At 58.9% G+C, this 899,792-nt stretch carries 898 protein-coding genes, 12 tRNA genes, 2 other RNA genes, 13 pseudogenes, 1 riboswitch and 1 other annotated feature (1 of these 927 only partly in view); of the genes and pseudogenes, 407 read left to right on the top strand and 518 right to left on the bottom strand.

What is annotated here, in order from left to right:
- The 4 genes in view from MQE22_RS06445 to MQE22_RS06430 are tightly spaced (at most 55 nt apart) and all read left to right on the top strand, a layout consistent with a single transcriptional unit that may run on beyond the window.
- Nucleotides 1-326, top strand: partial view of an autotransporter assembly complex protein TamA gene (locus MQE22_RS06445; RefSeq protein WP_483190458.1) — the end only. The gene continues 1,492 nt to the left of window position 1, outside the view; only the last 326 of its 1,818 coding nucleotides appear in the window; the start codon falls outside the window, past its left edge; the stop codon is at nucleotides 324-326.
- A complete protein-coding gene (locus MQE22_RS06440; RefSeq protein WP_215871782.1) occupies nucleotides 326-3,886 on the top strand; it encodes a translocation/assembly module TamB domain-containing protein in 3,561 nt (1,186 codons plus the stop codon). Before MQE22_RS06445 ends, MQE22_RS06440 begins: the two co-directional genes overlap by 1 nt.
- Nucleotides 3,852-4,994, top strand: coding sequence for a glycine oxidase ThiO (thiO, locus tag MQE22_RS06435; RefSeq protein ID WP_215871783.1), 1,143 nt, complete (start codon nucleotides 3,852-3,854; stop codon nucleotides 4,992-4,994). The genes MQE22_RS06440 and thiO overlap by 35 nt, the downstream gene beginning before the upstream one ends.
- Nucleotides 4,995-5,049: 55 nt before the next feature.
- On the top strand, nucleotides 5,050-5,484 hold the full coding sequence (locus MQE22_RS06430; protein ID WP_226827747.1) for a Fur family transcriptional regulator: 435 nt from the start codon (nucleotides 5,050-5,052) through the stop codon (nucleotides 5,482-5,484).
- A 62-nt stretch (nucleotides 5,485-5,546) separates the two neighbouring features.
- Here the strand turns inward: MQE22_RS06430 and MQE22_RS06425 are convergent, their stop codons facing one another.
- From MQE22_RS06425 to MQE22_RS06415, 3 genes are all read right to left on the bottom strand, one after another.
- Nucleotides 5,547-5,789, bottom strand: coding sequence for an HP1242/YdcH family protein (locus tag MQE22_RS06425; RefSeq protein ID WP_215871785.1), 243 nt, complete (start codon nucleotides 5,787-5,789; stop codon nucleotides 5,547-5,549).
- 157 nt (nucleotides 5,790-5,946) lie between these two features.
- Nucleotides 5,947-7,038: a TQO small subunit DoxD gene (locus tag MQE22_RS06420; RefSeq protein ID WP_215871786.1), complete on the bottom strand. Its 1,092-nt coding sequence runs from the start codon at nucleotides 7,036-7,038 to the stop codon at nucleotides 5,947-5,949.
- A 30-nt stretch (nucleotides 7,039-7,068) separates the two neighbouring features.
- A complete protein-coding gene (locus MQE22_RS06415) occupies nucleotides 7,069-8,562 on the bottom strand; it encodes an outer membrane protein assembly factor BamB family protein (protein WP_215871787.1) in 1,494 nt (497 codons plus the stop codon).
- A 319-nt stretch (nucleotides 8,563-8,881) separates the two neighbouring features.
- Here MQE22_RS06415 and MQE22_RS06410 point away from each other — a divergent pair, with 319 nt between their 5' ends.
- A complete protein-coding gene (locus tag MQE22_RS06410; protein WP_215871788.1) occupies nucleotides 8,882-9,889 on the top strand; it encodes a tyrosine-type recombinase/integrase in 1,008 nt (335 codons plus the stop codon).
- Nucleotides 9,890-10,814: 925 nt separating this feature from the next.
- Entirely contained in the window at nucleotides 10,815-11,630 is an 816-nt protein-coding gene (locus tag MQE22_RS06405) for a hypothetical protein (RefSeq protein WP_215871789.1), read from the top strand.
- Nucleotides 11,631-11,957: 327 nt separating this feature from the next.
- Here the strand turns inward: MQE22_RS06405 and MQE22_RS06400 are convergent.
- Nucleotides 11,958-12,034, bottom strand: a tRNA-Arg gene (locus MQE22_RS06400).
- 37 nt (nucleotides 12,035-12,071) lie between these two features.
- Nucleotides 12,072-12,839 carry a pseudouridine synthase gene (locus MQE22_RS06395; protein WP_215885790.1) on the bottom strand — a complete coding sequence of 256 codons (768 nt, stop codon included), beginning with the start codon at nucleotides 12,837-12,839 and terminating at the stop codon, nucleotides 12,072-12,074.
- Nucleotides 12,840-12,865: 26 nt separating this feature from the next.
- On the opposite strand from MQE22_RS06395, the gene MQE22_RS06390 reads away from it, so the two are divergent.
- Nucleotides 12,866-13,177, top strand: a complete 312-nt coding sequence (locus tag MQE22_RS06390; protein ID WP_215871238.1) for an encapsulin-associated ferritin-like protein — start codon at nucleotides 12,866-12,868, stop codon at nucleotides 13,175-13,177.
- On the opposite strand, the gene hemW is transcribed toward MQE22_RS06390, so the two are convergent.
- A complete protein-coding gene (gene hemW, locus MQE22_RS06385; RefSeq protein WP_215871239.1) occupies nucleotides 13,147-14,343 on the bottom strand; it encodes a radical SAM family heme chaperone HemW in 1,197 nt (398 codons plus the stop codon). The genes MQE22_RS06390 and hemW overlap by 31 nt on opposite strands.
- A gap of 22 nt (nucleotides 14,344-14,365) precedes the next feature.
- Between hemW and MQE22_RS06380 the strand changes: the two genes are divergently transcribed.
- The 5 genes from MQE22_RS06380 to MQE22_RS06360 all read left to right on the top strand — a co-directional run bounded on the left by MQE22_RS06380 (nucleotide 14,366) and on the right by MQE22_RS06360 (nucleotide 21,911).
- Nucleotides 14,366-14,923: an LON peptidase substrate-binding domain-containing protein gene (locus tag MQE22_RS06380; protein WP_215871240.1), complete on the top strand. Its 558-nt coding sequence runs from the start codon at nucleotides 14,366-14,368 to the stop codon at nucleotides 14,921-14,923.
- Between the two features lie 69 nt (nucleotides 14,924-14,992).
- Nucleotides 14,993-16,180 (top strand): pyridoxal phosphate-dependent aminotransferase, encoded by a 1,188-nt coding sequence (locus tag MQE22_RS06375; RefSeq protein ID WP_215871241.1) that lies wholly within the window; start codon nucleotides 14,993-14,995, stop codon nucleotides 16,178-16,180.
- A 57-nt stretch (nucleotides 16,181-16,237) separates the two neighbouring features.
- The gene (locus tag MQE22_RS06370; protein ID WP_255790260.1) at nucleotides 16,238-17,725 is read left to right on the top strand and encodes a TolC family protein; all 1,488 of its coding nucleotides are present in this window, start codon (nucleotides 16,238-16,240) and stop codon (nucleotides 17,723-17,725) included.
- Nucleotides 17,726-17,727: 2 nt separating this feature from the next.
- On the top strand, nucleotides 17,728-18,816 hold the full coding sequence (locus tag MQE22_RS06365) for an efflux RND transporter periplasmic adaptor subunit (RefSeq protein ID WP_226827167.1): 1,089 nt from the start codon (nucleotides 17,728-17,730) through the stop codon (nucleotides 18,814-18,816).
- Nucleotides 18,813-21,911, top strand: coding sequence for an efflux RND transporter permease subunit (locus tag MQE22_RS06360; protein ID WP_215871243.1), 3,099 nt, complete (start codon nucleotides 18,813-18,815; stop codon nucleotides 21,909-21,911). The genes MQE22_RS06365 and MQE22_RS06360 overlap by 4 nt, the downstream gene beginning before the upstream one ends.
- A gap of 17 nt (nucleotides 21,912-21,928) precedes the next feature.
- Here MQE22_RS06360 and MQE22_RS06355 read toward each other — a convergent pair whose 3' ends face one another.
- Complete coding sequence (locus MQE22_RS06355; protein ID WP_215871244.1) at nucleotides 21,929-24,646, bottom strand: bifunctional diguanylate cyclase/phosphodiesterase; 2,718 nt, start codon at nucleotides 24,644-24,646, stop codon at nucleotides 21,929-21,931.
- A gap of 296 nt (nucleotides 24,647-24,942) precedes the next feature.
- Between MQE22_RS06355 and MQE22_RS06350 the strand changes: the two genes are divergently transcribed.
- Nucleotides 24,943-25,338: an SCP-2 sterol transfer family protein gene (locus tag MQE22_RS06350; RefSeq protein ID WP_215871245.1), complete on the top strand. Its 396-nt coding sequence runs from the start codon at nucleotides 24,943-24,945 to the stop codon at nucleotides 25,336-25,338.
- A 57-nt stretch (nucleotides 25,339-25,395) separates the two neighbouring features.
- Here the strand turns inward: MQE22_RS06350 and MQE22_RS06345 are convergent, their stop codons facing one another.
- Together MQE22_RS06345 and MQE22_RS06340 are read right to left on the bottom strand one after the other, a co-directional pair.
- Nucleotides 25,396-26,247 carry a tetratricopeptide repeat protein gene (locus MQE22_RS06345; RefSeq protein WP_215871246.1) on the bottom strand — a complete coding sequence of 284 codons (852 nt, stop codon included), beginning with the start codon at nucleotides 26,245-26,247 and terminating at the stop codon, nucleotides 25,396-25,398.
- Nucleotides 26,248-26,316: 69 nt separating this feature from the next.
- A complete protein-coding gene (locus MQE22_RS06340; RefSeq protein ID WP_226827164.1) occupies nucleotides 26,317-26,856 on the bottom strand; it encodes a hypothetical protein in 540 nt (179 codons plus the stop codon).
- Between the two features lie 516 nt (nucleotides 26,857-27,372).
- Between MQE22_RS06340 and MQE22_RS06335 the strand changes: the two genes are divergently transcribed.
- The 8 genes from MQE22_RS06335 (at nucleotide 27,373) to MQE22_RS06300 (ending at nucleotide 37,074) form a co-directional block, all read left to right on the top strand.
- A complete protein-coding gene (locus MQE22_RS06335; RefSeq protein ID WP_215871247.1) occupies nucleotides 27,373-28,518 on the top strand; it encodes an efflux RND transporter periplasmic adaptor subunit in 1,146 nt (381 codons plus the stop codon).
- Nucleotides 28,515-32,018, top strand: coding sequence for an efflux RND transporter permease subunit (locus MQE22_RS06330; RefSeq protein WP_215871248.1), 3,504 nt, complete (start codon nucleotides 28,515-28,517; stop codon nucleotides 32,016-32,018). The genes MQE22_RS06335 and MQE22_RS06330 overlap by 4 nt, the downstream gene beginning before the upstream one ends.
- Nucleotides 32,019-32,278: 260 nt before the next feature.
- On the top strand, nucleotides 32,279-32,947 hold the full coding sequence (locus MQE22_RS06325; protein ID WP_215871249.1) for a hypothetical protein: 669 nt from the start codon (nucleotides 32,279-32,281) through the stop codon (nucleotides 32,945-32,947).
- A gap of 615 nt (nucleotides 32,948-33,562) precedes the next feature.
- Nucleotides 33,563-33,985: a hypothetical protein gene (locus tag MQE22_RS06320; protein WP_215871250.1), complete on the top strand. Its 423-nt coding sequence runs from the start codon at nucleotides 33,563-33,565 to the stop codon at nucleotides 33,983-33,985.
- A 29-nt stretch (nucleotides 33,986-34,014) separates the two neighbouring features.
- The gene (locus tag MQE22_RS06315; protein ID WP_215871251.1) at nucleotides 34,015-34,620 is read left to right on the top strand and encodes a tetratricopeptide repeat protein; all 606 of its coding nucleotides are present in this window, start codon (nucleotides 34,015-34,017) and stop codon (nucleotides 34,618-34,620) included.
- Nucleotides 34,617-35,195 carry a tetratricopeptide repeat protein gene (locus tag MQE22_RS06310; protein WP_215871252.1) on the top strand — a complete coding sequence of 193 codons (579 nt, stop codon included), beginning with the start codon at nucleotides 34,617-34,619 and terminating at the stop codon, nucleotides 35,193-35,195. Before MQE22_RS06315 ends, MQE22_RS06310 begins: the two co-directional genes overlap by 4 nt.
- Nucleotides 35,195-35,719: a DUF948 domain-containing protein gene (locus tag MQE22_RS06305; RefSeq protein WP_226827162.1), complete on the top strand. Its 525-nt coding sequence runs from the start codon at nucleotides 35,195-35,197 to the stop codon at nucleotides 35,717-35,719. Before MQE22_RS06310 ends, MQE22_RS06305 begins: the two co-directional genes overlap by 1 nt.
- A gap of 2 nt (nucleotides 35,720-35,721) precedes the next feature.
- Nucleotides 35,722-37,074: a sigma-54 interaction domain-containing protein gene (locus MQE22_RS06300; RefSeq protein WP_215871253.1), complete on the top strand. Its 1,353-nt coding sequence runs from the start codon at nucleotides 35,722-35,724 to the stop codon at nucleotides 37,072-37,074.
- Between the two features lie 5 nt (nucleotides 37,075-37,079).
- Here MQE22_RS06300 and ppk2 read toward each other — a convergent pair whose 3' ends face one another.
- The 3 genes from ppk2 to MQE22_RS06285 all read right to left on the bottom strand — a co-directional run bounded on the left by ppk2 (nucleotide 37,080) and on the right by MQE22_RS06285 (nucleotide 39,849).
- Nucleotides 37,080-37,841, bottom strand: a complete 762-nt coding sequence (gene ppk2 / locus MQE22_RS06295) for a polyphosphate kinase 2 (protein WP_255790258.1) — start codon at nucleotides 37,839-37,841, stop codon at nucleotides 37,080-37,082.
- Between the two features lie 480 nt (nucleotides 37,842-38,321).
- Nucleotides 38,322-38,951 (bottom strand): isochorismate family cysteine hydrolase YcaC, encoded by a 630-nt coding sequence (gene ycaC / locus MQE22_RS06290; protein ID WP_215871254.1) that lies wholly within the window; start codon nucleotides 38,949-38,951, stop codon nucleotides 38,322-38,324.
- Nucleotides 38,952-38,982: 31 nt separating this feature from the next.
- The gene (locus MQE22_RS06285) at nucleotides 38,983-39,849 is read right to left on the bottom strand and encodes a pirin family protein (protein WP_215885786.1); all 867 of its coding nucleotides are present in this window, start codon (nucleotides 39,847-39,849) and stop codon (nucleotides 38,983-38,985) included.
- 97 nt (nucleotides 39,850-39,946) lie between these two features.
- Here MQE22_RS06285 and MQE22_RS06280 point away from each other — a divergent pair, with 97 nt between their 5' ends.
- Nucleotides 39,947-40,837: a LysR family transcriptional regulator gene (locus MQE22_RS06280; protein ID WP_215871222.1), complete on the top strand. Its 891-nt coding sequence runs from the start codon at nucleotides 39,947-39,949 to the stop codon at nucleotides 40,835-40,837.
- A 293-nt stretch (nucleotides 40,838-41,130) separates the two neighbouring features.
- Here the strand turns inward: MQE22_RS06280 and MQE22_RS06275 are convergent, their stop codons facing one another.
- Complete coding sequence (locus MQE22_RS06275) at nucleotides 41,131-41,646, bottom strand: transposase (RefSeq protein WP_483168024.1); 516 nt, start codon at nucleotides 41,644-41,646, stop codon at nucleotides 41,131-41,133.
- Nucleotides 41,647-41,788: 142 nt separating this feature from the next.
- Here MQE22_RS06275 and MQE22_RS06270 point away from each other — a divergent pair, with 142 nt between their 5' ends.
- The 3 genes from MQE22_RS06270 to MQE22_RS06260 are packed head-to-tail and all read left to right on the top strand — an operon-like array spanning nucleotide 41,789 to nucleotide 43,681.
- The gene (locus MQE22_RS06270) at nucleotides 41,789-42,109 is read left to right on the top strand and encodes a hypothetical protein (RefSeq protein ID WP_215871435.1); all 321 of its coding nucleotides are present in this window, start codon (nucleotides 41,789-41,791) and stop codon (nucleotides 42,107-42,109) included.
- 14 nt (nucleotides 42,110-42,123) lie between these two features.
- Nucleotides 42,124-42,936, top strand: coding sequence for an MbnB/TglH/ChrH family RiPP precursor modification enzyme (locus MQE22_RS06265; RefSeq protein ID WP_215871436.1), 813 nt, complete (start codon nucleotides 42,124-42,126; stop codon nucleotides 42,934-42,936).
- Nucleotides 42,914-43,681, top strand: a complete 768-nt coding sequence (locus MQE22_RS06260; RefSeq protein ID WP_215871437.1) for an HvfC/BufC family peptide modification chaperone — start codon at nucleotides 42,914-42,916, stop codon at nucleotides 43,679-43,681. The genes MQE22_RS06265 and MQE22_RS06260 overlap by 23 nt, the downstream gene beginning before the upstream one ends.
- On the opposite strand, the gene MQE22_RS06255 is transcribed toward MQE22_RS06260, so the two are convergent.
- The 4 genes from MQE22_RS06255 to MQE22_RS06240 are packed head-to-tail and all read right to left on the bottom strand — an operon-like array spanning nucleotide 43,632 to nucleotide 46,552.
- Complete coding sequence (locus MQE22_RS06255) at nucleotides 43,632-44,357, bottom strand: PspA/IM30 family protein (RefSeq protein ID WP_215871438.1); 726 nt, start codon at nucleotides 44,355-44,357, stop codon at nucleotides 43,632-43,634. The two genes, MQE22_RS06260 and MQE22_RS06255, sit on opposite strands and share 50 nt — an antisense overlap.
- 18 nt (nucleotides 44,358-44,375) lie before the next feature.
- The gene (locus MQE22_RS06250) at nucleotides 44,376-45,194 is read right to left on the bottom strand and encodes a heavy metal-binding domain-containing protein (protein ID WP_215871439.1); all 819 of its coding nucleotides are present in this window, start codon (nucleotides 45,192-45,194) and stop codon (nucleotides 44,376-44,378) included.
- Nucleotides 45,191-46,159, bottom strand: coding sequence for a heavy metal-binding domain-containing protein (locus MQE22_RS06245; protein WP_255790255.1), 969 nt, complete (start codon nucleotides 46,157-46,159; stop codon nucleotides 45,191-45,193). The genes MQE22_RS06250 and MQE22_RS06245 overlap by 4 nt, the downstream gene beginning before the upstream one ends.
- Before the next feature lie 12 nt (nucleotides 46,160-46,171).
- Entirely contained in the window at nucleotides 46,172-46,552 is a 381-nt protein-coding gene (locus MQE22_RS06240) for a hypothetical protein (RefSeq protein ID WP_215871441.1), read from the bottom strand.
- Between the two features lie 136 nt (nucleotides 46,553-46,688).
- On the opposite strand from MQE22_RS06240, the gene gad reads away from it, so the two are divergent.
- Entirely contained in the window at nucleotides 46,689-48,062 is a 1,374-nt protein-coding gene (gene gad, locus MQE22_RS06235) for a glutamate decarboxylase (protein ID WP_215871442.1), read from the top strand.
- 3 nt (nucleotides 48,063-48,065) lie between these two features.
- On the opposite strand, the gene MQE22_RS06230 is transcribed toward gad, so the two are convergent.
- From MQE22_RS06230 to MQE22_RS06215, 4 genes are all read right to left on the bottom strand, one after another.
- The gene (locus MQE22_RS06230; RefSeq protein ID WP_226827156.1) at nucleotides 48,066-49,064 is read right to left on the bottom strand and encodes a lysylphosphatidylglycerol synthase transmembrane domain-containing protein; all 999 of its coding nucleotides are present in this window, start codon (nucleotides 49,062-49,064) and stop codon (nucleotides 48,066-48,068) included.
- Nucleotides 49,065-49,081: 17 nt separating this feature from the next.
- Nucleotides 49,082-50,464: an aminodeoxychorismate synthase component I gene (pabB, locus tag MQE22_RS06225; RefSeq protein WP_215871443.1), complete on the bottom strand. Its 1,383-nt coding sequence runs from the start codon at nucleotides 50,462-50,464 to the stop codon at nucleotides 49,082-49,084.
- Nucleotides 50,465-50,525: 61 nt separating this feature from the next.
- The gene (locus MQE22_RS06220; RefSeq protein ID WP_255790281.1) at nucleotides 50,526-51,047 is read right to left on the bottom strand and encodes a DUF4232 domain-containing protein; all 522 of its coding nucleotides are present in this window, start codon (nucleotides 51,045-51,047) and stop codon (nucleotides 50,526-50,528) included.
- Between the two features lie 97 nt (nucleotides 51,048-51,144).
- The gene (locus tag MQE22_RS06215; RefSeq protein WP_215871445.1) at nucleotides 51,145-51,429 is read right to left on the bottom strand and encodes a YrhK family protein; all 285 of its coding nucleotides are present in this window, start codon (nucleotides 51,427-51,429) and stop codon (nucleotides 51,145-51,147) included.
- A 297-nt stretch (nucleotides 51,430-51,726) separates the two neighbouring features.
- Between MQE22_RS06215 and MQE22_RS06210 the strand changes: the two genes are divergently transcribed.
- The 3 genes from MQE22_RS06210 to MQE22_RS06200 all read left to right on the top strand — a co-directional run bounded on the left by MQE22_RS06210 (nucleotide 51,727) and on the right by MQE22_RS06200 (nucleotide 54,331).
- A complete protein-coding gene (locus tag MQE22_RS06210; protein WP_215871446.1) occupies nucleotides 51,727-52,170 on the top strand; it encodes a GNAT family N-acetyltransferase in 444 nt (147 codons plus the stop codon).
- Between the two features lie 48 nt (nucleotides 52,171-52,218).
- On the top strand, nucleotides 52,219-53,532 hold the full coding sequence (locus MQE22_RS06205; protein WP_215871447.1) for a TolC family outer membrane protein: 1,314 nt from the start codon (nucleotides 52,219-52,221) through the stop codon (nucleotides 53,530-53,532).
- Nucleotides 53,533-53,605: 73 nt separating this feature from the next.
- On the top strand, nucleotides 53,606-54,331 hold the full coding sequence (locus tag MQE22_RS06200) for a DUF2249 domain-containing protein (RefSeq protein ID WP_226827153.1): 726 nt from the start codon (nucleotides 53,606-53,608) through the stop codon (nucleotides 54,329-54,331).
- Nucleotides 54,332-54,334: 3 nt separating this feature from the next.
- Here the strand turns inward: MQE22_RS06200 and hslO are convergent, their stop codons facing one another.
- The 24 genes from hslO to ffs all read right to left on the bottom strand — a co-directional run bounded on the left by hslO (nucleotide 54,335) and on the right by ffs (nucleotide 76,340).
- Nucleotides 54,335-55,192, bottom strand: coding sequence for an Hsp33 family molecular chaperone HslO (gene hslO / locus MQE22_RS06195; protein ID WP_215871449.1), 858 nt, complete (start codon nucleotides 55,190-55,192; stop codon nucleotides 54,335-54,337).
- Nucleotides 55,189-55,965, bottom strand: coding sequence for a tRNA 2-thiocytidine biosynthesis TtcA family protein (locus MQE22_RS06190; protein WP_215871450.1), 777 nt, complete (start codon nucleotides 55,963-55,965; stop codon nucleotides 55,189-55,191). The genes hslO and MQE22_RS06190 overlap by 4 nt, the downstream gene beginning before the upstream one ends.
- Nucleotides 55,958-56,920, bottom strand: a complete 963-nt coding sequence (rfaE1, locus tag MQE22_RS06185) for a D-glycero-beta-D-manno-heptose-7-phosphate kinase (RefSeq protein ID WP_255790254.1) — start codon at nucleotides 56,918-56,920, stop codon at nucleotides 55,958-55,960. Before rfaE1 ends, MQE22_RS06190 begins: the two co-directional genes overlap by 8 nt.
- The gene (locus MQE22_RS06180) at nucleotides 56,901-58,223 is read right to left on the bottom strand and encodes a UDP-glucose dehydrogenase family protein (protein WP_215871451.1); all 1,323 of its coding nucleotides are present in this window, start codon (nucleotides 58,221-58,223) and stop codon (nucleotides 56,901-56,903) included. The genes rfaE1 and MQE22_RS06180 overlap by 20 nt, the downstream gene beginning before the upstream one ends.
- Nucleotides 58,214-58,630, bottom strand: a complete 417-nt coding sequence (gene acpS / locus MQE22_RS06175) for a holo-ACP synthase (RefSeq protein WP_215871452.1) — start codon at nucleotides 58,628-58,630, stop codon at nucleotides 58,214-58,216. Before acpS ends, MQE22_RS06180 begins: the two co-directional genes overlap by 10 nt.
- The gene (gene pdxJ / locus MQE22_RS06170; RefSeq protein WP_215871453.1) at nucleotides 58,627-59,352 is read right to left on the bottom strand and encodes a pyridoxine 5'-phosphate synthase; all 726 of its coding nucleotides are present in this window, start codon (nucleotides 59,350-59,352) and stop codon (nucleotides 58,627-58,629) included. Before pdxJ ends, acpS begins: the two co-directional genes overlap by 4 nt.
- A complete protein-coding gene (recO, locus tag MQE22_RS06165) occupies nucleotides 59,349-60,074 on the bottom strand; it encodes a DNA repair protein RecO (RefSeq protein WP_215871454.1) in 726 nt (241 codons plus the stop codon). Before recO ends, pdxJ begins: the two co-directional genes overlap by 4 nt.
- Nucleotides 60,064-60,972, bottom strand: coding sequence for a GTPase Era (gene era / locus MQE22_RS06160; protein ID WP_215871455.1), 909 nt, complete (start codon nucleotides 60,970-60,972; stop codon nucleotides 60,064-60,066). Before era ends, recO begins: the two co-directional genes overlap by 11 nt.
- Nucleotides 60,962-61,657, bottom strand: coding sequence for a ribonuclease III (gene rnc, locus MQE22_RS06155; protein ID WP_215871456.1), 696 nt, complete (start codon nucleotides 61,655-61,657; stop codon nucleotides 60,962-60,964). The genes era and rnc overlap by 11 nt, the downstream gene beginning before the upstream one ends.
- Before the next feature lie 53 nt (nucleotides 61,658-61,710).
- Nucleotides 61,711-62,580, bottom strand: a complete 870-nt coding sequence (locus tag MQE22_RS06150; protein WP_215871457.1) for an efflux RND transporter periplasmic adaptor subunit — start codon at nucleotides 62,578-62,580, stop codon at nucleotides 61,711-61,713.
- Nucleotides 62,577-62,777, bottom strand: coding sequence for a DUF1656 domain-containing protein (locus tag MQE22_RS06145; protein ID WP_215871458.1), 201 nt, complete (start codon nucleotides 62,775-62,777; stop codon nucleotides 62,577-62,579). The genes MQE22_RS06150 and MQE22_RS06145 overlap by 4 nt, the downstream gene beginning before the upstream one ends.
- The gene (locus MQE22_RS06140; RefSeq protein ID WP_215871459.1) at nucleotides 62,767-64,950 is read right to left on the bottom strand and encodes an FUSC family protein; all 2,184 of its coding nucleotides are present in this window, start codon (nucleotides 64,948-64,950) and stop codon (nucleotides 62,767-62,769) included. Before MQE22_RS06140 ends, MQE22_RS06145 begins: the two co-directional genes overlap by 11 nt.
- On the bottom strand, nucleotides 64,943-66,394 hold the full coding sequence (locus MQE22_RS06135) for an efflux transporter outer membrane subunit (RefSeq protein ID WP_215871460.1): 1,452 nt from the start codon (nucleotides 66,392-66,394) through the stop codon (nucleotides 64,943-64,945). Before MQE22_RS06135 ends, MQE22_RS06140 begins: the two co-directional genes overlap by 8 nt.
- Nucleotides 66,395-66,433: 39 nt before the next feature.
- Entirely contained in the window at nucleotides 66,434-67,375 is a 942-nt protein-coding gene (gene miaA / locus MQE22_RS06130) for a tRNA (adenosine(37)-N6)-dimethylallyltransferase MiaA (RefSeq protein ID WP_215871461.1), read from the bottom strand.
- 19 nt (nucleotides 67,376-67,394) lie between these two features.
- Entirely contained in the window at nucleotides 67,395-69,197 is a 1,803-nt protein-coding gene (gene mutL / locus MQE22_RS06125; protein ID WP_215871462.1) for a DNA mismatch repair endonuclease MutL, read from the bottom strand.
- Nucleotides 69,190-69,672 carry a tRNA (adenosine(37)-N6)-threonylcarbamoyltransferase complex ATPase subunit type 1 TsaE gene (gene tsaE / locus MQE22_RS06120; RefSeq protein ID WP_255790253.1) on the bottom strand — a complete coding sequence of 161 codons (483 nt, stop codon included), beginning with the start codon at nucleotides 69,670-69,672 and terminating at the stop codon, nucleotides 69,190-69,192. The genes mutL and tsaE overlap by 8 nt, the downstream gene beginning before the upstream one ends.
- Nucleotides 69,669-70,130 (bottom strand): CBS domain-containing protein, encoded by a 462-nt coding sequence (locus MQE22_RS06115; protein WP_215871464.1) that lies wholly within the window; start codon nucleotides 70,128-70,130, stop codon nucleotides 69,669-69,671. The genes tsaE and MQE22_RS06115 overlap by 4 nt, the downstream gene beginning before the upstream one ends.
- The gene (gene bioA / locus MQE22_RS06110; RefSeq protein WP_215871465.1) at nucleotides 70,127-71,476 is read right to left on the bottom strand and encodes an adenosylmethionine--8-amino-7-oxononanoate transaminase; all 1,350 of its coding nucleotides are present in this window, start codon (nucleotides 71,474-71,476) and stop codon (nucleotides 70,127-70,129) included. The genes MQE22_RS06115 and bioA overlap by 4 nt, the downstream gene beginning before the upstream one ends.
- Entirely contained in the window at nucleotides 71,473-72,306 is an 834-nt protein-coding gene (locus MQE22_RS06105; protein ID WP_226830582.1) for an NAD(P)H-hydrate dehydratase, read from the bottom strand. Before MQE22_RS06105 ends, bioA begins: the two co-directional genes overlap by 4 nt.
- Nucleotides 72,307-72,317: 11 nt before the next feature.
- A complete protein-coding gene (locus tag MQE22_RS06100) occupies nucleotides 72,318-73,535 on the bottom strand; it encodes an ammonium transporter (RefSeq protein WP_215871467.1) in 1,218 nt (405 codons plus the stop codon).
- Nucleotides 73,536-73,597: 62 nt separating this feature from the next.
- Nucleotides 73,598-74,200, bottom strand: a complete 603-nt coding sequence (gene recR, locus MQE22_RS06095) for a recombination mediator RecR (RefSeq protein ID WP_215871468.1) — start codon at nucleotides 74,198-74,200, stop codon at nucleotides 73,598-73,600.
- A gap of 3 nt (nucleotides 74,201-74,203) precedes the next feature.
- Complete coding sequence (locus MQE22_RS06090; protein WP_215871469.1) at nucleotides 74,204-74,530, bottom strand: YbaB/EbfC family nucleoid-associated protein; 327 nt, start codon at nucleotides 74,528-74,530, stop codon at nucleotides 74,204-74,206.
- 13 nt (nucleotides 74,531-74,543) lie between these two features.
- Nucleotides 74,544-76,256, bottom strand: a complete 1,713-nt coding sequence (dnaX, locus tag MQE22_RS06085) for a DNA polymerase III subunit gamma/tau (RefSeq protein ID WP_255790250.1) — start codon at nucleotides 76,254-76,256, stop codon at nucleotides 74,544-74,546.
- Nucleotides 76,244-76,340, bottom strand: an RNA gene (gene ffs, locus MQE22_RS06080) — signal recognition particle sRNA small type. Before ffs ends, dnaX begins: the two co-directional genes overlap by 13 nt.
- Nucleotides 76,341-76,772: 432 nt before the next feature.
- Between ffs and MQE22_RS06075 the strand changes: the two genes are divergently transcribed.
- Entirely contained in the window at nucleotides 76,773-78,077 is a 1,305-nt protein-coding gene (locus MQE22_RS06075; protein ID WP_215871470.1) for an HDOD domain-containing protein, read from the top strand.
- A 14-nt stretch (nucleotides 78,078-78,091) separates the two neighbouring features.
- Here the strand turns inward: MQE22_RS06075 and MQE22_RS06070 are convergent, their stop codons facing one another.
- A complete protein-coding gene (locus MQE22_RS06070) occupies nucleotides 78,092-79,408 on the bottom strand; it encodes an arsenic transporter (RefSeq protein WP_215871471.1) in 1,317 nt (438 codons plus the stop codon).
- A gap of 103 nt (nucleotides 79,409-79,511) precedes the next feature.
- Here MQE22_RS06070 and MQE22_RS06065 point away from each other — a divergent pair, with 103 nt between their 5' ends.
- From MQE22_RS06065 to MQE22_RS05985, 17 genes are all read left to right on the top strand, one after another.
- Nucleotides 79,512-79,829 (top strand): ArsR/SmtB family transcription factor, encoded by a 318-nt coding sequence (locus tag MQE22_RS06065; protein WP_215871472.1) that lies wholly within the window; start codon nucleotides 79,512-79,514, stop codon nucleotides 79,827-79,829.
- Between the two features lie 22 nt (nucleotides 79,830-79,851).
- Nucleotides 79,852-80,349, top strand: coding sequence for an arsenate reductase ArsC (locus tag MQE22_RS06060; protein WP_215871473.1), 498 nt, complete (start codon nucleotides 79,852-79,854; stop codon nucleotides 80,347-80,349).
- Complete coding sequence (locus MQE22_RS06055) at nucleotides 80,346-80,816, top strand: VOC family protein (RefSeq protein ID WP_215871474.1); 471 nt, start codon at nucleotides 80,346-80,348, stop codon at nucleotides 80,814-80,816. The genes MQE22_RS06060 and MQE22_RS06055 overlap by 4 nt, the downstream gene beginning before the upstream one ends.
- Nucleotides 80,817-81,031: 215 nt before the next feature.
- Entirely contained in the window at nucleotides 81,032-82,066 is a 1,035-nt protein-coding gene (locus tag MQE22_RS06050) for an HlyD family secretion protein (RefSeq protein WP_215871475.1), read from the top strand.
- Nucleotides 82,067-82,069: 3 nt separating this feature from the next.
- Nucleotides 82,070-83,824: an ATP-binding cassette domain-containing protein gene (locus MQE22_RS06045; protein ID WP_215871476.1), complete on the top strand. Its 1,755-nt coding sequence runs from the start codon at nucleotides 82,070-82,072 to the stop codon at nucleotides 83,822-83,824.
- Complete coding sequence (locus MQE22_RS06040; protein ID WP_215871477.1) at nucleotides 83,821-84,936, top strand: ABC transporter permease; 1,116 nt, start codon at nucleotides 83,821-83,823, stop codon at nucleotides 84,934-84,936. The genes MQE22_RS06045 and MQE22_RS06040 overlap by 4 nt, the downstream gene beginning before the upstream one ends.
- Nucleotides 84,936-86,045 carry an ABC transporter permease gene (locus tag MQE22_RS06035; protein ID WP_215871478.1) on the top strand — a complete coding sequence of 370 codons (1,110 nt, stop codon included), beginning with the start codon at nucleotides 84,936-84,938 and terminating at the stop codon, nucleotides 86,043-86,045. Before MQE22_RS06040 ends, MQE22_RS06035 begins: the two co-directional genes overlap by 1 nt.
- Before the next feature lie 71 nt (nucleotides 86,046-86,116).
- Nucleotides 86,117-86,398 (top strand): hypothetical protein, encoded by a 282-nt coding sequence (locus tag MQE22_RS06030; protein WP_215885785.1) that lies wholly within the window; start codon nucleotides 86,117-86,119, stop codon nucleotides 86,396-86,398.
- A 305-nt stretch (nucleotides 86,399-86,703) separates the two neighbouring features.
- Nucleotides 86,704-88,638 (top strand): PrkA family serine protein kinase, encoded by a 1,935-nt coding sequence (locus MQE22_RS06025; protein WP_215871431.1) that lies wholly within the window; start codon nucleotides 86,704-86,706, stop codon nucleotides 88,636-88,638.
- 29 nt (nucleotides 88,639-88,667) lie between these two features.
- Complete coding sequence (locus tag MQE22_RS06020) at nucleotides 88,668-89,969, top strand: YeaH/YhbH family protein (RefSeq protein ID WP_215871430.1); 1,302 nt, start codon at nucleotides 88,668-88,670, stop codon at nucleotides 89,967-89,969.
- The gene (locus MQE22_RS06015) at nucleotides 89,962-91,446 is read left to right on the top strand and encodes a SpoVR family protein (protein WP_215871429.1); all 1,485 of its coding nucleotides are present in this window, start codon (nucleotides 89,962-89,964) and stop codon (nucleotides 91,444-91,446) included. Before MQE22_RS06020 ends, MQE22_RS06015 begins: the two co-directional genes overlap by 8 nt.
- Before the next feature lie 57 nt (nucleotides 91,447-91,503).
- Nucleotides 91,504-91,710, top strand: coding sequence for a DUF3311 domain-containing protein (locus tag MQE22_RS06010; protein WP_215871428.1), 207 nt, complete (start codon nucleotides 91,504-91,506; stop codon nucleotides 91,708-91,710).
- Nucleotides 91,711-91,714: 4 nt separating this feature from the next.
- Nucleotides 91,715-93,253, top strand: coding sequence for a monocarboxylate uptake permease MctP (mctP, locus tag MQE22_RS06005; RefSeq protein WP_215871427.1), 1,539 nt, complete (start codon nucleotides 91,715-91,717; stop codon nucleotides 93,251-93,253).
- A gap of 139 nt (nucleotides 93,254-93,392) precedes the next feature.
- Nucleotides 93,393-94,262, top strand: coding sequence for a bifunctional methylenetetrahydrofolate dehydrogenase/methenyltetrahydrofolate cyclohydrolase FolD (gene folD, locus MQE22_RS06000; RefSeq protein WP_215871426.1), 870 nt, complete (start codon nucleotides 93,393-93,395; stop codon nucleotides 94,260-94,262).
- Nucleotides 94,255-96,339 (top strand): polyphosphate kinase 1, encoded by a 2,085-nt coding sequence (gene ppk1 / locus MQE22_RS05995; protein WP_226827150.1) that lies wholly within the window; start codon nucleotides 94,255-94,257, stop codon nucleotides 96,337-96,339. Before folD ends, ppk1 begins: the two co-directional genes overlap by 8 nt.
- A complete protein-coding gene (locus MQE22_RS05990) occupies nucleotides 96,332-96,979 on the top strand; it encodes a ParA family protein (protein WP_255790248.1) in 648 nt (215 codons plus the stop codon). Before ppk1 ends, MQE22_RS05990 begins: the two co-directional genes overlap by 8 nt.
- Nucleotides 96,969-98,432: a CYTH and CHAD domain-containing protein gene (locus tag MQE22_RS05985; protein WP_215871425.1), complete on the top strand. Its 1,464-nt coding sequence runs from the start codon at nucleotides 96,969-96,971 to the stop codon at nucleotides 98,430-98,432. Before MQE22_RS05990 ends, MQE22_RS05985 begins: the two co-directional genes overlap by 11 nt.
- A gap of 21 nt (nucleotides 98,433-98,453) precedes the next feature.
- Here MQE22_RS05985 and MQE22_RS05980 read toward each other — a convergent pair whose 3' ends face one another.
- The 10 genes from MQE22_RS05980 to xseB form a co-directional block, all read right to left on the bottom strand.
- A complete protein-coding gene (locus tag MQE22_RS05980; protein WP_215871424.1) occupies nucleotides 98,454-98,756 on the bottom strand; it encodes a hypothetical protein in 303 nt (100 codons plus the stop codon).
- A gap of 2 nt (nucleotides 98,757-98,758) precedes the next feature.
- On the bottom strand, nucleotides 98,759-101,380 hold the full coding sequence (pepN, locus tag MQE22_RS05975) for an aminopeptidase N (protein WP_215871423.1): 2,622 nt from the start codon (nucleotides 101,378-101,380) through the stop codon (nucleotides 98,759-98,761).
- Nucleotides 101,377-102,219, bottom strand: coding sequence for a thiol:disulfide interchange protein DsbG (gene dsbG / locus MQE22_RS05970; RefSeq protein ID WP_215871422.1), 843 nt, complete (start codon nucleotides 102,217-102,219; stop codon nucleotides 101,377-101,379). Before dsbG ends, pepN begins: the two co-directional genes overlap by 4 nt.
- Nucleotides 102,220-102,321: 102 nt before the next feature.
- On the bottom strand, nucleotides 102,322-104,925 hold the full coding sequence (clpB, locus tag MQE22_RS05965; protein ID WP_215871421.1) for an ATP-dependent chaperone ClpB: 2,604 nt from the start codon (nucleotides 104,923-104,925) through the stop codon (nucleotides 102,322-102,324).
- Between the two features lie 42 nt (nucleotides 104,926-104,967).
- On the bottom strand, nucleotides 104,968-106,137 hold the full coding sequence (locus MQE22_RS05960) for an MFS transporter (protein ID WP_215871420.1): 1,170 nt from the start codon (nucleotides 106,135-106,137) through the stop codon (nucleotides 104,968-104,970).
- The gene (gene aroC, locus MQE22_RS05955) at nucleotides 106,131-107,228 is read right to left on the bottom strand and encodes a chorismate synthase (protein WP_215871419.1); all 1,098 of its coding nucleotides are present in this window, start codon (nucleotides 107,226-107,228) and stop codon (nucleotides 106,131-106,133) included. Before aroC ends, MQE22_RS05960 begins: the two co-directional genes overlap by 7 nt.
- 3 nt (nucleotides 107,229-107,231) lie before the next feature.
- The gene (gene folE2 / locus MQE22_RS05950) at nucleotides 107,232-108,002 is read right to left on the bottom strand and encodes a GTP cyclohydrolase FolE2 (RefSeq protein WP_226827147.1); all 771 of its coding nucleotides are present in this window, start codon (nucleotides 108,000-108,002) and stop codon (nucleotides 107,232-107,234) included.
- Between the two features lie 66 nt (nucleotides 108,003-108,068).
- The gene (gene dxs, locus MQE22_RS05945; protein WP_215871417.1) at nucleotides 108,069-109,937 is read right to left on the bottom strand and encodes a 1-deoxy-D-xylulose-5-phosphate synthase; all 1,869 of its coding nucleotides are present in this window, start codon (nucleotides 109,935-109,937) and stop codon (nucleotides 108,069-108,071) included.
- The gene (locus tag MQE22_RS05940; protein WP_215871416.1) at nucleotides 109,934-110,839 is read right to left on the bottom strand and encodes a polyprenyl synthetase family protein; all 906 of its coding nucleotides are present in this window, start codon (nucleotides 110,837-110,839) and stop codon (nucleotides 109,934-109,936) included. Before MQE22_RS05940 ends, dxs begins: the two co-directional genes overlap by 4 nt.
- Nucleotides 110,840-110,842: 3 nt before the next feature.
- On the bottom strand, nucleotides 110,843-111,106 hold the full coding sequence (gene xseB / locus MQE22_RS05935; protein WP_215871415.1) for an exodeoxyribonuclease VII small subunit: 264 nt from the start codon (nucleotides 111,104-111,106) through the stop codon (nucleotides 110,843-110,845).
- A 126-nt stretch (nucleotides 111,107-111,232) separates the two neighbouring features.
- Between xseB and MQE22_RS05930 the strand changes: the two genes are divergently transcribed.
- Nucleotides 111,233-112,438 (top strand): MFS transporter, encoded by a 1,206-nt coding sequence (locus tag MQE22_RS05930; RefSeq protein ID WP_215871414.1) that lies wholly within the window; start codon nucleotides 111,233-111,235, stop codon nucleotides 112,436-112,438.
- 39 nt (nucleotides 112,439-112,477) lie between these two features.
- Nucleotides 112,478-113,167 (top strand): histidinol-phosphatase, encoded by a 690-nt coding sequence (locus MQE22_RS05925; protein ID WP_215871413.1) that lies wholly within the window; start codon nucleotides 112,478-112,480, stop codon nucleotides 113,165-113,167.
- Here MQE22_RS05925 and smc read toward each other — a convergent pair.
- Complete coding sequence (smc, locus tag MQE22_RS05920) at nucleotides 113,160-116,600, bottom strand: chromosome segregation protein SMC (protein WP_215871412.1); 3,441 nt, start codon at nucleotides 116,598-116,600, stop codon at nucleotides 113,160-113,162. The genes MQE22_RS05925 and smc overlap by 8 nt on opposite strands.
- A gap of 55 nt (nucleotides 116,601-116,655) precedes the next feature.
- Between smc and queF the strand changes: the two genes are divergently transcribed.
- The 13 genes from queF (at nucleotide 116,656) to MQE22_RS05860 (ending at nucleotide 128,174) form a co-directional block, all read left to right on the top strand.
- On the top strand, nucleotides 116,656-117,081 hold the full coding sequence (gene queF, locus MQE22_RS05915) for a preQ(1) synthase (protein ID WP_215871411.1): 426 nt from the start codon (nucleotides 116,656-116,658) through the stop codon (nucleotides 117,079-117,081).
- A 412-nt stretch (nucleotides 117,082-117,493) separates the two neighbouring features.
- Entirely contained in the window at nucleotides 117,494-117,847 is a 354-nt protein-coding gene (locus MQE22_RS13830) for a winged helix-turn-helix domain-containing protein (RefSeq protein WP_215873337.1), read from the top strand.
- A gap of 165 nt (nucleotides 117,848-118,012) precedes the next feature.
- Nucleotides 118,013-120,355 (top strand): TonB-dependent receptor, encoded by a 2,343-nt coding sequence (locus MQE22_RS05910; RefSeq protein ID WP_215873336.1) that lies wholly within the window; start codon nucleotides 118,013-118,015, stop codon nucleotides 120,353-120,355.
- A 377-nt stretch (nucleotides 120,356-120,732) separates the two neighbouring features.
- A complete protein-coding gene (phnG, locus tag MQE22_RS05905) occupies nucleotides 120,733-121,170 on the top strand; it encodes a phosphonate C-P lyase system protein PhnG (protein WP_215885784.1) in 438 nt (145 codons plus the stop codon).
- Nucleotides 121,167-121,712, top strand: a complete 546-nt coding sequence (phnH, locus tag MQE22_RS05900) for a phosphonate C-P lyase system protein PhnH (protein WP_215873334.1) — start codon at nucleotides 121,167-121,169, stop codon at nucleotides 121,710-121,712. The genes phnG and phnH overlap by 4 nt, the downstream gene beginning before the upstream one ends.
- Nucleotides 121,712-122,806: a carbon-phosphorus lyase complex subunit PhnI gene (locus MQE22_RS05895; protein WP_215873333.1), complete on the top strand. Its 1,095-nt coding sequence runs from the start codon at nucleotides 121,712-121,714 to the stop codon at nucleotides 122,804-122,806. The genes phnH and MQE22_RS05895 overlap by 1 nt, the downstream gene beginning before the upstream one ends.
- Nucleotides 122,787-123,620 (top strand): alpha-D-ribose 1-methylphosphonate 5-phosphate C-P-lyase PhnJ, encoded by an 834-nt coding sequence (locus MQE22_RS05890; RefSeq protein WP_215873332.1) that lies wholly within the window; start codon nucleotides 122,787-122,789, stop codon nucleotides 123,618-123,620. The genes MQE22_RS05895 and MQE22_RS05890 overlap by 20 nt, the downstream gene beginning before the upstream one ends.
- Nucleotides 123,617-124,399: an ATP-binding cassette domain-containing protein gene (locus tag MQE22_RS05885; protein WP_215873331.1), complete on the top strand. Its 783-nt coding sequence runs from the start codon at nucleotides 123,617-123,619 to the stop codon at nucleotides 124,397-124,399. The genes MQE22_RS05890 and MQE22_RS05885 overlap by 4 nt, the downstream gene beginning before the upstream one ends.
- Nucleotides 124,396-125,091 carry a phosphonate C-P lyase system protein PhnL gene (gene phnL / locus MQE22_RS05880; RefSeq protein ID WP_215873330.1) on the top strand — a complete coding sequence of 232 codons (696 nt, stop codon included), beginning with the start codon at nucleotides 124,396-124,398 and terminating at the stop codon, nucleotides 125,089-125,091. The genes MQE22_RS05885 and phnL overlap by 4 nt, the downstream gene beginning before the upstream one ends.
- Nucleotides 125,088-126,227 (top strand): alpha-D-ribose 1-methylphosphonate 5-triphosphate diphosphatase, encoded by a 1,140-nt coding sequence (locus MQE22_RS05875; RefSeq protein ID WP_215873329.1) that lies wholly within the window; start codon nucleotides 125,088-125,090, stop codon nucleotides 126,225-126,227. The genes phnL and MQE22_RS05875 overlap by 4 nt, the downstream gene beginning before the upstream one ends.
- Before the next feature lie 5 nt (nucleotides 126,228-126,232).
- Nucleotides 126,233-126,889 (top strand): DUF1045 domain-containing protein, encoded by a 657-nt coding sequence (locus MQE22_RS05870; RefSeq protein ID WP_226827176.1) that lies wholly within the window; start codon nucleotides 126,233-126,235, stop codon nucleotides 126,887-126,889.
- On the top strand, nucleotides 126,886-127,419 hold the full coding sequence (locus tag MQE22_RS05865; RefSeq protein ID WP_215873327.1) for an AAA family ATPase: 534 nt from the start codon (nucleotides 126,886-126,888) through the stop codon (nucleotides 127,417-127,419). The genes MQE22_RS05870 and MQE22_RS05865 overlap by 4 nt, the downstream gene beginning before the upstream one ends.
- 5 nt (nucleotides 127,420-127,424) lie before the next feature.
- The gene (locus tag MQE22_RS05860; RefSeq protein ID WP_215873326.1) at nucleotides 127,425-128,174 is read left to right on the top strand and encodes a GntR family transcriptional regulator; all 750 of its coding nucleotides are present in this window, start codon (nucleotides 127,425-127,427) and stop codon (nucleotides 128,172-128,174) included.
- Nucleotides 128,175-128,203: 29 nt separating this feature from the next.
- Here the strand turns inward: MQE22_RS05860 and MQE22_RS05855 are convergent, their stop codons facing one another.
- The 7 genes from MQE22_RS05855 to MQE22_RS05825 all read right to left on the bottom strand — a co-directional run bounded on the left by MQE22_RS05855 (nucleotide 128,204) and on the right by MQE22_RS05825 (nucleotide 134,693).
- Nucleotides 128,204-129,457: an NAD(P)/FAD-dependent oxidoreductase gene (locus MQE22_RS05855; RefSeq protein ID WP_255790242.1), complete on the bottom strand. Its 1,254-nt coding sequence runs from the start codon at nucleotides 129,455-129,457 to the stop codon at nucleotides 128,204-128,206.
- A gap of 117 nt (nucleotides 129,458-129,574) precedes the next feature.
- Complete coding sequence (locus tag MQE22_RS05850; RefSeq protein ID WP_226827144.1) at nucleotides 129,575-131,137, bottom strand: alkaline phosphatase family protein; 1,563 nt, start codon at nucleotides 131,135-131,137, stop codon at nucleotides 129,575-129,577.
- A gap of 24 nt (nucleotides 131,138-131,161) precedes the next feature.
- Complete coding sequence (locus MQE22_RS05845) at nucleotides 131,162-131,962, bottom strand: ribonuclease T2 family protein (RefSeq protein ID WP_255790240.1); 801 nt, start codon at nucleotides 131,960-131,962, stop codon at nucleotides 131,162-131,164.
- Nucleotides 131,963-132,002: 40 nt separating this feature from the next.
- Nucleotides 132,003-132,725, bottom strand: a complete 723-nt coding sequence (locus tag MQE22_RS05840; protein ID WP_215873323.1) for an energy transducer TonB — start codon at nucleotides 132,723-132,725, stop codon at nucleotides 132,003-132,005.
- A 1-nt stretch (nucleotide 132,726) separates the two neighbouring features.
- Nucleotides 132,727-133,125 carry an ExbD/TolR family protein gene (locus MQE22_RS05835; RefSeq protein WP_215873322.1) on the bottom strand — a complete coding sequence of 133 codons (399 nt, stop codon included), beginning with the start codon at nucleotides 133,123-133,125 and terminating at the stop codon, nucleotides 132,727-132,729.
- Complete coding sequence (locus MQE22_RS05830; RefSeq protein WP_215873321.1) at nucleotides 133,125-133,811, bottom strand: MotA/TolQ/ExbB proton channel family protein; 687 nt, start codon at nucleotides 133,809-133,811, stop codon at nucleotides 133,125-133,127. The genes MQE22_RS05835 and MQE22_RS05830 overlap by 1 nt, the downstream gene beginning before the upstream one ends.
- Before the next feature lie 96 nt (nucleotides 133,812-133,907).
- Nucleotides 133,908-134,693, bottom strand: coding sequence for a winged helix-turn-helix transcriptional regulator (locus tag MQE22_RS05825; protein WP_215873320.1), 786 nt, complete (start codon nucleotides 134,691-134,693; stop codon nucleotides 133,908-133,910).
- Nucleotides 134,694-134,890: 197 nt separating this feature from the next.
- Here MQE22_RS05825 and MQE22_RS05820 point away from each other — a divergent pair, with 197 nt between their 5' ends.
- Both MQE22_RS05820 and MQE22_RS05815 read left to right on the top strand, forming a co-directional pair.
- Complete coding sequence (locus MQE22_RS05820) at nucleotides 134,891-135,700, top strand: UDP-2,3-diacylglucosamine diphosphatase (RefSeq protein WP_215873319.1); 810 nt, start codon at nucleotides 134,891-134,893, stop codon at nucleotides 135,698-135,700.
- Nucleotides 135,697-136,713: a glycosyltransferase family 4 protein gene (locus MQE22_RS05815; protein ID WP_215873318.1), complete on the top strand. Its 1,017-nt coding sequence runs from the start codon at nucleotides 135,697-135,699 to the stop codon at nucleotides 136,711-136,713. The genes MQE22_RS05820 and MQE22_RS05815 overlap by 4 nt, the downstream gene beginning before the upstream one ends.
- Here MQE22_RS05815 and MQE22_RS05810 read toward each other — a convergent pair whose 3' ends face one another.
- A complete protein-coding gene (locus tag MQE22_RS05810; RefSeq protein ID WP_215873317.1) occupies nucleotides 136,714-138,102 on the bottom strand; it encodes an MFS transporter in 1,389 nt (462 codons plus the stop codon).
- Nucleotides 138,103-138,292: 190 nt separating this feature from the next.
- On the opposite strand from MQE22_RS05810, the gene MQE22_RS05805 reads away from it, so the two are divergent.
- The 9 genes from MQE22_RS05805 (at nucleotide 138,293) to MQE22_RS05765 (ending at nucleotide 150,458) form a co-directional block, all read left to right on the top strand.
- A complete protein-coding gene (locus MQE22_RS05805) occupies nucleotides 138,293-139,483 on the top strand; it encodes an NAD-dependent epimerase/dehydratase family protein (protein WP_226827141.1) in 1,191 nt (396 codons plus the stop codon).
- Nucleotides 139,484-139,738: 255 nt separating this feature from the next.
- The gene (locus tag MQE22_RS05800) at nucleotides 139,739-140,707 is read left to right on the top strand and encodes a ubiquinol oxidase subunit II (protein WP_215872589.1); all 969 of its coding nucleotides are present in this window, start codon (nucleotides 139,739-139,741) and stop codon (nucleotides 140,705-140,707) included.
- Nucleotides 140,708-140,732: 25 nt separating this feature from the next.
- Nucleotides 140,733-142,886, top strand: a complete 2,154-nt coding sequence (locus MQE22_RS05795; protein WP_215872590.1) for a cbb3-type cytochrome c oxidase subunit I — start codon at nucleotides 140,733-140,735, stop codon at nucleotides 142,884-142,886.
- Between the two features lie 64 nt (nucleotides 142,887-142,950).
- Nucleotides 142,951-143,586 (top strand): cytochrome c oxidase subunit 3, encoded by a 636-nt coding sequence (locus MQE22_RS05790; protein WP_215872591.1) that lies wholly within the window; start codon nucleotides 142,951-142,953, stop codon nucleotides 143,584-143,586.
- Nucleotides 143,583-143,948 carry a cytochrome o ubiquinol oxidase subunit IV gene (locus MQE22_RS05785; protein WP_215872592.1) on the top strand — a complete coding sequence of 122 codons (366 nt, stop codon included), beginning with the start codon at nucleotides 143,583-143,585 and terminating at the stop codon, nucleotides 143,946-143,948. Before MQE22_RS05790 ends, MQE22_RS05785 begins: the two co-directional genes overlap by 4 nt.
- 60 nt (nucleotides 143,949-144,008) lie before the next feature.
- Nucleotides 144,009-144,173, top strand: coding sequence for a hypothetical protein (locus tag MQE22_RS05780; protein ID WP_215872593.1), 165 nt, complete (start codon nucleotides 144,009-144,011; stop codon nucleotides 144,171-144,173).
- 60 nt (nucleotides 144,174-144,233) lie between these two features.
- A tRNA-Thr gene (locus tag MQE22_RS05775) sits at nucleotides 144,234-144,309 on the top strand.
- Nucleotides 144,310-144,419: 110 nt separating this feature from the next.
- Nucleotides 144,420-145,478, top strand: coding sequence for a site-specific integrase (locus MQE22_RS05770; RefSeq protein ID WP_215872594.1), 1,059 nt, complete (start codon nucleotides 144,420-144,422; stop codon nucleotides 145,476-145,478).
- A gap of 243 nt (nucleotides 145,479-145,721) precedes the next feature.
- On the top strand, nucleotides 145,722-150,458 hold the full coding sequence (locus tag MQE22_RS05765; protein WP_215872595.1) for a DUF3320 domain-containing protein: 4,737 nt from the start codon (nucleotides 145,722-145,724) through the stop codon (nucleotides 150,456-150,458).
- A gap of 306 nt (nucleotides 150,459-150,764) precedes the next feature.
- On the opposite strand, the gene MQE22_RS05760 is transcribed toward MQE22_RS05765, so the two are convergent.
- Entirely contained in the window at nucleotides 150,765-151,277 is a 513-nt protein-coding gene (locus MQE22_RS05760) for an aldo/keto reductase (RefSeq protein WP_215872596.1), read from the bottom strand.
- 51 nt (nucleotides 151,278-151,328) lie between these two features.
- On the bottom strand, nucleotides 151,329-152,639 hold the full coding sequence (gene ltrA / locus MQE22_RS05755; protein WP_215872597.1) for a group II intron reverse transcriptase/maturase: 1,311 nt from the start codon (nucleotides 152,637-152,639) through the stop codon (nucleotides 151,329-151,331).
- A 595-nt stretch (nucleotides 152,640-153,234) separates the two neighbouring features.
- Between ltrA and tnpA the strand changes: the two genes are divergently transcribed.
- Genes tnpA through tnpC (MQE22_RS05740) form a run of 3 tightly spaced genes read left to right on the top strand, consistent with a single transcriptional unit; the run spans nucleotide 153,235 to nucleotide 155,606 of the window.
- On the top strand, nucleotides 153,235-153,573 hold the full coding sequence (tnpA, locus tag MQE22_RS05750) for an IS66 family insertion sequence element accessory protein TnpA (RefSeq protein WP_215873479.1): 339 nt from the start codon (nucleotides 153,235-153,237) through the stop codon (nucleotides 153,571-153,573).
- Nucleotides 153,564-153,911, top strand: a complete 348-nt coding sequence (gene tnpB / locus MQE22_RS05745) for an IS66 family insertion sequence element accessory protein TnpB (RefSeq protein WP_215872297.1) — start codon at nucleotides 153,564-153,566, stop codon at nucleotides 153,909-153,911. The genes tnpA and tnpB overlap by 10 nt, the downstream gene beginning before the upstream one ends.
- A 48-nt stretch (nucleotides 153,912-153,959) precedes the next feature.
- Nucleotides 153,960-155,606: an IS66 family transposase gene (gene tnpC / locus MQE22_RS05740; protein WP_255790235.1), complete on the top strand. Its 1,647-nt coding sequence runs from the start codon at nucleotides 153,960-153,962 to the stop codon at nucleotides 155,604-155,606.
- A 36-nt stretch (nucleotides 155,607-155,642) separates the two neighbouring features.
- Here tnpC (MQE22_RS05740) and MQE22_RS05735 read toward each other — a convergent pair whose 3' ends face one another.
- A complete protein-coding gene (locus MQE22_RS05735; RefSeq protein WP_255790234.1) occupies nucleotides 155,643-155,909 on the bottom strand; it encodes a type II toxin-antitoxin system HicB family antitoxin in 267 nt (88 codons plus the stop codon).
- A gap of 176 nt (nucleotides 155,910-156,085) precedes the next feature.
- On the opposite strand from MQE22_RS05735, the gene MQE22_RS05730 reads away from it, so the two are divergent.
- Nucleotides 156,086-157,381 (top strand): ISNCY family transposase, encoded by a 1,296-nt coding sequence (locus tag MQE22_RS05730; RefSeq protein WP_304665202.1) that lies wholly within the window; start codon nucleotides 156,086-156,088, stop codon nucleotides 157,379-157,381.
- 1,452 nt (nucleotides 157,382-158,833) lie between these two features.
- Here the strand turns inward: MQE22_RS05730 and MQE22_RS05725 are convergent.
- From MQE22_RS05725 to MQE22_RS05715, 3 genes are all read right to left on the bottom strand, one after another.
- Nucleotides 158,834-159,604, bottom strand: a complete 771-nt coding sequence (locus MQE22_RS05725; RefSeq protein ID WP_255790233.1) for a DUF2202 domain-containing protein — start codon at nucleotides 159,602-159,604, stop codon at nucleotides 158,834-158,836.
- Nucleotides 159,605-159,621: 17 nt separating this feature from the next.
- Complete coding sequence (locus tag MQE22_RS05720; protein ID WP_255790232.1) at nucleotides 159,622-160,149, bottom strand: PadR family transcriptional regulator; 528 nt, start codon at nucleotides 160,147-160,149, stop codon at nucleotides 159,622-159,624.
- A gap of 164 nt (nucleotides 160,150-160,313) precedes the next feature.
- Nucleotides 160,314-161,018 (bottom strand): Crp/Fnr family transcriptional regulator, encoded by a 705-nt coding sequence (locus tag MQE22_RS05715; RefSeq protein ID WP_215872883.1) that lies wholly within the window; start codon nucleotides 161,016-161,018, stop codon nucleotides 160,314-160,316.
- A 271-nt stretch (nucleotides 161,019-161,289) separates the two neighbouring features.
- On the opposite strand from MQE22_RS05715, the pseudogene MQE22_RS05710 reads away from it, so the two are divergent.
- The 8 genes and pseudogenes from MQE22_RS05710 to MQE22_RS05675 form a co-directional block, all read left to right on the top strand.
- Nucleotides 161,290-161,983: pseudogene (locus MQE22_RS05710) on the top strand (cytochrome ubiquinol oxidase subunit I); the annotation flags it as partial.
- Nucleotides 161,957-162,694 (top strand): annotated as a pseudogene (locus tag MQE22_RS05705) (cytochrome d ubiquinol oxidase subunit II); the annotation flags it as partial. The pseudogenes MQE22_RS05710 and MQE22_RS05705, both read left to right, overlap by 27 nt.
- Before the next feature lie 48 nt (nucleotides 162,695-162,742).
- A complete protein-coding gene (locus MQE22_RS05700) occupies nucleotides 162,743-163,039 on the top strand; it encodes a hypothetical protein (RefSeq protein ID WP_215872882.1) in 297 nt (98 codons plus the stop codon).
- Between the two features lie 229 nt (nucleotides 163,040-163,268).
- Nucleotides 163,269-163,646, top strand: a complete 378-nt coding sequence (locus MQE22_RS05695) for a DUF3417 domain-containing protein (protein WP_226830735.1) — start codon at nucleotides 163,269-163,271, stop codon at nucleotides 163,644-163,646.
- 135 nt (nucleotides 163,647-163,781) lie between these two features.
- A complete protein-coding gene (gene glgP, locus MQE22_RS05690) occupies nucleotides 163,782-164,558 on the top strand; it encodes an alpha-glucan family phosphorylase (protein ID WP_483190454.1) in 777 nt (258 codons plus the stop codon).
- Entirely contained in the window at nucleotides 164,555-166,846 is a 2,292-nt protein-coding gene (locus MQE22_RS05685; protein WP_215872881.1) for a plasma-membrane proton-efflux P-type ATPase, read from the top strand. Before glgP (MQE22_RS05690) ends, MQE22_RS05685 begins: the two co-directional genes overlap by 4 nt.
- Before the next feature lie 27 nt (nucleotides 166,847-166,873).
- Entirely contained in the window at nucleotides 166,874-168,307 is a 1,434-nt protein-coding gene (locus tag MQE22_RS05680; RefSeq protein WP_255790230.1) for an APC family permease, read from the top strand.
- Between the two features lie 373 nt (nucleotides 168,308-168,680).
- Nucleotides 168,681-169,430: a sulfite exporter TauE/SafE family protein gene (locus MQE22_RS05675; RefSeq protein WP_215873107.1), complete on the top strand. Its 750-nt coding sequence runs from the start codon at nucleotides 168,681-168,683 to the stop codon at nucleotides 169,428-169,430.
- 120 nt (nucleotides 169,431-169,550) lie between these two features.
- On the opposite strand, the gene MQE22_RS05670 is transcribed toward MQE22_RS05675, so the two are convergent.
- Both MQE22_RS05670 and MQE22_RS05665 read right to left on the bottom strand, forming a co-directional pair.
- Entirely contained in the window at nucleotides 169,551-171,086 is a 1,536-nt protein-coding gene (locus MQE22_RS05670; protein ID WP_255790228.1) for an MDR family MFS transporter, read from the bottom strand.
- 3 nt (nucleotides 171,087-171,089) lie between these two features.
- A complete protein-coding gene (locus MQE22_RS05665) occupies nucleotides 171,090-171,518 on the bottom strand; it encodes a universal stress protein (protein WP_215872354.1) in 429 nt (142 codons plus the stop codon).
- A gap of 147 nt (nucleotides 171,519-171,665) precedes the next feature.
- On the opposite strand from MQE22_RS05665, the pseudogene MQE22_RS05660 reads away from it, so the two are divergent.
- From MQE22_RS05660 to MQE22_RS05640, 5 genes and pseudogenes are all read left to right on the top strand, one after another.
- Nucleotides 171,666-172,582, top strand: a pseudogene (locus tag MQE22_RS05660) (IS1595 family transposase).
- Between the two features lie 133 nt (nucleotides 172,583-172,715).
- Nucleotides 172,716-173,150 (top strand): PEP/pyruvate-binding domain-containing protein, encoded by a 435-nt coding sequence (locus MQE22_RS05655; RefSeq protein WP_215872353.1) that lies wholly within the window; start codon nucleotides 172,716-172,718, stop codon nucleotides 173,148-173,150.
- A gap of 60 nt (nucleotides 173,151-173,210) precedes the next feature.
- A protein-coding gene (locus MQE22_RS05650) for an IS3 family transposase (protein WP_483190451.1) occupies nucleotides 173,211-174,337 on the top strand; the annotation gives its coding sequence in 2 pieces (ribosomal slippage) (nucleotides 173,211-173,477 and nucleotides 173,480-174,337; 1,125 coding nt in all).
- Nucleotides 174,338-174,405: 68 nt separating this feature from the next.
- Nucleotides 174,406-175,689, top strand: a pseudogene (ppsA, locus tag MQE22_RS05645) (phosphoenolpyruvate synthase); the annotation flags it as partial.
- 9 nt (nucleotides 175,690-175,698) lie between these two features.
- On the top strand, nucleotides 175,699-176,145 hold the full coding sequence (locus MQE22_RS05640; protein WP_304665208.1) for a putative PEP-binding protein: 447 nt from the start codon (nucleotides 175,699-175,701) through the stop codon (nucleotides 176,143-176,145).
- 18 nt (nucleotides 176,146-176,163) lie between these two features.
- On the opposite strand, the gene MQE22_RS05635 is transcribed toward MQE22_RS05640, so the two are convergent.
- A protein-coding gene (locus tag MQE22_RS05635) for an IS3 family transposase (RefSeq protein ID WP_480082164.1) occupies nucleotides 176,164-177,290 on the bottom strand; the annotation gives its coding sequence in 2 pieces (ribosomal slippage) (nucleotides 176,164-177,021 and nucleotides 177,024-177,290; 1,125 coding nt in all).
- Here MQE22_RS05635 and MQE22_RS05630 point away from each other — a divergent pair.
- The 4 genes from MQE22_RS05630 (at nucleotide 177,257) to MQE22_RS13825 (ending at nucleotide 180,244) form a co-directional block, all read left to right on the top strand.
- Nucleotides 177,257-177,655 carry a putative PEP-binding protein gene (locus tag MQE22_RS05630; RefSeq protein WP_255790279.1) on the top strand — a complete coding sequence of 133 codons (399 nt, stop codon included), beginning with the start codon at nucleotides 177,257-177,259 and terminating at the stop codon, nucleotides 177,653-177,655. The two genes, MQE22_RS05635 and MQE22_RS05630, sit on opposite strands and share 34 nt — an antisense overlap.
- A gap of 145 nt (nucleotides 177,656-177,800) precedes the next feature.
- A complete protein-coding gene (locus tag MQE22_RS05625; RefSeq protein ID WP_215870819.1) occupies nucleotides 177,801-178,790 on the top strand; it encodes a 2-hydroxyacid dehydrogenase in 990 nt (329 codons plus the stop codon).
- A 235-nt stretch (nucleotides 178,791-179,025) separates the two neighbouring features.
- Entirely contained in the window at nucleotides 179,026-179,679 is a 654-nt protein-coding gene (locus MQE22_RS05620) for a phosphoketolase family protein (protein ID WP_226830538.1), read from the top strand.
- 331 nt (nucleotides 179,680-180,010) lie between these two features.
- On the top strand, nucleotides 180,011-180,244 hold the full coding sequence (locus tag MQE22_RS13825) for a DUF167 domain-containing protein (protein WP_215870818.1): 234 nt from the start codon (nucleotides 180,011-180,013) through the stop codon (nucleotides 180,242-180,244).
- A 123-nt stretch (nucleotides 180,245-180,367) separates the two neighbouring features.
- On the opposite strand, the gene MQE22_RS05615 is transcribed toward MQE22_RS13825, so the two are convergent.
- The gene (locus tag MQE22_RS05615; RefSeq protein WP_215870817.1) at nucleotides 180,368-181,294 is read right to left on the bottom strand and encodes a LysR family transcriptional regulator; all 927 of its coding nucleotides are present in this window, start codon (nucleotides 181,292-181,294) and stop codon (nucleotides 180,368-180,370) included.
- 152 nt (nucleotides 181,295-181,446) lie between these two features.
- Between MQE22_RS05615 and MQE22_RS05610 the strand changes: the two genes are divergently transcribed.
- The 13 genes and pseudogenes from MQE22_RS05610 (at nucleotide 181,447) to tnpC (MQE22_RS05550) (ending at nucleotide 196,025) form a co-directional block, all read left to right on the top strand.
- The gene (locus MQE22_RS05610) at nucleotides 181,447-182,826 is read left to right on the top strand and encodes a ribulose-bisphosphate carboxylase (RefSeq protein ID WP_215870816.1); all 1,380 of its coding nucleotides are present in this window, start codon (nucleotides 181,447-181,449) and stop codon (nucleotides 182,824-182,826) included.
- 124 nt (nucleotides 182,827-182,950) lie between these two features.
- Complete coding sequence (locus tag MQE22_RS05605) at nucleotides 182,951-183,751, top strand: CbbQ/NirQ/NorQ/GpvN family protein (RefSeq protein ID WP_215870821.1); 801 nt, start codon at nucleotides 182,951-182,953, stop codon at nucleotides 183,749-183,751.
- A gap of 13 nt (nucleotides 183,752-183,764) precedes the next feature.
- A complete protein-coding gene (locus tag MQE22_RS05600) occupies nucleotides 183,765-186,029 on the top strand; it encodes a nitric oxide reductase activation protein NorD (protein WP_215870815.1) in 2,265 nt (754 codons plus the stop codon).
- Between the two features lie 45 nt (nucleotides 186,030-186,074).
- A complete protein-coding gene (locus MQE22_RS05595; RefSeq protein ID WP_215870814.1) occupies nucleotides 186,075-186,620 on the top strand; it encodes a helix-turn-helix domain-containing protein in 546 nt (181 codons plus the stop codon).
- A complete protein-coding gene (gene hyfB / locus MQE22_RS05590) occupies nucleotides 186,617-188,608 on the top strand; it encodes a hydrogenase 4 subunit B (RefSeq protein WP_255790225.1) in 1,992 nt (663 codons plus the stop codon). The genes MQE22_RS05595 and hyfB overlap by 4 nt, the downstream gene beginning before the upstream one ends.
- Complete coding sequence (locus tag MQE22_RS05585) at nucleotides 188,605-189,552, top strand: respiratory chain complex I subunit 1 family protein (protein WP_215870813.1); 948 nt, start codon at nucleotides 188,605-188,607, stop codon at nucleotides 189,550-189,552. The genes hyfB and MQE22_RS05585 overlap by 4 nt, the downstream gene beginning before the upstream one ends.
- A gap of 2 nt (nucleotides 189,553-189,554) precedes the next feature.
- On the top strand, nucleotides 189,555-190,232 hold the full coding sequence (locus MQE22_RS05580) for a formate hydrogenlyase (protein ID WP_215870812.1): 678 nt from the start codon (nucleotides 189,555-189,557) through the stop codon (nucleotides 190,230-190,232).
- Nucleotides 190,229-191,680, top strand: coding sequence for a hydrogenase 4 subunit F (locus tag MQE22_RS05575; protein ID WP_215870811.1), 1,452 nt, complete (start codon nucleotides 190,229-190,231; stop codon nucleotides 191,678-191,680). Before MQE22_RS05580 ends, MQE22_RS05575 begins: the two co-directional genes overlap by 4 nt.
- The gene (locus MQE22_RS05570) at nucleotides 191,677-193,227 is read left to right on the top strand and encodes a hydrogenase large subunit (RefSeq protein ID WP_215870810.1); all 1,551 of its coding nucleotides are present in this window, start codon (nucleotides 191,677-191,679) and stop codon (nucleotides 193,225-193,227) included. The genes MQE22_RS05575 and MQE22_RS05570 overlap by 4 nt, the downstream gene beginning before the upstream one ends.
- A 22-nt stretch (nucleotides 193,228-193,249) precedes the next feature.
- Nucleotides 193,250-193,738: an NADH-quinone oxidoreductase subunit B family protein gene (locus MQE22_RS05565; protein ID WP_215870809.1), complete on the top strand. Its 489-nt coding sequence runs from the start codon at nucleotides 193,250-193,252 to the stop codon at nucleotides 193,736-193,738.
- Nucleotides 193,735-194,040 (top strand): HU family DNA-binding protein, encoded by a 306-nt coding sequence (locus MQE22_RS05560; RefSeq protein WP_215870808.1) that lies wholly within the window; start codon nucleotides 193,735-193,737, stop codon nucleotides 194,038-194,040. The genes MQE22_RS05565 and MQE22_RS05560 overlap by 4 nt, the downstream gene beginning before the upstream one ends.
- A gap of 61 nt (nucleotides 194,041-194,101) precedes the next feature.
- A pseudogene (locus MQE22_RS05555) lies at nucleotides 194,102-194,326 on the top strand (hypothetical protein); the annotation flags it as partial.
- 52 nt (nucleotides 194,327-194,378) lie between these two features.
- Nucleotides 194,379-196,025 carry an IS66 family transposase gene (tnpC, locus tag MQE22_RS05550; RefSeq protein ID WP_255790224.1) on the top strand — a complete coding sequence of 549 codons (1,647 nt, stop codon included), beginning with the start codon at nucleotides 194,379-194,381 and terminating at the stop codon, nucleotides 196,023-196,025.
- A gap of 344 nt (nucleotides 196,026-196,369) precedes the next feature.
- Here the strand turns inward: tnpC (MQE22_RS05550) and MQE22_RS05545 are convergent, their stop codons facing one another.
- Nucleotides 196,370-197,338, bottom strand: coding sequence for an IS5 family transposase (locus tag MQE22_RS05545; RefSeq protein ID WP_480082272.1), 969 nt, complete (start codon nucleotides 197,336-197,338; stop codon nucleotides 196,370-196,372).
- A gap of 48 nt (nucleotides 197,339-197,386) precedes the next feature.
- Here MQE22_RS05545 and MQE22_RS05540 point away from each other — a divergent pair, with 48 nt between their 5' ends.
- Nucleotides 197,387-198,628 carry a hypothetical protein gene (locus MQE22_RS05540; protein ID WP_226838212.1) on the top strand — a complete coding sequence of 414 codons (1,242 nt, stop codon included), beginning with the start codon at nucleotides 197,387-197,389 and terminating at the stop codon, nucleotides 198,626-198,628.
- A gap of 384 nt (nucleotides 198,629-199,012) precedes the next feature.
- On the opposite strand, the gene MQE22_RS05535 is transcribed toward MQE22_RS05540, so the two are convergent.
- From MQE22_RS05535 to MQE22_RS05525, 3 genes are all read right to left on the bottom strand, one after another.
- Nucleotides 199,013-199,192 (bottom strand): hypothetical protein, encoded by a 180-nt coding sequence (locus MQE22_RS05535; RefSeq protein ID WP_215871602.1) that lies wholly within the window; start codon nucleotides 199,190-199,192, stop codon nucleotides 199,013-199,015.
- Entirely contained in the window at nucleotides 199,189-199,359 is a 171-nt protein-coding gene (locus MQE22_RS05530; RefSeq protein ID WP_215871603.1) for a hypothetical protein, read from the bottom strand. Before MQE22_RS05530 ends, MQE22_RS05535 begins: the two co-directional genes overlap by 4 nt.
- Nucleotides 199,360-199,483: 124 nt before the next feature.
- Complete coding sequence (locus MQE22_RS05525; protein ID WP_255790221.1) at nucleotides 199,484-200,170, bottom strand: Crp/Fnr family transcriptional regulator; 687 nt, start codon at nucleotides 200,168-200,170, stop codon at nucleotides 199,484-199,486.
- A 147-nt stretch (nucleotides 200,171-200,317) separates the two neighbouring features.
- Between MQE22_RS05525 and MQE22_RS05520 the strand changes: the two genes are divergently transcribed.
- Both MQE22_RS05520 and MQE22_RS05515 read left to right on the top strand, forming a co-directional pair.
- Nucleotides 200,318-200,782, top strand: a complete 465-nt coding sequence (locus tag MQE22_RS05520) for a globin domain-containing protein (RefSeq protein WP_215871674.1) — start codon at nucleotides 200,318-200,320, stop codon at nucleotides 200,780-200,782.
- A gap of 61 nt (nucleotides 200,783-200,843) precedes the next feature.
- The gene (locus MQE22_RS05515; protein WP_255790220.1) at nucleotides 200,844-201,830 is read left to right on the top strand and encodes a 2Fe-2S iron-sulfur cluster-binding protein; all 987 of its coding nucleotides are present in this window, start codon (nucleotides 200,844-200,846) and stop codon (nucleotides 201,828-201,830) included.
- A 33-nt stretch (nucleotides 201,831-201,863) separates the two neighbouring features.
- Here the strand turns inward: MQE22_RS05515 and MQE22_RS05510 are convergent, their stop codons facing one another.
- The gene (locus MQE22_RS05510) at nucleotides 201,864-202,106 is read right to left on the bottom strand and encodes a thioredoxin family protein (RefSeq protein ID WP_215872558.1); all 243 of its coding nucleotides are present in this window, start codon (nucleotides 202,104-202,106) and stop codon (nucleotides 201,864-201,866) included.
- A gap of 92 nt (nucleotides 202,107-202,198) precedes the next feature.
- Between MQE22_RS05510 and MQE22_RS05505 the strand changes: the two genes are divergently transcribed.
- Nucleotides 202,199-202,657 carry a hemerythrin domain-containing protein gene (locus tag MQE22_RS05505; RefSeq protein WP_215872559.1) on the top strand — a complete coding sequence of 153 codons (459 nt, stop codon included), beginning with the start codon at nucleotides 202,199-202,201 and terminating at the stop codon, nucleotides 202,655-202,657.
- Complete coding sequence (locus MQE22_RS05500; protein ID WP_215872560.1) at nucleotides 202,654-203,100, top strand: biotin/lipoyl attachment domain-containing protein; 447 nt, start codon at nucleotides 202,654-202,656, stop codon at nucleotides 203,098-203,100. Before MQE22_RS05505 ends, MQE22_RS05500 begins: the two co-directional genes overlap by 4 nt.
- A gap of 341 nt (nucleotides 203,101-203,441) precedes the next feature.
- Here the strand turns inward: MQE22_RS05500 and MQE22_RS05495 are convergent, their stop codons facing one another.
- The 4 genes from MQE22_RS05495 to MQE22_RS05480 form a co-directional block, all read right to left on the bottom strand.
- On the bottom strand, nucleotides 203,442-203,693 hold the full coding sequence (locus MQE22_RS05495; RefSeq protein WP_215872561.1) for a hypothetical protein: 252 nt from the start codon (nucleotides 203,691-203,693) through the stop codon (nucleotides 203,442-203,444).
- Nucleotides 203,694-203,922: 229 nt separating this feature from the next.
- Nucleotides 203,923-204,390 (bottom strand): hypothetical protein, encoded by a 468-nt coding sequence (locus MQE22_RS05490; protein ID WP_215872562.1) that lies wholly within the window; start codon nucleotides 204,388-204,390, stop codon nucleotides 203,923-203,925.
- Entirely contained in the window at nucleotides 204,383-204,991 is a 609-nt protein-coding gene (locus MQE22_RS05485) for a hypothetical protein (protein ID WP_215872563.1), read from the bottom strand. Before MQE22_RS05485 ends, MQE22_RS05490 begins: the two co-directional genes overlap by 8 nt.
- Before the next feature lie 71 nt (nucleotides 204,992-205,062).
- Nucleotides 205,063-206,232, bottom strand: a complete 1,170-nt coding sequence (locus MQE22_RS05480; protein WP_215872564.1) for a hypothetical protein — start codon at nucleotides 206,230-206,232, stop codon at nucleotides 205,063-205,065.
- Nucleotides 206,233-206,373: 141 nt separating this feature from the next.
- On the opposite strand from MQE22_RS05480, the gene MQE22_RS05475 reads away from it, so the two are divergent.
- The 5 genes from MQE22_RS05475 (at nucleotide 206,374) to MQE22_RS05455 (ending at nucleotide 210,758) form a co-directional block, all read left to right on the top strand.
- Nucleotides 206,374-208,005: an AAA family ATPase gene (locus tag MQE22_RS05475; protein WP_215872565.1), complete on the top strand. Its 1,632-nt coding sequence runs from the start codon at nucleotides 206,374-206,376 to the stop codon at nucleotides 208,003-208,005.
- Nucleotides 208,006-208,055: 50 nt separating this feature from the next.
- Nucleotides 208,056-208,859, top strand: coding sequence for a metallophosphoesterase (locus MQE22_RS05470; protein WP_215872566.1), 804 nt, complete (start codon nucleotides 208,056-208,058; stop codon nucleotides 208,857-208,859).
- Nucleotides 208,856-209,404: a hypothetical protein gene (locus MQE22_RS05465; RefSeq protein WP_215872567.1), complete on the top strand. Its 549-nt coding sequence runs from the start codon at nucleotides 208,856-208,858 to the stop codon at nucleotides 209,402-209,404. Before MQE22_RS05470 ends, MQE22_RS05465 begins: the two co-directional genes overlap by 4 nt.
- Before the next feature lie 55 nt (nucleotides 209,405-209,459).
- A complete protein-coding gene (locus tag MQE22_RS05460) occupies nucleotides 209,460-210,209 on the top strand; it encodes a metallophosphoesterase (RefSeq protein ID WP_215872568.1) in 750 nt (249 codons plus the stop codon).
- Between the two features lie 102 nt (nucleotides 210,210-210,311).
- A complete protein-coding gene (locus MQE22_RS05455) occupies nucleotides 210,312-210,758 on the top strand; it encodes a 3'-5' exonuclease (protein ID WP_215872569.1) in 447 nt (148 codons plus the stop codon).
- Here the strand turns inward: MQE22_RS05455 and MQE22_RS05450 are convergent.
- The 7 genes from MQE22_RS05450 to MQE22_RS05420 form a co-directional block, all read right to left on the bottom strand.
- The gene (locus MQE22_RS05450; RefSeq protein ID WP_215872570.1) at nucleotides 210,723-211,910 is read right to left on the bottom strand and encodes an outer membrane beta-barrel protein; all 1,188 of its coding nucleotides are present in this window, start codon (nucleotides 211,908-211,910) and stop codon (nucleotides 210,723-210,725) included. The genes MQE22_RS05455 and MQE22_RS05450 overlap by 36 nt on opposite strands.
- A 72-nt stretch (nucleotides 211,911-211,982) precedes the next feature.
- Nucleotides 211,983-212,894 carry a glutamate 5-kinase gene (gene proB, locus MQE22_RS05445; protein ID WP_215872571.1) on the bottom strand — a complete coding sequence of 304 codons (912 nt, stop codon included), beginning with the start codon at nucleotides 212,892-212,894 and terminating at the stop codon, nucleotides 211,983-211,985.
- 467 nt (nucleotides 212,895-213,361) lie between these two features.
- Entirely contained in the window at nucleotides 213,362-213,568 is a 207-nt protein-coding gene (locus MQE22_RS05440) for a hypothetical protein (protein ID WP_215872572.1), read from the bottom strand.
- Between the two features lie 81 nt (nucleotides 213,569-213,649).
- Nucleotides 213,650-214,240: a potassium-transporting ATPase subunit KdpC gene (gene kdpC, locus MQE22_RS05435; RefSeq protein WP_215872573.1), complete on the bottom strand. Its 591-nt coding sequence runs from the start codon at nucleotides 214,238-214,240 to the stop codon at nucleotides 213,650-213,652.
- 12 nt (nucleotides 214,241-214,252) lie between these two features.
- Entirely contained in the window at nucleotides 214,253-216,313 is a 2,061-nt protein-coding gene (gene kdpB, locus MQE22_RS05430; protein ID WP_215872574.1) for a potassium-transporting ATPase subunit KdpB, read from the bottom strand.
- Nucleotides 216,314-216,325: 12 nt separating this feature from the next.
- Nucleotides 216,326-218,089 carry a potassium-transporting ATPase subunit KdpA gene (gene kdpA, locus MQE22_RS05425; protein WP_215872575.1) on the bottom strand — a complete coding sequence of 588 codons (1,764 nt, stop codon included), beginning with the start codon at nucleotides 218,087-218,089 and terminating at the stop codon, nucleotides 216,326-216,328.
- Nucleotides 218,086-218,178 (bottom strand): potassium-transporting ATPase subunit F, encoded by a 93-nt coding sequence (locus tag MQE22_RS05420; RefSeq protein WP_215872576.1) that lies wholly within the window; start codon nucleotides 218,176-218,178, stop codon nucleotides 218,086-218,088. Before MQE22_RS05420 ends, kdpA begins: the two co-directional genes overlap by 4 nt.
- A gap of 366 nt (nucleotides 218,179-218,544) precedes the next feature.
- On the opposite strand from MQE22_RS05420, the gene MQE22_RS05415 reads away from it, so the two are divergent.
- Together MQE22_RS05415 and MQE22_RS05410 are read left to right on the top strand one after the other, a co-directional pair.
- Nucleotides 218,545-221,277, top strand: coding sequence for a sensor histidine kinase (locus tag MQE22_RS05415; RefSeq protein WP_215872577.1), 2,733 nt, complete (start codon nucleotides 218,545-218,547; stop codon nucleotides 221,275-221,277).
- 4 nt (nucleotides 221,278-221,281) lie between these two features.
- Nucleotides 221,282-222,016: a response regulator transcription factor gene (locus tag MQE22_RS05410; protein WP_215872578.1), complete on the top strand. Its 735-nt coding sequence runs from the start codon at nucleotides 221,282-221,284 to the stop codon at nucleotides 222,014-222,016.
- A gap of 203 nt (nucleotides 222,017-222,219) precedes the next feature.
- Here MQE22_RS05410 and MQE22_RS13820 read toward each other — a convergent pair.
- A pseudogene (locus MQE22_RS13820) lies at nucleotides 222,220-222,772 on the bottom strand (IS21 family transposase); the annotation flags it as partial.
- A gap of 415 nt (nucleotides 222,773-223,187) precedes the next feature.
- A pseudogene (locus MQE22_RS05400) lies at nucleotides 223,188-223,358 on the bottom strand (ATP-binding protein); the annotation flags it as partial.
- 369 nt (nucleotides 223,359-223,727) lie between these two features.
- On the opposite strand from MQE22_RS05400, the gene MQE22_RS05395 reads away from it, so the two are divergent.
- Both MQE22_RS05395 and MQE22_RS05390 read left to right on the top strand, forming a co-directional pair.
- Nucleotides 223,728-225,149: a ParM/StbA family protein gene (locus tag MQE22_RS05395; RefSeq protein ID WP_215872581.1), complete on the top strand. Its 1,422-nt coding sequence runs from the start codon at nucleotides 223,728-223,730 to the stop codon at nucleotides 225,147-225,149.
- Between the two features lie 31 nt (nucleotides 225,150-225,180).
- A pseudogene (locus MQE22_RS05390) lies at nucleotides 225,181-225,372 on the top strand (transposase); the annotation flags it as partial.
- Between the two features lie 523 nt (nucleotides 225,373-225,895).
- Here the strand turns inward: MQE22_RS05390 and MQE22_RS05385 are convergent.
- The 6 genes and pseudogenes from MQE22_RS05385 to MQE22_RS05360 form a co-directional block, all read right to left on the bottom strand.
- Complete coding sequence (locus MQE22_RS05385; RefSeq protein WP_215872582.1) at nucleotides 225,896-227,158, bottom strand: IS256 family transposase; 1,263 nt, start codon at nucleotides 227,156-227,158, stop codon at nucleotides 225,896-225,898.
- Nucleotides 227,155-227,436: a hypothetical protein gene (locus tag MQE22_RS05380; RefSeq protein WP_215872583.1), complete on the bottom strand. Its 282-nt coding sequence runs from the start codon at nucleotides 227,434-227,436 to the stop codon at nucleotides 227,155-227,157. The genes MQE22_RS05385 and MQE22_RS05380 overlap by 4 nt, the downstream gene beginning before the upstream one ends.
- Nucleotides 227,437-227,576: 140 nt before the next feature.
- The gene (locus MQE22_RS05375; protein ID WP_215872584.1) at nucleotides 227,577-227,951 is read right to left on the bottom strand and encodes a hypothetical protein; all 375 of its coding nucleotides are present in this window, start codon (nucleotides 227,949-227,951) and stop codon (nucleotides 227,577-227,579) included.
- A gap of 926 nt (nucleotides 227,952-228,877) precedes the next feature.
- Entirely contained in the window at nucleotides 228,878-229,252 is a 375-nt protein-coding gene (locus tag MQE22_RS05370; protein WP_215872585.1) for a hypothetical protein, read from the bottom strand.
- Between the two features lie 277 nt (nucleotides 229,253-229,529).
- On the bottom strand, nucleotides 229,530-229,670 hold the full coding sequence (locus MQE22_RS05365; RefSeq protein WP_215872586.1) for a hypothetical protein: 141 nt from the start codon (nucleotides 229,668-229,670) through the stop codon (nucleotides 229,530-229,532).
- Nucleotides 229,603-230,078, bottom strand: a pseudogene (locus tag MQE22_RS05360) (transposase); the annotation flags it as partial. The pseudogene MQE22_RS05360 and the gene MQE22_RS05365, both read right to left, overlap by 68 nt.
- Nucleotides 229,684-229,800 (bottom strand) — a sequence feature (AL1L pseudoknot). It overlaps the preceding pseudogene by 117 nt.
- A 3-nt stretch (nucleotides 230,079-230,081) precedes the next feature.
- Here MQE22_RS05360 and MQE22_RS05355 point away from each other — a divergent pair.
- The 5 genes from MQE22_RS05355 to MQE22_RS05335 all read left to right on the top strand — a co-directional run bounded on the left by MQE22_RS05355 (nucleotide 230,082) and on the right by MQE22_RS05335 (nucleotide 234,288).
- The gene (locus tag MQE22_RS05355; RefSeq protein WP_215873460.1) at nucleotides 230,082-230,519 is read left to right on the top strand and encodes an integrase core domain-containing protein; all 438 of its coding nucleotides are present in this window, start codon (nucleotides 230,082-230,084) and stop codon (nucleotides 230,517-230,519) included.
- Nucleotides 230,520-230,910: 391 nt separating this feature from the next.
- Nucleotides 230,911-231,519: an NAD(P)H:quinone oxidoreductase gene (wrbA, locus tag MQE22_RS05350; protein ID WP_215871288.1), complete on the top strand. Its 609-nt coding sequence runs from the start codon at nucleotides 230,911-230,913 to the stop codon at nucleotides 231,517-231,519.
- Between the two features lie 9 nt (nucleotides 231,520-231,528).
- Nucleotides 231,529-232,158, top strand: coding sequence for a YceI family protein (locus tag MQE22_RS05345; protein ID WP_215871287.1), 630 nt, complete (start codon nucleotides 231,529-231,531; stop codon nucleotides 232,156-232,158).
- 463 nt (nucleotides 232,159-232,621) lie between these two features.
- Nucleotides 232,622-233,748, top strand: a protein-coding gene (locus MQE22_RS05340) for an IS3 family transposase (protein WP_483168009.1) whose coding sequence is annotated in 2 segments (ribosomal slippage) — nucleotides 232,622-232,888 and nucleotides 232,891-233,748 — 1,125 coding nt in all. Because the reading frame shifts where the segments join, the coding sequence is not laid out codon by codon here.
- Nucleotides 233,749-233,754: 6 nt separating this feature from the next.
- Nucleotides 233,755-234,288: a DODA-type extradiol aromatic ring-opening family dioxygenase gene (locus MQE22_RS05335; RefSeq protein ID WP_255790214.1), complete on the top strand. Its 534-nt coding sequence runs from the start codon at nucleotides 233,755-233,757 to the stop codon at nucleotides 234,286-234,288.
- On the opposite strand, the gene MQE22_RS05330 is transcribed toward MQE22_RS05335, so the two are convergent.
- A complete protein-coding gene (locus MQE22_RS05330) occupies nucleotides 234,246-234,668 on the bottom strand; it encodes a hypothetical protein (protein WP_215870873.1) in 423 nt (140 codons plus the stop codon). The genes MQE22_RS05335 and MQE22_RS05330 overlap by 43 nt on opposite strands.
- Before the next feature lie 328 nt (nucleotides 234,669-234,996).
- Here MQE22_RS05330 and MQE22_RS05325 point away from each other — a divergent pair, with 328 nt between their 5' ends.
- Nucleotides 234,997-236,328: an MFS transporter gene (locus MQE22_RS05325; RefSeq protein ID WP_215870872.1), complete on the top strand. Its 1,332-nt coding sequence runs from the start codon at nucleotides 234,997-234,999 to the stop codon at nucleotides 236,326-236,328.
- A 25-nt stretch (nucleotides 236,329-236,353) separates the two neighbouring features.
- On the opposite strand, the gene MQE22_RS05320 is transcribed toward MQE22_RS05325, so the two are convergent.
- Nucleotides 236,354-237,601, bottom strand: a complete 1,248-nt coding sequence (locus tag MQE22_RS05320; protein WP_226827562.1) for an ATP-binding protein — start codon at nucleotides 237,599-237,601, stop codon at nucleotides 236,354-236,356.
- Between the two features lie 2 nt (nucleotides 237,602-237,603).
- Nucleotides 237,604-238,311, bottom strand: a complete 708-nt coding sequence (locus MQE22_RS05315; protein WP_215870870.1) for a response regulator — start codon at nucleotides 238,309-238,311, stop codon at nucleotides 237,604-237,606.
- Nucleotides 238,312-238,477: 166 nt separating this feature from the next.
- On the opposite strand from MQE22_RS05315, the gene MQE22_RS05310 reads away from it, so the two are divergent.
- From MQE22_RS05310 to eno (MQE22_RS05265), 10 genes are all read left to right on the top strand, one after another.
- Nucleotides 238,478-239,947, top strand: a complete 1,470-nt coding sequence (locus tag MQE22_RS05310; protein ID WP_215870869.1) for an efflux transporter outer membrane subunit — start codon at nucleotides 238,478-238,480, stop codon at nucleotides 239,945-239,947.
- Nucleotides 239,944-241,026: an efflux RND transporter periplasmic adaptor subunit gene (locus MQE22_RS05305; RefSeq protein WP_215870868.1), complete on the top strand. Its 1,083-nt coding sequence runs from the start codon at nucleotides 239,944-239,946 to the stop codon at nucleotides 241,024-241,026. Before MQE22_RS05310 ends, MQE22_RS05305 begins: the two co-directional genes overlap by 4 nt.
- A 15-nt stretch (nucleotides 241,027-241,041) precedes the next feature.
- Nucleotides 241,042-244,173: an efflux RND transporter permease subunit gene (locus MQE22_RS05300; protein ID WP_215870867.1), complete on the top strand. Its 3,132-nt coding sequence runs from the start codon at nucleotides 241,042-241,044 to the stop codon at nucleotides 244,171-244,173.
- A gap of 92 nt (nucleotides 244,174-244,265) precedes the next feature.
- Entirely contained in the window at nucleotides 244,266-245,522 is a 1,257-nt protein-coding gene (locus MQE22_RS05295; RefSeq protein WP_215870866.1) for an NRAMP family divalent metal transporter, read from the top strand.
- 42 nt (nucleotides 245,523-245,564) lie between these two features.
- The gene (locus MQE22_RS05290; RefSeq protein WP_226827564.1) at nucleotides 245,565-247,031 is read left to right on the top strand and encodes an MFS transporter; all 1,467 of its coding nucleotides are present in this window, start codon (nucleotides 245,565-245,567) and stop codon (nucleotides 247,029-247,031) included.
- Between the two features lie 26 nt (nucleotides 247,032-247,057).
- The gene (locus tag MQE22_RS05285) at nucleotides 247,058-247,996 is read left to right on the top strand and encodes a bifunctional enoyl-CoA hydratase/phosphate acetyltransferase (RefSeq protein ID WP_255790211.1); all 939 of its coding nucleotides are present in this window, start codon (nucleotides 247,058-247,060) and stop codon (nucleotides 247,994-247,996) included.
- On the top strand, nucleotides 247,993-248,952 hold the full coding sequence (gene pfkB / locus MQE22_RS05280; RefSeq protein WP_215870864.1) for a 1-phosphofructokinase: 960 nt from the start codon (nucleotides 247,993-247,995) through the stop codon (nucleotides 248,950-248,952). The genes MQE22_RS05285 and pfkB overlap by 4 nt, the downstream gene beginning before the upstream one ends.
- 13 nt (nucleotides 248,953-248,965) lie before the next feature.
- A complete protein-coding gene (locus MQE22_RS05275) occupies nucleotides 248,966-249,883 on the top strand; it encodes a beta/alpha barrel domain-containing protein (protein ID WP_215870863.1) in 918 nt (305 codons plus the stop codon).
- Nucleotides 249,884-249,889: 6 nt separating this feature from the next.
- Nucleotides 249,890-251,350 carry a pyruvate kinase gene (gene pyk, locus MQE22_RS05270; RefSeq protein WP_215870862.1) on the top strand — a complete coding sequence of 487 codons (1,461 nt, stop codon included), beginning with the start codon at nucleotides 249,890-249,892 and terminating at the stop codon, nucleotides 251,348-251,350.
- Nucleotides 251,343-252,638 carry a phosphopyruvate hydratase gene (eno, locus tag MQE22_RS05265; protein WP_215870861.1) on the top strand — a complete coding sequence of 432 codons (1,296 nt, stop codon included), beginning with the start codon at nucleotides 251,343-251,345 and terminating at the stop codon, nucleotides 252,636-252,638. Before pyk ends, eno (MQE22_RS05265) begins: the two co-directional genes overlap by 8 nt.
- Nucleotides 252,639-252,658: 20 nt before the next feature.
- Here the strand turns inward: eno (MQE22_RS05265) and MQE22_RS05260 are convergent, their stop codons facing one another.
- On the bottom strand, nucleotides 252,659-254,041 hold the full coding sequence (locus MQE22_RS05260; protein WP_215870860.1) for a dihydrolipoyl dehydrogenase: 1,383 nt from the start codon (nucleotides 254,039-254,041) through the stop codon (nucleotides 252,659-252,661).
- A gap of 99 nt (nucleotides 254,042-254,140) precedes the next feature.
- On the opposite strand from MQE22_RS05260, the gene glgP (MQE22_RS05255) reads away from it, so the two are divergent.
- The gene (glgP, locus tag MQE22_RS05255; protein ID WP_215870859.1) at nucleotides 254,141-256,666 is read left to right on the top strand and encodes an alpha-glucan family phosphorylase; all 2,526 of its coding nucleotides are present in this window, start codon (nucleotides 254,141-254,143) and stop codon (nucleotides 256,664-256,666) included.
- Nucleotides 256,667-256,703: 37 nt separating this feature from the next.
- Here the strand turns inward: glgP (MQE22_RS05255) and MQE22_RS05250 are convergent.
- Nucleotides 256,704-256,779, bottom strand: a tRNA-Ala gene (locus MQE22_RS05250).
- Between the two features lie 105 nt (nucleotides 256,780-256,884).
- On the opposite strand from MQE22_RS05250, the gene MQE22_RS05245 reads away from it, so the two are divergent.
- From MQE22_RS05245 to acs, 4 genes are all read left to right on the top strand, one after another.
- Nucleotides 256,885-258,306 (top strand): 3'-5' exonuclease family protein, encoded by a 1,422-nt coding sequence (locus MQE22_RS05245; RefSeq protein ID WP_215870858.1) that lies wholly within the window; start codon nucleotides 256,885-256,887, stop codon nucleotides 258,304-258,306.
- A gap of 70 nt (nucleotides 258,307-258,376) precedes the next feature.
- Entirely contained in the window at nucleotides 258,377-258,625 is a 249-nt protein-coding gene (locus MQE22_RS05240; RefSeq protein WP_215870857.1) for a hypothetical protein, read from the top strand.
- Nucleotides 258,626-258,628: 3 nt separating this feature from the next.
- On the top strand, nucleotides 258,629-259,627 hold the full coding sequence (locus tag MQE22_RS05235) for a L,D-transpeptidase family protein (RefSeq protein ID WP_255790209.1): 999 nt from the start codon (nucleotides 258,629-258,631) through the stop codon (nucleotides 259,625-259,627).
- 88 nt (nucleotides 259,628-259,715) lie between these two features.
- On the top strand, nucleotides 259,716-261,647 hold the full coding sequence (gene acs / locus MQE22_RS05230; protein ID WP_215885385.1) for an acetate--CoA ligase: 1,932 nt from the start codon (nucleotides 259,716-259,718) through the stop codon (nucleotides 261,645-261,647).
- Between the two features lie 195 nt (nucleotides 261,648-261,842).
- On the opposite strand, the gene MQE22_RS05225 is transcribed toward acs, so the two are convergent.
- Nucleotides 261,843-262,244, bottom strand: a complete 402-nt coding sequence (locus tag MQE22_RS05225) for a DUF4168 domain-containing protein (RefSeq protein ID WP_215872231.1) — start codon at nucleotides 262,242-262,244, stop codon at nucleotides 261,843-261,845.
- 214 nt (nucleotides 262,245-262,458) lie between these two features.
- On the opposite strand from MQE22_RS05225, the gene MQE22_RS05220 reads away from it, so the two are divergent.
- Nucleotides 262,459-263,652, top strand: a complete 1,194-nt coding sequence (locus tag MQE22_RS05220; RefSeq protein ID WP_215872232.1) for a multidrug effflux MFS transporter — start codon at nucleotides 262,459-262,461, stop codon at nucleotides 263,650-263,652.
- A gap of 63 nt (nucleotides 263,653-263,715) precedes the next feature.
- Here MQE22_RS05220 and MQE22_RS05215 read toward each other — a convergent pair whose 3' ends face one another.
- From MQE22_RS05215 to MQE22_RS05205, 3 genes are read right to left on the bottom strand one after another with little or no spacing between them, the layout of a single operon-like run.
- Complete coding sequence (locus MQE22_RS05215; RefSeq protein WP_215872233.1) at nucleotides 263,716-264,336, bottom strand: ferritin-like domain-containing protein; 621 nt, start codon at nucleotides 264,334-264,336, stop codon at nucleotides 263,716-263,718.
- 52 nt (nucleotides 264,337-264,388) lie between these two features.
- Nucleotides 264,389-265,117, bottom strand: a complete 729-nt coding sequence (locus tag MQE22_RS05210) for an anti-sigma factor (RefSeq protein WP_215872234.1) — start codon at nucleotides 265,115-265,117, stop codon at nucleotides 264,389-264,391.
- Nucleotides 265,104-265,655 carry a sigma-70 family RNA polymerase sigma factor gene (locus MQE22_RS05205; RefSeq protein WP_215872235.1) on the bottom strand — a complete coding sequence of 184 codons (552 nt, stop codon included), beginning with the start codon at nucleotides 265,653-265,655 and terminating at the stop codon, nucleotides 265,104-265,106. Before MQE22_RS05205 ends, MQE22_RS05210 begins: the two co-directional genes overlap by 14 nt.
- 150 nt (nucleotides 265,656-265,805) lie before the next feature.
- Between MQE22_RS05205 and MQE22_RS05200 the strand changes: the two genes are divergently transcribed.
- The gene (locus MQE22_RS05200; RefSeq protein ID WP_215871859.1) at nucleotides 265,806-266,429 is read left to right on the top strand and encodes a hypothetical protein; all 624 of its coding nucleotides are present in this window, start codon (nucleotides 265,806-265,808) and stop codon (nucleotides 266,427-266,429) included.
- A gap of 14 nt (nucleotides 266,430-266,443) precedes the next feature.
- Here the strand turns inward: MQE22_RS05200 and alaS are convergent, their stop codons facing one another.
- From alaS to thiL, 5 genes are read right to left on the bottom strand one after another with little or no spacing between them, the layout of a single operon-like run.
- Entirely contained in the window at nucleotides 266,444-269,083 is a 2,640-nt protein-coding gene (gene alaS / locus MQE22_RS05195) for an alanine--tRNA ligase (RefSeq protein ID WP_215871860.1), read from the bottom strand.
- Nucleotides 269,084-269,112: 29 nt separating this feature from the next.
- Nucleotides 269,113-269,571, bottom strand: coding sequence for a regulatory protein RecX (locus MQE22_RS05190; protein WP_215871861.1), 459 nt, complete (start codon nucleotides 269,569-269,571; stop codon nucleotides 269,113-269,115).
- Nucleotides 269,568-270,608 (bottom strand): recombinase RecA, encoded by a 1,041-nt coding sequence (recA, locus tag MQE22_RS05185; protein WP_215871862.1) that lies wholly within the window; start codon nucleotides 270,606-270,608, stop codon nucleotides 269,568-269,570. The genes MQE22_RS05190 and recA overlap by 4 nt, the downstream gene beginning before the upstream one ends.
- Nucleotides 270,609-270,641: 33 nt before the next feature.
- Nucleotides 270,642-271,502 (bottom strand): CinA family protein, encoded by an 861-nt coding sequence (locus MQE22_RS05180; protein WP_215871863.1) that lies wholly within the window; start codon nucleotides 271,500-271,502, stop codon nucleotides 270,642-270,644.
- Nucleotides 271,492-272,496 carry a thiamine-phosphate kinase gene (thiL, locus tag MQE22_RS05175; protein WP_215871864.1) on the bottom strand — a complete coding sequence of 335 codons (1,005 nt, stop codon included), beginning with the start codon at nucleotides 272,494-272,496 and terminating at the stop codon, nucleotides 271,492-271,494. The genes MQE22_RS05180 and thiL overlap by 11 nt, the downstream gene beginning before the upstream one ends.
- Nucleotides 272,497-272,585: 89 nt before the next feature.
- Between thiL and gluQRS the strand changes: the two genes are divergently transcribed.
- Together gluQRS and MQE22_RS05165 are read left to right on the top strand one after the other, a co-directional pair.
- A complete protein-coding gene (gene gluQRS / locus MQE22_RS05170) occupies nucleotides 272,586-273,452 on the top strand; it encodes a tRNA glutamyl-Q(34) synthetase GluQRS (RefSeq protein ID WP_215871865.1) in 867 nt (288 codons plus the stop codon).
- Between the two features lie 114 nt (nucleotides 273,453-273,566).
- Nucleotides 273,567-274,037 carry a DUF4124 domain-containing protein gene (locus tag MQE22_RS05165; protein ID WP_255790208.1) on the top strand — a complete coding sequence of 157 codons (471 nt, stop codon included), beginning with the start codon at nucleotides 273,567-273,569 and terminating at the stop codon, nucleotides 274,035-274,037.
- A gap of 23 nt (nucleotides 274,038-274,060) precedes the next feature.
- On the opposite strand, the gene MQE22_RS05160 is transcribed toward MQE22_RS05165, so the two are convergent.
- On the bottom strand, nucleotides 274,061-275,317 hold the full coding sequence (locus tag MQE22_RS05160; protein WP_215871867.1) for a type II secretion system F family protein: 1,257 nt from the start codon (nucleotides 275,315-275,317) through the stop codon (nucleotides 274,061-274,063).
- 41 nt (nucleotides 275,318-275,358) lie between these two features.
- Nucleotides 275,359-276,132 (bottom strand): PilZ domain-containing protein, encoded by a 774-nt coding sequence (locus MQE22_RS05155; RefSeq protein ID WP_215871868.1) that lies wholly within the window; start codon nucleotides 276,130-276,132, stop codon nucleotides 275,359-275,361.
- A 420-nt stretch (nucleotides 276,133-276,552) separates the two neighbouring features.
- On the opposite strand from MQE22_RS05155, the gene MQE22_RS05150 reads away from it, so the two are divergent.
- The 14 genes from MQE22_RS05150 (at nucleotide 276,553) to MQE22_RS05085 (ending at nucleotide 289,216) form a co-directional block, all read left to right on the top strand.
- On the top strand, nucleotides 276,553-277,323 hold the full coding sequence (locus MQE22_RS05150; protein ID WP_215873445.1) for a PilZ domain-containing protein: 771 nt from the start codon (nucleotides 276,553-276,555) through the stop codon (nucleotides 277,321-277,323).
- Between the two features lie 111 nt (nucleotides 277,324-277,434).
- Entirely contained in the window at nucleotides 277,435-277,725 is a 291-nt protein-coding gene (groES, locus tag MQE22_RS05145) for a co-chaperone GroES (RefSeq protein WP_215871870.1), read from the top strand.
- Nucleotides 277,726-277,776: 51 nt separating this feature from the next.
- Nucleotides 277,777-279,426 carry a chaperonin GroEL gene (gene groL / locus MQE22_RS05140; protein WP_215871871.1) on the top strand — a complete coding sequence of 550 codons (1,650 nt, stop codon included), beginning with the start codon at nucleotides 277,777-277,779 and terminating at the stop codon, nucleotides 279,424-279,426.
- 253 nt (nucleotides 279,427-279,679) lie between these two features.
- Nucleotides 279,680-280,336, top strand: coding sequence for a hypothetical protein (locus MQE22_RS05135; RefSeq protein WP_215871872.1), 657 nt, complete (start codon nucleotides 279,680-279,682; stop codon nucleotides 280,334-280,336).
- The gene (locus MQE22_RS05130; protein ID WP_215871873.1) at nucleotides 280,311-280,508 is read left to right on the top strand and encodes a CPXCG motif-containing cysteine-rich protein; all 198 of its coding nucleotides are present in this window, start codon (nucleotides 280,311-280,313) and stop codon (nucleotides 280,506-280,508) included. The genes MQE22_RS05135 and MQE22_RS05130 overlap by 26 nt, the downstream gene beginning before the upstream one ends.
- A 129-nt stretch (nucleotides 280,509-280,637) precedes the next feature.
- Nucleotides 280,638-281,315, top strand: a complete 678-nt coding sequence (locus MQE22_RS05125; protein WP_215871874.1) for an ABC transporter ATP-binding protein — start codon at nucleotides 280,638-280,640, stop codon at nucleotides 281,313-281,315.
- Complete coding sequence (locus MQE22_RS05120; RefSeq protein WP_255790205.1) at nucleotides 281,312-283,807, top strand: ABC transporter permease; 2,496 nt, start codon at nucleotides 281,312-281,314, stop codon at nucleotides 283,805-283,807. Before MQE22_RS05125 ends, MQE22_RS05120 begins: the two co-directional genes overlap by 4 nt.
- Nucleotides 283,797-284,966 carry a lipocalin-like domain-containing protein gene (locus MQE22_RS05115; protein ID WP_215871876.1) on the top strand — a complete coding sequence of 390 codons (1,170 nt, stop codon included), beginning with the start codon at nucleotides 283,797-283,799 and terminating at the stop codon, nucleotides 284,964-284,966. The genes MQE22_RS05120 and MQE22_RS05115 overlap by 11 nt, the downstream gene beginning before the upstream one ends.
- Nucleotides 284,967-285,008: 42 nt before the next feature.
- Nucleotides 285,009-285,449, top strand: a complete 441-nt coding sequence (locus MQE22_RS05110; protein ID WP_215871877.1) for a hypothetical protein — start codon at nucleotides 285,009-285,011, stop codon at nucleotides 285,447-285,449.
- Nucleotides 285,439-286,200: a HesA/MoeB/ThiF family protein gene (locus MQE22_RS05105; RefSeq protein WP_215871878.1), complete on the top strand. Its 762-nt coding sequence runs from the start codon at nucleotides 285,439-285,441 to the stop codon at nucleotides 286,198-286,200. The genes MQE22_RS05110 and MQE22_RS05105 overlap by 11 nt, the downstream gene beginning before the upstream one ends.
- Nucleotides 286,176-286,505: a hypothetical protein gene (locus tag MQE22_RS05100; RefSeq protein WP_215871879.1), complete on the top strand. Its 330-nt coding sequence runs from the start codon at nucleotides 286,176-286,178 to the stop codon at nucleotides 286,503-286,505. Before MQE22_RS05105 ends, MQE22_RS05100 begins: the two co-directional genes overlap by 25 nt.
- The gene (locus MQE22_RS05095) at nucleotides 286,495-287,301 is read left to right on the top strand and encodes an endonuclease/exonuclease/phosphatase family protein (protein ID WP_215871880.1); all 807 of its coding nucleotides are present in this window, start codon (nucleotides 286,495-286,497) and stop codon (nucleotides 287,299-287,301) included. The genes MQE22_RS05100 and MQE22_RS05095 overlap by 11 nt, the downstream gene beginning before the upstream one ends.
- Nucleotides 287,298-288,437, top strand: a complete 1,140-nt coding sequence (locus MQE22_RS05090; RefSeq protein WP_215871881.1) for an MlaE family ABC transporter permease — start codon at nucleotides 287,298-287,300, stop codon at nucleotides 288,435-288,437. Before MQE22_RS05095 ends, MQE22_RS05090 begins: the two co-directional genes overlap by 4 nt.
- Complete coding sequence (locus MQE22_RS05085; RefSeq protein WP_215871882.1) at nucleotides 288,434-289,216, top strand: ABC transporter ATP-binding protein; 783 nt, start codon at nucleotides 288,434-288,436, stop codon at nucleotides 289,214-289,216. The genes MQE22_RS05090 and MQE22_RS05085 overlap by 4 nt, the downstream gene beginning before the upstream one ends.
- On the opposite strand, the gene MQE22_RS05080 is transcribed toward MQE22_RS05085, so the two are convergent.
- The 13 genes from MQE22_RS05080 to rpoE form a co-directional block, all read right to left on the bottom strand.
- On the bottom strand, nucleotides 289,213-289,836 hold the full coding sequence (locus tag MQE22_RS05080) for a flavin prenyltransferase UbiX (RefSeq protein WP_215871883.1): 624 nt from the start codon (nucleotides 289,834-289,836) through the stop codon (nucleotides 289,213-289,215). The two genes, MQE22_RS05085 and MQE22_RS05080, sit on opposite strands and share 4 nt — an antisense overlap.
- Entirely contained in the window at nucleotides 289,833-291,182 is a 1,350-nt protein-coding gene (gene mpl / locus MQE22_RS05075) for a UDP-N-acetylmuramate:L-alanyl-gamma-D-glutamyl-meso-diaminopimelate ligase (protein ID WP_215871884.1), read from the bottom strand. The genes MQE22_RS05080 and mpl overlap by 4 nt, the downstream gene beginning before the upstream one ends.
- An 8-nt stretch (nucleotides 291,183-291,190) precedes the next feature.
- Nucleotides 291,191-291,751, bottom strand: a complete 561-nt coding sequence (locus MQE22_RS05070; RefSeq protein ID WP_226827570.1) for a hypothetical protein — start codon at nucleotides 291,749-291,751, stop codon at nucleotides 291,191-291,193.
- Nucleotides 291,752-291,765: 14 nt separating this feature from the next.
- Complete coding sequence (locus MQE22_RS05065) at nucleotides 291,766-292,542, bottom strand: thiazole synthase (protein WP_215871886.1); 777 nt, start codon at nucleotides 292,540-292,542, stop codon at nucleotides 291,766-291,768.
- Nucleotides 292,543-292,582: 40 nt separating this feature from the next.
- Nucleotides 292,583-292,795: a sulfur carrier protein ThiS gene (gene thiS, locus MQE22_RS05060; protein ID WP_226827572.1), complete on the bottom strand. Its 213-nt coding sequence runs from the start codon at nucleotides 292,793-292,795 to the stop codon at nucleotides 292,583-292,585.
- A 124-nt stretch (nucleotides 292,796-292,919) separates the two neighbouring features.
- A tRNA-Cys gene (locus MQE22_RS05055) sits at nucleotides 292,920-292,993 on the bottom strand.
- A gap of 36 nt (nucleotides 292,994-293,029) precedes the next feature.
- Nucleotides 293,030-293,104 (bottom strand) — tRNA-Gly (locus MQE22_RS05050).
- 75 nt (nucleotides 293,105-293,179) lie between these two features.
- A complete protein-coding gene (locus MQE22_RS05045; protein WP_226827574.1) occupies nucleotides 293,180-293,539 on the bottom strand; it encodes a DUF4845 domain-containing protein in 360 nt (119 codons plus the stop codon).
- Between the two features lie 68 nt (nucleotides 293,540-293,607).
- Nucleotides 293,608-294,402 (bottom strand): signal peptidase I, encoded by a 795-nt coding sequence (gene lepB, locus MQE22_RS05040; protein WP_215871888.1) that lies wholly within the window; start codon nucleotides 294,400-294,402, stop codon nucleotides 293,608-293,610.
- A 29-nt stretch (nucleotides 294,403-294,431) separates the two neighbouring features.
- Nucleotides 294,432-296,240 carry a translation elongation factor 4 gene (gene lepA / locus MQE22_RS05035; RefSeq protein ID WP_215871889.1) on the bottom strand — a complete coding sequence of 603 codons (1,809 nt, stop codon included), beginning with the start codon at nucleotides 296,238-296,240 and terminating at the stop codon, nucleotides 294,432-294,434.
- Between the two features lie 63 nt (nucleotides 296,241-296,303).
- Complete coding sequence (locus MQE22_RS05030) at nucleotides 296,304-297,764, bottom strand: DegQ family serine endoprotease (RefSeq protein ID WP_215871890.1); 1,461 nt, start codon at nucleotides 297,762-297,764, stop codon at nucleotides 296,304-296,306.
- 157 nt (nucleotides 297,765-297,921) lie between these two features.
- Nucleotides 297,922-298,557, bottom strand: a complete 636-nt coding sequence (locus MQE22_RS05025) for a sigma-E factor negative regulatory protein (RefSeq protein WP_215871891.1) — start codon at nucleotides 298,555-298,557, stop codon at nucleotides 297,922-297,924.
- Nucleotides 298,547-299,179, bottom strand: a complete 633-nt coding sequence (rpoE, locus tag MQE22_RS05020) for an RNA polymerase sigma factor RpoE (RefSeq protein WP_215871892.1) — start codon at nucleotides 299,177-299,179, stop codon at nucleotides 298,547-298,549. Before rpoE ends, MQE22_RS05025 begins: the two co-directional genes overlap by 11 nt.
- Nucleotides 299,180-299,308: 129 nt before the next feature.
- Here rpoE and nadB point away from each other — a divergent pair, with 129 nt between their 5' ends.
- From nadB to MQE22_RS05000, 4 genes are all read left to right on the top strand, one after another.
- A complete protein-coding gene (gene nadB / locus MQE22_RS05015) occupies nucleotides 299,309-300,937 on the top strand; it encodes an L-aspartate oxidase (RefSeq protein WP_215871893.1) in 1,629 nt (542 codons plus the stop codon).
- Between the two features lie 118 nt (nucleotides 300,938-301,055).
- Nucleotides 301,056-301,325, top strand: coding sequence for a hypothetical protein (locus MQE22_RS05010; protein WP_215871894.1), 270 nt, complete (start codon nucleotides 301,056-301,058; stop codon nucleotides 301,323-301,325).
- Nucleotides 301,326-301,347: 22 nt separating this feature from the next.
- On the top strand, nucleotides 301,348-302,250 hold the full coding sequence (ygfZ, locus tag MQE22_RS05005) for a CAF17-like 4Fe-4S cluster assembly/insertion protein YgfZ (protein WP_226827576.1): 903 nt from the start codon (nucleotides 301,348-301,350) through the stop codon (nucleotides 302,248-302,250).
- A gap of 6 nt (nucleotides 302,251-302,256) precedes the next feature.
- Nucleotides 302,257-302,607, top strand: a complete 351-nt coding sequence (locus tag MQE22_RS05000) for a hypothetical protein (protein ID WP_215871896.1) — start codon at nucleotides 302,257-302,259, stop codon at nucleotides 302,605-302,607.
- Between the two features lies 1 nt (nucleotide 302,608).
- Here MQE22_RS05000 and cydC read toward each other — a convergent pair whose 3' ends face one another.
- The 4 genes and pseudogenes from cydC to MQE22_RS13815 all read right to left on the bottom strand — a co-directional run.
- Nucleotides 302,609-304,375, bottom strand: a complete 1,767-nt coding sequence (cydC, locus tag MQE22_RS04995) for a thiol reductant ABC exporter subunit CydC (RefSeq protein ID WP_215871897.1) — start codon at nucleotides 304,373-304,375, stop codon at nucleotides 302,609-302,611.
- A complete protein-coding gene (cydD, locus tag MQE22_RS04990; protein ID WP_215872028.1) occupies nucleotides 304,365-306,089 on the bottom strand; it encodes a thiol reductant ABC exporter subunit CydD in 1,725 nt (574 codons plus the stop codon). The genes cydC and cydD overlap by 11 nt, the downstream gene beginning before the upstream one ends.
- A 100-nt stretch (nucleotides 306,090-306,189) precedes the next feature.
- Nucleotides 306,190-307,305: an FIST signal transduction protein gene (locus MQE22_RS04985; protein WP_215871898.1), complete on the bottom strand. Its 1,116-nt coding sequence runs from the start codon at nucleotides 307,303-307,305 to the stop codon at nucleotides 306,190-306,192.
- Nucleotides 307,302-307,529 (bottom strand): annotated as a pseudogene (locus tag MQE22_RS13815) (hypothetical protein); the annotation flags it as partial. The gene MQE22_RS04985 and the pseudogene MQE22_RS13815, both read right to left, overlap by 4 nt.
- Nucleotides 307,530-307,647: 118 nt before the next feature.
- On the opposite strand from MQE22_RS13815, the gene MQE22_RS04980 reads away from it, so the two are divergent.
- Nucleotides 307,648-308,253, top strand: coding sequence for a hypothetical protein (locus MQE22_RS04980; RefSeq protein ID WP_215871899.1), 606 nt, complete (start codon nucleotides 307,648-307,650; stop codon nucleotides 308,251-308,253).
- Between the two features lie 159 nt (nucleotides 308,254-308,412).
- Here MQE22_RS04980 and MQE22_RS04975 read toward each other — a convergent pair.
- The 6 genes from MQE22_RS04975 to rpsU all read right to left on the bottom strand — a co-directional run bounded on the left by MQE22_RS04975 (nucleotide 308,413) and on the right by rpsU (nucleotide 315,248).
- Nucleotides 308,413-308,489, bottom strand: a tRNA-Ile gene (locus MQE22_RS04975).
- A 39-nt stretch (nucleotides 308,490-308,528) separates the two neighbouring features.
- Nucleotides 308,529-310,427, bottom strand: a complete 1,899-nt coding sequence (gene rpoD / locus MQE22_RS04970) for an RNA polymerase sigma factor RpoD (protein WP_255790201.1) — start codon at nucleotides 310,425-310,427, stop codon at nucleotides 308,529-308,531.
- A gap of 77 nt (nucleotides 310,428-310,504) precedes the next feature.
- Nucleotides 310,505-312,241: a DNA primase gene (gene dnaG / locus MQE22_RS04965; RefSeq protein WP_255790200.1), complete on the bottom strand. Its 1,737-nt coding sequence runs from the start codon at nucleotides 312,239-312,241 to the stop codon at nucleotides 310,505-310,507.
- Nucleotides 312,242-312,244: 3 nt separating this feature from the next.
- Nucleotides 312,245-314,584, bottom strand: a complete 2,340-nt coding sequence (locus MQE22_RS04960; protein ID WP_255790199.1) for an endonuclease MutS2 — start codon at nucleotides 314,582-314,584, stop codon at nucleotides 312,245-312,247.
- A gap of 2 nt (nucleotides 314,585-314,586) precedes the next feature.
- Complete coding sequence (locus tag MQE22_RS04955; protein WP_255790198.1) at nucleotides 314,587-315,033, bottom strand: GatB/YqeY domain-containing protein; 447 nt, start codon at nucleotides 315,031-315,033, stop codon at nucleotides 314,587-314,589.
- The gene (gene rpsU, locus MQE22_RS04950; protein WP_215871904.1) at nucleotides 315,033-315,248 is read right to left on the bottom strand and encodes a 30S ribosomal protein S21; all 216 of its coding nucleotides are present in this window, start codon (nucleotides 315,246-315,248) and stop codon (nucleotides 315,033-315,035) included. Before rpsU ends, MQE22_RS04955 begins: the two co-directional genes overlap by 1 nt.
- Before the next feature lie 258 nt (nucleotides 315,249-315,506).
- On the opposite strand from rpsU, the gene MQE22_RS04945 reads away from it, so the two are divergent.
- The gene (locus tag MQE22_RS04945; RefSeq protein ID WP_255790197.1) at nucleotides 315,507-316,385 is read left to right on the top strand and encodes a sigma-70 family RNA polymerase sigma factor; all 879 of its coding nucleotides are present in this window, start codon (nucleotides 315,507-315,509) and stop codon (nucleotides 316,383-316,385) included.
- Here MQE22_RS04945 and rdgB read toward each other — a convergent pair.
- The 4 genes from rdgB to MQE22_RS04925 all read right to left on the bottom strand — a co-directional run bounded on the left by rdgB (nucleotide 316,382) and on the right by MQE22_RS04925 (nucleotide 318,591).
- Nucleotides 316,382-316,993 carry an RdgB/HAM1 family non-canonical purine NTP pyrophosphatase gene (gene rdgB / locus MQE22_RS04940; RefSeq protein ID WP_255790196.1) on the bottom strand — a complete coding sequence of 204 codons (612 nt, stop codon included), beginning with the start codon at nucleotides 316,991-316,993 and terminating at the stop codon, nucleotides 316,382-316,384. The genes MQE22_RS04945 and rdgB overlap by 4 nt on opposite strands.
- Entirely contained in the window at nucleotides 316,972-317,706 is a 735-nt protein-coding gene (gene rph, locus MQE22_RS04935; RefSeq protein ID WP_255790195.1) for a ribonuclease PH, read from the bottom strand. The genes rdgB and rph overlap by 22 nt, the downstream gene beginning before the upstream one ends.
- 10 nt (nucleotides 317,707-317,716) lie before the next feature.
- Nucleotides 317,717-318,403 (bottom strand): DUF481 domain-containing protein, encoded by a 687-nt coding sequence (locus tag MQE22_RS04930; protein ID WP_255790193.1) that lies wholly within the window; start codon nucleotides 318,401-318,403, stop codon nucleotides 317,717-317,719.
- A gap of 112 nt (nucleotides 318,404-318,515) precedes the next feature.
- Nucleotides 318,516-318,591 (bottom strand) — tRNA-Glu (locus MQE22_RS04925).
- Nucleotides 318,592-318,758: 167 nt separating this feature from the next.
- Here MQE22_RS04925 and fdxA point away from each other — a divergent pair.
- Nucleotides 318,759-319,082, top strand: a complete 324-nt coding sequence (gene fdxA, locus MQE22_RS04920; RefSeq protein ID WP_255790192.1) for a ferredoxin FdxA — start codon at nucleotides 318,759-318,761, stop codon at nucleotides 319,080-319,082.
- On the top strand, nucleotides 319,079-320,779 hold the full coding sequence (locus MQE22_RS04915) for an ABC transporter ATP-binding protein (RefSeq protein WP_255790191.1): 1,701 nt from the start codon (nucleotides 319,079-319,081) through the stop codon (nucleotides 320,777-320,779). The genes fdxA and MQE22_RS04915 overlap by 4 nt, the downstream gene beginning before the upstream one ends.
- On the opposite strand, the gene MQE22_RS04910 is transcribed toward MQE22_RS04915, so the two are convergent.
- Genes MQE22_RS04910 through MQE22_RS04860 form a run of 11 tightly spaced genes read right to left on the bottom strand, consistent with a single transcriptional unit; the run spans nucleotide 320,712 to nucleotide 330,735 of the window.
- Nucleotides 320,712-322,694, bottom strand: coding sequence for a transglutaminase TgpA family protein (locus MQE22_RS04910; protein WP_215871910.1), 1,983 nt, complete (start codon nucleotides 322,692-322,694; stop codon nucleotides 320,712-320,714). The two genes, MQE22_RS04915 and MQE22_RS04910, sit on opposite strands and share 68 nt — an antisense overlap.
- A complete protein-coding gene (locus MQE22_RS04905; RefSeq protein ID WP_215871911.1) occupies nucleotides 322,691-323,662 on the bottom strand; it encodes a hypothetical protein in 972 nt (323 codons plus the stop codon). The genes MQE22_RS04910 and MQE22_RS04905 overlap by 4 nt, the downstream gene beginning before the upstream one ends.
- Nucleotides 323,641-324,552, bottom strand: a complete 912-nt coding sequence (locus tag MQE22_RS04900; protein WP_215871912.1) for an AAA family ATPase — start codon at nucleotides 324,550-324,552, stop codon at nucleotides 323,641-323,643. Before MQE22_RS04900 ends, MQE22_RS04905 begins: the two co-directional genes overlap by 22 nt.
- A complete protein-coding gene (gene gcvPB, locus MQE22_RS04895) occupies nucleotides 324,549-325,967 on the bottom strand; it encodes an aminomethyl-transferring glycine dehydrogenase subunit GcvPB (protein WP_215871913.1) in 1,419 nt (472 codons plus the stop codon). Before gcvPB ends, MQE22_RS04900 begins: the two co-directional genes overlap by 4 nt.
- Nucleotides 325,967-327,316: an aminomethyl-transferring glycine dehydrogenase subunit GcvPA gene (gene gcvPA / locus MQE22_RS04890; RefSeq protein WP_215871914.1), complete on the bottom strand. Its 1,350-nt coding sequence runs from the start codon at nucleotides 327,314-327,316 to the stop codon at nucleotides 325,967-325,969. Before gcvPA ends, gcvPB begins: the two co-directional genes overlap by 1 nt.
- 2 nt (nucleotides 327,317-327,318) lie before the next feature.
- Nucleotides 327,319-327,702 (bottom strand): glycine cleavage system protein GcvH, encoded by a 384-nt coding sequence (gene gcvH, locus MQE22_RS04885; RefSeq protein WP_215871915.1) that lies wholly within the window; start codon nucleotides 327,700-327,702, stop codon nucleotides 327,319-327,321.
- Nucleotides 327,699-328,829 (bottom strand): glycine cleavage system aminomethyltransferase GcvT, encoded by a 1,131-nt coding sequence (gene gcvT, locus MQE22_RS04880; protein ID WP_215871916.1) that lies wholly within the window; start codon nucleotides 328,827-328,829, stop codon nucleotides 327,699-327,701. The genes gcvH and gcvT overlap by 4 nt, the downstream gene beginning before the upstream one ends.
- A complete protein-coding gene (locus MQE22_RS04875) occupies nucleotides 328,826-329,533 on the bottom strand; it encodes a HugZ family pyridoxamine 5'-phosphate oxidase (protein WP_215871917.1) in 708 nt (235 codons plus the stop codon). Before MQE22_RS04875 ends, gcvT begins: the two co-directional genes overlap by 4 nt.
- Nucleotides 329,534-329,535: 2 nt before the next feature.
- Entirely contained in the window at nucleotides 329,536-330,021 is a 486-nt protein-coding gene (locus MQE22_RS04870; RefSeq protein ID WP_215871918.1) for a YajQ family cyclic di-GMP-binding protein, read from the bottom strand.
- Nucleotides 330,022-330,023: 2 nt separating this feature from the next.
- Entirely contained in the window at nucleotides 330,024-330,494 is a 471-nt protein-coding gene (locus MQE22_RS04865; protein ID WP_215871919.1) for a molybdenum cofactor biosynthesis protein MoaE, read from the bottom strand.
- A gap of 1 nt (nucleotide 330,495) precedes the next feature.
- A complete protein-coding gene (locus MQE22_RS04860; protein ID WP_215871920.1) occupies nucleotides 330,496-330,735 on the bottom strand; it encodes a MoaD/ThiS family protein in 240 nt (79 codons plus the stop codon).
- Between the two features lie 74 nt (nucleotides 330,736-330,809).
- Here MQE22_RS04860 and sohB point away from each other — a divergent pair, with 74 nt between their 5' ends.
- Entirely contained in the window at nucleotides 330,810-331,790 is a 981-nt protein-coding gene (gene sohB / locus MQE22_RS04855) for a protease SohB (protein WP_215871921.1), read from the top strand.
- Here sohB and MQE22_RS04850 read toward each other — a convergent pair.
- Nucleotides 331,782-332,186 (bottom strand): DUF423 domain-containing protein, encoded by a 405-nt coding sequence (locus MQE22_RS04850; RefSeq protein ID WP_215871922.1) that lies wholly within the window; start codon nucleotides 332,184-332,186, stop codon nucleotides 331,782-331,784. The two genes, sohB and MQE22_RS04850, sit on opposite strands and share 9 nt — an antisense overlap.
- 100 nt (nucleotides 332,187-332,286) lie before the next feature.
- On the opposite strand from MQE22_RS04850, the gene MQE22_RS04845 reads away from it, so the two are divergent.
- Nucleotides 332,287-333,342 carry a complex I NDUFA9 subunit family protein gene (locus MQE22_RS04845; protein ID WP_255790190.1) on the top strand — a complete coding sequence of 352 codons (1,056 nt, stop codon included), beginning with the start codon at nucleotides 332,287-332,289 and terminating at the stop codon, nucleotides 333,340-333,342.
- Between the two features lie 11 nt (nucleotides 333,343-333,353).
- On the opposite strand, the gene MQE22_RS04840 is transcribed toward MQE22_RS04845, so the two are convergent.
- The 12 genes from MQE22_RS04840 to MQE22_RS04785 form a co-directional block, all read right to left on the bottom strand.
- The gene (locus MQE22_RS04840; protein WP_255790189.1) at nucleotides 333,354-333,755 is read right to left on the bottom strand and encodes a tetratricopeptide repeat protein; all 402 of its coding nucleotides are present in this window, start codon (nucleotides 333,753-333,755) and stop codon (nucleotides 333,354-333,356) included.
- A gap of 13 nt (nucleotides 333,756-333,768) precedes the next feature.
- The gene (mdoH, locus tag MQE22_RS04835) at nucleotides 333,769-335,814 is read right to left on the bottom strand and encodes a glucans biosynthesis glucosyltransferase MdoH (RefSeq protein ID WP_255790188.1); all 2,046 of its coding nucleotides are present in this window, start codon (nucleotides 335,812-335,814) and stop codon (nucleotides 333,769-333,771) included.
- Nucleotides 335,811-336,305: a hypothetical protein gene (locus MQE22_RS04830; protein ID WP_255790187.1), complete on the bottom strand. Its 495-nt coding sequence runs from the start codon at nucleotides 336,303-336,305 to the stop codon at nucleotides 335,811-335,813. Before MQE22_RS04830 ends, mdoH begins: the two co-directional genes overlap by 4 nt.
- Nucleotide 336,306: 1 nt before the next feature.
- On the bottom strand, nucleotides 336,307-337,794 hold the full coding sequence (locus MQE22_RS04825) for an OpgD/OpgG family glucan biosynthesis protein (protein WP_255790186.1): 1,488 nt from the start codon (nucleotides 337,792-337,794) through the stop codon (nucleotides 336,307-336,309).
- A 301-nt stretch (nucleotides 337,795-338,095) separates the two neighbouring features.
- Complete coding sequence (locus tag MQE22_RS04820; RefSeq protein WP_480082326.1) at nucleotides 338,096-338,287, bottom strand: CopZ family metallochaperone; 192 nt, start codon at nucleotides 338,285-338,287, stop codon at nucleotides 338,096-338,098.
- An 80-nt stretch (nucleotides 338,288-338,367) separates the two neighbouring features.
- Nucleotides 338,368-338,826 carry a DUF3429 domain-containing protein gene (locus MQE22_RS04815; protein WP_255790184.1) on the bottom strand — a complete coding sequence of 153 codons (459 nt, stop codon included), beginning with the start codon at nucleotides 338,824-338,826 and terminating at the stop codon, nucleotides 338,368-338,370.
- Nucleotides 338,819-340,771: an exodeoxyribonuclease V subunit alpha gene (recD, locus tag MQE22_RS04810; protein ID WP_255790183.1), complete on the bottom strand. Its 1,953-nt coding sequence runs from the start codon at nucleotides 340,769-340,771 to the stop codon at nucleotides 338,819-338,821. The genes MQE22_RS04815 and recD overlap by 8 nt, the downstream gene beginning before the upstream one ends.
- The gene (recB, locus tag MQE22_RS04805) at nucleotides 340,768-344,346 is read right to left on the bottom strand and encodes an exodeoxyribonuclease V subunit beta (RefSeq protein WP_255790182.1); all 3,579 of its coding nucleotides are present in this window, start codon (nucleotides 344,344-344,346) and stop codon (nucleotides 340,768-340,770) included. The genes recD and recB overlap by 4 nt, the downstream gene beginning before the upstream one ends.
- Nucleotides 344,343-347,741: an exodeoxyribonuclease V subunit gamma gene (gene recC / locus MQE22_RS04800; RefSeq protein ID WP_255790181.1), complete on the bottom strand. Its 3,399-nt coding sequence runs from the start codon at nucleotides 347,739-347,741 to the stop codon at nucleotides 344,343-344,345. The genes recB and recC overlap by 4 nt, the downstream gene beginning before the upstream one ends.
- Nucleotide 347,742: 1 nt before the next feature.
- Nucleotides 347,743-348,324 (bottom strand): CDP-diacylglycerol--glycerol-3-phosphate 3-phosphatidyltransferase, encoded by a 582-nt coding sequence (pgsA, locus tag MQE22_RS04795; RefSeq protein WP_215871932.1) that lies wholly within the window; start codon nucleotides 348,322-348,324, stop codon nucleotides 347,743-347,745.
- The gene (gene uvrC / locus MQE22_RS04790) at nucleotides 348,321-350,198 is read right to left on the bottom strand and encodes an excinuclease ABC subunit UvrC (protein ID WP_255790179.1); all 1,878 of its coding nucleotides are present in this window, start codon (nucleotides 350,196-350,198) and stop codon (nucleotides 348,321-348,323) included. Before uvrC ends, pgsA begins: the two co-directional genes overlap by 4 nt.
- Nucleotides 350,179-350,487 carry a gamma-butyrobetaine hydroxylase family protein gene (locus MQE22_RS04785; protein ID WP_215871934.1) on the bottom strand — a complete coding sequence of 103 codons (309 nt, stop codon included), beginning with the start codon at nucleotides 350,485-350,487 and terminating at the stop codon, nucleotides 350,179-350,181. Before MQE22_RS04785 ends, uvrC begins: the two co-directional genes overlap by 20 nt.
- A gap of 77 nt (nucleotides 350,488-350,564) precedes the next feature.
- Between MQE22_RS04785 and efp the strand changes: the two genes are divergently transcribed.
- Complete coding sequence (efp, locus tag MQE22_RS04780; protein ID WP_215871935.1) at nucleotides 350,565-351,125, top strand: elongation factor P; 561 nt, start codon at nucleotides 350,565-350,567, stop codon at nucleotides 351,123-351,125.
- A 77-nt stretch (nucleotides 351,126-351,202) separates the two neighbouring features.
- On the opposite strand, the gene MQE22_RS04775 is transcribed toward efp, so the two are convergent.
- The 35 genes from MQE22_RS04775 to MQE22_RS04605 all read right to left on the bottom strand — a co-directional run bounded on the left by MQE22_RS04775 (nucleotide 351,203) and on the right by MQE22_RS04605 (nucleotide 385,835).
- On the bottom strand, nucleotides 351,203-351,547 hold the full coding sequence (locus MQE22_RS04775; protein ID WP_215871936.1) for an FtsB family cell division protein: 345 nt from the start codon (nucleotides 351,545-351,547) through the stop codon (nucleotides 351,203-351,205).
- A gap of 41 nt (nucleotides 351,548-351,588) precedes the next feature.
- Nucleotides 351,589-352,869, bottom strand: coding sequence for a phosphopyruvate hydratase (gene eno, locus MQE22_RS04770; protein ID WP_215871937.1), 1,281 nt, complete (start codon nucleotides 352,867-352,869; stop codon nucleotides 351,589-351,591).
- Nucleotides 352,866-353,714 carry a 3-deoxy-8-phosphooctulonate synthase gene (gene kdsA, locus MQE22_RS04765; protein ID WP_215871938.1) on the bottom strand — a complete coding sequence of 283 codons (849 nt, stop codon included), beginning with the start codon at nucleotides 353,712-353,714 and terminating at the stop codon, nucleotides 352,866-352,868. Before kdsA ends, eno (MQE22_RS04770) begins: the two co-directional genes overlap by 4 nt.
- Nucleotides 353,714-355,348, bottom strand: a complete 1,635-nt coding sequence (locus MQE22_RS04760; protein ID WP_215871939.1) for a CTP synthase — start codon at nucleotides 355,346-355,348, stop codon at nucleotides 353,714-353,716. The genes kdsA and MQE22_RS04760 overlap by 1 nt, the downstream gene beginning before the upstream one ends.
- A gap of 137 nt (nucleotides 355,349-355,485) precedes the next feature.
- Entirely contained in the window at nucleotides 355,486-356,535 is a 1,050-nt protein-coding gene (locus tag MQE22_RS04755) for an NAD(P)-dependent alcohol dehydrogenase (protein ID WP_215871940.1), read from the bottom strand.
- Between the two features lie 143 nt (nucleotides 356,536-356,678).
- Nucleotides 356,679-357,083, bottom strand: coding sequence for a type II toxin-antitoxin system VapC family toxin (locus MQE22_RS04750; protein ID WP_215871941.1), 405 nt, complete (start codon nucleotides 357,081-357,083; stop codon nucleotides 356,679-356,681).
- A gap of 3 nt (nucleotides 357,084-357,086) precedes the next feature.
- Nucleotides 357,087-357,353, bottom strand: coding sequence for an antitoxin (locus MQE22_RS04745; protein ID WP_215871942.1), 267 nt, complete (start codon nucleotides 357,351-357,353; stop codon nucleotides 357,087-357,089).
- A gap of 174 nt (nucleotides 357,354-357,527) precedes the next feature.
- Nucleotides 357,528-359,546, bottom strand: a complete 2,019-nt coding sequence (uvrB, locus tag MQE22_RS04740) for an excinuclease ABC subunit UvrB (protein WP_215871943.1) — start codon at nucleotides 359,544-359,546, stop codon at nucleotides 357,528-357,530.
- A 94-nt stretch (nucleotides 359,547-359,640) separates the two neighbouring features.
- Nucleotides 359,641-360,384, bottom strand: a complete 744-nt coding sequence (locus MQE22_RS04735) for a flagellar motor protein (RefSeq protein ID WP_215871944.1) — start codon at nucleotides 360,382-360,384, stop codon at nucleotides 359,641-359,643.
- Nucleotides 360,384-361,106, bottom strand: coding sequence for an RNA polymerase sigma factor FliA (fliA, locus tag MQE22_RS04730; protein ID WP_215871945.1), 723 nt, complete (start codon nucleotides 361,104-361,106; stop codon nucleotides 360,384-360,386). The genes MQE22_RS04735 and fliA overlap by 1 nt, the downstream gene beginning before the upstream one ends.
- Nucleotides 361,107-361,985 carry a MinD/ParA family protein gene (locus MQE22_RS04725; RefSeq protein WP_215871946.1) on the bottom strand — a complete coding sequence of 293 codons (879 nt, stop codon included), beginning with the start codon at nucleotides 361,983-361,985 and terminating at the stop codon, nucleotides 361,107-361,109.
- Between the two features lie 16 nt (nucleotides 361,986-362,001).
- Nucleotides 362,002-363,117 (bottom strand): flagellar biosynthesis GTPase FlhF, encoded by a 1,116-nt coding sequence (flhF, locus tag MQE22_RS04720; RefSeq protein WP_215871947.1) that lies wholly within the window; start codon nucleotides 363,115-363,117, stop codon nucleotides 362,002-362,004.
- Nucleotides 363,118-363,141: 24 nt separating this feature from the next.
- Complete coding sequence (flhA, locus tag MQE22_RS04715) at nucleotides 363,142-365,205, bottom strand: flagellar biosynthesis protein FlhA (RefSeq protein ID WP_215885396.1); 2,064 nt, start codon at nucleotides 365,203-365,205, stop codon at nucleotides 363,142-363,144.
- Between the two features lie 3 nt (nucleotides 365,206-365,208).
- A complete protein-coding gene (gene flhB, locus MQE22_RS04710; RefSeq protein WP_215871948.1) occupies nucleotides 365,209-366,339 on the bottom strand; it encodes a flagellar biosynthesis protein FlhB in 1,131 nt (376 codons plus the stop codon).
- 3 nt (nucleotides 366,340-366,342) lie between these two features.
- Complete coding sequence (gene fliR, locus MQE22_RS04705; protein WP_215871949.1) at nucleotides 366,343-367,134, bottom strand: flagellar biosynthetic protein FliR; 792 nt, start codon at nucleotides 367,132-367,134, stop codon at nucleotides 366,343-366,345.
- Nucleotides 367,131-367,403: a flagellar biosynthesis protein FliQ gene (gene fliQ, locus MQE22_RS04700; RefSeq protein ID WP_215871950.1), complete on the bottom strand. Its 273-nt coding sequence runs from the start codon at nucleotides 367,401-367,403 to the stop codon at nucleotides 367,131-367,133. The genes fliR and fliQ overlap by 4 nt, the downstream gene beginning before the upstream one ends.
- Nucleotides 367,404-367,416: 13 nt before the next feature.
- Complete coding sequence (gene fliP / locus MQE22_RS04695; RefSeq protein ID WP_215871951.1) at nucleotides 367,417-368,196, bottom strand: flagellar type III secretion system pore protein FliP; 780 nt, start codon at nucleotides 368,194-368,196, stop codon at nucleotides 367,417-367,419.
- Nucleotides 368,112-368,609 carry a flagellar biosynthetic protein FliO gene (gene fliO / locus MQE22_RS04690; RefSeq protein ID WP_215871952.1) on the bottom strand — a complete coding sequence of 166 codons (498 nt, stop codon included), beginning with the start codon at nucleotides 368,607-368,609 and terminating at the stop codon, nucleotides 368,112-368,114. The genes fliP and fliO overlap by 85 nt, the downstream gene beginning before the upstream one ends.
- A gap of 29 nt (nucleotides 368,610-368,638) precedes the next feature.
- A complete protein-coding gene (gene fliN, locus MQE22_RS04685) occupies nucleotides 368,639-369,118 on the bottom strand; it encodes a flagellar motor switch protein FliN (protein ID WP_215871953.1) in 480 nt (159 codons plus the stop codon).
- Between the two features lie 2 nt (nucleotides 369,119-369,120).
- Nucleotides 369,121-370,134, bottom strand: coding sequence for a flagellar motor switch protein FliM (fliM, locus tag MQE22_RS04680; protein WP_215871954.1), 1,014 nt, complete (start codon nucleotides 370,132-370,134; stop codon nucleotides 369,121-369,123).
- A 10-nt stretch (nucleotides 370,135-370,144) separates the two neighbouring features.
- On the bottom strand, nucleotides 370,145-371,482 hold the full coding sequence (locus tag MQE22_RS04675; protein ID WP_215871955.1) for a flagellar hook-length control protein FliK: 1,338 nt from the start codon (nucleotides 371,480-371,482) through the stop codon (nucleotides 370,145-370,147).
- Nucleotides 371,483-371,531: 49 nt separating this feature from the next.
- Complete coding sequence (gene fliJ, locus MQE22_RS04670) at nucleotides 371,532-371,978, bottom strand: flagellar export protein FliJ (protein ID WP_215871956.1); 447 nt, start codon at nucleotides 371,976-371,978, stop codon at nucleotides 371,532-371,534.
- Complete coding sequence (gene fliI, locus MQE22_RS04665; protein WP_215871957.1) at nucleotides 371,975-373,345, bottom strand: flagellar protein export ATPase FliI; 1,371 nt, start codon at nucleotides 373,343-373,345, stop codon at nucleotides 371,975-371,977. Before fliI ends, fliJ begins: the two co-directional genes overlap by 4 nt.
- Nucleotides 373,346-373,347: 2 nt before the next feature.
- Entirely contained in the window at nucleotides 373,348-374,100 is a 753-nt protein-coding gene (locus tag MQE22_RS04660) for a FliH/SctL family protein (protein ID WP_215871958.1), read from the bottom strand.
- Nucleotides 374,101-375,105, bottom strand: coding sequence for a flagellar motor switch protein FliG (fliG, locus tag MQE22_RS04655; protein WP_215871959.1), 1,005 nt, complete (start codon nucleotides 375,103-375,105; stop codon nucleotides 374,101-374,103). It lies immediately after the preceding gene.
- Nucleotides 375,089-376,795, bottom strand: a complete 1,707-nt coding sequence (fliF, locus tag MQE22_RS04650) for a flagellar basal-body MS-ring/collar protein FliF (RefSeq protein ID WP_255790174.1) — start codon at nucleotides 376,793-376,795, stop codon at nucleotides 375,089-375,091. Before fliF ends, fliG begins: the two co-directional genes overlap by 17 nt.
- A gap of 20 nt (nucleotides 376,796-376,815) precedes the next feature.
- Complete coding sequence (gene fliE / locus MQE22_RS04645) at nucleotides 376,816-377,139, bottom strand: flagellar hook-basal body complex protein FliE (protein WP_215871961.1); 324 nt, start codon at nucleotides 377,137-377,139, stop codon at nucleotides 376,816-376,818.
- A gap of 54 nt (nucleotides 377,140-377,193) precedes the next feature.
- Nucleotides 377,194-378,546 (bottom strand): sigma-54-dependent transcriptional regulator, encoded by a 1,353-nt coding sequence (locus MQE22_RS04640; protein ID WP_226827586.1) that lies wholly within the window; start codon nucleotides 378,544-378,546, stop codon nucleotides 377,194-377,196.
- Nucleotides 378,543-379,763 (bottom strand): sensor histidine kinase, encoded by a 1,221-nt coding sequence (locus tag MQE22_RS04635; protein WP_215871962.1) that lies wholly within the window; start codon nucleotides 379,761-379,763, stop codon nucleotides 378,543-378,545. Before MQE22_RS04635 ends, MQE22_RS04640 begins: the two co-directional genes overlap by 4 nt.
- The gene (locus MQE22_RS04630; protein WP_215871963.1) at nucleotides 379,738-380,838 is read right to left on the bottom strand and encodes a sigma-54 interaction domain-containing protein; all 1,101 of its coding nucleotides are present in this window, start codon (nucleotides 380,836-380,838) and stop codon (nucleotides 379,738-379,740) included. The genes MQE22_RS04635 and MQE22_RS04630 overlap by 26 nt, the downstream gene beginning before the upstream one ends.
- Nucleotides 380,838-381,392, bottom strand: coding sequence for a PilZ domain-containing protein (locus MQE22_RS04625; protein ID WP_215871964.1), 555 nt, complete (start codon nucleotides 381,390-381,392; stop codon nucleotides 380,838-380,840). Before MQE22_RS04625 ends, MQE22_RS04630 begins: the two co-directional genes overlap by 1 nt.
- 33 nt (nucleotides 381,393-381,425) lie before the next feature.
- On the bottom strand, nucleotides 381,426-381,803 hold the full coding sequence (fliS, locus tag MQE22_RS04620; protein ID WP_215871965.1) for a flagellar export chaperone FliS: 378 nt from the start codon (nucleotides 381,801-381,803) through the stop codon (nucleotides 381,426-381,428).
- A gap of 18 nt (nucleotides 381,804-381,821) precedes the next feature.
- Nucleotides 381,822-383,762 carry a flagellar filament capping protein FliD gene (fliD, locus tag MQE22_RS04615; protein WP_215871966.1) on the bottom strand — a complete coding sequence of 647 codons (1,941 nt, stop codon included), beginning with the start codon at nucleotides 383,760-383,762 and terminating at the stop codon, nucleotides 381,822-381,824.
- 9 nt (nucleotides 383,763-383,771) lie between these two features.
- Nucleotides 383,772-384,173, bottom strand: a complete 402-nt coding sequence (locus MQE22_RS04610; RefSeq protein WP_226827588.1) for a hypothetical protein — start codon at nucleotides 384,171-384,173, stop codon at nucleotides 383,772-383,774.
- Between the two features lie 78 nt (nucleotides 384,174-384,251).
- A complete protein-coding gene (locus tag MQE22_RS04605; protein ID WP_215871967.1) occupies nucleotides 384,252-385,835 on the bottom strand; it encodes a flagellin N-terminal helical domain-containing protein in 1,584 nt (527 codons plus the stop codon).
- A gap of 177 nt (nucleotides 385,836-386,012) precedes the next feature.
- Here MQE22_RS04605 and MQE22_RS04600 point away from each other — a divergent pair, with 177 nt between their 5' ends.
- Nucleotides 386,013-386,579 (top strand): Uma2 family endonuclease, encoded by a 567-nt coding sequence (locus MQE22_RS04600; RefSeq protein WP_215871968.1) that lies wholly within the window; start codon nucleotides 386,013-386,015, stop codon nucleotides 386,577-386,579.
- A gap of 10 nt (nucleotides 386,580-386,589) precedes the next feature.
- Here MQE22_RS04600 and MQE22_RS04595 read toward each other — a convergent pair whose 3' ends face one another.
- From MQE22_RS04595 to flgB, 13 genes are all read right to left on the bottom strand, one after another.
- Nucleotides 386,590-391,266 carry a glycosyltransferase gene (locus tag MQE22_RS04595; RefSeq protein ID WP_215885397.1) on the bottom strand — a complete coding sequence of 1,559 codons (4,677 nt, stop codon included), beginning with the start codon at nucleotides 391,264-391,266 and terminating at the stop codon, nucleotides 386,590-386,592.
- A gap of 78 nt (nucleotides 391,267-391,344) precedes the next feature.
- Nucleotides 391,345-392,634, bottom strand: coding sequence for a flagellar hook-associated protein FlgL (flgL, locus tag MQE22_RS04590; RefSeq protein WP_215871970.1), 1,290 nt, complete (start codon nucleotides 392,632-392,634; stop codon nucleotides 391,345-391,347).
- Between the two features lie 13 nt (nucleotides 392,635-392,647).
- On the bottom strand, nucleotides 392,648-394,666 hold the full coding sequence (flgK, locus tag MQE22_RS04585) for a flagellar hook-associated protein FlgK (protein ID WP_215871971.1): 2,019 nt from the start codon (nucleotides 394,664-394,666) through the stop codon (nucleotides 392,648-392,650).
- 1 nt (nucleotide 394,667) lies between these two features.
- Nucleotides 394,668-395,018 (bottom strand): hypothetical protein, encoded by a 351-nt coding sequence (locus MQE22_RS04580; protein ID WP_215871972.1) that lies wholly within the window; start codon nucleotides 395,016-395,018, stop codon nucleotides 394,668-394,670.
- Nucleotides 395,019-395,069: 51 nt separating this feature from the next.
- Nucleotides 395,070-396,032, bottom strand: coding sequence for a flagellar assembly peptidoglycan hydrolase FlgJ (gene flgJ / locus MQE22_RS04575; protein ID WP_215871973.1), 963 nt, complete (start codon nucleotides 396,030-396,032; stop codon nucleotides 395,070-395,072).
- Nucleotides 396,032-397,159, bottom strand: a complete 1,128-nt coding sequence (locus MQE22_RS04570; protein ID WP_303652384.1) for a flagellar basal body P-ring protein FlgI — start codon at nucleotides 397,157-397,159, stop codon at nucleotides 396,032-396,034. Before MQE22_RS04570 ends, flgJ begins: the two co-directional genes overlap by 1 nt.
- A gap of 17 nt (nucleotides 397,160-397,176) precedes the next feature.
- Entirely contained in the window at nucleotides 397,177-397,899 is a 723-nt protein-coding gene (locus tag MQE22_RS04565) for a flagellar basal body L-ring protein FlgH (RefSeq protein WP_215871974.1), read from the bottom strand.
- 13 nt (nucleotides 397,900-397,912) lie between these two features.
- Nucleotides 397,913-398,698, bottom strand: a complete 786-nt coding sequence (gene flgG / locus MQE22_RS04560; protein WP_215871975.1) for a flagellar basal-body rod protein FlgG — start codon at nucleotides 398,696-398,698, stop codon at nucleotides 397,913-397,915.
- 18 nt (nucleotides 398,699-398,716) lie between these two features.
- Entirely contained in the window at nucleotides 398,717-399,463 is a 747-nt protein-coding gene (gene flgF / locus MQE22_RS04555; RefSeq protein WP_215871976.1) for a flagellar basal-body rod protein FlgF, read from the bottom strand.
- A gap of 14 nt (nucleotides 399,464-399,477) precedes the next feature.
- On the bottom strand, nucleotides 399,478-400,716 hold the full coding sequence (gene flgE, locus MQE22_RS04550) for a flagellar hook protein FlgE (protein ID WP_215871977.1): 1,239 nt from the start codon (nucleotides 400,714-400,716) through the stop codon (nucleotides 399,478-399,480).
- 10 nt (nucleotides 400,717-400,726) lie between these two features.
- Nucleotides 400,727-401,422, bottom strand: a complete 696-nt coding sequence (locus tag MQE22_RS04545) for a flagellar hook assembly protein FlgD (RefSeq protein WP_215871978.1) — start codon at nucleotides 401,420-401,422, stop codon at nucleotides 400,727-400,729.
- A 2-nt stretch (nucleotides 401,423-401,424) separates the two neighbouring features.
- The gene (gene flgC, locus MQE22_RS04540) at nucleotides 401,425-401,835 is read right to left on the bottom strand and encodes a flagellar basal body rod protein FlgC (RefSeq protein ID WP_215871979.1); all 411 of its coding nucleotides are present in this window, start codon (nucleotides 401,833-401,835) and stop codon (nucleotides 401,425-401,427) included.
- Nucleotides 401,836-401,857: 22 nt separating this feature from the next.
- The gene (gene flgB / locus MQE22_RS04535; protein ID WP_215871980.1) at nucleotides 401,858-402,271 is read right to left on the bottom strand and encodes a flagellar basal body rod protein FlgB; all 414 of its coding nucleotides are present in this window, start codon (nucleotides 402,269-402,271) and stop codon (nucleotides 401,858-401,860) included.
- Nucleotides 402,272-402,530: 259 nt separating this feature from the next.
- On the opposite strand from flgB, the gene flgA reads away from it, so the two are divergent.
- The 5 genes from flgA (at nucleotide 402,531) to fliW (ending at nucleotide 404,740) form a co-directional block, all read left to right on the top strand.
- Nucleotides 402,531-403,235: a flagellar basal body P-ring formation chaperone FlgA gene (gene flgA / locus MQE22_RS04530; protein ID WP_215871981.1), complete on the top strand. Its 705-nt coding sequence runs from the start codon at nucleotides 402,531-402,533 to the stop codon at nucleotides 403,233-403,235.
- 85 nt (nucleotides 403,236-403,320) lie between these two features.
- Complete coding sequence (gene flgM, locus MQE22_RS04525) at nucleotides 403,321-403,626, top strand: flagellar biosynthesis anti-sigma factor FlgM (protein WP_215871982.1); 306 nt, start codon at nucleotides 403,321-403,323, stop codon at nucleotides 403,624-403,626.
- Nucleotides 403,627-403,629: 3 nt separating this feature from the next.
- Nucleotides 403,630-404,019, top strand: a complete 390-nt coding sequence (locus MQE22_RS04520; RefSeq protein ID WP_215871983.1) for a flagellar protein FlgN — start codon at nucleotides 403,630-403,632, stop codon at nucleotides 404,017-404,019.
- Nucleotides 404,019-404,267 (top strand): carbon storage regulator, encoded by a 249-nt coding sequence (locus MQE22_RS04515; RefSeq protein ID WP_215871984.1) that lies wholly within the window; start codon nucleotides 404,019-404,021, stop codon nucleotides 404,265-404,267. Before MQE22_RS04520 ends, MQE22_RS04515 begins: the two co-directional genes overlap by 1 nt.
- Entirely contained in the window at nucleotides 404,264-404,740 is a 477-nt protein-coding gene (gene fliW, locus MQE22_RS04510) for a flagellar assembly protein FliW (RefSeq protein ID WP_215871985.1), read from the top strand. Before MQE22_RS04515 ends, fliW begins: the two co-directional genes overlap by 4 nt.
- On the opposite strand, the gene MQE22_RS04505 is transcribed toward fliW, so the two are convergent.
- Entirely contained in the window at nucleotides 404,720-405,451 is a 732-nt protein-coding gene (locus MQE22_RS04505) for a PilZ domain-containing protein (protein WP_215871986.1), read from the bottom strand. The two genes, fliW and MQE22_RS04505, sit on opposite strands and share 21 nt — an antisense overlap.
- A 103-nt stretch (nucleotides 405,452-405,554) precedes the next feature.
- Between MQE22_RS04505 and motD the strand changes: the two genes are divergently transcribed.
- From motD to MQE22_RS04440, 13 genes and pseudogenes are all read left to right on the top strand, one after another.
- Complete coding sequence (gene motD, locus MQE22_RS04500) at nucleotides 405,555-406,403, top strand: flagellar motor protein MotD (protein WP_215871987.1); 849 nt, start codon at nucleotides 405,555-405,557, stop codon at nucleotides 406,401-406,403.
- A gap of 14 nt (nucleotides 406,404-406,417) precedes the next feature.
- The gene (locus MQE22_RS04495; protein ID WP_215871988.1) at nucleotides 406,418-406,996 is read left to right on the top strand and encodes an SPOR domain-containing protein; all 579 of its coding nucleotides are present in this window, start codon (nucleotides 406,418-406,420) and stop codon (nucleotides 406,994-406,996) included.
- A 127-nt stretch (nucleotides 406,997-407,123) separates the two neighbouring features.
- Entirely contained in the window at nucleotides 407,124-407,543 is a 420-nt protein-coding gene (cheY, locus tag MQE22_RS04490) for a chemotaxis response regulator CheY (protein ID WP_215871989.1), read from the top strand.
- On the top strand, nucleotides 407,540-408,013 hold the full coding sequence (locus MQE22_RS04485; protein WP_215871990.1) for a protein phosphatase CheZ: 474 nt from the start codon (nucleotides 407,540-407,542) through the stop codon (nucleotides 408,011-408,013). Before cheY ends, MQE22_RS04485 begins: the two co-directional genes overlap by 4 nt.
- A gap of 2 nt (nucleotides 408,014-408,015) precedes the next feature.
- On the top strand, nucleotides 408,016-410,067 hold the full coding sequence (locus MQE22_RS04480) for a chemotaxis protein CheA (protein ID WP_215871991.1): 2,052 nt from the start codon (nucleotides 408,016-408,018) through the stop codon (nucleotides 410,065-410,067).
- Nucleotides 410,064-410,699 carry a hypothetical protein gene (locus MQE22_RS04475; protein ID WP_215871992.1) on the top strand — a complete coding sequence of 212 codons (636 nt, stop codon included), beginning with the start codon at nucleotides 410,064-410,066 and terminating at the stop codon, nucleotides 410,697-410,699. The genes MQE22_RS04480 and MQE22_RS04475 overlap by 4 nt, the downstream gene beginning before the upstream one ends.
- Nucleotides 410,686-411,435 (top strand): oxygen-binding di-iron domain-containing protein, encoded by a 750-nt coding sequence (locus MQE22_RS04470; protein ID WP_215871993.1) that lies wholly within the window; start codon nucleotides 410,686-410,688, stop codon nucleotides 411,433-411,435. Before MQE22_RS04475 ends, MQE22_RS04470 begins: the two co-directional genes overlap by 14 nt.
- Before the next feature lie 77 nt (nucleotides 411,436-411,512).
- A pseudogene (locus tag MQE22_RS13810) lies at nucleotides 411,513-411,881 on the top strand (PAS domain-containing protein); the annotation flags it as partial.
- Nucleotides 411,882-411,995: 114 nt separating this feature from the next.
- A pseudogene (locus MQE22_RS13805) lies at nucleotides 411,996-412,334 on the top strand (methyl-accepting chemotaxis protein); the annotation flags it as partial.
- A 57-nt stretch (nucleotides 412,335-412,391) separates the two neighbouring features.
- Nucleotides 412,392-412,769 carry a CZB domain-containing protein gene (locus MQE22_RS13800; RefSeq protein WP_226827621.1) on the top strand — a complete coding sequence of 126 codons (378 nt, stop codon included), beginning with the start codon at nucleotides 412,392-412,394 and terminating at the stop codon, nucleotides 412,767-412,769.
- Nucleotides 412,766-413,725 (top strand): chemotaxis protein, encoded by a 960-nt coding sequence (locus MQE22_RS04450; RefSeq protein WP_255790173.1) that lies wholly within the window; start codon nucleotides 412,766-412,768, stop codon nucleotides 413,723-413,725. The genes MQE22_RS13800 and MQE22_RS04450 overlap by 4 nt, the downstream gene beginning before the upstream one ends.
- A 15-nt stretch (nucleotides 413,726-413,740) precedes the next feature.
- A complete protein-coding gene (locus MQE22_RS04445) occupies nucleotides 413,741-415,105 on the top strand; it encodes a methyl-accepting chemotaxis protein (RefSeq protein WP_255790172.1) in 1,365 nt (454 codons plus the stop codon).
- Between the two features lie 6 nt (nucleotides 415,106-415,111).
- Complete coding sequence (locus tag MQE22_RS04440) at nucleotides 415,112-415,420, top strand: hypothetical protein (RefSeq protein ID WP_255790171.1); 309 nt, start codon at nucleotides 415,112-415,114, stop codon at nucleotides 415,418-415,420.
- Between the two features lie 18 nt (nucleotides 415,421-415,438).
- On the opposite strand, the gene MQE22_RS04435 is transcribed toward MQE22_RS04440, so the two are convergent.
- Together MQE22_RS04435 and MQE22_RS04430 are read right to left on the bottom strand one after the other, a co-directional pair.
- A complete protein-coding gene (locus MQE22_RS04435) occupies nucleotides 415,439-415,717 on the bottom strand; it encodes a hypothetical protein (protein ID WP_215871998.1) in 279 nt (92 codons plus the stop codon).
- Between the two features lie 3 nt (nucleotides 415,718-415,720).
- A complete protein-coding gene (locus MQE22_RS04430; protein WP_255790169.1) occupies nucleotides 415,721-417,169 on the bottom strand; it encodes a phosphomannomutase in 1,449 nt (482 codons plus the stop codon).
- Nucleotides 417,170-417,302: 133 nt separating this feature from the next.
- Here MQE22_RS04430 and MQE22_RS04425 point away from each other — a divergent pair, with 133 nt between their 5' ends.
- From MQE22_RS04425 to MQE22_RS04380, 10 genes are all read left to right on the top strand, one after another.
- Nucleotides 417,303-418,130, top strand: coding sequence for a metal ABC transporter ATP-binding protein (locus tag MQE22_RS04425; RefSeq protein ID WP_215872000.1), 828 nt, complete (start codon nucleotides 417,303-417,305; stop codon nucleotides 418,128-418,130).
- Nucleotides 418,123-418,983 carry a metal ABC transporter permease gene (locus tag MQE22_RS04420; RefSeq protein ID WP_255790167.1) on the top strand — a complete coding sequence of 287 codons (861 nt, stop codon included), beginning with the start codon at nucleotides 418,123-418,125 and terminating at the stop codon, nucleotides 418,981-418,983. The genes MQE22_RS04425 and MQE22_RS04420 overlap by 8 nt, the downstream gene beginning before the upstream one ends.
- Entirely contained in the window at nucleotides 418,983-419,762 is a 780-nt protein-coding gene (locus MQE22_RS04415) for a metal ABC transporter permease (RefSeq protein ID WP_215872002.1), read from the top strand. Before MQE22_RS04420 ends, MQE22_RS04415 begins: the two co-directional genes overlap by 1 nt.
- 81 nt (nucleotides 419,763-419,843) lie before the next feature.
- The gene (locus MQE22_RS04410; protein WP_215872003.1) at nucleotides 419,844-420,212 is read left to right on the top strand and encodes a hypothetical protein; all 369 of its coding nucleotides are present in this window, start codon (nucleotides 419,844-419,846) and stop codon (nucleotides 420,210-420,212) included.
- Between the two features lie 5 nt (nucleotides 420,213-420,217).
- Nucleotides 420,218-422,155, top strand: a complete 1,938-nt coding sequence (locus MQE22_RS04405; protein WP_215872004.1) for a lytic transglycosylase domain-containing protein — start codon at nucleotides 420,218-420,220, stop codon at nucleotides 422,153-422,155.
- A 46-nt stretch (nucleotides 422,156-422,201) separates the two neighbouring features.
- Nucleotides 422,202-423,728, top strand: a complete 1,527-nt coding sequence (gene murJ, locus MQE22_RS04400) for a murein biosynthesis integral membrane protein MurJ (protein ID WP_215872005.1) — start codon at nucleotides 422,202-422,204, stop codon at nucleotides 423,726-423,728.
- A gap of 55 nt (nucleotides 423,729-423,783) precedes the next feature.
- On the top strand, nucleotides 423,784-424,740 hold the full coding sequence (locus MQE22_RS04395) for a bifunctional riboflavin kinase/FAD synthetase (protein WP_215872006.1): 957 nt from the start codon (nucleotides 423,784-423,786) through the stop codon (nucleotides 424,738-424,740).
- Complete coding sequence (gene ileS, locus MQE22_RS04390; RefSeq protein WP_215872007.1) at nucleotides 424,719-427,526, top strand: isoleucine--tRNA ligase; 2,808 nt, start codon at nucleotides 424,719-424,721, stop codon at nucleotides 427,524-427,526. Before MQE22_RS04395 ends, ileS begins: the two co-directional genes overlap by 22 nt.
- A complete protein-coding gene (gene lspA / locus MQE22_RS04385; RefSeq protein ID WP_215872008.1) occupies nucleotides 427,526-427,984 on the top strand; it encodes a signal peptidase II in 459 nt (152 codons plus the stop codon). The genes ileS and lspA overlap by 1 nt, the downstream gene beginning before the upstream one ends.
- 138 nt (nucleotides 427,985-428,122) lie before the next feature.
- Nucleotides 428,123-428,326, top strand: coding sequence for a hypothetical protein (locus tag MQE22_RS04380; RefSeq protein WP_215872009.1), 204 nt, complete (start codon nucleotides 428,123-428,125; stop codon nucleotides 428,324-428,326).
- A 3-nt stretch (nucleotides 428,327-428,329) separates the two neighbouring features.
- Here MQE22_RS04380 and MQE22_RS04375 read toward each other — a convergent pair whose 3' ends face one another.
- On the bottom strand, nucleotides 428,330-428,896 hold the full coding sequence (locus tag MQE22_RS04375; protein ID WP_215872010.1) for a thioredoxin family protein: 567 nt from the start codon (nucleotides 428,894-428,896) through the stop codon (nucleotides 428,330-428,332).
- Between the two features lie 28 nt (nucleotides 428,897-428,924).
- The gene (locus tag MQE22_RS04370) at nucleotides 428,925-430,697 is read right to left on the bottom strand and encodes an ABC transporter ATP-binding protein/permease (RefSeq protein ID WP_215872011.1); all 1,773 of its coding nucleotides are present in this window, start codon (nucleotides 430,695-430,697) and stop codon (nucleotides 428,925-428,927) included.
- Between the two features lie 92 nt (nucleotides 430,698-430,789).
- Here MQE22_RS04370 and MQE22_RS04365 point away from each other — a divergent pair, with 92 nt between their 5' ends.
- On the top strand, nucleotides 430,790-431,278 hold the full coding sequence (locus MQE22_RS04365) for a DsrE family protein (RefSeq protein ID WP_215872012.1): 489 nt from the start codon (nucleotides 430,790-430,792) through the stop codon (nucleotides 431,276-431,278).
- Between the two features lie 7 nt (nucleotides 431,279-431,285).
- Here MQE22_RS04365 and MQE22_RS04360 read toward each other — a convergent pair whose 3' ends face one another.
- The 9 genes from MQE22_RS04360 to MQE22_RS04320 all read right to left on the bottom strand — a co-directional run bounded on the left by MQE22_RS04360 (nucleotide 431,286) and on the right by MQE22_RS04320 (nucleotide 439,620).
- Nucleotides 431,286-432,095, bottom strand: a complete 810-nt coding sequence (locus tag MQE22_RS04360; protein WP_215872013.1) for a carbon-nitrogen hydrolase family protein — start codon at nucleotides 432,093-432,095, stop codon at nucleotides 431,286-431,288.
- 21 nt (nucleotides 432,096-432,116) lie between these two features.
- Nucleotides 432,117-432,542 (bottom strand): thioredoxin TrxC, encoded by a 426-nt coding sequence (gene trxC, locus MQE22_RS04355; RefSeq protein ID WP_215872014.1) that lies wholly within the window; start codon nucleotides 432,540-432,542, stop codon nucleotides 432,117-432,119.
- Nucleotides 432,543-432,556: 14 nt separating this feature from the next.
- The gene (gene grxC, locus MQE22_RS04350) at nucleotides 432,557-432,847 is read right to left on the bottom strand and encodes a glutaredoxin 3 (RefSeq protein WP_303652385.1); all 291 of its coding nucleotides are present in this window, start codon (nucleotides 432,845-432,847) and stop codon (nucleotides 432,557-432,559) included.
- Nucleotides 432,814-433,233: a rhodanese-like domain-containing protein gene (locus tag MQE22_RS04345; protein WP_215872015.1), complete on the bottom strand. Its 420-nt coding sequence runs from the start codon at nucleotides 433,231-433,233 to the stop codon at nucleotides 432,814-432,816. The genes grxC and MQE22_RS04345 overlap by 34 nt, the downstream gene beginning before the upstream one ends.
- 3 nt (nucleotides 433,234-433,236) lie before the next feature.
- Nucleotides 433,237-433,458 (bottom strand): YgaP family membrane protein, encoded by a 222-nt coding sequence (locus tag MQE22_RS04340; RefSeq protein ID WP_215872016.1) that lies wholly within the window; start codon nucleotides 433,456-433,458, stop codon nucleotides 433,237-433,239.
- A gap of 1 nt (nucleotide 433,459) precedes the next feature.
- Nucleotides 433,460-436,744, bottom strand: coding sequence for an efflux RND transporter permease subunit (locus MQE22_RS04335; protein WP_215872017.1), 3,285 nt, complete (start codon nucleotides 436,742-436,744; stop codon nucleotides 433,460-433,462).
- Entirely contained in the window at nucleotides 436,737-437,810 is a 1,074-nt protein-coding gene (locus MQE22_RS04330; RefSeq protein WP_215872018.1) for an efflux RND transporter periplasmic adaptor subunit, read from the bottom strand. Before MQE22_RS04330 ends, MQE22_RS04335 begins: the two co-directional genes overlap by 8 nt.
- Nucleotides 437,807-439,237 carry a TolC family protein gene (locus MQE22_RS04325; protein WP_215872019.1) on the bottom strand — a complete coding sequence of 477 codons (1,431 nt, stop codon included), beginning with the start codon at nucleotides 439,235-439,237 and terminating at the stop codon, nucleotides 437,807-437,809. The genes MQE22_RS04330 and MQE22_RS04325 overlap by 4 nt, the downstream gene beginning before the upstream one ends.
- Before the next feature lie 80 nt (nucleotides 439,238-439,317).
- Nucleotides 439,318-439,620, bottom strand: coding sequence for an ArsR/SmtB family transcription factor (locus MQE22_RS04320; protein ID WP_215872020.1), 303 nt, complete (start codon nucleotides 439,618-439,620; stop codon nucleotides 439,318-439,320).
- 107 nt (nucleotides 439,621-439,727) lie between these two features.
- Here MQE22_RS04320 and MQE22_RS04315 point away from each other — a divergent pair.
- A tRNA-Gly gene (locus MQE22_RS04315) sits at nucleotides 439,728-439,801 on the top strand.
- Nucleotides 439,802-439,817: 16 nt separating this feature from the next.
- Here MQE22_RS04315 and ubiD read toward each other — a convergent pair.
- The 5 genes from ubiD to MQE22_RS04290 all read right to left on the bottom strand — a co-directional run bounded on the left by ubiD (nucleotide 439,818) and on the right by MQE22_RS04290 (nucleotide 444,122).
- Nucleotides 439,818-441,290, bottom strand: a complete 1,473-nt coding sequence (gene ubiD, locus MQE22_RS04310) for a 4-hydroxy-3-polyprenylbenzoate decarboxylase (RefSeq protein ID WP_215872460.1) — start codon at nucleotides 441,288-441,290, stop codon at nucleotides 439,818-439,820.
- Between the two features lie 23 nt (nucleotides 441,291-441,313).
- Nucleotides 441,314-442,156, bottom strand: coding sequence for a phosphate/phosphite/phosphonate ABC transporter substrate-binding protein (locus MQE22_RS04305; protein WP_215872461.1), 843 nt, complete (start codon nucleotides 442,154-442,156; stop codon nucleotides 441,314-441,316).
- Complete coding sequence (locus MQE22_RS04300) at nucleotides 442,156-442,548, bottom strand: SCP2 sterol-binding domain-containing protein (protein ID WP_215872462.1); 393 nt, start codon at nucleotides 442,546-442,548, stop codon at nucleotides 442,156-442,158. The genes MQE22_RS04305 and MQE22_RS04300 overlap by 1 nt, the downstream gene beginning before the upstream one ends.
- Before the next feature lie 61 nt (nucleotides 442,549-442,609).
- The gene (locus tag MQE22_RS04295; protein WP_215872463.1) at nucleotides 442,610-443,359 is read right to left on the bottom strand and encodes a tRNA threonylcarbamoyladenosine dehydratase; all 750 of its coding nucleotides are present in this window, start codon (nucleotides 443,357-443,359) and stop codon (nucleotides 442,610-442,612) included.
- Complete coding sequence (locus MQE22_RS04290) at nucleotides 443,349-444,122, bottom strand: TatD family hydrolase (protein WP_215872464.1); 774 nt, start codon at nucleotides 444,120-444,122, stop codon at nucleotides 443,349-443,351. Before MQE22_RS04290 ends, MQE22_RS04295 begins: the two co-directional genes overlap by 11 nt.
- Before the next feature lie 53 nt (nucleotides 444,123-444,175).
- On the opposite strand from MQE22_RS04290, the gene MQE22_RS04285 reads away from it, so the two are divergent.
- The 4 genes from MQE22_RS04285 (at nucleotide 444,176) to MQE22_RS04270 (ending at nucleotide 447,644) form a co-directional block, all read left to right on the top strand.
- Nucleotides 444,176-444,793 (top strand): TetR/AcrR family transcriptional regulator, encoded by a 618-nt coding sequence (locus MQE22_RS04285; RefSeq protein ID WP_215872465.1) that lies wholly within the window; start codon nucleotides 444,176-444,178, stop codon nucleotides 444,791-444,793.
- A 72-nt stretch (nucleotides 444,794-444,865) separates the two neighbouring features.
- Complete coding sequence (locus tag MQE22_RS04280; protein ID WP_215872466.1) at nucleotides 444,866-445,594, top strand: dienelactone hydrolase family protein; 729 nt, start codon at nucleotides 444,866-444,868, stop codon at nucleotides 445,592-445,594.
- Nucleotides 445,591-446,667: an NADH:flavin oxidoreductase/NADH oxidase gene (locus MQE22_RS04275; RefSeq protein WP_215872467.1), complete on the top strand. Its 1,077-nt coding sequence runs from the start codon at nucleotides 445,591-445,593 to the stop codon at nucleotides 446,665-446,667. The genes MQE22_RS04280 and MQE22_RS04275 overlap by 4 nt, the downstream gene beginning before the upstream one ends.
- A gap of 68 nt (nucleotides 446,668-446,735) precedes the next feature.
- Nucleotides 446,736-447,644 (top strand): DMT family transporter, encoded by a 909-nt coding sequence (locus MQE22_RS04270; RefSeq protein ID WP_215872468.1) that lies wholly within the window; start codon nucleotides 446,736-446,738, stop codon nucleotides 447,642-447,644.
- A gap of 137 nt (nucleotides 447,645-447,781) precedes the next feature.
- On the opposite strand, the gene MQE22_RS04265 is transcribed toward MQE22_RS04270, so the two are convergent.
- The 3 genes from MQE22_RS04265 to MQE22_RS04255 form a co-directional block, all read right to left on the bottom strand.
- Nucleotides 447,782-448,306, bottom strand: coding sequence for a hypothetical protein (locus tag MQE22_RS04265; RefSeq protein ID WP_215872469.1), 525 nt, complete (start codon nucleotides 448,304-448,306; stop codon nucleotides 447,782-447,784).
- Between the two features lie 110 nt (nucleotides 448,307-448,416).
- Complete coding sequence (locus MQE22_RS04260; protein ID WP_215872470.1) at nucleotides 448,417-449,271, bottom strand: TIR domain-containing protein; 855 nt, start codon at nucleotides 449,269-449,271, stop codon at nucleotides 448,417-448,419.
- 419 nt (nucleotides 449,272-449,690) lie between these two features.
- On the bottom strand, nucleotides 449,691-450,584 hold the full coding sequence (locus MQE22_RS04255) for a lysozyme inhibitor LprI family protein (RefSeq protein WP_215872471.1): 894 nt from the start codon (nucleotides 450,582-450,584) through the stop codon (nucleotides 449,691-449,693).
- A gap of 150 nt (nucleotides 450,585-450,734) precedes the next feature.
- Between MQE22_RS04255 and MQE22_RS04250 the strand changes: the two genes are divergently transcribed.
- The gene (locus tag MQE22_RS04250; RefSeq protein WP_215872472.1) at nucleotides 450,735-450,965 is read left to right on the top strand and encodes a hypothetical protein; all 231 of its coding nucleotides are present in this window, start codon (nucleotides 450,735-450,737) and stop codon (nucleotides 450,963-450,965) included.
- Between the two features lie 186 nt (nucleotides 450,966-451,151).
- Here the strand turns inward: MQE22_RS04250 and MQE22_RS04245 are convergent, their stop codons facing one another.
- The 3 genes from MQE22_RS04245 to guaB all read right to left on the bottom strand — a co-directional run bounded on the left by MQE22_RS04245 (nucleotide 451,152) and on the right by guaB (nucleotide 454,549).
- On the bottom strand, nucleotides 451,152-451,400 hold the full coding sequence (locus tag MQE22_RS04245; protein ID WP_226830672.1) for a type II toxin-antitoxin system Phd/YefM family antitoxin: 249 nt from the start codon (nucleotides 451,398-451,400) through the stop codon (nucleotides 451,152-451,154).
- A gap of 66 nt (nucleotides 451,401-451,466) precedes the next feature.
- Nucleotides 451,467-453,074, bottom strand: coding sequence for a glutamine-hydrolyzing GMP synthase (gene guaA, locus MQE22_RS04240; protein ID WP_215872473.1), 1,608 nt, complete (start codon nucleotides 453,072-453,074; stop codon nucleotides 451,467-451,469).
- Nucleotides 453,075-453,082: 8 nt separating this feature from the next.
- Complete coding sequence (gene guaB / locus MQE22_RS04235) at nucleotides 453,083-454,549, bottom strand: IMP dehydrogenase (protein WP_215872474.1); 1,467 nt, start codon at nucleotides 454,547-454,549, stop codon at nucleotides 453,083-453,085.
- A gap of 180 nt (nucleotides 454,550-454,729) precedes the next feature.
- Here guaB and MQE22_RS04230 point away from each other — a divergent pair, with 180 nt between their 5' ends.
- The 11 genes from MQE22_RS04230 (at nucleotide 454,730) to MQE22_RS04180 (ending at nucleotide 466,805) form a co-directional block, all read left to right on the top strand.
- Nucleotides 454,730-455,791: an AbrB family transcriptional regulator gene (locus tag MQE22_RS04230; protein ID WP_215872475.1), complete on the top strand. Its 1,062-nt coding sequence runs from the start codon at nucleotides 454,730-454,732 to the stop codon at nucleotides 455,789-455,791.
- A gap of 92 nt (nucleotides 455,792-455,883) precedes the next feature.
- Nucleotides 455,884-457,332: a polynucleotide adenylyltransferase PcnB gene (pcnB, locus tag MQE22_RS04225; protein ID WP_215872476.1), complete on the top strand. Its 1,449-nt coding sequence runs from the start codon at nucleotides 455,884-455,886 to the stop codon at nucleotides 457,330-457,332.
- Nucleotides 457,333-457,342: 10 nt separating this feature from the next.
- Entirely contained in the window at nucleotides 457,343-458,617 is a 1,275-nt protein-coding gene (locus MQE22_RS04220) for a tRNA nucleotidyltransferase/poly(A) polymerase family protein (protein WP_215872477.1), read from the top strand.
- Entirely contained in the window at nucleotides 458,587-459,138 is a 552-nt protein-coding gene (folK, locus tag MQE22_RS04215) for a 2-amino-4-hydroxy-6-hydroxymethyldihydropteridine diphosphokinase (RefSeq protein WP_226827590.1), read from the top strand. The genes MQE22_RS04220 and folK overlap by 31 nt, the downstream gene beginning before the upstream one ends.
- Nucleotides 459,132-459,725 (top strand): deoxynucleoside kinase, encoded by a 594-nt coding sequence (locus MQE22_RS04210; RefSeq protein ID WP_215872478.1) that lies wholly within the window; start codon nucleotides 459,132-459,134, stop codon nucleotides 459,723-459,725. Before folK ends, MQE22_RS04210 begins: the two co-directional genes overlap by 7 nt.
- The gene (gene panB / locus MQE22_RS04205) at nucleotides 459,722-460,507 is read left to right on the top strand and encodes a 3-methyl-2-oxobutanoate hydroxymethyltransferase (RefSeq protein ID WP_215872490.1); all 786 of its coding nucleotides are present in this window, start codon (nucleotides 459,722-459,724) and stop codon (nucleotides 460,505-460,507) included. The genes MQE22_RS04210 and panB overlap by 4 nt, the downstream gene beginning before the upstream one ends.
- Nucleotides 460,507-461,340: a pantoate--beta-alanine ligase gene (gene panC, locus MQE22_RS04200; protein WP_215872479.1), complete on the top strand. Its 834-nt coding sequence runs from the start codon at nucleotides 460,507-460,509 to the stop codon at nucleotides 461,338-461,340. The genes panB and panC overlap by 1 nt, the downstream gene beginning before the upstream one ends.
- Nucleotides 461,337-465,164: a DUF3683 domain-containing protein gene (locus MQE22_RS04195; protein WP_215872480.1), complete on the top strand. Its 3,828-nt coding sequence runs from the start codon at nucleotides 461,337-461,339 to the stop codon at nucleotides 465,162-465,164. Before panC ends, MQE22_RS04195 begins: the two co-directional genes overlap by 4 nt.
- Nucleotides 465,165-465,166: 2 nt before the next feature.
- Nucleotides 465,167-465,829, top strand: a complete 663-nt coding sequence (locus MQE22_RS04190) for a YoaK family protein (protein ID WP_215872481.1) — start codon at nucleotides 465,167-465,169, stop codon at nucleotides 465,827-465,829.
- The gene (locus tag MQE22_RS04185) at nucleotides 465,813-466,196 is read left to right on the top strand and encodes a Smr/MutS family protein (protein ID WP_215872482.1); all 384 of its coding nucleotides are present in this window, start codon (nucleotides 465,813-465,815) and stop codon (nucleotides 466,194-466,196) included. The genes MQE22_RS04190 and MQE22_RS04185 overlap by 17 nt, the downstream gene beginning before the upstream one ends.
- 3 nt (nucleotides 466,197-466,199) lie before the next feature.
- Nucleotides 466,200-466,805, top strand: coding sequence for a class II aldolase/adducin family protein (locus tag MQE22_RS04180; protein WP_215872483.1), 606 nt, complete (start codon nucleotides 466,200-466,202; stop codon nucleotides 466,803-466,805).
- Nucleotides 466,806-466,811: 6 nt separating this feature from the next.
- On the opposite strand, the gene MQE22_RS04175 is transcribed toward MQE22_RS04180, so the two are convergent.
- Complete coding sequence (locus MQE22_RS04175; RefSeq protein ID WP_215872484.1) at nucleotides 466,812-467,084, bottom strand: hypothetical protein; 273 nt, start codon at nucleotides 467,082-467,084, stop codon at nucleotides 466,812-466,814.
- 141 nt (nucleotides 467,085-467,225) lie between these two features.
- Here MQE22_RS04175 and MQE22_RS04170 point away from each other — a divergent pair.
- Nucleotides 467,226-467,315: transfer RNA gene (locus MQE22_RS04170), tRNA-Ser, on the top strand.
- A 225-nt stretch (nucleotides 467,316-467,540) separates the two neighbouring features.
- Here MQE22_RS04170 and MQE22_RS04165 read toward each other — a convergent pair.
- The 13 genes from MQE22_RS04165 to MQE22_RS04110 form a co-directional block, all read right to left on the bottom strand.
- The gene (locus MQE22_RS04165; protein WP_255790158.1) at nucleotides 467,541-468,308 is read right to left on the bottom strand and encodes a hypothetical protein; all 768 of its coding nucleotides are present in this window, start codon (nucleotides 468,306-468,308) and stop codon (nucleotides 467,541-467,543) included.
- Nucleotides 468,309-468,482: 174 nt separating this feature from the next.
- Nucleotides 468,483-469,901, bottom strand: a complete 1,419-nt coding sequence (locus MQE22_RS04160) for a PBSX family phage terminase large subunit (protein WP_255790156.1) — start codon at nucleotides 469,899-469,901, stop codon at nucleotides 468,483-468,485.
- Entirely contained in the window at nucleotides 469,879-470,316 is a 438-nt protein-coding gene (locus MQE22_RS04155) for a hypothetical protein (RefSeq protein WP_255790154.1), read from the bottom strand. The genes MQE22_RS04160 and MQE22_RS04155 overlap by 23 nt, the downstream gene beginning before the upstream one ends.
- Entirely contained in the window at nucleotides 470,313-470,954 is a 642-nt protein-coding gene (locus MQE22_RS04150; protein ID WP_255790152.1) for a recombinase family protein, read from the bottom strand. The genes MQE22_RS04155 and MQE22_RS04150 overlap by 4 nt, the downstream gene beginning before the upstream one ends.
- Nucleotides 470,955-471,696: 742 nt before the next feature.
- Nucleotides 471,697-472,032 carry a hypothetical protein gene (locus MQE22_RS04145; RefSeq protein ID WP_255790150.1) on the bottom strand — a complete coding sequence of 112 codons (336 nt, stop codon included), beginning with the start codon at nucleotides 472,030-472,032 and terminating at the stop codon, nucleotides 471,697-471,699.
- Nucleotides 472,033-472,099: 67 nt separating this feature from the next.
- On the bottom strand, nucleotides 472,100-474,478 hold the full coding sequence (locus MQE22_RS04140; protein WP_255790148.1) for a DNA primase family protein: 2,379 nt from the start codon (nucleotides 474,476-474,478) through the stop codon (nucleotides 472,100-472,102).
- Nucleotides 474,475-475,161, bottom strand: a complete 687-nt coding sequence (locus MQE22_RS04135) for a helix-turn-helix transcriptional regulator (RefSeq protein ID WP_255790146.1) — start codon at nucleotides 475,159-475,161, stop codon at nucleotides 474,475-474,477. The genes MQE22_RS04140 and MQE22_RS04135 overlap by 4 nt, the downstream gene beginning before the upstream one ends.
- 13 nt (nucleotides 475,162-475,174) lie before the next feature.
- On the bottom strand, nucleotides 475,175-475,381 hold the full coding sequence (locus MQE22_RS13795) for a helix-turn-helix transcriptional regulator (protein WP_480082240.1): 207 nt from the start codon (nucleotides 475,379-475,381) through the stop codon (nucleotides 475,175-475,177).
- A 374-nt stretch (nucleotides 475,382-475,755) separates the two neighbouring features.
- The gene (locus MQE22_RS04130) at nucleotides 475,756-476,997 is read right to left on the bottom strand and encodes a tyrosine-type recombinase/integrase (RefSeq protein WP_255790144.1); all 1,242 of its coding nucleotides are present in this window, start codon (nucleotides 476,995-476,997) and stop codon (nucleotides 475,756-475,758) included.
- A 177-nt stretch (nucleotides 476,998-477,174) separates the two neighbouring features.
- Nucleotides 477,175-477,675 carry a GNAT family N-acetyltransferase gene (locus tag MQE22_RS04125; protein WP_215871725.1) on the bottom strand — a complete coding sequence of 167 codons (501 nt, stop codon included), beginning with the start codon at nucleotides 477,673-477,675 and terminating at the stop codon, nucleotides 477,175-477,177.
- A complete protein-coding gene (locus tag MQE22_RS04120; RefSeq protein WP_215871724.1) occupies nucleotides 477,675-479,165 on the bottom strand; it encodes an NFACT RNA binding domain-containing protein in 1,491 nt (496 codons plus the stop codon). The genes MQE22_RS04125 and MQE22_RS04120 overlap by 1 nt, the downstream gene beginning before the upstream one ends.
- Before the next feature lie 3 nt (nucleotides 479,166-479,168).
- Entirely contained in the window at nucleotides 479,169-480,815 is a 1,647-nt protein-coding gene (gene sat, locus MQE22_RS04115; protein WP_215871723.1) for a sulfate adenylyltransferase, read from the bottom strand.
- Entirely contained in the window at nucleotides 480,812-481,468 is a 657-nt protein-coding gene (locus tag MQE22_RS04110) for a phosphoribosyltransferase family protein (protein ID WP_226826945.1), read from the bottom strand. The genes sat and MQE22_RS04110 overlap by 4 nt, the downstream gene beginning before the upstream one ends.
- A gap of 179 nt (nucleotides 481,469-481,647) precedes the next feature.
- On the opposite strand from MQE22_RS04110, the gene purH reads away from it, so the two are divergent.
- The 5 genes from purH to MQE22_RS04085 are packed head-to-tail and all read left to right on the top strand — an operon-like array spanning nucleotide 481,648 to nucleotide 487,036.
- Nucleotides 481,648-483,219, top strand: coding sequence for a bifunctional phosphoribosylaminoimidazolecarboxamide formyltransferase/IMP cyclohydrolase (gene purH, locus MQE22_RS04105; protein ID WP_215871722.1), 1,572 nt, complete (start codon nucleotides 481,648-481,650; stop codon nucleotides 483,217-483,219).
- Nucleotides 483,220-483,232: 13 nt separating this feature from the next.
- Nucleotides 483,233-484,492, top strand: coding sequence for a phosphoribosylamine--glycine ligase (purD, locus tag MQE22_RS04100; protein ID WP_215871721.1), 1,260 nt, complete (start codon nucleotides 483,233-483,235; stop codon nucleotides 484,490-484,492).
- 8 nt (nucleotides 484,493-484,500) lie between these two features.
- Nucleotides 484,501-485,064 (top strand): L-threonylcarbamoyladenylate synthase, encoded by a 564-nt coding sequence (locus MQE22_RS04095; protein ID WP_215871720.1) that lies wholly within the window; start codon nucleotides 484,501-484,503, stop codon nucleotides 485,062-485,064.
- On the top strand, nucleotides 485,064-485,954 hold the full coding sequence (hemF, locus tag MQE22_RS04090) for an oxygen-dependent coproporphyrinogen oxidase (protein WP_215871719.1): 891 nt from the start codon (nucleotides 485,064-485,066) through the stop codon (nucleotides 485,952-485,954). Before MQE22_RS04095 ends, hemF begins: the two co-directional genes overlap by 1 nt.
- Nucleotides 485,951-487,036, top strand: coding sequence for a quinone-dependent dihydroorotate dehydrogenase (locus MQE22_RS04085; protein ID WP_215871718.1), 1,086 nt, complete (start codon nucleotides 485,951-485,953; stop codon nucleotides 487,034-487,036). The genes hemF and MQE22_RS04085 overlap by 4 nt, the downstream gene beginning before the upstream one ends.
- 8 nt (nucleotides 487,037-487,044) lie before the next feature.
- Here MQE22_RS04085 and MQE22_RS04080 read toward each other — a convergent pair whose 3' ends face one another.
- Nucleotides 487,045-487,554 (bottom strand): DUF3568 family protein, encoded by a 510-nt coding sequence (locus MQE22_RS04080; RefSeq protein ID WP_255790141.1) that lies wholly within the window; start codon nucleotides 487,552-487,554, stop codon nucleotides 487,045-487,047.
- A 67-nt stretch (nucleotides 487,555-487,621) separates the two neighbouring features.
- Nucleotides 487,622-487,708: transfer RNA gene (locus MQE22_RS04075), tRNA-Leu, on the bottom strand.
- Nucleotides 487,709-487,816: 108 nt separating this feature from the next.
- Between MQE22_RS04075 and glnE the strand changes: the two genes are divergently transcribed.
- Genes glnE through MQE22_RS04060 form a run of 3 tightly spaced genes read left to right on the top strand, consistent with a single transcriptional unit; the run spans nucleotide 487,817 to nucleotide 491,771 of the window.
- Nucleotides 487,817-490,621 (top strand): bifunctional [glutamate--ammonia ligase]-adenylyl-L-tyrosine phosphorylase/[glutamate--ammonia-ligase] adenylyltransferase, encoded by a 2,805-nt coding sequence (gene glnE, locus MQE22_RS04070; RefSeq protein ID WP_215871717.1) that lies wholly within the window; start codon nucleotides 487,817-487,819, stop codon nucleotides 490,619-490,621.
- Nucleotides 490,622-490,624: 3 nt separating this feature from the next.
- Nucleotides 490,625-491,548 (top strand): branched-chain amino acid transaminase, encoded by a 924-nt coding sequence (locus MQE22_RS04065; protein WP_215871716.1) that lies wholly within the window; start codon nucleotides 490,625-490,627, stop codon nucleotides 491,546-491,548.
- Nucleotides 491,538-491,771, top strand: a complete 234-nt coding sequence (locus tag MQE22_RS04060) for a zinc-finger domain-containing protein (RefSeq protein WP_215871715.1) — start codon at nucleotides 491,538-491,540, stop codon at nucleotides 491,769-491,771. Before MQE22_RS04065 ends, MQE22_RS04060 begins: the two co-directional genes overlap by 11 nt.
- A 10-nt stretch (nucleotides 491,772-491,781) precedes the next feature.
- On the opposite strand, the gene dsbD is transcribed toward MQE22_RS04060, so the two are convergent.
- A complete protein-coding gene (dsbD, locus tag MQE22_RS04055) occupies nucleotides 491,782-493,563 on the bottom strand; it encodes a protein-disulfide reductase DsbD (RefSeq protein WP_226826947.1) in 1,782 nt (593 codons plus the stop codon).
- Between the two features lie 134 nt (nucleotides 493,564-493,697).
- A complete protein-coding gene (gene cutA, locus MQE22_RS04050; RefSeq protein ID WP_215871713.1) occupies nucleotides 493,698-494,021 on the bottom strand; it encodes a divalent-cation tolerance protein CutA in 324 nt (107 codons plus the stop codon).
- Nucleotides 494,022-494,167: 146 nt separating this feature from the next.
- Here cutA and MQE22_RS04045 point away from each other — a divergent pair, with 146 nt between their 5' ends.
- From MQE22_RS04045 to MQE22_RS04025, 5 genes and pseudogenes are all read left to right on the top strand, one after another.
- Nucleotides 494,168-494,557 (top strand): hypothetical protein, encoded by a 390-nt coding sequence (locus MQE22_RS04045; protein ID WP_255790140.1) that lies wholly within the window; start codon nucleotides 494,168-494,170, stop codon nucleotides 494,555-494,557.
- Between the two features lie 31 nt (nucleotides 494,558-494,588).
- Nucleotides 494,589-495,644 (top strand): IS5 family transposase, encoded by a 1,056-nt coding sequence (locus tag MQE22_RS04040; RefSeq protein WP_255789558.1) that lies wholly within the window; start codon nucleotides 494,589-494,591, stop codon nucleotides 495,642-495,644.
- A 144-nt stretch (nucleotides 495,645-495,788) separates the two neighbouring features.
- Nucleotides 495,789-496,667, top strand: a pseudogene (locus tag MQE22_RS04035) (carbohydrate porin); the annotation flags it as partial.
- Between the two features lie 86 nt (nucleotides 496,668-496,753).
- On the top strand, nucleotides 496,754-497,368 hold the full coding sequence (locus MQE22_RS04030) for a BMC domain-containing protein (protein ID WP_215871711.1): 615 nt from the start codon (nucleotides 496,754-496,756) through the stop codon (nucleotides 497,366-497,368).
- A 5-nt stretch (nucleotides 497,369-497,373) separates the two neighbouring features.
- Entirely contained in the window at nucleotides 497,374-497,937 is a 564-nt protein-coding gene (locus MQE22_RS04025) for an NUDIX hydrolase (RefSeq protein ID WP_215871710.1), read from the top strand.
- A 66-nt stretch (nucleotides 497,938-498,003) separates the two neighbouring features.
- Here the strand turns inward: MQE22_RS04025 and MQE22_RS04020 are convergent, their stop codons facing one another.
- From MQE22_RS04020 to MQE22_RS03930, 19 genes are all read right to left on the bottom strand, one after another.
- Nucleotides 498,004-498,807: a CbbQ/NirQ/NorQ/GpvN family protein gene (locus MQE22_RS04020; RefSeq protein ID WP_319643735.1), complete on the bottom strand. Its 804-nt coding sequence runs from the start codon at nucleotides 498,805-498,807 to the stop codon at nucleotides 498,004-498,006.
- 13 nt (nucleotides 498,808-498,820) lie between these two features.
- Complete coding sequence (locus MQE22_RS04015) at nucleotides 498,821-499,147, bottom strand: P-II family nitrogen regulator (protein WP_215871708.1); 327 nt, start codon at nucleotides 499,145-499,147, stop codon at nucleotides 498,821-498,823.
- Nucleotides 499,144-502,290, bottom strand: a complete 3,147-nt coding sequence (locus MQE22_RS04010) for a DUF2309 domain-containing protein (protein ID WP_215871707.1) — start codon at nucleotides 502,288-502,290, stop codon at nucleotides 499,144-499,146. The genes MQE22_RS04015 and MQE22_RS04010 overlap by 4 nt, the downstream gene beginning before the upstream one ends.
- The gene (locus MQE22_RS04005) at nucleotides 502,275-503,048 is read right to left on the bottom strand and encodes a hypothetical protein (RefSeq protein ID WP_215871706.1); all 774 of its coding nucleotides are present in this window, start codon (nucleotides 503,046-503,048) and stop codon (nucleotides 502,275-502,277) included. Before MQE22_RS04005 ends, MQE22_RS04010 begins: the two co-directional genes overlap by 16 nt.
- A 4-nt stretch (nucleotides 503,049-503,052) precedes the next feature.
- The gene (locus tag MQE22_RS04000; RefSeq protein WP_215871705.1) at nucleotides 503,053-504,741 is read right to left on the bottom strand and encodes an NADH-quinone oxidoreductase subunit 5 family protein; all 1,689 of its coding nucleotides are present in this window, start codon (nucleotides 504,739-504,741) and stop codon (nucleotides 503,053-503,055) included.
- A gap of 89 nt (nucleotides 504,742-504,830) precedes the next feature.
- Complete coding sequence (locus MQE22_RS03995) at nucleotides 504,831-507,182, bottom strand: nitric oxide reductase activation protein NorD (RefSeq protein WP_215871704.1); 2,352 nt, start codon at nucleotides 507,180-507,182, stop codon at nucleotides 504,831-504,833.
- An 89-nt stretch (nucleotides 507,183-507,271) separates the two neighbouring features.
- On the bottom strand, nucleotides 507,272-507,493 hold the full coding sequence (locus tag MQE22_RS03990; protein WP_215871703.1) for a hypothetical protein: 222 nt from the start codon (nucleotides 507,491-507,493) through the stop codon (nucleotides 507,272-507,274).
- Nucleotides 507,490-508,110 (bottom strand): ParA family partition ATPase, encoded by a 621-nt coding sequence (gene parA, locus MQE22_RS03985; protein ID WP_215871702.1) that lies wholly within the window; start codon nucleotides 508,108-508,110, stop codon nucleotides 507,490-507,492. Before parA ends, MQE22_RS03990 begins: the two co-directional genes overlap by 4 nt.
- A 3-nt stretch (nucleotides 508,111-508,113) precedes the next feature.
- Entirely contained in the window at nucleotides 508,114-508,389 is a 276-nt protein-coding gene (locus MQE22_RS03980; protein WP_215871701.1) for a 4a-hydroxytetrahydrobiopterin dehydratase, read from the bottom strand.
- Complete coding sequence (locus tag MQE22_RS03975; protein WP_255790138.1) at nucleotides 508,379-508,825, bottom strand: ferritin-like domain-containing protein; 447 nt, start codon at nucleotides 508,823-508,825, stop codon at nucleotides 508,379-508,381. The genes MQE22_RS03980 and MQE22_RS03975 overlap by 11 nt, the downstream gene beginning before the upstream one ends.
- Before the next feature lie 12 nt (nucleotides 508,826-508,837).
- Entirely contained in the window at nucleotides 508,838-509,176 is a 339-nt protein-coding gene (csoS1, locus tag MQE22_RS03970) for an alpha-carboxysome major shell protein CsoS1 (RefSeq protein ID WP_215871700.1), read from the bottom strand.
- Nucleotides 509,177-509,251: 75 nt separating this feature from the next.
- Nucleotides 509,252-509,548: an alpha-carboxysome major shell protein CsoS1 gene (csoS1, locus tag MQE22_RS03965; RefSeq protein ID WP_004871256.1), complete on the bottom strand. Its 297-nt coding sequence runs from the start codon at nucleotides 509,546-509,548 to the stop codon at nucleotides 509,252-509,254.
- A 56-nt stretch (nucleotides 509,549-509,604) separates the two neighbouring features.
- Entirely contained in the window at nucleotides 509,605-509,901 is a 297-nt protein-coding gene (gene csoS1 / locus MQE22_RS03960) for an alpha-carboxysome major shell protein CsoS1 (protein WP_004871256.1), read from the bottom strand.
- Nucleotides 509,902-509,937: 36 nt separating this feature from the next.
- Nucleotides 509,938-510,174, bottom strand: coding sequence for a carboxysome peptide B (locus MQE22_RS03955; RefSeq protein WP_226826949.1), 237 nt, complete (start codon nucleotides 510,172-510,174; stop codon nucleotides 509,938-509,940).
- 10 nt (nucleotides 510,175-510,184) lie between these two features.
- Entirely contained in the window at nucleotides 510,185-510,436 is a 252-nt protein-coding gene (csoS4, locus tag MQE22_RS03950; protein WP_215871698.1) for an alpha-carboxysome shell vertex protein CsoS4, read from the bottom strand.
- A complete protein-coding gene (locus tag MQE22_RS03945; RefSeq protein WP_215871697.1) occupies nucleotides 510,433-511,989 on the bottom strand; it encodes a carboxysome shell carbonic anhydrase in 1,557 nt (518 codons plus the stop codon). Before MQE22_RS03945 ends, csoS4 begins: the two co-directional genes overlap by 4 nt.
- Before the next feature lie 9 nt (nucleotides 511,990-511,998).
- Nucleotides 511,999-514,464: an alpha-carboxysome scaffolding protein CsoS2 gene (locus MQE22_RS03940; RefSeq protein ID WP_215871696.1), complete on the bottom strand. Its 2,466-nt coding sequence runs from the start codon at nucleotides 514,462-514,464 to the stop codon at nucleotides 511,999-512,001.
- A gap of 64 nt (nucleotides 514,465-514,528) precedes the next feature.
- The gene (locus tag MQE22_RS03935; protein ID WP_215871695.1) at nucleotides 514,529-514,858 is read right to left on the bottom strand and encodes a ribulose bisphosphate carboxylase small subunit; all 330 of its coding nucleotides are present in this window, start codon (nucleotides 514,856-514,858) and stop codon (nucleotides 514,529-514,531) included.
- A gap of 39 nt (nucleotides 514,859-514,897) precedes the next feature.
- Nucleotides 514,898-516,316 carry a form I ribulose bisphosphate carboxylase large subunit gene (locus MQE22_RS03930; RefSeq protein WP_215871694.1) on the bottom strand — a complete coding sequence of 473 codons (1,419 nt, stop codon included), beginning with the start codon at nucleotides 516,314-516,316 and terminating at the stop codon, nucleotides 514,898-514,900.
- 128 nt (nucleotides 516,317-516,444) lie between these two features.
- Between MQE22_RS03930 and MQE22_RS03925 the strand changes: the two genes are divergently transcribed.
- Nucleotides 516,445-517,359 (top strand): LysR family transcriptional regulator, encoded by a 915-nt coding sequence (locus tag MQE22_RS03925; RefSeq protein WP_215871693.1) that lies wholly within the window; start codon nucleotides 516,445-516,447, stop codon nucleotides 517,357-517,359.
- Here MQE22_RS03925 and MQE22_RS03920 read toward each other — a convergent pair.
- The 4 genes from MQE22_RS03920 to MQE22_RS03905 are packed head-to-tail and all read right to left on the bottom strand — an operon-like array spanning nucleotide 517,291 to nucleotide 520,304.
- The gene (locus tag MQE22_RS03920) at nucleotides 517,291-517,986 is read right to left on the bottom strand and encodes an HAD family hydrolase (protein ID WP_215871692.1); all 696 of its coding nucleotides are present in this window, start codon (nucleotides 517,984-517,986) and stop codon (nucleotides 517,291-517,293) included. The genes MQE22_RS03925 and MQE22_RS03920 overlap by 69 nt on opposite strands.
- Nucleotides 517,983-518,987 carry a tRNA dihydrouridine(20/20a) synthase DusA gene (gene dusA, locus MQE22_RS03915; RefSeq protein ID WP_215871691.1) on the bottom strand — a complete coding sequence of 335 codons (1,005 nt, stop codon included), beginning with the start codon at nucleotides 518,985-518,987 and terminating at the stop codon, nucleotides 517,983-517,985. The genes MQE22_RS03920 and dusA overlap by 4 nt, the downstream gene beginning before the upstream one ends.
- Nucleotides 518,984-519,646 carry a YidH family protein gene (locus tag MQE22_RS03910; protein ID WP_215871690.1) on the bottom strand — a complete coding sequence of 221 codons (663 nt, stop codon included), beginning with the start codon at nucleotides 519,644-519,646 and terminating at the stop codon, nucleotides 518,984-518,986. The genes dusA and MQE22_RS03910 overlap by 4 nt, the downstream gene beginning before the upstream one ends.
- A 55-nt stretch (nucleotides 519,647-519,701) precedes the next feature.
- A complete protein-coding gene (locus MQE22_RS03905) occupies nucleotides 519,702-520,304 on the bottom strand; it encodes a peroxiredoxin (protein ID WP_215871689.1) in 603 nt (200 codons plus the stop codon).
- 130 nt (nucleotides 520,305-520,434) lie between these two features.
- Between MQE22_RS03905 and MQE22_RS03900 the strand changes: the two genes are divergently transcribed.
- The 6 genes from MQE22_RS03900 to MQE22_RS03875 all read left to right on the top strand — a co-directional run bounded on the left by MQE22_RS03900 (nucleotide 520,435) and on the right by MQE22_RS03875 (nucleotide 525,780).
- On the top strand, nucleotides 520,435-520,797 hold the full coding sequence (locus MQE22_RS03900) for a DsrE family protein (RefSeq protein WP_215871688.1): 363 nt from the start codon (nucleotides 520,435-520,437) through the stop codon (nucleotides 520,795-520,797).
- A gap of 123 nt (nucleotides 520,798-520,920) precedes the next feature.
- Entirely contained in the window at nucleotides 520,921-522,165 is a 1,245-nt protein-coding gene (locus MQE22_RS03895; RefSeq protein WP_215871687.1) for an FAD-dependent monooxygenase, read from the top strand.
- On the top strand, nucleotides 522,155-523,336 hold the full coding sequence (locus MQE22_RS03890; RefSeq protein ID WP_215871686.1) for an FAD-dependent monooxygenase: 1,182 nt from the start codon (nucleotides 522,155-522,157) through the stop codon (nucleotides 523,334-523,336). The genes MQE22_RS03895 and MQE22_RS03890 overlap by 11 nt, the downstream gene beginning before the upstream one ends.
- A 10-nt stretch (nucleotides 523,337-523,346) precedes the next feature.
- A complete protein-coding gene (locus tag MQE22_RS03885; protein ID WP_215871685.1) occupies nucleotides 523,347-523,595 on the top strand; it encodes an accessory factor UbiK family protein in 249 nt (82 codons plus the stop codon).
- 5 nt (nucleotides 523,596-523,600) lie between these two features.
- Nucleotides 523,601-525,112: a YifB family Mg chelatase-like AAA ATPase gene (locus MQE22_RS03880; protein WP_215871684.1), complete on the top strand. Its 1,512-nt coding sequence runs from the start codon at nucleotides 523,601-523,603 to the stop codon at nucleotides 525,110-525,112.
- 14 nt (nucleotides 525,113-525,126) lie between these two features.
- The gene (locus MQE22_RS03875; protein WP_215871683.1) at nucleotides 525,127-525,780 is read left to right on the top strand and encodes a YidH family protein; all 654 of its coding nucleotides are present in this window, start codon (nucleotides 525,127-525,129) and stop codon (nucleotides 525,778-525,780) included.
- On the opposite strand, the gene pssA is transcribed toward MQE22_RS03875, so the two are convergent.
- From pssA to tadA, 9 genes are all read right to left on the bottom strand, one after another.
- A complete protein-coding gene (pssA, locus tag MQE22_RS03870; protein ID WP_215871682.1) occupies nucleotides 525,777-526,520 on the bottom strand; it encodes a CDP-diacylglycerol--serine O-phosphatidyltransferase in 744 nt (247 codons plus the stop codon). The genes MQE22_RS03875 and pssA overlap by 4 nt on opposite strands.
- Nucleotides 526,513-527,181 carry a phosphatidylserine decarboxylase gene (locus tag MQE22_RS03865; RefSeq protein WP_215871681.1) on the bottom strand — a complete coding sequence of 223 codons (669 nt, stop codon included), beginning with the start codon at nucleotides 527,179-527,181 and terminating at the stop codon, nucleotides 526,513-526,515. Before MQE22_RS03865 ends, pssA begins: the two co-directional genes overlap by 8 nt.
- Nucleotides 527,182-527,279: 98 nt before the next feature.
- Nucleotides 527,280-528,296, bottom strand: coding sequence for a ketol-acid reductoisomerase (ilvC, locus tag MQE22_RS03860; protein ID WP_215871680.1), 1,017 nt, complete (start codon nucleotides 528,294-528,296; stop codon nucleotides 527,280-527,282).
- 24 nt (nucleotides 528,297-528,320) lie between these two features.
- The gene (gene ilvN / locus MQE22_RS03855) at nucleotides 528,321-528,809 is read right to left on the bottom strand and encodes an acetolactate synthase small subunit (RefSeq protein WP_215871679.1); all 489 of its coding nucleotides are present in this window, start codon (nucleotides 528,807-528,809) and stop codon (nucleotides 528,321-528,323) included.
- A 3-nt stretch (nucleotides 528,810-528,812) separates the two neighbouring features.
- Nucleotides 528,813-530,552, bottom strand: a complete 1,740-nt coding sequence (gene ilvB / locus MQE22_RS03850; RefSeq protein WP_215871678.1) for a biosynthetic-type acetolactate synthase large subunit — start codon at nucleotides 530,550-530,552, stop codon at nucleotides 528,813-528,815.
- Nucleotides 530,553-530,650: 98 nt separating this feature from the next.
- A complete protein-coding gene (locus MQE22_RS03845; protein WP_215871732.1) occupies nucleotides 530,651-532,189 on the bottom strand; it encodes an endonuclease MutS2 in 1,539 nt (512 codons plus the stop codon).
- Nucleotides 532,189-532,629: a hypothetical protein gene (locus MQE22_RS03840; RefSeq protein ID WP_215871677.1), complete on the bottom strand. Its 441-nt coding sequence runs from the start codon at nucleotides 532,627-532,629 to the stop codon at nucleotides 532,189-532,191. The genes MQE22_RS03845 and MQE22_RS03840 overlap by 1 nt, the downstream gene beginning before the upstream one ends.
- Entirely contained in the window at nucleotides 532,626-533,060 is a 435-nt protein-coding gene (locus MQE22_RS03835) for a secondary thiamine-phosphate synthase enzyme YjbQ (protein ID WP_226826955.1), read from the bottom strand. The genes MQE22_RS03840 and MQE22_RS03835 overlap by 4 nt, the downstream gene beginning before the upstream one ends.
- On the bottom strand, nucleotides 533,057-533,521 hold the full coding sequence (gene tadA / locus MQE22_RS03830; RefSeq protein ID WP_255790134.1) for a tRNA adenosine(34) deaminase TadA: 465 nt from the start codon (nucleotides 533,519-533,521) through the stop codon (nucleotides 533,057-533,059). The genes MQE22_RS03835 and tadA overlap by 4 nt, the downstream gene beginning before the upstream one ends.
- 223 nt (nucleotides 533,522-533,744) lie before the next feature.
- Here tadA and pilM point away from each other — a divergent pair, with 223 nt between their 5' ends.
- The 10 genes from pilM to MQE22_RS03780 all read left to right on the top strand — a co-directional run bounded on the left by pilM (nucleotide 533,745) and on the right by MQE22_RS03780 (nucleotide 543,154).
- Nucleotides 533,745-534,779 carry a type IV pilus assembly protein PilM gene (gene pilM / locus MQE22_RS03825; RefSeq protein WP_226826957.1) on the top strand — a complete coding sequence of 345 codons (1,035 nt, stop codon included), beginning with the start codon at nucleotides 533,745-533,747 and terminating at the stop codon, nucleotides 534,777-534,779.
- The gene (locus MQE22_RS03820; RefSeq protein WP_215872427.1) at nucleotides 534,776-535,351 is read left to right on the top strand and encodes a PilN domain-containing protein; all 576 of its coding nucleotides are present in this window, start codon (nucleotides 534,776-534,778) and stop codon (nucleotides 535,349-535,351) included. Before pilM ends, MQE22_RS03820 begins: the two co-directional genes overlap by 4 nt.
- Nucleotides 535,338-535,979 carry a type IV pilus inner membrane component PilO gene (locus MQE22_RS03815; RefSeq protein WP_215872421.1) on the top strand — a complete coding sequence of 214 codons (642 nt, stop codon included), beginning with the start codon at nucleotides 535,338-535,340 and terminating at the stop codon, nucleotides 535,977-535,979. Before MQE22_RS03820 ends, MQE22_RS03815 begins: the two co-directional genes overlap by 14 nt.
- Nucleotides 535,976-536,515, top strand: a complete 540-nt coding sequence (locus MQE22_RS03810) for a pilus assembly protein PilP (protein ID WP_215872420.1) — start codon at nucleotides 535,976-535,978, stop codon at nucleotides 536,513-536,515. Before MQE22_RS03815 ends, MQE22_RS03810 begins: the two co-directional genes overlap by 4 nt.
- 28 nt (nucleotides 536,516-536,543) lie before the next feature.
- A complete protein-coding gene (locus MQE22_RS03805) occupies nucleotides 536,544-538,877 on the top strand; it encodes a type IV pilus secretin PilQ (protein ID WP_215872419.1) in 2,334 nt (777 codons plus the stop codon).
- Nucleotides 538,846-539,394: a shikimate kinase gene (locus MQE22_RS03800; protein WP_255790133.1), complete on the top strand. Its 549-nt coding sequence runs from the start codon at nucleotides 538,846-538,848 to the stop codon at nucleotides 539,392-539,394. The genes MQE22_RS03805 and MQE22_RS03800 overlap by 32 nt, the downstream gene beginning before the upstream one ends.
- Before the next feature lie 77 nt (nucleotides 539,395-539,471).
- Nucleotides 539,472-540,554, top strand: a complete 1,083-nt coding sequence (gene aroB, locus MQE22_RS03795; RefSeq protein ID WP_215872418.1) for a 3-dehydroquinate synthase — start codon at nucleotides 539,472-539,474, stop codon at nucleotides 540,552-540,554.
- Between the two features lie 3 nt (nucleotides 540,555-540,557).
- Nucleotides 540,558-541,364 carry an FAD-dependent thymidylate synthase gene (gene thyX / locus MQE22_RS03790; RefSeq protein WP_215872417.1) on the top strand — a complete coding sequence of 269 codons (807 nt, stop codon included), beginning with the start codon at nucleotides 540,558-540,560 and terminating at the stop codon, nucleotides 541,362-541,364.
- The gene (locus tag MQE22_RS03785; protein WP_215872416.1) at nucleotides 541,365-542,516 is read left to right on the top strand and encodes a deoxyguanosinetriphosphate triphosphohydrolase; all 1,152 of its coding nucleotides are present in this window, start codon (nucleotides 541,365-541,367) and stop codon (nucleotides 542,514-542,516) included.
- A 128-nt stretch (nucleotides 542,517-542,644) separates the two neighbouring features.
- Nucleotides 542,645-543,154 (top strand): SCP2 sterol-binding domain-containing protein, encoded by a 510-nt coding sequence (locus MQE22_RS03780; RefSeq protein WP_226826959.1) that lies wholly within the window; start codon nucleotides 542,645-542,647, stop codon nucleotides 543,152-543,154.
- A 47-nt stretch (nucleotides 543,155-543,201) separates the two neighbouring features.
- On the opposite strand, the gene gatB is transcribed toward MQE22_RS03780, so the two are convergent.
- The 20 genes from gatB to secB form a co-directional block, all read right to left on the bottom strand.
- On the bottom strand, nucleotides 543,202-544,632 hold the full coding sequence (gatB, locus tag MQE22_RS03775; protein ID WP_215872415.1) for an Asp-tRNA(Asn)/Glu-tRNA(Gln) amidotransferase subunit GatB: 1,431 nt from the start codon (nucleotides 544,630-544,632) through the stop codon (nucleotides 543,202-543,204).
- Between the two features lie 2 nt (nucleotides 544,633-544,634).
- The gene (gene gatA, locus MQE22_RS03770; RefSeq protein WP_215872414.1) at nucleotides 544,635-546,101 is read right to left on the bottom strand and encodes an Asp-tRNA(Asn)/Glu-tRNA(Gln) amidotransferase subunit GatA; all 1,467 of its coding nucleotides are present in this window, start codon (nucleotides 546,099-546,101) and stop codon (nucleotides 544,635-544,637) included.
- Nucleotides 546,102-546,110: 9 nt separating this feature from the next.
- The gene (gene gatC, locus MQE22_RS03765) at nucleotides 546,111-546,395 is read right to left on the bottom strand and encodes an Asp-tRNA(Asn)/Glu-tRNA(Gln) amidotransferase subunit GatC (protein ID WP_226826963.1); all 285 of its coding nucleotides are present in this window, start codon (nucleotides 546,393-546,395) and stop codon (nucleotides 546,111-546,113) included.
- Nucleotides 546,396-546,406: 11 nt separating this feature from the next.
- Nucleotides 546,407-547,180, bottom strand: coding sequence for an MlaA family lipoprotein (locus tag MQE22_RS03760; RefSeq protein WP_319643724.1), 774 nt, complete (start codon nucleotides 547,178-547,180; stop codon nucleotides 546,407-546,409).
- The gene (locus MQE22_RS03755) at nucleotides 547,177-547,827 is read right to left on the bottom strand and encodes an ABC transporter substrate-binding protein (RefSeq protein ID WP_215872413.1); all 651 of its coding nucleotides are present in this window, start codon (nucleotides 547,825-547,827) and stop codon (nucleotides 547,177-547,179) included. The genes MQE22_RS03760 and MQE22_RS03755 overlap by 4 nt, the downstream gene beginning before the upstream one ends.
- Before the next feature lie 30 nt (nucleotides 547,828-547,857).
- Nucleotides 547,858-548,961 carry an adenosyl-hopene transferase HpnH gene (hpnH, locus tag MQE22_RS03750; protein WP_215872412.1) on the bottom strand — a complete coding sequence of 368 codons (1,104 nt, stop codon included), beginning with the start codon at nucleotides 548,959-548,961 and terminating at the stop codon, nucleotides 547,858-547,860.
- A 100-nt stretch (nucleotides 548,962-549,061) separates the two neighbouring features.
- Complete coding sequence (locus MQE22_RS03745; RefSeq protein ID WP_215872411.1) at nucleotides 549,062-549,907, bottom strand: ferritin-like domain-containing protein; 846 nt, start codon at nucleotides 549,905-549,907, stop codon at nucleotides 549,062-549,064.
- Nucleotides 549,904-550,947, bottom strand: a complete 1,044-nt coding sequence (locus MQE22_RS03740) for a lysylphosphatidylglycerol synthase domain-containing protein (RefSeq protein WP_215872410.1) — start codon at nucleotides 550,945-550,947, stop codon at nucleotides 549,904-549,906. Before MQE22_RS03740 ends, MQE22_RS03745 begins: the two co-directional genes overlap by 4 nt.
- A complete protein-coding gene (locus MQE22_RS03735) occupies nucleotides 550,934-553,630 on the bottom strand; it encodes an MMPL family transporter (protein ID WP_215872409.1) in 2,697 nt (898 codons plus the stop codon). The genes MQE22_RS03740 and MQE22_RS03735 overlap by 14 nt, the downstream gene beginning before the upstream one ends.
- The gene (gene hpnK, locus MQE22_RS03730; RefSeq protein ID WP_255790127.1) at nucleotides 553,611-554,480 is read right to left on the bottom strand and encodes a hopanoid biosynthesis-associated protein HpnK; all 870 of its coding nucleotides are present in this window, start codon (nucleotides 554,478-554,480) and stop codon (nucleotides 553,611-553,613) included. The genes MQE22_RS03735 and hpnK overlap by 20 nt, the downstream gene beginning before the upstream one ends.
- A gap of 2 nt (nucleotides 554,481-554,482) precedes the next feature.
- Nucleotides 554,483-555,910 (bottom strand): hopanoid biosynthesis associated radical SAM protein HpnJ, encoded by a 1,428-nt coding sequence (gene hpnJ, locus MQE22_RS03725; protein WP_215872408.1) that lies wholly within the window; start codon nucleotides 555,908-555,910, stop codon nucleotides 554,483-554,485.
- Nucleotides 555,910-557,082 carry a bacteriohopanetetrol glucosamine biosynthesis glycosyltransferase HpnI gene (gene hpnI, locus MQE22_RS03720; RefSeq protein ID WP_215872407.1) on the bottom strand — a complete coding sequence of 391 codons (1,173 nt, stop codon included), beginning with the start codon at nucleotides 557,080-557,082 and terminating at the stop codon, nucleotides 555,910-555,912. The genes hpnJ and hpnI overlap by 1 nt, the downstream gene beginning before the upstream one ends.
- Entirely contained in the window at nucleotides 557,045-558,037 is a 993-nt protein-coding gene (hpnA, locus tag MQE22_RS03715) for a hopanoid-associated sugar epimerase (protein WP_215872406.1), read from the bottom strand. Before hpnA ends, hpnI begins: the two co-directional genes overlap by 38 nt.
- The gene (locus tag MQE22_RS03710) at nucleotides 558,025-558,753 is read right to left on the bottom strand and encodes a phosphorylase family protein (RefSeq protein WP_215872405.1); all 729 of its coding nucleotides are present in this window, start codon (nucleotides 558,751-558,753) and stop codon (nucleotides 558,025-558,027) included. The genes hpnA and MQE22_RS03710 overlap by 13 nt, the downstream gene beginning before the upstream one ends.
- The gene (shc, locus tag MQE22_RS03705) at nucleotides 558,711-560,633 is read right to left on the bottom strand and encodes a squalene--hopene cyclase (protein WP_215872404.1); all 1,923 of its coding nucleotides are present in this window, start codon (nucleotides 560,631-560,633) and stop codon (nucleotides 558,711-558,713) included. The genes MQE22_RS03710 and shc overlap by 43 nt, the downstream gene beginning before the upstream one ends.
- A complete protein-coding gene (locus tag MQE22_RS03700; RefSeq protein WP_215872403.1) occupies nucleotides 560,627-561,691 on the bottom strand; it encodes a phytoene/squalene synthase family protein in 1,065 nt (354 codons plus the stop codon). Before MQE22_RS03700 ends, shc begins: the two co-directional genes overlap by 7 nt.
- An 80-nt stretch (nucleotides 561,692-561,771) precedes the next feature.
- Nucleotides 561,772-563,178 (bottom strand): sigma-54-dependent transcriptional regulator, encoded by a 1,407-nt coding sequence (locus MQE22_RS03695; protein ID WP_215872402.1) that lies wholly within the window; start codon nucleotides 563,176-563,178, stop codon nucleotides 561,772-561,774.
- Nucleotides 563,171-564,625, bottom strand: a complete 1,455-nt coding sequence (locus tag MQE22_RS03690) for a sensor histidine kinase (protein ID WP_226826965.1) — start codon at nucleotides 564,623-564,625, stop codon at nucleotides 563,171-563,173. Before MQE22_RS03690 ends, MQE22_RS03695 begins: the two co-directional genes overlap by 8 nt.
- 8 nt (nucleotides 564,626-564,633) lie before the next feature.
- A complete protein-coding gene (locus tag MQE22_RS03685) occupies nucleotides 564,634-565,617 on the bottom strand; it encodes an NAD(P)H-dependent glycerol-3-phosphate dehydrogenase (protein ID WP_215872400.1) in 984 nt (327 codons plus the stop codon).
- A 2-nt stretch (nucleotides 565,618-565,619) separates the two neighbouring features.
- The gene (secB, locus tag MQE22_RS03680) at nucleotides 565,620-566,069 is read right to left on the bottom strand and encodes a protein-export chaperone SecB (protein ID WP_215872399.1); all 450 of its coding nucleotides are present in this window, start codon (nucleotides 566,067-566,069) and stop codon (nucleotides 565,620-565,622) included.
- Nucleotides 566,070-566,245: 176 nt separating this feature from the next.
- On the opposite strand from secB, the gene MQE22_RS03675 reads away from it, so the two are divergent.
- Genes MQE22_RS03675 through MQE22_RS03640 form a run of 8 tightly spaced genes read left to right on the top strand, consistent with a single transcriptional unit; the run spans nucleotide 566,246 to nucleotide 571,656 of the window.
- Nucleotides 566,246-566,599 carry a DsrE family protein gene (locus tag MQE22_RS03675; protein WP_226826967.1) on the top strand — a complete coding sequence of 118 codons (354 nt, stop codon included), beginning with the start codon at nucleotides 566,246-566,248 and terminating at the stop codon, nucleotides 566,597-566,599.
- The gene (locus MQE22_RS03670; protein WP_215871007.1) at nucleotides 566,596-567,477 is read left to right on the top strand and encodes a symmetrical bis(5'-nucleosyl)-tetraphosphatase; all 882 of its coding nucleotides are present in this window, start codon (nucleotides 566,596-566,598) and stop codon (nucleotides 567,475-567,477) included. The genes MQE22_RS03675 and MQE22_RS03670 overlap by 4 nt, the downstream gene beginning before the upstream one ends.
- Nucleotides 567,470-568,288, top strand: coding sequence for a hypothetical protein (locus MQE22_RS03665; protein ID WP_215871006.1), 819 nt, complete (start codon nucleotides 567,470-567,472; stop codon nucleotides 568,286-568,288). Before MQE22_RS03670 ends, MQE22_RS03665 begins: the two co-directional genes overlap by 8 nt.
- The gene (gene recQ, locus MQE22_RS03660; RefSeq protein ID WP_255790120.1) at nucleotides 568,266-569,861 is read left to right on the top strand and encodes a DNA helicase RecQ; all 1,596 of its coding nucleotides are present in this window, start codon (nucleotides 568,266-568,268) and stop codon (nucleotides 569,859-569,861) included. The genes MQE22_RS03665 and recQ overlap by 23 nt, the downstream gene beginning before the upstream one ends.
- Entirely contained in the window at nucleotides 569,858-570,175 is a 318-nt protein-coding gene (cyaY, locus tag MQE22_RS03655; protein WP_215871005.1) for an iron donor protein CyaY, read from the top strand. Before recQ ends, cyaY begins: the two co-directional genes overlap by 4 nt.
- A 3-nt stretch (nucleotides 570,176-570,178) precedes the next feature.
- Nucleotides 570,179-570,637, top strand: coding sequence for an EVE domain-containing protein (locus MQE22_RS03650; RefSeq protein WP_215871004.1), 459 nt, complete (start codon nucleotides 570,179-570,181; stop codon nucleotides 570,635-570,637).
- Entirely contained in the window at nucleotides 570,630-571,304 is a 675-nt protein-coding gene (locus tag MQE22_RS03645; protein ID WP_215871003.1) for a glutathione S-transferase family protein, read from the top strand. Before MQE22_RS03650 ends, MQE22_RS03645 begins: the two co-directional genes overlap by 8 nt.
- 13 nt (nucleotides 571,305-571,317) lie before the next feature.
- Nucleotides 571,318-571,656 carry a hypothetical protein gene (locus MQE22_RS03640; protein ID WP_215871002.1) on the top strand — a complete coding sequence of 113 codons (339 nt, stop codon included), beginning with the start codon at nucleotides 571,318-571,320 and terminating at the stop codon, nucleotides 571,654-571,656.
- A gap of 19 nt (nucleotides 571,657-571,675) precedes the next feature.
- Here the strand turns inward: MQE22_RS03640 and MQE22_RS03635 are convergent, their stop codons facing one another.
- The 3 genes from MQE22_RS03635 to lptF form a co-directional block, all read right to left on the bottom strand.
- A complete protein-coding gene (locus MQE22_RS03635) occupies nucleotides 571,676-573,631 on the bottom strand; it encodes a dynamin family protein (protein ID WP_215871001.1) in 1,956 nt (651 codons plus the stop codon).
- An 88-nt stretch (nucleotides 573,632-573,719) separates the two neighbouring features.
- Nucleotides 573,720-574,790 (bottom strand): LPS export ABC transporter permease LptG, encoded by a 1,071-nt coding sequence (lptG, locus tag MQE22_RS03630; protein WP_215871000.1) that lies wholly within the window; start codon nucleotides 574,788-574,790, stop codon nucleotides 573,720-573,722.
- Nucleotides 574,787-575,929, bottom strand: coding sequence for an LPS export ABC transporter permease LptF (lptF, locus tag MQE22_RS03625; RefSeq protein WP_215870999.1), 1,143 nt, complete (start codon nucleotides 575,927-575,929; stop codon nucleotides 574,787-574,789). Before lptF ends, lptG begins: the two co-directional genes overlap by 4 nt.
- A gap of 86 nt (nucleotides 575,930-576,015) precedes the next feature.
- Here lptF and MQE22_RS03620 point away from each other — a divergent pair, with 86 nt between their 5' ends.
- The 14 genes from MQE22_RS03620 (at nucleotide 576,016) to ccsB (MQE22_RS03555) (ending at nucleotide 591,927) form a co-directional block, all read left to right on the top strand.
- Nucleotides 576,016-577,515 (top strand): leucyl aminopeptidase, encoded by a 1,500-nt coding sequence (locus tag MQE22_RS03620; RefSeq protein WP_215870998.1) that lies wholly within the window; start codon nucleotides 576,016-576,018, stop codon nucleotides 577,513-577,515.
- A 9-nt stretch (nucleotides 577,516-577,524) separates the two neighbouring features.
- Entirely contained in the window at nucleotides 577,525-577,956 is a 432-nt protein-coding gene (locus tag MQE22_RS03615; protein ID WP_215870997.1) for a DNA polymerase III subunit chi, read from the top strand.
- Nucleotides 577,957-577,968: 12 nt separating this feature from the next.
- Entirely contained in the window at nucleotides 577,969-578,922 is a 954-nt protein-coding gene (locus tag MQE22_RS03610) for a hypothetical protein (protein ID WP_215870996.1), read from the top strand.
- A 9-nt stretch (nucleotides 578,923-578,931) separates the two neighbouring features.
- Entirely contained in the window at nucleotides 578,932-581,751 is a 2,820-nt protein-coding gene (locus MQE22_RS03605; protein ID WP_215870995.1) for a valine--tRNA ligase, read from the top strand.
- 21 nt (nucleotides 581,752-581,772) lie between these two features.
- On the top strand, nucleotides 581,773-583,155 hold the full coding sequence (gene nhaA, locus MQE22_RS03600; RefSeq protein WP_215870994.1) for a Na+/H+ antiporter NhaA: 1,383 nt from the start codon (nucleotides 581,773-581,775) through the stop codon (nucleotides 583,153-583,155).
- On the top strand, nucleotides 583,142-583,969 hold the full coding sequence (gene nadC, locus MQE22_RS03595; RefSeq protein ID WP_215870993.1) for a carboxylating nicotinate-nucleotide diphosphorylase: 828 nt from the start codon (nucleotides 583,142-583,144) through the stop codon (nucleotides 583,967-583,969). The genes nhaA and nadC overlap by 14 nt, the downstream gene beginning before the upstream one ends.
- Nucleotides 583,970-584,040: 71 nt before the next feature.
- The gene (locus MQE22_RS03590; protein WP_215870992.1) at nucleotides 584,041-584,331 is read left to right on the top strand and encodes a high-potential iron-sulfur protein; all 291 of its coding nucleotides are present in this window, start codon (nucleotides 584,041-584,043) and stop codon (nucleotides 584,329-584,331) included.
- Nucleotides 584,332-584,576: 245 nt separating this feature from the next.
- Nucleotides 584,577-585,101 carry a DUF302 domain-containing protein gene (locus MQE22_RS03585; RefSeq protein WP_215870991.1) on the top strand — a complete coding sequence of 175 codons (525 nt, stop codon included), beginning with the start codon at nucleotides 584,577-584,579 and terminating at the stop codon, nucleotides 585,099-585,101.
- Between the two features lie 72 nt (nucleotides 585,102-585,173).
- Nucleotides 585,174-586,910: a thiosulfohydrolase SoxB gene (gene soxB / locus MQE22_RS03580; RefSeq protein ID WP_215870990.1), complete on the top strand. Its 1,737-nt coding sequence runs from the start codon at nucleotides 585,174-585,176 to the stop codon at nucleotides 586,908-586,910.
- Between the two features lie 11 nt (nucleotides 586,911-586,921).
- Nucleotides 586,922-587,668 carry a hypothetical protein gene (locus MQE22_RS03575; RefSeq protein ID WP_215870989.1) on the top strand — a complete coding sequence of 249 codons (747 nt, stop codon included), beginning with the start codon at nucleotides 586,922-586,924 and terminating at the stop codon, nucleotides 587,666-587,668.
- A complete protein-coding gene (locus tag MQE22_RS03570; RefSeq protein WP_215870988.1) occupies nucleotides 587,637-589,451 on the top strand; it encodes a cytochrome c biogenesis protein ResB in 1,815 nt (604 codons plus the stop codon). The genes MQE22_RS03575 and MQE22_RS03570 overlap by 32 nt, the downstream gene beginning before the upstream one ends.
- 22 nt (nucleotides 589,452-589,473) lie before the next feature.
- The gene (soxX, locus tag MQE22_RS03565; RefSeq protein ID WP_215870987.1) at nucleotides 589,474-589,839 is read left to right on the top strand and encodes a sulfur oxidation c-type cytochrome SoxX; all 366 of its coding nucleotides are present in this window, start codon (nucleotides 589,474-589,476) and stop codon (nucleotides 589,837-589,839) included.
- 24 nt (nucleotides 589,840-589,863) lie between these two features.
- Nucleotides 589,864-590,736: a sulfur oxidation c-type cytochrome SoxA gene (soxA, locus tag MQE22_RS03560; protein ID WP_215870986.1), complete on the top strand. Its 873-nt coding sequence runs from the start codon at nucleotides 589,864-589,866 to the stop codon at nucleotides 590,734-590,736.
- A gap of 12 nt (nucleotides 590,737-590,748) precedes the next feature.
- Nucleotides 590,749-591,927, top strand: a complete 1,179-nt coding sequence (ccsB, locus tag MQE22_RS03555; RefSeq protein WP_215870985.1) for a c-type cytochrome biogenesis protein CcsB — start codon at nucleotides 590,749-590,751, stop codon at nucleotides 591,925-591,927.
- A gap of 42 nt (nucleotides 591,928-591,969) precedes the next feature.
- Here the strand turns inward: ccsB (MQE22_RS03555) and MQE22_RS03550 are convergent, their stop codons facing one another.
- From MQE22_RS03550 to MQE22_RS03540, 3 genes are read right to left on the bottom strand one after another with little or no spacing between them, the layout of a single operon-like run.
- Complete coding sequence (locus MQE22_RS03550) at nucleotides 591,970-592,632, bottom strand: hypothetical protein (RefSeq protein WP_215870984.1); 663 nt, start codon at nucleotides 592,630-592,632, stop codon at nucleotides 591,970-591,972.
- A gap of 41 nt (nucleotides 592,633-592,673) precedes the next feature.
- Nucleotides 592,674-593,591, bottom strand: coding sequence for a YihY/virulence factor BrkB family protein (locus MQE22_RS03545; RefSeq protein WP_226826969.1), 918 nt, complete (start codon nucleotides 593,589-593,591; stop codon nucleotides 592,674-592,676).
- Nucleotides 593,584-594,267 (bottom strand): hypothetical protein, encoded by a 684-nt coding sequence (locus MQE22_RS03540; RefSeq protein WP_255790117.1) that lies wholly within the window; start codon nucleotides 594,265-594,267, stop codon nucleotides 593,584-593,586. Before MQE22_RS03540 ends, MQE22_RS03545 begins: the two co-directional genes overlap by 8 nt.
- A gap of 186 nt (nucleotides 594,268-594,453) precedes the next feature.
- Here MQE22_RS03540 and MQE22_RS03535 point away from each other — a divergent pair, with 186 nt between their 5' ends.
- From MQE22_RS03535 to MQE22_RS03500, 8 genes are all read left to right on the top strand, one after another.
- Entirely contained in the window at nucleotides 594,454-595,071 is a 618-nt protein-coding gene (locus tag MQE22_RS03535) for a superoxide dismutase (RefSeq protein ID WP_215870982.1), read from the top strand.
- 110 nt (nucleotides 595,072-595,181) lie between these two features.
- On the top strand, nucleotides 595,182-596,216 hold the full coding sequence (purM, locus tag MQE22_RS03530; protein ID WP_215870981.1) for a phosphoribosylformylglycinamidine cyclo-ligase: 1,035 nt from the start codon (nucleotides 595,182-595,184) through the stop codon (nucleotides 596,214-596,216).
- Nucleotides 596,209-596,868, top strand: a complete 660-nt coding sequence (purN, locus tag MQE22_RS03525) for a phosphoribosylglycinamide formyltransferase (protein ID WP_215870980.1) — start codon at nucleotides 596,209-596,211, stop codon at nucleotides 596,866-596,868. Before purM ends, purN begins: the two co-directional genes overlap by 8 nt.
- Nucleotides 596,865-597,620: a competence/damage-inducible protein A gene (locus MQE22_RS03520; protein ID WP_215870979.1), complete on the top strand. Its 756-nt coding sequence runs from the start codon at nucleotides 596,865-596,867 to the stop codon at nucleotides 597,618-597,620. Before purN ends, MQE22_RS03520 begins: the two co-directional genes overlap by 4 nt.
- A gap of 21 nt (nucleotides 597,621-597,641) precedes the next feature.
- Nucleotides 597,642-599,051, top strand: coding sequence for a chloride channel protein (locus tag MQE22_RS03515; RefSeq protein WP_215870978.1), 1,410 nt, complete (start codon nucleotides 597,642-597,644; stop codon nucleotides 599,049-599,051).
- A gap of 71 nt (nucleotides 599,052-599,122) precedes the next feature.
- Nucleotides 599,123-600,508, top strand: a complete 1,386-nt coding sequence (locus MQE22_RS03510) for an MFS transporter (protein ID WP_215870977.1) — start codon at nucleotides 599,123-599,125, stop codon at nucleotides 600,506-600,508.
- Entirely contained in the window at nucleotides 600,505-602,373 is a 1,869-nt protein-coding gene (locus MQE22_RS03505) for a chloride channel protein (protein WP_319643706.1), read from the top strand. The genes MQE22_RS03510 and MQE22_RS03505 overlap by 4 nt, the downstream gene beginning before the upstream one ends.
- A 4-nt stretch (nucleotides 602,374-602,377) precedes the next feature.
- A complete protein-coding gene (locus MQE22_RS03500; RefSeq protein WP_215870976.1) occupies nucleotides 602,378-602,860 on the top strand; it encodes a hypothetical protein in 483 nt (160 codons plus the stop codon).
- Between the two features lie 33 nt (nucleotides 602,861-602,893).
- Here MQE22_RS03500 and MQE22_RS03495 read toward each other — a convergent pair whose 3' ends face one another.
- Genes MQE22_RS03495 through MQE22_RS03485 form a run of 3 tightly spaced genes read right to left on the bottom strand, consistent with a single transcriptional unit; the run spans nucleotide 602,894 to nucleotide 605,114 of the window.
- A complete protein-coding gene (locus tag MQE22_RS03495) occupies nucleotides 602,894-603,664 on the bottom strand; it encodes a TIGR02186 family protein (protein WP_215870975.1) in 771 nt (256 codons plus the stop codon).
- Entirely contained in the window at nucleotides 603,664-604,572 is a 909-nt protein-coding gene (locus tag MQE22_RS03490) for a sulfite exporter TauE/SafE family protein (RefSeq protein ID WP_215870974.1), read from the bottom strand. Before MQE22_RS03490 ends, MQE22_RS03495 begins: the two co-directional genes overlap by 1 nt.
- A 2-nt stretch (nucleotides 604,573-604,574) precedes the next feature.
- Nucleotides 604,575-605,114 (bottom strand): universal stress protein, encoded by a 540-nt coding sequence (locus MQE22_RS03485; RefSeq protein ID WP_215870973.1) that lies wholly within the window; start codon nucleotides 605,112-605,114, stop codon nucleotides 604,575-604,577.
- 147 nt (nucleotides 605,115-605,261) lie between these two features.
- On the opposite strand from MQE22_RS03485, the gene MQE22_RS03480 reads away from it, so the two are divergent.
- Nucleotides 605,262-606,920 (top strand): ATP-binding protein, encoded by a 1,659-nt coding sequence (locus MQE22_RS03480; RefSeq protein WP_215870972.1) that lies wholly within the window; start codon nucleotides 605,262-605,264, stop codon nucleotides 606,918-606,920.
- 74 nt (nucleotides 606,921-606,994) lie between these two features.
- Here the strand turns inward: MQE22_RS03480 and MQE22_RS03475 are convergent, their stop codons facing one another.
- The 12 genes from MQE22_RS03475 to MQE22_RS03420 all read right to left on the bottom strand — a co-directional run bounded on the left by MQE22_RS03475 (nucleotide 606,995) and on the right by MQE22_RS03420 (nucleotide 617,191).
- Entirely contained in the window at nucleotides 606,995-607,429 is a 435-nt protein-coding gene (locus MQE22_RS03475; protein WP_215870971.1) for a type II toxin-antitoxin system VapC family toxin, read from the bottom strand.
- The gene (locus MQE22_RS03470) at nucleotides 607,420-607,671 is read right to left on the bottom strand and encodes a type II toxin-antitoxin system Phd/YefM family antitoxin (protein WP_215870970.1); all 252 of its coding nucleotides are present in this window, start codon (nucleotides 607,669-607,671) and stop codon (nucleotides 607,420-607,422) included. Before MQE22_RS03470 ends, MQE22_RS03475 begins: the two co-directional genes overlap by 10 nt.
- Nucleotides 607,672-607,879: 208 nt before the next feature.
- Nucleotides 607,880-608,428 carry a hypothetical protein gene (locus tag MQE22_RS03465; protein ID WP_215870969.1) on the bottom strand — a complete coding sequence of 183 codons (549 nt, stop codon included), beginning with the start codon at nucleotides 608,426-608,428 and terminating at the stop codon, nucleotides 607,880-607,882.
- A 232-nt stretch (nucleotides 608,429-608,660) separates the two neighbouring features.
- Nucleotides 608,661-609,554, bottom strand: coding sequence for a GDP-mannose 4,6-dehydratase (locus MQE22_RS03460; RefSeq protein ID WP_215870968.1), 894 nt, complete (start codon nucleotides 609,552-609,554; stop codon nucleotides 608,661-608,663).
- A gap of 11 nt (nucleotides 609,555-609,565) precedes the next feature.
- Nucleotides 609,566-610,606 carry a GDP-mannose 4,6-dehydratase gene (gmd, locus tag MQE22_RS03455; protein WP_215870967.1) on the bottom strand — a complete coding sequence of 347 codons (1,041 nt, stop codon included), beginning with the start codon at nucleotides 610,604-610,606 and terminating at the stop codon, nucleotides 609,566-609,568.
- A gap of 426 nt (nucleotides 610,607-611,032) precedes the next feature.
- Nucleotides 611,033-612,289 (bottom strand): glycosyltransferase family protein, encoded by a 1,257-nt coding sequence (locus MQE22_RS03450; protein ID WP_255790114.1) that lies wholly within the window; start codon nucleotides 612,287-612,289, stop codon nucleotides 611,033-611,035.
- Between the two features lie 120 nt (nucleotides 612,290-612,409).
- On the bottom strand, nucleotides 612,410-613,066 hold the full coding sequence (locus tag MQE22_RS03445) for an ABC transporter ATP-binding protein (protein WP_215870964.1): 657 nt from the start codon (nucleotides 613,064-613,066) through the stop codon (nucleotides 612,410-612,412).
- A 3-nt stretch (nucleotides 613,067-613,069) separates the two neighbouring features.
- Nucleotides 613,070-613,882, bottom strand: a complete 813-nt coding sequence (locus MQE22_RS03440; protein WP_215870963.1) for an ABC transporter permease — start codon at nucleotides 613,880-613,882, stop codon at nucleotides 613,070-613,072.
- Complete coding sequence (locus tag MQE22_RS03435) at nucleotides 613,872-614,990, bottom strand: KpsE/RkpR family capsule polysaccharide export protein (protein WP_215870962.1); 1,119 nt, start codon at nucleotides 614,988-614,990, stop codon at nucleotides 613,872-613,874. The genes MQE22_RS03440 and MQE22_RS03435 overlap by 11 nt, the downstream gene beginning before the upstream one ends.
- Nucleotides 614,991-615,013: 23 nt before the next feature.
- Nucleotides 615,014-616,483 (bottom strand): mannose-1-phosphate guanylyltransferase/mannose-6-phosphate isomerase, encoded by a 1,470-nt coding sequence (locus MQE22_RS03430; RefSeq protein ID WP_255790113.1) that lies wholly within the window; start codon nucleotides 616,481-616,483, stop codon nucleotides 615,014-615,016.
- 114 nt (nucleotides 616,484-616,597) lie between these two features.
- Nucleotides 616,598-616,915, bottom strand: a complete 318-nt coding sequence (locus MQE22_RS03425) for a type II toxin-antitoxin system RelE/ParE family toxin (RefSeq protein WP_483190453.1) — start codon at nucleotides 616,913-616,915, stop codon at nucleotides 616,598-616,600.
- Nucleotides 616,916-616,921: 6 nt separating this feature from the next.
- A complete protein-coding gene (locus MQE22_RS03420; protein WP_255790111.1) occupies nucleotides 616,922-617,191 on the bottom strand; it encodes a ribbon-helix-helix domain-containing protein in 270 nt (89 codons plus the stop codon).
- A 124-nt stretch (nucleotides 617,192-617,315) separates the two neighbouring features.
- Between MQE22_RS03420 and MQE22_RS03415 the strand changes: the two genes are divergently transcribed.
- Entirely contained in the window at nucleotides 617,316-617,699 is a 384-nt protein-coding gene (locus MQE22_RS03415) for a hypothetical protein (RefSeq protein WP_255790110.1), read from the top strand.
- Between the two features lie 318 nt (nucleotides 617,700-618,017).
- Here the strand turns inward: MQE22_RS03415 and MQE22_RS03410 are convergent, their stop codons facing one another.
- Nucleotides 618,018-618,527, bottom strand: a complete 510-nt coding sequence (locus MQE22_RS03410) for a glycosyltransferase (RefSeq protein WP_255790109.1) — start codon at nucleotides 618,525-618,527, stop codon at nucleotides 618,018-618,020.
- On the opposite strand from MQE22_RS03410, the gene MQE22_RS03405 reads away from it, so the two are divergent.
- Nucleotides 618,448-619,461 (top strand): aminotransferase class I/II-fold pyridoxal phosphate-dependent enzyme, encoded by a 1,014-nt coding sequence (locus MQE22_RS03405; protein WP_483190456.1) that lies wholly within the window; start codon nucleotides 618,448-618,450, stop codon nucleotides 619,459-619,461. The two genes, MQE22_RS03410 and MQE22_RS03405, sit on opposite strands and share 80 nt — an antisense overlap.
- Nucleotides 619,462-619,537: 76 nt before the next feature.
- On the top strand, nucleotides 619,538-620,944 hold the full coding sequence (locus MQE22_RS03400; RefSeq protein ID WP_255790108.1) for a dihydrolipoyl dehydrogenase family protein: 1,407 nt from the start codon (nucleotides 619,538-619,540) through the stop codon (nucleotides 620,942-620,944).
- Here MQE22_RS03400 and MQE22_RS03395 read toward each other — a convergent pair whose 3' ends face one another.
- Nucleotides 620,945-621,619, bottom strand: coding sequence for an alpha/beta hydrolase (locus MQE22_RS03395; protein ID WP_255790107.1), 675 nt, complete (start codon nucleotides 621,617-621,619; stop codon nucleotides 620,945-620,947).
- Nucleotides 621,609-622,934 carry a sigma-54 interaction domain-containing protein gene (locus MQE22_RS03390; RefSeq protein ID WP_255790106.1) on the bottom strand — a complete coding sequence of 442 codons (1,326 nt, stop codon included), beginning with the start codon at nucleotides 622,932-622,934 and terminating at the stop codon, nucleotides 621,609-621,611. The genes MQE22_RS03395 and MQE22_RS03390 overlap by 11 nt, the downstream gene beginning before the upstream one ends.
- Before the next feature lie 216 nt (nucleotides 622,935-623,150).
- On the opposite strand from MQE22_RS03390, the gene MQE22_RS03385 reads away from it, so the two are divergent.
- The 5 genes from MQE22_RS03385 to MQE22_RS03365 all read left to right on the top strand — a co-directional run bounded on the left by MQE22_RS03385 (nucleotide 623,151) and on the right by MQE22_RS03365 (nucleotide 627,541).
- On the top strand, nucleotides 623,151-623,864 hold the full coding sequence (locus MQE22_RS03385; RefSeq protein WP_215870950.1) for an MBL fold metallo-hydrolase: 714 nt from the start codon (nucleotides 623,151-623,153) through the stop codon (nucleotides 623,862-623,864).
- Nucleotides 623,865-623,874: 10 nt separating this feature from the next.
- Nucleotides 623,875-625,509, top strand: coding sequence for a cytochrome ubiquinol oxidase subunit I (locus tag MQE22_RS03380; RefSeq protein WP_215870949.1), 1,635 nt, complete (start codon nucleotides 623,875-623,877; stop codon nucleotides 625,507-625,509).
- Between the two features lie 45 nt (nucleotides 625,510-625,554).
- A complete protein-coding gene (cydB, locus tag MQE22_RS03375) occupies nucleotides 625,555-626,688 on the top strand; it encodes a cytochrome d ubiquinol oxidase subunit II (RefSeq protein WP_215870948.1) in 1,134 nt (377 codons plus the stop codon).
- Between the two features lie 12 nt (nucleotides 626,689-626,700).
- A complete protein-coding gene (locus MQE22_RS03370) occupies nucleotides 626,701-626,904 on the top strand; it encodes a hypothetical protein (RefSeq protein ID WP_215870947.1) in 204 nt (67 codons plus the stop codon).
- A 175-nt stretch (nucleotides 626,905-627,079) separates the two neighbouring features.
- Nucleotides 627,080-627,541, top strand: coding sequence for a hypothetical protein (locus MQE22_RS03365; RefSeq protein WP_215870946.1), 462 nt, complete (start codon nucleotides 627,080-627,082; stop codon nucleotides 627,539-627,541).
- Between the two features lie 8 nt (nucleotides 627,542-627,549).
- Here the strand turns inward: MQE22_RS03365 and thiC are convergent, their stop codons facing one another.
- The 3 genes from thiC to MQE22_RS03350 all read right to left on the bottom strand — a co-directional run bounded on the left by thiC (nucleotide 627,550) and on the right by MQE22_RS03350 (nucleotide 630,713).
- A complete protein-coding gene (thiC, locus tag MQE22_RS03360; RefSeq protein WP_215870945.1) occupies nucleotides 627,550-629,406 on the bottom strand; it encodes a phosphomethylpyrimidine synthase ThiC in 1,857 nt (618 codons plus the stop codon).
- A gap of 28 nt (nucleotides 629,407-629,434) precedes the next feature.
- Nucleotides 629,435-629,527, bottom strand: a riboswitch (TPP riboswitch).
- Nucleotides 629,528-629,913: 386 nt separating this feature from the next.
- On the bottom strand, nucleotides 629,914-630,372 hold the full coding sequence (locus tag MQE22_RS03355) for a DIP1984 family protein (RefSeq protein WP_215870944.1): 459 nt from the start codon (nucleotides 630,370-630,372) through the stop codon (nucleotides 629,914-629,916).
- A 110-nt stretch (nucleotides 630,373-630,482) separates the two neighbouring features.
- Nucleotides 630,483-630,713 (bottom strand): hypothetical protein, encoded by a 231-nt coding sequence (locus tag MQE22_RS03350; protein WP_215870943.1) that lies wholly within the window; start codon nucleotides 630,711-630,713, stop codon nucleotides 630,483-630,485.
- Between the two features lie 272 nt (nucleotides 630,714-630,985).
- Here MQE22_RS03350 and MQE22_RS03345 point away from each other — a divergent pair, with 272 nt between their 5' ends.
- Nucleotides 630,986-632,152: a glycerate kinase gene (locus tag MQE22_RS03345; RefSeq protein ID WP_215870942.1), complete on the top strand. Its 1,167-nt coding sequence runs from the start codon at nucleotides 630,986-630,988 to the stop codon at nucleotides 632,150-632,152.
- On the opposite strand, the gene glcF is transcribed toward MQE22_RS03345, so the two are convergent.
- From glcF to MQE22_RS03320, 5 genes are read right to left on the bottom strand one after another with little or no spacing between them, the layout of a single operon-like run.
- Nucleotides 632,102-633,367, bottom strand: a complete 1,266-nt coding sequence (gene glcF / locus MQE22_RS03340; protein ID WP_215870941.1) for a glycolate oxidase subunit GlcF — start codon at nucleotides 633,365-633,367, stop codon at nucleotides 632,102-632,104. The genes MQE22_RS03345 and glcF overlap by 51 nt on opposite strands.
- Nucleotides 633,368-633,375: 8 nt before the next feature.
- Complete coding sequence (glcE, locus tag MQE22_RS03335; RefSeq protein WP_226827003.1) at nucleotides 633,376-634,437, bottom strand: glycolate oxidase subunit GlcE; 1,062 nt, start codon at nucleotides 634,435-634,437, stop codon at nucleotides 633,376-633,378.
- Nucleotide 634,438: 1 nt separating this feature from the next.
- Nucleotides 634,439-635,914 carry an FAD-linked oxidase C-terminal domain-containing protein gene (locus MQE22_RS03330; RefSeq protein ID WP_215870939.1) on the bottom strand — a complete coding sequence of 492 codons (1,476 nt, stop codon included), beginning with the start codon at nucleotides 635,912-635,914 and terminating at the stop codon, nucleotides 634,439-634,441.
- A 2-nt stretch (nucleotides 635,915-635,916) separates the two neighbouring features.
- Nucleotides 635,917-637,242, bottom strand: a complete 1,326-nt coding sequence (locus tag MQE22_RS03325) for a four-carbon acid sugar kinase family protein (protein ID WP_215870938.1) — start codon at nucleotides 637,240-637,242, stop codon at nucleotides 635,917-635,919.
- Between the two features lie 15 nt (nucleotides 637,243-637,257).
- Entirely contained in the window at nucleotides 637,258-639,471 is a 2,214-nt protein-coding gene (locus MQE22_RS03320; protein ID WP_215870937.1) for a phosphoketolase family protein, read from the bottom strand.
- Nucleotides 639,472-639,554: 83 nt separating this feature from the next.
- On the opposite strand from MQE22_RS03320, the gene MQE22_RS03315 reads away from it, so the two are divergent.
- Nucleotides 639,555-640,355: an IclR family transcriptional regulator gene (locus MQE22_RS03315; RefSeq protein ID WP_215870936.1), complete on the top strand. Its 801-nt coding sequence runs from the start codon at nucleotides 639,555-639,557 to the stop codon at nucleotides 640,353-640,355.
- On the opposite strand, the gene MQE22_RS03310 is transcribed toward MQE22_RS03315, so the two are convergent.
- From MQE22_RS03310 to MQE22_RS03280, 7 genes are all read right to left on the bottom strand, one after another.
- Nucleotides 640,349-641,647 (bottom strand): MFS transporter, encoded by a 1,299-nt coding sequence (locus tag MQE22_RS03310; RefSeq protein ID WP_226827001.1) that lies wholly within the window; start codon nucleotides 641,645-641,647, stop codon nucleotides 640,349-640,351. The genes MQE22_RS03315 and MQE22_RS03310 overlap by 7 nt on opposite strands.
- Before the next feature lie 212 nt (nucleotides 641,648-641,859).
- On the bottom strand, nucleotides 641,860-642,618 hold the full coding sequence (locus MQE22_RS03305) for an MBL fold metallo-hydrolase (RefSeq protein WP_215870934.1): 759 nt from the start codon (nucleotides 642,616-642,618) through the stop codon (nucleotides 641,860-641,862).
- Nucleotides 642,600-643,397 (bottom strand): TatD family hydrolase, encoded by a 798-nt coding sequence (locus tag MQE22_RS03300; protein ID WP_215870933.1) that lies wholly within the window; start codon nucleotides 643,395-643,397, stop codon nucleotides 642,600-642,602. Before MQE22_RS03300 ends, MQE22_RS03305 begins: the two co-directional genes overlap by 19 nt.
- Before the next feature lie 25 nt (nucleotides 643,398-643,422).
- Nucleotides 643,423-644,175 (bottom strand): 23S rRNA (guanosine(2251)-2'-O)-methyltransferase RlmB, encoded by a 753-nt coding sequence (gene rlmB, locus MQE22_RS03295; RefSeq protein WP_215870932.1) that lies wholly within the window; start codon nucleotides 644,173-644,175, stop codon nucleotides 643,423-643,425.
- A 65-nt stretch (nucleotides 644,176-644,240) separates the two neighbouring features.
- Nucleotides 644,241-644,657 (bottom strand): hypothetical protein, encoded by a 417-nt coding sequence (locus tag MQE22_RS03290; RefSeq protein ID WP_215870931.1) that lies wholly within the window; start codon nucleotides 644,655-644,657, stop codon nucleotides 644,241-644,243.
- Between the two features lie 17 nt (nucleotides 644,658-644,674).
- A complete protein-coding gene (locus MQE22_RS03285) occupies nucleotides 644,675-645,745 on the bottom strand; it encodes an AI-2E family transporter (RefSeq protein WP_215870930.1) in 1,071 nt (356 codons plus the stop codon).
- Between the two features lie 10 nt (nucleotides 645,746-645,755).
- The gene (locus tag MQE22_RS03280; RefSeq protein ID WP_215870929.1) at nucleotides 645,756-646,634 is read right to left on the bottom strand and encodes a PHP domain-containing protein; all 879 of its coding nucleotides are present in this window, start codon (nucleotides 646,632-646,634) and stop codon (nucleotides 645,756-645,758) included.
- 81 nt (nucleotides 646,635-646,715) lie between these two features.
- Between MQE22_RS03280 and MQE22_RS03275 the strand changes: the two genes are divergently transcribed.
- The 4 genes from MQE22_RS03275 (at nucleotide 646,716) to MQE22_RS03260 (ending at nucleotide 651,279) form a co-directional block, all read left to right on the top strand.
- Nucleotides 646,716-647,441: a hypothetical protein gene (locus MQE22_RS03275; RefSeq protein WP_215870928.1), complete on the top strand. Its 726-nt coding sequence runs from the start codon at nucleotides 646,716-646,718 to the stop codon at nucleotides 647,439-647,441.
- Between the two features lie 51 nt (nucleotides 647,442-647,492).
- Nucleotides 647,493-648,548: an AI-2E family transporter gene (locus MQE22_RS03270; RefSeq protein WP_215870927.1), complete on the top strand. Its 1,056-nt coding sequence runs from the start codon at nucleotides 647,493-647,495 to the stop codon at nucleotides 648,546-648,548.
- A gap of 3 nt (nucleotides 648,549-648,551) precedes the next feature.
- Nucleotides 648,552-649,859: a protoporphyrinogen oxidase gene (gene hemG, locus MQE22_RS03265; protein WP_215870926.1), complete on the top strand. Its 1,308-nt coding sequence runs from the start codon at nucleotides 648,552-648,554 to the stop codon at nucleotides 649,857-649,859.
- A 115-nt stretch (nucleotides 649,860-649,974) separates the two neighbouring features.
- Nucleotides 649,975-651,279 carry a sensor domain-containing diguanylate cyclase gene (locus MQE22_RS03260; RefSeq protein WP_215870925.1) on the top strand — a complete coding sequence of 435 codons (1,305 nt, stop codon included), beginning with the start codon at nucleotides 649,975-649,977 and terminating at the stop codon, nucleotides 651,277-651,279.
- Between the two features lie 4 nt (nucleotides 651,280-651,283).
- On the opposite strand, the gene MQE22_RS03255 is transcribed toward MQE22_RS03260, so the two are convergent.
- The 11 genes from MQE22_RS03255 to MQE22_RS03205 all read right to left on the bottom strand — a co-directional run bounded on the left by MQE22_RS03255 (nucleotide 651,284) and on the right by MQE22_RS03205 (nucleotide 660,117).
- On the bottom strand, nucleotides 651,284-652,090 hold the full coding sequence (locus MQE22_RS03255; RefSeq protein ID WP_255790099.1) for a L,D-transpeptidase family protein: 807 nt from the start codon (nucleotides 652,088-652,090) through the stop codon (nucleotides 651,284-651,286).
- 102 nt (nucleotides 652,091-652,192) lie between these two features.
- Complete coding sequence (locus MQE22_RS03250; protein ID WP_215870924.1) at nucleotides 652,193-652,447, bottom strand: Txe/YoeB family addiction module toxin; 255 nt, start codon at nucleotides 652,445-652,447, stop codon at nucleotides 652,193-652,195.
- Nucleotides 652,444-652,695: a type II toxin-antitoxin system Phd/YefM family antitoxin gene (locus MQE22_RS03245; protein ID WP_215870923.1), complete on the bottom strand. Its 252-nt coding sequence runs from the start codon at nucleotides 652,693-652,695 to the stop codon at nucleotides 652,444-652,446. Before MQE22_RS03245 ends, MQE22_RS03250 begins: the two co-directional genes overlap by 4 nt.
- Nucleotides 652,696-652,765: 70 nt before the next feature.
- Nucleotides 652,766-654,817, bottom strand: coding sequence for an ATP-dependent DNA helicase RecG (gene recG / locus MQE22_RS03240; RefSeq protein WP_215870922.1), 2,052 nt, complete (start codon nucleotides 654,815-654,817; stop codon nucleotides 652,766-652,768).
- Nucleotides 654,818-654,821: 4 nt separating this feature from the next.
- Nucleotides 654,822-655,034: a DUF1858 domain-containing protein gene (locus MQE22_RS03235; RefSeq protein ID WP_215870921.1), complete on the bottom strand. Its 213-nt coding sequence runs from the start codon at nucleotides 655,032-655,034 to the stop codon at nucleotides 654,822-654,824.
- Nucleotides 655,021-655,422, bottom strand: a complete 402-nt coding sequence (locus MQE22_RS03230) for a RidA family protein (protein ID WP_215870920.1) — start codon at nucleotides 655,420-655,422, stop codon at nucleotides 655,021-655,023. Before MQE22_RS03230 ends, MQE22_RS03235 begins: the two co-directional genes overlap by 14 nt.
- Before the next feature lie 17 nt (nucleotides 655,423-655,439).
- Entirely contained in the window at nucleotides 655,440-657,707 is a 2,268-nt protein-coding gene (locus tag MQE22_RS03225; RefSeq protein ID WP_215870919.1) for a RelA/SpoT family protein, read from the bottom strand.
- Nucleotides 657,691-657,966, bottom strand: coding sequence for a DNA-directed RNA polymerase subunit omega (gene rpoZ / locus MQE22_RS03220; protein WP_215870918.1), 276 nt, complete (start codon nucleotides 657,964-657,966; stop codon nucleotides 657,691-657,693). Before rpoZ ends, MQE22_RS03225 begins: the two co-directional genes overlap by 17 nt.
- A 28-nt stretch (nucleotides 657,967-657,994) precedes the next feature.
- Nucleotides 657,995-658,627 (bottom strand): guanylate kinase, encoded by a 633-nt coding sequence (gmk, locus tag MQE22_RS03215; RefSeq protein WP_215870917.1) that lies wholly within the window; start codon nucleotides 658,625-658,627, stop codon nucleotides 657,995-657,997.
- A gap of 8 nt (nucleotides 658,628-658,635) precedes the next feature.
- Entirely contained in the window at nucleotides 658,636-659,499 is an 864-nt protein-coding gene (locus tag MQE22_RS03210; RefSeq protein ID WP_215870916.1) for a YicC/YloC family endoribonuclease, read from the bottom strand.
- A gap of 75 nt (nucleotides 659,500-659,574) precedes the next feature.
- Complete coding sequence (locus MQE22_RS03205) at nucleotides 659,575-660,117, bottom strand: Slp family lipoprotein (protein ID WP_215870915.1); 543 nt, start codon at nucleotides 660,115-660,117, stop codon at nucleotides 659,575-659,577.
- 207 nt (nucleotides 660,118-660,324) lie between these two features.
- On the opposite strand from MQE22_RS03205, the gene MQE22_RS03200 reads away from it, so the two are divergent.
- From MQE22_RS03200 to MQE22_RS03180, 5 genes are read left to right on the top strand one after another with little or no spacing between them, the layout of a single operon-like run.
- Nucleotides 660,325-662,523 (top strand): TonB-dependent receptor, encoded by a 2,199-nt coding sequence (locus MQE22_RS03200; RefSeq protein ID WP_215870914.1) that lies wholly within the window; start codon nucleotides 660,325-660,327, stop codon nucleotides 662,521-662,523.
- A 49-nt stretch (nucleotides 662,524-662,572) separates the two neighbouring features.
- Nucleotides 662,573-663,247 carry a MotA/TolQ/ExbB proton channel family protein gene (locus MQE22_RS03195; protein WP_215870913.1) on the top strand — a complete coding sequence of 225 codons (675 nt, stop codon included), beginning with the start codon at nucleotides 662,573-662,575 and terminating at the stop codon, nucleotides 663,245-663,247.
- 5 nt (nucleotides 663,248-663,252) lie between these two features.
- Nucleotides 663,253-663,657: an ExbD/TolR family protein gene (locus MQE22_RS03190; protein ID WP_215870912.1), complete on the top strand. Its 405-nt coding sequence runs from the start codon at nucleotides 663,253-663,255 to the stop codon at nucleotides 663,655-663,657.
- Nucleotides 663,654-664,379: an energy transducer TonB gene (locus MQE22_RS03185; RefSeq protein WP_215870911.1), complete on the top strand. Its 726-nt coding sequence runs from the start codon at nucleotides 663,654-663,656 to the stop codon at nucleotides 664,377-664,379. The genes MQE22_RS03190 and MQE22_RS03185 overlap by 4 nt, the downstream gene beginning before the upstream one ends.
- Nucleotides 664,380-664,398: 19 nt before the next feature.
- Complete coding sequence (locus MQE22_RS03180) at nucleotides 664,399-665,787, top strand: alkaline phosphatase D family protein (protein WP_226826997.1); 1,389 nt, start codon at nucleotides 664,399-664,401, stop codon at nucleotides 665,785-665,787.
- Here MQE22_RS03180 and MQE22_RS03175 read toward each other — a convergent pair.
- Complete coding sequence (locus MQE22_RS03175) at nucleotides 665,772-666,464, bottom strand: response regulator (protein WP_215870910.1); 693 nt, start codon at nucleotides 666,462-666,464, stop codon at nucleotides 665,772-665,774. The genes MQE22_RS03180 and MQE22_RS03175 overlap by 16 nt on opposite strands.
- A gap of 630 nt (nucleotides 666,465-667,094) precedes the next feature.
- Here MQE22_RS03175 and orn point away from each other — a divergent pair.
- On the top strand, nucleotides 667,095-667,670 hold the full coding sequence (gene orn, locus MQE22_RS03170) for an oligoribonuclease (RefSeq protein ID WP_215870909.1): 576 nt from the start codon (nucleotides 667,095-667,097) through the stop codon (nucleotides 667,668-667,670).
- Between the two features lie 3 nt (nucleotides 667,671-667,673).
- Here orn and MQE22_RS03165 read toward each other — a convergent pair whose 3' ends face one another.
- Complete coding sequence (locus MQE22_RS03165) at nucleotides 667,674-667,916, bottom strand: hypothetical protein (RefSeq protein WP_215870908.1); 243 nt, start codon at nucleotides 667,914-667,916, stop codon at nucleotides 667,674-667,676.
- Between the two features lie 15 nt (nucleotides 667,917-667,931).
- Between MQE22_RS03165 and MQE22_RS03160 the strand changes: the two genes are divergently transcribed.
- Both MQE22_RS03160 and MQE22_RS03155 read left to right on the top strand, forming a co-directional pair.
- Nucleotides 667,932-669,017 (top strand): LLM class flavin-dependent oxidoreductase, encoded by a 1,086-nt coding sequence (locus MQE22_RS03160; protein WP_215870907.1) that lies wholly within the window; start codon nucleotides 667,932-667,934, stop codon nucleotides 669,015-669,017.
- Nucleotides 669,014-669,955 (top strand): NAD-dependent epimerase/dehydratase family protein, encoded by a 942-nt coding sequence (locus MQE22_RS03155; protein WP_215870906.1) that lies wholly within the window; start codon nucleotides 669,014-669,016, stop codon nucleotides 669,953-669,955. The genes MQE22_RS03160 and MQE22_RS03155 overlap by 4 nt, the downstream gene beginning before the upstream one ends.
- On the opposite strand, the gene MQE22_RS03150 is transcribed toward MQE22_RS03155, so the two are convergent.
- A complete protein-coding gene (locus tag MQE22_RS03150; protein WP_215870905.1) occupies nucleotides 669,904-670,806 on the bottom strand; it encodes a uracil-DNA glycosylase in 903 nt (300 codons plus the stop codon). The two genes, MQE22_RS03155 and MQE22_RS03150, sit on opposite strands and share 52 nt — an antisense overlap.
- Before the next feature lie 134 nt (nucleotides 670,807-670,940).
- Between MQE22_RS03150 and MQE22_RS03145 the strand changes: the two genes are divergently transcribed.
- A complete protein-coding gene (locus MQE22_RS03145) occupies nucleotides 670,941-671,294 on the top strand; it encodes a DUF4870 domain-containing protein (protein ID WP_215870904.1) in 354 nt (117 codons plus the stop codon).
- A gap of 78 nt (nucleotides 671,295-671,372) precedes the next feature.
- Nucleotides 671,373-673,208 carry an ABC-F family ATP-binding cassette domain-containing protein gene (locus MQE22_RS03140; protein WP_255790097.1) on the top strand — a complete coding sequence of 612 codons (1,836 nt, stop codon included), beginning with the start codon at nucleotides 671,373-671,375 and terminating at the stop codon, nucleotides 673,206-673,208.
- Here the strand turns inward: MQE22_RS03140 and MQE22_RS03135 are convergent, their stop codons facing one another.
- From MQE22_RS03135 to MQE22_RS03110, 6 genes are all read right to left on the bottom strand, one after another.
- Complete coding sequence (locus MQE22_RS03135) at nucleotides 673,209-673,487, bottom strand: hypothetical protein (protein ID WP_215870902.1); 279 nt, start codon at nucleotides 673,485-673,487, stop codon at nucleotides 673,209-673,211.
- Nucleotides 673,469-673,780: a hypothetical protein gene (locus MQE22_RS03130; RefSeq protein WP_215870901.1), complete on the bottom strand. Its 312-nt coding sequence runs from the start codon at nucleotides 673,778-673,780 to the stop codon at nucleotides 673,469-673,471. Before MQE22_RS03130 ends, MQE22_RS03135 begins: the two co-directional genes overlap by 19 nt.
- 8 nt (nucleotides 673,781-673,788) lie before the next feature.
- Complete coding sequence (locus MQE22_RS03125) at nucleotides 673,789-675,540, bottom strand: peptidoglycan D,D-transpeptidase FtsI family protein (protein WP_215870900.1); 1,752 nt, start codon at nucleotides 675,538-675,540, stop codon at nucleotides 673,789-673,791.
- The gene (locus MQE22_RS03120) at nucleotides 675,537-675,722 is read right to left on the bottom strand and encodes a hypothetical protein (RefSeq protein ID WP_215870899.1); all 186 of its coding nucleotides are present in this window, start codon (nucleotides 675,720-675,722) and stop codon (nucleotides 675,537-675,539) included. The genes MQE22_RS03125 and MQE22_RS03120 overlap by 4 nt, the downstream gene beginning before the upstream one ends.
- A gap of 57 nt (nucleotides 675,723-675,779) precedes the next feature.
- A tRNA-Pro gene (locus MQE22_RS03115) sits at nucleotides 675,780-675,856 on the bottom strand.
- 5 nt (nucleotides 675,857-675,861) lie between these two features.
- Nucleotides 675,862-676,830: a polyprenyl synthetase family protein gene (locus MQE22_RS03110; RefSeq protein ID WP_215870898.1), complete on the bottom strand. Its 969-nt coding sequence runs from the start codon at nucleotides 676,828-676,830 to the stop codon at nucleotides 675,862-675,864.
- Nucleotides 676,831-676,976: 146 nt separating this feature from the next.
- Here MQE22_RS03110 and MQE22_RS03105 point away from each other — a divergent pair, with 146 nt between their 5' ends.
- The 4 genes from MQE22_RS03105 to MQE22_RS03090 are packed head-to-tail and all read left to right on the top strand — an operon-like array spanning nucleotide 676,977 to nucleotide 682,778.
- Nucleotides 676,977-679,331 (top strand): glycoside hydrolase family 15 protein, encoded by a 2,355-nt coding sequence (locus tag MQE22_RS03105; protein ID WP_215870897.1) that lies wholly within the window; start codon nucleotides 676,977-676,979, stop codon nucleotides 679,329-679,331.
- A complete protein-coding gene (gene fabG / locus MQE22_RS03100) occupies nucleotides 679,328-680,113 on the top strand; it encodes a 3-oxoacyl-ACP reductase FabG (protein ID WP_215870896.1) in 786 nt (261 codons plus the stop codon). The genes MQE22_RS03105 and fabG overlap by 4 nt, the downstream gene beginning before the upstream one ends.
- A 4-nt stretch (nucleotides 680,114-680,117) precedes the next feature.
- Entirely contained in the window at nucleotides 680,118-681,629 is a 1,512-nt protein-coding gene (locus MQE22_RS03095) for a GMC family oxidoreductase (RefSeq protein ID WP_215870895.1), read from the top strand.
- Nucleotides 681,630-682,778 carry an MFS transporter gene (locus MQE22_RS03090; protein ID WP_215870894.1) on the top strand — a complete coding sequence of 383 codons (1,149 nt, stop codon included), beginning with the start codon at nucleotides 681,630-681,632 and terminating at the stop codon, nucleotides 682,776-682,778.
- Nucleotides 682,779-682,807: 29 nt separating this feature from the next.
- Here MQE22_RS03090 and MQE22_RS03085 read toward each other — a convergent pair whose 3' ends face one another.
- Both MQE22_RS03085 and MQE22_RS03080 read right to left on the bottom strand, forming a co-directional pair.
- On the bottom strand, nucleotides 682,808-683,836 hold the full coding sequence (locus MQE22_RS03085; protein WP_215870893.1) for an SLAC1 family transporter: 1,029 nt from the start codon (nucleotides 683,834-683,836) through the stop codon (nucleotides 682,808-682,810).
- A 162-nt stretch (nucleotides 683,837-683,998) separates the two neighbouring features.
- Nucleotides 683,999-684,934, bottom strand: coding sequence for a sulfur oxygenase reductase family protein (locus tag MQE22_RS03080; RefSeq protein ID WP_215870892.1), 936 nt, complete (start codon nucleotides 684,932-684,934; stop codon nucleotides 683,999-684,001).
- A 359-nt stretch (nucleotides 684,935-685,293) separates the two neighbouring features.
- Between MQE22_RS03080 and MQE22_RS03075 the strand changes: the two genes are divergently transcribed.
- Nucleotides 685,294-687,000 (top strand): proline--tRNA ligase, encoded by a 1,707-nt coding sequence (locus tag MQE22_RS03075; protein WP_215870891.1) that lies wholly within the window; start codon nucleotides 685,294-685,296, stop codon nucleotides 686,998-687,000.
- On the top strand, nucleotides 686,997-687,446 hold the full coding sequence (locus tag MQE22_RS03070; RefSeq protein WP_215870890.1) for a universal stress protein: 450 nt from the start codon (nucleotides 686,997-686,999) through the stop codon (nucleotides 687,444-687,446). The genes MQE22_RS03075 and MQE22_RS03070 overlap by 4 nt, the downstream gene beginning before the upstream one ends.
- On the opposite strand, the gene MQE22_RS03065 is transcribed toward MQE22_RS03070, so the two are convergent.
- Together MQE22_RS03065 and MQE22_RS03060 are read right to left on the bottom strand one after the other, a co-directional pair.
- A complete protein-coding gene (locus MQE22_RS03065; protein ID WP_215870889.1) occupies nucleotides 687,443-688,078 on the bottom strand; it encodes an ABC-type transport auxiliary lipoprotein family protein in 636 nt (211 codons plus the stop codon). The two genes, MQE22_RS03070 and MQE22_RS03065, sit on opposite strands and share 4 nt — an antisense overlap.
- Nucleotides 688,075-689,013 (bottom strand): MlaD family protein, encoded by a 939-nt coding sequence (locus tag MQE22_RS03060; protein WP_215870888.1) that lies wholly within the window; start codon nucleotides 689,011-689,013, stop codon nucleotides 688,075-688,077. The genes MQE22_RS03065 and MQE22_RS03060 overlap by 4 nt, the downstream gene beginning before the upstream one ends.
- A gap of 64 nt (nucleotides 689,014-689,077) precedes the next feature.
- Here MQE22_RS03060 and MQE22_RS03055 point away from each other — a divergent pair, with 64 nt between their 5' ends.
- Genes MQE22_RS03055 through MQE22_RS03045 form a run of 3 tightly spaced genes read left to right on the top strand, consistent with a single transcriptional unit; the run spans nucleotide 689,078 to nucleotide 692,053 of the window.
- Nucleotides 689,078-689,737 (top strand): protein-L-isoaspartate O-methyltransferase family protein, encoded by a 660-nt coding sequence (locus tag MQE22_RS03055; RefSeq protein ID WP_226826995.1) that lies wholly within the window; start codon nucleotides 689,078-689,080, stop codon nucleotides 689,735-689,737.
- A gap of 2 nt (nucleotides 689,738-689,739) precedes the next feature.
- Nucleotides 689,740-690,282 carry an isochorismatase family protein gene (locus MQE22_RS03050; RefSeq protein ID WP_215870887.1) on the top strand — a complete coding sequence of 181 codons (543 nt, stop codon included), beginning with the start codon at nucleotides 689,740-689,742 and terminating at the stop codon, nucleotides 690,280-690,282.
- A 7-nt stretch (nucleotides 690,283-690,289) separates the two neighbouring features.
- Nucleotides 690,290-692,053 carry a M61 family metallopeptidase gene (locus MQE22_RS03045; protein ID WP_215870886.1) on the top strand — a complete coding sequence of 588 codons (1,764 nt, stop codon included), beginning with the start codon at nucleotides 690,290-690,292 and terminating at the stop codon, nucleotides 692,051-692,053.
- Here MQE22_RS03045 and MQE22_RS03040 read toward each other — a convergent pair.
- The 5 genes from MQE22_RS03040 to MQE22_RS03020 all read right to left on the bottom strand — a co-directional run bounded on the left by MQE22_RS03040 (nucleotide 692,038) and on the right by MQE22_RS03020 (nucleotide 694,230).
- A complete protein-coding gene (locus MQE22_RS03040) occupies nucleotides 692,038-692,832 on the bottom strand; it encodes a TIGR00282 family metallophosphoesterase (RefSeq protein WP_215870885.1) in 795 nt (264 codons plus the stop codon). The two genes, MQE22_RS03045 and MQE22_RS03040, sit on opposite strands and share 16 nt — an antisense overlap.
- Entirely contained in the window at nucleotides 692,829-693,425 is a 597-nt protein-coding gene (locus tag MQE22_RS03035) for a 5-formyltetrahydrofolate cyclo-ligase (RefSeq protein WP_226826993.1), read from the bottom strand. The genes MQE22_RS03040 and MQE22_RS03035 overlap by 4 nt, the downstream gene beginning before the upstream one ends.
- A gap of 4 nt (nucleotides 693,426-693,429) precedes the next feature.
- Nucleotides 693,430-693,611: non-coding RNA, 6S RNA (gene ssrS / locus MQE22_RS03030), on the bottom strand.
- Between the two features lie 8 nt (nucleotides 693,612-693,619).
- Complete coding sequence (locus MQE22_RS03025; protein ID WP_215870884.1) at nucleotides 693,620-693,937, bottom strand: cell division protein ZapA; 318 nt, start codon at nucleotides 693,935-693,937, stop codon at nucleotides 693,620-693,622.
- Nucleotides 693,934-694,230: a hypothetical protein gene (locus tag MQE22_RS03020; protein ID WP_255790095.1), complete on the bottom strand. Its 297-nt coding sequence runs from the start codon at nucleotides 694,228-694,230 to the stop codon at nucleotides 693,934-693,936. Before MQE22_RS03020 ends, MQE22_RS03025 begins: the two co-directional genes overlap by 4 nt.
- A gap of 18 nt (nucleotides 694,231-694,248) precedes the next feature.
- Here MQE22_RS03020 and mrdA point away from each other — a divergent pair, with 18 nt between their 5' ends.
- Complete coding sequence (mrdA, locus tag MQE22_RS03015) at nucleotides 694,249-696,093, top strand: penicillin-binding protein 2 (protein WP_215870882.1); 1,845 nt, start codon at nucleotides 694,249-694,251, stop codon at nucleotides 696,091-696,093.
- A gap of 200 nt (nucleotides 696,094-696,293) precedes the next feature.
- Nucleotides 696,294-696,572 carry a 30S ribosomal protein S20 gene (rpsT, locus tag MQE22_RS03010; protein ID WP_215870881.1) on the top strand — a complete coding sequence of 93 codons (279 nt, stop codon included), beginning with the start codon at nucleotides 696,294-696,296 and terminating at the stop codon, nucleotides 696,570-696,572.
- 56 nt (nucleotides 696,573-696,628) lie between these two features.
- Here rpsT and MQE22_RS03005 read toward each other — a convergent pair whose 3' ends face one another.
- From MQE22_RS03005 to MQE22_RS02995, 3 genes are all read right to left on the bottom strand, one after another.
- Nucleotides 696,629-698,578 (bottom strand): UvrD-helicase domain-containing protein, encoded by a 1,950-nt coding sequence (locus MQE22_RS03005; RefSeq protein ID WP_438266999.1) that lies wholly within the window; start codon nucleotides 698,576-698,578, stop codon nucleotides 696,629-696,631.
- A 34-nt stretch (nucleotides 698,579-698,612) separates the two neighbouring features.
- Nucleotides 698,613-699,443 carry a prolipoprotein diacylglyceryl transferase gene (gene lgt, locus MQE22_RS03000; protein WP_215870880.1) on the bottom strand — a complete coding sequence of 277 codons (831 nt, stop codon included), beginning with the start codon at nucleotides 699,441-699,443 and terminating at the stop codon, nucleotides 698,613-698,615.
- A gap of 61 nt (nucleotides 699,444-699,504) precedes the next feature.
- Nucleotides 699,505-700,536 carry an agmatine deiminase family protein gene (locus MQE22_RS02995; protein ID WP_215870879.1) on the bottom strand — a complete coding sequence of 344 codons (1,032 nt, stop codon included), beginning with the start codon at nucleotides 700,534-700,536 and terminating at the stop codon, nucleotides 699,505-699,507.
- Nucleotides 700,537-700,620: 84 nt separating this feature from the next.
- Between MQE22_RS02995 and MQE22_RS02990 the strand changes: the two genes are divergently transcribed.
- The 3 genes from MQE22_RS02990 to MQE22_RS02980 all read left to right on the top strand — a co-directional run bounded on the left by MQE22_RS02990 (nucleotide 700,621) and on the right by MQE22_RS02980 (nucleotide 702,417).
- Entirely contained in the window at nucleotides 700,621-701,337 is a 717-nt protein-coding gene (locus MQE22_RS02990) for a pseudouridine synthase (protein WP_215885759.1), read from the top strand.
- The gene (locus tag MQE22_RS02985; protein WP_215872302.1) at nucleotides 701,334-701,774 is read left to right on the top strand and encodes an NUDIX hydrolase; all 441 of its coding nucleotides are present in this window, start codon (nucleotides 701,334-701,336) and stop codon (nucleotides 701,772-701,774) included. Before MQE22_RS02990 ends, MQE22_RS02985 begins: the two co-directional genes overlap by 4 nt.
- Before the next feature lie 85 nt (nucleotides 701,775-701,859).
- Entirely contained in the window at nucleotides 701,860-702,417 is a 558-nt protein-coding gene (locus MQE22_RS02980) for an RNA pyrophosphohydrolase (protein WP_215872303.1), read from the top strand.
- Nucleotides 702,418-702,466: 49 nt separating this feature from the next.
- Here the strand turns inward: MQE22_RS02980 and MQE22_RS02975 are convergent, their stop codons facing one another.
- The 3 genes from MQE22_RS02975 to MQE22_RS02965 are packed head-to-tail and all read right to left on the bottom strand — an operon-like array spanning nucleotide 702,467 to nucleotide 703,472.
- Nucleotides 702,467-702,706 (bottom strand): PsiF family protein, encoded by a 240-nt coding sequence (locus tag MQE22_RS02975; RefSeq protein WP_215872304.1) that lies wholly within the window; start codon nucleotides 702,704-702,706, stop codon nucleotides 702,467-702,469.
- Nucleotides 702,707-702,738: 32 nt separating this feature from the next.
- Nucleotides 702,739-703,179, bottom strand: coding sequence for a YidB family protein (locus MQE22_RS02970; protein ID WP_438267000.1), 441 nt, complete (start codon nucleotides 703,177-703,179; stop codon nucleotides 702,739-702,741).
- Nucleotides 703,180-703,199: 20 nt separating this feature from the next.
- Nucleotides 703,200-703,472: a hypothetical protein gene (locus MQE22_RS02965; RefSeq protein WP_215872306.1), complete on the bottom strand. Its 273-nt coding sequence runs from the start codon at nucleotides 703,470-703,472 to the stop codon at nucleotides 703,200-703,202.
- Nucleotides 703,473-703,842: 370 nt separating this feature from the next.
- On the opposite strand from MQE22_RS02965, the gene MQE22_RS02960 reads away from it, so the two are divergent.
- The gene (locus MQE22_RS02960) at nucleotides 703,843-704,451 is read left to right on the top strand and encodes a hypothetical protein (protein ID WP_215872307.1); all 609 of its coding nucleotides are present in this window, start codon (nucleotides 703,843-703,845) and stop codon (nucleotides 704,449-704,451) included.
- 89 nt (nucleotides 704,452-704,540) lie between these two features.
- On the top strand, nucleotides 704,541-704,942 hold the full coding sequence (locus MQE22_RS02955; protein WP_215872308.1) for an RrF2 family transcriptional regulator: 402 nt from the start codon (nucleotides 704,541-704,543) through the stop codon (nucleotides 704,940-704,942).
- A 15-nt stretch (nucleotides 704,943-704,957) separates the two neighbouring features.
- On the opposite strand, the gene ychF is transcribed toward MQE22_RS02955, so the two are convergent.
- From ychF to MQE22_RS02940, 3 genes are read right to left on the bottom strand one after another with little or no spacing between them, the layout of a single operon-like run.
- Nucleotides 704,958-706,049, bottom strand: coding sequence for a redox-regulated ATPase YchF (gene ychF, locus MQE22_RS02950; protein WP_215872309.1), 1,092 nt, complete (start codon nucleotides 706,047-706,049; stop codon nucleotides 704,958-704,960).
- A gap of 9 nt (nucleotides 706,050-706,058) precedes the next feature.
- Nucleotides 706,059-706,628, bottom strand: a complete 570-nt coding sequence (gene pth, locus MQE22_RS02945; RefSeq protein WP_215872310.1) for an aminoacyl-tRNA hydrolase — start codon at nucleotides 706,626-706,628, stop codon at nucleotides 706,059-706,061.
- Nucleotides 706,629-706,636: 8 nt separating this feature from the next.
- Nucleotides 706,637-707,251 carry a 50S ribosomal protein L25/general stress protein Ctc gene (locus MQE22_RS02940; protein WP_215872311.1) on the bottom strand — a complete coding sequence of 205 codons (615 nt, stop codon included), beginning with the start codon at nucleotides 707,249-707,251 and terminating at the stop codon, nucleotides 706,637-706,639.
- 179 nt (nucleotides 707,252-707,430) lie between these two features.
- On the opposite strand from MQE22_RS02940, the gene MQE22_RS02935 reads away from it, so the two are divergent.
- Complete coding sequence (locus MQE22_RS02935) at nucleotides 707,431-708,726, top strand: ISNCY family transposase (protein WP_304665202.1); 1,296 nt, start codon at nucleotides 707,431-707,433, stop codon at nucleotides 708,724-708,726.
- A gap of 120 nt (nucleotides 708,727-708,846) precedes the next feature.
- Here MQE22_RS02935 and MQE22_RS02930 read toward each other — a convergent pair whose 3' ends face one another.
- The 5 genes from MQE22_RS02930 to yoaA are packed head-to-tail and all read right to left on the bottom strand — an operon-like array spanning nucleotide 708,847 to nucleotide 713,990.
- On the bottom strand, nucleotides 708,847-709,323 hold the full coding sequence (locus MQE22_RS02930) for a tetratricopeptide repeat protein (protein WP_215872312.1): 477 nt from the start codon (nucleotides 709,321-709,323) through the stop codon (nucleotides 708,847-708,849).
- A complete protein-coding gene (locus tag MQE22_RS02925; protein ID WP_215872313.1) occupies nucleotides 709,320-710,936 on the bottom strand; it encodes a peptide chain release factor 3 in 1,617 nt (538 codons plus the stop codon). The genes MQE22_RS02930 and MQE22_RS02925 overlap by 4 nt, the downstream gene beginning before the upstream one ends.
- A 5-nt stretch (nucleotides 710,937-710,941) precedes the next feature.
- A complete protein-coding gene (gene rimI / locus MQE22_RS02920) occupies nucleotides 710,942-711,409 on the bottom strand; it encodes a ribosomal protein S18-alanine N-acetyltransferase (protein WP_215872314.1) in 468 nt (155 codons plus the stop codon).
- On the bottom strand, nucleotides 711,409-712,089 hold the full coding sequence (tsaB, locus tag MQE22_RS02915; protein WP_226826990.1) for a tRNA (adenosine(37)-N6)-threonylcarbamoyltransferase complex dimerization subunit type 1 TsaB: 681 nt from the start codon (nucleotides 712,087-712,089) through the stop codon (nucleotides 711,409-711,411). Before tsaB ends, rimI begins: the two co-directional genes overlap by 1 nt.
- A complete protein-coding gene (yoaA, locus tag MQE22_RS02910; protein ID WP_215872316.1) occupies nucleotides 712,071-713,990 on the bottom strand; it encodes a DNA repair helicase YoaA in 1,920 nt (639 codons plus the stop codon). Before yoaA ends, tsaB begins: the two co-directional genes overlap by 19 nt.
- A gap of 56 nt (nucleotides 713,991-714,046) precedes the next feature.
- Here yoaA and MQE22_RS02905 point away from each other — a divergent pair, with 56 nt between their 5' ends.
- Together MQE22_RS02905 and ccsB (MQE22_RS02900) are read left to right on the top strand one after the other, a co-directional pair.
- A complete protein-coding gene (locus MQE22_RS02905; RefSeq protein WP_215872317.1) occupies nucleotides 714,047-714,367 on the top strand; it encodes a hypothetical protein in 321 nt (106 codons plus the stop codon).
- A 175-nt stretch (nucleotides 714,368-714,542) separates the two neighbouring features.
- Nucleotides 714,543-715,706, top strand: a complete 1,164-nt coding sequence (ccsB, locus tag MQE22_RS02900; protein ID WP_215872318.1) for a c-type cytochrome biogenesis protein CcsB — start codon at nucleotides 714,543-714,545, stop codon at nucleotides 715,704-715,706.
- A 50-nt stretch (nucleotides 715,707-715,756) separates the two neighbouring features.
- Here ccsB (MQE22_RS02900) and MQE22_RS02895 read toward each other — a convergent pair whose 3' ends face one another.
- A complete protein-coding gene (locus MQE22_RS02895; RefSeq protein ID WP_226826988.1) occupies nucleotides 715,757-716,836 on the bottom strand; it encodes a C40 family peptidase in 1,080 nt (359 codons plus the stop codon).
- A 295-nt stretch (nucleotides 716,837-717,131) separates the two neighbouring features.
- Here MQE22_RS02895 and MQE22_RS02890 point away from each other — a divergent pair, with 295 nt between their 5' ends.
- Genes MQE22_RS02890 through MQE22_RS02880 form a run of 3 tightly spaced genes read left to right on the top strand, consistent with a single transcriptional unit; the run spans nucleotide 717,132 to nucleotide 719,117 of the window.
- Nucleotides 717,132-717,782, top strand: coding sequence for a thioredoxin fold domain-containing protein (locus MQE22_RS02890; protein WP_255790088.1), 651 nt, complete (start codon nucleotides 717,132-717,134; stop codon nucleotides 717,780-717,782).
- A 41-nt stretch (nucleotides 717,783-717,823) separates the two neighbouring features.
- Complete coding sequence (gene aguB, locus MQE22_RS02885; RefSeq protein ID WP_215872320.1) at nucleotides 717,824-718,693, top strand: N-carbamoylputrescine amidase; 870 nt, start codon at nucleotides 717,824-717,826, stop codon at nucleotides 718,691-718,693.
- A gap of 28 nt (nucleotides 718,694-718,721) precedes the next feature.
- Nucleotides 718,722-719,117, top strand: coding sequence for a DUF805 domain-containing protein (locus MQE22_RS02880; RefSeq protein ID WP_215872321.1), 396 nt, complete (start codon nucleotides 718,722-718,724; stop codon nucleotides 719,115-719,117).
- Nucleotides 719,118-719,125: 8 nt separating this feature from the next.
- Here the strand turns inward: MQE22_RS02880 and MQE22_RS02875 are convergent, their stop codons facing one another.
- Genes MQE22_RS02875 through MQE22_RS02860 form a run of 4 tightly spaced genes read right to left on the bottom strand, consistent with a single transcriptional unit; the run spans nucleotide 719,126 to nucleotide 721,795 of the window.
- Nucleotides 719,126-719,755 carry a VTT domain-containing protein gene (locus MQE22_RS02875; protein WP_215872322.1) on the bottom strand — a complete coding sequence of 210 codons (630 nt, stop codon included), beginning with the start codon at nucleotides 719,753-719,755 and terminating at the stop codon, nucleotides 719,126-719,128.
- Nucleotides 719,755-720,111: a hypothetical protein gene (locus MQE22_RS02870; protein ID WP_215872323.1), complete on the bottom strand. Its 357-nt coding sequence runs from the start codon at nucleotides 720,109-720,111 to the stop codon at nucleotides 719,755-719,757. Before MQE22_RS02870 ends, MQE22_RS02875 begins: the two co-directional genes overlap by 1 nt.
- Nucleotides 720,108-720,863, bottom strand: a complete 756-nt coding sequence (locus tag MQE22_RS02865) for a type 1 glutamine amidotransferase (RefSeq protein ID WP_215885756.1) — start codon at nucleotides 720,861-720,863, stop codon at nucleotides 720,108-720,110. Before MQE22_RS02865 ends, MQE22_RS02870 begins: the two co-directional genes overlap by 4 nt.
- The gene (locus MQE22_RS02860) at nucleotides 720,860-721,795 is read right to left on the bottom strand and encodes a selenium metabolism-associated LysR family transcriptional regulator (RefSeq protein WP_215872325.1); all 936 of its coding nucleotides are present in this window, start codon (nucleotides 721,793-721,795) and stop codon (nucleotides 720,860-720,862) included. Before MQE22_RS02860 ends, MQE22_RS02865 begins: the two co-directional genes overlap by 4 nt.
- Nucleotides 721,796-721,876: 81 nt before the next feature.
- Here MQE22_RS02860 and MQE22_RS02855 point away from each other — a divergent pair, with 81 nt between their 5' ends.
- The gene (locus MQE22_RS02855; protein ID WP_215872326.1) at nucleotides 721,877-722,461 is read left to right on the top strand and encodes a TM2 domain-containing protein; all 585 of its coding nucleotides are present in this window, start codon (nucleotides 721,877-721,879) and stop codon (nucleotides 722,459-722,461) included.
- Nucleotides 722,462-722,498: 37 nt separating this feature from the next.
- On the opposite strand, the gene MQE22_RS02850 is transcribed toward MQE22_RS02855, so the two are convergent.
- The 5 genes from MQE22_RS02850 to MQE22_RS02830 are packed head-to-tail and all read right to left on the bottom strand — an operon-like array spanning nucleotide 722,499 to nucleotide 728,535.
- Nucleotides 722,499-723,644: an aldo/keto reductase gene (locus MQE22_RS02850; protein WP_215872327.1), complete on the bottom strand. Its 1,146-nt coding sequence runs from the start codon at nucleotides 723,642-723,644 to the stop codon at nucleotides 722,499-722,501.
- Nucleotides 723,641-724,822 (bottom strand): acetoin utilization protein AcuC, encoded by a 1,182-nt coding sequence (locus MQE22_RS02845; RefSeq protein WP_215872328.1) that lies wholly within the window; start codon nucleotides 724,820-724,822, stop codon nucleotides 723,641-723,643. The genes MQE22_RS02850 and MQE22_RS02845 overlap by 4 nt, the downstream gene beginning before the upstream one ends.
- The gene (locus MQE22_RS02840) at nucleotides 724,819-727,311 is read right to left on the bottom strand and encodes a nitric oxide reductase activation protein NorD (RefSeq protein WP_215872329.1); all 2,493 of its coding nucleotides are present in this window, start codon (nucleotides 727,309-727,311) and stop codon (nucleotides 724,819-724,821) included. The genes MQE22_RS02845 and MQE22_RS02840 overlap by 4 nt, the downstream gene beginning before the upstream one ends.
- Before the next feature lie 7 nt (nucleotides 727,312-727,318).
- Nucleotides 727,319-728,140, bottom strand: coding sequence for a CbbQ/NirQ/NorQ/GpvN family protein (locus tag MQE22_RS02835; RefSeq protein ID WP_215872330.1), 822 nt, complete (start codon nucleotides 728,138-728,140; stop codon nucleotides 727,319-727,321).
- Nucleotides 728,137-728,535, bottom strand: coding sequence for a hypothetical protein (locus tag MQE22_RS02830; RefSeq protein ID WP_215872331.1), 399 nt, complete (start codon nucleotides 728,533-728,535; stop codon nucleotides 728,137-728,139). The genes MQE22_RS02835 and MQE22_RS02830 overlap by 4 nt, the downstream gene beginning before the upstream one ends.
- 114 nt (nucleotides 728,536-728,649) lie before the next feature.
- On the opposite strand from MQE22_RS02830, the gene MQE22_RS02825 reads away from it, so the two are divergent.
- Entirely contained in the window at nucleotides 728,650-728,973 is a 324-nt protein-coding gene (locus MQE22_RS02825; RefSeq protein WP_215872332.1) for a hypothetical protein, read from the top strand.
- Between the two features lie 39 nt (nucleotides 728,974-729,012).
- On the opposite strand, the gene MQE22_RS02820 is transcribed toward MQE22_RS02825, so the two are convergent.
- The 24 genes from MQE22_RS02820 to MQE22_RS02705 form a co-directional block, all read right to left on the bottom strand.
- Nucleotides 729,013-729,384: a hypothetical protein gene (locus MQE22_RS02820; RefSeq protein ID WP_215872333.1), complete on the bottom strand. Its 372-nt coding sequence runs from the start codon at nucleotides 729,382-729,384 to the stop codon at nucleotides 729,013-729,015.
- A 16-nt stretch (nucleotides 729,385-729,400) separates the two neighbouring features.
- A complete protein-coding gene (locus MQE22_RS02815) occupies nucleotides 729,401-730,420 on the bottom strand; it encodes a lipoyl protein ligase domain-containing protein (RefSeq protein WP_255790085.1) in 1,020 nt (339 codons plus the stop codon).
- A gap of 11 nt (nucleotides 730,421-730,431) precedes the next feature.
- Nucleotides 730,432-730,821, bottom strand: a complete 390-nt coding sequence (locus MQE22_RS02810) for a hypothetical protein (protein ID WP_215872334.1) — start codon at nucleotides 730,819-730,821, stop codon at nucleotides 730,432-730,434.
- Between the two features lie 121 nt (nucleotides 730,822-730,942).
- Nucleotides 730,943-732,337 (bottom strand): OmpP1/FadL family transporter, encoded by a 1,395-nt coding sequence (locus tag MQE22_RS02805; protein WP_226826897.1) that lies wholly within the window; start codon nucleotides 732,335-732,337, stop codon nucleotides 730,943-730,945.
- A 144-nt stretch (nucleotides 732,338-732,481) separates the two neighbouring features.
- On the bottom strand, nucleotides 732,482-733,618 hold the full coding sequence (locus tag MQE22_RS02800; RefSeq protein WP_215872336.1) for a radical SAM protein: 1,137 nt from the start codon (nucleotides 733,616-733,618) through the stop codon (nucleotides 732,482-732,484).
- Nucleotides 733,619-733,644: 26 nt separating this feature from the next.
- Nucleotides 733,645-734,703 carry a geranylgeranyl reductase family protein gene (locus MQE22_RS02795; RefSeq protein WP_215872337.1) on the bottom strand — a complete coding sequence of 353 codons (1,059 nt, stop codon included), beginning with the start codon at nucleotides 734,701-734,703 and terminating at the stop codon, nucleotides 733,645-733,647.
- Nucleotides 734,694-735,782 (bottom strand): lipoate--protein ligase family protein, encoded by a 1,089-nt coding sequence (locus MQE22_RS02790; protein WP_255790084.1) that lies wholly within the window; start codon nucleotides 735,780-735,782, stop codon nucleotides 734,694-734,696. Before MQE22_RS02790 ends, MQE22_RS02795 begins: the two co-directional genes overlap by 10 nt.
- Before the next feature lie 19 nt (nucleotides 735,783-735,801).
- Entirely contained in the window at nucleotides 735,802-736,929 is a 1,128-nt protein-coding gene (locus MQE22_RS02785) for a radical SAM protein (protein ID WP_255790083.1), read from the bottom strand.
- A gap of 76 nt (nucleotides 736,930-737,005) precedes the next feature.
- Nucleotides 737,006-737,443 (bottom strand): glycine cleavage system protein H, encoded by a 438-nt coding sequence (locus tag MQE22_RS02780; protein WP_255790081.1) that lies wholly within the window; start codon nucleotides 737,441-737,443, stop codon nucleotides 737,006-737,008.
- Between the two features lie 49 nt (nucleotides 737,444-737,492).
- Nucleotides 737,493-737,888: a DsrE family protein gene (locus MQE22_RS02775; protein WP_255790079.1), complete on the bottom strand. Its 396-nt coding sequence runs from the start codon at nucleotides 737,886-737,888 to the stop codon at nucleotides 737,493-737,495.
- A complete protein-coding gene (locus tag MQE22_RS02770; protein WP_215872342.1) occupies nucleotides 737,885-738,331 on the bottom strand; it encodes a biotin/lipoyl attachment domain-containing protein in 447 nt (148 codons plus the stop codon). The genes MQE22_RS02775 and MQE22_RS02770 overlap by 4 nt, the downstream gene beginning before the upstream one ends.
- Before the next feature lie 70 nt (nucleotides 738,332-738,401).
- On the bottom strand, nucleotides 738,402-739,313 hold the full coding sequence (locus tag MQE22_RS02765; RefSeq protein ID WP_215872343.1) for a CoB--CoM heterodisulfide reductase iron-sulfur subunit B family protein: 912 nt from the start codon (nucleotides 739,311-739,313) through the stop codon (nucleotides 738,402-738,404).
- Nucleotides 739,306-740,025: a 4Fe-4S dicluster domain-containing protein gene (locus tag MQE22_RS02760; protein WP_215872344.1), complete on the bottom strand. Its 720-nt coding sequence runs from the start codon at nucleotides 740,023-740,025 to the stop codon at nucleotides 739,306-739,308. The genes MQE22_RS02765 and MQE22_RS02760 overlap by 8 nt, the downstream gene beginning before the upstream one ends.
- A gap of 26 nt (nucleotides 740,026-740,051) precedes the next feature.
- Entirely contained in the window at nucleotides 740,052-740,843 is a 792-nt protein-coding gene (locus MQE22_RS02755) for a hypothetical protein (protein WP_215872345.1), read from the bottom strand.
- Between the two features lie 5 nt (nucleotides 740,844-740,848).
- The gene (locus MQE22_RS02750) at nucleotides 740,849-741,904 is read right to left on the bottom strand and encodes a CoB--CoM heterodisulfide reductase iron-sulfur subunit A family protein (protein WP_215872346.1); all 1,056 of its coding nucleotides are present in this window, start codon (nucleotides 741,902-741,904) and stop codon (nucleotides 740,849-740,851) included.
- A 12-nt stretch (nucleotides 741,905-741,916) separates the two neighbouring features.
- Nucleotides 741,917-743,260, bottom strand: coding sequence for a heterodisulfide reductase-related iron-sulfur binding cluster (locus MQE22_RS02745; RefSeq protein ID WP_255790076.1), 1,344 nt, complete (start codon nucleotides 743,258-743,260; stop codon nucleotides 741,917-741,919).
- A gap of 12 nt (nucleotides 743,261-743,272) precedes the next feature.
- Complete coding sequence (locus tag MQE22_RS02740) at nucleotides 743,273-743,956, bottom strand: 4Fe-4S dicluster domain-containing protein (protein WP_215872244.1); 684 nt, start codon at nucleotides 743,954-743,956, stop codon at nucleotides 743,273-743,275.
- Nucleotides 743,957-744,024: 68 nt separating this feature from the next.
- A complete protein-coding gene (dsrE2, locus tag MQE22_RS02735) occupies nucleotides 744,025-744,495 on the bottom strand; it encodes a sulfur carrier protein DsrE2 (protein ID WP_215872245.1) in 471 nt (156 codons plus the stop codon).
- A gap of 51 nt (nucleotides 744,496-744,546) precedes the next feature.
- On the bottom strand, nucleotides 744,547-744,777 hold the full coding sequence (locus MQE22_RS02730) for a sulfurtransferase TusA family protein (protein ID WP_215872246.1): 231 nt from the start codon (nucleotides 744,775-744,777) through the stop codon (nucleotides 744,547-744,549).
- 124 nt (nucleotides 744,778-744,901) lie between these two features.
- Nucleotides 744,902-745,219, bottom strand: a complete 318-nt coding sequence (locus MQE22_RS02725; RefSeq protein WP_215872247.1) for a rhodanese-like domain-containing protein — start codon at nucleotides 745,217-745,219, stop codon at nucleotides 744,902-744,904.
- Between the two features lie 71 nt (nucleotides 745,220-745,290).
- The gene (gene moaA / locus MQE22_RS02720; RefSeq protein WP_215872248.1) at nucleotides 745,291-746,355 is read right to left on the bottom strand and encodes a GTP 3',8-cyclase MoaA; all 1,065 of its coding nucleotides are present in this window, start codon (nucleotides 746,353-746,355) and stop codon (nucleotides 745,291-745,293) included.
- A complete protein-coding gene (locus MQE22_RS02715; RefSeq protein WP_215872249.1) occupies nucleotides 746,336-747,274 on the bottom strand; it encodes a dimethyl sulfoxide reductase anchor subunit family protein in 939 nt (312 codons plus the stop codon). Before MQE22_RS02715 ends, moaA begins: the two co-directional genes overlap by 20 nt.
- 9 nt (nucleotides 747,275-747,283) lie before the next feature.
- Nucleotides 747,284-747,976, bottom strand: a complete 693-nt coding sequence (locus MQE22_RS02710) for a 4Fe-4S dicluster domain-containing protein (protein WP_215872250.1) — start codon at nucleotides 747,974-747,976, stop codon at nucleotides 747,284-747,286.
- Between the two features lie 18 nt (nucleotides 747,977-747,994).
- Nucleotides 747,995-750,853 (bottom strand): molybdopterin oxidoreductase family protein, encoded by a 2,859-nt coding sequence (locus MQE22_RS02705; RefSeq protein ID WP_215872251.1) that lies wholly within the window; start codon nucleotides 750,851-750,853, stop codon nucleotides 747,995-747,997.
- Nucleotides 750,854-751,029: 176 nt separating this feature from the next.
- On the opposite strand from MQE22_RS02705, the gene MQE22_RS02700 reads away from it, so the two are divergent.
- Nucleotides 751,030-751,335 (top strand): hypothetical protein, encoded by a 306-nt coding sequence (locus tag MQE22_RS02700; RefSeq protein ID WP_215872252.1) that lies wholly within the window; start codon nucleotides 751,030-751,032, stop codon nucleotides 751,333-751,335.
- A 48-nt stretch (nucleotides 751,336-751,383) separates the two neighbouring features.
- On the opposite strand, the gene moaC is transcribed toward MQE22_RS02700, so the two are convergent.
- Nucleotides 751,384-751,881 carry a cyclic pyranopterin monophosphate synthase MoaC gene (gene moaC / locus MQE22_RS02695; protein WP_215872253.1) on the bottom strand — a complete coding sequence of 166 codons (498 nt, stop codon included), beginning with the start codon at nucleotides 751,879-751,881 and terminating at the stop codon, nucleotides 751,384-751,386.
- Between the two features lie 56 nt (nucleotides 751,882-751,937).
- Between moaC and MQE22_RS02690 the strand changes: the two genes are divergently transcribed.
- The 18 genes from MQE22_RS02690 to MQE22_RS02605 all read left to right on the top strand — a co-directional run bounded on the left by MQE22_RS02690 (nucleotide 751,938) and on the right by MQE22_RS02605 (nucleotide 768,707).
- On the top strand, nucleotides 751,938-753,455 hold the full coding sequence (locus MQE22_RS02690; RefSeq protein WP_215872254.1) for a PhnD/SsuA/transferrin family substrate-binding protein: 1,518 nt from the start codon (nucleotides 751,938-751,940) through the stop codon (nucleotides 753,453-753,455).
- Nucleotides 753,456-753,543: 88 nt separating this feature from the next.
- Complete coding sequence (locus tag MQE22_RS02685) at nucleotides 753,544-754,935, top strand: sensor histidine kinase (protein WP_215872255.1); 1,392 nt, start codon at nucleotides 753,544-753,546, stop codon at nucleotides 754,933-754,935.
- Between the two features lie 8 nt (nucleotides 754,936-754,943).
- Nucleotides 754,944-756,311 carry a sigma-54-dependent transcriptional regulator gene (locus MQE22_RS02680; RefSeq protein WP_215872256.1) on the top strand — a complete coding sequence of 456 codons (1,368 nt, stop codon included), beginning with the start codon at nucleotides 754,944-754,946 and terminating at the stop codon, nucleotides 756,309-756,311.
- 253 nt (nucleotides 756,312-756,564) lie between these two features.
- Nucleotides 756,565-756,948 carry a sulfur oxidation c-type cytochrome SoxX gene (soxX, locus tag MQE22_RS02675; protein WP_215872257.1) on the top strand — a complete coding sequence of 128 codons (384 nt, stop codon included), beginning with the start codon at nucleotides 756,565-756,567 and terminating at the stop codon, nucleotides 756,946-756,948.
- Nucleotides 756,949-756,971: 23 nt separating this feature from the next.
- Nucleotides 756,972-757,481 (top strand): thiosulfate oxidation carrier protein SoxY, encoded by a 510-nt coding sequence (soxY, locus tag MQE22_RS02670; RefSeq protein ID WP_255790073.1) that lies wholly within the window; start codon nucleotides 756,972-756,974, stop codon nucleotides 757,479-757,481.
- Between the two features lie 32 nt (nucleotides 757,482-757,513).
- The gene (gene soxZ, locus MQE22_RS02665; RefSeq protein WP_215872259.1) at nucleotides 757,514-757,849 is read left to right on the top strand and encodes a thiosulfate oxidation carrier complex protein SoxZ; all 336 of its coding nucleotides are present in this window, start codon (nucleotides 757,514-757,516) and stop codon (nucleotides 757,847-757,849) included.
- Between the two features lie 65 nt (nucleotides 757,850-757,914).
- On the top strand, nucleotides 757,915-758,778 hold the full coding sequence (gene soxA / locus MQE22_RS02660) for a sulfur oxidation c-type cytochrome SoxA (protein ID WP_215872260.1): 864 nt from the start codon (nucleotides 757,915-757,917) through the stop codon (nucleotides 758,776-758,778).
- 49 nt (nucleotides 758,779-758,827) lie between these two features.
- A complete protein-coding gene (locus MQE22_RS02655; protein WP_215872261.1) occupies nucleotides 758,828-759,358 on the top strand; it encodes a DUF302 domain-containing protein in 531 nt (176 codons plus the stop codon).
- Nucleotides 759,359-759,384: 26 nt separating this feature from the next.
- Complete coding sequence (gene soxB, locus MQE22_RS02650) at nucleotides 759,385-761,112, top strand: thiosulfohydrolase SoxB (protein WP_215872262.1); 1,728 nt, start codon at nucleotides 759,385-759,387, stop codon at nucleotides 761,110-761,112.
- A gap of 206 nt (nucleotides 761,113-761,318) precedes the next feature.
- Nucleotides 761,319-762,362, top strand: a complete 1,044-nt coding sequence (locus MQE22_RS02645; RefSeq protein ID WP_226826856.1) for a rod shape-determining protein — start codon at nucleotides 761,319-761,321, stop codon at nucleotides 762,360-762,362.
- Between the two features lie 13 nt (nucleotides 762,363-762,375).
- Complete coding sequence (gene mreC, locus MQE22_RS02640) at nucleotides 762,376-763,209, top strand: rod shape-determining protein MreC (protein WP_215872263.1); 834 nt, start codon at nucleotides 762,376-762,378, stop codon at nucleotides 763,207-763,209.
- Nucleotides 763,206-763,682, top strand: coding sequence for a rod shape-determining protein MreD (gene mreD, locus MQE22_RS02635; protein WP_215872264.1), 477 nt, complete (start codon nucleotides 763,206-763,208; stop codon nucleotides 763,680-763,682). Before mreC ends, mreD begins: the two co-directional genes overlap by 4 nt.
- 4 nt (nucleotides 763,683-763,686) lie before the next feature.
- Entirely contained in the window at nucleotides 763,687-764,790 is a 1,104-nt protein-coding gene (rodA, locus tag MQE22_RS02630; RefSeq protein ID WP_255790070.1) for a rod shape-determining protein RodA, read from the top strand.
- A 23-nt stretch (nucleotides 764,791-764,813) separates the two neighbouring features.
- Nucleotides 764,814-765,977 (top strand): D-alanyl-D-alanine carboxypeptidase family protein, encoded by a 1,164-nt coding sequence (locus tag MQE22_RS02625; protein ID WP_215872265.1) that lies wholly within the window; start codon nucleotides 764,814-764,816, stop codon nucleotides 765,975-765,977.
- Between the two features lie 86 nt (nucleotides 765,978-766,063).
- Nucleotides 766,064-766,330: a DUF493 domain-containing protein gene (locus MQE22_RS02620; protein WP_215872266.1), complete on the top strand. Its 267-nt coding sequence runs from the start codon at nucleotides 766,064-766,066 to the stop codon at nucleotides 766,328-766,330.
- The gene (gene lipB, locus MQE22_RS02615) at nucleotides 766,321-766,974 is read left to right on the top strand and encodes a lipoyl(octanoyl) transferase LipB (protein ID WP_215872267.1); all 654 of its coding nucleotides are present in this window, start codon (nucleotides 766,321-766,323) and stop codon (nucleotides 766,972-766,974) included. Before MQE22_RS02620 ends, lipB begins: the two co-directional genes overlap by 10 nt.
- Complete coding sequence (lipA, locus tag MQE22_RS02610; RefSeq protein WP_215872268.1) at nucleotides 766,974-767,918, top strand: lipoyl synthase; 945 nt, start codon at nucleotides 766,974-766,976, stop codon at nucleotides 767,916-767,918. Before lipB ends, lipA begins: the two co-directional genes overlap by 1 nt.
- Before the next feature lie 90 nt (nucleotides 767,919-768,008).
- Nucleotides 768,009-768,707: a YdcF family protein gene (locus MQE22_RS02605; protein WP_255790068.1), complete on the top strand. Its 699-nt coding sequence runs from the start codon at nucleotides 768,009-768,011 to the stop codon at nucleotides 768,705-768,707.
- Here MQE22_RS02605 and MQE22_RS02600 read toward each other — a convergent pair.
- Nucleotides 768,704-769,795, bottom strand: coding sequence for a L,D-transpeptidase family protein (locus tag MQE22_RS02600; protein WP_215872269.1), 1,092 nt, complete (start codon nucleotides 769,793-769,795; stop codon nucleotides 768,704-768,706). The genes MQE22_RS02605 and MQE22_RS02600 overlap by 4 nt on opposite strands.
- A 100-nt stretch (nucleotides 769,796-769,895) precedes the next feature.
- On the opposite strand from MQE22_RS02600, the gene MQE22_RS02595 reads away from it, so the two are divergent.
- The 10 genes from MQE22_RS02595 to MQE22_RS02550 all read left to right on the top strand — a co-directional run bounded on the left by MQE22_RS02595 (nucleotide 769,896) and on the right by MQE22_RS02550 (nucleotide 778,933).
- Nucleotides 769,896-770,324, top strand: a complete 429-nt coding sequence (locus tag MQE22_RS02595; protein WP_215872270.1) for a hypothetical protein — start codon at nucleotides 769,896-769,898, stop codon at nucleotides 770,322-770,324.
- A 73-nt stretch (nucleotides 770,325-770,397) separates the two neighbouring features.
- Nucleotides 770,398-771,882, top strand: coding sequence for a type IV pilus assembly protein FimV (locus tag MQE22_RS02590; protein ID WP_215872271.1), 1,485 nt, complete (start codon nucleotides 770,398-770,400; stop codon nucleotides 771,880-771,882).
- Between the two features lie 11 nt (nucleotides 771,883-771,893).
- Nucleotides 771,894-773,027 carry a DNA-binding transcriptional response regulator gene (locus tag MQE22_RS02585; RefSeq protein ID WP_255790067.1) on the top strand — a complete coding sequence of 378 codons (1,134 nt, stop codon included), beginning with the start codon at nucleotides 771,894-771,896 and terminating at the stop codon, nucleotides 773,025-773,027.
- 34 nt (nucleotides 773,028-773,061) lie between these two features.
- The gene (locus tag MQE22_RS02580) at nucleotides 773,062-773,628 is read left to right on the top strand and encodes a GTP-binding protein (RefSeq protein WP_215872273.1); all 567 of its coding nucleotides are present in this window, start codon (nucleotides 773,062-773,064) and stop codon (nucleotides 773,626-773,628) included.
- Nucleotides 773,625-774,263 carry a roadblock/LC7 domain-containing protein gene (locus tag MQE22_RS02575; RefSeq protein WP_215872274.1) on the top strand — a complete coding sequence of 213 codons (639 nt, stop codon included), beginning with the start codon at nucleotides 773,625-773,627 and terminating at the stop codon, nucleotides 774,261-774,263. Before MQE22_RS02580 ends, MQE22_RS02575 begins: the two co-directional genes overlap by 4 nt.
- A gap of 37 nt (nucleotides 774,264-774,300) precedes the next feature.
- The gene (locus MQE22_RS02570; RefSeq protein WP_215872275.1) at nucleotides 774,301-774,663 is read left to right on the top strand and encodes a roadblock/LC7 domain-containing protein; all 363 of its coding nucleotides are present in this window, start codon (nucleotides 774,301-774,303) and stop codon (nucleotides 774,661-774,663) included.
- Nucleotides 774,664-774,726: 63 nt separating this feature from the next.
- A complete protein-coding gene (gene glyQ, locus MQE22_RS02565; RefSeq protein WP_215872276.1) occupies nucleotides 774,727-775,605 on the top strand; it encodes a glycine--tRNA ligase subunit alpha in 879 nt (292 codons plus the stop codon).
- Complete coding sequence (gene glyS / locus MQE22_RS02560; RefSeq protein ID WP_215872277.1) at nucleotides 775,602-777,680, top strand: glycine--tRNA ligase subunit beta; 2,079 nt, start codon at nucleotides 775,602-775,604, stop codon at nucleotides 777,678-777,680. The genes glyQ and glyS overlap by 4 nt, the downstream gene beginning before the upstream one ends.
- Nucleotides 777,677-778,213: a D-glycero-beta-D-manno-heptose 1,7-bisphosphate 7-phosphatase gene (gmhB, locus tag MQE22_RS02555; protein WP_215872278.1), complete on the top strand. Its 537-nt coding sequence runs from the start codon at nucleotides 777,677-777,679 to the stop codon at nucleotides 778,211-778,213. Before glyS ends, gmhB begins: the two co-directional genes overlap by 4 nt.
- A gap of 3 nt (nucleotides 778,214-778,216) precedes the next feature.
- Nucleotides 778,217-778,933, top strand: a complete 717-nt coding sequence (locus MQE22_RS02550) for a lysophospholipid acyltransferase family protein (protein WP_215872279.1) — start codon at nucleotides 778,217-778,219, stop codon at nucleotides 778,931-778,933.
- On the opposite strand, the gene MQE22_RS02545 is transcribed toward MQE22_RS02550, so the two are convergent.
- Together MQE22_RS02545 and MQE22_RS02540 are read right to left on the bottom strand one after the other, a co-directional pair.
- Nucleotides 778,905-779,798, bottom strand: coding sequence for an ATP-grasp domain-containing protein (locus MQE22_RS02545; RefSeq protein ID WP_215872280.1), 894 nt, complete (start codon nucleotides 779,796-779,798; stop codon nucleotides 778,905-778,907). The two genes, MQE22_RS02550 and MQE22_RS02545, sit on opposite strands and share 29 nt — an antisense overlap.
- Nucleotides 779,795-780,088, bottom strand: a complete 294-nt coding sequence (locus MQE22_RS02540; protein WP_226826852.1) for a hypothetical protein — start codon at nucleotides 780,086-780,088, stop codon at nucleotides 779,795-779,797. The genes MQE22_RS02545 and MQE22_RS02540 overlap by 4 nt, the downstream gene beginning before the upstream one ends.
- A gap of 146 nt (nucleotides 780,089-780,234) precedes the next feature.
- Here MQE22_RS02540 and MQE22_RS02535 point away from each other — a divergent pair, with 146 nt between their 5' ends.
- Both MQE22_RS02535 and MQE22_RS02530 read left to right on the top strand, forming a co-directional pair.
- Nucleotides 780,235-781,575: a heterodisulfide reductase-related iron-sulfur binding cluster gene (locus MQE22_RS02535; RefSeq protein WP_255790063.1), complete on the top strand. Its 1,341-nt coding sequence runs from the start codon at nucleotides 780,235-780,237 to the stop codon at nucleotides 781,573-781,575.
- A 197-nt stretch (nucleotides 781,576-781,772) separates the two neighbouring features.
- Nucleotides 781,773-782,072 (top strand): hypothetical protein, encoded by a 300-nt coding sequence (locus tag MQE22_RS02530; protein WP_215870693.1) that lies wholly within the window; start codon nucleotides 781,773-781,775, stop codon nucleotides 782,070-782,072.
- 32 nt (nucleotides 782,073-782,104) lie between these two features.
- Here the strand turns inward: MQE22_RS02530 and MQE22_RS02525 are convergent, their stop codons facing one another.
- Complete coding sequence (locus tag MQE22_RS02525; RefSeq protein WP_215870692.1) at nucleotides 782,105-782,434, bottom strand: 4a-hydroxytetrahydrobiopterin dehydratase; 330 nt, start codon at nucleotides 782,432-782,434, stop codon at nucleotides 782,105-782,107.
- Between the two features lie 62 nt (nucleotides 782,435-782,496).
- Here MQE22_RS02525 and MQE22_RS02520 point away from each other — a divergent pair, with 62 nt between their 5' ends.
- Nucleotides 782,497-783,174: an epoxyqueuosine reductase QueH gene (locus MQE22_RS02520; protein ID WP_215870691.1), complete on the top strand. Its 678-nt coding sequence runs from the start codon at nucleotides 782,497-782,499 to the stop codon at nucleotides 783,172-783,174.
- On the opposite strand, the gene MQE22_RS02515 is transcribed toward MQE22_RS02520, so the two are convergent.
- The 5 genes from MQE22_RS02515 to MQE22_RS02495 form a co-directional block, all read right to left on the bottom strand.
- Nucleotides 783,132-783,698, bottom strand: coding sequence for a hypothetical protein (locus MQE22_RS02515; RefSeq protein ID WP_215870690.1), 567 nt, complete (start codon nucleotides 783,696-783,698; stop codon nucleotides 783,132-783,134). The genes MQE22_RS02520 and MQE22_RS02515 overlap by 43 nt on opposite strands.
- Nucleotides 783,698-784,246 (bottom strand): 1,6-anhydro-N-acetylmuramyl-L-alanine amidase AmpD, encoded by a 549-nt coding sequence (ampD, locus tag MQE22_RS02510; RefSeq protein WP_215870689.1) that lies wholly within the window; start codon nucleotides 784,244-784,246, stop codon nucleotides 783,698-783,700. The genes MQE22_RS02515 and ampD overlap by 1 nt, the downstream gene beginning before the upstream one ends.
- Nucleotides 784,243-784,578 (bottom strand): thioredoxin family protein, encoded by a 336-nt coding sequence (locus MQE22_RS02505; RefSeq protein ID WP_215870688.1) that lies wholly within the window; start codon nucleotides 784,576-784,578, stop codon nucleotides 784,243-784,245. Before MQE22_RS02505 ends, ampD begins: the two co-directional genes overlap by 4 nt.
- 111 nt (nucleotides 784,579-784,689) lie before the next feature.
- Complete coding sequence (locus MQE22_RS02500; protein ID WP_215870687.1) at nucleotides 784,690-785,382, bottom strand: M48 family metallopeptidase; 693 nt, start codon at nucleotides 785,380-785,382, stop codon at nucleotides 784,690-784,692.
- Nucleotides 785,383-785,389: 7 nt separating this feature from the next.
- A complete protein-coding gene (locus tag MQE22_RS02495) occupies nucleotides 785,390-786,928 on the bottom strand; it encodes a 2-isopropylmalate synthase (RefSeq protein ID WP_215870686.1) in 1,539 nt (512 codons plus the stop codon).
- A gap of 232 nt (nucleotides 786,929-787,160) precedes the next feature.
- On the opposite strand from MQE22_RS02495, the gene MQE22_RS02490 reads away from it, so the two are divergent.
- Nucleotides 787,161-787,349 carry a YqaE/Pmp3 family membrane protein gene (locus MQE22_RS02490; RefSeq protein ID WP_215872963.1) on the top strand — a complete coding sequence of 63 codons (189 nt, stop codon included), beginning with the start codon at nucleotides 787,161-787,163 and terminating at the stop codon, nucleotides 787,347-787,349.
- Between the two features lie 28 nt (nucleotides 787,350-787,377).
- Here MQE22_RS02490 and MQE22_RS02485 read toward each other — a convergent pair whose 3' ends face one another.
- From MQE22_RS02485 to MQE22_RS02470, 4 genes are all read right to left on the bottom strand, one after another.
- Nucleotides 787,378-788,661 carry a sigma-54 interaction domain-containing protein gene (locus MQE22_RS02485; protein WP_226859023.1) on the bottom strand — a complete coding sequence of 428 codons (1,284 nt, stop codon included), beginning with the start codon at nucleotides 788,659-788,661 and terminating at the stop codon, nucleotides 787,378-787,380.
- 125 nt (nucleotides 788,662-788,786) lie between these two features.
- On the bottom strand, nucleotides 788,787-789,095 hold the full coding sequence (locus tag MQE22_RS02480) for a high-potential iron-sulfur protein (RefSeq protein WP_226827528.1): 309 nt from the start codon (nucleotides 789,093-789,095) through the stop codon (nucleotides 788,787-788,789).
- Nucleotides 789,096-789,235: 140 nt separating this feature from the next.
- Entirely contained in the window at nucleotides 789,236-789,700 is a 465-nt protein-coding gene (locus MQE22_RS02475) for a group I truncated hemoglobin (protein ID WP_215872960.1), read from the bottom strand.
- A 20-nt stretch (nucleotides 789,701-789,720) separates the two neighbouring features.
- On the bottom strand, nucleotides 789,721-790,779 hold the full coding sequence (locus MQE22_RS02470; protein WP_215872959.1) for a DUF3034 family protein: 1,059 nt from the start codon (nucleotides 790,777-790,779) through the stop codon (nucleotides 789,721-789,723).
- A 399-nt stretch (nucleotides 790,780-791,178) separates the two neighbouring features.
- Here MQE22_RS02470 and MQE22_RS02465 point away from each other — a divergent pair, with 399 nt between their 5' ends.
- From MQE22_RS02465 to MQE22_RS02450, 4 genes are all read left to right on the top strand, one after another.
- Complete coding sequence (locus tag MQE22_RS02465; RefSeq protein ID WP_215871489.1) at nucleotides 791,179-791,565, top strand: DsrE/DsrF/DrsH-like family protein; 387 nt, start codon at nucleotides 791,179-791,181, stop codon at nucleotides 791,563-791,565.
- A 64-nt stretch (nucleotides 791,566-791,629) separates the two neighbouring features.
- Entirely contained in the window at nucleotides 791,630-791,860 is a 231-nt protein-coding gene (locus tag MQE22_RS02460) for a sulfurtransferase TusA family protein (protein WP_215871490.1), read from the top strand.
- 26 nt (nucleotides 791,861-791,886) lie between these two features.
- The gene (locus MQE22_RS02455) at nucleotides 791,887-793,026 is read left to right on the top strand and encodes an NAD(P)/FAD-dependent oxidoreductase (RefSeq protein ID WP_215871491.1); all 1,140 of its coding nucleotides are present in this window, start codon (nucleotides 791,887-791,889) and stop codon (nucleotides 793,024-793,026) included.
- A gap of 11 nt (nucleotides 793,027-793,037) precedes the next feature.
- Nucleotides 793,038-793,841, top strand: coding sequence for a helical membrane plugin domain-containing protein (locus MQE22_RS02450; protein WP_215871492.1), 804 nt, complete (start codon nucleotides 793,038-793,040; stop codon nucleotides 793,839-793,841).
- Nucleotides 793,842-794,909: 1,068 nt separating this feature from the next.
- Here MQE22_RS02450 and def read toward each other — a convergent pair.
- The 8 genes from def to rluD are packed head-to-tail and all read right to left on the bottom strand — an operon-like array spanning nucleotide 794,910 to nucleotide 800,600.
- Entirely contained in the window at nucleotides 794,910-795,422 is a 513-nt protein-coding gene (gene def / locus MQE22_RS02445; protein WP_215871493.1) for a peptide deformylase, read from the bottom strand.
- Nucleotides 795,422-795,943 carry a glycine cleavage system transcriptional repressor gene (locus MQE22_RS02440; protein ID WP_215871494.1) on the bottom strand — a complete coding sequence of 174 codons (522 nt, stop codon included), beginning with the start codon at nucleotides 795,941-795,943 and terminating at the stop codon, nucleotides 795,422-795,424. Before MQE22_RS02440 ends, def begins: the two co-directional genes overlap by 1 nt.
- Nucleotides 795,940-796,563 carry a methylthioribulose 1-phosphate dehydratase gene (gene mtnB, locus MQE22_RS02435; protein ID WP_215871495.1) on the bottom strand — a complete coding sequence of 208 codons (624 nt, stop codon included), beginning with the start codon at nucleotides 796,561-796,563 and terminating at the stop codon, nucleotides 795,940-795,942. Before mtnB ends, MQE22_RS02440 begins: the two co-directional genes overlap by 4 nt.
- Complete coding sequence (locus MQE22_RS02430) at nucleotides 796,560-797,192, bottom strand: haloacid dehalogenase-like hydrolase (RefSeq protein WP_215871496.1); 633 nt, start codon at nucleotides 797,190-797,192, stop codon at nucleotides 796,560-796,562. The genes mtnB and MQE22_RS02430 overlap by 4 nt, the downstream gene beginning before the upstream one ends.
- On the bottom strand, nucleotides 797,185-798,366 hold the full coding sequence (locus MQE22_RS02425) for a RuBisCO large subunit C-terminal-like domain-containing protein (protein ID WP_215871497.1): 1,182 nt from the start codon (nucleotides 798,364-798,366) through the stop codon (nucleotides 797,185-797,187). The genes MQE22_RS02430 and MQE22_RS02425 overlap by 8 nt, the downstream gene beginning before the upstream one ends.
- On the bottom strand, nucleotides 798,363-798,908 hold the full coding sequence (locus tag MQE22_RS02420; RefSeq protein ID WP_215871498.1) for a cupin domain-containing protein: 546 nt from the start codon (nucleotides 798,906-798,908) through the stop codon (nucleotides 798,363-798,365). The genes MQE22_RS02425 and MQE22_RS02420 overlap by 4 nt, the downstream gene beginning before the upstream one ends.
- Nucleotides 798,905-799,657 (bottom strand): peptidoglycan editing factor PgeF, encoded by a 753-nt coding sequence (pgeF, locus tag MQE22_RS02415; RefSeq protein ID WP_215871499.1) that lies wholly within the window; start codon nucleotides 799,655-799,657, stop codon nucleotides 798,905-798,907. Before pgeF ends, MQE22_RS02420 begins: the two co-directional genes overlap by 4 nt.
- Nucleotides 799,647-800,600, bottom strand: coding sequence for a 23S rRNA pseudouridine(1911/1915/1917) synthase RluD (gene rluD, locus MQE22_RS02410; protein WP_215871500.1), 954 nt, complete (start codon nucleotides 800,598-800,600; stop codon nucleotides 799,647-799,649). The genes pgeF and rluD overlap by 11 nt, the downstream gene beginning before the upstream one ends.
- A gap of 28 nt (nucleotides 800,601-800,628) precedes the next feature.
- Between rluD and MQE22_RS02405 the strand changes: the two genes are divergently transcribed.
- On the top strand, nucleotides 800,629-801,366 hold the full coding sequence (locus MQE22_RS02405) for an outer membrane protein assembly factor BamD (RefSeq protein ID WP_215871501.1): 738 nt from the start codon (nucleotides 800,629-800,631) through the stop codon (nucleotides 801,364-801,366).
- Nucleotides 801,367-801,376: 10 nt separating this feature from the next.
- Here MQE22_RS02405 and MQE22_RS02400 read toward each other — a convergent pair whose 3' ends face one another.
- The 8 genes from MQE22_RS02400 to gltX form a co-directional block, all read right to left on the bottom strand.
- Nucleotides 801,377-801,715: a P-II family nitrogen regulator gene (locus MQE22_RS02400; RefSeq protein ID WP_215871502.1), complete on the bottom strand. Its 339-nt coding sequence runs from the start codon at nucleotides 801,713-801,715 to the stop codon at nucleotides 801,377-801,379.
- On the bottom strand, nucleotides 801,712-803,343 hold the full coding sequence (locus tag MQE22_RS02395) for an NAD+ synthase (protein WP_215871503.1): 1,632 nt from the start codon (nucleotides 803,341-803,343) through the stop codon (nucleotides 801,712-801,714). Before MQE22_RS02395 ends, MQE22_RS02400 begins: the two co-directional genes overlap by 4 nt.
- A 3-nt stretch (nucleotides 803,344-803,346) precedes the next feature.
- Nucleotides 803,347-804,222: a succinate--CoA ligase subunit alpha gene (sucD, locus tag MQE22_RS02390; RefSeq protein WP_215871504.1), complete on the bottom strand. Its 876-nt coding sequence runs from the start codon at nucleotides 804,220-804,222 to the stop codon at nucleotides 803,347-803,349.
- A complete protein-coding gene (locus MQE22_RS02385; protein ID WP_215871505.1) occupies nucleotides 804,219-804,560 on the bottom strand; it encodes a hypothetical protein in 342 nt (113 codons plus the stop codon). Before MQE22_RS02385 ends, sucD begins: the two co-directional genes overlap by 4 nt.
- Before the next feature lies 1 nt (nucleotide 804,561).
- Nucleotides 804,562-805,725, bottom strand: coding sequence for an ADP-forming succinate--CoA ligase subunit beta (sucC, locus tag MQE22_RS02380; RefSeq protein ID WP_215871506.1), 1,164 nt, complete (start codon nucleotides 805,723-805,725; stop codon nucleotides 804,562-804,564).
- 4 nt (nucleotides 805,726-805,729) lie between these two features.
- Entirely contained in the window at nucleotides 805,730-806,998 is a 1,269-nt protein-coding gene (gene icd, locus MQE22_RS02375; protein WP_215871507.1) for an NADP-dependent isocitrate dehydrogenase, read from the bottom strand.
- Entirely contained in the window at nucleotides 806,995-808,932 is a 1,938-nt protein-coding gene (locus MQE22_RS02370; RefSeq protein WP_215871508.1) for an aconitate hydratase, read from the bottom strand. The genes icd and MQE22_RS02370 overlap by 4 nt, the downstream gene beginning before the upstream one ends.
- Before the next feature lie 75 nt (nucleotides 808,933-809,007).
- Nucleotides 809,008-810,402 (bottom strand): glutamate--tRNA ligase, encoded by a 1,395-nt coding sequence (gene gltX, locus MQE22_RS02365; RefSeq protein WP_215871509.1) that lies wholly within the window; start codon nucleotides 810,400-810,402, stop codon nucleotides 809,008-809,010.
- Between the two features lie 280 nt (nucleotides 810,403-810,682).
- Here gltX and MQE22_RS02360 point away from each other — a divergent pair, with 280 nt between their 5' ends.
- Both MQE22_RS02360 and MQE22_RS02355 read left to right on the top strand, forming a co-directional pair.
- Nucleotides 810,683-812,542, top strand: a complete 1,860-nt coding sequence (locus MQE22_RS02360; RefSeq protein WP_215871510.1) for a LysM peptidoglycan-binding domain-containing protein — start codon at nucleotides 810,683-810,685, stop codon at nucleotides 812,540-812,542.
- Nucleotides 812,543-812,569: 27 nt separating this feature from the next.
- Nucleotides 812,570-813,343 (top strand): enoyl-ACP reductase FabI, encoded by a 774-nt coding sequence (locus MQE22_RS02355; protein WP_215871511.1) that lies wholly within the window; start codon nucleotides 812,570-812,572, stop codon nucleotides 813,341-813,343.
- On the opposite strand, the gene tal is transcribed toward MQE22_RS02355, so the two are convergent.
- The 16 genes from tal to MQE22_RS02275 all read right to left on the bottom strand — a co-directional run bounded on the left by tal (nucleotide 813,340) and on the right by MQE22_RS02275 (nucleotide 824,692).
- Nucleotides 813,340-814,428 (bottom strand): transaldolase, encoded by a 1,089-nt coding sequence (gene tal, locus MQE22_RS02350; protein WP_215871512.1) that lies wholly within the window; start codon nucleotides 814,426-814,428, stop codon nucleotides 813,340-813,342. The two genes, MQE22_RS02355 and tal, sit on opposite strands and share 4 nt — an antisense overlap.
- A gap of 63 nt (nucleotides 814,429-814,491) precedes the next feature.
- Entirely contained in the window at nucleotides 814,492-814,866 is a 375-nt protein-coding gene (locus MQE22_RS02345) for a PTS sugar transporter subunit IIA (RefSeq protein WP_255790325.1), read from the bottom strand.
- Between the two features lie 5 nt (nucleotides 814,867-814,871).
- Nucleotides 814,872-815,768, bottom strand: a complete 897-nt coding sequence (gene rapZ / locus MQE22_RS02340; RefSeq protein ID WP_215871514.1) for an RNase adapter RapZ — start codon at nucleotides 815,766-815,768, stop codon at nucleotides 814,872-814,874.
- Nucleotides 815,765-816,682 (bottom strand): HPr(Ser) kinase/phosphatase, encoded by a 918-nt coding sequence (hprK, locus tag MQE22_RS02335; RefSeq protein ID WP_215871515.1) that lies wholly within the window; start codon nucleotides 816,680-816,682, stop codon nucleotides 815,765-815,767. Before hprK ends, rapZ begins: the two co-directional genes overlap by 4 nt.
- A gap of 54 nt (nucleotides 816,683-816,736) precedes the next feature.
- A complete protein-coding gene (locus MQE22_RS02330) occupies nucleotides 816,737-817,177 on the bottom strand; it encodes a PTS sugar transporter subunit IIA (RefSeq protein ID WP_215871516.1) in 441 nt (146 codons plus the stop codon).
- Nucleotides 817,178-817,179: 2 nt separating this feature from the next.
- Complete coding sequence (hpf, locus tag MQE22_RS02325; protein WP_215871517.1) at nucleotides 817,180-817,518, bottom strand: ribosome hibernation-promoting factor, HPF/YfiA family; 339 nt, start codon at nucleotides 817,516-817,518, stop codon at nucleotides 817,180-817,182.
- A gap of 108 nt (nucleotides 817,519-817,626) precedes the next feature.
- A complete protein-coding gene (locus MQE22_RS02320) occupies nucleotides 817,627-819,048 on the bottom strand; it encodes an RNA polymerase factor sigma-54 (RefSeq protein WP_215871518.1) in 1,422 nt (473 codons plus the stop codon).
- A 3-nt stretch (nucleotides 819,049-819,051) separates the two neighbouring features.
- Entirely contained in the window at nucleotides 819,052-819,777 is a 726-nt protein-coding gene (gene lptB / locus MQE22_RS02315; RefSeq protein ID WP_215871519.1) for an LPS export ABC transporter ATP-binding protein, read from the bottom strand.
- A complete protein-coding gene (lptA, locus tag MQE22_RS02310) occupies nucleotides 819,774-820,277 on the bottom strand; it encodes a lipopolysaccharide transport periplasmic protein LptA (RefSeq protein ID WP_215871520.1) in 504 nt (167 codons plus the stop codon). The genes lptB and lptA overlap by 4 nt, the downstream gene beginning before the upstream one ends.
- Entirely contained in the window at nucleotides 820,267-820,812 is a 546-nt protein-coding gene (gene lptC, locus MQE22_RS02305; RefSeq protein ID WP_215871521.1) for an LPS export ABC transporter periplasmic protein LptC, read from the bottom strand. Before lptC ends, lptA begins: the two co-directional genes overlap by 11 nt.
- Nucleotides 820,809-821,339, bottom strand: coding sequence for a KdsC family phosphatase (locus MQE22_RS02300; RefSeq protein ID WP_215871522.1), 531 nt, complete (start codon nucleotides 821,337-821,339; stop codon nucleotides 820,809-820,811). Before MQE22_RS02300 ends, lptC begins: the two co-directional genes overlap by 4 nt.
- The gene (locus tag MQE22_RS02295) at nucleotides 821,336-822,322 is read right to left on the bottom strand and encodes a KpsF/GutQ family sugar-phosphate isomerase (RefSeq protein ID WP_215871523.1); all 987 of its coding nucleotides are present in this window, start codon (nucleotides 822,320-822,322) and stop codon (nucleotides 821,336-821,338) included. The genes MQE22_RS02300 and MQE22_RS02295 overlap by 4 nt, the downstream gene beginning before the upstream one ends.
- Nucleotides 822,315-822,578 carry an EexN family lipoprotein gene (locus tag MQE22_RS02290; protein WP_215871524.1) on the bottom strand — a complete coding sequence of 88 codons (264 nt, stop codon included), beginning with the start codon at nucleotides 822,576-822,578 and terminating at the stop codon, nucleotides 822,315-822,317. Before MQE22_RS02290 ends, MQE22_RS02295 begins: the two co-directional genes overlap by 8 nt.
- Before the next feature lie 28 nt (nucleotides 822,579-822,606).
- Nucleotides 822,607-823,044, bottom strand: a complete 438-nt coding sequence (locus MQE22_RS02285) for a hypothetical protein (RefSeq protein WP_215871525.1) — start codon at nucleotides 823,042-823,044, stop codon at nucleotides 822,607-822,609.
- Nucleotides 823,044-823,706, bottom strand: coding sequence for a nucleotidyltransferase family protein (locus tag MQE22_RS02280; protein ID WP_215871526.1), 663 nt, complete (start codon nucleotides 823,704-823,706; stop codon nucleotides 823,044-823,046). The genes MQE22_RS02285 and MQE22_RS02280 overlap by 1 nt, the downstream gene beginning before the upstream one ends.
- A complete protein-coding gene (locus MQE22_RS02275) occupies nucleotides 823,691-824,692 on the bottom strand; it encodes an aminoglycoside phosphotransferase family protein (RefSeq protein WP_215871527.1) in 1,002 nt (333 codons plus the stop codon). Before MQE22_RS02275 ends, MQE22_RS02280 begins: the two co-directional genes overlap by 16 nt.
- Before the next feature lie 53 nt (nucleotides 824,693-824,745).
- Between MQE22_RS02275 and MQE22_RS02270 the strand changes: the two genes are divergently transcribed.
- From MQE22_RS02270 to MQE22_RS02175, 20 genes are all read left to right on the top strand, one after another.
- On the top strand, nucleotides 824,746-826,887 hold the full coding sequence (locus tag MQE22_RS02270; protein WP_215871528.1) for an LPS-assembly protein LptD: 2,142 nt from the start codon (nucleotides 824,746-824,748) through the stop codon (nucleotides 826,885-826,887).
- On the top strand, nucleotides 826,887-828,296 hold the full coding sequence (locus tag MQE22_RS02265) for a peptidylprolyl isomerase (protein ID WP_215871529.1): 1,410 nt from the start codon (nucleotides 826,887-826,889) through the stop codon (nucleotides 828,294-828,296). Before MQE22_RS02270 ends, MQE22_RS02265 begins: the two co-directional genes overlap by 1 nt.
- A gap of 1 nt (nucleotide 828,297) precedes the next feature.
- Nucleotides 828,298-829,134, top strand: a complete 837-nt coding sequence (locus MQE22_RS02260) for an ABC transporter permease (RefSeq protein ID WP_215871530.1) — start codon at nucleotides 828,298-828,300, stop codon at nucleotides 829,132-829,134.
- Between the two features lie 43 nt (nucleotides 829,135-829,177).
- Nucleotides 829,178-829,420 (top strand): BolA family protein, encoded by a 243-nt coding sequence (locus MQE22_RS02255; RefSeq protein WP_226827529.1) that lies wholly within the window; start codon nucleotides 829,178-829,180, stop codon nucleotides 829,418-829,420.
- A gap of 28 nt (nucleotides 829,421-829,448) precedes the next feature.
- Complete coding sequence (gene grxD, locus MQE22_RS02250) at nucleotides 829,449-829,769, top strand: Grx4 family monothiol glutaredoxin (protein WP_215871531.1); 321 nt, start codon at nucleotides 829,449-829,451, stop codon at nucleotides 829,767-829,769.
- A gap of 9 nt (nucleotides 829,770-829,778) precedes the next feature.
- On the top strand, nucleotides 829,779-831,053 hold the full coding sequence (gene murA, locus MQE22_RS02245) for a UDP-N-acetylglucosamine 1-carboxyvinyltransferase (protein WP_215871532.1): 1,275 nt from the start codon (nucleotides 829,779-829,781) through the stop codon (nucleotides 831,051-831,053).
- Nucleotides 831,050-831,697 (top strand): ATP phosphoribosyltransferase, encoded by a 648-nt coding sequence (gene hisG, locus MQE22_RS02240; RefSeq protein ID WP_215871533.1) that lies wholly within the window; start codon nucleotides 831,050-831,052, stop codon nucleotides 831,695-831,697. The genes murA and hisG overlap by 4 nt, the downstream gene beginning before the upstream one ends.
- Nucleotides 831,694-832,992 carry a histidinol dehydrogenase gene (gene hisD / locus MQE22_RS02235; RefSeq protein WP_215871534.1) on the top strand — a complete coding sequence of 433 codons (1,299 nt, stop codon included), beginning with the start codon at nucleotides 831,694-831,696 and terminating at the stop codon, nucleotides 832,990-832,992. The genes hisG and hisD overlap by 4 nt, the downstream gene beginning before the upstream one ends.
- The gene (hisC, locus tag MQE22_RS02230) at nucleotides 832,989-834,059 is read left to right on the top strand and encodes a histidinol-phosphate transaminase (RefSeq protein ID WP_215871535.1); all 1,071 of its coding nucleotides are present in this window, start codon (nucleotides 832,989-832,991) and stop codon (nucleotides 834,057-834,059) included. Before hisD ends, hisC begins: the two co-directional genes overlap by 4 nt.
- Entirely contained in the window at nucleotides 834,056-834,652 is a 597-nt protein-coding gene (gene hisB, locus MQE22_RS02225; protein ID WP_215871536.1) for an imidazoleglycerol-phosphate dehydratase HisB, read from the top strand. The genes hisC and hisB overlap by 4 nt, the downstream gene beginning before the upstream one ends.
- Nucleotides 834,649-835,320 (top strand): imidazole glycerol phosphate synthase subunit HisH, encoded by a 672-nt coding sequence (hisH, locus tag MQE22_RS02220; RefSeq protein ID WP_215871537.1) that lies wholly within the window; start codon nucleotides 834,649-834,651, stop codon nucleotides 835,318-835,320. Before hisB ends, hisH begins: the two co-directional genes overlap by 4 nt.
- Before the next feature lie 16 nt (nucleotides 835,321-835,336).
- Complete coding sequence (gene hisA / locus MQE22_RS02215) at nucleotides 835,337-836,077, top strand: 1-(5-phosphoribosyl)-5-[(5-phosphoribosylamino)methylideneamino]imidazole-4-carboxamide isomerase (RefSeq protein ID WP_215871538.1); 741 nt, start codon at nucleotides 835,337-835,339, stop codon at nucleotides 836,075-836,077.
- The gene (gene hisF / locus MQE22_RS02210; RefSeq protein ID WP_215871539.1) at nucleotides 836,067-836,828 is read left to right on the top strand and encodes an imidazole glycerol phosphate synthase subunit HisF; all 762 of its coding nucleotides are present in this window, start codon (nucleotides 836,067-836,069) and stop codon (nucleotides 836,826-836,828) included. Before hisA ends, hisF begins: the two co-directional genes overlap by 11 nt.
- Before the next feature lie 36 nt (nucleotides 836,829-836,864).
- Nucleotides 836,865-837,548, top strand: a complete 684-nt coding sequence (gene hisIE, locus MQE22_RS02205) for a bifunctional phosphoribosyl-AMP cyclohydrolase/phosphoribosyl-ATP diphosphatase HisIE (protein WP_215871540.1) — start codon at nucleotides 836,865-836,867, stop codon at nucleotides 837,546-837,548.
- A gap of 69 nt (nucleotides 837,549-837,617) precedes the next feature.
- Nucleotides 837,618-837,851: a Sec-independent protein translocase subunit TatA gene (gene tatA, locus MQE22_RS02200; protein ID WP_215871541.1), complete on the top strand. Its 234-nt coding sequence runs from the start codon at nucleotides 837,618-837,620 to the stop codon at nucleotides 837,849-837,851.
- A gap of 3 nt (nucleotides 837,852-837,854) precedes the next feature.
- Nucleotides 837,855-838,247: a Sec-independent protein translocase protein TatB gene (gene tatB, locus MQE22_RS02195; protein ID WP_215871542.1), complete on the top strand. Its 393-nt coding sequence runs from the start codon at nucleotides 837,855-837,857 to the stop codon at nucleotides 838,245-838,247.
- A gap of 57 nt (nucleotides 838,248-838,304) precedes the next feature.
- The gene (tatC, locus tag MQE22_RS02190) at nucleotides 838,305-839,129 is read left to right on the top strand and encodes a twin-arginine translocase subunit TatC (protein WP_226827530.1); all 825 of its coding nucleotides are present in this window, start codon (nucleotides 838,305-838,307) and stop codon (nucleotides 839,127-839,129) included.
- A gap of 60 nt (nucleotides 839,130-839,189) precedes the next feature.
- Nucleotides 839,190-841,376: a 1,4-alpha-glucan branching protein GlgB gene (gene glgB, locus MQE22_RS02185; RefSeq protein WP_215871543.1), complete on the top strand. Its 2,187-nt coding sequence runs from the start codon at nucleotides 839,190-839,192 to the stop codon at nucleotides 841,374-841,376.
- A gap of 3 nt (nucleotides 841,377-841,379) precedes the next feature.
- A complete protein-coding gene (locus MQE22_RS02180) occupies nucleotides 841,380-841,847 on the top strand; it encodes an NfeD family protein (RefSeq protein ID WP_215871544.1) in 468 nt (155 codons plus the stop codon).
- Nucleotides 841,811-842,764, top strand: a complete 954-nt coding sequence (locus MQE22_RS02175) for an SPFH domain-containing protein (RefSeq protein ID WP_215871545.1) — start codon at nucleotides 841,811-841,813, stop codon at nucleotides 842,762-842,764. The genes MQE22_RS02180 and MQE22_RS02175 overlap by 37 nt, the downstream gene beginning before the upstream one ends.
- A gap of 28 nt (nucleotides 842,765-842,792) precedes the next feature.
- On the opposite strand, the gene pgl is transcribed toward MQE22_RS02175, so the two are convergent.
- Nucleotides 842,793-843,494 (bottom strand): 6-phosphogluconolactonase, encoded by a 702-nt coding sequence (gene pgl, locus MQE22_RS02170; RefSeq protein ID WP_215871546.1) that lies wholly within the window; start codon nucleotides 843,492-843,494, stop codon nucleotides 842,793-842,795.
- Nucleotides 843,491-844,210: a VIT1/CCC1 transporter family protein gene (locus MQE22_RS02165; protein ID WP_215871547.1), complete on the bottom strand. Its 720-nt coding sequence runs from the start codon at nucleotides 844,208-844,210 to the stop codon at nucleotides 843,491-843,493. The genes pgl and MQE22_RS02165 overlap by 4 nt, the downstream gene beginning before the upstream one ends.
- Nucleotides 844,211-844,319: 109 nt before the next feature.
- Between MQE22_RS02165 and cysM the strand changes: the two genes are divergently transcribed.
- The 18 genes from cysM to radA all read left to right on the top strand — a co-directional run bounded on the left by cysM (nucleotide 844,320) and on the right by radA (nucleotide 863,271).
- Nucleotides 844,320-845,204 carry a cysteine synthase CysM gene (cysM, locus tag MQE22_RS02160; RefSeq protein ID WP_215871548.1) on the top strand — a complete coding sequence of 295 codons (885 nt, stop codon included), beginning with the start codon at nucleotides 844,320-844,322 and terminating at the stop codon, nucleotides 845,202-845,204.
- A gap of 2 nt (nucleotides 845,205-845,206) precedes the next feature.
- Nucleotides 845,207-847,189: a hypothetical protein gene (locus MQE22_RS02155; protein WP_215871549.1), complete on the top strand. Its 1,983-nt coding sequence runs from the start codon at nucleotides 845,207-845,209 to the stop codon at nucleotides 847,187-847,189.
- Nucleotides 847,190-847,192: 3 nt separating this feature from the next.
- Nucleotides 847,193-847,870 carry a DUF1318 domain-containing protein gene (locus tag MQE22_RS02150; protein WP_215871550.1) on the top strand — a complete coding sequence of 226 codons (678 nt, stop codon included), beginning with the start codon at nucleotides 847,193-847,195 and terminating at the stop codon, nucleotides 847,868-847,870.
- Nucleotides 847,871-847,888: 18 nt separating this feature from the next.
- Entirely contained in the window at nucleotides 847,889-849,211 is a 1,323-nt protein-coding gene (rlmD, locus tag MQE22_RS02145; protein ID WP_215871551.1) for a 23S rRNA (uracil(1939)-C(5))-methyltransferase RlmD, read from the top strand.
- Nucleotides 849,180-849,722: a L,D-transpeptidase gene (locus tag MQE22_RS02140; RefSeq protein WP_215871552.1), complete on the top strand. Its 543-nt coding sequence runs from the start codon at nucleotides 849,180-849,182 to the stop codon at nucleotides 849,720-849,722. The genes rlmD and MQE22_RS02140 overlap by 32 nt, the downstream gene beginning before the upstream one ends.
- The gene (locus tag MQE22_RS02135) at nucleotides 849,723-851,795 is read left to right on the top strand and encodes an APC family permease (protein ID WP_215871553.1); all 2,073 of its coding nucleotides are present in this window, start codon (nucleotides 849,723-849,725) and stop codon (nucleotides 851,793-851,795) included.
- Nucleotides 851,779-852,816, top strand: a complete 1,038-nt coding sequence (nagZ, locus tag MQE22_RS02130) for a beta-N-acetylhexosaminidase (protein ID WP_226827534.1) — start codon at nucleotides 851,779-851,781, stop codon at nucleotides 852,814-852,816. Before MQE22_RS02135 ends, nagZ begins: the two co-directional genes overlap by 17 nt.
- 101 nt (nucleotides 852,817-852,917) lie before the next feature.
- Complete coding sequence (gene rpsF / locus MQE22_RS02125) at nucleotides 852,918-853,301, top strand: 30S ribosomal protein S6 (RefSeq protein ID WP_215871554.1); 384 nt, start codon at nucleotides 852,918-852,920, stop codon at nucleotides 853,299-853,301.
- Nucleotides 853,302-853,311: 10 nt separating this feature from the next.
- On the top strand, nucleotides 853,312-853,590 hold the full coding sequence (gene rpsR / locus MQE22_RS02120; protein ID WP_215871555.1) for a 30S ribosomal protein S18: 279 nt from the start codon (nucleotides 853,312-853,314) through the stop codon (nucleotides 853,588-853,590).
- 24 nt (nucleotides 853,591-853,614) lie between these two features.
- Nucleotides 853,615-854,061: a 50S ribosomal protein L9 gene (gene rplI / locus MQE22_RS02115; RefSeq protein WP_215871556.1), complete on the top strand. Its 447-nt coding sequence runs from the start codon at nucleotides 853,615-853,617 to the stop codon at nucleotides 854,059-854,061.
- 24 nt (nucleotides 854,062-854,085) lie between these two features.
- Nucleotides 854,086-855,447 (top strand): replicative DNA helicase, encoded by a 1,362-nt coding sequence (dnaB, locus tag MQE22_RS02110; protein WP_215871557.1) that lies wholly within the window; start codon nucleotides 854,086-854,088, stop codon nucleotides 855,445-855,447.
- A 67-nt stretch (nucleotides 855,448-855,514) separates the two neighbouring features.
- Entirely contained in the window at nucleotides 855,515-856,822 is a 1,308-nt protein-coding gene (locus tag MQE22_RS02105) for a paraquat-inducible protein A (RefSeq protein ID WP_215871558.1), read from the top strand.
- Complete coding sequence (locus tag MQE22_RS02100) at nucleotides 856,782-858,440, top strand: PqiB family protein (RefSeq protein WP_215871559.1); 1,659 nt, start codon at nucleotides 856,782-856,784, stop codon at nucleotides 858,438-858,440. The genes MQE22_RS02105 and MQE22_RS02100 overlap by 41 nt, the downstream gene beginning before the upstream one ends.
- 2 nt (nucleotides 858,441-858,442) lie before the next feature.
- Complete coding sequence (locus MQE22_RS02095) at nucleotides 858,443-859,042, top strand: PqiC family protein (protein ID WP_215871560.1); 600 nt, start codon at nucleotides 858,443-858,445, stop codon at nucleotides 859,040-859,042.
- Nucleotides 859,043-859,048: 6 nt separating this feature from the next.
- The gene (locus MQE22_RS02090; RefSeq protein WP_215871561.1) at nucleotides 859,049-859,759 is read left to right on the top strand and encodes a hypothetical protein; all 711 of its coding nucleotides are present in this window, start codon (nucleotides 859,049-859,051) and stop codon (nucleotides 859,757-859,759) included.
- A gap of 1 nt (nucleotide 859,760) precedes the next feature.
- Nucleotides 859,761-860,774 carry a lysylphosphatidylglycerol synthase transmembrane domain-containing protein gene (locus MQE22_RS02085; RefSeq protein WP_215871562.1) on the top strand — a complete coding sequence of 338 codons (1,014 nt, stop codon included), beginning with the start codon at nucleotides 859,761-859,763 and terminating at the stop codon, nucleotides 860,772-860,774.
- Between the two features lie 41 nt (nucleotides 860,775-860,815).
- Entirely contained in the window at nucleotides 860,816-861,919 is a 1,104-nt protein-coding gene (alr, locus tag MQE22_RS02080) for an alanine racemase (RefSeq protein WP_215871563.1), read from the top strand.
- Nucleotides 861,916-863,271 carry a DNA repair protein RadA gene (gene radA / locus MQE22_RS02075; RefSeq protein WP_215871564.1) on the top strand — a complete coding sequence of 452 codons (1,356 nt, stop codon included), beginning with the start codon at nucleotides 861,916-861,918 and terminating at the stop codon, nucleotides 863,269-863,271. The genes alr and radA overlap by 4 nt, the downstream gene beginning before the upstream one ends.
- Nucleotides 863,272-863,283: 12 nt before the next feature.
- Here the strand turns inward: radA and MQE22_RS02070 are convergent, their stop codons facing one another.
- Both MQE22_RS02070 and ssb read right to left on the bottom strand, forming a co-directional pair.
- Nucleotides 863,284-866,136: a bifunctional diguanylate cyclase/phosphodiesterase gene (locus tag MQE22_RS02070; protein WP_255790048.1), complete on the bottom strand. Its 2,853-nt coding sequence runs from the start codon at nucleotides 866,134-866,136 to the stop codon at nucleotides 863,284-863,286.
- A 241-nt stretch (nucleotides 866,137-866,377) separates the two neighbouring features.
- Entirely contained in the window at nucleotides 866,378-866,830 is a 453-nt protein-coding gene (gene ssb / locus MQE22_RS02065) for a single-stranded DNA-binding protein (protein WP_215871565.1), read from the bottom strand.
- Between the two features lie 81 nt (nucleotides 866,831-866,911).
- Here ssb and uvrA point away from each other — a divergent pair, with 81 nt between their 5' ends.
- On the top strand, nucleotides 866,912-869,725 hold the full coding sequence (gene uvrA / locus MQE22_RS02060; RefSeq protein ID WP_215871566.1) for an excinuclease ABC subunit UvrA: 2,814 nt from the start codon (nucleotides 866,912-866,914) through the stop codon (nucleotides 869,723-869,725).
- A gap of 41 nt (nucleotides 869,726-869,766) precedes the next feature.
- On the opposite strand, the gene rplQ is transcribed toward uvrA, so the two are convergent.
- The 43 genes from rplQ to MQE22_RS01845 form a co-directional block, all read right to left on the bottom strand.
- Entirely contained in the window at nucleotides 869,767-870,138 is a 372-nt protein-coding gene (gene rplQ, locus MQE22_RS02055) for a 50S ribosomal protein L17 (protein ID WP_215871567.1), read from the bottom strand.
- 32 nt (nucleotides 870,139-870,170) lie between these two features.
- Entirely contained in the window at nucleotides 870,171-871,181 is a 1,011-nt protein-coding gene (locus tag MQE22_RS02050; protein WP_215871568.1) for a DNA-directed RNA polymerase subunit alpha, read from the bottom strand.
- A gap of 22 nt (nucleotides 871,182-871,203) precedes the next feature.
- Complete coding sequence (gene rpsD / locus MQE22_RS02045) at nucleotides 871,204-871,830, bottom strand: 30S ribosomal protein S4 (RefSeq protein ID WP_215871569.1); 627 nt, start codon at nucleotides 871,828-871,830, stop codon at nucleotides 871,204-871,206.
- Nucleotides 871,831-871,848: 18 nt separating this feature from the next.
- Entirely contained in the window at nucleotides 871,849-872,244 is a 396-nt protein-coding gene (rpsK, locus tag MQE22_RS02040) for a 30S ribosomal protein S11 (protein ID WP_215871570.1), read from the bottom strand.
- Between the two features lie 18 nt (nucleotides 872,245-872,262).
- On the bottom strand, nucleotides 872,263-872,619 hold the full coding sequence (gene rpsM / locus MQE22_RS02035; protein WP_215871571.1) for a 30S ribosomal protein S13: 357 nt from the start codon (nucleotides 872,617-872,619) through the stop codon (nucleotides 872,263-872,265).
- 44 nt (nucleotides 872,620-872,663) lie between these two features.
- Complete coding sequence (rpmJ, locus tag MQE22_RS02030) at nucleotides 872,664-872,777, bottom strand: 50S ribosomal protein L36 (RefSeq protein WP_215871572.1); 114 nt, start codon at nucleotides 872,775-872,777, stop codon at nucleotides 872,664-872,666.
- A gap of 11 nt (nucleotides 872,778-872,788) precedes the next feature.
- Nucleotides 872,789-873,007: a translation initiation factor IF-1 gene (infA, locus tag MQE22_RS02025; protein ID WP_215871573.1), complete on the bottom strand. Its 219-nt coding sequence runs from the start codon at nucleotides 873,005-873,007 to the stop codon at nucleotides 872,789-872,791.
- A 4-nt stretch (nucleotides 873,008-873,011) separates the two neighbouring features.
- Entirely contained in the window at nucleotides 873,012-873,662 is a 651-nt protein-coding gene (locus MQE22_RS02020; RefSeq protein WP_215871574.1) for an adenylate kinase, read from the bottom strand.
- 2 nt (nucleotides 873,663-873,664) lie between these two features.
- Nucleotides 873,665-875,002 (bottom strand): preprotein translocase subunit SecY, encoded by a 1,338-nt coding sequence (gene secY, locus MQE22_RS02015; protein WP_215871575.1) that lies wholly within the window; start codon nucleotides 875,000-875,002, stop codon nucleotides 873,665-873,667.
- Between the two features lie 2 nt (nucleotides 875,003-875,004).
- On the bottom strand, nucleotides 875,005-875,442 hold the full coding sequence (gene rplO / locus MQE22_RS02010) for a 50S ribosomal protein L15 (RefSeq protein WP_215871576.1): 438 nt from the start codon (nucleotides 875,440-875,442) through the stop codon (nucleotides 875,005-875,007).
- Nucleotides 875,439-875,624: a 50S ribosomal protein L30 gene (gene rpmD / locus MQE22_RS02005; protein WP_215871577.1), complete on the bottom strand. Its 186-nt coding sequence runs from the start codon at nucleotides 875,622-875,624 to the stop codon at nucleotides 875,439-875,441. Before rpmD ends, rplO begins: the two co-directional genes overlap by 4 nt.
- Nucleotides 875,617-876,150, bottom strand: a complete 534-nt coding sequence (gene rpsE / locus MQE22_RS02000) for a 30S ribosomal protein S5 (protein WP_215871578.1) — start codon at nucleotides 876,148-876,150, stop codon at nucleotides 875,617-875,619. Before rpsE ends, rpmD begins: the two co-directional genes overlap by 8 nt.
- A 13-nt stretch (nucleotides 876,151-876,163) precedes the next feature.
- Nucleotides 876,164-876,517: a 50S ribosomal protein L18 gene (rplR, locus tag MQE22_RS01995; RefSeq protein ID WP_215871579.1), complete on the bottom strand. Its 354-nt coding sequence runs from the start codon at nucleotides 876,515-876,517 to the stop codon at nucleotides 876,164-876,166.
- An 11-nt stretch (nucleotides 876,518-876,528) separates the two neighbouring features.
- On the bottom strand, nucleotides 876,529-877,053 hold the full coding sequence (gene rplF / locus MQE22_RS01990) for a 50S ribosomal protein L6 (RefSeq protein ID WP_215871580.1): 525 nt from the start codon (nucleotides 877,051-877,053) through the stop codon (nucleotides 876,529-876,531).
- Between the two features lie 9 nt (nucleotides 877,054-877,062).
- A complete protein-coding gene (gene rpsH / locus MQE22_RS01985; protein ID WP_215871581.1) occupies nucleotides 877,063-877,458 on the bottom strand; it encodes a 30S ribosomal protein S8 in 396 nt (131 codons plus the stop codon).
- 7 nt (nucleotides 877,459-877,465) lie between these two features.
- Nucleotides 877,466-877,651, bottom strand: a complete 186-nt coding sequence (locus MQE22_RS01980) for a type Z 30S ribosomal protein S14 (protein WP_215871582.1) — start codon at nucleotides 877,649-877,651, stop codon at nucleotides 877,466-877,468.
- Between the two features lie 13 nt (nucleotides 877,652-877,664).
- Nucleotides 877,665-878,207: a 50S ribosomal protein L5 gene (rplE, locus tag MQE22_RS01975; protein ID WP_215871583.1), complete on the bottom strand. Its 543-nt coding sequence runs from the start codon at nucleotides 878,205-878,207 to the stop codon at nucleotides 877,665-877,667.
- Nucleotides 878,208-878,221: 14 nt separating this feature from the next.
- Nucleotides 878,222-878,542, bottom strand: a complete 321-nt coding sequence (gene rplX / locus MQE22_RS01970; protein ID WP_215871584.1) for a 50S ribosomal protein L24 — start codon at nucleotides 878,540-878,542, stop codon at nucleotides 878,222-878,224.
- A gap of 9 nt (nucleotides 878,543-878,551) precedes the next feature.
- The gene (gene rplN / locus MQE22_RS01965) at nucleotides 878,552-878,920 is read right to left on the bottom strand and encodes a 50S ribosomal protein L14 (protein WP_215871585.1); all 369 of its coding nucleotides are present in this window, start codon (nucleotides 878,918-878,920) and stop codon (nucleotides 878,552-878,554) included.
- Complete coding sequence (rpsQ, locus tag MQE22_RS01960) at nucleotides 878,917-879,192, bottom strand: 30S ribosomal protein S17 (RefSeq protein WP_215871586.1); 276 nt, start codon at nucleotides 879,190-879,192, stop codon at nucleotides 878,917-878,919. The genes rplN and rpsQ overlap by 4 nt, the downstream gene beginning before the upstream one ends.
- Nucleotides 879,189-879,386: a 50S ribosomal protein L29 gene (rpmC, locus tag MQE22_RS01955; protein ID WP_215871587.1), complete on the bottom strand. Its 198-nt coding sequence runs from the start codon at nucleotides 879,384-879,386 to the stop codon at nucleotides 879,189-879,191. The genes rpsQ and rpmC overlap by 4 nt, the downstream gene beginning before the upstream one ends.
- A complete protein-coding gene (rplP, locus tag MQE22_RS01950; protein WP_215871588.1) occupies nucleotides 879,383-879,799 on the bottom strand; it encodes a 50S ribosomal protein L16 in 417 nt (138 codons plus the stop codon). Before rplP ends, rpmC begins: the two co-directional genes overlap by 4 nt.
- An 11-nt stretch (nucleotides 879,800-879,810) precedes the next feature.
- A complete protein-coding gene (rpsC, locus tag MQE22_RS01945) occupies nucleotides 879,811-880,473 on the bottom strand; it encodes a 30S ribosomal protein S3 (RefSeq protein ID WP_215871589.1) in 663 nt (220 codons plus the stop codon).
- Nucleotides 880,474-880,484: 11 nt separating this feature from the next.
- The gene (gene rplV / locus MQE22_RS01940; RefSeq protein ID WP_215871590.1) at nucleotides 880,485-880,817 is read right to left on the bottom strand and encodes a 50S ribosomal protein L22; all 333 of its coding nucleotides are present in this window, start codon (nucleotides 880,815-880,817) and stop codon (nucleotides 880,485-880,487) included.
- 10 nt (nucleotides 880,818-880,827) lie between these two features.
- Entirely contained in the window at nucleotides 880,828-881,103 is a 276-nt protein-coding gene (gene rpsS / locus MQE22_RS01935; protein ID WP_215871591.1) for a 30S ribosomal protein S19, read from the bottom strand.
- Nucleotides 881,104-881,123: 20 nt separating this feature from the next.
- A complete protein-coding gene (rplB, locus tag MQE22_RS01930) occupies nucleotides 881,124-881,948 on the bottom strand; it encodes a 50S ribosomal protein L2 (RefSeq protein WP_215871592.1) in 825 nt (274 codons plus the stop codon).
- Nucleotides 881,949-881,966: 18 nt separating this feature from the next.
- Nucleotides 881,967-882,260, bottom strand: coding sequence for a 50S ribosomal protein L23 (rplW, locus tag MQE22_RS01925; protein WP_215871593.1), 294 nt, complete (start codon nucleotides 882,258-882,260; stop codon nucleotides 881,967-881,969).
- The gene (gene rplD / locus MQE22_RS01920; RefSeq protein ID WP_215871594.1) at nucleotides 882,257-882,874 is read right to left on the bottom strand and encodes a 50S ribosomal protein L4; all 618 of its coding nucleotides are present in this window, start codon (nucleotides 882,872-882,874) and stop codon (nucleotides 882,257-882,259) included. The genes rplW and rplD overlap by 4 nt, the downstream gene beginning before the upstream one ends.
- 14 nt (nucleotides 882,875-882,888) lie before the next feature.
- Nucleotides 882,889-883,521, bottom strand: coding sequence for a 50S ribosomal protein L3 (gene rplC / locus MQE22_RS01915; protein ID WP_215871595.1), 633 nt, complete (start codon nucleotides 883,519-883,521; stop codon nucleotides 882,889-882,891).
- A gap of 10 nt (nucleotides 883,522-883,531) precedes the next feature.
- On the bottom strand, nucleotides 883,532-883,840 hold the full coding sequence (gene rpsJ, locus MQE22_RS01910; RefSeq protein WP_215871596.1) for a 30S ribosomal protein S10: 309 nt from the start codon (nucleotides 883,838-883,840) through the stop codon (nucleotides 883,532-883,534).
- Entirely contained in the window at nucleotides 883,840-885,030 is a 1,191-nt protein-coding gene (tuf, locus tag MQE22_RS01905) for an elongation factor Tu (RefSeq protein WP_255790042.1), read from the bottom strand. Before tuf ends, rpsJ begins: the two co-directional genes overlap by 1 nt.
- Before the next feature lie 22 nt (nucleotides 885,031-885,052).
- A complete protein-coding gene (gene fusA / locus MQE22_RS01900; RefSeq protein WP_215871763.1) occupies nucleotides 885,053-887,152 on the bottom strand; it encodes an elongation factor G in 2,100 nt (699 codons plus the stop codon).
- Between the two features lie 33 nt (nucleotides 887,153-887,185).
- Nucleotides 887,186-887,656 (bottom strand): 30S ribosomal protein S7, encoded by a 471-nt coding sequence (rpsG, locus tag MQE22_RS01895; RefSeq protein WP_215871764.1) that lies wholly within the window; start codon nucleotides 887,654-887,656, stop codon nucleotides 887,186-887,188.
- A 27-nt stretch (nucleotides 887,657-887,683) separates the two neighbouring features.
- Nucleotides 887,684-888,055 carry a 30S ribosomal protein S12 gene (rpsL, locus tag MQE22_RS01890; RefSeq protein WP_215871765.1) on the bottom strand — a complete coding sequence of 124 codons (372 nt, stop codon included), beginning with the start codon at nucleotides 888,053-888,055 and terminating at the stop codon, nucleotides 887,684-887,686.
- Nucleotides 888,056-888,165: 110 nt separating this feature from the next.
- Nucleotides 888,166-892,314 carry a DNA-directed RNA polymerase subunit beta' gene (gene rpoC / locus MQE22_RS01885; protein WP_215871766.1) on the bottom strand — a complete coding sequence of 1,383 codons (4,149 nt, stop codon included), beginning with the start codon at nucleotides 892,312-892,314 and terminating at the stop codon, nucleotides 888,166-888,168.
- Between the two features lie 33 nt (nucleotides 892,315-892,347).
- Entirely contained in the window at nucleotides 892,348-896,436 is a 4,089-nt protein-coding gene (rpoB, locus tag MQE22_RS01880; protein WP_215871767.1) for a DNA-directed RNA polymerase subunit beta, read from the bottom strand.
- 112 nt (nucleotides 896,437-896,548) lie between these two features.
- Nucleotides 896,549-896,938 carry a 50S ribosomal protein L7/L12 gene (gene rplL / locus MQE22_RS01875; protein ID WP_215871768.1) on the bottom strand — a complete coding sequence of 130 codons (390 nt, stop codon included), beginning with the start codon at nucleotides 896,936-896,938 and terminating at the stop codon, nucleotides 896,549-896,551.
- A 24-nt stretch (nucleotides 896,939-896,962) separates the two neighbouring features.
- Nucleotides 896,963-897,481 carry a 50S ribosomal protein L10 gene (rplJ, locus tag MQE22_RS01870; protein ID WP_215871769.1) on the bottom strand — a complete coding sequence of 173 codons (519 nt, stop codon included), beginning with the start codon at nucleotides 897,479-897,481 and terminating at the stop codon, nucleotides 896,963-896,965.
- 148 nt (nucleotides 897,482-897,629) lie between these two features.
- Nucleotides 897,630-898,319: a 50S ribosomal protein L1 gene (gene rplA / locus MQE22_RS01865; RefSeq protein ID WP_215871770.1), complete on the bottom strand. Its 690-nt coding sequence runs from the start codon at nucleotides 898,317-898,319 to the stop codon at nucleotides 897,630-897,632.
- A 3-nt stretch (nucleotides 898,320-898,322) separates the two neighbouring features.
- Complete coding sequence (gene rplK, locus MQE22_RS01860) at nucleotides 898,323-898,751, bottom strand: 50S ribosomal protein L11 (protein ID WP_215871771.1); 429 nt, start codon at nucleotides 898,749-898,751, stop codon at nucleotides 898,323-898,325.
- Between the two features lie 49 nt (nucleotides 898,752-898,800).
- The gene (gene nusG / locus MQE22_RS01855; protein ID WP_215871772.1) at nucleotides 898,801-899,334 is read right to left on the bottom strand and encodes a transcription termination/antitermination protein NusG; all 534 of its coding nucleotides are present in this window, start codon (nucleotides 899,332-899,334) and stop codon (nucleotides 898,801-898,803) included.
- Nucleotides 899,335-899,336: 2 nt separating this feature from the next.
- Complete coding sequence (gene secE, locus MQE22_RS01850; protein ID WP_215871773.1) at nucleotides 899,337-899,684, bottom strand: preprotein translocase subunit SecE; 348 nt, start codon at nucleotides 899,682-899,684, stop codon at nucleotides 899,337-899,339.
- Nucleotides 899,685-899,704: 20 nt separating this feature from the next.
- Nucleotides 899,705-899,780, bottom strand: a tRNA-Trp gene (locus MQE22_RS01845).
- Between the last annotated feature and the right edge of the window lie 12 nt (nucleotides 899,781-899,792).

Genomic DNA, 899,792 nt, shown 5'->3' with positions numbered 1-899,792 from the left:
GCGGTGGACAAAACAGTCTTCCCGGTTATGCGTACGAATCGCAAGGACCGACAGACGCCCAGGGAGCCGTAGTCGGTGGACGCCTTCTGGCGGTAGCCGGGATCCACATCGACCGTTTCATTACGCATGACTGGGCAGTTGGCGCGTTTTATGACGCCGGCAATGCCTTTGATAGCTTCTCTTCCTTTCACGTCTTGCAGGATATCGGTATCGGGACGCGTTGGTATTCTCCCGTTGGGCCCATAATTCTTGATCTTGCGCACCCACTCATTGCGCCACGCGCCCCCGCCGTCCGCGTCGCACTCTCCGTTGGATTCAACTTCTGATGCGTTGGCGGAAGATCCTATTTCGCGCATTTTTATCCGGCTTGTTGTTGCCTATAGTTACTATTTTTGTGCTTTTTACCTGGGTCTTCCTGACCAGCGCTGGCGCAAATTGGACGCTATCCTTGATGCCCGGTCTGCACTACCGGAGTCTGCACGGAAACCTGGCACATGGTTTACGTCTGCAGGACGTATCCTATGTGGATCACAACACAAGCATCGATGCGCAGGAATTGTCCTGGAAGTTTAATCCAACCGCACTGTTATGGGGAGAGATCAAGTTTTCGACGATCACCCTCAGCAATGCAAATATTCGCTTACCCCCAGCTAAACCAAGAACTACTGCACTGACGCTGGCTCCGCCAGAACTGCCGCGCTGGGTAAACATTTTCAGTGTATCAGTCTCTCCTTTAACGATTGATAGGCTCAGAATCTACCAAAATGACAAGGAAACATTTTTTCTGCAGCAGGCGGAATGCAAAAAGATCGCCTGGGACAGAGGGCTTATAGAGATACTGAATCTGCAAGGCCAGGGGTCTTTCGGAAAATTGCGGCTTACGGGTAACGCCGGCATCAAGCAACGGAAGATCCGTCTAGTTGCCGACTGGCAATCGGCAAAATCGGACCATACCGCGGTAAACGTACAAGTGGATTGGCATGATTTGTCTGGAGGACGCTACGGAGGTCCCATCGCGCTCACCCTGCATCAGGCAAACATCAGTGGAAAGCTTCAGGGAACTGCGACAATAGCCCCCTATGCAATAGAGCTGACGCAGGCAAAGCTCAGTAGCGAGAAGCTGGCCAAGCCGATAAAACTCGCCATTTCTGTACATTTACCCAAAACCCTGCATGGCAACTATGCGACGGCGGGCAAATTGTCAGATCTTGCCTGGGTCGGGATGCCAGAAGCGTTAGGGAAAAGTGGTATCCAGGCAAACTGGCACGGATCGGGAACGGAATCCCGCTATCAGGGCACCTTTACCCTGGAATCCGGAAAAAGCAGGCTGAACACCAATTTTTCAGGCTTGCAGAAATCTGTGACACTCCTACTGAGTGGTAATCTCCTGGACGGCCAGCTTCTGCGCTCGAAGGTAGAGGCTACGTTCGGAAATGCGGAGTCGGTGCGCGGCAATCTGGCCTTCCGGCAGGTGCCTCTTCAGGCTATTTTTAAGCAGGTTCCTGGTAAGCTTTCTGCAGATATGGATCTTCATGCAGCTGCATCATCCTCTGGTTGGAGTGGGAATGTCCGTTGGAATCTTCTGCCGAGCCAAATCTATCAGGAAACGCTGCAAGGCTCGGGAGAGCTACACTTTTCTGGCAAAACCTGGGACCTGAAGCAAGCGGTTCTGACCGGCCCCGGACTACAATTACAGGCAGAGGGCAGTCTTGCCCAGCGCCTCAGCATCAATGCTCAAGTGGACCGCTGGTCTGGCGTATTGCCAGCAGCCAGTGGTAAAAGCAAATTACACGGATGGGTCGCTCAGCATGGGCAGGAATGGCAGGGGGAGCTGCATCTGCAAGGAACACAATTGCAGTACAAAAAGTATGCGTTGGCACGGCTGGATCTGGACGGTTCTCTGGGCAAGGGGGGCAAACTCCAGGCGACGCTTCTCGCCGCAGGTCTGGCCCTGGATGGACAGAAGCTGGATCTGCGCAGCAAGGTCTCTGGCTCTTTGCAACAGGCAGACGTTCAGCTTTCGCTGCAGGATGCCCAGCGGAACTTGTTTCTTGGCGGCACTCTGCAGCACGCTACCGCTTGGAAACTCCATCTGGCGCAATTACGGTTTCAGGATCCCAGATTTGGGCAATGGTCTTTGGTTCAGCCGGCCACCCTGCAATGGAATCAGGGCGCTATCAGCGTTGGCACGCTGCGCATCGACGGCGCAAACGGAGCCAGCGTGCGCGTTGCTGGCAACTATACCACCGGATCGTCTCAAGGGAGTTTGGATGCGGAAGCTTCAGCCTTGCCGCTCGATTTTTGGGATAAAACTCTGGGTACCGGAATTCGTGGTCGATGGAATGCACAACTGCATGGTCGCTGCGATGGGATATGCCAACTGAAGGCTGACTGGGGGGTGAAAGACACGGCTTTGCATTGGTTGGCCGGGGATACCAGTCATCAGATTGCAATAACACAATTTTCCGGAGATCTGCATTGGCAGAAGGATGGGCTGCACCTGCAGAGTAGTCTGCATTTGGCGGATCAGTTGGGAACATTTCAACTGGATGCAAATAGTCCGGCCGTGCTGCGACTACCCTGGAAGACGCCCACGCAGCAGCCGATCAATGCTGCTGTCGTAGGACATATTCCGGGCGTTTTGCTCTCGCAGTTGCCAACCGGAAATATTGAGGTCGACCCCAAAGGGGACATCACGATCAACCTGCACGCAGACGGAACCTGGGAAAAACCCCTTTGGCAGGGTCAGGCGACCGCTTCCGGTTTGGGCTGTTATATTCCCGAGGCCGGACTGCATCTGCAGGATATTGAGGCCCAGCTCACTGGTAGTGGAGATCATTTGCTCCTGAAAAGTCTGGTCGTGCACTCTGGCTCTGGCACTCTGCACGGTAGCGGTGATATCGCTTTCGCCAAGGGCGTCCCCTACCAGATCAATATTACCGGAAACAACTTCCTCGCGCTCAATTTGCCGCAGGTACAAGCGGCCATTGATCCTGACATCAACATTCATCACCAGCAAGGAAACTTGGCGATAACCGGAAAAGTGGAAACCACACGTTTGCGGATTCTGGGAACCGATTTTGGTGGACCGAAGCCGTCAAGTGACGTCGTTTTTGTCCATGAAGCGAAAAAGAGTACTACGCCTTCTGATCTGGCCGTGGACGTGCATATCGGACTCGGGAAAAATGCCCGAGTGTTGATTGGCGGTCTACATGCTGATCTGCAAGGTGATTTGCATTTGCGCATGGTGCCGCCCTCCACCACGCCACTGTTGCAGGGTAGTCTACAAATGGTTGATGGAAAATATGAGATCTATGGCAACTCGCTGACATTTGAAAGAGGAAAAATTCTTTTCAATGGTCCGCCACAGGCAGCAAGCCTCGACGTACTTGCGGTGCGTCGCATCAAGAACAGTGATAGTTTTTCCGTGGCTAATGAAACGATTCTTGCCGGTGTCCGGGTTACTGGCAATCTTAGTCATCCGGTGGTCAACTTATATTCTAAACCAAGCATGGCGCAAAACGATATCCTTTCTTACCTCGTGTTAGGTACACCGAGTACTGGTCTGCAAAGCCAGGATGCTGTTCTTTCTGCCGCAGCAGGACAACTTTTTTCTGCGGGGCGCGCGGCAGTACTCGGTAACAGTCTCAGCAGCGCCGGCTTCGATTTTGGCGTAAGCTCCAGTGGCTCCGGCAGTGGACTGGCCGCCGATATGGTGACCCTGGGACACTATATCACTCCAAATTTATATTTCAGCGTCGGTCAGTCTGTCTTGGGTGATGGTACGGTTGCACGTCTACGATATCGAATTTCCCGCAATATAGAAATTCAAACGGAAAGTGGCACGCAGGATGGCGCAAATATCTTTTACCGAATCGATTTCTAAAACTGACCTCCGATCTGCAGAGGTCCTGATCATAGGTGCCGGCGTTATCGGGCTGAGCGCCGCCTTGCGTTTGGCCCAGGCCGGCAAGAAAGTCACCATACTGGATCGCGGCGCTCTGGGGCGGGAGGCCTCGTGGGCGGGGGGCGGGATTCTCAGTCCCTTGCACGCCTGGCGCTATCTCCCTCCCCTACTCCGGCTGGCAAAAGAAGGCATGCGCCGCTATGAGGCTTTCGCCAACGAAATTCAGGATGCCTCAGGCATTGATCCCGAGTGGCGGATGTCGGGAATGTGGGTTCTCGATAGCGAGGAGGCCCCTCTGCCAAGGGATGTGCTAGCGTGGGGTGCGGCCTGGGGACGAAATTGGCAGTGGCACACGGCGACGGAGATGCAGCATTTGGCGCCTATGCTACGTGCCGACGCCGCCCTGTTCTGCCCGGAAGTGGCCCAAATACGAAATCCACGTCTGCTTTCCGGGCTGCTTCGCTATGTGACAGCGCTGGGAGTTCATACCCAGGACCATACTGAGGTAACCGAGATTCGAAAGGAAGGCACGCAATGGGCGGTGCTGGCTGGCAATCTGCGGTACTACGCCGATCGAATCATCGTCAGTGCTGGATCCTGGACGGGCAGAATTCTGGCGCAGCAGGGTATCTCGCTCCCGGTCACCCCGGTGCGGGGCCAGATGCTTCTTCTGCAGGGTCAGAAAAATGCCCTGCCACAGATCGTTTTGGAGGGAGCGCATTATCTGGTCCAGCGTCAGGATGGGCAGCTCCTGGTTGGCAGCACCAGTGAGGACGTCGGCTTTGACAAGTCATTTACGCCGGAGGCAGCGCAGGAGCTTTTGGCATTTACGCATCGCGTGTTTCCCGCAAGCCGGACTTACCCCGTCACCCAGCAGTGGTCTGGATTGCGCCCTGGCAGCCCAAACAACATTCCGTTTATCAGCAAGGTGCCAGGACAGGATGGGCTATTCGTCGCCAGCGGTCATTTTCGTTATGGGCTGACAACCGCCCCGATTACTGCCGAGTTACTGACCGAACTTGTCCTCGATAGAACTCCGAGTCTGGACCTGAGTCCCTATGCTCTTCCCTTGGCACGCAAAGAGTAATATATTGGACAGAGTAAAGATTTTGTATTGGGACAAGCACATGAGCAAGGGACCTATGAACAAACAAGAAGTTTTGGAAACCCTGCGGGATGCAGGAGTGAACCCGACCAGTCAACGGGTGGAGATCGGGTACATCCTGTTTGCCGAGCATGCCCACCTCTCTGCCGAAGAAATTATGCAGCGTGTGAACGCGGATTATGCCGTCGTATCCAAAGCCACGGTCTACAATACCCTGGGCCTGTTTGCGCAACACGGGTTGGTTCGGGAGGTCATTGTGGAGCCCGGAAAGGTCTTCTACGACTCCAATGTTGCACCGCACCACCATTTTTATTACGTCGACACTGGCGATCTGATGGATATCCCTGCCCAGCACCTTCGGCTGGCGCAGCAACCTCAGCTGCCGGAGGACACAGAGCTGGAAGAAGTCGACATCGTATTGCGCGTACGCAAGCGCAAACCGATGTCAGAAGGCTCGCGTCTGCGGCAATAAGGCCATTGCTTTCTTCCGCGGTTTAGATCATGCGGTAGCCAGGAAAGATCCCTGAGCTCGGTTCAGGGATCTAGTCTCGCCATCTGATAGACCTCATCCTTGATGGCCAAGCGCTTTTTCTTCAGCTCTTCCAAAGAGGTGCTCCCTGAGGCAGCGTCACTCCGTTCGATGTGCTCGATCTCCAGAGTGACTGATCTAAACTCGTTCAGCAACTTCTCGAAGTGTGGAGATTCTTCCCTGAGCGCTTGCATTTTCTCGGTCAATTCTGGAAATTCCGACAATAGATCCTGGTGTTCTGCTTCCATAATCGCTCCTGTACCTATCGGCTTCAATCAGTATATCTGAACGCTGGGCCTGGATGAAGGCCGGAAACCATATTCAGAGCAAAGAGACGGCAGCAGTCTATCGCTGGTCTGTGCTTGGCGCCCCGAGGGCGGGACGCCAAAATAGAGAAAACTCCGTTCACCCTTCTATCTGACCGGAAACAGACATGGTTTTTCCATTGATGGTCAGGATCTGTAATTGGTACGGCCCGGCACTGGTGCCAAGGAAGCCGGAGGAATCACTGACCGGCAGATGCACGGTAGCAGCAGCTCCAAGCCCTGCTTTCAGGCCCAATATTGGGTCAGGACGGATCTGCTGATAGGCGTAGTCATTGTCGATTTCCTTAGCAGCCAGGTGTGATAGCTGTTTACCATCCCATATCTCTACAACTTTTCCGGCATAATTTAACAAACGGGCCGAGATGATATGAGCCGGGACCGAAGCCGTACCCGCGTTCACATACATATGAACCGTAACACTCCCATCGGGCGCAATCTGCAGGTTCCGCATTTGCACGTGATGTACCTTGACCCCCGTGGGGTCGCCGTGAAAGGGGGTGATGACAGAGCCACGATAGTAGGAATAGGTCGCCACGATAAAGATGACGGCAATCCAGAACAGCGTCAGGGCCAGTTTTTTGAAGGCAAGATCCGATAAGGGTAAAGGCTCACTTCCGCCCAACCAGCGAAACCATCCCTTGGTTGCGAGCGCGGGTTTGGTTTTCAATAGCCAATTGTCGATGGAATACGCCCCACCACCGACCAGAAAAAGAGCAATACCCATACCGAAGTTGGACGCCGCCATTGTCCATTCATCGATACAGGTAGCCCCCTGCCAGCCAAAAAGCAGCATCAGAGTGAACGACAAACCAAGCGTCAGAAGCGCAGCGAGACGAGTGAGAAAGCCAGAGATCAACATCAGCCCGGAAACTAATTCCACGGCGCTGAAGATAATGACTCCGGCATACAGTAAAACAAAATGGTGCAGAAGAAAGGAAATGAGATGGCTAGTGCCAAGGATCGCACCCGGCATGGCGGTTTGGAATTTGTATGCCATCCAATGACCAGCCGGATTAATTTTTTGTGGACCATAGATGAAGCGGCGAGAACCACCACCCCAATATATCCACCCTTGAACAAACCGCACTGCCAGCATCCCAATGGCCATTATCCGCCACAAGTGCTTGCTCTCAGTGACTTGCTGACTACTGCTTTGCATTGTAGTTGCCATATATACCTCGAAGTAGAGATCAATCTCGTGTTAGCTAAACTGCGGATTCACATCCTTCACCGGTACCGCATTTACCCAGTCCCAGGAGTTTCCTAGATACATGGTACCGCCAACAATCGTGGGGTTCACGATACCAAAGCGTCCCCCTACGTGATAACTATGGATGAGATGACCGTTATCAGGATTCACCGCGTAGATATCCGGCCCAGTGGAGATATACAGCGTTCCCTGATAGTAGGTAGGCGCTCCCCGACCGGCACCCGCTGGACCAGGATTCGGTACTTTCCATGTCCATTTTACCTGACCGGTGTGCAGATCAATTGCGGCATAATCAGACGTTACGGGACTACCGACGTATACCATATTATCGTGGATCATCGGCACACCACCTTTGAATGCGGGAATTTTTGGACCGCGGCCCAGATTATCGGTCCACAAAACCTGTCCAGTCTTGCCATTAAAGGCCCGCACAATGGTTTCCATGGTTGGTTTTCCGTCGACGACTTTTGCGTTTGCGACAGTATCCATTACCACAATGCCATCTGCGGCTGCGGGAGAGACATCCCCCATTCCAGTATTCACCGCCCCCGGGATTTCTCCTTTCCAGATTACTTTACCAGAATGGATATCCAGACTATACAGACCGGGAATCACAGACATTGAGACATATACTCGTCCATCCATGACTACTGGACTGGACATATTGGCAATGCCACCGACATGGGTTTTCCAATCCTCCTTACCATTCGCAGAAGATATCCTGTAGATATTCCCGTCGCCGGTACTGATGAAGAGGGAGTGGTCTGCGTATGCAGGCGTTGGCATTGCATCTCCGGCAGTCTTGAAGCTCCATTCCAGCTTTCCCGTCTTCCGATTTAGACAGAACACACCGTTGTAACTGATATCCTTTCCGCGACCGGCCTTTTCTGGATTCCTCTTGTACTCCATGACGTTTGCGAAATTGAAAGAAACGCTGCCAGCGGATAGGAAAACACGATTTCCAACCACTAGAGGATTCCCCATGAGAGTGTTGGCAACCGGGCTAGTCCGCCAAATCAATTTTCCCGTTTTTGCATTGATGGCATAGGCGAACATATCATCGCTTTCAGCGTAGACAACACCGCGTACTACTGATACGCCCAGAGCATTACCATAAAACTGGGTCTGAACGGGCAACGCCTCTTTCAACCCATCCACTTTCTCACCATAGGGATGGTCGTCATTAAGGGGCCAGGCACGGGCTTCCGGAAAATTCCAGCGAACTCCTTGACGGATCCACTCTGGTGCATTCTTCGCTATCGGAAAGGCCGCATTGTGGTCCGGATTACCGTAGGCATGGGTCCAAGAATCTGGTCCCACTTGATCCACCTGAATCGGAGCATTCTGCGGCAGATATAGCGTCGCAAACGGGCTCTGCGGATCCATTGCATTGTGTGTCGGATCGAGGGGAATCGTGCCAGCAAACGCACCGGCGGGCGTCCAGGCTGCTATTGCTACGGCTACATAGATTTGTTTTGCATTCATAGTCAACTCCTATCTGAAGTAATTTAAAACGTGCTTTTACCTGTATAATTAGACTATGATAATATTATGTTATATCATAGATAAATGTAAAAGCTGATGTAATAGTAGACACCAAACCCATATCTATCAACCTATTATTTGTAATAATATGCAACAAAGTTACAGTATGTTACAAAATACTACAGACCCACCATAACGGATAGAGATTTCTTGTGCACAAGACCTGGTAGCAACAATTTTTGAGAATTACTTGGTGTTGAGATAAAAACACGGAAAAGCCATCATCGTCGACAACCCTGTCGGCGTTTTGCGGAAACGCATGTATCGATTCGAACGGCGCAAGGGACATCTGGAACCCCATCAAATTGCAGCATGGTGGAGCGCCACCGGTGAACTGCAAGACCACGCGAGGGACTATCTGCGCTGCCTGTTGCTGACCGGCCTTCGCGCTAACGAAGCATTACGCCTGCGCTGGTGCGACGTAGACCTTGAGGGCCGAATCCTGGCAGTGCGAGCGACCAAAAACGGATCAGATCACACGTTGCCGGTGGGCGAATGGTTGACCACCATGATAGCTTATCGACCGCGCCATGATGCTTTTGTGTTCTCGGGTCCGCGTGGGCGACCGACCAACATGCGGTATGCAACGCAAATGGTATGCGCTGCGACCGGCCTGGACATTGGCCGCCATGATCTGCGGAGAACTTTTCTCACTGTGGCCGATGCAGTGGACGTGCCCTATTACGCGCTAAAAGCGCTGGCTAACCACCGGACGGGCGACATTACCGCCGTGTACATTCAGTACGGCGTCGAGCGGCTACGGCGACCCATGCAGGCCATCGAGAACTTCATCTTGCGTGCCGCCGGTGCCCGTGCTGGTGCAGAAATTGTCGAGTTCGACGGAGTTCGAAAGTCCTCACCCCGGAGCATGGCTCGCGTCCTTGGCATCTCTCTGTCGGTGTTCTACGCAGCCATCCGCGAAGAACGTGACGCGGCACGCTGCGAGGGCCTGCCGATTGGGGATCAGAACGACTATCGGCCATTCATCGATGAGAATGAAAAAGCTCGCTGCGGTGCAAGGACAAGAACTGGAGCGCCATGCAAAGCCCAGGGCATCGGGAAAGGCCATCGGTGCAAGAATCATGGCGGCATGATTACAGGACCACGGATCGAGGCAGGAAAGGCGCGGATCGCAGAAGCCGCGCGGCGGCGTGCTAAAAAACCTGACTTTTGCTTCATGCATCATGGAGTCTCACATCCACCGGAGGGACTTTTGGCAGTTGTACATGCGCGTGCATCATGGGCTTTCTGTTCCTCGTGCGCGTAAAGCGACTGCCTATACAACAACCCCGCCTGCGCCGCGAAAATCGCTCAGAGGGCAAATCTGGGGCAGGAAACGGCATCCACACACAGCAACCGCTGTCCCCATCCCCAGGCCATTCGTCTGGGGCTTTTTTGTCCCTGCCATCGTGGTGGCTGAGTCGCTTATGAATAAAATTCACGTGGCACGATCTATGCGCTTATAGTGCAAGGTCTGTACCACGTGAAATCATTCACACGCTATGACCGAGCGGAAATAGCAACCGCGCACGTGTGCAGCTGGTATCAGTCTTTCAGGCGGGAAGACTGATCTGCCGCATTCCCTCACGTGCGCGCCCGGCTGGGCAAAAAGCTCTTTGAGACTCCAAGGGCTTTTTTCGAGCTGGTGCCATTGAACCCAGACTATCCCACGTTGCGATCCGACGTGGAGCGCCTATATATCTCCGGCGTCATGACTGAGCATCATTGAGCATCGACGTTATCGGGGGAAATAGCAAAGAAATGGACGAAGCTGGCAGTTTTGGGCCTGATGCTCATGTCTCCTGCGGCTTGGGCTTCTCAATGGTGGATCTTGGACTTCGGCACGCAGAGATGCGAGAGCGCCACCAACGTAGCCGCCCGGAGGCAAGCTCCAGAATTTCGAAGCCCTTTGGCGTTGCGCGACTTCATGCGATCGACGCCGGAAGCGCAAATCCTTCTCGGGTATAAGGGGGTGCGAGTCACCCATTTAGGTGACGGGCGTCTCTTGGTAGTCCTGCGGATGAGTCATGGGAACATGAATTACTTTAATTCCCTGACTGCGTGCGAGGCTGTGAAGAAAGCAGCGATTGAGGACGGCAATATGCCCAACCTCAACGAGCTGCGATGACCTAGCTTGCACCCCTCATGATTTCGCCTAAAAACACCTTGCCACCCTCAAGGAGCAGTCTCGTATGAAGAAAATCGTTTTAACCGTCGCAGCCTTGGCCGCGATCCCTTCAATCTCCATGGCAGATGACATGGTTGGCTCTTTTGGGCAGACCGAGAACCTGCTGGGTCTGTACGGTCAGTTTGTCAGCACGCCATCATCCGTGTCCGCATCTATTCCAGGCGCGTCCGCTTCTGCTTCTGGCAGCCAGACGGTGGGAGGCATGGGCGTTTTCGCCAACGGCATCAATGGACAGCTCTGGTTCGTGCATCTAGGCTTTAATTACGGCTTCGGTGCGCCTCTGTCCGGCGGCAGCGGCTCCGTGGTATCCGTTTTGGGGAACGCCTCGGCCAGCTACCACGCCAAAACCTACGGGCACTCGCTCCAGTTTAACGCCCGCGCAGGCAAGCTCTTCCAAGTCTCGCCCACGATTGCGGTTGGTCCCTACATCGCCTACCAGTACGCGGATTTCTACATTGGCTACGATGGACTCGGAACCGTCAAGTATGGCAATAACGGGTTGGGCGGAGGCGTTGAAGTGGCAACCAATACCGGAGGCCCATTCGACGTTTCAGCACATGCTGGATATTTGGCAGGCCTCAGCTCGACAGCAACCGCAACCTACCAAGGCAACTCCTATGGCGCTGAAAACCCTCCTGCATCCGGCATCTTCCAGTTGGGCGCAAAGGGCGTCTATGCGTTCTCGGATGATTTCAGCGCCTTCGCGGGCGTGAACTATGACCGCTACCACGCCACCTACAGCTATGCGCCCTATCAGCTCGCCGCCGCTGCTACGATCAACGAGGTGCGCGGCATGGTCGGCCTGGCGTACCACTACTGATGACCGACGACTGCCTGCACGAGGTAGTCGCTACCCCATTCCTGGCCGTTGGGCATCTGGTGATCATAACAGGGAATGCCGAGGTCTTCGGAGGTCGGTAAATCAGTGTTTGAGTCTCCAGCACTGATATTTTTTCCTGTTCCATCCGTTCCACGCCACCTCCCCCGCTACTGCGCCAGATCGCATTCCTTGGCCAGCCTGATCTGGGCGCAGGAGGTAATCGCCAGCGCCTTCCGATCTGATGCCGGCTTTCTCGCTGGTACTTACATAGTGCTTACACGAAAAAAATATGGCACTTAGGAGACTGACCTAAGCGCCTGTTTTATTTGGCGCGCTCGGAGAGATTCGAACTCCCGACCTACTGATTCGTAGTCAGTTGCTCTATCCGGCTGAGCTACGAGCGCTGCGAGGGACGAAGAATACCGATCATGCGGCGGCGAGTCAATCCACCCTGGCGGACGCTTTTTCCATCAGACCACGGATCTCTTGCGCAGAAAGCTCTCGCCACTCACCCGGGCGCAGGGTGCCGAGCTCCAGTGTGCCGATGGCAATTCGAATCAATCGCAGCACTATGCGGCCCTGGTTGTCTAGCAGGCGGCGAATCTGCCGGTTACGACCTTCGATCAGCATGAATTCGAGCCACTGAGTCTTTCCCCCACAGCGGATTTCGCGGATGTCCATGGGACGGTATTGCACACCTTCGATCTGCGGACCCGCTGCGAGGGTCGCGATCTGCTCTGCGGCAAGAGGAGGACGGATCTGCACATGATAGCGCTTGGGAAGATGGCTTTCCGGATCGAGCAGGGTCTGTGCCCAGGCGGGGTCATTGGTAAGCAGTAGCACGCCGCTACTCGCCTGATCCAGACGCCCTACAGGAGCTAACCAGCCGTCTCCGGGGATAAGTTCGTAGATCGTCCGGCGTCCCTGCGTGTCGCTTCGGGTTACGAGATAGCCGTGGGGTTTATGCAGGAGGAGGACGCGGCGCTCTGGCGCCGCTACCAAGGCTCCGTCGACTGTGATCGCAGCTTGATGCAAAAGAAAACCCTGCTCAGGATCGGTAATGATTTCTCCAGCCACGCTCACCCGTCCCGCGCGCACCCATTCTGCCGCCGTGGTACGGGAACAGAGCCCACGCTTGGACAGAATCCGCGCCAAGCCAAAGCGCCGCCCTGGTCTTGGGCGTTGCCCGCGGCTATGCTTAGGAGGCATTCACAGACACCGAACGGAGACAAGCCATGGCCCACGAAAGCCTGCATGAACCCCTGGAAAAATTGAGCCCGGATACCCTGGATATCCACCGCGCCATCAGCTCCCTGATGGAAGAGTTCGAGGCCGTCGACTGGTACCAACAGCGCGCCGATGCCTGCCAAGACCCCGCACTCAAAGCCGTATTAGCCCATAACCGCGACGAGGAAATCGAGCATGCGGCCATGGTGCTGGAATGGCTGCGGCGTAAGCTGCCGCGCCTCGACAAGGAGCTGCGCGAGTACCTCTTTACCGAAGGCTCCATTACGGGTCATGAAGCCGAGACAATGGGGCGCGACTGAATTGTGCGCGCCTTGGGCAGAAACTGGCGACAGAGTTGATTGAGCCAGTTCAATCCCAGAGGCGTGGGGCGCCAGTGGCGCCCTTCCCGCCGCATCAATCCATCCCGCTGAGCTTGGCGCAGACGTGCCTCTACCAACAGGAAGCTGATTCCCGTTCGCTCCTCGAACAACTCTTCGTCAAATCCCTCCAATAAACGCAAGGCGTTGAGAAAAAATTCGAAGGGTCTCTCCTCCGTTGGCACCCAATGTTCCTCGGCCAATTGCCCTTCCCCTCGCAGCGCTGCGGCCATATAACTCTCTGGACGTGGCGCCTTGCGGCTACGCCAGATGCCCTGCCCCGGCAAGGTGATCTTTTCGTGTGCGCCCGCGCCAATGCCCAGATAATCACCATACAACCAGTAATTTCGATTGTGCCGGCACTGTCGGCCAGAGCGTGCGTGCGCCGATACCTCGTAGCGCTGCAATCCGGCGGCGGCCAGTTCGCTGCGTAGCACTTCCTCCATTTCGGCAGCCGAGTCCGGGTCGGGCAACTGCGCGGGAATTTGCGTGGCGAATGGGGTACCTGGCTCCAGGGTCAGTTGGTAGAGGGACAGATGGGGAGGCTGATGGGCCAGCGCAGCGCGCAGGTCTCGCTGCGCGGCGACAAGATCCTGAGCCGGCAAGGCAAAAATCAGATCCAGATTCCAATTGTCGAAGCCGGCGTTTTGTAGCGCCTCGATGGCTAGATGCGCGGCACGGGCGTCGTGTATCCGGCCCAAGGCTTGCAAAAAACGATCATCAAAGGATTGCACGCCAAGCGACAAGCGATTGATTCCCGCATCGCGAAATCCCTGAAATGCGGCTGCATCCACGGCGCCGGGGTTGGCTTCCAGACTGATTTCCACCTGCGGCGCCAAACGCAGGCGAGCGCGAATGGCGCAGAGCAGACGATCCAGAGATACGGCGGGAAAGAGGCTTGGCGTGCCGCCGCCAAAAAAGATAGTGTGCACTTGGCGTCCCCAAACGCGCGGGAGTTCGCGCTCCAGATCGACGATCAGGGCATCGACATACCGCTCCGCGGGAAACTCTGCCGCAGCGTAGGAGTTGAAATCACAGTATGGGCATTTGGCTTTGCACCAGGGAAGATGCACATACAAGGAAAGGGGAGCTACACTAAGTTCAGGCATGATGGCTTCACAGGGGCAGACGATGACGGCGCAGCAAGATGCGCAGGAATGGATTGACCTATTTTTACTCAGTTCGGTGCTTTTTCCCAATGCCCGAATGGGTCTGCGGATCTTCGAGCCGCGCTACCTGGACATGGTGAGTCGCGCCATGCGCAGCGGCAAACCTTTTGGCATCTGCCTGGCCGAGGCAGAGTCGGCGCCGGTGCCGGTAGGTACCCTGGCGAAGATCATCGACTGGAACAGTGAAAATGGCCTTTTGCTTCTGGAAATCGAGGGCATGCAGCGCTTCACCGTGCAGGAGTGGGAGCAGGCCAATGATATCACGATTGGACGCGTCCACCTGTGGCCGGAGGAGCCCACGCTTCCCCTCGCCTTCGAGCATGACTGGCTGAGACCCATCCTGCAGCAGATCACCGAAGACCCAGCGGCGCAGAATCTGGATGCCAGTCGTGCAGGCATGATTCTCGCTCAGGCGCTTCCAGTCCGGGCAGCGGAAAAACAACAACTGCTGCTGCTGCAGGATCCTCTGGAGCGCCTGCGGCGAATTGCCAGCATCTTGCACAAGCAAGCCACTAGCTGATGCGGTTGCTTTTCCCCAGCCACGGCTTACAATTTGGCCCTTTTCTACGCTTCCCTTGAGGACTGTGCAGTGGATATTCGCCTTTCCAGCCGCGTTTCGACGGTTCGCCCCTCCCCTACCCTGGCGGTTACCGCCCGCGCCGCAGAACTGAAGCGGCAGGGAAAAGACATTGTCAGTCTGGGCGCTGGTGAGCCGGACTTTGATACGCCAGGACCCATCAAAGACGCCGCGAAGGCGGCACTGGATCGTGGCTTCACCAAGTATACGGCGGTCGGTGGCACCCCCGAGCTGAAGGCAGTAGTTGCGGCCAAATTCGCTCGGGATAATGGGCTGGAATTTCGTGCCAGCCAGATCCTGGTTTCCGTCGGCGGCAAGCAAAGTTTTTTCAATCTCTGTCAGGCCCTGCTCAACCCCGGAGATGAGGTGATCATCCCGGCACCCTATTGGGTATCGTATCCCGATATGGTCCTGCTGGCCGAAGCGCGTCCGGTGATACTGGATACGGATATCGACGTGCAGTTCAAGATTTCTGCGGAGCAACTGGCTGCAGCAATCACCCCGCGCACACGTCTGTTGGTGCTCAACAGTCCGTCCAATCCCTCGGGGATGGCGTACAGCAGAGCGGAATTGGCCGCCCTTGGAGAGGTTCTGCGGGCCCATCCAGAGGTTCTCATCGCCAGCGACGACATGTACGAAAAGATCCTCTTCGGTGATGCGCCATTCGTGAACATCGCGAATGCCTGCCCCGACCTGCTTCCGCGTTGTATCATCATGAATGGCGTTTCCAAGGCCTACGCCATGACCGGCTGGCGCATTGGCTATTGTGCTGGACCCTCGGCGCTGATCGCTGCCATGGAAACCGTGCAGTCGCAGAGCACCTCCAATCCGTGTTCCATTGCCCAGGCAGCGGCCCAGTCGGCCCTGGAGAGTGGCGATACCCTTCTTACCCCCATGCTACAGGCCTTCGCGCGACGCCATCAGTATGTGTATGACCGGTTGCGTACCCTCCCCGGCGTTGCTGTTTTGCCATCCTCTGGTACGTTTTATAGCTTTCCCAACGTGCAGGGAGTGATGCAGAGCCGGGGCATCGATTCCGATCTGCAGTTAGCCGAGCAGCTTTTGGAGGCTGGAGTTGCCGTGGTTCCCGGCAGCGCCTTTGGTAGCCCCGGCCATCTGCGGCTCTCCTTTGCCACCAGTGACGAAAATCTGCGCCTGGCTCTGGACCGCATCGGCGGGTATATTACCGCGCCTGCATAGACGCCTCCGATCCTAAGTGCTACCTTGGCGCAACTCATCGCGCAAGGTATCCGGTCGGTGAAAAACAACCCCCGCAAGGCATTATCGCTGCGCTTTTGCGCCCTGCAGATCGTCTGTTCGATCGTGGCCGTCGGTGGTCCTGCGACTGCCCTCTCCGCCCCGCTTGATCTGCTCTGGCAGGACCCTTTCGATACGCAGGGGTACAGCGTGCCCCTGGGCAAGACATGGACAGGCGCACCGAGCAGTCTGCCGCAAGCAAGGCTGCCAGCTGCAAAACCCATCAGGAAACCGCAAAGCCTGGCAGCCCTCACCGCTTACGCTTTGGCACACAATCCACAGACGCGGGTCGCCTGGGAAAATCTACGGGCTTCGGCTGCAGGAGTAGGTGCAGCAGACGCCGCCTTCCTGCCCAGCTTATCGCTATCTGCCAATGGCATACGTTCACAAAGCAATACCACGGCCGGTTTTGCTATTCCAGTTCTGAACAGTAGTTCGGAGAGTCTCAGCCTGACCTGGGTATTGTATGAATTTGGGCTGCGCGCGGCGCAACGCGACAATGCTCTGGCGCAGCTCTACCTCAACGGCTTTGAAAACAATCAGGCATTGAGTCAGGTTGCATTGACGGTAACGCAGGACTATTACCAGTTCATCGGCCAAAAGGCGCTGGTGCAATCCTATACACAGACCGTTCGGGAAGATCGCGCCAATCTCGATGCCGCTCAACTCAAACAGAAGTCGGGTATGGCGACCATTGCGGACGTGCTGCAAGCGAAATCAGCGCTGGCTCAAGCGGTTGCGCAACTGCTTTCGGCGCGGGCGACGCTGCGCTCCGATCAATCGGCTTTGGCGGCGAGTTGCGGGTTACCGCCCAATAATTCCATCCCGGTGGCTCCGCTCGATGTCGATCAATTACCTCCGAGCATCACCCCCAGCATGGCGCAGCTTGTGCATCGCGCGGTGCACAATAATCCACTGGTACAAGAGGCTGCAGCCCGAATTCTGGCAGCCCGTGCCACGGTGCGGGAGGATGCGGCGCAAGGTCTGCCGAGTCTGGCATTTTCGATGAGCGCCGGTAAGCGCTTCCAAAACAATTTGCAGCCCTCGGAAAACTGGGCGCTCGGCTTTACCCTCAAGGTACCACTCTTTACCGGCTTTCAGCAGAGTTACGCGATTCAGGAGGCGCAACGACAGGAGCGGAGCGCGCAGGCAAGCCTGAGTCAGGAGGCGCAAAGCATCGCCTTGACCGTGGGGCAGGATTATCAGACCGTCTTGGGTGCTCGCGAAGCTGCGCGTGCCTCACAGATCGCCGTGGAAAGTGCCAAGGCATCCCTTGCGGCCATTCGCGCGCAGTACAGGGTTGGGTTGGCTACCATGCTCAATCTGCTTTCTGCGCAGGCGACTCTGACCACTGCCGAGCAGACTCGCGTGCAGGATATCACCACCGCCTATACGCAGCTGGCCAATCTGGCCAACGCCCTGGGGTTGATCGGCCTCCCGCGAAACGTGACGAAACTTCCAACCCTGGCCGCAGGCTCCAAGGAATGACCATGGATATAAGGATCAGATTTCTGCTTCTGGTGATTGTCGGCCTGGCCTTGGCTGGCTGCGGCCACCAGGCGAAACGCCAACCGCCACCAGTAGTCGTAAGCAGCACGGTGGTGCAGCGCGGTGACTTGCCGCTGAAGGTGCAAACCCTGGGGCAAGCACAGGCCTCCCACTCGGTCACCATTGTGCCGCAAGTGAGCGGAATCCTGCAGAAAGTTGCCATCCACTCGGGCGAACAGGTGCAGAAAGGGCAACTGCTCTTTGTCATCGATCCCTCGACGGCCGCAGCGCAGGTAGCGCAGGACGAGGCCAATCTGCAAGGCGAGAAGGCGCAGGAACGTTACGATCGTCAGCAGGTAGAGGCGTATCAGCCCCTATTGGAAAAAGAGTACGTGACCCGTCAGACTTTTGAGCAGGCCCAGTCGCAGGCGCAAAGTGCAGCCGCCAGCATTGCGGCCGATCGCGCGGCGTTGCAAGCCGCACAAATCAACCTGCGCCACACGCAGATCTATGCTCCCATCAGCGGCGTGGTCGGCCTGGTGCAGACCCGCGCGGGCAACCTGGTGACTGCCAACAACACCCAGCTCCTCACCATCCAGCAAACCCACCCCATGCTTGTCCAATTCAGTTTGCCGGAGAAATATCTCGGCGATTTGCGCCAGGCACTGGCGGGGAAGACTGGAACCGTGCAGATCTGGGATGAAAACCACCACAAAATTCTTGCGACTGGCAGACTGACGGCCATCGACAACACCGTCAACGCCGCCTCGGCAACGGTTACCGCGCGGGCTACGGTGCCCAACCAAAACCAGCTCTTGTGGCCGGGGGAGTATGTGCAGGTCGAATATATCGCCAAGACCCTGCAGGACGTCGCGGTCCTTCCGGCGACTGCCCTGCAGCAGGGCGTTTCCGGGCCCTACGTTTACCATATCGTAAAGGGTAAGGCGCAGATGCAGGCGGTGGATTTTCTCGGTCAGGATGGCAATCGAGTAGCGGTCAAAGCCAAGAACCTGGTTGGTGAGCAGGTGGTGATTGGCGCGCCTGCGCGTCTCCACCCCGGTATGGCAGTCCAGACGCAAAACGCACAATGAATCTCTCTGCCCCCTTCATTCGCCGTCCCGTCGCCACCACTGTTCTGGCCCTGGCATTTGCCCTTCTTGGCCTGGTAGCCTACCTGCAATTGCCGACGGCGCTGCTGCCGAATGTCAGCTTCCCAATGGTGATGGTGACGGCGCAGCTACCAGGCGCCAGCCCCAAAACCATGGCCAGCGCTGTGGCAACGCCACTGGAGCGCCAATTTGCCAGTATTCCTGGCATCAATTCGATGAGCGCGGTAAGCGAAAATGGGGTGGTCCAGATCACCCTGCAATTCAATCTGAGCACATCGGTGTTGGGCGCAACGCAGGAGGTATCCAATGCCGTCGCGCAGGCACAGCATCTTCTCCCGCCGGGAATGCCGCAGCCGCCGACGGTCCGGCAAATGAACCCTTCGGCACAGCCGATTTTTTACATGGGGATGTCGGCGCGCAACATGCCCTTATATACCCTTGATAAATATGCGCAGACCAAGGTAGCGACAGCACTTTCGGGGATCGCAGGGGTCTCCAATGTGCAGATCTACGGTGCTCAAACCTATGCCGTGCGCATCTATCTCAACCCTTACGCCCTCTCCGCCCGCGGTCTGAGCCTGCAGGCAGTACAGACGGCCATCGGCAACGCCAATGTCAACCTGCCCGGCGGTACGCTGGATACGGGTCCGCAGGCCTTCGCCACCCGCGTACATGGCCAGCTGCACGATGCCGCCGCCTTCAACCACCTCGTCCTTGCCTATGCCGGCGGTCAGGCGGTTCCACTGGATGCCGTGGGCAAGGCACGCAACAGTACCGAGGACAACCAGCAGGAGACCTGGATCAACAAAACGCCTGGTATCGTCCTCGCCGTGGTACGGCAACCGGGCAGCAATACCGTGGCGATCTCGGACCAGATCCGTACGCTACTGCCCAAACTGCAGGCAGAAATGCCGGGAGGGATACAAGTAAAGCCAGTGTTTGATCTGGCCGACTACGTGCGCGCCGCCATTCAGGAGGTCTTGCTGACCCTGCTGATCGCCTCGTTTCTGGTTGCCGGAGTCATGTGGCTTTTTCTGCGTCGTCCCTCGGCGACCCTGATCGGCGCAGTGGCCATCCCCCTCTCGCTGCTGGGTAGTTTTTTAGGGATGCGGCTACTGGGCTTCAGCCTGAATACCCTGACCCTGCTGGCCCTTACCCTCGCGGTAGGCTTTGTAGTGGATGATGCCGTAGTGATGTTGGAAAATATCAATCGTCATATCGATCGCGGTGAGACGGGAAGCACCGCGGCCTTGCACGGTAGCCAGGAAATCAGCTTTACCGTGCTCTCCATGACGATCTCTCTGGCCATCATTTTTCTGCCGCTGATCTTTCTGGGCGGCTTTGTCGGACATCTGTTTGCCGATTTCGGCATCAGCATTGCCATGGTGATCCTCATTTCCGGGGCCGTGGCGTTGACCGTCACTCCCATGCTCTGCAGTCGGTATCTCAAGCCCAACCATGCGCATGCGCTGGCGGGGGTACACGACCCCGATCTCCTGCCCGAGGATGGCTGGTTTCAACGCCTCTTCAAGCGTAGTCGCGACGGCTATGTCGCCAGTCTGGAGACTGCGTTGCGGCACCGCAACTGGATGCTCTTCCTGGCGTTTCTTTTTCTGCTCGGGAGTCTCGGCATGGCCGCGTTGGTGCACAAGGCCTTTCTGCCGTCCCAGAATGCCGGCTTCATCAATGCCAACATTGAGTATCCCTCCAACATGACCTTCGCCGAGATCGTGCAGGAGCAGGGACAAATCGCGCGAGTCGTGAAGGCAAACGACAAGATCCAGTCGGTGGTCTCCTCGGCGGGCCAGGGTCCGGGGGGCTTTGGCAACCGTAGTACAGGCCATATGTTCATCCATATCAAGAATGGCTATGCCCCCCAAACGCCCGAGATCATCAGCGCGCTCAACCGAGCGAGTAAACCGTTTCACAACGTCCAGATCGTCTATCAAGGCCCGCAGAGTGGCAGTTCGGGAACGGCGAGTGGTAACGGGAGTGTGGTCTATGAGCTGGTGGGCGGCAGCTGGGCGGAGCTGCATACCGCCACCCGCAAGATGACGGCAGCCCTGCGCCAACTTCCCGAGCTTCGCAACGTCAACAGCAGCCTGCAAAATGACAGTCCTCAGATCAGCATACAAATTCATCGCGCCCGGGCCACAGCACTGGGAGTCACCCCGGAAGCTATCGAGAAGACCTTAGGGCTGGCCTTCGGTGGGCAGGAAGTGGGGACCATCTACGGTGCCAGCGATCAATATGAAGTGATCCTGGAGTTGCAGCCGCAATACCAGCAAGACATCAATGCCTTGTCTACTTTGAGCGTACCGGGAGCTGGGGGTAGCCTGGTACCATTGTCGGCCGTGGCTGGATTTCGCTACAGTGCAGCACCAGAAAATCTCATGCAGCACGATGGGCAACCTTCGACCACGATCTCGTTCAACCTGGCGCCTGGCGCCTCCCTGGGGAGTGTGGTGCCGACCATTGAAAAAACCGCAAAGGCGGTGCTGCCAGCAGGAATTGTCGGCGAATTTGGTGGCAATGCCCGGCAGTTTCAGTCCGCATTCCAAAGCCTGCCCTTCCTGCTCCTGGCCACGATTTTGCTGATTTATGTGGTGCTGGCGATTCTCTATGAACATTTTCTGCATCCGCTGACCATTCTCACCGCCCTCCCTCTCGCTGCCTTCGGAGCACTATTTTCACTGTGGATTTTTGGGCTGCCGTTAGATCTGTATAGCTTTATCGGTATCATCATGTTACTGGGCCTGGTGAAGAAAAATGGTATCATTCTCGTGGATTTTGCCGTCAGCCGACGGCGCGACGGGGCATCCGCACAGGAAGCCATCATCGATGCCTGCCGCATTCGCTATCGTCCCATCATGATGACTACCTTCGCCGCCATCCTCGGGGTCTTGCCCATCGCCATTGGATTTGGCGCCGGCGCAGATAGCCGCGTGCCACTGGGCGTAGCCGTGGTCGGCGGCCTGATCTTTTCCCAGTTTCTGACTCTGTACATTACCCCGGCGTTTTATTTATGGTTTGATCGCTGGGGGACAAGCAGAACCAGGCGGATACTTGCAGAGTGAGCAGATGCTTAGTTATTTCACGAGCTCAGAAGGTCAGCGGGGACTTCCCAATTTTCGAACTCTTGGGCAGGCATGGGTCGGGAAAATAAATACCCCTGATAGGCAGAGCAGTTAAGTTGCTGTAGTGCCTTGAGTTGCTCTTTCGTTTCCACTCCCTCGGCAACCACGGACAAATTGAGCATTTCTCCGACATAGATGATTCCTGAAACAATCGCGTAATCTTTTGGGTCGCGCAAGATGTCACGAATAAAACTTTGGTCAATCTTCAAGGAACTGACGGGAAGCTGCTGAAGGTAGCTCAACGAAGCATTTCCCGTCCCAAAATCATCCAGGGCCAGGGAGCAACCCAAGGCCTGACATTCGGTCAGTACTTGGCGCGCACGTTCGAAATGCAGCATGGGCGCAGTTTCCGTAATTTCCAGCACAAGATTATTGCGTAACTCAACACTGTACTCGCCCAAAGCCACTTCCAGATCCTCCAAAAATTTGGGATCGAGCAGATATTGTGCGCTGATGTTGATAGAAATCTTTGGCCGGAAACCGCTATCCAACCAACGTTGCAGTTGGTCCAATGTCCGATGAAGAACAAAACGTCCGACTCGCGCAGCTAGCTGCGGGTGGTCAAGAGCCTCGCTGAAATCGCGTGGTCCGAGCAAACCGCGCAGAGGATGCTGTAAGCGCAGCAATACTTCTGCGCCCAAAAATCCATCAAACTGATGCACGATAGGCTGGAAGTACAGTTGCAAATGCCCTTCAACGAGGGCAGATTCCATGATCCGCAAGCTTTCGATCTGCCGCCCCTGCTGGTCTTCCATTTCCTTGGTAAAAATCGATAGGGCATTGCCACCTCGGTCCTTACTGGCATAGAGGGCGAGGTCTGCGTGGCGCATCAATTCCGCACTACTCTCGGCATCATCCAACGGATACACCGTCAATCCTAGGCTGGCATGCACGGTGCGTTGCTCACCCCCCAGCTCCACGGGAAGAGTTATCATCTTCAATATTCGGCGAGCAATTTGTTCGGCCTGGCCGATACTTCTCACGTCACTAATAAAAAATGAGAACTCGTCCCCCCCGAAGCGACAGAGCATATCGCCATCACGGAGTTCTGCACGCAGGCGTTCGGCAACATGCCTCAATAGATCATCACCGGCAGCGTGACCTAAGCGATCGTTTATCAGCTTGAAGTCATCCAGATCGAGAAAAGCGATGATCAGCAATAATTCACTGCGTTTAGCTTTGCGCATCGCTTGCTCCAGGTGCTCCTGAAACAGCACACGATTGGGAAGTCCGGTGAGCAGATCATGCGTAGCCTGATAGGATAACCGGGTTAGGAGTTCATGTTTCTCGCTGACGTCATGGAATACGAGAACCGTACCCAAAACTTTGCCAGAACGATCCCGAATAGGCGCTGCCGAGTCTTCGATACTTCGGCGCTGGCCCTGCCGGTCGATCAAAATCGTATGGTTGGCCAACCCCACGATTCTCCCCTCGGTTAAGGCTCTCTCAGCAGGGTTGGCGACGGGGCGACCATCGGCCTCGCTAACAATCGAGAAGACCTGCGTGATCGGTTTGCCAAGAGCCTCTGCCAGGGTCCAACCGGTCATCGACTGGGCGATCGGATTCATGTTGGCCACCAGTCCGTTGCAATCGGTACTGATGACGCCATCACCAATCGAGCTCAAGGTCACTTCCGCATGTTCCTTGGCCTCCCAGATTTCCTTCTCGGCTGTCCTACGTTCCAGCTCCCGGGAGCGATTTACGCGCGCCAGATATCGGTAGAGAAAGAAACTCAGAAACAGTAACAGCAAGGCCCCTGCCGTCGGCCAACGCATTGATCTCCACCAGCTGGTCGCAAGAATGGATCTCCCGACACACTGCCCAGCGATGAGATGGTATTCACCAATTGGCTGTGCCGCGCACATGCGCCATCCATGCGCCGCGGAACTGTAGCCAGAGAAGGTCCTGGCAAAGCTAGTGATCTCCATGAGCCAGTGCTTTACGACGGTTCCGGTTTGTACTCCAGCGTAGTCTACTTTCGGGGAGTACGGATATCGGCTCAACAACATGCCATCCGACCGCAACAAAAACGAATCGCCCTGGTGCAACAGGTGGAGGCCCGACCAGGCAGGGAATAAACCTCCGTAGAGGGGAATCCAGGCGATCAAAAGCGAGGTTTGCCCGGAGCGCTCGGAAACGCGCTGAAAAACCGGGAATCCCCAGCGAGAAGCAGCGGTTGCAACCGAAGAGTCTGGTAACAACGGACCGATACAAAATGCTTTATCATGAAGGCAGCGTTGCAGGGCCATAATCTGCGCAGGTGTCCAAGTGCGGGACTGCGACGAAGTCGCCGACTGCCATAGCTGACGCAAGAAAGCCGAATTTTCTCCAGCAACAAGGACATTCTTTGCGGAAAAAAAGCCGACAGAGCGGATCGGCGCTAGACGAATCAGGGGCTGCAAGAACCTAGCGTTGGGGGTGGTTGAATTGGCGATTTGCATCGCGACGAGGGAGAGACTTGAATCGATGCCAGACAATTGCAGTTTGGATGTTCGTGCCAACGAGAAGGCGTTTTCCTGTAAAACTCTCCCCTGTTCTGCATTGACTACATCCCAAGTGATGACGGCGAGGATCAGCCAAGCGAAGAGGATGAGTAGAGCAATGAGCAACCACGCCGCTCGCAACCATCTGTCGGTGTAGCCTTCGGCCGAGCGCCTGGCTTTGCTCCACTGCATTGATGCGGACTCGGCGTTTTGCATAGAGACAGCTTCGATTGATGTAGACTGTGTCTGTTATAACGAATGTGCCCGAAAAAGTCCAAAGTTCTGGGCGAAAATCGGAGGCCTACAATTGTTGCACTATCTGCCGGACTGTTGCAGAAAAACGAGGGCGCAACATCCTCTCGCGCAAAGAATAACATAAGCAATTGTTTGTGTTACTCATATTATTGATCTCAGCATGGCATCAATCGTGCTTTCAAGGCTGGCGAGGCTATTCGGCCTCAGCATCAACAGCACAGGAGAGACAGAGTATGGCAGAATTATTTTCCCCCGAGTGGATGGAAAGGTTTGCAGCAGAGTGGAACAAGGAGCCGGATCTGGCGGGTGCCCTGTCGCAAATTGATTTTGCGTCGAACATTGCCTATGGCTTTGTCGAAGAAGAAGGACCGCGGGGCTTTTTACAAGTGGTGAATGGCCAGGCAGTTGGAGCGGGTGTGTATCAAGGGCAGCCCGTCAATTGGGATATTCGCGCCAGTGTGGATCAATGGATGAAGTGGATTTCCAGTCCTCCTGGCATGACGGGACTGGGTATGGCCTTTACCACAGGCAAAATCAAGTTCAAGGTAGGTGATTACAAAAGCATGTTGAAAGACCCCCGTATGGCCGGTCCTTTTGTAAAAAGCTTTTCCGTCATGGGATGCGTCTAGCGAGTAGAAAAGAGGGCAGAGCATGCTCTGCCCCTGCGTTAGCCATCTGTATTTTCGTTACTGCGTAGGGGTATCCGCTCCGTAACCGTCATCCTGTGGACTGTGTGATAGGGCCACTTGCACCTTCTGCGCCATTACGGGATCAAGGGCGCCCAGTGCGGGAATGAGACTGGCAGCCCGTTGTTCCTGACCCTGTTGAATCAGCAGCAGAGCCGCACGTTCAAAGTTTTCTGCGGCCTTCTCCCGTTGGCCGTTCATGTAGTACACATTGCCCAATTCGCCATAGGCAAAGGCTGCATCTGGTACCTTTTTGATCAACTCCTCATATTGGCTGATAGCAGCGGGAATGTCGTGGTGCCAATAAGCTGCCCGCGCCGACATCAACTCTCGTTGCTGATCCGCACTCAATTTCGGAGCTGGCTCTGCGGTCGCCATCCCGGGGGCAGCGATGGGGGCGACTTGAAGAGTTTTCTGTGGCGGCGGCTGCACGGATTTTTTCCCTGACATATCAGCTTGGTTAGCTGTGATTCCCCAGATAAACAAGATGATAATGATGATCACCAACAGAAAAACCAGCGCCGGCCAGGAAAACACCCGACTGGCGACGCTTTTCTTGGGTTGCCGAGGGGGTAAGGGCGGATAACTACTTCCACCGCCAGGTGGCGTTGTTCCCGCCCCGCCTGCATTGAGGCTGGGAGCACTGGTACCCGAGCCCGTGGCATTCGGCGGCGTCGTCCCGATATTTGCATTCATCTGCGGCGGCGTCGTGTCAGAGGCGCTTTCGGTTTCCGCCTTGATCACGGGCGCAGAGTCCTCCTCGCTCGCCGGAGGGGAAGCATCCGCTTCCAGTACGTTGGAAGAAGGCTCTGCAGGCGTTTCTGCAACGAGCTCATCATCTTTCTTCGTCATAGGTATCTCCAAATTATTCATTGCACCGAAATTCGCCATACCGTCTGCCGATATGGCGCGGGACCTGCTTTACCGATATCCGTAGCCGTAGCCATCATAGGGGTTGTACGCTGGTCCATAGCCGTAGGGACCTGCAGGTGGCGCATAGTTCTGGGCCCGCTGCGGATACTGCGGAGCCGGTCGCGGCACCGGGTATCCACCGCCATAGGCTGGGTAGGGCGAACGCGGTTGGTATTGGGGATAAGCCGGCGGATAGTTGTTGTAGCCGTAACCGTCGTCGTACCCGTTTCCATAGGCCCCACCATAATAGCCATTGTAGCCTTGCCCGTACCCGCCATAGCGGCCACTGTCAAAGTTCATGGGTCCCCCATGGGGCGCATTGAAGCTCATCGTGCCCATGTCCCACGGGCCGCTATTGCCGGTGAAGGGGCCACCGTAGCTGCTGAAGGGTCCGCTGTTCCCCCAGAAAGGATTGCTGTAGCCATCTCCCCAGGGAGAACCTCCCCACGGGCCCCAAGCAAAGGCAGGTGCCGCCACCAATAACGCCGACACCCCGGCTACCGCAACTGAGCCCATAATCCAACCCTTTTTCTGAATCAACGTTTTCATCGACGCACTCCTTACACATTCTGAATTTGAAACCGTGCGGATTACCTATATAGCGGAAGTCCTAACGGAACCTGGCAATCCATGTAGGAGATTACCTACTTCTTGAAAAGCAGATTTCATGCCACTTAATAACCATTTGATAGTAATAGATTTATACAAATATTTCGCAAAGCGCCTCTGCAACAGAAAAAACCAAGACATAAACATTTCAATAGCTTGCGTATTTCGTACTTGTTGCAGGCGTTGCAGTGATCACCTCTGGACATCCAAAGGGGTGCCAGAAGCCAATTGCTATCATGATAATCATGGCGTTATAGCAAATGATGCAGATTTCACCGCAACGCAACAGTGATCATGCAACAGTCCAACCCTCTGTTTTACCTATTGTATCCCTGCTTTTATCGCAACACTTTTTGCCCACCGTCAAAAATAAATATTTAAAAAACAATTCGTTATGAAATGGCATGAAACATGCTTTAAAGATGTTGACTGCTTACCTTGAGGAACTTTTCAGCCATGTCCGTCCGTATTTCTTCCTTTTGGTGCCTGTTCCCCTGTCTGGCGTTGAGCATGGCTCCGGGTATTGCCTTTGCCGGACCCAGTTTGCTCCGAGTACAGCCCGCCCCCTCCTTGGGCCCCTTGCTCGGCGCCCGCGCCATCCCTGGGCAGGTAGTGGTGTTGCGCGCCCAGACCGGAGGACGGGTCGAGTATGTGGCAGGGCCGGTGGGTTCCCCGGTGCGTTCCGGCGAGGTTGTGGTCGGTCTGGGTACGGAAGCGTTGCGTGCGCAACAAGCACAAGCCGAAGCCGCCTATCAGGCGGCGCAGGTCGCCCTGGGGAATGGCTATTCGCAGTATCAGGTGCAACTCTATAACTACGGTGGTAGCAGCAATCCCTGGAATCCCTTCGCGTGGTTCGGTCAGGGCATGGCGGCGATGATGGGCAACCAGCAGAATCCCTGGGCCAACTATCTTGCTACCCTGGACAACCGTCGCGCCGCAGCCATGCAGGCGCAAACCACCTTGCAGTCTGCCGCCTGGCGCATTCGCGAAATCGAAGCCGAAATTCGCGACGCCTACGGGGTCTCTCCCTTCTATGGGGTGATCCTGCAAAAAGACGTCAATCCCGGAGACGTGGTGCAGCCGGGGCAATCCTTGCTGGTCCTGGGTGGCGCGGGTCCGGCACAGATCCTTGTTGAAGTGCCGACCAGCATGAGTGCTGGACTGCAACTGGGAGACACCCTACAGGTACGTGCGCCCAATGGCGCTGGTGTGGTACGCGCGCAAATCATACAGATTGCCCCGGAGGCGAACGCGCAAACCCACACCCTTGCCGTGAAACTCGCCCTGCCGAGCCATACCGGAATCCGCGCTGGCGACTACGTAACCGTCCGCCTGCCGGCTGCGCAATCCGCGAGCCTCGGGGTGGCGATCCCGCGTTCGGCGCTGCTTCCGGGGCACAGTCTGCCGTCGGTGCTGGTCGATCAGAACGGGGTCACGCAGTTGCGGGTACTGCGTCTGGGGGAACCGCTTGCCAATAACCAAGTCCAGGTACTATCAGGATTGCGTCCGGGTGACGTGATCGTCAACGATCCGCCGGCCGGCGTTGGTTCGGGATACCACCTGCAAACGGCAGGGAGTGCAGCGCCAGGAGCCGATGCATGAGCAGCACAAACTGCAACGGTAATGGTGCCCACGGGGAGTCGAGCCCGTCGGCGAAAAATCTGGGGCTGGCAGGCAACATTGCACGGATTTTTGTCAATTCGCCGCTCGCACCCCTCTTGCTCATCGTGCTCTTGGCCGCTGGTGTACTGGGCCTGATTTCGACCCCGCGGGCGGCCAATCCACAGATTTCCGTGCCCATGGTGGACATCTTTGTGCCCTATCCCGGCCATTCGCCGGCGGAAGTGGCACGCATGGTGACCGATCCCCTGCAGCAGTTGATGAGCGAGCTGCCGGGGGTGCGTCACGTCTACTCGGTATCCAATCAAGGCGAAGCGATGGTGACCGTGCGCTTTGTCGTAGGTAAGCACATGGCTCCCTCGCTGGTTGCGGTCTACAACAAGCTCGCGGCCAACATGAACCGAATTCCTCCGGGGGCCGGCAAGCCTTTGGTGCGCGCCAAGGGCATCAATAGTGTGCCCTTTATGACCTTTACTCTATGGTCGCAGAGTGTGGGTTCGGGCACCCTGAACGAGATTGCCGAAAGTGCACTGAAACGCCTCAAAGAAGTCCCGGATACTGGCGAGAGCTTCATCATCCATGGTGCGACGGATGCCCTGAATATCGACATACAGCCCAGTCGTCTGGCCGCCTATGGGCTTACCCCGCAAGCCGTCGCCAAGGTCGTGGAATCCGCCAACCAGGAACTGCAAAGCGGTAGTGCGGAAGGTAACAACCGTCACTTGGCAATCCTCAGTGGCGGTTTTCTGCGCAGCCCGCAGCAGGTCGAAAATCTGGTGGTCGGGGTCTTTCATGGTGCCCCGGTCTATCTGTCGCAAGTGGCTGCCGTGCGCTATGGGCCGTCCACCGCCCACAGCCTGGTGACCTATACGTCGGGTGCCGGTAGCCGTGGCCCCGCCGTGCAGAATGCGCCGGCGATCACCATTGCCATCGCAAAGACTGCTGGCAGCAACGCGGTTGCGGTGGGCGAGGCCTTGATCGCCAAGGTCCATTCCCTGGAAGGTAGTGTCATTCCTGACGATGTTCGGGTCAGTATCACCCGCAACGATGGCAAGGTGGCCAACGACAAGGTCAATTCCCTGCTCTTCAAGCTCTTCGTTGCTACCGCTGCCGTGACTTTGTTGATTTTTCTGACCCTCGGCTGGCGGGCCGCTGCCGTTGTGGTCATTACCATCCCGCTGATCCTGCTGATTACGGTCTTCGCCGCCTGGATCGTTGGCATCACCATCAACCGCGTCAGCCTCTTCGGACTGATCTTCTCGATCGGTATTCTGGTCGATGACTCTATCGTTATTGTCGAAAATGTCTACCGCCGCTGGTTGCTAGAGAACAGTACCTCTACGGACACCCTGATCGACGCGGTACGCGAAGTGGGTAATCCGACTACGTTGGCGACCTTCACGGTGATTGCGGCCCTGCTGCCCATGGGTTTTGTGGGCGGCATGATGGGTCCGTACATGGCCCCCATCCCGGTATTGGGATCGGTGGCCATGCTGTCCTCCCTCTTCATTGCCTTTGCCCTGGGGCCGTGGCTGATTCTGCGCTTCAAGCCCAGTCTGCGGGTACTGGAGAAGATGCATCACCGCGAGGCCAAGCAGGCAGCGTGGCTACGTAAGTTCTTTGCCCAGACCCTGATTCCCCTGGTACGCCGCAAGCTGTATGGGCGGCTCTTTCTGGGTGGCATCGTCCTCGCTTTCTTTGGCAGTCTGGCCTTGTTCTTGGTGGAGTGGGTGCCATTCACCATGCTCCCCCACGGCAATTCGGATGCCTTCAACGTGGTGGTCAATATGCCCGCGGGCACGGCCCTGCCGGAAACCGCCAATGCCACCTATGCCATTCAAGAACGCTTGCAAGGCATGAAAGACATACGTGCGCTGCAAAGCTACGTCGGCACGCCAGAGCCCTATGATTTCAACGGCATGGTCCGCCATTATTACCTGCGCAATCAGCCTTGGCAGGCGATGATCCATGTGCAGTTGGTGAGTGGCGACCAGCGCTCTGCCTCCAGCGCTCACTTGGCGACTGTGGCACGGGAGCGGATCGAGGCAGTTGCCAAGACTTGGGGAGCACACATTCAGGTGGTGCAAACTCCACCGGGCCCACCGGTACTCGCCCCAGTGGTAGCGGAGGTCTATGGACCTTCCAGCGAGATTCGGGATGCCGTTGCCCGGCATCTGGTCACGGTCTTTGAACACAGCAAGAACCTGACCGACGTCAACAGCACCCTGATGGCGCCCCACGATTTGCTCGTTTTCCATGTGGATAGCACCCGGGCCGGGATGGCCGGGATCAGCAACGCGACGGTGAACCAGACCTTGGCGATGGTCATGGGAGGACATTCTCTGGGAGACTTCCATCCGTTTGGCCAGGATCTGGCGGTGCCTATGCGTCTGCAGGCACCGCTCGCCCTGCGCAGCAACGTGCAGAATCTGGCGAGTCTGCCCGTCTCCTCGCCCTATTATGGCTCAGTGCCCCTCTATAGTCTGGGCAATTTTGCGCGCGTCCCTGCCCAAGCCCCCATCTATCAGCAGGATCTGCGCCCCGTGCAATATGTGATGGGGGACACGCAGGGACGCCTGGATGCGCCGCTGTATGGCATGCTGGAAGTGGAAACTGCGCTCAGTCACTATCTCGCGCCGACGGGTAAGGCCCTGGGAATCGACTGGATCAGTCAGCCCAGTGGCAATACCGCCAGCATCAAGTGGGGCGGGGCGTGGACCGTGACCTATGTGACTTTCCGCGACATGGGTGCTGCATTCCTGGTCGCTCTGGTGTTGATCTATATGTTGGTGGTCTGGGAATTCGGTAATTTCGTGATTCCCGCCATCATCATGGTGCCCATCCCGCTGACCCTGATCGGTATCCTGCCTGGGCACTGGCTCTTCGGCGCCAGTTTTACCGCTACGTCGATGATCGGCTTCATTGCACTGGCCGGCATCATCGTCCGCAATTCGATCCTGCTGGTGGACTACTCACAGCAGAAGGTCGCCGAAGGCTACCCCGTGCTCGACGCCCTGATCGAGGCCTGCGCTACGCGCACTCGACCGATCGTTATTACCGCCCTGGCGCTGATGCTGGGCTCGGCGGAGATCATCACCTCGCCCATCTTCCGCGGCATGGGAATCTCCCTGCTCTTTGGCGTGATGGTGTCCACCATCCTCACCCTGCTGGTTATCCCCATGGGCTGCGTCAGCGGACGCCGCGCCTTCTGCCCCGCCAGTATTGATTTGAACGATGGCAGTCATGCCGGCCAAGCGTCTTTTCCCATGAGTCGCAGGAAGTGGATCGTGGTCAAGGCGGACGAGATACCACTAACGCAAAGGGAGAACGTTCCGTCTATCGCGCAGCGATCCCCTCGCAAAAAGACTTCGTGGGCAGACCTGGTTGCGCTCATCACTCTGGTGCTGCGCAGCTTTTGGGACGATTTCATCCTGTTTTTGACTTCCTGGCGTCAATTTTTCACGCGCCGATCTGGCAAGTAATCATCCTAAGGAGGATACGCATGATCCATAAATATTCATCCTGCCGCTTGCGCGCACTCTCGTTGGTTGCCGCCGTCGGTTGTCTTGCAAGTGCCAGTGCATGGGCGGCTCCTGTCTTCAGTCAAGGCTGGAACGATTCTGGAAATGCTGTTCCGAGCAACAGTGGTGGTTACTCTGGCGTGATTCCCTGGTCCTCTGCACCACAAATGCAGCCTCAACCTCCGTCTGCATGGAGAGAGGGATCTAGTTCAGGAACCAAGATGGGCCAGCTAGGCAATGGCTATGAGGCTATGCAAATGCCGGTGCAGGCCCAAGCTGTGGCGTATGTTCCGCCGCCGCCCGGCCCGTATCCTGTTTCACCCCGTGAATTGAGCGAAGGCGCGATTGGCAATCTGCGTATGGAGCCGACACCCGCCTATGCTGGCGCTCCTGGCCCTGGACCCTATCCTCCCAGGATGGCACCCAGTTATGGAGCGCAGGGCGCACCCATGGGTCGCGGGTATACACCCGCATCGCCCTATCCCCTGCCACCGCAATGGGCCGGCCCGCAGTCCTATGGTCCGCCACCCGAGGCATACGGACCGCCACCGCGGGGACCCTATCCGCCGCTACCGGAGATGAACGGACCCGCACCCTACCCGGCGCAGATGCCACCCGCTTATGGCCCCATGCGTCCAGCCCCCTACCCCATGCCGCCGCAAGAGGCCGGCCCGCAGTCCTATGGTCCACCGCCCGAGGCATACGGACCGCCACCGCGGGGTCCCTACCCGCCGCTACCCGAGATGAACGGACCCGCACCCTACCCCGCGCCTATGGCCCCTGGTTATGGCCCCACTCCGCGAGCGCCCTACCCCATGCCGCCGCAATGGGCGGAACCGCGGTCCTATGGGCCAGCAGACTGGATGGCTGGCCCTTGGGGGTCCAGGTAGTCCTACCGCAACGGAACGGGTAACAGCCGTTCCGAATATCAAGAGGTGAATCGTTATGACAAAGACAAAACTGATCGTAGCAGTCGCTGGCGCCGTAACTTTTAGTCTTCCCTTGAGCGCCCTAGCGTGGGGACCTTGGGGGGGGAGCATGCCCTGGTCGGGGGGCAATTCCTGGTCACGCTGGGCCCCGTGGGAGAGTAGCGCTTACAGCTCTCCCTGGAATGGTTACGCCGGGCCTTGGAGCGGGTATGGCGGGCCGGGCAATGGAAGCTTCGGCCCCTGGAGTATGGGCGGTTTCAGTATGCGCTTTCCGCATTTTGGGCCCATGAATTTCCGGGACGCTCCTTGGGGAGCCTATGACAGGCCTTGGGCCGGATCGGGCGGAATGCCCTGGGGTGGCGGTATGCCATGGTCCGGCTGGGGCGGAGGCGGCGGCTCACCTTGGTCCAGTTGGGGAGGCAGTTCGCCCTGGTCTGCTTGGAGTAGCCCGTGGGGTGGATCGCCATGGGGTGGTTCTCCCTGGGGCGGGAGTCCCTGGTCAGGCTGGAGCAGTCCCATGTCGCCCTGGGGCCCGATGTCACCTATGGGTTGGTGGTAAGCGGAGGAGAGATATTAATGTCCAGTAAGAAAGCATATCAGTCGATCGCTCGCCTCAGCATCGCCGCGGCACTGTGCATGATCAGTAGTTCCGCGTTTGCCTGGGGACCTTGGGGGGGTTGGGGCCCGTGGGGCGACAGCGCCGGCCCTTTTTCCGGTTTTGGCGGCCCATTCACCGGAAGCATGGGTCCATGGAGCATGGGCAGCATGCGAATCCAGCGGCCATATGGCGGACCCATGCGCTTCAGTACCGGCACCTATGAGGCCTACAACGGTCCCTATCAGGGCTATTACGGCGGTGCAGGTTACCAAGGAGGAGGATATCCACCAGAAAACGCCTACTACGGCTATCCGGACGAGGGGGCGCGGTGGAATTCGTCCGCATCAGCCCCGCCTGTTCCGAGGGACGTGCCGCCCCCTCCCGGACCTTTCCTGCCATGAAAATAGCAAAGGGCGAGGAGTGCTGATTTATGCGATCTTTTATTGCGCGTTTGATTTTTCTCGTGATCCTGGTGGTCATCGTCTTATTCGGGATCGTTGCCATCCAGCATCCGGACACCTGGCAGAAGGACTGGTTGACCGTACGAGCCTTTTTCCTGCGGCATTGGCAAGACCTTCAGGGGCAGAAGCAACCTCGGCACAGTCCGCCGCCAAAGGTGGAGCCGGCACGGCAGCATGCACCAATGTCCACGACACCACCGCCAGTAATGCCAACCCAACCGGCCGCGCCCGAGACCGTATCGCCAACTCCTCGCAGACAAGCGCAACTCAACGAGCGACAACTAACGCTGCTCATGGCCGCAAGACGAGCATTCTGGTTGGGTGATTACCCAGTTGCCATTGGCGACTATCGTGCACTGATCAACGCCGATCCTGAGCAAGCTGCACTATACGGCGAGCTGGGCAACGTCCTCTGGCACGCCGGTCAGCGCAATGCCGCAGCGACGGCCTATGCCCACGCCGGACGTCTGTTACTTATCCAGGGAAACTACCGTGAGGCAGCAGCGCTCATTCCTATCCTGATGCGCCTTGATCCGGAAGCCGCCGCAAATCTGCAGGAGGAGCTCGCTCGATGATATCTCGACAAAGTTTACCGGGGCACAGAATGCCGGCGACTCTACTGGTCCGCATTACCCTGCTGCTCAGTGTCACGATTGGCGCCTCCGCAGCCACCGCACTGGCTGCAGAGTCTGCAAAACCCGCCGCCAAAAAACCAGACACACAGACCTCTACAACGACACGTCCAGCCCACCCAGCAAAGAAATCCGAAGTGCCGAAAAAAGCGGAGACATCCTCAAAGACAGCCCTGGCCAAGACGTCTCCCCAAGGTCAGAAAGACACGGTGGACAAGCTGGTGGAGCAGGCTCGCGCCGCTTACTGGCATGGTGACATTCCCGCTGCGATTGCAGGCTATCAGAAGCTGATCAAAAAACATCCGCAGCCGCGCTGGTATGGCGAACTGGGCAATATCTATCTACAAGTTGGCCGTCCACGCGAGGCCGCCCAAAATTACTATCATGCTGCCCGTGCCCTGATGGCCGCTGGCCGCCTGTTGGAAGCCGGGGCATTGCTTCCCACGCTCCAACGTCTCGATCCCCCGCTCGCGGCAAAACTGTTGGCAAGTGAATCCCCACACAAGGAGACCCATTGATGGCGCAGGAATCCCAAACGCCCACATCGGAACACCATAACCTGGCTGGCCTTTCTGACCGGCAGTTACGCATGATCGTATTTGCGGGCTTAACCGCATTCCTGGTGTTGGCGGCATATGAGTTTTATCTGGCCGTGGCCATGAGTCGAGACCTGCGGGAAATGACCAAACAGGTGCAGGCCTTGAGCCCCAACGTGCAGCGCAATATGGACAGTATGGCGCAAAATATGCGGCAGATGACGGCATCAACTAATTACATGGCGCAAGCCACCGGGCAGATGCAGGCGGATTTCTGGAGTCTGAACAAGAATGTTTCTCCTCCTTTCTCCTTCTTTGCCGGCATGGTGCCTTGGGCTAAGCAGCGCAGTCCGTACTCCGGACCTGACCGTCCTTTGCCATTGCCGCCGCAAGCAGACTATCCTGCCCCGTATGGACCGCCGCAAACTTCTTATCCAGATTCCTATGGCCGAGTCGCTCCCTACGGATATGAGATGAGCCGCCCCGGTCCCATGCAGGAGAGGTGATCATGACCGACCTCGATAGTAAAGCACTGGAAATTGTCTGCACCGTCATGCCACAAATTCTGGAGAGCATGACTTTTGGCATGATGGTTGCCGATCCGCAGGGTAAACTTCTGTATCACAACCCCATGGCCGACCGTTTTCTGGGTATCCACTCCGCGGCACAGCTACGCGACATACCGAACCTGCAGCTGCAAAAAGAGATTGTGCGCGCGGCAATTTCTGCGGGGCATGAGGATGCCGTGAGTCGCCCAACCGAAAATTGCATCAGTTGGGATCGTGTCGTTACCGTCGACAATGAAACCCGGATCCTGGCCATCCGGACTCGCATGGTGCGTCAGCGCGACCAGAAATACCGGGTCTTTTTCATTGAAGATGTCACCACCCTACGTCAGGCGGAACGCAGCTTGTCGGGGGAGGCACGAGCCGGAATCCACAGTAAGGATCCGCAGATGTTGCGGGCGATCGAACTGATCGAGCAGGTAGCGCCCAGCGATGCCAGCGTCCTGATTCAGGGCGAGTCCGGGACCGGCAAGGGGATGCTTGCGCGTCTGCTTCACGATACCAGTCAGCGTGCGCATAAGGCATTGGTAGAGGTGAACTGTGCCGCCATTCCGGAGAATCTCTGGGAGGCAGAGTTTTTCGGGGCGGTAAAGGGTGCCTACACGGGTGCCGTTGGCGATCGCATTGGACGCTTCGCCGCAGCGGATGGCGGAACCCTGTTCCTTGATGAAATCAGCGAATTGTCCAAGCCGCATCAGGCCAAGTTGCTCAAGGTGCTGGAGGAACAGGCCTTTGAGCCGATCGGCTCGATGAAGACGCGCAAGGTCGATGTGCGGGTGGTGGCAGCCACCAACCAGGGCCTAAAAGATGCGGTCGAGCGGGGCGACTTTCGCGCCGACCTGTTCTACCGCCTCAATGTGATCCCGGTGAATGTTCCCCCTTTGCGCGAAAGGCGTTCCGATATCATCCATTTGGCGGATTACTTCCTGGCCAAATTCGGCGGTCGGGAGACACGCAAGATCGGTTCGGAGGTCAAACATCTCTTGCTGGATTATCCCTGGCCCGGCAATGTGCGCGAGCTGCGCAACATCATGGAATACGCCAGTATCTGCGCCAACGGAAGCGAGATCGAGTTGGCGGATCTTCCCCAGGATTTTGTCGAGCGGGTGCAAAAGCGCTCCTCCACCGCCGCAGGCAGCGAGCAAAACGGCGACGAAGAAAAGGATCTGCTCATCAACCTGCTGCAAAAGCACGGCAACAACCGGAGTGCGGTAGCCCGCGAGCTGGGCATCGACCGGGTCACGCTGTGGCGACGCATGACCCGACTGGGACTCAGCAACGTCAGTGAGGTCTAGTTCATTCAGGTTGAATCGCCGGATTCGGCGATCTTTTCGTCCGCGACAAAGGGATTGAGATCCTGAGGACAAGTTTCGCCGTACATCACATGGGCGCGACTCACGATGAGATTATCGACTCGACCGATCGTCTCCAACTCTTTGTTCTCATAGGGAACGGTGTGCAGCAAATGGCGCATGGCGTTGAGGCGCGCACGATTTTTGTCGTCGGACTTGACCACAGTCCACGGAGCATAAGCCGTATCGGTATGAAAGAACATGGTCTCTTTGGCGCGCGTATAATCTTCCCAGCGATCCAGGGAGGCCAGATCCATGGGCGACAGTTTCCATTGCTTCAGGGGATGATGACGACGCTCTTCAAAACGGCGACGTTGCTCCTCCCGTGTGACGGAAAACCAGAACTTCACCAGATAGATGCCACTGTAGACTAGGTGGCGCTCAAACTCCGGAGCCTGCCGCATGAATTCCTGATACTCCTGCTCGTTGCAAAAGCCCATAACCCGTTCAACACCGGCGCGGTTGTACCAGGAGCGGTCGAGAAAGACCATCTCGCCCGCTGTGGGGAGCTGTTCGACATAACGCTGAAAGTACCACTGCCCCTTTTCTCTTTCCGAGGGCTTTTCCAGGGCCACCACGCGAGCACCGCGCGGATTCAGATGCTCCATGAAACGTTTGATGGTCCCGCCTTTACCGGCGGCATCGCGTCCCTCGAAGACGATAACCAGGCGTTGCCCGGTGTTTTTGATCCAAGCCTGCAGCTTGAGCAATTCGACCTGTCAACCCAAAGCTGAAATATCCTCTTTTCTCCCAGACTGAAATGTCCCCTTTCTCATGCCTGTCGTGGTGTCAGACGGCGGCGGAGGGTGAAGAAATGGCGCCTCGTCTCCACGGATGGTCGGGTGCGGGTTTATAGGTTTTGCGGTGGATCTGGATGGTCTTGGCTTGCTCGACGGTGGCATGGATGCTCTTCTCGTCGTCTACGGGACGGGGATGGGCGGCTCGCCTTCGTTGAGGATGCGATAAGGCAGGGCCTTCCCTAGGTAAAGCAAGGTCACCGTGCCATCGAAGGCCTCACAGACAGTGATCTGTGCCTCTTATGTCTTGGAGCCAGTCCGTGAGGATAGGTACCTTTCGGCTGATCACCTGAGCTAGGCAAGCAAGATTACGTGACCCTTAGGACTTGATCCTGTGTCTCAGATTAGTCGCCTGCCAGGGAAGGGGATGCATGCATCCTCTTCCCTGGAGAATCAGCCCTTGACCTGTGTCGTGGTGGTATAGCTGTTGATCAGGTTGCGGTAATCAGGGATGTGGTTGGCAAACAGTGCCCCCAGCCCGGCAACGTCGTTGCGCCAGTCGCGGTGCAGTTCGCAGGCCACCCCGAACCAGGTCATCAGCTGCGCACCAGCGGCCGACATACGATCCCAGGCGGAATACCGGGTTACCTCGTTAAAGGTGCCAGAGGCGTCAGTGACGACAAAAACTTCGTAGCCCTCTTCAAGCGCCGACAGTGTTGGAAAGGCCACGCAGACTTCGGTGACGATGCCGGCGACGATCAGTTGCTTCTTGCCGGTAGCCTTGACCGCCTTGACGAAATCCTCGTTGTCCCAAGCATTGATCTGGCCGGGCCGGGCGATGTATGGCGCATCCGGGAAGGTCTCTTTCAACTCCGTCATCAACGGACCATTGGGGCCATTCTCGAAGCTGGTGGTCAGAACGGTCGGCAGATTGAAGTACTTGGCCAGATCCGCTAGAGCCAGCACATTGTTGCGAAACTTGTCGGGATCGATATCGCGGACCAGAGAGGACAGGCCGGCCTGGTGATCGACCAGCAGGACAGCAGCGTTGTTCTTGTCCAGTTTGACGTAGGGATTACTCATGGTTTCTCCTTCGGATGGTGGGCGGTGAGGTTCAGTGTCCGATCTGCCCAAAGCGGCCACTGTTGAAATCGTTGATCGCCTGCGCAATTTCTTCCCGAGTGTTCATCACGAAGGGACCGTGGCCGACAATGGGTTCGTTCAAAGGAGCGCCATTGAGCAGCAGCAAGGTGGTGTCTTCCTCGGCATCAAAGACCATCTGGCTGCCGGTGCGCTCCATCACCGCCAGTTCGGCAGTGCGCACCGTGTGTTCCCCACCGATGCGAATAGCACCCCTGAGTACAAATAGCGCGGTGGTATGATTCTCGGGTAGATCGATGGCAACGCGATGGTGGGCGGTCAGGCGCAGATCCCAGACGTTCATGGGGGTGAAGGTGCGCGCCGGGCCTTGCTTACCCTCGTAGTCGCCAGCGATGATACGCACTTTGCCCGAGTTATCCGGCAACGCGACTTCGGGGATCTGGTCGCTTGTGATGCCCTGATAGCCGGGAGCTGCCATCTTGTCGCGGGCAGGCAAGTTGACCCAGAGTTGCACCATCTCGAACGCGCCGCCTTTCGCTGCGAAGTCCGGGCTGTGGTACTCCTCATGGATCAGGCCAGAGGCGGCGGTCATCCACTGCACGTCACCGCGGCCGATGGTGCCACCGCCGCCCGACGAATCATAGTGCGAGACGCCGCCCTCATAGACGATGGTCACAGTCTCAAAACCACGATGAGGATGTTGGCCGACACCGAGCTTGCGCGCGGTTGGTGGAAAATTCGTGGGACCAGCGTAGTCCATCAGCAGGAAGGGGGACATTTCCTCAGCGATGTCGATGTAGGAAAAGATGCTCTTGACCGGGAAACCATCGCCGACCCAGTGGCTGCCGTTGCTGCGCTTGATGAATGCCAGTTGTTTCATGACTGCTCTCCTATGAGTCGATAGCGTCATCATAGAAAGTAGCCGTTTCGCGCACTAGATGCTTAAATGCAAAAAAACTTTCTATTGGATTGGAAAAATGGATTTCAACCAAGTCGCTGCTTTCATCAAGGTAGTACAAGCGGGCAGCTTCAGTGCCGCGGCCCGCCTGCTCGGCTTGCCGACCTCAACGGTCAGCAACCGCGTCGCCATGCTCGAAAAGCGCTTAGGGGTCACGCTCTTGCAGCGGACGACGCGCCGCCTGCACCTGACGGATTCCGGCCAGATCTATTTCGATCACGCGTCAGCCGGGTTACTGCACATACTCGATGCCGAGGCTGCGGTGACCGAGGCTGCCGCAGAGCCTTGCGGTTTGTTGCGAGTCACGGCCCCCGTTGATGTTGGCGACGAGATTCTTTCCTCTATCTTGTGCAAGATGCGTATGCAATGGCCCAAGGTTCAGATCGAACTGATCTTGACGAACCGCTATGCGGATCTCGTAGCCGAAGGGATCGATGTAGCAATTCGCACCGGTCCATTGAAGGATTCGACGCTGGTTGCCAAGAACGTCGGCATTGCGCATTGGGCCGCGTTTGCTAGCCCGGACTATCTTTCCAGCGCGGCCCCTCTCGATTCACCACAGGCGTTGCGGCATCACAGTTGCCTGCAATTCACCCCGCTAGGCAAGGAGAACTGGACGCTCCACGATGCTGCCAGCAGTTTCACCGTACCCATGCTCGGGCAGGTGCTGGCCAACGATATCGGGTTGATTGCCACCATGGCACTGGCGGGCAATGGCTTGGCGCTACTGCCAGTGTATCTCTGCCGACAAGCCTGCGCGGAGGGACGGTTGGTGCGCGTCCTTCCGGAATGGCATGCGAAGGCAGATCCCATTTATATCGTTTATCCGCGGCAACGCTTCATGCCGCCTAGGTTGCGGGCGTTTATCAACATTGCGGTCGAAGATCTACATTCCTGGTTGAAGGGGTAACAATCTCGCATAAGACACTTGTCAGAGAAGTCATTGACGTAACATTTGTCCATAAAGGCGCGAAATGGGCGAAACAGTTCCCTTATCGTGACCTCATCTCATCCGATACATACATCGTATGCAGTCGACTCTTGATATTCTGTGCGCTCGCCTTCTGAAAATGACACAAGGCGTTCGATATGCTGCGCGATGGCGATACGCTTGTCGTCTGGAAACTCGACCGTTTGAGGTGGTCCCCCTGGATTGGACAGCCTGCTGTGGTGATTAAGCTCTGAACCTGTTTCCATGGCAGGTCAGGCCACCAGCCTTTGTAAACCTTCTGCATAGACCACATCGGGTGTTCTGTCTCCCAGAGAGGAGTGCGGTCTTTCGGCATTATACCAGTCGAAGTAGGTCCTGAGGCCAGCTTTCAACTCGGTTCCTGTTTCTGCTGGCCGTAGGTAGACGTGCTCGTATTTGACGGTGCGCCAAAGCCATTCGACAAAGACGTTATCCAGGGCCCGGCCTTTGCCGTCCATACTGATTCGAATGCCGTGCTGGCGGAGTACAGAGAGGAAGGACTCCGCGGTGAACTGAGCACCCTGATCCGTGTTGAAGATCTCGGGGGTGCCATAGCGGCGTATGGCCTCTTTCAGGGCCTCTACGCAGAAACCCGCATCAAGACTGTTGGAAACCCGCCAGGACAACACCTTACGACTGAACCAGTCCACTACGGCTACGAGGTATTGAACCGCCCCGGCATTCGCGGAGGCTGTTGTGTTGAAGTTAAGCGGCAACGGACTTCCGACATGCTGCTCTCCTTGGCTGATCGGTAGCGATACTATAGCGAATCAATATGAACCTTTTGTGACACTGTGGCAGGTCCAGTAAAATTTCCGCCGCAACTGTGATATACTAGAGTCCTAGAGAGTTTCGATTATTGGAACTCCAGATCGACTTGGAGGGATCACCGTGCATACATCCGCAAAACTGGGATTGGCCTCGCTCTTTGCCCTGAGCCTCGGCAGCCTGCCCTTGGTGGCCGACGCCAGTACTACTGCCGCGCCCATGAACGGGCAGGCACAGATGTCGCCAAATGGCGCGCAGAGGGGCGAAGGGAACTGCTCCCGCATGATGGGGGAAGGCAACTGCTCGCGCAGTATGGGAGAGGGAAATTGCTCGCGCAGCATGGGCAAGATGGCGGAATCCCACTGTACCAGCAAAGCCCAGATTCGCGCCCATGACGGTAAGTGCGGCAAAGCACAGATGAAAAAGATGGAATCGGCAAAGTAATAGACCGCTCGACGATGTCCTGGGGGCTCGGACTGCGACGGGAGTTCCTGCCGGAATTCGCCGAGCGTTGCGCGACGCTGCCCGTCGACTTCGTGGAAATTGCGCCGGAAAACTGGCTGGATTTTGGGGGTCCGCCTGCCAAGGATTTGCAGCGGGTACTGGAGCACAAGTCACTTTTTTGCCATGGCCTGTCACTGTCGATCGCCGGCCCCGAGCCTCTCAATCAAGCTTTCCTCCAGCGGCTGCGTGACTTTTTGCGCGGGCATGGTGCGGTCGTCTACAGCGAGCACTTGGCGTATTGTCAGGACGCTCAGGGCTATCTCCACGATCTGCTTCCCATCCCCTTCCACGAGCAGAGCCTGCGCTGGACCGTCGAGCGTATCGGGCGCGTGCAAGATTTTCTCGGACAGCCGCTGGTTCTGGAAAATACCGCTTTCTATGGCTGCTTTCCCGAATCGGACCGCAGTGAGCTCGATTTCCTGCTGGCGGTACTGCAAGAAAGTGGCTGCGAGCTCTTGCTCGATCTCAATAACCTTTTCGTCAACAGCCAAAACCATCACTACTCCGCCGGCGATTTCCTTGCTGCTTTACCGGCAGAACGCATCCGCTATTATCACGTCGCGGGCTTCTATGCCCATCCGAAAGGTTGGTTGATCGACACCCACGACAGCGGCGTAAGCCCCGAAGTCAGTGCTTTGTTGCGAGAAGCATGGCAGCGTTTTGGTCCGCGCCCTACCCTGCTGGAGTGGGATAATGATATTCCCCCTCTGGAAATCCTTCTCGACGAACTGCAGCGCCTACGTCATGAGATCGACGACGCTGCCTAGCTACCCGGAGCGCCTGCGTGACCTATCCAGATGCGTGCGCCAGGCGGATGGACCCGTGCCAGAGGGATGGTCCCCGGAGATTTTTGCACTGTATCGGGAGATGTTTCGCGCGAGTTTTGCGGCGAATCTCCAGGATGCCTTTCCCGAGAGCCAGCGTCATGTCGGAAACGAATGCTGGGAAACACTGCTCAACGATTTTCTTACCCGGTGCGACTGCCCCAGCCCCAGCTTTCATGCCGTACCCAGCGCCTTCTGCCAGTTCGTATTGGAGCATTCGAGCGACTATCCGACACTGCCGGAATTCCTGCCCGCGCTGCTGCACTGGGAATGGCTCACCCTCAATCTTGCCATTGCCGAGAATCCGGCAGAATTAGGCGAAAGCAATCTTGCCGATGGATGGGTCCAACTCGCCCCCAGCGCAAGCCTGCAACACTATCCCTTTGCCGTGCACTGCAGCACCGCCGAATCTCAGCAGCCGGCCAAACGCGACTGCTATCTGCTGATCCATCGGGACGGCCAAGGCCAGGTTTTCAGCCGCGAACTGGAGCTGCAGGAGGCGCGTCTTGCCGCCGCATTGGTCGACGCTCCGCGCGCTCCATCCGAGGCTCATGCCTTGGCCTTCCCCGCGGACGAATGTCCCTTCGACTGGTCGCGAGAACTCCTGGAGGCCTGGGCTGCCGCTGGGATTGTCTGCGTTACGAACCCGAATCCTTCGCTGGCTGGGACTTCGCCATCTCCGCCTTGAGCCGCGCCAAGTCATCATCGACGCCGCTTTGCTCGCGTAGTTGCGCCATCTCTTTATCGGTCTTGCTGCGATGATCGAGGGGATCATCGATGGCGCCCGAGTCCATCAGCGCTTCCATTGCCTCGGCCTTGCTCTGCGATTGCCCCAGGCGATCCTGTACCCGCTGCATCGCTTCGCCGGCATCGTTCATGCCCTTACCCAGTCCCGAGAGCGAATTTTCCGCTTGGATCTCGGCCTGCGAAGCCGCCAACTCGCCTTTCATCACCTCTTTCTGGGTACGAAAGGACTCGATCCTGTCCTGCAGTTTGGTCTCGAATTCCGTCAGTTTGTCGACTTGGGCAGCAATTTTGTCGTGCGCCTCCTGCAGCGACTGCAGCTTGGCCAACGCAGCCTGCTTCTGGGTGAGCTCCGCCTTGGCGAGGTCTTCCCGGTTGGCTTGCAACGCCGTGCGGGCATCGGCATCGGCCTGGTCCGCAGCCTTTTTGGCATCGGCCATCTGATGCTCCAGACTGAGCTTTTCGGTGGCAACGTCGGCCAGATGACGTTTGGTATCCTGCAGATTGCTCATCATCTTTTCGTACGAAAGATCCAAGGTCTCCGACGGATCCTCGGCGTTGTCCAAAAAATGATTGATGCGCGCCTGCACGATTTCCGATGCGTGCTTGAATAATGACATAGTCGCTCTCCTGCAAATTTAATCGTTGACGGGCAATACGAGCTGCGGACGCAGGGCATCCACCCGCGTATCTGCATCCTCCATTGCCTTCACGGCGGTACCTACCGCAAAAAACTCGATGACGTGCGGCTTCCAGTTATGGCTTCCTTCATGCAACTGGACGCCGGTGATGCCATCCGCCTGGGCATCCGCCGCTTCCTGTTGCATGCGCTCCATGGCGAGTTCGCGGGCGTCGTACATGGCTTGAGTAAACTGCTCCAGCTCGGTATTGCGCCCGATATTCCCCATACTCCGCAGCACGCCCTGGTGGGCAACGTGGTACACGCAGGAACCCATCACCATTTCCATCGGTCGATACCCTGCCTCCAGCAACATCCAGAAGTCCTGCCCGGAGAGATCGCTGGTAAACGGTTTGCCGCCCACACCCTTGAACCCGGGGACGCCGGAGCGGTGAGCAATCGCCGTACCGATAGCCATAAATTCCAGAATATCCTGGTCCCATTCCATACGCTTCACTTCCAGGCGCACGCCCACCACGCCGTCGGCCTGCAGGATGATGGCTTCCTGTTCCATACGGCTCATGGCCAGCTCACGGGCCTGATACATCGCCTGCGAAAGTACATCCATCTCCATGTTTTGATTCCAACTGCCGTACTGAATACCCATGTGATAGATGCACGAGCCGACCACCAGACCCAGGGGCTCGAACTCCGCCTTGCGTACCATGACAAATTCGTTCACAGAGAGGTCGGAGGTAAAGATGCCCTCGTGACTCCCTTGGGAGCGGAGGCCCTTCAGACGTTCTACGGCGTGGGGAGCAATCACTTCTTTAGTCATAGGAGATCCTTGCGATGAGGACGGAAAGAACGCAACGGGCCACCCAGGGAAACCGTGGGGAGCAATTCGTGCTGCGGCGCGCGGGAAGGCTCGTAGCTGACGGCGGTGCCAATGGCAATGTGCCGGCAGAGAAAACCCTCCCCTTGTTCGTTATTGACGCGGAACACCTGGGAATACTGGGTATGGGCGAGGACCCCCGCCCCCAGCTTGCGGCCGTCTTCGCGCAGGTTATAGAGCGCGCGGCGGCGGACGTTTTCCTGAAAGCTCGAGAGATCGGGGATCTCCATGTTCCAGTAGCGCGCGGCAAAGGGTGCCGCCTGGTTGGCCTGATCCAGCATCGTCCCACCCCAGGGCTGATACCAGTCATACTCGGCACCAATGGCAATGCCTACCGGCACTACCCCCTCTTCCAGCAGGCGCACGAACTCCAGCGACGACACTGTCGCCACGGCGGGCTCCCAAGCCGGGGGCAGGTCCTGGATACGCACTGCGGTACCCATCAGGGCATAATCCATGTCTTCGCCATCGCCGTGACGCACGCGCATATCGACGTTGAGGACGGCGTTGGCGCCCATCGCCACGGCCTCCAGGCGCAGGCGATCGATGGCCTGGTGCCACCCATCGTAATGTCCCTGGGTCCAGGAAAAACCGAAGTGATACCAACAATTGCCCCCCACCATCCCGAGCGGGTGGATACCGTGACTGCGTTCCATCAGCAGGGCAGCGACCGGCCCGCTCTGGATCCAGGGCCGTTGTCCGGCTGCCGTAGCGCGCAGACGTTCTTGCACAAAACTCGGCAAACGGCGCTGTTGCAGGGCCACCTGCCACTCTGCGGCACGCTGCTGCGCCGCCGTACTGGGAGCCACATTCACTGCACCTACTTGGCTCGCAACATTGGCAACCGTCTTTTCCAGGTCTTCGGTAACTTCGTGTAGTCCTTTCTGAATCTTGTCCCACAGCGACATAGGCACCTCGCTTTACTGCAGCAAAAAATCGTGCAGGGTCTGGCTGGCTGCCTGCATTTCCGTAGAGATCGCTGCCGTGTCCTGCAACAGCGACTTCAGCCAGTCTGCCAAAGGGAGAATCTCGCGTTTCAGCACGACGTTGCGCACCACCCGAGCGCGCAGGGTTTCGACATGGGTGCCGTTGAAATTCAGGTGGTAATCGAACTCGCCGGCATGCACCACCAGGTGCTCGAGATGCTGATGATGGGAGAAGAGCCCATCCTTTTTGCGATCCACCTCGACAAAACCCGGCATACCCTGCTCCAGCCGCTCGGCCAGAGCCTCCAGAAATGCCTTCATATCCGTCTGGGAGCGGCGAATCCAGGCCGCACTGTCATCAAAACTGATATCCACCGCATCTCCTCGCAGAACCGCGTTACCTTTACAGACCACGTGATTAGATTGTAGTTCGCTTTATGGCTGTCCGCGTTCCCGAACTAGATATTTCTACTAGACTGATGGACAGCATGGGAAAACACAGGAGTAGTCAATGCCAGAAAGCAAAGCGAAAGATTCCTTTTTGACCCCCACCTATGGCGCGCGGCGCATGGACGCTCCCATTCCGAAGGAGTACCTGCCGGAAGGGGATCTGGAACCGCAGGTCGCCTACCAGCTCATTCACGACGAGCTGATGATGGACGGTAACGCCCGCCTGAATCTGGCGACCTTCGTCACTACCTGGATGGACCCAGAAGCGCGCACCCTGATGGCGGAAACCTTCGACAAGAACATGATCGACAAGGATGAATATCCGCAGACAGCGGAAATCGAACGCCGCTGCGTGCAGATCATCGCCCATCTCTTTCACGCCAAAGACAAGGAGGAGCCTATTGGCGTTTCGGCCATTGGCTCCAGCGAAGCGGTGATGCTGGCGGGCATGGCAATGAAATGGCGCTGGCGCGAGTGGCGACACAAGCAGGGCAAGGACAGCAGTCGGCCCAACCTGATTTTGGGCAGCAACGTGCAGGTCGTATGGGAAAAATTTTGCCGCTATTGGGATGTAGAGCCGCGCTATATCCCTATCCACGAGGATCGCTATGTCATCAGTGCCGAGGAAGTCACGGCGCGCATGGACGAAAATACCATCGGCGCGGTTGCCATTTTGGGGACCACCTTTACTGGCGAATTTGAGCCGGTGCGCAGTATCCACGATGCCATGGTCAAGGAGAACAAAAAACGTGGACTACAGGTACCTCTACACATTGATGCTGCCAGCGGCGGCTTCGTCGCGCCCTTTTTGCATCCCGATCTGGAGTGGGATTTTCGCCTGCCCAACGTGGTTTCCATCAATGTCTCTGGACACAAATACGGGCTGGTATATCCGGGTATCGGCTGGGCGATCTGGCGGGGCAAGGTCTACCTGCCCGAAGATCTGATTTTTCATGTCAATTATCTGGGCGGCGACATGCCCACCTTCACCCTGAATTTTTCCCGGCCTGGCAACCAGGTGGTGGGTCAATATTATAATTTTTTGCGGCTGGGACGCGCCGGGTACACTCGGGTCATGAAAAACCTGCAGGACATTGCGCTATGGCTCAGTGGCGAAATCGCCAAAATCGGCCCATTTGCTCTATTGAGCACGGGCGAAAGTATCCCGGTTTTTGCCTTTCGCTTACGCGATAGCCAACGCTATTCTGTGTACGACGTTTCCGATCGATTGAAGATGCAGGGCTGGCAAGTACCTGCCTATACCCTGCCCAAGGACGCCGAACAGCTCGCGGTGTTGCGCATCGTTTTACGCGAGGGTTTCTCTCGTGACATGGGCGAAATCCTCTTGCGCGATCTGCGCGCTGCTGTCGACGATCTGGAAAAGGATCCCCCCAGTCACCCCAAAGAGCCGGGAAAAGAGTCCTTTCATCACTGACCGTTATCGGGGCAGAGGCTCGCCTTTCGCCAGCGGGTGGCGACCAATGCCCAGCCATAGCCAGGCGCCGGGTAAGCTGGTCAGCAATACCGTCGTCCCTGCCAGCAGGGACAGGGCGAGGGCTTGATCGTGGCCCATCTGCAGGGACCCCATGTAGAGCACCAAGAGCCCCTCCCGCAGGCCCCATCCGGCGAGGGATATGGGTAACGCCAAAAATAGGCTGACCACCGGCCAGACGACCCAGAATGCTACGGCGTCGGGATGCTCTCCCAAGGAATGTGCCAAGGCCCAGAACATGAAAATGGAGCAAAGTTGCACAAAAATCGACAGCAACAAGGTGGATAATAAAGCGCTGGGATTACGCAAGAGCATTCCCATTCCTGCGCGAATATCGTGCAGTTTGTGCCCCAATTTGCCGATACGATGTTCGAGAAAGCCGAGCCCCGGACTGAGAATCAAGGTAATGATTACGGCATAGCCGGCACTCAGGATCGCGACAGTCTCACCCATGCCGGGCAATAGATGTAATGCGTGCCCAGCGAACAAGTACCCCAGCAGTGCAATGCCGACCAAGGCCCCCATACCAATGAAACGATCGGCAAATACCGCGGCGAGAGCCAGAGTCGTGGAACCCGTTTGTGGTCGGGTATACCAGGCCCGTAGCACATCTCCGGATACCGAACCGGGCAACACCTGATTGAAATACGCACCTACCCAGTTCAGGCGCAGCAGCCAGGCTGCCGGGGCGTGCTTTTTGGCCGCGCGCAGGATGACCCCCCAACGCAGGGAAGACGCCGAAAGATTTACCGCATAGGCAAACATGGCCAGCAAAAACCAGGGAATACGAATCTGCAGAAAGCGTTGCGTGAGGGCAGTCCAATCGGTCTTGTGAAAGAGCCAGACAAAGATTGAAATGGTGACAACGATCTGCAGCAGCAGGCTCCAGGGAATCTTGCGATGTTTTTCTGCCTTCATCGGACGAGATTGTGGTTCAACAGGCATTGGCTAAGGGCTCCAAATCAGCGCGCCACTGTAGCGCAGGTCGCGTCCTGCGGCAAAAACGCCTCCAGCGTCTCACGAATCATCGCCACCTTGTCGAGGCTTTCGGCATATTCCGCCGCACAGTCGGAGTCGGCGACAATGGCACCACCGCCGAAAAAGCGTAATCCCCCCTTGCTATCCAGTTCCAGACTGCGAATGAGAATATTCCAGTCCATCTCCCCGCCCGCTGTGACATAGCCAAAACTTCCACAATAGATGCCGCGCGCTCCAGCCTCCAGCTCGGCAATAATTTCCATCGCCCGCCGTTTTGGCGCGCCGGTGATCGAGCCCCCGGGAAAAGCCGCCGCCAACGCATCCCAGGCATCGAAGCCAGGGGCCAAATCCGCCTCGATACTGCTGACCAAGTGATGTACCTGATCATAAGACTCCAACGAGAATAGTTCTGGTACCTGCACCGAGCCCAGTGCCGCCACCTTGCCAAGATCATTACGCAACAGATCGACAATCATCAGATTTTCTGCGCGATCTTTGTGGCTGAGCAGCAGCTCCTCGGCACGTTCTCGGTCACGGCGCGGGTCCGGGTGGCGCGGGCGCGTACCCTTGATAGGTCGCGCCTGCAAGCGCCCGCCCCCAAGACGCAGCAGGCGCTCGGGCGAAACGCTGAGCAGCGTGCCCCAGGGATGGCGAAAAAATGCAGAAAAAGGTGCCCGGCTTACGCTGCGCAAGCGCTGGTACAGAATCCAGGGGTCGCCTTCCCAGCTGGCGGAAAAGCCCTGCGCCAGATTGATCTGGTAACAGTCACCGGCCAGGATATATTCCTGCGCGCGCGCATAGGCAGCGGCATACTCTGCATAGCTCCAGTGTGGACGAATACCAGCGGGAGACAGCTGAAATGGCAGAGATTCAGGAAGCGGACGCGCCAATACAGCGGTCCAGGCATCCTCGGCGCCTGGGCTAGAAATGATCCATGCGCGTCGTTGCTGATGATCCTGCAGCAAGGCTTGATCATAGAGCGCGAATACCGCGACGGGCTGATCGTCTTCATTTTTATCCCGACTTCTGTTCCCGCCGACCGCCCAGTCGTATGCCAAAAGTCCGCATACCAAAGGCACAGTCACCCCGTTCCCTAGCTCTGGGCCACCCGCTTGCTTTTCCACCAGCCGGCGAAGAACGGAGAAAAGAGTACCCGTCTGACGCTGCGTTTTGCCGCCTCGGTCTTGCCGCCAGACGCCACCGGCATCTTCCCAGATCCAGGTCAGCGGCTGCCGTAGCAAGAGATCCTGTCGCCGATGGGGTCCAGAAGCGGTACCACTGTCCAGGAAAACTGCGCCAATTTCCATTGCGCAGCGGGCAAAAAGCTCTCCGCTATCCTCTCGATACTCGATTTCACAAAGTCGCATTCCAACCCCAGTAGCGCATGTACCCTAGCGAAAGTCTCCCTGTGTCACGCTTTGCTGTCCACTAGCCCGATGGCGGCGCAGGTCGGCGGCCCTGATCTCTCTGCAGAGATGTCACCGAGATCTCACCGCAGGTCGGATCTGGCAGAAAACCACCGTAGGGGCGTAGCGAGATCCGCAAAGGCACGGGACCTGTGACGCCCGTCAAGTGGATCATGATCTGCTCTGCCCACGGACACTCGGCATTCCCATAGCCAGTCTGGGTAGCGTAATGAATGCGAAAACTGGCGGACCGTCCCGGATGCAGGAAAATTTCTTCGTGTTTGACCGGCGCTGCCCCCGGAACCGAATATTTCTGCTGATGAGTCGCGATCGGTTCCCTGCCATCGCCGAGCAATTGTATTTCCGGCACTTCCGTCGCCAGCAGACAGATACGTTGGGATATATTTTTGATGTATATGCGACGGCTGCTATGCCCCATGCCCGCACTCGCCATACCGGACTCGGCCCGTAGTTGTTTTGCTTGGCAACGTGCAGGTGGCCCATCCTGCAGAGAGGAGAGCGCACATGCCCCAAGAAGGATCATTAAAGGCAGGGTTAATAGCCGACGCCAGGAATAGAACCTGTCTGCATCGGTCATGCCTTTCGCCAACAAGACGGAACGTAAATATGCTTTCGCGATCTTACATATCCCAGCGCTTGCCGCCGATTCTTTTGAGATGAACATTGTGCGCCAAACGAATCGTTGGGCGAATCAATAGCTGGGCGCTACCGATCACAAAAAGCCAAACACCCGCGTTTTCCGTCGATGCATAAAAGAAAAAAACGCTTCCCACAAGAAACAATACACCGATCAGGAAATCATTGACGATACTCAGAGTTTCGTAGCGTTGATTGATGACCAGCTCATCATTTTTTCCTAAATGCAGATCCAATTCGTTCTCTTCCGACTTACCACTTGCAGTCATTTATCTGAGCCTCCAGGAAAAGGGGAGATAATATCAGAATCTTCATTCACGGCGCAGCGTCTGATAGTTGCGCCGACAAGGTACTACATCCCAACGAAATTTGTCAAAATGATACCATGATTTCTTTTCGCCAAAGTCTGCGATTCGCAAATACAAGCGGAGCAATTACTAACGCCATCAGCAAGGCGCAGGATGAAATTGAGACATAGCGTAGGCAAACCACCCAGCGTTATGAGCGCCTTGATTTTGCATCTGGGCGCACATACATTACCTTCTGCAATTGAGAGGTGAAATCTGATGCAGATTCGCGGCGCACAGAAACAGGATCTATCCAGCATACTGCAACTTTACGCGCAACCAGGAATGGATAATGGCGTTTTCCTTGATATAGCGACTGCGGAGGCAATTTTTGCGCGGATGGCGCACTACCCCAGCTATCGTCTGTTTGTGGTAGAGACCGAAGATGCAATCGTCGGCAGCTATGCCCTTTTGATCATGGACAACTTGGCCCATCTCGGTACTCCTTCTGCCATCGTCGAAGATGTCGTGGTTCATCCCCAGTGGCAGGGACAAGGGATTGGTAAGCACATGATGGCCCACGCCATGGATCTGGCGAGAAAGGCGCGTTGCTACAAGCTGATGTTATCTTCCAATGCCAAGCGCGAGGCTGCCCATGCGTTTTACGAATCCCTCGGCTTTGCGCGTCACGGCTACAGCTTTCGTATGGACCTTGTAAACTGACCGGACGGTCAGTACACTTGCAGCAGACTTCGACGGAGCTACTTGCCCATGTCCGCTTTGCGTCGTGCCATCATCACTGGCTTTGCCTTGTTTCTCACCAGCCCCGCGATCTTTGCGGAGGACCTGCTCAGCGTCTATCAGCAGGCGATACAGACCGACCCGCAGTTGGCAGAGGCCCGCGCGAACCTGCAAGCCGCTGAGCAGGATAAACCCCTTGCACGCTCGGCCTATCTGCCGCACCTGGGCTTAGGTGCCAGCGTCGGTTTCAACACTGGCCACTTCTCCGGCTTCGCTGGCCTCGATATCAGCAAGGCCTATCTCTCTAATAGTTACAGCGTCAGCCTGACCCAGGCGGTGTTCAATGGCCCGGCCCTTTCCGCAATAAAGCAGGCGGGTAGTCAAATCCAGGCAGCCGCAATGGGTCTTGCCTACACCGAGCAGGATCTGGCATTGCGGGTCGCCAAGGCCTACTTCGCGGTGCTCGAGGCAGAGGCGCAGGAAGCCATCGCGAAAAAGCAAACTAACCTGCTGGACAGCATCTACAAGCAGACGGAAGCGCAGCTGCAGATTGGCACTGGTGACATCATCTCGGTGCGCGAAGCCCGGGCACGACTGGACTCCGCCAAGGCCGACCAGATTCAGGCGGAAAACGCCACGCAGGTCGCCCTTCGGCAATTGCAGCGACTCACCCATGCGCCGGTCGGTCAACTGGCACCGCTCCACCAATTCCAGGCCCTTGGACCACAACCCGACAACATGCAGGACTGGGTGGCAACTGCCATGAAATCCTCGCCGCAGATCCTGCAGGCCGAGGCACAGACACAGAGCGCCCAGGATGCCGTTGAGGTACAACGCCGCGCGCGCTGGCCGAAGCTGGATTTGCAGGGGATTGCGCAGCACGTGCATGGCAATCCCTTCCCCGGCTTTACCGAGAATCAGGCGGGAGTGAGCTTGAACCTGTCCATGCCCATCTTCGAGGGTGGCCAGATCTCCAGTCAGGTGCAGAAGGCGCAGGCGCAGAGCATGGCGTCGAGCGATCATCTAGGGAGCGTACGTGATGCCGTCAAACTCAATGTTGAGAGCTCCTTTCTCGATCTTCAGAACAGCGTCGCGCAGCTGCAGGCAGCGAAAGAGTCGGCTCAGTCGGCCAAGGTATCCCTGGCAGGCACCCGCAAAGGCTACGAGGTCGGCACCCGCTCCATCATCGATCTGCTACAAACCGCTACCGACTATATTCGCGCGGAACAACACTATAATGTCGCTCTCTACCGTCAGGTCACCGCCCGCGTCGCCCTCAAGGCCGCCGCTGGACAGTTGAACATCGGCGATCTCACCTCGATCAACGCCCTCCTGCAACCGTAATGACGGCTGCGCGAGCCGATCGTTCGGCGTATAGTGTCTGCTTGCAGTGCAGATGACAAACGAGGAGATGACGATGGCGGAACTGAGCAACCTGGCCCTGGATCTGCGCGGGCTTCCCGATGCCAAGGCCGGTCCTTTGCTTTTCAGCGCGGCTCAGCGCCTGGGACTGGGACAGAAAATATCGGTGCAGATCGATCGCGATCCCCATGCCCTGCTACGCGCCACGGCCTTCCAGTTACGTGATGCGATTTCCTGGACGGTTACGGGTGCGGAGCACGACTGGCAAGCCGAAGTGCGGCCGCGCAAGGAAGCCGAGGCAAAGGATGTTGTCGACCTCCTCACCTGGGATCATTATCGCCTTGATCGTCAATTTGCCGACGTCCTCGCCGCTGCCAATGCGAACAGGGTAGAAGAGGCAGAGACTATTTTCCAGGACTACTGGATTGGTCTGCGCCGTCATGTGCACATGGAAAACTATATCCTTGGGCCCGTGCTGGGCGGTGGCGAGAAGAAAGGGCCACTGGCGGACATGCTCTTTGAGCACGACAGCATCATTCAGCAGTCGCGGATTGTGGACGAAACCTTCCAGGAAAAGGACTACGGCATGCTGCCGGCCATCTGCGCCGTTCTTTCGGGGTCGCTGGCCAAGCACGAGAACCGCGAGGAGAACACGCTGTTCCCAATCTGGCAGGCAGCCAACAATCAGGACAAGCTGCGGGCGGAGGAATTTCTCGTGCAGACTAGGGCGCTCTTGGCCGGCGCCGACGACGCGGTCGTCAAGGAACGTTTCCCCGACTAAAATTCAGTGCAGCGATTTGCCCGGCGCAAAGAGCGCTGCGACGTCCGTAGAATCGAGCAGGTAGACTTTTTGGCAATACTCGCAAGTCACCTGCACCTTACCCTCGGCTGCCAAGGTCTCTTCTACCTCTTTCTCCCCCAAGGCAACGAGCATGCGCTCGACCCGTTCCTGCGAGCAGCTGCACTGAAAGTGTAGCCCTTGGGCATCGCGCAGGCGCACGCCGACACTGGGAAAGATTTCCGGCAGAAACTGCTCCGGTCGTGCCTGCAACAGGGATTGATCCGAACCCACGGCAAAGAAGCCCGTAGCGATTTCCCATTCCTCGGCGGTGAGCACCCCGGGCAGGCGTTGTAGAAAATAGCCACCAGCGATCCCGCTGGTAGCGTCCACTAGCAGACGAAAATAGGCCGGAGCCTGCACCGACTCGGTAAAATATGCCTGTAGAGACTCCGTCAGAGTGTTGCGCAGCTGGATCAGCCCCTGATAGCGGTCGCGGTCCATACCCATATCCACGGTCAGGGCGAGCAAGGCCTCAGGCAGTGCCGCAAGGTCTAGATTTTCCTCTGCCCCACGCCAACGGGCATAGGCGCGCATGCCACCACCAGCCATCATCTCGGCGACCAGGAGTTGCAGACTGCCCTGACTCTGGGCCTGGAGAATCAGTCGTTCGAAGTGCTTCTGGGTGCTGGAGATCAGGGCCAGGCCAACGAGAATTTCGCCGATGAGCTGGCGCAGCTCCGCTGGCCCCTCGAGACCCTGGATTACCCGCGCAAAGATGCCGTCGACCCGGCAACGGGCACCCCGTAACGGTAGGCTCTCCCAATAAAAGCTCTGCAGAAAATCCGCCGAATCGCTACTCATGCAGGCACCTCCCGCGCCATCAAAGGTTCCATTGCCCGCAATAACTGCTTGAAAAGCCGCGGATCCCGTTCCTCTTGCGCGGCGAGCAGCTCCTTCATGCGCTGGCGTTCGGTGGGATGGCGAAAGCAGGCGGGACAATTCTCGACGATGATCGGTAGGCCTTTATCCTCGGCATAGGCGCGAGTCTGCCGTTCGCGACAGTAGACCAGGGGACGGATGACGCGCAGGTCGCCTTCGCGTACGGCGTAATGGGCCTTCATGGTGCGCAGTTCGCCATTGTAAAACATCGACATGAAAAAACTTTCCGCGAAGTCGTCGAGATGCTGGCCGAGGGCGATGACGTTGTAGCCCTCACGGCGCGCGCAGGCATACAGTACACCCCGCCGCATTCGCGCACAAAAGCTGCAATAGGATGGGCGCCCTAGGTGTTTCTGAGCACGACCAAAGATATCCTGCCGCTCCCAGAACCACGGCAGCCCGAGTGCATGAACATGGAGTCCAAGCGGCTCGGGATCAAAATCCGAGCTCTGCGGGTCGACGGTTGCCACCCCCAGTTCGAAGGAGAGAGGGCTGTGCCGTTGCATTTCTGCGAGCAAGGCCAGCATGCTGAGGGAATCCTTGCCACCCGAAAGTGCCAGCAGCACCCGGTCTCCTGGGCGAATCATGCGGAAATCATGGATGGCCTTGCCCATGCGTCGCGCCAGGAGGCGAGGCACAGGCAATCGATGCCCCTCCCGCGCCTCTGCGTCTGGCAACGTGGCCAGTTCAGCCATGAACCGCCTCGAAACTGGCGGCGAGCTCTAGCGGGGATACGGTCGCCGCCCCGAGCTTGCCAACCACGATACCCGCAGCACGATTACCCAACTCCACTGCCCGATCCAGAGGCCAGCCGGCCGCCACCGCCGTGGCAATGGTGGCAATCACGGTATCTCCAGCACCGGTCACATCGAATACCTCGCGCGCCTGGGCCGGATGATGATGCATCCCATCGGCAAGAAAGAGGGTCATGCCCTCCTCTCCCCGGGTCACCAATAAACCCTCCAGCTGCCACGCCGCGCGCCAGTGCCGCGCCAGCGCGTGAAACTCCTCTTCCGTTTTCCAGCCACCCGCAACCGCCTGGAATTCGCTCTTGTTGGGCGTCAAGAGGGTCGCCCCGGCATAGCGGGCAAAATCGCGCCCCTTAGGATCGACGAGAACGGGTATCTGGCGTTCGCGCGCCAAGCGAATCCACGCCTGCGGATCGTGTACCGCGCCTTTGCCATAATCCGATAGCAACAAGGCGGCCATGCCGACAAAAAAATCTTCATCGTCGAGCAACAGGCCGTGCAAATGCTCCTCATCGGGACGTTCCTCAAAATCGAGGCGAAGCAACTGCTGCTGCTGTCCAATTACCCGCAACTTGACGGTGGTAGGAAGCCCCTCGAGCGCCACGAGGTGGGTCTCCACGCCCGCCCTGCGGAGCAAGGAGTCGAGACTGTCTGCTGCGGCATCCCTGCCCACCGGCGCCCGCAAACGACAGCTCGCACCCAGGGCAGCGATATTGAGGGCGACATTGGCAGCGCCACCGGGCCGCTCTTCTTCGCGCCCAACCTGCACCACTGGCACTGGTGCCTCGGGCGAGATGCGCTCGACTCTGCCGAACCAGTAGCGGTCGAGCATCACGTCGCCGAGCACGGCAACGTGGGCCCGGCGTAATTGGTTCAGGGAATCAGGGGCGGCCGATGGCACGGTATTGCAGTCCTGCAGCTTTAAGTAAACGGGGATCGTAGAGGTTACGACCGTCAATGATCAAGGGATGCCGCAGGCGGCGCTTCAAATCGGCAAAATCCGGGCTGCGAAAGATCTGCCATTCGGTACAGATCATGAGGGCATCGGCGCCGTCGCAGGCTGCATAAGGATCCTCGCAAAAAGAGATCTCCGGCATCTTGGCGTAGATCCGCTTTGCTTCTGTCATGGAAACGGGATCGTAGGCGCGGATGGTGGCACCACGCCGCCGTAATCCATCGATCAGGGTGCGACTGGGGGCCTCGCGCATGTCGTCGGTATTGGGCTTGAAGGCCAGTCCCCACACGGCGATCTCTTTGCCCTGCAGATCCGCGCCCAGTTCTTCCACCAGCTTGCGCTCCAGCACCTGCTTTTGCGCATTGTTGACGCTTTCCACCGCACGGATCAGGGGGGCATCATAGCCAAGCTCCCTCGCCGTGTGCTCCAAAGCGCGCACATCCTTGGGAAAACAGGAACCACCATAACCACAACCGGGGTAGATGAAGTCAAAGCCGATGCGGGGATCTGAGCCGATTCCGATGCGCACATGCTCGATGTCTGCGCCCAGACGCTCGGCCAGACCGGCCAGCTCGTTCATGAAGGAGATCTTGGTCGCCAAGAGGACGTTGGCGGCATACTTCGTAAGCTCCGCCGAGGGAATGTCCATGACCAAAACCCGGTCGTGATTGCGGTTGAAGGGCGCGTACAGGTCCCGCATGCGCTGCGCCACGGCTTCCTCGTCGGTACCGACGATGATCCGGTCCGGCTTCATGAAGTCGCCGACCGCTGCCCCCTCCTTCAGAAACTCTGGATTGGAAACCACGGAAAAGGCGATTTTCGCGCCGCGGGCATCCAGCTCTGCCTGGATTGTGGCACGCACCTTTTCTGCCGTCCCCACCGGGACGGTGGACTTATTGATGACGATGCGCGGCTGGTCGAGATGTTTCCCGATGTCGGAAGCCACCTGCAATACATAGCGCAAATCCGCCGAGCCATCCTCCTCTGGCGGGGTACCAACGGCGATGAAGAGAAATTCACCATGGGCCACGCCCTCGGCAATGTCGGTGCTGAAGTGCAGACGCCCGCCGTCGATGCCACTGCGCACGATCTCCGGCAGATCCGGCTCATGGATGGGGATTTCGCCAGCCCGCAGACGCGCCACCTTTTCGGCATCGATATCGATGCAGAGCACCTGATTTCCCACCTGCGCCAGGCAGGCGCCAGTGACCAGCCCTACATAGCCCGTACCCACTACTGTTATCCGCATACTTCCGTCCCCATCACTTCCGGCGCCAGCTCTTCGATCACTACCGTGGCCATGGCGTATCGATGTTCATCCGTCAGACTCAACCACAGGCGCGGCTGGCGCGCACAATGCAGAAGTTGCCTTTGCGCGGCACCGCGCAGAGAAAGCGTTGGACGTCCAAGAGGATCATGACGAACCTGGATATCCTCCAGACAGATACCATTGCGAAATCCGGTACCCAGAGCCTTGACCGTGGCTTCCTTGGCGGCAAAGCGGCGCGCCAAAAAGGCGGCAATCCCCTGCCCCGCTGGCAGCTCAGCGTATTCCTGTTCGCCAAGAACACGAGACAAAAGGCGATCGCCCCAACGATCAAGCAAGGATGCCATGCGCTCGACCGAAACCAGGTCCGTACCCAACCCAACGATCACCGACGCGCCTGCCGCATCAGCCGTTTCATCTCCCGGACGGCATGGTCCAGACCATGAAAGATGGCATGCGCAACGATGGCATGCCCGATGTTCAACTCTGCAATTTCCGGGATGGCGGCGATCGCTTCCACATTGCTGTAATCGAGGCCATGGCCGGCATTGACCTGCAGGCCCAGGCTGCTCGCCAGCCGTGCAGCGCTGCGTAGTGACTCCAGCTCCCGGCTGGCTTCGACGCGGTTGCGCGCATTGGCATAGCTGCCGGTGTGCAGTTCGATGACCGGCGCACCCGTAGCCGCTGCGGCCTCAATCTGTCGCGGATCGGGGTCGATGAACAGCGAGACCCGCACCTCCGCCGCTGCCAGACGCTCGCAGGCCCCTTGTACCCGCGCCTGCTGTCCGGCAACATCCAAGCCCCCCTCGGTGGTCAGCTCGGCGCGCCGCTCGGGCACCAGGCAGCAGTCGCTCGGACGCAGACGCTCGGCTATCGCCAGGACCTCTTCAGTAACCGCCATTTCCAGATTCAGACGGGTCCGCAAGGTTTGCTGCAGGAGTTCGACGTCGCGTTCCTGGATGTGACGACGATCTTCCCGCAAATGTGCGGTAATGGCATCGGCGCCGGCGCGTTCCGCAACAAAGGCCGCCTCCAGAGGATCCGGGTAGCGGGTTCCCCGCGCCTGGCGCAGCGTCGCGACATGATCGATATTCACACCTAGAGCTATCATCTGCTTTCTACGCCTCCACTGCGCCTGCGCCGCAAGTATGCCGCAAGTAGGCGCCGACTCTCCAGTGTTCGCCCACCAAGAAGCTGGTCGAGTTCCATGGCCAAATAAGCGCGCAATTCGCCCCACACGCTCCGCTCCGGCGGCAACTGCAGGTCCCCCGCCAGCCAGGTCAACGCCGCCCGGGAAACGGGCTGCGCCAGGGCCGGGGCATGCCGGGAACAGAACAACCCCTCTCCAGGGCGGGCGTAGGCGCTGTCCTCCAAAAGGGCGCCGCATTGCGCGCAACGGGCAACATCTGCAGCCCAGCCAAGGGTTTCGAGCAGACGCCGCTCAAAACGTCGCAGCAACCAAAAATCCTCAGGCCTGGAGGCGAGCGCTTCCAAGATCTGGGAATATTCGACAAATAGTTCGTCCTGCGGATCCGCTCGCCCGGTCAGACGCAAGAGAAGCTCGTTGAGGTAGAACAGCAGCAACGCCGGCACCGGCTGTTGCACGAGCCGGCTCGGAAGCTCTTCGGCACCCTGCAGGGCTGGAAGATCGCCGCGACCGGCCCAGCGCACCCAATAGGGACGCCCGGCTTCCAGGCGACCCCGTCGCCGCTTGCCCCGCGCCAGGATCCCCAGACGCCCGTGGTGTTCCGTAAACAGTTCGAGTATCAGACTGCCATCGCCAAACGGGTGAGAATGCAGTACCCAGGCCCGCTCTCCCTGGTTACGCTCCATATCCCATTTCGCGCAGAATACCCGGCTGCCGGTCCCAGTCTTCGCGTTCCTTCACCCACAGCCCCAGCCGCACCCGCGCACCGGTCTGCTGTTGGATACTTTCCCGTGCCCGCGTGCCAATGTGCTTGAGGCGCTGTCCTTTTTCTCCCAGCAGAATTGCCTTTTGCCCCGGACGCCGACAGTAGATGGTTGCCTCGATTTCATGTCTGCCTTCCGGACTGATCGTGTATTTTTCGATGGCGACCGCGGTCTCATACGGGAGTTCGGCACTGAGCTGGCGAAAGATCTGCTCGCGCACAGCTTCCGCCGCCAGAAAACGCATCTGCCGATCCGTCACCTCATCTTCGTCATATTGTGCTGGCCCCTCCGGTAGAAGAGGAAGAATGACTCCTGCCAAACGCTCGACGTCATCCGGCCGCCGCGCACTCATCGGCAGGATCTGTGCAAAGCGCGCATGCCCGCTGAGTTCGTGTAGATACGGCAGCAGACGCTCTTTCTGCGGCACGCGATCGACCTTGTTGGCGACCAAAATCAGGGGTAGATCCCGTTGCTGCAGCCAGCGCAGGGCCTCAGCATCGCCCGCCGTCCACAGCGGCGCCTCGACCACCAGAACGCCCAGGTTTGCGGCATCCAGGGCCGAACGCGTGGCACGCAGGATATGCCGATTGAGACTGCGGTATCCTTGATGCACACCAGGCGTATCGAGGAACAGAATCTGCCCGTTGGGGCGGGTGTAGATACCGAGAATCTGATCGCGGGTGGTCTGCGGACGCGGGGCGGTGATGCTGATTTTCTGGCCGATCAGGTGATTGAGCAGGGTGGATTTGCCAACATTCGGCCGGCCGATCAACGCTACGCTACCACAGCGATGCGCTACGGGGGGGCTCTCAGACGGCATGACGTTGCTCATGCAGCCGGCCCTGCAGCTGTTCCAGCATCAGTTGTGCCGCCTGCTGTTCGGCCTTGCGCCGACTGCTGTCCTCGGCTTCCGTGGGCGGCATCCCTGCGACAGTACAGCGGGCCACGAAACGACGCTCATGCGCCTGCCCTTTTTCTTCCACCAGTTCATAGAAGGGCAACGCCCGCCCCTTGCCCTGCAAGAACTCCTGCAATCGGGTCTTGGGATCACGCAGTTCCTCCGCACCCAAGGTATCGGTAATCAGGGGCACGATGACGTGATCGACGATGGCTTCCGCGGCGCCAAAACCGCCATCCAGATAGGCAGCACCAATGATAGCCTCCACCGCGTCGGCACGAATGGAGGCGCGACGCGCACCACCACTACGCATTTCTCCTGCCCCGAGAATCAGGGCATCAGCAACACTGATGGTTTCCGCTACCTGTGCCAGGGTTTCCTCCCGCACCAAACGTGCCCGCATGCGCGAGAGATCTCCCTCACTCACCTTGGCAAAACGCTTGTAGAGTCGCGCCGCAACGATAAAATTCAGCGCCGCATCGCCCAAAAACTCCAGGCGCTCATTGTGAATGGCCGCGGCACTGCGATGCGTCAGCGCCTGACGCAATAGAGCGAGGTTCTGGAAGCGATAGGCAATACGGTCTTGCAGTCGATCTAGCGTATTCATGTGCCAAGTATACCTGCAGCTTCATAAAAGCGGGAGATAGGAATGCAACATCGTTATGTGGGGTGTCTTTTCTCTACTACGACTGAACAGATCATCCCTGCCGTCAACGGTAAATCCCGAGGCTTTTGCAGCAAGCGGATACGGACCGGGATACGGGCCGGCAAACGGACCCAATTGAAACTCGCCCGCACGTCTGCCTGCAGACGCTCGCCGGTGTGACTTTCGCGATCGGCGATGGCGGGGGCGATACCTTCTACTATCGCCGGCAGACTTTGCCGTGCCCCCAACAGGGTGACCCGCGCCTTGTCGCCGACATGGACCCCGGCCAGGCGGGTCTGCTCCATGTAGGCATCCACCCAGTAGCTATCAGACTCCACCAGCGCGAGCAACGGCTTGCCAGTTTGCGCATAATCTCCGGTCCGCAAACGCAGATGGGTAATGGTTCCCGCTACTGGCGCCCGCACCAACGTCCGCGACAGGTCATATTCCGCCAGATTCAGGCGGGCGCGGGCAGCCGCCAATTGCGCCTGCGCGGTGCGCACCGCGAGCAGGGCATCGGTGCGCGCCTCTGCGGATACGACATCCGCTGGCAAGTCGGCACGTCGCGCCGCCTGTTCCTGGCGAAGAGCGAGTTGCGCGCTGGCTTCGGCCAATGCCGCCCGCGCCTTGGCCACGGCGAGCCGGTAACGTCGGGGATCGATGCGAAACAGTACCTGTCCGGCTCGTACCGGCGCATTATCCGCAACCTCAAGATCCACCACGCGGCCACTGACATCGGCATTCACTTCAATGATCTGCGCTTGCACGACGGCATCCCGGGTCCACGGACGATCCATATAGGCATGCCAAAGACGCCAGCCAAGCCATCCCGCCAGGAGCAGCACTACCAAAGTCAGCAAGACACGCAACAGACGCCGGATCACCCGTATACTCCCAGTCCCAACAGAGAAAAGAGACAAACAAATAGCGCAAGGCGGAACAGTGCCGGATGCCAGACCCAGCGATCGAGATTCCAGCGACTCGTCAGTTTATCGGCAATCAGATACAAAATGACCGTCAGCGCAAAAATTGGCAAAAGAGTCGGTACGACTGCACCAAAAAGAACGATGTCAACCGGCATCTTGCGGCTCCAGCGCCTGGGAAAGGCGTCGGGATACGCTGGCGATGACGTGTACATAAACGCGAAACAAGGCGTCCGGCGGCAAGATCGGATGTAGCGCAGGGTCAAGCCTTTCCTCGGGAAGATGCTGTACCGCATCCAGTGTGGCGCGTAGACGCTGCCGATCCTCTTCGCTCATGGCTTCGGAACGGCGCTGCCGGATACTTTGCAGGAGTGGCTCGACATAGTCCTGGTCATATAGTTGCAAGGGATGCTCTCCTGCCTCCTCGCCACGCGCGTGCAATAAAATCCGTAGCTGCAGAATACCCTCTGCGAGTTCGTCCAGGCGCATGGCCTCGCGTAGCACCTCAGCATCGCCCTGTTGTTGCGGTGTGAGAGTAGCGGCAAGCAGACGCAGATATTCCCGACTCTCGGCGGCATAGCGATTGCGCAGATTGGTCAAAGGCGCACTCGCCACAGTGCGTACCAGGGTACGAAAGCGCTCGAGCAAACGGCTACGCTCCCAGCGATTTCCCAGCGGAAAGATCAGGAAAAAGGCGATGCCCACCAGGAACACAGCAATCAGCTCAGCAAATCCGGTATTGAGCATGTTGACATAGGAGAATGGCTGATCATTGTCCGGGACCGCCAACTGCGGGAAGAAAATGCCAAAACCGGCGGCGGTTCCCGCCCAGCGGCTTTGCGTCAGCAGCCACGGTGAAACCAGAAAAAATGGGAATAGCGCAAGCGCAAGCAGGAGAAATCCTTGCAGACGCGGCAGAAATTCCAGGGAAAAGAGCATGGCCGCGAGAAAGGCGAGGAGAATGCCAAACCCCATCTGTCGCGTTGAGGCTACCGGATTGGGAAAGGTGGAGAAGAGTGCGACCAGCACCACCGCAATGATCAACGCCGATGGACCAGAAGGCCAGGCCGTCCACAGCCAAAAGCAGGAGACCAGCGCCACCACCATGAGACTGCGCGCTGCCGCAGTGAGAGGTTGAATGATCTCAGTGGGCGGGCGATCAAAAGATACTCGCCAGCGCTTATCGTGCACTTCGTCGATGGTCATGGGTAGCGGTAGGGAAGCCGTCTTCTGCTCTGGGTACAGTAGACGATGATAGCTTTCCAGATAGCGCCGAAATTCCGCCAGGTAACGAGTGAGTAGCAAAATCAGACTATCCAGAGCCAAGGCCTGCGCCGCATCGAGACGAGTATGCAAGTCCTCGCGTAGCCGCGAAAGCTGATCTATGACCCTTTCCTGCACGCCTTGGAGATGCGTGCGGGCCAGCGCACTGTCACCAGCCTGAATGGTCTGTCGCAGCCCTTCCAAGTCCTTGCGCAGTTGCTCCAGTAGCTCTCGGCTGGCTTCCTGCACCGGACTGAGAGCGACCCGGCGCAGACGCCGGATATGACTGTTTAGTAGATGGAGGGTACCCGAAGCAAACATCATATCGGCAATCATCTCCCCAACCAGCTCATTGTGGAGACGACCCGCTGCGCTCTCAAAAAAGGAACCTGAGCGATAATTGTCGAGTTGCAAAGTTTCCTGGGTGGCGGCGAGATGCAAAACGATCCAATCCGCGCGCGCAACTCCGCCATTTAACACCCGCAGAGAATTCCCCAGAAAATGTTCCAATCTGCTTTTGGCAGTGCTCTCCAGCAGCTCACGCAGGGATTGCGGAAAGACCACCGCACTCACAATCGATGCCACCAGGATACCCAACATAACATCACTGAGGCGCGCAATGCCAATATCCACCGCATGTCCAGGATCAAGGGCAGCAGGTAGTCCGACCAAGGCCGCAGTGTAGCCGGCGAGTACAAAGGCGTAGGCTTGAAAGTTGCGGAAATAGCGCGCACCGGCCGTACAAAAAGCGACCCATAAGGCCAGGCCGGCAAGGAAACCGATACGCGCGTCCGGGAAGAGCGCGACCAGTAGCAGCGCAACGATACTACCGACAATGGTCCCGATAGCGCGATAGAAACTCTTGGCCAGCACCATCCCATTACGGGATTGCATGACGATAAAAACGGTAATGACCACGGTACTTGGTGAATCGAGCTGGAAGCGATAAGCCAGCCATAGGGCCAGCAGCGCCGCCAGTGCCGTCTTGCCTAAAAATAGCCACCTTTGCAGATCCTGACGGTAAAAATCTCGCCAGAACTGATAATGGGTAACGGCAGAACTAGCCATGGACAGCCGACTTCTCGGGCCAAGTCTGGGCGACCACCCGCCCCCCCAACGCCGCATAGAGAGCTACGAGAGTTTGTTCGGCATGGGTATCCAAGCGCAGACGCTCCAGTTGATTCTCGATCAGCGGAACTCGTACCTCCAGTGCTGGCAGCGCGTTGCTCAGCCCCGCCTGGTAGCGCTGCTGCTGCAATCGCACGCTATGTTCCAAAATGACTTCCCGTTGTTGCAGGCTGGCGCGTTCCTGCGCCGCGGCCTGCAGTGTCGTCAAATCACCGGCCACCTGTTGCAAAGCCTGTAGCAGGGTCTTGCGATACTGCGCCAAGGTTACATTGTAGTTTGCTTGGCTGGCGTCAAAGTTGCCGCGCAGCCGTCCGCCTGTAAACAACGGCAGATTGATCGCCGGCCCGATTCCGGCCTGCAAGGAACCGGGATGCAAAAAGGTGAACAAGCCACCAGCGGCGGCCAGTCCCCCGGCAAAGGCGACGAGATTGATGTTGGGATAGTAGGCATCTCGCGCCACTTGTATGGCTGCAGCTGCGGCCTCGATCGCATTCCGTTGCGCCACGACGTCCGGCCGCTCTCCCACCCACGCTGCTGGTACCTGCGTTGGACTCTGCCAATACGGTCGGAGCAATGACCGTCGGCCGGCATTCCGCAGCGTTGCGGGCAGACGAGTTCCTTGCCCACAGAGCACGGCAAGGGCCTCGCGGTTCTGTTCCTGCTGCGCCTCTTCGGCTTCGATTTCTCGTTGCAAACGCGAAAGGCGAGCGGCATTTTCCAGCGCTGCCAGGGAATTACTCAGACCATGTTGCTGCCGCTGTTCTTCGATGCTTTCGATTTGTTGCAATATCTGCTGCTCGTCATACAATTGCGCAAGGACTGCATCATTACCGGCAATCGCCAGTAGCTGCTGTACAACCGCAGCCTCCAATACAAGGGTTGCCGCCCTTTGCTTCTGCTGCATCATCAAAAGATGCAAGCGGGCCTCGCGAACCCGCTCGCGCTCCTTGCCCCAGAGGTCGAGATGGTAGGAAAAATCCAGTTTCAGGGCGTTATTCCAGGAGCTTTCGCCGGCATAGGGAGGCAGATAAAATTGATTTTGGGTCCAACGGCTCACCCCAATGTGTCCTGCCAAATCGGCCTGTGGCACGAGCTTAGCGCCAGCGCCGCGCAACTGCGCTGCTGCGAGCTGTACTCGTGCCTCGGCTTCCTCCAGATCCGGATTATTGCGTAAGGCGAGACGCAGAATCTCCCGCTGCTGTGCATCGAGCAAGGCCCGCCACCAATCGGTGTTGGCTGGCGTCTCTCCCTGCCCCTGCACCAGCCCCTTGCTGAGCTGCAAGTCCTGTAATTTGGTCGGCGCCGCAAGCTGCGGCATCTTTGGCGCACAGCCCGCGACCGCAGCGAGTACCAGGACGTAAGCAGCAATCTGCCAAACCCTCACGTATTCCTCCGCTGTTTCAATCCAAGTGCTCGCGTAGCATCATTCACCCATACCCTGCAGGCGCTGCCGGATCTCCGCCACTACCGCGTCCGCTTGCCTACCATCTGCGGATGACAAACGCCAGTCAGCCTCCTCGGCGCGGAACCAGGTTGCCTGCCGCTTCGCCAACTGCCGCGTAGCGTAAAGGGCTGCCTGTTCCGCCTCAGGCAGGGAGCACTCGCCCCGCAACCAGGCGAATAGCTGACGGTAGCCCACTGCCCGGCAGGCCGGGTAGTCCGCGTCTCCATAACGTCCAAACAGAGTCGCGGCCTCCTCGCGGAAACCCGCCGCATACATGGCTTGCAGGCGAACAGCGATGCGCTCGTGCAGTTCGGCGCGCGCGGGTTGCAGGACAATCTTCCAGAGCGGTCCGGACAGTCCGCCCTGCCAGAGCTCCATCGTCTTGCCCTCCGCCAGCAGCTCCAGGGCACGTTGTATCCGCTGTGCATCGTGGGGATGGATAGCAGCCGCCCGTTCTGGCGCCTGTTGTGCCAGGCGCTGATGTAAGGCGGGCCATCCCACGCGCTCGGCTTCTCTCTGAAGCTGTTGGCGAAGGACCGGATCGGCGGGCGGCAGATCGGCAATGCCACGTTCCAGGGCACGGAAATAGAGGCCCGTGCCCCCAACCAGCAAGGGGATTTGTCCATCTGCCCGGGCAGCGGCAATTTCCGCTCGGGCGTCGCGGGCAAAGTCACCGGCCGAATAGATCTCTTCCGGTTCGCGGATATCGATCAGGGCGTGGGGATAGCGGGCCTGCAGCGCGGGATCGGGCTTGGCGCTGCCCAGATCGAAATGACGATAGACCGCCAGCGAATCGACGCTGATGAGGCGAACCCGGAAGGTATCTGCCAGACGCAGGGCGAGAGCCGTCTTGCCGCTCGCCGTCGGCCCCTGGAGAAAGAGGGTGGGTAGAAAAGATATCTCGGTGTTCTCAGGGTCCATAGTCCCGGATAGCAGCAGCTCAGCGTCCACGCAGGAACAGGCGATCGAGCTCGGCAAGGTTCCACTGGACGATGGTGGGCCGGCCATGATTGCATTGGGTGTAGCGTGGCGTTGCTTCAAGCTGCCGCAGGAGGGCATTCATTTCTGCAAGACTTAGGGGATGATGGTCCTTGATGGCGGCGTGACAGGCCATCTCCGCCAGACGCTCATCCCCCTGCCCGGCCTGCCAGGTCGCCTGCTCCGCCAGGCAATCCGCCACCAGATCGGCAATGGCCGACTGCGGAAACCCCGGCGCGCAGGCGTGGATGCGCAGGCTGCCGGGACCGCTGCGCGACCAGTCGAGACTGGCCTCACGCAACAATTCCGCGCGCTCCTCCAGACGCTCGCCCTGAGCGGGGCTGAGCTCGATCTGCAGCGGCAGGAGCAGGGCTTGCTGCTGTCCCGTCGACCGTTGCGCCTTGAAGCGCTCGTAGAGAATGCGCTCATGGGCGGCATGCTGATCGATCAGGAGCATCCCTTCCTTGTTTTCCGCGACGATGAAACGCTGATGAATCTGCCCCAAAGCCCGTCCCAGGGGATAGCCCTTCCAGAGCTCCTCTGGATCAGAAACGGAGGATGACGAGGACTCAGGAGAAGGCGGCGGCGGGTAACGGAAACCAGGAGCGACCAGTTTCTGCCAATAGTCGTCGCCAGAGTCCTCCCGCACCCGGCCTACGGCAAGGTCTGTGAGAGGCGCCTGGGTACCGAAAAATCCCGCGCCCGAGCGCTGTTCGCTCCTCTCTGTAGGGGGTAGGTACGGCGCCCGCGGACGCGCCTGATCGGCGATGATTTCTGCCAGGGTATGGCGGACGAAGTCGTGGATCTGGCGAGCCTCGCGAAAGCGCACCTCGGTTTTGGCGGGGTGCACATTGACATCCACCAGCTCACTCGGCAGCTCCAGATAACAGATGGCGACAGGTTGGCGGTCCTGATACAACACATCCGCATAGGCGGAGCGCAAGGCATGACGCAGACCGGCGTCCTGCACCGCGCGGCCATTGACGAAGAAATACTGCTCGTCGGCGCGGGGTCGGTTGAAGCTGGGCAATCCGAGCCAGCCCCAGAGTCGCCAGCCATTATTTTCCTGTGCAAAACGCAAGGCGTTACGCAAGAATTCCTCGCCAAGGATGGCCGCCACCCGCGCGTCCTGATCGGCCTCACTTAGGGCCGCTGGATACTGCGCCAACAAGCGCTTTCCTTGTTGCAGGCGCAGATCCACCGGAAAGGCGCTGAGGGCGAGCTGACGCCAGAGTTTCTGGATACGGCCGAGTTCGGTGCCGGGGGCCTTCAGAAATTTGCGCCGCGCTGGCACATTGTAGAACAGATCTTCCACCCGCACCGTGGTGCCAGGCGCCCGCGCTGCGGGAGTATCTTCCTCGAGAATGCCCGCTGCCAGACGTAAATGCCGCGCCGCATTCGCCCCAACTGCCCGACTGGTGATTTCCAGGCGCGCGACAGAGGCAATGGCCGGCAGGGCCTCCCCGCGGAAGCCAAAGCTATGGATCTGCTCGAGCTCCCCGTCATCGTAGAGTTTGCTGGTGGCGTGGCGTGACAGGGCCAACGGTAGGTCTTCCGCCTCGATACCAATGCCATCGTCCTGCACCTCGAGCAGCTCGATGCCCGCCCCTTCGATCAGCACATCGATGTGCCGCGCGCCGGCATCGAGGCTGTTTTCGATGAGCTCTTTCAACACGGAAGCAGGACGTTCCACCACCTCCCCCGCGGCTATGCGGTCTGCCAGTTGCGGACTCATCACCTGCACCCGGCGTCGCGTCTCAGGCATGCTCAGCCAAGCTCTCGGACGCCGCGGTGAGAGCCGCCAGCCATTCGCTGCCGCGTGCGCTCAAGGCTTCGGCCTCCAAGCGATGCGCTCCCGCCGCTGCCAGCGCCATCTCGATCCGCAGATCGGCGGGCGGCAGGTACGCCAGGGCGCGCTCCGGCCACTCCACCAGCCACAGGGCATCTTTCTGCAGATAATCGCGCAGACCGATATATTCCAACTCCTCTGCCTCTACGAGCCGATACAGATCCAGATGCAGTACCGTCCCCGCAGCGGTGTCATATTCCTCTACCAGGGTATAGGTGGGACTGCGGACCACGGCGCTGTAGCCCAGGGCATGGATCAGGGCGCGCGCCAGGGCGGTCTTTCCCGCCCCGAGATCTCCCTGCAGATACATCACTCCCGGGATCGGCTTCAGACCGGCAAAGCCCTGCGCCCAAGCCTCGGTAGCCGCCAGATCGGGCAGTTCCCGGATCATGATGGGGACAGGAGACCCCGGAGGATATCGGAACGGCTGATCATCCCCAACAGTTTTCCTTCCGCATCGACCACCGGCAGGGCGTGCAGTTGATGTTCGAACATCCGGTCGGCCACCGTATCGAGGCTCTCTTCCGGGCGCGCCAGTTGCAGATGTCTCTTGGTGGCCAGCCCCCGCGCATCGACCGCGGTGACCTTGCGCAATTCTTCGCTGTATTCATGCATGCCAGAGATGGGAATTACACTGTCCAGAATCGAAATCACCGTGGGTAGATGCACCTGCCGGTGGGCATCGATCAGATCGCGTTCCGTGATGATCCCCGTCACACGGCCACTTGCGTCGATGACCGGCAGACTGTGGTGCCCAGAGGTCAACATCTTCTTGCCGACCTCCTCCACGCCGTCGCTCTCCCGCACCGAAATCACCTCTGTCGTCATCAGCGTACTGATATTTTTCATGCCGCAGTTTCCTCAGCCATACTGTCTTGCAATACCCGCAGGATAAGGTCAATTTCTGCGGCTGTCACCGAAAGTGGGGGCACGATGACAATGCTGTCGCCCAGCGGACGCAGATAGACACCCGCCTCGCGCGCCCGCCGACAGACAGCGTACTCGCGCCGGTCGCCATAGGGATAGGCATTGCCGCCCTGCGGATTGCGCAGGGGGACAGCCGCCATCAGGCCAAACTGCCGGGGCGCTGCCGAAAATGGCATCCCGGCGAAGCGCTGCAATCCTTGCTGCAGCTGCGCGATGCGCGCACGGACCGAGCTGAGCAAGTCGTTTTCGGCAAAAAGGGCCAGGTTTTCCAGCGCTACGGCACAAGCCAGGGGATTTGCGGTATAGGTATGGCCGTAATAAAACTGTTTGGCCTCGCCAAAGGGGGCCAGGAAGGCCGCATAGATCTGTTCCTGTGCGAGAGTGGCCGCCAGGGGCAGATAGCCGCCGCTGATCCCTTTGCCCAGCGCCAGCAGGTCAGGACGGACGCCTTCTTGCTCGCAATAAAACAGGCTACCACTACGGCCAAAGCCGCTAGCGACTTCATCGACGATAAATAGTACCTCATAGCGGCGGCAAAGCTCTGCCGCGCCTGCCAGAATCCCCCGCGGATAGGGCAGGATACCCGCTGCGCCCTGCACTCCTCCCTCCAAAATCAGGGCGATGATCTCGCGCGAGCTTTTCCGAAGCCTATCCTCCAGCGACTGCAACCAGCTTGCGCAGGCGGCTTCGGCATCGCCCTGCAGTCGTTGCTGCAGCAACCACGGGCTGGGCAGGCGCTCCACCGGGAAATGGAGATGGCCATAGACCCCATGAAAGAGCGGAAAACCGCCCAGCGAACTGGCACCAACAGTATCGCCATGATAGGCGTCATCTACCGACAGAAATCGGCGCTTGTCCTTGCGCCCCAGATTTTGCCAATATTGCGCCGCGATCTTGACCGCCACTTCCACCGCCTCGGCGCCGTCTTCCGAAAAAAACACCCGCTCGAGTCCCGCAGGAGCAATCTCCGTAAGACCCTTCGCCAGACGGATACCCGGCGGATGACTGGCGCCCAGGACCGTCGTGTGCGCCACCCGCTGCAACTGCGCCTGCAATGCGGCATCCAGACGCGGGTGCCGATGGCCGTGGACGTTGCACCAGAGGCTGGCAATGGCATCCAGGGCCTTGCGCCCGCGGATGTCATAGACATAATTGCCTTCGCCACGCGCAATGATCCAGGGATCGTCATCCCCCCAGCAGGACATCTGCGTAAAAGGATGCCAAAAATGCCGGCGATCCCAATCGCGCAACTCTTGTTCTTTCTTCAAGTGGCACTCCAGTTTTGCAATACGCGCGGGATCTGCGCCAGGATATCCCGCGCCAACAGGCTCGCCTCACCGAGTTCGTCTGCTGCCAGGTCGCCGGCCCGAGCATGAATACAGACCGCAAGGCCCGCCGCCCCAGCCGCATTCAAGCCCTGTGCCCAAAGACCGGCGATAAGACCGGTGAGGACGTCACCGCTGCCGCCGGTGGCCATGCCGGGGTTACCCCAGGGGCAACGTCCGAGCAGACTGCCGTCACTCACGAGGGTGCCTTCCCCCTTGAGTACCCAGACACCTCCGTAGCGTTGTACCAGCTCGGCAATCGCCGCCTCCCGGTCGGTCTGCACCGTCGTGGTAGTGGTGCGCAGCAGGCGAGCGGCTTCCCCCGGGTGCGGCGTGAAGATCCTCTCGGCCGCTCCGCGCAGGATATCCGGCCCAATGCGGGCGAGGATATTCAGGGCATCGGCATCCCAGATCTGCCGCTGCTGCAGTCCGCCCGCCTCACGGACGAGATCGTGGGCGGCCAGGCCCTGGCCCAGTCCCGGCCCTAGAGCAAGAACCGCATGGTCCGGCAGACGGCTGGCAAGGCGCGGTGGCCAATCCATCCAGGTCGCTTCTGGCAGATGCACGGCAAGATAGATCTGCGACTGGGGATGACCAATGCCGGTGACGAGGCCGGCGCCGGCGCGGTAGGCTGCCAGGGCCGCAAGGCTCAGGGCACCGCCCATCTCCGGGCTGCCGCCCAGGACATAGACATGGCCAAAGTTGCCTTTGTGCGCGGCAAGGGGACGCTTGGACAGGGCGGGGAGATTTTCCGGCAGCAGATCGCGATGCATGGGCATGGTCCTCAGGCCTTCTGAATGTCTTCCTCAGGATAGGCGCTGACATGATGGATCGCCAGATCCGGTCCCAGATATTCGTCTTCTTCATCCAGGCGAATGCCGACCGATTTGCGTAGCAGACCATAGACCAGGAGACTACCAAGCATAGCAATGGCAAGACCGAGCGCCGTACCGAGAATCTGCGAAACCATGCTGACGCCGCCGGCACCCCCCAGGGCACGCAGGCCAAAGATGCCGACGGCAATGCCGCCCCAGGCACCACAAACACCATGCAGAGGCCAGACGCCTAACACATCGTCGAGACGCAGGCGATGCTGCACAAAGGTAAAAAGGTAGACAAAGATAGCACCGGCGATGGCGCCAATCGCGAGCGCGCCAATCGGTTGCACCACGTCCGAGCCGGCACAGATGGCCACCAGACCCGCCAACGCGCCATTATGCACGAAACCCGGGTCTCCCTTGCCCAGGGCCAGGGCGGCCAGCATCCCGCCCACCAAGGCCATCAGGGAATTGAGCGCCACCAAGCCCTGCACTGCCTGTAGCTGCTGCGCGCTCATGACATTGAAGCCAAACCAGCCAATGATCAGAATCCAGGAGCCCAGCGCCAGGAAGGGAATATTGGAAGGCGGCATGGGATGAATGCTACCGTCACGGCCATAGCGGCCACGGCGCGGGCCCAAGAGCCAGACCGCGATCAAGGCCATCCAGCCACCCACCGCATGCACCACCACCGAGCCGGCAAAATCATGAAATGGTGCGCCAAACTGGTGGGTAAACCACGCCTGAATGCCATAATTTCCATTCCAGACGATACCCTCGTAGAAGGGATACACCAGCCCCACCAGGAACGCGGTTGCCATCAGTTGTGGCACAAAGCGCGCCCGCTCGGCAATGCCCCCCGAAATGATCGCCGGCACCGCTGCGGCAAAGGTGAGCAGAAAAAAGAAGCGCACCATGGCAAAACCCTGGTCGCTACCGGTGAGTTGCTGCACATCGCCGAAGAAGCTGATGCCGTAGGCAATGTGATAGCCGATGAAAAAATAGACGATGGTGGAGATCCCAAAATCACTGAGGATCTTGACCAGCGCATTGACCTGGCTGCGTCGGCGCACGGTGCCCAGCTCCAGAAAGGCGAAACCACCGTGCATGGCGAAGACCAGGATGGCCCCCATCAACAGAAAAAAGACATTATCCCCGGGCAAGGGCCCAGATGCAGTGATCATCGATCTCTTCCTCGTCGTCGTTTCTACGGTATTGTGATACGTTTCTTATGGTTGCAAGGGTCTTATGATTCCAGGGCAGCGCGTCCCTGTACGGCGCGCCCCAGAGTGCTGCGATCCAGATATTCCAGTTCTCCCCCCATGGGAATGCCGCGCGCGATGCGCGTCACGCGTAGTCCCTCCGGCACCAGCGCAGCCACGAATTGTGCCGTTGCCTCCCCTTCCAGGGTAGAGTTGGTCGCAAAAATCACCTCCTGCAGCCCCTCCTCCGCCAAACGTTTCTCCAGCAGATCGAGATGCAGGGCGTCTGGACCGATGCCATCCAGCGGCGAAAGGTGCCCCATGAGCACAAAGTACTCTCCCTGATAGGCTGCGGAATCCTCGATGGCCAGCAAATCTGCCGGCGATTCGACAATACAAAGGATGGTTCGGTCGCGTCGCCCGCTGCTGCAAATGGAACACAGCGCATCCTCGCAGAGATTGTTGCAGCGCTCGCAGTGGCGGATGGCCTGGTGGGCCTGTTGCAGGGCCAGTGCCAGTTGGGGCATCAACTCGCGTTTGCGCAGCAACAGATCGAGGGCGATCCGTTGTGCTGAACGCGGACCGATGCCCGGCAGACGTCGCAACAGGGCAACGATCTTGTCCAGGGAGGGAGTGCTACCCGCCATCGCTCAGAAGGGCAGGTTCAAACCCGGGATGTTCATACCGCCAGTGACGGTGGCGAGCCGTTCCGAACTGGTTTTCTCGGCATTCCGCAGGGCGTCATTGACCGCAGCAGCGACCAGATCCTCCAACATTTCCTTGTCGCCATCTTCGAGCAGGGAGGCGTCGATCCGTACGCGCCGCACATCGTTACGGCAGGTCATGGTCACTTCCACCAGATTGCCGCCGGCGTGCCCCTGCACTTCCACGTGCGCCAGCTCTTCCTGTACTTGCTGCAGACGCTCCTGCATCTGCTGCGCCTGCTTCATGATATTGCCCAAGCCACCTTTCATCATCGCTGTTCCTCCACTAAGAATTGCTCGCCTGATCCATGATCTCTACCCGCAGTACCCGCGCCTGCAAGACCTCTTGAAACTCTTTGAGACGCGGGTCGGCCAGGGCGCGCGCCTCGATCTCCGCCCGCCGCGCCTGTTCGCGCGCCGTCGCCTCCTGCGCCAGAGTCCCTTTCGCCGCACTGGAATCCAGTAGCGTCAGCCGCAGATCCGTGGCGGCCTGCCAGTGATTCTGCAAAGCCGTGCGCAGAGTACCCTCCTCTTTACGCAGCAAAGACTCATAGGCAGGATCGAGGGCGAGTTCCAGAGCGCTCCGATCACAACGCAGTGCCCGACTGTGCCGTAAAAATTCGCGCAGAGAAGGGCTCAAGGACAGCTTGGGCAGAAGCTCTTCCCAGGCACGTTGCGGATCGGCATGCAGGAGCGGAGCCTCCGGTGCGCGTCCTTCCGGCGCCTCTTCGCGTTCTACCGCCTCTGGCGTGGGCAACAGTTTGGCCGCGGGCGCTGTTGCCCGATTATCGGTTGGCAAATCGGCCGCGGCACCTCGCGTTGCTGCGACAGGATTCGGCTCTCTCGGCTCGGCCACGTTCTTGCTTCTCTCTGGCGGCCCTTCGGGAAGCAGGAAGACGAGAAGACGGAGCAGAGCCATCTCGATGGCCATACGCGGATTGGGATATAAGGAAAAATCCCGCCGCGCCGTAAGAAGAATGTGGTACCAGGACTGTAGCAGCAGGGGGGATTCCTGTTGCACGAGATCACGCAACTGCGCTGCCAAGGCCCCGCGCTGCTCCGGAAGCCACTGCGCCAGACTGCAGCGATGCAGCTCCTCAATGATGGCATCCAGTAGCGCGGCGGCGTCCTGCCCCAGCGCCTGCTGTTCGCGCAGCAACGCAAAGACTTGGCCGCTGTCGCGCTGCAGCAGGGCGATGAGAAAACTCGTGGCGACCTCCCCAGGACAGAGACCGAGCATGGCAGTAACCGTGTCGCCGTCCACCCGCCCGCCGCCTTGGGCAATGGCCTGATCGGTCAGACTCAGGGCATCGCGCAAGCTGCCATCTGCGGCTTGCGCGAGGGCCTCCAGGGCATCATCCGCAGCCTCTACTCCCTCAGCCACGAGGATCTGGCGCAGCCGCTGCACGATCAGGGGCGCTTCAAGGCGGCGCAGATGGAACTGGATGCAACGCGACAGGATGGTCGCCGGGATCTTCTGCGGATCTGTGGTGGCCAAGAGAAACTTTACATGCTCGGGGGGCTCTTCCAGGGTCTTCAACAGGGCATTGAAGCTGTGGGTGGAAAGCATGTGAACTTCGTCGATGAGATAGACCTTGTAGCGCCCATTGGTCGCGGCATACTGCACGTTATCCAGCAGCTCGCGGGTTTCATCCACCCGCGTACGGCTGGCGGCGTCCACTTCGAGCAGGTCGACAAAGCTTCCAGCAACAATGCTCTTACAGGCGCTGCACTCGCCGCAAGGCTCGCTGCTGACGCCTCGCTCGCAATTCAGGCATTTGGCCAGCAGGCGCGCCAGGGTGGTCTTGCCCACTCCGCGCGTACCCGTAAACAAAAAGGCGTGATGCAGACGCCCGCTATCCAGGGCATGACGCAGGGACTTGACCACCGTTTCCTGGCCGACAAAGTCGGCAAAGGATTGCGGTCGCCAGCGTCGCGCCAAGGCTTGGTAAACGCCAGCCATCAGTCGATCAATAGGGAGGCGACGCCAACCAGCCACACCCCGGCACCTGGATCAGTGACTGCCGCTGCTCCCTTCCGGGCCTGACGGGGTTCATCACCTACCACTGCGAGGGGACCGATCTTTGTCGCCATAGAGAAAACTATGCTGCGGAATCTGGAGGAGAGGCTGGAATTCACCCATAAATTTCAATATCCAATATTTACTCAATGAGTTACGAGGAATTCCATGAAACGCTTGCTTACCCTTGCCAGTGACAAAATCATCTCCTCTTCGATTGCGGACACTATCAGATTTCCCCGCACCCGCCAACAGGGAAGGCGTACCTGGCCTTTGCCACTCGGAAAATTGCTACAGGAGCCATGGTGAATTGCCCCCATCGGTTCGACTGTATTCCCCACCTTACGGGCAACAATTCGCCGGATGATGCGAAAACGGAGCGTCGCCAGCGCGTGTGCAAGCAAGTACAGCTCGTGGATGCTTGCGCGCCCGGCCCATAACGCCTAACTAAAGCCAAACATTCTTTTGGGACGAACAGCTGGAAGGAGAGAGTTCTTGCATAAACGTAGTGTCCAGGACTGGGCGGCACAACTAACCCAGCAAGAACTGCCCTTGTTTGGTGCAACGGTACAGCGGCTATTGGCTGCAACGCAGAACGAGTCGCGCTCTTTGACGGAGATCGGCCAATTGATCAGCCGTGACCCTGCTTTTTCTTCGCTGGTCTTGCGGATGGTCAATTCTGTGGCTTTCAATCCGAACTCGCAGCGCATTCTCACCATTCCCAAGGCGATCCTCATCCTTGGGCTGGAGCGCGTTCGCCTACTTTGTTTCTCCGCATTGATTCTAGAAAACACGGTCCAGGCGAAGTTCCAGGCGCAGGTTTTGGATCTTCTCCGAAAAAGTCTGGAGCTGGCGGCACAATCGGAGTTTCTGGCGGAAAAGGTTGGTGGTGAAAAAGAACAGCATTTCCTGGCTGGCTTGTTACACTATATTGGCCAAATCACCTTCTGGTGCGCAGGTGGACCCGAGGCTGCGGAGGTACTGGCGCAGATAGAGGAAGGTCTCAGTTCCGCGGAAGCAGCTCGCCAGGTACTGGGCTTTCCTTTTGAAGAACTGGATCGGTCCTTACTGCAACAGTTGGGCCTCGAATCCTTCTATCAATTGTCCCCTGTTGCGCAGATTGATCTATTGGAGGAGGCCAAGGTTTGGTTGCGACTGCAGGAGGAAAACCGCTATCCGGCACTGCAGGAGCGGATGCAGCGGTTGAATTCCGTTTTTCAACAGCGTACCCCGGCCCTGCTCCGTTCTTTGAAGGAACACCGGCAGCGAACGTTGTCCTTGATCCCGCCACAATGGTTGAGCGGTGATCACGGACCAGGCCCTGTGCCGCAGTGGAGTGAGGCGGACGCGACGGTGCAGGTCCAGATTCTTGCTGATCTACATGCCTTGCCAGTAACGGGAGCCCATCTGCCAACGCTGTTGCAAACGGTTTTGGACGGGATTCACCGCGGTGGAGGTTTTGATCGTTGCGCCTTTTTGGTCCGACAAAGCGATGGCTGGCGGCCCCGACTGCAGACAGGCGCTACACGGCAAGCATTTTCTCAGACCCCCATTATAGAGGATGAGGCTCTGCGCCTGGTCACTCGCGGATTCCTGCCGTTACGCTTGCAGGAAAACGAATCCGGCAGCCATTTTTTGGAAGGCTCGGGCGGATATTCGGCGCCGGTGCACTTTCAAGACAAGGTCATCGGCCTGCTCTATGCCGATCGCGCCCTATCCCAACGCAAGATCGGCCCAGACAATCGTCAAGCATTTGCGCTATTTTGGAAACAGCTCCAGCTTCTGCTGGTTTCTGTGTAGCGCAGGGATCGCCCCTATCCGCCCAAACAGTGCAGCCAGACGCTCAGAGCAAGCAGGGTCATGATCAATACCGGCGGCGTCAGGAGCAGGCCCGCTTTCATGTATTGGCCCCAGCCGATATGGACGCCTTTGCGGTCCAGTACGTGTAGCCAGAGAAGGGTAGCAAGGCTACCGATGGGGGTAAATTTGGGGCCGAGGTCGCAGCCGATGACGTTGGCATAGACCATCGCCTCGTGAATCTGTGGATGACTGGTCGCGAGACCTGTCTGATGAATGCTCAGGGCGCCAACCAAGACCGCCGGCATGTTGTTCATTACCGAAGACAGGGCCGCGGCGAGAAAGCCGGTGCCCAGGGTCGCGGTGATCTGATCCTGCCCAGCCAGCCACTGCAGGACCTGCGCCAACAACTGTGTAAGCCCGGCATTGCGCAGACCGTAGACCACCAGATACATGCCGAGCACAAAAACCACGATCTTCCACGGTGCTTCCCAGAGAATCTTGCGCACCGAGATCTCTGCGCCAGCCCCACCGCGCCACCAGCGCCCCGCCACCGTTAGCAAGACCAGCGCCGCAGCCACGGTAACCACGGACACCGGGATATTCCACTGCGCCGTGATGAAGTAAGCCAGCAATAGCAGCAGCAACACGGGGAAACTGGCACGAAAAAGCAGGGGATCGCGAATAGCGGAACGCGGCTCGGGCAGATGAGCCGTACCATAGCGCGCCGGGATCTGCCGGCGAAATGCCAGCGTCAATACCAGAAGCGTGGCGAGAAAGGCAACGATGTCCACCGGTACCATCACCAATGCATAACGATCAAAGCTGATGTCGAAGTAATTGGCGCTGACGATATTGACCAGATTCGAGATCATCAGCGGCAGGCTAGTAGTATCCGCAACGAAACCAGTAGCAATAACAAAGGCAAAGGTCGCCGCCGGACTGAATTCGAGTTGCAGGAGGATGGCCAGCACGATGGGCGTGAGCAGTAAGGCCGCTCCATCATTGGCAAAGATCGCCGCAATGAGAGCTCCAAGGAGAATAATCAAGGGGAATAGCCGGTGCCCTCGCCCCCCTCCCCAGCGCGCCACATGCAGGGCGGCCCAATGGAAGAAACCAGCCTCGTCGAGGAGCAGGGAAATGATGATCAGGGCGACGAAGGTAAAGGTGGCATCCCAGGTGATTCCCCAAACGATGGGAATGTCCCGCCACTGAATCACGCCCGTCGCCAGCGCCAGGGCTGCACCGCCCAACGCAGTCCAGCCAATGTTCAGCCCTCGTGGCTGCCAGATGACCAGGATCAGCGTGAGTAGGAAGATACCAAGCGCCAGCATGCGCTACCTCGTCAGGATAAAAACAGAGAACCAGAGTCTTGACGATACGCGGATATCTGTCAATACTACGAATATCATTGAATCGTAAAGTGCGCATTACCTGATGACGGACAGCTCCGAAGAACTTCTACGACGCGTTGCCCAGCTCGACGCCCTGGCCTCGCCACAGCGCCTGGAGATCTTTCGTGTATTGGTAGAGCAGGAGCCCGAGGGCCTGGTAGCTGGCGAAATTGCCGAGCGCATCATCCAGGCGCCAAATGCCGTCTCCTTTCACCTCAAAAGCCTGCAGCATGCAGGGCTGGTGAGTGTGCAGCGCGAGGGGCGTTTTCAGCGCTATCGTGCGCGCATGCCAGAAATCCGCGAGCTGATTGCCTATCTCACCGAAAATTGTTGTCGCGGTACCCAAAGTTGCAGCCGTTGATCTTTGCCTGGGGGCCTCCAAAATGTCTGTTCCTGAAATTCTGTTCCTCTGTACCGGCAACTCTTGCCGCTCCATTCTCGCCGAAGCCATTCTCAACGGCCTCGCGCACGGCCGCCTGCATGCCGTCAGCGCCGGCAGCCACCCGACGGGCTACGTCCATCCACGCAGCATTGCTCTACTGCAGCAGGAAGGCTTTTCTACCGAAGGCCTCTCCAGCAAGTCCTGGGACGATCTGGTAACTACCCCCGATATCGTCATCACCGTCTGTGCCAGCGCCGCAGGGGAAACCTGCCCCGCCTACCTAGGGCCGGCCCCGCGCGCCCATTGGGGGGTAGAAGATCCGGCAAAGGCAGTAGGTACAGAGGCAGAAATCGAAGCTGCTTTTCGCAAGGCGTATGAGATTTTGCGGCTGCGCATCGAGGCCCTGCTGGCGCTGCCGATTGCTGAACTGCTGGCCAAAGACCCGGCGATACTACGCTCCGAGCTGGCCAACATTGGACGACTGGGAGAACATGAATGATGGAAGCCATAGTTCCTGGCAGCCTGGAGTTTCATATCAGCATTCGTGTAGCTGATCTGGCACGCAGCACGGAGTTCTATACCCACTTGTTTGGAGTGGAGCCCAAGGATCGGAAGGAGCGCTTCAGCACTTTCCTGGTGCCGAACCTGCATCTGAATTTTGTCATCCTGGTCAATGACCGGGATAACGCCCTCGACACCTACAGCCTCTACCACCTGGGTTTGGGAGTGCCAGATCGAGCCGCGGTGATCAAGAGCTATCATCGTGCCCTGGCCGCTGGCGCGGAGATCGTCAAGCCACCGCGCAGCACCTGGCGCGGCACTCCTTTGCACGAACTTTGGCTGCGCGATCCAACGGGGTACTTGATAGAGATCTATGCGCGCATGAGCGCGGAGGAGCTGGCCGGGATGCCTGTCGACCAGGAGCCTACCTATCTTGTGCCTGGAACCGAACCAAGCGGAGGCTGACGGAATCTGTTCTGATCTGTCATTCCCATAATGCTACCGGTTTTGTGCAGACAGCCGTCTGCAAAACTGCTTGGTCGCGCATCTGAGATGTTTGTATACTTTCATCGGTTGCCGTTAATGGCTTGACTCTCCCTCTTGCTCCTTGATTGGCACTTGGGATCTACCCATGGCCGCCCGGTCGTACGCCCCACTGCGTTGGAGAAAGGAATACCTTCATGATCCGCAACAAGAAGCGCCTGATTCTTCTGATCATTCTGCTGATCGCAGGGGCAGCGATTGCCTTCTTTTTCCTCCACCGCAGTCCAGCCCCTACCGACCACATCACCCTGTATGGAAATGTGGACATTCGCCAGGTACAGGTGGCCTTTGATGACAGTGGTCGCATTCAGCGCCTTCTGGTTCAGGAAGGCGATCGAGTGAAGCACGGTCAACTGCTGGCAGCACTCGATCCCACGCGCTATCAGGATGTCGTGGATCGGGACACAGCTTTGCTGAGCGCGCAGAAACAGGTACTGGCCAGACTTTTGGCCGGCTCTCGACCGGAAGAGATTGCCGAGGCTCGGGCACGGGTGGCGGCTGCGCAAGCGACACTGCAGAATGCAGAATTGGTCTGGCAGAGGCAAAGTGCTCTGGCCAAGGAGCAGTACGTCTCCAAACAAAGTTCTGACAATGCCGCCGCAGCGCTGAAGTCAGCAAGGGCCAATCTGGAACAAAGCCAACAGGCCCTGGTCATGACCATCAAGGGGCCACGCGCGGAGGATATCGCTGCCGCCCGCGCCCAGTTGCAGGCAGACCAGGCCGCCTTGGCGCTGGCAAAGCGACAACTGCATGACACCAAGCTCTATGCGCCAGCCGATGGTGTGATTCAAGACCGCATTTTGGAAGAGGGCGACATGGTTGCGCCTGGTAACCCGGCATTTTCCCTGGCTTTGGACAATCCAGTCTGGGTGCGTGCCTATCTCCCCGAACAGTCCCTGGGGCAGGTGCGCCTTGGGATGCAAGCCTGGATCGAAAGTGACTCCTTTCCAGGCAAGCGTTTCCCGGGTTGGGTAGGATTCATCTCCCCGACAGCAGAATTTACCCCCAAAACCGTGGAAACCACGGAGTTGCGCACCGAACTGGTCTATCGCGTACGGGTCTATGCCTGCAATCCCGAGCATCGCCTGCGTCTGGGTATGCCGGTAACCGTTCAGATTGCCCTGAGCAACAACCCGCCGCAAACGCTCTCTGCGCATCCTTGCGGGGAATAAAGCGTGGCCGCGGCCGATACCCCCCTGCTTTTTCGTGCGGTTAGCAAAAGCTTTGCCCGCGGTTCACAGCGTGTGCAGGCCCTTGACCAAATCGACCTTGGCCTGGTTCCCGGCACCATCACCGCTTTGGTAGGGCCAGACGGAGCCGGCAAGACGACCTTGCTGCGTCTGGCGGCAGGCTTACTGCGGCCGGATGGCGGGGTCGTGACGGTCCTGGGTGCGGACCTCGGCAGCCAGGGCCATAGCCTGCAGCAGGAAATCGGCTACATGCCGCAGCGCTTCGGGCTGTACGAAGATCTTACCGTGCAGGAGAACTTGGACCTCTATGCCAACCTGCAGGAAATTCGTCCAGAGGATGCCAGCACCCGACAACAGGACTTGCTGAAACTGACCGCCCTCGGCCCCTTTCGGACACGCCGTGCAGGGGCCCTTTCCGGTGGCATGAAGCAGAAGCTTGGTCTCGCCTGTGCACTCCTGCGCGCGCCACGTCTGCTGTTACTGGATGAACCCACCGTCGGCGTCGACCCCATCGCGCGCCGCGAACTCTGGCAGATCGTCCAAGGCTTGCGTGACAAGGGGGTGACGATCTTCCTGAGTACGGCCTATTTCGATGAAGCGGAGCGTTGTGACGAGATCATCTTGCTGCATCAGGGCAAACTCCTCAAAAAGGATACCCCCAAGGCCCTCAGCGCGCCCTTGCAGGGACGCTGTTATCTGGTAACTGACGAATTTCGCAGCAAACGGCAACTACGCGAGGCGTTGCAAGCCCGGCCCGAGGTACAGGATGCCCGCATTCTCGCCGAGGGCGTACGGGTACTCTGTCGGAGCGGCGCGGCGGCAGCAGCGGAAGGCGAGCGATGGCAAGCCGTCGAACCGGCCTTTGCCGACGCATTTGTGGATTTACTGAGCGACCCACAAGAAAACGAGGCCTACCATGCCGAGCCCCCCAATCAGACGCCCGCCGACGGCAGGCCAGCAAGCCGGGCAGAAACCCCGGAAACCGTAGTCGATGTGCACGATCTCGGGAAATTCTTCGGTTCCTTTGCGGCCGTCAAAGGTACTAGCTTCCAGGTGCAAAAAGGACAGATTTTTGGCCTGCTGGGGGCCAATGGCGCCGGCAAGACGACGACCTTCCGCATGCTCTGCGGCTTGTTACCGGCATCCTCGGGCAGCTTGCGCGTTGCCGGTGTGGATATGCGTCGCGCGAGCAGTCAGGCGCGGGCACGCATTGGCTACGTGTCGCAGAAATTCTCTCTGTATGGCAACCTGAGTTGTGCGCAGAATCTGGCCTTTTTCTCGGCGGCCTACGGCTTGCGCAGTAGCCGACGCCGCCAGCGAATCGACTGGGCTCAACAGGAATTTCAGTTGCACGACTATGCCAACGTCAACGTCGACGAACTGCCCTTGGGCATCAAGCAACGTCTGGCCCTGGCCTGCGCCCTGTTGCACAGCCCTCCTATCCTCTTCCTTGATGAGCCCACCTCCGGCGTCGATCCCCTGGCCCGTCGGGAGTTCTGGCAGCGCATCACTGGCCTGGCGGAAGCAGGGGTCACCGTACTGATCACCACCCACTTCATGGAAGAAGCCGAATACTGTGACCGCCTGATTCTGATGTCCCTGGGAGAAGTCCTCGCCCAAGGCAGTCCGGAGGAGATTCGCAGCCAGGCGCGGGACGCTGAACATCCCAGTCCCAGCATGGAAGACGCCTTCATTCGACTGATCGAAGCGCACGAGAGCCAGATCCGGAGGGCTTCATGAGTCTCCAGCGCCTGCGGGCACTGATCCACAAGGAGTTTCTCCAGATCCTGCGCGATCCGTCGGCCATCGCCATCGCTTTTCTCATGCCCATGTTTTTGCTGTTTTTGTTTGGCTATGGGGTGTCACTGGACGCCCGGCATGTACCGGTGGCCGTGGTCGTCGACCATCCAACCCCGCAGACTAGCGCCTTCGTTGGCGGTCTACAGGAGTCGCCGTATTTTCGCCCACAACGATATGACAGCATACAGCGTGCCCAGCACGCCCTCCTCGACCGCCAGGTCAGCGCCATCCTCTGGCTGCGTGGGGACTTCAGCCGCCAGGTCCTGCAGGGAAACACCGCGAGCATCGGGGTTCTGGTCAACGGCGTCGATGCCAATGATGCGCGCATCGTAGAAGGCTATCTGCAGGGGGTCTGGCAGAATTGGCTGCAACAGACCGCTGCAGATGCTGGAAAGCCTTTGCTGGTCCCCGTTCGGGTGGAAAGCCGGATCTGGTTCAATCCCGCCCTGCGGAGCCGCGACTATCTGGTACCCGGCCTGATCGCTGTCATCATGACCCTCACCGGGGCACTGCTGACTGCCCTGGTAGTGGCCCGGGAATGGGAGCGCGGTAGCATGGAGGCGCTGATGGCAAGCCCGGTGACCATGGCGGAGATCCTTCTGGGCAAGCTGATTCCCTATTTTCTGCTCGGCATGGGCGGCATGCTACTCTCGGTGGCGCTCGCCGTCTGGCTGTTCGCCGTACCGCTGGTCGGGAGCTTCTGGGTGTTGTTGCTCTGTTCATCGCTCTTTCTGCTGGCGGCGCTGGGCATGGGCCTGCTGATCTCGAGCGTTGCCCGCAATCAATTCGTGGCCGGGCAAATCGCCATCATCGTCACCTTTCTGCCTGCTTTCATTCTTTCGGGCTTCATCTTCGATATCCAGTCGATGCCCGCGCCCATCCAGTTCATAACGCACATCGTTGCCGCCCGCTATTTTGTGAGCATCCTGCAGACGATCTTTCTGGCCGGCGATGTCTGGCCTATCGTCCTCTGGAACAGCCTCGCCTTGCTGCTGATGGCGATGTTTTTTCTGGGTATCACACTGTTGCGCTCGCGCAAGAGACTGGACTGATGCTGGCACGAATCTGGGCGCTCGTCATCAAGGAGTTCCTTGCCATCCTGCGCGACAAAAAGAGCCGGTTGGTGCTCATCGGCCCGCCCCTCATCCAGCTGCTGGTTTTTGGTTATGCGGCGACTTTCGATCTAAACCACATCCCCTATGCCGTCTACAATCAGGATACGGGTTCTGCGTCACGGGAATTGCTCGGCGATTTTCAGGGCTCCCATGCCTTTCGCCAAGTCGCCGTGCTCCATAGCACCGGGCAGATCGCCCCTTTGATCGAGCAAGGGAAGGCCCTGCTGGTGCTGCAGATCGGTCCCAACTTTACCGCCGACCTGTTACGCCACCAGCAGGCCCCGCTGCAGGTGATCATCGATGGGCGCAATTCCAATACCGCCACCCTGGCGTTAAATTATGTCAATAGTGTGCTGCTATCCTTCGACAATCGTTGGGCGGCAGCGCAGCAATGGGGTCGCCCACCGGCGCAACTGGTGGTGCGTGCCTGGTTCAACCCCAACCTCTTGTCCCGATGGTTCATCGTCCCTGGCATCGTCGCCCTCCTGACCCTGGTGGTAACGCTCCTGGTAACCGGTCTTTCGGTCGCGCGGGAACGGGAACAGGGGACTTTTGATCAATTGCTGGTCACCCCGCTGACGCCGGGAGAGATCCTCCTGGGCAAGGCTCTACCCGGTATCATCATCGGTGCGTTGGAGGCTGCCTTCATCAGTCTGGTGGCAGTGTTCTGGTTCCAGGTGCCGTTGCTCGGCAGCATCCCCGCTCTGGCACTGGGTCTCCTGCTGTTCCTGCTGGCCGCCGTGGGTATCGGACTGATGATTTCGTCGTTGTCCCTGACGCAACAGCAGGGCCTGCTCGGAGTATTCCTGTTTCTGGTGCCCGCCATCATCCTTTCCGGTTTTGCCACCCCCATCGCCAACATGCCGCCATTGGTGCAGGACCTGACCTATCTCAATCCCATGCGCTATTTTCTGGTGATCGTGCGCGGAGTCTTTCTCGAGGGGGACAACATCTCCCTGCTCTGGAACCAGTATTGGCCTCTGGCACTGATCGCTCTCGCCTCCATGGCGGCAGCGAGCTGGCTCTTTCGCCATCGTATGCACTGATCTTGTCGGTACCGAGGGAACGATTCCCCTCCGCCACGGTCCCAAATACAGAATCCATCCGAGGGGGCGCAATGCAAGTACGTATCGTCAGCACAAAAAATCTGACCTGGTGGCAAAAGCTCGGCATCACTGCCGGCGTTGCCGTCCTGCTCGTTGTCGCCATCCTCTTCTTTGCCATTTTCGCCGCGCTTTTCGCGCTGGCGCTAGTCGTTGGCAGTCTCTGGCTGACTTGGCGGCGCTGGCGCTTGCGTAGTCGGCGCGACCTGCATGAAGATGGCAGCATCCGCGCCGAGTATCGCGAAATCCGACGGCGTCCGGAGTACTTGCCCAGAGAACGGGATAGCGATCAATAACGCCATTCTGGAAACTGGGCGGCTACTGCTCGCCAGCTGCACCTGATTGGTGCAGATATTGTCCAGGGGCGCACAGTTTTGGCGCAGAAAACATCACAAACTGTCCAACAACGCACAGAACCAGCTTCCTCAGGACTTCGCAAAGACAACAATGCCCAATAATGGGGTCCACTTGCGGTGCAAGCTGTCTGGCACAAGATATGCTGAACCACTGACGAAGCGGAGAGATGAGGAAACGTTGCTTCCATCCCGACGTCTAAGGAGTAGTCTGGTTGCCATAAGCCCACGGGCAAGGAGAGTGGCAGATGAGTCTGTTCGACAAGTATCAAGAGCGTTTCTTGCGTCAGCAGGAGAGTATCCTTTCTCTGGATGAGTACCTTGCCCTCTGCGCCAAAGAGCCATTGACCTATGCCAGCGCGGCCGAGCGGATGCTGGCGGCGATTGGCGAACCCAGGGTACTGGATACCCAGGCGGACCCCCGCCTGGCCCGGATCTTCCTCAATCGCAAGCTCCTCACCTATCCCGCCTTCGAAGATTTCTACGGTATCGAAGACGCCATCGAGAATCTGGTGGCCTATTTTCGCCACGCCGCCCAAGGTCTGGAAGAACGCAAGCAGATCCTTTATCTGCTGGGTCCTGTCGGTGCCGCCAAATCGTCTCTGGCGGAACGCCTGAAAAGCCTCATGGAAAAGCACCCAATCTACTGCCTTGCCGCTGATGGCAAGGTCTCGCCGCTCTTCGAGTCCCCGCTTGGCCTCTTCGATCCCCAAGAAGATGGAGAGATTCTGGAGGACCGTTTCGGTATCCCCAGACGCGCCCTGCAAGGGGTGATGTCCCCATGGGCGGCCAAACGCCTGCGCGAATTTGGCGGTGACATTCGCAAGTTCACCGTCCACCGCTTGATGCCTTCACAGCTACACCAGATTGGCATTACCAAGGTCGAGCCCGGGGATGAGAACAATCAGGATATCGCCAGCCTGGTCGGCAAGGTGGATATCCGCAAGCTCGAGGACTTTTCGCAGGACGATCCCGATGCCTACGCCTACTCCGGCGGCCTCAATGTCGCCAACCAGGGGGTTTTAGAATTTGTCGAGATGTTCAAGGCGCCGATCAAAATGTTACACCCCCTGCTGACCGCCACGCAGGAAGGCACCTACAATGGTACCGAGGGTTTCGGTGCCATGCCCTTCCAGGGCATTGTCCTTGCCCACAGCAACGAATCCGAGTGGTCGGCTTTTCGCAATAATCGCCGCAACGAGGCCTTTCTTGATCGGGTATACATCGTCAAGGTACCGTACTGCCTACGGGTTACCGAAGAAACCCGAATCTACCATAAATTGCTGGAAAACAGTGCCTTGGGAAGTGCGCCCTGCGCCCCGGATACCCTGGACATGCTCGCGCGCTTTTCTGTGTTGAGCCGATTGAAGGAACCCGGCAACAGCAGCTTGTGGTCCAAAATGGAGATCTATGACGGCAAAAGCCTGAAAGACAAAGACCCCAAGGCCAAAAGTCTGCAGGAATATCGCGATGCGGCGGGGGTGGACGAAGGCATGGATGGGATTTCCACCCGCTTTGCCTATAAAATCCTGTCCCGCACTTTCAACTACGACGCGGATGAAGTCGCCGCCAACCCCGTGCACCTGCTCCACATTCTGGAAACCCAGATTCGTCTGGAGCAATTTCCCGAGGACATCGAAGGCCGCTATATCGGATTTTTAAAGACCGAACTGGCGCCCCGCTATGCGGAATTTCTGGGTCTCGAAATCCAAAAGGCGTACCTGGAAAGTTATGGTGAGTATGGACAGAATCTTTTCGACCGATACATCCAGTATGCCGACTTCTGGTTGCAAGACACGGAATACCGCGATCCCGACACCGGTCAGTTGATGGATCGATCCTTGCTCAATGAGGAGCTCGAAAAAATCGAAAAGCCGGCAGGGATTGTCAATCCGAAGGACTTTCGCAATGAGGTGGTGAATTTTGTTCTGCGCGCCAAAGCGGCCAATGATGGCGTCGGACCGGCGTGGACCAGCTATGAGAAACTGCGCTCGGTGATCGAGAAAAAAATGTTTGCCAATACGGAAGATCTTCTGCCGGTGATTTCCTTCGGCAAGAAAAGCTCGTCCGAGGAAGAGCGCAAACATCAGGATTTCGTCAGCCGGATGACCGCCAAAGGCTATACCGAAAAGCAGGTACGCCTCCTGGTCGACTGGTACATGCGGTACCGCAAACATCACTGAGCCCATGATCGGGCTCGGGGGGATTCTGCATGAGCAGCATCATTGATCGTCGTCTCTCCGGATCACGTTCCAATGCCAATCGAGAACGACTGCAACGGCGAGTACGCGGGCGCCTGCAAGAAGCGGTTGAAAAAATGGGCCGATCCGGCGCCATCGAGTCTCTCAGTAAAGGTGACAAGGCGGTTGTCATTCCCGCCAACGACCTGCACGAGCCCAGCTTTCGCCATGATTCCGCCAACGGCAGTTGGGATCGCGTGTTGCCCGGCAATAAGAGCTTCCAACGGGGCGACGAGATTCCCAAGGGAGGGGGCGGCGGTCAAGCGGGTCGCGAAGGGGCGCCCGACGGTGAGGGCGAGGATGCCCTCGGTGTCTTGCTCTCGCCAGACGAATTTCTAGATCTGCTCTTCGATGGTCTCTCCCTGCCCAACCTGCGCCAAGGTACTGGCGGCGAGATCAAGGCGGAGCAGTGGCGACGCAGTGGCTTCGTGCGTGACGGCAGCCCCTCGCGCATGCATGTTGCGCGCACCATGCGTGCTGCCCGCGCACGACGGCTGGCCCTCCGCGCTGGCAAACGGCGCGCCTTGGAGGCATTACAGGAAGAACGGGAACAATTGCTGGCAGACATTGCCGCACGAAAGCAACAGCAGGGTGACGTAAGCATCGAAGAGGAACACCTACGCGACATAGATGCGCAAATCGCCGTATTGCAGCGCAAAATTCGGGCAGTGCCTTTCATCGACGATTCCGATTTGCGCTTCGCCCATATGGACCGCCATACCCAACCACGCAGCCAGGCCACCATGATCTGTATCATGGATGTTTCCGGGAGCATGGGGGAAACCGGAAAGGATTTATCCAAGCGCTTCTTTCTGCTTCTGTACCTGTTTTTGCAACGACAATATCAGAACGTCCAGATTGTTTTCATTAAACACCACAGTGTCGCCCAGGAATGCACGGAAAAGGAATTCTTTGCTGCCCGCGAGGGCGGCGGCACTCTGGTGTCGCCGGCATTGGCCCTTGCCGAAGAGATCATCACCGCGAGGTTTCCCGCCGACGAGTGGAATGTCTATCTGGCACAGGCATCCGATGGCGATAATTATTTTGCCGACAACGCGGTAGTGGAAGAAGTCGCCAGCCGTCTCTTGCAGCGGCTTCGGGCATTTTATTATCTGGAAGTCAACCGGGATGACGAGAGTCATTTGCTGCAGGCCTATCAGGAACTCGCGGAATTCTTTCCGCAGATGGTCTGCACCCGCGCGCAGCAGCGGGAAGATGTTTACCCCCTGTTCCGCGAACTTTTTTCCAAACCGCAGGTACTCGAACATGGTTAATCGTCTCCTGTTCAGCGACAATGACTGGTCCTTTTCCCGTCTCGATGCCGTGGATCGCGCCTGCGCACAGATCGCGCAGGAGGAACTGGGCCTGGATACCTATCCCAACCAGCTCGAATTGATTAGTGCCGAGCAGATGCTTGATGCCTATGCCTCCATTGGCCTGCCGGTGTACTACGCCCATTGGTCATTTGGGAAACAGCATGCGATCGAATCGGGGCAATACAAGCGGGGGGAAATGGGCCTCGCCTATGAGCTGGTCATCAACAGCAATCCCTGCATCAGTTATCTCATGGAAGAAAATACCATGACGATGCAGACCCTGGTCATTGCGCACGCCGCCTATGGGCACAATGCCTTTTTCAAAAACAATGTATTTTTTCAGCAATGGACCGATGCCGAAGGGATTCTCGATTATCTCAGTTTTGCCCAGTCCTATATTGCTGCCTGTGAGGAACGCTACGGTATACCGGAAGTCAGCACGGTACTGGACGCGGCCCATGCCATCGCCAGAAATGGCATCGATCGCGCACGCCGGCCGCGCAAACTCTCCGCGCGCGAGGAAGAAATGCGCCGGCAGGAAAGGGAACGCTACCTGGAGCAGCAGCTCTCCGAGATTTGGCGCACCCTGCCCCCATCCAGCAGCTCTGAGCGACCGGAGAAGGAATCGCGATTTCCGGCGGAACCTACCGAAAACCTGTTATATTTCATCGAAAAAAATGCGCCACAGATGCCCAGTTGGCAGCGTGAAATCTTGCGGATCGTACGCAAGATCAATCAGTATCTCTACCCGCAAGGGCAAACCAAGATCATGAATGAAGGCTTTGCCTGTTTTGTGCATTATTACATCATGCACCGCCTGCACGAGACCGGACAAATTACCGACGGCAGCCTGTTGGAGTTTTACGCCAGTCATACGGCAGTGGTTTTTCAGCCTGACTACGACGATCCCCGCTATAGCGGGATCAATCCCTATGCCTTGGGCTTTGCCATTTTTCGCGATATCCAAAGAATCTGCGTCGCCCCCACGGAAGAAGACCGGCGCTTTTTTTCCTTTGCCGGCGATCCAGACTGGAAAAAACAGATCCTCTTCGCCATGCGAGAATTTCGCGATGACAGTTTTATCCTGCAATACCTCTCGCCCAAGGTCATTCGCGACCTGCATCTCTTTGCCTTGCACAATGATCCGGAAAGCGAGTCCTACCGGATCACCGCCATTCATGACGATGCGGGCTACCGAGAAATTCGGGAACGCCTCGCCCAACAAGTTGCGGAGAGCAGTCGCCCGCCCAGCATTGTGATCGACAAGGTTGACCGCTGGGGAGATCGACATCTCGAGTTGCATCATCTGGACGCAACGCCCCTCTCCGAAAAGGACGCGCAGTCTACCCTCGAGCTTATTCAACGGCTCTGGGGCTATGACGTCTTGCTCACGAGTAACAACTCTGAATTCCGCCTCGCGGCGCGCAGGGACTGAGCACAACCTCAATTCTTTGCTATGCTTCGCCACTCTGTGACGCAGTAGTGAGGCGGTATGAAAAGAAAAGCGGCAGGGCTGGGATTTTGGGGAGTTCTGTATCTATCGATACCGTGCATTGCAGTATTGGCGGTGCCCCTCTATAACCGCGCCACCCCAGTTCTGTTTGGGATTCCGTTTTTTTACTGGTGGCAGATCCTGTGGGTGCCCCTTTCCGGTTTCTTCCTCTACCTCGCCTGGCGACGTGTGGAACGGCGGGGCTGATTCTATGCACATCACCGCCACCATCGTTTTTGTCGCTCTCTTCGTGCTGATTGCAGTGCTGGGATTCCTTTCCGCCCGCTGGCAACGCGGTGATCTCGGGCATCTGCACGAATGGGGACTGGGCGGGCGCCGCTTTGGTAACTGGATCACCTGGTTCCTCATCGGTGGCGACCTCTATACCGCCTACACCTTCGTTGCTGTACCAGCCCTGGTATTCGGCGCCGGCGCCCTGGGTTTCTTTGCCCTCCCCTACACGGTACTGGTCTACCCGCTCGTGTTTTCCGTTTTGCCCCGGCTTTGGGTCATTGCCAAACATCACAATTTCATCACCGCCGCGGACTTCGTCGCCGCCCGTTATGATAGTCCAGCACTGGCCCTGGTGATTGCCCTGACCGGCATCGTCGCCACCATGCCGTACATCGCCCTGCAATTGGTGGGTGTGGAAGTCGTGATTGGCGGCCTCGGTTTTCCCAGCCACGGTATTGTCGGGGAGCTTCCCCTGATCATCGCTTTTGTGGTCCTGGCGGCTTTCACCTACACCAGTGGTCTGCGCGCGCCGGCCTCCATTGCCGTGGTCAAGGATCTGCTGGTCTATATCACCGTGCTCGCTCTGATCATTGTCGTGCCGTGGAAGCTGGGCGGCTTTGGCAAGATCTTTGCGGCGGTTCCCGCCGAGCATCTCTATCTGCCGCCCATCCACTCCGGAAATTTTGGCACGCAGTCCTTTTATCTGACCTTGGCTCTCGGGTCTGCCCTCGCGCTGATGCTCTACCCGCATGCCACCACGGCGGTGCTCTCTGCCAAAGGCCCCAAAACCTTACGCCGCAACTGGATCTTTCTGCCGGCCTATTCGTTTGTGCTGGGTCTGATCGCTTTGCTCGGTTACATGGCCTATGCGGCAAATTTACCCGACAATCCGGCGCTCGCGCCCTACTTTCATCGATATGGACCGCAGTTCGCCATGCCCGGTCTGCTGTTACGCTATTTCCCGGATTATTTTGTCGGGATCGGCTTTGCCGCGGTGGCCATTGGCGCTCTGGTTCCGGCAGCCATCATGTCCATTGCCGCTGCCAATCTGTTCACCCGCAATATCTATCGCGCCTACCTCCGCCCCGACTGCGATGCCAGGCGCGAAACGCAAATGGCGAAGCTGGTATCGCTGATGGTGAAATTTGGGGCCCTGCTCTTCATTCTGCTACTGCCTACCCATTTTGCCATCCAGCTACAGCTCCTGGGCGGCATCCTGATTTTACAAACCCTGCCGGCCATCGTCAGCGGCATCTACACGCGCTGGTTTGATCCCCGCGCCCTACTCATCGCCTGGGCCATTGCTTTGGGTTGGGCCATCTGGGCAGCATCCTTGACGGGCTTCCAGAAATCCGGTTACGCGCTTCATTTCTTTGGCTGGACCATTCCGGGCTACATCGGTTTGTATGCCCTGCTCCTCAACTTTTTGTTTGCCATCCTCATCACCTTGCTGCTGCGCGCTATCGGGCGTCATTCGTCAGCAGATCTTACCGATGCGGCGGCATATCAAGAATGAGATTGCTAGCGCTTGACAACGCGCAGTGGGCCCCGAACAATCTCCATCAATATTGTAGATCTTACCTATAGAAGGATCCCATGGACTCCCCAACTCGTCTCTTTGCTCCGCTCCCTTCTGCTGTTACGGAGGGCAGCAAATGACGGCGATTCGGATCGATGGCAAAGCGGTTGCAGGACGACTGCGTGAGCAACTGCGCGGCGGTGTGCAGGCGTTTCAGCGCCAGTACGGCAGGGCTCCGGGACTCGCAGTCATCCTGGTGGGCGAGGATCCGGCCTCGCAGATTTATGTGCAGCACAAGAAAAACGCCTGCGCGCAGGTGGGCATCCAGTCGTTCTCCCATACCCTGGCGGCCACCAGCAGCCCGGCGGAGTTGCTGCAGCAAATCGCCCGCTGCAATGCCGATGAGCAGATCGACGGCATCCTGGTACAGCTCCCGCTCCCCGCACAATTCGACGCGGAAAGCATGATCGAAGCCATCGCCGTAGACAAAGACGTGGATGGCTTTCATCCCTACAATGTCGGGCGTCTGGCCCTACGCGTGCCTACCCTGCGCTCGTGTACACCGGCCGGGATCATGACGTTACTGCAGGAATATGAAATCCCGATCAAGGGGAAGGAAGCGGTGATCGTTGGTGCCTCCAACATTGTTGGTCGGCCCATGGCACTCGAACTGCTGCTCGCCGGCGCGACCGTGACGGTTTGTCATCGCTTCACCCAGGATCTGCAGGCGCATGTGGCACGCGCCGACATTTTGGTCGCCGCTGCCGGCAAACCCGGCCTGGTGCGCGGCACATGGATCAAACCGGGTGCCGCAGTGATCGATGTCGGCATCAATCGCCTGGAGGATGGCAGTATCGCTGGCGATGTGGAGTTTGCGCCGGCGGCGGAACGTGCCGCGTGGATTACCCCGGTTCCCGGCGGTGTCGGTCCGATGACGGTGGCCACCTTACTGCAGAATACCTTACGCGCCGCGCTGCTACGTAGGGAGGATCGCCAGCTTGTCTGATCCCGCTACTCTTCCGGCGCTCAACGACCCCAGCCTGTATTTCAATCGCGATCTCAGCATCCTCGAATTCAATCGGAGGGTGCTGGCCCTGGCCGACGACGAGCGCGTCCCTCTCCTGGAGCGTTTGCGCTTCCTGACCATCGTTTCCAGCAACCTGGATGAGTTCTTCGAGGTACGCTTCGCCGGCGTCATGCAGCGACGCAAGTATGGGGCCGGCCCTCTCGGTCTCGATGGTCTCGGTCCGGATGAAGAAATGCGGGCGGTATCGCGGGTTGCACACGAGATCATCGCCGCCCAATACTCTTGTCTCAATGACCGCCTGATCCCTGCCCTGGCCGCAGAGGGTATCCATTTGCTGCGGCGGCGAGAGTGGAAGGCAGCGCAAAGGCGTTGGGTGGCGGAGTATTTTCGCAATGAAGTCTTGCCCTTGCTGACCCCCCTCAGCCTCGATCCCGCCCATCCCTTTCCCAAGGTGCAGAACAAGGGGCTGAATTTTGCGATTGTCCTGGAAGGAGATGATGCGTACGGGCGGCACAGCCCCATCGCCATCGTCCAGGCACCACGCATCCTTCCCCGGATCATCCAGATACCCAGAGAGATCGCCGGCCCAACGGATTTCGTGTTCCTCTCTTCGGTCATTCACGAGAATATCGCTCAGCTGTTTCCCGGTCTGGAGGTAAAGGGGTTTTATCAGTTCCGGGTGACCCGCAACAGTGAACTCTTTGTTGACGAGGAAGAAGTCGACAACCTGCTCGATGCGATTGTCGATGAACTCAGCACCCGGCCGTTTGGCGAGGCAGTGCGCCTGGAGGTGGCGAATAATTGCCCGGCAAATGTCTACGAATATCTATTGCGCCATTTCGATCTGCCGGCGGAAAACCTCTATACCCTGAGTGGACCGGTCAATCTGTCGCGGATGGCGGCAATCATCGATATGGTCCCGCGTCCGGACCTGCTGTACTCTCCCTTCGTACCGGGTCTACCCGATCGCTGCCTGCGCAGTGAGGAGATCTTTGCCCAACTGCGGCGGGGGTCGTTGCTCCTGCATCATCCTTATCAAAGCTTTACCCCGATCATCGATTTCGTGCGCCAGGCCGCCGCCGATCCGCAGGTCCTGGGGATCAAACAGACCCTATATCGCACCACCAGCGATTCCGCCATCGTCCAGGCCCTGATGGACGCGGCAGTGGCTGGCAAGCAGGTGACGGCAGTCATCGAACTCAAGGCACGCTTTGATGAAGCCAACAACATCCGCCTGGCTGAAGAACTGGAAAGTGTTGGCGTGCAGGTGGTATACGGCGTCGTCAAGCACAAAGTACACGCCAAGATGATCCTCGTCCTGCGCCGCGAGGAGGATGGAATTCGCCTCTATGGGCATCTCGGTACCGGCAACTATCATCCACGCAACGCGCGCATCTATACCGACTTCAGTCTGCTCACTGCCGATCCTGGCATCACCGCCGACATGAACGCCCTGTTCATGCACATCACCGGCATCGGTCAGGCGCCCCGCCTCAAACATCTCCTGCAGAGCCCCTTCAATCTGTTCAGTGCGATGCGCGAGCGTATCGCCGCCGAAACTGCCCTCGGACCACGCGGGCGCATCATCATCCGCGTCAATGCCCTCATCGATCCCGATCTGATCCGCGATCTCTATCAGGCCTCCCAGGCCGGGGTACAGGTCAGCCTCATCGTTCGCGGCGCCTGCGCCTTACGCCCAGGCATCCCCGACGTTTCGGAAAACATCCGGGTGGTTTCCATTGTTGGGCGTTTCCTCGAACACAGCCGCGTCTTTTTCTTCGGTGGAAATGGCAACCCAGAGGTTTGGATTTCCAGTGCTGACTGGATGGGACGTAACCTGTTCCGGCGTCTGGAAGTCGCCGTTCCCATTCGCGATCCCGATCTGAAAAAGCGCATCCGCCGCGAGGCACTGGACTATTACCTGCAAGACCACTGCAATGCCTGGGAGATGCAGTCAGACGGCAGCTATCGCTCGCTGCGTCAGATGGATAGCGATTGTTTCAGTGCCCAGCAAAGCCTGCTTGACCAATATGCGCGGGGCAGTAGCGGTGACTAAGTCGCAATGTCGCGTGCTGGTACTCAACAGCAAGGGAGGATCGGGAAAGACCACGATCTCGACCAATCTTGCCAGCCTCCTCGCCCTACGGGGATCAGTTCTGCTGGCCGACCTGGATCCCCAGGGCTCGAGCCTGAGCTGGGGAAAGCGAAGACCTGAGCATTTGCCGCGTATTGACCTAATTGATGACCCCGAGCGCGACTTTCGTGGCTATCCGCCGAGCGATTATGTAGTTTTTGACGCACCTGCGGGACTCAAGCGCGGGCGTCTGGAAGACATGCTAGGCGAAGTCGAGGTCTTGTTGGTGCCCATTGCCCCCTCGCCCTTCGATATGGATGCCAGCCAGCAATATCTGCAACGCCTGGAAGAAATCAAACGGTTTCGCAAGGGCAAGGTACGGCTCGGGGTCATTGCCAACCGCGTCAAACTGCGCAGCCAGGCGGAACGGATCCTGACGGAGTTCCTGCAAGAACTGGAACTGCCTTTGGTGGCCACTCTGCACGATAGCCAGATTTATGTTCGTGCCGCCATGCAGGGACTGGGACTGGCCGATCTGCGGGCGGCCGAGGCACGTAAGGAACTACCCCAATGGGCAAGGATATTGCGCTTTGTGGAAACCGGGGAGCGCTATGGAGCGTGAGATCAAGCTCGAGGTATTGCACCCGGAGCTGTGGGAGGAAATCCTGCGTCATCCCCTGGTAGACAGTGCCGACATCGCCGCTAAAGAGATGCACGCCGTCTACTATGACAGTGCGGATGGCGCCCTGCGCGCGGCAGGAATCGCGTATCGGGTGCGTAAAGAAGGCCGGGAGTGGGTTGCCACCATCAAACTTGCAGGAAGCGCTGAGGGAGGGTTACACCAGCGTCCTGAGTGGAATCTGTCGGTGCGCAGCAAGAAGCCGGATCTGGGCGTCTTTGCGACTGACGAGACCCTGCGCACGCTGCTCGCAGCACATCTGAATCTGGCGCTCGCGCCGGTCATCGAAACCGTTTTTCAGCGTCGGGAGCACGAAATCCGCTATCAGGATGCCCGAATTTTACTCGCTGCAGATTGGGGAGAGATTCGCGCTGCCGGTCAGGCACGAGCGATTCACGAGATCGAACTGGAACTGGTGGAGGGAGATCTTGCCGATCTCCTGCAGCTGGCCAGCGCCCTTTGCGCCAGTTTACCCCTGTGCCCGGATGATGCCAGTAAGCTGGCACGCGGCAGCGCGCTGGTCGGAAAAGAGATCCCCGTAGCGAAACCCAATCCACCCACCATTCGCGGGCGGGACAATGCGGGGGACGCTATTGGCCGTCTCCTCATCCACTCCGCGCAGACCATTCTCGGTGGCTTGGCATGGCTGCAGCTCGACGAGCACGACGCCCTGCACCAGTTGCGCAAAGAGGTGCGCGCGCTGCGTGCATTGTTGCGCTTCAGCAAGGGCACAGATCCCGAAGATCAACTGCGTGGTGTACGCAACGGTCTGGCGGTGTGGTTTCACGAACAGAGCCTGCAACGGGATCTGGACGCTCTCGCCGAGCATTGGCAAAGCATCGCCCCGCGTTTTTCTCTGCCCGCGACACCATTGCAAGAGATTCTGCGCGATGCACGCAAAACGACACGTGATCCCCGTGTCGATTCCCGGGCGCGGCTTGCCGCGGAACTTCTCGCCTTGTGGTCACAGGTTCTGCGCAACCCACTGCAGAGCCAGCAGACTTTGCGCAACTACGTGGAGGAGCGCCTGCGGCGGATGGATGAGCATTTGGTTTTTGTGGAGCCGGAGCAAATTGCACAATTCCATCGGCTGCGCATTGCGCTCAAAAATCTGCGTGATGTCCTGCGTCATGTTTCCGAACTCTGGCCAAGCAAAGATGGCAAGGCGTTCACCAAACAGTTACATGCCGTATTGGATGCAGCCGGAATCATCCGTGACGCACAAGTTGCCCACCAGGACTTGCCGCAGCTCTTTCCTGCGGAACGCCGCCATGACGCGTTGGATTTCAGTGCAGGGATCCTGCTTGGCTTTCTGGAGGCGCAGAGGGAGCGGGAAAGCAAGCGCTTTTACAAACACTGGGAGCGCTTCCGTCAGGCCCCCCGCCCCTGGGACTAAAACAGAAAATCCAGGGACTACTCAGCAGTTGCCGAGCTTCTCCCGGACCCTTTCCACCCGCCGCGCCAGCAAGGCGATTTTCTGTGCGAGGCAATACTCCGCATCACTAACTTCCCATTCCCGTGCTTGTTCCGCATCGACCTGCTGATTGGCGCAGATTTTCTGCAGCGTTTCACAATTGTTGCTATCAAAGAAAAAGCCCGCCAGTTGCGTTACTTGATCGTTTTTGTTGGCCCCACCCAAGACAGCATAGGCAGCATCCAGGCATTTTTCTTCTTTCAATGCCAAAGCTTTTTGTAACAGCTCGTCCCCTTCGATACCCATCTTCAGCTCCTTTTTTCCGATCCCCCGAGCGAACGCTCGAGAATTTCTCCCAAATCCCGAGACAACCTATCCTTGCCGAGCAATTCCTCCATGACGGTTCGCATTTGCCGCTGGTGCGCTTCGTCATAGCGTGACCAGCGACTGAAGACCGTTGCCAGACGTGCTGCGGTCTGTGGATTGAGATCATCCAGATGGCGGATCTGCTCGCCGTAAAAATGATAACCGGAGCCGTCCCGCGCATGAAAGACTGGTAGATTTGCAGCAAAGGCGGAAAGCACGGCGCGCACGCGATTGGGAACCCGCCAGGAAAATGCCGGATGCTGCAACAGCTCCTGTGCCCGTTGCAAGGTCTCAGGCACGGCGCGCCCGAGCTGCAGGGAAAACCAGCGATCGATGATGAGCGGATGAGATTGCCAGCGCTGGTAAAAATCATTCAGCAGCGGCATTGCGTCATAGTCCGGGGAAAAGGCCAGGAGCTGCAAGGCGGCAAGCCGGTCGGTCATATTGTCGGCACTACGATATTGCCGCTCGGCCCAACCTTGTGTCTCCTCCGCTTGCGCCGAGCTCATGGCATAGTACAGAGCCAGGTTACGTAGACGACGGCTGCCCATCGCCCGGCCATCCCGGCGGTAGGGAGCCGCCAGATCGTGATAGAGGCGGCGCCAATCCTCGGCGAATGTGTCCCCCAGGGCGCGACGCAGCGCCTCTCGTTGTGTATGGATCCCGTCGACGTCGATGGGATCCATTTGCTGCCCGATGGATTCTTCTGTGGGGAGGCTCAGGAGCTCGGCGGAAAATGCCGGATCATCGAGGGGTCGCGAGAGCGCCGCAGCGAAGGCGGCCTGGAGTTCTGGGCCGAGCACGCTACGCCCGGGATTGGCAATGCTCGCCAGTAAGGTCTTTTGCGCCAGACGTTGCAAGCTGTCCCAGCGGTTAAAGGGGTCGTCGTCATGTTGGGCAAGAAAGCAGTCCGCTGCCTCGGCATCACCACGTTCGAGCAGTACCGGCGCGGAAAACCCCCGCAGCAGCGACGGGAGGACCGGCTTGGCAAAGGGGCCAAAGGTCCATTCGCCAGACGCCTCTTCGAGCAGCAAAACAGTCTCTTCTTGTCCGTCGGGGAGCCGTGCGGGAGTACCGTCTTCGTGGAAAAAGGCCAGACGCACCGGAATAGGTACCGGCAGCTTTTCTTCCTGGCCCGGCGTTACCGGCGTGTGCTGCTGCAGGCGCAAATGATACCGGCCACTCTGTGCAGCAAAATGTCCATCGGCCTTGAGGCGTGGTGTGCCAGCCTGGGAATACCAGCGCAGAAAGCCGCTGAGGTCGCGGCCACTGCCGGTCGCCAGCGCGTCCAGCAGTTCTTCGATGCGCACCGCCTGTCCATCGTGGCGTTGGAAATAGAGGTCGGTCCCGGCGCGGAATCCTTCCACGCCGAGCAGGGTGTGCATCATGCGGATCACCTCTGCACCCTTCTCGTAGACCGTTGCCGTGTAGAAGTTATTGATCTCCTTGTAGGATTCCGGGCGCACGGGATGCGCCAGGGCACTGGCATCCTCGGCAAACTGGGCGGCGCGCAAGCGCCGGACATCGCCGATGCGCTGCACACCGCGGGAGTTCATGTCGGCGGAAAATTCCTGGTCACGGAATACCGTCAGTCCTTCTTTGAGACTGAGCTGAAACCAGTCGCGCAGAGTAACGCGGTTACCGGTCCAGTTATGAAAATATTCGTGGGCGATTACCGATTCGATTCCCTGATAATCTGCGTCAGTGGCGGTTTCCGGGCTGGCCAAAACATACTTGGAATTGAAGATATTCAATCCCTTGTTTTCCATCGCCCCCATATTGAAACTGTCGGTAGCGACAATCAGGTAGCGATCGAGGTCGTACTCCCGCCCGTAGACCTTTTCATCCCAAGCCATCGCCTTTTGCAGACTCTGCAGGGCCTGCTCGCAGGCGTCCCGATCCCGCTCTGCGACATACAACTCCAGGCCAATTTCACGGCCAGAGCCAGTACGGTAACGATCCCTGGCGACGTGAAAACTGCCACCGACGGCGGCGAAGAGATAACAGGGCTTGGGAAACGGATCTTCCCAGCGTGCCCAGTGCCAGCCGTTATCTGCGTCACCAGTTGCGACACAATTGCCGTTGGACAGAAGGATCGGACAGGAAACCTTGGGGGCATGCAGGGTGACGGTAAAACGCGCCAGGACGTCAGGGCGGTCCAGAAACCAGGTGATGCGCCGAAAGCCCTCCGCCTCGCACTGGGTCAGAAAGACCTCATCGGCATAGTAGAGGCCGGACAGGGCGGTGTTTGCTTCCGGCTGAATGCGCACCCGGGACTCCAGGACAAAGTGTTCGGGGACGTCTTTGACGCGCAGCTTTCCCGCTTCGCGGGAATGGCGATCGCTGGATAGATCTTTGCCGTCCAGGGAGAGAGACAAGAGCTCCAGTCCCTCGCCATCGAGCAGCAGATCCTTGGCACTGGGGTTCAGGCGCTGCAGTGTGAGGCGGGACCGCACTTCCGTGTCTTGGGGTCGAAGAAAGATTTCGAGTTCCACCGTGTCGATGGCAAAATCCGGACTGCGGTAGTTTTGACGCTGCACGAGCAACGTGTTATCGGCCGTCATTCACATTTACCCTCGGCATTCATCGAGGTAATCCCCGCAACAAAGGTATCGAGCTTTTCCGGCATACCATGGCTGATCTGCGCCTTACCGTTCTTGTCACAGTAGACGATAGTGGGCGTTGCCACCTCACCACTGTCCTGCAGGAGTTGGGTGTTTTTCTGCACCTCTGCCATGACTTCGGGGCTGGGGTTGGCATCTTGGGAAATCCCACCCTCCTCGCTTTCCTCATTGAAGCCCTTCTCATTTTTTGCCATTGCCGCTGCCGGATCTTTGGCCGATAGAATTGCAGCCGCCTTCCCAGCACTCGACGGCTTCAGAAATCCCGCAACCACATAGCGGACACGCAGCTTTCCTTCGGCAATCAGAGGCTTGGCGTCCTCATAAAACTTGTGACAGAAGATGCAGTTGGGATCGACAAAGGCGATCAGCTCCGGTCCCTTGGTACCCAAGACAAAAGACTTGGCCTGACTGGCCCGCTCGGCGAGTTTTGCCGCATCCATGGGCTTCGGCAGCAGACCCGCCTCCTCGGCGTCGTGCCGAATGACGTTATCGCCTTTGCTGTTGATGATGGCCTGCGCCAGGATCAGATATTTTCCATCCGGGCTGGCATAGGCAAGCGTTTTATGTCCCTGATCGGCGATGACGAGTGCGGTCAATCCTCCCGGCCCAGGGAGAACCTTCGTCACCTGGCCCTGATCATGGGTAACGCTGCTAACCAGCTCTTGCGCCCGATCTTTGGATAACACCTTGCCGTGCCCACCATTGTCGGAAACGGGATTACTTCCCGCACAACCGGAAAGTAAAAGAGCAGCAGCAAGAACCAGCAATCGAAAACGCATAAGAACACTCCTGGGCAACAGAAAAACCGCATCAAGCGGCCATGGTAAACAATTCGCCCGGACTGACGCCAGTCTCGGGCGAATTGCAGCACTTCTGACCCATTATCCAGGCAGGAGTTCGCCGCGAAAAACGAAATCGTCTTCCTCCAGATCGACGTGCAAGAGCGTGCCTCCCGTAAACTCGCCGCGCAGGAGCTTTTGCGCCAGCGGGTTCTCGATCTCCGCCTGGATGGCACGTTTCAGGGGCCGGGCGCCATAGACGGGATCAAAACCGATCTCCGCCAGGCGGTCGATGGCCGCATCGCTGAGCACGATGTCCATGTCCCGCTCACGTAGGCGTGCCCGCAGGCCCTGCATCTGGATTTCGCAGATCGCCCGCACCTGCCGGGCATCCAGGGGATGGAAGATCACGGTTTCGTCGATACGATTCAGAAATTCCGGACGAAAGTGCCCCTGCACTACCGCCATCACCGCGCTGCGCATGGCATCCTCGTCCCCAGAACGACTGTATTCCTGAATGCGGTCGGAGCCCAGGTTCGAGGTCATGATGATGACCGTGTTCCGGAAATCCACGGTACGCCCCTGGCCATCGGTCAGGCGGCCGTCGTCCAGAACCTGCAGGAGAATGTTGAAGACCTCCGGGTGCGCCTTTTCTACCTCATCCAGAAGTACGACAGAATAAGGCTTGCGTCGTACGGCTTCGGTGAGATAGCCACCCTCTTCGTAACCCACATATCCGGGAGGGGCACCGATCAGGCGCGCCACGGAATGCTTCTCCATGAATTCACTCATGTCGATGCGCACCATCTGTTCTTCGCTATCGAAGAGGAACTCGGCCAGGGCCTTGCTGAGTTCGGTCTTACCAACACCGGTAGGACCGAGAAAGAGGAAGGAGCCGTTGGGCCGCCGCGGATCGGAGAGGCCAGCCCGCGAGCGGCGGATGGCGTTGCTGACCGCCTGCACCGCCTCGCTCTGGCCAACCACCCGGGCCTGCAAACGTTCTTCCATCTTCAGGAGTTTTTCCTTCTCCCCTTCCAGCATCTTGGCTACGGGAATGCCGGTCCAGCGGGCGATCACTTCGGCAATCTCCTCTTCTCGCACCTCCGTGCGCAGCAAGGTAGGCGCTTTGCGTGCGGCACCCTCCTCCTCTTCCTCAGCCTTTTGCAAGCGGGCCTCGAGCTCGGGAATCAGACCATACTGGATCTGCGCCATGCGGTCGTAATCGGCGGCACGGCGGGCATTTTCGAGTTCCACACGCAGGCGATCAATCTCCTTCTGGATTTGCGAGGTACCTTCAATGGCCAGCTTCTCGGCCTTCCAGACTTCCTCTAATTCCTGAAATTTACGCTCCAACTCATTGATTTGCTCCTCCAGAATCTCCAGGCGCTTGCGGCTTGCCTCGTCCTTCTCCTTGGCCAGGGCCACCTTTTCGATGTTGAGTTGAATCAGGCGCCGCTCCAGTTCATCCAGGGCTTCCGGTTTGGAGTCGATCTCCATCTTGATCCGCGAGGCCGCTTCATCGATCAGATCGATGGCCTTGTCGGGCAAGTTGCGGTCGCTGATGTAGCGATGCGAGAGTTGCGCTGCCGCGACCAGGGCGGGGTCGGTGATGCGCACCCCATGATGAACCTCGTAGCGCTCCTTCAGGCCGCGCAGAATGGCAATGGTGTCCTCCACCGAGGGTTCATCCACCAGCACACGCTGAAAACGGCGCTCCAGAGCAGCATCCTTTTCAATGTACTGGCGGTACTCATCCAGGGTCGTGGCACCAATACAGTGCAGCTCACCCCGCGCCAAGGCGGGTTTGAGCATGTTGCCGGCATCCATCGCGCCCTCGGCCTTCCCAGCACCCACCAGGGTATGTATTTCATCAATAAAAAGAAGAATCTGCCCTTGACTCTTGGCAAGATCGTTGAGCAAGGCCTTCAAGCGTTCCTCGAACTCGCCGCGGAATTTCGCACCGGCAATCAGCGCACCCAGATCCAGCCCCAGCAGACGTTTGTTACGCAAGGATTCCGGCACTTCACCATTGATGATCCGTTGCGCCAGGCCCTCGACGATGGCGGTCTTGCCGACACCCGGCTCACCGATCAGCACCGGATTGTTCTTGCTGCGCCGCAACAGCACCTGAATGGTGCGGCGAATTTCGTCATCGCGGCCGATCACCGGGTCCAGCTTGCCCTGCGCCGCCCGCTCGGTGTAGTCGATGGTGTACTTCTCCAGGGCTTGGCGTTGCTCCTCGGCATTGGCATCGTTGATCTTTTCGCCGCCATGCAGTGCGGTGATCGCCGCTTCGAGGTCCTTGCTGGTAGCACCGCTCTCCTTGAGCAGACGACCCGCCTCGCCCTTATCCTCCATCAGCGCGAGCAGAAAATGCTCCGTGGAGATATAGCCATCACCCCGCTGCTGCGCGGTCTTGTCGGCTAGATTGAGCAGGTTGATGAGATCCCGGCCAAACTGCACTTCGCCGGGCTGCCCGCCATGAACCTTCGGCAAATTGTTGAGGGCACGGCCGAGTTCGTTGCGCAGGGCATCGACGCGCACACCCGCCTTACTGAGCAGAGGACGGGCGATACCGCCGTCCTGGTCGAGGAAAGCAATGAGCAGATGGACCGGTTCCACCTGCTGCTGATCGTTGCCCAGGGCGAGACTCTGGGCCTCCTGCAGGGCTTGCTGAAACTTGGTGGTGAGTTTGTCACTGCGCATCTGGCGACTCCCATATCGGATGATGACTGGCAGATGGGCGCTTCAGACCCACTTTTCAAGGGCGGATCGGGGACGAAACATGCCCAGCAACAAGAGTGTCGCCAGGGCAGCGAGGATGCCGGCAGCAAGAAAGGTAGCGCTGCCACCAATCTGCGACCAGGCCCAACCCGCCGCCAAGGCACCGATGCCGCCTCCCAACCCGTATACCAGGCTGGCGTAGAGGGCCATGCCACGCGCGCGCAGGGCCCGCGGGAAGCGCGCAAAGACCCAGTGAATGGCAGCTAGATGAAACGCGGCATAACTGGCCGCGTGCAGTGTCTGCACCAGAACGATCCAGACGAAGCCTGGCCACAGGGCGATCACTACCCAACGCAGAGCGGTGAGCAAAAAGGCACTGACAAATACCGTCATCGTCCCCCAACGGTGCAGGATGCGGTCGCCAAACCAAAAGAACAGTACCTCGGCGACCACTGCAAGGGCCCAGAGCAGACCGACGGTGCTGCTGTTGTAGCCATGGGCCTCCACGTAGATGGAATAAAAGGCGTAATAGACCCCATGACTGGCCTGCTCCAGCATGCCGGCGGCGAGAAAGAACCACAGACGGAAATCACGCAGCTCCGGCAAAAAAGCCGGCAGTTTCTGCGCTGTCGTGCCCTGTGGATCGCTGGCAAAGGGCAGGAAACGACTGACCCACCAGGTCAGGAATAAAAAGCCGGCGATGCCAGGCAAGAAACTACGCAGCCCCCAATGACTCACCAGGATCCCCATGCCAAGGGACAGAACGATAAAACCGATGGACCCCCAGAGGCGGATACGGCCATAGCGGCGCCCCTGCCGCTCCGCCCACGCCATACTGATGTTGTCTACCAGGGGTAGGGTGGCCGCCCAGAAGAAAGAAAACAGCAGGGTGATCAGGAGCAGAGCCCAAAAGTAGCCCTTCGCCCAGAACAGCAACAGAAAACTCAGGGCAGCAGCCAAGCCGCCGCCGCGAATCAACCAGCGCATCGACGTATGGTGCAGGAGCCAGCCCCAGACATTGGGGGCGAGCACCTTGCTGAATTGTACTGCCGCAGTGAGGAGACCGATTGCCAGGGCATCCTGGCCCACACTACGCAGCCACGGCCCCCAGTAGGGCATGAAGGCGCCAAGGGCGCAAAAATAGAAAAAATAGAACGCGACGAGGGCCTGCCCCTCGTGCCGCGCCTTCAGCATTGTCTGGGGATGGGGGCTACCGGTGGCGTGACATCCGCATTTTGTGCTCGATGACGCAGATAATGATCCATCAGGGTGATGGCCAGCATCGCCTCGACGATGGGCACAGCACGAATGCCTACGCAGGGATCATGACGGCCAGTGGTGACAATCTCGATTTCCTCACCCTGCAGGTTGATACTGGGCCGGGGGATGCGAATGCTGGAGGTTGGTTTGATGGCGACCGAGGCACGCAGATCCTGACCGCTGGAGATGCCGCCAAGAACCCCACCGGCATGATTGCTGGCAAAGCCCGCAGGGGTCAGCGCGTCGCCGTGCTCGCTGCCGCGTTGTTCAACCACGGCAAAACCGTCACCAATCGCCACTGCCTTCACCGCATTGATGCTCATCAGGGCCTTGGCGACATCCGCCTCCAGGCGATCAAAGACCGGCTCACCGAGGCCCACGGGCATCCCCGTGACCTGCACGTCGACGCGCGCGCCAATGGAGTCTCCGGCCTTGCGCAAGTCATCGAGATATTCTGCCATGCGCAGGGCCGCCTGCGCGTCGGGACAGAAAAAGGGGTTCTGATCGATCTGTGCGTCGTCGAACTGGGCCGCATGAATGGGCCCCATCTGCGCCAGCCAGGCGCGGATCTCGGTGCCCAGACGTTCGCGTAGGTATTTGCGGGCAATGGCGCCGGCGGCCACGCGGGTGGCGGTCTCCCGCGCCGAAGAACGCCCCCCACCACGGTAGTCGCGCAGACCAAATTTTTGTAGATAGGTATAGTCGGCGTGCCCAGGACGAAAGCGATCCTTGATCTTGCTGTAGTCCTGCGACCGTTGATCGGTGTTCCGTATCAGCAAGCCAATCGGCGTACCGGTCGTGACGCCTGCAAAAACACCGGAAAGGATTTCGACCTGATCCGCCTCCTGGCGTTGCGTGGTGTGGCGTGACTGCCCAGGCCGACGCCTGTCGAGTTCAACTTGGATATCGGCTTCCGTGAGGGCCAAGCCAGGCGGACAGCCATCGACGACGGCGCCAATGGCCGGGCCATGACTCTCGCCAAAGGTGCTAACGCGAAACAGCTCGCCAATGCTGCTGCCCGCCACGGATCAGTTCTCCCCCTCGATGAAGGCATAGGCAGAGTGATTGTGGATCGACTCGAAGTTTTCCGAGGCCACCGAATAGCGTCGGACCCGCGAGTCCTGCTGCAAACGCAGGGCGACATCGCGCACCATATCCTCGACGAACTTGGGGTGATCGTAGGCATATTCCGTAACGTACTTCTCGTCAGGCCGCTTGAGAACGCCGTAGAGCTGCGAAGAGGCCTCGCTTTCCACCAGATCGATCAGATCCTCGATCCACAGCGGGCTCCGCGCCTCGACCTGTACGCTGACCCGCGAGCGCTGATTGTGTGCGCCATATTCGGAAATGCTCTTGGAGCAGGGACAGAGGCTGGTCACCGGCACATGCACCAGAAGTTGCGAGCGGATCTCGTCGCCCGTGATTTCGCCACTCCACTCCACTTCGTAGTCGAGATAGCTCTCCACTCCGGAGACTGGCGCTTTTTTCCGCACGAAGTAGGGGAATTGCAGTTCAATGCGGGCGCTCTCGGCTTCCAGACGCTCCTGGGTCTGCACGAGTAGCCGATCGAAATTATCGACTCGCAGGGCTTCCTCTTGCTCTTGCAAGATCTGCAGGAAGCGCGACATATGGGTGCCTTTCAGATGTGCTGGCAAGCCGACATACATGTTGCAATATGCAGCAACCTGTTGTTGATGGCCTGCACGGTCCGCGATGCGCAGGGGATGGCGAACGGCCTTGACACCAACTCGCTGAATGGGGATGGCACGCGGGTCGGCGCGCCCCTGTACATCTTCCAACGTTTCTGCAGCGCAATCTCTCACTACGTTGAACCTCGTCGAATGCTTGACTGATTTAGTCAGATATTACGCGCCGCAGCCGTTACCAGCAAGGCGGGCAAGCAGTTCCTCGCCAGCGCGACGAATTCCATCGGCGTCCAGACCCAGCTCCGCAAGCCACAAAGAAGCCTCTCCGTGTTCGATGAACTGATCGGGCAAGCCAAGAATCTTCAGTAGTGGCCGCTGCCCCTGGTCGAGCAGGTATTCGGCCACTGCGCTGCCGGCACCGCCCATGCGCACCCCCTCCTCCACCGTCAGGAAGGCTTCATGATCGACGGCAAGACGGTCAAGCAGGGCATGATCCAGCGGTTTGACGAAGCGCATATTGACCACCGTGGCATCCAGCTCCCGTCCTGCTTGCAAAGCAGCTTCGGCACGGGTGCCAAAGGCAAGGATCGCCAGGCGTTTGCCCTCGCGCAGGATTTCCGCCTTGCCGATGGGGATCTGACGCTGCAAGTCTGCGTCGCCGATCCCACCCGCTGCGGCGCCACGCGGATAGCGGACAATGGCGGGACCGGGATAGGCGTAGCCGGTGTTGAGCATCTCGCGCATTTCCTGGGCGTCTTTGGGGGCCATAATGACCAGATTGGGAATGCAGCGCGCGTAGGCCAGATCGAAAGCACCCTGATGCGTGGCACCGTCAGCGCCGACCAAACCGGCACGGTCAACGGCAAAGAGGACCGGCAGGTTTTGAATCGCCACGTCGTGCAATAGCTGATCATAGGCCCGCTGCAGAAAGGTCGAATAGATGGCCACGACGGGATGAAAGCCCTCGCAAGCCAGGCCCCCGGCAAAGGTCACCGCATGTTGCTCGGCAATCCCCACGTCGAAGTAGCGCTCGGGATAGAGCTGTTCGTAGCGCACCAGACCGGAACCCTCGCGCATGGCGGGGGTTATGGCAACCAGCTTGCTTTCTTTGCCTGCCTTGTCGCAGAGCCAGTCACCAAAAATCTTGGTGTAACTGACCGTAGACGATTTGCGCATGGCACCACTGTCGCGATCAAACGGCGTCACACCGTGATAGGTGCACGGATCCTTCTCTGCCGGCGCGTAGCCTTTGCCCTTCTTGGTGATGACGTGCAGCAGGCGCGGACCGCGGATCTTGCGCAGATTTTCCAGGGTCGGAATCAAGGTATCGAGATCGTGACCATCGATGGGTCCGTAATAGTTGAAGCCCATTTCCTCGAAAAGCAGCCCCGGGGAGACCAGACCTTTGACGCCTTCTTCTGCCTTTTTTGCCAGCTCGCGCAAGGGCGGCAGCAGACTCAAGGCCTGCCCGGCACCCTCGCGCACGGTGTTGTATACCGGATTGGAGAGGAGCCGGGTGAGGTATTGGGAAACCGCCCCCACATTGGGGGAAATCGACATCTCATTGTCGTTGAGCACAACCAACAGATCGGCATCGAGGACACCGCCGTTGTTCAACGCCTCGTAGGCTAGGCCGGCAGTCATGGCGCCGTCGCCAATGATCGCCACTACCTGCCGGTGGGTATTATCGAGGGCAGAGCCTACCGCCATCCCCAAGCCCGCACTGATCGAGGTACTGGAATGCCCAGCGCCGAAGGCGTCATACGGGCTTTCCTCGCGCTTGAGAAATCCCGATAGGCCATCTTTTTGGCGCAGGGTCGGAAATTGTGCGCCACGCCCAGTCAACACCTTGTGAGGATAGGCCTGATGCCCGACGTCCCAGATCAGACGATCCTCCGGCGTATGGAAAACGGCGTGCAGGGCAACCGATAGCTCCACCGTCCCCAACCCGGAGGACAGATGACCACCTGTCTGACTGAGGGTTTCGATAAGAAACTGGCGCAGATGTTTGGCGACCTGCTTGAGTTCGCTGCGGGACATCCCCCGCAAGGTGTCGGGACCAGGAATTTTTTGCAATAGAGGATTCATCGGTTGCGCTCGACAATCAGGCGGGCCAGGGCACGCAAATGATCGGCTTCTTTGCCCCAGGTCTCCAGCTCGCCGAGCGCCTCGTCGAGCAGACTACGTGCATAGCCCTGCGCCTGTTTCAGGCCCAGCAAGGAGACAAAGCCCGGCTTTTGCCGCTCGCGATCGGCGCCCTGCTTGGCCTTACCAGTCTGCTCGATGTCGCCGATTTCATCGAGGATGTCGTCCTGCACCTGAAACGCCAGCCCCACCCGATCGGCATAACGAATCAGTGCAGATCCCTGGCGGGATTCTTCGGCGACGCCACTGGCCGCCAGCCCAAGCTGAATGGCACAGCGGATCAGCATGCCGGTTTTCAGCAGGTGCATCTGTTCGAGCGCCGGTTGCGCCAACTCGTGGCCCACTGCCGCGAGATCCACCGCCTGCCCGCCCACCATACCGTGGGAGCCCGCCGCCTGCGCGAGGGTTACCACCATCCGCAGCTGCTGCGTAGGACTGACCCCGAAAGGTTCGGCGAGCACGCGAAAGGCGTGGGTCAGCAAGGCATCGCCCACCAGAATCGCGGTCGCCTCGTCGTAGGCCTTGTGGCAGGTTGGACGCCCGCGGCGCAGGTCGTCATTGTCCATGGCCGGAAGATCGTCATGCACCAAAGAATAGGCATGAATCATTTCCAACGCCGCCGCTGGCCGGTCGAGCAGAGATTCGTGCACACCGAGGGCTGCACCCGTAGCGTAGACGAGCAGCGGGCGCACGCGCTTGCCACCGCCGAGCACACTGTAGCGCATCGCCTCATGCAGGCGCGCGGGGAAGGCATGATCCGGTGGAAGGAAGCTCTCCAGCTTTTCTTCGCTGCGCGCTACGATCCGTTCGCGGAAGGCCGCAAAAGATTCTGGGGCATGATTCACGTTTCAGTCCTCTTCGGCATCGCTGACCATGGGAGCCACCTCAGAACCGAGGAGGATTTCCACTTTTTGGCGCGCCTCGCGTAGTTGCTTTTCTGCCCTCTGCGCTAGATCCATGCCCTGTTGAAATAGGGCAACGGACTCTTCCAGACTCAACTGGCCGCTTTCCATCTTATCGACCACCTTCTCTAACGATTGCAGGGTGTCGGAAAAAATTTCCTGCGGGGCGTGATCTTGATCTGGCTGGGAGGGATTTTTAACGTCAGTCATGACCACAATTAAACACCAGCCCCCGGTCCCGGGGCAAGCCGCCAGGGGGCTCAACAAGCAAATACCTACTGGACGGTATGCTCCCCCCCCTCGTAGACTACGCCTTTCCTTTTCTCTGAGGCCAGCATGTCCAGCATCATTCGCCAGGAATCCGCAGTCCGTCGGCAACCACAGGGGGGCACGCGCTTCGATATCCTGGGCGCCATCAGTGTGTCTCATTTTCTGAATGACAGTATTCAGTCGCTGATGCTGGCGGTCTACCCCCTGTTTCGCAGCAATTTTCATTTGAGTTTTGCGCAGATCGGGCTCATTACCCTGGCCTATCAGTTAACCGCATCGATCATTCAGCCGCTGGTGGGACGGTACACCGATCGTCACCCGCTGCCGTGGTCCTTGCCCTTGGGCATGGTCTCGACCTTTGCCGGGCTATTGTTGTTATCCATCGCACCGAATTACCTGGTTCTGCTTCTGGCTGCGGCCCTGGTAGGCCTTGGTTCCTCGGTATTTCACCCGGAATCCTCGCGCGTTGCCCGCATGGCCTCAGGTGGACGCTTTGGCCTCGCGCAGTCGATCTTTCAGGTGGGTGGGAATGTGGGCACGGCTGCGGGTCCGTTGCTCGCGGCCTTCCTCGTGATGCCCAACGGGCAAGAGAGCCTGTCGTGGTTTTCTCTTTTCGCCCTGGCAGCCATTGTCATTCTGACTTTTGTTGGACGTTGGTATCAGCAGCAACACCGCCAGCCGAAGAAGGCACAGCAAGCCGCGGGAGTGCCTTTACCCAAGGCGCTGGTACGACGAAGCATGGTCATCCTGGTAGCCTTGATGTTTTCCAAATTTATCTATCTGACCAGCATCAGCAGCTACCTGATCTTCTATCTCATGCACCGCTTCGCCATTCCTGTGCGCGAGGCGCAGTTGCATCTTTTCATTTTTTTGGCGGCGGTGGCGGCGGGCACCCTGCTCGGCGGCCCGATCGGGGACCGCGTTGGCCGCAAGCGGGTGATCTGGGTATCACTGCTGGGCATTGCCCCCTTTACCCTCGCACTACCGTATGTGGGTCTGACGCTGAGTGCCCTGCTGACGGTGGTGATTGGCTTCCTCCTTGCTTCTGCCTTTCCGGCCATTGTCGTCTATGCCCAGGAACTGGTCCCGGGAAAGGTGGGAACGATCTCTGGTCTATTCTTCGGGTTGGCCTTTGGTCTGGGTGGTATTGGCGCAGCGGTTCTCGGGCAACTGGCGGATATCTGGGGTATCGATACCGTGTATCAGATCTGTTCGTTCCTGCCGCTGCTGGGTATTCTGGCCGCTTTCCTGCCGCATCGTCCAGAAGCCTGATATACTCCGCCGGGCTTTTGCAATTGACGTGAGGAATCCATGGCTCTGGCCATTTTCGATCTCGACAATACCCTGCTCGCCGGGGACTCTGATCACGCCTGGCTGGAGTTTTTGAGCACCCTGGGCATCGTCGATGGTGAGGAATTGCGGCGCGCCAACGATCGCTATTATCGCGACTATATGAATGGCGAGCTCGACATGGGCGATTTCCTCCGCTTTGTGTTGGCACCCATGGCAGCGCACCCACGACGTCAGTTGGATGCGTGGCACTGCCAGTACATGCAAGAGCGGGTCTTGCCCATGATTACGGATGCCTCTCGCGCCCTGGTGCGCAAACATGCCGACGCTGGCGATACCCTGTTGATCATTACCGCGACGAATCGTTTCGTGACTGCGCCCATTGCGGTGGAGCTGGGCGTTCCGACCTTGCTGGCGACCGAGGCGGAATGCGATGACAACGGCGAGTTTACCGGGCGCAGTTACGGCATCCCGTGCTTTCAGGAAGGCAAGGTGGAGCGTCTGCGCCAGTGGCTGGGCGCCCGGGGCCTACCCTGGGAAGACAGTCTATCCACGGCGTATTTTTACAGCGACTCCCACAATGATCTGCCACTACTCGAGTTGGTGGGAAATCCCGTCGCCGTCGATCCGGACAAGATCCTGTTGGCTACCGCGCAGGAGCGGGGCTGGCCGGTCCTCAGCCTGCACGGGTCCTGTCATCCGGTCACGTAACCCCGTCCTCGGCAAGCAAAGCGGCAACATCCACGGGCACGATGCTGGAGATACCGGGCTCGATCATTGTCACCCCGACCAATTGCTCGGCAACCTGCAGGGTCAGTTGCCGATGGCTGATCAGGAGAAACTGGGTTTCTTTTGCGAGCTCTCGCAATAATCGGCAAAAACGCTCGATATTGGCGTCATCGAGGGGTGCATCGACCTCATCGAGGATGCAGAACGGCGCCGGATTGAGGGCAAAGATGGCAAAAACCAGGGCAATGGCAGTCAAAGCCTTTTCGCCGCCAGAGAGCTGCTGCAAGGTGCTGTTGCGCTTGCCCGGCGGCTGCGCCCGCAAGACCAGTCCAGCGTCCAACGGATCGCCGGCACCAGCCGCCAGCGCCGCCACACCACCGCCAAAGAGCTCGACAAAATATTTCTGCAGCCCACGATTCACCTGCTCCAACGTACGCTGAAAGCGCTCCAGGGTTTCCGCGTCCATGGCCGCCATGGCGCTCTCCAGGCTGAGCAGGGCTTGATCGACATCTGCCACCTGCGCAGCTAAATCGCCCTGACGCTCCTGCAGCTCGGTAAGCTCCTCCTCGGCGGCGAGGTTGACATTACCGAGCCGGGCAATGGCTGCCTGCAGACGCTGCAGCTCCGTTTGTGGGGTGCTGTTTGCGGGCATGGGTCCGGGGTTCTCGCCCAAAATCGCCGCCAGTTCCTGCGCCTTCTGCAGGAGCTCCTGGTGACGTTCCTCCAGATGTGCAAGCTTGGCCTCCTGTTTGGCCCGTTGCACTTCGCTCTGCCGTTGCTGCTGCTGTCCAGCCTGGCGTTGCTGATCCAGAGTGCGAAGCTGCTGCCGTAGCTGTTCGCCCGCTTCCTGTATTTGTGCCAGCCGCTGCTGTGCAGTAATACGGCGGGCCACTTGCAGGCTACGGCGTTCCTCGGCGCCAGGGAGATCTGCCCGCCAACGCCCCTGAGCGCCTTCGAGATCGGCCAGTGCCTGCGTCGCGCGCTCGCCCTCCTCTCTCAGACTTTGCAGGCGCTCCTCGGCCATCCGTTGTTCATTTTCCAGGCGCTGCTGCTCCAGCGCCGCGCGCTGTCCCTCATCGCGCATTCGGGCAAAACGCTGCCGCTGCTCTTGCTGCTCGCGCCGACGATCTTCGAGGCCGCGCCGCGCCTCTTCTTCCTGTTGACGTAGCCCGGACGCCCGCGTGCGCTCCCGCCGCAGCTCTTCATCCAATCCTGCATGGCGCTGTCTGAGTTGTTGCAACTCCACATCCAGATGCTCACATTCTTCACGCTCGGCGGCTGCGCGCTGCTCCGCGGCCGCAAGAGTGCTTTGCCACTCGGCAAGTTTTTCCCGTGCTTGCGCCAGTTTCGTCTGTGCCTCTTGCGCCTGCCGGCGCAGGTTCTGCCCCTGGCCGCGCGCCTGTGTCAATTCCTCGCGGCAGTTGCGCAGCACGGTTTCAGCCAGGGTCGCCTGGCACTCCAAATCCGGCAGCTGTATGCTCAGTTCTTCCAGCTCACGGCGCACGCGCAGCCAACTGGTCGTGTCCTCCTCTGTCCCCAAACGCCATAAACCCGTAGCACAGAGCAATTCGCCGTTGGGGGTCAGCCAATGCTCGCCCACTTGCAACTCCGCGATACGGGCCGTGGCGCTGGGCAAATCGGGGCAACAGCGCAGGCCCCAGAGCCAGGGCAAAAGCGCCTCTTTCCAGGGCTCGTCGAGACGCAGCCGATGCCACAAGGCATCTTCTGGCAAAGATGCGTCTGGCTTTACCGGAGAAATCCATAACCAGCTTCCCGAGCCGGATGGCAGGGTCTCCGTTTCGCTGAGTATGGCGTGCAGGCGTTCGCCCAGTACCAACTCGGTAGCCCGTTCCCATTCCGCATCTACCGCTAATATGCCACTGAGGGCCCGGTCTGCAGCGCTCGGTCCCTTCTTCTGCAGGCCCCGCGCCAAACGTTCCAGGGCATCCCGTTGGGCGCGGCGGCGCTGCAGCTCATCACGCAATTTTTGCCATTCCTCCTGAAACTGCTCGATTGTCGTCGCGAGTCGTGCCAGGTTCTGCTCCGTTGCCGCAAGCGCTGCCTCGACCCGTTCCCGTTCGCCAGTGGCCTCATCCACCCGCGCCTGACGCGTCGCCAACTCCTCTGGAGCAGGGACAGAGGGATTCCCCAGGCGAGCACGACGCTGCTCCATCTCCGCAATCCGCGGCTGCAATTCCCGCCACTGCGCTTCCCGTACTTCCACCTGACGACGCCAGTCCTGCAACTTGTCGCGCACGGCTTGCTGGGCAAGTTCGGCATCGCGGACTGCCCGATCCAGGCGCTCGCGCTCCACGCGCAACTGCTGTTCTTCCGCGCTTCGGACCCGCTCACGCTCCTGTAGGCCCTGTAAGCGGCTCTGCGCCTCCTGCAACTGACGCACTCGTCGTGCTTTCTCTTCCTCGATATGCGCGTGCCGTTCGCGCTCCTCCTTTTGCCTGCGCTGCAGACGTTTTCCTTCTTCCTGCAGACGTTGCCAGTCCTGCTCGGCCATCGTCTGCTCGGCCTGTGCGGCATATTGCTCGGCCTGCGCTTCGCGCAGCTGTTCTTCCTGCTGCGCCAGCTCGTTACGCCGGGCGTCCAGAGCCACATGCGCTCGCAGTTCCTCTTCTTGCATAGCCTGTAATAGGGCCGCAGTTGTGGCGAGCTCGTCCTGCATCTGCGCCTGCTCCGCGGCAACGGCCTCCAAGTGCAGGACCAGTTCCCACCACTGCCAACGCCGCTCTTCTTGGCGCAGTTCCCGCAATTTGCGAGCCTGCTCGGCCTGGCGGGTCAGCCGCTGATACTGCTGTTCCATTTCGCCGTAAATGTCGCGCAAGCGCTGCAAATGCTCGCGGGTCTCGGCAATGCGCTGCTCCGTTTCGCGGCGGCGCTCCTTGTAGCGACTGATTCCGCCCGCCTCTTCGAGCATGGCGCGGAGATCCTCGGGCCGACTTTCGATGATGCGCCCGATGGTTCCCTGTTCGATGATGGCGTAGCTGCTGGCACCCAGACCGGTGCCCAGAAAGAGGTCACCAACATCCCGGCGACGACAGCGGGCGTCATTGATACGGTATTGGCTGTCGCCATCGCGGGAAAGCCGCCGTTGCACGCGAATTTCCGCGCTGGCCGTCCACGGCGCGGGGGCTTTGCCGGTGGAATTATCAAAAAGCAGTTCGACGACGGCCTGTTGCGCGGCCCCGCGGCTCGTGGAGCCATTGGAGATGACATCGGCCATGGCGCCACCGCGCAGTTGCCGTGCGGAAGATTCGCCCAGTACCCAGCGAATGGCGTCGATGATGTTGGATTTGCCACAGCCATTGGGTCCGACGATGACCAGCGGGTTGCGCTGCACATCGATACGGGTGGCGTTGCGGAAGGATTTGAATCCGTGTAGGTGGATGGCGGAGAGACGCATGGGCGCCGGTTTTTGCTATGATAGTGGCCGAACGCACTATCTTGAGGAGAACTTGATGCCCAGTCAACCGAGCCGCGATTTACAGAGCTTTCCCAACCCTTGCCCGGAACGCGATTACCTGGTGCACATGGATCTACCCGAGTTCACCTGCCTCTGCCCACTGACCGGCCAGCCGGACTTCGCGCATTTTCTTCTCGACTTCGTTCCCGACCAACGCAACGTGGAGTTGAAATCCCTCAAGCTGTATCTGTGGAGCTACCGCAACGAGGGTGCCTTCCATGAAGCCCTCAGCAATCGCATCGCCAGTGATCTGGTGCAGTTGCTGGAACCCCGCTATCTGCGCCTGCTGGGACGTTGGTATGTGCGCGGTGGCATCAGCACCGATGTGCTGGTGGAGCATCGGCAACCCGACTGGGACAACCCTTCCCTGCTGATGCAGTTGGGACCGGCGCCGTGGACCCGGCATCAGCCGGGGTATTGAAGCCTGCTCAATTGTTAAAAACCGGCCCTTGTTCCCGAGGAGTTTGATGACAGGGCTCTATTCCAGGCATTTTTTGGTCAGCCCACGTGTAGTCGGCCCGAGAAGATAGAAAAATCAGAACATAATCGGCGTGACCCCAGTATCACGTGGAGATAACCCTTCATATATCTGTTCCGCAGTGGAAACACGGAAGATACGTTATCCTAATTCTTATCTAATTATTAGTTGCTAGCATAGGAATTTACGCTAGGATAAGTATCATTTAGCCAAGCCAAGACGCCCTCATCCTTCGAGCAATAAACGCATACTTTAGTTGTCATAATATTGTAATAATATTGTAATCGAAGATTCACACTAGTGTCACAAACTCCTGTTATGATGTCTAAACATCAGGAACTAGGAGTAAACAGCCATGTTCAGTCGCGGCACTGGTGATACCAACCCATCTCTCAGTAGATCTAGCTTTATTGCAATGCAAGAGAACAACCATCACCGTTTGCGCCTGGACCAGGCATCACTTCTCGGGGTTGTGGGCGAACAAAGGATCACATTCTCTCCAAAGGAATGGTTATTAATCGATTATCTTGTAGCCCGGGAGGGAATCGCTGTCTCCCATGAAAGCCTCTTGCGCGCGCTATTCCGGAATTCCGCGGGCACCAAAAATGCTCTCGCAGTCTATGTCCTCCGTGTCAATCGAAAACTGATAGAAGCGAACTGTTCGCAAAAGATTGAATCGGTTCGAAGCTTCGGATATAGATGGACTTGATGAAAAAGAAATGACACATTGCATGAGAACTAGTATGTTAAATAGAATTTTGTTAACAGTTTCTGCAAAACACACAGAATTAACAGAGAAGTTATTTAACACCATAGAATCATGTATTTTGTGCACTCTATCCAACGATTTCTGTAACACTAAAGGAGTTAACTCATGATCAGCACTTTTCAATTTAAACCGCTACATGCTGCACTGTTATCCATCGGACTGTGTAACTTATACAGCATAGCCCTCGCTAGTGACAGCCAACCAGGAGTTAATGTAGGCGAGGTGAGCAAGGCCTCAAAAGCCGTCACGGATCGGAACAGCTCAGATAGCAAACTTACTCATAAGCAGATTTTTAAATCCACACAATCCCAGGCCGTCCTTGGGAAGCGTGAAATTCAAGGCGTAGGACCCACTGCCGGAGCAGCGCAGGCTCTATCGCTTGCGCCCGGCATAGCTACTCGTGGCTACGGCGGAATAGCATCAACCGCGCGCTATGAAATCGCAGTGCGCGGCGTGAAGGTGGGCTGGTCATCTGTCAACGGTGACGTCGAGCGCAATGGCCTGACGGTATTGTTTGACGGGGTTCCCATGAACAATCTGATTTCTCATAATGGTGGATGGGACTCAAACGAAATTCCTATTCTCCAAATGATACATGGCGTCAACGTAACCTACGGGCCAGGGAATCCAGCCGATCGGTGGTTCGATAGCGTTGGTGGCACCATCAACTTTGTACCACTCCAGCCGTCATTAAAGCCAGGCGCCGAAATTGGTACCACATTTGGCAGTAACGGTACGCTTGGTTACAACTTTGATCTCAAGACAGGAATGTACGATGGATGGTCCGCAGTTCTGGCGGGAGGCTACATCAAAAACAATACGTTCCGTACGGGAACATTCAATGCGCCCTCACAGTCATTCGCCTATTTTGGTAAGGTGACAAAAGCTTTTCAGAACGGTACATTCAGTCTTGGTGGCTACGTTGACAGTTCCCGTGAGTTCAGGCCAAATTTTATCCCTATCGCTCCTATACAGGGCATCACAACCGAAGGCCTGAACGCCAACGCACCCTTGTACAGCCAAGCAACTACTGGGTTCTATTCATCACTCCCGCAGTCAGTATGGTTCAAGCAGCTGAAGGTGCAAGGATACATGCTATACGCAAAGCTCAATACCCATATGAGCAAAGATTTAACGTTGCATGACCTTGCATGGTATCGTCACGGACACAGATTGCATTATCGTATCACGAATTATCAACCAGATAATACAGCTAATTCCGAATATTATAACCCAAGCTCGGATACCTACGGAGACAAGTTGTACTTCACCTGGCATTTGCCGATGAACCTCATAAAAGCAGGAGGATCGTGGATTCAACAAAAATATTCATCGATTTATGCAGGTTATAACGAGCAGCTAGGAACCAGCAGATATTATCCTATTCAGTACAACAGCGATGTTCTTTATAACACATATCTGACTGGCTTTATCCAAGATACCATCACGCCATATGCAGGCCTTAAGATAACTCCTGGATTAGCCGCTGTGCAGTATCAAACCCAAATGTATAACAACGGTAACGAGGCGTTTCCAAATTTGCCAGCTGGCGCGCAGAATCAAACTCTCATCAATAGCTCTTCGGATACAATATCTCGTTTGGAGCCATCCGTCGGCGTGCGCTTCGCGCCGGTTAAATGGGGAGCATTATATGCTCACTATAGCGTATCCTATCAAAACCCAACTGACAATAACTTTGGCGCCTACAACAGCAATGGTGGAACTATTGATTTTAACACGCTTAAGCCTGTGAAAAGCACAGATTATGAAATTGGCGCTAAATTCTTAGTGCAAAATTGGTATTTTTTGCATGACTTCACGTTCAACATAAATTACTACCACGACAGACTAGCCAATGAAACCATTGCAACCTACCTTTCCAATATTGCCCAGACCAAGTTTGCTGCAGCAAATGCAGTAGTGAACGGTGTCACTGTGGCAATAGCAGATAATCCCTCCTGGCACTGGCATCTGTTCGCCAATCTTGGTCTCAATCATTCATATTATACGTCCTACACCCCACAGGGTGGAGGTACCACTTTGCACAATGAAAACGTATCTTATAGCCCAAATCTTACTATGAGTGCGGGCGTTGATTATCGTTATTATTATCACGGCTTTCTTTTCTCTCCGAAATTTGTTGATCAGTATACAAGCTCTCAATATCTGTTCAATAATTTAACTGGTGCGCCATCGCACCGGAAGCAGCCAGGATACAATGTATCTAATCTCATTCTTGGGATAAAAACTAATCGACTAGATTCTTTTATCCCGACGCTGAAAACTGTCAAGCTCTCTGTTGGCTTATACAACCTTTTCGATACGCGCTACAATCCTATCGAGTACATAACCAGTGGCGGATACTTCGGCGGCAACAGCGCTGGTGCCATTCTGGTAGACCCAGGTGCGCCCCGGCAATATTTTGTCACTGTATCTGCAAGATTTTAACGCGTTCATTTAGTCGGTGCACTTACTCAGTTTAACAGGCACCCCCGGCATCGCCGGGGGCTTTTTTGGACTCGTTCGGGGTTGGTAGATCATCACGTCACGAGCACTGCGAGCATCCTGAAGTTTATCGAATCACGATTTGGGCTTGAGCCGCTCAACCACCGCGATCGCAATGCGTACGACATGATGGGTGCCTTTGACTGGTAACAACAACCAGAGAAATTCCATGTGTAATTGATCCTGACAAAGCATGGAAAGCTCATTCTTCCTTGTCCGCAACGTCCGAGGCTCAAACGACTGATAAGTTGATTGATTTGAACACTAGGTCACATTTATAAAGTTATAGTTGTCTATATAATATGAGCTTTGGAGGTGTTATGCCCTACCAACGCTCCCAAGTCCTGGCCACCCTCGCACTTGCGCCACCGGCGCAGCTCAGGGAGCTCGCGACCTGGGTTCCGGACTGGCCAAGCTATGAGCTGCTGCTGGGTCCACAGCTCGGTACTCTCTTGCTACCCGCACGAGCCGATGTTGAGGGCGATCCATTTTGTCTGACGGATCTTCTCGTCACCCAAGCTCATATCCGTGATGCCCGCGGGTACGAGGGGTTGGGCTGGCTCTTGGGAGATGATGCCGAGCATGCCCTTTGGATTGCTCGCTGGGATGCATTGTTGCAGGACACATCGAGCTGGGAGAGCTGGGGGAGACTTTTGATGGAGGCTCTACAAAAGTCCATAGACGACGATAACGCGTGCCAGCACGCGCAATATCGGGCCACGCAGGTGGACTTCTTCAATCTGGAGAACATGGAATGACGCGGGTACACCAGGATCAACGAAGCTTCCGCAGTTTGCTCGCTGCGATGAGCCGGCCGGGAATCCCACAACGGTTGCCGGATGCGGACACCTTTCCTTTCGGCAGTCTTGGGCTTGTTCTTTCCTGTCTACTGGACAGCGCGACCAGCATCTGCCTCTGGCCAGGCCTCGACAAGGAATTGGAAAACTGGGTTGCTGGTCTGAATGCCCGCAGAGCGTCCAACCTGCCCGCAGATTTCGTACTGGCGCGCGCGGCCGACTGGGATTGGTCGGCCCTGGATGACCTACCTCAGGGCAGCGAGGAGGCACCAGAAAACAGCGCGACCCTGCTCTGTTGGGCACTGCGCGGTCCAGGTCAGGATTATGTACTGCAAGGGCCGGGCATTAACGGTCAACTGACGACTTGGCTACCGCTAGCACCTTCCTTTCTTATGGCCTGGGAACGCAATCACGCCCGCTATCCGCAAGGGGTGGATGTCATACTCTTGCTACCGGACGCCTGCATTGGCCTGCCGCGCAGCACACAGATAGGACTACCCTGATGAGCTATGTAGCCAGCAAAGGGGGCGAGGCAGCCATCGACCAGGCACACCGCCTGGTGGCCCAGGAGATCGAAGGAAGGATCGACGACACAGCGCGCATTACCGAGACCCTGCGCTCCCAGCGCAAAGCCATCGATCGGGTCATGGCCGAGGCTGCTCTCCACGCACCGAAACTCGCGGCGCAGGCACTCCTACAGGGACAAGGAGATGTTCTCGAAGCGGTGTTTCTGCTGCGCGCCTATGCCGCCACCTTGCCCCGACTGGGGGAGGCACTGCCAATAGCTCTCGACGACGCCCGTGCAGAGCGACGGATTTCGGCGGTATTCAAGGACCTGCCGGGAGGACAGCGCCTTGGTGCCACCTACGATTACTCGCATCGCTTGATCGGATTTTTCGCCGGGATGGAATTGCCGCAGCATGATTTGGAGTCCAACGCCAAGCATGGCGAATCCGGTAATCTCGCGGAAATCCTTACGCGCGAGGGAATACTGGAGGCCAGCAGTGCTAATGAAAAAGGGCCGGCCGTCCCGCCCGATCTACGCGAGGAGCCTCTCCAATTCCCTGCCCCGCGGGCCTTGCGCCTGCAAGCGCTGGCCCGGGCCGATGAGGGGTTTGTACTCGGTCTGGCCTATTCCACACAACGCGGCTATGGACATACCCATCCGTTTCTGGGGGAATTGCGCAGCGGTCCGGCGCGGGTCTATGTGCAACTACCGGGAATTGTCGAAGCGGTCTGCATTGGCGAAGTGCATGCCGTCGAGGCAGAAACCGTGCACCAGCCAGCGACGGAACAGGCACAGTTCACTCGCGGTTATGGCCTGCAATTGGGCGGCAACGAGCGCAAAGCCATTGCCATGGCGCTGGTGGATCGCGCCCTGCGCGGCGCCGAGCTGGGGGAGGAGTGCAACGCTCCAGCGCAGGATCAGGAGTTTGTGCTGGCCCACGGTGACAACGTGGCAGCCATGGGCTTTCTGGAACACCTGAAGCTACCCCACCATGTAGATTTTCAGAGTGAGCTGCAGACCCTGCGCAATCTGCGGCAGGAAACCCTGAAGGACCCGGCGGCAGGAGCCGATGATGCAAGTGTCGTATAATTTCGCGTATCTGGATGAGGGCAGCAAACGTGCCATCCGCCGCAAACTGCTCAAGGCGGTGGCCATACCCGGTCATCAGATCTCTTTCCCCAGCCGTAATCTTCCCCTGCCCTATGGCTGGGGGACCGGAGGCATTCAGGTCACCGCGGCCATCCTGGGTAGTGACGATATCCTCAAGGTCATCGATCAAGGGGCGGACGATACCACCAACGCCATCTCCATTGCCCGGTTTTTTGCCCGCACCGCCGGGGTAAGCCGCAGCACCCGAAGCGACGAGTCGACTATCATCCAGACTCGCCACCGTATTCCAGAAACGCCCCTGCGCGAGGGACAGATCATGGTCTATCAGGTGCCCATGCCGGAACCCTTGTTCAAACTCGAAGCCCGGCAGACGGAAACCCTCCGCCTGCACGCCTGGGGAGATTACAGCCTCATGTATTTATCTCTTTTCGACCAGGTGGCGCGCCAGGGGCGTATCACCGTGAGTTACGATTACCCGGTCCTGGTCCATGGCCGGTATTTGATGTCTCCGTCTCCGATTCCGGCCTTCGATCTCCCGAAGCTGCATCAGAGCGCGGCTTTGCACCTTTTTGGCGCGGGACGGGAGCGTCGCCTCTATGCCGTACCTCCTTACACCAACGTTGAGCCTCTGCAGTTTTCCGACCATCCCTTCTGTCCCGAGTGGGAGCAACCGCCCTGCCATCGCTGCGGCAGCACAGAATCGTATAAGGACGAGATCATTCTGGACGATGCGGGCCGAAGACAATACGTCTGCTCCGACACCGATTATTGCCAGCGGAGAATAGAGGGATGACTCCGCAAATCGAGCCCTCCCTGCGCGCGCAGGACTTGGATTTTGCCTTTGGCCAACGCAAGGTGCTTCACGACGTGCATCTCGAACTCTATCCTGGTGAGGTGCTGGCCATCGTGGGCGAAAGTGGATCGGGGAAATCCACCCTGCTGCGACTGCTGCATGGCGATCTGCGGCCGAGTCGGGGGGTGGTGGAGGCTGATGATGGTCATGGCCGACGCTGCGATCTTGCCGAACTACGACAACAGGAACTGCGTCAATTGCAGCGCAGCCGCTGGGCGCTGATGACGCAAAACTCCCGCGATTCCCTGCGCATGCAGCATAGTGCGGGGGCCAACATTATCGAGCGTCGGCTGGCGCAGGGGGAACGTTCCTACGCCCGTCTGCGGGCGGAGGCAAAGGACTGGTTAGCGCGGGTGGAGATCGATCCTGACCGCATCGATGACACGCCCCAGCAATTTTCCGGAGGCATGCTCCAGCGCCTCCAGCTTGCCCGGGTGTTGATCAGTCGGCCCAGTATCCTGTTACTGGACGAGCCCACCAGCGGTCTCGATCTTTCCGTACAGGCAGCGGTTCTCGACCTGATCCGCAAGTTGGTCCAGAGCAGTGCCATGGCCGTTGCCCTGGTCACCCACGATCTGGGCGTTGCCCGCCTCCTCGCCCAACGGCTAATCATTCTGCAGGGTGGGCGAGTGGTGGAGGCAGGCCTGGTAGACCAGGTGTTGGAGGATCCGCAACATCCCTATAGCCAACTACTGGTCGCCTCGGTTCTGACCCTATGAATCTGCTCGAAGTGGAGTCCCTGGAAAAGACTTTTACCCTGCACTTGCGTGGCGGGCAGCGCTTACCCACTCTGCGCGCCCCAGATTTCCAGTTGCAGGCCGGCGAATGCGTGGCCCTGCGCGGGCCCTCCGGTGCCGGCAAGTCGACCCTCCTGCGTTGCGTTTTCGGTAGCTACCGGGTGGATTCCGGTAGCATTTATCTACATCACCAACAGCAATGCCTGGAACTCTCTCGCGCCGACTCCCGCAGCATCCTGGATGCGCGACGCTGGAGCATGGCGTACGCCAGCCAGTTTCTGCGGGTGATCCCCCGCGTATCGACCCTGGCGATCGTCGCCGAGCCAGCGCTATTACAAGGAAAATCCGACACAGAGGCGGCGGCGCGGGCCCGCGAGTTATTACTGCGCCTGAATATTCCGCTGGCGCTGCACCATTTGCCCCCCGCCAGCTTTTCCGGCGGCGAACAACAACGGGTGAATGTCGCCCGTACCCTGATCGGCACCCATCCCCTGCTCCTGCTGGATGAACCGACGGCTTCCCTGGACCCCGCCAATGCCGCCCTGATTCTTGCTGAAATTCGGCGTGCCAAGGAGAATGGTCGTAGCATTCTGCTCATCTTGCACGACCCGCAACAGATTCGAAAGCTTGCCGACCGCGAACTTATCCTTGCCGCTGGAGATGCCTGCTCATGAAGATCCGTGGATTTCGCAACGCCCGCCTGGTTCTGCCCGATGAAGTCGTGCTTGGTTCGTTACTGCTGGATGATGACGGCAAGATCCGGATCCTGGACGAGGGACCATCGAGTAGCTCGGAACTCCTCGACTGTGCCGGCGATTTCCTGCTTCCGGGCCTGGTGGATATCCATACGGACAACCTGGAGCGGCAGGTACAGCCGCGGACGCAGGCCCGTTGGCCCTCGCGCTCGGCCTTTCTAGCGCACGATGCCCAATGCATCGCGGCAGGAATCACCAGCGTTGCCGACGCCCTCTGCGTTGGTGACGCCGGCTTCGAGGCGCAGCGGGTGCAGACCTTACGCGACGCACTGGTCGACCTGCAACAGTTGCGCGCTGGCGATCAGTTGCGCGCCGAGCATTTTCTGCATCTCCGTTGCGAATTGCCGGTGGCCAATCTGCCGCAGTTGCTGCAGGAAAGCCTGGCGGCAGGACCCGTGCAGATGCTCAGTCTGATGGATCACACGCCGGGAGTGGGACAGCACACCAATCTCGAAAAATTCCGCTCGGGGCGCCGCGCGGAGGGTTTGAGCGAAGAGGAGTTGGAGCAGCGTATCGCGGAATCACAGGAAAGGCACCATCGCTATAGCGCCCAGAATCGCGCTTTCATTCTCGAGCTGCTACGCGACCGGCCTCTACCGGTAGCGAGTCACGACGATGTCACTCCAGAAGAAATCGAACGCAACGCACGCGATGGCATTCGTATCAGCGAGTTTCCAGTAACTCTTGCCGCTGCTCGGCATGCCGTGGATCTGGGCATGGCGACGGTGGCCGGCGCCCCCAATCTGGTGCGCGGTGGCTCCCACTCCGGCAATGTGGCGGTGGCTGATCTGGTGCGGGAGGGCGTAGTCAGCGCCCTGGCCTCTGACTACTACCCGAGCTCCTTACTGGAGGCAGCTTTCCTCCTGGCCGAGCAGAAGCTCGCCTCCCTTCCGCAGGCCATAGCCATGGTCACCAGTAGTCCAGCAAGACTATTGGGTCTGGAAGATCGCGGAAGTATGACCCCCGGACAGCGCGCAGATCTGCTGCGCGGGCGCTATCAGGACGGGCTGGTGACCCTGCGCGGAGTCTGGCGTGCGGGCGAGCGCGTCGGTTGAGAACCATGCGTGTCGCTCTCTACTATTTGCCGTTGGCCGATGATCCGCTGTGGGAGTGCGGAAGTCGTTGGCTGGGCTGGGACAGCCGTACAGTGTGCGCAGTCTCCCGACCCCATCCACAGGTACCGGCGGGGCGCGCCCAAGCTTATGGTTTCCACGCCACCATCAAGGCGCCCATGCCTCTCCAGGGCACTCTCGCAGATCTCGAAGCAGCGACCCGCTCTCTGCTGCAGCAGCATGAGCCGTTTCGTCTTCCGGATTTGCGTCTGGTGCTGGACGATGCCTTCCTGAGCCTGCGTTTGACGCAATCCTGCCCGGAATTGCATGCCCTGGCCGATGCCTGCGTTCGGGAACTGGACTCTTTCCGCCGTCCCTACAATGAGGAAGAGTTGCAGCAGCGATCCCGCGCCAGCTACAGCGAGCGCCAGCGAGCGCAGTTGCGGCAATGGGGGTATCCGCATGTCTTTACCGATTTTGTCTTTCACCTGACCCTGAGCGATGCAGTTCCCAAGCCCGACGCTTGGCTGCCGCAGACACAGGAATTTTTCTCGGAGGTACTCCTCCGTCCCCGCTTTTTGCGCTCCCTTGCGCTCTTGGTGCAAGACGATGCCAAAAATCCCTTTCGGGTCATCGCGGAAATTCCTTTGGGGGCCCGCGGATGAAATCATCCTTCGTCTGGGTGGCCGGCCCCTCCGGCGCAGGGAAAGATACCCTGCTCCGCCTTGCTCAGGAGGCCTTATGCGATGATCCCCGCGTTTATTTTGCCAGACGCTTGGTGACCCGGCCGCAGCCCGCCTGGGGAGAAGAATACGTACCGCCTGAAGAACTCACGGCCCTGGAAAAACAGGGCCGGCTTGCCCTTTCCTGGCAGGCACATGGCTGGGAGTACGCGCTACCCTGGTCGGCATTACCCCAGGATGGTCGCCTGGTAGTGGTCAGTGTATCGCGCCAGACCCTGCTCAGCTTGCGCCAGACTCTGGGGGGCAGCACGATCCTCATCGATGCCGACGCGCAGATTCGTCGCGAGCGCCTGCTGGCGCGGAATCGGGAATCTACCGACGCGATTTCCGAACGCCTGGCACGCCAAGTTCCTCTTGGCCCAGACGTGGTGGATTTTCCTATCTCCAACAACGGTGCCGTGGAAGATGCCCTGACGGATCTGCTCACGATCCTGCGGAATTTGCTAGACTGACTGCCATGCCCGTACATATCACCAACTTTCAGAACGGCATCAGCATCTGGAAACAGATCGCCGACGATCTTTACGCACGCATCGAGGCCAAGGAGTGGCCGAGCGGCGAACGCTTGCCGAGTGAGCAGTTTCTGGCCGAGGAATACGGCGTCAATCGTCATACCCTGCGCCGCGCATTGCAACAGCTTTGTGAATTGGGTGCGGCAGAAACCCGGCATGGTATCGGGACTTTTGTCGCCCAACCCCAGTTTGATTACCAATTAATGCAGCGTCCGCGTTTTTCTGAATGGGTCAAGAAATACCAGAAGCCTGGACACAATCAGATACTGGAAGCACAAATTCTGGACCTGGCGGATTTGCCCGAGCTGCGCCGTATCCAGTCCTATGGCGTTTTCCCAGATTTTCCGCGGGTCGCCATGGTCAAGACCCTGGGCTTCGTCGGGAACGAACCCATCTCCGTCGCCCGTCATCTCTTCTTTGGCGAGCACTTGCTGCCACTGGTGGAGGACCTGCGTGCCGGGCGCGGGATTACCGAGTCTCTGCGCCTGCGTGGCGTGCAGGATTACACCCGCATGCGCTCCACCATCCAGTCGTCTCTAGCACAAGCCAGCGAGCGCGAGCTCCTGCAATTGGCAAAGGGCGAATGTCTGTTGCTTTGTGAAAACGTCAACGTCGATCCTGCCGGGGTCGGTATCGAGTTTTCTACCGTACTGTACCCTGCCTCCCGCGTGCGGCTGGTCTACGAACCCGGCTAATTCAAGCCCACACAGATCGACGGTGCCGTTTACGCCCGGAAACGCTCCGGACGATACGGCCAGGGATCCACAAAGGGGTGCGCGTCATTCTCCAGCATCTGCGCCACCAGGCGGCCGGTACTCGGTCCCATGGTCAGGCCCTGGTGGCAGTGCCCAAAAGCAAGAAAGATGCCTGGCTGCTCCCGCAGCGGACCGATGATAGGTAGCATGTCCCCCGTACACGGACGATGTCCCAGCCAGGGTTTGGGGTCCAGGGGACGCCCCAGACCCGGGTAGAGCTTACGCGCCGCCGCCTCCGCCAGGCTTAGCTGGCGCAACGATGGTGGGTCATCCCGCCCGGCAAATTCGGCCCCGGTGGTCAGGCGCAGACCGTGGCGCATCGGTGCGAGTACATAACCCGCCTCGCTATCCAATACCGGCAGCGGCAGTCCCGGCTCTGCGCTTTGGGTATAATGCTGATGATAGCCCCGTTTAACGAACACTGGAGCCTGATACCCCAAGCGCTTAGCCCAATCTACCGTCCAGGCGCCCATGCTGAATACCAGCCAGGGAGCTTCTCCTGATTGTTTCTCGCCGCGGATACGCCAGCCGTGCGCGGTCTTTTCCAGTTCTTTGATGCCCTCCAAGACAAATTCGCCGCCCTGCTGTTGAAAGGTCCGCAAATAGGCCTGGGACAGCGCGACCGGTTCGATCAGTGCCAAAGGCTGGGTCCAGTGAATGGCGCCAGCGAGACCAGCGCGCAGCATGGGAAGGTGCTGTTTCAGCGCATTTTCGTCCCACAAGGCATATTCCACGTCAAAGTGCAGCTTTTTATAGGCGGCCGCCGCCGACTCCGCCGCCAAATGTTCCGGCTTCTGAAAGGTTTGTACCCAGCCCCCCGGCCGATACAACTCGCTGGCATCGGTCACGGCTGCCAGTGCCAGGTGGTCCTCCAGACAATGGCGAATGAGCGCTCCGTAGTCCTTGGCACTGCGTTGCAGACGATCAGGACGAGATGCGCGCCAATAGCGCAGAAAGGCGGGTGCCAGAGGCGGCAAGGCACGAAACCGGTACTGTGCACGACTGCTGCGATTGCCGGCGTAATGCCAAAGTTCATGAAGATCCCGCGGAAAGGGCTGGGGGAACACCGCCTCGCGTTGAATGAGTCCGGCATTGCCATAAGAGGTCCCCTCCCCCGCTGGCTGGCGATCCCAGAGTTGCACCTGCCAACCACGCAACTGCAACTGTAGCGCTATCGAGAGACCCACAATCCCCGCACCCGCCACCATCACGGACTTTGCCATAGCGCCGCCTCCCAGCCAATAAGCCAGAATTCAGAATAGCACAGACAGGAAGCAACGGCGGGAGTGCCCTAGCGGAAGCGCCTGAGCGGGACCTGCCGGGTGGCAGGCCCCGAATCATCACAGCGAAAAACTGCGCGGGCGCTGCCCCCAGTCGAACGCTCCGAGCATGTCGTAGGCATCGCGGTCGCGATGATTAAGTGGCGCCAAGCCAAAGCGGGTCTCAATGAACTTGAGGATACTGGCCGTACTCGCCAGATGGTGGTCCACTAGACCCTGACGCGCCCAGGGACTGATCAGCAGTGCCGGAATGCGGGTACCGAAGCCGTACTCATCTACCACCTTGGGTGGCAGCGAGTCCCAGAAACCGCCGCCCTCGTCATAGGCGATGAAAATGGCGGTCTTTTCCCAGGCTGGCCCCTCTCCTACCGAACGAACCAAGCGCTCGACCCACTCCATCCCCACTGCGGAAGCAGAATCGGCAGGATGTTCGTCATGCGCAGCACTCGCCTTGATGAAGGATACCCCAGGCAGTTTGCCCTGCCGCGCATCTTCCAGAAAGTCGTCGGCGTCGCGCATGTGCCCATCCCGAACGTAATCAAACCAGCGCGGATAATATTGGAACGGATTGTGGTGGGCGACGTAGAGCTGCGAGGTTTCCACCACAGCAGAGCCATCTCCTGGACCAAAGGCGGTTTTCAAGGCCCAGGGCTTTACCCGATTCCAGTTTTCGTTATACCAGGCCCAATCGACCTTGGCGGCGTTGAGGCGATCGCCAATGTTGTCGTAGGTCTGTGCGGCGGGAGGCGGGCTGATCTTCAATACCTTTGGCTCACCGGCGTTGGTCGGACCCTGCAGCGGCGGCAGGTCGTTCACCATCACCCGACGATGGTCGTAAGGCAGGTCGAAGAAGGCATGCTGCAGACCGGCTTCATGAGGGTCGAAGGGCGCAACATTTTCGTCTGGGACAGTCGGATTGACGCAAGAGCGGCACGCCGCCAGATACAGCGCATTTCCCGTACTCCCACCGCTCATGGCCTGATAGAAATGATCGAAGAGCACATATTCATGCGCCATGCGGTGGTAAAACGGCAGGTCCGCCGCCTCATAATAGCCCAGCACCGGGCCGCTGGGCCGGGCCAGATCAAAGGCAATCTGCGCCGGCGTCATCTTGCGAAATTCATCGCGGCTGAGGTGCGTGTGGGCGCCACCCGCCAGCGCCACGAAAAGATCCATCTTACCGTTGTTGACCTCTGCCATCATGCGGAAGAAACGGTGCTTGGGATCCCAGCGCACGTTACCATTGGCGGGGATGTACGGCGCCAGATGAAATGGCTGGTTGGGCAGACTCGCCTGAGTAAAAGCCGGAATTTCCGTGGGTAATGGCAGATTGGCGTACGGGATGCCCGCGGGATTTTTTTGCAGGTTGGTAAAGCGCGGATCGATTTTTCCGGCAGCGTCCAAAAGATTGACCACCTTTTGGCCATTACGCGGCTGAAATGTCCCGAAGTAATGATCAAAACTCCGGTTTTCCTGAAAAATCACGACGACATGCTCGATCTTGCTGCGCAGCATCTGCTCACTGCTGCCGCCAGCCGCATGGGCCACACCCAACAGATGCGGGCCAGCAACGGCGGCACCGGCACCCAGACCCAGATGCTTCAAAAATGAACGACGATTCATGGATTGCAAAATACGCTCCTTGTCTTAGGGCAAAATATGGATGAGTTTTGCGCAATTTCCCTTCCGTCCGGCCATAAACGCGCCTGGACGAGGAAACTCCTGGAGGGCATTGGCACGGATGGTGATCCATGCCTCGGTGAGGATGGTTCCCTCACCCTGCAGCTCGTGGCCGCTATGGTTGTCACTACTCTCGCAACGCAGTTCTAGAGACTCTGCATTGGGAAGATGAAATGCCGTAGTATAAGCGCGCAATAGATCGTTGCGCTTGACCCATTGCCCACGGTGATCCCGCACGTATGCCGTAAAACTGCTGGCATTGACGTCCCCCAACAAGCGCAGGGCCGTCTGAAAAAAGGGATCGGGCTTTTCCCCGAAACAGGCCTCGTGCTTGTAATATTCATGGCGATCCAGGCAGACCTTGCGCATGGGCATATTGGCGCTCAGCTCGCTGCTGACTGCGGGCGACAGTTCGAGGGAGGGCAACGAACAACTGTCGTGAGGGGCGGTACTCTGGTTCTGGAACCAAAAACAGCCGTGCTGCCACCAGGTTTTGGGCTCCATTCCACTCGCAATGAGCTGTTGCGGGCGGCTGGCCCAGAGACCGTGCAGACTCCACTGCTGGCTGGCGCGAGACGCAGGCGTCAGATCGTCACAAGCGGCGCCCACCCGTGTCCAGGTGGCACAAACGCCAGGCTGCCAGAGCATGGCGAAGGTGTAGTGTGCAAAGCGTAGGTTCGGAACAACCGGCACGACGGCTGTCTCGGCCTGGGCGCCGCCTACAAACAGACTCAACAGCGCCAAACACGCAAGCGCAAATTTTTTCACAGCTCCCTCCAGATTGCCGGCTACCCGTGCCTGAGCAATATTATGAATTGGCAGATAGATGTACTTCTACATCAAAGACTGTTGCTTTTTTCGGCATATCTTTGGTAAACGGCGGATACGCTCCGCTCTTGACCGCTTGCAAGGCAGCGCGGTCAATCGCTCCCACTCCACTCGATTGCGCCAGCCGCGCCCAAAGCAATTGGCCGGAGGGTGTCAATTCGAAGCTGATCACCGCCGTACCACTCAGGTGCATCAGCCGTACCGCTTCCGGTACATGGGCATCGGATTGCACCTGTGCGCGCACTAAGGCCGCATAGCGAGCAATAGCGGCCTGAGCCAAGGCCGGACTCGGTGCTGGCGGAGGCGGCGGTGGCGGCGTCACCGGGGGTGCTGGCGGCACGACGGGTGCCATGGGCATAGGCGTCTTGGCCACCAATGGTTTGGGCGTTGGCGCGTGATGCACCACCGGATGTGGGATTGGGTGCGGAACCGGCTTTGGCACCGGATGCGGAATGGGCTTCGGTAGCGGCTTTGGGTGTACCACCGGCTTGGGTGGTGGCGGCACCGGCTTGGGCTTGGGCGGCTGCACCATATGAATGGCAATCCGCTTGGGTTTGGGCGGTGGCGGTGGACTCTTCTGGTTGCTGACCCAGATCAGTCCTGCCACCAGCGCAAGCTCGATGACGGCACCGATGATCAACGCCCGACCGAAATACCCTTTGGGCTGAGGCGCCGGGGAACGCGGAGACAGTACAGCGCTCATCTCAGCTCGCCTTGGCCGCCAGGCCGATATCGCTGGCGCCCGCCTTCTGGCAGGTATCCATGACGTTGATGAACTTCTGGTAGGCCACGGCCTTGTCCGCGGCAATGGTAATCACAGTCTTGCCCGGATCGCCGTCCCCGCGGATAAGATTCTCGAGCCCCGCCAGATCATAGTGCTGATTTTTGACCACTACCGTACCATCCTCTTGAATGTTGATGGTCATGTGAGGGCGCGGCAACTGCTTCGCCTCGCTCGACTGCGGCAGCTGCAGATTGAGGCCCTGGTCCGGAATCATCTGGATCGTGATCATGATAAAGAACACCAGCAGAAACAGCATGATGTCAATCATCGGGATGATCTCGACGCGCCCCTTCTTGCGTTCGAAATAACGCCGCTCCATCAGCCGGCCCTCGCCATGGCTACTGGCTGCACTGAAGATTCACTGGGATCGGCATCGGGATGCAGCATGGGCTGTCCATCCATGCGATTGAGCAGCATGGTCTTCACCGAATCGAGCTGCAACAAGATCATGCGTACCTGATTGTTGAAGGCATTGAAGGTGAGCAGGCCCAGAATGGCAATAAAAAGACCAGAGGCCGTGGCCACCAGGGCATCGGCGACGCCCGCGGTAACTTCCGTGGGTGCATGACCTGGCGCTGCCAGCACATGGAAAGCGTGGAACATGCCGATAATCGTACCAAAGAGACCGAGCAGCGGTGCCAAGGTGATGATGGTATCGAGCAACCAGAGACGGCGATCAAGTTGGGGAGCGAGCACGATCACCGCTTCTTCCAGACGATTGGCCAGGGCATCGCCCTTGACCTGGCCGGCATGGCTGGCCGCCATGCGCAACAGGCTCGCTTCCGGCAGACCGCCAGCCTGTTCGGCGAGACGGTCGAGTACGGCACGGTCCAGTCGACCATGACCGGCCAGTTCGTGAACGATAGCGTCACCGCGCGCCAAGGTGCGGCGCAGGTACCAGAAGCGGTCGACCATGACGGCCAGTTCGATCAGTAACAGAGCCATCAGGAAATATAGGATGCCATCGGAATAGTTGGCCAGATGTACGAGGTAAGCGATGTTCACGAAAATACTCTCCTGTTTTGCGAAGGCCTCAACGTATCAGAATCATGTGACACTATGATGAAGCCTAGATGACAAAAATATGACACTTGAAAGCCCTTATTTCGCCCGCGGAATGCTTAGGCGATAACCAAATCCGTGCACGGTCTGCAACCAGCTGGAGGCATCGACCTCCTCCATCCGTTTGCGTAGACGGTGAATCTGCGCCGCCACGGTGTTCTGTTGCACCTGCCTCTTGCTCATCGTCAGGTGCTGCGCGATCTCCGTCGGCGAAAAGGCACGTTCCGACTGCTGCGCCATGTAGTGAAACAAGTGGAACAGCCGTTTGGTCAGGTGCAATTCCTTGTCAAAGATATATACGCGACGACTTTCCGGATCGACACGCAGGATCCCCGGAATATCGATCGCCATTTGTTCCCAAGCGTGTCCATGCCGCAGCAGCGCAGTCGCTTGGGCCAGCACTAGTGCCTCGCTGGCAGGCGTTCCCACGTAGACATTGACACCGGCGTCGAGGGCGATCATCGCCTCCTCGTCGCCCTCAGGACCGAGCGCCATAACCGCTGTGCCACAATGGAGAAGTTGTTCCTGACTCTCCTGCAAGGTGGCAGCTAGCTGGCTGCCCCAGTCAGCGAAAATCAGCAGCTGCGGCGACCACTGCCGCAACTGTGTACCGAGCGCCGCAACATTCTGTACCTGCCTGGGCACGGCCCGCTGGCTACGCAACCGCTTCTCCAGAGAATCGGTGAAGGGTCCATCGCCATGCAGCATCACGCGTGCATGGTACAGTGGATCGATCTCCTCCCAGCGGGTGGCGGCAAGCAGGGTCAAGAGATCACGCAGGTGTATGGCGTGATGCATGCTTTCAGCGATGAGGGCATAGATCATGGTGATCCCCTGTGCGTTTTTGCGTACAAATGAGGCTTTCTGACGCAGTAGTGTAACGTTTTTATGTGACGTTTTTATGAATCTTTTATGACACTTTTGTGACAGTATGCTGACTACGGACGATATCGCGAAAATGCGAGACAAAACTTTCACGACCTGGCTATAATTCGCCGAGATCCTCGGCCAAAACATCCTGCATGACCGAATTGCAGCAAGCCTTACTCCCCAAAACCTGGCGCGGCAACTGCCGGGCCATCTTTGTTTCCGACATCCACCTGGGTAGCAAGGGCTGTCAGGCCGAGGCATTACTGGATTTTCTTCGCCACTACGAAGCCGAGTACCTCTATCTGGTGGGCGACATCATTGATTTCTGGGCCCTGAAACGGCGCTGGTACTGGCCCGTTGCCCACAGCACCGTCATTCAGAAGGTGCTGCGTCAGGCCCGGGCAGGGGTGCAGGTCACCTACGTACAGGGCAATCACGATCCCGTTCTGGGTCTGCTGGACTCCTTTCTGGAGGGCGACGAGCACCGACTCGCTGTGGGAGAAATCCGGATTGTTCCGCATTGTGTCCACCAAACCGCCAACGGACGGCGCTTGTGGATCACCCACGGCGACCAATTCGACCTCAGCATGCACTATGCCCGCTGGCTCACGCATCTGGGCGACCGCGGCTACAGCCTGTTGCTGACTCTAAACCGATGGCATCAGCGCCTCAACCGACTGCTGGGGATCCGCAGTCATTGGTCCTTGAGCGCCTTTATCAAACATCGTATCAAGCGTGCCGTCCAGTTCATCAGCCAGTACGAGGAATTCGTCGCCCGGGAATGCCGCCGGGGCGGTTATGACGGTGTGGTCTGCGGCCATATCCATCACGCCGAAATCAAGCAGATGAACGGCATTGAATACTACAACGATGGCGACTGGGTGGAGAGCTGCACCGCCTTGGTCGAGGACTTTGACGGCACCCTACGGCTGGTTCGTTGGCCGGATCTGGAGACAGAATGAAAATCGCCTTGGTTACCGATGCCTGGTCCCCCCAGGTGAATGGAGTCGTCCGCGCCTTACAGGCGACGGTACAGGAACTGCAAAGGCTCGGGTACGAAGTGCGGGTGCTTCATAGCGGTGCGGGTGCCACCATACCCTGTCCCAGCTATCCAGAAATCCCTCTTGCTACCCAGCCTTTCGCCCTGGTCCGACAGACTTTCCAGGAATACCGCCCAGATGCGATACACATCGCTACCGAAGGGCCTCTCGGCCTTGCCGCACGGCTATGGTGCGCAGGCCACCAATGGCAGTTCACCACGTCCTTCCATACCCGCTTTGCGGAATATCTAGCCGCCAGATCCCCCGTACCCCTCGCCTGGAGCTATGCTTTCCTGCGCAGGTTCCATAACGGCGCCGCACACACCATGGTGTCCAATGTCGCTTTGGCCGACGAGTTGCGGGGCTGGGGTTTCCGCAATCTGGTGCAGTGGAGCCGCGGCGTCGATAGCGATCTCTTTCGTCCCTGGCCAGATCAGGATCCGGCCGCCTTGCTTCCGGGAAAGCGTCCAGCCTTCGTGTATTTTGGTCGGGTGGCCATCGAAAAGAATGTGGAAGATTTTCTTCGCCTCGAACTGCCGGGCAGCAAGCACATCATTGGCGACGGACCGCAGGCTGCGGAGTTGCGTGAACAATACCCGGATGTGCATTGGCATGGCATGCAGCACGGCGAGGAGCTGAGCCGCCATGTGGCAGCTGCCGATGTCATGGTCTTTCCCAGCCGTACCGACACCCTCGGTCTCGTGATACGCGAGGCGAATGCCTGCGGCGTGCCCGTGGCGGCTTATCCGGTCACAGGTCCGCAAGCGAGTATTGTCGATGGGATCAACGGCTTTCTGCGTGATGACCTGCGGGAGGCAGCCATTCTTGCGCTGGACCTGCGCCGCGACGACTGTCGCAACGCCGCCCTGCAGTATAGCTGGGACAAATGTACGGCGGATTTTCTCCGCCACCTGGTTCCGGTGCAGGGGACGTAATCAGGCCGCTTCCCGGGCAATCACCTCGGGATCCGGCTTGCCACCCGTCTCCGGTAAGGTCTCGCCCGCCATCTCTACCCCCAGGATCTGCGTCAGCACTGCGCCCAACAGGCCCGCGGAAGCCAGGATGAGCAGCAAGCCACCGATGCCAAAATGTGCCTGGAGAATGGGCAACAAAAAGACACTGGTGGCAGCGCCGACCCGACTGAATGCCGTACTGAAACCATGACCGCTGGCGCGTAGCTCGGTCGGATAGAGCTCGGTAGGAATGATCCAGGTAGTGTTGCCGGGCCCGAAACTGTTGGCGACCTGAAAAAGGATCAGGCCCACGGCGACGATGGCGAAGGGCGGTTGCCCCGTTAGGGCGAAGGCACCAACCAGTGCCAGACCGACGGCGTCCCCAAGAAAACCCCAGATCTGCGTCTTGCGCCGACCGATCCGGTCAATGAGCAGGGCCAGAGGTACCCAGCCGAAGACAAAGCTTGCCGTGAAAAGCGCATTCCCGATCACCGCCTGCTCCTGCGTGTGTAGCCCCAGATGCAACAGCATGATAGGCAGGAAGATGGCCATGGCGTATCCCATCACGTCCATCAGAAACCAGGGGATGGCGGCATAGAGGGTGCGGCGAAGATAGGTTTTGCCGAACAGATCGAACCAATTGTGTTGCTTTGCCCCATCCATGCTGGCGGCCAGCTCTTGTAACGCGGCGTGCCGCTCGGATTCACTGAGCTGCGGCGCGAGCCAGGTGACGACCTCGCTGGCCTCCTGCAGGCGGCCACGACGGATGAACCAACGCGGTGACTCCGGCAAATTACGCCGGAGCCACAGCACCAGCACCGCCGGTACTGCGCCGGAAACCAGCATCCATCGCCAGGCGTCGGGACCGGTGTGCAGAAGAAGGAGCCCAACGATACTTGATACCAGCGCCCCTCCCATCCACAGCCCGAAAATCCAGGTCATTGCCGCACCACGTGATTTTTTGGGGAGGAATTCGGCCATGTAGGTGGAGCTCAGGGGGTAGTCTGCTCCCACCCCGAGCCCCAGGAAAAAACGCAAAACGATCAGTGAGGTGGCATCCCAGGCAAAGCCGGAGAGCAATGCCGCGAAGAAAAATGCAGCGATATCGATCAGGTAGATCGTTTTACGCCCCCAGCGATCGGCAATCGGTCCACCGAATAATCCTCCCACCAGCGCGCCCACCAGCGCCGCTGTACCCAGCCCCCCTAATTCGGATGGCGTCAGATGCCATTGCTCCTTGAGCAGAATGAGGGCGATCGCCATGATGCTGAGGTCATAGCCATCGAGAAAAATGCCCAAACCTGAGGCCCACAATATGCGCCGATGTTTCCGCGTGACCGCCTGCCGATCGAGAGCGTTGACCGCATCCATGAATGCACCTGCGTGTTCTGACGAAACTCGAAGCGTAGCATATTATTATGACACTTTTATGAACGTGGCATATCGGCCGGACAAGGCTCCTATTTGTAATAATCTTGTCATATTCCCTGACAATCCGCTGAGCATTGCCATGACGCCCGACTCTCGCCTACTCTTCCACAAGCAATGATAGGAACGACTCATGATGCAAAAACGAATTCTGGTATTGGGTGGTGATGGTTTTTGTGGTTGGCCAACGACCCTGCACCTCTCAGCCCGGGGCCACGAGCTACATATTGTCGATAATTTTGTGCGCCGTCGCCAGGACGAGGAACTGGGGGTGCAGTCGCTGACGCCGATCCGCCCGCTTTCGGAGCGCATCGAAGCCTGGCGCGACGTCAGCGGACACGATCTCGGTCTCAGCACGCTGGACATCGCCCGTGATTATGCTGAACTCAAGAACCTGATCGGGCAGTGGCGCCCGGATGCCATTGTCCATTTTGCCGAGCAACGATCGGCACCCTATTCCATGAAGTCTTCCTGGCACAAACGTTTCACGGTCGATAACAATCTCAATGCCACCCATAACGTCCTCTGCGCCATTGTCGAAAATGGTCTGGAGGAGTATACCCACTTGGTTCATTTGGGAACGATGGGAGTATATGGCTATAAAACTTCGCGATTCAAATTGCCGGAGGGATATCAGCGCGTACGGATTTTGTCCCACGAAAACCAAGAAGAAGGAGAAGAGACAGAAATTCTCTATCCACCAGATCCCGGCTCCATTTACCACATGACCAAAACCCAGGATCAATTATTTTTCTATTACTACAACAAGAACGACGGGCTGCGGATTACGGATCTGCACCAGGGGATCGTCTGGGGTACGGAGACTGCGGAGACTCTGTACGATGAGCGTTTGATCAATCGCTTTGACTACGATGGCGATTTTGGCACCGTTCTCAACCGCTTCATTTTGCAAGCGGCGGTCGGCCACCCCCTTACGGTGCACGGGACCGGGGGCCAGACTCGCGCCTTTATTCACATTCGCGATACCGTACAGTGCATTCGCTTGGCCATCGAGCACCCACCCGCGACCGGAGAGCGCGTTCGGGTATTTAACCAAACCACGGAAACCCATCGCGTGCGCGACCTGGCCCGTCTGATTCATGAACTCACCGGCGCGGAAATGCAATTCGTTGACAACCCCCGCAATGAACAAGTAGAAAACGAGCTCCAAGTGGAAAACCAGGGGTTGCAAAACCTGGGATTGCAGCCCATTACTCTTTCTGCCGGGCTTTTGGCCGAAGTATCTGAAGTTGCGGGAAAGTATCAGCATCGCTGTCAAAGCAGCAAAATTCCGGCACGTTCCCGCTGGCGCACACAAAATTAAATTCAGCAGGCCATCCTGAGCCACGTACTGGTGCATCCAACAGGAAATAATATACTTACTTATATTAAGTATAATGATGTATATTTTTACGTTTATAATAACCTGAAATATTATAATACATCAATATAAGACTCTTTTTTTATATAACCGCACAAACAAAGCATAGAAAATTCGACGTTGTGCATGTAGCGACTTGTAAGCTATAAAGATCAATGTTCAGACTAAGTTATCTCTGGATACGCTAGGAGAAATTACATGCTATTCCGCAAATTCACTCGTCGGGGGAAGTATGCGCTGGCCCCCGCACTTACCCTACCGTTGGCCGGCTGCGCCAAGGGTTCGCCCTGGTGGATCTTCGACCCGAAAGGCGTCGGAGCGCATGCCAGCTTTATCTATATGATGATTGATGTAGGAGTCATGCTCGCCATTGTCGGTGTCACGGCACTACTTATCGTCTGGTTCATGTGGAAGTACCGTAAAGGCAGTAATCGGGGTGCTTACGACGGCAAATGGGCACATTCCAATACACTGGAAGTCGCCTTTTGGGGCATTCCCATCATCGCCGTAGGCTTTCTCGCCTGGGCGGTTTCAGTTAATGGCAGCTTTGCCGTCAATCCCTACAATCCCACAGCGGTCACCAAACATCTGAAGCCCAATGGTGATCCCATCGACATCGACGTAATCGCCACCGACTGGCAGTGGCTTTTCATTTATCCGCAGTATCATCACATAGCCATTGCCAACAAACTGGTAATTCCCGCCCATACACCGGTGTTTTTCCGCCTGACATCAACCGCCGTTACGACGGATTTCTTCGTCCCTCAACTCATCGGCATGATCGACGTAATGCCCGGTATGCGCACCAAAGACGCCTTGATGAGCGATCACCTGGGCAGCTATCAAGGAATCGCCGCCGATTACTGTGGTGCAGGTATGTCGTGGATGCTCTTCAAAACACACGTGGTCAGCAAAGCGGATTTTGATCGCTGGACCCAGATGATGGAAAACAATCCTGATACCATGAGCTACCAGCAATTCAACCGCTTTGCCGAACCCTATATCAACGTGCATGAAAAAACACCGGCATGGGGTCGTGTAGAACCTGGCCTGTTTGATCATGTGATGCTGGAGGTCATGAATGGCAAGAAGTGGCCGTTGCCTATGTTCATGACCGAAAACATGTTCCATTACCTGAAAATTCAAGCCGCAGAACATCGCGCATAAGTCGCAGACAGCATGGAGATTCGCTATGTTGGTTAACGTACCTGGACCTTGGAGTCCATTATTGGGACGCTTGGCGCTGTCCGAAATCCCCTACACCAATCCTATCCTGGCACCACTCTTTATAGTAATTGTACTCGCCGGCATTGCTTTGATTGCTGGAGTAACGTATTACGGTAAGTGGGGCTATTTGTGGAAAGAATGGTTCACCACCGTCGACCATAAAAAACTAGGCATCATGTATATCATCCTGGGGCTTATCATGCTGTTTCGCGGCTTCATCGATGGTTTGATGATGCGCACCCAGCAAGCCCTCGGCGACGGCCCCGGCGATAATGGCATGAAGCTCATGGGGGCAATTCATGGCTATCTGGCACCATTCCATTTTGGCCAGATCTATAGTGCCCACGGGTTGATCATGATTCTATTAGCGGCAACACCGCTATTGGTAGGCCTCATGAATATCATCGTACCGTTACAGATCGGCGCCCGCGATATGGCCTATCCGTACCTCAATGCCCTAGGTCTATGGATCACCACCGCAGCGGTTTTCCTGATCATGATATCGCTCTTCGTGGGCGACTTCTCCCACAATGGCTGGTTCGGCTATGCGCCGATTTTTGAAATGGCGTACAGCCCGGGCGTTGGGGTGGATTACTGGATCTGGACTTTGGAGTTGGTTGCCCTCGGGACCACGCTAGGAAGCATCAACTTTCTCGCCACGGTGGTGAAAATGCGAGCGCCGGGAATGACCTGGGGCCGTTTACCGGTATTCACCTGGACAGCGGTTTCTGCAAACATCATCGCCCTGACCTCCTTTCCCTGTCTGCAGGTGGCCCTGGCCTTGGTAGGCGCCGATCGCTATCTGGGCACCCACTTCTTTACCGCCGGATTCGGTGGCAATCTGATGCTCTATACCAATCTCTTTTGGCTCTGGGGCCATCCAGAAGTCTATTTCGTTATCCTTCCCGCCTTCGGCATGCTCTCCGAGGTAATCCCGGCATTTTCCGAGAAGCCTATATTTGGCTACATCACTATGGTGTTGGCCTCCTTTGCCATCGCGGGCGTATCGTGGATCGTTTGGTTGCACCATTTCTTTACCATGGGAATGGGCCCGTATGTCAGTACGGAATTCAGTATCGCAACCATGCTGGTGGGCATACCAACGGGCGTCAAAGTCTTCAACTGGGCCTTTACGCTATATCGCGGTCGCCTGACTTTCTCGGCTGCCATGTTGTGGTCCATCGGGGCACTTTTCCTGCTGCTCATCGGCGGTCTGACCGGTATGATGCTGGCCATTCCAGCCATCAACTATATGGTACACAACAGCGTCTTTGTTGTTGCACATTTCCACATGATGCTGCTGTGTATCGTCTACGCGGTATTTAGCGCCATCATTTTCTGGTTCCCCAAGATCTATGGCTTCAAACTCAACGAGGTCTGGGGAAAGATCATGTTCTGGCTCTTTTCCGCTGGAACCTTCCTGGTATTCTTCCCCATGTTTATGCTGGGTTTCATGGGCGAAACGCGGCGTCTGGACTGGCCATTCAACCCCCAGTGGGGAGCTTGGTTCGATGTGCAGGAAATTGGCATCTTTGTCTATGTACTATCGGTCCTTGCGTTCCTCTGGATGTTGTATGTGAGTATTCGCGATCGTCACGCTAATCGCGTACACACCGCCGACGCTTGGGGTACTTCCCGCAGCCTGGAATGGCTAACCGACACACCTGTGCCTTTCTATAACTTTGCCATGGTGCCGCATATCAATGCGTTGGATGAAGTCGCATGGCGTCGTGAACATGGCTTCATGGATAAGAAGCCAGATCACTTCAAGGCGATCCACATGCCGAACAACACACCTATCGCTTTGTACATTGGTGCGTTGACCTTCTTGGTAGGCTTTGGGCTTACTTGGCGTGTTTGGTGGCTGACCCTCGCGTCTTTGATTCTTGCGGTCATTCTCATGATTTATCGCTCCAACAAAGGCGATCCCGGCTACATCATTCCTGCCGAGAAAATGGAGGAAATGGATCGCGAATCCAAGGCACGCATGCTGAGTGACGATAGTCACCAGGTTCCGCACGGTGGCGGCTTCTCCGGCGGTACGGTGACTGCGTATGCAGCGCTCGATCGCGATGCCTCCGGACCGCTGACTCCACCGAGCGATTCCCGACATCTGTAAGCACCACTTGGGGCTGATCGCGAATTTCGCCATCGGCCCCGGTTTCGAATACTAAGGAGTTATTATGCATGCTCAAGACAAGGTGGTGGATCCCAATGAGGTAGTGCTGTGGTCTGACGACTACGAAGGGCACGACGTCATTTCCACCAGAACTTTCGGCTTTTGGATGTATGTACTGAGTGATGGCATGCTGTTTGCCACTCTTTTTGCCGCCTACGGCGTTCTCAGCTACAGCCACAGCTATTACACTGGCCCCACTCCGGCACAGTTTGTCGCACCCTGGTATACTTTCATCCAAACCATGGCGCTGTTTCTGAGTGTTCTGGCCTATGGTTTTGCGATGACCGCACTCAAAAGTGGCAGCAAGGCCGGAGTAGTAAACGGTATCATTGCCTCCATGCTGCTGGGTGGGGTATTTCTGGGCTTGAATGTCCATGACGTGCTGCGCATGATCAGTATCGGCGTCACTCCGGAGACCAGTGGCGGATTATCCGCCTTTTACGCCCTGACTCAGGTGCATGCAGCGCACATTTTTGTCGGTCTGATCTGGATGCTCGTCATGCTTTACCAAATCATGCGCCAGGGTTTCACGGAGGATACCGTAGGCCGTCTCATTAGTCTGCGCATGTTCTGGCAATTCCAGGCCGTCATGTGGGTGTTCATTTATATATTTGTTTACCTCTGGGGGTATATGTCATGAGTCATGGACACAGCGATCCCATTCATCATCCTGAAGTACAGATGGCTACGAACCGTAATTATATCACGGGATTCGTGGTTTCCTCTCTACTGATGCTCGCCGCTACGATTCTGGTAAAAGATCACGTTCTGCCATCTTTCGGCCTACTGTTGGCCATTATTGGTTGCGCGGGTATTGCCATCATTGCCCAAGTCTATTTCCTTCTGCATATCGATATCTCCGAACACAACATCTGGAACACCGTAGCTTTGGTAATGTTTATTCCGTTGTTCATCATCACGATTGGTCTCACCTGGTGGATGTTCTCACAACTGTACATGCGGACCATGCCCATGATGCCGGGCATGCCAGGAATGCACTGAGCAAAAACGCGGTCGGGGCCCTCGTAAGGCGGGTGCCCTACTGCAAAACGGAGGCAAAGTATGAGCCCAGAAATCACAATCGGTCTCGCCGTTTTGTTGGCGCTATTCGTTTTTGCTCTCGTGGCAGGAATGATCATCCTCCGCCGCATCCTGAAGCTCGATCAGGATCGGAAAACGCCCGGAACAGCTCAAGACATGCCGATCAGGGACGCCCTGACGAAGTGATCCTGAGCTGCAAGCCAGGCTTGGTGAACCTGCAACAACCCCCTATAATGCGCATCGAATGCCGGCATAGCTCAGCAGGTAGAGCAGCTGATTTGTAATCAGAAGGTCACGAGTTCGATTCTTGTTGCCGGCACCAATAAACTCAATGACCTGGAAAGGTTTCCTCCCGCCTTTTTCTTTTCCATTGATTTTTCGCTCCACTGGCGCGACACTGAGCCCGGAAAGGCACTGTCGCGGAGGTGACGCATGGCAACTATTTCTCCCCGGTTCGACGACCAAGATGTTCGCATCGGTTGGCAGGTTCGCATACGAAAAAAAGGCTACCCGCAACAGGTCAAGACCTTCCGAACCAAGTCCGAAGCGCAAGCCTGGGCAAAGTCCGTGGAAACAGAAATGGAACGCGGAGCGTGGCGCGATCGGACCGAAGCCGAAGCCACCACCTTGGCAGATGCACTTGACCGATACCGGGAAGAAGTGTCCAGTCGAAAACGGACGGCAAGCAAAGAGGCCTCGATCATTCGGCAGTGGCAGGGACGACCTCTTGCACGGGTCGCGTTGGCACGGATCCGGTCCAAGGACATTGCCAATGCCATTTCCGACATGGAACGCGAGAGCAAAAGCGCCAATACCATTCGTCTGCATCTCGCCTTGCTCTCTCATCTATTCACAACAGCGGCAACGGAATGGGGCATGGAATCGTTGGGTAATCCGGTGCAAGTGGCAAGAAAGCGCAAGCCCAAGCTCCCCCAGGGCCGCGACCGTCGCCTGCAGGGTGATGAAGAAGAACGCCTGTTTAGAGAATGCGCCAAAGCAAAGAATCCATGGCTCCTGCCTGTCGTGCGCTTCGCCATCGAAACGGCAATGCGCGCGGGCGAGATCCTGGAGACCAAAGGCAAGACCGACGAAGACGGCAATCGCCCGATCCAGACCACCGGCCTGCTCTGGAAGAATGTCGATCTGAACCGCCGGGTAGCTTTCTTGCCAGAGACGAAGAACGGCAGCGCCCGTACCGTGCCACTCTCATCTACTGCCGTCGAAGTCTTGCGAGGATTGTCGCGCTCTCTGGACGGCAAGGTCTTCGGAACTACTTATGAGGCGATCCACTTGTCCTTTGCCCGTGCCTGCAAGCGCGCCGAGATCGAGGATCTGCGCTTCCACGATCTGCGGCACGAGGCCACCAGTCGCCTGTTCGAGAAAGGCCTGAACCCCATGGAAGTGTCGACCATCACCGGCCACAAGACATTGCAGATGTTGAAGCGGTACACTCATCTCAGGGCTGAGGATCTGGCGAAGCGGCTGGGATAGAGGTTGTCGTGGGGTCAGTGCCAGTGATGTCGGACGCCATACCTGGGTAGGATGCGGCGTGGGTGACAGGTGTGCAGCGGAAGCGGACGTTCACAGGCAGCTTGGGAAGGGCTACTATCGGCCAGGAACTGACGGTTGCAAATCTTTCGCCACAGCCATCTGAATGGCTGCTGTACTTAGGTTAGCTGTCAAAAGATCAAATTCTTCGCTGTCACTCAATAAAACCTAGAACGGGATTTTCTGATGTCTGTTGAAGCCGCCACACGCCTTGAGTTGAGTCGAAAGGAACTGCTCGACCTGGGGCTGCGCAATCCGTTGATCAATCATCGCCTGCGTGCAAAACAGGTTAAGATCGTTGACGAACTATCCATTCAGATCTATCGGCTGCTAGTCACTGACGGCAAGTCCATGACCTTCGATGCCTTGCCAGAGACAGCCATCAAGGAGATGGTCGAAAAGGAGACGGAGGCCGGCGGTGATGCGGAAGCAGTGAGCTGGGAGGATCTGCTCGCGCAGCCTAGTGAGGATCTGAAAGATGGGCAACTGGCCTCTCGCCACACAGACAACAAACTGCAGACGACGCTGGTTTCCGAAAAGCTGCAGACCCGCCTGCTGTCTATCCACAATGATGCCCGGACCTACCTGGAAGAACAGGGTGTCAACATCCTGTTTCTGGCACTGGGCTTCCTGCATTGGTACGAAGCACTGTCCGCGACGGAGGCCCGGCGAGCCCCATTACTGCTGATTCCGGTCGAGTTGACGCGGGCCAGTGCCCAGGCGCGCTTTCACGTCGTTTATACCGGTGAGGAAATTGGCGACAATTTGTCCTTGATCGAAAAGCTCAAGGCCGAGTTTGGCATTGAGTTGCCTATGCTTGGTGACAGCAATGAGCTGGATATAGGTGAGTACTTCGCTGCTGTTTCTAAAGCCACTTCGGGCGATGAGCGATGGTCGGTTGAAGCCGATGAAATAACCCTCGGCTTTTTCTCGTTCGGCAAGTTCCTTATGTACAAAGATCTCGATCCCGAGGTCTGGGTACAGGAAGAGGAAAGCGGTGATGGCTCTTCCATCCTCACCGCCCTACTAACGGATGGCTTCCGTGAGGCTGAAAGCCCGTTTGGTGACGAGACCCATGTCGATGAGGTGGTCACACCCGCAGAGGTTCACCAGGTCAAGGACGCCGATAGCACGCAGATCCTGGCCATTCTGGATGTGAATGCAGGACGTAATCTGGTGCTGCAAGGGCCGCCGGGCACAGGTAAGTCACAAACTATCACCAATATCATTGCTGAATGCATCGGCAACGGACGAAAAGTGCTCTTCGTGGCCGAAAAAATGGCAGCGCTTGACGTGGTTAAGCGCCGGTTGGACGAGTCAGGTCTGGGTGATGCAGTTATGGAACTGCACAGCCATAAGACGAATAAGAAACAGGTACTTGAAGAGCTGAACCGAACGCTTCATCAGGGACGCCCGGTGATCGAGGATCCCTCGGACGATATCGATACGCTCACCCGGCTGCGGAATGCACTGAATGCCTACTGTGACGCCGTTAACCAGCCGATTGGCAATACGCGGTTCAGTTTCGTCAACGCCCTTGGTTTTGCGCTGAAAAATCACCCTGGCGATCTCGATGTCGAGCCATTCGACTTTGCACCTATGGCCGGATGGTCTGAGGCGGACTACCGTCAAGCTCGTATGCAGGTGGATACTTTGGACCGGCACTTGGCCGAGGCAGGGTCACCGCAAAAAAATCCTTTCCGTTCCAGCCGACTGACCGAGTTCCTGCCATCTCAGCGGCCCAACCTGGAAAGGGTGCTTGATCGTGCCAGAGAGGCCACTGATCAGCTCTCGGTGACGGCGTCTGACTTGGCCAAGGCCATGAGCCTGCAGGTGCCTCAGCAACGCCGTGATGCTGCGGTTATCTGCCGTGCAGCCCAGCGTGCCATAGATGCCCCTCATCTGCAGGGATTGGCCCTGACATCGGGTGAATGGCAAGCGAGGCGCGACGATGTGTCAGCGCTGGTTGCTGCCGGTAAACATCTCAGTGAGGCACATGCGCAGTATGACGAGTGGCTGATCGATGAGGCCTGGCAACAAGATCTTGTCGATGTACGTCAGCAGTATGTGACCAAAGGAGAAAAGTGGTGGAAATTCCTATCCGGTGATTTCCGCCGGGCAAAGGCGAGGCTCCAGGGCTTGTGCCGCAAACCCTTGCAGACGGTTGTGACCGACACGATCACGATGATCGATACTATCTTAGATAGTCAAAAGCACCAGAGCCGGTATTTGGAACTGTCTGGCCTCGGAGAGAGCCTGTTCGGTGCCCAGTGGAAAAAAGAAAACTCCGACTGGGAAGTCCTGGAGAAGCTGACCGAGTGGGTGGTGGCCCTGTACCGTGACGTCGGTAATGGCGACGTCCCGAACGGTATTGTCAATTTTCTTTCGGGCTCTCCGGAGATGGATGAACTGAAAGACCGGGTGGACTTGCTGGAGCAGCATCTGGCGGGCCACAAGGAGGCCGCCGAGCAAGTGGTCGACCTGTTGAAGCTGAAGGTTGCTGATAAGGCCAAGGCCGACTGGGATCTTACGCTGGAAAAACAGAGCGCGTACCTGTCGCACTGGCGGAGTCACCTGGACAGCCTGTTCCATCTGGTTCGCTTCAATTTGTTGGCCAAGACCATGACGGAGCTGGGACTCGGGTTTGTGGTTGGTGCCGCACAGATCTGGAATCATGGCGAAGGCACCCTGGTGCAGTTTTTCGATTACAGCTGGTACAACGGCCTAGTGGAGAAGGCCTATCTGGATACGCCCAGTATCAAGATGTTCGATCATGCCCAGCATTCCCGTATGTTGGAAGAGTTCTCCCGTCTGGATCATCTGCTGTTCCGTCATAACCAAGCACGCCTGGCAGCGGCGCACTGGCAATCCCTGCCAAAGCTAAGCGGTAGCGGTGAACTTGCGGTCATCAGGCGCGAAATCAACAGGAAACGCGGGCAGATGCCGATCAGGAAACTGATGATGGGAGCAGGGCGCGCCATCCAGGCGGTCAAGCCGGTATTCATGATGAGCCCGATGTCCGTCGCGACCTATTTGCCACCAGGGGCGCTCCAGTTCGACTTGGTGGTGTTCGACGAGGCCAGTCAGGTCAAGCCGGTGGATGCGTTTGGCGCGATCCTCCGAGGTGGTCAGGCAGTTGTTGTTGGCGACAGCAAGCAGCTGCCCCCCACCAGTTTCTTCGACAGTCTGGTGCAAAGCAATGATGAAGACGACCCCGAGAATGTCGGGGACATGGAAAGTATCCTTAGCCTCTTCCTGGGTAAGGGCGCACCTGAGCGGATGCTTCGCTGGCATTACCGTAGCCGGCATGAATCTCTGATCGCGGTCTCCAATTATAAGTTCTATGACAGCCGCTTGGTTGTGTTTCCAAGCCCAGGCTCCAATTCCGTGGCGCGAGGCCTCCGGTTGCATCATTTTCCCAAGACATTCTATGACCGCGGTAAGAGCAGAACAAACCCGGAGGAGGCCAAGGCGGTAGCCCAGTCTGTCATGGCGCATGCCAAGGCTACGCCAGACCTGACGCTTGGCGTTGTTGCGTTCAGTACGGCGCAGCGCGACGCAATCGATTCGCAACTGGAAGTCCTACGTCGGGCAGATCCCAGCTGCGAGCCATTCTTCAGTCTGGCTAAGCGGGAGCCATTCTTCATTAAGAACCTTGAGAATGTGCAGGGAGACGAGCGTGACACGATATTTATCAGTATCGGTTACGGGAAGACTGCCGAAGGCTACATGACTATGGGCTTCGGTCCCTTGAACCGTGATGGTGGGGAGCGTCGATTGAACGTGCTTATTACCAGGGCGCGACTGGCCATGGACGTGTTCTCTAACTTTACCGCGGACGACATTGACCTGAACCGAACCAATGCCACCGGTGTGGTTGCCTTCAAGCACTTCCTGGCCTATGCGCAAACAGGGGTCCTGCAACAGCCCTATAGCACCGACAAGGAACCTGACTCCCCGTTTGAGGAGGCAGTCATCAAGTCCTTGGTGAGTCGCGGTGTGGAGATTGAGCCTCAGGTGGGAAGTGCTGGCTTCTTCATAGATCTGGCAGTCAAGGATAAGGAGAACCCTGGGCGGTATATATTGGGCATCGAATGCGATGGGGCGACATACCATAGCGCGAGATCCGCTCGAGACCGTGATCGGCTGCGCCAGGAGGTGTTGGAAGGACTGGGATGGCGATTGCACAGGATATGGAGTACTGATTGGTACAGAAATCCCGAGCAGGAGGTCGAGCGTGCGCTAGCGGCAATTGAGCAGGCGAAACTGGAATATCGTGCAGGCGTAACTGCGCAACCAAAAGTGGAAGTGGCCAGCAATGATGTGACACCAATCCCCCGAGAAGAAGCCAGTCCTCAGTCTGATGAGAATCAGACTGCTTCTATCGCCTATAAGATGGCCAACATATCCATATCACTTGGGACAATGGAACTCCACGATTTGCCACCCCAACGGTTGCTACCGTCTGTGGCCGCGGTCGTAGATATCGAATCCCCGGTTCACAAGACTGAAGTTATCAGGCGCATTGTCGAAGGTGCCGGACTGGGGCGGGCGGGCAATCGGATTCAGGATGCGGTCAACAATGCAATCCGATACGGAGTAAGAGAGAACAAGATTCGGGTCAAAGGTGATTTCCTTTGGCATCCGGGTATGGAAGAACCAGAGGTGCGAGACCGCTCCCTGCTGGATAATACATCAAAGAAATTCGAGTTCGTTTCTCCTGAGGAGTTGCGGATGGCGATTCGCAAGGAAGTAGAGAACGGCTTCACCCTCAGCCCGGAAAGCGCTGTGTCCAGCGCGGCGAGGGCACTTGGCTTCCAGCGCGTCACCAAGCAGGCAAAGGAACGGTTTGAATTGGAACTTGAGTCAATGATCCAAGCAGGCACGCTAGTCTCCAAAAACGGCGTGCTGTCAACGACCTGAAAGTTTAAATGCTCTGCGATCGCTTCGTCCGAAGACTTGCACTGGGGATTGATTGCATTGAAGACCGTTGTCTCCTTGCAATCTGACATTGAATCTCTGACGGTTCAATTGGCAGAACTGGGTCGGAAGTTGCCACCTGACCATCGGTAACGAACGTCCGCTTCCAGTCTGCTGCCGCCCATGAGGATTTAGCGGCGGCAGGGCAGCAGCCGCAGCAGATGCTCCCACCTATGCCAGGAGGGAATACCATTGGACCTCAACCTATCCATATGAAACGTTGAACCTTTCTTCTTCTTGAATGCGGATTTACCGATTGACTAAGTGCTGATGTGTCGCCGGATAGCGATCACCCACCGTCTGTATCTTGGCCAATGCTGCCCCAATTCGCTTGAGTTCTTCGTCGTCCCAGTGCACCCCCACGCTCCGCACGTTTTCCGCAAGACGATGCAGCTTGGTGGTGCCCGGGATAGGAACGATCCAGGGGCGCTGGGCGAGCAACCAAGAGAGGGCAGCCTGCGCCGGGGTGACGCCTTTCTCTCCTGCGATGCTGATGACGAGGTCCAAGAGTTTTTGGTTAGCAGATAGCGCCTCGCGCTGGAAGCGAGGGACGGAACTACGGAAATCATCCTGGGAAAATTCTGTGTCCGAGTTCACCGTACCCGTGAGAAAGCCTTTTCCAAGGGGGGCAAAGGGCACAAACCCAATGCCCAACTCCTCCAGGACTGAAAGCAGGTTTCCCTCAGGTTCCCTCCACCAGAGGGAGTATTCGCTTTGCAGGGCAGTGACGGGCTGGTCGCGGTAGGGATAGCAGTTACCCACTGCCCCCCGCACAGATCCGTACGAGCGGAATTACCGCATACGGCTCCTACCTCAGGTCATGACGCGAAACCTTTGCGATGGGTAGGGATGAGCCAGTTTTACGGGCGGGATGTATCGGTTCACTATCGGGCCAAAACGCCGCCAAGACATTCGTGCGCGCTGACTACGCCGCCTGAGCGCGTGCAGCCATGCGCGAATCACTTCCGTCCGGAAGCCATCCAGCCTGTTCAAGTTGCCGGGGACAGCGAAGTACGCAAAATATCCGCGCATCACTTTTCCCAGCCAACGGCCTAGCACCGCAACGGGTTCATGCCGTCGCCGCATCAGCGTTTCCCTGATCGTACGCAGTGTCCGGCGCATGCGCTTCTTGACCGTCAGGCGTTGGATTTCATACCAGCCCTGCCGGTTTTGGCTACAGCAGTGGGTAAATCCCAGAAAATCGAAGGTTTCCGGCTTCCCCAGCCCTCGCTCCTTCCTTTGCGCCGCGGCAAATCGCCCAAAGGCAATCAGTCGCGTTTTCTCCGGATGCAGCTGCAGACCGAACTTGCCTAAGCGTTCCGCCATTGCCGACAGAAAACGACTCGCTTCTCTTTCGTACTGGAACCCCATCACACTGTCGTCGGCATAACGCACGATGATAACATCTCCCCGTGCATGCCTCTGTCGCCAGCGATGTGCCCATAAATCCAGGGCATAATGCAGAAACACATTCGCAAGCAGGGGTGAAATTACCGCCCCTTGTGGCGTACCTCGTTCCGCAGGAATCCGCTTCCCATCTTCCATAACTCCGGCTCTGAGCCATTTGCTAACCAGCCGCAATAAGCGCCGATCCGCAATGCGATGTTCCAGAAATTTCAGCATCCACCGGTGGTCGATGCTGTCAAAGAATGCCGATATATCCGCATCCAATATCCAGTTCACCTTACGGCTCTTTATCCCCATCGACAGAGCGTCCAGCGCATCATGCTGGCTGCGCCCCGGTCGAAACCCATAGGAGAATCCGAGGAAGTCCGCCTCATAGATCGCCGTCAGCACGGTGACTACCGCTTGTTGCACGATCTTGTCCTCGAGGGCAGCTATACCCAACGGGCGCAGCTTCCCGTCCACTTTGGGTATGTATACCCGCCGCGAAGGCTGTGCCCGATACGCGCCGGTGTGAATTCCCCGATGCAGTAGGGGCACCCGCTGTGCCAGTAACGCCTCGTATTCCCTCCACGTCGTGCCATCCACACCTGCAGCTGCATCATGACGAAGTGCATAGAAGCTCTCCGTCAGTAACGCAGGGGTGATGTGGTGTAGCAGCGCCGTGAATCGCACCCGCGAATCATTGCGGGCCTTTTCGCGTACCCCTTCGAGTCCCATCGACGCATGTATCCGGCTCTGAGTCCGGGATGCGGGAGGCTCTCCAGAGTTCCCCTTGGTTAGGCCCCTTCCCTCCACTGCTTCCGCTGGGGCTGTCCCGTTGTTCGGCAGTTTCTTCGGTACTATGGGCCTATCCGACTTCTCACCAGCGTGAATGGCAGGATTATGGTTTTGCACCTTCCCTACCCTGCCCACCAGCTGCATGGGCACTGATGAGATCTCCCGGTTCCTGTTCGTGAGGCTTCCCAGCATGCTCAGGGTCTCCGACCGCGCAGGATCAGAGCAGGGCTCACGCATAACGTCCTGCTCCATATAGCCTTCCGCTTCGCTTAACAGCGTCGGCATCCTGGACTTTTGATTTCGCGGCTCAATGGCTGGCCTGCCGGTGTCCCCTGTCAACGCTTCGGTGCAAACCTCACGATCTGCGCCGCATGACTCGGGGCCGGAATGATGCGTTACGTCTTTTCCGTGTTGAACTTTCATCAATTACCTCACGCCAGTTTGTACCGGCGCACTAAGCGTGCAGCCAACCCATCTTTTCACTGTGTAAATTTTTGCTGACGCTATCCCCGGATTTTCACTGGAGGAAATAGTGATGACAAAGAAAGAGCGGGCGGAGAAGGTGGAATTTTGGCGGCAGCAATTGGACGCTTTTGCAGCGAGTGGTCTTTCGGTCAAGGACTACTGTGCGCAGCAGGGGATTGCCGTAGCCAACTGGTATTATTGGCGCAAGCGCCTGACCCAGCACAGTACGCCGCGAGAGCTTTCCGCATCCGGTGAAGAATTTTTGCCGGTCCGTCTGGCAGAAATGTCTTCCTCGATGCCTGTAGTAGAAGTCCAGTTACTGTCCGGGCGCCGCCTGAAATTCTCGGCGCCGCTGAATAGCGCGTGGCTGCAGTCCCTGGTTCAGGTTCTGGAAGGGCCATGTGGCTGAGTCCAGGCAGTCGCATCTGGCTGGCAGCCCATCCCGTGGACATGCGTCTGGGCTTTGACGGTCTGGCGGCCAAGGTACAGGGAGTGCTATCCGCCAATCCCTTCTGCGGCCATGCCTTTGTCTTTCGTAACCGGCGTGGGGATCGGCTGAAGCTCTTGCTCTGGGATGGTCTGGGATTCTGGCTCCTGTATCGTCGCCTGGACCAGGGGCGGCTGCATTGGCCCCGAATGGAGCATGGGGCGATCGAGCTCTCGGCAGCCCAATGGGCACTGCTGGTCGAGGGCCGTCCCTGGACCCCATTGCCCGCCCTCAGAATCTGTACGCCAACTGCCCTATAAGTGACGGAAATGCTTGCCTTTTCTGGCGGTTTCTGATAGCATTTCTTCATGAAATCAAAGACTCCCGCCGATCTTCCCAGCCATCCTGACGCCCTGCGCAAAATGGTTTTGCAGCTCCTGCAGGAGCGCGAAGAAAAAGATCGGGAATCTGCTTGGCAGATGGCCCAATACCATCAGCAGATCGCAGAACAACACCAAGTCATTGCGCTAAAAGAGCAGCATATCTCCGTACGCGACGAGACCATCGCCCGCCTGGAACTGACCATTGCCAAACTACAGCGTTGGCGCTTCGGTCGGCGTTCGGAAAAGCTCTCTGCCGATCAGCTCCGTCTTTGGGAAGAGGCCCTCGAAACCGAAATCGCCGCCGTGGAAACGGAACTCGATGCCGTACTTGCTGACAGTGCCGCGGCTACCAGCCCAGAGTCCACTCCCAAGGCCACGCCCCGACGCCATCCCGGTCGGATGAAACTCCCCGATACCCTGCCTCGGGTAGAGGTGCAACACGCCCCCAGCCGTTGCACCTGTGGCCAGTGTGGCGCTCTTCTGGAGTCCATCGGCGAAGAGGTCAGCGAAAAGATCGACTATGTCCCCGGCCACTTCCAGGTGATCCGTCATGTGCGCCCCAAGCTCACCTGCCGCTCCTGTGGCACCCTGGAGAGTCCCCCACTACCGGCACAGGTGATCGACAAAGGCCTGCCCACCGCGCGCATGGTCGCGCAGGTCTTGACGGCCAAGTATCTCGATCATCTTCCCCTCTACCGCCAGGAAGCCCAATACCAGCGAGCTGGCGTGCCCCTGTCCCGCTCCACCCTCAGCAGCTGGCTGGGTCAGGGAGAATACTGGCTCACCCTCCTGGCCGGAGCCTGCAAGGAGGCACTGCTGGCCGGAAAGATCCTGCACGCCGACGAGACACCCTTGCCGGTGCTGCATCCGGGCAGCGGCAAGACGCAAAAAGCCTATCTCTGGGTCTATCGCAGTCAGGCCGATGCCTCCCACCCCATCGTCGTCTTCGACTATGCCCCGGATCGCAAGGGGATCCATCCGCAGCGCTTCCTCGGCGACTGGCAGGGTATCCTGCAGACCGATGACTACAGCGGCTACGATGCTCTTTATCGCAAGGGAGGGATCCTCGAAGCGGGCTGTTGGTCCCATGTTCGTCGGCACTTCTACGATCTCGACCAGAGCGCCCCCAGTCCCGTCGCGCAGAATGCATTACTTCGCATCCGCAAGCTCTACGAGATCGAAGCCGAGATCCAAGATGACCCCCCGGAGCGAAAAGCCCAGATCCGACGACAACGCGCCGGCCCCTTGCTGGAGTCCTTCCATATTTGGTTGACCGAAGTGCAGATGCAGGTGGCCCCGAAGAGTGCCATTGCCAAGGCCATCAACTATGCACTGAAGCGCTGGCCGGCCCTGACTCTGTACCTCGATACTGGCCATCTCAGCATCGACAACAACGCCGTGGAAAGAGCCCTGCGGGGCGTGGCCATCGGCCGCAAGAATTATCTCTTTGCCGGCAATGACGCCGGTGGCGAACGGGCAGCGGCCTTCTACACCCTCATCGAGACCTGCAAACTCAATGGCGTCGAGTCCTTCGCCTATCTCAGCGACGTCCTCGATAAACTCCCCACCTGGCCCGCCAAAAAACTTCACGAACTTCTTCCCTGGAACTGGACGAGTCCTACCGTAGCCTGATCGGATCCCAGCCGACTAGATGGGTTGCTCGGACGGTTACTTTCGAATCCCCTGTTCGAGCATGGCTCGGTATAGGCCGAGTTTGGCACATTCCAAGGCGGACGGGCTGACGGTTTTCTGCTCATTCTTGGGAACACTGGGAACGGGAAGAAGTTTCCGTTCGTCGACATAAATAGAGAGGGCGGTCTCAAGGGCGTCTATCGCCACCAACAGCGCCTCGTCCTCATCCTCGCCCTGAGTGATGGCTTCTGGGATGTCAGGGAAGATCACCACGAAACCGCCTTCTGGCTGTGGATCCAGCACTACTGGAAAGTCGCACCTTGCTTGGCGAGTCAACCCTATGACTTCACGGGCATTCGTGGTTAGAATATAACACTTCTGTTGTGGCTATCAACCCGCATTAGGCAAAGTGTTAGCCCAAAGGCGTAATGTCCTCTTTGTCCAATTGTAAAATGTCCCCTTTTGGTTTTGGGGGAGCGGTGACAGAGGAGACCATTACGATGACGCAGAAGGCGGTGGACCGGCTGGAGGTGATGCAGCAGGTGGTCAGCCGGACGGTACGGCAGCATGAGGCGGCACAGCAACTCGGTCTGAGCGTGCGGCAGGTCAGGCGTCTGCTGATCCGATTTCGAGAGGAAGGGGCGGCAGGACTGGTGTCCCGCCACTTGGGGCAGCGTCCCGGCAATGCGCTATCGGGAGCGGTACGCCAAGAGGTGTTGGGGTTAGTCCGCAGTCACTATGCCGACTTCGGCCCCACGCTGGCCGTTGAGAAGCTCCGTGAGCGCCACGGGTACCAGCTCTCGGCGGAGACGCTGCGGCAGTGGATGATGACCGAGGGAGTGTGGAAGCCCAAAACCCGCAAGTCGGCCCAGATCCATCAGCGCCGTCCCCGGCGTCCCTGCCGGGGCGAGCTGGTACAGATCGACGGCTCACCCCATGATTGGTTCGAGGGTCGGGGACCGCGTCGCACGTTGATCGTGTTCATTGACGATGCCACCAGCGAGTTGCTGGCCCTGCGCTTCGCCCCCGCCGAGACGACCCAAGCCTACCTGGAGACCCTGCGCAGCTACCTGAGCGAGCATGGGCGGCCGGTGGCGCTCTACTCCGACAAGCACGGCATCTTCCGGGTGAACCACCCGGAGCGGGAGGGGGAACTGACGCAGTTCACCCGCGCGCTCAAGACCCTCGACATCGCACCGATCCACGCCAACACACCGCAGGCCAAGGGCCGCGTCGAGCGGGCCAATCAGACCCTCCAGGATCGCCTGGTCAAGGAGCTGCGTCTGGCCGGCATTTCGGACATCGACGCCGCCAACGCCTTCCTGCCGAGCTTTAGAAAGGAGTACAACGCACGCTTCGCCGTGGCTCCGCAGAATGCCACCGACGCGCATCGTCCGGTGCTGCACGACGCTCTGGAGCTCGACCTGATCTTCAGCCTGCAAAGCCACCGCAAGCTCTCGAAGAACCTCACCCTCCAGTACAAGAACCGGGAGTACCAGCTCACCGGACAGGGCAAAGGCTATCGCCTCAGAGGGGCACAGATCACGGTCTGCGAGGCCTTCGACGGCACGGTGACCTTGCTTTACCAAGGAAAGGCTCTGCCTTATCGCATCCTCAACGAAGGCGAGCCGCCCATCCCCGTAGACGATGAGAAGAGCATCCATGCCACCGTCGAGCAAGCCAAGACCATCCAGCTCCACCGCAAAACCTATAAGCCTGCACCCGACCATCCGTGGAGACGAGGCGCCACTTCTTCACCCTCCGCTACCCTCTGACACCACAAAAGGCATGAGAAAGGGGACATTTCAGTCTGGGAGAAAAGAGGACATTTCAACTTTGGGTTGACACCCGCATTAGGCAAAGGGTCACGGTAAATTAGTTCTATCGGCAACTGATTGATTTCATAAACTCGCAATGTCGGTCGGACAGAATCTAACCCATTGTTTTTTCTGTGGGCGGCCTCGTAGAACCCGTATCCTTGTGGCTGACCTGTCTGCGGGTAACCCGGCTGCCGCTGTCCCATAAGGGTTACCGTGGGCTTACGAGCTTTGTCCCTGCAGGGCCGCCATATCGTTCTGTATCGCTGCTCTACCGTCTGTATACCCATGATAGGTCGAACTTGCACCAATGTGCTATCAGACTTTTCATTGCTTGTTTTCTCTGAGTTAACTCCCCTTCGGGGCAGTTGCCCTGCCGTCTATGGTACCTTCCCTTTCTTGACTGGGGCTACCTCTGCCTAGAGGTGCCTTGCTGCCTCATGGTGGTGCTGTCGTTGGCTCCATTATATCCCCATATTGGATACATGAAGACCACGTATTGATTGCATGATGTCCTTGTCATGGATACACCATGATGTCCACATGTCGGAGATATGAATGTCCCCATATTGGCTCCTTTATGTCGCCATTTTGGAATACATGATGGCCCCGCATTCTCAATGAGGTAGCATTCTGGTCGTGGTATACCCGGAATAGGCCGTCATGGATTCGCTTGTGGCTGCCACCTGCATAAGTTCAGAAACCTTTGGCACTCCTTCGAGGCAGGAGGAGTGGCATGCAAGTGCAGCACGTGAGATATCGGATCCGTGGATTTTATCGCTTAGCCCAGATGGGTCATCGTTTCGAGATGAAGACCCAAACGATAGAAAAACGACGGAAGATTCTGTCCTTTTGAGACAGGTACGGACTGGACGCGACCCGTGATGCCTTGGGTGTGTGCCGTCGCACCCAGTACCGATGGAAGAAGGCACTTACCGATACGGGGGATCTGGCGGCCCTAGCAATCCGGTCCTCAGCACCGAAACGATGCCGAACGCCGAAGACAGACCCGCGACTGGTGGCCGAAATTCGCAGGTTTCGCACCCAGCCCTGGAAATGCCTCGCCGTGGATACCATCGAATGCGTCCGGAGGCTCAACCGTTACCTCGTCACCTTCATCAATCCTGCAAGTCGCCTGGCCTTTGCCGTAGTTTTACCCAGCAAGGACACAAGTCACGCCCAGACCGCCCGCCCGAGTGCCAAAGGTGGTGGACACGTGCAGTTACCGCGCTCCCAGACCTCTGCCCGGGGTTCCGAAAAGACCAGATGCGAAAGAAAAAACACCCAATCTTGGCCCTGTTCGAGACCCCGAATTCGACACTTTTTTCGTGGCGCCATTATGCCGGCCGGTGATACCAGCAGCTAGCGCGACTCTGAACCTGCACGTAACGCTTTGCCATCTATCCGCGATCAATCCAATCCACAGTCCTCATGGGGAGAGAGCGCGATACGTTCAAAGGGTTCCGGTGCCATATGCTGAGGCTGGTAGGAAATTCCCAGCTTTTCTTTCCACCGGTAAAAGGCGCGCAGATGGTTCCGTGATCCCCTCTCCAGCTCCGCATAAACGGCACGGATAATGGCCTTTCCCGTTTGCTTGGCAGCTTTCTGGAGATCGTCAATATCCAGTTCTTCGATAAGCAGGCCAACGCGGATGGCATCCTCCCTACTTTGGAGGCCCCGTTCCATCAATTGATCATAGAGCCGCTGGAGCTCAGCACGGTGGAACTCTCCAACACCAAGCCCTTGTGCCGGGTCCGGCAGGCCATAATGCTCCAGCAAAGCGAGGACGGCGTCCATATGCACTTGCTCCGAACCGGTGATATTCTCAAACGGTCGTATTCCCCAACACGCGTAGAGCCGAATATAGACATCTCGTGCAATCTTCTCTTCCTCTCGCATGAGCAGTAATCCTTCCTGTTCCGCAGGACTGAGCTGCTCCCTTGGACTACGGGAAATTTCCATACGCATTTGCTGCAAATGCTGAGCCCGATGCGCGCTATGGTCTGGCATATCTTCGAGCATCGTGGGGAAACGTCCTTGCTGCTGCCCGCTATCTGAAACACAGCCCAACCGCCCTGCTCCTTTCCCTGCCCCCCTCATACCCTGACTTTCCATACCTTTTCTCCTTCTCGCATTCCCCATACCCCGACCAGCACCTGCTCCAAGAAAGTTCTTCATCATCTGTCCTCACACTCCCATCAAACTCGACTATCCAACGCCTGGATTTTGTCCAAGGCCTCCTGCAAGATACTCTGCATCTGCTGTAACAACTTCGGCTGCTGGCCGTTCAAACCCATACGCTCATGGACGGCATCACGCAGCGCGTGCAGCTGGCTACGCGTCTTTTCCACTTCATCACTTCCCATAGCGGCCAGTCGTTCTTCGACGGCGACGGCCAACCCCCAGTTTTGCTGCAAGAAGCCAAAACCTTGTTCCGTCACTTGGTAAAGCCGCTTGTTACCTTCTGAAATCGTCGACAGATAGCCCTGATCTTCCATCAGATAGAGCATGGGGTAGAGCATGCCAGGACTTGGGCTGTAAACATCCTTCGATTGCTCCTGCAGAAACTTGATCAGCTCGTACCCATGCGCCGGACGCTCTGCTAAGCGCTTCAGAATGACGAATCGCAGCATACCCTGGTCCAACAGACGCGCTCGCCGCCGACCGTCACCACATTTTTTCGAAGACTTACCACACAAGGCTTCGCCCTTACCGCCCCTTCTCATTGAGCACTCCCGCTGGCCTGTGCCACAGCATTAAGATATATCTTACTTAGATATATCATAGACCACCAAAGCGCGGTGTCAAGCGCGTTTGCTCGGCTGCTCAGTCGCTGCCAAGGATAGGAGAGCGCAGCCAGGGATCGTCTTGGTATTTGCCGGAGCGAAACTTATGCGGAGTTGTCCTGCAAATATTGTCGTAGCAACGGATACTGTACCTGGATCCAGCCATGCTGCTCACGCAGGAGCCGTTGCCGCTTCAGCTTCGCCATGATTCGGCTCACATGCTCCTTGGACATACCCAGATAATTGGCCAATTCTTGGCGGCTAAGAGGAAGGGCGATTTTCTGGCCATCGGGGTAGTCTCCACACCATCGCAATAAAAATCTGATTACCCGACGCTCGGCGCTGGAGGACAACACAAGGAGCAAGTGCTCTTCCGTTTCTTGCTGGGCCAGTTGTAGTCTTTTCCGAATTGCCTGTCGAACTCGCGGTTCCCGCTCACACCAAGCCTGCAAAGCATCTACTTCGAGGGAGCAAATGCGAGAGGCAAGGAGGGCCGTCGCGGTGTGTTGGTAATCGGGTAAGTCCAGCCCCTCGAATCCCCAAATATCCCCGCTACGTAGCAACCCTATGAGCTGCGTTTCCTCCGCGCCATAGCGCTCCAGTTTGATGACGCCCTGACGAACGACAAAGGCGTGCCTTGCCGGAGATCCTTCTTGGCTCAGCACCGTACCCGCGGCAGCCGCCAGGTCGGAAACCCGCAAGGGAAGATGCTGCAGATCCGTAATGCTCAGCCCAGAAAAGATGCTCCAGCGATGAATGGGGCAGGTGCTGCAAGGAGCAACCCCTATATTTTCCAGTAGATCTGTCATATGAGCTCACCTCCTTGTGACACTCTGGTCGCAATTAGCGTAGTACATCCCCGCCACAAATAAACAGGGCATCCGGAAATTGCGAAATATCAATGGCTGGGGATTTCCACCGGATAGCAACGTATTTTTAGTGGAAATGAACTGGTTTCTATCTTGATAATTCGCAATGTTGTGCGCCAATACACTGTTTTTTTGCGTTCCCAGATCAGGCACGAATGATGCCTCAGTACTTATTGCTACGATAGTTGGCATCTTTACGAGGTGGATCATTATGCTAGTTGAAAACACATTACCGATTCTGTTGAGTCGGTTGGATTTTGCATGGATCACGTCCATGCACATCTTATGGACCCCCCTAACCATTGGGGTGTCCTGGATCCTGTTCGGGCTCGAAGTGGCGTGGCTGCGCTCTGGCGATGAGCGCTGGTATCGTTTGGAGCGCTTCTTTGAAAAGATTTTCATCGTCAACTTCGGTGCTGGGGTGGCTACCGGCGTCACCATGGAGATGGCCTTCGGCATCTTGTATGGGCCCTTCTCTCAGGCCGCCGGTCCCTTCTTTGGCAACATCCTGGGCTTCGAGACCATCACCGCATTCATGTATGAAGCTGGCTTCATTGGCTTGATGATATTCGGGTGGAACAAAATCGGGAAAGGGATGCATCTGTTTTCCACCTTCAATGTCGCACTGGCTTCCAGTCTTTCGGCCTACTGGATTTTGGTGGCCAACTCCTGGATGCAAACGCCCAATGGGGTCGTTCTGAAGGACGGTATTTTTCAGGTAACCAACTGGTGGCACGCCATTTTCAATGATAATGCCGTTTGGGGATTCCCCCACATGTGGATGGCAACCATGATACTCGGTTTCTTTGTCCTCGCGTCCGTGAGCGCGTGGTACATCCTCAAAAACCGCCATGCCGATCTGTTCACCAAAATGCTCAAACCAGCAGTCTTGGGGCTGGGCGTTTGCCTTTGGGAGCTTCCTGGCACCCTTTGGGGCGGGGCTCGCACTGGGCGCCACCTTGCAAGGATTCCCCATGAAAGCCGGGCCAGCCATGGCGGCCCATAGCCCCGGCCTGTTTGTGGACTCCCCCGTACCACATTTCAGCGGCACGGCGCTCAGCTTCCTGACCCCCTTTTCGGTATTCACCGGCTTCGGCGCCGTCATCGCTGCAGGGCTAGCTGGAGGCCTATATCTGTGTGCACGATTTGAGCCTGGGGATGAAATCAACCAGAAAGCACAGAAATGGACCACGCTGTTTTCTTATCTCGCCTTGGCTGCCATCGTCGTGACTCTGATCTGGACCTACAGCATTTTTCCATGGGCGGCAGCCAAGTGGACAGGTCCTCACTGGTGGGTCTGGGTGATCTGGCTTCTGGTGATCCTGGGTTTCGCCTACAAGTCGATGATGGCACATGCAATGCAACGGGATTTTGTGGCCTTGCTCTGGGGTGAGGGCGTCGTCGCCCTGATGTGGTTCGCCATGTGGGCAACCATGTATCCCTACATTGTGCCGGATACCTGGACCATCGCCCAGGCAGCCAACCCCGCAGACTCTATCGCCGTGTTTACTTTGTTCATGACCGGCTTCGTTCCTGTCATGATCCTGTACAACTGGTATCAGATCTGGGTCTTCCGCGGTCGCTACACCAAAAAGGCCATGTACTCTTCCCATTGATCTCTTCAGGCCCCGTCTGCGGGGCCTGCTTTCCTATGGAGCAAGGCAATGAAAATCACGCAACGTCTGGTCACCCGCAGCTCGGTTGTGACACCCCAGCCGTCCCTCTCACCTACGGTAGTCGATATTCTCCAGGTCCTGGAAGACCGCCAGGAGCTAGTCCATGAGCAGTGGCGCGAATTGCTGACCGATCTTCAAGCAGAATCTTCCGAATATTCCGAAAAAGCCATTGTGCTGGATGCAGAAATATCGCGGTACAGAAGATTCTTGGCGATTCTTCGCAGTCAGGTCCAGGAGCGACGAATAGCCTCCTCTGTTATTCGCAGCAATCCAATTTTACTGTGAAAGAAATCGCTAGAGCGAGCACAAGAAACCCCGATCTTTGGATGGCCATGTTCAGGTCTTGATGAAGCTTATGACGTCTGATGCTGATGTTTCCCCACATTTTGTGGGCGAAAACGCGTCCGCTCAACGCCTCACATGTCAGTATAGTTCGCCGCCGCAGATGAGCGGATGGTCTACACTGAGATGGCAAAGCCGGAGGATGCACGCATGAATATCACACCGTCATATATTGCCCCAATTGCCAGAAGCGCTGGATGGGCTGATCGAACTGGCCCTGGATCTGCGCTGGTCATGGAGTTATCGCAGTGATGTCCTCTGGGAGCAGCTCGATGGAGAACTCTGGAGCCGGACCCGCAACCCCTGGTTGTTGCTGCAGAACCTGGACGCAGCCAAATTTGATGTCTTGGCTCGCGACGGGGCATTTCTGGCCTTGCTGCAGGAGCACCTGCAGTACCATCGCCAGGAAAGCCGTCGGGAAGGCTGGTTTCAAAAAAATATCCCTCGGCACAGCTGCAACGCGTCGACTATTTCAGTATGGAGTTCGGTCTTTCCGAGGCCTTACCCATCTACTCTGGCGGGCTTGGTATGCTTGCGGGTGACTACCTGAAAAGCAGCAGTGGCCTCGGAATTCCTGTTACGGGGGTGGCATACTTTGGCAACAGGGCTATTTTCGGCAGGCTATCGACGAAGCGGGACGACAGGTAGAGCAATTTCCCTACAAAATGATCCCCTCCAGCTTCCAGTGACTCCGGTAGCCGATCAAAATGGGAATTGGCTGCGCATACAAGTCGGATTACCGAGACGTACACTGATTCTTCGTGCCTGGCAGGTCCGTTTAGGAAAAGTTTCGCTATATCTTCTGGATAGCAACGATCCGCTCAACAGTCCTGCCGACCGGGGCATTACCGCCGAACTCTACGGCGGCGCCCCGGAAATGCGCCTGCAGCAGGAGATCTGCCTGGGTGTTGGCGGTTGGCTGCCGCTGCGCCATCTCGGTATAGAGATAGATATCTGTCACCTGAACGAAGGGCACGCCGCCCTTGCCATCCTAGCCTGCCTCCAGAGTCACATGCGTGATCATGGGACCGACTTCCAGTGCGCCCTGAACGCCACCCGCGCTGGCAACATCTTTACTATCCACATCCCGGTAGCTGCTGGCTTCGATCGTTTCGACGTGTCTTTGGTCACCCATTATCTCAACGCAGCATTCCCCGATCTACAAGCTGATCTGGCGCAAGCGCTGGCGTTGGGGAAAGAATGCCCTGAAAACTCTAAAGAGCCTTTCAACATGGCCTGGCTCGCTATCCATGGCAGCATTGCAGTCAATGGCGTCAGCGAGCAGGCTGAGCTCGTGGATCTGCTGATAAAAATACGCCACAGCAAGGCCAATATCTTTATCATCAGCAAAGGGGAAAGCCCGAGTCCGGAAGATGTCAGTGCAATTTTGGCCTGGAATGATGTCGCCCCTGGTGCAGGTTTAGCTGGGCGCCTTCGCGGAGAGGAGAACGTAGGAATATGAATGAAAAGACCAGTATGGGTCTGAGCAGCGAGGAAGCCAAACGTCGTCTCGCGCAGTATGGACCCAATGAAGTTGTTGAGGAAAAACCAAAAACCTGGCTACTGTTCCTCCACAAGTTCTGGGCTCCAGTTCCATGGATGCTGGAAGCAACCTTCGTACTGGAGGTGATCCTCGGCAAGTGGCCAGAGGCCATTATCATCGCATTACTGTTGCTCTTTAATGGCATTCTAGGATTCAGCCAGGAACGGAAGGCCAAAAACGCTCTGGCGCTGCTCCGGGAACGATTACGGATTCAGGCACGAGTCTGCCGAGATGGGAAGTGGCAAATCATCGTCGCAGCAGAATTGGTACCCGGTGATCTCATCCATGTGCGTGTCGGCGATATCGTTCCTGCCGATCTGCATCTCACGGAAGGGAACGTACTGGTAGACCAGTCCGCCCTCACCGGTGAATCCATGCCGGTGGAATGCGCGGCTGAGGGTACTTTGTATTCCGCTTCCATCATCAGGCGTGGAGAAGCCAGTGGTGAAGTGGTCGCGACGGGCGCCAAAAGCTATTTCGGGAAAACCGCTGAACTGGTCCGTAGTGCCGGTGCAAAAAGCCATCTAGAAGAACTGGTGCTCAGTATCGTCCGCTATCTAGTGGCCATGGACGTGCTGCTGGTAGTCGCTATTCTGGCTTACGCAATGGTGGAAAATATCTCCCTCGCCAGGATCCTGCCCTTCGCACTGATTCTTCTGGTTGCCTCAGTGCCTGTGGCGTTGCCAGCAACCTTTACCCTCGCCACGGCCATCGCTTCCTTACATCTCGTGCATCGGGGGGTTCTGGTTACGCGCCTTGCAGCAGTGGAAGAAGCTGCGGCCATGAACGACCTCTGCAGCGACAAAACCGGTACCCTCACGCAGAATCGCCTGAGCCTCAGCCAAACGCAGCCCTGGCCCGAGGTCGAGGAAAATGACCTGCTGGCCATGGCGTCAGTTGCTAGCGACAACTCCACCCAAGATCCTATTGATCTTGCCATTTTGCAGGAGGCGACCAAGCGCCAAATCAAGCTCCCCGTTCGGCAACAATTCGTGCCTTTCGATCCCGCCAGCAAACGTTCCGAAGGGGTATTTCAGCAAGAGGGAAGCGCTTGGCGGGCGCTGAAGGGGAGCCCGCAAATTATCGCCAAGCTCTGCGCTATCGCGGATTGGGAAAACGTTACCGCCCAACTGGCAGACACTGGTGCGCGAGTGCTTGCCGTCGCCGCGGGACCAGAGGGAAACCCACGTTTTCTCGGCCTGCTTGCACTGGCGGATCCCATTCGCCCTGATGCAGGGGAAGTGGTCCATCATTTGCAAGAGCTTGGCGTTCATGTCCGGATGGTAACCGGAGACAGCGCACAAACCGCACAATATGTCGCCGGCACTTTGGGTATTGTCGGCCAGACCTGCGATCGGAGCAGGCTATCGGAAGATTGCGGTGTCTATGCGGGCGTCTTTCCCGCTGATAAATTCCATCTGGTTCAGGGCCTGCAAAAAAAGGGGCGAATTGTCGGTATGACCGGGGATGGCGTGAATGATGCCCCCGCACTCAAACAAGCCGAGATGGGCGTTGCCGTAGAAACCGCTACCGATGTCGCCAAAGCGGCAGCCAGCATCGTGCTCACCACTCCGGGCCTGCAAGGGGTATTGGATGCAGTCACTACCGGACGTCGCGTATATCAACGCATGCTGACTTATACCCTGAATAAAATCGTCAAGGTATTTCAGGTAGCACTTTTCCTGAGCCTGGGATTTCTTATTTTCCGCAGCTTCGTCGTCACTCCCCTACTCGTTCTATTGCTGCTTTTTGCCAATGATTTTGTCACCATGTCTCTCGCTGAAGATAATGTGCGGCCTTCCCCGCAACCGGATCGCTGGGCGATTCGCACCCTCATACTCTCTTCCCTAGTGGTGTCAATCGCGTGGCTAGTCTATATATTCGGGGTGTATGCCGTGGGCCGCACTCTGCATTTACCTACAGATTCCCTACAAACTCTCGATTTTCTGGGTTTGGTGTTTTCCGGACTGGCCAACGTCTTTTTGGTTCGGGAGCGCGGTCATATCTGGGCCGGACGTCCCGGTGCGTTCCTGGCCGTCGCCAGCTTGGCGGACGTTATCGTTGTCAGCATTCTGGCGATCATGGGTTGGTTGATGGCACCGATACCGGTACTTTTCGTCGCTTACCTCCTCGGAGCAACTGTACTCTATACGCTCTTGCTTGATCAAATCAAAGTACCACTATTACGGAGACTTACCAGTGCATAAGCCACTCTAAAGTGAAGGAGTTTTTCTTTGGCTAATCCAAAATCTCAATCACTTCCCGCCCACACGAGCACTCCCGCCATCCCTGTCAAGGGCCAATACCTGGGAGTGGTCACCCTCACCATGATGACGGCAGCGCTGTTTTTTACCCTGCGAAGTCTGCCCATGATGGCTGCAACCGGCTTGCAGATGGTTTTCTTCAACGTGGTCACGGTGTTTGCGTTTCTCATCCCTATCGCCCTGGTTGCGGCAGAGCTTGCCACTACCTGGCCGAAGAACGGCGTCTTCCATTGGGTAGAAGAGGCCTATGGGACAGCATGGGGATTTACCGCAGTGTGGTTGCAGTGGACGCAAAGCATATTTGGAATCGCGTCAATTCTAGCCCTTATAGCCGCTACCCTGAGTTACGCTTTTGCTCCCCAACTTGCCAGTAATCGTTATTTCATCGTGGCCGTCATTCTCGTTGTATACTGGATTGCCACCGCAGCCAATTTGCGCGGCACGAAAGCCTCTGGAATGATATCTACGGTTTGCCTAAGTTCCGGCGTTCTGCTTCCCAGCGCAGTCCTCATCATTATGGCTATCATCTATGTTATTCAGGGCTATCCCATTCACCTGAATCTATCGCTCACCCTGGACAACTGGTTGCCAATACAAAACCCAGAGGATCATCTGCTTTTTTTTCTCAGCTTTATTTTTGGTGTCACTGGCATTGAAGTATCTGCCGGACATGCCCGCGAGGTCACAAATGTACGACACAACTACCCAATTGCCGTATTTTCCGCGGCAATACTTGGCTTTGTCGTAACCTTGTTAGGAGGCCTGGCCATCGCTGTCGTGCTTCCCGTCAGGCAGATGGATATGGTGTCCGGTACTATACAGGCCATTCAACATCTTTTCCCTACTTGGCATCTGGGAGAATTGTTGCCAATTGCCGCAATCCTCGTTGCACTTGGCGCTGCCGGCCAGGTCAGCACTTGGATACTTGGGCCTATCAAAGGGATCTGGGCCGCTTCTCAAAGCGGTATTTTTCCCGCCTTTCTACAAAATTCCAATCAGTATGGTGTACCTCGAAACCTACTTTTCCTTCAGGCACTCTTCATGAGCGCGGTAGCGTTACTGATACTGGTAATGCCTTCCGTAACCTCCGCATTTTTGTTCCTGACTTCTCTCGCCGTAGTTCTATATTGTTTTATGTACTTGTTGTTGTTCAGCGCAGCCATACGCCTACGCTATACCCAGCCACATATTCCTCGCCCGTATCGGATTCCGGGCGGACGTAACTGGGGTCTTTGGATAGTTGCTGGGATCGGTTTTGCAACCTCTCTTGCCTGCCTCTTCATCGGGATGATCCCCCCTGCACATATTGCCGAGATAATCTATGCGCCAATTATGGTAGGGGCTTTAATCATAATGGTTCTGATTCCCCACGGCCTATACCGCTTTCGGCGGACCAAAGCTTGACTATGGCATGGAGGAAACGATGCTCTACCACATTGAAAAGAATATTGCTTCTGCGCAGTTCCACCTCTTTCCTTTTTGGAGTAACGGCATTGCACCATGGAGGCATTTCTAATCAAGAAACATGCCTCTGCAAACCTGCGAGCTAGCTTCGATCGTGCTATCGTATCTTCAGGGTCGATAGAAAGCTGACATGCTCCATGAAAAGAGTTTATAGACCAGCACACCTTAAATGTCTTTACCAAAATTAGTGGTGCTTATGTGGCGGACGACTTAAACGAAAGCGGGCGCTTCGGTCCCAACCAAAGTGGTCTTGTATTTTCGAATATGTTATGCCGAATTGTAGTGGATGTCACTTGTGCCGTGAGGAAAACATATGCATCACTGGTGGGTATATCCTTTGCTGTTTGGAGGGGGGCTGGTCGCTGGCTTCGTCAATGTACTCGCCGGTGCTGGATCGGCTCTAACTCTACCACTATTGATCTTCACTGGTCTTAGTCCAGGTATGGCAAATGGTAGTAACCGCATAGGCATTCTTTTAGCCAACATCCTGGCTAGCCGGAACTTCCTGAAAAACGGATTGATGGAACCTCGTTTTGCTGGCAAGCTTGCCCTTTGGACACTACCAGGAGCCATCATCGGTGCCTGGTCCAGTATCCATCTGGGAGGCGTCCTTTTTCAGAAGATTTTGGTGTTGGTGCTTCTTTTTAGTGGGGTTACCTTATATCTTCCGAAATCCCGTTATCGCTACTTGCAACGGTTTCCTCAGAAACATCCTTATTTCCTCTATCCATCCATGCTGATCCTGGGATTTTATGGCGGTTTTGTGCAAGCCGGTATCGGCTTTCTTTTCATTTTCGTACTTCGTCCCTTTCTATCGGTTAGCTTGGCAGGCATTAATGCGCACAAAACGTTTATTATTGCTATTTATACCCTTCCAGTTTTATTGGTATTTGCTTTTCTTCACGAGGTGGATTGGCTATTGGGTGGCTGTGTTGCCGCCGGATCATTAGTAGGGGCTCAGCTTTCCAGCCGCCTTACCTTAAGTTCCAATGGGGAAAAGTGGATTAAGGTCGTCATTACCCTGGTGATTATTCTTATGGCAATACGGCTATGGTTCTTTTGAAATAAAAATCTATAGAATGCTTCTGCTCCACTCCACAACCGAAGCTTTGGTTCATTGAGTGGTTGTGAGAACCTGAAAATTACATAAAAGTTATTATTATCTGAAGTAAATGTGCATAGGCTATTTTCTCTTTTCTGACTTGTGCATAAAGAGTACGATGACCAATATCGACAAAAAAGTGAATAATAAAAACACGAAACCGTCGAGGATTCCGCGCATAGCGGCGTGGCGCTCCAACTCCATCCCCAACACTTGCCATGTCTGCGGCCCAGGTGAAAAGCCAGCAGCGGCCAAAGTATCCCATAGGGGTGGAGCGAAGGGATTGATGTGACCGCCCATCTGGTTCCAGGCGACTTGCCCCTCTTCCGTAAGAACGGTGGAAACAACGGCGATTCCAATGGACCCACCGAGATTGCGCATGAGGTTAAAGATCCCTGAGCCGGCTGGTGTGTCTGTTTTGCTAAGGGTCGCAAAGGCAAGAGTGAAGAGAGGGATGGAGATGAAACCAAAGCCAAGGCCGCGTATCACTCCCGGCCAGATGATCCAGGCTGGGCTGATTTCCAAGTTATACTGTAGGCTGATCCAGGTTCCAATGCTTCCCAGGGCTACTCCTGCTAGGATCATGAGACGCGGATTCGCACCGCGGTTGAGCAGTCGTCCCGCTGCCCACATGGAAATCCAAGAACCTACGCCCTGAGGGGCCATGACCAAGCCCGCGAGCTGAGGTTCGTAACCCATATAATTCTGCAAATAAAATGGCAGCACTACCATGGTACCGTAGAGTGCTAACCCAAAGAGGCCGATGCCCAAACTTCCTAAAGACAAAGAGCGGTCGGCCAAGAGACGCAAGTTGACCACTGGGTTTTCCACCGAAAAGCAGCGCAGGACAAAAAGAAAAAATCCCAGTCCAGTTACCACCGCGATCATTACGATGAAGCGAGAGCTGAACCAATCATCCTGATCACCGAGACTCAGGATGAGTTGCAATCCACCAAGGCCCAGGGTCATCCAGAGCAAACCCACTAAATCGATGCGTTTAGGTCGGTCGCTGCGACCAAAGTCGGGAGCGTAGAAAAATAACATTATTAGGGCAATGATCCCAACAGGCAGATTCACGTAGAAACACCAGCGCCAAGAGAGATCCTCGGTGAGGTAGCCACCCAGCACGGGACCGACGATGGGCCCGAGCATCGTCCCCATTCCCAGGGTCGACATGGCAATACTGCGGCGTGCACGCGGGTAACTTTCGACGAGAATCGACTGGCCAACAGGGACGAGGGAGGCCCCAAAAACGCCTTGCAAAAAACGCCAGAGAACGATTTCTAGTAAGTCATGAGATTGGCCGCTCAGGGCCGAGCACACTAAGAAACCTGCCACACTCAAAAGGATTAACCGGCGTTGACCCAAATGCTCCACCAGTAGACCGGTAAGAGGCGTTACGATGACCATGGCTAGCATATAGGTGGTCAAGGCCCAGGTAATCTGGTTATTGTTGGCATGGAGGGAACCCTCCATGTGTGGCAGCGCCACATTGACGATGGTGATATCAAGGACATTTAGGATGATGGCGGTCATTACCGCGACGGTAATGGCTAGAAGATGGGGAGCCGGGAGGTCGTCTGCCTGTGCTCCGGCCTGCCCGGGGTTTGTTGCCAAGCGTCAGTCTCGTGCGACCAGAACGGAGCAGTGAGCCGACTGACAGACGCCTGCGGCGACGCTCCCCATAATCCACTGGCGTACGCCGCGCCAACCGTGGCTGCCCAAAACGATGAGATCGGCGCCAAGATGGTCTGCTTCGGCAACGATCAACTCGCTGATCCGCTTGTCTCCTACATCGGTTTCTAGCAAGTGGGTCTCTACCGGCACGCCGAGCTCTGCTCCCTGTTCTTGAAGGTTAAGCAGCAGCTTGCCCCCCTCTTCCAGAAGGAGTTTGATAGACTCTGGCGTAGCAAAATAGGCCCCGAAGATATCCACCACTGTCAACACGTGTAGGCGGCATCCAGCAGCCCGTGCCAGCTGGAAGGCCTGTTGCACCGCTGGTTCGGAGGCAGCGCTCCCGTCTGCCGCCAATATGATTTTCTGAAACATTTCCCCCTCCTAATAGCACCCAATCCACCAAGGAAGATTAGCAGCACTTTGTCTGTGCGCTCCCGGCTAATCCGTAAACATGCCTCTGAACTATTCCCAGAACGCAATGCCTAATGCCTTGTCCGTCATAGAGTTAGAGGTGATAAGGTGAAAGCCGAAGCGATGAATTTGCTGCGGTGGCAAGAACGGTTTGGTACAGAAGAGGCCTGCGCGGAAGCTCTGAAGCAACAGCGATGGCCCAATGGCTTTCAATGCCCGAAATGTGGCCATGATCATGGTCAGTGGGTAGCTGCCCGCAAAGTCTACCAGTGTGGATGTTGTCGACATCAGACCTCGGTGATCAGACCTCGGTGACCGCCGGCACGCTCTTTCACTCGACCAATTTGCCTCTGGTGCAGTGGTTTCTGGCCATCTATCTGATGGCCTGCGATAAGGGCGGGATATCGGCCCTGCGCTTGTCCAAGCAGATCGGAGTTTCCTGGATCACCGCACACCGCATGCTGCGCAAGATGCGCCACGCCATGGCCGACCGGGACAGTATCTATCGCTTGAGTGGTTTGGTAGAGGTCGACGATGCGTTCGTCGGCGGAAGAAGGTCTGGAGGCAAGTGTGGTCGGGGCGCGGAGGGAAAGACTCCTGTCCTGGTGGCCGTCGAAAGTCGTGGTAAAAAGGCGGGTTTTATCGCCATGGAGACGGCCTCTTCGGTGTCCGGTGAAAATATCCGCCAGTTCGTGAAACGCCATCTGCTCCCGCAGCAACCGACCCGCACGGATGGCCTCGTAGCCCTGCGGGTTCTGGGAGAAACACAGCAACATGAAGGCCGTGTGACGCCAGCCGAGTTGGTAGATGAATGGTTGCCCTGGGTGCACATCGCCATCGGCAATCTCAAGGCCTATTTGCTGGGCACTTATCACGGAGTCACGGGAAAATACCTGCAAGAGTACCTGGACGAGTTCGTCTACCGCTTCAACCGGCGCTTTTGGGAGCCAGAGCTCCCACTGCGTCTGCTCAATGCGTGTATGGAACATACACCTGTCCGACTGTCGGCTGAGAATGGTTCATAGGCATGTCCGTAAAAGAGGCAACTTTGCCCCTACCGAGGGAACAGTCTACACTAAAAACGTTGTTCGCATCCGAATATCTGCATCAGGTGCCTTAACTGCGGCAGGGAGACCCAGCTCTCATGAGGAGGACACAATGGAAACAAGTCGCTTCATCCAATTTTTCGATCAACTCGGTATCCAGGACGTACCGCTGGTCGGCGGCAAGAATGCATCGCTCGGCGAGATGTACCGTAAGCTGAGCAAGGAGGGCGTGCGTATACCCAACGGTTTTGCCATCACCGCTGAGGCCTATCGCTACATGCTGGATGCCGCCGGTGCGTGGGACAAGCTCCATGCCGCGCTAGATGATCTCGATCCCGACGACATCAGCGACCTAGCGCGCCGCGGCAAGCGCGCACGCGAAATCGTCTATGGCGCCGGTCTACCCAAAGACCTTGCCGCTGAGATCATTGCCGGCTACCGTAAGCTGCAGCAGCAATACGGGGAGGACGTAAGCCTAGCGGTACGCAGTTCGGCCACCGCAGAAGACCTGCCGACAGCGAGCTTTGCCGGTCAGCAAGATACCTGAAGTGGCCCCCGAAAGTTGGACAAGGGGTTAAGCTCTGGGCTTCAGGAAAGGAGTCGAGGGATGAAGGGAAAACGCAAGCAGTACAAGCCGGAATTCAAGGCGCAGGTAGCCCTGGCGGCTTTGCAGGGCGATAAGACGATGGCCGAGCTGGCTCAAGAATTTAGGGTACATCCCACCATGATCAATGCCTGGCGCCGGCAGCTGGTGGAGCATGCGGCCACGGCCTTTGAACGGGGAAAGTCCCAGACCGAGGAGCCCATGGACGTGCAGGCTTTGTATCGGAAGATCGGACAGCTGGAGATGGAACGCGATTTTTTAGCCTCCAGGCCCGGTCTCATGCCCCGGATCGGGAAAGGCGCCAAATGATCGACCGGGCCCAAACCTCAGTTTCTGTGCAACGGCAATGCGCTCTTTTGGGCGTGCCCCGCAGTACGGTCTATTACCGCGCGCATCCTCGGCCGATGGGCGACGGGCTGTTGCGGGCGATCGATCGCCTCTACACCGCCTTTCCATTCATGGGTAGGCGGCAGATCCATCGGATGCTGAAAGCGGAGAATGTCGTGGTCAACCGCAAAACGGTACACCGGGCCATGCGTATCCTCGACATTGCCGCGGTGGCGCCCGGACCACACACCAGCAAGCCCCACCCCCAGCACCCAAAATATCCTTATCTGTTGCGTGGCGTGACGGTGGACCGTCCCCACCAGGTCTGGTCCGCGGATGTGACCTATCTGCCCATGGCACGAGGATTTCAATACCTCGTAGCCGTAGTGGACTGGTTCAGTCGTAAGGTGTTGTCCTGGCGGGTTTCCAACAGTCTTGATGCGGGTTTCTGCGTAGAGGCCCTGAAAGAGGCCATACGCCGCTATGGCACCCCCGAGATCTTCAACACGGATCAGGGCGCTCAGTTCACCGCGGAGTCCTTCCTCTCTGTACTCCGCCAGCACGGCATTCGAATCAGTATGGACGGCAAAGGCCGGGCCCTAGATAACGTCTTTGTCGAACGGCTTTGGCGCACCGTCAAATACGAGCACGTCTACCTACGGCCAGCAGAAACTGGAACCGAGCTGAAAGCTGGCCTCAGGACCTACTTCGACTGGTATAATGCCGAAAGACCGCACTCCTCTCTGGGAGACAGAACACCCGATGTGGTCTATGCAGAAGGTTTACAAAGGCTGGTGGCCTGACCCGCCATGGAAACAGGTTCAGAGCTTAATCACTCCAGCAGGCTGTCCAATCCAGGGGGACCACCTCAACCTACCTGAACATCCGCGGCGAAGAAAGCCTGCTCGATGCCTGCCGACGCGACTTTGCCAGCTTGTTCACCGACCGCGCCATCCACTACCGCATTGACGAGGGTTTCGACCATTTCAAGGTCGCACTATCGATCGGCGTAATGAAGATGGTGCGCTCGGACCTGGCCGCCTCCGGGGTGATGTTCTCCCTCGACACCGAATCGGGTTTCCGCGACATAGTGTTCATCACCGGCGCCTATGGCCTGGGCGAGAACGTGGTCCAAGGCGCGGTGGACCCGGACGAGTTCTACGTCCATAAGCCGACGTTCAACCAGGGCCACCGCAGTGTGCTGCGTCGCAGTCTTGGCGAGAAGGCGGTGAAGATGATCTATGTCGAAGGCGATGCCCGCCATACCACGCGCAACATCCCCACCCCCAAGGTCGACCGCGAACGTTTTTGCCTCAGCGATGCCGACGTGCTAGAGCTAGCTGAAGCGGCGATCAAGATCGAGGAGCACTATGGCCATCCGATGGACATGGAGTGGGCCAAGGACGGTCTGGACGGCAAGCTCTATATTGTGCAGGCACGCCCGGAAACAGTGGCTTCGCAACGCAAGCCGACGCAACTCGAAACCTATGTGCTCGACGGCAGCGGTGAGGTCCTGGTCACCGGCCGTTCCGTCGGCGAGAAGATCGCCGCCGGGCGCGCCCACGTGATCGCTGACGTCGCCCATCTATCCGAGTTCAAGCCCGGCGAGGTACTGGTCGCCGATACCACCACCCCCGACTGGGAACCGGTGATGAAGACTGCCGCAGCCATCGTCACCAATCGCGGCGGCCGAACTTGTCACGCCGCCATCATCGCCCGCGAGCTGGGCATTCCCGCCGTGGTCGGCGCGGGCAAGGCAAGCAGCGCAGTGTCCAGCGGCGACACGGTCACCGTCTCCTGCGCCGAGGGCGACGCTGGCAAAGTCTACCGTGGAGCGGTGCCGTTTCATATCGACAAGGTCGAAGTTAGCGACATCCCGCGACCTGCCACCGGCATCATGATTAACATCGGCAACCCGGACATCGCCTTCAAGACCGCATTCCTGCCTAACGACGGCGTAGGACTAGCGCGCATGGAGTTTGTCATCAACGAAACCATCAAGGCACACCCGCTGGCCTTGTTGCACCCGGAGAAGGTGAAGGACCCCTCAGCACGCACGGCGATCGATCGACTGCTGCGCGGCTATTCGGACGGCGCGAGCTTTTTTGTACAGCGCCTGTCCGAGGGCATCGGCACGATTGCCGCAGCGTTCTGACCCAAGCCAGTGGTCGTGCGGATGTCCGACTTCAAGTCCAACGAATACGCCAGCCTGATCGGCGGCGCCGATTTCGAGCCGGACGAAGACAACCCGATGCTCGGTTTCCGTGGCGCCTCGCGCTATGCCCATCCAGCTTATGCGGAGGGCTTTCGCCTGGAGTGCCTAGCCATGAAACGGGTACGCGAGGACATGGGGCTCACCAACATGATCCTCATGTTGCCGTTCGTGCGTCGGGTGCAGGAGGCTGACGCGGTGCTGGCCAAGATGGCTGAATTCGGCCTCAAGCGCGGTGAAAACGGGCTGCAGGTCTACGCCATGTGCGAAATCCCGAACAACGTCATCCTTATCGACCAGTTCGCTAAGCTCTTCGACGGCTTTTCCATCGGCTCCAACGACCTCACCCTGAGGTGGTCCCCCTGGATTGGACAGCCTGCTGGAGTGATTAAGCTCTGAACCTGTTTCCATGGCGGGTCAGGCCACCAGCCTTTGTAAACCTTCTGCATAGACCACATCGGGTGTTCTGTCTCCCAGAGAAGAGTGCGGTCTTTCGGCATTATACCAGTCGAAGTAGGTCCTGAGGCCAGCTTTCAGCTCGGTTCCAGTTTCTGCTGGCCGCAGGTAGACGTGCTCGTATTTGACGGTGCGCCAAAGCCGTTCGACAAAGACGTTATCCAGGGCCCGGCCTTTGCCGTCCATACTGATTCGAATGCCGTGCTGGCGGAGTACAGAGAGGAAGGACTCCGCGGTGAACTGAGCGCCCTGATCCGTGTTGAAGATCTCGGGGGTGCCATAGCGGCGTATGGCCTCTTTCAGGGCCTCTACGCAGAAACCCGCATCAAGACTGTTGGAAACCCGCCAGGACAACACCTTACGACTGAACCAGTCCACTACGGCTACGAGGTATTGAAATCCTCGTGCCATGGGCAGATAGGTCACATCCGCGGACCAGACCTGGTGGGGACGGTCCACCGTCACGCCACGCAACAGATAAGGATATTTTGGGTGCTGGGGGTGGGGCTTGCTGGTGTGTGGTCCGGGCGCCACCGCGGCAATGTCGAGGATACGCATGGCCCGGTGTACCGTTTTGCGGTTGACCACGACATTCTCCGCTTTCAGCATCCGATGGATCTGCCGCCTACCCATGAATGGAAAGGCGGTGTAGAGGCGATCGATCGCCCGCAACAGCCCGTCGCCCATCGGCCGAGGATGCGCGCGGTAATAGACCGTACTGCGGGGCACGCCCAAAAGAGCGCATTGCCGTTGCACAGAAACTGGGGTTTGGGCCCGGTCGATCATTTGGCGCCTTTCCCGATCCGGGACATGAGACCGGGCCTGGAGGCTAAAAAATCGCGTTCCATCTCCAGCTGTCCGATCTTCCGATACAAAGCCTGCACGTCCACGGGCTCCTCGGTCCGGGACTTTCCCCGTTCAAAGGCCGTGGCCGCATGCTCCACCAGCTGCCGGCGCCAGGCATTGATCATGGTGGGATGTACCCCAAATTCTTGCGCCAGCTCGGCCATCGTCTTATCGCCCTGCAAGGCCGCCAGGGCTACCTGCGCCTTGAATTCCGGCTTGTACTGCTTGCGTTTTCCCTTCATCCCTCGACTCCTTTCCTGAAGCCCAGAGCTTAACCCCTTGTCCAACTTTCGGGGGCCACTTCACCCAGCTCACCCTGGGCGTGGATCGCGACAGCGAAATCGTCGCCTTCGACTACGACGAGCGCGATGACGGCGTGAAGGAAATGATCCGCCTCGCAGTCGAAGGCTGTCGCCGCAACGGCATCCACTCCGGATTGTGCGGCCAGGCGCCGTCGGACTATCCAGAGATGGCCGAATTCCTGGTCGAGATCGGCATCGACACCATGAGCCTCAATCCCGACACCGTGATTGCCACCACCCGCCATGTGCTCGAAATCGAGGCAAGTCTCGGGCGCAAACCTCGTGCAGGAGGTGGCGCCGCATGAGCAAGAGATTCCTGAGCTAGCGCAACCTTGCGTCGTCAGCAGCCGCTATCTTGGCGCGCCCATCCCAGCGCCGCTCTCTGCAGGAAAGCGGCCTGCCCACTGAAGGGTGTAAATTTGTCTATACCACCCAAAAAGGAGGTTTTGGATGCGTTGTTTGGTAACCAGTAGTCGGCCATATGATCAAGAGTATCTGAATGCCGCCAACAATGGGCGGCATGAATTGATTTTCACGGACGTCACGCTGAACGCGAAAACCGCCTTTGTCGCCCAAGGTTTTCCTGCTGTGTGTCCATTTGTAGATGATCGCCTCGATCAGGAGGCGTTGCACATCTTAGCAAAATTGGGTATCGAGTTACTTGCGTTGCGTAGCACCGGATACAACCATGTGCATATAGCCACCGCGACCCAATTGGGAATGACGGTGATGCGGGTAAGGGAGTACTCCCCTTATGCGGTAGCCGAATTCGCTCTTGCTTTGATGCTGACCCTCAACCGCAAAGTCCATAAGGCCTATAACCGGGTTCGAGAAGGAAATCTCCTCCTGGATGGGTTACTGGGATTTGATATGCACGGCAAGACCATAGGCATCATCGGTACTGGAAAAATCGGACTCGCCCTGGCTCGAATTCTGCACGGCATGGGCTGCCGCTTGTTGGGCTATGACATATCTCCCAATCCAGCGGCGCAGGAGCTGGGGATGTTGTACCTGCCTCTAGAAGAGCTATTGCAGCAGAGCCAGATTGTGAGCCTGCATCTTCCTCTCCTACCCGAAACGCAACACCTGCTGAATGCCGAACGCCTCGCGCTGTTGCCGAAGGGCGCGATGCTTATCAATACCAGCCGTGGCGGACTGATTGATACCGCGGCATTGATCGGGGCGCTTAAATCCCGGCGTCTGGGAGCAGTGGGCCTAGACGTTTACGAGGAAGAGGCGGAACTATATTTCCGTGATCACTGTGATGACATCATCTGCGATGACACCTTCGAGAGGTTGTTGACTTTCCCCAATGTGATCGTCACCGGTCACCAATCCTTTTTTACGCGCGAGGCATTGCAAACCATCGCGGCGACGACCATCGAGAATCTCACCGATTATTGCGAGGGGCGCAGCAACCATAACATAGTATCTACCTAGTTGATCCAATAATGAAAATTGCAATCACGTGGTGGCGTTGCGCTGTGGCCTTGCGCGAGCCGTAGCACTATCGCTCGGTTTCGGCCACCAGCCAAGTACCATGGGGCGAGCAAAGACTTCATTGATTTCTGTTACACTATTACTTGCTGGGTTGCAAAGATTATCCTGAGGGGCTAGGCATGCAAGAGCAACCGTCGCAACATGAGGAAACGCCGCCGGCTCTGAGTGCTTAGCTCTGAGTGCTTACGGCCCGGCCCGTGCCACAATTCCAGGGTCGCCTCTCGGTGCCGACGAGCTTGCTCTGATCGACTCTTATTGGCGGGCTAGTCTCTACCTCTGTCTTGGTATGCTCTATCTCCAAGACAGTCCCCTGCTGCGGGAACCACTTTCACTAGCTCATATAAAGCCGCGACTGCTCGGCCATTGGGGTTCCGATGCTGGACAGTGTTTCACGTATATTCACTTCAACCGGCTGATCAAGAAATATGATTTGAACGCCATTTATATTTCCGGGCCTAGCCATGGGGCACCGGCGATCCTGTCCCAGGCCTACTTGGAAGGCACCTATTCAGAGGTCTATCCGGAGATCAGCAAAGACCTGGCTGGACTCCAGCGTTTCTTCAAGCAGTTTTTCTTTCCTGGCGGCATTGGTAGTCATGCCACGCCCGAGGCGCCGGGTAGCATCCATGAGGGAGGGGAATTAGGGTACAGCATCTCGCATGCCGTGGGCGCAGTGCTGGATAATCCAGATCTCATCGCCTTAACGGTCGTGGGCGATGGAGAGGCGGAAACGGGACCGCTCGCTACCAGTTGGCACAGTTTTAAGCAACATGCTTATGCAATGGGTAACGACCCTCCGGAGATTGGCGACTGGCAGTGGCCATTCTGAAAACCTGCAGAAAAGATCTGTAGCTATACATCCACAAGATAATCGCAAGGATCAACGCCAGCAAGGTCTGCCTCCAAGGGCCGCATAGGGAATCTTCCAGTAGCTTCCTGTGCTCTCCATGACCATCACATCGGGTCGATGGGAGGCAACAGCACTGGGCAGTTCCCGTCGGTCCCTCTGGCGGGCACCCAAGAGGAATTGCAATTCCATAACGACATCTGTTCAGTTATGATCAAAAAGGAGAGAGATGGCGGGTGTCAATGCCAACGCCACCCGCCTACAGCAGGACTCAGGCGGCCCTTGCCATTACAGCACAGGCGTTGGGTAACAGATGGTCGAAATTATGCTTCAGGTCAAGGTGAAACCTCGAGCTCGCGTGTCAGAGCTCTCCCAAGCCGCAGACGGTACCTGGGTGGCTAAACTGAAGTCTCCTCCTGTCGACGGCAAAGCGAACGAAGAGTTGCTAACCCTGGTGGCGGAGAAATTCCGCTGCCGAAAGGCCGAGGTAACGATCAAAGCCGGCGCGTCCGGCCGAACCAAACTGGTCAGGGTAGCGGGGCAATGATGCGCGCTGCTACCCAACTACGCGTAAATGAACGTTTTCAGTCTCCACACGCCATCCACGATCACGCGAATCCCTCGCAGTCGATGATCCTGAGGCAGCCTCATAATTGCCATTGCCATTTTCTCACGAGATAATTTGGGATAGTTCGGTAGTCGTGCGAACATACTGATGTTGCAACAGGTAAGATTTGAAGGTTTTTGGCGCGGGCGCCAGCTTCTTTCCTTTTCGATGCACCAGATGCCACATTTTCTGTAAAGGGAATCCTTCCACGGCAATTTCCCGCAAATACCCGGCCTCGATCTTGGTGAGAACGCTATGGCGCGAAACGATCGCCACTCCCATACCTACCTTTACCGCTTGTTTGATAGATTCATTATTGTTCATGATGACACGGTCTTCGATTTCTAACCCGTGCTCCTCGAAATAACGCAAGATTGCCTCTCTGGTGCCCGATCCAGGCTCGCGCAGCACAAAGGTTTCTTTGGCGAGATCTGCCAGGGAAATGGCGGAAATGCGCGGTAGGGGAGAGTTTGCCGCAGCAATGACGATCAGGTGATTTTCATGAAATGGAAGTGCAATTAGATCCATCGCTTGCGGCGGTTCTCCCATAATTGCCATATCGATGTCGTTGCGCTCCAGGCTCTCCAACACCTCCTTGCGATTGGCAATGTCAAGCCGGATTTGGATATGGGTATGCTGCTGTTGAAAGCGCGCCAATAGGTCCACCGCAAAGGCATTGGCGGCGGAGGTGACGGCAATGCGCACCTGGCCATCTTCGACGTCACGCAGATGTTCCAGGGAACGGTTCAGCTCTTCGATCTGGTCGTTGATGCAATTACTCGCACGCAAAACCTCGTTGCCAGCATCTGTCAAAAAGACCTTTTTCCCCACCTGCTCGGTCAAGGGGAGACCGATCTCCTGCTCCAGCTTGCGTATCTGCACGTAGACCGCCGACTGGGTGAGATGCAACTGCTTGGCAGCCTTGGTATAGGATCCGGTGCTTCCCAGCATCCTCAAGATATCCAGTTGTCGTAAGGTAAGATTTTTCATGGTGTGTAGCCGGTGCTCTCATAAATCGTAGATATTCTGCCAACCCACGGAATCATTATTCTTTCTAATTTTTTCTATAATATATAATCGTTTTTGTTGATTATTCCGAGCGGGTACAGTGTCTACTCCTGACAATACAAGGAGTGCACACCATGGATCAATCGGCACGTTATGCTGACCTGTCCCTCTCGGAAGAAGAGCTGATCAAGAATGGTCAGCATATTTTAGTGGCGTACAAGATGAAGCCCAAGGCTGGGCATGGCTATCTGGAAGCTGCAGCCCACTTTGCCGCAGAATCGTCCACGGGTACCAATGTCGAAGTCTCGACCACTGACGACTTCACCAAAGGCGTCGACGCCCTCGTCTACCACATCGACGAAGCGACCGAAGACATGCGGATCGCTTATCCCTTGGATCTTTTCGACCGCAACGTGACCGATGGTCGCATGATGATCGTTTCCTTCCTGACGCTGGCCATCGGCAACAACCAGGGCATGGGCGACATTGCCCACGCCAAGATGATCGATTTCTGGGTACCGCCGCGTGCCATCCAGTTGTTCGACGGGCCCAGCCGCGACATCTCCGATTTATGGCGTATCCTCGGGCGCCCGCTCAAGGACGGAGGTTATATCGCCGGCACCATCATCAAGCCCAAGCTGGGCCTGCGGCCGGAACCCTTTGCGCATGCCGCCTATCAGTTCTGGCTCGGAGGTGATTTCATCAAAAATGATGAGCCCCAGGGCAACCAGATCTTTTCGCCTCTCAAGAAAACCATCCCACTGGTGGCCGACGCCATGAAGCGTGCCATGGATGAAACCGGCCAGGCCAAGATCTTCTCGGCCAACATCACCGCCGACGATCACTATGAAATGTGTGCCCGGGCAGATTTCATCCTGGAAACCTTTGGTCCCGACGCCGATAAGGTAGCGTTCCTGGTGGACGGTTTCGTGGGTGGTCCGGGCATGATCACTACCGCCCGGCGGCAATACCCCGCTCAGTATCTGCACTACCATCGCGCCGGGCACGGCATGATCACCTCCCCCTCGGCGAAGCGCGGTTATACCGCCTTCGTGCTGGCCAAGATTGCTCGTTTGCAAGGTGCATCCGGGATTCATGTGGGTACCATGGGCTACGGAAAAATGGAAGGCGAGAATGACGACCGAAACATCGCCTACATGATCGAGCGCGACGAGTGCCAGGGGCCGGTGTACTATCAGAAATGGTATGGCATGAAGCCCACTACCCCAATCATCTCCGGCGGCATGAACGCCCTGAGGCTACCTGGCTTCTTCGAGAACCTAGGTCACGGCAACGTCATCAATACCGCCGGCGGCGGCTCCTACGGCCACGTCGACAGCCCCGCGGCCGGCGCCAAGTCCCTGCGCCAAGCCTATGAGTGCTGGAAGAGCGGCGCCGATCCCATCGAATACGCCAAGGAACATAAGGAATTTGCGCGTGCCTTCGAGTCCTTCCCTGGCGATGCCGACAAGCTGTATCCCGGCTGGCGGGACAAGATTGGTGCCCATCGCTAAGGCAACCACCCTACCGCGCCCGGGCATTAGTGCCCAGGTGCGGCTCGGCCCCGCCTTCAATGCGGGGCCCCCATTCGCTTGTTTGCTTGATTGCTAGGGAAAATGCAACGTGAACGATCCTACTCTGCATTCGCAAAGCTACCTGATCCGTAGCGAACCCTATTACCAACCCCATGGTAACGAGGTGGAACTCTTTGCGGCCGCTTATCGCAAACGGTTGCCGGTGATGGTAAAAGGGCCAACTGGTTGCGGCAAATCCCGCTTCATCGAATTCATGGCCTGGAAGCTGGGCAAGCCCCTCATTACCGTGGCCTGCAACGAGGACATGACGGCCAGCGACCTGGTCGGACGCTACCTCCTCGATGCCCATGGCACCCGCTGGATCGACGGTCCTTTGACCACCGCCGCCCGTATGGGCGCCATCTGCTATCTGGATGAAGTGGTCGAAGCTCGGCAGGACACTACCGTGGTCATTCATCCCCTCACCGACCACCGGCGCGTGTTGCCCCTGGACAAAAAAGGGGAACTGGTCCAAGCCCATCCGGATTTTCAGCTGGTCATATCCTATAACCCGGGCTACCAGAGCTTGATGAAAGACCTAAAACCCTCCACCAAGCAACGATTTACCGCATTTGATTTTGACTACCCCGCACCAGAGCTGGAAGCCAGCATTCTGGAGAAGGAAGCGGGTGTAGCAGCAGAAATCGCCGGACAGTTGGTGAAAATTGGCGCGGTGGCAAGGCGCCTCAAAGGACACGGACTCGACGAGGGCATTTCCACGCGTTTGCTGGTGTATGCCGCCTCCTTGATCGAAGACGGCGTCGCTCCCCAAGACGCTTGCCGCATGGCCTTGGCCGCCCCGATCACCGACGACGCCGACATTCGTGCCACCCTCGAGCATGCCATCCGTAGCACCTTTGCCTGAGTCCCCTGACGACATGCCTGCCCACACGGATGATCTGGCCCGCCTGGACGACGCCTGGGCGCGTCTGGACAGCCGCTTCGACGAAGTGAAACGTATCTTTCCGGACCTCTGGCGGGAGGCGCAAGCAATCCTGAGCGCCCAGGGGCTAACCCGCTATCTCGACGCGGCCCGCCAGATTGGCAAACTCGGACGCGGGGCCGAGCCGTTGCTCGCCTTTCTCGAAGAATGGCCGACAGTGGCCCAGGCGCTTGGCGAGGAGGCCTTGCAGCCAGTGCTCGAATGCATCGAGCGACTACAGAAATCCCCCAATGGGCGCGCCATTACGACGTTGCTACAAACCTTGGGGGCCGTAGCAGAACGGCTGCAATCTCAAGAATCATTACAAAAATATCTGGATATTGCCCTGCATCTGATGGAACAGACCACAGGATCCATCCACGGTCGGCAAGCCACCATCCCGAGCCCTGGTCTGCCGGAATTTTTCTTCCACGCCCCCGCCTTGCTGCAGTTATTGTCCCTGAAAGGCCTTGCCAACTGGGTCGACTACGGTATTCGCAACCATGCCCGTCACCCCGAGCGCCAAAAGGATTACTTCGGCCTGCAGTCGGCCGATAGTCGGGCGGTGTTGCAACGGGAGCGGCACGGCACCCTCCTGGTCGACGCGGAACGCCGCCTGGATCTCTATCTCCGCGGCTTTTGGCAGGAGGCTGGCGCGTTCATTCCCTATTCCACGGCATTTCACCAGCTGCGCCAACCCATTCCCTATTTCGATCGACTCGGTTTTCATTTGCCCGACGCCTACGATGATACCCAAGGCGTCGCCGGCATCGACCGCTACCGTGCGGCACTTGCCCACATGGTCGGGCACCGTCGCTGGAGCCGTCCCCTGATTGCCGACAACTGGAGTCCTTTCCAGCGACTGGCGGTGGAATGCGTGGAAGACTGTCGTATCGATACTCTGCTCATTCGGGAATATCCCGGGTTACGCAACCTCCTGCTAGCCCTGCACCCACATCCTGGAGAGGACGATTGCGACCCACAAACGACCGCTTGCCTGCGCCATCGCCTGACCTTATTGTCCCGTGCCCTGCTCGATCCCGAGCACGGCTACCGCAACCCCGTAATCCTGGACCTTGTCCAACGCTTTCGGGACCTCCTGGCAGGTAACGAACTGCGCAGCACCAGTGATATGGCGGCATTGGCACTAGATTTCGTTACCCGTACCCGGCTGCCCAGCGACCAGTTCAAGCATATCCATTTTGCCGACACGGTGGTCGATTATCGCGACGACAACCGCCATCTCTGGACCTTCATCGAGCCCGACGAGGAAGACGACTCCGGCGCGGAAGATGCGTCTGCCAAATCAGTCGAGGAAAGCCCTTCGCTACCGCCACGCCTCTATCCCGAGTGGGACGACCAAAGCCAGAGTTATCGGCCCGACTGGGTGAGCGTATACGACCATCTTCATCCCCAAGGCGATCCCGCGCAGATCGACCGTTTGCTGGCCAAGCACAGCGCCCTGGCCAAACGCCTGCAACGCCTTTTTGATCTGCTCAAACCCCAGGACAAAGAACGCATCCGTTACCAGGAGGATGGCAGCGAACTGGACCTGGATATCGCGTTGCGGGCATTCATCGATTACAAAAGTGGTGCAATTCCCGATCCCCGCATCAATCTGCAACATCGCAGCAACGATCGCGATATTGCGGTGCTACTCCTGCTCGATCTCTCGGAATCTCTCAATGATCCCGTACCCAATACCCAGCAAAGCATCCTCGAACTGAGTCAGGAGGCCGTTTCCCTCCTCGCCTGGGCCATCGAGAGCTTGGGTGATCCCTTCGCCATTGCCGGCTTTCATTCCAACACCCGCCACGAAGCACGCTATGGTCATATCAAAGGTTTTAGCGAGCATTGGGGCGACTCGGTCAAGGCGCGGCTGGCGGGTATGCAGGCCTGCTGGTCCACTCGGATGGGGGCGGCCATGCGCCATGCGGGGCACTATCTGGGTGCCCGCAAGAATGAGAAAAAATTGTTACTGCTGCTTACCGATGGCGCGCCTGCAGACGTGGACGTGGCGGATTCTCAACAGCTCGTTGCCGATGCCCGGCAAGCCGTCAATGAACTCGGCCAAAAAGGGATTTTCAGCTACTGCATCAGCCTGGACCCGCAGGCCGATACGTATGTCAGTGACATCTTTGGTCGCCAGTTCACCGTACTCGACCAGATCGAGCGATTACCGGAAAGGCTGCCACAGATGTTTCTCTCGCTCACCAGGTGAACAGAATATTGCACTTTTTGTGCAAAATATCGTACACTTTCCCCCATGGAACAACTAGCCAGACAGTTGCAAAAACTCCGCGAGGATCGTCAGCTTTCCCTGCGCGTGCTGGCGGAGCTGTCTGGAGTTTCCGCTAGTGCCATTTCCCAGATCGAAAGCTCCCAGGTATCTCCGTCGATCGCCACTCTCGAAAAACTCTGTCTTGCCCTCGGCGTGCATATCGGCACTCTCTTTGACGAACCCGAAGAGGGCCCCATGCCCATCCTGCTTCGTTCCGGACAACGGCGGCGAATCTACAGCGCCGGTTCGCATGCGAGTATCGAACCCCTGGCGCGGGACTATGCCCGCAAAAAGATGCAACCCATCCTCCTCACCCTGGAGGCCGGCGGGGAATGCGGGGAACATCCCTACAGCAGCGCCGAGGGGGAAGAATTTGCCATGGTGATCGAAGGGACGGCGAAATTCGAACAGCAGGAGCATAGCTACGAACTCGGCAAAGGGGATGCGATCTACTACGATCCCCGACAGCTTCATAATTGGCGAAATAACGGTACCGAGGCCGCGGTGCTTCTCATCATCGTTGCCCAGTGAATGCGCTATTGCCACTGCAGATGGCTCTAGGAGCCGTCGCCCTGGGTCCTCTGGCGAGTCTGGGGAGTCTACTCCCACGCCTGCAGCCCTCCTGGTTACGCTACACCAGCCTGATGACCAGTACCCTCATGAGTCTACTCTGGCTGCTGAGTGGCGCCCTGGGGCTGATACTGGTGGCCGCCCCCGCGCCGAACCTCGCCGTCGGCGGCATCCCGCTCTGGCAATTCCGGCTGGACCCCTTGTCTGCCTTTTTCCTGGTAGTGCTGGGGCTGGTAGGCACGGCTTCCTCCTTGCACGCCGTGGGCTATTTTCGGCAACTGGGTAGAACTGGATTGCGGCGGGTTCTGATCCCTTTGCCGCTTTTTCTCTCGGCCATGGCGCTGCTACTGCTGGCCGATAATGCGTATACCTTTTTAGTGGCCTGGGAAGGTATGGCCCTGAGCTCGAGCTACCTGATTCTGGCTCAAACGCAGACCATCCAGGCGCGGCATGCCGCCTATCTGTACCTGCTCGTGGCGCACCTGGGGGCCCTGTGCCTACTGGCCGCCTTCGCCCTGCTCTGCCACGGCAACCCATTGGCCGGGAATGATTTTTCTGCCCTGGCGCACGAGGTACTTGCGCCTGGGCTTGCCCAGGCCGTACTGCTCCTCACCCTGCTGGGATTTGGTGCCAAGTTGGGGATGGCCCCCCTCCATGTCTGGTTACCCGAGGCGCATCCCGCTGCACCCTCCCCCGTTTCCGCCCTGATGAGCGCCGCCATGCTGCCCATAGCCTTGTATGGGTTGTTGCGCATCGATTGGCAAATCCTGCCTCCCGAGGGCGTCTCCTGGGGCTTGGTCTGGCTCGCTTTGGGCTTGTTGACGGCAGGCTTTGGCGTGCTTTTTTCTACCCTGCAGCGGGATCTAAAACGACTCCTGGCCTATTCCTCCATGGAGAACATGGGATTGATCCTGGTAGCCCTGGGCCTGGCCCGGCTTTTTGTCGCCGAGGGCTCACCGACACTGGCGGCGCTGGCCCTCAGCGCCGGACTTTTCCAGACGTTGAACCATGCTTTGTTCAAAGGGCTGCTCTTCTTGGGGAGCGGCAGTGTATTCCACAGCACCGGCACCGTCGATATGGGGCGACTCGGGGGCCTGATCCGACGCATGCCGCAAACCACCCTGCTGATGCTGATCGGCTGCCTTGCCATTGCCGGACTACCGCCCCTGAATGGTTTTGCCTCGGAGTGGATGCTGCTGCAGGCCTTCCTGTTGGCGCCGCAAATGGCCTCGGGGACCCTGCAAGCCATTCTGCCATTGACCGCTGCGGGCGTCGTTCTGGTTCTGGCTTTAGCGAGTTTTGCCATCATCAAGGCCTTTGGACTAAGTTTTCTGGGGCAGCCGCGCAGCGTCTATACCGCCCACGAGGCAAGCCTGTGGGAGCGTTTGGCCATGGCCTTCCTTGCCTTGGGTTGCATCTTCCTGGGGCTTGTCCCAGGTTTCGCCATCCACGCCATCAGTGCGGTAAATGCCCTGCTCCTGTCCGGGAACTCCTTGGGAATTCAGCAGCCCTGGCGATTGACGCCCATCTCTCCGGAACGAGCCAGTTATGTGCCAGGATGGTTTCTCATCGGCATCGCAATGGCCATTCTCCTGACCTTTTTGCTGGTATGGTGGCGCTTTGGTCGACCGCTACGCCGCGTTCCCGTCTGGTCCTGCGGTTTTCGCGGCGCGCGAACGGCGCGCATGCAGGATAGCCCTGCCGGATTCAGCCAATCCCTCTTGCGCATCTTTCAACCGATACACCACGGGCGGCTCCAGCCAGATACCGCCAGCAAGGAATTGCGGGTAGAGCTTACGGACCCTTTCTGGGTAGGACTCTATGAACCCTTGCAGCGACTGGCCCTGGCCCTATCTCGCCAGGCACTACGGCTGCAACATGGCAAGATCAGTTCCTACCTCCTCTATGCCTTTCTAACCTTGGTCGTGCTTTTGGTGCTGGTCCGATGAACTGGAGTGCATGGGGAATGCAGACCTTGCAGGTGCTGGTGGCTTTGGCCATCGCGCCACTCTTTGCGGCGTGGCTGCAAATGCTCCGTGCGCTGTTGCAAAACCGCCGCCCCGCAGGCCTTTTGCAGGGCTACCGGGACCTGCGGCGGCTCTTCCACAAGGAAGCCTTCTTGCCCGAGGATTCCTCCTGGCTATTCCGTTTCAGCCCCTATGTTCTCTTTGGCACCAAGGTGATGGCAAGCACCCTGGTCCCCATTTTGGCGGTAGACCTGCCCCTGGCACCGGCGGCCGACGTCATCGCCCTGGTCGGACTACTGGCAGTAGCCCGCATTTTTCAGGTGCTGGCAGCCATGGATACCGGCACTCCCTTCGCCAGCTTGGGGGCGCACCGGGAAATGTTAGTCTCTGCGCTGGCAGAGCCGGCGCTCCTGAGTGCTTTTTTCATCGCCTCCCTGCTGGCCGGCTCTACCTCTCTCAGCACCATCGTTCTTCACGCCCAGGAGGGCCTGCTCTCTCTCCACCCAAGCATGGTGTTTGCGGCCGCCGCCTTTTTCCTGGTACTTCTGGTCGAAAATTCGCGCATTCCGGTAGACAATCCTGCCACCCATCTGGAACTCACCATGATCCATGAGGCCATGCTGCTGGAATACTCCGGCCGCCACCTGGCCCTCCTGGAATGGGGGGCACAATTGAAACTGCTAATCTATGTAACCATCGGCATTGCCCTTTTCTTTCCTTGGGGAATCGCTGACGAGTTTGCGCCGACGGCAATTTTGCTCGCCAGCCTGGCACTGCTGATCAAACTCTTCGTCGCCGCCCCCATCCTGGCCCTGGTAGAGACCCTGCTCGCCAAGAAACGGCTCTTCCGGGTTCCAGAATTTGCCACGACGGCATTCCTCTTTGGGGTGATCGGCCTGCTCACCCACTTTATGCTCGGGAGCTGAGCATGCGTCCGTTCCTCGATCTGTTTTCCCTTCTCTCGATCCTCAAATTCCTGGCCGCCTGGATGTTATTGCTGAGTTTTGCCCTCTTGGCCCAGCGTCGTCTCCTGAGTCTGATCCACCTCTTGGCATGGCAGGGGATCACGCTTGCCCTCAGCACCGCCATGGTAGCTGTGCTCACCGGCGATCGCCTGCTCTGGGTTTCGGCAACGCTGACCCTGAGTCTCAAGGGGCTCTTGATTCCGTTCTTGCTCCATCGCTTGCTGCGGCGCCTACAGGTACGCGGCGACGTGGAAATGAGCCTGAATGTGGCAAGTGTCCAACTGCTCGGCATCGTGCTGGTCATTTTTGCCTTTGCCCTGGCGGCGCCACTAGCAGGCAGTCTGCCAGCAGCTACCCATGGCATGCTCGGTATTGCCTTGGCAGCATTCCTCTTGGCCTTTTTGATGATGATCACCCGCCGCAAGGCCATTTCTGAGGTGGTGGGTTTCTTGGCCATGGATAACGCCTTGTTCTTTGCTGCTACCAGTGCCACCTTGGGAATGCCGCTCATCGTCGAACTTGGCATTGCACTCGATGCCCTCATTGCCTTCCTCATCCTCGGGGTCTTCTTCTTTCACATCCGCGAAAGCTTTGAGAACCTCGATTTGCACTGGCTGGAACATTTGCGAGAAAACCAATGATCCTGCTCTGGCTCCTGGTAGTAGTAGCCTTGGGCATTCCCGTGCTCGCCCTCTTGGGCGATGGCCGCAGAGGGCGCTGGATCTTTATGACGATCAATTTTGCCGTATTTCTGCTGAGCCTGCTGGCGGCCTGGGAATTTTTACGACATGGCCCCTTGACTGCCCTTGCTGACGAATTGCGCATGGATGCCTTGTCTTTGATCCTGGTCTTGCTGAACGGGGTTATCGGGCTAACGACAGCTTGGTTTTCTGCCAGTTACTGGCAACAGGAAGTAGAGCACCACCATTTTAGCAAAGGTCGCCAGCGCCTGTACCACGCCATGTTTCAGAGCTTTTTGGCAACCATGTTCTTGGCCCTGTTGAGCAACAATATGGGCATCCTCTGGGTGGCACTCGAAGGTGCCACCCTATCGACGGTATTACTGGTGAGCCTGCAGCGCAGCGGAGAAAGCCTGGAAGCCGCCTGGAAATATTTCATCCTCTGTGGCGTCGGTCTCGCGATGGCGCTCTTCGGCACGATCCTCCTGTATTTCGCCGCGCAACCGGTGTTGGGCGATGGGGCCAAGGCACTGCTCTGGTCGGCGCTGCACCAGCACGCCAGCCAGTTGAACGGAACCGTGCTGACCCTGGCCTTCGTCTTTGTTTTCGTGGGATACGGAACCAAGGTCGGCTTTGCCCCCCTCAATACCTGGTTGCCCGATGCCCATGCCGCTGGCCCGAGTACGGTGTCTGCCGTCCTCTCTGGATTACTGCTCAATGTTGCACTGTATGCCATTCTGCGGTTCAAAAGTCTCACCGATGCTGCCTCGGGGACCGATTTTGCTGCGCATCTCCTGCTGGCATTTGGCCTCCTTTCCTTGCTATTGGCGGCCTTTTCCATGCTGCGTCAGCACGATGTGAAGCGCCTGTTTGCGTACTCTTCCGTGGAACACATGGGACTTATCGCCATTGCCTTTGGACTGGGTGGACCGCTCGCCATCTTTGCCGGTGTGTTGCACATGATGGGCCACAGTCTAGCCAAGTCCTCGGTGTTTTTTTCGGTGGGTCGCGCCGTGCAGGAAGCCGACTCTCGTGAACTAAAGGACCTACACGGCATTCTCAAGCTCCGTCCGACCCTCGGCTGGTCATTGCTCCTTTCCATCCTGGCCATTGTCGGAATGCCCCCTGGTTCCCTGTTTCTCAGCGAGTTTTTGATCGTGGTAGCGAGCATTCAACGCGCCTGGTTCACGACTCCCCTACTGCTCCTCGGTCTGGAGATCGCCTTTGCGGCCATTTTCCCCCGTCTTTTGCATATGCTGCTCGGCGAACCCCGTACCCCACAGGTATTGGTCCGTGCTGGCGGCTTCAGCCCGATCTTTTTGCAACTCTTTGCTGTACTCCTTCTCGGCGTCTGGATCCCCGCTGCGTTGGCGGGCTGGATGCATAATGTCGTCGGGATTTTACAATGAATGAAGAAGCACTCTGGGAAAATGGAAGCGCGCCGTTTCGCGTCATCGCGGGTCCACTTCCCATCCATCAGCGAGACGTTCTGGCTAAAGACTGGCAGACATTGGCGCAGACCCTACGCCGGCGGGGTGCACGGCTTTTGGGTATCTGGGGGGAAGAACGAAGCGACAGGCAGTATCGCATCCACGCCCTGTTTTTAACCGCGGATTCCTGCTACTGGTGCAACCTCGCCCTAGCGCAAGGGGTAGAGGGATTTCCCAGCCTCGCAGAAATTTTTCCCACGGCGGTACGCCAGGAGCGGGCCATTGCCGACCTGCTGGGTCTACGCCCGCAGGGCAACGCGGACCAGCGCCCCTGGTTGCGTCATGCGGCCTGGCCCAGCACCTTTTTGCCTTTACGCGCAAACCCCGTCCCCCTCACCGAACTGAGTACGCAGGGAGATACCGACTATGCTTTCCAGGGTCTACCCGGCGACGATCTGCACGAAATACCCGTCGGTCCCGTCCATGCCGGCACCATCGAGCCGGGGCATTTTCGCTTCACCTGTCTGGGAGAGCAGATCTTACGTTTGGAAGAGCGCCTCGGCTACACTCACAAAGGAATCGAGCGCCTGTTGCAGGGGCAGGACCCTTTTGCCGCTCTTGTCCTACTGGGTCGCGTGAGCGGTGACAGCACGGTAGCCTATGCCTGGGCCTATGCCATGGCTTTGGAGAGCATCGCGGGCGTTCATCTCCCGGAACGAGCACAGGCCTTGCGTGGCCTTTTGCTGGAGCGTGAGCGCTTGGCCAATCACTTGGGGGATCTGGGGGCCCTCGGCAATGACGCCGGCCTTGCCTTTGCTCTGACCCAACTGCTGGCCATCAAGGAAGAAATGCTGCGGGAAAATGAAAGGATCTTTGGACATCGTTACCTCATGGATCTCATCTGCCCCGGCGGCCTCACCATGGATCTCGGTGCGGATACCTGCCAGCAACTGCGTGCCAGTGGCTTGCGCTGGCAACAACGTTTGCAAGACCTGGAATTACTGCTGCAGGAACATGCAGGCCTGCGCGACCGCTTGGTGGGCACCGGCACCATTGCGCCGGATCGAGCCGTCGACTGGGGAATGGGTGGGCTGGCCGGACGCGCGAGTGGGCAGGCTTGGGACCTGCGGGTGCAATTTGCTCCCGCTCCCTATGACCGTTTCCCCATGGAAATCTCGCTGGCGAGCAGCGGTGATGTGGCAAGCCGCTGGGCTGTTCGCTTTGCGGAAGTTTTTGCCTCTCTGCGCTGGCAGGAAAAGCTCCTCCAGGAACTTCCCACGGGTGCCTGTAAGATGCCATTGCCACTGCCAAGCGTTGGGGAAGGTCTCGGCATCGTAGAGGGATGGCGTGGTGAGATTTTTGTGGCGCTACGATTGGAAGCGGACCGCATTGCCCGATGCCATCCCCACGATCCTTCCTGGTCTTTGTGGCCCGTTCTCGAAGAAGCGGTGCTGCAGGACATCGTCGCCGATTTCCCATTGATCAATAAGTCTTTCAATTTGAGCTATAGCGGTCACGATCTCTGATACCGCGGCAAGGAGAGTACCCATGTACCGAATTTTGAGAGAAGCGTGGCGCCTGGGCAAAGTCGGCGACCCGATGCCATCGTCATCCTCGCCAAAGAAGGCGACGCCATTTTCCCGGAGCGCGGTGATCCGCCATGTGGATGCGGGTTCCTGTAATGGCTGCGAGCTCGAAATCCAGGCATTGGGTGGCCCCCACTATGGCTTGGAACAAGCCGGCCTGCGATTTGCCGCATCGCCGCGCCATGCAGATATCCTACTCGTCACGGGGCCGCTAAGTCGCCACATGGCCGCTGCTTTGCAAGACACCTACGACGCTATGCCCAAGCCCAAAAGAGTGCTGGCCGTAGGTGACTGCGCATGCACCGGAGGGATTTTTCATGGCAGTTACGCCGTTCTCGGACCCGTAGAAGCCCTTCTTCCGGTGCACGAACGTTGCCTCGGTTGCCCACCCAAACCAGAACAAATTTTATCATCTTTACAAAACCTGCTGCATGAGGGGCTAGAGCAATGACCAAAGCCGAATTGATTCAGGAGTTGGCACATCGAACCGGCATTCACCGCAATCTGGCAGAACATCTCCATGACAACCTGATGGATATCATCGCCGAACAATTATGTGCACTGGACCGAGTCCCGATTGGCCATCTTGGGCGTCTGAAGGCGGCCATCAGCGCTCCGCATGAAGGAAGAAACCCAAAAACGAAAGAAACCATCCTCATACCGGCGCATGCCAAGCTTCGCCTTCATACTGCCAAGACATTTCAGCTCCGCATGGAGCGGGAAATCCTTGCGGCCGGGGCACTCCAGTCGTAGGCGAAATGGGTGGTGAGCGGTACATCCCCAAGACCTCAGCTCCGCGCGAGAAAAACTCTTTCGTGTGGCAAGCATCCGTGCGCATGGTGAGCATGCCCTCCGCGTCCTGAAGTGTCAGTTTGGCTACCGCAAGACCCGCTATCGAGACCTGATCAAAAACGGTGCGCAACTGACCACCTTGTTTGCCTTCTGCCTCATCGTAATGGTCGCCTCTGTCTCCGCTCCCCCAAAACCAAAAGAAGAAATTTTACAATTGGACAAAGAGGACATTACGCCTTTGGGCTAACAAAGTGGCGGAAATGCTTGCCTTTTCTGGCGGTTTCTGATAGCATTTCTTCATGAAATCAAAGACTCCCGCCGATCTTCCCAGCCATCCTGACGCCCTGCGCGAGATGGTTTTGCAGCTCCTGCAGGAGCGCGAAGAAAAAGATCGGGAATCTGCTTGGCAGATGGCCCAATACCATCAGCAGATCGCAGAACAACACCAAGTCATTGCGCTAAAAGAGCAGCATATCTCCGTACGCGACGAGACCATCGCCCGCCTGGAACTGACCATTGCCAAACTACAGCGTTGGCGCTTCGGTCGGCGTTCGGAAAAGCTCTCTGCCGATCAGCTCCGTCTTTGGGAAGAGGCCCTCGAAACCGAAATCGCCGCCGTGGAAACGGAACTCGATGCCGTACTTGCTGACAGTGCCGCGGCTACCAGCCCAGAGTCCACTCCCAAGGCCACGCCCCGACGCCATCCCGGTCGGATGAAACTCCCCGATACCCTGCCTCGGGTAGAGGTGCAACACGCCCCCAGCCGTTGCACCTGTGGCCAGTGTGGCGCTCTTCTGGAGTCCATCGGCGAAGAGGTCAGCGAAAAGATCGACTATGTCCCCGGCCACTTCCAGGTGATCCGTCATGTGCGCCCCAAGCTCACCTGCCGCTCCTGTGGCACCCTGGAGAGTCCCCCACTACCGGCACAGGTGATCGACAAAGGCCTGCCCACCGCGCGCATGGTCGCGCAGGTCTTGACGGCCAAGTATCTCGATCATCTTCCCCTCTACCGCCAGGAAGCCCAATACCAGCGAGCTGGCGTGCCCCTGTCCCGCTCCACCCTCAGCAGCTGGCTGGGTCAGGGAGAATACTGGCTCACCCTCCTGGCCGGAGCCTGCAAGGAGGCACTGCTGGCCGGAAAGATCCTGCACGCCGACGAGACACCCTTGCCGGTGCTGCATCCGGGCAGCGGCAAGACGCAAAAAGCCTATCTCTGGGTCTATCGCAGTCAGGCCGATGCCTCCCACCCCATCGTCGTCTTCGACTATGCCCCGGATCGCAAGGGGATCCATCCGCAGCGCTTCCTCGGCGACTGGCAGGGTATCCTGCAGACCGATGACTACAGCGGCTACGATGCTCTTTATCGCAAGGGAGGGATCCTCGAAGCGGGCTGTTGGTCCCATGTTCGTCGGCACTTCTACGATCTCGACCAGAGCGCCCCCAGTCCCGTCGCGCAGAATGCATTACTTCGCATCCGCAAGCTCTACGAGATCGAAGCCGAGATCCAAGATGACCCCCCGGAGCGAAAAGCCCAGATCCGACGACAACGCGCCGGCCCCTTGCTGGAGTCCTTCCATATTTGGTTGACCGAAGTGCAGATGCAGGTGGCCCCGAAGAGTGCCATTGCCAAGGCCATCAACTATGCACTGAAGCGCTGGCCGGCCCTGACTCTGTACCTCGATACTGGCCATCTCAGCATCGACAACAACGCCGTGGAAAGAGCCCTGCGGGGCGTGGCCATCGGCCGCAAGAATTATCTCTTTGCCGGCAATGACGCCGGTGGCGAACGGGCAGCGGCCTTCTACACCCTCATCGAGACCTGCAAACTCAATGGCGTCGAGTCCTTCGCCTATCTCAGCGACGTCCTCGATAAACTCCCCACCTGGCCCGCCAAAAAACTTCACGAACTTCTTCCCTGGAATTGGACGAGCCCTACCGTAGCCTGATCGGATCCCAGCCGACTAGATGGGTTACTCGGACGGTTACGATTGGCGGTGCTACAAGTTCTTACTCCAGCGTTTTGTTCCTGCATTGGATATCCAGATCAACAACAAGCTCACTATTGCTAAACCAATATATACACAGTAGCCCAAGGGATACCCCTGACTTCCGAAGCGATCAACGAATGCACCTAGGGAGCCTCTGAACTGGTGTAAAAATCGCCATAATTTGGAGCGAGTTTGTCTCGCAAAATCGATTTGGCGATGAAAATTCTCATTTTCCCTCTCCAGAGACGCCAAAAAGCGCATGGTGAGCGCGGAAATCGCCCGCTTTCCGTCTTTGTGACGGATTACGCCCGTAGCCAACAGAGCTCCTTACGAACCAGATACAGGTTCACCAGGGCAAACAAGGTGGTCAGTTGCGCACCGTTTTTGGTCAGGCCTCGATAGCGAGTCTTGCGGTAGCCAAACTGACACTTCAGGACGCGGAAGGCATGTTCACCACGCGCACGGATGCTTGCCACACGGCGGTTGAAACGCTTGAGTGCCTGTAGCCCCGTCTTCTGGCCGGGATGGCGACGTCGGGCCACGGCATCCTGAATCCCCTGCTTGCGCAAAAATTCATGGACCTGCGGGTAATCGTAGCCACGATCGGCGAGCACCGTCTTCTCGTTTCCGGTCAGCAGCTCTTCCAGCACCCGATGATCCGGGACATAGGCCGCGGTGACCTCGACGGCCTGAACCAGGCCTTGGGTGTCCGTCGCGACATGGGCCTTCATGCCGAAATACCACTGGTTCCCCTTCTTGGTTTGATGCATTTCGGGGTCCCGTTTGCGGTCTCGATTCTTGGTCGAGCTGGGGGCGTGAATCAGGGTGGCATCCACCATCTTGCCTTCCTGCAGAATCAAGTGGGAGGCTTCCAGCAGCTCCTGCACTTGGGCAAATATCTGTTGCGCCAGGCCGTGCTGCTCCAGCAGGCGCCGAAAGCGCAGAATAGTGGACTCGTCGGGGATCAGGTCACGGCCCAAGTCGATACCGGCAAAGGCCCGTAGCAAGGGGATTTCATACAGAGCCTCTTCCATGCCCGGGTCCGAGTAGGCATACCATTGTTGCAGAAAGTGAATACGCAGCATTTGCTCTATCGGCATGGGCTTGCGACCGCCACGCGGTCCAGCCTTGGGGTAGTAGGGAGCGATGCACTCAATCAACGGCCGCCAAGGTACCACCTGGTCCATCTCCCGAAGGAAACGCTCCCGCTTGGTCTCCTTGTGTCGGCGCGACAGCCCCATTGTCTCTGCAAACGTCATCTGGCCCGCCATGATCGCCTCCTGCCTTGCGCATACCGCCTCATTCTATCAGCTCAGGCTGTGCAGAGGTTCCTTAGCTACGGAGAAACCATACAACAGTTCCTCGAGAAATCCACAGTAAGCGGCAATATCAGATCCTACTATGATAATCAGATATTTGGTGGCGATTCGGTAGAAAATCGTTATGCCTATTCCCTTGGTGGCATGATCAAGGTGCAGACAGCCTCCTTGTATGGCGTTAGCGCTGGCGTTGCCTTCTATACCGCCAATGATCTTGGGGCTAACGATACCAGCGGTCGCGAACTGCGCCTCGACCCCTTGTTGATGGGGTCAAGAACTTCTCTAAATGTCTTGGGGCAAGCCTATTTGCAGTATCAGAATCCATGGCTGCAGGTAGACGTTGGCAATCTCCTGCTCAATACACCGTGGATGGGAACCGCCGATGCGTTCATGATCCCTAACACGTATCAGGCCGTTTCCGTAACAGTCCATCCTCTACCCAACCTGAGCATCATTGGTATCCGCGAGTTTCGTTATAAAAACCGTATTCAGTCCGATTATCATCGACAGACGTTGCTCAACTACAACTCCTACTATAACTATTTGCCTAACAACAGCGACGGTACTCTAGCCTTTGGTATAAAGGGACAAAAACTGGGGATAAAAGCAGCGGCATGGTACTACCGGTTCTATGATCTAACGAATCTATTCTATGGCACCGTAGGTTATACTACCCCGGTCTTGCTGCAGCATTTCCAGCCTTTCGCCGATTTTCAGTACGCGCGGGAGTGGGCTGACGGTGCCCAGCTAGCTGGTCCCGTGAATGCTACGGTATTTGGCGGTATTCTGGGGATAAAAGCACACTTTTATGGTATGAGCGGCTCGGTCTTTGCGGTATACGACAACATTCCGCAGCGCGATACAACCTTGCCCAACGGTAAAGTCCTGCCCAACGGTGGATTTATTTCACCCTATACCCAGCAGTACAGCGCGGACCCCCTCTACACCACCATTATGGATTATGGCCTGATATCGGCATCTGCTGCTGGTCATGCCTGGAAGGCCGGCTTTGTCTTCCACCCGATACCCAATCTTCGCTTCAAATACTCCTACAGCTGGTACCACACGGCACCGTTCCTTCCCAATGTCGAGGCCAACTACATTGACGTTACCTATACTCCAGGAGGATTCTGGAAGGGATTATCCTTACGCAATCGTCTGGCCATTGATCACAGTAATCCGTTCGCCGATTATCATGGCACATTCATCGATGACCGCCTGATGTTGCAATACAGTTTCTGAGAGCACTTCTCCTCCTCCACATAGTGACGTGCAATTCTTGGCAGCGGTGTATCGCTGCATTTTTATTTGCCATGCATGATTATATAAGAGCATATCGGCGTTTTGAGTAGGTACGATACTGCACCTGCCATTTGCCGGATACGTCGAGGACTGCGCGACAGGCCAGCATTTCCGGTCGCTCCCGTGACGATTGCAAGCACGACACTGTGGCGACAGTGGCGGTCGCCGTGACTAAAAACCCTATCGAGCGCGGCCTGACGCTAGCCGAGATCGACCGGGTCCATCTCGCCTAGAAGCTGACCAGCCTTGACGTGGTCGGCCACGTATACGTTCAACCGCAACCCCCGCCCGACCACGATCGGGAATACTGTAGGTGTAGTGCGCCTACACGGTGCCGATGCCGAACAGCGCCGGTTGCAGGGCGCGGCTTGCCACCTTGGTTGTCGTGACCGACACCGGCGCCAGCGACCCCGAGCGTAGCGCTACGTAGCCGAACAAGATCAGAATGGGCACCAATACGGCAAGCAGCAGCAGGGTGCGGCAGTTTATTGCGGAAAACGTCATGGCTGGCTCCGAATGCAGCGGTGGTACAGCGCGAACATTCCTGGCGCCGCGCTGCGAATATGTTGGGGTTTGCCGTTCAGCAGGGTCTGCATCACCAGGCCCTGGATGGCACCGATGAACATCGCGGTGGCGGCGTCGGCGGGTAGATGTGAGAGATAGGAATCCATGACATCATCCAACAGTAAGTAATCAGTTCCTGTCTTATCCGTTGGAACCTGTATGTCAAGATGCCGCATGCGGGCATCGGGACATCTGCAACAGCAGCGATTCAGAGGAACGTAGTACCTACGCTCACGCCAGACTGATCGCCAACAACTTCTTGCGATCCAGAATCACGATATGCTGCCCCTGCATGTCGATGGCATGAGCATCTTTCAGGCGGCGGAGGACGCGCGAGAAGGTTTCTGCCGTCAATCCCAGACGCGCCGCGATGCTGACCTTTTTCGCAGGAAGGGAAAAATCGGCTTGCGGAGCCGCAGACTCCGACAGCTCCAGGAGATAATTACAAACTCTTCGGTTCGCCGACTCGATGCTACGCATGCGCACTTCCTTGACCAGAAAGTGCAGGCGCATGCTCAGCTGCGCAAGTATCCGCCGCATCAGGCGGGGATCCCGGTCGAGGATGGCAACAAAGGGAGCGAAGGGGATTTGCAAAATTTTGCAGCGACCCTGACAGCGCGCGGTCACCGGATATTTCCCTTCCATGAAGGCCACGGCTTCGGCAAAGAGATCACCTGCCTGCATGATCTCCAGAATCTTTTCCTTGCCATCGACACTGGTGCTGAACAATTCCACGATGCCGACATCGAGAAAAAAGAACTGACTCGCCGGATCCCTTTCGACGAAGAGGACCTCTCCGTCCGTATGCGACTGGAGCTGACAGACGCGCAATAACTCCACCAATTCCGCTGGCGACCAAACGGCAAAGATCGGCTGCTGCCGCAGGCGATCGGCATACGATGCGGGATCGACGCTCATGGCAGGCTCGTCGATTGGAAAATACTGGCCGCGATCGATCGGCAGATTCCACGAACAAAACCTTGACCCAGATCAAGGACGCGAATCTTTCGCGAAGCCAGACTGTAGCTCGCCAATTGGGCACTATTCATTACGGGAGACTCCAAGATGAGCATCAACATCGATCTGATCAAGCAAAGCGGCAAGGCCGTAGAGGATTTGGGCGTACAGGTTGCCCAACATTTTTACGATACCATGTTCAGCCATTACCCCGAAGTACGAAAGATGTTTCCGGGGGACATGACCCAGCAGCGCGTGCGTCTTTTCAACTCGGTGATCCAGATTGCCAGCAACATCGACAATACCGAGATGCTGGTCCCCTATCTCAAGGAGCTCGGCGTGGGCCACATCCAATATGATACCCGGCCGGAACACTATCCGATCGTCGGCAAGAGCCTTTTGCTGACGCTGAAGCATTTCCTGGGGCCTGCCTGGACCGCAGAGATGGCGGAGTCCTGGATCGAGGCCTACAACCTGGCGGCAACGGTCTGTATTCAAGCTGCGGCCGAAGCCATGGCGCCAGGTCGCTATGTGCCTCTGATCCTGGATGACGTGCCCCCGGCCACGGCCTGAGCGCTGGCAACGCCGCCGTCTACGCGGCGGTGTGTCTTCCACCTTCTACAAAGGAGAGCACATGCAAACCCATGAGGTAAGACTCGAACCTTCGGGGATCTGCCTGCAGGTGCGCGAGGATCAGGCCATTGTCGAGGCCGCCCTGGAACAGGGCATAGCGATCCATCACGGCTGTGGCAATGGCTCTTGCGGTGACTGCAAGGGTACCATTCTCGCGGGCGACGGCGAACAGCTACCGTTCATGCCCCTGTTGCTGACCCCGGAAGAACGGGCATCCAACAAGGCGATCCTGTGCAAGCTGCAACCGCGTACTGCCATGCGCATCGCCGCAACGGTCGACGAGAGTCCAGCGTACTGGAAGGGCCGGGTGAGCGGTCTGCACCTGCTGGGCGAGACGATCATGGAGCTTAGGGTCGACTGTGATCGTCCCTATCCCTACCGGGCAGGACAATATGCACGGCTCGCGGTTCCAGGAGCGCCTTCCCTCTGGCGCTCCTATTCCATGGCCAGCGCCCCCAGGGAGGATCATCGCCTGCACTTTCATATCCGCAAGGTGCCCGGGGGCAAATTCTCGGAATGGCTCTTCGACCACGCTCAGATAGGCGAGGAGATCATGCTGTCGGCTGCCCAGGGGGAGTTTACGCGGCAGGAAAACGATCGCCCCCTGCTGTGCATTGCTGCCGGCACAGGACTGGCGCCCATCGAAGCCATTTTGGAGGACCATTTCCGGCGCGGCGAGCGGCGGCCCATTGCCCTCTATTTTGGGGTGCGCCAGCAGCGGGATCTCTATCATCTTGAGTTCCTTGAAGATCTCGCCAGCAAGCATCCGGAACTGCGACTGTCGGTGTCCTGCTCCGATCCGGCGCTGTCCGAATGGTCGGGGCCCCGGCGCCTTTTACCTGCGGTAGCCGCCGCTGGCCCCTGGCAGGAGCACGAAGCCTACCTCTGCGGCAGCCCCGGCATGATCGAGGCAGCCATCGATCTCTTGCTCTCCCATGGGATGCCGCATGAGCAGATTCATTTCGACAGTTTCAGCCCCAGCGCGTGAGGCTGCGCACAGGTTTTTGTTTATGGATTGCGCTCAGTCACCCAGCAATTTCAAAACCTCGGAGAGCGGCTGTACCCCCACGGTTTTGAGCACGCCATCAATGACCACAGCAGGAACAGTCTTGATGCGTAGGCGACTTACCACTTCGCGGCCGTCTTTTTCACCCACGTCAAGGATCTCCAGATCCAGTGGGCGCTTTTCAGCGGCTTCCTTCCAGATGGTCTCGGCCTGCGGACAGGTAGGGCACCACTTTGATACCAGTAGTTGCACTTTCATATGGAGTCTACTTCCTTCAGGTTAGATGATGCATGGTAGTCTATTGAGACCGAGATATCCATTGAAAGGCAAACAGACAGAGGAATATCACCATGGCAAAAGATATCGATACAATAATGCAGCAAGATCACGAACGCTTGGACCAGATCCTGACCAACACAGCCCGAGCCGTATCGGAACAACACTGGGTGGAAGCGGCGCAGCTTTTGGAAACGTTTCGCCACGGGATCGTTGATGGCCATATGGTCGTGGAAGAAAGCTTGCTCTTCCCCGCATTCGAGCACTGGGAAGGTGGCGAGGAACATCCTCTGACCGAGCTCTTGCGCAAGGGGCATAAAGACCTGCGGGTGTTTTTCACGGAGATGGCAGAGGCCATTGAAAATCAGGATGCCGAAGACTTTACAGATCTGCTCAGTACGGTGCAGACCATACTGCAGCAGCATGATGCGAAAGAAGAAGCCGAACTTTATCCGCATCTCGCCGAGGCGCTACCGGATCATGGCGCCAAGGCCGCCCAGCAACTCCATCTTTTACAGGAGGAAAAGGCATGAGCGAATTCCAAGGTTGCGAGTTACCTGAAGATCTCTTTTATGATCTCGACTATGTTTGGGTGCGCCCCGAAGGCGAAGGCATTTTTACCATTGGCGTCACCGATCCCGCGCAAACCATGTCCGGCCGACTGCAGAAGGCACGTATCAAGAAAGTGGGCACGCAACTTGCCGCTGGCCGCCATGTGGCGACGCTGGAAAGTGGTAAATGGGCGGGCGGAGTACCGGTTCCCTTTGCCGGTGAAGTCATCGAGCGGAATGAGGCCCTATTGGAAGATCCACACCTCATCAATATCGATCCCTACGGGGATGCCTGGATTGCCAAGCTGCGCGCTGAGGACCCGGAACATGCTCTGGATTCGGTGCACACGGGACTGGAAGCCATCGAAGCCCTGCAGGCTTGGATAAAACGCTATGACGTTCAGTGCATGCGCTGTTCCGACTAGCATTCCGGAGCCGACAACACTGAATGGAGACGATGAGCAAAGCAGATCGCACCAGCACAACCCAACGCCCTTTCGAATCTGGGCCAATCCGGCGTGGTATCGTCGCCGGGTTTAGGGTCGGCCATTTTATCCGCCCACCAGTCACACAAGGCAAAACTACCGAGCTCATCTGGGTCAGCAACTTCGACCACAAAAAGCCTCGCAAGGACCTCGGACAATGCTGTGGGGAACTGCGGAACGAACTTTTCACACATGACGCACCTCGACACTGAAAAAATGATTACATGATGATTGCAATACTTTCCAGGAAAAATGCAAGGGTCTGATTTATTATTTGATTTCTAGGTGTCAGCTTCTTCGATGTGTGGAATGGCAGTCTCGATGCGTACCGTTGAGAGCAGGCGCTCTATGACATCCTGACGCTCTACCCCCCACAAAAGCGCGAGGGCATCCAAGCGCCTGATGGTCTCAGGCATCAGAAACACATTGATTTGCTTACGCTGGCCTGCCGCAAGACGTTCACGGCGCCGACGCTGCGCGAGTCGGATCTGTTCTCGTCGCCGTTCTTTTGGGTCTTTTTCATCATTCACCATGGGCACATGGTACGAAAAAACGATCGCGACGCAAAAATGACAATCATCATATCATCTATCGATATGTCCGAAATTCTGTCCCTGACAAGGCGTGGTGCTATTTTGTCGCCGATGAGGCAACATGATGGCGTCACAATGTCTCCATCTTGACGCCAAATTGGTAGCATTATGTCGCCATGGTCCTGGGGCGCGTCCCAGCTAGCAATGCACGGATAGCTCCCCTGAATCGTCAGCGTGGGGAGCGTTTCCAAAATTTCCTCTCCCGCCGCGTTTGCTCTGCCAGAGTCATTCCTACTGGGCGCTGGATGGTAGCGCCGGCAAAAATGAGCCGTCGGCGAAATGGAAAGGGGGTCTCGACAAGATTGAGCTTTCGTGTGTTCGTAAAGGACAGATATTCTCCGGCAAAGGGTTTTTTCAGGAAACGACGTGGCTCCAAGGCCCATTCTGGTGTCGCGTCCTGAAGATAATAGGCAGAGAGCTCGGCAGCACCGGCCACCCAGGCGTTGATCCAAAGCCAGCGCTCCTGGTCCAGCCATTCCGGCTCTTCCAGATACCACTTCCGGTCGTTGTATCTGTTCCAGTCGTCGCAACACTCCTTGATGGCAATCACTGGGCGGGTGCCGCGCAGGATGCGCCAGGGGATACTGGCCAGCACCCTCCGATAAATTTGCGGTGGCGTCTCTTCTGTTTCATTCATCGTCTTCCTCCTGGAGGACAGCATCTGGAACCTGCTGACCGGCAAAGAATTGCTCTAGCCTGAGCAAGGCACGCGCCTGAACCTCTTCATCCGCAAAGAAACCCGCGATCCTCTGCATGGCGCCCTTTGCATCCGACACCTCGCAGTCGGCGAGTAACTGCCAGAGGCCCTCTGGGAGGGGATGAGGCCGGCTGCTGCAGATCGCCAGGAGTCGCAGCACCAGGAGATAGTCTCGTGGTGCAGGGAAGATTCGCAGGCCCGTGGCATTGAGTTTTCCTGGCGGAAATTCTCCCATGGGCACTCTCCCTTCCGCGTCTGCCGCAAAGATCTGCATCCCCCAACGCGGCAAATCCACGGCAATTCCCAGTTGTTCTGCCGCCTTTACAGCATAGTCCAGAACTTCCCTCTCCTCTTCGGCGACAGGTAGAAAGTCGATATCGTCGATGAACTCTTCCCAGTCGAAACAAAAGGCCAGAGCGGAGCCAGCATACACGACAATCTCAAAGATGCGTTTTCCTTCGGCGATACGCCGCCCCATCTCCTGCAGCAGAGCCCGTAGAGTATCTCGTGGCAAGCGTATGCTTTGCGGATCAGGTTCCATCCTATTACTCCACCCATCCAGGCATCGCCATCAGATCGCCCCGTCAGACCTTTTCCCAGTCACCTTACATGTCACCAGGGCATGTACGATGCTGACGGATCCTCCACAGCGTTTCGAGGCTTCGAGACGGACCAGGCGGCCCGAATGGGGCCAAGACATGTGCAGTGATCCGGTTTGTCGCTGCGGACGACTTGCCCTGTATCGTACACCAGATATTCCACGCCGGCCTCGAAGCGAGTCCAGGGCATGGGCTTCCCACAACGCCCGCTGCCTTTTGCCAGTTCGATGAGGTAGCCCTGAGATCGGTCTTCGTTCTGGTAAAAGCGTAGACGGCCTTCCTTTCCCAAAGCGAGCAATGCATCGCCCAGCCAGGAACGATCCAGGCGCACGAGACCGATGGGAAAATCCCCGGGTTTTTCGAGAGAGAACACCGGACATTCGATGACATCCGGGTGCTGAGCACCGGCCACATCCAGACGATGCGATAGCCACTCCCAGGCCCGGGTGCAGGCCATCTGCCGCGCCTTGACTCTATCCGCAGCCAGTTCCGCTTCTGTATGTGGTGATACCGGCAACGGTTGTGCCTCCACAGCCGAGGTGTTCATACCCAGCGTTTTCCGTGCCCAGGCGAGCCAGTTTGCCAAGCCTTCGCTCCAGAGCAAAGCCTCGTTCTCCTCCCGGCGGAAGTATGTATCCCGCTGTTCTGCGGGGAGCGTCAATCCCTGCTGCAGGGACGCGAGGATCTCCGGTACCGGTTTTGTCAGAAAGGCAATCTTTTTGGGGGTAGCAAAGTCGGGAAAGCGCTCCCGCAGCAGGGGGAAGAAGTCCTTGCGAATAGTCCAGAAGATCCAGACGCCATCTCGGACCTTTACCAACAGATATACAAAGGTCGACACGCGTATCGGCTTCTCCAGGACCAGATCCAATTCTGGGAAAGGACCGGTGGCCTGCAAAGCGGCAGGCAGGGCTATCAGGGCATCCATCTGTGCCTGACAAGCAATCTTGCGAAATTGCACCCCCGGGGCAAAGTTCGGTATTCCGCCGCTACCGACAGTAAAGCCTGCCCACTCCACGAGCTTCAAGTAGCGCTCCTCGCTCAAGGTCCGCGGCTGATTCTCGGCCAGAGCGCCCATGAAATTGCTGCGGCTGACCCCAAAGCGGCGCGCGATTTCCACCAGGCTCAAGGGGGACAGCAGCAACAGATTCCGCAGGATGCTGGGGGAGACAGGGTAGGAACTCATGGGCTCTCCAAAAGACAGATTCATTGATTGCCCTGTAGTTTATCAAAACAAAGCAAAAAGGCGAGCAGCAACGGTGGGACAGGACATTTGGTAAATACGTATTACTATCCTATACTGTGCGCATGGCAAGGAGGTGCGAAGATGGTAGAGGATGATTTCGAATTCGATTTTGATGACGTGGAAGAGGAGTTGGATGAGGACGAAGGCGAGTCGTGGTGCTTCTGTACTGAGCCGGAGGAGATCCGGATACAGCTGGAGCGGTTGGGCGAGAAGCTGCAAAAGGACCTCGAAACCTGTTGTTCTACCGGGATAACCGCCAAGACCATTTCGATAACCTGGGAGAAGATCGATGCGGCTCTCAAGTACCAAAAGGTCGACTGGACTCCGGAGGGTCTCGCAAACTCGTGGTCGGGGCGCGCGGTGCCGGAAAGGATTGCCGAAATCGGTTGGCACTACTTGCCGGGGGAAGGGTACTTGCCGGATGACGAGGACGTTGCCCAACGCTGGCTGCAAATTGCCAGCTGGTTGGGCTCGCTGCCGGCTTACCTGCTGCTTGTCAAATATCGGATGTTGCCCGTTTCCGCAGAAGACGAGGGGGATCCGCGTGCCCAGGCATTTTTCCGCTGGCGGGAGAGCCTGCAGGAGGACACAGAAGCTGGATCGACACGCAAAGAGCAGCTGGAGAGTTTTCCCTTTCTGGATGCATTGGCCATCGAGCTGGGACTGCGTGCGGCTTTGGCGCGTTCGGATAAAACCCTCGCGCGGCAAGTGGTAGCAGTGATGGATGCCAGGAAGATACAAACGGAAGAACTGATGGAGCTGCGCGCTAAGGCCCTGATCCTTCTATCAGACCAAAAGCCGCAGGAAGAAATCCGGATTCTGCAGGAGATCAAGCCTGCCAATGACTCGAAGGAGGTGCAGGAAGTACTGAAACGCTATACCCCGCTGCTCACGCCAGTGCCCCTCCGGCCCTGGCCACGCGTTTTGGGCTGGAGCACCCAGTTGCAACGCGAGTATCCCAATATGGTAGAGATCATCGATGATCTCGAGCGATCGGCGGAGCTGGCGATTTCGATGCAGTGTTCCGTCGTTCGTTTCCGACCTCTCCTGTTGCTGGGTCCGGCAGGGGTGGGCAAATCCCGCTTTGCCCGGCGACTGGGTGCGGCGTTGGGGGTGCCGAGCCAGATCATCCCCTTGGCGGGGATGAGCGATAGTATGTTACTCAAAGGTAACTCCCGCGGTTGGTCGAATGCCAGAACCGGAGCCATCGTGGACTTTTTGCTCAAAACCCAGGTCGGGAATCCCCTGGTTTGTCTCGATGAGATCGACAAGATCGGTGTAGGGATGAACAACGGCCGGGTCTGGGAGTGGCTCTTGACGTTGCTCGAAGCGGAGACGGCAAGCCAGGTTCTCGACGAGTTTTTGATGGCACCGGTGAACTACTCGGCGATCAACTGGATCGCGACGGCCAATGATGTCTCGGAATTGCCGGATCCACTGCTCTCGCGCTTTCGGATTGTCCGCATCCCGCCCCTGGGGGGAGAGAGTTTTCCCGCGGTCTTCCGGGGAATCCTGGGGGATATTGCCCGGGAGTACCAAGTCGCTCCCGAGCAATTGCCGAGCTTGCCGGCAGAAGTCGTGGAAAAGACACGCCAGGCCTTCGCGAGGAACCCGCGCTCCATTCGGGCGTTGGCGGGGCTCGTGCGCAAGCTGGTGGAGTTGCAGGCGCAGGCAGAGGCACCCCAATGTCGGGGAGCCAATCTATTGCAATGAGCCTTATCGGGCAGCAACGCTGGTGAGCTATTTTGGAAGGAGATTGACGGATGTTCGAGAAAAACCGGTACAAGCAGATTTTCCCGGCCAATGACCAGGGCCGCGACTTTATCGTCGGCGATCTGCACGGCTGCCGGGCGCTGCTGGATGCCAAACTGGCAGAAGTCGGCTTCGACAAAACCGTCGATCGCCTGTTTTGCACGGGCGATCTGGTGGATCGGGGGCCAGATTCCGAAGGCTGTCTGGAGCTGCTGCTGGAACCCTGGTTTCACAGCGTTCTCGGGAACCATGATGCCATGCTCATGGCTTGGCTGTATGACGGCAAGCAGGATGATCCGCGACGGCACCTGTATGCAGGTGCCTTTACGGAAAATGACGGCTGGCAGTGGGCGGAACGGTTCACGCGGGCGGCAGAGTTCTTGCCGCTGCTGGAAAGCTTGCCATTTGTGATCGAGGTAGAAGACCAGTTCGAGATCGTTCATGCCGAACTGTTGGACTTTTTACACAACCCGGAAGAACCGCAAGCGATGTATCTCGGGGTAGCCGATCACTTTGTAGCGGGCTTCGGTAACATTGGCACCTGGCAGGATCATCTACTCTGGGGTCGGTCCATTCGTCTGCACATGCAGACGGTGGAAGATCGCCCGTCGTTCTCTGATGCCCTGAGTTTGCCTGTCTATTGCGGCCACACGATCTGCCGGAAACCAATGGAGTATGCTGGCCATCGTTTTCTCGACACGGGGGCGTATGGTACCGGGGTGTTGACCATGGTCGAGAGCGCGGCGTGGGACTCTGTAAAGGGGCCAGCCGCGCGTGCGACGCCGCAGGCATCGAGTATGGGAGAGCGAGAATGAATTTTTACACTGCCGATCTGCATATTGGTCACGCCAACATCATCCGCTATTGCCAGCGGCCTTTTGCGAGCGTGAATGTCATGAATGAGGCGCTGGTGTCTGCCTGGCGCCGCAAGGTCGGGCCAGAAGACACGGTGTATGTGGTAGGGGACTTCTCCCTGGTCAGAAGTAATCGCATGAGGGAGGTACAGGCGATCTTTGATGCCCTGCAGGGGCGCAAGATCCTCCTTCGTGGCAATCACGACGCGCCTACGGTGCAGGGGTGGGCGGAGATACACGATATCCTGACCCTCCACGACAACGGTCGGGAAGTTACCCTCTGCCACTATCCGCTGCGCGAGTGGCCGGGGATGTGGAAAGGTGGGATCCATCTCTATGGGCACGTGCATGGCAACATGGCGCCACTTCCGGGAAGCATGGATGTGGGGGTGGATGTCTGGGGTGGCGAGCCGGTCACCGTGGCCGAAATCCTGCCCTGGGTGGAACCGTTTACGGCGCCAGCGGGAAAGGCTGGATTCCGTGCCAGAGAGTGGCCGGAGGCCTGAGTTGCGGCGGGTAGCCAGGGCTGCACATGCAGGATGAGGTAAGGGAGGAAGAGACGTGCGTATCCATCTGCTATCGGACCTGCATCTGGAGTGTGCTGACTACAAACCGGTCGTGACCGATGCCGACGTGACGATTCTCGCCGGGGACATCGCGCCGAAACTGCGTGGCCTGCGCTGGGCGCTCGACAGATTCCCTGGCACCGTCTTGTACGTGCCGGGTAATCACGAATACTACGGCGAAACACTGGATCGCGGCCGCGACAAGCTGCGCGAGGCGGCAGCCGCCGCCGGTGATCGCGTGCGCGTACTCGACGGCGACGAAGCCGTCATCGACGGTGTGCGCTTCCTGGGCATAACCGCCTGGACCGACTTCGAATTGTATGGTAATCCCTATGCAGGATATCTCGCCGCAGAACAGATGAACGACTACCGCAAAATCCGCATGGCGGCGGGCGGCCGCTACCGGCGACTGCGCACCGGTGATACCGCAACCCGCGCGCAGCAGGCCCAGGCATGGCTGAGCGAACGCTTGGCAACACCGCACGCAGGTGCGACCGTGGTCATCACCCATCACGCGCCCACGCCCACATCCTTGCCGCCCCAGGAGCGCGGCACCGACCTGTCTGCGGCCTATGCCAACGATTGGGCCGACATCATGCAAGGCGCGGCCCTTTGGTGCCATGGACACATCCACAAGGTCAACGATTACTATGTCGGTGCTACCCGCGTGCTCAGCAATCCGCGCGGCTACCCTGGCGAGGGTACCGGATTCGACCCCGCGCTGCTACTGACCGTCGCCGCGTAACCGTGAAGATGCTGTGCATCGCCAATTGCAGTGTGCTGCGCGAGATTGCTCTTGAGCAGAAGTTGGCTTTGGACTGGGCTACTGGACGGGGGATTTATCACCATGGCATTGAACGATGTGATGATCGATATCGAAACGCTATCGCGTGAACCCGGAGCGGTCGTGCTCAGCATCGCCGCGGTACGTTTGGATCCTTACGCTGACCGCATGGCCGAACCGTTCAGCATCCGCCTTCCGCCGCAGGAGCAGATCGACGGAGGCGCCCATGTGGAATTTGCCACCCTGCGCTGGTGGATGCGCCAGAGCGAAGCGGCACGCGCAGCCTCGTTCGAGGGACCTTGCGCTCAAAGCGTCGCCGAGGGCCTGCGGAAGTTCACGCGGTACTTGGCTTGCATCCCAGCCGAGCGTCTGCGCCTCTGGAGTAATGGCCCGTCCTTCGACGGCGCACAACTACGCATGCTCTATCACCGCACTGGATTGCCCTGGCCTTACGCTCAACCATTTTGCACTTGCTTAGAACAGAAAGCCCGTTTCGACCATGCCACGTAGTTGGTTGGTATTGGTTCCCGATGCTCCCGAAAAGCCCAATCCTGCGGGAGTGGATGCGGTCACATACGATAGTTCTGCCCGCGCGAAGAAAGCTCCCTCTTGATAGGTTGGGGTCAGGGTAATGGACCAGGCGTGGGAGTCGGCAGCCAAATCAGTCAGCGATGATGCAATGCCATTAGAATTCAAACCCACACCCAACGGACCACCGACGCGGAGGTATTCGACCCGAGCACCCAAAGATACCGTATTGGTGAAGCTGTAATCTGCCAGCACGGCGCCGCCGTAGTTGTCAAAGGAGTGCGGAATGCCCAGGCGCTGCGACTTGGGTGTATGCATATACTGGAAGTAGGGCTCGATCATCCAAGGACCCGAACTGTACTCATATTCCACGCCGTAAATTTGACTCTCGTTACCGATAGGGCTGTAGGCGGTGTCGTTAGCAGTCGTTCGCGACTGGCCCAGTGCCCCTTGAACATAGAAACTCAGCGTGTTGGCGCTATTGATTGCGTAACTCAGCAGTCCACTGACGACGTTATATCGATTGGAAAAGTAGCCATCATTCCAGGAAATCGAGGCGCTCAGGGGGCCTGCACTGCCATTGAACTGCACGCCACGACTGATGATCGGCTCCATATCCCAGAGCAATCCCCGTTCAATATTGATGTTTTGATAGGTGAATCCACTCTCCGCCCCGATCAGGGTTGGCAGTTGCCCAATTTCGACGGAATAATCGGACGAAGGGGCAATCTTCAAATAGGCCACCGGGAGGGCCCCAAATTCCTGGATATTGCTGGAGGCGGAGGGAATGGCTGCGGCCAGCGTGGGGAAGCTGTAGGCGCCCGCTTGCAGATAAAACTGGATTGGGCCATTTTCCTTCTGAATGATCACCATACCATTGGTGATATCCGCGCCCACTCGTTTGGCACCTAGAGTTCCCGGGCCACCTTGGGGATTATCCTGGTAGAAGGCCATACCACTGGCGACGCCTTGTACATCCAGCTTCCCCAGGGGGCCGGCACCAAAGATCAGGGGGTTGGGCAGTGACAAGGGGCTGGCGAACGCCAAGCCGCTTCCTGCCGGGACAGCCATGAACAGAGCGGCGATAGTCGCCACTCGCTGTTTGCGCAAACGCAGAAACGGATAGTGCAACATGTAGACTCCTTGTCTTAACGGGCTGAATCTGGGCTTTTCGGAAGCACAGGGATACCGATCCAGAAACGAGCATCAGGCCCAGGCCGACAGCGCCAGGCGGGCCTTGTCCTTACCCAATTTCCAACGTTCAAAAATCCCGCGGATCCGATCCAATGATGTCCTTTGGGATAGCAGCAAGGTGCCGAGTTTCCGGCCTCGACGAATTTGCAAGAGAATCTGCTCCTCTTGTGCCAGAGCAATCAATGTCGGGATGCCGGATCTTGCTGCCCGTTGTGCAGCATGAATTTTGGTAGCCATACCCCCGGTACCCATGCCGCTGCCCGTACCCTTGGCCATCTGCAAGAAACGAGGGTCAGAGGCATAGCCCCAGGGAATCACGGGGGAGTTGGGGGAAATGCGGGGATCAACCTCGTGCAACCCTTTCTGATCGGTTAGGAGAAGGAGCAAATCCGCGCCACAGATCCTTGCGGTAACGACAGCGACCATATCATTGTTGCCCAAAAGGTAAGACGGGGAGACCGTCGCGTCGTTCTCATTCACTACGGGAACGACTCCCGCGTCCATCATCTCTTGTATCGTCTCGCGCAGCGATCGACGGGCCGGCAATTGCAGATCGGCCTTGCTTACCAGCAGTTGTCCGCAGCTTTGACCGGTCCCCTGGAAAGAGCGATAAAAACTGGTCAATAGGGCCGCTTGTCCGAGGGACGCTGCAGCGCGACGAGCGGAAGGCTGGGTTGGGCAGCTCTCGCTGGCAAGAACGCGGCGCCCCACGCTGACGGAGCCAGAAGTCACCAAAATTACCTCTACACCCTGCTCGCGCAATTCTCGTATCTGCCAGCAGAGATCCTGAATCCATTCCTCATTGGCGACGCCATCGCTATTCGTCAGTGAACTACTACCGATCTTGATGACCCAACGCCGACTCTTTTTCTGCACGGTCGACCGACTGATGGGCATCTTCTCACTATTAGACCACTTTTTCATGATCACTCCTTGACTCTCTGTGTGGCCCCGAAGAGATTGCGGGGCCTTTTTGATGCGTAGAACTGGATCTCTCCGGCGTATTGCATGGAACAATCTGGTTCTAAAGCAATCTGGATTCTCGCGGAGAGATACTCGCTAGTCGCTGTGCTTATGCAATATCCGATAGATGAATCTCCGCGTAGCAAGCAGCCACGAATACCCCTCCGCCACAATCTCGATCAGGATGGCCATAAATAGAAAAACGGAAAAAACCCAGAGCAAGACGAGTACGTAATCTGGCAAATTCATGTGATACACCCGAAGGTTATCTCGCTGACAGAGAAAGTATATTCCAAGATTTTTCCCGGGAATATAAAAAACACGTAAATATTGCGTAAAAATGCCGTAAAAATTTGCCCGGGATAGCGCTTGCAACCATCCCGGGCAAAAGGTAGGGAACTACCGGCGTTGGACTACGGCAGACTTTTCTATTCTGGGTCCAGTTTTTGGACGGTTGTTATGGCCTTGGCCGCCGCTTGCGCAAAGGCGTAGGCAAGCACCGCCTCTTGGAAATCAGGATAGCAGTCGAGTGCCGCCTGCTCTCGATCTTCCGCGGAGGCATGGGGATGGGCCAGCCCCCAACGATAGCCAGATGCTTCTGCCTCAGTGATTTGTTCTTTCCAGGTATGGTTCATCAAGATTTCCTCACTATTGGCCGCGACTGTCTGGCCGATGTTCTCTATGGGCAGAGCGGCGGCGCCCCCCGGCTGCCTTGCTTACCCTGCGGCATGGGGTTGATAAATCTCGTGCAAGGCCAAATTCAGTTTGACGACATTGACCACCGGCTCGCCGATGAATCCCAGCAATGGATAATGGGTATAGCGGCGTACCAATTGCTGTATTTTGGTCTCAGGAATGCCGCCGGCCTTGGCGATGCGGGGAACCTGATACTGTGCGGCAGCGATACTGATGTCTGGATCGAGGCCACTGGCGGAAGAAGTCACTAAGTCCACGGGTACGGGCCCCTTCTCGCTGGGATCAGCCGCCCGCAAGGCCTTCACTCGTGCCGCGACATTGGCAATGAGCGTCGGATTATTGGGCCCCAGGTTAGATGCGCCGGAGCCGGCGCCATTATAGGGCATGGGCGATGTTGCCGAAGGGCGGCTCCAAAAGTACTGCGGCTCCCGAAAATACTGACCGATCAGGGCGGAACCCACGATCTTGCCGTGTTCGCGAAGCACTGAACCATTGGCCTGGTAGGGGAAGACAACTTGTCCAATCCCCGTCATCAACAGGGGATAGAGTAGACCGGTGGTCGCTGCCAGCAGCAGGAACAGAGATAGTGCAGTACGCAATGATTTTAGCATTTTTGCATCCTCTTAAAGTGCAACCAAGAGCAGATTGATCAATTTGATGCCAATGAAGGGCGCGATGATGCCCCCCACGCCATAGATCAGGACATTGCGACGCAGGGCCTGCTGAGCTGATTCCGCCCGGAATTTGATGCCGCGCAGTGCGAGTGGAATCAGGAAGGGAATGACGATGGCATTGAAAATGACCGCTGCCAGGATGGCCGAGCTCGGCGAACTGAGCTGCATGATGTTGAGGGCCGACAGTTGCGGATAGGTACTGACGAAGGCGGCAGGAATGATGGCAAAGTATTTGGCGATGTCGTTGGCGACACTGAAGGTCGTCAGCGCCCCACGAGTCATCAGCAGCTGCTTGCCGATCCGCACGATTTCCAACAATTTGGTCGGGTTGGAATCGAGGTCGACCATATTGGCCGCTTCCCGCGCTGCCTGGGTGCCGCTAGCCATGCAGAGGCCCACGTCAGCCTGGGCCAGGGCCGGGGAGTCGTTGGTGCCATCCCCGGTCATTGCCACCATGTAGCCTTCTTCTTGATATTGGCGGATGCGGCCCAATTTGGTTTCCGGCTTGGCCTCGGCGAGATAATCGTCGACCCCCGCCTCGGCGGCAATGGCAGCGGCTGTCAACGGGTTGTCACCGGTTACCATGACGGTACGGATGCCCATTTCCCGTAGCTCGGCAAAGCGTTCCTTGATTCCCGTCTTGACAATGTCCTTGAGCTCTACGACCCCCAAGACCTGCTCTTTGCTGGCGATCACCAGCGGCGTCGCGCCGGACTGTGCCACTTTTTGGACCGTATCATCGACGGCAGACGGCCAGCTTCCTCCTTGTTTCTCGACCCACTGGCGAATGCTGTCGGGAGCGCCTTTGCGCAGTTGCTGCTCGCCATCGTCCACCCCGCTCATGCGCGTTTCGGCACTGAAGGGCAGCCATTGTGCCTGGTCACTTGGATGCTGTTGTTCTGAGGGGAAACGTTGCTGTGCCAGTTGCACGATGCTCTTGCCTTCGGGCGTATCGTCGGTCAGGGACGAGAGCCTGGCGGCGGTGGCCAGTTCCTGTTCGGAGACCCCGGGGGCGGGGTGGAATGCCGCCGCCTGGCGGTTACCGAAGGTGATGGTACCGGTCTTGTCGAGCAGCAACACATCGACATCTCCGGCCGCCTCGATGGATCGCCCCGACATGGCAACGACATTGGCACGTAACAGGCGCATGATTCCGGCAATGCCGATGGCGGGCAACAAGGCACCGATGGTGGTGGGAATCAGGCACACCAGCAGGGCAATCAGCACTGGCAGGCTGATCACCGAACCGGAATGACTGGCGTAGTGCACGCTGTACCACGAGAAGGGGTACAAGGTGATCGTGACCACCAAAAAGACCAGAGTGAGGATGACCAACAAGACACTCAAGGCGATTTCGTTTGGGGTTTTGCGGCGTGCCGCGCTCTCCACCATGCCGATCATCCGGTCAAGAAAGGTGTTCCCCGCCTCCTGGGTGACTCGAATCACCAGCCAGTCAGAGAGGATATGGGTGCCGCCGGTCACGGCGCTACGGTCTCCCCCCGCCTCACGAATGACCGGCGCGCTTTCCCCGGTAATGGCGCTCTCGTCTACCGACGCTACGCCTGCCACCGCCTCCCCATCGCAGGGGATGGCATCGCCGGCCTCGACCAGGACGAATTCGCCCTTGCGCAAGCTGGTCGCCGCTACGGATTCATAACTCGCATCGCGGTCAGCCCGTGGAAGCCGTTTAGCCGTCAGTTCTTGGCGACTTTCGCGCAAGCTGGAAGCCTGCGCCTGCCCTTGGCGTTCGGCGACAGCCTCGGCAAAGTTCGCAAAGAGGATGGTGATCCACAGCCAGAAATCGATGGCCCCGGTAAAGACCGCTTCGGCAGGATGCACGGTCAGGTCGTGGAAAAAAAGGAGCAAGAGCAGGATTGCCCCCAGGTACACAATAAACATCACCGGATTCCGCAGTTGATGGCGGGGCGATAACATCACCAGGCTATCGCGCAGGGCCCCTGCGGCCTGCTGCTGCCACTGTTGTTTGCCCATATCGTGAGTTTTCTTCATGACGTTCTAGCCTCAATGAGTGACTTGATGAATAATGGCCGGTGGCGGCGCCAATTGTTCGGCGATGGGTCCCAGGGCGAGTGCGGGAAAGAAATTGAGTGCACCCACCAGGAAGATGACGCCAATGGTCAGTCCGACAAAAATCGGGGTGTCCGTTGCCAGGGTCCCAGATCCCACAGGAATCTTCTTTTTCTCTGCCAATGACCCGACCATGGCCAGCAAGGGCAGATACACCCAATAACGACCAAAGAGCATGCAAAAGCCGGTCAATAGGTTGTAAAAGCGCGTATCGCTGCTGAGCCCGCCAAAGGCGCTACCATTGTTGTTGGCGGGGCTGGTGACGGCGTAGAGCATTTCGCTAAAACCGTGGGGGCCCGGGTTGAATACCCCTGTCCGTCCCGCCGTTGTGGAGACGGCGATGGCAGTGCCAATCAATACCAATAATGGCATGACGAGGATGGACAACGACGCCATCTTGATTTCAAAAGACTCGATTTTCTTGCCGAGAAATTCCGGGGTGCGCCCTACCATCAGCCCGCCCAGGAACACAGCAAAAATCATGAACGCGATGAAACTGGCCAATCCACTGCCGACGCCACCAAAAACGACCTCACCGAGCTGCATCAAGAACAGATTGATGCCGCCACTAATGGGGATCAAGGAGTCGTACGCGGTATTCGCGGCACCGGTGGAGGTAGCAGTGGCGACTGTGGCAAAAAGCGCCGAAGCCCCGCTGCCGATGCGATCTTCTACACCTTCCATATTGCCGCCACCGGCCAGGCCCGCGGTATTGGCCTGCGTGACCCCCAAGGAATGAAAGAGAGAATTGCCCGCCAGCTCATAGTGCTGGCTGACAAGGGTCAAGGGGATGAAAATGATCAACATTGCAACCAGGATGCCCCAAGCTGTGCGCTTGGCCTTGACCATGTGACCAAACAGAAAGATCAGGGCGATGGGAATCAGGATCATGGCTCCTGTCTCCAGGAAGTTCGTAAGCCCCGTGGGGTTTTCAAAGGGATGGGCGTCGTTCATGTTGAAGAAGCCGCCGCCATTGTTGCCGAGCATCATGATCGCCTCTTGAGAGGCGACAGGACCCACATGCAGGGTTTGTTCGGCGATGGTTTTTCCCTGCGAAAGGAAGGGAGCGATGAGATGCACCTGGATTTCCCCAACCAGGGTCTGCACCGTACCTTGCTCCATCAGGATCAGCGCGAAGAGGACCGAGAGAGGCAAGAGCACATAGAGTACGGTCCGGGTCATGTCCACCCAAAAGTTCCCCAGGTCGCGGGTTTCGTGACGCGCAAAGGCGCGGATAACCGGCAGCAAGATGGTGATGCCCGTGGCTGCCGACAAAAAATTCTGTACTGTCAGTCCGAGCATCTGCGACAGATAGCTCATGGTCGAACCGCCGGAGTAATCCTGCCAGTTGGTGTTGGTCAGAAAACTCACCGCTGTATTGAACGCCGATCCGGCCGGAACACCAGGAAAATGGAGCGGGTTCAGGGGCAGGATCCCTTGGGCCAGAAGAAGAAGGTAAAGGAATATGCCGCCAATCAGGTTGAAGAGGAGCAGAGACAGGGCGTACCTCTTCCAGTCCATCTCCTTTGCCGGAGAAGTCCCGATGAGCCAATAAATGCCCCTTTCCACCCCGCCCAGGGCGCGTGTAGCCCAGAAGCGCTGACCGTCGTAGACCCGATGCATATAGCGGCCCAGCGGAATGGCGAGCAGAATGACAGTCAGTAGTAGTGCTGCGGTCAATAATAGGCTATTGCTCATAGGAAACGCTCCGGAAACAAGAGAAACGCCAGGAGGTAGACGAACACCGCCGCCCCCAGCCCCAGACTAATCCATAAAAAGAGGGTCATTTGATTTTCCTCATTCGTGCCAAGCCTTCCACCACCCCCGCGGAAGCGAGAAAAAATCCGATAATGATCAAACCGTACAAGTACACCATTGCTATCTCCTGTCAGAAGGATTTCTCTGTAAGCAGTATTGCGGCCTGTACACCTGATTCCATCAGCCTTTCTGACGCAGCTCAGGGTTACGGCGTTAGTTTGCGTCGCAGCGCTCCGGCGAGGCTATAAAAATCGCGTAAAAATCGCGTAAAAATCGCATAAAAATTTTCTCACATAGTTTTTCCTCGCTTGCGGAAGCGGTACCCACATAGACCGTGGCGCAGGGATTTTCTATGATGCCGGCAATGCGCGTTCCCGCGGGTGGTGAGAAACCGAATGGCTGATGACACCGACAAGCGCCCGGATCCGGATGCCCTGCTTGCTGTTGCCCAGAAAGAAGAGGCCAGCAAGCATCGCGGGCGGCTAAAGATTTTTTTTGGCGCTGCGCCGGGAGTGGGTAAGACCTACGCCATGTTGCGCTATGGCCAGGAGGAAACCAACAAAGGCCGCGACGTCGTCATCGGCATCGTCGAAACCCACCAGCGCAGCGATACGCAGGCCCTAGCCGATACCCTGCCGCAACTGCCATTACGAAGCATTCAGCATCGCAACGTCACCTTAGAAGAGTTTGATCTCGACGCCGCACTCACCCGCCGCCCCGGCCTGCTCCTGCTCGATGAGCTCGCACACAGCAACGCCCCTGGGTCCCGCCACCAGAAGCGCTGGCAGGATCTGGAGGAACTGCTGGAAGCGGGGATTAACGTCGCTACCACCGTCAACGTCCAGCATCTCGAAAGCGTCAACGAGGTAGTACAAGCGATTGCCGGGGTTCGGGTACGCGAAACGGTGCCAGATCGAATTATTGAGGAAGCTGAAGAACTTACCCTGGTGGATATCAGCGACGCCGACCTGCTGCAACGGCTCAAGGATGGTAAGGTCTACCTTGGCGAGCGCGGTGCCCGTGCCATGGCGAATTTTTTTCGTCGTGGTAATCTTATCGCCTTGCGCCAGCTGGCCATGCGTGTTGCCGCCGACCGCGTCGATCTCGAGCTACGCCAGTTTCGGGCCGAAAACGCCGAAAGCGAGTCGGTAGGTCTGCGCGAACGACTGCTGGTAGCCATTGGCATGAATGCCGACGACGAACATCTGGTCCGTGCGGGGTACCGCCTGGCGACGGCCATGCGCTGTCCCTGGATCGTCGTCCACGTTGATACCGTCAAAGGCCTGCTGGAAGACGCGCAAGCACAGGCCTGGCTGTGGAGCAATCTGCACCTGGCCGAGCGCCTGGGGGCCGAGACGGTACGTTTGACCGGCGTAGACGTGGTGGCGGAAATTCTGGCCTATGCCAAATTGCGCGAGGTGACACAGGTTCTCATCGGGCAGTCCCAGGGAATGCGAAGATACCTTTGGTGGTGGCCAGGTTCCCTGCTTGGCAGATTGCTGAGTCACAAGCGCCCCATTGGTCTGACCATCCACCCCTTGCCCACGCGCAAAGACGTCAGCAAGGACAGCCAGGAGCGTAGCCGCCAATACCTGGGCATGGTCCGTAGTGAAAAGCAGCGACGGCAGCAGAAACAGGCCCTTGCCATCGGCGTCGCCGCTGGTGTCGGAATGTCTCTGCTGGGCCTCGGTATTTCCGCGCTAGTGGGGCTTCCGGGTCTTTTCCTTCTGTACCTGGTGGGTGCCGTGGTCATTGCGTTGTATTTTGGCAGATGGCCGTCCGTTGCCGCTCTCCTCAGCGCTCTGGCATCCTTTTACGTCTTCGGTCTGAGCCGTGGCCTGACCGCCACCCTCGGCTCCCTGCTCAGCTTTGCGGTGATCATCGGCGTCGCGGTGCTGATCAGTCAATTGGTGGCTCGCTCGAAAGAGCAGGAATCCATGGCCCGGATGCGGGAACGTCGCGTGCGCAATCTCTACACCCTGGTGCGGGCCCTCAGCCGGGTGCACACGATTGCAGAAGTCCTGTCCACCGCCGCAGAACAGATCCACAGCACCCTGGGAATCACCGTCAGCTTCTGGTTGCCGGCAGGCAATGACGCTGCTCTGCCGCTGCAGTTTTTTCCTCCCGATCAAGACCCTGGCACTCACCGGGAAGCCTTGAATTCCGCTGCCGTTTGGGTCTTTCAGCATCGACGTAGCGCCGGCATGGGTACGGATACCTTATCCTCTCTGCCTGCCTTATTGCTGCCCATGGTGAACAATGAGCAACCCCTTGGCGTGCTGCTGGTCAGCGATCTCGAGATTCAGCGGACGCCGGTGGACTGGTTTCGCTACCTGGAGACCATCACGCGGCTCATCGCCGCTGCCCTGGAAACCGCACGCACGGCCGAGATACGTAGCGAAGCCGATCTCCGGTTGCAAGTGGAACGGATGCAGAGCGCTCTGCTCGGTGCCGTATCCCACGATTTGCGTACCCCACTGACGACCATTCTTGGTTCCCTGAGTACCCTCGATCACCTGCAGGACAAGCTCTCCGAGGCCGAGCAACGTGCGCTCATTCTTGATATTTACGGGCAGACGCAACGGATGAGTGAAAATATCGAGCGCATTTTGCGGGTCGCCGCCCTCCTCTCGGGAGGCACCGAGCTCAAAAAAGAGTGGGTCCCGCTGACCGAGATTGTGGGGAATGCCCGCCGCGAACGCCAGGCCCTTTGTGAGGGGCGACCGTTTACGGTGCAGATTCCCAAGGACTTCCCGTTGTTATACGGAGATCCGGTGTTACTGACCCAAGTGTATAGCAACCTCCTCGAAAATGCCTGTAAATACACCCCCGCTGGTAGTGCCATCGAGATGGACGCGCGTGCCGATGAACGCGAAATCTTTCTCTGTGTTGCCGATAACGGACATGGTATTCCGCCAGGTCGGGAAGAGCAGATTTTTGAACGCTTCAGCCAGGTCAAGCCACCGGTTGGAACTGGCGGTAGTGGATTGGGATTGGCCCTGGTCAAAAGTATCGTCCAGCTGCACGGCGGAAGAGTCTGGGTCATCAACAGGCTTAGCAATGGCGGCGCAAGATTCTGTTTCACCTTGCCCCGGGTCGCCCCGCCGCCACCCCCCAAGGAGGGGTAAGAGAATGAGCACAGCGCTATTGCTGGTAGAAGATGATCAGGCCATTGCCCAATTCCTGCAAAGGGCACTGGCTGCCGATGGGCGCTACCAGCTGGAGTGGCAGGCATCAGGGGCGACGGCCCAGGTCGCCCTTCGTCAGCGACGTAACCATGGGAAACAGCCCTATGCCGCGGTACTGCTGGACCTGGGTTTACCTGATCGGGACGGTTTGGAACTGGTCCCTTGGTTTCGCAAGGAATCCCCCGAAACCGTGCTCATGATCCTGTCGGCGCGGGGACAGGAAGCCGACAAGGTGCAAGCCTTGCAAAGCGGCGCGGACGATTACCTCACCAAACCGTTTACCCTGGCGGAATTGCTGGCGCGGCTACACGCTCATCTGCGCCGCAGCGGTGTCAGCCTGCAGCAGGGCCCACTGCAGGTCGGTAACTGGACCCTGGCGGACCAGACTCGGTGTCTGCACATTGGCGAACGAGAGATTTCACTGACAAGCAAAGAGTATCAGCTGATGCGGGTTTTGCTGCGCAATGCAGGAGCGGTTCTGCCCCACCAGCGGATTCTCAGCGCCGTGTGGGGGCCAGCGCATGCCGACCAGACCCATTACTTGCGGATTTATATGCAAAAACTGCGGGAAAAGATCGAGCCCGACCCCAATCAGCCGCAATATCTCACTACCGAAGTAGGGGTAGGGTATCGCTTGGTGATTGCGTCGGATCTGACGGATCCCTTGCAAAAGCCGTAAGCTACGCAGATTCTTCTACTGGGGGAAGGAGTAGGCGTTATTGACCCTCCGTTTACCGCCGCGTAAGCGATTGAGAAGGACGCTGTGACAGCACCTAGAAAGGAACATCGGAGCAAGTTCCGCCCGTTACGGCCGCGGCAACCGATATCGCGGTAGGGATACCCATTGCTAAGCGCTCCCCGCATAGATCCCGGCGGGATTCAGGTGGCTACGGTCTGGTCCCAGACGATCTCGGCATACTGGTGGCGAGACCAGCGCAATGTCATAACGAAGAACCACGTCTCGCGGATCTCACCGGTGCGCGGGTCCGCCAGGTGAGGACCGGCCCAAAGTCCACTTGGGCGGCTTCTCCGGGGGTAAAGACGAGGCGCAACGTGACCTCCGGTGGTTCTGCCGCACGGATCCGGCGGACCAGGCGTTTGACAGCGGAATAGCTGCCCGTAAAGCCATACTTGCGCACGAGGGCAGCATGGATGGTCGTGGCCTGAATGTCTCGTGCCACCCACTCCGTAATGCGTTGCTCGTGATCCCGAAGGGAGGAGACCCGCTGGGCGGGCTGCGCGTCTGGTCGACGCTGGAAAACGTAGCCAACTCTTCGTTACAGGGTAACGGTGACTGCCGATCCAACCAACTCAGGCGGGCCGCCTGTTGCCGCAAGACACTGAGCTTCTTGCGCCCCATGAGCCCGGTGCGGGCAATACCGCGATCAGTGTCGCCTTGGCGCATCCGCACCAAGATCTGACGAATCGTGAACATCTCAAACCTCCTGTTGCTCATGGCTACCCTCCAAAAAGCTTGAGGGTAGCCCACCCAAGGGAAGTTCGAGATCCAGACTCCTACACTGCCGGTGGCGCCATTATGGTGGCCGCAACCTGGCTCCTTTATGCCGACCCTAAGGTGGCGCCATTATGGTGACCCCAGAGTGGCTCCATTATGGTGACCCTGAAATGGCGCCATATTGGTGGCCGCTGACAGGTTCTTTCCCACCGCCAGTACGAACAGTTTTCGGTCCTCGATTCACATCGGAACACATGGCTTTTGTGCTGGGCCAGCCGCGCACTGAAACCGTTACAAATCCCACACGTCCGCGACAACCAGGACACCCACGCATTTCCGTCCAACGCAAGGTGGGTACGCGATGAGTGTCAATCAGCGTCGAAATTTGAACAGGTTCAGAGGGGGGTGTGGCGCGGCGCTTTTTGTAGCGGTAGGAGTCGTTTCCCGTCTCGATGATGTCCCAGTGGTGGGTGAGGCGGTCGAGCATGGCGGTGGTCTTCTTGGCGTCACCAAAGACCTGGGCGCATTCGCCGAGGGAGAGGTTACTGACCACAATCACGCAAGTTGGTATTTGCACTCCCATCGGCTGTGCCGTAGGCTAAGTTTCTCGTCCATCGGTCTCTCCTTCATCGTTTGCTTGGCGGCTCCCAACGTCGGTTCTCTGATTGACTCCTCTATATGCCAAACATCTACTGTCATCTCGGCAGAGCCGGGGGGGGACTGTTTTTAGTTAACGGGAAACCCCCTAATGTAGACAATACGTGTATTTATTTTCCACGTTTTTCAGACATTTTTTGTCCATGTTTTGGTTTTTTTGATTTTGCCCCTTTCAATTTTTGTTTGGACGCCATATTATGGACTAGTGGTGTACGTTGTTGTGTCGACATCATGTCGATAGAGATGGGAATGGATTGCTATAGAGGGGTAACTACAAGTGAAGAAAGGTTCGTCGGATCAGATTGTTGCGGTAGACATTGGTTCTGGGTATGTCAAGGCGGTTGCGGGTGTTTCTGCTGATAGTAAGCGGATTTCTTTTCCTTCTGTGGTGGGCATTTTACCTAGCGAATTGTTGGGGTCTTTTGGTTTTGATGACTCGCAGATCATTGAATATGGTGGCCGTTCGTGGATTACTGGTCAGTGGGCAGCGGAGAATCTCCGTCCTTATCAACTTACCAATACTTTGAATCATGATTGGGCGGGGTCTGACGGCTGGAAAGTGCTGTTATTCCGTGCTTTGGCAGAGTTGGGCATTTATGAGGGGGATGTGCATCTGGCAATCGGTTTGCCGCAGTCCAGTTTTCGGGAACGCTCACGTCAGATAATGGTGGAGATATTGGGCGATCATCGAGCAGTCGTACATGGAAAACCTATGAATATTCGGATTTTCCGCAATGAGGGAATGGTCATGCCGCAGGCAGCGGCAGGTCTGTATGCGTGGTCGAACCGTGATCTGGAGATCAAGAAACTGGTTTTGCAGGATACGATGTTGGGCGGTATTGATGTCGGAACGTATACCACAGGCTATGCGATTATGCAGGGTGTACGACCGATGCTGGAAAAAAGTGGGGGAAGCAACATTGGCATGTCCAGAGTTGCAGCGACCGTTTCTTCCATGTTGCACACACAATATGGCGTATCTATGGATACCATTACGGCCATGCGAGCGGTCGAAAAGCGCAACAAAATCTTTTTGGGTGGCGAGATTCGCGATATCAGCGATGTAGTGGCGGAAGCCGTAAAGCAGGTAGTGCAGCCATTGATTACCATGTTGTATGCAAAATGGGTACAGGATGCCGCGTACATGAAGATTGGCGTTTATGGTGGTGGTGCGCGTGATTTCTTCCCGTATATTCAGGAAATTTTCCCGAATGCCCAGTTGGTGGAGTACCATGACATAGGTGGCAGCCGGTTTTTACCAGTTTTAGGAATGTTTACTTATCTTTGTCTCAACAATATCTGGCTAGAGGAGATTGCAATGTCTAATTTTGACGAGGATGATGATGACTTCAGTTCGTCGCCACGCATCGAATCCTCGCAGATTCAGGATGATAGTGATGGATTGTTGTACGAAGAGGAAGAAATTGACGAAGGGCCATCCGTCAGTGATCCAGATGCGCTTTTTTTGCGCCCTGCTTTAGAGGACACGCTTTCTGTCGAGTGCAATTTTTTCAAGTTGTGTGCCCGTATTTATGATGGAAATCCTTTGCATGCGAGGATTTACCAGTGGGTTGCGACATTGCCCCGAACCAAGCGTGGCATTGTTGGTTTTTCTGATCATCTGGTAGTTGCACTGAATTTGTATCTGGACGCGCTGGCATCGGATAAGACTATAGTGGACCCCGAATTCGAGACATGAGTTTAAACTATCGTCTGGCAAGGAGAGGACGATGAGTGTAGGCAAGAGGAACGTATATGGATCGGCCTTCAAGGCCAAGGTCGGGTTGGAAGCGATCCGCGGGGTGAAGACCGTACATGAGATTGCCCAGGAATACGGCGTACACTCGACGCAGGTAGCCCAATGGAAGCGGGCTATCCAGGAACAGGCGGGATCACTCCCAACCTTCGGCGGTCGTTTCGGCGGATGGAGTACACCGCTTGGCCTGCCCGGGACTACTCGCCCTCACTTCGCTCTTCCGGCGAGTAGCGGAGGAAGGATCGTCATAGTGATGTCTATCTCTCCCTGCTAGGTCGAACTTGGATTACTTTGTTATCCGGTTTTTTTGTAGCAGTTTATACGGAGCTGAAGTTTAGGAGGTTGCTGAAAAAGTCCGTGGTATAACTGCAGGGACAAGGCACGGACGGATTTGATTATGCGTGGAATGTGGCGGACCCCGCTGTCAAGACAAAATGTTGTCTAGCAGCCCGTCGGATTTACCCTTTGGGATAAATAGGATATAATGATCTATAACTCGATGGAGTGAGTAAGAAATGGCCCATTTCTGCCGACCGCAAGCCTTCCTATCTGGCCCTTCCGTTCATGGGGGACTGGCTTTCCGAGGGGCATTTGGCCCAGTTCATTGTGGAGGTGGTTGAGCAGCTGGATCTCTCGAAATTGGTCAGAGCTATGGTCAAGAGTGGTGTATCAGGATTTGCTAACATGATTCAGGCGGCGTCCTGTTGGCTATCCGGCTGGGTTTCATTGGCCGGTATCCCGTCGACAAAAATCACTCCGGCAAAGAGATCCCTGAGCCTCTGTGGGTGGCGGATCCCTTTCCAGTGTTTCTCCGCTTGCTGGATGAGCTTGAAGCTCAGGCCCAGAAAACTGCTGCGCGAGACGCAGTTCTTGGTGCGGCTGCTGCGCTGGCGAACGGTCGCAAAGGTGGACTCGATAGCATTGCTGCTGCGAATGTGGAGCCAGTGCTCTGCGGGAAAGTCGTAGAAGGTCAGCAGCACGTCGCGGTCCTTCTGTAGCTTCTCTACCGCCTTTGGATACTTGACCTGGTAGTTGCGCACAAAGACCCGCCAAGCCTGCTCTGCTGCCTCTTTGGTCTCGGCCATCCAGATGTTCTGCAGGGCGGCCTTGGCCTGGCTCTGCAGCCGCTTGGGAAACTCGTTGAGGACGTTGGCGGTCTTGTGCACCCAGCAGCGTTGATGGCGTATCTGCGGATAGATCTCGCTCAGAGCCGACCAGAAGCCCAGGGCGCCGTCGCCGATGGCCAGCAAGGGGGCTTCCTGCACGCCGCGATCGCGCAGGTCGCGCAGGACTTCGAGCCAGGACACCTTGGATTCGCGCAGGCCGTCGGTGACCGCCACGATCTCTTTCTTCCCTTCAGAGATCACGCCGATGATGACCAGGAGACAAATGCGCGGGTCATCTTCCGCGCGCAGGTTGGTGTAGATGCCATCGGCCCACCAGTAGGCATAGCGCTTGCCACAGAGGGAACGATGCTGCCATTCGGCATGTTCTTGCGCCCACTCCGCCTTGAGGCGCCCCAGGGCCGCCGGAGAGAGCCCCCGGGCCTGCTCGCCCAACAGCACGACCAGCGCCTCGCGCAGCTTGCCAGAGGAAATGCCGTGCAGGTAGAGCCAGGGCAGGGCCGCAGCGATGGTCTGCGTACGGCGGACATAAGGCGGGACCAAAGAAGAGCGGACTCTCAAGCACGATCGCGAGCGGTCCCGAGTCTTGGGTACCCCCACCGGAACAGGACCCAGGCGGGTCAGGATCTCCCGCTCCGGCTGGTAGCCATTGCGCACCACGGCACGTCGGCCATCCACGGTCCGTACCGTGCTCAGCTCTTCGAGTACCGCCGCCAGCTCTGCCTCCACTGCCTGTTGGACCAAACGCCTTGCCCCTTGCCGCAGGATCTCTTCGATCCCCATCTCAAGCCCTGCCAATCCCTCTACCACTTTGCTATCTTCTCTCATGGCGCACCTCTTCGTTGCGGATCAGATCTCGAAACCCTTTTCTGGCAACAGTGCGCCACCTTCCTCAAGTCAGCTGTAATCTCCCATACACCAGATTCGATCATAGCTCGAACAATGTGTTTTTCAGCTATATCTTTGATTGTGACTTGCTGCACTTGGCCGGGATGAACATTCTTGATCGTCCCGTATGTCAATGCTTCATTGTCCGTCAGCTGAGCAATGAGATCCGGTAATTGCGAGAATGGCAGTTCCATGACCACGGCTTTGCCGCTGCTCATCTTCCCCCCGCCTGAAAGCTTGTCGACTCCCCCTCTTTGCAGCACGAATCGTTTCGTGAGTCGCCGGTCAGACGTGAACCGCGTGAGCCGGACAACGTCAACCGTCGTCCTAGGACTGTTAGACCCGAGCGTGGGCGTATTCACGGCTCCTCTCCCTTCCCCATTTTGTCTTTCTTAGCGATGCGCGGCCGCCCCCGGCGCCGGACGGGATGCTTACCGCTCAGGACAAAATCAATGTGCTCCTGACTAAATCTTGGCCCGAAAATCGTCTGTATAGGAGGAGGAAAAGAACCAGAGCAAACCTTATTACGAACCGTTTTTTCTGACACATCTATGATTTGTGAAAACGATCGGTAGGTATATAACATCTTTGAATGGATGGGATCAATCATCGGATTACCGGCCATCAGGCCGGTAATCTTCCGACACTCGTTCTGCCTACAGTCACCACCTATCGGTTTATGATCAGCAGGATATGTAGAGCGTTCAGAGCGTTTTTTGATTCCCGTATCCAAGGAGTACTTCCCAACCGTAAAAAAACTAACTTCCCTAAAGCAAATCACAATAAAGTGAGCCGCTGCAGGGAAGCGGTGCATCCAAATCGGCCAGAATCAGATCTGCGGCTCAACTCCCAATATAGAAATCCGAAAAACTCGTTTCAAGGGTTATTTTGTATTTTTTTATCTAAGATGTTCATTCTATATGCGCGACACTGGCGCGCCACTACGGACAGGATACTGGGGGATAGCTCAGGATAAAGAGGGACAGACGCATTCTTATCTTATTGTTTTCACAAGCTACATAAAACGCCTAAATGACGGAAATCGGCTCTAAGCGTGATATTTCGGATTTGTAATCAGAAGGTCACGAGTTCGATTCTTGTTGCCGGCACCAAATAAAACAGTTACTTAGGTAGATCGCCCAAGTGTCTTTTTGTTTTCATGTAAGCACTATGTAAGCACTAGAGAGCAAAACCGGGGCAGATCGCGCCTCGGTGATGGTGTCACGGTTATAGGTCCGGGGTGGTGCCGTTACGGCACAAAAAAGCGCCAGCAGGGCGATTGCTGGGGTGGCTGGAAGAGATGTCAGCGCAGTTCGTTGAGTTTCGGTGCGCGGGTGATGTGTTCGTACTGTTGCGCAAATGAGCGACAGAGACCACCGCTCGAGAAATAAACGACATGTCCATCTGGTGCTATGCGAAAATCTACCATCAAGCCGCCATCGAGGTGGCGAACCCTCATACCTTCATACCTGGCAGACTCATGTAGCTTGAGCCATTCCCTCTAGCTGTAAGGCGTTGCAAAGGCAAGAAAGTCCTTGGCGCTGGCTAATGCGGCCGCTGCGCGACAGGAGTGCGTCATTCCATTGTATACATACCAATCAGCGGCCCCGGCAATTGTCGGTGCCAGTAGCACAGCAACGGCTATCACAAGCGTCTTTATCAAGTTCTCTCCCCAGAGCTTCGAGTGACCATAACGCCATGATAAGCGCAGACCGGCCCCACGGATTCCGTGCGGCAATCGGTGGCGGGGATGACAACGTACTCTCCAGACAATCCAGCGGCAACATAATCGCTCTGATTGCCTTTCTGGATTTTGCCAACAATGCGCAGAGACTTGGACGTGGGCACCGTCTGCGTTCCCGCCATGGAATGAATTCTTGATTCGGCTTGCTTGGCGCCAGCGAGGATGCCGGAGCGCAAGTCGGTGATCGCTGAGTGCATCTCATGAAAGTAGAGGGCCAGACCGCCAATCAACACGAGCGCGGCGACGAATAGGATGGCGACTTTGTCGGCTGGATTCCTGATCTTTGCCATGAGGTTCTCACTGAAGTTTGCCGATGTGAGAATGGAGCAACCGTCCCCAGTTGGCAAGCAAAAGCGCGGAAACAGACAACGCTGTTTGCGGATTTTGACGGCGGAGATATCGATCTCAGTGACGAGATGCCAATCCATGCGATGTTTCGGCGGCGCGGGCGCGGCGGTCGGCCGTCACGAGCAAAGCGGGATCGCGAGGCAGAACAGCAGACAAGCCTGACCTTGTGGGACTGAGAGATATTGTCAAAACTGGTGTATGAGCAATTTCTGACATGATTCAGGCGGCGTCCTGTTGGGGGTCCAACTGGGTTTCGCTGGCCGGTATCCCGTCGACAAAAATCACTCCGGCAAAGAAGCTCTTTCTCTCTTTTGGCTCTCCGGCTCCGCAGTTCTGGATGTCGTAGACAGGCAAGGGCATGACGGTATCCCGATGGGGCCACCTGCAAAACGCGGCAGATGGGCTCTACCCCATAGTCTCCCCGATATAGGTCTATGAAAGTCCTTGCCTTTTGCATCGGCGGTCGAGCTCCGCCTGGGCAAAAAACGTGCTGGCTAGTTTCAGAATCTCATTTGCACGACGGAGCTCTTTGACCTCTCGCTCCAGCTCCTGGATTCGTTGCCGCTCCGACGCCATCATGCCGGGCCGCTTACCAGCCTCTACTGCCGCCTTATTCACCCACTCTCGCAGCGTCTTGGGAGTACACCCGAACTTCGGAGCAATCGATTGCAACGCCGCCGCAAGCGAAGGGTATTCCCCTCGATGCTCATCCACCAATCGAACTGCGCGAGGCCGAACCTCTTCCGAAAACTTGTGACCTGATTTCATCGTATCCATGGCTCCATTCTGTCACGTTACAGAGCCGCCGAAGAAATCGGAGGGATTCAGGTTTCCAACAGTCTTGATGCGGGTTTCTGCGTAGAGGCCCTGAAAGAGGCCATACGCCGCTATGGCACCCCCGAGATCTTCAACACGGATCAGGGTGCTCAGTTCACCGCGGAGTCCTTCCTCTCTGTACTCCGCCAGCACGGCATTCGAATCAGTATGGACGGCAAAGGCCGGGCCCTAGATAACGTCTTTGTCGAACGGCTTTGGCGCACCGTCAAATACGAGTACGTCTACCTGTGGCCAGCAGAAACTGGAACCGAGCTGAAAGCTGGCCTCAGGACCTACTTCGACTGGTATAATGCCGAAAGACCGCACTCCTCTCTGGGAGACAGAACACCCGATGTGGTCTATGCAGAAGGTTTACAAAGGCTGGTGGCCTGACCTGCCATGGAAACAGGTTCAGAGCTTAATCACCACAGCAGGCTGTCCAATCCAGGGGGACCACCTCACGCTTCAACCTTCTCCTGCTCAATTTCCTGCTGAATCTGGGAGATATGGGTGGCACTCTCCAGGGCGAACAAAGAATTGTTGAGACCGTGCTGCTGTCGTTGTTTTGAGACGCCATCGATTCGCTCTAAGAGCGAGTGCTCTCGACGCAACTGAACGAGGACCGTCTCGCTACCATGATGAGTCGGAGGAGTCGATCCTTGGGGCAGGATGTTTCGGGGGAACGTTGGCTCAATGGTTACTCTTTAGTACCTACTTTACAAAAGAAGATTACTCCTACTCTAATACCGATGTCGATTAAGTTCGCCCACAAGGGGTTTCCCGAATGAGCAGGATACTGGTTCTGTACCATAGCGTGTGGGGTCATATAGAAGAGATGGCCCGAGCGGAAGCGGAAGGAGCACGTTCCCTAGCCGGTACTACCGTGGATATCAAGCGGGTACCGGAGAGTATGTCGCCGGAAACCCTGGCTCAAATCCACGCCAAGGCCCAGCAGGCAGCCCCGGAGGCGCATCCCGACGAGCTCGCGGAGTACGACGCCATCATCTTTGGCACCCCCACCCGCTTCGGCAACATGAGCGGCCAGATGCGCAATTTTCTCGACCGCACCGGCAATCTTTGGCAAAAAGGTGCCTTGGTCGGCAAGGTCGGCAGCGTGTTCGTGAGCACCGCAACGCAGCATGGCGGCCAGGAGACCACCATCACTTCTTTCCACACCTTTTTGTTTCATCAGGGAATGATCGTAGTTGGCGTGCCCTACAGCTGCCAAGAGCTCGTCAACATGGACGAAATCAGTGGCGGCACGCCCTATGGTGCCAGCACTCTGGCCAACGGTGACGGCAGTCGGATGCCCTCTGCCAATGAACTTGCCATTGCTCGCTTTCAAGGTAAGCACGTGGCAGAAATTACCCTAAGACTCATTACTGGAAACTAGGAGCTTCTCATGCGTAACAGAATCCCACAAAGCATCCTGCTTGCCGCCGGACTATGTCTTGCCGGTCCGGTATTTGCCGCTACTATGACCTATACCCCCCTCTCTGGAAACCCGAGTGGGACCTATCGCATCGATCCGCAGCATACCAATGTCTTTTTCACCATTGGTCACGTCGGCATTGGCCAGTTCACTGGCCGCTTTGACAAAATCACTGGCACCTACACCTTTAACGCCCAAAATCCTGCCCAGGACAAGGTAGATATCACCATCCCCGCCGCGAGCATCAACACCGACTTCGCCTTGCGCGATCAACATTTGCGCAGCAAGGAGTTCTTCGATGTCAAACGCTATCCCAACGTCACCTTTGTCAGCAGCAAATACGTCCCGAACGGCCCCAAAAAGGGGGAGCTATACGGCAATTTGACCCTGCATGGGGTGACGAAGCCAGTAGTCTTCCAGGTCCAGGAGATTGGGGCAGGCAACGTTCCCTACCTTCCCAAACCTTGGGGTGGATACCTTTCGGGATTCGTCGCCACCACCGTCATTCATCGCTCCGACTTTGGGATGGATGCCTACCTGCCTGAGGGACTATCCAACGCGATAGCCGTCAAAGTCGAGGTCGAGGGCGTTAAGAAGTAACCACGCAGGGTGTTGTCGCTACCGATGGCGTTTTCTCCAATAATCTAGGAAGGATTCCAATATGCGGCAACCCTGTTTGTATATTCCGCACGGCGCTGGTCCTTGTTTTTTCATGGACTGGAATCCTCTGGATACCTGGGAAAGACTGCGACATTTCTTGGCTTCCCTCCCGGAATTATTGCCACAGCGTCCCCGTGCCATTCTCATTATCTCAGCCCATTGGGAGGCAGCAGAGTTTACCGTACAGACCCATCCCTCCCCTGGGCTCCTCTATGATTACCTTGGGTTCCCCGAACCTACCTATCACATTTCCTGGCCTGCTTTGGGGGATCCCTGCCTCTCTGAGAGGGTCGTAGATCTGCTGCAAGCGGCTACCATCTCTACAGCGACAGACGCTCTCTGAAGTGGCCCCCGAAAGTTGGACAAGGGGTTAAGCTCTGGGCTTCAGGAAAGGAGTCGAGGGATGAAGGGAAAACGCAAGCAGTACAAGCCGGAATTCAAGGCGCAGGTAGCCCTGGTGGCCTTGCAGGGCGATAAGACGATGGCCGAGCTGGCGCAAGAATTTGGGGTACACCCCACCATGATCAATGCCTGGCGCCGGCAGCTGGTGGAGCATGCGGCCACGGCCTTTGAACGGGGAAAGTCCCAGACCGAGGAGCCCGTGGACGTGCAGGCTTTGTATCGGAAGATCGGACAGCTGGAGATGGAACGCGATTTTTTAGCCTCCAGGCCCGGTCTCATGTCCCGGATCGGGAAAGGCGCCAAATGATCGACCGGGCCCAAACCTCAGTTTCTGTGCAACGGCAATGCGCTCTTTTGGGCGTGCCCCGCAGTACGGTCTATTACCGCGCGCATCCTCGGCCGATGGGCGACGGGCTGTTGCGGGCGATCGATCGCCTCTACACCGCCTTTCCATTCATGGGTAGGCGGCAGATCCATCGGATGCTGAAAGCGGAGAATGTCGTGGTCAACCGCAAAACGGTACACCGGGCCATGCGTATCCTCGACATTGCCGCGGTGGCGCCCGGACCACACACCAGCAAGCCCCACCCCCAGCACCCAAAATATCCTTATCTGTTGCGTGGCGTGACGGTGGACCGTCCCCACCAGGTCTGGTCCGCGGATGTGACCTATCTGCCCATGGCACGAGGATTTCAATACCTCGTAGCCGTAGTGGACTGGTTCAGTCGTAAGGTGTTGTCCTGGCGGGTTTCCAACAGTCTTGATGCGGGTTTCTGCGTAGAGGCCCTGAAAGAGGCCATACGCCGCTATGGCACCCCCGAGATCTTCAACACGGATCAGGGCGCTCAGTTCACCGCGGAGTCCTTCCTCTCTGTACTCCGCCAGCACGGCATTCGAATCAGTATGGACGGCAAAGGCCGGGCCCTAGATAACGTCTTTGTCGAACGGCTTTGGCGCACCGTCAAATACGAGCACGTCTACCTACGGCCAGCAGAAACTGGAACCGAGCTGAAAGCTGGCCTCAGAGCCTACTTCGACTGGTATAATGCCGAAAGACCGCACTCCTCTCTGGGAGACAGAACACCCGATGTGGTCTATGCAGAAGGTTTACAAAGGCTGGTGGCCTGACCCGCCATGGAAACAGATTCAGAGCTTAATCACTCCAGCAGGCTGTCCAATCCAGGGGGGGCCACCTCACTCAGAGGATATGATCATGGGGTCTTTGTTCCGCTCAAGATTATGCTCCCAGCGGCGGACGTACCCTGCATCCAACTCTCCTTGCACGCAAGTTTGGATCCAGAAGTACACTTCGCTGCCGGAGAGGCTCTTGCGGAACTGCGGGACGACAACGTGCTCATCGTTGGTTCAGGCAACAGCTTTCATAACATGCGCGAGCTGATGGCTCGTGCAGGTAGTCCACAATCCGAGTCGATTGGTTGGGAATTCGACGATTGGCTTACGAAGGCCATCACTACTGGTAGCGCAGAAAAAAGAAGAACAAGTCTACACCACTGGGTGGAGGCACCCGGTGCTCGTTTTGCTCATCCACGCGAAGAGCATCTCGCACCTCTGTTTGTGGTTGCTGGAGCAGCATGGGAAACCGTGGGAGAAAAGATTTTTGAAGATCATGCGCTAGGCGTCGTGGAGAGTGCTTTTATCTTCCGCTGAGTAGCGTCTGTTACGTCTTTCGGTATTTGGGAATCGGCGAAGCGAGTTATCCCGCGGTCCGATGGCGGGATTGGGGGAAACAGTCCCTGGATAGGGTGGGACGGGTAGGAGGGTAGGAGAGACAGATTTCCCTTGGGTATGGCAGGAAGCTGGAGTCGGTCCCGCAGTCCGAGTCCTTTGCGAAGGCTGTCCAGCGACGCGCGGTCATCGTCAAAGTCGCCTGCCTGTCCGCCTGCCTGTCCGCCTTCCTGACGGGCTATCATGCGGGTCTGGAACTGCCCAAGCACCTGGGTTTCGATGGCGTCATCGAAGGCCCCGGAGATTTCCGGCAACCAGGCACGTTCCTGCGCGGCAACATCCCGTACGAGTAGCTTTTCCATCGCGATCTCTCCTTGTGCGGTCTTCGATGAAAAGCAGCATACACCCGCCATGCGTCAGAATACGTCATATCGATTTTGCCTCGGTAAATGGGGTGATCTGACAGTCCTTGGGGGCGTCTCCCCGACCACGCAACCAGCTCTTCGAGAACTACGGATGCCAAAAATTGCGACACCTGCGCTCGTAGCAGCTTTTGCCAAATCTGCATCTAGCGTTGCCAAAGGTCGCGCGGCAACTGATTAGCAGCAAACAATCGCCTACGCCACACCCGTGCTTTTGTGATACAACGACAGCCCGCACCGCCCTCCCGGCGCCCACTGGTGATCGCTCATGTCTCGGCATTCCATTATCCCCCTTCCCCATTCTGGCGTGCGTCGCGCTTTGGGCGCGGCAATGCTGGGCATGCTCCTGGATGGCTACGATCTCAGCATCATGGCCGTCGTGCTCCTGCCGCTACACAGTGCCTGGCATCTTCATGCCGCGGAAACCGGCCTGCTCATGGGCATGGCCCTGATCGGCTCGCTGCTCGGCGGACTGTTTGGCGGGATCTTCACGGATCGCTTTGGTAGACAGCGGCTTCTTATCCCCAACATGCTGTTGTACATTGGCGGGGCCTTGCTCAGCGCCTTGAGTCCCAACCTGGCGGTGCTCTTCGCGGGACGCCTGCTGACCGGACTCGCCGTCGGCTTAGACTACCCATTGGTCGCCACCATCGTCGCCGAATATACCCCGACAGCCCTGCGCGGAAACCGCTTTGCGCGGGTCAACATGGCCTGGTACGTCGGGGCGTTGCTGTCCACTGCCGTTGGCTGGTCGTTGCTGTTTACCGGCTCCGAATCCTGGCGTTGGATGTTGGCAAGCGCGGCTATTCCCGCATTTGCCTTGCTCTGGCTGCGCCGGGGGCTACCGGAGTCGCCACGCTGGTTGGTGCGCCACGGCAGGACGGCAGAAGCCGATCTGGCGATTGTGCAATTACATCCCGAAAGCAGAGTCGCAGAACGACGAGCGATGCTGCAGAACTTTGCTGCGCCGGCCCGGTCCTGGCGCACTCTCCTGCAAAAGCCCTGGTTGCGCCGACTGTTTCTGAGCATCTTCCCGTGGTTTTGTCTGGATGTGGTCGGACTGGGGATTGCGCTGTATTTTCCCCTGGTACTGCGCAGCAACGGTTTTGCGCCTAGCGATGCGGCAGCTGCGGCGATCAACGCCGGCATCCTCTGCATCTCGGTCGTAGGCATCGGCTATATGATGACCCGGATCGACCGTTGGGGCCGCATCCCCCTGCAGAGTGCGGGGTTTTTCCTCATGGCTGCCGGTCTGCTGCTGTTTGCCCTGGCCGCTGCGCAAAACTGGGTGACCGGCATCTACGCCGCTTCCGCCCTCTATGCCCTGGGTGTCGGCATCGGTCCCGGGGTCACGGTCTTTGCATTTGCGACAGAACTTTTCCCGACCGAATTGCGTGCCAGTACAGCGGGGCTGGCTACGGGGCTGTCCCGCGCCGGCGCCCTCCTCTCTGCCCTCCTCTTTCCCATCCTAGAAAAAAGTTGGGGCATCCCCCGCCTGCTGGTGCTACTAGCGGCCATTTCTCTGCTCGCGGTTTGGGTAACCTGGCGCTACGGCATCGAGCCCCGGCAGAAAAGTCTCGAAGATCTGGAAAAGATATAGTGCCGATGTGCTTCCCCCAACCGGACTACCGCTTGGTGCTGGGTAGCAGCACTTCGGCATCTAACCCGCCCGCCGTTGCGGCGGCATAGTGCAGGCTCCCCCCTTGCTGGGCTAACAAGCGGTGGCAGAGCCGGATGCCCATGCCCGATCCATGACCGGTCTGGCGGGGCAGTGAACCCTCATTCATAGCGAAAATCATGGCGGCACTGAGCGGTTCCCCGCCTAGGTCGACCAAGCGAAAACGGCAGAAGCCTTCCTCACATCGGGCCTCCAGCCGGATGACACCACTGCCGTAACGCCGGCTGTTATCGAACAGGTTGCGAAAGACCCGCTCCAAAGCGATGGGACGACACAAAAAAGACCCGCCGGCAACCAGATTTTCTGCCACCTCCAATCCGTAGCGGTCCCTGGCGATGGCCGCCATCTCCTGAAACCATTGCGCAACGGGAATGGTGATTTGCTTTTCCCTTTCCCCGCCCTGCACCCAAGCCAGAAAATTGCCAAGCACCTCTTCCATTTCTTCGACATCAGCGAGCATGGCGGGTTGTTCCCGTGCCCATTCATCGGCTGGCAGATGCAAGCTCAGCAGAAGGCGAGACAACGGGGTGCGCAGTTCGTGGGATATGCCGGTGAGGAGCAGAGTGCGCTCCTCGTGCAGACGATGCAGGTCCGCGGCCATACCCGCCAGAGTTCGTTCCAATTCCTGGATATCTTCGGGGGCATGGGGGCTGACAGGATAGCCATCCGAATATTCCCCGCGCAGCAGGCGCGGGGCAGAGCGCGCCAGTCGAGACAGAGGCCGGTTGACCTGCCAGACGATCAGCCAGGCTCCCAGCAGAATCAGGAAGAGCATGATGAGCAGACGAACGAAGGTGAACGGATTGCCGATCAGGGCCACCCCCTGGATTGGGACGCCCAACCAGGACTGCCCCTGCTTGCCTCGCAACCAAACCCACAGCGTCCCCTCCTGCTCCTGTACCCGCAGTTGCGCGCCCTTGTCGATTTTGGCAAATGACTGTGCTACCTCTCGCCAAAAATAGGACTGCGGTATCGACCCCAGCGGCTGCGAAGACCGACTCCAGCCCAATTCCGTTGGCGGCCTGGCGACCAGGGTCTGATCCACCTGCCAGAGCAGTTGCGCGAAACGTTGCGCCGCTGGATCGAAGACATAATTGTGGAACAGCAGATAGATCGAACCCTGACTGATCAGCAGGAGCAGACTGAGGAGTAGGAGGCTGCGACCGAGAGAGCTGCGAGGCCAGAGTCGACGCATTTTTACGGTTCTGCAACGAAGAGATAGCCCCTTCCCCATACGGTGCGGATATGGCGCTGCTCCCGTTGATCATCGCCAAGCAGTCGTCGTAAGCGCGAGACTTGCATATCGACGCTGCGATCTTCTGGGTCGAGACTGCGTTGCCGAGTTAGCCAGAGAAGTTTTTCCCGGCTCAAGACCTGTCCTTCGTGTTCGATCAGCACGGCCAAGGTAAGATATTCGCTGGTGGAAAGCTCCAGCTGTTTGCCATGCAGAAAAATTTCCTGTCGACCACGATCGAGGCGAAAGGGGCCGACGATCTGCTCTCCGGATTTCTCCAGGGTGGTCATCGACGAGCTACGCGTGCGTCGCAGGATCGCCTGAATTCTGGCGACCAGCTCGCGCGGATGAAAGGGTTTGGTGAGGTAATCATCCGCCCCCATTTCCAGACCGAGGATACGGTCCAGCTCATCATTGCGAGCGGTGAGGATAAGGATGGGGATCTGGGAGTCGCGGCGGATGCGCTGGCAAATCTGCAGCCCGTCCTCCTTGGGCAAACCGAGATCAAGAACCAGCAGATCCGTTGCCCGCTCTTGCAGAATCCGCTCCAGTCCTTGCCCGTCTGGCCGGCTCTGCACGGCAAAACCAAAGGCGCGCAGATGCGATTCCAGCAAGCTTCGTAGCCGAAGGTCATCTTCTACCACCAGTATCTGCACTTTGCCGTTTTCCATGACACAACAATACCCCTACCGCGGCGCTCTCTCCAGGGGAAATTGTAACCAGACATCACCAAGGACCAGCGTGCGCCTATCTGTTACAAACTCACACCACCACCGCTCAGGATTGTTACAGGAGCGCTGGATACACTGAGCCCGTACTTTTCGCACGGGAGCTGCGATGGATAGGAAGTACCGTTGGTCCTTGCCATTTTTATTACCCATACTGTTGAGCGCTTGCGCCCCCGGACCCAAGCTTCTGTTGCCCAAGATGCAGGGGCCGGAGCATTATCTTGCCGATCACAAGACCTGGGCTGGCAGCAGCCAGAAACTGCTATGGCAGGATAGCGCTCGGACAGAAGACTGGTGGCGTCTTTTCGGCTCAACTGTCCTGAATCAGGACCTGCACACCGCGCTGCGCGCCAATCCCGATATTCATCAAGCGCAACTGACCCTGCTGCGCGCGCACCAGCTCGAAAAGGTTGCGGCCGCAGGGTTTGCCCCGCAGATCACTGGTAACGGTCAGTGGGCACGCAGCCGTGCGCTGCGCACCGGGGCCAACGGCGGAACCAGTTATCGCATTCCGGGCAATCCGTACTCCCTGCTCCTGGGCTCCGTGGAGGTCAGTTATAGCCCAGACCTTTTCGGCAGGACAACTGATCGTCTCCAGGATGCGCAGGCCCAAAAAAAGATCTCTCAGGCACAGCTCTCTGCTACCCAACAGATCGTCGCAGCTTCTGTAGCGAAGGCATTGATCAGCGCGGCGGCGGCCCAAGACCAGTGGCGCTCGGCCCAGCAAATCGCCGGGGCTGATGAGCACCTGCTGCATCTGATCCAGCAGGAATACCATCTGGGGGCGAGCAACCTGCAGATCGTGCGTCAACAGGAGGCATTGACCGCCTCGGCCAAGGCTGCGGTCGTCCCTCTCCGGGTGGAGATGTCCCGCCAGCAGCACGCCTTGGCGACGTTACTCGGCCGTTACCCCGCGCAGGGTGCGCCTGCCCCGTCTCTCCAAGACATCCACGTACCCAAAGACATCCCTGCCGTGGTGCCTTCGCGTTTGCTGATGCAACGACCAGATATCGTCGCCGCCCGCGCAGCGGTACAGGCCGCGGCAGCCGAAGCGCATCTCGCGGCTGCCGATCGCTACCCACAGATCGACATCAGTGCCGATTTAGGCAAAGCGGCACAGTCCGGGGCGCTGTTTTTCAGTCCCGTCTCTACCCTTTGGGGCCTAGCAGGCAGCGTGATCGCACCAATTTATGAGGGTGGAGCCCTGCAGGCCCAGGAAAAGGCCGCGGTGGATACCTACAAGATCGCGGTCTCGCAATACCATCAGGTTGTACTCACCGCGTTTCGCCAGGTCGCCGACGCATTGCGTGCCGTGCAGGGGGCTGATCAAAGCTACAGCCAGAGCCGGATGGCGGCCCAGGCTGCCGAGCAAGCACTGCACTTGGCGCAGGCACGTTATCGAGACGGGATAAGCAATTACGCTACGGTTCTCGACGCGGAAATCGCCAACGAAAAGGACCAACAGGCCTATTTACAGGCAAAAAGTGAGCGGTACCTGGATACCGCCGCATTGTTTCTGGCCATGGGCGAGGGTCCTTCGACTTCGTCCAACGATCTCCCACAGGATAGCCACCCATGAAAAAATCCATTCCGATCGCGGTCTTCGGGATTCTCCTGCTGTTTGGTACGGTCTTCGCCCTGCATGCCTGGCGAGAAGATCGACTGGCGCAGGCACGCAAAGGGAATGCGCATCCCGTGGTTACGGTTTCCGCTGCCAAGGCCGCCTGGGCCACGATTACCCCGCAAAGTACTGCGGTTGGTCAGATCCGCGCGCAACAAGGAGCAGCGCTGAGTCTGCAAACCGCCGGGGTCATCCGTAGCTTGCAGTTTCATTCTGGCGAAACGGTGCAGCAAGGACAGGTCCTGCTGCGTCTGGATCCCGGCCCACTGCCAGGAGAGCTGAAAGAAGCGCAGGCACAGGCCAAGTTAGCCACTGTAAATGCCCAGCGGGCAGCGCAGGTCTATGCCATACACGGGATCTCGACGGCCGAACTGGACAAGGCAAAGTACGGGGCGGAGGTGGCAAATGCCAAGGTGCGGTCCTTGCAGGAGAAACTCGCCAATACCGTGCTGCGAGCGCCGTTCTCCGGGGTGCTGGGTCTACGCAAGGTCGAGCTCGGGGAATATTTGTCGGCGGGCAAGGCAGCGGTTCGCCTGGAATCTCCACAAAATCTGCAGGTCGACTTTGCCGTTCCCCAAAATCTCGCCCCGTCTGTACGGGTAGGGGAGTCATTGCGTCTGCAGTCCCGTCAAGGGGAAAAGGGTCAGCAATTCGTCGCCCAGGTCATCGCCGTCGACAATCATGTGGATCAAGCAAACCGGGCCCTGACGGTGCGCGCGCAGATTCACAAGCCCGGCTTTCTGCGACCGGGGATGTTCGTACTGGTGAAGCTACCGACTATGTCGCCCGAGCGGCAACTGACGATTCCCCAGGTAGCCGTCGCCTATCACAGCTATGGCGATTTCGTGTATGTCCTCAAGCGTCAGGGACAGAACTGGATTGCCCAAGCCACCCCCGTCCAATTGGGCGCGGTGGAAGGGCAGAACGTGGTGGTGCGCAACGGTCTGCAGGCGGGCGATGAGGTGGTCACTGCAGGCCAGGTCAAATTGCACAACGGTGATCAGGTGCGCATCAACAACGCCGTTTCTCTTCATTAAGCTGCCAGGTGCTCCATGCGATTTTTGTCTGCCTTCATTCATCGTCCCGTTCTTGCCGTTACCCTGATGGCGGCCCTGTTTCTGCTGGGGCTGCGCTCCTTGGGAATGATGCCAATCACCGAGTTCCCACCTACCAAAAGTGGGCTGATCACGATCACCACCCATTACTTTGGTGCGACTCCCAAAACCGTGAATGCCTTCACCACGGCGCCACTGGAGAAGGCAGTCGCCCAAGTGCCGGGCATCAACTACATGACCGCGGTCAGCGAAAATGGAATCTCCATCATCACCTTGTATATGCAGATGGGGGTCAATCCCAACGCCGCCCTATCGCAGGCACAGATCAAGGTCAACAGCGTCTTGAATCAATTGCCCAAGGGTGTCATGCAACCCGTGGTGGTGGAGATGCCGGGCTCCGGCGCGTATTTGATGTATCTCACGTTTTCAGGAAAGGGACTCAATCAGCAGCAGATTACCGATTACCTGACCCGCGTGGTGCAGCCCGCCATCCAGTCCGTCCCCGGGGTGGGTGTTACCTCCATCCTGCCGCCGGGTACGGGGCCAAACGGCAACACCTTCGCCATGCGAATCTGGTTGAATCCACAGAAAATGGCAGTCTTGGGCATCACTCCGGCAGAGGTGCGCGCGGCACTCCAGGCCAATGACTTTGTCAGTGCCGCGGGACGGCTGCGCGATACCAATACCGCGATCTCGATCACGGCCAACACCGCCTTGCATAGCCCAAAGCAGTTTCGCGAATTGGTGGTGAAGACGGTGCATGGGGTACCGATCACCCTGGGGCAAATCGCGACGGTTTCCTTGGGCGCGCAGACCTATGACTCCTCGGTATTGGTGAACGGGCAGCCTGCCGTGAACCTGGGCGTCATGCAGGCACCGGGAAGCAACGCCCTGCAAATGGCCACCGGCGTGAAGAAGACCTTGCTGCAACTGGACAAGAGTATGCCGGCGGGAATGCAAGCCAAGGTACTCTACAATGGAGCGCAATTCGTCCGCAGTTCCATCCAGGAAGTATTGACCGATATTGGTCTGGCGCTGTTGATCGTCATCGTGGTGGTGTACCTGTTTCTCGGTTCCTGGCGGGCGCTGGTGGTTCCGGCCCTGGCCATTCCACTGGCCTTGGTCAGCGCCATGACCCTGCTGCACGCGCTTGGCTTTACCCTCAATCTTCTCACCCTGCTGGCCATGGTGCTCGCCATCGGCCTGGTGGTGGACGATGCCATCATCATCGTCGAAAACGTGCACCGCCATCTGGAACACGGTGCGACCCCGATCCATGCTGCCCTGCAGAGCGTGCGGGAGCTCAGCAGCCCCATCCTGGTCATGGCGAGCACCATTGTTGCGGTGTTCCTTCCCATGGTGCTACTGGGCGGCCTGGTAGGTCAGCTCTTCAGTGAGTTTGCCCTCACCATCGTCGCCACCGTTCTCATGTCGATGGTCAACGCCCTCGTTCTGGCGCCAATGTTGGCCTCCCGAGTGTTGCGGGGAGGTCAGCCGGGGCGTTTTGCAAGCTTGGTCGAGCGCGTATTCGATCGCCTGCGCGCGGCCTACGGCAGAGGATTGGCACGCAGTTTTACCCATCGCCCCGCTATACTCACCGGAGCCGCTTTGTTGGCCGTGGGGGTCGTGGGACTTTTCTGGCTGAGTCCGCAGGAGCTGGCTCCTCCGGCCAATCAAGGGATCGTCTATGTGAGTGGGCTCGCCCAAGCAACGGCGACCCTGGAGTATATGGACAAATACGATCGCTACCTGACCAAGACGGTCTTTGACCAGGTTCCGCAGCGAAGCGACAGTTTTGTGGTGAACGGGGTCGGTATCGGCGGCTTCCTGCTCAATAATGAGATGATGTCTGGGTTGGTACTGAAACCCAAGCGGGACGTGACCACGCAGGAGGTTCGCAGCCGCGTACAGAAGCTCTCGGCGCAGGTGCCGGGAATGCAGCTGGCGGCCTTCGGTCTGCCACCTCTCCCCGGTTCGGCCGTGGGCCTGCCGGTGCAGTTCGTGGTCAGCAGCACCTCCGGCAATTATCAGGAACTCAACCACGTGGGCGAAGCACTCGTCAAAAAGGCGCGTGCCAGCGGCCTGTTCAGCTTTGTCGCGAGCAATCTCGAGTACAACGACGTCGTACTGAAGATCCAGATTCACAAGAAAATGTTAGCCAATTTTGGACTGACCCTGGCCGCTGTCGGAAAAAGCCTGGCGACCCTCCTGGGTGGCAACTATGTCAATTACTTTAGTATGGATGGGCTTAGCTATCGGGTGGTTCCGCAGGTTCCCGTGGCCTTGCGCGCCAATCCGAATCTGTTGCAGAACTACCAGATCCAGACACCTTCGGGTGCAGAGCTACCCCTATCCACCTTCGTCACACTTACGCAGGAGGTTGTTCCCACCTATCTGCCGCAATTCCAGAACCTGCCCGCAGTCACCATCGAGGCCAATCCGGCGCCAGGTGTGTCTTTGGCACAGGCGCTCAATTTTTTGCATCAGCAGGCCACAGGTCTGATGTCTAGTAGCGATCAGATCCATTACGCCGGCGTTTCCCGGCAATACGAGAAGCAGGGCAGTTCCCTGGCGATTACCTTTGCCTTTGCCTTGATCTTTGTATTACTCCTGCTCGCAGCCCAGTTCAATGGATTTCGGGATTCTCTGGTCGTTCTTGCCGGGGTGCCGCTTGCCGCCTTCGGGGCCTTGCTGCCAATTGCCCTAGGGTTGTCGAGTATCAACATCTATTCCGAAGTGGGAATGGTCATGCTGATTGGTCTGACCGCAAAGCAGGGGATTCTCATTGTTCAGTTCGCGCGACAGTTGCAGGTCGAACGAGGATGGGAGCGGGCGTTGGCGGTACGCGAAGCGGCAGCACTGCGTCTACGGCCCATTCTCATGACGGTAGCCGCAATGATTGCCGGCGCCGTGCCGCTGCTCTTCGCTACGGGAGGCAATGCCGAGGCAAGGTTTTCGATGGGCCTGGTAATCATTGCCGGGCTCAGTGTTGGCTCGCTGATTTCCCTTTTTGTCATTCCCGCAATCTATAGCCTCTGGGGTGCAGAACTGAAACCGGCGTCACTGGAGAAAGAGGGTAACGGCCTGTTGACGAAAGACGCAAACCCCGAGTCTACGGCTCTTCCGTAACGATGGGAGTACTGCAAGCAGGGGTTGACTTTTTTTGTCGGTTTGATAATCATTCGCGTTATCATTTCTACGAAAGAAGAGGTCCGCAGAACATGGCAGCCGTGCAGAGCGGTCTTGGCTTCCCCAAAAGACATCGATTGGGCACCTTTCTTGCGGTGCTCGGGCCCGGGCTGGTGGTCATGCTGGCGGACACCGATGTCGGCAGCGTCATCACGGCGGCGCAGAGTGGCGCGCAATGGGGCTATCGTCTGCTGCTTTTACAGCTTGTGCTAATGCCCATCCTCTATGTGGTGCAAGAGTTGACGGTACGACTCGGCATCTTCACCGGCAAGGGCCATGGAGAATTGATCAGCGAGACTTTCGGCAAGCACTGGGCTTACGTTTCCGTAACCGGACTGAGCATTGCCAGCGCTGGGGCCCTACTCACGGAATTTTCCGGTCTGGCAGGAGTGAGTGAACTGTTCGGCCTGCCGCGGGCATTGGGAGTGGTCCTGGGTGCCAGCGCACTGTGGTTGATCGTGATTACTGGGTCGTACCGTCGGGTAGAACGAATCGCGCTGATTTTTGGGGCCTTTGAGGTGGTCTTTTTTGGCATCGCCTGGGCCGCCCATCCGGATATGGGGAGCCTGCTGCACGGTCTGACCCAGGTAGAGCTCGGCAACCACAACTACATGATGCTGGTGGCGGCGAACATCGGCGCCGTCATCATGCCCTGGATGATCTTCTACCAGCAATCGGCGGTTGCCGACAAGGGGTTGCGTCCGGCAGATTATCCCCATGCTCGCTGGGATACCGCCATTGGTTCGGTGATTACGCAGTTGATCATGGCCGCTGTACTGATCGCCACCGCCGCCACCATCGGTCTGTCCAACCCCAATGCTCCGCTAAATACCGTACAGCAGCTATCAGAGGCGATTACGCCCTTCCTCGGCACGGTTTGGGGGCATATTGTGTTCTCTCTGGGCATCATTGGCGCCGGCATGATTGCCGCCATCGTTGCCACCCTGGCGGCGGCCTGGGGCTGGGGCGAAGTCACCGGCTTCAAGCATTCCCTGGAGTATCATCCCAAGGATGCGCCGTGGTTCTATGGTATCTATACCCTGGTCTTGCTGGCGGGTGCCGTCGCGGTGATCTTCATTCCCAACCTGGTCAGCCTGGATATTGCGGTGGAAGTCATGAACGCCCTCTTGCTCCCGCTGGTACTGGGCTTCCTGATTGCTCTGGCAGTCAAGGCGCTCCCCGGCGAGCATCGGCTGCGCGGCTGGTATTTCTGGCTGGTTCTGGCCTTGGGCGGCGCCAGTGCCGGACTCGGGCTCTTCGGCGGCATCACCAGCATTCCCGGCCTCTAGTCCCGCATTGCCGACGAGGGGAGTGCGCCGTATGCTCCCTTCATGATGAAAGAAGAACGCGCCATCGCCAAAGTCCATCCGCACCATCAGGCCATGGCGGGGATCCTCGATCAGGCCCCCCTGTCACCGCGACATTATCGCCTGTGGCTGCTGGCGACCGCCGGTCCCTTGTTGAGTGGTGTGAGCATGATGGTGCTCGGCATCAGCCTGCCACTGTTACGTGCCCCCTTTCATCTCAGTCCGAGCAGCACGGGTCTGGCAGCGGCGAGCCTGATGGGGGGCACGATCATCGGTGCCTTGCTCAGCGGGCATCTAGCCGATCGCTTTGGCCGCCGCCCCTTGCTCATCGCCAATGCCCTCGGCCTTTTGCTTGCCGGGATCTGGCTCAGTCTCACGCCCAACACTATCCTTTTGATTCTGGGTGAGCTCGTTCTCGGGATTGCGGTGGGCGGCGATTTTCCGGTGGGTAGCAGCTACATTTCCGAATTCATGCCGCAAAACCATCGCGGACGCATGCTGGCGGCATCCATGGCCCTGCAACCCTTAGGTATGCTGCTCAGTGCTGGGGTCGCACTACTGCTGATGCACGGCAGCGGTACGACCTGGCGTTGGCTCATGGCCTGGCAGGCGGGCCTCGCCCTGCCCTACTTTTTGGGCCGATGGCGACTGCCAGAGAGCATACGCTGGCTGATGGCGCACGGCCGCAATCAGATCGCCAGCGCGGAGCTTGCCCGCTTCGCGCCGCAACGCAGCACCGAATTACAGCGCATGGGCAGAGAGCTGGGTAATCGTACCCATGCAGTGAGCAAGATTCCGATCAGGTCCAACACCGCCTGGCGGGTATTGTTCACCAAGGAATATCGTCGGCGCACCTGGCTGGTTACCCTACCGTGGTTCTTGATGGATATGGCTACCTATGGGATCGGCCTGTTCACGCCGATCCTGTTGGCTTCCATGAGCGTTTTGCCGGAGCGCCTGCCCACTTGGCAAAAGGACTGGATCAACACCCTGCACACGACGGAGGTGGATTTTCTGCTGCTCGCTGGCGCCTTGACTGCCCTCTGGCTCGTTCCCCGTTTTGGGCGGATGCAGATGCAAATCCAGGGCTTTTTGGGTATGACCCTGGGTTTACTGCTGCTCTGGCGGGCCACGACGGCGCACTGGTCGTTTTTCGTGCTGTTTCTGGGCTTCGCCCTCTACAATTTCGCCATGACCGTCGGCCCCAATGCGACCACGTTCATTCTCCCCACCGAGATGTACCCCACCCAGGTCCGCGCGCTCGGTTCAGGCTTTGCCGCTGCCTTCGCCAAAATCGGGGCGACCCTGGCAGTGTTCCTACTACCTATACTGCAACGCGACCTGGGCGTTGGGCTGCTCTTGCTCGGGATGGCACTGCTCAGTCTGCTCGGCGGAATTTTGACCTATACTTTCCGCGTGGAAGGCCACGGTCTGACTTTGGAGGAGCACCATGGGAGCCTGCCGTTGCGCGCGCGTCAGCTGGAAGGCTGAAACGCTCAAATCGGAGGAATTTGTTGGTGAATACATCGGAGAATCGCATGCCGTTTTCTCATTTTGACGCGATCTTGCAGCAGGTAGCGCCCCTCGACGACATTCCCGTGGCAGTCGTGGATGCAGGACAAAAGGAGGTGCTGGAAGCGGCCTGTGCTGCCCGCGCCCAGAGTATCGTCGAACCCATCCTGCTGGGTAACGCGCAACAGATCCGGGCGTTACTGACGGGTCTGGAGCAGGATACCGGCAACTGCCCGTCGTTTCGGATTGTCGACGTGCCGAGCAGTGAGGCAGCAGCGGCAGAGGCGGTGCAGATGGTCGAACGTGGCGAGGCGGCGGCCATCATGAAAGGCCACATTCACAGCGATGCCTTTCTCCATCCCATCCTCGCCAAACTGCGCACGGATCGCCGCTTGTCACACATCTTTGTCGCCGAACTGGAAAGCTACCACAAACCCCTGCTCATCACCGATGCGGCGATCAACATCAGCCCGGACCTGCTCAGCAAGGCAGCGATTCTGCAAAACGCCATCGATCTTGCCCGGATTCTCGGCGTCGAGCAGCCCAAGGCAGCGGCGTTATCGGCAGTGGAAACCGTAAACCCCGCCATCGCTTCGACCGTCGATGCCGCCTGCCTGGCCAAAATGGCTGAGCGCGGGCAGATCCAGCATGCCATCGTCGATGGGCCCTTGGCCTTCGATAATGCCATCTCCGCGCACTCCGCTGAGGTCAAGGGAATCCATAGCCCGGTTGCTGGCGAGGTGGATATCCTGCTCGTGCCGGATCTGGTTTCCGGCAACATCCTCGCCAAGGATCTGGAATATCTGGCCCATGCCAGCCTGGCGGGTATCGTCATGGGGGCCAAGGTGCCGATCATCCTCACCTCACGTGCCGATCCCCCGCGCGCACGCCTGGTTTCCGCCGCTCTCGCCGCCCTCCTGCATTATGCCGAGAAATCCAAATGAATCCGGAAAGCGCTCCCTGCGCCAAGATCGCCACCCTGACCCTGAATCCGGCGGTGGACGTCAGCTATGAATTTGCGCAGCTGCTCCCCGACCAAAAGACCCACGCCAGCAGCACCCGCTTCGATCCCGGTGGCAACGGCATCAATGTTGCGCGTGCCCTGAAGGAGCTTTTCGTCTGTGCCCATAGTTGCTGCGTGGTCGCCGGGCATGTGGGCCGTCTCCTGCAAACACTGTTGCGCCACAGTCTGGATGATCCCCATTGTGTGGAAGTAATGGGCGAAACGCGCATCAATGCCACCCTGCTGCAACAAGATCCAACAGTGCAGTACGAGGTGACGGCACAGGGTCCGCTGCTTTCCCCCCTGGTTCTCGAGGAGGTCCGCAGCAAGATTTGCAGCTTGGCCGACAACGGCTTCGCCGTGCTGACCGGCTCCTTGCCCCCGGGCGTGCCAACAGATTTTTATGCGCAGCTGATCGAAGAGCTGCGGCAGCAAGGGGCCAGGGTCGTACTCGACGCCCATGGCGAGGCCTTGCGCCGGGGCATCACCGCCAAACCGTTTCTGATCAAGCCAAACGGCTACGAGCTGCGACAGCTCAGCGGCAAGAGCCTGAGCACTCGCCAGGAGCTGATCGCCGCGGCCCGCCAGGTACAACAGCAGGACATCGATTGGGTCTGCGTCTCCCTCGGTGGCGAGGGCGCTCTACTGATCGGATCCGAGCAGAACTTTTTCGCCAATGCGCCAAGCATCGCAGTGCGCTCCACCGTTGGCGCTGGCGACTCGATGGTGGCCGGACTGGTCGCTGCCTTCGCCCAGGGGCAACGTCCGGAGGAGGCCCTGCGCCTTGCCGTCGCCTGCGGCAGCGCCACGGCCGCGCAACCGGGCACTGGTATTTTCACCCACAACGATCTCGACCCACTTCTGCGGCAGATTGAGGTGGAGAATCTCGCACCCTGAAAAGGAGAACGCCATGCAAGCGCAACGCAAAGCTCCCATTGGTATCAGCAAGGAGGCCAGCCGACGCTGGCAGGAAAACTACGAACGGGTTACCCAAGGTTCTGGCCGACTGTTCCTGATGGCGGGTGATCAGAAGGTCGAACATCTGAATGATGATTTCGTGGGCAGTACCGTCGCGGCCGCAGACGCCGACCCGGAACATCTTTTCCGTATTGCCAGCGAGGCACCCATCGGCTGCTTCGCCACCCAGCTGGGACTGGTGGCGCAGTATGGTGGCGACTACCCGGAAATTCCCTACCTGCTCAAGCTCAACAGCAAGACCCACCTGCTTCCCGGAGCCGAGCACGACCCCCGCAGCCGGCAATGGCAAAGCATGACGCAGGTCCAGGAGTTCATGCAGCATGTCGACGTTCCGATCGTCGGCGTGGGCTACACCATCTATCCTGGCTCGGAATTTGAAGCGGAAATGCAGACGGAGGCGGCACAACTCATCCACGACGCCCATCAGCTTGGACTGTTGGCGGTGATCTGGGCCTATCCGCGCGGAAGAGCGGTGGGGAAACGCGAACACGATCCCCATCTGATTGCCGGTGCCGCAGGACTGGTCGCCTGCCTGGGCGCAGATTTCGTCAAGGTCAACCCACCGCTGAATGCGCAAGGCGAGGCAGAGGCCAAGCTGTTGGGTGAAGCGGTTGCCGCTGCCGGACGCACGCAGCTGGTCTGTGCCGGGGGGTCCGAAGTCAGCAGTGCGGACTTCGTCCGTCGTCTGGACGCACAATTGCGTGACGGACACAGCGCTGGCTGCGCCACCGGTCGCAACGTTCATCAACGCAGCCAACAGGAGGCCGTTGCCCTGTGTCGGGCCATTCACAGCCTGGTGGTCGAGGATCGCGGCCTGGAACACGCCCTGGCATTGTTGCAGGAGGACTGAGCGCCCATGGCTCGTCTACCGCGTCAGAAAAGCAAGATCGTCTGCACCATCGGCCCCGCCTCCGACCGGATAGCGGTCCTCGAGGCCATGCTGCGGGCCGGCATGGATGTGGCCCGAATCAATCTCGCCCACGGCAGCATCCCGGAACATGCCGAACGCATCCAGCGCATTCGCAGCGCCAGCACGCGAGTGGAAAAACGGGTAGCCATCCTCGCGGATTTGCCGGGCCCCAAGATCCGCATCGGTACCCTGCCGCAGCCCCTCCAGCTCAAAAAAGGCGAACGCCTGCGCCTGGGACCTGGGCCTTACCACGAAGAACAGGGACAACATCATTTACCGCTGGAACTGCCGGAACTGGCGCGCCCTTTGCGCAAGGGGGATGACGTCTTTCTCGCTGATGGCTTCCTGCATTTGCGCGTCGATGCAGAAGAACAGGGGATTCTGCACTGCCGCGTTGTGGTGGGGGGCGAGTTGCGCTCCCACAAGGGCGTCAATCTGCCCGGCTTGCTGCTCGCCGGCAGTGCGCTCACGGCGCAAGATCAAGACTTGTTGCGCGCCATTCTGCCGCTGGGGGTGGATGGGATCAGCGTTTCTTTTGTCGAGTCGGCAGCCGATCTGGAGCAGGCCCGGACGCTTGCCGCACAACAGGGTTATGAGCCATTTCTGGTAGCCAAGATCGAGCGCCAGCGAGCCCTGCGCAACCTGCCCGAAATTCTCGCGGCTTGTGATGGGATCATGGTGGCGCGCGGCGATCTGGGGGTGGAGATCCCGATCCAGAGCATTGCCCGACAGCAGAAGGAGCTCATTCACCGCGCCCGTGCTGCCGGCAAGGCGGTCATCACCGCGACCCAGATGCTGGAGTCGATGGTCAACAACCCTCGTCCCACTCGCGCCGAGGTAAATGATGTCGCCAACGCCATCCTCGATGGCAGCGACGCGGTAATGCTCTCGGAAGAATCGGCCATGGGTAACTATCCGCTCGAAAGCGTGCGCATGATGGCGCGCATCGCCGCCGACATCGAAGGCTCGGGATTCAGCACCCGCGAGCTGACTTGCCGCAAGAGCGAGAAGGCGGCCGTGGAAGCGGTCATTGCCTGCGATGTGCGTTCGGCAACAGCGATGCTCAAGCCCCTATTCATCGTTACGCCGACCGAGACCGGCGCCACGGCGGCGCGAATTGCAGGCCTGCGGCCGCAGGCCTGGATCCTTGCCCCCAGCCGTCATGCCGCAACCTGCCAGCGTCTGTGCTTTTACTCGGGGGTCTATCCGATCTTCCTCGACCCCGGCTCCGGTAGTTGGGAAAGTGCCATACGCCATTGGCTCAGCGACAACGGCTGGCAACAGGGGCACATTATTCTCACCCAGGGTCCAAGCTTGGGCCATCCGGGTGGCACCAATAGATTGGAGATCATCGATCTCGCCATATTCGAACCCCAAATGCACCAGCAAGGAGACAGCTATGGATAGCCTGATAGAAGACATCATCGCCCGGGAAATTCTCGACTCCCGCGGCAACCCCACCGTCGAAGCGGAAGTCTTGCTGAGCGATGGCAGCCGGGGACGGGCTGCAGTGCCCTCCGGCGCCTCTACCGGCAGCCGCGAGGCCCTGGAGCTGCGTGACCAGGACCCCAACCGCTTCGGTGGCAAGGGGGTGCGGAAGGTCATCGAGCACATCGAAGAAGAGATCGCTCCCAATCTGATCGATCTGGACGCGAGCGCCCAAAAGATGATTGACGACACCCTGCTCGGCCTGGACGGTACCAACAACAAGTCGCGCCTCGGGGCCAATGCCCTGCTCGCCGTGTCCCTGGCCTGCGCCCGCGCCGCCGCCGAAAGCAAGGACCTCCCTCTCTATGCCTATCTCGGCGGCCCCGCGGCCTCCCGCCTGCCGGTGCCCTGCCTCAACGTCCTCAATGGCGGCGTCCATGCCCATTGGCAGGGGGCAGATTTTCAGGAGACCATGCTGGTGCCTTTTGGCGCCGACTCTTTCCGCGAGGCCATCCGCTGGGGGGCAGAGGTCTATCACGCCCTGCAGAGCCTGCTGCTCGAAAAACATTTGAGCGTTGGCGTGGGTGACGAGGGCGGCTTTGCCCCAGCGGTGCGCTCCAACCATGAAACACTGGACCTGCTCCTCGCTGCCATCGAAAAGGCCGGTTTCGTGCCGGGCAAGGATTGCGGCATTGCCATCGATCCGGCCTCTTCGGAATTCTATCGGGACGGCAAGTACCAGCTGCACACCGAAGAACGCGCCATCGGCAGCGAAGAAATGATCGAATATTACGCGAAGCTGGTGGATGACTATCCCATCGTGCTGCTGGAAGATGGTCTGGCCGAGGATGACTGGGAATCGTGGAAACAGCTCAACGCGCGCTTAGGCAGCCGCATCGAGCTGGTGGGCGATGACATCTTCTGCACCAACCCGGAGATCATCGCCCGCGGCATCAGAGACGACATTGCCAATTCCGTGCTCATCAAGCTCAATCAGATCGGCACCGTCAGCGAGACCTTTGCCGCCGCCCGACTGGCGCAGTTCCATGGCTGGGGGGCCTTTGTCTCGCATCGTTCCGGGGAAACCACCGACGATTTCATTGCCGATCTCACCGTGGCGCTGGACACTGGTCACCTCAAATCCGGTGCGCCCTGCCGCGGCGAGCGTGTCGCCAAGTACAACCAGCTCCTGCGCATCGAAGAAGAACTGGGCACTGCCGCCACATACGCCGGCGCCCAGGCCTTCGTCCGCCCTGCAACCCGCTGAGAGCGGGGCCGCTCAGCGCCTCAGAAAAGGCTGCGGGCGGCCTTGCCGATGCCCTCGGCCGACATCGGGTGCTGGTCGGCAAAACGGGCGAGATCATAGGCCGTCGCTCCCAGGCTCAGCGCCGTCCCGATCTGCCCGATCAAGGCGCCGGCATCGATGCCAACGATCCAGCCCCCCAGCAGGCGCAGGGAGGAAGGCTCGAAGAACAGGCGAATCTCCCCCTCCAGGCGCTCAAGAATCTGCGCCCGGGAGTCTTCAGCAAAATCATAGCGACCCACCGCCAGTTCGCGTCCCGCAGCCTTGGCCGGGGTCATGCCAATATAGGCCGCGGCCGGGAGGGTGAAGATCGTCGTCGGCACATTGTGGAAATCCGCGTAATCCAAGGGTTGATTGCCCCCCAGGATATTGTGCGCCGCGGCCAACGATTGCCGTACCGCTGCATGAAAGAGGGGTACCCGACCATTGACATCACCGGCGGCGTAGATATGCGGGTAGCGGGTCTGCAGAGATGGCCCCACCTGGACGCCATGTCGGTCAAATTCGATACCAATCGCTTCGCAACCCTCGGGAATCACCGGCGAGCGCCCGACTGCGAGCAGCACCGCCTCCGCCTCTCCGCTCTCCTCCTGCCCGGCGCGTTGCCAGAGCACCCGGCGCAAGGCACCCTGGGCCTCGATGCGCTGCACATCGACGTCGGTCAGGATCCGCATCCCCGCCGGCAACAAGGGCTGGAGCAGGGCGACCATGCCCGGATCCATGCCGTTCAAAATCTGTCCGCCCTTCTGCAGGAGGATCACCTGACTACCAAGCTCAGCAAAGAAAGACGCCGTTTCCAGGCCAATGTATCCGCCACCCACCACGATCAAGCGCTTGGGCAAAGCGCGCAGGGCCGGGTCCGGTTTATAGAGATCATGACTGGTCAGACAATGTTCGGCACCGGGAAGGGGAGGCACAAAGACGTCCGAGCCACTGGCAATAAGGAGATGATGGCAGCGGATTTTCTCACTGCCCTGATCATCGTCAATCTGCACGGTGTGGGGATCAAGAATGCGCGCCACCCCCTTGCGCAGCTCGATACCGGGTTGTGCAGCAAGCTCCTGGGCATGCTGGGCATACCGCCGCGCCTGTACCTGATCCTTGTGCTGCACGATGGCTGCATAGTCCGGCGCCGATAGCTCTGCCCGACCCAGCTGGGTGCTGAAACGCCGCGTTGCGCCAGCCAAGGACGCCATCTCCCGCACTGCCTTGGATGGCACACAGCCCTCATAGAGACAGTTGCCACTCATCACCCCTTTGGGATCTACCATGAGCACCTTGCGCCCCGCCCGCGCCAGTCGAAAGGCCGCCGGATACGCCGCGCCGCCAGCCCCGATACAGAGCAGATCCACTACTTTTTCCGCCATATCTGACCTCCTGGTCCCATTATATACTTGTCAGTATAGTTCACCGCCGCGGATGAGCCGATGGTCTACACTGAGGTTGCAAAGCCGGAGGATGCACGCATGAATATCACACCGTCCTATGTATTGCCCCAATTGCCAGAAGCGCTGGATGGGCTGATTGAACTGGCCCTGGATCTGCGCTGGTCATGGAGTTATCGCAGTGATGTCCTCTGGGAGCAGCTCGATGGAGAACTCTGGAGCCGGACCCGCAACCCCTGGTTGTTGTTGCAGAACCTCGACGCAGCCAAACTCGATGTCTTGGCCCGCGACGAGGGGTTTCTGACCTTGCTGCAGGAGCACCTGCAGCACCATCGCCAGGAAAGCCGTCGGGAAGGCTGGTTTCAAAAAAACATCCCCTCGGCACAGCTGCAACGTGTTGCCTATTTCAGTATGGAGTTCGGCCTTTCCGAGGCCTTACCCATCTATTCCGGTGGTCTCGGGATTCTCGCTGGCGACGTGCTGAAAACCGCCAGCGACCTCGGCGTACCCATGGTCGGCATCGGCATCCTCTGGCAGCAGGGCTACTTCCGCCAGAGTCTGGATGACTGTGGCCGCCAACTGGAGCTCTATCCCTACAACGATCCCACCCAACTGCCCATTCTCCCGGTGCGTGATCCGGAGGGGCAGTGGCTGCGTCTGGAATTGCCCTTTCCGGGCCGCTCGGTCATCCTGCGTGCCTGGCAGGCCCAGGTCGGCACCGTCCCGCTATATCTTTTAGACAGCAACGATCCGCTCAACAGTCCTGCCGACCGGGGCATTACCGCCGAACTCTATGGTGGCGGGCCGGAAATGCGCCTGCAGCAGGAGATCTGCCTGGGTGCAGGCGGTTGGCTGCTGCTGCGCCATCTCGGTATAGAGATAGATATCTGTCATCTGAATGAAGGGCATGCCGCCTTCGCCATCCTGGCGCGTATCCATAGTCACATGCGCGACCATGGCAGCGACTTCTCGTGTGCCTTGAACGCCACCCGCGCCGGCAACGTCTTTACGACGCACACGCCGGTAGCCGCTGGCTTCGATCGCTTCGCGCCGGAACTCGTCACCCGCTATATCGAAGGCGCACCCAAGATCTTTGGCGTTGACCTGCAGCAGATCCTGGCGTTGGGCCGGGCCAATGCGGAAGACCTCCGGGAGCCATTCAACATGGCTTGGCTGGCCATCCACGGCAGCATCCACGTGAATGGCGTCAGTGCCTTGCATGGGAAGGTGAGCCAACATCTCTTTCAGCCACTCTTTCCTCGCTGGCCGACAGATGAAATCCCGGTATGCGGCATTACCAACGGCGTCCATATTCCCTCCTGGGACAATGCCGAGGCAGATGCCCTATGGACAGAACACTGCGGTGCCGAGCGCTGGTTGGGAGAGCTGCAGGACATTAGCGCCCAGTTTCACAACGTGAGCGATACCGAAATCTGGCAACTGCGGCAAAAGGGTCGCCAACAACTCATCGAATTTGCCCGCAATCGCCTGCAACGGCAGTTGGCCATGGCGCACCGCCCACAGGAAGAGATCAACGCCGCAGCCCTGGTGCTCGATCCCAACACCCTGACCATCGGCTTTGCCCGCCGCTTCACCGCTTACAAGCGCCCCAATCTCCTGCTCAGCGATCCAGAGCGCCTCTATCGCATCCTCAGTGATCCGCGCCATCCGGTGCAGCTCCTGATTGCCGGCAAGGCGCACCCCCGGGATGGCGACGGCAAGGCCATGATCCAGGAATGGACCCAGTTCCTCCGCCGCCATCCCGACCTCTTTCACAAGGTCGTCTTCATCGCCGACTACGACATGCTCGTGGCGGCACAACTGGTGCAGGGCGTGGATGTGTGGATCAATACCCCCCGTCGCCCCTGGGAGGCCAGTGGCACCAGCGGCATGAAGGTACTCGTCAACGGCGGCCTGAATTGTTCGGAACTGGATGGCTGGTGGGCGGAAGCCTACAGCGATGCCGTCGGCTGGGGCTTGGGCGACCGCCATGAACACGACTCCGATTCGGCGTGGGACAGGCATGAGGCCGAGCAGTTGTACCAGATCATCGAGCAGGAAATCGCCCCTCTCTTTTATCAGGGACGTGACGAAAGTGGCTGCCCCTGTGCCTGGGTAGAAAAGATCCGCAGCAGCATGGCGGAGCTCACCCCCCGCTTCAGCAGTCATCGCATGTTGCAGGAGTATGTCGAGAACCTCTATCTGCCCGCCGCCAAGCGGCTGCGCGAACGCTCTTCACTGGAACAATTGCGTAGTATCTGCGCTTGGCAGAGCCATCTGAAGGCGCACTGGCATGGTCTACGCTTTGGCGAACTGCATGTTGCGGAAACTGGCGAAGAATATCAGTTCCAGATGCATGTCTACCTGGATGACGTCCCGGCGGAAATGATCCAAGTACAGTTATTTGCCAATAGCGTAGACGCCCATGGTCCCGAACTGCTTCCGATGCAGCGCTCCGAGACCCTCACTGGTGCCGTCAACAGCTTCAATTATCGCTGTAATATCGCCAAGCGCCGACCGGTCTCCGACTACACTCCACGCATCGTTGCCCAACACTCCCTCTGTGAAGTGCCCCTCGAAAACAACGCGATTCTTTGGTACCGCTAACGAAAAAGGATCCGGAGCGTCTCCGGATCCTGATGTATGGTGGAGCTAAGCGGGATCGAACCGCTGACCTCTTGAATGCCATTCAAGCGCTCTCCCAGCTGAGCTATAGCCCCAATTTCTGGTCGGCGTACTATTCCAGAAGACGCCTTCCCTGTCAACTCATCGGCTATGAAAGTGTCTGCTATGAAGGTCGCGGCAAAGCACAATAGAATGAACGCATGAAAGATCTTGCCTCCTCGCTCGACCGCTTGCTTGCTGAACTCGGGCAACCCATCGTCTGCCTGGACTTGGAAACCACGGGCGGACGCCCCCAGCAGGACCGCATTCTCGAGATCGGCATGGTGACGCTTGCGCCGGGACGAGAGCCTCGGGAATGGAGTCAGTTACTGGATCCCGGTTGTGCTGTTTCCCCCTACATCACGCAGTTGACCGGGATTCACCCCAACATGCTCCGCGACATGCCACGCTTTGAGGATATCGCTGCGAGCTTGGCGCTCCACTTGCAGGGGCATATTCTGGTCGCCCACAACGTACGCTTCGACCTTGCCTTTTTACGCCAGTCTTTCCAACGCGTCGAGATCCCTTTCAAAGCGAAGGCCATATGCAGCGTCAAAATCTCTCGGCGACTTTTCCCCCAAGAAACGCGTCATGGTCTGGACGCCGTCATTCATCGCCTGGAAATTCCCTGCCGTAATCGTCATCGTGCCCTGGACGATGCGCGCGTCGTTGCGGAATTTCTCCAGCGGCTTGCCGACGAGCGTTGTCCCGAACTCGTGCAGGCCTGCAAACTGCAATGGGAACAGGAATGTCTTCCTCCCAATCTCGATCCAGAAATCATTCGCAGCATTCCCAATCGGCCAGGGGTCTATCTGTTTTTTGGGAGCAATGAGATTCCCTTGTACATTGGCAAAAGTATTCACCTGCGCAAACGAGTACTGGAGCACTTCCGTAATGATTTCCGGCAGGACCGCGAGATGCAGATCGCGCAGCAGGTGGAGCACATCGAATGGATAGAAACCCCAGGCGAGTTGGGTGCACTGCTACTGGAATCACGCCTGGTGAAAGAGAAAAATCCTCTCTATAACCGCCAGCTGCGCAGAAAAAAGGCGCTTTGCACCATTGTTTGGGGCGGCCCAGGGAGCGCAACACCACAGATCCACTGCGGCGCGGCGATTCGGCCAGGCATCTGCCACGGGATATTCGCCAATCGCCGCAGTGCGAAAGCCGCACTCAAGCGCCTGGCACAGGAATGGGGACTTTGCGATATTCGCTTGGGATTGCAAAAAGGCAAAGGCGCTTGTTTTGGCTTCCAGATCAAACGCTGTCGTGGCGTATGTACCGGCCAAGAATCCACGGCGGAGCATGATGAAAGACTGTATGCCGCCCTGCAAATTTTGCAAATCCAGCACTGGCCATTTTCCGGACCTATCGGTATTCCCGAAGACGACACCGGCGCCTCCATCCATGTTTTTGATCACTGGTGCCATATGGGAATCTTACGAGAAGATACCGGAATAGTAGAAAAATTCACGGAATCAGCCAGCTTCGATGCGGATACCTATCGCATATTACTCCGCCACCTCAATCGCTCTCCGCAACAATGGACATCTTTGGATCAGGATTGGGACTGTCGATCATAAATGGCGAGGGAACCAATCGGCGTCTAAAGTGGTCAACAGATCGTCATTCACAACTCCAGGGAACGCCGCTATGTTTGGATTTGGAAAGGAAGAAATGCCCGCTGTCAACTGCCCTGCCTGTCAGAGCAGCATGCAGGACATGGGTTCGCATGGGATCCGCATGGGCGGCTTGACCGGCATTCTTGGGGCAGGCGCCGCGCTGGTTGGCGGACAAATGGCCGACGATGCAGAAGAGGCCTTCGAGAAAAAAATGGCGGTGCGGGTCTTCGTTTGTCCGCAATGTCATGAAGTATCCCTGAAATATCAGGGTGGACTCTAAGCCTTGCCGGAAACATCTGGCGTGCTTCGTAGACGACTGCTGACTCTGTGCCTGGTGCCTGTGCTGGGAGCTTTCGCTGGCAACAGTTTTGCTGCCGGAAATCTTGCGACCAACGCCAATGCCTGGCAGTGGGTGTGGCAAAAACTGGCGCGCTACGGCTACGTTCATGTTGTCTACGGCAGTTATATGGAACGCTATGGTGCGGTGCGCACAGTCGCCGCCTGGGATGTTGCCGTTCCACATAAATTGCAGGATTTATCGAACCGCTGGGGCTACTCTGCGTTAAACCCGGAATTCCGCAGTGGAGTGATCCAATTTGAACGGGCTAGCAAGATTCTGCCCGTCAATGGCATTTCCCGGGGACGAGTTAATGCAACCCTGATTGCTCGGCTGGAAGCGGGGCATATTCCCTACAATCCCTATCCGTTTCAGTGGGTCGAGGTCCGCAAAGATCATCATCCCGAACAACTACGGATCTGGCAGGTGCCGCCCTCTGCGGCAGGTGACCTGCATTGGAAAGGTCGCTGGGGCTACCATTCGGTGGTCAACACCGGAGTGTTGCAGTCCACGCCAGATGGGAGTTGGCCGGTATATCAGCGCCTTGCCGACACGACGATGCACGGCACTTTTCCCATCCGCATCACAAAGACAAAATATCTCAGTCTATCGCCAGATCAACGCGGACATTATCACGGTCATCTGGTCTACTGGCAGCGATATGTCGCGCCAAATGTCCGTTTTGTCAATTATTTTTATGACGGTCGAGCAATTCACTTCTACCCGCGCAAGACTTATGGCTGGCCACAAAGCGCTGGATGCGTAGAGATGCCCTATCAAAACGCAAAGCATCTGTTTCACCTTTTGCATTATGGGGATCTGGTATCCGTGGTCGGGCATTACCAGCCTTTCTCCCCGCCCAAGGAGAAACTACTGCTTGCGGGAGAAGAACTGCGCAAAAGGATCATAGAAAATATCCAACAGCAAGCCTCTGGCTCTGCGTGAGCCTGTGGCCTACTGGACTCCCGTTTGCTAGTTGCCGGCAGAGGTCTTACCATCGTCCCATAAGCCAGCAACAGCGATGACGACGATCATGACCCAATCTATCGATTCCCATCTCAACGAAGAGCGTCTTTTCCCCGTGCCCGAGACATTCGCCGCCCGTGCGCATCTCGATCAAAGCGAATACCAGCGTCTGCAGGCAGAAGCCGAGCGCGATCCTGAAGCATTTTGGGGCACCCTCGCGCGCGAACACCTGCTCTGGGAGCAGCCATTCTCGCGGGTTCTGGATCAGGGCGAGGCGCCCTTCTACCGCTGGTTTACCGACGGCAGCCTCAATGTCGCAAAAAATTGCATCGACCGTCACCTGCAGGGGGCGCAAAAGCACAAGGCCGCGCTGATTTGGGAGGGAGAGGATGGCAGCGTCAAGACCCTGACCTACGCGCAACTGCACCGCGAGGTGAGCCTCTTTGCCAATACCCTACGCGGCGAGAAGGTCGAGTCTGGTGACCGGGTCGTTATCTACATGCCCATGGTCATCGAAGCGGTGGTGGCGATGCTTGCCTGTGCGCGCATTGGCGCTGTGCACTCCGTGGTTTTCGGTGGATTTTCCGCCGAGGCGCTCAAGGATCGACTGGAAGATACTGGCGCCAGGATTCTGCTCACCGCCGATGGCGCCTATCGTGGCGGAAAGATCGTGCCACTCAAACGCCATGCCGATCAGGCCTTATTGCGCGAGCACGAACATCAGGTGGAACGGGTCATTGTCTTGCAACGCACCGGCACCGACATTGACATGCTGGATGGTCGCGATCTGTGGTGGCACGAGGCAATCGCCGGGCAGTCGGCCCACTGTCCTGCTCCCGCCCTTCCCGCCGAGCACCCCCTCTTCATCCTCTATACCTCGGGCAGCACCGGCAAACCCAAAGGGATTCTGCACAGTAGCGCTGGTTACCTGCTCTGGGCCAAGCTCACCAGCCGTTGGTCTTTCGACCTGAAAGAGGACGACGTGTACTGGTGTACCGCCGATGTCGGCTGGATCACCGGGCACAGCTATGTGGTCTATGGCCCCTTGGCCAATGGTGCCACTGTCTTTTTATATGAAGGCGCCCCCATGTACCCCCAACCCGACCGCTTCTGGTCGATGGTGGAGCGCCACGGCATTAGTGTCCTCTACACTGCGCCAACGGCCGTGCGCGCCTTCATGAAGATGGGCGACAGCTGGGTCAAGAAACACGATCTCAGCAGCCTGCGACTGCTGGGGAGCGTGGGCGAACCGATGAACCCCGAAGCGTGGATCTGGTATCGCGACGTCATTGGCGGCGGAAAATGCCCCATCGTTGATACCTGGTGGCAGACGGAAACTGGCGGGCACATGATCGCTCCCCTGCCCGGGGTCAGCGCCAACAAACCCGGCTCCTGCGCCCTGCCCTTGCCCGGAATATCCGCCAAGGTGGTGAATGAGCAGGGCGAGGAAATCGACGCCGCCGACCAGGGTGGTTATCTGGTCATCGATCGTCCCTGGCCGGGCATGTTGCGCGGCGTCTGGGGCAATCCCGAACGCTACGTGCAGACCTACTGGGGAAAGTTCGGCAACCGCTATTATATAGCCGGCGACAGCGCCCGACGCGACAAAGACGGGTACTTTTGGGTGATGGGCCGCATCGATGACGTTCTCAATGTATCCGGCCATCGCCTGGGTACCGCGGAGATCGAATCCGCTCTCGTTGCCCATCCCGCCGTCGCCGAGGCCGCCGTCGTCGGCATTCCGCATGAGATCAAGGGAGAAGCGGTATCTGCCTTCGTGATTCTCAAGGCCGCCCATCAGGGAGACGATCATGATCAGCTGAGCGCAGCGTTACGCGCGCAGGTGACGGATCTGATTGGCGCCATTGCTCGTCCCGATGATATCCACTTCGTCGATAGTCTGCCCAAGACCCGCTCTGGCAAGATCATGCGTCGCCTGTTACGCGCGCAAGCCCGTGGCGAAGAAATTACCCAGGATATCAGTACATTAGAAGATTAAGGGAAAGATATCAGACTGACAGTTGACAGAACTTGCTGAAAATATCCGCAAGGATCAGCATATTGCAATCTCAAGGCGAGCGTTTCCCGGGAGATCCACTCCTGAAAGGGAAACGCTACTGATTTCCGGCAAAGCGCAACGGCTTCGCCTGGGGTCTGCCACAAGCATGGCAGGGTTGGCTTTTGGCAGAAACGTTTAGTTCATTTCATGCAAAGCAGACTCGGTACGCTTGGCGAAGGCTGGATCGGTCTCGGCCTTTTTCAATAACGCCTCATATTTCATTGGCGTCAGATGATGCTGCGCGAGGATCGCGGTAATTTTCTTGTTATACCCTTCCAGCTTTTGATGTTTTTCTTTTTCACTCATGCTTTTATCGGAAATCACGGTATGCGCCTGCATATCGATGGGTTGAATTTCCTTCACTGCCGCGGCAAAGTGATGCAGCTCCTGCTGGTCCACATGCTGCTTCGCAGGGGCTGGAGACATCGGCTGGGCCGGTGTGGTCTGCGCTGGCATCGCGGTGCTGGCCAAGGCCAAAGTGCTGCCAAAAATCAAGGTCGCAGAAGACGCAATACCAACAATAATTCCCTTTCTCATGAACTCTCCTTTTTTGATTACGCTGCAAATCATGAAACCAGACCGTAACAAGAATAATCCGCCATTGTCAAAACTGAATTGTTAATTGATATATATCAGGATAATATTGCAATAATTTTCACCTCACTAAATTTACTCACAACATGCCCTTGATAGCGCTGGCGACTTCTATAACGCTGCGTTATCATCGCCGGTTTCTGGCGGAATCGAAGCGGTGACAGAAAACTTTCATCCACGGCGCAGTGTATTTCTTCTCGGCAGCCTCAGCGCCTTCGGCGCCCTGTCCATCGACATGTACCTGCCCAGTTTGCCAACCCTGCAACAGCACTTTCAAGTCAACCAATTCGCTATCCAGCTTACCCTTGCCGCTTTTTTTCTCGGATTTTCCGGGGGCCAGGCGATCCTCGGCCCCATCAGCGATCGTTTCGGTCGCCGCGCTCCCCTGCTGCTCGCCCTGGCGCTCTACGTACTCGCATCCCTCGCCTGCGCAATGGCCCCCAGCGCCGTCTGGCTATCCTTCTTCCGTCTGCTGCAGGGCATCGGCGCATGCTCGGGGCCAGTCATTGGCCGCGCATTGGTGCGCGACCTCTTTCCGCCGCAGGACGCTAGCCACGTCTTTGCACGGATGATCCTGGTCATGGGCGTCGCTCCGATTTTTGCTCCCCTCCTGGGTGGCTATCTGCTCCTCTGGTCTGGCTGGCAAGCAATCTTCGTCCTGCTGGCGGTCCTCGGGCTCCTCAGCTTGCTGAGCAGTGCCTTGCTCTTGCCTTCCGGCCATCGCGGAGATCCCGCGCACTCGCTGCATCTGTATGCCATTGTCTCGCGCTTCTGGATCCTGCTTCGTGACCCGCAGTTTCGTCCCTACGCCATTATTCTCGCGGCCAGCTTTTCCGGCATGTTTGCCTACATTGCCGGATCTCCCTTCGTGTTCATCGACTTACACAAAGTGCCAGCGCACGATTTTGGCTGGATCTTTGGCCTCAATGCCCTGGGTCTGATCCTTCTCTCCCAGTTCAATCGTTTTCTGCACCGACGTTACTCTCCGCACGTCCTGTTGCGGACAGCCTTATTCATTCAGTTTTGCGCCGCAGCGTTCCTGCTTTTTGCAAGTCTCGTACCGCAAACGGGCCTTGCGGGTCTCATCGTGCCGCTCTTCTTCTATGTCGCCTCCATCGGCTTGGTTTCCCCCAACAGCAGCGCCCTGGCCATGCAAGAACAAGGGAAGCAGGCGGGCACCGCCTCCGCCCTGCTCGGCAGTCTGCAATTTGCCAGCGCTGCCGTCGCCGCCATGGGCGTGGGTCTCATCGACATCCCCAGTGCCGTACCCATGGCCCTGGTAATACTCTTCTGCGCGACAATTGCAGCATTCACCGGACTCACCCTGCGCAGTGCACCACGGGTCGCCTGATCGAGACAATTCGCTGCAGGCACAAAAAAAGGCGCCGCAGCGCCTTTTTTCCACTACGCTGTATCAGTCGTCCGGCATGGCCGAGATGAAGGCAGCGGGCACGGGATTCATCCCCAAAGCATTGCGCAACGTGGCAAAATGCATCGCCTCGTCGCCTTCGATATTGGCTGCGGCGTGCGCGAGCTCCGGATTACTGAACTGTTTCACTGCCCCTAAATACGCCTTGGCGGCGCCGATTTCCAAGCCTGCGGCAAAATGCAGCACGTCGGCCTGATCCTTCAACTTATCAACAGGGAAACCCCAGGCCTTGGCCAAGTCACCCATGGAAGCGGTGAGTGGCAGCTTGGCCGCAACCGGCTTACCACCCATCTTCTTGATCGTCTCGGCGAGTACGGCCGCGTGCGCTTCATGATCCTTCTGAAATTGCAGGGCCAGTTTGAGCGGACCCGGCTGCAGGAGCTTACTGTCAGCTCCTACCTGGTAGGCCGCAATCGCCTGATGTTCGGCATTCAGGGCAAAGTTCAGGATACCCAGATCGTGGCTCTCGCTGTTCGCAGACATCCCTGCGGCCCGCGCCGTGGCCGGCAAAACCAGATTTCCGGCGGCGGCCAGACCCAAGCCAAAAAGGGCACTTTTTTTCAGAAAATCCCGACGATTTGCGCCAACTTGCTCATTTTCCTGCATGATATTCTCCTGCCTGTGACGAGAAAAGAGTGATGAACTGTGTCATCACAATCTAGTACGCACGGCGTGGACCTGTGGATGCATCCTGACTGCTGATCAACGTCGCCTTGAGCAGTATGGGCCCGGTGGGTTGCCCGGTCGGAGAACCTCCAGCAGGCTCCATGGTCACCGCCAACAGGCGGGCGTGAGAAAGGTTCATGTGGTCCGGCACCGGCAGTACCGGCGTCTGCCCTTCCTGCATCGGCAACAGTCCCATCGAAACAGGCTTCTTACCGGGCACAATGGCCCATAGCTGCATGGATTTATTCGGGGGAATTTGGGTGTTTCGCAGGGTGACCAGGCGCATATGATGAGCGCTGGCATGAAATACCCAGGTTGCCTGCCCTTGGCTATTATTGACGACTGCCAGCATGGGCATGCGCGGCACGCTGGGCCATAACCAACTGACCACCAGCACGACTGCCAGCGCCGCGCTCAGGCCCTGCCACAGGGCAAGGCGGCGCCACCATGGCAGATGCGACGATCGGGATCGGGGTTGGGCGAGGGTCGCTCTGGGCAACTGCGCACGAATGCCATGCCATACGCGCTCTGGCACCGGCTGCGGACGCGCAGGAAGCATGGCAGGCAACAGTAAATCCTCCCAGCGCTCCACCATCTGCGCAAGGACGACATCCTGCTGCACGAGCCGCGCGAAGCGGAGGCGTGCCCTTCCTCGCAGGCTGCCGATCACATACAGCGCTGCCAGTTGCTCGGAAAGTTGCGGATGCTTACGCAGATTCATGCTGCAAACAGTCCCTCAAAAACAATAATCCCCTACGAATCCAGCTTTTCACCGTCCCCAGAGCCGCCCCAAAGTGTGTGGCTACCTCTTCGTAGGTCGCGGCACGATAAAAGGCCTGCACGATGGCCTGGCGCTGCTCTGTTGTCATCTTCTGCAAACAATCCTCGATACGCTTGCGCTCGGCAGGATACAATGCGGCCTCATTATGCACGGCCCCCCATTCTTCGCGCTCCCAGTCGGGCTCTTCCCAACCAGGCTCGTCCTTGGGCATACGGCGCAACAGATCAATCGCCTGGTAACGCACGATCGCCGCCGCCCAGGCCATGGGAGAGCGACCTGCGCGATACTCGGATGCCTTCAGCCAGATCTTGAGAAAGGCATCCTGCAAACAATCGGCCGCACGGCCATCCTCTCTCAGAATACGCAAAGCCACGGGGTAGAGATGCGCAGACGTCTCCCGGTAAAAACGCTGGAACGCCTGCTGATCGCCACACGCAACCGCAAGTAGCAGCCGCTCCAGTTCGGCGGTGTCAATCATGAGGCATTACGGGACAATTCATGATTCCTCACACTTTTGCATTCGCACCTCTCTACCGCAAAGCCGTATGCTCATTGGTACAGTCTGGCCCGAGGATAGCGCAGAGTACCTGCACTTGACCACGAGCGGAACACAACTGGAGAAATCATCATGAAAAAGCAGAAGAGATTTTCCCTAAGAAATGGCCTGTTAGGCATTGCAGTTCTGGGCCTGAGTAGCGCAGCAATGGCCAGCCCCATTGATCTGCAACTGAACATCGGCACACCGGCGTACTACCCGCCTGCGGTCGTCGCTAGTCCACCGCTGATGGTTTGGCTGCCCAGTTTGGGAGTGTACGCGGCCTATGGCAGTTCTCAGCCCATTTTCTATGGCGGCTCCAGCTACTACTATTATTACGGCAATCGTTGGTGGTCAGGTCCTGGGTATCGCGGCCCGTGGCGCCCGATTGCGGCACCGCCCCCGGGATTACAGCGCTGGCATCCCGGAGACTGGCAACGCGTACAGAATGAAGCCCACTATCGCGCGCGCGACCCACATTGGCGGCATTTTCGGCCGCAAGCCCGGCCGCAGCCGCCCGTCCCCCAGCAATACCGGCCACACGGATCGGATCACGGTCCCTATCACCCGCAGCATCCACAAGGGCCGCAGCGTGAATACGGTCCGCATGGAGAGCAGCGGGGAGGACATGGTCCCGATCATGGCAACCCCGGCCGCGGAGATCATGGGCCAGGAGACCGTGGTTGGCAGGGCGACCATGGCCCTGGCCGCCCCTGATTCTGGTCGCTCCCTCAGGAAGCAATCTTCTCGTTAAGCCACGTCCTTGCCTCGGCCATCGCCGCGTCCAGCCCTTCCGCTTGCGCGGCACCGGCCTGAGCCATATCGGGCCGCCCGCCTCCCTTGCCCCCCAAAGGCTGAGCAACGACATTCACTAGTTCACCCGCATGGACCTTGCCATGCAGATCCTTGCTGACCGCCGCCAAGAGCGACACCTTGTCATCGGCCACGCCGGCTAGAACGATGATGCCGGAGCTGATTTCCGAGCGCAGACGATCGAGCACCTCGCGCAGGGCCTTGGCATCCATCCCATCCAGGCGTTGCAACAGAACCGGGACATCCTGAATGCGCTCTACCCGCGCGGCCAGATCGGCACCCGCGCTGGCGGCCAAATCACGCTTGCTGCGCTCCAGTTCCTTCTCCAGTTGCCGCAAGCGTTCCAGGGTCTGGGCCAGACGCTGATCGAGTTCGGCGGGGGCTGCCTTGAGCAAAGCCGCTGCCCCGCGCAGACGTTCCTCATCCTGCTGCACACTGCGCAAGGCGGCCTCCCCAACGACGGCCTCGATACGGCGAACCCCCGCGGCGACGGCGGACTCACTCAGAATCCTGAAGAAGCCGATCTCTCCAAGGGCAGCGACATGGGTACCACCACAAAACTCCAGCGAGTGCTCCCCCATCAGCACAACCCGAACTTCCTCGCCGTATTTCTCGCCAAAGAGGGCCATGGCGCCCAAGGCCTGGGCCTCGGCCAGGGGCAATACCCGCGTCTCGGCCTGCACATTGGCGCGAATGGCCGCATTTACCTCACGCTCGATGGCCTGTAACTCCGCCGCCTCCAGAGGCTCGGGATGGCTGAAGTCGAAGCGCAGCCGTTCGGCATTCACCAGCGATCCTTTTTGCTGCACATGGCTGCCCAAGCGCCGGCGTAGTACCGCATGCAGAAGATGCGTCGCTGAATGGTGCGCGGCGGTGGCAGCGCGGGCGGCGGGATCGACCACTGCCTGCAGGACCTGCCCGACATGGACGCTGCCACGTTCCAGGGTGCCGATATGCACATGCTGGCTGGGCACCGGCTTTTGCGTGTCCGTCACGGTAAAGAGTATTTCCTGACCATGGAAGAGCTTGCCGACGTCACCCGCCTGTCCACCCGACTCAGCATAGAATGGCGTCTGATCCAGGATGATCGCGGCGGACTGGCCCGCCGCCAGACTGTCCACACTGGCGCCATCGCGCACGATGGCAAGCACGCCCCCGGCCCCATCGCAACCGCCATAGCCCAAAAATTCCGTAGCCGGTAGATGCATGGCCAAATCGTGATAGATCTTTTCCGCCTTCACCGCGCCGCTGCCCGACCACGCGGCGCGGGAGCGTTGGCGCTGCTCGGCCAGGGCCGCGTCAAAGCCCGCCATGTCCATCTCCAGGCCACGCTCACGGGCGATATCGGCGGTCAAATCAACCGGAAAACCGTAGGTATCGGACAGGCGAAAGATGACCTCGCCGGGGATGGGCGCCCCTGCCGGCAGTTTGGCAATGGCCTCGTCAAGGAGATCGAGCCCGCGCTGTAAGGTCTCGCGGAATTTGTCTTCCTCGCGATGCAGCTGCCGCTCGACCTCGTGTTGTGCCTGGCGCAGCTCTGGGTAGGCGTCCCCCATGCTGGCAACCAGCGGGGCCACGAGACGATAGAAAAATGCATCCTCGACGCCCAGCTTACGCCCATGCCGCACCGCACGGCGGATGATACGCCGCAGCACATAACCACGACCTTCATTGCTCGGCATGACGCCATCGGTGATCAGGAAACTGCAGGCGCGAATGTGATCGGCCAAGACCCGCAGACTGGTATCACTTTCGGCGCTGGCACCATAAGGGGTAGCGGCAAGCTCTGCCGCGGCGGCGATCAGCACCTGAAAGATGTCGGTGTCGTAGTTGTTGTGTACGCCCTGCAGGACCGCCGCCAGTCGCTCCAGCCCCATACCGGTGTCGACCGAAGGCTTGGGCAAGGGCGTGAGCTTGCCCGAACTATCCCGGTCGTATTGCATGAAAACCAGATTCCAGATCTCGATATAGCGGTCACCGTCGGCATCGGGGCTTCCGGGCGGACCGCCAGGGATTTCCGCGCCATGATCGTAAAAAATCTCGGAACAGGGACCGCAGGGGCCGGTATCGCCCATACTCCAGAAGTTGTCCTTGTCGCCGCAGCGGGAGAAACGCGTTGCGTCGACTTTCATCTCGTCGAGCCAGATCGCGGCCGCTTCGTCATCCTTTTCGTAGACCGTCACCCAGAGTTTTTCGGCTGGCAGTCCCAGGGTCTCGGTGAGGAAACGCCAGGCAAACCGGATGGCTTCCCGCTTGAAGTAATCGCCAAAAGAGAAATTACCGAGCATCTCGAAGAAGGTATGGTGCCGTGCGGTGTACCCTACATTTTCGAGATCGTTGTGCTTGCCGCCGGCGCGCATGCAGCGCTGGGTGGAGACGGCCCGCGCATAGGGGCGCTGCTCCAGTCCCAGAAAGGTATCCTTGAACTGCACCATACCCGCATTGGTGAAGAGCAGCGTCGGGTCATTACGCGGCACCAGCGGGCTGCTGGGGACGATCTGATGCCCTTGGCTGGCAAAAAACTCCAGAAAAGCGGTACGGATGGCTGCTGACTTCATGTGACTCCCTGAACGATACTCGGCGGGGCTCACTCCCCATCCGCGAAAAAATCTTCTCCGGCCAACGCCTTGCGAATCAAATCGGGAGGAAAGCCCCGCCCCTGTAAAAAACGCGCCCGGCGTGCCCATTCCTTGGCGTCGCCAGGTGCCTGCTCACCAAAACGCTTCTGCAGCACCTGCCGCGCCCGTGCCAGCCAATCGACCTCCGCCAGCAAGACGCGGTCATCGCCTGCACCACTCGCGCGCCAGTCCTGCGCCACCCGCACGGGGCCCTGACCACGCGCGGCTCGACTGCGCATCCGCGCCTCACGGTAGCGGGCATCGCTCAGATATCCGCGCCCTTCCAAACTTGTAAGGACCGCATCCACCGCCTCAGCGGCGAAGCCGGACTGCCGCACGAGGCGAGATCGTAACTCGGCGCGGGCGTATTCTCGGCGCGCCAGCAATCGCAGGGCTGCGGCCTCGATGGCCGCCTCCCCGTCACTCATGCCTCGGCTTCGGCGAGCCCCGGAACCTCTTCGGCAAAGGCCAGCGGGTGACCCAGGGCCGCGGCACGCACTTTGTCCTCGATGGTCTTGGCTACCTCCGGATGCTCTTTCAGATACTGGCGGGCGTTTTCCTTGCCCTGCCCGATCCGCTCCGTACCGTAGCTGTACCAAGCCCCGCTCTTTTCCAAAATGTCGAACTTGACACCCAGATCGACCAGCTCCGACAGACGCGAAATGCCTTCGCCGTAATAGATGGCGAACTCCGCCTCGCGAAAGGGAGGAGCCACCTTGTTTTTGACCACCTTCACCCGGGTATCGTTACCAAGGACCTCGTCGCCCTTCTTGATGGCGCCAATGCGGCGGATATCCAGCCGTACCGAGGCGTAAAACTTGAGGGCATTGCCGCCGGTGGTGGTTTCCGGGCTGCCATACATGACACCGATTTTCATGCGGATCTGGTTGATGAAAATGACCAAAGTATTGGTACGCGAGATGTTGGCGGTGAGTTTGCGCAGCGCCTGGCTCATCAGACGCGCCTGCAGACCGACGTGCGAATCGCCCATCTCGCCCTCGATTTCCGCCTTGGGAGTCAGGGCGGCCACAGAATCAATGACAATGAGATCGACGGCACCGGAGCGCACCAGCATATCGGCAATCTCCAGCGCCTGTTCGCCGGTATCCGGCTGTGAGATGAGGAGATTTTCGAGATCCACCCCGAGCTTCTGCGCGTAGGTGGGATCGAGGGCATGTTCGGCATCGATGAAGGCCGCGGTACCGCCGGCGGCCTGACAACTAGCGATGGCGTGCAGGGTCAGGGTCGTTTTGCCGGAGGATTCCGGCCCATAGATCTCGACGATACGCCCACGCGGCAGCCCGCCGACGCCCAAGGCCAGATCCAACCCCAGGGAACCCGTGGAATAGACGGCAATGTCCTTGACGGCGCTCTGCTCGCCCAGGCGCATGATGGCACCCTTGCCAAACTGGCGGTCGATTTGCGACAGGGCCGCGGCCAGCGCCTTGCTCCGTTGATCATCCATCTTGCCATCTCCTCGTTGGGGTACCCGGGCATTCTACCCGAGGGATTCGCTCAGACCAATCTTGGGATGCTCACTCTCTGCCAGCAAACCCAACAAGCCACCGATGGCGACCGAGCCGGCAGCATATTGCACTGCCCAGCGATCACCGGCGAAGAGCAACGTGCACACCTGCCGTCGGCTGCGGCTTGCCCAGCCCAGACAGACGGTGCCTACCGGTTTGCCGGGCACCGCGCCGCCGGGGCCGGCAATACCGCTGACCGCAACGGCAAGGTCGGCATGACGCAGGGCACCATCGAGCATCTCGCCAACCACGGCCTCGGAGACCGCACCATGCGCCTGCAGTGTCTCGCCCGAGACCCCCAGCATCTCTTCCTTGGCGGCATTGCTGTACACCACAAAACCCTGGCGCAACACTGCAGACGATCCCGGCAAGGCGGCAATGCGCGCGGCAATTCCGCCAGCGGTGCAGGACTCCGCCGTCGCCAACTGCCAGCCGCGGCTCGCGGCCCAGCGCAACAAGGCCCACTCCGGCGGCGCCAGATCCAGTACCAGTCCGTCCCCATTTCCCACCCAGATTTCTCCCGGCAAAGCGGCGTCCGCTGGGGTCACGCCAAAGCGGGTGCGCGGCATTGCCGCAAGCGGCCAGTGGCGACACAGATATTCTGCAAGCCTCGACCAGTCTAGGGGGTCGAGAAGGGCTCCACCGGCGGCTTGCCAGGCAGCGGCATTGGCAAAGTCTCCCAGGGCCACGCCAATCACAGCATTCAATGGTAGCTCGCGGCACAGGGTCAAACGCACGGGCTGCCCCGCCCCCTCGATCCAGGCCGCCACCCGTTGCGCCATAGGCAAGGCAGCGGGGTGCAGAGGGAGATAAATCGGCAATTCAGAGTGCATGCTCGTGCCCCCATTGTGTCGGCAACGGTCGTTCTTCGCCCTGCCAGAAAAGCCGCACACCCGCCGCAGGCGGCAGAATCCGCCCTACCCTGCACAAGGGCGTCGCTGTCCGCCGCGCCGCGTCCTGCAGCTCGCCGGCCAGGGAGGGCGGCGCGCAAAGGATCAACTCGTAATCGTCGCCACCGGTGAGGGCCGTGCGCGACAGTCGTTCCCCATCCTCCGCCACCCACTCCGCCACCGGCGGACTCAGGGGCAGGCACTCGGCATCGATGCGCGCACCGACCCGCGAAGCGCGCAAAATATGGCCCAGATCCGCGAGAAAGCCATCCGAAACATCCTGAGCGCAAAGGGCGCGCAAGCGTTGCGCCGCCCGGGCAAAGGCAAGACGCGGCGTAGGACGCAAGCGTCGTTGCTCCAGCCAGTCGGCCCCTGCCAGGGGCGGGTTCTCCTCGCCCCGGCGTGCGGCAAAGGCACGCTCCAGGGCCAGTGCCGCATCGCCCAGGGTGCCGGTCACATAGATGTCGTCCCCCGGCTGCGCCGCGTCCCTCTGCAAGGCCGGCCCACTGAGCAGTCCCAGGGCAGTCACCGTCACGGTCAGCGGCCCATCGCTGGCCACCGTATCGCCGCCCACCAGACGCACGGCAGAAGCAGATGCAAGGGCCTGCCAGCCACGCACAAAGTCGGCACGCCAGGCAGCCGTCGCCAACCCAGCCGGCAAAGCCAGATTGAGCAAGGTCCAGCGCGGCTCAGCGCCCATGGCGGCAAGGTCACTGAGGTTGACGGCCAGCGCCTTCCAGGCCAGATCCGCGGCGTTCACGTCGGCAAAAAAATGCCGCCCGGCTACCAGGGTATCGGTACAGGCCACCAGCGACCGTCCGCCACAATCGAGCACCGCCGCGTCATCGCCAATGCCAATCAGGGTACCATCCCCAGACCGCCCCTGGCCCAGGGCATCCCGCAGTTCGGCAATCAGGGTAAACTCACCGGCGGGCATTCAGATAACGCCCCAACAGATATTCAGTATTTCGCTGCGAACAGGGTATGCTGGCATGTACGGCTGTTTCCTCTTTCGCGTTTGCAACGATGTCCACAGACTCCCGCAACAATCTACCGATTCGCCCGGCGCAAGTCATTACCGGCCGCTTTGCGCCAAGTCCCAGCGGACCCTTGCATGCGGGCTCGGCACTGGCAGCCATTGGCAGTTTCCTGAGCGCCAAATCCCAGGGGGGACGATGGCTGCTGCGTATCGATGACATCGATAGCACCCGTTGTCGGCCAGAGGCTGCCGGGCAGATTCTGCGGCAGTTGGACTCCCTCGGACTCACATGGGACGGCACCCTTCGCTACCAATCGCAATACCGGGATCAATACACCGCAGCGCTGCAACGGCTGCGCGAGCAAGGGCTTGCCTACCCCTGCGACTGTACCCGACAAAGCCTCGCCCACCAACCCTGTAGCTGTCGCAGCCAGCCGCCACGTAGCCCCCGGGCCTGGCGGCTGGATTTGCACACCCTACTTCGCGCCCCCTGGCAAGATCGCTACCTGGGTACCCAGCAATTCATTCCTCCCGAGCAGCCCCCGGTCCTGTTGCGTGCCGATGGGCCGTTTGCCTATCTCCTCTGCTGCGTGGTGGATGATGCCGAACAGGGAATTACCGAGGTGGTCCGCGGGGCCGACCTGACGGCCATCACCCCTCTACAGCAGTACCTGCAAAGGCAACTGGGATTACCGTCGCCCCAATATGGTCACCTACCCTTACTCTATGATGCCAATGGCAAAAAACTCTCCAAAAGCGACAGCGCCGCAGCCTTTGATGCCAGAATCGTCTGGGAACAGAGCCTGCAGGCGCTGGGTTGGGAAACTCCCGCCGATTTGCACGGCGCAAGCCCCGACGACTGGCGCGACTGGGCCCTGGCCGAATGGGCCAGACGCTGGGATGTGTTGGAATGATTCTGTGGCGATGATTTGGGGTATCTGCGGGAATAGGTTTATGGTAGCCAAGGTCAAGCGCAGATGAGCGGAAAGATGCGGAAAACGCGGGGTTTGCCAAGGTACATGGTCCTGATGAGTGCCTGCTGGTTGGCGATGCCAGTCCTGGCACCCTCGGCGCTTGCGCTGCCCATTTACCGCTGGGTCTCGCCCGAGGGCGTGGTCAGCTTTGGCAACCGGCCACCCAAGGATGCCAGAGACGTGCAAAAAATCGGTGAGCAGAGTCCCATATCGGCCACTCCACCGGCGCCCGTCGTGATGCAACCCGCGCGAAAAGCGGAGCAAACAGAGCAGAAAATTGCCAGGGACGAGGAGCTTGCCGCCAAACTCAACCTGCTACGCGCTCTAGAAAACTATCTCGGACAACGGCAGCCACAGATCATCCATGAAGACCGCGGCCCGTCGCTCTTTCTCTATCCGTCCTACCCCTACCAACCCCACCCCGGGCCACCCAGGCCACGCCCGCCACAATCGCCAACGGTAAACAACGGGCTGCCGCAAATCGCGCCGTGGTACACCGGTCCCTGGCCGCGGCAGACACCCTGAGTCAGAGCACGCCGAGCAGGGGCTTACCCGCCGTGGGTCACGACCGCGCCCATCTTGAAGATCGGCATATACATGGCCACCACCAGGGTACCCACCACGATACCCAGGATGACCATGATGATCGGCTCCATGAGGGTTGACATGCGATTGACGGCCTCGTTTACCTCGTTTTCATAGAAATCCGCGACCTTGCCCGACATCACCTCGACGGCACCGGTCTCTTCACCAATGGCAAGCATCTGCGTGGCCATCAAGGGAAACACCCCATCTTCCTTGAGCTTGGTAGAGATACGCCCGCCCGCGGCAACATCGGCGCGGGCATTGAGCACGCTCTTTTCGATGATGGCGTTATTGGATACCCGGGAAAGGGTATCCAGGGCATCGAGAATGGGTACACCGGCAGCCTGCATGGTCGAGAGCGTGCGATTGAAACGAGCCACCGCACCCTTCAGCAAAATATCGCCCAAGACCGGAATTTTCAGGGCATAGCGATCGACAAACACCTTGAATTTGTCACTGCGCCGGTAGGCATAGCGAAACAGAAACACTGCAGCGATGGGCACTACCACCACGATGTACCAGTGCCCGCGCATCCAGTTGGAAATATTGATGACCACCTGGGTCAACAGCGGCAGGGTCGCGCCAAAGCTACTGAAAAGGTTCGCGAAGACGGGAATCACGAAGATCATCAGGATGACCACCACGACGATCATGACGGTAATGATCGCAGCCGGGTAGAACATCGCGGACTTGACCTTTTTGGTCAGGGCCAGACTCTTTTCACGGTAATCCGCCAGACGCAGCAGGATGGTATCGAGAATACCGCCCTGCTCGCCCGCCGCTACCAGTGAAACGAAGAGGCGATCAAAGTATTTGGGATAGTGCGCCAGAGACTGCGACAGGGATTCGCCTTCGTTCAGATGGCGCAAAATGCCCTTGAGCAACTTGCGCATACCGGGCTGGGAGGTGGCCGAGACCAGCAACTCGAAACTCTGCACCAGGGGTACGCCCGCATTGATCATGGTGGAAAGCTGACGCACCATGACCACCAGACTGGCTTCCTTGATTCCCTCCCCGCCCAGGAGCGGCTTGGGCGCCTTTTTGACCACGATGGGGGTAAGCCCCGCCCGCCGCAAGCTAGCCTTGACCACGTTAGCCGAGGCCGCCGTCATCTCGCCTTTTTGCCGCGTGCGTCCATCTGCGGTCTTGGCTTCCCAAACGAACTCGGTCAAATTGACCTTTTCCGTTTGCCGTTGCTGTCCCTTCACGGCGGTTGCCATACCTGTCTCCCCGCTTACCCCGTTTCTCTTGCCCGAGGCAATTAGACGACGTCAGCCGAATTGTCCAGGTGCCAATGGCGTAACTGCGGGTATTCCAAGCAAAGATAGAGGTGCTCGACCTGCTTTTTCTGCGCCTTGGTCAGCAGCAGTCGCACACCCACCAGATCACCGAGAGTGGCGGAGCGAGCCTCACGCCGCACCGTCGTCACCACCGTTTCGCAGTGTCCGCAATCGACGACATCAAACTCCACCAACGCCGCTTCGCCGGGGTCCAGCGGACAATTGGCCAGAAAAAAACTGGCACCATCCAAACTCAGGTCATGCAAAGCCCCCGCAATACTCTCGCCGCTGCGCCGCCGCAGCAGGATCTGACCATCCAGATGCAAGCGCCGGCGCAGGCGGGTCTTGCGTTGATAGAGTAACGCCGGGCGACGGAAGTGATAAACCCCTTGCGAGTCAATCCCCTCCAGGTCACTGAAAAACGAATAAATGCCACCCGCCGTCTCGATAAACACCAACACCTTTCGGTAGCTGCCCCACACCGCATTTCCCTGTGCTCGAAACTGCAGGCCGTGCGCATCGCAGCCCGCAAAAGAGAAGCTGTGTCCCGGATCTTGCGGGTCGGATGCAAAGATGACCGCGCTACTGTCGGCGCCGGCTTGACATAGGCTGTCGGGCACGAATTCGACCATGCTCCGATCAAACTCTCCCACCAACAGCAGGTGATAATCCGCAATGTTCATGCCTTTTCGCAAAGGCAACAAGGAAGCGAGCGGCGTGCGATCCAGGGTGACATCGGTGCTGGTGGTGTTCATCCTTCCTCCTCCGGCTTGGTGAACAGGCCCGCGCGGCGTTCGGCTGGCAAGCCCAAGCCCGAGCCACCGATGGAACACCCAATAGTGGCTGCGCTCATCGCGGATCGCCTTGGCTCGATACAGGCCCTAGTCAATGTAGCGTAACAGATTTGCTGGATCTTGCACGCCGTCTTCCGCTACCCGGCAGATCCCTATACGCGGCCGCACGGCGACCTCTCATTCGTTGACCAATTGCATCTTGACCAGTACCAGCTCCAGCTCCAGCTCCAGCTCCAGCTCCAGCTCGTCCAGATTGCGGTAATCCTTATATCAGCACGACAAATTGAGTTCCAAAATCATTACACGAAGTTGCTTGTTTGATACAGTGGGTGTACCGTCAAAAGGTTTTTACTATTGGTCATTGCACGGAGGAAATTGTCAATGGGCCTCACGTTTGATGACTCAGAACTAGGGATGACGCTTCCTTTCCGGGGAGAATTGAATCTTACGGAATACCTAGAAGCGTTGCTTCCCGAATTCGCGGAGGTAGCAGCGACAGACTCTGGCCGATCTCCTTTGTGTAACCGTTCGGAAGGAGAAGCTATAGTCCTGTCTCCAGACCCCAAAGCTCCTGGAGAAGCGTTGCACTACCAGGGCTGTGACCCGCAATCTGGATGTCTGTGTTTTTCGTCTGCATCCCTTTCCCTGAATCTCCATGCCATGCGGCGCGTGTTGCTGTTCGTGTCGCTCGATCGCAAAGTCTATGCGGGCTTTTCTGAAGCGCAAGGTACCGTCGGCGACTTTCTGGTGTTCACCCACCCCCACCACCTCTATTACCGAAAAGTCCGTGCGGATCGGCGAGTTCCGATGGGTGAGGGGCAAGCGATCCTCCGCCTTCAGGACGGCCGCACCCTGCGCTGCCGGATGCATGACTTCAGCCCCTCTGGGGTCAGCTTTCTTACCGAACAGGATATTCCACGCGGGGAGACGTTACTGGTGACTTTCGACATCCCCGATTGCGGAACCTGCGAAACGGTTGCCCGGGTCGCTCGGCAGGAAACACTCCCGAGGGGGAGTCCCTGCAAATACCTGATTGCGGTAAGCATGAGCCTGACCAAAGAGCAGCGAAAAAAAGCCGAACAACTGTACCTGTGCAAAAAAGGGGCACAGGTAAAGCGGATCGTCGATTCTTCGCGATCCTCCATTGGGTAACCCCTTGACACCCTCTCGCGGATGCCTATGATTAGCACTCGACGAGGGTGAGTGCTAATACTCGTCCTCGCGGGTTCTGATTTTGGTCCAATTTCGATGAGGAAAGCTTCTATGAAACTGCGTCCGTTGCATGATCGCGTTGTCATCCGTCGCCTGGAGGAAGAGCAGAAGACTGCCGGTGGCATCATCATTCCCGATACCGCCAAGGAAAAGCCGGTGCAGGGCGAAGTCGTAGCCGTCGGTCATGGCAAGATTCTGGAAGACGGCAAGGTTCGCGGCCTGGATGTGAAGGCTGGTGACCGCGTTCTGTTTGCCAAGTACGCCGGTACGGAAATCAAGGTCGAAGGCGAAGAGCTGCTGGTGATGCGTGAAGACGACATCATGGCAGTGGTCGACAAGTAAGCCATCCGAAATTTTCCCGATATTTTCCACATTCGTTGAAGAGGTGCTTCCATGCCTGCTAAACAAGTAGCTTTTGCTGAAATAGCCCGCGAGAAGATGCTGCGCGGTGTCAATGTCCTGGCTGATTCGGTCAAGGTGACCCTGGGTCCGAAGGGCCGTAACGTGGTGCTCGACAAGTCTTTCGGCGCCCCCACCATCACCAAGGATGGCGTGTCCGTCGCCAAGGAAATCGAGCTGGCCGACAAGTTCGAGAACATGGGCGCCCAGATGGTGAAGGAAGTCGCTTCCCAGGCCTCCGACGAGGCCGGTGACGGCACCACCACCGCCACCGTGTTGGCCCAGGCCATCATCCGTGAGGGTGTCAAGGCGGTCATCGCCGGCATGAACCCCATGGACCTCAAGCGCGGTATCGACAAGGCGGTCATCGCCGTGGTCGAAGACCTGAAGAAGCAGTCCAAACCCTGCAAGACCCAGAAGGAAGTGGCCCAGGTGGGCACCATCTCCGCCAACTCCGATGACTCCATCGGCAAGATCATTGCCGAGGCCATGGAAAAGGTCGGCAACGAGGGCGTGATCACCGTCGAGGAGGGCTCCGGCTTCGAGAACGAGCTCGACGTGGTCGAGGGTATGCAGTTCGACCGCGGTTATATCTCTCCCTACTTCGTCAACAATCAGGACAAGATGGTTGCCGAGCTGGAGAATCCTTACATCCTGCTGCACGACAAGAAGATCTCCAACATCCGCGACATGCTGCCGGTGCTGGAAGGCGTGGCCAAGGGTGGCCGTCCGTTGCTGATCATCTCCGAGGACGTCGAGGGTGAGGCCCTGGCGACCCTGGTAGTCAACTCCATGCGCGGTATCATCAAGGTAGCGGCGGTCAAGGCCCCAGGCTTTGGCGATCGGCGCAAGGCGATGCTCGAAGACATGGCCATCCTGACCGGCGGCCGCGTCATCAGCGAAGAAGTCGGCATGAAGCTGGAAGGTGCCTCCCTGAGCGACCTGGGCGAAGCGAAGAAAGTGGTGATCAGCAAGGAAAACACCACCATCATCGACGGCGCTGGTCAGCAGAAGGAAATCAAGGCCCGCGTGGAGCAGATCCGTCGGCAGATGGAAGAAGCGACCTCCGACTACGATCGCGAGAAGCTGCAGGAGCGCGTCGCCAAGTTGGCTGGCGGTGTGGCGGTGATCAAGGTGGGTGCTGGCTCCGAAATCGAAATGAAGGAGAAGAAGGCCCGCGTGGAAGACGCCTTGCACGCGACCCGTGCGGCCGTCGAAGAAGGCATCGTCCCCGGTGGCGGTGTGGCCCTGGTCCGTGCCCGCAAGGTGCTGGACAAGGTCAAGACCGACAACCATGACCAGGAAATGGGTGTCGCCATCATCCGCCGCGCCATCGAAGAGCCGCTGCGCCAGATCGTTGCCAACGCCGGTGGCGAAGGCAGCGTGGTGCTGAACAAGGTGCTCGAAGGCAAGGACGGCTACGGCTACAACGCTGCCTCCGGCGAGTATGGTGACATGTTCGAGATGGGTGTCATCGATCCCACCAAGGTCACTCGTACGGCTTTGCAGAAGGCCTCCAGCGTCGGCGGTCTGATGATCACCACCGAGGCAATGATCACCGAACTTCCGAAGAAGGAAGACAAGGCCGGTGGCGCGCCCGATATGGGTGACATGGGCGGCATGGGAGGAATGGGCGGCTTCTAAACCTCCCTATTCCAGCGGTAACAGATGGGCTGGCCCTGCGGGGGCCGGCCCATTTTTTTGGTCCTCTTCTGTTGATCATCGCTCTCGACAAGAGATCTGCGTCCCCGGGCAAGATACTCCTCTCTCCAAGCATTCCTGGATAATTGTACGCTTTTTGTACTGTACATATAGTTGACAGCATCAGGGCGGTCCATTATCTTTAAGGCATTATCAAAGGGAGGGATCACTACCTGCATCTGCAGAAGGAGATGAAATGGCAACGTCAACTGTCGTCGAAGCGCAAGTGAAAGAGTTCGCCCATCAACTTTGCCATCCAAAGGCGTTGGGAATTCGGGCTGCGTTCTTTATATTGTACGCTGTTTGTATAGGTGTGTGGCCAAGCCTTTGGCTCACCTTTACTCTCGCCTTCTTCTCGGCATACACACTCGCCCATGGCATCTACTGCTTTTCTGTGCTCCCGAAACTTCAAGGTTCATTAACAGAGTCTCCCGGTCTGGCGCGTCGCTCCGCCATCGACGTCGCGATCGGGTCCAGTATAGCGGTGGGGCTTCTTGCGCAGGGAAATGCACACGTCCTGCTGCTTATCGCAACCCTTTGGTTCCTCGCCTCGGTACTTATTGAGTTCCGCTGGCTAATGCAACACCATCATGCGTGGGAAAAATTTTTCTTCTTATCTCTGGGTCTATACCTACCGATCGCGTATGTTTTGCAAATGCTGTTTGTGCTTGGCAGGGAGACGAACATTGTCGAGGTTGTCAGCATTAACCTGCTCATCTTGGCTTGCGTCGGCGCCGCTGCACTAACGGTGCTAGCCTTGCTGGGCTCTCCAAAAGCCCGTCGCCAATTCCTCTCTAGATCCATTCGCAGTAATAAAGGAGATTTCTTTGCCGAATCCGCTGGAGTACATTGAGATTCAGTGCCCTTACTGCGGGGAGTCGTTCAGCGTAGAGATCGACGTATCTGCTGGAGATCAGACCTATATTGAAGACTGCCGGGTTTGTTGTGCCCCGGCAGAACTGCAAATCCACCTGGACAAAGACGGGGAAATCTCGGAAATTCTCGTCAACGCGGCCAACACCTGAGTGATGGCGACTCTAATGCCAAACTGGGGGGTAGCTTTCTTTGATGGGTAGCGGGCGCACGGTGAACGGCTCGCATTTTTGCGGTCCAATGAGAGTCGAACATTTTTACGCAATGAGAGTACCCATTCCATGCGCTCTGCGGCCTTAAAGCTCGAAGCAGTAGGTAAACGTCAACCGGATTCCCCGCAAAACTGGCTCTTCGAACGGATCGAATTGCAACTGGAGCCCGGTGAGTTCGTCGCCATCCGTGGCGAAAGTGGCCTAGGTAAGAGCACCCTGCTGCACATCATCGCTGGCCTTGAACGCAAGGATGCCGGCGAGGTATCCCTCTGCGGACAGAATGTGGACAGCCTCGACGATGACGCTCGCACCCTGCTGCGCCGGCGTCAGATCGGTTTCGTGTTCCAGTCGTTTCATCTGCTGCCACAGCTCTCGGCGCGGGAAAACATCGCCCTGCCCTGGCGGCTGAATGCCCTGCCCCGGCGGGAACTGCGCGAGCGTGTGGAGGCGCTGGCGGAACAATTGGGTATTGTCCAACGACTGGACGCCCTGCCCCGCAATCTCTCGGGAGGGGAGCAGCAACGGGTAGCGGTGGCGCGGGCGCTGATTCATAGCCCAACCCTGGTGCTGGCGGATGAGCCCACCGGTAGCCTCGATCCGGAACGCGCGAGCGACGTGCTCTCGTTGCTCGGGCAAATGGGCACGGCGGCGGGCGCCGCGGTGTTGATGGTGACGCACTCTGCGGCGGCTGCAGCCATTGCCCAGCGACGTCTGGAAATGCGTCGGGACGGTTTGCACCCGCTGTGAATTCCTGGCGAATTCCCTGGCGTGCCGCCGTCTGGCTGCCCCTGCGCGCCCATCCGGGTGCTTCGCTACTGGCGGTGCTGGGAGTGGCGCTGGGCGTTGCCCTGGGCCTTGCCATTGCCCTGATCAATGTGCAAGCCGTGGACAATGTGTCCTCGGGAATGCGCCGTTTGGCCGGTCAGGCAGATCTGCTGCTCACCCGTCCCGGCGGCCACCTGAATGAGGACTGGTACCCGCGCCTGGCCCTGGCCTCCGGCGTGGCAGTGGCAGCACCGGAGCTGCGTGTTCTCGCGCGCACCTCCTCCGGCGCGGCGCTGTCTGTTTGGGGTATTGACGCCTTCCGCAGTCTGGCATTGGGACAACCTTTGCTACCCCTGCATCTGCAAGATCCCTTCACGCTTTTCAATCCCTTACATCTGGTACTCGATCAAACGGCAGTGCGCGAGCTAAAGGTGCAGCCAGGGCAGTCGATACTCTTGCAGGTGGCGGGAGTGCCGCGCCACTTCACGGTAATTGGCAGTATCGCGGACCCAGTCCCCGGAGAGGCTGTCGCCATTACCGATATTGCCAGTGCCCAGTGGCTCTGGGGCGAAGAGGGAAAAATCTCGCAGATTGCCCTGCGCCTGCAACCGGACGAGAACGTGGCGCAATTCCAGTCGAGCTGGCAGAAACGGCTGCCTCCCGGAGCCGTTTTACGCACGCCCAAGGATGCCGGCTCGGTAGCGGCGCGCGCATCTCTGGCCTATCGCGTCAATCTGTTGGTGCTGTCGCTGGTGGCACTCTTTACTGGCGCCTTTCTGGTTTATACCACCCTCGCCTTCACTGCCATCCGCCAGCGCCGTAGTCTGGCCGTGTTACGGGTTCTGGGGCTGGGCGAGCGCGAAATTCTGTTGGCTAGCCAGCTGCAGGGCTTGGTGCTGGGCCTGCCGGGCGCGCTTTTGGGTGTGCCCTTGGGAATTTTCGTGGCACAACTGGCCTTGGCACGCATGGGCGGCAATCTGGGAGCCGGATACTTTTCTGCTACCGGAGCGGCGCTACAGGCGCATCCTGGTCTCTGGGCGATCTTTGCCCTGGCCGGATTGGGGGCCGCCCTGTTCGGCGCCTTCTGGCCGGCCTGGAGTAGCCGGCGTCTGCCGGTGGTGCGGATTCTGGGCAATGGCAGCGAGGAGGAACTGCCCGGCGCTCATACCGGAATCGGCCTGTTCTTGCTGCTCCTTGCCACTATCGCCGCGCTTCTGCCCGCCTGGGGGAGCATTCCCTATGCCGCCTACAGCGCGATTGCCATCCTGTTGATTGCCACTTTGTTCCTGCTGCCGGGGTTACTCGCTCTCCTCGTCCGCCTTCTCCCCCTTCCTCGGGCAGCCCTGCCCCGCCTGGTGATGGAGCAACTGCGCGGTAATCCAGGGCGCGCGAGTCGCAGTCTGGCGGCTATCGTCGTGGCCTTCAGCCTGGTGGTAGCGATGGCAGTGATGGTGGGATCTTTTCGCGATTCGGTGACGGACTGGCTGCGCGATATTCTGCGGGCGGATATCTACGTGCAAGCCGGAACAGGCAATCAGGAACTATTGCCCACGGGCGCTGGCTCGCAGCTCTGCCAACTCCCGGGCGTCGAGCGTTGTTCCCGTCTGCGTCATACCGAGCTTGCGTTACTGCCGCAACGTCCGCCGGTTGCGCTCCTGGCGCGCGGCATGGAACCGCAGCATCCGGGTCAGACCTTACAGATTCTGCAAGAAGCCCCCAGCGATCCCAGCGGCCCGGCCCCCATCTGGATCTCCGAGATCCTTGCCGGTCTCAGCCATTGGCAGGTGGGGCAAATCATTCGGTTACCGTTGGGCGCCCATGGCGAGCGCGTACGCATTGCCGGTGTCTATCGCGACTACGCGTATCAGGAGGGAGCCATCTCCGTCCCCATCGAGGAGTATCGGGCTTGGACCGGTGACCAGCGCATCAACGGAGTGGCGCTGTGGTTGGCGCCGGGAGTGCGGATTGACGAAGTGCTACGCGAGTTGCGCCAACAATATCCAGAAAGCGGCCAATGGCAGATTGCCACGCCGGGCGAGATCCTGCAGCGCAGCCTGCAGATCTTCGACCAGAGCTTTGCCGCCACCTACGCGCTGGAGGCGGTCGCCATTGTCATTGGCCTGCTGGGGGTGAGCAATGGCTTTGGTGCGCAAACCTTGTTACGGCGCCAGGAATTCGCCCTGCTGCGCGTCCTCGGCCTGCGTCGGCGCGAGGTACTGCGCCTGATTCTCGGCGAAGGCCTATTGCTTTCCCTCTTTGGTGTACTTCTCGGCACGGGACTCGGACTCCTGATCAGCCTGATCCTGATCGAGCGTGTCAACCCCCTCTCCTTCCATTGGCAGATGGGCTTTCACCTCCCCTGGGGACAACTGACCATCATGGCCGGCGCACTGTTGCTAGCCAGCACCCTCACCATGCTCTGGTCAGCGCGCAAGGCGATGGGCCAGCATACGGAACTCCTGCATGATGAATAAGCGTCTGATACTGCCCACAGTCATCGCTTTCGGCCTGCCGCAGCTAAGCGCTGCCGCATTGCCACCAACAGCGTTATCACGGCTGCCGACGCCATCGGTACAGGTCAGCGCAAAGCATCCGTTACGGTTCCCCAACGCTTTCGGCAGCCATCCCCAATATCCCCTGGAATGGTGGTACATCACCGGCCACCTGCAAAGCCAGTCTGGGCATCCCCTGGGCTTCCAGATCACCTTTTTTCGCCTGCGGCCGCCGCAGGTGTGGGACAACCCCAGCGCCTTCAATCCGCGACAAATCTATTTTGCGCAGGCGGCCATCAGCGATCCTCGTATCGGCCATCTTCTTACCGCACAACGGATCGCCCGTGCCGGCATGGGGCTGGCGGGGGCAAAGAAGGACGTGACGGAGGTCTGGATCGATCATTGGTCCTTGCGGCAGAAGGGCGCGGAGTATCAGGCCCGCATCGATGCGCAGTCGATCGCCTATGACTTGCACTTCCAGACGACCCAGCCACCCTTGCTGGAAGGGCCAGACGGGGTCAGCCAGAAGGGACCGGATCCCGCCGACGCCAGTTATTATTACAGTATTCCACAGCTACGGGTGACCGGCTCGGTACACATCGACGGCAAAGTGCAGCAGGTGCAGGGAAAGGCCTGGCTCGATCATGAATGGTCCGCCGCCTACCTGCCCAAGCAAGCGGTGGGCTGGGACTGGATGGGCATCAATCTGGCCAATGGCGGGGCGCTGATGCTCTTTCAGATGCGCAAGGCTGACGGGCGTGCGCTATGGCTAGAGGGTACCTGGCGTCATGCTGATGGCCGGGTGCAGTATCTCCATGGCCAGCAGATTACCTTGCAGCCGCTGCGGTTCTGGCAATCGCCCGAGACCGGCAACCGCTATCCCGTCGCCTGGCGGGTGCAGATTCCCGGTCTGCAGTTTACCCTGCAACCGCTGATGAACAACCAGGAATTCGTGGCTACGCGCAGCACCGGCGGCGTCTATTGGGAGGGTGCCGTACGGGCGATCGGCGCAGGCGCAAGGCCGCTGGGCAGCGGTTATCTGGAGCTGACCGGCTACGGCGGACGCCTGCAGATGGGGCTGGGGCAAAGTGCCCCGGCGAAACATCGCAGCGCAGACCAGACTACGGATATCCGAAAATGATCCACGGATGCACTTTTTCCGGGCTTGGACTACTATTCTGGCATGCCAGCAAATTCTGATTCTTTGCTCGATCGTTTTTTTACGCGCTTTGCCCGGCGCAGCATCATCGTCCATGCGGGTTTTCCGGAGGGCTACTTCGCTGAACTCCTGAAGCAACCCGGTGGCGGCGGCCACTTCCGCGTCGATGTCCGAATTGCTCCCAGCAATCCTCCTTCCCCCATGGATTGGGTGATCCACAAGCAGGTGCTGACACTGGATTTACCCCTCCCCTTACTCATCAAGGTGGGGGAAGAAGAACTCTATATTCGCCATCTGGTGCAGGGGAAAACGGCTGGGCACCCCAGCGAGATTTTGTGGATGATGGATTGCTTAGGCGAACGGTATCATGCGCGTCTGCGTCGCTCGAGGGGCAGTCTGCTGGCGGAGAGAGGCATGGACGTGAGTGACAATCGCATCGACTACGATTTTTATAATGAATCCTGAGCTCGATGATGCCGGGCTGTTGCGCTACGCGCGGCAAATCCTGCTGCCCGAGATCGATGTGACGGGCCAGCAGCGCCTGACGCGGGCGCGGGTATTGATCATCGGCATGGGCGGACTGGGCTGTCCGGCGGCCCTCTATCTGGCCGGCGCCGGCGTTGGCAGTCTCGGCCTCTGCGATCCGGATACGGTTTCCTTGAGTAATCTGGCACGGCAGATTCTCTACACCGAGGCCGACATCAATCGCCCCAAGGTGCGCGCCGCAGCAGAGCATCTTCGCGCCCACAACGCGACCATTGAGTGCATTGCCTACCAGCAGGCCGCCACAGCCGAATTTCTCGGCACTGTACTGGCTGACTACGATTTAATACTCGACTGCAGCGACAATTTTGCTACACGTCACGCGGTAAACCGCGCCTGTCTGGCAGCGCACAAGCCCCTGGTCAGCGCCGCCGCCATCCGCTGGAGCGGCCAGTTGGCGGTCTTCGACTACCGTCTGGCAGATGCCCCCTGCTATGCCTGCCTCTATCCGGAGGGCGGTGCCGACGAGGAGGATCGCTGTGCGACAATGGGAGTGATGGGTGCACTGACCGGTATTCTCGGTACCCTGCAGGCGCTGGAGGCCATGCGTCTGTTGCTGGATCTAGCCTCTCCCCTTGCTGGTAAGCTGCTGTTGGTGGATGCCATGGATCTGGCTTTTCGCACGATTTCCCTGCAAAAGGATCCCCAATGTCCGGTCTGCGCGAACGCCTGAGCATTCCCCGCACCCTCGCCCAGGACCTGCTCTCGGCGCTGCAGCTCGGAAGGGGGAATGGCTGGGTGAGCCGCCGCGGCGAGGAATATTTTCTCTATCAAGGCGCCGATCAGGACTGGCCGACGCTGGCAGCGACTCTGCAAGAACGCGATGAGACGCTTTTTGCACGCTTTGGCAACGTTCGGCAACCAGAAGGTCTGGCCTTATGGCATTTCCGCATGGCCGAGGTGGAAAAAGGGGTACTGACTCTCGCCGCAGCGGATCCTGACGCTACCCCCTGTGAGTTGGCTATTTATGGCGACTGATACATCGAGCTTTCTCGTTGCCACCCAAAACGTCCAGATAGGTATCGGCTCGCAGCGCCAGCACCATGTCGTCTCCCACAGTTGGCGGTATCTGCTACCTCACCCACAAAGCCTGCACAATCTGCGGGAAATCGCCGCCAACCTGCAGGGTATGGACATCGTCGGTCTCAATGAAGTGGATGCCGGCTCTTTCCGTAGCCAGTATCTCAATCAGGCGGTATTCCTGGCGGAACAGATCGGGACCCCCTACTGGGTCCAACAACGCACGCGCGACTGGGGCGATATAGCGCAGCACAGCAACAGCCTGCTGTCGCGGTGGCCGTTGCAAGAAGTCGAACGTCACGCCTTTCAAGGCACCCTCAAGGGCCGTGGGCTACTCCGGGCAATCATCGAAGTGGAAGGGCGTCCCGTGCAGGTCCTGATTACCCACCTCGCTTTGGCAAAACCCGGCCGCATGCGGCAAGTGCGCCAACTTCTACCCTTTCTGCAGACTTCCCTACCGACCATATTGCTGGGCGACCTCAATTGCGGGCAGGGAGCCTGCGAGCTTCGGCTGTTGCGCGAGGAAGGCGGCCTGCAATCGCCTACGCATCAACCGGCTACCTTTCCCAGTTGGTCACCGCAGTGGCAGTTCGATCACATTCTGATCAGCGAAAAATTGCAGTTTGCGGAGGTCTGGACCTGTGCCAGGCAGCGCTCTGATCATCTCCCGTTGATGGCGCGACTGCAGTGGAAGGACGCCGAGAAAAATTTGGGCAAAGCGAGCACGACAGGCATACTGTCGCAAGCCCAATGAGTAGTGAGCCCATGCGCGCCAATCCCGAACCCTTCAGCTCTGCAAGCTGGCATGTTGATAGCGACACTCTGCGCCTGGAGGGTTACTGGACGCTCGCGCAGGTGTCGCGGCGCTTGGCCCGGATCGAGCGGGAACTGCACCGCCTGGGAGAGGGAAAGTCCTGGGATCTGGAAGCCATCGAAAAGCTCGACAACCTCGGTGCCTTGCTGATCTGGCGCAGTATGGGACGCCAGTTTCCCGAGAGACTCAAGATACGGGAGCAACACCGTTCGTTGTTTGCGCGCCTGGCACAGACCCAACCCTTGCATCCGCAGCACAGCGCGCCGGGCATCTTCGCCCTCCTCGACCGCCTGGGGGCCCACATCCTTTCTGTGCTGGCCGACCTGTGGGGACTCTTTCTGCTTTGGGGCAATCTGCTGCAGGAGTTCTTCTTTGCCCTGCGCCGACCAGCGCATTTCCCCTGGAAGGAGATTTCCGCCACCATCGTCAAGACCGGCCCGGATTCGTTACCAATCCTCACTCTCATCGGTTTCTTGATCGGTATCGTCATCACCTATCAGTCGGCCCCTACCCTGGCCAGCTATGGCGCCAACATCTACGTCATCAGCATTGCCGGCATCAGCATTCTGCGCGAATTTGGGCCCATGATCGCGGCCATCATCATTGCCGGGCGCTCCGGCTCAGCGTTTACCGCGCAGATCGGCGCCATGCGCGTGACACAGGAACTCGACGCTCTGCAGACCTTCGGCGTATCGCCAGTGCAACGCTTGGTGCTGCCCAAGGTCATCGCGCTGGCCATTACCATGCCCTTATTGGTGATCTGGACCGATCTAGTGGGAATCTTCGGCGCCTTGCTGGTCTCCGACTTCACCCTGAACATCAGTCCCGATTTCTTTCTGCGCGAATTGCCGGTGATGGTGCCCTCCTTCAATTTCTGGTTGGGGGTCATCAAGGGCGTGCTCTATGGCATCCTGATTGCGTGGGTGAGCGGCTTCCATGGCCTGCGCGTCAAGGCCAATACCAACAGTCTGAGCCGAGAAACCACCAACTCCGTAGTACTCTCCATCACCCTGGTCATCGTCATTGACGCCATCCTCGCCATCCTCTTCGCCGATGTGGGACTGTCGCCATCATGAGCTCCGTCATTCGCTGCATAGATCTGGGCACCCGTTTTGGCAGCCGCTGGATTCATCGCCACCTGGACCTGGAAGTGCAGGCCGGCGAGATCCTCGCCATCGTTGGCGGCAGCGGCAGCGGCAAGACCACACTGTTGCGCAGCATCATCGGTCTCAACCCCATCGCTGAGGGCAGCATCGAGATCTTTGGACAGTCCCTCGATCATCTGAATAGCGAAGCCGGACGTGCCTTGCGCCAGCGCTGGGGGGTATTGTTCCAGTTGGGTGCCCTGTTCAGCGCACTGACGGTTTTTGAGAACATCGCTTTCCCTTTACGCGAATGGGGCGGCTTTCGCAAAGAGGACATCTGTGCCCTGGTGGCACTCAAACTGCAAATGGTCGGCTTGCGGCCAGAGGATGCAGACAAATTGCCAGCCGAGCTCTCCGGCGGCATGGTGAAGCGGGTAGCGCTGGCCCGCGCCCTGGCCCTGGATGCCGAAATTCTGTTTCTGGACGAGCCCACCTCTGGCCTCGATCCCATTGCTGCCGCCGATTTTGATCAATTGCTGCGACAGATTCAGGCGGACATCGGTCTGACCGTAGTGATGATCAGCCACGACCTGGAGAGCATCGCCGCGACCGCCGACCGGGTAGCGGTGCTGTCTGGTGGCAAGGTGCTCAGCATCGGGCCCCTACAGGACGTCGCACAGGTGGACGATCCCTATGTGCGCAACTTTTTCCATGGCAGTCGTGGCGAACTGGTCCTGCAGAGTCTGCAGAATCGCAGCGCAACGCCCTAGTCTGCGCTGGCCCCCCAGCGGGGCCCAATCTGCCGGGCAATTCCGAGCTGATCGAGGATGCGGGCCACGACAAAATCGACCAGATCATCGACACTCTGCGGGCGCTGATAAAAGCCAGGGCTGGCCGGCAAGATGCAGACGCCCAGGCGCGCCAGCTTGAGCATGTTCTCCAGATGAATCGCCGAAACCGGACTTTCCCGCGGCACCAAAATGAGCTTTTTGCCTTCCTTGAGCATCACATCAGCGGCGCGTTCGATGAGATTGTTGGAGATCCCCTGCGCGATTGCCGCGAGGCTCCCACCGGAGCAAGGACAGATAACCAGGGCCTCAGGGGCATGGGAACCAGAAGCAAGGGGTGAAAACCAGTCCTCCTGCGCATAGGTACGCAGCACACCGTCATCGATGCCGATTTCGGCGCGCAGGCTGGCAGCCAGATCCTCGGGACGGGTGGGAAGCTGCAGACCGAGCTCCTCGCGGAATACCACCCGTGCCGCCGCCGACAACACCAGATGGATTTCCGCATCACTGGCCAGGAGATAGTGTAACAGGCGCAATCCGTATATCGCCCCCGAAGCACCGGTCATGGCCAGTCCCAGACGCCGCCGTACAGGTATACTCATGCGGCAGTCTCCATGGCTTGCAGTAGGCGACCGTGAATGCCACCGAAGGCACCGTTACTCATCACCAATATCTGATCGCCGGCACGCGCGGCCTGGGCAACGGCGGCGATCAGCGAATCCAGCTCGCGATGCACCTGCGCCATCGGCACGGCTTGCTCGGGGTTCCATCCTAGGTCTGCAGGCGCATAGAGGAATACCGCATCCGCTGCAGCCAGACTCGGTCCTAGAGTCTTTTCGTGGATGCCCAGCCTCATGGTGTTGGAACGCGGCTCCAATACGGCGAGGATGCGTACCTCCGGCCCCACCCGGCTGCGTAAGGCAGCGATGGTCTTGGCGATAGCGGTGGGATGGTGGGCAAAGTCGTCGAAGACGGCAATGCCGCGGATGGTGCCGCGCAACTCCAGGCGGCGACGCAAGCCACGAAACTCGCCCAGGGCGGCGCAACTGCTCGCGATCGGCACCCCCGCATGGCGAGCGGCGAGGATGGCGGCAAGGGCATTTTGTGCATTGAACTCGCCCATCGACTGCCATTGGACCTCGCCGTGCTTCTGCTGCCCATCCCAGATGCTGAAATGGCTGGCGTCAGCGGATTCACTCCGAACATGCCAGCCGGACGCCGCGGCAAAGAGCAAGTCCGGCGTCCAGTGACCCCGTCGCCAGACGCGCTCAAGGGCCTCCTCCCCCGCCGGTCGCAGAATCAGGCCGTTGTCAGGGACGGTGCGCAGCAGGTGATGGAACTGGGTCTCGATCGCCGCCAGATCGGGGTAGATATCCGCATGATCATATTCCAGGTTATTCAGAATCAGGGTGCGCGGATGGTAATGAACGAATTTGGCGCGTTTGTCGAAAAAGGCGGTGTCGTATTCATCGGCTTCAATCACAAAAAAGGGGCTATCCGTGAGCCGCGCCGAGTTGGCAAAGTTGTTGAGCTCCGCGCCTACCAAAAAGCTCGGTTCCAGTCTGGCGTATTCGAGTATCCAGGCGAGCATGGCGCTGGTGCTGCTCTTGCCGTGGGTTCCTGCCACCGCCAGCACCCAGCGTCCCTGCAGGATCTCCTGCGCCAGCCACTCGGCCCCGGAGCGATAGGGCAAGCCTTGGCGCAACACCGTTTCAACTAAGGGATTAGCGCGCGACAAAGCATTGCCGATAATCACCAGATCGGGCAAAGGGTCTGGCAGGCTGCGTGCGTAGCCCTCCTCGACCGCGATCCCCTCGCGGGCCAGCAACTCCGACATGGGTGGGTAGGCCTGCGCATCGACCCCGGAGACCTCATGCCCGGCAGCGCGAGCAAGCAGGGCCAGACTGGCCATGAAGGTGCCACAGATGCCGAGGATATGGATGCGCATGGGAACGCTCAGTGCATGGTGCCGGGCTTGGGACCGTCGAGGCGCTGATCAAAGATCTGCCCGGCGAGTTCATACAGGGCGTTGATCTTCTCCTGCGCCTCACGATAGCGCTTTTGCAATTCTGCCTCGGCGCTCAGTACCGGATGCTCTTCCAGGGATCGATTGAAGAGTTCGCGGATCATGCTCAGGCGCTCTACCACTTCAAAATAAGACCAGGGGTCCGGCGGCTGGGAGTTGGCAGTGCTTAATTCTTGCTGGTAATACCAAACCAGGGCGGCCCGCGTGACGGCACGCGCGGCGCTCTGCTCCTCCTGCTCCACCATCTGCCACTCGAAGCTGATGGGATCCTGCCAGTCGAGGTAGACGCGCCAACGCATTCCCTGCTCATCAAAGAGATGCTCGATGCGGGTACCGACACCGCGATCCGCGAGGCGAGCAATCAGGCGTTCGGTTTCTTCCCAGTCCTCGGCGTACGCGGAAGGGGTGCCAAGAGGGATCTGATCCATCACCAGGGTCTCGATGAGAACCAGATAATCGCGGTCGAGGGGAGCCTCGCGAGCATATTCCAAACCTTCCTCGGGGTTCAAAAGAAGGTCCCTTCCAACGGGCTACTGGCATTGGCGTAGAGCCGCCGCGGCATCCGTCCGGCCAAAAAGGCCTTGCGTCCGGCATCCACCCCCAGGCGCATGGCCTCGGCCATAAGGATGGGATCTTTAGCACCGGCAATGGCGGTGTTCAGCAATACACCATCACAGCCAAGCTCCATGGCGACGGCAACGTCGGAGGCGGTACCCACGCCGGCATCGACCAGAATCGGCACCGTTGCCTGCTCGAGGATGATGCGTAGATTGTAGGGATTACGAATGCCCAGCCCGGAACCAATCGGGGCCGCAAGAGGCATTACCGCCACGCAGCCCATCTCGGCAAAGGCCTTGCAGGCCACCGGATCATCGTTGCTGTAGACCATTACCTCAAAACCTTCAGCAATGAGTGTCTCGGCCGCCTGAAAGGTCTGGCGCATGTCGGGAAAGAGGGTTTGCGGGTCGCCCAGAACTTCGAGCTTGACCAGTTTCCAATCACCCAATTCACGCGCCAGGCGGCAGGTACGCACGGCATCTTCTGCAGTATAACAACCAGCGGTGTTGGGCAAGATGGTGAAGCGCTCGGCAGGAAGATAGTCGAGCAGACTTTCTTCTCCGGCATGCTGACCCAGATTTACCCGCCGCAAGGCAACGGTGACGATCTCCGCCCCGCCAGCATCGAGGGCCGCACGCGTCTCCTGAAAGTCTTTATATTTTCCGGTACCTATCAGCAAGCGCGAGTGAAAGCTACGATTACCAATTTGCAAGAGGTCTGCCATGACATCGAACCCAAAACGAAAACCAGCGTATATTATACCCTCATCCGCCACCTACGGCACGGATGACCTCGACCTGGTCGCCTCCGACCAGCCGGGTATACGCGTGCTGGCTGCGGGGTACCACGGTACCGTTGCGTTCCACGGCTACACGCTGATTGCTGAGACCCAAGGCGTCGAGCAGGGTAAGGATGTTGCTATTGTCGGGTAGGGTGTGGGCCGCCCCATTGACCTGAACCACGATTTCCTGTGCCATCCTCATTTTCTCCCGATCGTTACCAGCAAACGAGTGGTATGCCCGTAACCATACCACAGGAGGCCCTGCGAGACGCATGGTCGGGGAGAGAATAGGCAGGCAGGAACACAGCTCCGGATTTTTATGGAGGCTAGGCCCGGAATCGAACCGAGGTACACGGCTTTGCAGGCCGCTGCATAACCACTCTGCCACCCAGCCATAAAGAAAAAGGGAAAGAGATCTTTCCCTTGCGATTGGAGCGGGAAACGAGGCTCGAACTCGCGACCCCAACCTTGGCAAGGTTGTGCTCTACCACTGAGCTATTCCCGCAATGTGGGGCGAATCATACGTTGCGCCCTGCACCCTTGTCAACCGGCCCAGAGGCACCAGCCCAAAGGTCCTGGCCTAACTGCTGGTATGAAAATGGATCAGCAGGCTGATGTTGCCGACCAAGGGTACTGTTCGGTCATAGTCGACAACGATCTGCACTGGGGCATCACCGTTCTTGATAATGTGTATATCCTGCTGATTGATCTTGATCATCGCCACATTGAGCCGATCCTGCAGGTTATAGAGGATCTCTCCCGCAGATTCGGAAGGACTGGCATGACGCGCTTGATCCTGAAGAATGTTTTGTAGCGACATATTATCGTAGTAGAGCGGTCCCACTTTCACGACCAGCGCCACGATCACTGCCAAGACCACGATCCAAAAGATCGCCCCAATCAGACCGATACCAGCCTCACGATTCTGTATGCGCGACATCGCCATCTCTCTTCAGCACTGCTCAGCCGTTACTTAGGCGAAACCCCATTCCTTGCAAGCCACGGCTATCAATTGTTGGGTCCGTCCAGGGCCCGGCCGATCTGATTCCAGCGAACTGACCAGGTTTCTGCATCCCAGGAAAACCAAATGAACATTGCCTTACCCACAATATTGCGACGTGGAGTACAGCCCCAAAAGCGGCTGTCGTCACTGTTGTCACGGTCGTCACCCATCATGAAATAACAATTGGGCGGTACCTTGTAGGGACCAAAATCCATGTGCGCTTCCGGCGTATCAAACTCAATGATGTGGAAGGTATGCCCACCGATGGTCTGTTCGTATTCCTTGGTGGGAATGACCATACCGGCCTCGCCCTGCCCCTCAGGTCGGTAATTGAAGGTGCCGATATATTTCTGGGGAATCAATTTGCCATTGATATAGAGATCGTTCCCCTTGACTTCAATGGTGTCCCCCGGCAGTCCAATCACTCGTTTGATATAGTCGATACGCGGGTTTTTGGGAAAGCGAAAGACCATGATATCACCCGCCTGTACCGGGTTTCCCTGGGTCAGCTCGGTATGGATCAACGGTAGTCGCAGTCCCCAGGTAAATTTGTTTACCAGCAGAAAATCGCCTACCCGGATGGTGGGCAGCATGGAACCCGAGGGCACCTGAAAGGGTTCCACCAAAAACGCGCGGACCAGAAACACCACCAGCAAGACCGGAAAGAAACTGCGCGCATAATCCACCAGCAGCGGCACTTTTACATCGGCGGCACGGTGGCGGCGAAAAAAAAGGCGATCGATAAACCAGATCAGGCCCGTAGCCACAACGGCCAAAAATAATCCCAGAGTAAAATCCATGCCGCTTTCCTCGTGCTAGCGTACTGCGCTCAATTTCTTTTTTCGGTCTGCAAAATAGCCAAAAATGCCTCTTGCGGGATTTCCACCCGGCCTACCTGTTTCATCCGCTTTTTTCCCTCCTTCTGCTTTTCCAGGAGTTTGCGCTTGCGGGTGATGTCGCCGCCATAACATTTGGCCAGCACGTCCTTACGCATTGCCTTGACCGTTTCACGCGCAATGATCTTCGCACCGATCGCTGCCTGGATCGCTACCTCGAACATCTGTCGGGGAATGAGATCCTTCAATCGACTAGCGAGTTCCCGCCCGCGGCGTTCGGCAAAATCGCGATGCACGATCCAGGACAGGGCGTCGAGCTTTTCGCCATTGATGAGAATATCCATCTTGACCAGTGGGCCCGCCTGAAAACGCGAGAATTCATAGTCCATGGAGGCATAGCCGCGACTGACGGATTTGAGACGATCGAAGAAATCCAGCACCACCTCGTTCAGCGGCAACTCATAGCTCACCATCACCTGCCCACCCGTGAATTGCAGATTGACTTGTCGCCCGCGGCGCTCTTCACAAAGGGTGATCACCGGTCCCAGATATTTTTCCGGCACCAGGATATTCGAGCGTATCAATGGCTCGCGAATTTCGCGAATGCGGTTGGTCGGCGGCAGCTCCGCAGGATTGGACAGGTGCAGGATTTCGCCATCGGTCGTTTCTATTTCGTAGACCACCGTCGGCGCCGTGCTCAACAGATCGAGCTGGTACTCTCGCTCCAGGCGCTCCTGGATGATCTCCATGTGCAGCAGACCGAGAAAACCACAGCGGAATCCAAAGCCCAGGGCCTGGGAGGTCTCCGGCTCGAATTGTAATGCGGCGTCGTTCAGACGTAGTTTCTGCAAGGCCTCGCGAAAGCGCTCATAGTCGGCCGAGTCGATGGGATAGAGCCCGGTAAAGACCTGCGCCTGCACCTCACGAAAGCCGGGAAGCGGCGCCGGTGCAGGCCGGCTCGCGTCGGTCAGGGTATCCCCCACCCGCGCACCCTCGATGCTGCGAATGCCGGCGATGACAAAACCCACGGTACCCGTGTCCAGCGCCGACACATGCACCGGTTTGGGGGTAAATACGCCGGTCTTTTCGACGAGATATTCCTTTCCTCCGGCCATGGTGCGAATCTTCTGTCCGGGGCGCAAGCTCCCGTTCATCACCCGCACCAACACCACCGTACCGAGATAATTGTCGAACCAGGAATCGATGATCAGGGCCTGCAGCGGCGCTGCCGGGTCCCCCCGCGGCGCGGGGATATCCTGCACTACCTGCTCGAGAATCTCGCGAATGCCACGCCCGTCCTTGGCGCTGGCCAGAATGGCATTGGCCGCCGGCAAGCCAACGATTTCCTCGATTTCCCGCCGCACCCGATCTGGTTCCGCGGCCGGCAGATCGATCTTGTTGAGCACCGGGATAATTTCCAGGTCGTGTTCGAGAGCGGTGTAGCAGTTGGCCACACTCTGCGCCTCGACTCCCTGGGAGGCATCTACCACCAGCAGGGCGCCTTCACAGGCCGCCAGAGAACGACTGACCTCATAGGAAAAATCGACGTGCCCTGGGGTATCGATCAGGTGAAAGGTGTAATCCTGCCCATCGTCGGCACGGTACTGCAGACGCACGCTCTGCGCCTTGATGGTGATACCGCGCTCACGCTCGATGTCCATACTGTCCAGCACCTGATTGGCCATCTCGCGCTCGCTGAGGGCACCGCAGAGGCGGATGAACTGGTCTGCCAGGGTAGATTTGCCATGGTCGACATGGGCGATGATGGAAAAATTCCGGATTCTTTCTTGCTCTGAACTCATGCACCCTGATCTCAACAGAAAGGGGGGTGGCGGTTGGCCATCCCCCCGAGGACGTCCTGCGCCTTACTTGGGCAGGGACAGGACGACGTAGAAGTTCCCCTCGCGGCGATGCAGGAGCACTGGCACGGGCTGGCCGGCAGGCAAGCTGGCCACCAGTTTTTGCAATTGGGAGACGCTACTTACCGGTTGCTGCGCCACCTGCAGGATGACATCACCGGGGCGAATGCCGGCCAGTGCAGCGGGACCATTGGCAACACCCAGAACCAGCACACCCGAGGACACGCCGAGTTGCTGACGGGCGGCAGCGCTGAGCGGCCCCACCTGAATATGCATACGCTCGATGCTGCCCTTCTGCTCCGGCGCTTGCGCGGAATGCGGCGCACCGGCTTCCTCTGCCATATCGCCAGGCAGGCTTTCCACGGTGATCGGCAATGTCATCGCCTTACCGTCCCGAATGATCCCAACCTTGGCGATGTATCCCGCCGGCAAGGCGCCGACAAGCGGAGGCAACTGCGCCGAATTGTAAATCGGCTGACCGTTGAAGGAGACAATGACATCACCGGGTTTCAAGCCCGCCTTGGCTGCCGGGCCGTCCGGCTCCACCTGGGAGACCAGGGCCCCCATCGGTTCCTTCATATGGAAGGATTTGGCGAGATCCATGCTGACATCCTGCACCATCACGCCCAGCCAGCCAAAATGCACCTTCTGGTGAAGTTTGAGCTGCTTGACGGCGTCCATGGCAACGTTGATGGGTATGGAGAAGGATAGCCCCATGTAACCACCGCTGTTGGTGTAGATCTGGTCGTTGATGCCAATGACCTGACCCTTCATGTTGAACAGAGGGCCACCGGAATTACCCGGATTGATGGGAACGTCAGTCTGGATAAAGGGAATGTAGGGATCATCCGGCAACGGCCGCGAGGTCGCGCTGATCACCCCTTGGGTGACGCTATTCTCAAAGCCGAAGGGGGCACCTACTGCCAACACCCATTGCCCCACCTCCAAGCGACCAGAATCGCCGATCTGCACCGTCGGGAGATTTTTGGCATCGATTTTCAACAGAGCCACGTCGATCCGCGTGGAAAGGCCGACCAGTTTGGCCTGATATTGCTGATGATTGGTGAGGCTGACGATGATTTTCTGCGCGCCCCGGACCACATGCGCCGCAGTAACGATGTATCCATCCGGACTGACGATAAAGCCGGAACCAAGAGACTGCACCTGATATTTGTGTGCCGGCCCACTCGGCCCGACGAATGGCGCAAAAAACTGGTTGAGCGGCGAATTGGGCGGGAAAGGGGATTGTGGCCGCTGCGCTTCCTTGGTTTCGGTAGTGCTGATGTTTACTACGGCCGGGCCATACTGCTTCACGATGGGCGTGAAGTCTGGCAACGCCACCAGATTGGCCGAGTCGGCAAAGGCCAGCGACGGCGTCGCCGCCATGCCGCCAAGCGCCAAAGCCACCAGAAACGCACCGAAAGACCGCCGCAACCGCCGATGATTCCCTTGCACACAACCTCCCATAACCTGATCCCCAGGTCGATCACTGACCCTGAATTATTTGCTGAGCGCCGCCCCACGGCTGCGCCGCCGCGGACCCTGCACAATGACATTTTCTGGCATTGTTCAACTGGCTACAGAGGGTAGCCGGGAGCGCGGAGCTTGTCCAGACGGCGTTTTATCAATGCTGGTAAGTGTCGATTCCGGGATAGATTCCCTCTTCCGAGCGGAACTCGACGGGCAACAATCCGGCTGCGGGATATTCGGAAAAACTGCGATGACTCGATTGCGTCCAGCCGAGATAGCGCTCTGGTGCTGGCCGCCAGATCCGCTGGATATCGCGCTGAATGGTGTCATCCGCATGCAAGAGGGGGCCTGATGTCACCGAGAAACGCACCGGACGCAGGGCAAACGGTTGCCCCGACACGGCAACGACAGCGCTGGGGGACGATGCCGATACCGACGAAGAAGTCGGGCTTCCGCTTTGCCAGGGGGCCAGAACGAAGAGCGAGGCCGACAGCAGCGTGACCGCGGCTACCGAGGACCAACCCCATTTCTGCGCGGCGCTGCGCCGGATGCGCTGATCCTGAGGCAATTCGGCAGCGATGGCCTGCTGCACCCGAGCGGCAAAGTCCGCGCTGGCCAGCACGGCGCCCACTCGCCCCTGCTGCAACAGAAAGGATACCCGATACTGCGTTTCCCACGCGTCGCGCAGGACAGGCTCCTGCTCCAGGCGCGCCGCCATTCGCCGCGCCGACAAGGTGCCTAGTTCACCATCCATGAACGCCATCAAGGCCGATTTCGTTTCATCGTTCATGACTACTCTGCTCCAACAAAGGCGCCAATACCTTGGCAATTGCCTCACGCGCCCGAAAAATTCGGGAGCGCACCGTCCCCACCGGACAATCCATCACTTGCGCGATCTCATCGTAGCTCAGGCCCTCCAACTCCCGCAGGCTCACCGCTTCCCGCAAATCCGCTGGCAATGCCTTGAGCGCAGCATCAATGTGCTGCGCGATTTCCTTGGTAAGCAGCAAACCTTCCGGGGTATCGTACTCTCTTAGTCCATCGGCACTATCGAATTGTTCCGCTTCGTCGGTATCCACATCGGCAATGCTGACTTTGCGCCCCTGCGCAACGAGATGATTTTTGGCGGTATTGACGGCAATCCGATAGAGCCACGTGTAAAAGGCGCTATCACCCCGAAAATTGTGCAGGGCACGATAGGCCTTCACAAACGCTTCCTGCGCCACGTCTTCTGCCTCTTCGGGCTGACGCACAAAGCGCCCGATCAGGGCCACCACCTTGTGCTGGTATTTTCGTACCAACAGGTCAAATGCCTGCCGTTCGCCCTTTTGCACGCGTTGTACCAGGAGGAGATCGGTCTGGGCCCCGCCATCCTTGGCACTATCGGCGGCTTGCCCTGACGTCTTGCTCATTCGCCGTTTCCTTTTTGCATGATTCTGCTGGCCTGTGCCACCCGCAAAAGGGGCCTTCCTTTCACCGGTGCAGTTCTCATCGTATCATGAGCACCCCATCTTTGCGCTAGAACAGCAACGCCCGCGAACATGCCTGATACAGACTTTCTCATCATTGGTGCCGGCAGCGCCGGGCTCGCCTGCGCCCTGGAACTTGCAGCACTGGGACGGGTCACCGTGCTCAGCAAGGGGCCGCTGGAGGTATCGGCGAGCGACTGGGCGCAGGGTGGCATCGCCGCGGTACTGCCGGATGGCGATGACAGTGTCGCCCAACACGCGGCCGATACGGAGCGGGCGGGCGCCGGTCTGTGCGAGCCCGCGCGCGTACAGGACATCCTGAGCGCGGCACCGGACGCCATCGGCCGTCTGCTGCGCTGGGGCGTTGCCTTTGATCGCCAGGGGGAGCAGTGGCAACTGACCCGCGAGGGAGGCCATCAGACCCGCCGGGTTCTGCATCGCGCCGATCATACGGGACGCGCCATTACCCGTGCCCTGCTCCACTGCGCCGCGGCCGATGCCAGAATCCATCTGCGCCCCAACACCCTGGTCGCTGCCCTGCAGCAAGACGATACGCGGATCCGTGGCGTGTGGCTGCGCTGCGGCGATGGCCCCTGGGAGAGCTTGCAGGCCCGCGCCGTCATCCTCGCCACCGGGGGCCTGGGACAGGTCTATCGTCATACCAGCAACCCCAATATCGCCACCGGCGATGGCATTGCGTTGGCTTGGCGGGCCGGCGCCGCAATCCGCGATCTGGAATTCGTGCAATTCCATCCCACCACGCTGTACAGCCCCGGCGAACCGGCCTTCCTGTTGAGCGAAGCCTTGCGCGGGGAGGGTGCCGTGCTTCGCCTGCCCAATGGCGAACGCTTTATGGATCAATACGATGCACGCGGCGAACTCGCCCCGCGGGACGTGGTCAGTCGGGCAATCATCCAGGAAATGCAGCAACATAGGCTCCCCTATGTAGAGCTGGACATCCGTCATGCCCCGGCGCAGCTCATTGTCGAGCATTTTCCCACCATTACCGCGCACTGCCTTGCCCGCGGTCTAGATCCGCGCAGCAACACTCTGCCCGTGGTCCCGGCAGCGCACTATAGTTGTGGTGGCATCAGCGTTGATGCGGCCGGACGCACCGGGTTGCCAGGCCTCTATGCCATCGGCGAAGTCGCCAGTACCGGCTTGCATGGCGCCAACCGCCTGGCCAGCAACTCTTTGCTGGAATGTGTCGTGACTGCCCATGAAGTCTTCCAGGATCTCGCCGGGGGCCCTGCCCTGCCCGACCTGCCTCGCGCAGAAGGCAAGGCACCCAAGGCAATGCCGCCCCTGGCCGCTGGAGAATTGGCACAACGACGCCAGACCCTGCAAGGATTGCTCTGGGAGAAGGTGGGTATTCTCCGCGATCAACGCGGCATGGCGGCGGCCCTGGCGCAATTGCAGGATTGGGCAGCGGAAACGCCCTGGCCCGCGCAACAGCTACCCAACTCGCAAGCGGACTTGGAGTGGTACAGTTTATTGCACAGTGCCTTACTGATTACCCGCGGGGCCATGCAGCGGCACGAGTCTCGCGGTTGTCACTTTGACCAAGATTTCCCGGAGCTGCGGGAGCCGCCGCGGCATCTGAATCAGCGCTGCGACTGGTCGCAGCCGCAGACCAGTACCGCCGGGCATACAGGCGCCAGCGCCGCCAGTTGCGCTCCCCCGGACGAAAGACAGCCATGACGATCTCTCGTTTACCGTCCTCCGCCTGCACCGGCAGGAGCAGAAAGCGATAAGCATAGACTCCGCCCGCGAGCACGCGACCCGTGCGGCGCTCACCATTTTGCAGCCGCAGAGAGATTTGCCCATCGCCCTGCTGCAGCAGCAGCCGTGGCAGAAAGCCTTGTCGCCGGCGGGACCAGGGACAACGCCAAAGAAGCCAGGCGCTGGACAATGCAAGGACCAACACGGCAGCACGCCAGTCCAGCAAAAGGGTCAGAAGGCCCGCAAGCACAGCAACAAGGCAAGGAAGCAGGTAGAGCAGCCACTGCCCGCTGCGCGACCCCAGGCGCAGGCCCGGCAGAGATTGGTCGGGGCCCGCCGCCGCGCTATCATGATTGGCGTTCACTGATTCCTTTCCGGAGACCATGCCCATGGCTGACATCCAATACGCTCCCTTGACCGGCACCCTGGGAGCCCTTCACATTCATGGCCCTGATGCGGAAAAATTTCTGCAGGGCCAATTCTCCAACGATCTTCTGCAGTTGCCAAGCGGTGCGGGACAGTGGAGCAGTTACAGCACGGCCAAGGGCCGGATGATCGCCAACTTTTTTCTGCAGCGGGAGGAGTCTGGCTTCTATATGTTTCTTGCCGCAGACCTGGCCGATGAAGTCAGCCAGCGGCTGCGCAAGTTCCGGTTGATGGCCAAGGCCGAGATCGAAGTCTGCGCAGAGTCGGTCTGGGGTATCTGGGGCGCCGACCTGCAGAGGGAAGAAGTACACACAAAACCAGCGGGCGAAGACGCTCCCTCTCCTATCCTTGCAACTCTTCCCTGGTCAAAGCCGGCGGCACTGCTTCTGGCACAAGACAGCGACCAGCTCCAGCGGACTGGCGCACAGGAATGCAGCGCCAATGACTGGTGGGCAGAAGCGATCCGTGCGGGGACGGCCTTCATCACCCGCGCCACGACGGAACAGGTCATCCCACAAGAACTGAATCTGGAGGTACTGGGCGGGATCAATTTCAAAAAGGGCTGCTACCCGGGGCAGGAGATCGTGGCTCGTTCACACTATCTGGGCGCGCTGAAACGCCAGTGCTACCTACTGTATGGGCCGGCAGAAATGCAGGCCGGCCAACAGATTTTTGCCCCCAGCATGGGAGAACAGGCGGTCGGTGTGGTCATCAATGTGGCAAAGGAAGATACTGCGAGCATCGCCCTCGTGGTACTGCGCGCTGCCAATGACCAGGAGCCATTGCACCTGGGACAAGAGGATGGCCCAGTACTGCAGATCGGCACCCTGCCCTATCCACTGCCCCTTTCTCAGCAGGAAAAATAGCGCCAGATGTGGGGTCTGATCACCGGTGTTGTCAGTTATTTTCCGTTTGCCTGGTATAGCCATCGTTACCTCGATGATCACGGCATGCCGCCCGGATTCAGCCGCAGGCTATTGGTATTCATCGTCGCCAGCGTGCTGTCGACTGGCCTTGGCTATGGGGTGTCGCGCCTGACCAGCAGCCCGCAGCACCTGCAGGCAGAATCACAAATGCAAAAGAAAACGATGCAGCTCCTCGGCAGTACCCTGCATTGTGTGAACGAGCCGAGCAATCCCCAATGTCAGCAGAACGCTGCAGAAGCACACCAGCTTCTACAGCAAATGCTGAGCACTGAAACGGGTAAGCAACGACAAGGCTGAATCAGGAATCGATGAGGGTGCCGCCAAGCTGGGCGAAGCGGTGCAGAAGACTGTCGGGCCGGGCGAGCAACTCCGCGTAGCTCCCGCTCTCCTGTACCCGCCCTTCGGCCATAACATAGATACGATCCATATCCTCCAAGCCCAACAGGCGGTGGGTGATGTAGATCACTGTCCGCCCCTGCATCAGACGGCGTAAATCTTGCAAAAATTTCGCCTCGGTGAGCGCATCGAGCCCTTCACTCGGTTCGTCGAGAATCAGAATGGGACTGTTCTTGAGGACGGTACGGGCAATGGCAATACGCCGCGCCTGTCCGCCAGAGAGATTCACGCCGCCCTCGCCGACGATGTTGTCCAGACCCTGCGGCAAGCCCTCCACAAACTCGGCCAGCTGCGCCTGACGCAATGCCGCCCAGAGTTCTTCCTCTTCCGCATCACCCTTGGCCAGCAGCAGGTTATCGCGGATGGTACTGTGAAAGAGATGGCTGCGCTGCGACAGCAAGGCAAAGTATTGGCGCAACTGATCGCCGGGATAGTCACGCAGTTCCTGACCGCCCAGCCGCGCCGAGCCCGCCTGATAGTCATAAAAACGCAGCAGCAGATTGGCGATACTGCTCTTGCCCGCTCCCGTAGCCCCGAGAATAGCAATCCGCTCCCCCTGGCGAACCTGCAGGTCGAGGCTCCGCAGGGCGTCTTCGGGGGCCTCGGGGTAGCGCAGGTGCAGGTCGTGAATCTCGATATCGAAGTTGGCAGGTTCGGGCAATGGTTTTGGCGCGTCGGGGAAGAGCGGTTCCTGGTCGGCAATCTCGAAGATGCGCCTGGCCGCGGCCCGCGTCTGCCCGAGAAACTGGAAGGCCAGAGGCAGCGCCAACACCGCCTCGAAGGCGGCCATTGTGCCCAGGGCAAACATGGGCAACTGCGCTGGCGGTAGGGAGTGCCTTGCCACCAGAGGAATCGCGAGCAGCAAAATCACCCAGAGGGTAAGATTGGCCATGAAACTCATGCCTGCCGTGCCGATTCCGGCCACCCCGGCAAGGCGCCGCTGCCGCTCCAGCAGCGCTGCGTTCTCTTGTAAAAGCTGCTCCTGGACACGCCCGGCGGCATTGGCCGTCAGGATCTCCCCCATGCCCTGCAGGGCGTCGACGATCTGGGTGCGCATCTCCGCCTGGATGCGGGTGATCTCGGCACTGCTGCGCGCGCCGAGTCGCTCGCTGAGCAGTGGCAGCAACAGGCCGGTGAGTGCCAGCAGCACAAAGAGCGCGAGACCGATCGACCAGACATAGAGGGCAAAAAAGCCGGCCATGAGAAGGGTTGCCAGTCCTGCCACCAGGAAGGGCGTGAATACCCGCAGATAGAAATTGTTGAGGGTGTCGATATCGGCGACCAAGCGCGAGAGCAGGTCGCCAGAGCGGAACCCTTGCAGCCCTGCCGGGGCCAGCGGCTCGATACGGGTGTAGAACCAGACGCGCAGCCTGGAAAGCAGGCGAAAGGTGGCCTCGTGGGTGACAATACGCTCCAGCCAGCGGGAAAGGACGCGAGTGGTGGCAAAGGCTCGTACGCCAGCGGCCGGCAAAAAGAAATTGTACTGGTTGAGGGTGGCCCAGCCCCCCAGTCCGGCCAGGGCGGCACTGGCCAGAAACCAACCAGACAAGGTCATCAGGCCAAAGTTGGCGAGAATGGTCAGCAGACTCAGCAGAGCGCCGCCGAGCATCCACCAGCGGTAAGGCGCAAAGAGGCGCAACAAACGCCAAAGATCACGATTATTGGCCATGACGCCCCCGATAAGCATCCACCAAACGCGCATAGGCCCCGCCCTGCGCCAGCAACTCCTGGTGGCTTCCGGTTTCGACCACGCGTCCCGCATCGATAACGATGATGCGCTCGGCGCGCTGCGCCGTGGCCAAACGGTGGGCGATGACGATTACGGTGCGTCCCTGCCGCAGTTTTTCCAATGAATCGAGAAAGAGAGATTCGCTTTCCATGTCCAGATTGGCCGTGGCCTCATCCATCAGGAGCAGGCGGGGATTTTTGAGAAAGGCACGGGCCAGGGCGATACGCTGAATCTGCCCGCCCGACAGACCCTGTCCAAGATCGCCAATGCGCGTGTCCCAGGATTGCGGCAGACGCTCGATGAATTCCAGAGCATGGGCGTCCTGCGCCGCCTGGCGCAATTCGGCATCCGTTGCCTGTGGCTTCACCAGGCGGAGATTGTCGGCGATGCTGCCGTAAAAAAGGCGCGGGCTTTGGGGGATCCAGGCCAGTTGCGCATGCCAGGCATTGCGATCGATGCCGCGCAGGTCCTGGCCATCAACCAGAATCGTCCCGGTATCGGGCTGCACAAAACCGAGAATGGCATTCGCTACGGTACTCTTGCCGGCGCCACTCGCGCCAACAATGGCGGTGTAACTACCAGCAGGAAAGCTGGCGGTACAGCCAGCCAAGGCTTCGGCGTCTTCCGGAGCATAGCGGAAATGCAGATCCCGCAACTCGATCGTCAGCGGCGTTGACGACGCCGCCAATTCCTGCCCGCTATTAGTCGCTGTTGGCGCCGGAGCATCGAGAATTTCGAAGATGCGTTTGGCTGCGGCAATCGCGCTCATACGCGCATGGTAATGGGTAGACAGGCCGCGCAGGGGCGCAAAAAACTCTGGCGCCAGCAGCAATACAAAGAACGACGCGTAAAAATCTACGGAGGCATGCACCTGCAGCAGGCGCGCCCCCAGAGATACCGCGACCAGGGCAATCGAAAGACTGGCGAAGAACTCCAGCACTGCCGAGGTCAAAAAAGCCACTCGCAGGCCAGCCATGGTGCTGCGGCGGTAGTTTTCGGAGATGTGGGCGACGATCTCGATCTCGTCCTTGGCCCGTCCGAAGATCTTGAGGGTGGTCAGACCCTGCAGGGTATCGAGAAAATGGGCACTCATCAGCAGCATCTGACGCCACTGCCGCTGGTTGATAGCTTCTGCGGCATAACCGACCAGGACCATGAAGAAGGGGATCAATGGACCACTGATCAGCAGAATCAGACCACTGATCCAGTCTACTGGAAAGACGAATACGAGAATGGCCACGGGGACCAGACTCACCAGAGCCATCTGCGGCAGATAGCGGGAAAAATACGGTTCCAGCGCCTCGATGCCTTCCATCAGGGTACTCGCGATGTCGCCTGCCCGCTCCCCTGCCAGCGCCACTGGCCCGCGACGAAAGAGGTGCTGCAGGAGTTCTTGCCGCAGTTGCGTCTTGATGCTGGCGCTGGCACGAAAGGCAACGATCTCTGCTGCCCAGGACAGCCCCGCGCGCAGCACGAAAAGACCCAGCAAGGCGGCCAAAAATCCGGATACCGCCGCCATCCCCAAACCATGAAATGACACGTCGTTGACGATGTGGGCCAGTATCCAGGCCTGGAGAATGATCAGTAAGCCAGCTACAAGGCCGAGACCAATGGCAAAGTAGAGCGCGCCTCGAGCCCCTTTGCCGGTCTTCATCAGTCGCTGATCGATGCGCTCCGCTTTAGCCACGGTCTCTATTTGCCTTTCTGTATTTGCACGGCCGAAAGTATAGCATGGATGAGAATTCCCTGATGAACTATGCCAGGAACAGGGTCAAGACGCCGGTATAGCCATAGATACGGTCGTGGTAGATCTCACCATTGGCAAAGAATCCCACCAGCGGCACCTCGCCGAGCACCGCGCTGATCTGCTGCAACTCCGCAGAATTGGCACCGAAGAGATTTTCTCCACGTCCCAGGCAGGATACATAGATCGCTCCGCGAAGGACACGCTCTGCCGTCAATCTACGCAAATCCGTGAGCATGCGCTGCAGATCCGCCACAGCACTGTCGCCATCGCGTTTGCAAAACAGCAGTTCGCCCCCCGTCTCGACGTACTCACCAATAGCTACCAGGCCGTGCTGCTCATCCACTCCCACCAGGTTTCGCACCAGGTAGTCACCACGATCCGAGCCGGGCAATGGAAGAGCAGCAAAAATGAAACCAGCAGCGCGACGAATATCGCGCGCCAGGACCTCGCCAACCTCCTCGTAGAGAACCTCCAAGGCCGGACGCCGATCCAGGGTAGCGACGATGTTACGCTCCGCCTCCTGAATCCGGTGTACTGGACCAATGGGCGTGACCCCCTGACTCAAGCCGGTGCGGATCGCTACGTCGTCAGAAAACGCCACGCCACTCAAGCCACCATGGAGAGCACGCCCGGCAATCTGCGCCCCCTGTTGCCGCGAGCTAGTTACCCCGCCCATCACAAAGCCCGTACTGCAACGTGCCGCCAAATGCCGCACCTGCTCAGGCAAGTCCTGGCTGTGGGCGTCACCATGCACAATAGCCAAGGCCGCCGGACGACCATCGTCCAACTGCAATTCCCCACTACCATAGGCATCCATGCCGGCAAACAGGCGATATTCCGTTTTGGGAATATCGGTAAACAGCAGGGCCAGCGCAGGAACATCGAGGTATTCATGATTGGTGGCCGCGACGCCAATTCCCACCGAGCCGACCCAATCCTGGACGCCGGTGGATTGCTGCAGCGCGGCCAAAATTTCCGGCAGCGCCGCTTCATAGGCCTCGTTGACATACAAAAACCCCAGGGTACTGGGGAATGACCTCCAATCGCAGCTATCCAGGGCCTGCTGCAAAGCGTCGGACCACTGCTCTGCGGCGGCATGGCCATAAGGGAATGGAATATTCATGAGCTGCGTTCTGATCCTGCGCCGAAAACCGATATTGTACGGGGCCGACCGGCAAGGGGCAAAAGAAGCACCTCACCCTCTGCTGAAACTCTATCGCACCGGAGCGTAGCAGCCGAATTTTGAACGAGATGCACGAGACTGTGCGTGGGCTTATCGATGTACATGGTATGCATTCTGGGCGCATTGAAGCCGCTCAGCCACATACCCCGCACAATCACCAGCTTGAGCGGTTCTTTGGAGTGCGAGCATGCTTAGCCACCTATACCTGGCTCAGCCAGACGCTTGTTGCGTACTTGCCGCTTCTTGCCCAATTGTACAGGCAGACTTTAGGAGATGAGACCTATGAAGCTCAGGAACATCGCCGCGCTTGGTTTCGGGCTCTCGCTTGGGATGCATGCGTATGCGGATGACATCCATTCTCCTACCCCGTCAGGATTTGCATACTCTGGCCAACAAATCCTGGACAGACTTCAGGTCGACCTAGCACATCCTGCCAGATACACCGGGATGTTCACAGGTCCAACGCATGCGGGCCGCGTTGCGTCGGTGACCCACTGCCGCAGAAATGGGCCGTCGGCTACTGCGGCGTTCTACACTTGCGACCTGGTTGGGGTACCCGTTGGCACGACCGCAAATATCCAGATGTCAATTTTTCATTCAAAGGTGATGTCGGTAATGCTTTCGGTTGAAAATAACAACCCGAAGTATGCTGACACGAGCGCCGTTGCTGCGATGTTGCTCGAAGGGGCCGTGGTGCAAGCCACGGATCCGCTTGCCTTGAAAACCGGCCTGTCTAATCGCACTCATGAGAATCTGATCATGGATGAGCTGAGCGCGGGGCCGTCATTGGATTTGCGCAAGGATGCGAGAGATGACGGTCTCACCTTTGAGCAGCGAATAATCGCAGGGGACTTGGTTCTGGACGTTCACCCTACTGGCGGGGCCTAATTTTGCGCCGCATGATACAAGAACTTTATCTAAGCACCAGAGCCCGCGACCCGTCACCGCGACGGCGGTGGGCTGCCTAGTTTTCTCCCTGATGCTTACATAGCGCTTACATGAAAAAGCAAAGACACCTAGGAGACCATCCTAACCGCCTGTTTTTATTGGTGGGCCCACTAGGACTCGAACCTAGGACCAAGGGATTATGAGTCCCCTGCTCTAACCGACTGAGCTATAGGCCCAATGCTGTGCGCTCCTCGCCGGAGGGGCGCACAAAAACATCAGTTGAGGATGGTAACTTCACCATCCACAAAACTTTTGAGGCGATCGGAGCGCGAGGGATGGCGCAGCTTGCGCAGGGCCTTGGCCTCGATCTGCCGAATACGCTCTCGCGTGACGTCGAACTGCTTACCGACTTCTTCCAGCGTGTGGTCGGTATTCATGCCGATGCCAAAACGCATCCGCAATACCTTTGCCTCGCGCGGAGTGAGGCCGTTGTCGAGAAGCTCTTCCACCACTTCCCGAATGGCTGCATGGATTGCGGAATCCGTTGGTGCCGGGACATTGCGATCTTCGATGAAGTCACCAAGGTGCGAATCTTCATCATCCCCAATCGGGGTCTCCATGGAAATGGGCTCCTTGGCGATCTTGAGCACCTTGCGGATCTTGTCTTCCGGCATTTCCATGCGCTCGGCAAGCTCTTCCGGGCTCGGCTCACGCCCCATTTCCTGCAACATCTGGCGACTGATGCGGTTCAGCTTATTGATGGTCTCGATCATGTGCACCGGGATGCGGATGGTGCGCGCCTGATCGGCAATCGAACGGGTGATCGCCTGGCGAATCCACCAAGTCGCATAGGTAGAAAACTTGTAGCCGCGACGATACTCGAACTTATCGACGGCCTTCATCAGACCGATGTTGCCTTCCTGAATCAGATCGAGAAACTGCAAACCACGGTTGGTGTACTTCTTGGCAATGGAAATGACCAGACGCAGGTTGGCCTCGACCATCTCCTTCTTGGCCCGGCGGGCCTTGGCCTCACCAATGGACATCAGCCGACTGGCCTCTTTGATTTCGGCAATAGGCAAGCCGGCCCGATCCTCGATGTTGCCCATGCGCTGCATAACGGCAAGGATGTCCTCCCGCATGGCCTGCAACTTGGTGGAGAAGCCCTTACCCAGAGCAATCTGCTCATCGAGCCAGGTGGGATCGCTCTCTCGTCCAGGGAAACTCCGCACGAAGTCCTTGCGCGGGTATCCGGCACGTTCGATGCACAGATGCATGACCCTGCGCTCGGCTTGCCGCACCTCTTCGGTGAGGGCGCGCAAGGCGTCGGCCATGAGGTCGATCTGCCGCACATTGAGCTTGATCTCCAGAAAGCGCGCCGCCAGCACCTGACGTTGCTCCTGATATTCGGCACTGCGCCCTGCACCTTTTGCTCGCAACGCCATCAATACTTCGTAATCGGCACGAATCGCAGCAAAGCGCTCCAGGGCTTCTTCCATCTGCGGTCCTTTGTCTGCCGCAGACAAGCCACCGTCCTCTTCGTCCTCGTCATCCTGCTCGTCGGCGCTCTCGTCACCGGCCTCCAGACGGAGGTCTTCGTCTTCGGCCTCGGCGCTTTCTTCGATGGCATTGGGGTCAATGAAGGAATCGACGACTTCATCGAGGCGCAGCTCCCCACGTTCCACCCGTTCCGCTGCCTCCAGAAGCAAAGCGATCGTGGTGGGACAGGTGGATACCGCACGTAACACCTGAAGAAGTCCATCTTCGATGCGGCGGGCGATTTCGATCTCGCCTTCGCGGGTGAGAAGTTCGACACTGCCCATCTCGCGCATGTACATGCGCACGGGATCGCTGGTACGGCCAATGTCGGCCTCCACCACCGCCAGGGCTTCTTCCGCCGCCTCTTCCACTTCCTGCGAGGCGATAACCGCCCCGCCCTCACTATCGCCGAGGAGGAGGCCATCATCTTCCGGGGCTTCTTCAAAAACCTCGATCCCCATGTCGTTGATCATGGAAATGACGTTTTCCATCTGCTCCGGATCGAAGATTTCCTCCGGCAGGAGATCGTTGATCTCGCGATAGGTCAGATATCCCTGCTCTTTGCCCCGTGCAATCAGGGCCTTGAGTTCGGAACGCTGGGATTCTGCATCCAAAGAAGTTTCGTTGTCTGTCATAGAGGATCCAACGGCACGCATAGCCGTCCATTATAGAAAAAAACCAAGGAAGATGAAAAGATGCCAGGCATGGTTTCCTAGCTCCTCGCGGTCTTCATCCCGCGTTTCTGCTGTAAATGTTGCCGCAGCTCTGCGCGCTCCTCGGGGCTCAGGGCACCAATTCCGGCGCGATCGCCGAGCCTGCCAAGCGAGAGGCTGCGCAGACGCCGCAATTCTGCATTCGCTCGCGCCAACGTTTTGTCAATTTCTAACTCCTCTGCCACCTCCGCCTCGCTATCACCCGCCATTGCCAGGGCCAAATAGCGCTCACCATCGGGTTCCTCGGCCAATGCCAGACATAACGCCTGGCTACTTAGATGTGGGATACTGGCAGAAATTTCAAGGGCGCGAGCGAGGGCGGCAAGCTCTGCGCGCTCACCGGCAAAACGCTGCAACAGCGCACGATCGAGGGCAGCCCAGGCAGGCGCCGCCGGATTGCGCAGAAAAAGGGCAAGGCAGCGGGCCCACTCACCGCGCCAACTCGTCGGCTTGCGGACCCGCAACGGCGAACCGCCCCCGGCAGCCACCGGCGGTACATCGGACACCAGTTGCAAGCGCTGCCGATAGACCTCGCGCAGATCTGGGTCGGCGAGCTTGTCGAGGAAAGCACGGGCCTGGTGTCGGTACTGCGCCAACTCATCTCCCTGCCGCAGATCATATTCCGTCGCCAGAAATTCCAGAAAGACATCGACTGCAGGCCGGGCACCGGCAAGCAGCTGGGTAAAGACCTCGGCACCTTGATGTCGCAGGAGAGAATCCGGATCTTCCCCCTCGGGCAGAAAGAGTACCCGCAGCAAACGACCGGGGCGCAGATGCGTCGGGCTGAGGGCCACGGCTCGCTGCGCTGCGGCTCGGCCAGCACGATCCCCATCAAAACAGAGAATCACTTCGCTGCTGGCACGAAACAGGGTCTCCAACTGGGTTTCACCGAGCGCTGTGCCACTCGCCGCCACGGCATTATCAATTCCCGCCTGGTGCAGGGTAATGACATCCAGGTAGCCCTCGACCAGGAGCACCTTCCCGGTGCGACGAATCCCTGCGCGTGCGCGATCCAGGGCAAACAGGACTTGCGCTTTGTGGTAGAGCGGGGTCTCGGGGGAATTGAGATACTTGGGTTCGCGACCGTCGATACTGCGTCCGGCCAGACCACAAAGGCGCCCACGGCCATCGCGAATGGCAAAGATGACGCGGCCACGGAAACGCTCATAGAGCCGCCCATCATCAGCCCTCCCCAAAATACCGGCGTCGACCAGCAGCTCGCGATCCTCTGGCGATTTTCCCAACTGTCCCAGGATGCGCTGCCCCTCCGGCGCGTAGCCAAGGCCAAAGTCCGCGATAGTCTGGGCGCTTACTCCACGCGATTGCCAGTACTGCTGCGCCTGGGGTGCCTGCGCCAGAGCCTGCCGATACACTTCCAGACTCCGCTCCAACATATCCCGCAAAGCCGGTAGACGCCGGTCTGGCTCTACCGCCTGCTGGTCCCTTGGCAACTCTATGCCAGCCTGATCGGCAAGCATTTCCAACGCCTCCGGGAAACTGAGGCGCTCGTAGGCCATGAGAAAATCGAGGGCATTGCCGTGTTCGTGACAGCCAAAGCAGTAATAAATCTGCTTGTCGGAACTGACCGAAAAGGATGCGGTTTTTTCGTGATGAAAAGGACAACAGGCCCAATAATCCTTGCCTTTTTTCTTGAGAGGGACGCGGGCATCGATCAGGCGGACCAGATCGGTGCGCTCGATGACACTGTCGATGACTTGCCGGGCGTAACGGGCCATGTTTCAGCGTAGTTCCAATTCCGACACGCCGCCACCGCCATGCTCGGGGCGCGCCATACGCCATGCCACTACCCGCGGATCCTGCTCGGCAAATTCGCGTACCAGTTCGGCCAGGACGCCGTTGCCCTTGCCATGCAGTACTTCCACCTGACTGCGTCCGGCCGCTACTGCGGCGTCGAGATGGCGTAACAAGGCCGCTTCGGCAACATCACGCCGTTGACCGCGGAGATCGAGGCGCCAGGGATGCTCCTCCGGCGCAACATACTGGCTACGCCCCTGTTCTTTCGGCAGGGCAAGTTTGTCGTCCGGCTGGAACTGCTGCAGAGGAATCCACAACTGCTTGCCGCGCAGATCGACCTGAAGGCGCTGCCCGCTTGCGTCCAGACGCCGTACCTCCACCACCTGCCGCAGCGGCAGGAACAGACCACGGGTTCCCGGAGCCGGCAGCGCTGGCGCTTGCGAAGCTGGCGAAGCAAGCTGCTGGTCGAGTCGATCGAGAGTAACCGTTGCCGCCTGGGTATCGCGCCCTTGCTTGAGCCCGGCAATGGCGGCGCGCACCTGCGCCCGCGCTTCGGCAAGCATTTTCTGCCATTCCTGACGCGCCTCGTCCTCCGCGCGTAAACGCAGGGCCGCTGCCTTTTCTACCTCTCTGCGCAATTGCGCACGCAAACGATCCTGCTCCTCGGCGGCCGCCTGCGCCCGGGCCGCCTGCTCTTCAGCGGCGCGCAGCAGGGCGTCACGACGGTCCTCCCAACTTTCCCAATGTTCCTGTTCGCCAGCGTGAATTGCGTCCGCCAGGGCCATGACCTGATCTGGTAGACCGATCTTGCGCGCGATCAGCAGGCCCTGACTCGCACCGGCACGCCCCAACTGCAGGCGATAGGTCGGCCGCAGCTGCTCGATGTCAAAACCCATGCCACCCAGGAGCACTCCGTCCTCGCGCAAGGCATAGCGCTTGAGCACTGCCATATGACTGGTAAGTATGGTGACCACGCCACGGTCGCGCAGACTGGCGGCCACGGCTTGTGCCAACGCCGCACCCTCGCGCGGATCGGTGCCATTACCCAGTTCGTCCAGGAGTATCAGGCTGTTCGAGCTCGCCTGCGCAAGAAGGTCGCGCACCTGCCTTATCTGCCCGGAAAAACTGGAGAGATCGGCCTGCAGGTCCTGGGCATCGCCAATAACGGCATAGAGGGAAGAAAAATATCCCAGCTCACCCTCCGCCGGGATGGGCAAGCCGAGATAGCCTGCCAGATGCACCAGCCCGACCGCCTTGAGCAAGGCACTCTTGCCGCCGGTATTGGGCCCAGTAATCAGAAGCTGCTTGGCTTCGCTACCCAGCGCGAGGTCGTTGGCCACAACCGCGCTGCCGTGCCGCAGGACCAGGAGGGGATGACGCAGGGCGCGCAGACAAAAGGACGGCGAGTCGCGCAGCAGCGGGATCGTTCCGTCCCAGACCGCACCCAGCTCCAGCCCGGCGCGGACCGCCTCCAGGCGCCCCATGCGTTGGAGAGCGAGCTGCAGCCGCTGCGCCTCGCTCCCCAGCAGGGTGGTGAGGGAGCGCAGGATACGCTCCTCTTCCTGACGCTGTGCCGCCTCTGATTCGACCAGCAGATTATTCTGCTCTACCACCGCCAGCGGTTCGATGAAGAGCGTCTCACCGCTCGCCGAGCGGTCGTGCACAATGCCGCGCAAACGTCCCTTGAAGTTGGCCTTGACCGGCAAAAGAAAACGTCCGCCGCGTTGCACTACATGCGGATCCTGCCAGATGTCCCGCCGCTCCCGTTCCTGCAGCAACCCCTTGAGCTGCTGTTGCACCTGCGCGCGCTGTATCCGCAGCTGTTGACGAAGCCGTGCAAGTTCCGGACTGGCGCTATCCAGCAATACGCCATCCACATCGAGTCCGCTCTGGAGCCGACCGAGAAGAACGCCATTCGGTACCAGGAGTTCCGCGTCGCTGCTGAGAACATCCTCTGCAACCGTCAGAAAACGGGCATACTCCGCCGCCAGTTCAAGGACCCGGCGCACCCGCACCAGTTCCATCCCGGTGAGGACGGCGGCGGGACGACTGGCGAGCAGGACAAGATCCGTGATATCCGGAAGTTCCGCGACCGGCATCTCCGGTCCATCAGCAAGCCGCCGCTGCAAGGCCGCGCTGCGCTCCAGACGCTGGCGGACTTCTTGCGCAGAGACCGCGGGATTTAGGCTCGAGACATAGCGCCTGGCATAGATGTGGGCGCAGCGGTCGAGCCAGTGCTGACGAAGGCGAGGTAACTCCAGGGCGTTCTGCGCTGCCAGCCGCAGCGCGTCGGGACTCCCGGGCGCAGCGATCCCCGACTCCATATTCAGGCGCTGAGCTGTGCCTTGACCTTTTCGGAAAGGACCGCCATATCGACGCGGCCCTGTACCTGTGGGCGCAAGATACCGAGTACTTTGCCCATGTCGCGTGGCCCCTGGGCAGCGCTCTCGGTGACCGCGGCGCGGATCAGCGCATCGATTTCGGCATCACTGAGGGCTGCAGGCAGGTAAGGTTGCAAAAAGACAATCTCGGCCTCTTCCTTCTCTGCCAGTTCGGGACGGCCGCCTTCCCGAAACTGCCGCGCAGATTCCTTGCGCTGCTTGATGAGTTTTTCGACCACCGTCAGGACATCGACGTCGCTCTGTTCCCGACGCTCGTCGACTTCCCGTTGTTTGATAGCGGCAAGCAGCATGCGAATGGTCCCGAGGCGCTCCGTATCTCGGGCGCGCATCGCCGCCTTCATGTCTTCCTGAATCTGCTCGCGCAGGGACATCAGTACATCCGCACCAAACGCATCTGCTGGCGCCGCATCCGCTTGAGAGACCGCTTGCGCGCTGCCGCGGCCTTGCGCTTGCGCTCTTCGGTGGGCTTTTCGTAAAACTCACGACGACGAACTTCCGTCAGCACACCGGCTTTCTCGCAAGAGCGCTTGAATCGGCGCAGGGCAACTTCGAAGGGTTCATTTTCTTTGACGCGAATGGTTGGCATGAAAAGCTGGTCCTCTCCAAAAAGGCTGGTCTAGAGGCGCAGAAGGATACCCGCTCGTAGATGATGAGTCAAAACATCGCCGCAGATTCATTACTATCATCCAAAGCGCAACACACTATTGTTACAGGCGCAACAGTTTCTTGACATGACTACGCCAGAGGTTCCTAATACACCGTGAAAGAAACTTCGTCGAATTAGGATATTAGCTGACAATGTTGAACTCGGTTCTACAGGATCGGTAACCCTCTCGGAGATTGTATGCCAAAGACCCACAGCGCGAAGAAAACTGCATCGAAGTTTGCCCCGGAGATACCGGATCTGCCCCAAGCGGCAGCGCCGGAAATCCCGGTGGACACCATCGCCGAGTCCGGCCCATTTCTCAGTGCGCAGCAGGAGGCCAGCCTGATCCAGCGGCTGCGCCGAGGCGATGACAGCGCCCGCGCATCGCTCATCGCCGCACACATGCCGCTGGTCCGCTCCATTGCCCGCAGCTACCGGAACAAGGGTCTCAGCCAAGAGGATCTTTTTCAGGAAGGCTACATGGGTCTGATGCGGGCCGCCGAACGTTATCGGGAGGGCCTCGGTACGCGTTTTTCCAGTTATGCTACCTGGTGGATTCGCGAAGCCATGCAACGGGCCCTGATTCGCTCGCGCTTCATTCGCCTCCCTGATTATCTAGCAAAATCGCTGCATGCTCACACGCAAAGGGAAGACGAAAGCGCTTTGAGCAGCAGCGATGAGATTCGGCAAAAACGCGTTGAGGCCCTGGGCGTGCGCGAGAGTACCGTGCGCGCCCTGGAATTTGCCGATATCCGGGTTTCCTCTCTCGACGAGGAAAACGCAGGAAGGTTTCCACCGGATCGATCAGATCATGGGGTGATGGCCTCCCCCTGTCAGGAATACGACCGCGAATCCTGCGCGCGAGCCCTTCGCGGATTCTTGTCGGAGCTCAATGCCAAGCAGCGCGAGGTGATGATCTATCGCTTTGGCCTACACGGTGACAGCCCGATGACCCTGGAAGCAGTGGCCGAACGCCTTGGCGTCAGCCGCGAAGCAGTGCGCCAGTTGCAGGTCCGCGCTCTCGGGAAGTTGCGGCAATTGCTCGTAGATAGCGGCTGGGAAGACGAGACGCCCTAAGCAACGCGCTGCTGCATTTCCGCCAGCAGCTTCCGTAGCGCTTGCCCGCGATGACTACAGGCTTGTTTCTCTTGCAGCGATAATTGCGCTGCGCTGCGCCCCGCTACGCCACGGGGCAGAAAGATGGGATCGTAACCAAAGCCCCCCTCCCCTTGCATCCTGGCGGCAATCTCTCCCTGCCAGATGCCGCGAGCAAAGAGCGGATCAGGATCTTCTGGGCCGCGCAACAACACCATCACGCACAAAAAATACGCATCGCGCTGCCTGGCGCTCAGGTGCTGCATGCGTTGCAGTAGTAATTCGTTATTCTCCCGATCGGAGGCGCTATCGCCAGCAAAGCGGGCAGAGCGTACTCCGGGCGCACCATCGAGCGCCGGAACACAGAGCCCCGAATCCTCGGCAAGCACCCAGTGATTGCAGTGTTGGGCAGCGTGCCGTGCCTTGCACAAGGAATTTTCCAGGAAAGTCGATGCTGTTTCTTCCGGACTCTCGATCTGCAACTGTTCCAGGTCGAGCAGGTGCAAACCGAGGGCCGCAAAGGCCGGCTCCAGCTCCCGCCGTTTGCCGGCGTTGCGGGACGCCAGTACTAGCGTGCCGGTACCGACCAAGCGGGAAACACCTGTTGCTGGAAGGCAATGATTTCGTCAATCCCCTTGCGCCCGAGAAGCAGCATATCCGCCATCTGCCCAGCAGAAAACGGGTCTCCCTCGGCGGTACCCTGCAATTCGACAAAGTGTCCGGTATCGGTCATGACCAGATTCAGATCGACCTCGGCCGAGCTGTCTTCCGCATAGTCGAGATCGAGCACGGGATCTCCCGCCACGATACCCACGGATACCGCAGCTATCCAATGACGCCAGGGATTGCTGGTCAGGACGCCGCGCTGCAAGAGACCGTCGATGGCCTCGGCCAAGGCAAGGCAGGCGCCCGTGATGCTGGCAGTGCGGGTGCCACCATCGGCCTGCAGGACATCACAGTCCAGCCAGATCGTGCGCTCTCCCAGAGCCTTGAGATCGATTGCTGCGCGCAGGCTACGGCCAATGAGTCGCTGAATTTCATGAGTGCGCCCGCCAATCTTGCCCTTGGCGGCCTCTCGGGAAATGCGGGTATGCGTCGCCCGCGGGAGCATGCTGTATTCTGCGGTAATCCAGCCCTGCCCGGAACCGCGCAGAAACGGCGCGGTTTTTTCTTCGACGGTCGCCGTACACAAGACACGAGTATCGCCAAAACCGATCAGTACAGAACCCTCAGCATGCTTGGTGTAGCCTCTTTCCGCATGCAATGGGCGTAATTCATCGCCGGCGCGACCAGAATGACGCATAGCTTCTCCCTCAGAAATGGTAAACCAGATTCACCGCGGTGAGCGTATTGAGTTCCTTGTAGCCGACGGACACCTGGGTATTGTAAGTCGCCAGAAAAGAAAAGCGCATGCCCAGAGCACCCACCAGGGGAGTATTCAGCCCCAGAAGTGACTGGTAGGTGTTGGCACCTCCATCCACCAGCACCGCCTCCAGATCCTCGGTCAAAACCGCACCCTTACTGATCTGCCAGCGATATTTGGCGGCAAGCTGGGCAATGGGATTGATGACAGCGGCATAGCCGATGCGATGCGACTCCCGGGCACCCACACCGGCCTGCAGGGCCAGCCGCATGTTCTCGTCTGGATATAGATAATGACCAATACCAGCAAATTCATCGACGCGATAAAAATAGCCGTCAAAATGGTTGCGCACGTAATCCAGCGTGCCAAATGCGTAGGTATTTTTTCGCCAACGGTATTTGGTACTGTTGCCCACGGCCAGACGATCGGCAGACACCTCGCCACTGTTGCGGGCGTAATTGTAAGCGAGGGAAGTATCGTTGGACCACGGCCCCCGCAGCCAATTCAGGGCATCTTCCGTATTGATGCTGAGAGCTTGACTGGTACCGGTACTGTTGCTGAATCCCAGGCCAACGTTGCCGCTGAATCCCTGCGGCTGCGACGCTGATGCTGCCCAGGCCGACGCTGATGTACTCAAGACCGATATCGATAGAACCGACAGCGCAATTTTCCGCAAGATTCCCCCCGCCTGGCCAAATACCAAAAGCACCCTAGCATGTTTGGCGCGAGATACCAAAAGAACCTTGTTTTGGCGCTCCCAAGGGGGTTCGAACCCCTGTTACCGACGTGAGAGGCCGGTGTCCTAGGCCACTAGACGATGGGAGCGATGGCCTCAGATTCAAGAGGCGCAAAAGATACACCATCACCAGGACCCTGTGCAAGCGATCCACCGGACTGAAGGAATTTCATGCAGTAGGCAAAATGCCAGCGCGTAGGATAGAATATGCGGCTATTCGTGGCATAGCCCATTATAGAATCAGGAGCCCTTGTCTATGACCTACGTGGTTACCGAGTCGTGCATCAAATGTAAATACACGGATTGTGTGGACGTGTGTCCCGTGGATTGTTTTCGCGAAGGACCCAATTTCCTGGTCATCGACCCTGATGAGTGCATCGATTGCACGCTCTGTGAGCCCGAGTGTCCGGCAGCGGCCATCTTTCGCGACGATGATTTGCCCGAGGGCCAGGAGGAATTCATTGCCATCAACGCCCGCTTGGCGAAGGTCTGGCCGGCCATCATCCAAAAGAAGGATGCCCCTGCCGATGCCGATGAATGGGCACAAGTGCAAGACAAACGGGCCCTGCTCGAAGAGTGAAAGGTCAGCGGCGGAGTTGGCTGCGCTCCGCCAGTTTCCGGCGGTTTTTGCAGCTGTTCCAGCCCTATCGCGGCTCCATCGTCACGGCGCTGTTTTTCATGACCCTCTCGGGCCTCGCCAGTGGTGCGAGCGCCTATGTCGTCAAACCCATACTCGACCATATCTTCATCGACCGCCAGGCGGCGATGCTGCTGTGGCTGCCGCTGTTGGTCATCGCCATCTATGCCATCAAGGGGTTTTCTGACTACTCCGGTGGGGTGATCCTGGCGCGCATGGAGGAAAACATCCTGCGCCAGCTGCGCGAGCAGCTCTACGCCCACACCCTCCGCCTGCCCTTGCCGGCCCTGCTGCAACAAAGCCAGGGCAACACCCTGTCACGCATGAGTCTGGATCTGACCCTGCTGCAGCAGAGCCTTTCCGTACTCGCCCGTTTTTTTCTCGCCGGCGTGCAGATCCTCGCCCTCATCGGCGTCGCATTTTATATGAGCTGGTCGCTGGCACTGATCAGCCTCGGCACCCTGCCCCTGGCCTTCTATCCATTGATTCGCTTCGGGCAGAGTCTGCGCCGCCGCGGACATGAACAGCAGGAGCAGATGGGCGACATCCTGGGTCAGTTTGCCGAGAGCTTGCGCGGGGTGGAGGTCATCAAGAGCCAGGGTACCGAAGACTTCGAGGCGCGGCGCTTTGCGGGACTGGCGCAGATCTACTACCAGCTGATGATGCGCATCGTCCGCATCCAAAAAGCCAGCACGCCGGTGATGGAGCTGATTGCCGCCCTCGGCATTGCCGTTACCATCTATCTCGGCGGTCATCAGGTGGTGAGCGGGGCGATGACAACGGGCGCTTTCTTTGCCTTTCTTACCGCCCTGGCCATGGTCTACGAGCCGCTGCGTCAGCTCTCCTCCGCCAACAATCAGTTGCAGCAGGGGCTATCCGCCGCAGACCGACTGTTTCACTGGCTGGACCAGGAAGCCGAGACGACAAGCGCCACGGAGCAAGCCCCGCAGACAAGTGCGGGGTCCTGGCGCTGCGGCGATCTGCGCCTGCGCTATGGCGGTGAAACGGTACTGCAGGACCTCGACATCGTGATCCCTGCTGGCAGTTTCACCGCCATTGCGGGCGCCAGTGGCAGCGGCAAAACCAGTCTGCTACGGGTCATCCTGGGATTGCTGCCGGCCGATGCCGGAGAGATCTGGATTGGCGAGCGGCCCGCCCGCGAATTTTCCCTACGTAGCTATCGCCAGCATTTTGCCTATGTGGCGCAAGAGCCCTTGCTGTTTTCCGGCACCGTATTGGAGAATATCGCCTATGCCGATCCCCAGGCGGATCGTAAGCGGGCGGAAGATGTCGCACGCGCTGCGCACTGCTGGGAGTTTTTGCAGGACGCCGGCGGCCTGGATACGGCGGTGCACGGACATGGCAGCAACTTCTCCGGCGGCCAGCGCCAGCGTTTGGCGATTGCCCGCGCCCTGTACCAGCGACGGCCCTTTCTGGTGCTCGATGAGGCGACCAGTGCCCTCGATAGCGAGAGCGAGCAACGCATCCTGGACACCCTGGCGAACTTGCGCGGCAGGATAACCATCATTGTCGCGGCGCATCGGGAGGCCAGCCTGACGCTGGCAGACCAGGTCATTCGCCTGGAGCGCGGGCGTATTCTCTCCGGCGCCAGCGCGGTACCTTGCGCAGCCAGTACCTGAGCTCCTGCTCACCAGCAGCGTCGGGATGACGGCCATAGCGCTGCCGGAGAATTGCCGCATACAGTTTATCGCACTCGGGTTCCGCCAGGGGCAAGTGCTGCAACCAGATCGCCTCCTGCCCCGGGCGGAGATCACGCAATCCCCTGCGTTGCAGCAGGCGAATCACCCGCCGCCGGTAGCGCGCGGCGGAATCGTTCTCCAGGCTGCGCGTGCGTCGCCACCACCAGAACAGTCCGACGAACAGCGGCAGCAATAGATACCAGAGCCAGGTAGCAGACCATTGCTGATGCAGGTCCAGTGCCGCTGAGTGGCGCTCCTGGGTCCCTCCCTGCAGCAGGCTACCGGCAGCCACCCAGGCCTCCCGCTGTTTGGCGGGACTGAAGTTGATCACCCAGTTCAGCCATTCCCACTGCAGCCAGCTCCAGAGCTGTCCGCCAGTCGATAATTGCTCCCCGGCCGTGGCAATGCCGTCTCCCCTTGCCTCTCCCCCGCTGGCAGCAGGTGTGGCATCGAGCAAGACCCACTCGCCATGCAACCAGGCCTGTACCCAGGCATGCGCCATGCTTTGCCGCACCACCCAAAAATCACCGTATGCGTCATACTGCCCCCCGTGGTAGCCGACCACCACCCGGGCGGGCACACCATCCAGGCGCAGCAACGTGGCGAGACCTGCCGCATAATATTCACAGAAGCCGGTGTGGCTGTGCAGAAGAAAGTCGGCCAGACTTTGCCCCTGGGGATAGGCCGCTGGGGCCTGCAGGCTGTAATGGAAAGAAGGACCACGCAGCCAAGTCATGATCCTTTGCGCTGTCTGTTCCGGGGTATCGCCGCGCAGGCGTTTGGCCAGGCGCAGGATCTGCGGATCGATCTGGGCAGGGACTTGCAAGGCTGCCTGCCGTTGCGCTGGGGAAATACAGTGGTCGGATCTGGCCGACCAGGCATCGTAGCGCAAGGCACCATCCTGCGCGCTCTGCAGGCGGATACCAGAGGCGTTTTGCTGAAGCGGCAGAGGACTGGCGAAACGCAGTGGATTGCTCAGGGCAAAGAGGTAGTCATGATGACCGGGGCTAAGGAGGATTTTCTGCTGCCACACGGCTTGCCCGGTATTCCGGCAATCCATGCCGAGTGCAGGACCGGGCTGCCAGCGGACGCCACCATCGTCCTGCCAGAGAATTGCCCCCATCCAATACATCTGCTCGGCAGGCAAAGACGGCCCCTGGATCTGGGCGCGAAAGGCGACGGCAGGATCAAGTTGCAGTGACTGGATATGCGCCGGATCAAGGCTGGGCGAGAAGCCGCTGGCTGCAGCCCCGATACCGCCTCCCCAATGCCACAGCGGTGTAGGCGTGCGCGGCAGCAAGAGAAAGAACAGCCCCATGATCGGCAAAAGAAGAAGCAGAAAGAGGACGGAAAAAAGCAGGAGGCGGAGTAGATCGGCGCTCGCCACCGCTCTTCCCTCTTCCCGCCGGGCATCGAGAAACCCCTGCCAGAGTAACGCCAGCAGCAACAGGAACAGTTCGAGCAGGAAATAGATCCCCAGGGCGAGATCCACCCGGACCCAGGCCGCGAGCCCCATACCCAGCAACAGCAGTGCAGCAATCTGAAATAGGTCTCGGGTACCCCGTAGCTCCAGGGTCTTGACGGCGAGGAGCACATAGAGGGCCGCTGCACCCATTTCCAGCCAGTTGCCCCAGCCCGCAGTAAAAATTGCCAGCGAGAGGAGCGCGATGGTGATCAGAAAACGCGTGCCACCCTTCAATGTGGCAAACGGCAACGCACCGCCCCGCAGAATCACCCAAAGTTCGGCCAAGACCCAAAGTAGAGTCGGCCATTGCCAGGCAAGATGCTCCAGGGCGAGAAAGAGGATCGCGCCAATCATCAAGAGCAAGGTGGGGATGAGAGTTGGCATCTTCATTGCCAAAACCGCCAGCGCCGCCGTTTTTTTGCAATGATGGACAAGATCGGAAACGGCGCCAGCCGTGCCAGCGCCCACAATGCCTCTCGGTAGCCACTGGGGCCACGTCCCTGCCAGGTTCCGGACGGCAGCAGAAGGCGCCAGCGCATAGGCTGCGACTGTGCGCGTTCCAGCCCGGCACGCAGCGCGGAAAGACGCTGTTCATGGTCGCGGTCTTGCAGTTCTGGCGCATGATAATCGAAGACCACAACGCTGCTCTCTTCTTCCTCACGTTGCAGGACCGGCAATGCCGGCGGCAGGAGAAAACCGCCCCGCCAATCACTGCGCCGCCAATAGACGCGGTTGAGGCTCTCGTTGGGCAAACGCCGGCGCAGGGCAATCACCTCGCCGCTTCCCTGCCACTGCTCGTGCTGCGCGCGGGCTTCCGTATCCCGGTCTGGCGCCACCGAGGCGTAGCTGTCCGCGGCAGCGGGGGCGACCCAGGGAGCATCGGCATCGGGAAGATCGATCTGCTGCCCGCGCCAGACGAAGGCAAACGGAAACGAGGACCCGAGCAAGAGCTGCGGCAGGAGCAGCGGCCCGCGCTGCTCTGGGCACCAAGTCAGGACCAGCTCGCTGCTACCGCGCCCAGGCAGTCTGGCGATTTGCCCGTGCGCCGGGGGCAGACGCAGCTCCAGCAACCAGACCGTCCAGGGATGCGGATTGACGATTCGGAAGCGAAGCTGTCCCGGTTCATCCACCGTCAACAATTGTCCCGGAAGCAGGGAAACGTCCAGAGCGCGGAGATTCAGTAAGGCCGCAAGACCCGACAGAATCATCAGCGCCAGCATCATCGACACCAGTAGAAACAGCATGTTGTTGCCGGTATTCACGGCGGCAAAGCCTACTGCCAAGGTGAATGCCACAAAGAGTTTGCCCGCGCGGGAGAGTTTTACCTCCCGCCGTTTTACCCGCCCAAACCCCAGCATTGTTTCAACAGTCCTGCCAGCTGGACACGCGGTTCGCCAGGATCACGCCAGCGCAGACGGTGTCCCAATACCGCGGGGGCTACGGCCGGGAGATCTTCCGGCGCGACAAAATCCCGCTGCTGCAAAAAGGCCCAGCCCCGCAGCGCTGCCTGTAAAGCCAAGAGCCCACGGGGGGAAACACCAAAGCGCAGGCTGCTTTCCCGGCGGCTATACTCGGCGAGGTCAAGCAACATGGCGCGAATCTCAGGGCTCAGGAAGACTTGTCGTGCGCTTCTTTGCCAGTCCAGCAAGGTCGCCTCCGTTGCCAGGGCTGGCACTGCCTCTGGCGCAAGGGCCTCCCCCTGCAGTAGACGTTCTTCTGCCATCCGACTTGGGTACCCAAGAGAGAGCGACAACAAAAACCGATCCAACTGGTTTTCTGGCAAGGGAAATACCCCATCAAACTCTTGCGGGTTCTGGGTGGCAATGACGAAAAACGGGTTGGGCAAGGGATGACTCGCCCCTTCCAGGGAGACTTGTCCCTCGGCCATAGCCTCCATGAGGGCCGACTGCGCCCGCGGTGGGGCGCGATTGATCTCGTCGATGAGCAATAGAGAGTGAAAAATGGGGCCGCGGCGAAAGACGAAGGCCTGCTGCGCGGGATCGTAGAAACTGCTGCCGAGAATATCCCCCGGCAGCGTATCTGCCGTCATCTGCAGGCGCGCAAAGGCGAGATTCAGCGAGCGTGCGAGCCCCAGGGCCAGGGTGGTTTTGCCCAGTCCGGGCAAGTCTTCCAGAAGCACATGTCCGCCCGCAATCAGGGCAGTAAGCACCAGACGGATCTGGGGTTCTTTGTCGAGAACGATCTGTGCGAGCTGCCGCAGCAGCGCAGCGGGGCTCGTTTCCGTCACTCCGCGACCTGCAGGCGCCGGGCCGCCAGGGTTTCGTCGACGCGCCGCACCGGCAGATCATGCGGTGCGTTACGCAGAAGCTCGGGTTCCTCCAGCGCCTCCCGACGAATCTGCGCCATCACTTCCAGGAAGCGATCCAGGCTTGCCTTGCTTTCGGTTTCCGTGGGCTCGATGAGCAGGCATTCCGGTACCAACTGAGGGAAGTAGATGGTCGGCGCGTGGATACCAAAATCGAGCAGACGCTTGGCGACATCCAGGGCCCGCACCGCGCTGGCCTTGTGTAGGTCCTGCACAGAAATGATGAACTCATGCGTAGCGCGTCGCTCGGCAAAGGCCACGGTATAGCCCTGGCGCCGCAGGCCGTGCATCAGATAATTGGCATTGAGGGCCGCATAGGCAGAGACCCGTCGCAAACCGGCGTGTCCCAGGCGCCGGACATAGGCATGGGCGCGCAGGAGTACGCCGATGTTGCCAGCATAAGCACTAAGCTGACCAATACTCTCCGGGCGCTCCGCATGGCTCTCCCAGCGATAGGAGCCGGCTTCGCCCACGACCCGAGGTACTGGCAGATAGGGTGCCAGACGTGATGCCGCCGCCACCGCCCCGGAGCCAGGCCCACCTCCGCCATGGGGGGTGGCGAAGGTCTTGTGCAGATTCAGGTGCATCACATCAAAGCCCATCTCGCCGGGCTTCACCCGGCCCAGGATGGCGTTAAGATTGGCACCATCGTAATAGAGCAAGGCACCGGCGCCATGGACCAGGGCAGCGACTTCCTGAATCTGGCGCTCGAAGACTCCGAGTGTGGACGGGTTGGTGAGCATGATCCCGGCCACATCCGGACCCAGGGCCGCGCGCAAGGCATCGAGGTCGAGATCTCCATTGGGTAGATTGGGTAATTCCGTGACCGTAAAGCCGGCCATGCGGGCACTGGCGGGATTGGTGCCATGCGCCGCCTGGGGAATGAGCATGCGCTGCCGCTGGGTATCGCCGCGCGCCTGATGATAGGCGCGGATCATCGCCACCCCGGCAAGCTCCCCCTGGGCACCAGCGGCAGGGCTCAGACTCACCGCCGCCATGCCGGTCAGCTCCGCTAACCAGCCCTGTAACTCTGCCAGATTACGCAGCAACCCTTGGGCAGCCACCGCCGGGGTCGCTGGATGCAGGCGGGAAAAACCGGGCAGCGTCGCCACTTCGTGGGCGATGCGCGGGTTGTACTTCATGGTGCAGGAGCCCAAGGGATAAAAATTGGTATCGATGGAGAAGTTTTTTTGACTGAGACGGGTGTAATGGCGCAAGACCTCCAGTTCGGAGGGATTGGGGAGGGGGAGATCATCGCGCAGCAGATGCGCGGGAATCGCCAGCTCCAGTTCCGCCGGCGTTTCTTCGTGTTGGCAAGCAAAAATCGTTTCTTCCATCACATCTCCCCCAGTACGCCAGCGAGCGCGCTTGCGTAGCCGTCTAGATCCTCGTCTTCGCTCAATTCCGTGCAGGCCACCAGCAAATCGTGGGGATCATCCGCCGGATTCAGCTCGATCAGCGGCACCCCCGCAAGAAACCCATGGGCAAGCAGGCCATCGCGGACGCTTGGCGCTGGCCGGGGCAGGCGCAACACGAACTCGTTGAACACCGGCCCGGCGTGGGGAAGTTCTACTCCAGGAAGCCTAGCTAGCAGGGCGCGCAGGCGCTGCGCCTGCTGATGCGCGCGCGCAGCCGCGGCGCGCAGGCCGTTGGCCCCCAGAGTGGCAAGATGAATGGTAGCCGCCGTCACCAGCAAGCCCTGGTTGGTGCAGATGTTGCTCGTGGCTCCGGCACGCCGGATATGCTGCTCCCGGGCCTGCAGGGTCAGGCAGTAGGCGACCTGGCCTGCTGCGTCGACGGTCTTGGCAACCAGGCGACCGGGCAGTTGCCGCACGTAGTCCCGCCGGCAAGTCAAAAAGCCAAAGTAGGGCCCACCGGCCGCCAGAGGCACGCCCAAGGGCTGTCCCTCCCCCACGACGATATCGGCGCCCTGCTCGCCCCAGTCCCCGGGCGCCTTGAGTAGGGCCAGGGCCAGCGGGTTGACGACGGCAATGCGCAGCAGGTTGTGGGACTCCGCCCAGTGCGCCAGCGCATCGACCTCTTCCAGTAGGCCAAAGCGATTGATCTGCGGCAGAATCAGCGCCGCCGCCTCGGGAAAATTCTCTTCGGGCAGCAGCAGGCGACCGCTATGCGGATCCTGCGGCAGACTGCGCAGACGAATCCCCTGCATCGGCAGCAGCGCATCCAGCACCCGCCGCCAGTGTGGCAACAACCCCTCAGGGACGAGGATTTCCCGCGCCGCCGGACGCAGGCGCAGGGCCATGAGGCAGGCCTCGGCCAGGGCCGAGGCGCCATCGTAGAGGGAGGCGTTGCTGATCTCCATGCCCGTGAGCCGGGTCATGAAGCTCTGGAATTCGTAGAGAAGCTGCAGGGTGCCCTGGCTGGCCTCGGCTTGGTACGGAGTATAGGCCGAATAGAACTCCCCGCGTCGGGCGATCTCCCAGACGATGGCGGGGATATGGTGTGCATAGGCACCAGCGCCGGCGAAACAACGCAGCGGAGCCTGTTCGGCCGCGCGTTCTTCCATCTCCCGGCGCAGCCTCGCCTCACTGCACCCTTCGGGCAGTGCGGAAACATCGCTCTGTAAAGCCGGCGGGATTTCGTCAAAGAGATCTTCGAGGCGAGGGACGCGGATCGCCTCCAGCATCGCCGCCGTTTCGGCGTTGTCGTGGGGAATGTACGGCATATTTATTCGCCGATGCTGTTCTGATACGCCGCGACGTCGAGGAGCTGCGCAAAGTCCTTTTCGTCAGCCTGAATCTCAAAGATCCAGCCTTTGTCATAGGGGTCTTCATTCAACCATTGGGGGTTATCTGTCAGCTCCGCATTGCTGGCCACCACCTCGCCAGACAGGGGACTGTACAGATCAGAGGCGGCCTTGACCGATTCGATCACCCCACAGGCGGCTTCGGCCTGCACCGCCTGCCCCGTCTGCGGCAATTCCACAAAGACGACATCGCCCAAGAGCTCCTGGGCATGATCGGTGATGCCGACGCGATACCGTCCCGGGGTGAGTTGGGCGACCCATTCGTGGGTGGGACTGTAGCGAAGCTGCGCGGGAACCTGACTCATTGCGGTAGACTCTCCTCTGCGGGATAAACGGCCTGGCCATGACGCCAGAAGGGGGGTTCGACGATGCGGGCCGGCACCTGGCGCTGCCGCACCTGCAAAAATACTGCGCTGTCTGGGCCGACATCGGCCCGTAGTCGCGCGAGGGCAATGCCCAAGCCCAGACTGGGGGCGAAGGAGCCGCTGGTGACCGTACCAATGGTTTCGCCGGCGGCGCTCAGCAGCTCGTAGCCGTGGCGTGGAATGGCGTCGCGCGGCAAGAGCAGGCCCCAGAGACGTTGTGCGGGTCCTTGTCTGCGCTCGGATTCGATAGCCGAGCGGCCGATGAAGTCTCTTTTGGGATCGCGCAGGTCCACCGTCCAGCCGAGATGGCTGCGATCCGGGCTATCGGCCGTCGTCATGTCTTGACCATAGAGGTTCAAGCCGGCCTCCAGACGCAGACTGTCGCGTGCCGCCAAACCGGAAGGTACTACCCCCCGCGCCAGCAAGGCATCGGCAATTGCTGCCAGGTGCCCGTGGGGAGCGAGAATCTCGATGCCATCCTCGCCCGTATAGCCGGTACGAGCGAGGAAGAGATCGGCCCGCGGCGCGACGGAACGGAAAGGCTTCAGCGGCGCAAGCTCGGGCAAGGCCAATGCCTCTGCAGCCCAGGCAATAGCCTTGGGTCCCTGACAGGCAAGGATGCCCCAGTCGTCGCGGGGCAGAAACTCGACGCCGCCGCCCTCCTCTTCGGCCAAACCCTGCAGATAGGAGGCATCGGCGCGCGCCCCGGCGGCATTGAGAACGATGCGATAGCGGTCCTCCCCCAGAAAATAGACGATCAGATCATCCAGGATGCCGCCATCTTCCTGCAACATGCAGGTGTAGAGGGCACGACCGGGCTCGGCGTCGAGACGCGCGACGTCGTTGGCCAGGGCGCGACGAAGCAGAGAGCGAGCGGCCGGTCCCTGCAGGTCGAGAGGACGCATGTGCGAGACATCGAAGAGCCCCGCGGCCTGCCGCACGGCCTCGTGCTCGCGCAACTGCGAGCCATAGTGCAGCGGCATCTCCCAACCGGCAAAGGGAGACATCCGCGCCCCATGCGCCAGATGCCAGGAATGCAGCGCCGTGCGCTGCAGGGTTTCACTCATGGCTGCCTCCCGCGCGCCTGCTGTGCCATTTCCACGAGCAGCCGACGCCAGTCCTGCGGCCCCTGAGCCCTTTGCGGGAAAGACAGACGCAGGCGTTGGCTGCCCGCCTGCAGGTCTCCGCCCTCGGCATCGAGGGCCAGCAGACGCACGGGCTCTGCCGCTTCTGCGCCGCCGAAGTGGCGCCAATAGTCGCGCAGATTTTCGCGGTGATCGGTATTCATGTGTGCCACCGCACCGGCCTCCGCCAACTCCAGCTCGCGCAGGTCGTCGGCAAGACGGATATCCTCCTCTTGCCAACCCATGCTGCCGAAACCGGCAATCCAGCGAATACGCTGGATATCGAGACGGTAAAAATGAAAATCCGGCATGTCCCGATAGCCATCCGCACCCGGTAACAGACAGAGCAGGCGCCCTTCCAGAGCGGGATCAGGATGCACGCGATGAATCTCTCCCTGCACCGCCATCCGCGGCAGCTCCATGAGATCATCGCCGGGCTCCCAAACCAGGAAGGAGGCACGCGGATCTTTATGCAGATATTGCTGATGCACCGCCAGGTTGGAAAACAGGAAATGCGGGCTACCGTAGTGATCGCAGGCGTAGTGCACCACTGCCGTATACGGACTGCCATCCGGCGCCAGGACGGCAATGGCGCCTTGGTAGTGACTGCGCAGAAAATTCCGTAACGACTGGCTGCCGGCGTCCATCTTCAATCGCGAAAGTTGTTGAATTGCAGAGGAATCCCAAAATCTTCGGCGCGCAATGCGGCAATGGCGGCCTGCAGGTCATCGCGGCTCTTGCCGCTGACCCGCAGCTGATCGCCCTGCATGCTGGCCTGCACCTTGTAGCGGCCATCCTTCAGCAGCTTCCCCATTTTCTTGCCCAGTTCGGCATTGATGCCCGCCTTCAGGGTACAGACCTGACGCTGCATACCGCCAGCAGCATCGCTCACCTTGCCGATTTCCAGGGCCTTGAGGTCGACCCCACGCTTGACCAGACGCTGGGAGAGCAGATCGAGCATCTGCCCCAGCTTGTATTCGTCTTCTGCCAGCAGGATCAGCTCCTGCTCCTTGCGCTCGATGCTCGCCTTGCTGCCCTTGAAGTCGTAGCGATTGCCGATTTCCTTGCTGGTGGTGTGCAAGGCATTGTCCACTTCCTGCAGATCGATTTCGGAAACCACATCAAAACTGGGCAAGATCAACACTCCTCTAAGACATCGGGATGGACATGGCCGTGCTGCGTCCCTGCCCGACAACCGGGGCAGTCAGTGACCCAGCGCGCGCCGGCCGGGGTAATCTCCTTTTTCCAGAAGGGCGCCGAGGTCTTGAGCACGTCGATGAGATAGCGACAGGCATCAAAGGCGGCGGCACGGTGCAGGGACCAGACGGCGACCAGAACGATGGGGTCCTGCGGCGTCAGACGCCCATAGCGATGGATGATGAGACTGTCGAGGATGTCATAGCGCCGCTGCGCCTCCTGCGCCACCCGCTCCAGTTCGCGCTCGGTCATGCCGGGATAATGTTCGATTTCCATCGCCAGGATGTCGGCGGCATCGCTGTAGTCGCGGACGGTACCCAGAAAGCTCACCACCGCGCCCGCCGTCGGCTGGGCATGAGCTTCCAGCTCAGCGCCCAGATCGAAGGCCTCCTGCTGCACCCGTACCGTCATCTCAGCCCCCGGTAACCGGAGGGAAGAAGGCGATTTCATCGCCATCCGCCACCGACTCGGTGAAAGGCACATGCACCTGATTGCGGGCCGCGAGCAGATGCTGTCCGGCCAGAGATACGCCGGCAATGCCTTCCACCTGCGCCAGAACCTCAGCGACGGTGCTGCCAGCCTGCAGTTCCAGATCGATGCTGGCCTGCCCCAAGCGCTCGCGCACGCTGGCAAAAAACTTGACGGAAATCATCTCGGCGAGCACCCTTTGCAATCCATCTGATGATGGTAGACGTTGGCCCTTGGCCTTGCAAGACGGACCCTCGCATGCTCCTTGCCTATCTTCTTTTTCTCGCGGAAAGCGCCACCGTCGTCGTGGCGAGCCTCCTCTTCCTTTCCTGGTCGCCCTTCGGGCGCAAGCGCGACAAGGGCGCCACCCTGCAGATCACCGATCTCGGGCAACGCTACGAGGAGCGGGCTAGCCAACTCCTCCGCCAGCGCCTGCCCAAAAAAGAGGCCAAGGCCGTCCTCAAGCGACGCAAAAAGGCCCGCCAGGAGCGTGCCAAGCAAGAGACGCAAGGCTGCCTCTATGTGCTCGATTTCAAGGGCGATCTCCGCGCCTCGGCGGTGGAGAACCTGCGTCAGGAGATTGACGTGATCCTCGCCGCCCGACAGGAGGGTGATCGCGTTTGCGTGCGTCTGGAAAGCGGTGGTGGAATGGTGAATACCTATGGTCTGGCGGCCGCGCAACTGCTGCGCCTGCGCGAGGCCGGACTGGAGCTGAATATACTGGTCGACACCGTCGCTGCCAGTGGCGGCTACATGATGGCCGTCGTTGCCCAGCGCATCATTGCCAGCCCTTTTGCTCTGGTCGGCTCGATTGGCGTCATCGCGCAGGTGCCCAATTTTCATCGCTGGCTCAAGGAACACAACGTCGATTTTGAGCAGTTCACCGCCGGCAAGTACAAACGCACCATCACCCTCTTTGGTGAGAACACCGAGGAAGGTCGGGAAAAGCTACGCGAGGAACTCGGCGAGATTCACGAGCAGTTTCGGGAACTCATCGGTCGCTATCGCCCGCAACTCGACCTGGAGAAAGTTGCCACCGGCGAGGCCTGGCTGGGGGAACGGGCGCTGGAACTGGGGCTGGTCGATGAGCTGGTCACCAGCGATGCCTGGATCCAGCGCGCAGCGGAAACGCAGAAAGTGCTGCTCCTCGGTTTTGCGGCGCGCCCCAGTCTGGCGCAACGGCTGGGTCTGAAGGCGCAGCAGATCTGGGACGGCATCTGGACGCCGCCCCTACCCTGAGCGGCTGCGCCAGAGGGCAAAGGCAAAAACCAGCCAGGACAGAATCATTGCCATGCCGCCGATAGGGGCCAGAAAGGCCCAGCTCTGACCAACCAGGGAGACCAGATAGAGGCCACCACTGAAGAACAATACTCCAAACAGGAGCAGGATTCCTGCCCAGGTCCAGCTCGCTCGCGGTCCCCATTGCGCTATGGACAGGCCCAACAGGATCAGGCCAATCCCCTGGAAAAGCTGGAAGCGATTGGCAATGTCATAAATCCGTAAAGCGTGCTGGCTGACATCGCCCGCCACCAAATGGTCGCCCGCCGCCGCCAGAACCACTGCGAGAGAACAGAGCACTGCTCCAAGGGCCGCCCACCTTGCGCCATACTTTTGTTTCCGCTCCTTTTGCTGCATTCGATGTCTCCTAATCCGCGCATAAACAGGCGCAATAATACCGCGCTCAGCGACCCATGCTATTCTAACGGCATAGATCAACCGTAGAGGAGCGTCATCCATGCCTCATCGTATCGTCATTCTGGGCGGCTCTGGCTTCGTCGGTCGGCACCTGGCCGAGCGACTGTGCCAACAGGGGCATCAAGTTCGCGTACTGACCCGCAATCGCGAGCGTCACCGCGAAGATCTTCTGGTCTTGCCCGGGCTGGAGTTGGTGCAAGCGAATGTGCACGAGCCGGTGGAACTCGAGCGCCAGCTGCAGGATCGCGACGTCGCCATCAACCTGGTGGGCATACTCCATGAGCGCCGGCCGGGACGCAACGATCTGCCCCCGGAGCGCCATGGTGACTTTGAAAAAAACCATATCGAGCTACCGCGGCTGCTCGCCAACACCTGCGCCCGCCTGGGCGTGCAAAGGCTCTTGCACATGAGCGCGCTGGGCGCCAATCCCGTGGGGCCGAGCGCCTACTTGCGCTCGAAAGGGATCGGCGAGGAGATCGTGCGTCAGGCCGGGGAAAACAGCGCCGCGCTGGGGCATTTCACCTACCTCAACGGCCCGAAACTGGTCTGGGGGCGCGGACTGCACGTTACCAGTTTCCGGCCTTCGGTGATCTTTGGCGACGGAGACAGCTTTTTCAATCAGTTTGCCAAGCTGCTGCGCTCCGTTCCATTGTTCATCCCCCTCGCCAAAGCCAAGGCAAAACTGCAGCCGGTCTGGGTCGAGGATGTGGTCAGCGCCTTCGTCCAGGCCATCGATGACCCAAAAACCTTTGGCAAATCTTTTGATCTCTGTGGTCCGAAGGTCTACACCCTGGCGGAGATCCTGCGCTACACCCAAAGCCTCATTGGCAAACACCAGGCCATCGTTCCCCTGTGTGATCTGCTCGCCACGCTGCAGGCCAGCATCTTCGAAAAATTGCCGGGCAAGATCATCACCCGCGACAATCTCCTCTCCCTGTCCGTGGATAACGTCTGTCAGCACAACGACCTGCTACATGCCTTTGGCATCGAAGCAACGGCATTGGAGAGCGTGGTACCGGAGTACATTGGCGGGGGACGCGCGGCCCAATTTTCCGCCGCCCGGCAACGGCGCCCCGGGCAGGGCAAGAGCGCCTGACAGTTGCCTGCTCAGTGGGTGCTGGGCAGGGGTAACCCGCGCAGCAGGCGCTCGCGGGTTACCGCGTCCAGTTCCAGCAGTACCGCATCCAGGCCCGCACGGGCACGGGCATCGCCCTGCACGGCTGCCAGACGGAACAGCTCATAGGCATACTCCAGGCTGCGTTCGACGCCCTGGCCCTGATAAAAAAGTAAACCCAGGTTGAACTGTGCCGGGGCATCCCCTTGATCGGCGGCGGCACCATACCAGCGCGCCGCCTCGAGAAGATCCTGGGGAACTCCTTGGCCATTGGCATACCGCACGCCCATGTTGAACTGGGCAACGGGGTCACCCTCCTGCGCCATTTTGCGCAACGCCTCCAGCTCGTCGCGCAAACCCGCCATTGCCATCAAATCAACATGGTTATCTGCCATGGCAGTAAAGATACTAGAGCAATCCCCAGGCCGCCAGTTTTTCCGGTTCGTGCTGCGACCAAACAGCGCGGTGCAGGGTCAACATCGCTTGCCGGTCACTGAGCAGGATATTACGTTCCCGCCGACTCAGCTCTGCGGGGCCTAGGGTGAGCGCCTTGTTGCACAATGCAGCGGTGATTCCCCAAAGTCCGGCACGGTCTCGCTGCAAGGCGGCATGGACGGCGTTGAAACGCGGATCCACAACCGTGGCGATGAAGGCATCACCCTCCACCTGCGGCAGAAAATCCACATACTCCGAGCCGAGTTCACGCAATTCTCGCGGTGCCTGGATCTCCTCGGGAATCAGAAACAAGCGGCGACGTCGCGCCCACAAGCCCCAGGAGCTGCGGCTGGTGAAGACCGCGAGCGGCACCGAGAGGGCCAGCCCCAGAAAAATCGGCAACAGCCAGGCAAAGTGCCAGAATCCCAGAAACGGCTGGGCAGCAAACAGAAAAGAGACGCCAATCAAACTGAGTGCGCCGAATTGACGCACGGCGACCCGCCAAGGGGTTTCCTGGTCACCACGCACCTGCGCGCCCCACTTCACTCCCCGTCCGGTCAGGGTCTGTACGACGAAGATACTGTGGAAGACCATGCGCACCGGAGCCAGAACGATGGCAAAGATACTTTCGAGGATCACGCCCAGCAGCATAGCGCCGGTTCCACCGAAATACTTTGCCTGGCGTGACCAATGCAACCAGAGCACCGCGAGCAGCTTGGGACCCAGCAGAAAAGTCAGGGTGACGGCAAAAAGCCAGACTGGCAACGGATTATCCATACCGTAGTGAAACAGGCTCATGGAGTCGCTGGAGCCTCCGTGGGCCCAGTAAATCAGACCGGAAATCGCCCCCAGTATGAGAAAAATGCCCCATAATGGTGCTGCCAGAAAGGACATGGCGCCATTGATGAAGAGGAAGCGATGGGCCGAGCGCAGGCGATTCGCGGCCAGCAGGCGTAGATGCTGCATATTGCCCTGCGCCCAGCGGCGATCACGCTTCAGATCGTCGATCAACGTGGGCGGGGACTCCTCCCAACTGCCGCCCAGCTCCGGCAGAAACCAGACTTCCCATCCCGCGCGTGCCATCAGGGCCGCCTCGACAAAATCGTGGCTGAGCAACTGGCCACCGAGGGGTGCACGACCGGGAAGAATGGGCAAGGCACAATGTCGCGTAAACGGTGCCACCCGGATCATGGCGTTGTGACCAATGAAGTGACCGTCGCCGAGCTGCCAGAAACGCAGTCCCGCACTGAACAGCGGACCATAGAGCCGTTGGGAAAACTGCTGGATGCGGGCATAGAGAGTCGATCGGTTGACCGAGACGGGCTGGGTCTGCAGGATACCCACCTGCGGGTTCCCCTCCATGATCTCCAGCATCCTGTAAAGGGTATCGCCGGCCATCACGCTGTCGGCGTCGAGCACGACCATATATTCGTATTGCTTACCCCAGCGCCGACAAAAATCAGCGACATTGCCACTCTTGGCGTGGTTGTTGACCGGCCGGCGCCGGTAATGAATGCGGCCGAAGGCGTTGAGCTCTTCGCAGAGACTCGCCCAGGCCAACTCCTCGTTGACCCAGGACTGGGGATCACGGCTGTCACTGAGCAGGAAAAAGGAAAAATGCTCGAGCTTGCCGGTTCGCTGCACAGAACGATAGCAGGCCTGCAGACCAGCGATCGTGCGCGTCGGATCTTCGTTGTAGATCGGCATGATGACAGCTACCCGTGCATCTGGGCGCGGGGAACGACGCAGCTCCTCGGGATCGTGGGCGATGCTGCGCGTACGCCCCTGCAGCAGAACGAAGAAGCCGACCAGGGCGGTCCAGAACCCTGCCGAGATCCATGCGAAGAGCAGCACAAAGATGGCAATGGTCAAAATCTCCAGCCACAGAGGCTGCGAGAGTGCCAGCTCATGTTGCAACAGCACTCCCAACGCCACTGCCGGAATCGCGATCAGGGCCGTCAACCAGCGCCTTCTGCTCTGACTCAGGGCCTCCCAGGCACGTGTCGGATGGCGGTTCATCGCACATTTCCGAAAAACGGCACCAAACGGCGACTGCGATTCCAGAATTCGCGTAGAGACTGTGTCTGGCGCTGCAGAAAAGCAGAGACAGAGCGCTGCATCGGTACAGAAGCCATTTTGCTGCGTTGCGGCTGCATCTGATGCCCACGCAGCCAACGGCTGGGCTGCTCGATTTCCGCTGGCAACACCGGACGCAGGCTCAGCGCTAGACGCGCTTCCCATTCGTCGCCGCGATGCAAGGTGGCGATACGATTCTGCAAGGCGGCAAAGGCACGCGCGCTACGTACCGCCGGATCGTCCACGGTCAACTGCCGCAACTGCAGGGCGAGTTCGGCTTGGAGCCACAAGCGTTGCGCATCGTCGAAAGGCAAGCGCGACAAATAGGTCTCCATACGTGACAAAAGAACGACGTCTTCGGCGGTCATCGGATCTGTTGCCTGAGGCAAAGGAAGATCCGCAGCGGAACCTGATTGCCAGTGATCAACATACATGTCAGTGACCTCCTTTGGCGGGTTGTAAGAGAAAGGTCCAGGTGTCGGTCATCACCTGACCGTCGAGAGTTAAATACGCACGCAAATTGCTCGGCGTCTGGCCCGCTGTCTTGACGTCGGCGAGCAGGCGCCAGAAGTGACCATTGCTGGAATACTCAAGCTTCTGGGCGCGGACCTGGGCACCGTCAGCAGCACTGAAATGTGCCTGCACTGGCATGCTCCCCGGAAGACGGGTGAGCGCACCACCAGAAAAATCGATGACCACATGCTGCCACTCCGGCTCTTTCACGTCATAGCCGAGGTAGGTAGCCGTAGGGTGCGCCAACGGAATCAGGCCATGCTGGCTGTTGAAAAAGCGCAACTGATAGGCGTAATGGTAGGCAGTGCCGGGTTGTGGTTGGGTCGCCGGCACCCAGAAAACGTCGATATTGTCCATATCTGGATTGTTGGTGGGCAACTCCACCAGACGCACCTGACCTTTGCCCCAATCCCCCACGGGGCTCACCCAGACACTCGGGCGCCGCTGATACTGGGTATCGATGCCCTGGTACGCAGCAAAGTCGCGCGGCTGCTGAAGGAGGCCGAAGCCCTGGGGTTGCTGCATGTCATAACTGGTAGTCTGAATCTGCAGCGGGTTATCGAGAGGGCGGCTGATCCATTCGCCGTTGCCGTTGGCCATGACCAGCTCGCTGGAGTCGTGCTGCGCAGGGTGCCAGTCGCCGGCACGAACTCCGCGTCCGTGGCCATGCCAGAACATGCTGGTGAGAGGTGCCAATTCCAAAACCTGCACCGGCTTGCGCAGGTAGATGGTCGCCTCGACGTCCACTACGCAGTCGGTTCCCGGATGGATCACGAAACGGTACGCACCCGTAACCACCGAACTGTCCATCAGGGCGTATACCGTCATTTGCGTCGCTCCGGGAGCGGGCTTCTCCAGCCAGATATGGCGGAAATAGGGGAAGATTTCTCCCGAGGGCTGCGCGGTGTCAATGCCAATGCCGCGCGCTGAGGTACCATAGATGGCGTCTTTCCCGACCGCACGAAAATAGGTGGCACCAAGAAAGGAGATGAATTCGTTGTAATTGGGTGGGGTATTCAGCGGATAGAGCAGACGGAATCCGGCGTAGCCCAGATCACTGGGCAGATCTTGCGGATGCAGGTTCCCAAAGCTGAAATCCTGCAACTGGAAAGGAATCGGACTTATGCTGCCATCGGCTACCACGGAGATCTTTTCTGGGCGCGGGAAATAGGATCCAGGCACGTAGAACTGCACCTGGAACGGACTGTCGCTATCCGACCAATAGGGATGGATGTCCTGGATCTGCGCGTACTGCGCAGGGTCGAGATCTTTCAGAAATGCCGGCAACTTTGGCGGCGTCGCATCATAGGCCTCATGCGCGAGACTGCGCGCCCGCGCTTCGACTTGGGCAAAGCCGAAGTCGCTGGCTTGCGCAAACGCAGTGCCAGAGACAATAAGCGCCAGACCCATGAGCACCTGGCGCGAAACTAGAAAGCAGGAGAAATGATTCATGGGCAGAACAAAAGCAAAGGGCGTGCCAAACTGTATCTTCTTGTTTTTAGGCCATTCTTTTGCAGTGCACCGAAGGAACCGTCGCCGCATCCCGACAAGATCCCTGCAGCAGCATCAAAAATCGTGAATTTCTCCGCAGATGATCGCGGAATTTTAGAACATCAGCGAACTACAGGATTCCAAGACAATAAATCAATGAGTTATGTTCAGATTACGACCCAATCACCTGTCGCCTTTCAGCGACAGGAATCCGCAGCCTTTACCGTAACGTTGCCTCATAGCCTTCTTCTGCCAGAGCCGCCTGCAGGTCGGCAAGCGCGACTTCTCCCCGCACCGTCGCCGAATCCGGCAGACTCACTTCCACCTGTTCCACTCCGGGCACCGATTGCAGCGCCTGGGTCGCCGCACGCACACAATGCTCACAGGTCATTCCGGTAATCTTCAACTGCATTTCTGCCACTTTTCACCTCCATGTAAAGAAACTTGGTTTGGATAGAGTACTCATTATACCTTGCTACAAAGTCAACTCTTTCATTGTCCCGCAAGAGAGTAGATCTCGCCAGCCAGAATCCCCAACAGGATCAGGATTCCCAGAGTCAGGGCGCTACGCAGCGGAAAGAACCAGGTGGGCCAGGAGATAGCGCGGCGCTGCAAGCGGTAATCAGCCAACCACTGGGCGACAAAGCCCAGCATCAGCAACAGCGTCGCCAGTAGAGGCGTCCACCACAATGCGAAAAAGCCCCAAAGCGCCGGAATAACACTCCAAAGGAGCAAGGGCCCGGCCTCATCGGGGTTTTGCGTTCGATCCAGGGCAAGGCCCCAGTGTATGGCACCGAGAAAGCTGAGGATGATAGCGGCGTAGATATTTCCAAGACTTACGGCAATGATGCCGTATCCCTGCACTGCGGCAATATCGGCGACAATGAGGGGGATCAATCCCGTCCCACCGAGGATCTGGGCCAGGCGCATACTGCTTTTTTGCTCATTCATGTGCTTCTCCACTAAACATTTGTTGCCTGCGAAGCAGGGGATGCGCGATCATCTCGCGCAGGAGTTCCTGGCCACCCACCAGAGCAAGGCTCAAGCGTGAGCGCGCCCGCGTAACTGCGGTATACAATAATTCCCGATGGAGAAAATCCCGGTCTTCCGCTGCCGCCAGGAAGGCACAATGACGATATTCGGAGCCCTGGGATTTGTGTACCGTCAAGGCAAAAACCGTTTCCACGTCGCGCAGGCGCAGGGGTGAAAACCAGCGAATCTCAGCGTTGGCGCCAGCAAAGGCGACCTGCATTTGCGTTTGACCATCCGCCAACTTGAGGGGCAGGGTGATACCAATCTCGCCGTTCATCAATTGTAGACCATACACATTGCGCGTGATGATTACCGGCCGACCGGCGAACCACTCTCTATGACTTGGCACAACACCCTGGCGCTGCAGGAGCTGGGTCACCTGCCGATTCATGGCGCCGACCCCCCAGGGGCCATCGCGCCGGGCACAAAGCAGCTGAAACTCGGAAAATGCCCGCAGACATTGCCGCGCGAGTTCTTCGGGCGGCAAACGCCGACGCAATCCAGTCTGCAGCTGGCGAAAAAAATGCAGGTAACCGCGCGCATCTACCTGCTCTTCCCCCCATCCATGCAAGAGAAGGGCATCGAATTCCTGCGGGTTCGTGGGCAGGAAGAGGCGGAGATCGGATTCCGGCTCGTCCAGCAAAGCGGCAATCTGCGTGTCCTGCCCGCAGCGAATCTGTTCGGCCAGCCGGCCAATGCCACTATGGGACGCGAAGCGATAGCTGTGACGCAGCAAGGCTACGGATTGCTCGCGGGCACTACCCGCCTTCTCCGGCACGGGCAAGTCACAGGCACAGGTAGCGGTAATCCAGCGCCGTGTGTCCTCGCCATAACGCGCCCATTCCGCGTTGGCGCAGAGCTCCGCGAGGACTGCCCCGGCCTCCACCGAAGCGAGCTGATCCCTGTCCCCCAGCAGGATCAGGCGGGACGATGGCGGCAGGGCATCAAGAATCCGCGCCATCAATTCCTGGCTGAGCATCGACGTCTCATCGATGACCAGCAGATCGACGGCGAGCGGTTGACCGCGATGATAACGGACTCGGCCATCGGCGCGCAGACCCAGGAGACGATGGACGGTTTCCACCGCCCGCGGGATCGCGGCGATGACTTCCGGCGGCGCCAGATCCTGCGCCTCGCCGTCCAGGGATTGGACCAGGCTTTGACTGAGGCGCGCGGCGGCCTTGCCGGTGGGTGCCGCCAGACGAATACGCAGCGGTCCCTGGGACTGCGGCAAGGCACCTTGCAGGGCAAGTCCCTGCAGCAGCAACAGAAGACGCAGCACTGTCGTGGTTTTTCCGGTACCCGGGCTGCCGCTGATGACCCCCAGTCGATGCCGCAACATCAAGGCACAGGCGATGCGCTGCCAGTCTGGCTGTAGCGAACGCGATGGGAATAGCCGATCTAGCTGGGCGGCAACCAAATCCGCTGGTGGCAGTGGCAGGGCTGCGAGTCGGGCGCGGACACCTTCGACGATGCGCTGCTCGTCCTGCCAGAAACGTCGCAAGTACAGCCTTCCGTCGCTCAGGACCAGGGGCGTCGTTCCCTCCCCCGTCGCCACCAGCAACGGGGCTTGGTGCAACCAGGCCTGCCACTCGGCGAAGCGCGGCCACCAGTTCTGGAGAAAGGGATTTTCGCCAGGGGCGTCGGCAAGGAGATCGAGATGTACCTGACCCTGCGCTGCCTCGTAACTGCACCGGGCGGCCGCCAGCAGCAGCGCAGGCGGCGCGGAGGGATCCAGGCTGCGCAAAAACAGGGCGAATTGTGCATCCCAGGGGCGCAGGCAAGCTTGCTCAACCGCCTCGCAGAGGAGGCGGCGTAGTGCATCACGCTCCCGCTTCCCGCAGTCCAGCGCAGGGATTTTCATGGTCTAACCTCGCTTGCCCGGAAAATCGGCTCCAGGGCGGGATAAAATCCCGGCTCCGGCTGCAGCAAGATACTCGCACTTCCTCCCTCCGCTATTCCACGCAAAAAGAGTGCCAGAGCCCCTGCCGGCTCATCCTCCCATCCCCGGCTGCGCAGCAGGCGCCGCAAGGCAACCAGATAGAGCCCCAGCTGCAGATCATAGCGTTGCGCGAGCAGGGCATCGCGCAGCGCCTGCTGATGATAGGCAGCAGGCCCCAGACCCAGAAAATTTGACTTATAATCAATAAGGTAATAGCGATCTTTCCAGAAAAAGACGAGATCGATGAACCCCTTGAACATCCCCCCAAGGCGGCGGCTGTCCAGGGCCGGACGCGGCACATCGGGAAGGAGATGGGCATTGACGATGCGGTCGATCTGCTGGCTCTCGATGTTCTGCACTGGCAGCCAGAACTCCATCTCTGCCTGGTACTCCTGCAGATCCTGCAAACGCACCGTTTCCCCTTCTGCCAGGGCGAGCGGCAGGGCAAGAGTTTGCAATAACCAGTCCTGCAGTTCGGCGGCGTGCCGGGACCAGGATTGCCCCTGGCCACGACGCAGGATCTCCTCGTGCAGAATCTGCGGACTCCGGGAAATGGCAGCGAAGCCCTGCTCCGCCATCCAGCGCAGAAGATCATGCAGCAGGATACCCGTCGCGGCTCCCGGCAGGAAAAGCAGATGCGTGGACGGCTCTATCGATTCCTCCATCTGCTCCTCTTCCCATAACTCGGCAAGCCGTTCCAGGGGCTGATGATGGCCACGCTGCAAGGCCGAATAGCTGGCAATCCACCAGTCGTTTTCCTGCGCTCTGGCAATACGCGGGCGCAAGGCGGGCGCCTGCACAAGCGGCGGCGACAGGATGGCAGGGGCATCCTGCAGAGCAATCGGGGATATGCCAATCTCTGGGACATTGGCGAAGAGTTCCGCTACTTGCTCGGGCGAGCCTTTCCCGTCCTCTGCCCCATACAGAAGCAGATGCGCCAGGGCCGATGGTTGGTGGTCGGCGCAGCGGCCAATCCCCACCCAGACGGCAAATTGGGCACGCGTCAGGGCTACATAGAGTTTGCGAATATCCTCCTGCAGTCGCTCCCGCTCGGCGCGTTCCTGTTCTGCAGCATCTGCCGGTCGCAAGATGCGCTGCCCCTGTTCTTCGCTGATCTGCAGGCATTTGCCGGAATTGCTCCAGGCGTTGAGCAGGAAGGGTAAAAAAACGATGGGATACTGCAGCCCCTTGGACTTGTGGATGGTGATCACCCGCACCAGATCTGCATCGCTTTCCAGCCTTAGCAGCGTTTCTTCATCGCGGCCTGCCTGCCTCTGGCGCTGCTCCGCCAGAAACCGGAGCACGGCGTGCTCGCCCTGCAATTCTTGCGCGGCATGCTGCAAGAGCTCGGCGAGGTGCAGGAAATTGGTCAAACGCCGCTCTCCATCCGCCGTGGCTCCGCGCAAGAGCCGCGCCGGCAAGGAAAAATCCTGAGAGAGCCGCAGCAGCATGGGGAGCACTCCGCGCTCCCGCCAGATCTCGGCATAATGCCGAAATTGCAGCAGGCGCTCTTCGCGCAGGCGATCATCGTGCTGCAAGGCAGCAAGTTCTGACCAATCGAGACCGAGGAGCGAGGTAGCCAGAGCGGTGCCCACTGCCTGCTCATCGTCGTATGCCAGACAAGCCGTAAGCAATCGTTCCAGATCTGTGGCTTCCGGACTTTCGTATACCGACTGTTGCTCAGAGAGATAGACGCTGGCTACCCCGCGCTGGCGCAAAGCCGCACGCAGCACGTCTGCCTCCGTGCGACTATTGACGAGCACGGCAAGATCAGCGGGCTCCAACGCCCGCGCGCCTGACAAGGAACGAAACCCCGCCTGCCCGCTGCGCCCGGCCAACAACAGGGCGACAATCCGTTCGGCACAGGCAGCGGCCATACAATCGGTATATTCGCCCTTGTTCCCTGCCGCGTCCTCCGCCAGAACGGCAAATTGCAGAGCGAGAGTCTCTTCTTCGATCCAAAAAAACTCCTCCTGCAGCCCGGCGGCCTCTACGGGCAGATAGGGGACCGGATTTTCCTCTCCCTGACGCAGACCGAATACGCCCTGCGGGTGGCGCGCTTCCAGGGTCAGAAAGAAGGTATTCAGGGCCGTCACCAGCTGCTCGCTGGAGCGATAATTGCGGCCGAGACGATAAATTTCCGCGCCGCAGTCCTGCTGAGCGCGCAGATAGGTGTGCAGATCTCCACCGCGAAAGCGGTAGATGGACTGCTTGGGATCACCAATGAGCAGGAGCCCGCCCTCTGCTTCCGCGCTGCCGTAAATGGCATCCAGAATGGCATATTGGTAGGGATCGGTGTCCTGAAATTCGTCTACCAGGGCCCAAGGATATTGCTTGGCCAGATGCTCGGCGAGAAGCTTTCCGGCCTCCCCTTGCAGCGCATTGCGTAACTGCCGCAGGATCCCCTGAAAGTCGATCTGCCCCTGCTCCTGTAATTGCTGCTTGCGCTCATCCAGCCACCCCAAGGCATGGGTAAGCAGCGCCGCCCGGGTCTTTTCGCGCTGCTCTTGCAGGGTATGGAGATAGCTGTGCAGCTCTTCGATCAGCAGCAGCGCCGGATGGCAAAGCTGCGCGTTGTCGCGAGCGGCTTCCTGCATCCCCGCCAGACTCAGGCGCTGCCACGCCGAATTCGTCAGAGAGGGAGCAGCCAGATCCTGCTCTGCCGTCCAAGATCGTAGAATAGCGAGCCAGTTGCGATAATACCGGGACTGGAACTTCTTTCCGTCAACCTGCTTGCTGGCACTCAACTCGTCCAGCCAATCCTCCAGGGGGTCCAGTTGCTCCGCCAAGCGCTCGCGCAAGGATGCCAACTCGCTTGTGGCATTTTCCCAAAGGCGATGCAGCAGGGCCGCGGGTTCCTCTCCGGGGACAAACCCTTCGCTTTTATCGAGGTATTCCTGCAGCACGCCAAGGAGTTTCTCGGGATCGAGGAGCTCCTTCCCGCAACGTCGTAGTTCCTGCATCTCGGGGTAGGGCAAGGGATGCAGAAACAGACGCAGATAATCCTGCAGCAGTTCGCCATGTCGCGTCTGAGCGTCGGTCAACACCTGCAGCGCAAAATCATTGCCCATGGCAAAGGCGTATTCTTGCAGGACCCGTTGTGCCCAGGCATGGATGGTGTAAATGGCAGCCTGGTCCATCCCTTCCGCGGCGCCATCGAGAAGGCGGGCCAGGCTCGGCCAGGCTTCTCGCGGATAACTCTCGCGCAGCGCCTGCAGGAATGCGTCGGCGTTGTCGCTCTGCCCGGCAAAGAATCCTGCGGCCTCGTGCAGGCGGCGGCGAATGCGGGCGCGTAATTCGAGGGTGGCGGCATTGGTGAAAGTCATCACCAGAATCTCTTCCGGCAGGAAGGGACGGGCACAAGCATGGCCCAGCACCAGGCGCAGGTAGAGGGCGGCAATGGTGTAGGTCTTGCCGGTGCCGGCGCTGGCCTCGATCAGGCGTCGTCCAGCATGCAACGGAAAGGAGAGAGGATCGAGGAGGTCGCCGCCGCTCACGCCTTGCCGTCTCCCTGCTTGCGTAGCTCCGCGCCACGTTCCACGGCATCTTGCAGAGGCCGGAGAAACCGCCGGCAAAGCTCTGTCAGTTCCGCGGCGTCGTCTGCCAGCGGCGGCTGGGGCCAGACCCGTCGCACCTCTTCGTCCTTTTGCACGAGATCTGCATGTTGCCGGCGAACGAATTGGAGATCGATCGGCCCCTCCGCGTCCCCTTGCCAAGCTGCGGCCAGCAGGGGCAGCAGCAAGGGCAGCGGTCGCCGCCGCGCCTCCAGCGCGAGCTCGACGAGCTCCGCGAGATGCGCGCGCGCCCAGGCGGGCTCCATCGGCGCAAGAAGAATATCGCTATTGTCCCTGGCCAGGAGATGGGTGCTGACGGCCCAGCCATCGGTATGCAACGCTAAATGCTCGATCCAGTGCGGCCAGACTTTTGCCCATTCGATATTCTTGCCCCTGCCGATCTTGCTGGCCGACCAACGCAGCAGGGCATGCGCACCTTCGGCACTGCGACGCAGACCGCCAATCTCTCCTACCAGCTCCGTACCGGCGTGCTGCAGGCACAGACCCTGGGGTGGAAGCGCGTCTGCATACTGTGCCGCAAGTGCGAGATAGCGCTGCAGAGACTGTTCCAGGTCGTGTGCCAATTCTTCACCAAGCAAGCGGCCAACGGCTCCGGCAGGCAGGTCACCACGCCGCGACTGGCGCAACAACTGGCGCTGGAGGACCGCCATGGCGCCACCGGCATCCACTTCCTCCTGCTGCACCGCCGCGATCAGCTCGCTGCGGATTTGCCATTGCTGCAGGGAATCCAGGGCGAAGGGCTCACAGTCCTCGGCGATTTGTTCATCGCTGTCGCGCAGACGGACACCCAGCCCCTGCTGCAAGAAATACCGCGCGGGTCTTTTTCCCAACTCCTGCAGTTCGCGTAGGGTCAGATAGCGCCGTTCCGCGACCGGTAAGACCGTTTCTGGCGCTGGCACGGAGTCAGACTCCCACCATTCCCGCGCAAAGGTGAAGTACGAGGTATTTTCGCCGAGATACTGCTGACTGAAGGCCTGCAGGGGATAGCTGGTCGTCAGTGCCGCCAGCAGGTCTTTGCCATGCAACTCCTCACCACTTTGTTCCGCCCGCCAGACCCGTGCCAGGTGGTCACGCAGCTGCGCCACCAGAACGGAGGGCGGCTCCTCGCTATCGTCGCGCGGGCTGCGTCCCGACCAGAAGATCTGCAGTGCGTCGCGGGCGGACAGCAAGGCTTCGAGAAAGAGATAGCGATCATCTTCCCGCCGCGAGCGGTCGCCCGGGCGATAATCACCACGCAAGAGGTCGAATGCCGCCGGTATTTGCCGCCGCGGGTAGTCTTTCTCGTTCATCCCCAGCAGGTAGATCCGGCGGAAAGGGATGGCACGCATGGGCATCAGGGTGGCAAAGGTGAGACCACCGGAAAAGAAGGCGGAGCCGCGCGTTGCCTTGACAGCGATGGCGGCACGCCAGGCCTCGCCAACAATTTCAAGGGAGAGCGGCACCGTAAGGTCCGCTCCCGCGCAGTCTTCGACCCATGCCTGCAGAGCCCCTTGCGCCAGCAACAGTTCTTGCTCTTCCTCTCCTTGTGCTGCAAAAAAAACGGCCAGCAGTTCCTCCAGTTTGCCCTGCCAGATTTTCGGCGTGGCGGGGGTCTGCAGGCGCGTCTGCCACTGGGAAATGCTTGCCAACAACTCGATGAAAGGAGCGAGACGCGCTGCCGCATCCACCGGCAGATAACTGGGTTCCAGCTCAGCGCAGGCCTCGCCATGGGCCACAGCATAGCCAAGCAGGAGACGCTGGAGCGCAAACCACCAGGTGTGCGCTCCCTGCCCTTCCCGCCCCAGGCCCAGATTTTGCCGCTGGATATCGTCCAGCCCCCAACGGGCACCGGCGGTCTGCAGCCAGGAGCGCAGGAGGGGAACATCTTCGACGTCGATGCCAAAGCGCCGACGCAGGGCGGCGACCTCGAGCAGGTCCCAGAGCATGCTGGCGGGCAGTCGCGACTGCGGCAACCCAAGCAGCAGGTCCAAGGCGTGGAGGAGCGAGTTTTGCTGTACGGCTGGGGCATCGACAATGTGGTAGGGCAAATGCCGCGGGTCCGAGCCCAGATAGCGGCCAAAGACCGCATCGATGCGCGCCGCATAGGTATCCAGCTCCGGTACCATGATCAGGATGTCACGGGGACGCAGGCTGGCGTCCAGGCGCAGGGCTTCGAGAATCTGATCCTGCAGGACCTCGAGTTCTCGTAAGGGACCATGTGCCACATGAAAACGCAGGGAATCGTCGTGGGTGAGATCGATGGGCGGCCACAGCTTGCGACTTTCCGATGCCGGGCGCAGGAAAAGGATGTCATCCTGCAACTGCTGCAGGAGGGTGCGCGTTGCGCCGGGCCGGAACAGTTCGATACGTTCGTCCATCACCTGCAACTGCAGCTCGCTGGCGGTCATTTCCAAGGCGGCAAGATAGTCTCGACCGGTCTTGCCCCAGGCAGCCAGGAGCGGATGTCCATGTTCGATCGCGGCGTTGGCGTCCGCCACCTGGCGCGCACGCTTGCGGCCGCGCGCTTCTCGGCGCAGCAGATCATGCCCGGTAACGATGTCCCCCCAATAATAGGAACACGGATCAAGCACCAAGATCAGTACCGGCAAATGCTCCGCCAGTGCGGCCAGGGCAAAGAGGGTCTGCTGTGGCAGGGAAGAGATGCCGAAGACGACAAGACGCTGCGGCAATTCCGGCCAGGTTTCTGACTCCGCCAAACGATGGACGAATCGTTGGTGAATCTGGCCGCGCGATTCTCCGGGGCTTGCAGCTGCCTGCAGATCGGCGAGCAGAGCGCGCCAGAGTTGCGCCTGCCAGCGCTGCTGAGCAGGCAGAGGACGCGCCCGACCATCAGGACCGGGCAAGCTGTCGCGGCCAGCCTCCCAGGCCACCAGCCAGTCGGCGCGATAGACCTGGTACTGATCGTAGAGATCCGCCACCCGTTCGGCCAACTGAAAGCGCCTTCGCCCTTCCGGATCCCTCTGCAAATAGCGATGCAGCGGTGCATACACGGGATCGTGCAGCTCTGCCAACAGGCGAAAAAGTCGCCAACGCAGCCGCTCCTTGTCGAACGGCGAAGCGTCTGGAACTGCATCGCGTCCCAGCACGGCGCGGTAGGCTCGCCACAGAAACTGCGCTGGCAACAGGAAATCCAGACCCGCGGCAATCCCCTCGGCGGCAAAGCCCAACTTCAGCCACTCCGCCACCCCATTACTTTGCACCAGGATCGTCTCGCGGCTGAGGGGCGACAGGGGATGCTGGCTACACCATTGCACCAACAAGTCACGCAGATCCTCCGCGCGCTGACTATGGACGAGGGTGAGCTGAGGCGCTGCCATGTTATGAGTCAGCGACCCGTTTACCCATCAGGCTCGGCCAGGCGGCACGCAGATATTCGATCATACTCCACAAGGTCATCGCCGCCGCGAGCAGGAGCAGGGCTATGCCTATGTCGCGGGCGGCAATCCCCCAGGCCACCGGCCCCGCATACAACAGGAATACGATGGCTAGCATTTGCAAAGTCGCCTTGACCTTTCCCAGCCAGGATACGGAAACCTTCTTGCGCTCACCGAGCTCCGCCATCCACTCGCGCAACGCCGAGATGGTGATCTCCCGGCCCACAATGATGCTGGTGAGGATGCCCGCAAGGATCGCCGGCATCTCGCCACTGGCGCAAATCAGGATCAGGGCAGTGGCGACCATGAGCTTGTCGGCCACCGGATCGAGGAAGGTGCCAAAGGGCGAAACGCCGTTATAACGACGCGCGAGGTAGCCGTCCGCCCAGTCGGTGAGGGCGGCAAAAGCAAAAATGGCGGTCGCTCCGTAACTGCGCTCCGTGCCCCCCAGGAAAAACAGCAGGACGAAGACCGGGATGAGCAACACCCGCAGCATCGTCAGAAAATTGGGCAAACGCGCCATCATGGCCGGGCCCCCGGATGGAAATGGTCATAGATCCTTTCAGCAAGTTCGCGGCGAATCCCTTCTACCCGCTGCAGGTCATCGACCCCCGCATCACGAATACCCCGCAATCCGCCAAAACGCCGCAACAAGGCGCTACGCCGTTTGGGCCCAATACCGTCGATCACATCGAGCTCCGACTCCTGGCGTGCCTTCGCCCGCCGTGCGCGGTGGCCGGTAATGGCAAAACGATGTGCCTCATCACGAATCTCCTGAATGACCAGGAGAGCGGGATCATCGGCGGCAAGTTGCCGCGGCGCCGACCATTGCGGTGCATGCAGCGACTCCAGACCAGGGCGGCGACTGGTACCCTTGGACACACCACAGAGCTGAACACTGTCGATCCCCAGCTCGGCGAGCGCCGCCACAGCGCGCGCCAATTGTGCTGGTCCGCCATCGATGAAGACGATGTCGGGCAGGCTTTGGCCTTCGTCCTGCAGCCGCGCGTAGCGGCGCAAGACTGCCTGCTCCATGGCGGCATAGTCATCTCCCGGGGTGATCCCTTTGATGTTGAAACGGCGATAGGCGTCCTTGCGAGCGCCATCGGCATCGAAGACCACGCAGGAGGCCGTGGCCGCCTCGCCGCGGGTATGGCTGATATCGAAACATTCCAGACGCTGTGGGGGTTCTTCCAGAGCAAAGAGCTCCTGCAGGAGTTGCATGCGCCGCTGCCCCTGGCCAGCCTGCTGCGCCCGGGCGCGCAGGGCGAGGCGCGCGTTGGTTTCCGCCATCTGCATCCAGCGCTTGCGCGGGCCCCGTTGCGGCTGATCGATGAGCACCTTGCGCCCGGCGAGCTCGCTCAGTGCCTCCTGCAAGGCGGCGGCGCCCCGCGGCAGCAGATTGAGCAGCAGATTGCCCGGGATTTCCCGATCGGCGTAGTACTGTCCGAGAAAGGCGGCCATCATTTCCGGCCCACGCACGCCTTCGGCATGCCTGGGGAAGAGCGAGCGCCCCCCGAGCTGTCTGCCGTGACGCAAGAAGCTGAGATAGATGCACCACTGGCCATTTTCCTCGACGGCGGCCAGCACATCAAAATCCCCACCGCCAGACTGGGCGACGTACTGCCGCTCCTGCATCTTCGACAGCGCAGCGACTTGATCCCGCAGGCGCGCTGCCTCTTCGAAGGCCAGATTTTCGGCGGCGGTCTGCATGCGCTGCTGCAAGCCCTGCAAAACCTCATCACTGCGCCCCTGCAGAAACTGCAATGTGGCCCTGACATCCGCCGCGTAGTCCTCCTGACGGATATGCCCAACGCAAGGGCCACTGCAGCGGCGAATCTGATAGTGCAGACAGGCCCGGCTGCGGTTGCTGAAAACGCTGTCCTCACAGGTACGCAGGCGAAAGGCCTTCTGCAGCAACACCATGCTCTCGCGTAGAGAGCTGACCGCGGGATAGGGACCAAAGTAGTGACCTTTGGCCCGCTGCGCACCGCGGTGAAAACCCATGCGCGGAAACGCAGTATGGGTCTCGATCAGCAGGTACGGATAGCTCTTGTCGTCCCGCAGAAGGATGTTATAGGGCGGATGGTGACGCTTGATGAGCTGCGCCTCGAGGACCAGGGCCTCGGTTTCGGTATGGGTGTGAATGACTTCCACCCGCTCTACCTGCTGGAGCATGGCCTGGGTCTTGGGACTGTGGCGATTCTTGTGGAAATAAGAACTGACCCGACGCTTGAGGTTACGCGCCTTGCCCACATAGAGGATCTGCCCAGCGCCGGAAAACATTTGGTAAATGCCGGGACCCGCACTCAGCTGGCGCAAAAAGTCTGCGAGGACGAAGGGTTGCTCCGCCTCCCGCAGCAGCGTGGCCTCTTCCGACTCAGTCGGACTGGGTTTCATCGAGACGGCGCAAGTAGTCCCAAGTGTAGATGCCGGTTCCATGTCCATCACTGAAGTGTAGCTGCACGGCATAATTACCGACAGGTTGGATATCCACGAGATTGACATCCTCTTTCCCGGTAATGACCTGTGCCTGATCTGGCGTATGCCCCTTACACTCGGCACAGGGGCACTCGACACGTAGGTGTTCAAAGGTCAGACGACTGGTGTGACCGTCGCCCCACTCAATCTCCATCACCTTGCTGAGCATGAGGGGACGAATTTCGATGGGCTGGGTACGCGCTGACATGAGGGCCTCGCTGGTCAGAATAATGGCCCTAGGGTACAATCCGCGCCCAGCAAAGGGAATGCCTTACAGGACTGCACATGAAAATCTCCGCTTTCGATATCCGCCCCGGCAACATCCTCGAATACGAGAAGGGCCTGTGGCGCGTACTCAAGACTGACTTCGTCAAGCCCGGCAAGGGTGGCGCCTTTGTGCAGGCGGAGATGAAAAACATCGAGACCGGCACCAAGACCAACCAGCGCTTCCGCTCGGAAGAAAAGATGGAAAAGGCCGTGGTCGAACCGCGCAAGATGCAGTACCTCTATAACGATGGTACTGGCTATGTTTTCATGGATAACGAAAGCTTCGAGCAGATGACCCTGAGCGAGGATCTGCTGGAAGGCCAGACTGGCTACCTGTTGCCCAACACCGAGATTCAGGTCAACCTGCACAATGAGCGGCCGATTGGCGTCGAACTGCCTCCCGTCGTCATTTTAGAAGTGGTTGAAGCCGAGCCCGCCATCAAGGGGCAGACCGCCACGGGCTCCTACAAGCCAGCGCGCATGGAAACCGGCATCACCGTGCAGGTACCGCAGTTCGTCAACAATGGCGAAAAGATCCGCGTCAATACCGTGGACGGCACCTATATCGATCGCGCCTGAACGAGGCGGGGTCCGACAACAAAAAGCCCGCCAATGGCGGGCTTTTTGCTTTCACGACTGCGGCTGCAGCAGGCGGCTTAGTTCGCCTTGGCAGGAATCACCCAGACAAAGACTTCGTTCTTGCCCACCAGGCCAAGGTTCCGCCGTGCGAGGCCGGCAACCGCACCAGAATCATTTTGCAGACTGAGGACTTCGGCGGCGAGCTTGTCGTTCCGTTTTTCCAGTCTCTGTGCATCGCTCTGGCGCTGTTCCACCTGCGCATGCAGTTGCGCTACCGACCACCAACTACCGGCGCCGAACCACAGGAAATACTGCAGGCCCAGCAGGACCGCCAGCAGGAGCCAATCGACACGACTTAGCCCGCCGATGCGGGAAACCGCAGCGCGAGCCGAATCCAGAGAAGCATCCCAAACGACGGCCATGACATCCTTTGCTACAAAAAGTTACTGAGTTGACTACAGTATTAGTCCAGATTGTAAAAAGCTGCAAGGCCCGGGAAGCGTGCGGCATCGGCAAGTTCTTCTTCGATGCGCAGCAGGCGGTTGTATTTAGCCACCCGATCGGTGCGCGACAGGGAGCCCGTCTTGATCTGCCCACAACCAGTGGCCACCGCCAGATCCGCCAGCGTAGTGTCTTCGGTTTCACCGGACCGATGGGAGACGATGGCAGTGTAGCAGTGCGTCTTGGCCATTTCGATGGCCGCCAGGGTCTCGGTCAGGGTGCCGATCTGATTGAGCTTGATCAGGATACTGTTACCCACGCCGCGATCGATGCCCTCCCGCAGGATGCTGGTATTGGTGACGAAAATATCATCACCGACCAGCTGCAGGCGATCCCCCAAGCGGTCGGTGAGCTGCACCCAACCTTCCCAGTCGTTTTGATCCATACCATCTTCAATACTCAGGATGGGATAACGGTCGACCAAATCATTGAGGTAATCGACAAACTGGCCACTGTCCAGCGAGCGGCCTTCACTGCTCAGATGATAGTACCCGTCGCGGAAAAATTCGCTGGATGCCGCGTCCATACCCAGCCAGATATCCTCACCGGGGGTATATCCGGCCTGACTGATGGCCTCGACGAGCAGTTCCAGAGCCGCCTCGTTGGAGGGCAGGTTGGGGGCAAAGCCGCCCTCATCCCCGACGGTGGTCGCCAGGCCCCGACCATGCAGCACCGCCTTCAGCCGATGGAAGACCTCGACGCCCATCTGCAGGGCCTCAGAAAACGACTCCGCACCCGCGGGAATAAGCATGAATTCCTGCATATCGATGGCATTGTCGGCATGGGCGCCGCCATTGATGACATTCATCATCGGTACCGGCAACTGGATCGGTCCCAGGCCTCCCATATAGCGATACAAGGGCAGTCCCAAGGAGCGCGCTGCGGCATGGGCGCAGGCGAGGGAGACGCTGAGGATCGCATTGGCACCCAGGCGCGATTTGTTGGCCGTGCCATCCAGGGCACAGAGCTCGGCATCGAGTTCCGCCTGATTCTCTACCTCCATGCCGAGAAGAAGATCCTGGATTTCGCCATTGACGTTCTCGACCGCCTTGCGCACCCCCTTGCCGCCAAAACGCTCGCCACCGTCACGCAGCTCGACGGCCTCGCGCTCGCCGGTGGAGGCGCCGCTCGGCACAATGGCACGACCCATGGCACCATTTTCCAGGGTTACTTCGGCTTCGACAGTGGGATTGCCACGGGAATCGAGCACTTCTCGGGCATGGATCTGGACGATGGCGGTCATGGTAGTAACTCCTCAGGATGGTCTTCAGGGAAATCTTGCGCTTTGACGACGTGATCGATTTGTTGCAGTACCCGCAGGAGTGCTTCCATCTGCCCCAAAGGCCAGGCATTAGGACCATCGGAGAGGGCACAGCGCGGGTCCGGGTGGGTTTCCATGAACAGGCCGGAAACGCCCGCCGCCACGGCTGCCCGCGCCAGTACCGGTACGAATTCCCGCTGCCCGCCCGAGCGGTCACCCTGCCCCCCCGGCAGCTGTACCGAGTGGGTGGCATCGAAGACCACCGGGCACCCGGTCTGACGCATCACCGCCAACGATCGCATGTCAGAAACCAGATTATTGTACCCAAAACTGACGCCGCGCTCACAGACGAGGATGTCCTCGTTGCCGGTTGCCTTGGCCTTAGTCACCACATTGGCCATATCCCAAGGGGCCAGAAACTGACCTTTCTTGATGTTGACGGGCTTGCCCGCCGCAGCGACCGCCTGGATGAAATCGGTCTGACGACAGAGGAAGGCAGGGGTCTGCAGCACGTCCACCGCCTGGGCGACCGCTGCTACATCTTCCTTCTCGTGCACGTCGGTGAGCACGGGCACACCGATCTCAGTACGCACTTTTTGCAGAATCCGCAGCCCTTCCTCCATTCCCGGTCCGCGAAAGCTGCCACCCGAAGAGCGATTGGCCTTGTCGTAGGAGCTTTTGTAGATGAGATGAATGCCGAGACGATCGCAAATTTCTCGCAAGGATCTAGCACTGCGCAGCGCCAAGTCCTCGCTCTCGATGGCGCAGGGTCCGGCAATCAAAAAAAACGGCTCGCGCAGCCCTACCGGAAATCCCAACAGTTTCATCAGCGGCCCCCCTGGGTACGGTAACTCTGTGCGGCACTGACAAAGGCATCGAAGAGCGGATGACCTTCGCGTGGATTACTGGTGAATTCCGGATGAAATTGACACCCCAGAAACCAGGGATGATCCGGCAATTCGACTACTTCTACCAACGCACCATCGGCAGAGAACCCGGAAAAGCGCAGACCTGCCTTCTGCAATGGCGCCAGATAGCGATTGTTGAACTCGAAGCGATGGCGATGCCGCTCTTCGATTTCCCGGCGGCCATAGGCGCGTTCGGCCAAGCTGTCCGCTTCGAGCCGGCAAACCTGCGCTCCCAGACGCATCGTCCCGCCCAGGTTGCCGCCGGCCTCGCGATAGGTCACCTGTCCATCGGGATCGGTCCATCCTTGCATCAAGGTGATAACTGGTTCCGGGGTATTGGGATCGAGTTCGGTACTGTTGGCATGGGACAGCCCAGCACAGTGGCGGGCGAATTCGACGACGGCCAACTGCATGCCCAGACAGATCCCGAGGTAGGGAATCCGCTGTTCGCGCGCGTGGCGAATGGCGCGGATTTTTCCTTCCGTGCCACGTCCGCCAAAGCCGCCTGGCACGAGAATGGCATCGGCATCCGCCAGACACTCCGGCCCCCTTTCTTCGATTTCTTCCGCATCCACAAAGAGAAAGCGGATCTTGCGCCGGGCTCGCAGCCCCGCATGTAACAACGCTTCGGAAAGCGATTTGTAGGACTCCGTCAGCCCGACGTACTTGCCGACCAGCGCAATGCACAACTCTCCCTGCGGGTGTTCCATGGCATCGATGATGCCTTCCCAGACCGATAGATCCGGCTGCTGGGCAGGCAAATGCAGATCTTCCACCACCAGCTCGTCCAGCCCCTGGGCATGGAAAAGCAGCGGGATGCGATAGATGCTGTCGGTATCGATGGCGGAGATCACGGCGCGATCGGGCAGGTTGGAAAAGAGCGCAATCTTGGCGCGATGATCTTCCGGAATGGGGCGATCGGCGCGACAGAGCAGCACGTCGGGCTGAATGCCGATGGCGCGCAGCTCGCGCACGGAATGCTGGGTCGGCTTGGTCTTCATCTCCCCCGCCGAGGGCAGGTAAGGAACCAGGGTCAGGTGCAGGAAGATGGTATTGCCCCGCCCTTCTTCTACCGCCATCTGCCGGATGGCCTCCAGGAAGGGTTGCGACTCGATATCTCCCACCGTGCCGCCAATCTCCACCAGGGCGACATCCGCCCCTTCCGCGCCCAGGCGAATGCGGCGCTTGATCTCATCGGTGATGTGCGGAATGACCTGCACCGTGCGACCCAGATAGTCGCCGCGACGTTCTTTCTCGATGACCGTCTGGTAGACCAGACCGGTGGTGAAATTATTGCGCTTGCTCATACGCGCGGAGAGGAAGCGCTCGTAGTGGCCCAGGTCGAGGTCGGTTTCCGCCCCATCCGCGGTCACAAAAACCTCGCCATGCTGGAAGGGGCTCATGGTACCCGGATCGACATTGATGTATGGGTCGAGCTTGAGCATGGTCACCCGCAGGCCACGCGCTTCCAGCAATGCCCCCAGGGCCGCGCCCGCCGCACCCTTACCGAGAGAGGAGACGACCCCGCCGGTGACAAAAATATACTTGGTCATCGTGCCCCTCAGTCGCTCTGCAAAAACGCCTGCATGGTAGCCAAATCCGGCCAGACAAACAACGTCGCGACCGGCATCTGGACGCCATCATGTCCAGGGGCGAAGCGGGATAGAAGGCCTCGCCCCGGTGGATTGCGCTACTTCAAGCTGGCCATATCGATGACGAAGCGATATTTCACGTCGCTTTTCAACATACGCTCGTAGGCCGTGTTGACATAGTCCATGGGAATGACCTCGATGTCGGAGCCAATCCCATGCTCGGCGCAGAAATCGAGCATTTCCTGGGTCTCGGCGATGCCGCCGATGAGGGAGCCAGCGAGACTGCGACGCTTGAAGATCAGGCTCGCAACCTCTGGCGACGGATGTGGATGTTCCGGCACACCGACCAGGGTCATGGTGCCATCACGCTTCAGCAGTTGCAAAAAGCCATTGATATCATGGGGCGCTGCCACGGTGTTGAGAATGAAATCAAAGCGGTTTGCCTGCTTCGCCATCTGCTGGGCATCTTTGGAGATGACGACTTCATCGGCGCCCAGGCGCTTGGCATCCTCCATCTTACCCGGCGAGGTAGTGAACAAGACAACATGCGCTCCCATGGCATGAGCGAGTTTAACCCCCATGTGCCCCAGTCCCCCCAGACCAACGATGCCGACGGTCATCCCCGGTCCTACTTTCCAATGCCGCAATGGCGAATAGGTAGTGATGCCAGCACAGAGCAATGGCGCCACACTCGCCAGATCTTTCTCGTTGTGGGAAATTTTCAGGACGAAGGACTCCTTCACCACGATGCGCTGGGAATATCCTCCATAGGTATTCTCGCCGCCGAAAACCGGTCCATTGTAGGTGCCGGTAAAACCATTCTCACAATATTGTTCTTCACCCTCATGGCAAGAACTGCAGTGGCCACAACTGTCGACCATACAGCCTACCCCCGCCAGCTCGCCCACCTTGAACTTGCTGACGGCACTACCCACTGCCGTTACCCGACCAACGATTTCATGCCCAGGGACCGAGGGATAGAGGGTGTTATGCCACTCGTTGCGCGCGGTGTGCAGGTCGGAATGACAGACCCCGCAGTAGAGGATATCGATCTGCACATCCTCGGGACCAGGTTCGCGGCGATCCAGCTGAAAGGGGGCCAATGGGGTATCAGCGGCTTGAGCAGCGTAGGCTTTGACAGAACTCATGAGCATCTCCTTATAAATACCAACCGGTCGGTAGATTATAGGATAAACGCAGTGCCCTGGCAAAACCGCTAAAACCCTACAGCGCCTCTAAAGTATCTAAACAGAAGCTTCCACGCGACCAAGCGGGCAATTTTCGGGGCCGCTTATGCAGCAGCGACCCAGTTTTCCACCAGCAGTCCCGGATAGTCCCGGAAATCAGCCTCGTTGTTGGTAACCAGGGTAGCCCCCAAGCTAAGCGCATGGGCGGCAATGAGGCGATCGAGGGCATCACGACGGCGGTTTGGAATGGCCGCACGGAGAAATCCATAAGCCACGGATGCCTCTTCCTCAAAAGACACGATGGGGACACGGCTCACAATCAAACTCAGAATCTTTTCATCATGCGCCCGGTTGGCGGGCTGCATCTCGATACCTGCCCGCAATTCGGCATAGGTCACCGCCGACATGACCGCCTCTCCCTGTTCAAGCGTCTGAAATCGGGAAAGCAGGGAGGCTGGGCGTCGCTTGGCGAGATAAATGCAGATATTGGTGTCGAGCATGTACAGCATCGATCAATCCGGTTTTTCTGCGGTCTGATCGAAATCTCCCCAATCGCGTTCTTTTTGTTCGTGGAATTCTCGACCTCCTGCCATAAAATCCGGGCTGAACATCGCAAAAATGTCCGGCAAATCTGCCAAGGTCTTCTTTTCCAAAGGTTTAATCACCAAGGTGTTACCAACTCGCTCGATTTCCACTTCCTGGCTCGCCTCGACAATCGCTAGTTCCTTGGGAATCCGAATGGCCAGAGAGTTTCCACTCTTGAATACGCGGGTCTGCATGATGACCTCCTGAGCAATGTGTATACAGGATATACCGCGTGCGCAACTCCTTCAATCCACAGCCCCTTGCCCCAGCCGGTGTCCGACAAAAGTTTGTTGGCGAGTATTGCCGATGCTGGCGAACTTGCGCCATTGCACGCAAGAATTAAATGGAACGACCGAGCGCGAAACGGCTCAGATGACCGCCGTCGCCTCAGGCCCGAAGAGGCGGGCCTGCAACTGGTGGATCTGGTCGCGCAGGCGCGCTGCCTCCTCAAACTCCAGGTTGCGCGCGTGACGGTACATCTGCTCTTCCAGACCCTTGATCTGCTTCGCCAGCTTTTGCGGATCATCGGTTGCATAGGTGGCAACCGGCTCGGCAGCCTTGGCACGGCCCTTGCCGCTGCGGTGATAGACCCCCTCGATGATATCGGCAACGGGCTTATGGATGCCCTTGGGGGTGATGCCATGTTGGGTATTGAAGGCGAGCTGCTTCTCGCGCCGGCGTTCGGTTTCACGAATCGCCCGCTCCATGGAGCCGGTGACGACATCGGCGTAGAGGATGGCGCGCCCATGCAGGTTGCGCGCGGCGCGGCCGATGGTCTGCACCAGGGAGCGTTCGGAACGCAGAAAACCCTCCTTGTCGGCGTCGAGGATAGCCACCAAAGCCACCTCGGGCATGTCGAGCCCTTCCCGCAACAAGTTGATGCCAATCAATACATCAAAGACCCCGGCGCGCAGATCGCGAATGATCTCCACCCGCTCCACGGTCTCGATATCGGAATGCAGATAGCGACACTGGATGCCCAAATCATGCAAATAATCGGTCAGGTCCTCGGCCATACGCTTGGTGAGGGTAGTGACGAGAATGCGCCAGCCACTGGCGATCACCTGGTGGATCTCGCTCACCAGATCGTCCACCTGCCCCTGTGCTGGCCGCACCTCCACCTCGGGATCGACCAGCCCCGTGGGGCGCACCACTTGTTCGACAACGGCACTGGAGTGTTCCAGCTCGTAAGGGCCGGGCGTCGCGGAGATAAAAACGGTCTGCGGCATGAGGCGCTCGAACTCCGCAAACATCAGCGGTCGGTTATCGAGCGCCGAGGGGAGGCGAAAACCATATTCGACTAGGGTTTCCTTGCGCGAACGATCGCCCTTATACATGCCACCGAACTGCGGTACCGTCACATGAGATTCGTCCATGAACAGCAATGCATTCTCCGGCATATAGTCCATCAACGTCGGCGGGGGCTCCCCCGGCGCGCGTCCGGAAAGGTAGCGGGAATAGTTTTCGATACCCGAGCAGTAACCCAATTCTGCCATCATCTCCAGGTCGAAGCGGGTGCGCTGTTCCAGACGCTGCGCCTCCACCAGCTTGTTGGCCTCGCGCAGGGTTTCCAGACGCTCCCGTAACTCGTCCTTGATGTGTTCGATGGCCGCAAGAATGGTCTCGCGCGGCGTCACATAGTGGCTTTTCGGATAGACGGTGTAGCGCGCCAAACGGGTGATGGTCTTGCCGGTCAGGGGATCGAAGAGGGAAACGCGCTCGATCTCGTCGCCAAAGAGCTCCACCCGCACCGCCTCGTCTTCGCTCTCGGCCGGCCAGATATCGATGACATCGCCATGCACCCGAAAGGTACTGCGTTTAAGCTCCAGAGGATCACGACTGTATTGCATGTCAGCGAGACGCCGCAGGATGGCGCGCTGCTCCATCTGGTCGCCCTCCCGCAGATGCAGAATCATGCGGTGATACGCAGCTGGATCCCCCAGACCATAGATGGCGGATACGGTGGCAACGATGATCACATCCGGCCGTTCGAGCAGGGCCTTGGTCGCCGACAGGCGCATCTGCTCGATATGATCGTTGATCGAGGCGTCCTTCTCGATGAAGGTATCAGAGGACGGCACATAGGCCTCGGGCTGATAGTAATCGTAATAACTGACGAAATATTCGACGGCATTATGGGGGAAGAAGGCGCGCAGCTCGGCGTAGAGCTGTGCCGCCAGGGTCTTGTTCGGGGCCATGACGATGGCCGGCCGCTGCGTCTGCGCGATCACGTTGGCCATGGTGAAGGTCTTACCGGAGCCGGTCACCCCGAGCAGGGTCTGGAAGAATTCCCCGGCCTGCAGCCCCTGTACCAGCCCTGCGATGGCCTTGGGTTGATCGCCTTGGGGGGGAAAGAGGCTTTCCAGTACCATTTGCCGTTTTTCCATCTCGCCCTCGCTCTACCAGAAGCATCAAGCTTAGTCCGAGTTGCAGATGGGCGGAAGGGCGCTGATTCTCTAGTTCCGTGCTCGCGCCACGTCCCTAGTGTACATAAAAACTCTGCAGCCGAGCCTCGATGATCTTCGGATTCTCGCCCTCGGCTACCGCCACGAGTCCTTCGATCGTCATTTCCCGTAGATAACTGCGTTCGTGGACGATCCCTTTGATTTTGTTGGATACCGGCAAAAAAAAGATATTGGCCGAGCCGACACCGTAGATGGTGGCAACGAAGGCGGTGGCGATGCCGGCACCGAGCTTGGCCGGATCGGCAAGATTTTCCATGACGTGAATGAGTCCAAGGACGGCGCCGAGAATACCGATGGTGGGCGAGTAGCCTCCCGCAGATTCGAAGACCTTGGCTGCCTGCCGTTCGATGGCTTCCCGTGCCTCCAGCTCGACCAGCAGGGTATCACGAATTTTCTGCGGCTCAGTACCATCGACGAGCATTTGCAAGCCTTTGCGCAGAAAGGGATCGGCGACGCTGTCCAGGCTCCCTTCCAGGGCAAGCAAACCATTTTTTCGTGCCGTATGACTCCACTCCACCAATTGCTCGATCAAGGGTTGCGGATCGATAGCCGGCGCCTTCAGCACCCAGGGTAACATCTTGAGCGAGCGCACAAAGACCGGCAATTTGTACTGGATCATCACGGCACCGGTCGTCCCGCCAATGACAATGCAGAAGGCCGTGAGCTGGATGATGGAGGCAAGATTCCCGCCATCGAGAAACTGACCCAGCAGGATCCCGCCGATGGCAACCAGCACACCAATGATGGTAAGGAAATCCATCACGCCTCCTCACGCCAGTCGATGAGCGACGAACGCAGGCGCAAGACGGCCTGGCGCAGGATCTGGGACACCCGCGACTCGGTGAGATCCAGGACCTTGCCGATCTCGCGCAAGGTCAGATCTTCCTGGTAGTAGAGCGCCATGACCAGCCGTTCCCGCTCCGGCAGACGAGCAATCGCATGCTCCAGATCGCGCTGAAAATGCTGGGCGCTCAGAATCTCGGGGAGATCTTCGCCGTCATCACGCAAATGCTGCGCCACAAAGCTCTCGTTGTCGCTGGACAAATCCTCCAGATACAGTAACTGCCCGCCGCCATCGCGCAGGGCTTCCTGATACTCTTTCAGGGTCCAACCCAGATCTTCGGCCAGTTCTTCCTCGCTCACCGCGCGCCCGAGGCGCTGCTCCAGGCGCGCCATCCCTTTGGCAATCTTCTGCTCCCGCTGGCGCGCACGCCGAGGCAACCAGTCCTGCTCGCGCAGCTCATCCAGCATCGCCCCGCGAATACGGATCGCGGCGTAACTCTGGAAGGCCGCATCGTTGGCACTGCCCTCTTTTTGCTCCAGGGCATCAAGCAGACCCATTAGACCCGCCTGTACCAGATCTCCGAGATCGACGCTGGGAGGCAGCCGCACCAGCAGACGCTGTGCAATCCGCTGCACCAGGGGCAGATACTCTGCCACCTGCGCGCTACGCGTTGCACTGTCGATGATGCGGTCTGACATTCACGGTTGTCCGGCGGGGCCTTCCTCAAGCAAAAGGCGGGAGGAAAACAGATTTGCTGACGTTCCCGTCACCTGCCTGGGACTCGGCCAGGCGAGAATGGAATCAGCAAGGATACGAAAGGCCTTCGCCGCACCACTATCGGGAAAACGTAGCAGGAGCGGCTGCTGGGTGCGCACTGCGCTACGCAGGTACTGGTCCATAGGGATCGTTCCGGCGTGCCGAAGGTGGATTTCCAGGTACTGCCGTGCGACTGCGGCAAGGCGCGAGAAGAGCTTTTCGCCCTCGGTGGCGTCGCGGACCATATTGGTGACCACCGAAAAATCCCGCAAACCGTAGTCTCGACGTAACACCTTCATGAAGGCATAAGCGTCGGTGATGGATGCCGGCTCGTTGGTGACAACGACGAGGACGTGGTCAGCGGCCCGCGAAAAGCGTAAAACGTCTGGGCCAATCCCCGCAGCAAGGTCCAGGATCAGGTAATCGTAGCTTCGCTCCAAGGCGGCAAGGGCATCGAGCAGGCCAGACTGTTGTCGGACATCCAGATTGGCCATGTCCGCGATACCGCTGGCAGCAGGCAGCACTTCGATCCCCTCAGGACCCGAAAGGATGATCTCTGCCAGGGTCTTTTCTCCGGCCAGAACATGGGCAAGGTGATAACGCGGACTCAATCCCAGGAGGACATCCACATTACCCAGACCAAGATCCGCGTCGAAGAGGATCGTGCGCTTTCTGCGCGCCGCAAACGCCAGCGCCAGGTTGACGGCAAGGTTGCTCTTGCCAACCCCGCCCTTGCCACTGGCGATCGCCAAAACCCTGGCTGCCCCGCCCTGCATCCGCCGCAATCCGTCCGCCTGATCTCCGTAGTCTTGCATCGCCATTGGTGGCTCCATTATTTCACGCTTCATGATACCGACTGTTGCCACCGGCGGCGAGGGCGCCCGTAGCCAGCCCCATGGCATCCGCCAGGAAATCCCAGGTAACGGGCTGAATATCCTCAGGGACCTTTTGCCCATCACTAAGATAGGCGAGAGGCAGTTTTCTTGCCGCCAGCCACTCCAGCACCGCGCCACAGGCGGGTGCCTCGTCGAGCTTGCTCAGTATTGCTGCCGTGAGAGAGAGCTTGGCGTAGGGCTGCAATACCTGATCGAGACTCTGCTGGGCGAGACTTGCGGGTAGCAACAGCAAACGTCGCAGATTGTCGCCCAGCGCATCGAGCCACTGCAGTTGCTCGTTGAGACGCTCGTCACGCGGGCTGAGGCCCATGGTATCGATGAAAATCCAGCGCCTGCCCCGATGCTTCTGCAGAGCGGACAAGAGATCCTGCGGGCCGCGCAAGACCTCTACCGGCACCCCGAGGATCTTTGCGTAGATGTTGAGCTGCTCCACCCCCGCAATGCGGTAGGTATCACTGGTGAACAGGGCGACCGTCTCCGGACCATAGCGCAAGACCTGCTGCGCAGCGAGCTTGGCCACACTGGTTGTCTTGCCCGCCCCGGTCGGGCCAAGCAGCGCAATGATGCCGGCATCACCCAGGGGATCGGACAACGCGCCGATCTGCTCCTGCAGGACATGAATCATCCCTTCGCGCGCCCCCAACTCTGCTGCCGCACGTTCCAGCTGCGACAACAGCGCTGCGTGAAAACCAAGACCCTGCAAACGCGCCCGATCGAGAGCAGGAGGCGCCACACTATTGGCGACGGGCTGACGGCCCCAGCGCTTCTCGACGAGGGCACGCAATGCTTGCAATTCTTGCCGGACTGGTTCCGGTTTCTGCACTGCTCTCGTCTCTGTCTCCGTCTGCTCAGTCGCGGCCTGATCAATGACCGGCTTCTGCGGCTTGGCGGTGGCGGCGGCCATCAGCTCGGCTTCATCAAAGTCGATGGCGGCGACGATCTCCACCCCGTCGGCGAGATTGCGATTGGAGAGTATGACGGCGTCTGGCCCCAGGGCCTGTCGTATTTGTGTCAGGACCTCGCGCGTCGTGCTACCTTGGAATCTGCGCATCTTCATCGTCCATTCATCCTTTCAGAGCCATCAAGCGCCTAGAGTACCGACCACTCGGATGCGCTTGTTATCGGGAATCTCGCCATAAGAAAGCACCCGCAGGCGTGGCGCCGAGCGGGCCAGGAAGCGAGCCAGGAAACCGCGCAAGGGTCCCATGGCCAAAAGCACCGGCTGCATCCCATTCGCCTCCATCTGTTGCATCAACGTCCCCGCCTTTTCCAATACCTTCTGCGCCAAGCCCGGTTCGATCTGTTCACTCTGACCGTGTTCACTACTATTACGAAGACTATCATGCAATAACTGTTCCAGCGTTGCATCAAGAACCGCGACCGGCAGCTCGTTCTGCCCCGCAAACAGGTTCTGCACAATGTAAGGACCTAAGGCCTGACGAACGGCGGCAGTCAAGGCGTCGACATCCTGACTCTCGGCGGCATGTTCCGCCAAGGTTTCGACGATCGTCCGCAAGTCGCGGATCGGCACGGATTCCCGTAGCAGGTTCTGCAGGATCTTCTTGAACCTGTCGACCGAGAGGAGTTTGGGAATGACATCTTCAACCAGTTTGGGGGAACGAACGGCCAGATGGGAGAGCAGCCCCTCGACCTCCTCGCGCCCCAGGAGCTCGGCCGCCCGCTGCTGCAGCACCTGATGCAGATGGGTGGCGATCACGGTGGCTGGGTCCACAACGGTGTAGCCCAGGGCTACCGCCTTGTCACGGCTCTGGGCGTCGATCCACACCGCCGGCAAGCCAAAACTCGGGTCACGGGTGGGGGTGCCCTCGAGGGGGCCGAGGACATTACCTGGGTCGATGGCGAGAAGCAGATCCGGCAGGACCTCACCACTCGCTACCTCCACTCCACGGATGGTGATGCGATACAAGGTCGGGCGCAATTCGAGGTTATCACGCACATGTACCGCCGGCACGAGAAAGCCGAAGTCCTGCGCATATTTTTTGCGCACCCCGCGAATACGCGCCAGTAATTCGCCGCCACTTCCCTTGTCGACCAACGGAATCAGGCGGTAGCCTAGCTCCAGGCCGAGAGGGTCGACCGGTTCGACGCTATCCCAATTGACCTCCTCCGGCTCGCTTGCCGACGGCGGCGGACTCTCCACTTCCTTGGGGCGCTGACGCCGCCGCCACCACGCGTAGCCGCCGAGGACCAGTGCGGCACCGAGGAAGGGAATATGCGGCATACCGGGAATCAGCCCGAGCAGGGCAAAGATGATGGCCACGACGATCAGTGCCTCATCATTGCGCAGCAGTTCGCCCAGCAGTTGGCTACCCAGGTCAGTGCCGGTATTGACGGTACTGACGACAATGCCAGCGGCGATCGAAATGACCAGGGCCGGAATCTGCGCCACGAGGGCATCGCCGATACTGAGCAGGGTATAGTCGTGCGCAGCGGTGCTCAGCGACAGCCCATGCTGCCAGACGCCGATAATCAGGCCACCGATGAGGTTGATGAACAAAATCAGGATGGCAGCGATGGCATCACCGCGCACGAATTTACTGGCACCATCCATGGCACCGAAGAAGTCTGCCTCCTGGGCAATCTCCTGGCGTCGCCGTTGCGCCTCCTGCTGATCGATCAGGCCGGCGTTGAGGTCCGCGTCGATGGCCATTTGCTTGCCCGGCATGGCGTCCAGGGTAAAGCGGGCACTCACTTCCGCGATCCGCCCGGCACCCTTGGTAATCACCACGAAGTTGATGATGACCAGGATGGCGAAAACGATGATGCCAACGGCGTAATCGCCCCCTACAACAAACTGGCCAAAAGATTCGATGACGACACCGGCGGCGCCCGTACCATTCTGCCCGTGCAGCAGGATAATCCGGGCCGCGGCGACATTCAGGGATAGGCGCAGCAGGGTCGTCAATAACAATGCCGTGGGAAAGGCAGAGAACTCCAGAGGCTTGGTCATGTAGAGACTGACCAGCAGGATGATCAGGCCCAGGCTGATGTTGAAGGTGAAAAAGATATCGAGGAGAAAGGTCGGCAGGGGAATGATCAGCATCGCCAGGATCATGATCACCAGGATTGGCGCCGCCAGGGTGTGCCAGTTGATCCGGCGCAGTAAGCGCAGAATGCTATCCATCACTTATTTCCCTCCCTGATCGAGTTCGGCCGGGACTGACCATTGCTGCGGCAGTTCGGGCATCTTCCCAGGACGGGCGACCCGTAGCTGATAGAGATAGGCCAACAGTTCGGCCACCGCCCGGTAGAGGGTGGCCGGGATCTGCTGCTCCAACTCCACGTGGTGATACAAGGCACGCGCCAAGGGTGGCGCCTCGACCAGGGGGATCCCATGCGCGCGTGCAATTTCCCGGATTTTTGCCGCCACGACATCGGCGCCCTTGGCGAGCAGGACCGGCGCAATGTCCTTACCCTCCTCGTAGCGGAGAGCCACCGCAAAGTGGGTGGGGTTAGTGACCACCACACTGGCCTTGGGTACCGCCGCCATCATGCGCCGCCGCGCCATCTCCCGTTGCAGGCTACGGATCCTGCGCTTGACCTCGGGATTGCCCTCCTGCTCTTTCATCTCGTCCTTGACCTCTTGTTCGGTCATTTTGAGTTTTTCGTTGTAGGACCAAAGCTGAAATGGCACATCAAAGGCAACGATCAGCAGGGTACTGCCGGCCATGAAGACAAAGAGCAGGCCAAGCATGGCGAAGAGATGATGAATGGCAACCTGCGGGCTCTCGTGGATCAATCCCAGCAGGGCGCGACGCTGCGCGTAGACCAGGGTCACGCCAATGCCGCCAATCACCAGTGCCTTGAGCAGCGCCTTGACGAGCTCCAGCAGTGCATGCTTGGAAACCATACGTTGCAGCCCCGTCAGCGGATTGAGATGGGAAAAATCAGGCACCAAAGCCTTGCCACTGAAGTTCCAGCCCCCCAGAACCATCCCGGAAAAGAGCACGACCAGCACCAGAATCAACAAAAACGGCAGCAGCCATTCCAGGGCGAAGGTGGTCATCTGTACCAGTTGGCGCAACATATCGCGTTCGTTCAGCATCACCGCAGGCGACAAGTGCAATCCGGCCCGCAGAAAGTCGCTACTGGCAGAGGACAAACGCGCCCCAAAAAAGTAAAACAATACCGCCGCTGCGAGCAAAACCGCACTGGTGGAAAGCTCGCGGGAGCGCGGCACCTGCCCTTTCCGCCGCGCCTCCTCGATGCGTTTTCCGGTCGGCTGTTGGTTGCGCTCCTGCCCGCTCTCTTCGGCCATCGTTCAACCTCGCGCCGCTTGTAGCAATACCTGACCGCTGAGATGCAAAGAGATCTGCAGCAGTTGTCGCACCAGCATCTGCATGGCCGGCATCAGCAAAGCCAGGGCAATGAATCCCACGACAATCAACAACGGAAAACCGATGACAAAGAGATTGAGCTGTGGTGCCAGCTTGCTCAAGACCCCCAAAGCGATATTGATCAACAACAGCGCCCCCAGGACCGGCGCTGCAATTGCCAGACCCAGGGAAAAAACCATAGCGCCCGCCGCTGCCAGGCTGTGCCAGGCATCTGCGTGGAGAACGATCTGATCACTTACCGGAAAAATCGTGAAACTGCGATCGAGCACCACCAACGTCAGCAATTGCCCGTTCAGGGCCATGAAAAGCAACAGCACGACAAGATTCAAAAAATTGGAGAGAGTGGGAATCTCCACGCCCGTCTGCGGATCAAAGAAGGTACTGAAGCCGAGCCCCATCTGCAGACTGATGACCGATCCGGCAAATTGTACTGCACTGAAAATCAGGGTCACGGCAAAGCCAATACTGACGCCGATAAGGATCTGTTCGATCAGCAAGAGCACTCCCCCGCCGCTCAAAAAATCCACTGGCGGCATGGCCGGCAAGGCCGGCGCCAGCGCCACACTGAGCAGCACTGCCAGACCAACCCGTACCTGTATGGGGATTTGTGTCGCACTGAATACCGGCGCGGTGCTGAGAAAGGCCAGAATCCGCACGAAAGGCCAGAAAAAAGCGCCGATCCAGTGGTCTATCTGCAGGCTACTGATGCTGATCATTGGCTGATCAATTGCGGAATCTGCTGAAACAGATGGGTGGTGTAGCTCATCATCAGTTGCAGCATCCACGGGCCAGCGATCACCCCCACGAGGGCAAGCACAAGGACCTTGGGCACAAAGCTCAGAGTCATTTCATTGATCTGCGTTGCTGCCTGAAAAATGCTCACCAATACCCCAACCACCAGAGCGACGCCAAGAAGGGGAAGAGACAGCCAGAGTGCCGTCCAAATTGCATGCTCAGCCACGGTAATGACACTACCCGGACTCATTTTTGCCTCCTTCCTAGTGCACGAAGCTTTGCACCAGAGAGCCAATGACCAGATCCCAGCCATTGACCAGAACAAACAGCATCAATTTGAAGGGAAATGATACGGTAACCGGCGATAACATCATCATTCCCAAAGACATCAATACTGCTGCCACCACCAGGTCAATGATCACGAAAGGGATAAAAATCAGAAATCCGATCTGAAAGCCTGTCTTGAGTTCCGAGGTAATGAATGCCGGAATCAGCAGATCCATAGGCGTATCTTCCGGTGCGCGCAATTGCTTATGACCGGACAATTTGACAAACAATGCCAGGTCATCCGGCCGCGTTTGTGCCAGCATGAAAGTGCGCAACGGGCCTGCAGAACGGTCCATCGCTTGATCCAGGCTGATCTGATTATTCGCCAGCGGCTGCAAGGCCTCGGTATTCAGCTTTTGAAACACCGGCGCCATCACAAAAAAGGTCAGGAACAGCGCCAGCCCCACCATCACCTGGGAGGGTGGCATCTGGGTTGAGCCCAGGGCCTGTTTGAGCAACGAAAGTACGATGATGATGCGGGTAAAGGCCGTCATCATGAGCAGCATCGCGGGCAAGAACACCAGCACCGACATGAAAAGCAGCGTCTGGATGCTCAAGCTGTAGTCGGTACCCCCGCCGGCGGTGGGCGTCGCCGTCACCCCCGGCAGTCCCGCTGCCAGGACCGGACTGCTTAGGAGGAAGAGCCCTCCGAAGAGGATCCCGCTACTGAGGAGGACGGCTTTTCCCCGGCGGATCTTGCTTGCTGATTTTGCCATTGCTCTTGCTTACACCTCTCCATTGCTTGCCGCAGCCAGCCGGAAAAGGCCGGACTGCCAGAATCCACGGGCAGCGGTTCTGGGAGGGTATGCAGGAGGGTGATCCCGGCCGGCGTCGCTCCCAGCAGTAACTGCTGCTTGCCGACCTCCACTAGCAAGAGGCGTTCCCGCGTGCCGAGGGGGAGCGATGCCAAGACCCGCATGGGGCTACCCGAGACACCGGCAGCACCAGGTTGCAGACGACGAAAGAGCCAGATCAAGGCGAAAAATACCAGTAGTACGAGGATCAGGGTGGCGATCAGACGCAGGATTGCCCAAGGGGAAAAGACTGCTGGCTCCGTCTGCGCAGCAAACGCAGGAAGCGGGGTAAGCAGCAGCAGAAGAAGCAGATGACGGAGTCTTGACAGTTGCAACGACGAATCCTTGACAGGGCGCGGCTGCTTCAACGGAGCTTCTTCGCGCGCTCGGCGGGACTGATGATATCGGTCAGCCGGATGCCAAATTTATCATTGACCAGGACCACCTCGCCCTGGGCAATCAGATAGCCGTTCACCAGAACATCCATCGGCTCACCCGCCAGACGCTCGAGTTCCACTACCGATCCCTGCGCCAATTGCAGGAGATTGCGAATCTGAATCTTGGTGTGCCCGAGTTCGACGGAAAGCGTGACGGGAATGTCGAGAATCATATCAAGGTTAGCAACTTTTTCCGCAGTACCTGCATCCTGCAAAGAAGGCATGGAGACCGGTGATGCTCCAGCGGAATCTGTAGCCGTTCTTTTGCCAGTATCAGCTCCCTCGTCAGCCGCCGTCTCACCCGGCGTGGGCACTGCCGCCTCCTGCTCTGCCAGGGCCGCCGACCAATCTGCCATGATGTCGTCAGCAGCACTCTGATCCGAGCTATCCTTCTCCTTTTCGGCCATCTTTATTTCTCCCACGCCGCCATGGCGCTCAAGCCTTCTTCTGTTTCCGGTGTCAGGCCATGATCAAACTGAATGGCATACTTTTCACCATGCACACCGTAACGACCGGAAAACACCGGAATGCCTTCCACCCGGGCCAACAGCTGTTCGGGCATGTCAATCGGAATCACGTCACCGTCGCGCAATTGCAGGATCTGTCCCAGAGTCAATTTTTTGCGAACGAATTCAATCTGCAGATTTAGCTCGGCTTCCTGCAATTCGCTGTTAAGCGATTGAATCCAGCGTTTATCGACCTCCGAGCGATCCGCCATGGTACCTGCGGTAAGCTGGTCACGCACCGGCTCGACCATACCGTAGGGCAGGCATACCTGCAGAGATCCAGATCCCGATTCGAGCTCCACATGAAACTCCGTGGTAATCACCACCTCCGTCGGGGTGGCAATATTCACAAATTGTGGATTCACTTCAGACCGCTGCAACTCCGGCACCAGATCGATGACCGGCTTCCATGCCGTCTTGAAGTCTTGCAGCGCCATCCCCAACAGTTTGTTGATGATTCGGGACTCCAATGGAGTAAAGTCCCTCCCCTCGATACGCGCATGAAAACGCCCGTCACCACCGAAATAATTGTCGATGACAGAGAATATCAGGCGGGGATCAAAGACAAAAAGACAACTGCCGCGCAAGGGCTTCAAGGAAACGATATTGATATTGCTGGGCACCACCAGACTGCGAATGAACTCACTGTATTTCACCAGCTTCACTGTACCAATGGAAATCTCGGCACTGCGACGCAGGAAATTAAATAAACTGACCCGCCACAGTCGGGCAAAACGCTCGTTCATCACCTCCAGGGTGGGCATGCGCCCCCGTACGATACGATCCTGATTGGCCAGATCGTAGGGACGTATTCCGCCCTCCTCTGGCAGATCGCCCGGGGACAGGTCGACCTCGCCCTCATTCATACCCTGGAAGAGCGCGTCCACCTCGTCCTGACTCAGGATTTGCTGACTCATACGCGAGCGCCTACACGAAAGTGCTCAACAAGCCCTGATGCGTCATCAGCGCCTGCGGCGCGGACAGCACAGGGGCGACGGCATCCGTCGAGCCGTCATCGGCATCGCTGGCTCCGCGCTCATTGCGCTGCTCGCCCGCGCTACCTGACCAACCAGAACCCACACTTGCCTGACCAAGATTCAGGCCCATGGCGGCAAAATTTTGTTGCAGTTGCGGTACCGCTGCGGAGATCGCCGCCCGAACGTCGGCATGGGCCGATAGAAATACCGCCGAGGCCTGTCCGTTCTGCCCCAGCTCCAACTGTACCACCAGGGGGCCGAGGTGTTCTGGATGAAGGTGAATGACGGCCTGCTGCACGCCGCCCTGGGCCATCCATTGTACCCCCTGGGCAAGCGCCTGCCCCCAGGCAGGCTGCTCCTGCAGCGATGGCGAAAGCTGCACCTGCGCCGGAGCCGCTACGCTTCCTGCGAGCTGGGGCATCTGCAGGATACCAAACAGGGAGTTGCTGCCAGACAGGGCGCTACTCGTCAGATCTACTTTCGACTTTGCCACTTCCGTTATACCCGTCGTTGTGCCGGTCAAGGAATCCGTCGCCAGCGCGGTCGTCAGCTCCGGTCGAAACAGCTCGCTGGCAGTGGCAATATCGCTCGGCGTCGATCCCGAGGAGGTCTGATCGAAACGCGGGATGCCGTTGCTCTGCAGGTTATGGGGCAAGCGACTGCTCTGCGTGCTCTTGACCTCGGCTTTGGCCTTTCCGCCCTCTGGGGTCATTATCGAGAGATTTGCCGGCGCGAGCAAAACTGGCAGAGGCGTGTCGCCGTTGGCTGCATTCTTGGAAACTTTGCCATCCTTCACGTCCTTTTTTTCTTCGTCATCCGACAGCAGCGAGGCAGGGTTCACCGGCGACGTTTTCACAGCCGGAGTCTTTGTCGCCGAAGATCCCTCTGCGCTGCGGCCGACAAGCTGCAACCCGGACGGGTTCGCTGGCAGACCGTGCATAACCGGCCCTGCAACCAACTCGCGCGTGGGGCCGGCAGGCGCAGGCTGATCCTTCCCGTGCGGTTCTTTCCTGGTCTTCTGACTGAAAGCGGCGGCCTGCGCGGAGGTTCCTGTTTGCTGCGCGGGTCCGGCCTCTCCTTTCCTGGGCGCTTCGGTAGCACTCCGTAGGACTCCGGACGCATCCGGCACCTTACCTTCACCCTGAGCAGCAACAGCACCTATCGCGGACTGCTGTGATAAGACCTGGGCAAAGCCAGAAGCGGTATCTCCCGGATTCGTCTCCGCCTTGGCACTGACCGCCACGGCCTGCTCTGGGGCTGCCAGCCCCCCTACAGGTAGCATACTCATACGCCAATCTCCGCTATCAATACCAGGTCCCAAGCAAAAAACGATCCAATCAAAACCCCACACGCATCTGTACTGCGCGCAACGCCCAGTCATCCATCTCCTTCTGTGCCCTTTTTAACGCTGCCAATTGCCGGTCGTGGTCCAGACGTTGCAAAAGGTGAGAAAAACCCTGTTCTCTGGCCTTGGCCTGCTGCCATTGCTCCTGTATATGCTGCAGGCGCTGCTCTTGCTCCCGGATCAATTGCCCCTGCTGCTGCAGCACCGTGTTCAATTGCTGCAGGAAGCCGCGCCAACGCAGAATATCGCCCCCGGCAATCCCCGCGCCTTCCCGCGCGGCAGACTCTTGCCGGTAGTGGTCCAGATATCCCTGCAGCAAGGCATACTTTTCCCGCAACTGGTTGAGCATCTGGCGTTGCGCGAGCAGGGAACGGCGCAGGTCCTGCTCACGCATACCCGCCATATCCTGCAGGTAGCGGATGGTTTGCTCGCGGCTCATGCCTCAGGACCCATCGCCAGCGGGCCCCCGTGGAGGAGCGACGTCAATTCCTGCTGCGCCTGCGCCAAGGAGACCGACTCGAACTGATTCTGACAGAGAAATTTTTCGATCTGCGGATACAACTGCACGGCTTGATCCAGCACCGGGTCCATTCCCGGGGCATAGGCACCGACGGCAATGAGATCACGTTGCTCGCGATAGCGACCATAGAGGCGCTTCAAACGCTGCATCGCCTGTACCTGACGCGGTGGGCTAATGTTGGGCATGACGCGGCTGATGGAGGATTCCAGATCGATCGCGGGATAGTGCCCCTGTTCCGCCAATGCGCGGGACAAGACGATATGTCCATCGAGAACTGCACGGGCATTGTCGGCGATGGGGTCTTGCTGGTCGTCCCCTTCCATCAACACCGTATAGAAGGCGGTGATGCTCCCTCCCCCGACGTCGCCGTTTCCTGCCCGTTCTACCAAGGCAGGCAAGCGGGCGAATACCGAGGGCGGATAACCGCGCACCGCCGGCGGCTCACCAACCGCCAGCGCAATCTCGCGCTGGGCCATGGCATAGCGCGTCAGCGAGTCCATCAGGAGCAGCACATGCTGTCCACGCTCACGATAATACTCGGCAATGGCAGTGCTGAGGTGCGCGCCCCGGATGCGCGTCAGGGCTGGGGCGTCTGCGGGGGCGGCGACCACTACGGCTCGCCGCCGGCCTTCCTCCCCAAGAATCTCGTCGATGAACTCCTTCACCTCACGGCCGCGCTCACCAATCAGACCGACGACGATGACATCGGCCTCGGTGTTGCGTGCCATCATTCCGAGCAGCACACTTTTGCCTACCCCGCTCCCGGCAAAAAGCCCCATGCGCGCGCCACGACCAACGGTAAAAAGAGCATTGATCGCGCGCACGCCTACGTCCAGGGGCCGTCGGATCGGCGCCCGATTCAACGGATTGATGGCTTTTCCGGTGAGGGAGACCGGCTCCGCATCGGCCAGCGGGCCCTTGCCGTCGAGCGGCAATCCCTGGCCATCGACGACCCGCCCGAGCATGGTCGGACTGGCAACCCCTTGCGCCTCCCCCGCCAGGGGCTGGACGCGCGCGCCAGGGGCGACGCCGTGTAGATCACCGGCAGCCATCAGCTGCAAACGCCCATCCTGAAAACCTACCACCTCCGCGTCTACCGCGCGGCCATTGGCTGCCCGCACCTGACAACGCGAGCCAATGCCAGCGCTCAGTCCTTCGGCCTCCAGGACCAGACCGACAATCCGCAGCAAGCGACCACCCGGCAACAAGGGTGGCAAGGTCTCAGGTAGGCGTTTGCGCAACTGCAGAAGATGGGACTCCCAGCGCTCCTGGGTCAGTGCTTCCATCCTCAGGCCTCGATCCCGGCAAACAGGGTGTCCAACACCTGCCGCCACCGCGTCGCGAGGCGCAGGTCGAGCTCCGTCGCAGACGCCTCGGAACGCTCCCGCCAGCGGCGGTCGGGACGCAGGGAATCCATGTCGAGGCCCGCCTGTACGATCAGCGACCCCCGCTCCAGCGCTTCGTCTGGCGCCAGAGTAACACCCGCATCGACCAGCTCGGGGAGCTGTTCTTCGACGAGCGCACAATCCTGTGGATGCAGGCGCAAGACCGCTGCCCCTCCGGCGATAGGCACACTGACCAGCGCCTCCCGCAGCAGCGGTAGAATCTGCTCGGGATGCGTCTGCAGCTCCTGGCGAATCACCTGCCTTGCCAGTTCTAGGGCCAAGGCGAGCAAGGCCTGTTCCACACCGTCGCTGAGTTGCTCAACAGGCACGGCGAGTTGCTCTACCAGTTGCCGAAAAGTTTCGATATCTTTTCTAGCCGCTTGCAAGCCCTCCGCACGCCCAGCGGCGTAACCCTCCTCCCGCCCACGTTGTCGCCCCTCTTCTTCCGCCTGTGCAACCATCTTTTGCAGCGCTTCTGCCGTTGGCAGACGCAAGTCCTGCGGCTCGACTTCCTCGCCTGCCTCCTCGGCCGGCGGGTTTTCCTCTACCTCCTGCGCACTCGTCGCTGTGGCGATACCGGACATTTGCGGCATCCGCCAAGCACGCAAATTCGCAATCGTCTCACGCTGGATGACGTCGGCGTCAGAGTCGGCCATTTACAGCATCTCCTCGCCACCGCCACTCAAGTTGATCTGGCCCGCAGCATCGAGACGCTGCGCCACCTGCAAAATGGCCTTTTGCGCAGCTTCCACCTCACTCAGGCGCACGGGTCCCTTGGCTTCCAGGTCGTCCCGCAACATTTCCGCGGCGCGTTTGGACATATTGGCAAAAAAGCTCTCGCGCAGCGGACCCGGAGCCCCCTTCAGGGCAACGACGAGACTATCGGATGGCACTTCGCGCAAGAGGACCTGCAAGCTGCGATCGTCCAGCTTGGCGAGGTCGTCGAAGACAAACATCTTTTCCTGTACCTTTTCCGCCAATTCCGGCTCGGATTCGCGAATCTGATCCAAAATGCTGCCGGAGCGACTGGTTTCCAGCCGGTTGAGAATCTCGGCCGCCGCCTTGGGTCCACCCAGGGTCGCGACCTGCAAAGATTGGGAGTCGCCGGAAATCTGCTCCTCCAGGATCTCATTGAGCTCGCGAATGGCCCCCGGCTGCACGGTCTCCAGGCTGGCAAGACGCATCATCGCCTCGCCAACCGTGCGCTCGGGCAGGAAATGAATCACCTCACTCGCCTGCTCGGGTTCCATGTAGGCGAGGATCATAGCAAGCACCTGCGGGTGCTCCAGCTTGATCAGATCGGCGACCGAACGGGCATCCATCCACTTCAGATTTTCCAGACCATTGGCCTCGCCACCATGCAGGATGCGGTCGATGATCGAACCCGCCTTGTCACCCAAGGCCTTGGTGAGCATGCCACGAATGTACTGATCGCTGCCGATCCCCAAAGACGTCTGATGCTCCAGGCGAGCGCGAAAATCCGAGAGTACCGTGCGTGCCTGATCGGTGCTGACCTGGGCCATCTTTGCCATCATCGAACCAAGCTTTTGCACCTCGCGTGGACCGAGGTGGCGCATTACTTCGGCAGCTTCATCCTCGCCCAGACTGAGCAGAAGAATGGCGCTGCGCTCAATGCCATTCAGATCAGCTTCGCTGCTCACCGTTCAACCATTCCTTGACCACCTGGGCGGCGCGGGCGGGATCCTGCATCACCAGTTGCCGCGCCACGTATAGATCTGCCTTGAGGGGATCTGCCGGCAGTTCGACTTCTCCTTCTGCCCCGGCCCAAACGGGTCCTGAATGGGTTCCCGGTGAGACTCCCTGCTGTCCGGGCGCCTGCTCTCCGCGCGCCGACGCCAGCGCGACAGCTTGCGCCCGTTCCTGGCGCTCCCGCAGCAGGCGCAAGACCGGCTTGATGAGACCCAGGAAGAGCAGGAAAGCGAGGAGCAGGATGGCCAGGTAGCGCAGAGCGCCGTGCGCCAGACTGAGAAACCAGGACTGCTGCCACCACGGCAGAGCGGCGTTCATCTGACTGCCGGCAAAAGGCATCTGCACGACTTTTACGGAGTCACCACGCTTGGCATCGTAGCCGATGGCTTCCTCCACCAGCTGCTGGATCTGTTGGATCTGCGCCGGCGCGAGGACGGAAAACTGCTTTCCATCCCCGCCCGGCAGCGGCTTTTCATCGATCAATACGGCGACGGAAACCCGCTTGACGCTGCCAACGGGGCTGACGGTGTGGACGATGGTTTTATCGACATCGTAATTAGTGGTCGTGTCGTTGCTGCTCTGGGTGGGTGCCAGGCTCTTCAGGGTGGGAGCCAGCGCAATCAGTCCCGCCGGGGAGAGTGTGGAAACCACCGGCGCGGTGAGGGGCGCAATTGCCACCCCCGGTGGTTGATTGGAGAGTGCCCCGGGCACGCCATATGGCCCTTCACCACCGTTACTGCTACTGCTATGGGTCTGCTGGCTGAGTACCTGGTTCTTACCATAGGTGACCGAGCTACTCTCACTTTTGGCGAAGTCGATGTTCGCCGATACCGCAACATGTACCCCGCTGCTTCCGACAATTGGGGAAATGATGGCCTCGATGCGCTTTTGATATTGCGCGTCGACCGCCTGCTGATAGGCGAACTGCGCCGGCTGCAGACCCAAGGACTGGTTGGCGTTGCTACTCAAGAGGTTACCGTGTTGATCGACGACCGTGACATTTTTGTCTTCGAGACCCGGCACGCTGGCCGCAACGAGGTGGACGATCCCCGCCACCTGACCGGCAGAAAGTTGCCGTCCCGGATACACCGTAAGCATGACCGACGCGGTCGGCTTCTGCTCCTGATCCAGAAAGACCGATGGCTTGGGGATGGCCAGTTGCACCCGCGCGTGCTCGACTTCTCCCAACGAGGAGATGGTGCGTTCGAGCGAGCCTTCCAGGGCCCGCTGATAGTTGACGTGTTCGACAAAGTCGCTGGTGCCCATGGGTTCGTGGTCGAGCAGTTCGAAACCCACCGCATCGCCGTGCGGCAACCCCTCTGCCGCCAGCTTCATCCGCGTGCTGTACACCACATTACTGGGGACGGTAATGACCGTACCCCCATCGGTAATGCGAAAGGGAACATTCAGTTTCTGCAGTTGCGCAATGACCTGCCCGCCATCGCGATCGGAAAGCCCGGCGTAAAGGACCTGGTAGCTGCCAGAGCCATGCCACAGCGCCGCGACGAGGAGCACGGCAACGACAGCGGCAAGCAGCACCAGAAAGGCGAAACGACGATTGGCTGGCATCTCCAGCCAGCGTTGTTGCCACTGGCGCGGATCAAGACGCGCGGCAGACGGATTCAGGGTTTGTTCGGCCATGGGGCATCAACCCTGCGCGCTCAGGCAGAAATATTCATGATGTCCTGGTAGGCAGAAACGAGCTTGTTGCGTACCTGGAGCATGGTCTGAAAAGAGAGATCGGCCTTCTGCGAGGCAACCATCACCTGACTCAGGCTTACCTGCGGATCACCAGTCGCAAACTGGTTTTGCAAGGTATTGGCGGATTCCTGTTGGGCATTTACGCCATTCACCATATGTTTGAGCGTATCGGCAAATTCTCCCACCCCACCACTGTTCGTGGTGTTGTTTTTCAGGCCCTGCGCCTGTTCACTCAAAGCTCGCAGTTGGCTAAGAAGACTATCTAGAGACTCTACACTGCTCATGACCATATCCTTCCAGGAAATGCTTTCCCAAAATGAAGCAATATCCAGGCCAATTTATCCAAGATCGAAACCCGCCTCCCGCAAGCGCTGCAGTTTGTGCCGCAGGGTACGCGCACTGATTCCCAACAGACGCGCCGCTTCGCCACGCGAACCGCCGCTTTTTGCGAGGGCGTCGGCAATCAATTCCCGCTCATAGTGCCCCTTTTGTTCCCCCAATGCCAATTCTGCAGCAGATGACTGCTCCGCGATCGTCATCCCGCTTTCTGGCATTTCAGTCGGCAGATCCAGGTCCCGCGTCTGAATTTCGTCACCCTCTGCCAGAATCAAGGCGCGTTGCAGGGCATTTTGCAGCTCGCGCACATTGCCCGGCCAGTCGTGCGCGAGCAGCGCCCGTTCTGCAGCCGGCGACAGCGCCCGCGGGCGCAGACCGAGAGTCACTGCCGCCTGATTCAAGAGGTACTGGGCGAGCGGGAGGATGTCCTCGCGGCGCTCGCGCAGGGCGGGGACCTGTAACGGAACTACCTGCAATCGATAATAAAGGTCGGCACGGAACTGTCCGCCTTTGACTGCCTCCCCGAGATCGCGATTACTGGTCGCGATGACACGAATATCCAGAGGAATCGTGCGCTGCCCGCCGACCCGTTCCAGCTCCCGCTCCTGCAATACGCGCAGCAGCTTGGCCTGCAGGGCAAGGGGCATTTCCGTCACCTCGTCGAGCAACAGAGTGCCATTCTGCGCCTGCTCGAATTTTCCCGCACTCGCCTGCGTGGCGCCGGTGAAAGCACCTTTCTCGTGGCCAAAGAGTGTCGCCTCCAGCAAGGTCTCAGGGATTGCGGCACAATTCACGGCAACGAAGGGACCTTTGGCACGAGCACTGTGCTGATGGAGATAGCGCGCCAGCACCTCTTTCCCCACGCCGCTCTCCCCACTAAGCAAAACGGTGGCGTCACTCTGCGCGACTTTCTCTGCGCGCTCCAGGCAGCGCCGCATGCTGGGTGCCTCGGCAATCAACTGCTTATCGTCGCCGGCGCGGGGCAGGAGATGCTTTTCCAGCTTTGCCTGCAGGCTTTCCATCTCGAAGGGCTTTACCAGATAGTCCACCGCCCCGCCCTGCAGCGCGCGCACCGCCTCTTCGATCGTTCCCCAGGCGGTCATCATCAGCACGGGCGGGGCTTGGCGGCGCTCACGCAGGGCCGCCAGGAGACCATAACCATCCAGCCGCGGCATCTGCACATCACTGAGAATGAGATCGGCGGGGAAACTTACCAACTGCGCCAGGGCCGCCTCGCCATCGCTGGCATGACAAAGGAGATACCCGAGATCGCTCAGGGCCTCCTGTAGTACCTCAGCAAAATCCGGGTCATCCTCGACCAATAGAATGCGGAATGCCATGCGCTTTTTGTTCATTTGGACTCCGGGCGACTAGCCAACGGAGCGGGGAGCGCAGCGAAAGGCACACGCAGTACGAAGCAAGCTCCGGGCCGATTGTCCTCGACATGGAGATCCCCCCCCATGCCCGTGACGAAATTGCGCGCAATACTGAGACCCAGTCCGGTTCCTTCTCGGCGGCCACTCACAAAGGGTTGAAAGATCCGCTCGCGTTCCGCCTCGGCTACCCCTGGGCCAGAGTCCATTACCCGCAGCATCCAAAAATTGCCGCTGCGCATACCCACGGCATGTACGGTAGTTGAAGCGGGCGCAAAATGCAGGGCATTCTGCAGGAGATTGCCGATGACGCTGACCCAGACGTCCACGCTGCCTGTCAAAATCCAGTCATCCCCTCCCAGCCGCAGATCGAGATCGACATTTTTTTGACGATACAAAGGCGCGAATACCCGCTCCAACCCTGCACAAAGATCTGCCAAACGCACGCTGCTATCCTCAGCCGGCAGGCTGCCACGCAAAAACTGCAGCATGGCGTCGATGACCCCCTGCAGATGCCGCAATCGATCCAATGCCCGATGCTGCTGGCGTGCAAAATGTTCGGCATCCCGCTCCGGCCGCAACTGGCCGACCGCGAGCAGCGCCGTCGCCAGCGGCGTACGCAGTTGGTGCGCAAGGCCCGCCATAGTCTCCCCCAGGGCTGCCAGACGCTCGCGCCGCTGACTGGCGGCTTCGCGGGCACGGGCTGCGGTCACATCCTGCAAGAGCAAAATCCTCCCACCTTCGCCGGGTAGCGGCGTGACGGCAATGGCTAGGCGCCGGCGTTCAGTCCCAATCGCCAACAGACACTCCGCGCCCCCCTCCTGAATCGCCAATCCAGGCAATTCCGGCCAGTTCCAGCCGAGCTCCCGGGTCTCCAGCAGTCGTTCTGCGGCTGGATTCATTTGCAGAATCTGCCCGTGCGGATCAAGCAGTAATACCGCCCCGGGCAGCATTTCCAGCAGCATCGCTAGACGCTGCCCCAAGGTCTCCCGGGCTTGCAGCTCTTCGCGCAGACGCTGATTGGCGGCGGCCAACTCGCCGTTGAGCCGATGTACCTCCGCCTGCAGGGTGCCATAAGCATCGCTCAATTCACGCGAAGCGTTGTTGAAGAGTTCAAAGGCCTCGAGCAGACGGGCGGCGTCTTGCGGATCCGGATTGCCAGGAACCAATACGTCACTCCCTGCCGGGCTGTATGGCATATTTACGCAGCTTCTCCACCAAAGTCGTGCGCCGCAGCCCCAGTCGTTCGGCGGCCCGCGCCACCACCTGATCACAGAGATCCAGGGCCTGCAGGATCAGGTTTCGTTCGATCTCTTCCAGATAATTCTTGAGATCAAAAGGCCCATCCGGCAAACAATGGACTTCTTCGGCAAGTTCCGCGACCGGCAGAGATTCTTCAGGCTCCTCCGCCCAAACCGTCCGCAAAGCGTCGCTTTCCGCCTCGGCATTCTTCCCATTTTGCCAAATGTACCCAGGCAAATCCGAGAGCTGCACCTCTTCCCCAGCGCGGAGGATGCTGAGTCGTTCCACCAGATTCCGCAGTTCGCGCACATTACCGGGCCAACAATGCTCGAGCAAAATCTGCTTCACCTCGGCAGACACAGAAAAAGGTGCAAAACCATCTTCTTGCCGCTGTGCCAAAAAATGCTCCAGCAACAGAAAAAGATCGTCGCCGCGCTGGCGCAGAGGTGGCAATTCCACGGGAAAAACATTCAGGCGGTAATAGAGATCCTCCCGAAACAGGCCGTCGCGAATACGCGCCTCCAGATCGCGGTGCGTCGCAGCGATGATGCGCACATCAGCATCCCGCGGCTTGCTGCCACCCACCCGCTCATATTGATGCTCTTGCAGCACGCGCAGCAATTTCACCTGCATTGGCGGGGTCATTTCCGCAACTTCATCGAGAAAGAGCGTGCCGCCCTCCGCCAGTTCGAAACGCCCCTTGCGGGTCAGCAGGGCACCGGTAAACGCCCCTTTTTCGTGGCCAAAGAGCTCACTTTCCATCAACTCGGGGGGAATCGCACCGCAGTTGATCGCCACAAAGGAGCCAGCGGCGCGGGCGGAGTGCTGGTGCAAGCATTGGGCAACCACCTCCTTGCCCGTTCCCGACTCGCCCAGGATCAACACGGTGCTGTCTGTTGCGGCAACCTTCCCCAGGAGTCTGGTCACATGGCACAAGACCTCGCTACGCCCGACAAGACCACAGCTCTCGCGCGACAAAGCACGGCGCTCTGCGGGATTCTGCAGCACAGTGGTTTCGACAAGGCTTTCCATTATTCCTTTCTCGTTTTGCGATCCATCCTGCTTTCCCGCAATCTTGCAACTTCCCGCCGATGATGTCGAAAGATTAGTCGATCCAGCATTTCTTGCACGCTAGGGCTCAGGCGAAACGGGAAACGCCAAAGCGGTGTCACAGAATCCGTGACCATTTTTTCGAAGCCCGCGCCAGGCAGGCGTAGGGGCATGGCCAAGCGTGGATGTAAAAAAATTTCCACCTGCGCCGGGGAATCGAACGGCTTCCAGTCATCGTCGATGGCGATTTGCAGCGAATCGCTGCGTAGTTCACAGGGATACTGGGCCGGTAGCGGTTCCTGTGCGCGGATTCCAGCGCTGAGCAGGGTGAGTAACAGATCAGTCTTGATTTGCAGCTGCGCCAGGGCCGAGCGATCGTCTTCTTCGGCGTTGCTACATTCTTCCTCCCAAATCAGGAGGGCACGCAACAAGACACGATTATCGCCCATGAACTCTGCAAATTCTTCTTCCTGGCCCGACCACGAACGAATCGCAACTGGCAATTTGGCGGTTATGGCTACCCCAGGTCCATCCACGTTCTCTCTCCATTTTCGAGAGAGGATAGAGCCTCAGCTGCGTTCGAGCAAACCTCGCCAGCCATCGCGCAGATCTTCAAGTACGGGACGGCAACTGGCCAAGGCGTCGAGGTCATCAAAGATGTTCGCCAGGGCCAGTTTTTCCAGGACAAATCGATACAGGCTTTCCAGATTGGTAGCGATTTCCCCACCCCGCTCGTGATCGACGCTGGCCAGCAGATGTGCCGTCAACTGGTACGCCTTGTCCATGGCCTCCGCTTTTTCTGCGATCCGCTTTTCCCGAATCGCCAGATCAGCGCGCCGCAGATATTCGAGAATCCCTTCCAACCCCATCAGGACCAGACGGTCGGAGGAGATCCCCTGCTGACCTACTTGCCGGTAGGCCTGTACTGCGTTCATTACCGCTGCCATACCCTAACTCCTCGATGTTCAGGAAGAAGAACTGCTACTGCTGGAAGAACTGGAAGAACCGCTGTTGTAGAAGGCATTGAGATACTGACTGGTGGACTGCAGCGTGGACAGTTGCGACTGCATAGCCGCAAACTGCTGGGTGAGCAGCGCGGTTTGATTGCTTGCCGATTGCTGCAGGGTCGCAATCTGGGCGTTCAGACCGCTGATGGTCGAGTTGATGCCGTTTTGCGCCGCGGTAATGAAACCGTTCTGTGAGCTCAATGCCTGGCTCAGCAAACTGTTCATCTGCTGATAGAGCCCCTGGCTCAGGGACACCGTGCCCAAATTACCGGTATTACTCCCCAAGACCCGAATTTGCAGGCCCAGGGCATTGCCCGGTCCGGTCACCGTCAGGTTCTGTCCACTACCACTCGCCGCCTGCCCGTTGATGGTCCCCGCCACGTTCGTACCCGAGGCCGCCAGCGTACTGGTACCAATTCCAGTGCCCCCAGATGCCACGTTGGAGACCACTGAAAAGCTCTGCGCCGACCCATATCCTGCCGACTGCAATTCCAGTTTCCCATTGTCATTGCTGGCGGTGATTCCCGTCATACCGCTCTGCTGCAGGGTCGCATTGATGGTATTGACCGCAGCACTGAGGCTGCTGCCAGAACTCAGGGAAACCACAACAGACTGGGAGCCGGAGCCAAACGTCAGGCTCTCACTTTGCGCCAGACCGCCGCTGGGAAAGGCGGAGCTGGAGAGAATCTGCGCCTGAGCGGCAGCCTGGGAGACGTTGATTGCGTAGGTACCCGCCACCGTAGAACCACTGGCACCTGCATACTGCACGCTGCTGTTGCTGGTCTGCCCGGTCTGACCAAAGAGCCCCACCACGTCCTGGTAATCTGCGGTCAGCGCCGTTTGTAAGGTACCAGTATTGAGGTTGATCGTGCCGCTGCTGCTCAGCCCCAATCCCACGGAACCCAGCGAATTGTAACTGGCACCAGAACTCAGGCCGACTGCCGGATTGCTGATCAGATTCAAGAGTTGGGTGCGCAGGCCATTGACCGCAGCATTCCCCAACAGGGGTCCCCCAGAACCAGTCTGGGCATTGTAGGCCGTGAGTTGATTGATGGTGCCCATGGTCTTGTTGAAGGCACTCACAAAGCTCTGCACCGTGGTTACGAAGCCGGTGTTACTGGCACTTACCTGCAAGGTCGTGCTGCCACTACTGGCCTGCAGCAGATTGAGACTTACCCCGGGGATTGCACCGGAAATGGTATTGCTGCTGCTGGTCACTGGCAGGCCATTGATGCTGACGCCAGCATTCTGCGCCGCCTGACTCTGGGTCATTCCGCCAGATGTGCCGCTACTGTAGCTCAGGCTCGCGAGGGATCCTGTCGCCCCACTTACCGATACGGTAAAAGACTGGTTCGCTCCGGTGTTGGCCCCCGTCAGCGTCAAACGATAGCCGGTACCGTCATAAATCACGCCGGCATTGACGCCCGCGTTGGCGCTGTTGATCGCCTGCGCAATGCCATCCAGGGTATCGTTATTGCTGTTGATGGCAATACTTTGGACCGCACCACTGCCCACCTGGATTTGCAGGGTACCAGTACCCACCCCGCTGCTGGTACTCGCAAAATTATTGGAGTACACACTCTGCGCCTGGGCGAGAACGATATTACTGAGGTTGTAGCTTCCCTGCTGCGCGTTGGCGCTGGCGGTGGCTGACGCCAGAGAGGTATTCGCGACCGTGGCACTGCGATTATTGGTGCTGCCGATATTCTGCAACGCTCCCAGGGCCGATTGCAGGCTGGAGAGGCTGCTCTGCAAGGTACCCCAGGCGCTCAAGGTGGTCTGCTGGGTCTGTTCCTGATTCTGCAGCAGGGTAATCGGTGCCTGATACGCCGCGCTGAGATTGGTGATCAGACTCTGTACATCGATGCCACTCACCAGACCAGAAAGGGATGTCGACATTGCCTTCTCCTACGCCTTGCTCTGCAACAGCAAACCCATGGGGTTTTCAGAATCTGCCGCCTTTGTCACCTGATCGGCGGGAACGTAATACGAAAAAAATACTTGTTTGGTTACGGTATCTGATAATTTGATCAGGACCTGATTAGGATGATTACCATTCGGATCCAATCCTGCTTCCAATGAAAATGATGGCTGCGACTTCGCCACTTTGTCCTGCAATTTTTGTATCGACTCCTGTAGCTGATCTACTGACCCCTGAGAAGAGGGCTGGCCCTGCCGCGGAAAGGCAGCCGCATTTGCCGCAGAAGAAGGAACCACACCAGCCTTGAGAGCCGGGATCACTCCGCTATCTTTGGCAATACTACTCATCTGTGTACTACTGATCTGGGCGTTTAGGGTTGGACTGTCCATGGCTTACACCTCATTGCCAACTGCGTTAGCAGCCAGTAAAACCTCCCGGGCGTCCCCGGGAGGCGAGACTGCCAGACCTTACGGCAAGAGCTTGAGGTAGCTCTGCTGCAAGGAGTTTTCCTGCGCCAGGGTCGAGATACCGGCCTGCTGCAGGATCTGGTACTTGGTCAACTGCGACGTTGCCTGAGCAATGTTCGCATCCTGCACCGTAGACTGCGCCGACTGCAGATTGGTCGCCGTCGTCTGGTCATTGCTGACCGATGCCTGCACCCGGTTCTGAATAGCACCCAGAGCACCATTCTGCTGGTTCAGGTAATTGATAGCCTGATCGATGATGCCAATGGCCTGCTGCGCACCCGCCGCTGTACTGACGTTGATGCTCGCTACCTGCGATCCGCCGGCTCCTGAAGTCAACGACGCAGCGGCACTGCTGAAGCCAATCAGGGAACCACTGCCGATGGAGTAAGAGCTTGCCGACTCAAACTGTACCGCGCCCTGGACCAGCGCATTGGCACTGCCACTGCTGATGGAAGATCCGACCGAGGAAGCGCCTGCGCCACTGACTGCATGCAGCGAACCGGTCGAGCCGGCGGCAAGCCCTGCACCCGAGAGGGTACCACCGCTCGTTACTCCAGCAGAAATATTGATGTTATTTCCATTGGCATTGGTCAACACCAATTCCGTTTGACCACTCACCACCTGGGTACTGGCAGACGTGCCCGTGATGGCTGCTTGGTTATTGATGGCGGTCACCAGCGCACTCAGGTCCGGCTGACCATTACTGCCGTTGGTCACATCCGCTGAGATGTTAACTGCGTTGGTGGGGCTGCCACTGCTGCCATTACTCAGAGTGAAGGTGTAGGTACCGGTGGTCGCTGTGAGTGCCACACTGGTGTAGCCCTGCGCGCTCACACCGGTCTGACTTGATACGGCATTCACCGCCGCAGCAATGTTAGCCGCCGACTCACTGGAAGAATTGACGGAAACTGATGCCGTTCCCACACTACCCGCGATGCTCATGCTACCTGAGGTGAAATTCCCAGCGCCGCTTGCACTAATAGTAAACGCGCCACCCACCGCATAGCCACCATTCAGGTAACTGCCATTAGTAGAGTACACATCACCAGACCCACTCACTACGTAATTACCCATCGCCGAAGTCTGGGTGTTACCCACCGCCACATTGATGATCTGGTTACTGTTAGCACCCACCTGGAAGGCCGCACCGGCAAAGGTGCCGTCCAGGATGTTCTGACCGTTGAACTGGGTCTGGGTGGCGATGGTTTGCACCTGCGCCAGCAACTGGCTCACAACGCCCTGCAGGGCCTGCCGATCCGAGGTGGTATTGGAGGCGTTGGCCGCCTGCACCGCCGTGGTCCGAATCTGCTGAAGCAGACTGGTCTGATTCTGGATGGCACCAGTAGCCGTCTGGATCAGGGAGACACCCTGGTTACCATTGGAGACCGCCTGATTCAACCCGTTGATCTGGGTCTGAAAACGCTGGGCAATGGCATAACCTGCTGGGTTGTCCTGTGGCCCATTGATGCTCTTGCCCGTGGACAACTGTTGCAGATAGGTGTTCAAACTGCCCTGGGTGCCGTTGAGGGCATTCAGGGTACTCAACGCCGAGACGTTGGTATTGATGATTCCGGAAATTGCCATGAGAAAACTCCTTTCTTAGGGATAAATTTGGCATCCATGCCAATGTGAGATCCACCTCACAATTCTCTTAACGACACGCTGCAGAAAAACTTGAATACGGTTCGTGGCAACCTTGAGCAGCGCGGCGGGCGCGGTTAAAGTGATTTCTTGAACGAGCCGACTGGAAGGGAGGAAAACATGAGCGCGCAAGAGGAGCATCGCTGGTTGCCAGAAGCGGAATATCTGGCCGCGGAGGCGGCGGCCCCCTACAAAAGCGAATACGTGGCGGGTGAGATCTTTGCCATGGCCGGCGCCAGCGAGCGGCATAACCGCATCACACTCAATATCGCTTTTCATTTGCGCGCCGCTACCCGCGGACAGCCCTGTCGCGCCTTCATGGCCGATATGAAGCTGTGGGTATCTACCCGTTCTGCTTACTACTACCCCGATGCCATGCTGGTCTGTGATCCCGAAGATGATCATCCGCAGTACAAAACCTCCCCCTGTCTGCTCGCCGAAGTCCTGTCCCCCGCCACCGCCGCCATCGACGAACGGGAAAAATGGCTGGCCTATCGGGACATTCCCAGCCTGCGGTATTACCTGCTGGTGGATTCCGAAAAAGTCCATGCCCGCCTGTTGAGCCGGGACGGTGAGATCTGGCGTGAGCAGATCCTGGACCCCGAGGATGTCGTCTCCTTACACTGCGGCGGCCTATCGATTACCCTCTCCCTCGACAACTTCTATGAAGACAGCGGACTGATCTGAGCAGGACAAATCAGGGTAACCACGCGGCAAGCCAGTCATCCAGGCGATTTTCCAAGAGCCAATGGGCGCGCACCTGTTCCCGTAATCGGTCGCCCATCTCCGCCAGCGCCTGCCGATCGGCGATCGCTTCGCGGATGGCCTTCATCCAATCGCGATAGCGGTTACTCACCCGCACTACCGGAAAATCCCCCTGGTAGGGATGCACATCGGAACAGACCACCGGATAACCGAGAATTCCATATTCCAAGAGCCGCAGATGGCTCTTTGCCTCGTTGAAGGGATTGTCTTCCAGCGGCGCGATGGCGAGATCCAGATCCAGACTGGCGAGCTTCGCCGGGTACTGGGGCAGAGGCACCCCGGTATGAAACTCTCGGACATAAGGCTTGAGGGCGTCCGGACAGAGCCCAAAAAAGATCCAGTCCACCTCTTCGGCGAGGTCGCGCACCACGTCCGCCACCATTTCGAGGTCACCAGTGTGCCCTACCCCACCAGCCCAGCCCACGCGCGGTTTATCATTGCCGCGGCGCTGAGCCTGTAGCGAACCCCAAACGGCATCCTCGATACAATTGGATTGTACCCGGACCTCATCGCTAAAACCCTTGTAGGCTTGTGCGAGGGGTTCTGTTGCCACCACCAGCCGGTTACATAACCCCGCCGCTTTGCGGAAACGCTTGGCGATATCTTTGTGAATGTGCGCCTTGTGCAAGCTTTTGACCGGCAGATTGGTGATCAGATCGTCAATCTCGAAGACGCGGAAGGCCCGGCTCAAGGCCTTGTGTCGCTCCAGCGCCTCGATCTGCGGCCACTCCATCTGTCGCTGCAGAACAATGCTATCGGGCTGCATCCGCTCCATTTCCGCGGGCTCGAAGATACGCATGGTTTCCCAACCCTGCGTCCACCCTGCCCGGTTGAGCGCGCGCATCGGCGCGATGATGCGATACTCGCCGCAGCCTTCGCGATCCGCAGGATGCACCAGGATGCGCGGGCGCGGACGCCAATCGGGATCCCAGGTCAGGGCCGCCTCACTTTCGATCAGAAAGTCGGTACTCGCCAGGCTCAACTGGCGGTTATAAGCAGGGTCAGAAGCGATCTGTGGGAGCCATTTCCGGTAGAAGGCCATTCTCTCGCCGGCAAAGCGCTTTTCCTTTTCGGGGCTGGGCTTTTTCTCCACTTCGCCGCGCTGACTGGCGGAACCCTCGTGCATTAGGATGGCCCATGGGGTGAAGACGATTTTTTTGCCGCTCTCCCGAACCTTCAGGCAAAGGTCGATATCATTGTAAGAGACCTGGAATTTCTCCTCATCCAAAGCTCCAACCTGCTGGTAAAGTTCCTTGGCAATCAGCAGGCAGGCACCAGTCACTGCCGAGAGGTCTTGCGTGAGCATCGCCCGACCGTAGTAGCCTCGGTATTCTGCCGATTGTCCGATGAAGGAATGTTCCGCCGGACCTTTCATCCCCAAAATCACGCCAGCATGCTGGATCTTGCTATCCGGGAACAATAATTTGGCGCCGACGATACCGACTTCCGGCCGCAAGGCCTGGCTGACCATTTCGTCCAGCCAGTCCTCATGCAGAGCTGCTGCATCATTGTTGAGCAGCAGCAAATAGTCCCCGCGCGCCTGTTCAACCGCCCGGTTGTTCATCGCCGAGAAATTGAAGGCGCCAGGGTGCCGCAGTACCCGCAGGCGTCCGCCGAGGCTTTCTTCCTGCGCTTCCAGCAACTGCAGATAGTTTCTGGTTTCCTCGTCGTCACTGTCGTTGTCCACGAGCAGAATCTCGTAGTGGGGGTAGCGCGTCTTTTCGATGATCGATTCCACGCAGCGTTGCAAAATGTCCAGCTGATTCCGCGTCGGGATGATGATCGAGACAGTGGGGGTTGCTGTCAGGGGATAGCGCACCCGGGTCGAGGGCGGGAATGGTCCCGGCAGGACCTCCGCGGCAATCTGCAGGCGCTGCAGGTGACGCTCCAGAGCTGCCCTGCTCGCCGCCAGAATCTCCTCGATGGACTGGTTGGAGTGTCCGCCTCCCTGCAGCCGGTGATAAAGGACAGCGGGTATATGTCCGATACCGGCATCCCCCATTCGCTCCCAGGCTCGCAATACGAGATCGTAGTCCTCCGCCCCATCCGCCGCGGGATCAAAGCCGCCCAGAGCCTCAAAGAGCTCCTTCTTGACGACGAGCAAGCCTCCCACATAAGGCAGACTGCGCAGGTAATCGATATTGAAATCCGGCTTGCAGTGCGGGTTGACGTGCTGCCCGTCCGCAGTCAAAGAATCTTCATCAGTATAGATCAGCTGCCTTTCGGGGTGCGTGGCAATGGCCTGCTGTACGCGGAAAATCGCGTCCGGTGCCAACTCGTCCCCGGCATCCAGCAAGGCGATCCATTCGCAGTCACTGGCAAGGAGCTTCTCGTTAACGCCGGCAAGCCAGTTTTCGCTCGCGGGCGGAAGTTCCAGCAGCTCTGCCCTCGCCCACTGTGCCTCGATACTGGCGACCGTGGACTCTGCAGAACGGGAGGGATGCAACAACACGTTAAGCATAACCCGGGGAAACTGCTGGCTCGAAGCCTTTTGAGCTTCCAATACTTCCTCGGCCCAGCGACGTTCCATCGGCAGCCAACGCGCTTCGGGGAGCCAGGGCGAGATCTGACGCACCGGCTCCACCATGAGCGCACCCGCGCTGTCGCGGATTTCAAGAGGACGCGAATTCTTGCGGATCAGTGGTTTCTGTCTGGCGAGCGCTATCAGAGCCTTCGGCCAGCTACTTTCCAGCGCGTTCCGATTCCATCTCGCGATGTGCTCTTTTGCGCGTTGCCCAATTTCTTTGCGTTCATTTGGGTTTTCGAGTAGAAATTTGACCCAGGCGCTCGCCTCTTCCACGCTGGGTTCAGCCCATTGCACACCAGGAGATACCATGGAGGCTTTGTAAACAGACACAGAGCCATTAGCCTCCGTCAAGCTGTAGTTGACCAGGCAGGCCACATGAGCGTTCATATAGGCCATGTTTCCGGACCAGGCCGTGGCAATGACAGGTTTGCCTAGACTCATAGCTTCAAAAGGTACCAAACCAAAACCTTCTGCTCGATGCAAAGAAATGTAAACATCACAAAGGTCCAGCAGTGCCAAAGCTCGCGTATAGGGCATCGCATCAAGAATGACCTTGATGCGGGGATGTGATTGGAAAAGTGGAAGGTAAGGTGCAAGAATGGTGCGTATTTCGGAGGTATCAGAGCCATTGATCTTAATGACAAGCCAAGCGTCGGGATGCGTATCTGAAGCCTTGCAGAACGCCTGGATAACTCCTTCGATATTTTTTCGCTTGGGGTCGCTCCAAGGTTCAAAGGCGGAAAGAAAAATAACTCCCTTATCCGGGAGGCCGAAATCTTCCCGTGTTGCTTTTTCCCAAGCAGGGAGAGGGGTGGGAACAGGAGCATCTACCAACAAGGGGCCCGGGCAGGAGAAGGAAAATGCAGAATAAATAAAGGGAGACGCACAGAGTACGGCGTCGAGGGCCTGCATCGACCTGCGCCACGACTCTGGTATAACCGGAAGCTCCCAGAATACCATGGCCGCATTAAAGCGTCCTTCGACGTTAAGGCTATGACCATGCTGTTTCAAAAGTATATCGATCGTAGGTGGCGATAAAACAAAGATGTTGATTGGATGGCGCAGATCTTCCAGGCGCGTCACCCGCTCAACGCTGGGTGGTAGCCCAAGCTCTATCCCTCCACGGCCTAGTCCTGGGTCCAAATCGAAGATTTGCACCGGAATGCCAATTGCGACAATCTGGGAAACTAGGTTGCGTGCCGCGGTCCCTAATCCAATACTGGCACTCACGTGACCAATGACGTTCACACCCCAAAGCCTATCCAAATACAAATCACGCGAAATTAAAGATGCTTCAGTTACAGTTGTGCCAGGCTTATTCGTTTCTTTTGAGTAATTGCACTCTTGATATCTGTTTGCCAAAAAATGAAGGGAAAAACCGGCCTCGACAGGAAAGATATGGTTTAATCTATTCAGAATGGCCGCTGAACCTTTTTTTTGTGCGATTACAGCATAATCTGGGCTAACGCCTGTAAGCACATCCAGCAAAGTCGGGCATTGGTTTTTTTCTGGATTGAGGTGGCTATTTAAGCGCAGAATTTTTTGATGACAAAATCCGATGTATTCAACTAGAAAGCTGGAAAATAGTGGTGGTAGCGGGTGCAGATGGGTGGGGTCAATATAAAAATTGCAGGCGCCGACGACAAGATTTTCAGGGTTGGGTGTTTCTAAAATGAAAATGCCGCCAGGCCTAAGAACGCGCAGGCATTCTGTGACGACATCGAAAAGCAGGCTGGTCTCTAGATGCTCTGCAACATGAAAAGCCGAAACTACCGCGACGCTTTCATTGGGTATGGCAGAAAGAAATTCTAATATGTCGCCTTGTTCTGCCATGAGCCCTATAGTTTTACAGGTGTTAACCATGTCAACATCTTGGTCTACCCCACGGGCTGAAAAGCCCCATTGTTGCAATAGTTGTAACCATTCGCCCCGGCCACATCCTAGATCAACCGCCGTGGCATTAGGGCAATACTCGAGAAGTGGTTGTACATACGGCTGGTACTGCTGTAGCCGCGACAAAATCAAATCGCGTGATCCGCGAAAACGATCTTCAAATGCTTTGTAAAAATTCGCTTTATTCATAAAGTATCCGGGTTCCTCGACGTTTCATGTGAGTAGCCTGAGATCCAGGTTGGCGTGGAGGAGAGCCAGCTGCCCCAGCTATATATACTGAAACAAACTCAACCCCTGCACCTGCACAAAGGCCTTCTGTGCAGCCTGCAAGGCGGTAGAGCTTTCCTGGAACTGGGTAATCACCTGGGGGTAACTGATGTCGGCCAAGCTACTTTGGGTGGTCTGGAACTGCGTGGTGAGGCTGCTGTTCAGGGAACTGACCGATTGTGCCTCCTGCAGATTAGAACCGATCTGCGCCTGCACGCTGAGGATCTGCGTTTGTGCTTGACTGAGATTCTGCAAGACATTGCTGATGCCCTGCGCACGCTTGGCATTGGCGCCCGGGGAACCGCTCCCCGCCTGGAAGGCCTGGATGAGGTCACTAAAGGTCTGGAAGAGGCTTTGTGGCTTGGATGCCGCCAGGGTAAAACTTTGCGTCTGGCCATCGGCAGGCTGTCCTTGGGCCTGCACCGAGGCCATGGGACTGCCCCCGGGGCCGGGGATGTTGATGCTTTGCCCGGGCTTGTAGGCACCGGAGCTGACCACCCCAGAAGCCGTAAGACCCCCGCTGCCACTGGCGGTCCCACTGCTCACGGTGTAGCTCAGGGCACCACTGGCGTTGGCGCTGATGCTCACCTGGTACTCCGCACCCTGCGCCACAAAGGCATTGCGGGCCGCGCTCTGATCGATCACCGCGCCGGGCCCCAAGGTTACCGTGCCCGATCCCGCACCATAGTTGCCACTATCTGCTGTCACCGAAAAGGTCCCATTACCACCAGGGATATTCATGAAGACCTGATTCCCGGCCTGCGATACCGGAAGATTCAATGAGGGGCCGATCTGCAAATTTTGTTGGCTGCTGTCGCCCTGATACAGCACTGTATTGTTGCCCTGTAGGGCAAAGGGCTGTTGCTCGGTGGTAGAGCCGCCATAGATGTATTGGCCGTTGCCATTTTGCGTATTGGCGAGCTGCACCAGCTGCTGCAGGTTGCCCTGCATGGTGGTGATGGCGTTCTGCAGATCGCTGGAGTTGACGGTGGCATTGTTCATCTGCACAGCGAGCTGTTGGACCTGGTTCATGAGCGTGCTGACGCTCTGCAAACTGCTCGAACTCAACTGCAGGTTCTGCTGCGCATACTGATTGCTCTGCTGATAGCTCTGCAGATTGGCGATACGCGCGCCCAGATTGAGCGATTGCGAGTAGGCTGTTGGGTTATCGGCAGGATTGGTCAGGGCATTGCCCATGGAGAGCTGCTGACTGAGCTGATTCAGCGTGCTCTGCTGCTGCAGCATGCCACTCAAACCGGCCTGAAAGATCTGTTGTGTGCTCACGCGCATCTTGCCTCTCCCATCACAATGCCTGGATCAGAGACTGAAACAGGGTGTTCCCTACCGAAATCGCCTTGGCCGCAGCCTGATAGGCCTGCTGATACAGAATGAGATTGGCCGCTTCCTGATCCAGATTCACCCCGGAATACGACTGCTGCGCCGACTGCGCCTGGCTCAGAACGCTCGCCTGTGCCTGCGCCTGGTTCTGCGCCTGATTGGCCTGCGTGGTGACTTGGGTCAGCAGTTGCGCCGCCTGGGCGTTGGCATTGTTCGTGCCGCCATTGAAGATACCTTGCGTCGACAAAGCGGTCATGGCCTGCGCATTGCCATTACTGCCCGCCCCACCGGGACTGATGGTGATGGTATCCCCCTTGCCTACCAGGGTACCCGAGAGCAGCATCTGGTAATAGCCACCCGGCGGATCATTGGGGTAGGCAATGTCGATGGCGGTTCCCGAACTGCCCAGAGCTACCGTACCGCTAAGGGTAGTGCCATTGGCAGTAATGGTAAACGCAGCGGAGCCACTACTGGCCCCACTACTGAACTGCAGCTCTGCGCTCCCTGCCATGGGGAAGCCGAGTCCATTCACCACCACTGCACCTGCGCCGCTGCTACTGACAAACTGGCCGGCGGAGAGCGTCATGTTGCCCAGGTTCGTATTGACCAAAGCGCCGCTGCTCATCACGCCAGGGCTGCCTACATACGGGCTGGCAGCTGCAATCTGGCTGGGGTCGCTCATGACCGTCTGCATCCCGGTGGCGCCCAGGCGCGTCGGCTCCACCAAAAACTGATCACCTTGGGCAACCGTACCCGACACCTGCACCTGAAAACCTTTTCCGAAGTCGAGGGTCGTGACACCGCCGCTGCTGAACGTTCCCGAGCTCGTGCTTAGCACCGCCCCGGTACTCGCGTTGCTCAGTTGCCAGACGCCACTGGCACCCTTGCTCAGCACGTAGTCGCTACCCGTCAGCTGGCCGATATTGGTGATGGTCCCCTGCAGCACAGCGCCTGATGAGCCACTGCTGTTGCCGCTATTGGCAAAGATCTGCACGCCACCCGTCTGAAAAATGGCGGTGCCGGAGCTTCCTTGCAGATTCAGCCCCTGCGCCTGCTGTCCATTCACCTGCGCAGCGATGCCATCCGCCAGCAAACCGAGACCATTCTCCGCCGGCTGCAAAGATTGGGAACGCAGCTGTAAGAGACCACCAAGGATTCCGCCGCTCAGGTTTTTCGTGATGTCCGCACTCCCCTGTGCGCCCTCGTAGGCGACATCCAGATTTTGGTGATTGTAAGGACTCGGCTGGGTCTTCAGGGAAAAGGCCGTGGATCCGGCAACCAGCGTCTGCCCATTGGAAAGAAAGACATTGATCTGGCTGTTGTTCTGACGAACGACCTGGACCCCCACCTGGGTATTCAGCTCGGTCAGCAGCTGGTCGCGCTGATCCAGTAGGTCATTGGGAGTGCCATTACCCAAACCTGCCGAGTTGGCAATCTGCTGGTTCAACTGGGCAATCTGGGTGCTCAGCTGATTGATGCTGGACACACTCTGCTGCATCTGCTGATTGATGCCTTGGCCAATCTGATTGAGCTGCTGCCCAAGGGACTGAAAGGTATTGCTCAGGGTCTGCGCATCACCCAACATTGCCTGGCGCGAAGGGATATCGCTGGGGTTGGCGGCCACCTGCGCCACCCCGGAGAAAAACTGCTGAATTTGCGTACTCACGCTACCACTGCTGAGCACGCCCAAGATCTGCTGCAAGCCCTGAGACAGGGTCGCCGCACCGCTGGAACCGGCACTTGCCGACCACACCTGCCCCTGCAGGAAGCTGCTGTACACCCGCTGCACATCAGTAATCTGCGTGCCATTCCCGTAGAACTGACCGCCCAGATAGCTGGGGGTGGTGGTCGACTGGATGACGTTTTCCTGGCTATAGCCCGGAGTGTTGACGTTGGCGATATTGTTACCCGTCACCTGCAGGGCCTGCTGTGCCGCCTGCAAACCACTCAGCGAGGTATTGATCAGACCGGAAACGCCCGACATCTCACGCACTCCCCAAGGAATGACCGCGTCCGATGCGGTCGGCAAAACTCTCACTGGAAGACTGGGTCTGTGGCTCCAGCCGCGCGCGGATCTCCGCCATCCCCACCCGCAAGGCATGCTCAAAGCCGGCGACGATCTCCTGCAATTCCAGCACTGCGGCCTGCAGGGCGGGACTGGCTTCCCGAGCTCCCGCTGCTGCCCGCAGATCCAGCAAGTGCGCGAACAATTCCTGCTGCTCCGCCAGGCTGGCGGGATCACTTGGCGTTCCAGCCTGCAGCGCTGCCCGTGCCTGCCCCAGCAGCGTCGTCAGACGTTGCAGGGTCTGCAATTCTTCGCGTTCGCTGGCTTCCATGCCCATCTCCGTCCTTTCATACACCGTTAAACGACACGTTTCCGCTAAAACTCAAGGGGTAAGTCCTGTGCCGGCCAACGCCGCCTGCATCACCGGTCCTTGCGCAAGCGCGGTGATCTTGGCCGCGTAGTTGGGATCGGTGGCATAACCGCCGTTCTGCAACGCCTCGGCAAAGCCAGCGATATTGCCACCCTGCCCGAGGGCCGCGCGATAGCGGGGACTGTTCAATAGCAGTTGCGTGTAGTTTGCCACGCTGGCCGCAACATTCTGGTACGCCCGAAAACTCGCGTCCTCTACCGTGTTCACGCCATCGACAAATTCATGGGTGAGGTTCTGCAGGGCAGTCCCGCTCCAGCCACTCCCCGCCTTGATACCGAAAAGGTTATCACCGGGCGCGTGCGCCCCCCAGCCGGTCTCTAGTGCCGCCTGGGCGAGGATGGCAACCGGCGAAACATCCAGTTGCACCGCAGCCTGCCGCACCGCTGGCAGAATGCTCTGCACAAAGGCCTTGGCCCGCTGCAGCAGGCTTTGACCAGGCTGACTCCAGTTGGGCGTGCTGGCGCTCTGGGTATTGGCCGTCGGTGCTGCGGGAATCGTTACTGGCGTATTCGCTGCCTCGGCCTTGGCCGCGGTTTTCGCGTCCCAATGCAGGTGATAGCGGGTCGCGATCTCCTGTGCCAGGGTACTCGCCAGGCCTATGCCACGCCCCTGCGCCACCGTTTGCGCGATCTGCTGGGTGAACAGCGACTGGAACATCGGTCCGCTGCTCTCGCCGAGCAGATCCGAACCAAAAGTGGTTTTACTCATCGTGGAAAGCATTTCGTCCAGCAGCATCGCCTCAAACTGCTTGGCCGTAGCCAGGATGGCGGCAGGATTTTTGTCCTTAGCTTGCTGATGCAGCTGCTGCAACTGGGCAAAATTCAGGGCATTGCTGCTGGCTGCTCCGGCACCGCGAGCGTTCAGGTTGACCGCTTGGGTCTGGGCTTGCAGAGAAATGCCTAAGCTGCCGCCCATCAGATCACCTCGAGCTGGGCATGCAGTGCGCCCGCCGCCTTCATCGCCTGCAGGATGGCAATGAGATCTGTGGGGGTGGCGCCCACCGCATTCAGCGCCCGCACCACCGACTCCAGGCTCACTCCTGGCTCAAACATCAGCAGTTTGGCCTGCGGTTGTTTGATTTTGACATCGGCCTGCGGCACGACCGCCGTCTGCCCCGCTCCCAAGGGGTTGGGCTGACTCACCAGATACTTCTGCGAAATGGTCACCGAGAGATTGCCATGCGCCACCGCGCAACTGCCCAGCGTGACATTTTGCCCCAGCACCACCGTACCGCTGCGGGCATCGATCACCACTTTAGCCACTGGGGTTTCTGGATCCACCTGCAAATTCTCGATCAATGCCAGAAAGTTGACACGCTGCCCCGGATCGCTCGGCGCCCGGACCTCGACCACCCCGGCATTGAGGGCCTGGGCCGTACCACCGCCAAGACTGCGGTTGATGGCATCGACAATGCGCGCCGCCGTGGTGAAACTGGGCGTGTGCAAATCGAGCTGGAGCGGCCCACCATTGTCGAAGCCGCTGGGCACTGCCCGCTCGACATTGGCACCGTTGGGGATGGTACCCGCAGTAGTGATATTTACCTGCGCCGAGGCACCGTTGCTGCTCGCACCAAAACCGCTGACGATGATATTTCCCTGAGCGACGGCATAGGTTTGCCCATCCGCACCCTTCAATGGTGTCATCAGCAGGGTGCCACCCGCAAGGCTGGAGGCATTGCCCACCGCCGAGACGGTGACATTGATGGTCTGCCCTGGTTGGGCAAAGGGCGGCAGATGCGCAGTCACCATCACTGCCGCCACATCCTTGGGTTGCAGATTGGTGGCCACCGAGGGCGGCAAATTGATGCCGAGGCGCTGGAACATGTTCAGCAAGGACTGCGTGGTATAGGGTACCTGCGTCGCCTGATCGCCAGTTCCATTCAGCCCCACCACCAGGCCATAGCCTACCAGCTGGTTGCTGCGCACCCCCGACACCATAGCCAGATTGCGGATGCTTTCTGCGTTACTCGGCAGTGCGGCAGCCAGCAACAAGGCAGCACTAAGAAGAGACAGCAAGCAGCGAATGACCAGACGCGATTTCATCGACAATCTCTCCATGCTCAGAATGGCCAGAGAGAAAGAAAGAATCGTGCCAGCCAGGGCATCCGCGCCGCCGCGTAGATACTGCCGTCACCGCTGTATTCCACCCGCGCGTCGGCAATCTGCGTAGAAAGCACGGTATTTTGCGGCGTTACATCGGCGGGGCGCACCACTCCGGCAACCCGGATGAACTCGTGCCCACCATTGAGCAATACCTCTTTGGAGCCCTCGATCACCAGATTGCCATTGCCCATCACCCGCACCACCGTGGTTTCCAGGGTGGCGGTAAAGGTATTACTCTGGGACGTAGCACCGGTGCCGCCAAATTTTTGGCTACTGTTCGCACCCATAGAGGGGCTGATCTGCGAGCCGCCGATATTGCCAAAGGCCGGGGTCAGGCCAAAGAAGTTGGTCAGCGCCGCACTCAGGGAGTCGGAGCGGTTGATGGCCGTATTCGTGTTGTTTGAGGCGCTGGAGTTCTCCTGGATCAGCACCGTGATCAGATCACCCACGCGGTTGGCGCGGTTATCGGCAAAGAGGGAGACGTTGGTCTCCGGCTGCCAGATCGCGCCATTGGCGGGATGCGCGTTCAGCGAGGCGGGCTCGGCGGGGATGGGCAGCGGCTTGATCGGCTCCATGCTCGGGTGCTGCATTTCCGCACAGGCAGTCAAGCCCAGCACCAAGAACAGCACAAAGAGCGGACGCCAGAGTCTTTGCAAGCGAAATCCCATCATTCCCCCCATGGCTAACCTCTCGTCAGATATTCTGGATGGCGTAGCCCAACATCGAATCCGAGGTCGAGACCGCCTTGCTGTTGATTTCGTAGGCGCGCTGAGTGGCGATCATATCCACCAGCTCCGAAACCACGTTGACGTTAGAGGATTCGAGGTAGCCCTGCTGCACCGTGCCCAAGCCATTCAGACTGGGCTGGCCAGTCTGCGGCGCACCCGAAGAACCCGTCTGCAGGTAGAGATTGCCGCCAATACTCTGCAGGCCAGTAGGATTGATGAAGTTGGCAAGCTGAATGGTGCCCACCTGCTGCGGTGCCGCCTGCCCCGGCAGCACGACCGAAACCGTACCATCCTCACCAATAGTGATGCTCTGCGCATTCGGCGGGATGGTGACGGGTGGCTGCAAGAGATACCCATTGGAGGTGACCAGCTGTCCCTGATTGTTCAACTGAAAGGTTCCGTCGCGGGTGTAGGCAATGGTGCCGTTCGGCTCCAGAATCTGAAAGAAACCCTGGCCATTGATGCCGACGTCGAGAGAGTTTCCCGTCTGCGTCAGGTTGCCCTGGGTCATCAGCCGCTCGGTAGCCACGACCCGCACCCCGGTACCCAGTTGCAGTCCCGATGGATACTGGGTGGTCTGCGACGACTGCGCGCCGGGCTGGCGCAGATTCTGGTAGAGCAAATCCTGAAACACCGCCCGCGATTGTTTGAATCCGGTAGTATTCACATTCGCCAGATTATTGGCGATGACGTCCATCTTGGTCTGTTCCCCTTCCAGACCAGTTGCCGCCACATAGAGAGAGCGCATCATAAAATTTCCTCCTTATCGTCAGGAAAGCACGAGGATCTGGTTGGCCGTATTGCGATCCTGATCGATGGTCTGGATCAACTTGGTCTGCATTTCGAACTGCCGACTGTCCTGCAGCATCTGGATCATGCTGTGGATGGGATTGACGTTACTGCCTTCCAACGCACCCCCTTCCAGAGCAACGCCAGGATCCTCGCTTGCCGCTTTTCCATCACTCGCGCGGAACAGTCCATCGGCGCCCTTGCGCAGATCTTTTTCTGGTGGATTCACCAGCTTGATCTGGTTTATGACGAGCAGACCGTTCGGCTGATTGCCTTGGGGTACGCCAGAAATCGTGCCATTGCTGCCAATGGTCAGGCCCGTCATGGGGGGTAAGGAGATGGGGGTACCATTGACGCCGAGCACCGGATGACCGGTAGCGGTTTCCAGGATACCCTGTCCGTTCACCTGTAGATTTCCGTCGCGGGTGTAAGCCTCTTTGCCATCCGCACCCTGCACGGCAATCCAACCCTGTCCATTGATCGCGACATCCAACGGCCGTCCGGTATGCACGATCGGCCCGCTCTGAAAATCCCAACTGTCATCGGTGGTTGCGGTATAGACCCGAGTCGGCAGGCCCGCCCCGGAACCGTATACCGGCAGAGCGCGGGACTCGGCGATTTCCGCGCGAAAACCGCTGGTATTGGCATTGGCGAGATTGTTCGCCACCACATCCTGCCTCTGCAGCAAAGTCTTGGCGCCCGTCATGGCGATGTAGAGCGTATCCACGGCGATCTACCCCTTTACAGACTCAACAGGGTCTGCACCACGGTATTCTGCGTCTTGATGGTCTGCGCATTGGCCTGATAGGCCTGCTGCGCGACAATCAAATTGACCAGATCCTTGGAGAGATCAACATTGGATTGCTCCACCGCGCCCGATTGCAGCACCCCGAGATTGGTGCTGCCCGGAGTCCCCTGTAACGGCTGCCCCGAGGCGTAGGTCTCCGCCCAGTAGTTGTTACCCAGGTTCTGCAGGCCATTATTGTTGGCAAATCGGGTCAAATTGATCTGCCCCATGACTTGCGACTGACCATTACTGTAGCGCGCAAAGATATTTCCGCTTGGGTCAACGGAAAGACCGGAGAGCTGGCCTACACCATAGCCATTGGTAGTGGCGGCGATGACTCCATTGGCAGAGTTGTAGTTGGTACTACCGCTGAAATTCACAGCCAGGGTGGAAGGATTGGCACCATCGGCCCACTGCAGGTTGATGGTACCACTGCTGGGTGGCTGCACCTGCCCGGTCGAGTTGAACTGCAGGGTACCGACCGAACCGCTGCTGGCCGAACCACTGGCAGTGCCCGTCGCCGAATAGTACACATTCCAGGTTTGACCGCTGGTTGGACTGCTGGATGCCAATTGATAATAGGTAGTCACCAGTTGCGGAGTACCCAGGCTGTCATAGACCGTGCTGGTCGTGGAGTAGTTGTAACTATTCGGATCGTTTGTACTGAAAGGAGTGCCGCTGGAAATGGGGGTGTTGGTGGAATCCAGATTCAGGGAATAGCTCAAGCCCGAAGATGCCTGTGGCGCCAGTGCTGCCTGGCTGATGGTGAGTGGACCGCTGAGGCCGGTCAACTTGCCGTTTTGCGCCTGAACACCGATCAGTTCGCCACCATTGCCATCGACAATCACCCCGCCGGAATTCAGCTGCAATTGTCCATTACGGCTATACACCGTTGCACCATTGTAATTGAACTGAAAAAAACCATTCCCATTGATCGCTACATCCAGCGGATTGCTGGTGGTCTGAATATTCCCCTGGGTAAATTGCTGCGCCACCGTCATCACCTGCGTACCAATACCCACCTGCCCATAAGTAGGCGCGCTATTGGTCATGGCCGAGGCGTAGGCATCGGCAAATTCCGCGTTGGAGGACTTGAAACCCACAGTATTGGCATTGGAAATATTATTGCCCAGCACCTGCAAATCCGTGTTTGCCGCATTCAATCCGCTCAAAGCTGTTTGGAAAGCACCCATGACTATCTCCTCAAATGATGTTTTGCACGGAACTGAAAGGAACCGAGCCTTTTTGTCCGCTCAATTGTAAAGTAGGACCGGAGCTACCCAGCGTGACGCCATTCACCACCCCCAAACTGTAGGGTGTCGCGCTTACGCCCTGGGATCCATTGGCTGCCTGCACTAAGAATTGGTAATTCCCTGCCGGCAGCGCAACGCCGGAGTTATCGGTGCCATTCCAGGTGAAGCTCTGCATACCAGAACTTTGCGCACCCTGTGGCAACACTGCCAAGGTCTGGCCCGCGGAGTTCTGCACCAGCACATCGACATTGCTGGCATCCGCACTAAGATCGTAACCACCAGTTGCGCTACCGCCACTCAATTGCAGGCTGTTGCCCGAGGTGCTGACGGTTTTCCCAATCAGTGACGCGGCCTGCAATCCCTGATTTTGATTGATCTGCGCCATGAGACTGCTCAGGGAGCCTTGAATGGCATTGACACCATTGGCCACACTGAACTGTGCCAGCTCGGCGGAAAGATCCTGATTACTCAAAGGATTCAATGGATCCTGATTGGTCAGCTGGGTTACCAACAGATTGTAGAACGTGCTTTCACTGGCTAGACCACTGGCACCGGAACTGGCCGAGCCAGAACTGCTGGCACTGTTGCTTTGCAGAGAAGCATAAAAAGGATTTACGGCAGAGGTAAGCGAATTGACACTGCTCATTTTCAGGCTCCTAAGGTCAAGGTCTTTTGTAGGAGAGACTTGGTGGTTTCCATCACGTTCACATTGGCTTGATAGGCGCGGGACGCAGAAATCATGTTCACCAACTCATCCACCGGGTTGACATTGGGCATTTTTACGTAGCCCTGGGCATCGGCAAGAGGATTTCCTGGCTGGTACACCAATTTGAACGGTCCGGGCTTTTCGATGACTCCGGCAACCGCTACCCCATCGACTCCAGCCGGATTACTGCTCTGCGGTTGCGCGGCAAAAACCACTTCCCGCGCCCGATAGGGCTGACCGTTGGAACTGGTGGCCGAATTTGCATTGGCGAGATTACTGGCCACCACATTCAGCCGATAACTTTGCGCCGTAAGTCCAGAACTCGCGACATTGAAAACCGAAAACAAGGACATGGCTTTTCCCTCTAGGCCAGGATCACTGCGTGGTGCCAGTGATCGCAGACAACAAATTTTTGATCTTTCCCGTCAAGAAAGTGACATCGGCCTGATACCGCACGCCGTTTTGCGCAAACTCCGACTGCTCGCGGTTCATATCCACCGAATTGCCATCCAGTCCCACGGCACTCCCTCGCTGATACTGCACATAGCTCGCCAAGGCGAGGGAGTCTGGCGCGTCGCCCAATTGCCGCGCCTGATCGGTTTTCATGGGGAAGCCCATGCCCTGCCCTGCCTGCACCGCCTGCAGCGTCTTGGCAAAAGGGATATCCACCGCCTTGTAATTTGGCGTATTGGCATTGGCGATGTTGGCGGCGAGCAATTGTTGCCGATATCCAGACACGCGCAGGGCGTCTGCCAAAGGATTCAGGGTTTGATCCAAGAGACTGGGCATGGCATCAGGCCTCTACCAAAGATGACGTTGCATTCAAGCAAACGCCGTGCCTACCTAAGAAACTGCCCGTGCCACAGGTTTTTCCCCAATTTTATAGAGATCATCGGCGACAATGTTCCGCCGGCCACGGAATGCGGCAAGCTTTTGCCGCCGACCAGAGAGGTTTCTATGCCGAGTTCAAGGTCCGCCCCGACAAATTTTCTGGCCTGGCTTTTGCTAATAGTCCGCAACGCATCTGTAGCGACGAATGGGGATTCTGGTGTTCCGATCTTTGCGCAACTGGGCCTTTGCCGCTGCCCTGATCTTTTACCTGGCACCCATCAATCAAGCCGATGCGGGTGAGGCCATGGCAGCCATTCATAGCGCCGTCATCCAGTTTGTGCGACAACACCTAGCAGGCAGCATGCGCAACAGTGAGATCGCCGTAGATGTGCCCGCGGCAAGCGTCAACTTTCCGACCTGTACGCGGCTGCAGCTCGGATACTTCGGCTACGCCAATCCCTTTGGCAATCAGACCGTAGCGGTGCATTGTCAAAACCCGCAGGCCTGGACCTTGTATGTGCCCGTACAGATCCGCCAAGGAAGCAAGATCCTGATCGCGGCGCACAGTCTGAGTGCCGACAGCATCCTGCGCGCCGGCGACATTGCCGAGAGCGTGGCCAATCCCGGAGAACTTTCTGGTGCGCCGCTGCATGATCCGGCCCAAGTCATCGGCCAGCGCCTGCAGTATGGTGTCATGGCCGGGCAACCGATCCTACGGTCCATGCTGCAGCAGCGGGATCTGGTACATGCCGGGCAATTGGTAACTCTGGTTGCCCAAGGGGACGGGGTTCGCATAGCGACCACCGCAGAAGCCATCGAGAATGGCAAAGAGGGACAGAGCATTCTGGTACGCAATGTACAATCTGGACGGGTACTGCACGCCATTGTGATGCATAATGGGAATGTACGGGTATCTTTTTGACGCTGCGAGAAAAGGTTTCTTGCACGATTCAAGAGATTCTGCAATTGTGCCGTTATCCGTGAGATGAGCCGAGAGGAAAGCAGCCATGGATCCAATTCAGCCAAAAAGCGCAATTACACCGGTAACGGCCGACGCGCCGCGCGGCCAAAGATCCGCGAAAACCGGTAGCAGTGCACCGAGCAGCGTGCCGCAAGAGCAAGTGACGCTCTCGGCAACCGCGCATGCCCTGCTGCAAGCCAGCGGTAACCAGAGCGAGTCGAGTCGCATCGAGGCCCTGCGCTCAGCCGTGCAGAGCGGCAGCTATGCTGTCTCGCCAGCCAAAATCGGCCAAGGCCTACTGCAGGATCAGCAGCAACTGCTGGCGCGACCAACGCCTGCTGCACGGGCCTGATCCGTGTCTTCCACCGCCGAGATCATTGCTCTTCAGATTGCCCGTCTCGAGGCATTGCGGCAGGTGCTGGAAAGCGAATCCGAGGCCTTGCTTCACGGAGACTGGGCACATGTGCAGGGGGCTGCCGCGCAAAAATTGCAGTTATTCCGGGAAATCAGCGCCCTGGAAAGCCAGCGCCGGGGGCAGAATGGCAGCCCCGACGAACTGCGCCACCGCCAACGGCTACTCCAGGAAATTGCCCAGAGCAATCGCCGCAACGGTGCCAGCATTCAGGCCCTCGGCCGCTTCCAACAGGAGGCCTGGCAGGTACTCTTTGGTACGGAAAACAAGCTCTACGACGATGCCGGCCAGATCGGCAAGGGCAATAACGGACACCGTTTGGGGAGTGCCTGATGCTGGTCCTGACGCGCAGAAAAGGTCAGGCCATCCGCATTGGTGAGGATATTCGTATCGTCGTCACGCGCATCGATGACGGTCAGGTTCGCCTGGGCCTGGAAACTCCATCGGGGATCTCGATCCTGCGCGAGGAGTTGTTTGAAGCGGTACGCAGTGACAACCAGGATGCCGCACAGAGCCAGCCCGGACAGCTGGAAGTCTGGCTCGCGGAACACGGCTCGGGTCAGACACAGGAGAATTCATGAGCGAGTCCCTCTATCCCACGCGCTTCGGTCAGTTGCCGATCCGTGATGAACAGATCTGGCAATGCTCTCTGCCGCTCTCCGGATTTGCCGACCTGCAGCGCTTTGCGCTGCTACACGTTGATAAGCAGGGACCTTTTTTATGGCTACAATCCCTCGACGACCCGTTGATCGCCTTTCTTCTCTGTGCACCCGAGCATTTCGGCCTACACTATGACCCACCGGAGTCCTCCTGTGCCGATGCAGTGAACATGCTGCTGGTGATCCTCCCGCAAAAGGCTGAGGATCAGTTGCGGGTGCATCAGCTCGCTCCTCTATTTTTTTGTCCTGGACAACGATCGCTGCGGCAGTGGATCGTCGAACAGGCACAGCCGGCGAGCGCCAGGGGCTCCGATTTACCCCCGGATTGCCTGCTGGCACATGCTGTCCGTCTTAGTACTCCGAGCGACGCAGCGTCACAGACGGGCTCGGTGTAGGGCCTCGCGATCATAGCGCAGGGCATATTGCAGGAGTTGTTCCTGCAGTGCCTGCGGTGGCGACGCAAACGCCAGGCCTAGTTCCTGCACCACTGCACCCGCCACTCGCCGAGGACCGCCGAGATGTCGCAATGTCGCCGCAAGCGCATAGCGTTCTCCAGCAAAAGAGAAGCTGACCGCTGAAAAGCGCTCTTCAACGCTCAACGCATAATCTCGTGGCGGAGCGACGCGCACACGCAGGCCGCCAGCCCCCAGATCCAGCAGCTCCATGGGTAAAGCGCGTGCCCCTAAGCGCTGAATCTGACCGCGACAGTCGGCAGGTGCCGGGGCGCGTAAAAAGGCACGTCGTTGCCACTGATAAACCTGCTCCGGCATGGTCAAATGCACAGCGGGATAGCGCCGCCACTGACTCATCCCCAGGTAACGCACTACGAAACCGGTAGGAATGCCGGCCAGGGCGCCAACGAGCAACAGCAGTTCCCCCACTCCTTCCAGCCGATCCGGAAGACCAGGCCAGGGATCCAACAGCAATCCGTGCCCCTCGGGCAAAATATCGAGAATCTCGCTTTCTGCCGCCCGCCCGGAAGTTCCTGCAAGAATGGTCCAACTTGGCTGCTGCAGGAGCGCAGTACTCAGTCGCCTGGCAGCGGTTTCCCCTTGCCGATATTTTTCCTGAAACAGCGTCTCGATGAGATGATGCTCTACTGGCATGACCGACCTCCGAAGAAAAGTCTCATTTGCCAAGCAGCATCCATGCCGGCATGATCTTTGCCGTTGAGAGAATAGGTTTACGCATCGAAAAACGGAGGTCGAAATGGCGCGGCGTTCTCGCAAAGAAGAGGAGTGGGAAAATCACGAGCGCTGGTTGGTCTCTTATGCCGACTTCATCACGCTGCTTTTTGCCTTCTTCGTGGTCATGTACGCGATTTCCTCGGTCAACGAGGGCAAATACAAGGTCTTGTCGGAAACCTTGGTTTCCGCCTTTTCCGGACACCCCACGTCACCGATTCCTCTGCAGCAGGAGCAGGCAAATCAGGCTATGGCAGCAACTGCTCCGGTGCGGTTACCGCCACTCCCCACCATAGCCAAACCCACTCCACTTCCCGCGCACACCCGGAGTAAAACGCCCCCTCCCACGGCAACCTCCAGCGAGGCCGTCCGCCTGGATACTCTGCAACAGCAAATGGAAACCCTACTCCAGCCTCTCATCAAAGACGGCAGCGTGGTGATCCATCGCAGTGACCTAGGTGTGGTCATCGATTTGAACGCGAAGATTCTCTTTCCCTCGGCGCAGGCCAATCTGACCCCAGCGGCAGAGCAGACCCTAACGCAGATCGCCAGGGTTCTGAAATCCGTTCCCTATCAAATTCAGGTCAACGGCTTCACCAACGACTTGCCCATCAATACCCAGCTCTATCCCAACAACTGGGCCCTCTCGGCAGCACGGGCCGTGGCCGTAGTGGAAATCTTCAGCGCCCATGGCGTCGACCCGCGGCATCTGGTTGCCGCCGGCTATGGCAAGTATCATCCGGTAGCACCAAACGACAGCGTCAAAGGATTGGCCATGAATCGTCGCGTGAGTATCGTGGTCGTGGCGCCACAGCATCCAGCCAAGGCTGGTATGGACCCTATCATGGCAGGTGCCATCGATCAGCGCGGCTAAGAGAGGAGAGAGATATGACGCAGCAATCGTCAAAAAACCAGCAGGCAGTCGCCGGGACGCTGCGGTGGCTTTTCATTTTACTCTTGATTGTCGTCATTATTTTGGCGCTCTTTCTCTACCTGGGCGCGGCGCGGCATCCACAGGCCGTGGGCACCCATTCGGTGTATCTGCAGCTGCCAGCTACAGTGACCCCCAGTAGTAGCAGCACAGCAGCGAGTCCTACCAGTGCGACCGCGAGCCCCGCATCTGCGGTGCCGACCGCCACAGTAGGCGCCATTACAAAAAGCGCTGCTCCCACCGAACAGGCTACCCTGGCGCTACCGGGAACCAACTGCGAGGTGGCCGGATGGTATGTGCAGCTCGGCGCCTTCAGCAAACTCTCGCAGGCGCAGAGCCTCGTGCAGACGGTCCATAAGGCTGGTTTTCCGGTCTGTATCGGCAACCTTGCCAGCAACAAACTGTATCGTGTCCTGGCCGGACAGCCGCAAAAAAGCCGCTTGGACGCCAGCCTGCAGGTGCAAAAACTGAGGTCCGCCAAGGTCTCGCCAGCCGACGGCTATCCGCAGTACTGGAGCAATCCCTCCCCATCCTGAGCCCCTCAAGTTTTCCCGCCGCCGTGCCGTATTGTAGCTAAAGACGGTATGGCGTAGGGCGGGAATGTCTTTTGCTTGCGCCTACTGAAATGCTTGAGTGATTTATTTCTGGAGGCGGAGCCAGCCCATGGGCATAGACGCAGTAGACAAAAACATCAGCATTCTCATTGTCGACGATTTTTCGACTATGCGGCGGATCGTTCGCAATCTCCTGCGCGAAATCGGATTTACCAACTTTGACGAGGCAGAGGACGGCGTGCAGGCGCTACAGAAGCTGCATGGTCGTCCCTTCGATTTCGTCGTTTCGGACTGGAACATGCCCAACATGCAAGGCATCGACCTTCTCCGTGCCATCCGCGCAGATGGCCAGTTGCGCCACATTCCGGTCCTGATGGTCACCGCCGAGGCCAAACGCGAGAACATCCTCGAGGCCGCCCAGGCCGGGGTAAACGGCTACATCGTCAAGCCCTTCACCGCCGAAACCCTGCGTGAAAAACTCGACGCGATCTTCAAGCGGCTGCAGGCAGCCCAGAGGGCGAGCCAATGACCGGTCAGCCGGCAGAGCGTTCTCTGAACGAAATCGAGCTGCTGCTCCGCGAGGGGCTGCGGCGCATTGCCAATACCGCCGGAGAGGATCTCGCTGGCGCCAAGGATCCCCTGGAAGAGGCCTTGCGCCTGACGGAAGAGCAGACCATGGCCACCCTTGCCGCAGTGGAGTTGGCGCAAGGCGCCCTTCACCGCATTCGCAGTGCCCACCATACCTTCATCGACCCCGATCTGGGGCAGATCGACCAGGCATTGCAGCGCATCGTCGCCAGCCAGCAGGGGCAGGATCTTGCCGGACAGCGGCTGAAAAAGGCCATCAACCTGCTACGCGCCGTCGAAAACCGCATCAGCCAGACTCTTCATGAGATGGGTATGGAAGGGCAGCCGTCCGCTGCCACCGAGCCGGGCGAGAACAACCCGGACATCAATCAGGACGACGTCGATGCCCTCCTCGCCGAGTTGGGGATTTGATCATGGACATGGATATTCTCCAGGACTACCTCGCCGAAGCCCGCGAGCTTTTGGAAAAGGCACAGGAAGAAATCCTCTGCCTGGAAGATCGACCGGAAGATGACGAGCTGCTCGCTAGCCTCTTCCGTGCCTTTCACACCCTGAAAGGCGGCGCCGGCTTTCTGGAGGCGCAGAATCTGGTCGACTGGACGCACCACCTGGAAGACCTGCTCGACAAACTGCGCAGCCATCAACTCTGCGTCAGCAGTGACATGATCGATGCCATCCTGCGTGGACTGGACGTGATCGATGGCATGCTGCAGGAGCTCGCTCAAGGTGACGAACCCGCTGCCGGCCCCGAGGATCTCGGAACCCGGATCCGCGACCTGGCCGCTGGGGTTGCCACTCCGCAAAGCAGCCCTCCTCCAGAAGCGCCCCAGCAAGTGGCGTCCGCCGCCGCGGAGCCGACCCCTTCCGGGACCCTCTATGCCGAGCAGCGCGTGGACGAGCAGGGGAAATCCGGCGTGTACGTTGCGCAACACAATGAAAATTCTGACACGCCGGAAACCACTGCCGGAGATGAAATTTCAGAAGACGAGTTCGAAGCCGTGCTGGACCAGCTCTACGGCGCACAGGCACCGGGGATGGACGCGCCCGAGTCTGCTGCAGACGAGATCTCCGAGAGCGAGTTTGAAGCCGCGCTCGACCAGCTGTATGGACTCGGAGGAGCACCCGGCCTGCCCGCGGCAGACACTCAGCAAAACCATCCGGCGACCAGGATGCACGATGTGCCGATAGCAGCAGCGGCGTCGCCTGCTCCATCTGCAGCTCCAGCTGCGACTGCCGGCGAGCCGCCAAAGCCCAAAGCGGCGCCGCGCACCGTGACGAGTGCCGCTAGCGAGGTGGAGAATACCCTGCGCGTCGATGCTGCACGTCTGGATGCGGTCATGAATCAGGTGGGGGAACTCGTATTACTGCGCAACCGCCTCAGCTCTGCCATCAGCAGCCTGCTCGACGAAAACGAAGATCTTGGACGCATCGCCCGAGAAATGGATCTCAGTGTGAATGATCTGCAGGTCAATGCCATGCGCCTGCGCATGCAACCCTGTAAGCGCATCTTTCAGCAATTGCCGCGGGTGGTGCGGGATGCCTCGCGGCAACTCGGTAAAAACGTCCAGCTCGAGATCATCGGGGAAGAGGTCGAAATCGACAAGGCAGTGGTGGATGCCCTCTCCGGCCCCATGACCCACCTCATTCGCAATAGTCTCGATCATGGTATCGAAACACCGGAACAACGCCGCGCGCTCCACAAGCCGGAAACCGCCACGATTCGCGTCGCCGCCATTCATCTGGGTGACCGGGTGCGCATCGAGGTCAGTGACGATGGCCGGGGGATCGACCGGCAAATAGTCCTACAGAAGGCCATAGAGAAAGGCGTGGTGAGTTCTGAACAAGCAGCGCGCCTATCCGAACAGGAGGCCCTGGAGCTGATCTTTCGTCCGGGCTTCTCCACCAAGGAGCAGGCCACCGAACTCTCCGGGCGCGGAGTGGGCATGGATGTCGTGAAAGAGACCGTGCACAAGCTGCGCGGCCAGCTCGATATCCGCACCAACCTGGGGGCAGGTACCACGATTTCCATGGAATTCCCGCTCACCCTGGCCATTCTGCCGGTTCTGTACCTACGGCTGCGACGGGAGACCTATGCGCTCCCGGTAAACGCTATCGAAAGCCTGGTCGAGATCCAGGAAACCCGCATTCATCGCATGCAAGGGCGCAGCGTATATCGCGTCGACGACGGCGAAGTCACGCCGATGATCGATTTGGGCGAACTTTTGCATGGCCGCAAATTACGTCTGGGCCGCGAGCCGATCGAAGGCATCCAGACCGAGCGCGGCCTGCTTCTCATTTCCGAGGTCCTTGGCAATGAAGATTCCGTCGTCAAGCCCCTAGATTTTCTAGACAAAGAGAACTGGTATCAGGGAGCGACCATTTCCGGACGCGGGAACGTGGTCTTGATTCTCGATGCTCAGGCTTTGAGTCGTCATGGGATCGAACGGATGGGAGCAGCAAGATGACTCCAGAACAGCTCACACGCCAACAAGAACGAGTCATGGAGGTCGTCAATGCCTCGTTTCGGGCACGGCAGGACATCGATCGTGCGTTGCGCGAAATCGATCGCCGCGCCCTCAATGCCATGGTTCTCGTCAAAAAACATGGTAACGCCCTGGCAGGTTACGGAGTTGTAGCGCAGGCTTTCCGCGAACGCGCCGCACTGCTGCGCGAGTCGGCCTCCCATCTGCAGGAAAACATCGCACCGCTGATCGAAGCGCAGATGCGCATCCTGCAGCAGCAGCGCCTGCTCCAGAACTTCGCACAAGTCGAGAATAGTGGTGGTACGAATCTACAAGCCCAATGTGCGGGGCTCCTGACTACCCGCAGGGCCTGGGACAAGGCCATTGCTGCAGAGCAGGAAAATGCTCGCAAAATTCTTCGCCAACTGCTGGAAGAGGTGCGCATCCTGCAAGAGGGGGTGGAGGAACAGGAATATGTGGTGACGAGTGGCCGCATCGAGGCGGCCCTGGTCGAGGCGAGTGGCGTGCCGTTGATGCGGGTGTCGCGCGACATGGGAGAAGCCGTACGGATCGTTGCGCGCGCCGTACGCGATTATCGTCAGCAACTGGAGCGGTTACAAGATGAAAGCTACTAAAGTCTTCGAGGCCAAGGATCATCGCTGGTGGATTCTCTACGACCAAGAGGAGAGTCGTGTCATTGATTCCAATGTCTATGTCATGGAATCCCAGGGGCAAGCCTTCCTCCTCGATCCCGGTGGTTTTGAGATTTTTCCCCAGGTTTTTGCTGCCCTTGTGGAAGCCGTCCCGCCCGCCAGTATCCAAGGCGCCTTTGTCTCGCATCAAGACCCGGACATTGCCTCCAGCCTACCACTGTGGCACGCCTGTAACCCAAAAATCCAATGGCATATTCCCGCCCTCTGGGAGGGCTTCATCCGCCACTATGGTGCCCTGGAAGCGCCGCTGCAGGACATTCCCGATGCCGGAGGCAACACCCTGATTGGCGGACGCCGGCTCGAGTTCATCCCGGCGCATTATCTACACTCGTCTGCCAACTTTCATGTCTACGATCCGGAGGCGAAAGTGCTCTTTACCGGCGACGTCGGAGCGGCCCTGCTGCCGCCAGGCCATAGTGCCTGGGTGGATCGCCGCGATGTTGACGGTAAATCCTTTGCCGCCCACATCGAGAAAGCGCGCTATTTTCACCAGCGCTGGATGCCCTCCAACCGCGCCAAGGACGACTGGATCGAGCGGGTGCGCAAACTGGAAATCGACTACCTTTGCCCGCAACACGGCGCCATCTACAGCGGCCCCCAGGTACAACGGTTTCTGGACTGGTTTGCCACCCTCCCCGTGGGCAACGGTATTGCATGAAAAGCTCCTGGGCAGAGCAAAGAGAAAAACCCATGCACGATCGCCATTTCCTTTACCGTTTTCCGAGGAGCTAAGTCATGTCATTAGAGACGCCCAGTGATTCTGTTTTGCAACAGATATGGCAGAGCCTGGACCGAACGAATGCGCTGATCGTTTTCACCCCCAGCGGCATCATTCAGGATGCCAACGAAAACTTTCTGCATGCTGTAGGATATGAAAAAGCAGAGATTGTCGGACAACACCATCGAACCCTCTGTTTCCCCGCCTATGCGCAAAGTCCCGAGTACCAGCAACTTTGGCGAGATCTCGGCGAGGGAAAGCCACAACAGGGTATATTTGAACGACGCACGAAAAGCGGAGTCCCTCTTTTTCTGGATGCAGAATATTTTCCCGTTCTGGATGCAAGCGGCAAAGTAGCGCAAGTCATCAAGATTGCGAAAGACGTAACATTCTCCCAACGGCAAAGCAATCTGGTTGAGAAAATTGTACAAAGGATTAGCAACGATACCAAAAAAAATAGCAGTACATTGACCGCCACCAGCCAAGAGACACTGGCGTCCATGCGCAATGTGGAAGCATCGGTACGCGAGATTGGCGGAATTTTGCAACAGAACCAGCAGGCGACAGAGAGCTTGCAGAAGGATGTGGGCACAATCCAGGGGATTGCCCAGACTATTCGCGAGATTGCCTACCAAACCAATCTGCTGGCTTTGAATGCAGCGATTGAGGCGGCTCGGGCCGGGGAGCATGGACGAGGATTCGCTGTAGTAGCGGATGAGGTACGAAGTCTTTCCAAACGCGTGCAGGAGGCCACGGAAGATGTGCAGAAAAACATTGTTTCGATTCAGACCTCTTCGCAAGGCATTAGCGTTTCCAGTCAAAAAGCAAATCAGCAATCGCAAAATGCCCAGGCCGTGACGCAGCACCTCTCGCAAACACTGGAAACCCTCCGGAAGATGGCCGTGTTGCTCTCCACGGAGTCTGCCATTGCAGATCACGAGCTGTTCGCTCTGCAAATGGAAGAAGACCTGAGTCGTTCTAGTTCAGACCAGCTTGCTTCCGATGTTCCTGACGAACACCAGTGCGATTTTGGTCGATGGTATGACGGCGCCGGTCAGGAGCTGATGGGGAATGATCCGCAGTTCCAAGCGATTGCGGCTCCCCACGCTGCTCTACATGCAGCGGCCACGGCGCTGAAAGCCGCTGCGGAACGCGGAGATCAACAAGCAATCGAGCGGCAACGGATAGCTCTGGAAGAGGCGAAGGATCAAACCATCCAGGGCCTGGAGAAAATCGCTTACGAAACGGCGAAGAAGCTTGGAGACGCAAAATGAATGCCTCGACCTTACAAAATGTAGATGAACGGACCCAACTCGCGGGTACCAACAAATTCGAACTGCTCGTTTTCCGCCTCGGAGCCGACGCTGCCCTAGGCAGTCAGGAGCTCTTCGGCATCAATGTCTTCAAGGTCCGCGAGGCCTTGGTCATGCCGAAGATTACCCCCATGCCCGGGGCTCCGGAACATGTCCTCGGGGTCGCCAACATCCGCGGGCAAATACTCCCCGTCATCGATCTGCCCAACGTGGTCGGTTGCAAGGCGAATGGGCTGAATATTCTTCTGGTCACCGAATATGAACGCTCTGTACAAGGGTTTGCCGTGGAGGACGTCGAGGAAATCGTACGCCTCGACTGGAGCCGGGTGCTTTCTGCCGAGGGTGCAGCCGTAGGCGGGCTGGTCACCAGTCTCGCGCGACTCGACGAAGATGAGGAAAAGGCCCGACTGGCGTTAGTGCTCGACGTCGAACATATCCTGCGTCAGGTACTCCCCTCCCGCTTCAAGAGCGGCGATGAGCTCGGTCAACAGCATCACGTGGAAATCCCGGCAGGCTCGGTCATTCTGTATGCAGATGATTCCGCAGTGGCCCGCAGTCAGATCGAAAAAACTCTACGCAGCCTGGGCCTCCCCTTCATCGGTAGCAAAACCGGCAAGGAGGCCTGGGAGCGTCTGCAACAGCTGGCCAAGGACGCGCGCGCCGAGGGCCTTGCCATCACCGACAAGGTCGCGATGGTCCTCACCGACCTGGAAATGCCAGAGATGGATGGTTTCACCCTGACGCGCCGCATCAAGGAGAACGAAAATCTGCGCGCGCTACCGGTGATCATTCACTCTTCGCTGTCGGGCAGTGCCAACGAGGCCCATGCAAGGAGCGTTGATGCCGACGGCTATGTCGCCAAGTTTCTGCCCGATGATCTGGCGCGCTCCATCGCCAATGTCATCCATCGCCGGTAACACGAGGCCAGAACCATGATAAACCATCCCGACTCTCTCGCTTCCCTGCTCGATGCCTGCCTCGATGGGGATCCCGAAACTATCCGCCTGCTGCGCGAAGATGAGGAATTCCAGAGCTCGATAACGCCAATCTGCGAGCAACAACGGCAACGATTGCAACAATATTGCCAGGTGCTCGATCAGCAGACGCTGGCTTATCAGGGAACAAACAACATCCACCTTCTCGGGCTGGCGTTTCAGGAAAGCCTGCAACGCGCCGAACTCGACAGCCAGTCTTTGCTCGATCAGGCACAGGCAGTCATTCGCGCGGTCAAGGATTCTGCGGCTGCGGTAGCGGCCAACCAGGATCTCGCCGAACACACCCTGCGCGATGTGCAGCTGGGAAATGAGCGTCTCTCCGAGCTCATCGGTGAAATGGATCTCGTCGAGCAGGCGGTGAATGGCATGGGCAAAACGGTCCAGGCCTTTCTGGAGCAGACCCGGACCATCACCACCCTGGCGGTGAAGGTGCAGGAGATTGCCAAACAGACCAATCTGCTGGCGCTCAACGCAGCGATCGAGGCCGCCCGCGCTGGCGAACATGGGCGGGGTTTTGCCGTCGTGGCAGACGAAGTCAAAAAACTGGCGCAGAGCTCCTCCCGGGCCGCGAGCGACATCCGTAACGCCGCCACCAACATCAATGAGGGTGCTGCCGAAGTCGAGAATCGGGTGTCTGCCAGCATCCAGCACCTGCGTCGTGGCGGCGATTCTCTCGAGACGGTTGCCGAGGTGTTGGGCATGGCCAATCATTCCGCCCAGAAAACCCAGGAAAATATACAAAACATCATTGCCGGCAGCGCCCAGGAAATCGCCGCCGCCGAGGCTATGGGTGTGCATATGCAAACCCTGGGTGGATCGATGCGCGACTTCGATGACAGTTTCAAGGAAATTCGGGACTGCCTCGGAAAGGTACAAAATGACCTCGAGCAGGCCGCCGAAGATGCCATGGCAGGACACGTGCCCGTTGCCGTGCGTCTCAGTATCGCCAAGAGCGACCATGTGCGCTGGGTGGGAAAGGTTCTCGAAGCCATCAGCACCGGTGATACCAGCCTCAGGGCAGACGAGCTCAAGGACGAACACGCCTGTCGTTTGGGGAAATGGATGGACAATCTGAACGATGTAACACTGACGCAGAGTACGGAGTTCGCCGCCCTACAGCAAGTACACCCACAGGTACACAAGCTGGGACTACGCCTGCTTCAATCCGTGCGAGAAAACGACACCGCCGCGATTGGCAAGGGCGCGGAACAACTGAAAAGCCTAAGTCAAATGGTACAGACGCAGCTCGACAAGTTGCGCGGCAAGGTTCTGGCCGCAGTAGCGGGGATCTCTGGGGAGTAAGTTCGGGTGGCAAAACAAGAGCCAGAGGCAAACGAAGAGGCAGAAGTCGCCGCTGCCCCCGTACCGCTTTGGCCAAAATTCCGCCTTTGGGCTATTGCCCTCGCTGCCGCCATTGCCGCCGCCAGTGGTACCTTGCTGCTTCCGCCGGCAATTTCTTTCACAGCACCATTTTGGGCTCCCTACCTTCTCGACGCCCTGCGTTTTCTGGTCCTTTGGTATGTCGCCAGCGTCGTCGTTCGCAGCCTGTTTTTCCTGGCGGAATGGCTGCTCGAAGCGCTGCTGCCTACTCGTCGATTCAGCTCGTCCAGCGACTAACGCGCTGCGACGGGGCGGTCAATGACGTGCCGTCCACCAATCGCGCCCCAGACCAAAAATCGTGACTGCCGATGCCAGCAACAGCAGATTGGCAATCCAGCGCCAACGCACCCAGTTACAAATGGCGGCCAAATGAAGCAAAGCGTCCACGCCTGCGGTCGAGCCATGTAACGCAAGCTGCGCCTTGGCGTTGGTCTCGAATACCACCCCCAAATAGCGCATCACCATCAAAAACAAGGCAATGGCAAAGAGACCCAGGCCCGTATAGATCCAGGAGGAACGACGGCGCCAACGCATCGCCTAGACAGATTTCCAGGAATGGAGTTGCTGCATCGCCGCCGCCAGCAGCGCATCCGCACGTTCGGCCGTCGCTGCTTCCACATAGCATCGCAACTCCGGGGCATTACCCGAAGGGCGCAAATGGAGAATTTCATCGGCATCACTCTGCACCCGAACTCCGTCCGTCAGGTCCATTGCCGTGCCGACAAAACCCAAGCCCGAGAAATCCTCATCGAAGGCCGCCAGATTGCCGCCCTCCTCCTGGTACCGGGACAGTAGTTCGCGACTTTGCTCCGTGGGGAAATTCTGCACCCGATCACTACTGGTATAGCGCTGTGGCAGCTCCTGCAGAAGGCTGGAGAGCGGCGCACCAGCTTGCGCTGCAGCGATCAGAGCGGCGAGCATGGGCAAGATGGCATCCCGAGTGGGGAGGGGTTCGAGCCTGCGGCCCACTTCCCGTAGGGTAGAGGCGAGCAGAAACCCGCCATTCGCCTCATACCCCATCACCCGAGCGCAGCCCTCTGCCAACAACTGATCCATACCGGCAATCACATAAGGCGACCCGATGCGGGTGCGCAAAGTTCGCGGGAATTTTCCGCTACGTTCGAGTCCGGTATTGCTCGAAATGGGTGTCACCACCCCGTCGGTACCCAACAACGCCGCACAAATTTGCCCCAGCTGATCGCCACGCCACCAGGCCCCAGTCTCGTCGGCCAGCATCGGCCGATCGGCATCGCCATCGGTGCTGAGTAACGCCTGCAGGCCATGCTCCGCCACCCAGCGTTCGGCCAGGATGCGATCTTCCGGACGCAGGGCCTCGGTATCCATAGGCACGAATTTCTCCGAGCGCCCCAACAGCACCGTTTCTGCACCCAGAGCCTGCAGAAGCTCCGGCAGCAGGTCCCGCGCCACTCCCGAATGCTGATACACGCCGATCCGCCAGTTGCGCAGCGGTTGCCCTACAAAAAAATCTAGGTAGCGACGGCGGTATTGGTCAAGCCCGAATTCTTCGGCATCGGGCAACTGCGACCGTTGGCGCAGCGCCCCGTCCGACGTGAACTTCTCGGGGTCGGGGGAAGGTAAAGCCCTCAGGATCCCAGCCTCATCGGCCTTACTGAGCTCGGCTTTTGGCCGATTGAACTTGATACCATTACGGTCGAAGGGGATATGGCTGCCAGTCACCATGAGCGACGATACCCCGGCCTGAAAACCGGCAAAGGCCAGGGCGGGCGAAGGGATACGTCCGAGATAGCGCGGCGTTCCGCCGGCTTCCAGCACTCCCTGCCAGGCCGCTTCCAGGATAGCGCTCGTGCTGGGGCGCAAATCTCCAGCCAGAAACACCTCCGCACCGGGTGCAAACTCTCCCAGCGTCTGCAAATACCCCAGAAACGCCGACACGTAACCAAGCACCACTGCGTCGGTCAGCTCCGTCACCAATCCCCGTAAACCACTCGTACCAAATGCCGCCATCGTTCTCTCCCTCGCTTCTCTGCCAAGCATATCATGCCGGGCCGATCCCGCACTCCGCCAAGCGGGTACAAGCGCTTGACAGCAAAGCATACCCATCCTACATTTCGCAACTCTGTTGCGCTGGTACGCATGCATGCCTGCCTTTTCTGTCTCGACTGATCCCGTTCTGGAAGTCTCCAACCTGTGCGTACGCCTCGGCGGCAGACAGGTGTTGCAGGACATCTCTTTTACCCTGAACAAGGGGAGCGTCTCCGCCCTGATTGGTGAGAATGGGGCGGGCAAAACCACCCTCTTGCGCAGCATCCTGGGCATTCAGCCCTGGCAGAAAGGAAGCATCCGGGTGCTGGGCAAGACCGTACGCGGACAACTTTCGCAGATTGGCTATGTTCCGCAAAAAATCGCTTTCGATCCGTACCTACCCCTGCGCACCCGAGATCTGGTGGCTCTGGGGCAAACCGGCCGTCACTGGTGGCAAGGGTCGGATACCGCGGCGGTGGCTGACGCGCTTGCCGCGGTACAAGCCGAGAGCTTTGCCGAACAACGGGTAGGGATGCTTTCCGGCGGGCAACAGCAGCGCGCCGTCATTGCCCATGCCCTCGCCCGTCGACCGCGCCTGCTGCTCCTCGATGAGCCTCTTGCCAACCTCGATTTCGCCAGTGCCAGCCGCCTGGTGGAGCTACTGGGTGTACTGGCCCGTAAACAGGGGATCAGCGTTCTAGTTACGGCGCACGATATGAACCCATTGCTGCCCATACTCGATCATCTCGTGTATCTGGTCGGCGGCCGGGCTGCGGCGGGCAACGTGGCCGAGGTCGTGCGCAGCGATGTATTGAACCGGCTCTATGGTTACCCAGTAGAAGTATTGCAGCATCGCGGACGCCTGCTGATCCTGCCCAAAAACCCGCAGCAGGGCCTGGAAATCCCCTGCCACGTCCACGAAGATCTGGATGAACATGACTGACCCCCTGCATCTGGCGAGCTTTCTGCACAATTCTGCGGTGCAGACTGCCCTTTGGATCGGTGCATTGGCGGCAATCCTGAACGGCAGCATGGGGATCTTTACCGTGCTGCGGCAGCATAGCTTTGCCGGTCACGCCCTGGGGGACGGTAGTAGTGCTGGCGGAGCGGTGGCAATCTTTCTTGGGAGTGCCGCCCTGTGGGGATTCCTCGGGATGGCCTGGTTGGCGGCTCTGGCCATGGGGGCATTAGGCCTGCGACGCGCCCGCGAACGCGATCTGGCTACCGGTGTGGTGCTCGGGGCGACGCTGGGAATTTCCGCACTCTTCCTCTACTTGGACGTGAGCAGCACGCAAGCCAGCGGCGCCACAGTGGAGGTCATGTTTGGGTCGATCTTTGCGTTGGATCCGCAACTGCTCTGGCCAACGATTATTCTGGTGGGAGTCGCCATTGCTTTGATCGTCCTGCTCTACCGCCCACTCTTGCTGATTGCTGCCAACCCCGATCTCGGACGTGCCGCAGGATTGCCCGTACGCCGCCTGGAACTGCTCTACCTGCTACTGCTCGGTACCGCGGCGGCCCTGTCGGCCCTCTCCATTGGCGTCATCCTCGCCACCGCGCTGCTGCTCGGCCCTGCGGCAAGTGCGTTGCGTCTGACCCGTAGGCCCTGGCAGAGCTTTCTCTACGCCCAGGGAATCGCCCTCACCGCCGTGCTGGGGGGCATCTACCTCGCGTTCATGAGCTATTATTGGTCGGGTGGTGCCAGCTGGCCGGTGAGCTTTTTCGTCGTACTCCTGATTCTCCTGCTGTACCTGGCCAGCGCAGCTCTGGCCTCCCGGCGACGGGCCAAACACTGATGTTTTCCAGTTTTCTCCTGCACACCTGGATTGCCGCCACCCTGCTGGCCATTGCCGCCGGCAGCCTCGGCTATTTCGTCGTTCTCCGGCGCAGCGCCTTTGCCGCCCATGCCCTGCCCCTGGCCGCCTTTCCCGGTGGTGCCTTGGCCAGCCTGCTGGGTTTTGCCCCCCTCTGGGGCCTGGGCGGTTTTGCTATTATCGGCGTCCTCTTTCTGCGCATTTTTTCTCGTTTGGGACGTCGCGACGTGGCGATGGGTCTGCTGCTGAGCAGCTTTCTGGCCCTGGGGGGACTGTTTTTGAGCCTGGGCCGGGAATATGCTGCGCGGGTCTACGGCCTGCTATTTGGCGAAGTGCTGGGCATCTCCTCTGCCAGTCTCCTGCCTCTGGCCCTGCTCGTCAGCGTCGTATTGCTGCTCCTCCTCTGGCAGTTTCCCATTTTGCTTCTGGAATCCACCCAACCTGAGCTCGCGAACGCGCACGCCATCTCCAGTGCACGTATAGAGTGGTTTTTTCTCCTTCTCCTGGCCCTGGTCAGCGCCGCCGCCGTGCCGGTGGTCGGCACCCTGCTGGTGTTTACCCTGTTGGTGAGTCCCGCCGCTGCCGCCCAACGGCTGTCTCGCCGTCCGTATCACGCCTGGGCGCTCGCCATCCTCTTTGCCGAGCTGCTGAGTTGGTCATCCATTGCCCTGTCCTACTGGTCCAACTGGCCATTGAGTTTTTTTGTTGGTATTCAGGGGGCGGCACTTTTCCTGTTCAGTCGCATCTTTGCCAGGAACTGAGCGGCTTCCCTCCTCGCTCGCGAGGTGGCATCATCTATGCCCATCGAGAGAAAGATCACGAACGCGCTATCGAGGGAAGTCATGAGCACAAGCGGCAGTAAACGACCCGATCGCTTCATCATCAGCGGTGCCCTGCATGGCGTCACTCCGGAAGCACGTAAGAAACTGGAAGAATTTGAAAAACTCGGGGGGCATATCGACTACCTGCCGGAAAAGGCCCTTGCCCTGATCCAGTATGATGGCCGTTGCGGTGCGGAACTGGAAGAACACATGGTGGCAGTATTGCAACAAGCCGGCGCGTCCTGTGAATCACATGGCGTCATCTGCCACGGGAAGGACCATTGCGAACCCCTCAACCTGCATGTCGGGCCGCTGGCGCAGGATCATCCCCGCCGCGGTGAGTCACTGAGCAAACACCTCGGACGCTGGCTGCACCTCAAACAAAAGTAAGCCCGATGCACCTGCGTCACTGGCTCGGGGCTGGACTGCTATTCATCTCCGGTCTCGCTCATGCTGCCCTCACCCCGCAGCAAGAGCAGTTGCTGCAAAATGCCGCCGATGCCTTCGCCCAGGGCAACTATCGTCCCGCGGCGGCCGCGCTTCCCCAGCTTGCCAATACCTACATGGGCCCCTGGGTAGCCTACTGGTCCCTGCAGCCACGACTGAGCACGCTGCAAGCAACACAATTTCAGTCCTTCGCCAATGAGTTCCCGCATGGGTCCGCTTATCTGCTGCTACGCCGACAATGGCTACTGGAGTTGGGACAGCGCCACGACTGGCAGAACTTTGCCGAGGTCTATCGGGCCGGCCCCGCGCCGAAAAACCTCAGCGTCCGTTGTTATGCGGCGCACAACCCACTGCTACAGATTGGCAATCCAGCCACGCTATGGGATGCGGCAACAGCGAGCAATGGCGCCTGCAACCGAATGGCACGGACGGCCCTTGCCCAGGGACAAATTTCACAAACGCTGCTCTGGCATAAACTGGCGGAGATGATTCGTGGCGGGCATCTCCACAGTGCCGGGACTTTTGCCAGTTTTCTTCCTGGTACTGCGGCGTCGGCCTTGAACAAACTCCTGCAAAGCCCCAATACCTGGCTAGCAAGCCAGGGCAGCACTGCGTTAGAGAGCTACGGCGCGCACGACGGCGCCGAACTGCTGCATCTCGCTCTGCTCGCGATGCTACCAAACGATCCCGCGCTCGCGGTGGCCCAGAGTCAGACCCTGCCCGGTCTTTCCCCTGCGCAGCGTGCATCGGTGTGCTACAGCGCGGCGCTACAGGCTGCGGGTAAGTTCCAGACGAGCACTGCCAATGCCTGGTATCAGGCCGCACTAAGCGTCGACCCCAGCTTCCGGCCCAATGCGGAAACTCTCCATTGGATGGTGCGGTCAGCCCTGTTGCAGCAAAATTGGCCCTTGGTGCTTGCCGCCGTAGGGCGCTTGCCGGCAGATCAAGCACAACAAAGCCAATGGCAATTCTGGAAGGCGCTGGCATTACAAAAAACGGGAAAGAGCGCCTTGGCGCGACAGCTCTGGCAACAGATCGCTTCCCCCTTCGATGCCTATGGACAGCTGGCCAGTGCAGCCCTTGGCCAAAGTCTACGTCTCCCCGCGCGCAGCCAGAGCCCTGCGGAGCTGGTCGCTGACGCATTCTCCCAGCCAGCTGCTGCAGGTACGACAAACAACAGTCTGCGGCGCGCCCTGAAACTCTATCAGCTGGGGCTGTATTTCGATGCCCTGTGGGAATGGGGGCAGTACCTCGATACCCTCCCGGATGCCACTGCCATCAAAGCGGCAGACCGCCAGGCTGCACAAAATCAGGCCTGGCTGCTGGTCATCAATGCCAGCACGCGCATCGGCAACGATGCCGACTGGCAGCAAGGTTACGTGCTCCCCTATCGCCAGGACATCATCGCCAGCGCCAACCGTAATGGTCTTTCCCCCTCCTTCGTCGCCGGTGTGATCCGCCAGGAATCCGGATTTGCACCCGGTATCCGCTCTTCTGTGGGCGCCCAGGGGATCATGCAGGTCATGCCGGCCACCGCGGCCTGGGTGCAAAGCCGCTATCCGCAAAGCGCTGCCGCTGATCTGCAAACGGCGGCCGGCAACATCCAGATTGGCACCACCTACCTGGCCTACCTGCGTTCGCAGTTTGGCGATTCCCCCGTACTTCTCGCCGCTGCCTACAACGCCGGACCGGGCGCCGTGAATCGCTGGCTGCAAAAGATTACCCTCGGCGAGAGTCCTTGGGCAGGATTGATCTTTGCCGCCAATATTCCCTATCAACAGACCCGCGACTATGTCACGACCGTTTTGAGCAATGCCATCGTCTATCGCATGCTTCTTTCCGAAGCAGCGGCGTCCCCCCTGTCCTACTGGCAGCTGGCCAGATAGTGGTGCGAACTACCGACGTGGACACCCTGGCGGCAATTTCCCAAAGATGAGCGTATCCCTGCGCAATGTCGCCAAGGTAGCCAGCAATACCTTTTTATCGCGACTGCTCGGTTTTGCTCGGGACGTGATCCTTGCCCATTTGTTTGGCGCGGGGATGGCTGCCGATGCCTTCTTTGTCGCCCAGCGCCTGCCCAACCTCTTTCGCAGGCTCTTTGGTGAAGGGGCATTCTCCCAGGCCTTCGTGCCGGTGCTGGGCGAGTATGTGCAGGAGCGCAGCGTACAAGAGACCAGGGATTTCGTCGCTGACATCAGCGGCTGGCTGCTACTGACCCTGGTGATCGTTACCGTAGCAGGGGTCCTGGGTGCTGGTCTTCTCGTCTACCTTCTTGCCCCCGGCTTTGCCGCTGATCCGGCCAAATTCGAGCTCACCGTCCTCCTCACCCGCATCACCTTCCCGTACTTGTTATTGGTGTCTCTGGTCGCGCTTTCCGGCGGCATCCTCAACACCTATGGACACTTTCAGGTGCCCGCTTTCACCCCGGTATTTCTCAATCTGGGGATCATCGCGGCGGCCCTTTTCTGGGCCCCCCACCTTGCTCAACCAGTGATTGCCGTCGCCTGGGGCATGATCTTCGGTGGGATTGCGCAACTGCTGTTTCAGATTCCCGCGCTCTACCGGGTCGGCCACCTGCACTGGCCCCGTCTGCGCCGCAACGATCCCGGCGTAGGCCGCACCCTGCGCCTGCTCGGACCCGCGGCCCTGGGTGCTTCCGCAGCGCAGATCAATCTCTTCATCAATACGGTACTGGCGTCTCTGGTTGGCGCCAACGTTGTGTCCTATCTGTACTATTCCGATCGCCTGGTGGAATTTCCCCTGGGCGTCTTCGGGGTAGCTCTGGGCACCGTGGTGCTGCCCACCCTCAGCCGCCAGAGCAAAACGGCGGAGTTTCCCCGCACCCTGGACTGGGCCTTGCGCTGGACCTGGCTCATCGCCCTGCCCGCCACCATTGGCCTGCTGGTGCTCGGCCAACCCCTGCTGATCACCCTCTTTCGTTATGGCGCTTACAGTGCCCAGGATATGGAACAAAGCTATCTGAGCCTGTTTGGCTATGGCCTCGGCATTCTGCCGATCATTGCCGCGCGCGTCCTCGCCCCGGCCTTCTATGCCCGCCAGAATACCAGGACCCCCATGCGCTTTGGCATCATCAGTGTCGGCGTCAATATTTTCATCAGCCTCCTCCTGGCCTGGCCCCTGCACCAGCTCGGCCTGTCGCTGGCGACCAGCATCGCTGCCCTAGTCAATGCCCTATTGTTGGCACGCCGCCTGTGGCGCGACGAGATCTATCGCCCTGCCCCCGGTTGGCGCATCTTTCTGGTAAAAACCAGTGGCAGCGCGATGGCTCTCGCCGTCGGCCTTTTCCTGCTGCGCGGTGCCACGAGCGATTGGCTACAGTGGTCCGCCGCGGCGCGGGTTGGCCACTTGGTGCTGCTCATTGCCGGGGGGGCTCTGCTCTACCTGTTTCTCCTCTGGACCCTGCGCCTGCCGGAACTGCGCCAGTTACGTCGACGCTGAACGGGGTATTCGGGTACACTACAGCGGTTTTTTGCCCGGATGCCTCTTTGCCACCATGATCCAGCCCTTTCGTCTCCATTCGTTGCCCCGGCAGGCAATGGCAACGGCACAGGCGCTGACCATTGGCAACTTTGATGGTGTTCACCTCGGGCACCAACGGCTCCTTGCCGGTATGGCGAGGTGCGGGTTGCCGCGCAGCGTACTCACCTTTGAACCCCTCCCCCGGGAGCTGTTTCTCGGCAACAGGGCACCCATCCGCCTGAGCAGCCTGCGCGAAAAGACCGCAACACTCCGGCACTACGGGGCAGACCAGGTCGTTTGCGCGCGCTTCGATACTGCCCTGGCAGCCTTATCGGCAGAGGACTTCGTCGAGCAAATCGTGGTTCGGCGTCTGCGGGTGCGGGAGCTCTTCGTTGGCCATGATTTCCGCTTCGGCGCCCAGCGCCGTGGCGATTTTGCGCTGCTGCAGCAAATGGGCAGGCGACACGGTTTTGGGGTGCACGAGCAGCCCCCCTATCTGCTGGACGGGCAGCGCGTCAGCAGTACTGGCATCCGCCAGTTTCTCGAACAGGGAGACCTGGCGCAGGCGGCACGCTGGCTTGGCCGCCCCTATACCGTCTGTGGTCGGGTACGGCGGGGCGATCAACTGGGACGCGAACTGGGCTTCCCCACGGCCAATTTACCCCTAGCGCATCGCCCCCTTCCCTTGCGCGGCATTTTTGCCGGCCGGCTCTACAGCCCCATTGGCCACTGGAATGCTGCCATCAGCATTGGCCTGCGCCCCACCGTGAATGGAAAAAGTCTCGTATTAGAGGCCCATTGCCTCGACGCCGAGAGCCCGAACCTCTACGGCAAAATGGTTGGCGTCGAACTGCTGCACAAGTTGCGGGATGAAGAAAAATACCCCAATCTCGATACGTTGATCGCCGCCATACAGCAAGACGTACAAAATGTACGGCAATTTTTTTCTACCCATGACATCGAAAGCCCATGGATTATAAAAGCACGCTAAATCTTCCCAAAACCGATTTTCCCATGCAGGGCAAACTGCCCCAGCGGGAACCAGAGCTGCTGGCCCGCTGGCAGGAGCTGGACCTGTATCAGCGTCTGCTGCAGGCTCGCGCCGACGCGCCGAGCTTTGTCCTGCATGATGGCCCTCCCTATGCCAACGGCAAGATCCATATTGGGCATGCCGTCAACAAGGTACTCAAGGACATCATCAACAAGTCGCGGCTGGTCGAAGGCATGCGGGTTCCCTACGTACCCGGCTGGGATTGCCACGGCCTGCCCATCGAGATCCAGGTGGAAAAGACCCACGGGCGTCCCGGTGAGAAGCTGAGCGCCGCGGCCTTCCGTGACGCCTGTCGTGCCTATGCGGCGGAGCAGATCGAAGGACAGAAGGCCGACTTCATCCGCTTGGGTATCCTCGGGGACTGGGAACATCCCTATCGCACCATGGATTATGCCGCCGAGGCCGACATCCTGCGCGAACTGGGCAAGCTTACCCTCAAGGGGCAGGTCTATCGCGGCGCCAAGCCCGTGCACTGGTGCGTCGATTGCGGCAGCGCCCTGGCAGAGGCCGAGGTCGAATATCGCGATCGCAGCGATCCCTCCATCGACGTTGGCTTCCTCGTGGAGGACCGTGCGGATCTCTGTCAGCGTTTGGGCATTTCACTGTTCGACAGCGAAGCAGAAGTCGTCATCTGGACCACCACCCCCTGGACCTTGCCGGCAAATCAGGCGGTCGCTGTGCATCCCGAGTACGACTACGTTCTCCTGCAGGCTGGCGCGCGCGTCTTGCTGCTGGCCGCCGAGCTGGCGGAAGCTGCTCTGGCCCGCTATGGACACCCAGATGCCCGGCGCATCGCCACAACCCGTGGCCAAGCCTTGGAGGGACTGCGTCTGCAGCATCCCTTCGAGCCCAGAACCGTGCCGGTCATCCTCGGCAAGCACGTCACCCTCGATGCCGGCACTGGCTGTGTCCACACCGCCCCCGCCCATGGCGTGGACGATTATCTGGCCGCCGAGGACTATCACCTACCCATCGATAGCCCGCTGCAGGGCAACGGTCGCTATCGTGACGATCTCGGCGACGGCCTCGCCGGACTCTCCACGGCCGAGGCCAATCGCGCTGTGCCGGCCCTTCTGCACGAACGTGGACGTCTGCTACACCAGGAAAAGATCGAACACAGCTATCCGCATTGCTGGCGCCACAAAACGCCCCTGCTTTTTCGCGCCACGCCGCAATGGTTCATCGGCATGGAGCGCAACGGCCTACGCGAGCAGGCCCTGCAAGCGATCGCCGAGACCCGCTGGATTCCCGCCTGGGGAGAAGAGCGCATTGCTGACATGGTACGTAAGCGGCCAGACTGGTGTATCTCGCGCCAACGCGCCTGGGGGGTACCGGTGGCCCTCTACGCCTGCGCCCAGTGTGGCGAGCCCCTGCGCGACGCCGAGGTCTTCCAGCGCATTGGCGCGGCCGTGGAGGCCGGTGGCGTCGATGCCTGGTTCAACGGTACAGACCAGGATTTTCTCGGCGATACCCCGCATCATTGTGCCTCCTGCGGCCACGAACAGTTTCACAAGGTCAGCGACATCCTCGACGTCTGGTTCGACTCCGGCTCCACCCACGCCTTTGTCCTCGAACGACGCCCGGAACTACACAGCCCCGCAGATCTCTATCTGGAAGGTGCGGATCAGCACCGCGGCTGGTTCCAGTCGTCCTTGCTCGAATCCGTCGCCAGCCGCGGGCGGGCACCTTACCTAGCGGTGCTCACCCATGGCTTCACCGTCGATGGTGAAGGACGCAAGATGAGCAAGTCCGTGGGCAATGTCATCGCCCCGCAGGAAATCATCGACCGCTATGGTGCCGACATCCTGCGCCTGTGGGTAGCATCCGAGGATTATCGGGGGGAAATTCCGATTTCCGACAATATCCTGCAGCGCTTGGGCGAGAGCTACCGGCGCATTCGCAATACCGCCCGCTACATCCTCGGCAATACCCACGATTTCGATCCGCGTACAGATGCCTTGCCGGCATCCGAACTTCTGGAGATGGATCGCTGGATGCTGGGACGCTGCGCTCAGGTACAGCAGGAAATCCGGAGCGCCTACGAGCAGTTCCAGTTCCACCGCGTGGTGCAGGCCATGCACAACTTTTGCTCCATCGATCTCGGCGGTCTCTATCTGGATGTGCTCAAGGATCGTCTATATACCACCCAGACCCAGTCGCGGGCACGGCGCTCGGCACAGACCGTGCTGGCGCAGATGCTGAATGCCTTGTTGGTCTGGATGGCTCCCATTCTCAGCTTCACCGCCGAGGAAATTTGGCGACATCTGCCCTGGAAGAATGCCGAGAGTGTGTTTTTTGCCTGCTATCCCGATTTTGGCGCAGGGCAGGACGCGGATCTGGATGCCCGCTGGCAGCGCCTGCTCACTCTGCGCGAGGCCGTGAATGCCGCCCTCGAACCGTTGCGGCAGGAGAAAAAAATCGGCTCTGCCCTGGATGCGCAGGTTGCCCTCTCCGCCAACGCCGACTGGCTGGCATTGCTACGGCCGATGGCGAAAGAGCTGCGCTTCCTGCTGCTGTGCTCCGATCTCCAACTGCGCGATCTCGCCGCCGACGCGGAAGAGACCCTACCGGGCCTGCAGATCACGGTAGCCGCTTACGATGCCACGAAATGCCCGCGCTGCTGGCACCGCCGCAGCGACATCGGCGAGCATCCCGAGCATCCGGAACTCTGTAGTCGCTGCGTGGAGAATGTCGCGGGTAGTGGCGAAACACGGGAGTACTGCTGATGCTGCGCTATCTCTGGTTGAGCGTCTTCGTCATTCTCCTCGATCAGGGGGTGAAACTCTGGCTCAGTCACATCTGGCGGATTGGGCAAGGCATCGTCGTCATTCCCGGCATCCTGAACTTTCGCCTGGTGCACAATACCGGTGCCGCTTTCAGCTTCCTCGCTGGCGCCGGCGGCTGGCAACGTTGGCTGCTGATCGTCATTGCCGTGATCGTTGTCGTGGTGCTCGTCGCCATATTGCGACGCCTGAAACCGGGCGCGCATTGGACCGCCATCGCCCTTGCCCTGATCCTGGGCGGCGCCCTGGGCAATCTCATCGATCGCATCCGACTGGGCTATGTGGTGGACTTCATTGGTGTGCACTGGGGAAACCTGTATTGGCCCTATTTCAACATTGCCGATAGTGCCATCACCATTGGCGCGCTGATGCTCATTGTGGATGCATTCCGGCGCCACTGATGCCTTTTTGTCGTGCAAATACGACAAAATGACCAACGGGCTAACCCGGAAACGCAGGCGACCTATTGATTAATAATAGAATATAAATTTGGCCTGATACTTGCTTTACCCTCTGCATACTGCAAGAGGGACACAGCAATGGACAATCGGGCGAATTTACTGGCAGCACTTCGGCGGGTACGACACTACCCAAACTACCATTCCTTCATGGCCACCCAGGAACGCGAACGCATCAAACGTGATCTACAGAAGCGTTTGCTGCGTCTGCGTCGCGGACATCGGTCGCAGGGCGGCGGTTTCGCCTTCTTACGCAGGGCCGTCCTGGCGCAAATCCTCTACTGAACTCTACTGCGGCTCATTACCTGGCCGCCACTTAATGCTGCAGCCCATGCAGGGCTGCACCTTGCTTGGGGCATCCTCCCCGGCAAGAACGGCGCGCACTGCCGCGTCGAGATCCTTACCCGTAACGGGCTCGTCGTTCTTGGGCCGTGCGGCATCGAATTGGCCGTGATAAAAGAGTTTTCCCACCCCATCAAACAAAAAGATATCCGGGGTGCAGGCGGCATGAAATGCCTTGGCTACCGACTGATCGGCGTCAAAGAGATAAGGAAAATCATAACCTGCCCGGGCCGCCTCGGCGGGCATCTTTTCCGGCGCATCGTCGGGATAGGTCTCCGGATCATTGCTGTTGATCGCCACCACTGCCAAGCCAGCGCGCTGCCATCCCTTCGCCAGTTCCGCCAGCTTCTGGGCGATATGGATGACATAGGGGCAGTGATTGCAGATGAACAATACGAGCAGAGGCTTGCCCGCGGCTTGCGCCGTTGACCAGCCGCCCTCCTTACCGCCAAAAGGCAAGGTAAAATCCGGCAATGGAGTCCCCAGGGGTAAATCGAATCCCGTCATAGCCATCGTGTGTATCTCCTTGTTACTGAGCAAATCATGCGGGCGAAAGGTGGCCGAAGGCCAGCTGCGCCTCGTCCCCACTAGCCCCGTCCTCCAGGCGCCACGCTCCACCACCCAACAGGCGCAGGCAACGCGAATGATAGCGCCAGAGGCTCGAGCGATGGCCGACACTGATGATAGCAGAGGCGGGAAGCACATCAGCGAGCAAACGATACAGCTCCCCCTCGGCACGTTCGTCGAGGGCGGAGCTTGCTTCGTCGAGAAAAATCCAGCGCGGCCTTTGCAGCAGGATACGGGCAAAGGCCAAGCGTTGCTGTTCGCCCAATGAGAGGGTGTGGGACCAAAGCCGGGTCTCCTCCAGTTGACCGATCAGGCTACCCATACCCACCCGTTGCAATGCCTCCGTCAGCACCCGGTCACTACTGTCCTCCAGTCCATAAGGGTAGACCAGGACATCGCGCAGCGTGCCCATGGGCAGGTAGGGACGCTGCGGCAAAAAGAGAGGCCGCTCGCCAGCCGGTAGCCCCACCGCGCCATCCCCATAGGGCCAGATTCCGGCCAGGGCGCGAATCAGGGTGCTTTTGCCGCTACCGGAGGCCCCCATGATCAGCAGATGTTCGCTAGGTGCCACCTGCAATTGGAGTCCATTCACCAGATTTCGCCCATCCGGCAGCCGCACGTTGAGATCGGTAACCTCCAGCCGCGGGGTATCCCGTCGCTCGATGTGATAATGCTTGTCCTGGATCTCATGTACCTCGCCCATGGACTGCCGGAAAAAGCGCAAACGATCGACCACCGCGTGCCAATTGGCCAGTGTCGTATAACTGCTGACGATAAAGGACAGCGCCCCCTGTACCTGGGCGAAGGCGGCCATGATCTGTTGCAGACCGCCGACGCCAATTTCCTTGTTGACGAAATACGCAGGCAGGCAAACGACCAGCGGGAAAATGATGGCAATCTGGCCGTAGGCCGAGGTCCACCAGTTCAGGCGCATACTCCGCCAGATGATCCGCCAGAAATTGGCGTAGACCTCAGCAAAGCGCTGGCGGAAGTGTTTTCCCTCCCGCTCCTCGCCGCCATACAGGGCGACGCTTTCACTGTTTTCCCGCAGGCGCATCATGCTGAAACGGAAGTCGGCTTGATAGCGCTCCTGCATGAAGTTCAGGCGAATCAGAGGCCTACCAATTAGGGCGGTGATGATGGTACCGAAAACCGAATAGATCAGCGCCGCCCAGACCAGATAACCAGGAATGGAAAAGGTCTGCCCATGGAAGGGGATCCAGATCATTGCCGACAGCTCCCAGAGCATGAAGATGAAGGTCCCCAGGGTCACCACCGAACTGAACAAACCAATGACGATGTTGAGGGTCTGGCTAGTAAATGATGCCAGATCCTCACTGATACGTTGGTCCGGGTTGTCAGTACCATCGCCCAACACCTGCATATGGTAGTAGGTACGTCGCGCCAGCCAGGCATCCAAATAGGAGTGGGTGAGCCAGCGCCGCCAGCGGATGACGATCATCTCGGTGAAGAAACTCTGGGAAACCGCGGCAATGATGTAGGCCGTGGCCAGGCCAAAAAACACGAAAATCTGCTGCCAGGCCGCGCTCGCCTGATAATGCTGTACCGCATTCCAGAACACCGCATACCACTGGGTGATCCGATACGAGATGAACACCATGAAAAGATTGAGGCCGATGATCAGGGCAAAGACGCCGCGTGCCAGCCAACGATCCTCCGAACTCGTCCAATAGGGCTTGCTGATTTGCCATAGATCGCGAAAAAACTCGCGATTGAACTGCCGCATACTCGCTCTCCGCCAGGTTACCCAAAAAACCGGCCCCGGGCGCAGATTTTGCTAATCTGAGGGGGCCAATCCATAGTGACGAGGAGCATAGCATGGCCGAGGACAAAAACCATTCACGTCGCCGCTTTCTCGGCGGCCTGGTCGCCGCAGGCGCGGCATCGGCAGTGGCCGTAGCGGCACAGGGCCAGGGCATGGGAATGGGCATGATGGGACCATCGAAAAACAAGGTGGTCTATCAGCTCAATCAGTCTGATCCCGCCTATATCCTGGATATCTTACATAGCGCGGCGGTGGTGCTAGGGCATTTCAACAATGACGTCGATATCGTCATCGACTGTTTCGGTCCCGGCATCTGGCTCCTGGTCAAGGCCGAGAAGAACCATCAGCACTACAGTAAATTCATTCAGGAGCAGGTTTCCAGTCTGCACATGTACGGTGTGGTATTTGATGCCTGTGAACAAACCATGAAAACCATCAAGATCGGCAACGAAGATCTGATTTCCGAAGCCACTCCGGTATTCAGCGGTGCTGTCGAGCTGATCACGCTACAGCAGAAGGGATACGCCTATATCGCTTGGTAATGGACAACTAGAGCCGCCGGTGCTGCAACACCGGCAGGCGCGCTCGGATCTGCGCCAGTTGGCCAAGCTCCAGTTCCGCCAGAACGACCCCTGCGCCCCCTTCCTGAACCGCCAGTACCTGGCCCCAGGGATCGATGATCATGCTGTGGCCCCAGGTTTCCCGGCCATTGGCATGCTTGCCGCCCTGATCGGCGGCCAGGACGAAGGCCTGATTTTCGATGGCGCGGGCGCGCAAGAGGGTCTCCCAGTGGGCGCGTCCGGTCTGCACGGTGAAGGCGCTCGGCACAACCAGGAGGGATGCGCCAGCATAGTGGCGATAGAGCTCGGGAAAACGCAGGTCATAACAGATCGACAAACCGATTCCACCCCAAGGACTCTCGACCAGCACCGGCTTGGCGCCCGGCGCAATGGTCGCAGATTCTCGATAACTTTCGCCGCCCGCAAGATCCACATCAAAGAGATGGATCTTGTCGTAGCGCGCCCGTAGCGTGCCTTGCTCGTCGTACGCCAACAGACTGGCGAAGCAGCGACCATCCGGGGCACGCAGAGGGATACTTCCGCCCAGCAGCCAGATCCCATGGCGCCTTGCCTGCTCTGCTAAAAAATCCTGGATGGGACCGCTGCCGGGCTCCTCCATGAGGGCCAATTTATCGGTATCGCGCAGACCCATAAAGGCAAAATTTTCCGGCAGCAGAACCAGCTTGGCACCGGCGACGCTGGCATCGTTGACCGATTCAGCTGCCGATGCGAGATTTTGCTCGAGATCAGCACCGGATACCGTCTGGATGACCGCACATAAAAGTTGGTTATCTGTCATCCCGTCCCTCAAAAAAGCCGTTCAGAGGCCCTGTCCGGCGAGCCAGCGCTGAATGTCGGCAGCGCCCATGGCGCCGCTTTGTCGTGCTACCTCACGCCCGCCGCGAAACAGTACCATGGTCGGGATGGAGCGAATCTGATAACGCGCCCCGGTCTGTCCATCCGCTTCGGTATTGAGCTTGGCAAAGAGGCAGCGTCCCTGCATCTGCTGCGCAGCCTGGGCGAAGGCCGGCGCCATCATGCGACACGGCCCACACCAGGGCGCCCAAAAATCTACCAGTACGGGCAGGTCGTTGCGCTCGATATAGCGTTGAAAGGCAGCGCCCTGCAACTCCACCGGATGGTCGGCAAAGAGTGGCTGGTGGCACTTGCCGCATTTGGGATGCTGCCCCAAACGCTCCTGAAGGACTGCATTGACGGCGCCACAGTGAGGACAAACGATGTGCATCGGAAACCTCCCTTTCAGTTTCGCAGCAGGGGATCCAGTTCTCCGCGCCGATCGAGGGCCAGCAGGTCGTCGCAGCCACCGATGTGGCGCTGGGCGATGAAGATTTGTGGCACGGTACGCCGACCGGCGGCACGTTGGATCATTTCTGCACGACGATGCGGCTCTTGGTCCACCCAGATGATCTGCGCCGCGACCTGTTTCTGTTGCAGCAAGGCCAGAGCGCGCCGACAGTACCCGCAGGCATGGGTCGCATAGACAATGACTTCCGCCATTACTTGTCCACCGGCAGGCCGGCGCTCCGCCATGCCTGAATCCCACCCTTGAGACTATACACCTTCTGAAAACCCGCCTTGTGCAGGATCGACGCCGCCCGTGCCGAGCGCATGCCGCTGGCGCATTGGCAAATCACGTGGTGCTCCTGATGCTTTTCCAGATCTTTGAGATACTTGTTCAATTCTCCGACCGGGATGTGCTTGGCCGCAGGGAGATGGCCACGCGACCATTCATTCTGCTCACGCACATCGATCACCAGGGCATCATGCTGATTGATGAGCTGCACGGCACGCTCCGGGGTGATCTCTTCGACACCCGCCAGTTTGCGGCTGAGTGGCCCCTTGAAAATCAGTACGAGAAAACCAAGGGCCAGCAAGAGCAGGGGCCAATGGGTAGACAGCTCGGCGCCGATGTTCACTGCTTATCTCCCACAGCTAGGGGCATCGCTGACTCCCATTTTATGCAGGATATTCACCAGCGGACAGAAGCCCGAGATGCCACTCTGGAAAAGGTTGAACCCAACAAAAAGGGTGAATACCAAAAACCACTCACTCACAAAGATCGGACTGCTCGGTGCGCCCAGGGCAACACTCACGAATACAAAGGTACCCGCTACCACCCGAACCCAATTTTCTGTCGTCATTTCAGGAAACCTCCGGCGTTTTGCGCTCCAAATGTCGTTCCCACAGGAAGTAAAGCAGCGGGATCACGATCAGTGTCAACATGGTGGAGGCGAATGTACCAAAAATCAAGGACACTGCCAGACCGCCAAATACCGGATCGCTGACCATGATCGCCGAGCCGAACATGATGGCCAGCGCCGTCAGCAGAATCGGGCGAAACCGCACGGCACCTGCCTCGATCACCGCTTCGTCCAAGGGGTATCCCTCGCGCCGATACTCGATGATGAAATCGATCAGCAACAGAGAGTTACGCACCACCACCCCCGCCAGGGCAATGACGCCAATCATCGAGGTGGCGTTGAACGGCGTATTCAGCAGCCAATGACCGGGGAAGACACCGATCAGGGTTAGGGGAATCGCGCCCATAACAATGATCGGCATGATGAAGGACTGGTAGTACGCCACCAACATCAGGTAAATGAACACCAGGGCAATGATGAATGCCGCCCCCAGATCGCGAAAGACGTCCAGAGTGAGCCGCATATCACCGCCCCAAAGGATCTGGTAGTGAGTGATATCATTCGGCTGCGCCGGCATGAAACCCAAGTTACCCGTATGCAGGTGCACGCCGTCCAAAGTTTTGCCATCGAGCATGTTGTTGAGCGTGTAGGTAGCATAGACCGGACTGGAACCCAGCAAATCTCCGGTCACGTAGACCACCTCGTGCTGATCACGATCGACAATCGGCTTGGCTTGGGTAGTTTTCTCGATGGTAACGATGCTCGCCAGCGGCACCTGTTTTCCTGCCTCATTGCGGATGCGCAGGCTCAATATCTGCGACTCCCAGGCACGATCAGCGGGGGGTACTCGGAGAATGATATCCACAGGTTCGCGCGCGCTGGGGACAGCGATGGTGCCGATCTTGGTCCCGGCGATGTAATCGTGTACCAATTCCGCCACCTGCGCCGGCGCGACCCCGGCCAGCATCGCCTTTTCCGTCAGGACATGGATGCGATATTCGGGAACTGTACCGGTGACTGAGTCGTCGACATTGATCATGTCGTAGACCTTGCGGAAACGCTCTTCGACCTGCCCCGCCAGCTGCCGCAGCTTGTCATAGTCGGGACCATAAAGCTCCGCCACCACCTGGGCACGTACGGGAGGCCCTGGCGGCACCTCGAAGAGCTTGATCACCGTACCCGGAAAGCGCTGCTCCAGCGGCGCAATCTTTTTGTAGATATCCACACTGACCGCATGCGACATCGGGCGTTCGCTGCGCGGCACCAAATTGACCTGGATCTGCGCATAGTTACTGCCTTTGCGCATCATGTCGCCACGCACCAGCCCGGCAAAGTCCACCGGCGCGGAGCGCCCTACATAGTTCTGGAAATTTTCGACGTACGGATTCTGCGCCAGTACCTGCCCCACCGCCTGCACCACCCGCCCGGTTTGGGCGAGCGCCGTCCCCGCCGGGGTATCGACCTGGATCATGAAGTCACTGACATTGCCCGCCGGTAACATCTTGACGTTGACCCCCAGGGCACTCAGCGGACCATTCATGCCCGAGGGCCGGACAAACTGCCACGCCGGCATCAACATCACCAGGAGCAGCAGTACGATGACTACTAAAAAAAAGAGATTGCGCCGCCCAGCAGAACGCAACAAGGGCGTGAAGACCCGCAGATACGCGCGCTGCAGGGCATCGCGCTGGGCGTGCCCATCGTCATGCTGCTGCGCCGCAGCATGACGCTCGGCCTTGCCGCGCAGGAAGCGGTAGGCACCCCAGGGAACCACGGTGTAGGCGAGCAACACCGACGCGATCATGGCAATGGGAACAAAGATCGGGATGGGCAGCATGAACGGTCCCATCATGCCGGTAACGAAGGCCATCGGCACGAAGGCGAGGATCACCGCCAGGGTAGCAATATTGGTGGGATTGCCGATCTCGTTGGTGGCCATCACCACCTTATCGGCAAAGCTGCGCCTTTCCCCGCCATGACTGAGGTGGCGATGGATATTTTCGATGACGACGATGCCACCATCGACCAAGAGACCCAGGGACAGAATCAGAGCGAACAAGGTAATACGGTTGATGGTCTGCCCAAGGATCCAGCCAATCCCGAGAACCACTCCCAGGGTAAGGGGCACGGTAAGGATGACGATAGCGGCCTCGCGCCAACCCAAAAAGATCAGCAGAATGACGGCGACCACGCCCACTGCGATACTCAGATGTTCAAAGAGCGTGCTCACCGCATCGTCGGCGCGCGCGCCGTAATCGCGAGTGACGGATACATGCACGCCCTGGGGAATGGCTTCTGTCTCCAGGCGTTGTAATTTAGCCTTGAGGGCATCGGCAACGACCACGGCATTGGTTCCCGGTCGTTTGGCCAGAGTAATGGTGACTGCAGGCATGCTGGTACCGGCGGGCAGTCCGAGACCGTTGGCCGGACCAGTGTTGTCGGTCACCAAGGTATTCGTTTCCGCCGCCCCTTCTTCCACCCGCGCCACGTCATGCAGATAGATCGGCCGGTTGTCATGGGAGCCGATGATCACATCACCCACCGCCGAGCCCGAACCAAGCGCCGCATTGACGCGCAGGGGAATGCGCTGATTATCGGCAACCAGATGCCCTGCAGGCATCACCAAGTTACTGCCCTGCAACGCCTGCTTCAGTTGCGCCAGGCTTACCCCGCTGCTGGCCAGCTTTTGCGGATCGATCCAGATATTCACCGCCTCTTGGGCACCACCAATCAGCTCGGCGTTGGCTACGTCAGGCACATTCTGCAACTGATTCATGACGCGCATGGCCACCGCACGCAGTTGTACCTGATTCAAATGGGAGGAACTCAAGGTGACATCGAGGATGGGGACATCGTTGATGCCGATGGACTTGACCAGCGGCTGCATGGTCCCCGGCGGCATGCGGTCGATGTTGCGGCTGAGCTGGTTATAAACCTCAAGGAGACTCTTTTCCTCATTGGCACCCACCTGAAACTGCACGGTGACGATGCCCATATCATTCACTGCATAGCCGTACGTGTGATGCACGCCGGGCAGAGAGGCCATCAGCGCCTCCAGCGGGCGCACCACGAGATTATGCACTTCCTCACTGTTGGAGCCCGGGCGCATGACGAAGATCTCCGCTGCCGGCACCACGATTTCCGGGTTGTACAGGCGCGGAGTCACGAGCACCGCCATCGCTCCAAAGAGGGCAATGGCGAGCATGATCAATACCGTGATCTTGGAGCGATAAAAGCCGCTGGCCAGACGACCGGCCAGATTCATCTTTGCTACATTCTCAGCCATGCGCAGCCCCGGTACTCTCGATCCGGTCGCCGTTGTCGACGGCTTCGATGTTGCTGACGACGATTCGCTCGCCAGCGCTCAAGCCCGCCAGGATTTGCACCTGATCACCAATCTTTTGCCCCGGACGCACCATGCGATACTCTGCCACGCCCTGGGAATTGACGACGAAGACGCCGGGGATACCCGCCCGGTTGAGCAACGCACCCTGCGGAATACGCAGTGTCGTTGTCTCACCGACCTGGGGAATCTGTACCTGCACAAAAGCCCCGGCCTGGATGTCGCTGCCCGCAGGCAGGCTCAGTTTTACCAGATGGCTGTGGGTCACCGGATCGGCCACGGGTACCAGGTCGCGCACCGTCGCCGTGAGCGCCTTGCCGTCATTGTCGACGACAAGTGCTTGTCCAACGTGGAGAGTGGCGAAGGCGGCAGTGCCGACACTGCAATCGACTTCGAGCTGCTGCGGATTGGCCAGGGCCAGAACCGGATGACCGGGGGCAACCAGATCACCATTTTGCAGATACTTCTGCGTGATCACCCCGGCAAAGGGCGCCGTCACCCGAGCGTAGCGCAACTGGGCAGCAGCACTGCCAGTGCCGGCGCGCGCCGCAGCAACCTGCGCTTTGGCCATCTGATACTGGCTCTGTACCTGATCCCACTGCTTTTGCGGGATGGCCTGAGCCTCGTAGAGCTTCTTGAAGCGATCATAGTTCGACTGCGCATCCGCAAAATTGGCCTCGGCCTGGGCGAGGCTTGCCTGCGCCTGCGCCACTTGACTATCGACATCTGCTGGATCCACCTGAAAGAGCAACTGGCCCGCACGTACGGATTCACCCACATGTACCTGCAGACCACGTAGATAGCCGCTCAAACGGGAACCCAACTGTATCTGCTGACTGGCCATGACCGTGCCCGGCACGGTCTCATAACCAAGCCCCTTGCCGGCGGCAAGGGTCAGGGTCTGCGCCTGCACCGATTCGCCAACAGCACCGACATGGGGCGGCTTCTGTCCACAACCGGCCAAGCCCAAACTCAAGATGATTGCGACCGTCAAAAACTGTTTCTTCACTTGCTTTCTCCCGTCATTGCGGCACCGGTCATCGTCTGTATGTCCATTTTGCCCAAGGCGAGCAGGAGTGCACCGCGTTCCACGGCCTCTGCATAGCGCGCCTGGACCAGCTCCGCGCGCGACTGATCGAGGGAAGCCTGTCCACGCAACAGGCCGGTCAAGGTTTCAACGCCGTTTTGGTAGCGCAAGCGCACCAGACGTTGCGCCTCCTCACTCTGGCGCACCGCCAACTCCCGAGCCTTGACGCGCTGCGACGCGAGCTTTGTAGCCAGGAGGGACTTCTGTAACTGCAGCCGGGTATCGTCCTGGGCCTTTTGCAGATTGGCCAGTGCCACTTGCACCTTGGCCTGGGCGGAGTCCATCTGCCCGGAGCGCGAAAAATCCAGCAGATTCCAAGAAACCTGTCCACCTACGGTATAGGAGGGCACAGCATTGCCCAGGGTCGTACCGTTCCACTCCTGCTTGGCCATAGCATTGACATGGGGGAGATAGGCGGCGCGGGCAACACCGATACCTGCTTGCGCGGCCCGGACTTTTTCCTGCAGGGCACGAATACCGGGATTGTTGGCAATAGCCTCTTGCTCCAGGGCGAAGGTGTCACCGGCGGGCTGTGGTGGCAACACCGGGGCATCCACCTGGATCGGAGTCGAGATCGGCTGACCGATCAGCAACGCCAAATTGGCACGTGCATTGGCGACCTGGTCCTTGGCCTGCTGCACTGCCAACACCGCCTCTTCCTGGTGCACTTGCGCCGACAATAGATCACTTTTCACTACGACACCCTGGTCCAGCAACTGCTGTGTGGTCTTGACATAGTTGTCGGCAGCACGCAGTGCCTTTTCTGCGACTTCCTGACCTGCCTTGGCAGCAATCAGTCCATCATAGGCCTGCAGCACGGTGAAGGTGAGCTTCTGCTGGGCAAATTGGTCTCCCGCCTGCGCCGCATGCAACATCGCCTCCGCTTCGCTGATACCACTGCGCACCGCGCCACCATTCCAGATCGGGATGGCGAGGGAGAGCTCGGTGCCGAGATTGTGATAGCCACCCGGGTGATCGAGATTGTTGGGCGCAGTATAGAGAGACTGCGGGTCGGAAGGATTGAACTGGCTGGCGCCAAAGTCGTTGAAGGTAGCGACGCGCTGCGAGAGCTTCATGCCAAAAACGGTCAGGGCGTTGTTCGACTGCGCCCCGGAAAAACTCGCTGTGAGTTTCGGCAGCAGGTTACCATTGGCGGAGCTCAGCGCTCCCTTGGCCTCGGCCGCCTGGGCTTCGGCCAGAAGAGCGTCGGGGTTACGCTTCTGTGCGTCTTGCACGCACTGCGTAAAATCAAGGGCATAGACTGCCGGAGCAGCGACAGACGCCAGCAAGGCGGCGATGATGGCAGCCCAGGAACGTCGGCGATTCCTGCAGCAATAATCTTTCTTCATCTGTTGACCTCTGCCAAAAGAGGCACAAGCGCTAAAAAGATTAGTATATTATGATATTCTTCGAATGAAAAGCGTCGGCACTAGTGGATGCTACAGAACACCTCACTCATCATCGAGATCAGGCGCAGGGTGCGCGGATCGCCAACCCGGTAATACACCTTATTGGCATCCTTGCGCGCCTTGAGGATGTCCTTTTCACGCAGGATCGCCAGGTGCTGAGAGATATTGCTTTGCGTAGTGCCCACGGCAGCCACGATATCCTGCACACTCATCTCCTCCGAGCCCAGAACGCAAAGCACCTTGAGGCGCAAGGGATGGGCCATAGCCTTGAGCGAACGTGATGCCTGCTCGATATCTTCTTCGCGGGTGGGTAGTTCTTCCATTCTTGATCCTCTAATCGTCAGCGTTTACCAGGCCTCGGTCGTTACATTCTGAACCACAACCGATCACCTTGCCTTTTCTCGGTTATCTTCTATAGAATGGAGCATTCGCGGGTGTAGTTCAATGGTAGAACCTGAGCTTCCCAAGCTCATGACGTGGGTTCGATTCCCATCACCCGCTCCATCTCTTGCTCCCCTCATCAATACAGGGGCTTATCCAGGCGTCCCAGAATCTCATCGACCCGTTGCTTGACGGTATCCGTCATCCGGATCGGCGCGCCCCATTCCCGCGTCGTTTCGCCGGGAAGCTTGTTGGTGGCATCAAAGCCGACCTTTCCCCCTAGACCCGCCACCGGCGAGGCAAAATCAAGATAATCGATTGGAGTATTTTCCACCAGCAGGGTGTCACGCACCGGGTCCATGCGCGTGGTCATGGCCCAGATCACATCGGGCCAGCTGCGGGCATCCACATCCTCGTCCACCACAATGATGAACTTGGTGTACATGAACTGCCGCAGAAACCCCCATACCCCGAACATCACTCGCTTGGCATGACCGGGGTAGCCTTTGCGAATCCGCACCACTGCCATCCGGTACGAACAACCTTCTGGCGGCAGATAAAAATCGAGAATCTCCGGATACTGCTTTTGCAGGAGCGGGACAAAGACTTCGTTGAGGGCAACTCCCAGAATTGCCGGTTCGTCCGGGGGCCGTCCGGTGTAGGTGCTGTGGTAGATGGGATTTTCCCGATGCGTCAGACGCTCCACGGTCAGCACCGGGAATTTCTCGGTCTCGTTGTAATAGCCCGTGTGGTCCCCAAACGGACCCTCCACAGCGAAATCCTCCGGGTAGATGTGTCCCTCCAGAATCAATTCCGCGCGCGCCGGGACCTGCAGGGGTACGCTTAGAGCGTTGGCCAGCTCAGTACGACCGCCGCGCAATAGTCCGGCAAACTGGTGCTCGGATATCGTATCGGGGATGGGGATGACCGCCGCAAGGATGGTCGCGGGATCGGCGCCGAAGGCGACGGCTACCGGAAAAGGCCGACCTGGATTCTGCCGCTGAAATTCGCGCAGATCCTGCGCTCCGCCGCGATGCGCCAGCCAGCGCATGATGACGCGGTTGCGGCCGATCCGCTGCTGGCGGTAGATGCCCATGTTGGCCCGCTTTTTGAGCGGTCCTTTGGTAATCGTCAGGCCCCAGGTGAGAAGTGGCCCGACATCGCCCGGCCAGCAGGTCTGCACCGGCCATTTTTCCAGATCGATCTCGTCTCCCTGCAGGACTACCTCTTGGCACGGCGGGCGCGACAGGGTCGTCGGCGCCATGTGCAGGACTTTCCGCAAGGTGGGGAGCTTGTTCCACAGGTCGCGGATCCCCTTGGGCGGATCGGGCTCTTTCAAGTAGGCGAGCAGGCGGCCGATCTCCCGCAAATCCTCAAGAGACTCTCCGCCCATTCCCAGAGCCACGCGCCGAGTGGTGCCAAAGAGATTGCCGAGCACCGGAATCTCATACCCAGCAGGGCTCTCAAAGAGAACGGCCGGACCACCAGCACGCAGGCTGCGATCGCAGATTTCTGTCATTTCCAGCCGGGGGGAGACCGGCTCGCGGATGCGGCGTAATTCCCCGCGAGATTCCAGGTCGTTTATGAAGGCACGCAGGTCAATATAGCTCATTGGCCAATGCTAGCCCATGAGCTTTATTTTGTCTCCTCTCCGGGCTCCTCCCGAGCCACCAGGAAGGCACTGTCGTCGATCGCCAGCGTGCTGGTGGCCCGCAGATCAATAGCCTCGTGACCACTGATGTATTCTTCTGCAAGAGCGGTCAGGCATGCCACTTCATCCGCATTAACCGGCGCAAAGCCGGAGAAGCCAATGTCCTGCAACAAGCGCTGCCCGGCTTCGCTTTGCTCCATGCTACACAAGGTCGTACACAATGCGTCTTGCAAATGGGCCAGACGTGGCGAAATACAAAAAGCATGAAAGGCAAAGGCATCATCGGACTGCGCGATGACCTGCAAACTCTCCTGGGTGATGCGACTGGCACTGGAGTAGACTTCATCAAACACGAAGGCCAGATCGACCCGCCCCTGCAAGAGACTCTTCAGCGCCGATTGATAGCTGCCGGTAAAGGTGAAATCGAGGCGGGCGCGATCGATTTCTGCCTTATCCAGAAGAAACAGGCCAACCATGTGTACCAGAGTGGCATCAGTCGCGGAGGCGATATGGATCCGTTCCGGCAGGGAGGCGAAATCTATCCACGGGGAGCCTTTGCGGGAACACAACAGCACTTCGTCGAAGTGTTCTTTGGGCTTTGCCACAGGGATAAATCCTTTCTTTTCGACATACTGCACCCAGTCGAAAGGGTTGGCATACACGAGATCGATCCCCCCCTGCAGAACGGCGTTTCTCCCCTGCGCAAAATCGTCCTGAGGCGAAAAGTGCAGACTGCAATGCAACTGTCGCTGCAGATAGGTGCTCATCAGGAACCAGCCCGGAAGATTCTTTCCGGAGTAATTCGGGTCTACGGTAAAGCCGTACATCAGATATCAAAATCCACAGGAATTTCTCCCAGTATATTCAAATGAATATTAAATGGCGTCATATATTTCATCGCCGTCATCATCGATCCCTTGAACTTCAACTTACGGCTCATCAGTGCCGACTTTCCGGCAATTTCACCGGCAAGAATCTTCTTCCAGTTTTCCATGCTGGCCCACATGATGAAATCTCTGCGCCGTCCATCGGAGGGACCAGCATAGATCACTTTGCCGGCCTTGCAGAAGAGCATCACATGCGGAATATCAGGACGATCCTCAATATAATACTCCCAAGTGGCGTTGAAATTCTTCAAGTCCTTTTGAATTTCCGGATGGGTATCCCATTGCTTGCCCACCAGACGAATCCACTCTGTACTCATGAATTTCACGGCCATCGGCCCCTCCAAATATAAGCATATAATAATTGTCTTAAAACACCCTGACTAACTACCAGGACTATTTAGCCGACATTTCCATTCCTGCCAAGAGCTGCTGCAGAATGGCGCCCGCCAGATGTACGCCAAATAAGGCTGGCATGTAAGAGATCGTGCCATTCACCGTCTTTGGCCTGCCGCCGGGACCGTGATTCGGCGCCTCGCGCGGGGCAGCGGGACGGGGACGTTCGCGCGAGTATACCGCCCACAGGTCGAGAGACGCGCCGGCATGACGCAACAGGCCACGCAACTCCCGCGCCAGAGGACAACCCTCGGTCTGGTTCAGCCGCGCCATACGTACCTGGCCCGGATCGAGCCGATTTCCTGCCCCCATGCTCGCGTAGATCTGCATGCTCAGCCCTTGCGCTGCCTGAATCAGTGCCGCCTTGCTGGCAATGGCGTCGATGCAGTCAGCGAGCACCGTGGCACCACTTTGGGCAAGAAGACCCCCTACATTGTCGGCCTGGAGAAAGATCTGCCATGCATCGACCTGACAATCGGGGGCGATATCGGCAATTCGCTCCGCCATGACTTCGACCTTTGGCTGCCCCAGCGTGCTATGCAACGCCACGAGTTGACGATTGAGATTACTCAGACCAACGCAGTCATGGTCTACCAGGGTCAGGCGCCCCACCCCGGCACGCGCCAGATTCTCGGCAACGTAGGCGCCAACCCCGCCCAAACCGGCAATAAAGACATGACTGGCGGCCAATCGCGCGACGCCTTCCTCACCAATCAGGATACGAGTCCGTACCGAGGCATCATCTGACATGCTGTTTCTCCAATCGGGGAAAAACTCGCAGAGTATTCGCTGTGCAGATTTCTGCAAGTTGTTCCGATGCTTCCTGCCGCAGCTCTGCAGCAATAGTGAGGATTTCTGTCAGGTGGGCCGGCTCATTGCGCTCTCCAAGCTGCGCTTGCGGTGTCTGAAAGGGAGCGTCGGTTTCGAGGAGGATGGCATCCGCTGGCAAGGCAGTGAGCACGCGCCGCAAGCGTTGCGCTCGAGGATGGGTCATGGCTCCCCCGAAACCCAGATGCAAGCCCAGGTCGATGGCCTTGCGAGCCTGTTCGTAGCTTCCGGAAAAACTGTGCAGCACGCCAGCGATCGGTCGATACCCGCGCAGCAACTGCAACAACTCCTCCGTGATTTTTCGCGCATGAAGGATCACTGGCAGACCATAGGCACGGGCAATGGTCAGCTGTCGCTCCAGGATGGGGATTTGCTGCGCGAGGTGCGGCGAGCCCGCGCCGCGATCCAAGCCCACTTCTCCCAAAGCCACCGCATTTTCGAGCAGTACTTCCAGACGTTCCCAGTCCCCCGCGCGCAGATCGACGAGAAAGCACGGATGCACCCCAAAGGCTGCAGCTACTCCCGGCTCTGCTACGCGCAGGGAGTCCAGGCGCGACCAATAGTGCGGGCTGTAGGCGGGTACGACCCAAGCTTGCACTCCGGCCGCACGGGAGCGCGCCAGAACCGCATCGCGATCCGGCGCAAAATCCTTGTGGTCGAGATGACAGTGACTGTCGATAAGCAAAAGCCGGACCTCAGTATTTGACAAGATACCGATTAGTAGGTATTTAATACCCTATGAGTACAGTAATCGCCAAAAAAATCCGTAACCCCGAGCAGACGCGCACCGACCTGCTCGCGGCAGCGTACACAGAAATCCTGGAAAGCGGCTTTCAGGCGGCCAGCCTGGACCGCATCCTGGCCAAGACCTCGGTGAGCAAAGGGGCACTTTACCATCATTTTGGTACCAAGCAGGAGCTAGGCCTCGCGGTGGTTGAAGACGTAATAGCGCCGCAATTGGCCCAGCGCTGGTTCGTTCCCCTGCAGCAGACCACAGAGCCCGTCCCCTGTCTGCAACAGCTGCTGGCGGAAAAGATCGACGCTGCCGACGAGCAGTTACTGCGCTATGGCTGTCCGCTGAACAATCTCATGCAGGAAATGAGTCCGCTGGATGAGAATTTCCGCCAGGGCCTGCAGCGTATCCTTGATGAGTGGACCCGCGTAATCAGCCATGCCCTGACGCGCGGCCAGCAACAAGGCAATGTTCGCCAGGAGGTGAATCCGATGGAGGCAGCGCTGTTTATTGTTGCAGCCATCGAGGGTTGCGTCGGTCTGGGGAAAAACGCGCAATCGCTGCAGAGCTACCGGACCTGTCTCGGACAACTGCGGCAGTATATCGGCACCCTCGCGGCCTGATCGGGATTTGCGTAGATACCGATTGGTCGGTATCCTTCTTCCGTCTTTTCCCACGCAGAGGAGTGAATGCCAATGTCGCAGGTCAAATCCGAGTGGTTGCAAATTTCTCCCGAACTTCGCGCCTACTATTCCCGCCCCGACGGCTCTGGACCGTTCCCGCTGATCCTGGTTTTTATTGAGGCCTTTGGCGTCAATGAGCATTTTGAGGATGTCGCACAGCGCCTGGCGAAGGAAGGCTTTGCTGCCATCGTCCCAGATATCTACCACGGCAAGGTCTATGATTACCAAGACTTTCAGAATGCCATCGGGCACCTGCGCACTCTGCAAGACGATGTCGTCATGAAAGAGGCGCGGGCTAGCATTGCGGCCGCGCAGGAGCGTCCGGAGGTGGCCGCAGGCAAGATCGGCATCGTCGGCTTTTGCATGGGAGGGCGCTACACCTTCCTCGCCAACGCGGCCCTAGCCGAGCACGCAGCCGTGGCGGTCGCCTTTTACGGTGGCGGCATTGCCCCGGAATCCGACCCCGCCGGACGTCCGCCCTTGCTGGACCATGTGCCGGCCATGCGCGCCCCAATTACTTTGCTCTATGGTGCCGAAGATCAGTCGATCCTGCCCGACGAACATGCCCGCATCGTCGCAGCTCTCAGCCGTGCGAAAAAGCGCTATACCCTCAGCGTTTTCCCCGGCGCACCGCACGGCTTTTTCAGCGATCGCCGCGACAGCTATCGGCGGGAAGTGGCGGCCGAGGCTTGGCAGATTACCCTCAATGAATTCTCCAAGCACTTGGGGGCGAAGCAGTGAGTAAGTTGTTATTTACGCCTTGGCAGTTGCGCAGCGTCACCCTGCGCAATCGCATCATCGTGGCGCCCATGTGTCAGTATTCCACTCCAGATGGTGTGGCGCGGGACTGGCACATGGTACACCTGGGCAGCCGGGCGGTCGGCGGTGCCGGTATGGTGATGGTCGAGGCCTCGGCGGTCAGTCCCGAAGGGCGTATCTCGCCGGACGACCTGGGTATCTGGAATGATGCCCAGAGCGCAGCGCTGCGCCCCACCGTCAGCTTTATCCAGGCCCAGGGCGCCGTGGCCGCCATCCAGATTGCCCATGCCGGACGCAAGGCTTCTACGGCAGCTCCTTTCCACGGCGGCACCCCAATCCCACCAGGCAGCGAACGAGGCTGGCAGCCCATTGGGGCAAGCCCTCTGCCCTTCAGCCCGCAGCACACAGTTCCTGCGGAGATGTCGGTAAAAGACCTGGAGCGCGTGCGTGATGACTTCGTTGCTGCCGCCGAGCGCGCCCATGCCGCGGACTTTTCGGTGCTCGAACTGCACATGGCGCACGGCTATCTGCTGCACAGTTTTCTTTCGCCTATCAGTAATCAGCGGCAGGATCGTTATGGTGGCAGCCTGGAAAACCGCCTGCGCTTTCCTCTCGAAGTGGCACGGGCCGTGCGCGCCGTCTGGCCCGAGGAACTGCCGCTCTGGACCCGCATATCGGCGACGGACTGGGTGCCGGGCGGCTGGGACATCGAGCAGTCTGTCGCTCTGGCTGGTGAACTGAAAAAAATAGGCGTGGACGTCATCGACTGCAGCAGTGGCGGCATGACCCCAGATGCCCAGATCCCCGCGGGCCCGGGATTTCAAGTACCTTTTGCCGAACGCATTCGGCACGAGCTGCAGATGCCAACGGTAGCGGTTGGCCTGATCACCGAAGCGATGCAGGCCGAGCAGATACTGGTCACCGGCCAGGCAGATGCCGTCGCCCTGGCGCGGGAGCTCCTGCGCAACCCCTACTGGCCGCTACAGGCTGCCCACGCCTTGGGCGTAGACTGGAGCTGGCCGCCGCAGTACGATCGCGCCAAACCCAGCCGCTAGGCTACGGGTATTCTGACCGGGGAGGATCCCTTCCCCGGTTTTGTTTTGCAGCATAGGGCTTCTTACCGATGCGTTCCCGTGAGACTTATCTGGCTTTCACAGCAATTTTCCTGATTGCTTTGATTTGGGGCTACAACTGGGTGGTGATGAAAGTCGCGTTGCAAGACAGCGCGCCACTGCTCTTCGCCGCTCTGCGAGTGGTGCTCAGCGCGCCGGTTTTGCTGCTGTTCCTGATTTTGCAGAAGCGCTCCCTGGCGCTGCCGCCGCTGATCTATGTCGTACCCTACGGACTGTTGCAGAGCACCGGCTTTGTCGGCGCCACCCTGCTGGCCCTGGAATACGCCGGGGCGGGCAAAACCGCAATTCTGGTCTACATGATGCCGATCTGGCTGATGCTGCTCGCCTGGCCGGTTCTGGGAGAACGACTGCAAGGACTGCAGATCCCCGCGCTGGTGTTGGCGCTACTTGGTCTGGTGGTCATTCTGGAGCCTTGGCAGATAGGTCATTCTCCTTGGCAGGGTCCGTTCTTTGCGATCTTGTCAGGGATTTCCTGGGCGGCCTCGGCGATCTGGCACAAACGCTTCATGCCCAGGGGTCAGGACCTGATCACTGCAACCTTCTGGCAGGCCTCCATCGGCGGACTCGTACTCCTCATCGCGGCGCTGCTGCTGGAGGGGTGGCAGGTGCAATGGACGGGCTCCTTTATCGCTGCTCTGGCGTACAACGCCGTTCCCGGGACCGCTCTTGCCTATGTGCTCTGGCTCTTTGCCTTGCGCCACCTTCCTTCGGGAGTAGCGGGAATCGCTACCCTCCTTGCCCCCCTCATCGGTGTTCTGGCGGCCTGGCTGCAATTGGGTGAACGGCCCAGCCTTTGGGAGGCCATGGGTATGGCAGCCATTTTCTCTGCGCTCCTCCTCGTCAGCTGGCAACATCTGCGACCCAAGGACAACAGCATTGCCGTGACGGCGCAGGAGTAAGACAGACAATCAACTTTCTTCGATCACGGCTGCAAGACCTCCTCTTGAAATGCCCAACGCTCACGCTGACGGCCGCGGCGAGCGAATGCGAGCCAGCGGTCCGGTCGAACGTGATGTTGGACGGCACGCTCGCCCGCCTATTGGCCGGAACGTGACTCGCGCCTCTTAATGATGAGCATCCACGCGATCTGGACGGCGGCAAGCCCGAAGAAGGCAATCGATGCGGTGAACATGAGCCAGTTGCTCGGGTTGAGAAAAAGGCCAAACAGGCCACCTCCAATCAAAATGAGAACGCCAATCTCCAGTAGCCACATGCCGACTGTGCTGTGGGCGCGCGCCTGACCAGCTACGCTCTCGCTCAACGTTAGCTTCTCGTCCGTCTGCTGCAGGCGGCGACACTGGTACCGCGCCCACACCGCGTACAGAACGATGAGGGGCAGCGAAATCAACGCTCCGCCGAGGAAACCCTGCAACCTGACCGCCAGAATAACCAATGGCAGGGAGATGACGTAGTAGGCATTGATGTGGCGTTGAAGCCGTTCGAAGTCCTTCTCGGAGGGAATAGCGTAGCCACGGCCGAGCGTTCCCCAAGGGAAGAAGAGCCTCCGCCCATCTGGCGTGGTCTTGAACGAGCCGCTCGTTAAAGCATCATAATAGCCCATACCCCTCCTCGCGAGGCCGCTTCGCACGCCGTCCAACGTGTAGCTAACCGGAGCCCGAAATGCCGCAAAGCGGCATGTAGGGCGTCCGTGTTGGGCGCAGGGTTGGGCATCTAGAACGGTATTTCATCAAGCGCCACATCGAGCGGAAATTCATAGTCGAAGTTTCCTTCGACAGTCACCAAACGAATGATGGATCTTCCAGAGACTCGATACGAGTCCTTTAGCTCTTCGCCCTTGAGCACGGTCGCAAGAACTCGCCTCGCCGAGAACTTCAACTGAGCCCAGGAGTTCTTGTTCAGGCGACGAACAGGTGGTGTAAGAAAGTGACGGGCAGGGAAATCTGGAAGGTCTGAGTCTGTGGAGGGACATTCCTTTCCATCTTGCTTGAGCGTCCAACCCTTGTTCGAGTAGAAGTAGATCGCGTCAATTTCTGCAGAAGTGTTTGATGTTTCGTTATGAAGATCGATCTTGAAATCGACAGTACCCCACGCGATAAATTTCGTCTTTTCGAGCAAACCACTTGCGTCTTTTAGGGTGGCCTTTATCCTGCTCGAGCGGATTGTCTCTACTTGGTCCTTGGCCCAGGCCATTTCTTCGGCGAGCAGGCTTCTAAGTCGGCCAATTGAGCTTCCATAAACGATGTGCCGATGATGCTTGAGGTCAAATGGAATATCATCAGCTCGTTGCGTGAGGAGAATGCAGAGTTTTCCCTTCGCGTGAGCAAATCCAACTTCATAGAAGACGTTTGGGTTCTGCCCCGTCATGTCGGCGACTATCAGATCGGCGAATTCAATTTGGCGATATATTCGCTCGAGAATTCCTTCCGAAAAATTTTGCTCGTCGACCCGCTCAGCAAGGATTCCAAGAGCTATGGCTGTTTCCTTTATCCCGAGCTTATAGATGTCGTCGAATGACTTGTCGAACGGCATTAGAACGAAGGCAAAGAACTCAATATCCGCACTCATTGAGACGCCCAACGTCACTTAGACTATAAAACCCTACCATAGCATGATTTACCAACGCAATAGGAGAGGACTCCATCATCCTGTTCTAACTGCCTTTGTAGTCCTTGCCAATACATTTAGGGCAGCCTAAAACTCCACGGATGGAATCCAGCCACGTCACCCCCAACGTCCCGCCCAAACTCCTGGACCAGATGCATGCTCGGATCAGGGCATTGCACCACAGCATTCGCGCGGAAGAAGCGTATACAGACTGGGTGTGCCGGTTCATTTTGTGGGCGCTGCAGACGCTCCACCATTCTCAAATATTGCAAATAATCATCAGAACACCTTGTTTCCACGAGCTATCTCCGAAGACCACAAGAAATTTTTTGATGCTTTTCTGGAAAAATAAAGACAGCAGGTTACGCGATTCGATCATTTTACCACCCGTTTAATCCTGAAGAGAGAATCATCAGCCGACTACGAGTTTGAGAGATCAAGCACTGCAAGGAAAGTCCTTGCCCAGGCTGGAGTGCCTCTCGACTCTCACCGCAGTGCTTCCGCTTCTCAATAATCCACTGGATTTCTGATGATCTGATTTTTTGTTTCTGCGCAAGATTTGCCTGATGCATCAGGACATCGTAGCGCTCAGTCAATTGCCGGGTAACTTCGTTATATTCCTGCAGCGCCTGACCGTGCAAGTTTCCTTTCCCATTGTTCTCCACGAGATCTGGAGCATTTAGATATCTGGCAAAGTCTTCGGCCTTGGGCCCAGGTAACAATTCCCATCCGCCGAACTCTTGGTTCCACCGCCAGCTCGCACTCGCACTATATCCGCAGGCCATACACTTCGTGCTGCGAAAACCAGCAAGCGTCAGTATCCCGTCCCGAATCTGAACGGAAATTGTTCCATCCATCTCGCTGGCAGAAAATGCTCGCCGCATAGCGCCATCACGATAACTATAGATAGCATAACTGCTACCGCCTGCATCCCCTCCTGTGGACCAACCGTAGGTAGCCAATTGTTCATAAGAACCAGGGATCAGATGCAGTATTTTAAAATCGTAGGCGGCTGTACCGGTAATGCTATTCTGCGCCGTCTCCATGTAGGAGGCCTTCAGCTCGCCTCCTGCGATAATCTCGGCAACCGCATCACAGGTACCATAGCTACCGGGCTTCTGAACAATACGCAAGAACTGCGGACCCGGCCAGGGTCCGAAATGGGCGGGAGTCTGGGAGAGAGTCCGCTGTGGGCAATCGATTGCCAACGAAGGAAGAGGGGTACAGAGTCCAAAGAGCAATAACCCGGCGAAATGTAGCGATTTGCGGCGCATGAAAACCTCGTTTTTTCATCCCTGGGGGAGAGTCTACGACCAGCTTGATCTACCAGCAATATCGACAGGTGGACGGCCAGGCAGTTGCCGGTTCCTTTCCGCACGCGCAGTGATCCAGTACGATACCCTTAACAAAGAGAGGTGCAGGAAATGAAGAAGTGGGTGTATCTCGCCATCATTCTGGTAGTATTGGTCCTGGCTGTCCTACCCATGTTTTTTCGTGAGGGTCCCTATGGCGGAAAAGATCAGGCCTGGTATGAACAGCATCCCAAGGAAACGGCCAAGGAACTGGCCTGGTGCCAAGAAAAACCGGAGCGAAACACAACCATGTCCTGTCAATACGCACAAAATGGCGCCGTTGCCGGTATGACCGGCGACTGAGGGACGATCCCAGGACATCGCTGACGCCAAATCAGCGCAAGGCCTCCTCATGGCGATTTCCCAAACCGTCGCGGCGCTGATCCAGACCGACGACCTTGGCGACTCGATCAGTTCGCGTGCCCTTTTCTGCAGCTTAGGGCTGTCGGTGATGGCCCCCGAGGGCGACATGGGTATCGAGAAGGAGGTTCAAGATCGACCGCCCAGGAATAGGCGCTCGATTTCTTCATTATGGGCATCGATACTGTCGGGCACCTCGAACTTACCCTTGGCGACACCGATGCGCTTACCCGCCTGGACGGAATCCACGGGCACCAACTTGGCAGCCGGGCGGCCATTGCGGGCAATGATGATCTCGCGCTCCTTGCCCTGTTCGATAGCTTCCACGAGGCGGGATAGCGATGACTTGGCCTGCAACATGTTGAAAGATTGCATCATGTCCTCCGAATCACACAAAGTTAGTCTAGCCTGGCCAGCATCGGCAGTCCAGTTCGTGCAGGCGAATCACTCCCACTCGATGGTGGCTGGCGGCTTGGAGCTAACATCGTAGGTGACGCGGTTGATGCCGCGCACCTCATTGATGATGCGCGAGGACACCTTCTTGAGCAGAGCGTAGGGTAGTTCGGCCCAGTCGGCGGTCATGAAGTCGCTGGTCTGCACGGCGCGCAGGGCTACCACGTAGTCGTAGGTGCGACCATCGCCCATCACACCAACGCTTTTTACCGGCAGGAAGACAGCAAAGGCCTGACTGGTGAGGTCATACCAACTTTCGCCGCTTTCGGGGTCAATGCTGGCCCGTAGTTCTTCGATGAAGATGGCGTCCGCGCGACGCAGCAGGTCAGCGTATTCTTTTTTCACTTCACCAAGGATACGTACTCCCAGGCCGGGGCCCGGAAAGGGATGGCGATAGACCATTTCCCGCGGCAGGCCAAGGACCACGCCCAGCTCCCGGACCTCATCCTTGAATAGCTCGCGCAGGGGTTCGAGCAGTTGCAACCCGAGTTGCTCCGGCAAACCGCCAACATTATGGTGGCTCTTGATGGTGACGGCCTTCTTGCTCTTGGCGCCCCCCGATTCGATGACATCGGGGTAGATCGTCCCCTGCGCCAGAAAGCGGACGCCACGATGGCCGGGACGGGCGGCCTTGAGTTTCTCGGCCTCGGCCTTGAAGACATCGACAAAGAGACGGCCAATGATCTTGCGCTTCTGTTCCGGGTCGATAACGCCTGCGAGTTCGCGCAAAAAAAGCTCGCTGGCATCCACCCGTAATACCTTGGCGTGCAGCTTGCCCGCGAACATTTCCATGACCATGTCCGCTTCGTTTAGACGCAGCAGCCCGTGATCGACGAAAACGCAGGTAAGCTGGTCGCCGATGGCGCGGTGGATCAGGGCGGCGGCCACGCTGGAATCGACACCACCAGACAGGCCGAGGATGACCTCTTCCGCGCCGACCTGCTCGCGGATCCGTGTCACGGCCTCGGCCACATAGTCGCCCATCACCCAATCACCGGAGCAACCGCAAATTTCGTGCACAAAGCGGCGCAGCAGCGCCCTTCCCTGCAGCGTATGGGTGACTTCGGGGTGAAACTGTACCCCATAATAGCCGCGCTCCTCATCCGCCATTCCGGCAATGGGGCAACTGGCAGTGCTGGCCATCAGCTTGAATCCCGGCGGCAGCGCCGTGACTTGATCACCGTGACTCATCCAGACCTTGAGCATGCCGTAGCCTTCCGGCGTCTGAAAGTCTTCGATGCCTTGCAAAAGTCGGGTATGGCCGCGGGCGCGGACCTCCGCATAGCCGAACTCCTGATGGTCCGACCAGCTCACCGTGCCACCCAATTGCGCCGCCATGGTCTGCATGCCATAGCAGATACCCAGCACCGGCACCCCGATCTCCCAGACTGCCTGCGGGGCCCGCAATTCATGGTCTTCGTAGGTGCTGCCATGACTTCCGGAGAGGATGATGCCCTTGGGCGCAAAGTCACGCACAAAGTCGTCACTGACATCGCAGGGATGGATTTCGCAATAGACATGCACCTCGCGCACGCGCCGGGCGATGAGCTGGGTGACCTGGGAACCAAAATCCAGGATCAGGATACGTTCTTCACTCATGGAGGCGATCACTCCACCCGGTAGTTGGGAGCTTCTTTGGTGATGTGCACGTCGTGGACATGGCTTTCGCGCACGCCGGCCTGGGTGATCTTGATGAATTTCGCGTCGCGCGCGAGCTGTGCCAGATCGGCGGCACCGAGATAGCCCATGCTGGAGCGCAATCCCCCCAGAAGCTGGTGGATGACCTGGGCCGCGGGCCCCTTGTAAGGCACCCGTCCCTCGACGCCCTCGGGCACCAGCTTGGGGGCCTCGGGACTGCTGGTATCCTGAAAATAGCGATCGGCCGAGCCCTGCTGCATCGCACCCAGGGAGCCCATACCACGATACGCCTTGAAGCTGCGCCCCTGATAGAGCTCGATCTCGCCCGGGGCCTCATCGGTACCGGCCAGCAGGCCGCCGACCATGACCGTGTGCGCACCCGCCGCCAAGGCCTTGGCGAAATCGCCAGAAAAGCGCACGCCACCATCGGCCACCAAGGGTACGTCGGTGCCTGCCAGGGCTTCCGCGACATTACTGATGGCGGTGACCTGCGGCACGCCCACCCCGGCCACCATGCGCGTGGTGCAGATGGAACCCGGCCCGATGCCGACCTTGACACCGTCCGCGCCGGCATCGACCAGGGCCTTCGCCGCCTCCGCCGTGGCGATGTTGCCGCCAATCACCTCGACCGAGGGGAAATGTTTTTTTACCCAGGTGACCCGGTCGAGTACGCCCTGGCTATGGCCATGGGCAGTATCGACAATGATCAGATCCACCCCGGCCTCGACCAGACGCTCGACGCGCTCGTCGGTGCCCGCGCCGACCCCGACCGCCGCTCCCACCAGCAGGCGCCCCAGACTGTCGCGACAGGCATTGGGATGGGCGGTGGCTTTGCTGATATCCTTGACGGTGATCAGCCCGCGCAGCTCAAAGCGGTCATTGATCACGAGGATTTTTTCGATGCGGTGTTTGTGCAGAAGATCCTTGGTGGTGTCGAGACTGCTGCCCTCGGCTACCGTCACCAGGCGCTCGCGCGGGGTCATGACACTGCTGACCGGCGCTTCCATGCGCGTCTCAAAGCGCAGATCGCGGTTGGTGACGATTCCTTCCAAACGGCCGTCCTCGCCAACCACCGGAACTCCAGAGATGCCGTGTCCGGCCATCAACAGCAAAACCTCGCGGATTGTGGCACCGGGACCGGTAACGATGGGGTCTTTGATGACACCTGCCTCGAACTTCTTCACCCGCCGGACCTGCGCCGCCTGCGCCTCGGGGCTCATGTTTTTGTGAATGATGCCAATGCCACCCTCCTGAGCCATGCAGATGGCCATCGCCGCCTCGGTGACAGTATCCATGGCGGCAGACAGCAGAGGGATGTTGATCTGCAGATTGCGACTCAGGCGGGTGCGAGTCTGAACATCGCGTGGCAGCACGGTCGAATGGGCGGGGACGAGCAAAACATCGTCAAAAGTCAGGGCTTCGCCAATCAGTTGCATCGGAGCTCCTCAAAATGAAAAGGGCCGGGCATCGCTGCACACCCAGCCCCGTCAGGCATACGCAATCATAGCTGCGGGGCGAAAAAAATGCCAATTTGCGCGGCCTGCTTCCCGCCGCTGGCGGGTGTGGTATTGCCCTGTTAGATTTGACGGCTTTCCACCCGCATGGGAGCCACGCAGATGCACTCTCGCAATAACAAAATCCGGACGGCTCTGCGCTGGGGCATCCTGCTGATTGCCAGTCTGGCGCTATCCTGGCTGTTCCAGGCCCTCGGCATCCCTGCTGCACCTCTTTTTGCCGCCATGCTCGCCGGGATCCTGCTGAGCAGTTGGGCGAGTGTTCCCTATGCCCGGGCCTTTCCCCACCTAGGGCAAGTTTTGCTCGGATCGGAGATTGGTTTGCTGTTCAGCAAGCCGGCGATGGCAATCATCCTGCAGCATTGGGCGCCAATCCTGCTCATCAGCGCAGCCACCCTGCTTCTTAGCCTCGCGATCGGCGTCCTCTTCAGTCGCTGGCAAGAAGTGGACAGCAGCACTGGATTATTGGGGATGACCGCGGGCGGCGCAGCCGGCATCACTGCCATTGCCCACGAGCTCGGCGCAGAGACCGGCTTGGTGGCTATCCTGCAGTATCTGCGCGTGGCGCTCGTGATGCTCAGTCTGCCCGTGGTCGTGTTATTGATCTTTTCCCATCCCGTCCAGGAGGCCACTCGTTTGCACGCCGCTCCCGCGAGCTGGTCCGGCACCGTGCTCCTGCTGGTTGGTGCCGCCGCCGCCGTGTGGATTGCCAGACGCATCCATCTCACCACGCCATATCTGCTGGGGCCGCTCTTCGTCAGTCTGACGCTGACGGCAAGCCAGAACAGTCCTACCCCGGCATTGCCCCACAGTCTGTTGCTCCTTGCCTACCTGCTGATTGGCTGGCAGGCGGGGTTACAACTATCGCTTGCGCGCATCCGCACCTATTTGCGGCTTCTGCCGCACGCCCTGGCGCTGATCGTTGTCCTGAACCTGCTCTGCGCCCTGCTAGGAGTCCTTCTTGCCCAACTGGTGGGAGTGAGCGATCTCGATGGCTATCTGGCCACCGCACCGGGGGCGCTCTATGCCGCCGTTGCCGTCAGTATGGCAGCCCACGGCAATGTGCTCTTTGTGCTCGGCGCCCATCTCGCGCGCTTGCTCATGATGCTGATTATCATGCCGCCGTTGGCACAACGCCTGCGACGCGAGCGGACGGTCAAGTAAACTCGGGCGGCGCCCGCTGCTCATCATTTCGAATATTGCCGATTTTTCGTATACACTGTTCGCGCTATTCGCCGGAGGGCTGGAATCATACTTTGGTCTCCCTGAAAAACTTCATTGCGGCACAGTTAGCCGAAGACGCCGTGCCGCCGCCCGCTTCCGTCGCGCAGACGCCATCCTTGCCTGCCGGGGCGCAGGTCATTGCGCGAGAGAAACACAACATCTCCCGCCGCCAGATTAGTGATGCCGCCCTGCAGGTTTTGAATGGCCTGCATCGCGCTGGCTATCAGGCCTATCTGGTGGGTGGCAGCGTGCGCGACCTGCTGCTTGGCCGCGAGCCCAAGGATTTCGATGTCTGTACCGACGCCCGGCCAGAGGAAGTGCGCAAGCTCTTTCGCCGCAATGCCCGCCTCATCGGTCGGCGCTTCATCCTGGCACACGTACAATTCGGCCGGGAGATCATCGAGGTAGCCACCTTCCGCGGTGGTGACAGCGACGGGCAAACCGTGAGCGCCAGTGGACGGATTCTCGCCGACAATGTCTACGGTACTCTGGAAGAAGACGCACAGCGCCGCGACTTCACCGCTAACGCCCTGTATTACAATATCGCTGACCGCAGCATCATCGATTTCTGGGGCGCCTGGGCCGATATCGAGGCACAGCGCCTGCGCATGATCGGCGAAGCAGCACAGCGCTTCCACGAAGATCCGGTGCGCATGCTCCGGGCGGCGCGATTTGCCGCCAAACTTGGGTTTCAACTCGATCCCGCCATTGAGTCCGCCATACCCGCCTGCCGCGAGCTGCTGCGCGAGGTGCCCCCAGCCCGCCTGTACGAAGAAACTGGCAAGCTGTTTCTTGCCGGCTTTGCCCAACAAAGCCTGGCTGCCTTGCAGCGCTATGGGCTCTTCGCAGCCCTCTTTCCGCAACTCGCGGAACTGCTGGAGCGCGCCGAGGAAGGGATTGCCCGCGAACTGATCCAACTCTCTCTGCGCAACACCGATGCACGGGTGGCTGCCGGCAAATCCGTGCATCCCGCCTTTCTCTTTGCCGCGATGCTCTGGCCAGTGCTGGTGGCGGAACAAGAGCGACTGATGCAGGAGGACAAGCCTGAGGTAGTAGCCATGCAGCAGGCGGCCAGTGCGGTGCTGGAAGAAAATCGTGGACAGATTGCCATACCGCGCCGCTTTACCTTGACGATCCGAGAAATCTGGGACCTGCAGGCACGGTTTCATCGTCGCGGCGGGCGGCGGCCTTATGCCCTGCTCGCCCATGCGCGTTTCCGCGCGGCCTTCGACTTTTTGCAGCTTCGTTGCGAGGCCGGTGCCGATCTTGGCGCCCTGGCGCAATGGTGGCAGCAATTTCAGGATGCCGATAGCGAGGGCCGCAAAGAGCTCATCGAAGCGGCTCGCCAGGAGGACCGGGACAGCGAATCTCCGCTCGGTCCCCTGCCCGCCGGCGAGGCCAAGCGCGGCAAACGGCGGCGACGGCGGCGACGAAATCCCAAACAGGCATCGGAACCCGTAGCCGCGCCAGAAGGCGAATAGGTTCCGCGCAGTGGTCCTCGACAGCGACCACGGAGAACTTCTGCAACGCCTTCAGAATTTCTGGCCGGCTACGCGCTTGCAGCAGCTTCGCTTTCTGGGCGCACAGGCCCATACCCTCGGTTCCCGGCTTTATCTGGTGGGCGGCGTCGTCCGTGATCTTTTCCTGGGCCGCGCGAGCCAGGACTGGGATCTTGCCATAGACGGACCTCTCGAACCGCTGCTTGCGGTATTGCAGGATCTGGGTTTCCAGTTGGACAAGCGTTCGCGGTTCGCTACTGCCAGCCTCACAAGCCCCGAGGGACTGCGCTGGGATCTGGCTCGTTGTCGCGGAGAGCGTTACCCCCAGCCCGCTGCCTTGCCCGAGGTTTTTCCCGCCGACATCTATACCGATCTGCAGCGCCGCGATTTTCGTTGCAATGCCATCGCCCTGCAGCTCGCCCCGGACACTTTTGCCGAGATCCTCGACCCGTTTCACGGATGCGCGGATCTCCGCAGCAGCACCCTCGAGGTACTGCATTCCCGATCCTTTCAGGACGATCCCACACGGATCCTGCGCGGACTGCGTTTTGCTCGACGCTTCGGCTTTTCTCTGGGTCCGCAAGCCCGTCAGCAACTGCACGAGGTGCTGGCAGCCAATGGCTTTGCCCATCTGAGTGGTACCCGACTGTTCCGCGAACTATCCCTGCTGCTCCAGCTTCCTGATCTGCCCGGTAACCTGCGCACATTTTGCGACTGGGGACTTGGCCCACTCTTACCGCCATTGGCATCCGCACCGGCCGCGATCTGGTTAGCCTTGCAGCGGCTCGAACAGTCTCTCGCTGCATACCAACGGCAATTTCAAGACAACATCGACCGGCCGGCAACGGCCCTCCTTCTGCTTGCCTACTTTACTGCTACGGAATTGCGAACAAGGCATTGGCAATATTGGCAGTGGACTCCGGATAGGGCTTGGCTGCACGACCTTGCCGCCTTGCCCGCGCGCCTACCGGGGCCTACGCCGGCCAAGCAGGCGCGCTACTGGCAGAGCTGGACGCCGGCAGGTATCCTGTGCGCTTTGGCCCTGCGGGAGGACCCGGAGCTGAGCCGCTCGGCCTGGCACTATCTGCAGGTACAGCGCTGGCAAAAGGTGCCGGTAGATGGTCGGGACCTCCAGAACTGGGGCATTCCCGCCGGCCCACAACTCGGCGATCTGCTTGCGCGTTTGCAGGATGCGACCTGGAACGGAGCCTTTGAAGACAAGGATGGAGCCCTGCGTTGGCTGAAACAAGAAAAGCTGCTGCCGTGATCGCCTGGGTAGGGATTGGCAGCAACCTGCAAGACCCCCGTGTGCAGGTGGCGCGGGCACGGGCGGCCTTGGCGGCGCTACCGCAATCGCGTTTGGACTGGGTTTCGCAAGACTATCTTTCGGAGCCCATCGGAGGAGTCGCGCAACCTCCCTTCGTCAATGCCGTGGCACGCCTGGAAACCTTTTTGTCGCCAAAAGACCTGCTCCAGGCCCTGCACAGCATCGAAGAGCAGGCCGGACGACAACGCACGCTAGAACTGGTCTGGGGCCCGCGGGTGCTGGATCTCGATCTCCTTGTCTATGGTGATCTGCGCAGCGAGGAGCCTGGTCTGCGCCTACCGCATCCGCAAATTGCTCACCGTGCCTTCGTACTGCAGCCCATGGCGGATTACGATCCCGGCCTGATGATCCCTGGCCTTGGCACCATCGCGCAACTGCTACCGGCGGTTGCCGACCAGCGCTTGGCGCCGGTGCCCTCGCCGACGGAGCCCGGCAGCGCGGAAGTCCGACGCTCATGCTGATTGTTGTCGAAGGCCCCATGGGGGCCGGAAAAACCAGTCTTACGCAGCTATTGGCCAGACATTTTGACGCGGAAACATGTCTGGAGATGCCGGGAGACAATCCCTTCCTGGCGGAGCTCTACGCCGATGGCCGCCACGCCCTGGCAACGGAACTGCATTTCTTGCTGCAGCGCTGTGCCCAGTGGCAGGCATTGCCCGCTGGCTGGTGTTTCAGCGATCACGGCCCGGACAAGGATTTGTTGTTCACCACGCAGACCCTGTCAGCAGCGGAGCGCGATCTCTATCTGCAGATTCGTGCCCGACTGTTACCGCAGCCACCCCAGGTAGATCTGATGATCTTCCTTGATGCACCGTTGGAGGTCCTCCATGCGCGCGTGCGGGCGCGCGGTGATCAATGGGATGCCGCCATGCAACGCGAATACCTGGCCGGAGTCCAGGCGCGCTATGCGGATTTTTTTGCCGGATATTCGGGTGCGGTCCTCGACCTGCGCGGCGAGAACCTGGACTTCGTCGCACACAAAAAGGATGCTAAAATCTTGACTGATTTAGTCGGGAATAAACTACACGAGTTGGGGTGGCGGAGTTGAGCAAACGGATCGATACCTGGATCGCGGCCAAGGAACGCGGGGAAAAGCGCGTCTTAGTGACGGCTTACGATCATCCCTTCGCCAAGCTGGCGGAAGAGGCCGGCGTCGATGGCGTCCTGGTTGGCGATTCCCTGGGGATGGTCGTCCAGGGTCATCGCGACACCTTGCAGGTGACACTGGAACAGATGGCCTATCACACCGAAATGGTGGCGCGCGCCTGTCAGCGCAGCTTGGTCTTTGCCGACCTCCCTTTGGGCAGCTACGAGGAAAGCCCGGCGCAGTGCTGGCGCTCCGCCAGCACCCTGCTGCGCGCAGGGGCCGAGGTGATCAAGTGGGAAGGCGGACTCGAATTCCGCGAGCACCTGGAATTTTCTGCGGCGCGCGGACTGAACGTCTGCGTACACCTTGGCCTGACCCCACAGCGCCTGCGCCAGTGGGGCGGCTTTCAGCGCCAGGCCACGACACCCGCGGCGGCAGAACGCCTGGAGCAGGAGGCCCTGACTCTGGCGCAATCCGGCGCCCGTTTCCTGCTCCTGGAAGCGGTTCCCGCTGAGCTTGCCGCGCGTATCTCGGCGCAGAGCCCCATCCCCGTCATCGGTATTGGTGCCGGGCCGGATACCGATGCCCAGGTTCTCGTGCTGCACGATGTTCTCGGCTTCGGCAAGGCCCCTCCCTTTGCCCGCGCCTTTGTCGATGGTGCGGCCCTGCTGCGCGCCGGACTCGGCGACTATGTGCAGGCGGTGCGCGAGCAATCCTTTCCCGGCAAAGCGGGTAAACGCTGATGCCCATTCTGCGCAATCCCGACAGCCTGCGGAACTGGCGACAGCAGCAGCGTGGCAGTCTGGCGCTGGTCCCCACCATGGGCCATCTCCATGCTGGGCACCTCGCGCTGCTGCGCCTTGCCCAGGCGCGGGCGGAGCAGGTACTGGTGAGCATCTACGTCAATCCCTTGCAGTTTGGCCCGGAAGAGGACTTTGCAAGCTATCCGCGCACGCTGGAGAGCGACCTGCAGCAACTGGCGGAGCACGGCTGCACGACCGTCTTCGTGCCCAGCGACGACGATCTCTATCCCCGGGGCGCTGCCGAACAAACACAGGTTGTCCCGCCCGAGCGGCTCAGCAGTATCCTCTGCGGTACGCAGCGGCCCGGACATTTCACCGGCGTGGCCACCATCGTCCTCAAATTGCTGCACCTGGCCCAGCCAGACATCCTGGTCTTGGGGGAAAAGGATTATCAACAATACCGCATTGTCGGGCAGATGCTCGACGACCTGAATCTTCCCGTCCAGCTCCTTTGTGGACCGACCCAGCGCGATGGCGACGGCCTGGCCCGGAGTTCCCGCAACAGCCGCCTGACATCCGAACAGCGCATCCTGGCGCCACGCCTCGCGACCGAACTGCGACAGCTCTGCCAGCTTCCTGTGGGTAGCCTGGTACAGGCTCCAGCCCGGGACGCCAGAGAGCGTCTGCAGGCGGCGGGCTTTGCCGTGGACTATCTGGAACTGCGGAACAGTGAAAGTCTGGAACCCGTGAGCGAGATCCGGCCCGGGGCACGCTGGCTGGCTGCTGCCCGCCTGGGCGATGTGCGACTGATCGACAACATGGTGATTCCGTGAGCGAACGACGCGAAATTCCCTACAACTACACCTCCTTTTCCGACCGCGAGATCGTCTGCCGATTCCTTGGGGACGAAGCCTGGGAGACCCTGGAAACGCTGCGCGGGCAGCGGGTCACCGGGCGTTCGGCGCGGATGCTCTTCGAGGTACTGGGCGATCTCTGGGTGGTGGCGCGCAACCCCTATCTGCAGGAGGACCTCTCCTCCGACTCCAAGCGACGCCGTGCCCTCTGGCAGGCCCTGGAGCACCGCCTGGACGAGATTGCCCAGCGCGCCGAAGGCAATGCTCTGGTTTTGCAGCTCCTCGATCGCTGCCGCGGCGCCAAGCAACGTTTCATCGCGAACTTCGATGCCGAGCGCGAGCTGCGCAAGCGGGCGGGGCAGGCCCTGGCCAAGGTCAGCCCCAAAGATCATGTGGACTTCAGCCCCTATGCCCGGGTAGCACACGTCACCGATGCCTCGGATTGGCGCGTCGAGCTGCCGCTGGTGGTCCTCTACCCAGCAACGGAAGCAGAACTGGCTGAGCAGGTACGCGTCTGTCGCGAACTGCAGCTGGCCATCATCCCGCGCGGCGGCGGTACCGGCTATACCGGCGGGGCGATCCCCCTGACACCGCGCAGCGCCGTCATCAATACCGAAAAACTGGACTCCCTATCGGCGATACAGGAAGTCGCCCTGCCCGACTGCGATGCCCTGGTGCCCGTCGTCGAAGCCGGCGCGGGAGTAGTCACCAAGGTGGTTGCTGACCTGGCCGAAAGCGCCGGGCTGGTCTTTGCCGTCGACCCCACCTCTCTCGATGCCTCCACCATCGGCGGCAACATCGCCATGAATGCGGGCGGCAAAAAGGCGGTACTCTGGGGCACCACCCTGGATAACCTGGCCTCCTGGCGCATGGTCATGCCCGATGCCCGCTGGCTGGAGGTCGAACGCCTGGATCACAACCTGGGCAAGATCCACGACCAGGAGCAGGTGCGCTTTCGCATCACCCGCTACGAGGCGGATGGCAAAACCCCCGTAGCCGCACCCGAGATCCTCGAACTCCCCGGTGGCGGTTTTCGCAAGGCCGGATTGGGCAAGGATGTCACCGACAAGGCCCTGGGGGGCTTGCCGGGCATCCAGAAGGAAGGTTGCGACGGCATCATCACCTCCGGGCGCTTCATTCTGCACCGCATGCCTAAGCACCTGCGCACGGTCTGTCTGGAGTTTTACGGCAAGGACCTGGAGCCGGCGGTCGCTGCCATCGTCGAGCTCAAGAACTATGTAGAAGGTCGGGCGGAGGTGCTGCTGACCGGTCTGGAGCACCTCGACGAGCGGTACATCAAGGCGGTCAAGTACAGCAACAAGGCGCCGCGGCGCGAGCGCCCGCGCATGCTGCTGCTGGCCGACATTGCCAGCGACGATGCCGACGCCGTCGGCGCCTGTGCCTCGGCGCTGGTGCGCTTGGCCAATGCCCGCGGCGCCGAAGGCTTCATCGCCACCACCCCCGAGTCGCGACGTCGCTTCTGGGCCGACCGTAGCCGTACCGCAGCGATTGCTGCGCATACCAACGCCTTCAAGATCAATGAAGATGTCGTCATCCCCCTCGATCGGCTGGGCGAATATACCCGCGCCGTCGAGCGCCTAAATATCGAACAGTCGATTGCCAATAAACTGCGCATCATCGATGCTTTGCAAGGCTATCTGCAGGGAGAGATGCCGGAGCTGCGGCGGGTGAAGGATTTTGAGGACAGCGCCGAAGAGCGCGCCATCGTGGCGGGCAAACGAGAAGCGGCGCTTGCCCTCCTCCAGGAAGTCCACGGTCGCTGGGAGCATTATCTTGCCCATCTTGACCAGCCCGCCGAGGAGTTACTCCCCAGCGTACCCGCGGAAGAGCAAGGGCAGATCGATCCCCAGCAGAGCCTCTTGCAGTTGCTCTTGCGGCGCGATCTGCGCATCAGTTACCGCCAGGACATCGGCAAGCCCCTGGAAGAGCTCTTCGCGGGGGAGCGCTTCACCGGGGTACTGGGCGAGATCCGGCGCATCCACGAGAGGGTCCGGCGTACGCGCATCTTTGTCGCCCTGCACATGCACGCTGGCGACGGCAACATTCACACCAACCTACCCGTGCTCTCTTCCGACCGCGAGATGCTGCAGGAGGCCGACCGGGTCGTCGACCGCATCATGGAGGTCGCTAAGGAGTTGGGCGGCGTCATCTCCGGTGAGCACGGCATCGGCATCACCAAGATGCGCTGGCTGGAGCCAGAAAAGATGGCAGCCTTCCAGCAATACAAGGCGCAGGTCGATCCGGATGGGGTCTTTAATCCGGGTAAACTGCTGCCCGGTTCGGGACTGGAAAGCGCCTATACCCCGTCACTGCAACTGGTGGAGCAGGAGGCGCTGATTCTCGAGGCGAGCGAGCTCGACAGCCTCAACCGCGAGATCAAGGACTGCCTGCGTTGCGGTAAGTGCAAGCCAGTCTGCATGACCCATGTGCCACGCGCCAATCTGCTCTATTCGCCGCGCAACAAGATCCTGGCGACAGGGCTTTTGATCGAGGCCTTTCTCTACGAAGAGCAGACCCGGCGCGGGGTATCGCAGCAGCATTTTCAGGCCCTGGAAGATGTTGCCGACCATTGCACCACCTGCCACAAGTGCATGACCCCCTGTCCGGTGGATATCGATTTTGGCGAGGTCTCGGTGCACATTCGCAATCTTCTGCGCGCGCGCGGCGAAAAGACCTTCAGCGCCGGTACCCGGCTGGCCATGAGCTATCTCAACGCCAGTGACCCGCAGACCGTACACTTCCTGCGCCGTGGCGTGCTGCAGCCCGCCTATCAGGCGCAGGCCCTGGCGCACCGCATCGTCCGGCCCCTGCTACCCAAGGGTGAGGCGCCGGCTACCACGGGCAAGGCCGATATCCGCGCCGAGGTCATTCACTTCTTGCGCAAGCCGCTGCCGACCGACATGGGGGCGCAGACCATGCGCCAGATTCTCGGCATCGTCGACCACGAAACCGTGCCCATTCTGCGCGATCCGCAGACCGCCCCGGACAGCGAGGCAGTATTCTACTTTCCCGGCTGTGGCAGCGAGCGCCTGTTCAGCCAGATTGGTCTGGCCACCCTCGCCATGCTCTATCGCGTGGGAGTACAGACGGTGCTGCCCCCCGGCTATCTTTGCTGCGGCTACCCGCAGACCGCTGCCGGTCAGGAAGACAAGGGGCAGGAAATCTCGGTGCGCAATCAAGTGCTCTTTCACCGCGTGGCCAACACCCTCAACTATCTGGATATCAAGACCGTCATCCTGTCTTGCGGCACCTGCATGGACCAGTTGCTCAAGTACCAGTTTGAGCAGATCTTTCCCGGCTGCCGCCTGCTCGACATCCATGAGTTTCTCATGGAGAAGGGGGTGCGCATGGAAGGCGTTGCCGGCGTGCAGTATCTCTACCATGACCCTTGTCATAGTCCGATGAAGACGCACAAGCCGCTGACCGTGGCGGAGACCCTGCTCGGCCAGCCGGTGCGCGGCTCCGAGCGCTGCTGCGGCGAAGCCGGTACCCTGGCCAGTAGTCGTCCGGATATCGCGACGCAACTGCGCGCGCGCAAGGAAGAAGTCCTGCACCAGGACATCCAGGCCCTCACCGGCGCGCCCAAGGCGCAGGGTGGCAACGTCAAGTTGCTGACTTCCTGCCCGGCCTGTCAGCAGGGTCTGGAACGCTACCGTCTGGATACCGGCCTCGATACCGACTATATCGTCGTCGAACTCGCCAAGGCACAGATGGGGGTCGATTGGGCGCGACAATTTGCCGAGGCCGCCCGCAATGGTGGCATCGAACGGGTCTTACTGTAGGGATGACGCACGCGTTTACCCGAGCCGACCTGCGCATCCAACTTCTTTCCGCCATCGCCGCCTCCGCCGACGTGACGGCATTCCTGCGCTTTCACGACGTTTTTACCTCGGCCATGACCGGCAATCTCGCCCTCCTCGGTCTGGCCTTGGGGCAAGGACACTTGGCCTTGGCTACCCACTCCCTCCTGGCCCTCATCGGTTTCATCATTGGCGCCGTAGCCGCCAGCGCTTTGGGAGCAACAGCTCTCGGACGCGGTGAACGCATCCTCTTTCTGGAGCTGCTGGGCCTGTGGATCTTTGCCGCGGGCTGGTGGCTCTGGGGCTTTCCCGCCGGCGGCGGGCCGCTGGCAATAATGATTCTCGGTTCTGCGGTGGCCATGGGGACGCAAAGCGTCCTCGCACGCCGAGTCAACGTGGCCGGCGTTCCCTCGGTAGTGTTCACCAACACCCTGACCAGCATCCTGATCAGCCTTACCCAGGCCCTGCAAAAGCGGGAAAAACCCGGCTGGGTGACGATGCAGCAGCTCGCCGCCCTGCTCGCCTACGCGGGCGGCGCGGTTTTCATCGCGGCACTGCTCTGGCTGAGCCCGGTGCTGGCGGTCAATCTGCCCTGGCTGGCGTTGCTCGGGGTGTGGTTTTTGGGACGGCATGAAGCAGCTGCATGAAGACCGTGCCGTGCCGATCCCCCTCGACGGCATCCTCGACCTGCACCAGTTTCGCCCAGCCGAAGTCAACGATCTGGTCCGCGAGTATCTGCGCGCCTGTCGCGCTGCGGGAGTCCTGCGAGTCCGCATCATCCATGGCAAAGGCAAGGGCGTTCTGCGCCGGCGGGTGCATACCATCCTGCGCCACGAAACAGCGGTACGGGCCTTCGGCCTTGCCCAGGACCGCAGCAGCTGGGGGGCCACCTGGGTCGATCTCTACCCCGCCGACGTCATTCCGCCCGCCAAGGCCGCCCCGGATGTCGAGAATGCAGTCAGCAAGCCGCCATTCTGGTATCGTATGCTGCAGTCAATTTTTCTCAAAAAGTAATCTATGGAAGAAGAAGGCGTCACCAAGTTCCAACTCCATTGGCAGGCGGGCGACGCTCCCGCCCCGGAGTTTATCCGCGAACTGGAGTTCTGGCGCAGCCGTCTGCGCGCCATCGGCGGCATTGGCGCAGACCCCAGGCGCTATGGGGGCATCGGTTTTGGCAATCTGAGCCGTCGCTGCACTGAAGGCTTCTGGATTACCGGCACGCAAACCGGGGAGCTGGCCAGCCTCGGTCCCCAGCACTACAGTCTCGTCGAAAACTGGGATATTGATGCCAATACCATCTGGGCACGCGGACCGGTGGCGCCCTCCTCCGAGTCCATGAGCCACGCGGCACTCTATGATCTGCGGCCAGACATCCACTGGGTATTTCACGCGCACCTGCCCGAACTGTGGAGGCGTGCGGCAGCACTGGATCTGCCACGCACCCCAGCCGATGTAGAGTACGGTACGCCGGCTATGGCCGCAGCGGTACGAGACATCGCCCGCCATGCCAGATTACCGGTGCTGCTCAGCATGACCGGCCATGAAGATGGCATTCTGGTGGCGGGCCAGCAGGCCGACGATTGCGGCGAGGCTTTGCTGCGCGCCATCGCCCGCGCCAGCTGAAGGGCGTTATTCCTGAATCACTTCCAGCGCTCCGGCCTCGAGCAGCGCTGCCTCGGCAATGGCCGCCGCCTGGGGATCAAAACCGCCATAGATGGCCGCAATAGCCGGTTTCTCTGCAAACTCCGCCGCTTCCATACGCGGATTTTCACGCAGCAGCAGTTGCAACGCCGACTGCAGTTCCATCGGCGCATCCTGCAGTTCGGCCAGCTGCTCGCGAACTTTGCTCAAGGCCACCTGCATCGCATCGGCACTGGGAAACAACACTTTAAGAAGAAACACGGATCCTCCAGGAGCGGGAAATATTATTGCCCATGATACGCGCGATGCTTGCGCTCGATCCACAATTACGGGCGATCCGTTTCAGGAGTTCATTCCTTCTCCATTCCCCGGCGGCGCCATTTTGCGTACACTGGGCACTTCGGAGGTGTGGCAGAGCGGTTGATTGCACCGGTCTTGAAAACCGGCAGGGGTTCACGCCCCTCGTGAGTTCGAATCTCACCGCCTCCGCCAAATCTCCCAGTTCTATTGGGTTCCCCGGACAGTTAAAGCGTAAAACCCGCCTAAAAACCAGCCTACGCAGCGGGCTCTGCGCGTGCCTTGCACCTGTCGCAAAATCGGTGCCCGGCGTGGGCGCTCCAGAACTCAACCCGGCAGACGATACAGCGGCGCACCTTCACGCGCGGGTCCTCCGGGCGGAACCAAGGCGGGACATGCCCGCCTGTCCCGCGTGGCGGCTCAAGCAACCGCTTCTTCGTCGTCATCGCCCGCGGCCTCCGCAATCGCCTGCCGGGAAAGGGCCAGCGCGATCTTCGACAAGGGGCTGGCCTTCGCGCGTTCAAACTCCCGGTTTGCCTCGGCTGCGCTCCGGTAAGCAAGCTGCACACCTTCGAGCTTCGCATGCATGCGCCCCCAGACATCGCCCAGCATCCGCTCCGCTAGGGCGGCTACGGAGAACGGGCGGCGTTCCTTCGGGCGACGGTCCACTACCGTGACAATGGCGGCAGCCAGCACTAGGTCATTGGTCATAATTGCGGCGCGGGCGGTGGTCTCCAGCTCAACCGGCCCGGCCCCTTCGAGCTGGAGCTGGTACTGGGTGCGCTTCGGGTCGCCCAAGGCAATCCGGCCCAGCATCGACACCGGCGACGCGTAGAGACTAGAGAGGGCTGCGGCTTCGTCCGCGTAGGTTTTCAGGCCGGTAAGCATAGCGGCCCGTTCCTCCGCGGAGCTGGCGAGCAATTGGCGGTACATATTCGCGGCCTTGTTTGCTGCCGATCTTCGGGACGCAGCAAGGATGGTGGCACGGTCTTCGACGGGAGTGCCACGGACAAAGTCTTGGGCCTCCCGGCTGTAGGCATCGCGGGCATTCGCCACCTGCGCTTGTAGCTTTTCGATCTTTCGGGAGAATGCGGTGGCCGTTTCGGTCGCGCGGTCGCTTAGGTACTGAATGCGCTCCTCGTTTACCGTCACGCCAGAGGGAACTGCGGAAAAGTCGATTGCTGTCATAAAAGTAGGCCTCCTATCTCGGGGAAGACCGACACGCGGGGCTCTTCCCACTAGCTCGGCAAGGGCGCCATTGCCCGTGCCCAGGCAAGCGGTAGCTCGCCTAGGCCTAAGAATACCGCCCCGGCGCAGTCGCGGTAAAGGGTTTTGTCTTTACTTTTCAATACGTTGGGTAGGTCACACAAGCACAATCCGGCGGTCCCGGCTGCTCCCCTCCGGCATGGGCACGAAACCGGACACCGCGACACGTCCCGCGGCGCTCCCGGCGATCAGATAGCTGGTGGCGTCGAGCATGTGGTCATTCGCGGAACTGTCCACGTCCTCCGGGTTGCGCGAATCGCGCGGAAGGGCAGGAACCGTCGCCAGCCAGTAGCGACAGCGCGAAGCGACGAAGAACTCACCATTAGCCATAAGCTGCTTCAGCAACTCGAATCGCGGCACCCGCGCGCCCTTCCGGGCGGGCGATACCCGCATCCCGGCCTCGCGGAACAAGTCAGCAATCGACGCCTCAGCCCGGCCTGCGGTGCGGGCTTCGGCGGCAGAGTCGATCACTCCAGCGGCGCGGGTGCCGTTCCGCAAGGCGATCTCGTGGAGAGAGGGCGCGATCTGCCCGGGTGTACGGCCCGTCCCCCGGCTCATGTTCTTCGGGTCGCACTCGAAATGCTCGTCATAGATTACCCAAGCCCCCTTGGGCATCACGCGATCATCGGACAAGCGCACGTCATAGGCGAGTTTCCCGCCCAAGACTACCGCGCAGGGCGCGGCGGAGCCCCAGTCAATCGACAAGCGCAATGACCCGAACGTATCCGGCGGGACTTCGTGATGGTCGAATACCGCGCGGGCGCGGTCCCAGCAGCCCCCGAAGTAATCGCCCACGATTGCCGACCAATCGCCGTGCCGGTGCGCCCGGTACAGCGCCGGGTCCGTATGGGCAAGGACGGAGAAGTTGCGCTTGTAGGCTTCCGGCAGGTGCGGGTTGTCGTCAACGGTTGAGGGCGCATACACCCAAGTCTGGTCAGCGAACCGGAAAGGTGTCCAAGGCTCGCGGCCCGTAACGTACCGCTCCGCGAGGGCGGAATGGTTCGCACCGCCCGGATTCCCCGCCAAGATCATGCGCAACGGGACGCCCGGCGCGCGTAGGGTCAGCGCAAGGGCGTCGATCACGGGCAGCTCCGGGCCTTCGCCAGCCTCGTCTACCGCGATCAGCGAGAAGGTCATGCCCTGTACCGTGTCTTGTAGGGCGGCGTTCGATTCGCAGTGCGTGAGCTGGACGGTCGCGCCGTTCGGAAGGCGAAATACGTTGTCGTTCAAGTTGTAGCTCAACCCGGAGCCATAGGCGGCGCGGAACAAGCCGCGCAGCTCCTCCGCGAACTGTAGCAGGGACTTCAACCGGCGGCGCGTCACAAGCACGCGGGCGCGGGCTCGGTACTGGTCGCAGTGGCGAAGGATAAGCAACTGCAAGGCAAAAGACTTCCCGCCACCACGGCCACCGCCCAAGAACACAAAGTGGTCCTCGGGGATGCTAAGAACGGTTGCTTGGAAGGGAGTCGGGCGAATCGTCTGGGCGGATTGGTTAGACCCGGTCACGGTTGACATCAATTATCCTCCCGTAGTCGTCCGGGGATAGCGCGGCGTTAATCTGGATCAGCACGCGGGGTGCGTCCTCTTGGCTGCCGTCCTCGCGCCCGATCTTATAGAGCCTGTCGCCCAGCCACTCGGCGGCGCGGGTGTCGCCTTCCAGCATCTTGGCCCTCATAAAGGCGATAACCTCCCCGGCTCCCTCTGCCCGACCTTCCTCTAGGGCTTGCGCCAGCGGCGATAGGTCGCCATCGGCGGTGTCCTTTTTAAGCGCGCGCCATTGCGGGTAGGTAAGCCCAAGTGCGCGCCTAATCGCGGGCTCCCGGCATCCTTCGGCGGCCATTTCCCGCACCACGTTCAACGAATCTTCGGGCAGTCCCTTGGTTTCCAGATCGCGGAGATGACCCTTGGTCAGTTTCGTATTACGGCTCACGCTTCGGCATCCTCCGCGGCGAGGGCGGCATCTGCGGCGGCTTCGGCGGCGGCCATTTCCCGTTTTATGCGACTGATGGCCGATATGCCTACGCGGGTGATTGTACGGATGCGGGACGGCTTCACCCCGGCCCGCAGTAGCGAAGCGATCTTGTCCTCAAGACCGCGGGATGTGCGCGGCGGCCCTATCCGCACGCCCTTGGCCCGCGCCTTACGGTGGCCCCGGCGCAGAGCCTCTACGCGCACCGCTCGGTCGAAAGCAACCACGGCGGACACCGCCTGAAGGAACTCAGCGCCGTCGGGAGTCAGCGTGTCCAGCTCAAGATCAGCGACGTATAGCCCAGCACCGGCAACGGCCAGCTCGCGCAGCAGTTCCTCTAGGTCGCCCACACTACGGGCCAGCCGGTCAAGGGAAACAATGGCGATTCCCTCCGCGCCGCCCCGCATCGCGTCGTAGATCGCGCGGTCACGCTTCGGGCGAGGGTCGCGTGCTGCCTTCGCCTCCACGTTCTCGTCAACGTACTCGTCCACCACCTCGTGCCCAGCAGCGGCGCAGCGCTCGCGGAGAATAGCGAACTGCTCTTCAGCGGAAGGGTCGGTGTCGAGGGACCGGCGGGCGTAAAGAACGAATCGTGCCATGGTCGTTTTGCTCCTGTCGAAAAGGAATATGAGCCCGATTCTACCGACCGGGACACGACAGATAAAGGTTTTAGGCGGGTGCGTAGGCGGGATTGTCACAAAAAAATGCTATAAAATCCAGATAATTGTGGAATATCGGCGGAGAACTTCTCCGCCTTGCTACCATCTTAGGATGTCTCGCGGTCCCAAAATTTGTGGAAAATTGGCAAATTTGGGTGGCGAAAGACCATTGCTGTACTTACCCTACAGCCCACCTAGCGCGGATGTCCCCTGCGCCGAATCTGCCCACATAGCGGCGGTGATTCCTGTTGTCCCTCGGCCCGGCCCAGCAGCCCCCGGCTATCTCGGCTCTGCCCAGCAGCGGGTCCGGGTAGGGTCCAGGTAGGGTCCGGGTTAGGTCCGGGTTGAAACCTGTCGAAAGCCCCAGTAAATACTGGCTGGGTCCGGGTAGTCCGGGTATATTTTAATTATAGGAATAATAAATACTAAATATACAGAGAAAAGAAAGAGGAAAAATACTATATATAAATAAACTTCCCGGCCTAGACCCAGACCCCCCGGACCCCCCCGCCGAAGCCCCAGCCCCGCTGGGCTCCGGCCGGTCCGGGCTCCCGATCTTGGGTGGGCCCCAGTCGGGACCCGGTCCGGGCTGGGCTCCCGATCGTGGCGACTCGTGGGCAGCGGGCGCACGAAAAATGCCCAGCGGCAACCCCGCCGGGCAATCTCTCTACCGCTCGGTCGCCTACCGCTGGGCGGCTCGGCCGCCTATACTTTGGGCAATCTCCAGCAGGGCGTCTCGTACTCCGTCCAGAGTCTCGCCCATCAGGGGGTGGTCGCTGCGCAATGGCTCGCGTAGTCCGTCGATAACTCCGGCCAGTGGTTCGGCAGCCTCCGCAAGTCCCCGCAGGCTCATGGCAATCTCGTCACCAGCCGCCGTAGTAACGTAAGATGCGATCAACGCGGCGCGGGCTTCCGGTGGGTAGTCAGCAAACCGCCTTTCAACAAATTCTGCGGCCTCTTGCATCCAGTCGTGCGCCGTATGTCCGGCCTGTCTCATCAAATCAGTTGCACTAAGCATACTCAACCTCCAATCAGGTTAGCTTGCCGGGCATTACAACGGGGTGCCCGGCACTCCCCGTGCTACTTCAGAACGGCATCGGGTCTCCCCCCTTCGGACATTTTAGGCGCAGTCCGGAGAACAGCATCATCCGCTCCTCGCCCCTGCGCCCTTTCTTGCTGCGAACCTTCGCACTTGTCGCGGCGTACAGCTGGGCAGAGAACGAGTTCAACGCGCCGGGCAGCGATCCGTTGCGATCGCACCATGACCGCCAGCGCCCGAACGCTTCCGCCTTCGGCACCTCCGCGTTTGGGTCTAGCTCGCACTCTTCGCGCAGGAACGTCGCCACCGGCGCGGCCAGTTCGACTAGCTCCTGCGTGGCTTCTATCGAAGAGGGCGGCAGGTCGAAGCGCCCGCGCTCGCGAAGACGCCGCCAGCCTTCGATCGCCCAGTTCAAGATGCCGGGAAGCTCGGCCAGTAGCTTGGTGGTCAGGTCCGGGTCTTCCTTCCCCAAGAAGCTCTGCTCCATCAGCAGCGGCACGAATCGGTTGGCCAGCGCCGGGCTGGCGTCGGAGAATCGCGGCATCAGGTTCGACAGCAGAAGGAATCGCACGGGCAGCACCCCCGTCCACGCGCTCTTGTGCTTGCGGTTAACCGTAACCGTGTCCTCGCCGCTTATGCGCAGCAAGGTTTCCGCGATCGCCGCGAGCCTCGCCGCACGGTCCAGGCGCACGTCGCTTAGGGTCGCAAGCTGTTTGCCCAGTAGGGGCTCCAGGCCGAAGTTCTCGCCGAAGTCGCCCAGCGACGGTGCGCAGACATTCGACGGCCCGACTAGCTCCTTCAGCACGCGCGCAATCGTTCCCTTGCCGGATCGGGTCGGCCCGACTATCAGGAAAATCTTCTGTAGGGACGTATCCGGGATTAGGACATAGCCGAAGATTTCCTGCAGCAGGTCGATGGCTTCCGGTTCTTCCGGCCAAAGCGATTTTAGGAAAGCCAGCCAGCGCTCCGGCGTGGGCGCGTGGGCGTCGTAGTCGAATGCCAGCGCACTGCGCGTAAAGAAGCGCGGCGAGGGCTCTAGCAGCTCGCCGGTCGGCAGGTGTAGCAGCCCGTTACGGCAGGCCATTACCTCCTCGGCGGGCGGCCCCTCGCCCTCCAGCCAGCACGGCGGCACGAAGGAGTCCCTTGGCCGGTGCGCGATGGCCCGCAGCCCGTCAATTACACCACTAACGGCTGCGGGGTTAGGGCGGAAGTCGTCGCCCACTAGCTGCCCGGCCTCCCTCTGCTTCTCGGTCGGCGGTCGCTTCGCCCGCTCTAGGAACTCGTACACGTACTTGCGCACCGTGTCGTCCTCCAGCTCGACGTAGGCGGCGCCGGAGTAATCCAGCCAATCGTCGTTGTAGAGCAAGAGATGGGGACGCTCGTGCTCCAAGAACGCGCGCGCGGACTCCAGCGGGGTGCTCGGGCTTAATAACAGCCCGCCGTGGGCAATCGCCTCGTGGGCCCGCTCGATCTGCCGCCGGGCATACTCCGCCGAGTCTCCTCGCTCAAGTACGCTCTCGGATATGCGGTTGTTCCGGTCGGTAATCGCCGAGAAGATCCCCGCGTCATCGACGCCCGCCCGGATCAGATCGCAGCAGACCCGAAACAGCGCCTCCGATCGGGACGGATACGGGCGGGAGTCGTCGGGATGTTGTCCGTTCGCTATAATAGCCAGCGTGGTGTCGGAGATTTTCTTTCCGTTCTCCGCTGCCCATTCTTCCAGTTCCTCCGTACCCATAGCTGAAGCTGTACTCCGCTCCACCCCCGCTCGGGCGCGTGCCGGCGCGCCAGCGGACGGTGGGCGGCTCCCCGCGGCGGGCGTGGGGAAGTCCTCTAGGCGGTAGCTCTCCGCCGTCTGGTAGACCACTTCGGCCTCCTGCGGCGTTCTTCCCTTCTTCGCCTTCTTTTGGCCCGGCCAGTTCCTCGTCCCCGGCAGGCGCGCTATTCGGTCGACGTTCTGGCAGTGGTCCCCGTCCAGTAGGCGGGCCAGCTCCCCGTTCATTTCCTCCGCTCGGGCGAAGTCGTCAACTCCCAAGGGCTCCGCGAGCCGCCAGAATCCCCAAAAGCCCCCGCCGGAGTCGATAATTAGGGACGGCTGCGGGATGCCCTTGGGTAGTCCGGTAGTCAGCAAGCGAAGGATTCGGGCGCGCTCCGCCTCGATCTCCTCCCCGGCGCGCGGGTCGATGTCCACATATAGCCATTCGACGCGCGCAATGTCCTCCTTCGACGGCTTCTTGCTCATCGGCTTCTCGGTCGGGTTTATGGAGAAATAGACGTTATCGGTCTGGTTCTGGTTCTCGGCCCACGACGCGGCTTGCGCCGCGTCGGTAAAGGTCTTTGCACGCAGCCTCCCGCCGTCGGGCGGAATCGCAGCCAGCAACCAAGGTCCGCCGGGTCGGAAGCGTTTGAGAAACTCCTCGATCATCGCACGCCCTCCTTGCTCAGAAGGTAGTCCTTCAAGGACTGTCCGAACACGAGACGGTGGGCTTCGTCTAGGCGCTTTAGATCATATTCTAGTACCGCCCTCCGCTTCGGGTCCGGGCGGCTAGAGTACTCCAGCGCCTCTAGGACCAGCTCCCTTTCCCGGCACAGTACTTTCTCAATAGCGCAGAAAAAGAGACGCACCAAGATTCCCTCGTCCTTATTGGCGTTGCTGTTTACCCGCAGGTATTCCATCAAGACGTACTCCGGGATGCCTGTTTCTTCGGCCAGCTCCAGCACCGATCCCCCGGACCTCAAGTAGCCCGACACTAGGTGTCTAGCGCTGTCTTGGCCCGTAAGGTCGCGGATATGCTTTGCCAGTTCGGTAAACAGCCCGGTCCGGCTCGTGGGCTCGCCTCGGTCGGCGGCCCACGCTTCCAGATCGGAGCGACGCCAGCCCCTGCCGCCGTCGTATCGGGCAGCCCACGCCGCAAGGTCCGCCTGCCGCCAGCGTGAAACGGCTCTGCCGTGCGGTGCCCAGCGGACGGGCTGGGGAAAGTCGGGGTCCTCCTTATTCCATTTCCATAGGGTCGACGGGGAGATGCCCAGGAAGGCGGCGGCCATTGCGGACGTAAGCAATGGCTCCTCGTCGGTCCGTTCGGACTTTTTAATGTTACGCTCTTGCATGTCTTGGCCCCCCTTACGATTCTTGAAGGGAGTCAACCCACGCGTCGATCTCGTTCAGGTCGTACGCGCTGGCGCTGGGTCCGATCTTGCGCCGCTTCGGAAAGTCGGCGCACTCTTGGCTCCATCGGTAGATTGTTGACACGTGGACGCCAAGATACTTGGCTACTTGGTCAGGCCGGGCATACCGGCGGCCCGTAGTGGTAACAGATTCGTTCGACATTACGCGATCCTCATTCCAAGGTTCGCGCTACCCCCGCAAAAATAAGACGCGGGGAAGCGCAAGCGACGCGCCCAAAGCTGCTGGGCGCTCCTCTTGTCACTTCCCCGCGTCACGCGGTTCTTCAGAAACCTAGGCGAGGATTTCGCATCACGCTGCGAAATTTTTCAGCTCCGCTCCTCGCCCCGGTGTTCCAGCGATCAATTAGGGCCTAATATACTCCCTTATTTTCTCGCGGTAAAGACCAGATAAAAAATACCTTGTCAAAGACCTTTTGTGATCATGATCTTAATTTACTTTTCCCGAATCTGTTTTATGCGTAACTAAGTGATTTCTGTCGCATATTTTATTGGCGGTTTACCTCTAATCGCTTAGACTCAACCGCCGCAATACCTCGCCCAATCGACCATCAGCGCGCGCCTCTTCTGAAGCAAGCTGCCGCGCGCATAGGCGGCTTCCGCCTTGTCGCGGAGCTGGTGGGCAAGGGCATGCTCGATAACCTCGCGCGGATGGTGCGTTGTCTCGCCAGCCCAGTCCCGGAAGGTCGAGCGGAAGCCGTGAACAGTGACGGTCCGGTTGTTTTGCTTTGGGTCGACGTAGTCGCCACCCATCCGCCGGATCACGGCGGTCAGCGTCATGTCCGACAACGCTCCCGCCCCTCGGGATGATGGGAACACGAAGCCGTTGTTCTCAAGGCGCGGGAGTCCAGCCAATAGCGATAACGCCTCCTCGGTCAGCGGCACCTTGTGTTCCTTGCGCATCTTCATACGCTCCGCAGGTATCGTCCAGACGCGCGCCTCAAAGTCGATCTCCTCCCATACCGCCCCCCGAACTTCACCGGACCGCGCAGCGGTCAGAATAGCGAACTCCAGCGCGCGGGCTCCGCTCCCGCCCAGTTTGCGAAGGTGCTTCATAAAGGCGGGGATACGTTCATAAGGCAGCGCCGGGTGGTTGCCGTTGCGCGCTACCTTCGCCGGTTTGGGCAGCATCGTGGCGAGATGCCCGGCCCAGCGCGCCGGATTCAGCCCCTCGCGGTACTTGCGCGCGGTCGCCCAGTCCAGCACGGTTTCGATTCGCCCGCGCAGGCGGCTGGCGGTCTCTGTCTTTTCGTTCCAGATCGGTTCAAGGACGGCCAGAATATGCGGCGTGTCGATGTCGCGCAGGTAGAGCTTGCCGAGAGCTGGGAAGGCATAGGTGGTCAACGTATTTAGCCACTGCTGGGCGTGCTTCGCGTTCTTCCACTCCGGGGATTTCGCCTCAATACACTGTCGCGCGGCCTGCTCAAAGGTTATTTCCGCGGCCTGTCGCGCCAGCAGTGCGGCCCGCGCGGCCCTCCGTTCCTCAACCGGGTCTATCCCTTGGGCGATCTTCTCGCGCAGCGCCCGCGCCTTGTCTCGGGCTTGCTTCAGTGTCACCGCCGGGTATCCCCCCAAGCCGATCTCGCGGCGGCGCTGCTTGCCGTCCGCCGTTTGTCCTACGGTTGCCCGCAGCAGCCACGTCTTCCCCCCGCCCGGTAACACTTGGAGATAGAGTCCGGGCACCCCGCCCACCGGGTGCGCTCCGGGCTCCGCGAGTCGGCGCACTTCTAGGTCAGTCAAGTCTTTGGCTCTTCTCGGCATATGCTACACCCTCCTAAAAACCCGCCTAAGTATAACGCGATTTAGAGAGATGTAGAAAGACCCGGCGAGAAGAAGATGAACACCAAGACGCTGTTTTTACTTGTTTATTCGTAGCTTTGTAAGACCTAGCGAGAACATATCAGAGAATAAAAAGGCGGACACCGCCTCCGCCACTACTCAATATCCCAGTTTTCGGCCGAGGATCAGCAGATCTCTTGTCTCGCCGTCGAGCCGAGCGACTTCCGGCAGGCTCCCCCATTCGGCAAACGCAAACTTCTTGAATAGCCGCACACTCGCCTGATTTTCCGCGAAGATGAATCCGAGCAATGTGGAAATGCCCAGTGCCGGGGCAGCATGGATCGCGTGTTCCATCAGGATGCTGGCCTGCCCTTTTCCTCGCTCCTCCTCCCGAACATAGATGGCAACCTCCACAGTAGCAGCATAGGCCGGGCGTCCGTAAAAATCGGATAGGCTTAGCCAGGCAGCGATTCCGGTATCACTCTGCAGTACCCAAATCGGACGTCGATTGGGGTCATGGGCCTGAAACCAAGGGATTCGACTCGCAACCGTTACCGGGTCGGTATCGGCCGTAACAATGCGAGAGGCAATAGTGGAGTTATAGATGGTAACGATCTCCGGCAAGTCCTCCAGAGTCGCCAAGCGTAGCCGACTTTCCATTACTTCCTAGCACTCCCGGGCCGGCGCACGCGCAGGGTCTGAAATTGTCGGTACAGGACGCGTCCCTGCCCTCCTTGCGGGTGGCGGTTTACGTGGCGCAGTTCGGTCCAGTCCACTTCCGCGCTCAGGGCCTGCGAATCGCTATGCTGCAAGGCAATTTCGGCTGCGGTGCGCAATACCTCGGGAGGGACGGTCTGCTGGGGATGAGAGCGGCGGATCAGCACATGACTGCCCTGCAGATCCTGCACGTGCAGCCACAGATCCTGCGACCGTCCCAATCGAAACGTCAGGTATTCGTTGGCGCGCGCGTTTTTTCCCCAGAGGATGGTAAAGCCCTCCACTACCCGCTCTTCGATGCCTTGCAAATGCGTTTGCGCCGGCTGCTTTTTGCCGGGAGTGGATACGCTGGGCGGGACAGGGAGCCGATTGGGCAAGGCGGCCAGCGCCTTTTCCACCGCGGCAATCTCTGCGCGGATGCGTTGCTCTGCGCGCTGCGCCCGCTGTGCACGCCGGAGGAGTTCGCGCGCGTGGTCGTGGAGGGATTTTCCCGCAGGGATATCCAATTCTATCTGGCCGACGCCATCGGGACGGTACTCGGGTGCCTGCAACACGCCGCCCGGATGTATACGATCGGGCAAGGTGAAGAGCGCGGTCGCCTCGCGGCGATCCTCCGCCGGCGTGCTCTGCCAACGCAACAGATCGGCCTGCAGCCGCTGCAGGCGACGCTGTAAGCGCCGCTCCTCCCGCTGCCGCGCCTGTTCTACCGCCGCGGCTTCCGGTGCGCGACTGGCAGCCTGTGGCTCCTGCCAATGCGTGGCCGCACGGACCGGCAGGGCGACTGCCACTGGCTCAACAGCAAGGGGATAGGGTTCCCACCCCGATGACTGCCACCAGTCGGCACAAGCGGGGCCGTGCAGGACATTATCGATCCGCGCCGGGCCATCACCACCGCTCAGAGCCTCGCGGCGGGCCGGATGCAGCAAAAAAACGGGATTTTCCATCGCGTCCCAGCGCGACGTTGCGGCAGGCGGCCGGTACCTAGCTTGCGGCAGAATCCGCCCTGCCCCCTGATCGAGAGAATCCCAGCGCGAAGCCCAGTGGATCTGCTCTCTTTCGTCCAGCAGGAGCAACGCACCCTGGCCACCAAAACACTCGGCCAGCAGCTGCCAATGGCGTTCCTGCCGATCGAGGCCGGTATGACGGAACTGCAGGCTCAGTATACGGTCGGCCCAGGGGACTTCGATGGCAAGCAGACGGAAACCGGCAAGCTTTTGCCCCAACAGGGCCGCCGGGCCGGCGGGTTTAGGAACTGCGGATGCTGCCTCGCTCCAGTACAGGCCCAGGGGCGACGCCTGGTAGGCCAGATGCAGGCGCTTGCGGGCAAAATACAGTACCGCCGTGCCACGCTCTGCGGCGATACCCCGCACGCTCTGCTGCGCGAAATCCTCCTGCAGACAGCGGGCCGCGGCAAAGAGCTGCAGGGTGTCCACCGGCTACGACCGTGTCTGTAACACGCCCGCCGTCTGCAGGTAGTACCAGAGAGCATCGAGGGCATCGACATCCTTGGCCTGACTGGTATCCAGACGCAGCTCCGGCGTCTCCGGTTCTTCGTAGGGGTCGCTCACCCCGGTAAACGCGGCAATTTCGCCACGCTGGGCGCGGGCATAGAGACCTTTGGGATCGCGTTGCGCGCAAACGGCAAGTGGCGTCGCCACATGCACCTCGACAAAGAGTCCGCCGGCCTCTTCCACCAGTCTGCGTGCCTCAGCACGGGCATGCCGATAGGGCGAGATGGCGGCAACCAGGGCGATACCGCCATGACGGGCGATGAGGCTCGCCACAAAGCCGATACGGTGGATGTTTTCGTCACGGTCTTCGCGGCTGAACCCCAGCCCCTTGGAGAGAAAACGGCGTACAACATCGCCATCGAGCAGGGTCACCGCGCGCGAATCGTGGCTTTCCAGACGGCGCGCCAGCATTCCCGCCAGAGTGCTTTTGCCGCTGGCGGAGAGCCCGGTAAACCAGACCACCAGTCCACGCCGGTCGGCACCGCGATAGGCCTGACGCAGGATACGGATGACCTCAGGGGGGGAAAACCATTCCGGGATTTCTTCATTGGCCGCCAGACGCCGCCGCAACTCCGTGCCCGACAACTCGGCCAGGCGCTCGCCATTAGCCTCGGCCCGTGGCACATAGGCGCGACGTTTGGCGGAGTAGGCGTACTCTGGCAGGAGGACGGGCACAATGCCCAGGTCGCTCCGATGCTCTTCCAGCAGCTCCTGCGCGGCAAAGGGGGGATACCAGCTCCCCTGCTCCGGGTGCCCCGGGTCGGCATGGGCGCGCCCGACAACGAAGTGGGTGGCGCCATGATTGCGACGGATCAGCGCATGCCAAAGCGCCTCGCGCGGGCCGGCCATGCGCATCGCCAAGGGTAGCGGGGAGAGCAACACCCGTTGCGCCGGATAATGGGGCAGCACGGCGCGATAGGCGCGCATGCGCGCCGCCGCATCCACATCGCCGGGCTTGGTCGGGCCGATGGCCGGATGCAGCAGCAGACGGGCCTCCTCCCCCAACTCCGCCAGCGCCGCCTGGGTGATGGCGATATGCGCACGGTGCAAGGGGTTTCTGGTCTGGAAGGCAAGCAGGGGGCGCCCCGTCGCCAGCTCGCGGATTTCTTCGGGATAGCGGTATTCCGGGGGGAACTCCACCGCTGCAGCGCGCCGCAGCGCGCCCTCTTCCCAGGGCTCCACGGTGCCAGCAACATTCCACGGAGGTAAATCGAGAATCTGCGCCACCCCGGGATGCCTGCGGTCGTCGCTGCCATAGACCAGCAACGCCTCCCGTCGGCGGTCGGGACGGTAACATTCGCTTACCCGCAATCGCGCCAGAGGCGTACCGTCTTCCCGGTCGAGGCGCAGTGTTGCTCCCGCTTCCAGACTCTGCGCTAGGTGATCGCTTAGTTCGAGGGTGATGGGAATGGGCCAGAGGCTGCCGTCGGGCAGGCGCATTTGCGTCAGCACCGACTCCCAGCTTGCCTGATCCATAAAGCCCCGCAGAGGTGCGAAGGCGCCATTGAGCAGCAACTCTACGTCGCAGCGCTGGCGCGCGCTCAATACCTGTACGGCTACGTCGCTACTCATGATGCGGTCTGCAAGGGAAAGAGAGGGAGATGCGCCAGCGACAGCAAGGGTTCCGCCAGTTGTGGTCGCTCCCCTTCGGTGCAGATCGTCGCCACGGCGGCAATCCGCGCCCGCGCCTCGACCATCAGAGCACGCATGGCCTCCAGCGTCGAACCGGTACTGATCACGTCGTCCACAAGTACCACTGACCGACCCGCAAGCAGCTTGCGGTCCTTGGCATCAAGATACAGGGTCTGCGGCTTGCCGGTGGTGATCGACAGGGTCGAAGCCTGTAACGCATCCCCCATATAGGACTTGTACGTCTTGCGCAACACCACGTAGGGCTTCTGCGTCCGTAAGGAAAGTGCGTAGGCCAACGGAATGCTCTTCGCCTCAGCAGTGACCAGAGCCACGTATTCGTGGGCGTCCAACTCTTTGCTCAGGGCATCGGCCGCGGCTTCGCAGAGTTCTGTGTCACCCAGGATGTTGAGTACGGCAATCGCTAGTTCCGGGCTGACGGCAAAGAGCGGGAGATCGCGCTGCACCGCGCCGATGCGCAAGCTGTGACTTTCCTGAGGGAGGGAATTCTGCATTGAGGGCCTATCCTGTTCGCTTTTGGAGAGCGCCAGTTTGCCACGACTGACCACACTGCCCAAGCATTCGCTTGTTTCCATCCATTTCTCCTCATGGCTATTGCACAACTCTCGTTCCAGGTATATCCTTCACTCATTCCATCGCCCCTGGCGATGTGGACGTAACGCTCCCTCCATCAGGAGGTTTGGGTACGACAGGTTTCCTGATCGTACCTTTTTTATTTCATCGTCCCGCGGACGACAGGCAGACAAGAGGTCACATGGGCGGTATCACAAGGGCTCTCATCAGCGTTTCCGACAAAACCGGCGTGGTAGAATTTGCGCGCGGCCTGGCCGCCCACGGGGTAGAACTCCTTTCTACCGGCGGCACTGCCCGCCTGCTGCGGGAAGCCGGCCTGACCGTCATCGAAGTTGCCGACTACACCGGTTTTCCGGAAATGCTCGAGGGCCGGCTGAAGACCTTGCACCCCAAAATTCATGGTGGCCTGCTGGCCCGCCGCGATGATCCGCAGCATCAGGAGGACATGCGCCGCGAGGGCATTCCGCCCATCGACCTGCTCTGCGTCAATCTCTATCCCTTCGAGGCGACCATCGCCCGGCCCGATGTCACCCTGGAGGAAGCCATCGAACAGATCGATATTGGCGGCCCCACCATGCTGCGTGCCGGCGCCAAGAATTGGGAAGGGGTGACTGTAGTGGTCGACCCTGCAGACTACCAAGCGGTGCTGCGGGAAATGGAACAGAGCCGCGGTGGCGTGGGGGCCAGTCTGCGCTTCCGTCTGGCGGTCAAGGTCTTTGCCCATACCGCCCGCTATGACGGCCTGATTGCCAGTCACCTCTCCCGCCATCTCGACGATCCCGAGGAAGCGGATGTGTTTCCGCGCATCCTGACCCTGCAGCTCGAACAGAAACAGGGACTGCGCTATGGCGAAAACCCCCACCAGCAGGCGGCTTTTTATGCCGATGCCAGCGGCTCCGGTCTGGCCCATGCCCAGCAGTTGCAGGGCAAGGAGCTCTCCTACAACAATCTGGGCGACAGCGACGCTGCGGTCAATCTGGTGCTCGAATTTGCCGAACCCGCCTGCGCCATCATCAAACATGGCAATCCTTGCGGTGCCGCCATCGGTCGGGATGCCGCCGACGCCTTCGCCCGCGCCTGGTCCGCCGACCCGGTATCCGCCTTTGGCAGCGTCATTGCCTGCAATCGCAGCATCGATGCAGTGCTTGCCCAGGCGATGACGGAGTCTTTTATTGAGGTCGTTCTCGCCTCGGAAGTCACGCCCGAGGCAGCAGACATCCTGGCGCGCAAGAAAAATCTCCGTGTGCTCGCCTTTGGCGATCCGCAGCAATGGCGCCAGGCCAATGCCTGGGACTTCAAACGGGTACGTGGCGGTTTATTGCTGCAGGACTTTGATGATCTCGTCGAGGACGAGGGTCAGTGGCGGGTGGTGACGGTACGCGAACCCAGCAGCGACGAATATCGCGATCTCCGCTTTGCCTGGAAAATTGCCAAACATGTGCGCTCCAATGCCATTGTCTACGCCAACGCTGGACGCACCCTGGGGGTGGGAGCCGGGCAGATGAGTCGTGTGGATGCTGCCCGCTGCGGTGCTGCCAAAGCGGAAGAACTGGGGTTTTCGCTGCAGGGAGCGGCTCTGGCCTCGGATGCCTTTTTCCCCTTCCGTGATGGAGTGGATGCCGCCGCTACGGCGGGCGTCAAGGCGATCATCCAGCCCGGCGGCTCGATTCGCGATGAAGAGGTCATCGCCAGTGCCAACGAACATGGCATAGCGATGGTCTTCACCAGCGTGCGCCACTTCCGGCATGGCTGAGAAGGAGATGGCAATGCAGAAGATCATGGTATTGGGGGGGGGCGGTCGTGAGCATGCCATCGCCTGGAAACTGGCACAGTCCGCCGAGGTGGCGGAAGTCATTTGCGTTCCTGGCAACCCGGGTACCGCAGAGGAGCCCAAGTGCCGTAATCTCGATCTATCGCCGGTAATCAGCGCCGATGTCGTGGCCGCAGCGCATGCGGCCGGCGTGTCATTGGTGGTGATCGGGCCGGAAGCCCCTCTGGTGGCCGGCGTGGCCGATGCCCTGCGGCGCAGCGGCATCGCGGTCTTTGGCCCCAACGCTGCAGCGGCGCGCCTGGAAGGAAGCAAGGCCTTCGCCAAAGAGTTCATGGAGCGCCACGGCATCCCCACCGCCGCCTATGGCCGCTTCACCGCCTTTGGCCCCGGACAGGAGTTTCTGCAGACCTGTGCCCTGCCCATTGTCGTCAAGGCCGATGGCCTGGCGAGCGGCAAGGGTGTTGTCATCGCCCAGACCCGCGCGGAGGCCGAGGAAGCGCTGCAGCGTTTCCTCGCCTGGGGTCCGGTCCTGCTGGAGGAATTTCTCGAGGGGGAGGAGGCCAGCTTCATTGCCATCCTCAGTGACGGGCAGGTACTGCCTCTGGCCGGCTCACAGGATCACAAGCGTCTGCGCGATGGCGATGAGGGACCGAACACCGGCGGCATGGGGGCCTACTCCCCTACCCCGGTCCTGGACACGGCAATGAGCGAACGGGTGCGCCGCGAGATCATGCAGCCCATGGCCCGCGCCCTGCAGCAGGAGGGTCTGAGTTACCGTGGCTTTCTCTATGCTGGTCTGATGATGACCGCAAGCGGCCCGAAGGTGCTGGAATTCAACTGCCGTCTCGGCGATCCGGAAACCCAACCCCTACTTTTTCGCCTGCGCTCGGATCTGTACCCGGTCCTGCAGGCTGCGGCCTCTGCCGATCCTCTCCCCGCCACTCTCGACTGGGACCCGCGCACCGCCCTCTGTGTGGTCCTTGCCGCGCCTGGCTATCCCGATGCGGTGCAAAGTGGTAGCGTCATCCTCGGGTTGCCACAGGCCGAGGCTGAGAATGGCAAGGTCTTCCACGCCGGCACACGCCGTCAGGATGGCGGCATCGTTACCGCTGGCGGACGGGTCCTGGGCGTAACCACCCTGGGCGACAGCGTTGCGCAGGCGCAGCAGCGCGCCTATGCCCTGGCGGCCAGGATTCGCTGGCCCGGCAAGCAATTGCGCCAGGACATCGGCTGGCGCGCGCGTAATCGCGCCTGACGCGGGATATGCTACCGCGCAGCCCACGCCGCCAGGATCTGCGCCGGGCCGTGGCCTGTCTGCGTAGCGGTGGGATACTCGCCTACCCTACCGAAGGGGTCTGGGGCCTCGGTTGCGATCCCCGGCAATTGCGCGCCTTCCGCAAGATTCTGCAAGCCAAGCGACGGCCGCAGAAAAAAGGGGTCCTGCTCATCACCGGGCAGGAACGGCACGCCCGCAAGTATTACCAGGATGGACTGCCGCTGGCCCTGAACCCAGCCAGCTATTGGCCAGGCACTACCCTGGTCCTGCCCGCCCGTGCCGATTGTCCGCGGTGGATTCGCGGCCGGCATAGCGGCATCGCTTTGCGCGTCAGCGCCCACCCTGGGGTGCAACGTCTCAGTGCGGCATTTGGCGGTGCGATTGTTTCCACCAGCGCCAATCCCGCAGGCAAGAAACCCGCGCGCTCCTTGCGCGCGGTGCAACGGTACTTTGGGCGCCGGATAACGGTGCTCCCTGCACGGCTCGGGGGCGCCCGTCGCCCCAGCCGCATTCTCGATGCCCGGAGTGGCAAAGTGCTCAGGAGTGGCTGATGACAACCCCGCAACTCGATGACTTGGAAAGATTTTTGCTGAACCTGCAGGAGGAGATCTGTACCCAGCTGGCGGCAGCGGATGGTGTCGCGCAGTTCCGCGAGGATCGTTGGGAGCGTGCCGAAGGCGGCGGTGGCCGTACCCGGGTGATCAGTGACGGCGATCTCTTCGAAAAAGGCGGGGTCAATTTTTCCCGCGTCTCTGGGGCACAGCTACCGCCATCGGCCACGGCCAATCGTCCCCAGATCGCCGGCAAGCCCTTCCATGCCCTGGGCGTATCCCTGGTGCTGCATCCGCGCAATCCCTATGTACCCATCGTGCACATGAATTACCGCTTCTTTCAGGCAGGAGATGTCTGGTGGTTTGGCGGTGGTGCCGATCTCACGCCCATCTATGGCTTTGCGGAAGATGCCGAGCATTTTCACCGTACCCTCAAAAGCGCCTGCGATCGGCACGATTCCACCTTTTACCCACGCTTCAAGGCATGGTGTGATGAGTACTTTACCATTCGCCACCGCAACGAAATGCGCGGGGTGGGCGGTATCTTTTTCGACGACCTGCAGGGGGACGGCGCTGCCTTACAGGCCTTTTGGGAAGATGTCGCGCGCAGCTTCCTGCCGAGTTACCTGCCGATTACCGCGCGCCGCCGGGACCTACCCTATGGCGGACGGGAGCGACAGTTTCAGTTGCTGCGCCGGGGGCGCTACGTGGAATTCAATCTGGTCTACGATCGCGGCACCCTCTTCGGCCTACAGTCGGGGGGGCGCACAGAAAGCATCCTGATGTCCCTGCCACCGCTCGCCGCCTGGGAATATGACTGGCAGGGCGAGCCGGGTAGCCCGGAAGCACGCCTCAAGGAGGAGTTTCTCACGCCGCAGGCCTGGGCATGATCGAGGCCCTGCTACGCAGCATCCTCTTTCAGCAGGACCCCGAACGGGCGCACGAGTGGACCTTGCGCGCCCTGGAGACCCTGGGCCGCATGCCGCGAACCCGCGCGCACCTCTGGCCGGCATCCGCCGTCAACGAAATGTTGCGCCAGACACTCTGGGGGCTCGACTTTGCCCATCCCCTTGGTCTCGCGGCGGGCTTCGACAAGGACGCCCGCGCCCTGCCCGCCCTGGCGGCCATGGGTTTTGCCTTTCTCGAAATTGGTACGGTCACACCGCTGCCGCAGGCAGGGAACCCTCGGCCCCGCCTCTTTCGCTACCCGCAGGAACAGGCAGTGATCAACCGCATGGGCTTTCCCAGCAGCGGCATGGAAGCGGTGGCTGAGAACATCCGCAGCGCCAAACCGCTGTCGGTGCCCCTCGGGATCAATCTGGGAAAAAACAAAGATACGGAACTGGAGAACGCGGTCGAGGATTACGCAAAGGTCCTCGGCTGCCTGGCACCCTACGCGGATTATCTAGTGCTCAATGTCAGCTCCCCCAACACTCCAGGTCTGCGTCAACTGCAACAACTGGAGTATCTGCGCCCCCTGCTCCAGCGCCTGCAGGAGCTTCGTCGCGAGGCGCCGGGCCCGCAGGCGCCAGCGCCCTTGCTGCTGAAGATTGCCCCGGATCTGGAGGACGAGAGTATCGCTGCGCTCGGCGCCCTGGCCCTGGCAGACGAGCCGCTGCTGGATGGCTTCATCGTTGGCAATACCACCCTGTCGCGCCCAGCCCAATGGCCTCATCCCGAGCAGGCCGGCGGATTGAGTGGCGCGCCTCTGCGCGATCTGGCGACGCAGGTGGTGGCGAAGATCTACCGGGCCAGTCGGGGCAGATTGCCGATCATTGGCGTGGGCGGGATCTTCTCGGCGGCGGACGCCTACGCCAAGATTCTCGCCGGGGCCACTCTAGTACAGAGCTATAGCGGCTGGATCTGGGGCGGTAGCCAAATGCTGCGCACCTTCCCCGAAGAACTCACGACGCTGTTGCGTCGTGACGGCTTTGCCAACATTTCTGCAGCAGTGGGTCAGGATTCGCAATGAGCAGAAATTTACTGTAGTGGGATCGTCTGCTGTTCTTGGGGAGCGGGGGCTGCTGGGGCCGGTGCCGCAGGTGGCGTGACCGATGCTGGCGCCTGCGCCGTGGGTTGCATGCCGAGCTGGCTGGCTAACGCTCGCTGGAAGTCCAGGGAGACCGTCTTGTCGCCAAAGGTGCCAACGCGGATATTGACCTTGCTCACATCGGTGGCCATGGAGGTGATATTCACCTTTACCCGTTGCGCCTTGGCATCACTGCCCTCGATCATGACTTCGCTAGGCGTTTTCTGGATCATCCCCTGGTACTGGATACCGACCTGGGAAAAGGCGGCCTGCGTCGCTTGGGAAGCCCGCGCCACAGACACCGGATAATAGGCGTAATAGTTCGCCACTCCGCCATTTTCCACGTAGGTAACCGCTCCCGCCCCGGCACCAGCGCCCAGCAGGGCAACACAGCCACTCAGGGGCACCGCAGCAGCGATGGTGGCCAGGGCCAGCCAACGATAAGGCATGATTTTTTGCACGATTCGGTCTCCGCAGACAACGATATGGGCACAAAAAAGCCCGGATAATCCGGGCTTTTTCTCAACATGGTACCGAGAGTCGGAGTCGAACCGACACGGTGTCACCACCACCGGATTTTGAGTCCGGCGCGTCTACCAATTCCGCCATCCCGGCTTACATAGTCAACGATAATAGCAAGACCAGGATGTTCCGTACAAGCACAGACAGACGCGTGGCAATTCAGGCATCATGATAGAGATCGCAACAGATGGGATAAGCGCCATGAAAGACGAAAGACTCTGCCTTGCGGACCTTGCGAATTTTCCCGACGAAGCCGCCAAGGTGCAGGAAGCGCTCGCTACCCTGCGGCAAGCTTACTCTGGCGATCAGGAAACAGAGCTGCGCCTGCAGCGCCTGCTTGTCGCCAGCCCCTTCGCCCGCCGCCTACTGGAGCACCAGCCCGTCCTGATGGCACAACTGGCCGCCCCACCCTCGTCCCTCGCCTGGTCGGCGGAGATGCCCGAAGACGAGTTCCTGGCGCTCCTGCGCCGGCACCGACAGCTGCGCATGTTGCAGATCCTCTGGCAGGACCTGCGCGGCCCCGACGCCCTCGACGAAACCCTGCTCGCCTTGAGCAATCTCGCAGAGGAGTCCCTGCAGGCTGCCCTCGCCTATGGGCAAGAGGCCCTGCAAAAACGCCATGGGAGTCCCCGTGATGAAGCCGGCGCCAGCGTCCCTTTCGTGATTTTTGGCATGGGCAAACTGGGCGGCAGGGAACTCAATCTCTCTTCTGACATCGACCTGCTCTTTGTCTATGGCGCGTCCGGCGCAAGCGACGGCCCCCTGCCCCTCGACAATCCCAGCTATTTTCAGCGTCTGGGGCAATGGGTGATTCGCGCCTTGGCAGAACTGCGGGCCGAGGGCTTTGTCTTTCGCGTGGACATGCGCCTGCGCCCCTTCGGCGATGCCGGCCCCCTCTGCGTGACGGGAGACGCCCTGGAGCAGTATTACCATCACCATGGCCGCAGCTGGGAGCGCTATGCCTTGCTCAAGGCCCGCCCAGTGGCCGGGGATCTGGCTTTTGGCGAGGAAATCCTGGAACGCCTGCAACCCTTTCTCTACCGACGCTATCTGGACTTTACCGCCCTCGCTGGCCTGCGCCGTGTCAAGGCCTTGATGGATGCAGAGCAGGGACAGGCCAGCCAGGACATCAAGAAGGGGCTCGGCGGCATCCGCGAAATCGAGTTCATCGTGCAGTCATTGCAGCTGATTCACGGCGGACGCCTCCCCGCCCTACGCGAACGCAATACCCTGCAAGGCCTCGAAAATCTTTGCGCTGCGGGTCTGTTAGAAAAGGATACGGTGGTAATTCTACGCAAGTATTATCGTCTCTGGCGCCGGGTGGAGCATGCCCTGCAAATGATCGAAGATCGTCAGACCCAACGGCTTCCGACAGAGGCCCTGGACTGGCAACGTCTCGCTTGTGCACTGGAATTCGCCCAACCCGAGAGCCTGCAAACAGAAATTACACACGGACGCCAGCAGGTGCACGAAATATTCGTGCAAACGCTACCCGACGCAGCAGCAAACGATGAGGAAGATCCGGCGCAGATCACCTGGCTCGCAGCCCGTCATGCCATTGACGAGACCATCCCGCTCGCTTGGAGCGCCCTTCTTCCGGCGGCAGAGGCCCAGGAGAGTTGGCTGGAGCTGCGCCGTTTTGCCCGCAGTCGGCGGGTCCTGCAGCTTTCCCAGCGCGGACAGGCGCGGCTCGACGCCCTGCTGCCGGCCATTCTGCGGCGTCTGGCCCAGGGCGCAGCGGCCGGTGAGCGGCTGCATCGCTACCTACAGCTTCTCGATGCACTCTTGGGACAGGCGCAATACCTCGCGCTCCTGGCAGAAAATCCCCATTGGCTGGAACGCCTCGAAGACTTTCTGGAAAGCCCTTGGCTGACCCAGGAACTGATCCGTTTTCCTTCTTTGTTGGAAGATGTACTGTGCGGGCGCTCCGCGGCGGCACGCGACTGGCCGAAGCTCTTCACACAGGATCTGGATCGTGATCTGGAAGAGGGGATGGATCTGCTGCGGCGTTTCAAGAATACCGAGATGTTGTTGATGGCGAGTGCCTTCTGGTCCGGCAAAACGGATGTTCTTGGGCTTTTGCCGGAGCTTAGCGAGCTGGCGACATTCTGTTTGCAGACCGCGCTGCCATGGGCAGTTGCAGCCATGCAGCAGCAACATGGGGGCCTTCCAGGCTATGCGGAGCCCCCTTTCGCGGTCATCGCCTACGGAAAGCTGGGCGGCAGAGAAATGGGTCTCGCCTCCGATCTCGATCTGGTGTTTCTCTACGATGCACCAGCAGAATTAGAAAGCGATGGACGGATTCCCCTCAACGCTGCCGCCTGGTTTGCCCGCCTCGGACAAAAGTTCATTCATATTCTCACGATCCTGACGCGCGCCGGCACCCTCTATGAAATCGACATGCGTCTGCGCCCGAGCGGGCAGTCCGGCCCCCTGGTGAGTTCCCTACCAGCTTTTCTCAAATACCAGCGCGAGTCGGCCTGGACCTGGGAGCATCAGGCCCTCACCCGTGCCCGCTTCCTGGCTGGGGATGCGCAACTGGGGCAGAAATTTACCGCGTTGCGCGAAGAGATTCTGCTGCGTCACCGAAATCCGCAGGTGCTGGCTGGGGAGATTCGCGATATGCGCCAGCGCATTGCGCGGGAAAAGCCGATTGGCAAAGATCATTTTCATCTGAAGCTGAGCCCCGGCGGCTTGCTGGATATCGAATTTCTCGTACAGTTTGCTATTCTTGCCAATTCTGCGGAGAATCCCGCTTTGCTGCTGCCAACCGGAACGCGCGAGGCCCTGCTGGCGCTGGGCAAGTCGGGACTTTGGGAAGCGAGAGCCGTGGAAGACTTGGTGGATGCGTGGTGTGTCCTGCGCGATGCAGAAAACCGCCGCCGGCTGCGTCTGCAGGCGCCCCTGCTGGCCCCTGGCGACCCGCAGCTGACCTCTTTGCGCAACACCGCACGGCAGGTGCAAGAATGGACGATACGACTGGGCTTGGGGCCCCTTGAGGAGTAAACGATGTCAATGGCAGATCGCGATGGTTTCATTTGGTTTGATGGCAAGCTCGTTCCCTGGCGCGAAGCCACGGTGCATGGCTTGACCCATTCCCTGCATTACGGGCTGGGTTGCTTTGAAGGGGAACGGGCCTATGCCACGGAGCGCGGGGCCGCAATCTTCCGTTTGCCAGAGCACACCAAACGTCTCTTCAACAGTGCGAAGATCCTGCAAATGGACGTCTCGTTTACCCCGGAAGAGATCAACGAGGCAACCAAGGAAGTCATCCGCGCCAATGGCCTGGAATCGGCCTATATCCGCCCGCTCTTTTTTTACGGCGCGGAAGGCATGGGACTGGCCGCCAAGGGCCTCAAGGTGCATGCCCTGATTGCCGCCTGGCCCTGGGGCAGTTACCTGGGACAGGAGGCACTGGAGCGGGGCATTCGCGTCAAGGTCAGTTCCTTCAGTCGCCATCATGTCAATATTCATCTGTGCAAGGCCAAGGCCAGCGGCAACTACATGAACTCCATGCTGGCCCATCGCGAGGCGCACAATGGCGGCTACGACGAGGCCCTGCTCCTCGACCGCGAGGGCTATGTGGCGGAAGGTTCCGGCGAGAACGTCTTCATGGTACGCGACGGGATCCTCTATACCCCTACCCTCACCAGCGCTCTGGAGGGCATCACCCGCGATACGATTCTCCGCTTTGCCAGCGATGCCGGCATCCCGATCATCGAGAAACAGCTCACCCGTGATGAATTCTACATTGCCGACGAGGCCTTCTTTACCGGTACTGCAGCAGAGGTGACCCCCATCCGCGAAATCGACGACCGCAAGATCGGCAACGGACGGCGTGGCCCGATCACGGAAGCCCTGCAGAGCCGCTACTTCGATACCGTAGCGGGACGTCGCAACGATCATCCTGAGTGGCTGCACTATGTCGACTGAAACCGGCCAGCGCGACTCCCAGGGAATCCACTGCTGCGCGCAGAGTTTCGTCGAGATCGATCCCAGTGAGCTGCCGCTGGCCTGCCCGCGTCCGCAGGGCGGGGCGTGGAACGGTCACCCGCGGGTCTTTCTCAAAATCGAGGAGACCGGCGAGGCACGTTGCCCGTACTGCGGCACGCTGTATTTGCTGAAAGGTGGCCCGCTCGCCAAGAGCGGGCACTAGCAGGCGCGAATTACTGGCTGGAAGGTCTATCCAGCCAGTGCAGAAAGGCATCTGGTCCCAAATAGCCTTCCTGCACCGCGGCCACCCGTCCGTTGCTGTCGATGTGAATGAAGGCGGGGGGCCCTGCCAGTTGATAGCGTTTCAGCAAGGCCTGGCTATCGGCATCGCTGGCCGTGACATCCACACGAATGAGCGTATAGCCACGCAACGCCTTTTCCACTGCCGGATCACGAAAGGCAATCTTGTCCATACGCGCGCATTCCACGCACCAACTCGCCCAATAGTCCACCAGCACCGGTTTGCCCCGAGCGGTCTGCAGGGCTGCCTGCAAGGCTGCAGGACTCTTGACCATCTGAAAGGATAATTCGGCAGCATGGTGACTGGTTGCCGGGCCAGAAGTCATTACCGCCAACGGATGCAGGGGGTCAGACTGCCCCTGCAACGCTCCCACGCCCATGACCAGTCCATAGGCCAGCAGGGCAACACCCAGAGCCTTGCGAAACAGACTCCAGCCCCCTGCCGGTGCCGGCTCAAGGGCGCGCAGGTAGACCCCGGAAAAAATGGCCAGCAAGGCCCAGAGCAGCAAGGTAACGCTGCCGGGAAGGATGCGGCTCAGGAACCAGATCGCCACCCCCAGCATCAAGACCCCAAAAATCGCCTTGATGCCATCCATCCAGGCGCCGGCCTTGGGCAAAAAATGCCCGGCAGAAGTGCCGATGACCAGCAGTGGTACCCCCATCCCCAGACTCAGCGCGAACAGGGCCAGGGCACCGAGCAACACATTTCCGGTTTGCGACACGAAGAGGAGACCGCCCGCCAGCGGTGCTGCCACACACGGGCCGACAATCAGCGCCGACAGAATCCCCATAACGAAGCTGCTGAAGAGATGTTCCCCCTTGCCAACGCGGGACAGCCGACTCTGGATGGCGTTCGGCATCTGTAGGTCATAAAAGCCGAACATCGACAATGCCAGCAGCAAGAAAATCAGGGCAAAGATACCGATCACCCAGGGACTTTGGAAAAAGGCCTGCAAATAGGCACCCGTCAAGGCCGCCGCAATGCCGGCAATGGTGTAGGTCAGGGCCATACCCAAAACATAGGCCAGCGACAGGGCAAAGGCGCGGGTGCGTCCCGGTCGCTCTTTTTGCCCGACAATGATGCCGGACAGGATCGGGATCATCGGAAACACGCAAGGCGTAAAGGCCAGACCCAGCCCCGATACAAAAAACAGGACCAGGGTCCAGCCAAAGCTTTCCCGCAAGGAACTGGCGAGGCTCTGGGCATTGCTCTGCGGGGCCTTTGCCGGATGCAGCAAGGATACGCTGGTCGCTGCACGACTGCTGGAAGAAGCCAACGGTGCACTCTCGGCAAGCAGTTTGGGGGCAAGAGAAACAGTGATGGTCTTTTTTTGCTGCGGATAGCAGATCCCAGCGTTGGCGCAACCCTGAAATTCGCTGGTGACCTGGATCTCCTTCGGAGCATTTCCGACAATGCTATAAGGCAAGAGGATACGATTATCCCCTTCCAGCACCTGCACCTTGCCAAAGGCCGGATCATCGAGCAGCTTGCCCGGCGGCAGTTGCAGTTTCCCCATCTGGACATTGCTGGGCGCCAGTTGCACTCGGACCCTGGAGCGATAGAGATGATAGCCAGGCGCTACCTGCCATTCGAGGGCCAAGCGTCCTGCACCAGCACTCTCGGCAGAAAAGCGGAAGGCCTGATCGGGCGAAAGAAATTGTCCCGCCCAGGCCGCGCTGCCCCAAAGCGCGCAGAAAAGCACCAGCAGGGCCAATACAGCCGCTCTCAGACGATCTCGATGCTCCCACCAGGATCTGTGCCATCCGCTTGATTTCCCAACTCTCATGCACCGCTCCCCAGTTTGATGAATCGTGTCATCCCTTATCCCTAGCAAGACTCAGACCGTACTCACCCACGCAGCACGTTATTTATCCAGTCACTATAGGAGGCCAGCGCCGCAGTTACGGGCAGTGCCAGGATTTCCGGGACGTCGTAGGGATGCAACGCTAACAGGCGCTGCTCCAGATCGGAGTAGTGGCTCGCGAGCGTCTTACAAAGCAGCAGCCTTTCTGCCGCGACTTGCACCTGCCCCGCCCAGAAAAATACCGACTGCATGGGCGCCAAGACCTGGACACAGGCCGCCAGTCTCTCCTCTATCAGAGTCCCGGCAAACCGCACGGCATCGGCCTCTTCCGGCAGCGAACAGAACACCACGATCATTTCTTCTGTCATACCCTGCTCCATCCAGATTGGCTGAGCTCAGTGCAGCATAGCAGAAGAGGAGCGGGCAAATCGCGACAGTATATGAATTGACGTTTCAGGGACTTTCACGAGATACTTATGCAACTAGGTTGCATGATTTCAGAGAAAGCCTCTTTATGCCGAGTCCCCGCCAATTGATCGCGCTACCACGCGTTTTCCCAACTATCGGCATCGCGAAGAAACCACCAGTACTTTTCCTCACAACTACTCTCTGCCTGACCGCCGGTAGCCTGGCACAGGCGGCTCCCGTCTCCCGCTCCATTCTCGAAGATCGGCACCTCCACTGGTGGAATGGTCTTTCTCTGGTCAATCACCTGGAGCTGGAGGGTGTTGCCAATCTCCGTGGCGGTCAGGCCCGGGGCAGCTCCGGCACCTTCCTGTGGAAGGGGGCATTGGCCCTGCATACGGACAAGGCTGGCTGGTGGCAGGGAGGTTTGTTTCTGGTGGAGGGCCTGGCGTCCAGCAGCGGCCACCCTAACAGGTTGCTGAAAAAGTCCGTGGTATAATTGGCGGGACAGGGCACGGAGAGATTCGATCATGCGTGGAGCCAAGGCAGAGACAGGTGCGTTGTTCAGTTATCTATCCCCGGAGGATCGTGTGCCGGCAGATCATCCCCTACGTGCTATCCGGGTGATCGTGGACCGGTCTTTGGCTGAACTCGACGGACACTTCAACCAGATTTATTCGGACCTTGGCCGGCCCTCGATTCCTCCAGAGCACCTGCTCCGCGCTTTGCTTTTGCAGGTCTTTTACAGCGTCCGCTCGGAACGCCAACTGATGGAGCAGCTCGATTACAATCTCTTGTTCCGCTGGTTCGTGGGCTTGGGAATGGATGCCCCGATTTGGGTGCCGACGGTGTTCACCAAGAACCGAGACCGCTTGCTGGACAACGGAACGGTGCAGCGCTTTTTCCAGACGGTCGTGGAGCAGGCACGCAACCAAGGACTCCTTTCCGAGGAACACTTCTCTGTGGATGGCACCTTGCTGGAAGCCTGGGCATCGCAGAAATCCTTTCAGCCCAAAGACCCCGAGGATCGGCAGGGCGATGGCTCCGATTTCCGTGGGCAGAAGCGAAGTAATGACACCCATGCCTCGGTGACCGACCCCGACTGCCGCCTCTACAAGAAGGCCTCAGGAGAGGCTTCGCGGCTGGCCTATCTGGGGCATGTGCTGATGGACAATCGGCATGGGTTGATTGCTGGAGAGCAGGTCACCAAGGCGGATGGTACGGCAGAGGTGGATGCTGCAGTGCAGCTCCTCGACGAACTGGGCGGTGCTGATCGCATTACTCTGGGAGCCGACAAGGGCTATGACCGGCACGAATTTGTGCGGAATCTACGTGACCGCAACGTCACGCCCCATGTGGCGCGCAAATGCAAAGGTTCGGCGATTGATGGACGCACCACTCGTCACGTCGGGTATACCATCAGCATCCGCGTGCGCAAGCGGATTGAATCGATCTTCGGTTGGATGAAGACCGTGGGCGGGATGCGCAAAACGCGATTCCGTGGTCTGGATCGTGTAGGTCTGCACTTCACCCTGGTTTCCACTGCCTACAATCTGGTGCGCATGGCACGACTGGGGGTGGCATGATGGGAGCGCTGCGCCCAGAATGCGGTAAATCGAGAAAAGTGACTAGGAAAATCGCAGAAAACCCGCCCAGAGGCGCATTCAGGCAGTCATTTTTGATAAAAACCGAAGAATCGTCAGTTTTATCGCTCGGTTTTTCAGCAGTCTGCTAATACCGATTATGTCGGCGACCTGCAGGGCGTATCCAACCTGACCACCGCAGCGCACGTCGCTCGTCTCTACAAGGCCTATTACCGCCAAAATCTGGGGCCTTTCACGTTTCGTGTGGGTCTGATCAATCCCAACGACTACTTCAATGACACCGGAGTCGCTGCGGAGTTGTTTAACCCTTCTTTCGGCATCTATCCCGTCATTTCCGGCAACATTCCCTACACGCCCACCTATCCCTATTCGAGTCTGGGAGTCATGGCTGCCTATACGCTGGGGGAGACCACCCTGCAGGCGGGGGTCTTCAATGCCGATGGCTACACCGATCTGCGCACGCCTTGGGGGGGCGAAGGACAGATCTATTACGGCGAGATCGACGAGAATCTGGCACTGGCCTCCGGCAAGCTCACCCTCAAGGCCGGCGGATATTACGATCATGTCAGCAGCGACTACTTGCGTAATGCGATCGCCATTGGCCCTGCACCCAGTCAGGGAGGCTTTTACGGCACCGCCGAGTACCGTTGGAAAAGCGCTAATGGCGAGGACTGGGGCGCCTTCGTGCAGGCCGGTGCTGCGCCCAATTCCGCGAGCACCTCTCCCATCAACGCCTATGTGGGAGCAGGATTGCGATTGCGAGATTTTCTGCCCGCCTCACCCAAGAGCACCCTGAGCCTGGGCTTTGCCCGCGCCTGGCAGCGGCAAGCTGGCGCGGAAACCTCGGTGGAGGTCAATTGGTATCAGCCGGTCTTTCACCATTTTTATATCCAGCCCGACCTGCAATACGTGATCAATCCCGGCGCCAGTGCGCCGGGCAATACCCTAGCCAACGCCTTGGTCGGCATCCTGCGCGTCGGTTGGCGCGGAAGCCTCTGGGGATAACTACAGGGGTAAAAGCGGTACATACAGGCGGCTATAAATAGAAGCACGTTTCGCTTATACTTAGGCGATATGTCAAAGTTCTTCGCATGATCCAGCTTCGCACCTACGTTTACATCGATTCTCTGCAACCCCAGCTTGCCGCGTACATGGCCTCAGTCTCCCAGGGCTTTTTACCGGTGCCTGGGGACGCGGCGTTGTGGATCGAGGTATCGCCGGGCATGGCGGTGCATCGCCTCACCGACATCGCTCTCAAGGCAACCCGGGTGCATCTCTCGCAGCAGGTGGTGGAGCGCGAATTTGGTACCATGGTGGTACACCATCGCGATCAGAGCGATGTCCGCGAGGCAGGGCGCGTGGTGCTGCAGCGCATGGGCGCGCAACAGAGTGACCGTGCGGTCTGTCGCGTCACTTGGAACGAGATCATCCGTGGCATGATGCCGGACCATACCGTGCTCATCAATCGCCAGAATCGCCGCGGGTCGATGATCCTGCCCGAACAAAGTATGTTCATTCTGGAAACAGAACCTGCAGGCTATGTGATCTATGCCGCCAATCAGGCGGAAAAAGCAGCCAACATCACCCTCATCGATGTCCGTGCGGTCGGCGCCTACGGTCGTCTGACTATTGCTGGCCGCGAGGCCGACGTCGACGAGGCGGCGGCAGCGGCGGTCCATGCTGTCCAGAATCCCTCCTGGAGCTGATGGGGATGGATCGGCAGGAACTGCAGCACGCCTTATGTCACTACCGCTCGCGCTATCCTGAAGAAGCGGCGTATGCGCGCCAGGGTTGCGCCCTCCTGGCCAGCGAAGCGGACTGTTTTCTGCGCAGTGGGGCGGGGCTGCACATCACCGCGTCCTGCTGGGTACTCAATCCGGCAGGGGACCATACGTTATTGATGTTGCACCGCAAGCTGGGACGCTGGTTTCAGCCCGGCGGCCATAGCGATGGAGATGAAAATGTCCTGCGGGTTGCTCTCAAAGAGTGCAGCGAGGAAACCGGTCTTCCCGCCGAAGAGATCCACTTCCTTTCCCGGCAGATTTTCGACATCGACATTCACCGCATCCCGGCGCGGCGCGAAGAGCCGGAACATCGGCATCTGGATATCCGCTTTTTGATGGAAATCGACGACCGTCTGCCCTTGATCGGTAACAGCGAGTCCCATGAGTTACGCTGGGTGCCGCTGCACGAAGTACATAGCTACAACCGCGAGCTTTCCATTCACCGACTGCTGGTCAAAAGTCAGGAGTGGCTGCGGCAGCATCGCCGCTGAGTCTGGCGCCACGCTAGGGGGAGAGGATGGTCCCAGCAGCGTGGCACCATCCGCCCGAGGTCCATTTCAGAAGAAGGTCGTCACCGCTGCGTCGAGGGCATCACGCATGTCGGGATCATCGGTGATCGGACGGACTAACGCCACACTGCAGGCAGCCAGCGGCTCAATGCCCTTCTCAATCAAAGAACCTGCGTAAATCAGCATACGCGTTGACAGTCCTTCATCCAGGCCGTGGCCCTTGAGATTGCGCGAGCGCTCTGCAATCGATACCAGCTTGCCGGCCATCTCGGTGGAAACCCCCGATTCGTGAGCCACGATCTCGATTTCCAGATCGCGGTCGGGATAGGAAAAATCGAGGGCGCCGAAGCGCTGCTTGGTGGACTGCTTCAGGTCTTTCATCGACGACTGATAGCCAGGATTATAGGAAATCACCAGCAGGAAATCGGGATGGGCGTGCAGTAGTTCGCCCTTCTTGTCGAGGGGCAAGGTGCGGCGATGGTCGGTGAGCGGATGAATCACCACCGTGGTGTCCTGCCGTGCCTCTACCACTTCATCCAGATAGCAGATGGCGCCCATGCGCGCGGCGGTGGTCAAGGGGCCGTCCTGCCACTTGGTACCGTCCTTGTCGAGGAGAAAGCGCCCCACCAGATCCGAGGCCGTCATGTCTTCGTTACAGGCGACGCTGATCAGCGGCCGCTGCAGACGCCAGGCCATATATTCGATAAATCGCGATTTGCCGCAGCCGGTTGGCCCCTTCACCATCATCGGCAAACGTGCGGCGTAGGCCGCCTCGAAGAGGGAGATCTCGTCATGGACCTCCTTGTAGTAAGGCTCTTCGATAATTTGATACTGCTCTTGATCGATACTCACGAACATCTCCTTCTCAATTCTTGAACTTCACCAGGCGACTCACCTGAATGTCGGATACGAACATCACCCCCTGATGTTTTTCAAAGAAGGGCGTAAAGCCCTCCAGAATCGGCGCGAGCAAGTCTTCCGGCACGGCGACGATGATCATGATCAAAACATCATCTTCGTTGAACATCAAATGGCTCTCGTAGATGCCATGGCTGCCTTTGCCCGAAAGATTACCAACGATGCTATAGCCCTTGACCCCCGCGCGGTCGAGGAGATCGGTGGCAAAATCGCGGTGAGCGCCTTCGAGAATAATCTCGATCTTTTTCAATGGATGAAGATTGAGGGTGTTCATGCACTGGCCTCCAATAAGCTCTGCCGATATTGTCTACCCGATTCCGGGTGCACCTGAAATTCGCCTTCTTCCAGCACCAGACAACGGTAATCATCCTCGGGATCGATGACGATGACCCGCAGCCAGCCGCCCATGATCAGCGCCTTCACCTTGGGCAGACGGCCCACGGCAGCGAGGACGAAGCCCGCCGGCGCCTCGACCAAAGCAATGAGGCGAACCGGCTCGTGGTAGGGCTTTCCTTCCTGATACATCGACTGAATGGGCAAGCCGGTGCGCAGATCACTCTGATTTCCGGTCATTACCCCGAAACGGCCAGCGACATTGTGATACGCCTTGCTGCCGCTGCCGTAGTGATGCACGTCCGTCGTCGAAAAGTAATGCTCCAGATTGATCCACTCGCCCACCACCACTGGCGCTGAGAGGATGTTTTCCAGGAAACGGCCTTTCGGATCCAGGCGATAGTCATAGGATTGCAGGAAGGATCGCCCCTGCAGGTCCACCCCTTCGGTCAGGTGACGACCACCAATGATGCCATAGAGGTTGCGGGAAAGGCCCCACTCGGGGCGCACCTGCGACCAATCATGGGCATGGCGGCGCGCCAGGGCCGCTGCCGCGATGGGCTCGGCAGCCAGAGCCCGGCTAGCACCCAAGGTGGGCATGCGCTCCGCAGCCGTGCGCCGGGTTGCCGCAGTCAGGCCATTTTGCAAGCGCTCGAGATAGAGCAGATGGCGCGCCGGGAGGAGATCGAGATCATGCAAGGTGATTTCGTCCGTAGTCGTGTTATGCACGGCGGGCAGAAACCAGGTATCTTCTGGTATGGCAATACCTTTCTCCAGAAGGCGGCGACGCACTTCGGGCTTGTTGGCCATGGTGCATATAACCCGAGCATTGGGTAGTCCCCGACCACCACCACAGGCACCACAGTCCAGCGCTGACTCGTAGGGATTGTTCTGCGTCTGGCTTTCATGCCCCACCATCAGCACAAAGCGCGAGAAATTTTGGCTTAATCCGGTGGACAACAAGGCATTCGACACGTAACGCACCTGCTCGTCCAGAGTGAATCCGAGGCGAGCGATCCGTTCCATCTGCAGGCTTGTCTCATATCGATCGACGCGGTACACGCTGCGGAGTTTGTCGATAAACTCGGCCTCTGCCTCCGGAGTCAAAGCGAGACGATTCGCCAACGCACTTTTCCCACTCCGATTGCCCAGGGCAATTTCGCGGAGTTCACGGATTTCATCGTCGGTTACGTGTTCGCGGTCCATCCCCAGCTCCCGCTGCAGGGCGCGCACAATCATGGCCCGTTGCACTGCGCGGATGATGGAATCCGCCTGCTCAGCATTGAGCTTGTCGACCAGCAGACGCGTGACAGGTTTGGCGGCATGCAGATGCCCGTGCGTTTCGTGATAGAACACCGGAGCCACGGTTTTGCCGATCAAGCCCAGACTGAAGATCAGACCGACAGCCTCCACGGCCACAAAAGGTGACAAAACCGACGATTTGATATCGTGCAGCACGTGTTCAAGCGCCCCATAGAGTGGCTCCTCTTCCAGCTCCAGTTCCGCCGGGATTTCGACGATGAGGTTTTTGGGGGTCTGTACCGCTGGGCACAGATGCACCTCGCTGCCCTTGCCGTATTCCAGGAAGCCAATGGGCACACCAAAGAAGCCGGCAATACCAAAGGTTTGATAATCACCCAGCGCCTCGAGATGGCGGCGCATCGGCTCCGAGCGCACGTCGATACAGAAAAACGCCTGGGCAAAGGGACGTTTTTTCGGATGGTCTTCCGGCAGACGCACCTTGCGCACCAAATCCGTGATGTAATGCGACTCCATGGCGCGCAACCAAGCAAACCCTTCCGCTCGCTCCCAACGGCGCAGCACATTCACAAATTCTGCCACCTGTTCAGGGGTCAGAGACTGCAATGCGGATAGCGCATCGCTTCCCACCCGGCCCGCCAAAGCGCGTAAGGCGCGAGTTTTGCGCTCTGCCTCGTGCGTCCGTTTGTCCTGAATGTATTCTTTGGCCAGAGGCGCATAGCCGCGCCGAGAACGACGCGCAAGCGCATCATCCACGCGCTGCGCCCAGGCCGGCAGGATCGTCCCGGCATGGAGTTCACTGCGCAGATACGCGCCATACGGATCGTCGTGCACAAATTGCTGTAGAGCTTCCGCATCTCCCGGACAACCGTGATGACGGACGGCCTCTTGCACCAAAGACAGACCCAGCACCATCCGTACCGCAAGGTAATCCGCCAGATCTGCGGGATATTGCTGGGCCCAGTAATAATGCTTCGCCGAGCTGCGAAAGCGAATGAAACCCGCCCAGCCATGCAAGCGAGTGAGTTGGCGGGTGATGTATTTTTGCCAATGGTCTTCCGGTATCTTCAATAAATGCAAAATGTGCGCGATGCTACCCTCGGGACTCTCACTGGACGCCAACAGCTCTCGCAGGTGCAATCCAAGCAGGGTGAAGCGCAGATTGTGCTGGGCAACATCCTTCCAGGAGGCAAAAAAGCCTTTCTCCCGACTCGGGGCCTGCCATGCAGACTGTCCTTCGTCAAAAAAATCCAGACAGCTTTTTACCAACAACTCATCCAGGGTATCGCCAATTTTCGTCCCGAAAAGGCGGTCGATGTTGTCATACAGGGGACCATCACTGGCAATCTTGCGTCCTAACACGGTCCGCAAACGCTCCAGAAGCGCCGTTTCGTCGAGCTCGGCGGCTTGCCGTCCCTGCAAGGCAGCGGCCAAGACCTCACCATCCAACCAGTCACTGGCCTGGACCAGACGTTCGGAGCGGCATTCCGTCATGATCGTCCACAGCCAGGTCTCGAGATCGATGCCAGGAAGATCGACAGATTGCTCGCGCAAAAAACTCTGCAGATAGCGCCGCAAGGCGGCATCGTCGATCTTGCCTTCGGCTCGATATCTTTGATAATGCGAGCGGGGTAGGTATCCACGACCGTGGAACAGGTGGCTGCCCTCCTCCACCGCATCCGGAAAAGGCAGGTGTTCCAGACCGAAGAGTGGATTGTGATGGATGAAGGTACGCATGGGCCAGAAACGCGGGATCGGCTCGCCCGCAACGTAGATCATCGAGCGCACCTTGAGGCGATCGCCCAGGGTCAGTTTCCTATCCATAGGCCACTCCAGACTAGTCCAAACAATGCGAAAAGGAACAGCACTCCGGCACCCACACTGGTCACCGTGCTCCCGATATCCGTCAGCGGCTCCCCCTGGTAAATACCAAAGAGCAGATCCTGCAGGAATTTACCGATTGACCATCCCCAGATCATCAAGAGCAGCAACAACGGCCACAACCAAGACAAACTGAGCAAGTGAAATACCTGCAACATGGCAAAAAACCCGGGGAATATCGGTGTCGCCACCAGAGCCAAAGCAGAGATAGTGATCAGTCCACTCAAACGCGGTAGTTCCGTGGCGAGTCCGCCGCGCAACCCCAGGTAGGCACCCCCCATCCGCTGACTCAGCAGGCCCGCCCAGATCATGAGCAAGGCCGCCGGCACGGACCACGCCAGGGCAAAGAGCTCCGTAAAATGCATGGCGCTGCCGCTCGCTACCAGAAACCAGGTCAGCGCCAATCCGGAACTCGCGCTAAGACGCGACCAGATGCTGATTTCCCGCGCACTCACGGCACGAAAGGCATAAAACACCGCGGTGAAGAGTACCATCATCAACCAGATCCGTTGCCCGAGTACGGGCAAGGGCAAGAAGGGTCCGGTGTGGTACAGCAGCAGAATCCCCAATTGTGGCAAGACCAGAAGCGCCAATGCCCTACCCCAGGGTCCCGGTGCCGTCGCCACCAAGCGATTAAAAATCAAACTCAGCGGAAAAATGGGGAGCAGAACTGCGCTGATCAGAAGAACGATCCATTCCATGGGCTTAACTCCAGCGGAACCAGACGTTGAGACGACGGGACGCGGCAAACAGCACCTGTGTCATGCGCACATAAAAGTCATTCAGATAGAGTTCTCGAGTCAGCAGCGCATATAGTGCCACATAGGTGCCATGCCATTTTTCGCTGAGATGTTGTCCCCAATCCCGGGCGTCGGCAAAGAAAGTCAGTGCCCAGCCGCCAACAAAGAGCAGGGCTAAGATGATCACCAAGACATCATAGGAAAGCACTCCGATACTTGCCGAGGCGAAGAGCCGCTCACTGGCCCCGTGCTCCGGATAGAGAAAGCTCCCGAAGTAGTGACTGATCAGGGTATAACCAATCACCACGAGCACGAAAGAGCCCAGTATCCCACCCATGACCTGCCAGGGATTGCTGTGGGTCATCTTGTGCGCGGCAAATAGCGCCTGCGCGCCCGTAACCCAAGCAAAGAACAACAGAATGATGACCCCCTGCTCGAAGAACAGGTGCGAGGCCACAAAGAAGTGCGACAGACTCAGCACCAGCACTGGTACGAGAATGGTGAGTGCCGCAGCGGTAATCAATGGTAGACGGGAGGGTTTATTGGGCCGACGCTCCACCACCGAGACATAGACGGGGTCTGGGGGTACGCCATCCTCGGTGCGGGCCTCACCAATGGCGTTGCCCGCTCCCAGAAAGAGCGATGCCTTGAAAAAACCGTGGGCGATGAGGTGGAATACTGCCAGCGGAAACGCACCCAGACCACATTCCATCACCATGAAACCCATCTGGCCCATGGTCGAATAACCAAGGGAGCGCTTGATGTCGTTTTGAATCAGCATCAACGCCGATCCCAAGACCGCGGTGATCAGTCCCACCACAAAGGCGATGTGCAGAGCCAGACTGGTATACTCAAAGATCGGCGCAAAGCGGTTGAAGAGAAAACCACCCGCATTGACGATACCGGCGTGCATCAGCGCCGAGACAGGTGTCGGACCGTCCATCGTATAGGGGAGCCAGCCATGCAGCAGGAACTGCGCCGAGCGGGCAAAGGCGGAAATAGCGATGAGGATGCCGACCCAGGCCGGGACTGGCATGCCCCAGAGCTGCACGGCATTCGGTGCCGCCGCTACCTGCGCGAAGATGACTGGCAAGGACAGGCTATGGTAGGCCTTGAACAGAATGAACGCCGCCAGCCAGAGAGGCAGATCACCAAAGCGATAGGTGATCTGCGTCCAGAAGGCATAGCGCCCGGATGCCGAGCGATCGGTGTCGTGTCCGAGCAGAAAATAGAGAAACACCCCCACCAAAAACCAGGCCACCAACAGGGTGATCAAATCCGCTGCGGAAACCATAAAAAAGATGGTTGCCGTCATCAGATCGAGCAGGGCAAAGAAGCGCGGATAATTCGGCTCCTCAATCATATAGCGGACCGAATACATATGTACCAGGAGACTGATTCCCGATACGAAGGTCCACATGATCAAGGCCAGGGGATCCAGCCAGATACTCCCCCAGATCTGTCCGATCCATTCCACCCTCGCTACCTGCGAGGTGATGTAATCACCCAATAAAGACAGCGACAGCAGAAAGGTCAGCAAAGTAGCCAGCACGCTGAGGCGTGCAGCTGCTCCCTTGCGGTTGCGCAAGAACAGAAAAATGATCGCTGCCGACAGGACGGGCACGAAAGGAATCACAATCGCAAGGGTGTCCATCAAAAACTCCTTGTTGCCGAGGCACAGGGGGGAATCCACTAGCTCCCGCTAGATGGGCTACCCTGCCAGTGTTACTAAAAGATTTCCTGTTAGGACTTGGTCATCGATACATAGAGCTGCGGCAATTTCAGCGGAAGACTATCGACATGATCCAGCACCAAGTAGTTGCGCTGGCCAAAAATACGGCTGACATACTCGTCGGCGTAGGGGTCGAGCGACAGGCAGAATGTGCGGATTCCCTTACGCGCCAGTTCCTCCACCGCTCGTTTGGTATCGAAGCGCAGATACTGCGGATCACGCACGTCATTGTCTGCCGGCTCGCCGTCGGTGAGTAGGATCAGCAACTTTTTCTGGCTCGGGTACTGCTCCATCAGATGCCCGGTGTGGCGCAATGCCGCACCCATGCGCGTGGAGAGTTTGCCGGTCATGCCGGCCAGGCGTCCTTTCACCTTCTCGTCATAAGGCGCAGCGAAGGATTTGAAGGTGTAAAACTCGACATCGTGGCGACCATTGGAGTCAAAGCCACACAGCATAAAGGGATCACCAATCCGGTCGAGAGCGCCGGCGAGCAATACCGCGGCCTCGCGCGCCAGCTGCAATACCGTGACATCTCCCTCGCTGCGCGAGCGCAGCTTGTCGTTGGTCGATTCCGAAAGGTCGATGAGCAGGGTCACCGATAGATCACGAATGTGCAACCGGGTACGAATGCCGATGCGCGGATCGGGCTGCTGTCCCATGCGGATATCGGTCATCGCCAGAATCGCCGCATTGATGTCGATGTCATCGCCATCTTCCACCTTGCGCGTACGCACCACCCCTTGCGGCTGGATGGCCTCGATCATCTTGCCGATCTTCTGCACCAAAGGCTTGTGCTGCTCCAACAGAGCCTCGATTTCCGCTGGGTCTCCCATTTTCGGGCGCTTCTCGTAGACCGTGGTCCACATCGGGCGCTCCAGCTGTGTCTGGTAATCCCACTCGGAATAGCTCACCGGCTGCGCGACCGGCTCCTTCCCTTCCTTCTCGTTGAAGGTCTTGCCGTCATCATCATAGAGCTCGGTGGCGAGAATCCAGATCTCCTGGGCGTCGTCACCAGCGAACTCCACATCGAGAGTGTTGATCATCTCCATCAGACTCACATACTTGCGCACTTGGGGCTGGCCACCGTTGAGGATATCGACTGCGCTCGCGGGCGGGGTCCACAGATAGCGGTTGTCGTCACGGTAGGGGCTGGACGGCTGATCCTTTTGCGCGGAAAACTCCAGGCCCAGCTCCTTGCTGAGGTCGGCAAGTTCCTCGGCGGCGGAGAGAAGAACGCCATATCGATCTTCCTGCTCGTCCAGGAGCCGCGGAAACAGACCCCGGGCACGCGCCACCAACGGATGCTCGTCCTGATAATCGGGCTCGATGAGGGCATAGGCCGCCCGTTCGGCAAGTTCGCCAAGCCGCGCGTCGGTCTTTTTTTGCCGTACCGCCTCGGTTTGCCCGAGGCGCCGCCAAAGGGGCAGAAGCCCCGGGAAGCGCCGACCCTCCAGGGTCTCCACCCGCGCGTCTTCCAACACTCCAATCCAGAGCTTTTTCAGCGGGGTAGCGAGTTCCAGACGGGTATCGAACTGCGATTCGACGACATGCGCCGCGGCATGGGCGACCGCTGCCCGATAGACCTCCAGAGCCGGCACCTTGTCGTCGTTCGCAATTACCGCATCGTCATACGCATCGGGCACAAAAATGAAATAGTCCTCGATGTAGGGCTGATAACCCGTGCGGCTTTCGTAATCGCCGGAGGTCGGACGCAGAAAGAAATCCCGTCCCCACAAGGCGCGCAGGTACATATTCAGGCGTCGCTGCACGTCCACAAAGAGGATGCCGCGGTGCTCCTGCTGCAACACGGCAAGGGCCTGTGGCGTTTCCAGGCCAAAAAATTCCGCCTGCGCCGCAAAATCGTTGCGATAGGCAGAAATGCCCCAGTTGGCCCAGCGCCGCAGCCCGCCCAGGGTCATCTGTTCGAGAAGCACCTCGATTTTACCCAACATGGGACGCACGCCTCGCGGGGCCTGCGCCAGCAACTGATCGAGAAGCAGGAGATAGCCGCGGAAAAGGTCGATCTCTCCCAGACGCTGGGCAACAACGGGGGCAGTCGAAAAAAACAGGACCAAGACCTCGGAGCTGGTCTTGGAGAACATGCGGATGGCGGTGGACAGCATCTCGAAAACCGCCTGCTCACCAATTTCCCGCGCCACATGCGGGCCGGCCTCAATGAAACTGAGCACGAGCTCCGTCCCGCGCCCCAAGGATTTGAGGCTGCGCGCACCCTCCAGATAGGCCTCCAGACCGCGCTGGGTAAAGATCCGCGCGGCCTCGTGCCAGTTCGCTTCGAGAACTGCCGATGCGTCGGGACCCAATTCTTCGAGAATGTCGGGGTAGTCGGTCAGCAGAATTGCCATAAGAAGCTGCTCAGCTCGCCCTCCGGTAAAGGGGGGCCGCGGCCCCCGGTCGTCGTCGCTGGTTTATAGCGCGCTCTTACCTGGCGGATTCAGTCCGGCCAGATACGCTGTGGATTCAGCTCGCGTCCGCCGCCAGCATTGAGGTCCGCAACAGATTCTGCTTTGGATTTACTGCTCGGGGAAGCCTTCTTCGCGCTACCGATTGAAGATTCTTTCTCCTTGCTCGCTGCGGGCGCAGCAGTTTTGCTGGTACTACGCTGACGTGGACTCTGCATACTTGCGTTGAGCTTGTTTTCCAACTGGCTAGTCATTTGAGAACCTCCTCGATCAGTACCTCAATTTCTGCAACCGCAGCATCACCTCGTTTCCCCATCTGGTAAACGCTTTTGCCCTCGACTGCAGCGTTGCGATAGATTGCCCTTCTCGCGATCTGCCCGCGGAAAACCGGCAATCCCAACGTTGCTATCGCATGTTCGGCCGCCCGCGAGAGCGCACTCCGCCCCTCGACCTGATTCAGCACGAGTGCGGCGCGCAGCTTCTGATTCTTCTTTTGAATTTCTTCGATGGCTTCGACACTGCGCTGACTCGCCCAAAGGTCGAGAGGTGAAGGCAGCACCGGTAGCAGCACGATATCAGCAAGATCCAGAGCCTTTCGCGTTTCCACTGCCTCCAAGGCCGGAGGACAATCGATGACACAGTACTGCGCTGAACCCATTCCCGAGCTTTTCAGCGCCTCCCGACCGGCAACCGTCATGCCATTGCCTTCTTCTTCGCTCCAGTCTGCCCAACGTTGGAGACTCCCTTGAGGGTCTGCGTCCAACAGCAAGGTACTGGCGCGCTGGGCCAGCCCGGCTGCCAGATTCCACGCCAGGGTCGTCTTGCCACAACCGCCCTTGGCGTTGAACAGAGCGATACGCAACGTGGCCATACCCTATTCCGCCGCAGCGTATGCCGCTTGTGCAGCGTGCGCATATTCCGCGAGTCGGGCGTCCATCTGATCGCCGTCAAATTGCACGGCAACCACGACATAATCGCGCGCAAAATTCAGGTTTGGATAGTAGTCGAACTCTTCGGACAACTCCGTTAGCCGATCCAGAAAGCTGCGCGTAGCCGCATAATCCGGGAAGCTGAAACGCCGAGTCCAGGACAGCGGCTTGCCGCGCTCCTCCCAGCCATCGGGACAACCAGCAGCGATCTCAGTGCCCATGGTGGGTCCCGAGAGAGCTGATGGTTTCCTGCAGATGCACTAGATGACCCTTTTCGTCTTCCAGCAACTGCGCGAACAGCGAAGCGGTGCGTTCATCGCGCATCCGCTGACTGAAATCAAGGGCCTCGGCGTAAAGCTCTACCGCCGACCACTCGATGGCCACGTCCTGATCGAGCATCTCCCGCAGATCTCTGCCCGGCCGCGACGGCCGCAAGGCGCCGGCACTGGGCGCAATGCCCATGCGCAATAGCTGATCGCTGAGCAGGCCCGCGTGCTCCAACTCCTCCCGAGATTCCCGGGCGAAGCTCTCGGCCCAGTCCTGCCAGCCCCAGAGCCGACACAGCCGGGACTGCACGAGGTACTGCTGCACTGCCAGAAACTCATGACTGAGCGCTTGCCCGAGAAAACCGGCAATACGAGGATGCAGTCGCAACACGAACGCCTCTACTTAGCTTTGCACCGCACTGACGTCGCCATCGCGGCCACTACCGTCTGCAGTAGGCGTCGTCGGCAGAATGTTCTCCACTTCCGAGTGGACACGCGCGATAATATGCGCCGCTACCAGGCCATCGCCAACCCGTTCGCAGGCATCGGCGCCAGCGCGAACCGCAGCATTCACCGCACCGGTCTCACCACGTACCAGGATCGTGACATAACCACCACCAACAAATTGACGACCGACCAGACGAACCTCAGCGGCCTTGGTCATGGCGTCGGCGGCTTCGATAGCTGGCACCAGGCCACGCGTCTCGATCATCCCCAAGGCAATGCCTGTTACTGTTGCCATGCTCTATCTCCCTCTAGGGTTTGGGAGGAGGGACACGACGAGCGCTAGGCCGCCGTGTCACATCCGCGAACTGGATTAGGCCGTCGGCGCCTTGGGCAGGATGTTTTCTACCTCGGAGTGCACACGGGCAATGATGTGGGCAGCCACCAAGCCATCGCCCACCCGCTCGCAAGCGTCGGCACCGGCACGCACCGCCGCATTGACCGCACCGGTTTCGCCACGCACCAGCACCGTCACATAGCCACCACCAACAAACTGACGACCGATCAGGCGCACCTCAGCGGCCTTGGTCATGGCATCGGCCGCTTCGATAGCCGGCACCAAACCACGCGTTTCGATCATACCCAGAGCAATACCCGTTACGTCTGCCATTGTAATCTCCTAACAAAAATCAAAAAATCTTTGGGAACCTGACCGACCTGGCCGCTTTACGCGGTCGGAGCCTTGGGCAGGATGTTTTCCACTTCCGAATGTACGCGCGCGATGATGTGCGCGGCCACCAGACCGTCGCCAACGCGCTCGCAGGCATCGGCGCCAGCGCGAACCGCAGCGTTCACGGCACCGGTCTCGCCACGCACCAGGACCGTCACATAGCCACCACCAACGAACTGACGTCCGATCAAGCGCACTTCTGCTGCCTTGGTCATGGCATCCGCCGCTTCAATTGCCGGCACCAAACCACGAGTTTCGATCATTCCCAGTGCAATACCTGTTACATCTGCCATTTTTCACCCCTCCTTACAGAGAAAAACCCGAACCCGTCAGGGTTCCCAAAAATCGATGATGCCACCAATGGTAAGGTCAGTGAGGACCTCGAAATCACCTTGCGCATAGCGCGCTGCCGAACCCGACACGGTAAACACCCACTTACCCTCGGGGACACCGACCGGATCCGTTGCCACCACCGTTTTCCCGGTACTATCGCGCAACACCCGTAGGGATGCCTGCTTCAAGCCGGGAATTCGGCGTGTCGTGACCAGATCGGACTGAACGCACATGATTTCCATCTCAGGCCGGCGCCCAGTTGTCGATGATGCCGATAATCGTAAGGTCCGACGGGTAATCCTTGGACCCAGCGGCCTCCCGTGCTGCCGAGGATCCGACGCAGATGACCCAGTCACCGGGGATACAGCCGACCGCATCGACCGCGACCGAGCGCGTACCCCCTTCCTTTTCCTGCACCACGAGCAAAGGGCGATGCCCCATCTCGGCGATGCGATTGGTAGAGACCAGTGTCTTTTCCACCCGCATGATTCTCATGCCAAATCGACCTCCTCCAACGCGCTTCCCAGAGGCAGATCCTGAACACTGCCATGCAGATACAGCCAGCCATTACGATCGAGCTGCGCATAGCGCTGACGGATTGCATCTGCCACCCGCTGCAGCTTGCTCACTACTCGTTCACGATTCCCGGGTACCCGCGAGTCATAGCGATAGTGCAGCGCCATGGGAATCGGCAACTGCCGTTCGACGTTGAGATGCTTGAAGATCTTGATGCCTACATCGAGATCCGCGGCGCCCTCTTCTACTGTGTCGAGACGCGCGTAATAGGCGACATTGCGCATCTGCAATTCCTGAAAACCATCACCCACACTGATGAAACGCTCGCCATGCCCGGCATCTGGATACCATCCACCCACCCGATCCGCCACATATTCGATCTGGCTCAAATTGTTGATCAACAAAGTGGCAATGAGGCGACGCATACCGTCATGGGGCATTCCTTCCCCCTGACCCCAACCCGATGACTCGGCCGCAACACGAATCGCTTCGTAGACGGCGAGACGGGCGCGGTCCGCATCCATATCCAGCGTTTGCCGATACACTTGTGCGTTATCGACGTAGCGATAGGCGCTCAGGTTGCCCTTGGCATCCGGCACATGGATACGAATGGCATCGGTATCCGTATCCAACCCAATCAGTAAAATGTCAGTGCTGGCACCGCAACAGAACTCGTTTTCGATGGCTTCCCGGAAGGCCTGCAAGCGCTGTAGCGCCATTTCCAGCGCCAAGCTCTCGTTGCTGCCATGCGCTGCACATCCCTGATGCGTCGGATCGAGAGAGCTACCGTGATACACCGCAACCTTCAGGTAGCGGGTCGGCACATCTGCCGTGGTCGGGAAGCCTTCGCGATAGCGCCGCAATTCGGTCGCCTGCCAGTCCTCGACATCCCTCTCCACATCGAAAAGCGTGCCCGCGAAAGCACTGCGACGCAGCAGGTGTCCCGCTGGCAAACGCAGCACGTAAGGCAAAAAACCCTTCAGACGACCGTCGGCGCAGAGCGAAAGGTTCATCGCGTGAAATCCACAGTCCACCAACATCGCATCGACATTCTCACCGGCCTGCAATTCCTCGCGCAGACGCTGAGAAAAACGCGCCACACCCCGTTCCAGTGCAGCAAACGTGGCACTGGCGAACAGGGCACGCATATCAAAACCCCGGACCCAAGCGTTTTCGAGCAGCTTGTCCGGCAAGGAAAAACCCAGACGCTCCTGCGCCAGGCGTTGTGCATTTTCCGCGTACCCACCACCCAGGCCGCGCGCAGCCACTTCCTGCAATACGGGCAGGATCGCATCAAAGCGACCTTTGACGCCGTCCTCACAGTGACCGAGCCGATCATTCTCCACCACATTCGTCAACGGATGACGACAGGACCGGTGCGGCAGCGCGGTGCAAGCGGGATGCTCAGCCGGCATACCATTTGCGGCAAGAGGCACTTGCACCTCGGAAGAGTAGCGTTGTGCCATCGACATCGCTGGCGCCGAAGACGAAGCACTCTGGCGAAGGTGCCGCATTTTTCTTCGCGTATCCATGCCTACGCCTTATCCCCTTGCGCCACCAGAGTAAGTGACTGCCGCACCTTTGCGGGCGCTGCCACTGCTGCCAGTGACCTTGGAATCGCTCACCGGGGCAGCGAGAGCCTGATTGCGGTTAGCCCCGGCACTCATCACGCAGCTACGAACCGCGCCGCGCTGGGTAGGATTACGTCCCTGCGCCCAGGCGCCTTCGGTGCCGGTAACCCGATCATTGCGGCTCCAGTCATCGCCGGTAATCTGCCACGCACCCCGTTCTGGTGCGGCGACCTCAGGCGCTGCTAGCATCTCCGTTGCCGGCGGCAGGGCGCTGACCGATTGCGGCTCACGACTGCGAAACTCTGGAGTGCCGGTAATCAAACCACGCGCCAGATTGACCGGTCCCGTGATGCGACCGCTCTGCTCAAACGCGTTACCCGTGATTCGGCTGCGCCCCTGCCGGGCAGGAGGGACAATACTGAAGTCCTGAGCGGGTACAGGCGTGCTGGCGACCGGCGCTGATGCGGCTGGTGCGGGCACAAAGCGTTGACTGCCTGCCGTGCCGCCCTGCTGCATGGCATCCCACGCCATAGCCTTCTGCTTGTAGGAACAGCCATCACAAGCACAGGTGCCAGCCGGTGCCGTGGCAACGGTATCCATTTCCTCGCCCTGGTACGGCGTGCCAGAAACCGCGAGATCCTCACCCACTTCGTTACCGGTGACATTCTCTGCCGGCTCCATAGCGGGTCCGCTAACCCACTGACCTTTTGCCGTACGACTGACGGCAACCTTTGCTTCTTCCGCCTGCGGGGTGCTTGCGCAGTGGGCAAATTGCTCTTGCCCATGATATTCGGTTCCGGTGACGGGCCAGCACCCTCCCTGCTCGTCACCTGTCATTTTTGGGCGATGATCCATCCCCGTTCCGGTAATGGTCGAGCCGGCCAGACTGGTCATACTCTGAACTTTATCAACACCACCCCCGCACAGAATAGGGCTGTTGTAACCAGTACCCGTGACCCGCTGACAAGAGCCCGGCTCGTTGCCTGTAACCTTCTCGGAACGATCCACGAGATTGCCAGTGACCCGCTGCCCCTTCTCCGTGGCAACCGTCCCGACTTTGGCCGGTGCCGGCGCCGGCTTGGTGTTGCAAAGGCTCTGGTAGCTTTCCAGACTCAAGTATTCAGTGCCCGTCAACTGCCGACATTCTCCGGGTTCCAACCCAGTGATACGCTGGCTGTTGTCAACGGCGGTTCCCGAGACCGTACGACCGGCAAAGGTGTGAGTTTCCGCCACCTTGCTCGGCGCGCCATTGATGGTCATTTTAGCCACCCCGGCGTCCCAATACTGCGAACCCGTAATACTCCGCTGCGCCCCGGCCTCATAGCCAGTCACGCGATTGGTACGCGATTCATCACTGCCCGTTACCGGGAGCGCATTCTTCTGCGTGCTGCCCGTGACCACCTTTGCTGGACGCTCTGGGAGATTGGCATTACAGAAGCTCTGGAAGCTTTCGCTGCTGAGGTATTCCGAGCCCGTCACATTGCGACATGCGCCGGACTCATCACCGGTGACCGATGCGGAACGTCCGACCTGCGTACCAGAGACCTGTTGCCGACCGGAGGTACTAGTCACCGCCACCTTGGCCGGACGGGCCGCAGGACGCTCGCCACAGAACTGATTGAATTGCTCAGCACCAATATATTCGGTGCCCGTAATGGGTCGACACGTGCCCATCTCGTTGCCGGTAACCGCGTCGCTGCGCTCCACTTGCGTACCGGTAACCATAGAGCCAGCCAAAGTCGTGCCTTCCTCGACCTTGCGAAACTTCTTTGCACGTCGTTTACCGGCGGCATCAGCGCCACCCTTGGCAAACCCGCGCCCCCGCCGCGCCTGCTCCTCGCGGCGCAGTTTGGCGAACTCCCGCGCGCTACCATTCTCCAGGTAACGCAAACGAGCGGCCGCGGAGCTCAGACCGCGTACAACGGTGAGTGCGGCCTTGCCCCGCTGCGCCAGGGTCTGCCGCCGTGCGCGACAGAGCTGCCGCACCGGGCGTTCGCGCCAACCAAAGCGTTCGGGGCTTTGCTCGACGAGTTCACAGACGGAATCCAGGAATTCCTCTTCTACTCCGGGAATCAAAGCGGGTGCCGCCTCTTCGCTGACTGCCGGCGATACCGTCGCAGATACTACTGCGGGCCTTTGACCACGATGACGCACTTGGCGCTGCTGCGGATCGGCCCAGCATTGAGCCCCAGCGCAGCGCATGGCGCGATGGGCCAAGGCTGCCTCACGCCCGCTGCCACGGCTCGCCATCTTCTCGGAATGGACCTCGAGAGCGGGAGCGACCCGCGTTTCCTGATTGTTCCCAGACTTTGGCGCGGAAGGCGCAACGACCGGCTTGGCCGCGCCGCCACCCTGCCTACGCATCGCCTGCTGGCGCCGCTTCTCCTGCGCCAAAGCCCGGCCTCGCATTGGACCGGATGCTGATGAATCCGACATACGTCCCCCTTAGCTTGGCACCCGACATGCTTGCCAGGTGCCAATGATCGATCTATTCGGCTTACTAACCGCGATACACTACGAAGGCCAGACCCTGACTCTGGGTATAGTTATCGTAGCCGATCAAACGAACGAGATGCTTGGGGTACTCGCGGCGGCAAGCCTCGAGCTCGGCAAGAACGGTATCAACGTTCCGCTCACCGAACATGGGCAGCTTCCACATGTACCAATAGTGGTTGAAGGAACGCTCCGGCTCCACGTGCTCCACCGCCGGATTCCAGCCCTGAGCGATGATGTACTGCACCTGCGCGCGGATCTGTTCCGCCGACATTGGGGGGAGATACGAGAAGGTCTCGTAGCGCCGTACCTGCTTGTAATCTTGAACTTCAGCCATGATGGACTCCTTCCTGAAGCGAATGCATTAGCCAGAAAATCAACGGTTCTGTACGTCGAGCTTGTCGACGGTATCGAACTCGAATTTGATTTCCTTCCAGGTCTCCAAAGCGATCTTCAGCTCCGGCGAGTGACGGGCGGCGTTGGTCAGGATTTCCTTACCTTCGCGCTCCAGCTCGACACCGCGATTGCGCGCCTCGACACAGGCTTCCAACGCTACCCGGTTGGCGGCTGCGCCCGCGGCATTACCCCAGGGGTGACCCAAGGTTCCACCACCGAACTGCAACACCGAGTCATCACCGAAGATGTTGACCAAGGCGGGCATATGCCAAACGTGAATACCGCCAGAGGCCACTGCAAAAGCGCCAGGCATCGCGCCCCAATCCTGGTCAAAGAAGATACCGCGGCTGCGGTCTTCGGGAACATAGGATTCGCGCAAGAGGTCAATCCAGCCAAGGGTAGAGGCACGGTCGCCTTCCAGCTTACCGACCACGGTACCGGTGTGCAGGTGATCACCACCCGACAGACGCAGAGCCTTGGTCAAGACCCGGAAATGGATACCATGATGCGGGTTACGGTCGATCACGGCGTGCATGGCGCGATGGATGTGCAGCAGCACACCATTCTTCCGACACCAACGGGCCAGACCCGTGTTGGCGCAGAAGCCGCCGGTCAGGAAGTCGTGCATGATGATCGGCATGCCCAGCTCTTTGGCAAACTCGGCACGCTCGTACATCTCTTCCGGTGAAGGGGCGGTAACGTTCAGATAGTGGCCCTTGCGTTCACCCGTCTGCGCTTCGGCGTTGTGGATGGCATCGGCAACGAAGAGGAAGCGGTCACGCCAGCGCATGAAGGGCTGGGAGTTGACGTTTTCATCATCCTTGGTGAAGTCGAGACCGCCGCGCAGGGCTTCGTACACCGCACGGCCATAGTTCTTGGCCGACAGACCCAGCTTGGGCTTGATGGTACAACCGAGCATCGGACGACCATACTTGTCGAGTTTGTCGCGCTCTACCTGAATACCGTGGGAGGGACCGTTGCAGGTCATCACGTAAGCCAGAGGGAAACGGACATCTTCCAGACGCAGGGAGCGCACGGCCTTGAAGCCGAACACGTTACCTACCAAGGAAGTGAATACATTGACGACCGAACCTTCCTCGAAGAGATCGATGGGGTAGGCAATGAAGGCGTAGAATGCCGTGTCATCGCCAGGTACGTCTTCGATCCGATAGGCACGACCCTTGTAGTAGTCCATATCGGTCAGCAAGTCGGTCCACACCGTGGTCCAGGTGCCGGTAGAAGATTCCGCCGCCACCGCAGCAGCCGCCTCTTCCCGATCCACGCCCGCCTGCGGCACGATCTTGAAGCACGCCAACAAATCCGAGTCCAACGGCACGTAGTCAGGAGCCCAGTACGTCTGGCGGTACTCCTTCACGCCGGCTTCATATTTACCAGCCATAGATCCCTCCTAAAGAATGTTCCAATCCAATTTGACCTGCAGATAGCCTTCCAGCCGCGAATGTACAGAAGCATTACCGTAAGGTAAAGTAAAATATAATTAACGTTACCATATGGAGAAGTAAAACCTTGTCCGTTCGTCAGGTCACTCTACACCAACTGCGTATTTTTACGGTACTGGCTCGGCATCTTAGCATGAGCAAGGCAGCTGCGGAATTGCACCAGACGCCCTCGGCATTATCATTACAGATCAAACAATTATCAGAAAACCTCGGGGTTTCCCTCTATGAGCAGGTCGGAAAAAAACTGTTTCTGACCAGCGCCGGCGAGATTGTCGCCGCGGCCAGCGACGAGTTGCAGCGGCATCTGGAATCCCTACTCGATGAGCTGGCAGCGGAGCAACAACTCGAACGCGGGAGACTGCGGCTATGTATCACTTCCACCGCGGAATACTTTGCCCCTCGCCTGCTCGGTGCGTTCTGTGCAGCGCACCCAGGAATCGAGGCGCATCTGGAAATCGTCAATCGCAACAGTATCCTCGAGCGCCTGCGCGAGAACCTCGATGACGTCTACATCATGGGCCAGGTGCCCGAAGAGATCGACGGGATTGCGCAACCCTTTCTGGATAATCCCATCGTCGTCATCGCCGCGGCCGCGCATCCACTGGCGGCAGAGAGAGCGATTCCCCTGGCGCGCCTGGGAAAGGAGCCCTTCATCCTGCGCGAAGCCGGGTCAGGGACACGGCTCACGGCGGAGAATTACCTTGCGGAGCAGGGTATCAAGCTCAAAGCCCGCATGACCCTGAGCAGCAACGAAGCAGTCAAACAACTCGTTGCTGGCGGCCTCGGCCTCGGCATCCTGGCACGCCACACCATCAGCTCCGAACTCGCCTCGGGAGCCCTGTGCATCCTCGACGTCGACGGCTTTCCCATTCTGCGCAAGTGGCACGCAGTGCAACGCAAGGGCAAGAATCCCTCAGCGGTTACCCAGAGTTTTCTCGAGTTTTTGCTGCACAGTGGGCGCAACGACCGTGATAGCGACTGATTCGGCCGGCAAGGCGAGAAGGTCGCTTCCCCAATGGTTGGCGCGACAAATACACACCGGGTTTTCTGCCATGGCCAGCATCTCGCGATCGCCGCGACTGTTGCCGTAGGCGTAGGCCAGTTTGTTGACACCCAATTCTTCCCGCAAACGTCGGGCCTTTTCCGGTCCCCAACAGTTGGCGCCCTGCAAACGACCGGTAAAACGCCCGGATTCGTCCGTGGCCAGACGAGTAGCGATGACCGCATCAAATCCGACCTGCTCTGCCCAGGGGCGGGCGTAGAGTTCCAACGTTGCCGTCACCAGCACCAGACGCTGCCCCAGATCGCGGTGCTGGGCCAGACGATCCCATACGGAATCGCGCAGAAGCCGGGGCAGCACGCGATCTATGAATTCCACCGTTCCCTGCTCGAGTTCTTGGGGATGCCGACCCGTAAGGCTGCGTTGCAGTACCCACTCCTTGGTCTCACCATTGCTGCGCCAGCCCAACGCGTAGGCTCCAAGCATCGGCAACGAGCGCAGCAGGAGGCGGAGGGCGCGGCCCTCACCCAACACCGTGCGGTAGAAGGAGACGATGGTCTCGCCGCGGGTAAGCGTGCCATCCAGATCAAAGGCGACCCAGTCGGTCATCCGAGCTCCAGCACTGCATCCTGTTGCCAGCTCTGCAAGGCAAGCAGCATCCGGCGTAGCGCCACCGCAGCGGACTCAGACGGCCGCGCCGAACCGAGCAGGCGCCGCCAGGCCTTGGCCCCCGGAAGACCAGCATAAAGACCATGTAAATGACGCAGCAGACGTGGCGCCGGCAGGCGCTCGCCCCAAGCATCTACATAAGGTAAGAGCCCTTTCAGTATCGCTCGCGGATGCGGCAGATCCTGACGACGCCCCAGGGCCTGTTCGATCTGGGCAAGCAGCAGGGGCGAGTGATATGCCGCGCGCCCCAACATGACGCCATCGACACTGGGCCAGAGGGCGAGGACCTGCTCTGCATCGCGCAACCCACCATTGAGTTCGATGCGAAAGTCCGGAAAGTCCTGCTTTAATCGTTGCACCCAATTCCAGCGCAGGGGCGGTATCTCGCGATTTTCCGCAGGATTGAGACCCTTCAACCAGGCATTACGCGCATGGACGATAAAATGTTTGCAGTGCCCCTGACCAATGCTGCGCACGAAATCGGCGAGGCCCTCATATTCCTCCTCTCGGTCCAGGCCGAGGCGGTGCTTGACGCTCACCGGCAGACCACTGCTCGCCATGGCATCGAGGAGCTCCCGAACGAGGAGCGGATCGCGCATCAGGCAGGCGCCAAAACGTCCTTTCTGAACGCGTGCTGAGGGACAGCCGACATTGAGATTGAGCCCGGCATAGCCATAGTCATCGCGCGCGATGCGGGCGGCACGTGCCATGGCCTCGGGGTCATCGCCCCCCAACTGTAAGATCAAAGGAGATTCTTGCCGATCAAAATCCAGGTAGCGGGCCGGATCCTTGCCGCGCAGGATGGCAGGGGTAGTAACCATCTCGGTAAAGAGCACGCAGCTGGGGCAGACCTGTCGCAGAAAAAAGCGACAATGGCGGTCCGTCCAATCCATCATGGGGGCGACGGACAATGTACCAAAAGGAAGTTGGACGGCGGTCATTGCCGCGCCCCACCGAGAAGCCAGAGTAAGCGCAGCATACCCACACCGACCAGAAATAGGAGCAATAGGAACACGCGATAACGCCAAACATGCGTGGCACATTCACCCTGTCGAATGTCGTACAAGGTGGCAAAAAGCCCCCATGAACCCAGAGACAGCAACACTACGGCAAAACCGATAAAGAGGGTGTTGGTCCCGGTCAAGCGATGGAGCAAAGGAATCGGTTGGTGCAAGAGCAGAGAAAATTTACGTAAAAAGAAATCAAATTTTGCCAGAACGAAGGCGAGCGCGAGACTACTCAGGGCGGTGCGGGTCCAGGACAGGAATGTCCTTTCGGCCGAGAAATGGACCCGGGGATCCAACATCTCCTTCGCACTCACGCTTGGCCCCAGCGATAACGAACGCAGATCGCGCCAGAAAATAGGGATGATCAAAAAGATCCCGGCAACGGATGGAATTGTCAGCAAATGATAAAGATCGAGAAAAAAAGGGCGGAGACGCTGGTCATGAAAAAATACCAAGGCCATGGCTGCCTTGCGTGCCAGGAGTCCAGCACCAAAGGCTACGATAATGAATTTGAGCAGCGCCAGATAACTGCGCTCCATACTGAGATAGAGACGTGGCTCGCGAACGGCAAGCAACTTTTTCCGGAGCAGCATGGCGCAATCCCACCGATCCCATTACATCGGGATCGGTATTCTCCATTCGTTGGGGTCAGAGATCCTTGGCGTGTTCCGCCAGATAACTGGCAACCCCGGCAGAATCCGCCTTCATTCCGGATTTGCCTTTCTCCCACTGCGCGGGGCAGACCTCGCCGTGCTCTTCAAAGAACTGTAGCGCATCGACCATACGAATCATTTCGTCGATATTGCGGCCCAAGGGCAGGTCATTAACAACTTGATGACGCACCAGGCCGTCCCGGTCGATCAAAAACGACCCACGCAGCGCGACCGATTCGTCGAAGAGCACGTCGTAATCGCGGGCGATCTGCTTGGTCAGGTCAGCAACCATGGGCAACTGAATGTTGCCGATACCGCCCTTGTTCTCGGGGGTATTTTTCCATGCCAGGTGGGTGAAATGGGAGTCGATGCTGCAGGAGATGACCTCGGTCTTGCGCGCATGGAACTCCGAAAGACGATGATTGAAGGCGATGATCTCGGAGGGGCAGACGAAGGTGAAGTCAAGCGGATAGAAAAACAGTACCGCATACTTGCCCTTGATATACTGCGACAAATGGAATTTTTCATTGATACTGTTGTCCGGCATCACCGCGGGAGCGACAAAATCCGGGGCTTTCTTACCAACGAGTACGGCCATGACATACCTCCTGATCCGGTTGAAATTGCGCTTCTAAGCATAGCTCAGACACCTGCGACTGTCTCTACTTCATCAGAATCTGGAATTGTACTAAACTGCTATCCTCTTACTGATGACGGAGCAAACACCCATGGCACATTTTTTTGTCAACATCACCCACGCCGGCAATGACCTCGACCGCGCCACCGTTGGTCTGGTACTCGCCAAGAACGCCCTCACGGAAGGACACGAAGTCACCCTTTTCCTATCGCTGGATGGTGTTCATCTTGCGCGCTCGGACAACTATCTGCATGGCATGCAGGAACCGACCTTTCCCCCGCTGCTAGAATTGCGCGACTTTCTGGTGCAAAACGGTGCCAAATTCTGGATTTGCGCTGGCTGCTACAAGAAGCGTGGTCTGGAAGAGGCGCACTTCATTCCGGAAGCGACGATGGCCGGTGCCGCACAGGCCATCCAGACCATGGCTTCTGGTGTCGTACCAGTCTACTACTGATCGGTAACCGTGCCGCATCGGGGTGGGGAGGCCCTTCCTTGCGGCATCGACGCCACTTCTCAGCGCTCGCGCCCTTCCGCATGGTGCTTGCCGCCCCAGACGCGAAGCCCTAGAGTATAGGCCATGGATTGCGACCTGCTCATCCTGGGCGATGGACCCATTGCCCACAGTCTCGTGCTGGCCCTCCAGGGGTCGGGGCTTCACATTCGTGTCATCGATACCACTCCCCCTTCAGCGCTTACTAACAATCGTGCTGGCCAGGATGCGTCCGCGCCGGAGCGCAGTGTCGCCCTCGCTCTCGCCTCCATACGTATGCTGCAGGGCTTCGGGATAGTGATTTCAGATGCCGTCAGTGGACGGATTCAGCAAGTACAGATTTCCCAAGCCCGCAGTCCGAACCGAGTGACCCTATCCAGCGAGTTGCTGCAGGCGCAGGAAGGCGTTCTCGGCCGACTTGTCCCGCTCACTACTCTGCAGGAGGCGCTGGTCGCGCAGTTGCCCGCAGATTCCGACAACTTCCAGCGCCTGTGCTGGGGACCGGTAGCGGATTTTTCCTGGCTTCCCGACCGCGTGACTCTGGCTTGGGCCGACGGCAACAGGCTGTCTGCGCGACTATTGGTGCTGGCCGATGGCGGCCATGGCAAACTGCAACCGTTGCTCGGTCTGCAACGCCGCGGCTGGGATCACAACCGCTATGCCTGCACCGCCCGCGTTGGACCGCTCTCCGGCCCCACCGGTACGGCGTACGAGCATTTCCTTGAAAGTGGTCCTCTCGCCTTCCTGCCGCGCGCGGACGGGATCTTTTCTCTGGTCTGGAGCCTGTTGCCGAGCGCCGCGAGCCGCCTGATGAATAGCAGCGACGCAGTATTTTTACAGGAACTCCATCGGCACCTGCCGCCCGGTCTTTCCGGCTTCTCTCAGGTGGCCGGGCGCGCCCTCTACCCACTGCACTTTCAGCAACTCTCTGCCCCAACAAGCAGTCGAATCCTGCCTTTGGGTAACGCCGCCCAGACCCTGCATCCGCTGGCCGGACAGGGCTACAATCTGGGCCTACGGGATGCCGTAACGCTGGCGGCGCTGTTGCGCGAGGCCGCAACACAGGGAGCCGATCCGGGTTCCGAGACTTTGCTGCGAGATTTTCAGCGCATTCGCCGGCGGGATCGCGCAGAAACGATCGCCTTCACGGAAGGGATGAACCAGCTCTTCGCCCTGCCCCCCCTGCCCTGGCGACTGGGACGCGAGATTGCACTGTCGGCCCTGGAACACAACCGATGGCTGAAAAAACGCCTGGCGGCACGTCTGGCCGGAGTCGAACTGCCTGCCGCCAGCAGCATTCCCGCCCTGGAGGTAACCCGTTTTGGCCGATGATTTCGATGTCCTGATCTCCGGCGCTGGCATGGTCGGTGGCGCCCTGGGTCTGGCTCTGCAACGCCAAGGTTTACGAACCGCCATAGCCGAGCGCCGTACCGCGCCGCAAGCCGAGACCACAGATCCCCTGCAGCGCTGCAGCCTCATCAATGCGGGGGCAACTGCCTTCCTGGCGCAACAGGAAATCGATATCGCTGCCCTCGGCACAGCGGTGCGGGGAATGCGCGTCTGGGATGGCGAACATGCTGGCAGTATCCAGCTCGACGCCACAGACGTCGGCGCGACGGTTCTTGGCTATATCTGCGAGAACCAAACACTGGAACATGCTCTGCGCACTGCATTCTGCCGTGCCGGCGGTAGCCTGTTGTACGACTGCCAGTGGCAGATGGCGTATAGCGATGCCGAAGGAATCGAGCTGGAGGATCAGGAGGGCACCGGCTATCGCGGGCGTCTGCTGGCGATTGCCGAGGGGCGGCAGTCCAGATTGCGGCAACAGATCTTTCAGTCCAGCATCTATCGCGCGGACTATCAGCAGGAAGCGATCGTTGCCACGGTGCAGATCGAGCGACCGCATGGCGGCATCGCCTATCAACGTTTTTTGCCAAGCGGGCCACTCGCCCTCCTCCCCTTTGCCGACAACGCCCAGGGTCAGGCCCAGGCCAGCCTGGTCTGGAGTGCGCGCAACCTTAGCGCGCGACAGCTCTTTGCTATGGACGACGCAGAATTCCTGCGTCGCTTGCAAGATGCCTTTGGACCACAGCTCGGAAGGCTCCTCGGCATCGGCAAACGGGGGAAATTCCCGTTGAGCGCCCTGCATGTCAATCGCTACGTGCAGGATCGCGTCGTCTTGCTCGGTGACAGCGCGCATGGTGTCCATCCCTTGGCAGGGCTTGGCGTGAATCTCGGCTTTCGCGATGTCGCCGCGCTCGCTCAGGTTATTGGCGACAAAATCGAGAAACGCGAGGATTTCGGTCGCCGCGAAGCCCTGGCGTTATATCAACGGCAGCGGCGCCCCGACAATCTGCTGACGGTCTTTGCCTGCGGTGGCCTGAATCATCTATTCTCAAATCGCAGTGGCGCCTTGGCGCGGCTGCGTGATCTGGGGCTCTGGGGTACCAGTATGACGCCTCCTCTCAAACGTTTTTTCATCCGCCAAGCCATGGGTCTGTAAGGAGAACACGATGCAACACCGAATTGCCGACGATATTGCCGCCGCCATCGGCGACGCGGTGGCCCGCTTCGGGTCAGTCAAGGAAGACCTAGATAAGCAGCTGAAGACCATCATCAGCAACGCCCTAGATCGTCTCGATCTGGTGACCCGCGAGGAATTCGAGATCCAGCAAGAGCTGAATACCCGCCTCGCGGCACGGGTCGCGGCCCTTGAGGCCCGTCTCGATAAAATGGCGGGGGCAGAACAGAGCGAAGACTGACCTCCATGGCCTTGGCGCTGGTGCGCAGCCGCGCGCCTATGGGCATCCAGGCCGCGGAGGTCATGGTCGAATGCGACCTGGGGCCGGGCTTGCCCACCTTTGCCATCGTTGGCCTGCCGGAAGCGGCGGTGCGCGAATCCCGCGATCGGGTACGCGCCGCCATCCAGAACAGCGGCCTGGACTTTCCGGCGCGGCGCATCATTGTCAACCTTGCACCCGCCGATCTGCCCAAAGAAGGCGGACGATTCGACCTGCCCATCGCCCTCGGCATTCTTCGTGCGAGTGGGCAGTTGCCCCAGTCTGCCCTGGAAGATCTCGAATGCATCGGGGAACTTGCATTGGACGGCAGCCTGCGCAAGGTCCCCGGAATCCTTGCCTGTGCCCTCGCTGCACAGGAGGCCGGTCATCACCTAGCCCTCCCCTGGGATACCGTAAGTGAGGCAAGCCTGGCAGGGAAGTGCTGGCTTCTGCCAGCGCAGAGCCTGGCACAACTAGTGGCGATTTTACGCGGTGAGCAAGCGATTCCCGACGTGCCGCCGCCTGCGCTCGCATCTGATCGGCCGATCGATGGCGGAGATCTTGCGGACGTTCGTGGTCAGGAGCAGGCCAAACGGGCTCTGATCATTGCCGCCACGGGCGGGCACCATCTGTTGTTTTCCGGTCCACCCGGCACCGGCAAAAGCATGCTGGCCGCCCGCCTACCCAGCCTGCTTTCACCTTTGCGCGACGAGGAAGCACTGGAAGTCGCGTCCATTCACAGTTTGCATGGGCTCTTCGATCCGGCCACCTGGCGACGCCGCCCCTATCGCAGCCCACACCACAGCGTGTCCGCGGCGGCCCTCGTGGGTGGCGGTTCGCAGCCGCGTCCCGGCGAGATCAGCCTCGCCCATCGTGGCGTCTTGTTTTTGGACGAGTTACCAGAATTCAGCCGCTCCGTTCTCGAAGTACTGCGGGAACCTCTGGAAACCGGGGAAATCCACATCGCCCGTGCGCGGCAGCGCGCGCGCTTTCCCGCCCGCTTCCAGTTGATCGCAGCTATGAACCCCTGTCCCTGCGGCCACCTGGGCAATCCGTTGCAGGCCTGTCGCTGCAGCCCGGCACAAATCCAGCAATATCGCAGTCGCCTGTCGGGGCCTCTGCTGGACCGTATCGATCTGCAAGTGGAGGTGCCTGTGCTCGCGCCGGAATATCTGGAACAGGCGCCCCGCGGCGATAGCAGCGCGCTGTGGCGAGAACGCATCGGTCGCGCCGTCGAGCAGCAATGGCAACGCCAAGGTTGTCTCAACGCGCAGCTCCAAGGCGACGCCCTCGACCAGCACTGCGCCCTGGATGCGGATACCCGTGGCTTTCTGCGCCTGGCAGCAGAGCGCCTGCACTTTTCTGCGCGAGCTTATCATCGTATCCTGCGGGTCGCCCGCAGTATTGCCGATCTTGCGTTGGAAAGCGCCATACGCCAGGAGCATGTAGCGGAAGCGCTGCAGTATCGACGCCTCGCTCATACCCTGGCCAATCCATAGGATTCTTTGCCTTCATGATTTTGCTACGGCATCTACCTACCGCGCAGGAACCACGCCTGTATATGGCGTTGGAACGCACCTATCTGGGCTATTTCAAGCTGATTTTCTTTACCATTGGCACTGGCCTGCTCGCCTATCGTCTGGAAATTCTGTTTCTCGCCTTGGGAGAGAATCACTACGCGCGGCTGTTTCGCGAACTGCATCGTCTACTTATTTGGCCGCCCATGGGGCTCGTTTTTGTGGTCGGTTTCTGGTTTTTCGCCGACCTTCATCATATCGGAAAAGGAATTACCGTGTCGGAAAAAGAAATCATCGACCCGCGCATATATATGGCCGCAGAGCGCACTTTTCTCGCCTGGGTGCGTACGGGCATTGGTCTGATTGCCTTTGGTTTCGTGATCGAGAAATTCGATTTCTTCCTCGAACAGTTATCGGCAATGCTGCACACCAAACTCAGCGCCGGAGAAGGATTCTCCGGTATGGGAATCATTTTTATCGTCCTTGGTGTAAGCAATTTGGTGATCGGCGGCATCAATTTTGTGCGTACCGTCAAAAAAGTCGATCAAGGTCAATATCACATCCATAAATGGTTGTACGCTCTGTATGGACTGATTCTATTTACCGTGACCGCGGTACTTGCCTTTATGATCGTGCGGGTTTCCCCTTAGTGCGAATCGCGGCGGTGGCGGCGCCGCTGACTGAGCTGCCAGAGGGTGCTGAGTACGCCAATCAGTACATAAACCAGCGAAATAACGAACAACACCAAGGGCGGGTGCACGGCAATGGCGGCGAGAATCAGAACCACGCTGATCGCCAGGGCAAAGGGCATGCGCCCGTGCAAATCGATGTCTTTGAAACTCCGATAGCGGATATTGCTCACCATCAGCAAGCCCAGCAAATACACCAAAGCCAGGGCTAGATACCGGGCGATTTCCGTAAGCCAAGGATATCCTTCGCCCACCGCTACCCAGACCAGACTGGCCAGGACCGTTGCCGCTGTCGGAATGGGCAGGCCCTGAAAATAGCGCTTGGAAGCGCTATGCGCCTGACTATTGAATCGAGCCAAACGTAACGCACCACAGGCCGTAAACACAAAGGCGCCAAGCCAACCAAACTTGCCGAAATTTTGTAATCCCCAGAGGAGCGCCAACAGAGAGGGCGCAATACCGAAGGCAATCACATCGGCCAGAGAGTCGTACTCCGCACCAAAGGCGCTTTGCGTACCGGTCATGCGCGCTACGCGCCCGTCCAGCCCATCCAGGATCATCGCAATGAAAATGACAATCGCCGCTACCCGAAAATGCCCATGAATCGAGGCCACGATAGAATAAAATCCGGCAAACAGGCTAGCGGTGGTAAAGAGATTGGGGAGCAGATAGACCCCCCGACGCGGATAGCGTCTATTCATTATCCGCATGCTCCAGTTGCGCGATCCACTCCGCACCAGAGCGCACCCGTTGCCCCAGGAGGACCAATGCTTGCGCGTTGGGCGGCAGGTAGGTGTCCACCCGCGAGCCAAAACGAATGAAGCCAAAACGTTGGCCGGTGCGGACCGGCTCGTCTGGCCGCACGTAACAGAGGATGCGTCGTGCCACGAGCCCGGCTACCTGAACCACGGTCACGTCCTGCCCATTCTCCGTGCGCACCCACAGGGCATTACGCTCGTTCTCCAGGGAGGCCTTGTCCAGCGCCGCATTGAAAAATTTCCCCGGAAAATACCAACGTTGCTGGACGACTCCGCCGATGGGCAAGCGATTGACATGCACATCAAAGACATTCATGAAAATGCTGATCTTCAAGGCTTTCCGCTGCAGGTAGGGATCCTCCACCGTTTCGATGGCGATGACGCGACCGTCGGCCGGGCAAAGGATTCCACCCGCCAGTGCTGCGGGTAGTGCGCGAGCAGGATCCCGAAAGAACTGCACACTGAAGAGAAATAGGAGAAGAAAGGGAACAGCTACCCACCAGGGCGCAAAAACTCCCGTCAGGATGGTAAGCAGAAGGAACAAGCCAAGGAACGGCCAACCTTCGCGCGCCAGCAAAGTATAGGGATAGTTAGAATTCGACATGGCGCAAGCCTAGCAAGTCGCCAAGGCTTGGGGAAGCGCTCCTGCCAAGGAGACTGCCCCAGTCATAAGGCAGTCCCAGCAGGGAACAATGGAAGTGCTCAGTTACGGGACCGGTCGACGATGCGGTTTTGCCCGATCCAGGTCATCATCGAGCGTAACTTCTGTCCGACGACTTCCAGCGGATGCTCAGCAGCCAGACGGCGCTTGGCCTGCATGGTCGCCTTACCCGCCTGATTCTCGAGGATGAATTCGCGAGCGAATTCGCCATTCTGAATCTCGGTCAGGATGCGGCGCATTTCTTCCTTGGTACGCGCATCGACTACCCGCGGACCACGGGTCAGATCACCATATTCGGCGGTGTTGGAGATGGAGTAGCGCATATTGGCGATTCCGCCTTCGTACATCAGGTCGACGATCAACTTGAGCTCATGCAGACACTCAAAATACGCCATTTCCGGGGCGTAGCCCGCCTCGGTCAGGGTCTCGAAGCCGGCCTGTACCAGCGCACTGACACCACCACAGAGCACCGCCTGTTCGCCAAAAAGATCCGTCTCGGTTTCTTCACGGAAGGTAGTTTCGATCACGCCGGCGCGCGCGCCGCCAATTGCCTTGGCGTAGGACAGGGCGAGGTTTTGCGCATTGCCCGAGGCATCCTGGTGGATAGCGATGAGACAAGGCACCCCGCCGCCCTGGGTATAGGTAGAACGGACGAGATGCCCCGGACCCTTGGGGGCAATCAGAAAGCAGTCGAGATCGGCGCGCGGGTGGATCTGCCCAAAATGCACATTGAAGCCGTGGGCAAAGAGTAGCGCCGCGCCTTCCTTGATGTGCGGAGCGATTTCTTCCCGATAGAGCGCCGCCTGGCCCTCATCGGGAGTCAGAATCATGACCAGATCCGCATCCGCAACGGCCTTGCCCACGGTATTGACCGCCAATCCGGCATTCTTGGCCTTGTCCCAAGAAGCCGAGCCTTCGCGCAGGCCGACAACGACCTGAACCCCGGATTCCTTGAGATTAAGGGCATGGGCGTGACCCTGGGAGCCGTAGCCAATGATGGCGACCTTTTTCTTCTGGATGAGGGAGAGATCGGCGTCGTTATCGTAGTAAACTTTCATGAAATCCTCTAAGCACGTAAAAAATCAAATACTCTTTGCACCGCGGCTGATGGCACTGGCGCCGCTGCGTACCACTTCGATGACCATACCGGGATCGAGTGCGTGGAGAAAGGCGTCGAGCTTTTCACCAGTACCCGTCAACTCGATGGTATAACTTCGATCGGTCACATCGATGATGCGCCCCCGGAAGATATCGGCAAGACGTTTCACCTCTTCCCGATCCGACCCTACTGCATGCACCTTGATCAGCATCAGCTCGCGCTCGATGTGCGGTCCCTCACTCAGATCATGGACCCGGATGACCTCGACCAGCTTGTTCAGCTGCTTGAGCACCTGCTCCATGATCTCTTCCGAACCCTGGGTGAGGATGGTCATGCGCGAGACGCTGGCCTCGTGCGTAGGGGCAACGGTCATCGCCTCGATGTTATAGCCCCGCGCCGAGAATAGTCCTGCCACCCGCGACAAGGCGCCAGCTTCGTTTTCCAGCAGAACAGAAATGATATGTCGGTGCATGCGTTATACCAGAATCATGTCAGACAGCGCGGCTCCCGCCGGCACCATGGGATAGACATTCTCGGTGCGATCAACCAGAAAGTCCATGAAAACCATGCGGTCCTTGAGGCGCAGGGCCTCGCGAATCACGGGCTCGACGTCGGCGGGTTTTTCCGCACGCAGGCCAATGTGACCATAGGCCTCGGCCAATTTCACGAAATCCGGCAGCGCGTCCATATAACTGGAAGCATAACGCTCTTCGTAGAAAAACTCCTGCCACTGCCGCACCATGCCTAGATAGCCATTATTGAGGCAGGCCACCTTGATGGGAAGCTTGTACTGCTGACAGGTGGAAAGCTCCTGAATGTTCATCTGGATGCTGCCTTCCCCCGTCACACAAACGACCGTGCTCTGCGGCTCTGCCATCTGCGCACCCATTGCCGCCGGCAGGCCAAAGCCCATGGTGCCCAGGCCACCGCTGTTGATCCAGCGCCGCGGACGGTCAAAACCATAGAACTGTGCCGCCCACATCTGGTGCTGACCGACATCGGAGGTCACAATGGCATTGCCAGCAGTGAGTTCAAAGAGTTTTTGAACGACATACTGGGGCTTGATGATGGTATCCGTCTGGGTGTAGTGCAGGCAATCGCGCTGCCGCCACTCCTCAATTTGCGCCCACCAGCGCTCCAACGATCCGTCACCGATGCCCATTTCCTCCGCCAGCTCGTTCATCTCGCGCAACACCGAGCACAGATCGCCAACCACTGGCACATCGACCTTCACGTTCTTGGAGATAGACGCGGGATCAACATCGACATGAATGATCTTGGCATGCGGCGCGAAGTGACTGAGATTGCCGGTTACCCGGTCATCAAAACGGGCACCGAGAGCAACCAGGACGTCACAGTGTTGCACGGCCATATTCGCTTCGTAGGTGCCATGCATACCGAGCATGCCCAGAAACTGGCGATCAGAGGCCGGATAACCACCCAGCCCCATCAACGTATTGGTAATGGGTGCATCACAACGGCGCACCAGCTGCGTAAGCTCCGCAGCACTATCGGACAGGATGATTCCGCCACCCGTATAGAACAGCGGCCGCTCCGCATTGGCAATGAGCTGCAGAGCCTTGCGCAATTGCCCAGAGTGTCCCTTCACCGTCGGCTTGTAGGAGCGTAACTGCACCTTTTCCGGGTACTCGTAGCGGCAACGCTTGGCGGTGACATCCTTGGGGATGTCGATGAGTACCGGACCCGGTCGACCGGAAGCGGCCAGATAGAAAGCGGTCTTGATGGTCTGGGCAAGCTCGTTCACGTCGCGCACCAGAAAATTGTGCTTGGTACAGGGACGAGTGATCCCGACGGTATCCACTTCCTGAAAGGCATCGTTACCAATCAACGCCACGGGAACTTGCCCAGTGATAACAACCAAAGGAATGGAGTCCATGTACGCAGTCGCAATGCCAGTAACGGCATTGGTGGCACCCGGGCCACTGGTAACCAGGGCTACGCCAACCTTGCCGGTACTGCGCGAATAGGCGTCTGCCGCATGCACCGCCGCCTGCTCGTGACGGACCAGCACATGCTGAACGGCTTCCTGTTTATCCAACTCGTCGTAGATGTAGAGCACGGCGCCACCGGGATACCCAAATACCGTCTCCACGCCCTCATCCCGCAGGGCGCGCACAACAATTTCAGCGCCGGTAAGTTCTTCGGTTTCAGTGGAAGAACTCGTGCGTTCACGAGTCTGAGTAGGGGCAGACATGGTCAAGGCTCCTCATAAGATCAACATACTGCGCTCAACGCTATGCAGTTTTGACGACAGCGTCAAATAAAAATGCCTTGGCGAAACCGCGTGTTCCTCTATGCACCCTGATGCAGACGCGCAAGATAGCCGCGCGCTTCGCGCACCAATTCCACCGGCAGGCCGGACTTTTCGGCAATCAAGAGTCCGAGGGACTTTCCGGGAACGCCGATTTCGAGCTCGTAGGTAGGCTCGAGGCGCTCATGGTCGAAGCGCATGGAGGCATTTTGTAGGGCCGGATGCTCGGCGGCAAAGCTCTTGATGGGCGTCAGATGGGTCGTGACCATACCGCGCACGCCGCGCCGCGCCAGCTCGTCCAGTACTGCCATCGCCATCGCCGCACCCTCTTCGGGATCGGTGCCGGTGCCCAGTTCATCGAGCAGGATGAGGGTCGATGCGTCGGCTTCCGCCAAGAGTTTTTTCAGCATGTCGATATGACCCGAAAAGGTAGACAAAGCAAAGGCCATGCTCTGCGGATCACCCATGTCGACAAAAATCTTATGGAAATGCCCCACGACAGCGCGTCCGGAAACCGGCACATGCAAACCGCACCGCGCCATCACTGCGAGCAAGCCCACGGTCTTCAGCGAGACACTTTTGCCACCCGTGTTCGGGCCGGTCACCACCAGGATAGGATTTTCCGCGTCGATCCGAACCGAAAGAGGCTTGGGCTTGGGCCCACGATGATCCACGTGCGCCAGCCAGAGTTGCGGATGCACGGCACCCTCGAATTGCAAAATGGGCTCTTCCACCAGTTCGGCAGCCTGCGCCTGCAGATGCAGGGAGAGCTGCGCTCCGGCGATGGCTAGATCGAGCCAAGTCAGGGCGTCCACCAATTTCTGCAGCGCCGGCAGCAGCGCGCGCACCTCATCGGTCAGGGCCCGCAGCACACTCTGATTTTCCTGTTCGATCGTGCCGGAGATCTTTTCCAGGTGATTGTTGAGCGCCACCAGCTCCATTGGCTCGACCACGGTGCCGTGTCCTCCGGGCCCCGCTCCCCGGCGCACGCCACGGATCTCTTCCCGCGAGCCATCAGGCAAATGCACCGACAGGCGCTGTCCGGCCCAATGCGCCTTGCCTCCGCCACGCAGGTGCGGCTGAATCTGCCGCTGCACGGCCTCCCTCTCCTGCTTGAGTTCACTGTGCAGGCGGCGCAAGGTGTCGTTACCGTCTTCGCGAACGGAGCCATTGGGCAGCAGCATGGCATCGATGGCATCGATCAGGGAACCCGCCGCATCGAGGACCGCCGCCCCCAGCGGCAGCAGTGCCGGCCGCGCCTCGACAAAGGCACGCAGCTCCTGCCCGACCCGCAGAATCCGATGCAGGTTGCGGAACGCTTGGCCGGATAGCGCTGCGCCTGGTGTCGCCGCCTGCCGCAGGGCCGGACGCGGATCCGGCAGCTCGGGCAATACGGGGCCGGCGCCCGATTCCAGGCCGAAGCGTGCCGCCGTGATCGCCTCCTGCAACTGTCGGGCGGCTGCTACCGAAGGTGCTGGGCCCAGATTCCGCGCGGCATCGGCACCCATGGGCGTGGCAGAGAGTTTTTCGAGCAGTCGACGAATTCCCTCAAAATCCAGCAACTTCCAGTCCCCTTCCATCATGCACCTCGCTGTCTGTCAAATAATTCTCGCCACCAACGCAGTCGCCCCTCGGGAATGATTACCGGGCCAGGCAGCCGTTCGGGCGGCATACGAGACAGGACCCAACCTGGTGGTATCTGTTTGCCACTGCTGCCACACGAGGCGCCGAGATTGTTGGGATCATAGATCTTGAGCAAACTGGGATGCTCGCGGTCATCCACATAAACAATCCCAAGGTAGCGCTCGCGATGATCGTGGTGCAGCAGCACATCGATCTCCGTCAGCACCCGGCAGAAGGTCTCGGCGGACAAGGGAGCCTGCGGTAGCTCCTGTCCGACAAAGTAGACATACCAGTCGTCGCCTGCCTCTGCCTGCAAGGTAGCTATCAAGGCATCCCACTGGGCCCAGTCGCGAATCGCCCAGAGCATGCCACCATATACGCTTGCGAAATCCTTCATTCTTCTCCCTCCCCCAAAAAACTGACCATGATTCGTCGCTGCTGCGGGCACTCGCGATGTTCCAGGAGATAGGCACCTTGCCAGGTCCCCAGGAGCAGACAACCAGCCCGCACGGGGATCTGCAGACTCTGCGTTCCGAGCAGGGTGCGAATGTGCGCCGACATATCGTCTGGCCCTTCGTTGCGATGGCGATAGAGCGGATCATCATCCCGGACCCAACGCGCAAGGAAGTCGAGGATATCTGCTTGCACGTCGCTGTCCGCGTTTTCTTGCAGAGCAAGGCTCGCGGAGGTATGCGGCAAAAACAGAAGCAGCCAGCCATGACCCGCCCGAATCTTCCTCAACCAGGCTCGCAGCGGATCGGAAATCTCATAAAAACGCCGGCCCTGCGTAGGCAGAATCCATTCTTCATCCCATTGTTGCATCGTCATAGTCTAGTCCGCCGCATGCGAAAAAACTCCTTAAGCAAGAGCGATGCCTCTTCCGCCAGCACCCCACCCTCCCACTGCAGACGATGATTGCTCGGTGCTGACTCGGGGAGCCGCAGATGACTCTCGATCACTCCCGCCTTGGGGTCGGCTGCGCCATACACCACCCGCGCGAGGCGCGCGTGTAGGATAGCGCCAAAACACATAACGCAGGGTTCCAAGGTGACATATAGCGTACAGCCCCCCAAACGGTAGTTTCCGAGGCGCTGCGCGGCCTGACGCAATACCTGGACTTCCGCGTGCGCCGTCGGATCCCGACTCGCGATGGGAGCATTGTGCGCACTCACCAAATGCGTACCCGCAGCATCGACCAGTACTGCGCCGACCGGGACTTCGCCCAACGCTGCCCCTGCACGCGCCGCAGTCAGCGCCGCTTGCATCCACATCTGGTCTTTTTCTTGCACGGACTCCCACCGTTTGCCCACTGGATCGGGGTTACCAGTCTAGCGAGATTGTCCGGCAGCACCAAACGCCAAGCGGACAAGCCGCGAAGATTTTTCCGAGTATGCCTTGACAGACTGCGGAATGCTGCTAATTTTCCGGGCAAGTTGCAAAAAGTAGACGCTCGCTTGCTTGGGAACAGCATAGCGATTCATTACGCACCAAGGTGAGGAAAACATGCTAGGCATGCCCCGTCCCCCGCTGCTCGGTCTCGATATTGGACTGGATGCAGTAAAACTTGTAGAGCTGTCTTCGACGCGGGGACAGTTTACCGTTACCCATGCCGACAGCGAGACGATACTAAGTGACCCGGGTGCAGAACCGGATGGACGAGATCTCGAGTCCAGCAGTAGCGCTATCCGCACAATTCTGCAGCGATCGCGCATCCGCACCAAAAAGACCGCAACGGCATTACCGTCCAACAACGCCATCGTCAAAATCATCTCTCTGCCATCAGGAATGCGCGATGACGTCATCGAGGACCAGATTCGCTACGAGGGTCAACAATACATTCCCTTTCCCATGGAGCAGGTCAATTTTGACTTCGCTGCGCTGGGGCCGGATTCAGAGCGGAAGGGATATCAGCAGATTCTCCTCGTTGCCAGCAAAAGAGATCATGTGGAAGACAATTCTGCCATCATCGAAGGTGCCGGCCTTAAACCAGCCATTCTCGATGTGCGGCAATTTTCCCTGTGGACGCTCATCAATCATCTGCAACCGCAGACCCGTAGCGAAAAAGGCGGCATCGTCCTGATTGAGATCGGCGGTAGCACGACCGGGGTGCACGTTTTCGAAAACTCCCAACCCATTTATTCTCGCGACCACAATTTTGGCACGGCGAAGCTGACCGAAAGGATCTCACAGCATTTTGGCCTGAGTCGTGACGATGCCATACGGATGCAGCGCTTCGGCGGCCTGCCCCAAGAATACGAGAAGGACGTACTCGCCCCGTTTGTCGCCGATCTCGGTCGGGAAATCCTGCGTGCTCTGGACTTCTTTCAAGCCAGCCTACCCGATGTCAATTTACGAAAAATCGCGCTTTTCGGCCCCGGAGCCAATCTCGCGGGCATTACCAAACAGCTCGCTTCCTTACCGGTCGAGACGCCCGACCCGTTTACCGGGATGAGCATCGGATCGGCCGTGAACGAGCGTTTTTTGCGCAGCGAAGGTTCTGCTATGGCGGTAGCCTGCGGACTTGCTCTTCGGAGGTTTGCTGAATGATCTTCATCAACTTACTTCCTCATCGCGAAACCAAGAGAAAACAACAGCAACAGATTTTTCTCGCGGGGCTGCTTCTTGTGCTGATTGTCGCAGCGGCTATTTATTATGGCATTTATCAGGTATTCGTTGGGCGCGTGCAGGCAGAACAGCAAAAAATCGTTTACCTGCAGGGGGTAACCCAGCAACTGGACCAAAAAATTGCTTCTATTGCCGATCTTCGTAAAAAACGCGATGCTTTGCTTGCCCGGGAAAAAATCATCAGCACCCTGCAGGGCCGACGCGATCTCAGCGTCAGGATTTTCAACTCGCTGGCGGCCATCACTCCGCAAGGGGTGTTTTTGACCAAGCTGCAGCAGCAGGGGAACAACGTCAGCCTTTCTGGCTATGCCGAGGGCAACGATCAAGTGGCCGAATTCATGCGAAAAATCGAAACCAGCGGGGTTTTCGACAAGCCCACGTTGGATATCATCAGCAAGGCCCAGTTAGGCGGTGCGGAGGTCAACCAGTTCACTCTCCAAATGCAAACCCGCCTGCCCAAGGCAAAGTCGGAGCAAACTCATGACCTGGGATGAAATCAACAATCTACAGCTTGATGATCTCATGCGCCTGCCACTCAAGGTCAAGGCCATCATTGTGGCTGTCATTATCCTCTTGCTGGGCATTTTTGCCTGGTTCTGGTTCATTTCCCCGGAAAACGACAAGTATCATAATCTTCATCTACAGGTAGAAAGCATGAAAGAACAGGTGCGCCAGAAGCAGCTCCTGGCCGCCGATCTGCCTGCGTATCAAACGCAGATCCAAGAAATGAAACTGCGCTTCCAGCGCTTTCTGAGCCAGCTGCCGGATCGCGCACAAATTCCTTCCCTGCTCGACGACGTCACCCTCGCCGGCAGGAGCCGCGGCCTGGAATTCTCGCTCTTTCAACCACTTCCAGAAGTAAACAAGAATTTTTACGCAGAAATCCCAGTAAAAATCAATGTAGTGGGAACCTATGGCGACATTGGCCGCTTCGCCGCGGCGGTGGCAGCGATGCCGCGGATCGTGACGATCAACGAGATCAACATCTCACCCTCGGCAGGCGCCAGTAGCCCCGTTCCGCCCGCCAAGGCGCTAGCGGCCCAGCAACTACAAATGTCCTGCGTGGCGACGACCTACCGCTATATCGAGGCCAAGACCGACCAGACAGGAGCACAAAAATGAAGGTGTCAGGCCGCATTGCCAGTCTCGTGACGCTAACCCTGCTCTTGAGCGCCTGCTCGCAAAACGACAATCTGGCAAAGCTGCAAGCCTTTGTCCAGGAAGGACCGCAGCTGCATCCCAAGGTTCAGCCACTGCCGCCAATACCGCAGTACGCCGCAACGGCATACAGTAACCCGCAAAATCGTGATCCATTCACCAGCTTCTCCACTCTGGCATTACGTGCAGAGGCGGCATCGGCAGGGACACAGAACGCTCCACAGCGGAAGGGACCACTCCAGCCCTTGGAAAAGTATGCGCTTGGTAGCCTTACCCTGACCGGAATCATGCAGGCGGATGGAAAATACTGGGCGGTATTTCTGACCCCGGACGACAAGGTCTATCGTGCGGACGTAGGTAGCGGCATCGGCGACAAGAATGGTCACATCGTGTCCATCGACGCTCAGCGTCATAAAGTCGTTGTCATTCAGTATCTGCCCAATGCTTTCGGCGGCTACGAAAAACAAAGCACGACTCTGCACTTTCAGAGCAATGCTTGAGTCAAGGATCTGAGCAAGGATGAAGCACATGAACCAGAATGATTCTTTCGCAGTGGTAGCGTCCCAGAGCAAGCGGCGGAAACGGCCTGCCACCCTGCGGTTTGCCCTGGTGACGGCAATGAGCTGCATGGCGGTCACCGGTACCAGCTGGGCCGCAAGCTTGATCCAGGGAATACAGGTGGAGGCCAATAACCAGGGAACGGTACTCAACATCCAGAGCGATTCGCGTCCGTCCTATGATGTGAATACCTTCAACCATGGCTACCGCGTGCAGATCGATTTTCAAGACGCCCATTTCCTCCCCCAGGCTAACAACGTCGCGGGTGCGGGGGTAATCGAAAACATTCTCAGCGAAAATGACGGACACAACGCCCGGCTGGACCTGCTGCTGCGCTCGCCACAGGCGGTGATGGTGGAACCCGCTCCCGGCGGTTACCGTTTGCGCTTCGTTGCCCTGCAGAAGAAGCCAGCAGCCACGCCTGCGGCCACAGCCACTCCTACTTCTAACCCCGAATCCAGCGCGCCCGTTACCGCGGCTCCGGAGACGTCAGTCGTACCTGCCACCCTCGGCACGAGCGTGGAAAACCTGGCTTTTCATCGGGAAAAGGATGGCGCTGGCATGCTCTCCCTCAGCATTCAGGGGATGCAGCCGCAAATGGACGTGAGTCGGGAGCCAGGGCGCCTGGTCGTTACCTTGCACAACACCCAGGTGTCCAGTAGCCTCACCCATCGCTTTGGGACGGATCAATTCGGTACCCCGGTACAGTACGTCGATGTCTATCCCTTGGGCACCAGTACTCGCCTTATCTTTCACATTGATGGGCCGTTTCAGTACTCTGCCTATCAGCTCGGCCAGCAGACCATGATCTCGGTGCGCCATGAGGATGCCAATGCCGCCGTAGAGAATCCCATGCAGAGTAAGCGCTTGAGCATGGACTTCCAGAACATCAGTGTACGGGATGCCTTACAGGTCATTGCCGACTTTACTCACCAGAATATCGTGGTTTCGAATAGTGTCTCCGGCACCCTTTCCATTCGCCTGAAGAATGAGCCTTGGGAAGAGGCCTTCAAGGTGATTCTGGAATCCCAGGGACTTGCGGTAAAGCACATCGGCAACATTCTCTGGGTTGCCCCGGCCAACCAGATTACCAGCCAGGAAGAGGCGGAATTGAAGGCCGATGCCAGCAAGCGCAAACTGGAACCGTTGGAGACTGAACTCATTCCCCTGCAATATGCCCGGGCAACCCAGATCGCGGATTTGCTGCGTGGCTTCTCCCAACAAATCAACAATAGCGATTCCGGGTCTGGCCTCGATGCTCAGCAAAGTCACGCCCTCGCCTCTGCCTTGGGAATTCCCTCGGAAAACCTCATCGGCAATTCTCTCTTGGGCGCGCGCGGTTCCGTCGCTGTGGTCACCCGCACCAATAGCCTCTTGGTACGCGATACCCCGCAAGACATCGACAATATCAAGAAGCTCATCGCCAAGATCGACAAGCCGGTTCCCCAGGTCTTGATCGAGGCGCGTATCGTCCAGATCACCACCAATGCCGCGCAATCTCTGGGCATTCAGTGGGGCGGCACCTACACCTCTGGTGGCGGTGGCGGCATTATCAATCTGTCGGGTACCGGCGCCTCGAATAGTACCAGCACCCAGGGTGGCAGCTATCCGATCAGCGGCTTCGGCAGCAGCAGTGGCACTGGCACCAGCACCGGCAGCACCAGTGGTGGCGTACCTGCGCTGGTGAACCTGCCGGCCTATGCGCCCAGCGGTAGTCCGCTCACCGGCCTGAATCCCGCCTCCCTTGGCTTTGCCCTGGGTAATGCCTCCGGCAGCCGGATTTTGAACCTGCAACTGCAGGCTCTGCAGGCGGCCAACAAGGCGAAGATCATCTCCAGCCCGAAAGTGCTGACCGAAGACAACGAAACCGCCACCATTGCCCAAGGTACGGAGATCCCCTACCAGCAGGCATCGAGCAGTGGCGCTACCGCGGTTTCCTTCAAGAAGGCTGAGCTGAGCCTCAAGGTCACCCCGCACATTGCCCCGAACGGCAAGGTCACCATGGACGTGGAGGCCACCAACAATCAGCCGAACTACGCCCAGGTAACTGCCGGCGGTGTTCCCATTAATACCCAGGAGGTCAAGACCAAACTGCTGGTCAACAATGGGCAGACGGTCGTCATCGGTGGTATCTACACGGAAACCAACAGCAGCTCTCAGTCGGGGGTTCCTTTGCTGAAGGATATTCCGCTGCTGGGTTGGCTGTTCAAGGCCAAGGAATATAATACGGCGCAGACGGAACTATTGGTCTTCATCACCCCCAAGGTGGTGGGTGGAGAGAACATGGGAGACGACGCTGGCTAGAATCATCCTCATTGGCCCCATGGGGTCAGGCAAGAGCACCATCGGCCGCCTTTTGGCGGCCCGTTTGCGTTGGCGCTTCGTCGATTCCGATGCGCGCATCGTGGCTGCTACTGGGGTGGATATTCCCACGATCTTTGCCATTGAGGGCGAGGCGGGTTTTCGCGAACGCGAGCATCGCGTGCTCTACGACATCGCGCAAGAGGATGAAGATATCGTACTGGCCACTGGTGGCGGCGCCGTACTCGATCCGCGCAATCGGGAACTGCTGCGCCGCATGGGCGAGGTGATCTACCTGGAAGTCAGTGTCAGCGAACAGCGCAAACGGCTCCGCCATGATCGTCAGCGTCCGCTGCTGCAGGTGGACAATTTGCGCCAGCGCCTGGACGAACTGGCTGCGGAGCGCACGCCCCTCTATCGGCAGACCGCCCACTGGCGGGTACGTGGCGATGCGCTACGTTCCGACCAGGTACTGCGGCAGATATTGCGCCATCTGCGCGACCTTTGTACGGGCCAGTAGCGCGATAGCGAAAATACTTTGCAGTGCGGCACGAGCCCCCTACAATGGGGAGAACGACGCAGGAAGAGATTCCCGAAATGCCTAGTCTTCAAGTTCAGCTCGGTGCACGCTCCTATCCCATACAGATTGGTTCGGGGATTCTGCACGACGCGCAACGCTTCCTCCCCCACCTGAGTGCGGGCGCCATTGCCATCCTGTCCGACGATCTGGTGGCCCCCCTGTACCTGCCGGCCCTGCGCGAGACCCTGGCGCACGCGCAGCGTCCGCTGGTGGAAATCATTGTGCCGCATGGCGAAGGCAGCAAATCCTTTGCCCGGGTAGAAGAGGTCTGCGGGCAGATGCTGGCGGCCGGACTCGGACGGGATAGCACCCTCTGCGCCCTGGGCGGTGGCGTGATTGGTGATCTCGGCGGCTTTGTCGCCGCCATCTATCAGCGCGGAATTCCCTTTCTGCAAATCCCGACGACCCTGCTGGCGATGGTGGACTCCTCGGTGGGCGGCAAAACCGGTATCAATCACCCCTTGGGCAAGAACATGATCGGCGCCTTCTACCAGCCGCGCGCGGTGATTGCCGATGTCGACACTCTGGACAGTCTGCCCGAGCGCGAATTTCGCTCCGGCTTGGCCGAGGTCATCAAGTACGGACTGATCAACGATCCGGGCTTTTTTGCTTGGTTGGAAGATCATCTGGACGCTATTCTCGCTGAGGATAGCGACGCCCTGGCGCGGATCATTCACGATTCCTGCGCTGATAAGGCGGAAGTCGTGGCACGCGATGAACTCGAGGGCGGCCTGCGCGCCATCCTCAATTATGGTCATACCTTTGGCCACGCCATCGAGGCCGCTACCGGTTACGGTACCTATCTGCACGGCGAGGCGGTTGCCATCGGCATGGTCATGGCCGCCGATCTCTCCCGTCGTCTCGATCTGTTACGCGAGAGCGAGCAGGCGCGCATCTTCCGCCTGATTCAGGCGGCCGGCCTACCGACGCACGCCCCACGTCTGCCGGCAGAGGAGTACCTGCGCTTCATGCGCATCGACAAAAAGGCTGCCGGCGGACAGATCCGCTTCATCCTCCTGCGCAGCATCGGCGAGTCAATCATCACCGGTGACGTGCCGGAAGCTGCCGTGCGGCAGACCCTCAACGCCTTCATGGAGTGAATCATGGCAGCACATAACAAGGCCACCAGCGAGCTGGAGGAAGAAATTGCCGAGCGCCTGCGCGTGCATCCTGACGCCTGCCTGCGCATCGGTAATTTCGGCTTCATCGAGCTCGAAGACAGCTGGGGCGATGAAGCCACCATCGTCAATACCGCCCGCATCAGTACCACCAACAATCGTTTGGCCAATGCCGAAGCCTTCAGCGAACGCGATCGCGCCCTGCTCTATCAGTTGCTTCGCGATCAGCATGGTACTCCCTTCGAAACGGTCTATTTTCGTTTCCGCTTCATCGCCCCCATCTTTGTTTTGCGCCAATGGGTCAAGCATCGGATATCGAGCTGGAACGAGTTTTCTATGCGCTACCGCAAGCCGATATCGGAGGCTTATGTGCCCGATCTCGCCGCCCGCAGCGTCGATGGCTATGCCGTTCTCGACGACGATGCCATGGCCGAATATGAATCGCTGATGAGCGAACTGTTCACCTGGTACGAGCGGCACTATGAAGCCGCCTGCGCGCGGATAGAGGCCGCACGTGCGGAGGGCATCCTGCCGGCCAAAAGTGGCGGTCGCGATCCCTACCGAGGCCGGGCACGGGAACTATTGCGTAACGTGATGCCGGTAGCGGCCTATTCCGACGTTTACTGGACCGTGAACTTCCGCAGCCTGATGAACTTTTTCCGCCTGCGGCGCAAGCCCGATGCCCAGTACGAAATCCGTCAGTACGCCGACGCCGCCTACTTGCTTTTCTCCCGCCGTCTGCCGCTACTGGCCCAGACCATGGAGCAGGTTCTGCAAGAGAGTCACGCATAAATGGAGCGAGGCCTCGCCAGTTACGCAGCGCAAACGGGGCAGAGCCGGGGGCGGCGTCATTTTGAGAGCGAGCCGACCGGGGGCCGCAGCGAATACCAGCGCGATCGGGATCGCGTCATTCACTCCACCGCCTTCCGCCGCCTGGAGTACAAAACCCAGGTCTTCGTCAATCACGAGGGCGATCTCTACCGCACCCGCCTCACCCATAGCCTGGAAGTGGGCCAGGTTGGACGCGCCATTGCCCGCCAGCTGGGTCTGGATGAAGACCTGGTGGAGGCCATCTCCCTTGCCCATGACTTGGGCCACACCCCCTTTGGCCATGCCGGACAGGATGCTCTGAACGCCTGCATGGCGGAGTATGGCGGCTTTGAACACAACATCCAGTCTCTGCGTGTCGTCGACGTGCTCGAGATGCGCTACGGAGACTTCCCAGGTCTCAACCTGACCTTCGAGACCCGCGAAGGGATACTCAAACACTGCAGCCGCAATCGCGCAGAGAAACTGGGAGATGTGGGCGAGCGCTTTCTCAAGGGCGAACAGCCCAGCCTCGAGGCACAGATCACCAACTTGGCGGATGAAATCGCGTATAACAACCACGACATCGATGACGGCTTGCGCGCCGGTCTGCTCAACCTTGATGCGCTCGTCGAAGAAACCATGTTTGGCCCCATCTACCGCGAAGTCGCGCAGCGATATCCCACGGCATCGCGCACGGTGTTGCGGCACGAAGCCGGTCGTCGCCTGATCAATCTGCTGATTACCGATCTGGTGGAACATACCTCCTCGCGGATCAGCGCCGCAGGAATTCAGAGTCCTGCGGACGTACGCCAATGCTCCGAGCCCCTCGCCGCCCACAGTCCAGACAGGGTCCGCGCCATTCGCTCCCTGAAAAGCTTCCTGATGCAGAATCTCTATCGCCATCCCCAGGTGCATCGGCAAGCCGAAAAGGCGAAGCGCACGGTACGACAGATTTTCGAGCTACTCTTTACCGATCCGCAGCTCCTGCCGCGCAAACAGCAAGGCTTTCTGCGGGAGCATCCTGGCGATCTGCGGCGCCGTGCCCGGGTAGTGGCAGATTACATTGCCGGCATGACCGATCGTTTTGCCATCGCCGAACATGAAAGACTCTTTAATCCTCGATCGGGAGCATAGATAGGTTCTGAGAATCTACTGATATTCTTTATCTTTCTGGCTTATTCCAAAATAAAAATCTGTTGTTGTCCCGCATTTCGGTTTCGCTATAGACTCAAGAAGTTTTATCAACAAGCGGGAAGAGGAGAATGATGATGATCAAAAATCTGTTGATGTCTGCCGTACTCGGTTCAGTCCTTGCAGCACCTGCCCTGGCTTTTGCGGCAGCCCCAGATTTCATGTCCCCGGAATGGGCAAACGAGCTATGCACTGCCTGGAATCAGAATGACACCCTGACCACCAAGCTGGCTGGTGCCTGGATCAAGAACAACGGTGGAAAGGGCTATAAAGTCATGGAGATTTCTGATTCGACGATGAAATCGACCCCGCCCGTGCAACTGGAAATTGCGCCCAAGGATGGCAAGGCCGAATGTATTTACGGCGGCGCAGTGAAGGTTACTGATCTCAACTATAACTACGACTATAAAATGTGGGCCACTACCCACGACTGGCATCACATGGGTTCCCCGATGATGGCGATGATGTTTGGACGTCTGAACTTCAAGGGACCGAAGATGGAGGCCATGGAAAACATGGGTCCGTTCTCGGAGTTCCTGAAACTGGTGAAGGAAGTTCCGGCTACGGTTCCGGCATCCTGATACCGGGCAGGAAAGCAAAACGTCCGGCAGCGTATGCCGGACGTTTTTTATTGTGCCTGCAAGCGCTCCCGCAGTAAGGCGTTTACCTGATCGGGATTGGCCTTTCCCTGGCTGGCCTTCATGACCTGCCCCACAAAAAATCCGAAGAGCTTTTCTTTTCCCGCGCGATAATCGGCAGCTTGCTGCGGATTTTTCTGGATGATCTCGTCGATCATGGCAACGATAGCAGAGCTATCGGTAATTTGGCGCAGGCCCCGCGCATCGATGATGGCATCCACCGAGCCCCCTTCAGCGAAGAGGATTTCGAAAATTTCCTTGGCAATTTTTCCAGAAATCGTCTGATCGGCGATGCGTGTTAGCAACTGCCGCAGCTCTTCTGCGACGACAGGACAGGATTCAATCTCCAGGCCTGCTTTGTTCAGTGCCCCCAGCAATTCTCCCATCACCCAGTTCGCCGCCAGCTTGGCATCCTGATCGGTAGCGACGATTTCATAATAATCCGCCAACTCCTGCGCGGCGGTCAGCACCGCGGCATCGTAGGTTGGTAAGCCATACTGTTCGATGAAGCGAGCCTTGCGAGCATCCGGCAGCTCCGGCAACGCAGCGCGAACCCGCTCGATACGCTCTTCCTCCAACTGCAAAGGGAGAAGATCAGGATCCGGGAAATAGCGGTAATCGTTTGCCTCTTCCTTGCTGCGCATGGAACGCGTTTCGCCTTGATTGGCATCGAAGAGACGGGTTTCTTGCACGACCTTACCGCCCGCCTCGAGGATGTCCTGCTGCCGCAGAATTTCGTAGCCAATCGCCTTTTCCAGAAAGCGAAAGGAGTTGAGATTCTTGATCTCGGCCCGGGTGCCGAAGGGCTCACCGGGACGCCGCAGGGACACGTTGGCATCACAACGAAAGGAACCTTCCTGCATATTGCCGTCAGAAATATCGAGATAGCGCACCAAGGCATGCAGCTTTTTCAAATAGGCGACGGCTTCCACTGCAGAGCGCATGTCCGGCTCCGAAACGATCTCCAGTAACGGGGTTCCTGCCCGGTTGAGATCGATGCCCGATTCGCCCGCGTAGGCCTCATGCAGAGACTTGCCGGCGTCTTCTTCGAGATGCGCTCGGGTAATGTTGATACGTTTTTCCATTCCATCCGGCAGCAGCACATCGAGATGTCCACGCCCGACAATGGGGATCTCGTACTGACTGATCTGATAGCCCTTCGGCAGATCCGGATAGAAGTAGTTTTTTCGCGCAAAGACACTGCGGTGGTTCAGCTCGGCACCTATGGCCAGGCCGAAGGCTATAGCTTTGTCGACAGCCGCCTCATTCAGTACTGGCAGTGCTCCGGGCATGGCCAGACAAACGGGACAGGTATGCGCGTTAGGCTCTGCGCCGAAAGCGGTAGAACAAGCGCAAAAGATCTTGGTGCGGGTGTTGAGCTGCACATGCACCTCAAGCCCGATAACGACTTCCCAGGCCATGCTCATTGCTCCTCCCAGCCTGGCACTTGCTGGTGCCAATCACTATCCCGCTGGTAGGCGTCCCCAAGCCCAAGAATCAACTCATCTGCAAAGTAATTTCCCATGATCTGCAGACCGATGGGCAACCCTGCCTTACTGAAGCCACAAGGCAAACTCAGGGCGGGAATACCCGCCAGATTCACCGCGATGGTGTAGATATCGGCAAGATACATGGCTACCGGATCGGCACTCTTGGCCCCCAAGGCAAAGGCGGGAGTTGGTGTGGTCGGGCCCATGATCACATCCACCTCGGCAAAGGCACGACGAAAATCCTCACGGATCAGGGCGCGAAGCTGCTGCGCCTTGCGATAGTAGGCATCGTAGTAGCCGGCGGAGAGCACGTAACTGCCGACCAGAATGCGCCGGCGCACCTCGGGGCCGAAACCTTCATAGCGCGACTGCAAGTAGAGCTCCTGCAAGTCGACAGACGAGCCGCTGCGATGGCTATAGCGGATCCCATCGAAACGGGACAAGTTGCTGGATGCCTCGGCCGGCGCCAGGACATAGTAGGTACTGACGGCATGGACATTGTTGGGCAGGTGCACCGGTCGAATTTCCGCACCCTGACGAACGTACCACTGAATGGCTTCTTGCACGACCTGCGCCACCTCAGGATCCAATCCCTCTCCGAAAAATTCCTCCGGAACCCCAATACGTAGACCCTTCACGCTGCGTCCCAGGGCTGCCGAAAAGCGTCCGGCGGCCTGCGGATGGCTGGTAGAGTCAAGAGCATCGTGACCAGCCATGACGTCCATGAGCAGGGCACAGTCGGCAGCCGAACGCGCCATCGGCCCCCCTTGGTCAAGGCTCGAAGCAAAGGCAATCATCCCGTAGCGGGATACGCGCCCGTAGGTGGGCTTCAGGCCAGTCACCCCACAAAACGCTGCTGGTTGGCGGATGGAACCGCCCGTGTCGGTACCGGTAGCGGCAGGCAGCAAACGCGCCGCCAGCGCGGCCGCCGAACCGCCCGAAGAGCCACCTGGTACCCGAGTCAGGTCCCAGGGATTGCGCACTGCACCGAAGAAACTGGTTTCGTTGGACGAGCCCATGGCAAACTCGTCCATATTGAGTTTGCCCAGGCTCACCATACCCGCTTTCTGAAAACGCTGGACCACCGTGGCGTCGTACGGAGAGACAAACTCCGCCAGCATCTTCGATCCACAGGTCGTGCGTTGTCCGCGGGTACAAAAGATATCCTTGTGCGCCAAGGGAACCCCCAGTAGGGGCGCACTATCGCCTTGCGCGCGGCGTTGATCCGCGGCGCGGGCCTGCTCCAGCGCCGATTCTTCGCTAATGGTAATGCACGCATTGAGGTTGTCCTGCGCTTGCCGCAGGCGCTGCAACAGGGTGGAGCTGAGCTCCACCGCCGAGAAATCCTTGTTGCGCAATCCTGCCGAGAGCTCCGCAACGCCCATCTGGTGGAGTTCCATGACCAACCCTTATTCAATAACCTTCGGAACCAAAAACAGCCCGTCCTGCGCGCGTGGCGCCGAGGCCATCAACTCTTCTCGGGACAAACATTCCTGCCGCAATGCATCGGATCGCAACGGCTGCCGCAAATCCAGCGGGTGCGCCATCGGCTCAACGCCCTGCGTGGGCACGGCCTGCATCTCCGCCACCAGCGAAAAAATCCGCTCCAGTTGACTAACCATCTGCGGCAACTCGTTGTCTGGCAACGCAATACGACTCAAATGCGCGATGCGCTTGACCATTTCCGTATCCAAATTTTCTCCCTTTACGGTACGTTGGCAGCGGAAGCCGTCCCTGCGGTCGGCGGCAAATCCAAACCCTCCAACAACTGATTCTTGTTGACCTTGCCGCCATCGATCAGGAACTGTTCATGCTGCTCCCAGGCATTGCGGGCAAAGACATACGGGTTGACGGCATCCTCCACCATCTTCACCTGTGGCGCATCCACATGACCGGTGTTGATCACACCCATCCCGCCCCAGGCCCATTGCGCATTGCTGCTCGGAAAATAATACGGGGGCGCAACAAAAATCGCCAGAGCCATACCGGGCAGGTTGCGCAGCGAACTGGGACCATAAAACGGCAAGACCAGATACGGTCCCTGTGGCACTCCCCATACCCCCAGCGTCACGCCAAAGCCATTATCCTGCTTGGGAAGATCGAGCTTATTGGCGACATCAAAAATGCCGCCCAAGCCGAAAATGGTATTGACCAGAAAACGGCTCAGGCCTTCCATTCCCGGCTGTACCCGTCCTTGCAGGAAATCGTTGAGGAAGATATAGGGCATGTCGGCATTGGCGAAGACATTGCTGACACTGGTGCGGAAAAACTTGGGGGTAACGGCTTCATAGCCCTGATTTACAGGGCCGAGAACATTGCGGAACAGCCAAAGATTGGCATTGAAGATGGGCTTGTTGACCGGCTCGAGGGGATCAGTTGCCCCAGAAGAAGCACTCGAGGGACCATGCATGGTCGCGCAGCCGCTCAAGCCAAGGGACGCAACGAGACCGAGCAGAAGAGCTAGACGGCGGACGATCACGATTTAGTACCGGATGCGTAGGCCTGGATTTCCTTCCGCAGATGCGCAAGCAGTGCCGGGAAACCCTTGCTCTTGATCATTGTCGTATATTCCGAACGCTTCATCGATAGATCGCTGACACCATCCGCGACCACGTTTATGATTTTCCAATCTTTTCCATCAGCCTGCTCAAGCAGGTAGTCAAAGCGATGCACCCGGCCGTTTTTCATCGTGAAGGTCGTAAAAACCCCCATGGTGCCTGGGCGTAACTGCTGCGCCTCGACAACGGCAAAGTGCTCGCCATTGTAACCATCAAAACGGCCAGCGTAGGTAGCGGCGGTATACTCGCCAAGTACTTTCACAAACTGCTTTTGCTGATCCGCATTGAGCTTGCCCCAATCCGTTCCCAACGCCAGCTCGCCAATCCGCTGAAAATCAAAGGTCTTCTCCACCACAGGGGCGATAATCTTGTACCGCCCCTGATAACCGGCATCTTTGCCGGCCTTCATGGTGGCGATGAGGGCATTATCCAGATTCTCGATCGTCGCCTTGGGACTGCTTACTGCCGCCGTCTGACCGCTGGCCGCATCTGCCCAGGCAACAGAACTGCCCGCGGAGACCAAGCCTAGAGCCAAGACTGGCAGGATCAACCGGATGCTACGAAACATAAAAATCTCCTTTGCAAGCACTTCAGCGAATCAGCGCTCTACCCGTAATGGAAACACAGGTCTTTCCGATCCCGGGTTCGGAGGGCTGGAAGGCATGTCTGGCGCCATCGGACCCCGAGTCTTCGGCCCAAACAAAGACACCCGCAGTGCTTTGAGTGGATGCGCAAAGGTATCGTTCACCGCCGTTGGCTCAAAACCCGAGTGCACCTGACACTGGTCGCACTTGCTGTTGTTTCCCACCCCGTAACGCTCCCATGGAGTATCCTCCATCAGCGCACGAAAACTAGGGGCATAGCCTTCGCTGACGAGGAGATAACAGGGCTTCTGCCAGCCGAAAATGTTGCGCGTCGGATTTCCCCAAGGCGTGCATTGATAGGTCTGATTACCGGCAAGGAAATCCAGAAACAGGCTGGACTGATTGAACTTCCACTTGGCCTTGCGCTCCTTGCCAATACGGAAGATGTCGCGAAAGAGCTGCCGTGACGCCTGCCGCTTGATGAAGACTTCCTGCTGCGGCGCACGCTCATAATTGAAGCCGGGAGAGATCGTCACCCCCTCCACGCCAAGCGCTTTACAGTCATCCAGGAAGTTTGCGACCTCCTCCGCACCCTCGCCCTGAAACAGGGTGCAGTTGACCGTCACCCGGAAACCCTTTTCCACCGCCTCACGAATGGCTGCCGCCGCTCGCTTGTAGGTTCCCGGCTGACAGACGGAATCATCATGACGATGCTCATTGCCGTCCAAGTGTACCGAGAAGGTCAGGTAGGGCGACGGTTGATAGTCTTCCATACGCTTCTTCAGCAGCAGGGCATTGGTACACAGGTACACAAAGCGTTTACGTTGCACGAGGCCGGCAACGATCTCGGGCATATCCTTGTGGATGAGCGGCTCCCCGCCGGCGATGGAGACGATGGGCGCACCGCACTCCTCCGCCGCACCGATACATTCTTCCACGGAAAGTCTCTTATCCAGAATCTCATCGGGGTAATCGATCTTGCCGCAACCGGAACAGGCCAGATTACAACGAAACAGTGGCTCCAGCATGAGCACCAAGGGATAACGGCGGTTACCACGCAACTTCTGCCCGATGATATACCGGCCTACGCGATAACTCTGAACAAGTGGCACTGCCATTTTCAGCCTACTCCTTTCCTCGGGGGTTCTATGCCCGGGCAATCGAATTCATGTGTTAAGTATAACATACCGTAGCGTATGTTACCCAAGCACCTTTTCGTTACGCCGCTTTTCTGCGCGATAGAAAGAAAAACAGAAAGTTGGCGATACGCGGAGCCAGCTTGGGGCGCAGCAAACGCGCGTCATACGGGGCAAAGCGTCGCTCGTTTTCGCTGCGGCAGAGGGCAAGGAGCTTGGTGAGACTCATGTCCTGACTGACTTGCTCATGCCCAGTCATCGTAAAGTTTTCCTCTCCCCCATTATCCATCCCGCGCGCCGTCTGGATGCGTGCCCAGGCCTGCAGAGCGATCACTTGGAGGCGTCGATATTCCAGCTGAATCTTTTTCCACCAGGGAAGTTGCTGACGGTACCAATGTAACCAATTGATAAAGAAAATGATATGCCGCGCTTCCTCTTGCATGATCGGGTCAAAAATCTTTACCAACGCCTCCGGAAAAAAGCCCGAATCGCGCGCCGCCGCAAAGAGACCAAAGGCGAAATACGAGTCGAGACATTCCCCATAACCGGTAAAGAGGAATTCCCAATACGGATCACGAATGGGTGGTGGCGTCGGCATGGGAGGAATCGCAATGCCGTAGTGATTCACCAACGCTTGCAAGAGCTCGGCGTGCCGGCGCTCCTCAAAACCGTCCAGGGCAATTGCTGCCTTGACCAGAGGATCCGCCTCGGCATCGGCCATGTGCTGCACCATTCGCGCAGTCACACTCTCCGTGGCCACGGCTTCTCCCCAAAACGGCAGGGACTTCAAGCGCTGCTCCGCCGCAGGATCCAGATCAGGCCAGTCGATCCGGGCCGGATCGAAGTCGATATGGGTGGCGTGAAAAAACTCACAAAACAGTTCCCGATGGCCCTGCGCGGTCATCCCCCCCACTACTGCTGCGCTCATACGCCCTCCTCTTGAGACCATTGTCTTCCTAACCATTTTTTTCGCAAGCCTTGGCCCTCCCAAAGATACCAGGAAAGCAACAAGGGGATTCCCAGTGCCAGTTCGCGAAAACGGCGCAGGAGCGAATAGGCCAGGGCCAGCTCCGGTCCAACGCCGATGATCGCGCCAAACAGGACGAACCCCCCTTCCTGCACGCCCAGCGCTGCAGGCATGAAGAATGCCACACTTCTCAGGGCTTGCCCCAAACTCTCCAGAAGTACGGCAGCAGACACGGGAATAGGGTGTTGCAGGAGCAAGAAACTCAGCCAGAGTTCACCAGCACCGGCAAAAAGCCCCGCCAATTGCCAGAAGTTTGCCCAGAGCAATGTCCAGCGCCGCCGATAAATGTGCAGAATCTCTGCGTCTAGTTGCCGCGGTTCGCCAATCAGGACCGAAAAATCTCGGCCGCCACTTACGCGACCCAACATTGTATGTAACATATGAAAGAGGCCGACGCGACCCTGGAACCAGAACAACAAAGCCAAGACCGGCAAGACCGCGAGCAGAGCAAAAAAGATATCCCTACGGATCTGCAGATCAACGGCCCAGTGCAGCAAAAGGAAGAAACCAAGGACAGCGAAGAAAAACTGACTGAGCAAGGTCAGACTGACCTCTACCACCACGCTGGCCGCTGCCTGCACCAGCGAAACACCCATACGTGCCAGTAGGCGGATACCGACAAATTCGCCGCCCACACGGGCAACGGGCAGTAGGCCATTGACAGCCTCGCGCAGCAGGGCCAGCCAGGTCAACCTAGACAAGGCCGGGCGCCCGGGCACCGAGGCGAGGAGCCAGCGCCAACTCATCGCATCCAAACCGATCACCAAGGCATGGGCGGGCAACAGCAACCAGACCAGCCAGGAGCTTTGCTGCAATATGGAAAATATTCCCCGTGCCCCCTCGTGCCAGACCAGCCAGACGGAGAACAGGAGCCCGAGGGAAAGCAGCGCGGCGCTGCCTATGCCCCGGTGAGAGAAAGAAGAAAGATTAGCTGCCCTCATCCTGGGCAATTCCTTCCTCACGCGGTGAGGGGGTAAAGAGGAGCAGCAGTGCTGGCAGCACGACCAGAATGCAGAGCAGGACCACCGCGAGAGCGATACTCAGGGCGTCCCCCAAGCTCGCCATGCCCGGGTCGACGGACAGCGCCATACTGCCAAAGGCACTGAGGGTAGTGAGGCCACTGAAAAATACCGCCATGGGCGTTGACGTTTGCAATAGATGGGCAGCATCGACCCCACTACGCCAACGCAACACGATGTAGATACCAAATGCCACCCCGAGACCAATGAGGAGCGGCAAGACGATGATATTGCCGAGATTGAAACTGACGCCCAATAGTGACATTGCAGCCACTGTAAACAGCGCTGCCAACAGCAAAGGCAAAACGATCAGCAACATGTCGCGGTAACGGCGCAGCGACAGCAAAAGCAGTAGCGCGATACCCACAATGGCGATGTAGGTCGCCTCCTGAAAGGCGCCCAATACCGCCTCTCCACCTTGCACCAACATCACCGGCGCGCCAACGGCACGCGGCTCCGCCTGCAGTACCGTGGAGACAAATTGCAGCATCTTCTGATTATTGGTCAGATCCGCCTTGGGAAAGACTTCTACCCGCGCCTGCCCATCAGCGGCAAGGTAGCGACTGCGTAAGTCCGTCGGCAAATTGTCGATGCTTACCCGCGAGGCCAGGAGCGCCTCGCCCAACTGATGCAGTTCGTCTGGCAAAGTGCCAAGTAAAGAACTCTGCAGCGACGCCAGCGCCTGAGGATTCTGCGCATTTGCGGCCAGGAATCGCCCCAGAGCGTTCGCCAGGTTGCCGGCCGCCCGTCCTTGCGTGCCCTTGTCCTTAGCTGCCAGCTCCTGCAAATTCTTCTGTAGCTTCTCCATCTTTTGGGTCGTATCCGGCGCTGGCGGCGTCAAACTGGCAGGCATCAATAGCGAGAATGGTGGTACGAGGATCTGCAGGTTATTGAGTATAGCGAGTTTTGGGCCCTGGTCTTGCGGGACATAGTCGGCAATGGTCAACGCCCGGGCAACCGTCGGTACCTTTTCTAGTCGCTTGGCGATGGCTTTTGCCTCGTCCAGATTTTTTGCAAGGACCTCGATGCGATAGGGTGCCGTATCCGGATTGGCAAGCAATTCCTCAAAAACCTTTACCCCCTCCGCATGCTGATCGATCATGTGTAGCGGATTGAAGTCAAAACGAACCTGTAGCGCGGCTGGTATCGCCGCGACCGCAAGCACGGCAACCACTGCCAGTATCATCCAGGCGTAGCGGTGAATGGGATGCCGCGCCAGGGTAGGCACCCGATGAAAGTGGGGAAAATCTACGTGTTTCCGCGCCGTTGCCGAGAGCCGCCAGATGGTGAGAAAGGCCGGCAGCAGGGTAAGGGTGAGGAATAGTCCAATCAACATGCTGGCGCCGGAAACCAGCCCCAGATCGACAATGCCGGCATAACTGGTGGGCACAAAGGCGAAAAAACTGATAGCTGCCGCGACTGCTGCAAGTGACAGGGCTGCGCCCAGACCACGGGAAACGCGCTTCATCGCCTCTTCGTGGCTTGCACCGTTGAAGAGTTCCTCGCGAAAACGCAGGCTGAACTGGATACCAAAATCGACACCCAAGCCAATGAATAAGATGGCAAAAGACACAGAAATCAGGTTGAACGGCCCAATCACCAGCAATGCCCAGGCGGTAGTGAGAACGATACCCGCGATGAGATTGACGAGCACGCCAACGACCAGACGGGCGCTGCGCAACGCAATGATGAGAAGCAAGATCTCCAGACCGAAAGTGATGGCCAGCGAGGTAAACGCCCCTTCGCTGACCGTTTTCAGTTGCTCTGCATCCAGTACTGCCTGGCCGGTGATCCCCACCTTCAGCCCATGCGCCGCGTTGATGTGCAAGGTCTCCAGACCCTTGCGTAAGAACTGGATAGAGGCCTCGGCTGGCTGCAGACTGCCATAATTCAGAGTTGGCTCGATAATGACAAAGCGCTGCTGGGGTCCCAGATGTCCCAAACCGCCACCCATCAACTTGGCCCAATCGATCTGCCGCGGATGTCCGGTCAGCTGCGCATCGATACTTTGCGCAAAGGCATCGTATACGGGTACGAGACCTTGAACATCGACGTTGCCGTGCAGACTCTGCTGCGCTGCCTCTGTAAGCAGATCACTCATACCTGCCAGACTGGGGTTGGCAGAAAGACTGGCAATCAATGGCTGCGCCACCGTGATCCGCTGCGCAAACTCCCGCACCTGCTGCTCGGAGAGATAGAGCAAGCCATTCTGGGCGAAGAATTTGCCACCGCCCGGCACATAAACACTGCGGAAATATTTGGGATGCGCCTCCAGCCAGCTTTGTAGACGCCCGACAGCGTTCGCCGTCGCGCTCGCGTCCTTTCCCTGCAGAACGACGACGATACTGTCGCGGTCCTGGGGAAAGACCTTTTTGTAGGCGATTTCGCGTTTCTGAAACGGCAGATCATGAGACAACACATCGCTAGTGTTGGTATTCATCGCGAAATGGGTGGCAATGTAGGCGAGCGCCACCAGGAGCAGGAGGACAAAAAAGAGAAAAACCGCTTTGGCATGGCGCACCGAGAAGGCCATGAGCATACAAATGTGGCGCATGTACCACTCGCCAATGCGCGCGAGAAAGCGCTCAGCCGCAGGCGAAATCATGATAGGTTCCGGTACGAATACCCTGGGCGCGTAGATTTGCCGCGAGTTCCGGCGCACAGAGCGCCCGCCACTCTGCCGCGGGCCGATAGTCTGGCATCAGTTGCCGCAGTTGCGTAGTCTGTTCCTGCGCGGGGTGAAAATACAGCTCCGTTACCTGCCCTGCCGGGACCACGGCGAGGGCACGCTGCAGTCGGTCAGCGTCCATCTGTCCGGTGGACTGCAGACCCAGCAAGAGATCGTTGCAGAAGAGCCCTTGCGAGCGGATGACGTGCCGCATGCGCGCAACCCAGGGCAGTAATAAGCGCGCGCCCAATGCAGCGCTACCCGTCACTGGCGCCAGCTGCCGCGCCAGTGCCAACGGCTCCCGCGGAATGCGTACCGCACGCAAGGCAAAGCGCTTGCCAATTTCGATGAGTAGGTGCAACACGGTAGGATGGGCGTGCAAGTGCTTGTGCGCGTTCACATGATCGAGATGCAGACCGCTGTCGGCAAAGGCCGCGTATTGAGCGGCGATTTCGGCTGCAAGCTGGCGCCGCACCCGCGGCAGAAAAAAATAGCGCACGCCGCGACGCCAAAGGTCAGCGGCAAAACGCCCATGGGCATCGACCAGATCAGGAACCTGCGCCGCAGGCAATACCGGATAACCATCCACCAGGGTCAAATGCAAACCAACTCCAAGATCAGGCAGATTCCGCGCAAGCTGAATGGCCTCAGAAGCCGCCGCGGCCGAGACCATCAGACTTGCGCTATTGAGCACCCCGTATTGATGCGCAGACGCAACTGCAGCATTTACGGAAGCATCCAGGCCGAAATCATCTGCATTGAAAATGACTTTTCGTTCGTTCGCCACACTCAGCCATGCCGCTGACGAAGAAAGCGCACAAACTCCACCCCCTCCCGCAGACGGCGTTTCATCATTTGTGAACTGCGCAGCATCTCTCCGGTGATTTCCGCGATCTTGCCGGCGCGGAAGTAGAACTTCTTGTACATCACCTCGACGGAATCAAAAATTTCGGTGTGATTGAGGTGAGGGTAACTCATGGGGCTGATCTGCACCCCTCGATCATTGACCATATGCGCCTCATCCTCTTCGGTAAGCCAGCCCTGTTCCTTGGCCTGGTTGTAGAGGTAGGTGCCGGGGTACGGCGCCGCCAGGGAAACCTGAATGGTATGCGGATTGATTTCCTTGGCGAACTGGATGGTTTGCTGAATCGTCTCTTTGGTTTCGCCAGGCAATCCCAAAATGAAGGTGCCATGGATGGCGATGCCGAGCTTGTGGCAGTCGGCGGTGAACTTACGCGCCGCCTCTACCTTCAGGCCTTTCTTGATGTTGTTGAGAATCTGCTGGTTGCCCGACTCGTAGCCGACCAGCAGCAGGCGCAGGCCATTATCGCGCAGCACCTTGAGAGTCTCGTAGGGGACGTTGGCCTTGGCGTTGCAGGACCAGGTGACGCCGAGCTTGCCGAGGCCACGGGCGATCTCCTCCGCACGCGGACGATCGTCGGTAAAGGTATCATCATCGAAAAAGACTTCCTGCACCTGCGGGAAGGCCTTCTGGATATACTTCACTTCCTCGATGACACTGGCGGCACTGCGGGTGCGGTAGCGATGACCACCGACCGTCTGCGGCCAGAGGCAGAAGGTGCACTGGGAGCGACAGCCACGCCCGGTGTAAAAAGAGATGTAGGGGTGCTTCAGGTAGCCGATGAAGTAGTCCTCGATGTGCAAGTCGCGCTTGTATACTTCTGAAACGAAGGGCAAGGCATCCATATCCTCGATCATGGCGCGATCGGGAGTGCGCACCAGTAATCCATTGCTGTCGCGGTAGTTGATACCGTCCACTTCCGCCAGCGGACGCCCCTCGGCGACCTCCTTCAGCGTATAATCGAACTCTTCCCGCGCCACGAAATCGATGGCTGGCGATGCCTGCAGGGACTCCTCGGGCTCCACGGCAACCTTGGCACCCACCAGGCCGATCATCATCTTGGGATAATGCGCCTTGAGCATTTCCGCCATGCGGACGTCGGAAGGAAAGGAAGGAGTACTGGTGTGCATGATGCACAACTCATAGCCGGCAGCAATGCGCAGGGTTTCTTCCACAGTGATATCGGCCGGCGGGGCGTCGAGTAAACGACTGCCGGGAATCATGGCCGCCGGCTGGGCCAACCAGGTGGGAAACCAGAAAGAGCGAATTTCGCGCTTGGCCTGGTAGCGGGAGCCCGCTCCCCCATCAAACCCTTCAAAGGAAGGCGCCTGCAGGAACAAGGTTTTCATGGTCATCACTGTACTCCGTCATGCATTTGCCCGTGGGCATCGATGGAAAAATTGCGACCTCGCCAGCGTACCTTTCCGGCGATTTGCGCATGCGCCCAAATCCACAGACCCAGGATGTCCGCCAGCATCACCGCCGTCGCCGACAATGGCGATCGCAATTTTCGTCCAATCCGCCAATGGTACACGAGGCGCAGGCACGCGACCAGCGCCACCGCACTCCAGGCCCATCCCTGCCAAAATGCCGCAGCCATCAGTACCAGAGGAAGCGGATAGGTCAAAAACGAAAAGGCATGTCCCCAGGGTTGCACGGCGCGGGTAGTGCGCGCCCAGCGCAGGGCGTGGGCGTAGAAGGCCAGGAATCCGTCTTCTGCCACCAGCGTCTCGACCACGTAGTTGCTCAGCGCGCTGCGGTAACCCAAGGCGCGTATCCGGGCTCCCAGAGCATAGTCATCAGCCAGTTCATTGGCGAGGGCGGCACAGCCACCGAGCGCATCGAACGACTCGCGGCGCACGGCAATCGTTGCGCCACCGCAATAAATATTGGGCCCGAGCGCTGCGGCAAGGCGCACCGACGGCAAAAAATGCTCTTGAATCTGCACCGCCAAGAGCTGCGCGGAAAAACCGGAAATGGGGCGCGCCCGATAGAGACAGCTGATCACCCCCACCTGGGGCAGGTTCAGCTCGCGCACCAGACACGCCAAATAGCCCGGTCCGACGCGAATGTCCGCGTCGGCCAGTACCAAAACCGGATAACTCGCCTGGGCAATGATACCCGCCAGATTGTTGACCTTGGGGTTACTGCCCAGGGTCGTTGTGTGTTGCACGACCCGCAGCTCCGGTTGTCTCCGGAATCCATCAAGGAGCGGCAAAACAGGATCGACAGAATCCTGAACCCCGCAAATCATCTCGAAACGAGGATAGTGCTGCGTCAGAAAACTCTGCAGGTTGGCGGAAAGCTCCGGCTCCACACCGTGCAAGGGCTTGATGATACTGACCCCAAATGCGTCCGGCGATGAAAGCGGCCCTGCGTCCTCGGGTAACTGCGGACGCCAAGTTTCCATCTGCCACCAGGCGAGGGCCCAGTAGATGCAGGAAACGCCAGCGATTGCAGCAAAAAAGTACGCAGCGATCAGCACGAGGTCAGAAGTAGCGATGCTCGGCAAACCAGGCCACGGCATCGCGCAAGGCCTCCTCCGCCGGGCGATGGGTATAGCCAAGCTGCTGTTCGGCTTTGCGCGAGTCGAAATACATGCGATGTGCGGCCATACGCAACTCATCCGTACTGACCAGCGGCAAGCCGCGGCCACGCCAGCGCACCCAGGCCTCGGAGCCCCAGGCTATCGGGTACAACAGGCGACGCGGCAGACGCAGGCGCGGCGAGGGTCGCCCCGTCAAGCCGCTGATGCGGGTGAGGATGGCCTGCAGCGACAGATTGTCACCCCCGAGAATATAGCGTTCGCCCGGCTTCCCCTGCTGCAAGGCAAGCCAATGCCCCAGCGCTACATCATCCACATGCACGACGTTGAGGCCGGTATCGACATAAGCGGGCATACGCCCGGCTGCCGCCTCGAGCACCATGCGCCCGGTCGGCGTCGGCTTGCGATCCTCGGGACCAATGGGGGTGGAGGGATTGACGATGACGATCGGCGCGCCCTCCTCACGACACAAGGCGCGCACCCGCTCCTCAGCCAGAAACTTGCTGCGTTTGTAATGACCGATCATGTCGGCGAGAGTGGATGGAGTGTCTTCATCGCTCGCTTGCCCATCGTCGCGCAGGCCCAGCACCGCGACGCTGCTGGTGTAGACGATACGTTCCACGCCGGCATCCAGGGCGGCGCGCAGCAACGCCTCGGTCCCAGCGACATTGGCCTGATACATGGGTTCGGGATCCGGTACCCAGAGGCGATAATCCGCGGCTACATGGAAGACCCAACGGCAGCCCGCCACCGCCCGCTGCAGGCTGGCCGGATCACAGAGATCGCCCTCCACCCGTTCGACGTCCGGCAAAGTTTTCCACGCGCTGTCATCCGCGCCGGCGCGCGCCAGCACGCGCACCGGGACTCCCTCCAGGGTCAAGCGCCGCAATACTGCTGCACCCACAAAACCAGAGGCGCCGGTAATCAGTGCCCGCATCGCAATTCTCCACTTTCCCATTCGCTGCGCAGTTGCCGCAGGGTGGCAGCGGCCCGCTGCATTTGTCCGCCGAGCCTGAGCAGCCGCGGCAGATCTTGCGGACGACGCAGCAATTGCCAAAGAAACCCGGGTAAACGCGGGGTACCGACGGCATCGACGCCGAAGCGCACGGCGTCCGGCACGACGGCATCGACACTGTCAACGATAACGCGCAAGGCAAGAAAGGGAACCCCCTCGGCCTTTGCCAATGCGGCTAGCGCGCCACTCTCCATATCCACGGCGAGCGCCTGTTGCGCATAGGCCGTTTTGCTTTGCCGATCGACCAGCATCTGGGCAAGCGACAGCAAGTCCTCCCGCCGTGCCTGCGGATGCTGGGCGAGAAAATGACTTGCCAAAGCTTCATCCGCAGAGTACGCGGCCTCCCGCCAGAGAATCTTCCGGGGAATACAAAGATCGCCCGCTTGCAAGTCCCCCCGCAAGGCGCCGGCGGTGCCTACACTCAGCAGGGCCTCGGCCCCCGCTGCCAGAAGCGCGCGACCCGCCTCTGCTGCGGCCTCGGGGCCCATCCCGGAAAGAACGGCAAGATGCCCACCCGTGCAGGAGTGCACCTTACCCATGGGCGAGGCTGGCAGACCCAATGCCTTGGCCTCGACCGCCAGGGCAACGACCAGACCTAGACGCCGGCCTGCAGGTTTTGATAGCGGCTGAGAGCCCATAAAGGGAAATACAGTTTGTACCCGTGGTAGGTAATGTAGAAAACTCGCGGGAAGCCAGGGGCGTTGAACCAGGGATCGTGCCATTCGCCATCTTCACTCTGCTGTTCCTGCAGCCACTGGATGCCGCGCCGCAGGGCCTCGCTGTTGCTGTCACCCGCCGCCATCAGGGCCAGACAGGCCCAGGCCGTGTGGGCCGCCGTCGACGCTTGCCCCTGACCGGCGAGCCCAGGATCGAGATAGGAGTCGTTGCTCTCGCCCCAACCTCCGTCCGCCTGCTGCACACTCCGCAGCCAATCCGCGGCCCGTCGCATCGCGGGCTGCAGGGCGCTGTCCCCCAACTCGGAAAACGCCAGGAGCACCGACCAGGTACCATAGATGTAATTGGTGCCCCAGCGACCAAACCAGGAGCCATTGGCCTCCTGTTGCGCCAACAGGTAGTGCACGAGCCGTTCGATGGCCGGTCGGTCCTGGGGACGCGCGAGGGCAGCAAGAAAGGTCAATACCCGCCCACTGACATCGGCCGTCGGCGGGTCCAGCAGCGCTTTGTGATCGGCAAAAGGAATCTCATTCAGATAGTAGTGGGTATTATCGACATCATAGGCGCCAAAACCGCCATTGCGTGACTGCATACCCACCAGCCAGTCTGCGGCCCGTTCCAGCGCTGGTCGGTCTTCCGTCCGACCAGCCAGGAGCAAAGTCCAGGCCACCGCTGCCGTATCATCCAGGTCCGGATAATAAGAATTTTCGTACTGAAAAGCCCAGCCACCACCTGGCAGATCTGGGCGACTAAACTGCCAGTCTCCCGGAGCATCGGTGATCTGCCGGTCGAGGAGCCAACGCATGGCAGCCAAAGCATTTTCGTCAGGCTCGGGCGCAATCTCGAGCAGGGCGCGCAGCCCCCAGCAGGTGTCCCAGACCGGGGAGACGCAGGGCTGGCAATAGGCCTCATGGACGCCTTCGACGAGCAGATTACGCAAGGCCTGCCCCGTCTGTTGTCGGTACGGGTGGTCTTCCGCATATCCCAGCAGGGCGAGGGCCTCGTGGGCGTTGACCATGGCGGGAAATATGCCATTCACCCCATGCACTCCATTCAGACGTGCGGTAAACCAGGCCTCGGCGCGACGGATGGCAGCTCGTCGCAGAACGCCGGGAATGAATGGCTCGAGTGCCCGCCCAAGACGATCTCCGGCGAGAAACACCCGCGCAACAATACCTTTGCGTGCACAGACAAAATAGTCACGGATTGCGAATGGCTTCTCGCGAAAGAGTTCTTCGATACCGATACCCGTGGGATTCTTCGCCTGCGCCTTGAGACTGCAAAGGATGAAGAGAGGCACCATGACCGTGCGCGACCACGATGCCACCTTGTAGATGTGCATCGGAAACCAGCGGGGAAAGAGCAGGATTTCCACGGGGATGAAGGGGACGGCGCGCCAAGGTACCTGGCGGAACAAAGCCAGGGTGATGCGGGTGAAGACATTGGCGTGCTCTGCTCCCCCGTGCGCGAGAATGGCCGCCCGCGCCCGACGCATATGCGTTGCCTCGGGGGCGTCTCCGGCAAGCTTGAGGGCATAGTAGGCCTTTACCGAGGCACTCATGTCGAAGTCGCCACCATAATAGAGAGGCCAACCACCATGCTCTGCCTGGTGCCGCCGCAGATACACCGCAATCTTGCGCTGCAAGGGGACGTCGATTTCGTCCATGTAGTGCATCATCAGGATATATTCGGCGGGAATGGTGCAGTCCGCTTCAAACTCAAAGCACCAGTGTCCATCTTCCGCCTGCCGCCTGCGGAGTGCGGCGCGTGCCGCTGCAATCGCTCTTTCCAGGGGCGCATGCAACTGCCGCGCCACTCCGTAGCGGGCGCTGGGCATCAACATATCTGCCCCTGCGGCAGACGCTTGACGGCCACCCGAAAGGTCAGATCCAGCAAGGGATCGAAGCGATGCAGCAGACGCGACAGCAAGACGACATTGCGCACCGTATCCCGGCTGATCTTGACCTCGTCGGCACTACAAAAGCTGGGGTTTTCCGCAATGCGACGCAAGGTCAACACGGCCATGGCGATGGCCCAGAGACAAAAATCCCGCATCCCAGTCTGCTCGGCAGGGATCTGTAGCGTAAAGGTCAGGGCGTTGCGCAGGTGCTGCGCTGCCAACGCGATCATCTCCGTCAACAAGGCTGTGAACCCGGGATGGCTCATACCCGGGTGCAATTGCCCCGGCGCCAGACCGTGGGCGCGGAGGCGATCCTGGGGCAACCAGAGCACTCCCCGTCCCCAATCCGTCCACAGGTCTTTCAGAATATTGGTCATCTGCAGGCCCTGGCCAAACGATACCGCGAGCCCCGGTAGATCCGCGCCGCCGGCGAGCATCCGCGGCTCCTCCTCCACGAACAGGGTGGTGAGCATCTCGCCGACGACACCGGCAACCACATAGCAATAGTGGTCCATGTCGGCCTGATCCCGCAAACCGTCACGCGAGGCCCGACGTTGGAATTCCGCCATCCCCTCACCCATGATTTCGACACAGCGAATGAGAGCACTTTGCTGCACGGAGTTGAAGGAGTGGGTCAACGACACGACCGAGGGAGTATTGGCAATCAGGTCATGTTCGCCTTCGGGCATCTCTGCTGCCATCTCCCGGGCAAAACCGCTAGCAAACTCCTCTGCCGGCGTCTCCCTGCGCAAGACCGCAAGGAAAACCTTTTGCCAGCGCGCCTTAGCCTCCCAGTCAAGCCGCGGATCATCCTCGATGGTGTCGGCGATACGGCAGAGCAGGTAGCCGTTGCCTACCGTCTCCTGCAATCCAGCCGGCAGACGCGGAATGGTCAGGGCAAAGGTTCGCGAAACGCGCTGCAGGCTCGCTGTCTGATAGCGCAGGGCGGCTTCCCGATCGATGATTCCTGGGGCCAGCGCTGGGGCAATATTATCGGTCATTCTACGTCCATGCCGAAGGAATTAAGGCGGGACTGTAAACGCCCGGAGCCGCCCGCGCAAGTTTCCACAGTCGAAACAGCTCAGAGCTCCTCATTCGCCAGGCCATACTTGCGGATACGGTAGCGTAGCGTCTCGCGCGTGGTACCCAGAATACGTGCCGCCTGGGTGACGTTGTGATCGGTGGACTGCAACACCCGGGCGAGGATCTCCCGCTCCATGCTGTCGAGATCCATGCTGCCATCGATGGGCAGGATGATCTGCTGCCGATCATCCAAGGGGCAGCTACCCGGTGCCGGACAATGTCCTGCAGCGCTCATTCCCGGCAGTTGCAGCCATTCCAGAGGTAGATCCTCTCCTTCTGAAAACAGTACGCCACGTTCAACCACATTGCGCAGCTCGCGGACGTTGCCCGGCCAGTCGTAGCCCTCCAGGGCCGCCCAGACCGCCGGGCTGATGTGACGTACCCGCTTGCCGGCATGCGCGTTGAACTCCGCCACGAAATGCGGCACGAGCTCCTGCAGATCTTCCTTGCGATCGCGCAGGACAGGCAAAGCGAGGCGGACGACACTGAGACGATGGTAGAGATCGGCACGGAAACGTCCCTCCGCCACCAGCGCATCGAGATCTCGGTTACTGGCGGCCAGAAAACGGACATCCACCTGAATGCTGCGATCGGCGCCCAGACGCCGCAAACTGCGGTCCTCGATCACCTTGAGCAGTTTGGCCTGCAGATCGAGATCCATCTCGGAAATTTCATCGAGAAACAGGCTTCCACCATTCGCCTGCTCCACCAAGCCGCGATGACGGGAGGTAGCGCCGGTGAATGCCCCAGCCTCATAGCCAAAGAGTTCGGATTCGAGAAGTTCGCGCGGCAAGGCAGCGCAGTTGATCTCTACCATCGGCCCTTCGCGTCGTAATCCACTGTAGTGCAGGATGCGTGCTGCCAGGCCCTTGCCGGTACCCGTTTCCCCCGAAATGATCAGACCACTGTAGGGAACCTGCGCCAGACGCTGGAGAATTTCGCGCACCCGCTGCGCCGCCATGCTCGTTCCCAGAAAGGCGGAAGGACCATAGCGGCGGCTATGCTGGCTGGTGTCGTCCGCCACCCGCCGCTGCGCCCGAGCGGCGCGCCCGGCAGAACGCACCACCATGGCCAGACGTTCCATCTCGCAGGGTTTCTCGAGAAAGTCATAGGCCCCGAGCCGGAGGGCACGCACGGAATCCGGAACGCTGCCGTAGGCGGTCAAAAAGATCCACTCGCCCTGCAGACCCTTCTCGCGGGAGCGGTCGAGCAAATCCAGACTGTTGCCGTCCGGCAGGTTGAGGTCGGCCAGGGTGACCATGGGATTGAGGTCGTCATTGAGCAACTGTTCGGCATCTGCCAAACGCTCCGCCCAGAATACCTGCCAGCCCTCCTTCTCAAAGTAGCGGCGCATTTCCCGCCCCAGAAAGATCTCGTCTTCGATGATCAGCAGGGGATCAGCCATGGGAATTCTCCTCTACTTGAGCGGGGCAAGGGATCAGCAGGGTAACCTCAGCGCCACCCTGGGGTCGATTGGCAAGCTGCACCTCTCCTCCCAGGCTGCGCACGAATCGCCGCACCATGGCCAGTCCCAGGCCGGTGCCATGCTCGCGGGCACTGGCAAAGGGACGGATACCATCGCGCAGAAGATTGGCCGGTAACCCCGGTCCATCGTCGCCCACTACCAAACGAATACGGCCGCCCTCGGCGCGCGACAGCGCCACCGTGATTTCCCCAGCCTGGGCATCGAGGGCCTGCCGGGCATTGAGCACCAGATTGAGTAATGCTTGCCGGAACTGGTCCACCGGCAGCAGGCACCCCCCCAGATCCGGCGCGACGTCAAGCCGTAAGCGGATTTGCAGCGGTAACTGGTACTGCAGGAGATTCAACAGTGCCTCCACAACCTCGCCGGGCTGCACCCATTGCGCAGACTCGCCTGCCTGCCGGGCACCGCGCAGCTGTTGATCGAGGAGGCGGCTGACCCGCCGCAGTTCCTCTTCCATCAGCGCCAGCCTGGCATCCAGCTCGGGATCGAGGATTTCCCGACGAATGTTGGCGCAGCCAACCTGCAGTCCAGCCAGTGGATTGCGTAGTTCATGGGCAAAAGCGGCGGCTGCCTCGCCCACCGCTGCCATGCGCTCGGAACGGGTCATTGCCGCCTGCTGTGCCATCAGGGTGCTGGCTGCCTCGTGCACCTCCTGTTGCAGATCTTGCAGATAGCGGCGGCGTTGCCGTTCCAGCTCTTCCAGGCGTCCCACCATCTGGTTATAGAAGTGCAGCAAAGGAACAATGCCTGGGTCCGCGTGCCCTTCTCCTACCCGTTGGAAGCCGCCCAACTCCAGGGAACCCATGGCCGCCTGCAAACGTCGCAACGGACTCAAGATGCGCGTACGGAAAAAGATCAGGGTGACGATGACGAAGATCATGAAGGCGATCAGGGCAATCACCGAACCGATCAGGGTGTAGCGCGAGTCATGACCGGCGGCAAGCACCAGGCCCCGCCCGTGCAGGTGGGCGGCGAGATTCCAGGCACTGAGATTGGCAAAGACCTGGGGCAAATCGACAGGGTCTCCGCGCGCCGACAATGCCTGCAACTGTTGCAGTTGCGCTTCGCCACCCTCGGCGGCAAAGCCAGGGGGCAAATCCTGCAATTCACGGGCCAGTACCTGCATGGCTGCCTGGGCACCGTGTTGGCGCCATGCCAAACTGCAATCACGGTTGATTTCGCCAATGCGGATCATGTTCGCCGTGTAGATTTTCAGTTTTGCCAGATCCTGATTGGTGTGCACCAGCAACACCCCCAGCAGCAACAACGCAAAGACCACGAATTGGACCAGCAGAATGCCAATGGTGCGGAAGGGCGCAAAAGGGATCCGTCGTTGCAGATCCGAACCGCCAGGCAAGCGCAACATGGCCAATTTCAGTTGGCCTCACCCTGCCCACGTTGCATCAGGGCACGGGAAGCCTCCGCGGCGGAGCGACCCGCGTGGAGGACACGATAGACTTCGGTGACGATGGGCATCTCGATTCCCCGCGCCAGCGCCAGATGATACAGAGCATGACTGCTGCGCCATCCTTCTACCTCTTCGCCGAGCTCCTGCAGCACCCGCGCGGGTGATTTTCCGGCACCAATACCTAGCCCCAGCCGCCGATTCCGGGAAAGGTCACTGCTCGCCGTAAGAATCAGATCCCCCGCGCCAGCCAGCCCAAAAAAGGTATCGGCCTGACCGCCCAGCGCCACTCCCAGGCGCAGCAATTCCGCCAGACCACGGGTAATCAATGCGGCACGGGCGCTGTCACCATTCCCCAGCCCATCGGAAATTCCGGCGGCAATGGCGAGGACATTTTTGATGGCACCAGCCAGACAGACACCAGCAACATCCGAGCTCGGGTAGATGCGCAACTGCTCGGAACGCCATGCAGGAGCCCAGGTATCCAAATAGCGAGGGGAATCGCTAGCCAGGGTGATGGCGAGCGGTCTTCCACAAGCGAGATCACTGGCAAAACTGGGGCCGGAGAGAACTCCCCAGGACCATTCTGGAATTTCCTGAGCGAAAACCTCATCCAGCCGGGCTTGACTGTCGCGCTCCAATCCCTTGCTTGCCAGCGTCAGCGCGACATCCCTTGGCAGCGAAGGGCGTAGTTTGCGCAAGGCATCACGTACAGCATGGCTGGGGAGCGCAATCACCAGCTCCCGACTAGCCTGCAGGGCCTTCTGCCAATCGTGGGTAAGGAGCAGATTCTCAGGGCGAGAAAGCTGCGGAAAATGGGGCAGGCTCGCGGGGCCGGAAGCCGAAGCATCCAGTGATCGACCCCATAGGCGCACCTGGTCACCGCGACGGGCCAGGGTAACGGCGAGGGCCGTGCCCCAATGACCGGCCCCAAGCACCGTTCGTACTACCATAATTACTGGGTGGTGTGCTGACTTTGTTCGAGCTGCGCCTGCTGATAGAGCGCCTCGAAATTCACCGGGTGCAGATGCAGCGGCTGGAACCCCCCGCGTCCAACTAAGTCTGCCACCGCCTCACGAGCATAGGGAAAGAGGATGGTCGGGCAATGTACGGCAAGGAGGATGGGTTGATGCTCCGCCGGGATGTTCTGCATGCGGAACAGTCCGCCCTGCTGAACCTCGACAGCAAAATAGGTGCTGTCCGCGCTCTTGGCATTCACCGTGACCGTCAACACCACTTCGACCAGATCTGGCGATCCGGGCACTTCATGGGTTTCCGTGTTCAGGCCGACATCCACGGAAGGCGCCTCCGCCATGGTAAAGCTTTGCGGCGCGTTCGGTGACTCAAAAGAAAGGTCCTTCACGTAAATCCGCTCGATCATGAATACTGGTTCTTGCTCTGCCATATTTGCCGCCATGGGTATTGCCCTTTGTGATTCAGAAAAACAATGGCGCCAGTGTACCTACTCCGACAGCAAATCGCCACGTCGCCGCGAGGGCAGTAAATGTTTGCTACACTCAAGGAAACAGCAGGGATGCGAAGATCTTTCCATGCCCTCGCCCGCAACGGAGGATCGCAGCCATGCAAAGACCCGAAAACGCTATGCAATGGACGGTTCTGATCCGTTCTGTCGCCGGCAGCGAGAGCAACCCGGTACTGCACGCCTTGCGCACCGCTATTGCCGCCCTTGCCGACGACATTCAAGTCAAAGTTTTCTTCCTGGAGGCGGCGGTTGAGGTCTTGCGTTCGGGGGCTCAGACTGCGCATGCAGTGCATCACGATCTGCTGGCAGAGATTCGCGAGCTCGGCGGCGAAATCCATGTCATTGTCTTGCCCAACGACGCGGGGGACCCCTTCCTGCCGGGCGTAAAGATTGGCAATATGGCGACTCTCGTGCGCAGCATGAAAAGCAGCGATCAGGTGATCAGTTTTTGAGTAACGATTTTGTCGACACCCCAAACGGGACCTATGCAATCGGCGATGTGCAGGGCTGTTTTTCTGCATTGGAGCAGCTATTGTCGCAGGTTGGTAGTTATGACTTTCTGTGGCTCGCTGGCGATCTCCTCAATCGCGGCCCGCAGAGCCACGCGACCCTCGCTTGGGCCTATGCGCAGCAGAACGGGATCCGCCTGGTCCTGGGCAACCACGACCTCTATGCCATCAGTCGCTGGGCTGGAATCGGCAAAGCCAAAAAGAGCGACACCCTGGCCGCCCTCCTCAGCGACCGCAGGGCTGACGACTATTTTCATTGGCTCCGCCAGCAGCCGCTCTTCTATAGCGATGGTAAACTGCCCTGGAATCTGGTTCACGCCGCTGTCGATGCCGAATGGAGCCTAGCCGACGCGGCTGGCCATGCCGAGGAAGTCCAGCGTGCCCTCAGCGGCAAGAACTGGAAGCGCTTTCTGAGAGGACTTTGGGAAAGCGAGGCGCCGCGGCGCTGGGCTGACTGCCGCAGCGAGGCGGATGCCCAGCGCTTTCGTGTCGCCGTCCTCACCCGAGCGCGCTGGGTGCGTGAAGATGGTCTTTATTCCTGGACCAATGAGGCGCCGGATACCAGTTACCTTCCCTGGCACGAGCGCTACTTTGCGCAACAGCCTGCGGGAAAATTCGTCTGCGGGCACTGGGCCACCCAAGGTTTACTGGTCCAGGAGCGTCTGCTGGCCCTGGACAGTGGCTGCGTGTGGGGGCGCCAGCTTAGCGCGGCGCGCATCGATCGAGATCCCGCCACCATCGTCCAAATCCAGTGTAACGACCTTTCCACGATCCCAGTCCCATCCATCAGCGTAGAACTGGAGACTATTCGCCATGCCTGAAGCTCTCTTTAGTGCCACTCGAGTGGGGGTGGGTCAAGTGTTTTCCGGTGCCGGTAAGATCCTGCGCACCCACTTCTGGGGGCTCTCTCTCAATCTCCTGCTCCTCGGCCTGATTGCACTGTTCGGTTTTGTACTCCTCGGCATTGCTGCGCAGCAGGCCGCCGCCCTGCGCATCCTTTGGACAATCCTCGAGAGCCTGTGGACGAATGTGCTGCTGATCGGCTTTTTTCGTGCCATCGCCCTGGCCAGTGCCGGCCGCCCCTATGAAGCGCTGGCACCCTTCTGGAGTCTACGCGAGCGCGATGCCTGGCTTCTTGCCCTGCCACCTGCCATCATCAACGTGCTGTTGTTACAGTCTTCGGGCTATCTTGCGCTGCAGGGACACAACGATCCGGCAATGGCCCTCACCATCCTGCAACGCCCGGCATTCTGGGTCACGCTGGTGGTTTCCTTTCTCGTTGGCACGTTCTTTCAGTATACCTATGCGCTCTACGCAGCCTACGGTCTGGGTACGCGTGATGCCTTACGCAGCGCGAGCCGCTTGCTTGGGGATCGTCTCGGCTGGCTGTTTTTTCCGCTACTGGTGGGACTGGTGTTGGCGGCTATCGCCCTATTCCTTGCCATGATTTTCTCGGCCCTAGCGGGGCTGCTCATCGGCACGAGCATTCTCCACAATCCCGCCCTTGCCGACACCCTCACCCTGATTTTCCTGCTATTTCTCTTCCCCGCTCTCATCTGGGCCAGCAGTTGCACCCTGCTCGCCGCTGCCAATCTCGTCCGTGGTATCCGTGATACCCAGTTCGTCCCCTGATCTCGCCCTGGCGCAAGCGCAGAAAATCCTGCGCGAGGCCTTTGGTCACCGGGAGTTCCGTCCCCCACAGGACGCCATCGTAACGCGCCTGATTGGCGGCGGTGATGCCCTGGTATTGATGCCCACCGGAGGCGGCAAATCGCTTTGCTACCAAATACCGGCGCTGGCGCGACCAGGGACCGCCATCGTCATCTCGCCCCTCATTGCCCTGATGGATGATCAGGTCCAGGCCCTGCAACGGCGGGGCATTGCGGCAGCCGCCTTACACTCGGCAGCAAACGCTCCGGACGCCATAGAACACCGACTCCGCGCCGGGGCACTGCGCATCCTCTACTGTGCCCCGGAGCGACTGCTGCAGGAACGCATGCTGCGGCTCCTCCGCGAACTATCCATCAGCCTCTTCGCCATCGATGAGGCGCATTGCGTGGCCCAGTGGGGCCACCATTTCCGCCCAGAATATCGCCAATTGGGGCGCCTGCGTGCCTTGTTTCCCGGCGTACCTCGCATTGCCCTGACGGCCAGCGCCGACCTCGCCAGCCGTGCCGAAATTCAACAATCCCTTGCTCTCGGCAACGCCCAGGTATTCGTGCAATCCTTCGACCGGCCCAATATCCGCTACCGCATCGAGCAGGGTAGCGGCGCGCGCGAAGCCCTCGCTGAGTTTCTGCGGCGGCAGCGCGGTGCTGGCATCGTGTATTGCCTGTCCCGCCGTAAGGTCGAGGAAACGGCAAGCTGGTTACAAAGCGTGGGCTATCGCGCGCAGCCCTACCACGCCGGCTTGCCCGCCGACCAGCGCAGTGCCCATCAAATCGACTTCCTTAGCGGCAAGATCCAGATCATGGTCGCCACCATTGCCTTCGGCATGGGTATTGATAAGGCCGATGTGCGCTTCGTCGCCCATCTCAATCTGCCGAAGAGCATCGAGGCCTACTATCAGGAGACCGGGCGCGCTGGCCGCGATGGCAAGCCGGCAGAAGCCTGGATGCACTATAGCCTGCAGGATCTGCTGCTGCTGCGGCAGATGATTCAGCAATCGGGGGCAAGCAGCGAACAGCGATGTGCCGAGGAAGAGCGACTGCAAGCCATGCTGGATCTGACCGAGGAGGTCGGTTGCCGGCGCCAGAAACTACTCGGCTATTTTGGCGAGAAGCTCGACCAACCCTGCGGCAATTGTGACAACTGCCTGCACGCGCCGCCCCTCTGGGATGCCAGCGAGGCAGCGCAGATGGCCCTCTCGGCGGCGTACCGCAGTGGCCAGCGCTGCGGCGTGCAACATCTCATCGATATTCTCATTGGCCGCGACACGCCGCGGGTCCGTCAGGCCCAGCATCATCGCTTGCAGGTCTTTGGCATTGGGCGACGTTTGCCGCCGCGCGACTGGCAACAAGTCTTCCGCCATCTGCTGGCGCGCGGCCACCTGCAGCCGCATCCGGAGGGCAGCGGACTCATTCTGCATGCCAGCAGTCGCCCCATTCTGCGCAAGGAACAGCGCATCTGGCTACGTTCGGGAACCGCAAACACTTGCTCCCCAGAGCCGGGCAGGCGATCATGGCGCGAAAGGAGATCACGATGACCCAGAGTTTTGCTGCAGCCGTAGAGGAATGTTTACAAGGGCTTCTCGAGCAAATCGAGGCGCAGGCCCCGGAAGTCGAGGCCGATCTCATCGATAGCGTGCTCTCCCTGCGGCTGCCCGATGACAGCGAAATCATCCTTAATCGGCAAGAAGCCGTCGAACAGATCTGGCTGGCCTGCAGTGACGGCCCGGCGCGCTTCGACCGGAACGCTGCCGGCAGCTGGGTGGATTCCCGCTCGGGGCAGACCCTCCCCGCCTATCTCGGCAGGATTCTCCAGCAACGGCTGGGTCAGCCCGTGGCGCTGGAGTCCTAGCCAATGGCCTACTGGTTGATGAAAACCGAGCCGGAAGCCTTTTCTCTGGATGATTTGGCCGCGCGCGGCAAAGAACCTTGGGACGGCATTCGCAATTATCAGGCACGCAACTTTCTCCGCTCCATGCAGGTTGGCGATGGCATTTTCCTGTATCACTCCCGGGTTCCGGTGCCGGGAATCGTGGGCCTAGCAGAAGTGCGCAGCAGTGCCCATCCCGACCCTACCCAATTTGACCCACGCAGCAAATATTTCGACCCAAACTCCCGCCCCGAGCAGCCACGCTGGGATCTGGTGGATGTTGGCTTTCGTGCCCGCTTTGCCAAGGTAATCTCCCTGGAAGAACTGCGCCAGTGGCCGGTATTTGCCGACAGCCCCCTGGTACGAAAAGGCAACCGACTGTCCATTCTGCCCATCAGCGAAACGCAATGGGCTGCCGTTCTGGAGCACGCCGAACTTGTCTGAACCCGTACTGTATTTTCATTGGTCCGACCCTCAGGCACTCCGCCTGCGCCTATTGCTTGGCGCCAAGGATTGCAGCTACCAGGCAGAAGCCCGCCCCCTGCAAGATCTGGCAATCGCCTTCGATCTCGGTTTTGCACGATTACCCGTCCTGCAAATTGGCGAGCGGTGCTGGACTGGGGAGCTCAGCGAACTCCCCGCTCTCGATGCTGCCCTCGCGGGCGAGTCCCTGTATACGGGTATACTCCAAGCGGCGGAGTGGCAGGCTTTTTGTCAGTGGCGTCAGGACCTCGATGCGCTGCTGCAGCGCTTGTTGGTCCCTGTACAACCAGCCTTTGCCGAGATCTCGGATGATCCCGAAGACTTGGAGTATTTTCGCCAGGAAAGCGAACGTCGTTTTGCCCAAAGCCTGGAAGCCCTGGCGAATGACCGCTATGGCGGCTACCAGCAACTTGCGCAGCGGGGACGCCTTCCGGCGTTAGCCAAACTGCTTGCCAAACAACGTTTTTATGTGGGCCGCCTATCCCTGATCGACCTGGTTCTCTGCGCCGATTTGCAGTTGCTTCGCCTGCTCGACGGCGTCACCTTACCTTTGGATTTACAGTATTATTTTCAGCGCGTTGCGGAAAGCTGTCGAGTTTCGCTCAACAGCGGCATGCGCCCAACCTGACAGGAGTATACCGATGACCTATGCCGAACTGATGGAATTCCTCGACAGCCATGTGAGTTTTTCTCTCCTGCACAGCCAGGATGTGGACAGCGCTTTGTCGGCCGCTGAAGCCGGCACGCTGGAAGACCCGCTGGCGAGCGAGGTCCTGACAGGTATCTACCGCGCCAACGCCTGCAGTGCTCCGGACAGTGAGGTAACCCGCGCAGACAGCTTTTCCGGCCTAGCTGCCTTGCGTCTGCGCAGCCAGGCCGATGACGCGGATGCGCAGCTTTTTCGTCAGGTATTGCAGTTGTCGCAAACCCTGGATCGGGCTTTCGACGAAGAAACGCTGCGCCAGAAAAAAGGTGCGTGAACAACAGTAGCATCCTGCGTCATGCCGCACCTGCCAGGTCTGGGATGGCTTGAAAATATCGATCCAGTTCGCTCTGTAGCGAGGTCAGTTCATCTATTTCGTAGTGAATCCGGGCCTCGCGCAGACGTAGATCTTCAATTCTCTGCTGAATACTCGCCGACGATTCAGCGATTGCGGTAAGCGCCGTCAATTTTTCCTGCGCCTGCGAACTGCAACGCTGCAGATGCGAATTCATCAGGTCAAAGGTTTCTTCCACCCACTCCAGAAGATCCTTGCGCGTTTCCAGAACAAAGGTACGAACCTGCTTCGCAAGATTGAAAAAGGCCTTGCGGACTACCATTCCCTGCGGATACGCAGCAATTTCCAGACGCTTGCCAAAGCGTTCGTAGTAATCTGACAGGGCAAGCAGTTCGGCCCTTCTCGGCAACAGAATATAAGGCAAGGTATCCAGTTTTGGTAGCGCGTAAATCTGCTCCAACGAACGATACGCATTCGTCATTTTCTCCGATAGCCGATTTGCCCGCGCCAAGGCCTCATCAAATCCGGCAATCGTATCCGCAAAGAACTTTCCAAAACTTTCGTAAATACCATACGTTGTCCACACCGCAAGCATATCGTGCTTGGCACGCTCGACAATTTCTTCCAGTCCATCCAGGGATAGTGACTCCAACAGTTTTTCCCTTTCCTGCGTATTCACATCGCGCTGCATCCGCAAAAATTGGTCTCGATCGACCGCTAGGTTGTCAATGATCTTTTTTTGCCTGTCAATCAGGGCAAGTACCTGTTCTCCCGCCTGCGCTTCCAACCGTCGCATGCTCTCCATGTCTGCCGCAACGGCTTGCAGCTGTTCCTCCAAAACGTAACGCTGATCAATGATCACGCGCTGCAGAATACCTTTGGTCGAGTTAGCGATCTCCTTGCGCTTCTCCGGGATAAGGATATTGGCAATGGCATTCTCCAGATCATCGATGCCGCTGGCCCGGACCCGCTCCTCTTGACTGCGCAAGCGTCCCAGCAGTGCCTCACGAGCAGAAATGGACACCACCTGTTCCCCATGGAGCTGTAGGCGCTGCGCCGCGGCATCACACTGCTCCCGAACCTTTTCCGCAAACGACGTATTTGGCTCTATCTCATCGACGAGGAGGTCACACTTATTGATCACCACCAGTTGTCGCCGGCGACTGTGAATGGACAGCGATTGTTCCCAGATTTGCAGGTCGCTTTGCGTCACTCCGGTATCCGCGCCCAAAACAAAAATCGATGCATCTGCGCCACGAGTTGCATCGAGGCCCATATCCGCCTCGCTGCCCAGCGAATTCAATCCGGGCGTATCAATGACAATCAAGCCCGCAGCCAATACGGGATGCGGCACACGCAACAGCGCATAGCGCCAGCGGGAAATTTTCACTCTGCCTTCGCCACAAGAAGGACAATGGGTAAGTTGTGGCCGCGCACTATCCAGTGGCGGGCAAAGTCCGAAGCGCCGCGCCTCCGCGAGAGGGACGCACTGCGTTTCCTGAATCTGGTGCAGCACTGCTTGCGTTTTTTCCATATCGGCAAGCGCCAGAGGCATGCGCCGCCATTGCTCTGGCACTTTCTTGAGATCTTGAATATTGTGATGCATGCTGCTTGCCTGCATCGGTAGGAAATCAATGCTGGCATCGCTTGCCGCACAGATTTCCACTGGACACATGGTGGTTTGCCCCACCCCAGAGGGGAGAAAGCGATATTGTTGGTCATAAAAAAACAAGGCATTGATCAGCTCGGATTTTCCCCGTGCAAACTCCCCGTAAAAAGAAAGAATAATCCGTTCTTCGCGAATTTCTCGCGCCAGCATTTCCAAGCGCAGCATGGTTCCGCTGGGAAGCAAATCAAGACGATGCGAAAAAGCAGATACCTGTTCGACCAACGCCGCCAACTCACCGCGCCAACCGGCAAACTCCTGCAAAGCACTGACGAGCGCTGACTCATTCACAGTACTGCTCCTAGATCAGGAATACTGTAGGGTAGTTTGCTGCAACAATAATGGCCAGAGCAAGCATGATACCCGTCGCCGCTTTCGTTCAGCCGTGACGTCTGAACAGAAACCAGGCCAGCGCCGCATAGAGCGCCATCGGTGAGAGTGTGGCAAGCGACGGCGGAATGCCGCCGGCAACGCTGATGAATCCCGACATCTGGGTCAGGAAATGAAATGAGATTCCCAGCGCCAGGCCCGCGGCAATCCAATAATACGCCCCTCCCGCCCGCGGATTGCGCACGACCATGGGCACCACCAGCAGAATCATGATCAGCCCCACCCAGGGGTAGGTGATTCGTTGCCAGAAGGCCAGGGCAAAGCGGTTCATAGCCAGTACACCACCCTGCAGATCGCGGTCGTTGCGCCACAGCGTCTGCAGGGTCATGGTGCGGGTGCGGTGGGCAAAACTGCGCAGGGTTTCCGGCTGCAACTGCACGGACCAATCCCGACGTGCCGCGCTAAGAACCTGCACAGACCGCTCTTCCAAGCGGTATTCCCGCACGCCCTGCAAGGTCCAGTGTCCATTCTGGTAGCTGGCAGCCTCGGCATCCACTTGTTTGTCGATACCCACCATGCCACTTTGCGGATAATAGATGCGAATCTGTCGCAGCTGCGTCCCGTTACCACCGACCAGCTGGATGCGGATGAGCGTCCGCCCCTGGCGCAGCCACAGACCACCATCTCCAAGCGCCTGAAAATTATGAGTTCCGGCATTGGCCCAAAGCAGCTCAGAAGACAGAGCGCTGTACGGCACGATCCACTGACCCAGGGCAAACATCAATATGGTTCCCAGCAGACCCACAACCAGTAGCGGCCGCTGCAAACGTGCGAGAGACCATCCGGCCATGCGTAAGGCCGTGATCTCGGAATGGCTGTTCAGCATACTGATCCAGATCAGCGCGCCGATGAGCAGGGCTAGTGGAATGACTGTGTACGCCGTCTCTGGCATCTGTAGGGCCACGTAGCGGAACAACAGGCCGGTACTCCAATGTCCATGTCCCGGCCCGGAGGCCTTGGCGATCAGTTGTGCGACAAAGACCATGGCAAGCAATATGATCAGGACCAGACCGCTGTAGAACAACATACCGCGGAACAACAGCGCATCGGCGCGCTTCATGATGCTACCCCACGCATCCAGGCCGGCAGTAAGGGTAAGTCGGCCTGCCGCCGGTAAAACAGATAGGTGGCAAGTCCAGCCAGCAGAATCCAGGTCCAGAACAGACCCGGGAAGGGAGGAATCTTTCCCTGGATCAAATTTTCCTTCAAGGCCACCAGGAGATTGTTCGCGCCAAGCAGGAGCAGGATCCCCAGCAAGACCCCCCCCGCCCGGCCAGGGTGGCGCGGCTCGGCATAGGCAAGAGGAACGGCCAGCAGCACCACGATGGGCAGGAACAATGGCCAGAAGATCCGCCATTCGAGTTCTGCCAGGGCATGGGCGTGTTGGTCCGGGCGCCCCAGCCGCGCAAACAGATCTGGCAAGGACAAGGCTGTCCAGGAAGTTGCGGAGCCCTCCGACCGCGGCGCTGCCAAATCGACGCGATATCGGGCAAAGCTCCAGATCTTGTAGCCTGCCTGCCCGGGTTGCCCCAGATATCGCCGGCCATCGATCAGCAGCAACGAGACGCCCCCGTGATGGTTGATTTGTATTTCACCAAAGGCGGCGGTCGCATAATCCGGCGCACCAACTTGCGACAGATCGATAAAGATTTCCTGGTAGCGGTCCTTGGCCCCGGCTCCCTGGCCGACGTAGATCACTCGACCGTCCGGGAGATGCGCAAAACTACCGGGATGAATCAAAGCCTGCGCGGCCGCCGCTGCCAGGCGTGCGCTCTCGTCCTGTAAACGCTGCTGCGAAGATGGCGCCCACCATAGGGCAAGGCCCGCCTCCAGTAGTACGAGGAGAAAAACGCTTGGCAGCAATCCCCAGAACAATTTCTGCAAGCCGATGCCGGCACCATGGATTGCCATCATCTCGTTGTGACGATAAAGGTTGGAAAAGACCAGATAGACAGCAAAGAAGAGCGCCAAAGGGAGAACGGTTACCAGGAGAGTAGGTACACTCAGACCCAGCAACTGCAAAACGACTTGCAGTGGCAACTGACCGGAGGCCACTTGTTGCAGGATCTGCGTCAACTGCCCAATGGCCAGCAAAGCCAAAACAACGACACAGGCAATCAGAAAATAACTCAGCACCGAGCGCAAAACATGCGCTGCGATCCGTTCGCGCGGCCAGAGGGATAGCCTGGATAAGGTCATGGTTGCCGCCGTGCCGTTGGCTTGCGGATGTTACCCTGGTGTACCCTATAGAGATTGATCAATCGTGTACCCGCCGGAGGCAAACCGTGGAAATTTCTTTGCAGCAGAACGTCACCCTATCGGAGCCTTGCGCTTGCCTGGTGCTTGCCTGTCACGAAAATGACCAGCTCGGAGCAAACGCCCAAAAAATCGATGAACAGAGCGACGGCTTTCTCAGTCGCTTCCTCGCCAGCGGCGATTTTACGGCGGAGCCGGGACAATGTCAGCTGCTTTATGGCGTACCTAATGTTGGTGCCGAGCGCGTCCTGCTGGTCGGTGTTGGTGGCGGCGAAAAACTGGCCGAAGGAAAATTACAGAAGGCTGCCCGCAGCCTGGGGCAAGTGGTCGCCCGTGCGCAACTGACGGAGTTGTGTCTCGCGCTGGGGGATGTCGCCGTCGCGCGTCGCAGTCCTGCCGCGGCAATGGAACTCTGGCTGCGCGGTATTCTCGATGCCCAGTATCGCTTCGATCAGCACAAGGAACCGGCGAGACATCCTCGTCGCAATCTGGAAAACATCCGCGTTCTGGTCGCGGGGAAATTGGACGCCGAGGCCGAGAGGGAAATGCAGCAGGCGCTGGCGGTAGCCCATGCGATTTCCCGCGCCAGTGATTGGGCGCGCGATCTGGCCAACCAGCCTGGCAACATCTGCACCCCAAGTTGGCTCGCGGAACAGGCACAAGAGATGGCAAGCAGCCGCGGCATCGAGGCGGAAATCCTGGGGCCAGCGGAGATGCAGGAGCTCGGCATGCATCTTCTGCTCGGGGTAGCCCAAGGCTCGCGTCAGGAACCGCGGCTGATCGTGTTGCACTACCGCGGTGGTGCCGAAGATGCCGCGCCCATCGTCCTCGTGGGCAAAGGGCTCACTTTTGATGCTGGCGGCATCTCCCTCAAGCCTGCCGACAAGATGGACGAGATGAAGTACGATATGTGTGGTGGCGCCGCTGCCCTGGCGGCCATCCAGGCGGCTGCAGACCTCAAACTGCCGCTCAATATCACGGTCATCGTGCCCGCATCGGAAAACCTGCCAGACGGACAGGCCACCAAGCCGGGTGATATCCATCGCAGCATGGCCGGCCTCACCGTGGAAATCATCAACACCGATGCCGAGGGGCGGCTGATTCTGGCAGATGCCCTCACCTATGCCAAGCGCTTCCATCCCGATGTCGTCATCGACATGGCCACCCTGACCGGGGCCTGTATCATTGCTCTCGGACACCAGACGGCGGCGGTGCTGGGCAATCACGAAGGTCTGGTGGCAGAATTGCTGCATGCCGGTCGCAGCAGCCAGGACCGCGCCTGGGAGTTGCCGCTCTTTGACGAATATCAAGAGCAGCTCAAGAGCCCCTTTGCCGACCTCAGCAACGTGGGAGGACGCCCGGCCGGTACCATCACCGCCGCCTGTTTCCTGTCGCGCTTTACCGAAGACTATCGTTGGGCACACCTGGATATTGCCGGAGTGGCTTGGCAGAGTGGCGAGCATAAGGGCGCAACCGGGCGTCCGGTGCCGTTGTTGGTGCATTTTTTGCGTCAGCGCGCGCTGGCGTAAGGCACCGCGATGACCGGCACCGCCAATTTCTACCAGCTTCCCGTGGTTCCGCTGACCCTGGTAGAAAGTCGGCGCGCGATCTGTCGGGTCATCGCCAAGGCTTGGCAGGTGCTGGGAAAAGTGGACGTACTGGCGGCAGATGCGGAGGTCCTTGGCGTTTATGACGATCTGCTCTGGACCTTTCACGCGGGCGTTTTCCTGCCCCATGGGCAGGCCGCCAATGAGCCGGTCTACCTCTTTGCCGACTCCCAGCAAGGGCGTAGCGACGCCCACGCCCTGGTCCTCCTGGAGTGGCCACGAGAGCTGCCGACACTTGACAGCACACGGCGTCTCATCGACTTTATTCCTGGCGCTGAGGAAGAGCGCGCTGCGGCGCGCGCGCGCTATCGGCAATGCAAACGGGCAGGGTTCAGTATCCAGTTGTTCCCACTGGAAGTGTGAGGGAGAAAATCCATGACCATACATGATCGTCGCGAGCCGGTACTGGAGGACGAAGAGCTCCCCGAGGGGACGGAACCGCTACTGTTGCAGGATCTGCTACGGGAGGGTTTGCCACCCCCCTTGTGGCGGCGAAGTACACAACACCCGGAACCGACCTTGCACGAGGAAATCCCCGCCCCGGCTTGGGAAAAGCCGACGGTGACGGAAGACGTGGCGGCCCCGCTGCCAACCGAACCCGATACTGCGCATCAGCAGACGGAGCTGGCGGAGAGCATGGAGGAGACGGAGCTGGCGAAAGCACTGGAGAAGATTCGCCATATGTCCTTCCGCTATCCTGCGCAACCCGCTCCAGAAAGCTCGGCGCCGGAGCCGGTGGCGGAGTTTGCGGTTGAGGCGGCTGAGTCATCGCTGGAAACGACGGTTCCCCCCAGCGCAGAGATCCCTCCTCCTCCCGCCGCGGACACCGGATCGTTTGCGGCTCCTCCTGACGATATAGCCGCCATGGAGAATCACGATCTGAGTGCCGTTGCTCCAGTCCCGGCAAGCAGTGCGCACTACACCGAGCTTACCGGGGCTTCCGAGGTAAACAGCCAAACCGCAACGCCTCCCTCCGAAAAGACCGAGGCTGGCGTGGCAAAAAATTCCACGGCAACTCCAGGCCCATCGCTCTTCGATGGCGACTTCCTGCGTCAGTTCGAGACGCTCCTGTTTCAGGAGGTGGAGCGCCGGGTGGTGGCGGAGCTGGAAGAAAAGATCACCCAGCATCTGCAGAAGACCTGGAAGGAGCAGGTGAGTTTGGCGATCATGCGCAGCCTTGCCCTGGAGGGCATTCGTCTACGCGAGACGGTGGCGCAGGAAATTCACGGCGTACTGCCCGAAATTTTGCAGCGTGTTCTGCATGAAGGGCTGGATGAAGCCCTCACCCCGACCCTGGGCGAAGACGTCCATCCATCCACAGACTCCTGAGGAAGTTCCATGAGCGATTCCCTCGACCGCCCGTTTGCGCCGGCCGACATCGAAAGTGCCTGTTATCAACTCTGGGAGGAGCAGCAGGTGTTCCGCCCACGCGGCGATGGCGCCCCCTACTGCATCATGCTGCCGCCGCCCAATGTTACCGGCACCCTGCATATGGGTCATGCCTTTCAGGACACCCTGATGGACATCCTCATCCGCCGGGCACGGATGCAAGGGAAGCGCACGCTCTGGCAGCCCGGCACCGACCACGCCGGCATCGCCACCCAAATGCTGGTGGAACGCCGTCTGGAGGCGCAGGGGGAAAAGCGACATCAACTCGGACGCAGCGCCTTTCTGGAGAAGGTTTGGCAGTGGAAGGAAGAATCCGGCGGCAATATCAGCCGGCAGATGCGCCGCCTCGGCGCCTCCTGCGACTGGTCGCGGGAGCGCTTCACCCTGGACGAGGGACTCTCCCATGCCGTGACCGAGGTCTTCGTGCGGCTACACGAGGAGGGGCTGATCTATCGTGGCAAGCGCTTGGTCAATTGGGACCCGGTCTTGCAGACCGCGGTATCCGATCTCGAAGTCATCAGCAGCGAAGAGGCCGGTAAACTGTGGCACATCCGCTATTCTCTCAGTGACGGCTCCGGCAGCCTGGTGGTCGCCACCACCCGTCCCGAGACCCTGCTCGGCGATGTGGCGGTGGCCGTACACCCGGAAGATGAGCGCTATCGGGAGCTGATCGGCAAGACCCTGCGCCTGCCGATTACCGGGCGGGAAATCCCCATCATCGCCGACGACTATGTCGAGGCGGAGTTTGGCTCCGGCTGTGTCAAGATCACCCCAGCACACGATTTCAATGACTATCAGGTCGGCCAACGTCACCATCTGCCGCTCCTCAACATCTTCACGCCCGACGCCCGCATCCGGGAAGAGATCGAAGTGGTCACTGGTCACATCGATAACACGGCAATCCCCGCCGAGCTGCGTGGTCTCGACCGCTACGTCGCGCGCAAACGCCTTCTTGCCCTGCTCGCGGCAGAGGGAAGCCTGGTGCAGATCGAGGAGCACCGCCTCATGATTCCCCGCGGTGACCGCTCCCAGGCGGTCATCGAGCCCTATCTGACCGATCAGTGGTATGTGCGCGTCGGACCCCTGGCCGAAGCGGCGACGGAGGTAGTGCGCGACGGCCGCATCCGCTTTGTGCCAGAAAACTGGTCCCGCACCTATTTCGACTGGATGGAGCGCATCGAAGACTGGTGCATTTCCCGGCAACTGTGGTGGGGGCACCAGATCCCTGCCTGGTACGGTCCGGACGGCAAGATCTTCGTCGCGCGTAGCGCCGAGGAAGCCCAGCGCAGCGCCGCCCAACACTATGGTATGCCGGTGCCCCTGGAACGCGATCCGGATGTGCTCGATACCTGGTTCAGCTCAGCCCTGTGGCCTTTCACCACCCTCGGCTGGCCCGAGCAAACGGCAGATCTGCAGGAATTCTATCCCACCTCGGTACTGGTGACTGGCTTCGACATCATCTTCTTCTGGGTCGCCCGCATGATCATGATGGGCCAGCACTTCACTGGACAGGTTCCCTTCCACGAAGTTTATGTCCATGGTCTGATCCTCGACGGTGAAGGGCAAAAGATGAGCAAGTCGAAGGGCAACGTCCTCGACCCCATCGACCTCATCGATGGCATCGACGCCGAAGCCCTGGTGGCCAAGCGCACCCAAGGGCTGATGCAACCGCAAATGGCCGACAAGATCGCCAAGACGACGCGCAAGGACTTCCCCGACGGTATCCCCGCCTTCGGTACCGATGCGCTGCGCTTCAGTTTTGCCAGCATCGCCACCCAGGGGCGTGATCTACGCTTCGATCTCAAACGCGTAGAAGGTAATCGCAACTTCTGCAACAAGATCTGGAACGCCACCCGCTTTGCCCTGCTGCAGGTTCCCGACGATGCCGATCTGCAGGGCGAACGCGAGTTGCTCGCACCGGAGCGCTGGATCATCGGTCGCCTGCAGGAGGCCGAGGCCAGCGTCAATGACGCCATCGAACAGTATCGGTTTGCCGATGCCGCGCATGTCCTCTACCAGTTCTTCTGGAATGACTACTGTGACTGGTACATCGAACTCAGCAAGACCGTCCTGCGGCCGGAATCGGGCTTTTCAACAGCCCAAATCCGTGGCAGCCGCTATACCTTGCTCGCGGTTCTCGAAGCCGCTCTACGTCTGGCTCATCCCTTCCTGCCCTTCCTGACGGAAACCCTCTGGCAACGGGTGGCAAAACGTCTGGGCAAGGAAGGAAACACGATCGCCCTGGCACCGTATCCAAAGGCAGACCTGCAGCGGGTAGATACGCAAGCCGATCAGGATCTCGACTGGCTAATGGGTTTCGTGGGGAGCCTACGCTCGATTCGTGGCGAGATGGATATCGCCCCCAGCCGCGAGCTACCGGTGCTTCTGCAAGCCGGCACGGACTGCGACCGTAAGCGTCTGCAGGACCTGCTGCCGTGGCTGCGGCAGCTGGCCCGTTGCACGGAGCCGCAGTGGCTGGCGCAGGGAACCGAGGCACCGCCGGCAGCCCTGCAATTGCTCGGCGACTTGCGGATTTATGTACCGTTGGCGGGCCTCATCGATGTCGATGCGGAATATCAACGCCTGAGCAAGGAGGAAGCCCGGCTCCGGGCAGAGCGGGAAAAGGTGCAAGGTCGCCTGGCGCAACCGAGCTTTCGGGAACGTGCACCCACCGAGGTGGTTGCCAAGGAAGAGTTGCGGGTGCAGGAAATCAGCGCCGCGCTGCAGGAGCTGGCGGAACAACGCCAGCGACTGGACGCCTTGCGCTAGAAGAGCGTCGGAATTTCGGCCATGCAGTCTGAGCGTCCTCAAAAAAGCTTCCCCCAGGAACGTCCGTACCCTCTGGAAATCCTCTTCGGCAAGGTGCTGACGCCTTTTGAGCAATTCCTTCGCCGCGCGACCGCCGGCGGCATAGTTCTTGTCGGCGTCACCGTACTGACCTTGATCCTCAGTAATTCCGCCCTGCATGATGCCTACCACCATTTCTGGCATCAGCATTTCAGTCTGCATTTTGGCGCTTGGAGCCTCGATCATGACCTGCAGGACTGGGTCAATGACGCACTGATGGCGGTTTTTTTCTTCGTAGTCGGCTTGGAGCTCAAGCGTGAATTGCTGGTGGGCGAACTGGCCAAAATCAGTGATGCCATCCTGCCCATCGTGGCGGCCGCTAGTGGCATGCTGGTTCCCGCCCTGCTCTACTCCCTTCTGAATGCCTCTGGCCCAGCCCATGCCGGTTGGGGTATCCCCATGGCGACGGATATCGCCTTTGCTATCGGCATTCTGGTGCTGCTGGCCTGGCGCGTGCCGCGCAATCTCATTATCTTCCTGACGGCCCTCGCCATTGCCGATGATCTGGGCGCGGTGCTCGTCATCGCCATATTCTATACCTCCCATATCGACGGCTGGGCGCTAGCCGTATCTGGGGGAATTTTCCTCGTTCTCCTGCTGCTCAACCAAGGGGGTATTCGCCGTCCCCTTCCCTACCTCTTGCTGGGAACTTTGCTTTGGTATTTTTTGCTGGTATCTGGCGTACACGCTTCGGTCGCTGGCATCCTGCTGGCAATGACCCTGCCAGCACGCGGCAAGGTGAGCCCTACGCAACTGCGCGATACCCTGCACGAGCAGGAGGAGAATCTGGGCCGGCTGCTGCGCGAGGAAGAGACCTTCGACCCCCTGATCAACCCCAAGCTCAGCCGACTCGCGGAAGAACTACGCCAGCAAAGCCGAGAAATGATTTCCCCGCAGCAACGCCTGGAGCACAATATCGGTCCCTGGGTAACCTTTGGGGTGCTACCCATCTTTGCCCTTGCCAATGCCGGGGTCGATTTTTCTCAAGTGAGCGGGGAAATGCTGTGGAGCACGGTGACTCTGGGCATCGTTCTTGGTTTGGTGCTGGGCAAATTCGTCGGCATCTCGCTTGTCAGTTGGCTCGCCGTGCGCCTGCGGATTGCTAAGCTCCCGCAAGGTGTTGCCTGGCGGCATCTGTTGGGAGCTGCCTGGCTGGCTGGTATCGGCTTCACGATGTCACTGTTCATCAGTCAGTTGGCCTTTACCCAGACAGAACTGCGGGAGGAGGCCAAGGTCGGAATTCTGGCGGCCTCGTTACTGGCAGGGATCATCGGTCTTCTCTGGCTATGGGTAGCGAGCACAAGGAGAGAAAATGCTTCCGGCTGACATCACAGAATCCGTACAGCGCGCTTTGGCGGAAGATCTGGGCAGCGGCGACTTGAGCGCGGCACTCGTCGATCCACGGCAAGAATTACAGGCGCGGGTCATCAGTCGGGAGGCTGGGGTGCTTTGTGGCCAGCCCTATTTCGAAGCAGTCTGCATCCAGCTCAGTGCCGATCTGCGGGTGAACTGGAATGTGTCGGAGGGGGCCGAAATTGTCCCGAATCAGCCGCTCTGCGACATCCATGGTCCCGCCGCCGCACTCCTCAGTGCTGAGCGTAGTGCCCTGAATTTTTTGCAACTATTGTCAGCCACAGCAACCCAGACCCGCGCCTTTGTGGAGCGTCTGCGGGGCAGCTCAACGCGTCTGCTGGATACTCGCAAAACGCTACCCGGCCTGCGTTTGGCACAAAAATATGCGGTGCGTGTGGGTGGCGGGTACAACCACCGCCTGGGACTCTTCGACGGCATCCTCATCAAAGAAAATCATCTGGCGGCCATCGGCGGTATTGCCCCGGCCATCGCCCGCGCGCGCGCCTTGGCACCGGTGCTCACCCGCATCGAAGTCGAGGTCGAGACCCTCGAGCAACTGGACGAGGCAGTCGCTGCCGGTGCCGACATGGTGCTTCTCGACAATTTTTCCGTACCCGCCCTGCGCGAAGCCGTGGCGCGCGTGGCTGGACGGATTCCCCTCGAGGCCTCGGGCAACATCTCCCTGGACACGGTGGCGGCTGTCGCCGCCACCGGTGTCGATTATCTGTCCGTGGGAAGCATCACCCGCAACGTGCAAAGCCTGGATCTTTCGCTGCGCTATCTTTAGCCGCCGGTATACAAGTTGCTGTCGACTTGGTTATAGTTTGAAAGCTTCCACCACAACAGGAGTAGCTAGCTATGAGTACGGAGACCCCCAAAATGAACCGCCGCGATTGGTTGCGCAAAAGTGCCTTGTTTGTTGGCGCGGCTACGGTCGCCCCACTGATCTTTACCAGCCCCGCTATGGCCGCCGACAAAATGGCCAAGGCGGCAGTGAACTATCGCGACAAGCCCAAAGGCTCGGAAATGTGCAGCAACTGTAAGCTATTCATTCCCGGTTCAACCCCAACTGCCATGGGTGAATGCAAGGCCGTGGCCGGCAAAATCGATCCCAAGGGCTGGTGCGACATCTACGTCCCCAAGGCCTGATCTGGTCGGGGCCGCCTCGCCGGCCCCCGTTGTTCCCTGAGCAATGCCTCAGTGTTCCATTCGGTCCATCCCAAAGCCCCCTCCAGCCGCGTGCTAGGCGTCATTCTCTTCCTCAAGTCCCGCAGAGTAGAAACACCCATCTGATTTTTATGAACTTTTTGTCTACGCGCTGATTCCGCCAGGAATTCCACTCCTTACGGCATACATATTGCTACAATGTTTATGTAACAATATTTGGAGTCTCTATGAAGCGAATCGCCGCAGCTGTTTCCGCACTTGGTTTCTTTACTGTTTTTTCCGTAGCGCAGGTCTGCGCTGCTCCACTCTATGTGGAGAAGGTCGATCTCCCCGTTCACAGCACAATGGCCGAAATCTACAGCAATCTCCATGCTGCCGGTTACAAGATTGTCCTCAAGCTCAACATTCTCAAGCTCATCGAAGGCCAACAGAAGACCCTCAAGATTCCCGACTTTGATGCCGTTCATTTTACCGACGTGCGCGCCATCGTGTTTTGCAATCCCTATGATTTCAGTAAGTTGCTCAACACCTATTGGCCGAGTGCTGCTGCCTGCCCCCTCAATCTGACGGTGTTTGGACGCGGACAGAACAGTTACATCGTCTATGGCGAGCGTAGCGCCTACGCCAGCGACTCCAGCGCCAACAAAAAGGTCACGGAGGCGGTCGACAAGGGTGTCATCAAGGCTCTGCAGCAGATCCCCATGTCCCGCGAATTGCACAAGATCCCGGGCTGGGTTGCACCCGCGGCGTGATGCGGACTGAGAAAACGCATTCGCTGACCTAACCCAGCGGTTTTGCCAAATACAGAAGAGGAGTTTTGCAAGATGAATATCAGCCGCAGAGATTTCATGGCCATCATGGGCATTGCCGGAGCGAGCGGTTTTCTCGCACCTTCGGCGTTGGCTTCGAGCTGGGGGAGCGGAAACGATCCCTACGACATTCCCAAGTACGGCAATGTCACCCTGCTCCATATCACCGACACCCATGGCCAGCTACTTCCCGTCTGGTGGCGCGAACCGGGCACCAATATCGGCACTCGCAAGCAGCATGAATGGGGAGTGACGCCCCATCTGGTGGGCAATCACAAACTGGACTACTACGGCATCAAGGCAGGGACTCCAGAAGGGTACGCGCTGTCGTGTCTGGACTTTGATGCCTTGGCCCATAAGTACGGGAAGATCGGCGGTTACTCCCATATCGCCACCCTGGTGAAGCGCTACCGCGAGCAGGTAGGTGCCGATCGCACCCTGCTCTTTGATGGCGGCGATGCCTGGCAGGGCTCGGCAACCAGCCTGTGGACGCGCGGCGAGGATATGGTCGGGGCGCAGAATTTACTGAAAGAAGACTATTTCGTTGGTCACTGGGAATTCACCTACGGTGCTGAACGAGTTGAGTATCTCTTAAAAAACAAACTCAAGGCCAAATTTCTCTCTCAGAATGTGTTCACCATTCCCTGGGATGAGCTGGTTTTTGACCCCTATGACATCCGTGAAGTCAATGGCGTAAAGGTGGCAGTAATCGGTCAATCATTCCCCTTCACACCGATCGCCAATCCTGCGTACTTCATTCCGAAATGGTCCTTCGGCATCCATCCTGAGCACATGCAGAAAATGGTCAATGAATGTCGAGAACAACACCACGCGGACGTTGTAGTGGTACTTTCTCACAATGGTGCTGATGTAGACAAAAAGATGGCTTCCCAGGTCAATGGGATCGATATCATTCTGGGTGGACATACTCATGAAATCATGGGACCAAAGCCGGTAATGGTCAACAAGACGATTGTCATCAATACCAGCACCAATGGTAAATTCCTGGCACGCTTTGACCTCGATGTCGGCAAGGGAAAACTGAAAGGTTGGCGCTTCCATTATTTACCCATTCTTTCGAACATGATTCCTGCAGACAAGGAAATGGACGAATATATCACCAAGGTCCGCGCACCCTATGCAAAGAAACTGGCGGAACCGATGGCGGTGAGCGAGAGCCTGCTCTACCGTCGCGACAATTTCAACGGCACCTTCGATCAGTTGATCTGTAATGCGCTGCGCGAAGAAATGGATTGCGAGGCCGCTTTCTCTCCGGGCTTCCGCTGGGGCTATACCAAGCTCCCAGGCGAAACCATCACCATGGAAGATGTCATGGGGCAAACCGCCATCACCTATCCGCAAGTGACCGTCACGGAATATACGGGAGCCGAACTGAAGAACGTCATGGAACAGGTGGCGGACAACCTTTTCAATCCCGATCCCTATTACATTCAGGGTGGCGATATGATTCGGGTGGGAAATATTCAATATACCTTTGATCCCTCGGAAACCATCAACAAGCGAATCTCCGATCTCCGTGTTGGCGGTAAGCTGGTGCACGCCAGCAAAAAATACAAAGTCGCTGGCTGGGCGGCTATGCAAAAGGTCGAGGGGACGCCGGTCTGGGATATTTTTGCGAAATGGCTGAAGGATCAGAAAACCGTCCGCGTCGACCATCGCGACCTGCCCGTGCTGACCAAAAATATGCGTGGAAATCCCGGTATTGCCTTTCCCAAGGAATATGAACTCTGAGGACATTCCCAATGAAACTCCTGCCCGATCTGCCTTTCATCGAAAAGCTGCTATATACGGGGTTCATCTTTCTGGTCGGCCTTGGCCTCCTGTCAGCGGAGGCCTATACCTACTTCGTGATCCACGGTGCAGATGGCAAGCCCGGCATTTCGATGCAGGATCTGGTCGTCCACTACTATGGCGACCGCAGCTCCAGCAAATTGCAGACCATGTTGCCAGCGATGATGTCCATGGCCCAGGTCCCCGCTGCGGAAAAACCGAAAATGCTGTCAGCGGTCAATCACTGGATCGCCAATGGCGAAAGTCGCACGGATTACGAAAAGAATGTGCGCCCATTGATCAACGCCTCGTGTCTGAAATGCCACAGCATTGGCATGCCGGACATTGGCACTTTCGATTTGCTGAAAAAACAGGCCAAGGTCGATATGGGCATGCCCTACTCTGCCATGCTGATGAATGGCATGATTCATTTGACCACCCTGGGCGTGATCTTCTGGATTGCTGGCTGGATCTTTGCACGCACACGAAGCCCTAAGGGGGTAAAAGTTTTTTTCATCGCCATTCCCTTCCTGGCATTTTTCATCGACTTTGCCGGCTGGTTCCTGACCAAACAAAGCCCGGATTTCGTCTGGTTGGTATTGCTCGGCGGCATTTTTTCCTGTCCCGTGGTTCTCATCGGGATGGCCGTCAGCCTCTACCAAATCTGGCTACTGAAGGGTTCCGATCATGGCGATCGAGCACAGCCCCTCGCTTCCTGAGCCACTCGCTCGACGCCATTGGAGCGCCAGCGCCCGCCTTATCTGGCAGGCGCTGGTTTCCATGCGTCTGGCGGTTCATCTGCTGCTCTTCGTTGCCATTGCCTCGATCATTGGTACCATTCTTGCGCAACAGGTGAGCTACCATCAGTACGTCGCACAATTTGGTCCCTTCTGGTATCGCGTCTTTTCCGACCTTGATCTGTACGATGTCTATCGCTGCGGTTGGTATATCGGTCTGGTCGCATTCCTGGTGTTGTCGACAGCATCCTGCATCACCCGCAATACGCCCAGCATGCTGCGCGATATGGCGCTTCCCAAGCGCCTATCCAGTCAGAAATTTCTGGCTAGCCGCGCGGAACAGGCAGAAATCAGTGTAGCGTCCGGCAGTGGCTCCCTTGCACAATGGGGAGGCATCTTGCGGGAAAGAGGATATCGCACCCATACCCTTGCAGGGCCGAATGGACAGCGAATCATCCTGGCGCAGAAAGGCAGATTCTATCGCCTCGGTTATATTTTTACTCATTTTGCCATCATTATGTTCTGTGCCGGTGCACTATATAATGCCAATTTACCCCTGAAAATACGGGAGTGGTTTGGCGCCATTTCGCCACTAAGCAATTTTGCATTACCGCTAGCGACAATTCCCCAAAAGGACTGGCTTCCTGCCAATGACAGCGCCTTCCGCGGCATCATCAGCATTCCCGTGGGACAGAGCGTGAACGCCATGTTTGAACTGATTGGTGATGGATTTCTGGTACAACGCCTCCCTTTTACCGTCCATCTCGATCATTTTACCATCACCCATTACCGCAATGGTATTGCCAAGAGCTTCATTTCCCGTATTTCTTTATACAACGCGCACGGAAAATTGCTACATACCGGCATCGCCTATCCTAATCACCCGCTGACCTACGACGGTGTCAGCATCTATCAAACTTCGTATAACGATAGCCGCTCGGTGCTACAATTTCAGAGTCATTCCCTGCTTGATCCTGAACTACCGGCGAACACCTTTGGTGTACGCGTTGGCCAGAAGCTGCGTGCCGGTTCCGGTAACTACGAGCTGGCAGTCGAGAAACTGAAAATCAACAATACCATTCCGCGCAAGGATCTGGGACTGGCAGAACGTCCAGGACACAGCATGATCAACGTGGGCCCCATCGTCCGTTACCAGGTGACCGACCGTAAGACGGGGGAAAGCTGGATCTACAAGAGTTATTTGCGGCCGCTGGAGCGACACGGGGAGCATTTCTTACTGCTTGCCTATCATCAGCAGGGTAATGGGATAGAACACTATCTGGCGATTCCCGAAGGAGCGCAGGGCGGAATCGGGTTATTCGTGCATTACCTGGGCGCTCTGGAAAATGCCGCCGCCCAGGGCGCGAACGCGAGTTCTACGGTTTTCCGGCAGACCCTACGACAGGTCGCGGAAGCACAGAATGTGCAACTGACGCCGCAGGAACGCTCCAATTTTCTGCGGGCCAGTCTGATCGCGTTGCGTGGCCTGCATGACTATCCCTTACCCTTTCTGGTCACCCTACATCATCTTCACTTGCAGTGGTCAGCAGGACTCGAGATGACGAAATACCCCGGAATGCAGATTGTCTATGGTGCGTGTTTTCTGCTGGTTGGCGGAATATTCATCCTCTTCTACGTGCCGCGTAAGCGTCTGTGGATTCGTCTGACGGCTGCCCATCAATTACGCGTCAGTGGCGACAGTTCGCGCAATCCGGAGGATTTTCACCAGGAATTCCTCGAAATCACCGAGGAGCTCCAATCCTAAATCACAGCAAAAGGAGAACATCATGTTTCATCAAAGCTCTCGCATCCTGCTCTTGCTCAGCGCTATCGCCCTGCCCGCTGCCGCAGTCGCCGCTCCCAGCGCTGCCGATATTGCCGCAGGCAAATCCATTGCCTTCAATCGTGCCGAAGGCAATTGTCTAGCCTGCCACGTATTGCCAGGAGGGACCATGGCGGGTGACGTGGGACCGGATCTGACCCATTTTCCCTTCAAGATTGTTTTTCACAACCGGCAAAAGCTGGTGCATTTTCTCTACGATCCGGAAAAAACCATACCCCACATCAACATGCCACAGTTCGGAAAAAACAAGGTATTGACTCATCATCAACTCGAACTGGTTGCGGATTATCTTTGGTCCCTTCAAAAGTAATCCTTTCACACCGGGAGAAACGCCATGAAATACGCAAAACGAATTCTTTCCGTAAGCTTGGGCTTGGCACTCGGTTGTGCTGTCCTCTCTGCCAACGCCATCGATTGGTGGCAACTAGGCAATACCAAGGTTGGCCCGCAAAAGACGCTGCAAGACTTTCATCAATACTTCAAGGAACAATTCCCCAAGATGAGTCTCGAACAATACGCGCTCGGGAGTTATGCCTTCAATAAACAGGACTATGAACAATATCAACAGGCGATACAATTCAATCCCGGCGATCTTACCCTGAGCCAAGGGAAAAAGCTTTGGGAGACCAAGTTTCCGGATGGAAAAACCTACGCATCCTGCTTTCCTGGTGGCGGTAAGGGTGTTGCCGCTGGCTATCCCTATTACAGTGACAAGACCCATCAAGTCGTCACCGCTGCTATGCGCATCAATGCCTGCAGGGTAGACAACCATCTGGCGCCACTAAAATACGGCAGCAGCGATCTGATTGCTCTGGAGACCTATTTTGGCTCTCTGTCCAATGGAATGCCTACCGATGTCAAGGTAGAGGGCCCTGGAGCCGTGCGCGCCTTTGAGGAAGGAAAGGCCTATTACTTCATGCATCGTGGACAACTTAATTTTAGCTGCGCGAGTTGCCACGTAGCTTATGCCGGAAAATACCTGCGCGGGCAAATCATCTCGCCGGTGCTCGGACAAAGCGCGCACTACCCGACCTATCGCGCCTCCTGGAGCGCCGTCAATACCTTTGAAAAGCGTTTCCAGGGCTGCGACAAAAAGGTGGGCGCTGCACCGCAAAAACTGGGTAGTCCAGAGTATCGTGATCTGGACTATTTCATGAGTTACCTCAGCAACGGGATCAAGATGAATGTCCCGGGCTATCGACCCTGAGGAGGATTGACGATGTCAGTTGATGTCAGTGAGCTTCGTCAATGGTTCGCCTTTCCGCAGGGGGCACGGGAACAACGCCTCTGGCAACGCCTTTGGGCGGTGGCGTTGACCGCTGGTGCCTTTGCCGTCTGGGCGATTTTTCGCGCCGATTTCTGGATGTGGCAGTACATCACCCTAGGGATCTGGTACGCCGGACTCCTCTGGTTTGGTTGGCACTGGCCGGCGTTCCGCCGCCTGTTTTTCGCCATTCTCGTCGTCGCGGCTCCCGGCGTTGGTCTCTACATGGCTGGTTATACTGCCGCCAACAGCCTTCTGCTGCGCTATGTTTTCCAAAGCACAGCAATGTTCTACTGGATGAGCGGTGCCATTCTCGTCAGCGCGGTCAGCTATTACTGGTATCTCTATGCCGGCTCCCAGAGTGCTGGCGACCGCGGCCATCGCTTTGCCTGGCTGGCAACCGTGCTCGGCTTTGCCGGACTCACCATCCGCTGGAAAGAAACCTACGTAGGGCATCCATCCTGGGGCCACATACCGGTCACCAACATGTATGATGCCATGGTGCTGCTCTGCACCGTTACTGCCCTGTTCTATCTGTACTACGAAGCGCAGGGCAAGCGTCGTGGCCTGGGCGCCTTTGCCATGCCGATGATTCTGGCGGCAGATATCTTTCTGATTTGGGTCGGAATCGCCTATCACCAGAACCAGATCCAGCCCATCGTGCCTGCCTTGAACAGCTTCTGGATCAAGCTGCATGTGCCCTGCGAATTCGTTGCCTATGCCAATTTCTATCTGGCGGCGATGGTTGGCCTTGCCTATCTGCTGCGCCAGCGGGCGGAACGCCTGGGCAGTCGTTTGGTGGAGCGCTTACCTGATCTCAACAAACTGGAACGCATCATGGCGGCCATGGTGACTTTTGGTTTTCTGTTCTTTACCGCCGGCACCATTCTCGGTGCCGTATGGGCAGCCAAGGCCTGGGGCGGCTTCTGGTCCTGGGATCCCAAGGAAACCTGGGCACTGATCGTGTGGCTCAACTACGCCGCCTACTTGCATTTACGGGGCCGTAGCCCACAGCATCGGCCGACGGGAAAAACCCTGGCTTGGTGGTCGGTCATCAGTCTGCTGACCGTCACCTTCTGCTTCATCGGTGTGGATCTTTTCTTGGGAGGATTGCACTCCTACGCGAAGCTTTAAAGGCGGGCAGGCGCCTGCAGCACGAGGCGCCGTCCACCAGCTTTACTTCCCGCCCCCGGCGGAAATGCCCACCGACGACTTCCATTGCTGCATCTGCGCTATCAGCGGCGATTTAGCGCAATCCGCTGCCGAGAGGCTACTACAGGCACTGGCCCACTGGCCGGTAGTCTGGAAAAACTTTTGCGCTGCACCTGCCTGTTCTGCCTGCGCGCCGGTCAAAATCTTCGCTGCCGATCCATAGCTTGCCGCCCGGGCATGCGCCCAATTGGAGACGCTCTGCCAGCAAGTCGAGCGTTGTGCACCACTCTCGCCAATGCAAGAAGTGCTCTGCTGCCGGGCACTGGCAAGGTCCTGGGTCCAGCTCTGCGCAAAATCGCTGCTGTTGATGTTCGCCGCGCTGTTCACGATGGGAGCCACCACTTTCGCTTCGGGGACCACCACTGCCGAAGCACTGGCCTGAGACGACAGGGCCTGGGTCGGCAAGTTCTCCTCGCGGATCGAGGCTGCGGGGATCTTGGCTGTCTGCGGCAACTTCACCTGCGGCACTACTACCGGCGCAGCAGTTGACGGTGCCGGCTGGGAGACGGACTGAGGCAGTGGCGGCATTACCGGTCCAGAGGGCAACAGGCCATTGTTGGTTGCTGAGCCACATCCTGCCAAGGTTGCGGCCACGGCAAGGAGCCCAAGGGTAGGAAACAATTTCATGACGCTGTCCTTTCTTGACGATTCAAGTCCATAGATAAAAGCTATCTCGCAGTTTTCTCTCGTGCTTCGCCCGTCGGATATGCGCTGGCAGGATGACGCCGCTGCGCCGCTGCTGCTACCTCCGCACCAAACAAAACCGCCAACCAGGTCATATACAACCAGAGTAGAAATACGGGCAATAGTCCGAGTGCCCCATAGAGCGTCTCGGTGATCGAATAGCGGATGTATTGCGCCAGCAAGTATTTGGCGACGTTGAGCAGAATAGCCGCAATCAGTGCACCAAAAAATGCGTCGAGGAAGGTCACTCGTGCTGCCGGCAATATCCGATATAACGCCAGAAAAATCACCATCTCTACGACAAATGCAATAGCATAGCTGAATTGTGCCGGTAACGCTGGCATGGCACCGAAGTGGAGTAACCAGTGTTGCACGGGTTCCAAAGAAAGAACCAACGCAGCGCTGGCAATGGGGCCAAGGACAATCAGGAGAATGTAGCGCAAGGGTCGCAGCCAGTGCGTAGTGATCTTTTCATTCCAAATAGCGTTGAAATGGCGTTCAATTTCGTGAAGCAGCAAAAGCGCCGTTATCAACAAACCAATCACACCATACCAGCCCAAACCCGCGCCGCGGGCCGCCAGAACATTGAGCCAATGAATGACCGCTTCTCCTACTTCCGGCACAAAACTCTGAAATACATAGCGATCGATGAGTTGCCGTTTTTCTTCAGTGAATCCAATGAGATTCCATAGGCTAAAAATGACCGCCAGCAGAGGCACAATAGCCAGTAGAGTGGTGTAGGCAAGCAGAGAAGCTCGATCCACACAGTCGTCCCACCAGAAGTCCATTCCCGCGCGAATAAAGCGCAATAGGATGCGTCGCCACCAAGGTGTGCCTGCGTGCGGATACCAACGCCCGCGCCCGGAATTCTCCTTGGGTGCCTTGTCCAACAAGTCAGACATTTGCCTGTTCTCGAAATATTCGCCATTGGGTAACACTGGGCGTAGCCTGACGTTGCCAGAGCCAGGCCTGAAAGGCCTCGACCAAACTGGTCAGGGTGCTGAGATTACGCGTTTCGCTGCGCAACAGATGGCGCCGCAAAGGCTCGGCAAAAGGCGGACCGAAACGTGTGGAGATCTGCAGCAACAATGCGTCGAGCTGCTGGTCCTGCGGACGTTTCAGATAATAACTGGTAAGGGCGGTCAAACGACTTTCCCAGTCGGCAAGCAGCCAGCGCGGCCGCGGGGCAATGCAACTGACCAGCCAGGGTAAGCCTCTATCCAGACGATAATTGAAGAGACAAAAAAGTTCTTCCTCACGTGCCAGGCTACCTGCCCAGGCATCGATGTTATCCAGACAGAGGAATGGCGCCGCACAGAGGTCGAGAACGCCGTCGCCAGCGCCTGGCAGCGCCCGACAATCGACGTAGGGAGCCCACGAGCCGTCAGCAAAGGCGGCCCATAGCAGCAGGTGCGTCTTACCTACCCCTGTATCCCCGTAGAGACAGAGCGCAGTCGACGCCTCACGCAGCTGACGGATTGCCGCCAGGGCTTCTTCATGCAGGCCCGGAAGGTTGGTCATTCCCGCAAGTTGCCGCGGCTGCAACGGCAGAAGTTGCTGACCTGGTACGGAAGACAACGCCATCGTTACAAGGCATTCACTCAGCTGACTGTGTACCAGTGTAACAGTGTTCGCCGGGAGCCGGAATCAAGAGACTGGGCAAGGAGCCGGGCAACGGACCCGATCGTCGTTTGCAGACGACAGGGCTCGCCGACTACAATTTGTAGATAGATGCAGTTCCCACCCAGCGACAGGAGAGCAGGAATGTCTGAATATACAGTACGGGAAGAACTCAAGCCCAGCGGTCTGGAGGGTATCAGTGATGATCAGATCAACGACCATTGGGGGCTTTACAAGGGCTATGTGGCGCAGAGCAATGCCCTGCGCAAGGAACTCGACGAGCTGCGCGCGGCGGGCAAGGGTGCTTCCCTGGGTTATGCGGATCGGCGCCGGCGTTTTGGTTTTGAATACAACGGCATGGTGCTGCACGAGTACTATTTCGCGCAGCTCAAGCCCGGTAGCAACATCGATCAGGCCCCAGGCTTCAAGGCAGCGGTGACGGAGCAGTTCGGCAGCGCCGAAGCCTGGCACGACGACCTGATGGCGGCAGCAAAGAGCCGCGGCATCGGTTGGGCAATCTGCTATTACGACGCCACGACCGGGCAAATCAACAACCACTTCGTGCAGCTGCATGAGGACGGCAACATCGGTGGCTTTAGCCCGCTGGTGGTGGTCGACGTCTTCGAACACGCCTACATGGTTGACTGGAAGGCCCTGGGCCGCGGCGATTACCTCGCTGCCCTGCACAAAAACATGAACTGGGCGCTGGTAGAAGCACGCTTCCAGGCCGCCAAGAGCGGACAGGTATTCAAGCGCTTCTGAGCGCCAGATATCGTCCGGCACGAAACCCGCAGCCTGCTGCGGGTTTTTTTTGGCTTGCCGCGAACGCAGTGGCTTCGTACCATCCTACCATTCGTCTCCAGGAGCCTGACGTGAACCCCAAAGACCCCCTGACCTATCAGCAAGCTGGCGTGGATATCGATGCCGGCAACCGTTTGGTGGACCGCATCAAACCGCTCGCCAACGCCACCCAACGTCCCGAGGTGCTGGGTGGCCTGGGCGGCTTTGGTGGCCTTTTCGCGCTCCCCCCTGGCTATCGGCAGCCGGTTCTGGTCTCCGGTACCGACGGCGTTGGTACCAAGTTGCTCTTGGCCCTGGAGGCGAAGCAGCACGACGGCATCGGCATCGATCTGGTGGCCATGTGTGTCAACGACATTCTCGTCTCGGGTGCCGAACCGCTCTGGTTCCTGGACTATTACGCGTGTAGCAAACTCGATGTCGAAGTCGCCGAGCAGGTCATTGCCGGCATTGCCGAGGGTTGTCGACAGGCCGGATGTGCTTTGCTAGGCGGCGAGACTGCGGAAATGCCGGGCATGTATCCCAACGATCACTATGATCTGGCGGGCTTTGCCGTGGGTATCGTCGAACGCGATGCCATTCTCGATGGCAGTCGCTGTCGCGCCGGCGATGCACTGGTGGGGATCGCCTCTTCCGGACCCCACAGCAATGGCTACTCCCTCGTCCGCAAGATTCTGGTGCGGGCAGGTGCCCACCAGCATCTGCAGCTGGGCGGTGAGCCGCTCATCGACCAGCTTCTGCGTCCAACGCAAATCTATGTGCGGGCCATTCAGTCCTTGCGCAGCGTGGTCGAGATTCACGCTTTGGCGCATATTACCGGCGGTGGCTTGACTGAAAATCTACCGCGCTCCCTGCCCAAAGAACTGGCCGCAGTCATCGATCCCAAGAGCTGGCCGCAACCCGCCATCTTCACTTGGCTGCAGGAACAAGGCGAGGTAGACACCACAGAAATGCGCCGTGTTTTCAATCTCGGCATTGGCATGGTCGCCAGCGTCCCCTGGGAACAGCGCGAGGCGGCCATCGAGAACCTTACTATCAGCGGGCACGCGGCCTACTGCATCGGCCGCCTGGAAACCCGAAATTCCAGCGGAGTCGTCTATCTTGACTGAACAACGCCTGGTAGTGCTGATTTCCGGGCGCGGCAGCAACCTGCGTGCCATTCAGCAGGCCTGTGCCAGTGGCCAGCTCCCAGCCCGGATCACTGCCGTCATCAGCAATCGGGCGGATGCCGCAGGGCTGGCATGGTGTCGCGACGTCGATCTTACTGCGCAAGTCATTGCCCACAAGAGTTTTTCCACACGCGCAGATTTTGACCGCGCCCTTGCCGCAGCCATCGACACCCACAATCCAGACTGGATCGTCCTGGCGGGCTTTATGCGTCAACTGACCGATGCTTTCGTGCAGCGCTATCTGGGACGCCTGATCAATATCCATCCTTCACTTCTGCCTGCCTTTCCGGGCTTGCACACCCATCAGCAGGCCTTACAGGCCGGAGTTCGCTGGCATGGAGCAAGCGTACACTTCGTCACGCCAGAACTGGACGCCGGACCCATCATCGCCCAGGGCGTCTTGCCCGTGCGCAGCGATGACACCCCAGAAAGCCTGTCCGCACGCGTGCTGGCGCTGGAGCACCAGCTCTACCCCCAGGCCCTGGGGCATCTCCTGCGGGGTGATTGCGTCCTGGAGCGGGGACAGACGCGCTGGCGGCACGCCTATCAGAGTCCGGACCTTGCCGGCATCAATCCACAGAGGCAAGCGTGACAGCACGTCTAGGCATCATCATCGTCGGTTCGGAGATCCTGCTCGGCAAACGGGAGGATCGCCACTTTGCCCGGAGTCGCGAGCAGGCGCTGAATCGCGGTTACGAACTGGCCTGGAGCCTCTTGCTGGCGGACCGCTGGGAGGATCTGATCAAGCAGTATCGCTGGGCCTTCGCTCAGGATTGTCCTTTTTTCTCCTTCGGTGGCCTGGGCGCCACGCCCGATGATCTGACCCGGGCGGCTGCCGCGGCAGCGCTGGATTTGCCCGTGGAGCGGCATCCCGAAGCGGCACGCCTGATTCGCGAGCGTTTTGGCGACGGCGCCGAGCCCATTCGCATCCGCATGGCAGACTTGCCCAAGGACGCCAGCATCATCCCCAACCCCGTCAATCAGATCCCCGGCTTTCAGCTGCGTCAGGGCTACTTTTTCCCCGGCTTTCCGCAGATGGCAGAGCCCATGACGCAGTGGGTCCTGGAGCGCGATTTCCCGCTGCGTACCTCGGCCTTGCAATTGCGGATTCTCCTGCGGGAGCAAAAGGAAAGCGACTGGGTCGACTTCATGGAACGCTTTTGCGCAGCACACGCGCAGGTAGAATTTTCCAGCCTGCCCAGCTTCGCGGCAACGGGTACGCAAATCGAGCTCGGCCTGCGCGGCGAGGCCGCAGCGCTGCATGCCGCCTGGCAGATGCTGGCGACGGAGCTCGAGCGGCGCGGCGTGCGTTGGGAGTGGCTGGAAGAGCCTCGATTTCCATGATGGTAGCGATCTGACGCAGCCATGGTCGAGGAAAAGAAGAGCGAATGGCATTTCTGGCACCCCGAACACGGCGCTTTTGGTGAAGGCCCCCTGCTCGCTCTGTTAGGTGCCATCATCGGCGTGTTGACCGGGTTGGGCAACATCGTTTTTCACTACCTCGTTGCCGTCATTCACAACGTCGCCATCCTGAATATTTTCGATTTCCACGACCGGGCACACGTGCACACTCCGCCCTCTCCCTGGGGCTGGGCCCTGCCCCTGGTTCCCACCCTGGGTGGTCTACTGGTGATTTTTCTGGCCCGGAAATACGGGGCAGCCGTCCAGGGTGCTGGTGTCAGCCAGGTGATCGAGGCGGCCTACACACGCGAGGGCCGCATGGCACGCAGCATCGCCTTATTGCGCCCTTTGGCTACGGCCATCACGGTTGGGACTGGCGGCTCGGCAGGACGCGAAGGACCTGCCATGCAGTTCGGCGCCGCCATTACCGCGTGGCTGGACGCCATCTTCACCATGCCTGCGCACCGCCGCATCCATCTTCTGGGTTGTGGCGTGGGGGCCGGTATCGCTGCGGTCTTCAATGCCCCTCTGGGCGGCTGGTTTCTGGCCATGGAAATCATCGTTCCAGATTGGCGCCCCTGGACGATTCTCTCGACGCTGATCGCGACCATTGGCGCCAGCCAAATCACCGAGCTGGTCTTTGGGAACTTTCATCTCCTCCCGGCGGTGACCAGTACCCTCGTCAACAAGGCCGCAGATCTCCCCCTCTTTGTTATCCTCGGCGCCATCAACGCGCTTGCGGCAATTCTCTTCATCGCCGCCCTGACGGCGATCACCCAGTACAGCGAGATCTTCCTGCGCAATCCCTATCTCCGCCATGCCCTGGGAATGTTCCTGGTTGGCCTTTTGCTATTGCTCTGTTTTGCCATGACCGGTCACTACTATCTGATTGGTGGCAGTTACGCGGGCATCGGCGATATTCTGCGCGGAGAGATCAGTGCCTGGGGCATCCTCTTGCTCCTGCTGTTGCTCAAACTGCTGGCGACCAGTCTGACCATTGGTTCGGGGGGATCTGGTGGTATCTTCTCGCCTTCGCTCTTCATCGGTGCCGGCACGGGCGCCTTGTACGGCCTACTCCTGCTGCATTGGCAGATCTTACCTGCCAAGCTCATCGGTCTCCTCGCACTCTGCGGCATGGCCGGCATGGTAGCCGCGAGCACCGGCGCGTTATTGAGCGCACCGGTCATGGCCGTCGAACTGACAGGCAGTTACGAAGCCCTGCTGCCAGCCATGTTGACCTCGGTCAGCGCGTTTGCCATTCGTCGCATGCTGCTGGGCGCCAGCATCTATACCCTGCCCTTGCGGCGGCACGGGCTGGATGTACCGGAGAACCACTATGTTGTCGAGGGACCGGGAAAGCAGGAAAAAGGCTGATTTTTGCGGCCCCCAGGGGAGATGCGGTATATTTTTGGCATACGCATAACCCACATTCCGTAGGAGTCGCAATGTCCGTAAAATCCGCTCTCGACCGCCGCGAAAAGCGCGCAGTCTTCTCTTTGGCCGGCATTTTTGGACTTCGCTTGCTGGGTTTGTTTCTGGTCTTACCCGTATTTTCGGTGTATGCCCACGGTCTGCGCGGTGCGGCAAATCATCCGGCGCTGATTGGCATTGCGCTGGGTGCCTATGGTCTCACCCAGGCCGTCCTGCAAATTCCTTTTGGCAAACTCTCGGATCGCATCGGCCGCAAACCCATCATCGCCATCGGTCTCCTGATCTTTGCCATCGGCAGTGTCGTTGCGGCCTTGGCCAGTAACATCGACGGCCTGCTCATTGGCCGCATCATCCAGGGAGCGGGGGCGGTGGCGGCGGCAATCATTGCCCTTACCGCGGATCTCGTACGCGAGGAGCGCTGGACCAAGGCGATGGCGGTCATTGGCATCACCATCGGGATCAGTTTCAGCATCTCCCTGGTCCTGTCAGCGCCTCTGGCACAATTCATCGGGGTTTCCGGAATTTTTTGGCTGACCGCCATCTTGGCGCTCGTTGCCATCGCTGTCTTGTATCTCGTCATTCCCAGCAGCCCGGCAAAATTCCATCGGGACGCCGAACTGAACCCAGCCATGCTGCGGACCGTGCTGCGGGACCGCAATCTGCTGCGCCTCGACTTTGGCATTTTTGCCTTGCACACCGGCTTGACCGCAATCTTTGTCGTCTTGCCTCTGGTGCTGGTCGATCCGCGCCACCCCTTGCTGTCGCTCTCGCATCAATGGACCCTGTATCTACCGGTCATGCTGCTTTCTTTCCTATTTATGGTGCCCCTGATCGCCGTCGGTGAGGCCAAGCGCAAATTGAAGGAGATCTTCCTCTTCGCCATCGCCTTGCTGATCCTTGCGGGAATCCTGATGGCCGTTTCCTACCATAGCCTGATCATGATCGCCATCGCCCTCTTCCTCTTTTTTGTCGGCTTCAATGTCCTCGAGGCCAGCCTGCCTTCCCTCATTGCCAAGTTCAGCCACGCCGGCGCGAAAGGAACGGCAACCGGCGTCTACACCTCCTCGGAGTTTTTCGGCGCATTTTGCGGCGGCCTCCTTGGCGGCCTGCTCTATGTTCCGGAAGCCCGCAATTACAGCGTCATCTTCTGGGTAGTGACCAGCATTTTTGTTCTGTGGTTGCTGATCGCCTTGGGTATGCAGCGCCCGCGTTATCTCGCGACCCGCATCTTTACCCTGCCAGCAAATCCCGCCACGGGATTGGAGCAGAGACTGCTCGCCCTACCTGGGGTTGCGGAGGTGGCTGTTTTCGCCGACGAAGGCGCCATCTACTGCAAGGTCGACAGTAAAATTTTCGCCGAGGATCAGGCTCTCTCCCTTCTCGGAGGGCAGCCGGCGTGAGTGAGCTTGTCGCAGAGGCCAGCGCTGCTCCCATGGAGGAGGGAAGTAGCAGCGACACCGGAGCCCTCCGCAGTCGCTGGCGCAAAGTACGTCGCAATCCCTTCTTTCATTTTTTGTTGGCAATTTTTGTCGGCGTCATCGCTGGCCTCGGCGCAGTGGTCTTTCGTCGCCTCATTGCCCTCATGCACAACCTCTTCTTTTATGGTCAGGCAAGCTTGGTGTTCAATGCATTGCAACACGCCAAGGCGAGTGCCTGGGGAGCCGGAATCATTCTCGCACCTGTCGTTGGCGGGCTGATTGTCGTCTGGCTGGTGCGTAGCTTCGCGCCGGAGGCCAAGGGACATGGGGTCCCCGAAGTGATGGATGCTATCTATTACAAAGCGGGCGTCATCCGCCCGGTGGTGGTTATCGTCAAGGCCCTGGCATCCGCCATCACCATCGGTAGTGGCGGATCGGTGGGGCGCGAGGGGCCCATCATCCAGATCGGCGCCGCCTTTGGCTCGAGCCTCGCAGGTTGGCTGTATTTGCCAGAATGGCAACGCCTGGGCCTGATTGCCGCTGGCGCAGGCGCTGGTATCGCCGCCACCTTCAACACCCCGGTTGGCGGCGTCCTTTTTGCCGTTGAGCTGATGCTGGTGGAAATCAGCGCCCGTACCCTGGTTCCAGTCATGATCGCCACCGGCACCGCGACCCTGGTCTCGCGTCTGCTGCTGGGCAACTACCCATCTTTCATCATTCCACCGGATATCATTGCCGAAACTGCGCACATGGATATCCGTAACTATCTGGTCTTTGCGCTGCTGGGGATCATTGTCGGTGGGATTGGCCTCTTTTTTACGCGCATGCTGTATTGGACCGAGGACTTTTTTGAGCGCATTCTTCCGAGTGCCTACCTGCGTGCCGTGGTCGGAATGGGGGCAGTTGGCATAACCATCTGGATAATCTTCCTCTTCAGTGGCAAATACTATGTGGAGGGCGTTGGCTACGCCACGATTCAGGATGTCCTCGATGGCGTCCTGCTCAATCCTGGATTCCTGCTTCTGTTGGTCTTGCTGAAAATTCTGAGTTTCAGCACCACCCTCGCTGCCGGCGGCTCCGGCGGCGTATTTTCTCCTTCTCTCTTTGTCGGGGCATTGCTGGGGGCCGCCTGTATTTTGCTATTCAACTCGCTCTTTCCCGGTCTACACATGCATATTGCCACCGGCGCGGCGCTGGGAATGGCAGGAATGGTCGCGTCCTCTACCGGAGCGGCAGTGACGGGGGCGGTCATGATCTTTGAAATGACCAATGACTATCACATCATCATCCCCCTGATTCTGGTGGCGTCCATTGCCTTCGGTATTCGCCGCATGGTCACCCGGGACAGCATCTATACCCTGAAGCTCCTGCGGCGTGGGCACTACATTCCGGAAGCACGGCACAGCAACCTTTACCTGATGCGTTCGGCGAGCAGTCTAGTCGAAACGCCGCTGTTGCGTCTGCACGATCATCGCTTGCTCAAGGATCTCCATCGTCTGCTGCGGCGCTACCCGCGCCTGCCACACATCCTTTTGATTCGAGATGGGAAACCGGTGGCCGCCATCGCTTCCCATCGGGTGCATGAAATCCTTGGGCGGCGCAACCTGCCCGAGGATACCCCGCTGCTGGAGCTCGCCAGTACCGACTGGATCCTGCTACGCCGTGACGTGCAACTTTACGAACTGGTGGCTGCGTTTCGTAGCAGTGGCGCGGAGATTGCGCTACTTAGCGAGGATGGGGAAACCCCACAACATCATTCCAGTGTTTCGGCAATGGTTACCAGTGAAGACATCCTCGCCGACACCAGCCTTCCGGTGTTGCTCCTGCACCCGGAAATGAAGCCGTAAAGACATGGCAAAAAAGAAAGCAGGCGGATGGGGTATTGGCATTGTGGCTGCGGCTCTGGCCGTGGGGGCGTTTCTCTACCTCACAGGGCAACCGCAAAAAAACCAGAAAATAGCACCGCAGAGCAGCACCGCGAAACCGGCGCATCTGCATATCCAGACCGTCGCCCTCGGCAGCTACGGCTCCGCCGTCCATCGCAACGGTCAGGAACTGGCGTTACAGATCCGGCCCCTGGCAGAGCTGGAGGGTCCACCTGGAGAATCACCTCCTTCTCTCAACGGTCCGGCGGAGCAGGAAATCATTGGCAATATTTTTCTGCGCTTTCCGCAGCTGGCGGCACTGCCAACGGATTCTGCAGCGCAGGAGCGCCTCGCCGAGCAGATTCGTATCCAGCTCAACGCGCAGTTATCGGCGCACCGGTCTCACTGGCAGGTGCGCAGCCTGCAGCTTCGCCCCAGCCTCGGCCCCATCCCCGGTGGCGACGAATGAGTCGCCATCTATCATCATGCGATTTCGACGTCTTTAGCTTTTGCGCTGCATGACAATTCCCAGGCCGAGGCCCAAAAATGCCAGAAAGAGAGTCAGAACAACGCCATATAGCCAAGGCTGATGTTCCGCGTAATCGGCGATCCATTCTTCCAGCCCTACCTGCTGCACATCAATTTTTTGCTGACTTTGTGCCAGAATCTTTCCGTGATTGACCAGGTAAACACCCAGTTCGTAGGTTCCCAAGGGCAGCGAAGCGGGCAGATGCAGGTGTGTAGAGAACAAGCGACCATCCTGAATCGTCACGCTTTCTGAACGTACCTGATACGTTCCTTGCCGCTCCTTGGCGGCGATGACCGCGGACTCCCAGGCCGCTTTATCGCGCAGTTCTGGTTCGTACTTTGCCTTTTCCAGAATCCCGCGCGGATCGAGTCCCAATGCGTTCCGCCCGGCGGCGGGAAGAATTTTGTCCAACGACGCCGAGGAGTTGATGAGCAAGACTCCCGGAAACTGACTTACGGTCACCTTCTTCCCGGTTATCCAGATGGGTCCCATCTGCGTCTTGCGGGTGACGGCGACCGCACTGTCGGGAGAGCGCAGTACCACAATCACCTCACCAGAATGGGAAAGTGCGCCGAACACCAGGATATCGCGACCACGAAAGCGACTGGTCACATCCACCTTGTCCGTACCCGTGCCCAATACCACATTGGGCGCCTGCACGGATGCCTGGGCGGCCATTGGTACCATTGCCGGCAGCAGCAATGCGCAGGCAAGCAAACAAATCTGTAAGACCTTTTTCTGCATCAGAGCACCTGCGTGACCTGGAAGACATGCTCTGGCGGGATGACCAGACCCAGGCCCATCTTTACCGCCACAGCCACCACCACCAGGGCAAGGACGAGACGAAGCTGCTCGCCCGGCATACGCGCACCCAGGCGGGCGCCGAACTGGGTACCGAAAATCGAGCCAATGACCAGCGCCAACGCAAGATAGGGGTCAACCGCATGATTCATGCCGGCTTGCAAGATCCCAACCTCTGCAGTGGTGAAGAGCAGCTGGAACAAGGACGTACCGACCACTACCTTGGTCGGCATCTTGAGCACGTACAACATGATCGGGACCATGACAAAACCACCGCCCACACCCATCAGCGCTGTGAGCACTCCCACGGCAATTCCCATGCCCAAGGGCAACAGAATCGTCGTCCGCAAACCGGAGACGGGAAAATCCATCTGCCATGGCAGGCGATCCACCCAGGATGTTTTCTTCTCCTGCACCGGCTTGCTCTTTTTCTGGCCGCGCACGGCCATCAGCGCCTCGATCAACATCGAAATACCGATGAAGCCCAGGAGTCCCACGTAGAGGAAGGAAACGACCAGTCCAAAATGTCCGCTCTGTTCGAGAATTTTTGCGACATGCACTCCCAGCAAACCACCCGTCCAACTCCCAATCAGCAGGACGATGGCCATGCGCATATCGACATTTCCCAAACGCCAGTGGGCATAGCTACCCACCGCCGAGGCACCAACGATTTGTGCCGCGCCAGTACCCACCGCGATCAGTGGCGGCACGCCAACAAAGATCAGTAATGGGGTAATGAGAAATCCACCGCCCACACCCGTGAGTCCAGAGAGGAAGCCAACAATCAGGCCAAAACCCACGATCATGGCGATGTTGATATCCATGTGGGCAATGGGCAGGTAGAGATCCACGTTCAGGCCTCCTCGTCGCGTACTTCAGATCGGAGTTTCTCGATGCCAGGGCAGATCTGTCCCTCCAGAGCGTCGGCGGGCACCGTGAGCACCGGCACCTTCAGACTCAGACTGAGCTTGGCGCCAAGATTTCCCAAGGCATGCGGGAGCCCACGCGGCTTGCCCTCGGTGCCGAAGCCCTGGCGACCGACAACTACCATGATCACGCCCTCGTTAGCTGCGACAATTTTCGGGATCTCGACTTCGGGGGCACCAACCGCAATGAAATATTCCGGCATCCCCAGCCCACAGGCATCATGAATTCGTTCCGCAACGCCCTGCAGATTCTTTTCGGCCTCGGCGCGCGCCTCGTCCAGCAAGCGATCGCGAAGCCCCCCGGAAAACACGCCACTGCCAAAGCCCATTGGCGAACGCGGCACCTGCAGGACTGTCACCAGTCCCAAGTGTCCAGAAAGCAGGCTCGCAAAGCGCGCCGCCGCGCCCGCTGCCACCAGAGCATTTTCCGAGCCATCTACGGCCGCCAGTATCAAATGTTCTGCCATCTGTGCCCCCCACCGAAAGATTTTGCGTCGGATCATACCGAAACCTTGGAGCAACTGTCGACCTTGAGCCTCATCCTGCCCTTCCCTCTGCGCAAAACTTCTTGCAGAATCAGGAGTATTCTCATCAGGCTCCGGAGTCTTCCGCACATGAGCACTCGCCGCCAGTTGCCCATTGGCATCCAGACCTTTCGTCAGGTCCGGGACGAAGGCTGCTATTACGTCGACAAAACCCCCTTGATTGCGAAACTGGCCGAGGGTGGCAAGGCATTTTTCCTTTCTCGCCCGCGCCGCTTCGGCAAGTCACTCTTTCTCGATACCCTGGCCGAGGCCTTTGCCGGCAATCAGGTACTCTTTGCGGGTGGCGAGACAGCAATTGCCCTCGGCGCCGAGCCCAAGGCCGCCGATCGCTCGCGCCTGTACCTGGCCGATCATTGGGACTGGGACAAGCGCCATCCCGTCATTCGCCTCTCCTTTGCCGAGGGCAGACTGGAGCGGCGGGAGCAACTCGAACGCAGCATCCGCCGACAACTGCGGGAGAATGCCGAACGACTGGGCATTGCCCTGATCGATCCCGAAGACATCGCCGGCAGCTTTGCCGAGCTCATCAGTGATGCCGCCGCCCACTATGGCCAACGCACCGTGGTGCTGGTGGATGAATACGACAAGCCCATCCTCGACAACCTCACCGAACCCGAAATCGCCCGTGCCATGCGCGAGGGCCTGGGCAACCTCTACAGCGTCCTCAAGGGCCGCGACGCCGACCTGCGCTTCGTCTTCCTCACCGGGGTGTCCAAGTTCAGCAAGGTTTCCATCTTTTCCGGGCTCAACAACCTCTACGATCTGACGCTGGACCCAGCCTTCAGCAGTATCTGCGGCTATACCGAGGCGGATCTGGATAGCGTCTTCGCACCAGAGTTTACCGCTGCCGCCGAGGCCGGCCGGCCTCTGGACCGCGCGGAAGTGCAGCGCTGGTACAATGGCTACGCCTGGGGCGCAGAGTCCGTTTACAATCCCTTTGATGTTCTTCTGCTGCTGCGGTTGCGCGAGTTCCGCGCCCACTGGTTCGAAACCGGCACCCCCACCTTCCTGGTCAACTGGCTCAAAGCCCGAGACTTCTTCACGCCCAGGCTCGAAGGGCTCTACGCCAGCGAGCAGCTACTGTCCTCCTTCGACGTCGATGGCATCGAGCCCGAGGCCATGCTCTGGCAGACCGGATATCTGACCATCCGCAGTGTACGGCGTCGGGGAAACCGCACAGACTACCATCTCACCGTGCCCAACATCGAAGTTCGCCAGGCCCTCAACGAGGCCATCCTGTTGGGCTGGTATCCCGACACCCGCCTGGCCAACGATCTCACCGGCGCCCTCTATGACTGCCTGAGCACCGCCGATCCGGATCTGCTCAAGGCCCACTTCGATCGTTTATTTGCTGGGATTCCACACGACTGGCACCGGCGCAACCCCATCGCGAATTACGAAGGATATTGGGCAAGCATTTTTTACAGCCATCTGGCCGCCCTCGGCCTCGAAATGACCGCCGAGGCGGCAACCAGCGAGGGGCGCTGCGATTTGGTAGCACGCGTCGAAAACATCATCTGGGCCTTCGAGTTCAAGGTGGTCGATGACACCGACGAAGCCAGTACGGGCAGCAACAGCGCCCTGATCCAGCTCCAGGCCAGGGACTACGCCGCCAAATACCGCGGCGCGCCGGGCATCGATCAGGTCATCGAGGTTGGTGTGGAGTTCTCGCGCCAAGAGCGGCGCATCGTCAGCTGGCAGGCAGAAGCATCCGGCACCATCGATTGAAGCGTTATTGCAACTGGGGCTGCGTCAACCAATTCGTCAAGATCACCCGACCGACCTCGATATGATAGGCAATCTCACCGCCCTCCCGGACGTGCAACGCCACTCGAGGCGTCTGCGGCCAGGATATTCACCGCCAAGCCATGCGCTGCGTCTTGCAAACGCATATCAGCTGTCCACAGGGCATCACAGCGGTGCGCTAGCGCAGTCGCCAAATGCAGGGCATCCGGCGTCTTCAGGCCAAAGCGGGCACGCAGCGTAGCGGCCTGCACAAAGACATCATCGGACATGGGCAGCAACGCAAACTGGCCAAAACCTTCCTCGTAGTAGCGTTGCAGAGCCACATTTCCCGTGCGCATGGGCGCAACCAGGCATTCCAACTTCACTAGTGGAGAAATGGCATAGCGATCGCCAGGTTCCCGCGCCAGGGCCTCGCGCACGGGTGTACCCCAGATCGGGTGATCCTCAAAGGCGTAAATGAGCAAGCAGGTGTCGAGGTAGATCAATCCCAACCTTGGCGCTCCTGTTCGATGGCACTATCCAACTCTTGCGCCGAGCGCCGCAGCGAAGTGGGCAGCGGATTGTGTTGCAACCAAGCCAGCACGTTGCGCCTCACCTCAGCAGGCACAGCAGCAACCGGTACCAGCTTCACCACAGGTACACCCCGATGCGCAATGATGACTTCCTCGCCCTGCTGAGCACGGCGAACAAGCTGCGACAACTGATTTTTGGATTCCAGGATATTGACTTGCATGGTCACCCCGCTCACAACGCTATTCTGGCCAGAATATACCTGTAACTGGCCAGGTGCAAAGATAGCTGGCCGTAACCGCTCGCTGAGGGGCGTTCTTCTTTGTTGAAGCCGGTTGCCCGACCATGTCCGCTCTGTAAACGCTTCACGATTCTCTGCTCCACTCCGCAAGGCGGTCGAGATTGATGTCGATTGTGCAGAGGGGATGGTTTTACATCAGGCTATATACCCAGAGAGCATAGTACACAAAATAGCGCTGCTCCCAGCCGAACGACACCTGGCGCATTTGCTCGTACCCCGCCGCAAAGTCCACACTCTCCAAGGCTGGCAAAGCGATCTCCTGCCGCAGGCGCAGGAACATCTCGGGGGGATTGTTGGCCTGCAACACCAGTAGACTCGCAATGTCGAAGTAGTCGTTGATCTGATACGAAAACCACTGGCTTACGGCATCGCGCCACAAGTGGATATGCGCGCCGCCATGGGTCTGCCGCAGATAGGCCACCCGCCCAAAGGAGCGGCAGCATTGCAATACGGGTGTTGCGGGTGCGGCATCGATCAAGGTCTGCACGTAATCCTGCAAGCCTGGACAAATGCTTGGGTCGAAGAAAGACGCATAACTCATGCAGGGCGCGAACTTACCGTGCAGAGCGTCCCGCAGAGCATGGAATTCCCAAAAGTATGGGCGGCTCAGAGCTGGATGGCGCAGGGAGCGGGCCGTTTCGTCGGCAAAACCGAGCAGAGCATCAGGGTCACCGTTCAACTGTACCAGCGCCTCATGGAAGGGCTCCTGATAACATCAGTAGCAATCTTCGGCACGACGAAAGCGCTCAAAAAGCCACGTACTTCCCGAGCGCCACAGTGAATGAATGAAAATCGCTTCCCGGCCCATCCATGCCCCTCCGAATCAGTAAGGATTCATCGGATCTCTATCGTATCCGAGGCCAGCCACAAGTCATTTACTGCCAGCTGAAAGGATGTGGTCGGATTGTTTACTATACAGTCAGCATCCAGCGCAGGGTGTCCCGCAGGGGAATTTGCGGTGCCAGTCCCGTATGTTGGCGCAGCAACGCATTGGATCCCAGCAGACGGGGCACTTCGTTGGAGCGCACAAAGTCCGGGTTGACCCGTACCTCCATGGAATGCCCGCTGATCTCCTCCACCATCTGCAATATCTCGCGCAGGGAGTACGCCTGCCCAGAACAGATATTGAAGGTCTTTCCCACTGCGTCGGGCGCGTCGAGCAACAGCGCCGTGTAGATGGCGGCCACATCGCGCACGTCGGAGAAGTCGCGGCTCACGTCCAGGTTCCCCAGTTCGATGATGCGTGCTTTACGCAGGGCGTGGCTGACGATTTTGGGTATCAGAAAGCGCTCACTCTGTCCCCTCCCGGAATAGTTGAATGGCCGGGTAATGACCAAGGGCAAGCGGCTGGCATAGTTACGCGCCATCAGCTCCATGCCCAGTTTGCTGATGGCGTAATGATTGACCGGCGCCGGGCAGATGGATTCGTCAATCACCTCGATGTTGGGCGTACCGTAGATGTTGGCCGAACCCGCCAGGAGTATCCGTTGCGGTGGTGTTGGCAGTGTAGATAGGGCTTCAAGGAGATCCAGCGTACCCAGCAGATTGACGTCATAGATGCCCCGCACATCCTCGTGACCCACAAAGGAAAATGCCGCGAGGTGCGCCACATGCGTGGGCTGCAGGGCATGGACGGCGGTGCGCACGGCTTGGGCGTCCGTCAAGTCGCAGGAAACTTCCCCGGTCGTACCCGGCTGCACCAGCCCAACGACCCGCGCACCCCGCGCTCGCAAGCGCTCCGCCAGATAGCATCCGGTGAAGCCGTGCAGTCCCGTAATTAATACTGTCGGCTGCTCTGCTTCCATAGAGACCCCCGTCAAAAAGAAACGCCGGACTGCACCCGCTGCACATCAGCTTCGACCATCATCGCGCAGAGCTCTTCCAGAGTCGTTTTGGGTTCCCAACCGAGCCTGGCCTTGGCCTTGGCCGGGTTACCGATGAGCAGATCCACCTCCGCAGGACGGTAGAACTTGGGATTGACGCGCACGATGGTCTTGCCCGTGGCGGCATCCACCCCGGTTTCGCCTTCGCCCTTGCCGCGCCACTCGATGGCAATGTCCGCCGCCTTGGCGGCCATGGTCACAAAATCGCGCACGGTCTCGGTGCGGTTGGTGGCCAGCACAAAGGTGTCGGGCTCGTCGGCCTGCAGCATGCGCCACATGCCTTCTACGTACTCCTTGGCATAGCCCCAGTCGCGCTTGGCATCCAGATTACCCAGTTCAAGTACCTCCAGCTTGCCGAGCTTGATCTTGGCGATGCCATCGGTGATTTTGCGGGTGACGAACTCCAGCCCCCGCAGCGGGCTCTCGTGGTTAAACAAAATGCCGCTGGCAGCAAAGATGTCGTAGCTCTCGCGGTAGTTGACCGTGATCCAGTGCCCGTAGAGCTTGGCGACGCCGTAAGGACTGCGAGGATGGAAGAAGGTTTCTTCATCCTGCGGAATGGCATGCACCTTGCCGAACATCTCCGAGGTGCTGGCCTGGTAAAAGCGAATCTTGGGATTGACCACGCGGATGGCTTCAAGCAGGTTCAGTGCACCGGTGCCGGTGATCTGCGCCGTGGTGTGCGGCTGATCGAAGCTCACCCCCACAAAACTCTGCGCCGCGAGGTTATAGACCTCCGTGGCCCGGCTTTTTTCAAGCAGGCGGATGGCAGAGCCCATATCAGTAAGGTCGAACTCGACCAAGTGCAGGTTCGGGTGCTGCGCAACACCCAAGTCCTCCAGGCGCCAGAAGTTGACCGAACTGGTGCGCCGATAGGTGCCATAGACCGTGTAACTCTTCTCCAGCAGAAGCTGGGTTAGGTAGGCACCGTCCTGACCGGTGATGCCGGTGATGATTACTATTTTGTCGACCATATGCCCTCCAATATCAAAAAACGTTACATCCGAAACATCGCGCTACGGACATCTTTACAATCTACGCTTTTTTGTGTCCTGAACTTTTCAAAACTCCGGCAAACTAGAGAGATCAGAAAGGACTATCAAATAGGTACGCTGGCATACCCTGCGGTAAATAACAAAACCAAATGCACCCAAGCCGCGAAGCACTACATACATTGCAAACTCCTTAGTGGCAGAATAGAAGTGAGAGCAGAGATTTTGTAGCATGCGAGATCACCTGGGAAGGCAGCCCGAATGGCCTGTTACCATGCAGAATGATAGTCATCGACGCGTAGTTCCTGCGCTACAATTTAGACTACATCCGCAGTTCTTCACTGAAACAAACTCAGCCATTGGCACGCCATCAACTTTGACACTACCAAATTCAAACAATATATTATATTATGCGCCAACAAACACACCCTCGTAAAGTTGGCACAAAGAATCAACATTATAATCTTTAGGATAGAAAGTCCTATTTCCCTTCTCAATAGATCTAATTATCTGCGCAAGTTGAATATGATTTCCCACATCAAAAAATTTTACCCTACCCTTATGATACTTCTCAAATCTCATAAATGCCTTGGTTCTACTGGCAATAATCGGCACCCCAAGCTCGTTGGCAATCGAAATTGGACCAGATGAGGATTGCCCAACCTCATAATATGGGAATAAACAGATATCACACAGCTCCATAGCTATTGGAAACTCGGAATCAGAAAGACTACCCATGAACAACACTCGATCATGAATATCCAGCGGACTCCGATCAAAAAGCGAACTAAGATTAGATAAACTTTCCGGCAAACTTAGGTTGTCAAATAATTCATAGACTTTTTGCCCGGCACCCAGAGAGTCAACAATGCCTGACAAATATTTATCAACCAATCCCGGAGGACGTTTAATTATGGAATTTGGATGTAAACCACCAAATATGCAGAATATATAATTCGAGGGAAGCAAGCGCAGCGCCTTTATCGCAACTTCAAAACCTTTGTAGTCACTAAAAAATCCAAATGCTCCCATAATAACTGCATCATTACGAATTTCTTTCAGCTGCGCAAAATTGTTTTTCGAAGAACTTTTATTAATGACTGAAACTTCATGAGGTGACAAGTATGCCAGAGGATGGTGCTCAACCGAACCAAATCCAAGACGCTCCTTAAAGTACCTATAGTCATAGAATGAATGCACAATTAAAGTGAGCTTCTTCTTTTTCTCATATTTCTCCAATAAATTAAGAAATCTTCTTTGTATAGATGACTTCTTAGCGGTTAAATTAAACTTGAATTTACGCTTATCATCATCATCATAAAAAATAGTATGAAATGTAACACTCAAAGATCTAGACGATTTAACAATCTTTCTAAGCCTCCTTAGTATATCAACATCCAGGACTCCAAATGTTCCATATTCTAACTGAATATTAACATGATCATATCCCGAAAGCGTAACGGCAATTTTATCAATGTATTTATTTGCTGCAAGCCTAGCCGACTTTGACTTAGATTTCAGAAGAAATTGGTCAAGATTAAAAACTTCGTAAATTATTTCACTTCTATGATTGCGAAGATTGTCAACCAATGCTTTTGTATACGACGCTATACCGCACAACTCGTCGTACGTGCTAACAATCGCTATTCTCTTTTTTTCTTTCATGACACTTATTCACTCCTTTTAGTTTTTCAGAACCCAAGCATGACATCGCAAGACTATAGATAAACTTAACAGCGTAGCTATTCCCACTAACTGAAAAACAATAGATAATCAACTAACCTATCAGGACAGCGCATTATATTTCCCTATCGTCTCTTCAACTGTGCCAACAATCTCCAGCTTACCACCTTCCAACAACGCAGCATGACTACAATGCTCTCGAATCACGTCAGCGTTGTGCGAGATGATAATCATGCCCCGGTCCGCCCTTTTCTCAAAAAGCTCCAAATTACATTTTTCCGTAAAGCGATGATCCCCCACCGCCATAACCTCATCAATCAAATAGCACTCGAACTCAATTGCCATAGAAATAGCAAAAGCGAGACGGGCTTGCATTCCGCTGGAATAAATAGATACTGGCTCACCTAGATAGCCACCCAGTTCGGCGAAATCCTCTACATAGGCGAGCATGTTGGCGTAGTCCACTCCGTAGACCCGTGAGATGAGGCGCACATTATCCTTGCCGGTAAGACTACCGATAAAGGCTCCACCAAAGGCCAAAGGCCAGGAGAGAGACATGCCGCGCAGGACCTCGCCACCGTTGGCCGCCTCCGAACCGCTTATTATCCGCACTAAGGTTGATTTGCCCGCACCATTTCGGCCCAAGATGCCCCAATGCTCGCCTGGTCGAATAATCAGGTTGATATCATCTAAAATCATCCGCTGGGAGCGCCCATGGTGGATGGGGTAATACTTAGTAACGTTTTTTACTTGCAGCATGAGCTAACTTCCCCCGTGCACCTTAGCCCGTTTGATTGCTAATTCCGTTAAGGCATAACCAAACAGCGTCATGGCCAGCAGGGCAACGATGGTATAGGGAATGTGGTAATAGGTCGGCATCTGGCTTCCAAAATAGCCATGATGGAAATACTCTACGGAGTCGACCAGCGGAAAATATAACAGATAATGCCGGTAGGGCTCTGGGACTAAATACAACGGAAGAAAAACTCCTGAAAATGGCAACATCAGATAGAGGATAATGTGGGAGGTCTTTTCGATGGTTTCCGACAGCTCCGCTAGGGCCGCCATAATCAGGACAAAGGCAAAAGAAAACCAGATGACTAAAAGATAACCCATACCGAAGGCATACCAATAGTAGGGCAGATGAGTGATCCCAATATACGTAAAAATGGGATAGAGCACCATGAAGACCGCCGCGCCACTGGTAAAGGTCAGAATGATGCGGGCGTAGATGATGTCCATAGGGCGAATGAGCTGGTGATGCAATAGCGCTCTATTTACGGCGATTGCCTTAGTGACTCGACCTGTGCCATTTCGCCAGAACAACAAGGTCGGATAGCTCACGGCCATATACTCAGCAACAGAAATGCCATTGATATAACCCACTTCGATAGCGGAAAAAATAATCATCACGCCGATGACGAACATCGCCGGCTCGGCAATAATCCACAACACTCCCAGCCCCTCGCGGCCGTACATGGTGATGGTCTCGCGCATCACCAGTGCCCAGATGACTCGGCGCTGGATGGCGAACTGCCGCCAGAGGCTTTCCTTGGGCAGGCTGTTAGCGGTCATGGTGCTCCTTGATACCACCCACGACTACCACCAGCACGCCCCAGACCATCAGGCTGATGACCAGAGTCGCCAGAATGCCCTCGATGCGGCGCGGCAACTGCGGCGCGTCGGGCAGGTTGGGGCTGCTGATGGTTTCCAGAAAGAGTTCCTGCTTCTGCGCGGTGATGCGCGCCTGCTGCAAGGCGGTGACGGCGGCCACCAGGAGCTTCTGGGCGATGTCCTGATTCACCTGCAGGGTTTCGTATTCCGTATCCTTGCTGGCCAGGGACTGGTGATCGCCGGTGATCTGCGCCTTGGCGCTAGCAATCTGGCTTTCCAGAGCCTGCACCCCGGAGCGCAAGACCGGGATGTTGGGGTTTTGCGGCGCGTGCTGCTCGATGGCCTGCAACTGGGTCTTTTCCTGAATGAGCTGATCCTGCAGCTTGGCCACTAGCGCCAGTTGCAGTTGCGATTGCTGCAGGGGGCTGATGACCCGCTGCCCATTACGGTAATCGGCCAGGGCGACGGTGCTTTGTCGCAGCGCCTCCCGCGCCTGTTGCACGTCAGTCTCGGCAAAACGTACCGCCTCGGCATGGGCGCCAGCATTGAGCTGGTTGACAATGTCCTGCCCCTTGGCCAGCAAAAGAGCATTGATCTTTTGTGCCATGGCCGGGCTATAGGCCCGCACCTTGAGGGTGCTGATGCCATTGCTGGCATCAATGCTGTCGTCAGTCATGGACTGATAGTAGCGCCATAGCCGTACGTTGTTGGTGAAAGGATGAAAGACGCCACCATAACGATCGAGAAAGTCTACCCCATAGGTGTACTGCTCTTTCAGATTGACGGCCTTGTTGAGGGACATCATGGCGTCCCAGGAGCTGATGTATGCCGAGATGGTCTGCGAGGCACTGGAAGAATAGTTGCCGCCAATGCTACCGATCAGGCTGGCCAAACCGCCACTACTGCTGAAGCGCTCGCCGGGGCTGTAAACGACGAAGCTGGCCTCACTGATATAGACTGGCGAGGCGATGATGCCGAAGTAGAGAATGGACAGTCCGGTGGGGACCAGAACCACAAAAATGAACATCTTGCTGAGATTGCGCAGCCAGTTCCAGAACGCAGCGAACAAAGGGACTCCAGTGGTTTTCAGAATCAGGCGGGAACTTCGGTGCGACCGTAGATGTCTTCAAAACGGACGATGTCGTCTTCGCCCAGATAGGCGCCGCTTTGTACCTCGATCAGTATCAGGGGGATGACGCCGGGATTTTCCAGACGGTGAGCGGTACCGGCGGGGATGAAGGTGGATTCGTTGGTCATCACCAGCCGTTCTTCCTTGCCTACCACCACCTTGGCGGTACCGGAGACGACAATCCAGTGTTCGCTGCGGTGATGATGCATCTGCAGGGAGAGCTTTTCCTTGGGCTTGACCAGAATCCGTTTGATCTTGAAGTGGTCGCCCTCTTCCAGCACCGTGTAGGTGCCCCAGGGGCGATGTACGGTGACGTGGGTGTCTACCAGCGGGTTGCCCGAGCGCTTGAGGCGATCGACGATCTTTTTCACGTCCTGATCGCGGTCCTTGCGGGCGATGAGCAGGGCGTCAGGGGTATCGACCACCAGCAGGTCGCCCACCCCCAGCAGGGCAGTGAGGCGATCGCTGCCATACACCACGCAGTCCTGACTCTGCTCCAGCAGCACCTCACCGTGGGCGCGGTTGCCCGAGGTGTCTTCCGGTAACAACTGCCCCATGGCACTCCAAGCCCCCAGGTCGTTCCAGTCGAAACTGACGGGCACCACGGCGATGTTCTCGGCGTGCTCCATGACAGCGTAATCGATGGAGATGTCGGGGCTCTGGGCAAACTCCGCACCCAGCCAGCAGGTATCGCCATTCACCTGGGCCTCTTCATAGGCCATCTGGGCGGGCATGAGCACTTCCGGGGCGTGGGCAGCCATGCCCTGCAACAGGGCCTTGGCGGAAAAGCAGAAAATGCCGGCATTCCAGTAGTGGCGGCCATCGGCCACATAGCTTTCTGCCTGGGCGCGGGCAGGTTTTTCGAGAAAGCGCTGCACTTGGTAGCCGCCCGCCAGGGGCTCGCCCACGGCAATGTAGCCGTAGCCGGTTTCCGGCGCGGTAGGGCGGATGCCAAAGGTGACCAGATAGCCCTGAGCAGCCAGTTCTATGGCCCGCGCTACCGCTTCGGCAAAACTGGCATGATCGCTGATGAGGTGGTCGCTGGGCAGCACTAGCAACACGGCGTCATCCCCCACCTGCTCCTGGGCCCAGAGGGCAGCCGAGGCAATGGCCGGGGCGGTGTTGCGGGCCTGCGGTTCGAGTAGATAGGAGACCTCGGAACTGGCGCCCGGCGCGATCTCCATCAGCGTATCGCGTGATAGAAAATAATAATCTCGATTGGTGACCATCAACACGCGACCGGCGTGCTTCAGGTTCTGCACCCGGCGGTAGGTCTTGCGCAGCAGGTTTTCGCCATCGGGCAGGGGGATAAAGGGCTTGGGTTGTTGCTTGCGGGACAGGGGCCAGAGCCGGCTGCCAGTGCCCCCAGAGAGGATGACGGGAACGAGGGGCGGCGTGCTTTGCGTGGTGGATGATGCAGCGTCATTCTTCATGATCAGCTCCGAAAAACCTCGGCATTATGAATGCTTGCAAAGTACCATCCGCCATAAAACCGGTCAATGGAAACGTGAGCTCGGCGATTGCTGGCCCAAGGCGATGAGCGGCTACTATGAGTTATCGTCGCTCAGATCAGATTGCAGGAGCGTTTCATAGTCCCGTTCACCATAGAAGATGCCGATTATGGAAACTACTTCGGCGCCGACAGAAAAAGCGATCACGACCCGCCTCCTGTAGTTGGTGACAAGCAAGCCGGGCCTTACGTCATCACGCTTGGTGCCGCGAAGCGGGAAGGTGCCCAAGCTTTCGCAATAGTCCACGATGCATTTGACGTACTGCATTGCAGTACCATGCGATGCCTGCCGCTCCAGAAATATACCGATACAGATCGGTAAGTTGTTCCTCGGCTTCCGGGCTGAAGACGACACGGTGGATCATCGCGCCTTGGAATGCTCGGCAGCCAAGCGGGCACGTACCTGATCTACGCTGACGGCACGCGACGGGTCAGCCTTCAAGGCATCATAGGCAAGACCAACCTGGTTACGCAGCCAACTTTCCATCGCACGATCCCGCGCCATCAAAGCCCGCAATCCATCCCGGATCACCTCGCTTTCACTGGCGTACTCGCCTGAACGCACCTTGGACTTCACCGCATCTACCATCTCATTGGGCAGAGTAATGCTCATTTGTTGCGTGGTTCGCATGGCGGATTCCCCTTCGTCAAGATAGGATCAAATCCTACTGCCGGAACCTGCAGCGGTCCAGCCGCCAACCCATAATCCTGGGCAACGGAATCTTATAGGTTCAGTCCCAGGCTAGCGCACGCCAATGACCCGGATGCGCGGGGAGTTGTGTTGCATTCTTCTCAACGATGATGCAGGCCTTTACCATCAAAAGCCTATAGAAACCAGTCAGGTGATCCAGATCGACCCACAAAGCCTCGTGCCGTTTGCCAGCAAGTACATCTGGTGGAAAACACCAGAGGAGGCGGTGCTCATGCCGGGGAGAGTAATTGCCCAGGTGATGAATATCGGCGACTACTCAGACGTCGAGGCATTGGTCGTGCAAGTGGGTGAGGAGGCTCTTAGGGAAGTTCTGACGCAAGCGGAAGCAGGCCAGTTCAATGAGCGCTCCTGGGCGTATTGGCACTATCGCCTCGGACTTGCCAGGGTGGATCAGGTCCCTCCCCTGCCTGAGCGGAGATTTTCCTAAGCAGCTTTCAACCCAGTGAAAGTTTGAAAGCACTCGTGTATTTCCAGGACGGCGATCTACAGACTCTTGGCGCCGACCAGAAACAGAAGCTGATCGATGCCGTGCAAGCCATACGCGAACTCCCCAATGTTGTGTTACGTTCCAGGATATTGCGTCGGCCGAGCGCGCAATCTCCCGTTCCGTAACTCGACTAGCGCACGCCAATGACCCGGCGCAGGATGGCGCGGTATGGCTCCTGCCACCAAGGCTTGCGCGCCTGTGCTTCACTATCGCCCTGTGCCCGCAGCCGGGCGACCACGTCGGGATGCGGTTTGTAGATCAGCAGCGCTCGCGGATTGGCGGCGCGTACCTGGCGCAGGTGGGCACGCTGGGCGTGCTAGCAGGGTCTGCCGTCCCGATAGTCGCGCAAGGCGTTGAGCCGGGCCGGGCCGGTCCATCCAGGGGATCGAGATATTCGGGGATGCTGCCAGCGGCTTCACGGAATGCCGGCAGGTCAGTGGCGATGACCGGCGTGCCCACACTCAGCGCCTCCACCACCGGCAAGCCGAATCCTTCGGCAAAGGACGGAAAGAGCAAGGCGCGGGCGTGCGCCAGCCAGTTGCTGAGTTCCCACAGTGCAGTGCCGCTGTTGACCTGCACCACTCCGCGAACCTTCTGAATGAGCTGCTTCACCTGGTTACCGCGCAGATATCGGATACGATCGGCAAGGCCGAGTTCCCGGGCGCGGCCGCGCACGTAGCGCTCTGGACTGGCGGGCCACCCGGAAGTCAGCGCGGCGGCCAAGGCGGCCATCGACGAGTATGGAACTTCGGTATCTGCCAGTCGCATCGTTTCCGGCGAACGGCCCTTCCATCAGGCACTGGAGCGCGCGCTGGCAGATTTTTACGAGGTGGACGATGCCCTGGCGCTGGTCAGCGGCCATGCTACCAACGTCAGCATGATCGCGCAGCTCTTGGGGCCCCGGGATCTGATCCTGCACGACGAGTATGCCCACAACAGTATCGTTCTGGGCGCAAAGCTCTCGGGAGCCCAGCGTCTTCCCTTTCCCCACAACGACTGGCAATCCCTGACGGAGCTGCTCCGCACCCACCGGCGGCAGGCGGAGCGCTGCCTGATCGCGGTAGAGGGAGTTTACAGTATGGACGGCGATTACCCCGATCTACCTCGCCTGCTGGAAATCAAAAAGCGTTTTGCCGCTTGGCTGATGGTGGATGAGGCGCATAGCCTCGGGGTACTGGGGCCCCGTGGTAGCGGCATCGCCAGCCATTTCTCCGTAGATAGTCGAGAAGTCGACATCTGGATGGGCACCTTGAGCAAGACCCTGGCGAGCTGCGGCGGCTTCGTTGCCGGCAGTCAGGAGCTCATCGATCAGTTACGCTACCTGGCGCCAGGATTTTTGTACAGCGTTGGTCTGTCACCTGCCGATGGCGCCGCCGCCTTGCAGGCGCTGAAAATCCTGCAGCGGGAGCCCGAACGGGTGAGCCGGCTGCAAAACAGAGGACAGCGCTTGCTGGAAGGTTTCCGAGAGCTCGGTATCGACCCTGGACCCAGCCAGGGCTTCGCCATCGTTCCCTGGATCGTTGGCAGCTCTCTGCGCGCCGTGCAGCTTTCAGAGCAATTGCTGCAGGCGGGCATTGACGTGCAGCCTATCCTCTATCCCGCCGTTCCCGAGCGTCGCGCCCGTCTGCGCTTTTTTGTCAGCAGTGAACACAGCGCCCAAGACATCGAGGGAACCCTGACCCAGATCGCGGCCTTGGTCTAGCCCTCTCAAAACCCTGCGCAACGGCTGAGTTTGTCAGCAAAAACGGGTACACTGGGCAAAACACTTCGAGGGGCCTATGAAAGAATTCGACATCGTTATCATTGGCAGTGGTCCGGGCGGATATCGTGCCGCCGTGCTGGGCGCCTTACGGGGTAAAAAGGTCGCCATCATCGAAAAAGATACCTGGGGTGGCACCTGTCTCAACCGCGGCTGTGTGCCCAAAAAAGACTGGCATGAAACCGCCAAGTGGATCGAAAACAGTCGTCATTTTGCTGGGCGCGGAATCGTCGGTGCAGCACTGCGAGGCGACATGGCGCAAGCCTGGCAACATCAGCGCAAGGTCGTCGAGACGGTGCGCGAGAGCTACACGGACTACCTCAAACGCCTGGGCGTGCAGCTCTACCAAGGGCTCGGCAGTTATCGTAGTGCGCACGAAATTACCATCCAGACCAACTCTGGCGAAGAAGTAATCCAAACACAGAGCAGCGTGATCGCCACCGGATCCGTACCGCATCTGCCCCAGAGTGCCCAGTTGCAGGCCGGCAAGATTCTGCACAGCGATATGCTCTTTGATGATGGCGTACCCGCGGGAGATCGGGTCATCATTGTCGGCGGCGGCGTGATCGGCACGGAGTTCGCCTATATCTTCACCCAACTGGGCAAGGAAGTAAGCTGGCTGGTGAACTCGGCGCCCCTGCACCACCTGCGCTACTCGCCGCAAGCCAAGGATGCGCTCATGGATGCCCTCAAGGAACTCCAGATCGAAGCACAGCACGGCTTTGCAGTGAGCGATTCCGGCGTCGATGACGACAAGGCCTGGGTTGCGAATGGCGCCGGCGAGCGTGAAACGGCAGACTGGGTGCTCTTTGCCACGGGGCGTTCCGCCCATACCGCCGGGCTCGGCTTGGAAAACACGCAGGTTGCCACCGACGGGCGGGGTTTTGTGCAGACTAACGCGCACCTGGAAACGGCGGAAAGTGGCATTTACGCCATTGGCGATGTGGTCGGCCCGTACATGAACGCCAATCAGGCCCTGGCCGATGCCACCCTGGTGATCGACAATATCCTTGACGGCAACTGCCGCGAGCGCAGTCCGCTTTGGGTACCGGAACTGGTGTATTCGGCGGTGGAGCTGGCGCGCATTGGCATGGATGAGGATGCCGCAGAGGACGAAGGCTTCGAGCCAGCGGTGGGTTTTGCCGCTTTCGAGACCTCTCCGCGTGCCCTGGGGCAGGACGATACCCGCGGCTTCGCCCGCATCCTCGCCGACATGGACAGCGGAGAGCTGCTTGGCGGCGAAATCGTTGGACGCGATGCCGGGGAACTGATTCATCTACTCTCCCAGGGCAGTGACCGCGAGGAGATTCTGCGGCGCATCGCCAACTCCCCCGTCAATCATCCCACCCGTGCCGAGGAACTGCTCAACGCCACGGAAACCCTGGCCGCACGCTGGGGGCTCGGGGAATTCATCTTCGCAGAGTGATCAGGTCGGCTGGACGGCGCTGGCGACGAGAAACTCTCGCGCCGCTGCAATTTCCTCTGGAACGATGCTGTGCCCCATCGGGTAGTCCCGGCGGGTCACCGCATAGCCTTGGCGCTGCAGGATCTCCTCGCCCCACTGCGCGTACTCCAGCGGTAGCACATCATCATAGGTGCCGTGGCCCCAGAAAATGGGCGCCGCGTTGTCAGAAGCCGGCGGGGTATCCTGACGTAAGGGCAGATAGCCACTGAACACCAGGACGGCGCGCGCAGCAAAACTCGCATGCAAGTGCAAATACAGGGATAAGGCGGCACCTTGGGAAAATCCCGCCAAGATCAATTCCCTACCGCGCAACAGCGGTGCCAGTGCAGCGTGCAGAGACCGGGCGATTGCCTGCATCCCGGCGTCGTCTTCCGCCGAATCCGGGCCGAGGCCGAGAAGATCATACCAGGCTGGCATCACATACCCACGATTCAGGGTCACCGCCCGCCGTGGTGCATTCAGGGTCAACAGATGATAGTGCCGCTGCGGATCCAGAAGCTCCGCCACCGCCTGCATGTCCTCCTGACTGGCGCCGAGACCATGCAGCAACAACAATACCGGGGCATCTGCCTGCGCTCCCGGTCGTTGCCAGGACCCTGGCGCCCAGTCGAGGGCAGGCAAAGAATCATCCGCCATGATCAGATTCTCTTTTCTGGCTGGGATCACCGATCGCCTCCAGCTTGCGATACAGGGTGCGTTCGCTCAGTCCCAACGAATGCGCCAGACTGCGGCGATCCCCTGCGTGATGGAGCCGCGCCCAGCGCAGGTAACGGGCCTCCAGTTCCTCCAACGGAACCACTGCCGAGAAATCTGTTGCCGGCGAGGCGTTCGTAGTGGCAGGCTCCTGCTGTAAAGCCGTGGGCAGATGTTCCGGCAGGATCGCCACGTCATCGGTCAACAATGCCGCGCGGTTCAGAATATTACGCAGCTCCCGGACGTTACCCGGAAAGTCATAGGCCAGCAGCAGCTCCAGGGCGGCCGTGCTCAAGCGCAGGCGCGGATACCCCAGATTGTGGAGCAGGGACTCCGTTAGTTGCGGAATATCTTCACGCCGTTCGCGTAAGGGCGGCAGAGTGATGGGGAAGGTGCTGATGCGGTAGTACAGATCCTGACGAAAAGTCCCTTCGCGCACCATCCGTTCCAGATCGCGATGGGTGGCCGAGATCAATCGGAATCTGGAACGGATCGGCTCAATGCCGCCAACCCGCCGAAACGTCCCACTCTCCAGCAAGCGTAAAAGCTTGACCTGCAGGGGCAGAGGGATGTCGCCAACCTCGTCGAGAAACAAGGTCCCGCCATTCGCTGCCTCCGCAAGGCCGATTTTCCGACTGTGGGCACCGGTAAAGGCACCTTTCTCATGGCCAAAGAGCTCACTCTCGAACAGCGTCTCGGAAAGCCCCGAGCAATCCAGCACCACGAAAGCCCCCTGCGCCCTCTGACTTGCCCGATGGACCATGCCAGCAGCAAGCTCCTTACCCGTTCCGGATTCACCGAGCAAAAGCACTGGCACATCACTCGGGGCGGCCCGGTGCAATGCGCGGGAAAGCTCCTGCATCCGCGCTCCCTGCCCCACCAGCCCATCGGTAGAGGTACTCTGCTCTGTTAGCGGGGTAAGGAGCTCAAGGAAATAGGCAGGTTTGCCATCGGCGTTGCGTATCGGGAACAAGTCCACCTGCAGGGCGCGACCATCATGCATCCGCAGCGCATGCGCCGCCTCGTTGCTCTGCTGGCAGCGCGCCATCGGACATTCATTACCCGCGTCATCACAGAGCATCCCCGCGGTGCGCAGGATCTCGTCGCAATGCCGCCCCTGCAGCGGCTTACCGTCGCCAAACTGTTTGCGATACGCCTGGTTGGCGGCAAGCACCGTATGATCTGCCTCGAGCAAAACAGCAGGCAATGCAAAACAGTCGAGCAGCGAGGTCAGTTCCGGACGCAATTGTTTGAGCATTGACAATCCCCCTGGCGGCAGCGCTCTGCCAATTATAGCAGCTCTGCCAAACGATTCTGCCATTTTTGGCAGTTTTTCTCTGCCGTCGCCCTTATCCATCGAGGTTCGTCCGGTCCACGCCAAAGTACATCAGCCATTCCTGGGGATCAACCAGGCAATTCGGACATTGGCATAGTCTTTGCTGAATATGCCTGCAATAGTTACGAGGTTCGTCTCATGATTTTTCGTCAGATCTGCTCCGAGAAAGAAGGTTCTCTCGCCTATATCCTGGGCGATCCGATTACCCGTGAGGCGGTGGTGATCGATGTTGCCGAGACTCATCTACCGGCGGTCGAGGAATTTTTGCGTAGCCGGGGCTTACAACTGCGCCTCATCCTGGTCACCCACTGGAACGTCAGCCACGAGAAAGCTGCCGAGACCCTGCGCGAAAACTGGGGGGCTAGGCTTGCCGCCCACGAGAGTGTCGATGCAGCCAGTGTCGATATGCGTATTCGTGATGAGGATGTGCTGTATTTTGGTGAGGAGTCCCTGCGGGTATTTCATACCCCCGGTCGCACTCCCTGCGCCTTGACGTATGCTTGGAATGATCGCCTCTTCACCGGAGAAACGATCCTGGTACGCGGTCTGCATCCAAAGCTGCGGGGTCAGGCCAAAGTTCGCTTGCTTGCTAGACTCCACGCCCTGCTGGAGCGTTTTCCAGAAGAAACTCTTCTTTATCCGGGAGCAGAGAATCAGGGCCGCCGCCTGAGCAGCATTGAGGAGTTTCGCCGCCGCAGCCAGCTTGGTACTGGCGGGGATTCTGCAGGTTTTCTGCAACGGTACAGTCATTTATTGCCAAACAAAAATGTCGCAAAGCAAGGGGAAAAAGTGCGGGCAGAAAAAAATCTGCACCGCTATGGGCCGGGAAAGAACGTACCGGCGTCTTTGTAGGAGGTAGTTCATGGATATGCTGATCAATCCGACGGTCGTCGAGCTGTCACGCTTGCAGTTTGCGTTGACAGCGCTCTACCACTTTCTCTTCGTACCCCTGACCTTGGGGCTTACCTTCATTCTCGCCACCATGGAAACGGTATACGTGGTGACCGGGAAGCAGATCTATAAGGAGATGACCCAGTTCTGGGGCAAGCTCTTTGCCATCAACTTTGCGCTCGGTGTCGCCACCGGCCTGACCATGGAGTTCGAGTTTGGTACCAACTGGTCCATGTACTCGCATTTCGTTGGCGATATCTTCGGCACCCCCCTGGCGATTGAAGGACTCATGGCCTTTTTCATGGAGTCCACCTTCGTCGGCGTCATGTTCTTCGGCTGGGATCGCATGTCGCCCAAGGCGCATCTGGTGGTCACCTATCTGGTCGCCCTGGGTTCTAACCTCTCCGCCTTGTGGATCCTGATCGCCAACGGCTTCATGCAGGACCCGCAGGGTGGCACCTTCGATCCCAACACCATGCGCATGCAGTTCACCAGCTTCGTGGGACTGATCTTCAATCCCGATGCCCAGGCGAAGTTTGTGCATACCTCCATCGCCGGTTTTGTCACTGGCTCGATGTTCGTCATGGCAGTATCAGCGTACTACCTGCTGACCAAGAAACGTCGGGATATCGCCCTGCGCTCCTTCCGTCTGGCGGCCATCTTCGGCGTGATCTCTACAGTCGGTGTCATCACCCTTGGTGATGCCCTGGGCTATCTGGTGGCACATACCCAGCCGACCAAGCTGGCCGCCATGGAAGCCATCTGGGAAACCGATCCGAATCCGGTCTCAGCGCCCTGGAACCTGATCGCCCTGCCCAATCGGGAGGCCCAGAAGAATGACTTTGAACTGGGGATTCCCTATGTGCTGACACCCCTGTTGACGCACAGCATGGACACCATCATCCCCGGCATCAAGAATCTGGAACAGGATGCCAAGCCCCGCATCGAAAATGGCATTAAGGCGATGATTGCCCTCAAGGCCTACAATGCCGATCACAACGACACGGCAGCGCTGGCAACCTTCAAGCAATATGAAAAAGACATGGGCTATGGCTTCCTGGCCAAGGAATTTGCCCCGGATCAGGATCTCGCCAAGGTCGACGCCAGCAACCTGCCAAGCGTGCTCGACAAGACGGCCAAGGCGACTATTCCCAACGTCTGGGTCGAGTTCTGGGCGTTCCGTCTGATGGTGGCAGCCGGCTTCTTCATGCTGGTGCTCTTCGCCTTCGCGGCCTACTACAGCCTCAAGAACGAGATCGAGAAACACCCGTTGTTCCTCAAGATCGCCTTGTGGAGTGTGCCGTTGCCCTGGATCGCCTGTGAATTCGGCTGGATTACGGCGGAGAATGGCCGTCAACCCTGGACCGTCTATGGTTGGCTGCCGACCTTCGTATCGGCCTCCAGTCACAGCGTCAGCTACATGATCTTCTCTCTCATCGGCTTTGTACTGCTCTACAGTACCTTCATCGCGGCAGAGCTCTACCTGATGTTCAAATATGCGCGTCTGGGGCCGCAGGAAAGCCATCATCATGGAGAGGAACCGGCGGCAGGTGGCGGCATGGCAGGCAAGCCGGCCTTTGCCAAGTCGAGCATGAATCGGTCCTGAGCAGCATTGGCGAGGCCCCGCGCCTCGCCGCACAAGGAGCAGACAATGGATGCATATGTTTTTCTGAAAGTCTTGTGGTGGTTACTCCTGGGCGTTCTGCTCATGGGCTTGGCCATCATGGTGGGTATGGATATGGGTGTCGGCGCGCTGATGCGCTTTGTCGGCAAAACCGATGGCGAGCGGCGTGAGGCCCTGAACATCGTCGGGCCGCACTGGGACGGCAATCAGGTCTGGTTCATCCTGGGTGGTGGCGCCATTTTTGCGGCCTTCCCCAGCCTCTATGCCACTTCCTTTTCGGTCTTTTACATCGTCATGATTCTGCTGCTGTTCAGCATGATCATGCGCCCGGTAGCCTTTGAGTATCGCTCCAAGGTTCCCACCGAGAAATGGCGCGCCACCTGGGACTGGGTTTTCCTGATTTCCGGGGCCCTGCCCATGATCATCTACGGCGCGGCCATCGGGAATATCCTCGAGGGCGTCGGATTCCACTTTGGCTGGGATGGCCAGTACTACCAGACCGAGTCCTTCATCTGGTACCTGCTGAATCCCTTCGCAATCCTCTCCGGTGTGCTGGCCCTGAGTATGGCCATCTATCAGGGCTCTGCCATGCTGATGATTCGTGGTGTCGACCCGATCTACAGCCGTGCCAAGAAAATCGGCTCGGTGGCGGGCGTGTTGAGTGCCATCCTTTTCGTCGTCGGCGGCATCTGGATCTCTGCCAAGACTGGCTATGTGCTGCATGATGCGGACCCGAGCATGCCTGCCAATATCTCGGCAGCGCAGAACGTAACCCGCGAGGCAGGGGCCTGGCTCAACAACTACCACAGTGCGCCGATCCTGTGGCTCGTTCCCTTGATCGGCATCCTGGCCATGCTGGCGGGCTCTTTTGCCATGCGGGCGCAGAAGGCTGGCTTGGCCTGGTGGTTGGGCGCCATTTCCTGGATCAGCATCCTGGGTACGGTAGGCATCTCGATGTTCCCCTTCCTCATGCCCTCCAGCGACAACCCGGCGCAGAGCATCACCGTCTGGAATGGTACGGGTAGTCAGTACAACCTGATCTGGATGACGATCTTCACCGCAATCTTCGTCCCCACGATCCTGGCGTACACCACCTGGTGCTTCAATGTCATGCGCGGCAAGGTCAAGGCACCTGCCGCCAGTGACGACCACGCGTACTGATAGGAGGCCAACATGAAAGGCTTGCTGACATTTATTACCGGTTTCGTAATTCTCGCCTTCGCTCTGTTTCTGGCGGTGATTACCGGCGACTATGGCCCCTGGTACTTTGCTTGGCTGGTAGGTACCACGATGATCGTTCTGATTTCCGCTTCTGGCGCAGCGATGTTCGACCGCCAGGATGAAGAGCTGAATCAGAAAGGCATCTCTTCACGCTAGGAGGCGACCATGCATTACACGGATCTGGAAGACTTTATCTTCTTTTTGCCATTGATCTACCTGAGCATTGCCGGGATCATGTATCTCTATACCCGCAAGCGCTTCAAGTAGTCACGAGTTCCATCGGTAGCGTATCCTTGGGGCCTTCGGGCCCCTTTTTTTATTGGAGGAAATCATGCCTCAATTTGCCATCTGGCAGTTTTTTCACTTGGTTGCGCTGTTCTACTGGATCGGCGGGCTGGTGTTCCTCGGTTTTTACCTACTGCCGCGCTGGCTGCGCCTGGAGCATACGCCCCAGTCCTGGCACTCGCTTGCGCAAGCCATCCAGGCCTTCTCTTTCGGGGGAATCTTCGCTGCTCTGCTCCTGCTGCTGAGCGGTTACGCCATGGTGAGCAGCATCGGCGGTTTTGGCAGCCTCGGGGTGGCGGTGTGGATCATGGTGGTGTTGGGGACGATTGCCGCCCTCGGCGCCTTTCACCTCGCCTTTGCGCCGATGAAGCGTCTGCGCCGCGCCCTGGATGGGCAGTATTGGGCAGCAGCGGCGAAGGCGCTGCGCGGTTACGGGCTCTTCGCCCGTTTCCTTGCCGCCCTTGCCCTCATCCTGACCTTTGTGGGGGTGCTCGGCGTGTATCTCTGAGCCAAGGCTCAGGATTTGAGATAGATGTTCTTGCCGAGGCGCTGAAAGTCCGCAGACATCTCGCGCATTCCCTGCTCCGCGTACTCCTGCAGATCCTGCGTGATCTTCATCGAGCAGAAATGGGGACCGCACATGGAGCAGAAGTGCGCGAGTTTGGCGCCTTCCTGGGGCAGGGTCTCATCGTGATAGGCCTGCGCCTTTTCGGGGTCGAGACCCAAATGGAACTGATCCGCCCAGCGGAATTCGAAACGCGCCTTGGACAACGCATTGTCGCGCACCTGCGCACCGGGATAGCCCTTGGCCAGATCCGCGGCATGGGCGGCGAGCTTGTAAGCCATCACCCCTTCGCGCACATCTTCCTTGTCCGGCAGGCCAAGATGCTCCTTGGGCGTGACATAACAAAGCATGGCGGTACCGTACCAACCAATCTGCGCAGCACCGATGGCGCTGGTGATGTGATCGTAGCCCGGCGCAATGTCCGTCGTCAGCGGCCCCAAGGTATAAAAAGGCGCCGCAAAGCAGTGCTGTAGCTCTTCTTCCATGTTGGCGCGAATGCGTTGCATGGGCACATGCCCCGGTCCCTCGATCATCACCTGTACGTCGTGCTGCCAGGCGATCTGGGTGAGCTCGCCGAGGGTATGCAGTTCGGCAAACTGGGCCTCGTCGTTGGCATCGGCAATCGATCCAGGCCGCAGCCCATCGCCCAGGGAGAAGCTGACATCATAGGCCTGCATGATCTCGCAGATCTCGGCAAAGTGGGTGTAGAGGAAATTTTCCTGGTGGTGCGCCAGACACCACTTGGCCATGATCGAACCACCGCGGGAGACGATGCCCGTCAGACGATTGGCCGTCAGCGGTACATAGCGCAGCAAGACCCCCGCATGGATGGTGAAATAGTCCACCCCCTGCTCCGCCTGCTCGATGAGGGTATCGCGGAACAATTCCCAGGTCAGCTCCTCGGCCTTGCCATCGACCTTTTCCAGCGCCTGATAAATGGGCACCGTGCCGATGGGCACCGGCGAGTTGCGCAGAATCCATTCCCGCGTTTCGTGGATGTGCTTGCCGGTGGAGAGATCCATGACCGTATCGGCCCCCCAGCGGATGGCCCAGACCATCTTCTCCACCTCTTCAGCAATGGAGCTGCTGACCGCCGAGTTGCCGATGTTGGCATTGATCTTGACGCGAAAATTGCGGCCAATGGCCATGGGTTCGAGTTCGGGGTGGTTGATGTTGGCGGGGATGATCGCCCGACCTGCGGCAATCTCCTCCCGCACAAATTCCGGCGTGTAGCGTTCCGGCAATTTTGCCCCGAAGTTTTCGCCGGGATGACTGCGGAACAACTCCGGATGGGTCGCGCGCAGCTGCTCCAGGTTCTCGTTTTCGCGGATGGCGACATACTCCATCTCGGGGGTGATGATGCCAAGTCGCGCCGCATGCATCTGCGTCACATTCCCGCCCGGTGCCGCGCGGCGGATCTCGGCGCGGCGCTGAAAGCGGATGGCAGCGGTCTTGGGATCCTCTTGGCGCTGGCGACCATAGGCAGATGAGGGCTCGATGCTGTGCACCAGCGTATCCGGAAAGACCCAGGACCAGTGCCAGCGCTGCGGCATCAGACCCGCGCGGATATCGATATTCACCGCCGGATCGGTGTACGGCCCGCTCACGTCATAGACGGGGATAGCGGGGTTCTGCACTAGGGAATCATCCCGCTGCCGGGTCGGAGTTTGTTCGATCTCACGGTGGGGCACGCGCAGTTCGGAGAAGAGCGTGCCGGAGGTGTAGCGCTTCCGCGATCCCGGAATGGGACCGGTAGTGACTTCGCTAGCGCTCGGAAGAATATTGACGTCCTGCGGACGAGTTGCCATGGCGTTGCTCCTTTTGCAATCCGCGAACGCCAGGAATTGGCCGCTTCCCTACGCCGGTCTGAACCGGATCAGGTTCCAAGGGTACTTCTCAGCCCCAGTCGGGACGCCCCTAGCGTTCTCTAAGCCTTGAGAATAGCGGCAAAGGCCAAGAGAAAGCAAGAACTGGGAGATCATTCAACCCCAACTTTGGGATTTATTCAGGTTTGAATTAAGCGGCTTCGAGGCCGCCGGCCTTGAATGGATGGATAGACATCATCGACGTAGCCATCTGAGGTGAGACGCACAGCGCGACGGAGCCGCGCCGATTCCCCTTACCCGCCCTCACCAGTCTTGAAGTCAGCACTCGGTCGTGAACGTTGATAGTACACCGTGCTAATGTGAGCTTCCTGGGCATCTCTGTAACTTTTGCGAGAGTCGAACCCGCGCGGCGCCGCCCCAGCGCCAACCCTTCCGGCATTTCCCCGCCGGTGGGGTAGCGCTCGCCCTCCAATACTGGCTACCAGCATCTCAGTAATCTAAGAGATCAATCCGCCAATTTGCCTCCTGGATTCGTGCGTCGAGTTCTCGCAGTTCCTTTGCCGCCATATCAGCCTTCTTCTGAATCTCCGGGACAGATACGAAGCTCCTGAATCGAATCTCGGATCGAAAGCTCACTGACTGAGTGACGGTGGCGGCTTCCGCAAGATCTCGATACATCGCCTGTCTCTGCTTCAACACGTCACGCTCTGCGAGCGCTTGCGTCATGGTACGTCCAAGGACTGTTGCTCTCGAGTTGGTGATATTGATCTGCCGTATCAATCGGCCCAGCTCCGCCGCTGCTGCCTCGTATTCGGCAATTAGCTTGATGGGATTCTCCGCCGGCTTTTCACCATCCTGAACCTTCACGTTGCGAAGCATTCGGTATTTAAGCTGCTCTAGCTGCTTCTGAGTATCCGCACGGATGACAAGGGCTTCTGCTAGCTTCATAGAACTCCCGTATCTGTTGTGACGCCTAACCCGGAGCTAACCGGCGACCGGAATGCCGCGAAGCGGCATGTAGGGCGTCCGGGTTGAGCACAAGGTTGGAAATCAGCGACTCACAATTTATGCTCTTTAATAATTGCCTTAATCTCATCAATAGCTGCCTGAGAAAGCCGAATGCTTTGGCTCTTTTTTCCCTTTAATTGGCGCCCTTTGGAACCATAAGTATCTAATTGGAGAAAACGGTGGCCTTCCTTGTCTGTGATGACGTCGTATGTGCATTCAACCTCAGAATGGGCTGATTCCCGCTCAAGCGCCTGATGCGTGATTTTTGTAACCGTTGCCACGCCTACTGCCCTTCCGCTTTAGCGTAACGCTCCACTACGTAGCATGACATTCTGAGCCGCCCTTATCTCTAAGCACTTTAGTCCCTTGATAATAAGTTTTTCTGATACGGATGTCAAAGTCTGCTCCGCTGCACAACCGTCCATTCCGTGTTGGGTCATTCGGCCTCGGCTTGCAAGGATTCGTAGCCACTGCAGACCAACCATCCCCTCTTCGATAGGGCACCTGCGCTACACTAGCAAGGTAATATGTCTGCCTCATCAACGGAAACATCATGCAGGTGCTGATCGTCCCCGACCATTTCAAGGGTAGTCTGACTGCAGGCGAGGCCGCTAGCGCCATGCAAGCGGGTTTTGCTGCCGTATTCCCCGACTGGCAATATCAGCGCTTGCCTCTTGCCGACGGCGGCGAGGGTACCCTGGACCTGCTTTTGCAGGTACTACCGGGAACACGGGTCGCGACCGTAGTGCACGATCCACTTGGTCGCGAGATCCAAGCATACATTGGTATCGTCGACGGTGGTCACACCGCCATCATCGAGATGGCGCGCGCCAGCGGCCTGCTGCTTTTGGATGCCAAGGAGAGAGATCCGTTGCGCACCGCAAGCACAGGCACCGGCGAGATGATTCGTGCCGCGCTCGATCATGGTTGTCAAAAAATCGTGATGGGCATTGGAGGAAGCGCAAGCAATGATGGCGGCATGGGCCTGCTCGCGGCCTTGGGAATTCGCTTCTACGATAGCGATGGGCAAGTCCTGTCCCCATGCGGTGCCGCCCTGGCGCAGGTGCGTTCCATCGACGCTGGGCGTCTCGACGAACGTTTGCAGAACTGCGGCGTAGAGATTATCTGCGACGTCGACAACCCCCTGCTGGGAGACTCCGGCGCGACGCGGATGTTCGGTCCACAAAAGGGAGCCGACCAGATTGCGATTGAAGTGCTGGAAAGCGGTATGAAAAATTTCGCGCACTGCATTGAGCACAGTATCGGCCGGGACATCCGTCACATTCCGGGCAGCGGTGCCGCCGGTGGCGTGGGTGCCGCCTGCCTCGCCTTTCTGGGTGCCCGATTGCGCCCTGGCATCGACAGCATTGCCGATCTCATCAATCTCGACGAAAAGATCCGCGCCGCCGACTTGATCCTCACCGGGGAAGGCCGCATCGATGCCCAGACTACCCACGGTAAGACGATTGCCGGTATCGCCAAACGCTGCCAGCGTCTGGGGAAGCCGCTGATTGTCCTGGCCGGATCCCGCTCCGGCGATACCGACGCCTTGCGCGAGATCGGGATCGACGTCGTCCTGACCAGTCTCCCTAGCCTGGGAGAAGAGACCGAGCTATTCCGGGAGGGAGCCGATCACTTGCGCGAGACAGCGCGGAATACAGCGGCACTGCTATGCTTGGGTGGGCGACTGTCTCTCACCAGCGCGCAACGTTTCGGGTAAGGCGTCGGCCAACAGTTCTAGCCAGTGCCGCACGGGCACACCTGCCTCTTGCTGTAAGTGCAGCTGACAACCCACATTGGCGGTGGCAATGCAATCGGGCGCTTTTGCCTCCAGGCAGGACAATTTGCGCTCGCGCAACTCCTTTGCGAGGTCGGGCTGCAACAGGGAGTAACTGCCAGCCGAACCACAACAGAGGTGGGCGTCCGCCACCGGTACCAGATCATAGCCAACGCGCTGCAACAGAATTTCAATTTTTCCAGATAGTCTCTGGGCATGCTGCAACGAGCAGGGAGAATGAAAGGCTACCTTCCTCTGGCTGGGAGCAAAGCTGGGAAATTCAAATTTTTCTTCGAGCAGCCACTCGCCGGGATCACGAGCCAATTCGGCAATGCGCCGGGCCTTTTCGGCGTAGGCGGGATCATGCTGCAACGCTTGGCCATATTCCTTGACCATTGCCCCACAGCCACTGGCACTCACGAGAATGGCCTGCGCGCCCTGCTCTATCCAGGGCCACCAGGCGTCGATATTACGCCGCATGAAGCCGAGTGCCTCCTCTTCCGCACTCAAATGCAGGCTAAGGGCACCACAGCAACCGGCCGTGGCGGGAACCCGCCAGGGAATTTGCAGGTAATCGAGAATCTTCTGCAACGCCAGATTGGTGGCCGGCGTGCTGACACTTTGCACGCAACCTGCCAGCAACAGCACCCGAGGCTGCTTGGAACCTTCGAGTTCCGATGCGGCAGTCGGCGCTGGGCAGTCCGGAATCTGCCGCGCCCAGTCCTCTCGCAGCACCACCTTGACACATTGCGCGATCTGCAAGAGTGGGCGCAGGCGTTGTGGATATGGGATGATGCTACGCAACAACGCGCGTTGCAGGCGCTCGCTTGCCGGTCGACCGAGATGCGGCTCCAGATTGCGGCGGCCAATCTCCACCAGGCGCGCGTAACGCACACCGGAGGGACAGGTCGTTTCGCAGGCGCGACAGAGCAAACAGCGATCCAGATGGGTCAGGCTTTCACTGCTCGTCGGCGCCCCTGCCAGAAACTCCTTGATGAGATAGATGCGCCCGCGCGGCCCATCGAGCTCGTCGCCCAGGATCTGATAGGTGGGACAGGTAGCCGTGCAGAAACCGCAATGTACGCAGCTACGCAAAATCGCCTCGGCCTCGGCCATATCCTCGTCATTGTGGAAATTCGGGGCGATCTCACATTGCATTTTTCACCTCACAAATCCGTATAGAGGCGGCCGGGATTGAGAATGTGCCGGGGATCCATGGCGTCTTTGACGCGTCCGTGCAAGGTGCGCAGAGGCTCAGGCAGTGGAGGAAAGGGCTGCGAGTTTGATTCGCCCCGATACTGAATGGCATAGCCATTTCGACTGGCCGTCTGCGCGCGGATCTCTTCTGCACTGGCATCGCCGCGCAGCCAACGGATACTGCCACCCCACTCCAACACTTGCGGCAATTCCGACAGTACGGGCTGAGTGCCGGTTGGCAGCGCCAGACGCCACAGGGGTGACCCAGAAGCAAAAAAGGGAAGTTGTTGATCCCGTAGCTGCGCCCAGAAACGAGTGGCTTCGTCAGGTAGGAAAAGATCTCCGTCCACGCACGCACGTAGACCGGCAAGGACGGACTCCGCGCCAGAAAAGCGCAGATAGAGTTGCCCGTCCATCCAGGCAGAGGCGCTCAAGGGGACCGGCTGGGCCTCCCAACGCTGCAGTTCTTTGATTGCCGCGGCCATTTGGCGTTCCTGCACGAAGGTCATGTGCCGCGCCGGGAGGGGCAAGACCTTGAGACTGAGTTCGAGCAATACCCCAAGGCTACCCTGGGCGCCCACCATCAGTCGCGAGAGATCGTAGCCCGCCACGTTCTTCATGACGTGCCCGCCAAAGCGCAGGTCTTGCCCGCGTCCATCCAGGATTCGTACCCCCAGCAGGTGGTCGCGCGCGGAACCGGCGTAGGGCCGCGCCGGGCCGGAAAAGCCGCAGGCGACAACCCCACCAATGGTAGAGTCTTCGCCATGACAGGGCGGCTCAAAGGCCAAGGTCTGACTCTGCCCGGCAAGGGTTTCCTGCAGTTCGCGCAACCGAGTTCCGGCGCGCACCGTCACATAAAGCTCCGCCGGTTGGTAATCGACAATCCCGCTATGTTCGCGCAGATCGAGTTCGGCGTCGGCGTCTACCGGACGACCATAAAAAGACTTGGTAGTACCTGCACGAATACGCAGTGGGCGCTGGGCGGCATAGGCATCCTGGACCTGCTCCTGCAAGCGCCCAGTGATATCCATCTCAAAAGCGCTCCAGCTCGGGAAATGGCAGGACGCCCCCATGCACATGCATGGCCCCCAACTCGGCACAACGATGCAGGGTCGGTACGGCTTTCCCGGGATTCAGGCGTCCTTCGGGATCAAAGGCTCCCTTGATCCGATGCATTGTCTCCAGCTCTGCAGCGGAAAACTGTACACACATGCTATCCAATTTCTCCACCCCTACCCCATGTTCTCCGGTGATGCTGCCGCCTACCTCCACACACAGGGCAAGGATCCGCTGGCCAAAAGACTCCGCAGCAGCAATCTGCCCAGCTGCATTGGCATCGTAGAGAATCAGAGGATGCAGATTGCCATCGCCGGCGTGGAAGACGTTCGCTACTGCGAGCCCGATTTCCTCCGACCATCGGGCGATCCGCTCCAGGACCTCAGCTAGGCGCCCGCGCGGGATGGTGCCGTCCATACAGTAATAATCCGGCGCCATACGGCCCACGGCAGGGAAAGCCGCCTTACGTCCTTTCCAGAGCAGGGCACGGGTATCCGGATCTCGAGCTACGCGGATGCTGTCCGCCCCTTGGCGGCGCAGAATCTCCTCGACCAAAGCAACGCGTTCCACCAATTCCTCCGCACTCCCATCGAGTTCACAGAGCAAAATGGCAGCGGCATCGCGCGGGTAGCCGGCATGCACGAAATCCTCGGCCGCCTGGATGGCCAAGCGATCCATCATCTCCAGTCCGGCAGGGATGATGCCAGCAGCGATAATAGCACTGACGGCATCTGCGGCAAGGCCGAGCTCGGCAAAGGCGGCCAGCAGGACCACGGTGTTTTCGGGGACAGGCAGCAGCCGTACGGTAACTTCCACCACGATACCCAGTAGCCCTTCGGAACCGATGAACAAGGCGAGGAGATCATAGCCGGGCACCTCCGGCGTCAGTCCACCGAGATGAAGGACTTCTCCATCGGCAGTGAGTACCTCCAAGGCGAGGACGTTATGCACCGTCAGCCCATACTTGAGACAATGCACGCCACCCGAATTTTCCGCCACATTCCCACCAATGCTGCAGGCAATCTGCGAAGAGGGATCGGGGGCATAATAGAAGCCAAAAGGTCGAACCGCCTGGCTGATAGCCAGATTGCGCACCCCCGGCTGGACGCGAGCCGTCCGATTTTCCAGATCGATATCCAGGATGCGATTCATCCGCGCCAAAGACAAAAGCACCGCGCCCGCCACCGGCCGCGCACCCCCGGAGAGCCCGGTACCGGCTCCGCGCGGAACGACCGGAATCTGATATTGCCGGCACAGGCGCAGAAGCGTCTGTACCTCCTCGCGATCCTGCGGCAGAACCACGCACAGGGGCAGTTCCCGCAATACCGAAAGCCCGTCACACTCGTAGGGTTGCAAGGATTCCCGGCCACTGCGCACCCGCTCGGCAGGCAGGGCCGCGGCCAGCGCCCGCAAAAAATCCTGCTCTGCCGGAGTATGCGTGCTCTCTTCCATGCTCAGGACTCTCCGTGCAGGCGACGACGCGCCAAGGCAAGGGCATCCGCATCGCCGACATTGCCCGGGAAAATCACCACGGGCAGTGCGGGAAACTGCGGATGCTGCGCAGGACATTGCAGCACCGAACAACCCGGCAGGATCTGTCCCAAAACCCGGGCCTGACGCAAGGCCAACCCCTGGCTCAGCACGTCATTGGAGGTAATGCCACCCTTGCTGATCAAAAATCCCAGGTCTGCAGGCATGGCCTGTAAGGCACGCATCAGGAATGCGGATACCGCCATCCCAAAGGCAAGGCGCGTATCTTGATCCGGAAACTGGCGTTCGACGCGGCTGGTGTAGAGGACAATATCCTTGCCGCTGGGGTGGATGACTTCTGCCTGTTGCCGGATTTCCGCGAGCTGCGCATCCCCCGCCGCGCCCTGACAGACATCGACATCCACCTCGATCCCTTGCAGATCCGGCTCCGCCAAGAGGCGTTCCAGTTGTTCCGTCGTCTTGCGCACGTGTGAGCCAACCAGGATCAGACCAGGACGGTTACCGCGCACCCAGCGGTACATTTCCTCTGGCGGAACCGGCTGCGGGGGCAAGTCAGCGAGCGCCGTCAGCAGACTGGCGGCACTGCGAAAGAGAAAGCGTTTTCCTTGCATTACTGCCTGTTTGACGTCGCGGGCGAAGGCCGCCAGATCCTCTGGTTTTTCGGCATCTACGACCACGCAGGCATTGGCCTGCAAAGTCAGCAGGCGCGGCAGACAACCTGCATGCAGTTCCGGCAAGGAGATCCGCTGAACGCTGGAGGCGGGAATCCGGCCCTGGGTCTTTTCCGCGACGTAATCGGGGAGGTAACTGTGTTGGTAGGCAAAGACCGAATCGCGGGCAAATTCGGTCTCATGCGCGGGGATCTCCCGCCCGTTCTGACGTACGTAGTGTGTGCCATCGCGGGTAATCCGGCCGCCCTCAAAAAAGGCGGGTACCAGAAAATGGGCATCGAAAGGCCCGAGGACCTCGGCCAGCACATCCGTTTCCAAGGGATAATGACCGCGCAGGGTAGAGTCCGAACGACTGACGAGAAGGGGCGGCGGATCCTCGGCATCGCTTTGCGCCAGCACCGTACGTAGATTCCCCGCGATTTCCCGCGTCACCCGCGCCGCCTCCGCCGCCGTCATCCCTCGACTGTTACTCAGGATAAAGCAGAGCGGTGATGGGTCCGCCAGCCCCTCGACCAAGGTCTGCACGTCCCAGCGCAGGAGCAGGGGACAGGAGTGCACCGTCTGCGAGCCGGTCGGGTCGTCGTCGATGACGATAATTTTGCTGCTCGCCTCGCCCATTTTCACCGCCCCAATTCAGGCTGACAGGGCCTGTACCCTGGCCACGATGGCCGCGCTGGTCAGCCCATTGAACGCCATGAGCTCGCCCGCACTTGCCGTGGTTTCACCGCGACGCCACGCCAAGGTATCGCGATGCTGGGCACGGCTACGCAGGAAGATCGGCTCCAGCGGCGCCGATCCGCCGCCGCTGATGCCCAACAGGATCTCGCCAGCAAACAACGCATGAAATTCGGCATCCGGCAGGAAATCTCGATCCGGTTCCGCCACGGTGTCGACTGCCACATCACTCTCCCGGTAGAGCTGGCGCGGATTGAGCACGCTGACGATGCGCACCCCGTAGCCCTGCGCCGCCAGCTCGTCGCCTGCGGCAAAAACCGGCTGCAGGGCCATATCTCCGGTGACCGCCAGGGTTACCGTTGCCCGCGTGCCGGTGCTTTCGTGCAACAGTGCCGCACCCCGCCGGATCGCCATCCGCGCCGTCGTCATATCCAGGTGAACGGGCAACGGGCTCTTGGAGGCAATGATCACCATCACCTTGTTCTGGCTCTCTACCGCATATTCGTAGGCCGCCTGCACCGCATTAGCATCGCAGGGGTAGAGCAGAAAGACATTGCCATTGCGCATCTGCGCGGCAAAATAGTTCTCGATTTCGGGACGCTGATGCGTCCAGCCGTTCCGTCCTTGCTCCAGGGCACCAGCGGTGAACATGCAAACCACCGAAGGCGTCGGCCGCCGTAATTCCGCCATCGCCTGCCCCACGGTCTGCACGATAGGCCAGCCGTTGATGGCAAAGGATTCGTACGACAACCAGAGGGAGCGACCGCCAAACAAGGCCAAGCCTGTGGCAAGACCGGCGCAGGCATCCTCGTTGAGCGGCTCATAGACCTGGCCGTTGGGCATCTGGTTGTAGAGCGGGTCTTCCGTGGGATGGCGAATCTTCAGGGCATCGTTGATATTTTTCATCGCCGAAGCCTCGTTACCATCGGCATTGGTCACCACAAAACGCCGATCCTGCTGGCCGAGCCAAGCCACCAGTGCGCCGAAGGCCGTAGCTGGCACCACCTGCTCGCCCACGGCGAAATCCTGCATGGGGAAGGAACCCAAGGGCGCCAGGTCGAGAGTCGTCTCCGTGACCACCGTCTGCGCCGCAGGGCCACCACCGGCGCGGCGGGCATTTTCCCGCACCAGAGCCCAGGCCTTTGGCGCCAGCGCCAGACGCTGCAAAGCGGCGTGGATCTCGGGAGAGTCCGGAGTATCCTTGGGATACAGATTATGGGATTTCGCTCCCGTGACATGCACGCCAGCGCCCTTTAGCTGCTTGAAAATGACGGCGGTGTGGCGCCCCTGCAAGGCCGAGTCTGACGCCTTGGCCGTTGCCGCGAGCACTGCCTTCATGAAAGCGAGGCGCTGCGCGAAGGAAAATTTGGACGAATCCACATAGGGCCCAGACTGACCAGCGTCGTCAAAATCCTTGGCGTCGATCAGGATGACTTCGTCGAAGTCGTGCGCTTTCCAGTAGGCAACCATCTCGCCATTGCTCATGCGCGAGACCATGGAGTGATGCTCCTGACTGAAGCCATTCCAGATCAATATGGGCAAATAGTTGGTGACCTGCGGATAGGCAAAGTGGAAGTGCTTCATGCTGCTCAGCACATAGGGTTCACCAAAGCCGCCGTCACCGATGGTGACGGGAAACAAGGTGCCGGGATGTAACAGCGCCCCCGCCATAGCAAAGTGCTGCCCCTGCCCGAGCGGCCCCGCCGGTGCCAGGAGACCGGGGATAGCCCCGGAGAGATGCCCCAGTAGGCCGTGGCGCTCGCGAAAACGTGCCATGAAATCGCTCATGTTCTGGATCTGCATGGCCTCCAGGGAACCATCGAGAAACATCGCGCTGTAGAACCCTGGCGCATGATGCCCGACTTCAGTCACGATATTGGTGTGTCCGAGCATGACCAAAGCCGCATAGATATCCGCGCTAGAGGCAAATCCCCCGGGGTGTCCGGACGACTTGGCGGCACAGACCTGCAGGGTGCAGTAACGCAGGGCGTCGGCGAGCAACAGGGTCTGATAGACGACACTTTCGTCGGCGGGATCAGGGATCTCCCGCGACCCTTCCCGGATGACTGCTGCGCTTCCCAAACGGTCAAATTCTGGCCAAGCCTCGCCGTAGCAAAACATGCCAGCGCAGAAATCAGGGGCGTGGGGGGGCAATGAGGGTACTTGCGTCATGGTACTGGCATCCCGTAGTCAGATCGTGCCTTTTAGGGTAGAAGAGATATACAGTTTCCGCAATAAGGTATATATTCCGCAATATGAAAAATACGGATCCCATCAGTCGCAGTTCCGTGCAGGTTATTGATCGTTTGCGCCTGTTGCTGGACGCGCTTGCCGAAGAGGGTGGCAGCACTTCCTTGAAAGTGCTGTCTGCCTGTACTGGCCTGGCCCCATCCTCTGCCTTTCGCATCCTCGCGTCTGCCCAGGAAAATGGTCTGGTCGAGCGGGATCTGCAGGGAAATTATTGCTTCGGCCCACGCCTGCTCGACTGGAGCCGCTTGGTCCACAGTCGCGCCGATCTCCGTGCCCTCGCACGGCCAGCCATGGCGTGGTTACGGGATCAGATCGGGGAAACCGTAAATCTGACCATCCAACAAAAGGACGAGGTACTGTACATCGAGCGTGTCCTCTCTCCCCGAATGATGCGCGTGGAACAGGTCATTGGCTCACATGCCCCCCTGCACTGCACCGCAGTGGGCAAATGGATGCTGGCCGAGCATGGCTACGACTGGGTACGGGACTACGCCGAACGCACCGGGTTACCTGCGCTCACCTCACATTCCATCACTCAGCTCGCTAGCCTGTGGGATACCGCACAGCAAGCACAGAAAGACGGGTATGCGCGCGATGACGAGGAAGCCGAGATCGGCGTTGGCTGTCTCGGCGTCCTCGTTCGTACTCCCCTTCCGTGCCTAGTGGGTCTGAGCATTTCTTCGCCCATTCACCGTCGTCTAGAGGAGTGGATACCTCTGCTGCAAGAGACCGCCCGGCGCATCGAGCAACGCTTACAGGGACTTACCGTTATCCTCGATCTCGACGCGCCAGTACCGACTCAATGACTGAGGCCGGCGGCACAACTCGCAGAACTATCTGCTTCTCCCTCGATTTCTATGGGCAGGCGCGTCTGACTCGCCAGATAGTTCACGCCGAGCCCCACCGCTGCGAGCCCTACCATCACCCAAAACACCCCATTCCAGCCAACGGTGTGAATGATAATCGACGATACCACCGGACCGATGGCACTCACCGAGTTTGAGATGACACCGATGGCGAAGGCACCCGCACCCATCGTCGCAACCGGAAAGATATTACAGGGCGAGGCCCAGTAATTGGGTGGCGTTGCCATCGTGCACGCCACGACCAACGCCGACAGGAGGAGCAAGGGATAGGAGATCGGCGCAATGTAAAGAATCATCAGGGCACCGACAATGATGAACACATTTGCCAAACTGATCACACCGAGGCGAGCGTTCACGAAATTCCGGTGCGTATTGTCCCGTTTTGCCCAGTAATCACCGAGCAGCGCACCGAGTACAGCAGCCGCAAAACCCATCAATCCCCAAATAAACATTACGTTACCAGTTTCTTCTGGCTTATAACCTAGATGATAAGCATAAATGGGCAAAAATCCGCCAATCGTGAAAAGCGTCCAGTTATTGGGAATTTGCACAATACCCATGATCCAGGTCATGGGATAAGACCACAACTTGTGCTTGCGGTGCTCGGCCTTGGATTTTTTGATTCCCTCGGCATGACTGCTGGCATCCCGGGCAAAGACAAAGTACACCACCGCACCGGCGATCATGATCGCTGCGGTAATGAAATACACGACCCGCCAGCCCATAGATGCGAGATCTCCGGTAATCACTCCACCAACGGCACCGCCCAGGGTAATGGCACCCAACATCGCCGCGAGCGAGATTCCACGTTGACTGGAGCGAAACCAGCCCGCAAGTTGCAGGGAAAACAGGGCGATCATCATGATCATGAGCCCCTGCAAAAATCGAAATACGATCAGCAGCACCAAAGACTGCGTGATCGGCATGAGAATGGGGATGAGAATCTGCGGAACGATCAAGAAGAGCTGCGCAACTAAGACTCCCAGGCGAATCCGGGTATCAAATATCCCACCATGACCGAGAAAAAAAGCGATAAATAAACCCACCGAAAAGGCATCGATGCCAGCAGCAGATAGCGACTGCACAGAAACATGCATCGCCGCCGCCATGGCTGGCGCCGATACGCCAAATGAGGTGAGAGAGATGAAGCTGGTGGTCATGATGACCCCAGTGATTGCCGCCATGACCCAACGATAGGGAGATGAATATTCAGGCATTTCTTGTATTGACATAATTATCCTCCTGACCAACATCAAATTACCTCAAAAGAGGCAGGAAGCCGCAAGCCAGGTACATCATAATTTACATATATAGCAATTTACTAAATAGATTTACCCTCCGCGACTGTATTGGAGAGTAGACCAGCATATTTCTTTCCGCAATAAGATATTGTTTCCGCGATACGGAATTTATACGGATAAATGAAACAGAATAAAATAAAAAGCTATATTCTCCATTCCAGCCCGTCATACGCTGGGGCAATATTCTCCGGCAGAACGGAACAAAGTTTTTGATAATCCAGATCATGGGTCATATGGGTGAGGAGGGTTTGCCGGGCACCAATCCGCACCGCAAGCGCCAGAGACTCGGCAAGGTTCACATGGGTCGGATGTTCTTCCTCGCGCAGGCAGTCGAGGATGAGAAGATCCAGATCTTGCAGCAGTGCGTAGCTTTCTTCTGGGATGGTTTTCAGATCCGTCAGGTAGGCCGCTCCACCAAAGCGATACCCATAAATGGGCAGGTTGCCGTGCAAAACTGGTACGGGCAAGACGGTGATCGTGCCCACCTGCTGCTTCGCCGTGATGCCCGTCATCGACAGTGACGGCTTTGCCCAGCCCGGATCAGGGGGAAGAAAACAATAACGAAAACGCTCTTCCAGTTCGCGTGCCGTACGCGCATCAGCGAAACAGGAAATCACTCGCTTGTCCAGAAAATTGAAGGCACGCAGATCATCGATCCCGTTGATATGATCGGCGTGAAAATGGGTATAAAAAACAGCGTCCAAGTGCCGAACATCGGCACGCAACATTTGCATACGCAAATCCGGGCCGGTGTCGATGAGAATCCGGGTATCCTGCTCTTCTACCAGGATGCTCGCCCGGCTGCGTTGATTCCGGCGATCTGCACTGCGACACACGGCACAATCGCAGCCAATCTGCGGCGTCCCAGCACTGGAACCCGTACCTAGGAAGCGAATGCGCATTCCGGCTCCGGCAATTTGAACAGATGACGAAAATTCTGCGAAGTCACCGCCGCCAGGCTGTCGCGATCTTCTCCGCGCAACTCCGCAAGAAACCGTGCGACATGAGCAACAAAAGCAGGTTCGTTGCGTTTACCGCGCATCGGCACTGGCGCCAAATACGGCGCATCCGTCTCAATCAACAGCCGCTCCTGCGGGATGAATTTGGCGACTTCCTGCAACTCTTTGGCGTTTTTGAAGGTAACGATGCCGGAGAACGAAATGTAAAACCCCAAATCCATTGCCTGACGGGCAAAATCGAGGGTTTCGGTAAAACAATGGATGACCCCACCACAATCACGGGCACCCTCGCTGCGCAATAAGGCGAGGGTATCGGCAGCCGCTTCCCGGGTATGAATGATCAGGGGTTTGCCGGTTGCCCGCCCGGCGGCAACGTGCCGCGCCAAGCGCTCTTGCTGCCAGGTAAGGTCTCCCTCGGAGCGAAAATAATCCAGACCCGTTTCGCCAACGGCGACAATCTTTTCATGGTCCAGGGCAGCGAGAAGATCTTGATAGCGCGGAGTCTCTGTGACCGGTTCATTCGGATGTACTCCGGCAGCGCCCCAGATCTCCGCTTCCGACTCCGCCAAGCTGCGCACTCGTCCCCAATCCGGCTGGCGCACAGCGGCAATCAGGATCGACTCGACTCCCGCCTGCCGCGCGCGTAGCAAAACTTCCGCACGGTCAGCGGCAAAATCGTCAAAATCGAGATGACAGTGGGAATCGACAACGCTTGGGGTCATGGGCTCTCCTGTGCAGGGACCCATTCTAGCGCGAATGCCGTGCCGATGCCTCCCCACTTCGTTGCCGCCTGGCCTCGAAGAGCACCACGGCGGTCGCGACCGAGACATTCAGGCTTTCGATCTGGCCAGCCATGGGAATACGCAGCAGGTAATCGCAATGCTCGCGAACCAGGCGGCGGACCCCCTTCTCCTCGCTCCCCATAACCAATACCAGAGGGCCGCGCAGATCCACTTCGTAGATGCTTTGTTCTGCCTCTCCGGCAAGGCCAGCTACCCAAAAATTGCGTTGCTGCAGCTCTTCGAGCGTGCGGGACAGATTGGTCAGAAAAAACACCGGCACGCGGGAAGCCGCACCGGCAGCCACTTTGCGTACCGTAGCAGTAATACCGCAGGCATTGTCCTTGGGCAACAGCACGGCATCTACCCCCGCCGCTTCGGCACTGCGCAAACAGGCACCGAGGTTATGCGGGTCCGTCACCCCATCGAGCATCAACAGAAAGGCATGCTCTGGGAGATGTTCTGCAAAGGCTTTCCAATCCCGTGGGGGAAGCGGCAATGCGCGGGCCAGCACCCCCTGGTGCTGATCCGCATGACAACGCCGTTGCAGGGCCTGCATTGGCTCTAGCGCTAGCGGGAGGCCATGGGCCTCGGCAGCTTGGCGGATAGCCGCGATTCTGGCATCGCCGGCCCTCTCCGTTGCCAGCCATAGACGCTCTACCTCCCCCGCCGCAATCGCCGCCTCTACGGCGTGGATGCCATAGATCCATTCTTCTGCCACAGTTCGCTCCAAGAAAAACGGCGGCCAGAGCGACCGCCGTCGGCTACTAATTGCCGGTGAAACAATCAGAACATATTGAAGATGTCGTCGACCACATTATCGGCCACGGCAAAACCGGCCCCAAGACCCAGGCCGGTCATCACATTGCCCATGAAACCGCTGCCCATGCCGCCCTGCGCCGGCGCGTTCCAGGGGCGTTGCGCCATATTCGGATTCATCCCGGGCTGCCCACCCATCTGCTGCATCTGCATCTCCAACTGCTGGATGCGCTGTCCCATCTGCTGCAACAGCATATTCACATTCTGCTGCTGGCCCTGCAGATTCATCGCCAAGTTACGCAGATCAAGGATCAGTTCCCGCGCCTGGGTGGCATCGGGAATCGCCGACTGTACCTTCTGCGCTACCTGCTGCAAGCCCTGCACGTTGTTCTGGGTCGCCTGAGCAATCTGATTGTACTGCTGATCAAACATCTGATAATCCATTCCGCACCTCCAGGAGTTCAAAACTTGGACTGCGCCGCACCCGCGCCGGTTCCTCGCTCGAGCAGCACCCGCCGCTCCCATGCTAGCCACACACCCCGCGCCAACAATATCAATATGGGGCCGATAATCAAACCAATCAAGCCAAAGGCAGCCGCGCCACCCAGGATACTGAAAAAAACCAGGAAAAAGGGCGCTTGGCTTTGCGATCCGGTGAGCAGAGGGCGGATGAGCAAATCCGCAAGGGTAATGACGAAGAAACCCCAACCCAATACCACAAAACCGGCAAGCCAATGCCCGCCGAAAATCAACCACAAGGTTGCAGCAGCAACCACCACCGTTGCACCAAAAGGGATCGGTGACAGAAGAGCCGTGACGACCATCCATAAGGGCCAGGTATTGAGACCAGCGACACCATAGGCGACACCAATGAGCAAGCCCTCGATGACGCCAACGCCAATCAGCCCGATGAGGACCGAACGTGTCGCCTCCCGCGCGGCCCACAAGAAGCGATCTCCCCGCTCCGCACCCCACAGCTGGGCCGCTGTCAAATGCAGGACTTCACTCAAACGTCTGCCATGCAGGCTGATGGCAAAAACCGTCAATGCGACAAAAAAGGTATGCAAAACAAAAAACCAGAGCTGCCCGAGGGAACTGGTGATAACCGCCGCATGTTCCGAAAAAAAGCGCGACAGATGCGCACCATTCAAGACTCGCAAATGCGCTGCGAGCCATTTTCCGAAATAGGGAACCTGCTGCAGCTCCCGTGGCACCCCGAGCAGCGGAGCCCCGCTCTGCCAACGTGCCACCACCTGCAGCAATTGCGGCAGGATCGATTCGACCACCAGAACGGCCGGAATGATGATGATCGCCATCCACGCCAGCGCATGAAGAAACGAAGCGAGCCAACGCGGCAAATGGAAGGAACGCTCGGCACGTAGTTGCCATGGCCAGCCCACGGTCGCGAGGACGGCGCCCATGAGCAGGGGTCCGGCGTAAGGGCTCAGGGTATACAGAGCACCCAGGTAAATGAGGACGAGGACCACCGTCCCCCAGCTGGCAAAGCGGATTTTTTCCCGCAATTGGGGCATAGAAATGCTGTCAGTGGACGGGTGAAAGAGGGAAAGGATGCCCGAGGCGCTCCCAAACCGGCTGCAGCCCAGCGGGAAGGGGCGCCAATTGCCCAATCTCGGCGTGACCAATTTCCGGACCATGAAAATCCGAACCCAGGGAGGCAGCAAGGTCCAATTGCCGCGCCAATTTGCCCAGATGTTCGCGATCAGCCGCCGCCTGCGAACCGGAAGAAACCTCGATGGCACCGCCGCCAGCATCACGGAACTCTTCAAATAGCTCGCGCAGGCGCTCCGCACTCAGCTTGTAGCGCCCTGGGTGCGCAACCACGGCAATCCCCCCCGCCTGGCGAATCCAGGATACCGCGTCACGCATGGGAATCCAGTCACTCGGCACATAGGCCACCTGTCCCCGCCCAAGCCAACGTTGAAAGGCCTCGCCATTATCGCGGCAGTGGCCAGAATCTTTTAGCCAACGGGCGAAGTGGGTCCGCCCCACCATGCGGCTACCGGCCAGTTCCCGCGCGCCGGCCTCGGCACCTGGAATTCCCGCACTATCCAGCAAACGGCTGATTTCCGCAGCACGCCAGTCGCGAAACTCCATGATCCGGTCGAGGCCGGCCTGAAGTTCCGGATTTCGGATATCGATACCCAAGCCAACAATGTGAATGCCGATGCCATTCCATTCACTTGATACCTCCACCCCAGGCAAAAAATCGATACCCAAGCGGCCTGCCTCCGCTGCGGCAGTAGCAATACCCGCAGTGTTGTCATGATCGGTCAGCGCCATCAACCCCACGCCGCGCGCGGCAACCCGCGCGACCAGATCTTCTACGCGCAGGCTGCCATCGGAATGCAGGGAATGCATGTGGAGATCGACTGCGGAACGAGGAGGAATCGACTGTGGCATAGAGAAGCTCCCGACACACTGCGTCAGTAAAGTTTTCATGGTATCATCAAAGGCGAATTTTGGCACTTTGAGGAACCCGCCTTGCCTTCACTCGCCGACATCGCCAGCGCCAAAGCTCGCTTCGAACAGCAGGTCCAGCCTCTCCTCGCTCGCTTCGCAGAAAGCAAGATCGCCACCGGTGAGCAAGTCACCCCACCGCAACTGGTGGATGCCCTGCGGCAGCTCTTCGCCGTGCTGGAGAAGGACACTACCGACTGGGATCCTTCACTGCCCGAAGACGAAGCGGAGCGGATTGGTGATCTCAGCATTGGCCTGCTCATGGATCTGGCGACCTGGGCGGACCGTCTCGGAGAGCGTAAGAGCAAAGCAGCACTCGAGGTGGTCAGTGTCAGTATCGCTGCCTGGCTGGTACAGGAGCAGCAACCGATTCATACCCTCGACCCGGTGGTGAACGGCCTAGCGGTCTTGGCCAACGGCGAGCGGGACCCGGCGGCGCTTGCCAGTCTGGCGCGCCTGATGGGCGCGGTAGTCGCGGCCGCCGAAGCCGATTACGCCGCCGACCTGGAAAGCAACGATCCGCAGCGGCCCTGGCGTATCCTGATGTTCAACTGGGGCATCACGGCCACCCGCGCGCAAGCCCCGGAGCTGATGCGCGAGGCTTTTGCGGCCCTTCAAAAATTCCTTCCCGCCGACGCACAACTTTTTTTCCAGGAAGGTCGACAGCAGGTCCTGCAGGGCGACTTCAGTCCTGAGGTGCAACAGGTCATGCTCGAGGCAGCGGAGGGCAGCGGCCATAGTCTCCATTGAACCTGTCCTCCGACTCGGTCACCACCGGTTTCTTCGACACCAGCCCTGACCATGCCGCAGCGTTGGCTTCCCTGGCTCGCCCTGGCCCTGCTCCTGTGGCTGATCTACCTGCTTGGTCCCATTCTTTCTCCCTTCCTGATCGCCGGCGTACTCGCCTATCTGGGCAACCCCCTGGTAACGTTTCTACAGCGCTGGCGCATTGGCAGGACACTCGGTACCACCCTGGTTTTCCTCTTCGCCCTCCTGCTGGCTGCCGCGATCATCATCGCTTTACTGCCCACAGTGCGTGCCCAGACCCTGATTGCCATCAATTATCTCCAGCAATATGCCAAGCTGCTGCAGACGCAGCTGTTGCCGCAAATATCTCAGCGCTTGGGGATTCCCATCGACAGTCACACGCTGACGGCTTACGCCAGCAAAAATGCCAGCAAACTCGCCCATTGGGCCAGCAGCAGCCTCCAGGTCGCACTGATTTCCGGCTCCGGCATCCTCTCGTTTCTGATGAACTTTCTGCTCATTCCGGTCATCACGTTTTACCTGTTACGGGACTGGCCACGCCTGTTGCAGCGCCTCGACGAGCTCATCCCGCGTCGCCAACTAGCCCTTGTCCGGCAACTGGCCATCGATTCCGACCGGATGCTAATGGCCTTTCTGCGCGGGCAGCTCCTCGACATGCTCGCGCTGGGCGCCACCTATGCCATTGGGCTCAGCATCGTGGGCCTGAAAACCGCCCTACTTATCGGTCTCCTCTCCGGACTTTTGAGCTTTGTTCCTTACTTGGGATTTGCTAGCGGCATCATTCTCGCGAGTCTGGCAATGTACATTCAGGGCGGCACCCTCCTCTCGCTGGCAGAAGTCTGGGCGGTATACGGCGTTGGACAAGTCCTCGAAAGCACCCTGTTCATCCCGATACTGGTTGGGGATCGCATCGGCCTGCATCCGGTGCTGGTGATTTTTGCCGTCCTTGCCGGTGGGCAGCTGCTCGGTTTTGTGGGCCTGCTCATCGCCCTACCCGTCACCGCCATCCTGATCGCTCTGCTCCGACACGCACACCGCTGGTATCGGCAGAGTCGCGCGTACGCTGCAAACCTACCGCAGGAGGAATAAAACGTGGACGTACTGCCCTATCTCATTGTTGGTGCTGGAATTACCGGACTCAGTCTGGCTCTACGCCTTCAGGAAGAGGGAAAAGAATTTCTGCTGCTCGAGGCGCGCGAGACGGCGGGTGGCAATATTCGCAGCCGTAGCGAAGAGGGCTTTACCTACGATCTTGGCCCCAACACCTTGCTCGTTCGCGACCCTTTGGTGGCGGATCTGCTGCGGCGTCTCGCTCTTGATGGTGTTACCGCCAATCCTCTTGCTCGTCGTCGCTTTGTCCTGAATCGGCACAAGCGACTGATTGCACTTGGCCCTGGAGCCCTGCTTGGCGGCAAGCTTTTGTCTCCCGCTGCCCGTCTACGCCTTCTTGCTGAACCCTTCCGCGCCCGCGCGGCGGCGGAGGAGTCCGTGGCAACATTCGTGCGCCGACGCCTGGGGCCGGAAATATTGGACTGGATGGTCGACCCCTTTGTCTCCGGGGTTTTTGCTGGTGATCCCGAGCGTCTCTCCCTCGCCGCCAGCCTCCCTCGTCTGGCGCAGATGGAGAAGGAGCATGGATCCTTGCTGCTCGCCGGCTTGCGCCGCAAGCGCCCGAGCATGCGCAGTCGCCTGCTATCCTTTGCCGGCGGCATGCAGGATCTGCCCCGCGCCGCTGCCGCAACACTGGGCGATAGACTGCGCTGCAATGCGCCGGTGACCGCCATCCTTCCCGTCGACCAAGGCTGGAGAGTGGAAAACAAAAGCGGCGCTCTGCTGGCAAAACAGTTGTTTCTCTGCCTCCCCACCGATGCAATCATTCGCCTTCTGCCTGCGACCGCGCAGCCATTACGCGATCAGCTCGCAGAAATCGAATATCCCGCGGTCGCGACGCTTGCCCTGGGTTTTCCGCGCACAAAGGTAGAACATCCCCTGGACGGCTTTGGTGTGCTGATCCCCAGACGCTTGGGCATCCCCACCCTGGGGGCACTGTTCTCTTCCACCCTTTTCCCCAAGCGTGCGCCCGACGGCCAGGTATTGCTTACGGTGTTTCTGGGTGGTGCGCAGGAAGCCATCCCGCAGGAGGAAGCTCTCCTCTTTCGCCAGGCCCTGGAAGACCTCTCCCCCATCCTGGGCATCCAGGGCCAGCCCAGTTTCCAGCGGGCGCAACTTTGGCCGCGCGCCATTCCGCAATACAACCTGGGACACGTCCAGCGCATCGCCGCCATAGACAGCGCCCTGGGCGACTGGCCGGGCTTGTCACTGCTGGGCAATTGGCGTGGCGGCGTGGCGCTGGGCGACTGTATCCGCAACGGCTGGGAGGCAGGGCGAATAGAAGGGTAGAAAATTTTTGCCAGTCGCTCCTTGACCATCAGCAATCAATGTCACGATAATCACGAAAAAGGCATCCTCAAAGAAGAGGCCTAGAAGGTTTCACCACAAGGGTTTGAGGAGAGGCATGAGCTACCAGACCACACCGGCACAGGCTTCTGTACTCACGCTAGAGGGATGCGCGGTCTTCGACGCCTTGCCAACCGCAGTCCTTATCTTCGCGTCTGACCTCATTCTCTACGCCAATACGGTTGCCCTCCAGATTTTCCAAGCCGACAGTAAAGATCAGGTTCTCGGAGAATCTGTACACAAATTCATCTATCCCCTCGATCAAGAGCGAGTAATTGCCCGCATCCGCCGCGCCGAAAAGAGCAATCTCATCAATCCTCCAACCGAGTTTCGCGTTTATACCTGCCTGCATCAGGTCAGGGTTATCGCTCTGACGAGTCGCACTTTGATGATTGACAGCCACATAGGCCTCGTTGCCACATTTCTCGATATGACCGAACGCTGTGCGATGGAAAAGCGTCTGCGGGACAGCGATGCGCAATTTCAACACCTCATGAACACCATGCAGGATGTTTTTTACCGCACGGATGCCGATGGCATCACCCGCTATGTGAGCGCATCGGTACGCAATGTTCTTGGCTATTCCCCCGACGAGATTATTGGCCTGCCAGCCGCCGTGTTCTATCCTGACCAGGATAATCGCAAGGAACTCGTGGAAGTCATCAAAAAACAGGGCTATGTTCGAGATTTTCCGGGACAGATGCGCTGCCAAGATGGAAGAATTATCGATATTTCCATCAGCAGTACCATTTTACTCGATGAAATGGGTCAGTATGCCGGGGTAGAAGGTATTTGGCGCGACATTACGGAGCGGCGTACCCTTGAGCGCAAGTTGGAACAACTAGCAAGCCGAGATGAACTCACAGGTATCGCCAACCGACGCTTCAGCCTGGAAGAGATGGGGAAAAGACTCTCGCGCTACAAACGCCATCAGCGCGATATGAGCGTATGCATCCTTGATCTAGATCATTTTAAGAGAATCAATGATCAGCATGGACATTTAGTGGGGGATCAGGTGCTCCTCGAATTCTCTGTAGTCGTTCAGAGTGAGTTGCGCAGTACCGATCACTTTGGACGCCTTGGCGGAGAAGAATTCCTCTTAATTTGCGAGGATTCTTCTATCGAAAATACCAGCTCGCTGGCGAGACGGATCCTACAAAAAGTCTGCGATCACCCGGTGGCTATCAGCTCGCAAACGAGCATACAGGTAACCGTAAGCATCGGCGCAACGGCGGTAGAATCAAGCGACAGCTCGATCTCCTCCATTTTATCTCGCGCCGATAATGCCCTTTACCAAGCCAAGTCCGAGGGCCGCAACCGCATTTGCTGGTTTACAGAAATGCTTCTTCGTAATGAGATCTGAAGAATCACTCGTTCTGCAACTTTTGAGGTGACTGTCCGCCGGCCGCGCTGCCGAATGTCAGTCCTCTATCCGCCACGTGATGGTATTGAAAAGCCAGACGCCCGCTTTGATTGATCTGCTCCGGATAACTCGCCACCTGTCCAATAATTTCTACAGGTGTGCCGGGTTGGACCATACTCGCAATGTCTTGTGCGTCGTGATTGGAGAGCGCCACACAGCCTGCCGTCCAGCGGCCTGGGAACACTCTGGCAGCACGATCGTACGAAAAACTTGGCCCCATGCCATGGATTCCGATGTACCCGCCCAAGGGCGTGTTCTGCGGCGGCACCTGCCCAGTATCGATGGCCGACACAATCGCGTGATACTGGCTCTGAGAGATGATCCCTTCACGTAAGCCCCATTCGGCGTCGTGCCGATTGGGATAGGTGAGAAGCATGAAGGGTCCGTATTGGGTTCCCCAGCGTACATACCCTATGTGATAGTGCCCGACGGGCGTCTTGTTATCACCGCGAATCCGGCGCGGAGCCGACCCGCCAAAGCCAATAGCGACCGGATAGCTGGCCAAGAGGGTCGAGCCGCGATATAGATACAGCTTGCGCTGATCGGTATTGACGATGATGTGCAAAGTCACATCTTGCGGCGCAACGGGCTGCACCGGGGCCGTGGAAATCGCAGGACTGACCGGAGGCGGAGGAATGCGCGCCGCGTAGTAGGCAACCGAGTGGACCGTGGTCGATGGGAGCTGCGAAGTACAGCCGCCCAGGAATACCATACCAACTACCGCCACAGACCAATGATACCAACGTCCCACGCGTAATTCCTCGCGCTAATATAAAATTTTTTGCAGAATACTCCAGCCCATCCCTGACTGTCTACCGGAGCATCTTCGCCAGCGCCTTTCCGTTAACTGCGGTCAGTAGTGGTAGCGTAACTGAACGATCAGAATCGAATCATTCATTGTCTTGTAGACGATCCGATGCTCATCGTTGATTCGCCGCGACCAATAGCCAGCTAGCGCGTGCTTCAACGATTCAGGCTTCCCTACCCCACTGTGCGGCGTCCTCGTGTTTTCTTTGATCAGGTCATTGATTCGTTTGACCAACTTCTTGTCAGTCTTCTGCCAGTAAAGATAGTCCTCCCATGCCTGTTCGGAAAAGACCAGCCTCACTCGGCAAGATTCCTGGCCTTGCCCCTCCCCGATTCCAGCGACGCAATGCTCTCCAGTAATCGCTTTGCGTTCTTCGGGCTCCTGAGCAAATAAGACGTCTCTTCAAGGGCCTTGAAGTCCTCAAGCGACATCATCACCACGGCTTGCTCCCCGTTGCGCGTAATGATGATGGGCTCGTGATCATCGCAGACACGATCCATGGTATCGGCTAACTTGGCTCGAGCGGTACTATAGGTGATGGCATCCATTGGCGCCTCCATTTGTACATTTATTTGTACAGATAGTGTCTCAGCATGTCAAGGATATTCCTCCCTCTTTTCAGCCTATTGCCGCATAGGCAGTGCCTGAACCCAACCAGCGCTGGACGAGCACATCGATCGCCTCCGGACAGTCCCGCTCCAGGCGTTCGGCAAGTCCTGGAAGAAGCGCCAAAAGCGCTTCATCGCGCAGCAGATCGGCGATACGCAACTGCCGCTCACCGCTCTGCCGCACTCCCAGAAACTCCCCCGGTCCCCGCATCTCCAAATCCTTGCGCGCAATGACAAAGCCATCCTGCGACGCACGCAGGATCTGCAGTCTTTCCCGCGCCTTGGCCGAAAGGGGTGCGTGATACATCAGGATACAGACACTGGCCTGCGCGCCCCGCCCCACTCTCCCGCGCAACTGATGCAATTGCGCCAATCCCAAACGCTCGGCGTGCTCGATCACCATCACCGATGCATTGGGAACATCCACCCCTACTTCGATCACCGTCGTCGCCACCAATATTCGCAGCTTCCCGTGCCGGAATGCCTCCATGATCTGCGCCTTCTCCTCGCTGCGCTGGCGCCCATGCAGCAAGCCAATGGAAATTTCCGGCAATACTGCCTGCAAATCGGCATAACTGGTCTCCGCTGCCTGCAATTGCAGGATCTCGGATTCCTCGATCAAAGGACAGACCCAATAGATCTGGCGCCCAGCGGCAAGCAGGTGATGCAGCCGCTGGATCAATTCCTCCCGCCGATCATCGGCCAGCACCAGCGTGTCGATGGGTTGCCGCCCCGGCGGCAATTCATCGATGCTGGAAATATCCAGATCGGCGTGCAGGGTCATGGCCAGAGTACGCGGGATCGGTGTTGCGGTCATTACCAGGAGATGGGGCAGGTCGCCCTTTTCCAGCAGTCGACGGCGTTGCTCGACGCCAAAGCGATGCTGCTCATCAATGATCACCAGCCCCAGACGGGCAAACTCCACATTCTCCTGGAATAACGCCTGCGTCCCACAAACGACGGACAGGCTACCTTCCTGCAAATCCGTCATGGTAGTGCGTCGCTGACGCAGTCCCTGGCTACCCAGCAAGAGCCCCACCGCCACGTCCAGCGAAGACAACCAGGACTGCAGACGCTCATACAGTTGCACTGCCAGAATTTCCGTCGGCGCCATGACGGCAACCTGTTTACCCGCTGCTACCACATGCAGGAGTATCGCAACCGCCACCAGGGTTTTCCCCGAACCGACGTCACCCTGCACCAGCCGCCGCATCGGCCGCTGGCTCGCCAGGTCGGCTACCGCCTCGGCAATCACCCGTTCCTGCGCAGACGTTGGCGAAAAAGACAAGGTCCTGCGCAGCCGCTGCCAAAGCCTGGGATCAGGCACAGATTCTGCCAGTTGCGCAGCGCTTTTCCGACGTTCCCGACGCAAAGCCAGATGATGCGCCAGGAGCTCCTCCAGGGCGACTCGTTGCCACTCCCGATCCGCGGCCATGGGCGCACGCTCCCCGCCCCGGTGCAGGTAGCGAATACTGTCGGCCATACTCGGCCAGTCCGGGAAATATGCCTGTAAGGGATCAGCGAGGCTGGGCAACAATTCCTGCGCGGCAGCAATGAAACGCCGCCACTGCTGTTGGTGGATGCCCTGGGTGCTGGGATAGAACGGTGTCAGATGCTCGGGAGGCCGAAAATCCCCTCGATCGGCGAGCTGCCACTCGGGATGCACCATCTCCAGCCCCTGCAGACCCGCGCGCAATTCGCCAAAGCACCAGAGTCTGCGTCCGCTGTGCCATTGCTGGCGCAAAGCCGGACTCAGGTGAAAGAATCGCAGGCGAAGGGCTGCCCCACTTGCATCCGCAAGACGCAGCAACCACTGCTCTCGCCGGCCGGTCTGGCGCTGCAGATCGACAATTTCCCCCAGTACCGCGCATTCCATCCCCGGCCGCAGAGAAGCAATCGGCAAGAGGCGCCGACGATCCTGAAACCGCAGGGGGAGATGAAAAAGCAGGTCCTCGATCCTCGTGAGACCCAGGCCCGCCATGCGTCCAGCAAGCGCCGGCCCGATGCCGGGCAACGCTGCCAAAGAATCCTGCAGACGCAGCGCTGGACGCGATACCGCCATACCTTCAGGCGTTGGCGTCTTGCGCGCGGCGCCTTTCCCAGTCCTGCAGCAACAACTCTAGATCGAGATGATGCATGGCAGCTACGCCAGCCAAGGTTTCTCGCTCGGCGACGAAACACTCATTGCAGTGGATTCCCTTTTCTTCCAGCAAGCCACGCAATTCCGGATAGCGTTGCAGAAGAACGCGAACCGGCTGCTGCAGATCAGCCGGTAGCATGATCCGCCTCAGCCAGGGCGACGATGCCGTCGATCTCCACCGCCGCGTTACGCGGTAAGGCGGCAACCTGTAATGCCGCACGCGCCGGATAGGGAGGGGTAAAAAATTTTTCCATGAGCGCATTCACCGTCGCAAAATTGCTCAGATCACTCAGATACACCTGTAATTTCACCGCCCGCCGTAGGTCGGTGCCCGCCGCCCCACAGACGGCTTGCAAATTATCCAGGACCTGTTGCATCTGCACAGCAAAGTCTCCCTGCACCAGCTCTCCCGTTTTCGGATCGATCGGGATCTGACCAGAGAGATACAGCAGATCGCCATGGATCATGGCCTGACTGTAGGCGCCTATGGCCTTTGGGGCCTCTGCACTGTGAACGGGTTTGGGCATGACAATCTCCTGACAATTCATCCTTTCACGCGCTGCACCCGCGACACCGAGGGCAGGGAGCGTAAATTCCGCACCACCTGGGCCAGGTGATCGCGGTCGCGCACCGTGATGGTAAAGGTAATACCGGTATACAGGCCATCCTGGGGTTCGATATCGACATGATCGATGTTGGCATCGGCCTGGGCGATATGGGTTGCCACCCGCGCCAGGACCCCGCGTCCACTCTCCGCCACAACCCGCACCAGGACCGGAAACTCGGCATGCACTTCGGGATCCCACTGCACGTCCACCCAGCGGTCACGACGCTTGCGCCATTCCCGAATGTTGTGGCAATCGTGGGTGTGCACCACAATCCCTTTGCCCGCCGTGATGAAGCCGAGGATCGGATCCCCGGGAATGGGACGACAACAGCGCGCCAGGGTAACTGGCATCCCCTCGGTACCGCGGATCAGCAATGGCTGGTTGTGTCCCGTCTCACGCCCAGGCCGCCCCGGTAGCAAGGAGCTTACCGCCTGCCCCAGTCGGCGCGCCGTTTGCGCCAGACGCCCACGCTCTTCCTCGGGTACGAGTTTTTGCGCCACCACCAGCGGAATGACCTGACCGATGCCGATCGACACCAACAAGGCGCTACGGTCTGCCACCTGAAAAGTGGGATAGACACGCTGAAAATCTTCTTCCGTCAATGCTTCGAGAGAGGTTCCCAGACTACGCAGGGCCTTGTCGAGCAGACTGGCACCCAGTTGTTCCGCGTCACCACGCTGAATGGTCTTGAGGTAAGAGCGGATATTGGCACGCGCCTTGGCGGTGACCACGACCTCCAGCCAGCCGGCCTGGGGATGTGCCGACTCGGCGGTGATGATCTCCACCTTGTCACCATTGTCGATGATGCTGCGCAACGGCACATAGATCTCATTGATTTTGGCGGCCACCGCGCGATTACCGATATCACTGTGCACGGCATAGGCAAAATCAATGGCCGTAGCACCCCGCGGTAGACCTAGAATTTTGCCCTTCGGGGTGAACACGTAGACCTCATCAGGGAAGAGATCCATCTTCAGGCTTTCGAGAAACTCTTGCGAATCCCCCCCCTGGGCCTGCAACTCCAGCAGACGCTGGATCCACGCGCGCGCCTGCGCCTCGGCATGAGCCCGCTGAATTCCGCTCTTGTAGAGCCAATGCGCGGCCACTCCGGCTTCCGCCACCCGATGCATATCCTCGGTCCGAATCTGGATCTCCACCGGATGTCCAAAAGGCCCTAGCAGGATGGTATGGAGAGACTGATAGCCATTCGATTTCGGGATGGCGATGTAATCTTTGAAACGCCCGGGAATGGGACGAAACAGACTATGGACGATGCCGAGCACTCGGTAGCAGGTATCGACATCATCGACAATGATGCGAAAAGCATGGAGATCGTGAATGGCGGAAAAAGGTAGTCCCTTGCGCTGCATCTTCCGGTAAATGCTGTAGACATGCTTTTCCCGCCCACTTACCTGGGCATGGATCGCTTCCTGCCGCAAACGCTCGGCAATCAGCTGTCCAATTTTCTGTACGCCCTCTTTACGATTACCCCGGGCTGCCTTGATCGCTTGATTCAGGGCATGCCAGCGTTTCGGATAGAGATGCGAAAAGGCGAGTTCTTCCAACTCGATACGAATGGCGTGGATACCCAGACGCTGGGCGATTGGCGCATAGATATCCAGGGTCTCGCGGGAAATGCGCCGGCGTTTGTCCGCCGCCATCACCCCCATGGTGCGCATGTTGTGTAACCGGTCGGCAAGTTTGATCAGCACGACGCGGATATCACGTGACATCGCCAGAAACATCTTGCGGAAGTTTTCCGCCTGCGCCTCTTCCCGGGTCTCGAAGCGCACTTGGCCGAGTTTGCTGACGCCATCTACCATCTCGGTGACCTCGGCGCCGAAGCGTTCCGTCAGCTCGTCTTTGCTGATGCCACAATCCTCGATGACATCATGCAAGAGCGCTGCCTGTATGGTGGCGACATCCAACTGAAGTTCTGCGAGGATACAGGCAACCGCCACCGGGTGATGAATGTAGGGTTCACCACTACGGCGCCGCTGCTCCCGATGCGCCAATGCCGCCAGCTCATAGGCATCGCGCACCTTCTGCACATCTTCTGGCGACAGATAGCGCTGTAGGAGAAGACGTAGCGGCGCACAAGGATCATCCAAAGCCGGGGTTACCGGCGAGAGCTGCAACACCTCGGCAGCCTCCGCCAGAAAAACGGAGTCTGCCGGGTTGCTGAGTTCAGTCGCCGCCGACATCCTCGATACCTGCGGATTCCCGCCGTGCAGCGCCGGGGAAACTGGCCAAAGGTGGCGGTGCCGGCTCGTCGAGGATGGCACGACTCACCTTACCGGCGGCAATTTCGCGTAGCGCCATCACGGTATTTTTATCTCTCCCGGCGGGAAGCAATGGCTGCGCACCACCAGCCAGCTGGCGGGCACGCCGGGCTGCCACCAAGGTCAGCTCAAAGCGGTTGTCCACCTTCGACAAACAGTCTTCTACAGTAATACGAGCCATGACGGCATTCCCTCACTATTTTACAAAATCACGCCAAAAGAGTACGCAGACGCGTGTGTTCCTCGTGCTGCTGGCGATTGCGCCGCAGATGCTCGGCACGCACGACACAACGCAAGTCCTCCAAAGCGCGCTGAAACTCCTCATTAACCACGAGATAATCAAACTCATCGTAATGTAGCAGCTCTTCCCGCGCTGCCGCCAGTCGTCGGGCAATCACCTCGTCGCTATCCTGGCCGCGACCCCGCAAGCGTTCAGCGAGAACGGCCAAGGAAGGTGGAAGGATGAAAACGCTGACGACATGCTCTGGCAAGCGCTCTCGCACCAGGCGCGCACCCTGCCAGTCGATTTCCAGCAAGCAGTCCACCCCGGAAAAGAGCTGCTTTTTCACCCACGATTCGCCGGTACCATACCGGTTGCCGTGTACCAACGCATGCTCCAGGAATTCTCCACGCTCTGCCATTCCGGCAAATTGCTCTGCCGAGATGAAGTGATAGTCCTGACCATCGATCTCTCCCGGACGCGGAGCGCGCGTGGTAAAAGACACCGACGTGCGCAGAGCCGTCGTTTCCTGCACCAGAGCACGAGACAGGCTGGTCTTGCCGGCGCCGCTGGGCGCCGAAATGATCCAGAGAATCCCTGCATGATGGGCGCGATCACTCATGATTATGGCTACTCCACATTCTGGATCTGCTCACGCAACTGTTCGATCAGCACCTTGAGCTCGATGGCGGCCCGACTGACCTGTGGATCGCCGGCCTTGGAGCCCAAGGTATTGGCCTCCCGATTGCACTCCTGCACCAGGAAATCCAGACGTCGTCCGACGGCCTCGTCACGTTGCAACACTTGGCGAATTTCTGCAAGGTGCGTTGTCAATCGTTCCATTTCCTCGGCCACATCCTGCCGGTGCAAATAAAAGACCAGCTCTTGCTCCCAACGGCCGGGTTCCACCTGTTGCCGCAAATCGCCCAGGCGTCGTTCCAGGCGTTCTGCCAGCCGCGCTTCAATGCCGGGAAGTTGCACGCGCAGGGATTGCAGTATCTCCTCCATGGCGCCCAGCTTTTGCAGGAAAATTTCTGCAAGAGCGCTGCCTTCCCGCAGACGCGATGCCTGCAGCTCCTGCAGGGCATCATCGAGATGCGCCAGCAACGCCTCAGGCTGAATTTCCTCTATTTCTCGGGCCTGCAGGACACCCGGCCAGCGCAACAGCTCGAGGGGATCGGGTTCCGGGAGCGGTGCGTCCCACAACTCTGCAATCTCACCTACGGCGCCACGCAGTTCCGCCAGCAATGCGGGGTTGATGCGAATACTCGGCTGCTCCTCCTGGGCAGAATGTCGCAGCCACAGTTCAACCCTGCCGCGCTTGACCACCTGCGCGACCCGCCGACGCAATTCTGCCTCGATGCCAAGGAGACTGTCGGGAAGGTGCAGGACGATCTCCAGGAAGCGATGATTTACCGCACGGACTTCCCAGGATCGTCCATCTTCCGCCCCGCCCGCCACCACCCGGGCATACCCCGTCATACTCCGAATCATTTGCGCCCCACCCGTAAAGGCGGGAGTCTAGCACGCAGACGTCCGCAGGACACGCCCTGTCTGGGCGAGATCAGGTCACCAGGGATACATCCAGCCAAAACGCGGACCAAACGGGCCGTAATAACCCGGCCAGCCCCAGCCCCATCCGCCACTCACGACGACAGTGCTCATGCGCGGCTCCGGCTCTGGCACGGGCCAGAGATAAACCTGACTGGCACTCAGACGCGGATAGGGATATTCGAACCCCCCCACCTTCTTGACCACAATCCCTTGTATGGTTCCGATAAAGGTCACCTCGCGTCCCGCGGCGTATAAGGTCGGATCGTAGAATCCGGGCGCACAGGCGAGAAAACGACCGACATCCGCAGCCTGACGACCAAGTACCGGGCGGCCCTCGGAGTTGAGGGGGAAACCCAGCACGGTGAAACAGGTCTGCTGGGCCTCGGGCTCGGCCTGAATCAACTCGCCGCCCCAGCGTACGAGTTTGCCATTCTCGGCCCCGCTTTGCGCCTGGTGGGGTGTGATAGGAGGAAAGTTCCCCGCCACCGGCGACATCGTGGCGCAAGCCGAAAGAGCTAGAGGGAGGAAGAGTGCGACCGCAAACCTTGCATAGGACATGACTAAATACCTCCATAGGATCAACGAGGTACAGTGTAGCACAATTTACTTGTCAGAGAGGAACGCGGGTGTCATAAAACTGTCACGAAAGATTCATACAACTGTAACATTTCTCTGATAGAGTTCCTCCCACATAAGGTCTGACCCACGCAGGTGAGACCTAGAGCCGCGGCAAAAGTGACTCATCATCGACAGGAGCGTATCAGAATGAACACGAAGAAATCCCTGGCGCTGTCCGTAGCGGCAGCCATTGGCGCTTTGGTACAGATCAATGCCCATGCCGATACCCAGTCTCTCGGTACGGTTACCGGAACTGCCAGCAGCGAGACCGGTTTTTTCGGTGCCGCCCCCAATCTGAACGTGGGCCAGACACCCAAGAGCGATATTCAGCGCGTGCAGAAGTTTGACAAGACCGCCACCCAGCAGGAGACCACCATCACCAAGGGGCAGTTTGAGATGATCAGCCCCACCGATTCCTACACCCAGGTACTCAACACCCTGCCCAACGCCATGGTCGTCAGCAGCGGTGACAGCATGGATGGCGATGACGTCTACATCAACGGCTTCAGCAAGTCGCTCATCAATTTCACCCTGGATGGCATCCCTCTCAACGACAACGACAGCTATACCTACTACACTAACGAGTTCATTCCTTCGGTACTGGTAGCCGGGGCCAAATATTATCCCGGCGCCGAATCGGCCGCCCTACCCGGCCTGGCCGCCTTCGGCGGCGCCTTCGCCACCTACAGTCTCAAGCCCTCGCCTTTCCCCATCGTGCGGCCCATTGTCGGTGGCGGCAGCTTTGGCAAGTACAACTATGGTGGTTTGATCAATACTGGGCTCTTTGCCAAGAACATCGCTCCCACCTCGGCCTGGATCTATGTCAATCAAACCCAGCGCGATGGCTACTTCCAGAACAACGGCGCTACGCAGACGCAGTTTCTCTTCAAATCACTTACCCACATCGGCCCCGGCAACCTGACCCTGTTCTTCACCCAGAACAACCAGCGCTTCAATTACTACAATGGCGCGACTGCGGCGCAGATTGCCGAATTTGGCCGGGATTACAACAGCTATACCAGCAACCTGCTGAATCCCAATGGCACGGTGAACTACCTGTATTCTGGTTTCAACTACAACAATTATATCAACTGGCTGGGCTACGCCAAGTACGAAGGACATCTCGGACGAGTTCACTTCTCGGATCAATTGTATTACTACTATGGCGATGGCTTTAGCGCTAGTGCTACCACTTACAGCCAGACGGTGCTGACGCCGACCGGGGCCATCGCAACGGTGCGGCCCAGCGCTGGACAGGTGTTGCTGCGCGACAGCGTCAACAATACCCATCGCTGGGGCAATATTGCCAAGCTGCTCGTGCCGCTAGGACCGGTGGATAGCGAGCTGGGCTTTTGGTTCAACCACAACAACACCTTGCACGATTCACGCTATCTCAGCATGAGCAATGTCTACCTGGGCTCCAGCTACTACGAGCCGGTAGTCACGAACACCTATCAGCCCTTCGTGGTGCTCAATTACAAGCCCGTCGATGCGCTCAAATTGACGGCCGGTTTCAAGTATTTGTACGTCAGCCGCAGCTTTATCGATGACGTGGCCCTGGCGCGTGGGCGCCCTGGCAAATTCGACGTCAATTTTAGCTCGGTGCTGCCCTCCGTGGGCGCCAACCTGCGCATCCTGCCCAATTGGCACGCCTATGTGAATTACAGCGAGAACAGTAATCCCCCAGCCTACAACCAGTTCTATACCGGCACCTACAATGCCAACCTGCAGCCCCAGCGTGCCAAGACCTACTCGGTGGGCACCAATTGGGAAATTGGTCCCTGGTCTTCGCAATTGCAGGCCTTCCGCGTGGATTTCAGCAATTACATCCTGAGCACCACCATCCTGGTAGGTTCCTTGAATCAGACGGTGCTGGCGAACGCCGGCAAGGCGATCAACCAGGGCATCAGTTGGCAGAACAATGTGGTGCTGAACGATATCTTCAGTGCCTACGCCAACGTCGGTATCCTCGACGCCCGTCTGACCTCCGCCGGGCAGCCCTTCCCCTATGCCCCGCACCACACCGAAGCGGTGGGCTTTATCGCTCGCTACCACGGCTTCCGTGGAACGATCTCGTTTAATGAGATGGGAAACTCCTACTACAGCCTTGGCAGCAGTTTCCTGCCCCTGGGTAGTCGCTTCTACAGCAACATGAGTCTGCGCTATACCTTCCACAATGCGCCCCTCAGCGATACCCTCGGCTTCAAGAAGGTGACTGCCTCGCTCAATCTCAACAATCTTTTCGATCGCAGCTACATCGTCAGTTATACCGGCAGCAGCAACAATCCTTATCAAAAGCTGAACCTGCCTTTCAACGTCTACGCCACCGTAGACGCCACTTTCTGAGCCAGATCTGGGCCGCTCTGGCGGCCCCTTCCTTTGAGGATTCCGTACCATGAATTTTACCGAGCTGTTCAAGATCGCCGCCGAGTCCGGCGGGATCCTTTTCATTATGCCCATCCTCTTGCTCATCGTCCTCTGGGTGAGCTTTGAGCGTTTTCTGTTTCTGAACCGCATGACCCATCTGGGCGAACAATCTGCGCAGAGTCTCGATCAATTGCCGGACCTGAACGCCCATAATCTGCGCCCTCTTGCCGAGAGCACGCCGGCGCCTTTCAAAGCCCTGCTGGAGGTGCCCTTGCGCTATCCGAATATCCGCGACAGCGGGCGCATGGCGGAGATTCTGCAGGAAGTGGTCATGCGCCAGGTTCCCACCCTCGATCGCGGTTTGTGGGTTCTTGACACCACTGTCACCTTGGCACCGCTGCTCGGTCTGTTGGGGACCATCGTCGGCATGTTCCATGCCTTTCAAGTACTCGACAGTGTCAGCAACCATCCCACCGCCATTACCGGCAATGTCGCCGAGGCCCTGTTGGCGACTGCCGCCGGTCTGGTCATTGCCATCATTGGTCTGATCACCTTCAACGGCCTGCACAATCGCATGCGCCTCGTGGTCCACCAGATGGAAACCCTGCGGACCATGCTCGTCAATCGCCTGGAAGGACTGGAGCAGCACGAACTCGGTACGAGTTCGGCAAAGCCGGTCTATTACGCGGCGCAGGAGGTCTGAGCGCCATGCAATACCTGGAGGTAAAGAAAGGCCGGGTAGAGATCATCCCAATGATCGATATCATGCTGTTTTTATTAATTTTCTTCATCATGATTACGATCCACATGATCCCTGACCAGGGACTGCCCGCAAATATGCCAGGCTCCAGTACGGCGCAAACACTGCCCAAGCCCAAGGTAGTGGTGAACCTGTACCCCGACGGTCACATCGAGGTAGAGGGCAAGACCATGACACTAAGCGCCCTGAGCGATTACCTGCACAACCATCAACCGAGCGAAACCCAGGTGACCATCGCCGCTGACAAAACAGCGGACATTCAGGCCCTGGTCAAGGTCATGGATGCCTGCCGCAGTGCCGGTGTGACGGCCATCGGCCTGGCGGCCAAAGCCGGAGGAGTGGGCGGCGCATGAGTACGGACCTGCGCGGCCTTGGTAATCTGATCCAGGCGCAAAGCCCGCGCCCCGCAGGGGGACGCGCTCTGCTGTTGGCGGCGGTGGCGGAAGCTATCCTCATCGGCGTAATTGTCTGGGAAACTGCGCAGCAGCGGACACCGCCACCGCCGGCTCTGCCGCCCATGCAACTGCAGCTGGTGAAAGAGGAGCCCCCCAAACCGACGCCGCCGGCACCGAAACCACCAGTATCAACGCCTCCGAAGCCCACGCCCAAGCCGACGCCGAAACCCCAGCCGCGTCCACTCCCGCACCCGGCACCTCGCCCGAAACCGGCACCGGCACCGGTTCGCGAGGTTCTGCCCCCCAGCCCTTTGCCCAGCCCGGTGCAGGCGCCCCCGGCGCCGCCGGTCACGCCTACGCCACCACCACCGGCACCCGCCAATCCAGCGGTCAAGGCGGATTATCTGGCCCAGGTCAAGGGTGCCATCCAAGCCGCCGTGCACTTTCCGGATGCAGCGCGGATGCTTGGTCAGGGCGGGCGGGTGCAAGTGGAGTTCACCCTGCAGGATGGCGTAATCACGGGTCTGCGCATATTGCGAAAAGGCAGTATGGATTCCTTCAATAGCGCTGCCCTGAGCGCCGTGCGCGAGGCACGCCTCCCCGCCCTTCCACCAGAACTCAAAGGCAAACGTTTTCAGCTGGAACTGTGGGTAGAGTTCGTCCTGCACAGCAACGACTGAACGATAGACAGAGGTAAACATGAAAAATCGGATGCAACGTCGCGATTTCCTGCGCAGCGGCCTCGTACTTGGTGGCGCCGGGATGCTTCCCATGCCGCTATGGGCCATGAATCTTCCGGCTTTGGCTACTCGTCTCCATGCCGGGCCGATGCTGGGCTATCCGGCCTATCGCTCGGCGACGGTCTGGGTACAGACCCTGGGACCCGCGCAAGTACAGATCCGTTACCAAGCGCAGGACGGCAAGGGAGCGGTGCAGCACAGCGAAACGGTACAGACCGACGCAGGGAATTTCTATAGCGTCAATATCGTTCTGGATGAGCTGCAGCCAGACACCCGCTACCAAACCCAGCTCCTCCTCAACAATCAGGTCTTACCGAGTCCCGGGCCCCTGCTGCGTACCCCAAGTCTATGGAAGTTCCGCGCCCCAGCGCCGGACTTCAAGGTCTTGACTGGGTCCTGCGCCTACATCAACGACCCCCGCTATGATCGTCCGGGGAAGCCCTATGGTGGTGGCTATGAAATCTACGAACCCATGCGACAGGAACAGGCCGACCTGATGATTTGGCTCGGTGATAATCTGTATTTTCGTGAAGCCGACTTCGCCAGTCCTGCGGGAATGGCCCTGCGCTACTGGTCTGATCGCGCTTTTGCCCCGCTGCAACGGTTTCTGAACAGCACTCCGCAGATCGCCATCTGGGACGACCACGACTATGGCCCTAATGACAGTGACAGCAGCTTTATTTTCAAGGAGACGGCACTGCGACTCTTCCAGTCCTATTGGCCCAACCCCAGCTTTGGTTTACCCGGCACGCCCGGGGTATTCACCCAGCAATCGGTCTACGATGCCGACTTCTTCCTGCTCGACGATCGCTGGTATCGGGATGCCGATGCCGCTGCCGCATCCCGCGGCAAGGTCATGTTTGGCAAGACGCAACTGGATTGGCTCAAAAATGCGCTGTTGAGCTCCCATGCCCGTTTCAAATTCATCGCGGCGGGCGGACAGATGCTGAATGATGACGACGCGTATGAGGGCTGGAATCTCTACCCGGAAGAACGGCAGGACTTCCTCGACTGGCTGGCAAACAATCAAATTCGCGGGGTGATTTTCTTGTCGGGCGATCGTCACATTTCCGAACTCATGCGTCGCCCGCGCCCGCGCTATAGCGGCAAGCATGTCTACCCCCTCTGGGAAATCACCAGTTCCCCCCTCAATTCCGGGCCCGCCAAGGGCGATCACAATCCCTACCGCGTGCCCGGAACTCTGGTGCAGGAGCGCAATTACTGCTCTCTTGCCTTCCACGGTCAAGGCGCCGACCGCCAGGTCCTGGTGAGCTGCAAGGACGTCCATGGACGCACGCTGTGGCAACACCCCATCACCAGTCGGGATCTGGGCTACGACTCCGCCTGACCGGGGTCGAAACGGTAGCCGACTCCCCGTTCGGTAAGCAGGAAACGTGGCTGTTTGGGATTGTCCTCGATGATCTTACGCAGCCGCGTGACCCGCACATCGATACTCCGGTCAAAGCGGCCATCCTCCTCTCCCCCAAGAATTTGCAGCAAGGTATCGCGACTGAGAATTCGGCGGGGCCGCTGGGCAAAGACCAGTAGCAGTTCCATTTCGGCCGGATTGAGATCCAGTTCCTGCCCGTCGGCGAACAGGCGTCGGCTGGCCAAATCGAGTCGGAAACGCCCAAATGACAGGCTGGAGCTGGGTTCCTCGCGTCCCTGTCGGCGCAACAGGGAACGCAAACGAGCCACCAACTCCCGCGCATTGAAGGGTTTGGCGAGGTAGTCATCGACGCCGCTTTCCAGGCCACTGATGCGATCATCATCATCCCCTCGTGCGGAGAGCATCAGCACCGGCGGGGCGTTCTTGCCCCGCAGTTCCTTGACGAGGGCGATACCGTCTTTGCCGCCGGGGAGCATCCAGTCGAGGATGAGTACGTCGATCGCACCGTGGGAAAGCTGCTGCCACATCTCCGTGCCATTACCCGCCAGGAGTACACCAAAGCCCTCCTTCTCCAGAAAGCCTTTCAGCATCTGTGCCAAGCGCAAATCGTCGTCGACGATCAGAACCACAGCCATGAATCGCTCACTCTTCAGCCCCTCAGGAAATAATTCTGAAACAATTCCCTCGCAGAATCCAGGGCATTGAATGTAGATGCGATTCCGTATCTGCACTTCAGCGGTTGTTTTGCGGCTATTAGACGGGTACTTCGCCCGTCTTTTTTTATCCTAAGCGCCAGAGCTACCCCAGAATATTCCAGAGCACACCCGGAAATATTCTTGAAACATTACCCCGGCAATCTACCACTCAAGGAAGGCGATCTACCCAAGCCTCGGGAGTCGGAGCGTACGATTCAGGGCAAGCAGGCCAAGACCTGGCAGCCAAAAAGTTTGTAGCGGTTGTTTTGCGGCTATTAGACGGGCACCTCGCCCGTCTTTTTTTATCCTGAGCGCCAGAACTACCCCAGAATATTCCAGCGCACACCCAGAAATATTCTTGAAACATTACCCCGGCAATCTACCACCCAAGGAAGGCGATCTACCCAAGCCTCGGGAGTCGGAGCGTACGATTCAGGGCAAGCAGGCCAAGACCTGGCAGCCAAAAAGTTTGTAGCGGTTGTTTTGCGGCTATTAGACGGGCATCTCGCCCGTCTTTTTTTATCCGGGCTAGAGCATGGTACCATGCCGCAATGATCATGAGGAGAGCCAATGGACCCCAAGAGTCAGCGCCTAGTCTGGATCGACCTCGAGATGACTGGTCTACAGCCGCAGCAGGATCAGATCCTGGAAATCGCCAGTATCATCACCGACAACCAACTGCGCGTTATTTGCGAGGGTCCCGTGTTGGCAGTCCACCACGAGGAATCCGTGCTGCGCGCCATGGACGACTGGAATCAACGTACTCATGGGGCTTCTGGGCTGATTGATCGCGTGCGCGCAAGTCGCCTCGACCTGGCCGCTGTGGAAACGCAAACCCTGGATTTTCTCTCCGCCCACGTCACTCCCGGTACCTCCCCTCTCTGTGGCAATAGCGTCTGTCAGGATCGCCGTTTCCTCGCACAGCACATGCCACGCCTGGAGCGCTTTTTCCATTATCGTCTGATCGATGTCTCAACCTTGAAGGAATTGAGCGCCCGCTGGTACAACAAACTCCCCCGCTTTCAGAAGTCGGAACGCCATGAGGCCCTCAGCGATATCCGCGAATCCATCGAGGAGCTACGCTACTATCGCAAGACCATTCTGCGTGATCCGGATTGGGAAGAGGAGAACCCGGAGTTTGTCTGACGCCTATTTGACTGGGGTTGGCAGATTCTGGATCAGATCGACGCGCACGCGAATCTCCGTGTCGTCCTCCAGCACCCGACAACGGAGGTAATCGGCGCTTTCTTCCTCCTCCACGGCAAGGGGCAGAACAACCGTCATGTAGTGGGTCTGATCCTGCTCATCGACCCAGTGCAGTCGCATCTGCTCTGATGTTAGGATGGCAATTTCCAGACGCTCGGCGATCTGACGTGGCGTATGAGTTGACATGGAGTCTCCCGAATCATGCAGGTGGATCTCTTCTACGAACTGGCGGTACCCGCCCATCTTCCGCGTAGCGAGCTGCAAGTCTATCACGAAACCCTGGAGGAGCTCGCGTTGGCGGACGCGCTGGGCTTTCATGGCGCCTGGTTGGTAGAACACCACTTCATGCGCGAGTATTCGCATTCCAGCGCCCCCGAGGTCTTTCTGGCTGCCGCTAGTCAGCGTACCCAGCGCCTGCGTCTTGGCCACGCCGTCATCGCCCTACCCTACAACAACGCCGTGCGGGTGGCAGAACGCGTTGCGGCACTCGATCTTCTCTCCAATGGCCGCCTGGAGGTGGGAATCGGCCGCGGCTTCTCGCCGCGCGAATATGCCATCTTTGGCGCCGCAATGGGCGACAGCCGCGCCCATCTGCAAGAAGGCCTGGCGATTCTGCGTGCCGCGGGAGGGGGTCCGGTGCAGCACCAGGGCAAACTGTACCAGCTGGAAAACATCGATATTCTACCCAAACCGCTGCAACAACCCCATCCGCCGCTCTGGGTCGCCGCCGTCAGCCCGCAAACCTTTGCCTGGGCGGCGCAGGAAGGCATTGGCGTGCTCAGTGGTCCATTCAAACCATGGTTTCTCATCAAGCAGGACCTGAAAGCCTACCGCCGCGCCGTGCAAGCGAGTCCGTATGCCGCCACGCCCGGCTTCCATCCGCAGTTTGCCATGACCATTGGCTGCCTGTGTCTGGAAGATGGCGCAGAAGCGCGGCGCCTGGCCGAAGGCTTCACCTGGTATTATCAGCGTCTGCTTGATCAGACTCGGCCCGTGCTGGCGCAGTTACGGGAAAGTTACGAGTATTACCATCGCCTGGCATTTCTTGAACCGCTGCTGCGTAAAGGCCTGAGCCTGCGCCTGCTGGAGACCATGGGCATGGTCGTGGTGGGCACCCCCGAGCAGTGCCGCAAAGGGCTGGCGCGCTATGCCCGGGCAGGAGTGGATCGCCTGCTGCTGGCGGTGGGTGCGGGGATGGTTTCTTCCGACGTTACGCGGCGCTCCCTCGAACTCCTGGCCCACGAAGTCTTGCCAGCGCTGAACGACTCCCGCGCCGACGCGGCATGAGCCGCATACTGCTCACCGGGTCGGCTGGCCATACGGCAAGCGTCCTGCTACCGCGCCTGCTGGAACACCCAGACAGGCCGGAGATCATCGCCTTCGATCTTCTCCCCGCCACAATGCAGCACCCGCGCCTGCAATGGCGGCAGGGTGATTTGCGTGCTGTCGATTGGCAACCCATTCTGGCGGGCGTGGACAGCGTCATCCATCTGGCCTTTGTGGTACTCAGCCCGCGTCTGGGTCGACAGCGCCACTGGCGGGCAGAGATGGCCGAAATCAATCGCGAGGGTAGCGGGCGCTTGCTGCAGGCAGCGAGTAGCGCCGGGGTCGAGCGCTTCGTGTACAGTAGTAGCGTGGCGGTCTATGGCGCTTGGCCGGACAATCCCGAAGGCATCAGTGAGGACCAGCCGTTGCGTCCGCCGCCGGGCTTTGCCTACGCAGAAGACAAGACTTCCGTCGAAGCGCTGATGCAGGAATACAGTCTGCGTCATCCAGAATTGCGACTCAGCCGTCTGCGTCTGCATGCCATAGTCGGGCAACACGCCCAGCCTCTGGTGAATGCCATCGCCTGCTCAGCGATTGGCCTGCGCCTCCCCAATCCTGAGCTACCCATTCAATGTCTGCATGAGGAAGATGCCGCTGCCGCCATTCTGGCCGCCTGGGAGCGGGGCGCGCACGGGGCTTTCAACATCGCCGCGCCGGAGCCCGTGGCCTGGTCACAAATTCCGCGACGATGGCAAATCCCTGTCAGCCCACGGCAACTACACTGGCTGCACCAAAGACTGCGCCCCTTCACTCGGCGCCTGGGGGATCCGGGTTGGCTGCTGGGCTTGCAATACCCCTTAATTGTGAACTGTCGGCGCGCGGAAGAGGAATTGGGCTGGCAACCGCGCTATGCCGTGGGCGAAGCCTTGGCATCGCTCCCCTGTGGCAGGTCCGCATAGGTTTGCAGAGCCAGTTTGAGGTCTTCCCAGACCTTGCGTTTTTCAATGGGATTCCGCAGCAAATAGGCCGGGTGATAGGTAACGATGAGGGGAATATCGCCGTAGCGTTGCACGGACCCGCGTAGACTCGCAAGCGGCTCGGCGCTCTGCAGCAGACTCTGTGCCGCGAAGCGTCCCATGGCGACGATGATGCGCGGTTGCAGCAAAGCAATCTGGCGCTGCAGAAAGGGCAGGCAAGAGCGCACCTCGGGGCCGAGAGGGTCGCGATTCTGCGGCGGGCGGCATTTCAACACATTCGCAATATAGACCTGCTCCTGCCGACTGAGCCCCATCGCTCCGAGCATGGCATCGAGCAACTGTCCACCACGACCGACAAAGGCCTCACCGCGGCGATCTTCCTCGGCCCCAGGCGCTTCCCCCACAAAAAGCCAGGGACTCGGCCGAGTACCCGCGCCAACAACGGCATTCTTCCGGGTTTCGCCGAGACTGCAGGCGCGACAGGCATGGATACTCGCCTCGAGCACGGCCCAATCCATGCGCGCGATGCGTGCGATACGATCTTCTTCTGGAGCTGGCACAACATCTGTCGGTGTCGCGGTTTCAACTGCTGGGATTGCCGGCGGTTGCGGTCCTGCGCCAGCATCGGCCAAGGGGTCCTCCGCGGAAAGCTCTGGAATGTCCTCGATCACCCTCACGGGGGGTGTGGCGGGCATGTCTGGCAAGCGGGTAACGGGCACCAAACGGGCCTCCTGCTGCAGAGATGTGGGCTGTCCCTCCATGACCTCTGGAAGGGCCACCTCGAGCAACTGCAGATAGACGATTTGCGCTGGACTGAAAATCTTGCTGATCATGCCGGAATGATAGCCCCTCTCTGAATCACAAAGAAACCCGCTCGGAAAGTCGACGCGGTGAAGTAACGCCAGAGGATAGACAAGATTTTCCGGTAACATTATAATTTTCGAGAAATTACACAAGGGAGCGTCACATGTCGGAATCTACTACTGTTGTACCAGAAAATTCTAACGAAGATCGCAATATTGCCACGCTCGTTCATGCGGGTGGCATTCTCTTTGGTTTTCTTCCCTCGCTCATTGTCTACCTACTGAAAAAGCAGGAGGCCAACATTTGGCTGCTGGGGCAACTCAAAGAAGCCTTGAACTTCCAGATCACCATGCTGATTGGCTACGTGATTGCCACCATCCTCAGCTCTTTATTGATTGGTCTGTTTATTTTTCCGCTTCTCCTCATTGTCAACCTGGTGTTCTGTATTCTGGCGGCGGTAAAGACGAGTAGTGGTGAAGCCTACCGGTACCCAGCGACTCTGCGCCTGGTAAGCTGATCAGCGCCCGGCTCTTGTCGGGCAACACTGCCCTCCCCTAAGCTTAGCTGCTCATCTGGTTAAAGGGAGGGTAACGTCTTGCCCGTTCTGGAGTTGCATGATGCCGTCATCGAGTGGGGCGGCAGGGTACTACTGGATCACGCCGATCTGCGCGCCGAAGCTGGCGAGCGCATCGGTCTGATTGGCCGCAATGGTGAAGGCAAGTCTACCTTGCTTGCGGCACTCGCCGGGCAATATCTGCTGGACGGCGGCACTTTGTGGATTGACCCTGCCCTGCGACGCGCGTTTTTGCCGCAGGAGCCCGAGCTTCCGGAGCAGCAGACCGTTTTTGCGTACCTACTGGCCAGCCCCCAAGATAGCGCCAGCGGTGAGGCCCTTCACGACGACGCGCCAGAGCGATGGACCCTCACGGCGCGAGCCGAGGCGCTCTGCGACAGCCTGGATCTGCCGCGCGAGCGGCAAATCAACGGCCTGTCCGGCGGGCAGAAAAAACGCTTGGTCATTGCCAGCACCCTGATTCACGGGGCAGAACTACTGTTTTTAGACGAGCCCACCAATCACATGGATCTGGCGGGTATCGAGGCTCTGGAAAAAACCCTGTTGCGCTATCGCGGCACGCTGTTTTTCGTGACCCACGACCGTCGTTTTCTGGAGTCTCTGTCTACTCGCATCATTGAACTCGACCGCGGCAAGCTGCGCAGCTTCCCCGGCCAATTTTCCGTCTATCAGCAGCGCAAAGAGGAGCTGCTCGCCGCCGAAGAGGCGGATCTCGGCCGCCTCGAACAACAACTGGCCAGTGAAGAGGCGTGGCTGCGGCAGGGCGTCAAGGCTCGTGCCAAACGCAACCAGGGTCGGCTGCGCCGACTTGAACAACTGCGCGAGGAGCGCAAGCGCCGGCGCGGCCGGATCGGTGAAGCACAGATTCATATCCAGCAATCCGAACGCTCGGGCAATCTCGTCGCCGAGCTCGAGGGGGTTTCTCTACGGTTTGGCCAGCAGCAGATTTTGCGCGGCTTTTCCACCCGCATCGAACGCGGTGACCGGGTGGGAATCATCGGCCCCAATGGCGCCGGCAAAACCACCCTCCTGCGCCTGATCCTGGGGGAGCTGCAACCGGACAGTGGCAGTGTCCGTCTCGGCACGCGACAATCCATCGCGTACTTTGATCAGTTGCGCGAGCAGCTCGACCCGGAGACCCGGGTCGTCGACGTAATTGCCGATGGCAATGATTTCATCGATATCGATGGTGAGCGTCGACATGTACTCGGTTATCTGCAGGACTTTCTCTTTGCGCCAGATCGTGCCCGTGGTCTGGTCAAGGGCCTTTCCGGCGGGGAACGGGCGCGCCTGCTTCTCGCCCGCCTCTTTGCCAGACCTGCCAACATCCTGGTCCTGGACGAACCGACCAACGACCTCGATCTGGAAAGTCTGGAGGTTCTGGAGGATCGTCTATTGGCCTTTCCTGGCACGGTTCTGTTGGTCTCTCACGACCGGGATTTTCTCGATCATGTAGTCACCCAGAGCATCGTCAGCCTGGGCGAGGGTCGCTGGCTGAACACCGCTGGCGGGCATCAGGAATTTCTCGCCTGGCAGGCAACACAAGCTATCCCGAGCGACGCCGAAAAGGTCAAGGGCCAAGAGGGCACTAAGCCGCAGCGAGCAGCACGGCGTCCAAAATCTCTCAGCATGCGCGAGCGCAAGGAACTGGACGAGTTGCCGGCACGGATCGAGGCCCTGGAGCAAGAGCAGGCGAGTCTCGCCGAACTACTGGGCCAGCCCGAGACCTATCAGAGCAGCGAAAAAGCCATAGCCCTGCAGGCGGAAGCGGCGCGCATCAACGCCGAGCTGGAGGCTACTTATACGCGCTGGGAGGCGCTGGAGGCCAAGGAAGCAGGACTCAGTAATACCGGGTAATCAGGGCAGTCGCAACATTCGAATCAACAGATAATCGACAGCAGCGGGGACCAGCGTGGCGAGGACAGCAAGCCCCATCGCCAGCCATGGCGTAGGGATCTGCTGGGGACTGGGGACCCAACCATCCCACTGCCAAGGGGTTCCGGTAATGAGGTACGCCAGTAGCAGTCCGGGGATCAACAACAACACGTCCACCAGTAGCCCCAGCAGCACGGCGAGGAGCACCAGCACGACTTGCGCCAGGCCGCGCAGGATGGGCATCAACCGCGATAGACCCATAGCAACACATCATGACGCGGCAATCGGACACTTTTGCCCGAGGAAAAATACAGGGTTGCGATTGATGAAAAGGCGGCGTTGCTGGCCAAGGGTTTGACGCGATAGGCACCCGGCCAGTCCGGCGCAGCCTGCACCAGGACTCCAGCCTGCCGCAGAATTTGCGCGCCTTGGGCGTTGATTTCGAGGTGCGAGAGCGGCACGCGGGCGAAGAGAGCGACGAGCAGAATCCCGAGCAGAATCAGCGCCACGCCACCGGCCAGGATGCCTGCCACCCAACGGTCTACCCTATCCATGCTTTGTCTCAATTTCCGCCTCCTTCCGCCCAGATCTCTGCCTGCGCCTGCGTAATCTGGTTAGTGGCCGAGGTGCAAGGGTGCGTACCACACCAACGCGGTGCGATTCCCAGTTGCTGCAAGGCGTGGTGCATGGTCACGCGAAACACCGGTGCCGACTCCACACCACCAAAGTTCCAATACCGCGTGCTGCCGCGCAAGGATACCGCCATCACCAGATCGGGCGCAAAACCGGGGGCAAAACCGACAAAGGTAGCATTGGTCTTGTTCTTCTGGAAACCATCCTTGCCGTTGGCGAGGTTAGCGGTACCCGTCTTGCCCCCCACCGCGTAGCCGGGAATGGCGGCGAGAATACCGGTGCCATTGGCGCTACAGACACCCTCCAGCCAGTGGCGCAAGTGCCTGGCGATCCCCTCTGCCATGATGCGATCGCGACGGGCGGGTTGTCGGTCAATCAGGACCGGTTGCACATGTACGCCGCCATTGGCGATGGCGGCATAGCCCTCGGCCAGCTGCAGGGTCGTCACCGATACGCCGTAGCCCAGGGCGATGGTCGCATGGCGCGCCTTGTCCCAGGTGTTGGGCGGCGGCAGGACCCCACTGGTACCCCCGTCGAAGCCCAGGTCAGGGTCCTGCCCAAAGCCGGCCTTGCGGTACATGTCGTAGATAGCGTCCGGTGCGGTGCGCAAGGCGATCTTGGCCGCGCCAATGTCACTCGAATATTTGAGAATGTGAGCCACATCGAGTTCCTGGTGGACCACATCGTCACGCAAACAGAAACCCCCAATCGGCAGGCAATGCGATACGTTGAAGCTTTCGTCCGGCTGAATGCTGCCAGTAGCCAGTGCGGCAGCGACGACAAAGGGTTTCATCACCGACCCCGGCTCAAAGGCCTGATGCACTGCATTGTTCACGTAGTCGTCAGGACTGGCACAGCCATTTTGCATATTCGGATTGCAGGACGGCACGCTGACCATGGCGAGAATCTGGCCAGTGTGCACATTCATGACCACCGCCGAACCGTTCTCCGCGCCAAAGTGCTTCTGGGCGGCGCGCAAGGTCATATAGGCCCAGTACTGGATCTGCGGCTGAATGGTGAGGTGCAGGTCATGGCCGTTCTGCGCCGGCTGCGTCTGTAACACCCGCAGGATGTCACCCTTGCCATCCACCAGTACCTTTTCCCGCCCGGGCTTACCCTGCAACCAACTGTCAAAACCGCGTTCCAGTCCCGCCGCACCATGGTGATCCAGATGCACCAGACCGAGCAGCGGAGTGGTTACCGAGCCCAGAGGATAGTAGCTGCGGCTGGTTTTTTCGACGTAGATACCAGGTACATGCAGCTTTTCCAATTCCTGGCCGAGCTGCGGATGCACTTGGCGCAGCAGATAGACAAACTGCGCCGACCCCCGCTGGAGGCGGGCTTCCAGATCACTTTCCGGAATCTGCAGTGCCTGGGCGACGGCTGGCCACTCTTTGCGGTAGTGCTGAAAGATTCGCGGATCGGCCCAGATGGTGACGGCCGGGACATTGACCGCCAGGGCCTGGCCGTTGGCGGCATAAATGATGCCGCGCTGGGCAGGCAGGGGACGCTCCTGCACATAGCGCATCTCACCCTGCCCGCGTAGCAGGTGTTTTTGCAGGAACTGTAATTCGGTATCGCGGCCCAACACCAGGGCCAGGCCGCCAAGGATGAGCAAAATCAGGAGACCGGCACGCCAGCCGGGAAGAGCCCGAAAGCGCGAACTGGGTTCCCGGCTCATGGCTTGCGCGGGCAGAGCGGATCGTTACAGGGGATAGCTGATCGCGGCGGAAAATAGCGCGCACAGCGGCGGCATTGCTGCAGATCCTGCATCTCTGGCTGTCCTGGCTGCAGATGCCTTGCCCGGCGCCAGCGCCACACGCCATAGGCAGCAATGGCAATCAGGATGAGATATTTCCACATCCGACCGGCGGTCTCCCCTATAGAAAAAACGCCTGCTATGCAAGCAGGCGCTGTTGTTGGTCGGGGCGAGAGGATTCGAACCTCCGACATCCGCCTCCCGAAGGCGGCGCTCTACCAGGCTGAGCCACGCCCCGATGCGTTAGTGGTCACGATGGACCGCAAAATCTGCCAAAAACTGCAGAGCTTCCTTCTCGGAACACTCTGGAAAATCCTGCAGGCAATCGTGTGCCTGACGGGCGATTTTTTCAGCAGAGCGCAAAGTGTATGCAATGGCGTCGGTCTTGGCAATGATTTCGAGCACCTGGGGGAGATGCTGACGCGTTTCATCGGCCAGAGCTGCACGAAGTATGGCCTGTTCCGCCGGGCTCGCCTCACGCATGGCATGGATGAAAGGCAAGGTGGCCTTGCCATCGGCCAGATCGTCACCGCGATTTTTGCCCATGCGTTCGGCAGCGGCCTCATAGTCCAAGGCATCATCCATGAGCTGGAAAGCCGTTCCCAGGAGTCGACCATATTCGGCCAGGGCATTTTCCTGCTCGACGGACACCCGATTGACAATGGCTGCCAGACGCGCGGCGGCCTCAAAAAGCTTGGCGGTCTTGGCGGCGATTACGGCATAGTAACTCTCGGGATCGAGGTCGGCATCGTTGGCGTTTTCCAGCTGCGCCACCTCGCCTTGCGCGATGACACTGGTGGCCTCGGCCATGGTTGCCATGATCCGCATGTCGCCATCCTTGACCATCATCTCGAAGGAGCGGGCATAGAGAAAATCGCCGACAAGAATCGCCGCGGCATTGCCCCAGATCTGATTGGCGGTGGCATTGCTGCGCCGCAATTCGGAACCATCCACCACATCGTCGTGCAACAGGGTGGCGGTGTGAATGAACTCCACGACCGCTGCCAGGGGAATGGGTCGGTCACTGCGATCTCCTCCCAGACGCGCCGCAAGCAGAAGGATTATCGGGCGTAGACGCTTACCGCCGGCATTGACGAGATAGGCCCCCATGGCAGGGATGGTGGGCACGCCAGATTGCAACTGTTCCTGGATGACACGGTTCACTGCCAGCATGTCGGCCTGGACGAGCTCTTTTACGCCAGCAAAATCCATTCTGTGCTCTCTCCCGCTATGGCGCGAATCCTATGAACCGCGCAAATTCTGGCGATTGTCGGTAGCCGGGCGCTTCTTTGTCAAGGCGATTTCCATCTTCGTACCCTATACTTGTATGCAACGTTACCCGGGAAGGAGTGTAGCCGATGTCTCATGCACCATCGCCCAGCTGGCGCCACCCCGTCTGGGCCACTGCCCAGAAAAGTTGCGTTGGCGTTGCTCCCAATAACAGCCGCGTGTGGTTTACCGTAGGGCGGGGAATCCTGACGGAGGTTTTCTACCCCCGCATCGATATCCCGCAGATTCGCGATCTGGGCTTCATCATTGCCGACGATCAAGGCTTTTGGGTGGAGATCAAAACCCTGGCCAACGACGAATTTCAACTCGAAGATCCGCAAATTCCACTACCCCGAATCACCCACCATCATGAACGCTTCACCTTCTCCCTGCGCATCTGTCCCGATCCACGTCGCGACGTCCTGCTGCTGGAATACTCCCTGGAAGGTGACGAGAAACTCCGCCCGTATCTGCTCTGTGCCGCCCGCCTGGGAGGGGACGCCACCCAAAATCAAGCTTGGTGTGGCAGCTGGGAGGGTCGTGAGTTGCTTTGGGCCGAACAGGGCCCCTTTGGCCTGGCCCTGCTCTGCCAGAACCAAGAGGGGTTACCGGGCTATTTCCGTCGCTCCGTGGGTGAGGTCGGCGCGAGCGATCTCTGGCAGGACTTCCATCAGAATGGTCGTATGCTTTGGGAATACGACAGCGCCGGGCCCGGCGAGGTGGCATTATCCGGTGAATTGCCACGCCAGGGGCATCTGGCGCTAGGTCTCGGCAGCAGTAAAGAAGCGGCCGCCACCAATGCCTGGGCCTCGCTCGTCTGTGGCTTCGCGCAAATTGCCGAGGAATATCAGACGGCCTGGCGCAACTGGCATCGTCAGCATCCCCTACCGCGCAGCTTCGCTCGTAAGATTCCCGAGGATCTGCATACCCTTTATGCCCGCTCGGTCAATGTCCTCAAAGTACACGAGGATCACACCTTCCCCGGTGCCCGTGTGGCGAGTCTTTCCGTGCCCTGGGGCGAGGCCAGCGACAGCCGCGGCGGGTATCACTTGGTCTGGTCTCGCGATCTGGTGGAAAGTGCCGGCGCTTTGGTAGCCATCGGTGCCCTGGGCGAGGCTCGCCAGGTATTGGCCTACCTGATCAGCACCCAGCAGGCCGACGGGCATTGGCTGCAGAATCAGTGGCTAGGCGGCAAACCCTTCTGGCAAGGGATTCAGCTCGATGAGGCCGGCTTCCCCGTGTTGCTCGCCAGTCTGCTTCGGGAACGCGAGGCCTTGCAAGACATGGCGGTCACCGACATGATCCAGCGCGCCCTGCAATTCATCGTCTGCGAAGGGCCGGTTACCGGCCAGGATCGCTGGGAAGAAGATGGTGGCATCAATGCATTTACCCTCGCCGTCGCCATCGCTGCACTGGTCGAGGGGGCGTCCTTTCTGGAAGGCAAGGCGGCGGCGTGCGCCCTGATGCTCGCAGACTATTGGAATGTCCATCTGGAAGAATGGACCTTTGCGCGTGGTACCGATCTCGCCCGGCGTTTTCAGGTATCGGGGTACTTCATGCGCATGGCTCCAGCCGACGTCCTCACTCAGGACGGGGCCAAGGATGAATGGCTACTGATCAAGAACCGCGCTCAGGATCCGCACTGGTCCGCCGACGAACAGGTGGCAACGGACTTCTTACAATTGGTGCGCTATGGTTTACGTGCCGCCGACGATCCGCATATTCAGGATTCGGTCAAGGTCATGGATGGCCTGCTCAAGAGCGACACCCCCAGCGGTCCGGTCTGGCACCGCTACAACGGCGATGGCTACGGCGAGCACCGCGACGGCAGCCCTTTCGACGGTACCGGCATCGGGCGCGGCTGGCCGCTGCTCACCGGCGAGCGCGGCCATTATGCCCTCGCTGCCGGGGAAGATCCGCTGCCCTACCTGCGCGCCATGGCGGCCATGACCGGCGCGGGCGGTCTGTTACCGGAACAGATCTGGGAAAGTGATCCGATCCCCGAAAAGGGGCTGTTTCCCGGTAAGCCCAGCGGCTCCGCCATGCCCCTGTGCTGGACCCACGGCGAGTTTCTCAAGCTCTGCCACAGCACGATCAAAGGGCATGCCGTGGATCGTCCAGCGCAGACCTGGAAACGTTACGCGGGCAAAAAGCCGGAACTGGACTACCGCATCTGGCGCCTGCGCCATCGGCCACGCGAATTGCTGGCCGGGCAAGAGCTGCGAATTCTCCTGGCCGCGCCCTTCCAAATTCACTGGGGCATCGATGGCTGGCAGAAGGTACAGGATCTCGATGCCGAAGACTGGGGTCTGGGATACCTGGCCTGCCTGCCTACCCGCAAATTACGCCCCGGGCGGAGCCTACAGTTCGCCTTGTATTGGCCAGACAGCCAGAGTTGGCAAGGAGAAGACTTTTCCGTGCAGATTATTGGAGGTGCGACATGATCAGTATCGACCTGGCCGGTAGAACGGCCTTGGTGACGGGGGGCAGCGGCGGATTGGGGCGTGCCATGAGCGAGACCCTAGCTGCGGCCGGGGCAGAGGTGGCGGTGCACTACCGCAAAGGACAGGAAGAGGCCGAAGCCGTGGTACGCAACATCGAGAAAGCGGGGGGCAAGGCTCGGGCCTTTGCCGCCGATATTTCCGACCCGGAGGCAGTGGAACAGCTCCTGAGCAACGTCGAACGCGCGTTTGGCGGCTTGGATATCCTGATCAACAATGCGGGGATGGATGGCCCCCATGCCCTGGTAGGGGACGACGACCCGCAGGCATGGGAAAAAGTCATCGCGGTGGATTTGCTGGGTCCCTATTACTGTGCCCGCGCCGCCATCTCCCGAATGGAGAAGAAAAAACACGGCGTGATTGTCAACGTCACCTCGGTACATGAATTCATTCCCTGGGAGGGCTACAGCGCCTATACCAGTGCCAAGGCGGGCCTGTCGATGTTCACCAAGACCCTGGCCCAGGAAACTGCCGACAAGGGCATTCGGGTGGTCGCCCTCGCCCCCGGCGCCATCAAGACCCCTATCAATCAGTCGGTCTGGGACGATCCAGAATCCCTCAAAGACCTCGACAAAAAAATCTCCATGGGTCGCTTGGGCAAACCCGAAGAGGTTGCCGCAGTCGTGGCCTTTCTGGCGAGCGATCTGGCCAGTTACATCACCGGCACCACCCTCGCCGTGGATGGCGGCATGCTGATCTATCCCGATTTTCGCCACGGCGGCTGAACCCATGGACGCCGACGTCCTCATCGTCGGCAGCGGCGCTGGTGGCGGTACCCTCGCTCGCGCCCTGGCCGACAGCGGTTTGCGCATCCTGATTCTCGAGCGTGGTGATTACCTGCCGCGCGAATGGGGCAACTGGGACCCACAAACGGTCTTTGCAAGTTACCGCTACCATACCGAAGAAACCTGGGGGGATGGCAACGGCCAGCCTTTCCATCCGGTGACGGGCTACCACGTGGGTGGTAATACCAAATTTTACGGCGCGGCCATCCTGCGGCGGCGTCCCACGGATTTCCAGGAGCGTCGCCATGTCGACGGGGTGACACCGGCGTGGCCCATTCGGTACGAAGATCTGGCGCCTCATTACGATACTGCCGAGCACTGGTACTTCGCCCATGGCGCGGCCGGGAGCGACCCTACCGAGGGACCCCGTGGCCCCTATCCATTTCCCCCCATGCCCCACGAGGAAGACGTAGCGCTGGTCGATACGGCCTTACGCGCCCAAGGATATCATCCTTTCCCCCTACCGCTGGCGTTGCACCGCTTGGAAGACGACCCTGCGCAGAGTCCTTGTGTGCGCTGTCCCGCCTGTGACGGCTTTCCCTGTCTCGTTCATGCCAAGGGCGACGCCGAGCTCTGTGGGGTACGACCGGCTCTGCAACACGCCAATGTCACCCTGCTTCGCAACGAGCGAGTACGCAGGATCCTTCTTGCAGAGGACGGCAGACGGGTATCCGGGGTGGAGACCGATCAGCACCGCTACCATGCCCGTCTCGTAGTCCTGGCGGCGGGTGCGGTCAATAGCGCTGCCCTGCTCCTGGCCTCCCGCAGCGAGACTTTTCCCAACGGCATCGCCAACCGTAGTGATCAGGTTGGACGCAACTATATGTGTCACCTCAACAGCGCCTGCATGGCGATCAAGATCACCCGCGAGAACCGCAGTATCTTTCAAAAAACCCTGGCCCTGAATGATTTTTACGAAGACTCTGGCGATCCCGATTACCCCTATCCCCTTGGCCATATCCAGGGCCTTGGTAAGGTGACACCAGCCCTTCTGCATGCGCAACGTCCGCGCTGGCCAATTCCCATGACCGCCTGGGCGGCCAGTCATTCTGTCGACTGGTGGCTGACGACAGAGGATCTGCCAAGCCCCGAAAACCGCGTCACCCTGGATGAACGCGGCGGCATCCAGCTGCATTGGCAACCCAAAAATCGTGAGAGCCATCGTCGCCTCTGCGCAAAATGGCAAGACATTCTGCAGAAGATCGGCTTTTCCCTGGTGTTCTTTCAGTCCATGGATATCTCCGCTACCGCCCACCAGGTGGGAACCTGCCGCTTTGGCGATGATCCGCAGACGAGTGTTCTCGATCGTAACTGCAAGGCCCATGATCTCGACAATTTATATGTGGTTGATGCGAGCTTCATGCCTTCCATCAGCGCGGTGAACCCCTCTCTCACCATCATGGCCAACGCCATCCGCGTAGCCAGCGTTCTGCGCGAACGACTGCGGAGCAGCTGAGTGAAAAAGGGCACGACAGCGGTATTTGCGGCGGGGTTTCTGCAGGGTTCGGCCTTCGTCCTGATCCCGGCGCTGGGGAGTATCCTGCGCAGCGCGCCGTACAACATGAGCAATAGTACCTATGGCATGTTGTATTTTCCGGAGATCATTGGTGCCGTCATCGCCGCTCTCGCCGCCGGGAGCATCCATAGGCGCCTCGGTGCGCATGGACTCTTTCGCATTGGCATCTTGAGCAACACGATCGCCATGGGACTGCTGGTCCTTGCCTACTTCAGCGGGCATGGTTCCGTAGTTTTTCTGCTGCTCGCCGAAACACTGCTTCTTGGCGTCGGTTTTGGTCTGACCAACGCTGCCATCAACCGAGCTTCTACCCTGATCTTTGCCGGTAGCGCCACGGCGGCCGTCACCCTCCTGAATGCCGTGATTGGCGGCGCCACGGCAGTTTCTCCCATGCTCCTGCATCTGTCCTCCAGCTGGCTGACCTGGGTACTGTGGCCCGCGGTCATCCTCCTGCTCTGGCTGCTGGTCTTGCTCCTGCCCCAGGCCCAGGAAGAACAACAGGGGCAAGAGATCGGTGGCTTGCGCGCCTGGAAAAAGTCCATGATCCCCTTTGCTGCCGCAGTCCTCATCTACGCCATCTGCGAGGGTAGCTTTGGCAGTTGGGCGAATATTCTGGTCAGCGTCGATCATCATTTGCCGCGGGCAACGGGTGCTGCAGCCCTGTCCCTGTTCTGGGGCGGCGAGACCGTCGCGCGCTTTGTCCTCGGATCCATTCCCGACCGCTGGCTTTCGCGACGCTGGGTCTATCGTGCCGTACCCTTGGGAATGGCTGCCTGCTTTCTGATCATTCCGCAGTTGCAAAGCGGCGAATCTCTGCTCTTGTTCTTTACCTTGGCGGGAATAGCCTGTGGCGTCTATTACCCCTATAGCATGGCGTTTGGGGTTGCCCGTCATGGCGAGGAGGGAACACAAATGGCAGGGCTACTGGTGGGGGCATTGATGGTGGGTGAGGGCATTGGCTCGACCGGACTGGGGCCACTGCAATCCTTATTGTCTCTCAACCAGATTTATCAGTTCTCCGCTTTGTGGGCCATTCCCCTGCTCTGGCTGGCTTGGCGCAACAGCACGGGACAGAACCCAGCGCACTAGAAAAATCGAATTTTTGTGCCAATCGACAGTCAACGTATCTCCTTGGCGAAATAGCCCGCTGTGACTCTGCGCCATAGCTCCCAGAAAATACTGGCAAACCAGAAGAGTAACGCGAAAGATCCAGCCACAATCCCCAAGCAGTGGAACGCGGGGATCGAAAGGATGGATGCCGACTGCAGGCAACTCAGCGCGAATACCGATGTGGAGAACGTGGGAGGCCAGGCAACAGGATTGCGGAAGGCGCAGTCACGGAACAGAAAAATGGCGCTGCGAAAGGCTATTGGAAAGAACAGAACGATGGCGAGAATTTCCGCCAGTAGCATCAGCATGGCGAGCGCATGGTGTGCCACAGGGGTCAAATCCTGCCAGGCCCACGCATGCCCCAGAGCCAGGGCGGCGAATCCGGCACAGCCCATGGCGATCCACCAGGGGGCCTGCGGTACGCCATGCAAGCCAAAGCGACGGATGCGCAGGGCTGCCAGGAACGCGATGGCAACATATAGAATCCCACCCAGCAGGGCACCGGCAACGACGACAAGGTTCCAATCGCTTTGCGTCGATGCGAGGACATCTCCAGTAGCAACACCGGCTCCCAAGACCGCTGCCGGCACCAGAAACCATGCGCCACTCACCCGTTCCAGCGAAATCCCGAAGCGGTATACAGCCAGGAAGAATGGTGCGGCGCAAAGAAGTACCAGCAGCCAACTGAGAGCGAGCAGGAATTCTGCCAAGCCCAGCAATGCAGTCATGCCTTCCACATGCGCAAAAAAAGCCATCCCCGAGCTTACTACCGCCAAGCCAAGGGGAATGGTGTGGGCGCCGACGTACTGATCAGCTGACCTGCCGGCAAAGTTGGGGATCTGTGGCATCGACAGGAATCGACGCCGGAGCCAAAACCAAGCTAATGGGATGTACACTGCCTGCAGGCAGGCCAAGGTGAGCAAGGTTGCGGCCAGCAGCCAATAATTAGCCGCTGCTGCTACGCTTGCCGTTCCGCCGGTGGCCATGACCACCGCGTAGGGCATTGCTGTCGGTTTGCAGTCGGCTTTTCTTTTCACAAAAAGTCTCGCAAATTCCGTAGCGTTGCATACAGCAGAAAAAGAGCGAACGCTCCGAAAACCGACTTCTTTCTCATCACCAATCCGTGGCACTACATCCATCAACGACTGATCCGCCCAGAAGAGGGGCGAACCAGTCTGGTAAACTACCTCATCTCCCCATTATTTTACCAGCTTTTTCCGCCACTGCCCTTGCTCCATCATCGGCGCGAAAATCTGGTAATAGGGGCCCTTGTCGAGGTGTGCCAATACACCATCGTTGTGAATCTGACGGCACTCATAGTCGAGCATCGCGTGGGCGATGCCCATGTGCGCCGCCTCTGGCGATTCCCACTCCATGTGCACTAGATATTGCACTGGAGTTTGCCCAGGAATTGGTGGCGTACTGGGGATCGCGCTGCCGCGATTGGTATTATATTTTGGCGGATTGGCTCCCAGGGTTGCCTTCAACATTCCTTGCGGATCGAGCTGGAAGGAACCAATGGCCGAAACACCGAATTGCTTTAGAATCATCCAACCAATCATTCCGGGGACGTTCTCTTTGAACCAACTGAGCGTACGCTCTGCCCCCTCCTCAAACGCCGTTTCATGCCCATCCATGACCCAATGGTCACCAATCGCAATGGCCCGTTTGGCAGCCAGCGCTACCTTGGGAACAGCCTCTTGCTTGGCAAAGGCTCCGCCCAAGGCAGCGGGAACATCGGTCATGGCAATGATCGGTGGCAAATCCGAACGGACGATTTCATAGTATGGCTCCCACGGCCCCTCGATCACCATGTCCAGACAATCACCGCAAAGCTCATAAATTTCCTTGAAATTATCATGATGCATTTCTTCGTGGGATTTTACGTCTTTCCATACGGTGTACTGAAACATGCCGATAGGATTGAGCGTCTCGTGCATATCGATAGCACCGCCGCCGTAGCGCCCTGCCATGGGATGGATTCCGGTTTGCAGCAATTGTTCAAAGCCCAGGAATCCGGGGTGGGATGCCGTGGTAATGCAAACTTTCGGCCCAACTTTCATCATCGTCTGATAGCTTTCCGGACGATTGGCAACTTTTGACTGATTGATGGCAATAATAGGGTTATTACTCATTCCTCATCTTCTCCTTTTTCCGTTGCAAGACAAAAATTATGACCCATCAAATAAGACAAAGTTCAAATATTGTAGAAAAATCTAATTTGAGATAAATACATACAAATAAATGGACAAAAAATTGCAAAAAAACTCGCCGATTACGCCATAGAAGAAAGTAAATTTCGCTGATATACACCCGCCAAAAAAACTGCTGCCGCGTGATCACCGGCGCGCTCCACGGCGCAGCAGCGAAATCATGCGACCTACCCGACGCACGGCGCGCGGAGACATGGATTATCCGATAGCGCGCCCTCCCCCTTTTGCGTGGCCCTGACTTTGCCTACACTGCACCATCTTTCTGTAGTCATGGATCGGGTATGCGCGCCAGTCAATTCTTTCTTCCCACCCTCAAGGAAACCCCCGCGGAAGCCGAGCTCATCAGCCATCAGCTGCTGCTGCGCGGCGGTTTCATCCGCCGCCTCGCTTCGGGCCTCTACACTTGGCTGCCGCTGGGCCTGCGCGTACTACGTAAGGTAGAGGGGGTAGTGCGTGAGGAGATGGAACGCGCTGGTGCTCAGGAAGTGCTGATGCCGGTAGTACAACCGGCAGAGCTGTGGCAGGAGTCGGGGCGCTGGGAGCTCTATGGCCCCGAGCTGTTGCGCCTGAAAGATCGCCATCAACGTGATTTCTGCCTGGGACCGACCCACGAGGAGGTGATCAGCGATCTGGCGCGGCGGGAGATCCGCTCCTATCGACAACTACCGCTGAACCTGTATCAAGTGCAGACAAAGTTCCGCGATGAGATTCGTCCGCGCTTTGGACTCATGCGTGCACGCGAGTTCATCATGAAAGATGCCTATTCGTTTCACATCGATCAGGATTCCCTGAGGGCCACCTATCAGGAGATGTACGACGCCTACCGCAACATCTTTACGCGCCTGGGCCTGGAATTTCGCGCCGTCGATGCCGATACCGGGGCCATTGGTGGTAAGGCCTCCCATGAATTCCATGTGTTGGCGGATTCCGGAGAAGATGCCATCGTGCATTGCTCGGCCTGCGACTACGCGGCCAATCAGGAGCTGGCCCGTAGCCGCCCGCTGCTGGACAGCAGCGATCCCCTTCTGCCTGCCGAGCAACGGGCTACTCCGGGGATTCGCACGGTAGAAGATCAGGCGAAGGTGCTCGGCATAAGTCCCGCTCAGGTGGTCAAGAGCCTTCTGGTCTTTGCCGATGACAAACCCACGCTGCTTCTGCTGCGGGGAGATGACGAGCTGAACCTGATCAAGGCGGCACGTGTGCTGGATGCGGACACCCTACGCCTCGCCAGCGCCGAAGAGACCCGGGAGCTGCTCGGCGTGCCCTTTGGCTTTCTCGGCCCCAAGGACTTGCCGGCCCCCCTGCCCATCGTCGCGGACCAGCGGGTTCTCGTCCTGCGCAATTTCAGTACGGGCGCCAACATTGGCGGACAGCACTGGCTGCATCTCAATTGGGAACGCGATCTGCCGCGCCCCCAAGCAGCGGATCTGCGTAACGTTCAGGTAGGGGATGCCTGTCCGCACTGTGCCACGGGTAGTCTAGGCATTCGCCGCGGCATTGAGGTGGGACACGTTTTTCAGCTGGGCACCCGCTACAGCGAGAAGCTGGGCGTGCGCGTCCTCAATGAGGCCGGGAAAGAGCAGGTCGTGCTCATGGGCTGCTATGGCATTGGTGTATCGCGCATCGTCGCTGCCGCTGTCGAGCAGAATTTTGACGAACGTGGCATCTGCTGGCCAGCCACCATGGCGCCCTTTGACGTTGGCATCGTCGCCATCCAGGCCAAGAAATCGCCGACAGTGCTGGCGGCCGCCGAAGCGATGATGGCGCGGCTCGAGGCAAAAGGACTGCAGGTCTTCCTCGATGACCGCGACGAACGTCCGGGGGTACAGTTTGCTACCATGGACCTGATTGGCCTGCCCCATCGCTTGGTCATCAGCGAAAAGACTCTGGCGCAGAATCTTTGGGAATATCGCGGCCGCCGCGACAGTGAAAATCACCTGATCAGCGAAGCAGAGGTGCTGAGCATCCTGCAAGGAGAACCCAGATGAGCTATCACAAAATCCTTGTCGCCGTCGATTTCAGCGGCATGGCCGGCACGGTCCTTGCGCACGCAGGCGAGGAGGCGCGCCTGCATCAGGCCGAGCTCACCTTGCTGCACATCCTTGATACTCAGATCATGGACCTGCAGCTTCCGGAGGAGCTGTTACCGAGTTCTCTGGAGATGATGCAGCGCCTGCGTTCGCTGGCGCAGGAACGACTGGATGCCCTGCAGAAATCTACCGTCGTTCCAAGCCATGGTGTACTTCTCGAAAAAGCGGGTGGCATTGGCAGGAATATCTGCGAATACGCGGCGGAAGGGACTCATGACCTGATCGTCATCGGCAGTCAGGAGCAAGGGGCGATTGGTCGCCTACTATTGGGTTCTGTGGCCAGTGCCGTGGTCCATCACGCGCACTGTCCGGTACTAGTGGTCAAGGCTCCTGCAGCCGCTTAGTCTGCGGCAGGACTGTGTTGCGCCGCCCAGTCGCCGATCTGCGCCACCAGCTCCTGAGCGGCCCAGTTCATGGCAGTGGCACCCGCAGCGGGTCCAGCACTCGGCAAGGGCGCCTGGACGGCAAAGCTTTTCTGCGCCAGAACGCGATAGCCCTGGGCGGCCAGCAGGGTCGCGGTACAGGAGATCTGCGCCGCGCCCGCCGTGGCATCGCTATAATGCACCGTAAAATCTTGCAGCCCCAATTGCAGTAGCAAGACCGGACGGCCCGCCTGCGTCGGCCCCAGGACGGCGCGCCAGTCGCCCTGCTGTCGCAGACGTTGGCTCAGTAACACGGTCAGCATCTGGCCCGGCGCCGCCGCCCAGCGCGCATCGTTGTACGGCCGCAGGGCCTGGGGATTGGCATACCCCAAGCGGTAGAGGTACTCCTCGCCCGCCAGCCAGCTCGGCGCCGTGACGGCTTCCAGACGCAACACGCCGGCCTGGTGTTGCCCCGCGGGCTGCGTATCCGGCGCAGCGGTCAAGGCATACGGCTGCTGCCACGCCGGCGCACTGGCACAGGCCGCCAGGGCCAAGCTTGCCGACGCCAGTGCAGTACCCACGAGAACGCGCCAGAAATTTGCCTTTCCCTTCATGAATTCCCCCCGGCAAAGCCCGACTGTCCCGGTCCGGGCGGCGGTGCTCCACGCCCATACAAGAGGGATTGCGGGTTTTGCCGCAATTCACGACTCAGGTTGCCCAGGTCCTGACTGCTTTGCAGTAGACTCTGCGTCAGGGCATTGAGCTGCGGGAGCGTCTGATCATTGAGGACGGCGACACTCTGCTGACCGGAACTCGCCAACTGGTGCAAGGCAACACTGGTGCCGTTGAGCTGTTGCAGAGGTGCCTTGGCGGCAAGTGCCAGATCATCCAGGTGACGCACGAGTTGCTGACTGGACTGCATGGTCGAACGTGTCGCGGCGATGGTCGACGGCAACTCCCGCAGAGCTGGCTGTAAAGCGGCCTCCAGCTCGGCCAGCTCAGCGCTGGCCTGGTCCAAGTGCCGCAAGGTCGCCGTAAAGTGCTTGCGGTTCTCCTCATCGAGGAGGTCGTTCATGCGAAAAGCCAATTCATTGCCCTGCTTGACCAAGGATTCGCCACTGCGGGACAGCACCTGAATGAAACTCGGATGCATCGGAATGTCGGGAGCCTGTCCTGGCGCATGCGCTAGCGGAGAAAAATCCGTGCCGGCATCGTTGAGCGACAAATAGCTCAGTCCCGTCACCCCCTGCGGTGCCAGCTCGGCAAAGGTCGCTTTGGTGATCGGAGTATTGGCGTCGATACTGACCTGCACCTGCACCATACGCGGATTGCGTGGATCGAAACCAATGGACTTCACCTCGCCCACGCGCACGCCTTTGAAACGCACCGGCGCTTGCACTGTAAGACCCGTCACACTGTACGGGGAGATGACATTGTAAAGCTTGCCGACCGGCGCCGAATGGTGCATCCAGAGTCCGGCCACCGCGAGTGCTACCCCCAACACGACAACGAAGACCAAGGCAATCAAAGCGTGCGCCCGACTTTCCAATGATCGACTCCCGGAAAAATTGACTTGCCCTAGGCGGCATGCCTAAATGTAGCAGGTATTTTGGATGATTCCCATGCACTTCGACAGCCTTCGCCAAACCATGATCGACACCCAGATTCGCACTTGGGATGTTCTCGACCCGGAAGTTCTGCAAGTTCTGCAACTCGTCAAGCGGGAACAGTTCGTGCCTGCGCAGCTGCAGGAGCTCGCCTTCGCCGACTTTGAAATCCCCTTGGGGCACGGCGAACGAATGTGGACACCAAAGATGGAAGCGCGGGTTTTGCAGGAGTTGGAAATTCGCCCGCAAGACCAGATCCTCGAAGTTGGCACCGGTAGCGGCTACTTTACCGCCCTGTTGGCCAGTATGGGCAAGATCGTCCATAGCGTTGATGATCGTGCCGATTTCATTCACGCCGCCGAAGGGCGTCTGCAAATGCAGGGCGTTACCAATGTTCATCTCCATGTGGGTGATGCTGCGGGCGGCTGGACCGTATCCGGCCCCTTCGACGTTATCGTCCTGACCGGTTCTCTCCCGCAGCTTCCCAAGGCCTTTCTCGAGCAGTTGAACCCCGGCGGGCGCCTGCTGGCCATCCTCGGGGAGTCTCCGCTTTGCAAGGTGCGCCGCTATCGCCGCGGCGCCGACGGCAGCCTGGGTAGCAAGGACCTGTTTGAAACGGACATCCCCGCGCTACGCCACCCCGCCAGCAAGAAATTCCAGTTCTGAAGATGCGGGTTCGGGCAGCACGCAGCCTCGTCCTGGCCATCGACCTGCAGGACAAGCTACTGGCCATGCTGGGGGACGAACGCAAGGAAACCCTCTTGCACAACGTCCGTCGCTTCCTGAATAGTGCCAAAGCCTTGGAACTTCCCATTCTGCTCTCGGCCCAATATCCCAAGGGGCTCGGTGCGATCGATCCCAGCCTCCACGATTTCGGTCCGACGTTCGAGAAAACCGAGTTCTCCTGTCATGCCAACCCCGCCTTACGCAATGCGCTGCGTTCCCGGGTGGATCGCCGGCAGATCTGCCTACTGGGAGTAGAAACCCACATCTGCGTGCTGCAAACGGCCCTCGACCTGCAGGCCCAGGGCTGGCAGGTGCTTGTCGCCATCGATGCGGTAGCCAGTCGCGAGCTCCGGCAGAGCGAGTGGGCACTCGAACGTCTGCGCCATGCCGGTGTCATCCTCAGCAGCACCGAATCCATCTTCTATGAATGGATGGAGGACGCCGCCGATCCACGCTTTCGCCAACTGGCGCCCGCCTGGCGCTGAGGCATTCATGAATCTGCAATACCATATCCGTCTGCAAGAAAATGCCCACCTGATTCAGGTAGATCTGCACCTTGCCGAGCCCGACCCAGACGGTCAGATTCTTGCCCTGCCCGCCTGGGTGCCCGGCAGTTATACTATCCGTGATCTCGCCCGCCACATCGTCAGCATGCGGGCAACGGCAGGCGGACGGCAATTGCCGGTGGAAAAATTCCGCAAGGATCATTGGCGCTTGGCTCCCTGTATCGGCCCGGTAACCATTTCCTATCAGGTCTATGCCTTTGACCGATCGGTGCGCACTGCCTACCTTGATGACAGGGGCGGGTTCTTCAATGGCCCGGCAGTATTTCTGCGGGTACTTAGTCAGGAGCAGCAAGAACATATCTTGCAAATCAGTGGTCCTGCCGACTGGCAATTGGCCACCAGCATGGAAGCGATCTCTGACAGCGCGTGGTCCTGGGGCGAGTTTCGCGCCCCCGACTACCGCAGCTTCTGCAATCATCCCTTGCTCTTCGGCCCCCTGCATCGGGTGGACTTCTGTGCCGGAGAATTACCTCATCACCTCGCTCTGTTGGGCCACGGCAACCCAGAGTTACTCCGCCTGGGCGAGGATCTTGCCAGAATCTGTGCCTACCAGCAGCAGTTCTGGGGCGGTAGCCCCTTCTCGCGCTATCATTTTCTGTGCATGAGTGGGCAAAACGCCTATGGTGGCCTCGAACACCAGGCATCCTCTGCACTGTTGTGCAACCGTAGTGACCTCGACGGCACGGATCCCAAAGGCTACCGTCAGTTTCTTGGCCTCGCCAGCCACGAGTATTTTCATTCCTGGCTGGTCCAGGGTATCCGTCCGGCGGCATGGAGTGACAGCTTCTGGGAAACAGAGATGATCAGTCGCGATCTCTGGGTCTTCGAGGGTATCACTTCCTACTACGACAGCCTGCTTCTGTGTCGCGCAGGCCTATGGTCTCCGGCACAATACCTCGAAGAACTGGGACAGGAAATCACTCGCCTCGCCCGGCGTCCCGGGGAAAGCTATCAGAGCCTGGCGGAATCCAGTGCCGACGCCTGGACCAAGCTCTATCATCCGCATCCATCCGCGGCCAACTTCGAGATCAGCTATTACAACAAGGGCGCCCTTGCCGCCCTCTGTCTCGATGCGCGACTGCGGCAGCGTGGCGCCAGCCTCGACGCGTTTCTGCGCCGACTCTGGCAAGACTATGGACAGAGGCAGCGGCCTCTCCCAGAAGGCGAAATTTTTACCCTCCTCGAGCCTATTTTGGGAAATACGGGGGTCGACGAAGTGCGGCAGTGGGTTACCGAAACGCAGCCCCTACCCCTGCAAGAATGTCTGCAGATTCTGGGGGTCGATCTGCACTGGCGTGCTGCCCGCGACGAGCAGGACCGTGGCGGTGTGGAGATGGACGTTCGACGCGCGGATCTCGGTGCAAACTGGAAAAAGGCAGCAATCGGCGTCGAACTGACCTTCGTGCGTGCTGGCGGAGCGGCGGAACAGGCCGGTCTTTGTCCGGGGGACCGTCTGCTGGCCCTGGACGGAGAGGAAATCCTGGCCGAGACTCTGCAGTCCCAAATCGATCGACTGACTCCAGGAATCCCTCGGCACCTGCACTTTCTGCGCGATGGCCGGATGCACGAGTGCGATTGCGTTTTGCTTGTTCCCCCGCTGGATACTGCCTATCTACAGATCGGCGCTGGCGGAGACCAGCGCTGCAGCGACTGGCTCAGTGGGGCTTCAGTAGCTCAATCCGCGGGGTAGTCCCGACGAATCCGCTCCACCTGTACTGCCTTCCCCGTCTCGGTGTCGATTTCTGCCAGTAGACCACAGAGGCTCGCCACGCCATCGACCACCGGCGCTCTGGCAGGCATGGCGTCGATGAATCGGCGCTTGGCAATTTCCCGATCCACCCCGATGATCGAATCGTAACAACCGCACATGCCGGCGTCACTTTGATAAGCCATACCCCCGGGGAACACCCGCTCGTCCGCCGTAGGAACATGGGTATGGCTACCGACCGCCATGCTGACTCTGCCGTCCAGATGCCAGGCAAGGGCATATTTTTCGCTAGTGGCCTCCGCGTGCAAATCGACGAGGATCACATCACAGCCGGCTAGTTCGTCGCCCAGGGCGACGTCCGCGGCACGGAAGGGACAATCGTAGAGCGGATGCATGAACAAGCGCCCCATGAGGTTGAGCACGCCGAGGCGCCAGCCGTTTTTTTCGATCCGCAGCGCCCCGCGACCCGGCGTACCGGGAGGTGCGTTATAAGGACGAAGCAGCCGCGCCTCCTCCACAATAAAGCTGATCGTTTCTTTTTGATCCCAAACATGATTTCCTGCGGTAACTGCATCGATGCCGCAGGCGAAAAACTCGTCCAGGATCTTGCGCGTGATTCCCGCACCACCAGCGGCATTTTCGCCATTGACCACTACCGCATCCAACACTCTTTCCGCGCGCAGATCGGCGAGCCCTCGCTGCAGGGCACGGCGTCCAGGCGCTCCCATCACATCGCCCGCAAAGAAAATTCGTACGTTCATCGTCGAAAACTCCGGTACTCTCGTTCCGTGGCAATGGCATCCAGAGGAATATCCCATGGCTCCGTCGGCAATTCTCGCACCTCCTGAAAGGCGTGGGCTACCCCCACCAGACGGGGGCGACGCCAGTGACGGCGATGCCGCAATGCTGCCAGGCTGCGATCATAGAAGCCTCCTCCCATACCCAGACGTTGGCCAGTGGTATCGAAAGCGACCAACGGCAACAACAACAGGTCCAGCTCTGCGGCAGATTTCCAGTAACGACGCGGCACCTCGGGTTCGGGGATTCCCAGACGGTTTCTGCTGAGGATTGTACCTGCGGAAAACGGCGCAAAACGGAGCTCAGTCGCGTGCAAGCCAGCCAGAACGGGGAGAAAGAACCGTTGGCGATGCGACCAGGGCAGTTGCAGGATAGGCAGGGCACCAATTTCCCCGCGCATGGGCCAATATAAAGCAACGGTACCCGCCTTGCGGAGAATTGGGGAATTTCGTAATTGCCGAAGCAGGCCACCCTCCGCCTGGCGAAGATCAGCGGCACTCAAGGACGCGCGGCGTTGCCGCATGCTACGACGAATATCGATTTTGGATGCCGACAAAGAAAAACTCCCCGCTTGGGTCGTGGCGCCCGCTATCCCACGAACCTGATGACCAGGTCGGGAGCCCGGGAATCGTATCAGGCTACTCCGCAGGGGAGCGGCACACCAACGATATGGACCAAGGCCCCCTGGATAGACAATGTTGGTTCAGGAAATATCCCGGAACCACGAGCCCCGCAGGGAGTAGTCCCAAGCTACTCCGCGCCCTGCCCCATGTCAACCAGGTTCCGCAGTCGGGCAGTCACGGTCTCCAGAGTATTCTGCGCTTGTTGCAATTCACCCTGGCTACGCTGCAGGTCAGCAGCGAGATTCAACGCAACCATGAGCAGGGCGCGCTCCCTCTGGACGCCCACGCCCTGACGCACCTTGGCGGCCTGCAAACGCTCCTGCAGCGTGACAATAGCCTGCCCGAGCAGATTCCGTTCTTCGGGCGAGCAGGTGATTTGATAGGATTGATTGAGAAACTCTGCGGCGATCAGCTCGCGCGCATCGGCGGCATTGCCCTGACTCATCGCTGATACTCTTCCCTTTCCCAGATGGAGATTTGCTCCAGTAAGCGATCCAGACGCTCGCGAATGTCTTGCTGCTGCCGACGAAGCTGCAGATTTTCTGCTTCCAGGATCTCTTTTTCCCGACGTAGCCGCGCAAGTTCGGCAATCTGCCCCACTCCCCGCACCTGGCGGCGCAGAGCGTGATAATCGAGTATCATGGCTTCGACTTGACCCAGGAGAGATTCGACCCGAGATTCCCGCACGCTTACCCCCGGCTTCCGTGTGGCAAGGAGTGTACGAAGGGCAGCAGGCATTTGCAAATCGATAACCCCATGAAAAAGACCTCCACCCCTCTTATTTCCGGGCAGTATTTTCGTAACCGGCTCGGCCTTGCTGCCATCCTGGTGCTGCTGCTGTTGCTGGTCGTGCTCGCCCGCCTGCTCGACCTGCAGGTATTGCATTATCAAAAATTCCGGCAACTGGCCCATGACAACCATGTCGCCCTGGTTCCTGTCAACCCACCCCGTGGCTTGATCCTTGCCGATCATGGCCAAATTCTTGCACAAAATCAGCCAACCTACGCGGTGGAAGTCACACCAGATCAGACCAGCGACCTGGACAGCACCCTTGATCGCCTGCAGAAGCTGCTCGATCTTTCCGACGGTGACATGGCCCGTTTCGACAAAAGCATGGCAGCCAAGGCGAGCTTTGATCCCATCATCCTCAAAGCGAATCTCAGTCCCCAGCAAGTCGCCGCCCTGGCGGTGCGCAAGGCAGATTTTCCTGGAGTGCGCGTTACCGCCCTGATGCATCGCAACTATCCCTTCGGTGCCCTTTTTTCCCACGTCGTCGGCTATGTGGGGCCGATCACCGCTGCTGATCTCAAACGGCATCAGGCAGAGAATTACCGCGGGCGGGACTACATTGGCAAGACCGGACTGGAGGGCCACTATGAGCAACGGTTGCGCGGCCAGATGGGATATCAGATCAAACAGATCAATGCCGAAGGGCTGCAGGTCGGCACGCTGGAGGAGCAAGAGCCGCTGGCTGGCGACAACCTTATGACCCATTTACGGCTACGGGTGCAGGAAGCCGCGGCAAATGCCCTCGAGAGCAACCATTATCGGGGTGCCGTCGTCGCTCTTGATCCCAACGACGGTCATGTACTCGCCATGGTCAGCAGCCCCAGTTTCGATGCCAACTGGTTTGTGGATGGCATCAGTACGGCGCACTGGCGCAGCCTCCTCGACAATCCTGGCCATCCGCTTACCGACCGCGCCGACAATGGCCTCTACCCGCCCGGCTCCTGCGCTAAACCCTTCTTCTCCATCCAGGCCATTCAGTCGGGGGTAATAGGCCCGGATTTTCAGACCTATTGTCCGGGCAATTTTCAGCTTGGCGGACACACCTACTGGGACTGGAACCGCGGTGGTTTTGGCGAAACCAATCTCACCAAGGCGCTTGCTTGGTCTGTAGATGTCTTTTATTACAAGCTGGCGGTGAAGATGGGCATCCAGTTACAGGATCAAACCCTGTGGCGCTTTGGCTTTGGCAAATCTCCCGGTATCGATTTACCGGGCGGTTTGGCGGGCTTGGTTCCCACTCCACAGTGGAAGCGGGCGCACCTGCACGCCCCTTGGTACACCGGCGATTCAGTCATTTTGGGCATCGGTCAGGGCTATCTCCTGGTTACCCCCCTGCAACTCGCGCGCGCCGTATCCGCCATCGCCAATGGCGGCTATCTGGTGCAACCACAGGTCGCCAAGGAATGGGTCAATCCCAGTACTGGAGAACGCAGTCCGATCCCCAATGCGGCACCGGAAAACCTGCATATCGACCCAGTGGCATTGCACGCCGTACGCCAGGGAATGGAGGCCTGCGTCAATACCGGCACCTGTCATACCGTCAGCATCCCCGGAATCAGCATCGCCGGCAAAACGGGTACCGCACAAATTCCCGAGGGCTACGCCCATGGACGGACGATTTACAACAACGACTCCCTGTTCATCGGCTGGGCACCAGTAGATCATCCCAAAATCGCGGTAGCCGTAGTCGTCGAGAATGGCGGGCACAATGCCTGGCAAGCCTTGCCGGTGGCCCGTGCGACCATCGCCGCTTACTTGCAGCCGGACCGTGACCCCGGCCCGCCCCCGGCGCATTTGCACCTACAGCATTGAACTCGACGCAAACCCTCACGGCTTAGAGGCTGGGCGCTTGGACAACGGATGAGTGACTTCGGCATGGTGCTTGCGACCCAAGGCCCCGATCACTTTGAGGATGGTGTCGAAGCCGCCTTGACTTTGCTGGTGAAACTGCGCAGAATCCGTCTATCTGTCGCCCCAGTAAAGGGGTCTTTGCATGTATCAGGAGTGGTAGCGTGGCGAATTCGGCTCAGGCGCGCAAGCGCGCAATTCAGAATCAAAAGCGGCGACTGCACAACGACAGTCTGCATTCCCGTATGCGCACGTACGTGAAGCACGTGCTGCGCGCCGTCCGCGAGGGCAACCAGGAACAGGCTCGCAGTGCGTTGCACACGGCTGAGTCGATCATCGACAAGACCGCCAGCAAGGGCGTCATCCATCGTAACGCCGCAGCGCGCACCAAGAGCCGTCTGTCGGCACGGGTGAAAGCAATGGGAGAACAGGCTAGCGCCTGATCGTCTCCTGCAGCGAGCGAGACAAGAGGCCAGTCATCCGACTGGCCTTTCGCTTTTCAGCTGTCGAGCAGGGCGCGCAGGCGCGCGAAGGCGTCCTCGGTTTCCTCCGGGGCATCGGCGGTACTCGCACTACGCTGCCAATCCAGATGCTCGGCGGGGATCTCTTGCAAAAATCGTGATGGTTCGGGATTCAGCATTTCACCATAGCGTTTGCGCTTCTGGCAAAAACTGAGCTGCAAACGAAAGCGTGCCCTGGTCATTCCCACATAGAACAAACGACGCTCCTCGGCGATCTGCGCGGGCGTCTCGCTATTGCGATGCGGTAACAACTCCTCTTCCAGCCCTACCAGAAATACCTGCGGAAATTCCAGTCCCTTGGCCGCATGCAGGGTCGACAAGCGCACGACGTCACGATCGTCGTCCTCTTCCCTCTCCAGCATGGTGTAGAGCATGAGACGTTGCAGTAGCTCGCCGAGATCTTTGGGACCGTCCTCCTGCTCCAGCAACCGGCCCATCCAGTCCAGCAGTTCCTGCAGATTCTCCCAACGGCGACGGGCACCACGCTCATCGCCCTCATCCAGCAGATATTGCCAGTAGCCAATCTCTTCCGGAATGCTCTGCAGGACGGGAAGCAATTCCGCACTGCGCTGTGCTTCATCATTTTTCTGATTGATCCAGTTGGCGAAATCTTCCAGGGCGTTGCGGCTGCGCGCCGGCAACTCCAGCTCTTCGCTAAAGATGCTGGCGAAGAAAGACTGCCCTTGGGCCCGCGCATGTTGCCCCAGGTATTCCAGAGTTTGACTGCCGATTCCCCGGCGCGGCGTGTTCACGGCGCGCAGCAGCGCTGGATCGTCGTCGGGATTGTGGATCAAGCGACAGTAGGCGAGAAAATCCTTAATTTCCGCACGCTCGAAAAACGAGATTCCGCCGGAGACCTGATAGGGAATCCGCGCAGCGCGCAAGGCCGCTTCCAACGGGCGGGACTGATGATTGCTACGGTACAGCACCGCGTAGTCACGATACGCTCCATCCCGTTGAAAGCGGTCCCGCAGGATGGCGTTCGCCACCCTCTCGGCCTCATCGCTCTCCTCTGCACAGGCATGTACCTGTATGCGCTCGCCCTCCCCCAGATCCGACCATAATCGTTTTTCGAATAAATGCTCGTTCTGCGCGATAACGGCATTGGCAGCCCGTAGAATACGCGCAGTAGAACGATAATTTTGCTCCAGCTTGATCACTTTTAGGGTGGGGAAATCTTCCGCCAGACGATGCAGATTGTCCGCAGCGGCGCCACGCCAGGAGTAGATGCTCTGATCATCGTCTCCCACCGCCGTCAGGTTCTGGCGCTGCTGCAAGAGCACGCGCAGGAGACGATATTGCGCGCCATTGCTGTCTTGATATTCGTCCACCAACAGGTAGCGAAGGCGATCCTGCCAATAGGCACGCGCTGCCTCGTCGGTGCTGAGGATACGGGTGGGCAGCAGAATTAGATCGTCCAGATCCACCGCATTACAGGCGTGCAAGGACTTGTTGTACTCGGGGTAGAGCGCTTGCGCCAGGGCACCGATCTGATCATCGGCTACGACTTCTTCCGGCGCAAGACCATCGTTCTTGAAGCGCGAGATGCGCGACTGGATCGCCTCGGCAAGATCCGCTGCGCCGTTGCTCTCGCGCAGCAAGCCACGTACGACGGCCAGACTGTCGCCGGGATCAATGACGCTGAAGGCTGGCCCATAGCCCAGGCGTGGCAGCTCCCGGCGCAGAATCTGCAGGCCCAGACGATGAAAGGTCGAGACCAGCAAGCCCCGTCCGGTCCGGCCCTCCAGACGCTGGGAAATCCGCGCTTTCATCTCGCGTGCCGCTTTGTTGGTGAAGGTAACCGCGGCGATGTGCTGCGCTGCAACCTGCTCATTCTGAATCAGATGGATGATCTTTTGGGTGATCACCCGGGTCTTTCCCGAGCCCGCGCCGGCGAGTACCAGCAATGGCCCATGCACATGGCGCACCGCCTCCCATTGCGGCGCATTGAGATCAGGACAGTTACTCAGCCTGGGCCTCCAGCGCCGCCAAAGATTGCTCCTCCTGCTTGGCAAAGCCACCGCGATAGGCCCACCAGATGATGACCGGCCCGAGAATGATCATCGGAATGGAGAGGACTTGCCCCATGGTCAGGGGACCCAGGACAAAGCCCAACTGAATATCCGGTTGCCGCACGAATTCGACCAGAAAGCGGAACACGCCGTAGCCGAAGACAAAGAGTCCACCCACCGCACCGATGGGACGCGGACGCCGACTATAGATGGCGAGAATCAAAAAGAGTAGGACTCCTTCGAGAAGGAATTCATAAATCTGCGAGGGCTGGCGCGGCTGCGGTCCCCCGGCCGGAAAGACCATCGCCCAGGGCAGATGGCTCACCCGACCAAAGAGCTGATCGTTGATGAAGTTGGCAATGCGGCCGAGACCCAAACCGATGGGAACTGCCGGGGCGATAAAATCAAGAGTGGGCAAGAAGTCATGCTCCGGTTTGCCTTTCGCGAAAAGCCAGCAGGCCAACACCACACCAAGCAGGCCGCCGTGGAAGGACATACCGCCATCCCAGATATACAGCATGTGCAAAGGATGCTGCACATAGTAGGGAAGATTGTACCAGAGCACATAACCCACGCGGCCGCCAAGGATGGCGCCAATCGCCACAAAAAACTCCAGATCGACCACCTCGGATTTTTTCCAGGGCGTATGGCTGCGGCGTCCGCGGCGAATGAGCCACAGAGTAGCGATGACAAAGCTGATGATTTCCAGCAGGCCATACCAATGGATGGTAATCGGCCCCAACTGGAAACCCATGGGATTGATATTGGGATAGTGCAGCATGAAACTCCCCCTAGCGATGGTCCACGATGGCCACCCGGTAGCATTCTGTCAAGGCAGCCCCTCAGGCAGGAATCTGCATGGTCACACAATGCAGACTGCCATGCTGGCGCGCCAGCTCCAGACAGGGAAGCAGGACGATTTCCCGGTCCGGAAATGCGGCCGCCAGCCGCTCCGCAGCTACCGCATCGGCGGGATCATCATAGCCTGGCAACAAGACAGCACCATTGATGATCAGAAAATTGGCATAGCTCAGGGGCAGTCGCTCACCCTCTTCATCATAGCGGGCCGCTGGCCAAGGCAACGGAATCAGGTGATAGGGGCGGCCGTCGATTTGCGGGAATCCTGCCAGTTCCGCCGCCATCTGCTGCAGGGGGGCAAAATGATCGTCCAGGGGGTCGTCGCAGGACTGATAGGCAATGACCCCCGCGCTGCAGAAGCGCGCCAGGGTGTCCACATGGGCATCGGTATCATCGCCCTGCAGGTAACCGGACTGCAGCCAGAATACGCGCTCGACACCAAGGAGGACACAGAGCTGGCTGCTGATTTCTTCTCGGGACCATTGCGGATTGCGATTGGGCGACAGCAGACAGGCGTCCGTAGTCAGCAGGGTACCCTGGCCGTCGCTATCGATGCTGCCGCCCTCCAGGACCATGCCCAGGGTCTGCAAAGGCAGATCACCATAGGCTCCCGCAGCATGCAGGCGGCGTGTCAATTGATTATCGAGATCGGCGGCAAATTTCAGTCCCCAGGCATTGAAGGCAAAGTCCAGCAGTCGACGGCGCCCATCCGGGTGCCGCAGGGTAATGGGGCCATGATCTCGCGCCCAGGAATCGTTGCTGGGACCCCGATGAAAATGGCAACGCGCCAGATCAGCGCCGGCGGCGCGCAACTGTCGTTCACATTCCCGCTGGCTGGCCTCATCGTGCAGCGCTATCAGTAGATCTTCCCGCTGGCTGATGGCCGCACCGATAGCGGCAAAGACTGGCAAGACTTGCTGCAGCCGTGACGCCCAATCCGTTGCCGGATGCGGCCAGGTCAATTGCACCGCCTGCTGTGCTGCCCACTCTGCGGGCAAGGTAAAGCCCTCAGCCATGATCGCTCCCCAGTGATACGTCAGTCCGCATTGTAAGTCCTGGCAACGCTTCCGTCACCGCCTTCGGGCGGCTACACTCTACCGATGACTGCCAGACAAGAGCGCCTTGACCACCTTCTTTCCCGGCTCGGCTACTGCAGCCGCTCGGAGGTACGCGACTGGCTACGCGAGGATCGCATCCAGGTCGCCGGTGTAGCGGATAAACTGCGATCAGGCAGCAAGGTCAATCCCGACCAGGTCCGCGTCGATGGCGAGGCCATCGATCCGGCAGGCCCTCTCTATCTGCTCTACCACAAGGATCTGGGCACGGTCTGTGCCCACGATGATCCGCGCAGCATCTATGATGACCTGCCGATGCGTTGGCGCTATCGCCGCCCGGTCCTGAGCAGTGCCGGGCGCCTCGATCGCGACACCAGTGGCTTGCTGCTACTGAGTGACGACGGACAATGGCTGCACCGCTGGAGTCACGCGCGCCACGCGATTCCCCGTCACTACCAGGTGCAGTTGGCGGAGCCATTGCAGGACGATGCCGAGCAGATTCTTGCCAGCGGCAAGCTGCTTCTGGAGGGCGAAAGCGTACCTTGCAAAGCGGCGCAGGTACAGAGACTGGGCGAGCGGGAAATCCGCCTGACCCTACAGGAAGGGCGCTACCACGAGGTGCGCCGCATGATGGCTGCTTTGGGCAATCACGTACAAACATTGCACCGCGAGGGCTTTGGCCCCTTCACTCTGGGCGATCTGCCGCCTGGTACCTGGCGCTTCTTGCAGGAAGCCGAAATCCAGCAGGAAGCTGCCGCATGAGATGGAGCCCGCATGTCACCGTTGCCGCCGTCACCTGTGATGCCCACGGGCGTTTCCTTCTCGTCGAAGAGCTCATCGATGGCCAGCCCTGCCTCAATCAGCCTGCCGGCCACTGGGAAAAAGGGGAAAGTCTGACCGAGGCGGTCATCCGTGAAACCCTCGAAGAGACTGGTTATGATTTTGTCCCGGAAGCCATTTTGGGCATTTACCACTGGCAACATCCGCGCAAAGACCTTACCTATCTCCGCATTGCCTTCGTCGGCCACGCCAGCGGGCATAATCCACTGGCTCCTCTGGATGTCGGCATCATTGGCCCGCGTTGGTTGCGGCCAGAGGAGCTCTCGGCGGCACGGCTCCGTACGGTAATGGTAGAGCAATGCATTCACGATTTTCTTGCTGGACAACGCTTTTCCCTCGACCTCCTGCACTCGCTGTAAAATGCAAATTTGCCGCCCGCAAGCGCCCATGACCTCTACCCAGAATTTTGTTACAGTGAGATAAATTCTGTAGAGAGACACAGCGATGATCGACGCAGACGGCTATCGCCCCAACGTGGGCATGATCATTTGCAACCAAGACAATCAAGTACTCTGGGCGAAAAGAGTGGGTGAAAATGCCTGGCAGTTTCCCCAGGGCGGTATCGATGGCACCGAAAGCCCCGAACAGGCGGTATTCCGTGAGCTCCTGGAAGAGGTCGGCACCAACAAGGTGTGTATTTTGGGTCGCACCCGGGGCTGGCTACGCTACGACGTGCCCAATGCGCGGAACCGCAACCGGCAACGGCGCTATCGCGGACAAAAACAGATTTGGTTTTTATTGCGCTTTGAGGGCAGCGAAGCGGAAATCAACCTGCAGACCGCGCACCCAGAATTTGAAGACTGGCAGTGGGTGGATTATTGGCGTCCGGCAGCAGAAATCATCGCCTTCAAGCGCCGCGTTTACTGCCTGGCCCTGCAGGAGCTGGCGCCACTGATCGGCGCGCCACCGGCGCCCTTCCCCGTTCCAGAACGGGGCAATCCGCTGCCACATCGCGGAAACCGTTACCCACAACGTCGTCGACACTCCAGTAGCGCAACGTAAAAAGGCTGGCCGCGCTGCGGCCAGCCCTTCTTTTCTGCACGAACCTGGATTACTTCTTCTTCAGGCAGCTGCTCATGAAGGACTTGCGCTGCTCGCCTTTCATACCCTTCGCACGGGCATTGCAGGTCTTCATCTTTTCCTGCTGTGCGGTAAGCTTGCGTGGAGCTTTGTGCTGCTCTACCTTCTTCTCCATCTTCATCGGCGCGGCCGGTGCAGCGGTTTCCGCAAAAGCGGCGCCAGATAGCAGGAATGACACGGCAACACAGGACGCCAATACTTTTTTCAACATGGTGTTCTCCTTTGGTTTGAGTACAGCAGTGACTACAACAACCCTTTCAAACTTTGCAGGGCTTGATCCAGACCTCCTGCATCCGGAGCCTCACCCCCCGGCGTCAAACGATCGATGATCCCTGGGAGGGCTTGACTCAATCCCTGCGTGAGGGCTTGCGGATCCATACCGATTGTGCTAGCGATGTTTTGAATCCGATCACTGCCAATAGCGGATTCAATCTGATCCGCGCTGATCGGCTGATTCTGTCCATTGGATATCCACGAATCGACAACGGAACCCAGTCCGTTATCGCGCAGCTGTTGCAGCGTGCCGCTCACACCGCCGGGCTGACTCTGCAAAAAGCGAACTGCAGAGCCCAAAAAACCACCTTGATCGGCGCCAAAAGCCGCCATGCCACTGGATACCACATCATCAAATAGGCCCATGTTTCCCCTCCCGTTTTCGCATGTCCGAACCGGAAAATACCTCAGGATATCAGGCTATTCAAGGATCAGCGTGGAATACTGCGCCGCTTACGCACTTCCACGGTGACGGATCGTGTACTCGAACGCGAACTTGGCTGAGTAGTGGCCGGACGCGCCGACTCCTCCGGGATAGGCAGATCTTTTGGGTACCAGAACTGCGGTCTACCCGTCTGATCGATATTTTCGGCGGGCACAGGCTCAATGGAGCGCCGAGGAACGCGCTGTTCCGTTCCAGTTTCCTGCTCCCGCGCACGCTTGCGCTCTGGGGTGATACCATACTGCGGTGCAACGATGGGCATAACGCTCCCTGCTCGGTCATTTCTGACATACTTGCTCAACGAGGGGACCTTCCGAGTCACCCTCTACCAGGATGACTCTAGCATAGTTTGCTGGAAAGAAAAAGAAATATCAGGCAGTTCCGGAGGCAAAGAGGAGACGACCCGCCCGACTCCGGCGGGTCAAGACGCAGGAAAATCTCTTAATAAGATAATGTTAATGTAATAATACGTAAATTTAACCACTAACTTTCAATAAGAAAGGTTATAGGATAATCAGAAAAATAAAAAAATAATAGTTGCTTTGCGATTTCTATTTGACTATAAAACAGATGAAAGAATGCTTTTTATCATTCTTTCAAATTTTCGGGACAGGAATAAAGGAGGTCCACCTATGAATACACAAACACTCGGGCGGGAAGATCGTATGACCCTATTCTCCTGGCAACTGCTTTTTGCCCGGGGTGTCGCCGCACTAGCTTTCGTCATCGCCGCGTTGCTGGATTTCGGTGCCACCATGACTCTGCTCATCTGGTTTTTTGCTATCTATGTCTTCTTTGATGGCGGCTACTCCGCAATCCGCCTGGCACAAAAAGGCTCTGGTACCTGCCCGCGGGTACTGATTGCCTTGAAGGCCATCGTTGGCGTCGCTGCCGGCATCGCCGTTATCATTCTGGCCACGCAGGGCAACATGGTATTTACGCTGTTGACCGTATTTGCCTGGGTCGCCATTGTGGGCGTGCTGGAAGGAATCTGGGTGATCCGCAACGTCCAGAACAAGGAAATGGTCTTGATCATTGGATCTTCCGCCTATCTCGCCCTGGCCATTTGTCTGCAGGTAATTTTTGCCGTCGCTCCACAGGCAGGCTCGGGCATCTACAACTGGATCGTCATCGGCTTCTCAGCGGCTTTTTCGGCAGCCATGCTGGGCATGAGCTGGGCGATGCGCCGTAATGCCCTGCGCACCAGTGGAAGTAAGCCTTCCACCGTTGTCGCCCATTAGATTCATTACCAAGATTTCCTGTTCCATCGGCGTGAGGAAGTGCTGAGGCGCTTCCTCCTTGTTAACGGCCACCCAACGACCGACTACAAATGTTCAACAAAAATACCGAATGTGCCCTCCGCTGTTTGCTGTTCCTTGCGGAGCAGGGAATCGGAGTACCGATTCTCTGTCGCGACATTGCGCACGCCGTAGGGGTTTCGGAGCCCTGCGTGGCAAGCGTATTGCGGATTTTAGCCAAACGCGGCGTATTGGAATCTCTCAAGGGCAAGGGAGGCGGCTTTGCGTTGCGGCCTGAGGCTGCAAGCCTGAGCGCCTATGACATTCTGCAAGCGGTAAGCACCGCCCCAGAAAAACAGGTGCACTGCATTCTTGGACAAAAAGTGTGTTCTGACCTCCACCCCTGCCCGCTGCACACTGCGTGGATGGAACTGCAGGAACAACAGAACAATCTGCTCAGGGGATTCTGCTTGGCCAGTCTGATTCCGTCCTGATGGACAACAGAAGTGTCACACATTGAATAGAAAGTTCATCACGTCACCGTCGTGCACGACATAGTCCTTGCCTTCGGCGCGCAGTTTACCAGACTCTTTGGCGCCCGCCTCACCGCGATAGCGAATGTAATCTTCGTAAGAGATCGTCTGCGCCCGAATAAAACCGCGCTCGAAGTCGCTGTGAATGACCCCTGCCGCCTGGGGCGCAGTGGCCCCTACCGGGATCGTCCAGGCACGCACTTCCTTTTCGCCGGCGGTGAAATAGGTCTGCAGACCCAGAAGCTGATAGGCAGCGCGGATGATCCGGTTGAGTCCTGGCTCGTGTAACCCGAGGTCTTGCAAAAATGCGAGCTGTTCTTCCGGCTCCAACTCCGCCAGCTCGGCCTCGATAGCGGCACAAACTGGTACCACCCGCGCGCCCCGTTCCCCCGCCCATGCCTCCAAAGGTGCGCGCCACGGGCCGTCTTCGAGCTCGTTCTCCGCCACATTGGCGATGACCATCAAGGGCTTCAGGGTGAGCAGAAAGAGTCCGCGCAGCACTTGGCGTTCCTCTACCGTCAGCGGCGCGCTTTGTGCCGGCTTGCCGGCGTTCAGGTGCGGCTGCAGCTTGTTCATGGCAGCAAGCTCGGCAAGCGCCTCTTTATTCCCGCCCTTGGCTTGCCGCGTCACGCGCGCCTGTGCCTTTTCCAGGCTAGCCAAGTCCGCCAGGATCAGCTCCGTCATGACGGTTTCCAGGTCAGCAACGGGATCGACCTGTCCATTCACATGCACCACATTCGGATCGACAAAACACCGGGTCACCAGGGCGATGGCGTCGGTCTCGCGAATGTGGGCGAGAAATTGATTACCGAGACCCTCTCCCTGGGCGGCACCAGCCACCAACCCGGCGATATCGACAAACTCCATCACCGCCGGCACGACCTTCTGCGGATGAACGATTTCCGCCAGGGCCAGCAAGCGCGGATCCGGAACACTGACCAGCCCCACATTGGGTTCAATGGTACAGAAGGGATAGTTTTCTGCCGCAATCCCCGCCTTGGTGATGGCGTTGAAAAGGGTGGATTTACCAACGTTGGGCAGGCCAACAATGCCGCAAGCCAAACTCATGGAGGGCTCCTATTCGCTGTGCAGGGTCTTCATGGCGGCATCCGCCCGCCCGGCGAGAAAATCATCCAGAACACCCAGACTGCGGTCGATGGCGGCATGGATTTCCGCTTCTTCCGTAGCTCCAGGGCGTGCTAGCACGTATCCCACGACCCGATCCTTGTGGCCGGGATGCCCAATGCCAATGCGCAGGCGCCAGTAGTCCCGCGTCCCCAGGGCGCGATCGAGATCACGCAGGCCATTGTGCCCACCGTGGCCACCAGACCATTTGAAACGGGCCACACCGGGAGGAAGGTCGAGTTCGTCGTGCACCACGAGGATACGCGCAGGCGGAATCTTAAAGAAGGCGGCAGCAGCCTGCACCGGCGCTCCGGAACGATTCATGAAGTCCTGCGGCTGCAACACGAGTAGATCATAGCCGCCGATCGCGAACCGGGCAAGCTCCGTCTTCCAGGCCTTTTCCAGGCGCCAAGAAGCTTGGTGACGCTGGGCCAGCTCCTGCACAAAGCAAAAACCCGCGTTGTGGCGGGTTTTTGCATAGTCCGGACCGGGATTACCCAGACCGGCGATCAACCAGTCCATGAAGCGGGTTACTCCGCCGCAGCGCCTTCTTCTTCACTGGCCGCCCCATGGGGGGCATGGATCGACACCACTTCCTTGTCATCCCCATGCTTGAGCGCAACCAGCACGACATTGGCCGGCACTTTGAGGTTGGACAAATGGATACTTTCGCCCACTTGCAGCTCGCGCACATCCACTTCAATGGCCTCTGGCAGCTTGCCGACCGGGGCCTGAATCTCGACTTCCGTCAGCGCACGATGCAGCAGACCGCCTCCCATCTTCACTCCTACGGCGTTTTGTTCGTTGAGCAGGTGCACAGGCACATTCAAGGTCACCAGCTCACCTTGGTGCACACGCATGAAGTCCACATGAAGGATCTCATCCTTGTAGGGGTGCATTTGCAGGTCGCGAATCAGCACGCTTTCCTTGCGGACACCCAGGTCCAGGGTAACGACGTTGCTGTACACCTGCTCATTGCCAAGAAACTTATAGGCGGCAAAGACGTCCAGGCTAATGGATTCCGCCGGCTTGCCGTCGCCATAAACGACCGCCGGGATCCGGCCCGCGCGGCGCAAGCGTCGACTGTTACGACGGCCTTCTTCCTTGCGTGGCTCGGCAGCAAGGACAAAATTTGCTTCGGTCATTGATGATTACTCCTTCTATTGCGTTATCACGAGCGGGGCGAGGGACGACCGTGCCTTTCTCCCCTGAATGAGGCGCAAACTATACGAGGATCAAGACCCTGGCGCAAGGCTGTTAGCCCAAAGGCGTAATGTCCTCTTTGTCCAATTGTAAAATGTCCCCTTTTGGTTTTGGGGGAGCGGTGACAGAGGAGACCATTACGATGACGCAGAAGGCGGTGGACCGGCTGGAGGTGATGCAGCAGGTGGTCAGCCGGACGGTACGGCAGCATGAGGCGGCACAGCAACTCGGTCTGAGCGTGCGGCAGGTCAGGCGTCTGCTGATCCGATTTCGAGAGGAAGGGGCGGCAGGACTGGTGTCCCGCCACTTGGGGCAGCGTCCCGGCAATGCGCTATCGGGAGCGGTACGCCAAGAGGTGTTGGGGTTAGTCCGCAGTCACTATGCCGACTTCGGCCCCACGCTGGCCGTTGAGAAGCTCCGTGAGCGCCACGGGTACCAGCTCTCGGCGGAGACGCTGCGGCAGTGGATGATGACCGAGGGAGTGTGGAAGCCCAAAACCCGCAAGTCGGCCCAGATCCATCAGCGCCGTCCCCGGCGTCCCTGCCGGGGCGAGCTGGTACAGATCGACGGCTCACCCCATGATTGGTTCGAGGGTCGGGGACCGCGTCGCACGTTGATCGTGTTCATTGACGATGCCACCAGCGAGTTGCTGGCCCTGCGCTTCGCCCCCGCCGAGACGACCCAAGCCTACCTGGAGACCCTGCGCAGCTACCTGAGCGAGCATGGGCGGCCGGTGGCGCTCTACTCCGACAAGCACGGCATCTTCCGGGTGAACCACCCGGAGCGGGAGGGGGAACTGACGCAGTTCACCCGCGCGCTCAAGACCCTCGACATCGCACCGATCCACGCCAACACACCGCAGGCCAAGGGCCGCGTCGAGCGGGCCAATCAGACCCTCCAGGATCGCCTGGTCAAGGAGCTGCGTCTGGCCGGCATTTCGGACATCGACGCCGCCAACGCCTTCCTGCCGAGCTTTAGAAAGGAGTACAACGCACGCTTCGCCGTGGCTCCGCAGAATGCCACCGACGCGCATCGTCCGGTGCTGCACGACGCTCTGGAGCTCGACCTGATCTTCAGCCTGCAAAGCCACCGCAAGCTCTCGAAGAACCTCACCCTCCAGTACAAGAACCGGGAGTACCAGCTCACCGGACAGGGCAAAGGCTATCGCCTCAGAGGGGCACAGATCACGGTCTGCGAGGCCTTCGACGGCACGGTGACCTTGCTTTACCAAGGAAAGGCTCTGCCTTATCGCATCCTCAACGAAGGCGAGCCGCCCATCCCCGTAGACGATGAGAAGAGCATCCATGCCACCGTCGAGCAAGCCAAGACCATCCAGCTCCACCGCAAAACCTATAAGCCTGCACCCGACCATCCGTGGAGACGAGGCGCCACTTCTTCACCCTCCGCTACCCTCTGACACCACAAAAGGCATGAGAAAGGGGACATTTCAGTCTGGGAGAAAAGAGGACATTTCAACTTTGGGTTGACAGACCCTGGCGCAAGGCGGGGATACGCCCTCTCCCCGGGGCGGAATCAGTCACTCCAGGCCGGGGGGAGGACCCGTGACGGAATCCCGGGGATATGCCTCGCCCGTACCGAGGGCCTCGGCACGGCCGGCCGGCACACCGACCTCTCGCGCCGCCTGGGTCATCAGGCGCCGATAATAATACCGTGCCAGTACCGGATTTTTGCTGACGCCCAGCCCCTTTTCATAGGCCAGGCCGAGGTCGAAATCGGCCTTCGCCACCCCCAGGTCGGAGGCGATGCGATACCAATGCAGGGCCTGGTCCCAGCTCTTGGACACCGTGCGTTCCTGTTTGCAAATGGGTGGCGCGTAGAGCGTACCCAAAAAAAACGCCGCCTCGGCATGGCCGTTGCGTGCCGCTCGCTGCAGTTGCGCCAGGGCCTGCGAGTCCTGCTCCGCCTGATTACGCAGGGCTTCCCAATCCTGCGCGAAGGCTGGCAGCGCAAGAAAGGCGGCAACCAGGGCAAGGGCACGGAGGGGCAATCTCATGCGCCGGCATGCTCGCGAGTGGCATGGAAGATGATCTCTGGCCAGCGCTCCTGGGTAAGTTCCAGATTCACCCGTGACGGCGCAAGATAGGCAAGACGATTGCCGGCGTCTTCCGCCAGATGTTCTTCCAGCTTGCGGCTGAATTCCGCCAGACGCTTGGCATCCGCGCATTCCACCCAACGCGCGGTCTGCACGTTCACCGGTTCAAAGCTGGCCTCGACGGCATATTCGCTTTTCAGCCGCTCCGCCACCACATCAAACTGCAAGACCCCGACCGCGCCGAGGATGAGATCCCCACCCTGCAATGGACGAAAAACCTGGGTTGCGCCCTCCTCCGCCAACTGCTGCAGACCTTTCTGCAACTGTTTGGCCTTGAGGGGGTTGCGCAAACGCACGCGGCGGAACAGTTCCGGGGCAAAGTACGGGATGCCGGTAAATTGCAGGTCTTCGCCCATGCTGAAGCTGTCACCGATCTGGATGCTGCCGTGGTTGTGCAGACCGATGATATCCCCGGCATAGGCGTCTTCCACCAGTTCACGCTCACGCGCCAGGAAGGTGATGGGATTGTGAATCTGGATCTCTCGCCCCAGGCGCAGGTGACGCACGCGCATGCCGCGCTGAAAGTGCCCGGAACAGATGCGCAGAAACGCGACCCGATCGCGATGCTGCGGGTCCATATTGGCCTGGATCTTGAAGACGAAACCCGAGAACTTTTCTTCATCGGGCTCGACACAGCGGCTCGTGGCGGGCCTGGGAAGCGGTCCCGGAGCCCAGTCGATGAGTGCCTGCAACAATTCGCGCACGCCAAAGTTATTGATTGCTGAGCCAAAAAAGACCGGCGTTTGCTTGCCCGCAAGAAACGCATCCAGGTCGAAGGGATTGGCGGCGGCACGCAACAGCTCGATCTCGTCACGCAAGTCCGCCATTTCCTCGGGAAAACGACGGTCCACTTCCGGATTATCGAGACCGGAGATGATCTCCAATTCCTGCTCGCGACTCTCCTGTCCTGGGGTAAAGACCAGCATCTCGTCGCGCAACAGGTGATAGACGCCACGAAAGCGCTTACCCATACCCACCGGCCAGGTGACCGGCGCGCAGGCAATGCCGAGCACCGATTCGACTTCATCCATCAGCTCGGTGGGGTCGCGGCTTTCGCGATCGAATTTATTCATGAAGGTGATGATGGGGGTATCCCGCAGACGGCAGACCTCCAGCAGCTTGATGGTCTGCGCCTCGACGCCGTTGGCGGCGTCGATGACCATCAGTGCCGAATCCACTGCCGTCAACACCCGATAGGTATCTTCGGAGAAGTCCTGGTGACCTGGCGTGTCGAGCAGATTGATCACGTGATCGGCATACTCGAACTGCATCACCGAACTGGCCACCGAGATGCCACGGCTCTTCTCAATCGCCATCCAGTCGCTAGTGGCGTGACGACTGCTTTTACGCGCCTTTACCGTCCCTGCCATCTGGATGGCCCCACCAAAGAGCAGTAGCTTCTCCGTCAGGGTCGTCTTACCGGCATCCGGGTGCGAAATAATGGCAAAGGTGCGGCGGCGACGAATCTCGTCCAAGCTGTGGGGGCGCGACAGCGCCTCGGCATTTTCCGACATTTCATTCAACTCTCAGACAACGTGGGGAGGGCATTGATCAAGGAGCGAGACAACACCAAGGCATCCTCGCGACCCTCTTTGTTTCGATAATACTGCAAACGCACGCCAATTTCATGAAAGCCCGCTTGATGGTAGAGCTCCTGCGCGGCATGGTTGGAAACCCGCACCTCAAGAAACGCTCGTTCGGCGCCCAGTTGTTTGGCGCGACCGAGTAACTGATGGAGCATTTCCCGGCCATGGCCACGGCGTCGATAGAGCGGGTGGACTCCCAAATTCAACACATGCGCCTCCGCCGCCCCCACCGAGAGGACGCCAAAACTGAGCAACTGGTCACCTGCCATCCCCACCCAGGCATCGTAACCGGCAAGCAGACAGTCCCGAAAAATCCCCCGCGTCCAGGGACCAGGTGATATTTGCTCTTCCAAAGCCGCCACGGCATCGAGATCATCGCTGGTCATGATCCGCAGCGCCACTACTTGCCCTCCTCGGCCTGGGAAGGACGGATGTAGTGCGGTTCCAGTGCTTCGGGGGGGACTCCCGGGTCGCCCGCCGTGGCGCGCCGCCGCGCGATTTGCAAGACCTGCGCCGCTTGGGGATAGGCGTCAGCACGCCAGCAACGAACGGCAGACCAGTGCTGTGCATACTGGTTCCAGCCTGTACCCAGGCCCCGCCAAGGCCCGGGTGTCGGCGGCCAGACGAGATCTTCCGGGCGGCAGACCCGTTCTGCGCCAATGAGCTCGGGAATACCCGCATCATCCGAGCGGAAGGCCGCCGCGTACACTTCTCCCTTGCGGGCGTCGAAGGCGACCAGCGTTGGCTCACCCGGCGCCGCCACGGCAAGGGCCTGGAGGCTCGAGACTGGATAGATCGATTGTCCGCTTGCGATGGCCAGGCCCTGTATCGTGCTGATTCCAAGGCGCACAGCGGTGAATCCGCCCGGCCCCACGCCACAGGCGAAGGCATCGATCTGCGCCAGCTGCAACCCAGCGTGCGCCAGGAGGCCATCAATCATCGGCAAGAGCAGATCGCTGTGGCGGTTGGGGGCGACAACCACGTCCTGCCATAGATTCTGGCCATCCGAAATGGCTACTGAACAGGCCTCAGTTGCGGTCTCGATGGCTAACCAGGTTTTCTTCACGCGCTTTCCCGCCAAAAGTCCTGCACCTCTGCAAGCTCGCTACTCTGCCGCATGGGCGGCAGACTCTGCAAGAAGATGCGTCCATAGCCCTTGCTGCGCAAGCGCGGATCACAGAGCATCAACACCCCGCGATCCTGCTCCGAGCGAATCAAGCGGCCAGCCCCCTGGCAGAGGGCGATGACCGCCTGCGGGATCTGCAGGTCACGAAAGGGGTCGCCGCCCCGCTCCCGAATCCGTTGCAGGCGCGCTTGCAGCACCGGATCCCCGGGACTGGCAAAGGGAAGTTTATCGATGATCACCGTCGATAGCGCCTCCCCCTGCACATCGACCCCCTCCCAAAAGCTTGCCGCGCCAAGCAAGACGGCATCGCCGGCGGTTCGGAAGCGTTCGAGCAGGCGCGAGCGCGGTGCTTGCCCCTGCACCAGTAAGGGATAGCGCAGGCGACTGGAAAGAATCGCCGCCGCCTCCTGGAGGGCGCGATGGCTGGTAAAGAGAAAAAATGCCCGGCCGCCACTGGCCTCCAGCACCGGCAATGCTGCCTCCAGACAGGCACGGGTGTAACCGGGACTGCTCGGCTCGGGAAGCCCGTCGGGCAGGTAGAGCAAGGCTTGGCGTGCGTAGTCGAAAGGTGCTGCTGCCAGAAAATCCTTGCTTTCCGGCAAGCCAAAGAGCTTGCGCGTTTGCGCGAAATCTCCGCCAATACGCAAGGTAGCACTGGTGAGCAGGACCGCATCGAATTGCGAAAACAGGTGTTTTTGCAGGGTTTCGGCGGGATCCAGGGGGGTGGCGTGCAATAACAGCCCACGTCCTCGTCGCTCACACCAGCGAACTTCCTGCTCCTCCAGACCAGGTGCGGCGAAATGCGCCAACACACTTTGCAGCTCTTCGCCGCGCCGGGCGCACTGCTCCAGGCCCTTGCCACGCACCGCTGCGGCGCGCACCTGCCCATGCAAAGGCTCAAAACAGCGCAACAGTGCACGGAACTGCTGGGCGACGCCCGCATCGTCATCCGGGCACCACTCCTGTCGCCCCTCCCCGGCACTCTCCAGCCAGCGTTGCACGGCATGTTCCCAATCCTGCGCCGCCGCACGCAAGTCGCCATCGTCGGCGGCCTCTGCCAGCGCTGCAACCCGGATATCCCGCCCCCATTCGGCCAGCCGATGGGCACTCAAATGCTGGCCAAAAAACTGTGCCGTCAGCTCCGGCAACTGATGCGCCTCATCCACAATCAGCGCATCCGCACTCGGCAACAGGTCGCCCTTACCCTCCGCCTTCAGTGCGAGGTCGGATAGCAAAAGATGATGATTGACGACGATCAGTTCCGCTTCCTGCGCCTGACGTCGCGCCTCCAGAACCGGGCAGGAGGACTGTGCGGGACAGTCCGCACCAAGGCAGTTGTCCCGGGTAGAGGTCACCAGCGGCCAGATCGCAGAATCCTCGGCCACACTGCGTAACTCTGCAATGTCGCCCTCCCGGGTGGCAGCGGCCCAATCCGCAACCCGCAGCAGATCACGCTGCAGGGTAGCCGTCACGCCGTCCCGCAGCGCTTCCTGCAAACGATAGGGGCAGAGATAATTGCTGCGGCCCTTGAGCCGCAGACTACGCAGCGACTGCGGCCACGCCGCGCGCAAGATCGGGAGGTCCTTTTCGATGAGCTGGTCCTGCAAGGCACGGCTGCCAGTAGAGACAATGACCTGCCGACCAGACAAAAGCGCGGGCAGGAGGTAGGCGAAACTTTTGCCCGTTCCCGTACCCGCCTCTATCAGCGCCACCCCACCGTCGCCCAAAACTGCGGCGACCCGCGCGGCCATTTCCTGCTGTTGGACCCGCACGTGGAATCCCGGCAACAACGCGGCAAGGGGACTCGTCGCCCCCAGCATTTCCTCCCAATCGACCAGGCTCTCCGCCGCACTCATGGGCTGGTCCAACGGGCAACTCGACAAAAAAAATCGAGCGGTTTACCCTGCCGCGCATGTATAAACGTCGCGCTCATATCGTCTTTTTGCACGAACAATACCCGGAAACCGCCAAGCGTGCGGTCGCGCTGGCCGAGCAGTCTGGCGGAAAATGGCTGGAAGCGCGACATGAACACCTGGATCGAGACTGGCCTGATTTGTTGATCCTATTGGATGGACGAGACCCAGACAAGTTGGAACTCGCCAGCCACACCCGCGGGAAGTCCTGGCCACTAGGGCCAGACTGGGAGGCAGAACTACAGCAGCGTATTGGCGGCATGATTGGCGGCTTCCGCCTGCTGGCCCGCCTGGATGACAGCAGCGCGCCAAATCCCTAGCACGTTTTCCGGGTCTGTCCCAGCCCGGGCAGTTTTTTTCCGGGAATTGTGCAGTACGGTCCAGCCGGGAATCGACTGTGCACTACAAATCGCGATCCCCCTGAACCTGATCGTGCGGCCCCAGAATTGCTACACTTCGACAGCAAAACAGCAAAATCAGGGAGGCAACCGCATCATGTCTGTTCAAATCGAACAGCAGTACACCCGTTTTGACAAACCGTTCCCAAGCGGTCTCAAACAAAATCTCGCCTGGACGGCCTTTCTCACTGTCGGCGCCGTTGGCATCTGGGTAGTTTTTCAGGCACAGTTCTGGATGTGGCAGTACATCATCCTCGCTCTGTGGTACGCCGGCCTACTGTGGTTTGGCCTGAAATGGCCGCACTTTCGTTTGTTCACTCTGGCGGTGTTGGCGATTGCCGGTGTTGGCGTAGGACTCTACGGCCTCGGCTACCGCGATGGAGATAGCCTGCTTCTGCGCTACTTCCTCCACAGCAATGCCATGTTTGACTGGATGAGCGTTGCCATTCTCTGCAGTGCCATTGGCTACTACGCCTACCTCTTTCGGGGCAGCGAGACTGGCGGACGCTGGGGTCAACGCTTTGCCTGGGCGGCATCGGCATTAGGCTTCGCCGGGCTCGCCATTCGCTGGCGGGAAACCTACATCGGCCATCCCAGTTGGGGGCACATTCCCGTCAGCGACATCTACGACGTCATGGCATTGTTCTGTGCCATGACCATCCTGTTCTACCTGTACTACGAAGAAGAGAGCCAGAGCCGTGGTCTCGGGGCGTTTGTTCTGCCCTTGGTGCTGATTGCCGACATCTTCATGTTCTGGGTGGGCGCGGCCTATCACCTCGACCGCATTGCGCCATTGATTCCCGCACTGCAAAGCTTCTGGATGAAGATTCACGTACCATCGATGTTTGTCGCCTACGCAAACTTCTACATCTCTGCCATGGCCGGCCTTGCTTATCTGCTCAAGGACCGCGCAGTCAAACAGGGTGGTTTTTTGCGTGATCGCCTACCCAGTCTGGAAATCTTAGAGCGCAGCTACTCGGGGACTATCGCTTTCGGATTCCTGTTTTTTACTGTCGGCACCATTCTCGGAGCGGTCTGGGCGGCGAAAGCCTGGGGTGGTTTCTGGTCTTGGGACCCCAAAGAGACCTGGGCTCTGATCGTCTGGCTGAATTACGCCGGTTTTCTGCATGCGCGCAGCCAGAAAAGCTGGCATGGACGCCCGATGGCCTGGTGGGCGCTGATCAGCCTCATCGTCGTCACCATCTGTTTCATTGGCGTCAATCTTTTCTTGGGCGGTCTCCACTCCTACGGGAAACTCTGAATCACAGAGCCCAGGCGAGGCCGCAAGCCTCGCCTCTCATTACGCGAAGATCAGGAAAGGCTGACCCCGTGCGGCAGCCGACGGGCACCGTCAAAACGCGCGGCCCAGTAGGGATCGCTGAGACTGGCTACCTGCACGCCCGTAGCTGGCGTTTGCGCACTCACAAACTTGCCTTTACCGATGTAGATGCCAACATGGGAAAATGCGCGATGCATGGTGTTGAAAAAGACCAGATCACCCGGCTTCAGGTCCCGGCGGGGGATTGCCGGCAGGGCGGCCGCCTGCGCGTAGGACGTACGCGGAACGAAGATGTCAAACTTGGCGAAGATGTACTTCACAAACCCACTGCAGTCGAAGCCTGTACGCGGACTGGTCCCGCCCCACACATAAGGCGCACCGATAAAACGCAAAGCTGCTGAAACCAGACCATGAGGTGAAAGCCAGCTACCATTGTCGGGGACTGCTTCTGCCGTCGCGTCCTGCGCCGCCAAAGCCACATCGTTGCGCAGTTCAGAGCGGGCGTTGTCTCCAGCAGCAAAGTCCCCTTCCTGCTGCAGCGCCTCCAGGGGATGACTCGCCCAGTAGTAGGCCTGACTGGCAAGCATCTGCAGGGCAACCCCCAGCGTTCCACTCGGGCGCGATGACACGGTATTTTCTGTGGCTGGTGTCACGGCCACGGCCTCACTCGCCTTGACTGCCGGAGCGGCAGCCACAGGCGCGTTATCCGCCACTTTGTCAAGGATCAGAGCCGCATTGATGAAATGTGCCGAATCCACGGGATGCACTTCATCAGGGATGGGGCGCGAGAAGGAATAATGTGGCAAGGGATTGGCCTGCGGTGCAGCGCCTACCCCCGCAAAGGGCACAGGGGAAAGATGCATCAATTGCAGCGCGCTGGGGGCGAGGCTATCGAAACTGGCCGGCTGGGTATCGAGAGTGTCGCGGTAAACAGATGACTCGTCGACGTGGCGCTGTCGGTGCAGCACGGGCCTGGCCTTGTGATGATAGGTGACGGCGTGCGTACGCTTACCCACTTCGTGATGGCGCGGTTTGGTATGCGCCTGCGCCATGACCGTCCCTGAAAAAAATACCGCCAGCGTTACCGCCACCCCCAACAAGCTTCTACGCATCGCGTTCCTCCAAACGCCCTGGAAGCGTCGCTGCATGGGTTCTATCGCGAGAACCACAGGCAGAGACACGCCCCGACCCAACGCCGCCTCAGACCACGACGGCAGATCGCCTCCCTACACTTGATGCACTGTATTAGCCATAACTAACACGAATGCCCCATAACACCTGTTTGGGAATCTAGGCGAAAACGTTCCATCGCGCAAGCATTTGTCAGCCGCTTGAAACAGGGTGATAACTTTCTGCTGGCGCAAATTCTGCTTACTCCCAGAGAAGGCGGTCTAGCGGAGGTGCATTGTGGCTACGAGCAAAGTTTTCTGGTCTAGATTTTGGAGAAATTTCCTCGGACTTACAAACGGTTACAAAAATATCCGGCTAGGTTTCGCCCTCGCGCTCCTGCTTCTGCCTCTTATCCCTGGCACGGCACTTGCGCGAGTTGGCGCAGTCCCGGCCAAAGTATGGTCGCAGTTGGGACAGAGCCACTGGATTGCGCAGGGTAATGGGGCGCGCGTGCTCTACGTGATCTTCGATCCCAACTGTCCTTACTGCCATGTGCTCATCGACGAGTTGCAACCCCTGATCAAACCCATGCATCTGCAGGTACGCTATCTGCTGGTCGGGTTTCTGGATCCGGGCAGCAGCCAGGAAAAAGCCGCCTACATCTTGCAGGCGAAAGATCCCCTTGCGGCCATCCTGGAAAACGAGAAGAAGTTCAACATGGAGCACTTCGGGGGAGTGCCCGAGGTACTCCCCGATGCCCGCAGTGAAAAAATCCTCAAGGACAACCTTGCGTTATTGACCAGCATTGGACAGAAAATCGTACCCACCATGATCTACCCGGAAAAGGACGGAAGCTATCAGGTTGTGCAGAAGGCCCTGGGGCCAAACAGCCTACGTGACGTTCTGAAGGGCATCCCAGAGCAGGCCAAGAACTTGCCAGCTCAGTAGCCCCCACGTATCCTTCGCCAAAGGAAAATCGCGGAGGAATCATGCAGGTACGGGTAGCTGCCATGCAAATGGCCATTTCGGAAGATCGCTCCGTCAACCTGGCCAAGGCCGAGCACTGGGTGCGCCAAGCGGCTGCGTCCGGTGCGCAGATCATCCTTCTGCAAGAACTGTTCAGTACCCCATACTTTTGCAAGGACCAGAACATCGATTTTTTTGCCCTTGCCCGCCCCCGCGCAGAGGATCCTGCCCTGCTCCGCATGCAGACCCTGGCGGCCGAACTTGGCGTCGTACTGCCCGTGAGCTTCTTTGAGCGCGCTGGCAATGCCTATTTCAACAGCCTCGTCACCTATGATGCCGATGGCCGGGATCTGGGACTCTATCGCAAGGCGCATATTCCCGATGGCCCCGGCTATCAGGAAAAATTTTACTTCAGCCCCGGTGACACTGGCTTTCGGGTCTTTCCCACTCGTTTTGGCCGGCTTGGCGTAGCCATTTGCTGGGATCAGTGGTTTCCCGAAACGGCCCGCGTCCTCGCCTTGCAAGGGGCAGAGATGTTGCTCTACCCCACTGCCATCGGCTCCGAGCCCACGGCGCCCGAGATCCATAGTCGCGACCATTGGACCCGCACCATGCAGGGTCACGCCGCCGCCAACGTCCTGCCCGTCATTGCCGCCAACCGCATTGGGAAAGAGGATGGGGAGAGCGCCAGCATCACCTTCTATGGTGGCTCCTTCATTACCGATGGTACAGGTGCGCTTATGGCCCAGGCCGATCTGGAAGAAGGATTCATACACGCCGATCTGGATCTTGCCGCCATCGCTCGCCAACGTATCGATTGGGGTCTGTTCCGCGACCGGCGCCCCGATCTATACGCCCCTATTTGTAGCTTTGACGGTAACATTCAAAATTAATTTTTTCACCAAGGAGAGTAACATGCGTATGATCGATGCCTATACCCATGCGATCTTCCACAATTATGCGCGCTTCGATGGGCGTATGTCCCGCGCCGAATACTGGTGGTTTGCCCTTTTTAACTTTCTGATCTTCATTGGTATCGTCATACTCGGCGGCATACTCGGCGCATATTCTGCGGGGGAGAAATCGACATCTGGCGTTCTGGTGATTGGACTTTATGGGATATATCTTCTCGCCACCTTTCTTCCAAATCTCGCGACGCAAGCGCGCCGTCTGCACGACGTTGGGCTTTCCGCCTGGCTGTTGCTGCTTTATTTCGTTCCCTATATCGGATCCCTTGCGCTCTTGATCATTACCATCTTCCCCGCGCGACCAGCCGGCGAACGCTTCGGCCCTTACTACGATAGCGTGCCCGTCTGAAGATCGCTTTACCCCGTTGTCTGCCGGCGATTCTGGAACCACGCCAGAAACGCCGGAAACAAGGAAATCAGGATGATCAAAAGCAGGAATGGGGTGAGGTAGGCCTTCACCCAAGGCAAGCGACCCAGGAAGAATCCTGCGAACAGGAGGCCGACAATCCATAGCACCGCGCCGACCACATTGAAAGAGGTAAAGCGCGCCCAAGGCAAGCGCGCGATGCCGGCAACAAAAGGCACAAAGGTGCGAATGATCGGCAAAAAGCGGCCAATGATGATGGCCTTACCCCCATGCTTGCGATAAAAGGCCTCGGTCTTCGCCAGATGACCGGGCTGCAGACGCCAGCGACCCGAAAACAGATGTGGCCCGAAACGTCGGCCCAGACTGTAATTGAGTGCATCTCCCAGCACCGCCGCGGATACCAGCAAAGGAATCAGAATCGCCAGCGACATATGGCCAGCGCCGGCTAGCGTACCGCAGACAAAAAGCATGGAATCCCCAGGCAGGATGGGCATGATCACCAGCCCCGTCTCGGCAAAGAGGATGAGAAAGAGGCCGAGATACACCCATGCTCCGTATTCCTGCAGGAACAGAGCCAACCACTGATCGAAATGCAGGGCCACCTGCAGCAGGTGTAACATCAAGGTTCGTCGCGATAACGCTCGTAATGGCGTAGAAATAGGCTTTCCAACTCAGTGATTGCCTCTGCTGCGGGCAGGCCGCCGACCGCATGCTTGGACATCACCGAGGCGGTGTCGTTGAGCATCACCTTGGCGTCGAGCATGTGGTAGGCCTCGCGCAGGCGCTTGATGGCCCCGACCACCGTCTCCCCCTCCCGCGCCGGAATCTGCAAGGGTTCGAGAACGGCAGCGTCGGCATTGGCGGCCGCATCCTTTCTGCGACTGACAAGAAACTCGGCAAAGGTCAGCAGTTGCTCGCGCTGGGCATCATCCAGCTTGCGGCTCACGCGCAGTAAGCGGCGCTCATACGCATTCATGATTTATCTGCCGGAGCCAAATTGAGGGAAAAAACGCGTGGCTTACGCTTCTCGGACATCAAGGAAAGTTCCTGCACCAAGGCCACCAGTACCAGATCCGTGGTCTTCTGCATCTCGGGCCAGAGCTCGCGCGCCTGCGCCAGCAAGTCCCCAATATTGTCTGGCGTTTCCCGATCCTCTTCCATGAGAATGTCTTCAATCAGGCCCGGCTTCATTTCCGGGCGAAAGAGCAAGGCCATGGCGCTACCGTCATTCGGTCGGAAGGCGATCCAGCGACCTTCATCGTCTACGACCAAGGGCTCGATGGCGTCCGGCAGTTGGGCAGTACCCGCTGCCCAAACCATGACCTGGCGTCCGTCGACTGCCTGCGCCAGGGGATCGTTGCGCCCCGCTTCCGTCGCATGGGCGGTGGTAAAATAGGCATTGTGGTAGGGCTCCAGCGACAACTCCGCACCCTCTTGCTGAGCAATCAGCAATGCTCCCAGTCCCAAACCCACAATGGGCCGTCCGGCCTTGCGAAAGGCAGCAATGGTCTGCAGCTCCTGTTCCAGCCAGGGATATTTGTCCTGCTCCAGGGGGGACATCGGGCCACCGAGCAGGAACAATGCGTCGAAAGTCAGCGCGCTACTCGGCAACTCCTGATTGAGAAAAACACGGAAATAACTGAACCCGATGTCTCGTTTTTCCAGCTGACTCTCGATAATGCCCAAAAACTCGGAATAACTGTGCTGAACGACCGCAAAATGCTTCATGAACGGATCACCCCGCGTTGTTTGGGCAAGGTGAGAAAATCCTTGGCGCAACGCTCTTTGGAAAATTCGAGGAACTCGTCCATCACCAGACTGCGGAACTTCTGTTTCTGGTAAACGAAAAAGTAAGGCCGCGCCAGGGGTGGATTGAGCGGGCGAGCGACAATGGAACCCAGGGCGAGCTCTTTGAGCACCGTTGCCTCGGAGACAACCGCAACCCCCAAGCCACCCTCCACCGCCCCCTTGACGGCCTCCGGGCTGCCCAGCTCCATGGTGATATGCAGATCTTGGGGATCGACACCTTCCTGACTGAGGTATTCCATGGTGACTTCCCGGGTACCGGAGCCCTCTTCTCGTGATACGAAGGGGAAGTCGAGCAGTTCTCGAGCGGAAACCGTCTGATGTTCCGACAACGCATGATCCGCAGGCGCGATAACGATCATGTTGTCCATGCAGCACTTCAGCGTGGCCAGGCTCTTGTTGGTCACCACTCCTTCGACCAGGCCCAGATCGATACTGTTATCTTCGATCATGTGCACGATCTTGTCGGTGTTGCCGACGTGCAGGCGCACCTGGACATCCGGGTACTTCATTTTGAAATCGCCGAGGACCCGCGGCAGCATGTATTCGGCGATCGTCGTACTGGCGCCGATCAGCAGATGGCCGCGCAGATCTCCGGTCATCTCGCCGACACGGTTGGACATTTCTGAATACAACGACAGAATCCGTTCTGAGTATTCGTACACCACCATACCCGCCTCCGTGAGGCTGATGCGGTTATGGGTACGATCAAAGAGGCGGGTGTTGAACTGCTCTTCCAGTTGCTTGACCTGGAAGGTCACCGCCGGTTGTGTCATGTGCAGGGTCTCTGCCGCCTTGGTGAAGCTCAACAAACGCGCCACCGTGTGAAAGACCTGCAATCGTCTGTCTGCCATATTTTTCCCGTCGCCCGCGACTTTGCCAGAGTTTAGGGGTAATATCAGAGCGGTTCAACACATTATTCCGGGAGATCACTTGTGCCGAAGGCCTGGGAGAAGCTCGACCTCAAGGGCGAGGGGCTGCAGAGCGTGCAGATTCGCCTGCAGCAACTGCAAAAAAAAACCACTACCGCATACCTAACCTGGCTAGGCTTCCTCCTTGGCCTACACCGGTTTTATCTACAGCGCCCACTGGCCTGGGCATATCCTGTCGCCAGCTTGGTGGTGGTCATCCTCGCATTGACACTGCCATGGCCGTTTCCCTTGGGCCTGGGGGTATTGATACTGGTCGCCGCGCTGATCGACTTGCGCCACTTGGGCAACTGGGTGAGCCAACACAACCGTGAGCAACGCAAGGCGGCCTGGTTTGCGCAGCAGACGCCAGCGGCGCCCAAGGATTTTCAGGGGCGCCCGGAAAACCTCGATGCCGGCCAGCAGTGGGAGAAGGAATTACGGGAATACCGGAACGTCAAGGAAAGCGAACGCGCTGGACATCCGGCCGAACCTGCTGCGACCAAAAAAGGTTTCACGGCCGGCAGCCGCCGCCTGTCCTTTGCTGAACAGGAGCGCCTCCTCGCCGAGATCAGCAAAAAGAAAAAGGAAAGCGACACCGAGCGGCCGTAGGAAACGTCTTTTCTGCTCAGTAAGGAGAATATAGACCCTACTTCTCCTTCTCGAACATGGCCAGGAAGCGCTCTTTCTCCAGAGGCGCCTGCTGGGCAACGGCGAGAAAATCAGCCAAGTGCAGGGGGTTGCTCATACCCACCAGGGTTACCGCAATTCCGGGCGTCGAGCGGACAAATTGCGTAGCGCGCTGCGCAGCATTGGCCAGCTCGGGCATGGCCTCTTGCAATGATGGCACCTCTTCCCGCCCCAGCAGCCCCTTACCCAGCGGATGACTGGCCATGACGGTTAGCTTGAGCTGATAGGCCGCCTGAATAGTAGACGCGATGTTCCCTTGGCCAGTCACCTGACTGAAGCGCGTATAGGCCTCGGGCATCAGCGCGTTGAAGGGAAGTTCGACGATACGCAGGTGGTGGCGTTTACCCTCCCCCGCCGCCTTCTCCGCCAAGCCCAGCAGGCTGGTCATCGACTGAAACAAGGGATTATCGGTCTCCACCCGACAGGCGTTGAAGGTGGAAATCCCGTAGTAGCGTAGTTTGCCCTCCGCCACCGCACCCTCCAACGCGGCGAAGACCTCGATCAACTTCCGGTAGACCTGCTCCTTGCCGATGACGGGGATTTGCACCTCGGGCTGATCCACCAGGAAGGCGTCCAGGGTTGCCAGGCCCGTCTGCGCGCGCAGCTCATCGAGTTGCCAAAGGAGATATTCCGGGCTGAGGCAGTGGATACCATGGGCAAGATCTTCTTTTTTGCCGCGTCCTTTGGCCTCGACCTCCTCGGCAAAGAAGGTTTCGAGATTCTCTGGTTTCCCATTGGCAAAGGTGAGAAATCCCCCCTTACCCAGCACGAAGAACTCCTCCCGCTGTATACCCGCCTGCAGGGCCTTGGCAATCCCGGCACCTACCGCGCGGCCTGCTCTTCCATAGCGGTAATTGGCACCGGTATCGATCACATTGATCCCCGATTGCAGGGCTTGCGCCACAATGGCGGCAACTGCCACATCGGTTACCTCGTCGATAGCGCCGGGGAAGGTGCCCACGCCAAGGGAAGAGAGCTTGATACGGGTGTTGAGAAAATCACTGTAATGTCCCTCGGGCAGACCCGCCGCAACAAAGCGTTCGGCATACTTTTTGGTCGCCAGACTGTTGGCGGCACCAGGGACTAGATCAGGGGTGTCACTCATACCTGGACTCTCCTATCGCGGAAAAGGGGGTGCTCCTGGAAAAGGGCTCTTAGCCGCTCGCCGATCTCCGCCCGTATCGGGCCTTCACAAGGCAGGTCATCGAGGCGTTCGAACTGCCGCGAATAATCCGGAGCGTCTTCATCATTGAGCTCCCAGTCCACCGCTGCAAGCAGCGCGCGGCCGGGCGCAGGCAGGGTAGCCGGCAACTCCCGGCCGGAGAGAATCGCCCAGAGACCAGTCCAGCAGCGCGCCAGGGCGATGGGATGATAACCGCCCCCGCCCAACACCAAAAGGCGCGGGCTGTCGGCCACGATGCGCCGTGCCATCTCCCAAAAAAAGACGTTACTGATGCGAAACTTGCTGAGTGGATCTGGGGCAAGGATGTCGGTACCTGCCTGCAATACCACCACCTCTGGCGTAAAGCTTTCCATCACCCGCGGCCAGAGAGCGGTAAATACCTGCCGGTACTCCGTGTCGTTGACCTCCGGCGGCAGTGGCAGGTTCAGCGCCCCACCGGCCTGGTCAGCGAGGCCGCCGCCATGAAAGGGATAGGCATAGGCGGTATCCATGTGGATGGAAACCGTCTGCACCAAGGGATCATCGACGAAGGCAGCCTCCACCCCATCGCCATGATGTGCGTCCAGATCCCAATACAATACCCGCAGACCCGTACGACGCAGCCGCTGAATGGCCAGTACCGGATCGTTCAGATAACAGAACCCGCGCGCCTGATGCGGCGCTGCATGATGCATCCCCCCCGCTGGACTGAAGGCCGTCTGCCCCTGCAACACCAGTTCGGCCGCCTGGATACTCGACCCGGTTGCCAGATTAGGGGTGTCAAAAAAACCCGGGAAATAGGGGTTCTCCAAGGTGCCAAGCTGGTAGACGCGGCGATCCTGATCGGTGACGCGACCCCGAAACTGCGCCTTCTCAAACGCCTGAATGTACTCGCGGGTGTGAAAGCCCCAGAGCTCAATATGGCTGGCAGGGCGGCCCAGGCGATACTCCCCTGCACCCATCGCCCCGTAGCTGTTGATAAGATCGAGGGTCAAAGAGACGCGCGGAATGGCCAGGGGATGATTTTTGCCGTAGCTGTTCCGGCGATAGCGCGCCGCCCCCACGAAGAGCGCCGGAGACGTTGCTGGAATCCGCTCCTGCAGGAGCGCGGCCTCGTTCATCCATGCCCTCGCAGGCGCAGGTAGATTTCCGGAAGTCGCTGCGGCAAATGGTCGATCTGGGGCAGGACCAGATAGTGCCCCTGCCCAAAGACCAGGGGCAGATAATCGCCGCCGCGCGGATCGAGACTGATACAGAAGGCATGTACCCCGAGATCCCGCGCTTCGCGCACCGCCATGCGCGTGTCTTCCTGCAGATAGCGGGGGTCACCGCCATCGTCGTAATCAGCCGGCCGCCCATCCGAAAGAATCAACAGCAAGCGCCGTTGCGCGGGGCTGCGCAGCAACTGCCGGGTACTGTGACGAATTGCCGCACCCATGCGCGTTGCCAGGCGTCCGCTCAGGCCACCGAGCACCGCCCGTGCCCGCGCGTCGAAGCGCTCGTCGAAGCGCTTGATTGGGTAGAGCAGGACCTCTTGATGATACTTGCTGGCAAAGCCATAGAGAGCAAAGGGATCGCCCACCTCGACCAGGGCCTCGCCAAAGAGCAACATGGCCGCGCGGAGGCGGTCGACCACACGAATGCCGGTGTCTGCCGCCTCGGCCATGATCGAAGTGGAGAGATCGGCCAGCAGGAGTACGGCAGTATCGCGTTGCAAGGGTCGGCGTTGGCGGTAGATATTGGCCTTGGGGCTCTGCCCGGCGCGACGCTCGACGACAAACTGCACGGCAGCATCGATATCCGGCTCTTCACCTTCCTTTTGTCGCCGCAATGGTGCCATGCGCGTTGGCTTTTGTGCTTGCAGGGCCTTCTTCAGGCGGCGCATGGTGCCGTCATACTCGGCGGCGATCTCCACTGCCCGTGCCTCGTCCTGCTCGCGCAGTTTGCGCTCGTGCACCCGTGCCCAGTTGTCTTTGTACTTTTCCTGGCGGTAGTCCCATTCCTTGTAGGGCCAACCGCCTTTCGGCCCCTGCACCCCGCGGCCACTGCCATGCACCTTGGCCGGCATAGGAATCCCCACCCCTACCCGGCCACCGGTACCTTGAATGTCCTCGGGCGGGATCTCCATGTCTGGATCGTTGCCTTCCGCTTGCTGCGGCGCTTCGCGCGGCTTTTCTTTGTGGCCGGCAGCACCGAGTTGCCCCCCAGCATCCATCTCCACCACCTCAGTCTGGCCATGTTTGCGGGGGTAGACGGGCCGCGCGGCATTGGGGGAGTGTCCGGGCAGGAATGCTGCCGCTCGTTCCGCCAGAGTGATGGCGGGAAGCCCGGTGTGCGCGTAGCGTGCCAAGGCCAGACGGAAGGCGTCGAGGATGCTAGCGGTGGGAGAAGCAAGAGAGGCCAATTCGCTGGGGAGCTGCCCGGATACAGCGGAACGAGTAAGCTGCAGGGCCTCGCGCCAATAGGCCCCGGCCGCACCAGGGGGCACCGACCGCTGCTCCGCGACGCGCAGCAGCCGCGGCAGATAACCTGGCATTTCGCGTTCCATGGCGAGATCGACGCGTAGGTCTTCCAGAATGTCGAAGATCAGCTGAAAGCGCAGCAGATCCTGACCAAACTGGGCAAAAAGCGGCCGCCAGGTGATGCGCTGATCGGCGTCGAGCGGCGGATGTTCCGTACCGATTTCGCGGAAGAGCGCATGGATAGCGTCTTCATCGTAGCTGCCAAAGGCGAGATGTGCACCAGTGTGGTAGAAGGCGAGGATGGCCTCCTCCCGATCGGGCATCACCGCCGGCACGAAGAGGCTGCGGCCATCGGTTTCGAGAAAGCTGCGCCCGCCCTCTACACTCCAGTCGCCGTCCTCAAAGGGCAGATGCAGTCCCGTCCAGGCCTGCAAGAGCAGGGCAAAGAGCCGTTTGTGCGGACCGATGCGGAAGCCCGGCAAGACCTCCAGCAAAAAAGCACGGGCCTCGTCGCTTTCGAGTTTGTACCAGGCCTCGCCGCGAATGCGGCCGGCGGCAAGAATGTCGCGACCGCGCAAGGCCCAGTCCTGTACCCCATCCAATCCACAGATGGCGCGCACCTTGATTGCACCCTCGAGGTAACTGGCCAGCCCCAGACGTCCTTTGGCCAGCTCCCGTGCCGGCGCCAGCAGGGTGCGCAGGTCCTCGGCACCATAGCTGCCAAAGAGCCGGGCGATGGGCGTGCGAAAATACGCCGCGGCGCTATCGACATGACGACCGATCCAGTCCGCGCCTTCTTCGTACCAGATCTTCTCTCCGGCCACGCCGTATTCCTCGCGAGCCTGGGCGGCTTGCTCGAAATACCCTACCGCTGCACGAAAGGTGCCGCGCTGGGTCAGGAAGATGCGCGCCTGTTCGAGCCAGGGGTCGAGACCGCCAAAGGCGCGCACCAGAGTCTCGGTTGCATGGAAAAAGGCCTTGCCCGCCTCGCGGTCATAAAAAAAGAGATCGCGGCCTGTCTCCAGATACCGCAAGACGGCTGCCTCGCCGAGCGCTTCAACGGCGGGCACGGCCGCCCGAGCATCGCGTCCGGCGACAAAACTGACCGCTTCCAGATGCTCGAGGATCTCCTCGCTGGCGGCAGACACGTCGGCCTCAGGCGCCGAAGAAGGTGGTAAAGATTTCCGTCAGCGCCGCGGCGAGTTCGGGATCGTCTGTCTGCGGGCTGATGATGGCGGCCTCGATTGCTTCGAGGGGGGCCAGCCCCGCCGCCATCAGGGTACCGGCATAGACCAGAGCACGGGTAGAGGTGACCTCTTGCAGACCCTGATCCTTGAGATTGCGAGCCTTGGCCGCTCCCTGCACCAGCTTGCTGGAGCGCTCGGCATCCAGCCCCGACTCCCGCATCACGATCTGCGCTTCCAGCTCTGCGGGGGGGTAGGTGAAGTTCATTCCGACAAAACGCTGCTTGGTGGAAGGTTTGAGATCCTTCAGCACCGTCTGGTAACCGGGATTGTAGGAAATCACCAACAAAAAATCGGGATGCGCGCTGAGTTCCGTCCCCAGTTTATCGATGGGCAGATGACGGCGATGGTCGGTCAGGGGATGGATGACGACGGTGGTGTCGGTGCGCGCCTCGACGACTTCATCCAGATAACAGATGGCGCCCTCACGCACCGCGCGGGTGAGAGGACCGTCCTGCCAAACGGTTTCGTCACCTTCGATCAGAAAACGTCCCACCAGGTCCGAGCTGGTCAGATCCTCATGACAGGCTACGGTGATCAGCGGGCGCTTGAGGCGCCATGCCATGTGCTCGAGAAAACGGGTCTTGCCACAGCCCGTCGGCCCCTTGAGCATGACCGGCAGGCGCCGCCCCCAGGCCGCCATGAAGATCCCCAGCTCATTTCCCACCGGCTGGTAAAACGGTTCTTCGCTGATATAGCGCAGGGCATTGTCGCCGTGGCTGCTCCGACTCATGATGTCTCCTCTTGCGATTGTTCGGCATGGCTGCGGGCATATAGATATAAATGGCGCAGGGTGTGTAACAGCATTTTTTGCGGTTGCGGCGGCAAGGCATCTACGCGATCCATTGCCAGACAATTCTGGTAATACACCAGTTCGCGGCAATTATCGCGGATGGTATTCCAGTGCGGTTGCCCCTTCACCAGGGTTTTCCAGAGCGCGAGCAGATCCGCATCCGGATCGGATTCTTTGCCTTCGGATGCCAGCAACGCCTGCAATATGTCGCTCGCAATCGCCATGCCTTCCTGCAGATTTGCAGAAAACTCGTGATTTGCAGCATTGCGCCCAAGCGCCTCGATACGAGCTTGCGCCGCGTCCAGACGCGCCAGCGTCAGGGTTTTGTCGTACATGAGAACTCCTCTCGCCTTGCTTTAAGCTACCTTTTTTCCTCTGCTTCGTCTAGGATAAGCGTGTTTTACCTATCGACATCCATAATGGATTTTATGCACGGAAAAGGGGCTTTCATGAGCAAGACACTCGTCAAGATGGTCAAACTGAACAACCTGCAGTACAACACCAATCGTGACCCGCAGGTCTATCGTCGCGTGGTGGGTCATCCCTTTCGCATCCAAGCCATGCTCGACGGGCAAGGCAGCGCCAAGGTGAGCCTGACCTGCGAAGGCAAGACCCTGAAAGAGAGCAATGTAGAGTTGCCCGGCATGTTCTCCTACGAGCTGACCTTCAAGGATGCGGGCGTGCGGGTTGCCACCCTGACGGTTTCCAGCGACGGACAGAGCGAAAGCCACGAGCTGCTCCTCGACACCGAGGCGCACGCCAAGGTTGGCTGATCGACTGCGGTGCCCGCCTAGTGACGGGCACTGACTGCGTTACCAGGAAAATTGGCGCACGAATTCCGGCAGTTTCTGTAGGATTTCATCCTGATTGAAGAAGCGGTCGGCCCGCGCCGAGCGGGCAGCCAGCCGGTCTTCTTCGCTGCCCCCATAGCAGAAAATGGGGATATTCAGCTGGTGTTCACGACGGATTTCGTCGATCACCGCGTGATCGATCGCCGGGTCTCCCAAATCCAACACCAGAAAACGATGCAGCAGGATCTCCTGCCAATCGTCAAAATCTTCCACCGCCAGAGCTGCAGTCAGCGACCACTCTGCTGGCAGACTGTCACGCGCGAGATCAAGCATTTCCTCATCGCTCGTCATCCATATCAGACGTTTACGTAAACGATCTTCGATACTCGGCATCCCATTCTCCTGTTCTTCATTGATCGGACCAGACGGAAAGTTCTTCCAGTCGTTGCTGCCACAGCCTGGCGCTGCTACCCAGATAGCCATCCAAGAGGCTGGCCAGCAAGGGAGACCGAGCAGCAACGCCAGCCAGGGCCCAACTGAGCTCCGGCGGCCAGGCATCGCTCTCCACTTCCCGATAGCAACCGTCTTCCGTCCAGACACGCAGCCAGGCATCCGGCCAGTGTTGTTCGGTGAGGAATGCCCCAGCGCGCAGCTTGATACCATTGCGTACCCGCCGGCGGCCCTGGCTCTGCCAATCCATAGGCTCCCATTCTACCTGCTGCCATGCGGCACGCTCGCTGGCGTGGAGCTCCTCCTCAAAAATCTGCCAGCCCTGGGCCAGCAGTTGCGCCTTCCACGTACTCTGCAGATCGGCATGGCTGGGCATTAACTTGAGCCCTAGCTCAGTTTCCCAGCTGGTGAGGGAGGCGGACAGGGCGCGCGCCAGGGTATTGCGGAACCCGGGTGACGGCGCGGCGACACTGGCAACAAAGGGATGCCAGTCAGTCTGCAGCAGAAAACTCCCGGCCAGCACCAGACTCTTACCGATGGTAGCAGCACCAGTACTGCCAATGCGTCGCCCGCGACAGCGAAACTCCTGCCCCGCCGCGAGCTTCACTGGCAAACCATACTGCGCATGAACGGCTTGAATGGAGGGCGCCAGCCGCGCCAGCAAGTCCTCCGGACGCCGACACTGCACATCTGGGGTAGCCAGGAGAAAGTAATTCAGATGTGCCGGCTCCACCCAGACCAACCCACCGCCGAGAGGCCGCTGCAGGACAGCTATGGATGCGCAAGCAGCCTCATTCAGCTCCGCGGAGGCAGCCTGAGCAGCACCGAGGCTCAGATGCGCATCGGCCGTCGCCAGCACAAGGAACGCAGGATCATCGGCACGGCGCGCCTCTGCCAGGGCCTGATAGGACTGATGCAGCTCCTCGGCAGTCAAATGCCCGAGATCCAGCCAGCGCAGTTTCCTTTGCTCTGCGAGCACGATGCTCGACTCTACTCGGCGCGCTCCTTAGGCCGGTAAAACGAGGAAAAGTAGAAATCGCGCTCGTTGAGCTCCTCGTGCCAGCGGGCGCGATCCTGCACGCCCTGCTGCATGATGGCAGCAATGGCCATCGCCTGCTCGCCATCGAGGATCAAGATGGCATCGATCAAGTCTTCATCGAGTTCGATGAAATGGGCGGCCAACCCCTGCGGCTCCTGTATATGTACCAAATAAGACTTACACGCAGGATCTTCGGGGTCGAGAGGCGTCATGATCAGGCGTCCCAGATAGCCCATACGCGCCAGCTGGTTGAAACGGGGAATTTCGAGCTTCTTACCCTTCTTGTATTTGTTGAGTTCGTTCTTAAGGGTACTGACATCGGCAATCGGTATGGTCTTCATAGGCTCCTCGTGTATCCACTGCTGCCTAGTGTCTGGCCTGCCGGCCCTCGATGCAAGCCCGTAGAACGCAAAAAGGGGGAGACTTGCGTCTCCCCCGTACCCTTGAGGAGGGGTAAGAGTCTTAGAAGTCGTAGCCGACCTGGACGCCGTAGGAATTCTCGGCCAGGGTCGAGGACGCAGCAGCCTGCTGATCGCCATAGTACGCAAAGGGGGCCGATCCAGGCGCGCCGGTCATGGTATTGGCAAACTCGTGCATGTACGCTTCCGTCAGCTTCCAGCCCATCCCCAGTTTCTGCGTGGCACCAAAGGTGATGGCATTCTGGACAACAGCCGGGAAGATGGTGTTGGCAGCAATCGCGTTACTGTTGTTCGGCACCGGGTTGGATCCCCAGGCATAACCAGCACGGACCTGCAGCCAGTCGTTTACATCATACTGGGTACCAAAGTTGGCAACCCACTGGTTACGCCAGTTCAGAGGCAACGCTTCTACATTTGTGCCTTGCCATGGGCCATAGATATTGAAAGTATTGAGGGTGTTGTGCCAGTTGATCCATTGTCCCTCTACACTAATCAGCCATTGACGAATGGGTCGAATTGCTATACCCAGAGCCACCTGCTGGGGATAGTTCAAATGACCACTGTACTGACCTGGGCTACCAGGAGTACGGTTGGGAGCGGTTTGCGCTCCAGCCTGAAAAGTCAATGGCGTAAAGATCATGGGCGACTTGTACGTCGCACCCAAGGTTACCATGTCGTTAACCTTGTACAGCGCTCCAATGGTCACTCCAACGCCATAGGCCCACGAGGGAGTCGAAAGATTAAGACCGCCAGTTTGCGCGATTGGCCCTATTGGAGACATCTGGCCATTCGGCGTCATTACAGATCCCGGGGCATATCCCGTCATGGTCTGCTGGAAAGAACCTTGCTCCGCAGCAATGTTCAACGAAGCACCAACTGCTAAGTGGGAATTCACCTTCATAGCAATCGAGGGAGCCATCTGAATGAACGTGATGCTGCTATACGCTTGCGCATAGCTGTTTGGATAGCCAGGAATTTGTGAAGGCACTTGCTGCAGATAGTTTACACCCAATCCGGATGTACCATACACACCACCACCGAACACGATACCGTCACCAAAGGCAGGCGCAACCCAGCCGATAGCCGGAATGCCATACACATTGCTGTGGCTACCAATTTCCCCAAAACCCATATTGGTCTTGCGGGTAGGGTTGAAGATCTCGGCAGAGAAGGCCGCCTGCGGACGCATCAGGGCCAGACCCGCCGGGTTGCTGATGGCGGCAGACAAAGGGTCATCGGGGGCTGCTACCACGGCACCACCCATACCTACGGCATACTGACCAACGCCGATCAACTGATAGCCATTGGTAGCGAAAGCATTGCTGGAGAACCCCGCAGCAGCGATGGCCGCGGCAACTGCATAGCCTAAAATTTTCGTCTTCTTCACTTCCTCGCCCTCTGTTGTCAAAACGTATTTTGATTGTGGCGGATAGAACAAGGTGTTGCAAGAACTGTCACAATCAAAGTTTTTTCGCTTCGATCAAAAGAGAAAATACTGTGATTTGATGATATTTCTTATCATAACATTCTAATGAAACGAGAAAGGGGCCACTCGGGCCCCTTCTTTTCGCAGTGATCCAGATCAACCGGGGAACTGCAGGTCCTTCAGGCGCATCTGACGCCGCACGATCTCCACATCCTGCTTGTTGAGGACGAAGGGGAAGGAGCGGATGTCGGACGGCGAAGAGTCCCCATAGGGACGATTGCAGGCGCTCACCTCTTCGTCATCCTTACCCGGGCAACCGGAAGTCTGGAAGGGCTTGCCCGAGTCGATAATGTCCTCGAGTTCCGCCTGCGGGAAGCCAAAGTCTGCCACCCGACCATACTCATCAAAGCTCATGTCTTCAAAACGACCACCAGCATAATCAATGAGAAAGCGACCCAACTGCACCCGCCGCCACTGGTCCTGCGGTACCGGATCCCAATCTTCCATCATCGAGCCCTTTTCCGGGAAGAAGGCAAACATGTGGTTGTGCCCGCCCATATCCTTCATCCGCTGGCAAACCTGCAGGATTTCCTGCTCGGTCTCGCCCATGCCACAGATCAGATGAGCACCAAACTTCTCCGGCCCGTAGATCTCGGCAGCCCACTCGATCGCCTGCCAATACTTGTCCCAGGAATGGGGGCTTTGCACGGTCTTGCCGCGGGTGCGTTCGAAGATTTCCGGGGTGACCGCATCGAGAGCCACGGTGAAGATATCCGCACCCAGCTCTTTCAGGGTGATGAGGTCCTGTTTCTCCATGGTCGTGGGGTTGGACAGGATCGACACCGGAATATGCGGCGCCGCCTCCATCCACCGCTTGAGCACCACTTGGGTATCGTAGTCGGAATCGGGGTGGGTGATCATGCTGATGCACATGCGCTCGAACTGTCCCTTGTCACTGTTGGCGGCAATCCGCTCCAGCATCTCGTCCACCCGAACCGTCGGCCAGTCGACACGGATGAAGTTACGGTCGGCGTAGTCGCGGCTTTCCTCCCGATGCCGGGCCAGACCGCAGTAGGTGCAGTTGGCGCGACAACCTTCGGGATAGGTCATCAACAGATTCAGGCAATGGGTGCAGCTGGTGCGGTGCATCACCCCGGGAATGAGTCCCAGGGTGATGGCTGCCGCCGTGCTCAACTGCACATAGTCGGGAGACCGCATGGCCGGCGTCTTGACGAAGTAATCGGGCCGATAGAAGTTCAGGGGTTGATTGGTTTCCGGGGCTACCGCACTCATGGGACATCCTCCTCGACAATCCGCCCTCAGGCGGCAAAATATTCCTCAAAAGCAATCCATCCAGACCGCATCACGCGATCCTCCTGTGCCGCCGGCTTGCGCCAGACGGCTTCCAGTTCGCGCCGCCGCTGTACGGCGCGCTGGAGCGCCGGACCGAATTGGTCCGTCATATCCTCTGCGTACTCTTCGAGGGCATCCGTATCACCTGCCAGCCAAGCGACGGTCGCCCGCCCGGCGGCTTCGCCGCTGATGACTGCCGCCGGGATGCCGGCGCCGGTAATGGGATGCGTCAGACCTGCAGCATCTCCCAGCAACAGGGCCCGCGCATGTACCATGGGGCGGATTCCCCCCACCGGAATCGCACCTCCGGTGCGCCCAAGGATCTCTGCTCCAACGATACCGCGCTCCTGCATCTGCTGGTGCAGAGTCTCCAGAGGTACCTTGAGGTTGCTCTCGAAACGACGATCCGCCCCCAGCCCCAAATTCGCCACCGCGCCACGGGGAAAGAGCCAAGCATAGCCACCGGGAAAGGCATCGGAGAGGAAGATGTCGGTATCAAAGTATTCCTGCAGGAGTGGCACGGTGTATTGGCGGGTGAAGACCACCGCCTGATCCTCCAGACCGAGAGCTACCGCTACGGCACTATGGGGCCCGTCAGCGCCAAGAAGAAAACGTGGGCGTAGGGCGATGCTCTCGCCGTCGCGCTGCACTACGGCAAGCTCACCATCCCAGGAGCGGAATTGGGTGCGTCGCCAGATCGTTGCCCCCGCGGCTTCGGCGAGCTCTGCCAGGCCTTGATCAAAGCGCGCGCGGTCGATCATCAGGCCGGGAAACGCCGAATGCTCCGCGGCTCCAGAGGGCAGGACGGTGAGCATGCCGCTCACCTCCTGCACCCGCGACAGCGTCTCATGTACCGTGCGCATAAGCGGATTGGGAACAAACTCGGCACACTGCACTGGAACGCCAATCTCACTGCGCTTGTCGACGGCAATGGTATGCAAACCTGCGGCAGCGGCGACCCGGGCCGCTGCCGCGCCCCCCGGTCCCATGCCCACCACGAGTACGTCGCAGTCGATCACGCGCATGGCAACGCCTCGCGTACGACCTGGACGAAATCGCTTGGCTGCAGACCCAATGCATCGACAGGGGTCTCGTGATACCAACGCTCAACGATCTGCGGTAAGTCTTCGATATGACTGTTGCGCAGGGCGGCCTCCAAATCCAGAACCGCGCGCCGCGGTTGGACAAAGAAATCGCCGCTGAAGGCGATTTGCCGAATCCGTTTGCCGCGCTCGTCCCAGAGCAGCTCACTACGCAAGGTGCCACCGTTACCCCGGTGCACGGCCTGCAAGAGAGCTTGCTCACTGCGCGGGCGATCCTGCAGTTGCAGCCATTCCGGGTCGCGCACGATAGCCAAGGCCTCGGGGAGGTATGTCGCCAGCACTTCGGGCATCGGCGTCTCGCGCATGTCCCAAGCGAAGTGGGCGCGGAAACCCTCGACCAATGCCTCTTTGACCTCTGACTTACTGGGTAGCCGCCCCAGCAAGGCACGCAGACTCGTGACGCGGTCCGCGACCGACTGTATCGCGTGGGCATCGAGCTTTTCGAGCGGCACGCGCAGGATGCGCAGCATCCGCGGGATATCCAGATCGATCAGGACGGTGCCCTGAAAGAGCACCACCTGACCATCGATGATGCCGCCGGTGCCGGAGATCTTCCGCCCCTCTACTTCGATATCGTTGCGCGGACGAAACTGCGCATCAATACCGAGCTGGCGCAGACCCAGGGCCGCCGCTTCGCAGATTTCTTGCGCCAAGAAGCTCATGTCCCCAGCAGGCAGGTCTTCCCGCCGACACACCAACTCCCAACCCAGCTGGGTTTCATCGAAGATGATGGCCCCGCCGCCGGTCAGGCGGCGTTGCACCTGCACACTCTCCCGGGCGCAAAAGTCGAGATCGAGTTCCTGTCGAGGGGACTGATGATGCCCGAGTAGGGCGCAGTCACGAAAATGCAGGAAGCGGAAGCTGGCACCTTGCCTGCCGTCGGCTACGGCGGACATCAGGGCGTGGTCGAGGGCCATATTCTCGTCCGCATCGCGCAGGCCGGTATCGATCACCGCCCATTGCGCCTGGTCGCACTGCCGCCCTGTCCCTCGCTCAGCCATAATCCTTCGCTTCCAGCACTCAGGCGGTCACGACAATAGGGATATCACGCAGTGCTGGGCGCCGCTTGGGTGAAGCCGGGATGTGATCGAGGGGGATAGCGCCACTTTCCTCGCCAAGGGCAAGAACCTCTTCGCCAACGATCATCGAACAGCAGGAGGGGGTAACGAAAACGTCGCGATCCAGATGTTTGGCCAACGCCAGCATACCATCTGAGGGGAAAGCGATGCCATTCAGGCCTGCCATCACCGCATAGCTATCAGTTTCCATGCGATGCACGCCACTGGGCCGTGCACAGCCGAGCAAGACCGGTGTTTCCGGGAGGCTCGTACGTGCGTCCATGAAGAATTTGCCGACCTCGTTGCTCGGTGGGGTGGCAAAGGGCCGACTCTGGCTAGCATACTGCGACATGATCACCACCAGCACTAGAGCGCTGGGCAGATGCCGCTGCACGATTTCGAGGGAGTTCCACTCACCCAGCATCTCGCCGTAATGGAGCCCAATAACAATATGCGGCACCACCTTCATCTTGGTGGCGACCAACGCCTCCAGCGCGGCTTCGAAATCATCGACACTGCGGCGCAAATGGTAGACCTGGGAAATGGTATCCTGGGCGCCAATGACGTCCATCATGGCAACGTCGACTCCAGCATCCTCCATACCACGGGCGAATTCCGGCGTAGCGATGCCCGTGTGCATGGCAATCTGCAGATTGGGGTAGCGCGCCTTGATCTTGCTGACGGTCGGAAAATACGGTTCATAATGAACGACGTTCTGGTGATCAGAACCGCCCGACAACAATAATCCGCGTCCGCCATCCAGAACAATCTGATCGACTAGACGATCGAGCTCTTCGGGAGAGCGCACGGGGATCATCGGTTCGAGAATTTTGGCCTTGCAATGGTCACATTGCAATTTGCAATCACCACCAGTGATGGAAATGGCCGGGAAAGCATTTTTGCCGCAGCTCGTGGTGGAGAGTTCGGAAGTTTCATGATGCCGAAACGATGGGGTATAGAAGTTCATCCGCCCGACCTGGCTGCCCGAGAGTCCCTGCCAACGCTCGCGCATCGACGCAACCAGATTGGCATCGAGTTGCAAGTCTTCAAGGGCTTCTACCTGGGAAACAGCGTCCAACCATGGATTCATGAGTTCGTCCGTCCTGCGTCAGTAAAAAGACTGCAGCGGCTACCGAGGCAGCCGCTGAGCGATGGCAAGAGAAATCTTAGCAGCCGGCGAAGCCGTCAGCGTTCATCTTCTCTTCGAAAGCCGCCAGAGCGTCGGCTCCGGTCTTGAGCTCGGCAGAGTCGCCAGCGAAATCCGTCGGATTCAGCTTGGAGATCCAGCCACTCCCGTACGGATCCTTGTTGATCAAGCCGGGGGTCTTGGCCACTTCATCGTTGATCGCGGTAACCGTACCACCGACCGGGCTCTTCAAGGGACCCACCCATTTTCCGGATTCAACGGTAGCGGCGGACTTGTCTTTTTTGATGTCCTTGCCTACAGCCTTCGGAGTATAGGAGACGATCTCGCCGGCCAGGGCGCAGGCATAGGCGGTCATGCCGATGGTCACGCTGCCATCGTCTTCCTTGCGCAGCCACACGTTGTTTTCGACGTTGTACATCAGATCTTCCGGAATTTCACAACCACGAACAGTACCCATAATGCCCTCCTTAGGGTGTACGGAAAAAATCCAGTTAGAGATAAATCCCTCAAAAAAATAACAAGCGATCGACCGACAGAATAAGATCGGCCAGATCCCCGGCTGAAGCTACGTGGTCGACCTCATCGATCAGGCCCGTCTCTTCCATGGCATATCCGGGCAACGCGGGGCGACATACATAGAGCTCCACTCCGGCATTTTTCGCATCGCGAATGAATTCGATGATGCGTTTGCCACCTTCCATGGCTGCCATGTTCTCGGCAACACCTTTCTCCATGAGCTTGACCGCCTCCATGGTGCAAAAAATCTTAACCTCTGCATCCATAGATGACAACAAGGACCCCAGATAAAACGGCGTCGCACAACGATGCGCCGTGCTCGGGCCGCTGGTCATGACAATGACCACGGTCTTCTCTTCGTCATCTTCCAGATAGTGACTGCTCATCGCATTCCCCGCTCACAGTGGATGTCGTCCCGCAGACAGCGCGCCTTGTACATCTCGAAGGCGGCATCGCCGGTTACCATGTCCTTCAACGCGACCTCCAGACTCGCCACCGGACGCACACGGGCAATCCAGGCTTCGTAGGGTTCGATATTGAGGAGGTTAGGGTCTTCCAGCACATCCTCGTTGGCAAGTTCGATCACACAGTCGAAGACATTGGGAACCGGACCGGCCCATTTCCCACTTTCAATGGTGGCAACTGGCTTGCCGATGGGTCGCCGCGTACCGGGGCGGCGCACGCGCACATGCAGAATCTTGCCGGCGATGGATTGGGAAATGTCGGTCATGCCCACGGTGAGCGTGCCATCATCCTCACGTCGCGCCCAGACCTGACTTTCCTTGTCATAGTAGAGCTCGGCGCGAAATTCACACCCGTTACATTCCATGGCCTGTTCCTCGTTATATGCTGCGACGAAAAAAAACGCCCCCGATCAGGGGGCGCATTTCGCAACTCGGTCAGACAATCCCTTTAGCAGCAAGGAGATCCATGGAGTCACTGACGTTGTCGGGGATACCGACTTTTCGCGGTGAGAGTCCCATGGCCAAGCCCAGCAGCTGGGTGAAGTAGATGACCTTGACGTTCGATTTAATGCCAAACTCCACTTCCGCGCGCACCTGATGCATTTCCAGACCGGAATGACAGGTCGGACACTCGGTGGCAATAACTTCGGCCCCGGCATCTTCCGCAGCTTGCAGGATGTTCAGCACCAGCTGCGTGGAGGTGTCAGAGTCGGACAAAGTATGCGCACCACCACAGCAGGCAGTCTTCAACGGAAAATCGACCGCCACGGCACCAGCAGCATTGAGCAGATCATCCATGAAATGCGGTGCGTAGGAAGATTCCGAACCGGGGCCCTGATCCTTTTCCGGGAAGATCTGCCGCGGCCGGGTGTACATGCAGCCGTAGTAGTTGGCGATTTTCAGCCCATTGAGGCTCTTCTTCACCCGGCTCTTGATACCCTCCGGTCCGACTTCCTCCATGAACCACTCCAGCGCGTGCAAGCTGCGCACGTCGCCATCATAGACCGGATCGCCAGACTTTTCGGCGAGGTCCTGAACCGTCTTCATGGTCTCGTCCGAGGTTGCGCACTCGTATTCGGTCTGCTTCAGATTGCGATAACAACCATTGCAGGGGGCCATAACGGTGTCGCAACCCTGGAGCTTGCTGGCGATCGCCAAGTTACGCGCAGACATGTAGGTCTGCAGCATGGGGTGGATATTCTTGACCTCCATGGCCCCACAGCAGTTGTAATCTTCGAGATTTTCCATCTCCAGACCCAACTCTTTCACCAATACGCGAGTGGATTTGTCGTAGGGTCCGCCAGAGCCCTCCAGGGCACAACCGGGGTAATAAGCAACCTTAGCCATGATGAGCGGCCTCCTTCTGCGTCTTGACGTACTCGGCAAGCACCTCGCCGGTGCGACCCCAAGATTTGGTCTTGGGACGAAACACGACGTTCAGGCCCATCTTGGCCAACTGACCCAGAGGCATATGCTTGCTGAGATTCTTACCGAAATTGATGATCCAGGTCTGCACGAGTGGCTGGCCGGAACGCTTGAAGAAGCCCATCATGACTTCCGTATCCTCAATGCGACCGAACTCCAGGCACTGATGAGTGAATTCCTCATCGAAGTGGGTAGATAAGGTCTTGGGGGTATACCCATTCTCTTCCAGCCAGTGCGCGGTGGCTTTCATCACGCCTTCGGGACGGACATCTTTGGGGCAGATGTTGGTGCACTTGTTGCAGGACACGCATTGCCAGATGATGTCTTTATCCTTCATCAGCTCCGCCTTCAGACCCAGGCGAATCAGGTAAATCCAGTAGCGCGGGTTGAAGTCCACATTCTGTGCGTACATAGTGCAGGAATTGGTGCAGGAACCGCACTGCCAACAACGATGCACATTCTCACCGCCGCCGTAGCTCTGAATGATCTTTTCGAAATCCGGCTCGTAATCCACCAGGGTACGAGGGGAGATCATGGTATTCCAAGATCCCGACACATCCACACCATCCACGACCAAATGATCGTGTTGGAGAATGCGATCAGGATCGATCAGTGTCTTCTCATGAATAGCCATAACCAAGAACTCCTAAATTTGGAAAACTAATGAACATCTTTGCCTTTGATCCGTGAGCCGCCCATGCGCCGCTGGGTTTCGACTCCCAGCAACTTGTGGATTTGCTCGATGAAATCCGATTGCCCGCCGAAATCCGAGCGCAGGAACCCTTCTGCCATGGCCCGCAAATATTGTGAGTATTGGTATGCCAACAACACATCGATGAGATAGGGCAGATCGCGATACACACCAAGTTCGGACAGCCCTTGGCGCATCCACTCCCGCACACCCTCAAACATCTCCGGGCTCTCCCCTAAGGGAAAGTCGGTGATGTAGTCACCGCCACGCACAAACTCGCGTACCGCTCCGGAACTCGTACCTTGGTCCCAGACCCAGCGGGTCATGAGCGGGTACACTTCCGGGTTAGAGAAGTGCAATAGCTCCGCCGCCAGATCCCGTAGAGCCCTCTGCGCCTTGCCTTCTGCAGGAATTGCCTCTTGAAAGCGCTGCATACGTTGCGGCAAATCTCCGTGGCCGCTGAGCAGGTCAGCGATCGCAGAGCGCAAAGCCGGCGCTCCATAGGCTTCCAGAGTCGGCCAGAGCTTGCGCCGCGCAGTGAACATCCGTTCTACCAACGTGCGCATCCCGTCAGCATCTAATTCCTTGTCAATACGGGAGAGAATGGACTGGAATACCGCGCCCTTCTCCTCCAGCATAGCAATCAGATCAGATAAACCCTGCTGCCCCTCGAGGGCCTCCTCAAGCTCGTAGAACGATTTCTTGAGCAGGCCGACATCGAGATCGATAGGCAACTTGGCCGGCGTTACAGACTCTTGCATCAGACTCAAACGGCCACTTTCTGCGCCGAGAACAGATCCGCCACCGCACGCGAGCCAGCGGACTGACCCTGGGCGATAGACGTATCGATGTCTTCAGGACCGGTAGAAGCACCGCAGGTATAAATACCCTTACGTGTGGTCCCTTGACTGTTGGTGTACTGCTCGGCCTTGTCAATGAAACCGTGCTTTTCCAAACCGATACCAAAGGTTTTGGCGATTTCGGGATTCAGGGCATTCGGATCCATGCCAATGGCATGTACAACGATATCCATGGGGATGACGATCGGACGTTTGACCAGAGTATCTTCACCTTTCACCAGCAGGCGTCCATCCGGAGATTTGGTCACCTCGGCAATACGCGCCTTGACAAACTTGGTCTTGAACTCTTCCTGGCTCTTCCAGTAGAACTTGTCCTCATACAGGCCAAAGGTGCGGATGTCCATGTAGTAAATGAACACGTCGGTGCTTGGAGAAATCTCTTTGATCTCCATGGCCAGATTTGCAGAAACCGTGCAGCAGATCTTGGAGCACCACTCACGCCCAATCTGGCGGTCACGGGAACCGACGCAGAGCAGGATGGCGACGCGCTCCGGCACACGACCGTCCGACGGACACTGAATCTTACCAGTAGCGACCATCTGCTCCATCTGGGAGGTGGTCAACACGTCTTCGTAGGTACCAAAACCCCATTCCGGCTTGTTGATGGAATCGAAGTGGGTGAAGCCCGTAGCAAGCACGATGCTGCCAGCTTCGACCTTGCTGCCGTTGCTCAAGGTTGCGGTGAAATTACCGGCCTCACCATCCAACTGGCTGACCTTGGTAGACTTGTGAATGCTGACGTTGCCGTCCCCTTCGACCCGACTCACCATGCGGCCGATAGCATCCTTGGCCCACTCACCCGAAGGAACCAGCTTGGCATACCCCGAGATGATCGGTGCACCACCAAGAACGTCTTCCTTTTCGACGATAACTGCTTTCTTGCCCATGGCTGCCACGGTGGCTGCCGCCGAAAGGCCCGCCGGGCCCGCACCTACTACTAGAACTGTATCTTGTGCACTCACTGATCGTTCTCCTCAAGCACCCGTCTTCATATTGATGTTCTGATTGGTAGCGAGTTCGGGGTTGTAGAGGTACTCCACATTCCCTTGCTCGACCTGCTTCAGATATTCCTGGAAATCGGCCTTGGCCTTGTCCCAGCTGATGCCCATCTTCTCCACCAGATCCTCACAGGGGGAAGCATGCCACTGCAGCTGCACGATCTTGAACGGATCGGCACCACAGGCCAGCGCGGCCAACTGCACGTCGGCAATGATCGGCACCGAGTAATTCATATCGTGTGCCTTGCCAATCCACTGGTTCTTATCCATGGTGGTGATGCAGCCGGTGTCGATGCCGATCATCACGTCCGCCTTCGCCTCTTCCCGCGCGACCTTGATCTTGCGGTTCATGGTGAAGCTGCGGGTAAACTCGCGCTCGGAAATGATGTGGCGGAAGCCAAAGCCACAGCAGTCATACCAGGTGGAGTAGTCGATGACCTGCGCGCCCAGGGCCTGGGCCATGGAGGTGCCGACCGCGGTGCGGTTGCCGCCGAGAACGGTGTTGTCATAGACCGCATCCTCGGCCACCATCTTGTAGTAGTGGCAGGCGGCATGCACGGTCACCCGGATGTTGCTCATGTCGATGGTCTGCAGGTCGCTGGCAATGCGGTTGCGCATCACGTGCAGCCACTCACTATAGTGCACCACTTCTTCGGGGATGACGATCTTGCCATCGACCAGACGCCCAAGCTTGCCGAGGATCTTCTTGACCTTCTCGCGCAGCTCGGCGGATTCGATCAGGTACTTGCGGATTTCCTTGTAGTTACCGAAGGAGGTGCCGCAATGCACCAGGGGATAGAAGTGGCCATTCTCGAAGCCGTGCTGCTTGCCGGAGACGTAGGCTTGGTGGAAGTTGCGCAGGAACACCGCCGCCAGGGATTCGACGTTGCCAATGCCGGAGCCATGATAGTTCCAAGCGGTGCAGGAGGTCTGGTCGGTCTCGTCGAGGTAGTCGATACCGAACTTGTTCATGAACCACATGAGGCTGGTGGGATAGCCGGGGATGTTGCCGCACTGCCCACAGCTCTTGTGATGCCAGAGCTGGTTGGTGGGTACCCGCTTCTTCCAGCCGAAAAGGGTGTCGACCTCGATGGGCTTATGGTCATCGCTGATGCGATGGACGATGATCTCGCCTTCCTTCTCGAGCTCCCACATGTGCTCGCGGATGTCGTCCATACGCTCGCCCAGATCCACCGAACGCCGGTCGACATGGTTACGCACCCATGCCGTCGCCGCTTCGGCTTCGTTGGCGTTGAGATTGGTATCCTGGAAAAAGGCGCCGTGACCGGCTACCCCTTGCTGCGTCGTGTTTTCACTCATTTTCGTCACCCCTTACTCGTCGCCATGGCTTTCGAGCCAGTCTTCGTAGTCTTCGCGCTTTTCATCGATGAAGTCCTCGATCACGTCGAAGAGATTTTCATCCATGGTTTCCAGGGACTTCAGCACGCCTGTCATTTCCCAGATGGTGTACATTTCCACGGAGGTCTTCAGCGAAACTTCCCAGGCAGTTTCCACAGTCTGCAGGGTGCGCACCGGGATCGCCTTGCGCAACACACGAAGGTCGCCTTCGACCTTTTGAATGTTTGGACCCCAGTCGGGGAAGTGATCCGGCTGAATCATGTCAGGAGACAACTGGTTGCCGGTAGTGATGAGCTTGAGCATAACGCGCCCGAAGGGCCGCAGTACGTCTTTCGCAGACTGCATGCCATGGCGAATGGAAACCTCGCGCATGATCATTACCAGGCCACCAGGAGAATTCTTGAAGGGGCAACGTGCCGCACAGGTCATACACTGCGCACAAGCCCAGATTTTCTCCTGCATGGCGTCATAAATCTGCTCCACGTTTTCCGTCCACAAAAGCTGGACGATCTCCCGCGGGCTGTAATCGTAAAACTGTGCCGACGGACAGGTGGCGGTGCAGATACCGCAGTTAAGACAACCATTGAGTTCGTGATCGTACCGGAAGTCGGCACGAATCTCGTCGAACATCTCTTTCATTTCAGCGTAAGTCGCCATTTACTTGCTCCTCACTAGCAGTAGTAAGCCGATATCTGTCTGACCGCCACACCTCTGATCCGTTCCGATCAGATGAACAAGGTAATGTCGGACTCGCCCGCAAATTCAAAGAAAGCGGCCGCACCACCCAACTCGATGCCGTCGATGAAATCGGCCGTATCAAACTCGAACAGGTCTACCGTCATCTGGCAGGCAATCATGCGCACTTCCGCCTCGACACACAGTTCACGCAACTCTTCGAGACTCGCCACGCCCTTGGCCTTCATCTTGCTCTTCATCATGGAAGTTGCCATACCTTCCATTCCCGGCAAGACCATCATTAAGGTCGGCATAGGCACCGGCATAGGCATGGCCGGGTTCCCGAGCGGGCTGACTCGCAGATGCCCAAGATCTTTCTTCAGCAACTGCAGGCCATAGAAGGTGAAGAAGATTTCCACGCTATAACCAAGGGCCGCAGCGGTAGAGGCCAGGATGAAGGGCGGATAACCCCAGTCCAACGTACCTTTAGTGGCGACAATCGCCAGTTTCTTTTCATCCATAATTCACTCCTCGAAGGCGCCAGAGATCTATCCTCTGGCGCCACAGGCTCATCAGGCCTTCTGAATGAAGAATACGAACTCGCCACCAGCTTCCGCCTGGTCGAGCAGAGGGTTCTTGGTCTGCTTGGAGAACGCCTCAAAGTCCTTCACTGCACCGGGATCGGTAGCAACGATTTTCAGGACTTGTCCGGCATTCATCTCTCCCAGGGCCTTCTTGGTGCGCAGGATGGGCAGCGGGCAGTTCAGTCCACGGGCATCCAGCAGCTTGTCTTCTTGTACCATTGCAACCTCCACTCTCAAGTCAAACAACAGCGTACGAATGTATCAGGATTTGCCTGCCAAGCAAGGCAAAGATTTTAATTTGTTGATTAGTTCGGCATATTTCAGCATATTCTTATACGCCATGCTAGACGATGGGGAAAGAGCGGTTAGCCCAGCCCGAAATCCCACCTCGCAGGTTGTATACCTCCGAGAAGCCTTGTGCGGCCGCGAACGCGCAGGCCTGCGAGGAACGTCCACCGCTCAGACAATAGAATACCAAGGGCTTCTCCTTGTCGATTTCGGCCATACTCATTGGCAACAGATGCAGGGGAATGTGCTTAGCGCCGCTGATCATCCCGCGGGCAACCTCAGCCGGTGAACGCACGTCAATCAGAGTGAAGGCCTGCGCCTTCTCCTGCATCTCCTTCAACTGCTCCGCGGTAACTTCTTTGAAACCATACATGATCTTCGATCCACCCCACAAATAGCATTCGCTTATGGTAACATCCCTGCGGCATAGAATTCTAATTTATTTCAGCCCCCAAGACGCATCATAAATATTTTTGAAGAGCGTTTGCGATCCTGATCGAAGACATGGCGCTCGGGTTTGTCTTGCCAGATACCCTGTGCGATCGCCTTGCCAAGTTCGACCATACCCATGCCCGAACGAAGCAGGGGACGCAACTCCATACCCGCCTCCTGACCAAGGCAAAAGACGAGACGACCGGTTGCCGTCAGACGTACCCGATTGCAAGTCGCACAAAAGTTGTCACTGATGGGGGTGATGAAACCGATGCTGCCGTATCCGCCCGGCAAGGTGTATCGTCTTGCCGGACCCTGATCGCGACTGTTCGCAAGCGGCAAAAGTGACCCGAAAGCTCTCTCGATTATCCCCCGCGCCTCACTCGCGGAGAGGTAATCCTGCTCCTGACTGCCGCTACCTGCACTACCCAGAGGCATGGTTTCGATGAAGCGAATCTCCAAGCCACGCGCGACCGCGTAATCGACCAGAGAAGCTAGTTCCGACCCGTTGATACTGCGCAATAGGACCGTATTGATCTTGATACGGGGTATCCCAGCCGCACGCGCGGCATCAATGCCGCGTAGTACGCGCGGTAACGTCCCCCCCCGGGTTACCTGTCGAAACTTGTCGGGGTCGAGGGTATCCAAGCTGATATTGAGACTGTTGAGGCCCGCCTGGGCAAGAGATTCAGCCAAGCGATCGAGCAGATAGCCGTTGCTACTCAGGCTGATTTTACCGATACCAAGTTCATTGGCGTAGCGGACGTGCGCCAACAAGTGGGGATGGATGAGAGGCTCGCCGCCGGTAAAGCGCAAATGTTGCAGACCTAGGGCCTGAAAACTGCGTAGGACGAGGTGAACTTCGTCAGGACGCAGATGTTCCTCACGCTCAAAGTACGGCGTGCCTTCCGCCGGACTGCAGTACTGGCAGCGAAAGTTGCAGTGTTCAGTGAGGGATAGGCGCAGGTAAGTGATGCGTCTGCCATACTGATCCCAAAGCTCCCCCGTCTTGGGCAGGCTGCTTACCTGCCCAGAGGAATTGCCGTAGCTGTGCTTGTCAGCAGCGCTGACGACCATGATACAGGTTCACCACATGCTGTGCCTCAACAAAAAACAGCCAGCGCTCCACACCCAGCCCAAATACAATGGATACCGCGGCAATGACCGCCGCAACGGCGGACTGATCCGCCACGGCAAAGGCCAGAGCAATGATCGGCACGATGACCGCGAAGAAATACATCATCAACTTGATGCCGCGTGCCTTGTCGCGCGCCAAGGTATGGCCGAACTCCTCGGTGAGGAAGGTGCCGAAGGTATGCCCCTGGTCCAGAATGCGAACGGTGGAGCGATTGAAACCCGTTGCCGTGCGAATCGTCGGTCCGGAGGGACGGGCGATCCAGAAGTAGTAAATGGCCTTCATCACCGCCACGGCAGCAATCAGGGCAATGGCAATGCCTACAAAAACTCCGGCACTCTCGCCCGTGACAATGCGCACGGCAGCAAGGAGCGTGGCGCCGATGGCGAAACCCATGGCGTAAAAATTGGCCGGCACCAGAGCCGTATTCCATTGGCGAATGGTCCGCAGCACGGCATAGATCATGCCTTGGCAGAAGATGGTGATGAGTCCGATCACCCCTGCCAGACTGGCGAGGATCAGACCGACCGTGGCTTCGGGGGCGCCCGTGACAAAGGTCCAGACCAGGTAGGCAAAAGCAAAGGGATAATACGCAACCGCAAAGATACCTTCGCGGGCCAACCACGAGGTACGCCAGCGAGTGAAGGCCCGCCACGCATTTTTGGGATTGGCAAGATGCGCCGTCGAAGACAGCATGCCGATCGTGACAAAGATCAGCGACAAAATCACCGCAGCCAAGGTCTGCACGGGACTCAGTCCACCATCAATATGGAGATCGTTGACAATGGCAACGAGGGCTATCAGGCCAAATCCGCCGCCAGAAAACAGGGTGAGAAAAATAACTGCCAGTGCCGCGTGCATAACGTCTCCTTAGCGCTCCACCACACGATTGACCCACTCCTTCACCTTTGCGCCGGCCTTCTTTTTCAGGCCTTCGGTGGGGATGGGAGCGTGCACGCGCGGCGGCAGATAATGGTTGCTCGGGTCATAGTTCAACTCGGGCATGAGCTGATAGCCACCGCGCTCGCGCACCGCCCGACTGACCGGACTCTCTGGATCGTCGAAGTCACCGAACATACGCGCATGCGCCGGACAGGTCAGTACGCAGGCCGGCTGACGCTCTTCTTCGGGGATTTCCATGTCGTAAATGCGGTCGATGCAGAGGGTGCACTTCTTCATCGTGCCGGAGACCCGATCCAGCTCGCGGGCGCCATAAGGGCAGGCCCAGGAGCAGTAATTGCAGCCCATGCACTTGCTTTGATCGACAAGAACGATGCCATCTTCTGGGCGTTTGTGGCTCGCCCCAGTGGGGCAGACGGTGACGCACTCCGCATTTTCACAATGCATGCAGGACATCGGGAAATTGACCGTCTTGTTGTAGGGATACTCCCCGATTTCATAGTGCCGGATACGGTTGAACCAGACCCCGGATGGCTTGGCACCATACGGATTATAGTCCGTCAGCGGCGCCGTGGTGCCGCTGGTATTCCATTCCTTACAGGCTACCGCACAGGCATGACAGCCTACGCAGGTATCCAGATCGATGACTAATCCAAGTCTCATGTCGCGCTCCTTGCCTACTCAGGACTTGAGATTGACGGGCTTATGGGTGTGATACCGCAGCACGTCCGGTGCCGGAGTATCGCCGGGCAGCGGCTTCATGGTCGGGAAGGTGGGCCAGGTGCCCTCCTCACCCGGCGCCGCCGGATAAATCTTGACCATCAAGTCATACCAAGCCGCCTGCCCGGTAATTGGATCGGAGTTGGTCAAGCGCCGCTCGCCTTGTTTAGGCGGCAGCAATTCCGAAATTAGGTGATTCATCAGGAACCCGCGAGTGGCCTCCGCGGCGTCGGGTTTCAGACCCCAGGCGCCGGATTGCTTGCCGATGGCGTTCCAGGTCCACACCGTGTCTTCCTGGCAACCTTCGATCAGCTTCACCTGTACGCGGATCTTGCCATTGTGGCTCTCGACCCAGACCCAGCTCTTGTCCTGGATCCCCATCTGCTCGCCGCGCTGCCGATTCATATACAAATAATTCTGCGCGATGATCTGGCGCAACCAGGCGTTCTGGCTATCCCAAGAGTGATACATCATCATGGGGCGCTGATTGACGGCAAAGAACGGATACTCCTTCTTGTCGATACGCTGCTGCTCCAAAGGCTCGTAGAAGTCTGGCAACGGGTCGAAATAGGTAGCCAGACGCTCGCGGTCGACCGGATCCTTGGGCATCGGACCATCATAGAGGCCCTGACCCGCCAAGCGGAAGCGCTGGAAGGCTTCGGAATACAACTCGATGATGATGGGGTCGGCCGTAGGATTGAATCCCACCCGCTGCGCCAGCTCCAGATATTCTTTGTTCGCAAAGCGGTAAAAGCGTTGGGACTTGGGCAGGTGATACTGGAAGAAGCCCTGATTCTCGATGTAGCGATCCCACTGATTGGGATTCGGTTCACCGCGCAGGTGCGTCTCGCCATCCTTACCCCGCCAACCGGCCAGAAAGCCGATCCCTGGAGCACGCTCGAAATTGGCAATGAAATCCTTATAACCGCTGTACTTGGGGGTGCCATCCTCCTTGGTGAAGGCAGGCAGTTTCAAACGCCCCCCCAGCTCCACCATCACGTCCTGCCAGGGGCGCACATTGCGGTCCGGCTTGAGGATCGGGTGGCGGATGGAGTCACAGATGGCATCCGGCTCGGAAATGGGTCGATCCAAGAGCGAGATGGAATCATAGCGCTCCAGGTAGGTGGTATCGGGCAGGATCAGGTCGCCAAAATTCACCATCTCCGAATGGAAGGCGTCGATGACCACCAAAAACGGGATCTTGTACTCGCCATTTTCGTCCTTGGCCTTCAGCATCTCCTGCACGTTGGCGGTATTCATGGTGGAGTTCCAACTCATGTTCGCCATAAAGAAGATCAGGGTGTCGATGCCGTAGGGATCCTTGTTGACGGCATTGGTGATCACCATGTGCATCAGGCCATGGTTGGCAATTGGCGCCTCCCAGGAATAGGCCTTATCGATGCGCTTTGGATTACCATTCTCGTCGATGACGAGGTCTTCCGGCGCGGTCGGGAAACCGAGCGGCAAGGACTTCAGCGGGGTGTTGGGAGCGCTGTGCTGCGCCGGCTTGTTTGGCGGCGGTACGGGCTTGGGGTATGGCGCCTTGGCGCGGAAGCCACCGGGACAGTCGATGGTGCCCAAAAGAATCTGCACCAGGTGAATGGCACGCGCTGCCTGCATGCCGTTGGAATGTGCCGAGATACCGCGCATGGCGTGCATGGACACTGGCCGCCCGATGAACTTGTCGTGCTTGCGGCCGGCCCAATCGGTCCATTCGACTTCAATCTCGATGCTTTCCTTGAACGCGACGTGGGCCATTTCCAAGGCCAGTCGCTCGATGGTTTCCGCTGGAATGCCGGTGATTTTGCTGGCGTTGGCCGGGCTGTAGCGGTCGTCCAGATAGCGCTCGGCGAGAATGGACATGATGGTGCGCACGGGCCGACCATCGGGGGTCTGGAATTCGCCAAAGAGGGCTGCCTTTACGCCAGGCTGCATGCCGTTGACGTAGGCCTGCTGTTCGAGATCCCAGACCAGAGGGTGCCCCTCGGCATCGCGCCAGATCAAACCGTCGCCCTTCTGACCGGGGGTATTCACCACCAGGAAGGGGGCGTTGGTGTAGCGCAGTAGAAAATCCCAATCGAACTGCTCATTCTGCAGAAGCACATGCACCATGGACAAGGCGAACATACCATCAGTGCCCGGACGGATAGGCACCCACTCGTCGGCAATGGCCTGATAGCCGGTGCGCGCCGGATTGACGCCGACAAACTTGCCACCGTTACGCTTGAGCTTCTCCAGACCAATCTTCATCGGATTGGAGGAGTGATCTTCGGCGACACCCCAGAGCATGAAGTACTTGGTGCGATCCCAGTCCGGGTCACCAAATTCCCAGAAGGCGTGGCCGAGCATGTAGAGGCCGGCAGTGGCCATATTGACGGAGCAGAAGCCGCCATGCGCAGACCAGTTGAGGGTGCCAAATTGCTGCGCCCAGAGCCCGGTGAGCGCCTGCATCTGGTCACGACCGGTAAAATAGGCCAATTTGTCCGGATCCGTAGCACGAATGTGCTCGAGGCGCTTGGTCAGGGTGTCGAGGGCTTCGTCCCAGGAAATCTCTTCGAACTCGCCGGCGCCACGCTCGGTGCCTGGCTTGCGCCGCAAAGGATTCCGCAATTTGCCCGGGGAGTACTGCTTCATGATCCCCGCCGAGCCCTTGGCGCAGAGCACCCCCTGGTTGATCGGATGATTGCGGTTACCCTGGATGAAACGCACCTTGTTGTCTTCTACGGTGACCTTGATACCGCAGCGACAGGCGCACATGTAGCAGGTGCTGTACTTGATTTCCTGCTTCTTGTGATCCTCGAACTCCATGACCGTAGCCATCGCCTGACCTCACTGAAATTTGAACGGACCCACCGGAAAGGTAGGGAGATGATGGTCGCCGAGCCATAGCGATAAAGCAACTCAGCTTTTTTGATTTTGTAATAAGGGCGGCTTATTTGCCTGGACAGCCCAAAGTGGATAAGTTCATCCTATCCTGAAACGTGTGGAGACCAGAGATGAATCGTAACGATTTCAAAGAACATACCCGGATTACCGTCACCTGGAAAGACAAGGAAGGTAAGCTGCGCCCCGGTAACTTCTATGTCTATGCCTTGTTGAAGGACGCTATGATCGTCCGCGCCACCGACAAGGACGGCCTGCTACGCAAACTGCCCTTCTCCGATGTGCTGCGGATCGTCAAGTGCCAGGATGTAGCGCCGCAGGATCGTTACATGATCCCGGATGAAATTTTGAAAGAGAGCAATTGGAAAGATCGCGACGTGATGGTGCGTTACAGCTCCTCTCCGCACCGCGGCAAATAATAGCAAGCAACCACAGCGGGGAGCGCCACGACTACGCCTCTCCCCGCTTCATTGCCCAGCGCCTGGCTTGCGTTCCCAGACGCCAGATTTGCCTCCCTCCTTCCGCAACAGACAAATCCCGGTCAGTGTCATACCCCGATCGATAGCCTTGCACATGTCGTAAATGGTCAGCAAGGCGACGCTCACTGCGGTGAGCGCTTCCATTTCCACGCCGGTCTGTCCCTGGCAGCGCGCCTCGGCTTCGCAGCGTACTTCGCTCGAATCGGCATCGAGCGCAAAGCGGATTTCTACGCCAGTCAAGAACAATGGGTGTGCCAAAGGGATCAACTCGGCCGTGCGTTTACTGGCCTGGATCGCGGCAATTCGCGCCACCGCCAGCACATCTCCCTTGTGCATGTCTCCGGCACGAATCCGTGCAAGGGTTGCCGGAGCCATGCGAATGGCACCGCCGGCTAGGGCGCGCCGCAAGGTAACCGGCTTGGCGCCCACCTCCACCATCTGCGCCTCGCCCTGCTGCGTGAAATGCGTTAGAGATTTTTCCTGCATTGGATATTGGCACTCCTTTTGCTTAGTCTAGGCGATCGCTCGGCCATCGGTTTCCCATGCGTTTACGACTTTTCCTACTGGGTATCTGCCTCAACCTGCTGCTCTGGCCCCTGCAAGGCCTGGCCGAGCTACGCTTTCTGCTGCCACCGGTCAGCAGCCCTTCCGTCATGTTCGCGGCCTTTGAGCCTCTCGCGACACACTTGCAAAAATCCCTTGGCGAGCCCATTCAGCTCAGCTTCAGTGCAGATCTTCACCAATTCTACCTGAAGGCGAGAGAAAAACGAGCGCAAATCGTTTTGCTCTGCCCGATTGCGTATCTGAAGATCGCCCATAGCAAACCATATATTCCTCTCGCTGGCCTGGTGCCCCCCCCTGGCGGTAATGAGAGCGTGATCGTCGTCCGCAGCGATAGTCCGATCCACACGGTCCTGCAGTTACGTGGAAAATCCTTCATTTTGGGGAATCCCGCCTGTGCGGCATCGGCCCTGGTGCCCCTGTCTCTGTTGGATGCTGCCGGCATCAAACGACAAGATCTCAGCGAATTGGGACAAGGCGGAAGCGATAGCAATGCATTGATGGATGTGGCGGCGCGCTTCTATGATGCGACTGCCGTTGCCGAAAACATTGCCGAACCCTATCTGCGTGCAGGCACCCTGCGCGTGATTGCGCGCAGTACCGTCGGGCCCGGCGATCTCATCGCCGCATCCGAGAGCGTACCCGCAGCGCAGCAGGCGGCAATCCGCCAGACATTGCTCAATCTGTCCCAGCAGGACCCCAGTGCGATGGCGGCAATCCATGCCCTGGCGACCCGTTTCACTTCTGTCACTCCAGGGACCTATGGACCACTACGCAGCCTCTATTCCGACCTGTATGGCGAAGAGCTGACACCGCGCTTGCAACGCCCACGTTGGCGCCTGGGCATTCCGCCGGCGTTTTCTCCCTTGACCGCAGCGCGCCTGTTTCAACCCTTGCGACTGGCCCTGGAAAAGGCGACAGGTAAGGCCATCGAAATTTCGCTGCCGCGCGACGAACGGCAATACCTGCAGCAAGTCCGGGCGGGACGCTACCAGTTTGCGCTCTTGAGTCCACTGATGACGAAAGCGGCGCAGGGCGACGTTCGTCGCCTGGCCACGCTGATTCCGAATGCTGGATCTTCAGGTCTGGCGCTGGTGCGCATCGCTGGCGTCCAGACAGCATCAGCGCAACTACGGATTGCGTATGGCAGTCCCTATTGCAGCGCCAAGGATCTGATCGCCGATAAGGTTGCCGGCTTTGCTGCCGGAAAACCGGTTTCCTGGTGGCCGGTGGATTCGGAACGCGCAGTGTTCACCGCGCTTGGCAGTGGCCAGGCAAATTTGGGGGTTGTGCGCAGCGCGACGGTGGACAGTCTCGCTGCCGCCATGCCGCATACTTGGGAAATCGTCGCCCGCACCGGTCCCGCGCCGGCCTGGGACCTCGTCGCCAGCCCGGCAATTTCGCGCGACCAGAACGCGCAGGTTCGCGACATTTTGGCTACACTCCCGAAACAGGCCTTGACGGCCGCAGGCTTTCAGGAGATCGCTGCACAGCCATGAAGTTCACGAACACCAACAGTCTTTCCCACACACTGTGACGCCGTCAGTTCCCCACCTCTGGCAACGCCTGACCTGGCGCAGCAAGAGCATGGCCTTGGTTGTGCTTCTCATCGCCATGATTTATCTGTTGATCGCCACCTTTCTTTATACCTCCGTGCGCGCCGACCTGACCAGTCAGGTACAGACGGAAATCCGCCATCTCACCGACAGCATCGCTAGCTCGGCAGCCAACCCTCTACTCCTGAAAGATGCGGGCCATCTTGCGCAACTCGCCAACAGCGGGAACTCTCTCGTATCTGCGGTACTGATCGTCGATCGCTCCAACACCGTGGTTGCCAGCACGGATCTTGCGCAGGTAGGCACGCAGATACCCTCCACGGCAAGCCGAATGCTGCCCCACAAATACGCCTACTCCGCCGCCATCACCGCCGGCAATCAGCGCCTGGGTACGGTATGGCTGCGCAGCGCCACTCCAGAAATCGATCGTCTCATCGCCCAAAAACTGGAGCACACCACCAGTCGTCTACTGATCCTCGGCATTAGCACCGCCATCATCGGCCTCATTGGTGCTTATCTGGTCAGTCTTGCCATCACGCGCCCCATATCGCGACTCATGCATGAAATGGAAGCCATGCAGCGGCAGTTCGGTATCCGCGAGGAAGCGCAAGCAGAAGAGACAGACGAATATCGGGATGAACTGCATCGCCTCGAACTCGCCTTTCGCTCCCTCGCGACGCGGCTGCGCGAACACCTGCTGGAGTTGCGCAAACTCAATCAGCGGCAGCAGGCCATGCAGTGTATGGTGACCATCGGGCAGATGTCGTCGCAGGTCGCCCACGAGATTCGCAATGCCTTGTCCTCGGTACGCGGGGCGGCACGGTATCTGGTGCACTACGATGATCGCGACAACCGGGAAGAGTTTTTACAGATCATTGAAGAAGAGGTACAGCGTCTGTACGACATGACCCAGGGATTTTTGGATTTTGGCCGAAGCTATGACACCCACGTCGAGCCACACGAACTCTGCCCATTCCTGCAGCGCTGCGTGCAACGGCACGTGACGGACTTCGACACCCGCGCAATTGGCGTGACCCTGGAATGTAATCCTGGTCTGCAGGCGAGCTTCGATGCCTCTTTGCTGGGACAGGCGATCAGCAACCTCTTGCTCAACGCCTGTGATGCCGTTCCTGGCCAAGAAGGTCGCATTCTGCTGCGGGCCGCAGCCCTCACGGACAGTGTCGAGATCAGTGTACAAGACAATGGACCGGGCATTCCCGAGGCGCAATGGACGGAAGTTTTCAAACCTTACGTTACGAGCAAAACCAAGGGGAGTGGACTTGGTCTAGCGATTGTCGCCAAAATCATGATGGTCCACGACGGTAGCGTAGAGTTGCGCCGGGTGCAGGGATACGGGGCCTGTTTCGTGCTCACGCTACCACTCGCGCGCAGCAACCGGGCAGAGCTCATTAACGAAGGCTGAGGAGCAGTATGGATACCCAAATTCTGATCGTGGAGGATGAGCGCAATCTGCGTCGCGTCCTGGCCGCCATCTTGGGCGCTGAGGGCTTCGTAGTGCTCGAGGCAGAGTCGGGAGAGGAAGCCCTCGAACTGCTACAGCAACAAAGTCCCACCCTGATCCTTACGGATCAGCGCTTGCCGGGGATGCCTGGCATGGAACTTCTGCGTCGGGTGAAGACCCTGTATCCCTTGATTCCCGTCATCGTCAGCACGGCCTATGGCGAGATCGAGCAGGCAGTGGAGGCGATCAAGGAAGGGGCGGAGCATTACTTGACGAAACCCGTGGACGAGGGCGAACTGCTGGCGCTGATTCGGCAAATCCTCGAACGCGGTGGCCGGAGCGTCCCGCCTCTGCGACAAGCCCCGAAACGACATGGTCTGATCGGGGTAAGTCGGGCGATCGCCCAACTTCTTGAAACCATAGACCTGGTTGCACCCGCACCTTCCAATGTCCTGATCAGTGGCGAATCCGGCACGGGCAAGGAACTGGTGGCGCGTGCTCTGCACTACGCCTCTGCACGGGCCAACGAGCCGTTTGTTGCCTTCAATTGTGGTGCCATTCCGCTGGAGTTGGTGGAAAGCGAAATTTTTGGCTATGAACGTGGCGCCTTTACCGGCGCAGTGCGCAGTCAAGCCGGAAAGCTGGAAACGGCAGCCGGCGGCACATTGTTCCTCGACGAAGTTGGCGACATGCCTTTACCGATGCAGGTCAAGCTCTTGCGCGCCCTACAAGAACGGGAATTCACGCGCCTGGGCACCCACCAGCCGATCCGCTTGCAAGCGCGGATTGTCGCCGCCACCCACGTCGATCTAAAACAGGCCATTCAGGAAGGACGTTTTCGGGAAGATCTGTACTATCGTCTAAACGTCATTCCACTGCATATCCCTCCGCTGCGGGAACGCCGCGCCGATATTACCCCGTTGGTAAACCATTTTCTGGAAAAAATCTGTCACGAAATCGGCCGCCCACGCATAGAAATCGACAGCGATGCCCTCTCTGCCCTGGAAAGTTACTCCTGGCCGGGCAACATCCGTCAATTGGAGAATCTTCTGGAGCGCTGCGTGGTGCTCACCCGGCAAAACAGTATTGGTCGGCGTGATCTGCCAGCAGAAATTCGCGAGCAGGAATCCAACAGTGAAGGGAATCCGTCCAGCCCCTTCGATCTACCCGCCATCGAGCGGCAAACGGTACTCAGCGCCCTGGAAAAGACCCGTTTCAACCAAAGCCAGGCAGCCGTGCTGCTGGGCATCAGCCGGAAACAATTGCGCACCAAGATGAAGAATATGGGGTTACTGGCCGACCAGGCGGACGAGGAAGAGGGGTTCGATAGAGACTAGCCGTTTCTGTGCCTTTCGGCACAGTAAAGCCCCGGCGCTGGTCCGGGGCTTTTTGTTTGTTCCTGCGAACTACCCCGCTATCAGACCGTGGCTCGGACAAGAAGTTGCGGGATAACAAACTGATTTTCCAATGCGTAACAGGATTTCTCGCGCCCCATCCATCCGGAGCTAACGCCCCCCAATACAGCTGGCACGAAATCTGCTGAGTAATGGCGCACCGGGGAAGAAACCGGGCAGCACCACAGGAGTCATCATGAACGCTCATAGACGCACACGCGCGGGGATTCTTACTGGATTGGCTGGCGCCCTATTGTTGGTCGCTGCGGCTGCCAGCGCTGCCCCAGCGGTCAATAACATTGAAGCTGGTCGCGCCTTGGCCTTTGACCGTGCCAAGGGAAACTGCCTGGCCTGCCACGCCCTTCCCGGCGGCACGCAAGCAGGTGATGTAGGCCCGGCCCTACCGATGAAAGGCGTAACCTTTCAACAAATGTTTCAGACCAAGGAAAAATTGGTCGCCTTTCTGTCTGATCCGGAAAAACTTTTTCCCTACGCAAACATGCCGGAGTTTGGAAAAAACAAGGTTCTGACTCATCAAGAACTGGAACAAGTTGCTGATTATCTCTGGTCGTTGAAATAAATCATCCGTTGAGGAGTATATACATGAAGCAAATGCAACGTAGACAATTCCTCGGCACCGGCGTCACCGCCGCTGCCGTAGCTGCCGTCGCCGGTACCGGCCTTTTGCGGGCAGGCAACGCCTTCGCCGGCAACGTCGCAGGCTGGCCAGCCAAGGCCTTCGACGCCAAGGTGCTCGACGAGGCCATGGGCGACTCGATCGGCAAGACCGACGTACCCGTTTCGTCCAAAGTTTCACTCAAGGCCCCAACGATCGCCGAAAACGGTGGCGCTGTGCCGGTCACAATCGAAGTCGACTCTCCCATGACGACGGATGACTACATCAGCACCGTCTGGCTCTTCGTCGATCATAACCCTACCCCTCTGGCCAGCCAGTTCACTTTCACTCCAGCCTGTGGCAAGGCCTACATTCAGGAACGCATCAAGATGGCGAAAACCGACAATGTTCGGGTCGTCGCCAAAACCAACAAAGGGGAACTGATGGCCTCGGCACCCCGTGAAGTCAAAGTCACCATTGGCGGCTGCGGCGGCTGATTTTTTTCGATTTTCGTAAGGAGCTACATACCATGGCAGAAGCACTTGGCAACCCGATGATCCGCATGCCCGGTAGCGCGAAAAAGGGAGAGATCGTGGAGATTCGCTCCCTGATCATGAACCCGATGACTACCGGTCTCCAGAAAGACAAAAAAACGGGAAAATTGATCCCAGCACATTTTATTCAGACGGTAACGATCACTTTCAACGACAAGCCGCTGTTGGACATCGACTGGAGTACTGCGGTCAGCTCCAACCCCTATCTGGCGTTCAAAATGCGTGCGGAAGAAAGTGGTACCTTAAAAATGGTATGGAAAGACAATACCAATGGTAGCTGGAGCGCAGACTCCAAAATTACCGTGAGTTAGCAGTACTCTACAGCGCAGTGCATAACGCACTGCGCCGATTTCCATAAAAAGGGAGGGAAATCGCAATGAAAAAATGGCTCGTACCCATTGTTGTCGTGGCGCTTGCCGGTAACAGCATCGCAGCCAATGCGGTGAATTGGTGGGACCTGGGGAATACCAAGGTCGGACCGGAACAGACCCTGCAGCAATTTCATGAATATTTCAAACAGCAATTCCCCAATATGCCGTTGGAAAAATACGCACTGGGTGCCTATGCCTTTAGTCCCCAACTCTACGCGCAATATCAGGAGGCCATGCAGTTTAATCCAGGAGATTTGACTCTCTCCGAAGGGCAGAAACTCTGGGACAGCAAGTTCAAAAACGGAAAAACCTACGCCAGTTGCTATCCCGACGGCGGCAAAGGCGTTGCCGCGCACTATCCAATGTTTGATAGCAAGACCAAACAAGTCGTTACCATTGGTATGAGCATCAATGCCTGCCGCAAAGCCAACGGCGAGGCGCCGCTGTCATACGGCAGTCAGGACATGATCGCGCTGCAGACCTATCTTGGGTCGCTATCCAACGGTATGCCGGTCGATGTACAGGTCAAAGGGCCGGGCGCGGTGAAAGCATTTGAAGAGGGCAAGGCCTATTTCTTCATGAAGCGCGGGCAACTCAACTTCTCCTGTGCTTCTTGCCATGTCGCTTATGCCGGGAAATATCTGCGCGACCAGATCATCTCTCCGGTCGTTGGTCAGAGTGCCCATTTCCCCACCTATCGGGCGGCTTGGTCGGCGGTAAATACCCTGCAAAAACGTATGGAAGGCTGCGATAAGAAGGTAGGTGCGCAACCCGAAAAATTGGAGAGCGTCGACTATCGCAATCTGGAATATTTCATGAGTTATCTCAGCAATGGCATCAAGATGAATGTTCCCGGCTACCGGCCGTAAGGCGACGAGCTTTCAGCTGATCACATCTGTCGTACCAGAGGAGTTGTCCATGTTTCGTATCGCACCCCTTGCGGCAAAACTCAGCGTTGCCTTGGCCAGCGCTGGCTTCGCCTGTATCGCCCACGCTGCACTCGTTACGGCGCCGGTTTCCGGCATGCCCAAAATCAACACGGATTCGCCGTTGTATGTCGTAGCTGTCGACCGAGGGGTGACGCCCGCTCAGATCAAGCTCGGTATCAGCAGCGGTGCCGAGGCGGAAAACATGAATGTCGTCGGCACGTTGGATGTGCAGCAGGGTTTACAGGAGCGCGGCATCAAAAGCAATACACCCTACGTGATTTATGAGGTGTGCAATCTCGTACTGGGCGCGAAGATTTTACAGAGCACTCCGGAGTTTGGCGCTTTCGCCCCGTGCAAGATCGTTATGTATGAAAGTCATGGTCAATTGAAACTCATGACCTATTTGCCCACCTATGCACTGCGCTATTTTCCAAAGAATGCCGAAGCGGAAAAAGTGGCCAAAGAGCTCGATAAACAGATCATCACCGTAATGAAGCAGGCCAAATCTGGCGGCCTATAAACAAGAATTGGGGAGGTATTACTGTCATGCAATTGGGTAGAAGAGATTTCTTGCAACTTTTGGGTGTGGCCGGGGCTAGCGGCTTTTTTGCGCCCGGAGCCATCCAGGCCGCCTGGGGGAGCGACAAGGACCCCTACGATATTCCCGCTTACGGTAATGTGACACTGCTGCATATGACCGACTCCCATGCCCAGCTTCTGCCGGTCTGGTGGCGTGAACCCGATACGAATATCGGTGTCGGCCCGGTTCTGAATCAGACTCCACACCTCTGCGGCAAGTGGATGCTCGATTATTATGGCCTGGCCCACAGCGGACGCGACGAATACACCTACTCCTGCCTGGATTACGATACCCTCGCCAAGCACTACGGCAAAATTGGTGGCTATGCGCATATTGCGACGCTGGTAAAACGCTATCGCGAACAGCTCGGCAATCGCGCCCTGCTGCTCGATGGTGGAGATACTTGGCAGGGTTCCGCGACCGCACTCTGGACCAAGGGTGAGGATATGGTTGGCGCACAGAATCTGCTCGGCGTCGATGACTTCGTCGGTCACTGGGAATTCACCTATGGTCAGAAGCAGGTCGAATATCTGGTAAAAAATAAGCTGAAGGCCAAGTTCCTGGCGCAGAACGTATTCAGCAACACCTGGCAGGAGCCCGTCTTTCAGCCCTATCAGATTCACGAAATCAGCGGTCGTCGCATTGCCGTGATCGGCCAGGCATTCCCGTTCACTCCCATTGCGAACCCTGGCTACATGATTCCTGACTGGGGCTTTGGCATTCATACCGAGCACATGCAAAAGATGGTAGACGAGTGTCGCAATGACAAAAAGGCTGATCTGGTGGTTGTCCTGTCGCATAATGGTGCTGACGTGGACAAAAAAATGGCCTCTTTGGTCAGGGGGATCGACATCATCCTCGGGGGGCATACCCACGACATCATGGGTCCCAAGCCTTTCCAGGTGAACCAGACCTTGGTCATCAATACCAGTACCAATGGCAAGATCCTCGCGCGCTTCGATCTCGATGTCGGCAAAGGCAAGCTCAATGGCTGGCGCTTCCATTATCTGCCAGTGTTCTCCAACCTGATCCCCGCCGATGCCGCAATGAGCGAGTACATCGACGGGGTGCGCAAGCCGTATCTGGAAAAATTGCAGCAGCCCTTGGCGACCACGGGCAGCCTGCTCTATCGGCGTGACAACTTCAATGGCACTTTCGATCAGCTCCTCTGCGACGCCTTGCGCGCTGAAATGAATTGCGAGGCGTCGTTCTCCCCTGGTTTCCGCTGGGGCTATTGCAAGCTGCCTGGGGAAACCATCACCATGGAAGATGTCATGGGGCAGACGGCCATCACCTACCCCCAGGTCACGGTCAACAACTACACCGGCGAGCAGATCAAAAACATCATGGAGCAGGTGGCCGACAACATCTTCAATCCGAACCCGTACTACCAGCAGGGCGGTGACATGATCCGCGTCGGCAACATTCAGTACGACTTTAACCCAGACGAGAAGATCTATCATCGCATCAGCAATCTGCGTATTGGGGGCAAATTGGCCAGTGCCAGCAAAAAGTACAAGGTCGCCGGCTGGGCCGCCATGCAGCCGGTGGAAGGCAAGCCGGTCTGGGAGGTCTTTGGCAGCTGGCTGCAGAGCCAGAAACATGTGGAAGTGAAGAAGGTGGAGCTGCCAGTGTTGAATGCCGATATGCGCAGCAATCACGGTATCGCCTTCCCCAAAACCTATAAATTGTAACAGGACAATCTGGTAACGAGCGGACTCGGCCGGCCATTTGCGCCGGCTTTTTTGTAGCCAAATCACTACAGTTTCAGTCGCTTACCGGTTCTTGGGCTTTGCCATGGCTTCTGCTAGACTGGCCGAACATTTATTGGACCGCTGCGCAGGCGCACGGCCCGCTAACAGCATTGGCTTCTGGACCCCCCATGCAGGATCACGACTAAATGATATTCAAGCGCTTTCTTGGACTGTTTTCGAGCGATCTAGCAGTTGACCTCGGCACGGCGAATACCCTGATCTATGTGCGCGGCAAAGGCATCGTCCTCTCTGAACCCTCGGTGGTGGCGATCCGTATCGGTCGTCACGGCGCGGACCGACGCACCCAAGCCGTTGGCGAAGAGGCAAAACGCATGTTGGGACGCACACCGGCCAACATCATTGCCATCCGTCCGCTGAAGGATGGGGTCATCGCCGACTTTCAGATTACCGAAGCGATGCTCAAGCACTTCATCAAACGCGTCCATCCCCAGCGCTTTCTGAGCCCGAGTCCGCGCATCATCGTCTGCGTTCCCTATGGCGCAACCCAAGTCGAACGGCGCGCCATTCGGGAGTCCGCCCAGAGCGCCGGTGCTCGGGAAGTGCACCTCATCGAGGAGCCAATGGCCGCGGCCATTGGCGCGGGCTTGCCTGTTGCCGAACCCACCGCCTCGATGGTAGTGGATATTGGCGGTGGCACCACCGAAGTCGGCGTGATTGCCCTCGGCGGTGTCGTCTACTCGCAGAGCGTGCGCGTCGGCGGCGACAAGATGGACGAAGCCATCGTCAACTATATCCGCCGCAACTATGGCATGTTGATTGGCGAAAGCACTGCCGAAGAAATCAAGAAAACCATTGGCTGCGCCTACCCCTTGAGCGACACGCTGAGCATGGAGGTGCGCGGACGCAACCTTGCCGAGGGGGTGCCACGCACCTTCAGTATCTCCAGCAACGAAATCCTCGAGGCCATGCAGGAGCCCCTCGGCGCGATCGTCGGCGCCATCAAGCTGGCCCTGGAGCAGACCCCCCCAGAACTCGCCGGTGACATCGCCGAGCGCGGCATGGTGCTGACGGGCGGCGGTGCCCTGGTGCGCGACCTCGATCGTTTAATCATGGAAGAAACTGGCTTGCCAGTAATCGTTGCCGAGGACCCTCTCACCTGTGTGGCTCGCGGTGGCGGTCGCGCGCTCGAAGAGTTGGAGCGTCTGGGCGAGGTATTTGCGGAAGAGTGAAGCGTAGACGCCAATGCCTGGCATGTCGCTGAGTCGTCCGCTTCCATCGCTATTGCGCCTTGTTCTGCTGGGCGCAGTCAGCGCGGCACTGAGCTTTTACAGTGTTGGACACCCCAACCTGCAACAATTCGGTCTGAGTCTGGCGCGCCCGATCCTCTGGCTCAATGGTCAGGTGCGTGATGTGTGGTTGGCTGGTAACCAGTACCTACAGGGACAGGCGGCGCTGCAGAGCGAAAACACGGACCTTCGGCAACGCCTGCATGCCTTGGAAATGCAGAACCTTGCGCTCCCCGTATTACGTGCGGAGAATCGCCAGCTTCTTGCTTTGCTGGATAGTTTTCCCACTGCCCCAGGCCGGGTGACGGTGGCGCAGATCGAGGCGCAGAGTCTGCTCGCCGGAAGTCAACAAATCACCATCAATGCGGGCTCGGCGGAAGGTGTCTATGTCGGTCAGCCGGCCCTCGCACCCGGCGGCGTAATTGGGCAGGTGGTCACCGTCAGCCGCGACAACGCCAGAATCAGTCTCCTGTCGGACCTATCCAGTTCCATTCCTGCGCAACCTCTGGGAGGTGATGAACCAATACTGGTGGATGGGCAGGGGAACCTGCGGGCATTGTCCGTTCCCTTTCAGTCACGTGACACAAAACTTGTACCGGGGACGGAGCTGGTCACTTCCGGACTGGGTGGCCGCTTCCCGCCAGGTCTGCCATTGGGCGTGGTGGAAGGCGTTGAACGCAAGAACGGCGGTCCTTTTGCCCAGATTACTGTGCGCCCGAGCGCTAATCTGGCGGCACTGAACACCATCCTACTGCTTTGGCCGCAGACCCGCCATTCGTCGGATCGATGAAGGCGGGGGCTCTGTTCGTCGGCTTTCTCCTGGCCTTTCTCTTGGAATCGCTGCCGTTTGGCCCCCTCTACGCGCAGTTGCACCCCGACTTTGTCGCGCTGCTCATTCTGTACTGGGCTCTGAGCAGCGAACAGGCACTGAGCTATGTCCTTATCTGGCTAATCGGTTTGCTTCAGGATCTGCTCCTCGGCGATCTTCTCGGCGCTCAGGCAATCTCCCTCGTACTCATGCTGGTCTTGCTCTATACCTGGATGAACCGGGTACGACGGCTCCCACCATGGGAACAGCTCTTCTTTATCTTCTTTTTGCTTCTCGCCCAGCAGCTCGCTGCCTGGCTCTGGCCGCTTTTGCTGCGGCCGATTGCCTGGCACAACGCTCTCCTCATTGGACCAGCGCTGGGCGCCGCTCTTTGGCCGCTGTTGACGTATCTTCTCGATCTAATGCAGCGCCACTGGCCGCAACTGAGGAGATGAGCAGATGAACCCCAGCAACTGGCCACAACGTCTCGCCCGCATTCTCAGCCATATCGATCCCGCGTTGATGACCGGCATCTTGCTACTTATGGGAATCAGCTTGGCAGTGCTCTACAGTGCCAGCCAACAGAATCTTCACGTAGTATGGGCACAACTCCTGCGTTTCACCATCGGCATTTGCGTCATGATCGCTATCGCCAATACGCCGCCCGAGCGCCTGCGGGCCTGGGCCCCGCCCCTGTATGCCGTGGGTATCGTGCTTCTGCTGCTGACCTTGGTCATTGGCGAAACCAGCATGGGGGCCAAACGCTGGCTGGGCGTTGGACCCCTGAGTTTTCAGCCTTCCGAGCTGGTCAAACTCGCCCTACCGCTGATGCTCGCGTATTACTATTCGCAAGTGGACGATGTGCGCCTGTGGCGACCCACGGTCATTGGCTTTGTGTTGATTGGGGTGCCCTTTCTCCTCATCGCCAAGGAACCTGACCTCGGTACTGCCGTGCAAATCGCGGCAGCGGGGCTCTTTGCCATGTGGCTGGCGGGCGTGCGACGACGCTGGTTCATTGCCCTGATTCTGCTTGCCGCCATCAGCGGTCCGGTGCTTTGGCACTTTTTACATGGCTACCAAAAGGAACGCATCCTCACCTTTCTCGACCCGCAACGCGATCCGCTCGGTGCCGGCTATCATATCATCCAGAGTATGATCGCCATCGGTTCGGGCGGCATCTTTGGCAAGGGCTGGTTTCATGGCACCCAGGTCAACCTGGATTTCCTGCCCGAGGCGCAGACCGATTTCGTCTTTGCCGGCTTCGCCGAGGAGTTTGGCCTGGTCGGAGTACTGCTGCTGATGGCAGTGTACCTCCTCATCGTTCTGCGCGGCCTGGTCATTGCGTTCGAGAGCCGCTCCCGCTTTGGGAAATTGCTCGCCGGCACCCTCAGTCTTACTTTTTTCCTCTATGTTTTCATCAATATGGGAATGACCAGCGGGATTCTCCCCGTGGTGGGTGTACCCTTGCCACTCATCAGTTACGGTGGCACGGCGATGCTGACCTTTCTCGTTGGTTTGGGTATTCTCATGTCCATTCACTCGCACCCCCGACTCCACGACTAACCCACCTTTTCAGCAGGATGTTCATGGCTTCTATGCGTACTTTCTTCAACAGTGTACTGGCTACCTTACTTTTTGCTTTCTCCACTTTGGCAATGGCCGTTACCCCAACGCCGCAGTTGCCGATTCCACCGGCGCCCTCCTTGCCGAATGTGGCGAGCTACGTTCTGATGGATTCTCAAACTGGGCAGATCATTGCGGCGAAAGTTCCGGATCTGCGCCGCGCACCCGCCAGCCTGACCAAACTGATGACGGCCTATCTCACCTACCAGGCGATTGCCGATGGCAGCCTGCATCTGCAGGAATCCATCCCGGTCTCGGACGCGGCATGGAAAACCGGTGGTTCCCGCATGTTTTTACAACCGCGCCTGCCGGTGACGGTAGACCAGCTACTGCACGGGCTCTTGATCGACTCTGGCAATGACGCGGCGGTGGCCCTTGCCGAGGCCATCGGGGGAAGCCAAGAGGCTTTCGTCACCTTGATGAACCATGCCGCAGCAAAGCTGCAACTGCATTCAACACGCTACAGTAATGTGGACGGCTTACCCGACGACAACCTGTATACGACCGCTTACGATGTCGCCGTTTTATCGCGTCATCTGATCCAACAATATCCGCAAGTTCTGCAGATCACCAAGCTCAAATCCTATACGTACAATAAGATCACGCAGCGCAGCTGGAATCCGGTATTGTTTCGCGACCCCAGTGTCGACGGCTTGAAGACCGGACTTACCGATGCCTCTGGGCACTGTATCGATGCCACCGCCGAGCGCAATGGTAGGCGCCTGATTGCCGTGGAGATGGGTGCGCCTAGCTGGTCTTCCGGTACGGACGCTATCGAAGCCCTTCTGAATTATGGGTATCGTTTCTACGAAAATCAGGAACTGGCGGTGGCGGGCAAGCAGGTGGGGGTAGCGTCCCACAGTGATTGGTCACCCATGCAAGTGCCCGTCACCGTCGCCGAGCCATTGATTGTCACCATTCCGCGTGGTCACGCCACCGATCTGCAAACCCACTTGCTATGGGATCCAAAGGTGCAGGCACCCTTCACCAAGGGGACAGTGTTGGGACAACTGCAGGTGACTCTGGATGGCAAGGTCGTGCGCAGCGTGCCGGTCCTCGCCAGCACTGCAGTGAGCAAGGCATCCTGGCTCGGCCAGCTGTGGCACCGCGTCCGCAGCGCCATCTAAGGCCTGGGACTTCACCTGATGCCGTGGAAGCACTACCATGCAGTGGTAGATGCCACGGACGAGACGAGGCGCGACGAGGAGCAGGCATGGAAACGCCAGGCGAGGGGCCGGACGATTTTCCCCATATCCATCACGTGAAGGCCATTGGTCAGCACGACGATCTGCTCGGCGCCGTGCAGGCAGCCATCGCCGTGCATGTGCCAGATATACCGCAACAGGCGTTCAGCGTGCGCGCTAGTGGTGGTGGCAAGTATAGCGCCGTCACTTGCTCAGTAACGGTAACCAGTGCCACACAGCTGCAGGCCATCTATGCGGCAGTGCAGGAAATCGAGGGGGTGATGCTATGCCTGTAGAGCTCTCCGACGAAGCCATTTCTGTGCGCTGCTGGCCGGGTCTTCTGCCCTACTTCACTGTGCTCGACGCCATGCGCGAATTCACTCGCCAACGTGACGAAACGACTCCTGATCAGATCTGGTTGTTGCAACATCCCCCGGTCTTCACCCTGGGGCGCAATGCCGACGCAGCGGACGTTCTCGACCCCGGTCCCATTCCCGTCATCCGCAGCGATCGCGGCGGAAAGGTGACCTATCACGGTCCCGGCCAATGGGTAGCCTACCTCCTTATTGATCTCGCGCGCTGCGGCTGGAATGTGCGGCAGTTGACGCAGGCCATGGAAAATGCCGTCATCCACCTGCTTGCGCAACACGGCATCAGCGCCCAAGCACGCCGCGACGCCCCGGGGGTCTATGTACAGGGAGCCAAAATTGCCTCCCTGGGACTGCGCATTCAAAAGGGCCGCAGTTATCACGGATTGAGCCTGAACACCGACATGGATCTCAGCCCTTTTCAGCGCATTCACCCTTGTGGTAGCCCCGGCCTGGAAGTCACACAAGTGCGCAGCCTCTGCCCAGATCTGCCCTCGGAAACCGTGGCCCAGGAGCTACTCGACAGTCTCTCCATTGCCCTTGGACGGCCCTTGCACAAAGGGGGTAGCTGATGGCAAACGCCGAACGGGGTGAGGAAAAGGTCCGTCGCAATCCCGTGCCCATTCCCGTCGTTGCCGAGCCGTCGCCGCGTCAGCGCAAGCCCGACTGGCTGCGAGTGCGCTCGCCATTGAACCCACGTGTGGACGAATTGAAGACGATTCTCAGACAGGCAAACCTGCATACGGTCTGCGAAGAGGCTTCCTGTCCCAATCTGGGAGAGTGCTTTGGTGGCGGTACGGCGACCTTCATGATCCTCGGCGATCTATGCACTCGACGCTGTCCCTTCTGTGACGTTGCCCATGGCCGACCAACGGCTCCTGATCCGGAGGAACCTGCGCACTTGGCACAGACCGTTGCGCAGATGGGGTTACGATTTGTTGTGGTGACCTCCGTCGACCGCGACGACCTGCGCGATGGTGGTGCCGGACACTTTGCTGCGGTCATCGACGCATTGCGTCGGCAATGTCCGGAGCTGCAGATCGAAATCCTCGTTCCAGACTTTCGCGGACGTCTGGACAAGGCCCTCGATGCGCTGGCCGAATGCCCCCCCGATGTGCTCAATCATAATCTGGAAACCGTACCCAGGCTCTATGCCCAGGCGCGGCCAGGCGCAGACTACGCGCATTCTTTGGAGCTTCTGCGCCGCTATGGGGAGCGCCATGCAGATGTCCCGACCAAGTCAGGCCTCATGCTGGGTCTAGGGGAGGAAATCGGGGAGATCATCGAAGTGATGCGCGATATGCGCGCTGTCGGTTGTTCGCTGCTCACCCTCGGACAGTATCTGGCGCCCTCGCGCCATCATTACCCCGTGCAACGCTATGTGGCGCCCGATGAGTTTGCGCAACTGGAGCACATCGGCCGGGAGATGGGATTTCGTCACGTGGCAGCCGGCCCCTTGGTACGCTCCTCCTACCATGCCGAACATAGTTTCCGCGAATGGTCTGATCCACTGTAGCGCGTGACGCCGATCTATCTTCTCAGCCTCGGCTCCGCCTTGGTCCAGCCGCCAGGTATTTTTTTGAGTTTGGCTGGCGTTGGTGTCCTGGTGAGCGCCCTACTGGGTTGGCATTCCCTGGGTAGACTCCTGATCGTAGTCGCCCTACTGGGAATCTATTTTGCAGCTACTCCGCTTGGTGCGCGTCTCCTGCTGCAGCCTCTAGAAGATCGCTATCCACCGCTTTTGCATCCCCTGCATGGAGACTCGGCACCGCAAGCGATCGTTGTGCTGGGTGGTGGCGAGATCGTCAATCCAGATCGGCCGGTGCCCGAAATGGCCAATGCCCGAACATTGATGCGCTTACAGGCGGCCGCCGCGCTGGCACAACAAGTCGATCTACCCGTGGTACCCAGTGGCGGTGCGCCGAGTTTTGGTGCGCCCAGCGAGGCAGCGACCATGGCGGCGTTACTCCGGGACAGTTTTCATATCGACAACCCCATCTGGTTGGAAGGGAAGTCGTACAACACCGCAGCGAATGCGAAGGACAGCGCCGCGTTGTTGCGCCAGCATGACATTCGCCGTATCTACTTGGTGACTTCGGCGGTCCACATGCCACGGGCCATGGCCTGGTTCCGCCATTATGGTCTCCTGCCAACGCCCGTACCCTGCGACTACCGGATGGGACAGGCGACGCCTCTCTCCTGGCAGTCGTGGTTGCCACGCGCAATTTATGAAGAAATCAGCAGTGAGGCCATGCACGAGTATGCTGGCCTCCTCTGGTATCGTTGGCGCACCGGGCAGTTTTAACTCGGCTTCTGTCCGGGCAGATAGACCTTGACGTTGATTTGATCCTGGTTGGCTGCGCTCGCAAGCGGAAGTGGCGGAGGAACGGCAGCACCATTGGCAGCGGGTCCATATGGCGCGTACGCATAAGGCTTGGCGGGCAACGCCTGGGCCAGGGTGGCGTAGGTAGGTGTGCCCACCCCGATCGGCAGGGCCACGGTGTTGTGCTCGGCAACCATGCGCCGTACCCGCGCCCAGTCGATCTCCTCGTGCAAATGATTGGCCGCCATAAACTGCTTGATGGCAACTACTGCGCGTTGGAGATCTGTTGGTCCGTCTTTGTGATACGCATGCAACGGTTTGTAGCACTGCAGGTAGATCTGTCCGTTGCGTTCGCCCACCATGTTGGGCTCATCGATGATACGCACAGAAGTGCCTACCGGCACCATGGGGAAGAGCTGCGCGACATTCTCCGGATACATCTGGAAACAGCCCTGACTGGAGCGCATACCGATGCCCCACGGATGGTAGGTGCCATGAATGAAGATTCCCGAGAGCCCCGTCTCCATGGCCAACTCCCCCATGGGATTTTCCGCACCTGGCGGCCAATACCACGGAATATCCATATGAAACTTCTTTTCAAACCAAGCATGGATGTTTTTTGGGACATTCCAGGCTGGCATCTTGAATTTCTGGATGATGCTGGTGGTGGTCAGGCTCTCCTTCCAGCCCGGCAGGAACACCCCGACCGGGTAGGTGAATACCACCCCCCGCCCCTCCGGGAAGAAATAGATGCGCCGGGCGGGAATGTTGACAACGATTCCGCTCCAGGGTCCGGAGGGAAGCACGTACTCGTTGGGAATGACAACCTTGCTGGCCTGTCCTGGCAGCCAGGGATTCACCCCGGGATTGGCGCCAACCTCCTGGTTATAGCCGATGTCGTAGAACCGACCGATATCGAGCAGCGTGTCATCGCGATGGCTGGTGACGGCTTGCAGGTTCCCGACCATGTTGCCCTGCTCGGGCAGGGGGAACACCGTCGCAAGTGCGGCGAGCGGGGCCAGAGCGATACAGCCGACAAGAAAAATTTTTCGTAGCGTGTTTTGCAGCATTGCAACCTCACTCGGGAGGCTGGCAGAATCCTTAATTCTATTCTGCGCGGCCAGTTGATCCTGTTATAACGTTGCGATTTTACCGAAAATGGAGCAAAAAGTGGAATCACCCTTTCTTCTCGAGCTACGGCGCCATCTGCAAGAGGAAACGCCCAGGACGGAGGCCCTGCGTGCAGCCTTCGTTCCTCTGGATCATCTCCTCGCCGACATCGCCACAGACCAGCAGATCCTCTACGACGGACCCGGCGTTGGGCTGGGTATACAACCCAACCTGCATCGTCTGCGCATCGCCCAACACCATTGGACGGGTAGCGAGCGCGCTTGGGGGCTGGCGGTATGCAGCTACGCCGGACAGGGAGAGCCGCGCAGCGAATGGCGCATTGCGCGCGCCAGTCGCGAACGACTACCGGTGATCCTGCGCGCCTTGCCCGAGTTTTTCCATGGCTACGCCGAAATGGCACTGAGAGAACACCCAAGCCGCGGCAGCAGCAGACGTCTACAGGAAATCGCACGTCTACTCGGGCGTTGACAGGTCGACAAAAGCATCTATCTACCTCCTCGAAGTCCATTGCGGATCATCCAGGAGCCTCGAGTCACAAGCCATGCACCTCCCCACGACGAGTCTGATACTGATCGGTGCAGCCGTGTTTTTGGTGGCAGCAGCGATCCTCTGGAAGTTATGGGGGCGCAAAGCCACGGGTACCCGAAAGGCATCTGAAAACCCGGTGGCGGCTGCCATACCGGCTCCTCAACCGCCACTGCCGGCAGTAACCAACCCTCCGATAGCAGTGGCCGAAATCGAAGAAGTCGGCATCTTGGATGAGGTCGAGATCTATCTTGCTTACGGGCACATTGATCAGGCAACCACGGCTCTTCGCTGGTATGCCGAACATCACCCGCAGGACTTGGAGCAAAGAAGCCGGCTCCGGAATCTTTATAACGAGGCAGGAGATTATCAGCATCTCGCGGAAATATTGGAGGAGGACCTCGACCGGCAAGTTCTGGACCTTCACGCAGTCCAGAGTCTGATCCTGCAATGCCTGCAGAAGGACCCACAAAACCTGCCACTGCGCGTGTTGGCCGAAACCCGACTGCATCTCAGTCTGGAAAATATCGAACAGGAACTGGGCCGTCAGCAACCCCTCCACAAGGAGAACCTTCTGGCGCGCGAGCAGGAACAGCTGGAGCTAGGTTCTCTTCATCGCGACCTGCAACAGGCAATTGTGCATCCCGAGCCGCTCGAACTAAACGATATTCCCCTGCACGCATTTCAAAGGCATGCAGTGGAGCAGGAGCGAAAAGAGGAGATGCCCGCAGACGCCTTGCTCTATGGTTCAGAGCCGCTATCTCCGCTCGATGAGGAAGAGATTCTTGTCGTCAGCACCCTTGTCGGCACGACCCATGCCGTCCAGTTATTGAGGGAAACGAGTCAGAACGCCGCCGCCGTAAATCTCCTGCAGCGACAGGCGGTTTTACACCCGAAGCGACTGCGCCTCCATGTATTGCTTTTGCAGATTCTTTATGAACAAGAGAACAAGCAGGACTTTGCCCGCGCCTTGCTGCGTTTGCACATCATCCTCTGGGGTCTGGGAAAGGCCTTACGCCAGCGCTTGCTCAACGTAGGAAGGCAGCTGGGACAAGACCGTCTATATAATGACCTGGAAAATAGTGAAGGGAGAGAAAATCAGGTGCTGCCGAGTCTCGCAGAAAAATATCAATTGTATGTCCCCACCAGCACGATCCCGGTGAGCAGCGCGCAACTGGTGGAAGAGCGCCTACGGCGCGACCGGGAGATTGCTGAAGTAGATGCCGATGATCCAATTCTACGCGATTTCAACATGCTCCTCGATTATGGCCAGGTAGAGGAAGCCGTCGATTTGCTGGAGCAGTCAGCCCTTGCCTCGCCGCGAAAGTCCGGTTATTTCCTCCCGTTACTGGAAATGTATGAACGTATGCAAGCACGCGATCGTTTTGCTCGATTCAGCAGAAAGATCATCCATAGTGACCCACAACCTGACGAGGCCATCCTGCGCCAGCTGTATCACCTGTCTGAGCGCCTACAGCGAGACATCAGCGCTACCGCCTGAGGAGAAAAACCATGACTGACAAGGCACAGATTGCGGGAACTCCTTCGACTCTGGTACGCGGGATTGGCCTCGATACCCGAAAAGAGGCCGTATTTCGCATGGCCTTTCGCATGAACCGTAAGGCAAATTATAGATTTCTCGAAGCGGACGACCGCCAAGCTCCAGACGTGGCGATTGCCGATCTGGATTCCCCCGACGGGCTGGCGGAAGCCGACAAATTTCGTAAGGAAAACCCCGAGATTCCGCTGCTTGCCACGACGGTAGTCCCCAACAACTTTCCCCAGTTCGTGACGCTGACCAAACCAATTCGCATGGAAACTCTGTTCCCCGCGCTGGAGCAGTTGCTGCAGCCATCGCCAACGACCCGTGAATCGCCTGTGCAGCAGCCCTCTGAACCGGTAGGGCAGGTCCTAAATTCTGCAGCAGCGACTCCAGAGAAAATCTCCACGAGTGTGCAGCAGCCCGCGCCGGTGCTGGAGAGAGAGAAACCCAGTTTTGATCCGAATCAAATCGATTACTTCGATCCAGAGCAGGGCCTTCTCGCGCTGGTTCAGCGGGCCATCCGCGATCAAATTTCCGTAGGAATCGTCGATCGACGTAATGGAAGATTGCTCTGGCGGATTATCCCAGAGCAGGAAAAGGTTGACGCCAGTGTCAGCATGGAAGAGGCACAAGCAATCTTTCGGGAAGGAGAAGAGAACCTAATTCTCCGAGATGGCGCCTCTTTCACCGATAACGACTCCGTTCATTCGCTGACGCTTACGGAATACCTTTGGCAGATTCACGCAATCGCTGCGGATGGTCGTCTGAGCAAGAAAATTCCATTGAATCGTCCGGTAAAATTGCGCCGGTGGCCCAATCTCACGCGTTTGTACCCACTACCCGAGGCATTACGTTTGGCGGCCTTTCTCGCCCGCTCACCGGCATCCCCGGCATTGACCATACGCATGTTGCAGGTACATTCTCAGGCGCTCTTCAACTTTCTTGCCGCGGCTGATGCCTTGCAGTTATTGGAATATAGCCCCGTATCCGGGATGACGTCAGAGCCAGCGATCCCCTCGAGCACACTGGCGGAAGCGCAACGGCCGAGCCCCGCGAAACGCGGTTTTCTTGGCCGTCTGCTGTCAAAAATTGCAGGGCTATAGTGATGGAAATGTACAATAACCGGGAGATTTATTTATGAGAGAGGACAATAAAATCGTTTTCACTGGCCCGGTTGGCGCAGGCAAAACTTCAGCGATATCTGCCATCTCTGATGTACCCATCATCTCTACAGACGCCAGAGCGTCAGACATGACCATAAACCGTAAAGGCCACACCACCGTGGCTATGGACTATGGGATTCTGCATCTTGGCGACAAGAGCAAGGTACATTTATATGGCACCCCCGGACAGGAGCGCTTTGATTTCATGTGGGATATCCTGACTACCGGCGGTCTCGGTCTGATATTGATGCTGGACAACACCCGCCCCAATCCGCAAAAAGACATGCATTTCTTCCTGCATGCATTCAAGGACTACATTGCCGATGTTCCGGTGGTCCTGGGCATCAGCAAGACCGATCTCAACTCCCGCCCGGACACCGCAGACTACGCAAAGATGCTCGCGGAGGTCGGTCAGGATCTGCACATGCTCAATCCTGTTCCACCAATCTTTGAGGTTGATGGACGCAACAAAGAAGACGTGAAGAACCTGGTCATGGCACTACTTTTCTCCATCGATCCTGGTCTGGGAATGCTCCCATGAGCATCGAACTCGTCACTGCTGAGCGCCCTCTGTATGCGGAGTTGACGCCAGCGGGTGCATTCTACGTCAGCTCCGGCCCGGAACTGGAAGGTAACCGATCGATTCTGTTCCACATTCTTCGCGAGGGATCGCGCGCGCCCTTCGGCCGCGAAACTGCCTGCCGCTGGACCCGACTGGACGCACCGGATGACGCCTTGCGCAGTATTTTCCGCCTGCAACGTCTGGGTTTGATCCGCGGAAATCCCGAGCCACGCCACCCCCCCGAGCAGCGTCTGGAAGACATCCTCCCTGGCTTGCTGGCGCAGCTATCGGACGGGCAACGCGCTCTACTTGCCGATGAAAACGGTTTTTACCTGTCCACATCGGGCTTCTTACATGAATCCGCGGAGGAGCTTGCCGGACTTTCCGCTGATTTGCTCAGCCTGCAGGGCCGACACGGGAGGTTATTGCGCAACAATCTCCGCATCCACAGTGAAACTTGGGCACTGGTCGACCCCGCGGGACAGTCCGAGCTCGGATTCTGGCCGCTCTTTATTGGTCCACAGCGTTTTATGCTGATCATCGGCGGCACTCCTCTACTTCAGAGCCAGCCCTTCGTCACCCTTGTGCAAATACTCGATCAACGGTATCGCTAAATGTCTTCGTCCTTATTTTATTGGGAGTTTTAACGCCATGCGTGAAGAAATGCTTAAATCCATCCTCAGTGACCTCAACGGCTCTTCCGCCGACATCGAGGCGTCTGCAGTCATATCCACCGATGGATTGACCATCGCCTCCCTGCTGGCCGGCAACATGGACGAGGATCGCGTCGGTGCCATGGCTGCCGCGATGCTGTCCCTGGGCGACCGAACGGCAGCGGAGCTGGCCCGCGGTGAGCTGGAACAAGTAATGATCAAGGGAGATTCCGGATACGTCCTGCTCATTCATGCCGGACACGATGCCGTTCTCACCGTAATTGCCAGAAAGGAAGCAAAACTCGGCTTGATTTTTCTGGATGCGAAGCGCGCCGCCCAAGGTATTGCGGAACTTCTGTGAGCCCAGACTTTCCTGATACCGGACGTTCGGCCATAATTGGCGTCCTCGTGCAGCGGGGTCGCCATGACTTTTCAGGAAATCATCCAAGAGTTACAACAGTTCTGGAGTGAACAGGGTTGTGTGGTGTTGCAACCCATGGACATGCCCGTGGGTGCAGGCACTTTTCACCCAGCAACCTTTTTACGGGCAATCGGTCCGGAACCCTGGCGTGCTGCCTACGTACAACCCTCACGCCGTCCCACCGATGGCCGCTATGGCGACAACCCCAACCGGCTACAGCACTATTACCAGTTTCAGGCGGTACTCAAACCCAATCCCAGTAACCTGCAGGAGCTCTATCTGGAATCCCTGCGCCGCCTCGGCATCGACATTGCGTTGCAGGATATTCGTTTCGTAGAGGACGACTGGGAATCACCCACCCTGGGCGCCTGGGGTCTGGGCTGGGAAGTCTGGCTGAACGGCATGGAAGTGACGCAGTTCACCTATTTTCAGCAGGTTGGGGGCCTGGACTGTCGCCCGGTAATGGGCGAAATCACCTATGGCCTGGAGCGCTTGGCCATGTATCTGCAAGGCGTTGAAAGTGTCTATGATCTGATCTGGACACCGGGCGTAAGCTACGGCGACGTGTATCACCAGAACGAAGTGGAGCAGTCCCGCTACAATTTCGAGCTGGCTCCCGTAGACGATCTAAGGCAACGCTTTGACCGCGCCGAAGCCGATTGTCAGAGTCTCATCGCCGCCAAGCTGCCCCTGCCCGCCTATGAACGGGTGCTCGACTGCTCCCACACCTTCAACCTGCTCGATGCCCGCCATGCCATCGCCGTCAACGAGCGGGCACGCTTCATCGGCCGGGTACGGAATATGGCGCGTGCGGTAGCGGAAATCTATGCCGAGGCTCGCGCCGAGCTTGGCCACCCCTTGTTGCAGGGAGGTGACGCATGAAGCCCCATCCCCTGTTACTGGAAATCGGTTGCGAGGAACTACCGGCAGCGGAACAACAGCAGCTGCAGCAAAGCGCCGTAGAGATCATGGCCCGCCTGCTGGACGAAAGCGGCATCGAGTATGGCGAGATCCTCCCCTACGTTTCTCCGCGTCGAATTGCGCTACTCATTCACGAGCTCGCCAGTGCCACACGGGCCGAGGAAGAACTCCGCCGCGGACCGGCGCTCGAACGGGCTTTTGTCAACGGCAAGGCAACACCGGCGGCTGAGGGGTTCGCCCGCTCTTGCGGTGTCGCCGTCAGCGATCTTCAACGCTTGGAAACCGAAAAAGGCGTTGTGCTGGCGTGGCGTATCCAGCATCCGTCCCGTCCCGTAACGGCGCTCTTGCCGGATCTGGCCACGCGCTGGGTGGAGTCCTTACCTTTGCGCAAGCGAATGCGTTGGGGCAAGCGCGAAGAAAGTTTCTCCCGTCCCATTCGTTGGTTGCTGCTCCGCTTCGCTGACCAGTGCTTATCCTGGCAGGCCTTTGGCCTGCAAAGTGAGGCTCATAGTTTCGGTCATCGCGTCCATCATTCTGGCCCCGTGCCAGTCGTCCAGCCCCAGACCTATGCGCAAGCCTTGCTGCAAGCACAGGTCCGCGCCCATTGGCAGGAGCGCCGCGCCTATATCGCCAGGGAACTACAACGCCTGGCGCACGAGCTGGATTGTACACCCGTGCTTGGCGATGCCCTCCTTGATGAAGTCACCGGGCTCTGCGAATGGCCCGTTGCCCTGGCGGGCGGCTTTGCCGAAGAATATCTACGCATCCCGGAGGAAGTGCTGATCACGGTGATGATTCAGCACCAGCGCTATGTCCCTCTGCGCGATCGGCAAGGGAAGCTGGCAGCACGGTATCTCTTTATTGCCAACCTCGAAAGCCGCGATGCGCAGGTCGTCATTCATGGCAACAATCGAGTACTGCGCGCGCGCCTGGCTGATGCGGCCTTTTTCTGGGACCAGGACCGCAAAAGCAGCCTGGTCGCCTGGATTTCCGATCTGGACCAGGTCTCCTTCCAGGACGGTCTGGGCAGCATAGGCGACAAGGTACGGCGCCTGCAAAATCTAGCCCCCAGGGTGGCGGCGATGCTTAGCGCCGATCCCGAGGATTGCCGGCGTGCCGCGCAACTCTGCAAAAGTGATCTGCTCAGCGGCATGGTCGGAGAGTTTCCGGAACTACAGGGCATCATGGGCGCCTACTATGCCGGCCATGACGGCGAATCGGCGGCGGTGGCCCAGGCCATCGGCGAACAGTATCGGCCGGTAGGGCGCGATGACGCCATCCCGGCTTCGCCTGCCGGGCAGGCGTTGGCTCTGGCGGATCGTATCGACACCCTCTATGGATTTTTTGCGCTGGGAAAAATCCCGACCGGCGACCGCGATCCCTTTGCCCTGCGTCGTGCCGCCCTGGGCATTCTGCGCATTGCACTGGAAGGAGAACACTCTTTCTCCCTGGCTGCGCTCACGCAGATGGGTCGCGGTGCCTATGCCGCGACACTACTTCTTGGCGCGGAACCCAGTGCGAAGCTCGGCGAGTTCTTCCAGGACCGGCTGCGCGTGATCTTTCGCGAAGAGGGCTTCGCCGCCGACCAAATTGCGGCGATTCTGGCGGTGGCCGGTGATGATCCCCTCGACGCCCAACATCGCCTGGAGAGTCTCAGCACCTTCCTCGCCAGCGATCCGCGCGCCGATGATTTGGCCGCGCTGATCAAGCGTGTCAGTAATCTCTTGCGTAAGGAAGGAAGCCAGGAAACTCCGGACCTGCGTCCCGACTTGTTGCTGGAGGCCGCGGAAAAGGCGTTGTGGAACGCCTGGACGGCCATTGCGAAAACCGTTGAAGATGACCTCAAGGACAGGAACTATCATCACGCACTGGTGACCCTTGCCAGCCTGCGCGATCCGGTGGACCGCTTCTTTGCGGAAGTGATGGTACTCTGCGAGGATCGTGCGCTCCGGGGACAACGTCTGGCGCTATTACAGGCGCTGCAAGGCGCGTTTTTGCAGATCGCCGATTTTTCCCAGCTGCAGGGCCGCGGATGACGCATCTGCTCATCCTCGATCGCGACGGCGTCATCAACGAAGACAGCGATGCCTACATCAAGTCGGCTGCCGAATGGCGGCCGATTCCGGGTAGTCTGGAGGCTATTGCTCGCTTCAATCGCGCCGGCTATACCGTCGTGGTAGCCAGCAACCAATCGGGTATTGGCCGGCGCCTGTTCAGCCTGCGCGCCTTGGGCTCCATCCATGCCCGCATGCGGCGGGAATTGGCGGAGACGGGGGGACGGATCGATGCCATTTTTTTCTGTCCCCATCACCCGGAAGCCGGTTGCACCTGCCGCAAACCCCAGGCCGGGATGTTTCGCGAGATTGGCGAACGCTTTCAGGTCGATCTGCAAGGAGTGCCGGCCGTCGGCGACAGCCACCGCGATCTGCTGGCGGCCCGGAGCGCCGGTGCCAGCCCCATCCTGGTACTGACGGGGAAAGGCAAGAAAGCGGCAGATACTGCGCGCGCCGAGGGCGTTCCCGTCTTCGCCAATCTGGCCGCCGTCGCCGACGCCCTGCTTGGCCACTGAGTCATGCTCCGTGCCCTGCGCAGCATGCTGTTTTATGCGTCATTCACGTTGTGGACCCTGATCTGGGCGTTGCTGCTTTTGCCCTTCCCTCTCTTACCCCAATCCTGGCGCTACTGGGGCTGCGGTACTTGGGCGCGCGTCGCGAGCTACCTCTTTTCTTGGAGTATTGGTGTGCGTTATCGCGTACAGGGGCTAGAGAATATACCGGCCGGTCCCTGCGTTATTCTCAGCAATCATCAGTCCTCCCTCGAAACCCTGCTGCTATGGCGTTACTTCCCGCGTCTGTCCTTTGTCCTCAAGGCCGAGCTGTTGCGTTTTCCCATCATCGGCTGGTATCTACCCCTAGGCCAACCCATCGCCATCAATCGTCAAGCGGGACGTCAGGCCCTCAAACAGGTTCTGGAGGAAGGAGAAAAACGCCTGCGGGCAGGCATTCCCGTTCTCATTTTTCCGGAGGGCACGCGGCAAGGCTGCGGTGAATTGGGCGCCTTTCACCAGACCGGCGTTGCCCTCGCGCAGCGCGCTGGCGTACCCATTACCCCCCTCGCTCTCAACAGTGGCTGCTTCTGGTCACGCCACGACTGGCGCATGCGATCGGGCGAACTACACCTGCATTTTGGCCCGGCTGATAACGGCGAAGGGCGCAGCAACCAGGTGACCGACCGACTACGCGAGTGGATTGCCGCGGAAATCAGGCAGATGCCTGCACACGACGACTAAGAGCGAAGTCCACGATCTTTCCCGCAATATCAATGCCACTCACGCGCTCGACGCCCTCCAGGCTGGGGACGGGATTGACCTCCAGGATGACAGGAGCGCCTCGCTCATCGAGCATCAGATCCACCCCGGCAAAATCCAGGTCCAAGGCTGCCGTTGCGGCAAGCGCCAACTTTCCCAAGCGCGCCAGCACTTCCGCGTCCTCCACGCGCTCTGCCGTCCCGGCCCGATGTAAATTGCTGCGGAACTCTCCCGGCCCCGCCCGTCGCCGCATGGCCGCCAGCGCCTCGCTGCCAAGGACGATCACCCGATAGTCCTCTCCTGCGGGCAAAAAGCGTTGCAAGAGGGCTTCGTGTTGCAACTGCAGCAGGGTATCCACCAGCGCCCGTGCGCCCGCGCGGCTCTCTGCCAGGTTGACGCCGACCCCCTGGGAGCCGCTGAGCAGTTTGCTGACCAGTGGTGCTCCCAATTGCGCGAGCGCCGTTTCCGTCGCCGATGCATCGGCAAGATACCAAGTCTCCGGCACAGGCAAGGACGCGCCGGCGAGGATTTGCAGGGACAGAAATTTGTCGCGCGCGTGCAGGATGGCATCACCGCCATTGAGGCAATAGCTACCCTGCGCCGCCAGCTGCCGTAGCAGGCGCACGCCGAGTTGGGTCAGGGGACTGCCAAAGCGTGGCAGTACCCGTTCGGGAGGCGGCAGGATCTGGCCTTCGTAATATAGATAGAATTTTCCTTGCTGGACATGCAGGGCGCAGCGCTCGGGCTGCAGGACGCGCCCATCTACCCCCCTTGCGCGTAGCGCCTCCTGCAAACGGCAGGTGGAATAGAGCTCCGGATAGCGCGACAGGATCGCGACAGAGGTCAAGAGTCGCTCTGATAGGTTAGCAGCGGCAATTCTCCGTGCGCAATGGAGCGCTCGATAAAACCTGCACGACCCGGGTGCCGTTGTTCCAGGGCAGGCCGGCACGTCGCCTCTACCCCGACAATCGCCGCCAGTAGCACCTCCAGTTCTTCCCCATCGACGCGCAGGCTCCCGTAAGGATTTTGTGAATTTTCCGGACGCCAGAAGAGATTGCTCCGCCAACCCTTGGCGCGTACGGCGGGGTTCTCGAACAATGTGCGACAGCGCTGTCCAATATCGGTTTTTGCCTCCATCTTCACTCCCATTTGACTACCTGCAACAAAATCCTTGACTTGGCTTTGGAAATATAGAAGAGCATAATAGTCAACTATAAAGAGATCCAAAACGGACACGGCAACGGATCATAGTCTGGGCCCACAGGGCCGACAAGGAGTTTACAATGAGTGAAAACACGACGCAGCAAGGGGTAGCCGGTCACGGCGCCTTTTTCCAGGATACCAATCTCAACGCCAACGAAGCCGAAGCGGCGACGGCATGGGTGCGTAACCATGTCGACCGGCGCTCGGTGGATCTGGGCGAGCGCATGGACGACATCCGCGAGCACATGTGGGAGCTCGAGAAGGAAGGCGAGATCATCGTCCATCGCATCAGCGATGATCACAAGCCCATTGAGGTCGACACCCTCTTCGGCTGGAAGAAGCGGGTACCCACCAACCAGCTCTGGCATCACAAGAGCTGCGGGCAGTGCGGTAACATCCCCGGCTATCCCACCAGCCTCATGTGGTTCATGAACAAGTTCGGCATCGACTACCTCGACGAGACCGACCAGACCTCCTGCACCGCCTGGAATTATCATGGCTCCGGCATTGGCAACGTCGAATCCCTGGCAGCGGTATTCCTGCGCAACTTCCACCAAGCCTACGTCTCCGGCAAGCAGCACGGCTTCGAGAACGGCCACTTCTATCCCCTGGTGCACTGCGGCACCTCCTTCGGTAACTACAAGGAAATCCGCAAGTACCTGATCGAATCCGCCGAGCTGCGCGAGAAGGTCAAGAAGATCCTCGGCAAACTGGGCCGTCTAGTCGATGGCAAGATCGTCATCCCCGAAGAAGTGGTGCACTATAGTGAGTGGCTGCACGTGATGCGCAACCGCATTGCCAGCGACCTGCAGACCATCGACATGAGCAACATCCGGGTGACCGTGCATGCCGCCTGCCACTACTACAAGATGGTGGCCGAGGATGCGGTCTATGACAACACCGTTCTCGGCGGCAACCGCACCGCGGTCGGCACCTCCATGGCCCAGGCCCTGGGCGCGCAGGTCATCGACTACTCCACCTGGTATGACTGCTGTGGCTTTGGCTTCCGCCACATCATTTCCGAGCGCGAGTTTACCCGCAGCTTCACCATGAACCGCAAGATCAAGGTCGCGCGGGAAGAGGCGAAGGCGGACGTGATGATCGGCATCGACACCGGCTGCATCACCACCATGGATAAGAACCAGTGGATTGGCAAGGCACATGATATGAACTACTCGGTGCCGATCATTGCCGACGTGCAGTTGGCCGCGCTGGCCTGTGGCGCCGATCCGTTCAAGATCGTGCAGCTGCAGTGGCATGCCTCTCCCTGTGAGGATCTGGTGGAGAAGATGGGCATCAGCTGGGACAAGGCCAAGGCCGATTTCCAGGAATATCTGAAGCAGGTCGAGCAAGGGAATGTGGAATACCTCTACAACCCCGAACTCGCTACCAATCAGAACATCAACATGAAACAGGCCTGATCGGTACCCGCCTGATGAAAGCAGCCCCGCCAATGGCGGGGCTTTTTTCGTTGCGCGCGCCGGTCTTCTATCCCTCCATGCAAAGCTTCAATGGCTGGAATCATACAAAAAGACTCCCGCATCGGCGCAGTTTCGCGTATCCTCTAAGGCCGATCATTCAACCGATCCGTATATCTGCTTACGACAGGAGGAGTATCGTGGACAACCAGGCTCTCAACGCCCGCTGTGTAGAACTGTTTCAAAACGCCAACGTAAAGCTGCGCATGTGGAACGCGCGCATGTTCTGGCAAGTGGGTGACCTTTTCAACGTCCCAACGGATAAGCTTACGCAACCCAAGGTAGACCTCTGCGAGCTGGAAGTGATGCTCTCCACCGCCGCTCTGACGGATTCCCAGTGTGCTGCCGAGCTCGACAAAAAGGAGCCCGGCCGCGCTGCTTTCATTCAGCGTCAGGTGCGTGAGGGAATGCGCCCCCTCTTGCGCCCAGCAAGCCACTGATGCAGTGACGAGGGAGCGGGGCGCAGCCCCGCTCAGGTCAGTAACTGCTCCACCGCACGCACGCAGATCACGTCGTTCTCGGTAACACCACCGACAGCGTGGGTGCTGAAGCGCACCAGACAGGTATTGTAGGAAACCTGCAAGTCTGGGTGATGATCTTCGCGGTGGGCAATCCAGGCCAAGGCGTTGACGAAGGCCATGGTCTCGTAAAAATTGCGGAAGTGAAATCTCCGTTCCAATCCTTGGTCTTGCAGGCTCCATTGGGACAATTCCGCCAGGGCGGCGCGTATCTCCGCCTCAGCCAACAACGCCACGCCACCCTCACAGGCCCGGCAGCTACCCGGTCGCAAATCACTCGGCATTGCACATCCTCCAGAGCAAAAACTGTTATCATGCAGTGTAATTGAAGCCCTGGAGCATTGTCATGGCAAAAAAAGCCCCGGCCCCATTACGCACCCCCGACGGCAGCGAGCATGTCTTGTTGCATTCCTGCTGCGCGCCCTGCGCGGGCCCTATCATGGCCGACATGCAGAGCGCCGGCATTGCGCTGACCATTCTGTTCTATAATCCGAACATTCATCCTCTGGCGGAATATGAACTGCGCAAAGAAGAAAACATCCGCTACGCCGAAAAGCTGGGCCTTCCCTTCATCGATCTGGACTACGACAAGGACAACTGGTTCGAGCGGGTCAAAGGTCTGGAATGGGAGCCCGAGCGTGGCGCGCGCTGCACGGCCTGTTTCGATATGCGCTTCGAGCGTTCGGCCTTATATGCCGTAGAGCACGGTTTTACCTTATTTACCAGTACATTAGGGATCTCGCGCTGGAAAGACATGGCGCAGATCAATGGTTGCGGTCAGCGCGCCGCCGCCCGCTATCCGCAGTTACAGTATTGGGACTATAACTGGCGCAAAGGTGGCGGTAGCCAACGCATGATCGAGATTGCTAAAGAGGAACAGTTTTACCAGCAGGAGTATTGCGGCTGCGTTTACTCCCTACGCGATAACAATCTGCACCGTATCGCCCAGGGACGAGAAAAGATTGTACGCGGGGTGAAGTTTTACGGGCGCGACGAGGTCGACAAAGGCATCCAGAGCCGGTAACGGTCCCCCGGACCCAAGAGTTCCACTAACGGATATCGTGGCGTGATGCCGTTGCGTTTGCACCAGGAATGCAGGGCCGCGTAGCCTTTCCAGCTGGCAATAGCACTATTGGCTTGCAGGTCAACCGCCGCCACGCGTTGGCTCGTCCACTGCCCTTCCTGCCATCCCTTCGGCAGTGTGCTTGGCGAGGCCGTCAGCAGCACGCCCAGGCGCGCCTCTACCCGGTTATCTTTGCCCTGCATCCCGCTTTCTTTCTCGATCAGAGTGAGAGAAGAGCCCTGCCGCCAGTCGGCGGGCAGCTCCTTGATCCATTTTTCGCGTTGCCGATCGAGGCCAGCATAGCTGCCATCATACTGCCGGTAGACATAGTGCAATGCCGGACTGGTAATTTCCTGCACAGAAGCGCTGGTAAAGACGCCCAACCACCAGAGGGTGAACAGCACAAAAGCCAAAAAAACCAAAAACGGGCCGCCCCAGCCCCGACGCCAATCTCGTTTGGGACGAATTCGCTCGCTCGTTTCCATCACGACAACCCTTGCCACAGCCGTGGCCAGTCAAAATGCGGACCAGGATCCCATTTTCGTCCCGGCGCAATATCGGCGTGGCCGGTAATGGCGCGTCGATCCAGTCGTGGGAAATAGCGCCAAAGATCGGGAATCAAAGCCTGCAAGGCCAAATACTGGGCGTCGGCAAAAGGCTGCGTCTCGCTCCCCTCGATCTCGATCCCCACACTGAAATCATTGCAACGCTCTCTGCCTTGCCAGGCCGAAACACCGGCATGCCAAGCCCGGCGATCGACGGGGACATGCTGCCAGATCTGCCCGTCGCGCTCCAAAAAAAAATGCGCGGAAACCCGAAGTTCGCGTAGCTGCTCATAATAAGGATGGGCGGAAAAATCCAGTTTGCCCTGAAAAAACCGGGGCACCTCACCGCTGCCAAAGGCCCCGGGCGGCAGGCTGATAGCATGTAACACCAACAGATCCACGCTGACGCCTGCGGGGCGTTCGTCCTGGAAGGGCGATGGCGCTCGCCTTGCGCGCCGCAGCCAGGGGCCATGCCACGGAGAACTCACGGTGCTTCCTCTGGCGCCAGATCGGCATGCGCCGCGAGCCAAGGATCGAAAGCCGCCAGACGCGCCTCGACCTGCATCGGGCGCTGATAGCGACCATCGCGAAAGACAAAGAGCGCAGGCAGATGATAGACCTCAAATTCCTGTGCCAGCCCCATCTCGATGCCGGCATCCGCCTCCCAGACTTTGAGGTCGTCGCGCCGACTCTCCCATTCCGCCAAGAGGCGACGCCAGATCTTGCAACTATGGCAGCCCGCAGAACTGAAAAAGAGGATGATCCAGCCGCGCTCCTGCGCCACACGCTGCCAGAATCCCAATTCTGAGACGCGCTCCACGTTCAGAACACCGACAAGAAAGGGACTGGGTATGGACGATGCATAGGCACAGTATAACAGCTGCGCCTCCCCGGGTCAGACGCCCATGATAACGAAGGAAAACGTCCGCACTCAGCCGCGGCGCAGGGCACGTTCCAGCTCTCGACGATTGGGCAGATGGGCATCGAGCAAGTCGTAGAAGCGGGCATTGTGGCCACGCTCGCGCAAATGGGCGCACTCGTGGGCAACGACATAGTCGATGCAGTCCAGCGGTTGCTCCACCAGGGCCAGACGAAACCAGAGCCGCCGAGCGACGGTATTGCAGGTACCCCAACGGGTACGCATCTGGCGAATCCGCCACTCGGCAACCTCGACCCCCAAGCGCGATTCCCAGCGGGCAATCAGATCGGGCAACAAGCGCTGCAGCTCCCGGCGTTGCCAGCGTTCCAGGAGTCGGTCTTCCTCCGTCGGCGTCGCATGTTCTGGCAGATACAGACATAGCGTCTGATCCTCCTCCAGTACTACCCGTGCCCTGCCCGCATGGATCCGACGCTCTACACGATACGTCAACCCCAAGTGCTGCAGCATATGCCGATGCGTCTGCCGAGACGCAAGAACCTCTTCGCGACGCCGATGGATCCACGACAACCTCTCTTCCACCGCGCGACGCAGGAAGAATTCTGGGAGATACCAAGGGCAAGCAATCCAGACATCACCACGCTCATCAACCAGAATGCGCAGCGTTTTACGCCGCTGGCGTTGGTAAAAACAGGAAAGCCCAGCCACCTGAATGGACTGGGCCTTCTGTTGCCGCTGTTCAGGCATGACGACCTTAGAGTTGCGGGTGAAAGCCGCTGGGGACCTGAATCCGATTCAGGGCCGAGACATAGGCCTTGGCACTGGCGACGACGATGTCGGTATCCGCACCCAAGCCATTGACCACCCGGCCATCGGCGGCCTGCAGGCGAACCGTTACCTCTCCCTGGGCGTCCGTTCCCGTAGTGATCGCATTCACCGAATAAAGCAGGAGCTTGGCACCACTGCCGACGATCTCCTCGATCGCTTGGAAGGTGGCGTCCACCGGCCCACCGCGGGTAACCGCGGCGGTCTTGGCGACCCCGTCCACCCAGAGCTCGACCTTTGCCTCCGGATGCGTCCCCATTTCCGAGCAGACCCGCAAATAGCCCAGGCGGTAGCGGTCCTCGCTCCCCTGTTGGGCATCTTCGTTGACCAGGGCTTGCAAGTCTTCGTCAAAGATCTCCGCCTTGCGGTCGGCAAGATCCTTGAAGCGCGCAAAGACCTGATTCAAGGCATCGCCATCGAGGGAGATACCCAGGCTTTCCAGTCGCGCCCGCACCGCCGCCCTCCCCGACAACTTACCCAGAGTCATACGGTTGGCCGCCCAGCCGACATCTTCGGCACGCATGATTTCGTAAGTCTCGCGGTGCTTAAGGACGCCATCCTGGTGAATGCCCGACTCGTGCGCAAAGGCATTGGCCCCCACGATGGCCTTGTTGGGCTGCACCGGAAAACCGGTAATGGTCGACACCAGCTTGCTGGTCGCGACGATTTGCTGCGTATCGATGCGAGTCTCGCAGGGAAAGACATCAGAGCGGGTGCGCACCGCCATGACGATCTCTTCCAATGCAGCGTTCCCCGCCCGCTCGCCCAAGCCGTTGATGGTGCACTCCACCTGGCGCGCGCCCTGGGTGACTGCGGCCAGGGAATTGGCAACGGCCAAGCCAAGGTCGTTGTGACAGTGCACGGAAAACACTGCCTGATCGCTGTTGGGAATCCGCGCCCGCAAGGTCCCGATCAACTGCCCGAAGCGCTCGGGCAAGTTATAGCCGACGGTATCGGGGATGTTGATGGTCCGCGCGCCGGCCGCGATCGCCGCCTCGATAACCCGACAGAGAAAATCCTCTTCGGAGCGCCCCGCATCTTCCGGGGAGAATTCCACATCGTCACAGAGGCTGCGCGCCAATTTGACTGCCGCGACCGCACGTTCCAGCACCTCATCGGGACGCATACGCAACTTGGCCTGCATGTGAATGGGACTGGTGGCAATGAAGGTGTGAATGCGCCCTGCAGCAGCGGGTTGCAGAGCCTCTCCAGCGCGGCGAATGTCTTCCTCCCGCGCTCGCGCCAGGCCGCAGATGCGACTTTCGCGGACCGTTTCGGCAATGGCGCGCACCGCCGCGAAGTCGCCGGGACTGGCGGCGGGAAAGCCCGCCTCGATGACATCTACCCGCAGCCGCTCCAACGCCTTGGCAATGCGGATTTTTTCGTCGCGGGTCATGGCCGCGCCTGGAGACTGCTCGCCATCACGCAAGGTGGTGTCGAAAATGATCAAATGCTCTTTCTGCTGCATAGTAAGCCCTTCCTGTTGCAGGAATCTTTCAGTAGTTTCGAATTGGGAACGCGAGACCGAAATGGTCGGAAGGAATGATTTTTAGCCCCAGCGGGGCAGCAGCAGACGCAGACCTGCTGGAGAGGCCGCGCAAAAGAGAAATGGAATCTGCTGACTGTTCATGCGCAAAAGGATAGACAAAAAGCACCAGAGGTGCAACTCTCTACAAAGGATAAAAACCTTAGGAGCCCCGATGCGTCTTCTCCTCGCGATCCTCGTCCCCTGGCTGCAGTTCTTTACCATCGGTCGGCCTTTTGCCGGGATCATCTGCCTGATCTTGCAGCTCACCGTGATTGGCTGGGTGCCAGCAGCTATCTGGTCGGTCTACGCCCTCAGTCAGTACGAAACCGACAGAAAGATCCGCCGCATGACTAGTGGCTGAGGGCTGGCGCGCCCCTGAGAGCTGCCTTTCAGCTTTGATGAAGCCAGCGGTACACCGTGCGCTCACTAACGCCCAAATGTTCCGCAACCTGGCGACGATTACCCTGAAAGGTACTGAGGAGTTCCGGCAAATTGGTTGGCCGCCCTCGCCGTCCGGAGAACGATATCGGACGCGTGGGGGCTGCTATGTTCTCCTCTGGGTGATGCGACGATTGCAGAAAGTGGACATGCTCTGGCAAGATCAATGGCCCATCCGCCAGTGCTACCGCCTTTTGCAAAATATTCCGTAACTCCCGCACGTTACCGGGGAAATTATAGGCGCAAAGCCGACGCTCGGCCTCCGTTGACAACTGCCACTGCCCTCCCCACTCCCGCCCAATGCGTTCGAGAAGCACGCAAGCAATCCCTGGAATATCCTCTCGGCGCTCACGCAGAGGGGGGAGATCGATGTTGATCGCCGCAAGACGATAGTAAAGATCTTCACGGAACGTCCGCTCGGCGACCATCTCCCGCAGGTTGCGGTTGCTCGCCGCGATGATGCGCACATTGGCATGCAACAAATCCGCGCCCCCCAAGCGACGAAAAGCCCCGGTTTCGAGCACACGCAGGAGCTTGGCCTGCACCGGTAATGGCAATTCACCGACTTCATCCAAAAATAGTGTGCCACCATCGGCACTTTCGAACAGGCCAATCTTCCGCCCTATACACCCAGTATAAGCGCCCCGCTCGTGACCAAGAAATTCACTTTCGAAGAGGTGCTCGGGCAACGTAGTACAGTCGACCGTGATCAGCGGCTTGTCCGCACGTGCAGAAAATTGATGCAAGGCACTCGCTGCCAGCTCTTTGCCCACACCACTTTCGCCCCAGAGGAGAATGCTGGCGTCGGTTCGCGCGGCCATCTCGATGTGGTGCAAACACCGCAAAAAGGCTGGCGAGCGACCGACCATGCGCATGTCAGTACAAGTAATCTCACTCTGTTCCCGCGGCAAATGGATGATTTCTTCGGCCAAAAACCGCTGTCCTCGCAGATCGCGCAGAACGTGTCCACGAATGCGCACATGCTCCGCATTACCGACCGGATCATAGTGGACATGACGAACCTCGTGGGGTTCTCCATTGCGGAAAACCGTTTGATGCGGGCAGTCTTCACCATTTTCATGGCAGGGGACGTCGGAATGGTGGGAGACCTGATGGCAACGGCGTCCCACCAAGTCCTCCTCACTCACGCCATAACATTCCCGATAGGCCCGATTGGCGGCCACAATACGATATTCCGCATCGATGACCACCATCGGATGCTGCTGCAAATCCATGGCAGACTGCACATCCAGTGCTTCTAAACTGTGAACTGGCGCGGGCTTATCCAATGGACTTCTCCACATTAATGAGACAACAAGATTCAGAAATTCTTCTTATCTATAAATAACCAATGATTATATTACGATTCCTTTGGGTAAAATGCCAAGCAGTAGCCTTCCGGACTGACTTTTCCGGCAACGACTTGACAGCTGCCGATTGCCTTGGGCGTGGCACCAGGAATGAAGTGCTGACACAGCGAACAATGATCCTGTTTGTAGGGGTGATCTTGGTATTGTACCGAGGCCTTGCTCTCCTTACTCCCTTCGCCAGCAAAGGCGAATTGCGTACCCAGTATGGGAAGCGCAGCTGTAGCGGCAGCCATGGCGGCCATTTCCTTCATCCACTGACGACGACTTTTTCGTTCCTGCATGGTTACATCTCCCGTCATTTAGGTCTCGTAACTAGCTACGAAGGTGTGAGACTTTTGGATGCAAAAAACCCGGATCGCCTAATTTAACGATCCGGGCTACCAAAAAGGTAAGGAGGAGAAGATAAATCAGCGTATTGTTATATTTTTACTTTACATCATTACCCTAGTGGACCTGTGGCGGTCACAATTTGCGGTTCCATTGGAGCCAACAGCGATAACAGGTAGTTCTGCGCACCGATGGGAATTCGGTGGGCATCCATCGCGTTGATCATGTCCTGCGACAAGTAGTTGAATGCCGCAGTGGTGATCTGCATGCCGCGGTGGGCATCCGTCATGTTCGGGCCGGTGTATTTGCAAGGACCGCCAACGGCCATGCAAACCTGATTCACCAGAGCAAACTTGAGAGCAGGGATGTTGGCATGAGCAAAGTAGTAGTTGATATGTGGATCATTGGCCACGTTCCCCACAAAGGTATTGATCAAGGCCGTGATACCAGCCTTGCCACCAAATTGCTGATAGTAATCACTGGCATTGGCAGTGCCCCAGGCACCAAAGGTCAGAGCACCAACGCTCACCCCGATAATTGCGCTCTTGCGCAGCGAAGCCGATAACTTGCTGTTCATAAAAACCTCCTACAATTGGTTCAGAAGCTGGTGGTCAAAGAGAGGTATAGACCGCTCTGGCTTTTCTCGGTGGCGATGGTGCCAAGATTCACGTACGCCGCCGTCAGAGACAACTGCTTATACGGGAACCAGGCGACATAGACATCCTTCCATGCGCTGGTTTTGGAGACTGCGTTGCCCAGCGTGCTGAAGTTTCCGGCGCCACTAGAGGGAGCAATCAACTGATTCTGCGGCATAGCCCGATACTCTCCGCCGAGCACCACATGACGGTTCAGGAATACACCAACAGCTGCGGCCGGCAGAACCTTGTAGCCCATGCCGTTCACCCCACCAAAACCCAGTAGACCTTGCTGATTTGCATTTGTCACCTGAATGTTTACATCCGCGAGAGTCGTCAGACCGAATATGCCATGCAGCCAAACCTTGGTCGCAGACAAGTAATAGCTCATGGCATTTCGCGTCACGTGCAGAGTTTCCGCGAGATTTTTCGGCATTTCGCTGTGGTGATAGTCGACACCAACAGACACTTGCGGCTCCCACCAGTTTTGATCGTAGATGATGTTGCCAAACAGTCGCACTTTCAGACCAACAATGTCTTGGTTGAGCTGATAGTTGGTACCAAAGAAAGTCGGGCCGCTCAAACCGAGAGCGGTGGATGTATGCGTACCATACGCGGGCGGGTTACCTCCTGTTGCAACATCGAGAATGCGATGATCAAGGGTGGCGCCAGTATTTCCCAAACTAAAACTCTGCCGTGCGAAAGACAATTCGATGCGATTGAACAGCCCAACGGAAGCACCATAGGCGTCCATATTGTAGTTATTGAGCAGCACATGAGAATAAAAGGCGGTAGCCCCGATTTGCTGGTTGGTTCCATAACCAGAAATGACAGCCCATGGGTTGATACCACCACCGGCAGCGCCATCCACCGCGGTAACGGCGCCAGTGCCCAAGAGACGACCCATTCCAAAGAGATTGGCTTGACCGATAGCTGCCGAGGCCAGCAGCGGGCTTGCGACCAGCACCATGCCGGCTATACAGGCAACTATCCGTTTACGATACGGTGACGAGTTTTTCATTTGTACTTCTCCTGTTTCAGTCGTGTTACAGCACACACTCGTTAGCATAATGAATGCCAAACATTATCTATCCATTTACCTTTGTCTAAGATTTTGTTATTCAATGAGTAAATTTATTTATGCCTCCAGATAGGAGTCCGAAAGAGCAGACATGTCATGACATTCACTGACAATTATTGTCATGAACGGCTGGATGACTTATGACATGACATAAACATGACATTGTCATGACAGTACGCGGTGAGACTCTCGAAAAACAAGCTGAAATAGACGTCATGAAGTAATGTTATTCATACCAATCAAATAGTTAAAATAAAATCAGAATTGCTATATATTCTAACTTTTATGTGGCATAAGAACTGCTGTAAATGTCTCGGTAACTGAAATACAGGAGTTTTTATGGCGGGAATGTTCATTATTTGTCTCAACGGTGACCGAGAGCATTTACAATTTGCGGCCATGGCGGCATCGGTGGCTGCAGTTACCGGGATTGATGTCCATGTGTTCTTATCCATGAATGCCTTTCCCCACTTTATCAAGGGACACAGTAAAGAGGCGCCTGCTTCTGGCGTGTTGGGCAAGAAAATGGAGGAACACAAGGTTCCCGAATTTTTTACGATTTTCGAACAGGCCGTAGAGCTGGGCGATGCCAAGATCTGGGCCTGCTCCATGGCCATGGATGTCATGGGGGTTACAGAAGAAGACCTGGAACCGATTGTCGCGGGCGCCATGGGGCTGACCAAGTTTTTCAGTGACGCTGAAGGGGCACAAATTCTGACCTTCTGAAGCGTAATCACAATAGGATCGGGCTTGCCGGTCCAGCGGAGACGAGAGAGTAAGGAGAAAACCAATGGCAGAACGTACAGTGGATGCACGCGGCAGCTTTTGTCCGGGGCCGCTCATGGAGCTCATCAGCAATATGAAGAGCATGCAGGTGGGGGACACCCTCGAGCTGCTCTCCACCGATGCTGGCTCCGCCAAGGACGTGCCCGAATGGGTACACAAAGTCGGTCATGAAATGGTCGATACCAATCAGGATAGTGAAGGAACCTTCCACATCAAGGTCCGTAAAGCCAAGTAACGCACTAACGCAAAAGGAGTGACATCATGAGAATTCTGGTCGTAGGCGGTGGTATGGGGGGAACCATTTTTGCCAATCATCTGGCGCGGCGAATCCATCACGAGATGAAAACGGGCAAGGCGCGCATCACCATGCTCTCGGCAAGTCATGAGCATGTGTACCAGCCGGGCTGGCTCTATGTGGCGATGGGGCGTGCCACTCCCGACGAGTTAGTGCGGGAGCAGGAGAGCCTTCTGGAGCCCGGGATCGAGTTTCATGTCGATCCCGTCGAAGAATTTCATCTCGCGCACAATCATGTGAAATGCAAGAGTGGCAAGGTACATGAGTATGACCTGATCGTGATTTCTACCGGATCGCGGGCCATGCCGGAAAACATTCCTGGCCTCAAGGAAAATTCCGTGAATTGCTACACCGCGGATAACGCTGTGGAGTATTACAAGCAGCTTTCGGAATTCAAGGGTGGACGCATCGTTATCACCGTGGGTCTGCCGCACAAGTGCCCGATGATTCCGCTGGAAGTCACTTTCGCCATGCACGACTTCATCAAGGATCGGGGTCTGCTCGACAAGACCGAATTCTACTACACCTACCCCATCGGCCGGGTGCACAGTCTGGAAAATGTGGCCAAGTGGGCGGCACCGGAGTTTGACGCCAAGGGCATCAAGTACGAGACCTTGTTCAACATGAAAGAGGTGGACGGCAAGAATGCCAAGGTCCTCAGCGAAGAGGGCAGCGAAGTGGCCTATGACCTGCTGGTGGCGGTACCGCCACACAAGGGTCAGGAAGTCATCGAAAAGAATGGCTTGGGGGAGAACGGCTGGATTCCCACCAACCGGCATTCCCTGCACATGGAAGGCGAGCATGGCAAGAATGTGATCGTCCTTGGCGACACCACCAATTTGCCCATCTCCAAGGCGGGATCGACGGCCCACTTCGAGGCAGAAACCGCGGCAGAAAATGTGGCGGCAGTGGTCAAGATGGGACGTCCGGTAAAGAGCTACGACGGCAAGGTCTTCTGCTTTATCGAGGCCGGCAAGGACCGCGCCACCTATGCCATGTTCAACTACCAGAACCCGCCACAGCCCAAGGCCCCGACCGGCTCGGTGCATGCCTTCAAGATGGCATACAACAAGCTCTACTGGGCGACCGCGCGCGGCCTGCTCTGAGGAGGTGACCTATGGTAGCCGTACTCGACAGTAGCCAAGAGGACGAATTGCAGCAGGCGCAGTCGGCTTTGCTGCACTTGGTCCACAACGGTGATTTGGAGCGCATCGTGCATCTGGCCCGCCTTATGGGGGCCGCCGCCGACTCCATGTCCGACGAGATGGTGGGACGGATGGCGGAAATCGCCACCGGCGGTCTGGACCTGGTGGACCGGGTGGAGCGCGCCGATCTGACGCGGGCCCTACCCGCCATCTCTGCCCTGGTGCACAACGGTGATCTCGACCGCATCGTTCATCTGGCGCGATTGGTAGGTGCCGCCAGCGACTCGATGAGTGACGAGATGGTGGGTCGCCTGGCGGAAATTGCCACTGGCGGCCTGGATCTCCTCGACCGCGTGGAGCGGGCGGACTTGACGAAAGCTCTGCCCGCCATCTCTGCCCTGGTGCATAACGGTGATCTCGACCGCATCGTGCAGATCGCGCGGACGCTAGGCGCCATGGGCGATTCCATGAGCGACGAGATGGTCACCCGCCTCGCCACTCTGGCCGCCGATGCCATGTGCCTGCTGGATCGGGCCGTGCGTACCGGGGTAATGGATCGGGTGTTGCGGGTAGTCGAACAGATGGATGCGCAGCACATCCTCACCGACTTTCTCAGTTGCCTGGCAGGCGCCACCGAGGAAGCGGCCAAAGAACCTGCCCCCAAGGGCGGCCTGTTCGGACTCCTGGATATTATGAAAAAGCCCGAGACCCAAGAAACCATCCAGTTCCTCATGCTGGTCGGCAAGCATTTCCGCTCCTGCCGTCTCAAACACTAACGTTTCACTCGCCCCGCTTGAGGCTCCAGTACGGGGCCTTTTTTATTTCGAGGATGCTCGACTTCACTAAAAGACGATGGAAATATCCCGGAAACAATCACGTGTTTAGTCTTGCAATCATCAGACCTCAACCCACTCAACACAACGGTGTAGGAGATCGCGTGTTTATCCGACGTTATATTTTGGCCCTACTGTGGGCGGGATCTGCAGGACTATCGAACGCCTGTCTCGCCGATGACCCAATGCGAGGCAATTCACCTGGGTCATACACGGACCCTTCTCCCATTACCTCTAAACTCTTCCCCGTTGCCGATGGTTGGCTTTTGTCTGGTTACGGCCACATCCGGAATCTTCACTATTGGGGAGCAGCCTATACCTGGGGAATAGGATCTCATTCTATCTTACCAACCTCACCAGGTTCTTCGGCACCCTTTATCTCACTCTCCGTCTGCCCAACCATGCGTGAATGCAAAGGTCATGCAGACACAGTCAATTCCGAGATGCGCGACGAGGCACGTCGTTGCCACCACCGATCTACGGTCACACAGTTGGCAGGCAATGGACCTGCGAGCCTAGGTATTACCTACGAAGTGGATAATGTCAGCTGTACAGATGATTGGGATAATCCCCACACCGCCTGTGTGCCGAGCGCCGCATACCCAGAAGCCACGAGGAACCCGGCCAATGAGTTTTACGAGTTTGTCTATGAGAAGAATGGTATACCTGCGGGATTTCCCCGCAACAAGTTCAGTGAGCTCCGCGCTTGGCTTCTACAGCATGGCTGGACCAGTGCGAGCAGCATGGACCCAAAGGCACGATACCGAGCGAACGTCACCAGTAACGATGGTTTTGTAAGTAATGGGATGCTTGACAGTGCAAGTTGGATATTTGCCCACATACCATCGCCTCCTAACGGTAACATGTGCTTTCTTGGTGTGTCTCTTCTGCGTACAGAGTTTACTACACCGTTTTCGCAAGCCACATTCACGAGCTGCTGTGGACCCTTGGGCAAGAGTGAAAACGACAAGAGCGCCTGCGGTTACGCAGTGAAGAAAAACTGAGATATTTTTAGGCTTTTCTTTTCTGGTAGTTCTTGCGCCGAAAGAGATCGGTTTTGCGGGACACCAGGCGGTCTAAAAACAAGAGGCCATCGAGGTGGTCCATCTCGTGCTGCACCGCGCGGGCCTCGAAGCCCTCGCACTCGTAGACCCGGTCCCGTCCATCGGGATCCTGCGCCTGCACCTGGATCCGCTCGGCCCGAATGACATTGCCGGTAAAATCCGGCACCGACATACAGCCTTCGCGGCCCACCGCCATTCCTTCCCAGGCTAGCAGCTCCGGGTTGATAAGGACCATCAGGCCATGGCAGTCCTCACCCAGTTTGGGACGCACGTCGACAATGACGATGCGCTGCAGACGATCCACCTGCGGCGCGGCAATCCCCACCCCCCCAGGGCCCGCATACATGGTCTCGGTAAGGTCCGCAACGAAAGTACGCAACTCGTCGTCAAATTCGGCCACCGGCTCCGATGGACGCGCCAAGCGCGGGTCAGGATAGGTGAGGATGGGCAGAACAGCCATCAGAGCAGCGCCGTATCGATAGCGTGAACACTGATTTCGACCCCCTGCTCCGCTTTCAGCGGTTCCAGGGTCAGGCGCACCTGCTCCAGACCTTGCGGAGCCGACCCCTGGATGATCATGACGTAAATCGGTCGCTCCGGATTGCCCGATTTCTCGCTTTCCAGATCGATAATGTTAAAGCCGATCTTCGCCAGCGCCTCGGTCACCCCCGCAACAATGCCCGGGTGATCGGCGCCATATACTGTTACCCGGACGTTGGCGACATCCTCTTGCGCGGGGACGCTGGAGATCGGATCGAGGTGCACGCGCAGATTCAGACGCTTCACCGCCGGGTCGAGAGCGGCCTCCACCGCACCGAAATCGCGGCTGTAGTCGATCACCTGCATGATGGTGAAATAACCACCCAGGCGCATCATGGAGGCGTCACCAATGGCACAGTCGGCGGCGTAGAGGGCCTGGGTGACGGCAGCAACGATTCCCGGTCGATCTTCTCCGATGACCGTCAGTAGGGCTTGACTCATGACTCTCCTCCCAGGCCGTGTAAACGGGCCAATGATAGATACCGAAAACAATATTCGAAAAGTTCCAGATGATGCCGGGCGGCGTCAAAATCCCTGCCCCAGGCGGTCATGCCGTGCTCGTGAATCAGGGCCCCGGGCACACGCGGCAGACGCTGGAGAAATGCGGCATCCATGTCGGCGGCAATCTGCGCTACCTCGACATGATTGGCAAAGACCGGAAGATCGACCGCGGGTTCCGCCTCGGGAATTCCGAGCCCCTTGAGCATTTCCAGTGGCGGCAGGCGCAACTGCCCCGCCTTGGCGAAATGCCCACAGAGATTGGCCTCCACCGAGTGCACATGAAAGATTACCTGCGCCTCGGGAAAATGCCGATAGATGACCTGATGGATGCTGGTTTCCGCCGAAGGACGCCGCCCCGCCGTCGCTTCCTGCACCCGTCCTGCCAGATCGACGGCAACGAAGTCTTCCTCGCTGAGGGCATCCTTGGGCCGGCCACTGGCGGTGATCCAGAAGCTGTCGGCAGTGCGCCGGGCGGACAGATTGCCTGCCGTCCCCAGCATCCAGCCGCGTTGATAGAAATCGCGCGCCGCCGCCGCCAGTTTCGCGCGTGGATCCGTCATCGATGCTTCTCCAGGGCAGTCAGGACATCGTGAAAATCATCAAAGGGTGTGAAGGCGCGATTCTCGGCACGCAGGTAGTCCTGCAAGCCGTTCCGGGCAAAGACCCGCGGGCACTCTCTGGCCAAGCGCAGGTCGGTCACGGAATCGCCGATGCAGACGGCCGCCGCCGGCTGATATTGGGCATAGATGGCCCGCTTGACCACCAGCTCCTCGTCATCTTCCCAAGGCGAAAAGACCCGCAGGGTGGGACCGCTGAGGTCCACCTCCAACCCATGGATGGCCCGGATCTGCCCGCGCAAGGGTGCCAGCACAAGTTCGGCCATGCGCGTGAAGCCTCCCGTCACCACCAGCAGCTCCCAGCCCAGGCCCAGCAGGGCGGCGAGAAACTCCTCGAAACCCGCGCGAAGATGACTGTTGTCGAGAACGAAACTCTCCATCTCCGGCCATTTTTGACTGGGGATGGTAGAGAGGATCTCGATGAGCCCTTGGCGCAGGGATTTGCGCAGGGCGAGAATCTCGGGGAGGACGCGCGCCGAGATTTCCGGTGCATAGGAGCGCATCAGGTCGCGAAAGATTTCCTCCACCAGGATGGTGCCGTCAAAATCGCAGAAGATCAGGCGCTCAGCCATGTCCATTTCCCCACTTGTCGATAGCAGCGTGTAAGGGTCCCTCGGGGAGCTCTTCCAGAGAGAAGCTCTCTTGCGCCCGATAGCGTTCCCAGGCCTCGAAGAAGGCCAGGACACCGGCAGCCGGCCCTTGCGGATGGTCCATGATGCCGGTGCCGGCATTGAGAATCACCTCGCTGCCATAGTCGGCGAGGATTTGCGGCAGGATGCCTGGCTGCACCCCGGCCGAAGGCACCGCGGCCACGCCGCGCGCACGCAGGGCATCGCGAATGGCGGATTCCTCGGCGGCTGGGAAGGACAGACTGCCATAGTGCGCGGGGTAGAGGACCGCATCGGCACCGGCATGGGTCATCAGGGTGCCCAGGGTCAGGGCGTAGGACAGGCCATGCTCCGGCGCCGCAGAAAAGGCCCCGGCGAGGGCCGGGTGGGCGAAGATCGGCACAGCGATTTCGGGGTCGCTAGCCAGGGCCTCGAGGACCGGATAGCCATAGGCCAAGACATTGAGCAACAGGGCATTGGCGCCCTCGGCGACGAGCTGGCGGGCGAGGGTTTGCAGTTCCTGGGCATTGCCGGACAGGTTCACCGCGTAGAGCAGATCGCGCCCCAGACGGTCACGCCGTGCTTCGAGGATGGGCGCGCAGGCGCGCCAGCGTTCGCGGGTGGGTGCGCCAGCCAGATTGGGCAGGATTTCATCGTCCTTGATGATATCGAGGCCTGCCAGGGCCACCTCGGCGAGGATGCCGGCATGGTCCTCGGCGCTCAGCCCCAGGGCGGGCTTGAAAATGGCCATGAAGAGCGGGCGATCGCTCACCCCCAGACGCGCGCGAATACCCGCCATGCCGTAGCGCCCGCGTACTCCGTAGTCTTCCGGCAGGCGCAGGCCGACGACCTTGGCCGTCCCGCCCAGGGAATACTTGCCAAAGATCATGGTCAGCAGACTGCCGATCCCGCCATCGACGTTGGCGAGGGGAAAGGCAATCGTCGCCTGCTGGCTCCCATCCTCGTTTTCCTGAATCTGCAACACCTCACCCAAATGCGCGCGCAGGACATCGTCCCGATACCGGAAACGCGCATCCCAGGAGCCCGCTGTCTGCCCTACGGCAAGGATCTGCGCCTGCTTTTCCGCATCGCTCCCGACCGGAAAGCGGTAATCGACCTCAATACGCTGGGGATTCATGGACGGGGAAATTCCTGCATGCTCCGCTCCTGATAGACCGGCACCCAGCCGCCGCGCGCACTGAAGTAACGCACCGCCTTGATACGCTGCAGTCCGTTGAGGCGGAACCAGTGTTCCACGCCCGCGGGGATGTCGATGTAGTCACCGGCGCTGATCGTCACTTCCAGCTGTCTGCCGTCGGGCAGAACGAAGCCGAAGACCCCTTCGCCATCGACGATGTAACGGACCTCTTCGTCCTCGTGGATATGGATGCGGCAAAACTTGGCATCGAGCTCCGCGAGCAGGGGGTGCTCGGGGTAGAGAATCACCAGATCACGGTCCTGGTATCCGCGCTCACGTTGCAGTTCCTGGAAGACGCCATCGAGGGCGGACAACAGCCGCTCCTGCTCGCTGGCATCGAGCTGCGCTGGCGCGAGCCACGGTGCCGCGGCGCTAGCCACGGGATACGCACGCAGACGCACGCCCAGAGGCGCGAGCTGCGCCGCAAGCTGTGCGCCGTCCGTGGACAACTCCGCTGCATTTCCCCATTGCCAGGATTTCATGCTTCCTCCCGCCAGATCAACGACGCCGTGCGCCCAGATTGTCCATCCCGACGATAGGAGAAGAAGAGCTGCTCCTCGCTATGCGTGCAGTGCTCTCCCCCCCAGATCGCCGTCACCCCAAGTGCTGCCAGGCGCTGCCGTGCCAACAGATAGAGATCGGCAAGGTAGCCATCTCCCTGGGGCCGAAAGGCCAGCGCTGCCTGCGGCGAATGCGCCAGAAAAGCGGCACGAACCTCGGCGCCGACCACATAGCGCTGTGCCCCGATTGCCGGGCCCAAGTATAGCAAAATTTCGTCGGGTGCCACCCGCATGGCGCGGATTCCCGCCTCCAGGATTCCTGTCGCGAGACCCCGCCAACCGGCATGGAAGGCGGCGATCACCTGGCCATCGCGGGAGACAGCCAATACCGGCAGGCAGTCGGCGGTGAGGATGGAGAGCACGGCCCCCGGACTGCTTGCGATGGCGCCATCCGCCTGCGGCGCCCGCCCAAAGCCAGCCTCAACCTCCCACTGCGCAATCTCCGTCCCATGCACCTGCTGCAACCACAGCGGTTCGCGGGGCAGGTCCAGGCATTGGCGCAGCAGCTGGCGGTTGGCAGCGACGGCAGCGCTGTCGTCTCCGACATGGTCGGCAAGATTGAAGGAATTCCAGGGCACTCGACTGGAGCCGCCCTGACGGGTGCTGATGGCAGCGCGGACCCCCCCCGGCAACGGCCAATCGAGGGAAAGGAAGGTGGGCTCAGGAGGCAAGGCGGCGCAGCATCGTCAGCAATTCCTCCATATCGCTGGGCAGGGGACTCTCCCAGGCACAGAGTTCACCATCGCGCGGGTGTTCCAGCTCCAGACGCCAGGCATGCAAGGCTTGCCGGCGGAAGGCACGCCAAGTATCCAAAGCTGCGGCATCGAGTCCTGGCGGGACGATACTGCGTCCGCCATACACCGGATCGCCGACCAGGGGATGGCCGATGTGGCGCATGTGCAGACGAATCTGGTGCGTGCGGCCAGTGGCCAGACGCAGACGCAAGAGGGTGTGGCGTGGAAAGCGTTCGAGCAGACGGTAGTCGGTGCGGGCAAAGCGACCGTCGCTGCGCACGGCCATGCGCAGCCGGTCGTGACTGTGGCGGCCAATCGGTGCCTCCACCCGCCCACCGCCGGTCATGGCGCCCTGCACCAGCGCGATATATTCCCGATGCATACTGCGCTCGGCCAGTTGTTCCGTGAGATCCTGACGGGCGTGTTCGGTCTTGGCCACCAACAGCAAACCGCTGGTGTCTTTGTCGAGGCGGTGCACGATACCGGCGCGCGGGAGTTTGCTGTTGTCCGGGCAATGGGCAAGCACGGCGTTGGCGAGGGTCCCGCCCGGGTGCCCGGCGCCCGGATGGGTGAGCATGCCCGCGACCTTGTCGAGTACGAGGATCTCCTCGTCTTCATGGACGACTTGCAACGGCAGATTTTCTGCCGCCCAGTGCTCAGGTTCCCGCGGCGGCAGGCGCAGTTGCACCGCCTCGCCACCATGTACCCGGTGACTGGGACGCAGATTCTCGCCGTTGACGACAATCTCCCCTGCCCCCAGTAATTCCTGGATACGACTGCGGCTGAGATCCGGCAACAGTTCCGCGAGTAGACTATCAAGGCGCTCCCCCGCCCGCTCCTCTGGCAAAACCAGTGCAATTTCCGTAGTATCGCTGCTCATGGCCCGTCACTATAGATCATTGTTCGACATGCGCAAGCGCTCCCTCGCCGTTATGGCAATCCTGACCCTAGCCGCCGCTGGCTGTGCCTCGGACAAACCCAAAGACCATCTACTGGATTCCCATGCGGCAGCCGCTGTCATGTATCAGAAGGGCAAAAGCGCCCAGGATCGGGGCGATTACGGTACGGCAGTCCGCGATTACCAGGACCTGGAGGCCATGTACCCCTATGGTCCCTACGCGGAACAGGCGCAGTTGAATACCGCCTATAGCTATTATCAGCAGGGCGAGTCCAAGGCGGCGGCGGCAGCAGCCGAGCGCTTCATCAAGCTGCACCCGGTCAATCCCCACGTGGACTATGCCTGGTACCTGAAAGGCATCTCTCAGTATCAGGAAATCGAAGGGGCCAACTGGAACCCGGTACCACTGCATCAGGCCTTCGACACCTTCGAGACCCTGGTCAAACGCTGGCCGAAGAGCGCTTACGCCGCCGATGCCCGCCTGCGCATGGAGAAGATCATCGACCTGCTCGGCAAGCGCAACCTCGACATCTGCAAGTTCTATTACGTGCGCGACGCCTATGTGGCGTCCGCCAACCGCTGCCAAGAAGTAGTGACCAAATACCAGTTGAGCCCCGCCCGCGAAGAGGCGCTCTACTATCTCTATCTATCCTACAAGCGCCTTGACTTGGCAAAGCAGGCACAGAATACTGCGGCCATCCTGCGCTACAACTATCCCCAGGGAAAATATACGAAAAAGCTTGGCTGAGCCGCGCGGCTCAGACGGCCTCGTCGCCCTCTTCCCCGGTACGGATGCGGATGATGCGCGAGACTTCACTGACGAAGACCTTGCCATCACCGATCTTGCCCGTGCGTGCTGCCTCGACGATGGCATCGACGGCGCGGTCGACCAAGGCATCGGGGACCACCACCTCCATCTTCAGTTTGGGCAGAAAATCGACCACATACTCGGCACCGCGGTAGAGTTCGGTGTGCCCCTTCTGCCGGCCAAAGCCCTTGACCTCAGTCACCGTCATGCCGGCAATCCCCATTTCTTGCAGGGCATCCCGCACATCATCCAACTTGAAAGGCTTGACGATCGCTTCAATCTTTTTCATCTTTTCTCCTGTAGACAATCCGGGTCCCAAGGATGGAAGCCGTTGCTGATAGGGTAGCGGCGGTCCTTGCCAAATGCCAGAGGGCTGATGCGCACCCCCGGTGCCGCCTGGCGCCTCTTGTATTCGGCACGATCGATCAGGCGCAGGGTGCGCTCCACCGTGGCGGCGGGAAATCCGCGCGCGATGATCTCCGTACGCCCCTCCCCCCGCTCGATATAGGCGTGGATGATTGCGTCGAGGACGTCGTAGGGCGGCAGGCTGTCCTGGTCGGTTTGGTCTGGCGCCAGTTCGGCTGAGGGCGCTCGTTCGAGAACACGTGGCGGGATTACCTCGCCTTGCCCATTTCGATAGCGTGCCAGCTCATAGACCAGGGTCTTGGGACAATCCTTGATCAGGGCAAAGCCGCCGGCCATGTCGCCATAGAGGGTGGCATAGCCCACCGCCATTTCGCTCTTGTTGCCGGTGCTGAGCAAGAGCTGACCGAATTTGTTGGAATAGGCCATGAGCAGGGCGCCGCGAATGCGCGCCTGGAGATTTTCCTCGGTCACATCGGCGGCGCGCCCGGCAAAGACCGGTGCCAAGGTTTCGAGATAGGCATCGAAGAGCCCGTCGATGGGGATGATGTCGTAGCCCACCCCGAGCTTCCTGGCCTCTGCCTCGGCATCTTCGATACTCATTGCAGCGGTGTAGCGGGATGGCAAAATCAGGGCATGTACCCGTTCCGCGCCCAGGGCATCGGCGGCGAGCGCCAACGTCAGGGCGCTGTCGATACCGCCGGACAGCCCCAGTACCACACCGGAAAAACCATTTTTCTGCACATAGTCGCGCAGCCCGGTCTGCAGCGCCGTATAGACCTCGGCAACGGGAGAGAGCTCCGGCGCCATGGGTCCACCCCACCACTGTTTGCGCGCGACGTCGACCTCGAGCATGAGGAGTTCGCTGGCAAAGGCAGGGGCGCGGGCGATCACCTGGCCGCGCGCATCGACGGCAAAGGAAGCGCCATCAAAGACCAGCTCATCCTGCCCACCCACCAGATTCGCATAGAGAACAGCGGCACCGGCTTCCCGCGCGCGCCGCGCGGCGACCCTCTGCCGCTCTGCCTGTTTGGCGCGATGAAAGGGCGACGCATTGAGCACTATTACAGCATCGGCAGTGCCAGGCTCGGAGAGCAACGGCAGCTCGTCACACCAAAGGTCTTCACAGATGCGCAGGACCAGGCGCAGCCCCTCCAGGGTAAAGATCAGCTCGTCGCCGCCGGGATGGAAATAGCGCTTTTCATCGAACACCTGATAGTTGGGCAGACAATGTTTGGCGTAACTGCCCTCGATCCGCCCGCCGCGCAAGAGGCTTGCCGCGTTGTACAAGCGTCCGTCCCGGCGCAACGGATGACCGACGAGCAGCGGCAGGGGACAATCCCCTGCGAGCGTCTCCAGGGCCTGGGCGCAACAGTCGAGAAAGTCATTGCGCAGTAATAAATCTTCTGGGGGATAGCCGGAGAGTACCAGCTCCGGCGCAACCATTAGCGCTGCCCCCTGCGCTTTTGCTTCTCGGGCTAGTTGCAGGAGCAGCGCCGCATTGCCCGCCACGTCCCCAACGCGGGGATTGCATTGGGCCAGGGCAATACGCATGCTTCAGGCGCCGAGCAGGGCTGCGGCCTGGTTTCCCAGCTCCGCTGGCGAGGACACGCAGTGCACCCCGGCGGCGCGCAGAATCTCGTACTTTGCGGCTGCCGTGCCCGCGCCGCCATCGATGATGGCACCGGCGTGTCCCATGCGTTTCCCCTTGGGCGCCGTCGAGCCGGCGATAAAGGCCACTACCGGCTTCGTCATGTTCTGGCGAATGAACTCCGCCGCCTCTTCTTCCAGACGTCCGCCGATCTCTCCCACCATGATCACCAATTCCGTCTGCGCATCCGCCTCAAAGAGACGCAGCACCTCGACAAAATCCATACCGATAATGGGATCGCCACCGATTCCCACACAGCTGCTCTGTCCCAGGCCCAGGCGCGTGGTCTGCTCCACCGCCTCGTAGGTCAGGGTACCGGAGCGCGACACGATGCCCACCCGCCCGGGGAGATGGATCGAGCCGGGCATGATGCCGGTCTTGGCCTGCCCCGGGGTGATGACCCCCGGGCAATTCGGGCCGATCAGACGAACATGGGGATGCTTGGCGAGATACTGCTTGACGAGCAGCATGTCATGCACCGGAATGCCCTCGGTGATGCAGACGATCAGTTCGATCCCGGCTGCCGCTGCTTCGATGATGGCATCGGCGGCGAAGGGCGAAGGTACATAAATCACCGTCGCCTCGGCCCCGGTCGCGGCTGCCGCCTGTGCCACGGTGTCAAAGACCGGCAGACCCAGGTGCTCGCTGCCCCCCTTGCCCGGCGTCACGCCGCCTACCATGCGCGTACCGTAGGCGATGGCCTGTTCCGAGTGGAAGGTTCCCTGCTTACCAGTAAAGCCCTGGCAGATGACGCGGGTGTCGTGACGGAGAAGAATGCTCATGAGTGAATCCCGAAATAGAGTAGCAAGGCGATGATGATCAACTCGCCGATAACCAGAAAGAGGAGCAGGGGTCCGCGCCGAGGCAGCCCACGCTGCTCGATGAGCGCCCGCAATTCTGCAACTTCGCGACGTAGGGCATGCAGATCATCGGCCTGGGCCAGATCCTTGAGGCGCTCTTCAAGGACCTGATCGACGATGACCGCCGTTCCTGCCAGGTTTTCTGCCGTCTTGCGATCCGCGCCGCGTTTGACATAGGTTTCCGCCAGACGCGAGATCAGCGGCCCGGAGTGCCGCAGCAGGGGCCAGAGCTTCTGCAACCAGACGACATTGATGTCCACATCAAGTCCGGGCGGCCTCTACCGCCTTGCACGCCGCATCGGTCAAGCCCTCGGCGACGATCATGCGCAGTCCGCTCTCCCTCAGCATCGCCATCCCCTCCTCCTTCTTGGTGCCTTCCAGACGCACCACCACCGGCAAGTGGATACCCACCTCGCTGGCGGCCTGGATGATACCCTGGGCGAGAAGATCGCAGCGAGTGATGCCGCCAAAAATATTGACCAGGATGGCCTTTACCCGCTGGTCGGAGAGGATGAGTTTGAATGCCTGGGTCACCTTGTCGGCGGCCGCCCCCCCACCAACATCGAGGAAATTGGCCGGTTCCCCACCATGCAGCTTGATCAGGTCCATGGTAGCCATGGCCAGCCCTGCGCCATTGACCATGCAACCGATATTGCCATCGAGGGAGATGTAATTCAGGCCAAACTGCCGCGCCGTGATCTCTCGCGGGTCCTGCTGGGTGGAATCAAAAAGTTCGTCGGACTCGGGGTGGCGATACAGGGCGTTATCGTCCATCACCACCTTGGCATCCAACGCGAGAACCTTGCCCTCTTGCGTCAAGGCCAGGGGGTTGACCTCCACCATCTGCGCATCCAGCCGCCGCGCCAGTTGGTACATGCCCTGCATGACCTTGACCAATTGCTGCACCGCCGCCGCCGGCAAACCCCAGGCAAAGCCCAGGTCCCGCGCCTGGTAGGGCAGGAAGCCGATGCCGGGATCGAGGACGATGCGCTGGATTGCCTCGGGGCGCGTTGCCGCCAGCGTCTCGATTTCCATGCCTCCCTCGGCCGAGGCGATGAAGGTCAGGCGCGCTGCCGCCCGATCCACTAACAAGGCAAGATAAAACTCACGCGCAATCTGACTGGGTTCCTCGATGAGCAGGGCGGCGACATGCTGCCCTTCCGGGCCGGTCTGGGCGGTCACCAGGCGTTTTCCCAGCAGGGACTGGGCCGCCGCCTCCACCTCCGCGATGCTGTGTACCCGCTGCACACCACCGGCCTTGCCCCGGCCACCGGCATGCACCTGGGCCTTCAGTACCCAGTCACCGCCCCCCAGGGCGCGGGCCTGATTGACGGCCTCCTTGACGGAAAACGCCGGTATCCCCTTGGGTACCGGCACCCCTTCTTCGGCCAGCAGACGCTTGGCCTGATATTCATGCAGATTCAATGGGTCATGCCTCGATACGACGATAGAGCGCCGCGGTGAATTCGCTGGTGGACAGCCCCGCCTGGCCCTGCAGACTGGCGAGGTCGCCGGTCACTTCTCCTGCGGCAATACAGCCTTCCATTGCCGCCGTGATGACTTGCGCCGCCTCCGTCCAGCCGAGATGCTCCAGGAGCATCACCCCGGAAAGAATCAGCGAGCTGGGATTGGCCTTGCCCTGCCCGGCAATGTCCGGTGCGGTACCGTGGGTGGCCTCGAAGATGGCGTGGGTATCAGAGAGATTGGCCCCGGGCGCCATGCCAATGCCCCCCACCTCCGCTGCCAGGGCATCGGAGATATAGTCGCCGTTGAGGTTCAGAGTGGCAACCACATCATAGTCCTGCGGGCGCAGGAGGATCTGCTGCAGGAAGTTATCGGCGATGACATCCTTGATGACCAGCTTGCCGGCTGCCAGCGCGGCTCGTTCCGCAGCCACGGCGGCTTCCTTGCCCTCGGCCTTGGCGATAGCCGCTTTCTGCCTGCCGGTGAATACTTGGTCGGCAAACTCCCGCTCGGCCAGGGCATATCCCCAATCGCGGAAGCCACCTTCGGTGAACTTCATGATGTTGCCCTTGTGCACCAGGGTCACCGACTTGCGCCCATGCTGCAGGGCATAGGCAATGGCGCGGCGAATGAGGCGCTCCGATCCCGCCTGCGATACCGGCTTGATGCCAATGGCCGAACTGTCGGGGAAACGGATCTTCTTGACCCCCATCTCGTTTTGCAGAAAGGCAATGACCTTGGCCACTTCGGAGCTTCCCGCGGCCCACTCGATACCGGCGTAGATGTCTTCCGAGTTTTCCCGGAAGATCACCATGTCGACATCTTCCGGACGCTTCATTGGGCTCGGCGTGCCGGCAAAATAGCGCACCGGTCGCTGACAGACATAGAGATCGAGATCCTGCCGCAGGGCGACGTTGAGACTGCGGATGCCACCGCCCACCGGCGTCTCCAACGGGCCCTTGATGGCCACATGGTAGCGCTGAATGGCGGCCATGGTTTCCTCGGGCAGATACACGCCCGCGCCAAATTTGGCGACGGCCTTCTGCCCCGCATAGAGCTCCTGCCAGTCGATACGACGTGCAGCGCCATATACCTTGGCAACGGCAGCGTCGAGCACCTGGCGCATGGCCGGCGTGACATCGACGCCTATCCCATCCCCCTCGATGAAGGGAATGACCGGTTCGTTGGGAACCACGATGTTTCCCTTTTCGTAACGGATCGCCGTACCACTCATGCCGTCTTCTCCAATTGCTCACTGGCCCAGGACAAGGCGCCACCCTTGCGAATCAGTTCCAGGTCGCGTTCGCTGGCCAACTGCGGCTGTACAGCAATCTCGATGCCCTGACTGAGGTCCTGCAGCAGTAATGTCTTGCCCAGGCCCAAGCCTCGGATGTCCAATGCCAGTTCGTCACCGGCCTGCATCTTCTCATAGTCGGCGGCGTTGACGAAGGTCAGCGGCAGAATGCCGAAGTTGATCAGGTTGGCGAGGTGGATGCGCGCAAAGGACTGCACCAGCACCGCTTTCACCCCCAGATAGCGGGGCGCCAGGGCCGCATGTTCGCGGCTGGAACCCTGACCATAGTTGTGCCCAGCAACGATGAAGCCACCGCCGGAACTCTTGGCCCGACTGGGGAAGCTTTCATCGACCACATGGAAGACATACTCCGAAATGGCTGGCAGGTTGGAACGCAGGGGCAGGACCTTGGCCCCCGCCGGCATGATGTGATCGGTGGTGATGTCATCCCCCAGGCGAATGAGGACGGAACCGCGAATTTCGTCGGGTGCCGCATGATTCACCGGCAGCTTGGCAATGTTGGGGCCACGCAGCACCTCCACCTTCTCTGGCTCGCCCGCGGGCGCCACGATCATGCGGTCGTCCACCAGGAACTGCCCAGGCAAATCCACCTGGATAGGCGCCATACCCAGATCGCGCGGGTCGGTGATCACCCCCGTCAAGGCGCAGGCAGCGCAGGTCTCGGGACTGGCGAGATACACCGCGGCATTCTTGGTGCCCGAACGACCGTAAAAATTGCGGTTGAAGGAGCGGATGGAGACCCCTTCGCTGGGCGGCGCGAAGCCCATGCCAATGCAGGGACCGCAAGCCGATTCCAGGATGCGCGCACCAGCGCCAATAAAATTGAGCAGGCCGCCATCCTGGGTGACCATCTCCATGACCTGCCGGGAACCCGGCGAGATTCCCAGACTCACCCCTTCCGCAACCACCTTGCCCTTGAGCATGGCAGACACCGTCATCAGATCGGTATAAGACGAGTTGGTACAGGAACCAATCGCCACCTGCGCCACCGGCGTACCGGCAACCTCCCGCACGGTCTTCACGTTGTCCGGGCTATGCGGACAGGCAATCAGTGGCTCCAGGGTATCGAGATCGATCTCCAGGACCTCGTCATAGCTGGCGCCAGCATCCGCCACCCACTCCGACCAATCGGCCTCCCGGCCCTGCGCCTTGAGATAGGCGCGGGTGACCGCATCGCTGGGAAAGACGCTGGTGGTAGCCCCCAGTTCGGCGCCCATATTGGTAATGGTGGAACGTGCCGGCACCGACAGACTGGCGACGCCCGGGCCAAAATACTCGAAGACCTTGCCCACGCCACCCTTGACGGTCTTGCGGCGCAGCACTTCGAGGATGATGTCCTTGGCGCTGACGAAAGGCTGCAGGCGGCCAGTCAATTTGACGCCGATTACCTGCGGCATGTTGAGATTGAAGGCCAGACCGCCCATGGCCAGGGCAATGTCGAGCCCACCGGCGCCAATGGCGAGCATGCCGGCGCCGCCGGAGGTAGGAGTGTGCGAGTCGGAACCGAGCAGGGTACGCCCCGGCTTGGAGAAGCGTTCCAGGTGCACCTGATGGCAGATCCCATTGCCGGGACGGGAGAAATGAATCCCATACTTGGCAGCGAAACTCTGCAGGAAGCGGTGGTCATCGGCGTTCTCGAAGCCAGACTGCAGCATATTGTGATCGACATAGGAGACCGACAGCTCGGTGCGCACCTTGGGCAATCCCAACGCCTCGAACTGCAGATACGCCATGGTACCCGTAGCGTCCTGGGTCAGGGTCTGGTCGATGCGGATCGAGATGGGACTGCCGGCCTGCAACTCACCACTGACGAGGTGAGCGGCAATGATTTTCTGCGTGACGTTGTGGGCCATAGCGAAACTCCTTTTCAAGGCGGCAATCCATAAGAAACGATAATGACAAAAGCAGCCGTCTACGCCAAGGGGCAATCACACCCAATCCTGCGCCCGCCGCAGGCGCCGCAAGGTCTCTTCTCGCCCCAGCACCGCCAAGGTCTGATCGAGGGGCGGGGAGACGGCGCAGCCCGCAACCGCCACTCGCAGCGGTTGCGCCACCTTGCCCAACTTGCCTTCTGCATGCTCTTGCGCCAATGCCTGCAACACCGTATGCACGGCGCCAGCCGTCCAGTCCGTGACCTGCTCCAAGGCGTGCCACGCCGCCTGCAACAACGCCCCCTGCCCAGCGAGATGTTTGCTGCGATCCTTTTCCTCTGCCGTTTCCGGTGCCACATAAAACATCTTTGCGGCAGCGGCCATATCCACCAGGGTCTTCGCACGCTCCTGCAGCAGAGGGACGACTTTCTCTACCGCAGGACCAGCGGCGATTGCCGCGTCGTCCAATCCCACCAAATAGGGACGCAGCTGCCGCGCCAGCTCCTCGGCCGACAGAGTCTGCAGATGCTGGGCATTGAGCCATAGCAGCTTTTCGGGATTGAAGGCGGAGGCGGCCTTGTGTACCTCCCCGATACGGAAATGCTCGATCATCTCCGCGCGACTGAAGACTTCCTGATCGCCATGGGACCATCCCAGCCGCACCAGGAAGTTCAGCAGGGCATCCGGGAGAAAACCCTGCTCGCGATATTCCAGCACGCTGACCGCGCCATGGCGCTTGGACAGCTTCTGTTTGTCCGGCCCAAGAATCATCGGCACATGGGCATACTGCGGGACACTGGCGCCCAGGGCCTGCAGGATCTGCATCTGCCGCGGGGTATTGTTGAGGTGATCATCACCGCGGATGACCTGGGTGATACCCATATCCCAGTCGTCCACGACCACACAGAAATTGTAGGTGGGGGTACCGTCCGAGCGGGCAATGATCAGATCGTCGAGCTCGCTGTTTTGGAACACCACCCGTCCGTGCACCAGATCCTCGACCACGGTTTCGCCGCTGTCGGGGCTGCGAAAGCGGATGACGGGAGAGACGCCCGGACGAGCCTCCGGTCGCTGCCGGCAGCGACCGTCGTAGCGAGGTTTCTCGCCCCGCGTCCGCTGCTCTTCCCGCATGAGATCCAGTTCTTCCTTGCTGCAATAGCAATGGTAGGCGGTACCAGCCGCCAGCATCTGTGCCAGCACCTCGCGATAACGCTCCATCCGCTGCGTCTGATAGAAGGGGCCCTCGTCCCAATCCAGACCCAACCACTGCATCCCCTCCAGGATGGCGGCGGTGGCTTCGGGCGTCGAGCGTTCGAGGTCCGTATCCTCGATGCGCAGGATGAATTGGCCCTGCTGTTGACGCGCATGCAACCAAGAGAAGAGCGCGGTTCGCACTCCACCAATATGCAGGTAACCAGTGGGACTGGGGGCAAAACGGGTACGCACGGTCATCGACTCTGAATCCTTATCTTGCTTCTGTACGAGTAGCGGGGCCCATCATATCAGGCTTGCACCCTGCGCCACACTGCGCGTCGGGATTGCCGCATTTTGCCGGGCATCGATAGGAAATTTTGATAGTCCATAATTAGGATTGACGAGCATCGATGGACCCCCTAGTATCAGCCGGATGGTCCTCGTGGGGATCGTCCCAGCGTTTTGTTTATATTTGCGAAAAGTCTGCAGATTTGGTCAGGGTGCACAATCGGGGCCTCCTCACCAAAGAAGGAGTAGTATGCGAAAGTCGGTCATCGTCCTATCCACGAGCTGCGCGCTGCTGGCGTCACCACTCGCTTGGGCCAGCAACAGCGCCGCCACCTCACCCAGCACCAATGATCAGCAAGAATCTCTCTCCCAGTTGATCGCCAAACTGCAACCCAGTAGTCCAGCCCTGCAAGACCCCAACACGGATGCGCAGGGAGCCGTTCCGGAGGCGGCCAGTGACAGCTCGCAGCTCTTGCAGGAATTCCGCAGCCTGCAGCGCAGCGACGTGGCGCTGCAAAGCACGCAGGAGAGCATCTGGGCCGATCTGATAGATGGTTTTCGCATCAGCGATGTCTCCCGACCGCGGGTAGCCAAGTGGCGCAGTTGGTTCCTGCAGCACCAGGGCAAGCTGGAGGAGATCCTCCACAACTCCAGCCCCTTCTTGTACTACGTTGCCAATGCGGTGCACGAACGGGGCCTGCCCATGGAGCTGGCGTTGCTGCCTGCCATCGAGAGCGGCTACAACCCCAAGGCGTATTCTCCGGCAGCCGCGGCGGGGCTTTGGCAGTTCATTCCCGGCACTGCCAGAAATTTCGGTCTACAGAATACCCGCTGGGGCGACCCCCGCCTCAGCCTTACGGCCTCCACCAATGCCGCCCTCGATTATCTCTCCTATCTCTACAATTACTTTGGCGGCAACTGGCTCCTTGCCATCGCCGCCTATAATGCCGGTCAGGGTACCGTCTCGGCGGCCATACAGCAGAATGTTGCCGCGGGGGAACCCACCGACTTCTGGGATCTGAACCTGCCGAATCAGACGGAAAACTACGTTGCCGAGTTACTCGGGCTGGCACAAGTGATTCAGAATGCCCAAGCTTACCACATTGCCCTGCCAAGCATCCCCAACACCGCGCATATTGCCTTGGTGAATACACCGCGGCGGGTCAATTTGCAGGTTGCGGCGCAGTTGATGAACGTTTCCGTGACCGAGCTACAACACCTGAATGCCGGGCTGAGTTACGGGGTGGCGCCAGCCGGTTACTCGCTGGTGGTCCCCAAGGACAAGGCGAAAACCCTGCGCACCGCCCTGCTGCAGATGCCGGAACCGGAAACGCCCGCTCCGACAGCGAGTCCAGTGCCAGCCGTCGCCGTACAGACCACACGGCCTACTCCCGCCGTGCATTACACCTCTGTACGATCTGGCGAAACCCTGTCCCAGCTTGCCCTTCGGACTGGCGTTTCCGTGCGTGATCTCGAGCGCTGGAATCATTTGCGCTCGGGCCGCCTCCTGCAGGTAGGGCAACGACTCACCATCTATGGCGGCAAGCCTATGGCCGTCGCCAGCGGGTACGCGCCACACAGTATCACCGTGCGTCCCGGCGAGAGTCTCTGGCAGCTGGCACAACGCGCCGGAGTCAGCGTGAACGCCCTGGCCAGCGCCAACGATATGAGTACGCGCAGTGTCATTCACCCCGGACAGAAACTGCAGTTGCCTGGCAACCACTTGCAAGAGGCTACCTATACCGTCGCCCAAAGCGGCGGCAGCATTCGCGTGCGACCCGGTGAAACCCTCTGGCAGATTGCCCAACGCGCCGGTGTGAGCGTATCCGCTATCGCGTCCTACAACGGTTTGCATAGCAAGAGCATGTTGCATCCCGGACAGGTATTGCGCCTCCCCGCCCGCGGGACGGAGGTGGCTGCGTTGAGTCCGCAGCAAGAACGGCTGGCCAGTGCCCCGCATGCTACTACCTACGTCGTCCGCCCCGGCGACACTGTCTGGCAGATTGCGCAGCAATTTCACGTCTCACCCCACGCCCTAGTGCAGTGGAATCGCCTGGCTTCGGCGAGTGACCTGCAGCCCGGCAAACATCTCACCATTTTCCTGCGTTGACAGGGATTCTCGGAGCATTCACAGACCATGGGTTTTTTACAGAATAAACAGGCTTTGGTAGTCGGCGTTGCCAACGAACGTTCCATTTGCTGGGGTATTGCCCAGGCGCTGGCACGGGAGGGAGCGGAAGTCCTGTTGACCTATCAGAGCGAGCGCACCAAAAGCCGGGTGGAAGACCTAGCGGCGCAGATTCAGGCGCCGGCCCCCTTGGCCCTGGATCTGATGGACGAGGCGCAGGTACGTGCTATCGTCGACGACCTGCAGCAACGTTGGGGAGGCGTGGATATCGCCATCCATGGTGCGGCCTTTGCACCTAAGGACGAGCTGTCTGGAAACTACGCGGACGTTACTACCCGAGAGGGTTTCCGCATCGCCCACGAAGTGTCGTCCTACAGCTTTACCGCCATGGCCCAGGCTCTGCGCCCACTGATGCAGGGACGCCATGGCGCCCTCCTCTCGCTCAGCTATCTGGGCGCCGAACGGGCGATGGCCAATTACAATGTCATGGGACTGGCCAAGGCCAGTCTGGAGGCAGGTGTACGCTACTTGGCCCACTCCCTGGGGCCCGAAGGGATCCGGGTAAACGCTATTTCTGCCGGTCCCATCCGCACCCTGGCGGCCAGCGGCATCAGCGAGTTTCGCAGCATCCTCGACCACTATGCCGCGCATGCCCCGCTGCGGCGCAACGTGACACAAGAGGAAGTCGGTAATGTCGCCGCCTTCCTCTGCTCGGATCTCGCCTCGGGCATCACCGGCGAAATCACCTACGTCGACGCCGGCTACAACATCGTCGGCTTCTAGGCGCGGCGCTTTTCCACCTCGGCCAGCATCGCCTCGAAGGCAGTAGAGAAGGCCTCCAAGCCCTCCTCCTGTAACTGGGGGGCGACCTGGCCATCGAGGTCGACCCCAAGAGACGCGAGATCAGCCAGGGTCTGCTCCGCCGCATCGAGGTCCTGCGCGATGGTCTGGCCTAACTTTCCATGTTCTCGCAGCTTGGCCAGGGTGGCATCGGGCAGGGTGTTGATGGTCTCTGGCCCCATCAGGGGCTCGACATAGAGCAGATCGGAATAGGCAGGATTTTTGGTGCTGGTGCTGGCCCAAAGCAGATACTGTGGCCGCCCGCCGGCTGCCTTGAGGCGAGAAAAGCCCTGACCGTGGAAGGTCTCCCGATACAGCGCATAGGCTTTCTTGGCCAGCGCCACCGCGGTCTTGCCCCGCAATCGCAATGCCTCTTCCGTACCGATTTTTTCCAGCTGCTGATCCACCAGCGTATCGACGCGCGACAGGAAAAGGCTGGCGACGGCCTTCACCCGTCCAGGCTCGCCGCCGGCATCGATCCATGCCGTCAGACCTTCCTGGTAGGCAGCGAATACCTCGCGCACGTGCTGCAGACCAAACATCAGCGTCACATTGACAGAAATGCCGCGACTGATGAGGGTGCGCAGCGCAGCAATGCCAGCGGCGGTGGCCGGCACCTTGATCAGGAGATTTTCGCGCTGGACGATGCTGCGTAAACGCTCCGCCTCGGCAACGGTGGCAGCCTCGTCCATCGCCAGCCGGGGGGACTCCTCCCAACTCACCCAACCATCATCCCCTTGGGTAGCCACATGGGTAGCATGCAGCAGATCGCAGGCCATTTGCAGATCAACCTTGACCATCTCTTCATAAAGGCGCTCCGCCGACTCCGCCGGACGCGCCAAATCTTCTTGATAGTATGGGCTCTCGTGAATGGCCTTCTGGAAAATACTGGGATTGGAGGTCACCCCGGAAACACCATCCTCGGCAATGTAGCGGGCAAGAATGTCGTCGTGAATCAGAGTACGAGAGAGATTGTCGAGCCACAGACTCTGCCCCAAGCGTGCATGTACTTCGCGTAAATCAGCCATTACCTTTCTCCTTGCGGACCACTCTGCCTACCAGTCTAGTGCAGAAATCCGTTTGATAGCGGATTATGGATGACACTGAACTGCCGCGCGGCCACCCTCGGCGACAAGCTCCGGCAGGCCTTCCCACTGCTCGCGCCGCGACAGGGCACGCAACAACATCGGTAGATTCAGCCCATAAATCACCCGTGCCCAGGGGTTAGCCCAAGTCTTGGGCAGGGCGTTGGCGGGGCTGGCACCGAGAATATCACAGAGAATCAGCAGCGGACGCTCCGGCCCGGCGGCATCGATCAGCTCCTGCAGGCGAGCACGCAGGGGCGCGAGATCATCGCCAGCAGGGGACAGGGAAAGCAAGGCAGCGGGGCGATCGCCATAGATGTGTTCGACCACTGCCAGCAGCGCCTCGCCAAGACCGGCATGGGTAAGCACAACCACCTGCACCAAGGTCAAGAATAGCGCTCCTGAATATCGAGCTCGCGATGCTCGACCAAGATCTCCTGCCCATCTCGCGCCAGGGATCGCGCCAAGGATTCGACCATGTAGACGCTACGATGTTTGCCACCGGTGCAGCCCAGGGAAATGGTGACATAGTTTCGGTGGTCGCGAGCAAAAGGGGGTAGCCACTCCTGCAGAAAGGCCTCCAGACTGCTCCTGGCCACCTGTACGGCATCCTGATGGTCAAGGAATTCCCGCACAGGGCCATCGCGCCCGGTCAAAGACCGTAGTTCGGGCTCGTAATGGGGATTGGGCAAGGCGCGCAGGTCGAAGACAAAATCGGAATCGGCAGGTACCCCGTTGCGAAAAGCGAAAGACTGCAATAGCAAGATCAGGCCCTGGACCCGCGCCACCTGCGCCCAGGCCTGCACACGCAGGCGCAGAGAGTGGCTGCGGACCTGCGAGGTATCCAACACACGATCGGCCAGGCGCGCCAAGGGAGCCAGAAGGGTGCGCTCGCGCGACAAGACCTGATGCAGCGCGGCTCCTGGGGCTGCCTCCTGATCGCTGAGGGGGTGGCGGCGCCGGGTCTCGCTGTACCGGCGTAACAGCGTTTCTTCATCCGCATCGAGAAAGAGTATACGCGGTTGCAGACCGCATTCCTGCGGTATCTTCTGTAATGCCTCCGGCAATGCGTCGAGAAAGGTGCGATTGCGCACATCGATACTCACGGCAACCCGCAGGGGAGCCAATTGGTGGTGCGCCAATTCCTGCAACAAGGAATCCAGGAGGGTAGCGGGCAGATTGTCTACACAAAAATAGCCAAGGTCTTCGAGTGCCTGCAAGACGGTCGTCTTGCCAGAACCGGACAGCCCCGTAATGATGACAAAATCACCAGCGGCGCTCACAGCTTGTGGCCCACCGCACGAGTTTGTTGATCGAAAAGCGCCAACATATCCACACCGGCTTCACGCAGGTACTGCGCTCGTGCTGCCGCCTCCACGAGTACCGCCAGATTGCGTGCAGCACTGACGGGCAGGCGCAGGCGTGGAAAGGGCACTCCGAGAATGTCCCAATGGTCCACCTGGCCCTGCAAACGATCGACATCGGCCAGTTCCATTTCCGCCATATCACGAATCTCGACCACCAAGCGTAGTCGCTTGGAATCGATCACGGAAGAGGCACCGAAAAGATGGCGAATATTGATGATCCCCAGCCCACGCACCTCCATGAAATCCTGCAGGGCCGCGGGGCAATGGCCAGTGACCACTCCCGGCGCTTCGCGAATGCACAGCACGCTGTCGTCGGCGATGAGACGGTGATGGCGACTCACCAACTCCAGGGCCAGCTCGGACTTGCCGATGCCGGCCTCCCCCTGAATGAGGATTCCCACCCCGAGCACGTCCACCAAAACCCCATGCAGCAGGCAGCGCGGCGCCAGCTCGCGTTGCAGATATTGCTGCACGCGCACCAAAATCCGCCGGGCGGGAAGCGCCGAGACAAGGATACTCACCCCTTCGTCCATCAAGCTCGCCAGCCAATCGGAAGCTGGCTGTACCCCTTCCGCCAGAACAAGGATGCGCAATCGCTGCACGTGATAGATCTGCTCGGGGTGACTATGCAGGTAATCCAGCTCTGCCTGCCCCAAGATCTGCACTGGGTGCGAGCGAATGAAACTGAGAAATCCCACCAGCGCCGCACCATCACTGCTGTGCTGCGGGTCGACACGAAGCATCGTTTGCGCAGACGCGTGCAAGATCTTCCAGTCAAGTTCAGCTTCCAGGTCGGAAGCCATCTGGGAAAAACTGACGCTGCGATCCATTCCGTCCAACCCTATGCAAACGGCGCGAACATCGCCACCGAAAACGGGTACGCCTCAGGCAACTAGCAGAGCGCGAAAGGCATCCACATCCTCGACCTGAGCAAGCTGCTGCCGCACGTTTTCCTGCGCCAGACGCGCGGCGATGTGGGACAGTAGCTCCAGGTGCTCCATAGCTTCTCCGGCGGGTACCAGCACGGCCACAAAGATGTGCACGCCTTCCGCATCGGGCGCGGCAAATCCCACTGCCGTACGAGTGCGCAACGCGGCGACCGCAGCGCTGGCAAGATCCGGCAAACGCGTATGTGGCACCGCCACTCCGAAGCCCAGTGCCGTGGAACCCTGCATTTCGCGAGTCATCAGAGCGTCATAAATTTTTTGCTGCGCGATTCCCGTGCTCTCACTGAGCCTCTCGGCCAGGGCCTGCAAGACCCCCGTCATACTGACGGCCGGACTGTCGAGAAGAATCGCCTTTGCGGGGAGCGGCAAAGCAGCCATGGTCATTCGCTTTCGGTGGCAAGGACTGCAGCTACCGGACTGCTCCGATGGCGCTGCAGTTTTTCCTTGTATTGACGCACCTGACCGTCAATCTTGTCGGCCAGTTGGTCGATGGCGGCGTACATGTCGGCATCACGCGCCTCGGCGTGAAAATCGTGTCCGGGAGCGCTGACAGTGATCTCCACCACGTTGGAAAGTTTCTCGTGGGGAAGGAACTTCAACACGACGCGCCCATCGATGACGCGATCGAAGTAGTGATCAAGGCGCCCGAGTTTTTCGTGCACTCGGTTCTTGATGGCCTCGGTGAGGTCCAGGTGTTGGCCGGTGATGTGTAATTGCATGGCAAGCTCCTAGCTTTCGTTTATGGGAGTCCATCACTGCTTTACCGCTCCGCTCTCAGTGTAGCGCCTTGGCCGCCTTTGCAAAAGCCAAGGAGCGGGAGACATTGGCTACAAGCGGCGACGCTGGCTGGCGGGCGGAATATTGGCCGCCTCACGATACTTGGCGACGGTACGGCGGGCAATCTGGATGCCCTGCTCGGCGAGTACCTTGGCGATTTCGGCGTCGCTCAATGGATGCTGGCTGTCTTCTGCCTGAACCATCTTGAGAATCACGGCACGAATAGCGGTGGCAGACGCCGCCCCCCCTTGGTCCGTACCCACATGACTGGAGAAGAAATACTTAAATTCAAACAAACCGCGGGGGGTGGTCATGAACTTTTGGTTGGTGACTCGGGAGATCGTCGATTCGTGCATCTCCACGGCCTCGGCGATGTCGCGCAGGACCATGGGACGCATCGCCTCCGGCCCGTGCATAAAAAAATCCTTTTGCTGTTCAACAATCGCCGTCGCTACCTTGAGGATGGTTTCCTGCCGACTCTGTAGGCTCTTGATGAACCAGCGCGCCTCATTGAGCTGATCCTGGATGTACCGGTGCGCGGCATCCTTGCCGCCGGACAGGCCCGCGTAATGACGATTGATACGCAGCCGCGGCATCGCCTCGGCGTTCAGTTCTACCCGCAGCCGTTTGCCTACCCAACGCACGATGACATCGGGAATGACGTATTCCGAGGCTCCAGCACCAATTTCGCTGCCGGGTTTGGGATTGAGGGCAGCAATCAGGGCAACAGCAGCGCGCAACTTCTCCTCGCGCGCATCCAGGGCCTGCGCCAGGCGGACATAGTCATGTTTGGCCAAAAGCTCGAGCTGCTCGTCGACGATACGGCGGGCGAGGAGCAGGGCATCATCTTCTTCCTCGATCTGCTGCAACTGCAAGGAAAGGCATTCCGCCAGACTGCGGGCAGCGACCCCTGGCGGGTCAAATTCCTGAATCTGCCGCAAGATCGCTTCCAGCTCCGCCAGCGGTCGACCAGAGGTCTCCACCAGCTCGCTAAGCTCCGCGCCCAGATAGCCGGTATCGTCGATGGCATCGATGATCAACTCCGCCAGATTGCGATCATCGCTCTCGAAAAAGGTGAGGTTAGCCTGCCAGCGGAGGTAGTCCTGCAGGCTTTGTTCGCGGCTGTTGCGCGCCTCGAAATCGGGCAGATCCTCATCATTGGCCGTTGCGCTTCCTGCGGCGCTGCTGCCCATGTCGAACACATCTTCCCACTGGCTGTCGACGGGCAGCTCTTCGGGCAGGCTGGTTTCCGCCGCAAGATCGAGCTGGCGCTCCTCCGGTGCGGGGGATGGACCATCACTCGCCGCCAGCTCCACGCCTTCTTCCTCATCGAGGAGTGGATTACTGTCGAGCATCATCTGCACTTCCTGCTGCAGGTCGAGGGTCGACAACTGCAGAAGGCGGATCGCCTGCTGCAATTGTGGGGTCATGGCCAGATGCTGACCGAGTTTGAGTTCGAGTCCTTGCTTCATGATTCAGATCTTGAACTGCTCTCCCAGATAGACTTCGCGCACGGCGGGATTGTCGATGAGGTCTTGCGGGCCGCCCGCAGCCAGCACCTGACCATCATGCAGGATATATGCGCGCTGGCAAATACCCAAGGTTTCACGCACGTTGTGATCGGTGATGAGAACGCCGATGCCGCGCGCACTCAGGCCGGAAATCAACTGCTGAATCTCGATCACAGAGATCGGATCAATACCGGCGAAGGGTTCATCGAGCAGAACGAAGCGCGGGCTCATGGCCAGGGTGCGGGCAATTTCCACCCGCCGCCGCTCCCCCCCCGAGAGGCTTTGTCCGCGGGTGTTGCGCAGATTTTGCAGATGCAATTCGGCGAGCAGCTGCTCCAGACGCTCCTGCCGTTCTTCGCTGCCCAGAGGCAACTGTTCGAGCACTGCCAGGACATTGTCGGCGGCACTGAGCTGACGGAATACCGAGGGTTCCTGGGGAAGATAACCAAGCCCCATGCGCGCGCGCTGATGCATGGGGAGTTTGCCGATATCCTGGTCATTGAGGTAGATCCGACCGCTATCGGGTCGAATCAGGCCTACCATCATATAAAACGTCGTGGTCTTGCCGGCGCCGTTCGGTCCTAGCAGCCCCACCACCTCGCCGGCCTTCACTTCCACCGACACCCCGCGCACCACGGTGCGTCGGCGAAAGCGTTTGACCAGGGATTCCGCGCGCAGCTGGGACGTCATGGCTTGGCACTACCACCCTTGGCCGGATAGAAGACCGAGCGTACCCGCTGGCCAGGGCTTGCCGTCACGGCCGTCTGTTGGCTCTGCAAAAGATAGGTGACCTGATTCCCGCTGACCTCGTTTTTCCCCTGCCAAAGGTGGGCGTCGCCGCTGAGGATGATACGGCCGCTGCCGGGTTCATAGGTCAGCTGCTGGCCATAGCCATGGCGCTCGGCACTGGACATGGTGAAACTCACCGGGCTGCCCGTGGCTACCGCTTTCTCTACCTTACCAGCGGCGGCGTGGATGGTGAGCTGCGCAGCGTGGATGATGAGATCCCCCTGCTGCATAACGACATCACCGCTATAGATGGCCTCCTGCACGGGTTTGTTCTGGCCCTGCAGCTGGTCAGCGGAAATGTGGATGGGCCCCTTGCCGAGTCCCGCATCCGGCGCGTTTGCCGCGCTGACCGAAAGCGGAACCAGACAAGACAAAAGAACGAAGCAACACTTACGGTACATAAGTTCCTCGCACCTGATGCAACAAGCGGAACTGCTCTGTTTTTACCGACGCCCACAACCCAACCCCCTGCAGGGTACTGCGCCCATGGGTCAGAAAGACCGGATCCTGAGTCTCGATCACGCCGCTCTTGGGGTCATAACGCAATCTTTCCGTACGCAGGGTACTGTCAGACCCCAACGTCGCAAGCACCTGCCCCCAGGCGAGGAGCTCCTGATCGCCGTTACGCAGAAGACCATGCTCGGCCTGCAGGGCAAGGTTCCCCTGACGGCGGAAGCGTTCCAGCGAAAGACCGTTGAGAAAGGTCTGATTGCCCTCGGGCAGATGGTAGGCATCCTGTGCATGGGCGAGTAATTGTAGTTGTCCCTGCGCGTCATACTCGCGCAGGACGACATCGCTGGCGGCCTGATCACCGCGCCGAATGCCACCATGCCAATCCACGGCAACGAAGGGTATGGGTTGTTTTGGCCAAGTCAGCCACAACAGTCCTGCGCCCAGTAGAGCAAAGAACAGGAGTCCAGGCAGACGCAGGTTCATACCTGACCCAGGGCGCGCGCCATGATACCGCCCCAATGCCCCTGGACACGCAAGATTTCCTCGCTCAGTTCGCGCACTGCGCCCATACCACCCGGGCGTTGCGCGATCCAGTGCGCACGCGCCAGGACTTCGGGGTGCGCATCAGCGGGCGCCGCGGCGAGCCCCACGCGGCCGAGAATACCGAGATCGATCAGATCATCCCCCATGTAGGCGACTTCCTCTTCCCGCCGCTGGGTGGCGAAGAGTAATTCGGTGTAGGCGACGATCTTGTCGACACTGCCCTGATACACACGCTGGATGCCGAGATCACGGGCCCGATGAGCGAGGGCCTGGGAATAGCGCGCGGTGATCAGCGCCACCTCGATGCCACAATCCTGCAGGAGGCGGATGCCATGCCCATCGCGCACATGAAAACTCTTGCTTTCCCGCCCTTCTGCATCGAAGAGCAGGCGGCCATCGGTGAGCACCCCATCAACGTCCAGGACCAACAGGCGTATCCGCGCACAGCGCTCGCTGCAATCCGTCATGCGACCCCCGCATGTAATAGATCGTGCATACTGATAGCGCCCGCCAGGCGATCCTCGTCATCGACGATCAGCAATACCGCCACCCGTTCGGCATCCATCCGCGCCATCGCTTCTGCTGCCAAGGCGTCGGCGCTGATACACAACGGCTTGGGACGATAGAAATCGGCCATAGGACGCCCCCAGAGATCCTGTTGCTCGGCGAAGGCTCGGCGTAAGTCGCCATCGGTGAAGATGCCCAAAAGGTGATCGTCGTCATCGACCACTGTCGTCATGCCCATGCCTTTGCCACTCATCTCCAGGATCGCCTCGTGCACCGGGGTCGAAAGCCGCACCCGCGGCAACTGCTCAACCCGGCGCATCAGGTCTTCCACCCGCAGCAATAAACGCTTTCCCAGAGCGCCACCGGGATGGGAGAGAGCAAAATCATCCGCGGAAAAACCCCGGGCACTGAGTAGGGCCATGGCTAGGGCATCCCCCATGGCGAGGCTGGCAGTGGTCGAGGCGGTGGGCGCCAGATTCAGCGGGCAGGCCTCGCGCGCCACGGCACAATCCAGATGCACGTCTGCCCGTCGCGCCAGAGTAGAGTCCGCCTTGCCGGTGAGGGCGATCAGGGGGACGCCGATGCGTTTTACCACCGGCAGAATGGCAAGCAGCTCCGCGGTTTCGCCGGAATTGGACAGGGCCAGGAGCAGATCGGACGCCGTGAGCATGCCAAGATCGCCATGACTGCCCTCGGCAGGATGGAGAAAAAGGGCGGGACTCCCCGTACTGGCCAGAGTCGCGGCGATCTTCTTACCGATGATCCCGGATTTTCCCATGCCGCTGACGACAATGCGGCCCGGACAGGCGAGCAGCAATCGACACGCGGCGACGAAGGCGTCGTCGAGTCGCGCCTCGAGGGCCTCCAGCGCTTCCCGCTCCAGACGCAGGGTTTCCCGGCCGGTACGCAGCAGGAGTTCACTATTGGCGGAAGCTTCAGTCATTGCTGCGACTCGCCTCATAGGCAATGCGACACTCGGGATGCGCCGCCATCACCTTGTCGACGTCAGCAAAGCTGCTCTGTTGCAAGAGTTCCCAACATTTCAGATTAAGCGCTGCCAGCTCATGCGGGTGCTGACGATACCAGGCCACCGATCCACTCTCCGGGCGACCACTGAGGATCTGCGGGCGATCGGCCCAGAACAGCAGAACGAACAGGGCGACTGCCCCTAGAAAAATGAGCCCATAAATGATCTTCATCGACGCACAAACCCGCGAACCACATCTCTCACTCGATCTCTTCCCCATACTGTGTATTCAGAAGCGCTACCAGCCGCTCCTCACGTTTCTGGAGATCGGCAAGCAAATTTTCGGCCAGATTATCCCACAAGCCGCGCAAAGGCACGAGTGCCGCCCCAGCCTCCATCTCTTGCAGGAGCTCCGCGACCTTGTCGAGACTCTCCCGCAACTGCAGACCGCTACTCAGGCAATTCTTGATCCGTTCGCGCGGGTGCGGAATCCACGAACGATCCGCACTGTAGGAGCGCAATTTTTCTCCACACTCCAGAATACGCCGCCGCAGCTTGCCCAGGGCGCCGATCTTGCTGCTCTTCAGTTCGCCCCACAGCGCCAGATCCATCACCGCCAACCAGTGCTCGCGCCACTCCTGTACCTGGGCAGCACTTGGCTGCACCCAGATGGTCACTTCCGCTTCATCAAAGGCCACTACGTTCCTCCATAGTGCAGGCGGGCGGCCTGCAAACGCTCCGGCGTACCCACGTCACACCAATACCCTTGCTGAAGATAAGCACGGAGAAGACCTTTCGCCACCCATTGCCGCAGCCAGGGTGCCAGGGGCGCGGGGCCGTCGGGAAAATTCGCCAGCCAGGCAGCGTCCAGAAGGGCAAGGCCAGAATAGGTGTAGGTCGACAAGCCCGGAGCTGGCATTGCCAGCCAACCTTCCCGTACGGCGAAATCGCCTTCGGGATGGTGCGCGGGGTTATCCACCAGAACCAGGCCGGGAGCGCTGGCCAACAACTGCGCCAGGGGATACTCCGTGCAGATATCGCCATTGAGCAGAAGAAAGGGGGCATTTTCCAGACGCTCGCGCAGGGCTACGAGTGCGCCGCCGGTCTCCAGACGCTGCGTCCTTTCGTCGCTATACTCCAGCGACATCCCCTGCCACTGCCGGCCCAGGAAGCGGGGCAAAAGGGCTCCCAAATGCGAGAGATTGATGAAGACCCGCTCCACTCCGGCGGCGGCCAGATGGTCCAGGTGGCGGACGATGAGCGGACGCCCGGCAACGCTCAACAGCGGCTTGGGGAGAAAGTCGGTGCGCGGACGCAGGCGCTCGCCCCGCCCGGCTGCGAGGATCACCGCCTGTCGCATGGCGACCAGCCCCGGAACAAGGGCACGAAGCGTCGCCAGGCCTCCTGCCCGGCCAGCAGGTCCTCGACGTAGGCCCAAAAGCGCGGCAGCAATTCGAGATATCCGCTCTTGCCATCGCGGTACGCCAAACGGCAAAAAATACCGAGGATTTTCAGATTACGTTGTAGCGCCATGACCTCTGTCTGCACGCGAAATGCTTCGGCGCCCGGGACGGCCAATCCGTGCCGCTGCAGCAGACAGCGATACTGCTCGATCCAGCCATCGCGCCGCGCCCGTCCCCAGTCCCAGTAACGATCCCAGAGCAGGGAGGCGAGATCGTAGGTCCACGGCCCGAGCACGGCGTCCTGAAAGTCGATCAGTACCGGCGTGCCGTCGGGCCGTAGCAGGAGATTACGGGCATGGAAATCGCGGTGTACCCAGATGCTGGGCTGCTGGCGCGCTCCGTCCAGCAAGGCGGAAAACAGCATACCGATCTGATCCTGCTCAGCACTCGACAAGGTAACGCCGAGATGCCGCCGGAGATACCAGTCGGGGAAGAGCGACAGCTCCTGCTGCAGCCGTTGTGCATCATAGGGCGGAAAGGGCGGGCGGAGAACCCTACCTTGCGCTGCCGCCGCCAAGCCCAGCAGCAGGGGGAATACCCTGGCCATAATGGCATCCGGCGACTCACCCGCATCCAGCGCGCTCTTGAGGTCACGGGAACCCACATCCTCCTGCAGGAGCAGACGATACCGCAGAGAAACCACAAGGATGCGCGGCACGGGCAGGCCCGCCTCGGCAAAGCGATGCTGCACGCGCAGGAAGGGTAAAAGCTCGTCGGCGTGCGGCACTTGTGCCAGGACGCTTTCACCAGGTGCCCGCCAATAGCGGCGTGCGCTGGCATCGCCAGGAATCGGCTGCAGAACGGTCGGCTCCACGCCATGGGCGCGCAAGAAGCGTTCGGCGGCGGCACTGAGCTGGGGAAGGGGGCTGAGAGATTGCGACATACGCACATTCTGTGCGATTTTACGCGCCTATGCCTAGCCCTGGGACATGCTCGATGGCCGTCGGCCGGTTACGCCCGCCGCGCTGGTCCCTGACCTGCGCGGCAGCGGTCTTCTGCACTTTTGCCGCGCCAGCCTGGGCGCAAGATGGGCCGGTGACCCTCTACGCCGACCAGATCCAGGGCCTCGGCAGCGGCCAATGGACGGCCTCGGGTAATGTGGAGGTGCTCTACGGCGATCGTCGCCTCTATGCCCATCAGGCCCATTACGACGAGAAGAAGGACGAGATCATCGCCAAGGGGCAGGTACACCTGGTCAGCCCCGGAATCGTCACCAATGCGCCGGAGGCAACCCTGAAGATCCACAGCAATCAGGGTATCGTTCTCCATCCGCGTTTCCTGCTGCCGAGTCAGGATGGCCATGGACAGGCGAGCAGCGGGCGGGAGCTTGGCAAGAATCACTACCGCCTCAACGAAGCCTGCTACACCACTTGCCACGGGCAGGTCCCGGCCTGGCAGATCTACAGTCAACAGCTGGATCTCAACCAGAACGACCAATACATTAGCACCTACAACAGCACCCTGAATGTCTATGGCCTGCCGGTCCTCTGGCTGCCCTATTTCAGTTTTCCGCTGCAGCGCCATTCCGGATTTCTGCCACCGACCATTGGCAGTTCCACCATCAATGGCTTTACCTTGGGTATCCCCTACTATTTCGACATCGCTAGCAATCTGGATGACACTCTCACCGTAGAGGGACTGACCAAGCGCGGCGTATTACTACAAAACCAGTTCCGCTATCTGGAGCCCAACTATAGTGGACAACTGCTCCTTGCCTTGCTGCCCCACGACAAGCTCACCGGCAGCAATGTCTGGGCGGTATCCTGGCAGCACCAGCAGAATCTGGGTGATGGTTTTGCGCTCTCGGTCAACTACAATCGTGTCAGCTATCGGAATTTCCTCGCTGATCTCTCCGGGGTTACCGGCTTCAACGGCGGCTATATCGGCGGGGTCGGCAATGCGCCGTATCTGACCTCCACCGGCGCCATCAGCTATGGCAATCGCCATCTGCAGGCGGGTGTCATGCTGCAGGGCTATCAGGAACTGCTCCAAGGAGAAGCTGCGCCCTATGCGCAACTTCCCTATGTCTACGCCAATGGTTATTGGCGCCTCGGCAAGACCGGCTATTTCGACTGGCGCAGCAACTTCAATTATTTCTATGCCAGCACCGGCCCCATCGGTCAGCGCCTCGATCTCACTCCCACCATCGGTTGGAAATGGAGTCGCGCCTGGGGCTACCTGGAACCGCAGGGGCGGCTCTATTTCAGCCATTACCAGATCCAGCGCAATGGCCCTTACGACCGGGTCAGCAACCGCAGTCTGCCCGCCCTGAGCCTGCGCGGCGGTCTCAACTTTGTTCGCGATGCCCAGGATGGCAGCAGTATCGTCCTGCATCCCATGTTCAAATACCTGTTTATTCCTCTGCAGGCACAGAACCAGATCCCGAATTTCGATTCCAGCACACCTTTCCAGAACTACAATTCCATCTTTACCGACAACTCGCTATTTGACGGCAGCGATCGGATCAACGCGGCCAATCAGTTGGCCTATGGCCTGGAGGGGTCGGGCTACAACCCTAATGGCCGGGAAGTCTGGAGCGCCGCCATCGGCCAGATCCAGTATTTCAACCGGCGACAGATCGACCTTGCCGGCAATATCGTGGCGCAGAACAGCCGTTCCAATTATTTCTGGCAGGCCCAGTACGCTCCCTTGGCCAATCTCAATTTCCTCGCCAGCTCCGAAACCGACTCCGACTGGCAGCGTTTCGAGCGCATGGATTTCCGCGCGCAATGGTTGGCCCACAATGGGACCGTGCTCAATCTCGATTATCGCTATACGCGCAACTACGTAGATCAGGCGGGCGTCTCTGCAGCGCTTCCCATCGGCAAGCAGTGGCGGGTTCTGGGCAGCTACCAATACGATGTTCAGGATAACAAGCCCTTGGAGCAGCTGGTCGGGATCGGCTATGATGGCGGTTGCTGGACGGCTCAACTGATGATGTTCCACCAGATTCTACTGGGGGGGCAGACGAACAACGCCGTCTACCTGGAAATCGTGCTGCGCGGTTTGACCAGCATTGGCAATAGTTCCAACGGTTTCCTCGATCAATATGTGCCCGGCGCCAGCATGGAGTTCTGATGTCTCGATACCGCTCTGCCCTTTTCCTCGCCGCTTTGGCTAGCAGTTGCTCTGCCTGGGCCGCAACCCCTTTCGTCAACCGGGAGACACTCCTGGCTGCTCCACCGCCCCCGCAGTCGCGGGTCTTTTCTGCTCGCTCCACGGTGGCAGCGCAAGCCGCGCCCCTGCCACAGAACCTCGACACCCTCAACAAGGTAGTGGCAGTGGTGAACGAGCAGATCATCACCTCGCTGCAACTCAATCAGAAGGTCGGCGCCATCAAGGCACAACTGCAGCAACAGGATCCCGGCCAGTTGCCGCCGGATGCGATTCTGCGCCGTCAGGTGCTGCAACAGATGATCCTGCAGGACATCGAGGTGCAGATGGCCAAACGCATGGAGATCAACGTCGATCAGGCCACGCTGGACCAGGCCATTGCCAATATCGCCCACAGCAACAACCTGACCCCCGATCAGCTGCGCGAGGCACTGACCCAGCAGGGACAGTCCTGGTCGGAGTTCGAGGACAATCTACGTGAACGGATCCTGGTGGACCGTCTGCAGCAACAAGAGGTCGAGGCGCGGGTGCATCTCGGAAAAGACGAGATTCAGACCTTTGCTCGCCAGCTCAAACAAACTGCAGGGGTGAGTTTTGAATTGCAGCAGATCTTCCTGCCCTTGCCCGGAGACCCCAGCCCGGATGCCGTGACTCAGGTGCGCCAGGACATCGAGCGCGTGCACGAGCAACTGGTAAACGGCGCCAGCTTCACCCGTCTGGCCACCGAGGTCAGCGCTGCCCGCGATGCCCTGCAGGGCGGTCGCCTGGGCTGGATCAAGGCCGCCGAGCTACCCAGCGCTGTCACCCAGGCCCTACTCAAACTGCAGCCTGGCGATATCAGCCCGGTGATCCCCAGCGCCACCGGTTATCACATTTTCAAGCTCCTTGATGTCAAGCATCAAGAGCCGTCGGTGACGGAGGTCAAGGCAGCGATGATCGTGTTGCACGCCGGCAAAGGGATTGAGGAGCAGGAGGCACAATCCCAGGCCAAGGACATCGAGTCGAGCCTACAATCGGGGGTAAATTTCAGCGCACTGGCTCGGCGCTACAGTCAGGATCGTGCCACCGCAGCCAATGGTGGCGAATTGGGCTGGGTGGCACCGGGAAGCCTGCCAGACGAGCTGGAACGCGCGTTGATGAGCTTGCCGGTGGGCAATGTCAGTGCCCCCATCCAAATCGGCGATGCCATCTACATCGTGCAGTCGCAAGGCCATCGCGAGGCTGCCCTGAGTGATACGCAGCTGGAGTCGGTCGCGCGCATGCAGCTGTTCAACCGCACCGTTCGCGAGCGTATGGAAGAGTGGCAGCGGCGCATCCGGGACGGCGCCTATGTCGAAATTCTCGACCCGGATCTGCGCTTGCGCAACGCCTGAGATGAATAGCTCCGTTTCGACTGGAAAGGCGCAACAGAGTCCAGAGTCGCTCCTGGGACACCGGCCTTTGCCTGCTATCGCCTGGACACCGACCTGGACCCTGTTTCGCAAAGAGGTCTTACGTTTCGCCCGCGTCTGGTTACAGACAATTGCCGCGCCCTTGGTTACCACACTGCTGTATCTGCTGGTTTTCGGTCATGCCCTGGGGGGGCACATCCGTATCTACCCTGGGGTCTCCTACATCGCCTTCATCGTTCCCGGTCTGATGATGATGTCGGTGCTGCAGAATGCCTTTGCCAATAGTTCTTCCAGTCTGATTCAGGCCAAGGTGACGGGCAACATCATTTTTCTTCTGCTCAGCCCGCTGCGGCCGACGGAGATCTTTTTGGCGATGACCGCAGCGTCCATCGTCCGCGGTATCGTCGTGGGATTGGCCATCCTGCTACTGGCCCTGCTGTTCCTCCATCTACCCCTGCAACATCCAGTCTGGATATTGCTGTTTACCGTCTTCGGTGCGGGAGGAATGGGAGCGCTGGGCATCATCGCCGGGCTTTGGGCAGAAAAATTCGACCAGATTGCCGGCTTTCAGAATTTTCTGATCATGCCTTTGACCTTTCTTGCCGGGGTGTTCTATTCCGTGCAGTCGTTACCGGGGATCTGGCGTCACCTGTCCATGGTCAATCCTTTCCTCTACATCGTCGATGGTTTCCGTTACGGTTTCTTTGGCGATGCCGACGTCTCGGTCTGGGCTTCTCTCGCCGTCGCTCTGGCCTTTTTTCTACTCAGTTCTGCGGTCGCCTGGCGCCTCCTGGCCAGCGGGTACAAGCTGCGTCCCTGAGCGACGGGATCACAGACACGACAATTTCAGGTAAGATGAAAAAATGATGCAAGCAGATACGATCCGTTCCCTCATCGAGTCCGGTCTTCCCGGCGCCGAGGTGCATGTATACGGTGACGATGGCGCCCATTTCGAGGCCGTGGTCATCGCTGGGCAATTTCAGGGCCAGAGCCTCGTCAAACGGCACCAGACAGTGTATTCCTGTCTGGGCGAGCGCATGCGTGAGGAAATCCACGCCCTGCAGCTACGCACCTTGACCCCCGACGAAGCTGCGGCTCGTTCCTGATTTTTTCACTCTCATTCGAGGTACAGTCATGGCCGACATTCAAGACATTATCCAGGATCAGGTAAGTAAGCACCCCATCACCCTCTACATGAAGGGCAATCCGCGGGCGCCGCAGTGTGGCTTTTCCGCCCGCGCAGTGCAGCTCCTGCAGCAGGCGGGCGTGAAAGAGCTCTTCACCGTCGACGTGCTCGCTGACCCGCAGATCCGCGACGGTATCAAGAAATTCTCCAACTGGCCGACCATTCCGCAGCTCTATATCAATGGTGAATTCGTGGGTGGCTCCGACATCATGACCGACCTGTTCCAGCAGGGCGAGCTGCAGAAGCTGGTCAGCAAGGTCCAGGGCTGACGCAACACCGTGGACAAGCTGCTCCTGCGTGGTAATGGCCCCCTGCGTGGTGAGTTGCGGATCTCGGGGGCCAAAAATGCTGCCCTGCCGTGCCTGGCAGCGAGCATCCTGGCGCGGGAGCCGGTTGGCCTGCGCAACATTCCGCACCTGCGCGACGTCACCACCACTCTCGAGCTTCTGAGTTGTCTGGGCGCTCGGGTACTGGTGGACGAGCAGCTGGGGGTGGAGATCGATCCGCGCAGCGTGCATTCCCTGGTGGCACCCTACGAACTGGTGAAGACGATGCGCGCCTCGATCCTGGTACTCGGGCCGTTGCTCGCTCGGTACGGAAGCGCCGAGGTCAGTCTGCCCGGCGGCTGTGCCATCGGCAGCCGTCCCGTCACCGTGCACCTCAACGGTCTGCAGGCCCTGGGCGCGGAGATTCGCCTGGAGGATGGCTTCGTCAAGGCGCGGGCGCAGCGACTCCGTGGGGCCTCCATCGTGATGGAAATGGTTTCCGTGACCGGCACTGAAAACCTGCTGATGGCCGCGACTCTGGCGGAAGGTCATACGCGCATCGAAAATGCCGCGCGCGAGCCGGAGGTAGTGGATCTGGCGCGCATGCTCACTGCCATGGGGGCTCGAATCAGCGGTGCCGGGACCTCGGTGATCGAGGTGGAGGGAGTGGATTCCCTGCACGGCTGCGAGCACCAGATCCTCCCCGATCGCATTGAAACCGGTACCTATCTCGTCGCAGCGGCCATGACCGGAGGCGATGTCTTTTTGCGACGTACCGATCCGCGTCTGCTTGACAGCGTCTTGGCCAAGCTACGCGAGGCGGGCGCGGAACTACAGGAAGACGGCGATGGCATTCGTCTGCGTATGCAGCAGCGACCACGCGCCGTAGACATTCGCACCGCCCCCTATCCCGCCTTTCCGACCGATATGCAGGCGCAGTTCATGGCCCTGGATGCCATCGCCGAAGGTAGCGCAAAGATCACCGAAACCATCTTCGAAAACCGCTTCATGCACGTTTCCGAGCTACAGCGTCTGGGGGCGCATATCGACAGCGACGGCAAGACGGCGGTGGTACGCGGTGTGCCCCGCCTGCAGGGAGCGCCGGTCATGGCTACCGATCTGCGCGCCTCGGCCTGTCTCGTTCTGGCCGGTCTGGTTGCCGAAGGCGAGACCCTCATCGATCGCATCTATCATCTCGATCGCGGCTACGAGGTGATCGAAGAAAAGCTGGGCGCCCTGGGGGCAGATATTCGACGGGTACGAAATCAGAGCGGAAAGGCGGCATGAACGACAGTCTCACCATTGCCCTGTCCAAGGGGCGCATTCTCGAAGAGAGCATTCCACTCTTTGCCGCGGCCGGTATCGAGCTGGCCGAAGACCCCGACAAGTCGCGTAAGCTGATCCTGCCGAGTACTGATCCGCAGGTGCGCTTTCTCGTGATCCGCGCCAGCGACGTTCCCACCTATGTCAGTTGGGGCGCGGCCGACCTCGGTATTGCCGGCAAGGATGTGCTCCTCGAGCAGGAGAATCTCGCCCTCTACGAACCTCTCGACCTGCGCATTGGCGTCTGCCGCATGTCGGTAGCGGAGCCTGCCGCCTTGGCTGCGGGTGACCGACCGGAAAGCTGGGAACGCGTCCGCATCGCCACCAAATATCCGAAAATCACCAAGCGCTTCTTTCAGGCGCGCGGTATCCAGACGGAAATCATCAAGCTCTATGGCAGCATGGAATTGGCGCCGCTGGTGGGTCTGGCAGACCGCATCGTCGATCTGGTCTCCACCGGACGCACTCTGCGGGAAAATGGCCTCGTCGAGGTGGAGGAGATCATGCCGATCTCCAGCCGCCTGGTAGTCAACCCGGCAGCCATGAAACGCAAGGGTAAGGCCATCGAGGATCTCATTCGCAAACTGGAAGCGGAGATTGGGCAATGAAGCGTCTCGACACCCGGCAAGAGGATTTTGCAGCGACCTTTGCCGCTCTGCACGGCTGGGAGGCCAGCGGAGATCAGCAGGTGGAAGAACGGGTGCGGGAGATCCTGCAGGCCGTGCGCAAACGCGGCAATGCCGCGCTGCTGGAGTATACCGCCCGCTTCGATCGCCTGGAGCTGGCCGACGCTGCGGCCCTGGAAATCCCACTGGGCGATTGCGCCGCTGCCCTGGCGGCCTTGCCAGCAAAGGGGCGCGCTGCTCTGCAGGCCGCCGCCGAGCGGATTCGGGAGTATCACCAGCAGCAGCTCGTGCCGAGCTGGGAAATCACCGATGCCTTCGGCAATCAGCTCGGCCAGCGGGTTCTGCCTCTGCAGCGGGTCGGGATCTATGTGCCAGGGGGCAAGGCGGCCTATCCCAGCTCGGTACTGATGAACGCCCTGCCCGCCAAAGTGGCCGGGGTGCAAGAAATCATCATGACCGTGCCCACCCCAGGCGGGGAGGTCAATCCCTGGGTCTTGGCTGCCGCTGCCGTAGCCGGGGTCGATCGCGTCTTTCGCGTCGGTGGCGCGCAGGCCGTAGCCGCCCTCGCCTATGGTACCGAGTCGGTGCCGGCAGTCGACAAGATCGTCGGCCCTGGCAACATCTACGTGGCTACCGCCAAGCGAATGGTCTTTGGCAAGGTCGGCATCGACATGATTGCCGGCCCGAGTGAAATCCTGGTGCTCAGTGACGGCTCGGCACCCGCCGAATGGCTGGCCTGGGATCTGCTGTCGCAGGCAGAGCATGATGAGATCGCCCAGAGCATCTTCATCACCTGGGACGCCGCCCACCTGGAGGCGGTGGCCAGCGCCGTCGACAAGGCCCTGACGGAACTCGATCGTGCCCCCATCGCCCGCACGAGTTGGCAGAATCGCGGGGCCCTGATCCTTGCCCGCGATGCGTTGGAGGCCTGCACCCTGGCCAATCAGGTGGCACCAGAACATCTGGAACTGGCCGTAGAGGAACCGCGGGCCCTGCTGCCGCAAATTACCAATGCCGGCGCGATCTTCCTGGGCATCCATACCTGCGAGGCCCTTGGGGACTATGTGGCCGGCCCCAATCATGTGCTGCCTACCGGCGGCAGTGCCCGCTTTTCATCGCCCTTGGGGGTCTATGACTTCATCAAGCGTACAAGCCTGATTGAAGCCAGTCCCGCGGGAGTGACCGAGTTAGCGAGCCTCGCCAAGACCCTGGCCGAGGCCGAGGGTTTGACGGCGCATGCGCGTTCGGCCGCAGCACGGATTCAGAGCGGCCAATGAGCACAAGATCCCTGCAGGAACAACTACTGCGTCCGGCGCTACTCGCAAGCCACGCCTATGCGGTTGCCGAGAGCGCGGGCTTGATCAAGCTCGATGCCATGGAAAATCCCTACGGCCTGCCCGACAGCCTGCGCAGCGCCTGGCTGGAAAACCTGCGGGAGGCCGAGCTCAACCGCTATCCCACGCCGCGCCCGACGGAATTGTTGCATGCCCTGGCCGAGCACGGGGGTATCCCGGCGGGCATGGAGCTCATGCTCGGCAATGGTTCCGATGAGCTGATCCAGATTCTGATCAGTGCCGTAGCCGGTGCCGGACGACCGATCCTGGCCGTCGATCCATGCTTCGTTATGTATCGTGTCATCGCCGAACAGCAGGGACTCGTCTATCACTCCGTGCCCCTGGATGACAACTTTCAGTTGGATCTCCCAGCCTTTCTGGACGAGATGGCGCGCCGCAACCCGGCCATTGTCTTCCTCGATTGGCCGAACAACCCCAGCGGACAGATGCACCCCGTGGAAAGCCTGGAAGCCATCTGTGCCGGGGCGCCCGGCCTAGTGGTGGTCGACGAGGCCTATCACGCCTTCAGCGAGGAGAGCTTTGCCGGACATCTCGGACGCTGGCCGAATCTGCTGCTTCTGCGCACCCTCTCCAAAGAGGGGCTGGCCGGGCTGCGTCTGGGCTATCTCGCTGGCCCGAAGGCCTGGATTCGGGAACTCGACAAGCTGCGTCTGCCCTATAACATCAACATCCTCACGCAAAAGAGCATCGCCTTCGCCCTGCAGCACGCCGAAGTCTTGGCTTTGCAGGCGGCAGAGATCCGCGCCCAGCGCGAGGTCGTCCTGCAGCGCCTACAGGAGCTGGGCGTGCAAGTCTGGCCCAGCCGCGCCAATTTCCTGCTCTTTGCCGTACCCGGTCGCGCCGCTGCCATCCACTCGGGACTGAAAGAGGCCGGGGTACTGATCAAGGCCTTTACAGGACATCCCCGCCTCGGTGACTATTTGCGTGTGAGCATCGGCACACCCACCGAAAATCGCACATTTCTTGCTGCCCTGGAAAAATTGCTATGAGCCGTGTTGCGGAAGTCCGTCGTGATACCCTCGAAACCCAGATCGCCGTGCGTCTGGACCTGGATGGCTCAGGTCAGGTCAAAATGCAGACCGGTCTGCCTTTTCTGGAGCACATGCTGCACCAGATCGCTCGCCACGGTCTCTTTGATCTGCAGATCGAGGCACACGGCGATCTTGCAATCGACGCGCACCATACCGTTGAGGATATCGGCATCACCCTGGGGCAGGCCTTTGCCCGGGCGGTGGGGGACAAGGCCGGCCTCACCCGCTATGGCCATGCCTATGTCCCCCTCGACGAAGCGCTATCAAGGGTAGTGGTAGATCTCTCCGGACGTCCAGGGCTGGTTTACGCGGTCGAGTTTCCCCGTGCCCAGATTGGCACTTTCGATGTCGACCTCTTGCATGAATTCTTTCAGGGCTTCGTCAATCATGCCCAGGTCACCCTGCATCTCGATGCCCTGCGCGGCAACAACGCCCACCACATTGCCGAGACCCTCTTCAAGGCCTGTGGCCGGGCGCTGCGCATGGCAGTCAGCGCCGATCCACGGGCTGGGGACAGCATTCCCAGCACCAAAGGGACCCTGAATCGATGAGTTATCGCAGTTCCGTCGGTATCGTTGACTATGGCATGGGGAATCTCTACTCGGTAGCCAAGGCGATTGAGCATCTGGGGGGCAAGGCAGTGATCAGCGCCAAACCCAACGAATTGGCCGCCTGCGATCGCCTCATCTTCCCCGGCGTAGGGGCCTTTGGTGATTGCATGGCGGCCCTGGAAGAACGTGAACTGGATGAATTTCTTCGCATTGCCGCGCAGAACCGGCCCTTTCTCGGCATCTGTCTGGGTATGCAGGCCTTGATGGAATCCAGCGTCGAACATGGTGAACACACCGGTCTCGGTATTTTGCCAGGCCAAGTCCTGCCCTTCCCTGAAGAGGCGCTGCAAACTCCGCAGGGACAGCCCCTGAAGGTTCCGCACATGGGCTGGAATCAGCTCCACCAGCTGGTACCCCATCCTCTCTTTGCCGGCGTCCCGCAGGATGCCCATTTCTATTTCGTGCATTCCTTCTATGTCGAGCCGGCGCATCCCGACCTACTCGCTGCCTTTGCCGACTACGGCTTTCCTTTCTGTGCAGCGATTGCCGCCGACAATCTCTTTGCCCTGCAGTGCCATCCGGAAAAGAGTGGCACCGCGGGCCTGCGCTTGCTGGGCAATTTTTTGGAATGGTCTGGCGAGTGCGGCAGCGGCTGCGAGATTGGGTAAAAATGGAGAGAAGAGCATGTTGTTGATACCTGCCATCGATCTCAAGGGCGGTCATTGCGTGCGGCTGCGGCAAGGGCGCATGGATGACGATACCGTCTTTTCCGAGGATCCTGTGGCTACCGCCCAGCGCTGGGTGGAGGCCGGGGCGCGGCGCCTGCACATCGTCGATCTCGACGGTGCCGTCAGTGGAGAACCGGTGCATGCCGAGATCATCGGGGAAATCTCCCGCACTTTCCCCGACCTGGAAATTCAGGTGGGCGGCGGCATCCGTAGCGAAGAGCAAATCGAACGCTACATCCTTGCCGGGGTAAACTTTGTCATCATCGGTACGCAGGCGGTCAAGGCGCCAGGTTTTGTTGCCGAGGCAGCGCTGGCCTTTCCCGGACATATCATTGTCGGCATCGATGCCCGCGATGGCAAGGTGGCCACCGAGGGCTGGTCCAAGCTCTCGCGGCATGACCCCATCGACCTCGCACAACACTTTGCCAACGATGGCGTCGAGGCCATTATCTACACCGACATCAGCCGCGACGGCATGCTGAGCGGCCCCAATATCGAGGCCACGGTTGCCTTGGCGCGCAGCATCCCAGTGCCGGTGATCGCCTCAGGAGGCATCGCCAACCTGGAGCAGGTGCTCGCGCTACAGGCCCATGAAGAAGACGGCATCCTCGGCGCCATCAGCGGGCGTGCCATCTATGAAGGCACCCTCGATTTTGCCAGTGCTCAGCGCCGCTTGGATGCAGGCCATGCTCAGTAAGCGCATCATTCCCTGCCTCGATATCGACCAGGGACGCGTGGTCAAAGGGGTGCAGTTTCTTTCCCTGCGCGATGCCGGCGATCCGGTCGAGACCGCTGCTCGCTACAACGCCGAGGGCGCCGACGAACTAACCTTCCTGGACATTTCTGCCAGCCACGAAGGGCGGCAGACCATGGCCGATGTGGTGGCGGCGGTCGCCGCCGAGGTCTTCATTCCCCTGACGGTGGGTGGTGGCGTGCGCAGCGTCGACGACGTCCGGACCCTACTACTGGCAGGGGCCGACAAGGTCAGCATCAACAGCGCGGCGGTCGCCAAGCCCGAGCTGGTGCAACAGGCGGCGCAGCGCTTTGGCAATTCCTGCATCGTAGTGGCCATCGATGCGCGCCGTAGTGGCGAGCACTGGGAGGTCTTTACCCATGGCGGACGCCGTCCCACTGGGCTCGATGCCATAGCCTGGGCCCAACGTATGGCCACCCTCGGTGCCGGCGAGATTCTGCTGACCAGCATGGATCGTGATGGCACCGGCGAAGGTTTCGACATCGAACTGACCCGCGCCGTGGCCGATGCCGTGCCCGTGCCGGTCATCGCCTCGGGTGGGGTAGGCAAGATCGAGGATTTTGCCGCCGGTATCGTGCACGGCCATGCCGATGCCGTGCTCGCTGCCAGTGTCTTCCATTTTGGCCAATTCCGCATTGCGGAAGTGAAAAATACCCTGGCGCTGCAGGGCATTCCCATGCGTCTGGATGCCTGATGCATCCGCGAAGCGCCCGTTTGCGTAGAGAAATTTATGGATAATCAGTACGAAAATCTGCTTGCTGCAGTGCACTGGAATGAGCAGGGCCTGGTTCCTGCCATTGCCCAGGATGCGCGCAGCGGACAGGTATTGATGCTCGCCTGGATGAATGCCGAGGCCCTGCGCCTGAGCCTTGCGGAGGGGCGTGGCATTTACTGGTCGCGCTCGCGTCAGGCCCTATGGCGCAAAGGCGAAAGTTCTGGGCATGTGCAGCATTTACAAAGCATTCATCTGGACTGTGATGGGGATACGCTGCTCTTGCGCGTACTGCAGGAGGGCGCTGCCTGTCACACTGGGGCCGTCACCTGTTTCTTTCGCGACGCTGGCGAAGAGGGTTGGCAGGACAGCAGCCCGCCCGGGGGCAGCGTGCTCGACACGCTGCAGGCCACCATTCAGCGCCGACGCCAGTCCGACCCAGGACAGTCCTACGTGGCCAAACTGCTCCATGGGGGCCGCGATCGGATCCTGAAAAAGGTGGGGGAAGAAGCGGCAGAATTCCTCATTGCCTGCAAGAATCCTGAGGCGCAACCGGTGCTTGGCGAGGCTGCGGACTTGCTGTTCCACCTCTTGGTGGCGCTGGAGGAACGAGATTTGCATATTGATGAGGTATTGGGCGAGCTGCAACGCCGCGAAGGGATGTCCGGTCTGGTCGAAAAGGCATCGCGCAAGTCGGCTTGACGCTGTTCCATTACTTGACTATGGTCAAAAGAGTATCGCCGCATCGTCCCGCATGGGAAGGAGATCAGTATGGGCGCTTTCAGTATCTGGCATTTGATTATCATCCTGTTGATCGTGGTAGCCCTCTTCGGCACTGCCAAGCTGCGTAACGTAGGCTCCGATCTGGGTTCGGCCATCAAGGGCTTCCGCTCTGCGGTCAAGGAAGAAGAGGAAAAAAAGAAAGAAAAAGAGGCTGCCATCGGGCATACCATCGAGGCCGAGGTCAGCCCGAAGACCGAACAGGAAAGTATTCACCACGGCTAAGCCATGTTTGATTTCAGTTTTGGCGAACTCGCTCTTCTCGCAGTCATTGCCCTATTGGTAGTCGGGCCGGAAAAATTGCCCGAGTTGGCGCGTACTGCGGGTAAATGGGTGGGCTACTTCCGGCGCACGGTGAACAACGTGCGCTCGGAAGTGGAACAGCAGTTGCTGCTCGACGAGATGCGTAAAGAGGCGGAGAAACTCAAGGGCTATGCCAATGAGCCACTGCAGGAAGTGGAAAAGTTCAAGGCGAGTATCGAGGAGCCTCTGTTGGCGACGGAGGAACCAAGTACGGTAAGTGCTGAGTCTGGTTCCGAGGTGGCAGAAGGCGAGCCAGAAGTGACGCTACCGTCCGGGAGCAGCGGTCCCTCCCGTCCTCAGGGTCAGATCCTGCACTGATGACCCTCCCCGGGGTACTGCTACCCCTGCCGACACCCTGATAGCCCCTGGAATTTCATGGCGAGTGCAGACAAACTGAACGAGTCCGCAGAAAATACCTTCATCGGCCATCTCCTGGAGCTGCGTCGCAGAGTGCTATTTGCGGTCATCGCACTCTTCGTGGGTTTCCTGGTCTCCTATCCCTTCGCCCAGCAGATCTATGGCATTCTTGCCCAACCATTGATTTCGGTCCTGCCCAAAGGCAGCCATCTGATCTACACCAGCTTGCCCGAGGTCTTTCTGACCTATGTGCAGCTATCGCTCATTTCCGGTTTTATTCTCGCCCTGCCGGTCATTCTGTACCAGTTCTGGGCCTTCGTCGCGCCGGGTCTCTATACCCACGAACGGCGAGTTTTTTTTCCGATTCTGTTCACTTCCCTCGCGTTATTCGTGGCGGGTATCGTTTTCGCGTATTTCGTTGTCTTTCCCAATGCCTTTCGCTTCTTTGCCAGCTTTTCCGGAAACGACATCAGCGCCATGCCCAAGGTCAGTAATTATCTGGCGCTGATCGTCAAGTTTTCCCTGGCCTTTGGCCTCGCCTTTCAGATTCCGATTCTGGTGGTGGTACTGGTACAGATCGGCGTTCTGCAGCTCGATACCCTGCGGCGTGGGCGGCGCTATGCCTTCCTCGTTTGCGCCATTGCCTCGGCCATCCTCAGTCCGCCGGATGTCATGTCGATGGTCCTACTGATGATCCCCATGTACATGCTGTTTGAAATGGGGCTGCTGTTTTCCGCCTATTTTGAACGTCGACGTGCCCGCATGGCTCGCCATGCGCCGGAAGAGGAGATCGACCCCGAGCGCGCCATGAAGGATGCCGAGGATAGTTTCCGCGACGACTAGCGCGAGACTTTTCCTTCCTCTGTGCTATGCTGCCCGAAAGATGCCCGAGGGAGGTGACCGATGGTGACCGAGATGCTGAGCATGAACACCAGTGACGTAGACGCCATTCTCGCTGCACGTCATCACGATCCCTTTGCCTTCCTCGGCCAACATCCTGTGGGCAACGGTTGGGTACAACGGGCCTACCTGCCCCATGCCCAACAGGCGGAGCTGTTGCCCAAACGCGGCAAGGCGCGTCCCATGCACTGCGTAGCCGCGGGCGGGATCTTCTTCTGCGAATCGAGCACGCGACTGGCGCAACCCTACCGCTTGCGTTGGCAGGATGGCGCCGGAAATTGGCACGAACAGCATGACCCGTACAGCTTCCAGCCGGTGCTCGGCGAGATGGACATCTACCTCTTCGGCGAGGGTCGCTGGCTGGATGCGTACCGTAGCCTGGGTGCGCATCGACGCCAATGCGAAGGGATCGACGGAGTTTTTTTCGCCGTCTGGGCGCCCAACGCCGAACGCGTCAGTGTGGTGGGCGATTTCAACGTCTGGGACGGTCGTATCCATCCCATGCGCGCGCGCGGCCAGAGTGGTCTCTGGGAGCTTTTCCTGCCGGGGCTCAGCGCGGGCGCTCTCTATAAGTTCGAGCTCCGTCATCGGGATACCGGCAATGTCTTCGTGAAGACCGACCCCTATGCCCAGAGCTTCGAAGCACGCCCGAAAACCGCTGCGCGCGTAGTCGAATCCCAACATCAGTGGCAAGACCAAGCGTGGCTGCAAGACCGCGCCGAGGCAGACTGGCAGGCAGCGCCCATGAGCATTTACGAGGTGCATCTCGGTTCCTGGCGGCGCCATGCCGATGGCAGCTTTTGCAGCTATAGCGAGATCGCCGCAGAACTGGTCGCCTACTGTAAGGAAATGGGCTTTACCCACCTGGAGCTGCTGCCCGTCATGGAGCATCCCCTGGATGAATCCTGGGGCTACCAGGTCAGTGGCTACTTTGCCCCCACCAGTCGTTTTGGCAGTCCAGACGAGTTCCGTGCCTTCGTCGACCATTGCCATCAGCAGGGCATCGGCGTGCTGCTCGACTGGGTACCCGGGCATTTTCCACGCGACGACTGGGGGCTGGCACGCTTCGACGGTACGGCCCTCTACGAGCACGCCGATCCGCGCGAAGGCGAGCACAAGGATTGGGGCACCTATATCTTCAATTTTGGGCGCAACGAGGTGCGCAACTTCCTCCTCAGCAATGCCCTCTACTGGGCTGAAGAGTTTCACATCGACGGCTTTCGCGTCGACGCCGTCGCCTCCCTGCTCTACCGCGATTACTCCCGCAAGGAGGGCGAATGGATCCCCAACCAGTATGGCGGACGGGAAAATCTGGAGGCGATCGACTTTCTGCGCGAGCTGCACGTCGCCCTGCACGAACGGCATCCGGGAATCCTGAGCATTGCCGAGGAATCCACCGCCTGGCCCATGGTCTCCCGCCCCACCTACCTCGGCGGTCTGGGATTCTCCATGAAGTGGAACATGGGCTGGATGCACGACACCCTGAGTTATCTGCAGCTCAATCCCATCCATCGCCAGTATCATCACGATGCCCTGACCTTCAGCCAGCTCTATGCCTACACGGAAAACTTCGTCCTGCCGCTCTCCCACGACGAAGTCGTACATGGCAAAGGTTCCCTCCTCGACAAGATGCCCGGTGATACCTGGCAGCGTTTCGCCAATTTGCGCCTGCTCTTCAGCTACCAGTTCGCCCATCCCGGCAAGAAACTCAATTTCATGGGCAACGAATTCGGCCAGGGTCGGGAATGGGATAGCGGTTCTGCCCTGGACTGGGGGCTATTGGACGTCGATTGGCACCGAGGTGTTCGGCAGATGTTTCGCGATCTGAATCGCCTGCACCAAGACATCGCCGCCTTGCATGAACAGGACTTTCAGCACGAAGGATTTCAGTGGATCGATTGCCACGACGCCCGGCAATCGGTTCTGAGCTTTCTGCGCTGGGACCGTAACGGCGATTTTGTGGTCGTCGTCTGCAACTTTACGCCCGTGCCGCGCGAGCAGTATCGCATTGGCGTACCTCGCGCCGGGACCTACCGAGAGATCTTCAATAGCGACGCCGCTGCCTACGGCGGCAGCAATATGGGCAATCCGCCGCAGGACAGTGAGGCATTGTCCTGGTCCGGGCTCCCGGCCAGCCTGTCGCTGACCCTGCCACCGCTGGCAGCGGTCTACCTGCGATGCGGTGACTGAGCCGTGCTCCTGCTCTACCTGATCATCGCCGTGGTCGCCGGTCTGGCAGAGCTCTTTACCGGTACCTTCTACCTCGCTGCGGTCGCCATCGCTGCCCTGATCGCCCTTCTCGCCGGTTTTTTCCTGCCACATATCACTCTGCACTGGGTCTTTCTTGGCAGCAGTGTGCTCCTCATTATCGCCAGTGCCTGGCTGCGCCATCGGCTGGCGCGCAAAGCCAGCGGCGTCGACGACCTCGATCTCGGCCAGGCGGTGGAGGTGCTCCGTGGTCCCGACGCCCAGGGCCGCTACCGGGTCCGCTATCGTGGCAGTGAGTGGCCGGCAGTACTGGAAGAAGGCAATACTGCCTGTCCCGGCGCCGCCGCGCTCATCGTCGCGCATGAGGGAAATCTTTTGCACATTGCCGTCGTTCCACCATCGTCCAGGGAGTCGCTATGCCTACCACCCTCCTCAGCATCGTCGTCGTCCTGATCGTCGTCTTTTTTGTACTGCGGGCCACGATTCGCGTTGTGCCACAACAACGCGCCTGGGTGGTCGAACGCCTGGGCCGCTATCACCTCACCCTGCAGCCCGGCCTCAATGTCATCGTTCCCTTCATCGACCGCATTGCCTATCGCTTCGATATGCGCGAGCTGCCCATGGAGGTGCCGGCCCAGGTCTGCATTTCCCTCGATAATACGACCATGACCGTCGACGGGGTGCTTTACGTGCAGATCACCGATGCCGTCAAGGCCGCCTATGGCTCCAGCAACCCCTTCACTGCCGTGGTGCAACTGGCGCAGACGAGCATGCGCTCGGAGATTGGCAAGCTGCATCTGGATGCCGCGCTTTCCTCGCGGCAACTCCTGAATGCGGCGGTGGCCGAGGCGGTGGATGAGGCGGCGCTGAATTGGGGTGTCAAGGTACTGCGCTACGAGATCAAGGACATCACCCCTCCAGCGGAAATCATTCGCGCCATGGAGCTGCAGATCACCGCCGACCGGGAAAAGCGCGCCATCATTGCCAAATCCGAAGGACAGCGGCAGCAACAGATCAATACCTCCGAAGGACAACGACAGCAGGAGATCAACGTCGCCGATGGGCGCAAGCAGGCGGAGGTCTTGCGCGCCGAGGGCGAGGCGCAGGCCATTGCGCTGGTGGCCGAAGCGACCGCCAAGGCGATTGCCACCATCGGCGCCGCCGCCCGCGAGCCGGGCGGTATCGAGGCCCTGCAGATGCAGCTCGCCAAGGATTACATCGAGAAATGGGGCAATCTGGCCAAGGCCAGCACCAACCTGGTGATCCCTGCCGATCTCGGCAACGTCGGTGCCCTGGTCTCCACAGCTCTTGCCATCGTGCAGAAAAACACTGGACCGGCGACCAATTCCGTGGGTGGCAATAATAGCTGAGGACCCGCTAACCCTCTTCGGGCACTTGCTAGGTTTCGTAGCGCACAGCAGGTGCGCCCCAGGCGGCAGCGTCCAGCCAAACATCGAAGCCGGCGCCCACTCGAGCGGCAGGGAGATCTTCCCCGACCCGCCAACGCTGGATGGCGGGAGCCTTAGCGGCACCGGTTATGACGAAGAACAGGGCGCGTGTCTGGCGCAATCTCGCAGCACTGAGAGAAACACGATCGGCGGGCGGTTTGGGGCTGTGGTGCACCGGCAGGACAGCCGGGGCATCGGGCGCGAAGCCCTGCTCCTGGCCGGGGAAGAGACTGGCGCAGTGACCATCCTCGCCCATTCCCAGTAGCACCAGATCAAAACGCTGCGCCGGGAGCAGGTGAGTGTAGGCGGTCGCTGCGGCCTCCGCACCCAACTCCGCAGGAATGGGATGATGTTGCCGGGTGGGAATCGGAGATTTTGCCAGGAGCGTGTCCTGTACCAGTCGCGAGTTCCGCTCCAGGTCGTCTGGCGCCAGACAGCGCTCGTCACCATAGTAGAGATGCCAATGCTGCCAGCTGGCGCCGAGACGTGGCAGGACTTCGTAAGCGGCCTTGGGGGTATGCCCACCGGCAAGGACCAGGTGAAAGGCTCCACGGGCGGCGATGGCCTCGACGGCCATGCGCGCGATGGCAGCCGCCAGACGTTCCGCGAGCTGGCCGGCGTCGGGATACAGATGCCAGACGGGGACGTTCATGCGACCGCGGTACCCAGCAAATGACCGATCAAGGTCGTGGCACCCAGAGACAGCGCACCCCAGATCAGCACGCGAATGGCCCCACGCCAGACCGATGCACCGCCAGCCCAGGCCGCCAGCCCCCCCAAGATGGCAAGCAAGACCAGGGTCAGGACATAAAGCACTGGCAGGAGTGCGACCGCTGGCGCCAGAAGAACCGCCAGGATCGGAAAGATGGCCCCCAGGGAAAAGGAGAGCGCAGAAGCCGCAGCGGCTTGCGCCGGCCGGGCAGCGGCCACCTCCGTCAACCCCAGTTCGTCACGGGCATGGGCGGCCAGGGCATCATGCTGCATCAACTGCGCCGCTACCTGGCGCGCGAGAGGCTCGTCCAGGCCGCGCTGCATGTAGATATGGGTGAGTTCCTGCAGTTCCAGCTCTGGATTTTTGTGAATCTCACGAGCCTCGATGGCAAGGTCGGCGGCCTGGGTATCGGCCTGGGAGCTGACAGAGACGTACTCCCCCGCCGCCATGGAGAATGCCCCAGCCACCCAAGCAGCCACCCCCGCAAGCAGCAGAGCGTGTGTGCCTGCCTGCCCAGCAGCGACACCGGTCAGCAGGGCCGCGGTGGACAGCAGACCATCATTGGCACCCAGCACACTGGCGCGCAACCAACCGATCTGGGTATGGTGATGATGCTCATGGTGATGCACCGGTTGCACCGCAGCATTGGTACTCATTGGCATGGATCCCTCGCTTGCTCTTTACAATTATCATAGTCAGACGCAGCGCTTGGGTCTACGGGCAGGCAGTGCTAGCCTAAGCGATGCTGACAGGAGAGAAAATGCGATGAGCGGCTTGGCAGATTTTGTTGGTAATACCCCGCTGTGCGAATTGCGGCGGCTGAGTCCCAATCCACGGGTGCGGATCTTTGGCAAACTGGAGGGAAACAACCCCGCCGGTTCGGTAAAGGATCGCCCCGCCCTCAACATGATCCGCTGCGCGCTGGAGCGGGGCATGATCCGGCCGGGAGACCGTCTGGTGGAAGCCACCAGTGGCAATACCGGCATCGCCCTGGCCATGGCGGCCTCTGTCGAGGGCCTGAAAATCACGCTGATCATGCCGGAAAACATGAGCATTGAGCGGCGGCAGGTGATGCGCGCCTTTGGTGCAGATATCGAGCTCACTCCAGCCGAGGCGAGCATGGAAGGGGCCATCGACCGTGCCCGCGCCATGGTCGACGCTGGCGAGGCGATCATGCTCGACCAGTTCTCCAACCCCGACAATCCTGACGCGCATGCGCGGACGACGGGTCCGGAAATCTGGCGCGACAGCCGTGGGCAGATCACCCATTTCGTCTCGGCGATGGGGACGACCGGCACCATCATGGGTACCAGTCGTTACCTGCGCCAAGTCCACCCAGCCATACAGATTGTCGGGGTGCAGCCTGCCGCCGGCGCCAAGATCCCAGGGATCCGGCGTTGGCCCAAGGAGTACGTGCCCAAGATCTACCAACCCGAATTGGTCGATCAGGTCATCGATATCGGCACGGAGGAGGCGGAGGAAATGACCCGCCGACTGGCACGCGAGGAGGGCATCCTGGCGGGCATCTCCTCCGGCGGCGCGGTTGCTGCCGCCTTGCGGGTAGCCGAGACTCTGGAGCAGGGCTTTCTGGTGGCGATCATCTGCGATCGCGGCGACCGTTATCTGTCCACCGGGGTCTTTCCCGCTTAGGAATGATCGGTCCGGCGCCGGCCACGGTCCTGGAAATCCGCGCGGCGAGCCTGAGCGGCCCGCAGTTGCAGCTGCATAATTTGCAGATTCAGGCGCAGGGGACGAGTCCTCATGACCTGCACTGGCAAATCCAAACTCGCGCCGAGCAGGGTTCCAGTCCCATGCACTGGGAGACCTTGCAGGCGCAGGGGCGACTGCATTCCCACTCCGGAATCGACGAACTGCAGGTGCAGGCAAGCGTTCAGGCCAGTCCCCTGGGAAACCTGCAGGTACGCGGCCAGGGAACTGTCGGCAAAAGCGGCGGGCAACTGCGACTTCAACTCCAGGGCCAACAGATCGGCGTCTGGCACGGTTGGTGGCGAAGTGCAGCGCAAGGGAGCTGGTCAGCCCGTCTCACAGGAGGGGGCAATGCCCAGTACCTGTTACAAACGGTACTCCCGAAAGTCTGGCATCCCCAAGGGACGTTACGGGCACAACTCACTGCGCGGGGAGTAAACTGGACCAGGCTGCACGAGGCAGCCCTGCAGGCCTCCCTCAACAGGCTGCAGTTCAGCAGTCCCAGCGGGCTGCAAGCGGCCCAGGACGGCGTCTTGCATCTACGTACCCAGATCGGGCAGCGAAAGGGCATCTGGCGGGGGCAATCCACCTTGCAGTGGCGCGCTGGCGCGGCGCTCTGGAGTCCATGGTACGTGAGCGCACCCGCCGCAGGAGTCACACTGCGAGGAAACTGGCAATATGGAACGCAGGGCTGGCGGATAGCAGAAGCCACGCTGCGCTGGCCGGAGATGGGGCAGGCACGCTTTTCTGTGGTGGCCAGCGCCAGCGCTGCAGCGCCAGAGTTTCACTTGCAGGAAGCGACTTTGGCAGTGCAGCCATTATGGCAAACCTGGCTGCGTCCAATACTCCCGAATAGCGGTTTGGCCCATCGACTCGAGGCAAGTGGCATACTGAAGATTTCCGGGAGCTATGCCGCTGGCCTCGACAAGCTGCGCTGGCAGCTCGAGGATGGCAGCCTGCGCGATCCGCAGGGCCAATTCACCCTGCAAGACCTGCGCTCCAACGGCACCTGGCAACGGCAGGGAGGCGAGTCCGAGGCCGAACTGCGGTGGCTCTATGGTGGCTTTTATGGTATCCCGTTCGGGCCCCTCGATGCCCAGTTTCTGCTACGCAGCCATGTCGCCGAACTGCGTGCACCAGTCGCGCTTTCCGTGTTGGGTGGTCGCGTCCATATTCAGCACTTGCAGGCCAGCTGGCGGGACGGTTCGCCCAGCTTCGTTCTCGGTGGCGGGGTCGATCACATTCAGCTGGGTTCTCTCACCCGCACTTTTGGCTGGCCGCACTTCACCGGCACCCTTGATGCCGAGATTCCGCAATTGCGCTATCAGCAGGGCGCTCTCAGCACCAGCAGCGTGATGCGTGCCCATGCCTTTGGGGGCGAGATCAGCATCGACGGACTCTCCGTGACGGGTCTCTTTACCCCCGCTCCCCTCCTGCAGACCAGCATTCGTCTGCAAAATTTGCAACTCAAACCGCTCACCGACGTCTTTCCGGTGGGTTACATCAGCGGCGTGCTCGATGGCAGCATCCAGCATGTCACGCTGCTGGATTGGCAGCCGGTGGCCTTTGATGCGCGCATCGCGACCCGTCGCACCTCCGGTATCCCGCAAAAAATCAGTGCTGCCGCCATCGAAAAGCTGACCAAACTGGGAGGCGGTGGCATCAGCAGCTTTTTCCAGAATATCTTCTTGCGGTTTTTTCATACGTTTTCTTATGCCAAACTGGGCTTCGGGGTAGATTTGCGAGATGGAGTCGCGACCTTATCGGGGGTAGCCAATACCGAAGATGGTGGATTTTATCTGCTCCGGGGCCAGGGACTGCCGCAGGTGAACATCATCGGCTACAATCGGCGCAGTAACTGGCAGGAGCTGCTCAGCCGCCTGCACGCCGTCATGGAAGGTAAGGCCCAGGTTGCCACAGGAGACTAACGGGTGAACGCTTATCGATTTCGACACGGCCTTCGGGTCCTTCTCGTTCTGGGTCTTTCTCTGACCCTGGCGGCTTGCGTGACGGTCAACATCTATTTTCCGGCTGCTGCTGCACAAAAGCTGGCGGATCAGGTCGTCGACCAGGTCTACCACGCCGCCCAGCAAGGGCGGGTGGACATCCAGACCGAGCCCCAGACCAAGGCCACCGCGCCGGCGGCTTCGGCAGCGCCCAGTGCCTGGCAGCAGCCGCAGGAACGGCATCCCGGTCAAATTCTCGGGTATTTGACCAATGTCGCGTTCCGTTCTGTCAGCAGTACAGCGCATGCAGCCGCCAATCTGGATGCCTCCAGCCCTGCCGTGATTGCCGCCAAGGCCAACGTCGAAAATCAGGCGCGCAATTTGGGTCCGTACTTTGCCAGTGGCGCCATTGGCTACACCAGTAATGGACTCGTCGCCATCCACGATGCCGCGGCGGTGCCTCTGGCGCAGCGCGGCGCGCTGGCGGGACTGGTGGCAGGCTACAACTCTGCCCTGCAAAATCTTTATGCGCAGATTGCTGATGCCAACGGCCATCCCGAATGGGCCAGTCAGATTCAGGATAGCTTTGCCCGTGCCTGGATCGCAAAGGCCCCCGCAGGCTACTGGTACCAAGGCCCCAGTGGTCAGTGGCAACGCAAGTAACGTCCTCTTTTTCCGCTCATGACTCGTCCCAAGCCCATACGCGGCACAGCGCCCTGTACTCTGCGGATTGACTCCCTGGATGGGGAGGGGGTGGGCGTTGCTCGGGCCGACGGCAAAGTCACTTTCGTCGCCGGTGCCCTGCCAGGGGAAGAGATCGTAGCGCAGGTCTACGAAGGCACTCCGCGTTACGATCGTGCCCGCTTGCTGGAGGTGCAGCGGGCCGCATCACAACGGGTGACGCCTCGCTGCCCCCATGCCGGAGTCTGCGGCGGCTGCAGCCTGCAACACCTGGAAGCGTCGGCACAGATAGCGGTCAAACAACGGCATCTGGAAGAACAACTCTGGCAGATCGGCAAGGTGCGGCCGGAGCGCATTCTGCCACCCATTGCCGGGCCGAGCTTCGGCTATCGCCGCAAGGCTCGTCTCTCGGTCCGGGTGCCGGCCACGCGCGGGGTATTGGTGGGCTTTCGCGAATACCATTCCAGCTATGTGGCAGAAATGGAGAGCTGCGCGGTACTTGATCCCCGAGTGGGAGAACGGATTCTCGACCTGCGCGCGCTGATCGCGCGCTTGCACAACCCGCGCATCATTCCGCAAATCGAGGTGGCTTGCAGTGACGAAGTTGCAGCACTGGTGTTTCGCCATCTGGAGGCGCTGCCCCCCACGGATGAGGAATTGCTCCGCCTCTTTGGACAGACCCATAACCTGCAGATCTGGTTGCAGAGTGCGGGACCCGATAGCCTGCGTTGCATCAGCGAGAGCGATCCCCAGGCATTGTTCTACGACTTGCCGGAATATGACGTCCGCCTCGCCTTCTCTCCTCTCGTCTTCACCCAGGTCAACGCCAGCATCAATCCGGTCCTCGTCCACCGCGCCCTGGCGCTGCTCGATCCCCAAGTGGGGGAGCACATTGCCGATCTTTTCTGCGGTCTGGGGAATTTTACCCTGCCCATCGCGCGCGCCGGGGCGAAGGTTCTGGGGATCGAGGGAGAGCGTCGCCTGACGGCCTTGGGCAGCGCCAACGCGGCAGCCAATGGCCTGGCGGAGCGAGTGGAATTTCGCTGCGCAGACCTTGCCCAGGAGAGTCTCGATGAAGTGCTGGCCGGACACCCGGTGCGCAAACTTCTTATCGATCCTCCGCGCAGCGGCGCCATCGAGATCCTCAAGGGCATCGGTCCCACCATCGAACGTTTGGTCTATGTGTCCTGCAATCCGGATACCCTCGCTCGGGATGCCGGATATCTGGTGCAGCAGCTTGGCTTTCGTTTGCGCTGCGCAGGCGTCGTCAACATGTTTCCGCATACCGCCCATGTCGAGTCCGTCGCCCTCTTTACCCGCTGAGGCGCCTGCGCACTGGCTCTGGGTGCAGCCGGCCCGGCAGCGTCTGCTGGAGCTGCGCGGCAGTGCAGTGTCGGCAGAGTGGCCCGTATCCACCGCTCGCGCCGGTCTCGGCGAGGAGATCGGCAGCGGCAAGACCCCGCGCGGTTGGCATTATGTGCGCGCCCGCGTCGGCGCAGGGCTGCCGGCAGACGCGGTGCTGCGCGGGCGGCGCTGGCAAGGCGAGCGCTGGCAACCTGGCGCCACCCTGACCGACCCGATTCTTGCCCGCCTGCTCTGGCTCTGTGGCCTGGAACGGGGACGCAACCGGGGCGGTCAAGTCGATACCTTTCGCCGCTATATCTACCTGCATGGCACGGCAGACGTCGAACATCTGGGCCAAGCCGTTTCGGCGGGCTGCATCCGCCTCGATCCCGCTGCCATCATCGATCTTTTTTCTCGCTCCCCCGCGGGCCTACCCGTGCTCATTGCTGACACCTTCGGGTCATACCCCCGGCCGAACAGGAGAACCTGAATGGCACGTTTTCGCTTTCCCCATTTTCAGCGCGCGGTCAATGTTTTCAATCCGCATCTCTTCGAAAATCTCTCTCTGGCCGCCTTTCTCGCCTGGGTAGGCCTTGGTTCCGACGCCCTATCCTCCTCGGCCTACGGCCCACCGGAAATCTATTATGCCCTGCACGGTCATGAATATTTGTCGGTAGTCCTCGCGATAGCCATTCCGGTTACGGTATTCATCATTGCGGCGGGTTACAAACAGGTCATTGCCCTCTTCCCCGAGGGTGGTGGCGGGTATCACACCGCCACTACCCTGCTCGGGCCCCTGGCTGGTTTGGTCAGCGGCGCCGCACTGATTGTCGACTACATCCTCACCGCCGCCATCTCGGTGGCCTCCGGTACCGAGGCAGTGCTCAGCATCCTGCCCGCGAGCTGGTACCAGGAGCGCATATTACTGGATCTGCTGGTGCTGCTGTTCCTGATCTTCCTCAATTTGCGCGGCATGAAGGAGTCGATCAAGATTCTCTTGCCGATCTTTGTCGGCTTCCTGATCAGCAACGGGATCATCCTGGCCTGGGGCCTGCTCAGCCATGCCGGCGACTTTCCCCACATTGCGCTGGCAACCGTCCATGGGGTGCAACAGGACAGCATGAGCTATGGCTGGATCTTCATCATTGCCCTGTTACTGCGCGCGTTCAGTCTGGGCGGTGGCACCTATACGGGTCTGGAAGCCGTCGCCAACGGCGTGCACATCATGCGCGAGCCGCGGGTACAGACCGGCCAGCGGACCATGACCCTGCTGGCCACCTCGCTGTCGCTGGTTGCCGGCAGCCTGATATTTCTCTATCTGCTCTACCACGCCGAGGCCCGCGCCGGGGAAACCCTGAATGCCGCGCTGTTCCACAGCATCACCGCCAACTGGCAGGGCTTTGGCATCCATTGGGGCAATTGGGCCACCCTGCTCGCCCTGCTGACCGAGGGACTGCTTCTCTTCATTGCTGCCAATACCGGTATCATCACCGCTCCCATCGTCATGGCCAACATGGCCGTCGATCGCTGGTTACCGGAGCGATTTTCCTATCTCTCCGACCAGTTCGTCTCGCGCAATGGCATCCTGCTCGTCGGCTTCGCGTCGATTGCCATTCTTCTGGCCACCCAAGGCCATGTGCGCATCCTGGTGGTGCTCTACAGTATCAACGTGTTCATTACCTTCACCTTGACCATGGCGGGCCTCAGTCGCCACTGGTTTGCCCAGCGCAAGGGCAACAAGCCATGGCTGGGCAAACTGATCATCAGCGTACTCGGCCTGATTGTCACCGGTTCCATTCTGGTCATCACCGTCTTTGAAAAATTCGACGCCGGCGGCTGGTTTACCCTGCTCATCACCAGCGTGGTAATTTTGCTCGGTTATTTCATTTATCGTCATTATCGTTCCATCAGCAAACGTACCCGCGAGCTGGACGAAACCATGCTCGACGTCGTCCCGGAAAACATGGAACCCGGACCGGCGCTGCCCCTCGACCCACGCGCCAGTACGGCAGTATTCTTCGTGAGCCGATTCGATGGCGTCGGCCTGCATACCCTGCTCACCGCGCACCGCATGGTCAAGGGCTTTGTCAAAAACTATGTGTTCCTGCTGGCGGGCATCGTCGGTCAGGGCGAGTTCAAAGGCATGGAGGCGGTCGAGCAACTCAAGGTGTACACCGAAGCCGAAGCCAATCAATACATCGCCTACTGTCGCGCGCAGGGCATGGCGGCCACCTGGTTTGCCACCTATGGCACCGACCGCATTCAGGCCATGGAAGATCTCGCCAGTGCGGCAATCCGCTATTTTCCCAATAGCATCTTTTTTGCCGGACGGGTCATCGACTCCAGTCAGAACAGTGCATTGTGGAGCATCCTGCACGATGAAGTGTCGTTCATCATCCAGGATCGTCTCCAGAAAGATGGTTTCAGCATGATGATCGTCCCCGTCCATGTGCACGGCATGCCCAACAAACTCCCCTCCATTTCCCTGCCTATCGAGATGCCGCCGGATATGGAACTGATACAACCGGAAAAAAAGGGGGAGGAAAATGCCAAATCCAGCTGAACTCCCCCTTGGCCCCCTGATGATCGACATCCCCGGCCCAACCCTTGGAGCGGAGGATCGCGAGCGACTGCTGCATCCAACGGTGGGTGGCGTCATCCTCTTTGCGCGCAACTGTGTCAGCCATAGCCAGGTGCGGGAACTCTGCGACGAGATTCACGCCCTGCGCCAGCCGGCGCTCCTCGTCGCCATCGATCAGGAAGGGGGGCGAGTGCAACGCCTGCGCGATGGTGTCACGCGTTTTCCGCCCCAGGCCAGCCTCGGACTCGTAGCCGATCGCGAGGGACTGGATCGGGCCCGCACGCTTGCGGAAATCTGGGGCGAGCTGTTGGGATACGAACTCCGACAATTGGGCATCGACATCGACTTCACGCCGTGTATCGATCTTGCCTCCGGTGTCTCTGCTGTGATCGGCGATCGTGCCTTGCACAGCGATCCGCACATTGTTGGTGAGCTGGCAAGCCATCTCTGGCAGGGGATGGACCGTCAGGGCTTGACCGGTGTAGCCAAACATTTTCCCGGTCACGGTGGTGTGGCAGCAGATTCCCATCATGAGCTTCCCATCGACCCCCGCCCGCCAGAGGCGTTGGCAAGCGATCTGCGTCCCTTCCGGCGCCTGGTCGCGGCCGGTATTCCCGCCATCATGCCGGCGCATGTGCGCTATTCTGCCGTGGATGAGGCCCCGGCCGGATACTCGTCCTACTGGCTGCGCGCGGTATTGCGCGGTGATCTCGGTTTTACCGGAGTCATTGTCAGCGACGATCTCAGCATGGCGGGTGCCCTCGCGGTCGGCGCGATCAGCGAGCGCGTCGATACTGCCCTCGCCGCCGGTTGCGAGATGCTGCTGATCTGCAATGATGCGGCCACCGCCAATCAGGCCATGCAACACTGTCTGACCTGCGCTTTACCGGCGTCGCGCCTCGGTGTTTTGCGCGGTCAGGAAGGCCAGCTCGATCCCGAGCGCTACGCCACTTACCGTGCCGAGATCGACAAGCTCCGGGAGCGCAGCAGCAAGCCCTTGTAATTCCTCTGTCAGCGCGTAGAATACGCGTTCCCCCTTTGTGGTGGTCAACTCCTTGTTCGGACGATGGGCGTCCGGACTCTATGATCCGTAAGGAGAATGCATTGCGGCATTATGAAATCGTGTTTCTGGTCCACCCTGACCAGAGTGAGCTGGTACCCCAGATGATCGAGCGCTACCGCGGAATGATCGAGGGCGACGGCGGGCAGATTCATCGTTTGGAAGACTGGGGTCGCCGTCAGCTTGCGTATCCCATCAAAAAGGCCCATAAGGCACACTACGTTCTCATGAATGTGGAGTGCAGCGCAGCCGCCCTGGCCGAGTTGGAAGACGCCTTCCGCTTCAGTGATGCCGTATTGCGCCACCTGACCCTGGCACGCGACGAAGCCATCACCGAGGCATCGCCCCTGGCACGCGACGAAAGCGATCGCCACGAGCGCAGCAGCGATGAAGAGCGAGCAGACAGCATTCCAGCAAGCGTAGAGTAAGGAACCGAAAATGGCATTTCATAAAGACAGAGATAGAGACAGAGACAATGATGGTGATCGCCGCGGCGGCGGTGGCTTTTCGCGGCGGCGCAAGACCTGCCGCTTCAAAGCCGAAGGCGTCAAGGAAATCGACTATAAGGACCTGAAAACCTTGCAGGCTTTCGTCGGCGAAACGGGCAAGATCGTACCTAGCCGGATCACCGGCACCAGCGCCCTCTACCAGCGGCAACTGGCAACCGCCATCAAGCGCGCGCGCTTCCTGGCACTGCTGCCCTACGTCATCCGCTAAGCCGCTGGCGACAAGGACAAGATCATGAAAGTCATTTTATTGGAACGCATCAACAAACTGGGCCGCCTTGGGGATGTCGTCGAGGTTCGCCCCGGCTACGGACGCAATTTTCTGGTCCCCCAGGGCAAGGCAGTGGTCGCCACGCCCAGCAATTTGGCCGATTTTGCCGAGCGTAAGGCGCAGCTGGAAGCAGTCGAGGCCGAGCGCCTACAGGCGGCGCGGGTACGGGCCGAGGCCCTGGCAGAGACCGTTCTGCGCATTGCCCTGCAGGCGGGCGAAGACGGGCGCCTCTTTGGCTCCGTGGGTCATCATGAGGTCGCACGGATGCTCGAAGAACTGGGTCATACGGTGAACCATGGCGAGGTGCGTATGCAGGAAGGCCCCATCAAGCGCACCGGCGAATATCCGGTACGTCTGCATCTCCACCCCGAAGTCGAGATCGACATCCAGGTCGTCGTCGAACGCGCCTGATTTCGCGCGTCCAGAGGCAGAGCAATGGCGGCCCATCTGGACCCGGAAGTCAAGGCAACCCCCTACTCCCGGGAGGCCGAGCAGTCGGTCCTCGGGGGCTTGTTGATCGACCCGGAAGCTTGGGAGGCGGTCAGCGAGGCCCTTGCCGTCCACGATTTTTACGAGCGTCGTCATCAAACCATCTTCGCCGCGGCTGCGGAAATCTGTAATGCCGGCAGCGAACTCGACGCCGTCACCCTTGCTGAGCATCTCGAGGCCCGCGAGCTCCTTGCCGAGGTGGGCGGCCTCACCTACCTGATCGAACTCGCCAACGCCACCCCCAGTGCCGGCAATATCCTAGCCTACGCGCGTATCGTACGCGAACGCTCGGTCCTGCGCTCGCTGCTCCGTGCCGGCCGCGAGATCGCCGATCTGGCCTATCGCCCCGAAGGGCGGGAGGCGCGTCTGCTGCTCGACGAGGCAGAGCGCAAGATTTTTGAGCTGGCACAAGGCGAAGATCGCGGCGGCGCCCATTTTCAGCAAATCAAGGAAGTCTTGCCCGCGGTCATCGATCGGATCGAACAGATCGCCAAGGAACGCAAGCAGATCACCGGACTGCCCACCGGTTTTGTCGATCTCGACGAAAAGACCTCGGGTCTGCATCCAGGTCAGCTGGTAATCGTTGCCGGCCGCCCGAGTATGGGCAAGACGGCCTTTGCCATGAACATTGCCGAGCACGTTGCCTGTGTCGAAAAACGCGCGGTGGCGGTATTCAGCATGGAGATGCCGACGGAAGAAATCGTCCTGCGTGCCCTTTCCTCGCGCGGGCGGGTCGATCAACACCGCCTGCGCAATGGCAGTCTCAATCGCGACGACTGGCCCCGCATTGCCCAAGCCGTCGGCGAACTGAACACCGCCCCACTCTTTGCCGACGACTCGGCCGCCCTCTCTCCTGCCGAGTTGCGCTCCCGCGCCCGACGTCTCAAGCGCGAGCATGATATCGCCTTGATCGTCGTCGATTATCTGCAGCTGATGCAGGTCCCCGGACGCGGCGACAACCGGGTGGCGGAAATCTCTGAGATCAGTCGTTCACTGAAGGCACTGGCCAAGGAGCTGGGTCTGCCCATCATTGCCCTCTCCCAGCTCAACCGCAGTCTGGAGAGTCGCACCGAAAAACGTCCGCAAATGTCGGACCTGCGCGAGTCCGGTGCCATCGAACAAGACGCCGATCTGATCCTTTTCCTCTATCGCGACGAGGTGTATCACAAGGACAAGGAAGAGGTGAAGGGATTGGCCGAGGTCATCATCGGCAAACAGCGTAACGGACCCATCGGGACCGTGCGCATGAGCTTTTTTGGCGAGTATACACGCTTCGAGAACTACGCACCCCTGGATGGCGAGGCCTGATCCCGGCAGGCAAGCCGATCCTCTGCTATGCTCAAAGCACTTGTGATCAAGAAAAGTGAGTGAGTCGATGAGCACTGTGCTCATGGGCAGCGCCGATGTCGATCCGCATGCCGAGCATGGATACCTTTGCTGTCCCGACTGCGGTCTGCTGCAAAAATTGCCCCGCACCGGTATCCGCGGGCTGAACACCTACTGTGGGCGCTGTGGCGCCACCCTGGAGCGCACTCGCGGGCGCAGCATCAATGCTGCCCTGGCCATGTGCCTGAGCGCCTTGTTCCTGCTGCTGCCAATGAATCTTCTTCCGTTTCTGACGGTAGATATTTTTGGCGTTCATCACACCAGTATCGTCTACTCCGGCATTGCCGGGATTGCGGCCCAGGGCTGGCCAGTGGTTGCCGTCATCCTGGCACTGGAACTCATCATCCTGCCTTTTTTTCGCTTCGGCTTTTTGGCCACGGTCTTGCTCGGCATCTATCACGACTATCATCATCCACATCTGGGGAAGCTCTTTCGCTGGTCGGAACGCCTTGATCAATGGGCCATGCCGGATGTCTTTCTCATTGGCTGCGTCATCGGCTATGGCCGGGTCGCTCCGTTTCTGCCCATCAGTATCGGAATCGGTGGTTATTGCGTCCTTGCCGTTTCTTTTCTCACCTTGCTGACCCGTGCGAGTCTCGATCGACGCGAAATCTGGCGGCGTATTGGCCCTTGCTGCCAGCATCTCGAAGAAGGGGTGGAGTACGTCGGTTGCCCCTTTTGTGGTCTGCCGCATCCCAAGGCGGAGGCGGAGGGTCAACCTTGCCGCCGTTGTGGCGAACGGGTCTGGCGCTATCGGCCGGACACCGGGATACGCGTCCTGGCACTGACCCTTGCGGGGTTCTTCTGCTATCCCTTTGCCTATCTTTACCCCATGGAGAGCAATTACCAACTCGGCAGTCTGCAGGGCTACACCATCATGACCGGGGTGCACAAGCTGATCCAGGCGAATTTTTATGTCTTTGCGGCCATCATCTTTCTTGCGAGTGTGCTTACCCCCTTTCTGAAACTGTTTGGTCTGAGCTGGTTCCTCATCTCTATACACGGCCACTCGCAGCGCTGGCTACGTGGCAAGACCATGCTCTTCCGGGTCATTCGTCAGATCGGTCGCTGGTCCCACATCGATGTCTTTACCGTCGCCGTCTTTCTGCCCCTCATGCATCTTTCCGGCTTGCTGGCGGTGTACGTGGGAAAGGCGTTACCCTTCTTCCTTGCCGTTGTCGTAATCACCATGTTTGCCACCGAGATCTTCGATCCCCGCCTACTCTGGCAAAAGGTCGATGAACAACAGGAACAAGATGAGTCAGTCTTCGTCAACACCGCAAGCGCAGAATCGTAAACCCCGCTGGCCAGGTCTGATCTGGGCAGTGCCGGTCGCCGCACTGGCGATTGTCGGTTGGCTCGCCTTGCGGAGTTATCTCGACCAAGGGCCGACGGTTACCGTGGAGTTTCCCACCACCGGCGGGATCAAGGCCGATCACACCTCGGTGAAATTTCGCGGAGTGACGGTTGGTCAGGTCACCGGTACCCGACTGGCGAAGTCCTTGGAACAAATGTCCGTCACCATCCGCTTCGACCCCTACATGGCCGGACATCTGGGCAAGGGGACGCGCTACTGGATTGCCGGCAAGGAAGTCAGTTTCAGCGATCTGAGTTCCCTCAAATCCCTCATTGCCGGGCCCTATATTGGCGTGGATCCGCATCCCGGCGCGACGGTGCACAAGGTGGTGGGACTGCGCCAGGAGCCGGTACTCAAAAGTGAGCCGAAAGGTCTGACGCTCATTCTGCAAAGCGATCATTTCAATATCGTACAGCGCGCGGCTCCCATTTTTTATCAAGGGATGCAGATTGGTGAGGTGCGCGGCAAGGCACAGGCTCCGGATGGTGACGGCTTCCGTATTTACGCCTTCATCTCGCAAAAATATCTGCATCTGATCAACGCCCGCAGTCGTTTCTGGAACTCGGGCAACGTTCGCTTCACTCTCCTTGGCAAAGACCCTGGCCTGCATCTACCGCCCAGCAACGCCATTCTCTCTGGGGCCGTCTCGGTATTCACACCAGAGTCAGGAAAACCGGCTACGGAAAACATGCAATTCCATCTCTATCCCAGCGCGCAGGCAGCGCGCTGGGCACCGCGCAGCAATGCCGTGTTCTACCAGCTGGTACTGCCGGGAGGACCACAGGGTCTGGCGAGCGGAGCTGCTGTGCACCTGGAAGGAGCTCGGGTGGGCACAGTTACCGCCGTCGACATGCACTACGATCCGCAGCGCAAGGCCCTGCAGACCGATGTGCAATTGGCGCTCGAACCGCAGCGCATTCCTCTGGCCAACGCCCAATGGGATGAACGCAATCCACGCCCCCAGATGGACGCGATGCTGCGCGCTCTGATCGCTCAGGGACTGCGCGCCGAAATGCAGCAGAACCCGCCTCTCGTAGGCAATCCGGAGATTTCCCTGGTCATGCTTCAGCACCCCAAAGCGGCGACTCTGGCTGCTGGCAATCCACCTCAGATTCCTTTTGTGGAAGGAGGAAGTCTCGCTGGAACGCTGGCTCAGGTCGATGGCATCCTGCGGGAAATCCATGCACTGCCCCTACCGGAGATTGCCAAGAATCTGCAAATCACGACGCAGCGGATCGCTGCCCTCAGCCAATCGGAAAAAACGCAGGAGACGCTCCGCCATCTTGCTGCGGCAACGCAGCACCTGAATGCCATTCTCGCATCCGGCCAAAAGCAGTTACCGGAAACACTGCAGCATCTGCGTGCCGCGAGTGCGCAGGCAGAGCAGGCCTTGCAGGCGGCACACGGTCTATTGGCAGCTGAGGGCAGCGCCGGTAATGCACCGGAATCCAGTACCCTGCCGCGCACGCTATATGAACTCAGCCGCGCCGCCGCCTCGCTGCGTTCCCTGACTGACTATCTCGATAGCCACCCCAATGCCCTATTGATCGGGAAATGACCATGGCCTGGATCCGTATCTGTTTTCTTCTGGTTTTCACCCTGCTCCTCAGTGCCTGCGCCAGCACCCCAACACAGTATCTGAGTCTGAACGCGCAGGGTTCGCCCCTACCCACTCAGCCACTGACAGAGAAGCACCGCCTGTTGATCGTCGATCACGTACAGATGCCCGCCAGTATCGATCGCCTCTATCTTACCCGCCGCAGCGGCGACAATGGCATGGAGGTGTCCGGGCATGTGCGCTGGATCGCGCCGCTGGGCGGCATGACGCAGCGCGTGTTGACGGAGGATCTGCGTCGGCGCCTACCCGATCTTACCGTGCTGCTTGCCGGTTCCCCGGTACCCAGTAACACGCGACCCATCCATCTGCAGGTGCAGGTACAGGAATTTCTCCCGACGAGCAACGGCAGCGTGCTGCTCGATGCCGATTACTTCCTGCTCGATGCCGCTGGCCATGTCGAATATGCTGGACATTTTCACCAGCGCATCGCTGCTGACTCGACTGCAACGGCGCAGGCACAGGCCATGAGTCACTGTATTGCGGCATTGGCGCAGGAGATTGCGCGACAGCTCTCGGCGGTACAGCGCGCGCCTACCCATTAGCACAACATGGCGAGTCAGTTACGCGAGGGCCCACTGGCCACAACGGAGGCCGTCAAGCTCCAGGGCGGGGAGTGTCAATACCAGTTGCGTCCGTTACGCATCAGCGATGCGGCGGCTGTACGACAGATCTGTTGCGACACCGGCTTTCTGGGAGAGCCGATCGAGCCACTCTGCGGTGACCGTGAACTTTTCGCGGCGCTCATGGTTAATCCGTACCTGGAGTACGCCCTGGACTGGGGCCTGGTCGCCGAGCAGAACGGACAGATCATTGCTTATCTCCTGGGTGCACCACCAGATTTCGACGCTTCGGTCTTTCGCGTGGCCGCCCAGGCAACCCTGAAGATGCTCGGGCGAGCGGCCGCCGGAAGCTATCGTGCGCAGCCACAAACCCTGCATTTTCTCAACTGGCTACTGTTCCGCAGCTATCGCGAGCGGCCATTGCGGCCCACCCATGCCGCGCACATGCACTTCAATGTGCAAAGTCCCGAGCGGGGACACTTTCTGGGTCTGCATCTCTGGCAACAATTTGAAGCGCTACTTCGCGCGCGTGGCGTTCCGCACTACTATGGAGAACTCTTTTCCTGGCCAGGACATCGCCCCGAGCGTCCCTACCGACGCTATGGTCTGCAAGTCTACGATCGCGTGCCGAGTAGTCTTTTCGACTATGCGAGCGAACTGGAAGTGGAGAATATCTGCGTGTACAAGCGCATGGATTGAGATGAACGTCAATCTGCGTTTCTGGCTGGTTCTCCTCCTCGCAATCGCCATCTCCCTGGTACCGATCTGGTATTTCATGAATGGCCAGGCCATCCATCTGATCAGCGAAATCCGTCCGCAACTACTGCTGGGACTGACGGCACTGATGCTTTTGAGCTGGCTGGCCGAGGCGCTGCGCCTGCAGCTGATCTGTGCCGGCGTTGCGCTGCGCATTCCGCTGCGCAGTGCCCTGCCGCTGGTCATGGCTGCCGAATTTGCCGGGGCGGCAACGCCCGCCGCCTCAGGCATGGGGGCCGCCTACCTCGTCTTTCTCTACCGGCGTGGCCTGAACGTTGGTACGGCAGCAGCAGTTCTGCTCGCCATCGCCATCACCGATCTCCTCTTCATGATTGCCATCTTTCTTTTTTCCCTACTGTACCTCCTCTTTTTCCAGAACTCTTTGCCTGACGTGCGCATCATTCTCTGGCTGGCGTTGATCACCTTTGGCACTGCCGCTCTCTTGTTTGCGATCTGGCATTTCGAGCGTCGACGTATCATTCGCGGCATCGATCGAAGGTTTCTTCGCTTCTCCTGGTATCAACGCTACCGCCAACGCATTGCATTGTTCTTTTCGCGCTTTCTGAAGTCGCTGGAACTGCTGCGCGCACTTCCCTGGCGCCAACGAGGTAAAATTTTTCTCAGTGCGGCCGGCTACTGGACACCGCGCTATCTGGTCCTCTGGGCATTGATGCAGTATGTCGGCGGACACGTGAGTGTACCCTACATCATCGTCAGTCAGACCTTGCTCAACCTGACCTCGCAGCTCAGTTTTCTGCCTGGTGGCGCGGGCAGTGTCGGTGCCGCCTACGGCCTGCTCTTCGGCACCAGCCTGTCCCAGACCGACATTGCTTTCAGTCTCCTCGGTTGGCGTCTATTCACCTATTACTGGTATCTCTTCATCGGCATGCCGTGGTTTTTTTATGAATGGGGCTGGGGCAAAGATCACCCTGGCAAACATCAGCGGAAAAGCGCTTAACTCCCAAGACGGGCAGGGTTCCCCCTTGCTATCATTGCCACATGAGTCGCCCCAACCAAGTGGAAATCTCTGCCTCGGCCCTTGCCCACAATCTGGCGGTGGCGCGTCGCGCCGCGCCCCACGCGCGGGTAATGGGCGCCATCAAGGCCAATGCCTACGGCCACGGCGCAGCATTGGTCGCCACGCTTCTGGCGGAGGCCGGGATTGACGCTTTTGCCTTGGCCAGCATCGAAGAGGCGGAGGAACTCCAGAGCTTGCAGCTCCGCCCCCGTTGCACCGCCCTGGCCGGCCCTTTCTCCGCAGGAGAGATTCCCTTGGCTGCGGCGCATGGGCACCGCTTGGTATTACAGAATTTCGCCCAAGTGGCCTGGCTGCGGGAGAGCCGCTGGCAGGAGCCACTGGAGGTCTTTGTCAAATTCGACAGCGGTATGCACCGGCTCGGCTTTTCCCATGACGAGTTGGCGCAAGTGTTTGCCCAATTGCGCGCTGGTGTCGGTGGACCCCTGCGGATTCTCGGTCTGCTGAGCCATCTGGCCCGCGCCGATACCCCGGAAGACCCCTACAATGCCGAGCAGATCCGTGCCTTTCACGAGGCTTGCACGACCTTCGGCCCGCATACCGCCGGAGAGCACTCGCTGCCCAACTCGGCGGCCATCCTCGCCCTGCCGGGGGCGATCACTCCCTGGATACGACCGGGCCTGCTGCTCTATGGCCTGAGCCCCCTCCACGCGCGCAGCGCCGCCGACCTTGATCTGCGGCCGGCATTGCGCTGGCAGAGCGAGATCATCGCCGTTCGTAGGCTGCGCGCCGGGGACTGGCTCGGCTACGGTGCCAGCTGGCAAAGCCCGCGTGATTGCCGCGTGGGAGTGATTGCCTGCGGCTATGGCGACGGGCTAGATCGCCGCCTGGGATTGCAGGAGGCCCCGGTGCGGGTGAAGGGCCAGCCGAGTCATCTGCTCGGGCGGATCAGCATGGATCTCGCGTTCGTCGCGCTGGATGGCATAGCGGCCGACATTGGTGATCCGGTGCAGATCTTGGGGGGGCCCGAGCTGCCTCTGGAGGACTGCGCCGAACAGCTCGGTACCATCTCTTACGAAATCGGCACCCGCATCGCCCAGCGGGTACCCAGGCTGCGTGTGCCGTGAGTCGCGAGCGGAGTCTCTACGTCTGCCAGGCCTGCGGCGCCAGCAGCCCCAAGTGGATGGGTCGCTGTGGGGAATGCGGCGCCTGGAACAGCCTGGTGGAAGAGCGGCCAGCGGCGACTCCCAAAGGTAACCGCGGCAGCAGTGCCTATGCGGTGGCCAGCCCACCGCAGCGTCTAGCGGCGGTACCCGTTGCCACCATCCGCCGGCAGGGTACCGGCTTGCAGGAACTCGACCGCGTCCTGGGCGGGGGCATCGTGCCAGGGGCGGCAATCCTCCTCGGGGGAGAACCCGGCATCGGCAAATCGACCTTGTTGTTGCAGAGCGCCGCCGGCATGGCGCAAAACGACTCCGTACTCTATGTCACCGGCGAAGAATCGGCGGCGCAATTGGCCCTCCGTGCCCAGCGTCTGGGAATTGGCGATCTCGCCATCGAGGTCCTGGCGGAGAACCACCTGGAAAGCATCGAAGCCCAGCTTGCTCAGCAACGTCCGCAGGTATTGCTGATCGACTCCATTCAGACCCTATTTACTGAAAATCTCCAATCCGCACCGGGTTCTGTCGCCCAGGTGCGCGAATGTGCGGCGCGCCTGGTGCGTCTGGCGAAAACCCAGGACATCAGCCTGTGGATGGTGGGGCACGTGACCAAGGAGGGGGCGATTGCCGGTCCTCGGGTATTGGAACACATGGTCGATACGGTGCTGTATTTTGAGGGGGAAGCCGGCAGCCCCTATCGTATCGTACGCGCGATCAAGAATCGCTTTGGCGCCGCCAATGAGCTCGGCGTCTTTGAGATGCAGGAAAAGGGCCTGGAGGAAATCAGCAACCCCTCGCGTCTGTTTCTGAGTCAGCACCAGCGGCCGGTTCCCGGCAGCATCGTCCTGCCCACTCAGGAAGGCAGCCGTAGCCTGCTGGTGGAGGTACAGGCGCTGGTCACCCCCAGCCCTCTGGCAAACCCCCGCCGGGTCGCTCTGGGTCTCGATCCCAATCGTCTGTCTCTGCTGTTGGCCATTCTCCATCGGCATGGCGGAAGTTTCTTGTTTGACCAGGATGTCTTCGTCAACATCGCCGGGGGGGTGCGCGTACTGGAACCGGCCGCCGATCTGGCCGTTGCCCTGGCGGTCCTTAGTGCCTTTCGCAACGAACCGGTAGCGGAAGGTTTGGTGGCCTTTGGCGAACTGGGTCTGGCGGGGGAATTGCGTCCGGTAGCCAACGCCGAGAGTCGCCTGCGCGAGAGCGAAAAACTCGGATTTCATCACGCCATCCTGCCCCAGGGAAAGACACCCCCCAGTGCCATTCGCCTGCATCCCGCCCGCTCCCTGGCCGACGCGGTACAGTCGGCCTTTGGACACTAGACAGTGGGCCGGTCAGGCCGGTTGTTGTGCACGCAACCAGAAAGCATCGAGCAGGGCGGTAGAGAAACGCCGATGGCAGTCCTCCACGGCCGACCAATCTGCATCTCGCACTTTTCCATTTTCTATCCGCAAACAGCCGATCAAGGCATGATATTCCTGGTGCAAGGTCATCAACATGGCATCTGGAGCCAACCCCAACTGTTCCAATCGACGCTCCTCGGGACAGGCATGGGCGTTGGCCATTACCTGAAAATCAACGATTTCAGGGTGCAGCTCCAGCGTCTTTTCGAGAATATCGAAATGCGAGATATGTTGAGCATATAGCCCGAGAAAACTCACTGGGATGTCGCGGTCATCCTGCAAGCTACGCTCCAGGAATTCGTGCAACATGGGCACCGGCATTGGACGAGCAATTGCGTAGCCCTGAAAATAGCGGACACCCATCTCCATCAAGGCATCACGAATCGCATCGCTTTCCACCCCTTCGGCCACCAAGTCGATATGCAGCCCCTTGGTCAAACCCAAAACCGACTGTACGAAACGCAGATCCTGGGGGCGATCCTCCAGACAACGCACAAAGCCCTGATCCAGCTTTGCCTTGTCTACCGGCAACTCTTTCAGGCGCAAAAGGGAAGAATACCCACTACCGATATCATCCAACGCCAAGCGAAACCCCATCGCTTTCAAATCGAGAAGGTGATCCGTCGCTATCTGACGATCGATAAAGTCGTGATTTTCCAGAATCTCCAGCGTGATACGTGCGGGATCTACGCGGAAGTCGTCCACGATTCCCTTTATCGCATATATGCAGGCAGTACCCAGTACCTGGGGATCGATGTTGACCGATACCCAGTAGACCTGCCCCTCCCGCTCGAGGGCCTGCAAATCGAGGATGGCCTTTCGCAGCATCTGCTCCGTTAAAGAAAAAATATCCTTTTCGCTGAGCTGCCCCAGGAAGTCACCCGGTCCCCAGACCTTGCCGTCCTCATCCACCAAACGTGCCAATGCCTCCAAACCAACGACCCGTTTCGCTCGTTGATCCCAAATCGGCTGGTACCAGCTTTGCAAGCCGCCGGCGCGAAAGAGCATCCGCAATGGATAGAGGCTCTGGGCACTTTCGTCTGGGCTCCAGAATGCCCACGGTGCATTCCGAGTTTCCTTGTTGCGCTTGGATTCGAACATCGCCTGATCGGCTTCTCGCAGCAGTAACTCCAGGTTACTGTTGGCAGAGAGTGGATAAATACTCACTCCCATACTCACCTGAATATGAATCTGCTCACCCGATTCCAGCACTAATGGCTTTTCCACCGCAGAGTTGACCTTGCGCAACACACTCTCCAGCTGGTCAACATCACGCAACCCTTCGAGCAGCAGAATGAACTCGTCACCACCGATTCTGACGACGCCATCCGAGTGTCGCAACGAATCCTGCAAACGCTGCGCGAGCCGCTGCAACACGGCGTCACCACGGTCATGTCCAATGCGATCGTTGACTTCCTTGAAGTCGTCCAGATCGAGCACGACCAGAGCCAAGAGACGTTCACTACGGTCTGCCCGGGCGCGCGCTCGGGGCAGTTCTTCCTCCAGTGCCCGTCGGTTCATGAGACCCGTCAACGGATCGTGCAGTGCCATTTTCTCCAGCTCGGCCTCACGGGCCTTCTGATGGGTAAGATCATGGAAGTAACCAATATAGTTGGTTATTTCTCCCGCGTTATTGCGCACCGCCCGAATCTGGAGAAATTCGGGGAACAAGTCACCATTTTTCCGACGATTCCAGATTTCTCCTTGCCACTCGCCGTCCCGATGCAGCTTTTCCCACATCCGCTCGTAAAAATTACCGTTCTGTAGCCCGGAGTGCAGAATCTGTGGAGTCAGTCCCAAGACGTCACTTTCGGCATAACCCGTCAGCCGCGTAAACGCCCGGTTCACGCGCACGATGCGCTGTTCCGCATCGGTTATCATGATGCCTTCCTGGGCCTCGAACACCTGTGCGGAAAGACGCAGTGCCTCGCGCTGTTGGCGCTCCTCGCTGATATCCCGCTGCACACTCACAAACTGGGCCAACTGCCCCTGCTGGTCGCGTATTGGATTGATCGACAGTTGGTTCCAAAATGAACTGCCATCTTTGCGATAATTGAGAATTTCTCCGCTGTAGGCTTGTCCCGCATCCAGGTGTTGGCGTATCCGCGCGACGGTTTCGGCCGCAGTCTTTGGCCCCTGTAAGATGCGGCAATTCTTGCCGATCAGTTCGGCCAGACCGTAGCCCGTTATCTCGGCAAATGCGTTGTTGAAATACAGTATGTTTTGCTCTGCATCCGTCAGTAGTACACCCTCACTGATCGAACGCAATGCCGCGGCAAAGCTGCGATCCCGTCCATCCACGGAGGGCTGGAAAAGGAATTGCGCGACTACTGCGGCAATTCCCTCCAGCAATCTCTCCTGCTCTGTTGTCGGCGTACCTTCCCGAAAACTGGTGAGGGCAAAGCTGCCAACTGCCTGGCCGAGAGGATCTCGAATCGGTACCGACCAGCAGGCGCGGATCTGCAACGCACGGGCAAGTTCGTGTAGCCGCAGCCAACGCTCGTCTTGGGTTGCATTGTGCACCAAAACCTTCTCACCGCTGAGAACGACGCTGACACAGGAGCCGTTGCCTTCGATCACACGCAAGCCATCGAAGCGCTCCCGCAGTCCTTCAGGAAGACTGGGCCCGGCGTACAGGCGGAGCTCCCCTTCCCTTCCCAGCAGCATTACTGTCGCCAGCGCACCGGGAACGATGCGCTCGGCAAGCAGGCATAAGGATTCAACCAAAGGCAAAGCGGATTCTGCTGCCTCGGGCACCACTGGATTACATGATAAACCGCGCACTCTACGGAACTCCTACTCCCACCACTCACCCTTTTCTAAAGGGCTAAAATCGTTTTTCACGACGACCAAGAAACAGAAAGACCCGTCCGTCAACCTGTAGGAATATAGACGAGCCTACCGAACATTCAATATGATACGCCGATTCGCGATGGACGCAACTTTACAATAAGTTATCAAGATTTTGACCCAGCGGCAGGCGAGACCTTGCGCTATTTGTTTACCTATCCTAAAAAATTACACCTCAGAACGGTATGTCATCATCTTCAAACTGCTCCACCGGAGGGCGCGAAGAGCTCTTGGCCGCGCTTTGCGGAGCAGCATAGCTTTCTTGCTGACCGTCGTCGAAGTTTGCGGTGCCGCCACCGCGCCCGCCCACCAGTTGCAGGCGATCACCCACAATCTCGGTAGTATAGCGCTCCTGGCCTTCCTTATCGGTCCATTTGCGCGTCTGCAGGCGTCCCTCGACGTAGGCCATGCTACCTTTTTTCAGATATTCACCAGCAATCTCCGCGGTGCGCCCAAACAACACCACGCGGTGCCACTCCGTGCGCTCCTGGCGATTGCCCTCGCGATCTTTGAACGTTTCCGACGTGGCCAGATTGAGATTGGCAATGGCCCCGCCGCTGGGCTGATAGCGCATCTCGGGATCACGCCCCAAGTGCCCGAGTAGTATGACTTTATTCACTCCCGCCATGATTTCTCTCCTGATGACCGGGGACGCGCGTCCCGATAGCCCGTATACTATCCCATTCTGACGGCCAACAAAGCAAACGGCATGGATCATATCGAAATTCGCGGTGCCCGCACGCACAATCTCAAAAATATCAGCCTGCGCCTGCCCCGCGATCAACTCATCGTGATTACCGGCCTCTCCGGCTCTGGCAAGTCCTCGCTGGCCTTCGATACCCTCTACGCCGAAGGGCAGCGCCGGTATGTGGAGAGTCTTTCGGCCTATGCGCGGCAGTTTCTTTCCCTGATGGGCAAGCCCGATGTCGATGCCATTGAGGGACTGTCGCCTGCCATTGCCATCGAACAGAAATCGACCTCCCACAATCCGCGCTCCACGGTTGGTACCGTCACCGAAATTCACGATTATCTGCGCCTGCTCTATGCCCGCGTGGGTACGCCGTGGTGCTGTGGCGAACCGATTCAAAGCCAGAGCATCGCCCAGATGCTCGATCAGATCCTCAGCTGGGAGAGTGGCACCCGCATCCTGGTTCTGGCTCCCGTACTCCGCGATCGTAAGGGCAGCCACGAGGAGATTTTCCAGGGATTACGCGCCCGTGGTCTGGTGCGCGCGCGCGTCGATGGACAACTCTGTGAGCTGGAAGAGCCCCCGGTGCTGGATCCCAAACGCAAACACCGCATCGAAGCGGTGGTCGATCGCCTGATTCTGCGCGACGATGTTCGGGGACGTCTGGCAGAATCGCTGGAGAGCGCGATGGCCATGGGTGACGAGGAGGCGATCGTGGTCAATCTGGACGAAGAAAAGGAACATTTTTTCTCTGCCCGCCACGCCTGCCACCAATGTGGCCGATCCTTCCCGGCCCTCGAACCCCGGCTCTTTTCGTTCAACAACCCGGCAGGCGCTTGCCCTCGTTGCGATGGGCTCGGTGAAATCAACATCTTCGATCCCCAATTGATCATCCCCAACCCAGCGCTGAGCATTGCCGATGGTGCGATTGCGCCCTGGCGACAACGCCAGAATGATATGCATCCAGTGTTGCACGCCCTGGCCCAACGCCTGGATTTTTCTCTGGAAAGCGCCTGGAAGGAACTACCTGATACGGTGCAGGATATTCTTCTGCACGGTTTCTCCGAGCCCTTGGCGATCCGTGGACGTAACGGCAAAGCGGAAACCCAGCGTTTCTCCGGAGTCATCCCCGTCCTGGAAAAACGTCTGCGCGAAACGCAATCGCAACTGTTACGCGAGGAGATCCTGCGCTTCATGGGGCGCCTGCCCTGCCCCGACTGCGGCGGTAGTCGCCTGCGTTCCGAGGCGCGCATGGTGCGCGTGGGTGCACTCGCCGTGCACGAGTTTTCCGCCCTGTCGATCGGCAAGGCCGTGCGCTCTATCGAAGATCTCCAGCTTGCTGGCAAGGAAGCGGTCATCGCCGAGCGGATCCTCAAGGAGATCCATGATCGCCTGCAGTTTCTCATGGACGTCGGGCTCGACTACCTGACCCTTGATCGCTCCGCCGAGACCCTGTCCGGTGGCGAAGCACAGCGCATTCGTCTCGCCTCCCAAATTGGTGCCGGCCTGGTCGGCGTCATGTATGTTCTGGATGAGCCTTCCATCGGCCTGCACCAACGGGACAACGATCGCTTGCTGCAGACCCTGAAACGCCTGCGCGATCTGGGCAACACCGTAATCGTGGTCGAACATGATGAGGATGCCATCCGCGCCGCCGATTATCTGGTCGATATGGGCCCCGCTGCTGGCGTGCATGGCGGCGAGGTGGTGGCCAGCGGTCATCCGGCAAGCGTGGCCCGTAGCGCCGCTTCCCTAACCGGGAAATACCTGCGCGGAGAACTTTGTATCGCCACGCCCGAACGTCGCCGTCCGCCAGACAACGAGCGGATCTTACGGCTCGTCGGCGCGCGTGGACACAATCTGCGCGACGTAACTCTGGAAATCCCCCTCGGGCTCTTCACCTGTGTCACCGGGGTCAGTGGATCCGGCAAATCCACGCTGATCAACGACACCCTTTTCCCGGCCTGCTCTCGCCGGCTGATGAACAGCCATCTCACCCCCGCCCCATATGAGCAGCTCCTCGGCTTGGAGCATCTCGACAAGGTCATCTCCATCGATCAAAGCCCCATCGGCCGCACCCCGCGCAGCAATCCGGCGACCTATAGCGGGCTGTTCACTGCCGTGCGGGAGCTCTTTGCCGGCACCAACGAGGCCCGCGCGCGCGGCTATGGGCCAGGTCGTTTCAGCTTCAATGTGAAAGGTGGGCGCTGCGAGGCCTGCGAAGGCGAAGGCGTCTTACGGGTGGAAATGCACTTTCTCCCCGACGTCTATGTCGAGTGCGACGTCTGTCACGGACGGCGCTACAAACGCGAGACCCTGGAGATCCACTACAAGGGAAAGTCCATCCACGATGTGTTGCAGATGACGGTCGAGGAGGCTGCGGATTTTTTCGCCGCCGTACCAAGTATCGCCCGTAAACTAGGAACCTTGCTCGACGTAGGTCTTGGTTATATTCAACTGGGTCAGTCCGCGACCACCCTTTCTGGCGGCGAGGCGCAACGGGTGAAGCTCGCGCGCGAGCTTTCCCGTCGGGACACTGGTCGCACCCTCTACATCCTCGACGAACCGACCACCGGCCTGCACTTTCACGATATCGCGATGTTGCTGAGCGTACTACAGAAGCTCGTTGACGCCGGTAACAGCGTGGTGGTCATCGAGCACAATCTCGACGTCATCAAAAGCGCCGACTGGCTGGTAGATCTCGGACCGGAAGGCGGCAGTGGAGGGGGTCAGATCATCGCCAAAGGCACTCCGGAACAACTGATTACGGCGCAACATTCCCATACCGGCCACTATCTGGCACGACACTTGGCAGTAGAAGCAGAAAAGGGCTGAGAGCCGCCAGGCTCCCAGCCCCGTTGCGGGACGCCGCCCCGTCAGGAAGCGCTGGCTTCGCGATCCACCAGCTCAACGATTGCGAGCGGCGCGTTATCACCCGCACGAAACCCGTACTTGACGATACGCAGATAGCCACCAGGCCTTGCCTTGTAATGCGGGCCCAGTTCATCAAAGAGTTTGACTACCGCCGCGCGATCACGAAGACGAGAAAACGCCAAACGCCGCCGCGCCACCGTAGGCTCCTTGGCCAGGGTAATCATCGGCTCGGCAAAGCGCCGCAGTTCCTTGGCCTTGGGTAAGGTGGTGACGATGCGCTCGTGCGCAAAAAGCGAGACCATCATGTTCGCGAACATTGCCCGCCGATGGCTGCTGTTACGATTCAGTTTTTTTCCACTATTGCCATGACGCATGACGTCACACTCCCCAAATAAAAAGTAACGACTCAGTCTGCCTCGACGGCATCTTTATTACCCAGCGGTGGTAAGCCCTCGGGCGGCCAATTCTGCAGCCGCATCCCCAGAGATAGGCCCTTGCCGCCCAAGATTTCCTTGATCTCTGTCAGAGATTTGCGACCAAGATTCGGCGCCTTCAAGAGCTCATTTTCCGATTTCTGCACCAGATCACCGATATAGAAGATATCCTCGGCCTTGAGACAATTCAGCGAACGCACGGTCAACTCGAGATCATCCACCGGCCGTTCCAGCAGAGGCATCAGATCCTCGACCACAGCAACTTTCCCCAGCTCTTCTACGGCGGGCATTTCGCCGCCAACAAACACGTCCAACTGCTGCCGGAGTATGCGGGCCGCCTCCTGAATGGCAGCCAAGGGCTCGATTGTCCCATTGGTTTCGACGTCAAGAATCAGGCGATCAAGGTCGGTACGCTGTTCCACCCGGGCACTCTCTACCTGAAAACTGACACGACGCACCGGGCTAAAGCTGGCATCGAGAGCCAGCACACCGATCCGCTTTTCGTGATCACGCAAGCGCGTCGCGGCCGCCTGATAGCCGCGACCAAAGTCGAGACGCAAATGCATCACCATCTCGACGTCCCGGGTAATGGTCGCGATAACGTGCCCTGGATTCGCTACCTCGACTCCATGCTCGGCGACGATATCGGCGCCGGTGACGGGCCCCGGTCCGCGCTTGCGCACGGTAATGGTCTGCGACTCCTGACGGTTACTACGGATCGCCAGCTGCTTCAGATTCAGGAGAATATCCACGACATCCTCCTGCACCCCTTCCAGACTGGCGTATTCGTGCAGGACGCCCTCGATTTCGACCTCGGTAACTGCAACCCCTTTCAGCGAGGAAAGGAGGATCCGCCGCAGTGAATTACCGAGAGTGTGCCCAAAACCACGTTCTAGAGGACCCAAACTGACGCGGGCGGAATGCGCACCGGTCGTTTCGATTTCGTAATTCTGCGGACACAACAGCTCGCCAACTTCAGCCATAAATAATCCTCGTTGCTCCGTATTACTTGGAGTAGAGTTCCACCACCATCTGCTCGTTCAAATCCTGCGGCATTTCGTCGCGCACAGGGACGGCCTTGATAGTGGCACTGAGTGCCTTGGAATCGACGCTGAGCCACTCGGGGAAGCCACGACCTTCTGCTGCCTCTACAGCGCCCAGAATACGTGCATGTTCCTTGGCAACAGCGGTAACCGCTACGACATCACCGGCCCGAACCTGATAAGAAGGAATGTCCACTCGCTTGCCGTTGACGGTAAGGTGGCCATGCCGCACCACTTGGCGCGCCTCAGCACGCGAAGAGCCAAAGCCAGCGCGATAGGCAATATTGTCCAGCCGCAATTCCAGGAAACGCAAAAGCAGCTCACCGGTCACGCCCTTTTTCTGAGAAGCTGCAGCGAAGTAGCGCCGGAACTGCCCCTCGAGAATACCATAGACACGTCGCACCTTTTGCTTTTCACGCAACTGCGTACCGTATTCACTGACGCGCCCACGGCGCTGCCCGTGTTGACCCGGCGCATAGGCACGGACCACAACTGGACACTTATCAGAAAAACACTTTTCACCCTTCAGAAAGAGCTTGCCACCTTCGCGCCGGCATTGACGGCAACTGGGGCCGGTATATTTAGCCACTACCTACCTCCAAAAAAATCAAACACGCCGCTTTTTGGGCGGACGGCAGCCATTGTGTGGGATCGGCGTCACGTCGCGGATGCTAGTGATGCGAAAACCAACGGAATGCAGGGCACGTACCGTGCTCTCTCGCCCGGGTCCCGGCCCACTCACCTCGACATCGAGGTTCTTCAGACCGTACTCTTGCGCCCGGCGACCGGCGTTTTCCGCGGCGACCTGAGCGGCAAACGGGGTACTCTTCCGCGAACCGCGGAAGCCGGACCCGCCTGAGCTGGCCCACGCCAGCGCATTGCCCTGCCGGTCGCTGATGGTAATTATGGTATTATTGAAGGAGGCGTAAATATGCGCGACGCCATCCACAACGTTCTTCTTGACTTTCTTCCGTACGCGCACATTCGTCTGTGTCTTAGCCATGCTATCGATCCTTCAGCTTCAGCGGGCGATGGGCTTCGCCGGACCCTTACGGGTACGTGCGTTGGTTTTGGTCCGTTGACCATGTACTGGGAGACCGCGGCGATGACGGATACCGCGATAGCAGCCGAGATCCATGAGCCGTTTGATGCTCATGGTGACTTCCCGGCGCAGGTCGCCTTCGACCACATACTTACCGACCTCGGTGCGAATGCGCTCGAGCTCGCCTTCGCTAATATCTTTTACGCGAACCGCGGTATCGACCTCTGCCGCCGCAAGAATGTCGCGGGACCGAGTGGCTCCAATGCCGTAAATATACGTCAAAGCGACACCAATCTGCTTGTTGTTCGGAATATTGACACCAGCAATGCGGGCCATTCCCTACTCCTTCCCATTCATCATAGTCAACCCTATCACCACACTCATCCCTGCCGCTGCTTATGCCGCGGTTCGACGCAGATCACCCGAACGACACCGTTACGCCGGATGATTTTGCAATTACGGCAAAGTCTTTTCACCGATGCCCGAACTTTCATGGAACGCCTCCTTACTTGGCGCGATAGGTGATGCGCCCCTTGCTCAGGTCGTAAGGCGTCATCTCCACAGTGACCTTATCTCCAGGCAGAATCCGTATGTAGTGCATACGCATCTTCCCAGAGATGTGCGCATTGACCACAAAACCATTTTCCAGACGCACCTTGAAGGTTGCGCTTGGTAGGTTTTCTATGACTTCTCCCTGCATTTCGAGAGTGTCTTCCTTGGCCATCCCTTTACCTCAACAAAACCCGAATACGGTCGGTGACCGCCGCACTGCTACCGGTGCCATCCACCTCAGCGTACCCGGCCCGAGCGCGGTAGAAAGAAACCAGCGGCGCCGTCTCGGCTGCGTACACCGCCAGCCGATGCCGAATTACCTCAGGCTGGTCATCGTCGCGCTGAAAGAGTTCTCCACCACACCGGTCGCATCGTCCCGCAACTTTTGGTGGCTGGAAACGCACATGGTAAATGGCACCACAGTTGCGACACACACGCCGCCCGGACAGTCGATCGACGATTTCTTCATCATCAAGCACGATGTGCAGGACATGCGCAATCGCAACGCTGCGAGCCAGCAAATGGTCGAGCCCTTCAGCCTGCACCACCGTGCGTGGGAAACCGTCGAATACAACTCCCTTCTGCGCGTCGCACTCCTGTAGCCGCTCCGACACAATGCCCAGTATGATCTCGTCACTGACCAAAGCGCCTGACTCCATCACTGCCTTGGCCCGTTTACCCATCTCGCTGCCGGCAGCAACAGAGGCGCGGAGCATATCACCAGTCGAAACATGAGGCAAGCCCAACTCAGCGGACAACACCTTGGCCTGGGTACCCTTACCGACCCCCGGGGCGCCGAGTAGGATAATGTGTCCAGCATACGTCATGGTTATCGCTTACCTTGCTGGCCGCTCTTGCGCAGCAAACCTTCGTACCGATGAGTGAGCAAATGGCTCTGGATCTGTGCCATCAGGTCCATCATAACGACGACGACGATGAGCAGGCTGGTACCACCAAAGTAAAACGGCACGTTGTATTCCGTGATCAGGAACTCTGGCAACAGACACACCACGGTGAGGTAAATAGCTCCCCACAGAGTGAGACGGCTCAAGACGCGATCCATATACTTTGATGTCTGCTCTCCCGGCCGCAGTCCGGGAACGAAGGCACCGGACTTCTTCAAGTTATCTGCCGTTTCCCGCGGATTGAACACCATAGCCGTGTAGAAAAAGGCAAAGAATACGATGGCAATAGTGAATACCACATCGTACAAGGTGGTCCCGGGACTCAACGCCTGTCCAATCCGAGCCAACCACTCCATGCCAGGCACGTTGGCAAACCAGCCGGCGAGGGTAGCAGGTAGAAGCAGGATGCTGGTAGCGAAGATCGGCGGAATCACCCCGGACATGTTCACCTTGAGGGGCATGTGGGTGCTCTGACCGCCATAAATCTTGCGTCCTACTTGCCGCTTGGCGTACTGAATTGGGATACGTCGCTGTGCGCTCTCCATAAAGACGACGAAGGCGAGAACCACCAGCGCCAAGACAAAAATGGCCAGAGCAAAGAGCGGCTGAAACTGCCCGGTACGCACGAGCTCCAACATGGTGGCGAGGGCCTGGGGCAGACCAGCTACGATCCCCGCAAATATGATGAGGGAGATACCGTTGCCAATGCCTCGTTCCGTGATCTGCTCGCCCAGCCACATCAAGAATACGGTGCCCGCCGAAAGAGTGATTGTAGTGGTAAAAAGAAACAGTGGACCGGGGTCGATCACCACCGGTACCGAGCCGCCGTGCATCTTCTCGATGGCAACGGCAATGCCTAACCCTTGCAGGAGAGACAATACAACCGTGGCGTAGCGAGTGTATTCGGTAATTTTCCGGCGCCCGGCTTCCCCCTCCTTTTTCAGCTCCTCCAGCTGCGGGATGACCGCCCCGCCCAACTGAAAAATGATGGATGCACTGATATATGGCATGATGCCCAACGCAAAAACCGTGAGTCGCGATAGCGCGCCTCCGGAAAACATGTTGAACATACCGAGAATGGTTCCCTGTTCCTGGTGGAAAAAGGAAGCCATTGCCGCAGGATCGATACCGGGAACGGGAATATGGGCGCCGATGCGGAAAACCAACAACGCCCCCAGCAAGAAGAAGATTCGCCGCCGCAATTCCGCAATGTTGCCCGCACCCTGCGCGGCATTGCTCAGTACGCCGAGGGTGTTGGCCATTGTTATTCCTCTACCTGACCGCCAGCGGCCTCAATGGCCTGCCGCGCGCCGGCGCTGACACGCAGGCCTTTGACGGTGATCGCGGCTTCCAGCTTGCCCGTCCGGATGACTTTGATCTGATCGACATCACCGCGGACAAAGCGGCGCAAGCGCAGAGCCTCGGCATCTGCTACACCGCTAATCGCAGCGCTGGCGAGCATGTCGAGGGTCACTTCGACCACCACCGAAGCACCAGCATTGCGAAAACCACGTTTCGGGATACGCCGCTGCAAAGGCATCTGCCCACCCTCAAAGCCGACCTTGTGGTAGCCACCAGAACGAGCGTGCTGTCCCTTGTGTCCCCTTCCCGCGGTCTTGCCGAAGCCGCTACCAATGCCACGACCGACCCGCACACGCTCCTTCTTGGCGCCTGGCGCAGGTGCAATGGTATTCAATTTCATGACTGTTCTTCCCAACGTAAGAGATACGGTATTTTCTGAATCATACCGCGAACCTCAGGAGTATCACGGAGTTCCACGCTGTGACCGGTACGTCGCAAGCCCAGGCCACGAACCGTAGCGCGGTGCTTTTCCGTTATCCCGATCAGACTGCGGACCAAGGTAATGCGCAGGGTCTTACTCATTTTCCGACCCTCCATGTTCGCGAATTTCCCGCAAGGTCTTGCCACGCTTCATGGCGATGGACTGAGGACTCGCCAGTTTGGAAAAGGCATCGAAGGTTGCGCGCACGACATTGATGGGATTATTGGATCCCAACGATTTGGCCACCACATTGCGTAACCCCACCGCCTCACACACCGCGCGCATGGCACCGCCGGCGATGACCCCGCTACCCTCAGAGGCCGGCCGAAGAATAACCCGGGCCGCGCCATGACGCCCTTCCACCGGAAACGGGATGGTGCCCCGCATCAACGGCACATGGGTAAGGTAACGACGGGCCTGATCGGTGGCTTTTTGGATACCAGCAGGCACTTCCTTGGCCTTGCCTCGTCCAAAGCCAACCTTTCCATCTCCGTCACCCACTACCATCAAGGCGGCAAAGCCAAACTGGCGCCCACCCTTGACCACCTTTGATACGCGGTTGATGTGGATGAGCTTTTCCAACATTCCATCACTCGGCTGTTGGCTTTCGCGATTCTCTCTTGCCATTGTCAATACTCCGTCAGAAGGACAGGCCGCTTTCGCGTGCTGCCTCGGCGAGGGCTTTTACCCGACCGTGGTAGCGATAACCGCTGCGGTCAAAAGCCACCTCGGTAATCCCCAGACCTTTGGCCTTTTCTGCGACGCGCTTACCGATGAGGGCCGCGCTATCGGTACTACCACCGTTTTTGATGGTACCACGCACATCTTTCTCCAACGAAGACGCCTGGGTAAGCACCCGCCCCTGGGCATCGTCGATGATTTGCGCGTAGATATGCTTGCCGGAACGATAGACCGCCAAACGCAGCTTGCCCTGTCCGGCGATGCGGGCGCGGGTCTTTTTGGCCCGACGCAACCGACTGATATTCTTGTCCATTGCTGATCCCCTCACTTCTTCTTGGCTTCTTTGCGCCGGACTTGCTCACCGGCATAGCGCACGCCCTTGCCCTTATAAGGCTCCGGCGGCCGATACGCGCGGATATCCGCCGCCACCTGCCCGACCATCTGCTTATCCACGCCGCGGATGACGATTTCCGTCTGCGTCGGCGTCTCGATAGTGATCGACTCCGGGACCGGATACTCGACCGGGTGGGAAAATCCGAGACTCAGGCCCAGCGTCTTACCCTTGGCCTGCGCTCGATAGCCGACGCCGATGATTTCCAGCTTGCGCTCAAAGCCCTGGGACACGCCATGGACCATATTGGCCAGCAATGCACGAGTAGTGCCCGCATGATGCACGACATCCTCTTGCCAATTGATACTCGCTCTGTCGCCCTCGACGTGAATTTCGACACCGTTTTGCAGGGCCATGGCGAGCTGCCCCTTGGGGCCCTTCACCGTGACTTGACCGGCGTCGATGCGAACCTCGACGCCCTTGGGCAAACTGACTGGTTGTTTCGCTACGCGTGACATGCTTCCCCCTTACGCGACGACGCAGAGCACTTCGCCGCCGATACCCTCGGCTCGCGCGGCGCGGTCGGTCATGATACCGCGCGACGTGGAGACGATGGCGATACCATAGCCGTCGCGCACCCGTGGCAGCTCTTGCGCACCGCGGTAAATACGCACACCGGGACGACTGATCCGCCGAATCTCGGAGATCACCCCTTCCCCTGCATAATACTTCAAGGTAATCCGCAGGCTGGGATGACCGGCAAGGATATCGTCTGCGACTTCCGCGATGTAGCCTTCGTCCAGTAATACCCGAGCGATCGCCCGTTTCAGCTTGGACGCTGGGATCTGGACAGAATTCTTGCCCACTGCCTGCGCGTTACGAATGCGCGTCAGCATATCTGCGATAGGATCTGTAATGCTCATCTTTCCCTCACCAACTGCTCTTCACGATGCCGGGGATGTTGCCGGCCGAAGCATGCTTCCGCAGGCAAAGACGGCACAGTCCAAACTTGCGATAGTAACCATGGGCGCGCCCGCAAAGCTGGCAGCGGTGGTAGGCGCGTACGCGAAATTTCGGCGCCCGCGCTGCCTTGGCGATCATCGATTTCTTTGCCATAACTCTGCTCTCCTCAGGCGCGGAACGGCATTTTGAAAGCCTTGAGCAAACCCAGGGCCTCCGCATCGTTCTTGGCAGTGGTCGTAAAGGTCACGTCCATTCCTCGCAGTCGGTCGATTTTGTCGTACTCGATCTCCGGGAAAATGATCTGTTCCTTTACCCCCATCGAATAGTTTCCCCGGCCATCGAAAGATTTCGGCGACAGGCCGCGAAAATCCCGGATGCGCGGGATGGCAATACTCACCAGGCGATCCAGAAATTCGTACATGCGCTCACCACGCAAGGTCACCATGCAGCCAATCGGATAGCCGTCACGAATCTTGAAGGCCGCAACAGACTTCCGCGCTTTGGTGACGATCGGCTTCTGGCCAGCGATCTTGGTCATATCACCAACGGCAGCTTCGAGCACCTTCTTGTCGCCGACTGCCTCACCGACCCCCATGTTGATGGTGATCTTCTGCAGGCGCGGAACCTCCATGACGCTCTTGAAACCGAACTCCTGAATCAGCCGCGGTACGATCTGATCCTTGTATACTTTTTGCAACCGTGCTTCCATTTCTACCTGCCCCCTCAATGCTTCGCCAGCTGTTCGCCGTTGCTTTTGAATACGCGAACCTTGCTGCCATCGGCGAGGAACTTGAAACCAACGCGGTCGGCCTTACCCGTAGCCGGGTTGTAAATCGCGAGCTTGCACAACTGCACCGGCGCTTCCTTCTCTACGATGCCGCCACCGTTACCCATGCGATCCGGGCGTTGATGCCGCTTGATCATATTCACTTTTTCCACGATGGCGCGGTCTTCCTCGGGCAACACGTGCAATACCTTGCCACGCTTGCCCTTGTCCTTACCGCTGAGCACCACCACTTCATCGTCTTTGCGAATCTTGCTCATGCTCAACTCCTACAACACTTCGGGCGCGAGCGAAATGATCTTCATGAAATTGGCGCCACGCAGCTCGCGGGTGACCGGGCCAAAAATACGCGTGCCAATCGGCTGCAACTGGTTGTTGAGCAGCACCGCAGCGTTGTTGTCGAAGCGGATCACCGAACCGTCCTCGCGCCGAACGCCCTTGCGGGTACGCACAATGAGGGCATTGTATACATCACCCTTCTTGACTTTACCGCGCGGTGCTGCGTCCTTGATGCTGACCTTGATGACGTCGCCAATATCCGCGTAGCGCCGGTGCGAGCCGCCGAGAACCTTGATGCACATCACCTCGCGGGCGCCGCTGTTGTCCGCCACGGCTAGCCGACTCTGCATTTGAATCATGATGCGACTCCTTCCGCAATGGCATGCCCAACTACCGACACCAGGCGCCAAGTCTTGGTCTTGGAAATCGGCCGGCATTCTTCGATGCGCACGGTATCACCGATCTGGCAACTGTTGTCCTGATCGTGAGCGTGGAATTTCTTCGACCGCCGTATGTACTTTTTGTACAGGGGGTGCTGGATACGACGTTCGACAAGGACGACAATGGTCTTATCCATCCGATTGCTGACCACGGTGCCCACCAGACTCCGAGGATTCTGTTCTGTGCTCATTGGCTCACCTTCGCCTTCTTCGTGATCTCGGTACGTATCCGTGCTATATCGCGACGCACGCCGCGCAGGCGGGCGCTGTTCGCCAGCTGCCCGGTGCCATGTTGCATACGCAGTTTGAATTGCTCTTCGAGGAGCGCAAGCAACTGGGTCTGACACTCAGACGCCGATAGCTGGCTCAAGTCTTGTCCTTTCATCCCATCACCCGCCGTTCTACCACAATGGTCTGCACCGGCAGTTTGGCAGCTCCGAGCCGCAGGGCCTCGCGTGCTACCTCTTCCGTTACACCTTCCATTTCATACAAAACCTTACCGGGCTGAATCAACGCCACCCAGTATTCCGGGTTTCCCTTACCCTTACCCATACGCACTTCCGCTGGCTTTTTGCTGATCGGCTTGTCGGGGAAGATCCGCACCCAGATCCGTCCACCACGGCGCACATGACGGTTGATGGCTCGCCTGGCGGCCTCGATCTGCCGCGCCGTGACGCGCCCGCGCGTCGTCGCTTTGAGACCATACTCACCAAAGCTCACTTTGCTGCCGCGCGTGGCGAGGCCGCGATTACGACCCTTGTGCTGTTTGCGAAACTTGGTCCGTTTTGGTTGCAACATCACCGCTCTCCTTACTTCTGCGCGGCAGCAACGCTAGCTGCGCTGCTCCATTCGAGAATTTCGCCCTTGAAGATCCAGACCTTGACGCCGATAATCCCATAAGTCGTCTTGGCCTCGGCGAAGCCGTAGTCGATGTCTGCGCGGAGGGTATGCAGAGGAACGCGTCCCTCGCGGTACCACTCGGTCCGCGCGATCTCCGCACCGCCCAGGCGCCCAGCACAGTTGATCCGCATCCCTTGGGCGCCAAAACGCATCGCGTTGGTAACGGCACGCTTCATTGCCCGGCGGAACATGACTCGCCGCTCCAACTGCTGAGCCACGTTCTCGGCGACCAGCTGGGCATCCAGCTCTGGCTTGCGAATCTCTTCGACGTTGACGTGCACTGGAATCCCCATGCGCTTTTGCACTTCCGCACGCAGATTCTCAATATCCTCGCCCTTCTTGCCGATGACCACCCCGGGTCGCGCCGTGTGCAGCGTGATACGCGCACTGCGCGCGGGCCGCTCTACGGTGATATCGGAGATCGCCGCACCACTCAGGCGCTTGCGAATGAAATCACGGATACGGATGTCTTCGAGTAACTTATCTTTGAAATCTGCTTTTCCGTACCAGCGCGAGTTCCAATTCTTAATGATTCCCAGACGCAGTCCGATTGGATTCGTTTTCTGACCCATAGTTTCCTCGCTTACTGTTCGGCTACGACAATGGTGATGTGGCTGGTGCGCTTCAAAATCCGCGTGCCGCGCCCCTTCGCGCGGGCAGCGAAGCGCTTCAACACCGAACCGCCGTCGATCATGATCGATTCGACCACCAAGGCATCGACATCGGCGCCTTCGTTGTTCTCGGCATTGGCGATGGCGGACTCCAAGCATTTGCGAATCGGCAAAGCCGCCTTTTTCTGGGTAAAACGCAGGATATCCAACGCCTTATCCACCGGCATTCCGCGCACCAGGTCAGCCACCAGGCGAGCCTTTTGCGGCGACATCTGCAATCCTTTCAATACTGCCGTTGATCTCATCTCCGTGTCCTCAACGCTTGGCTTTCTTGTCGGCTACGTGGCCCTTGAAGGTCCGGGTCAGGGCAAACTCGCCGAGCTTGTGCCCCACCATGTTCTCGTTGACCACAACGGGTATGTGCTGTTTTCCGTTATGCACGGCAAAGGTCAAACCGATAAAATCGGGCGTAATGGTGGAACGACGCGACCAGGTCTTGATCGGCTTGCGACTATTGCTCGCCTGAGCTTCCTGGACTTTTTTGTCGAGATGCTGGTCCACGAAAGGACCCTTCTTGATGGAACGTGGCACGACGAATTCCTCTCCCCTGATCAGGACTTCCGGCGGCGGACGATCATGCCGCTGGTACGTTTGTTGCGACGGGTACGATACCCCTTGGTCGGCTGCCCCCAGGGCGACACCGGGTGACGCCCACCCGAGGTGCGACCCTCACCACCACCGTGTGGGTGATCGACCGGGTTCATGGCCACGCCGCGTACCGTGGGACGGATACCCCGCCAGCGGGTGGCACCGGCCTTGCCCAACTGCCGCGTCCCATGCTCGTCGTTGCCGACAACACCCAATGTGGCGCGGCAGGATACATGAATTTTGCGCACTTCACCAGAGCGCAAGCGAATCTGCGCGTAGTCTCCCTCACGCGCCATCAGCTGCGCGGAGGCGCCAGCCGAACGGGCAATCTGCCCGCCCTTGCCAGGACGCAATTCGATATTGTGGACCACGCTACCTACCGGAATCTTGCGCAGCGGCATACAGTTACCGGGACGCACCGGCGTCTCTTCGCCAGAGATCAGGGTGTCACCAGCGGACACGCCTTTGGGAGCGAGGATATAACGACGCTCACCGTCGGCGTAACAGAGCAGGGCCAAATGGGCGCTGCGGTTGGGATCGTATTCGATCCGCTCCACCTTGGCAGGTATGTCATTCTTGTTACGACGAAAATCAACCAAGCGATAATGCTGACGATGTCCACCACCGGCATGCCGGCGCGTCACTCGTCCATTGTGGTTGCGACCGCCAGTGTGTGCTTGACTGGAGGTCAACGCTTTGACCGGAGCGCCTTTGTGCAGCTCCGGATTGACCACCTTGATGACGAAACGACGTCCAGCGGAGGTCGGTTTGGTTCGTACGAGAGCCATGTTTATCCCCTATCTCTCTCAGGCAATGCCAAGGTCGATGCTGTTGCCTTCGGCAAGACGCACGTAGGCTTTCTTCCAGGAAGAGCGACGCCCAGCATGGCGTCCCATACGCTTCGCCTTACCCGCGTAGTTCAGTGTCTGTACGGACAGTACATTGACTTGGAACAGCCGTTCGACCGCGGACTTGATCTCGCTCTTGGTGGCGTCACGCGCGACCCGGAAAGCGTACTGATTTGCTGCCTGGGTCTGCATGGTGCTTTTCTCGCTCACGATCGGCGCAAGCAAGACCAGAAACTGACGTTCGTTATTCATCCATACACCTCCGCAAACTTGTTGGCGGCGGCGGCGTCCATCAACACTCGCCCGTATCGCAGGAGGTCTGCGGGACCTACATCCTGCCACTCGGCCAAGCCGACGTGCGGAAAATTCCGCAGCGACAAAAAGAAATTGATCGGGGCTTCTGCCAACACTACCAGCACGTCATCACCACCTGCGGCTTGCAACCAAGTCCGTCCGTGCTTGGCCTTGGGTTCGGCAAAATCTTCTGCGGCGATGATCTGTAACCGATCCTGCCGAAGCAACTCCGCCAGCGCACTGCGCATGGCACCGGCCCACATTTTCTTGTTGACCTTTTGTTTGTAACTTTGCGTCACGCCAGGGAAGGCGCGGCCACCGCCGCGCCAGATGGGACTCCGGATACTGCCCGCACGCGCACGACCGCCACCTTTCTGTTTCCAGGGCTTGCGACCGCCGCCGCGAACGGCGGCACGATTCTTCTGCACCGCTGTACCGCTGCGCAGGCCCGCCAGTTGCGCGACCACCACCTGATGCAGTAACGCTTCGTTGTAGGGCGCGTCGAACACGGCGTCCGCCAGCTCTATCTTATCGCCCTTGCCACTACTGATATGAATGCTTTCTACTTCCATCGTCGTGCTCCCGTTTACCCGCGCACGGTGGGACGCAGTACAACATCCCCCTCGTTAGCGCCGGGCACACTGCCCTTAATCATCACGAGACGCCGCTCGACATCGACACGTACGACCTCGAGATTCAGAGTCGTTACCCGCTCGTTGCCCAAATGCCCGGCCATCTTCTTGCCTTTGAACACCCGACCGGGAGTCTGACGACAACCAATGGAGCCCGGGGCCCGGTGGGATAGCGAATTACCGTGGCTGGCGCGATTACTGCGAAAGTTGTGACGCTTGATGGCACCCGCAAAACCCTTACCCTTGCTGATACCCGTCACGTCAATCCGCTGTCCCACCGTAAACATGTCCAGCGACAGCTCTTGTCCAGCTTGATAAGAACCGGACTCATTCAGCCGAAACTCACGCAAAAAACGGCGCGGCTCAACGGCGGCCTTACGGAAATGTCCGGCCATTGCCGAGCTCAAACGTTGTGGCCGGACACTACCTACACCGACCTGGATCGACTCATACCCGTCGCCGTCTTTGCTCTTTACCTGGGTCACGACGTTTTCTGCGACGTGGATAACGGTAACCGGAACCACCTTGCCACCCTCGCCAGCCACCCGCGTCATACCGATCTTGCGACCTATCATGCCGATCGTCATTATTTTCTCCTTACAGCTTGATCTCTACATCGACGCCCGCCGCAAGGTCGAGCTTGATGAGCGCATCGACGGTCTTGTCGTTGGGGTCAAGAATATCCATGAGCCGCTTATGAGTGCGTTGCTCGAACTGGTCACGGGCATTTTTGTCCACGTGCGGCGAACGCAGCACGGTGAAGCGCTCGATCTTGGTGGGCAGCGGAATCGGACCACAGACCCGCGCGCCGGTGCGGCGCGCAGTCTCGACGATCTCCGCGGCGGAGATGTCGAGCATCCGGTAGTCGTAAGACTTCAGGCGAATACGAATCTTGGAACCTTCCATCACTCCACCACCTTCGAAACGACGCCGGCGCCGACGGTACGGCCGCCTTCGCGCACCGCAAAACGCAGACCGTCTTCCATCGCGATCGGGGCGATCAGCGTGACCTTGAACTGTACGTTGTCTCCCGGCATCACCATCTCCACGCCTTCCGGCAGATCAACCGCTCCCGTCACGTCCGTGGTACGGAAGTAAAACTGCGGTCGATAGCCATTGAAAAACGGCGTGTGGCGACCACCCTCTTCCTTCGACAAGACGTACACTTCGGCTTCAAACTTGGTGTGCGGCTTGATGGTACCCGGCTTCGCCAGGACCTGCCCACGCTCCACTTCGTCCTTCTTGGTGCCGCGCAGCAAGACGCCAACATTGTCTCCCGCCTGCCCCTGATCCAGAATCTTGCGGAACATCTCGACACCCGTCACCGTGGTCTTGGTCGTCGGACGAATACCCACAATCTCGACTTCCTCACCAACCTTGACCATGCCGCGCTCAATACGCCCCGTCACTACCGTACCACGACCGGAAATACTGAAAACGTCTTCAATCGGCATCAGGAAGGTCTTGTCCACCGGACGCTCGGGCATCGGAATGTAGCTGTCCATCGCGTCCGCCAACTTGAAAATCGCCGGCTCGCCAATGTCACTCTGATCCCCTTCCAGGGCCTTCAGCGCCGAGCCAATCACCACCGGAATGTCATCACCCGGGAACTCGTACTTGGACAGCAGCTCGCGCACTTCCATCTCGACCAGTTCCAGCAACTCGGCGTCATCTACCATGTCAGCCTTGTTCAGGAATACAACGATGTACGGCACGCCCACCTGACGCGCCAACAGGATGTGCTCGCGGGTCTGCGGCATCGGGCCATCAGCAGCCGAGCAGACGAGAATCGCGCCGTCCATCTGTGCAGCGCCGGTGATCATGTTCTTGACGTAGTCGGCGTGCCCAGGGCAGTCCACATGCGCGTAGTGACGGTTCGCCGTCTCATACTCCACATGCGAGGTCGCAATCGTGATGCCGCGCGCACGCTCTTCCGGCGCGTTGTCAATCTGATCATAGGCCCGAATCTCGCCACCAAACTTCGCCGACAATACCTTCGTCAGCGCCGCCGTCAGCGTGGTCTTGCCGTGATCCACGTGACCAATCGTTCCCACGTTTACGTGCGGCTTCGTCCGCTCAAACTTTCCTTTGGACATGACTACCTTCTCCCGTTACAACTCAGCGCTGACTTTTCTTGACGACGGCCTCGGCAACATGCCCAGGCACTTCCATATACTTCTCGAACTGCATACTGTAAGTGGCTCGCCCCTGCGACAGGGATCGCACCGTGGTGGCATACCCGAACATCTCTGCCAGCGGGACTTCGGCCTTGATGATCTTGGCGCCTGCCTCATCATCCATACCTTGCATCACTCCGCGGCGACTATTGATGTCGCCAATGATGTCGCCCATGTACTCTTCCGGCGTCACCACTTCCACTGCAAAGATGGGCTCGAGCAACACCGGGTTTGCCTTGGCGGCACCTGCCTTGAAGCCCATGGATCCAGCGATCTTGAACGCCGCCTCGGAAGAGTCGACGTCATGATAGGAGCCATCGAAGATGGTAACCTTGACATCCACCACCGGAAAGCCGGCGACTATACCACTTTCCAAAGCCTCTTGCACACCCTTTTCGGTTGGCCCGATGTATTCTTTAGGGACCACACCGCCGACTACCGCGTTTTCGAACAGAAAGCCTGAACCGGGCTCGAGTGGCTCAAGACGCAACCAGACGTGGCCGTACTGACCACGACCACCGGACTGCCGCACGAACTTACCCTCGGCCTCGACAGACTTACGAATCGTTTCGCGATAAGCCACCTGTGGCGCACCTACGGTCGCCTCGACGTTGAATTCGCGCTTCATACGGTCGACGATGATCTCCAGATGCAGCTCCCCCATACCAGAGATGATAGTCTGACCGGATTCCTGGTCGGTGCGCACCCGGAAGGAGGGATCCTCTTGGGCCAATTTGCCCAGCGCGATACCCATCTTCTCCTGATCACTCTTGGTCTTGGGCTCTACCGCCACGTGAATGACCGGCTCAGGGAATTCCATCTGCTCCAGGATGATGGTCTTATCCATATCACAGAGGGTATCGCCGGTGTATGCCGTTTTCAGACCCACAGCCGCGGCGATGTCGCCGGCCAGCACTTCCTTGATTTCCTGCCGTTCATTGGCATGCATCTGCAGGATGCGGCCGATGCGCTCGCGCTGTCCGCGTCCTGGGTTATAGACCGTGGATCCTGCATTGAGTACGCCGGAATACACGCGGAAGAAGGTGAGCTGTCCGACAAAAGGATCCGTCATGATCTTGAACGCCAACGCCGAGAACGGCTCCGTATCACTGGCAGCACGACTCATATCAGCGCCGGTATCGGGATCCGTCCCCTTCACGGCCGGGATGTCGACTGGCGAGGGCATGTAATCCAGAACTGCGTCCAACATGGCCTGCACGCCCTTGTTCTTGAACGCACTACCACAAAGCACCGGAACGATTTCGCTGGCAATTGTCGCCTTGCGCAGGGCAATCTTGAGCTCGTCAATGGAAATCTCCTCGCCCTCGAGGTATTTCATCATCAACTCTTCATCGGTGTCGCAAATCGCTTCCACCATCACATGATGCGCTGCCTCAGCGGCTTCCTGGAGGTCGGCAGGGATCTCTTCTTCGACAAAGGTGGTGCCTTGGGTCGCGTCGTCCCAGTTGATCGCCTTCATCTTCATCAGATCGATCACACCACGGAAGCGCTCTTCCTCACCAATCGGCAGCTGGATGGCCACGGCGTTGCCTTTCAGCTTGCTGCGGATCTGTTCCACCACGCGCTGAAAATTGGCACCCTGGCGGTCCATCTTGTTGACGAAGGCCATGCGTGGCACGCCATATTTGTTGGCCTGCCGCCATACGGTTTCCGACTGCGGCTGCACGCCGCCAACAGCACAGAATACGGCGACGGCGCCGTCGAGCACACGCAGAGAGCGCTCGACTTCGATGGTGAAATCGACGTGTCCGGGCGTATCGATGATGTTGATACGATGCTCGGCACGCTTGGCATCCATACCCTTCCAGAAACAGGTGGTCGCCGCGGAGGTGATAGTGATGCCACGCTCCTGCTCCTGCGCCATCCAGTCCATGACCGCTGTACCTTCGTGCACCTCACCGATTTTGTGGGAGACACCGGTGTAGAACAGGATGCGTTCGGTAGTAGTGGTCTTACCAGCATCAATGTGGGCCATGATGCCGATGTTACGATAACGTTCGATGGGGGTTGTGCGCGCCACGAATGAGTCCTTGCGATTGCGAAGCGAAAAGGGTTACCAGCGGAAGTGCGAGAATGCCTTGTTGGCCTCGGCCATACGATGCGTCTCTTCCCGCTTGCGAACGGCGTTTCCACGATTTTCCGCTGCCTCGAGAATCTCCGCTGCCAGGCGATTGCCCATGGACTTCTCATTCCGCTTGCGCGCGGAGTCGCGCAGCCAGCGCATAGCCAACGCCATTCGGCGATCGCTACGGATTTCGACCGGCACCTGGTAGGTGGCACCACCAACACGCCGGCTTTTGACTTCCACTACCGGACGCACGTTGTCCAAAGCCTTGCGGAAGATCTCCATGGCATCTGCCTTGCTCTTCTCGGCGACGATATCCAGGGCGCCATATACAATCTTTTCGGCGACACTCTTTTTGCCATCGCGCATGAGGACGTTGGCAAATTTGGCAAGGACTTCTTCCTTATACTTAGGATCCGGCAACACGATCCGCTTGGGCACTTCTCTACGTCTTGGCATCTCTCTACTCCTTGGAATCCGGAACCCTTACTTGGGCCGCTTGGCGCCGTACTTCGACCGTCGCTGCTTGCGATTCTTGACGCCAGCGGTGTCGAGGGTGCCGCGAATGATGTGGTAGCGAACACCCGGCAGATCCTTCACGCGTCCACCGCGGATCAGAACGACAGAGTGCTCCTGCAAGTTATGCCCCTCACCCGGTATATAGCTACTGACTTCGTAACCGTTCGTCAGACGCACACGCGCAACTTTCCGCAACGCAGAATTGGGCTTTTTCGGCGTGGTGGTGTACACGCGGGTACAGACACCCCGCTTCTGCGGATTAGCCTCTAGGGCGGGTACCTTGCTCTTGGCCACCGGAGCCTTGCGCGGCTTGCGGACCAACTGGTTCAGTGTGGGCATACCTTCTCCAAAAACGAAGGGCGGCTCGTCACCTGCCGCCAATGAGAGCGCGCATTTTATGGACGCGCGCCCGAACTGTCAAGAAAGATCAGGGCACTGCGAAGTCTCGTTCAGCTGGCAGCGACCGTTTCCGTCTCGCTCTCGCTGCCACCGTCGAACAGACTCTCGCCACGATTGCGGCGACGGCGGTGCTCGTGATAAGCAAGCCCAGTGCCCGCAGGCACCAGACGACCAACAATCACGTTCTCCTTCAGGCCACGCAGATCATCGACCCGACCAGAAACCGCGGCCTCGGTGAGAACGCGGGTGGTTTCCTGGAAGCTGGCCGCAGAGATGAAGGACTCCGTGGACAGACTCGCCTTGGTGATACCGAGCAGCATCGGCGTGAAACGCGCCGGCTCCTTGCCCGCTGCTTCGAGGGCGGAATTTTCTTCCTCTACCCGGGCCCGATCGACCTGATCGCCAGTAATGAAACTACTGTCACCGGCATGGCTGATCTCTACCTTACGCAGCATCTGTCGCAGGATGACTTCGATATGCTTATCGTTGATACGCACACCCTGGAGGCGATAGACATCCTGGACCTCGTCAACGATGTAATTGGCCAATGCCTGCACCCCCAGGACACGGAGAATGTCGTGCGGCACCGGCTGCCCTTCCACCAAAGGTTCCCCGGGGCTGACTCGCTCACCTTCGTAGACGGTGACGTGACGTCCCTTGGGAATGAGGTACTCGTGGGTATCGCCATTTTCGTCGGTGATCAGCAAGCGCTGCTTGCCCTTGGTATCCTTACCAAAACCGACAATACCGTGGTGCTCGGCAATAATGGCATAATCCTTGGGACGCCGGGCTTCGAAAAGCTCGGCCACACGCGGCAAACCACCAGTGATGTCACGGGTCTTACTGGTGCCTACTGGCAGACGCGCCAGGGTGTCGCCCGGCTGCACCTGCGTACCATCCTGGACGGCGATGATCGCACGCGGTGGCAGGTAGTAACGCGCAGGAAGATCCGTTCCCGGCAACTTGAGATCCTTGCCCTTGGCATCCTGTAGAAGGACCACGGGACGCAGATCGCGGCCGCTGGCCGGACGCTGTTTGGGATCGATCACTGCCTGGGTGCTCAGGCCGGTGATGTCGTCGGTCTGGGAGATGACGCTCTGGCCCTCGATGGCATCCTGCAGTGAGATCGTACCCGCGATCTCGCTGACAATGGGGCGCGTATGTGGATCCCACTCGGCAATCCGCTTGCCAGGCGTTACCGCCTCGCCATCCTGGACTAGGATGGTGGCACCATAAGGCACCTTATAGCGTTCCTTTTCCCGGCCTTGTTCGTCAGTGACGGCAATTTCGCCATTACGGCCGACGACCACGTGGCGCCCGCTGGGGTGCTCCACTGAGCGCAAGCTGCTGTGGTAGCGAATCAAGCCACCCTGCTTGATGTCGATGCTGCTCTGCGCCGCGGCACGACTTGCCGCGCCACCGATGTGGAAAGTCCGCATGGTCAGCTGAGTGCCGGGCTCACCAATGGACTGCGCCGCGATCACACCCACCGCTTCGCCTGCATTGACCAGGTGGCCGCGCGCCAGATCGCGTCCGTAGCAAAGGGCACAGACCCCATAACGCGATTTACAGGTCAGGGGAGACCGCACCTTGAGGGCATCCACACCCAGTTCGTCGAGCTGCCCAAGCAGCTGCTCGGTAAGCAAGGTATTCCGCGGAATGGCAACCTCACCGGTGTTCGGATGCAAAATATCCTCCGCCGTCACCCGCCCGAGCACGCGCTCGCGCAACGCTTCGACCACCTCACCGCCCTCCACCAGGGCCATCATCGGCAAACCTTCCTCGGTGCCGCAGTCATGCTCGACCACCACCAGATCCTGGGTCACGTCTACCAGACGACGAGTAAGATACCCGGAGTTGGCGGTTTTCAGGGCGGTGTCGGCGAGGCCTTTCCGCGCGCCGTGGGTGGAAATGAAGTACTGCAATACGTTCAGCCCTTCGCGGAAATTCGCGGTGATCGGCGTTTCGATGATCGAGCCATCCGGCTTGGCCATCAATCCGCGCATACCGGCCAGCTGGCGTAACTGCGCCGCCGATCCACGCGCGCCGGAGTCGGCCATCATGTAGATGGAGTTGAAGGAGACCTGCTCGGTTTCCTTGCCATCGGGCAGGGTGACCTTTTCCTTGCTCACCCGGTCCATCATCGCCTTGGCGACCTCTTCGGTGGCGCGCGACCAGATATCGACCACCTTGTTATAGCGCTCGCCTTCGGTAACCAGACCAGAGGTGTACTGATCCTGGATGGTCTTCACCTCATCCTCGGAGCGTGCCAGGATGACGTCCTTTTCTGGCGGCGTGACCATGTCGCCGGCGCCGAAGGAGATGCCAGCGCGGGTCGCCATGCGATAACCGGTGTACATGAGTTGATCGGCAAAGACGACCGTGTCCTTGACCCCAAGGGTGCGGTAACAGGTGTTGATCAGTTCGGCGATAGCCTTCTTTTTCAGCACCCGATCGATCACCGCGAACGGCAAGCCTTCGGGCAGGATGTCGCTGAGCAGGGCTCGGCCCACCGTGGTTTCGATGCGTTCGCCACGGAAACGCATGGTGATGCGCGCGTGCATACCGACCTCGCCGTTGTCGTAGGCGCGGCGCACCTCGGCACTATCGGCAAAGCGCATCCCCTGCCCCTTGGCGTCGAGACGTTCCTGGGTCATGTAGTACAGGCCCAGCACGATATCCTGGGATGGGACGATGATCGGATCGCCGTTGGCCGGGCTGAGGATGTTGTTGGTGGACATCATCAGCGTACGTGCTTCGAGCTGCGCTTCGAGAGAAAGCGGTACGTGCACGGCCATCTGGTCACCGTCAAAGTCGGCGTTATAGGCAGCACAGACCAACGGATGCAACTGGATGGCCTTGCCCTCAATCAGCACCGGCTCAAATGCCTGGATACCCAGACGGTGCAGAGTGGGCGCACGGTTGAGCATGACCGGATGTTCGCGGATCACCTCTTCGAGAATATCCCAGACCTCCGGCTTTTCGGCCTCCACCAGGCGCTTCGCCGCCTTGATCGTGGTCGCCAGTCCGCGCTCTTCCAGTTTGTTGAAGATATAGGGCTTGAACAGTTCCAGCGCCATCTTTTTCGGCAAGCCGCACTGATGCAGGCGTAACTCCGGGCCCACAACGATCACCGAACGACCGGAGTAGTCGACACGCTTACCGAGCAGGTTCTGCCGGAAACGGCCCTGCTTGCCCTTGATCATGTCGGCCAGGGACTTGAGCGGGCGCTTGTTCGGACCGGCAATGGCGCGTCCGCGACGACCATTGTCGAGCAACGCATCTACCGCTTCCTGCAACATGCGCTTTTCATTGCGTACGATGATGTCCGGAGCCTTCAGCTCGAGCAGGCGCTTGAGGCGGTTGTTACGATTGATCACCCGCCGGTAGAGATCGTTCAGGTCCGAGGTCGCAAAGCGGCCGCCGTCCAAGGGTACCAGCGGACGCAGATCCGGTGGCAGCACCGGCAGGACTTCGAGAATCATCCACTCGGGTCGGTTACCAGAGCTGACGAAGGACTCGAGGATCTTCAATCGCTTGGCCAGCTTCTTGGTCTTGGTGTCGGAGTTACTGGCGAGAAGCTCCTCGCGAATCTGCTCGATCTCGCTTTCCAGCGGGATACCCTTGAGCAGTTCCCGGATGCCTTCTGCGCCCATCATCGCGCGGAATTGATCACCATACGCTTCCAGGGCATCGAGATACTGATCCTCGCTGAGAATCTGTCCGCGCTGCAGGTCCGTGACCCCGAGATCGACATCGATAACCACATAGGCCTCGAAATACAGGACCCGCTCGATATCCCGCAAGGGCATATCCAGGATCATGCCCATGCGGCTGGGCAGAGACTTCAGGAACCAGATGTGCGCCACTGGGCTGGCCAGCTCGATGTGCCCCATGCGCTCGCGACGCACGCGCGCCTGCGTGACTTCCACACCGCACTTTTCGCAGACCACGCCACGGTGCTTGAGGCGTTTGTACTTACCGCAAAGACACTCGTAGTCCTTGATTGGACCAAAGATCTTGGCACAGAAAAGGCCTTCGCGCTCGGGTTTGAAGGTCCGATAGTTGATGGTCTCCGGCTTCTTGACTTCGCCGTAGGACCAAGAGCGGATCTTGTCCGGCGACGCAATGCCAATACGGATGGCATCGAATTCTTCCTGCCGATCGTTCTGCTTGAAAAGCTTGAGGAGGTTATTCAAGTGACTCTTCCTTATCCGAAGCCTGCGGATACCTTAGACCGATTGTTCCAGTTCGATGTCGATGGACAGCGACCGCAGTTCCTTCAACAACACGTTGAAGGACTCCGGCATTCCCGCGTCCATGCGGAAATCACCCTTGACGATGGATTCATACATTTTGCTGCGCCCGGAAACGTCATCGGATTTGACCGTGAGCATCTCTTGCAGGGTGTAGGCGGCGCCGTAGGCCTCCAGGGCCCAGACCTCCATTTCCCCGAAGCGCTGGCCGCCAAACTGCGCCTTACCGCCCAGGGGCTGCTGTGTGACCAGACTGTACGGCCCAGTAGAGCGGGCGTGCATCTTGTCATCGACCAGATGGTGCAGCTTGAGCATGTACAGGTAGCCCACGGTGACGGGACGGTCGAAGGCTTCGCCACTGCGGCCGTCGTAGAGGGTGACTTGGCCATTCCGCGGCAGGCCGGCGAGTTCGAGCATATCGCGAATGTCTTCTTCGCTCGCACCATCAAATACTGGTGTCGCCATGGGTACGCCATTGCGTAGGTTCTGAGCCAGTGCCAGCACCTCGTCATCGCTTAGGCTGCCGATGTCTTCTACCTTACCCGTGCGATTGTAGATTTCCGTCAGAAATCCGCGCAGCTCGGCCATCGCCCGCTGCTGATCAAGCATTTCCGCAATGCGTCGTCCCAGACCCTTGGCTGCCCAGCCCAGGTGGGTTTCGAGGATCTGCCCGACGTTCATACGCGAGGGCACGCCGAGGGGATTGAGGACGATATCGACAGACGTCCCATCAGCCAGGTAGGGCATGTCTTCCACCGGTACGATCTTGGAGACTACACCCTTGTTGCCGTGGCGACCGGCCATCTTGTCGCCGGGCTGCAACTGCCGCTTCACGGCCACGTGCACTTTGACCATCTTCAGCACACCCGGGCTCAGATCATCACCCTGGGTCAGCTTCCGCCGCTTCTCTTCCAGAACCGCATCCAGGCGTTCGCGCTGCTGCTCGAGCTGGGCGCGGATCTGCTCCAGCGCCTCGTTACTCTCCTCACTGCGCAGGCGAATATCGAACCAGCGGTCCCGCGCCAACTCCTTCAGATAGGTCTTGGTGATCTTTGCCCCGGCCGCAAGACCCGCAGGACCACCCTCGGCCACCTTGCCGAGCAACAGGCGTTCGATCCGCTGATAGGTATCCGCCTCGAAAATGCGGTACTCATCCTGCACGTCTTTGCGAATCTTCTTGAGCTGTTCCTCTTCGATCGCCTTGGCCCGCGCGTCTTTGTCGATGCCATCGCGGGTGAAGACCTGCACGTCGATGACGGTGCCATACATACCCGCCGGCATGCGCAGGGAATTGTCCTTCACGTCCGAGGCCTTCTCGCCAAAGATTGCGCGCAGGAGTTTCTCCTCGGGAGTCAGCTGCGTCTCCCCCTTGGGGGTGACCTTGCCGACGAGGATGTCGCCCGGGCCAAGCTCCGCGCCGATCACGACAATACCGGAGTCATCCAGATGGCGCAGGGCGCCTTCGGAGACGTTGGGAATGTCGCGGGTAATCTCTTCCGGCCCGAGTTTCGTGTCCCGGGCATAGACCGGGAACTCCTCGATATGGATGGTGGTATAGCGATCTTCCGCCACCACGCGCTCGGAAATGAGGATGGAGTCCTCGAAGTTGTAGCCGTTCCAGGGGGTAAAGGCGACCAGAATGTTCTGTCCCAGGGCCAATTCCCCCAGTTCCGTACTCGGGCCATCTGCCAGAACGTCTCCCCGCGCAACCTCATCGCCAACGCGTACGATCGGCTTCTGGTTGAGGGTGGTATTCTGGTTGGAGCGCGAATACTTCACCAGGTTATAGATATCTACTCCCGGTTCCCCAGGCTGCGTTTCGTCGTCATTGACGCGCACAACGATACGCGCACCGTCGACACTATCGACGACGCCACCACGACGAGCGGTAATGGCCGCACCAGAGTCGATGGCAACGACCCGCTCCATACCGGTACCCACCATCGGGGCATCGGAACGCACGGTAGGCACCGCCTGCCGCTGCATGTTCGAGCCCATGAGCGCGCGGTTGGCGTCGTCATGTTCCAGGAAGGGAATGAGGCTCGCCGCCACGGAAACGATCTGCCGCGGGGAGATATCCATGAGCTGTACCTGATCCGGCGCTACCAACAATGTCTCGCCCTTGTTTCGGCAGGAGACGAGCTCGTCCAGCAGGTGATTGTCCGGGCCCAGCGGCGAGTTCGCCTGGGCGATGACGTAGTCACCTTCGTCGATGGCGGAAAGGTAGATCACCTCATCCGTGGCCTGCCCGTCGATCACCTTGCGATAAGGGGTCTCCAGAAAACCGTAGGCGTTGGTGCGCGCAAAACAGGCGAGACTGTTGATGAGACCGATGTTGGGTCCTTCCGGCGTCTCGATCGGGCAAATGCGCCCATAGTGGGTAGGATGCACGTCGCGCACCTCGAAACCGGCACGCTCACGCGTCAAACCGCCCGGTCCCAGGGCCGAGACACGGCGCTTGTGAGTGACTTCGGAGAGCGGGTTGGTCTGATCCATGAACTGCGAAAGCTGGCTCGAGCCGAAAAATTCATTGACCACCGCCGCAATCGGTTTGGCATTGATCAGATCCTGCGGAGTCAGTCCCTCGCTCTCGGCTAGCGCAAGACGATCCTTGACCGCCCGCTCGACGCGTACCAGTCCGAGACGGAACTGATTTTCCATGAGTTCGCCGACAGAGCGTACCCGCCGGTTCCCCAGGTGGTCGATGTCATCGATCTCGCCGATACCATTGCGCAGATCCACCAAGACCTTCATCACCGCAATGATGTCCTCGTTGCTCAGCACCCCCGCGCCGGTAATTTCTTCCCGGCCGACACGGCGATTGAACTTCATCCGTCCCACCTGCGAGAGGTCGTAGCGCTCGGGGCTGAAGAACAATCCCTGGAACAGGGTCTGCGCAGAATCCTTGGACGGTGGTTCACCCGGGCGCATCAAACGATAGATCTCGATCTGCGCCTCATGGGCATCCCGCGCGGTATCGATGCGCAGGGTCTCAGAAATGTACGGACCGCGATCAACTTCGTTGATGTACAGGGTTTCGATATGCAATGGCGCAGTTTGGCGCAGCTTTTTCAACGCCTCGTCATCGATCAGATCGTTGGCCTGGAGCACGAGTTCGCCGGTGGCTTCATCCACCAGATCCCGGGCGAGGACCTTGCCTAGCAAAAACACTTCCGGCACTTCCACCTCGATCGCGTCACCGATCTCTTGGAGTTGCCGCACATGGCGGGCGGTAATGCGCTTACCCTTGGCGATGATGATCTCGCCGGTCTTGGGATGAGCAACATCGAAAACGGCAATGTCGCCCTGCACGCGGCTGGGCCGCAGTTGGTAGAAGATCTGCGCGCCTTCGATGCGGAACTCTTCGGTATCGAAGAACATCCCCAGGATATCTTGGGTACCATACCCAAGAGCCCGCAACAGCGTCGTTGCCGGCAGCTTCCGACGTCGGTCGATGCGTGCGTAGAGGTGATCCTTCGGATCAAACTCAAAATCGAGCCAGGAACCACGGTAAGGAATGATGCGCGCATTGAAGAGCAATTTCCCGGACGAGTGGGTCTTGCCGGCATCATGGGCAAAAAACACGCCCGGCGACCGATGCAACTGCGACACGATCACCCGCTCGGTGCCATTGATGATGAAAGAGCCATGCTCAGTCATCAACGGCAGCTCACCCATGTATACGTCCTGTTCCTTGACGTCCTTGATGCGCTTCGCTCCCGTGCTATCGTCCTTTTCATAGAGCGCCAGACGCAGGCGTACGCGCAGGCCGGCGCAATAGGTAGCGCCGCGTTGATGACACTCCATGACATCGAAGACCGGACGTTCGAGACGATAACTGACATAGTCCAGTCGCGCATTGCCAGAATAGCTCTCCATGGGGAAGAGCGAGCGGAATACCGCTTCGAGGCCCGTATCGCTGCGCGCCGCAGCGGGAGTTTCAGCCTGGAGAAACTCGCGATAAGAATCCATCTGGGTCGCCAACAGGTAAGGCACCGGAAGGATACTTTGGCTGTTACCAAAGTCTTTACGAATCCGTTTCTTTTCCGTAAAAGAGTAGGCCATGAGTGCTCCGCGCGATAGTCGCTAGATTACGAACCAAAAAGACGGCATGCCGCCAATAATGAGGGGCTGACGACCAAAGGTCGCCAGCCATGTGGGGCAGAGACAGGAAATCTTACTTGATCTCGGCCTCGGCACCCGCTTCCACCAACTGCTTCTTGATGTCTTCCGCTTCCGCCTTGGCAATACCTTCCTTTACCGGCTTCGGGGCTCCATCCACCAGGTCCTTGGCCTCTTTCAGACCCAGACCGGTAATGGCACGCACCACCTTGATGGTATTCACCTTGTTGGCACCAGCGTTGGTCAGGATGACGTCAAATTCCGTCTGCTCCTCCGCTGCAGCAGCCGCTTCGCCAGCGCCGCCCGCAGCGGCACCCGGGGCAGCCACGGCAACCGCAGCGGCGGATACGCCAAACTTCTCTTCCATGTCCTTGATCAGCTCGGAGAGCTCGAGGACGGTCATGCCAGCAATGGCATCCAGAATTTCTGCTTTTGATAAGGCCATGATCTTATTGCTCCTAAAAATGAATTACGCTGCTTGATCGCGCACAGCCGCGAGGGTGCGGACGAAACGCCCGGGAACCTCGTTGAGGGTACGCACAAAGGTAGAGATGGGTGCCTGCATGGTTCCCATGAGCTTGGCCAGCAATTCTTCCCGCGAGGGCATCTTGCTGAGCTGCTGGAGCGCCTTCGCATCCATCAACTTGGCTCCCAGGGCGCCACCGGTAATGACGAGCTTGTCGTTGCCTTTCGCAAAGTCTGTCAGGACCTTGGCCACGGCCACGGGGTCTTCGCTGGCCGCGAAAACCAGGGGACCGCTGAGCAACGGGTTCATCACCGCAAAGTCGGTGTCTGCCAATGCACGTTTGAGAAGGGTGTTCTTCACCACCTGCACATGCACTGACTGCTTGCGCGCCGCAACGCGAAGCGCCGTCATCTGAGCGACGCTCAGACCCCGGTACTCGGCTACCGCCATCGCTTGCACATTCGCCAACTTTGCTTGCAGGGCAGCAACTACTTGCTCTTTATCAGCGAGTTTGAGACTCACGGTTTGCTACCTCCAGTTGGACAGAGGCGGCCAGAAATTCCTGGCGCGCCGTCGCCTACGCAGGGTATGGGTTTGAGGCCGAGGCCCCCTGCGGTCTTTGAACGCCGGCTTGCGCCGACACATCCCGCCAAAATGGCAGAATTCCTCTCTACAGCCCGGCGGGATCCACGGCGACGCCGGGACCCATGGTCGGGTTGACACTGATCTTGCGAATATAAATACCTTTACTGGTGGCCGGCTTCGCCTTCTTCACGCTGTCGAGCAGAGCAAGGAAATTGGCATGCAGATCCTCTACCGAGAAAGACGCCTTGCCGATACTGCTGTGGACGATACCACCCTTATCAGCGCGGTAACGGACCTGACCGCCCTTGGCGTTTTGCACCGCCGTGCGAACGTCGGCGGTTACCGTGCCAACCTTCGGATTGGGCATCAAACCACGCGGGCCCAGCACCGGACCGAGGGCGCCCACCACGCGCATGGCATCCGGGGTGGCGATGACCACATCAAAATCCATCTGCCCCGCCTTTACCTGCTCGGCAAGATCTTCCATGCCCACCAGATCGGCTCCCGCCTCTTTGGCTTCGTTGGCCTTTTCCCCGGTGGCGAAGACCGCTACGCGCATCGTCTTGCCAGTACCCTTAGGGAGCACGACCGCGCCGCGGACCACCTGATCTGACTTGCGCGGATCAATGCCGAGACCAATGGCGACATCCACCGATTCCGGGAATTTGGCGGTGGCGGTCTGCTTTACCAGAGCCAGCGCTTCTTCGAGGTTATAGCGCTGGCTGCGGTCGATCAAGGCACGCGCCGCAATGATACGCTTCGATTTCTGTGCCATCGCTTATCCCTCCACCGTCAGACCCATACTGCGGGCCGTTCCACGAATACTGCGCTTGGCCGCTTCCAGATCCTCGGTATTCAGATCCGGTAACTTGGTCTTGGCAATTTCTTCTACCTGCGCTTCCGTCACCTTACCAACCTTATTGGTATTGGGACGCCCACTACCCGACTTGAGCCCGGCAGCCTTCAGCAGCAGCACCGGCGCTGGCGGCGTCTTGACGATGAAACTGAAGCTCTTGTCGGCAAACACCGTGATGACCACCGGCAGCGGCAGTCCCGGCTCGATGCCTTGGGTTTGCGCATTGAACGCCTTGCAAAACTCCATAATGTTCAAGCCGCGCTGACCCAGAGCCGGACCAATGGGTGGACTGGGGTTGGCCTGGGTGGCCTTCACCTGGAGCTTGATATAGCCCGTAATTTTCTTTGCCATGCTGACTCCTTGAGGTACAAGCGCCGTGCGGCTCCCTCAGATGATGAAATCAGATCTTTTCGACCTGACCGAAATCCAGCTCCACCGGAGTGGAGCGTCCAAAAATGGTTACCGAGACGCGCAGCTTGCTCTTCTCGAAATTCACCTCTTCGACCACGCCATTGAAGTCCTTGAAGGGACCTTCAATGACGCGAACCTGCTCACCTGGCTCAAAAGTGAACTTGGGACGCGGTTTCTCCACCCCTTCCTTGATACGCTCGAGAATCGCGTCGGCCTCTGCTTCGGAGAGGGGATGCGGTTTACCGACACTTCCGCCTACGAACCCGGTAACCCGCGGCGTGTTTTTGACCAGATGCCAGGTCAGATCGTTCATCTCCATCTGCACCAACACATATCCCGGGTAAAACATCCGCTGGGAGGTTGCCCGCTGGCCATTGCGCATCTCTACCACTTCTTCCACCGGGACCAGGATTTCACCAAACTGATCCGCCAAACCCTCGCGCCGAGCGCGCTCACGGATCTCTGCCTGCACCCGCTTTTCGAAACTGGAAAAGGCATGTACCACATACCAACGCATTGCCATGACTAGGCGCCTCCCAAGGCAAAACGCACGACCGCTAGCAAGGCCAGATCCACCAGCCACAAAAACAGGGCGATGACAATGATCAGCCCGAGAATGACTGCGGTGCTGCGCAGCAGTTCAGGGCGGCTGGGCCACACCACCTTCCGCAGCTCTACATAGGCCTCACGGAAGAACTGCAGCAGTGTAGACGCGCCCTCACTCCAGACAAAAAAGCCTAGCGCGACCAAGAGACCCACAATCAGGGCGATACTGGGTACGTACGTGCCGAAATGGAGCGGAATCAGAAAATAGGCGAGCACTCCCAAGGCAGCAAAAAATGCCGCAGCATAGAGTTTCACTTTTTCTGACATGAATGCCGCTTCCTAAAAAATGGCAGGGCAGGAGGGGCTCGAACCCCCAACCTGCGGTTTTGGAGACCGCTGCTCTACCAGTTGAGCTACTGCCCTGCAGAAACATAG

The organism is Acidithiobacillus sp. YTS05 (genome assembly GCF_024396695.1).
Lineage (GTDB): Bacteria > Pseudomonadota > Gammaproteobacteria > Acidithiobacillales > Acidithiobacillaceae > Igneacidithiobacillus > Igneacidithiobacillus copahuensis.
Note: the sequence above shows the minus strand (reverse complement) of the source record. Positions and strands in the feature narration are given on the sequence as shown.

What these genes read in the sequence shown, in the direction of transcription:
- soxB (WP_215870990.1), top strand. Translation starts at nt 585,174, where the DNA reads ATGAATATCAGCCGCAGAGATTTCATGGCCATCATGGGCATTGCCGGA.
- recR (WP_215871468.1), bottom strand. Translation starts at nt 74,200, where the DNA reads ATGGCGGGTAGCACTCCCTCCCTGGACAAGATCGTTGCCCTGTTGCGA.
- glnE (WP_215871717.1), top strand. Translation starts at nt 487,817, where the DNA reads ATGAAAGACGAAAGACTCTGCCTTGCGGACCTTGCGAATTTTCCCGAC.
- MQE22_RS05615 (WP_215870817.1), bottom strand. Translation starts at nt 181,294, where the DNA reads ATGAAAAATCTTACCTTACGACAACTGGATATCTTGAGGATGCTGGGA.
- MQE22_RS04840 (WP_255790189.1), bottom strand. Translation starts at nt 333,755, where the DNA reads ATGGCAGATAACCATGTTGATTTGATGGCAATGGCGGGTTTGCGCGAC.
- MQE22_RS02525 (WP_215870692.1), bottom strand. Translation starts at nt 782,434, where the DNA reads ATGCCGAGTGATTTGCGACCGGGTAGCTGCCGGGCCTGTGAGGGTGGC.
- uvrB (WP_215871943.1), bottom strand. Translation starts at nt 359,546, where the DNA reads ATGGAAAAACGGCAAATGGTACTGGAAAGCCTCTTTCCCCCCCAAGGC.
- cheY (WP_215871989.1), top strand. Translation starts at nt 407,124, where the DNA reads ATGGGCATAGACGCAGTAGACAAAAACATCAGCATTCTCATTGTCGAC.
- shc (WP_215872404.1), bottom strand. Translation starts at nt 560,633, where the DNA reads ATGTTGATGCCCAGCGCCCGCTACGGAGTGGCGCGGCAGTTGCATGCG.
- phnG (WP_215885784.1), top strand. Translation starts at nt 120,733, where the DNA reads ATGCCCTACCAACGCTCCCAAGTCCTGGCCACCCTCGCACTTGCGCCA.
- MQE22_RS03835 (WP_226826955.1), bottom strand. Translation starts at nt 533,060, where the DNA reads ATGACGATGCAACAATGGGATGAAGAATGGATTCTGCCTACGCAGGGC.
- MQE22_RS05770 (WP_215872594.1), top strand. Translation starts at nt 144,420, where the DNA reads ATGGCAACTATTTCTCCCCGGTTCGACGACCAAGATGTTCGCATCGGT.
- MQE22_RS04775 (WP_215871936.1), bottom strand. Translation starts at nt 351,547, where the DNA reads ATGGCCGTCGTTTGGGATGCTTCTCTGGATTCGGCTCGCGCTGCGGTT.
- rplI (WP_215871556.1), top strand. Translation starts at nt 853,615, where the DNA reads ATGAAAGTCATTTTATTGGAACGCATCAACAAACTGGGCCGCCTTGGG.
- MQE22_RS02520 (WP_215870691.1), top strand. Translation starts at nt 782,497, where the DNA reads ATGGCAAAAAAAGCCCCGGCCCCATTACGCACCCCCGACGGCAGCGAG.
- parA (WP_215871702.1), bottom strand. Translation starts at nt 508,110, where the DNA reads ATGGCCACGTTGCGTATCGCTCTGTTCAACGCCAAGGGCGGTTGTGGC.
- rluD (WP_215871500.1), bottom strand. Translation starts at nt 800,600, where the DNA reads ATGAGCAGCGATACTACGGAAATTGCACTGGTTTTGCCAGAGGAGCGG.
- MQE22_RS02710 (WP_215872250.1), bottom strand. Translation starts at nt 747,976, where the DNA reads ATGAGACTTGGATTAGTCATCGATCTGGATACCTGCGTAGGCTGTCAT.
- xseB (WP_215871415.1), bottom strand. Translation starts at nt 111,106, where the DNA reads ATGACTGACGTTAAAAATCCCTCCCAGCCAGATCAAGATCACGCCCCG.
- MQE22_RS03185 (WP_215870911.1), top strand. Translation starts at nt 663,654, where the DNA reads ATGAGTACGGACCTGCGCGGCCTTGGTAATCTGATCCAGGCGCAAAGC.
- MQE22_RS06255 (WP_215871438.1), bottom strand. Translation starts at nt 44,357, where the DNA reads ATGTCATTATTCAAGCACGCATCGGAAATCGTGCAGGCGCGCATCAAT.
- MQE22_RS03515 (WP_215870978.1), top strand. Translation starts at nt 597,642, where the DNA reads ATGGTCGAGGAAAAGAAGAGCGAATGGCATTTCTGGCACCCCGAACAC.
- groES (WP_215871870.1), top strand. Translation starts at nt 277,435, where the DNA reads ATGAAACTGCGTCCGTTGCATGATCGCGTTGTCATCCGTCGCCTGGAG.
- MQE22_RS03885 (WP_215871685.1), top strand. Translation starts at nt 523,347, where the DNA reads ATGCAACACCGAATTGCCGACGATATTGCCGCCGCCATCGGCGACGCG.
- MQE22_RS05720 (WP_255790232.1), bottom strand. Translation starts at nt 160,149, where the DNA reads ATGAGAAGGGGCGGTAAGGGCGAAGCCTTGTGTGGTAAGTCTTCGAAA.
- MQE22_RS05675 (WP_215873107.1), top strand. Translation starts at nt 168,681, where the DNA reads ATGCATCACTGGTGGGTATATCCTTTGCTGTTTGGAGGGGGGCTGGTC.
- gcvPA (WP_215871914.1), bottom strand. Translation starts at nt 327,316, where the DNA reads ATGCCGTACATTCCCCACGACAACGCCGAAACGGCGGCGATGCTGGAG.
- MQE22_RS03735 (WP_215872409.1), bottom strand. Translation starts at nt 553,630, where the DNA reads ATGATTTCGCCTGCGGCTGAGCGCTTTCTCGCGCGCATTGGCGAGTGG.
- MQE22_RS02480 (WP_226827528.1), bottom strand. Translation starts at nt 789,095, where the DNA reads ATGACGGGAGATGTAACCATGCAGGAACGAAAAAGTCGTCGTCAGTGG.
- thiL (WP_215871864.1), bottom strand. Translation starts at nt 272,496, where the DNA reads ATGCCCGCCGGTGAGTTTACCCTGATTGCCGAACTGCGGGATGCCCTG.
- MQE22_RS03395 (WP_255790107.1), bottom strand. Translation starts at nt 621,619, where the DNA reads ATGGCGGATGATTCTTTGCCTGCCCTCGACTGGGCGCCAGGGTCCTGG.
- pth (WP_215872310.1), bottom strand. Translation starts at nt 706,628, where the DNA reads ATGGACTGGTTGATCGCCGGTCTGGGTAATCCCGGTCCGGACTATGCA.
- MQE22_RS04415 (WP_215872002.1), top strand. Translation starts at nt 418,983, where the DNA reads ATGTTTTCCAGTTTTCTCCTGCACACCTGGATTGCCGCCACCCTGCTG.
- MQE22_RS05215 (WP_215872233.1), bottom strand. Translation starts at nt 264,336, where the DNA reads ATGCAGGAAAATGAGCAAGTTGGCGCAAATCGTCGGGATTTTCTGAAA.
- MQE22_RS05785 (WP_215872592.1), top strand. Translation starts at nt 143,583, where the DNA reads ATGAGTCATGGACACAGCGATCCCATTCATCATCCTGAAGTACAGATG.
- thiS (WP_226827572.1), bottom strand. Translation starts at nt 292,795, where the DNA reads ATGGCACAGGAAATCGTGGTTCAGGTCAATGGGGCGGCCCACACCCTA.
- MQE22_RS03065 (WP_215870889.1), bottom strand. Translation starts at nt 688,078, where the DNA reads ATGAAGGGAAAGGCAAATTTCTGGCGCGTTCTCGTGGGTACTGCACTG.
- nhaA (WP_215870994.1), top strand. Translation starts at nt 581,773, where the DNA reads ATGCAGTCTGAGCGTCCTCAAAAAAGCTTCCCCCAGGAACGTCCGTAC.
- MQE22_RS05805 (WP_226827141.1), top strand. Translation starts at nt 138,293, where the DNA reads ATGATGCAAAAACGAATTCTGGTATTGGGTGGTGATGGTTTTTGTGGT.
- era (WP_215871455.1), bottom strand. Translation starts at nt 60,972, where the DNA reads ATGCCGTCTGAGAGCCCCCCCGTAGCGCATCGCTGTGGTAGCGTAGCG.
- clpB (WP_215871421.1), bottom strand. Translation starts at nt 104,925, where the DNA reads ATGCGCAGTGACAAACTCACCACCAAGTTTCAGCAAGCCCTGCAGGAG.
- mutL (WP_215871462.1), bottom strand. Translation starts at nt 69,197, where the DNA reads ATGCCTGAGACGCGACGCCGGGTGCAGGTGATGAGTCCGCAACTGGCA.
- MQE22_RS05505 (WP_215872559.1), top strand. Translation starts at nt 202,199, where the DNA reads ATGGCAAAAGATATCGATACAATAATGCAGCAAGATCACGAACGCTTG.
- MQE22_RS03345 (WP_215870942.1), top strand. Translation starts at nt 630,986, where the DNA reads ATGCAGGTGCTGATCGTCCCCGACCATTTCAAGGGTAGTCTGACTGCA.
- MQE22_RS05810 (WP_215873317.1), bottom strand. Translation starts at nt 138,102, where the DNA reads ATGGATGCGGTCAACGCTCTCGATCGGCAGGCGGTCACGCGGAAACAT.
- MQE22_RS05440 (WP_215872572.1), bottom strand. Translation starts at nt 213,568, where the DNA reads ATGAACCATACCTGGAAAGAACAAATCACTGAGGCAGAAGCATCTGGC.
- MQE22_RS04745 (WP_215871942.1), bottom strand. Translation starts at nt 357,353, where the DNA reads ATGCAGACCCGCGTATTCAAGAGTGGAAACTCTCTGGCCATTCGGATT.
- MQE22_RS04140 (WP_255790148.1), bottom strand. Translation starts at nt 474,478, where the DNA reads ATGATCGAGGAGTTTCTCAAACGCTTCCGACCCGGCGGACCTTGGTTG.
- MQE22_RS05370 (WP_215872585.1), bottom strand. Translation starts at nt 229,252, where the DNA reads ATGGCAAAGATCAGGAATCCAGCCGACAAAGTCGCCATCCTATTCGTC.
- MQE22_RS02455 (WP_215871491.1), top strand. Translation starts at nt 791,887, where the DNA reads ATGAGAATTCTGGTCGTAGGCGGTGGTATGGGGGGAACCATTTTTGCC.
- glcE (WP_226827003.1), bottom strand. Translation starts at nt 634,437, where the DNA reads ATGGATATCACTGGGCGCTTGCAGGAGCAGGTCCAGGATGCCTATGCC.
- MQE22_RS02575 (WP_215872274.1), top strand. Translation starts at nt 773,625, where the DNA reads ATGAGCATCGAACTCGTCACTGCTGAGCGCCCTCTGTATGCGGAGTTG.
- MQE22_RS02775 (WP_255790079.1), bottom strand. Translation starts at nt 737,888, where the DNA reads ATGAGCAGTCACTATCTGGAAGATGACGAAGAGAAGACCGTGGTCATT.
- MQE22_RS05240 (WP_215870857.1), top strand. Translation starts at nt 258,377, where the DNA reads ATGTTTGGATTTGGAAAGGAAGAAATGCCCGCTGTCAACTGCCCTGCC.
- moaA (WP_215872248.1), bottom strand. Translation starts at nt 746,355, where the DNA reads ATGGTCGTCAGCGCTGCTGACAAGCACAGCTACGGCAATTCCTCTGGG.
- MQE22_RS06355 (WP_215871244.1), bottom strand. Translation starts at nt 24,646, where the DNA reads ATGCAGTGGAGCAAAGCCAGGCGCTCGGCCGAAGGCTACACCGACAGA.
- gmhB (WP_215872278.1), top strand. Translation starts at nt 777,677, where the DNA reads ATGACGCATCTGCTCATCCTCGATCGCGACGGCGTCATCAACGAAGAC.
- lgt (WP_215870880.1), bottom strand. Translation starts at nt 699,443, where the DNA reads ATGCTGCACTATCCCAATATCAATCCCATGGGTTTCCAGTTGGGGCCG.
- MQE22_RS05315 (WP_215870870.1), bottom strand. Translation starts at nt 238,311, where the DNA reads ATGGAAAACGGCAAAGTGCAGATACTGGTGGTAGAAGATGACCTTCGG.
- MQE22_RS03685 (WP_215872400.1), bottom strand. Translation starts at nt 565,617, where the DNA reads ATGGTAGTACGAACGGTGCTTGGGGCCGGTCATTGGGGCACGGCCCTC.
- MQE22_RS04045 (WP_255790140.1), top strand. Translation starts at nt 494,168, where the DNA reads ATGCCGAGTCCCCGCCAATTGATCGCGCTACCACGCGTTTTCCCAACT.
- soxX (WP_215870987.1), top strand. Translation starts at nt 589,474, where the DNA reads ATGTTTCATCAAAGCTCTCGCATCCTGCTCTTGCTCAGCGCTATCGCC.
- MQE22_RS06245 (WP_255790255.1), bottom strand. Translation starts at nt 46,159, where the DNA reads ATGTCGCTGTGGGACAAGATTCAGAAAGGACTACACGAAGTTACCGAA.
- MQE22_RS06210 (WP_215871446.1), top strand. Translation starts at nt 51,727, where the DNA reads ATGCAGATTCGCGGCGCACAGAAACAGGATCTATCCAGCATACTGCAA.
- MQE22_RS05840 (WP_215873323.1), bottom strand. Translation starts at nt 132,725, where the DNA reads ATGAGCGCTGTACTGTCTCCGCGTTCCCCGGCGCCTCAGCCCAAAGGG.
- MQE22_RS03550 (WP_215870984.1), bottom strand. Translation starts at nt 592,632, where the DNA reads ATGAAATTGTTTCCTACCCTTGGGCTCCTTGCCGTGGCCGCAACCTTG.
- MQE22_RS02405 (WP_215871501.1), top strand. Translation starts at nt 800,629, where the DNA reads ATGCGCAAGCGCTCCCTCGCCGTTATGGCAATCCTGACCCTAGCCGCC.
- MQE22_RS06280 (WP_215871222.1), top strand. Translation starts at nt 39,947, where the DNA reads ATGGATTTCAACCAAGTCGCTGCTTTCATCAAGGTAGTACAAGCGGGC.
- MQE22_RS05560 (WP_215870808.1), top strand. Translation starts at nt 193,735, where the DNA reads ATGACCAAAGCCGAATTGATTCAGGAGTTGGCACATCGAACCGGCATT.
- MQE22_RS05870 (WP_226827176.1), top strand. Translation starts at nt 126,233, where the DNA reads ATGCGTGTCGCTCTCTACTATTTGCCGTTGGCCGATGATCCGCTGTGG.
- MQE22_RS05125 (WP_215871874.1), top strand. Translation starts at nt 280,638, where the DNA reads ATGCGCTCTGCGGCCTTAAAGCTCGAAGCAGTAGGTAAACGTCAACCG.
- aroB (WP_215872418.1), top strand. Translation starts at nt 539,472, where the DNA reads ATGCCTAGTCTTCAAGTTCAGCTCGGTGCACGCTCCTATCCCATACAG.
- ltrA (WP_215872597.1), bottom strand. Translation starts at nt 152,639, where the DNA reads ATGGGACTCGAAGGGGTACGCGAAAAGGCCCGCAATGATTCGCGGGTG.
- MQE22_RS03585 (WP_215870991.1), top strand. Translation starts at nt 584,577, where the DNA reads ATGAAGCGAATCGCCGCAGCTGTTTCCGCACTTGGTTTCTTTACTGTT.
- MQE22_RS05385 (WP_215872582.1), bottom strand. Translation starts at nt 227,158, where the DNA reads ATGAGAGAAGATAGCAAAGTGGTAGAGGGATTGGCAGGGCTTGAGATG.
- MQE22_RS02550 (WP_215872279.1), top strand. Translation starts at nt 778,217, where the DNA reads ATGCTCCGTGCCCTGCGCAGCATGCTGTTTTATGCGTCATTCACGTTG.
- MQE22_RS05885 (WP_215873331.1), top strand. Translation starts at nt 123,617, where the DNA reads ATGACTCCGCAAATCGAGCCCTCCCTGCGCGCGCAGGACTTGGATTTT.
- MQE22_RS05520 (WP_215871674.1), top strand. Translation starts at nt 200,318, where the DNA reads ATGAGCATCAACATCGATCTGATCAAGCAAAGCGGCAAGGCCGTAGAG.
- MQE22_RS05110 (WP_215871877.1), top strand. Translation starts at nt 285,009, where the DNA reads ATGCCAGCAAATTCTGATTCTTTGCTCGATCGTTTTTTTACGCGCTTT.
- MQE22_RS02875 (WP_215872322.1), bottom strand. Translation starts at nt 719,755, where the DNA reads ATGTTACACCTGCTGCAGGTGGCCCTGCATTTCGATCAGTGGTTGGCT.
- trxC (WP_215872014.1), bottom strand. Translation starts at nt 432,542, where the DNA reads ATGCACATCGTTTGTCCTCACTGTGGCGCCGTCAATGCAGTCCTTCAG.
- MQE22_RS05095 (WP_215871880.1), top strand. Translation starts at nt 286,495, where the DNA reads ATGGCGACTGATACATCGAGCTTTCTCGTTGCCACCCAAAACGTCCAG.
- hpnH (WP_215872412.1), bottom strand. Translation starts at nt 548,961, where the DNA reads ATGGCAGTGCCACTTGTTCAGAGTTATCGCGTAGGCCGGTATATCATC.
- MQE22_RS05960 (WP_215871420.1), bottom strand. Translation starts at nt 106,137, where the DNA reads ATGCTGAAGGCGCGGCACGAGGGGCAGGCCCTCGTCGCGTTCTATTTT.
- mctP (WP_215871427.1), top strand. Translation starts at nt 91,715, where the DNA reads ATGCACATCACCGCCACCATCGTTTTTGTCGCTCTCTTCGTGCTGATT.
- ccsB (WP_215870985.1), top strand. Translation starts at nt 590,749, where the DNA reads ATGTCAGTTGATGTCAGTGAGCTTCGTCAATGGTTCGCCTTTCCGCAG.
- yoaA (WP_215872316.1), bottom strand. Translation starts at nt 713,990, where the DNA reads ATGAGTGCGGCGGAGAGCCTGGTCGATTGGGAGGAAATGCTGGGGGCG.
- fliN (WP_215871953.1), bottom strand. Translation starts at nt 369,118, where the DNA reads ATGGCCGAAAAGGAGAAGGATAGCTCGGATCAGAGTGCTGCTGACGAC.
- MQE22_RS04280 (WP_215872466.1), top strand. Translation starts at nt 444,866, where the DNA reads ATGTCGCAGGTCAAATCCGAGTGGTTGCAAATTTCTCCCGAACTTCGC.
- rpsE (WP_215871578.1), bottom strand. Translation starts at nt 876,150, where the DNA reads ATGGCAAGAGAGAATCGCGAAAGCCAACAGCCGAGTGATGGAATGTTG.
- flhB (WP_215871948.1), bottom strand. Translation starts at nt 366,339, where the DNA reads ATGGCCGAAGAGAGCGGGCAGGAGCGCAACCAACAGCCGACCGGAAAA.
- MQE22_RS06310 (WP_215871252.1), top strand. Translation starts at nt 34,617, where the DNA reads ATGATATCTCGACAAAGTTTACCGGGGCACAGAATGCCGGCGACTCTA.
- murJ (WP_215872005.1), top strand. Translation starts at nt 422,202, where the DNA reads ATGAGCGTATCCCTGCGCAATGTCGCCAAGGTAGCCAGCAATACCTTT.
- mtnB (WP_215871495.1), bottom strand. Translation starts at nt 796,563, where the DNA reads ATGACGGATCCACGCGCGAAACTGGCGGCGGCGGCGCGCGATTTCTAT.
- rplK (WP_215871771.1), bottom strand. Translation starts at nt 898,751, where the DNA reads ATGGCAAAGAAAATTACGGGCTATATCAAGCTCCAGGTGAAGGCCACC.
- MQE22_RS03385 (WP_215870950.1), top strand. Translation starts at nt 623,151, where the DNA reads ATGATTTTTCGTCAGATCTGCTCCGAGAAAGAAGGTTCTCTCGCCTAT.
- MQE22_RS05365 (WP_215872586.1), bottom strand. Translation starts at nt 229,670, where the DNA reads ATGCCCTTGCCTGTCTACGACATCCAGAACTGCGGAGCCGGAGAGCCA.
- MQE22_RS04210 (WP_215872478.1), top strand. Translation starts at nt 459,132, where the DNA reads ATGCTGATTGTTGTCGAAGGCCCCATGGGGGCCGGAAAAACCAGTCTT.
- MQE22_RS06405 (WP_215871789.1), top strand. Translation starts at nt 10,815, where the DNA reads ATGAAGAAAATCGTTTTAACCGTCGCAGCCTTGGCCGCGATCCCTTCA.
- mreD (WP_215872264.1), top strand. Translation starts at nt 763,206, where the DNA reads ATGAAGGCGGGGGCTCTGTTCGTCGGCTTTCTCCTGGCCTTTCTCTTG.
- MQE22_RS03325 (WP_215870938.1), bottom strand. Translation starts at nt 637,242, where the DNA reads ATGGGCGAGGCGAGCAGCAAAATTATCGTCATCGACGACGACCCGACC.
- MQE22_RS02540 (WP_226826852.1), bottom strand. Translation starts at nt 780,088, where the DNA reads ATGGAGGCAAAAACCGATATTGGACAGCGCTGTCGCACATTGTTCGAG.
- MQE22_RS02570 (WP_215872275.1), top strand. Translation starts at nt 774,301, where the DNA reads ATGCGTGAAGAAATGCTTAAATCCATCCTCAGTGACCTCAACGGCTCT.
- MQE22_RS03410 (WP_255790109.1), bottom strand. Translation starts at nt 618,527, where the DNA reads ATGCGACTGGCAGATACCGAAGTTCCATACTCGTCGATGGCCGCCTTG.
- MQE22_RS04845 (WP_255790190.1), top strand. Translation starts at nt 332,287, where the DNA reads ATGCCTCATCGTATCGTCATTCTGGGCGGCTCTGGCTTCGTCGGTCGG.
- MQE22_RS04060 (WP_215871715.1), top strand. Translation starts at nt 491,538, where the DNA reads ATGTCGACTGAAACCGGCCAGCGCGACTCCCAGGGAATCCACTGCTGC.
- glcF (WP_215870941.1), bottom strand. Translation starts at nt 633,367, where the DNA reads ATGCAATGTGAGATCGCCCCGAATTTCCACAATGACGAGGATATGGCC.
- MQE22_RS05585 (WP_215870813.1), top strand. Translation starts at nt 188,605, where the DNA reads ATGAACTGGAGTGCATGGGGAATGCAGACCTTGCAGGTGCTGGTGGCT.
- MQE22_RS05930 (WP_215871414.1), top strand. Translation starts at nt 111,233, where the DNA reads ATGTCCAGCATCATTCGCCAGGAATCCGCAGTCCGTCGGCAACCACAG.
- hisG (WP_215871533.1), top strand. Translation starts at nt 831,050, where the DNA reads ATGAACGACAGTCTCACCATTGCCCTGTCCAAGGGGCGCATTCTCGAA.
- gluQRS (WP_215871865.1), top strand. Translation starts at nt 272,586, where the DNA reads ATGTCCACAGACTCCCGCAACAATCTACCGATTCGCCCGGCGCAAGTC.
- rplX (WP_215871584.1), bottom strand. Translation starts at nt 878,542, where the DNA reads ATGAGCAAGATTCGCAAAGACGATGAAGTGGTGGTGCTCAGCGGTAAG.
- MQE22_RS04635 (WP_215871962.1), bottom strand. Translation starts at nt 379,763, where the DNA reads ATGCCATACAGCCCGGCAGGGAGTGACGTATTGGTTCCTGGCAATCCG.
- MQE22_RS04065 (WP_215871716.1), top strand. Translation starts at nt 490,625, where the DNA reads ATGTCAATGGCAGATCGCGATGGTTTCATTTGGTTTGATGGCAAGCTC.
- MQE22_RS03355 (WP_215870944.1), bottom strand. Translation starts at nt 630,372, where the DNA reads ATGAAGCTAGCAGAAGCCCTTGTCATCCGTGCGGATACTCAGAAGCAG.
- MQE22_RS04375 (WP_215872010.1), bottom strand. Translation starts at nt 428,896, where the DNA reads ATGGCTATGACGGGATTCGATTTACCCCTGGGGACTCCATTGCCGGAT.
- MQE22_RS02490 (WP_215872963.1), top strand. Translation starts at nt 787,161, where the DNA reads ATGCGTCTTCTCCTCGCGATCCTCGTCCCCTGGCTGCAGTTCTTTACC.
- tal (WP_215871512.1), bottom strand. Translation starts at nt 814,428, where the DNA reads ATGGCTGATTTACGCGAAGTACATGCACGCTTGGGGCAGAGTCTGTGG.
- MQE22_RS03390 (WP_255790106.1), bottom strand. Translation starts at nt 622,934, where the DNA reads ATGCTCAAACAATTGCGTCCGGAACTGACCTCGCTGCTCGACTGTTTT.
- MQE22_RS05080 (WP_215871883.1), bottom strand. Translation starts at nt 289,836, where the DNA reads ATGAGTATACCTGTACGGCGGCGTCTGGGACTGGCCATGACCGGTGCT.
- MQE22_RS05565 (WP_215870809.1), top strand. Translation starts at nt 193,250, where the DNA reads ATGTACCGAATTTTGAGAGAAGCGTGGCGCCTGGGCAAAGTCGGCGAC.
- MQE22_RS05030 (WP_215871890.1), bottom strand. Translation starts at nt 297,764, where the DNA reads ATGGGAGGTTGTGTGCAAGGGAATCATCGGCGGTTGCGGCGGTCTTTC.
- MQE22_RS02135 (WP_215871553.1), top strand. Translation starts at nt 849,723, where the DNA reads ATGGCACGTTTTCGCTTTCCCCATTTTCAGCGCGCGGTCAATGTTTTC.
- cutA (WP_215871713.1), bottom strand. Translation starts at nt 494,021, where the DNA reads ATGACAGAAGAAATGATCGTGGTGTTCTGTTCGCTGCCGGAAGAGGCC.
- MQE22_RS04320 (WP_215872020.1), bottom strand. Translation starts at nt 439,620, where the DNA reads ATGGAAGAACTACCCACCCGCGAAGAAGATATCGAGCAGGCATCACGT.
- MQE22_RS03285 (WP_215870930.1), bottom strand. Translation starts at nt 645,745, where the DNA reads ATGCCCCAATTGCGGGAAAAAATCCGCTTTGCCAGCTGGGGGACGGTG.
- groL (WP_215871871.1), top strand. Translation starts at nt 277,777, where the DNA reads ATGCCTGCTAAACAAGTAGCTTTTGCTGAAATAGCCCGCGAGAAGATG.
- MQE22_RS05475 (WP_215872565.1), top strand. Translation starts at nt 206,374, where the DNA reads ATGGTAGAGGATGATTTCGAATTCGATTTTGATGACGTGGAAGAGGAG.
- fliR (WP_215871949.1), bottom strand. Translation starts at nt 367,134, where the DNA reads ATGATCAGCATCAGTAGCCTGCAGATAGACCACTGGATCGGCGCTTTT.
- MQE22_RS06425 (WP_215871785.1), bottom strand. Translation starts at nt 5,789, where the DNA reads ATGGAAGCAGAACACCAGGATCTATTGTCGGAATTTCCAGAATTGACC.
- phnH (WP_215873334.1), top strand. Translation starts at nt 121,167, where the DNA reads ATGACGCGGGTACACCAGGATCAACGAAGCTTCCGCAGTTTGCTCGCT.
- fliP (WP_215871951.1), bottom strand. Translation starts at nt 368,196, where the DNA reads ATGGCAAAATCAGCAAGCAAGATCCGCCGGGGAAAAGCCGTCCTCCTC.
- gmd (WP_215870967.1), bottom strand. Translation starts at nt 610,606, where the DNA reads ATGGTCGACAAAATAGTAATCATCACCGGCATCACCGGTCAGGACGGT.
- MQE22_RS05325 (WP_215870872.1), top strand. Translation starts at nt 234,997, where the DNA reads ATGTCTCGGCATTCCATTATCCCCCTTCCCCATTCTGGCGTGCGTCGC.
- MQE22_RS06030 (WP_215885785.1), top strand. Translation starts at nt 86,117, where the DNA reads ATGCAAGTACGTATCGTCAGCACAAAAAATCTGACCTGGTGGCAAAAG.
- MQE22_RS04425 (WP_215872000.1), top strand. Translation starts at nt 417,303, where the DNA reads ATGCCTGCCTTTTCTGTCTCGACTGATCCCGTTCTGGAAGTCTCCAAC.
- cysM (WP_215871548.1), top strand. Translation starts at nt 844,320, where the DNA reads ATGAGCGGCTTGGCAGATTTTGTTGGTAATACCCCGCTGTGCGAATTG.
- MQE22_RS04360 (WP_215872013.1), bottom strand. Translation starts at nt 432,095, where the DNA reads ATGACAGATAACCAACTTTTATGTGCGGTCATCCAGACGGTATCCGGT.
- MQE22_RS02690 (WP_215872254.1), top strand. Translation starts at nt 751,938, where the DNA reads ATGCGTTTACGACTTTTCCTACTGGGTATCTGCCTCAACCTGCTGCTC.
- sucD (WP_215871504.1), bottom strand. Translation starts at nt 804,222, where the DNA reads ATGAGCATTCTTCTCCGTCACGACACCCGCGTCATCTGCCAGGGCTTT.
- thyX (WP_215872417.1), top strand. Translation starts at nt 540,558, where the DNA reads ATGGCAGCACATAACAAGGCCACCAGCGAGCTGGAGGAAGAAATTGCC.
- MQE22_RS04125 (WP_215871725.1), bottom strand. Translation starts at nt 477,675, where the DNA reads ATGGAAAGTCGGCTACGCTTGGCGACTCTGGAGGACTTGCCGGAGATC.
- dsrE2 (WP_215872245.1), bottom strand. Translation starts at nt 744,495, where the DNA reads ATGGATGAAAAGAAACTGGCGATTGTCGCCACTAAAGGTACGTTGGAC.
- MQE22_RS03880 (WP_215871684.1), top strand. Translation starts at nt 523,601, where the DNA reads ATGGCCTTGGCGCTGGTGCGCAGCCGCGCGCCTATGGGCATCCAGGCC.
- MQE22_RS02655 (WP_215872261.1), top strand. Translation starts at nt 758,828, where the DNA reads ATGTTTCGTATCGCACCCCTTGCGGCAAAACTCAGCGTTGCCTTGGCC.
- pdxJ (WP_215871453.1), bottom strand. Translation starts at nt 59,352, where the DNA reads ATGATAGCTCTAGGTGTGAATATCGATCATGTCGCGACGCTGCGCCAG.
- hpf (WP_215871517.1), bottom strand. Translation starts at nt 817,518, where the DNA reads ATGCAATTACACATCACCGGCCAACACCTGGACCTCACCGAGGCCATC.
- fabG (WP_215870896.1), top strand. Translation starts at nt 679,328, where the DNA reads ATGATCAGTATCGACCTGGCCGGTAGAACGGCCTTGGTGACGGGGGGC.
- MQE22_RS06105 (WP_226830582.1), bottom strand. Translation starts at nt 72,306, where the DNA reads ATGCATCGCGATCTGCTGCCGGAAAATCTCCCCGCCCTGTCCAAGCGT.
- glgP (WP_215870859.1), top strand. Translation starts at nt 254,141, where the DNA reads ATGAATATCACACCGTCCTATGTATTGCCCCAATTGCCAGAAGCGCTG.
- hpnJ (WP_215872408.1), bottom strand. Translation starts at nt 555,910, where the DNA reads ATGACCATGAAAACCTTGTTCCTGCAGGCGCCTTCCTTTGAAGGGTTT.
- secB (WP_215872399.1), bottom strand. Translation starts at nt 566,069, where the DNA reads ATGGCAGAGCAAGAACCAGTATTCATGATCGAGCGGATTTACGTGAAG.
- MQE22_RS02485 (WP_226859023.1), bottom strand. Translation starts at nt 788,661, where the DNA reads ATGGATTTGCAGCAGCATCCGATGGTGGTCATCGATGCGGAATATCGT.
- MQE22_RS02705 (WP_215872251.1), bottom strand. Translation starts at nt 750,853, where the DNA reads ATGGCTACGGTCATGGAGTTCGAGGATCACAAGAAGCAGGAAATCAAG.
- MQE22_RS06260 (WP_215871437.1), top strand. Translation starts at nt 42,914, where the DNA reads ATGAGATCGACGACGCTGCCTAGCTACCCGGAGCGCCTGCGTGACCTA.
- grxC (WP_303652385.1), bottom strand. Translation starts at nt 432,847, where the DNA reads ATGGCGGAGCGCCGGCCTGCCGGTGGACAAGTAATGGCGGAAGTCATT.
- MQE22_RS04295 (WP_215872463.1), bottom strand. Translation starts at nt 443,359, where the DNA reads ATGTCAGATGATGCCTCGGTACGGACTCGTATCCTGATTGGTGAGGAA.
- MQE22_RS04485 (WP_215871990.1), top strand. Translation starts at nt 407,540, where the DNA reads ATGACCGGTCAGCCGGCAGAGCGTTCTCTGAACGAAATCGAGCTGCTG.
- MQE22_RS04480 (WP_215871991.1), top strand. Translation starts at nt 408,016, where the DNA reads ATGGACATGGATATTCTCCAGGACTACCTCGCCGAAGCCCGCGAGCTT.
- rph (WP_255790195.1), bottom strand. Translation starts at nt 317,706, where the DNA reads ATGCGTCATTCTGGTCGCGCCGGCGATGAATTACGCCCATTGCATGCG.
- MQE22_RS05260 (WP_215870860.1), bottom strand. Translation starts at nt 254,041, where the DNA reads ATGGCGGAAAAAGTAGTGGATCTGCTCTGTATCGGGGCTGGCGGCGCG.
- MQE22_RS03020 (WP_255790095.1), bottom strand. Translation starts at nt 694,230, where the DNA reads ATGCCTGCTGCCCTTCGTACACTCCTTGCCACACGGAAGCCGGGGGTA.
- lipB (WP_215872267.1), top strand. Translation starts at nt 766,321, where the DNA reads ATGCCTGTAGAGCTCTCCGACGAAGCCATTTCTGTGCGCTGCTGGCCG.
- rplC (WP_215871595.1), bottom strand. Translation starts at nt 883,521, where the DNA reads ATGACGATCGGCATGATAGGTCGCAAGATCGGTATGACGCGGGTGGCT.
- MQE22_RS02755 (WP_215872345.1), bottom strand. Translation starts at nt 740,843, where the DNA reads ATGCAAGAGTCTGTAACGCCGGCCAAGTTGCCTATCGATCTCGATGTC.
- hisC (WP_215871535.1), top strand. Translation starts at nt 832,989, where the DNA reads ATGAGCACAAGATCCCTGCAGGAACAACTACTGCGTCCGGCGCTACTC.
- MQE22_RS02430 (WP_215871496.1), bottom strand. Translation starts at nt 797,192, where the DNA reads ATGGCTGAGCGCCTGATCTTCTGCGATTTTGACGGCACCATCCTGGTG.
- MQE22_RS05530 (WP_215871603.1), bottom strand. Translation starts at nt 199,359, where the DNA reads ATGGATTCCTATCTCTCACATCTACCCGCCGACGCCGCCACCGCGATG.
- MQE22_RS05205 (WP_215872235.1), bottom strand. Translation starts at nt 265,655, where the DNA reads ATGATTGACACCGCCGAACTGGAGCGGCTGCTACTTGCGGTTGCGTGT.
- MQE22_RS03165 (WP_215870908.1), bottom strand. Translation starts at nt 667,916, where the DNA reads ATGTCAACTCATACGCCACGTCAGATCGCCGAGCGTCTGGAAATTGCC.
- MQE22_RS03845 (WP_215871732.1), bottom strand. Translation starts at nt 532,189, where the DNA reads ATGGAAGGGGACTGGAAGTTGCTGGATTTTGAGGGAATTCGTCGACTG.
- MQE22_RS02260 (WP_215871530.1), top strand. Translation starts at nt 828,298, where the DNA reads ATGAATAGCTCCGTTTCGACTGGAAAGGCGCAACAGAGTCCAGAGTCG.
- MQE22_RS05570 (WP_215870810.1), top strand. Translation starts at nt 191,677, where the DNA reads ATGAATGAAGAAGCACTCTGGGAAAATGGAAGCGCGCCGTTTCGCGTC.
- icd (WP_215871507.1), bottom strand. Translation starts at nt 806,998, where the DNA reads ATGAGTGGTACGGCGATCCGTTACGAAAAGGGAAACATCGTGGTTCCC.
- MQE22_RS06285 (WP_215885786.1), bottom strand. Translation starts at nt 39,849, where the DNA reads ATGAAACAACTGGCATTCATCAAGCGCAGCAACGGCAGCCACTGGGTC.
- MQE22_RS03575 (WP_215870989.1), top strand. Translation starts at nt 586,922, where the DNA reads ATGAAACTCCTGCCCGATCTGCCTTTCATCGAAAAGCTGCTATATACG.
- rplV (WP_215871590.1), bottom strand. Translation starts at nt 880,817, where the DNA reads ATGAGATCAACGGCAGTATTGAAAGGATTGCAGATGTCGCCGCAAAAG.
- MQE22_RS05025 (WP_215871891.1), bottom strand. Translation starts at nt 298,557, where the DNA reads ATGAACGATGAAACGAAATCGGCCTTGATGGCGTTCATGGATGGTGAA.
- MQE22_RS04515 (WP_215871984.1), top strand. Translation starts at nt 404,019, where the DNA reads ATGCTGGTCCTGACGCGCAGAAAAGGTCAGGCCATCCGCATTGGTGAG.
- MQE22_RS03440 (WP_215870963.1), bottom strand. Translation starts at nt 613,882, where the DNA reads ATGACCGCTAACAGCCTGCCCAAGGAAAGCCTCTGGCGGCAGTTCGCC.
- MQE22_RS03695 (WP_215872402.1), bottom strand. Translation starts at nt 563,178, where the DNA reads ATGGCTGATCCCCTGCTGATCATCGAAGACGAGATCTTTCTGGGGCGG.
- MQE22_RS05410 (WP_215872578.1), top strand. Translation starts at nt 221,282, where the DNA reads ATGAGCACAGCGCTATTGCTGGTAGAAGATGATCAGGCCATTGCCCAA.
- mrdA (WP_215870882.1), top strand. Translation starts at nt 694,249, where the DNA reads ATGAAAAAGACCTCCACCCCTCTTATTTCCGGGCAGTATTTTCGTAAC.
- MQE22_RS02460 (WP_215871490.1), top strand. Translation starts at nt 791,630, where the DNA reads ATGGCAGAACGTACAGTGGATGCACGCGGCAGCTTTTGTCCGGGGCCG.
- rplF (WP_215871580.1), bottom strand. Translation starts at nt 877,053, where the DNA reads ATGTCACGCGTAGCGAAACAACCAGTCAGTTTGCCCAAGGGCGTCGAG.
- MQE22_RS06265 (WP_215871436.1), top strand. Translation starts at nt 42,124, where the DNA reads ATGTCCTGGGGGCTCGGACTGCGACGGGAGTTCCTGCCGGAATTCGCC.
- MQE22_RS04475 (WP_215871992.1), top strand. Translation starts at nt 410,064, where the DNA reads ATGACTCCAGAACAGCTCACACGCCAACAAGAACGAGTCATGGAGGTC.
- MQE22_RS02940 (WP_215872311.1), bottom strand. Translation starts at nt 707,251, where the DNA reads ATGACCGAAGCAAATTTTGTCCTTGCTGCCGAGCCACGCAAGGAAGAA.
- MQE22_RS04600 (WP_215871968.1), top strand. Translation starts at nt 386,013, where the DNA reads ATGAGCGCGCAAGAGGAGCATCGCTGGTTGCCAGAAGCGGAATATCTG.
- MQE22_RS13830 (WP_215873337.1), top strand. Translation starts at nt 117,494, where the DNA reads ATGTTCAGTCGCGGCACTGGTGATACCAACCCATCTCTCAGTAGATCT.
- MQE22_RS04130 (WP_255790144.1), bottom strand. Translation starts at nt 476,997, where the DNA reads ATGCCGAGAAGAGCCAAAGACTTGACTGACCTAGAAGTGCGCCGACTC.
- MQE22_RS04580 (WP_215871972.1), bottom strand. Translation starts at nt 395,018, where the DNA reads ATGGAAGCCAGCGAACGCGAAGAATTGCAGACCCTGCAACGTCTGACG.
- rpmC (WP_215871587.1), bottom strand. Translation starts at nt 879,386, where the DNA reads ATGAAAGGACAAGACTTGAGCCAGCTATCGGCGTCTGAGTGTCAGACC.
- MQE22_RS06230 (WP_226827156.1), bottom strand. Translation starts at nt 49,064, where the DNA reads ATGCCTGTTGAACCACAATCTCGTCCGATGAAGGCAGAAAAACATCGC.
- rplB (WP_215871592.1), bottom strand. Translation starts at nt 881,948, where the DNA reads ATGGCTCTCGTACGAACCAAACCGACCTCCGCTGGACGTCGTTTCGTC.
- MQE22_RS04410 (WP_215872003.1), top strand. Translation starts at nt 419,844, where the DNA reads ATGAGCACAAGCGGCAGTAAACGACCCGATCGCTTCATCATCAGCGGT.
- MQE22_RS03290 (WP_215870931.1), bottom strand. Translation starts at nt 644,657, where the DNA reads ATGGATTATCAGATGTTTGATCAGCAGTACAATCAGATTGCTCAGGCG.
- MQE22_RS04420 (WP_255790167.1), top strand. Translation starts at nt 418,123, where the DNA reads ATGACTGACCCCCTGCATCTGGCGAGCTTTCTGCACAATTCTGCGGTG.
- MQE22_RS02265 (WP_215871529.1), top strand. Translation starts at nt 826,887, where the DNA reads ATGTCTCGATACCGCTCTGCCCTTTTCCTCGCCGCTTTGGCTAGCAGT.
- MQE22_RS02685 (WP_215872255.1), top strand. Translation starts at nt 753,544, where the DNA reads ATGGCCTTGGTTGTGCTTCTCATCGCCATGATTTATCTGTTGATCGCC.
- MQE22_RS02580 (WP_215872273.1), top strand. Translation starts at nt 773,062, where the DNA reads ATGAGAGAGGACAATAAAATCGTTTTCACTGGCCCGGTTGGCGCAGGC.
- MQE22_RS05480 (WP_215872564.1), bottom strand. Translation starts at nt 206,232, where the DNA reads ATGAGTTCCTACCCTGTCTCCCCCAGCATCCTGCGGAATCTGTTGCTG.
- rplR (WP_215871579.1), bottom strand. Translation starts at nt 876,517, where the DNA reads ATGGACAAGAATATCAGTCGGTTGCGTCGGGCCAAAAAGACCCGCGCC.
- eno (WP_215871937.1), bottom strand. Translation starts at nt 352,869, where the DNA reads ATGACCGCCATCGTCCAGATCCATGCCCGAGAAGTGCTCGATTCCCGT.
- MQE22_RS05895 (WP_215873333.1), top strand. Translation starts at nt 121,712, where the DNA reads ATGAGCTATGTAGCCAGCAAAGGGGGCGAGGCAGCCATCGACCAGGCA.
- MQE22_RS03200 (WP_215870914.1), top strand. Translation starts at nt 660,325, where the DNA reads ATGAACACGAAGAAATCCCTGGCGCTGTCCGTAGCGGCAGCCATTGGC.
- kdsA (WP_215871938.1), bottom strand. Translation starts at nt 353,714, where the DNA reads ATGAAACTGTTGGGATTTCCGGTAGGGCTGCGCGAGCCGTTTTTTTTG.
- MQE22_RS06320 (WP_215871250.1), top strand. Translation starts at nt 33,563, where the DNA reads ATGTCCAGTAAGAAAGCATATCAGTCGATCGCTCGCCTCAGCATCGCC.
- MQE22_RS02275 (WP_215871527.1), bottom strand. Translation starts at nt 824,692, where the DNA reads ATGTCGCAATCTCTCAGCCCCCTTCCCCAGCTCAGTGCCGCCGCCGAA.
- MQE22_RS04825 (WP_255790186.1), bottom strand. Translation starts at nt 337,794, where the DNA reads ATGGGTCTGGCGCTTATTGTCTCTGGCACTGCGTTTGCGCAAGCCAGC.
- MQE22_RS03270 (WP_215870927.1), top strand. Translation starts at nt 647,493, where the DNA reads ATGCCGCAGCGTTGGCTTCCCTGGCTCGCCCTGGCCCTGCTCCTGTGG.
- MQE22_RS03055 (WP_226826995.1), top strand. Translation starts at nt 689,078, where the DNA reads ATGATTCCCATGCACTTCGACAGCCTTCGCCAAACCATGATCGACACC.
- MQE22_RS04470 (WP_215871993.1), top strand. Translation starts at nt 410,686, where the DNA reads ATGAAAGCTACTAAAGTCTTCGAGGCCAAGGATCATCGCTGGTGGATT.
- MQE22_RS04565 (WP_215871974.1), bottom strand. Translation starts at nt 397,899, where the DNA reads ATGGGGGGAATGATGGGATTTCGCTTGCAAAGACTCTGGCGTCCGCTC.
- flgM (WP_215871982.1), top strand. Translation starts at nt 403,321, where the DNA reads ATGGATCCAATTCAGCCAAAAAGCGCAATTACACCGGTAACGGCCGAC.
- rpsG (WP_215871764.1), bottom strand. Translation starts at nt 887,656, where the DNA reads ATGCCAAGACGTAGAGAAGTGCCCAAGCGGATCGTGTTGCCGGATCCT.
- MQE22_RS03080 (WP_215870892.1), bottom strand. Translation starts at nt 684,934, where the DNA reads ATGAGTAATAACCCTATTATTGCCATCAATCAGTCAAAAGTTGCCAAT.
- MQE22_RS04190 (WP_215872481.1), top strand. Translation starts at nt 465,167, where the DNA reads ATGACGCACGCGTTTACCCGAGCCGACCTGCGCATCCAACTTCTTTCC.
- MQE22_RS02960 (WP_215872307.1), top strand. Translation starts at nt 703,843, where the DNA reads ATGAATACACAAACACTCGGGCGGGAAGATCGTATGACCCTATTCTCC.
- rplD (WP_215871594.1), bottom strand. Translation starts at nt 882,874, where the DNA reads ATGGAAGTAGAAAGCATTCATATCAGTAGTGGCAAGGGCGATAAGATA.
- soxX (WP_215872257.1), top strand. Translation starts at nt 756,565, where the DNA reads ATGAACGCTCATAGACGCACACGCGCGGGGATTCTTACTGGATTGGCT.
- tuf (WP_255790042.1), bottom strand. Translation starts at nt 885,030, where the DNA reads ATGTCCAAAGGAAAGTTTGAGCGGACGAAGCCGCACGTAAACGTGGGA.
- MQE22_RS06025 (WP_215871431.1), top strand. Translation starts at nt 86,704, where the DNA reads ATGAGTCTGTTCGACAAGTATCAAGAGCGTTTCTTGCGTCAGCAGGAG.
- MQE22_RS05150 (WP_215873445.1), top strand. Translation starts at nt 276,553, where the DNA reads ATGGGCCTCACGTTTGATGACTCAGAACTAGGGATGACGCTTCCTTTC.
- MQE22_RS05825 (WP_215873320.1), bottom strand. Translation starts at nt 134,693, where the DNA reads ATGATCTATGCCCTCATCGCTGAAAGCATGCATCACGCCATACACCTG.
- MQE22_RS04815 (WP_255790184.1), bottom strand. Translation starts at nt 338,826, where the DNA reads ATGAATGAGCAAAAAAGCAGTATGCGCCTGGCCCAGATCCTCGGTGGG.
- MQE22_RS04785 (WP_215871934.1), bottom strand. Translation starts at nt 350,487, where the DNA reads ATGTCAGCGCGTACCCAGCCCATCGAAATTCGTCCCCTCATGCTCAGC.
- MQE22_RS06340 (WP_226827164.1), bottom strand. Translation starts at nt 26,856, where the DNA reads ATGAAAACGTTGATTCAGAAAAAGGGTTGGATTATGGGCTCAGTTGCG.
- MQE22_RS05980 (WP_215871424.1), bottom strand. Translation starts at nt 98,756, where the DNA reads ATGGGTATCGAAGGGGACGAGCTGTTACAAAAAGCTTTGGCATTGAAA.
- MQE22_RS05490 (WP_215872562.1), bottom strand. Translation starts at nt 204,390, where the DNA reads ATGAATGAAACAGAAGAGACGCCACCGCAAATTTATCGGAGGGTGCTG.
- MQE22_RS03095 (WP_215870895.1), top strand. Translation starts at nt 680,118, where the DNA reads ATGGACGCCGACGTCCTCATCGTCGGCAGCGGCGCTGGTGGCGGTACC.
- MQE22_RS03990 (WP_215871703.1), bottom strand. Translation starts at nt 507,493, where the DNA reads ATGACTAGCCAGTTGGAAAACAAGCTCAACGCAAGTATGCAGAGTCCA.
- MQE22_RS02680 (WP_215872256.1), top strand. Translation starts at nt 754,944, where the DNA reads ATGGATACCCAAATTCTGATCGTGGAGGATGAGCGCAATCTGCGTCGC.
- MQE22_RS05865 (WP_215873327.1), top strand. Translation starts at nt 126,886, where the DNA reads ATGAAATCATCCTTCGTCTGGGTGGCCGGCCCCTCCGGCGCAGGGAAA.
- MQE22_RS02320 (WP_215871518.1), bottom strand. Translation starts at nt 819,048, where the DNA reads ATGAAGCAAGGACTCGAACTCAAACTCGGTCAGCATCTGGCCATGACC.
- rnc (WP_215871456.1), bottom strand. Translation starts at nt 61,657, where the DNA reads ATGAATACGCTAGATCGACTGCAAGACCGTATTGCCTATCGCTTCCAG.
- MQE22_RS03235 (WP_215870921.1), bottom strand. Translation starts at nt 655,034, where the DNA reads ATGCTACCGGCTGATCTGCAGCAGCCGGTTCGCGTTCTTCTGCAACGC.
- dnaG (WP_255790200.1), bottom strand. Translation starts at nt 312,241, where the DNA reads ATGGCCCGTTACGCCCGGCAAGTCATCGACAGTGTCATCGAGCGCACC.
- MQE22_RS03450 (WP_255790114.1), bottom strand. Translation starts at nt 612,289, where the DNA reads ATGAAAGAAAAAAAGAGAATAGCGATTGTTAGCACGTACGACGAGTTG.
- MQE22_RS03180 (WP_226826997.1), top strand. Translation starts at nt 664,399, where the DNA reads ATGAAAAATCGGATGCAACGTCGCGATTTCCTGCGCAGCGGCCTCGTA.
- rplN (WP_215871585.1), bottom strand. Translation starts at nt 878,920, where the DNA reads ATGATTCAAATGCAGAGTCGGCTAGCCGTGGCGGACAACAGCGGCGCC.
- MQE22_RS02280 (WP_215871526.1), bottom strand. Translation starts at nt 823,706, where the DNA reads ATGCGACAGGCGGTGATCCTCGCAGCCGGGCGGGGCGAGCGCCTGCGT.
- MQE22_RS05655 (WP_215872353.1), top strand. Translation starts at nt 172,716, where the DNA reads ATGGAAACAAGTCGCTTCATCCAATTTTTCGATCAACTCGGTATCCAG.
- MQE22_RS05160 (WP_215871867.1), bottom strand. Translation starts at nt 275,317, where the DNA reads ATGGCAACCGCCGTGAAGGGACAGCAACGGCAAACGGAAAAGGTCAAT.
- secE (WP_215871773.1), bottom strand. Translation starts at nt 899,684, where the DNA reads ATGTCAGAAAAAGTGAAACTCTATGCTGCGGCATTTTTTGCTGCCTTG.
- MQE22_RS05715 (WP_215872883.1), bottom strand. Translation starts at nt 161,018, where the DNA reads ATGACAGATCTACTGGAAAATATAGGGGTTGCTCCTTGCAGCACCTGC.
- MQE22_RS03875 (WP_215871683.1), top strand. Translation starts at nt 525,127, where the DNA reads ATGATTTTGCTACGGCATCTACCTACCGCGCAGGAACCACGCCTGTAT.
- MQE22_RS03310 (WP_226827001.1), bottom strand. Translation starts at nt 641,647, where the DNA reads ATGTCAATACAAGAAATGCCTGAATATTCATCTCCCTATCGTTGGGTC.
- MQE22_RS05860 (WP_215873326.1), top strand. Translation starts at nt 127,425, where the DNA reads ATGCCCGTACATATCACCAACTTTCAGAACGGCATCAGCATCTGGAAA.
- rpoB (WP_215871767.1), bottom strand. Translation starts at nt 896,436, where the DNA reads ATGGCCTACTCTTTTACGGAAAAGAAACGGATTCGTAAAGACTTTGGT.
- MQE22_RS02795 (WP_215872337.1), bottom strand. Translation starts at nt 734,703, where the DNA reads ATGCGCGTGATCGACTGCGACGTACTCGTGGTGGGCATGGGACCGGGG.
- MQE22_RS04395 (WP_215872006.1), top strand. Translation starts at nt 423,784, where the DNA reads ATGATCCAGCCCTTTCGTCTCCATTCGTTGCCCCGGCAGGCAATGGCA.
- MQE22_RS06020 (WP_215871430.1), top strand. Translation starts at nt 88,668, where the DNA reads ATGAGCAGCATCATTGATCGTCGTCTCTCCGGATCACGTTCCAATGCC.
- MQE22_RS04450 (WP_255790173.1), top strand. Translation starts at nt 412,766, where the DNA reads ATGAATGCCTCGACCTTACAAAATGTAGATGAACGGACCCAACTCGCG.
- MQE22_RS02020 (WP_215871574.1), bottom strand. Translation starts at nt 873,662, where the DNA reads ATGACGTATGCTGGACACATTATCCTACTCGGCGCCCCGGGGGTCGGT.
- MQE22_RS06430 (WP_226827747.1), top strand. Translation starts at nt 5,050, where the DNA reads ATGAACAAACAAGAAGTTTTGGAAACCCTGCGGGATGCAGGAGTGAAC.
- fliI (WP_215871957.1), bottom strand. Translation starts at nt 373,345, where the DNA reads ATGGAAGCACTGACCCAGGAGCGCTGGGAGTCCCATCTTCTGCAGTTG.
- MQE22_RS05525 (WP_255790221.1), bottom strand. Translation starts at nt 200,170, where the DNA reads ATGAGCGTCGATCCCGCATCGTATGCCGATCGCCTGCGGCAGCAGCCG.
- pssA (WP_215871682.1), bottom strand. Translation starts at nt 526,520, where the DNA reads ATGAATAGACGCTATCCGCGTCGGGGGGTCTATCTGCTCCCCAATCTC.
- MQE22_RS03230 (WP_215870920.1), bottom strand. Translation starts at nt 655,422, where the DNA reads ATGCCCAAACCCGTTCACAGTGCAGAGGCCCCAAAGGCCATAGGCGCC.
- dsbG (WP_215871422.1), bottom strand. Translation starts at nt 102,219, where the DNA reads ATGCGTTTTCGATTGCTGGTTCTTGCTGCTGCTCTTTTACTTTCCGGT.
- MQE22_RS04165 (WP_255790158.1), bottom strand. Translation starts at nt 468,308, where the DNA reads ATGACAGCAATCGACTTTTCCGCAGTTCCCTCTGGCGTGACGGTAAAC.
- mreC (WP_215872263.1), top strand. Translation starts at nt 762,376, where the DNA reads ATGCCTGGCATGTCGCTGAGTCGTCCGCTTCCATCGCTATTGCGCCTT.
- MQE22_RS06315 (WP_215871251.1), top strand. Translation starts at nt 34,015, where the DNA reads ATGCGATCTTTTATTGCGCGTTTGATTTTTCTCGTGATCCTGGTGGTC.
- MQE22_RS02925 (WP_215872313.1), bottom strand. Translation starts at nt 710,936, where the DNA reads ATGTCGGAAAATGCCGAGGCGCTGTCGCGCCCCCACAGCTTGGACGAG.
- MQE22_RS05100 (WP_215871879.1), top strand. Translation starts at nt 286,176, where the DNA reads ATGTCCGGTCTGCGCGAACGCCTGAGCATTCCCCGCACCCTCGCCCAG.
- lptG (WP_215871000.1), bottom strand. Translation starts at nt 574,790, where the DNA reads ATGAAGCGCGCCGATGCGCTGTTGTTCCGCGGTATGTTGTTCTACAGC.
- MQE22_RS02740 (WP_215872244.1), bottom strand. Translation starts at nt 743,956, where the DNA reads ATGGCGACTTACGCTGAAATGAAAGAGATGTTCGACGAGATTCGTGCC.
- MQE22_RS05245 (WP_215870858.1), top strand. Translation starts at nt 256,885, where the DNA reads ATGAAAGATCTTGCCTCCTCGCTCGACCGCTTGCTTGCTGAACTCGGG.
- rpsH (WP_215871581.1), bottom strand. Translation starts at nt 877,458, where the DNA reads ATGAGCATTACAGATCCTATCGCAGATATGCTGACGCGCATTCGTAAC.
- MQE22_RS03895 (WP_215871687.1), top strand. Translation starts at nt 520,921, where the DNA reads ATGGATTGCGACCTGCTCATCCTGGGCGATGGACCCATTGCCCACAGT.
- MQE22_RS02780 (WP_255790081.1), bottom strand. Translation starts at nt 737,443, where the DNA reads ATGGGTACTGTTCGTGGTTGTGAAATTCCGGAAGATCTGATGTACAAC.
- MQE22_RS04000 (WP_215871705.1), bottom strand. Translation starts at nt 504,741, where the DNA reads ATGGACACCCTTGCGATTGTGATTCCTTTCGTGCCCGTCCTGTCGGCA.
- MQE22_RS03195 (WP_215870913.1), top strand. Translation starts at nt 662,573, where the DNA reads ATGAATTTTACCGAGCTGTTCAAGATCGCCGCCGAGTCCGGCGGGATC.
- MQE22_RS05850 (WP_226827144.1), bottom strand. Translation starts at nt 131,137, where the DNA reads ATGAATCGTCGTTCATTTTTGAAGCATCTGGGTCTGGGTGCCGGTGCC.
- rplW (WP_215871593.1), bottom strand. Translation starts at nt 882,260, where the DNA reads ATGAATAACGAACGTCAGTTTCTGGTCTTGCTTGCGCCGATCGTGAGC.
- MQE22_RS13800 (WP_226827621.1), top strand. Translation starts at nt 412,392, where the DNA reads ATGGCCGTGTTGCTCTCCACGGAGTCTGCCATTGCAGATCACGAGCTG.
- MQE22_RS02165 (WP_215871547.1), bottom strand. Translation starts at nt 844,210, where the DNA reads ATGAGTACCAATGCTGCGGTGCAACCGGTGCATCACCATGAGCATCAT.
- cydB (WP_215870948.1), top strand. Translation starts at nt 625,555, where the DNA reads ATGGATGCATATGTTTTTCTGAAAGTCTTGTGGTGGTTACTCCTGGGC.
- MQE22_RS06345 (WP_215871246.1), bottom strand. Translation starts at nt 26,247, where the DNA reads ATGACGAAGAAAGATGATGAGCTCGTTGCAGAAACGCCTGCAGAGCCT.
- MQE22_RS03700 (WP_215872403.1), bottom strand. Translation starts at nt 561,691, where the DNA reads ATGACCGATAATATTGCCCCAGCGCTGGCCCCAGGAATCATCGATCGG.
- MQE22_RS03050 (WP_215870887.1), top strand. Translation starts at nt 689,740, where the DNA reads ATGCGGGTTCGGGCAGCACGCAGCCTCGTCCTGGCCATCGACCTGCAG.
- MQE22_RS02845 (WP_215872328.1), bottom strand. Translation starts at nt 724,822, where the DNA reads ATGAACGAGGCCGCGCTCCTGCAGGAGCGGATTCCAGCAACGTCTCCG.
- MQE22_RS03935 (WP_215871695.1), bottom strand. Translation starts at nt 514,858, where the DNA reads ATGGCTGAAGTTCAAGATTACAAGCAGGTACGGCGCTACGAGACCTTC.
- MQE22_RS03485 (WP_215870973.1), bottom strand. Translation starts at nt 605,114, where the DNA reads ATGGCAGAACATTTGATACTGGCGGCCGTAGATGGCTCGGAAAATGCT.
- MQE22_RS03495 (WP_215870975.1), bottom strand. Translation starts at nt 603,664, where the DNA reads ATGCAGAAAAAGGTCTTACAGATTTGTTTGCTTGCCTGCGCATTGCTG.
- MQE22_RS02500 (WP_215870687.1), bottom strand. Translation starts at nt 785,382, where the DNA reads ATGCCTGAACAGCGGCAACAGAAGGCCCAGTCCATTCAGGTGGCTGGG.
- rpsL (WP_215871765.1), bottom strand. Translation starts at nt 888,055, where the DNA reads ATGCCCACACTGAACCAGTTGGTCCGCAAGCCGCGCAAGGCTCCGGTG.
- MQE22_RS03470 (WP_215870970.1), bottom strand. Translation starts at nt 607,671, where the DNA reads ATGCAAGTCAATATCCTGGAATCCAAAAATCAGTTGTCGCAGCTTGTT.
- rpsJ (WP_215871596.1), bottom strand. Translation starts at nt 883,840, where the DNA reads ATGGAAGGTTCCAAGATTCGTATTCGCCTGAAGTCTTACGACTACCGG.
- fliS (WP_215871965.1), bottom strand. Translation starts at nt 381,803, where the DNA reads ATGGCAGCGGTAATGAACGCAGTACAGGCCTACCGGCAAGTAGGTCAG.
- MQE22_RS05090 (WP_215871881.1), top strand. Translation starts at nt 287,298, where the DNA reads ATGAGTAGTGAGCCCATGCGCGCCAATCCCGAACCCTTCAGCTCTGCA.
- MQE22_RS05450 (WP_215872570.1), bottom strand. Translation starts at nt 211,910, where the DNA reads ATGTTGCACTATCCGTTTCTGCGTTTGCGCAAACAGCGAGTGGCGACT.
- MQE22_RS05190 (WP_215871861.1), bottom strand. Translation starts at nt 269,571, where the DNA reads ATGAGTGACGGGGAGGCGGCCATCGAGGCCGCAGCCCTGCGATTGCTG.
- MQE22_RS02860 (WP_215872325.1), bottom strand. Translation starts at nt 721,795, where the DNA reads ATGGCAGACAGACGATTGCAGGTCTTTCACACGGTGGCGCGTTTGTTG.
- MQE22_RS04505 (WP_215871986.1), bottom strand. Translation starts at nt 405,451, where the DNA reads ATGCCAGTAGAGCATCATCTCATCGAGACGCTGTTTCAGGAAAAATAT.
- MQE22_RS04145 (WP_255790150.1), bottom strand. Translation starts at nt 472,032, where the DNA reads ATGCTTAGTGCAACTGATTTGATGAGACAGGCCGGACATACGGCGCAC.
- fliJ (WP_215871956.1), bottom strand. Translation starts at nt 371,978, where the DNA reads ATGAGCCGCGAGCAAACCATCCGCTACCTGCAGGATATGGCGGGTATG.
- MQE22_RS04015 (WP_215871708.1), bottom strand. Translation starts at nt 499,147, where the DNA reads ATGAACACCCTCAATCTTCATCCATTGAAAAAGATCGAGATTATTCTC.
- queF (WP_215871411.1), top strand. Translation starts at nt 116,656, where the DNA reads ATGCCCAGTCAACCGAGCCGCGATTTACAGAGCTTTCCCAACCCTTGC.
- MQE22_RS03300 (WP_215870933.1), bottom strand. Translation starts at nt 643,397, where the DNA reads ATGACCCCAAGCGTTGTCGATTCCCACTGTCATCTCGATTTTGACGAT.
- secY (WP_215871575.1), bottom strand. Translation starts at nt 875,002, where the DNA reads ATGGCCAACACCCTCGGCGTACTGAGCAATGCCGCGCAGGGTGCGGGC.
- MQE22_RS03815 (WP_215872421.1), top strand. Translation starts at nt 535,338, where the DNA reads ATGACCTGGGATGAAATCAACAATCTACAGCTTGATGATCTCATGCGC.
- MQE22_RS05910 (WP_215873336.1), top strand. Translation starts at nt 118,013, where the DNA reads ATGATCAGCACTTTTCAATTTAAACCGCTACATGCTGCACTGTTATCC.
- rplQ (WP_215871567.1), bottom strand. Translation starts at nt 870,138, where the DNA reads ATGCGTCATGGCAATAGTGGAAAAAAACTGAATCGTAACAGCAGCCAT.
- MQE22_RS06305 (WP_226827162.1), top strand. Translation starts at nt 35,195, where the DNA reads ATGGCGCAGGAATCCCAAACGCCCACATCGGAACACCATAACCTGGCT.
- MQE22_RS06010 (WP_215871428.1), top strand. Translation starts at nt 91,504, where the DNA reads ATGAAAAGAAAAGCGGCAGGGCTGGGATTTTGGGGAGTTCTGTATCTA.
- glgB (WP_215871543.1), top strand. Translation starts at nt 839,190, where the DNA reads ATGGTGACCGAGATGCTGAGCATGAACACCAGTGACGTAGACGCCATT.
- MQE22_RS05580 (WP_215870812.1), top strand. Translation starts at nt 189,555, where the DNA reads ATGCGTCCGTTCCTCGATCTGTTTTCCCTTCTCTCGATCCTCAAATTC.
- soxB (WP_215872262.1), top strand. Translation starts at nt 759,385, where the DNA reads ATGCAATTGGGTAGAAGAGATTTCTTGCAACTTTTGGGTGTGGCCGGG.
- soxY (WP_255790073.1), top strand. Translation starts at nt 756,972, where the DNA reads ATGAAGCAAATGCAACGTAGACAATTCCTCGGCACCGGCGTCACCGCC.
- rlmD (WP_215871551.1), top strand. Translation starts at nt 847,889, where the DNA reads ATGACTCGTCCCAAGCCCATACGCGGCACAGCGCCCTGTACTCTGCGG.
- hisH (WP_215871537.1), top strand. Translation starts at nt 834,649, where the DNA reads ATGAGTTATCGCAGTTCCGTCGGTATCGTTGACTATGGCATGGGGAAT.
- MQE22_RS03280 (WP_215870929.1), bottom strand. Translation starts at nt 646,634, where the DNA reads ATGCCACAGTCGATTCCTCCTCGTTCCGCAGTCGATCTCCACATGCAT.
- MQE22_RS03675 (WP_226826967.1), top strand. Translation starts at nt 566,246, where the DNA reads ATGCAAAGACCCGAAAACGCTATGCAATGGACGGTTCTGATCCGTTCT.
- MQE22_RS05800 (WP_215872589.1), top strand. Translation starts at nt 139,739, where the DNA reads ATGCTATTCCGCAAATTCACTCGTCGGGGGAAGTATGCGCTGGCCCCC.
- MQE22_RS03865 (WP_215871681.1), bottom strand. Translation starts at nt 527,181, where the DNA reads ATGTCGAATTCTAACTATCCCTATACTTTGCTGGCGCGCGAAGGTTGG.
- MQE22_RS06335 (WP_215871247.1), top strand. Translation starts at nt 27,373, where the DNA reads ATGTCCGTCCGTATTTCTTCCTTTTGGTGCCTGTTCCCCTGTCTGGCG.
- MQE22_RS05515 (WP_255790220.1), top strand. Translation starts at nt 200,844, where the DNA reads ATGCAAACCCATGAGGTAAGACTCGAACCTTCGGGGATCTGCCTGCAG.
- moaC (WP_215872253.1), bottom strand. Translation starts at nt 751,881, where the DNA reads ATGCAGGAAAAATCTCTAACGCATTTCACGCAGCAGGGCGAGGCGCAG.
- rplP (WP_215871588.1), bottom strand. Translation starts at nt 879,799, where the DNA reads ATGTTGCAACCAAAACGGACCAAGTTTCGCAAACAGCACAAGGGTCGT.
- hprK (WP_215871515.1), bottom strand. Translation starts at nt 816,682, where the DNA reads ATGGATCGCAGCGTCAGTTTTTCCCAGATGGCTTCCGACCTGGAAGCT.
- MQE22_RS03980 (WP_215871701.1), bottom strand. Translation starts at nt 508,389, where the DNA reads ATGGGCACTGAGATCGCTGCTGGTTGTCCCGATGGCTGGGAGGAGCGC.
- MQE22_RS04010 (WP_215871707.1), bottom strand. Translation starts at nt 502,290, where the DNA reads ATGGATAGGAAACTGACCCTGGGCGATCGCCTCAAGGTGCGCTCGATG.
- MQE22_RS04495 (WP_215871988.1), top strand. Translation starts at nt 406,418, where the DNA reads ATGACGCAGCAATCGTCAAAAAACCAGCAGGCAGTCGCCGGGACGCTG.
- lptA (WP_215871520.1), bottom strand. Translation starts at nt 820,277, where the DNA reads ATGTACCGTAAGTGTTGCTTCGTTCTTTTGTCTTGTCTGGTTCCGCTT.
- MQE22_RS04040 (WP_255789558.1), top strand. Translation starts at nt 494,589, where the DNA reads ATGCGTGGAGCCAAGGCAGAGACAGGTGCGTTGTTCAGTTATCTATCC.
- infA (WP_215871573.1), bottom strand. Translation starts at nt 873,007, where the DNA reads ATGGCCAAGGAAGACACTCTCGAAATGCAGGGAGAAGTCATAGAAAAC.
- flgG (WP_215871975.1), bottom strand. Translation starts at nt 398,698, where the DNA reads ATGATGCGCTCTCTCTATGTGGCGGCAACTGGTCTGGAAGGGGAACAG.
- pfkB (WP_215870864.1), top strand. Translation starts at nt 247,993, where the DNA reads ATGAATCCGGAAAGCGCTCCCTGCGCCAAGATCGCCACCCTGACCCTG.
- MQE22_RS05135 (WP_215871872.1), top strand. Translation starts at nt 279,680, where the DNA reads ATGGCAACGTCAACTGTCGTCGAAGCGCAAGTGAAAGAGTTCGCCCAT.
- MQE22_RS05165 (WP_255790208.1), top strand. Translation starts at nt 273,567, where the DNA reads ATGAGTGCCTGCTGGTTGGCGATGCCAGTCCTGGCACCCTCGGCGCTT.
- MQE22_RS02360 (WP_215871510.1), top strand. Translation starts at nt 810,683, where the DNA reads ATGCGAAAGTCGGTCATCGTCCTATCCACGAGCTGCGCGCTGCTGGCG.
- lspA (WP_215872008.1), top strand. Translation starts at nt 427,526, where the DNA reads ATGCTGCGCTATCTCTGGTTGAGCGTCTTCGTCATTCTCCTCGATCAG.
- MQE22_RS03930 (WP_215871694.1), bottom strand. Translation starts at nt 516,316, where the DNA reads ATGGCTGGTAAATATGAAGCCGGCGTGAAGGAGTACCGCCAGACGTAC.
- MQE22_RS03120 (WP_215870899.1), bottom strand. Translation starts at nt 675,722, where the DNA reads ATGTGGAAATATCTCATCCTGATTGCCATTGCTGCCTATGGCGTGTGG.
- gmk (WP_215870917.1), bottom strand. Translation starts at nt 658,627, where the DNA reads ATGAGTGATCGCGCCCATCATGCAGGGATTCTCTGGATCATTTCGGCG.
- MQE22_RS04760 (WP_215871939.1), bottom strand. Translation starts at nt 355,348, where the DNA reads ATGACCAAGTATATTTTTGTCACCGGCGGGGTCGTCTCCTCTCTCGGT.
- MQE22_RS03805 (WP_215872419.1), top strand. Translation starts at nt 536,544, where the DNA reads ATGAACCAGAATGATTCTTTCGCAGTGGTAGCGTCCCAGAGCAAGCGG.
- MQE22_RS03145 (WP_215870904.1), top strand. Translation starts at nt 670,941, where the DNA reads ATGTCGGAATCTACTACTGTTGTACCAGAAAATTCTAACGAAGATCGC.
- MQE22_RS06420 (WP_215871786.1), bottom strand. Translation starts at nt 7,038, where the DNA reads ATGGCAACTACAATGCAAAGCAGTAGTCAGCAAGTCACTGAGAGCAAG.
- MQE22_RS03780 (WP_226826959.1), top strand. Translation starts at nt 542,645, where the DNA reads ATGATGATGATCAAAAATCTGTTGATGTCTGCCGTACTCGGTTCAGTC.
- sohB (WP_215871921.1), top strand. Translation starts at nt 330,810, where the DNA reads ATGCTCCTTGCCTATCTTCTTTTTCTCGCGGAAAGCGCCACCGTCGTC.
- MQE22_RS02770 (WP_215872342.1), bottom strand. Translation starts at nt 738,331, where the DNA reads ATGGAATGTAACGGGTGTGAATTTCGCGCCGAGCTCTACTATGACAAG.
- ilvC (WP_215871680.1), bottom strand. Translation starts at nt 528,296, where the DNA reads ATGAAAGTTTACTACGATAACGACGCCGATCTCTCCCTCATCCAGAAG.
- ilvN (WP_215871679.1), bottom strand. Translation starts at nt 528,809, where the DNA reads ATGCACCGACATATCATTTCTGTTCTGCTGGAAAACGAAGCTGGCGCC.
- MQE22_RS03755 (WP_215872413.1), bottom strand. Translation starts at nt 547,827, where the DNA reads ATGTTTCGTAGCATCCGGTTGATCCTGCCAGTCTTGGCTCTAGGCTTG.
- MQE22_RS05000 (WP_215871896.1), top strand. Translation starts at nt 302,257, where the DNA reads ATGTGGGGTCTGATCACCGGTGTTGTCAGTTATTTTCCGTTTGCCTGG.
- MQE22_RS05415 (WP_215872577.1), top strand. Translation starts at nt 218,545, where the DNA reads ATGGCTGATGACACCGACAAGCGCCCGGATCCGGATGCCCTGCTTGCT.
- MQE22_RS02715 (WP_215872249.1), bottom strand. Translation starts at nt 747,274, where the DNA reads ATGCACGCGGCACTGGCAGTTATTTTTCTCACCCTGTTTTCTGGCGGC.
- gcvPB (WP_215871913.1), bottom strand. Translation starts at nt 325,967, where the DNA reads ATGGAAGAAACGATTTTTGCTTGCCAACACGAAGAAACGCCGGCGGAA.
- fliQ (WP_215871950.1), bottom strand. Translation starts at nt 367,403, where the DNA reads ATGAGTCCGGGTAGTGTCATTACCGTGGCTGAGCATGCAATTTGGACG.
- csoS4 (WP_215871698.1), bottom strand. Translation starts at nt 510,436, where the DNA reads ATGAGAATCATGCGGGTGGAAAAGACACTGGTCTCTACCAATCGCATC.
- hisF (WP_215871539.1), top strand. Translation starts at nt 836,067, where the DNA reads ATGCTCAGTAAGCGCATCATTCCCTGCCTCGATATCGACCAGGGACGC.
- MQE22_RS02255 (WP_226827529.1), top strand. Translation starts at nt 829,178, where the DNA reads ATGATGCAAGCAGATACGATCCGTTCCCTCATCGAGTCCGGTCTTCCC.
- flhA (WP_215885396.1), bottom strand. Translation starts at nt 365,205, where the DNA reads ATGGATAGCATTCTGCGCTTACTGCGCCGGATCAACTGGCACACCCTG.
- MQE22_RS05545 (WP_480082272.1), bottom strand. Translation starts at nt 197,338, where the DNA reads ATGGCGGGCCAGATGACGTTTGCAGAGACAATGGGGCTGTCGCGCCGA.
- MQE22_RS06410 (WP_215871788.1), top strand. Translation starts at nt 8,882, where the DNA reads ATGTATCGATTCGAACGGCGCAAGGGACATCTGGAACCCCATCAAATT.
- MQE22_RS06415 (WP_215871787.1), bottom strand. Translation starts at nt 8,562, where the DNA reads ATGAATGCAAAACAAATCTATGTAGCCGTAGCAATAGCAGCCTGGACG.
- MQE22_RS06365 (WP_226827167.1), top strand. Translation starts at nt 17,728, where the DNA reads ATGGATATAAGGATCAGATTTCTGCTTCTGGTGATTGTCGGCCTGGCC.
- MQE22_RS06140 (WP_215871459.1), bottom strand. Translation starts at nt 64,950, where the DNA reads ATGGCTAGTTCTGCCGTTACCCATTATCAGTTCTGGCGAGATTTTTAC.
- ilvB (WP_215871678.1), bottom strand. Translation starts at nt 530,552, where the DNA reads ATGTCTGCCCCTACTCAGACTCGTGAACGCACGAGTTCTTCCACTGAA.
- MQE22_RS03040 (WP_215870885.1), bottom strand. Translation starts at nt 692,832, where the DNA reads ATGAACGTACGAATTTTCTTTGCGGGCGATGTGATGGGAGCGCCTGGA.
- acs (WP_215885385.1), top strand. Translation starts at nt 259,716, where the DNA reads ATGACCCAATCTATCGATTCCCATCTCAACGAAGAGCGTCTTTTCCCC.
- MQE22_RS03955 (WP_226826949.1), bottom strand. Translation starts at nt 510,174, where the DNA reads ATGTGCGTTCAGTCCGATCTGGTCACGACACGCCGAATTCCCGGCTTG.
- purD (WP_215871721.1), top strand. Translation starts at nt 483,233, where the DNA reads ATGCAGAAGATCATGGTATTGGGGGGGGGCGGTCGTGAGCATGCCATC.
- thiO (WP_215871783.1), top strand. Translation starts at nt 3,852, where the DNA reads ATGGCGCAAATATCTTTTACCGAATCGATTTCTAAAACTGACCTCCGA.
- rpsC (WP_215871589.1), bottom strand. Translation starts at nt 880,473, where the DNA reads ATGGGTCAGAAAACGAATCCAATCGGACTGCGTCTGGGAATCATTAAG.
- rpsR (WP_215871555.1), top strand. Translation starts at nt 853,312, where the DNA reads ATGGCATTTCATAAAGACAGAGATAGAGACAGAGACAATGATGGTGAT.
- MQE22_RS04085 (WP_215871718.1), top strand. Translation starts at nt 485,951, where the DNA reads ATGATCGAGGCCCTGCTACGCAGCATCCTCTTTCAGCAGGACCCCGAA.
- MQE22_RS02450 (WP_215871492.1), top strand. Translation starts at nt 793,038, where the DNA reads ATGGTAGCCGTACTCGACAGTAGCCAAGAGGACGAATTGCAGCAGGCG.
- MQE22_RS03785 (WP_215872416.1), top strand. Translation starts at nt 541,365, where the DNA reads ATGGAGCGAGGCCTCGCCAGTTACGCAGCGCAAACGGGGCAGAGCCGG.
- MQE22_RS02425 (WP_215871497.1), bottom strand. Translation starts at nt 798,366, where the DNA reads ATGAATCCCCAGCGTATTGAGGTCGATTACCGCTTTCCGGTCGGGAGC.
- MQE22_RS02820 (WP_215872333.1), bottom strand. Translation starts at nt 729,384, where the DNA reads ATGCCGAGTATCGAAGATCGTTTACGTAAACGTCTGATATGGATGACG.
- MQE22_RS02465 (WP_215871489.1), top strand. Translation starts at nt 791,179, where the DNA reads ATGGCGGGAATGTTCATTATTTGTCTCAACGGTGACCGAGAGCATTTA.
- MQE22_RS03570 (WP_215870988.1), top strand. Translation starts at nt 587,637, where the DNA reads ATGGCGATCGAGCACAGCCCCTCGCTTCCTGAGCCACTCGCTCGACGC.
- MQE22_RS02155 (WP_215871549.1), top strand. Translation starts at nt 845,207, where the DNA reads ATGATCGGTCCGGCGCCGGCCACGGTCCTGGAAATCCGCGCGGCGAGC.
- hemF (WP_215871719.1), top strand. Translation starts at nt 485,064, where the DNA reads ATGACAACCCCGCAACTCGATGACTTGGAAAGATTTTTGCTGAACCTG.
- ygfZ (WP_226827576.1), top strand. Translation starts at nt 301,348, where the DNA reads ATGGCTGACATCCAATACGCTCCCTTGACCGGCACCCTGGGAGCCCTT.
- MQE22_RS04875 (WP_215871917.1), bottom strand. Translation starts at nt 329,533, where the DNA reads ATGGACGCCGGCAGCCAGTCGTTACGGAATTTTCTGCGCAGTCACTAC.
- MQE22_RS05610 (WP_215870816.1), top strand. Translation starts at nt 181,447, where the DNA reads ATGGATCAATCGGCACGTTATGCTGACCTGTCCCTCTCGGAAGAAGAG.
- motD (WP_215871987.1), top strand. Translation starts at nt 405,555, where the DNA reads ATGGCGCGGCGTTCTCGCAAAGAAGAGGAGTGGGAAAATCACGAGCGC.
- MQE22_RS02330 (WP_215871516.1), bottom strand. Translation starts at nt 817,177, where the DNA reads ATGGCTGCTTTGCCGCTCCCCGCAAAGGCGATTCTTCTCGACAGTCCG.
- gcvT (WP_215871916.1), bottom strand. Translation starts at nt 328,829, where the DNA reads ATGAGTGAAACCCTGCAGCGCACGGCGCTGCATTCCTGGCATCTGGCG.
- MQE22_RS04405 (WP_215872004.1), top strand. Translation starts at nt 420,218, where the DNA reads ATGCACCTGCGTCACTGGCTCGGGGCTGGACTGCTATTCATCTCCGGT.
- purH (WP_215871722.1), top strand. Translation starts at nt 481,648, where the DNA reads ATGGGCGGTATCACAAGGGCTCTCATCAGCGTTTCCGACAAAACCGGC.
- gad (WP_215871442.1), top strand. Translation starts at nt 46,689, where the DNA reads ATGCCAGAAAGCAAAGCGAAAGATTCCTTTTTGACCCCCACCTATGGC.
- MQE22_RS03640 (WP_215871002.1), top strand. Translation starts at nt 571,318, where the DNA reads ATGACCTATGCCGAACTGATGGAATTCCTCGACAGCCATGTGAGTTTT.
- thiC (WP_215870945.1), bottom strand. Translation starts at nt 629,406, where the DNA reads ATGGCAACTCGTCCGCAGGACGTCAATATTCTTCCGAGCGCTAGCGAA.
- MQE22_RS05600 (WP_215870815.1), top strand. Translation starts at nt 183,765, where the DNA reads ATGCCTGCCCACACGGATGATCTGGCCCGCCTGGACGACGCCTGGGCG.
- MQE22_RS05485 (WP_215872563.1), bottom strand. Translation starts at nt 204,991, where the DNA reads ATGGAACCTGATCCGCAAAGCATACGCTTGCCACGAGATACTCTACGG.
- MQE22_RS04265 (WP_215872469.1), bottom strand. Translation starts at nt 448,306, where the DNA reads ATGGGCTATTATGATGCTTTAACGAGCGGCTCGTTCAAGACCACGCCA.
- MQE22_RS03480 (WP_215870972.1), top strand. Translation starts at nt 605,262, where the DNA reads ATGAGCACTCGCCGCCAGTTGCCCATTGGCATCCAGACCTTTCGTCAG.
- MQE22_RS04365 (WP_215872012.1), top strand. Translation starts at nt 430,790, where the DNA reads ATGGCCGAGGACAAAAACCATTCACGTCGCCGCTTTCTCGGCGGCCTG.
- MQE22_RS03810 (WP_215872420.1), top strand. Translation starts at nt 535,976, where the DNA reads ATGAAGGTGTCAGGCCGCATTGCCAGTCTCGTGACGCTAACCCTGCTC.
- MQE22_RS02620 (WP_215872266.1), top strand. Translation starts at nt 766,064, where the DNA reads ATGGAAACGCCAGGCGAGGGGCCGGACGATTTTCCCCATATCCATCAC.
- MQE22_RS04865 (WP_215871919.1), bottom strand. Translation starts at nt 330,494, where the DNA reads ATGACGGTACGGGTGCAGCAGGAGGCCTTCGATCTGGGCGCTGAGCTG.
- miaA (WP_215871461.1), bottom strand. Translation starts at nt 67,375, where the DNA reads ATGGACCCTGAGAACACCGAGATATCTTTTCTACCCACCCTCTTTCTC.
- MQE22_RS02625 (WP_215872265.1), top strand. Translation starts at nt 764,814, where the DNA reads ATGGCTTCTATGCGTACTTTCTTCAACAGTGTACTGGCTACCTTACTT.
- MQE22_RS02870 (WP_215872323.1), bottom strand. Translation starts at nt 720,111, where the DNA reads ATGAATGCGTATGAGCGCCGCTTACTGCGCGTGAGCCGCAAGCTGGAT.
- MQE22_RS04595 (WP_215885397.1), bottom strand. Translation starts at nt 391,266, where the DNA reads ATGAATAAAGCGAATTTTTACAAAGCATTTGAAGATCGTTTTCGCGGA.
- MQE22_RS02980 (WP_215872303.1), top strand. Translation starts at nt 701,860, where the DNA reads ATGATCGACGCAGACGGCTATCGCCCCAACGTGGGCATGATCATTTGC.
- MQE22_RS02895 (WP_226826988.1), bottom strand. Translation starts at nt 716,836, where the DNA reads ATGCGTAGAAGCTTGTTGGGGGTGGCGGTAACGCTGGCGGTATTTTTT.
- lipA (WP_215872268.1), top strand. Translation starts at nt 766,974, where the DNA reads ATGGCAAACGCCGAACGGGGTGAGGAAAAGGTCCGTCGCAATCCCGTG.
- MQE22_RS03745 (WP_215872411.1), bottom strand. Translation starts at nt 549,907, where the DNA reads ATGAGCGCAGCAGTAGTGGGGGGGATGACCGCGCAGGGCCATCGGGAA.
- MQE22_RS06180 (WP_215871451.1), bottom strand. Translation starts at nt 58,223, where the DNA reads ATGCGGATAACAGTAGTGGGTACGGGCTATGTAGGGCTGGTCACTGGC.
- flgJ (WP_215871973.1), bottom strand. Translation starts at nt 396,032, where the DNA reads ATGGGCGGCAGCTTAGGCATTTCTCTGCAAGCCCAGACCCAAGCGGTC.
- ssb (WP_215871565.1), bottom strand. Translation starts at nt 866,830, where the DNA reads ATGGCGGGAGTGAATAAAGTCATACTACTCGGGCACTTGGGGCGTGAT.
- MQE22_RS03710 (WP_215872405.1), bottom strand. Translation starts at nt 558,753, where the DNA reads ATGGGCTCTCAGCCGCTATCAAAACCTGCAGGCCGGCGTCTAGGTCTG.
- pabB (WP_215871443.1), bottom strand. Translation starts at nt 50,464, where the DNA reads ATGCGACTTTGTGAAATCGAGTATCGAGAGGATAGCGGAGAGCTTTTT.
- kdpB (WP_215872574.1), bottom strand. Translation starts at nt 216,313, where the DNA reads ATGAAGAAAACTCACGATATGGGCAAACAACAGTGGCAGCAGCAGGCC.
- MQE22_RS04860 (WP_215871920.1), bottom strand. Translation starts at nt 330,735, where the DNA reads ATGATTTCCGTCAAGTTTTTTGCCAGCGTGCGCGAGCGCTTGGGGCAG.
- MQE22_RS05295 (WP_215870866.1), top strand. Translation starts at nt 244,266, where the DNA reads ATGGCAGCCGTGCAGAGCGGTCTTGGCTTCCCCAAAAGACATCGATTG.
- tatA (WP_215871541.1), top strand. Translation starts at nt 837,618, where the DNA reads ATGGGCGCTTTCAGTATCTGGCATTTGATTATCATCCTGTTGATCGTG.
- sat (WP_215871723.1), bottom strand. Translation starts at nt 480,815, where the DNA reads ATGAGTAGCGACGTAGCCGTACAGGTATTGAGCGCGCGCCAGCGCTGC.
- MQE22_RS04180 (WP_215872483.1), top strand. Translation starts at nt 466,200, where the DNA reads ATGGAAGAAGAAGGCGTCACCAAGTTCCAACTCCATTGGCAGGCGGGC.
- MQE22_RS02700 (WP_215872252.1), top strand. Translation starts at nt 751,030, where the DNA reads ATGAATCGTAACGATTTCAAAGAACATACCCGGATTACCGTCACCTGG.
- MQE22_RS03945 (WP_215871697.1), bottom strand. Translation starts at nt 511,989, where the DNA reads ATGGATACGCGAAGAAAAATGCGGCACCTTCGCCAGAGTGCTTCGTCT.
- MQE22_RS05725 (WP_255790233.1), bottom strand. Translation starts at nt 159,604, where the DNA reads ATGATGAAGAACTTTCTTGGAGCAGGTGCTGGTCGGGGTATGGGGAAT.
- lptF (WP_215870999.1), bottom strand. Translation starts at nt 575,929, where the DNA reads ATGACCTTATCCAGGCTATCCCTCTGGCCGCGCGAACGGATCGCAGCG.
- hisIE (WP_215871540.1), top strand. Translation starts at nt 836,865, where the DNA reads ATGGATAATCAGTACGAAAATCTGCTTGCTGCAGTGCACTGGAATGAG.
- MQE22_RS02295 (WP_215871523.1), bottom strand. Translation starts at nt 822,322, where the DNA reads ATGACTGAAGCTTCCGCCAATAGTGAACTCCTGCTGCGTACCGGCCGG.
- MQE22_RS04300 (WP_215872462.1), bottom strand. Translation starts at nt 442,548, where the DNA reads ATGGCCGTGAAATTCATGAGTACAGAGTGGATTCGTCTGGTGGGCAAG.
- MQE22_RS05535 (WP_215871602.1), bottom strand. Translation starts at nt 199,192, where the DNA reads ATGACGTTTTCCGCAATAAACTGCCGCACCCTGCTGCTGCTTGCCGTA.
- MQE22_RS06350 (WP_215871245.1), top strand. Translation starts at nt 24,943, where the DNA reads ATGGCAGAATTATTTTCCCCCGAGTGGATGGAAAGGTTTGCAGCAGAG.
- MQE22_RS04910 (WP_215871910.1), bottom strand. Translation starts at nt 322,694, where the DNA reads ATGAAGATGCCAACTCTCATCCCCACCTTGCTCTTGATGATTGGCGCG.
- MQE22_RS02990 (WP_215885759.1), top strand. Translation starts at nt 700,621, where the DNA reads ATGACTGCCAGACAAGAGCGCCTTGACCACCTTCTTTCCCGGCTCGGC.
- aguB (WP_215872320.1), top strand. Translation starts at nt 717,824, where the DNA reads ATGCAGGTACGGGTAGCTGCCATGCAAATGGCCATTTCGGAAGATCGC.
- MQE22_RS03175 (WP_215870910.1), bottom strand. Translation starts at nt 666,464, where the DNA reads ATGGCTGTGGTTCTGATCGTCGACGACGATTTGCGCTTGGCACAGATG.
- tnpB (WP_215872297.1), top strand. Translation starts at nt 153,564, where the DNA reads ATGTGGCTGAGTCCAGGCAGTCGCATCTGGCTGGCAGCCCATCCCGTG.
- MQE22_RS04380 (WP_215872009.1), top strand. Translation starts at nt 428,123, where the DNA reads ATGGACAATCGGGCGAATTTACTGGCAGCACTTCGGCGGGTACGACAC.
- gatA (WP_215872414.1), bottom strand. Translation starts at nt 546,101, where the DNA reads ATGGAACTCCACCAGATGGGCGTTGCGGAGCTCTCGGCAGGATTGCGC.
- MQE22_RS03155 (WP_215870906.1), top strand. Translation starts at nt 669,014, where the DNA reads ATGAGCCGCATACTGCTCACCGGGTCGGCTGGCCATACGGCAAGCGTC.
- MQE22_RS05835 (WP_215873322.1), bottom strand. Translation starts at nt 133,125, where the DNA reads ATGGAGCGGCGTTATTTCGAACGCAAGAAGGGGCGCGTCGAGATCATC.
- MQE22_RS06015 (WP_215871429.1), top strand. Translation starts at nt 89,962, where the DNA reads ATGGTTAATCGTCTCCTGTTCAGCGACAATGACTGGTCCTTTTCCCGT.
- MQE22_RS03225 (WP_215870919.1), bottom strand. Translation starts at nt 657,707, where the DNA reads ATGTCGGCGGCGACTGAACTCAGCAACCCGGCAGACTCCGTTTTTCTG.
- MQE22_RS03320 (WP_215870937.1), bottom strand. Translation starts at nt 639,471, where the DNA reads ATGACGCAAGTACCCTCATTGCCCCCCCACGCCCCTGATTTCTGCGCT.
- glyS (WP_215872277.1), top strand. Translation starts at nt 775,602, where the DNA reads ATGAAGCCCCATCCCCTGTTACTGGAAATCGGTTGCGAGGAACTACCG.
- MQE22_RS05495 (WP_215872561.1), bottom strand. Translation starts at nt 203,693, where the DNA reads ATGGTGAATGATGAAAAAGACCCAAAAGAACGGCGACGAGAACAGATC.
- MQE22_RS04445 (WP_255790172.1), top strand. Translation starts at nt 413,741, where the DNA reads ATGATAAACCATCCCGACTCTCTCGCTTCCCTGCTCGATGCCTGCCTC.
- kdpC (WP_215872573.1), bottom strand. Translation starts at nt 214,240, where the DNA reads ATGCTAAAATCATTGCGTACTGCACTATCTCTGTTCCTGCTGCTGGCA.
- MQE22_RS05155 (WP_215871868.1), bottom strand. Translation starts at nt 276,132, where the DNA reads ATGAACACCACCAGCACCGATGTCACCCTGGATCGCACGCCGCTCGCT.
- MQE22_RS02355 (WP_215871511.1), top strand. Translation starts at nt 812,570, where the DNA reads ATGGGTTTTTTACAGAATAAACAGGCTTTGGTAGTCGGCGTTGCCAAC.
- rpsQ (WP_215871586.1), bottom strand. Translation starts at nt 879,192, where the DNA reads ATGAGCACAGAACAGAATCCTCGGAGTCTGGTGGGCACCGTGGTCAGC.
- MQE22_RS05595 (WP_215870814.1), top strand. Translation starts at nt 186,075, where the DNA reads ATGGAACAACTAGCCAGACAGTTGCAAAAACTCCGCGAGGATCGTCAG.
- MQE22_RS02965 (WP_215872306.1), bottom strand. Translation starts at nt 703,472, where the DNA reads ATGCCCATCGTTGCACCGCAGTATGGTATCACCCCAGAGCGCAAGCGT.
- MQE22_RS03510 (WP_215870977.1), top strand. Translation starts at nt 599,123, where the DNA reads ATGTCCGTAAAATCCGCTCTCGACCGCCGCGAAAAGCGCGCAGTCTTC.
- MQE22_RS05795 (WP_215872590.1), top strand. Translation starts at nt 140,733, where the DNA reads ATGTTGGTTAACGTACCTGGACCTTGGAGTCCATTATTGGGACGCTTG.
- MQE22_RS02905 (WP_215872317.1), top strand. Translation starts at nt 714,047, where the DNA reads ATGTATAAACGTCGCGCTCATATCGTCTTTTTGCACGAACAATACCCG.
- MQE22_RS04610 (WP_226827588.1), bottom strand. Translation starts at nt 384,173, where the DNA reads ATGGACAGTCCAACCCTAAACGCCCAGATCAGTAGTACACAGATGAGT.
- MQE22_RS06360 (WP_215871243.1), top strand. Translation starts at nt 18,813, where the DNA reads ATGAATCTCTCTGCCCCCTTCATTCGCCGTCCCGTCGCCACCACTGTT.
- rplL (WP_215871768.1), bottom strand. Translation starts at nt 896,938, where the DNA reads ATGGCCTTATCAAAAGCAGAAATTCTGGATGCCATTGCTGGCATGACC.
- MQE22_RS04435 (WP_215871998.1), bottom strand. Translation starts at nt 415,717, where the DNA reads ATGCGTTGGCGCCGTCGTTCCTCCTGGATCTATACGGGCCTGGGTCTC.
- alaS (WP_215871860.1), bottom strand. Translation starts at nt 269,083, where the DNA reads ATGAAGTCAGCAGCCATCCGTACCGCTTTTCTGGAGTTTTTTGCCAGC.
- MQE22_RS03445 (WP_215870964.1), bottom strand. Translation starts at nt 613,066, where the DNA reads ATGCTGCAAGTAAAAAACGTTACTAAGTATTACCCCATCCACCATGGG.
- MQE22_RS03130 (WP_215870901.1), bottom strand. Translation starts at nt 673,780, where the DNA reads ATGGATAGGGTAGACCGTTGGGTGGCAGGCATCCTGGCCGGTGGCGTG.
- MQE22_RS02300 (WP_215871522.1), bottom strand. Translation starts at nt 821,339, where the DNA reads ATGACGGATTGCAGCGAGCGCTGTGCGCGGATACGCCTGTTGGTCCTG.
- MQE22_RS02270 (WP_215871528.1), top strand. Translation starts at nt 824,746, where the DNA reads ATGGCCGTCGGCCGGTTACGCCCGCCGCGCTGGTCCCTGACCTGCGCG.
- MQE22_RS06100 (WP_215871467.1), bottom strand. Translation starts at nt 73,535, where the DNA reads ATGATCACTGCATCTGGGCCCTTGCCCGGGGATAATGTCTTTTTTCTG.
- ccsB (WP_215872318.1), top strand. Translation starts at nt 714,543, where the DNA reads ATGTCTGTTCAAATCGAACAGCAGTACACCCGTTTTGACAAACCGTTC.
- soxA (WP_215872260.1), top strand. Translation starts at nt 757,915, where the DNA reads ATGAAAAAATGGCTCGTACCCATTGTTGTCGTGGCGCTTGCCGGTAAC.
- hisA (WP_215871538.1), top strand. Translation starts at nt 835,337, where the DNA reads ATGTTGTTGATACCTGCCATCGATCTCAAGGGCGGTCATTGCGTGCGG.
- MQE22_RS05465 (WP_215872567.1), top strand. Translation starts at nt 208,856, where the DNA reads ATGAATTTTTACACTGCCGATCTGCATATTGGTCACGCCAACATCATC.
- MQE22_RS01980 (WP_215871582.1), bottom strand. Translation starts at nt 877,651, where the DNA reads ATGGCAAAGAAATCGATGATCGCCAAGGCAGCGCGGGCGCCGAAATTT.
- MQE22_RS05625 (WP_215870819.1), top strand. Translation starts at nt 177,801, where the DNA reads ATGCGTTGTTTGGTAACCAGTAGTCGGCCATATGATCAAGAGTATCTG.
- MQE22_RS04430 (WP_255790169.1), bottom strand. Translation starts at nt 417,169, where the DNA reads ATGGCGGCATTTGGTACGAGTGGTTTACGGGGATTGGTGACGGAGCTG.
- MQE22_RS05665 (WP_215872354.1), bottom strand. Translation starts at nt 171,518, where the DNA reads ATGTTTCAGAAAATCATATTGGCGGCAGACGGGAGCGCTGCCTCCGAA.
- MQE22_RS04985 (WP_215871898.1), bottom strand. Translation starts at nt 307,305, where the DNA reads ATGAATATTCCATTCCCTTATGGCCATGCCGCCGCAGAGCAGTGGTCC.
- alr (WP_215871563.1), top strand. Translation starts at nt 860,816, where the DNA reads ATGAGTCGCCCCAACCAAGTGGAAATCTCTGCCTCGGCCCTTGCCCAC.
- MQE22_RS03305 (WP_215870934.1), bottom strand. Translation starts at nt 642,618, where the DNA reads ATGCGCATTCGCTTCCTAGGTACGGGTTCCAGTGCTGGGACGCCGCAG.
- guaA (WP_215872473.1), bottom strand. Translation starts at nt 453,074, where the DNA reads ATGAGTGAAGAACGTATCCTGATCCTGGATTTTGGTTCCCAGGTCACC.
- MQE22_RS03150 (WP_215870905.1), bottom strand. Translation starts at nt 670,806, where the DNA reads ATGATCAGCAAGATTTTCAGTCCAGCGCAAATCGTCTATCTGCAGTTG.
- MQE22_RS02760 (WP_215872344.1), bottom strand. Translation starts at nt 740,025, where the DNA reads ATGGCTATTCATGAGAAGACACTGATCGATCCTGATCGCATTCTCCAA.
- recD (WP_255790183.1), bottom strand. Translation starts at nt 340,771, where the DNA reads ATGAAAATCCCTGCGCTGGACTGCGGGAAGCGGGAGCGTGATGCACTA.
- MQE22_RS03365 (WP_215870946.1), top strand. Translation starts at nt 627,080, where the DNA reads ATGCCTCAATTTGCCATCTGGCAGTTTTTTCACTTGGTTGCGCTGTTC.
- wrbA (WP_215871288.1), top strand. Translation starts at nt 230,911, where the DNA reads ATGAGCAGGATACTGGTTCTGTACCATAGCGTGTGGGGTCATATAGAA.
- MQE22_RS05300 (WP_215870867.1), top strand. Translation starts at nt 241,042, where the DNA reads ATGCGATTTTTGTCTGCCTTCATTCATCGTCCCGTTCTTGCCGTTACC.
- MQE22_RS02470 (WP_215872959.1), bottom strand. Translation starts at nt 790,779, where the DNA reads ATGAAAAACTCGTCACCGTATCGTAAACGGATAGTTGCCTGTATAGCC.
- MQE22_RS05890 (WP_215873332.1), top strand. Translation starts at nt 122,787, where the DNA reads ATGATGCAAGTGTCGTATAATTTCGCGTATCTGGATGAGGGCAGCAAA.
- MQE22_RS02590 (WP_215872271.1), top strand. Translation starts at nt 770,398, where the DNA reads ATGCACCTCCCCACGACGAGTCTGATACTGATCGGTGCAGCCGTGTTT.
- lepB (WP_215871888.1), bottom strand. Translation starts at nt 294,402, where the DNA reads ATGGATTTTACTCTGGGATTATTTTTGGCCGTTGTGGCTACGGGCCTG.
- guaB (WP_215872474.1), bottom strand. Translation starts at nt 454,549, where the DNA reads ATGCAACTGATTGGCGAAGCCCTGACTTTTGACGATGTTTTGCTCGTC.
- MQE22_RS03740 (WP_215872410.1), bottom strand. Translation starts at nt 550,947, where the DNA reads ATGAGGGCAGCTAATCTTTCTTCTTTCTCTCACCGGGGCATAGGCAGC.
- fliM (WP_215871954.1), bottom strand. Translation starts at nt 370,134, where the DNA reads ATGAGTCAGCAAATCCTGAGTCAGGACGAGGTGGACGCGCTCTTCCAG.
- recO (WP_215871454.1), bottom strand. Translation starts at nt 60,074, where the DNA reads ATGGAGCGTAACCAGGGAGAGCGGGCCTGGGTACTGCATTCTCACCCG.
- MQE22_RS03500 (WP_215870976.1), top strand. Translation starts at nt 602,378, where the DNA reads ATGGCAAAAAAGAAAGCAGGCGGATGGGGTATTGGCATTGTGGCTGCG.
- efp (WP_215871935.1), top strand. Translation starts at nt 350,565, where the DNA reads ATGAAAATCTCCGCTTTCGATATCCGCCCCGGCAACATCCTCGAATAC.
- MQE22_RS04955 (WP_255790198.1), bottom strand. Translation starts at nt 315,033, where the DNA reads ATGTCCCTGCGCGAGCAGATTCAGGAAGACATGAAGGCGGCGATGCGC.
- MQE22_RS03125 (WP_215870900.1), bottom strand. Translation starts at nt 675,540, where the DNA reads ATGAGCCGGGAACCCAGTTCGCGCTTTCGGGCTCTTCCCGGCTGGCGT.
- MQE22_RS03820 (WP_215872427.1), top strand. Translation starts at nt 534,776, where the DNA reads ATGATCTTCATCAACTTACTTCCTCATCGCGAAACCAAGAGAAAACAA.
- dnaB (WP_215871557.1), top strand. Translation starts at nt 854,086, where the DNA reads ATGGCGGCCCATCTGGACCCGGAAGTCAAGGCAACCCCCTACTCCCGG.
- MQE22_RS03415 (WP_255790110.1), top strand. Translation starts at nt 617,316, where the DNA reads ATGACCCGGATGCGCGGGGAGTTGTGTTGCATTCTTCTCAACGATGAT.
- MQE22_RS06325 (WP_215871249.1), top strand. Translation starts at nt 32,279, where the DNA reads ATGGGCCAGCTAGGCAATGGCTATGAGGCTATGCAAATGCCGGTGCAG.
- MQE22_RS02515 (WP_215870690.1), bottom strand. Translation starts at nt 783,698, where the DNA reads ATGGAAACGAGCGAGCGAATTCGTCCCAAACGAGATTGGCGTCGGGGC.
- MQE22_RS02495 (WP_215870686.1), bottom strand. Translation starts at nt 786,928, where the DNA reads ATGCAGCAGAAAGAGCATTTGATCATTTTCGACACCACCTTGCGTGAT.
- MQE22_RS05290 (WP_226827564.1), top strand. Translation starts at nt 245,565, where the DNA reads ATGATGAAAGAAGAACGCGCCATCGCCAAAGTCCATCCGCACCATCAG.
- MQE22_RS05420 (WP_215872576.1), bottom strand. Translation starts at nt 218,178, where the DNA reads ATGACCCTCTTTTTATGGATTAGTCTGGGGCTGGGGGCGGCGGTGTTC.
- MQE22_RS03025 (WP_215870884.1), bottom strand. Translation starts at nt 693,937, where the DNA reads ATGAGTCAGGGCAATGCCGCCGATGCGCGCGAGCTGATCGCCGCAGAG.
- gcvH (WP_215871915.1), bottom strand. Translation starts at nt 327,702, where the DNA reads ATGAGTCAGGTTCCCGCGCAGCTTCGCTACAGTCCCACCCACGAATGG.
- MQE22_RS02825 (WP_215872332.1), top strand. Translation starts at nt 728,650, where the DNA reads ATGAGCAAGACACTCGTCAAGATGGTCAAACTGAACAACCTGCAGTAC.
- MQE22_RS02600 (WP_215872269.1), bottom strand. Translation starts at nt 769,795, where the DNA reads ATGCTGCAAAACACGCTACGAAAAATTTTTCTTGTCGGCTGTATCGCT.
- lepA (WP_215871889.1), bottom strand. Translation starts at nt 296,240, where the DNA reads ATGAGTTCAGAGCAAGAAAGAATCCGGAATTTTTCCATCATCGCCCAT.
- MQE22_RS03535 (WP_215870982.1), top strand. Translation starts at nt 594,454, where the DNA reads ATGTCTGAATATACAGTACGGGAAGAACTCAAGCCCAGCGGTCTGGAG.
- rpsU (WP_215871904.1), bottom strand. Translation starts at nt 315,248, where the DNA reads ATGCCAACCATTCGCGTCAAAGAAAATGAACCCTTCGAAGTTGCCCTG.
- MQE22_RS04830 (WP_255790187.1), bottom strand. Translation starts at nt 336,305, where the DNA reads ATGTATGTTGATCACTGGCAATCAGGTTCCGCTGCGGATCTTCCTTTG.
- MQE22_RS02835 (WP_215872330.1), bottom strand. Translation starts at nt 728,140, where the DNA reads ATGAGTCGGAGCAGCCACGGCGACAATGCCCTGCGCTATATCAGCGAA.
- fliE (WP_215871961.1), bottom strand. Translation starts at nt 377,139, where the DNA reads ATGAGCAGTGTAGAGTCTCTAGATAGTCTTCTTAGCCAACTGCGAGCT.
- MQE22_RS05225 (WP_215872231.1), bottom strand. Translation starts at nt 262,244, where the DNA reads ATGAGAAAGGGAATTATTGTTGGTATTGCGTCTTCTGCGACCTTGATT.
- MQE22_RS02800 (WP_215872336.1), bottom strand. Translation starts at nt 733,618, where the DNA reads ATGAGTGCGGTAGCCCCGGAAACCAATCAACCCCTGAACTTCTATCGG.
- MQE22_RS03135 (WP_215870902.1), bottom strand. Translation starts at nt 673,487, where the DNA reads ATGGGTCTATCGCGGTTGATGCCCATCCTGCGCGGCCTGGCGCAAGTC.
- uvrC (WP_255790179.1), bottom strand. Translation starts at nt 350,198, where the DNA reads ATGAAACCCAGTCCGACTGAGTCGGAAGAGGCCACGCTGCTGCGGGAG.
- rodA (WP_255790070.1), top strand. Translation starts at nt 763,687, where the DNA reads ATGAACCCCAGCAACTGGCCACAACGTCTCGCCCGCATTCTCAGCCAT.
- MQE22_RS04230 (WP_215872475.1), top strand. Translation starts at nt 454,730, where the DNA reads ATGCACTCTCGCAATAACAAAATCCGGACGGCTCTGCGCTGGGGCATC.
- MQE22_RS05275 (WP_215870863.1), top strand. Translation starts at nt 248,966, where the DNA reads ATGCAAGCGCAACGCAAAGCTCCCATTGGTATCAGCAAGGAGGCCAGC.
- MQE22_RS02645 (WP_226826856.1), top strand. Translation starts at nt 761,319, where the DNA reads ATGATATTCAAGCGCTTTCTTGGACTGTTTTCGAGCGATCTAGCAGTT.
- MQE22_RS06060 (WP_215871473.1), top strand. Translation starts at nt 79,852, where the DNA reads ATGTCTGTTCCTGAAATTCTGTTCCTCTGTACCGGCAACTCTTGCCGC.
- MQE22_RS03545 (WP_226826969.1), bottom strand. Translation starts at nt 593,591, where the DNA reads ATGTCTGACTTGTTGGACAAGGCACCCAAGGAGAATTCCGGGCGCGGG.
- MQE22_RS04945 (WP_255790197.1), top strand. Translation starts at nt 315,507, where the DNA reads ATGCCAAAGACCCACAGCGCGAAGAAAACTGCATCGAAGTTTGCCCCG.
- MQE22_RS03110 (WP_215870898.1), bottom strand. Translation starts at nt 676,830, where the DNA reads ATGGATTTTGCTGGCGTAAAAGAGCTCGTCCAGGCCGACATGCTGGCA.
- MQE22_RS03920 (WP_215871692.1), bottom strand. Translation starts at nt 517,986, where the DNA reads ATGACCGACTGGGTCGCCTTTGATCTGGATGGCACGCTTACCCGCGGC.
- MQE22_RS06200 (WP_226827153.1), top strand. Translation starts at nt 53,606, where the DNA reads ATGGCGGAACTGAGCAACCTGGCCCTGGATCTGCGCGGGCTTCCCGAT.
- MQE22_RS13795 (WP_480082240.1), bottom strand. Translation starts at nt 475,381, where the DNA reads ATGTCGAACGAATCTGTTACCACTACGGGCCGCCGGTATGCCCGGCCT.
- MQE22_RS04755 (WP_215871940.1), bottom strand. Translation starts at nt 356,535, where the DNA reads ATGAGTTCTGTCAAAGCCTACGCTGCTCAAGCCGCTGATACCCCATTG.
- lptB (WP_215871519.1), bottom strand. Translation starts at nt 819,777, where the DNA reads ATGACGTCCCAGCTGCGCGCGGAATCCCTGGTCAAACGCTTTCGCCGA.
- MQE22_RS06115 (WP_215871464.1), bottom strand. Translation starts at nt 70,130, where the DNA reads ATGAAAAATATCAGTACGCTGATGACGACAGAGGTGATTTCGGTGCGG.
- tatC (WP_226827530.1), top strand. Translation starts at nt 838,305, where the DNA reads ATGGCGAGTGCAGACAAACTGAACGAGTCCGCAGAAAATACCTTCATC.
- MQE22_RS04905 (WP_215871911.1), bottom strand. Translation starts at nt 323,662, where the DNA reads ATGCTGGGGTTTGGGCGGGTAAAACGGCGGGAGGTAAAACTCTCCCGC.
- gltX (WP_215871509.1), bottom strand. Translation starts at nt 810,402, where the DNA reads ATGACCGTGCGTACCCGTTTTGCCCCCAGTCCCACTGGTTACCTGCAT.
- MQE22_RS05180 (WP_215871863.1), bottom strand. Translation starts at nt 271,502, where the DNA reads ATGCACTCTGAATTGCCGATTTATCTCCCTCTGCACCCCGCTGCCTTG.
- MQE22_RS04270 (WP_215872468.1), top strand. Translation starts at nt 446,736, where the DNA reads ATGCGTTCCCGTGAGACTTATCTGGCTTTCACAGCAATTTTCCTGATT.
- MQE22_RS05925 (WP_215871413.1), top strand. Translation starts at nt 112,478, where the DNA reads ATGGCTCTGGCCATTTTCGATCTCGACAATACCCTGCTCGCCGGGGAC.
- MQE22_RS04370 (WP_215872011.1), bottom strand. Translation starts at nt 430,697, where the DNA reads ATGCGGCAGTTCAATCGCGAGTTTTTTCGCGATCTATGGCAAATCAGC.
- MQE22_RS02095 (WP_215871560.1), top strand. Translation starts at nt 858,443, where the DNA reads ATGGCCTGGATCCGTATCTGTTTTCTTCTGGTTTTCACCCTGCTCCTC.
- MQE22_RS02105 (WP_215871558.1), top strand. Translation starts at nt 855,515, where the DNA reads ATGAGCACTGTGCTCATGGGCAGCGCCGATGTCGATCCGCATGCCGAG.
- rplO (WP_215871576.1), bottom strand. Translation starts at nt 875,442, where the DNA reads ATGAAATTGAATACCATTGCACCTGCGCCAGGCGCCAAGAAGGAGCGT.
- MQE22_RS06145 (WP_215871458.1), bottom strand. Translation starts at nt 62,777, where the DNA reads ATGCCGGTTGACATCGTTCTTTTTGGTGCAGTCGTACCGACTCTTTTG.
- MQE22_RS06050 (WP_215871475.1), top strand. Translation starts at nt 81,032, where the DNA reads ATGATCCGCAACAAGAAGCGCCTGATTCTTCTGATCATTCTGCTGATC.
- MQE22_RS02955 (WP_215872308.1), top strand. Translation starts at nt 704,541, where the DNA reads ATGTTCAACAAAAATACCGAATGTGCCCTCCGCTGTTTGCTGTTCCTT.
- MQE22_RS02985 (WP_215872302.1), top strand. Translation starts at nt 701,334, where the DNA reads ATGAGATGGAGCCCGCATGTCACCGTTGCCGCCGTCACCTGTGATGCC.
- nagZ (WP_226827534.1), top strand. Translation starts at nt 851,779, where the DNA reads ATGCCAAATCCAGCTGAACTCCCCCTTGGCCCCCTGATGATCGACATC.
- MQE22_RS03665 (WP_215871006.1), top strand. Translation starts at nt 567,470, where the DNA reads ATGCCTGAAGCTCTCTTTAGTGCCACTCGAGTGGGGGTGGGTCAAGTG.
- MQE22_RS03690 (WP_226826965.1), bottom strand. Translation starts at nt 564,625, where the DNA reads ATGTTGCGCTTGCCTGGCGGTTCGGATCTGCAACGACGGATCCCTTTT.
- pgl (WP_215871546.1), bottom strand. Translation starts at nt 843,494, where the DNA reads ATGAACGTCCCCGTCTGGCATCTGTATCCCGACGCCGGCCAGCTCGCG.
- MQE22_RS04605 (WP_215871967.1), bottom strand. Translation starts at nt 385,835, where the DNA reads ATGGCAATTTCCGGAATCATCAATACCAACGTCTCGGCGTTGAGTACC.
- MQE22_RS02475 (WP_215872960.1), bottom strand. Translation starts at nt 789,700, where the DNA reads ATGAACAGCAAGTTATCGGCTTCGCTGCGCAAGAGCGCAATTATCGGG.
- MQE22_RS03910 (WP_215871690.1), bottom strand. Translation starts at nt 519,646, where the DNA reads ATGCTGCTCCGGAAAAAGTTGCTTGCCGTTCGCGAGCCACGTCTCTAT.
- dxs (WP_215871417.1), bottom strand. Translation starts at nt 109,937, where the DNA reads ATGAATCCTCTATTGCAAAAAATTCCTGGTCCCGACACCTTGCGGGGG.
- MQE22_RS03615 (WP_215870997.1), top strand. Translation starts at nt 577,525, where the DNA reads ATGACCGGCACCGCCAATTTCTACCAGCTTCCCGTGGTTCCGCTGACC.
- MQE22_RS04095 (WP_215871720.1), top strand. Translation starts at nt 484,501, where the DNA reads ATGCTACCGCGCAGCCCACGCCGCCAGGATCTGCGCCGGGCCGTGGCC.
- MQE22_RS04255 (WP_215872471.1), bottom strand. Translation starts at nt 450,584, where the DNA reads ATGCGCCGCAAATCGCTACATTTCGCCGGGTTATTGCTCTTTGGACTC.
- csoS1 (WP_004871256.1), bottom strand. Translation starts at nt 509,901, where the DNA reads ATGGCAGATGTAACAGGTATTGCACTGGGAATGATCGAAACTCGTGGT.
- MQE22_RS02100 (WP_215871559.1), top strand. Translation starts at nt 856,782, where the DNA reads ATGAGTCAGTCTTCGTCAACACCGCAAGCGCAGAATCGTAAACCCCGC.
- tnpC (WP_255790224.1), top strand. Translation starts at nt 194,379, where the DNA reads ATGAAATCAAAGACTCCCGCCGATCTTCCCAGCCATCCTGACGCCCTG.
- rpmJ (WP_215871572.1), bottom strand. Translation starts at nt 872,777, where the DNA reads ATGAAAGTTCGGGCATCGGTGAAAAGACTTTGCCGTAATTGCAAAATC.
- tnpC (WP_255790235.1), top strand. Translation starts at nt 153,960, where the DNA reads ATGAAATCAAAGACTCCCGCCGATCTTCCCAGCCATCCTGACGCCCTG.
- MQE22_RS03430 (WP_255790113.1), bottom strand. Translation starts at nt 616,483, where the DNA reads ATGAAGAATGACGCTGCATCATCCACCACGCAAAGCACGCCGCCCCTC.
- MQE22_RS06070 (WP_215871471.1), bottom strand. Translation starts at nt 79,408, where the DNA reads ATGCTGGCGCTTGGTATCTTCCTACTCACGCTGATCCTGGTCATCTGG.
- MQE22_RS02930 (WP_215872312.1), bottom strand. Translation starts at nt 709,323, where the DNA reads ATGAGATTGCCCCTCCGTGCCCTTGCCCTGGTTGCCGCCTTTCTTGCG.
- MQE22_RS04960 (WP_255790199.1), bottom strand. Translation starts at nt 314,584, where the DNA reads ATGGAGTCGGGGATCGCTGCGCCCGGGAGTCCCGACGCGCTGCGGCTG.
- MQE22_RS04150 (WP_255790152.1), bottom strand. Translation starts at nt 470,954, where the DNA reads ATGGCACGATTCGTTCTTTACGCCCGCCGGTCCCTCGACACCGACCCT.
- MQE22_RS02765 (WP_215872343.1), bottom strand. Translation starts at nt 739,313, where the DNA reads ATGGCTAAGGTTGCTTATTACCCCGGTTGTGCCCTGGAGGGCTCTGGC.
- flhF (WP_215871947.1), bottom strand. Translation starts at nt 363,117, where the DNA reads ATGAAGATGCGCAGATTCCAAGGTAGCACGACGCGCGAGGTCCTGACA.
- hisD (WP_215871534.1), top strand. Translation starts at nt 831,694, where the DNA reads ATGAAGCGTCTCGACACCCGGCAAGAGGATTTTGCAGCGACCTTTGCC.
- soxZ (WP_215872259.1), top strand. Translation starts at nt 757,514, where the DNA reads ATGGCAGAAGCACTTGGCAACCCGATGATCCGCATGCCCGGTAGCGCG.
- MQE22_RS03075 (WP_215870891.1), top strand. Translation starts at nt 685,294, where the DNA reads ATGCGCGCCAGTCAATTCTTTCTTCCCACCCTCAAGGAAACCCCCGCG.
- csoS1 (WP_004871256.1), bottom strand. Translation starts at nt 509,548, where the DNA reads ATGGCAGACGTAACGGGTATTGCTCTGGGTATGATCGAAACGCGTGGT.
- pyk (WP_215870862.1), top strand. Translation starts at nt 249,890, where the DNA reads ATGGCTCGTCTACCGCGTCAGAAAAGCAAGATCGTCTGCACCATCGGC.
- MQE22_RS06090 (WP_215871469.1), bottom strand. Translation starts at nt 74,530, where the DNA reads ATGATGAAAGGTGGCTTGGGCAATATCATGAAGCAGGCGCAGCAGATG.
- tnpA (WP_215873479.1), top strand. Translation starts at nt 153,235, where the DNA reads ATGACAAAGAAAGAGCGGGCGGAGAAGGTGGAATTTTGGCGGCAGCAA.
- fliA (WP_215871945.1), bottom strand. Translation starts at nt 361,106, where the DNA reads ATGTCAGACCGCATCATCGACAGTGCAACGCGTAGCGCGCAGGTGGCA.
- pepN (WP_215871423.1), bottom strand. Translation starts at nt 101,380, where the DNA reads ATGACGGCCGATAACACGTTGCTCGTGCAGCGTCAAAACTACCGCAGT.
- MQE22_RS02090 (WP_215871561.1), top strand. Translation starts at nt 859,049, where the DNA reads ATGGCGAGTCAGTTACGCGAGGGCCCACTGGCCACAACGGAGGCCGTC.
- MQE22_RS05210 (WP_215872234.1), bottom strand. Translation starts at nt 265,117, where the DNA reads ATGAATCTGCGTAAGCATCCGCAACTTTCCGAGCAACTGGCAGCGCTG.
- MQE22_RS05115 (WP_215871876.1), top strand. Translation starts at nt 283,797, where the DNA reads ATGATGAATAAGCGTCTGATACTGCCCACAGTCATCGCTTTCGGCCTG.
- MQE22_RS03610 (WP_215870996.1), top strand. Translation starts at nt 577,969, where the DNA reads ATGACCATACATGATCGTCGCGAGCCGGTACTGGAGGACGAAGAGCTC.
- MQE22_RS04185 (WP_215872482.1), top strand. Translation starts at nt 465,813, where the DNA reads ATGAAGCAGCTGCATGAAGACCGTGCCGTGCCGATCCCCCTCGACGGC.
- MQE22_RS04335 (WP_215872017.1), bottom strand. Translation starts at nt 436,744, where the DNA reads ATGGCTGAGAATGTAGCAAAGATGAATCTGGCCGGTCGTCTGGCCAGC.
- MQE22_RS06250 (WP_215871439.1), bottom strand. Translation starts at nt 45,194, where the DNA reads ATGACTAAAGAAGTGATTGCTCCCCACGCCGTAGAACGTCTGAAGGGC.
- MQE22_RS04630 (WP_215871963.1), bottom strand. Translation starts at nt 380,838, where the DNA reads ATGGAAAGCCTTGTCGAAACCACTGTGCTGCAGAATCCCGCAGAGCGC.
- MQE22_RS06380 (WP_215871240.1), top strand. Translation starts at nt 14,366, where the DNA reads ATGACGGCGCAGCAAGATGCGCAGGAATGGATTGACCTATTTTTACTC.
- MQE22_RS06190 (WP_215871450.1), bottom strand. Translation starts at nt 55,965, where the DNA reads ATGGCTGAACTGGCCACGTTGCCAGACGCAGAGGCGCGGGAGGGGCAT.
- MQE22_RS04135 (WP_255790146.1), bottom strand. Translation starts at nt 475,161, where the DNA reads ATGCAAGAGCGTAACATTAAAAAGTCCGAACGGACCGACGAGGAGCCA.
- MQE22_RS02880 (WP_215872321.1), top strand. Translation starts at nt 718,722, where the DNA reads ATGATCGATGCCTATACCCATGCGATCTTCCACAATTATGCGCGCTTC.
- tsaE (WP_255790253.1), bottom strand. Translation starts at nt 69,672, where the DNA reads ATGATCCGGGAACTGCCCGATCTGGCGGCTACCGAGGCTTGGGCGCAG.
- MQE22_RS02085 (WP_215871562.1), top strand. Translation starts at nt 859,761, where the DNA reads ATGAACGTCAATCTGCGTTTCTGGCTGGTTCTCCTCCTCGCAATCGCC.
- phnL (WP_215873330.1), top strand. Translation starts at nt 124,396, where the DNA reads ATGAATCTGCTCGAAGTGGAGTCCCTGGAAAAGACTTTTACCCTGCAC.
- MQE22_RS03460 (WP_215870968.1), bottom strand. Translation starts at nt 609,554, where the DNA reads ATGGAAGCAGAGCAGCCGACAGTATTAATTACGGGACTGCACGGCTTC.
- MQE22_RS06395 (WP_215885790.1), bottom strand. Translation starts at nt 12,839, where the DNA reads ATGCCTCCTAAGCATAGCCGCGGGCAACGCCCAAGACCAGGGCGGCGC.
- rplE (WP_215871583.1), bottom strand. Translation starts at nt 878,207, where the DNA reads ATGGAAGCACGGTTGCAAAAAGTATACAAGGATCAGATCGTACCGCGG.
- MQE22_RS05500 (WP_215872560.1), top strand. Translation starts at nt 202,654, where the DNA reads ATGAGCGAATTCCAAGGTTGCGAGTTACCTGAAGATCTCTTTTATGAT.
- uvrA (WP_215871566.1), top strand. Translation starts at nt 866,912, where the DNA reads ATGGATCATATCGAAATTCGCGGTGCCCGCACGCACAATCTCAAAAAT.
- ubiD (WP_215872460.1), bottom strand. Translation starts at nt 441,290, where the DNA reads ATGAGCTATATTGACCTGCGTGCCTTCATAAACGACCTGGAATCTCGC.
- panC (WP_215872479.1), top strand. Translation starts at nt 460,507, where the DNA reads ATGCCCATTCTGCGCAATCCCGACAGCCTGCGGAACTGGCGACAGCAG.
- fdxA (WP_255790192.1), top strand. Translation starts at nt 318,759, where the DNA reads ATGACCTACGTGGTTACCGAGTCGTGCATCAAATGTAAATACACGGAT.
- MQE22_RS03400 (WP_255790108.1), top strand. Translation starts at nt 619,538, where the DNA reads ATGAAAGAATTCGACATCGTTATCATTGGCAGTGGTCCGGGCGGATAT.
- MQE22_RS03260 (WP_215870925.1), top strand. Translation starts at nt 649,975, where the DNA reads ATGAGCTACCAGACCACACCGGCACAGGCTTCTGTACTCACGCTAGAG.
- MQE22_RS06440 (WP_215871782.1), top strand. Translation starts at nt 326, where the DNA reads ATGCGTTGGCGGAAGATCCTATTTCGCGCATTTTTATCCGGCTTGTTG.
- lptC (WP_215871521.1), bottom strand. Translation starts at nt 820,812, where the DNA reads ATGAACCTGCGTCTGCCTGGACTCCTGTTCTTTGCTCTACTGGGCGCA.
- MQE22_RS02395 (WP_215871503.1), bottom strand. Translation starts at nt 803,343, where the DNA reads ATGCGTATTGCCCTGGCCCAATGCAATCCCCGCGTTGGGGACGTGGCG.
- rpoD (WP_255790201.1), bottom strand. Translation starts at nt 310,427, where the DNA reads ATGACAGACAACGAAACTTCTTTGGATGCAGAATCCCAGCGTTCCGAA.
- MQE22_RS05065 (WP_215871886.1), bottom strand. Translation starts at nt 292,542, where the DNA reads ATGGCAGACCTCTTGCAAATTGGTAATCGTAGCTTTCACTCGCGCTTG.
- MQE22_RS05815 (WP_215873318.1), top strand. Translation starts at nt 135,697, where the DNA reads ATGAAAATCGCCTTGGTTACCGATGCCTGGTCCCCCCAGGTGAATGGA.
- gatB (WP_215872415.1), bottom strand. Translation starts at nt 544,632, where the DNA reads ATGGCCTGGGAAGTCGTTATCGGGCTTGAGGTGCATGTGCAGCTCAAC.
- MQE22_RS05510 (WP_215872558.1), bottom strand. Translation starts at nt 202,106, where the DNA reads ATGAAAGTGCAACTACTGGTATCAAAGTGGTGCCCTACCTGTCCGCAG.
- MQE22_RS03205 (WP_215870915.1), bottom strand. Translation starts at nt 660,117, where the DNA reads ATGTCCTATGCAAGGTTTGCGGTCGCACTCTTCCTCCCTCTAGCTCTT.
- grxD (WP_215871531.1), top strand. Translation starts at nt 829,449, where the DNA reads ATGGCCGACATTCAAGACATTATCCAGGATCAGGTAAGTAAGCACCCC.
- MQE22_RS05310 (WP_215870869.1), top strand. Translation starts at nt 238,478, where the DNA reads ATGGATAGGAAGTACCGTTGGTCCTTGCCATTTTTATTACCCATACTG.
- MQE22_RS06040 (WP_215871477.1), top strand. Translation starts at nt 83,821, where the DNA reads ATGAGTCTCCAGCGCCTGCGGGCACTGATCCACAAGGAGTTTCTCCAG.
- MQE22_RS06220 (WP_255790281.1), bottom strand. Translation starts at nt 51,047, where the DNA reads ATGATCCTTCTTGGGGCATGTGCGCTCTCCTCTCTGCAGGATGGGCCA.
- fliW (WP_215871985.1), top strand. Translation starts at nt 404,264, where the DNA reads ATGAGCGAGTCCCTCTATCCCACGCGCTTCGGTCAGTTGCCGATCCGT.
- MQE22_RS06065 (WP_215871472.1), top strand. Translation starts at nt 79,512, where the DNA reads ATGACGGACAGCTCCGAAGAACTTCTACGACGCGTTGCCCAGCTCGAC.
- MQE22_RS03900 (WP_215871688.1), top strand. Translation starts at nt 520,435, where the DNA reads ATGGCACATTTTTTTGTCAACATCACCCACGCCGGCAATGACCTCGAC.
- MQE22_RS04110 (WP_226826945.1), bottom strand. Translation starts at nt 481,468, where the DNA reads ATGGAAACAAGCGAATGCTTGGGCAGTGTGGTCAGTCGTGGCAAACTG.
- MQE22_RS03045 (WP_215870886.1), top strand. Translation starts at nt 690,290, where the DNA reads ATGAATCTGCAATACCATATCCGTCTGCAAGAAAATGCCCACCTGATT.
- MQE22_RS04660 (WP_215871958.1), bottom strand. Translation starts at nt 374,100, where the DNA reads ATGGCCGACTCTGACGCCGACGTCATCCAGCGTGAGACGATTGCGAAT.
- MQE22_RS05685 (WP_215872881.1), top strand. Translation starts at nt 164,555, where the DNA reads ATGAATGAAAAGACCAGTATGGGTCTGAGCAGCGAGGAAGCCAAACGT.
- MQE22_RS04340 (WP_215872016.1), bottom strand. Translation starts at nt 433,458, where the DNA reads ATGACGACAGAAAATTGGGTTCGGGTGGTAGCGGGTACCTTTGTATTC.
- recA (WP_215871862.1), bottom strand. Translation starts at nt 270,608, where the DNA reads ATGGATGATCAACGGAGCAAGGCGCTGGCCGCGGCCCTGTCGCAAATC.
- MQE22_RS05455 (WP_215872569.1), top strand. Translation starts at nt 210,312, where the DNA reads ATGGCATTGAACGATGTGATGATCGATATCGAAACGCTATCGCGTGAA.
- MQE22_RS02745 (WP_255790076.1), bottom strand. Translation starts at nt 743,260, where the DNA reads ATGAGTGAAAACACGACGCAGCAAGGGGTAGCCGGTCACGGCGCCTTT.
- tatB (WP_215871542.1), top strand. Translation starts at nt 837,855, where the DNA reads ATGTTTGATTTCAGTTTTGGCGAACTCGCTCTTCTCGCAGTCATTGCC.
- flgE (WP_215871977.1), bottom strand. Translation starts at nt 400,716, where the DNA reads ATGGGTGCTTTCCAAACAGCTTTGAGCGGATTGAATGCGGCAAACACG.
- MQE22_RS05700 (WP_215872882.1), top strand. Translation starts at nt 162,743, where the DNA reads ATGAAAATCACGCAACGTCTGGTCACCCGCAGCTCGGTTGTGACACCC.
- MQE22_RS02585 (WP_255790067.1), top strand. Translation starts at nt 771,894, where the DNA reads ATGACTGACAAGGCACAGATTGCGGGAACTCCTTCGACTCTGGTACGC.
- cydD (WP_215872028.1), bottom strand. Translation starts at nt 306,089, where the DNA reads ATGAAGACCGGCAAAGGGGCTCGAGGCGCGCTCTACTTTGCCATTGGT.
- MQE22_RS03245 (WP_215870923.1), bottom strand. Translation starts at nt 652,695, where the DNA reads ATGGATGCCATCACCTATAGTACCGCTCGAGCCAAGTTAGCCGATACC.
- cydC (WP_215871897.1), bottom strand. Translation starts at nt 304,375, where the DNA reads ATGGCCAATAATCGTGATCTTTGGCGTTTGTTGCGCCTCTTTGCGCCT.
- MQE22_RS04735 (WP_215871944.1), bottom strand. Translation starts at nt 360,384, where the DNA reads ATGGATTTCCTTACCATCATTGGTGTGCTGGTTGCCATCGGCGGGATC.
- MQE22_RS06300 (WP_215871253.1), top strand. Translation starts at nt 35,722, where the DNA reads ATGACCGACCTCGATAGTAAAGCACTGGAAATTGTCTGCACCGTCATG.
- MQE22_RS04260 (WP_215872470.1), bottom strand. Translation starts at nt 449,271, where the DNA reads ATGAGTGCGGATATTGAGTTCTTTGCCTTCGTTCTAATGCCGTTCGAC.
- hemW (WP_215871239.1), bottom strand. Translation starts at nt 14,343, where the DNA reads ATGCCTGAACTTAGTGTAGCTCCCCTTTCCTTGTATGTGCATCTTCCC.
- def (WP_215871493.1), bottom strand. Translation starts at nt 795,422, where the DNA reads ATGGCTGTTCTGCCCATCCTCACCTATCCTGACCCGCGCTTGGCGCGT.
- MQE22_RS02830 (WP_215872331.1), bottom strand. Translation starts at nt 728,535, where the DNA reads ATGTACGACAAAACCCTGACGCTGGCGCGTCTGGACGCGGCGCAAGCT.
- pilM (WP_226826957.1), top strand. Translation starts at nt 533,745, where the DNA reads ATGCCCCGTCCCCCGCTGCTCGGTCTCGATATTGGACTGGATGCAGTA.
- MQE22_RS05765 (WP_215872595.1), top strand. Translation starts at nt 145,722, where the DNA reads ATGTCTGTTGAAGCCGCCACACGCCTTGAGTTGAGTCGAAAGGAACTG.
- folD (WP_215871426.1), top strand. Translation starts at nt 93,393, where the DNA reads ATGACGGCGATTCGGATCGATGGCAAAGCGGTTGCAGGACGACTGCGT.
- MQE22_RS03605 (WP_215870995.1), top strand. Translation starts at nt 578,932, where the DNA reads ATGAGCGATTCCCTCGACCGCCCGTTTGCGCCGGCCGACATCGAAAGT.
- MQE22_RS04285 (WP_215872465.1), top strand. Translation starts at nt 444,176, where the DNA reads ATGAGTACAGTAATCGCCAAAAAAATCCGTAACCCCGAGCAGACGCGC.
- mdoH (WP_255790188.1), bottom strand. Translation starts at nt 335,814, where the DNA reads ATGAACCGCCATCCGACACGTGCCTGGGAGGCCCTGAGTCAGAGCAGA.
- MQE22_RS03380 (WP_215870949.1), top strand. Translation starts at nt 623,875, where the DNA reads ATGGATATGCTGATCAATCCGACGGTCGTCGAGCTGTCACGCTTGCAG.
- rplA (WP_215871770.1), bottom strand. Translation starts at nt 898,319, where the DNA reads ATGGCACAGAAATCGAAGCGTATCATTGCGGCGCGTGCCTTGATCGAC.
- pgsA (WP_215871932.1), bottom strand. Translation starts at nt 348,324, where the DNA reads ATGATGGCGCGTTTGCCCAATTTTCTGACGATGCTGCGGGTGTTGCTC.
- MQE22_RS02535 (WP_255790063.1), top strand. Translation starts at nt 780,235, where the DNA reads ATGAGTGAAAACACGACGCAGCAAGGGGTAGCCGGTCACGGCGCCTTT.
- flgL (WP_215871970.1), bottom strand. Translation starts at nt 392,634, where the DNA reads ATGCGCGTGAGCACACAACAGATCTTTCAGGCCGGTTTGAGTGGCATG.
- glyQ (WP_215872276.1), top strand. Translation starts at nt 774,727, where the DNA reads ATGACTTTTCAGGAAATCATCCAAGAGTTACAACAGTTCTGGAGTGAA.
- nadC (WP_215870993.1), top strand. Translation starts at nt 583,142, where the DNA reads ATGCTTCCGGCTGACATCACAGAATCCGTACAGCGCGCTTTGGCGGAA.
- MQE22_RS04160 (WP_255790156.1), bottom strand. Translation starts at nt 469,901, where the DNA reads ATGTCAACCGTGACCGGGTCTAACCAATCCGCCCAGACGATTCGCCCG.
- ychF (WP_215872309.1), bottom strand. Translation starts at nt 706,049, where the DNA reads ATGAGTTTGGCTTGCGGCATTGTTGGCCTGCCCAACGTTGGTAAATCC.
- MQE22_RS04675 (WP_215871955.1), bottom strand. Translation starts at nt 371,482, where the DNA reads ATGAGTATGCTACCTGTAGGGGGGCTGGCAGCCCCAGAGCAGGCCGTG.
- flgK (WP_215871971.1), bottom strand. Translation starts at nt 394,666, where the DNA reads ATGTCGGGCGTTTCCGGTCTGATCAATACCTCGCTGAGTGGTTTGCAG.
- hisB (WP_215871536.1), top strand. Translation starts at nt 834,056, where the DNA reads ATGAGCCGTGTTGCGGAAGTCCGTCGTGATACCCTCGAAACCCAGATC.
- nusG (WP_215871772.1), bottom strand. Translation starts at nt 899,334, where the DNA reads ATGGCAATGCGTTGGTATGTGGTACATGCCTTTTCCAGTTTCGAAAAG.
- MQE22_RS02290 (WP_215871524.1), bottom strand. Translation starts at nt 822,578, where the DNA reads ATGAAGATCATTTATGGGCTCATTTTTCTAGGGGCAGTCGCCCTGTTC.
- rpoZ (WP_215870918.1), bottom strand. Translation starts at nt 657,966, where the DNA reads ATGGCTCGTATTACTGTAGAAGACTGTTTGTCGAAGGTGGACAACCGC.
- MQE22_RS06215 (WP_215871445.1), bottom strand. Translation starts at nt 51,429, where the DNA reads ATGACTGCAAGTGGTAAGTCGGAAGAGAACGAATTGGATCTGCATTTA.
- MQE22_RS06055 (WP_215871474.1), top strand. Translation starts at nt 80,346, where the DNA reads ATGATGGAAGCCATAGTTCCTGGCAGCCTGGAGTTTCATATCAGCATT.
- MQE22_RS04820 (WP_480082326.1), bottom strand. Translation starts at nt 338,287, where the DNA reads ATGCAGTTGAAGATTACCGGAATGACCTGTGAGCATTGTGTGCGTGCG.
- MQE22_RS02810 (WP_215872334.1), bottom strand. Translation starts at nt 730,821, where the DNA reads ATGAAGACCATACCGATTGCCGATGTCAGTACCCTTAAGAACGAACTC.
- MQE22_RS04305 (WP_215872461.1), bottom strand. Translation starts at nt 442,156, where the DNA reads ATGTACGGCTTTACCGTAGACCCGAATTACTCCGGAAAGAATCTTCCG.
- orn (WP_215870909.1), top strand. Translation starts at nt 667,095, where the DNA reads ATGGACCCCAAGAGTCAGCGCCTAGTCTGGATCGACCTCGAGATGACT.
- recC (WP_255790181.1), bottom strand. Translation starts at nt 347,741, where the DNA reads ATGGCAGCGCCTCAGCTCACCCTCGTCCATAGTCAGCGCGCGGAGGAT.
- MQE22_RS02050 (WP_215871568.1), bottom strand. Translation starts at nt 871,181, where the DNA reads ATGGCTGAAGTTGGCGAGCTGTTGTGTCCGCAGAATTACGAAATCGAA.
- MQE22_RS06390 (WP_215871238.1), top strand. Translation starts at nt 12,866, where the DNA reads ATGGCCCACGAAAGCCTGCATGAACCCCTGGAAAAATTGAGCCCGGAT.
- MQE22_RS02790 (WP_255790084.1), bottom strand. Translation starts at nt 735,782, where the DNA reads ATGGCTGAGCGAGGGACAGGGCGGCAGTGCGACCAGGCGCAATGGGCG.
- MQE22_RS04570 (WP_303652384.1), bottom strand. Translation starts at nt 397,159, where the DNA reads ATGAAATCGCGTCTGGTCATTCGCTGCTTGCTGTCTCTTCTTAGTGCT.
- MQE22_RS05790 (WP_215872591.1), top strand. Translation starts at nt 142,951, where the DNA reads ATGCATGCTCAAGACAAGGTGGTGGATCCCAATGAGGTAGTGCTGTGG.
- MQE22_RS04640 (WP_226827586.1), bottom strand. Translation starts at nt 378,546, where the DNA reads ATGAACAAAAAGCGCATGGCATTCCGCATTCTATTGGTCGAGGATGAC.
- rpmD (WP_215871577.1), bottom strand. Translation starts at nt 875,624, where the DNA reads ATGAGTAAGACCCTGCGCATTACCTTGGTCCGCAGTCTGATCGGGATA.
- MQE22_RS03315 (WP_215870936.1), top strand. Translation starts at nt 639,555, where the DNA reads ATGAAAAATACGGATCCCATCAGTCGCAGTTCCGTGCAGGTTATTGAT.
- MQE22_RS13825 (WP_215870818.1), top strand. Translation starts at nt 180,011, where the DNA reads ATGGTCGAAATTATGCTTCAGGTCAAGGTGAAACCTCGAGCTCGCGTG.
- flgB (WP_215871980.1), bottom strand. Translation starts at nt 402,271, where the DNA reads ATGCCCAGTCTCTTGGATCAAACCCTGAATCCTTTGGCAGACGCCCTG.
- MQE22_RS03650 (WP_215871004.1), top strand. Translation starts at nt 570,179, where the DNA reads ATGGCCTACTGGTTGATGAAAACCGAGCCGGAAGCCTTTTCTCTGGAT.
- hpnI (WP_215872407.1), bottom strand. Translation starts at nt 557,082, where the DNA reads ATGCCGTGGCCTGGTTTGCCGAGCATCGCTACTTCTGACCTCGTGCTG.
- MQE22_RS05320 (WP_226827562.1), bottom strand. Translation starts at nt 237,601, where the DNA reads ATGCGTCGACTCTGGCCTCGCAGCTCTCTCGGTCGCAGCCTCCTACTC.
- MQE22_RS04005 (WP_215871706.1), bottom strand. Translation starts at nt 503,048, where the DNA reads ATGGAATGGATCGTTCTTCTGATCAGCGCAGTTCTGCTCCCCATTTTT.
- MQE22_RS04750 (WP_215871941.1), bottom strand. Translation starts at nt 357,083, where the DNA reads ATGCTGTACATGCTCGACACCAATATCTGCATTTATCTCGCCAAGCGA.
- MQE22_RS05105 (WP_215871878.1), top strand. Translation starts at nt 285,439, where the DNA reads ATGAATCCTGAGCTCGATGATGCCGGGCTGTTGCGCTACGCGCGGCAA.
- MQE22_RS04725 (WP_215871946.1), bottom strand. Translation starts at nt 361,985, where the DNA reads ATGGCGATGCAAGACTACGGAGATCAGGCGGACGGATTGCGGCGGATG.
- fliD (WP_215871966.1), bottom strand. Translation starts at nt 383,762, where the DNA reads ATGTCGACATCCCTTTCTGGTCTGGTGAGTGGCATCGATGTACAGAGT.
- MQE22_RS05085 (WP_215871882.1), top strand. Translation starts at nt 288,434, where the DNA reads ATGAGCTCCGTCATTCGCTGCATAGATCTGGGCACCCGTTTTGGCAGC.
- MQE22_RS05780 (WP_215872593.1), top strand. Translation starts at nt 144,009, where the DNA reads ATGAGCCCAGAAATCACAATCGGTCTCGCCGTTTTGTTGGCGCTATTC.
- smc (WP_215871412.1), bottom strand. Translation starts at nt 116,600, where the DNA reads ATGCGTCTCTCCGCCATCCACCTACACGGATTCAAATCCTTCCGCAAC.
- rpsM (WP_215871571.1), bottom strand. Translation starts at nt 872,619, where the DNA reads ATGGCCCGCATTGCTGGTGTCAATATTCCGAACAACAAGCAGATTGGT.
- MQE22_RS02995 (WP_215870879.1), bottom strand. Translation starts at nt 700,536, where the DNA reads ATGGCTGAGGGCTTTACCTTGCCCGCAGAGTGGGCAGCACAGCAGGCG.
- MQE22_RS05200 (WP_215871859.1), top strand. Translation starts at nt 265,806, where the DNA reads ATGAAAAAGCAGAAGAGATTTTCCCTAAGAAATGGCCTGTTAGGCATT.
- MQE22_RS05820 (WP_215873319.1), top strand. Translation starts at nt 134,891, where the DNA reads ATGACCGAATTGCAGCAAGCCTTACTCCCCAAAACCTGGCGCGGCAAC.
- hslO (WP_215871449.1), bottom strand. Translation starts at nt 55,192, where the DNA reads ATGAGTAGCGATTCGGCGGATTTTCTGCAGAGCTTTTATTGGGAGAGC.
- cyaY (WP_215871005.1), top strand. Translation starts at nt 569,858, where the DNA reads ATGACCCAGAGTTTTGCTGCAGCCGTAGAGGAATGTTTACAAGGGCTT.
- MQE22_RS04245 (WP_226830672.1), bottom strand. Translation starts at nt 451,400, where the DNA reads ATGATGCAATCTTTCAACATGTTGCAGGCCAAGTCATCGCTATCCCGC.
- MQE22_RS05380 (WP_215872583.1), bottom strand. Translation starts at nt 227,436, where the DNA reads ATGAGCAGCGGCAAAGCCGTGGTCATGGAACTGCCATTCTCGCAATTA.
- ileS (WP_215872007.1), top strand. Translation starts at nt 424,719, where the DNA reads ATGGATTATAAAAGCACGCTAAATCTTCCCAAAACCGATTTTCCCATG.
- MQE22_RS02420 (WP_215871498.1), bottom strand. Translation starts at nt 798,908, where the DNA reads ATGAAATCCTGGCAATGGGGAAATGCAGCGGAGTTGTCCACGGACGGC.
- ycaC (WP_215871254.1), bottom strand. Translation starts at nt 38,951, where the DNA reads ATGAGTAATCCCTACGTCAAACTGGACAAGAACAACGCTGCTGTCCTG.
- MQE22_RS03840 (WP_215871677.1), bottom strand. Translation starts at nt 532,629, where the DNA reads ATGAAGGATTTCGCAAGCGTATATGGTGGCATGCTCTGGGCGATTCGC.
- MQE22_RS05470 (WP_215872566.1), top strand. Translation starts at nt 208,056, where the DNA reads ATGTTCGAGAAAAACCGGTACAAGCAGATTTTCCCGGCCAATGACCAG.
- MQE22_RS06035 (WP_215871478.1), top strand. Translation starts at nt 84,936, where the DNA reads ATGCTGGCACGAATCTGGGCGCTCGTCATCAAGGAGTTCCTTGCCATC.
- MQE22_RS03160 (WP_215870907.1), top strand. Translation starts at nt 667,932, where the DNA reads ATGCAGGTGGATCTCTTCTACGAACTGGCGGTACCCGCCCATCTTCCG.
- MQE22_RS05855 (WP_255790242.1), bottom strand. Translation starts at nt 129,457, where the DNA reads ATGGCAAAGTCCGTGATGGTGGCGGGTGCGGGGATTGTGGGTCTCTCG.
- proB (WP_215872571.1), bottom strand. Translation starts at nt 212,894, where the DNA reads ATGAAAAAGTGGTCTAATAGTGAGAAGATGCCCATCAGTCGGTCGACC.
- fliF (WP_255790174.1), bottom strand. Translation starts at nt 376,795, where the DNA reads ATGGCCGAACAAACCCTGAATCCGTCTGCCGCGCGTCTTGATCCGCGC.
- MQE22_RS02140 (WP_215871552.1), top strand. Translation starts at nt 849,180, where the DNA reads ATGTCGAGTCCGTCGCCCTCTTTACCCGCTGAGGCGCCTGCGCACTGG.
- rpsK (WP_215871570.1), bottom strand. Translation starts at nt 872,244, where the DNA reads ATGGCTAAGACACAGACGAATGTGCGCGTACGGAAGAAAGTCAAGAAG.
- nadB (WP_215871893.1), top strand. Translation starts at nt 299,309, where the DNA reads ATGCCTGATACAGACTTTCTCATCATTGGTGCCGGCAGCGCCGGGCTC.
- recG (WP_215870922.1), bottom strand. Translation starts at nt 654,817, where the DNA reads ATGGCGGTATCGCGTCCAGCGCTGCGTCTGCAGGATTCTTTGGCAGCG.
- MQE22_RS03070 (WP_215870890.1), top strand. Translation starts at nt 686,997, where the DNA reads ATGAGCTATCACAAAATCCTTGTCGCCGTCGATTTCAGCGGCATGGCC.
- soxA (WP_215870986.1), top strand. Translation starts at nt 589,864, where the DNA reads ATGAAATACGCAAAACGAATTCTTTCCGTAAGCTTGGGCTTGGCACTC.
- MQE22_RS04545 (WP_215871978.1), bottom strand. Translation starts at nt 401,422, where the DNA reads ATGAGCAGTGTCAATTCGCTTACCTCTGCCGTAAATCCTTTTTATGCT.
- MQE22_RS02850 (WP_215872327.1), bottom strand. Translation starts at nt 723,644, where the DNA reads ATGAGTGACACCCCTGATCTAGTCCCTGGTGCCGCCAACAGTCTGGCG.
- MQE22_RS03105 (WP_215870897.1), top strand. Translation starts at nt 676,977, where the DNA reads ATGTCTCATGCACCATCGCCCAGCTGGCGCCACCCCGTCTGGGCCACT.
- MQE22_RS05045 (WP_226827574.1), bottom strand. Translation starts at nt 293,539, where the DNA reads ATGTCGCGCATACAGAATCGTGAGGCTGGTATCGGTCTGATTGGGGCG.
- MQE22_RS04025 (WP_215871710.1), top strand. Translation starts at nt 497,374, where the DNA reads ATGGATCGGCAGGAACTGCAGCACGCCTTATGTCACTACCGCTCGCGC.
- MQE22_RS05875 (WP_215873329.1), top strand. Translation starts at nt 125,088, where the DNA reads ATGAAGATCCGTGGATTTCGCAACGCCCGCCTGGTTCTGCCCGATGAA.
- hpnA (WP_215872406.1), bottom strand. Translation starts at nt 558,037, where the DNA reads ATGCGGGCACTGATTACCGGCGCCTCTGGTTTTGTGGGTGCAGCAGTA.
- MQE22_RS02370 (WP_215871508.1), bottom strand. Translation starts at nt 808,932, where the DNA reads ATGGCCCACAACGTCACGCAGAAAATCATTGCCGCTCACCTCGTCAGT.
- MQE22_RS03420 (WP_255790111.1), bottom strand. Translation starts at nt 617,191, where the DNA reads ATGCGAACCACGCAACAAATGAGCATTACTCTGCCCAATGAGATGGTA.
- MQE22_RS05575 (WP_215870811.1), top strand. Translation starts at nt 190,229, where the DNA reads ATGATCCTGCTCTGGCTCCTGGTAGTAGTAGCCTTGGGCATTCCCGTG.
- MQE22_RS02175 (WP_215871545.1), top strand. Translation starts at nt 841,811, where the DNA reads ATGCCTACCACCCTCCTCAGCATCGTCGTCGTCCTGATCGTCGTCTTT.
- MQE22_RS02785 (WP_255790083.1), bottom strand. Translation starts at nt 736,929, where the DNA reads ATGAATCCATGGTTGGACGCTGTTTCCCAGGTAGAAGCCCTTGAAGAC.
- MQE22_RS02865 (WP_215885756.1), bottom strand. Translation starts at nt 720,863, where the DNA reads ATGAAGCATTTTGCGGTCGTTCAGCACAGTTATTCCGAGTTTTTGGGC.
- dusA (WP_215871691.1), bottom strand. Translation starts at nt 518,987, where the DNA reads ATGACCGCCGTCCAACTTCCTTTTGGTACATTGTCCGTCGCCCCCATG.
- MQE22_RS03330 (WP_215870939.1), bottom strand. Translation starts at nt 635,914, where the DNA reads ATGGAAGAGAGCACGCATACTCCGGCAGAGCAGGATTTTTTGCGGGCG.
- MQE22_RS04250 (WP_215872472.1), top strand. Translation starts at nt 450,735, where the DNA reads ATGAAGAAGTGGGTGTATCTCGCCATCATTCTGGTAGTATTGGTCCTG.
- MQE22_RS05345 (WP_215871287.1), top strand. Translation starts at nt 231,529, where the DNA reads ATGCGTAACAGAATCCCACAAAGCATCCTGCTTGCCGCCGGACTATGT.
- MQE22_RS04030 (WP_215871711.1), top strand. Translation starts at nt 496,754, where the DNA reads ATGATCCAGCTTCGCACCTACGTTTACATCGATTCTCTGCAACCCCAG.
- MQE22_RS02440 (WP_215871494.1), bottom strand. Translation starts at nt 795,943, where the DNA reads ATGAGTCAAGCCCTACTGACGGTCATCGGAGAAGATCGACCGGGAATC.
- MQE22_RS02730 (WP_215872246.1), bottom strand. Translation starts at nt 744,777, where the DNA reads ATGGTACAAGAAGACAAGCTGCTGGATGCCCGTGGACTGAACTGCCCG.
- MQE22_RS04850 (WP_215871922.1), bottom strand. Translation starts at nt 332,186, where the DNA reads ATGCAGCAAAAGGAGCGGAAACAAAAGTATGGCGCAAGGTGGGCGGCC.
- MQE22_RS03370 (WP_215870947.1), top strand. Translation starts at nt 626,701, where the DNA reads ATGAAAGGCTTGCTGACATTTATTACCGGTTTCGTAATTCTCGCCTTC.
- MQE22_RS06205 (WP_215871447.1), top strand. Translation starts at nt 52,219, where the DNA reads ATGTCCGCTTTGCGTCGTGCCATCATCACTGGCTTTGCCTTGTTTCTC.
- MQE22_RS03995 (WP_215871704.1), bottom strand. Translation starts at nt 507,182, where the DNA reads ATGGCAATTCTGCTGACCGACTACCCCGACATTCTCGAAGAATTGGGT.
- MQE22_RS03190 (WP_215870912.1), top strand. Translation starts at nt 663,253, where the DNA reads ATGCAATACCTGGAGGTAAAGAAAGGCCGGGTAGAGATCATCCCAATG.
- MQE22_RS06330 (WP_215871248.1), top strand. Translation starts at nt 28,515, where the DNA reads ATGAGCAGCACAAACTGCAACGGTAATGGTGCCCACGGGGAGTCGAGC.
- eno (WP_215870861.1), top strand. Translation starts at nt 251,343, where the DNA reads ATGGATAGCCTGATAGAAGACATCATCGCCCGGGAAATTCTCGACTCC.
- MQE22_RS03905 (WP_215871689.1), bottom strand. Translation starts at nt 520,304, where the DNA reads ATGGCCGTACTCGTTGGTAAGAAAGCCCCGGATTTTGTCGCTCCCGCG.
- MQE22_RS02975 (WP_215872304.1), bottom strand. Translation starts at nt 702,706, where the DNA reads ATGTTGAAAAAAGTATTGGCGTCCTGTGTTGCCGTGTCATTCCTGCTA.
- MQE22_RS05985 (WP_215871425.1), top strand. Translation starts at nt 96,969, where the DNA reads ATGGAGCGTGAGATCAAGCTCGAGGTATTGCACCCGGAGCTGTGGGAG.
- MQE22_RS04325 (WP_215872019.1), bottom strand. Translation starts at nt 439,237, where the DNA reads ATGAAGAAAGATTATTGCTGCAGGAATCGCCGACGTTCCTGGGCTGCC.
- kdpA (WP_215872575.1), bottom strand. Translation starts at nt 218,089, where the DNA reads ATGAGCAATAGCCTATTATTGACCGCAGCACTACTACTGACTGTCATT.
- MQE22_RS03940 (WP_215871696.1), bottom strand. Translation starts at nt 514,464, where the DNA reads ATGTCGGATTCATCAGCATCCGGTCCAATGCGAGGCCGGGCTTTGGCG.
- csoS1 (WP_215871700.1), bottom strand. Translation starts at nt 509,176, where the DNA reads ATGGCAACAGTAACAGGCATTGCCTTGGGGATGATCGAGACGCGTGGC.
- MQE22_RS02725 (WP_215872247.1), bottom strand. Translation starts at nt 745,219, where the DNA reads ATGTATGGTTTCAAAGAAGTTACCGCGGAGCAGTTGAAGGAGATGCAG.
- MQE22_RS04980 (WP_215871899.1), top strand. Translation starts at nt 307,648, where the DNA reads ATGAAGCTCAGGAACATCGCCGCGCTTGGTTTCGGGCTCTCGCTTGGG.
- flgC (WP_215871979.1), bottom strand. Translation starts at nt 401,835, where the DNA reads ATGTCCTTGTTTTCGGTTTTCAATGTCGCGAGTTCTGGACTTACGGCG.
- mpl (WP_215871884.1), bottom strand. Translation starts at nt 291,182, where the DNA reads ATGCGCATCCATATCCTCGGCATCTGTGGCACCTTCATGGCCAGTCTG.
- MQE22_RS05335 (WP_255790214.1), top strand. Translation starts at nt 233,755, where the DNA reads ATGGAAACAGATTCAGAGCTTAATCACTCCAGCAGGCTGTCCAATCCA.
- MQE22_RS05330 (WP_215870873.1), bottom strand. Translation starts at nt 234,668, where the DNA reads ATGGAAAAGCTACTCGTACGGGATGTTGCCGCGCAGGAACGTGCCTGG.
- MQE22_RS03210 (WP_215870916.1), bottom strand. Translation starts at nt 659,499, where the DNA reads ATGATTCGGAGTATGACGGGGTATGCCCGGGTGGTGGCGGGCGGGGCG.
- MQE22_RS02400 (WP_215871502.1), bottom strand. Translation starts at nt 801,715, where the DNA reads ATGAAAAAGATTGAAGCGATCGTCAAGCCTTTCAAGTTGGATGATGTG.
- MQE22_RS03590 (WP_215870992.1), top strand. Translation starts at nt 584,041, where the DNA reads ATGAGTACGGAGACCCCCAAAATGAACCGCCGCGATTGGTTGCGCAAA.
- MQE22_RS05305 (WP_215870868.1), top strand. Translation starts at nt 239,944, where the DNA reads ATGAAAAAATCCATTCCGATCGCGGTCTTCGGGATTCTCCTGCTGTTT.
- rpoE (WP_215871892.1), bottom strand. Translation starts at nt 299,179, where the DNA reads ATGAGCAAGACGTCAGGGCAAGCCGCCGATAGTGCCAAGGATGGCGGG.